603 protein-coding genes, 7 tRNA genes, 1 other RNA gene, 4 pseudogenes and 2 riboswitches (1 of these 617 running past the window's edge) are annotated in these 677,572 nt (G+C 69.8%); of the genes and pseudogenes, 354 read left to right on the forward strand and 261 right to left on the reverse strand.

The annotated features are described in order from the left end of the window. The 3 genes in view from ACYQ78_RS17110 to ACYQ78_RS17120 are tightly spaced (at most 17 nt apart) and all read right to left on the reverse strand, a layout consistent with a single transcriptional unit that may run on beyond the window. A protein-coding gene (locus ACYQ78_RS17110) for a phospho-sugar mutase (protein WP_459801839.1) crosses the window boundary here: on the reverse strand, positions 1–622 show its beginning. It extends 1,013 nt beyond the left edge of the window; 622 of the gene's 1,635 nt are visible here — the first part of the coding sequence; its start codon is at positions 620–622; its stop codon lies off the left edge, out of view. Positions 623–635: 13 nt separating this feature from the next. After that, a complete protein-coding gene (locus ACYQ78_RS17115) occupies positions 636–1,436 on the reverse strand; it encodes a purine-nucleoside phosphorylase (RefSeq protein WP_459801840.1) in 801 nt (266 codons plus the stop codon). 17 nt (positions 1,437–1,453) lie between these two features. Then, the gene (locus tag ACYQ78_RS17120) at positions 1,454–1,906 is read right to left on the reverse strand and encodes a gamma-glutamylcyclotransferase (RefSeq protein ID WP_459801841.1); all 453 of its coding nucleotides are present in this window, start codon (positions 1,904–1,906) and stop codon (positions 1,454–1,456) included. A 97-nt stretch (positions 1,907–2,003) separates the two neighbouring features. Between ACYQ78_RS17120 and ACYQ78_RS17125 the strand changes: the two genes are divergently transcribed. Beyond that, the gene (locus ACYQ78_RS17125; RefSeq protein WP_459801842.1) at positions 2,004–3,395 is read left to right on the forward strand and encodes an NAD(P)H-quinone dehydrogenase; all 1,392 of its coding nucleotides are present in this window, start codon (positions 2,004–2,006) and stop codon (positions 3,393–3,395) included. Between the two features lie 217 nt (positions 3,396–3,612). After that, positions 3,613–4,041: a VOC family protein gene (locus tag ACYQ78_RS17130; protein WP_459801843.1), complete on the forward strand. Its 429-nt coding sequence runs from the start codon at positions 3,613–3,615 to the stop codon at positions 4,039–4,041. A gap of 75 nt (positions 4,042–4,116) precedes the next feature. On the opposite strand, the gene ACYQ78_RS17135 is transcribed toward ACYQ78_RS17130, so the two are convergent. From ACYQ78_RS17135 to ACYQ78_RS17145, 3 genes are all read right to left on the reverse strand, one after another. Next, complete coding sequence (locus ACYQ78_RS17135) at positions 4,117–5,310, reverse strand: pentapeptide repeat-containing protein (RefSeq protein ID WP_459801844.1); 1,194 nt, start codon at positions 5,308–5,310, stop codon at positions 4,117–4,119. Positions 5,311–5,498: 188 nt separating this feature from the next. Further along, positions 5,499–6,785 carry a hypothetical protein gene (locus ACYQ78_RS17140; protein ID WP_459801845.1) on the reverse strand — a complete coding sequence of 429 codons (1,287 nt, stop codon included), beginning with the start codon at positions 6,783–6,785 and terminating at the stop codon, positions 5,499–5,501. Positions 6,786–7,002: 217 nt separating this feature from the next. Continuing rightward, positions 7,003–8,742 carry an acetyl/propionyl/methylcrotonyl-CoA carboxylase subunit alpha gene (locus ACYQ78_RS17145; protein WP_459801846.1) on the reverse strand — a complete coding sequence of 580 codons (1,740 nt, stop codon included), beginning with the start codon at positions 8,740–8,742 and terminating at the stop codon, positions 7,003–7,005. Between the two features lie 204 nt (positions 8,743–8,946). On the opposite strand from ACYQ78_RS17145, the gene ACYQ78_RS17150 reads away from it, so the two are divergent. Beyond that, positions 8,947–9,219 carry a WXG100 family type VII secretion target gene (locus ACYQ78_RS17150; RefSeq protein WP_030451352.1) on the forward strand — a complete coding sequence of 91 codons (273 nt, stop codon included), beginning with the start codon at positions 8,947–8,949 and terminating at the stop codon, positions 9,217–9,219. Between the two features lie 326 nt (positions 9,220–9,545). On the opposite strand, the gene ACYQ78_RS17155 is transcribed toward ACYQ78_RS17150, so the two are convergent. Then, the gene (locus ACYQ78_RS17155; protein ID WP_459801847.1) at positions 9,546–14,030 is read right to left on the reverse strand and encodes an FtsK/SpoIIIE domain-containing protein; all 4,485 of its coding nucleotides are present in this window, start codon (positions 14,028–14,030) and stop codon (positions 9,546–9,548) included. Between the two features lie 605 nt (positions 14,031–14,635). Here ACYQ78_RS17155 and ACYQ78_RS17160 point away from each other — a divergent pair. From ACYQ78_RS17160 to ACYQ78_RS17215, 12 genes are all read left to right on the forward strand, one after another. After that, a complete protein-coding gene (locus ACYQ78_RS17160; protein WP_459801848.1) occupies positions 14,636–15,337 on the forward strand; it encodes a hypothetical protein in 702 nt (233 codons plus the stop codon). Between the two features lie 3 nt (positions 15,338–15,340). After that, positions 15,341–16,081, forward strand: coding sequence for a hypothetical protein (locus tag ACYQ78_RS17165; protein WP_459801849.1), 741 nt, complete (start codon positions 15,341–15,343; stop codon positions 16,079–16,081). After that, positions 16,078–17,382: a CpaF family protein gene (locus ACYQ78_RS17170; RefSeq protein WP_459801850.1), complete on the forward strand. Its 1,305-nt coding sequence runs from the start codon at positions 16,078–16,080 to the stop codon at positions 17,380–17,382. Before ACYQ78_RS17165 ends, ACYQ78_RS17170 begins: the two co-directional genes overlap by 4 nt. Then, positions 17,379–18,260, forward strand: a complete 882-nt coding sequence (locus tag ACYQ78_RS17175; protein ID WP_459801851.1) for a type II secretion system F family protein — start codon at positions 17,379–17,381, stop codon at positions 18,258–18,260. The genes ACYQ78_RS17170 and ACYQ78_RS17175 overlap by 4 nt, the downstream gene beginning before the upstream one ends. Before the next feature lie 169 nt (positions 18,261–18,429). After that, on the forward strand, positions 18,430–19,368 hold the full coding sequence (locus tag ACYQ78_RS17180) for a type II secretion system F family protein (RefSeq protein ID WP_459801852.1): 939 nt from the start codon (positions 18,430–18,432) through the stop codon (positions 19,366–19,368). Between the two features lie 2 nt (positions 19,369–19,370). Continuing rightward, on the forward strand, positions 19,371–19,589 hold the full coding sequence (locus tag ACYQ78_RS17185) for a hypothetical protein (RefSeq protein ID WP_459801853.1): 219 nt from the start codon (positions 19,371–19,373) through the stop codon (positions 19,587–19,589). Then, positions 19,582–20,016: a TadE/TadG family type IV pilus assembly protein gene (locus ACYQ78_RS17190; protein ID WP_459801854.1), complete on the forward strand. Its 435-nt coding sequence runs from the start codon at positions 19,582–19,584 to the stop codon at positions 20,014–20,016. The genes ACYQ78_RS17185 and ACYQ78_RS17190 overlap by 8 nt, the downstream gene beginning before the upstream one ends. Continuing rightward, positions 20,009–20,389: a TadE/TadG family type IV pilus assembly protein gene (locus tag ACYQ78_RS17195; protein WP_459801855.1), complete on the forward strand. Its 381-nt coding sequence runs from the start codon at positions 20,009–20,011 to the stop codon at positions 20,387–20,389. Before ACYQ78_RS17190 ends, ACYQ78_RS17195 begins: the two co-directional genes overlap by 8 nt. Next, on the forward strand, positions 20,386–20,811 hold the full coding sequence (locus tag ACYQ78_RS17200) for a pilus assembly protein TadG-related protein (protein WP_459801856.1): 426 nt from the start codon (positions 20,386–20,388) through the stop codon (positions 20,809–20,811). The genes ACYQ78_RS17195 and ACYQ78_RS17200 overlap by 4 nt, the downstream gene beginning before the upstream one ends. Beyond that, positions 20,808–23,936 (forward strand): hypothetical protein, encoded by a 3,129-nt coding sequence (locus ACYQ78_RS17205; RefSeq protein WP_459801857.1) that lies wholly within the window; start codon positions 20,808–20,810, stop codon positions 23,934–23,936. The genes ACYQ78_RS17200 and ACYQ78_RS17205 overlap by 4 nt, the downstream gene beginning before the upstream one ends. Before the next feature lie 60 nt (positions 23,937–23,996). Then, positions 23,997–24,608 carry a hypothetical protein gene (locus ACYQ78_RS17210; protein WP_459801858.1) on the forward strand — a complete coding sequence of 204 codons (612 nt, stop codon included), beginning with the start codon at positions 23,997–23,999 and terminating at the stop codon, positions 24,606–24,608. Beyond that, the gene (locus ACYQ78_RS17215) at positions 24,605–25,534 is read left to right on the forward strand and encodes a hypothetical protein (protein ID WP_459801859.1); all 930 of its coding nucleotides are present in this window, start codon (positions 24,605–24,607) and stop codon (positions 25,532–25,534) included. Before ACYQ78_RS17210 ends, ACYQ78_RS17215 begins: the two co-directional genes overlap by 4 nt. 67 nt (positions 25,535–25,601) lie before the next feature. Here the strand turns inward: ACYQ78_RS17215 and ACYQ78_RS17220 are convergent, their stop codons facing one another. The 5 genes from ACYQ78_RS17220 to ACYQ78_RS17240 form a co-directional block, all read right to left on the reverse strand. After that, complete coding sequence (locus tag ACYQ78_RS17220) at positions 25,602–26,099, reverse strand: methylated-DNA--[protein]-cysteine S-methyltransferase (RefSeq protein WP_459801860.1); 498 nt, start codon at positions 26,097–26,099, stop codon at positions 25,602–25,604. After that, positions 26,096–27,472, reverse strand: coding sequence for a DNA-3-methyladenine glycosylase 2 family protein (locus ACYQ78_RS17225; protein WP_459801861.1), 1,377 nt, complete (start codon positions 27,470–27,472; stop codon positions 26,096–26,098). The genes ACYQ78_RS17220 and ACYQ78_RS17225 overlap by 4 nt, the downstream gene beginning before the upstream one ends. A 95-nt stretch (positions 27,473–27,567) precedes the next feature. Beyond that, complete coding sequence (locus ACYQ78_RS17230) at positions 27,568–28,506, reverse strand: NYN domain-containing protein (RefSeq protein ID WP_459801862.1); 939 nt, start codon at positions 28,504–28,506, stop codon at positions 27,568–27,570. A 114-nt stretch (positions 28,507–28,620) separates the two neighbouring features. Beyond that, a complete protein-coding gene (locus ACYQ78_RS17235; RefSeq protein ID WP_459801863.1) occupies positions 28,621–28,824 on the reverse strand; it encodes an acyl-CoA carboxylase subunit epsilon in 204 nt (67 codons plus the stop codon). Then, positions 28,821–30,410: an acyl-CoA carboxylase subunit beta gene (locus tag ACYQ78_RS17240; protein WP_459801864.1), complete on the reverse strand. Its 1,590-nt coding sequence runs from the start codon at positions 30,408–30,410 to the stop codon at positions 28,821–28,823. The genes ACYQ78_RS17235 and ACYQ78_RS17240 overlap by 4 nt, the downstream gene beginning before the upstream one ends. A gap of 128 nt (positions 30,411–30,538) precedes the next feature. Here ACYQ78_RS17240 and ACYQ78_RS17245 point away from each other — a divergent pair, with 128 nt between their 5' ends. Both ACYQ78_RS17245 and ACYQ78_RS17250 read left to right on the forward strand, forming a co-directional pair. After that, the gene (locus tag ACYQ78_RS17245; RefSeq protein WP_459801865.1) at positions 30,539–31,816 is read left to right on the forward strand and encodes an APC family permease; all 1,278 of its coding nucleotides are present in this window, start codon (positions 30,539–30,541) and stop codon (positions 31,814–31,816) included. Between the two features lie 4 nt (positions 31,817–31,820). Continuing rightward, positions 31,821–32,138, forward strand: coding sequence for a helix-turn-helix domain-containing protein (locus ACYQ78_RS17250; protein WP_459801866.1), 318 nt, complete (start codon positions 31,821–31,823; stop codon positions 32,136–32,138). 6 nt (positions 32,139–32,144) lie between these two features. Here the strand turns inward: ACYQ78_RS17250 and ACYQ78_RS17255 are convergent, their stop codons facing one another. After that, complete coding sequence (locus tag ACYQ78_RS17255) at positions 32,145–33,029, reverse strand: hypothetical protein (protein ID WP_459801867.1); 885 nt, start codon at positions 33,027–33,029, stop codon at positions 32,145–32,147. 69 nt (positions 33,030–33,098) lie between these two features. Here ACYQ78_RS17255 and ACYQ78_RS17260 point away from each other — a divergent pair, with 69 nt between their 5' ends. The 3 genes from ACYQ78_RS17260 (at position 33,099) to ACYQ78_RS17270 (ending at position 38,109) form a co-directional block, all read left to right on the forward strand. Further along, positions 33,099–33,863 carry an ABC transporter ATP-binding protein gene (locus ACYQ78_RS17260; protein ID WP_459801868.1) on the forward strand — a complete coding sequence of 255 codons (765 nt, stop codon included), beginning with the start codon at positions 33,099–33,101 and terminating at the stop codon, positions 33,861–33,863. Beyond that, on the forward strand, positions 33,839–35,392 hold the full coding sequence (locus ACYQ78_RS17265; protein WP_459801869.1) for a hypothetical protein: 1,554 nt from the start codon (positions 33,839–33,841) through the stop codon (positions 35,390–35,392). The genes ACYQ78_RS17260 and ACYQ78_RS17265 overlap by 25 nt, the downstream gene beginning before the upstream one ends. A gap of 68 nt (positions 35,393–35,460) precedes the next feature. Then, positions 35,461–38,109: a phosphoenolpyruvate carboxylase gene (locus tag ACYQ78_RS17270; protein ID WP_459801870.1), complete on the forward strand. Its 2,649-nt coding sequence runs from the start codon at positions 35,461–35,463 to the stop codon at positions 38,107–38,109. Here ACYQ78_RS17270 and fdhD read toward each other — a convergent pair. After that, positions 38,059–38,901, reverse strand: coding sequence for a formate dehydrogenase accessory sulfurtransferase FdhD (fdhD, locus tag ACYQ78_RS17275; RefSeq protein WP_459801871.1), 843 nt, complete (start codon positions 38,899–38,901; stop codon positions 38,059–38,061). The two genes, ACYQ78_RS17270 and fdhD, sit on opposite strands and share 51 nt — an antisense overlap. Beyond that, entirely contained in the window at positions 38,894–41,050 is a 2,157-nt protein-coding gene (locus ACYQ78_RS17280; protein ID WP_459801872.1) for an FdhF/YdeP family oxidoreductase, read from the reverse strand. Before ACYQ78_RS17280 ends, fdhD begins: the two co-directional genes overlap by 8 nt. A 119-nt stretch (positions 41,051–41,169) precedes the next feature. Here ACYQ78_RS17280 and ACYQ78_RS17285 point away from each other — a divergent pair, with 119 nt between their 5' ends. From ACYQ78_RS17285 to ACYQ78_RS17310, 6 genes are all read left to right on the forward strand, one after another. Next, positions 41,170–41,985 (forward strand): biotin--[acetyl-CoA-carboxylase] ligase, encoded by an 816-nt coding sequence (locus ACYQ78_RS17285; protein WP_459801873.1) that lies wholly within the window; start codon positions 41,170–41,172, stop codon positions 41,983–41,985. Positions 41,986–42,029: 44 nt separating this feature from the next. Continuing rightward, positions 42,030–42,542, forward strand: coding sequence for a PH domain-containing protein (locus ACYQ78_RS17290; RefSeq protein ID WP_459801874.1), 513 nt, complete (start codon positions 42,030–42,032; stop codon positions 42,540–42,542). A gap of 87 nt (positions 42,543–42,629) precedes the next feature. Continuing rightward, positions 42,630–42,809, forward strand: coding sequence for a (2Fe-2S)-binding protein (locus ACYQ78_RS17295; RefSeq protein WP_066369379.1), 180 nt, complete (start codon positions 42,630–42,632; stop codon positions 42,807–42,809). Between the two features lie 13 nt (positions 42,810–42,822). After that, a complete protein-coding gene (gene bfr, locus ACYQ78_RS17300; protein WP_459801875.1) occupies positions 42,823–43,305 on the forward strand; it encodes a bacterioferritin in 483 nt (160 codons plus the stop codon). 212 nt (positions 43,306–43,517) lie between these two features. After that, the gene (locus ACYQ78_RS17305) at positions 43,518–44,186 is read left to right on the forward strand and encodes a response regulator transcription factor (RefSeq protein ID WP_030451323.1); all 669 of its coding nucleotides are present in this window, start codon (positions 43,518–43,520) and stop codon (positions 44,184–44,186) included. Between the two features lie 5 nt (positions 44,187–44,191). Further along, a complete protein-coding gene (locus tag ACYQ78_RS17310) occupies positions 44,192–45,463 on the forward strand; it encodes an ATP-binding protein (protein ID WP_459801876.1) in 1,272 nt (423 codons plus the stop codon). On the opposite strand, the gene ACYQ78_RS17315 is transcribed toward ACYQ78_RS17310, so the two are convergent. Beyond that, entirely contained in the window at positions 45,436–45,933 is a 498-nt protein-coding gene (locus tag ACYQ78_RS17315; protein ID WP_459801877.1) for a GtrA family protein, read from the reverse strand. The two genes, ACYQ78_RS17310 and ACYQ78_RS17315, sit on opposite strands and share 28 nt — an antisense overlap. A gap of 218 nt (positions 45,934–46,151) precedes the next feature. Between ACYQ78_RS17315 and ACYQ78_RS17320 the strand changes: the two genes are divergently transcribed. The 3 genes from ACYQ78_RS17320 to purE are packed head-to-tail and all read left to right on the forward strand — an operon-like array spanning position 46,152 to position 48,724. Beyond that, positions 46,152–47,105 (forward strand): hypothetical protein, encoded by a 954-nt coding sequence (locus ACYQ78_RS17320; protein ID WP_459801878.1) that lies wholly within the window; start codon positions 46,152–46,154, stop codon positions 47,103–47,105. A gap of 49 nt (positions 47,106–47,154) precedes the next feature. Further along, entirely contained in the window at positions 47,155–48,225 is a 1,071-nt protein-coding gene (locus ACYQ78_RS17325; protein WP_459802404.1) for a 5-(carboxyamino)imidazole ribonucleotide synthase, read from the forward strand. Continuing rightward, positions 48,212–48,724, forward strand: a complete 513-nt coding sequence (purE, locus tag ACYQ78_RS17330; protein WP_459802405.1) for a 5-(carboxyamino)imidazole ribonucleotide mutase — start codon at positions 48,212–48,214, stop codon at positions 48,722–48,724. Before ACYQ78_RS17325 ends, purE begins: the two co-directional genes overlap by 14 nt. Before the next feature lie 92 nt (positions 48,725–48,816). Here purE and ACYQ78_RS17335 read toward each other — a convergent pair whose 3' ends face one another. Both ACYQ78_RS17335 and ACYQ78_RS17340 read right to left on the reverse strand, forming a co-directional pair. Beyond that, entirely contained in the window at positions 48,817–49,098 is a 282-nt protein-coding gene (locus tag ACYQ78_RS17335) for a hypothetical protein (RefSeq protein ID WP_459801879.1), read from the reverse strand. Positions 49,099–49,152: 54 nt separating this feature from the next. After that, positions 49,153–50,463 carry a UDP-glucose dehydrogenase family protein gene (locus ACYQ78_RS17340; protein ID WP_459801880.1) on the reverse strand — a complete coding sequence of 437 codons (1,311 nt, stop codon included), beginning with the start codon at positions 50,461–50,463 and terminating at the stop codon, positions 49,153–49,155. A 103-nt stretch (positions 50,464–50,566) separates the two neighbouring features. Between ACYQ78_RS17340 and ACYQ78_RS17345 the strand changes: the two genes are divergently transcribed. Beyond that, positions 50,567–51,730 (forward strand): acyl-CoA dehydrogenase family protein, encoded by a 1,164-nt coding sequence (locus ACYQ78_RS17345; protein ID WP_459801881.1) that lies wholly within the window; start codon positions 50,567–50,569, stop codon positions 51,728–51,730. Here the strand turns inward: ACYQ78_RS17345 and ACYQ78_RS17350 are convergent. Next, positions 51,723–52,802, reverse strand: a complete 1,080-nt coding sequence (locus ACYQ78_RS17350; protein ID WP_459801882.1) for a DUF6461 domain-containing protein — start codon at positions 52,800–52,802, stop codon at positions 51,723–51,725. The two genes, ACYQ78_RS17345 and ACYQ78_RS17350, sit on opposite strands and share 8 nt — an antisense overlap. A gap of 60 nt (positions 52,803–52,862) precedes the next feature. After that, positions 52,863–57,149, reverse strand: coding sequence for a DNRLRE domain-containing protein (locus ACYQ78_RS17355; protein ID WP_459801883.1), 4,287 nt, complete (start codon positions 57,147–57,149; stop codon positions 52,863–52,865). On the opposite strand from ACYQ78_RS17355, the gene ACYQ78_RS17360 reads away from it, so the two are divergent. From ACYQ78_RS17360 to helR, 5 genes are all read left to right on the forward strand, one after another. Beyond that, positions 57,130–57,363 carry a hypothetical protein gene (locus ACYQ78_RS17360; RefSeq protein ID WP_459801884.1) on the forward strand — a complete coding sequence of 78 codons (234 nt, stop codon included), beginning with the start codon at positions 57,130–57,132 and terminating at the stop codon, positions 57,361–57,363. The two genes, ACYQ78_RS17355 and ACYQ78_RS17360, sit on opposite strands and share 20 nt — an antisense overlap. A gap of 267 nt (positions 57,364–57,630) precedes the next feature. Further along, entirely contained in the window at positions 57,631–58,260 is a 630-nt protein-coding gene (locus tag ACYQ78_RS17365; protein ID WP_459801885.1) for an HD domain-containing protein, read from the forward strand. A gap of 9 nt (positions 58,261–58,269) precedes the next feature. Then, entirely contained in the window at positions 58,270–59,190 is a 921-nt protein-coding gene (locus tag ACYQ78_RS17370) for an NADP-dependent oxidoreductase (protein ID WP_459801886.1), read from the forward strand. A gap of 163 nt (positions 59,191–59,353) precedes the next feature. Next, positions 59,354–60,679 (forward strand): sensor histidine kinase, encoded by a 1,326-nt coding sequence (locus tag ACYQ78_RS17375; RefSeq protein WP_459801887.1) that lies wholly within the window; start codon positions 59,354–59,356, stop codon positions 60,677–60,679. Positions 60,680–60,805: 126 nt separating this feature from the next. Next, positions 60,806–62,935 (forward strand): RNA polymerase recycling motor ATPase HelR, encoded by a 2,130-nt coding sequence (gene helR / locus ACYQ78_RS17380; RefSeq protein ID WP_459801888.1) that lies wholly within the window; start codon positions 60,806–60,808, stop codon positions 62,933–62,935. Here helR and ACYQ78_RS17385 read toward each other — a convergent pair. Continuing rightward, positions 62,908–64,038, reverse strand: a complete 1,131-nt coding sequence (locus tag ACYQ78_RS17385; RefSeq protein ID WP_459801889.1) for a hypothetical protein — start codon at positions 64,036–64,038, stop codon at positions 62,908–62,910. The genes helR and ACYQ78_RS17385 overlap by 28 nt on opposite strands. A gap of 75 nt (positions 64,039–64,113) precedes the next feature. Then, the gene (locus tag ACYQ78_RS17390; protein ID WP_459801890.1) at positions 64,114–64,674 is read right to left on the reverse strand and encodes a PadR family transcriptional regulator; all 561 of its coding nucleotides are present in this window, start codon (positions 64,672–64,674) and stop codon (positions 64,114–64,116) included. 43 nt (positions 64,675–64,717) lie between these two features. Here ACYQ78_RS17390 and ACYQ78_RS17395 point away from each other — a divergent pair, with 43 nt between their 5' ends. After that, on the forward strand, positions 64,718–65,872 hold the full coding sequence (locus ACYQ78_RS17395) for an FAD-dependent oxidoreductase (protein WP_459801891.1): 1,155 nt from the start codon (positions 64,718–64,720) through the stop codon (positions 65,870–65,872). Here the strand turns inward: ACYQ78_RS17395 and ACYQ78_RS17400 are convergent. Continuing rightward, the gene (locus tag ACYQ78_RS17400; protein ID WP_459801892.1) at positions 65,869–66,720 is read right to left on the reverse strand and encodes a class II glutamine amidotransferase; all 852 of its coding nucleotides are present in this window, start codon (positions 66,718–66,720) and stop codon (positions 65,869–65,871) included. The genes ACYQ78_RS17395 and ACYQ78_RS17400 overlap by 4 nt on opposite strands. A 170-nt stretch (positions 66,721–66,890) precedes the next feature. Here ACYQ78_RS17400 and ACYQ78_RS17405 point away from each other — a divergent pair, with 170 nt between their 5' ends. After that, entirely contained in the window at positions 66,891–67,223 is a 333-nt protein-coding gene (locus tag ACYQ78_RS17405) for a helix-turn-helix domain-containing protein (RefSeq protein WP_459801893.1), read from the forward strand. Here the strand turns inward: ACYQ78_RS17405 and ACYQ78_RS17410 are convergent, their stop codons facing one another. From ACYQ78_RS17410 to ACYQ78_RS17425, 4 genes are read right to left on the reverse strand one after another with little or no spacing between them, the layout of a single operon-like run. Next, positions 67,224–67,733 carry a hypothetical protein gene (locus ACYQ78_RS17410; protein ID WP_459801894.1) on the reverse strand — a complete coding sequence of 170 codons (510 nt, stop codon included), beginning with the start codon at positions 67,731–67,733 and terminating at the stop codon, positions 67,224–67,226. A gap of 40 nt (positions 67,734–67,773) precedes the next feature. After that, positions 67,774–68,067, reverse strand: a complete 294-nt coding sequence (locus ACYQ78_RS17415; protein ID WP_459801895.1) for a PepSY domain-containing protein — start codon at positions 68,065–68,067, stop codon at positions 67,774–67,776. Between the two features lie 35 nt (positions 68,068–68,102). Then, positions 68,103–69,323 carry a sensor histidine kinase gene (locus tag ACYQ78_RS17420; protein WP_459801896.1) on the reverse strand — a complete coding sequence of 407 codons (1,221 nt, stop codon included), beginning with the start codon at positions 69,321–69,323 and terminating at the stop codon, positions 68,103–68,105. After that, complete coding sequence (locus ACYQ78_RS17425) at positions 69,320–69,997, reverse strand: response regulator transcription factor (RefSeq protein ID WP_459802406.1); 678 nt, start codon at positions 69,995–69,997, stop codon at positions 69,320–69,322. The genes ACYQ78_RS17420 and ACYQ78_RS17425 overlap by 4 nt, the downstream gene beginning before the upstream one ends. A 95-nt stretch (positions 69,998–70,092) precedes the next feature. On the opposite strand from ACYQ78_RS17425, the gene ACYQ78_RS17430 reads away from it, so the two are divergent. After that, positions 70,093–70,527, forward strand: a complete 435-nt coding sequence (locus ACYQ78_RS17430) for a hypothetical protein (RefSeq protein WP_459801897.1) — start codon at positions 70,093–70,095, stop codon at positions 70,525–70,527. 122 nt (positions 70,528–70,649) lie between these two features. Here ACYQ78_RS17430 and ACYQ78_RS17435 read toward each other — a convergent pair whose 3' ends face one another. Next, a complete protein-coding gene (locus ACYQ78_RS17435) occupies positions 70,650–71,213 on the reverse strand; it encodes a TetR/AcrR family transcriptional regulator (RefSeq protein WP_459801898.1) in 564 nt (187 codons plus the stop codon). Positions 71,214–71,295: 82 nt separating this feature from the next. Here ACYQ78_RS17435 and ACYQ78_RS17440 point away from each other — a divergent pair, with 82 nt between their 5' ends. Then, positions 71,296–71,865 carry a dihydrofolate reductase family protein gene (locus tag ACYQ78_RS17440; protein ID WP_459801899.1) on the forward strand — a complete coding sequence of 190 codons (570 nt, stop codon included), beginning with the start codon at positions 71,296–71,298 and terminating at the stop codon, positions 71,863–71,865. On the opposite strand, the gene ACYQ78_RS17445 is transcribed toward ACYQ78_RS17440, so the two are convergent. After that, the gene (locus ACYQ78_RS17445; protein WP_459801900.1) at positions 71,856–73,337 is read right to left on the reverse strand and encodes an LCP family protein; all 1,482 of its coding nucleotides are present in this window, start codon (positions 73,335–73,337) and stop codon (positions 71,856–71,858) included. The genes ACYQ78_RS17440 and ACYQ78_RS17445 overlap by 10 nt on opposite strands. Positions 73,338–73,395: 58 nt before the next feature. Here ACYQ78_RS17445 and ACYQ78_RS17450 point away from each other — a divergent pair, with 58 nt between their 5' ends. Next, positions 73,396–74,412 carry a glycosyltransferase family 2 protein gene (locus ACYQ78_RS17450; protein ID WP_459802407.1) on the forward strand — a complete coding sequence of 339 codons (1,017 nt, stop codon included), beginning with the start codon at positions 73,396–73,398 and terminating at the stop codon, positions 74,410–74,412. On the opposite strand, the gene ACYQ78_RS17455 is transcribed toward ACYQ78_RS17450, so the two are convergent. Both ACYQ78_RS17455 and ACYQ78_RS17460 read right to left on the reverse strand, forming a co-directional pair. Then, positions 74,392–76,083 (reverse strand): CDP-glycerol glycerophosphotransferase family protein, encoded by a 1,692-nt coding sequence (locus ACYQ78_RS17455; protein ID WP_459801901.1) that lies wholly within the window; start codon positions 76,081–76,083, stop codon positions 74,392–74,394. The genes ACYQ78_RS17450 and ACYQ78_RS17455 overlap by 21 nt on opposite strands. 9 nt (positions 76,084–76,092) lie before the next feature. Then, positions 76,093–77,487 carry an SDR family NAD(P)-dependent oxidoreductase gene (locus tag ACYQ78_RS17460; RefSeq protein ID WP_459801902.1) on the reverse strand — a complete coding sequence of 465 codons (1,395 nt, stop codon included), beginning with the start codon at positions 77,485–77,487 and terminating at the stop codon, positions 76,093–76,095. Between the two features lie 105 nt (positions 77,488–77,592). Here ACYQ78_RS17460 and ACYQ78_RS17465 point away from each other — a divergent pair, with 105 nt between their 5' ends. The 6 genes from ACYQ78_RS17465 to ACYQ78_RS17490 all read left to right on the forward strand — a co-directional run bounded on the left by ACYQ78_RS17465 (position 77,593) and on the right by ACYQ78_RS17490 (position 83,296). After that, positions 77,593–79,011: a CDP-alcohol phosphatidyltransferase family protein gene (locus ACYQ78_RS17465; RefSeq protein WP_459801903.1), complete on the forward strand. Its 1,419-nt coding sequence runs from the start codon at positions 77,593–77,595 to the stop codon at positions 79,009–79,011. Continuing rightward, complete coding sequence (locus ACYQ78_RS17470) at positions 79,008–79,634, forward strand: DUF5941 domain-containing protein (RefSeq protein ID WP_459801904.1); 627 nt, start codon at positions 79,008–79,010, stop codon at positions 79,632–79,634. Before ACYQ78_RS17465 ends, ACYQ78_RS17470 begins: the two co-directional genes overlap by 4 nt. Positions 79,635–79,727: 93 nt before the next feature. Continuing rightward, on the forward strand, positions 79,728–80,459 hold the full coding sequence (locus ACYQ78_RS17475) for a phosphocholine cytidylyltransferase family protein (RefSeq protein WP_459802408.1): 732 nt from the start codon (positions 79,728–79,730) through the stop codon (positions 80,457–80,459). A gap of 29 nt (positions 80,460–80,488) precedes the next feature. Next, positions 80,489–81,529: an iron-containing alcohol dehydrogenase family protein gene (locus ACYQ78_RS17480; protein WP_459802409.1), complete on the forward strand. Its 1,041-nt coding sequence runs from the start codon at positions 80,489–80,491 to the stop codon at positions 81,527–81,529. Then, positions 81,507–82,265 carry a CDP-alcohol phosphatidyltransferase family protein gene (locus ACYQ78_RS17485; protein ID WP_459801905.1) on the forward strand — a complete coding sequence of 253 codons (759 nt, stop codon included), beginning with the start codon at positions 81,507–81,509 and terminating at the stop codon, positions 82,263–82,265. Before ACYQ78_RS17480 ends, ACYQ78_RS17485 begins: the two co-directional genes overlap by 23 nt. A gap of 149 nt (positions 82,266–82,414) precedes the next feature. Beyond that, on the forward strand, positions 82,415–83,296 hold the full coding sequence (locus ACYQ78_RS17490) for a glycosyltransferase family 2 protein (protein ID WP_459801906.1): 882 nt from the start codon (positions 82,415–82,417) through the stop codon (positions 83,294–83,296). 8 nt (positions 83,297–83,304) lie between these two features. Here ACYQ78_RS17490 and ACYQ78_RS17495 read toward each other — a convergent pair whose 3' ends face one another. The 5 genes from ACYQ78_RS17495 to ACYQ78_RS17515 all read right to left on the reverse strand — a co-directional run bounded on the left by ACYQ78_RS17495 (position 83,305) and on the right by ACYQ78_RS17515 (position 91,274). Continuing rightward, positions 83,305–84,033: an acetoacetate decarboxylase family protein gene (locus ACYQ78_RS17495; RefSeq protein ID WP_459801907.1), complete on the reverse strand. Its 729-nt coding sequence runs from the start codon at positions 84,031–84,033 to the stop codon at positions 83,305–83,307. Positions 84,034–84,072: 39 nt separating this feature from the next. Then, on the reverse strand, positions 84,073–85,191 hold the full coding sequence (locus ACYQ78_RS17500; protein ID WP_459801908.1) for a glycosyltransferase family 4 protein: 1,119 nt from the start codon (positions 85,189–85,191) through the stop codon (positions 84,073–84,075). Between the two features lie 60 nt (positions 85,192–85,251). Beyond that, positions 85,252–87,450 carry an acyltransferase family protein gene (locus ACYQ78_RS17505; RefSeq protein ID WP_459801909.1) on the reverse strand — a complete coding sequence of 733 codons (2,199 nt, stop codon included), beginning with the start codon at positions 87,448–87,450 and terminating at the stop codon, positions 85,252–85,254. Positions 87,451–87,696: 246 nt separating this feature from the next. After that, positions 87,697–89,628 carry an LCP family protein gene (locus tag ACYQ78_RS17510; protein WP_459801910.1) on the reverse strand — a complete coding sequence of 644 codons (1,932 nt, stop codon included), beginning with the start codon at positions 89,626–89,628 and terminating at the stop codon, positions 87,697–87,699. A gap of 176 nt (positions 89,629–89,804) precedes the next feature. After that, positions 89,805–91,274 carry a hypothetical protein gene (locus ACYQ78_RS17515; protein WP_459801911.1) on the reverse strand — a complete coding sequence of 490 codons (1,470 nt, stop codon included), beginning with the start codon at positions 91,272–91,274 and terminating at the stop codon, positions 89,805–89,807. A gap of 110 nt (positions 91,275–91,384) precedes the next feature. Between ACYQ78_RS17515 and ACYQ78_RS17520 the strand changes: the two genes are divergently transcribed. From ACYQ78_RS17520 to ACYQ78_RS17560, 9 genes are all read left to right on the forward strand, one after another. Next, the gene (locus tag ACYQ78_RS17520; RefSeq protein ID WP_459801912.1) at positions 91,385–93,205 is read left to right on the forward strand and encodes a hypothetical protein; all 1,821 of its coding nucleotides are present in this window, start codon (positions 91,385–91,387) and stop codon (positions 93,203–93,205) included. Positions 93,206–93,253: 48 nt separating this feature from the next. Further along, positions 93,254–94,174 carry a glycosyltransferase family 2 protein gene (locus tag ACYQ78_RS17525; RefSeq protein WP_459802410.1) on the forward strand — a complete coding sequence of 307 codons (921 nt, stop codon included), beginning with the start codon at positions 93,254–93,256 and terminating at the stop codon, positions 94,172–94,174. After that, on the forward strand, positions 94,174–95,232 hold the full coding sequence (locus ACYQ78_RS17530; RefSeq protein ID WP_459801913.1) for a glycosyltransferase family 4 protein: 1,059 nt from the start codon (positions 94,174–94,176) through the stop codon (positions 95,230–95,232). Before ACYQ78_RS17525 ends, ACYQ78_RS17530 begins: the two co-directional genes overlap by 1 nt. Positions 95,233–95,259: 27 nt before the next feature. Next, positions 95,260–96,120, forward strand: coding sequence for a class I SAM-dependent methyltransferase (locus ACYQ78_RS17535; RefSeq protein WP_459801914.1), 861 nt, complete (start codon positions 95,260–95,262; stop codon positions 96,118–96,120). After that, positions 96,117–97,094, forward strand: coding sequence for a lysylphosphatidylglycerol synthase transmembrane domain-containing protein (locus tag ACYQ78_RS17540; RefSeq protein ID WP_459801915.1), 978 nt, complete (start codon positions 96,117–96,119; stop codon positions 97,092–97,094). Before ACYQ78_RS17535 ends, ACYQ78_RS17540 begins: the two co-directional genes overlap by 4 nt. A gap of 148 nt (positions 97,095–97,242) precedes the next feature. Further along, positions 97,243–98,370, forward strand: coding sequence for a glycosyltransferase family 4 protein (locus ACYQ78_RS17545; protein ID WP_459801916.1), 1,128 nt, complete (start codon positions 97,243–97,245; stop codon positions 98,368–98,370). Between the two features lie 15 nt (positions 98,371–98,385). Further along, on the forward strand, positions 98,386–99,489 hold the full coding sequence (gene manB / locus ACYQ78_RS17550; protein WP_459801917.1) for a mannose-1-phosphate guanylyltransferase: 1,104 nt from the start codon (positions 98,386–98,388) through the stop codon (positions 99,487–99,489). Then, positions 99,489–100,412 carry a DNA-3-methyladenine glycosylase family protein gene (locus tag ACYQ78_RS17555; RefSeq protein ID WP_459801918.1) on the forward strand — a complete coding sequence of 308 codons (924 nt, stop codon included), beginning with the start codon at positions 99,489–99,491 and terminating at the stop codon, positions 100,410–100,412. The genes manB and ACYQ78_RS17555 overlap by 1 nt, the downstream gene beginning before the upstream one ends. A 10-nt stretch (positions 100,413–100,422) precedes the next feature. After that, positions 100,423–102,966 (forward strand): bifunctional FO biosynthesis protein CofGH, encoded by a 2,544-nt coding sequence (locus ACYQ78_RS17560; RefSeq protein ID WP_459801919.1) that lies wholly within the window; start codon positions 100,423–100,425, stop codon positions 102,964–102,966. Here ACYQ78_RS17560 and ACYQ78_RS17565 read toward each other — a convergent pair. From ACYQ78_RS17565 to cofD, 3 genes are all read right to left on the reverse strand, one after another. After that, complete coding sequence (locus ACYQ78_RS17565) at positions 102,963–104,627, reverse strand: LamG-like jellyroll fold domain-containing protein (RefSeq protein ID WP_459801920.1); 1,665 nt, start codon at positions 104,625–104,627, stop codon at positions 102,963–102,965. The two genes, ACYQ78_RS17560 and ACYQ78_RS17565, sit on opposite strands and share 4 nt — an antisense overlap. 71 nt (positions 104,628–104,698) lie before the next feature. Continuing rightward, positions 104,699–105,976 carry a coenzyme F420-0:L-glutamate ligase gene (locus ACYQ78_RS17570; protein WP_459801921.1) on the reverse strand — a complete coding sequence of 426 codons (1,278 nt, stop codon included), beginning with the start codon at positions 105,974–105,976 and terminating at the stop codon, positions 104,699–104,701. After that, positions 105,973–106,911: a 2-phospho-L-lactate transferase gene (gene cofD / locus ACYQ78_RS17575; RefSeq protein ID WP_459801922.1), complete on the reverse strand. Its 939-nt coding sequence runs from the start codon at positions 106,909–106,911 to the stop codon at positions 105,973–105,975. Before cofD ends, ACYQ78_RS17570 begins: the two co-directional genes overlap by 4 nt. 117 nt (positions 106,912–107,028) lie before the next feature. On the opposite strand from cofD, the gene ACYQ78_RS17580 reads away from it, so the two are divergent. From ACYQ78_RS17580 to ACYQ78_RS17595, 4 genes are all read left to right on the forward strand, one after another. Further along, positions 107,029–108,537 carry a hypothetical protein gene (locus ACYQ78_RS17580; protein ID WP_459801923.1) on the forward strand — a complete coding sequence of 503 codons (1,509 nt, stop codon included), beginning with the start codon at positions 107,029–107,031 and terminating at the stop codon, positions 108,535–108,537. A 188-nt stretch (positions 108,538–108,725) separates the two neighbouring features. Next, the gene (locus ACYQ78_RS17585) at positions 108,726–108,983 is read left to right on the forward strand and encodes a WhiB family transcriptional regulator (RefSeq protein WP_030451269.1); all 258 of its coding nucleotides are present in this window, start codon (positions 108,726–108,728) and stop codon (positions 108,981–108,983) included. A 124-nt stretch (positions 108,984–109,107) separates the two neighbouring features. Further along, a complete protein-coding gene (locus tag ACYQ78_RS17590) occupies positions 109,108–111,882 on the forward strand; it encodes a glycosyltransferase (protein ID WP_459801924.1) in 2,775 nt (924 codons plus the stop codon). After that, positions 111,879–113,297, forward strand: a complete 1,419-nt coding sequence (locus ACYQ78_RS17595; RefSeq protein ID WP_459801925.1) for a DUF5719 family protein — start codon at positions 111,879–111,881, stop codon at positions 113,295–113,297. Before ACYQ78_RS17590 ends, ACYQ78_RS17595 begins: the two co-directional genes overlap by 4 nt. Here the strand turns inward: ACYQ78_RS17595 and ACYQ78_RS17600 are convergent. Continuing rightward, positions 113,285–113,710 (reverse strand): metallopeptidase family protein, encoded by a 426-nt coding sequence (locus ACYQ78_RS17600; protein WP_459801926.1) that lies wholly within the window; start codon positions 113,708–113,710, stop codon positions 113,285–113,287. The two genes, ACYQ78_RS17595 and ACYQ78_RS17600, sit on opposite strands and share 13 nt — an antisense overlap. A gap of 114 nt (positions 113,711–113,824) precedes the next feature. On the opposite strand from ACYQ78_RS17600, the gene ACYQ78_RS17605 reads away from it, so the two are divergent. The 5 genes from ACYQ78_RS17605 to ACYQ78_RS17625 are packed head-to-tail and all read left to right on the forward strand — an operon-like array spanning position 113,825 to position 117,844. Beyond that, positions 113,825–114,181 (forward strand): DUF3499 domain-containing protein, encoded by a 357-nt coding sequence (locus ACYQ78_RS17605; RefSeq protein WP_030451265.1) that lies wholly within the window; start codon positions 113,825–113,827, stop codon positions 114,179–114,181. 56 nt (positions 114,182–114,237) lie between these two features. Then, complete coding sequence (locus tag ACYQ78_RS17610) at positions 114,238–115,590, forward strand: phosphomannomutase/phosphoglucomutase (protein WP_459801927.1); 1,353 nt, start codon at positions 114,238–114,240, stop codon at positions 115,588–115,590. Continuing rightward, a complete protein-coding gene (locus ACYQ78_RS17615) occupies positions 115,587–115,754 on the forward strand; it encodes a Trm112 family protein (RefSeq protein WP_083958892.1) in 168 nt (55 codons plus the stop codon). Before ACYQ78_RS17610 ends, ACYQ78_RS17615 begins: the two co-directional genes overlap by 4 nt. Next, entirely contained in the window at positions 115,751–116,860 is a 1,110-nt protein-coding gene (locus ACYQ78_RS17620; RefSeq protein ID WP_459801928.1) for an SIS domain-containing protein, read from the forward strand. The genes ACYQ78_RS17615 and ACYQ78_RS17620 overlap by 4 nt, the downstream gene beginning before the upstream one ends. Positions 116,861–116,905: 45 nt before the next feature. Beyond that, on the forward strand, positions 116,906–117,844 hold the full coding sequence (locus ACYQ78_RS17625) for a cation diffusion facilitator family transporter (RefSeq protein WP_459801929.1): 939 nt from the start codon (positions 116,906–116,908) through the stop codon (positions 117,842–117,844). Here the strand turns inward: ACYQ78_RS17625 and ACYQ78_RS17630 are convergent. Then, complete coding sequence (locus tag ACYQ78_RS17630) at positions 117,821–118,153, reverse strand: MerR family DNA-binding transcriptional regulator (protein ID WP_459801930.1); 333 nt, start codon at positions 118,151–118,153, stop codon at positions 117,821–117,823. The two genes, ACYQ78_RS17625 and ACYQ78_RS17630, sit on opposite strands and share 24 nt — an antisense overlap. 95 nt (positions 118,154–118,248) lie before the next feature. On the opposite strand from ACYQ78_RS17630, the gene ahcY reads away from it, so the two are divergent. Beyond that, positions 118,249–119,679 carry an adenosylhomocysteinase gene (gene ahcY, locus ACYQ78_RS17635; RefSeq protein ID WP_459801931.1) on the forward strand — a complete coding sequence of 477 codons (1,431 nt, stop codon included), beginning with the start codon at positions 118,249–118,251 and terminating at the stop codon, positions 119,677–119,679. Positions 119,680–119,685: 6 nt separating this feature from the next. Further along, positions 119,686–120,918 (forward strand): adenosylhomocysteinase, encoded by a 1,233-nt coding sequence (locus tag ACYQ78_RS17640; RefSeq protein ID WP_459801932.1) that lies wholly within the window; start codon positions 119,686–119,688, stop codon positions 120,916–120,918. A 194-nt stretch (positions 120,919–121,112) separates the two neighbouring features. Here the strand turns inward: ACYQ78_RS17640 and ACYQ78_RS17645 are convergent, their stop codons facing one another. After that, positions 121,113–121,889: an RDD family protein gene (locus ACYQ78_RS17645; RefSeq protein WP_459801933.1), complete on the reverse strand. Its 777-nt coding sequence runs from the start codon at positions 121,887–121,889 to the stop codon at positions 121,113–121,115. A 26-nt stretch (positions 121,890–121,915) separates the two neighbouring features. On the opposite strand from ACYQ78_RS17645, the gene ACYQ78_RS17650 reads away from it, so the two are divergent. Beyond that, positions 121,916–122,908, forward strand: a complete 993-nt coding sequence (locus ACYQ78_RS17650; RefSeq protein WP_459801934.1) for a stage II sporulation protein M — start codon at positions 121,916–121,918, stop codon at positions 122,906–122,908. Here ACYQ78_RS17650 and ACYQ78_RS17655 read toward each other — a convergent pair. Genes ACYQ78_RS17655 through ACYQ78_RS17675 form a run of 5 tightly spaced genes read right to left on the reverse strand, consistent with a single transcriptional unit; the run spans position 122,905 to position 128,066 of the window. Further along, complete coding sequence (locus ACYQ78_RS17655; protein ID WP_459801935.1) at positions 122,905–124,227, reverse strand: DUF58 domain-containing protein; 1,323 nt, start codon at positions 124,225–124,227, stop codon at positions 122,905–122,907. The two genes, ACYQ78_RS17650 and ACYQ78_RS17655, sit on opposite strands and share 4 nt — an antisense overlap. After that, a complete protein-coding gene (locus ACYQ78_RS17660; protein WP_459801936.1) occupies positions 124,227–125,180 on the reverse strand; it encodes an AAA family ATPase in 954 nt (317 codons plus the stop codon). The genes ACYQ78_RS17655 and ACYQ78_RS17660 overlap by 1 nt, the downstream gene beginning before the upstream one ends. Further along, positions 125,177–126,277: a DUF4350 domain-containing protein gene (locus tag ACYQ78_RS17665; RefSeq protein WP_459801937.1), complete on the reverse strand. Its 1,101-nt coding sequence runs from the start codon at positions 126,275–126,277 to the stop codon at positions 125,177–125,179. The genes ACYQ78_RS17660 and ACYQ78_RS17665 overlap by 4 nt, the downstream gene beginning before the upstream one ends. Continuing rightward, positions 126,274–126,888: a DUF4129 domain-containing protein gene (locus ACYQ78_RS17670; protein ID WP_459801938.1), complete on the reverse strand. Its 615-nt coding sequence runs from the start codon at positions 126,886–126,888 to the stop codon at positions 126,274–126,276. The genes ACYQ78_RS17665 and ACYQ78_RS17670 overlap by 4 nt, the downstream gene beginning before the upstream one ends. Next, a complete protein-coding gene (locus tag ACYQ78_RS17675; protein ID WP_459801939.1) occupies positions 126,879–128,066 on the reverse strand; it encodes a DUF7847 domain-containing protein in 1,188 nt (395 codons plus the stop codon). Before ACYQ78_RS17675 ends, ACYQ78_RS17670 begins: the two co-directional genes overlap by 10 nt. Before the next feature lie 226 nt (positions 128,067–128,292). Here ACYQ78_RS17675 and mtrA point away from each other — a divergent pair, with 226 nt between their 5' ends. From mtrA to ACYQ78_RS17705, 6 genes are all read left to right on the forward strand, one after another. After that, positions 128,293–128,970: an MtrAB system response regulator MtrA gene (gene mtrA, locus ACYQ78_RS17680; protein ID WP_030451251.1), complete on the forward strand. Its 678-nt coding sequence runs from the start codon at positions 128,293–128,295 to the stop codon at positions 128,968–128,970. A 5-nt stretch (positions 128,971–128,975) separates the two neighbouring features. After that, on the forward strand, positions 128,976–130,688 hold the full coding sequence (gene mtrB, locus ACYQ78_RS17685) for an MtrAB system histidine kinase MtrB (protein ID WP_459801940.1): 1,713 nt from the start codon (positions 128,976–128,978) through the stop codon (positions 130,686–130,688). Next, positions 130,678–132,438: an LpqB family beta-propeller domain-containing protein gene (locus tag ACYQ78_RS17690; RefSeq protein ID WP_459801941.1), complete on the forward strand. Its 1,761-nt coding sequence runs from the start codon at positions 130,678–130,680 to the stop codon at positions 132,436–132,438. The genes mtrB and ACYQ78_RS17690 overlap by 11 nt, the downstream gene beginning before the upstream one ends. A gap of 28 nt (positions 132,439–132,466) precedes the next feature. Then, on the forward strand, positions 132,467–133,165 hold the full coding sequence (locus tag ACYQ78_RS17695; protein WP_459801942.1) for a ComF family protein: 699 nt from the start codon (positions 132,467–132,469) through the stop codon (positions 133,163–133,165). Between the two features lie 534 nt (positions 133,166–133,699). Beyond that, positions 133,700–134,368 carry a ribosome hibernation-promoting factor, HPF/YfiA family gene (gene hpf, locus ACYQ78_RS17700; RefSeq protein ID WP_459801943.1) on the forward strand — a complete coding sequence of 223 codons (669 nt, stop codon included), beginning with the start codon at positions 133,700–133,702 and terminating at the stop codon, positions 134,366–134,368. 164 nt (positions 134,369–134,532) lie between these two features. Beyond that, the gene (locus tag ACYQ78_RS17705; RefSeq protein ID WP_459801944.1) at positions 134,533–135,246 is read left to right on the forward strand and encodes a response regulator; all 714 of its coding nucleotides are present in this window, start codon (positions 134,533–134,535) and stop codon (positions 135,244–135,246) included. A 213-nt stretch (positions 135,247–135,459) separates the two neighbouring features. On the opposite strand, the gene ACYQ78_RS17710 is transcribed toward ACYQ78_RS17705, so the two are convergent. Together ACYQ78_RS17710 and ACYQ78_RS17715 are read right to left on the reverse strand one after the other, a co-directional pair. Beyond that, positions 135,460–136,593 carry a winged helix-turn-helix domain-containing protein gene (locus tag ACYQ78_RS17710; protein WP_459801945.1) on the reverse strand — a complete coding sequence of 378 codons (1,134 nt, stop codon included), beginning with the start codon at positions 136,591–136,593 and terminating at the stop codon, positions 135,460–135,462. 95 nt (positions 136,594–136,688) lie between these two features. Next, positions 136,689–136,958, reverse strand: a complete 270-nt coding sequence (locus tag ACYQ78_RS17715) for an HGxxPAAW family protein (RefSeq protein ID WP_459801946.1) — start codon at positions 136,956–136,958, stop codon at positions 136,689–136,691. Between the two features lie 215 nt (positions 136,959–137,173). Here ACYQ78_RS17715 and secA point away from each other — a divergent pair, with 215 nt between their 5' ends. Further along, a complete protein-coding gene (secA, locus tag ACYQ78_RS17720; protein ID WP_459801947.1) occupies positions 137,174–139,969 on the forward strand; it encodes a preprotein translocase subunit SecA in 2,796 nt (931 codons plus the stop codon). A 415-nt stretch (positions 139,970–140,384) separates the two neighbouring features. Here secA and ACYQ78_RS17725 read toward each other — a convergent pair whose 3' ends face one another. The 3 genes from ACYQ78_RS17725 to ACYQ78_RS17735 all read right to left on the reverse strand — a co-directional run bounded on the left by ACYQ78_RS17725 (position 140,385) and on the right by ACYQ78_RS17735 (position 143,202). Beyond that, entirely contained in the window at positions 140,385–140,900 is a 516-nt protein-coding gene (locus tag ACYQ78_RS17725) for an Rv3235 family protein (RefSeq protein ID WP_459801948.1), read from the reverse strand. Positions 140,901–141,169: 269 nt separating this feature from the next. Then, positions 141,170–142,414 (reverse strand): PTS transporter subunit EIIC, encoded by a 1,245-nt coding sequence (locus tag ACYQ78_RS17730; protein ID WP_459801949.1) that lies wholly within the window; start codon positions 142,412–142,414, stop codon positions 141,170–141,172. A gap of 26 nt (positions 142,415–142,440) precedes the next feature. Then, entirely contained in the window at positions 142,441–143,202 is a 762-nt protein-coding gene (locus ACYQ78_RS17735) for a GntR family transcriptional regulator (protein ID WP_459801950.1), read from the reverse strand. Between the two features lie 121 nt (positions 143,203–143,323). Here ACYQ78_RS17735 and ACYQ78_RS17740 point away from each other — a divergent pair, with 121 nt between their 5' ends. From ACYQ78_RS17740 to ACYQ78_RS17790, 11 genes are all read left to right on the forward strand, one after another. Further along, entirely contained in the window at positions 143,324–144,349 is a 1,026-nt protein-coding gene (locus ACYQ78_RS17740) for an SIS domain-containing protein (protein WP_459802411.1), read from the forward strand. A gap of 30 nt (positions 144,350–144,379) precedes the next feature. After that, positions 144,380–144,619, forward strand: a complete 240-nt coding sequence (locus ACYQ78_RS17745) for a glucose PTS transporter subunit EIIB (protein WP_459801951.1) — start codon at positions 144,380–144,382, stop codon at positions 144,617–144,619. Beyond that, the gene (locus ACYQ78_RS17750) at positions 144,616–145,062 is read left to right on the forward strand and encodes a PTS sugar transporter subunit IIA (protein WP_459801952.1); all 447 of its coding nucleotides are present in this window, start codon (positions 144,616–144,618) and stop codon (positions 145,060–145,062) included. The genes ACYQ78_RS17745 and ACYQ78_RS17750 overlap by 4 nt, the downstream gene beginning before the upstream one ends. A 55-nt stretch (positions 145,063–145,117) precedes the next feature. Continuing rightward, positions 145,118–145,369: an HPr family phosphocarrier protein gene (locus ACYQ78_RS17755; protein ID WP_459801953.1), complete on the forward strand. Its 252-nt coding sequence runs from the start codon at positions 145,118–145,120 to the stop codon at positions 145,367–145,369. After that, positions 145,369–147,054, forward strand: coding sequence for a phosphoenolpyruvate--protein phosphotransferase (ptsP, locus tag ACYQ78_RS17760; protein WP_459801954.1), 1,686 nt, complete (start codon positions 145,369–145,371; stop codon positions 147,052–147,054). Before ACYQ78_RS17755 ends, ptsP begins: the two co-directional genes overlap by 1 nt. Positions 147,055–147,070: 16 nt before the next feature. Continuing rightward, the gene (gene nagZ, locus ACYQ78_RS17765) at positions 147,071–148,351 is read left to right on the forward strand and encodes a beta-N-acetylhexosaminidase (protein ID WP_459801955.1); all 1,281 of its coding nucleotides are present in this window, start codon (positions 147,071–147,073) and stop codon (positions 148,349–148,351) included. Positions 148,352–148,366: 15 nt separating this feature from the next. Further along, the gene (locus ACYQ78_RS17770) at positions 148,367–149,017 is read left to right on the forward strand and encodes an HAD family hydrolase (protein ID WP_459801956.1); all 651 of its coding nucleotides are present in this window, start codon (positions 148,367–148,369) and stop codon (positions 149,015–149,017) included. Between the two features lie 16 nt (positions 149,018–149,033). After that, positions 149,034–149,540 (forward strand): DUF6912 family protein, encoded by a 507-nt coding sequence (locus tag ACYQ78_RS17775; RefSeq protein WP_459801957.1) that lies wholly within the window; start codon positions 149,034–149,036, stop codon positions 149,538–149,540. A gap of 13 nt (positions 149,541–149,553) precedes the next feature. Continuing rightward, the gene (locus ACYQ78_RS17780; protein ID WP_459801958.1) at positions 149,554–150,189 is read left to right on the forward strand and encodes an HAD family hydrolase; all 636 of its coding nucleotides are present in this window, start codon (positions 149,554–149,556) and stop codon (positions 150,187–150,189) included. A 63-nt stretch (positions 150,190–150,252) separates the two neighbouring features. Then, positions 150,253–150,966 carry an HAD family hydrolase gene (locus ACYQ78_RS17785; RefSeq protein WP_459802412.1) on the forward strand — a complete coding sequence of 238 codons (714 nt, stop codon included), beginning with the start codon at positions 150,253–150,255 and terminating at the stop codon, positions 150,964–150,966. Positions 150,967–150,997: 31 nt separating this feature from the next. Next, the gene (locus ACYQ78_RS17790; protein WP_459801959.1) at positions 150,998–152,881 is read left to right on the forward strand and encodes an acetoacetate--CoA ligase; all 1,884 of its coding nucleotides are present in this window, start codon (positions 150,998–151,000) and stop codon (positions 152,879–152,881) included. On the opposite strand, the gene ACYQ78_RS17795 is transcribed toward ACYQ78_RS17790, so the two are convergent. From ACYQ78_RS17795 to ACYQ78_RS17815, 5 genes are all read right to left on the reverse strand, one after another. Next, positions 152,859–154,223 (reverse strand): FAD-binding oxidoreductase, encoded by a 1,365-nt coding sequence (locus ACYQ78_RS17795; protein WP_459801960.1) that lies wholly within the window; start codon positions 154,221–154,223, stop codon positions 152,859–152,861. The genes ACYQ78_RS17790 and ACYQ78_RS17795 overlap by 23 nt on opposite strands. Before the next feature lie 62 nt (positions 154,224–154,285). Continuing rightward, on the reverse strand, positions 154,286–155,746 hold the full coding sequence (locus ACYQ78_RS17800; RefSeq protein WP_459801961.1) for an NADH-ubiquinone oxidoreductase-F iron-sulfur binding region domain-containing protein: 1,461 nt from the start codon (positions 155,744–155,746) through the stop codon (positions 154,286–154,288). A 3-nt stretch (positions 155,747–155,749) separates the two neighbouring features. Further along, a complete protein-coding gene (locus tag ACYQ78_RS17805) occupies positions 155,750–156,439 on the reverse strand; it encodes a hypothetical protein (protein ID WP_459801962.1) in 690 nt (229 codons plus the stop codon). Positions 156,440–156,580: 141 nt separating this feature from the next. Beyond that, complete coding sequence (locus ACYQ78_RS17810; protein WP_459801963.1) at positions 156,581–157,984, reverse strand: DUF1996 domain-containing protein; 1,404 nt, start codon at positions 157,982–157,984, stop codon at positions 156,581–156,583. 17 nt (positions 157,985–158,001) lie between these two features. Further along, the gene (locus ACYQ78_RS17815; RefSeq protein WP_459801964.1) at positions 158,002–158,592 is read right to left on the reverse strand and encodes a DUF4142 domain-containing protein; all 591 of its coding nucleotides are present in this window, start codon (positions 158,590–158,592) and stop codon (positions 158,002–158,004) included. 115 nt (positions 158,593–158,707) lie between these two features. Here ACYQ78_RS17815 and ACYQ78_RS17820 point away from each other — a divergent pair, with 115 nt between their 5' ends. From ACYQ78_RS17820 to ACYQ78_RS17830, 3 genes are all read left to right on the forward strand, one after another. Next, entirely contained in the window at positions 158,708–159,277 is a 570-nt protein-coding gene (locus tag ACYQ78_RS17820) for a sigma-70 family RNA polymerase sigma factor (protein ID WP_459801965.1), read from the forward strand. Beyond that, on the forward strand, positions 159,277–159,459 hold the full coding sequence (locus tag ACYQ78_RS17825; protein ID WP_459801966.1) for a zf-HC2 domain-containing protein: 183 nt from the start codon (positions 159,277–159,279) through the stop codon (positions 159,457–159,459). The genes ACYQ78_RS17820 and ACYQ78_RS17825 overlap by 1 nt, the downstream gene beginning before the upstream one ends. A 263-nt stretch (positions 159,460–159,722) precedes the next feature. Then, positions 159,723–164,573, forward strand: coding sequence for an NAD-glutamate dehydrogenase (locus ACYQ78_RS17830; protein WP_459801967.1), 4,851 nt, complete (start codon positions 159,723–159,725; stop codon positions 164,571–164,573). A gap of 149 nt (positions 164,574–164,722) precedes the next feature. Here the strand turns inward: ACYQ78_RS17830 and ACYQ78_RS17835 are convergent, their stop codons facing one another. Next, positions 164,723–165,730 carry a hypothetical protein gene (locus ACYQ78_RS17835; RefSeq protein WP_459801968.1) on the reverse strand — a complete coding sequence of 336 codons (1,008 nt, stop codon included), beginning with the start codon at positions 165,728–165,730 and terminating at the stop codon, positions 164,723–164,725. A gap of 71 nt (positions 165,731–165,801) precedes the next feature. Here ACYQ78_RS17835 and prfB point away from each other — a divergent pair, with 71 nt between their 5' ends. From prfB to ACYQ78_RS17875, 8 genes are all read left to right on the forward strand, one after another. Beyond that, on the forward strand, positions 165,802–166,917 hold the full coding sequence (gene prfB / locus ACYQ78_RS17840; protein WP_459801969.1) for a peptide chain release factor 2: 1,116 nt from the start codon (positions 165,802–165,804) through the stop codon (positions 166,915–166,917). A gap of 360 nt (positions 166,918–167,277) precedes the next feature. Continuing rightward, a complete protein-coding gene (gene ftsE, locus ACYQ78_RS17845; protein ID WP_061299409.1) occupies positions 167,278–167,967 on the forward strand; it encodes a cell division ATP-binding protein FtsE in 690 nt (229 codons plus the stop codon). A gap of 9 nt (positions 167,968–167,976) precedes the next feature. Further along, positions 167,977–168,876 (forward strand): permease-like cell division protein FtsX, encoded by a 900-nt coding sequence (gene ftsX, locus ACYQ78_RS17850; protein ID WP_459801970.1) that lies wholly within the window; start codon positions 167,977–167,979, stop codon positions 168,874–168,876. A gap of 23 nt (positions 168,877–168,899) precedes the next feature. Beyond that, positions 168,900–169,382: an SsrA-binding protein SmpB gene (gene smpB, locus ACYQ78_RS17855; RefSeq protein ID WP_459801971.1), complete on the forward strand. Its 483-nt coding sequence runs from the start codon at positions 168,900–168,902 to the stop codon at positions 169,380–169,382. 3 nt (positions 169,383–169,385) lie between these two features. Next, a complete protein-coding gene (locus ACYQ78_RS17860; protein WP_459801972.1) occupies positions 169,386–171,263 on the forward strand; it encodes a penicillin-binding transpeptidase domain-containing protein in 1,878 nt (625 codons plus the stop codon). 87 nt (positions 171,264–171,350) lie between these two features. Beyond that, positions 171,351–171,740, forward strand: a transfer-messenger RNA (tmRNA) gene (gene ssrA / locus ACYQ78_RS17865). A gap of 513 nt (positions 171,741–172,253) precedes the next feature. Further along, a complete protein-coding gene (locus ACYQ78_RS17870; protein ID WP_459801973.1) occupies positions 172,254–172,520 on the forward strand; it encodes a type II toxin-antitoxin system Phd/YefM family antitoxin in 267 nt (88 codons plus the stop codon). Positions 172,521–172,558: 38 nt separating this feature from the next. Continuing rightward, positions 172,559–172,939, forward strand: a complete 381-nt coding sequence (locus ACYQ78_RS17875) for a PIN domain-containing protein (protein ID WP_459801974.1) — start codon at positions 172,559–172,561, stop codon at positions 172,937–172,939. Positions 172,940–173,080: 141 nt separating this feature from the next. Here ACYQ78_RS17875 and ACYQ78_RS17880 read toward each other — a convergent pair whose 3' ends face one another. The 4 genes from ACYQ78_RS17880 to ACYQ78_RS17895 all read right to left on the reverse strand — a co-directional run bounded on the left by ACYQ78_RS17880 (position 173,081) and on the right by ACYQ78_RS17895 (position 176,810). Beyond that, on the reverse strand, positions 173,081–174,043 hold the full coding sequence (locus ACYQ78_RS17880; protein WP_459801975.1) for a DUF1996 domain-containing protein: 963 nt from the start codon (positions 174,041–174,043) through the stop codon (positions 173,081–173,083). 114 nt (positions 174,044–174,157) lie between these two features. Next, positions 174,158–174,817: a LuxR C-terminal-related transcriptional regulator gene (locus tag ACYQ78_RS17885; protein WP_459801976.1), complete on the reverse strand. Its 660-nt coding sequence runs from the start codon at positions 174,815–174,817 to the stop codon at positions 174,158–174,160. A gap of 3 nt (positions 174,818–174,820) precedes the next feature. After that, complete coding sequence (locus ACYQ78_RS17890; RefSeq protein WP_459801977.1) at positions 174,821–176,014, reverse strand: sensor histidine kinase; 1,194 nt, start codon at positions 176,012–176,014, stop codon at positions 174,821–174,823. 1 nt (position 176,015) lies between these two features. Then, positions 176,016–176,810, reverse strand: coding sequence for a hypothetical protein (locus ACYQ78_RS17895; protein WP_459801978.1), 795 nt, complete (start codon positions 176,808–176,810; stop codon positions 176,016–176,018). Positions 176,811–177,173: 363 nt separating this feature from the next. On the opposite strand from ACYQ78_RS17895, the gene ACYQ78_RS17900 reads away from it, so the two are divergent. From ACYQ78_RS17900 to ACYQ78_RS17925, 6 genes are all read left to right on the forward strand, one after another. Beyond that, positions 177,174–177,671, forward strand: a complete 498-nt coding sequence (locus ACYQ78_RS17900) for a hypothetical protein (RefSeq protein ID WP_459801979.1) — start codon at positions 177,174–177,176, stop codon at positions 177,669–177,671. Beyond that, a complete protein-coding gene (locus ACYQ78_RS17905) occupies positions 177,668–178,564 on the forward strand; it encodes a hypothetical protein (RefSeq protein WP_459801980.1) in 897 nt (298 codons plus the stop codon). Before ACYQ78_RS17900 ends, ACYQ78_RS17905 begins: the two co-directional genes overlap by 4 nt. A 34-nt stretch (positions 178,565–178,598) precedes the next feature. Then, a complete protein-coding gene (locus tag ACYQ78_RS17910) occupies positions 178,599–179,894 on the forward strand; it encodes a hypothetical protein (protein WP_459801981.1) in 1,296 nt (431 codons plus the stop codon). Between the two features lie 89 nt (positions 179,895–179,983). Next, positions 179,984–183,151 (forward strand): ATP-binding protein, encoded by a 3,168-nt coding sequence (locus ACYQ78_RS17915; RefSeq protein ID WP_459801982.1) that lies wholly within the window; start codon positions 179,984–179,986, stop codon positions 183,149–183,151. 27 nt (positions 183,152–183,178) lie between these two features. Beyond that, a complete protein-coding gene (locus ACYQ78_RS17920; protein ID WP_459801983.1) occupies positions 183,179–185,857 on the forward strand; it encodes a helix-turn-helix transcriptional regulator in 2,679 nt (892 codons plus the stop codon). 39 nt (positions 185,858–185,896) lie between these two features. Continuing rightward, positions 185,897–186,574: an alpha/beta fold hydrolase gene (locus tag ACYQ78_RS17925; protein WP_459801984.1), complete on the forward strand. Its 678-nt coding sequence runs from the start codon at positions 185,897–185,899 to the stop codon at positions 186,572–186,574. 17 nt (positions 186,575–186,591) lie between these two features. Here ACYQ78_RS17925 and ACYQ78_RS17930 read toward each other — a convergent pair whose 3' ends face one another. Continuing rightward, a complete protein-coding gene (locus ACYQ78_RS17930; protein WP_459801985.1) occupies positions 186,592–187,272 on the reverse strand; it encodes a CAP domain-containing protein in 681 nt (226 codons plus the stop codon). Between the two features lie 147 nt (positions 187,273–187,419). Here ACYQ78_RS17930 and ACYQ78_RS17935 point away from each other — a divergent pair, with 147 nt between their 5' ends. Further along, positions 187,420–187,665: a hypothetical protein gene (locus tag ACYQ78_RS17935; RefSeq protein WP_459801986.1), complete on the forward strand. Its 246-nt coding sequence runs from the start codon at positions 187,420–187,422 to the stop codon at positions 187,663–187,665. Beyond that, complete coding sequence (locus ACYQ78_RS17940) at positions 187,613–188,266, forward strand: pyridoxine/pyridoxamine 5'-phosphate oxidase (protein WP_459801987.1); 654 nt, start codon at positions 187,613–187,615, stop codon at positions 188,264–188,266. Before ACYQ78_RS17935 ends, ACYQ78_RS17940 begins: the two co-directional genes overlap by 53 nt. Positions 188,267–188,328: 62 nt before the next feature. Here the strand turns inward: ACYQ78_RS17940 and ACYQ78_RS17945 are convergent, their stop codons facing one another. The 8 genes from ACYQ78_RS17945 to ACYQ78_RS17980 form a co-directional block, all read right to left on the reverse strand. Then, positions 188,329–189,441 (reverse strand): hypothetical protein, encoded by a 1,113-nt coding sequence (locus ACYQ78_RS17945; protein WP_459801988.1) that lies wholly within the window; start codon positions 189,439–189,441, stop codon positions 188,329–188,331. Next, positions 189,438–189,716, reverse strand: coding sequence for a helix-turn-helix domain-containing protein (locus ACYQ78_RS17950; protein ID WP_459801989.1), 279 nt, complete (start codon positions 189,714–189,716; stop codon positions 189,438–189,440). Before ACYQ78_RS17950 ends, ACYQ78_RS17945 begins: the two co-directional genes overlap by 4 nt. Next, entirely contained in the window at positions 189,713–190,282 is a 570-nt protein-coding gene (locus tag ACYQ78_RS17955) for a hypothetical protein (protein ID WP_459801990.1), read from the reverse strand. The genes ACYQ78_RS17950 and ACYQ78_RS17955 overlap by 4 nt, the downstream gene beginning before the upstream one ends. Before the next feature lie 128 nt (positions 190,283–190,410). Further along, positions 190,411–192,285 (reverse strand): hypothetical protein, encoded by a 1,875-nt coding sequence (locus ACYQ78_RS17960; RefSeq protein WP_459801991.1) that lies wholly within the window; start codon positions 192,283–192,285, stop codon positions 190,411–190,413. 218 nt (positions 192,286–192,503) lie between these two features. Further along, the gene (locus tag ACYQ78_RS17965) at positions 192,504–193,292 is read right to left on the reverse strand and encodes a hypothetical protein (protein ID WP_459801992.1); all 789 of its coding nucleotides are present in this window, start codon (positions 193,290–193,292) and stop codon (positions 192,504–192,506) included. A 15-nt stretch (positions 193,293–193,307) separates the two neighbouring features. Next, positions 193,308–193,943: a Crp/Fnr family transcriptional regulator gene (locus ACYQ78_RS17970; protein ID WP_459801993.1), complete on the reverse strand. Its 636-nt coding sequence runs from the start codon at positions 193,941–193,943 to the stop codon at positions 193,308–193,310. 265 nt (positions 193,944–194,208) lie between these two features. Beyond that, positions 194,209–197,460, reverse strand: a complete 3,252-nt coding sequence (locus tag ACYQ78_RS17975; RefSeq protein ID WP_459801994.1) for a SpoIIE family protein phosphatase — start codon at positions 197,458–197,460, stop codon at positions 194,209–194,211. 7 nt (positions 197,461–197,467) lie between these two features. Next, positions 197,468–197,995, reverse strand: a complete 528-nt coding sequence (locus ACYQ78_RS17980; protein ID WP_459801995.1) for an NUDIX hydrolase — start codon at positions 197,993–197,995, stop codon at positions 197,468–197,470. Positions 197,996–198,129: 134 nt separating this feature from the next. Between ACYQ78_RS17980 and ACYQ78_RS17985 the strand changes: the two genes are divergently transcribed. Then, a complete protein-coding gene (locus tag ACYQ78_RS17985; RefSeq protein WP_459801996.1) occupies positions 198,130–199,926 on the forward strand; it encodes an adenylyl cyclase in 1,797 nt (598 codons plus the stop codon). Positions 199,927–200,286: 360 nt separating this feature from the next. Here the strand turns inward: ACYQ78_RS17985 and ACYQ78_RS17990 are convergent, their stop codons facing one another. Then, positions 200,287–206,307, reverse strand: a complete 6,021-nt coding sequence (locus ACYQ78_RS17990; protein ID WP_459801997.1) for a DNRLRE domain-containing protein — start codon at positions 206,305–206,307, stop codon at positions 200,287–200,289. 293 nt (positions 206,308–206,600) lie between these two features. On the opposite strand from ACYQ78_RS17990, the gene ACYQ78_RS17995 reads away from it, so the two are divergent. Continuing rightward, positions 206,601–207,491, forward strand: a complete 891-nt coding sequence (locus ACYQ78_RS17995) for an AfsR/SARP family transcriptional regulator (RefSeq protein ID WP_459801998.1) — start codon at positions 206,601–206,603, stop codon at positions 207,489–207,491. 961 nt (positions 207,492–208,452) lie between these two features. Here the strand turns inward: ACYQ78_RS17995 and ACYQ78_RS18000 are convergent. From ACYQ78_RS18000 to ACYQ78_RS18025, 6 genes are all read right to left on the reverse strand, one after another. After that, positions 208,453–208,525, reverse strand: a tRNA-Glu gene (locus tag ACYQ78_RS18000). 13 nt (positions 208,526–208,538) lie between these two features. After that, positions 208,539–208,612, reverse strand: a tRNA-Glu gene (locus ACYQ78_RS18005). 5 nt (positions 208,613–208,617) lie between these two features. Beyond that, positions 208,618–208,691: transfer RNA gene (locus tag ACYQ78_RS18010), tRNA-Leu, on the reverse strand. 1 nt (position 208,692) lies between these two features. Further along, a tRNA-Leu gene (locus ACYQ78_RS18015) sits at positions 208,693–208,768 on the reverse strand. A 5-nt stretch (positions 208,769–208,773) separates the two neighbouring features. Continuing rightward, positions 208,774–208,845, reverse strand: a tRNA-Gln gene (locus ACYQ78_RS18020). 265 nt (positions 208,846–209,110) lie between these two features. Then, positions 209,111–209,458, reverse strand: coding sequence for a MerR family transcriptional regulator (locus tag ACYQ78_RS18025; RefSeq protein ID WP_459801999.1), 348 nt, complete (start codon positions 209,456–209,458; stop codon positions 209,111–209,113). Positions 209,459–209,509: 51 nt separating this feature from the next. Here ACYQ78_RS18025 and ACYQ78_RS18030 point away from each other — a divergent pair, with 51 nt between their 5' ends. Then, positions 209,510–210,205 (forward strand): SDR family oxidoreductase, encoded by a 696-nt coding sequence (locus tag ACYQ78_RS18030; protein WP_459802000.1) that lies wholly within the window; start codon positions 209,510–209,512, stop codon positions 210,203–210,205. Here ACYQ78_RS18030 and ACYQ78_RS18035 read toward each other — a convergent pair. Next, positions 210,196–210,825, reverse strand: a complete 630-nt coding sequence (locus ACYQ78_RS18035; protein ID WP_459802001.1) for a DUF899 family protein — start codon at positions 210,823–210,825, stop codon at positions 210,196–210,198. The genes ACYQ78_RS18030 and ACYQ78_RS18035 overlap by 10 nt on opposite strands. 62 nt (positions 210,826–210,887) lie before the next feature. Here ACYQ78_RS18035 and ACYQ78_RS18040 point away from each other — a divergent pair, with 62 nt between their 5' ends. Continuing rightward, positions 210,888–211,601 (forward strand): SDR family oxidoreductase, encoded by a 714-nt coding sequence (locus ACYQ78_RS18040; RefSeq protein ID WP_459802002.1) that lies wholly within the window; start codon positions 210,888–210,890, stop codon positions 211,599–211,601. A 13-nt stretch (positions 211,602–211,614) separates the two neighbouring features. Continuing rightward, positions 211,615–212,484 (forward strand): amidohydrolase family protein, encoded by an 870-nt coding sequence (locus ACYQ78_RS18045; protein WP_459802003.1) that lies wholly within the window; start codon positions 211,615–211,617, stop codon positions 212,482–212,484. On the opposite strand, the gene ACYQ78_RS18050 is transcribed toward ACYQ78_RS18045, so the two are convergent. The 3 genes from ACYQ78_RS18050 to ACYQ78_RS18060 form a co-directional block, all read right to left on the reverse strand. Further along, positions 212,457–213,296, reverse strand: coding sequence for an SAM-dependent methyltransferase (locus ACYQ78_RS18050; RefSeq protein ID WP_459802004.1), 840 nt, complete (start codon positions 213,294–213,296; stop codon positions 212,457–212,459). The genes ACYQ78_RS18045 and ACYQ78_RS18050 overlap by 28 nt on opposite strands. Before the next feature lie 91 nt (positions 213,297–213,387). After that, positions 213,388–214,407: an adenosine deaminase gene (locus ACYQ78_RS18055; RefSeq protein ID WP_459802005.1), complete on the reverse strand. Its 1,020-nt coding sequence runs from the start codon at positions 214,405–214,407 to the stop codon at positions 213,388–213,390. A gap of 55 nt (positions 214,408–214,462) precedes the next feature. After that, a complete protein-coding gene (locus ACYQ78_RS18060; protein ID WP_459802006.1) occupies positions 214,463–215,545 on the reverse strand; it encodes a S1C family serine protease in 1,083 nt (360 codons plus the stop codon). Between the two features lie 108 nt (positions 215,546–215,653). On the opposite strand from ACYQ78_RS18060, the gene ACYQ78_RS18065 reads away from it, so the two are divergent. The 3 genes from ACYQ78_RS18065 (at position 215,654) to ACYQ78_RS18075 (ending at position 219,865) form a co-directional block, all read left to right on the forward strand. Then, on the forward strand, positions 215,654–216,481 hold the full coding sequence (locus ACYQ78_RS18065) for a hypothetical protein (RefSeq protein WP_459802007.1): 828 nt from the start codon (positions 215,654–215,656) through the stop codon (positions 216,479–216,481). 58 nt (positions 216,482–216,539) lie between these two features. Then, the gene (locus ACYQ78_RS18070; protein ID WP_459802008.1) at positions 216,540–218,687 is read left to right on the forward strand and encodes an acyl-CoA dehydrogenase; all 2,148 of its coding nucleotides are present in this window, start codon (positions 216,540–216,542) and stop codon (positions 218,685–218,687) included. 77 nt (positions 218,688–218,764) lie between these two features. After that, positions 218,765–219,865, forward strand: coding sequence for an NAD(P)H-dependent flavin oxidoreductase (locus tag ACYQ78_RS18075; RefSeq protein WP_459802009.1), 1,101 nt, complete (start codon positions 218,765–218,767; stop codon positions 219,863–219,865). Here the strand turns inward: ACYQ78_RS18075 and ACYQ78_RS18080 are convergent. Continuing rightward, positions 219,852–220,661, reverse strand: coding sequence for a crotonase/enoyl-CoA hydratase family protein (locus ACYQ78_RS18080; protein WP_459802010.1), 810 nt, complete (start codon positions 220,659–220,661; stop codon positions 219,852–219,854). The two genes, ACYQ78_RS18075 and ACYQ78_RS18080, sit on opposite strands and share 14 nt — an antisense overlap. A gap of 58 nt (positions 220,662–220,719) precedes the next feature. Here ACYQ78_RS18080 and ACYQ78_RS18085 point away from each other — a divergent pair, with 58 nt between their 5' ends. Genes ACYQ78_RS18085 through ACYQ78_RS18105 form a run of 5 tightly spaced genes read left to right on the forward strand, consistent with a single transcriptional unit; the run spans position 220,720 to position 226,825 of the window. Then, positions 220,720–222,252, forward strand: a complete 1,533-nt coding sequence (locus ACYQ78_RS18085; RefSeq protein WP_459802011.1) for an acyl-CoA synthetase — start codon at positions 220,720–220,722, stop codon at positions 222,250–222,252. Next, on the forward strand, positions 222,242–223,150 hold the full coding sequence (locus ACYQ78_RS18090; RefSeq protein WP_459802012.1) for an OB-fold nucleic acid binding domain-containing protein: 909 nt from the start codon (positions 222,242–222,244) through the stop codon (positions 223,148–223,150). The genes ACYQ78_RS18085 and ACYQ78_RS18090 overlap by 11 nt, the downstream gene beginning before the upstream one ends. After that, the gene (locus ACYQ78_RS18095) at positions 223,150–224,127 is read left to right on the forward strand and encodes a lipid-transfer protein (protein ID WP_459802013.1); all 978 of its coding nucleotides are present in this window, start codon (positions 223,150–223,152) and stop codon (positions 224,125–224,127) included. Before ACYQ78_RS18090 ends, ACYQ78_RS18095 begins: the two co-directional genes overlap by 1 nt. Next, positions 224,127–225,275 (forward strand): thiolase domain-containing protein, encoded by a 1,149-nt coding sequence (locus tag ACYQ78_RS18100; RefSeq protein ID WP_459802014.1) that lies wholly within the window; start codon positions 224,127–224,129, stop codon positions 225,273–225,275. The genes ACYQ78_RS18095 and ACYQ78_RS18100 overlap by 1 nt, the downstream gene beginning before the upstream one ends. Further along, complete coding sequence (locus ACYQ78_RS18105; RefSeq protein ID WP_459802015.1) at positions 225,272–226,825, forward strand: acyl-CoA synthetase; 1,554 nt, start codon at positions 225,272–225,274, stop codon at positions 226,823–226,825. The genes ACYQ78_RS18100 and ACYQ78_RS18105 overlap by 4 nt, the downstream gene beginning before the upstream one ends. Here ACYQ78_RS18105 and ACYQ78_RS18110 read toward each other — a convergent pair. Genes ACYQ78_RS18110 through ACYQ78_RS18120 form a run of 3 tightly spaced genes read right to left on the reverse strand, consistent with a single transcriptional unit; the run spans position 226,815 to position 228,949 of the window. Further along, positions 226,815–227,399 (reverse strand): dihydrofolate reductase family protein, encoded by a 585-nt coding sequence (locus ACYQ78_RS18110; protein WP_459802016.1) that lies wholly within the window; start codon positions 227,397–227,399, stop codon positions 226,815–226,817. The genes ACYQ78_RS18105 and ACYQ78_RS18110 overlap by 11 nt on opposite strands. Before the next feature lie 34 nt (positions 227,400–227,433). After that, on the reverse strand, positions 227,434–228,066 hold the full coding sequence (locus tag ACYQ78_RS18115) for a LysE family translocator (protein WP_459802017.1): 633 nt from the start codon (positions 228,064–228,066) through the stop codon (positions 227,434–227,436). A 28-nt stretch (positions 228,067–228,094) separates the two neighbouring features. Next, complete coding sequence (locus ACYQ78_RS18120; protein ID WP_459802018.1) at positions 228,095–228,949, reverse strand: LysR family transcriptional regulator; 855 nt, start codon at positions 228,947–228,949, stop codon at positions 228,095–228,097. 101 nt (positions 228,950–229,050) lie between these two features. On the opposite strand from ACYQ78_RS18120, the gene ACYQ78_RS18125 reads away from it, so the two are divergent. Beyond that, positions 229,051–229,992, forward strand: a complete 942-nt coding sequence (locus ACYQ78_RS18125; protein WP_459802019.1) for a threonine ammonia-lyase — start codon at positions 229,051–229,053, stop codon at positions 229,990–229,992. A 1-nt stretch (position 229,993) separates the two neighbouring features. Here ACYQ78_RS18125 and ACYQ78_RS18130 read toward each other — a convergent pair whose 3' ends face one another. Genes ACYQ78_RS18130 through ACYQ78_RS18140 form a run of 3 tightly spaced genes read right to left on the reverse strand, consistent with a single transcriptional unit; the run spans position 229,994 to position 233,752 of the window. Further along, a complete protein-coding gene (locus tag ACYQ78_RS18130) occupies positions 229,994–230,653 on the reverse strand; it encodes a hypothetical protein (RefSeq protein ID WP_459802020.1) in 660 nt (219 codons plus the stop codon). 37 nt (positions 230,654–230,690) lie between these two features. Next, positions 230,691–232,352 (reverse strand): substrate-binding and vWA domain-containing protein, encoded by a 1,662-nt coding sequence (locus tag ACYQ78_RS18135; RefSeq protein ID WP_459802021.1) that lies wholly within the window; start codon positions 232,350–232,352, stop codon positions 230,691–230,693. A gap of 59 nt (positions 232,353–232,411) precedes the next feature. Further along, on the reverse strand, positions 232,412–233,752 hold the full coding sequence (locus ACYQ78_RS18140; protein ID WP_459802022.1) for a M20/M25/M40 family metallo-hydrolase: 1,341 nt from the start codon (positions 233,750–233,752) through the stop codon (positions 232,412–232,414). A 177-nt stretch (positions 233,753–233,929) separates the two neighbouring features. On the opposite strand from ACYQ78_RS18140, the gene ACYQ78_RS18145 reads away from it, so the two are divergent. Beyond that, complete coding sequence (locus tag ACYQ78_RS18145) at positions 233,930–235,309, forward strand: aspartate aminotransferase family protein (RefSeq protein ID WP_459802023.1); 1,380 nt, start codon at positions 233,930–233,932, stop codon at positions 235,307–235,309. Positions 235,310–235,325: 16 nt separating this feature from the next. After that, complete coding sequence (gene ald / locus ACYQ78_RS18150; protein ID WP_459802024.1) at positions 235,326–236,441, forward strand: alanine dehydrogenase; 1,116 nt, start codon at positions 235,326–235,328, stop codon at positions 236,439–236,441. Here the strand turns inward: ald and ACYQ78_RS18155 are convergent. The 4 genes from ACYQ78_RS18155 to ACYQ78_RS18170 all read right to left on the reverse strand — a co-directional run bounded on the left by ACYQ78_RS18155 (position 236,438) and on the right by ACYQ78_RS18170 (position 240,584). Then, on the reverse strand, positions 236,438–237,838 hold the full coding sequence (locus ACYQ78_RS18155; RefSeq protein ID WP_459802025.1) for a tetratricopeptide repeat protein: 1,401 nt from the start codon (positions 237,836–237,838) through the stop codon (positions 236,438–236,440). The genes ald and ACYQ78_RS18155 overlap by 4 nt on opposite strands. 58 nt (positions 237,839–237,896) lie before the next feature. After that, complete coding sequence (locus ACYQ78_RS18160; protein ID WP_459802413.1) at positions 237,897–238,715, reverse strand: sulfite exporter TauE/SafE family protein; 819 nt, start codon at positions 238,713–238,715, stop codon at positions 237,897–237,899. Between the two features lie 103 nt (positions 238,716–238,818). Beyond that, positions 238,819–239,466, reverse strand: coding sequence for a response regulator transcription factor (locus ACYQ78_RS18165; protein WP_459802026.1), 648 nt, complete (start codon positions 239,464–239,466; stop codon positions 238,819–238,821). Continuing rightward, positions 239,463–240,584, reverse strand: a complete 1,122-nt coding sequence (locus ACYQ78_RS18170) for a sensor histidine kinase (RefSeq protein ID WP_459802414.1) — start codon at positions 240,582–240,584, stop codon at positions 239,463–239,465. The genes ACYQ78_RS18165 and ACYQ78_RS18170 overlap by 4 nt, the downstream gene beginning before the upstream one ends. Positions 240,585–240,714: 130 nt before the next feature. On the opposite strand from ACYQ78_RS18170, the gene ggt reads away from it, so the two are divergent. Next, on the forward strand, positions 240,715–242,454 hold the full coding sequence (ggt, locus tag ACYQ78_RS18175; protein WP_459802027.1) for a gamma-glutamyltransferase: 1,740 nt from the start codon (positions 240,715–240,717) through the stop codon (positions 242,452–242,454). A 66-nt stretch (positions 242,455–242,520) separates the two neighbouring features. Here the strand turns inward: ggt and ACYQ78_RS18180 are convergent, their stop codons facing one another. After that, positions 242,521–242,703: a hypothetical protein gene (locus ACYQ78_RS18180; protein WP_459802028.1), complete on the reverse strand. Its 183-nt coding sequence runs from the start codon at positions 242,701–242,703 to the stop codon at positions 242,521–242,523. 117 nt (positions 242,704–242,820) lie between these two features. Between ACYQ78_RS18180 and ACYQ78_RS18185 the strand changes: the two genes are divergently transcribed. Next, positions 242,821–243,585 carry an SURF1 family protein gene (locus ACYQ78_RS18185; RefSeq protein ID WP_459802029.1) on the forward strand — a complete coding sequence of 255 codons (765 nt, stop codon included), beginning with the start codon at positions 242,821–242,823 and terminating at the stop codon, positions 243,583–243,585. A 2-nt stretch (positions 243,586–243,587) separates the two neighbouring features. Continuing rightward, complete coding sequence (locus tag ACYQ78_RS18190) at positions 243,588–243,893, forward strand: DUF3817 domain-containing protein (protein WP_459802415.1); 306 nt, start codon at positions 243,588–243,590, stop codon at positions 243,891–243,893. 1 nt (position 243,894) lies between these two features. Here the strand turns inward: ACYQ78_RS18190 and ACYQ78_RS18195 are convergent, their stop codons facing one another. From ACYQ78_RS18195 to ACYQ78_RS18205, 3 genes are read right to left on the reverse strand one after another with little or no spacing between them, the layout of a single operon-like run. Beyond that, positions 243,895–244,086, reverse strand: a complete 192-nt coding sequence (locus ACYQ78_RS18195) for a hypothetical protein (RefSeq protein ID WP_066372860.1) — start codon at positions 244,084–244,086, stop codon at positions 243,895–243,897. 52 nt (positions 244,087–244,138) lie between these two features. Continuing rightward, positions 244,139–245,071 (reverse strand): LLM class F420-dependent oxidoreductase, encoded by a 933-nt coding sequence (locus ACYQ78_RS18200; protein ID WP_459802030.1) that lies wholly within the window; start codon positions 245,069–245,071, stop codon positions 244,139–244,141. A 31-nt stretch (positions 245,072–245,102) separates the two neighbouring features. Next, positions 245,103–246,527 carry a carotenoid oxygenase family protein gene (locus ACYQ78_RS18205; protein WP_459802031.1) on the reverse strand — a complete coding sequence of 475 codons (1,425 nt, stop codon included), beginning with the start codon at positions 246,525–246,527 and terminating at the stop codon, positions 245,103–245,105. Positions 246,528–246,641: 114 nt separating this feature from the next. Here ACYQ78_RS18205 and ACYQ78_RS18210 point away from each other — a divergent pair, with 114 nt between their 5' ends. Further along, the gene (locus tag ACYQ78_RS18210; protein ID WP_459802032.1) at positions 246,642–247,568 is read left to right on the forward strand and encodes a winged helix-turn-helix transcriptional regulator; all 927 of its coding nucleotides are present in this window, start codon (positions 246,642–246,644) and stop codon (positions 247,566–247,568) included. Here ACYQ78_RS18210 and ACYQ78_RS18215 read toward each other — a convergent pair. Further along, positions 247,558–248,010, reverse strand: coding sequence for a hemerythrin domain-containing protein (locus tag ACYQ78_RS18215; protein WP_459802033.1), 453 nt, complete (start codon positions 248,008–248,010; stop codon positions 247,558–247,560). The genes ACYQ78_RS18210 and ACYQ78_RS18215 overlap by 11 nt on opposite strands. Positions 248,011–248,127: 117 nt before the next feature. Between ACYQ78_RS18215 and ACYQ78_RS18220 the strand changes: the two genes are divergently transcribed. Then, positions 248,128–249,747: a class I adenylate-forming enzyme family protein gene (locus tag ACYQ78_RS18220; RefSeq protein ID WP_459802034.1), complete on the forward strand. Its 1,620-nt coding sequence runs from the start codon at positions 248,128–248,130 to the stop codon at positions 249,745–249,747. Here the strand turns inward: ACYQ78_RS18220 and ACYQ78_RS18225 are convergent. Both ACYQ78_RS18225 and ACYQ78_RS18230 read right to left on the reverse strand, forming a co-directional pair. After that, positions 249,744–250,274 (reverse strand): HD domain-containing protein, encoded by a 531-nt coding sequence (locus tag ACYQ78_RS18225; RefSeq protein ID WP_459802035.1) that lies wholly within the window; start codon positions 250,272–250,274, stop codon positions 249,744–249,746. The genes ACYQ78_RS18220 and ACYQ78_RS18225 overlap by 4 nt on opposite strands. Before the next feature lies 1 nt (position 250,275). Continuing rightward, the gene (locus ACYQ78_RS18230; RefSeq protein ID WP_459802036.1) at positions 250,276–250,782 is read right to left on the reverse strand and encodes a helix-turn-helix domain-containing protein; all 507 of its coding nucleotides are present in this window, start codon (positions 250,780–250,782) and stop codon (positions 250,276–250,278) included. A 59-nt stretch (positions 250,783–250,841) separates the two neighbouring features. Between ACYQ78_RS18230 and ACYQ78_RS18235 the strand changes: the two genes are divergently transcribed. Next, entirely contained in the window at positions 250,842–251,975 is a 1,134-nt protein-coding gene (locus ACYQ78_RS18235; RefSeq protein WP_459802037.1) for a benzoate/H(+) symporter BenE family transporter, read from the forward strand. Here the strand turns inward: ACYQ78_RS18235 and ACYQ78_RS18240 are convergent. Next, complete coding sequence (locus ACYQ78_RS18240) at positions 251,924–253,819, reverse strand: prolyl oligopeptidase family serine peptidase (protein ID WP_459802038.1); 1,896 nt, start codon at positions 253,817–253,819, stop codon at positions 251,924–251,926. The two genes, ACYQ78_RS18235 and ACYQ78_RS18240, sit on opposite strands and share 52 nt — an antisense overlap. A 47-nt stretch (positions 253,820–253,866) precedes the next feature. On the opposite strand from ACYQ78_RS18240, the gene ACYQ78_RS18245 reads away from it, so the two are divergent. The 7 genes from ACYQ78_RS18245 to ACYQ78_RS18275 are packed head-to-tail and all read left to right on the forward strand — an operon-like array spanning position 253,867 to position 261,715. Next, entirely contained in the window at positions 253,867–255,669 is a 1,803-nt protein-coding gene (locus ACYQ78_RS18245) for an ABC transporter substrate-binding protein (RefSeq protein WP_459802039.1), read from the forward strand. Positions 255,670–255,673: 4 nt separating this feature from the next. Beyond that, a complete protein-coding gene (locus ACYQ78_RS18250) occupies positions 255,674–256,615 on the forward strand; it encodes an ABC transporter permease (protein WP_459802040.1) in 942 nt (313 codons plus the stop codon). Between the two features lie 40 nt (positions 256,616–256,655). After that, positions 256,656–257,540: an ABC transporter permease gene (locus tag ACYQ78_RS18255; RefSeq protein ID WP_459802041.1), complete on the forward strand. Its 885-nt coding sequence runs from the start codon at positions 256,656–256,658 to the stop codon at positions 257,538–257,540. Continuing rightward, positions 257,537–258,496 (forward strand): ABC transporter ATP-binding protein, encoded by a 960-nt coding sequence (locus tag ACYQ78_RS18260; protein ID WP_459802042.1) that lies wholly within the window; start codon positions 257,537–257,539, stop codon positions 258,494–258,496. Before ACYQ78_RS18255 ends, ACYQ78_RS18260 begins: the two co-directional genes overlap by 4 nt. Beyond that, positions 258,493–259,425, forward strand: a complete 933-nt coding sequence (locus ACYQ78_RS18265; RefSeq protein ID WP_459802043.1) for an ABC transporter ATP-binding protein — start codon at positions 258,493–258,495, stop codon at positions 259,423–259,425. Before ACYQ78_RS18260 ends, ACYQ78_RS18265 begins: the two co-directional genes overlap by 4 nt. Further along, on the forward strand, positions 259,422–260,702 hold the full coding sequence (locus ACYQ78_RS18270) for a M20/M25/M40 family metallo-hydrolase (protein ID WP_459802044.1): 1,281 nt from the start codon (positions 259,422–259,424) through the stop codon (positions 260,700–260,702). Before ACYQ78_RS18265 ends, ACYQ78_RS18270 begins: the two co-directional genes overlap by 4 nt. After that, positions 260,699–261,715: an arginase family protein gene (locus ACYQ78_RS18275; RefSeq protein ID WP_459802045.1), complete on the forward strand. Its 1,017-nt coding sequence runs from the start codon at positions 260,699–260,701 to the stop codon at positions 261,713–261,715. Before ACYQ78_RS18270 ends, ACYQ78_RS18275 begins: the two co-directional genes overlap by 4 nt. A gap of 25 nt (positions 261,716–261,740) precedes the next feature. On the opposite strand, the gene ACYQ78_RS18280 is transcribed toward ACYQ78_RS18275, so the two are convergent. Continuing rightward, positions 261,741–263,663, reverse strand: a complete 1,923-nt coding sequence (locus ACYQ78_RS18280) for an ATP-binding protein (RefSeq protein ID WP_459802046.1) — start codon at positions 263,661–263,663, stop codon at positions 261,741–261,743. A 7-nt stretch (positions 263,664–263,670) separates the two neighbouring features. After that, the gene (locus ACYQ78_RS18285) at positions 263,671–264,528 is read right to left on the reverse strand and encodes an arylamine N-acetyltransferase family protein (RefSeq protein WP_459802047.1); all 858 of its coding nucleotides are present in this window, start codon (positions 264,526–264,528) and stop codon (positions 263,671–263,673) included. A 97-nt stretch (positions 264,529–264,625) separates the two neighbouring features. Here ACYQ78_RS18285 and ACYQ78_RS18290 point away from each other — a divergent pair, with 97 nt between their 5' ends. From ACYQ78_RS18290 to ACYQ78_RS18335, 10 genes and pseudogenes are all read left to right on the forward strand, one after another. Further along, the gene (locus ACYQ78_RS18290; RefSeq protein ID WP_459802048.1) at positions 264,626–265,315 is read left to right on the forward strand and encodes a response regulator transcription factor; all 690 of its coding nucleotides are present in this window, start codon (positions 264,626–264,628) and stop codon (positions 265,313–265,315) included. Continuing rightward, positions 265,312–269,445, forward strand: a complete 4,134-nt coding sequence (locus tag ACYQ78_RS18295) for a DUF4153 domain-containing protein (protein WP_459802049.1) — start codon at positions 265,312–265,314, stop codon at positions 269,443–269,445. Before ACYQ78_RS18290 ends, ACYQ78_RS18295 begins: the two co-directional genes overlap by 4 nt. Before the next feature lie 4 nt (positions 269,446–269,449). After that, positions 269,450–270,934: an N-acyl-D-amino-acid deacylase family protein gene (locus ACYQ78_RS18300; RefSeq protein ID WP_459802050.1), complete on the forward strand. Its 1,485-nt coding sequence runs from the start codon at positions 269,450–269,452 to the stop codon at positions 270,932–270,934. A gap of 19 nt (positions 270,935–270,953) precedes the next feature. After that, positions 270,954–272,066, forward strand: coding sequence for an alanine racemase (locus ACYQ78_RS18305; protein WP_459802051.1), 1,113 nt, complete (start codon positions 270,954–270,956; stop codon positions 272,064–272,066). 9 nt (positions 272,067–272,075) lie between these two features. Then, the gene (locus ACYQ78_RS18310) at positions 272,076–272,456 is read left to right on the forward strand and encodes a RidA family protein (protein ID WP_459802052.1); all 381 of its coding nucleotides are present in this window, start codon (positions 272,076–272,078) and stop codon (positions 272,454–272,456) included. Further along, entirely contained in the window at positions 272,456–273,679 is a 1,224-nt protein-coding gene (locus tag ACYQ78_RS18315) for a hypothetical protein (protein ID WP_459802053.1), read from the forward strand. The genes ACYQ78_RS18310 and ACYQ78_RS18315 overlap by 1 nt, the downstream gene beginning before the upstream one ends. Before the next feature lie 25 nt (positions 273,680–273,704). Beyond that, on the forward strand, positions 273,705–274,043 hold the full coding sequence (locus ACYQ78_RS18320) for an ArsR/SmtB family transcription factor (protein ID WP_459802054.1): 339 nt from the start codon (positions 273,705–273,707) through the stop codon (positions 274,041–274,043). Continuing rightward, positions 274,040–274,720, forward strand: coding sequence for an aquaporin (locus ACYQ78_RS18325; RefSeq protein WP_459802055.1), 681 nt, complete (start codon positions 274,040–274,042; stop codon positions 274,718–274,720). Before ACYQ78_RS18320 ends, ACYQ78_RS18325 begins: the two co-directional genes overlap by 4 nt. Beyond that, positions 274,717–275,100: pseudogene (locus ACYQ78_RS18330) on the forward strand (arsenate reductase ArsC); the annotation flags it as partial. The gene ACYQ78_RS18325 and the pseudogene ACYQ78_RS18330, both read left to right, overlap by 4 nt. 24 nt (positions 275,101–275,124) lie before the next feature. Beyond that, positions 275,125–275,598: pseudogene (locus tag ACYQ78_RS18335) on the forward strand (N-acetyltransferase family protein); the annotation flags it as partial. Here ACYQ78_RS18335 and ACYQ78_RS18340 read toward each other — a convergent pair. The 4 genes from ACYQ78_RS18340 to ACYQ78_RS18355 all read right to left on the reverse strand — a co-directional run bounded on the left by ACYQ78_RS18340 (position 275,595) and on the right by ACYQ78_RS18355 (position 279,974). Next, positions 275,595–276,596 carry a LacI family DNA-binding transcriptional regulator gene (locus ACYQ78_RS18340; RefSeq protein WP_459802056.1) on the reverse strand — a complete coding sequence of 334 codons (1,002 nt, stop codon included), beginning with the start codon at positions 276,594–276,596 and terminating at the stop codon, positions 275,595–275,597. The pseudogene ACYQ78_RS18335 and the gene ACYQ78_RS18340 overlap by 4 nt on opposite strands. Positions 276,597–276,647: 51 nt before the next feature. After that, a complete protein-coding gene (locus ACYQ78_RS18345; RefSeq protein WP_459802057.1) occupies positions 276,648–277,601 on the reverse strand; it encodes a carbohydrate ABC transporter permease in 954 nt (317 codons plus the stop codon). A gap of 1 nt (position 277,602) precedes the next feature. After that, positions 277,603–278,586: a carbohydrate ABC transporter permease gene (locus ACYQ78_RS18350; protein WP_459802058.1), complete on the reverse strand. Its 984-nt coding sequence runs from the start codon at positions 278,584–278,586 to the stop codon at positions 277,603–277,605. A gap of 74 nt (positions 278,587–278,660) precedes the next feature. Then, positions 278,661–279,974 (reverse strand): ABC transporter substrate-binding protein, encoded by a 1,314-nt coding sequence (locus tag ACYQ78_RS18355; RefSeq protein WP_459802416.1) that lies wholly within the window; start codon positions 279,972–279,974, stop codon positions 278,661–278,663. 777 nt (positions 279,975–280,751) lie between these two features. On the opposite strand from ACYQ78_RS18355, the gene ACYQ78_RS18360 reads away from it, so the two are divergent. Both ACYQ78_RS18360 and ACYQ78_RS18365 read left to right on the forward strand, forming a co-directional pair. Beyond that, positions 280,752–282,125, forward strand: a complete 1,374-nt coding sequence (locus tag ACYQ78_RS18360) for a GH1 family beta-glucosidase (RefSeq protein ID WP_459802059.1) — start codon at positions 280,752–280,754, stop codon at positions 282,123–282,125. Further along, positions 282,122–283,105 carry a LacI family DNA-binding transcriptional regulator gene (locus ACYQ78_RS18365; protein WP_459802060.1) on the forward strand — a complete coding sequence of 328 codons (984 nt, stop codon included), beginning with the start codon at positions 282,122–282,124 and terminating at the stop codon, positions 283,103–283,105. The genes ACYQ78_RS18360 and ACYQ78_RS18365 overlap by 4 nt, the downstream gene beginning before the upstream one ends. Here ACYQ78_RS18365 and ACYQ78_RS18370 read toward each other — a convergent pair. Further along, on the reverse strand, positions 283,089–283,493 hold the full coding sequence (locus tag ACYQ78_RS18370; protein ID WP_459802061.1) for an SRPBCC family protein: 405 nt from the start codon (positions 283,491–283,493) through the stop codon (positions 283,089–283,091). The genes ACYQ78_RS18365 and ACYQ78_RS18370 overlap by 17 nt on opposite strands. Positions 283,494–283,510: 17 nt before the next feature. Next, on the reverse strand, positions 283,511–283,681 hold the full coding sequence (locus ACYQ78_RS18375; protein ID WP_459802062.1) for an MbtH family NRPS accessory protein: 171 nt from the start codon (positions 283,679–283,681) through the stop codon (positions 283,511–283,513). Between the two features lie 106 nt (positions 283,682–283,787). On the opposite strand from ACYQ78_RS18375, the gene ACYQ78_RS18380 reads away from it, so the two are divergent. Then, a complete protein-coding gene (locus ACYQ78_RS18380) occupies positions 283,788–284,930 on the forward strand; it encodes an ROK family protein (protein ID WP_459802063.1) in 1,143 nt (380 codons plus the stop codon). 99 nt (positions 284,931–285,029) lie between these two features. Beyond that, positions 285,030–286,373 carry a glycoside hydrolase family 16 protein gene (locus tag ACYQ78_RS18385; protein WP_459802064.1) on the forward strand — a complete coding sequence of 448 codons (1,344 nt, stop codon included), beginning with the start codon at positions 285,030–285,032 and terminating at the stop codon, positions 286,371–286,373. Here the strand turns inward: ACYQ78_RS18385 and ACYQ78_RS18390 are convergent. The 3 genes from ACYQ78_RS18390 to ACYQ78_RS18400 all read right to left on the reverse strand — a co-directional run bounded on the left by ACYQ78_RS18390 (position 286,325) and on the right by ACYQ78_RS18400 (position 288,326). Next, positions 286,325–286,918: a DinB family protein gene (locus ACYQ78_RS18390; RefSeq protein WP_459802065.1), complete on the reverse strand. Its 594-nt coding sequence runs from the start codon at positions 286,916–286,918 to the stop codon at positions 286,325–286,327. The two genes, ACYQ78_RS18385 and ACYQ78_RS18390, sit on opposite strands and share 49 nt — an antisense overlap. A 10-nt stretch (positions 286,919–286,928) precedes the next feature. After that, the gene (locus ACYQ78_RS18395; RefSeq protein ID WP_459802066.1) at positions 286,929–287,495 is read right to left on the reverse strand and encodes a hypothetical protein; all 567 of its coding nucleotides are present in this window, start codon (positions 287,493–287,495) and stop codon (positions 286,929–286,931) included. 423 nt (positions 287,496–287,918) lie between these two features. Then, positions 287,919–288,326, reverse strand: coding sequence for a response regulator transcription factor (locus ACYQ78_RS18400; protein WP_459802067.1), 408 nt, complete (start codon positions 288,324–288,326; stop codon positions 287,919–287,921). 122 nt (positions 288,327–288,448) lie between these two features. On the opposite strand from ACYQ78_RS18400, the gene ACYQ78_RS18405 reads away from it, so the two are divergent. Continuing rightward, positions 288,449–288,523: transfer RNA gene (locus ACYQ78_RS18405), tRNA-Arg, on the forward strand. Between the two features lie 71 nt (positions 288,524–288,594). On the opposite strand, the gene ACYQ78_RS18410 is transcribed toward ACYQ78_RS18405, so the two are convergent. The 4 genes from ACYQ78_RS18410 to ACYQ78_RS18425 all read right to left on the reverse strand — a co-directional run bounded on the left by ACYQ78_RS18410 (position 288,595) and on the right by ACYQ78_RS18425 (position 291,564). Continuing rightward, a complete protein-coding gene (locus ACYQ78_RS18410) occupies positions 288,595–288,765 on the reverse strand; it encodes a helix-turn-helix domain-containing protein (protein ID WP_459802068.1) in 171 nt (56 codons plus the stop codon). 320 nt (positions 288,766–289,085) lie between these two features. Then, positions 289,086–290,009, reverse strand: coding sequence for a spermidine synthase (locus ACYQ78_RS18415; protein WP_459802069.1), 924 nt, complete (start codon positions 290,007–290,009; stop codon positions 289,086–289,088). Beyond that, positions 290,006–290,383 (reverse strand): adenosylmethionine decarboxylase, encoded by a 378-nt coding sequence (gene speD, locus ACYQ78_RS18420; RefSeq protein ID WP_459802070.1) that lies wholly within the window; start codon positions 290,381–290,383, stop codon positions 290,006–290,008. The genes ACYQ78_RS18415 and speD overlap by 4 nt, the downstream gene beginning before the upstream one ends. Next, positions 290,380–291,564 carry a type III PLP-dependent enzyme gene (locus ACYQ78_RS18425; RefSeq protein ID WP_459802071.1) on the reverse strand — a complete coding sequence of 395 codons (1,185 nt, stop codon included), beginning with the start codon at positions 291,562–291,564 and terminating at the stop codon, positions 290,380–290,382. Before ACYQ78_RS18425 ends, speD begins: the two co-directional genes overlap by 4 nt. A gap of 368 nt (positions 291,565–291,932) precedes the next feature. Between ACYQ78_RS18425 and ACYQ78_RS18430 the strand changes: the two genes are divergently transcribed. Next, positions 291,933–292,466, forward strand: coding sequence for a histidine phosphatase family protein (locus ACYQ78_RS18430; protein WP_459802072.1), 534 nt, complete (start codon positions 291,933–291,935; stop codon positions 292,464–292,466). Here the strand turns inward: ACYQ78_RS18430 and ACYQ78_RS18435 are convergent. The 3 genes from ACYQ78_RS18435 to ACYQ78_RS18445 all read right to left on the reverse strand — a co-directional run bounded on the left by ACYQ78_RS18435 (position 292,423) and on the right by ACYQ78_RS18445 (position 294,861). Continuing rightward, positions 292,423–293,274 (reverse strand): helix-turn-helix domain-containing protein, encoded by an 852-nt coding sequence (locus tag ACYQ78_RS18435; protein WP_459802073.1) that lies wholly within the window; start codon positions 293,272–293,274, stop codon positions 292,423–292,425. The genes ACYQ78_RS18430 and ACYQ78_RS18435 overlap by 44 nt on opposite strands. 19 nt (positions 293,275–293,293) lie before the next feature. Next, a complete protein-coding gene (locus tag ACYQ78_RS18440; protein WP_459802074.1) occupies positions 293,294–294,244 on the reverse strand; it encodes a HAMP domain-containing sensor histidine kinase in 951 nt (316 codons plus the stop codon). A gap of 77 nt (positions 294,245–294,321) precedes the next feature. Then, the gene (locus tag ACYQ78_RS18445) at positions 294,322–294,861 is read right to left on the reverse strand and encodes an MmyB family transcriptional regulator (protein WP_459802075.1); all 540 of its coding nucleotides are present in this window, start codon (positions 294,859–294,861) and stop codon (positions 294,322–294,324) included. Between the two features lie 88 nt (positions 294,862–294,949). On the opposite strand from ACYQ78_RS18445, the gene ACYQ78_RS18450 reads away from it, so the two are divergent. After that, positions 294,950–295,774, forward strand: coding sequence for a helix-turn-helix transcriptional regulator (locus ACYQ78_RS18450; protein WP_459802076.1), 825 nt, complete (start codon positions 294,950–294,952; stop codon positions 295,772–295,774). Positions 295,775–295,795: 21 nt separating this feature from the next. On the opposite strand, the gene ACYQ78_RS18455 is transcribed toward ACYQ78_RS18450, so the two are convergent. Beyond that, on the reverse strand, positions 295,796–296,215 hold the full coding sequence (locus tag ACYQ78_RS18455; protein WP_459802077.1) for a hypothetical protein: 420 nt from the start codon (positions 296,213–296,215) through the stop codon (positions 295,796–295,798). Positions 296,216–296,345: 130 nt separating this feature from the next. On the opposite strand from ACYQ78_RS18455, the gene ACYQ78_RS18460 reads away from it, so the two are divergent. Then, positions 296,346–297,371, forward strand: a complete 1,026-nt coding sequence (locus tag ACYQ78_RS18460) for a M24 family metallopeptidase (RefSeq protein ID WP_459802078.1) — start codon at positions 296,346–296,348, stop codon at positions 297,369–297,371. After that, entirely contained in the window at positions 297,358–297,837 is a 480-nt protein-coding gene (locus ACYQ78_RS18465; RefSeq protein WP_459802079.1) for a permease-like cell division protein FtsX, read from the forward strand. Before ACYQ78_RS18460 ends, ACYQ78_RS18465 begins: the two co-directional genes overlap by 14 nt. Here ACYQ78_RS18465 and ACYQ78_RS18470 read toward each other — a convergent pair. Continuing rightward, the gene (locus ACYQ78_RS18470; protein ID WP_459802080.1) at positions 297,834–298,403 is read right to left on the reverse strand and encodes a 1,2-dihydroxy-3-keto-5-methylthiopentene dioxygenase; all 570 of its coding nucleotides are present in this window, start codon (positions 298,401–298,403) and stop codon (positions 297,834–297,836) included. The two genes, ACYQ78_RS18465 and ACYQ78_RS18470, sit on opposite strands and share 4 nt — an antisense overlap. 84 nt (positions 298,404–298,487) lie before the next feature. Here ACYQ78_RS18470 and ACYQ78_RS18475 point away from each other — a divergent pair, with 84 nt between their 5' ends. From ACYQ78_RS18475 to mtnK, 3 genes are read left to right on the forward strand one after another with little or no spacing between them, the layout of a single operon-like run. After that, positions 298,488–299,573, forward strand: a complete 1,086-nt coding sequence (locus tag ACYQ78_RS18475) for a substrate-binding domain-containing protein (RefSeq protein WP_459802081.1) — start codon at positions 298,488–298,490, stop codon at positions 299,571–299,573. Then, the gene (locus tag ACYQ78_RS18480) at positions 299,570–300,544 is read left to right on the forward strand and encodes an ABC transporter permease (protein WP_459802082.1); all 975 of its coding nucleotides are present in this window, start codon (positions 299,570–299,572) and stop codon (positions 300,542–300,544) included. Before ACYQ78_RS18475 ends, ACYQ78_RS18480 begins: the two co-directional genes overlap by 4 nt. Beyond that, complete coding sequence (gene mtnK, locus ACYQ78_RS18485; protein ID WP_459802083.1) at positions 300,531–301,700, forward strand: S-methyl-5-thioribose kinase; 1,170 nt, start codon at positions 300,531–300,533, stop codon at positions 301,698–301,700. The genes ACYQ78_RS18480 and mtnK overlap by 14 nt, the downstream gene beginning before the upstream one ends. Here mtnK and mtnB read toward each other — a convergent pair. The 8 genes from mtnB to ACYQ78_RS18525 all read right to left on the reverse strand — a co-directional run bounded on the left by mtnB (position 301,690) and on the right by ACYQ78_RS18525 (position 309,363). Beyond that, the gene (gene mtnB / locus ACYQ78_RS18490) at positions 301,690–302,301 is read right to left on the reverse strand and encodes a methylthioribulose 1-phosphate dehydratase (protein ID WP_459802084.1); all 612 of its coding nucleotides are present in this window, start codon (positions 302,299–302,301) and stop codon (positions 301,690–301,692) included. The genes mtnK and mtnB overlap by 11 nt on opposite strands. Continuing rightward, positions 302,301–302,957 (reverse strand): acireductone synthase, encoded by a 657-nt coding sequence (gene mtnC, locus ACYQ78_RS18495; protein WP_459802085.1) that lies wholly within the window; start codon positions 302,955–302,957, stop codon positions 302,301–302,303. The genes mtnB and mtnC overlap by 1 nt, the downstream gene beginning before the upstream one ends. Further along, positions 302,954–303,904, reverse strand: a complete 951-nt coding sequence (locus ACYQ78_RS18500; RefSeq protein WP_459802086.1) for a nucleoside hydrolase — start codon at positions 303,902–303,904, stop codon at positions 302,954–302,956. Before ACYQ78_RS18500 ends, mtnC begins: the two co-directional genes overlap by 4 nt. Then, positions 303,901–304,890 (reverse strand): S-methyl-5-thioribose-1-phosphate isomerase, encoded by a 990-nt coding sequence (locus tag ACYQ78_RS18505; RefSeq protein WP_459802087.1) that lies wholly within the window; start codon positions 304,888–304,890, stop codon positions 303,901–303,903. Before ACYQ78_RS18505 ends, ACYQ78_RS18500 begins: the two co-directional genes overlap by 4 nt. Continuing rightward, positions 304,877–305,764, reverse strand: coding sequence for an ABC transporter permease (locus ACYQ78_RS18510; protein WP_459802088.1), 888 nt, complete (start codon positions 305,762–305,764; stop codon positions 304,877–304,879). Before ACYQ78_RS18510 ends, ACYQ78_RS18505 begins: the two co-directional genes overlap by 14 nt. Continuing rightward, entirely contained in the window at positions 305,761–306,792 is a 1,032-nt protein-coding gene (locus ACYQ78_RS18515; RefSeq protein ID WP_459802089.1) for an ABC transporter permease, read from the reverse strand. The genes ACYQ78_RS18510 and ACYQ78_RS18515 overlap by 4 nt, the downstream gene beginning before the upstream one ends. Before the next feature lie 61 nt (positions 306,793–306,853). Continuing rightward, positions 306,854–308,335, reverse strand: coding sequence for an ABC transporter ATP-binding protein (locus ACYQ78_RS18520; protein WP_459802090.1), 1,482 nt, complete (start codon positions 308,333–308,335; stop codon positions 306,854–306,856). After that, positions 308,335–309,363: a BMP family ABC transporter substrate-binding protein gene (locus ACYQ78_RS18525; protein ID WP_459802091.1), complete on the reverse strand. Its 1,029-nt coding sequence runs from the start codon at positions 309,361–309,363 to the stop codon at positions 308,335–308,337. Before ACYQ78_RS18525 ends, ACYQ78_RS18520 begins: the two co-directional genes overlap by 1 nt. A gap of 279 nt (positions 309,364–309,642) precedes the next feature. Here ACYQ78_RS18525 and ACYQ78_RS18530 point away from each other — a divergent pair, with 279 nt between their 5' ends. The 13 genes from ACYQ78_RS18530 to ACYQ78_RS18590 all read left to right on the forward strand — a co-directional run bounded on the left by ACYQ78_RS18530 (position 309,643) and on the right by ACYQ78_RS18590 (position 344,579). Further along, a complete protein-coding gene (locus ACYQ78_RS18530; protein ID WP_459802092.1) occupies positions 309,643–311,070 on the forward strand; it encodes a helix-turn-helix transcriptional regulator in 1,428 nt (475 codons plus the stop codon). A gap of 91 nt (positions 311,071–311,161) precedes the next feature. Continuing rightward, entirely contained in the window at positions 311,162–317,692 is a 6,531-nt protein-coding gene (locus tag ACYQ78_RS18535; RefSeq protein ID WP_459802093.1) for a type I polyketide synthase, read from the forward strand. Positions 317,693–317,706: 14 nt separating this feature from the next. Beyond that, positions 317,707–322,398, forward strand: coding sequence for a type I polyketide synthase (locus ACYQ78_RS18540; protein WP_459802094.1), 4,692 nt, complete (start codon positions 317,707–317,709; stop codon positions 322,396–322,398). A gap of 14 nt (positions 322,399–322,412) precedes the next feature. Further along, positions 322,413–330,458 (forward strand): SDR family NAD(P)-dependent oxidoreductase, encoded by an 8,046-nt coding sequence (locus ACYQ78_RS18545; protein WP_459802095.1) that lies wholly within the window; start codon positions 322,413–322,415, stop codon positions 330,456–330,458. A gap of 12 nt (positions 330,459–330,470) precedes the next feature. Further along, positions 330,471–336,458 carry an SDR family NAD(P)-dependent oxidoreductase gene (locus tag ACYQ78_RS18550; RefSeq protein ID WP_459802096.1) on the forward strand — a complete coding sequence of 1,996 codons (5,988 nt, stop codon included), beginning with the start codon at positions 330,471–330,473 and terminating at the stop codon, positions 336,456–336,458. Continuing rightward, complete coding sequence (locus tag ACYQ78_RS18555) at positions 336,455–337,198, forward strand: SDR family NAD(P)-dependent oxidoreductase (protein WP_459802097.1); 744 nt, start codon at positions 336,455–336,457, stop codon at positions 337,196–337,198. Before ACYQ78_RS18550 ends, ACYQ78_RS18555 begins: the two co-directional genes overlap by 4 nt. A 10-nt stretch (positions 337,199–337,208) precedes the next feature. Further along, complete coding sequence (locus tag ACYQ78_RS18560; RefSeq protein ID WP_459802098.1) at positions 337,209–337,607, forward strand: ester cyclase; 399 nt, start codon at positions 337,209–337,211, stop codon at positions 337,605–337,607. Between the two features lie 7 nt (positions 337,608–337,614). Beyond that, the gene (locus ACYQ78_RS18565) at positions 337,615–338,016 is read left to right on the forward strand and encodes a nuclear transport factor 2 family protein (RefSeq protein ID WP_459802099.1); all 402 of its coding nucleotides are present in this window, start codon (positions 337,615–337,617) and stop codon (positions 338,014–338,016) included. Positions 338,017–338,109: 93 nt separating this feature from the next. After that, complete coding sequence (locus ACYQ78_RS18570; protein WP_459802100.1) at positions 338,110–339,747, forward strand: ABC transporter substrate-binding protein; 1,638 nt, start codon at positions 338,110–338,112, stop codon at positions 339,745–339,747. Further along, positions 339,747–340,646, forward strand: coding sequence for an ABC transporter permease (locus ACYQ78_RS18575; RefSeq protein WP_459802101.1), 900 nt, complete (start codon positions 339,747–339,749; stop codon positions 340,644–340,646). Before ACYQ78_RS18570 ends, ACYQ78_RS18575 begins: the two co-directional genes overlap by 1 nt. Further along, positions 340,643–341,449 carry an ABC transporter permease gene (locus ACYQ78_RS18580; RefSeq protein ID WP_459802102.1) on the forward strand — a complete coding sequence of 269 codons (807 nt, stop codon included), beginning with the start codon at positions 340,643–340,645 and terminating at the stop codon, positions 341,447–341,449. The genes ACYQ78_RS18575 and ACYQ78_RS18580 overlap by 4 nt, the downstream gene beginning before the upstream one ends. After that, the gene (locus ACYQ78_RS18585; protein ID WP_459802103.1) at positions 341,446–343,173 is read left to right on the forward strand and encodes a dipeptide ABC transporter ATP-binding protein; all 1,728 of its coding nucleotides are present in this window, start codon (positions 341,446–341,448) and stop codon (positions 343,171–343,173) included. The genes ACYQ78_RS18580 and ACYQ78_RS18585 overlap by 4 nt, the downstream gene beginning before the upstream one ends. Beyond that, the gene (locus ACYQ78_RS18590; RefSeq protein ID WP_459802104.1) at positions 343,170–344,579 is read left to right on the forward strand and encodes an acyl-CoA carboxylase subunit beta; all 1,410 of its coding nucleotides are present in this window, start codon (positions 343,170–343,172) and stop codon (positions 344,577–344,579) included. Before ACYQ78_RS18585 ends, ACYQ78_RS18590 begins: the two co-directional genes overlap by 4 nt. Here the strand turns inward: ACYQ78_RS18590 and ACYQ78_RS18595 are convergent. Then, a complete protein-coding gene (locus tag ACYQ78_RS18595; RefSeq protein WP_459802105.1) occupies positions 344,576–346,036 on the reverse strand; it encodes a serine/threonine-protein kinase in 1,461 nt (486 codons plus the stop codon). The two genes, ACYQ78_RS18590 and ACYQ78_RS18595, sit on opposite strands and share 4 nt — an antisense overlap. 58 nt (positions 346,037–346,094) lie before the next feature. Next, the gene (locus ACYQ78_RS18600; RefSeq protein WP_459802106.1) at positions 346,095–346,754 is read right to left on the reverse strand and encodes a TetR/AcrR family transcriptional regulator C-terminal domain-containing protein; all 660 of its coding nucleotides are present in this window, start codon (positions 346,752–346,754) and stop codon (positions 346,095–346,097) included. Between the two features lie 83 nt (positions 346,755–346,837). Between ACYQ78_RS18600 and ACYQ78_RS18605 the strand changes: the two genes are divergently transcribed. From ACYQ78_RS18605 to ACYQ78_RS18630, 6 genes are all read left to right on the forward strand, one after another. Further along, positions 346,838–347,803 (forward strand): NAD(P)-dependent alcohol dehydrogenase, encoded by a 966-nt coding sequence (locus ACYQ78_RS18605; protein ID WP_459802107.1) that lies wholly within the window; start codon positions 346,838–346,840, stop codon positions 347,801–347,803. 69 nt (positions 347,804–347,872) lie between these two features. Then, positions 347,873–348,400, forward strand: a complete 528-nt coding sequence (locus ACYQ78_RS18610) for a hypothetical protein (protein ID WP_459802108.1) — start codon at positions 347,873–347,875, stop codon at positions 348,398–348,400. A 21-nt stretch (positions 348,401–348,421) separates the two neighbouring features. Beyond that, positions 348,422–348,841, forward strand: coding sequence for an SRPBCC family protein (locus ACYQ78_RS18615; RefSeq protein ID WP_459802109.1), 420 nt, complete (start codon positions 348,422–348,424; stop codon positions 348,839–348,841). After that, on the forward strand, positions 348,828–349,340 hold the full coding sequence (locus ACYQ78_RS18620) for a TetR/AcrR family transcriptional regulator (protein WP_459802110.1): 513 nt from the start codon (positions 348,828–348,830) through the stop codon (positions 349,338–349,340). Before ACYQ78_RS18615 ends, ACYQ78_RS18620 begins: the two co-directional genes overlap by 14 nt. Next, positions 349,337–350,092, forward strand: a complete 756-nt coding sequence (locus ACYQ78_RS18625) for an alpha/beta fold hydrolase (protein WP_459802111.1) — start codon at positions 349,337–349,339, stop codon at positions 350,090–350,092. The genes ACYQ78_RS18620 and ACYQ78_RS18625 overlap by 4 nt, the downstream gene beginning before the upstream one ends. Positions 350,093–350,179: 87 nt before the next feature. Then, positions 350,180–351,172 carry an ADP-ribosylglycohydrolase family protein gene (locus tag ACYQ78_RS18630; protein WP_459802112.1) on the forward strand — a complete coding sequence of 331 codons (993 nt, stop codon included), beginning with the start codon at positions 350,180–350,182 and terminating at the stop codon, positions 351,170–351,172. Positions 351,173–351,176: 4 nt separating this feature from the next. Here the strand turns inward: ACYQ78_RS18630 and ACYQ78_RS18635 are convergent, their stop codons facing one another. Next, on the reverse strand, positions 351,177–351,875 hold the full coding sequence (locus ACYQ78_RS18635; RefSeq protein ID WP_459802113.1) for a DUF4328 domain-containing protein: 699 nt from the start codon (positions 351,873–351,875) through the stop codon (positions 351,177–351,179). Between the two features lie 284 nt (positions 351,876–352,159). Between ACYQ78_RS18635 and ACYQ78_RS18640 the strand changes: the two genes are divergently transcribed. Continuing rightward, complete coding sequence (locus ACYQ78_RS18640) at positions 352,160–354,244, forward strand: DEAD/DEAH box helicase (protein WP_459802114.1); 2,085 nt, start codon at positions 352,160–352,162, stop codon at positions 354,242–354,244. A 37-nt stretch (positions 354,245–354,281) separates the two neighbouring features. Further along, on the forward strand, positions 354,282–355,427 hold the full coding sequence (locus ACYQ78_RS18645) for an MFS transporter (RefSeq protein WP_459802115.1): 1,146 nt from the start codon (positions 354,282–354,284) through the stop codon (positions 355,425–355,427). Here ACYQ78_RS18645 and ACYQ78_RS18650 read toward each other — a convergent pair. The 4 genes from ACYQ78_RS18650 to ACYQ78_RS18665 all read right to left on the reverse strand — a co-directional run bounded on the left by ACYQ78_RS18650 (position 355,388) and on the right by ACYQ78_RS18665 (position 359,679). Next, positions 355,388–356,242: a carbohydrate ABC transporter permease gene (locus ACYQ78_RS18650; RefSeq protein WP_459802116.1), complete on the reverse strand. Its 855-nt coding sequence runs from the start codon at positions 356,240–356,242 to the stop codon at positions 355,388–355,390. The two genes, ACYQ78_RS18645 and ACYQ78_RS18650, sit on opposite strands and share 40 nt — an antisense overlap. Further along, positions 356,242–357,267 carry a carbohydrate ABC transporter permease gene (locus ACYQ78_RS18655; RefSeq protein WP_459802117.1) on the reverse strand — a complete coding sequence of 342 codons (1,026 nt, stop codon included), beginning with the start codon at positions 357,265–357,267 and terminating at the stop codon, positions 356,242–356,244. The genes ACYQ78_RS18650 and ACYQ78_RS18655 overlap by 1 nt, the downstream gene beginning before the upstream one ends. Before the next feature lie 74 nt (positions 357,268–357,341). Beyond that, positions 357,342–358,610: a sugar ABC transporter substrate-binding protein gene (locus tag ACYQ78_RS18660; protein ID WP_459802118.1), complete on the reverse strand. Its 1,269-nt coding sequence runs from the start codon at positions 358,608–358,610 to the stop codon at positions 357,342–357,344. Between the two features lie 37 nt (positions 358,611–358,647). Further along, positions 358,648–359,679, reverse strand: a complete 1,032-nt coding sequence (locus ACYQ78_RS18665) for a LacI family DNA-binding transcriptional regulator (RefSeq protein ID WP_459802119.1) — start codon at positions 359,677–359,679, stop codon at positions 358,648–358,650. A 134-nt stretch (positions 359,680–359,813) separates the two neighbouring features. On the opposite strand from ACYQ78_RS18665, the gene ACYQ78_RS18670 reads away from it, so the two are divergent. Then, positions 359,814–361,871: an amylo-alpha-1,6-glucosidase gene (locus tag ACYQ78_RS18670; RefSeq protein WP_459802120.1), complete on the forward strand. Its 2,058-nt coding sequence runs from the start codon at positions 359,814–359,816 to the stop codon at positions 361,869–361,871. 56 nt (positions 361,872–361,927) lie between these two features. Then, positions 361,928–362,461 carry a hypothetical protein gene (locus ACYQ78_RS18675; protein ID WP_459802121.1) on the forward strand — a complete coding sequence of 178 codons (534 nt, stop codon included), beginning with the start codon at positions 361,928–361,930 and terminating at the stop codon, positions 362,459–362,461. Here ACYQ78_RS18675 and ACYQ78_RS18680 read toward each other — a convergent pair. Next, on the reverse strand, positions 362,458–363,267 hold the full coding sequence (locus ACYQ78_RS18680) for a PIG-L family deacetylase (RefSeq protein WP_459802122.1): 810 nt from the start codon (positions 363,265–363,267) through the stop codon (positions 362,458–362,460). The genes ACYQ78_RS18675 and ACYQ78_RS18680 overlap by 4 nt on opposite strands. Positions 363,268–363,421: 154 nt before the next feature. Here ACYQ78_RS18680 and ACYQ78_RS18685 point away from each other — a divergent pair, with 154 nt between their 5' ends. Together ACYQ78_RS18685 and ACYQ78_RS18690 are read left to right on the forward strand one after the other, a co-directional pair. Continuing rightward, the gene (locus ACYQ78_RS18685) at positions 363,422–364,162 is read left to right on the forward strand and encodes a hypothetical protein (protein ID WP_459802123.1); all 741 of its coding nucleotides are present in this window, start codon (positions 363,422–363,424) and stop codon (positions 364,160–364,162) included. A gap of 74 nt (positions 364,163–364,236) precedes the next feature. After that, positions 364,237–364,764 (forward strand): DUF6461 domain-containing protein, encoded by a 528-nt coding sequence (locus tag ACYQ78_RS18690; protein ID WP_459802124.1) that lies wholly within the window; start codon positions 364,237–364,239, stop codon positions 364,762–364,764. Here ACYQ78_RS18690 and ACYQ78_RS18695 read toward each other — a convergent pair. The 3 genes from ACYQ78_RS18695 to ACYQ78_RS18705 form a co-directional block, all read right to left on the reverse strand. After that, entirely contained in the window at positions 364,761–366,392 is a 1,632-nt protein-coding gene (locus tag ACYQ78_RS18695) for a solute symporter family protein (RefSeq protein WP_459802125.1), read from the reverse strand. The genes ACYQ78_RS18690 and ACYQ78_RS18695 overlap by 4 nt on opposite strands. After that, positions 366,389–366,766 carry a DUF485 domain-containing protein gene (locus tag ACYQ78_RS18700; RefSeq protein ID WP_459802126.1) on the reverse strand — a complete coding sequence of 126 codons (378 nt, stop codon included), beginning with the start codon at positions 366,764–366,766 and terminating at the stop codon, positions 366,389–366,391. Before ACYQ78_RS18700 ends, ACYQ78_RS18695 begins: the two co-directional genes overlap by 4 nt. A gap of 74 nt (positions 366,767–366,840) precedes the next feature. After that, entirely contained in the window at positions 366,841–368,070 is a 1,230-nt protein-coding gene (locus ACYQ78_RS18705; RefSeq protein WP_459802127.1) for an amidohydrolase family protein, read from the reverse strand. A 130-nt stretch (positions 368,071–368,200) separates the two neighbouring features. Between ACYQ78_RS18705 and ACYQ78_RS18710 the strand changes: the two genes are divergently transcribed. From ACYQ78_RS18710 to ACYQ78_RS18720, 3 genes are read left to right on the forward strand one after another with little or no spacing between them, the layout of a single operon-like run. Further along, positions 368,201–368,524, forward strand: coding sequence for a YciI family protein (locus ACYQ78_RS18710; RefSeq protein ID WP_459802128.1), 324 nt, complete (start codon positions 368,201–368,203; stop codon positions 368,522–368,524). Next, positions 368,524–368,847: a YciI family protein gene (locus ACYQ78_RS18715; protein ID WP_459802129.1), complete on the forward strand. Its 324-nt coding sequence runs from the start codon at positions 368,524–368,526 to the stop codon at positions 368,845–368,847. The genes ACYQ78_RS18710 and ACYQ78_RS18715 overlap by 1 nt, the downstream gene beginning before the upstream one ends. Then, the gene (locus tag ACYQ78_RS18720) at positions 368,844–370,073 is read left to right on the forward strand and encodes an RNA polymerase sigma factor (protein WP_459802130.1); all 1,230 of its coding nucleotides are present in this window, start codon (positions 368,844–368,846) and stop codon (positions 370,071–370,073) included. Before ACYQ78_RS18715 ends, ACYQ78_RS18720 begins: the two co-directional genes overlap by 4 nt. On the opposite strand, the gene ACYQ78_RS18725 is transcribed toward ACYQ78_RS18720, so the two are convergent. Continuing rightward, positions 370,070–370,933, reverse strand: a complete 864-nt coding sequence (locus ACYQ78_RS18725; protein WP_459802131.1) for an NAD(+)/NADH kinase — start codon at positions 370,931–370,933, stop codon at positions 370,070–370,072. The genes ACYQ78_RS18720 and ACYQ78_RS18725 overlap by 4 nt on opposite strands. Continuing rightward, complete coding sequence (locus ACYQ78_RS18730) at positions 370,887–374,093, reverse strand: tetratricopeptide repeat protein (protein WP_459802132.1); 3,207 nt, start codon at positions 374,091–374,093, stop codon at positions 370,887–370,889. The genes ACYQ78_RS18725 and ACYQ78_RS18730 overlap by 47 nt, the downstream gene beginning before the upstream one ends. A 187-nt stretch (positions 374,094–374,280) precedes the next feature. On the opposite strand from ACYQ78_RS18730, the gene ACYQ78_RS18735 reads away from it, so the two are divergent. The 3 genes from ACYQ78_RS18735 to ACYQ78_RS18745 are packed head-to-tail and all read left to right on the forward strand — an operon-like array spanning position 374,281 to position 375,697. Further along, the gene (locus ACYQ78_RS18735; protein ID WP_459802133.1) at positions 374,281–374,598 is read left to right on the forward strand and encodes a hypothetical protein; all 318 of its coding nucleotides are present in this window, start codon (positions 374,281–374,283) and stop codon (positions 374,596–374,598) included. A 26-nt stretch (positions 374,599–374,624) separates the two neighbouring features. Then, positions 374,625–375,242, forward strand: coding sequence for a nucleoside/nucleotide kinase family protein (locus tag ACYQ78_RS18740; RefSeq protein ID WP_459802134.1), 618 nt, complete (start codon positions 374,625–374,627; stop codon positions 375,240–375,242). Beyond that, a complete protein-coding gene (locus ACYQ78_RS18745) occupies positions 375,239–375,697 on the forward strand; it encodes a peroxiredoxin (RefSeq protein WP_459802135.1) in 459 nt (152 codons plus the stop codon). Before ACYQ78_RS18740 ends, ACYQ78_RS18745 begins: the two co-directional genes overlap by 4 nt. On the opposite strand, the gene ACYQ78_RS18750 is transcribed toward ACYQ78_RS18745, so the two are convergent. Beyond that, on the reverse strand, positions 375,681–376,124 hold the full coding sequence (locus tag ACYQ78_RS18750; protein ID WP_459802136.1) for a hypothetical protein: 444 nt from the start codon (positions 376,122–376,124) through the stop codon (positions 375,681–375,683). The two genes, ACYQ78_RS18745 and ACYQ78_RS18750, sit on opposite strands and share 17 nt — an antisense overlap. A gap of 18 nt (positions 376,125–376,142) precedes the next feature. Between ACYQ78_RS18750 and ACYQ78_RS18755 the strand changes: the two genes are divergently transcribed. From ACYQ78_RS18755 to ACYQ78_RS18770, 4 genes are all read left to right on the forward strand, one after another. Beyond that, positions 376,143–376,754 carry a DUF998 domain-containing protein gene (locus ACYQ78_RS18755; protein WP_459802137.1) on the forward strand — a complete coding sequence of 204 codons (612 nt, stop codon included), beginning with the start codon at positions 376,143–376,145 and terminating at the stop codon, positions 376,752–376,754. Positions 376,755–376,838: 84 nt separating this feature from the next. Then, on the forward strand, positions 376,839–377,348 hold the full coding sequence (locus ACYQ78_RS18760) for a hypothetical protein (protein ID WP_459802138.1): 510 nt from the start codon (positions 376,839–376,841) through the stop codon (positions 377,346–377,348). 2 nt (positions 377,349–377,350) lie between these two features. Further along, entirely contained in the window at positions 377,351–379,360 is a 2,010-nt protein-coding gene (locus tag ACYQ78_RS18765) for a flotillin family protein (protein ID WP_459802139.1), read from the forward strand. Next, the gene (locus ACYQ78_RS18770; protein WP_459802140.1) at positions 379,357–384,006 is read left to right on the forward strand and encodes a DNA repair ATPase; all 4,650 of its coding nucleotides are present in this window, start codon (positions 379,357–379,359) and stop codon (positions 384,004–384,006) included. The genes ACYQ78_RS18765 and ACYQ78_RS18770 overlap by 4 nt, the downstream gene beginning before the upstream one ends. A gap of 4 nt (positions 384,007–384,010) precedes the next feature. Here the strand turns inward: ACYQ78_RS18770 and ACYQ78_RS18775 are convergent, their stop codons facing one another. Then, positions 384,011–386,986 carry a TIR domain-containing protein gene (locus ACYQ78_RS18775; protein WP_459802141.1) on the reverse strand — a complete coding sequence of 992 codons (2,976 nt, stop codon included), beginning with the start codon at positions 386,984–386,986 and terminating at the stop codon, positions 384,011–384,013. Positions 386,987–387,241: 255 nt separating this feature from the next. On the opposite strand from ACYQ78_RS18775, the gene ACYQ78_RS18780 reads away from it, so the two are divergent. From ACYQ78_RS18780 to ACYQ78_RS18790, 3 genes are read left to right on the forward strand one after another with little or no spacing between them, the layout of a single operon-like run. Further along, positions 387,242–388,138, forward strand: a complete 897-nt coding sequence (locus ACYQ78_RS18780; protein ID WP_459802142.1) for a hypothetical protein — start codon at positions 387,242–387,244, stop codon at positions 388,136–388,138. Between the two features lie 60 nt (positions 388,139–388,198). Next, a complete protein-coding gene (locus ACYQ78_RS18785) occupies positions 388,199–389,209 on the forward strand; it encodes an LLM class flavin-dependent oxidoreductase (protein WP_459802143.1) in 1,011 nt (336 codons plus the stop codon). A gap of 10 nt (positions 389,210–389,219) precedes the next feature. Then, positions 389,220–390,185 (forward strand): NAD(P)H-dependent flavin oxidoreductase, encoded by a 966-nt coding sequence (locus ACYQ78_RS18790; RefSeq protein ID WP_459802144.1) that lies wholly within the window; start codon positions 389,220–389,222, stop codon positions 390,183–390,185. 162 nt (positions 390,186–390,347) lie between these two features. Here ACYQ78_RS18790 and ACYQ78_RS18795 read toward each other — a convergent pair whose 3' ends face one another. The 4 genes from ACYQ78_RS18795 to ACYQ78_RS18810 all read right to left on the reverse strand — a co-directional run bounded on the left by ACYQ78_RS18795 (position 390,348) and on the right by ACYQ78_RS18810 (position 395,695). Next, complete coding sequence (locus tag ACYQ78_RS18795) at positions 390,348–391,409, reverse strand: DUF2293 domain-containing protein (RefSeq protein ID WP_459802145.1); 1,062 nt, start codon at positions 391,407–391,409, stop codon at positions 390,348–390,350. Beyond that, complete coding sequence (locus tag ACYQ78_RS18800) at positions 391,406–392,218, reverse strand: hypothetical protein (RefSeq protein ID WP_459802146.1); 813 nt, start codon at positions 392,216–392,218, stop codon at positions 391,406–391,408. Before ACYQ78_RS18800 ends, ACYQ78_RS18795 begins: the two co-directional genes overlap by 4 nt. 4 nt (positions 392,219–392,222) lie before the next feature. Beyond that, on the reverse strand, positions 392,223–395,399 hold the full coding sequence (locus ACYQ78_RS18805) for a S41 family peptidase (RefSeq protein ID WP_459802147.1): 3,177 nt from the start codon (positions 395,397–395,399) through the stop codon (positions 392,223–392,225). Between the two features lie 65 nt (positions 395,400–395,464). Next, positions 395,465–395,695, reverse strand: coding sequence for a hypothetical protein (locus tag ACYQ78_RS18810; RefSeq protein ID WP_459802148.1), 231 nt, complete (start codon positions 395,693–395,695; stop codon positions 395,465–395,467). A gap of 153 nt (positions 395,696–395,848) precedes the next feature. On the opposite strand from ACYQ78_RS18810, the gene ACYQ78_RS18815 reads away from it, so the two are divergent. After that, entirely contained in the window at positions 395,849–397,405 is a 1,557-nt protein-coding gene (locus ACYQ78_RS18815) for an AMP-binding protein (RefSeq protein WP_459802149.1), read from the forward strand. On the opposite strand, the gene ACYQ78_RS18820 is transcribed toward ACYQ78_RS18815, so the two are convergent. Beyond that, positions 397,378–398,811: an MFS transporter gene (locus tag ACYQ78_RS18820; RefSeq protein WP_459802150.1), complete on the reverse strand. Its 1,434-nt coding sequence runs from the start codon at positions 398,809–398,811 to the stop codon at positions 397,378–397,380. The two genes, ACYQ78_RS18815 and ACYQ78_RS18820, sit on opposite strands and share 28 nt — an antisense overlap. A 143-nt stretch (positions 398,812–398,954) precedes the next feature. Here ACYQ78_RS18820 and ACYQ78_RS18825 point away from each other — a divergent pair, with 143 nt between their 5' ends. Together ACYQ78_RS18825 and ACYQ78_RS18830 are read left to right on the forward strand one after the other, a co-directional pair. Then, a complete protein-coding gene (locus tag ACYQ78_RS18825; RefSeq protein WP_459802151.1) occupies positions 398,955–399,800 on the forward strand; it encodes a helix-turn-helix domain-containing protein in 846 nt (281 codons plus the stop codon). After that, on the forward strand, positions 399,797–400,003 hold the full coding sequence (locus ACYQ78_RS18830) for a DUF397 domain-containing protein (RefSeq protein ID WP_459802152.1): 207 nt from the start codon (positions 399,797–399,799) through the stop codon (positions 400,001–400,003). The genes ACYQ78_RS18825 and ACYQ78_RS18830 overlap by 4 nt, the downstream gene beginning before the upstream one ends. Before the next feature lie 139 nt (positions 400,004–400,142). On the opposite strand, the gene ACYQ78_RS18835 is transcribed toward ACYQ78_RS18830, so the two are convergent. The 6 genes from ACYQ78_RS18835 to ACYQ78_RS18860 all read right to left on the reverse strand — a co-directional run bounded on the left by ACYQ78_RS18835 (position 400,143) and on the right by ACYQ78_RS18860 (position 409,305). Beyond that, positions 400,143–403,445 carry a PQQ-dependent sugar dehydrogenase gene (locus tag ACYQ78_RS18835; protein WP_459802153.1) on the reverse strand — a complete coding sequence of 1,101 codons (3,303 nt, stop codon included), beginning with the start codon at positions 403,443–403,445 and terminating at the stop codon, positions 400,143–400,145. A 172-nt stretch (positions 403,446–403,617) separates the two neighbouring features. Next, positions 403,618–404,781, reverse strand: coding sequence for a sugar phosphate isomerase/epimerase family protein (locus ACYQ78_RS18840; RefSeq protein WP_459802154.1), 1,164 nt, complete (start codon positions 404,779–404,781; stop codon positions 403,618–403,620). A gap of 828 nt (positions 404,782–405,609) precedes the next feature. Continuing rightward, positions 405,610–405,975: a hypothetical protein gene (locus tag ACYQ78_RS18845; protein WP_459802155.1), complete on the reverse strand. Its 366-nt coding sequence runs from the start codon at positions 405,973–405,975 to the stop codon at positions 405,610–405,612. A 111-nt stretch (positions 405,976–406,086) separates the two neighbouring features. Further along, on the reverse strand, positions 406,087–406,512 hold the full coding sequence (gene mscL, locus ACYQ78_RS18850) for a large conductance mechanosensitive channel protein MscL (protein WP_459802156.1): 426 nt from the start codon (positions 406,510–406,512) through the stop codon (positions 406,087–406,089). 320 nt (positions 406,513–406,832) lie between these two features. Continuing rightward, positions 406,833–408,314 (reverse strand): serine/threonine-protein kinase, encoded by a 1,482-nt coding sequence (locus ACYQ78_RS18855; RefSeq protein ID WP_459802157.1) that lies wholly within the window; start codon positions 408,312–408,314, stop codon positions 406,833–406,835. Then, positions 408,301–409,305 carry a LacI family DNA-binding transcriptional regulator gene (locus ACYQ78_RS18860; RefSeq protein WP_459802158.1) on the reverse strand — a complete coding sequence of 335 codons (1,005 nt, stop codon included), beginning with the start codon at positions 409,303–409,305 and terminating at the stop codon, positions 408,301–408,303. Before ACYQ78_RS18860 ends, ACYQ78_RS18855 begins: the two co-directional genes overlap by 14 nt. A 286-nt stretch (positions 409,306–409,591) precedes the next feature. Between ACYQ78_RS18860 and ACYQ78_RS18865 the strand changes: the two genes are divergently transcribed. Continuing rightward, entirely contained in the window at positions 409,592–410,269 is a 678-nt protein-coding gene (locus tag ACYQ78_RS18865; protein ID WP_459802159.1) for a DUF305 domain-containing protein, read from the forward strand. 96 nt (positions 410,270–410,365) lie between these two features. Here the strand turns inward: ACYQ78_RS18865 and ACYQ78_RS18870 are convergent, their stop codons facing one another. Together ACYQ78_RS18870 and ACYQ78_RS18875 are read right to left on the reverse strand one after the other, a co-directional pair. After that, a complete protein-coding gene (locus tag ACYQ78_RS18870; RefSeq protein ID WP_459802160.1) occupies positions 410,366–410,920 on the reverse strand; it encodes a hypothetical protein in 555 nt (184 codons plus the stop codon). A gap of 26 nt (positions 410,921–410,946) precedes the next feature. Beyond that, positions 410,947–411,579, reverse strand: coding sequence for a hypothetical protein (locus ACYQ78_RS18875; protein WP_459802161.1), 633 nt, complete (start codon positions 411,577–411,579; stop codon positions 410,947–410,949). 53 nt (positions 411,580–411,632) lie between these two features. On the opposite strand from ACYQ78_RS18875, the gene ACYQ78_RS18880 reads away from it, so the two are divergent. Genes ACYQ78_RS18880 through ACYQ78_RS18895 form a run of 4 tightly spaced genes read left to right on the forward strand, consistent with a single transcriptional unit; the run spans position 411,633 to position 417,455 of the window. Next, positions 411,633–412,316 carry a response regulator transcription factor gene (locus tag ACYQ78_RS18880; RefSeq protein ID WP_459802162.1) on the forward strand — a complete coding sequence of 228 codons (684 nt, stop codon included), beginning with the start codon at positions 411,633–411,635 and terminating at the stop codon, positions 412,314–412,316. Beyond that, complete coding sequence (locus ACYQ78_RS18885; protein ID WP_459802163.1) at positions 412,317–413,630, forward strand: sensor histidine kinase; 1,314 nt, start codon at positions 412,317–412,319, stop codon at positions 413,628–413,630. Positions 413,631–413,639: 9 nt separating this feature from the next. After that, positions 413,640–416,714 carry a BTAD domain-containing putative transcriptional regulator gene (locus ACYQ78_RS18890; protein ID WP_459802164.1) on the forward strand — a complete coding sequence of 1,025 codons (3,075 nt, stop codon included), beginning with the start codon at positions 413,640–413,642 and terminating at the stop codon, positions 416,712–416,714. A 42-nt stretch (positions 416,715–416,756) separates the two neighbouring features. Continuing rightward, positions 416,757–417,455, forward strand: a complete 699-nt coding sequence (locus ACYQ78_RS18895; RefSeq protein WP_459802165.1) for an oxygen-binding di-iron domain-containing protein — start codon at positions 416,757–416,759, stop codon at positions 417,453–417,455. Here the strand turns inward: ACYQ78_RS18895 and ACYQ78_RS18900 are convergent. From ACYQ78_RS18900 to ACYQ78_RS18915, 4 genes are read right to left on the reverse strand one after another with little or no spacing between them, the layout of a single operon-like run. Beyond that, positions 417,452–418,045 (reverse strand): TetR/AcrR family transcriptional regulator, encoded by a 594-nt coding sequence (locus ACYQ78_RS18900; protein ID WP_459802166.1) that lies wholly within the window; start codon positions 418,043–418,045, stop codon positions 417,452–417,454. The two genes, ACYQ78_RS18895 and ACYQ78_RS18900, sit on opposite strands and share 4 nt — an antisense overlap. 5 nt (positions 418,046–418,050) lie before the next feature. After that, entirely contained in the window at positions 418,051–418,428 is a 378-nt protein-coding gene (locus ACYQ78_RS18905; RefSeq protein WP_459802167.1) for an alpha/beta fold hydrolase, read from the reverse strand. A gap of 16 nt (positions 418,429–418,444) precedes the next feature. Next, the gene (locus ACYQ78_RS18910) at positions 418,445–419,080 is read right to left on the reverse strand and encodes a YdcF family protein (RefSeq protein WP_459802168.1); all 636 of its coding nucleotides are present in this window, start codon (positions 419,078–419,080) and stop codon (positions 418,445–418,447) included. Further along, a complete protein-coding gene (locus ACYQ78_RS18915; protein ID WP_459802169.1) occupies positions 419,077–419,841 on the reverse strand; it encodes a GntR family transcriptional regulator in 765 nt (254 codons plus the stop codon). Before ACYQ78_RS18915 ends, ACYQ78_RS18910 begins: the two co-directional genes overlap by 4 nt. A gap of 102 nt (positions 419,842–419,943) precedes the next feature. Here ACYQ78_RS18915 and ACYQ78_RS18920 point away from each other — a divergent pair, with 102 nt between their 5' ends. Then, positions 419,944–420,339: an ATP-binding protein gene (locus ACYQ78_RS18920; protein ID WP_459802170.1), complete on the forward strand. Its 396-nt coding sequence runs from the start codon at positions 419,944–419,946 to the stop codon at positions 420,337–420,339. Here ACYQ78_RS18920 and ACYQ78_RS18925 read toward each other — a convergent pair. After that, positions 420,336–421,265 (reverse strand): alpha/beta fold hydrolase, encoded by a 930-nt coding sequence (locus ACYQ78_RS18925; RefSeq protein ID WP_459802171.1) that lies wholly within the window; start codon positions 421,263–421,265, stop codon positions 420,336–420,338. The two genes, ACYQ78_RS18920 and ACYQ78_RS18925, sit on opposite strands and share 4 nt — an antisense overlap. Positions 421,266–421,397: 132 nt before the next feature. Between ACYQ78_RS18925 and glgX the strand changes: the two genes are divergently transcribed. Genes glgX through treZ form a run of 3 tightly spaced genes read left to right on the forward strand, consistent with a single transcriptional unit; the run spans position 421,398 to position 427,395 of the window. After that, the gene (glgX, locus tag ACYQ78_RS18930; protein ID WP_459802172.1) at positions 421,398–423,494 is read left to right on the forward strand and encodes a glycogen debranching protein GlgX; all 2,097 of its coding nucleotides are present in this window, start codon (positions 421,398–421,400) and stop codon (positions 423,492–423,494) included. 38 nt (positions 423,495–423,532) lie between these two features. Further along, positions 423,533–425,713, forward strand: a complete 2,181-nt coding sequence (treY, locus tag ACYQ78_RS18935) for a malto-oligosyltrehalose synthase (protein WP_459802173.1) — start codon at positions 423,533–423,535, stop codon at positions 425,711–425,713. Between the two features lie 2 nt (positions 425,714–425,715). After that, positions 425,716–427,395 carry a malto-oligosyltrehalose trehalohydrolase gene (gene treZ / locus ACYQ78_RS18940; RefSeq protein WP_459802174.1) on the forward strand — a complete coding sequence of 560 codons (1,680 nt, stop codon included), beginning with the start codon at positions 425,716–425,718 and terminating at the stop codon, positions 427,393–427,395. Here treZ and ACYQ78_RS18945 read toward each other — a convergent pair. The 4 genes from ACYQ78_RS18945 to ACYQ78_RS18960 all read right to left on the reverse strand — a co-directional run bounded on the left by ACYQ78_RS18945 (position 427,382) and on the right by ACYQ78_RS18960 (position 431,643). Then, the gene (locus ACYQ78_RS18945; protein WP_459802417.1) at positions 427,382–429,184 is read right to left on the reverse strand and encodes an alkyl/aryl-sulfatase; all 1,803 of its coding nucleotides are present in this window, start codon (positions 429,182–429,184) and stop codon (positions 427,382–427,384) included. The two genes, treZ and ACYQ78_RS18945, sit on opposite strands and share 14 nt — an antisense overlap. Positions 429,185–429,222: 38 nt before the next feature. After that, the gene (locus ACYQ78_RS18950; protein ID WP_459802175.1) at positions 429,223–430,164 is read right to left on the reverse strand and encodes a YbgA family protein; all 942 of its coding nucleotides are present in this window, start codon (positions 430,162–430,164) and stop codon (positions 429,223–429,225) included. Continuing rightward, positions 430,161–430,649 carry an RNA polymerase sigma factor gene (locus ACYQ78_RS18955; protein WP_459802176.1) on the reverse strand — a complete coding sequence of 163 codons (489 nt, stop codon included), beginning with the start codon at positions 430,647–430,649 and terminating at the stop codon, positions 430,161–430,163. The genes ACYQ78_RS18950 and ACYQ78_RS18955 overlap by 4 nt, the downstream gene beginning before the upstream one ends. A gap of 85 nt (positions 430,650–430,734) precedes the next feature. After that, complete coding sequence (locus ACYQ78_RS18960; protein WP_459802177.1) at positions 430,735–431,643, reverse strand: MerR family transcriptional regulator; 909 nt, start codon at positions 431,641–431,643, stop codon at positions 430,735–430,737. 84 nt (positions 431,644–431,727) lie between these two features. On the opposite strand from ACYQ78_RS18960, the gene ACYQ78_RS18965 reads away from it, so the two are divergent. The 4 genes from ACYQ78_RS18965 to ACYQ78_RS18980 all read left to right on the forward strand — a co-directional run bounded on the left by ACYQ78_RS18965 (position 431,728) and on the right by ACYQ78_RS18980 (position 435,027). Further along, the gene (locus tag ACYQ78_RS18965; protein WP_459802178.1) at positions 431,728–432,981 is read left to right on the forward strand and encodes a cryptochrome/photolyase family protein; all 1,254 of its coding nucleotides are present in this window, start codon (positions 431,728–431,730) and stop codon (positions 432,979–432,981) included. A 72-nt stretch (positions 432,982–433,053) separates the two neighbouring features. Continuing rightward, on the forward strand, positions 433,054–434,202 hold the full coding sequence (locus ACYQ78_RS18970; RefSeq protein ID WP_459802179.1) for an inorganic phosphate transporter: 1,149 nt from the start codon (positions 433,054–433,056) through the stop codon (positions 434,200–434,202). Then, positions 434,199–434,402, forward strand: a complete 204-nt coding sequence (locus ACYQ78_RS18975; RefSeq protein WP_459802180.1) for a hypothetical protein — start codon at positions 434,199–434,201, stop codon at positions 434,400–434,402. Before ACYQ78_RS18970 ends, ACYQ78_RS18975 begins: the two co-directional genes overlap by 4 nt. An 85-nt stretch (positions 434,403–434,487) precedes the next feature. Next, the gene (locus ACYQ78_RS18980; protein WP_459802181.1) at positions 434,488–435,027 is read left to right on the forward strand and encodes an MOSC domain-containing protein; all 540 of its coding nucleotides are present in this window, start codon (positions 434,488–434,490) and stop codon (positions 435,025–435,027) included. Between the two features lie 12 nt (positions 435,028–435,039). Here ACYQ78_RS18980 and ACYQ78_RS18985 read toward each other — a convergent pair whose 3' ends face one another. From ACYQ78_RS18985 to ACYQ78_RS19000, 4 genes are all read right to left on the reverse strand, one after another. Continuing rightward, positions 435,040–435,390, reverse strand: a complete 351-nt coding sequence (locus ACYQ78_RS18985) for a hypothetical protein (protein WP_459802182.1) — start codon at positions 435,388–435,390, stop codon at positions 435,040–435,042. Between the two features lie 78 nt (positions 435,391–435,468). Further along, positions 435,469–436,146, reverse strand: a complete 678-nt coding sequence (locus tag ACYQ78_RS18990) for a uracil-DNA glycosylase (RefSeq protein WP_459802183.1) — start codon at positions 436,144–436,146, stop codon at positions 435,469–435,471. 11 nt (positions 436,147–436,157) lie between these two features. After that, the gene (gene treS, locus ACYQ78_RS18995) at positions 436,158–437,864 is read right to left on the reverse strand and encodes a maltose alpha-D-glucosyltransferase (RefSeq protein WP_459802184.1); all 1,707 of its coding nucleotides are present in this window, start codon (positions 437,862–437,864) and stop codon (positions 436,158–436,160) included. A 153-nt stretch (positions 437,865–438,017) separates the two neighbouring features. Further along, positions 438,018–439,676 (reverse strand): asparagine synthetase B family protein, encoded by a 1,659-nt coding sequence (locus tag ACYQ78_RS19000; RefSeq protein WP_459802185.1) that lies wholly within the window; start codon positions 439,674–439,676, stop codon positions 438,018–438,020. A 143-nt stretch (positions 439,677–439,819) separates the two neighbouring features. On the opposite strand from ACYQ78_RS19000, the gene ACYQ78_RS19005 reads away from it, so the two are divergent. Further along, positions 439,820–441,796 carry an ATP synthase subunit B family protein gene (locus ACYQ78_RS19005; RefSeq protein ID WP_459802186.1) on the forward strand — a complete coding sequence of 659 codons (1,977 nt, stop codon included), beginning with the start codon at positions 439,820–439,822 and terminating at the stop codon, positions 441,794–441,796. On the opposite strand, the gene ACYQ78_RS19010 is transcribed toward ACYQ78_RS19005, so the two are convergent. Continuing rightward, positions 441,746–442,558 carry a PP2C family protein-serine/threonine phosphatase gene (locus tag ACYQ78_RS19010; protein ID WP_459802187.1) on the reverse strand — a complete coding sequence of 271 codons (813 nt, stop codon included), beginning with the start codon at positions 442,556–442,558 and terminating at the stop codon, positions 441,746–441,748. The two genes, ACYQ78_RS19005 and ACYQ78_RS19010, sit on opposite strands and share 51 nt — an antisense overlap. 61 nt (positions 442,559–442,619) lie before the next feature. Between ACYQ78_RS19010 and ACYQ78_RS19015 the strand changes: the two genes are divergently transcribed. The 5 genes from ACYQ78_RS19015 (at position 442,620) to ACYQ78_RS19035 (ending at position 448,540) form a co-directional block, all read left to right on the forward strand. Beyond that, positions 442,620–444,338 (forward strand): N-6 DNA methylase, encoded by a 1,719-nt coding sequence (locus tag ACYQ78_RS19015; RefSeq protein WP_459802188.1) that lies wholly within the window; start codon positions 442,620–442,622, stop codon positions 444,336–444,338. 10 nt (positions 444,339–444,348) lie between these two features. Beyond that, positions 444,349–445,236, forward strand: coding sequence for a serine/threonine-protein kinase (locus ACYQ78_RS19020; protein WP_459802189.1), 888 nt, complete (start codon positions 444,349–444,351; stop codon positions 445,234–445,236). Next, positions 445,233–445,721: a hypothetical protein gene (locus ACYQ78_RS19025; RefSeq protein WP_459802190.1), complete on the forward strand. Its 489-nt coding sequence runs from the start codon at positions 445,233–445,235 to the stop codon at positions 445,719–445,721. Before ACYQ78_RS19020 ends, ACYQ78_RS19025 begins: the two co-directional genes overlap by 4 nt. Positions 445,722–445,871: 150 nt before the next feature. Beyond that, positions 445,872–447,254, forward strand: coding sequence for a diaminopimelate decarboxylase (lysA, locus tag ACYQ78_RS19030; protein WP_459802191.1), 1,383 nt, complete (start codon positions 445,872–445,874; stop codon positions 447,252–447,254). Beyond that, the gene (locus ACYQ78_RS19035; protein ID WP_459802192.1) at positions 447,251–448,540 is read left to right on the forward strand and encodes a homoserine dehydrogenase; all 1,290 of its coding nucleotides are present in this window, start codon (positions 447,251–447,253) and stop codon (positions 448,538–448,540) included. Before lysA ends, ACYQ78_RS19035 begins: the two co-directional genes overlap by 4 nt. Here the strand turns inward: ACYQ78_RS19035 and ACYQ78_RS19040 are convergent. Next, a complete protein-coding gene (locus tag ACYQ78_RS19040) occupies positions 448,509–449,687 on the reverse strand; it encodes a phosphotransferase family protein (protein ID WP_459802193.1) in 1,179 nt (392 codons plus the stop codon). The two genes, ACYQ78_RS19035 and ACYQ78_RS19040, sit on opposite strands and share 32 nt — an antisense overlap. 53 nt (positions 449,688–449,740) lie before the next feature. On the opposite strand from ACYQ78_RS19040, the gene ACYQ78_RS19045 reads away from it, so the two are divergent. Further along, on the forward strand, positions 449,741–451,102 hold the full coding sequence (locus ACYQ78_RS19045) for a hypothetical protein (protein ID WP_459802194.1): 1,362 nt from the start codon (positions 449,741–449,743) through the stop codon (positions 451,100–451,102). Positions 451,103–451,207: 105 nt separating this feature from the next. Then, positions 451,208–452,032 carry a polysaccharide deacetylase family protein gene (locus ACYQ78_RS19050; RefSeq protein ID WP_459802195.1) on the forward strand — a complete coding sequence of 275 codons (825 nt, stop codon included), beginning with the start codon at positions 451,208–451,210 and terminating at the stop codon, positions 452,030–452,032. Here ACYQ78_RS19050 and ACYQ78_RS19055 read toward each other — a convergent pair. The 6 genes from ACYQ78_RS19055 to ACYQ78_RS19080 all read right to left on the reverse strand — a co-directional run bounded on the left by ACYQ78_RS19055 (position 452,029) and on the right by ACYQ78_RS19080 (position 460,464). Then, complete coding sequence (locus ACYQ78_RS19055; protein ID WP_459802196.1) at positions 452,029–453,453, reverse strand: DUF2079 domain-containing protein; 1,425 nt, start codon at positions 453,451–453,453, stop codon at positions 452,029–452,031. The genes ACYQ78_RS19050 and ACYQ78_RS19055 overlap by 4 nt on opposite strands. Before the next feature lies 1 nt (position 453,454). Further along, positions 453,455–455,113 carry a glycosyltransferase family 2 protein gene (locus ACYQ78_RS19060; protein WP_459802197.1) on the reverse strand — a complete coding sequence of 553 codons (1,659 nt, stop codon included), beginning with the start codon at positions 455,111–455,113 and terminating at the stop codon, positions 453,455–453,457. Continuing rightward, a complete protein-coding gene (locus ACYQ78_RS19065; RefSeq protein ID WP_459802198.1) occupies positions 455,110–456,918 on the reverse strand; it encodes a glycosyltransferase family 2 protein in 1,809 nt (602 codons plus the stop codon). Before ACYQ78_RS19065 ends, ACYQ78_RS19060 begins: the two co-directional genes overlap by 4 nt. Then, on the reverse strand, positions 456,915–458,441 hold the full coding sequence (locus tag ACYQ78_RS19070) for a glycosyltransferase family 2 protein (RefSeq protein WP_459802199.1): 1,527 nt from the start codon (positions 458,439–458,441) through the stop codon (positions 456,915–456,917). The genes ACYQ78_RS19065 and ACYQ78_RS19070 overlap by 4 nt, the downstream gene beginning before the upstream one ends. Further along, on the reverse strand, positions 458,438–458,902 hold the full coding sequence (locus tag ACYQ78_RS19075; protein WP_459802200.1) for a hypothetical protein: 465 nt from the start codon (positions 458,900–458,902) through the stop codon (positions 458,438–458,440). Before ACYQ78_RS19075 ends, ACYQ78_RS19070 begins: the two co-directional genes overlap by 4 nt. 104 nt (positions 458,903–459,006) lie before the next feature. Continuing rightward, on the reverse strand, positions 459,007–460,464 hold the full coding sequence (locus ACYQ78_RS19080) for a glycosyltransferase family 2 protein (protein ID WP_459802201.1): 1,458 nt from the start codon (positions 460,462–460,464) through the stop codon (positions 459,007–459,009). Positions 460,465–460,672: 208 nt separating this feature from the next. On the opposite strand from ACYQ78_RS19080, the gene thrC reads away from it, so the two are divergent. The 5 genes from thrC to ACYQ78_RS19105 all read left to right on the forward strand — a co-directional run bounded on the left by thrC (position 460,673) and on the right by ACYQ78_RS19105 (position 467,720). Further along, positions 460,673–461,716: a threonine synthase gene (gene thrC / locus ACYQ78_RS19085; protein WP_459802202.1), complete on the forward strand. Its 1,044-nt coding sequence runs from the start codon at positions 460,673–460,675 to the stop codon at positions 461,714–461,716. 129 nt (positions 461,717–461,845) lie between these two features. Continuing rightward, positions 461,846–462,730 (forward strand): homoserine kinase, encoded by an 885-nt coding sequence (gene thrB, locus ACYQ78_RS19090; RefSeq protein ID WP_459802203.1) that lies wholly within the window; start codon positions 461,846–461,848, stop codon positions 462,728–462,730. 398 nt (positions 462,731–463,128) lie between these two features. Then, positions 463,129–465,120 carry a transcription termination factor Rho gene (rho, locus tag ACYQ78_RS19095; RefSeq protein ID WP_459802204.1) on the forward strand — a complete coding sequence of 664 codons (1,992 nt, stop codon included), beginning with the start codon at positions 463,129–463,131 and terminating at the stop codon, positions 465,118–465,120. Between the two features lie 657 nt (positions 465,121–465,777). After that, entirely contained in the window at positions 465,778–467,070 is a 1,293-nt protein-coding gene (locus ACYQ78_RS19100; RefSeq protein WP_459802205.1) for a sensor histidine kinase, read from the forward strand. A 5-nt stretch (positions 467,071–467,075) separates the two neighbouring features. After that, positions 467,076–467,720 carry a response regulator transcription factor gene (locus tag ACYQ78_RS19105; protein ID WP_459802206.1) on the forward strand — a complete coding sequence of 215 codons (645 nt, stop codon included), beginning with the start codon at positions 467,076–467,078 and terminating at the stop codon, positions 467,718–467,720. Positions 467,721–467,867: 147 nt separating this feature from the next. On the opposite strand, the gene ACYQ78_RS19110 is transcribed toward ACYQ78_RS19105, so the two are convergent. Together ACYQ78_RS19110 and ACYQ78_RS19115 are read right to left on the reverse strand one after the other, a co-directional pair. Then, positions 467,868–468,959 (reverse strand): hypothetical protein, encoded by a 1,092-nt coding sequence (locus ACYQ78_RS19110; RefSeq protein WP_459802207.1) that lies wholly within the window; start codon positions 468,957–468,959, stop codon positions 467,868–467,870. Between the two features lie 143 nt (positions 468,960–469,102). Further along, positions 469,103–470,257, reverse strand: coding sequence for a hypothetical protein (locus ACYQ78_RS19115; RefSeq protein WP_459802208.1), 1,155 nt, complete (start codon positions 470,255–470,257; stop codon positions 469,103–469,105). Between the two features lie 252 nt (positions 470,258–470,509). On the opposite strand from ACYQ78_RS19115, the gene rpmE reads away from it, so the two are divergent. From rpmE to ACYQ78_RS19205, 18 genes are all read left to right on the forward strand, one after another. Next, positions 470,510–470,728, forward strand: coding sequence for a 50S ribosomal protein L31 (gene rpmE / locus ACYQ78_RS19120; protein WP_459802209.1), 219 nt, complete (start codon positions 470,510–470,512; stop codon positions 470,726–470,728). 112 nt (positions 470,729–470,840) lie between these two features. Next, entirely contained in the window at positions 470,841–471,890 is a 1,050-nt protein-coding gene (gene prfA, locus ACYQ78_RS19125) for a peptide chain release factor 1 (RefSeq protein ID WP_459802210.1), read from the forward strand. A gap of 4 nt (positions 471,891–471,894) precedes the next feature. Then, the gene (prmC, locus tag ACYQ78_RS19130) at positions 471,895–472,749 is read left to right on the forward strand and encodes a peptide chain release factor N(5)-glutamine methyltransferase (protein WP_459802211.1); all 855 of its coding nucleotides are present in this window, start codon (positions 471,895–471,897) and stop codon (positions 472,747–472,749) included. A 14-nt stretch (positions 472,750–472,763) separates the two neighbouring features. Continuing rightward, on the forward strand, positions 472,764–473,411 hold the full coding sequence (locus ACYQ78_RS19135; RefSeq protein WP_459802212.1) for an L-threonylcarbamoyladenylate synthase: 648 nt from the start codon (positions 472,764–472,766) through the stop codon (positions 473,409–473,411). Positions 473,412–473,497: 86 nt separating this feature from the next. Then, complete coding sequence (locus tag ACYQ78_RS19140; protein WP_459802213.1) at positions 473,498–476,554, forward strand: hypothetical protein; 3,057 nt, start codon at positions 473,498–473,500, stop codon at positions 476,552–476,554. Between the two features lie 9 nt (positions 476,555–476,563). Beyond that, entirely contained in the window at positions 476,564–476,950 is a 387-nt protein-coding gene (locus ACYQ78_RS19145) for a hypothetical protein (RefSeq protein WP_459802214.1), read from the forward strand. Between the two features lie 79 nt (positions 476,951–477,029). Next, the gene (locus ACYQ78_RS19150) at positions 477,030–478,193 is read left to right on the forward strand and encodes a glycosyltransferase family 4 protein (RefSeq protein WP_459802215.1); all 1,164 of its coding nucleotides are present in this window, start codon (positions 477,030–477,032) and stop codon (positions 478,191–478,193) included. A 118-nt stretch (positions 478,194–478,311) separates the two neighbouring features. Next, on the forward strand, positions 478,312–478,731 hold the full coding sequence (locus ACYQ78_RS19155; RefSeq protein WP_459802216.1) for a hypothetical protein: 420 nt from the start codon (positions 478,312–478,314) through the stop codon (positions 478,729–478,731). 51 nt (positions 478,732–478,782) lie between these two features. Then, complete coding sequence (locus ACYQ78_RS19160) at positions 478,783–478,998, forward strand: hypothetical protein (protein WP_051759411.1); 216 nt, start codon at positions 478,783–478,785, stop codon at positions 478,996–478,998. A gap of 61 nt (positions 478,999–479,059) precedes the next feature. Next, positions 479,060–479,854 (forward strand): F0F1 ATP synthase subunit A, encoded by a 795-nt coding sequence (gene atpB, locus ACYQ78_RS19165; protein WP_459802217.1) that lies wholly within the window; start codon positions 479,060–479,062, stop codon positions 479,852–479,854. Between the two features lie 67 nt (positions 479,855–479,921). Continuing rightward, entirely contained in the window at positions 479,922–480,146 is a 225-nt protein-coding gene (gene atpE / locus ACYQ78_RS19170; protein WP_030450998.1) for an ATP synthase F0 subunit C, read from the forward strand. Positions 480,147–480,178: 32 nt separating this feature from the next. Next, positions 480,179–480,724 (forward strand): F0F1 ATP synthase subunit B, encoded by a 546-nt coding sequence (locus ACYQ78_RS19175; protein ID WP_459802218.1) that lies wholly within the window; start codon positions 480,179–480,181, stop codon positions 480,722–480,724. Continuing rightward, positions 480,724–481,527, forward strand: coding sequence for a F0F1 ATP synthase subunit delta (locus ACYQ78_RS19180; protein WP_459802219.1), 804 nt, complete (start codon positions 480,724–480,726; stop codon positions 481,525–481,527). The genes ACYQ78_RS19175 and ACYQ78_RS19180 overlap by 1 nt, the downstream gene beginning before the upstream one ends. Before the next feature lie 22 nt (positions 481,528–481,549). Further along, the gene (atpA, locus tag ACYQ78_RS19185; RefSeq protein ID WP_459802220.1) at positions 481,550–483,199 is read left to right on the forward strand and encodes a F0F1 ATP synthase subunit alpha; all 1,650 of its coding nucleotides are present in this window, start codon (positions 481,550–481,552) and stop codon (positions 483,197–483,199) included. Between the two features lie 3 nt (positions 483,200–483,202). Next, positions 483,203–484,105 (forward strand): F0F1 ATP synthase subunit gamma, encoded by a 903-nt coding sequence (locus tag ACYQ78_RS19190; protein WP_459802221.1) that lies wholly within the window; start codon positions 483,203–483,205, stop codon positions 484,103–484,105. A gap of 1 nt (position 484,106) precedes the next feature. Then, on the forward strand, positions 484,107–485,546 hold the full coding sequence (gene atpD, locus ACYQ78_RS19195; protein WP_459802222.1) for a F0F1 ATP synthase subunit beta: 1,440 nt from the start codon (positions 484,107–484,109) through the stop codon (positions 485,544–485,546). A gap of 54 nt (positions 485,547–485,600) precedes the next feature. Further along, positions 485,601–486,002 (forward strand): F0F1 ATP synthase subunit epsilon, encoded by a 402-nt coding sequence (locus ACYQ78_RS19200; protein WP_459802223.1) that lies wholly within the window; start codon positions 485,601–485,603, stop codon positions 486,000–486,002. A 20-nt stretch (positions 486,003–486,022) separates the two neighbouring features. After that, positions 486,023–486,400, forward strand: coding sequence for a DUF2550 family protein (locus tag ACYQ78_RS19205; protein WP_459802224.1), 378 nt, complete (start codon positions 486,023–486,025; stop codon positions 486,398–486,400). Position 486,401: 1 nt separating this feature from the next. On the opposite strand, the gene ACYQ78_RS19210 is transcribed toward ACYQ78_RS19205, so the two are convergent. The 4 genes from ACYQ78_RS19210 to ACYQ78_RS19225 all read right to left on the reverse strand — a co-directional run bounded on the left by ACYQ78_RS19210 (position 486,402) and on the right by ACYQ78_RS19225 (position 489,947). Continuing rightward, the gene (locus ACYQ78_RS19210) at positions 486,402–488,237 is read right to left on the reverse strand and encodes a DUF6596 domain-containing protein (protein WP_459802225.1); all 1,836 of its coding nucleotides are present in this window, start codon (positions 488,235–488,237) and stop codon (positions 486,402–486,404) included. Beyond that, a complete protein-coding gene (locus ACYQ78_RS19215) occupies positions 488,234–488,557 on the reverse strand; it encodes a YciI family protein (RefSeq protein ID WP_459802226.1) in 324 nt (107 codons plus the stop codon). Before ACYQ78_RS19215 ends, ACYQ78_RS19210 begins: the two co-directional genes overlap by 4 nt. An 86-nt stretch (positions 488,558–488,643) precedes the next feature. Next, positions 488,644–489,384, reverse strand: coding sequence for a hypothetical protein (locus tag ACYQ78_RS19220; RefSeq protein ID WP_459802227.1), 741 nt, complete (start codon positions 489,382–489,384; stop codon positions 488,644–488,646). Beyond that, the gene (locus ACYQ78_RS19225) at positions 489,360–489,947 is read right to left on the reverse strand and encodes a cob(I)yrinic acid a,c-diamide adenosyltransferase (RefSeq protein ID WP_459802228.1); all 588 of its coding nucleotides are present in this window, start codon (positions 489,945–489,947) and stop codon (positions 489,360–489,362) included. The genes ACYQ78_RS19220 and ACYQ78_RS19225 overlap by 25 nt, the downstream gene beginning before the upstream one ends. Positions 489,948–490,077: 130 nt before the next feature. Here ACYQ78_RS19225 and ACYQ78_RS19230 point away from each other — a divergent pair, with 130 nt between their 5' ends. Genes ACYQ78_RS19230 through ACYQ78_RS19245 form a run of 4 tightly spaced genes read left to right on the forward strand, consistent with a single transcriptional unit; the run spans position 490,078 to position 493,839 of the window. Then, positions 490,078–490,938: an ABC transporter ATP-binding protein gene (locus ACYQ78_RS19230; protein ID WP_459802229.1), complete on the forward strand. Its 861-nt coding sequence runs from the start codon at positions 490,078–490,080 to the stop codon at positions 490,936–490,938. Further along, positions 490,935–492,044, forward strand: a complete 1,110-nt coding sequence (locus ACYQ78_RS19235) for an ABC transporter permease (RefSeq protein ID WP_459802230.1) — start codon at positions 490,935–490,937, stop codon at positions 492,042–492,044. Before ACYQ78_RS19230 ends, ACYQ78_RS19235 begins: the two co-directional genes overlap by 4 nt. A gap of 23 nt (positions 492,045–492,067) precedes the next feature. Then, positions 492,068–493,249, forward strand: a complete 1,182-nt coding sequence (locus ACYQ78_RS19240; RefSeq protein ID WP_459802231.1) for a sensor histidine kinase — start codon at positions 492,068–492,070, stop codon at positions 493,247–493,249. Then, positions 493,246–493,839, forward strand: a complete 594-nt coding sequence (locus ACYQ78_RS19245; RefSeq protein ID WP_459802232.1) for a response regulator — start codon at positions 493,246–493,248, stop codon at positions 493,837–493,839. Before ACYQ78_RS19240 ends, ACYQ78_RS19245 begins: the two co-directional genes overlap by 4 nt. A 147-nt stretch (positions 493,840–493,986) precedes the next feature. On the opposite strand, the gene ACYQ78_RS19250 is transcribed toward ACYQ78_RS19245, so the two are convergent. The 6 genes from ACYQ78_RS19250 to ACYQ78_RS19275 form a co-directional block, all read right to left on the reverse strand. Beyond that, positions 493,987–494,979: a polysaccharide deacetylase family protein gene (locus tag ACYQ78_RS19250; RefSeq protein WP_459802233.1), complete on the reverse strand. Its 993-nt coding sequence runs from the start codon at positions 494,977–494,979 to the stop codon at positions 493,987–493,989. 76 nt (positions 494,980–495,055) lie between these two features. After that, positions 495,056–495,661 (reverse strand): TetR/AcrR family transcriptional regulator, encoded by a 606-nt coding sequence (locus ACYQ78_RS19255; RefSeq protein ID WP_459802234.1) that lies wholly within the window; start codon positions 495,659–495,661, stop codon positions 495,056–495,058. A gap of 113 nt (positions 495,662–495,774) precedes the next feature. After that, entirely contained in the window at positions 495,775–496,392 is a 618-nt protein-coding gene (locus tag ACYQ78_RS19260) for a response regulator (RefSeq protein ID WP_459802235.1), read from the reverse strand. Continuing rightward, positions 496,389–497,606, reverse strand: a complete 1,218-nt coding sequence (locus ACYQ78_RS19265; RefSeq protein WP_459802236.1) for a sensor histidine kinase — start codon at positions 497,604–497,606, stop codon at positions 496,389–496,391. The genes ACYQ78_RS19260 and ACYQ78_RS19265 overlap by 4 nt, the downstream gene beginning before the upstream one ends. Next, positions 497,582–498,382, reverse strand: coding sequence for an ABC transporter permease (locus ACYQ78_RS19270; RefSeq protein ID WP_459802237.1), 801 nt, complete (start codon positions 498,380–498,382; stop codon positions 497,582–497,584). The genes ACYQ78_RS19265 and ACYQ78_RS19270 overlap by 25 nt, the downstream gene beginning before the upstream one ends. Then, positions 498,379–499,212, reverse strand: coding sequence for an ABC transporter ATP-binding protein (locus ACYQ78_RS19275; protein WP_459802238.1), 834 nt, complete (start codon positions 499,210–499,212; stop codon positions 498,379–498,381). Before ACYQ78_RS19275 ends, ACYQ78_RS19270 begins: the two co-directional genes overlap by 4 nt. Before the next feature lie 93 nt (positions 499,213–499,305). Between ACYQ78_RS19275 and ACYQ78_RS19280 the strand changes: the two genes are divergently transcribed. After that, positions 499,306–499,935, forward strand: coding sequence for a maleylpyruvate isomerase family mycothiol-dependent enzyme (locus ACYQ78_RS19280; protein WP_459802239.1), 630 nt, complete (start codon positions 499,306–499,308; stop codon positions 499,933–499,935). Here the strand turns inward: ACYQ78_RS19280 and nucS are convergent. Further along, positions 499,932–500,594: an endonuclease NucS gene (nucS, locus tag ACYQ78_RS19285; protein WP_459802240.1), complete on the reverse strand. Its 663-nt coding sequence runs from the start codon at positions 500,592–500,594 to the stop codon at positions 499,932–499,934. The two genes, ACYQ78_RS19280 and nucS, sit on opposite strands and share 4 nt — an antisense overlap. Positions 500,595–500,652: 58 nt before the next feature. Between nucS and ACYQ78_RS19290 the strand changes: the two genes are divergently transcribed. Genes ACYQ78_RS19290 through ACYQ78_RS19310 form a run of 5 tightly spaced genes read left to right on the forward strand, consistent with a single transcriptional unit; the run spans position 500,653 to position 504,019 of the window. Then, positions 500,653–501,696, forward strand: a complete 1,044-nt coding sequence (locus ACYQ78_RS19290) for a 3-hydroxyacyl-CoA dehydrogenase (RefSeq protein ID WP_459802241.1) — start codon at positions 500,653–500,655, stop codon at positions 501,694–501,696. 5 nt (positions 501,697–501,701) lie between these two features. After that, complete coding sequence (locus ACYQ78_RS19295; protein WP_459802242.1) at positions 501,702–501,995, forward strand: ATP/GTP-binding protein; 294 nt, start codon at positions 501,702–501,704, stop codon at positions 501,993–501,995. Positions 501,996–502,012: 17 nt separating this feature from the next. After that, a complete protein-coding gene (locus tag ACYQ78_RS19300; RefSeq protein WP_459802243.1) occupies positions 502,013–502,717 on the forward strand; it encodes an alpha/beta hydrolase in 705 nt (234 codons plus the stop codon). Positions 502,718–502,760: 43 nt separating this feature from the next. Beyond that, entirely contained in the window at positions 502,761–503,522 is a 762-nt protein-coding gene (locus ACYQ78_RS19305) for an alpha/beta fold hydrolase (RefSeq protein ID WP_459802244.1), read from the forward strand. Beyond that, positions 503,519–504,019, forward strand: a complete 501-nt coding sequence (locus tag ACYQ78_RS19310; protein ID WP_459802245.1) for a hypothetical protein — start codon at positions 503,519–503,521, stop codon at positions 504,017–504,019. The genes ACYQ78_RS19305 and ACYQ78_RS19310 overlap by 4 nt, the downstream gene beginning before the upstream one ends. On the opposite strand, the gene ACYQ78_RS19315 is transcribed toward ACYQ78_RS19310, so the two are convergent. Further along, entirely contained in the window at positions 504,000–504,527 is a 528-nt protein-coding gene (locus ACYQ78_RS19315; RefSeq protein WP_459802246.1) for a GNAT family N-acetyltransferase, read from the reverse strand. The genes ACYQ78_RS19310 and ACYQ78_RS19315 overlap by 20 nt on opposite strands. Then, a complete protein-coding gene (locus ACYQ78_RS19320) occupies positions 504,524–505,729 on the reverse strand; it encodes a helix-turn-helix domain-containing protein (RefSeq protein ID WP_459802247.1) in 1,206 nt (401 codons plus the stop codon). The genes ACYQ78_RS19315 and ACYQ78_RS19320 overlap by 4 nt, the downstream gene beginning before the upstream one ends. 193 nt (positions 505,730–505,922) lie before the next feature. On the opposite strand from ACYQ78_RS19320, the gene ACYQ78_RS19325 reads away from it, so the two are divergent. Together ACYQ78_RS19325 and ACYQ78_RS19330 are read left to right on the forward strand one after the other, a co-directional pair. After that, positions 505,923–506,330: an ATP-binding protein gene (locus tag ACYQ78_RS19325; RefSeq protein ID WP_459802248.1), complete on the forward strand. Its 408-nt coding sequence runs from the start codon at positions 505,923–505,925 to the stop codon at positions 506,328–506,330. A gap of 222 nt (positions 506,331–506,552) precedes the next feature. Beyond that, positions 506,553–507,500 carry a LuxR C-terminal-related transcriptional regulator gene (locus ACYQ78_RS19330; protein ID WP_459802249.1) on the forward strand — a complete coding sequence of 316 codons (948 nt, stop codon included), beginning with the start codon at positions 506,553–506,555 and terminating at the stop codon, positions 507,498–507,500. A gap of 436 nt (positions 507,501–507,936) precedes the next feature. Here the strand turns inward: ACYQ78_RS19330 and ACYQ78_RS19335 are convergent, their stop codons facing one another. Together ACYQ78_RS19335 and mce are read right to left on the reverse strand one after the other, a co-directional pair. After that, on the reverse strand, positions 507,937–509,232 hold the full coding sequence (locus ACYQ78_RS19335; protein WP_459802250.1) for a DivIVA domain-containing protein: 1,296 nt from the start codon (positions 509,230–509,232) through the stop codon (positions 507,937–507,939). 189 nt (positions 509,233–509,421) lie between these two features. Further along, the gene (mce, locus tag ACYQ78_RS19340) at positions 509,422–509,844 is read right to left on the reverse strand and encodes a methylmalonyl-CoA epimerase (protein WP_459802251.1); all 423 of its coding nucleotides are present in this window, start codon (positions 509,842–509,844) and stop codon (positions 509,422–509,424) included. Between the two features lie 82 nt (positions 509,845–509,926). On the opposite strand from mce, the gene ACYQ78_RS19345 reads away from it, so the two are divergent. The 3 genes from ACYQ78_RS19345 (at position 509,927) to ACYQ78_RS19355 (ending at position 512,966) form a co-directional block, all read left to right on the forward strand. Continuing rightward, on the forward strand, positions 509,927–511,084 hold the full coding sequence (locus tag ACYQ78_RS19345) for an acetyl-CoA C-acetyltransferase (RefSeq protein ID WP_459802252.1): 1,158 nt from the start codon (positions 509,927–509,929) through the stop codon (positions 511,082–511,084). Next, positions 511,081–512,007 carry a methylmalonyl Co-A mutase-associated GTPase MeaB gene (gene meaB / locus ACYQ78_RS19350; RefSeq protein ID WP_459802253.1) on the forward strand — a complete coding sequence of 309 codons (927 nt, stop codon included), beginning with the start codon at positions 511,081–511,083 and terminating at the stop codon, positions 512,005–512,007. The genes ACYQ78_RS19345 and meaB overlap by 4 nt, the downstream gene beginning before the upstream one ends. Positions 512,008–512,072: 65 nt before the next feature. Next, complete coding sequence (locus ACYQ78_RS19355) at positions 512,073–512,966, forward strand: sulfotransferase family protein (protein ID WP_459802254.1); 894 nt, start codon at positions 512,073–512,075, stop codon at positions 512,964–512,966. A gap of 11 nt (positions 512,967–512,977) precedes the next feature. On the opposite strand, the gene ACYQ78_RS19360 is transcribed toward ACYQ78_RS19355, so the two are convergent. Both ACYQ78_RS19360 and ACYQ78_RS19365 read right to left on the reverse strand, forming a co-directional pair. After that, positions 512,978–513,661, reverse strand: a complete 684-nt coding sequence (locus tag ACYQ78_RS19360) for a DUF4230 domain-containing protein (RefSeq protein ID WP_459802255.1) — start codon at positions 513,659–513,661, stop codon at positions 512,978–512,980. Positions 513,662–513,692: 31 nt separating this feature from the next. Continuing rightward, the gene (locus ACYQ78_RS19365; RefSeq protein WP_459802256.1) at positions 513,693–514,970 is read right to left on the reverse strand and encodes a hypothetical protein; all 1,278 of its coding nucleotides are present in this window, start codon (positions 514,968–514,970) and stop codon (positions 513,693–513,695) included. Between the two features lie 135 nt (positions 514,971–515,105). Here ACYQ78_RS19365 and ACYQ78_RS19370 point away from each other — a divergent pair, with 135 nt between their 5' ends. Further along, complete coding sequence (locus tag ACYQ78_RS19370; RefSeq protein ID WP_459802257.1) at positions 515,106–515,630, forward strand: MarR family winged helix-turn-helix transcriptional regulator; 525 nt, start codon at positions 515,106–515,108, stop codon at positions 515,628–515,630. 47 nt (positions 515,631–515,677) lie between these two features. Here the strand turns inward: ACYQ78_RS19370 and ACYQ78_RS19375 are convergent, their stop codons facing one another. Next, positions 515,678–517,414 (reverse strand): S8 family serine peptidase, encoded by a 1,737-nt coding sequence (locus ACYQ78_RS19375; RefSeq protein ID WP_459802258.1) that lies wholly within the window; start codon positions 517,412–517,414, stop codon positions 515,678–515,680. 165 nt (positions 517,415–517,579) lie between these two features. Here ACYQ78_RS19375 and ACYQ78_RS19380 point away from each other — a divergent pair, with 165 nt between their 5' ends. The 3 genes from ACYQ78_RS19380 to ACYQ78_RS19390 all read left to right on the forward strand — a co-directional run bounded on the left by ACYQ78_RS19380 (position 517,580) and on the right by ACYQ78_RS19390 (position 521,848). Continuing rightward, positions 517,580–519,241, forward strand: coding sequence for an acyl-CoA mutase large subunit family protein (locus tag ACYQ78_RS19380; protein ID WP_459802259.1), 1,662 nt, complete (start codon positions 517,580–517,582; stop codon positions 519,239–519,241). Positions 519,242–519,432: 191 nt separating this feature from the next. Continuing rightward, on the forward strand, positions 519,433–520,368 hold the full coding sequence (locus ACYQ78_RS19385) for a co-chaperone YbbN (RefSeq protein ID WP_459802260.1): 936 nt from the start codon (positions 519,433–519,435) through the stop codon (positions 520,366–520,368). Positions 520,369–520,438: 70 nt separating this feature from the next. Further along, a complete protein-coding gene (locus ACYQ78_RS19390; RefSeq protein ID WP_459802261.1) occupies positions 520,439–521,848 on the forward strand; it encodes a malic enzyme-like NAD(P)-binding protein in 1,410 nt (469 codons plus the stop codon). 226 nt (positions 521,849–522,074) lie between these two features. Here the strand turns inward: ACYQ78_RS19390 and ACYQ78_RS19395 are convergent, their stop codons facing one another. Then, positions 522,075–523,025: a hypothetical protein gene (locus ACYQ78_RS19395; RefSeq protein ID WP_459802262.1), complete on the reverse strand. Its 951-nt coding sequence runs from the start codon at positions 523,023–523,025 to the stop codon at positions 522,075–522,077. Between the two features lie 122 nt (positions 523,026–523,147). On the opposite strand from ACYQ78_RS19395, the gene ACYQ78_RS19400 reads away from it, so the two are divergent. Further along, positions 523,148–523,726: a YqgE/AlgH family protein gene (locus tag ACYQ78_RS19400; RefSeq protein ID WP_459802263.1), complete on the forward strand. Its 579-nt coding sequence runs from the start codon at positions 523,148–523,150 to the stop codon at positions 523,724–523,726. Positions 523,727–523,836: 110 nt separating this feature from the next. Here the strand turns inward: ACYQ78_RS19400 and ACYQ78_RS19405 are convergent, their stop codons facing one another. Then, on the reverse strand, positions 523,837–524,442 hold the full coding sequence (locus ACYQ78_RS19405) for a TetR/AcrR family transcriptional regulator (protein ID WP_459802264.1): 606 nt from the start codon (positions 524,440–524,442) through the stop codon (positions 523,837–523,839). A gap of 134 nt (positions 524,443–524,576) precedes the next feature. Here ACYQ78_RS19405 and ACYQ78_RS19410 point away from each other — a divergent pair, with 134 nt between their 5' ends. The 6 genes from ACYQ78_RS19410 (at position 524,577) to ACYQ78_RS19435 (ending at position 530,815) form a co-directional block, all read left to right on the forward strand. Then, positions 524,577–526,142, forward strand: a complete 1,566-nt coding sequence (locus ACYQ78_RS19410) for a DHA2 family efflux MFS transporter permease subunit (RefSeq protein ID WP_459802265.1) — start codon at positions 524,577–524,579, stop codon at positions 526,140–526,142. 67 nt (positions 526,143–526,209) lie between these two features. Then, on the forward strand, positions 526,210–526,473 hold the full coding sequence (locus ACYQ78_RS19415; protein WP_030455569.1) for a DUF3039 domain-containing protein: 264 nt from the start codon (positions 526,210–526,212) through the stop codon (positions 526,471–526,473). An 81-nt stretch (positions 526,474–526,554) separates the two neighbouring features. Beyond that, a complete protein-coding gene (locus tag ACYQ78_RS19420) occupies positions 526,555–527,553 on the forward strand; it encodes a zinc metalloprotease (RefSeq protein ID WP_459802266.1) in 999 nt (332 codons plus the stop codon). Between the two features lie 209 nt (positions 527,554–527,762). Continuing rightward, a complete protein-coding gene (locus ACYQ78_RS19425; RefSeq protein ID WP_459802267.1) occupies positions 527,763–528,434 on the forward strand; it encodes a hypothetical protein in 672 nt (223 codons plus the stop codon). A gap of 129 nt (positions 528,435–528,563) precedes the next feature. Beyond that, positions 528,564–530,315 (forward strand): DEAD/DEAH box helicase, encoded by a 1,752-nt coding sequence (locus ACYQ78_RS19430; protein WP_459802268.1) that lies wholly within the window; start codon positions 528,564–528,566, stop codon positions 530,313–530,315. Then, on the forward strand, positions 530,312–530,815 hold the full coding sequence (locus tag ACYQ78_RS19435; protein WP_459802269.1) for an N-acetyltransferase family protein: 504 nt from the start codon (positions 530,312–530,314) through the stop codon (positions 530,813–530,815). The genes ACYQ78_RS19430 and ACYQ78_RS19435 overlap by 4 nt, the downstream gene beginning before the upstream one ends. Positions 530,816–531,297: 482 nt before the next feature. Here ACYQ78_RS19435 and ACYQ78_RS19440 read toward each other — a convergent pair whose 3' ends face one another. The 4 genes from ACYQ78_RS19440 to ACYQ78_RS19455 all read right to left on the reverse strand — a co-directional run bounded on the left by ACYQ78_RS19440 (position 531,298) and on the right by ACYQ78_RS19455 (position 534,829). After that, entirely contained in the window at positions 531,298–532,098 is an 801-nt protein-coding gene (locus ACYQ78_RS19440; RefSeq protein WP_459802270.1) for an integrase, read from the reverse strand. Positions 532,099–532,128: 30 nt separating this feature from the next. Beyond that, positions 532,129–532,626 carry a hypothetical protein gene (locus tag ACYQ78_RS19445; RefSeq protein WP_459802271.1) on the reverse strand — a complete coding sequence of 166 codons (498 nt, stop codon included), beginning with the start codon at positions 532,624–532,626 and terminating at the stop codon, positions 532,129–532,131. 315 nt (positions 532,627–532,941) lie between these two features. Then, entirely contained in the window at positions 532,942–533,526 is a 585-nt protein-coding gene (locus tag ACYQ78_RS19450; RefSeq protein WP_459802272.1) for a nicotinamidase, read from the reverse strand. Positions 533,527–533,587: 61 nt separating this feature from the next. Further along, on the reverse strand, positions 533,588–534,829 hold the full coding sequence (locus ACYQ78_RS19455; protein ID WP_459802273.1) for a nicotinate phosphoribosyltransferase: 1,242 nt from the start codon (positions 534,827–534,829) through the stop codon (positions 533,588–533,590). Between the two features lie 75 nt (positions 534,830–534,904). Between ACYQ78_RS19455 and clpS the strand changes: the two genes are divergently transcribed. The 5 genes from clpS to ACYQ78_RS19480 all read left to right on the forward strand — a co-directional run bounded on the left by clpS (position 534,905) and on the right by ACYQ78_RS19480 (position 537,494). Beyond that, on the forward strand, positions 534,905–535,192 hold the full coding sequence (gene clpS, locus ACYQ78_RS19460; RefSeq protein ID WP_459802274.1) for an ATP-dependent Clp protease adapter ClpS: 288 nt from the start codon (positions 534,905–534,907) through the stop codon (positions 535,190–535,192). Further along, positions 535,192–535,719: a DUF2017 domain-containing protein gene (locus ACYQ78_RS19465; protein WP_459802275.1), complete on the forward strand. Its 528-nt coding sequence runs from the start codon at positions 535,192–535,194 to the stop codon at positions 535,717–535,719. The genes clpS and ACYQ78_RS19465 overlap by 1 nt, the downstream gene beginning before the upstream one ends. A gap of 9 nt (positions 535,720–535,728) precedes the next feature. Further along, entirely contained in the window at positions 535,729–536,130 is a 402-nt protein-coding gene (locus tag ACYQ78_RS19470) for a M67 family metallopeptidase (protein ID WP_459802276.1), read from the forward strand. Positions 536,131–536,267: 137 nt separating this feature from the next. Next, positions 536,268–536,540, forward strand: coding sequence for a MoaD/ThiS family protein (locus tag ACYQ78_RS19475; RefSeq protein ID WP_061296896.1), 273 nt, complete (start codon positions 536,268–536,270; stop codon positions 536,538–536,540). Positions 536,541–536,546: 6 nt separating this feature from the next. Beyond that, positions 536,547–537,494, forward strand: coding sequence for a PLP-dependent cysteine synthase family protein (locus tag ACYQ78_RS19480; RefSeq protein WP_459802277.1), 948 nt, complete (start codon positions 536,547–536,549; stop codon positions 537,492–537,494). A 60-nt stretch (positions 537,495–537,554) separates the two neighbouring features. Here the strand turns inward: ACYQ78_RS19480 and ACYQ78_RS19485 are convergent, their stop codons facing one another. Next, positions 537,555–539,216 (reverse strand): DUF3352 domain-containing protein, encoded by a 1,662-nt coding sequence (locus tag ACYQ78_RS19485; RefSeq protein WP_459802278.1) that lies wholly within the window; start codon positions 539,214–539,216, stop codon positions 537,555–537,557. Positions 539,217–539,299: 83 nt separating this feature from the next. Continuing rightward, positions 539,300–539,632, reverse strand: coding sequence for a hypothetical protein (locus tag ACYQ78_RS19490; RefSeq protein ID WP_459802279.1), 333 nt, complete (start codon positions 539,630–539,632; stop codon positions 539,300–539,302). Between the two features lie 83 nt (positions 539,633–539,715). Here ACYQ78_RS19490 and ACYQ78_RS19495 point away from each other — a divergent pair, with 83 nt between their 5' ends. The 8 genes from ACYQ78_RS19495 (at position 539,716) to ACYQ78_RS19530 (ending at position 546,216) form a co-directional block, all read left to right on the forward strand. Continuing rightward, entirely contained in the window at positions 539,716–540,513 is a 798-nt protein-coding gene (locus ACYQ78_RS19495; protein WP_459802280.1) for a thioesterase family protein, read from the forward strand. Between the two features lie 65 nt (positions 540,514–540,578). Beyond that, positions 540,579–541,400, forward strand: coding sequence for a glutamate racemase (gene murI / locus ACYQ78_RS19500; protein ID WP_459802281.1), 822 nt, complete (start codon positions 540,579–540,581; stop codon positions 541,398–541,400). Then, the gene (locus tag ACYQ78_RS19505) at positions 541,397–542,149 is read left to right on the forward strand and encodes an MBL fold metallo-hydrolase (RefSeq protein ID WP_459802282.1); all 753 of its coding nucleotides are present in this window, start codon (positions 541,397–541,399) and stop codon (positions 542,147–542,149) included. The genes murI and ACYQ78_RS19505 overlap by 4 nt, the downstream gene beginning before the upstream one ends. Before the next feature lie 5 nt (positions 542,150–542,154). After that, positions 542,155–542,871 carry a ribonuclease PH gene (rph, locus tag ACYQ78_RS19510; protein ID WP_459802283.1) on the forward strand — a complete coding sequence of 239 codons (717 nt, stop codon included), beginning with the start codon at positions 542,155–542,157 and terminating at the stop codon, positions 542,869–542,871. Next, positions 542,868–543,476, forward strand: a complete 609-nt coding sequence (gene rdgB, locus ACYQ78_RS19515) for an RdgB/HAM1 family non-canonical purine NTP pyrophosphatase (RefSeq protein ID WP_459802284.1) — start codon at positions 542,868–542,870, stop codon at positions 543,474–543,476. Before rph ends, rdgB begins: the two co-directional genes overlap by 4 nt. Before the next feature lie 46 nt (positions 543,477–543,522). Next, positions 543,523–545,112, forward strand: a complete 1,590-nt coding sequence (locus tag ACYQ78_RS19520) for a molybdopterin-dependent oxidoreductase (RefSeq protein WP_459802285.1) — start codon at positions 543,523–543,525, stop codon at positions 545,110–545,112. A 76-nt stretch (positions 545,113–545,188) separates the two neighbouring features. Next, on the forward strand, positions 545,189–545,956 hold the full coding sequence (locus ACYQ78_RS19525) for a toxin glutamine deamidase domain-containing protein (RefSeq protein ID WP_459802286.1): 768 nt from the start codon (positions 545,189–545,191) through the stop codon (positions 545,954–545,956). Continuing rightward, a complete protein-coding gene (locus tag ACYQ78_RS19530) occupies positions 545,953–546,216 on the forward strand; it encodes a hypothetical protein (RefSeq protein ID WP_459802287.1) in 264 nt (87 codons plus the stop codon). Before ACYQ78_RS19525 ends, ACYQ78_RS19530 begins: the two co-directional genes overlap by 4 nt. On the opposite strand, the gene ACYQ78_RS19535 is transcribed toward ACYQ78_RS19530, so the two are convergent. The 4 genes from ACYQ78_RS19535 to ACYQ78_RS19550 all read right to left on the reverse strand — a co-directional run bounded on the left by ACYQ78_RS19535 (position 546,213) and on the right by ACYQ78_RS19550 (position 551,406). After that, positions 546,213–548,711: an ABC transporter permease gene (locus ACYQ78_RS19535; protein WP_459802288.1), complete on the reverse strand. Its 2,499-nt coding sequence runs from the start codon at positions 548,709–548,711 to the stop codon at positions 546,213–546,215. The two genes, ACYQ78_RS19530 and ACYQ78_RS19535, sit on opposite strands and share 4 nt — an antisense overlap. A 3-nt stretch (positions 548,712–548,714) precedes the next feature. Further along, positions 548,715–549,458: an ABC transporter ATP-binding protein gene (locus ACYQ78_RS19540; RefSeq protein ID WP_459802289.1), complete on the reverse strand. Its 744-nt coding sequence runs from the start codon at positions 549,456–549,458 to the stop codon at positions 548,715–548,717. A gap of 92 nt (positions 549,459–549,550) precedes the next feature. Beyond that, positions 549,551–550,228, reverse strand: a complete 678-nt coding sequence (locus ACYQ78_RS19545; protein WP_459802290.1) for a response regulator — start codon at positions 550,226–550,228, stop codon at positions 549,551–549,553. Beyond that, positions 550,225–551,406: a sensor histidine kinase gene (locus tag ACYQ78_RS19550; protein WP_459802291.1), complete on the reverse strand. Its 1,182-nt coding sequence runs from the start codon at positions 551,404–551,406 to the stop codon at positions 550,225–550,227. The genes ACYQ78_RS19545 and ACYQ78_RS19550 overlap by 4 nt, the downstream gene beginning before the upstream one ends. 404 nt (positions 551,407–551,810) lie before the next feature. On the opposite strand from ACYQ78_RS19550, the gene ACYQ78_RS19555 reads away from it, so the two are divergent. Continuing rightward, positions 551,811–551,987: a hypothetical protein gene (locus ACYQ78_RS19555; protein ID WP_459802292.1), complete on the forward strand. Its 177-nt coding sequence runs from the start codon at positions 551,811–551,813 to the stop codon at positions 551,985–551,987. Here ACYQ78_RS19555 and ACYQ78_RS19560 read toward each other — a convergent pair whose 3' ends face one another. Continuing rightward, a complete protein-coding gene (locus ACYQ78_RS19560; protein WP_459802293.1) occupies positions 551,988–553,073 on the reverse strand; it encodes a hypothetical protein in 1,086 nt (361 codons plus the stop codon). A gap of 81 nt (positions 553,074–553,154) precedes the next feature. Here ACYQ78_RS19560 and ACYQ78_RS19565 point away from each other — a divergent pair, with 81 nt between their 5' ends. After that, complete coding sequence (locus ACYQ78_RS19565) at positions 553,155–553,502, forward strand: hypothetical protein (RefSeq protein WP_459802294.1); 348 nt, start codon at positions 553,155–553,157, stop codon at positions 553,500–553,502. On the opposite strand, the gene ACYQ78_RS19570 is transcribed toward ACYQ78_RS19565, so the two are convergent. From ACYQ78_RS19570 to bcp, 6 genes are all read right to left on the reverse strand, one after another. After that, entirely contained in the window at positions 553,499–554,248 is a 750-nt protein-coding gene (locus tag ACYQ78_RS19570; RefSeq protein ID WP_459802295.1) for a hypothetical protein, read from the reverse strand. The two genes, ACYQ78_RS19565 and ACYQ78_RS19570, sit on opposite strands and share 4 nt — an antisense overlap. A 60-nt stretch (positions 554,249–554,308) precedes the next feature. Beyond that, entirely contained in the window at positions 554,309–554,542 is a 234-nt protein-coding gene (locus tag ACYQ78_RS19575; RefSeq protein WP_459802296.1) for a hypothetical protein, read from the reverse strand. A 33-nt stretch (positions 554,543–554,575) separates the two neighbouring features. Then, the gene (locus ACYQ78_RS19580) at positions 554,576–555,433 is read right to left on the reverse strand and encodes a helix-turn-helix domain-containing protein (RefSeq protein WP_459802297.1); all 858 of its coding nucleotides are present in this window, start codon (positions 555,431–555,433) and stop codon (positions 554,576–554,578) included. A gap of 79 nt (positions 555,434–555,512) precedes the next feature. After that, on the reverse strand, positions 555,513–555,788 hold the full coding sequence (locus tag ACYQ78_RS19585; protein ID WP_459802298.1) for a hypothetical protein: 276 nt from the start codon (positions 555,786–555,788) through the stop codon (positions 555,513–555,515). 760 nt (positions 555,789–556,548) lie between these two features. Then, positions 556,549–556,622: transfer RNA gene (locus tag ACYQ78_RS19590), tRNA-Leu, on the reverse strand. Positions 556,623–556,659: 37 nt separating this feature from the next. Then, positions 556,660–557,130, reverse strand: coding sequence for a thioredoxin-dependent thiol peroxidase (bcp, locus tag ACYQ78_RS19595; RefSeq protein ID WP_459802299.1), 471 nt, complete (start codon positions 557,128–557,130; stop codon positions 556,660–556,662). A gap of 116 nt (positions 557,131–557,246) precedes the next feature. Here bcp and ACYQ78_RS19600 point away from each other — a divergent pair, with 116 nt between their 5' ends. Continuing rightward, positions 557,247–557,594, forward strand: coding sequence for a DUF3618 domain-containing protein (locus ACYQ78_RS19600; RefSeq protein ID WP_459802300.1), 348 nt, complete (start codon positions 557,247–557,249; stop codon positions 557,592–557,594). Between the two features lie 195 nt (positions 557,595–557,789). Here the strand turns inward: ACYQ78_RS19600 and ACYQ78_RS19605 are convergent, their stop codons facing one another. Beyond that, positions 557,790–558,947 (reverse strand): amino acid deaminase/aldolase, encoded by a 1,158-nt coding sequence (locus ACYQ78_RS19605; protein ID WP_459802301.1) that lies wholly within the window; start codon positions 558,945–558,947, stop codon positions 557,790–557,792. A 96-nt stretch (positions 558,948–559,043) separates the two neighbouring features. On the opposite strand from ACYQ78_RS19605, the gene ACYQ78_RS19610 reads away from it, so the two are divergent. Next, positions 559,044–559,631, forward strand: a complete 588-nt coding sequence (locus tag ACYQ78_RS19610) for a DUF6286 domain-containing protein (protein WP_459802302.1) — start codon at positions 559,044–559,046, stop codon at positions 559,629–559,631. A 12-nt stretch (positions 559,632–559,643) separates the two neighbouring features. Beyond that, positions 559,644–560,135, forward strand: coding sequence for a hypothetical protein (locus ACYQ78_RS19615; protein ID WP_459802303.1), 492 nt, complete (start codon positions 559,644–559,646; stop codon positions 560,133–560,135). Here ACYQ78_RS19615 and ACYQ78_RS19620 read toward each other — a convergent pair. The 8 genes from ACYQ78_RS19620 to ACYQ78_RS19655 form a co-directional block, all read right to left on the reverse strand. Continuing rightward, entirely contained in the window at positions 560,061–561,353 is a 1,293-nt protein-coding gene (locus tag ACYQ78_RS19620) for a hypothetical protein (RefSeq protein ID WP_459802304.1), read from the reverse strand. The two genes, ACYQ78_RS19615 and ACYQ78_RS19620, sit on opposite strands and share 75 nt — an antisense overlap. 183 nt (positions 561,354–561,536) lie before the next feature. Continuing rightward, positions 561,537–562,913 (reverse strand): L-serine ammonia-lyase, encoded by a 1,377-nt coding sequence (locus ACYQ78_RS19625; RefSeq protein ID WP_459802305.1) that lies wholly within the window; start codon positions 562,911–562,913, stop codon positions 561,537–561,539. Between the two features lie 10 nt (positions 562,914–562,923). Next, the gene (gene gcvH / locus ACYQ78_RS19630; protein WP_459802306.1) at positions 562,924–563,313 is read right to left on the reverse strand and encodes a glycine cleavage system protein GcvH; all 390 of its coding nucleotides are present in this window, start codon (positions 563,311–563,313) and stop codon (positions 562,924–562,926) included. Next, a complete protein-coding gene (gene gcvT / locus ACYQ78_RS19635) occupies positions 563,310–564,386 on the reverse strand; it encodes a glycine cleavage system aminomethyltransferase GcvT (protein ID WP_459802307.1) in 1,077 nt (358 codons plus the stop codon). Before gcvT ends, gcvH begins: the two co-directional genes overlap by 4 nt. A 33-nt stretch (positions 564,387–564,419) precedes the next feature. Further along, positions 564,420–564,514: riboswitch (glycine riboswitch) on the reverse strand. Beyond that, a riboswitch (glycine riboswitch) is annotated at positions 564,515–564,612 on the reverse strand. 16 nt (positions 564,613–564,628) lie between these two features. Beyond that, entirely contained in the window at positions 564,629–565,330 is a 702-nt protein-coding gene (locus tag ACYQ78_RS19640; protein WP_459802308.1) for a gamma-glutamyl-gamma-aminobutyrate hydrolase family protein, read from the reverse strand. After that, positions 565,327–566,091 carry a 3-oxoacyl-ACP reductase gene (locus tag ACYQ78_RS19645; protein ID WP_459802309.1) on the reverse strand — a complete coding sequence of 255 codons (765 nt, stop codon included), beginning with the start codon at positions 566,089–566,091 and terminating at the stop codon, positions 565,327–565,329. Before ACYQ78_RS19645 ends, ACYQ78_RS19640 begins: the two co-directional genes overlap by 4 nt. A gap of 7 nt (positions 566,092–566,098) precedes the next feature. Beyond that, on the reverse strand, positions 566,099–567,436 hold the full coding sequence (locus ACYQ78_RS19650) for an aldehyde dehydrogenase family protein (RefSeq protein WP_459802310.1): 1,338 nt from the start codon (positions 567,434–567,436) through the stop codon (positions 566,099–566,101). Further along, positions 567,433–568,776: a glutamine synthetase family protein gene (locus ACYQ78_RS19655; RefSeq protein WP_459802418.1), complete on the reverse strand. Its 1,344-nt coding sequence runs from the start codon at positions 568,774–568,776 to the stop codon at positions 567,433–567,435. Before ACYQ78_RS19655 ends, ACYQ78_RS19650 begins: the two co-directional genes overlap by 4 nt. A 38-nt stretch (positions 568,777–568,814) precedes the next feature. Here ACYQ78_RS19655 and ACYQ78_RS19660 point away from each other — a divergent pair, with 38 nt between their 5' ends. The 5 genes from ACYQ78_RS19660 to ACYQ78_RS19680 all read left to right on the forward strand — a co-directional run bounded on the left by ACYQ78_RS19660 (position 568,815) and on the right by ACYQ78_RS19680 (position 572,624). Further along, the gene (locus ACYQ78_RS19660) at positions 568,815–569,564 is read left to right on the forward strand and encodes a FadR/GntR family transcriptional regulator (protein WP_459802311.1); all 750 of its coding nucleotides are present in this window, start codon (positions 568,815–568,817) and stop codon (positions 569,562–569,564) included. Between the two features lie 40 nt (positions 569,565–569,604). Then, positions 569,605–570,336 (forward strand): hypothetical protein, encoded by a 732-nt coding sequence (locus ACYQ78_RS19665; RefSeq protein WP_459802312.1) that lies wholly within the window; start codon positions 569,605–569,607, stop codon positions 570,334–570,336. Positions 570,337–570,394: 58 nt separating this feature from the next. Continuing rightward, positions 570,395–570,550, forward strand: a complete 156-nt coding sequence (locus ACYQ78_RS19670) for a hypothetical protein (RefSeq protein WP_459802313.1) — start codon at positions 570,395–570,397, stop codon at positions 570,548–570,550. Positions 570,551–570,560: 10 nt separating this feature from the next. Continuing rightward, complete coding sequence (locus ACYQ78_RS19675) at positions 570,561–571,190, forward strand: nucleotidyl transferase AbiEii/AbiGii toxin family protein (RefSeq protein WP_459802314.1); 630 nt, start codon at positions 570,561–570,563, stop codon at positions 571,188–571,190. A 96-nt stretch (positions 571,191–571,286) separates the two neighbouring features. Further along, positions 571,287–572,624, forward strand: coding sequence for an FAD-binding oxidoreductase (locus tag ACYQ78_RS19680; protein ID WP_459802315.1), 1,338 nt, complete (start codon positions 571,287–571,289; stop codon positions 572,622–572,624). Here ACYQ78_RS19680 and ACYQ78_RS19685 read toward each other — a convergent pair. From ACYQ78_RS19685 to ACYQ78_RS19700, 4 genes are all read right to left on the reverse strand, one after another. Then, on the reverse strand, positions 572,617–574,209 hold the full coding sequence (locus tag ACYQ78_RS19685) for a nickel/cobalt transporter (RefSeq protein WP_459802316.1): 1,593 nt from the start codon (positions 574,207–574,209) through the stop codon (positions 572,617–572,619). The genes ACYQ78_RS19680 and ACYQ78_RS19685 overlap by 8 nt on opposite strands. Continuing rightward, complete coding sequence (locus ACYQ78_RS19690) at positions 574,206–575,435, reverse strand: tetratricopeptide repeat protein (RefSeq protein ID WP_459802317.1); 1,230 nt, start codon at positions 575,433–575,435, stop codon at positions 574,206–574,208. Before ACYQ78_RS19690 ends, ACYQ78_RS19685 begins: the two co-directional genes overlap by 4 nt. 63 nt (positions 575,436–575,498) lie before the next feature. After that, positions 575,499–576,890 (reverse strand): DUF4331 domain-containing protein, encoded by a 1,392-nt coding sequence (locus ACYQ78_RS19695; RefSeq protein ID WP_459802318.1) that lies wholly within the window; start codon positions 576,888–576,890, stop codon positions 575,499–575,501. Positions 576,891–577,039: 149 nt separating this feature from the next. Next, positions 577,040–578,926, reverse strand: a complete 1,887-nt coding sequence (locus ACYQ78_RS19700; protein WP_459802319.1) for a cellulase family glycosylhydrolase — start codon at positions 578,924–578,926, stop codon at positions 577,040–577,042. A gap of 224 nt (positions 578,927–579,150) precedes the next feature. Here ACYQ78_RS19700 and ACYQ78_RS19705 point away from each other — a divergent pair, with 224 nt between their 5' ends. The 3 genes from ACYQ78_RS19705 (at position 579,151) to ACYQ78_RS19715 (ending at position 583,561) form a co-directional block, all read left to right on the forward strand. Continuing rightward, the gene (locus ACYQ78_RS19705; RefSeq protein ID WP_459802320.1) at positions 579,151–580,869 is read left to right on the forward strand and encodes an ABC transporter ATP-binding protein; all 1,719 of its coding nucleotides are present in this window, start codon (positions 579,151–579,153) and stop codon (positions 580,867–580,869) included. Between the two features lie 229 nt (positions 580,870–581,098). Continuing rightward, positions 581,099–582,745, forward strand: a complete 1,647-nt coding sequence (hutU, locus tag ACYQ78_RS19710; RefSeq protein ID WP_459802321.1) for a urocanate hydratase — start codon at positions 581,099–581,101, stop codon at positions 582,743–582,745. A 3-nt stretch (positions 582,746–582,748) separates the two neighbouring features. After that, positions 582,749–583,561 carry a MurR/RpiR family transcriptional regulator gene (locus ACYQ78_RS19715; protein ID WP_459802322.1) on the forward strand — a complete coding sequence of 271 codons (813 nt, stop codon included), beginning with the start codon at positions 582,749–582,751 and terminating at the stop codon, positions 583,559–583,561. On the opposite strand, the gene ACYQ78_RS19720 is transcribed toward ACYQ78_RS19715, so the two are convergent. The 3 genes from ACYQ78_RS19720 to ACYQ78_RS19730 form a co-directional block, all read right to left on the reverse strand. Beyond that, entirely contained in the window at positions 583,558–584,307 is a 750-nt protein-coding gene (locus ACYQ78_RS19720) for an ABC transporter permease (protein WP_459802323.1), read from the reverse strand. The two genes, ACYQ78_RS19715 and ACYQ78_RS19720, sit on opposite strands and share 4 nt — an antisense overlap. After that, positions 584,304–585,263: an ATP-binding cassette domain-containing protein gene (locus ACYQ78_RS19725; RefSeq protein ID WP_459802324.1), complete on the reverse strand. Its 960-nt coding sequence runs from the start codon at positions 585,261–585,263 to the stop codon at positions 584,304–584,306. Before ACYQ78_RS19725 ends, ACYQ78_RS19720 begins: the two co-directional genes overlap by 4 nt. Positions 585,264–585,332: 69 nt before the next feature. After that, complete coding sequence (locus ACYQ78_RS19730; protein ID WP_459802325.1) at positions 585,333–585,863, reverse strand: PadR family transcriptional regulator; 531 nt, start codon at positions 585,861–585,863, stop codon at positions 585,333–585,335. A gap of 60 nt (positions 585,864–585,923) precedes the next feature. Here ACYQ78_RS19730 and ACYQ78_RS19735 point away from each other — a divergent pair, with 60 nt between their 5' ends. After that, positions 585,924–586,592, forward strand: a complete 669-nt coding sequence (locus tag ACYQ78_RS19735; protein WP_459802326.1) for an SDR family oxidoreductase — start codon at positions 585,924–585,926, stop codon at positions 586,590–586,592. Here the strand turns inward: ACYQ78_RS19735 and ACYQ78_RS19740 are convergent. Then, positions 586,589–587,866 carry a TIGR04013 family B12-binding domain/radical SAM domain-containing protein gene (locus tag ACYQ78_RS19740; RefSeq protein WP_459802327.1) on the reverse strand — a complete coding sequence of 426 codons (1,278 nt, stop codon included), beginning with the start codon at positions 587,864–587,866 and terminating at the stop codon, positions 586,589–586,591. The genes ACYQ78_RS19735 and ACYQ78_RS19740 overlap by 4 nt on opposite strands. A 54-nt stretch (positions 587,867–587,920) precedes the next feature. Here ACYQ78_RS19740 and ACYQ78_RS19745 point away from each other — a divergent pair, with 54 nt between their 5' ends. The 17 genes from ACYQ78_RS19745 to ACYQ78_RS19825 all read left to right on the forward strand — a co-directional run bounded on the left by ACYQ78_RS19745 (position 587,921) and on the right by ACYQ78_RS19825 (position 608,920). Beyond that, positions 587,921–589,090 carry an allantoate amidohydrolase gene (locus tag ACYQ78_RS19745; RefSeq protein WP_459802328.1) on the forward strand — a complete coding sequence of 390 codons (1,170 nt, stop codon included), beginning with the start codon at positions 587,921–587,923 and terminating at the stop codon, positions 589,088–589,090. Next, positions 589,090–590,421, forward strand: a complete 1,332-nt coding sequence (locus ACYQ78_RS19750; RefSeq protein WP_459802329.1) for a formimidoylglutamate deiminase — start codon at positions 589,090–589,092, stop codon at positions 590,419–590,421. Before ACYQ78_RS19745 ends, ACYQ78_RS19750 begins: the two co-directional genes overlap by 1 nt. A gap of 21 nt (positions 590,422–590,442) precedes the next feature. Continuing rightward, on the forward strand, positions 590,443–591,591 hold the full coding sequence (hutI, locus tag ACYQ78_RS19755) for an imidazolonepropionase (protein ID WP_459802330.1): 1,149 nt from the start codon (positions 590,443–590,445) through the stop codon (positions 591,589–591,591). 147 nt (positions 591,592–591,738) lie between these two features. Then, on the forward strand, positions 591,739–592,668 hold the full coding sequence (locus ACYQ78_RS19760) for a sigma-70 family RNA polymerase sigma factor (RefSeq protein WP_459802331.1): 930 nt from the start codon (positions 591,739–591,741) through the stop codon (positions 592,666–592,668). A 303-nt stretch (positions 592,669–592,971) separates the two neighbouring features. Beyond that, positions 592,972–594,282 (forward strand): ammonium transporter, encoded by a 1,311-nt coding sequence (locus ACYQ78_RS19765; RefSeq protein WP_459802332.1) that lies wholly within the window; start codon positions 592,972–592,974, stop codon positions 594,280–594,282. After that, positions 594,279–594,617 carry a P-II family nitrogen regulator gene (locus ACYQ78_RS19770; protein WP_030455639.1) on the forward strand — a complete coding sequence of 113 codons (339 nt, stop codon included), beginning with the start codon at positions 594,279–594,281 and terminating at the stop codon, positions 594,615–594,617. Before ACYQ78_RS19765 ends, ACYQ78_RS19770 begins: the two co-directional genes overlap by 4 nt. 7 nt (positions 594,618–594,624) lie before the next feature. Then, positions 594,625–596,928: a [protein-PII] uridylyltransferase gene (locus tag ACYQ78_RS19775; protein WP_459802333.1), complete on the forward strand. Its 2,304-nt coding sequence runs from the start codon at positions 594,625–594,627 to the stop codon at positions 596,926–596,928. Positions 596,929–597,145: 217 nt separating this feature from the next. Next, entirely contained in the window at positions 597,146–600,031 is a 2,886-nt protein-coding gene (locus tag ACYQ78_RS19780; RefSeq protein WP_459802334.1) for a sensor histidine kinase, read from the forward strand. Further along, the gene (locus ACYQ78_RS19785) at positions 600,028–600,447 is read left to right on the forward strand and encodes a roadblock/LC7 domain-containing protein (RefSeq protein ID WP_459802335.1); all 420 of its coding nucleotides are present in this window, start codon (positions 600,028–600,030) and stop codon (positions 600,445–600,447) included. The genes ACYQ78_RS19780 and ACYQ78_RS19785 overlap by 4 nt, the downstream gene beginning before the upstream one ends. Before the next feature lie 6 nt (positions 600,448–600,453). Beyond that, positions 600,454–600,816 (forward strand): DUF742 domain-containing protein, encoded by a 363-nt coding sequence (locus ACYQ78_RS19790; protein ID WP_066373473.1) that lies wholly within the window; start codon positions 600,454–600,456, stop codon positions 600,814–600,816. A 7-nt stretch (positions 600,817–600,823) separates the two neighbouring features. Continuing rightward, positions 600,824–601,381 (forward strand): GTP-binding protein, encoded by a 558-nt coding sequence (locus ACYQ78_RS19795; RefSeq protein WP_066373639.1) that lies wholly within the window; start codon positions 600,824–600,826, stop codon positions 601,379–601,381. A 274-nt stretch (positions 601,382–601,655) separates the two neighbouring features. After that, on the forward strand, positions 601,656–602,792 hold the full coding sequence (locus ACYQ78_RS19800; protein WP_459802336.1) for a polyamine ABC transporter substrate-binding protein: 1,137 nt from the start codon (positions 601,656–601,658) through the stop codon (positions 602,790–602,792). 92 nt (positions 602,793–602,884) lie between these two features. Next, the gene (locus ACYQ78_RS19805; RefSeq protein WP_459802337.1) at positions 602,885–604,165 is read left to right on the forward strand and encodes a glycosyltransferase; all 1,281 of its coding nucleotides are present in this window, start codon (positions 602,885–602,887) and stop codon (positions 604,163–604,165) included. Positions 604,166–604,291: 126 nt separating this feature from the next. After that, positions 604,292–607,543, forward strand: coding sequence for a nitrate- and nitrite sensing domain-containing protein (locus tag ACYQ78_RS19810; RefSeq protein WP_459802338.1), 3,252 nt, complete (start codon positions 604,292–604,294; stop codon positions 607,541–607,543). Continuing rightward, a complete protein-coding gene (locus ACYQ78_RS19815) occupies positions 607,540–607,962 on the forward strand; it encodes a roadblock/LC7 domain-containing protein (RefSeq protein ID WP_061296951.1) in 423 nt (140 codons plus the stop codon). The genes ACYQ78_RS19810 and ACYQ78_RS19815 overlap by 4 nt, the downstream gene beginning before the upstream one ends. Before the next feature lie 18 nt (positions 607,963–607,980). Further along, positions 607,981–608,352: a DUF742 domain-containing protein gene (locus ACYQ78_RS19820; protein WP_030455649.1), complete on the forward strand. Its 372-nt coding sequence runs from the start codon at positions 607,981–607,983 to the stop codon at positions 608,350–608,352. 7 nt (positions 608,353–608,359) lie between these two features. Further along, entirely contained in the window at positions 608,360–608,920 is a 561-nt protein-coding gene (locus ACYQ78_RS19825; RefSeq protein WP_459802419.1) for a GTP-binding protein, read from the forward strand. A 25-nt stretch (positions 608,921–608,945) separates the two neighbouring features. Here the strand turns inward: ACYQ78_RS19825 and ACYQ78_RS19830 are convergent, their stop codons facing one another. Genes ACYQ78_RS19830 through ACYQ78_RS19850 form a run of 5 tightly spaced genes read right to left on the reverse strand, consistent with a single transcriptional unit; the run spans position 608,946 to position 613,285 of the window. After that, positions 608,946–609,953 carry a methyltransferase gene (locus ACYQ78_RS19830; RefSeq protein ID WP_459802339.1) on the reverse strand — a complete coding sequence of 336 codons (1,008 nt, stop codon included), beginning with the start codon at positions 609,951–609,953 and terminating at the stop codon, positions 608,946–608,948. Beyond that, on the reverse strand, positions 609,950–610,750 hold the full coding sequence (locus ACYQ78_RS19835) for an ABC transporter ATP-binding protein (RefSeq protein ID WP_459802340.1): 801 nt from the start codon (positions 610,748–610,750) through the stop codon (positions 609,950–609,952). The genes ACYQ78_RS19830 and ACYQ78_RS19835 overlap by 4 nt, the downstream gene beginning before the upstream one ends. Before the next feature lie 9 nt (positions 610,751–610,759). Then, positions 610,760–611,551 carry an ABC transporter permease gene (locus ACYQ78_RS19840; protein WP_459802341.1) on the reverse strand — a complete coding sequence of 264 codons (792 nt, stop codon included), beginning with the start codon at positions 611,549–611,551 and terminating at the stop codon, positions 610,760–610,762. Then, the gene (locus tag ACYQ78_RS19845) at positions 611,548–612,321 is read right to left on the reverse strand and encodes an ABC transporter permease (protein ID WP_459802342.1); all 774 of its coding nucleotides are present in this window, start codon (positions 612,319–612,321) and stop codon (positions 611,548–611,550) included. Before ACYQ78_RS19845 ends, ACYQ78_RS19840 begins: the two co-directional genes overlap by 4 nt. Positions 612,322–612,334: 13 nt before the next feature. After that, a complete protein-coding gene (locus ACYQ78_RS19850) occupies positions 612,335–613,285 on the reverse strand; it encodes an ABC transporter substrate-binding protein (RefSeq protein ID WP_459802343.1) in 951 nt (316 codons plus the stop codon). A 629-nt stretch (positions 613,286–613,914) separates the two neighbouring features. Between ACYQ78_RS19850 and ACYQ78_RS19855 the strand changes: the two genes are divergently transcribed. The 19 genes and pseudogenes from ACYQ78_RS19855 to ACYQ78_RS19945 all read left to right on the forward strand — a co-directional run. Further along, entirely contained in the window at positions 613,915–616,638 is a 2,724-nt protein-coding gene (locus ACYQ78_RS19855; RefSeq protein WP_459802420.1) for a sensor histidine kinase, read from the forward strand. After that, positions 616,635–617,069 (forward strand): roadblock/LC7 domain-containing protein, encoded by a 435-nt coding sequence (locus ACYQ78_RS19860; protein ID WP_459802344.1) that lies wholly within the window; start codon positions 616,635–616,637, stop codon positions 617,067–617,069. Before ACYQ78_RS19855 ends, ACYQ78_RS19860 begins: the two co-directional genes overlap by 4 nt. Continuing rightward, positions 617,066–617,464 (forward strand): DUF742 domain-containing protein, encoded by a 399-nt coding sequence (locus ACYQ78_RS19865; protein ID WP_459802345.1) that lies wholly within the window; start codon positions 617,066–617,068, stop codon positions 617,462–617,464. Before ACYQ78_RS19860 ends, ACYQ78_RS19865 begins: the two co-directional genes overlap by 4 nt. A gap of 25 nt (positions 617,465–617,489) precedes the next feature. After that, on the forward strand, positions 617,490–618,044 hold the full coding sequence (locus tag ACYQ78_RS19870; protein ID WP_459802421.1) for a GTP-binding protein: 555 nt from the start codon (positions 617,490–617,492) through the stop codon (positions 618,042–618,044). A gap of 70 nt (positions 618,045–618,114) precedes the next feature. After that, entirely contained in the window at positions 618,115–619,656 is a 1,542-nt protein-coding gene (ffh, locus tag ACYQ78_RS19875; RefSeq protein ID WP_459802346.1) for a signal recognition particle protein, read from the forward strand. A 157-nt stretch (positions 619,657–619,813) separates the two neighbouring features. Further along, positions 619,814–620,263, forward strand: a complete 450-nt coding sequence (gene rpsP / locus ACYQ78_RS19880) for a 30S ribosomal protein S16 (RefSeq protein WP_459802347.1) — start codon at positions 619,814–619,816, stop codon at positions 620,261–620,263. A gap of 1 nt (position 620,264) precedes the next feature. Continuing rightward, positions 620,265–620,507 (forward strand): RNA-binding protein, encoded by a 243-nt coding sequence (locus ACYQ78_RS19885; RefSeq protein ID WP_066373507.1) that lies wholly within the window; start codon positions 620,265–620,267, stop codon positions 620,505–620,507. Between the two features lie 65 nt (positions 620,508–620,572). Then, positions 620,573–621,085 carry a ribosome maturation factor RimM gene (gene rimM / locus ACYQ78_RS19890; protein ID WP_459802348.1) on the forward strand — a complete coding sequence of 171 codons (513 nt, stop codon included), beginning with the start codon at positions 620,573–620,575 and terminating at the stop codon, positions 621,083–621,085. 1 nt (position 621,086) lies between these two features. After that, on the forward strand, positions 621,087–621,857 hold the full coding sequence (trmD, locus tag ACYQ78_RS19895) for a tRNA (guanosine(37)-N1)-methyltransferase TrmD (RefSeq protein WP_459802349.1): 771 nt from the start codon (positions 621,087–621,089) through the stop codon (positions 621,855–621,857). 116 nt (positions 621,858–621,973) lie between these two features. Beyond that, a complete protein-coding gene (gene rplS, locus ACYQ78_RS19900) occupies positions 621,974–622,336 on the forward strand; it encodes a 50S ribosomal protein L19 (protein WP_459802350.1) in 363 nt (120 codons plus the stop codon). Between the two features lie 161 nt (positions 622,337–622,497). Continuing rightward, on the forward strand, positions 622,498–623,307 hold the full coding sequence (lepB, locus tag ACYQ78_RS19905) for a signal peptidase I (protein ID WP_459802351.1): 810 nt from the start codon (positions 622,498–622,500) through the stop codon (positions 623,305–623,307). Positions 623,308–623,318: 11 nt separating this feature from the next. After that, positions 623,319–623,936 carry a signal peptidase I gene (lepB, locus tag ACYQ78_RS19910; RefSeq protein WP_459802352.1) on the forward strand — a complete coding sequence of 206 codons (618 nt, stop codon included), beginning with the start codon at positions 623,319–623,321 and terminating at the stop codon, positions 623,934–623,936. Between the two features lie 22 nt (positions 623,937–623,958). After that, positions 623,959–624,666, forward strand: coding sequence for a ribonuclease HII (locus ACYQ78_RS19915; RefSeq protein ID WP_459802353.1), 708 nt, complete (start codon positions 623,959–623,961; stop codon positions 624,664–624,666). Continuing rightward, a complete protein-coding gene (locus ACYQ78_RS19920; RefSeq protein ID WP_030455669.1) occupies positions 624,663–624,986 on the forward strand; it encodes a DUF2469 domain-containing protein in 324 nt (107 codons plus the stop codon). Before ACYQ78_RS19915 ends, ACYQ78_RS19920 begins: the two co-directional genes overlap by 4 nt. 113 nt (positions 624,987–625,099) lie before the next feature. Continuing rightward, a complete protein-coding gene (locus tag ACYQ78_RS19925) occupies positions 625,100–625,453 on the forward strand; it encodes a YraN family protein (RefSeq protein ID WP_459802354.1) in 354 nt (117 codons plus the stop codon). 260 nt (positions 625,454–625,713) lie between these two features. Continuing rightward, complete coding sequence (locus ACYQ78_RS19930) at positions 625,714–627,249, forward strand: YifB family Mg chelatase-like AAA ATPase (protein ID WP_459802355.1); 1,536 nt, start codon at positions 625,714–625,716, stop codon at positions 627,247–627,249. Next, positions 627,246–628,352, forward strand: a complete 1,107-nt coding sequence (dprA, locus tag ACYQ78_RS19935) for a DNA-processing protein DprA (protein WP_459802356.1) — start codon at positions 627,246–627,248, stop codon at positions 628,350–628,352. Before ACYQ78_RS19930 ends, dprA begins: the two co-directional genes overlap by 4 nt. A 6-nt stretch (positions 628,353–628,358) precedes the next feature. Beyond that, positions 628,359–628,571, forward strand: a pseudogene (locus ACYQ78_RS19940) (site-specific integrase); the annotation flags it as partial. Between the two features lie 1,320 nt (positions 628,572–629,891). Further along, positions 629,892–630,389: pseudogene (locus ACYQ78_RS19945) on the forward strand (tyrosine-type recombinase/integrase); the annotation flags it as partial. A 404-nt stretch (positions 630,390–630,793) separates the two neighbouring features. Here the strand turns inward: ACYQ78_RS19945 and ACYQ78_RS19950 are convergent. After that, positions 630,794–631,252, reverse strand: a complete 459-nt coding sequence (locus ACYQ78_RS19950) for a M23 family metallopeptidase (protein ID WP_459802357.1) — start codon at positions 631,250–631,252, stop codon at positions 630,794–630,796. Between the two features lie 128 nt (positions 631,253–631,380). Between ACYQ78_RS19950 and ACYQ78_RS19955 the strand changes: the two genes are divergently transcribed. Further along, the gene (locus ACYQ78_RS19955) at positions 631,381–632,649 is read left to right on the forward strand and encodes a CoA transferase (protein WP_459802358.1); all 1,269 of its coding nucleotides are present in this window, start codon (positions 631,381–631,383) and stop codon (positions 632,647–632,649) included. On the opposite strand, the gene ACYQ78_RS19960 is transcribed toward ACYQ78_RS19955, so the two are convergent. Beyond that, on the reverse strand, positions 632,582–633,850 hold the full coding sequence (locus tag ACYQ78_RS19960; protein ID WP_459802359.1) for an MFS transporter: 1,269 nt from the start codon (positions 633,848–633,850) through the stop codon (positions 632,582–632,584). The genes ACYQ78_RS19955 and ACYQ78_RS19960 overlap by 68 nt on opposite strands. A 72-nt stretch (positions 633,851–633,922) precedes the next feature. Here ACYQ78_RS19960 and ACYQ78_RS19965 point away from each other — a divergent pair, with 72 nt between their 5' ends. The 7 genes from ACYQ78_RS19965 to ACYQ78_RS19995 all read left to right on the forward strand — a co-directional run bounded on the left by ACYQ78_RS19965 (position 633,923) and on the right by ACYQ78_RS19995 (position 639,450). Then, the gene (locus tag ACYQ78_RS19965; RefSeq protein WP_459802360.1) at positions 633,923–634,510 is read left to right on the forward strand and encodes an ArsR/SmtB family transcription factor; all 588 of its coding nucleotides are present in this window, start codon (positions 633,923–633,925) and stop codon (positions 634,508–634,510) included. A gap of 175 nt (positions 634,511–634,685) precedes the next feature. Next, a complete protein-coding gene (locus tag ACYQ78_RS19970) occupies positions 634,686–635,090 on the forward strand; it encodes a hypothetical protein (RefSeq protein ID WP_459802361.1) in 405 nt (134 codons plus the stop codon). A 198-nt stretch (positions 635,091–635,288) separates the two neighbouring features. Further along, positions 635,289–636,209: a 30S ribosomal protein S2 gene (gene rpsB, locus ACYQ78_RS19975; protein WP_459802362.1), complete on the forward strand. Its 921-nt coding sequence runs from the start codon at positions 635,289–635,291 to the stop codon at positions 636,207–636,209. An 83-nt stretch (positions 636,210–636,292) separates the two neighbouring features. After that, on the forward strand, positions 636,293–637,126 hold the full coding sequence (gene tsf / locus ACYQ78_RS19980; RefSeq protein WP_459802363.1) for a translation elongation factor Ts: 834 nt from the start codon (positions 636,293–636,295) through the stop codon (positions 637,124–637,126). A gap of 81 nt (positions 637,127–637,207) precedes the next feature. Continuing rightward, on the forward strand, positions 637,208–637,975 hold the full coding sequence (gene pyrH / locus ACYQ78_RS19985) for a UMP kinase (protein ID WP_030455680.1): 768 nt from the start codon (positions 637,208–637,210) through the stop codon (positions 637,973–637,975). 10 nt (positions 637,976–637,985) lie between these two features. Further along, on the forward strand, positions 637,986–638,543 hold the full coding sequence (gene frr, locus ACYQ78_RS19990) for a ribosome recycling factor (RefSeq protein WP_459802364.1): 558 nt from the start codon (positions 637,986–637,988) through the stop codon (positions 638,541–638,543). Between the two features lie 73 nt (positions 638,544–638,616). Then, the gene (locus ACYQ78_RS19995; RefSeq protein ID WP_459802365.1) at positions 638,617–639,450 is read left to right on the forward strand and encodes a phosphatidate cytidylyltransferase; all 834 of its coding nucleotides are present in this window, start codon (positions 638,617–638,619) and stop codon (positions 639,448–639,450) included. On the opposite strand, the gene ACYQ78_RS20000 is transcribed toward ACYQ78_RS19995, so the two are convergent. Further along, on the reverse strand, positions 639,447–640,484 hold the full coding sequence (locus ACYQ78_RS20000) for a suppressor of fused domain protein (protein ID WP_459802366.1): 1,038 nt from the start codon (positions 640,482–640,484) through the stop codon (positions 639,447–639,449). The two genes, ACYQ78_RS19995 and ACYQ78_RS20000, sit on opposite strands and share 4 nt — an antisense overlap. A gap of 85 nt (positions 640,485–640,569) precedes the next feature. On the opposite strand from ACYQ78_RS20000, the gene rlmN reads away from it, so the two are divergent. Beyond that, positions 640,570–641,682, forward strand: a complete 1,113-nt coding sequence (gene rlmN / locus ACYQ78_RS20005; protein WP_459802367.1) for a dual-specificity RNA methyltransferase RlmN — start codon at positions 640,570–640,572, stop codon at positions 641,680–641,682. A gap of 129 nt (positions 641,683–641,811) precedes the next feature. On the opposite strand, the gene ACYQ78_RS20010 is transcribed toward rlmN, so the two are convergent. Then, the gene (locus ACYQ78_RS20010) at positions 641,812–642,477 is read right to left on the reverse strand and encodes a hypothetical protein (protein WP_459802368.1); all 666 of its coding nucleotides are present in this window, start codon (positions 642,475–642,477) and stop codon (positions 641,812–641,814) included. After that, positions 642,474–643,175 (reverse strand): ABC transporter ATP-binding protein, encoded by a 702-nt coding sequence (locus tag ACYQ78_RS20015; RefSeq protein ID WP_459802369.1) that lies wholly within the window; start codon positions 643,173–643,175, stop codon positions 642,474–642,476. Before ACYQ78_RS20015 ends, ACYQ78_RS20010 begins: the two co-directional genes overlap by 4 nt. A gap of 56 nt (positions 643,176–643,231) precedes the next feature. Here ACYQ78_RS20015 and ACYQ78_RS20020 point away from each other — a divergent pair, with 56 nt between their 5' ends. After that, the gene (locus ACYQ78_RS20020) at positions 643,232–644,632 is read left to right on the forward strand and encodes a M1 family metallopeptidase (protein ID WP_459802370.1); all 1,401 of its coding nucleotides are present in this window, start codon (positions 643,232–643,234) and stop codon (positions 644,630–644,632) included. A 31-nt stretch (positions 644,633–644,663) separates the two neighbouring features. On the opposite strand, the gene ACYQ78_RS20025 is transcribed toward ACYQ78_RS20020, so the two are convergent. From ACYQ78_RS20025 to ACYQ78_RS20035, 3 genes are all read right to left on the reverse strand, one after another. Continuing rightward, positions 644,664–646,049, reverse strand: a complete 1,386-nt coding sequence (locus ACYQ78_RS20025; protein ID WP_459802371.1) for an Nramp family divalent metal transporter — start codon at positions 646,047–646,049, stop codon at positions 644,664–644,666. 33 nt (positions 646,050–646,082) lie between these two features. Then, positions 646,083–646,238, reverse strand: a complete 156-nt coding sequence (locus ACYQ78_RS20030; protein ID WP_459802372.1) for a hypothetical protein — start codon at positions 646,236–646,238, stop codon at positions 646,083–646,085. Between the two features lie 99 nt (positions 646,239–646,337). Next, the gene (locus tag ACYQ78_RS20035) at positions 646,338–646,820 is read right to left on the reverse strand and encodes an Lrp/AsnC family transcriptional regulator (protein WP_062344021.1); all 483 of its coding nucleotides are present in this window, start codon (positions 646,818–646,820) and stop codon (positions 646,338–646,340) included. Between the two features lie 182 nt (positions 646,821–647,002). Here ACYQ78_RS20035 and ACYQ78_RS20040 point away from each other — a divergent pair, with 182 nt between their 5' ends. The 7 genes from ACYQ78_RS20040 to ACYQ78_RS20070 all read left to right on the forward strand — a co-directional run bounded on the left by ACYQ78_RS20040 (position 647,003) and on the right by ACYQ78_RS20070 (position 655,042). Continuing rightward, a complete protein-coding gene (locus tag ACYQ78_RS20040; protein ID WP_459802373.1) occupies positions 647,003–648,430 on the forward strand; it encodes a gamma-aminobutyraldehyde dehydrogenase in 1,428 nt (475 codons plus the stop codon). A gap of 16 nt (positions 648,431–648,446) precedes the next feature. Further along, entirely contained in the window at positions 648,447–649,541 is a 1,095-nt protein-coding gene (locus tag ACYQ78_RS20045) for an ABC transporter ATP-binding protein (protein ID WP_459802374.1), read from the forward strand. A 72-nt stretch (positions 649,542–649,613) separates the two neighbouring features. After that, a complete protein-coding gene (locus ACYQ78_RS20050; RefSeq protein WP_459802375.1) occupies positions 649,614–650,825 on the forward strand; it encodes an ABC transporter substrate-binding protein in 1,212 nt (403 codons plus the stop codon). 4 nt (positions 650,826–650,829) lie between these two features. After that, positions 650,830–651,681, forward strand: a complete 852-nt coding sequence (locus ACYQ78_RS20055) for an ABC transporter permease (RefSeq protein WP_459802376.1) — start codon at positions 650,830–650,832, stop codon at positions 651,679–651,681. Further along, positions 651,678–652,466 carry an ABC transporter permease gene (locus ACYQ78_RS20060; protein WP_459802377.1) on the forward strand — a complete coding sequence of 263 codons (789 nt, stop codon included), beginning with the start codon at positions 651,678–651,680 and terminating at the stop codon, positions 652,464–652,466. The genes ACYQ78_RS20055 and ACYQ78_RS20060 overlap by 4 nt, the downstream gene beginning before the upstream one ends. A gap of 257 nt (positions 652,467–652,723) precedes the next feature. After that, positions 652,724–654,121, forward strand: a complete 1,398-nt coding sequence (locus ACYQ78_RS20065) for an NAD(P)/FAD-dependent oxidoreductase (RefSeq protein ID WP_459802378.1) — start codon at positions 652,724–652,726, stop codon at positions 654,119–654,121. Positions 654,122–654,145: 24 nt separating this feature from the next. Continuing rightward, entirely contained in the window at positions 654,146–655,042 is an 897-nt protein-coding gene (locus ACYQ78_RS20070; RefSeq protein ID WP_459802379.1) for an alpha/beta hydrolase, read from the forward strand. Here the strand turns inward: ACYQ78_RS20070 and ACYQ78_RS20075 are convergent. The 7 genes from ACYQ78_RS20075 to ACYQ78_RS20105 all read right to left on the reverse strand — a co-directional run bounded on the left by ACYQ78_RS20075 (position 654,999) and on the right by ACYQ78_RS20105 (position 661,421). Continuing rightward, positions 654,999–655,835, reverse strand: a complete 837-nt coding sequence (locus ACYQ78_RS20075; RefSeq protein ID WP_459802380.1) for a phosphotriesterase family protein — start codon at positions 655,833–655,835, stop codon at positions 654,999–655,001. The two genes, ACYQ78_RS20070 and ACYQ78_RS20075, sit on opposite strands and share 44 nt — an antisense overlap. 52 nt (positions 655,836–655,887) lie before the next feature. Further along, positions 655,888–656,553, reverse strand: coding sequence for a hypothetical protein (locus ACYQ78_RS20080; protein ID WP_459802381.1), 666 nt, complete (start codon positions 656,551–656,553; stop codon positions 655,888–655,890). An 84-nt stretch (positions 656,554–656,637) separates the two neighbouring features. Continuing rightward, positions 656,638–657,273 carry a DUF998 domain-containing protein gene (locus tag ACYQ78_RS20085; RefSeq protein WP_459802382.1) on the reverse strand — a complete coding sequence of 212 codons (636 nt, stop codon included), beginning with the start codon at positions 657,271–657,273 and terminating at the stop codon, positions 656,638–656,640. A gap of 12 nt (positions 657,274–657,285) precedes the next feature. After that, positions 657,286–658,509, reverse strand: coding sequence for a glycosyltransferase (locus ACYQ78_RS20090; RefSeq protein ID WP_459802383.1), 1,224 nt, complete (start codon positions 658,507–658,509; stop codon positions 657,286–657,288). Between the two features lie 11 nt (positions 658,510–658,520). Beyond that, positions 658,521–659,336 carry a DMT family transporter gene (locus ACYQ78_RS20095; RefSeq protein WP_459802384.1) on the reverse strand — a complete coding sequence of 272 codons (816 nt, stop codon included), beginning with the start codon at positions 659,334–659,336 and terminating at the stop codon, positions 658,521–658,523. 202 nt (positions 659,337–659,538) lie between these two features. Next, positions 659,539–660,270 carry an SDR family oxidoreductase gene (locus ACYQ78_RS20100; RefSeq protein ID WP_459802385.1) on the reverse strand — a complete coding sequence of 244 codons (732 nt, stop codon included), beginning with the start codon at positions 660,268–660,270 and terminating at the stop codon, positions 659,539–659,541. Positions 660,271–660,281: 11 nt separating this feature from the next. Continuing rightward, complete coding sequence (locus ACYQ78_RS20105) at positions 660,282–661,421, reverse strand: MFS transporter (protein WP_459802386.1); 1,140 nt, start codon at positions 661,419–661,421, stop codon at positions 660,282–660,284. Between the two features lie 52 nt (positions 661,422–661,473). Here ACYQ78_RS20105 and ACYQ78_RS20110 point away from each other — a divergent pair, with 52 nt between their 5' ends. Beyond that, positions 661,474–662,415, forward strand: coding sequence for an ROK family transcriptional regulator (locus tag ACYQ78_RS20110; protein ID WP_459802387.1), 942 nt, complete (start codon positions 661,474–661,476; stop codon positions 662,413–662,415). Here ACYQ78_RS20110 and ACYQ78_RS20115 read toward each other — a convergent pair. The 3 genes from ACYQ78_RS20115 to leuE form a co-directional block, all read right to left on the reverse strand. Then, a complete protein-coding gene (locus ACYQ78_RS20115) occupies positions 662,412–662,882 on the reverse strand; it encodes a TspO/MBR family protein (RefSeq protein WP_459802388.1) in 471 nt (156 codons plus the stop codon). The genes ACYQ78_RS20110 and ACYQ78_RS20115 overlap by 4 nt on opposite strands. 29 nt (positions 662,883–662,911) lie before the next feature. Further along, positions 662,912–663,541: a VC0807 family protein gene (locus ACYQ78_RS20120; RefSeq protein WP_459802389.1), complete on the reverse strand. Its 630-nt coding sequence runs from the start codon at positions 663,539–663,541 to the stop codon at positions 662,912–662,914. Between the two features lie 193 nt (positions 663,542–663,734). Then, positions 663,735–664,373 carry a leucine efflux protein LeuE gene (gene leuE / locus ACYQ78_RS20125; RefSeq protein ID WP_459802390.1) on the reverse strand — a complete coding sequence of 213 codons (639 nt, stop codon included), beginning with the start codon at positions 664,371–664,373 and terminating at the stop codon, positions 663,735–663,737. 59 nt (positions 664,374–664,432) lie between these two features. Between leuE and ACYQ78_RS20130 the strand changes: the two genes are divergently transcribed. Continuing rightward, a complete protein-coding gene (locus tag ACYQ78_RS20130) occupies positions 664,433–664,561 on the forward strand; it encodes a hypothetical protein (protein WP_459802391.1) in 129 nt (42 codons plus the stop codon). Continuing rightward, positions 664,558–665,637 (forward strand): YeiH family protein, encoded by a 1,080-nt coding sequence (locus tag ACYQ78_RS20135; RefSeq protein ID WP_459802392.1) that lies wholly within the window; start codon positions 664,558–664,560, stop codon positions 665,635–665,637. Before ACYQ78_RS20130 ends, ACYQ78_RS20135 begins: the two co-directional genes overlap by 4 nt. Before the next feature lie 76 nt (positions 665,638–665,713). Here the strand turns inward: ACYQ78_RS20135 and ACYQ78_RS20140 are convergent, their stop codons facing one another. Together ACYQ78_RS20140 and ACYQ78_RS20145 are read right to left on the reverse strand one after the other, a co-directional pair. Further along, positions 665,714–667,273, reverse strand: coding sequence for an ABC transporter permease (locus ACYQ78_RS20140; protein ID WP_459802393.1), 1,560 nt, complete (start codon positions 667,271–667,273; stop codon positions 665,714–665,716). Beyond that, a complete protein-coding gene (locus ACYQ78_RS20145) occupies positions 667,270–668,151 on the reverse strand; it encodes an ABC transporter ATP-binding protein (protein ID WP_459802394.1) in 882 nt (293 codons plus the stop codon). The genes ACYQ78_RS20140 and ACYQ78_RS20145 overlap by 4 nt, the downstream gene beginning before the upstream one ends. Positions 668,152–668,234: 83 nt before the next feature. Between ACYQ78_RS20145 and ACYQ78_RS20150 the strand changes: the two genes are divergently transcribed. The 5 genes from ACYQ78_RS20150 to ACYQ78_RS20170 all read left to right on the forward strand — a co-directional run bounded on the left by ACYQ78_RS20150 (position 668,235) and on the right by ACYQ78_RS20170 (position 675,828). Further along, positions 668,235–668,708 (forward strand): GbsR/MarR family transcriptional regulator, encoded by a 474-nt coding sequence (locus ACYQ78_RS20150; RefSeq protein WP_459802395.1) that lies wholly within the window; start codon positions 668,235–668,237, stop codon positions 668,706–668,708. 221 nt (positions 668,709–668,929) lie between these two features. Then, entirely contained in the window at positions 668,930–670,549 is a 1,620-nt protein-coding gene (locus tag ACYQ78_RS20155; RefSeq protein ID WP_459802396.1) for a chitinase, read from the forward strand. Then, complete coding sequence (locus tag ACYQ78_RS20160; RefSeq protein ID WP_459802397.1) at positions 670,550–672,319, forward strand: chitinase; 1,770 nt, start codon at positions 670,550–670,552, stop codon at positions 672,317–672,319. Positions 672,320–672,353: 34 nt separating this feature from the next. After that, on the forward strand, positions 672,354–673,877 hold the full coding sequence (locus ACYQ78_RS20165) for a cellulose binding domain-containing protein (RefSeq protein WP_459802398.1): 1,524 nt from the start codon (positions 672,354–672,356) through the stop codon (positions 673,875–673,877). Between the two features lie 526 nt (positions 673,878–674,403). Then, a complete protein-coding gene (locus ACYQ78_RS20170) occupies positions 674,404–675,828 on the forward strand; it encodes a hypothetical protein (protein WP_459802399.1) in 1,425 nt (474 codons plus the stop codon). 246 nt (positions 675,829–676,074) lie between these two features. Here ACYQ78_RS20170 and ACYQ78_RS20175 read toward each other — a convergent pair whose 3' ends face one another. Then, entirely contained in the window at positions 676,075–677,124 is a 1,050-nt protein-coding gene (locus ACYQ78_RS20175) for an AI-2E family transporter (protein ID WP_459802400.1), read from the reverse strand. A 239-nt stretch (positions 677,125–677,363) separates the two neighbouring features. After that, positions 677,364–677,572 (reverse strand): hypothetical protein (locus ACYQ78_RS20180; protein WP_459802401.1); only part of this gene is annotated, 209 nt, incomplete at its 5' end.

Raw genomic sequence — 677,572 nt, forward strand, 5'->3', positions numbered from 1 at the left:
GCAGCGCGGTCACCGCCTCGATGTAGGGCGTGAGGATGTCGCGGGCCGACAGGATCGTCCACTCTTCACCGAGGGGCAGTTCGTCGACCCGCCCGGCGGCGTCGATCGCGGCGGAGATCTCCGCGTCGACCGGCGGGATGATCTGCGCGCCGTCGCCCCAGTAGACCTTGTAGCCGTTGTCGCGCGGCGGATTGTGCGAGGCCGTCACCATCACCCCGGCGTCGGCCTTCAGGTGGCGGACCGCGAAGGCCAGCACCGGGGTCGGGTAGAGCCCGCCCATCAGGGAGACCGTCAGGCCCGCACCGGTCAGGACGGCGGCGGTGTCCCGCGCGAACACGTCGGAGTTGTGCCGCGCGTCGTATCCGACGACCACGTGACGGCCCGGACCCAGCACAGTGGCCAGCCCGGCCGCCGCGCGCATCACGGTCACCCGGTTCATCCGGTTGGGGCCCGCGCCCAGTTCGCCGCGCAGGCCGGCCGTGCCGAACTCCAGTTTCGCGCCGAAACGGTCGGTCAGCCCGTCGTGGTCGCCCGCTTCCAGCAGGGACTCCAGTTCCGCCCGGGTCACCGGGTCGGGGTCCTGGCCGAGCCATTCCCGTGCGAGTGTCGTCAGATCGTTCATCGCCGTCCCCGATTTAGAGCTTGCCGACGACCTGGCTCAGCAGGCCGCCCATCCGCTGCGCGGTGGCCCGGCCGACCTCAAGGACCTCCTCGTGGTTCAGCGGTTCACCGACGAGCCCGGCGCCCGGATTGGTGACCAGCGAGAGCGCCAGCACCTCGGCGCCGGCCTGCCGGGCCGCGATGGCCTCCAGCACAGTCGACATGCCGATCAGATCCCCACCAAGGGTGCGGAGCATGCGAATCTCGGCCGGAGTCTCATAAGTCGGACCCCGGAACGCGACGTACACACCCTCGGCCAGCGTGGAGTCGGCCTCTCTGGCCAGCGTACGCAGCCGCTTCGAGTAGACCTCGGTCAGGTCGAGGAAGGTCGCGCCGGTCAGCGGATTGGCGCCGGTCATGTTGATGTGGTCGCTGATCAGCACCGGATCGCCCACGTTCTGGGTCTCCGGCCGCAGCCCTCCGGCGGCGTTGGTCAGCACTACCACCCGGGCCCCGGCCGCGCAGGCGGTGCGGACCCCGTGGACGACCGGGTCGACGCCGAGCCCCTCGTAGAGGTGGGTGCGCCCCAGGAAGATCAGGACGTGCTGCCCGTTCGGGGCCTTGACGGCTCGGATCCGCCCCGCGTGGCCTTCGACGGCCGGAGGCGTGAAACCGGGCAGATCGGTCGAAGGGAACTCGGCCAGGGGCTCGCCGATGGCATCGGCGGCCGGCACCCAGCCGGACCCCATCACGAGCGCGACGTCGAACGCGTCGACACCCGTCTTCGCGCGCAGCGCGGACGCCGCGTCGGCGGCCAGGGAAAAAGCGTTACTCACGCTCCTGAGCGTACAGATCAGTCACCGAGGGACTTACAGGGACGGGCACGCAGTTCGTGGACGTAGTCGTCGGGCGCCCCGGCCTTCTCGGCGGCGTCGGCGATGATGCCGAGATAACGCGCCGAGGGAAGCCCGCCCTCATAGGAGTCGACCACGTAGAACCAGGCCAGGACGTCGCCGTCGAGCGTGGCCACCCGCAGCCGGATCTTCTTGTAGAGCCCCAGGTCGAGACCGGTCCAGCGGTCGAGCGACGGTTCGTCCCACTCGGGGACGTCGTAGAGGACGATGAAGACCTGCGCGCCCTCGTCTTCGACCACGGTGGCCAGCGGACCCTCCCAGCCGACCTCCTCGCCGCCGAAGGTGAGCCGCCAGCCGGTCAGCCAGCCGGTTCCCCTCATCGGCGAGTGGGGCGCCCGCTCAGCCATCTGCTTCGGATCCATGTTGCTGCCATAGGCGGCGTATACAGGCACCGCATCAGCGTAAACCAAGATCGCCCGCAGGGGCGGTCGTGGCGGTTCCACGTAGTCGTGCCGTTACCACCTCGCCGGGTACGGAAGAATGGGACATGTGACAAGGATCGCGATCATCGGCGGCGGCCCCGGCGGATACGAGGCGGCCCTGGTCGCCGCTCAACTGGGGGCCCGGGTCACCGTGGTCGAGGAAGAGGGCCCGGGTGGCGCCTGTGTGCTCACCGACTGCGTCCCGTCCAAGACCATGATCGCGACCTCGGTCCGCAAACAGGCCCTGGTCGACGGCACCTCGCTCGGCGTCCACTTCACCGGCGGCCCCGACGGCGACGTCGGCGGCGCCGTGGCCGACATGCCGATCGTGAACCAGCGTGTGAAAGAGCTGGCCCGCGCCCAGTCGGCCGACATCGCGGCCCGCCTCGCGGCCGAGAACGTCGAGGTCGTCCGGGCCCGTGGCCGCCTGGTCGAGCCCGGCACGGTCCGGGCGGGCGACCGCACCATCCGCGCCGACGTCGTGATCGTCGCCACCGGCGCCACCCCGCGCGTGCTCCCGGGCGCCGAGCCCGACGGCGAGCGCATCCTCACCTGGCGCCAGATGTACGACATCGACGAGCTCCCTGAGAAGCTGATCGTCGTCGGCTCGGGCGTCACCGGCGCCGAGTTCGCCGGCGCCTACATGTCGCTGGGCTCCGAGGTCACCCTGGTCTCCTCGCGCGACCGCATGATGCCCAACGAAGACGCCGACGCCGCCGAGGTCCTCGAAGAGGTCTACCGCCGTCGCGGCATGAACGTCATGGGCCGCTCGCGCGCCTCCTCCGTCAAGCGCACCGCCGACGGCGTCGTGGTCACCCTCGAAGACGGCCGCACCGCCGAGGGCACCCACTGCCTGATGACCGTCGGCATGGTGCCGAACACCTCCGGCATCGGCCTGGAGGACAACGGCGTCCGCCTCGACCGCAACGGCTTCATCGAGGTCGACAAGGTCTCCCGCACCTCCGCCCCCGGCGTCTACGCCGCCGGAGACTGCACCGGCGTCCTCATGCTCGCCTCGGTCGCCGCCATGCAGGGCCGCATCGCCGTCTGGCACGCTTTGGGCGAGGCCGTCCAGCCCATCCGCCTGGCGACGGTCGCCTCCAACATCTTCACCGACCCCGAGATCGCGGCCGTCGGGGTGACCCAGAAGCAGGTCGAGAACAAGGAAGTCGACGCCAAGGTGGTGAAACTGCCCCTGGCCACCAACGCCCGCGCCAAGATGCAGGGCTTCCACGACGGCTTCATCAAGATGTTCTGCCGCCCCAACACGGGCATCATCCTGGGCGCCGTGGTCGTCGCCCCCCGCGCCTCCGAGCTGATCCTGGCGCTGTCGGTGGCGGTCCAGCACCGCCTGACGGTCGACCAGCTCGCCCACACGTTCGCGGTCTACCCGTCGCTGTCGGGCTCGATCACCGAGGCCGCGCGCCGGCTGATGTCCCCGCTCACTGCGGACATCTAGTTTCTTTTACGGCTCCCGCCGGACACATCGGCCAAACGACCTCTCCCGGCCGCTTCCACAGACCGCGAGGTGGACCTGCGCCGCGCCATGATCGGGCGGCTTCCGCCGCCCGAAATTTCAGCAAATAACGACCTGCTGGGGTGCGAGCGGCTCAGAGTCATCCGGGCGGGTCAGCCGTCTTCGCCGGTTTGTCGGTCCCACTGCCTAGGTTGAGGGCATGACGATTCAGCGGATGGACCATGTCAGCATCGTCGTCGGCGACCTCGCGGCCGGTGTCGACTTCTTCACCAGGCTCGGCATGGAGGTCGAGGGCTCCGCGCCCATCGAGGGGCCCTCGGTCGACGCCCTCAACGGCATCGACGGCCTCCGGGCCGAGATCACGCTGATGCGGACCCCCGACGGCCTGGGCAAGGTCGAGCTGACCAAGTTCCACGCCCCGGCGGCCGTCAGCCTGGGAGACCAGTCGGCCCCCAACGCGCTGGGCATGCGCAGCCTCATGTTCCAGGTCGACGACCTCGACGAGACCCTCGCCAAGCTGGGCGTCGGCCTGGTGGGCGAGGTCGTCCAATATGAGAACGCCTACCGGCTCGCCTACGTCCGCGGCCCCGAGGGCGTCATCGTGGCTCTGGCCCAGCCGTTGAGCTGACCGGGGCAGGCAACCGACAAACCCGACATGGCTGAACTCGGCGCGCATGACGACGGCGCGTTGTCGGGTGCTTCTTCAGCGCGGCAGGACCGAACGCACCCGCTGCAGCGCCAGCCGTCCGTGGTGGACCGCTGCCGCCGCCGCGTGGAGTTCCTCCGGGGTCCGGGCCAGGTAGAGGGCCTGCTTGGCCGCCTCGTAGGCGTCCAGGGCGGCGCGCCAGTCGTGGCTCGGGCCGCTGACCGCGTTGACCTTCATGTCGAAGTCGAGGGTGTCGATCTCCTCGCCCAGACGGGTCACGTCCTCTTCGGCCGCGCGGCGGGCCAAAGCGAAGTTCGCCTCGCTGCGGCGGCTGGTCTGGTGGCTCAGGCCCCAGACGATCAGCGTCAGGCTCAGGCCCAGGGCGCCGGCCAGGATGATCAGCAGCGCCGGGGACATGCCCAGGATCCGGGGCGGCATGTTGCGGCTGTCCGGCTGGGGGCTCGGGTCGTCGCCCGAACCGGTGTCGCCCGAGTAGGGCTCCTGCGGGGTGTTCTCGGGGACGTCGGTGCCGCTGCCCCGGGCGCCGTTCAGGTTCACGTCGTCGGCCTGGATGAAGCTGGCGCCCTCGATCACCGCGCCGGTGAAGTCGGCGCCCTGGAGGTCGGCCTGGGTGAACTGGGCCTCGGTCAGGTCGGTGTCCTTGAAGACCGCGTGCTGGAGCTCGCCCTGGCCGAACTTGGCCTCTTTCATCTTGGCCCGGGTGAAGTCGGCCGTCCGGCCCTTGACCTGGCCGAGTTCGGCCTCGTTGAGGTCGGCGCCGACGAGCTTGGCGTTGGTCAGGGTGACCTGGCTCAGGTTGGCCCTGGTCATGATCGCCCCGGACAGGTCGGCGTGCGGGAACTCGGCCTGGCCGCCCTCGACGTCGATCAGGGTCGCGCCCCGCAGGTCGGCCTGCTTGGCCTGGAGTTGCCCCAGGTCGGCCGAGGTCAGGTCGGCCTCCCGGAGGTCGGCGTACTCGAGATGGGCCTGGGTGAAGTCGGCCTCCCGCAGGGAGGCCTTGCGGAGGATCGCGCCCGTCAGGTCCTTCTGGGTGAAGTCGACCTCGTCGAGTTTGGCGCCGGTCAGATCGGCGCAGCGCAGGTTGTCCGGCAGCTGGCGGCCGTTGGTGAAGTCGGCGCCGCGCAATTTGGGCCCGGAGCCCTTCTGACAGGGCGCGGCCGTGGCATGCGCGGCGGTGGCCGGGGCGAGGACCAGAGTTAAAGCGAACAGCGAAGCGACGACGGCACGCACGGGAAACAGCCTCCTGAGGGGATGCCCCGAGTTTCTCACGCGCCCTTTCGCCCCGCTTGCAGTCATCTTGAACAACCTCGACCCGTTGAATGACCCCGCAGATCGGCCGCGAGCCGCCACCCCGGAATACGGAAAGGCCCCGCGCCTCATCGAGGTCGCGGGGCCTTCAGCCTGAATTAACGGGTGGATTACCAGTCGCCGCCGCCGAAGTCGCCGCCACCGAAATCGGAGCCGCCCCAGTCGCCGCCGCCACCGAAATCGCCGCCACCGCCGAAGTCGCCTCCGCCGTCGGCCGCCACGCCGTCGGCGTAACCGGCGCCGTAACCTCCGTAGCCGAAGCCGCCGAAGGCGCTGCCGAGCATCGTGCCGACGAGCATGCCGGTCAGCAGGCCGTCGAAGCCGCCGTAGTAGCCGTTGGCGTAGGGCTGGTAGGCCGGACCGGCCGCCCAGTAGGGCGCCCGCTGACCGTTGGGCAGCACGACCTCACGCATCTGCGGGTCGAAGCCGCGCTCGATCGCGCTGGCGTCCATCGCGCAGGCCGGGACGTCGCGCAGCGCGCCACCGGGCGGGGCCCAGCGGACGTTGCGGACCGACGGGCCGTGCTGCGGGTTGAAGAAGCACGGCGGGAGCCGCTCGGGCATCGGGAGCTGGTTGACCTTGGCCTTCACGACGGCCAGGGCGTAGCGGCCGTCTTCCAGGGTGGCGGTGACGTCGCGCAGTTCGTCGGCCCGCCGGACCTGCTGGAGCTGGACCTTGGCCTTCTCGTAGGAGTCGAGGGCGTGCTGCCAGTCGTGGTCGGTGCCCGCGGCCGGGAGCATCTTGGCGTCGAGGTCGAGCGAGGTGATCTCCTCGCCGAACTTGGTGACGTCTTCTTCGATGGTCTGCTTGACGGCCTTGAGCTCGGCCGCCTCCTTCTCCTCGCGGCGGCGCTTGTTGCGGCGCGCGATGAGCCAGATGCCGCCACCGCCGACGACGGCGATCACACCGAAGGTGACCCACACGCCGGTGTTGCCGCTGATCGTGTCACCGGGCTTCAGCGGGGCGGTGCGGTTGCCCTGGAGGTACATCTCGGCCCGGTTGGTGAATTCCTTGATCACCGCGACCGGGTCGCCGACGTGGGCGTTGGCCGACTCGTTGGCCATCCGGCCCGCCGCGTTCTGCGGGAACGCGGTGCTGCCGCCGAACAGGGTCGTGCCGTCGATGACCGCCACGGTCGCCGCCGAGCGGCCGTTCTTGTCGAGCTCGGTGAGCAGGCTCGGGACGAACTGGGCGACGTTGGCGCGGGTCACGGTGCCCTCGGGCAGGGCGACCGCGTAGATCGGGAATTCGGAGTCACGGAGGGTGGTGGAGATCTCCGACTGCTGAGCACTCGTCAGGGGAGACCCGCTCACCGTGAACAACCGGTTCGTCTTCCACGCGCCGACCACCGTGGCCGCGTCGGGCGGCGCCGCCGCGGCGTTCGCGGGGGGACTCACCAGGAAAAGGGCGGACAAGCCGAAGAACAGTGCCGCCACGACTGCCCCAAGGCGGCCTAGCGGGTGGGAATTTGTCACGATTCGGGCCTCCTTCGCCCTTCAGGACGAACGGCGTTGCGCGATGGTTCCGCTGACCTCCACCGTATCCGCCCACAGGCCGGGCCACGCGCGCGGATTCCCCTTGCCAACAGGGATGTCCGCTGTGTGCGAAATGCCGTCAGGCGTCTTTGATCTCACAGATGACCGACCCGGCGGTGACCGTCTGGCCGACCCCGGCCGCCAGCCCGGTGATCACGCCCGCCTTGTGCGCCGTGAGCGGCTGCTCCATCTTCATGGCCTCCAGCACCACGATCGTGTCGCCCGCCGCCACCGCCTCGCCGTCCCCGGCGACGACCTTGACGATCGTCCCCTGCATGGGGCTGACCAGCGAGTCTCCCGACGCCGCCGCCTTCTTGGCGGCTCCGCCGGCTCGTTTCGGAGCCTTCTGTACGGATTTCGCGACCGCCCCGCCCATCGAGGGCAGCACCACCTCGATTCGCTTGCCGCCCACCTCCACGGTGATCCGCTCACGGGAGACGGGTTCGTCGGTCTCCTGGACGCCGTCGTAGGGCGGGATGTCGTTCACGAACTCGGTCTCGATCCACCGGGTGTGCACCGAGAACGGCTCGGACGTGAACGCCGGATCGGTCACGATCTTCCGGTGGAACGGGATGACCGTGGGCATCCCGTCGATCTCGAACTCCGCCAGCGCCCGCCGGGCCCGCTCCAGCGCCTGGGTCCGCGTCGCCCCCGTCACGATCAGCTTCGCGACCAGCGAGTCGAACGACTGCGGCACCGTCATCCCGGCCTCGTAACCCGAGTCGAGCCGGACCCCCGGCCCCGACGGGGTGCGCATCGCGGTCAGCGTGCCCGGGGCGGGCAGGAAGCCGCGCCCGCCGTCCTCGGCGTTGATCCGGAACTCGAAGGAGTGCCCCCGCAGGTGCGGGTCGCCGTAGCCGAGGGTCTCGCCGTCGGCGATCCGGAACATCTCGCGCACCAGGTCGATGCCGGACACCTCTTCGGTCACCGGGTGCTCCACCTGGAGGCGCGTGTTGACCTCCAGGAAGGAGATCGTGCCATCCTGCCCGACGAGGAACTCGCAGGTGCCCGCCCCCACGTAACCGGCTTCGCGGAGGATGGCCTTCGAGCTGTCGTACAGGATGACCATCTGCTCTTCCGTCAGGAACGGCGCGGGCGCCTCCTCGACGAGTTTCTGGTGGCGCCGCTGGAGCGAGCAGTCGCGGGTCGAGACGACGACCACGTTGCCGTGGCTGTCGGCGAGACACTGGGTCTCGACGTGACGGGGACGATCGAGGTAGCGCTCGACGAAGCACTCACCCCGGCCGAACGCGGTCACGGCCTCGCGCACCGCCGATTCGTACAGATCCGGAATCTCCTCCATCGTCCGGGCGACCTTGAGCCCGCGCCCACCCCCGCCGAACGCGGCCTTGATCGCGATCGGCAGCCCGTTCTCGGCCGCGAACGCGACGACCTCGTCCACGCCGGAGACGGGATCCGGGGTCCCCGCGACGAGAGGAGCCCCCACGCGCTGGGCGATGTGCCGGGCCTGCACCTTGTCCCCGAGGGAGTCGATCGCCGAGGGCGGCGGCCCGATCCAGGTCAGCCCCGCGTCGATGACGGCCTGCGCGAACCCGGCGTTCTCCGCCAGGAACCCATAACCGGGATGAACCGCATCGGCCCCGGTCTGCCGCGCCACCGCCAGCAGCTTCTCGACGTCGAGGTAGGTCTCCGCCGGGGACTGCCCGCCCAGAGCATGAGCCTCGTCGGCCACCCTGACGTGCAGGGCGTCCAGATCCTGGTCCGCGTACACCGCGACACTCGCCAGACCCGCGTCCGCGCACGCGCGGGCGATCCGAACGGCGATCTCGCCGCGATTGGCGATCAGGACCTTCTCCACCGGGAGCTCCCATCACTCGACCTGAGATTGGAGTGTATGGATCCCTTCGCCTTCACCGCCCGCCGACCCGGTGCTGTGCGCGTATTTCACCGTTGAGCTGCCGAAATCAGTCCTGGGTCATAGCGACTACGCATAACCGGTGCTCAGCCGTGGTCCGGCGTCTACGGTGAGGGCGCCATATCGGTGTCCGTGAAGGGAAAAAAGATGAGTCAGAGCTTGCTCGGCGGTGACCCGGCGGAGATGCAGACCATGGCCGCCCAGTTCACCCAGCAGGCCGACCAGGTCCGCGCGACGATGGCCACCCTCGACCGCGAGGCCGCCAAGGTCGGCTCGGTCTGGACCGGCCCCGGTGCCGAACGGTTCCGCGACGCGTGGCAGAACTACCGGGCGGCCTTCCAGCGCATGTCGGAGGAGCTCAACGAGGCCTCCCGGACGATCAACACGTACCGAGGCAACATCGAGTCCGCCACCCGCTGATTAGGGGGCGTGGTTCCGCGCGCCCGGAACCACGCCTTTAGTGGACGCCCCCTGCCGCCGAATGAGCGGGCAGATCCCTTTCCTGTACGAGCTGAGCGGTCCCACCACCCGCACGAGGTTGCCCGCTTCGACCGGAAGTACCGCTGACCGCGCGACGATATGCCGAAATGTCGGGCGGCCAGATGGCGAATCCGGGTCCGCTCGTCGAGTTTGTGCGCTGTGGCCGCGTTGGTGCCACAACGCGCGCTGTGTCATCAGGCCGCGACACCATCGGCTCGCCCTTCAACCGGGCGACATTTCGGGATCTGGGCGATGGTGCCAGGTCGTCAGGGAACCGCTGTCTGGATCGGGGTGGCCGTGCCGGAGATGATCAGGAGGCCCCGGCCCACGGGCCCGCCGCCCGTCGTCCCCCGGGGCAGCCGGACATTGAACAGATCCCCATCAGCCGGGCTCTGGACCGACAGCAGCACCCCCGTTCGGGACTTGCGGCTCTCCGCCACGAACCCCCGGTATGCCGTGGCCAGATCCCCCGTGGTCCCCGCCACCAGCAGACCGTGGTCGCCATCTCGCGCCGTCCGGAGGATCTCGTCGAGGGCAGACCCCAAGGCCGAGTCAGGCGAGATGAGCTCGGCGTCGTCGACGATCACCACGTAGTTCTCCTGCCCCTCCAGCAGCTTCATCGGGTCGTGTGCCCCCGGCAACCCCCCGAACCCCCCGGAGGCCTGGTCGTCCTCCCGCACGCTCCGCGCGTTCCCGTCGAGCACCGCCAGCACCCCGCGCAACTCCCGCAGCGGACTCCGGCGAGGCGCGATCACCAGCACCGGCACCTCGCGATCGAGCAACGACTGAGCCGCCGTCAGCAACGTCGACGACCGCCCCGACCGGGACGGCCCCGCGATCACCGCCGCCGGACCCTGCCCCAGCAGGTCGATCCCCATGGGCGCCAGCGCATCCCCTCCAGCCCCTAGCAGGGCCCACAACCGCGAGGGAGGCTGGAACCCCCGCGTGAGGTTCATGGCCTGATCGGCGGTGATCCGCGCCGGGAGGGCGTCCACCCGAAGAGGCCTGTTGACGGTGGCGGGAGTGGCAGCGCGCGCCAGGGACTGCAGCGCCGCCACCTGCGCCGGGCCCGAAGGGTCTTCGGCGAGCAGGGCGATCTGGCTCTCCACGATCCCGTGCTCGCTCATCGCCAGCGCCCGCCCGTTCGGCATCCCCGACGGCACGTTCTTGGCCGGTAACCCGGCCAGGCCGTAGTCGGCGGGGTCGGACAGCCGCAGCACCAGCCGGTCGTCGAACACCGTCGAGATCTGGCCGATCAGGCCCGACCGGTCGGAGGTCACCACGGCGCGCAGCCCGACCGCCGGTCCCTCGCGGAGGAGCTGCATCACCCCGTCGACCAGCCGCCCGTAGTCGTAGTTCTCGAAGGCCGCGGTGAACCCCTCCCACCGGTCGATCATCAGCAGCAGCCACGGCTCCTTCAGCCCGGCCGCCCGTGCCTCCGCCAGGGACGCGAACCCGGCCTCCGCCAAGAGCTGCTGCCGCCGCGCGATCTCCGCGCGCAGCCGGGCCAGCAGGCGTTCGACCCGGTCGAGCTGGTCGCGGGTGACCACCGCGCCGCAGTGGGGGAGTGCGACCAAGGGCAGTAGCGCGCCCGAGCCGCAGTCGATCGCGTGGAGGTGCAGGTCGTCGGCGGTCATGCGGGTGGCCAGCGAACCGGCGATGGTGCGCAGGGCGGTCGAGCGGCCACTGCGGGCGGTGCCGGCGATCAGCAGGTGGCCGGGGCCAAGAACCAGGGGGCGGCGTTGCTGGGCCCACGGCAGGTCGGTCACGCCGAACGGGATCGTCTCGCCGTCGGTCTCGGGCAGGGTCACCTGATCGGCCAGGGGAGGCAGCCAGGGGCTCGGCTGTTTCTGCACCCCGCGCGACACCTCGATCACCCGGTCGACCAGCCGGGCGAGGTCGGTCGTGCCGGTCAGTTCGGACACCAGGGCGCTCGCCGGCGGACGCCCGAGGGCCTCCCAGGGCAGGTCGGTCACCCGCACCTGGCCGAGAGAGCCGCCCCCGGGCGCCCGCCCCCCGATGCGAGCGGCCTGGACGGCCACCGCCGGCCCCGCGCCCGACCGGACGTAACAGCGTCCGGGGGCCGACTTGGGGATGTGGGCGGCCTCCGGCCCGTCGATGACGTCGGCCGATTCGCGGGCGTCGGTGACGCGCAGGGCGATGCGGAGCGACGTGTTGGCCTGGATGTCGGCCGTCACGACGCCCGCAGGACGCTGCGTCGCGAGGATCAGGTGGATGCCCAGCGACCGGCCACGGCGGGCGATGTCGACCAGGCCCTCGACGAACTCGGGCAGCTCGGCGACCAGCGCCGCGAACTCGTCGATGATCAACACCAGGCGCGGCATCGGCGCGCGGACGCCCGTCGTGCGGACGGCGGCCCGGCCGAAGATCCCCGGCGCGGTCGCCTGCTGGACGCCCGTCGCCCCCATGATCCAGGTGGTGCCGCGTTCTTCCAGGTAGTCGTCGATGTCCTTCGCCCCGGCGTCGAGAAGGAGCCGTTCGCGGCGGCGGATCTCGGCGGCCAGGGACGCCAGAGCGCGCTGGGTCAGGTGGGCGTCGAGGTCGCTCACCATGCCGACCGTGTGGGGCAGCCGGACGCACTCCTTGAACGCCGCGCCGCCCTTGTAGTCGACCAGCACGAACGTCATCTCGTCAGGCCGGTTGACCGTCGCCAGCGAGCTGATCAGGGTCTGGAGCAGCTCCGACTTGCCCGCGCCGGTGGTGCCCGCGATCAGGGCGTGGGGGCCGTCGCGGCGCAGGTCGATCGCGAACGGGCCGTCGGGGCCCACGCCCAGCACGGCCCGGGTCGACCGGCCGGGGGTGGCCGGGACGTCGATCAGATCGAGCAGTCGCGCGGAGTCGGGCAGCGCGGCCGACGGGTCGTCGCGGCTCACGTCGCGCAGCGGCGCCAGCGCGCGGGCCATGCGGTCGGCCCACGCGGGGGAGACCTGGTCGGGGCGGATCGCGCCCAGGGCGTCGAGGCCGCCGCCGCGCAGCCGGACGGTGCCGTCGTCTTCGCAGGCCACGACGGTCGCGCACTCTTCGGGCAGCAATGACTGCACCTCGTCGACCGCGATCGTGTAGACCCCGGCGGGCGGGCCCTGGCGGAGCACCTGGGGCATACCGGGCAGCGCCCGCATCGCCTGCGCGCCGTCGAGGACGACCAGTACGTCGTAGGGGCGCTCGTCGTAGGTGCCGAACGACGGTTCGGCCGTTTTCGGGGCGCCCTTGCCCAGGTCGTTCCAGCTCGATGGCCCGCCCGACAACCGGCCGGGCTTGAGCAGCGGGCCGCCCTCGTCGCCCTGGCGTTCGGTGATCAGCGCGGCCAGTTCGGCCACTCGCCGGGCGGCCGACTCCAGGTCGCCGCCGACCGAGGCCAGGCTGCCGCTGACATGGGTGACGCAGTGGGGCAGCCAGCGCACCCAGCCCCACTGCGAGGCGCCGTCGGGGCTCGCCGACAACACGACGATCGCCAGGTCACGGGGGCTGTGCAGGGCGGCGGCCTGGGCCACCAGCCAGCGGGCCATGCCGAGGGCGCTCTCCCGGGGGCCGGTCACACCGGCCACGCCCAACCGGCGCATCGCCAGCGCCACCGGCACGTCGAGGGCGCGCGGCACCCGCTCGGGGGCGGGCGGCTCGAAGGTGATCTCGGCGGGCAGGTCGGCCAGGCCCACCCGCAGCCGCAGCGCGTCGGGGTCGTGGGTGCGGCGTTCCCACAGCCGCCGCCGGGGGCCGGTCGCGGTCAGCAGCAGCTCGGCCGGATCGGGGGCCGCGGCGCGCCGGGCCTTCTCGTCGGCGGCGCGGGCGCGCTCGACGGCCCGGTCGAACGACTCCATGGCCAGCTTGTGGTCTCTGACCGCCTGCCGGTGCTGCTTGCGGCCGTGCCGCCGGTCGCTGGCCCACTGGCCGATCATGATCATCGGGGTCATGAACGCGATCAGCAGGAAATACCAGTTCTTGAACGCCCACGCCATGACCAGCCCGAACGCCGCCGGCAGGAACGCCGCCAGCAGCTGCAGCCGGGCCCCTTCGGCCCGCCGCGGCTCCTGCGGCACCTCGATCCGGGCCGCGCGCTCCGGCGGCACCAGCCTCGGCGGACGGTTGTAGGCGAGACCGCCGTCGGGCAGGGCGTCGAGGTGGGCGTCGGGCGGTTCGATGCGGCCGACCGTGAAGACCGAGTGGCCGATGGCCAGCACGGCGTCTTCCGGCCAGTCGGCCGGGCCGGTCACCGGCTCACCGGCCAGCCGCAGCGGCACCGTGCCGACCGGTTCGACGGTGACCCCGGCCGGGCCCAGCCGCACCACGGCCGCCTCGGGCGGGAGCAGGGGGTCGGCCACCGCCACGGCGCACACCGGATCGCCGCCGATCACGTGGGCGCCGAGCCCCAGGCGGTGGACCGACCCGGCGCCGGGACCACCGGCGACCCGTAATTCGGCGGTGCCGCCGGGCTCCTCGACCACCGTGGCGGCCGCCCCGCCGGGGTCGAGCGCGACCCGGTCGCCGTCGCGCAGCAGGCCGAACACGCGCGCGTCGGCGGGCAGCGGACGGCCGTCGAGCCAGAGCACCCCGCCCTCGGGGGCCGCCTCGCGGTCGATGCCGTAGGGGGCGCGGGCGCGCGGAAGGCGCACGACGTTGCCCAGGTTGCGGGTGTCGAGGGCGGTGGCCAGACCGGTGGCCGTGGTCGACTCGTCGCCGTCGACGATCACCTCGCGGTGACCGGTGCTGCCGACGACGGTGAGGGTGATCCGCATCGGCGGCACTCCAAAGGGGGTCGGTGGCGGGGTCACCGTACAGAGATGGCACGGCCGCGCGGCTGCGTATGACCCATTCGGTTGGTGTGTGGACAAGACGCCAGGGCTGTGGGTAACCCTGTGGATAACTCTCGGGACGTCATCAAGCGGCCTGTGGGGTACCCCGTCCGCCAAGTGGGGCTTTTCCCGGCCGCTCCCGGCCTGGATCCGCCCTGTTCACCTGGTGTTTCTGTGGAAACCCTGGGGAAACCGGAGGCCCGGGACGCCAGGCGCGGAGCCTCCCCGAGGGAAACCGGCGGGTTGTCCCCTCTCGTCCGGAATGCCAATCGATATATGCCGAAATGCCATAGCCGTTGCGGCCATGGCCCCATTGAGTGTTATACGAAATGAGGTGGGGCTATTGTGGCTATTGGGAACCGTGGGACATCCCCCACGCGTCCACCTGCGAAAATAGGCGAAGATGTCGTTCTCTTTGACGCCTTGACCTATAACCGATAAGCATGGCTGGCGCTTTCCCTGAACTGCCGGGTTCGGTGGTGTCCATAATGGCGTGATATTTCGTTGCGAATCCTAAATTGCTTTTTTGATCTGGGAGTCCCCTGCCCATGAGGACCAGCGAGAAGCCCGTCCGGGACGCCCCCCGCCCCGTCAACGGAGCCCCCGTCGATCGGCCCACTCTCTCCGGACCGGCCTCGCGCAAGCTGCCGGTGCCACCACGGGAGCGCAAACCCGCGCTCGCGGCCGTCGCCGTGCTCCTGATCATCGGCGGCGCCCTCACCAGCACGCTGCTCGTGATGCGCAGCGGCGACCGCGTCTCGGCCGTCGGCGTGGCCGAGCAGATCGGCGCGGGGCAGCAGATCCCCGTCGCCTCGCTGCGCGAGGTGCAGATCGCCGACACGGGGATCTCCTTCGTCCCCTGGAGCGCCCGCAACCAGGTCGCCGGCACCTTTGCCGCCGTCACCCTGCTGCCCGGCACGCTGCTGACCGAGACCATGGTCACCAGCGACAGCGAGGAGGTCGGGCCCAACAAGGCCAGGGTCGGGCTCTCGCTCAAGGCGGGGCAGTATCCGACGGGGCTCAAGGCCGGCGACGTCGTCCAGGTCATCTATGTCCCGGCCAACGCGCGCGGGGCGGTCACGCCGCAGAAGGTCCTGGTGCCCTCGGCCCGGGTGCACAGCGCCGGGTCGTCGGAGCGGGGCGCCTCGGGGCTGGTCACCGTGGTCGTCGACGCCTCACTGTCGCCGCAGGTCGCGGCGTTCGCCTCGACGGGGGAGATCGCCCTGGCGGTGCTCCCCGGGGCCAGGTAGCCGATGGCGCTGATCGTGCTCGCCGCCGACAAGGGCGCTCCCGGGGTCACCACCGCGGCGACCGCCCTGGGGGCCGTGTGGCCGCGTCCGGTGCTGCTGGCCGAGTGCGACCCGTCCGGGGGCGACCTCGCCTACCGTCTGCCTGCGGCCGACGGCGGGGTGCTGAATCCGGCGCGCGGGCTGCTCAGCCTCGGCGCCGTCGCCCGGCGGGGGCTCCATCCCGACCAGGTGTACGAACACACCCAGAAACTCGTCGGCGGCCTCGACGTGTTGGCCGGGCTGACCAACGGCGAGCAGGCGGCCGGGCTGACCTGGCTCTGGGGGCCGCTGGGGCGCTCCTTCGCCTCGCTCGACCACGCCGACGTGCTGGCCGACTGCGGGCGATTGGGCGTACAACCCGCCATGAACGAACTGGTCGACGAGGCCGACCAGATTCTCCTGTTCACCCGGGCCAGCCTTGATCACGTCGCCCACCTGCGCGAACGGCTGACCCTGCTGAAGCGGAAGGCGGGCGTGGTCGTGGTCGCCGACCCGCGCAACTACCGGCCCTCGCTCGACGAGGTGCGCCGCATCGTGGCGGGCTTCGACGTGTCGTTCGTCGGCGGTATCGCCTACGACCCCAAGGGCGCCGAGCTGCTGCGCGGCGAGTGGGGCGGCCGGCTGGAGCGCAGCCCGCTCATCCGCACCGCCCGCGAACTGGCCGGACGCCTGGCCGACCAGTTCCAGAAGAGGGTGGCCCCGTGATCGACCACACGCTCGTCAAGCGCTTCCGCCAGGAGGTCGGCGACCGGCTCGCCCACCAGCGGCGGCTCGACCAGGCCAGCGGCATCCCGCCGATGAGCGGCGAGGACGAACGCCAGTTCGCCCGCGCCCTGATCGCCCAGGTCCTCGAAGAGTTCGCGCGCGGCGAGATCGGCGTCGGCCGCACCCCGCCGAGCGCCGACGAGGAGGAGGCCCTCGCGGCCGGAATCCACGCCGCCCTGTTCGGCGTCGGCCGCCTGCAACCTCTCCTGGACGACGCCGAGGTCGAGAACATCGACATCAACGGCTGCGACCGGGTCTTCGTCAGCTACGCCGACGGCCAGGAGATCAGCCACGACCCGGTCGCCGAGTCCGACGAGGAGCTGATCGAGCTCATCCAGATCCTCGCCGCCTACTCGGGCCTGTCGTCGCGCCCCTTCGACACCGCCAACCCCCAGCTCGACCTGCGGCTCCCCGACGGATCGCGATTGTCGGCGGTCATGGACGTCGCGGTCAGGCCCGCCATCTCGATCCGCCGGGCCCGGCTCGGCAAGGTCTTCCTGACCGACCTGGTCGGCAACGGCACCCTGACGCCCGACCTCGCCCGGTTCCTGTCGGCGGCGGTCCAGGCGCGCAAGAACATCATGATCGCCGGATCGACCAACGCCGGGAAGACGACCCTGCTGCGGGCGATCGCCAATGAGATCCCCGTCCACGAGCGGCTGATCACGGTGGAGAGAGCGCTGGAGCTGGGCCTCGACCAGTTCCCTGAGCTCCATCCCAACGTGGTGGCCTTCGAGCAGCGCTTGCCCAACTCCGAGGGCCAGGGCGAGATCACCATGGCCGAGCTGGTGCGGCGCTCGCTGCGCATGAACCCGTCCCGGGTGATCGTCGGCGAGGTCCTGGGCGACGAGATCGTGACCATGCTCAACGCGATGACCCAGGGCAACGACGGCTCGCTGTCGACGATCCACGCGAACTCGTCCATGGAGGTCTTCAACAGGATCGCGACCTACGCGCTGCAGGCCGACGAGCGGCTGCCGATCGAGGCGTCCCACATGCTCATCGCCGGGGCGATCGACTTCGTGGTCTTCATCGAGAAGCGCAACGACTACCACCGGGGCGGCGCGCTGAAGCGGTTCGTCTCCTCGGTGCGCGAGGTGGCGGGCTGCGACGGGCGGGTGCTGTCGTCGGAGATCTTCACCGCCTCCGAGGGCGGCGTCGCCGTGGCCCACGCGCCGATCGCGTGCATCGACGAGCTCGTCCACCACGGCTATGTCCCCGCGGGAGGTGGCTGGTCGTGATCCCCTTCGACCCGCTGGTCCTGCTGTCCGGCGCCGCCATCGGCGGCGGTCTGTTCCTGTTCTTCCTTTCCCTGTACGGCTTACGCCCCCGTCCGGCCTCACCCGACACCGGTGCCGAGCGTCTCCGCTGGTTCCAGTCGCTCACGACCCGCGGCGCGATCGCGGCCATTGCGGGCGGTCTGACCCTGGTCGTCACCGGCTGGCCGGTCGTGGCCGTCGGCGCGGTGCTCCTGGTGATCGCCTGGAAGGGCTTCACCGGCGGCGCCGCCGAAGAACGCGCCTCCATGAAGCGCCTTGAGGGCCTGGCCGCCTGGGCCGAATCCCTCCGTGACACCATCGCCGGCGCCGCCGGCCTGGAACAGGCCATCCCCGCCTCGATCCGGGCCGCCGCCCCCATGCTCCAGCCCCACCTGCGCGCCCTCGTCGACCGGCTCCGCGCCCGCATGGCCCTGGGCGACGCCCTGCGCATGTTCGCCGACGAACTCGACGACCCCTCGGCCGACCTGGTGGTGGCCGCGCTGATCCTCAACTCGCGCTTGCGCGGCCCCGGCCTGCGCGACGTGCTCTCCGCCCTGGCGGTATCGGCGCGTGAGGAACTCGACATGCGCCGCCGCGTGGAGGCCGAACGCCGCTCGACGAGACGAAGCGTCCAGATCGTGGTCGGCACCGCTTTGGCCTTCGCGGCCTTCCTGGTCATCGCGAACCGCGACTACGTGGCCGAATACGACTCGTTGCTGGGCCAGGCGGTGCTCGTCGTCGTGGCGGCGCTGTTCGGCGCGGGGTTCGCATGGATGCGGCGCCTGGCACGCTTCGACAAACCGGGCAGAATCCTGGCCCCCTACCGCCGCCCCGAACCTGTCGAGGCGGTGAACTCGTGACCAGGGTTGATATGCCGAAACGTCCGACTGTGACGTCGTCAGCCGTCAGATCAAACCGGTATGGCGCGTTCCAAACGGCATCCTCTGCCCGGGTGGAGACGTCCCATGACCGAGGGAAGGGCGCGGTCTTGCGGCATCAGGGCTGCGCCGCCCCTCGAAAGGTGGGGCTGTGATCGCGACCGCTTTCGCCGGTGGAGTGCTCGGGCTGGGGATTCTGCTCCTTCTCCGGGCGCTGTTCCCGCCGCGCCCTGGACTGGCGACCCGGCTGGCGGCGCTTGAGCTCGCCCGGACCGGGGAGGACGCGCCCAAGACGCCGCTCGTGGCGCCCGACGAGGAGGTCAGTGCGCTGCGGCAGGCGCTCGGGCAGCGGCTGGCCAGGTTCTACGCCTCACGCGGCTGGGAGGTCCGGTCGATCCGGGCCGATCTGACCCTGCTGGGCAAGTCGTTCGAGGGGTTCCTGGCGACCAAGGTGCTGCTCGCCGTCTCGGGGCTGCTGGCGTTTCCGCTGCTCGTGGGGTGGCTGGCGGTCATGGGGTGGGGAGTATCGCTCCAGATTCCGCTCTGGTCGGCGCTGCTGGTCAGCGTGATCTTCTTCTTCCTGCCCGATGTGCAGATCGGCAAGGACGCGGCCGTACGCCGCCGCGACTTCCGGCACGCTGTCGGGGCCTTCCTCGACCTCGTCGCGATGAACCTCGCCGGCGGGCGCGGGGTGCCCGAGGCGCTCATGATGGCCGTCTCCGTCGGCACCAATCCGGGGGTGGACGCCCCCGGCTCCAACTGGGCCATGGAGCGCATCCGGGAGGCCCTGGCCAACGCCCGGATCGTCGGGATCACCCCCTGGCAGGCCCTCGGCCAGCTGGGCGACGAGATCAACGTCGACGAGCTCCGGGACCTCTCGGCCGCGCTCGGGCTCGTCGCCGACGACGGCGCCAAGGTGCGGTCGTCACTCACGGCCCGTGCGGCCACGCTCCGCAGGCGCGAGCTGGCCGAGATCGAGGGCAAGGCGGGCGAACGTTCGCAGTCGATGCTCGTGGCGCAGCTGCTGCTGTGCGCGGGCTTCGTGATCTTTCTCAGTTACCCGGCCGCGATGAAAATGTTGGGATCTTGAAAATGATCGATTACCTGGTGGCGATGATCAGCGTCCGTATCCACAAGGCCAGGACGGCCCCCTCTCGCGGGGCGTCGGCGGTCGAGTGGGCCATCATCACGGCGATCATCGCCGGGGTGGCGCTGGGCCTGGCCGCGCTCATCCAAGGTCTCGTCGAGTCGCGCTCGGCCGAGATCACCACGAACTTCGGCGGCGGTGACAGCGGCGGCGGTGGTGAGTGAGGCACGCAAGGGCCGAAGTAAAGACCGGGGCGCGACCGTCATCGAGCTCGCTCTGCTCATGCCGGTCGTCCTGGTGGTCGTGCTGCTGATCGTCCAGATGGCCCTGTGGTTCCACGGACGGCAGGTCGCCGACGCGGCCGCCCGCGAGGGGGCCAGGATCGCGCGGGCCGGTGACGACGGCTGGCAGGAGGCCGCCGAGGCCAAGGCTCAGCAGATCATCCAGGCCATCGGGCCGGAGATCCTCAAGGCCGCCACGGCGACCGCCTTCGAAGAGGGCGACACGCGCGGCGTGGAGGTGACGGGGAGTGCGGTCCAGGTCGTACCGCTGCTGCCGGAGATCTCCTTCACGATCACGGCCCGCTTCGGCGGGCCCGTCGAGTGTTTCCGGCCCGACGACGGCAGCGGGGGGTGCGCACCGGATGGATGAGCGGGGGTCGATGTCGGTCGAGACCGTCATGCTGGCGCCGGTTCTGCTGCTGTTCCTGCTGTTCCTGGTCGGGGCCGGCCGGGTCGTCGAGGCGCAGGGCGAGGTGAACGGCGCCGCCCGCGACGCCGCCCGCGCCGCGTCGGTCCAGCGGGACGAGAGCGCCGCGCAGGAGGCCGCGACGTCGGCGGCCACCGACGCGCTCACCGACTGCCCGCCGCAGGTGTCGATGGCCGGGACCCAGTGGGAGGAGGGCGGCGTGGTCGAGGTGACCGTGAGCTGCGCCCTCGACCTCGACTTCCTCGGCTTCGGCGCGAACGTCACGATCACCGGGGACTCGGTCGTCCCCCTGGAACAGTTCCGGAGAGTCGAATGAGAAGGGCCGATCGGGGCTCCATGTCCACGTTCGTGGTGCTCTTCTCGGTCGCGGTGTTCCTGCTCGCGGGCCTGCTCGTGGACGGGGGAGCGGCGATCAACGCGAGGTTGAGGGCGGCCGACATCGCCGAACAGGGGGCGCGCGCGGCCGCCGACCAGATCGACGTCGAGACACTCCGGGCGTCCGGGCAGCTGCGGCTGCTCGGCGACGCGGAAGTGTGCGGGCGGGCGGAAGAGATCGTCTCGGCGCACGGCGCCGATGAGGTCGCGATGGGTCAGTGCACGGTCGGGGCGGGCCAGACCGAGGTGACCGTGGAGGTGAGCGTCACATGGGAAGCGTTCTTCCTGGCCGCGATCGGGTTCCCCGGATCGGAGATGACCGCGGAGGCCACGGCGGTCCCCGACCAGGGAGACGGCGCGTGAAGAGGACCCCGGCCGACGTCGCCGCCGGTCTCGGGGCCTTGGTCGCGCTGGCCGGGCTGCTGGCGGGCGTCCCCTATGCCCTGATCCGCTTCGCCGGGCCGCCGATCCCCGCCGAGCTGTTCAATCTCGACGCGCTCCTGAACCAGGTCGGCACCGAGACGATCATCGCCGTGCTGGTGCTGCTCGTGTGGATCGCCTGGGCGCAGCTCGTGATCTGCGTCCTGGTCGAGGTGTACGCCGGGATCCGCCGCGTCGGCCTGCCCGCGCGCGTGCCGATGTCGGGGGGCACCCAGGTCCTGGCCAACCGGCTGGTCTCCGCCGTGCTGGTCCTGTTCACGGTCTCGGCGGTGGCCGTGCCGCTGATGCGCTTCTCCACCGCGCCGCCGGTCCCGGTGAAACCGACACTGGTGAGCGCCGAGACGACGATCAAGGAGCGGGCCCCCCTGGTCTCGCGCGGCGAGGTCAAGAAGGTGTACGTCGTCCAGCCACCCCACGGCCGTCACCACGAGAGCCTGTGGGAGATCTCCGAGAAGTGCCTCGGCGACGGCCGCCGCTACGCCGAGATCTACGAACTCAACAAGCACAAGGAACAGCCCGACGGCTCACGGCTCCACATGGCCGACCTGATCCGGCCGGGCTGGGTCCTCGACATGCCGAGCGACGCCCGCAACGCGCACGTGGTCCCCGCCGACGACACCCGCACGGAGATCCTCAAAGACCACCCGGGCGCCCCGAAGTCGAGCGAGGGCGAACGCATCATCCTCCGACCGGGCGACGACACCCGCTACGAGAACCGCGACAACACCCAGGTCCAGCCCCCGGCCAACGGCCAGCGCCCCGAGACCAACCCCACCCGGCCCCCTGCGGAGACCAGCAGGCCCGACATCAAGCCGACCCCGCCACCCGCGGCCGGCAACCAAACCCGAGTGCCCAACGAGAACAACGCCGCCCGGCCGCCCGCGACGAGCGTGCCCAGCGAGAGCAGCACCGCCCGCCCGCCGGCCACGGGCGACCCCACCCGGCCTCCCGTCAATGGCGGTTCCTCCACGGACAGTCCCGGTGACTCCTCCCTGCCCGACGGCGCGGAGAGCCCCGACGAGATCACCCGCCCCGCCCGTGTGACACCCGACCAGAACCGCCCCGCCACGACCGAGACCGCCAAACCCGACGAAACTCGTACACCACCCAAGAAGCCCATCCCCACCGTCACCGCCACCACCCCGGCCGAGGCGGCCGAGATCGGGGACGCCACGATCCCCCGTTCCGGCGTGATCGCCGCCCCCCAAGGCGGTGGAACGATCCTCACCACCCCCGTCGCCAGCCAGGGCTGGACCGAACAGGTCGACCTCGTCGACTTCCTCGCCGGAGCCTCACTCCTCTCGGCCGGCCTGCTGCTCCTGCTGGGCCGAAGGCGCAGGCAGCAACTCTGGGCCCGCGCCTTCGGCCACCGCATCCAGCGCCCCAGGGGAGAAGCGGCGGCGGCGGAGGTCGCGATGCGGCTGGGCGCCGACGCGCCCGGCAGCCGCATCCTCGACACCGGCCTCAGATTGCTGGGGAAACTCCTCGCGGAAGCCGACGCCAGGCCTCCGGCCATCTACGCGCTCCACCTGTCCGCACGCGGCATGGACCTGTGGGTCCACCCGCCGAGCCAGGACGCCCCGGCCCCGTTCGAGGCCGCCGACGGCGGGCAGATCTGGCGGCTGGCCGCCCACGAGGCCAGAAGGCTCGACGAAACCGCGATGGCCGACGTCCCGGCCCCCTATCCGGGCCTGGTCTCCCTCGGCACCGCCGACACGGGCAGGGTGCTCATCGACCTGGAGGCGGCCCACGGCGTCATCAGCATCGTCGGCGCGCAGGCCGTCGCCGCGCTCTCCGCGCTGGCCGTGGAGCTGGTCACCAACCGCTGGTCGGACACGATGAAGGTCACCCTCGTCGGCTTCGGCCAGGAGCTGCGGGCCATCGCCCCGGAGCGGGTCAACGTCGCGGCCTCGCTCGCCGAGGTCCTGCCCGAGTTCGAGAACGCCGCCCAGCCCGCCGACGTCCTCACCGGGCGCATCCACGGCCGGGCCCACAGCCCCAACCACCCGCCGCACTACCTGCTCAGCGCCGTCCACCCGACCGCCGACGAGGCCAGAAGGCTGGCCGTCCTGGCGAAGAACACCAGGTCGGCGGCCGGATACGTGATCGCCGCGCCGCTCCCGCACGCCACCTGGACGTGGGAGGTCACCGCCGAGGGCCGCTCGGTCATCGAGGCCCTGGGCTTCGACGTACAGGCCCAGTTGCTCCCGCGCCGCCACTACCAGGCCATCGTCGACCTCTTCCGGACCGCGGCGGAGCGGCACGGCGAGCCGCTCCCGCTCCCGGACATCCGCCGCCACGACGAACCCCCGGCCATCGAGGTCAGGATCCTCGGCTCGATCGAGATCTCCCCGGTCAGGGCCCTGGAGGAGGGCCGCGCCGCGCTGGCCAACGAGCTGGTCGTCTACCTGGCCACCCACCCGGGAGGGGTGCACCCGGTCGTGCTCGGCGGCGTGCTCTGGCCGCGCGGGGTGCAGCCCATGGTCAGGGACGCCACCCTGGCCCGCGTCGCCGAATGGCTCGGCAACGATCAGGCGGGCCGCCCCTACCTGTACGCCGACGAGTCGGGCCGCCTCCACCTCAGCGACGAGGTCAGGACCGACTGGTCGATGTTCCAGGACCTGGTGCGACGCGGCGACCCCATCTCCCTGGAGAAGGCGTTACGCCTGGTCAGGGGGCCTCTGCTGAACGCCCGGCCGCCCGGCCGCTACGCCTGGCTGGCCGCCGACCCCCTGGAGTTCGACATCACCGCCTCGGTGGCCGACGCCGCCCACCGGCTGTGCGAGTCGCGCCTCTACCGGGGCGACGCCGAAGCGGCGATCGCCGCCGCACGGGCTGGCCTGCTGCTGGCCGCCGACGACGAGGGCCTGTGGCGCGACCTCCTGCGGGCCGCCCACGCCACCGGCGAGCCGTCGCGGCTGCGCGCCGTGGTCGACGGCCTGCACCGCCGGGCCGCCTCCCACCCGTACGGCGGCGGCATGGCCCCCGAGACCGAAGCCCTCATCGACGAGCTGCTCCCCGTGTGGCGAGCGACGACCACTGCGTGAACCATGCCGAAACCCACACATCACTGGATGACGATGCCGGCTGATCGTTACGTTCACCGCGTGCGCCAGGTAGCCGTTCTCGGTCTCGCCGTCGCCCTGACCGCCTGCGGAGCCCCGGCGGACAAGGGGTTCACCCCTCAGGGCGCGGCGCCGTCGAACGCCGCCGTCGCCGCACCGCCCGCCACCGCCGAATCCATCAGGATCACCGACTCGCTGAACGTCTCCATCGAGTGGCCCGACCAGCGCGACGACATGATCGCCGCCTTCACCGACTCCTACGTCGGCCAGTGGAAGGCCGTCGCGTCGGGCGGCACCGACGAGACCTATCTGACCAGCGTCGAAGACGACGCCAGCCGCACCGCCCTGGCCTGGGTGAGCAGTTTCACCGAGTCCGGCACGTCGGCCAGCGGCACCGCCAAGCTCTACTCGATCCGCGTCGCCGCGGTCGACGGCCGGGGCGCCGAGATCGACGCCTGCGTCGACACCTCGGACGTCCGCGTCGTCGACGACACCGACACCGCACTGGCCGACCAGCCCAACTGGACCAAGCCACCCAAATCGATCTACCTCCAGGTCGCCGCCGTACGGCGAGGGGACGACGGAACCTGGCGCGTCAAACTCTTCCGGCACGCCGCCTACCCCGACCAAGCAGCGAAGGAGTGCCAACGGTGAAAGCCGCGCTCGCCTTGACCCTGGCCCTGAGCCTGCTGTCCGCCGACCCCTACCCTGGTGGCGCCCACGGCGAGGGCTTCCAGACGGGCCGGACCGTCGGCGTCCAGCTGACCAACTCCAGCATCGTCATCAGCGGCACCGGCACCTCCGGCCGCGCCGACGGCTACCGGATCAAGCGCCCCTGCTGGTACGAACCCGGCAACTCCGCAGAAGACATGCTGAAGACCCAGGAAGAGCTGCGCACGTGGTGGTTCCACACCAACCCCGGCGGCACCGAAGAGGACTTCCAGAAGTTCCTGGAGCAGTACAAAGACAAGATCGGCCAGGACGGCCGCTGGTGGAGTCCGGCCTACAACGCCGCCGACCCCGGCGGCATGGCCTGCTGGTCGAACCTCGAAGGGGCGTTGTGGGTCCCGGCAGGGGAGACGCCGCCGGGCGGGATCACCATGGAGGAACTCCTCCAGATCGCCCGCGCCGCCCTGACCGTCCCCGAGCCGACGATCGAGCTCAACCCCGACGCCAAGAGCTTCGTCAACCTGCCGACCTGGGTCTGGCTGGGCAACACCGGCGAGACCACCCGCTCGGTCACCGCGACCCTGCCGGGCGTGATGTCCGCGACGGTCACCGCGACCCTCGACAACATCACGATCGACCCGGGCACCACGGCCGACCGCGCCGAGGTGAAGCAGAACTGTGGCGCCAGCGGTAGGCCCTACGTCAAGGGCGGCGATTTCACCTGCGGTGTCCGCTACCTGCGGGCTTCGGCCGACCAGCCGCGCGACGTCTATACGATGACGGTGACGACGGTATGGCCGGTGACGAGCAACGTCGACCAGTCTGTCGTCCCCTTCGTTTACGATCCGGTTGAGGCGACGGTAACCCGAGACGTCCCCGTGGGTGAGGTGCAAACCTCTGTCGAGGGGTAGTCGTCCAAGCCCGTGATCGTGCGTCCGTCACATCTCCTTCGGCGCACGATCACGGCCCCCACCCCGGTCAGAGGTTCGCGCCCTCGTGGGCGAGCAGCCATTCCTTGACCGGGGTCCCGTAGTAGTAGCCGCCGTAGCCGCCCGACGCGGGCAGCACCCGGTGGCACGGGACGAACGGCGCGACCAGGTTCTGCGCGCAGGCGCCCCCGGCCGCGCGGGCCGCCGTCCGCGGCATTCCGGCCCGCTCCGCCAGTTCCGCGTAGCTCACCGTCGTGCCGGCCTTGACCCCGCGCAGCGCGGTCAGAAGCCGCTGCCGCCGGTCGGTTCCGGGCTGAACGGCCGCGATGTCGTCGAGGGCGTCGAGGCGTCCGTCCAGATATTCCTTTACGGCTCCCGCCGCCCCCGGCACCTCCCCGACCGTCAGGCCCAGCTTTCGCAGTTCCGGAGCAAGCCGCACGAACATGACCTCGGGGTCGGCGGTGAAGCCGGCCGCCACGAGCACGTCGTCGTGGGCCAGCATGGCCAGCGGTCCGGCCGGAGTGGAAACGGTCTGAGCGATGATCATGATTTCTCCTCGGCGTTCCACAGATGCAGCGCGGCGTAGGCCCGCCAGGGCCGCCAGCGCTCGGTCTCACTCAGGGGGATGGCCAGCGCAGCCATCGTGCGGCGCAGCCCGAGGTCGTCGTCGGGCCAGGCGTCGGGGTCGCGCAGCGCCCGCAGGGCCACGTATCCGGCGGTCCACGGCCCGATCCCGGGCAGTTCGACCAGCGCCGCGACGGTCTCGGCCGGATCTCCGGCCTCCAGGTCGATCTCCCCGGACGCCACCGCCTTCGCGGCGGCCTGCAACGTCGCGACCCGGCGGGTCGTCATGCCCAGGCCGTCGAGGTCGAGGCTCACCATCTCCTCGGCCGACGGGAAGATCTCGGCCGACCGGGCGGCGATGCGCCCCAGGATCGTGCGGGCCCCGGCGACCGAGATCTGCTGGCCGACGATCGCCCGTACGAGAAGCTCGAACGAATCCCACGCCCCCGGCACCCGCAGCCCCGGCCGGGCCGCCACCAGCGGCCCGAGCATGGTCGGTTCGAGGGCGGCGGTGATGGCGTGCGGGTCGGCGTCGAGATCGAGCAACCGGCGGCACCGGGCCACGATCCGGGCGAGGTGCCGGATGTCGCCACCGGTCACGGTCAGCCTGACGTGATCGGTGACGGGCGTCAGCGTGACCTCCCCGCCGGGGATGCGCCGCTTGTAGACGGAGTGGTCGACGACCTCCTCCACGCCCGGCACCGCCCGCGCAGCCAGGAAGCCCAGCAATGCGCGAGCCTCGAACGGCTGCCGGACCCCCAGCCGCAGCGTCAGCCCTCCGGTCGCCATCGGACCATCGGATTTACGCAGGTCACTGGGGGCGAACCGGTAGGAGTCCTTCATGGCGGCGTTGAACTGGCGTACCGAACCGAACCCTGCGGCGAAAGCCACGTCGGCCATCGGCAGCGACGTCTCGGTCAGCAGCTGCTTGGCCAGCAGGAGCCGGCGGGTCCGCGCCACCGCGAGCGGCCCGGTGCCCAGTTCGGCCGCGAACAGCCGGTGCAGGTGCCGTTCACTGACGTGGAGCCGCCGGGCGAGCTCGGCCACCCCGCCGTCGTCGGCGACCCCGTCGTCGATCAGCCGTAGCGCCCGCCCCACGAGATCGGCCCGCACGTCCCACCCGGGCGCCCCGGGCGACAGCTCGGGACGGCACCGGCGGCAGGGCCGGAACCCGGCCGCCTCGGCGGAGGCGGCGTGGTCGTAGAACCGGACGTTCTTGCGAGCGGGCGTCCGCGCCGGGCAGATCGGCCGGCAGTAGATCCCGGTCGAGGTCACCGCCGTGTAGAACCGCCCGTCGAACCTGCGGTCCCTGGCCGTGATCGCCAGGTAGCGCTCTTCGAAGTCGAGTGTGTTCACGTCGGCTACGCTACGCCCAGCTCAGCGGGATGAGCTGGCGGATTTCGGACCTGAGCGTGGCCGACCCTCTGACCAGCGGGAACTCCGGCGGTCTCCTACTTGGACGACACCCCCACGCCCAGGTCGAACTCCCGGTACACCCGCGCCCAGAAGCCGTCGCGCAGCCACACGCGAGCCTCCGGGTAGGGGCGCAGGGAGTGCCCGAGCTCCTTCTCCGCCTCGATCAGCAGTTCGGTGTCGATGACGGTCGGCAGCAGCGGACCCGGCAGGAGGTCGCGGATGTTGTCGCGGCCCCGGGTGAGGATCCACTTCTGCGCGACGTGCTCGCCCACTTCTTCAACGCGCGGCCGACTCGGCCCCAGCTTGGGCTGCCCCGCCTGTTTTTGCGGCGGTGCCACCGGCTTCGCGGTGCGTCCGGCGAACACCTGCGCCGGAGAGGGCGGCGGGGTGACCGCCACCGGGATGGGCGCACGCGTGAAATAGGGCCTCAGGAAATCGGCCAAGATGATCTCGACCGTGTCGGACTCCCACACCAGCCGCTCGGCCTGGTTCGTGCCGAAAGGGGGCTCGACCCCCCACAGGTGCACACGAACGCCGTAGGCCTGGGCGGCCTCCACGGCCGGAACCATGTCTTCGTCACCGGCGATCAAAACGGTGTCACTCACGGCGTGGTGGCGGGCCAGCGCCTCAAGGTCGCTCCGTATTTGGGCGTCGACGCCCTTCTGCTGGCCACGCGCGTTCAAGTTGCCAAGCCGCACCTTCACCCAGGGGAGCTGGGCGATGACCCTCTGGTCAACGGTGGGCACCCGATCTCGGGCCGCGTCGTACCAATAGACACGCAGGAGTTCGCCGGGGAGGCGCTCCATGGCATGCTTCTGCAGAGATTGGATCAGTTCGTCGGCGGAGACCCGGTATTCCTTCCGTTCCTTCGCGCCGAGCAGCACCTCCCCGGCGGCGGCGTACAAGTAACCGACATCGACGAGAACCGCGTATTTCGCTGCCATGCTGTGCACTGCGAGGTCCGGGATGGCCATCGCGTCCTCCAGGCCTCGACTCCGTGTGTTGTTGGTCTAGCTGGTATTGCCCTTTTGGAGATACTCCCAACTCTTGGGCCACTTGACACCCGGTTCGGCCGATCTAATCCCTGTCTATTCGGGTAGTCCGCTGGCCCTCCAGGTTCCCTTACCGGGCCTTGAGGGGACGTATCCGCGCATTCTCCGCGCCGGGTCGCGCCACCGGCCGGGGGCCGGAGCGGGATCCGCCTCCGCCCGCGCGACGCTGCGCAGGGCGATGACGAGAGCGACGACCTCCTCGGGCGTCGCGTCTCCGCGCACGATCCTGAGGGCGGTCATAGGGGGATGTTCCCATGCTTCTTCGCCGGGAGGGAGGCCCTCTTGTTCCGCAGCGCCCGCAGTGACCGCACGATCTTCACCCGGGTGTCGGACGGCCGGATCACCGCGTCGACGTAGCCGCGTTCGGCGGCCAGATAGGGGTTGGCCAGCGTGTCCTCGTATTCGGTGATGTAGCGGGCGCGGGCCGAGTCGGGATCCTTCGCGGCGGCGAGCTCACGCCGGTAGAGGATGTTGACCGCGCCCTGGGCGCCCATGACGGCGATCTGGGCGGTGGGCCAGGCGAGGTTGACGTCGGCGCCGAGGTGCTTGGAGCCCATGACGTCGTAGGCGCCGCCGTAGGCCTTGCGCGTGATCACGGTGACCAGTGGCACGGTGGCCTCGGCGTAGGCGTACAGGAGCTTGGCCCCTCGCCGGATGATGCCGTTCCACTCCTGGTCGGTGCCCGGCAGGAAGCCGGGCACGTCGACGAACGTCAGCACCGGGAGGTTGAACGCGTCGCAGGTCCGCACGAACCGGGCCGCCTTCTCGGACGCCGCGATGTCGAGCGTCCCCGCCAGCGACATGGGCTGGTTGGCCACGATCCCGACCGGCCGCCCCTCGACCCGCCCGAACCCGACGAGGATGTTGGGCGCGAACCCGGCGTGCACCTCCAGGAACTCGCCGTCGTCGAGCACGTGGGTCAGCACGGTGACCATGTCGTAGGGCTGGTTGGCCGAGTCGGGGATCAGCGTGTCGAGTTCGCGGTCTTCGTCGGTGGTCGACAGATCTGCCTCGGCGTCGAAGACCGGCGGCTCGTCGAGGTTGTTGGACGGCAGGTACGACAGCAGCGCCCGCGCGAAGTCGAGGCAGTCCTGCTCGTCGGAGGCCTCGTAGTGGGCCACGCCCGACTTGGAGTTGTGGGTGTGCGCCCCGCCGAGCTCCTCGAACGTGACCTCCTCACCGGTGACGGTCTTGATCACGTCGGGCCCGGTGATGAACATGTGCGACTTCTCGGCCACCATCAGCACGAAGTCGGTGAGGGCGGGGGAGTAGACCGCGCCGCCCGCGCACGGCCCCATGATCAGCGAGATCTGCGGGATCACGCCAGAGGCGTGGACGTTGCGCTTGAAGATCTCGGCGTACAGACCAAGAGAGACCACACCCTCCTGGATGCGCGCGCCCCCGGAGTCGTTGATGCCGATGACCGGGCACCCGGTCTTCAGCGCGTGGTCCATGACCTTGACGATCTTCTCGCCGAACACCTCGCCCAGCGACCCGCCGAACACGGTGAAATCCTGCGCGAACACCGCCACCGGACGCCCGTCGACGGTGCCGTAGCCGGTCACCACGCCGTCGCCGTAGGGCCGCTCCTGCTCCAGGCCGAAGCTGGTCGACCGGTGCCGCGCCAGCTCGTCGAATTCGACCAGCGACCCTTCGTCGAGGAACGCCACCAGGCGCTCCCGGGCCGTCATCTTGCCCTTCTCGTGCTGCTTGGACACCGCCCGCGCCGACCCCGCGTGCGCCGCCTCGTCGAGACGTCGCTCCAGGTCGGCGATCTTGCCCGCGGTGGTGTGCACGTCGAACTCCGGCACCGGTTGAGCAGTCATGGCGCAAGGGTAATCCGGCCGGGCGCCTCGATTTCGATAGGGGGTCCGTGCGTGATACGGGTGACGCAGGGTAGTCGCGAGCCATGACTACGCAGGCCCCGAGTCTGAAGCGCGTCATCGGACGCCGCATGCTTCTGTTGTTCGTCATCGGCGACATCCTGGGCGCCGGCATCTACGCCCTGGCCGGGAAAGTGGCCGGCGAGGTCGGCGGCGCCCTGTGGCTGCCGTTCCTGGTGGCCTTCGTCCTGGCCGCCCTGACCGCCACCGCCTACGCCGAACTGGTCGGCAAATATCCCCAGGCGGCGGGCGCGGCGCTCTACACCAACCGCGCCTTCGGCATCCCGTTCCTGACCTTCATCGTCGCCTTCGCGGTCCTGATGAGCGGCGTGACGTCGGCGAGCGCCGCGGCCAGGGCGTTCGGCGGCACCTACCTCGCGGAGTTCGTGACCCTGCCGACGGTCGTGGGCGCCCTGATCTTCCTGGCCATCGTGACGCTGGTGAACTTCGCCGGCATCTCCGAATCGGTCAAGGTCAACGTGGTCCTGACCGTCATCGAGGCGTTCGGCCTCCTGGTCATCATCGCCATCGGTGTGTACGCCCTCCTGACCGGCGACGGCGATCCCTCGCGCGCCCTGGAGTTCCATCCGGAGAACGGCGCCTTCCTGGGCGTCCTGGGCGGAACCGCCCTGGCCTTCTACGCGCTTTTGGGCTTCGAAGACTCGGTGAACCTGGCGGAAGAGGCCCAGGACCCGCAGCGTTCGTACCCCCGGGCCCTGTTCGGCGGCCTGGCCGTGGCCGGGCTCATCTACCTGGCGGTGGCTTTCACTGCGACGATGCTGGTCGACACCGAGACGCTCAAGAATTCCACCGGCCCGCTGCTGGAAGTGGTCAAGGTGGCCGGCCTGGAGTTCCCGCCCAAACTCTTCGCCCTGATCGCCCTGCTGGCCGTCGGCAACACGGCCTTGATCAACATGCTGATGGCCTCCCGGCTGGTCTACGGCATGGCGCGAGAGGGCATCGTCCCCAAGGTCTTCGGCACCGTCCACCCCGGCCGCTCGACCCCCTGGGTCGCCATCCTCTTCACCGTCGCCATCGCGGTGGTCCTCGTCTGCACGGGCGACGTCGGCGGCCTGGCCGACACGACGGTCCTGCTCCTGCTCGGCGTCTTCACCATCGTCAACATCTCGGTCCTGGTCCTCAGAAGGGAGACCGTCGACCACGCTCACTTCCACGCCCCGGTCTGGGCCCCGGTCTTGGGCGCGATCGCCTGCGCGATCCTCATCCTCCCGATCACGGGCCGCGAGGGCTCGGTCTACCTGAGAGCCCTCATCCTCCTCGCCATCGGCGTGGCCCTGTGGGCCCTGAACCACTTCGCCACCAAACGATCTCCCCGCGTGGAACCCTGACGCCATGGCCGGTCACCAAAGGCGGAAAACCCCACACGCCGAAGAACACCCGGAATACACGCGAGCCCTCCGGGACCTGGACCTCGGAGACAGACTCCGCGAGGCCCGTCTGGCCCGGAACCTGACCCAGGCTGAGGTCGCCGAACAGGCGGGAATCTCCCAGGCCGAGCTGGACCACATCGAACTGGGTGGTGGGGTCCCGACCGGGGAGTTGCTCGGCCGGATCAGCCGCGTGGTGGGGGGAGCATTCCTGACCGCGCAGGAGGTGCTCGCGATGAACGAGGCGGATCGCGCACAGTGGTTCTACGACAATCGTGAATGACGCCCCTTAGGACTCGCGGGCGTCGAAGGTCAGCGGCCCGATGTATGGGTTGTCGCCTCTCGGCATGACCGGCAGGCCGGTGGAGGCGTCGAGGACGACGCGGCGGCCCAGAGGTGCTTGGAGGGTGACGTAGATCTGGTCCTCCCGGCCGATCAGGGGGCAGCCCATGCCGTCTGGGAGGTCGTCGTCTCGGACGTCCACGATCACGACGACCACCTCGGGGGTCTCGTACGCGCTCGCGCCATGAGTCGTGTCGCAGGCGCCGTGCTGGTAGCGCAGCCTGAGCTCGGTCGCCGACCGGAACTCGTAGGCGGACACCGGCGCCGGGAGGCCGTTCCCGAAGCGTCTCGGAGGGGCGCCCATTGCGGAGGGGTCGACGGCGATGCGGCGGTAGGGCTCGGTCAGGCCGTCGACGGTGTAATCCCACGTCGGTAATCGGACCTCGCCCCGGCTTGAGTAGGCCGTGGTCTCGCCTCGGGTCACCTTGGTCACGCGGAGCGGGCGGCAGCCCGCGGCCGGGCAGCGGCCGTCGCGGCGCCTGCTCGGGCCGGTCAGGGCGGTGTAGGCGGCGGCGGGGGACAGGAGGGGGACGGTCAGGGTGGTGCCGTCGCGCCAGCGGAGTTCGGCCGGGGCGGGGGCGTCGGAGGGCAGGTCGGCCTCGAGTTTCCAGACGCGGGCCCCGCTGCTGAAGTGGGCCCACTTGGGGCGGCGGCCCTCCGATTCGAGGGTCAGGTGCTGGAGCAGGACCAGGCCGTCGGTCCAGGAGACCCGTTCCGGCGAGTTCCGCCAGTGGGCGGCGACCGTCCGGGTCTGGCCGGAATAGTCGGGTTCGGGACTGCAGGCGGCAGCCAACAGGGCCAGCGCGGTCAGGGCGACGGGGAGGATCCGCATGCCCCATGGTCGCGTGTCCTGGTCAATTCGTTATCTCCACCACCCCTGTCATGTGGGCAGAGTGGGGGCATGACAGAGGCGGTTCGGACGCGGGGTCTGGTGAAGGCCTTCGGGCAGCAGGTCGCGGTGGCGGGGGTGGACCTGGTCGTACCGGCCGGGAGTTTCGCGGGGCTCGTGGGGCCCAACGGGGCGGGGAAGACGACCACGCTCAGCATGATCACGGGGCTGCTCCGGCCCGACGGCGGGCTCGTGGAGATCCACGGCGCCGACGCGTGGGCCGATCCGGTCAGGGTCAAGGCGTCGATCGGGGTGCTGCCCGAGGGGCTGCGGCTGTTCGAGCGGCTGTCCGGGCGGGAGTTGCTCGCCTACAACGCCGAGCTGCGCGGGATTCCCCGTGCCGAGGGCGAGAAGCGGGCGGCCGAGCTGCTGGCGGTCATGGACCTGGTCGACTCCCAGGACAAACTGGTCGTCGACTACTCGACCGGTATGCGGAAGAAGATCGGGCTGGCCGCGGCGCTGCTGCACAACCCGGCCGTGCTGTTCCTCGACGAGCCCTTCGAGGGGGTCGACCCGATCAGCGCGAACACGCTCGCCGAGGTGCTGCGGCGCTACACCGCCTCGGGGTCCACGGTCATCTTCTCCAGCCACGTCATGGATCTGGTCGAGCGGCTCTGTGACTGGGTGTCGGTCATGAGCCGGGGGCAGATCGTCGCCCAGGGGCCGACCGACGAGGTCAGGCGCGGGCGTTCGCTCAACGAGGCCTTCCTGGAGCTCGTCGGCGCGGGCGGATCGGGAGAGGAGGGGCTCACGTGGTTGGGATCTTCGTCCGGCTGAAGCTGCGGCTGGTCGCCGGGAGCCTCAAGGGGACCGGCGGGCGGCGGGCCGGGTTCCTGTTCTCGCTGGTCGCGGGGCTGCTGGTCGCCATCGTCGGGTTCTACTTCCTGGCTGCGCCCAGGGCCGTCGATCCGGGGCTGGCGGCCGACTTCGGGATCATCTTCTACTCGGCGATCCTGACCATGTGGATCGCCGGGCCGCTGCTGATGTTCGGGCTCGACGACACGCTCGACCCCGCCCGGCTGGCGCTGTTCCCGCTGCGCACCGGGCAGCTCGCGCGGGGGCTGCTGGCCTCCTCGGCCGTGGGGATCTGGCCGATCGCCTCGCTGTTCGCGATGACGGGTGTGATCTTCGGGGTGGGGCGGTCGGTGACCGGGGTCCTCATCGGGATCATCGGGGTGCCGGTCGCGTTCGCCTGCTGTCTCGTCGTGTCGCGGCTGGTCACGACCGGTCTGTCGGGGGTGCTGCGCACCCGGCGGGGGCGCGACGTGCTCGCCGTCGCGGTCATCCTCGTCGTGGTGGGCACCCAGCTGCCCGGGGTGCTGCTCAACTCCGGGGTGAGCGTCGGGCTGGAGGCCATCAGGGGGCTGGCCGACGTGCTGCGGTGGACGCCCACCGGCATGGTCGTCCACGGCATCGCCGACGGCGGGCTCGTCGGGCTGGCCGAGGTCGCCCTGGTGGCGCTGTTCACGGCCGGGTGCGCCTGGCTGTGGATCATCGCGCTGAAGGCCGCGCTGATCAGGCCCGACGCGTCCAGCCAGAGCGGCGGAAGTGTCCGGCGGTCGCGGTTCGGCGGGCTGCTGCCCGAAGGTGTGCTCGGCGCGGTCGCCGCGAAGGAGCTCAAATACGCCCGGCGCGACCCCCGGGGACGCGTCACCTGGGTCAGCGTCGTGGCCGTCATGGTCGTCATGATCTTCTCGACCCGGAACGCCGCAGCCGGTGAGCCGATCGTCTGGTCGGGCGTCTTCCCCGTCTGGCTGGGCGGCCTGGTCGTGGCGCTCCAGGCCACCAACTCGTTCGGCATCGACGGCAGGGCTCTGTGGATGAACGCCGTCGTCTACTCCCGGCCCGAGGCGCTCCGCTCCGACCTGGCCGGACGCCAGCTCGCGATCTCCGTCATCGGCGTCCCCCTGCTGGGCGTGACGGCCGTGGTCGCAGGGCTGCTGACCAAGCCCGAGTGGATCCTCCCGGCGGCGCTGACCGGCTGGGGCGTCATGGGGCTGGTCTTCTCGGTGGGGGCGTTCACCAGCGTCTACATGGCCTACACCCAGCCGGAGCGGATCAACGCCTTCACCGGCGCGGCCCCCGGGCAGGGCGGGCAGGCGTTCGTGTCGTCGATCGGGTCGCTGGCCGGCGGCGCGATCCTGTCGCTGCCGGTGCTCATCCCGGTCATGGCGGGTCATCTGTGGGTGGCGGTGCTCATGCCGGTGTACGGCTTCGGCCTCGCCTGGCTGGCCCGCCGCAAGGCCTCGGTGATCGGCCTCCGGCGCATGCCGGAGCTGATGGCCGACGTGTCTAGGCCCACGTAGAGAGTGGTCTAGTCCAATGGGTGAGACCGGTCTCAGCCTGACCTGGGGCACTCGCTAGTCTTCCAACCATGGCCGCCCTGTCTCACGAAGACCGCCACAGCGCCGTCACCGAGATGCCCGACGACCTCCGCGCCGACGTCCGCCTCCTGGGAGAGATCCTGGGGCAGGCAATTGCCGAAGACGGCGGCCCCGACCTTTTGGCCGATGTCGAACGTCTCCGCAAAGCGGTCATCGCCGCCCGCCGGAAGGAGACCACGGTCGACGAGGTGGCGGCTCTGGTCGCCGACTGGCCGCTCGATCGCGCCGTGTTGATCGCCCGGGCCTTCACCTGCTACTTCCACCTCGCCAACCTGGCCGAGGAGCACTACCGCATCCGCATCCTGCGGCAGCGTGACCGCGACGACGTGCCGGTGCCCGAGTCGCTGCCCCAAGCGGTGCGGGCGCTCCGGAACGACGTCGGCTCCGAGGAACTCGACCGCCTGATCGGCGAGCTGGAGTTCCGGCCGGTGCTCACGGCCCACCCGACCGAGGCCCGGCGCCGGGCCGTGGTGACCGCGATCCAGCGGATCAGCGCCCACCTCGACCTCTACAACACCCCCGGCCGTGGCGCCGGGGAACAGCAGGAGGCCAAGCGGCGGCTGCGCGAGGAGGTCGACCTCCTCTGGCGGACCGCCCAGCTCCGCTCGACCAAGCTCGACCCGCTCGACGAGGTGCGCACCGCGATGGCGGCCTTCGACGAGACCCTGTTCCGGGCCGTGCCGCTGATCTACCGCTCGCTCGACAGCGCGCTCGAACCGGGCACGGGCACCCGCGCGCCGATCGCCCGCCCCTATATCCGCTACGGCTCCTGGATCGGCGGCGACCGCGACGGCAACCCCAACGTGACCTCCAAGGTCACGCGTGAGGCCCTACTGATCCAGAACGAGCACGTGCTCATCGCCCTGGAGAACGCGGCCACCCGCATCGGCCGCACGATGACGCTGGCCGCCGAGCGCACCCCGCTCTCGGCCGGTCTGCGCGCGGCCCTCTCCCGGGCCGAGGGCGACTTCCCCGACCTGGTCTCCGAGATGTCGACGCGCTCCCCCCAGGAGCCGCACCGGCAGTGGCTGCTGTTCGTGGCCGGCCGGATCGCCGCCACCCGGCGCCGCGACCTCGACCTCGCCTACCGGTCACCCGCCGACCTGCTCACCGACCTGACACTGGCGCAGCAGTCGCTCGTGGAGGCCGGGGCGGTGCGGCAGGCGTACGGCGAGCTCCAGCACCTGATCTGGCAGGTCGAGACCTTCGGGTTCCACCTGGCCGAGCTGGAGGTGCGCCAGCACTCCCAGGTGCACGCCTCCGCGCTGGCCGAGATCGAGGCCGGTGGGGCGCGCTCCGAGCGCACCGAAGAGGTGCTGGCCACGATCCGCAGCATCGCCTGGATCCAGGAGCGGTTCGGCGTGACGGCCTGCTCCCGCTACGTCGTCTCCTTCACCCGCTCCTCCGACGACATCCTGGCCGTCTACGCCCTGGCCAAGCACGCCCTGGGCGACCGGGCGCCGCAGATCGACGTGGTGCCGCTGTTCGAGTCGGGCGAGGACCTCGACAACTCGGTGCAGGTGCTGACCGGGATGATCGAGTCCGAACCCGTACAGAAGCGGCTGGCGGCCAACGGCCGCAGGGTCGAGGTCATGCTCGGTTACTCCGACTCCGCCAAGGAGCTCGGCCCGGCCGCCGCGACCATGCGCCTCTACGACGCCCAGGCCGCGCTCACCAGGTGGGCCGCCGACAACGACATCAAGCTCACCCTCTTCCACGGCCGGGGCGGCGCCCTCGGCCGGGGCGGCGGACCGGCCAACCGGGCGGTCCTCGCCCAGGCGCCGGGGTCGGTCAACGGCCGGTTCAAGGTCACCGAGCAGGGCGAGGTCATCTTCGCCCGCTACGGCCACATGGCCATCGCCCGCCGCCACATCGAGCAGGTCACCAACGCCGTACTGCTCGCCTCGACCAGCACGGTCGAGCAGAGCACCGCAGGCGCGGCCGCGAAGTTCCGCGAGCTGGCCGACCAGGTCGCCACCGCCTCCGAGCGGGCCTACCGCGGCCTGACCGAGGCGCCCGGCTTCCCCGAGTGGTTCTCGGCGGTCAGCCCGCTGGAGGAGATCGGCTCGCTGCGCCTCGGCTCCCGCCCGGCCCGCCGCGGCCTGGGCGCGCCGAAGTCGCTCGACGACCTGCGCGCCATCCCGTGGGTGTTCGCCTGGGCCCAGACCAGGGTCAACCTCCCCGGCTGGTACGGCCTGGGCTCCGGCCTGGCCGCCGTCCTCGACGCCGGAGGCCAGGCGGAACTCCGGGAGGCCTACAAGGAGTGGCCGCTGTTCGCCTCGCTGCTCGACAACGTGGAGATGTCGCTGGCCAAGACCGACCGCGCCATCGCCAGCCGTTATCTGGCGCTGGGCGGCCGCGACGACTTCTTCAAGCAGGTCATGGACGAATACGACCTGACCCGCCGCCTGGTCCTGGAGATCACCGGCCACAGCCGCCTGCTGGAGTCGCGGCGGGTGCTGTCGCGGGCCGTCCAGCTCCGCGACCCCTACGTCGACGCGCTGTCGCACCTGCAGCTGCGGGCGCTGACCGCGCTGCGGACCAGCGAAGACCTGAGCGACGCCGAGCGCGAGAGCCTCTCGACGCTCCTACTCCTCAGCGTCAACGGCGTGGCCGCCGGCCTGCAGAACACGGGCTGACCCGGCGTAGACATTGAAGCGCTCCTCGCGGAGGAACCCCACGAGCGTCATGCCGAACTCCCGCGCCACGTCGACGGCCAGCGACGAGGGCGCGGAGACGGCGGCGACGACGGAGATCCCGGCCGCGAGGGCCTTCTGAAGGATCTCGTACGACGCCCGGCCGGACACCAGCAACACCGGCCGGGCCTGGTCGTTGAGCAGCGACCAGCCGATGACCTTGTCGACCGCGTTGTGCCGGCCGACGTCCTCCCTGAGCTTGATCAGCTCGCCGCTGGCGGTGAACAGGCCCGCGGCGTGCAGCCCGCCGGTCCGGCCGAACACGCCCTGGGCGGCTCTGAGCTTGGCCGGCAGACCGTAGAGCGTCTCGGCCGCGATCTCCACCGTGCTGTGCGTGACGGGTGTGCACTTGTCGCGCAGCGCGTCGAGGCTGGCCGCGCCGCACACGCCACACGCGCTCGATGTCACGAAATATCGGTCGAGACCGGGTAGGTCGGGCAGCGGGCCGCGCAGCCGGACCGTCACCGTGTTGAACCGCGCCTCCGGTGGCACGTCCTCGTCGGTGCAGTAGGCGATGGCGTCGATGCCGGTGATGCCCTCGCCGTTGAGGAACCCGGCCGCCAGCTCGAAGTCCGACCCCGGGGTCCGCATCGTGATCGCCAGCGTGCGCCGCTCGGACCCCGAGGTGATGCGGATCTCCAGTGGCTCCTCGGTGGCCACCTCGTCGGCGCGGTCGCGGAAACCGGATCCGGCCACCGACCGGACCCGGTAACGCGCGACCGGCCGATCACCCATGGCGGGTCAGCGTGGCGTAGGCGTTGTAGTCGGGGATCTTGGCGTCGGGGGAGCGGCGGGCCTTGTCGAGCAGCACGTTGCCCTCGGGCCAGTGGACCTGGATGTTCCCCGGCGTCAGCGGCGCCCGCAGCACCTTCCCGACCAGCGAACCCGTGGCCGTGGTCAGCTCGATCTCGGTGCCGTCGGGCAGGCCGAGCCGGTCGGCGTCGTGCGGGCTCATCAGCACGGCCTCGCGGGTGGCGCCGTTGAAGCCGTCGACCCGCTCGTGGACCATGCTGTTGAACTGCTTGCCGCGCCGGGTCGCGACCAGGAACGTTCCGTCGGGCCGGTGCAGCACCGGCAGCTCCACGGGGGCGAAGTGCGCGGTGCCGAAGGGGAGATGACGGCCGCCGTACTGCACGTTGTCGCCGAACTTGGCCAGTTTCGCGATGCCCTCGTAGAAGGGCACGGCCTTCTCGATGTCGCGCCGGATCTCGGCGGTGCCCGAATAACGGAGTTTGTCGGCCAGTTCCGGCTTCGCGCGGGCGGCGAGCTCGGTGAAGATCTTCCATTCGGGCCGGGCCTCGCCGATGCGCGGGCCCCTGACCTCGGGGGAGTAGATGATCCGCCGCTCGGTCGAGGTCTCGGTGACCCCGCCCTCCATCTCGTAGCGCGTCTGGGCCGGAAGGAGGATCACGGTCTCTCCCGGTACGAGCATCTGCGACGACAGCACGATGTCGATGTGCACCCGCAGCGAGGGCCGTTCCAGCGCCTCGCGGCAGTAGCGGGGGTCGGGCAGCACCTCGAGGAAGTTGCCGCCACTGGAGATGAGGACGTCGAGCGAGCCGTCGTGGGCGGCGTCGATCATGTCGGTCGCCGTCATCCCCGGCGCCAGCGGCAGGTCGAAGCCCCACAGGTCGGCGAACTTCTTCGCGTTCTCCTCGGTGATCGGCAGGCCGCCCGGCAGACCCGTGGCGTAGGCGCCCATCTCGGCGCCGCCCTGCACGCCGCTGTGCCCCCGGATCGGCATCAGGCCGCAGTGGTCACGGCCGAGGAAACCCCTGGCCAGCGCCAGGTTGACGATCGCCCGGACGTTGTCCTCACCGTAGGTGTGCTGGGTGACGCCCATCGACCAGACCAGTACCGCCGACTTCGCCTCGCCGAGGAGCCGCGCCAGGTCGTACATGTCGGACTTCGTGGAGCCCGAGAGGGCCTCCAGGTCCTCCCACGACTGCGCCTTGACCGCGGCCAGTGCGTCTTCGAAGCCCTCGGTCCGCTCGTCGATGAACGTCTTGTCGAGCCAGTCGTTCTCGGCCAGATGCTTCAGCACGCCGTTCAGGAAGCCGATGTCCCCGCCGATGTTGACCGGGAAGAAGTGGTCGGTGATCTTCGTACCGAAGACGGCCGACTCGACGTTCGAGGGCACCCAGTACTTCTGCATGCCCGGTTCGCGATAGGTGTTGACCATCGCGATCTTCGTCCCGGCCTTCTTCGCGTGGTAGAGGTACTTCATCGCGACCGGCTGGTTGTTGCTCGGGTTGCTGCCGACGAAGACGATCAGGTCCGAACCGATCCAGTCGGTGTACGAACAGGTCGTCGCCGCCGACCCGATGGCCTGCTTCAGCGCCACGGTCGAGGGCGAGTGGCAGATCCGGGCCGCGTTGTCGACCGAGTTGGTGCCCAGCGCCCGCACCGCCTTCTGGGCGGCGAAGTAGTTCTCGTTCGGCACGCCCCGGCTGGTCAGATATACGCCGATATTTCCCCCAAGTCGGGGCGCGATGGTGTCGAGCGCCTCGTCCCAGGAGATCCGCGTGAAGCCCTTGTCCCCGGCGTGCCTGATCATCGGGTACGGCAACCGGCCCAGATCCCGCAGCTCCGCGCTCTTGGCCGGGAGCGCCGACACGTCGGCCAGCAGGGCCGGATCGAGCGCCGGGGCCGTGTTCAGCGGGAGCAGCCGCAGGCGGATGTTGCACAGGTGGACCTCGTCCATGGTCCAGTCGCGCATGCCCTTGGTGCCGAGGGCGCAGCCGTCGCAGGTGCCCTGGTTGAGCAGGCGCCAGGCGTACCGGCGGTTGCCCTTGACCGCGCGGAAGGCCTTCCACAACTCCAGGTAGTTGTTGGGTTTACGCTCGCCGATGCCGAAGGGCTTCCAGCTGGCCCAAGTTCTCATAACGGACAGATTATGCCGAAGGTTTGGGTCCAAGGGTAGGCGTCACTACATGGGGTAGTAATCCCAGGTCATCGACTGTTCGTCGAACAGTGCGGTGTTCGGAAGGGAGAATGGCAGTCGTGCCCGAACCCTCGTATCCCGATTTGGACCGTCCCCAGCTGTCCCAGGCCGCCCTCAGGGCCGAGCTGGTCAGACCCGGATCGCTGTGGTCGTCCCTCACCGTCGTCGAGCGCACCGGCTCCACCAACGCCGATCTCTCGCAGGCCGTCCGCGACGGCGTCCGCGAGGGCGCCGTCCTGGTCGCCGAGTCCCAGTACGCCGGGCGGGGCCGCCTCGGCCGCGTCTGGATCGCCCCGCCGCGATCGGGGCTCACCTTCTCCGTGCTGCTGCGGCCCGAGGTCCCCGTGGCCCGGCAGGGCTGGCTGCCGCTGCTGTTCGGCCTGGCCGCCGCCACGGCGATCCGCCAGGTCGGCGAGGTCGACGTGCGGCTCAAATGGCCCAACGACCTGCTCCACGACGAGAGCAAGCTGGCCGGCATCCTGGCCGAGCGCATCGACTCGGCCGTCGTCATCGGCATGGGTCTCAACGTCAGCCTCCGCGACACCGAGCTCCCCGTCGGCCACGCCACCTCGCTCGCGCTGGCCGGGGCGGTCTGCCTCGACCGCGACCGGCTGCTCGCCGGGGTGCTGCGGGAGCTCGAACGCCTCTATCGCGACTGGACCATGGCGGGCGGCGACGCCGACGTGTCCGGCCTGCGGGCCGCCTACCTCGCCTCCAGCGCGACCGTGGGGCAGGAGGTCAGGGTGGAGCTCCCCGGCGAACGGCTGCTCACCGGCCGGGCGACCGGCATCAGCGAATCAGGCCAGCTGATCGTCAGGAGCGGGGGTGTCGACCATCCCCTGAGCGCGGGTGATGTCGTCCACGCGCGTCTCTGAAACACAGGGCCCGGAACGGACCGGTACGTGCCACGATGTGGCCCATGGGTCTCCCCGATCACCACCTGACCGACGGTGAGCGAGTCGTGCACTCGTTCCACCCGCACTGGAAGCGCCTTGTCGGTCCGTTCCTCGCGCTCGTTCTCGTCGTGGCCGCCTCGTCGGCCGCGATCTACTTCATTCCCAGCGACTACGAATACTCGGGCATCGCCCGCGTCGCGGTCGCCGTGGTCTCCGTCGTCGCCCTCGTTCTCCTGACCTTCATCCCCTACCTGCGGTGGAAGACCACGGGGTACACCCTGACCACCCACCGGTTCACGATCAGCACCGGCGTCCTGTCCAAGTCACAGGACGACATCCCGCTCGCCAAGGTCAACTCGGTCAGCTCCGACCAGTCCCTGATGGAGCGCGTGCTGGGCAGCGGAACCCTGAAGGTAGAGTCGGCGTCCGAACGCGGGGTCATCGACTACCGCGACATCCCCAAGATCCAGACCATCCGTGCCGACCTGTTCCGGCTGGTCGAGGACGCCTCCGACGGAGTGGTGGACGGTCACTGATCTGTGGCGGTACTCACATAGGCAAGCCTTACCTTCATCGGCTACCTTAGGAGAGCCTTACCTTTGCATCTCTGAAGGGTCCCCTGGATGTACGCCTGTGTGTGCCGAGCCGTCACCGAGAACGAGGTGCACGACTGCATCGCCAACGGCGCCCGGTCCATGCGGCAGATCCGCGACACCACCGGCGCCGGGGGCGACTGCGCCTCTTGTGTCAGGAAGATCTGTGCCATTCTGAAGCGGTCAGAAGATCTGATCACGACCGCTTAGATGTGAGGTGCCCATGCAGGGCGACAAGGACATCATCGCGCTGCTCAACGAGCAGCTGACGTCTGAACTCACCGCCATCAACCAGTACTTCCTGCACGCCAAGATGCAGGAGAACTGGGGTTTCACCAAGCTCGCCAGCTTCACCCGGGCCGAGTCGATCGACGAGATGCGCCACGCCGAGGCGCTGACCGACCGCATCCTCTTCCTGGAAGGCCTGCCCAACTACCAGAAGCTCTTCACGCTCCACGTCGGCCAGACGGTCAAGGAGCAGATCCAGAGCGACCTCGAACTCGAGATCGGCGTCGTCAAGCGCCTCAAGCCGGGCATCGCCCTGATGCGCGAGCGCGGCGACATCGTCTCGGCGCTGCTCTTCGAGGAGATCCTCAAGGACGAGGAGCACCACATCGACTACCTGGAGACCGAGTTGTCCCTCATGGAGACGCTCGGTGACGCTCTGTACCTCCAGCGGTACGCCGAGCCGCCGTCCGCGTCCTGACGCAGTCATGATGCAGGGCCGCGAGAAACGCCCGTCGGACTCCGGCGGGCGTTCGCTTTTGAGAACCAGATTCCTGGCCCCCAGCCCGCCCGGACATGCCGCTGCAAAACTGGCTTTGTCCATGTTTGCCCAGGTCAATTGATGGGTCAACGTGGAGTCAAACCGCGCGCTGTGCCCGGGAAACGATCGCCTAAGGTCCTACGATCGCTTCCATGACCTGCGTACTTCTCGCCGAGGATGACACCTCGATCTCCGAGCCGCTTGCGCGCGCCCTGCGCCGGGAGGGCTACCAAGTCGAGGTGAGTCCCGACGGCCCGCAGGCCCTGGAAAGGGCACTCTCGGGAGGCGTCGACCTCATCGTTCTCGACCTCGGCCTCCCGGAGATGGACGGCCTGGAGGTCGCCCGCCGTATCAGGGCCGAGGGCCACGGCACTCCCGTGCTGATCCTGACCGCTCGCGTCGACGAGGTCGACACCGTGGTCGGTCTCGACGCCGGGGCCGACGACTACGTGACCAAGCCGTTCCGCCTCGCCGAACTGCTCGCCCGGGTCCGGGCCCTGCTGCGGCGGGGGACCTCCGAGACCCCGGTCGTCCAGGGGGTGCGGATCGACGCCGACTCCCGCCGGGCCTGGATGGGCGACAAGGAGCTCCACCTGACCACCAAGGAGTTCGACCTGCTCCGCGTGCTCGTGCGCGACGCCGGCAAGGTCGTGACCCGGGAGCAGATCATGCGGGAGGTCTGGGACACCAACTGGTGGGGTTCCACCAAGACCCTCGACATGCACATCTCCTGGCTGCGGCGCAAGCTCGGTGACGACGCGGCGAAGCCGCGGTACATCACGACCGTCCGAGGGGTCGGCTTCCGCTTCGAACGCGAGTAAGGGGCATGCGGAGGCGTCTGCTCTCCTCGATGCTGCTCGTCGCGGTCATCGCGGTGCTGCTGCTCGGAGTTCCCCTCGGTGTTGTCGTCGTACGTCTCATCAACGACGAGGCCGCTCAGGAGCTCCGGGCAGAGGCCACGCGCGTCCTGATCAGCGTCGAGTACGCCATAAGCCAGGAGCAGCCGGTCGATCCCAAGCAACTTGAGCGCAACTACCCCAACCGGTTCATTCAGGTCGCGTTCCGCGGCATCGAGCCCATAACGGTCGGCGTCGAACCTCCCGTGAGCCGGTCGCTGACCGAAGACGCCCGCTCCGAGAACGGGGTCGTCCGGCTCAGCCGCGACACGGCGGAGATCGACCGTGACATAAGGGCCCGGTTGCTGCTGACCATCGCCCTGGCGGTCGCCGCGCTCGTCGTGGCCATCGGCCTGGCGGTCGTGACCTCACGCAGGCTCACTTTGCCGCTCCTCGATCTGGCGAAGATCGCGGAGCGGCTCGGCTCGGGCGACGCGCGCCCGAGCAAACACCGCTACGGCATCCCCGAGCTCGACCGGGTCGCCGAGGTGCTCGACCGCAGCGCGATCCGCATCTCCGAGCTGCTCGGGCGGGAGCGCGAGTTCGCCACCGACGCGTCCCACCAGCTCCGCACGCCCCTCACCGGGCTGACCATGCGCCTGGAGGAGATCGTCGCGGCGGCGTCCCAGCCGGCGATCGTGCGTGAGGAGGGGGAGGCGGCGATCGTCCAGGCCGAACGGCTGACGGCGGTGATCGACGAACTGCTCAACGCGGCCCGGCGCCAGCGTCACTCCCAGGCCGAGCCGATCGACGTCGACGAGGTGCTCGTGCAGCAGATCACCGAGTGGGATCCGGCGTTCCGGCGCTCCCGCCGGTCGATCCAGCTCACCGGGAGCCGGGGCCTGCGGGCGCTGGCCACCACGGGCGGCCTCAGCCAGGTCGTGGCCACGCTGCTCGACAACTCCCTGCACCACGGCGGCGGCATCGTCTCGATCACCACGACGAGCTCCGAGAAGTCCATCGTCATCGAGGTCTCCGACCAGGGCGAAGGCGTGCCCGAGAAGATCCGCGCACGGATCTTCGAACGCAGTGTCACCGGGGGTAGCGGCACCGGGCTCGGGCTCACGCTGGCGCGGTCGCTGGTCGCCGCCGACGGCGGGCGGCTGGAGCTGGTGAAACCCCGGCCGGCCACCTTCGCGATCTTCCTGCGGAAGGTCGGCGACGAAGAGCTCGGCTACCGCGTGGTGAGCGGCCCCGCCTGACCCTCTTCGGGGACCACCGGTTCCTCGACCACGGGCGGGGCCAGGAACACCCAGCGCTTGTACGACCAGAACCGGAACAGTGTGCCGAAGCCGGTGCCGATCACGAGGCCGATGTTGTTGGCCAGCAGGCTGTCGAGGCCGAGCGTGTAGCGGATGAAGCCGAGGCAGATCAGCTCGATCAGCAGGCCGACCCCGTTGAACACGAAGAACAGGATGTATTCGCGGGCCAGGCCGCTCTGCTCACGGTGGCGGAAGGTCCAGAACCGGTTGCCGAAGTAGGCGAACGTGGTGGCGACCACCGTCGCGATGACGTTGGCGATCAGCGTGCCCTCGGAGCCCCATGTGGTCCAGAGGATGTTCACCAGGCCGAACTTGATCACGGCGGCGATGGCGCCGACGGCACCGAACTTGATCAGCTCGCGGAGGAGGGTGGCGAATCGCGCATAAGCGCCGCGGATGAGTTGCTGCACGAGCCGCACAGTCCTTCCTGGTGGGGCGGGGTCGTCTCAGATTACCGGTTGGACCTGTGGAGCGGGCTGAAAGCTTCCTCTGAGTCCCTTTCTGCCCAGGTCGTCCAAGAACATTTCAAGAAATGTCAGACTTTGCGGCCCGATCGAGGCCGATACGGGCTACGTTGGCGCCCGACGTCACACCCGCGCGCACATTTGGGAGAGGTGCGGGCATCTCCATGGGCCGACTGAGCCGGATGCTGATCATCGGTACCGTGCTGGGCCTGCTCGCCGCCTGCGGCGGGCTGCCGGCGGAGACCACGGCCGGGGAGACCGACACCCCTTCCCGCACGGCCGACGTCCTCACCCTGGCCGCCGCCGAACGCGCCTTCGACAGCCTCCAGGCGCTGGACGCCGCCTGGGAGGACAGCGACTGCGCCGAAGTGGCCGACCTGATCGCGCCCCCCATCGCCGAGCTGGCCGGCGACACCTGCGAGGCCACCGCCCTCGGCCACGAGATGTCCCGGTTCGACTACACGGAACCCGAGTTCTACCTGCCCAGCCGGGGCGCCACCGGCACCCCCTGGTTCGCCGCCCTGGCCCGCGTGCCCGAACCGGCCTATTTCGTCTTCACCCACGCCAAGGGCCGCTGGCGGCTCGCGCTGGGGCCGGTCCCGGTGCCGGACGAGGCCCCCGAGGTGCACGTCACCGACGCCGTCGTGCCCACGGGCGACGACAACCCCCAGGTCACCGCCAGCCTGGTGTCCCAGCGCTGCCTGACGTACCTGACCGACCCGACGGGCGTGAACGGCATCCGCGTCCCGGCCGGCGACGCCATGCGCGCGCTGCGCGACGAGATCAGCCGGAGCGCGGCCGGATACCGTCCCGACAAGGTCTCCGTCGACGTACGTCTCATAGCGGACGCACCCTCCCACGCGCTGGCCCTCCCCGAGGGCGCGTCGCTGGTGTTCCACACGCTGCGGCTGGTCACCACCCAGACCCCCGGCGCCGGACGCGGCGAACTGTCCAAGCCGGCCTTCAGCGACCAGGAGATCCGCGCCTTCGCCGGGCACGGCCGCCTCGGCGAGGTGACCGCCGAGGAGTTGCTCTTCCTGGCGACCAAGGTGGACGCGGCGGGCCGGATGACCACGGTCGGCATGGGCCGTCAGCTGGCCTCCATGACGAACGTCTGACCCGGGCTGGGTAAACTTCGCGTTCGTGAACAGCCCTTTCATCGTCGGCATGGTCGGCGCCGGGCAGCTGGCCCGGATGACCCAGCAGGCCGCCATCGCCCTCGGCGTCGACCTCCGGGTGCTGGCCGGCTCCCGCGACGAGAGCGCCGCCAAGGTCGTCGTCGACACCCGGCTCGGTGACCACCGGGACCAGGGCGACCTGGCCGAGTTCGCCAAGGGCTGCGACGTCGTGACGTTCGACCACGAACACGTGCCGACCGACCTCATCGAGTCGCTGGGCGTCCCGGCCCGGCCGGGCGCCGCGGCCCTGGTCCACGCCCAGGACAAGCGCGTGATGCGCGAGCGGCTGACCGCCATGGGCGTGCCCTGCCCCAAGTGGAGCTCCACCGATTTCACCGCGCCGGTGGTCCTGAAGGCGGTCCGGGGCGGTTACGACGGTCGCGGCGTGTGGGTGGCCCGCACCCAGGCCGAGGTCGACGAGGTGGTCGCCACCGGCATCGACCTGATCGGCGAGGAGATCGTGCCGTTCGAGCGGGAGCTCGCGGTGCTGGTGGCGCGGTCGCCCCATGGGCAGGGTGTCGCATATCCGGTGGTGGAGACCGTCCAGGAAGACGGGATCTGCGTCGAGGTCCTGGCGCCCGCCCCCGGCCTCGACCCCGAACTGGCCGCCGAGGCGCAGCGGATCGCCCTGTCGATCGCCGAGGAACTGGGCGTGACCGGCCTGCTGGCCGTCGAGATGTTCCAGACCTCCACGGGCCTGCTGGTCAACGAGCTGGCCATGCGCCCCCACAACTCCGGCCACTGGACGATCGAGGGCGCCCGCACCTCCCAGTTCGAACAGCACCTCCGCGCCGTGCTCGACCTGCCGCTGGGCTCCCCCGAGATGGCCGCCCCGGTCGTGGTGATGGCCAACCTGCTGGGCGGCCCCGACCCCGACGTGTACTCGCGCTACGAGCACGTGATGGCCAACGACCCCGGCATCAAAATCCACTTCTACGGCAAGGACGTCCGTCCCGGCCGCAAGATCGGCCACGTGACGGCCCTGGGCTCCGACCTCGACGAGGTCCGGGCAAGGGCACGCCACGCGGTCACCTGTCTGAGAGGACCTGTCAGTGCCTGAGGTCGGCGTGGTCATGGGCAGCGACTCCGACTGGCCCGTCATGGGCCTGGCCGCCGAGGCGCTGCGCGAGTTCGACGTGTCCTTCGAGGCCGACGTGGTCTCGGCCCACCGCATGCCCGAAGAGATGATCGCCTATGGCAAGTCGGCGGCTTCACGTGGCCTGAAGGTGATCGTGGCCGGGGCCGGGGGCGCGGCCCACCTGCCCGGGATGCTGGCGTCGGTGACCCCGCTGCCGGTGATCGGGGTGCCGGTGCCGCTGAAGTACCTCGACGGGATGGACTCGCTGCTGTCGATCGTCCAGATGCCGGCGGGGGTGCCGGTCGCGACGGTGGCGGTGGGCGGGGCCCGGAACGCGGGGCTGCTGGCGGTCCGGATCCTGGCGGCCTCCGACCCGGCGCTTCAGCAGCGGATGATCGAGTTCCAGGCGGAACTGAAGAAGTCGGCCCACGCCAAGGGCGAGGCCCTCCGCAAGGCGGCAGCTGAGGGGTCCGCTTCCTAGGGAGATGGCAACCAGCGCCAGGCCTCGCCGGGGCCTCCCGCTGAGCGCTGCAATCGCTTGCCCATACAGCCGGAGTGGCCAATCGAGTGGGGCTACTTCTTCGGCGTGCGCCCGGTTCCGCCGCAACGACGGCAGTTGACCCATTTGCGGGTGGTCACGGTGGAGCCGGATGAGGTTTTGAACTCGACGACCTCATTCCAGCCTCCGACCCCCTGGCACTGGCCGCAGGTCTCGTTCTCGCTTGTGGTGAGTTCGCGGGTCGGGCCCGGGTGGAGGGCGGCGACGACGGCGTTCATCTGCTGCTCGGTGAGGAACGGGAGGGTGATCACGCTGCCCCGTGGGGTCGTGTACGTCATGAAGTAGTCATTCGCCATGCCTACGAGCGTATATAAGGGTCTACCGCTCGTATATGCTGGTTTGGTGACGGTTTACTGCGGGCGGCCCAGGGCTCGGTAGTTCCAGCCGGCGTTTCGCCAGGTGGTGGCGTCGAGGGCGTTGCGGCCGTCGACGATGTTGCGGACGTGGACCACCTCGCCCAACGCGTTGGGGTCGAGGTCGACGAACTCCTGCCATTCCGTCAGCAGCAGGACCACATCGGCCTCGCGGCAGGCGTCCAGGGCCGACTGCGCGTAGCTCAGGGTGGGCTGGGCCTTTTTCGCGTTGTCCAAGGCCACGGGGTCGTAGACCGTGACGGCGCCGCCCTCTTGGCCGATCGTCGCGGCCACGTCCAGGGCGGGGGAGTCGCGGATGTCGTCGCTGTTCGGCTTGAAGGCGGCGCCCAGGACGCCGACCACGCGGTTGCGGAATGAGCCGCCGACCATGTCGCGGGCCAGGTCGACCATTCTGGCGCGGCGGCGCATGTTGATGGCGTCGACCTCGCGGAGGAAGGTCAACGCCTGGTCGGCGCCCAGCTCCCCGGCTCGGGCCATGAAGGCGCGGATGTCCTTCGGGAGGCAGCCGCCGCCGAAACCCAGGCCGGGGTTGAGGAAGCGGCCGCCGATGCGTTCGTCGTACGAGAGGGCCTTGGAGAGCAGTTTCACGTCGGCCTGGGTGGCTTCGCAGACTTCGGCCATGGCGTTGATGAACGAGATCTTGGTGGCCAGGAAGGCGTTGGCGGCCGATTTGACCAGTTCGGCGGTGGGGAAGTCGGTGACCACGATCGGGATGTCGCCGAGGGGGGCGTACACCTCCCTGAGCATGGTCTCGGCTTTTGCGGAGGTGATGCCGAGGACGATGCGGTCGGGGTGGAGGGTGTCGTCGACGGCGAAGCCCTCGCGGAGGAATTCGGGGTTCCAGGCCAGTTCGGCGCGGTCGCCGGCCAGTTCGCGGAGCCGGGTGGCCAGCCGCTGGGCGGTGCCGACGGGGACGGTCGACTTGCCCACGACCAGGACGTCCCTGGTGATGTACGGCCCGAGCGACTCGACGACCTCGTCCAGGTAGGAGACGTCGGCGGCGAACTCGCCCTTCTTCTGGGGTGTGCCGACGCAGATGAAGTGGACGTCCCCGAACGCGGCGGCCTCCTCGTAGGAGGTGGTGAAGCGGAGTCGTCCACTTTTGACGTGTTTTTTGAGCAGGGCTTCGAGGCCGGGTTCGTAGATCGGCGACTCGCCACGCTGAAGGCGGGCGATCTTGTCGGGGTCGACGTCGAGGCCGAGGACGTCGAAGCCGAGCTCCGCCATGCACGCGGCATGGGTCGCCCCCAGGTAGCCGGTCCCCAGGACCGTGAGTCGGTACGCCACGCCGTGCTCCCCTCATGACCTGCTCATATCAGGGTGTGTGATGTTACATGAGGCTATAAGGGCCCACTGGTAGGCCGATAGTTGGACGTCCTAGAATCCGTGCATGAGCTTTCCTCTGTACGCGCCGGCGGAGGAGCACGAGATGCTCCGCGAGGCTATCCGGGCCCTGGCCGAAGAGAAGATCGCCCCGCGCGCCGCCGCGGCCGACGAGAACGAGGAGTTCCCCGAGGACTCCTACAAGGATCTCGTCGCGGCCGACTTCCACGCGGTCCACGTCCCCGAGGAGTACGGCGGCGCGGGCGCCGACGCGCTCGCGGCGGTGATCGTGATCGAAGAGGTGGCCCGGGTCTGCGCGTCGACCTCGCTGATCCCGGCGGTCAACAAGCTCGGCACGGTGCCGCTGCTGCTGTCGGCCTCCGATGAGCTCAAGGCGGCCTACCTGCCCGCGGTGGCGCGGGGAGAGGGCATGTTCTCCTACGCGCTCTCCGAGGCCGAGGCGGGTTCCGACGCCGCCGCGATGCGCACGCGTGCGGTGGCCGACGGCGACTCCTACGTGCTCAACGGCACCAAGATGTGGATCACCAACGCCGGGGTGTCGGAGTACTACACGGTCATGGCGGTGACCGATCCCTCTGCCGGGGCGCGGGGGATCTCGGCGTTCGTCGTGGAGAAGTCGGACGAAGGGGTGTCGTTCGGGCCCAAAGAGAAGAAGCTCGGCATCCGGGCGTCGCCGACGCGGACGGTGATCCTGGAGAACGTGCGGATTCCGGCGTCCCGGATGATCGGCGCTCCTGGCACGGGGTTCAAGACGGCTCTGGGGACCCTCGACCACACGCGGATCACCATCGCGGCCCAGGCGCTGGGCATCGCCCAGGGGGCGCTCGACTTCGCCATCGGTTACGTCAAGGAGCGCAAGCAGTTCGGGAAGGCGATCGGGGACTTCCAGGGTGTCCAGTTCATGATCGCCGACATGGCGGTGAAGCTGGAGGCGGCCCGGCAGCTGACGTATGCGGCGGCGGCCAAGTCGGAGCTGGCCATGCACGGCACGCCGGTGAAGGACCTGACCTTCTTCTCCTCGGCGGCCAAGACGGCCGCTTCCGATGCGGCGATGGAGATCACTACCGAGGCGGTGCAGCTGCTCGGCGGGTATGGGTACACGCGGGATTACCCGGTGGAGCGCATGATGCGCGACGCCAAGATCACCCAGATTTACGAGGGGACCAACCAGATCCAGCGCATGGTGATGGCTCGGCAGCTCCTCAAGTAGGGCCTGAACCCGGAGACCGCAGTTCGCGCATGATGTGCTCGCTCACGTTGCGCAGCACGATCAGGCGCATGAGGTCGACTCTGTTGGGCACCTTCATGCCCGCGACCTGCATCGTGGCCGCGCTCGCCGCCTCGGCGGGCTCGGGCCACAGGGTCCCGTGCAGGACGGCCAGGGCGTTGGCGGTCAGCCTCACCCGGTCGGCCTCGGGGCCGTCTCCGAGTGACTTCGCCTGGACGATCGCCGCGTCGGACTCCCGGATCAACCGGTCTCTCAGTTCCTGGCGCTCGCCCGGGAGGCGTTCGCCGGTGTCGAGCAGGCGCAGGACCTCGCCCGCGATCGGGTCTTCGATTCCGGCGATCGAGATGACGGTGGTCGCGATCTCGCGGTTGACGGCCGGTGCCATCGCGGGTGAGGGGTCGGCGATGATGCGGGCGAACCCCGGGTCGTCCAGGAAGGGCGCCCGGGGGTCGAGGTAGGCGGGTGGGACGATCGCGTCGGGCAGCGGGTCGACGATCTTGAAGACGTGGTGAGAAGAGGTCAGCCACTCGGGCGGGAAGAGGGCTCCGCTGAGTTTCTCCCCCAGGGCCAGACAGCGGGCCTGGAGCTCGGGCAGGCTCAGCTCATCGCTCACGCCCAGCTCCGCCAGGAGCGGGTCGAGCGCTGAGGGGTCGGCGCCCGTCCGATGGTCCACCTCGGCGAGGTCGAACTCGGTCTGGACCACGCCGTCGACGGCGTAGGTGACGGCGCTGTCCATGGCGAGGTTCCAGAAGACGGTGAAAGCCCGTCCTCGGGCCGACAGGGACTCCATGACCTCGGTCCGGGATCCCTGGTGGCCGTTGGGCGCGAGCGCGAGCGTCCAGCCGCCGATCGTGACGAGGTGGATCAGTTCGGCCCGGTAGTCCTCCTCGAGTTCCGCGATGGCGTCCTCGTCGGCCCACTGCTTGGAGTCGAGGTCGGCCCCGAACCGGCGGGCGACCTCGTCGATGTCGGGTTCCTGGACCCAGGTGAGGCAGAGCTGGTCCGGGAGGCCGGCCTCCATCAGCTCGGCGTACTTCGTGTCGGCGGGGTGCACCTTTTTCCTTTCGGGGCATCGTGGCCCGTCCGAGTACCGGGCGGGCCACGATGTTAGTCGTCAGCGGACCGGAGGCTGGTCACGGTCCTGGGCGCGCGGGTTGGCGGCGACGTAGAAGGGGTCGTTGCCGAGCCTGCGCGTCTGCTGGTAGAAGACGCCGAGCTGGCTGCCGGAACTGCGGTTGTCGGACGCGTTGATGTAGCGCACCGAGAAGTTGCCGTTGGCCGAGAGCGAGCCTTCCTTCGTGCTGGCGAAGGGGAACTCGTCGCAGTCCAGCTTCTCTTCCTTCGGTTTCACGTCCGGCCATTCCTTGCGGCAGATGCCGATCGAATGGGCGCGGTTCTTCTTGATGGTCCCGGTGGGCGCCAAGTCGGGGTCGACCAGATCCGCGGTGGCTCCTTCGACCTCACGGTGCAGAGGCCCGTAAGGGGCGTGTCCGGGGACCTTCTTGGGCTTGTCGATCTCCGGTTTCGTCCACTTGTCGGCGTTGAAGTACGCATCCCACACGTGCTTGGCCGACTCCTTCACCCCGTCGTCCTTGACGGCGTCGAAGGTCAGTACCGGCGCGACGTCGGCCAGGACGCATCCGCCGGTGTAGTTCTTGATCAGCGGGGAGGTGTCACACTTGACCACCGGCCTCTGCAGGGGGACGGCGCCCGTGATGTCCCCGCCGGGAGTGGCGGGGGTCCGGGGCGAGTCGAAGCCGATAGTCGGCATGATCTTGCAGGTGCTCACCAGGTCCTTGCCCGCTCCCATGCTCTTGGGCGAGTGGATCGTCCACTCCGCCTCAGGCTGGGTGGTCCAGGTGGGCAGAGTGGCGTTCTTGGCGAACCGTGCGCCATCTCGCGGACCGCCGTCCTGGATCTGGCACTGCGACGTCGTCACCACGCCCGCCCGGATCTTCATCGGGGAGAAGTAGGTCAGGTCGCTGCCGACGACGAATCTGGGCTTCTCGAAGCGCCAGGTGAAGACGGTGTCACGGCCGTGCTTCCCCGACGACGCGTCGATCTCGGCGTTGCTGGTGCCCTTCTTGCCGCCGACGTAGGTGTAGGCGCGCAGTCTGGCCGTGATGACCGCCTGCCCCTTCCACACCCGGGTCATCTTCGGGGGCCTCGTTCGGTAGTCGGTCTCTTCCTCATAGGCGGGCACTGTCCAGACGAATTGGGCGCACCAGTTGTACGGATTGCTGGAGTGACCGATCTTCTTCGTCCCGTCCGGTCTCGGACGCGGCCCGGTCGCGAGCGCATCGTTGGCGCAGTCGTCCCAGTCCACACGGTGGTAGGGGAAGCCGACAGGCGCGGCCGCCGCCGCGACGCCGGTGTGCGTCACCGTCGCGCTCTCCCAGCCGGACCAGGACCCGACGATATCGCCCGCCGTGGCGCGGGCCCGCCAGCGCACCTTCCAGCCGTCGGCCAGCTTGCCGGCCGGTGGCCGGACCGATCCCACCGCTCCCGAGGACACATCGGAGGTGGATCCGGACCAGATCAGGCCCCGGCCCTGGGAGTCCGCCCCCGGTTCGTGCTCCAGCTGGAACTCGACAGTCGACGGGCGGTGCAGCGGATCGGCCACCTTGGCCATGAGCTCGGGGGACGCGGTGTGGACGACCTCGCCGTTGTCACGGGTGACCGAACGGGTCCACACCTGGCTGACCGCCGGTGTGACGTCGGTGGTCGCCGAGGCCGAGCCGGCCTTCGCCCGCGCGCTCATCCATTCGTAGACGGCGAAGGACCAGGAGAACGGCTGCATCACGTTGCCCGCGGCGTCTCTGGCACCGCTGACCGTCGCCTCATAGATGAAGTCGAGGGGCTGGGACGGGGTGAAGGTCAGGACCGTTCCGGTGCCGTCCATCGACGAACTGCCGGGAACCGTCTCCTCGAAGAACAGGTCCGTCAGCGTCAGCTTCGCACCGGTCACCCGCTCGCTGAAGGTCACCCGGACCTTCGCGTTGGACGCCACGCCCTCCGCTCCGTCGGCCGGGCTCACACTGACGACGGTGGGTCGGGTGGTGTCCGGCGTGCCGGTCGGCGTCGGCGTGGGCGTCGGGGTGGGGCTGGGGCTGGGGCCCGTGGTGGTTCCGTCGAGGTAGGTCACCTTGAGTACGGGAGCGTGCCCGGTTTCGGAGGAGGCCCAGCCACGATCGAATTCGGGTGCCGAGAAGGACTCGTTGGCGCCGCGCAGCACCAGGCCCTGGTTGGGCTGCCCGGCCGCCCAGTCGCGCACGATGGAGGTCAGCGGCCAGGTCCAGGTGAGGGGCATTCCGTTCGGCTGATCGGCCGAGCAGCCGCCGGGATCCGTCGCCGAGGCCTCGCCGGTCGTCGTCGCGGCCGGCTGGTTGGCCCAGGAGAGCGCGCTGGTGCTCCACGAGCCGGTCACGCGTCGCGCCTTGATGCTCGATGCGCTGTCACCGCACCCGTAACCGTCGTTGTTCCACGCCTCCAGCTTCGCGTCCGTGATGGTCTTCCCCGCCAGGACCGAGGTGTCGAACTTCAGGTAGGTGCGCTCCGTCACCAGGAAGGAGAAGCCGCCGTAGGTGCCTGCCCACAGCGAGGTGTCACCGGTTTCGATCGACCCCTGGTTGTCGAGCCACAGGTCCGTCTGCAGGGGCAGGGAGACCGTGCGCTCGACGGGCGTCGGGGAGGGGGACGGCGAGGGGGTCGGTGTGGGCGTGGGGGTTGGGGTGGGCGTGCCGCCTCCGATGGTGAACGACCAGGAGTACGGGCCCGCCATGGCGTTGCCGGCGAGGTCCTGGGCTCCGGTCACCTCGACGGTGTAGGTCGCGCCCGCCGTCAAAGGCTGGGCCGGGGTGAAGTCGGCGGCCGTGTCCTCGCCGGTCGCTTCCGTCTCACCCACCACGACCGCCCCGCCGGGATCCTTTACGGTCACGATCGCCCCGGTCACCGGCTCGTCGAACACCGCCACGACGCTGGTGGCCGCATCGACGTTCTGCGCGGCGGTGGACGGACTCGTCTCGACGACCGACGGAGGGGTCTCGTCCGGCCCCTCGGGCTCCTCCTCCGGCAGGATCAGGTCGGCGGGGTCGACCTCGTAGGTGTCGATGGCCTGCTCGGTCATCGCCTGCGCCTCTTCCAGCGTGATCTCGGGAAGAGACGGAGTGTCGGATGCGACCTCGAACCGGTTCGCCGCCGCGCTCTCGTAAGCCAGCGGCTCGTCGGAGTCCGGATCGTCGATCAGGGTCGGGATCACCACGTCCTGCTTGGTGATGGCCGGGATGTAGTTGACGATCAGGACCGGGCCACGCGGCTGGTCCTCGGATGCGTAGTTGCCGTACTCGGAGGAGCGGTACCAGCGCCAGTTGGTGGCTTCCGACTCGCTCGCGGAGCTGAGCTGCACGCCGTAGTCGGGCTGGCCGTCCATCCAGTCCTGGACCATCTGCTCGATGGAGTACCAGAGTTCGCCTTCACCACGGGAGCAGTCGTCGGTGTAGGCGCCCTTGAGACCGACCTGGCCGGTCGTGGTCACCGACGGCTGCCTGCTCCAGGTGAGAGTGGACATGTCCCACGACGAGGTGACGCGCCGGGCGACGATCCCGGAGCCGATCTCCGACTGGCAGAGGTTGGAGCGGTAGTTCCACAGGCGCAGGTCGGAGTTGACGACCTCGCCGCCCTCAAGAGGGGTGTCCTTGACGTTGAAGCGGATGTACCCGCGCCAGGTGACGCTGCCGCTGTTGGATTTGCCGACCTGGATGCGGTCGAGGCTGTTGTTCGAGGCGCCGTTCTGGTAGGTCGAGTTGTTGACGAAGGTGTCGCCGTCGATCCCCGTGCCGGTCCAGTCCTCCGCCGGGACGGCGAGGGTCACCGGAAAGGTGACTGCGGGGTCGGCCAGGAATCCGGCGTCCGGGGCCACCGTCAGGACCGGAGCGTCGGTGGCCTGGTCGATCGTGGCGGGTGCCGATGCGGTGTGCCCCGACTCGGGTCGTTCCAGCGCCGCCGCGTCGAGCATCAGGGCCGGCGCGATGGGAGCGATCTTCTTCTTGCCGTCGTCACCCAGCAGGGCGGGCGCCCCGGCGGTGTCCTTGCCATAGCGCAGACCCTTCGGCAGTCCGACCGGGAACCGTAGCTTCAGCTTTCCGGTGGGCCGTTGCCGGATGACCACCTCCTGGCGGAAACCCGTGGGGGTCGCGGTGACGACCAGGTCGAGGCCCTCGCCGTACGCAGATCGGTAGGTGGCGGTGCTGCCGCGCAGTTCGGGCCGCAGAAGGTCGGCGGGCGCGTGGACGGACACCTCGCCCGCGTCGCCCGCGGTCTTCAGGACGGCGGTGTCGCCACCGGACGAAAGCGTGAGGTCGCCCTTCGTCACCTTCGGGCGGATGACGCCGTCGGCCTCCACCAGCGTGGTGTCGATCGGCTGCCACTGTCCGTCCTGCCGGATCCGGATCGGCGTGGTGTGGAGTTCGGTGTGGAGCGTCGTGCCATCGGGGTTCGCGTACGTGGTCGTGGTCTCCGACCGGAGCGAGGGGATCTCGATGAGCCTGTTCTGCTTCTTGGCCTCGGACTGTGCGCTGAACAGCGGATTCCCGGTGGCCGAGGCGGGAGCGGGTTAGGGTTCGGCCACGGCCGGGGGCTGCGTGACCGCCAAAGACGTCGTCAACCCTAAGAGGGCGACCACGACGCTACGGCGAGATGTCTGCGATCTGGACAAAGTGTTACTTTACTCCTGTCTTACTACGTACCATGCAAAACAGGTCAGATATTGACATGTGTCAGATCTCAGGAGCAAACCAGACATAAGGCAACCGGTCCGCCGGGTTTGTACGTTTTTGGCAGCCCCCTTCCCCGGACCAAGGCCGGTCCGTGGGCAGCATGGAAGCATGCTCATCGCTGGACTGGGGATCCCCGACACGGCCTCCACCGCCGAGGCGACCAGAGTGGCCGAGAAGACCGGCCCACTCCTCTACCACCACTCCCGGCGGGTCTACCTCTTCGGCCTGATCCACGCCGAGCAGCTCGGCGTCAAACCCGACCCCGAACTGCTATACCTGGCCGCCATGTTCCACGACACCGGCCTCAACACCCCGTTCTCCGACGTCGTGCAGCGCTTCGAGGTCGACGGCGCCGACCATGCCCGGAAGTTCCTGCTCGACCACGGCTTCCCCGCCACTGCGGCCGACACCGTCTGGACGGCCATCGCACTCCACACCACCCCGGGCATCCCCGCCCGCATGGCCCCGGAGATCGCGGCCACACATCTCGGGGTGCTGACCGACATCGTCGGCTACGGGCTCGACCGGCTCGACCGCGATCGGGTCGACGAGATCGTGGCCGTCCACCCGCGAGGGGATTTCAAGAACGCGTTCCTGCGGACCTACTTCGAGGGGCAGAAGGACCGGCCCGACACGACCAACGGCACGGTCAACTCCGACGTTCTGGAGCATTTCATGCCGGGGTTCCGGCGGACGACGACGGTCGAGCGTGTGCTCGGTTCGTCTTGGCCGAGCTGAGGGGGGAAGATGCGGGCGATCATCGTACAAGACCGGAACGCGGGGGTCGGGGGGCTCGACCTGACCGAGCGGCCTCATCCGCGCGCCGCGGAGAACGACGTCGTCGTGCGGGTGCACGCCGCCGGTTTCACCCCCGGTGAGCTCGACTGGCCGTCGACGTGGACCGACCGGGCCGGGCGTGATCGGGCTCCGTCCATTCCGGGGCACGAGCTGTCGGGGGTGGTGGCGGAGCTCGGGTACGGGACCACCGGGCTCACCGTCGGGCAGCGGGTGTTCGGGCTGGCCGACTGGGCGCGGGACGGGACGCTGGCGGAATACGTCGCGGTGGAGGCGCGCAATCTCGCTCCGCTCGCCGCCGACATCGGGCACACGGTGGCGGCCGCGCTGCCGATCTCGGGGCTGACCGCGTGGCAGGGGCTGTTCGACCACGCCCGGCTCACGACCGGGCAGACCGTTCTGGTGCACGGCGCCGCCGGTGGGGTCGGGTCGATCGCGGTGCAGCTCGCGCGGGAGGCGGGGGCCTATGTGATCGGCACCGGCCGTGAGGACGACCGTGAGGTGGCGCTCGGCCTCGGGGCGCGGGAGTTCCTCGACCTGGGCGCCGGCGACTGGCACCACATCGGCGAGGTGGACGTGGTCTTCGACGTCGTCGGCGGCGAGGTCTGCGCGCGGTCGGCCGAGCTGGTCCGGCCCGGTGGCACGCTCGTCACCATCGCCGAGCCGCCCAAAGCGCAGCCCCGGGGTGGCAGGGCGGTCTTCTTCGTGGTCGAGCCCGACCGGGTCCGGCTGGCCGACCTCGCCGAGCGGGTCAGGGCCGGGCGGCTGAAACCGCTGGTCGGTGATGTACGCCCACTCTCCGAGACGGCCGCCGCGTTCGCCCGGCACCGGCGGACACCGGGCAAGACGGTCATCCGGGTGGTCGAAGAGTAAATCTTTACCTCGTGGAAGCCCGCTGTGGCGGGGATTCGCGTCTTCCCAGGTGGTGGAGGTTTTGGCCAGGCAAGTTCCCCGCCATAGTCTCAATGGATAAGGAGGGTGTCCGCCTCCCCGGAGTTCGGCCCGGACCCCCGTACGACGATACGAAGGTCCTTGGATGACGCAAGCCTTCCGAGTCAGGAGGACGGTCGCCACCGCCCTCGTCACCACTCTGGTGTGCATCGGGGTCAGCCTGCTCTTCCTGCTGTTCGCGGGCTACAAGGAGAACGACAGCGTGATGGCGCAGGCCGTCTCGGCGTGGGACCGGGTGGTCCCGCAGATCCGGGAGGGCCCCCTTCCGCCGACCCTGCACGAAACCTCGGTCAAAGCCGTCCAGGTCGTGGACGCCCGGGGCCACGTCGTGTCGTCCACCCCCGAACTCGTCGGGATGGGGCCGATCGCGCACTTCCACGCGGACAAGGCGAACGTCCGCGCCGAAAGGGTGCTGTGCCCGCCGGCGGGGCTGAGGGGGTGCGAGAACGTCCTGTCGTTCAAGGTCTACCAGCCCGGCGGATTCTGGACGCTCTACCTGGCGATCCCCGTGGTCGCCTGGTACGGCAGCGGCCAGTCCGTCCTTCTCGCGGTCGGCACGTCGCTGCTGGTGATCACGGTCATCACCGCCTGGACGTTCCGCGACCTCACCAAGGCGCTGGCCCCCGTGAACGCCATCCGCTCGCGCATGGCCGAGATCACCGCCTCCGGCCTCGACCGCCGCGTACCCGTGTCGGAGAAGTACGAGGAGATCCGCCTCCTCGCCGAGACCGTGAACGCCACCCTCGACCGCCTCGAAGTCGCCTACCAGCAGCTCCGCCGCTTCACCCAGGACGCCTCCCACGACCTGCGCACCCCCATCACGGCCATGCGGGCCCAGCTGGAGGAGGCGCTGATGCACCCCGAGGACACCGACTGGCCGGTGATGAGCACGGAGGTGCTCGCCGGGGTCGAACGCCTCCAGGCCATCGTCACCGACCTGCTGACCCTGGCCCGCCTCGACGCCCGCGCCCCCCTCGACCGGTCGCCGACCGACCTGGCCGCGCTGGTCGACGGGGAGCTGAAACGCCGCAACGCCAGGAAGGAGTTCGTCGGCGACCTGACCCAGGACGTCCACGTCGACTGCGACCGGCTGCGGATCCTGCGGGTGCTCGGCAACCTGCTCGACAACGCCGAACGCCACGCGGTCTCACGGATCACGGTGGTCGTGCGTCGCGACGGTCCGACGGCCATTCTGGAGGTCATCGACGACGGGGCGGGTATCGCACCCGAACACCGGGAGGTCGTCTTCGACCGCTTCACCCGGCTCGACGCCTCACGGGCGCGCGACGCCGGTGGGACGGGGCTGGGATTGGCCATCGCGAGGGAGATCGCCGAAGCGCACGGTGGGACACTGACGATCGAGGACAGCGAACGGGGAGCGCGGTTCGTCTTGCGCATTCCGTCGGTCTGAAATGGGGGAGACCAACTCCCCTCCATTAACAACCTATAGCGCACCCCCGGGCTTGCCACAAGCCCCCCGTCATGCCGCACAATCGTCCGGCCAAGCACACAACCTGCGAAAACGGGGGACGCAGACGTGAATCCGCTGACTACCAGCGCGTTCCACCTTCCCGACCATCTCGCGCCCAAGGCCGATCCGGCTCTGATCGCCCGGGACGAGAAGCACTTCGCCGCCATCTCCGAGAGCCTCCAGCGGTCGATCGCCGATCTGTCCGCGCGCCTCGACGCCGAGCGCAAGGCCCCCGGCGGCCAGGGGCGGGCCGCGTTCGACCGCGACCAGGAGGTCCACCGGCTGACCGCCCGGCTCCGGGCGCTGCGCCGCTTCGGGCTGGACCTGTGCCTGGGGCACATGGTCGCCGACGGCGGCGAGCCCGTCTACATCGGGCGGCTCGGGCTCACCGACGGTGACGGGGAGCGGCTGCTGCTCGACTGGCGGTCGCCCGCCGCCGAGCCGTTCTTCGGGGCCACCCACGCCAATCCGATGGGGCTGGCCAGCCGCCGCCGCTACCGCTGGACGGCCGGGCGCATCAGCGACTACTGGGACGAGGTCTTCACCCAGGACGGGTTCGAGGGCCACGCCGCCGCGCTCGACGACCAGTCGGCGTTCATCGCCAGCCTCGGCGGCAACCGGTCGGGGCGCATGCTGGACGTCCTCGGCACCATCCAGGCCGACCAGGACGCCATCATCCGGGCCGGGAGCCGGGGCGCGCTCGTCGTCGACGGCGGTCCGGGCACGGGTAAGACGGTCGTGGCGCTGCACCGGTCGGCCTACCTGCTCTACTCCGACCCGCGGCTCGGCCACCACAAGGGCGGGGTGCTCTTCGTGGGGCCCCACCAGCACTATCTGGCCTATGTGGCCGACGTACTGCCCAGTCTGGGCGAAGAAGGGGTGCGGACCTGCACCCTGCGCGACCTGGTCAAAGAGGGGGCGGCGGCCTCCGTCGAGAGCGACGCCGAGGTGGCGCGGCTGAAGGCGTCGGCCGAGATGGTCAAGGCCATCGAGCCCGCCGTGCGGTTCTACGAGAACCGGCCGAAGACGGGCATGGAGGTCACCGACGCGAAGATCCACCTGAGCCCGGACGACTGGGCCGACGCCTTCGACGCGCCCGACCCCGACACCCCGCACAACGAGGCGCGCGACGTCATCTGGCAGGAGCTGCTGACGATCCTGACCGACAAGTACGAGGGTGACGCCTCGCGCGACATGGTCCGGCGGTCGCTGCTCCAGGACCGGGAGCTGGTCACCACGTTCAACCGGGCGTGGCCGCTGATCGAGGCGGCCGATTTGGTCGGCGACCTGTGGACGGTCCCGGCCTACCTGCGCCTGTGCGCGCCCTGGCTGACCATCGAGCAGATCCGCCTGCTCCAGCGCCAGGACGCCCAGGCCTGGACCACCGCCGACCTGCCGCTCCTGGACGCCGCCCGCCAGCGGCTCGGCGACCCGGAGGCCGCGGCGGTCAAGCGCCGCCGGCAGGCGGCCATCGCTCAGGAGCGCGAGCGGACCGACCACGTCATCGACCGCCTGCTCGACACCGACGACGACGGTGAGGGCCTGATCACGATGTTCCACAACCAGGACATGCGCGACGCACTGGTCGACGAGAACGTCGCCCCCGGCGTCGAGCCCGACGTGCTGGCGGGCCCGTTCGCCCACGTCGTGGTCGACGAGGCCCAGGAACTCACCGACGCCGAGTGGCAGATGCTGCTGCTGCGCTGCCCGTCGCGGAGCTTCACCATCGTCGGCGACCGGGCCCAGGCCAGGCACGGCTTCACCGAGACGTGGCAGGAGCGCCTGGAGCGCATCGGCCTCGACCGGGTCACCCTGGCCCAGCTGACCGTCAACTACCGCACCCCCGAAGAGATCATGTCCGAGGCCGAGCCGGTGATCAGGGCCGCCCTGCCCGACGCCAACGTGCCCACCTCGATCCGCACCGGCGGCGTCCCGGTCCGCCACGGCTCGGTCTCCGAGCTCGCTTCGGTCCTGGAGGCGTGGCAGGGCGACGGCATCGCCTGCGTGATCGGCGACCCGTCCTTCCGGCCGACGGCCCGGGTGCGGTCGCTGACACCGGAGCTGTCGAAGGGCCTGGAGTTCGACCTGGTCGTCCTGATCGACCCCGAGAAGTTCGGCGAGGGGATCGAAGGAGCTGTCGACCGGTACGTCGCCATGACCCGCGCCACTCAGGAACTGGTGATCCTCACGGGCTGAAGGATCGCCTGGAACTCGTAGGAGGCCACGTCGGTGCGGGACAGGTCGCCCGCCTCGAAGATCGTCGTCGAGGTCACGGTCAGGGTGATGACGGGCTGGTCGCCGCTGTGGTCGAAGGTGCCGCCGACGGTGACCTTGGCGTCGTCGTCGGCGCGTTCGCCCGACACCACGTAGACCCGGTCGGTGCCGGTGATCGTGCCCTCGACCGGGTAGACGTCGGTGCGGGAGTCGGCCGGGGCGTAGACGAAGTCGCCGCCGTCGCGGTCGCCGATGACGAAAACCGCTCCGGCGATGCGGGCGCGGATGCTGTCGAGGTGGTCGGGGTCGCCCTGGAGCTGGTTCAGCGAGACCACGGTCTCCACCGAGTAGCGGGTGCCCTCGGCGTCCGGTGGGGTCACGTTCGTGCCGGTCGGTTCGGGGTCGACGGGGGAGGAGATCAGGGCCTCGGGGTCGTCGGAGATCTGGTCGGCGTCCAATTTGGCGGTGAAGACGCCGCGTTCGGTGTCGCCGACGCCCTGGAGGCTGATGGCGCCGTCGAGGCGGGAGCCTTCGGCGGTGAAGCGGATCTCGCCGCGGTCGGGGGTGTACGCCGTGGCCGTCACGCCCGAGGTCACGGTGAAGAAGTTGATGTCCTTGAGGGTCTGGGCGGCCGGGGTGAGCACGGTCTCGGCGCCGTCGGTCTCCCATTGGGCGTAGAGGTCGTCTTCGCTGCCGCCGAGGCAGCTCGCGTTGGTCGCGAACCAGATGGCGCCGGGGGCGGGGGTGCCGACCGGGTTGCCGACGCGCAGGCACCAGTCGAACGGCTGAGGACCGGCCGACGGCCTGATCCGTAATTCGCCCTGCCGGGTGAACGGGGCGCCCCCGGCGGCGCTGCCCTCGAGGACGACCGTGTAAGTGCCGGGGCGGATGCCCTGGACGGCGGCGACGGGGGTTTCGGGCGCCTTTTCCTCGTCGTCGTTCAGGAGCAGGAATATCGTCGCCGCGCCCATGACGACCAGAACCAGTAGAACGATCCAAATAAAAGGCCCGTTCGGCAGCGGCGGTTTGACGATGACCCGGTTGCCGTCGCCCGTGACCTCGACGTTGATCTCGGATTTGTCCACCGGATGCTCCGTTTTATTGGGCGGCCCGAAAAAAGAAATGAAGAAAGGCATCGCCACTTTACGGAAAAGGCCGGGTCAGGGCCAGGAGATCTCGCCGTTCCGCAGGTCGCCGAGCAGAAGGCGAACATAATCCGCCTCGGCGGTGACGGCCGCCCGCTGGAATTCGGTCTCGACCAGGAACACCCGGGGCAGGAAGGTCGCGCCGTCGGTGAGTTCGGCGTCGAGGGCGGCCAAGCGGATCTCCAGCGCGGTCAGCCGTTCGGTCAGCGCCTCGACGACTTCGGTGGTCGTCAGCACCGGGAGGAAGGCCAGGGCGGCCGGGAACTCCGGATATTCGCTCTTGGGGGTGGAGAGCATCGTCCGCATCCACGCGCGGAGCGTGTCGCGGCCGGTGGCGGTGGGTTCGTAGACGGTGCGCTCGGGGCGGTTCTCGTCGCGGGTGGTGGTCTGCACGGCGATCAGGCCGTCGCGGAGCAGGCGCTCGATCGTCTGGTAGACGCTGTTGCGCTGCGCGACGTTGACGACGTCGTCCTTGTGGCGCTCCTTGATCAGTCGCTGCATCCGGTAGGCGTGCATCGGGGCCTCCACGACCAGGGAGAGCACCGCCATCGCCAGAGGAGATCGCCGGGGTGTCATGGCGGCCATCGTATGTAATAGTCATTTTATGTATAGTCATAGTATGACCAAGGAAGCGTTGATCATCGGTGGCGGTATCGCGGGGCCGGTCACGGCCATGGCACTCCGGAAGGCCGGGCTCGGAGTGCGACTGTTCGAGGCGTACGACCGGGGCTCCGACGGCGTCGGTGCGTTCCTGACCCTGGCGGAGAACGGGCTGGAGGCGCTGCGCGTCCTCGACCTGCGCGACCTCGTGATCGACCTGGGGATGGACACGCCCGAGGGCGTCATGGTCAACGCGAAGGGCCGGGAGCTGGCCTCCATCCCGCAGCCGAGCCGGTCGCTCCGCCGGGGCGACCTCTACCTCGCCCTCCGCGACGAGGCCACCCGGCGGGGCGTGACCGTCGAATACGGCAAACGGCTGGTCGACGCGGTCGCCGGGAGCGGGGGCGTACAGGCGGAGTTCGCCGACGGGACCACGGCCGATGGCGCGCTGCTCATCGGCGCCGACGGGCTGCGGTCGCGCACGCGGCAGATCATCGACCCCGGCGCGCCCCGGCCCCGGCACCTGGGGCTGCTCAACACGGGCGGGTTCGCCGAGGGGCTGCGGCTGCCGGGGCGGCCCGGCGTCAGCCACTTCGTGTTCGGGCGGCGCTGCTTCTTCGGCTACCTCATCCACCCAGACGGCGGCGTGTGGTGGTTCGCCAACCCGGCCAGCCCCAAGGAACCCACCGCCGCCGACCTGGCGGCCGTCACGCCCGAGGCGCTGACGAACCTGTTCCGGGACGACGCCGGGCCGATGCGCGACATCATCGCGGCCACCCCGCACATGCTGCCGGCCTGGAACACCTACGACCTGCCGACCGTGCCGACCTGGTCGAACTCTCACATGGTGATCGTCGGCGACGCCGCCCACGCGACCTCGCCCTCCTCGGGGCAGGGCGCGTCGATGGCGATCGAGGACGCCGTCGTCCTGGCGAAATGCCTGCGCGACCGGGAGACGCCGGCCGCGGCCTTCGCCGTCTACGAACGGCTGCGCCGGGGGCGGGTGGAGCGGGTCGTCGCGCAGGGCAAGCGCAACGGCGACGGCAAGGCGCCGGGGCCTTTCGGGGCCTTCGTCCGCGACCTGTTCCTGCCGGTGGTGCTCCGGCAGGTGGCCAAACGGGGGTCGCTGTCGTGGATGTTCGACCACCGCATTGTCTGGGACGAACCGGTCTAGACGGAGTGCTGCGAGGCCGCCGCCTCGGGGCGCAGGTCGCGCAGGCTCATCTGGTGGCGGGGCGGGTCGGGCAGGATGATCTTCCTGTGGACGCGCTGGGCCCCGTCCACATGGAGGAGTTCGCCGGGTTCCATCAGGCGCCAGCCGGGGTCGTCGTCCATGCGTTCGCTGGCGACCACGACGCAGGGCATGGTGGCCAGGTCGGAGCTGTGCACGCGGATCCGGCCGTCGGTGCCCTCGTGGCGGAGGTGGGCCGGGGGGCGCTCCAGGGCGTACAGGCGATGGGTTTCGGGATAGCGCAGCGCCCACAGTTCGCGGTCGGAGATGAGCAGCACGTTGAGCGCGAACAGCGGGAGCTGTTCGGCGATCCAGCGGGCCGTGGTGGTGATGGCGGCGGTGACGTCGCCGCCGTTGGCGCGGATCTCACCGGTGATGAGGGCGAACACGCGCTCCGAGTCGGTGTCGCCCCTGACGAGTGAGCGGTCGGGGCCGAGACGGGCGTCCATCCGGTCGAGCCCCTCGACGACGCCGTTGTGCGCGAACAGGCGGTTGTCCTGCCTGAAGGGGTGGGTGTTCTTCATGTCCAGGCCGCCGGTCGAGGCGTAGCGCACGTGCGCGATGAAGGTCGTCGAGCTCACCTGCTTGGCCTCCTCGGCGAAGCAGCGGTCCTCGTAGGCGGCGATCGGGGCCTTGTGCACGCGGGCCTCTCCGTCGTCGGTGAAGAAGCCCAGCCCCGCCCCCTCGGGGTCGCGGTGACTCTGGGCGGTGAGCGAGTCGGGGGCGTCCAGCAGCCAGAACGTCGCTTTGGTGCGGTGCGGGGCGGCGGTCAACCCGAAGAGGCGGCACATGACGTCGTTATCCCCGCAGCCGCAAACCGGCACAGATCGGCAGGGACAACGGTTTGTCCAGCTGGGATCATGGGCGTGGTCAAGTGCGGCCATACGGCGGATATACGTGGGCTATACAGCCGCCTTCTACGTTGGAACGTATGTCGCGGATGACCATGGATGATCACCTGATGGCACGCATTGTCACGTATATCGACCGCCGCCTCGGCGACCCCGACCTGTGCCCGCCCACCATCGCCTCGGCGCACTACCTGTCGATTCGAGGGCTCTACCGCATGTTCGAGGCCAGGGGGCTCTCGGCCGCGCGGTTCATCAGGTCGCGCCGGCTGGAGCGCTGCCGGGCCGAACTGGTCTCACCGTCCATGACGGGGGTGCCGGTGGGAGTGATCGCGCAGCGGTGGGGGTTCCGCTCGTGCTCGCACTTCTCCCGGGTCTTTCTCGAGGAGTACGGGGAGTCGCCGGCCGCCTACCGGAAACGGTGGTCGGAGAGCGCCGCCGCCTGATCAGGTGCCCAGCGGCGGCACATTCCATTCGGCCCGTTCCTCGTCGGTGGTGGCCGGGTCGACGTCCCACAGCCGGAACCCCGTGACGTCCTCCACGTATTGCGTGCCGTAGTGCTGCGGCAGGCCCTGGTCCATCAGCCAGCGGTCCATCGCCGCGGCGGCCAGCCATTTCGAGGGCCCGTAGCCCGCCAGCGCGCTCAGGCGTGCCAGCACATGGGCCAGGTGGTGGTGTTCGACCAGCCCAGAATGCTGGAGCACGACCGCCACGTTGTAGTAGTCGCGGGGCGATCGCACATGCCCGCTCCCCAGCAGCCGCATCGCCTTGGAGCGGCGGGCGAGATCGCGGTCGAGGTGCCCGTCGGCGAGTTCACCGCCGGCCCGATCCGCCTGGTCTTCGGCGAACAGGCGGATCAGCACGGGATTGTCCGGGGAATGGGCGTCGGGGGCGGACAACCGGTCGAGGACCAACGGAAGGTTGAATCGTTCTCCGACCAACCGTGGGCTCGCCATGCCCTCAGTGTGAATCTTGGATCAGGTGGCGTCGAGAGCGTCAGTCGTCGTAGTCGCGCTTGAATTTGATGATGCGGCCGTTGGACACGGCGACGTACACGTCGTACTCCCAGTTGCCCTTCTCGAGTTCGATTTTCCACGTCTTGTGGCCGTGCTCGTATTCGCGTTCGACATCGCTCACGTACGCGCCGGGGACCTTCTTCTTCGCGATTTTCACCGCCTGCGCTTTGGTGACCGAAGTGGTGCCGGCTGTTGTGGCGGCGACGGCGGGGGTGGCGGCGGCGGTCAGGCCGAGAACGGTGACCGCGGCGGCTACCGCGTAGCGGATTCTCATGCCCTCAGATTCGTGGAACTCCCGATAGCGCCACGCTAAGACGTCACTAACGTCAGCACCACGCGCGCGCCGCCGTGGGCCGAGCTCTCCAACCGCATGTCCTGTACGGTCCTGCGCACGATGTCCAGACCGAGTCCGGTCGACCCTGCCCCGCTCCGCCCGCGCTCCAGGGCCGACGGGCCGAAGCCCGGGCCGTCGTCCTCGACTACGAGGTCGGTGGCGGAGAGACGTACCGAAAAAGGAACCCCTTCGTCGGTGTGGGCGAACACGTTCTCGAAGAGGGCGTCCAAGGCGGCGGCGAGGTCGGGGGCGGAGACGGGCACCTCGACCGCGAACGGCGGCACCGACACCGCGAACGCGCGCTCCTGCTCCTCGGCCAGCACCGACCAGAACTCCGCCCGCTCGCGCACCACGAGGGCCGCGTCACACGACCCCTTCTCTTGTGTACGCCGCCGCGCGTCGAGGATCACCGAGGTCACGGCCTTCTCCAGCGCGTCGACCCGGGCGGCGATGCGCTCGGCCTCCGCGGGGTCGCGCAGCGACTCGGCCTCCAGCCGGAGCCCGGTCAGCGGGGTGCGCAGCCGGTGGGAGATGTCGGCGACCGTCTCGCGCTCCTCGGCCAGTAGTTCGCCGATGCGTCCGGCCAGATGGTTGAGCGCGAGCCCGGCCGATCTGACCTCCGGCGGCCCGCCCGGCACCGCACGCGCGTCGAGATCGCCTCCCGCCAGCCGGTGGGACACCCGGGCCAGCGCGGTCGTCGGCCGCGTGATCGCCACCGCCAGCCGATCGGCGAGCGCCACCCCGAGCCCGATCAGCACGATCCCGAGCAGCAGCAGCCCGAGCCAGGTCTCACTCACGCCCCGCATCAGATCGTCCGGAGTGAGCCTGACCTGGACCACGCTCGTCCCATCGGGCCCCTGCACCGCGACGAGCACCTCCCGGCCGCCGTCGGGGGAGACGGCGGTGAAACTGCGTCCCCGGCGGGCCAGCTCGACGGCCTCCGAGATGGGTTTGGCCTGGGGGAGGAAGACGGCGATGTCATGCCCACCGGTCGCCTCGCCCCTCCTGATGGTGAGGTCCAGCGTCGCCTGGTCGACGGTGCCGATCACCGCCCCGACCGACTGCGCCTCGGCCGTGGCCTGCGTGATCGCGCCGTTCTCAGCCGTCGCCCTGACCAGAAGGGCCAGCGGAACCAGCATGGCCACCAGAACGAGCGAGGTCGTGGCCGCCACCAGCAGCGCAAGCCGCCGCCTCACGGCGACACCAGCTTCACCCCTACGCCGCGCATCGTGTGGAGGTAGCGCGGCTCCTGGGCCGTTTCGCCGAGTTTGCGCCGCAGCCACGACAGGTGCACGTCGACCGTCTTGTCGGTACCGCCGTAGGGGAGTTGCCAGACCTCGATGAGGAGTTCGCGTTTCGTCACGACATGTCCGGCGCGTGAGGCCAGATAAAGGAGCAGGTCGAACTCGCGGGGGGTCAGGTCGAGCACGCGCCCGTCAAGGGAGGCTTCGCGGCCTCGGGGGTCGACGCGCAGGCCGCCGACCGTCACCGTCGGGTCGCCGGAGACCGAGCCGGTGCGGCGCAGGACCGCGCGCACCCGCGCGTCGAGCTGCGCCGCCGTGAACGGTTTCACCAGATAGTCGTCGGCGCCCGCGTCGAGGACCCGGACCGACTCGGCGTCGCCGTCACGCGCGGTGGCCACGATCACCGGGACCGAGGACACCGCCCGCAGCATCCGGAGCAGTTCGGCCCCGTCGAGGTCGGGCAGGCCCAGGTCGAGCACGACGAGGTCGGGCCGGTCGTCGAGGGCCATCCGCAGCCCTTCGAGGGCGGCCGACGCCGAGGCGACGGCGTGGCCCTTGTCGCGGAGGGCCCGGACCAGCGCGGTCCGGATCGTCACGTCGTCTTCGATGAGCAACAGGCTGGCCATGGTGCCCGTCAGGCTAGCCAATGTCCGATTCTGAAGCGAAGGGCCTTATCGTCGCGTTAACCCGGCCTTAGCCCAGCGAAGGGGAAGGTGGCTCCATGGATCGGCGTCTCGTCTTCGCGGTCGCGGGCTGGCTCGTCGCGGCACTCGCCGCGACCGTGGCCGGTCTGGTCGTCATCGGCTCCTTCGGCGGCGCGTTCCGGGGTCCGGGCGACCAGGCGCTCTCGGCGGAGGCGGTCCGCCGCGAACTCGCCCTCCCGCCCCCACCTGTTACCTCGATGACCCCCCGCCCGTCGGCCGCGGCGACCGCGAGCCGGGTCGAGTCGACCGAAGGGGGCACACTCGTCGTGTCCTGTACGGCAGGCCGCGCGCAACTCACCTCCTGGACCCCCGCCCAGGGCTGGCAGACCGACGACGTCGAGCCGGGCCCGGCGGGCAGGACCAAGGTCAAGTTCGAGTCGGGCGACCGCGAGATAGAGATCGAGACCCACTGCGAGGGCGACGTCCCCCGCAGCGTCATCGAAAACGACTGAGCCAGAGCGGCGAAGCGGTCCTGCGGCGCCGTCGAGAACGACCGGGTCCTTGAAGCGCCTCGTCGGTCAGGTGCCCAGCTTGAGAACCACGGCGAGGCCGGTGCGGTCCTGCCGCGACCAGGTCAGAGCAACCCCTCGACCAGGGCCTCCACCACTTCGTCGGTCGGGGTGCCGGGGTCGATCGGGATGGTGAGGCGGTCGAGCATCAGGCCGTCGACCGCGTAGTGGAACAGGGCGATCTCCGCCGCACCGCCTGGCAGCCCGGCCGCCTCGTTGTAGGCGACGTCGGCGCGGAACCCCTCTTGGAGGACGCCCCGCATCAGGTCGGCCACCTCGGGCCGCCGGGCCGCCTCCAGCCGCAGCTCGAACCAGGCCAGCGTGACCTCCGGATGGGCGCTCAGCCGGCGCACGATGTCGCGCAGATGCCGGGTGAACGACGCCCGGTCGGGCGGGTGGGAGCCGAGCTCGGCCAGCACCTCGGGCGTGGGGGCGAAGCGTTCGAGGATCCGGGCGACCAGGCCTTCGAGCAGGTCGGTGCGGGAGCGGAAGTAGTTGGACGCGGTGCCGGTCGGCACGCCGCACTCGGCGTCGACGGCCCGGTGGGTCAGACCTCGCGAGCCCTCCCGCGCCAGCACCCTGATGCCGGCGTCCGCCAGCTCCGTCCGTCGTCCCGCGTTCCGCGCCATGGAAAAGAGCGTAGCGCAACCACGACATCTGTAGTAGTTTCCAGACTAACCACTACACCTGCCGTGGATGGAGAAACCCCAGATGCGAGAACTCACCTACTACGTCGCCGTGTCGCTCGACGGCCGGATCTCCGGCCCCGCCCACGATTTCTCGGCCTTCCTGTTCGAGGGCGACCACGCGGAGATGATCATGCGGGACTACCGCGACACCCTGCCCGACGTGGGCCTGAAAGCCCTCGGCCTCACCGCCGACGGCTCCCGCTTCGACACGACGCTGATGGGCTGGAACACCTACGCCTCCGGCCTCGCCCAGACCGACGACCCCTACCCGCACACCCGCCAGTACGTCTTCTCCCGCACCCGAGCCCAGAGCGACGTCCCCGACGGCATCACGCTCACCGGTGACGACCCGGTCGAGGTGGTCAGGAGGCTCAAGAAGGAGGAGGGCACCGGCATCTGGCTCTGCGGCGGCGGCCTGCTCGCCAGTGCCCTCGTCGACGAGATCGACCGGCTGGTCGTCAAGGTCAACCCGGTCGTGTTCCAGGAGGGGCCGTCGCTGTTCGCGGCCCCCTACGCCCCGCACACCTTCCGGCTGGAGCGCAGCACTCCCTACCGGTCAGGCGTCGTGGTCAACGAATATGTTCACGTCTGAGGCTTGCAGATGTTCTGCGTGGCGGTGCGGGCCGCCGGGGTGGCCGCCGCAGACGGGGTCGGGGTCGAGGTCGGCACGGTCACCTTCTCGACCGCGTTGTCCTTGGTCCCGACGATGACCTCGATGCCCTCGACGTCGGCCTGCCGCATCTCCGAGCCGGGGATCGCGGCGGCGACGGTCCGGGCCGAGTCTTCGCGCCCGGCGGCGTAGCGCACGTAGGTCGTGGTGTAGTCGCGCTTCGCGGTGTCACCGGCGATCTGCGGGACCAGGAAACCGGCGTCGAGCAGGGCGTCGCGGGTGCGGGCGCCGAGGCCGGTCTGGAGGGTGCCGTTGAGGACCCTGATCTGGATGCGGTTCGGCGGCACCGACAGCGGGGTCGACCGGCTCAGCGTCGGGGTGGGCGACGCGGTGGTCGAGGGCTTGGCCGACGGCGACGGCTTGGCCGGCTTGGCGAGGTCTTCGTCTTTGTCGATGCGGCGGAACATCTCGGCGGCGGCCGTCTTGTCCCACAGCACCGCCGACTCGCCGGTCGGCGTCGTGTAGTCGACGTCGGCGATCGGGACGGTCGCGAACGACACGTCGTCGGTCGACACGTCTTTGAGCTGGGTGGCCAGGTCGAGCATGTTGCTCGACAGCTCGTCGTCGACCGTGAGGGTGTTCAGGCTCGAGTTGACCAGGGCGCTCAGCTTGACCGGGTTGGTGAGCGTGCCGCCGCTGAGGGCCTGGGCGAGCATGGCCGAGACGACCTGCTGCTGGCGGTCGATGCGGTCGAGGTCGGAACGCGCGGTCGCGCGCGTGCGCGCGTAGGCGAGCGCCCTGATGCCGTCGAGGTTGTGGGTGCCGGCCGGGAGCACGAGCTTGGTCTTGTCGTCGTTGATGGCGACCGGGGTGCACACCGTGACGCCGCCGATCGAGTCGACGACGTCGATGAAGCCGAGCACGTTGACCTCGACGTAGTGGTTGATGCGCATGCCGGTGGCCGCCTGGACCGTGCGGACGGCGAGCTTGGCGCCGCCGAACTGGTAGGCGCTGTTGATCTTGTGGTCGCCCCGGCCGGGGACGTCGGTCCACGTGTCACGCGGGAGCGAGACCACCGTCACCTTCTTGTGGTCCTCCGATACGTGGACGACCATCATCGTGTCGGTGCGCTGGCCGACCTCGCGGCCCAGGTGGAGCTGGTTCTGCTGGCGGCGCGAGAGGTTGTCGCGCTTGTCGACGCCGACCAGGAGGATGTTCATCGCGCCCCGGGAGGCCGACCCGGCGGTGCCGGCGTCGACCGAGGTGATGCGGCCCGACACGTAGTTGGGCAGCGCCCACGCGAACCCCGAACCGACGAGCACCAGACTCGACAGGGCACCGGTCACGGCGATCGACCGCATGCTCGCCCGGCGGTGCCGGCGGCCCTTGCGGGGTGCTGCTACTCGGACCCCTCCGTAGGCGTCCCCGCCCACGTGAACACCCGAGTCCTCCACGCGCTCCCCCTTTGAGGTTGCCGTCCACGCCCCCTCGTACAGTAGCGTGAGCGCAGCCATGAACCCCTTCCTCGACGCGCCCCCCGCGGTCTCCGTCATCATGCCGGTGCTCAACGAAGAACGGCATCTACGCGAAGCGGTCCAGCAGGTCCTCGATCAGGACTATGCGGGCCCGATCGACGTCGTCCTGGCCGTCGGGCCCTCCCGTGACCGCACTCAGGAGGTCGCCGAGTCGATCGCCGCGGCCGACTCGCGGGTGACCCTGGTGCCCAATCCGACGGGCCGCACGCCTCATGCGCTCAACGCCGCGATCAACGCCTCCAAGGGCGAGGTGGTGGCCCGCTGCGACGGCCACGCCATGCTCCCGCGCGACTACGTCCGCACCGCCGTGGAGACCCTCCAGCAGACCGGGGCCGACAACGTCGGCGGCATCATGGCCGCCGAGGGCGTCAGCCCGTTCGAGAAGGCCGTCGCGCGGGCGATGACCTCGAAGATCGGGGTCGGCAACGCCGCCTTCCACGTCGGTGGCGAGGGCGGCCCGGCCGACACGGTCTATCTGGGCGTCTTCCGGCGCACCGCTCTTGAGCGGGTCGGCGGCTACGACGAACACTTCCAGCGCGCGCAAGATTGGGAGATGAACCACCGCATCCGGGCGACCGGCGGCCTGGTCTGGTTCCAGCCGAAGATGCGGGTCTCCTACCGGCCGCGCGCCACCGTCGGCGCCCTGGCCAGTCAGTACTTCCACTACGGCCGCTGGCGCCGGGTGGTGGCCCGCACCCACCAGGGCACCATCAACCTGCGCTACCTCGCGCCGCCGATCGCGGTCACGCTGTTCGCGCTCGGGCTGGTCGCCGGGGTCTTCTGGCCGCCCGCGCTGATCATCCCGGTCGGCTACGTGCTGGCGATCGCCGCCGGTTCGTTCCTCACCGGCAAGGATCTCGAACCGGCCGCGCTGCTGCGCCTGCCGGTCGTCTACGCCACCATGCACATGTCGTGGGGCACCGGCTTCATCACCAGCCCGAAGCGGCTGCGCAAGAAGCAGGAGACGATCGGGTTACAGGACCTGTTTAGCTAGCCCCTGCCGGTAGGCCTCGTCGACGGCCGCGGCGAACCGGGCCATCGGTTCGCCGTCGCCGAGCAGGTAGCCGCGCAGGCCGAGGCGGGCGTCGGCCAGTTCGTCCTCGCCGGGGTCCTTGGCGAGCTGGGCCAGGATCTCGGGGAGCTCCCGCAGGTCCTTCGACAGCAGGTAGGCCGCCCCGGCCGACGGATAGCGGGCGACGAACTCGGCGCGCTCCTTGCCGGTGACGTTGGTGACCACATAGGGCTTGCCCGACGCCATGAAGTCGGCGACCACACTCGAGATGTCGCTGATGAGCAGGTCGGCGTCGTTGAAGCAGTCGTACAGGCTCGGGCTCGAACCCAGCACCACCGCGCCCGCGTCGGGGTGTTCGCGGCGCAGCCGTTCCATGATCGCGCCGTGCGCGCGGCGGAAGGCCATCGACCGGTGCCCGGTCAGCGGGTGGGGCTTGTAGACGACCCTGACCCCCTCGGCGAGCAGGGCGTCGATCAGGTATGGGCCCATCGCGGCCACCGAGCTGTGGAACAGGTCGTCGGTCCAGCCCTCCCAGGTGGGGGCGTAGAGAACCGAGCGGGTGCGCGGCCCCTTCTCGCTGATCCCGGCCAGCTGCGGGCGGCCCACCTCGACGATCGCGTCGTCGCGCACCCCGACGTCGGCGCGCCGGTAGCGGTCGCGCCCGGCGGGACCGGCCACCCAGACCTGGTCATAGACCTTCGTGTACGGATTGAACGACGCCTCCTTGTCACTGTCGCCGTGGCCGACGAACACGCTCACCACACCCGGCACCCGCAGCATGTGGATGTTGTTGCCGACGTTGGAGGCGAACAGCGCCACCCGCGCGCTGTCGAGCCCGCGGAAGTTCATCATGTCCACGGCCGACGGGATGCACAGCACCGGCAGTGACGTCGGCGCCAGCGCCGCGAACAGCGGCCGCTCCCGCAGCACGACCAGCGCCCGCCGGGGCAGCGCCTCCAGCACGGGCAGCCACATCGACGCCTGGTAGATCGCGTTGGCCGACCCGGAGAAGTAGAGGATCACCTCGGGGTCGTAGGCGCCGACCCTCTCGTCGACCGTGTGGATGACCCGGCGGCGGTCGGCTATCGGCGCGGCCCGCCGCAGCTGCAGCCCGAGCACCGCCGTCACCACCGCCATGCAGGCCAGCGTCGCGGCCATCCCGGCGCCGGTCGGCCAGACCACCCCGGTCAGCCCCGACGCCGCCGCCAGCGCGACCGGCGGGACGTCGAAGTAGAGCAGGCGGGTGCCGCGCTGGCCGAGCAGCCGCTCCGGCGGCGCCTTCGGCAGCGCGACCTGGAGGTTGCGCGACTCGACCGGCCGCAGGTGGTGCCACCGGTGCAGGAACAGCGCCAGCCCGGTCTGGGTCGCGCGCATCGCGTGGAAGATGAACAGCCCGCCCGCGAGCGGCGCGAACGGCATCCCGAGCCGGGCCAGCAGCAGCACCGCCGCCATCTCCCTGGCCAGGAACCGGACCGTCACCCCCAGGTGCACCCGGCTGAGCTGGTCGGCCGCCGCCTTCGGCAGCGCCAGTTCCGCGATGTACGAAACCAGCACCGCCACCGCGAACACCCACGGCACCGGGGCGAGCGCCGCCGCCACCAACACCGGATACGACCCCAGCACAATGCCTGTGACCAGGACTTTCTTCCCCATAGGGGGGACTTACCCGGTCAGCCGCACATCGATCACCTGTCCGGTCAAAGGGGACACCAGCACATCGATGCTGGTCGCCGCGACGGCGTAAGGAGAAAGAAGGGAGGTCGGCGGTTCGTCGCCGAACGCGCGCTGCCGCATCGGCGTGGCGGTGCGCTCGGGGTTCACGCAGTTGACCCGGATGCCGTGGGGCGCCCACTCGTCGGCCAGCGCTTGCGTCAGGTTGACGACGGCGGCCTTGGTGGACGAGTAGAGGCTGTAGTCGGCCCGGCCGCGCGTGTAGGAGGAGGAGGTGTAGAGCAGCAGGTGACCCCGCGTCTCGGCGAGGTATTTGAACGCGGCCCTGGCCACGTTGACCGGGCCCATGTAGTTGACCCCGATCGCCTCGCCGACGGTCGTCAGGTCGGTGTCGGCCAGCTTGCCCATGTGGAGCACGGCCGCGGTGTTGACGACGTAGTCGATGCGCCCGGTGGTGGCGTACACCCCCTGGAGGGCCTCGGCCACCGCGACCGGATCCTGCACCGCGACCGCGCCGTGGGAGCGGGAGAAGACGTGGGTGTCGGCGCCGTGCTTGCGGGCCAGGTCGACGACGTCGGCGCCGATGCCGTAGGAGCCGCCGAAGACGACCATCACCTTGCCGGTGAGGTTGAGGTCGGGCTGCGGCTCGGGCGGGGTGGCGGCGGCGAGCTGGAACAGCTTGTCGGCGATGTAGACGTCGACCGGGTGGGTCACCTTCATGTTGTGCTCGCTGCCGGGCACGATCGAGATCGGCACGTCGGGGCGGTAGCGCAGCATGACGCCGCAGTCGTCGGTGGCGGGCCTCTTGTCGAAATCGGGATCGGCCATCGCCCGCCGGTAGGCGTCGCGGATCAGCGACAGCCGGAAGCACTGGGGCGTCTGCCCCCGGCGCAGCCACGAACGGTCGGGGATGTCGCGGATGATCTCCCCCGAAGGACCCTGGACCGCCACCACGACGGTGTCGCTCGACGGGATCGCGACGTCGACCGCCTGGAACTCCTGCAACTTCCTGACGCACTCGGCGATGATGCGCGGCTCGATCAGGGGGCGCACGGCGTCGTGGAGCAGGACGTCACATTCCTCCTCACCCAGGGCCGAAAGGGCCCGCCAGGTCGACTCGGTGCGGCTCGAACCTCCGTCGATCACCTTGCTGACCTTCGTGAAACCGTTACGCTCCACGAGCGCCCGCACCTCGTCACCGAACCCCGGGGTCATCAGAACGACGACCTCGTCGATGTCGGGGTGGCCGTCGAAGACGGCGAGGGTGTGCTCCAGGATGGTCCGCCCCGCGATCTTGAGGAGCTGCTTCGGCGTGCCCAGCCCGACCCGCTGGCCGACACCTCCGGCCAGGACGACACCGACCGTGCGCAACCGTGATTCGATCATCTTGATCCTCCCCGCCCGCACCATACCCCCGGCGGTGATTGCCCATTAGTGATCACTCGGTTACTTTTCGGGTTACGGCGGGCGTCGAGCGAAGTGGGGTCTGACATGCGGGTTCAGCCCGACACGATCACGCAGACCATGGCGGTCGTGCTCGCCAACACCCCTGCGGCCAGGCTGGCCTGCGACGGGGGCACCGTGCTCGGACGGCTCACCGAGCAGCTCACCTCCATTCCGGTCGCGGTCAGGGTGGTCGGCCGCGCGGGCGGTCACCTCGCCGACGACCTCGGGGAGATCGCCGTCGTGGCCGGTGCCGCGTCCGCGCCGCTGGCCATCATCTCAGGTGACGTCGTCGCCCACACCGAGGCCATCGCCGGCCTGCTGGAACACCCGGCCAGGGGGACGGGCGCGCTGGTCGGCGCCGAGGAACCCGGCATGAGCCCGGTCCGGGCGGAAGGCGACCGGGTCATCGCCGCGGGGAACTCCTTCCACCAGCTCGTCGGGGCCAACGCGACCTTCCGGGGCGTGCTCCAGGTCGGCGTCGGCGACCTGCCGTCGCTGGCCGCCGTCGCGGCCGAGCTGAGCGACCTGGCCAGAGACGGCCTGCTCGGTGACGCCCGCGACGACGAGGCCGCCGACCTGCTGCTGGCCGGGCTGGTGCGCTCGGGGGTGCCGGTCGCCGCCGTGTCCCTCGGGCGGCTGCACGCCGAACGGGTGGCCGGGCAGGAGGCCGCCGACGCCGCGTTCGGCCGTCTCGGCGCGGTCGACGAGGAGCGCGCCCGCCTCGACGCCGCCGTCAAACAGGATGACGGCTTCTTCGCCACCTACGCCGTCAGCACCTGGTCGCGTCACGTCGTGAAGGCGGCGGCGTGGCTGCGGGTGACGCCCAACGGGGTCACCGGCATCTCGGTCGGCCTGGCCGTGATGGCGGCGGTCTGGTTCTCCATGGGCACCCGTCCCGCGCAGCTCGCCGGGGCGGTCGCGCTCTACCTGTCGTTCGTGCTCGACTGCGTCGACGGGCAGCTCGCCCGCTACACGCGGCGCTTCTCGCCGATCGGGGCGTGGCTCGACGCCACGTTCGACCGGGTCAAGGAATACGTCGTCTACGTCGGGCTGGCCATCGGCTACAGCGGGGGAGCGGTCGGCGGGCTCACCGGGCCGGACAACATCTGGGCCCTCGCGGTCGCCGCGATGCTGCTCCAGGCGATCCGGCACATGATCGACTTCTCGTACGCCGGTGCGGTGGCCGACGCCGCCAAGGTGGGCTCGGCCTGGGGGAACTCCCGCCGGTCGCTGGCCGTGGCCGCCGACGGCGCCCGGCTGGTGCAGCTGGCCGGGAGGTTCGAGAAGGGCACCGCCACCCGATGGGCCAAGAAGATCGTCGTGCTGCCGATCGGTGAGCGCATGGCGCTGATCGCGATCACGGCCGCGTTCTTCAACGCCCACGTCACGTTCGTCGCACTGCTGGTCTGGGGCGGGATCGCCGCCCTCTACACGCTCACCGGGCGGATCGCGAGGTCACTTTGACGACGACGGTTCAGATCGTCCCGGTGCCCGCCGGGCACGTGGTCGCCTACCGCGACGACGGCCCGCTCTCCGGCGCGATGGGCACGATGGTCTCCGGCCAGATCCCGCCGCTGCCGCCCGCCATCGTCGGCATGGTCATCACCGGGGTGCTGCTGGCCCTCGGCATCGCGGGCACCGACGGCCCGGCGGTCTTCGCCCCGGCGGTCGCGCTGCTGCTGGCCGGGCCCGGCTCCTCCCACCGCCACGACGGGCGGCTCGACTGGCTGGTGCCGCCGATCCTGCGGATCACCGAATACGGCTTCATCGCGATGGTCGGGTTCGCCCACGGGGTGCCCCCGGTGATCATCTTCCTGCTCCTCGGCGCTATTCTCTTCCACCATTACGACCTCGTTTACCGGGTCCGTCAGCACGTCTACCCCCCTGCCTGGCTCGCGGCGGCCGGATTCGGCTGGGAGGGCCGGATGCTCGTGATCGCCGCGGGCGCCTGGTTCGACGGCGTCACCGTGGTCTTCGTGCTCCTGGCGCTCTACCTCTGGGGAATGTTCGGCTGGGAGAGCGTGACCTGCTGGCTGGCGGCCCCGCGTTCCGGGACAGAGGCCGCCAATCTCGGCATCAACGATTAATCTGAACAACAGCCCTCAACCTGATGACACCTTCGGGTCCGGTTGGCAACTAACCTGTGGGGTTACACGCAGTTCGACCTCAAGGAGCGCACGTTGCTGGGAATGGTGCTGGCCGCCGGAGCCGGCCGCCGTCTAAGGCCCTACACCGACACTCTGCCCAAGGCGCTGGTGCCGGTCGACGGGGAGACGACGATCCTGGACATCGCGCTGGGCAACCTCGCCGCGGTGGACCTCCGCGAGGTCGTGGTGATCGTGGGCTACCAGGCGCAGGCCGTCGTCGAGCGGAAGGCCGCTTTGGAAGACCGTCACGGGGTGAACCTGACGCTGGTCTTCAACGACAAGGCCGAAGAGTGGAACAACGCCTACTCGCTGTGGTGCGCCCGTGACTACTTCTCCCATGGCGTGCTGCTGGTGAACGGCGACACCGTCCACCCCGTCTCGGTGGAGCACACCCTGCTGAACGCCCCCGAGACCAGTGACATCCTGCTCGCGGTCGACGACGTGAAGACGCTCGGCGACGAGGAGATGAAGGTCACGCTCGGCGGTGAGCAGCTCAAGCGCATCACCAAGCTGATGGAACCTTCCGACGCCTACGGCGAGTACATCGGCGCCACCCTCATCCGGCCCGGCGCCGCCGAACGCCTGGCCGACGCGCTGCGTACCACCTTCGAGCGCGATCCCCAGCTCTACTACGAAGACGGCTACCAGGAGATGGTCGAGCGCGGCGAGTCCATCCACGTCGCGCCGATCGGCGACGTGCGCTGGGTCGAGGTCGACAACCACGACGACCTGGCCAAGGCCCGCGTCATCGCCACGACCTACTGAGAGGGGGGCACATGCCGATTCTGGCGAGGATGCTCCCCGCACCCATCACCATGGACGTGCGCCGGGGCGCCATCGCGCAGCTCGGGTCGCTGCTGGCCGACAGCCGGGTGGCGACCTCCGGGCGGGTGGCGGTCGCCGTGGGCGCCGGCCTGGGCGACCGCATCACCAAGGTCATCGCTCCCTCCCTCGGCGACGCCGAGGTCTTCCGGGTGCCCGACGGCTCGGTCGACGCCGCCATCACCCTGGGCGCCGACCTCCGCAAGGGCGCCTACGAGGCGCTGGTCGGCATCGGTGGCGGCAAGACCATCGACGCCACCAAATACGCCGCCTCGCTGGCCGGCATACCGATGGTCGCCGTGGCGACCAACCTGGCCCACGACGGCATCTGCTCGCCGACCGCCTCGCTCACCCATGAGAGCGGCAAGGGCTCGTTCGGTGTCCCGATGCCGGTGGCGATCATGGTCGACCTCGACTTCGTCCACGACGCCCCCCAGGCGCTCGTGCGGTCGGGCATCGGCGACGTCATCAGCAACCTGTCGGCGATCGACGACTGGCAGCTCGGCAACACCGAGCGCGGCGAGCCGATCGACGGGCTGGCCTGCTCGATGGCGCGCACGGCCGCCGAGGCCGTTCTGGGAAGGCGCGACTCCATCGAGTCCGACGCGTTCCTGACCGTCTTGGCGGAGGCTTTGATTCTTTCCGGCATGTCGATGGTCATCGCAGGGTCAAGCCGTCCGGCCAGTGGCGGCGACCATGAGATCCTCCATGCCGTGGACCAGCTCTTCCCCGGTACCTCCAACCACGGTGAGCTGGCCGGAATCGGCGCCGCGTTCTGTTTCTACCTGCGCGACGACGAGGCCCGGCTGGCGCAGCTCGCCGAGTGCCTCCGGCGGCACGAACTGCCGGTCACCCACCTCGACGTGGGCCTGACCGGTGAGCAGTTCACCGAGGCCGTCATGCTGGCGCCGTCCACCCGGCCGGGCCGTTACACCATCCTTGAGCACCTGCGCCTCACCGAGGCCGAGGTCCGCGATCGAGTTGAGGGATATGTCCACGCCGTCGGTCGCTGAGGTACGCGCCAAGGCGCAGCCCGAGATGACCCTGGAGCGCCGCAACGGTGAACACTGGGCCGGGCTGCTCTACATGCGCAAGTTGTCCATCTACGTCACCTGGGCGCTGGCCAAGACCCCCATCACCCCCAACCAGGTCACCGGTCTGATGATCGTGACCGGGGTGGGGGCGGGCGCGGTGCTGCTGCTCCCGGGGCTGGCGGCGGCCGTGCTGGCGGCCCTGCTGGTGCAGGTCTACCTGCTGCTCGACTGCTCCGACGGCGAGCTCGCCCGGTGGACCGGCCGCACCTCCCTGACCGGGGTCTACCTCGACCGGGTCGGCCACTACTTCGCCGAGGCCGCGATCCTCATCGGGCTCGGCTTCCGGGCCTCCGAGACCTGGCCCGACTGGTATACCGTGCTCGGGTTCGCCGCCGCCCTCGGCGCGATCCTCATCAAGGCCGAGACCGACCTGGTCGACGTCGCACGGGCCCGGTCGGGGCTGATCGCGGCGACCGAGTCGTCGGCCACCCAGTTCCAGTCGCGCAAGCTCGCGATGGCCCGCCGGGCCGCCGCGGCGCTGCGGTTCCACCGGGTGATCCAGGCGGTCGAGTTGTCACTCATCGTGGTGGTGGCGGCCGTTCTCGACTTCTGGTTCCCGGCGACGAGGATTCTCGTCGTGGCGTGCGCGATCATCGCGGGGGTGCAACTTATTCTGCACTTGGTGAGCATTCTCGCCTCACGGCGGCTCGCTTGATTTTTGCGGCGATCTCTCTTGTCCGGACACTTCGTGTTTGGTGGGTGTTCGCCGCTGGTTCCGATACGCTTAGTCCGGATTTGCCCACCCAAAAAGACTCGGTGATCATGAAATCGTGTGTCTCCCACCTCGTGACGGGGCGATGACGCATGAAGATTTCCTGTGTCATCCTCACGATGGGTAATCGCATTCCGGAGCTCGACCGCGCCGTCGAATCGGCGTTGACGCAGGTCGACGGCGATATCGAAGTCGTGGTCGTGGGCAACGGGGTCGACGTCCCGCCGCTGGGCGTCGAGCCTCTGCCGGGCTCCTCGGCCGTGGTGAAGACCGTGCGCCTCGACCACAACGTCGGCATCCCCGAAGGACGCAACCGGGGCACCCAGGAGTGCTCCGGCGACGTCGTGCTCTTCCTCGACGACGACGGCTGGTACGCCAACGACAAGGTCGCCGCCCACATCCGTGAGCGGTTCGCGGCCGAGCCCGACCTGGCCGTGATCTCCTTCCGGGTCATGGACCCCGACGGCGGCATCGTGCAGCGCCGCCACGTCCCCCGCCTGCGGGCCGGCGATCCCGAGAGGTCGTCGCCCGTGACGACGTTCCTCGGCGGCGCCTGCGCCATCAGGCGGTCGGCCTTCCTCCAGGTCGGCGGCCTGCCGGAGAAGTTCTTCTACGCCCACGAGGAGACCGACCTCGCGTGGCGCCTGCTCGGTGAGGGCTACCGCATCGAATACGACGCCGAGACGGTCATGTTCCACCCGCTCGTGCTGCCCACCCGCCACGCCGACTTCTACCGGCTCAACGCGCGCAACCGCGTGTGGCTGGCCCGGCGCAACCTGCCGTGGCCGCTGGTGCTGCTCTACCTGGGCAACTGGATGCTGCTGACGCTGCTGCGCGACCGCTCGCCGTTCGCGCTGCGCGCCTGGTTCCGCGGCTTCGCCGAAGGCTGGCGCGAACCCGCGGGCGAACGCCGCCCGATGGCGTGGCGGACGGCCTGGCACATGCTCATGCTCGGCCGCCCACCCATCGTCTAGAGGGTCGTCTAGAACGCTTCCCCGAAGCTCATGGCCACGTGTGCGGCCGTCATGCTGGTCAGCGCCCGCTTCGGCAGCCCGAGCTCACTGAGCTCCTTGGCGATCGGGTGGTTGCCCAGCCGGATCAGCGCGCCGCCCGGCCTGGCCCGCACCCCGCTCGCCTTCACGCTCCAGCCCGTGCGCCGGGTCAGGCCGTCGCGCTGCGCGAACGCCTCCAGCGCCGGCATCCCCACGTTCGGCAGCGGCATGCCGGGCCGCAGCAGGATGTCGAGCACCAGCCGCCCGTCCTTGCGCAGCACGCACCGCTTGTAGGGCGTCTTCTGCCGGACGTCGATGTCGGCCAGCTCCTTCGGGAAGCCCCAGATCTCCCGGCCCGCCTCCAGCGTGAACATCTGGTCGACCGGCAGCCAGTGGACGAACGCCGCCGACCCGCTGGCCCGGATGTCGAGCACCCCGGCCCGCGCCGACCGGCGGGGCGGTGGCCCGGCCTCCGGTGGACGCACCCAGAAGATGACCCCGAACTCGTGGTAGGACCCCAGGTCGGAGTCCTTGTACTCGGCGAAGACGAGCGTGCACAGCGCCTTCCCCGGGAGGATCTCGGTCACGTCGAGCCCCGAGTAGGCGATCACCGCACGGGCCGCGTCGGCCCGCACGAGATAGGTCGCCGCGCCCGCCGCCGCGTCCCTGACCTCCACCGGAAGGTCCACCCGGCGGCCCTGGATGAGATGGCTAGCCATGAACCCAGTACATCAACGCGGGGCCATGGCCGTACAGTCTCAGACCGCCACGGCGCGGTGCCCGCCGCGGACCGTCACCCGGTCGCGGGCCGAGGCCCAGTTCTCCAGCAGGCCGACGAAGTCGGGCGCGCGGTCGGGCCAGTGGTAGGAGGCGCGGGCCTCGGCGTGACCCTCGGCGGCCACCTTCGCCCGGCGGGCGGGGTCGTCGCGCAGCTCCAGCACCGCCCGGTAGGCCGCCTGCACGTCGCCGAACGGCACGACCGTGCCGCAGCCCTTCATGACCTCGACCGCCTTGGGCAGCGGCGTCGTGATCACCGGCACGCCCTGGGCCATGTACTCGATCACCTTGGTCGGCATCGACTCGCGGTAGTTCGGCACGTCGTGCAGCAGCGACAGGCCCGCCAGGGCGCCCTGGGTCATCCGCAGGGCGTGGCGGTTGGGGACGTACCCGAACCAGTCGAGCAGACCGGTGCGCTGAGCGTCACGGAGCATCGGGCGCACGCCCGCGTCGGCGGGGCCGATCAGGTCGAGGCGGATGCCGTGGGGCCGCAGCAGCCCGGCCAGTTCGATCATCTCGGCCGCGCCGCGCGCCTCGGAGATGTGGCCGACGTACACGATCCTGGACTCGCCCGGCGGAGGCGGGGCGATCTCGGCGACGTAGGTGTGGTTGGGCACCACCGGGTGGTCCTTGGCGAACCGGCCCCGGTAGGACTCCTCGGCCAGGATCAGGTGCAGGCGCCGCTCGGCGCGCGCCTCCAGGTTCCGCAGCAGCGGCGGCAGCGTGGAGCGCGCGAGGTCGGGCAGGTACGGCTTCGCGTCGAGCGCGGCGACCGTGTCCTCGTGGACGTCCCACACCGTCACCGGGCGCCGCCTCGGCAGCGCGAGGAGCAGCTCGATGTCGTGCACCAGCAGAAGGTCGGCGTCGGCGCAGCCACGCTTCAGCGCCTTACGCGCCGCCCGCAGCGCCTTGGCCCGGTGCAGGCCGACGGCGCGGGGCACGTCGATCGCCCGGATCTCCGGCTGCGGGGTCACGTTGCAGTGCGTGAACGGCGCCACGTACGTGACCTCGTGACCCGCGTCCAGCAGCGCCCGGATCTGCCGGTGCATGATCCTGGCGTCCTCCGGATGGTGGACGACCGTCCCGACACATACCTTCATGCAGCGAGGCTGACCGGCAGGTCCGACATGCCCGGATGCGGGGCGTGAACCGCAGCCGAACTACGGTTGAACTTCCGACTGCGGTTTCCGGTAGAGCCAGGTCAGGCGTGGTTCCAGCACCCACCTGAAGACGGCCCGGGTGACCGGCAGGCACAGGATGATGGCCAGCACGAACGAGCTCGCGATGATCGCCAGCGTGCCGAGCGGCCCCTCCAGCCACGTCAGTTTCAGTAATCCGAAGTCCTTGAGGATCAGGATCGGGATGCCGTGGAGGAGGTAGGCGTAGAGGGTCCGGGTGCCGAGGTCGCTGAACCAGGTCTCCCGCTTGGGGATGATCGACAGCACCGCGAAGCACAGCGCCAGCACGCCGATCATCCAGGCCAGGCGGAAGCCGAGGGCGTACACCCACTGCTGGTTGAGGTCGGCGTAGCTGAACCGGTTGTAGAAGACCTTCAGGCCGAGCTCGGGCGCCAGCACGACCGCCGCGGCGGTCCAGGCCGCCAGGACGAAGGCGCTGACCATCCGGACCCACGACTTCTGGAGCCACTCGAAGTGGTGCGGCTGGAGGATCATGCCGAGCACGAAGAACGGCAGCAGGCCGAAGAACCGGTCCATGCTGAAGTCCTGTTCGAGCTGGGAGAAGCCCGAGATCAGATAGACGGCCACCGCCACCGGGAACGGCCAGCGCAGCCGCTTCCACACCGGGACCGTGATCCGCCACAGCAGCAGCGCGACCAGATACCAGTTCATCCAGGCCGGGTCGGTGATGGTCAGCGTCCACTTGCCGCCGAGGCCCCAGCGCAGCGCGGCGTAGCCCAGCTCCACGACCACATACGGGATGAGGATCGTGTCGACGAGCTTGTTGACCTTGCCCTTGGAGTCCCAGAAGTTCCGCGACAGGTAGCCGCTGATCATGACGAACAGCGGCATGTGGAACGCGAACGCCCAGATGTACCCGGCCTTGTTGACGTCGTCGGCGTTGATCGTGTCACGCAGGGCGTGGCTGGAGATGACCAGCGCGATCAGGACGAACTTGACGTTGTCGAGGTGGGGCGAGCGCGGCTTCTTGGCCGGGCGGGGCTCCTCGTCGTCGCCGTAGCCCGGGACCGCCGCCGTCGGCGGGGTCGCCGCCCAGGCCGGGAGCGGCATGGACGGGGACTCGGGGAAGCCCCCGGTGTTGTGGGCGCCGACGGCGGCGAAGCTGTCGGTCTGGAAGTTCTCGAACCCGGGCGGCTGCGTGGGCAGCGGAGACGACGGCGGGTCGTAGGGGGAGCGGCGGCGCTGCTGCCACGGGCTCCAGTCGCCTTGCTGTTCCGGCGCGTTCGGGCCACCCGGAGGGCCCGCCGGGGGACCGCTCGGGGAAGCGTTCAACGGCCCGTTCATGGGGCCGGCCTGGGCGGCGGCGTGCGGGATGCGCTGGTCGGGGGTGTGCGGGATGCGCTGCCCCGCCGGGGCGCCGGACTGCTGGGCGCGGGGGTCGTCCTTGGGGGCGCCGCCGCCGAAGTAGTCGAACCCCTCGGGAGGGGCGTCGGCCGAGCGGCCGCCACGCGGCTTGCGCTGGGGCAGCGGCTCGGCGGTGGCGTTGGTGGGCGCGGAGAGCGGGCCTGAGGGGATTCCGCCCGGTCTCACCCCGGGAAAACCACCGGGGGAGCCTGGGAAGGAACCGGCCTGATTGGCGCCGGGGAAGGGACCGGAAGCGCCGGTCTCGGATGCTCCGGGAAACCCGGCCGGGTTCGCGCCGGGGAAGGGGCCCGCCTGGCCGGGCTGGTTCGCGCCGGGGAAGGGGTGCTGGCCGGTGCCGGAGGGGGAGCCGTCTAATGCGGGCGACGGGTGTCCGGGCGGGGCGAAGGAGTCGGCGAGCTGGCCGCCCGAGGCGTAGGGGTTGGGCGGGAGCTGCTGCGGGCCGGTCGAGTGGACCCCGTGGTGCTCGTTGGCCTGCGTGCGCTGGGGGCCGGTGCCGAAACCGCCGTGGTCGGGGGCCGTACCGAAAGAGTGGCGGTTGTCGCCCTGGCCCGGGCCGAAGGCGCCGGGCTGCTGGTGGGCGCCGGTGCCGAAGCCGCGGTCGTCCTGCGGGAAGCCGTACGCGCCGCTGTGGTCGGCGGGCTCGTAGTCGCCGACCGGCTGGCCGGGGGCCAGAGGGTCGGCCGGGATGACGGGGAGGTCGAGGTGGGTGTCGTCGGTGATCCGGCCCATCACTCCCGTGGGTGCGTCTTCAGCGTCCGGATTCGGAACCGGGGGGCGGTTTCGGATGTCGCTCACGTGTCACTCACGGAAGAACGCTCAGCTATCTGTCGGCGGGCGGAATCAGACGGAATACGACAAGGCCTGACAACGCCCCCACAGTGGCGTAAAGGAGACCGGGGCGCCCAGGCCGGACACCCCACCTTAACGTTCTTGTCGCCGGGATGTCGCAGGAGGGCGGAATCTCCAGGAAATCCGGATTTACGCCCTCCAGGGCCGGAAAGGCTCCTGGAGGGTGGCCGAAAGGCCGGTGGAAACCGTGGATCAGGTGGCGCAGATGTCGGTGTTCGAGTCGACCGTCGACTCGTCTTCGGCCGCCGAGAGCGGGACCTTGACGCCCTCGAAGTCCTTGCCGATGACGAGCTGGATGATCGGGCCGACGGCCTTCTTCGGCCCGTTCGGCGGCGGGGTGGTCGCCGTGAACGGCTTGACGTTGGCCACCGGCATCAGCGTCGTCGACGCCTCCACCTGCTTCAGCAGCGACTCGATGAGCATCTTCGAGCCCTCCCAGCCGGCGCCCTTGTAGGCGACCGAGCTGGTCTCCTGGTCGCTGCCGTCGGCCTTGCGGCCGTCGCCGATCTGGGTGACCCGGAAGCCCTGCGCGGTCAGCGCCTCGGCGACCTCGCTGGCCTTGCCGGTGGTGTTGGTGCCGTTCACGACCTGGACCCGCACCTGCGCAGGCTCGGTGGGCTTCGGCGCCGGGGGAGCCGACGGCTTGGCCTCGCCGCCGCCTTCGGCGGGCGGGGCCGACGACGCGGGCGGGGTCGGGGCGGTCGTGGCGATCTCGCTGTCGGTGCGGATGGCCGCGAACAGGTTGTTGGCCTGCGGCTGGCGCCACTGCACCCGGTTGGCGTCGGCCACGTAGGCCTCGACCGGGACGGTCATCGCCTTGAAGCCCCTGGCGGTGAGCTTCTGGGCGCTCTGCGCGACCTGGATCAGGGTCTCGGTGTTGAGCTGGTCGTCCATCTCGACGGACTTGGTCGCGGCGCCGACGACCTCGAGCAGCTTCGACGGGTTGCTGATCAGGTCGCTGCTGGTGGCCTTCTTCACGACCTGCGAGAGGAAGACCTGCTGGCGCTTGATCCGCTCCAGGTCGCTGCCGTTGCCGATCTTGCGGATGCGGACGTAGCCGAGCGCGGCCTCGCCTCGCACGACCTGGCGACCGGCCGGGAGCGTGAGCTTGGAGGCGCGGTCGTCGACCGCCTGGGGCAGGCAGATCTCGATGCCGCCGAGCGCGTTGACGATGTTCTTGAACCCGGTGAAGTCGACCTTGATGTAGTGGTCGACGCGGATCTGGGTGAGCGACTCGATGGTCTGGATCGTGCAGACGATGCCGCCCAGGTTGAACGCCGAGTTGATCATCCCGAGCTGGGCGGGCATCTCGGCCTTGGTCTGCGCGTTGGTGCACGCCGGGATCTGCACCATCGAGTCACGCGGGAAGCTGATCAGGCGCGCCTGGTCACGCTGCGGCGACACGTGCAGCAGCATGATCGTGTCGGTGCGCTCGCTGTGGTCTTCGCGGGCGGCCTTCTGGCCGTAGCGGGCGTTGTCGCCCTGCCGGGTGTCCGAGCCGACCAGCAGCACGTTGATGGCGCCGGTCTGGTTCTCGGGACGGTTGGCGCCCAGGGCGTCGTTGACGTTGACCTGGCGGATGTTGCCGAGCGTGCGCCGGTAGACGGTGTAAGCGGTGAGGCTGCCCGCCACCATCACGGTGGTGAGCACCACGCTCACCCAGCCCAGCGCGCCCAGACCGGCCTTGGGCCGGCCACCTCCTCCGCCTTTCTTCGCGGCCTTCGGCGGCTTCCCGGGGGGCGGCCCGCCGATCGGCGCCGAGAGCGGCACGGCCGCGGCGACCGGGACGGGGGGCGGCGGAGGCGCGGCGACCGGGACGTCGTCGCCCTCGTCCTCCTCGTCGTTCTTGCGGCGCTTCAGCCAGCGGAACCGGCGCGGCTCATCGTCGTCGTCGTCCCAGCGGTCGCCGACGCCCCAGCGGTGCTCGTCGAAATCGGGGTCGCCCTCGGTCTCGCGCCGGCGCGCGGGCTGCGGTGGCGGCTCGGCGTACATCGGCGGCGGTTCGAAGGCGGGCTGCTGCTGTGGGGGACCACCGGGGTTCGCCGGGTTGGCGGCGCCAAAGGACCACGCGCCGCTGCCCCACCCGGGCTGTTCGCCGGGGGGGAGGTTCCGGTGGTCGCTCATACCGTCTCCTCGACTGAAAACGTGTCGAAGGCGGGGGCGTCGTGAATGATTCGCTCGCTCATTGCGCCTTCGAGATTAGGTCACGATGCGGTCGACCGGCCCAGCGATCTCCTATTTGGGCTGGCGGACAGCATACTCATTACTGGACATTTCACGGTATGCGGTTGTGCTGAGCGCTACTTGCATTTCGCTGACGTCGCAGGTGAGAGAGCTAGTGCGGCGGCCAGGAACGCCAGGGGGGCGGCGGGCAGGACGTACCGGTAGTCGAAGACCGCCGTGGCGGCCGGGACCACCAGGAGCGCCCATGCGACCGCCCACGGAATGAGGACGTCCGAACGACGCACCGCGATGACGGGACCGAGCAGAACGAGCAGGAGCAGCGGCCCCGGTAGTGCCAGCACACTCTGATAGTTACGGAGCCAGGCCGCCACAGGTTCGATCACTTGCGTGGATATGGGGCCGTTTTCATATCGGCGGGCGAGTTCGACCCCAAGTGTGTCCCGGGTCTGCGGCTCCGCCGGGACCGTCACGGGGAACTCGTAGGCGGCGTACACCTCGGCGTTGGGGTAGACCGGCCGGCCCGGCTCGAACGCCCTGACCAGATCCCGCGCGACGGCGGCCAGGTAGTCGCCCGGCTGGCTGGTGATCGCGAGGAGCGCGAACCGCTGCGCGAGGGCGTCGTTCTCGGCGGTGAACGTCTCTCCCGGCAGCCTGACCAGGGGAGACGTGGGATCCCAGACGTAGTCCTGGGCGGGCGGCCGGACCGCCCGGTCGTCGCAGAGCACCGCGAGGTCGGCGGGGGGCTTCATGATCGAGCAGTCGGCGAAGGGCATGACGCGGACGTAGAGGAACGCCCCGTTCGCCCCGACCAGTCCGATCCGGTCGTGGGCGGCGTGGAACCAGATCCCGTAGGCCAGAACCGGCACCAGCGCCCCGGCGGCGAACACGCCCGTGAGCTTGCGGGCGCGCCATCCGTACAGGACCAGGAAGACGAGGATCAGCGGCAGCCCGACGGTCCGCGTGATCGTGGCCGCCGCCAGCAGCAGCCCGATCGCCAGAGCTCGGCGCCACGTGGGCGGCTTGAGCGCCAGCACGGTGGCGGCCACGACGAGGAACAGGAAGAGCGTGTCCGAGACGAGCAGGTGTTCGAGCTGGATCTGGTACGCGTCCAGCAGCACCACCGCCGCCGCGATCACCCCGAGGACCTTCCGCCGGACCGCGCCGTAGATCAGCACGGCGACCGCCAGCCCCATGAGGTGCTGGACGACCACCACCAGCCCGAAGCTGTGGAACGGCTCCAGCAACCGCAGGAAGAACGAGTATCCGGCGGGCCGCACGAGATCGGGCCGGGGCCGGATGGCCGTCACGACATAGGTGTAGGTGTCGGGAAACCAGAGCGCGGGCTGGTAGCCCACGACGGCCAGCACCCGCAGCACCACCCCGACCGCGAACACCCCGGTGAACCAGGGGTTCTCCCGCACCCAGGCGCTGCCCCGCGCCACCTTCGACCCGGCCACGGGAACGGTTCGTTCCTCTTCGAGCGGTGCGGTCTCCGGCTCTCTGCTCGACGCGGTCATGTGGGCGAGCTCCCGGCGGTGCTCTTCCGGCCCATGGCCGATGAGCACGGCCCGCTCACGGTTCTGCAACCGGTGGTGGTGGCGTGGTCGGTCATCGGGCTCCAGGTCAAGGGCCTATCGCGGGGCGCGTCGCCCGGTCACGCTACACCGCTAGGCTCTGGCCCATTCGTGCGCTGAGGATGGACCTGTCACCCGGGCGGCTGCTGGCCGTCTCCGCCGCGCTGCCCGCGCTCGCGCTGTCGGGCTGGCTGCTGGCCGGGCTGCTGCTGGTGTTCCTGGGCTGGTTCGGGGTCTGGCAGATGATCCTGCTGGGGGTTCCGGCGGCGGCGTTTCTCGTCTGGGCGGGGTGGCCGAAGGACTCCCTTGAGGCGAGTTGGCTCCAGACCGGATCGGTCTTTCTGATCGCCCTCGGCTCGGGGGTGTTCAACACCGTCTACGCCGCGCAGCAGTACATCGTGCGGCGCGACCCTGCCACCTACGAGCAGTACGCCATCTGGCTGCGCGAGCACGGCTCGCTGCCCATCGCGCCGAGCGTCGAGGCGTTCGGGGGGAACGACCCGGCGCTCAGGTTCGCGAGCATGGGGTTCTACGCCCACGACGGCGCGATCACGCCGCAGTTCATGCCGGGGGCGCCGATCCTCTACGCCTCCGGGTTCACCCCGGCGATCCTCGGCGCGCTGGCCGTGCTCACCATCGGCGGGGTCACCGCCCGGCTGACCCACGCGCGGTTCGCCTGGATCGGGGCGCTGGCGTTCGCGGTGGCGCTGCCGATCCTCTACACCTCGCGGACCACGTTCAGCGAGATCCCGTCGCTGGTCCTGCTGTTCGGCGGGATCGCGCTGGTGCTGGCCGGGCGGCGGATGTTCGTGGCGGGGCTGGTGTTCGGGCTGGCCCTGCTGATCAGGATCGACGGGCTGCGCGACATCCTGCCCGTGCTGGTCTTCGGGATCCTCGCGCAGCGCAAGTTGCTGGCGGGGGTGCTGGTCGGGGGCGGGATCGGGTTCGGGGCGGGGTTCCTGCTGTCGCGGCCCTACTTCGACTACCTGAGCGGTTCGCTGCTCCCGCTGCTGGCGATCTGCGCGGTCGTGCTGGTCGTGGCGCCGTTCGTGCCTAGGAGGATCCCGCGCTGGGCGCCCAACGTGGCGGCGGCCGGCGTGGTTCTGGGGGTGCTGGCCTTCGCGGTCAGGCCACTCGTCGAGACCGTGAAGAGACCGGTGACCAACCCCGACGACGAGCTCACCGCCCAGCTGATCGCGGCGGTGCAGAAGGCCAACGGGCTGCCGATCGACCGCACCCGCCTCTACTACGAGGACTCGCTCTACTGGGTCATCTGGTACATCGGCCTCCCCGCCCTCCTGCTCGCCGTGTTCGCGGCGTTCACGCTGATGCGGAAGATGGAGAAGGCCTGGATCCTGCCGACGGCGATCATCCTGTGGACGACGGTCACCACGCTCTACCGCCCGGCGATCACCGCCGACCATCCGTTCGCCGCCCGCCGGCTGGTCCCGGTGATCGTCCCCGGGTTGATCCTGCTGGCGGTGTGGGGGGCGCGGAAGCTCCCCATCTGGGCCGTGGCGGGCCTGCTGGTCATCCCGCCGACCATCACTTCGATCGGCACCGCGTTCAGCCCGATCGAAAGGGGCGAGCTGGCCGCCGTACAGAAGATGTGCGACGCGATCCCGGAGGGATCGACGGTGCTGATCGTCGAGCGGGTCACCGGTGACCGGCTCACCCAGGTGGTCAGGGGCCAGTGCGGGTTCCCGACGGCCAGAGTCGCCTATCCCGAGGGGACGGACATCCCTCGTGAAGAAGATGTCAGGCGCATCATCGCCAAAACGCATGATCCCGTGTTGCTCGCGGCCGAGCCCGGCCAGCTCACCGCCTACGGCGCGCCCAGGCAGGTCATGGCCCTGCGGACCCGCCAGGACGAGCGTTCCCTTGTCAAAGCCCCTGACGGAACGTGGTCGCTGAGCGTCGACGTCTGGCTCGCCGTGCCCTGATGTGCGGTCGGCGCGCGACTGGGCAGAGTACCCTCTTCCGACGTGGACATGCCCCCGGAGAGTGGACCAGTGGTGAGCGAGAATCCCTACGTCACGATCGTGCTGCCCTGCTACAACGAGCAGGACCATGTGATCGACGAGGTCGAGCGGATCAGCACCGCCATGGACTCCTCGGGTTACACCTACGAGCTGGTCGCCGTCGACGACTGCTCGACCGACGCGACGCTGGAGCGCCTCCGCGAGGCCGCGCCGAGGTTCCCGAACATGCGCATCCGCGCCTTCCACCGCAACGGCGGCGCGGGCACGGTCCGGCGCATCGGGTCGCAGGAGGCCCGCGGCGAGATCGTCGTGTGGACCGACGCCGACATGACCTACCCCAACGAGCGCATCCCCGAGCTCGTCCAGATCCTCGAGAAGGACGCCACGATCGACCAGGTCGTCGGCGCCCGCACCTCGGAGGAGGGCTCCCACAAGCTGCTGCGGGTGCCGGCCAAGTTCGTGATCAGGAAGGTCGCCGAGCGGCTGGCCGGGCAGAAGATCCCCGACCTCAACTCGGGCCTGCGGGCGTTCCGGCGCACGGTCGCCAAGCCCTACCTGCGGCTGCTGCCGCCCGGGTTCTCGTGTGTCACGACGATCACGCTGGCGTTCCTGTCGAACCAGCACGACGTCTACTACCTGCCGATCGACTACGCCAAGCGGGCCGGGAAGTCGAAGTTCAGCTTCTTCGGCGACGCCTACCGGTACATCCTCCAGGTGCTCCGCATGATCATGTACTTCAACCCGCTCAAGGTGCTGATGCCGCCCGCGCTGTGGCTGGTCGGCATCGGGCTGGTCAAGGGCACCTACGACGTCGTCAGCCAGGGCTTCTACATCACGAGCAACGCCATCGTGATCTTCCTGTCGGGCATGCTCATCGGCTCCGTCGCGCTCCTGGCCGACCTGATCGTGCGGTCGCGCGGCAACGAGTGATGAGAGTCGTCATCGTCGGGCCGACGTTCCCCTACAAGGGCGGCGGCGCCCAGCACACCACCGAACTCGCCCACCGCCTCGCGCGGGCCGGGCACGACGTCGTGATCGAGTCGTGGCTGGCGCAGTATCCGTCGTTCCTCTACCCGGGCGTGCAGACCATCGACACCCCCGAGGGCGAGCCGTTCTCCCAGGTGAGACGCCTGCTCGACTGGCGCCGTCCCGACGGGTGGGTCGCCTGCGGCCGTCGCCTGCGCGACGCCGACCTCGTGATCCTGACTGTCCTGTCGCCGGTGCAGGTCCCGCCCTATTTGGGGATTCTGTACGGCCTGGGCAAGCAGGCCCGGGTGATCGCGCTCTGCCACAACGTCCTGCCCCACGAGACCAAGCCCTACGACAAGCCGCTGATGAAGGCCCTGCTCAAGCGGGTCGACGGCGTGCTCGCCCACTCCGAGGCCCAGGCCACGCTGGCCCGCGAACTGGGGCAGCCGTTCGTGAAGGTGGCGTCACTGCCGCCCCACCTGCCCTCGGTCGGGACCTCCGGTGCGGGGTCGCTGAACCGGCGGCTGCTGTTCTTCGGGATCGTCCGGCCGTACAAGGGCCTCGATCTGCTGCTCCGCGCTCTGGCGCAGGTGCCCGACGTGCGGCTGACCGTGGCGGGGGAGTTCTGGGGCGGGACCGAGACCACGGCGGCGCTGATCCACGAGCTCGACCTGGCCGAGCGGGTGGACCTGCGGCCGGGCTACGTCCCCGCCGACGACGTGCCGAAGCTGTTCGCCGAGGCCGACGCGCTCGTGCTGCCCTACCGGTCGGCGACCGCGTCGCAGAACGTCTGGCTCGGCCACGAACACGGCGTACCCGTCATCGCCACACGTGTCGGCGCGCTGGCGGACAATGTGACCGACGACGTCGACGGCCTGCTGGTCGAACCCGGTTCGGTCGACGCCCTCGCCGCCGCCCTGCGCCGGTTCTACGAACCCGGCACCCCCGAACGCCTCCGCGCCGGGGTCAAGGCGGTCGACCCCGAGCCATATTGGTCCGCCTACCTGGCAGCCCTCTGACTTTTCGGCAATAGGGAAGGACGCCCCGTGGGCACCGAACGCGCCGCGCAACTGGAGTACTCCGAGTTCCAGTCGGCGATGCTGGACGAGGCCAAACGCCGCCGCAAGGCCGCCAAGATCATCGCAGTGCTGGCCCACTTCCTGGGCCGGGGCGACCGGCCGTTGGAGGGCCTGACCGTCGCCGACATCGGCTGCTCGGCCGGCTTCATCGCCGACGAACTCGCCCTGGCCGGGGCCCGCCACACGTTCGGGATCGACATCGACGTCCCGGGCCTGCGCAAGGCCGCCGGGCGGTTCGGCGAGCGGGTGGCGTTCGTGTGCGGCGACGGCACCGCCCTGCCCTTCCCCGACGGCTCGGTCGACGTGCTCGTCTTCAACCACATCTACGAACACGTGGTCGACCCCGACGCGGTGATCGCCGACATGCACCGGGTGCTGGCCGACGATGGCGTGCTCTACCTGGGCCTGGGCAACCGCCTGGGGATCATGGAACCCCACTACAAGCTGCCCTTCCTGTCCTACCTTGGCCCCCGCGCCGCCGACCGCTACGTCCGCGCGTTCGGCCGGGCCGACAACTACTACGAACGCTTCCGTACGCGCGGTGGACTCCAGCGCATGCTGGGCGACTTCTACGTGTGGGACTACACCTTCCCGGTCCTGGCCACCCCGGAGGAGTTCGCCGGCGGCGAGCTGTTCGCCGGAACGGCCGGCAAGGCGGCGAAGGCCGCCCTGGAGAAGACACCGCGCCCCGCGCTCCGCGCCCTGCTGCCGATCGTGCCCACCTACATCTGGGTCGCGACCAAGACCCCACGCCGCCCGTCGGGCATCACGCTGCCCCAACCGCCCGAGGCGGTCCTGACCCGCAGGCAGGCAGCTCAGGCGTCGTGAAAAACGGGGAAAAATCCGCCGGAGAGCTCGCCGAACCTGACGAGGTGGTCGCACCTCCTCGTAAGTCCCTTCTGAAGAGGGCAGTCCGGTTCGGGTTTCTGGCCGTTGCCCTCGGGTTCGGGGTGTGGGCGGTCGTCTCTCAGTGGGAGGCGATCAGTGCGGGGCTGGCCCGGCTCTCGTGGGCGGTGCTCGGGTTGTCGCTGGTGGCGGTCGTCGGGGCGTTGCTGGCCGGGATGCTCATGTGGCGGGCGCTGCTCGCCGATCTCGGGTCGCCGCTGCGGCTCAGGGACGCGGCGAAGATCTTCTTCATCGGGCAGCTCGGGAAGTACATCCCGGGGTCGGTCTGGCCCGTCCTCGCGCAGATGGAGATGGGGAAGGACCACGGCATCCCGCGAGCACGAAGCGCGGCGGCCTTCTTCTTGACGTACCCGATCTATCTCGCGACCGGGCTCCTGGTCGCCGTCGCGACGCTGCCCGCCTTCGCCGGTGACTCCGTCGCCGGGTACGCCTGGTTGCTGCTTCTGCTGCCGATCCTCGCGGTCGGGCTGCATCCCAAAGTCGTCAACGGGGTGCTCAATCTCGGGTTCCGGCTGCTCAGAAGACCTCCGTTGGAGCGGCCGCTCACCGCTCGGGGGGTGCTGACCTCTACCGGGTGGGCCTTCGCGGGGTGGGTCGCCTACGGGGCCCAGCTCGCGGTGATCGTTCATGGGTTGGGGGCGACCGGGCCCCGGGCGGTGCTGCTCAGCTTCGGGGCGTTCTCGCTCGCGTGGTGTCTCGGGTTCGTGTTCGTGCTGGCTCCGGCCGGGGCGGGGGTGCGGGAGGTCGCGATGGTCGCGGCGCTGGCGCCGGTGCTCGACCAGGGGTCGGCGATCGCGGCGGCGCTGGTCTCACGGGTCGTCGTTTCGATCGGTGATCTGGTGTGTGCGGCGTTCGCGGGTTGGCGAGCGAACAAAACGGAAAAACCCGTGGAATAGCTACGGAATCCGTTTCTGGAACGTGGTCATTCGTGTGATTTCACTCACGATTGGCGTTCCAGGCGGCCTACAGTGGGACACAAGGGCGAAGGAATCGGGGCCTTCCGTCACGGTCTACCTTCGCCTTGCGTTGAGGGGAGCGACCGCGTTGACACCTCGAGTTCTCGTAGACGCCGCGGCTGTACCGGCCGACCGAGGTGCCCTGATCCGCTACGTCGACGGGCTGCTCGCCGCCCTCGACCAGCAGGGCGCCGATCTCGTCATCGTCTGCCAGCGGGCCGACGCCGAAAGGTACGCCCATCTCGCGCCCGGCGCGAAGATCGTGCCCGGCCCCCACGCCATCGCCAACCGGGGCGCCCGGCTCGTCTGGGAGCAGACCGGGGTGCCGCTGCTGGCCCAGCAGGTCGGCGCCGACGTCATCCACGCGCCCTTCTACTCGGTGCCGCTGCGCTCCGAGGTGCCGAGCGTGGTGACGATCCACGACGTCGCCTGCTTCACCGAGGCCGACCAGTACGCATCCGACCGCGCCGCCTTCTTCCGCTCCGCCACCAAGACCGCCGCGCGGGCCGCCCGCCGGGTGATCACCCCCTCGAAGGCGACCCGCGACGAGCTCATCCGGGTCGTCGGCGCCGACCCCACGCGCATCGACGTCGCCTACCACGGCGTCGACCTCGACCTGTTCCACCCGCCGGGCGAGGCCGAGGTACGCAGGGTGACCAGCCGCCTGGGCATCCACGGCCGTCCCTACGTCGCTTTCGTCGGCCCGGCCGAGCCGCGCAAGAACGCGCCCAACCTGATCAGGGGCTTCGCCAGGGCCGTCGAGGGCATGGAGAACCCGCCCGCGCTGGTCATCGCCGGGCCCGCCGAGAGCGGCCGCGAGGTCGAGGCGGCCATGCGCGCGCTGCCCGACGGCGTGACGGTCGTACGGACCGGTTATCTGCCCTTCGGCGACCTGGCCGGTTTCTACGGCGGCGCGCTGGTGGCGGCGTTCCCCTCGCGGTGCGAGGGGTTCGGGATGCCGGTGCTGGAGGCGATGGCGTGTGGCGCCCCGGTTCTCACGACCCGGCGCACGTCGCTGCCCGAGGTCGGGGGCGACGCGGTGGCGTACACGGAACCCGATTCCGGCAGCATCGGGGTGGCGCTGCGGGCGCTGCTCGATTCACCCGGCAGACGGGTGGAATTGGGTGCTGCGGGGCTGGCCAGAAGCCGCGAATTCACCTGGAAAATGTCCGCGCACGCACATCTCGTTTCCTATCAGCGTGCGACGGAACATTGAGTTAGCCTCGCCCATGTGACGCAGCCTTCTTTGCCCCAACCCGGTCATCTTGAGGCGATTCTCCTGGTGGGAGGGCAGGGGACGCGGCTCCGCCCGCTGACCCTATTCACCCCCAAACCGCTGCTTCCCACGGCGGGAGTGCCTTTTCTCGCCCACCAGCTCGCCAAGGCGCGGGCCTGCGGAGTGACCCGGATCGTCTTCGCGACCTCGTACAAAGCGGAGATGTTCGCCGAAGCCTTCGGCGACGGGTCGGCATTCGATCTCGAGATCGTCTACATGACGGAGGAGACCCCTCTCGGCACCGGCGGCGCGATCCGCAACGCGGCCGAAGGGCTGACCGTCTCCGGTGACGCGCCCGTGCTGGTGCTCAACGGCGACATCCTGTCGGGCCACGACATCCCCGCCCAGATCGCCCGCCACGTCGAACGCGACGCGGCCGTCACGCTCCACCTCACCGAGGTCGACGACCCGTCGCGGTTCGGCTGTGTGCCGACCGACGACCACGACCGGGTGACGGCGTTCCTGGAGAAGACCCCCAATCCCGTGACGAACCGGATCAACGCCGGGTGCTACGTCTTCAAACGGTCGGTCATCGACACGATCCCGTTCGGCGAGGTCGTCTCCGTCGAACGGCAGACCTTCCCCGGCCTCATCGAGTCGGGCCACACCGTGCTGGGCTTCGCCGACTCGACCTACTGGCTGGATGTGGGCACTCCGGCGGCCTTCGTCCAGGGTTCCTCTGATCTTGTACGAGGCCGGCTCGCCTCCCCCGCCCTCCCCGGTGTCCCCGGAGAGGCGCTGGTGCTCCAGGGCGCGACCGTCTCGCCCGAGGCCAAGGTCACCGGCGGTTCGGTCATCGGGGCCGGGGCGACCGTGGGGGCCGGGGCGATCGTGCAAGGTAGCGTGGTCGCCGATGACGCCCGTATCGCCCCCGGCGCTACGGTGATCGACTCCGTCGTCGGGGCGGGCGCCTCGATCGCCGAGGGGGCCGTGGTGCGAGAATCGGTCATCGGCGACAGAGCGTCCATCGGGGCGCGCAACGAACTGACGGCGGGAGCCCGGGTCTGGCCCGGGATCGACCTGCCGGAATGCGCGGTGAGATTCTCCAGCGATGGTTGATGCCTGAACGAAGCTGGCGTCCAGACGGCCCCCTCGACGTGGGGCTCACGCTGGCGCCCCACCGGCACGGCTCGGGTGACCCCGTCTGGCAGACCACTCCGGACGGGGCGCTCTGGCGCGCCTGCCGCACCCCTGAAGGGCCGGGAACGCTCCGGATCTCCGTCGTCGCAGGTCAGGTCCACGGTCTGGCCTGGGGTCTGGGCGCAGAATGGCTCCTGGAGACGATGCCCGACCTGCTGGGGGCCGCCGACCCGTCCGAGGAGTTCGGCGCCCTGCTCGACGCGATGGGCGACGACCCCGTCGCCGCCTTCCTCAAGGGGCTGCACCTGCGGGCGGCCGGGATGCGCATCGGCAGGGCCGGGCGGGTGTTCGAGGCGCTGGTGCCCGCCGTGCTGGAGCAGAAGGTCGTCGGCCGGGAGGCGTTCCGGGCCTGGCGCTGGCTGGTCCGCAAATACGGCGACCCCGCCCCGGGCCCCGGCCCCGAAGGGCTGAGGGTGCCTCCGTCGCCCGACACCTGGCGGCTCGTGCCGTCGTGGGACTGGCACCGGGCGGGGGCGGAGGCCGTACGGGCCAGGACGATCATCAACGCGGCCCGCCACGAGGGAAAGCTGGAGACGGCGGCCACCACCTGGGAGGCCGACCGGCTGCTGCGCGCCCTGCCCGGCATCGGCGTCTGGACCTCCGCCGAGATCCGCCAGCGTGCCCTCGGCGACGCCGACGCCCCGAGCGTGGGCGACTTCCACATCCCCGGCCTGGTCGGCTTCGCCTTCACCGGCGCGAAGACCGACGACGAGGGCATGCTCCGCCTGCTCGAACCCTTCGCCGGGCACCGCCACCGGGTGGTCCGCCTCATCGAGCTGAGCGGACGCCGCCCGCCCGGCCGGGGCCCGCGCATGGCGCCCCGCGACTATCGCGCGTTCTGATCAACGTAATGTGCAGGGTATGACGGCAGGAATGCGGCGGGCGCTGGCACGCGCACGCGACGGGAAGACGATCGACGTCGCCGAGGCGGCCATCCTCCTGGAGGCCCGCGGCGCCGACCTCGACACCCTCCTCGACCACGCCTCCCGGATCCGCGACGCGGGCCTGGAGGCGGCCGGACGCCCCGGTGTGATCACCTACAGCCGCAAGGTCTTCATCCCGCTGACCCGCCTGTGCCGCGACCGCTGCGGCTACTGCACCTTCGCGACCGCCCCCGCGAAACTCCCGAGCGCCTTCCTGTCGCCCGACGAGGTGCTGGCCATCGCCCGCGAGGGCGCCGCGATGGGCTGCAAGGAGGCGCTGTTCACCCTGGGCGACCGCCCGGAGGACCGCTGGCCGGCCGCGCGCGAGTGGCTCGACTCCCATGGTTACGACGACACGCTCTCCTACGTACGCGCCATGGCGATCCGCGTGCTGGAGGAGACCGGCCTGCTGCCCCACCTCAACCCGGGTGTGCTGACCTGGCGTGACTTCCAGCGGCTCAAGCCGGTCGCGCCGTCGATGGGCATGATGCTGGAGACCACCTCGACGGCCCTGTTCACCGAGAAGGGCGGCGCCCACTACGGCTCGCCCGACAAGGACCCCGCGGTGCGGCTGCGCGTCCTGGAAGACGCCGGACGCTCCAACGTGCCGTTCACGACCGGCATCCTCATCGGCATCGGCGAGACCATCCTCGACCGGGCCGAGTCGATCTTCGCGATCCGCCGGGTGGCGCGCGAATACGGCGGGATCCAGGAGGTGATCGTCCAGAACTTCCGGGCGAAGCCCGACACGGCGATGCGCGGCATGCCCGACGCCGACCTCCAGGAACTGGCCGCCACGATCGCGGTGACCCGCCTGGTGCTGGGCCCGCGCATGCGTGTGCAGGCCCCGCCGAACCTGATCGGCGACGAATACGGCCTGATGATCCGCGCGGGCATCGACGACTGGGGCGGCGTGTCCCCGCTGACCCCCGACCACGTGAACCCGGAACGGCCGTGGCCCGCCATCGACGCACTCGCGGGCATGACCTCTTCAGCGGGTTTCGACCTGCGGGAACGCCTGACCATCTACCCCGAGTACATCCGCGCCGGGGAGCCCTGGCTCGACCCCCGCCTGCTGGCCCACGTCTCGGCCCTCGCCGGTCCCGACGGCATGGCCCTCGACGTGAACCCGGAAGGCCGCCCCTGGCAGGAGCCCGACGGCGGTTTCGCCGCGTCGGGCCGCGTCGACCTGCACACCGAGGTCGACACCACGGGCCGCACGAACGACCGCCGCGACGACTTCGACAACGTCTACGGCGACTGGGACGCCCTGAAAGACCGCCTCCCCACGGCGGTGTCGATCACGGGAGACGGCGCCGAGGCGCTGCGCCAGGCCGCCCGCGACCCTCTGGCCCTCACCGACGCCCAGGCCGAAGCGCTACTGAGCCTGACCGGCGACGCCCTCGACGAGCTGTGCGCCCTGGCCGACGGCCTGCGCCGCGAGGTCAACGGCGACGACGTGACCTACGTGGTGAACAGGAACATCAACTTCACCAACGTCTGCTACACCGGCTGCCGCTTCTGCGCCTTCGCCCAGCGGCGCACCGACGCCGACGCGTACACCCTGAGCCTCGACCAGGTCGCCGACCGCGCCGAGGAGGCGTGGGCGGCCGGGGCCACCGAGGTCTGCATGCAGGGCGGCATCCACCCCGACCTGCCCGGCACCGCCTACTTCGACATCGCTCGTGCGGTGAAGGCCCGCGTGCCGGACATCCACGTGCACGCCTTCTCGCCGATGGAGGTCATCAACGGCGCCAGCCGCACCAACCTGTCCATCGAAGACTGGCTGGTGGGTGCCCGCGAGGCGGGCGTCGACTCCCTGCCCGGCACGGCCGCCGAGATCCTCGACGACGACGTGCGCTGGGTGCTGACCAAGGGCAAACTCCCCACCCGCGAGTGGATCGACGTCATCACGACGGCCCACCGGGTGGGCATCCCCACGACCTCCACGATGATGTACGGCCACGTCGACAACCACTCCCACTGGATCAAGCACATCCGCCTGATCCGCCGTCTCCAGGAGGAGACCGGAGGGTTCAGCGAGTTCGTCCTGCTGCCGTTCGTCCACCACAGCGCCCCCATCTACCTGGCCGGGATCGCCCGCCCGGGGCCGACGGCTGAGGAGAACCGCGCCGTCCACGCGGTGTCCCGGCTGCTGCTGCACGGCGCGATCCACAACATCCAGTGCTCGTGGGTGAAGCTCCAGGACGACCTGTGCCGGCAGGTGCTGGCCGGTGGGGTCAACGACATCGGCGGGACCCTGATGGAGGAGACCATCTCCCGGATGGCGGGGTCGGAGAACGGGTCGTACAAGACCATTTCGGAACTGCGGCAGATGGTCGAGGTCAGCGGACGGCCCCTGCGCCAGCGGACGACCGAATACGGCACCCCGTCACCCGATCGCGTGACCGCGGCGGAGGCGAGTGACGGGGTGTGCGCGAGCGTGCGGAGAGTGCTGCCGGTGATCGGTTAGACGATCGGGGTGTTCATGTCCTCGACGATCTGGTCGGGCGTGAGCGCCTTGTCGTAGACGCGGACCTCGTCGATGACGCCGTGGAAGAACTCGTCGGCCGCGCTGCCGCCGATGCGGAGCTTGCCCGAGCCGTACATCAGATAGCCGCCCGCGCCGTCGGAGTGTGATCCGGTCCGTACGCCGTTGACGTACAGCCGGCCGCCCTCGGGGCCGAAGGTGTAGGCGAGGTGGCTCCACTCGCCGAGCGGCAGGGCGGGGCCGCCGGCGCCCGTGCAGAACGTGGGGGAGGTGCAGCTCATGCCCAGGGGGATGTTGTCGAAGCTGGGCTGCATGGAGGCGTACAGGACGTAGTCGAACCGGCCGCCCGCGCTGGAGTCCCTGGCCACCACGGCGTCCTTGAAGTTGAGCCGTCCGTAGGAGGCGGGCTTCACCCACGCCTCGATCGTCAGCTGGTAACCGACGTTGAGGGCCTCACTGGACGGCACCTCCACCTGGCTGCGGAACCCGTCGAAGGACAGCCCGTCGCCGTGTCTGCCCTCTGTCGACGTGGTGAAGTGGCCGACGCCGGTGTGGCCGCGGCCGGAGGAGTCGGGCACGTGGGTGTCACCCGCCTCCATGCCCCAAGCCGCGACCGCCACGGGCCGGGGTGGTCTCGGCCGCCCGGAGACCTCGGCGCTCACCGGTCCCGCCTGGCCCGAGCTGTCGATCGGCACCACGCGGTAGTAGGAGGGGAAGCTGGGCCGGTTCGGGTCGGTGAACGCGTTCGTGGTGGCCGTCGCGATCGGGAGCAGGTTCTGGAGCGAGAATCCGGGGGAACCGCCCCGATAGATGTCGTATCCGTGGATTCCCCGGTCGTCCGGTGAGGCGTCCCAGGTGAGCCGGATGTTCCCCGTGCTCCCGCCCGACGGGATGTACTCACCCGTGGCGGTCAGACCGCCGATGGGGCCGGGCGGGGCGTCGGGGGCGGTGTGCCCGTTCACGGAGGTAGCCATGTTCGCGCTGATCTGGGCGGCGTCGAGTGCCGTGCCGTAGACGCGCACCTCGTCGATGTGGCTGTCGGGAGGGTTCGTGGCCTGGGCCGGATAGGGGTAGACCAGCAGGGGGCTGGCGTCGTAGGAGACGACGACGGGGTTCTCACGGGCGCCCACCTGGACACCGTTGGTGAAGACCCGCATCGTGGTCCCGTCGTAGGTGCCGGCGATGTGGGTCCAGCGGTCGCTCGCGAACTTCGGGCCGTTGCCCGTGATGATCGCGGCGCCGATGCGGAGCTGCGGCTGTCCCCCGCTGTAGGCCAGGGCGTACGACCACGACGTGCCGGCCTTCTTCCACACGACCATCCCCGTCGGCGACGTCTGCGACCTCGGGTTGACCCAGGCCTCCAGAGTCAACTGGTTCCCCGTGCGCAGCGACGGCGCGTCGGGGACGGTGATCCCGTTCGCCGTCGTCGTGAAGTGCGGCGACCGCCCGAACCGGCCGTCCCGCCAGATCGTCTCGGCGGCCGTGCCGTGGTTGCCGTGGCCCGAGCCGTCGGCCACGGTCGTGCCCTCGCCCTCGTCGAACCCGTAGGCCGCGACCGGCACGGGGGTGGCGTCGGCCCGGGCCGGTAACGCGAGCAGGCTCGCCACGATCGCCCCCGCGACCGCGATCTTCGTGAATCTCATCCCCGTCGTCCCCCTGTTCTAGGCACCTGAGGGGGACGATAACGATCACCTATACAGATGACGTATATGCGCTATCGGGTGACGTAGAAGTCCTCTGCCGACCTCGGCGCCCGGTCCCGAGGCGGCTCGGCCGCGTGGCCGATGGCGACCGCGCCCATCGGGTCCCAGGTGTCCGGCAGGCCGAGCACCTCGCGCACCACCGGGCGGCAGAACATCGTGGACGACACCCACGCCGACCCCAGCCCCTCGACCGCCAGCTGCACCAGGAAGTTCTGCACCCCGGCGCCCGTCGCGACCACGAACATCTCCCGCTCCGACGCGTTGCGCCGGTCGTCGCGGTAGGTGTGCGAGCCGTCCATGACCAGGCAGGGCACCGCCAGATAGGGCGCGTCGCGCAGCACGTCGCCCCGCCTGATCCGCTTGGCGATCGACTCCTCGGTGAACCCGTCGCCGCGCAGGTCGGCGATCCACGCCTCGCGCATCGCGTCGACCAGCTCCCGCCGAGCGGAGGCGGTCTCCAGGAGGACGAACCGCCACGGCGTCGTGTGGTGCGGCGCGGGCGCCGCGATGGCCGCCGCGACCGCGCGCCGGACCGCCTCGCCGTCGACCGCCGCGTCGGAGAACCGGCGGATGGTCCGCCGCGCGAACACCACGTCGGCTGAGCCGTAGCGGAACATGTCCTGGTCGGCGGGGCGGATCAGCGCCGCACCCCCGGGCCCGTCGTCGTCGCTCACCAGATGCCCGAGACCGGTCACCACGGCCACCGGCACGCCGGAGAGCTTCCCCTTCACCAGCTCGGCCGCCGCCGCGATCTCGTCGATCAGCGCGGTCACGGTCGCGTTCAGCGGGTTGCCGTAGGTGTCGGTCGTCCCGCGCAGGTCTTCGAGCGGCTGGACACCCGAGGCCCCCAGCGCGACATCGGTCAGGCCGTGCCGCCAGGGTCGTCCGAACGTGTCGGAGACGATCACGCCGACGCGCACCCCTGCGACCTCGAAGAGCCGCCGCCGGATCGCCGAGGCCGACGCGTCGGGGTCCTCCGGCAGGAGCAGAACGGTCCCGGGCGCGGTGTTGGACGCGTCCACCCCGGCCGCCGCCATCACGAACCCGTGCCGCGTCTGCGAGATCACCGTGTCACCCCGCCGCGCCACCACCCGGGCGGTCTCGGCCGCGATGGCCGCCGCCCGGTCGTCGCCGCGCACCACCCGTCCCTCGGCCTTGCTGACGATCTTCGACGTCACCACGACCACATCGCCGTCGGCCAGCCCCGGTGCCGCCTTCGCGATCAGAGTGGCGATGTCGTCGCCATAGCCGACCTCGGGCAATCCGGGAACCCCGCCAATGGTGATCACGCCGCCACCTTCTTCGCGAGTTCCAGCGCCGCCGCCGCCAGGTCGCGCGTCGCCTCCGGGGAGGACATCAGCAGCGGCCGGGCCTCCACCGCCACCCCGTCGAGGGAGGTCGCGGCGTCCTCCTCGGCCACCAGCCAGCCGTCGAGCAGTTCGGCGCCGTACAGCTCCAGCACGCCCTGGGCCGACGTCTCCACGCCGATCGCCGTCAGGCAGGCGTCGGCCATGCCGCGCACCGGCGCGCCGCCGATGATGGGCGACACGCCGACCACGGTCTTCGCCGTCACAGCCGCGCGGATGCCGGGGATCTGCAGGATCGTCCCGATGCTCACCACCGGGTTGGACGGCGGCAGGATCACCACGTCGGCCGCGTCGATGGCCTCCAGCACGCCGGGCGCGGGGGAGGACGAATCGACGCCGAGCAGGGCGAACTCCTGGGCCGGCTCCGAGGCGCGCATGCGTACCCACCACTCCTGGAAGTGGACCGCCCGCCGGGCGTGCTCCTCGCCGACCACCACGTGGGTCTCCACCTGGTCGTCGGTCATCGGGATCAGCCGGACCCCGGGCTGCCAGCGGTGGCACAACGCTTCGGTCACGGCCGACAGGGGATAGCCCGCCGCGAGCATCTGGGAGCGCACGATGTGGGTGGCGAAGTCGCGGTCGCCGAGGCCGAACCACTGGGGTTCCATGCCGTAGGCGGCCAGCTCCTCCTTCACGGTGAACGTTTCAGCGGCGCGGCCCCAGCCCTGCTCCTCGTTGATGCCGCCACCCAGCGTGTACATGACGGTGTCGAGGTCGGGGCATACTCGGAGGCCGAAAAGCGTGATGTCGTCGCCGGTGTTGCCGATGACGGTGACGTCGGATTCCGGAGCCGCCGCCTTGAGGCCGCGGAGGAACCGGGCGCCGCCGATTCCGCCCGCCAGGGACACGATGCGCATGCCTGACAGTCTGGCATTCCTTGTGAAACGTGAGATTGATGGGTCGCCGGGCATCCATGTCAGGCATATGCAAAACTCAGTTCCCATAAGCCGCATGAAATCCTGGGGGTAACTGTGGTGAAGCTTGACCCGGCGAGGCTGCGTGAGCCCGCCGCGTGGCTGCTCATGGCGGCCGCGGCGGCGACCGTTCTGGTGGCGGTCTTCCGGCTCTTCTTCAGCGGGTCGTCGTCGTCCGGCGGGACCATCGAGTTCGGCATGCGCGCGATCACGGGGCTGACCACGCTCACCTCCCCGGTCAACACCGCCCTCGCGGTCGGTGCGGTTCTCCTCTGTACGAAACTGGGTGCCCCCACCCCCAAGAGCCGCCTCATCACCATGGGCGCCGCCGGCACCCTCGCCCTGGCCGTGCTCGTCGGCGCGATCAGCCTGCTCGGCGTGCTCTTCAACGGCCTCGGGTTCGGCGACAAGCTCCGCTACCTGTTGCCCGGCATCCCCACCTTCGCGCTCGCCGGCCTGGCGCTGGTCTTCCTGCTGACGATGGTGTCCCCGGCGGCGGCGGCGGGCGCGGCCCGGCCGAAGAAGTCGCGGCGGCTCTCCTCCGTCCCCGCCGTCATCCCGTTCCCCCAGACGGGCGACGCGCACGCCGCACCGGACTATCAGGACTATCCGGTCGAGCAGGACTACTCGTCCTACCCGCAGGGCCCCGTCTTCGACCAGAACGGCTACGCTGGCCAGCAGGTGGCCGAGGAGCCCCCGCTGGAGCCGGTCAAGCCGCAGCCCGAGCGCTACTCCTACCCCGAGCCGGTCTACAACGACGACGACGCCCCGGCCGCCTGGGACTCCTCGCCGTTCTCCGGTTTCTCGGGCCCGCAGTACGCCCGCCAGGCCTACGAAGCCCCCGCCCTCGAAGAGGCGGCGCCCCGCCGCGCCCGCCCGGCCATCGAGACGCCCTTCGACAGCTCGGTCCGCGAGGTCGCCTTCGGAAGCCAGGAACGCGAGTCGGGCTACGAGGCCCCGGCGCGTGAAAAGGCCTACGAAGCCCCGGCCCGCGAGGTGACCCCGATCCGTGAGACGGCCTACGAAACCCCGGCCAGGGAAAGTTCCGTCCGCGACTCGGTCTACGACACCCCCGCCTACGAGCCCCCGGTCCGCGAGGCCACTTATGAAAGTTCCGGCCGTGATTCGGTCTACGGAACACCGGCCCGCGAAACCACCTATGAGGGCACCCGCCGCGACTCGAGCTATGACGGCACCTACGCCCCGCCGCCGCCCCCCGTCTACGGCGCTCCCTACGAGCCCGGCTACGAGGGCGACATAAGGGAGCAGCAGCTCGCGCAGGCCTACCAGCAGGCGCAGAGCTACCAGCAGCAGCCGCCCGCCTACCGCCAGAGCAACCCCTTCGGCTACTCGCAGGCAGGGCCCCCGGCCCAGCCGCCGGTCCAGCCGCAGCGCTACCAGGGCGACCCGCTGAGCGACCCGCTGCTCCCCGAAGACCTGATCGACCCGATCGACCCGGTCGCGATCTACCGCCCGGCAAAGTCCGGGGAAGGTCTTCCTGTCGATCCGGCATCGACGGATTCGGACGTCACCGCCCGTTGGTACAGTCCGGACCGCCGGGATCGCTGACTCTGTCAGGGCCAGACAAGCCCTGCCCTTTCCCCCGGTATCCCCATGGCGCTTGACGGGGCACGACTTACACGCGTGTAATTACAGCCATGTTGTTACGCCTTCTCCGAGGTGGGTAAGGGGAGGGCGTCCATAGGGGGGCACCAACTTTCGGGGTTGGTGACGGGCGGGCGACAGGGAGGTGTGCCGTGACCGAGCTGGTCATCGCACAGGCGCTCGACGGTGAAGATCTGGGTTGGCAGGAGCGGGCATTGTGCGCTCAGACCGACCCGGAGGCGTTCTTTCCAGAAAAGGGCGGCTCCACCCGAGAGGCGAAGAAGGTGTGCCGCGCGTGTGAAGTGCGCGCGGAGTGCCTGGAGTACGCATTGGAACACGACGAACGATTCGGCATCTGGGGTGGGCTGTCGGAGCGCGAGCGCCGACGCATGAAGCGCCAGGCCGTCTAACCGATAAGCGCAACCGACAGGCGGAGGTCACAGTTGTGACCTCCGCCTGTCATTTGGGTCAGGGGCCAGGTCGGCGTGCCGTAGTGTTGGCGCGCAAAAGCCGCAGATACCCCCAAGGATCCCCGTGCACTCGGTCACCGCGATCGTGGTCGCCCATGATGGTTCCCGTTGGCTGAAGGACACCCTCCGGGCGGTGCTGGCGCAGACCCGGCCGATCGACCGGGGTGTCGGGGTCGACAACGGCAGCCGCGACGGCAGCGGTGGCCTGCTGGGTGAGGCGTTCGGCAAGCACAGCGTGGTCCACATGCCGCGCAGCACCGGCTTCGCCGAGGCGGTCGACGAGGTCGTCCGGCGACTACCGACGACGCCCGGTGAGACCGAGTGGCTGTGGGTGATCCACGACGACTGCGCCCCCGACACCCGGGCGCTGGAAATCCTGCTGCACGCCGCCGACGAGTATCCCGAGACCGGCATCCTCGGTCCGAAACTGCGCGACTGGCTCGACCGGAAGCTGCTGCTGGAGGTCGGGGTCACCGTCGCCCGCTCGGGCCGCCGGGAGACCGGGCTGGAGGCCCGCGAATACGACCAGGGCCAGCACGACGCCGAACCTCGCGGGGTGCGCGACGTCCTGGCGGTGTCGACGGCCGGGATGCTGATCCGCCGCGACGTCTGGGACGAGGTCGGCGGGCTCGACCCCCGGCTTCCCCTCTTCCGCGACGACCTCGACTTCTGCTGGCGGGCCCGTGCCGCCGGGCACCGGGTGCTCGCGGTGACCGGCGCGGTGGCCTGGCACGCCGAGGCGTCGTCCAAACGACGGCGCCGGATCGCGGCCAGCGACGACCACCCCCGGCGGCTGGCCCGGCGCTATTCGCTGTTCGTGATGATGGCGAACCTGCCGTTCTGGACGATGCTGTGGTCGCTGTTCCGCAACACGATCGGCTCGCTGATCCGGACGTTCCTGTTCCTGGTCGCCAAACAGCCCGCCCACGCCGTCGACGAACTCGCCGCCATCAGCTCGCTGCTGCTGCATCCCCTGCGGCTGCGCCGGGCGAGAAAGGCGCGGAAAGCCAGCCGGGCCGGATACGCCCTGGTCAAACCCATGTTCAGCCCGCCGAGCCTGGCGTTCCGGCGGGCCTGGGAGATGGTGCAGAACCAGCTCGCGGGTGGCGGGCCGATGGATTCGGCCGGGCGGCACCACGCCGTCCAGCTGCCCGGCGCCGAAGAGGGCGACGAGCTGCTCAACGACGACGACGGGTTCCTGCGGCGGGCCTTCGCCAGTCCGGGGGTGCGGCTGTTCGTGCTGCTCACTGCGGTCGCCCTGGTGGCCGAACGCGACCTGCTGTCCGGCGGGATGCTGGGCGGCGGCGCGCTGGTGCCGGTCGCGGGCGGCGCGTCCGACCTGTGGGCGCTCTACACCGGTGAGTGGGCGCCGCCCTACGTCGCGGTGCTGGCGGTGCTGTCGACGATCGCCTTCGGCAAGACCTGGCTGGCGGTGTCGATACTGCTGCTGGGCTGCGTACCGCTGTCGGGGCTGAGCGCCTACCTCGCGACCAGGAGTTTCGTCGGCTACCGGCCCGCGCGGGTGTGGCTGGCGGCGACGTACGCGCTGCTTCCGGTGGCGACCGGCGTGGTGGCGTCCGGGCGGATCGGCTCGGCGGTGGTGTTCATCCTGCTGCCGGTCTACGCCTCGCTCGCCACGAAGGTGCTGGCCGACACCCACAAACCGGCCCGGCGCGCGGCCTGGGGGCTCGGCCTGCTGCTGGCCGTCGGAACCGCCTTCGCCCCGATCCTGTACGTGTTCGTCGCCGTCCTCGGCCTGCTCGCCGCCGTGTCGTTCGGGGGAGTGCGCCGAGGAGTGGGCGGGAACCTGCTCATCTCACTGGGCGTCCCGCTGATCCTGCTCGGGCCCTGGCTGGCCACGATCGTCGAAGACCCGGTCCGCATCCTGCGGGAGGCCGGGCTGCCGATGACGTCGGCCCCGACGCTGGCGCCCGAGGCGCTGCTCACCCTGAACCCCGGCGGGCCCGGCTCGCCGCCGATCTGGGTCACCGCCGGGCTGCTCGCGGTCGCGCTGGGAGCGCTGCTGCTGCGCCGCCACCAGTTCATCGTGGCGGTCGGGTGGGGCGTGGCGATCGTCGGCGTGCTGGCCGCGACCGTGGTCAGCCGCCTGTCGACCTGGCCCGGGGTGCCGCTGGCGTTCGCCGCGACCGGGCTGCTGGTGTCGACCGCGCTGGCCGCCCACCGGGTCGCCGAGTTCCGCAAGGCCGGCGGGCTGCGGCGGGTCGGCGCGGCGCTGATCGTGCTGGTCGCCTTCGCCACCCCGGTCGCCGCCGCCACCCTGTGGATCATGGACAGAGCCGACCAGCCGCTCCGCCGCGACGTGCGCTCGCCGCTCCCGGCCATCGCCGCGGCCTACTCCAAACCCGGCGAGGGGACGCTCCTCATCCGCACCGCCGACACCGGTCTCAGCTACACGGTCCTGCACGGACGCACCCCCGTCATCGGCGAGTCCGAGCGGGCCGCCTACGGCTCCGAGTTCACCGACGCGGTGGCCGGGCTGGCCTCCGGGCGCGGCGGCACCGACGCCACGAGGCTGGCCGCCCGGGGGATCGCGTTCGTCAGCGTGCCCGGCCCCATCGACCCGTCGATCCGGCGGGCCCTCGACTCCGACCCGGCCGTCGCCCGGGTCACCCTCACGGACCGGGCCGGACTCTGGCGGATGACCGGCACGGTCACCCCCGCCCCCGAGCCGACCGCTGACAGCTGGCACCGCTACTGGCTGTACGGTCAGGGCGCCCTCGTCGTGATCGTGCTCATCCTGTCGGCGCCCGGGGCGCGTCCGGCCGAGCCCGAGACCCACGAGGAGATCCCGGCCGAACGGGAGCGGGTGGCGGTGTGAGACGCCTCATCGAGAACCGGTTCGGCATGCTGGCCCTGGTGCTGATCGCGCTGGCCGCCGTCTACGGCGTCGCCTTCGCCACCCGGCCCGCGCCCGTCGCCCCCGTGAAGGCCGAACCGGTGCGGGCGCCCATCGCGGCCGTCTCCACGGTCTGCCCCGACCCCGGCGGCGCCCTGGTCACCGCCGTCACCCCGCCGAACGCGAGCGGCTCCGGCGAGACGGTCATCGAGGCCGGCGACGAGCCCTTCACCATGGACGAACCCGGCAAGCTCTGGCAGAAGACCATGCCCTCCGGCACCGACCCGATCCGGGTGCACGCCACCGGCGCGATGGCCACCGGCCTGGAGGCCGCCCAGACCAGGCGCGCCCTGTCGGGCGAGACCAGGGGCCTGGCGGGGGTGCGCTGCGTCGATCCCGGCGCCGCCGCCTGGTTCATCGGGCCGGGCCCGGCCGCGGGCGACCTCAAGCTCCACCTGGCCAACGTCGAGTCGGCCCCGGCCGCCGTGGCGCTGGTCGTCTACTCGGGCGAGGGCCAGGTCATCGCCGACCGGGCCAGCGGCCTGCTCCTCAAGCCGGGCGAGCACCGCGTCGTCGACCTGAAGAAGGTCGCGCCGTCGCCGCTGGTCATGGCGCTGAACGTGTCGACGGGCCGGGGCCGGGTCGCGGCCGCCGTCGAGGCGACCACCCCCGAGGGCGTCGACTGGCTCCCGCAGGCCGTCGAGCCGTCGAAGCGGGTCGTGGTCCCGGGCGTGCCGGGCAGCGCCGGACGCCGCGAGCTCTACGTCGCCGCCCCCGGCGACCAGGACGCCGTCGTCCAGATCAAGGCCGTGCTCAAAGACGGCTCGTACGCCCTGGAGAACCGCGAGGAGGTCGAGGTGCCCGCGGGTTCGGTCGTCACCGTCGACCTGTCGACCGGGGTGACCGGCCAGCCCGCCGCGATCATGGTGACCTCGGAGGTCCCGGTGGTCGCCGGGCTGAAGATCGTCGGCACCGGGACCAGGACCGACGTCGCCTACACCGCCGGGGCGCCCTCGATCGACCTCGGCAGCGTCGTCGCCGACGCCCGCTCCACCAAGGGCGTCACCTCACGGCTGATCCTCAGCGCGCCCGACAAGGCCGCCGAGGTCACCGTGACCCTGCTGCCGCGCGAAGGAGAGGCGCCGCAGCCGATCGAGGTGGCGATCCCGGCACAACGTACAAAAGAGATCATCCTGAAGGGATCGGCCAAGGGCTTCAGCGTGGTCGTCACGCCGAAGGCCGGTTCCGGGCCCGTCTACGGCGGCCGGGTGATCGAGGAGCGCACGTCGAGCGGCCAGCTCGTCACCGCGCAGCCGCTGGCCGTGGCCCGCACCTGGACGCTGGTGCCGAAGGCCGGAGAGGCGCCCTCGGCGGTGCTGCCGCCCTATTCGTCGTAGCCGGGGTCGACCTGCTCGGGCGTCAGCCCCAGCAACGTCGAGACCTGCTCGACGACCACGGTGTGGACCAGGGCGGCCAGGCTCTCGCGGTCGCGGGCGCGCGCCTCCAGCGGGCGCCGGTAGACCACGACCATCGCCGACTCGCCGCGCGCCGCCGGTTCGGCCCGGCCGAACGGGATCGGGTCTGAGGTCAGCCGCGCCGGGCCGTCGATCAGCTCGGCGACCGGCGGCACCTCTTCGACGCCGAAGTCGACGGAGGCGAGCTCCTTGGACCACCGCACGCGCAGCCGGTCGACGGCGTCGAGCACGAGGTCGTCGAACCGCTCGCCACGCGACTTGGCGATCGGCACGTGAGGAGGCGCCAGCGGCCCCCGCATGCCCCGCCCGTGGCGGTCCCGCCGTCGAGGAGTCATCAGATCAGCTTAGAGGTCGGGCCCCTGTGCATGTCGTGTCCGGATTGTGGCGACACGCTCGTTAAGAGGGGCGGGGTGGTGGCAATGTGCGGGCCAACCGGATACGGTCCCTCCGTGAGCCCCGTCCGCAGCTGTTCCCGTACCGCCTGCAGGCAGCCTGCCGTCTTCACACTCACGTACGTTTACGCCGACTCGACCGCGGTTCTTGGCCCCCTGGCGACGTACGTCGAGCCGCACTGCTATGACCTGTGCGCGGAGCACGCAGAGCGGCTCACCGCGCCCCGTGGCTGGGAGGTCGTCCGGCTTCCCTACGAGCCGGGTGCCCCGTCCGGAGACGACCTCGAGGCCCTGGCCAACGCCGTCCGCGAGGCCGCCCGTCCGGCGCCCGCGCCGGGTGAGCCGACCGGGCAGGCCGTCGAGGTCGGCCGCCGTGGTCACCTCCGGGTCCTGAAGTCCAATCGCGACCGCTGAAGGCGCGCGCCCACTAGGCTGCGAATCCTAGGGATCTGCGACATATAGGGGCGGAATTGGGCGACCTCGCCAAGATCTTCAAGGCGTATGACGTACGCGGTGTCGTACCGGATGAGTTCGACGAGGAGATCGCCGAGGCCGTGGGGGCGGCCTTCGCGGAGGTGGTAGGGGCGGATCGCATCGTGATCGCCCATGACATGCGGGAGTCCTCCGGCCCGCTCGCGGCGGCCTTCGCCCGCGGCGCGACCTCCCGGGGCGCCGATGTGATCAACGCCGGACTGGGCTCCACCGACCTGCTCTACTACGCCAGCGGCACCCTGAACCTGCCGGGCGTGATGTTCACCGCCAGCCACAACCCCGCCCAGTACAACGGCATGAAGATGTGCCGGGCCGGGGCGGTTCCCATCGGGTCCGAGACCGGCATGACCGAGATCCGCGACCGCGCGGCCGGGCTGCTCGGGGTGCCGGTGGCCGATCCGACCGGGAGCGTCACCCACCAGGACATGCTCACCGGTTACTCCGACCACCTGAAGTCGCTCGTCGACCTGTCGGCCATCCGGCCGCTGAAGGTCGTCGTCGACGCCGGCAACGGCATGGGCGGCCACACCGTGCCCGAGGTGTTCGCCGGGTTGCCGATCGACCTCGTGCCGCTCTACTTCGAGCTCGACGGCTCGTTCCCCAACCACGAGGCCAACCCGATCGAGCCCGCCAACCTGGTCGACCTACAGAAGGCCGTCCTGGAGCACAGGGCCGACCTGGGCATCGCGTTCGACGGCGACGCCGACCGCTGCTGGGTGATCGACGAGAAGGGCGCCTCGGTCTCCCCGTCGACGATCACCGCGCTGGTGGCCGCCCGCGAGCTGGCCAAGAACCCCGGCGCCACGATCATCCACAACCTGATCACCTCGCGGGGCGTCCCCGAGATCATCAAGGAGAACGGCGGCCTGCCGGTCCGCACCCGCGTCGGCCACTCGTTCATCAAGGCCGAGATGGCCAAGTCGGGCGCCGTCTTCGGCGGCGAACACTCGGCCCACTACTACTTCCGCGACTTCTGGTACGCCGACTCGGGCATGCTGGCCGCCCTCCACGTGCTGGCCGCCCTCGGCGAACAGGACCGCCCGCTGTCGGAGGTGCTGGCCTCCTACGCCCGCTACGCCGCGTCCGGCGAGATCAACAGCACCGTCGCCGACCAGGCCGCCGCGACCGCCAAGGTGCGCGCGCTGTTCGGGTCCCGCGAGGGTGTTACCTTCGATGAGCTGGACGGCCTGACCGTCACCGGTCCGACCTGGTGGTTCAACCTGCGCCCGTCCAACACCGAACCGTTGCTCCGGCTCAACGCCGAGGGCGACGACGAGGTGATCATGGCCGGAGTGCGCGACGACGTTCTGAGAGAGGTTCGAGGGGTTTGAAGATCGACGACTGGCTGCTGGAGATCCTGGCCTGCCCGGCGTGCAAGTCCCCGCTCCGGGCCGAGGCCGACGAGCTGGCCTGCACCTCCGAGAGCTGCGGCCTGGTCTACCCGGTCCGCGACGACATTCCCGTGCTGCTGGTCGACGAGGCTCGGAAGGCATGATCTGGGAGCCTGAGCTGCTCGACGACCAGGGCCACCTGGTCGCGGCCGATCCCTCGGGCATGCTTCCCGCGGTCGCGTCCGCCGCCGCCCAGATCCGCACCGGGCGCCGGCTGGCCGCCGAGGCGGGCGTCGGGGCGGTGGCCGCCGAAGGGCGTCCCCGGGCGATCGTGACGCTCGGCATGGGCGTCAGCGGGGTCGCCGGGGAGATCCTGAAGGCGATCTGCGGCAACGGAGCGCCCATCCCCATCACGACCGCGAGCGGTCACCGGCTGCCCGGCTGGATCGGCGCCAACGACCTGGTGTTCGCCGTGTCCGCCTCCGGGGCCACCGAGGAGACCCTCGGCCTGGCCTGGGAGGCGGCTCGTCGTGGCTGCCGCCTGGTCGGCGTCGGCCGTCCCGGCTCGCCGCTCCAGTCGCTGTGCACGCAGCGCGGGGCGCCGTTCGTCCCGGTCGAGGCCGCCTCCGGCCACGCCAGGGCGGCGCTGTGGGCGCTGACGGTCCCACTCATCGTGGCGGCGTCGTCGCTGGGTCTGGCCGACGTCCCCGAGCCGGTGTACGAATCCACCGCCACCCTGCTCGAAGACATCGCCCACCGGTGCCGTCCGTCGAGCGACACGTTCATCAACCCCGGCAAGACGCTGGCGATGGAGCTGGCCGAGTCGGTGCCGATGGTGTGGGGTTCGTCGGCGCTGCCGATCGTGGCGGCCCACCGGCTGGTCCACCAGCTCTACGAGAACGCCAAATATCCGGCGATCTTCGGTGAGCTGCCCGAGGCGGCCCACAACCAGGTGGCCGCCTTCGACGGCCCGCTCGCCGAGCGGGACATCTTCGCCGACACGCAGGGCCGCCAGCTCCGGCTGTTCGTGCTCCGCGACACCGACGAAGACGAGCGCGAGGCCCGCACCCGCGGCACCACGGTCCGGCTGGCCGAAAACCGTGACGTCCGGGTGTCCGAGCTGATGGCCGAGGGGCGTCACCCGCTTGAACGGCTGGCGACGCTGGTCGGGCTGGCCGATTTCGCGAGCGTCTATCTGGCACTTGGTTATGGAATCGATCCCACTCCGGTGAGCGCGGTCCGGGAGATGAAGGCCAGAATTGCCCATTGATATCCCACTGGGGATCTTCCCGGCCGAAATCCTAGGAGTGTCATCGTGAGCGCCAGTGGCGGAACGAAGGCGATCGTCGCGGCGCTGGTCGCCAACCTGTCGATCGCTGTGGCGAAGTTCGTCGCCTTCCTGTTCACCGGATCGTCGTCCATGATCGCCGAGTCGGTCCACTCCGTGGCCGACTCGGGGAACCAGGCGCTGCTGCTGCTCGGCGGCAAGCGGGCGGCCCGCGAACGCACCGAACAGCACCCCTTCGGCTACGGCCGCGAGCGCTACTTCTACTCGTTCGTGGTGGCGGTCGTGCTGTTCACGATCGGTGCCCTGTTCTCGCTGTACGAAGGCATCCACAAGATCCAGGCGCCCGAAGACCTGAGCTCCCCGCAGTGGGCGTTCGGCGTGCTGATCTTCGCGATCATCGCCGAGTCGTTCTCGTTCCGTACCGCGATCAAGGAGTCGCTGCCGCACAAGGGCAACCTCACCTGGTGGCAGTTCATCCGCCGGTCGAAGTCGCCCGAGCTGCCCGTCATCGTGCTCGAAGACCTGGGCGCCCTGCTCGGCCTGATCTTCGCGCTGTTCGGCGTGACGATGGCCGTGGTCACCGGCGAGGGCATCTGGGACGGCATCGGCACGATCATGATCGGTGTCCTGCTCGGCGCCATCGCGATCATCCTGGCCATCGAGACCAAGTCGCTGCTCATCGGTGAGAGCGCCGGCCCCGAGGTCGACGCCCAGATCCGCGAGGCCCTGGAGAGCGCGCCCGAGGTGACCCGGGTCATCCACATGCGCACCCTCCACGTCGGCCCCGAAGAGCTGCTGGTGGCCGCCAAGATCGCCGTACAGCACGACGACACCGCCGCCGAGGTGGCCCGGGGCATCGACGAGGCCGAGCAGCGCATCCGCGCGGCCGTGCCGATCGCCCGGATCATCTATCTCGAACCGGCCATCGAGGCGTCGACCTCCTCAGCGCCCGCGCAGCAGGCGTAGCGCCTTCTCCTTCTCGAAGTCCAGCGCCCTGCGGGGCGCCTGGATGCGCCCGATCCGTACGCCCAGGTCCCTCACGGCCTGGGCGACGGCGGGTTCCGACAGCGCCCGCAGGGCGAACGCGAGTTCGCCGGGCGAGACGTCGAACCTCTTCTCCAGCTCCATCGCCTGGGTGACGGCGGCGAGCTCCTCCTCGCCGAACCGGCGATGGGACCCCAGGTCACGGATGTGCGGGAGCAGCCCGAGGGCCTCCCGATATCGCAGCATTCTGGGCGACATGCCGAGCTTCGCCGCGGCCTCAGTGATGCGCATGAACCTATTCTTACATTCTTGTGTCAGGTTCGGCTCTGAGTGGCCGTCTTCGGCCTTAAAGTGGCTGAGGACGCTACGAGAGGGGACACCCCAAGATGGACTTCAAGGTCGCCGACCTGTCGCTCGCCGACTTCGGTCGCAAGGAGATCCGGCTCGCCGAGCACGAGATGCCCGGCCTGATGGCGACGCGCAAGGAGTTCGCCGCCTCCCAGCCGCTCCGGGGCGCGAAGATCATGGGCTCGCTCCACATGACCATCCAGACCGCCGTCCTGATCGAGACGCTGGTCGCGCTCGGCGCCGAGGTGCGCTGGGTCTCGTGCAACATCTTCTCCACCCAGGACCACGCCGCCGCCGCCGTCGCGGTCGGCCCCGAGGGCACCGTCGAGGAGCCCAAGGGCGTCCCGGTGTTCGCGTGGAAGGGCGAGACGCTGGAGGAGTACTGGTGGTGCACCGACCAGGCCCTCCAGTGGCCTGACGGCTCCGGCCCGAACATGATCCTCGACGACGGTGGCGACGCCACCCTGCTCGTCCACAAGGGCGCCGAGTTCGAGAAGGCCGGCGGCGTCGTGCCGACCGCCTCCGAAGACGACCCCGAAGAGTGGGGCATCATCCTCGACCTGCTCCGCCGCACGGTCGGCGACGACCAGCGCTGGACCAAGACCGCCGAGGCGATCAAGGGTGTCACCGAGGAGACCACCACCGGTGTCCACCGCCTCTACGAGATGTTCAACAACGGCCAGCTGCTCTTCCCGGCCATCAACGTGAACGACTCGGTCACCAAGTCGAAGTTCGACAACAAGTACGGCTGCCGCCACTCGGTGATCGACGGCCTCAACCGCGCCACCGACGTGCTGATCGGCGGCAAGGTGGCCGTGGTCGCCGGCTACGGCGACGTCGGCAAGGGCTGCGCCGACGCGCTCCGCGGCCAGGGCGCCCGCGTCATCGTGACCGAGATCGACCCCATCTGCGCCCTCCAGGCCGCGATGGACGGCTTCCAGGTCACCACCCTGGAGGACGTCGTCGGCATCGCCGACATCTTCGTCACCACGACCGGCAACTTCAGCATCATCACCGCCGACCACATGGCGCAGATGAAGCACAACGCGATCGTGTCCAACATCGGCCACTTCGACAACGAGATCGACATGGCCGGCCTGGCCCGCATCCCGGGCATCGAGAAGGAAGAGGTCAAGCCCCAGGTCCACACCTGGCGCTTCCCCGACGGCAAGCAGATCATCGTGCTGGCCGAGGGCCGTCTGATGAACCTGGGCTGCGCCACCGGCCACCCCTCGTTCGTCATGTCGAACTCCTTCACCAACCAGGTGATCGCGCAGATCGAGCTGTTCACCAAGACCGACGCCTACCCGATCGGCGTGTACGTGCTGCCCAAGCACCTCGACGAGAAGGTCGCCCGCCTCCACCTCGACGCGCTCGGCGTGAAGCTGACCACGCTGTCGAAGAAGCAGGCCGAGTACATCGGCGTCGACGTCGAGGGCCCCTACAAGCCCGACCACTACCGCTACTGATCGCGTATGGATCATTCGCTGGCCGAGGCCGGTGAGCGCCGGATCGGGTGGGCATCGCGCGCCATGCCGGTGCTCACCGCGATCGGCGCGGGGTTCGGCGGCGACCGCCCTCTCGAAGGGTTGAAGGTCGCCGCCTGTCTCCATGTCACCGCCGAGACGGCGGTGCTGATGGGGGCGCTGAAGGCGGGCGGCGCGGAGATCGCGCTGGCCGCCTCCAACCCGCTCTCGACGCAAGACGACGTCGCCGCCGCACTGGCCGACTACGGCATCGCCGTGCACGCCAGAGCGGGGGTCGACCGCGACACCTACTACCGGCACATCCACCGGGCGCTCGACATCGGGCCCGACATCGTCCTCGACGACGGCTGCGATCTGGTCAACATCCTGCACACCGAACGGGGTTCGCAAAAAGTCCTGGGCGGCTGCGAGGAGACCACCACCGGGATCATCCGGCTGCGCCAGATGGCCGCCGAGGGCGCGCTCAAGTTCCCGATGGTGGCCGTGAACGACACCCGTACCAAGCGGATGTTCGACAATCGCTACGGCACCGGCCAGTCGACCCTCGACGGGATCATGCGGGCCACCAACACCCTGATCGCGGGCCGGACGGTCGTGGTGGCCGGGTTCGGCTTCTGCGGGCGCGGGGTGGCCGAGCGGGCGCGCGGCATGGGGGCCAGGGTCATCGTGACGGAGATCGACCCGGTGAAGGCGCTCGACGCCTCACTCCACGGCTACGGCGTGGCCACGATGGCCGAGGCGGCCGAGATCGGCGACGTCTTCGTGACCGTCACCGGCAACCGCGACGTCATCAGGGCCGAGCACCTGGCCGTCATGAAGGACGGCGCGATCCTGGCCAACGCGGGCCACTTCGACGTCGAGATCGACGTACGCGCGCTCGAATCCATGGCCGAAGAGGTCCACTACCAGGTCAGGCCCAACACCGACGAGTTCGTGGTGAACGGCCGGCGGCTGCTGCTCCTGGCCGAGGGCCGTCTGGTGAACCTGGCGGCGGCCGAGGGCCATCCGGCGGCGGTGATGGACATGTCGTTCTCGGCCCAGGCGCTCGCGGTGGCCTGGCTGGCGGCCGAACACGCCACCCTCAAGCCGGGGGTGTACGACGTCCCCGACGGCATCGACGCGCGGGTGGCGGGGCTGAAACTGGCGGCGGCCGGGATCACGATAGATGGGCTTACTTCCGACCAAGAGGCATATCTTCACTCTTGGCGCACAGGATCGTGACAAAATCCCTACAAACGGATCTATGACCCCATGGCTACCCTGGGCTTGCCGTACTACGGTCATAGACACTCGGCTCGTTCAAGGCCAGTCACCTGAGCCGAGATGACGGGCGGGTACGACCGGTTCGCCTCTCCCTCTGCGCGCCGGACGTACCCGCCCAACCCCACTGCAGGCGTGCCCCATGCCTGCGATCGTCACAACTGCCCCTGGCGTCCACCGCTAAACCTCGCGATGTCGCGGCGGCGGCGTTCGGCGAGCACGGCGGCCAGGTAGGCGTAGGGCGGAACCCCTGGTGGCGGCGGCGGTTGCACCCGCGCGGACACCTGTGAGGCGATGCGGTAACCCATCTGGTCGGCGGTGATCGGCGAGAGCTGCGGCAGCCGGGTCAGATACTGCCGCGCCACGGTGGCCAGGTCGTCGGTGAGGCCGGTCAGCTCCAGAGTGGCCGCCCAGGCGGCGAGCTGCGGCGGCATCTCGGGCGGCGGCCCGGAATCCTTCGGCGGGCGCTCCGAGATGACGACGGTGCCGGTGAACAGGTCGCCCAGCCGCTTGCCCTTCTGGTTGATCAGCGAGCAGATCACCGCGGGGGCGCCGGTCAGCAGGTAGATCTCGACGATCGCGGTCAGGCCGCGGAAGAACGCCTGCCGGAACCGCTCGGGCCCGCCGTCGTCGGCGACCACCCGCAGGCCGAACACGATCTTGCCCAGGCTGCGGCCCCGCGACAGGCTCTCGAAGATCACCGGATAGCCGACCAGGATCGCCACGAGCGACACGATGACCAGCGCGGTCGCCAGCGACTCGTCGATGTCGCCGGTCGCGAACGCGATCAGCAGGAAGGCCCCGACGAGCAGCACGATCTGCACCAGCAGGTCGATCAGGAACGCGGCCACCCGGATCGGCAGCTGGGCCAGCGGCACGTCGAGCGCCACGGCGTCGCCGGTCACGACGTCAGGGCGCGGCACTTCGGACATGTCCCGACCCTACTAGGCTCGCGATCGTGGACATCGACGCCTTCCGAGCCGCCCACCAGCCCACCTGGGACCGGCTCGACGACCTGGTGAAGCGGCGCCGCAAACTGACCGGCCCCGAGGTCGACGAACTGGTCGAGCTCTACCAGCGGGTGTCCACCCACCTGTCGATCGCCCGCTCGGTCTCCCGCGACGGCGTGCTGACCGGCCGCCTGTCGGCCCTGGTCGCCCGCTCGCGGTCGGCCGTCACCGGCGCCCACGCGCCCGCTTGGCGGGAGTTCCTCCGCTTCTGGACGGTCTCGTTCCCCGTGGTCTGCTACCGGTCGTGGCGGTGGTGGCTGGGCGCGACCGTGGCGTCGTTGATCGTCGCGGTGGCCGTGGGGGCGTGGGTGGCGGCCAACCCCGACGTGCGGGCCGCGATGGGCACCCCCGAGGAGATCAGGCAGCTCGTCGAGCACGACTTCGCCGACTACTACAGCGAGAACCCCGCCGGGTCGTTCGCCGCGCACGTGTGGGTGAACAACGCGTGGGTGGCGGCCCAGTGCATCGCCTCGTCGGTGATCGGGGGCGTGCTGATTCCGTACATCCTCTTTCAGAACGCCGCCAATGTCGGCCTGACCGGCGGGATCATGATCGACGCGGGCCGGGGCGACGTGTTCTTCGGCCTGATCACCCCCCACGGCCTGCTGGAACTCACGGCGGTCTTCCTCGCGGCCGGCGCGGGCATGCGGGTCGGCTGGTCGCTGATCGCCCCGGGCCCGCGCCCCCGCGCCCAGGTGCTCGCCGAACAGGGCCGCGCGGTGGTCGCGGTGGTCCTCGGCCTCGCGGTCGTCCTGCTGGTCTCGGGCCTCATCGAGGCCCTCGTCACCCCGTCCCCGCTGCCGACCTGGGCCCGCATCGGCATCGGCGCCACCGCCGAACTCCTCTTCCTCCTGTACGTGTTCGTCTACGGCCGCCGAGCCGCCAGAGCAGGCGAAACGGGCGACATCACCGACGCCCCGGATCACGTGCCGACCGCCTAGAGCCGTCCGGCGGCTTTCAGGCTGAGGTAGGCGTCGGCCAGGGCCGAGGCGAGGTCTTCCGGGAGGGCGTCGACGACCTCTGCGCCGTGGCGGCGCAGTCGCGCGGTCACCTGGCGGCGTTCGACCCGCTGGCGTTCGGCCGCAGCCGCGTCGAAGACCTCCTCGGCGCCGTTCCGCCCGGCGGCCAGCGCGGCCACGCGGGGGTCGGCCACGGCGGCCAGCAGCACCAGGTGCTTGGAGGCGAGCTGGGGGAGGAGCGGGATCAGGCCCTCGTCGAGGGCGGTCGCGTTGAGGTCGGTCAGGATGACCACCAGGCTGCGGCGCCGCATCCGCGCCAGCACGGCGGCCACCATCCCGTGGGCGTCGGCCTCCACGAGCTCCGGCTCCAGCGGCGCCATCGCCGTCACCAGGCCGGGCAGCAGGTCGCCCCGGCCGCCACCCGTGACCTGGGCCCGCACCGCGCGGTCGTAGGCGAGGAAGTCGACCCGGTCACCGGCCCGCGCGCAGAGGGCGGCCAGCAGCAGGGCGGCGTCCATGCCCCAGTCGAGCCGGGGCCAGCCGTTCGGGTCGCCCGACGCGGGGTCGACGCCCACCCGCCCGGCCGAGGTGCGGCCGGTGTCGAGCACGATCAGCACCCGCCGGTCGCGCTCGGGCCGCCAGGTGCGCACCACGACGTCGGCGCGGCGCGCGGTGGCCCGCCAGTCGATCGAGCGCACGTCGTCGCCCACCACGTATTCGCGCAGTGAGTCGAACTCGGTGCCCTGCCCCCGGATCTGCACCGGGTTGAGCCCGTCGATGGCCCGCAGCCGCGCCAGCTTGGCGGGCAGGTGACGCCGGGACAGGAACGGCGGCAGCACCCTGATCCGGCCCCCGACCTGATGCGACCCCTGCCGGGCCGCCACCCCGAGCGGCCCCAGCGCCCGGACCGTGACCCCCGCGGCCGTGAAGTCGCCCCTGCGGACCGGACGCAGCGTGGTGGTCACCCGACGCCGTTCTCCGGCCGGAATGTCGACGTCGTGCTCTCTGGGGGCCGGACGGGTGCTCGGCGGCCACGCGTCCCGCAGCAGGCCACGCACCCGCCGCCCACCCGGGTTGGCCACCAGCAGAGTGATCTCGGCGGCCTCCCCGAGTCGTACACGCGGATCTTCCGACCGCTCGAACCGCAGCGCCCGCACGCTCCCCGCCAGTGCCAGATCGACCGCGATCACCGCGACGATCACCGCGACGACCAGCCAGAACGCGAAGGCGGGCGCGGGCGCGACGAGCACGACCAGCGCCCCCACGACCGCGAGCAGCGCGGCCCGCCCGGTCAGCGCCATCAGCGCGGCACGGGGACGGACGCCAGGATGCCGTCGAGCACCCCGTCGGCGGTCGCTCCTTCGAGCTCGGCCTCGGGCCGCAGCTGCACCCGGTGCCGCAACGCGGGCCGGGCCAGCGCCTTCACGTCGTCGGGCGTCACGTAGTCGCGCCCCGACAGCCAGCCCCAGGCGCGGGCCGCCGCCAGCAGCGCGGTCGCCCCACGGGGCGAGACGCCGAGCTGGAGCGACGGCGACTGCCGGGTCGCGCGGGCCAGGTCGACGATGTAGGCGAGCACCTCGGGCGACACGTGGGTCTCGGCGACCGCCTTGCGGCCCGCCGCGAGGTCCTGGGCACTGGCCACCGGCTTCACGTGGGACAGGTCGCGCGGGTCGAACCCCTCGGCGTGCCTCCTGAGCACCGCGATCTCGTCGTCGCGCCCCGGCAGCGGCACGGTCAGCTTCAGCATGAATCGGTCGAGCTGCGCCTCGGGGAGCTGGTAGGTCCCTTCGTACTCGACCGGGTTCTGGGTGGCCGCCACGATGAACGGGTCGGGCAGCGCCCGGGGCGTTCCGTCGACGCTGACCTGGCGTTCCTCCATGGCCTCCAGCAGCGAGGCCTGGGTCTTCGGCGGGGTGCGGTTGATCTCGTCGGCCAGCAGCAGGTTCGTGAAGACCGGCCCGGCGCGGAACTCGAACTCGGCGGTACGCGCGTCGTAGACCAGCGAGCCCGTCACGTCTCCCGGCATCAGGTCGGGGGTGAACTGCACCCGCTTGAAGTCGACCGACAGCGCCTGCGCGAGGGTCCGCACAAGGAGGGTCTTGGCCACACCCGGCACGCCTTCGAGCAGCACGTGGCCCCTGCACAGCAACGCGATCACCAGACCGGAGACCACCGCGTCCTGCCCCACCACGGCCTTCGCGACCTCCGCCCGGAGCGCGGCCAGCGCCTCGCGGGCGGCGTCAGGTGTCGTCACGAGTCTCGTACCTGCCTTTCGATGGTGTCGAGGTCGCGTGCCAGGGCGACCAGGGCGGCGTCGCCCGCCGGGGCGTCGCCGTAGAGGGTCTGGCGGACCTGCCCGCCATCCTGCCCGGTCCGGGCGGTCACCGCCGTAACGATCTCGTCGGGGCCGGCCGTCGCGGTGAGGCCGAGCCGGGGCGTCAGCCGGGCCAGCGCGGCCTCGCGCAGCGCCAGGGCGGCCCGGTCGCGGGCGCCGCGGGCGCGGTAGAGGCGGCCCCGGCCCTCGACGGTCTCGGCGGCCCGGACGACCACCGGCAGCCGCTCCTCGACCACGGGACCGAGGCGGCGGCCCCGCCACAGGGCGGTGAGCAGCACCGCCAGGACCAGCGCCCAGACGAACCAGCCGATGTTCGCCGGGATCAGCTGGTCGATCGTCTTCGCGCCACCCTCGGGCACGCCGAGCGGGAACCGGGGCGCGAACCAGGTGACCCGCTGGTGGGTGCCCGCCAGGTTCATCGCCAGCGCGGCGTTGCCGTTCTCGGCCAGCCTTCCGTTGGTCATGAACGTGCCCGACCCGACCACGGTGACCTCGCCGGTGACGGCGAGCGTGCCGCCGTAGCAGGTCGCCTTCGCGAAGACCGGGCCACCGGTCAGGGCGTCTCCGGCCAGCGTGGCCGCCCTGAGCCCGCAGCCGGGCCCGCGCACCTCCTCGGAGGCGCCGGAGGTGGACGTCACCCCGGGCGCCAGCGCCGCCAGCACCGGCCCGGTCGGCCCGATCAGCAGCCGGGCGCCCGGCCGCCCGGCGAGCTCGGCCAGCCGGGCGGCGTCGACCAGGAACTCGGGCCTGGCCACCACCAGCAGCGACCCTTCGGCCTGCGCGATGGCGTCGTCGAAGGTCGTCACCTGGTTGACCTCGACGCCCTGCCCGCGCAGCAGCTCGGCCAGCGCGCGGGCGCCGGGGCCGGTGGTCGCCTCGATGTCGAGCCGCCCGCCGGCGCGGGTTCCGGAGGCCAGCACGACCAGCGTGGCCGCGGCGACGATCAGCCCGAACACGCCCAGCACGCCGCGCCACGACCGCCACCGCTCGGTGATCGTAGGGGTGGTGGACGTCATCGCAGCGCCGCCTTCTCCCGCCGGACCGCCCCGTCGAGGTCGGTCAGCAGGGCGTAGCCCTCGGGGGTGCCGGGACGCTCGCCGTAGGTGACGTCGGAGAACGTGCGGGCGCCACGGTCGAGGTCGGCGGCCAGCGCGGGCAGCGCCCGGCCCGCCTCGGCGGCCAGTTCGGTGGCGGTACGGCCGGGCATGGGCTCCACGATCGTGCGTTCCTCCAGCTCACGGGCGATGGCCCGCAGACGCTCCCGGATCGCCTGGGCCCACTCCCCGGCCTCGGCGTGGCGCTCGGCCAGCACCCGGTGCTCGGCGGCCCCCAGCAGGGTCTCCCCGAACAGGCCGCCGCCCGCCGCCCGCCCGGAGCCGGACGCCTTCCTCGCCGCCCGCACCAGCGCGACCACGACGACGGCCAGGATCAGCACGAGCACCAGCAGCGTCAGCCAGCCCCCGGGCACACCCGAGGCGCGGTCGAGCAGTTCGCGGATCAGCTCCCAGACCCGGTCGACCAGCCGGTCGAGCCACGACGGCTTCGGGTAGGCGGGGTCGGCGAGCTCACGGAGGGCGGCCTCTCGGGCGGCCTCGCGGCCGATCTCGACCGGGACGTCTAGGACCATGGGTTGCGCGGGCGCCACAGGTTGTCGTGGCCGGCGCCGGGGGCGCCCTGCTGACGCTCCACGGCCTCGGTCTGGAGGACCAGGTCGAACGCTTCGGCGCGCATGCGGCGGTCGGCGTACAGGAGGGTGGTGACCGCGGCCGTGAACGGGTTGGTGATGGTGCCGGCGATGATGGCGCCGACGCCCCCGAGGATGGCGGCGATGTAGAACTGCGTGGTGTCCAGCGCCGTGGCCGGGTCGCCGACCGAGCCGAAGAGCGAGAACGGCGCCGACACGGCGGCGGCCACCAGGCCGACCACGACCGAGGTCAGCAGCAGGATGCCGAAGACCCGCCAGAAGTCGCCCTTGACCAGCCGGAACGATCGGCTCATCGCGGCGCCGACGCCGATGCCCTCCAGCACGATCGCCGAGCTCGCCATGCTCAGCTTGGTGTAGAAGAACACCGCGAGGCAGACGCCGCCGACGATCAGGAACAGCCCCAGCAGCACCGACGGCCCGGTCGGCAGGCCCCCGGCGATCAGGAAGAGCAGCAGGGCGAGCGGCACCAGGAAGATGCCGAACACGATCAGGACCTGGAGCAGCGCCAGCCCGATCAGCGGCACCACCCGGCCCTTGACCAGGTTCCAGGCCGTGCCGATCGAGATCTTCTCGCCGAAGACGGCCCGCCCGACGATCCCGGTGAGCATGCCGGTCAGCACGACCATGGCCACGGAGGTCACCACCAGACCCAGCATCGTGCTGCCCAGGAACGACAGCATGGGGCCGATGATGAGCTCGGGGTTCTCGGCCAGCGCCTGCTCGTTGAGCGTCGCGGCGCCGACGAAGGCACCGAACGCGGGCAGCTGGATCGCCAGCGTGATGATCTCGGCGACCGTCACCACCAGAGCCGACAGCCCGAGCGTCGCCTTCGGGTTGGCCCGGATGACCGCCACCGCGCCGTTGTAGAGGTCGCCCAGCTGCAGCGGACGCAACGGGATGATGCCCGGCTTGAGGACCGGAGCCCCATAGTGGTGGCCGGGCGGCGGGTAGTAGCCGCCGCCGGGCGGGGGCGGCGGAGGCGGCGGATAGGAGCCCTGGTCGTGGGGTGCGGCCCAGGGACCGGGCGCGCCGTATGCGGGCGGTTGCGTGGGGGACCAGCCGGGAGGCGGCTGCTCACGATCGCCGGGGCCGTCTGTCATGTCCCAATCCTGGCATGGTGCGGCCACCGCCGCAGGGCCGCATGAAGCACACTTGGAACGTGGCCTGTTCTTGGGATTCTCGTTACGGTAGCGGCACGCCCTGCCATTTGGGCCTAAACTTCGTCCTTTGTCACGGTCGTGTTTCATCTACCGCAGGGTCACGGGTAACCTTCCGATAAATCGCCCAAATACCTCCTTAGCTGCGCCGAAGAACGAATGAGGGGCCATGAAAGGACGCGTGCTGGTCGTCGACGACGACGCCGCTCTCGCCGAGATGCTCGGCATCGTCTTGCGCGGGGAGGGTTTCGAACCGTCCTTCGTGTCAGACGGCGACAAGGCGCTCGACGCGTTCCGCGACACCCGCCCCGATCTCGTGCTGCTCGACCTGATGCTGCCCGGGGCCGACGGCATCGACGTGTGCCGGCGCATCCGCGCCGAGTCGGGCGTGCCGATCGTCATGCTCACCGCCAAGAGCGACACGATCGACGTCGTGCTGGGCCTCGAATCGGGCGCCGACGACTACATCGTCAAGCCGTTCAAGCCCAAGGAACTGGTGGCCCGGGTGCGGGCGCGGCTGCGCCGTACCGACGAGCCCACCCCCGAGATCCTGCAGATCGGCGACATCACGATCGACGTCGCGGGCCACTCGGTCAAGCGGTTCGACGAGACCATCAACCTCACGCCGCTGGAGTTCGACCTGCTGGTCGCGCTCGCCCGCAAGCCGCGTCAGGTCTTCACCCGGGAAGTACTGCTCGAGCAGGTCTGGGGCTACCGCCACGCCGCCGACACGCGGCTGGTCAACGTCCACGTGCAGCGGCTCCGCGCGAAGATAGAGAAAGACCCCGAACACCCCGAGATCGTCGTGACGGTCCGCGGTGTCGGGTACAAAGCCGGTCCCGCCTAATCCAGATGGCCAAGAAGCGCCCCCGACGGACTCCCCGGCAGATCGCCCGGGGGGTCCGTCGTCGTGCTCGGCGCTACGCCGGGCGGGCGCGTTCGGCCTGGCGGCGGTCCCTCCAGATGCGGGTGGTGACGTCCACCCTGCTGATCTCGATGGTCGTCGTGGCCGTGCTGGGCGTCTTCCTGTTCCAGTCGATCAACCGGACCATGCTGGCCGGACGGACCGACGCGGCCACCGCCGAGGCCCGCGCCAACGTGCTGACGATCACCGACTACCTGGCCAACGCCGCCGTGACGGTTCCGGCCGACGACGAAGACCCGGCCGCCTCGCCGCCGCCCGACCCCGCCGACCAGGCGATCAACGTGCTGGCCCAGCGCGCCGGGGCGCGCTACGCGGTGGTCATCTTCAACCAGGACGCCGTCGGCCAGGACCGGGCCACCCTCAACATCGACGCCGCCAAGAGCGTGCCGCCGAAGTTCCGCCAGCAGGTGCGCGACGACACCAGCGACCAGACGCTCCCGCGCTACAGCCCGCTGCGCTACCTGAGCGGCGAGAGCGTGTCGGGGCTGGTCATCGGCAAGCGGGTCTACAGCCCCACCAACGGCTACTACGAGGTCTACCACCTGTTCCCGCTCAACGAGGAGGAGGAGACCCTCAGCTCGGTCCTCCAGCTCCTCGTGCTGGTCGGGGCCGGTCTGGTGCTGCTGCTGGCCGCGATCGCCTCACTCGTCACGCGTCAGGTCGTCACGCCCGTGCGGCTGACCCGCCAGGCCGCCGAGCGGCTGGCCTCCGGCCGCCTCGAGGAGCGGCTGAAGGTCCGCGGCGAAGACGACCTGGCCCGCCTCGCCGCCTCGTTCAACGAGATGGCCTCCAACCTCGCGCTCAAGATCCACCAGCTCGAGGAGCTCTCCCAGGTGCAGCGCCAGTTCGTCTCCGACGTCTCCCACGAGCTGCGCACCCCGCTCACCACCGTCCGGATGGCCGCCGACCTGCTCTACGACGCCCGCGAGGACTTCGAGCCCATGGCCTCCCGCTCGGCCGAGCTCATGCAGGCCCAGCTCGAACGGTTCGAGTCGATGCTCGCCGACCTGCTGGAGATCAGCCGCTACGACGCAGGCGCCGCCACCCTCGACCTCGAGTCGATCGACATGCGCGACACCGTGCTGCGGGCCGTCGGCGACTCCGAGGCGCTGGCCGAACGCCACGCCACCCGGTTCGAGCTGCGCCTGCCGACCGATCCGTGCATGGCCGAGTGCGACTCGCGCCGCATCGAGCGCATCCTGCGCAACCTGCTGTTCAACGCGATCGAGCACGGCGAGGGCAAGGACATCGTGGTCACTCTCGGGGCCGACCGCGACGCGGTGGCCATCGCCGTCCGCGACCACGGCGTGGGCCTGCGGGCGGGCGAGGAGAACATGGTCTTCGACCGCTTCTGGCGGGCCGACCCGTCCCGGGCCCGCACGATCGGCGGCACCGGCCTGGGCCTGGCCATCTCCCGTGAAGACGCGATCCTGCACGGCGGCTGGCTGCAGGCCTGGGGCGCCCCGGGTGAGGGCACCCAGTTCCGGCTCTCGCTGCCCCGCACGGCCGGGACCGTCCTGAAGGGGTCGCCGCTGCCGCTGGTGCCGCCCGAGGTCGAGATGCGGCGCACGTGGCGCGGCCACGTGACGCCGGTGCTGTCGGCCGCAGTGGGGGAATCGGGGGTGTTCGATGTCGACTAAACGTGTCTTCGCGCTGGTGGCGACGGCGGTCACCCTCACGGGCTGCACGATCGTGCCCTCCAGCGGCAACCCGCCGACGGCCAGCGAGGAGGAGCGCGGCGGCGACATCCTCAGCCAGACGTACGTGCGCATCCTGGCCCAGCCGCCCCGGCCCGACGCGACCGCCGTGGAGATCGTGCGCGGCTTCCAGGCCGCGATGGCCAGCTTCGACGACCCCGAACGCAAGATCGCCCGGCAATATCTGACCGGCACGGCGGCGACCGGCTGGAAGCCGTGGGCCACCGCGACGACGGTCTGCGACTGCCGCTTCGCCGACGACCTGCCGGAAGAGGACGCCGACAAGTTCGCCGTCTCGTTCAAGGGCAAGAAGGTCGCCACGCTGGAGAAGGGCGGCCGCTACCGCGCGGCCTCCTCCGACGAGGCGGTTGACGAGTCGTTCACGCTGATCAGGGTCAACGGCGAGTGGCGCATCTCCGAGGCCCCGGCGGGCCTGATCCTGCTCCGCAGCGACCTCCTGAGGGCCTACGCCCCCGTCGAGATCTACTTCCCGAACCTGTCGTTCACCGGTCTGGTGGCCGACCGGGTGCGGGTGCCGATCGACCCCAGCAAGGGCCTGCCCGAGTCGCTCATCCGCACGCTCCTGGAAGGCCCGTCGGGCCCGCTGGCGGGCGCGGTCGAGAACGTCTACCCCAAGGGCACCGAGCTCAACGGGATCAAGGTCGAGGGCGACACGCTCTACGTCGACTTCTCCCACGAGATCTCCGGCCTGCGCAGCAGCCCCGACCGGATCAAGGCGATGCAGGCCCAGCTGGCCTGGTCGCTCGGCACCGACCGCATCGGCGGCCGGACGATCGAGATCCTGGTCGACGGCGAGACCTTCCCCGGCGGCGGCATCCGCTTCAAGCCGACCGACTTCCCGGCCTACGACCCGACCGTGGTCACCGGCGACGTCCCCGGCTACTTCGTCCGCGACGGCATGATGTACCGGGCCGCCAAGGACGGCGAGCAGTCCACCCCCGTGCTGGGCGCGGCCGGGCAGGCGACCCGGCCGTTCAACCACGCCGCCGTCTCCGCCGGCGACCGCGACCAGGTGGCCGCGCTGATGGGCGACGAGACGGGCATCTGGGCCACCCAGCTGGTCGACGGCAGCCCGTGGCAGCGCTGGATCAACGCCCAGGGCCGCCTCACGCCGCCCTCGTGGGACCGCAACGGCGAGGTCTGGTCGGTCGAGTCGGCCGGCGGCAAGTCGCAGGTCTGGCGGTCGTCGACGGTCGGCAGTCAGTCGCCGGTGCTGGCCGCCGAGCTCGAGAACGCCGACGTCTCGGCGTTCCGGGTGGCCCGCGACGGTGTCAGGGTCGCGGTCGTCGCCGACACCGGCTCTGGGCAGACCGTCCAGATAGGCTCCATCGTGCGCGGCCGGACCTACCGGGTCGGTGCGCTGGAGACGCTGGTGCCCTCGGAGGAGGGGCAGAAGATCAAGGACGTCGCCTGGAAGGACGCCACCACCCTGCTGGTGCTGACGGAGAAGGACTCTCCGAACGGCCCTCAGCAGGCTCTGGCAGCCTACCCGATCTTGGACGGCGACGAGAAGACCCCGATCGAGCTGTCCAAGCGGCTCACGTCCATCACGAGCACCGATTCGCGCATCCTGGCCAGCGACGAGAACGGCGCCCTCACGGTGTGGGACGGCAAGAAGTGGAACCTCCTGGTGAAGGACGGCTCCAGCTTCCCCGCCTACCCTCTTGGGTGAGCTTCACAAATTGTCGGCAGGGAGTGTCATGGTGGTCCGCGTGCTCGACGCGGTGCTCGATCTGCTCGTCCCCCCTCGGTGCGCCGGTTGCGGCGGCCGGGGGTCTCTGGTCTGCCCCCGGTGCGCGGCCGAGCTGACCGCCCCGCCCCGCCGTCACGCCCCCGAGGCGCCCCCTGAGGGCCTGCCCGAGTGCTGGGCCGCCGCCGGTTACGACGGGGTGGCGCGGCGGGTGCTGATCGCGTACAAGGAGCGAGGCCGCACCGCCCTCGGCGCCGCGCTGGGCACCTGCCTGGCCGGCGCGATGGCGCACCTCCCGCTGGAGGGCCCGCTGGTGCTGGTGCCGGTGCCCAGCACCCGCCGGTCGAGAAGAGCCAAAGGCCATGATCCGGTACGCCGCATCGCCGAGGTCGCGGCCAGACGGCTGCGGGCCACAGGCGCCCAGGTCACGGTCGCGCCCGTGTTGCGGCCCGCCCGGAAGGTCGCCGACCAGTCGGGCCTGACCTCCGCGCAGCGGGCCGCCAACCTGGCCGGGGCGTTCACCTCGAAGCCCGTGCCCCGGGGCCGGGTCGTGCTGGTCGACGACGTGGTCACGACCGGCGCCACCCTCGCAGAGGCGGCCCGCGCGCTGCGGGCGGCGGGCGCCGAGACCACCTGCGCGGTCACCGTTGCGGCCACCCGTAAACGGGTGCCGGTTATGCGACACGCCCGGCGGTCGCAAATTCGCTGAGATGACTGTAGGTAAAGAAACAGTCAAATAACGACCTGGCTTCCAAGTGACATCCGGGTGTCGACGACCATATGAACTCCCAGATCAGGAGACCCTTGACGGGATCGCGTGCGGGTGAGCCCATGACGCCCCGGCCCATGGGTGGCTCCCGCGCGCCTGCCGAAAAATCACCGAAAGTGATCCTTTGGCGTGGCTCGCGGCTGACATTCGGCCGGGCAGCGACTAGCGTTCAGGACATGGCACCCGTTCGGGTCCGTGGTTGCGCCGGACCGAGTCCCCTCGGGGGTTCGGCCTGGCTAGCCGATGCCAGCCGCAGGCGAAACGGTCCACGTAAGGCGACTCTTGGTCGACCGATCACGGTGCGGCTTAGAGGTAAGTCCTGCCTCCCCGGGAGTCCAGATGTCTCCCGCCAGGAGAGAAGGGCAGTAGTGGCTCAGAGCCGCGAACCCCTCAGCAGGCGGATGTGGGGACGAAGACCAGGTCGGCCGAACGGGTGCTCCTTCATGTCAGTCGAGAGGCGAAGGGGGCTTTTGCGTGGACATCATCGTCAAGGGACGGCACACAGGAGTGAGCGACCGTTTCCGTGATCACGTGACTTCCAAGCTGGCCAAAATCGAGCGACTGGACAACCGTCTCATCCGCGTCGACGTAGAGGTCTCTACGGAGAAGAACCCGCGGCTGAGCGACCAGAGGGAGCGGGTGGAGCTCACCATCCACTCCAAGGGCCCGGCGGTCCGGGCCGAGGCGGCGGCCGACGACAGGTTCGCGGCGCTCGACATCGCTCTGGGAAAGCTGGAATCACGCCTGCGGCGGCTGAGCGACCGCCGCAAGATCCATCACGGCAAGAACTGCCCTCCTTCGGTCGCGGAGTTCACCGCGTCCCTGGCCGACAACGGCCTCGGCGAACCGGTGGCGACGCTGCCCGAGCCCGACCTGCTCCACGACGACTACCTCCCGCCGCAGAAGCCGAAGAACGGCTACACCGAACCGATCATCCCGATAGAGCAGGACGGCGACGGCCCCCTCGTCGTCCGCGAGAAGTTCCACCAGGCCGACGCCATCACCATCGAGCAGGCCCTCCTCGAGATGGAACTGGTCGGCCACGACTTCTTCCTGTTCCGTGACAAAGAATGCGGCCACCCGAGCGTCGTATATCGGCGTCGCGGATACGACTACGGCGTGTTGCGGCTCGTCGAAGGCTGAACCCGCGCCACCCCTTTCACCGTTTTGTCTGTAGACAGAGACGAAGCGCGAACCATGCGCCCCGCCCGTGTGCGGGGCGCATGGCGCGTGCGAGATCCTCGCCAGAACTGGAACCCATGTCATGATGGCGATCCGGCTACCTGGCCCCCCGACGAGGAGGAGCTGTGAGCGACCGCAGCGTACGAGACGACTCGAGCCGTGCCACGGGGCGCGGTGAGCCGATCCGTGTGCTGATCGTCGATGATCACTCGCTGATCCGCCGCAGCCTGGTGCTCGCTCTCCAGGCCGAGGCCGACATCGAGGTCGCCGGAGAGGCGAGCGACGGTCAGGAGGCCGTGGTCCTCGCCGAGAAGCTGCTGCCCGACGTCGTGCTGATGGACGTGCGCATGCCCAGGCGCGACGGCATCGAGGCGACCAGGGCGATCAAAGAGAGCATGCCGACGACCCGCATCATCATGCTCACCGCCAGCGACGAGGAGGAAGACCTCTTCGAGGCCTTCAAGGCCGGCGCGACGGGCTACCTCCTGAAAGACGTGCAGATCGACGAGGTCCCCGACGCCGTGCGCGGCGTCCACAGCGGGCAGTCGTTCATCAACCCCGCCATGGCGACCAAACTGATCACCGAGTTCGCCAGCATCAGCCGCAAAGAGGCCGAGCGGCCCCCGCAGCTTCCCGTCCCGCGCCTGACCGAGCGCGAGATGGAAGTGCTCCGGCTGGTGGCGAAGGGGATGAACAACCGCGAAATCGCGAAGGAACTCTTCATCTCCGAGAACACGGTGAAGAACCACGTGCGCAACATCCTGGAGAAGCTCCAACTGCACAGCCGCATGGAAGCGGTCGTCTACGCAGTGCGCGAGCGCCTCCTGGAGATCACCTGACCTGAGGGGCCCATCGATCGGGCCCTGACCTGTGTGACGCGAGATGGTAGCGATAACGCGGGGGCTGACGAGGATTCCGGCGGCGTTTCGCGGCTGCCAAGGGCTCTCTGCGCTCGACGCGGGCGATTTCGGGCCCCGCTGCGGCTCCCGAGCCGGTGGGTGTTATCGGGGAGGGACGCCGCTGTCACTTTGGTCGTGGGCAAGCCGGGGTGGCTACCGGATCTCTTCGATGCGCACTCCCGTGCAGCCGACCCAGGTCGCCGCTTCCCTGAGCGCTTCCTCGACCGCGTCGAGCTTGGTCACGCCGGGCTGGAGGGTCACTCGTTTGGCCACCAGCGTCGTGCCCTCTCGGGCCGGGTCGACGCGGGCGATCAGTTTGCCGCCGTGGAGGACCGGCATCGCGAAGTAGCCGTGGATGCGCTTGTCCTTCGGGACGTAGGCCTCCAGGCGGTGGGCCATGCCGAAGATACGCTCGGCCCTCGCCCGCTCCCAGATCAGGGAGTCGAACGGGCTGAGCAGAGTGGTGCGGTGGCGGCCACGGGCCTCGCCCAGGGCCAGCGCCTCCGGGTCGGCCCAGGCGTTGGGGCCGCCCCTGCGGGCCGGGGGCCAGCCTGAAACGTGCACGGGGACCAGCCCGCTGGCGCCACTGAGCAGCGCGTCGTCGAGCATGGCGGCGTGTTTGTCCTTGACCCGGGTGTAGTCGACCAGGTCGGCCCGGGTCGCCACGGCCAGCGAGCGGCCGGCGATCGTGGTCAGCCGGGTCACGCCCTCTTCGTCGGTGAGGTCGACCTCGCGGTGTTCGGCGGGGATCGCGCGTTCGGCCAGGTCGTAGACCCGCCGCCAGCCCACCCGCTGGACGCAGACGACGTCACCGACGTCGAGCAGGAACTCGATGGAAATCTTGGAGTCGGACCAGTCCCACCACGGCCCGCCCTTCTTGGCGCCGCCGATGTCGCCGGTCGTCAGCGGCCCGTCGCGGCGGACCCGGTCGAGGATCTCACCGACCGTCGCTGGCACCTCGTGCCACCGGAACTTGCGATCACGGTAGGCGCGGCGCCGGAACGAGTAAACCGGCCAGTGCTCGACGGGCAGGATGCAGGCCGCGTGACACCAGTATTCGAAGGCCCCGCCACCCCAGTAGGCCTTCTCGACCGCGGGCCGCTCCACCGCCCCGAGCCGGGAATAGGCCACCAGCTCATGGGAACGCGCCAGCACCGAGATCGTGTCGAGCTGCACCGCACCGAGGCGGCGCAGCATCCCTGCGGTGCCGCCTTTACGCCCGGCCGCCCCCAGAAATCCCTGAGCGCGCAGGATGATCCGTCGTGCCTCGTCGGCCGTGAGGTCCATCCGCCCGAGAGTAATCCCGGCCACCGACAGTTCGAGACACGAGACCCGGCCGCCCGAAGGGAGGACGGGTCCCGCTTTGAATCTGCCCGATCAAACTAGTGCTCGAAGGGGGAGTGGTGTTGGTTGGCGTCCATGACGCGGGGGGCGTCGATGACGACGTCGGAGAAGACGTCGAAGACCAGCGCGAGGACCGCGCCGACGGCCGACACGCCGACGCCGACCCAGACCATGGTCCAGTTGGCGGTGTCGCCACCCAGCCCGGTGAGGGCCGCGCCGCTGATGATCGTGCCGATCAGGATGGTCGTCACCGCCACCCACGACTTCGCGCTGCCCGCGTGGCTTCCCTGGTGTGAGGTCTCTGCCATACCGCCCTACCCGACTCGCGTCTGTTGTTGCCCCGGTCTGGAACACCAGACGGTCTTCCTACGTTTGACAGGGTTGAGCCTATCGACCTTGTCCCCCGGCCCGCCGCGCCACTCCCCGTCAAGAACTCGTGGTGGCTGTGTCAGGTGGTCGAACGGCCTACCATGGCACAGGGGAAGTGTGTCTCGTCCTCAGACCTGCGAGGAGCTTTAGCAAAGTGGCAGCCATTCTCGACCGAATTCTCCGCGCCGGCGAAGGTAAGACGCTGCGCAAGCTGAAGCGCATCGCCGAGCAGGTCAACTCCATTGAAGAAGACTTCAAGAGTCTTTCCGACGAGGAGTTGCGGGCACAGACCCAGGAGTTCCGTGATCGCCACGCCGAGGGTGAGTCCCTCGACGATCTGTTGCCCGAGGCTTTCGCCGCGGTCCGTGAGGCGGCCCGCCGGGTGCTCGGCCAGCGTCACTTCGACGTGCAGATCATGGGCGGCGCCAACCTCCACATGGGCAACATCTCCGAGATGCGCACCGGTGAGGGCAAGACCCTGACCTGTACTCTCCCGGCCTATCTGAACGCCATCTCCGGCAAGGGCGTCCACGTCGTCACGGTCAACGACTACCTGGCCAAGCGTGACTCCGAGACCATGGGCCGGGTCCACCGGTTCCTCGGCCTCGAGGTGGGCTGCATCCTGGCCAACATGCCGTCCGACGAGCGCCGCCGGCAGTACGCCGCCGACATCACCTACGGCACCAACAACGAGTTCGGCTTCGACTACCTGCGCGACAACATGGCGTGGTCGCTCGAGGAGCTCGTGCAGCGCGGTCACAACTTCGCCGTGGTCGACGAGGTCGACTCGATCCTCATCGACGAGGCCCGCACCCCGCTGATCATCTCTGGTCCGGGTGAGCAGTCCGGCAAGTGGTACTCCGAGTTCGCCAAGATCGTCCCCCGCCTCCGCAAGGGCGTCGAGGGCAAAGACGGCACCGAGAGCACCGGCGACTACGTCGTCGACGAGAAGAAGCGCACGGTCGGCATCCTCGAGGCCGGCGTCGAGAAGGTCGAAGACCTGCTGGGCATCGACAACCTCTACAAGCCGGAGCACACCCACCTCGTCCAATACCTGAACAACGCCCTCAAGGCGAAGGAACTGTTCAAGAAGGACAAGGACTACATCGTCGTCGACGGCGAGGTCCTGATCGTCGACGAGTTCACCGGCCGAGTGCTCCACGGCCGCCGCTACAACGAGGGCATGCACCAGGCCATCGAGGCCAAGGAAGCCGTGAAGATCAAGGACGAGAACCAGACTCTCGCCACGATCACCCTCCAGAACTACTTCCGCCTCTACACCACGCTGTCCGGCATGACCGGCACGGCCACGACCGAGGCCAACGAGTTCCACCAGACCTACAAGCTGGGCGTCGTGCCGATCCCGACGAACCGGCCCATGGTCCGTAAAGACCAGTCCGACATGGTCTACAAGTCGGAAGACGCCAAGTTCATGGCGTGCGTCAACGACATCAAGGAGCGCTACGAGGCCGGTCAGCCGGTCCTCGTCGGCACCACCTCCGTCGAGAAGTCCGAGCGGCTGTCGCGGATGCTCAAGCACAAGGGCGTCCGCCACGAGGTCCTCAACGCGAAGAACCACGCGCGTGAGGCCGCGATCATCGCCGAGGCGGGCCGCAAGAGCGCCGTCACCGTCGCCACCAACATGGCCGGTCGAGGCACCGACATCATGCTCGGCGGCAACCCCGAGTTCCGCGCCGACCTCGAGCTCCGCAACCGCGGCCTCGACCCGGTCGAGACCGCCGAGGAATACACGAAGGCCTACCCCGAGGCGCTGGAGAAGGCGAAGGAAGCGGTCAAGGCCGAACACGAGGAGGTCACCGAGCTCGGTGGTCTCTACGTCCTCGGCACCGAGCGCCACGAGTCCCGCCGCATCGACAACCAGCTGCGCGGTCGTTCCGGCCGTCAGGGTGACCCCGGCGAGTCGCGCTTCTACCTGTCGCTCGAAGACGACCTGATGCGCCTGTTCAACTCGGCCCGGGTCGAGATGATCATGACGCGGCTGAACATCCCCGAAGAGCAGCCGATCGAGTCGGGCATCGTGTCCAAGGCGATCGCCTCGGCCCAGCACCAGGTCGAGCAGCAGAACTTCGAGATCCGCAAGAACGTCCTCAAGTACGACGAGGTCATGAACCGCCAGCGCAAGGTGATCTACGCCGAGCGCCAGAAGGTCCTCGAGGGCGCCGACCTGCACGGCCAGGTCACCTCCTTCGTCGAAGACGTCGTCGACGGCTACGTGAAGGGCGCCACCGCCGACGGCTTCGCCGAAGAGTGGGACCTCGACAAGCTCTGGAACGCCTTCCGCCAGCTCTACCCGATCTCCGTCAAGATCGACGAACTGGCCGAAGAAGCCGGTGGCCGCGAGGGCATCGACGCCTCCCTGCTCGACGAGAAGATCAAGGCCGACGCGCTGGCCGCCTACAAGAAGCGCGAAGAGGACTTCGGCGCCGAGACCATGCGTGACCTCGAGCGCCGCGTCGTCCTCGAGGTCCTCGACCGCAAGTGGCGCGAGCACCTCTACGAGATGGACTACCTCCAGGAGGGCATCGCCCTCCGCGCCTACGCCCAGCGCGACCCGCTGATCGAATACCAGCGTGAGGGCTACGACATGTTCGCCGCGATGCTCGAGGGCATCAAGGAGAACTCGGTCAACATGCTGTTCCGCGTCCAGCCGCCGCAGCAGGTCGAGGAGAGCCCGATCTCCTACGAGGCGGGCGCCGAGCCCAACTCGGCCGTCGCCGAGGCCGGCTCGATCATCGCCAACGCCCTGCGCCGCCCGCAGCGCGAGATGATCTACACCGCCCCGGGCGAAGACGGCGAGGTCGAGGTCCGCCGCTCCTCGCCGGAGCAGCGCGCCAACTACGGCAACGTCGAGCGCAACGCCCCGTGCCCCTGCGGCTCAGGCAAGAAGTACAAGCGCTGCCACGGCGACCCGAAGAACGCCACGGCCTAACCGCCGCAAACCGAAGCCCTCTCCTCACCATCGAGGAGAGGGCTTCGTTTTTTCTGTACGACCTGAGCCCGCCCCACGCTGAATCGATTGTCCGGGCGGCCTACGGGTTCTGTGCCGAGTCCTTGCCTGGCGTTGCATCCTTGCCCGGCCTCGCTGAACCCCGTGAGTGCGCATCGGCGCCCAGCGGTCCTTGCCCGGCCCCGCTGAGCGCCGCGAGTGCGCAATCGGTGCTCAGCGGGGCGCATGCTCCTGCCGCATGGTCGTCACGGCAGACCTGCGACGGACAAGGAAGTAGGGGAGCGGGTGCTGCTGCCCCAGAACTGGGTGAGCGGAACCGTCACCAGACTCGGAAGCACCTACCGAGGGGGCGCCCATAGAACCTCCCGTGCTCGGCTCCAGCTGGGCGGAGAGGGGGTCAGGCGGTTTCGAACTCCGTCAGTACCCATTGGACGCCGTGGCGCTCCAGGCGGGCCGCCAGGACGTGGCAGCGGGGTGTGCAGCGGACGAGGGCGCACATTTCCACGATGTCGTCCTTCGGGTGCTGAACGCGGGGCACTCCTACCCATGGCGGGCGGGTGGTGTTGATCATCTTTCCGGCCCGCAGGAGGCTGGCGTAGGCCCGGCCGCTGAGGCGGTCCTGGATCGTCTGGGGTGGGCGGCGTCCGGCCAGGATCTCGGCCAGCGCCTGGGCCAGGGCGCGCAGGCGGCGCTCGTCGGGGACCGGGCCGGGCGCGGGTGCCGTCTCCGGCTCGTGGGCCAGCGCCAGGGAGCCGTGTGTCCGGGGGATCGGACGGCGGATCCGGTGGATCTCGGCCAGGGGTTCCTCCCTGCCGTCGGCCGGGGAGCCTTGCGCGTGGACTGAGGTCAGGAGACGGTCGTGGGCGTACACGGGGTCGGGGGTGGGGATCGGGGCGAGGCGGGGGAGAGGCATCGAGGGCTCCGGGGGAAGTCGGAGTGATAGGGACACCGGTAAGAGGTTTCGGACGTCCAGGCCGGATACGCGGCCGTAGGTTTCCGTTGTCATTGGACAGGGCCGGATCGGCATACATGCCGATAGAAGCGACCGGGTTGGTATGGACCGCAGGGCACTCGGCCCACCGTCACTTCAACTGAGAGTGCGAGCCCGAAGCTCCAGTTGGCAGAGCGGCGCGCTCGCTGCCGGTGCCGAGAGGCCGACAAGGGGCCGACGTTGGGTGCGGCTCAGTTGGCCGGGTCGAGGTCGGAGTCGGGTTCGCGGCCTGGGGTCATGATGTTGAGGCGTTTGATGAGGAACGTGAAGACCGCGTAGTAGACGACGAAGTAGACGACACCGATCGCCATGATGAGGGCGAAGTTGTGGGTGTTGTCCTTGGTCGCGTTCAGGGTCGCGTCGATGGCGCCGCCGGAGAAGCCGAAGCCCAGGCGCCCGCCCAGACCCGCCACCAAGGCCATCGACAGGCCTGTCAGCAGGGCGTGGACCACGAACAGCACCGGCGCCACGAAGATGAAGGCGAACTCGATCGGCTCGGTGATGCCGGTCACGAACGACACCAGGGCCGCCGAGATCATGATGGAGCCGACCGCGTTGCGGCGGTGCGGGGGAGCGGCGCGCCAGATCGCGATGGCCGCCGCCGGGAGGCCGAACATCATCACCGGGAAGAATCCGGCCATGAAGGCTCCGGCGCCGTCCTGGCCGGCGAAGTAGCAGTTCAGGTCTCCGGCGGTGTGGACGCCGTTCACGGCGCAGTCGGGCACGGTGAACCACACGATCGAGTTGACGAAGTGGTGCATGCCCAACGGGATCAGGGCCCGGTTCACCACCCCGTAGATCCCGGCGCCCAGCGTCGAGTGGGTCGCCAGCCAGTCGCCGAACGACGACAGCCCCTGGCCGATCGGCGGCCAGATCAGGCCGAAGACCACGCCCAGGATCAGTCCGGCCAGGGCGGTCAGAATGGGGACGAACCGGCGCCCGCCGAAGAACGCCAGCCACGCCGGGAGCTTGATCCGGTGGTAGCGCTGCCACAGGATCCCCGCCGCCAGGCCCATCAATATCCCGCCGAGCACGCCGGTCGGGTTGGCGGCGGCCAGGTTCAGGGCCTCGGCGGGGGTTCCGGCGGTGACGACCGTCTGGGCGACCCGGGGGCGCAGCGAGGAGTCGAAGAACATCAGGTGGGTGACCCGGTCCCAGACCAGGTAGCCGACCACGGCGGCCAGGGCCGTCGAGCCGTCGGACTTGCGGGCGAAGCCGACTGCCACGCCGATCGCGAAGAGCAGCGGCAGCGCGTCGAACAGGGCGCCGCCCGCTCCGCCGACGATCCGGGCCACCTTGTCGAGGGTGGCGTTGTCGGTCCGGCCGAGCAGGTCGTCCTGGCCGACCCTCAGCAGGATCGCCGCCGCGGGGAGGGCCGCGATCGGCAGCATGAGGGAGCGCCCGATCCGCGACATCACGGTCATCGCAGCGGTCATCGTCCCTCCCGAGTCTGCCGGGGTGTCTAGGCCCGCCGTGGCTCCAGGAGCGTACGGAGCTGGTAGCGGTCGGCCCGGTAGGTCGACACGCCCAACTCAGCGCAGACTCCGCCCGCGTAGGACCGGCGCGAGAGCAGCAGCACGGCCCCGCCGCGGGAGAGTTTCAGCAGGTCGGCGTCGCTGGGGTCGGCGATGCCGCCGTCGATGGTGAGTTCCCCTGCGTCGAGGATCAGACCGTATCGGGACTCCAGGAGCGCGTACAGAGATCGGCCTGAGAGGTCGTAGCTCTCCAGGTCGGGGGCCAGGGCCAGCGGGATGTGGGCGCGCTCGATCGCCAGGGGCTCGCCGTCGGCGGTGCGGAGGCGTTCGATGAAGTGAACTTCGTCACCCGGGGCGATGCCGAGCTCGCGGGCCAGGTGGGCGCTGGCGCGGACCACGCGGCGGTCGAGGTCGCGGCTGCCGGGCTCCAGGCCGCGGGCGCGCATGTCGTCGCTGAACGAGGTGAGCTGGAGGGCCAGCTCGATCTTCGGCCTCGCGACGAAGGTCCCTTTTCCCGGTACGCGGTGCAGCCTGCCCTCGCTGACCAGGTGGTCGACAGCCTGGCGCACGGTCATGCGGGACAGCCCGAAGCGCTGGCACAGCTCGCGTTCCGACGGGATCGCCGCGCCGATGGGCAGCTCGTTGTTCTCGATGAGATCGAGGATGATCTCGCGGAGCTGGAAGTACTTCGGGACAGGGCTGTCCGGGTCGATGGTGGCGCCGCTTCCCCGGGTGTCGATGCCGGCCACTGTCGCCTCCCCTCTCCGCTTTGTTATGGTTCGTACTGGTCTAGTCCGGACTAGACCACACCGCCGAAATGTCTGTCAACGTACGGACCGATTACAGGATGGGCACGTGACGACGACGAAGATGCGCAGTGAGATCGCCGAACAGCCGGCCGCCCTGCGCGCCACGCTGGACGCCCTGCTCCCCCGAATCCCCGATGTCACCTCTCTCGCCGGACAGACCCGCCACCTGCTGTTCATCGCCCGTGGCACCTCGGACAACGCCGCGATCTACGGCCGCTACCTGATCGAGTCACACGCCGGGCGGATGGCGGCGCTGGCCGCGCCGTCCATCGCCACAACCTACCGCCGCAAGATTGACCTCGACGGTGTGCTCGCCGTGGCCGTCTCCCAGTCGGGACGCACCGAGGAGATCGTCGAGACCCTCGACTGGGCCCGCGACTGCGGCGCCAAGACGGTGGCCATCACCAACGGCGGCGAGGAGAGCCCGCTGGCGCGCGCCGCCGATCTCGCCCTGTGCACGGTCGCCGGGGAGGAGAAGGCGGTGCCCGCGACCAAGACGTACACGACCCAATTGGCGGCCATGGCGGTGCTGGCGCTGGGCCTCGGAGCCGACGTCCACCAGGACGATCTTCAGAGGGTCCCGGACGCCATCCAGAAGCTCATCGAGGACCCGGGCGACATCGACGCCCTGGTCGAGGGGCTGGCCGACAAGCCGGGCGTGGTCGTGTCGGGGCGCGGGCTGGCCTTCTCGACCGCGCTCGAACTCGCGCTGAAGCTCAAGGAGGCCTGCTACCTGCACGCCATGGGCCTGTCCTACGCCGACCTGCTGCACGGGCCGATCGCCGTGGTCGACGCCGACACCCCGGCGATCCTGGTCGCCGCCGGTGAGGGGCCGACCCTGGCCGGCACGATCGCGCTGGCCGAGCGGGTGACCGGCGCGGGCGCGGCCTCCTACGGCGTCGGCGGGGGCGCGGCTCTGCAGAACGTCTCCACCGCCTCGCTCAACGGTCCCGACCTGCCCGAATGGGTGGCACCGCTGGGGCTGATCGTGCCCGGCCAGCTGCTCACCGAGGCGCTGGCGCGCAGGCTCGGGTACGACCCCGACGCGCCCCGCGGCCTCAACAAGGTGACCCAGACCGACGAGTAGGGTTCGGCCAAAAGATCCAGAGGAGGCGTCATGGCGGATGCGCGCAAGATCATTGCGGCCCTGGGCGGGCCGGGCAACATCATCGAGATCGAGCCCTGCATCACCCGGCTCCGGACCGAGGTGCACGACGCCTCCAAGATCAACCAAGCCGCGTTGAAGGCCGCGGGCGCGCACGGTGTCATGGTCACCGGGAACATCGTCCAGGTCGTCGTCGGGCCGGAGGCCGACACGATCGCCAGCGACATCGACGACCTGCTGGACTTCGCTTGACGACCGTCCACTCTCCGGTGAGCGGCCGGGCGATCGGGCTCCCGGCCGTGCCCGATCCCGTGTTCTCGCAGGCCATGGTGGGTCCGGGCGCGGCCGTCGACCCGGCCCGAGGGCCGCAGGTCGCGGTCGCGCCGATCGCCGGGCGGCTGGTGAAGCTCCACCCGCACGCCTACATCGTGGTCGGCGACGACGGCCGGGGGGTGCTGACCCACCTCGGCGTCGACACCGTGAAGCTGCGCGGCGTGGGTTTCGAGACCCTCGCCGCGGAAGGCGACCTCGTCACGGCCGGGCAACCGGTCGTCGCCTGGCATCCGCATGCCGTCGACGAGGAGGGGTATTCGCCGGTGTGCCCGGTGATCGCCCTGGACGCCGGGCCGGAGAGCGTCTCCGGCGTGGTGAGCGGACCGGTCGAAGCGGGCGATCCCCTCTTCGACTGGCATTGACCCCGAACCGGGTGTTGGATGAGTGGTCCGGACCGCCGGACCCGAAGGAGGCAGCGTGCCGCAACGAAGGCTCATCGTCGAGGCGGAGGTGGGGTTGCACGCCCGTCCCGCCGCCACGTTCGTGCAGACCGCGACCAGATCGGCCGGCAGCGTGACCCTCGCCAAGGGCGACGGCGCGCCGGTCGACGCCAAGAGCATCCTGGCGGTGCTGGCCCTCGACGTGAAGAAGGGCGACGCCATCACCATCAGCACCGACGGCGACGACGACCTGCTCGAAGAGCTCGTCTCGATCGCCGGAGCGCCCTGATGGCGACCGTCCTGAAGGGCTCCGGAGTCAGCCCCGGCACCGGCTACGCCGCCGCCCACCTGCTCATCGGCTCGATCCCCGAACCTGCTGAAAACCTCAAGCACGCGGGCGACGCCGAGGCCGAGAAGGCCCGCACGACGGCCGCGCTCGAAGACGTCGCCGCCGACCTCGACGCGCGCGGTGAGCGGGCCGGGGGAGAGGCCGCCGAGGTCCTGTCGGCCCAGGCGATGATGGCCCGCGACCCGGGCCTGGCCGACGGGGTCGACGAGCTGATCGACCAGGGGGTCTCCGGTGAGAGGGCCGTGTACGAGGCCTTCGGGGCCTACCGCGAGCTGCTCGCCGCCGCCGGGGGATACCTCGGTGAGCGCGTGGCCGACCTCGACGACATCCGCGACCGGGCCATCTCCCGGCTGACCGGCGCGCCGATGCCGGGGGTGCCGGTCGACGCGACCGAGCCGTACATCCTGGTGGCCCGTGACCTCGCGCCCGCCGACACCGCGCTGCTCGACCGGAACCTGGTGGCCGCCTTCGTCACCGAAGACGGCGGGCCGACCAGTCACACCGCGATCCTGGCCCGCGCGATGGGCGTGCCCGCCGTCGTGGGCTGCGCGGGCGCGACCGCGCTGGTTCAGGGCACGCTGCTGCTGGTCGACGGCGCGACCGGCGAGGTCGTCATCGAGCCCGAACCCGAGGCCGCCCGCGCCGCCGTCGAGACCGCACGGGCCCGCGCCGAGGTCCTTTCCGGTACGACCGGACCCGGCGCCACCGCCGACGGCCACCCCGTGCCGCTGCTCGCCAACATCGGCGGCCCGAAGGACCTGGAGTCGGCGCTGGCCAACGGCGCCGAGGGCGTCGGCCTCTACCGCACCGAGTTCCTCTTCCTCGACCGCGCCGACGCGCCCACCGAAGACGAGCAGGAGGCCGCCTACCGGGCCGTCTTCGAGGCGTTCCCCGGCGGCCGGGTGGTGGTGCGCACCCTCGACGCGGGCGCCGACAAACCGCTGACGTTCCTGCCGCCGCCCGGCGAGGAGCCCAACCCGGCCCTGGGCGAACGCGGCCTGCGCATGTTCAAGCGCTACCCCGACATGATGGCCGCCCAGCTCGGCGCGCTGGCCCGCGCCGCCGAGGGCACCGAGACGATCCCCTATGTCATGGCCCCGATGGTGGCCACGGTGGCGGAGGCGGCCTGGTTCGCCGACGCCTGCCACGCGGCCGGGCTGGAGACCGCCGGGATCATGATCGAGGTGCCGTCGGCCGCGCTGCGCGCCCGCCATCTGGCCGAGGTGGTCGACTTCTTCTCGATCGGCACCAACGACCTCACCCAGTACGCCATGGCCGCCGACCGCCAGGTCGCCGGGGTCTCCGACCTGCAGGATCCGTGGCATCCGGCCGTCCTCGACCTGATCGCGCTGGCCGCCGAGGCGGCGGGCGCGGCCGGGAAGAGCTGCGGCGTGTGCGGCGAGGCGGGGGCCGATCCGGTGCTGGCGTGCGTGCTCGTCGGCCTGGGCGTGACGTCGCTGTCGATGGGGTCTCCGGCGCTGCCGTGGGTGCGCGCGTCGCTGGCGCGGCACACGCTCGGCCAGTGTCGTGCGGCGGCCGACGCCGCCCGATCCGCACCGGGCGCGTCCGAGGCGAAGGAGGCGGCCCGCGCCCACCTGACCGGCCTCGTTGATCTGGGGCTCTAACCGCTACGGTGTCGGGGTGTCCCTCCACAGGGCGCTGTTCGGCGCCGGCCTGCTCGTCGTGGTGGCGGGGTGTTCGAGCACTCCGCCACGCACCGCACTCCCCACCCCCGCCACCTCGACCGTCGTGGCGCCGCCACCTCCGTCACCGTCGCCTTCGCCGTCCCCGACGCTGGACATGACGGTCGAGGAGAAGGTCGGCCAGCTCTTCATGCCGGTGCTCTACGGTTCGGCCGCCGACACCGTGCACCAGGAGAACCAGGCCCGCTACGGCGTCGGCACCCCCGCCGAGGTCATCGAGAAATACCACCTCGGCGGCGTGATCCTGTTCCCCGGCACGGGCAACATCGAGAACGCCCGGCAGGTCGCCCAGCTCACCGCCGGGCTGCGCGCGGCCTCCCCGGAGGTGCCGCTGCTCATCGGCGTCGACCAGGAGAACGGGCTCGTCTCCCGGCTCGACGGCATCGTCACCGACCTGCCCGGCGCCTCGGTCATCGGCCAGACCGGTGACACGCGTAACGCCCGCGACGCCGCCCGGGTCACCGCCGAAGAGCTGAACGCGCTCGGCATCTCGCTCGACTTCGCGCCGGTCGCCGACGTGAACGTCAACCCGAACAACCCGGTCATCGGCCCGCGCGCCTACGGGAACGATCCCGAGGAGGTCGCCGACATGGTCGGCGCGGCCGTCCAGGGCTTCCACGACGGCGGTGTCGCGGCGACGGTGAAGCACTTCCCGGGCCACGGCGACACCAACGTCGACAGCCACACCTCGCTGCCGGTCATCGACCACACCCGCGCCGAGTGGGAGAAGCTCGACGCGCCGCCGTTCAAAGAGGCCATCGCCAACGACGTCGACGCCATCATGAGCGCCCACATCGTGATGCCCGCGCTCGACCCGTCGGGCGACCCGGCCACCCTGTCGAAGAAGATCCTCACCGGGGTGCTGCGCGGCGAACTCGGCTTCAAGGGGGTCGTCTTCACCGACGCGCTCAACATGGAGGGCGTGCGCAAGAAGTACGGCGACGGCGAGGTGGCCGTCCGGGCGATCCTGGCCGGGGTCGACATCCTGCTCATGCCGCCCGACTTCGACGTCGCGCGTGACGCCGTCCTGGCGGCGATCGCGTCGGGGCGCATCACCGCGACCCGGCTGAACGCCTCCGTCGAACGCGTGCTGGCGCTGAAGGAGGACTGGGGGCTGAGCCACCCGCGCGCCTTCCCCGACCCGTCGGCGGCGGCCAGGATGCTCAAGACCGCCGAGCACCGCGCGGTCGCCCGGCGCATCACCACGGGCGCGCGATGACTACCCTTTGACCACATGACGGTCAAAGGGGTGCTTATCGATTGGGCCGGGGTGCTCACCACGAGCATGGCCGAGTCCATCAACACGTGGCTGGTCGCCGACCGCATCGACGCCGCGCACTACACCGACGTGATGCGCGGCATGATCGCGGCGGCGTACGGCGGGGACGGCGCCGAGAACCCGATCCACACGCTGGAGCGCGGGGAGATCACCGCTCTGGCCTTCGAGACGGCGCTGGCCGCCGAGCTGCTCACGCACAACGGGGTGCCACCGGTCGCCGAGGGCCTGCTGACCCGGATGTTCGCCGGGTTCCTGCCGGTCGAGGCGATGTTCGAGATGCTCCGGCACGCGCGCAAGGCCGGTTACAAGACGTGCCTGGTGTCGAACTCGTGGGGCAACGAATACGACCGCACCGGCTGGGACGACGCGTTCGACGCCGTCGTCATCTCGGGCGAGGTCGGCATGCGCAAGCCCGAGCCGCGCATCTTCGCCCACGCCGTCGGCCTGGTCGGGCTCGAACCCGATGAGTGCGTCTTCATCGACGACATCGAGGCCAACATCGTGGCCGCCCGCGAACTGGGCTTCACCGGCATCCACCACACCCACGCCGAGACGACCATCACCGAGCTCGAGGCGTTGCTCAAGGTGCCTCTGAGGCCGGCGTGATGGGACACTCGTCACCATGCGTGTCTACCTTCCGTGCACACTCCCCGCGCTGGCCCGCACGGCCGCCGCGGGTGAGCTGGGCCCCGCTCCGCTGACCGGCTTCGCCGTGACGCCCGCTCTCGTGGAGTGGTACGTCTCGGGAGACACCGAGGAGCTCGAATACGTGGCCCTCTCGGAGGCGGCGCGCGCGTCGCTGCGGATGATCGCGGCCGACCTGGCCGACGGCGTGACCGCCCCGGCCCGCCGGGTGGTCATCGCCGCCGACATCCCCGACGCCGACGTCCAGGTGAGCCCCGACGTCGCCGAGCGCGGCCGGGTCAGGCTCGGCGCGGCCGTCCCGATGCGGCTGATCCGGGCCGCCCACGTCGACGAGGTGTCGGCGGTGCCCGACGTCGAAGCCGCCGCGCTCGCGCTGAAGGCCGCCGACGCCGGAGACGACGACGCCCGCTTCACCGTCGACGGCGCCGAGGCCCACGAGCTGCTCTGGTATGCCACTCAGGAGATCCCCGACGTGCTCGGCTAGCCTTGAGAGCGCTATGACACACATCGTCTGGGACTGGAACGGGACGCTCTTTCACGACTCCGACGCGGTCGTGAGCGCCACCAACGAGATCTTCCGCCCCTACGGGCTGCCGCCGATCGACCTCGACGGCTTCCGGGGCGTCTACTGCCGGCCCATCTGGGTCGCATACGAGAAAATCATCGGCCGGGCCCTCGAAGAGGGCGAATGGGAGCGCCTCGACCAGGGCTTCCACGACCACTACCACCGGCTGATGGAGGCCTGCCTGCTGTCCGACGGCGCGGTGGCCAGCCTCACCGCGTGGGGCGACTCGGGCCGCAGCCAGTCGCTGCTGTCGATGTGGCAGCACGAACGGCTGGTCCCCAAGATCGCCGAGTTCGGCATCGACCACCACTTCACCCGGGTCGACGGCCTGCGCCCGTCCGGCCGCGCCGACCACAAGGCCGACCACATGGAAGCCCATGTGAAGGCGCTCGACCTCGATCCCGCGAAGGTCGTGGTGATCGGCGACAGCGTCGACGACGGCATCGCCGCGCAGCACGTCGGCGCGCGGGCGGTCCTCTACACCGGCGGCATGACCAGCCGCGCCGAACTGGCCGCCCTCGGGTTCCCCGTCGTCGACTCGCTTTCAGACGCGATGGATCTGATCTGACCTGATCGTCACCAGTGGGCCTTACCCTGGGCGAAGTCACCCTTATCGACCCGGAGGCCCCCCATCGACCGCCGACTCGTCCTCTGGAACATCGACCTGACCCTGGTCGACGTCACGATCGTCACGCGGGACGCCTTCGCCGAGGCGTTCCGCGCGGTCACCGGGCGACCCCTCGTGAAGCTGGTCCCGGCCAAGGGGCGCCCCGACTCGGAGATCATCTTCGAGACGCTGGCGACCAACGGCATCACGGTCGACGACAACCACCTTCCGGCGTTCATCGACGCCCTGGCCCGCTCGTTCGGCGACCGGCGCGACCGGCTCACCAAGCAGGGCCGGGCGATGCCCGGCGCGAAGGACGCGCTGCGGGCGGTCTCCCGTCTCGACGGGACGGTCCAGTCGGTGCTGACCGGCACGATCACGCCCAACGCGGTGCACAAACTGACCGCGTTCGGCCTGAACAAGTACATCGACTTCACGATCGGCGGCTTCGGCGAGGAGGTCTACCCGAAGGCGAGCCTGCTCCAGGTCGCCCAGGGCCGGGCCAAGGAGAAGTACGGCGCGGCCTTCTCGACCGTGCTGATCGGCGACTCGACCCGCGACGTGCAGGCGGCCCGCATCGCCGGAGCGGCGATGATCGCGGTCGCGTCGGGCGGTTCGACCGCCGCCGAACTCACCGAGGCGGGCGCCGACATGGTGCTGCCCGACCTGTCGAACCCCTCGGAAGTGGTCGCCGCGGTGGCCCGCCTCACCGACCGTTATGTGGGGGGCCGACACTGACAGGCCGGTGACGTAACAGCACTATGGATCCATGGTCAATGAAGGTGACGTGCTCTGGGTCCCGTCGGCCGAGGTCATCCGGGACGCCCGGATCACCCGTTTCCAGGAAGCGGTGGGCAGGCCCGGCTCCTACGACGCGCTGTGGTCGTGGTCGGTCGAGGAACCGGCGGCTTTCTGGACGTCGGTCTGGGATTACTTCGGCGTCATCGGCGACCGTGCCGACGGGCCGGTCATTGACGGTGGCATGCCCGGAACGCAGTGGTTCTCCGGCAGCCTCATCAATTACGCAGAAAACGCACTAAAAGGCCCTTCTGGCCGTCTTGCGGTTATTTTTCGGGATGAAACGGGCGTGCGGCGGACGTACACCCTCGGGCAGTTGCGCGACGAAGTCGCGAAAGCGCGGGCCGGGCTCGTCGCACTCGGGGTGAAAAGGGGAGACCGGGTCGCCGGATATCTCCCGAACATCCCGGAAGCGCTCATCGCGTTCCTCGCCACGGCGTCGCTCGGGGCGATCTGGTCGTCGTGCTCGCCCGACTTCGGGGCGCCCTCGGTCATCGACCGGCTGACCCAGATCGAGCCGAAGGTCCTGATCGCGGTCGACGGCTACACCTACAACGGGAAGTACTTCGACCGCCGCGAGGTCGTCGCCGACATCGCCGCCCGGCTGCCCTCGCTGAACGCGACCGTCTGGGTGTCCGAGTGGGAGGCGTTCGTCCGGCCCGGTGACCTGGCCTTCGACCGGGTGCCGTTCGGTCACCCGCTCTGGATCCTCTATTCGTCGGGGACGACCGGGCTCCCGAAGCCCATCGTGCACGGCCACGGCGGGATCGTCGTGGAGCACCTGAAGTCGCTGACCTTTCACCAGGACCTCGGCGAGGACGACCTGTTCTTCTGGTACACCACCACCGGCTGGATGATGTGGAACTACCTCATCGGCGGCCTGCTGGTCGGCGCGACGATCGTCCTGTACGACGGCTCGGCCGCCCACCCTTCCACGAGCGCCCTGTGGGACGTCGTCGCCGAGGAGGGCGTGACCTACTTCGGCACCGGCGCCCCCTACATCGTCGCCTCGATGAAGGCCGGCCTGAAGCCTGAGGGGCTCGGCAGGCTGAAGGGCATCGGCTCGACCGGCTCCCCGCTCCCGCCCGAGGGCTTCGCCTGGATCTACTCCGACGTGTCGGCGGAGGTCCAGCTCGGCTCGTTCTCCGGCGGCACCGACGTCTGCACCGGCTTCGTCGGCGCGGTGCGCACGCTGCCCGTGCACGCCGGCGTCATCCCGTGCCGTTCCCTGGGCGCCCGCGTCGAGGCGTTCGACCCCGCCGGGCACCCCGTCACCGACGAGGTCGGCGAACTGGTCGTCACCGCGCCGATGCCCTCGATGCCGGTGATGTTCTGGAACGACCCCGACGGCCACCGCTACCGCGAGTCGTACTTCGAGGAGTATCCGGGCGTCTGGCGGCACGGCGACTGGATCAAGATCCTCCCCGGCGGGGGCAGCGTCATCTACGGCCGGTCCGACTCGACCCTCAACCGGGGCGGCGTCCGCATGGGCACCAGCGAGTTCTACCGCGTGGTCGAACGCTTCGACGCGATCGCCGACAGCCTCGTCATCGACACCGGCCGCCTCGGTCAGGAGGGCCGTCTTCTCCTGTACGTCGCCCTCACCGACGGAGGCGAACTCGACGAGACCTTCGTCAAGGAGCTGAGAACGGCGCTCCGCACGGAACTGTCACCCCGCCACGTGCCCGACGAGATCGTCGCCGTGCCCGGGATCCCGCGCACCCTCTCGGGCAAGAAGCTCGAAGTGCCGGTGCGCAAGATCCTTCAGGGGGTCCCGGTCGAGAAGGCCGCCAACCCCGACGCCATGGCCAACCCGGAGGTGCTGGCGTTCTTCACACCCCTTGCGGATGCCTGAAGAACCCCGTGGGGTCGTAGGTCTTCTTCACTTGGGCCAGCCGGGCGGCATTGGAGCCCCAGTACTGGTCCTTATAGTCATTTATGCCTACATCGGGGTAGTTAATGTAGGCATGCGCTCCGAGCCGTGGAGTCATCGAATCGCGGGCCGAGCGCACCCACGGACTTGCGTTCTCGAAGTGCGCGTAGTACTGGACGCTGAACAACGCATTGCGATGAGGAAAAGCGGTCGCGCCGGGAGCCACCCGGCCGACCGCGCCGCGCAACGCGTCGATGAGAACGATGTGCCGCCCCGGCCGCTCGACTTGGGCGATAAGTGCCCGAATGGTCGAATCGCTCATTCCCGTGTACGCGAAATGCGAACTGGCGCTGAACCGGTCGCGCGGCCCGTTGTGGCAGGACGCCGAATTCGTACATCCGGCCATGAAATACATCGCCTGGAGATAACCCATCGTTCTGACAGTCCGTGTCGGAGCGGTGAAACCCTTCAGGAGGGCCTCACAACGCGATCTGGAGCCCAAATAGAGCCCGGTGACACGGACAGACCTCCCCGGGTCCTGAGAGAGGTGCAAATTGGCCCACAGCGCGTCGGGTGCCGCGGGAGCCCATTTCTGCCACTTCTTCACCACATTGAACGCCTGGGACCATGGCCAGCTCATCGTGAAGACGGTGACGTCCTGGATGGGGTGGGTCTGGTAGGTGAACGAGGTCGCGATGCCGAAGTTTCCGCCGCCGCCTCCCCTTAACGCCCAGAAGAGGTCGGGATGACTGTTCGCGGAGGCGGTGATGAGCTTCCCGGCCGCGGTGACCAGGGAGACCGACCTGAGGACGTCGATGGTCAGGCCGTAGCGCCGGGAGACGACCCCGATCCCGCCGCCCAGCGTGAGGCCGGCCACCCCGACCGTCGGGCACGAGCCCGCAGGGATGCTGACGCCGCTCTTGGCGAGGGTCGAGTAGACGTCGATGAGCTTGGCCCCGGAACCCACGGTCGCCAGCCCGCCGGTGTGCCGCACGCTCTTGAGCTGCGAGACGTCGACGATCAGGCCCGGGCCGGTCGACCACCCGGCATAGGAGTGGCCGCCCGACCTCGGGTGCACCGCCAGGCCGTTGCGGCGGGCGAACCCCACGCACGCGGCCACGTCGGCGGCGGTGGCGCAATAGGCGACGGCCCGGGGGGCCGCGTTGTCGAAGGCCACGTTGAAGACCCGCTTCGCGGTGGCGTAGGAGGCGTCGCCGGGCCGTACGAGACGGCCCTTCAACGTCTTGTCCAGTGCGCGCCAGTCGGGCGCCGAGCCCGCGAACGGCGCGAGCGCCGCCGCGGACAGGAATTCACGACGATCCACTGCTGATCACTCCCCGAGGGTTGGTACTACCTCGTGAGACGATCGCGAACATTACGAAACGGTCACCGTCGCGCGTCGACTCGCAGGGCGAGGGCCGGGCACATCTCGACGGCGCGCTGGGCCTCGCTCTTCGCCCAGGTCGGAACCGGTGCGTCCATGAACACCGGGAACCCGTGGTGGTCGAGCTTGACCAGGTCGGGCATGAGGTGGGCGCACAGGCCGTGACCCTGGCAGCGGGTCCAGTCGACCACCAGCCGCACGTCGCTGGCCTCGGTGATCGGCATCGGCAGGGTGTTCTTCACACCCCGGCCGCACGAGCCGTTGATGATGTGCTCGTCGACGTCCTCGGCGAAGGCCTCCAGCGCCGACAGCACGAACCGCGTGGTGCCGTCGGGGTGGAAGCAGGCGCCGCGGCCCTTGACCGCCGTGGCGGCCGATTTCACCAGGTCGTGGGCCTGCGGGTCGCCCATCGTGAGGTCGGAGAGCGCCCTGGCCAGCGCCGGCAGGCCGATGCGGCACGGGCCGCACTGCCCCGACGACTGCTGGGCCAGGTACGCCGCGACCCGGACCGTCTCCCCGAGGGGACACGTGTCCGGGCCCAGCGGAACGATGATGCCCGCGCCGAGCTCACCGCCCGCCTGCTGCATGCCCCGGCGCGAGACGATCGCGCCGTAGGCGTCGGCCGCGCTGAGCCACTTGCCGTGGTAGCCGCCGATCAGGACGCCGTCGCCGACGTCCGCCTCGCACATGTCGAGCACCTGGGCCAGCGGCACCCCGGGCGTGACCTCCACGACCGAGGGTGCCTTGACCGACCCGCTCACGCTGAGGAGGGTGGTGCCGGGTTCCTGCACGGTGCCGACGGAGCCGTACTCCTCCGGGCCCAGCTCAGCCAGAAGCGCCAGCTGGGCGAAGGTCTCGGTGTTCGAGAGCAGAGTGGGCAGGCCGCGGACACCCGCGTCGCTGGTCCGGACCTTGCGGCCGGACGGCTGGCCCAGCTCGCCGTTCACCGCCCGGACGAGGGACCCGCCCTCGCCCGAGATGAACCGCTCCTGGATGCCGGCCACCCGGACGTACCCGATGAGCCCGCGCTCGGCCACGGCCGCGCGCATCGAGCCCTCCGCCAGCTCGCCCGCGGGGGTCGCGATGACCACCTCTTTGGCGTCCAGCGCACTGGCCGCCAGGAGCGCGCCCTCGAGAACGAGGTGCGGCTTGCGGGTGAGCAGCATCTTGTCCTTCATGCTGGCGGGCTCGCCTTCGGCGGCGTTGACCAGCACGACGGTGTCGGAGTTGCGCGCGTTGGCCTGGACGGCCCTGAGTTTGCGCGCGAACGGGAAGGCCGCCCCACCGCGTCCCCGCAGGTCGACCTCTTCAGCCAGCGAGATCAGTGAGTCGACGGTCTGGCCGTCGAGTTTGCCGTGGATCTCGTAGTGAGTGTCGAGATCCATCCGGCGGTGCTCGTCGAGACCGGCGGTGAGCCGGGCCGGGCCGAGCCTGCGGATCTTGGAGACGCGGTAGGGAATCATGTCTTAGACAACCCTCCTTAGCTTCTGTGGCTGGGCGACCTGCTCACGCTCGGCCTCCCTGATCTTCTTGCGCTTCGCGTCCTCCTGCGGCATCGGCAGCTCTTCCATCTCGTCCTGCATGGTCGTCTTCGGCCTGAGCGAGACGATCGCGCGGATCATGAGAGCGGTACCGACGGCCACGATGCAGAGGATGTAGCTCCACGCGACCCAGGCGGCGGGGGTACGTCCGGCCGCCAGGCCGTGCAGGATCGATACGGGCCAGGCCAGGTAGGCGAGGTCGTGCAGGCCGCGCCAGACCCAGGGGTGCACGGCCATGGCGAACCGGCCGCGCATGACCCCGGTGGCGATGATCACGATGAACAGGTCCGACGCCACGGCGCCGGCTCCGACCGCCAGGTTGGTGGTGGGAATCACCGACCCGTACGACGGGACCAGCCCGGCCGCGATCTTCATGCCGATGTGGACCACCAGGAACCCGACGCCGATCAGCGCGGAGCCCCGGTGCACCAGCTGGGCCCGGACCCGCCACTTGATCGGCAGGATCATCCGCTCGGACGTGAGCAGCCCGAGCCCGACGGTCATCGTGAGAGCCACGAGCGAGAAGACGCCCGCGTAGAACGTGAGGAACTCTTGCGCCATCGCGAGGACCTGGGTACTCAGGCCCAGACGGGCTCCGAGCAGGGAGCCGGCCATGATGGTGAACGCGAGAGAGCCCAGGACGATCCGAACGCCCCGCTTCTGAAGATCGAAGCGCTCGGATCGCCGATGAGCCCGCCTTTTTGACACTGATTCCTCCGGTTAAGGGGGGATCTGCCGAGGGCCCTGAGCCGCCGGTCAGCAGCGGCGATTACGGTTGATGCAGTTGACCATGAAGTTCATGAGGTTGTTGGGCATGACGTTGTGGAAGTCGGCGTGGTCGGTGATCGGGTTGTGCTTCTGCTCGGGGAACGCGTCCACGGCGAAGCTGGCCCCCTGAGGCACCGCGTACACCAGCGTCATGCGCAGCTGGGGAACGGCCCGGGTGCCCTGGGGGCAGCGGCCGCTCTGGTCGGGGAACACGATGTGCGTCCGGTGGTTGGCGCTGTCGGTGTTCGCACCGTCCCAGCAACTCGGGAAGTCCAGGATGCGCACCACACCGCTGCCTCTCGGGCAGATCGGATACTTGTCGGAGCTGGCCCGGTTGGTGAAACCGGTGCAGGTCCACTGGGCTCGGGCGTTGGTCGGGCCGTTCGTGGCCGCCTTGGCGTCACCGGTGATCACCCGCAGGAAGCGGGGCATCGCGACGACCCGGCTGAACCGGTTGCCGCGGAACTGGAGACTGACCTGACGAGGAGTCAGGATCCGGCCGACGTTGCCGTCGAGGAAGCCGCCGATCTCCGAACCGTCCTGGCCGGGACGCGGGGGCTGACCGGTCTGCTGCGGCTGGGGCTGCTGGCCGCCGTTCTGGCCGCCGTTGTTCCCGTTGTTGTTACCGCCGTTGTTGTTGCCGTTGTTGCCGCGGCGGGAGTTGGTCTGGGGCTGCGGCTGCTGCTGGCGGCTGAAGGACTGAGCCACGGGCTGCTGGTTCTGCTGCTGGCCCTGCTGTTGCTGCTGCTGACCGCTCTGGTCCTGCTGCTGTTGCTGCTGGTTGGGATCCTGCTGCTGTTGCTGGTCCTGCTGTTGCTGGTTGGGGTCCTGCTGCTGACCGCTCTGGTCCTGCTGCTGCTGGTTGGGATCCTGCTGCTGGGCGTTCGGGTCCTGCTGCTGTTGCTGGTTGGGGTCCTGCTGCTGCTGACGCTGCTGCTGTTGCTGCTGCTGACCCTGCTTCACGATGTCCTGGCGGATACGGAGGATGGGCCAGAAGTAGGCCGACTTGTCGCCGTTCCGGCAGGTGGTGCCACCGGCGGCCAGGGACTGGTCGGTGGAGAAGCCGTTCGTGGTCAGGTTGCCCACGTAGTCGTGGACGTGGTGGGCGCCGTTGGTGACACCCGGGGCGACGATGTGGTTGTCGGAGTTGTGGTGCCGGTTCTCGTTCCGGCCACAGGACGACGTGAACGATCCGCCACCTGCGACGACGCCTTGCGCGCGGCCGACTCGACGGATGTCGACGAAGTCGGCCAGGGCCGGGCCGAGTGCATCGCACTCGGCGCCGCCGATCGCTGGATCACAGGCCGCGAGGGCCGGGGTGGGATACGTGGTCAGGGCCACCAGAGACCCCGCCAGCAGTGCTCCCGCCACCGCGATGGCGCGTTTACGCATGTTCTTGTTCCTCCTGGTTAAACCGGCGGGACCGGAAGCGCGGAGTAGTCCACCAGTCCGGTCTCCTCAAGCACGCGCATGTGCTTCATGACGACCGTGTTGGCCTCTGCGGCGAAGGCACGGATCTTGTCGTTCCTCGTCCCCGCGCGGATGGCGGCGACGACGGAGAAGACCTTGCCGTGCGCGGCGCGCAGCCGGTCGGCGAAGATCTGGTCGAACTGCGCGCCTGTCGCGTTCGACATCTCACCCAGCCAGCGCTGCTGGTCAGGGTTGGGTTCGTTGGGCAGCAGCACGCCGAGGGCGGCGGCTTCCGCCCGCACCTGCTCGTCGAGCTTCGCGTGGTCAGTCATCAGATGCTGACCGGCGATCTTGACCTTCTCGTTCTGCGAGCGCTCCTGGGCCCAGCGGCCGGCGGGGATCTCCCAGAGCCCCGCCCACCGCACCTTCACGAGAAAGTCCTTGTCGGCAGGGCTCAAAGGGCCCCACCGGGTCGACGTGAATCCCTGACTCGCCGTCGCCTGCTCCTGCGGCACGACGACGATGACGGCCACGGCCGCCGCGAACAGGAATACCGCGAAGACCACGAGCTCCCCGAACCGGAACCGCATGGCGTCTCCTCTCTTTCGGGGGGAGGTACGCGGCCTTGGGGCGGATGGTTCAGGAATAGTTAGAAATGACGAGAGTTGTCAGAGTTGTGTACAGGCCACAAAGCCTGATGCAAATATGTGGCCTGTGCGCCGACAACTCGACAGCCGGTTCGAGCGTCTGGACCCCGACACAGACCCTGATTGGGATGATCGCCTCATCAGGGAGCTCTATAACGAGTTCGGTGGTCCGTTGCTCCGTCAGGTCAGGCAGACGACCGGCAACGACCTTCAGTGGGCGGAGGACGTCGTTCAGGAGACGTTGCTTCGTGCCTGGCGTAACGCGGCGAAACTGACATGGGAGAGGGGACTGCTTTGGGCATGGCTCCTCACCGTCTCTCGCCGCATCGTGATCGACGGCCGCCGCCGCCGCGGTGTCCGTCCTCGGGAGGTGGAACCTCCCGAAGCGGACAGCATCGCGGTACCGGACGGTGCCGACAAGACCTTGGCGGCGATCGTCGTCGCTGATGCCTTGCGCGGTCTAAGCGCCGATCACCGAGAAGTTATCGAACAGACATACTTACGGGACCGTACGGTTAACGAGGCCGCAGTGATACTGGGGATTCCTCCGGGTACTGTGAAATCGAGGCTGTACTACGCTCTGCGTTCCCTCCGCGGGGTCCTGAAGGAGAGGGGAGTGGCCAGCTGATGTCCGAGTCGTCACACTTCGAAGTGGCGGCCTACGCCCTCGGGGTGCTTGACGACGGCGACGTCGAGGCCTTCGAACGCCACCTCGACTCGTGTGAGCGGTGCCAGCAGGAGCTGAAGACGATGTCCGAGCTCCCCGGCCTGCTCGATGATGCCAAGTTCTCATCGGAGCGAACCAACTAATCCGCGTGACTTGTTAACGCAGTAGCCGTCGACCTTGAGTTGACGGCTACTGCGTTTTCGGCTGTTATCGGAGGCGATGGGCCTGTGCCGCCGGTCAACGGAGACCGGCAGGCGTCCCGCCCCAGAGGTCGCGTCCCCGTGTCGTGGATCTATCACCGCTTCACGGGAAGCGCTGTGCGATGCTGACACGACCGCCCTCCTCTCCGCGGCTGACGTGAGGGCCCTCACACAACTCGCAAGCTCACAAAGGAGTGAGGACCGCGATGCCGCTCGACCCGGCCGGGGAACTCGACGACCTGCTCCGCGCGGCCGCCGCCGCGTGTGGCGACCAGAACGCCGACACCCTTGACTTCCTGCGGGACTTCTACCGCAACGTCCCTCTGGACGACCTCGCCGACCGCGACCCGATGAACATCTACGGGCCCGCCCTCGCCCATCGCAAGCTGGCCGCCGTGCGGCCACAGGGCAGGGCGCTGGTCAGGGTGACGGCGCCGACGCTCGACGAGCACGGCTGCGACCCGGCCACCTCGGTGGTTCAGATCGTCACCGACGACATGCCCTATCTGGTCGACTCGGTCACCAACGAGATCGAACGCCACGAGCTCGGCACCCGCCTGATCGTGCACCCCCAGATGAGGGTGCGCCGCGACATGACGGGCAGGCTCCTCGGCCCCGACGAGATGGACGTCACCGGCCTGACCCTGGCCGAGTCGTGGATGTACATGGAGATCGACCGCCAGGCCGACCCGACCGCGCGCACTCTTCTGGAGGCCGACCTCGTCCGCGTCCTCGACGACGTGCGCGGCGCGGTCGAAGACCAGGCGAAGATGCGCGCCCTGGCCGTCTCCACCGCCGACGACCTCGCGGTCAACCCGCCGCCGCTCGACCCGGCCGAGGTCGAAGACAGCCTGGAGCTGCTCCACTGGCTGGCCGACGGCCACTTCACCTTCCTCGGCTACCGCGAATACCGGCTGGAGGAAGACGACACGCTCACCTCCCAGCCGGGCACCGGCCTCGGTGTGCTGCGCCCCGACCGGGCCGGTTCGGGCAGCTTCGCCGCGATGCCGCCGGAGCTGCGCGCCAAGGCCCGCGAGAAGCAGGTGCTGATCGTCACCAAGGCCAACAGCCGGGCCACCGTCTCGCGCCCCGCCTACCTCGACTACGTCGGGGTCAAGCTCTTCTCGCCCGAGGGCGAGGTGGTGGGGGAGCGCCGCTTCCTCGGCCTGTTCACCCACGTCGCGTACAACGAGTCGATCTCCCGGGTGCCGCTGCTGCGCCGCAAGCTGGCCGCCGTGCTGGAGAAGGCAGGGCTCCTGCCCGACAGCCACGACGGCAAGGACCTCATCGAGATCCTGGAGACCTACCCGCGCGCCGAGCTGTTCCAGATCTCCGCCGACGAGCTCCTGCCGATCGCCCTCGGCGTGCTGCGGCTGCGCGAGCGCAAGCAGGTCAAGCTGTTCCTGCGCCGCGACGACTACGGCCGCTACATCTCCTGCCTCATCTACCTGCCGCGCGACCGCTACACCACCAAGGTCCGGCTGCTGATCCAGGACCTGCTGATGAAGGCGCTCGGCGGGCGCACCCTCGACTACAGCGCGATGATCGGCGAGTCGGCGCTGGCCCGGCTCCACGTCGTCATCCGAGGTGAGCGCGGGCTGCCGCTGACCACCGAGGGAGTCGACGTCGACGCCCTCGAGGCCAAGGTCACCGCCGCCACCCGCACCTGGGAGGACGACCTCGCCGCCGCCATCGGCGACCTCTGCGACGAGGCCGACGTGCCCGGCCTGATCCGCCGCTACAGCGTCGCCTTCCCCGAGGGGTACAAGGCCGACTTTCCGGCCCGCGCCGCCGTCGCCGACCTCAAGCGCCTCGAACAGCTCAGCGACGACGACGCCGACGACATCGGGATGAACCTCTACGAACCGCTCGACGCCCTGGAGGGCGAGCGCCGGTTCAAGCTCTACCGCCTCGGCGCGGCCATCTCGCTGTCCCACGTGCTGCCGCTGCTGGCGCGCATGGGCGTCGAGGTCGTCGACGAGCGCCCCTACCAGGTCGACCGCGACAACGACCCGCGCACCAAAGACGCGTGGATCTACGACTTCGGCCTGCGCTACACCCCGCCCGCGGCGCTGCCGCCCGACGACTTCAAGCGCCTCTTCCAAGACGCCTTCTCGGCGCTGTGGAAGGGCCAGGTCGAGAACGACGGCTTCAACGCGCTCGTGCTCGCCGCCGGGATGACCTGGGAACAGGCCGAGGTGCTGCGCGCCTACGCCAAGTACCTCCGCCAGGCCGGGGCCACCTTCTCGCAGGACTACATCGAGAAGACCCTGCTCGGGAACCTGCGGCTGGCCCGCCTGCTGGTGCGCCTGTTCGAGGCCCGGCTCGACCCGCGCCTGCCCGAGAGCTCCCGCGTCGACCTGTCGGCGGCCCTCAAGGAAGAGGTGCTGGCCGCCCTCGACGAGGTCGCCTCGCTCGACGAGGACCGCATCCTGCGGGCCTACCTCGAATGCGTCTGCGCGACGCTGCGCACCAACTTCTTCCAACGTGACGCCGAGGGCCGGCGCAAGCCGTACACCTCACTGAAGTTCGACCCTCAGGCGATCAGTGTGCTGCCCCTCCCGAGGCCCAAGTTCGAGATCTTCGTGTACGGCCGCCGCGTCGAGGGCGTCCACCTGCGGTTCGGCGCCGTGGCCCGAGGCGGGCTGCGCTGGTCCGACCGCATGGAGGACTTCCGGACCGAGGTGCTCGGCCTGGTCAAGGCGCAGATGGTGAAGAACACCGTGATCGTGCCGACCGGGTCGAAGGGCGGCTTCGTCGTCAAGCACCCGCCGCAGGGCGGGCGCGACGAGTTCCTCGCCGAGGGCGTCGCCTGCTACAAGCAGTTCATCTCGGGTCTGCTCGACGTGACCGACAACCTGGTCCACGGCCAGGTCGTGCCGCCCGCCGACGTGGTCCGCCACGACGGTGACGACACCTATCTCGTGGTCGCCGCCGACAAGGGCACCGCGACGTTCTCCGACATCGCCAACGGCGTGGCCAAGGACTACGGCTTCTGGCTGGGAGACGCGTTCGCCTCCGGTGGCTCGGTCGGCTACGACCACAAGGCCATGGGCATCACCGCCCGGGGCGCCTGGGAATCGGTCAAATACCACTTCCGCACCCTCGGGCTCGACACCCAGACCACCGACTTCACCGTCGCCGGCGTCGGCGACATGTCGGGCGACGTGTTCGGCAACGGCATGCTGCTCTCGCCGCACATCCGCCTGGTGGCCGCCTTCGACCACCGTCACGTCTTCGTCGACCCCGACCCCGACGCCGCCAGGGGCTTCGCCGAGCGCGAGCGCCTGTTCGCCCTGCCGCGCAGCTCATGGGACGACTACGACAAGGGCCTGATCTCCGCCGGGGGAGGGGTGTGGCCGCGTACCGCCAAATCCATCCCGGTCACCGCGCAGATGCGGGCCGCGCTCGGGATCGTCGACGGCGTCACCTCGCTGGCCCCCAACGACCTGATCAGCGCGATCCTCAAGGCGCCGGTCGACCTGCTGTGGAACGGCGGCATCGGCACCTACGCCAAGGCCACCTCCGAGTCGAACGCCGACGTCGGCGACAAGGCCAACGACGGGCTGCGGGTCAACGCCGCCGACCTGCGCTGCAAGGTCATCGGCGAGGGCGGCAACCTCGGCTTCACCCAGCTCGCCCGCATCGAGTTCGCCCTGCACGGCGGCCTGGTCAACACCGACTTCATCGACAACTCCGCCGGGGTCGACACCTCCGACCACGAGGTCAACATCAAGATCCTCCTCGACGAGGCGGTCCGCGACGGCGAGCTGACCGAGAAGCAGCGCAATCAGCTCCTCGCCGAGATGACCGGCGAGGTCGGCGACCTGGTGCTGCGCGACAACCTCGCCCAGAACGTGGTGCTCGCCGCCGCCCGCAAGCAGGCCGGCGACATGCTCCACATCCACACCCGCTACCTGCGCAGGCTGGAGCGGCAGGGCCGCCTCAACCGGGCGCTGGAGTTCCTGCCCTCCGACAAGGCGCTGGCCGAACGCCGCCAGACCGGGCTCGGGCTGACCGCGCCGGAGTTCTCGGTGCTGCTGGCCTACACCAAGCTCGTGGTCGACCAGGAGGTGCTGGCCAGCGACCTGCCCGACGACCCGGCGCTGCGCGAATGGCTGGTCTCCTACTTCCCGTCGGCGCTGCGGGGGTCGTACACCACCTATATGGACAATCACCCGCTGCGGCGGGAGATCATCACCACCGGCGTCACCAACGACCTGGTCAACAACGGTGGCACCAGCTTCGTCTTCCGGTTCCACGAGGAGCTCGGGGCCTCCACGGCCGACATCGCGCGGGCCTATCTGGCGGCCCGGCAGATCTTCGACCTGCCCGCCTTCCGCCGCCAGGTCGAGGGGCTCGACAACCGGGTCGACATCGACACCCAGCTCGCGCTGCTGCTCGAAGGGCGCAAGCTGTCCGAGCGCGGCACCCGCTGGCTGCTCAACAACCGGCGCCCGCCGCTCGACCTGGCCGCCTCGGCGCGGTTCTTCGCCGACGGCGCCGCCGCCCTGCTGCCCCACCTGCCCAAACTCCTGAGCGGTCCCGACCTGACCGCCTTCGAGGAGCGCCGCGACCAGTTCATCGGCCGGGGCGTGCCCGACGAGCTGGCCGAACGGGTGGCCGCGATGGTGCCCGCCTACTCGACCTTCGACCTGGTCGAGATCGCGGTCGCCACCGACCGTCCGGTCGGCGAGGTGGCCGAGGTCTACTTCGACCTGGCCGACCGCATCCAGCTCGCCCGCCTGCGCGAACGCGTGATAGCGCTGCCGCGCGACAGCCGCTGGAACACGATGGCCCGCTCGGCGCTGCGCGACGACCTCTACTCGGCGCACGCGAGCCTGACCCGCGACGTGCTGATCCACAGCAAGCCGGGCGAGGCGCCCGAGGAGCGGCTGGCCCGCTGGTCGGAGGCCAACGAGGCGGCGGTGACCCGGTCACGGCAGACCCTGTCGGAGATCTGGGAGAGCGACGTCTTCGACCTGGCGACCCTGTCGGTGGCCCTGCGCGCGATCCGGACCCTGGTCGCGACGAGCGGCCTCCCGCACCGAGGCTGACCTGGGTTTTCGTTGTCGGCGGCGCCCTTGCGGGGGTGCCGCCGATGGCATTTGTGCGGCATTCCGGGCATCGTTCGTGGGCCTGGGCCTTGTCGGGGTGAAAGCGGCCTGGCCTGGGCTTTGCCGGGGTGGCGTGGGCCGGGTTTGCCTTATTCGGTGGCGCTGGCCTGGGTGATGCGGCCGTCGTAGGCGATGATCTCGGCCGGGGCCTTGGAGGTGCGGGGCGGGACCACGGCCAGGAACTGCTGGGTCTCCTGGATACGGCGGTCCTTGAGGATCTCGGTGGTGGTCAGGTCCCACTTGGCGTCGGGGGGGATCGGCAGGTGGCCGCCCACCGCGTTGGGTAGCACCGGGATCCACTGGGTGGTGCGGGTCAGGGTGTAGGAGAGCAGGCCGCCGCCGTCGGCGGTGCGGACGGCCTGCACCGGGTAGGACGCCGCCGCCGCGAAGATCGAGATGTAGTCGTAGCCGGCCTTCTCGTAGATCTTCTTCTGCGCGCCGATGTCGTCGAAGAACCCCTTGGTCAGCGGGCCTTCCTTGATCAAGGCCGAGGTGAACCCGCCGGGGCCCTCTTCGGCGACCGTCGCGTGGAGCGGGCCCAGCAGGTTGGGGCTGATCGCGATCGACTGGTCGCGGGCGTCGAGCAGGGTGGCGTAGCCCTCGGCGTCCTTCTCGATCTCCGGCAGGACGGCGCCGTCGTTCAGCAGGGTGGTGAACCCCCGCTGCCACGACTGGCCCTCCTTCATGAAGGTCATGATCGCGGTCTGCCGCTCGTCGCCGTTGGTCCGCTCGGCCACCGCCGCGAACCACGGCGTGACGCCCTTCGGGAGGCGCGGGACGATCAGTGTTCGCGGCCCCCACGAGTATCGGATGGGCCTGTTTTCGGATGACCGATATTCGGCCAGCACGAGCGGATCCTGGCCGTCCCTGGCGCGTTCGAGGGCCATCCGGCCGTCGCCCATGGAGCGGATCACGTCGTCGGTGCCGAGGAAGACGTCGGCCGCCGCGGTCGCCTCGTCGATCGTGAGGGCGGGCGGCGCCGGAGTGGGGGAGGGCTTCGAGGTGGCGGCGACCGGGCTCGGCTTCGGCACCGGGGCCTGGCTCGTGCAGCCCGCGAGCACCAGGATCGCCATGGGAAAGGTCAGCGCGCGGCGCATGTGAACCCCCCTCCCTTGTGCAAAAGGGACCGTACCTGAGTCGGTCCGGTGTTCGCGTACCCTTTAGAAACGTGGCAGCCATCGATCCAGCAGAAGAGATCAACGAGCTTACCGGCACCCTGAACAGCATTCAGGACGTGCTCGACCTCGAGAGCCTGCGCAAGCAGATCGCCGAGCTCGGCGAACAGGCCGCGGCTCCAGATCTGTGGAACGACCCCGAGGCCGCCCAGAAGGTGACGAGCAAGCTCTCCCACCTCCAGAGCGAGGTCAACAGGGTCGAGGCCCTGACCGCGCGCATGGAAGATCTCAAGGTTCTCTACGAACTGGCCGCCGAAGAGGGCGACGACGACACGCTGGCCGAGGCCGACAAAGAGCTGGTCTCCCTGCGGTCCGACATCGGCGCCCTGGAGGTCCGCACCCTCCTGTCGGGCGAATACGACGCCCGCGAGGCCCTGGTGACGATCAACTCCCAGGCCGGCGGCGTCGACGCGGCCGACTGGGCCGAGATGCTCCTGCGCATGTACCTGCGCTGGGCCGAGCGCAAGGGCTACGGCACCGAGGTCTACGACACCTCCTACGCCGAAGAGGCCGGCATCAAGAGCGCCACCTTCACGGTCAAGGCGCCCTACGCCTACGGCACCCTCCGCGGCGAACACGGCACCCACCGCTTGGTCCGCATCAGCCCGTTCGACAACCAGGGCCGCCGCCAGACCTCCTTCGCCGGTGTCGACATCGTCCCGGTGGTCGAGCAGACCGACCACATCGACATCGTGGAAGACGACCTCCGCATCGACGTCTACCGGTCGTCGGGCCCCGGCGGCCAGGGCGTCAACACCACCGACTCGGCGGTCCGCATCACCCACCTGCCGACCGGCATCGTGGTGTCGTGCCAGAACGAGCGCTCCCAGCTCCAGAACCGCGCCTCGGCGATGACCGTGCTCCAGGCCAAGCTCCTGGAGCGCAAGCGCCAGGAGGAGGCCGCCACGATGAGCGAGCTCCGCGGTGAGGCCACCAGCTCGTGGGGCACCCAGATCCGCAACTACGTGCTGCACCCCTACCAGATCGTCAAAGACCTGCGCACGGGGGTCGAGGCCGGCAACCCGACGGCGGTCCTCGACGGCGACCTCGACGGCTTCATCGAAGGCGAGATCCGCTGGATGCGCCGCCAGGAGTCGGGTCAGGAGTAGCGCCTCAGCTGTAGGCGACCTTCAGCGCCGTCAAAGCCAGGGCGAGCGTTATCACAAGGGCCACCAGAAGTGGTGGCAAACCCAGGAATCCGTGGAAGTGAATCTTCTCCCTGGTGGCGCGGCAGGAGGGGCACCGACCCTCCACCACTGGCCGGGCGCACGCGGCGCAGATCAAGTGTTCGCAGCTCATCGGCCCTTTACCTATGCCCTAATCGTTTTGTTTCCGTTATGGACGTTCCATGCCAGTGTTACCCCTAGACTGAGCTCTGGCCAACCGGAACGTCGATCTGGAGCAAAGAGACCGGCGCCCCCCGGTATGGATGTCCCCCGCCCCCTAGACTGGCATGCCGTGATGCGCCCGTGATCCATTTCGATAATGTCACCAAGGTCTATGTGAACCAGAATCGCCCTGCGCTCGACCACATCTCGGTCGACGTCGACAAGGGCGAGTTCGTGTTTCTCGTAGGGCCGTCGGGCTCGGGAAAGTCGACGTTCCTCCGTCTGGTTCTCAAAGAGGAGAGGCCCAACTCCGGCGCCATCCATGTGGCCGGCAAGGACCTCGCCAAACTCTCCAACTTCAAGGTGCCCCACCTCCGGCGCCGCATCGGATGCGTCTTCCAGGACTTCCGGCTGCTGCCCAACAAGAACGTCTATGAGAACGTGGCCTTCGCCCTCGAGGTCATCGGCAAGCCGCGCCGCTTCATCCGCAAGGTCGTGCCCGAGGTCATCGAACTGGTGGGCCTCGAAGGCAAGGCGCACCGGATGCCCGACGAGCTGTCGGGTGGCGAGCAGCAGCGAGTGGCCATGGCGAGGGCCTTCGTCAACCGACCGATGATCCTGCTGGCCGACGAGCCAACGGGAAACATCGACCCCGCGACGAGCATCGGCATCATGAAGGTGCTCGACCGCATCAACAGGACCGGCACCACCGTCCTCATGGCGACGCACGACGCCGCCATCGTGGACTCCATGCGCAAGCGTGTGGTGGAGCTGGAGGATGGCAAGATCGTCCGCGACCAGTCGCGGGGTGTCTACGGCCAGGCTTACTAAGAAGGAAGCATGCGGGCGAATTTCATCTTCTCCGAGGTCTGGATCGGCCTCCGTCGCAACCTCACGATGACCATCGCGGTCATCGTGACCGTTGCTGTCGGCATGGCGCTGCTCGGCATCGGGCTGATGATCAACTCACAGGTCTCGAGCATGACCAGCTTCTGGAGCGACAAGGTCGAGCTGTCGGTCTACCTGTGTAAGGAGAACTCCCCCTTCGAGCCGTGCACCGACAAGAAGGGGATCTCCGAAGAGCAGAAGGTCGCGCTCGAGGACGTCATCAAGGGCATTCCGCAGGTCGAGGGCGTGACCTTCGAAGACTCCGCCACGGCCTACAAGAACTTCCTCGACAACCAGTCCAACAACGTCTTCGCCTCGTTCCTCAAGGCCGAAGACATGCCCGAGTCGTTCCGGGTGAAGCTGCGCGATCCCAACCAGGCGACGGCGGTGGTCGAAGAGCTCTCCGGCCAGACCGGCGTCTCCAACGTCATGAACGAGCGTGAGCTGCTCGACGACTACTTCGGGTTCATGGACAAGCTCCAGTGGATGGCCCTGTCGGTCGCCTTCGCGATGGTCTTCGCCGCCACCCTGCTGATCGGCAACACGGTGCGGCTGTCGGCCTTCAACCGCCGCCGGGAGACCGGCATCATGCGGCTCGTGGGCGCGTCCAACGTCTACATCCAGTTGCCGTTCGTTCTCGAAGGTGTCATCGCCGGTCTGATCGGCGGTGTCCTGGCGGCTGTCATGCTGATCACCAGCAAGATTCTCATCTTCGACAGCATCCAGGCCTTCCTGCCCGAAGCGCTCGGATGGAACACGGTCGCCGCGATCATCTCCGGCACCATGGCCATCGGTGTGATCATCTGTATCCTCGCGTCCTTCATCACGCTCCGCCGCTATCTGCGGGTGTGACGAGCCGCCGGTAGGCTCTTGCCATGCCTCGTGAGACCGGGCGCAAGGTCATCGCCCAGAACAAGCGTGCCCGCCACGAATACTTCATCGAAGACACCTACGAGGCCGGTCTGGTCCTGACCGGCACCGAGGTGAAGTCGTTGCGTGAGGGCCGAGCCAACCTGACCGACGGCTTCGCCGCCGTAGAGAACGACGAGGCGTGGCTCTACAACGTCCACATCCCCGAATACACCCAGGGGACCTGGACGAACCACTCCGCCAAGCGGAAGCGCAAGATGCTCCTGCACCGCAAGGAGATCGCCAAGATCTACGCCACATTGCGGGAGAAGGGTCTGACCCTGATCCCGCTGGCCCTCTACTTCAAAGATGGCCGGGCCAAGATCGAAGTCGGCATCGGGCGCGGTAAGAAGGACTACGACAAACGCCAGACCCTCCGTGAGAAGCAGGACAACCGGGATATGCGACGGGCCATGTCGGGCGCCATCAGGCGCAAGGGGGGCCGCTAGGCCGTGGTGCACCGTCGTCCCCTTCGGCTGGCGTTGACCCTGGCGCTCATGGCGCCGGTGCTCACCGCCTGCTTCGAGGAGCCGTCCCCCCACGAGGCGGTCCGAGACTTCCTCGTGGGCTGGCAGAGCGGCGACTTCGAGATGGCCGCCCGCCGGGCCGACGCCGACCAGGCCAGTGTGGTCAAGGCGCTCGGCGATGTCGGGCTCCACCTCGACGCCGCCTCGATCCGGTTCGCGCTGGGCACCATCAGCCGCGACGGCGACACCGCGGCGGCCAACTTCTCCGCCGAGGTCAACCTGGGCGAGAACAACCCGCTGTGGACGTACAACAGCGTGCTCCCGCTGCGCCTGATCGACGGCCGGTGGAAGGTGCACTGGTCTCCGGAGGTCGTCCACCCCGATCTGCACGCGGGTCAGCGGCTCGCGGTGAAGATCGACCCCGAGGGCCGCCAGCCGATCATCGACCGCAACGGTGACACGCTCCAGGAAGACGACACCCAGTTCGTCGCCCAGGTGGTCCCCGCCAACCTGACCGACCCGGCCAAGGTGTGCGAGGAGCTCTCCAAGATCACCGGGTTCGCGCAAGACCGGCTGCTCAGCCGGATCCTGTCGGCCCCGCCGACCGACGCGGTGCAGCTCGCCACGTTCGGGCCCAACAAATACCGTGAGCTGGCCGCCAAGCTGAAGGCGATCCCCGGGCTCACCATCGCCGAGGTCCACCCGCCGGTCGCCCCCAAGTCGCCCGCGCAGATCGTCGGCCGGGTCAACGCCGTCACCCCCGAGAGTGAGCAGCAGCTCGGCGGCCCTCAGCGGGCCGGTGACACCGTCGGCCGCGACGGCCTCCAGAAGGCCTACCAGGATCAGCTCACCGGCTCCACCGAGACCCGCGTCGTCATCCTCGACACCAAGACGTGGGAGCAGGTCAAGGAGCTCAAGTCGTGGCCCGGCCGGAAGAACACCCCCGTCCGCACCACCCTCGACACCGCCCTCCAGCACGCCGCCGACCTGGCCGTCGCCGGAACCCAGCCGGCCGCGCTGGTCGCGGTCCAGGCCTCCACCGGCGAGATCCGCGCGATCTCCACCAAGGGCCTCCACCAGCAGAAAGACGCCCTGGCCGGCAAATTCCCGCCCGGCACCGCGTTCTCCATCGTCTCCACCGACGCCCTGCTGAAGGCCGACCTCGACACCCAGGAGAAGGTGCCCTGCACCGCCGACCGCACCGTCGGCGGCGCCCGGTTCCAGCAGGTCGGCGTCACCGCCGCCGCCCCCACCTTCGAGGCCGACTTCGCCCACGGCTGCGTCACCGCGCTGGCCTCCCTGGCCCGCCTGGTCAAGAGCGACGACCTGCTCCTGAGCGCCCAGCAGTTCGGCATCGGCGCCGGTTACACCCTGCCGCTCCCCGGCCACAGCGGCCACGTGCCCGCCCCCGCCACCGACGCCACCCGAGCCAAGGTCATCGCCGGGACGACCGTGCAGGTCAGCCCTCTCGCCATGGCCCTGGTCGCCGCGGCCGTCCAGTCGGGCACCTGGCGGCCGCCCGTCCTCGTCACCAGCCCCGCCCTGCCCGACTCCAACACCGAGATCGTCACCCCCGCCGTCGCCCCCAAGCCCATCAACCTCGACCCCGGCCGCGTCGCCACCCTCCGCACCCTCATGAGGGCCGGCGTGACCAGCGGCTCCGCCAAGGCCGCCTCCGTCGCCGGTTCCGAGGTCTACGGTGTCGCCTCCCACGTCGGCTACGTCGAGAAGAAGCAGCGCAAGCAGCTCTCCTGGTTCGTCGGCTGGCAGGGCGACATCGCCATCGCCGTCATGGTCGAGACCACCGTCCCCGGCGCCGCGCCCGCCGTCGCGGGCTCGTTCTTCGGCGCGCTGGCGCCGTAGCGGGAATACATGTTCGCGGCAGGGTGGTTGTACGGGTAAAGTTGCGGTGTCCGGGAGCTTGCGCGCCCGGGTTTGACAACTTCACATGGGGGTGACCGGTTTCGACTTTGGCATTACAAGGCAGGGGAAGCGGGTCGAGGACGGCGGACATAACCTCGTTAACACTGTGACCGCAAACAAATAAGTGCCAATACCAAGGCCACTTCGGTTAGCCAGGGTTCCCTGGCTCTCGCTGCCTAAGCAGACGAGTTAAACCGTGTCAGCCCGAGACCGCCTCCGGCTCGGGATCTGGCATTGCTAGGAGGCTCCACCATCTTCGCCGGCCGCGGGGGGAGATGGGAAAACAAACAGCGGATGAGCCTGTCGGCGACTCGCCTGTGAGAGCGCCGGGGCTGAGAAAACGTTAAACAGGCTGCACCCGGAGAAGCCCTGGCTCGGTGCTGAAGGACGCGGGTTCGATTCCCGCCACCTCCACGCTCGGAATGGCTCGTGGTTGACGCCCCTTTGGGGCGGCTGTCACGGGCCATTCCTCGTTCTACGGGGGGACGACCCCCCGAACCCCCCGATACGAGAGGGCTGGCGCCCCCTCGCGCTCCCCCTGGTGCGCTTACGCGCCCCCGTCCGTCGCTTTCGCTCCGGGGTCGCTGCGCTCCTAGCGAAGGGCTCCGCCCCTCGCGCTCCTTGGCAGGGCCTCGCTTCGCTCGGGTCGAGCTCGCTTCGCTCGAATGATGGACTCCAAGCCGCACCACAAGGTTTGAACAGGCCCGGTGAAGGCTGGCGTTGCTCGTCCTGAATGTCATGAGACGGCGCAACGTCGGCGTTCGCATGGCTGGCCTCGCTTCGCGCGGATGACCGATCTCCAGATCCGGGGCCGCTGCGAAGCGGTTGCTTCTCCTTGGGGTGACGCGACCACCGTCGGCGGGTTTAATTGTTACCGTGGTACGGGGTGGTACGGAGGGAGGGTGATTGATGAGCGGGAAGTCTCAGCCGGTGGACGTCAGCGTGCGGCAATTCGTCAATGACTCGGGGAGCGTGACGCGAGGACTGCGGCGAGGGCAGCGGTATGTGCTGACCATCAATGGCGAGCCGCTCGCAGATGTTGTTCCCATCAAACGTCGGCGTGCTGTGCCCATGACGGAGGTGCTGGCGATCTTCGCTGGCGCGCCTGCCCTCGATGTCGATGAGCTACGCGCGGATCTGGACGCCGGTATCGATCAAGGGTTGCCTGACGATCCGCTGGAGGGGACCGGTCTGTGAGACATGCGGAAGGCGTACTGGACACGAACATCGTGGCTGTGCTGTCTCTCTACGAAGCAGCTGAACTTCCGCAGGCGGGTCTCATCACTGCGGTGACCCTCGGTGAGCTGTCAGATGCGCCGCATGCGACTGCCGATCCGATCAGGCGTGCTCGACGTATGGCGGTTCTTCAGCATGTAGAGGCCACATTCGACGCGCTGCCCTATGACGACGAAGCCGCGCGTATGTACGGCCAGATCTGTGCGGCCGTCCGCGCGGCCGGCCGGCAGCCGCGCGGTAGGGCGGCCGATCTGATGATCGCTGCGATCGCCGCGAGCAATGGGCTTCCCCTGTATACAGCCAACCCGAAGGACTTCGCCGGGCTCGACGGCATGGTGGAAATCGTGGCTGTGTCGCGGCCTCCGGATGCCACCGCGTGATCCCCGAAGCCAGCACGAATCGGCTGGTTCGCGCAGGCTTTCACGGCCGGGAGTCTTGTTGATCGGCCCCTGCACGCGAACGGCGTACCCCGATGAGGTACGCCGTTCCGAAGAGTCGAGCGTGGGGGCGCTGCGGTTTCGTCAGGGCTTGTGCTGGTCGATTCCGTAGCCGTTGCACTGGCGGCCGCCGTTGATGCAGTGCTTCACCAGTTCGGCCTGCCGGTTGCCCGACCACGCCTCCATGAAGTCGTAGTGGAAGGAGTAGCTCGCGCCGGAGGAGTAGGCGAGGCCGTCGGTCTTCCCGCCGGGAAGCTTGTAGGGGACCTTGATCTCCAGCATCGGCAGCGGGACCGGGAACGCCGCCGGGCAGACACCCTTCACCGGGAAGGCCATGTGGCTCTTGTGGTCGGACGAGTCCAGGTCGCGCCCGTTCCAGCAGCTCGGGGCCTTCAGGCGGACGATCAGCGAGCTGCCCGACGGGCAGGACTTCGGGAACGTGGTGAACGTGCCGCCGCCGCAGGTCCAGGTGCCCTGGAAGTCCGCGGCCGAAGCCGTGCGCATGTCGCCGACGATCAGCCGGAAGCCGGCCGGGAAGGGCTGGACCGTCCGGTAGTCCTTGACGCCCGACTTGTAGTAGGTCGTCACGATCGTCGGGTCCACCACCTTGCCGTTCTGGTACAGCGTGGGGATCCAGTAGGCGGACTTGTCCATGGTGTCCTGGCAGCTCGACCCGCCCGCCAGCAGGGACGTCCTGGTCGACTTGGCGTTCGTGGTCGGGTTCCCGGCGAAGGTGTGGTTGTGGGCCGCGCCCGGGAGGCCCGGATAGACGATCGGGTCGTCGGACAGGTGGTGGGTGACCTTGCAGTTCGCGTGGATCTCGCGGTACTGGGCGAACGGCGGCGGCCCGGAGAACGTCGGGACCGGGAGCGGCTTCGCCGTGGGGAACGGCGAGGCCACCGCCGCCGGAACCGACTGGTGCGAGGCGTGCGAGGTGGCGGCCGAGGCCGGGATCAGGAACGGGCGCGCGGCCAGCAGCAGGCCCGCGGCAAGCAGAACCGTCCCCGCCGCCCGGCTCCAGTGGACCCGCCGGGTGTGGTCTGACATCGATTTCCCTTCACGGTGGAACAACGTGAGCGGGTCGAACGCTAGTCACCCGGCCGCCTGCGGATTTAGGCAGAAAGTCCCGTATGGGTTGAGCGTCATGGCCCAATTCCCGGGTCAGGCGTTTCCGGTCCAGAAAAGGACGGCCTCGGTCCTGCTGCTCACGTTGAGTTTGCCGAAGACGCTGTTGAGGTGGTTCTTCACGGTCTTCTCCGTCAGGCCCAGCCGGATGGCGATGGACGCGTTGCTCAGCCCCTGGGCCAGGAGGTTCAGCACCTCGCGCTCGCGCCTGGTGATCCCGAACCTCGTCTGCACGGTGTGCCGCCGCTCGGCCCGTTCGCGCTGCTCCTGGTCACGCTCGGCCTGACCCCGTACGAGCGAGGTCGCCACCGACGCGGCCACCGGCGAGAGCCAGCCCCGGCCCTCGGCGACGGCCAGCACGGCGCGCAGCAGCTCCGGCGGGTCGAACTGGCCGTGGACGAGATATCCGCGCACCCCGCCGCGCAGCATCGAGGCGATCACGTCTTCGGTGTAGTCGCTGGTCAGCGCCAGCACCTTCGTGTAGAGGCCCAGCTCGCCCACGACCGAGAGCCCGTCGGCGATGGGCATGCGATGGTCCAGCAGGGTCACCGCGGGACGCAGGCGGCGTGCGGCCGCGAGCCCCTCGTGCCCGTTGCTCGCCTCGCCGACCACCCGGACCCGGTCGTCGGCGTCCAGGAACGCGGACATGGCGGCGCGGACGATCGGGTTGTCGTCGACGATCAGGACGTCGATCATCCATCACTCCAGTGGATCGAGCGGCACGCAGACCGTGACCACGGTGCCCGCCCCGGGGTAGGACCTCACCCGCAGGTGGCCGCCGACGGCCCGCGCCCGTTCCGTCATGCCGACAAGGCCGAAATGTCCCTGCGACTGTAGCCGTCCGAGCTCCTCGGGAACGACGAAGCCGATGCCGTCGTCGCCGACGATCAGCTCCAGGAGGCCGCCCGACTGGATCAGGCGGATGGTGACGTGGGAGGCGAAGGCGTGCCGCTGCACGTTGGTCAGCGCCTCCTGGAGCACGCGGACGATCTCGTACCGGACGGCGACCCCGGGCTCGGCGCACGCCACCGTCACCCGTGTGGCGACGCCCGCGTCGTGCTGCCAGGATCGCGCGACCTCGTGGACGGTGTCCTCGAAGGACCGGTCCGGTACGTCCCCGCGCAGCCCCTCCAGCAGTTGCCTGGCCTCCCGCGCGGCCACCTCGGCGCCCCGGGAGACGGTCTCGGCGAGCTGCTCGGCCAGAGCGGGCTGACGGCGCAGCGACGACGGGAGCGCCAGGGCGGCGAACGACACCCCGCGCAGGGTCTTGCTGACGGAGTCGTGCAGCTCGCGGGCGAGCCGGGCCCGCTCGTCGGCCGCCGCGGACCGCTGCGCGGAGGCCGTCACCTCCACCGTCAGATCGAAGTAGCGCACCAGCGCGGAGGTGGCCACCGCCCCGCCCATGCCCGCGAGCACGCTGAGCATCGGAAACGCCATCACGAACGCGGCGACGTCCGGCGAGTACGGTCCCGCCCGCAGCGCCCAGGCCGCGGCGGCGAACCCGAAGGCGGCCTGGACGGCCCAGATCCCCAGGGCGCGCATGCCGAGCAACGCCCCGGCCAGCGCCGCCGACCCGGCCGCGAAGCAGAAGTACGCCATGCCGCCCTTGCTCAGCAGCAGGATGCCCGTGGCCGCCAGCCAGTCGGCTCCGATGACGGGCAGCGCGCGACGGACCACGGCCGGGTGCCGGGTGAGCACCGTCACCTCGGCGACCGTGGCGAGCACGGTCACGGCGATCACCGACAGCACCCGCCAGAGGTCGGCCACCAGCAGCAGCCCGGCCCCGGCGGAGGTGAGCACGACCGCGGCCCTGCCCAGCATCACCGCACGGCAGATGGCGGCCGGCGCGACCAGCGGATCCACGGCGTAGACCCGCAGACGCCCCACGGCCATCTCACCTCCCCAGGACGATGTCGTCGAGGTAGAACTCGTACGCCTGCGGGAGCTGCTCGCTGGCGATGGCGAGGTCGATCCGGCGCAGGCGGCCGGGCGACAGGGTGCCCACGTGCACCACGAAGGACGTCCAGCGCTCCGGGGGCGCGTGGAGCGTCACGGTCGTGGCGCCCGCCCGTCCCGCCGAGGGTGAGGCGGACAGCCGGAGGATGGTGCCGTACTGCCGGCCGCCGTACACGCGCAGGCGCAGCCGGGTGTTCGCGCCGGTCAGCACGGGTGAGCCCGCCAGCAGGGTCACGGTCGCGGGATCATCGCGGCTCTTCACCCGTCGCTGGATCCTGACGGCCGCCTCTTCGCCGTCGGGCACCGGGCGGCCGGGGTCGACGTTCGTCCCGATTCCGGACGCCCGCCATCCCGTCCCGAGCGCCGACGCGTAGATCGAGCAGGCCGGGACGGGCGTGACCTCCACGATCCCCGAGCCCCGCGAGGTGGCGCAGGAGGGCACGCGCGGGCGTACGGGCGTGGCGGTCGGACGCGTCCGGGTCGGACGCGGGGTGCCCGTGCTCTTGGGGGTCGCTGTCGGGGGTGCGGTGGTCGGCACCCGGCTGGACACCGGGCTCGCCTGCGCGCCCGAAGCCTGCGAGCCCGAGGCCTCCGCGCGGTCGTCCTGCCGGGGGATCAGCAGGGGCGGGACGGCGACGGCGACACAGATCACCACGGTGACGAGCAGGGCGTACCGGGTCCGCTGGCCGAGGCGGCGCGCGGGGCCGCTGATCGGCCGCCGGCCGGCGCTCATCGCCGACCTCCTGCCCCGACATCTCCAGGAGTCACATCCACGTCCTTGCCGCACACATCTGAGTAGTGACATCTTCCGCCACAAACCGCTCATCGTGTACGGGCAACCGCCCCGATTCGGCAGGTGAGCGCGCCCGTCCCGGAAACTGGGCCCACCCGCCGCCGACTTCTGGGACTTTCGGCCCAGCCCGCAGGGATGAAGTGATCGCCAATTTTTCCAGACGCGGGATTTCGGCGTGGCGATCTTGCTCCGTGTGCATGCGTGGCTACTTTTTGTTGCCGTGCGTCGCGTGGACGCATTGTTTATCGGATAAATCGCCGAAAGAAGAACATGCCTGTTTTTCGTCTGCCTGGCGTCGTCGCCTTGCTCACTGTGACATCGGCGGCCGTCGTCGCATGTGTCCTCACCCCGGCCGCCGGGGCGACGACCATGTCGGGGCCCCAAGTCGTACAGGAAGATCCGAAAGAAGAGGAGAAGTGCCCCGACGGCGAGCCGAAGCCCTGCGCGGCGTCGGACAAGGACCGCGAGAGCGTCGACTCCGACCGTGAGGACGCCGAGAAGGACATCGCCGCCGCGAAGGAGGACATCGCCGCGGCCAAGGACAAGGCCGACGACTGCCCGCCCGGGACGGCCGAGGGCAAAGAGTGCATGAAGAACCTCATCGGCGACGGCGCCGAGCAGCAGGAGGGGCTGGACAAGGTCCAGGCCGAACTCGACTCCTTCCAGGCGGCGCCGACGGACAACGCCGCCTCGGCCCTGGCCTCCACCTGCGACGCGTTCGCCGCCGATCTGCCCGCCATCTTCAAAGTCGACGACGGCTCGTCGTCGCTGACCGGCCTCTGCGAGTTGATGAACCAGTGAAGTACGTTCTGCCGGCCGCCGCTCTCGCGCTGTTCTCCCCGGTCGCGGCCTCGGCCGCGCCGGAGCCCGCGCCGCCCGTCGCGCGGGCCTTCGACGGCGAGAGGCCACTGCCCTCTGTACGTCCGGTCGCCGAGCACTGCGCCAAGGAGGCCAGCGGTTGCCGGTTCACGGTCGACAAGGCCGCCTCGGGCGACTTCTACAGCGCCGTGAAATCGCTCGGCAACGCCGCCGTCAACTGCACCGACGACCCGATCAGGGTCGATCGCCAGATCACCCTGAAAACCGGGAGCAGCGACAACCTCGGCGGCGACATCACCGGCAACATCACGACCGAGGGCCAGCTCAACGGCTCCGGCGAGGTCACGGCCGGAGTGAACGCCGAGGGCAGCGGCAGCTTCGACACACCCGACAAGCAGAAGGGCCCGACCGCCACCGTCGGCGGCAAGGCGGGCGCCAACGGCTCGGGCAAGCTCGGCGGAGCCCTCGGGCTCAAGGGCGCGTTCCAGGGGGCCTTCAAGCTGGCGTACCAGCGCACCTGGAACCGCGAGCACACCGAGACCACCACTTACAGCACCACCGTGCGCCCGGGTGACGCCCTGGTGTTCGGCGCCAGCGCCGCCATGCAGCGGGTGGCCGGGAGCATCGGTTCTCCCGGTGGGCTGTCGATCCGGAACATCGTGGTGACCGGGCCGTCGTCGGTGAACACCAGCACCTTCTACGCCGAGACGTTCGTCGTGGGCGGGAGCAACTGCGAGCAGGTCGTACCGAACAAGAAGGTCGCGCCCGACGACAACGTCAATCCGTCCACGCGGATGGCCGACGGGCTGACCTTCGTGTCCACGCTGCCGTCGGGGTCCCGGCTCCGCGAGCGCACCGTGATCCGGCCCTCCTGACCTCCGCCACACCACCCTCTCCGTGGAGAAATACGTGAACACCATGAAAAGCGGCGTCACCGCGGCGCTGTGCCTCGGCCTGCTCGCACCCGCCCAGCTCGCCCACGCCGAGGCGCCGGGCAGCCGCCCGGTCGCGGTCATCAACGGCGACTTCGCCCTGCCCGCCTTCAAGGCGGGAAGCGTGAACGTGACCACGCCGACCGGCTGGTCGGTGGGGTCGACCAACGGAGCCGGCACCTACAACGGGGTCGGCCGCGTCGCGCCCGCCGACAACGGCCACCCGGACGGGAAGACCGCCGTCCTGCTCCGCCAGCCCCTCCCGGCGAACGCCTTCAAACAACGGCTCCGTGGGGTACGGGCCGGGGCCAAGGTCACCGTCACCTTCGACGACAGCCCGTCGGTCGCCGCCGTCTGCACTCCGGCGGCCCTCGCCGACGGCCAGGGGTACACGGTCGAGGCGACCGGAGGCGCGGTCAGCGACCGGACCACCGCCCCCGACCCGGACAAGAAGGTGAGAGTGGCCGGTCAGGGCGTCTGGCGTACCGGGCAGACCTACAGCTTCACCGCCTCCGAGCACGAGCCGCTGCTGACCTTCACCTCCAAGGTGCCGGCGACCGAGAACGTCGGCGGCAACTGCGGCCCGATGATCGCCGATGTACGCGCGGTCCAGACGCCGCCGCCGCTCGACAAGACCATCCCCAAGACGGCGCTGCCGTCTTCGGTGGCCTTCCGCGGCAACGACAGCCGGTCGGTGGCCGACGCCGTGAGTCACTGCAACGGGGACCTCGGCCGGTGCGTCTTCCTCCCGGAGCGCGACTACTCGTTCGCCTACTACGAGCCCGCCGAGGTCACCGGGGACACCTACATCAACTGCACCCGGAACGCGCTGAACCGCACCCGTCCCGTCGCCGCGGGCGGGCAGTCCTTCGGCGATCTGCCCGCCGCCGCGAAACTGCCCGGCACCGGGGACAGGCCGAGCAACATGGCCCAGCAGTTCACGGCCGGAACCGGGACCAGCCCGGCGTGGACGGTCACGGGCACCCGCCAGGTGACCGAGGTGGTCCAGCCGTCCGAGGTGTCGTGGATCGAGACCCAGGCGGGCCGGCGGCGTACGGAGGGCTGGTTCGTCTCCAGCCCCACCCCGGCGGAGCCCCACGACGAGTGGCGCCTTTACACCGTTCTGGACCACCCGGCGACCGAGCTGTCCGACCGCATGTACCAGCGCACCGGCCCGATGACCGCTTCGGAGAAGCAGCGCTGCCGCAGCGACCGCCCGACGACGTCCACGCCGGTCGGCGCGGCCTCTCCCGCGGGCACCAACCGCGGATGACCGTGTTCACACTTGACGGGCGGAGAATGCGAACCCGAAAGTAGTCACCGAGATCCGCGCGTAGACGGGCAATGTGGGTGGAAACCGGCATGGACAGTTCAGTGCCTTCGGTCCGTGCCGGAGGTGACCTGCGCCTGCAGATTCTCGGGCCGTTGCGGGTGTGGCGCGACGGCGTCGAACTGGACACCGGGCCCCGGCAGCAGACCCACCTGCTCGCCCTGCTCCTCGCCCGCGCGGGCCGGCCGATCGGCACGAGCGAACTGATCGACCTGATCTGGGGCCCCGACGCGCCGGCCTCGGCGCTCAACATCCTGCAGAAGTACGTCGGCGGGGTCCGCCGGGTGCTGGAACCGGAGCTGCCGGCCCGCAGCCCGGGGCGGTACCTCCAGCGCCGCGGCAGCGGTTACCTGTTCGCCGCCGCCCCCGGCATGCTGGACCTCGTCACCTTCCGGGAACTCGTCGAGGCCGCCAAGGCATGCCTCGTGGAGAAGCGCTTCGACGACGCGCTCGACCGCTATGCGGAGGCGCTGCCGCTCTGGCAGGGCGCGGCCGGTGGCGGGCTGGCGAACGCGACCGTGACCTCGATATTCAGCGCGCTGGACGGTGAGTTCTTCGACGCCTGCGTGGCCGCGGCCGAGCTCGCGGTCTCCCGGCGGCAGGCCGAGCGGGTTCTCCAGCCCTTACGGCTCGCCGCCGGGATCGGGCCGTTGCACGAGGCCGTCCAGGCGGGTCTCGTCTCCGCCCTCACCGTCGCCGACCGCCAGGCGGAGGCGCTGGAGGTGCTCCGGGCGGTGCGCGTCCGGCTGGCCGAGGAGCTCGGCATCGATCCCGGCCCGGAGCTGCTCGCCGCGCACCAGCGGATCCTGAGCCCGGCCGTGCCCCGATCCGACAGCACGATCTCTCCCGGCCCGCCACCGGCCGACGGCCTGGTCGGCCGGGCCGACGAGCTCGCGGTGCTGCGGCAGGGGGTGGGGTCGGCGCTCGCCGGGGAGACGGGGCTCGCCATCGTCGAGGGTGAACCCGGGGTGGGCAAGACCCGCCTGGTCGAGGAGGCCTGCGCCGAAGGGCGGCGGCGCGGGGCCATGGTCGTCTGGGGACGCTGCCTGGAGGGGGACGGCACGCCGTCGATGTGGCCCTGGGTGCAGGTGGTCGGCGCGTTCCTCGACGGGCTGCCCGACGCGGCGAGGGAGGAGTGGCACGCCGGTGAGCTCGGCCGCCTGGCGGGACCGCGCGGCGGTGTCCCGGAGACGCCGGTGTTACCGGACGGCGGCGCCCAGTTCCGCCTCTTCGAGCAGGCCGTCGCGCTCGTCGGCCGGGTGTCGGCGCGGCGGCCGGTGGTGCTCGTCGTCGACGACCTGCAGTGGGCCGACGCCGCCTCGCTGGATCTGTTCGGTCACCTGGCGGCCCGGCTGCCGGGAGGCACCGTGGTCATCGGGGCGCTCCGCGACCGCGCGCCGACACCCGGCCCCGAGCTGGCCCGGATGCTCGCCGCGGCGAGCCGGGTGCCCCGGCACCGCCGGATCCGGCTGGGGCCGCTCGGCCCGTCCGAGGTGGCCGAGCTCGTCCGCCGCGAGACCGGCCGGACGCCCGGCCCGGACGCCGCTCAGGGCATCCACGCGCGGACCGCCGGCAACCCCTTCTTCGTACGGGAACTGTCCCGTCTCCTCGGCGACGGGGACGCCCTCGCGCGGGTCGGGTTGCCGACCACCGTGCGGGACGTCGTCCAGGACCGGATCGCCGTCCTCGACGACGACGCGACGGACCTGCTCCAGATCGCCGCGCTCATCGGCCGTGACGTCGACCTCGCCCTGCTCGCCCGCGCGGCGGACATCGACGGTCCGACCTGCCTCGACCGCCTGGAGCCGCTGGAGGCGCTCGGCCTGCTCGGCCCCATGCCCGACGACCCTTACTCGAACCGCTTCGCGCACGACCTGGTCCGCGAGTCGGTCATCGACATCACCTCGCGGTGGCGGGCCACCCAGCTGCACCTGCGCATCGCGGACGCGCTGGAGCACCCGGCCGAGGACGACGAGCCGCTGGCCGAACGCCTCGCCCATCACCTGCGGGCCGCCGGCCCACTCGTGGAACCGGCCAGGACCGTGGACGCGTTGATGCGCGCGGGCCGCCACGCGGCGAACAAGTCGGCGTACGAGGCCGCCGAGCGGCACCTGCGGTCGGCCGCACACTTGGCGCGGACGGCGGGCCTGGCGGAACTGGAGCTGTCCGCGCTGTCGCAACTCACCGTGGTCGTCGGGCGATCCGGATACGTGGGGCTGGCCCGCGAACCGCTGGAGCGGGCCGAGCAGCTGGCCCGCGAACTCGGCAGGGAACGCGAGGCCACCGGTTTCCTGCTGTCCCTCTGGGTCTCCTACTCCCAGGGCATCGAGCTCGACCGTGCCGGCCGGCTGGCCCGCCGCCTGCTCGACCAGGGCGAGGCCTCCGCCGACCCGACCCTGCGCGTCTACGGCTGGAACGCCTGGGGTTTCCACCAGTGGGACCTCGGCAACATCGGCGAGGCGTTCCGCCACCTGACCCGGGCCGACCCTGCCGTCCTCGAACAGATGGCCCAGAGCGAGCGCGACCCGCTCCGGCGCGACCTGTGGCTGCTCTGGCCCGTCATGCACGCGCTGATGACGGCCCTGCACGGTGACGTCGACACGGCACGCGCGCTCCTGGACGCCATGGAGGCCGACGCCGGGGACGACCCCTACGTGATCACGGTCTGGGCCTCCTTCGCCGTCACGGTCGCGGCCCTGGCCGGAGACCCGGTGTGGGCGCTGCGCGCGGCGGAACGCGGGATCGCCCTGGACCCCGACTTCTCCTTCGTCTGGCTCGGCAGCTACCAGCGGCTGGCCCGCTGCTGGGCACGCGCCGTGACCGGCGAGAACCCGGCCGAAGCCGCGACGGAGGCGGATCGGCTCATCGCCGTGGCCCTGGCCGACCCGCCGCGTTCGGGCCTGGCCACCTGGTCCGCGCTGCTCGGCGAGATGTGGCTGGCCGCCGGCCGGCTGGACGAGGCCGCTGCCGCCCTCGACCGGGCGGATTCCTACCTCGACACGTACGGCCAGCGCTATGCCGAAGGCCTGGTGCTCCTGCTGCGCGCCCGGCTCCTGCGGGCGCGCGGCGCGGATCCCGCCGCCGTCCGGGAGGCCGCCGAACGGGCGCGGGCGCTGTCCACCGAACGGGAGGCGTACCTGTTCGCCCACCGCGCGGAACGCCTGCTCGCCTGCCCGGCCGAGGCGCCGACGGTCCGATAGGCCTTCGAAGGAGTGAAGCAGGCGTTGGTGGGACGAGACGCGGAACTGCGCGCCCTGCTGGAACTGCTGGACGGCGCGGAAGAAGGCGGCGGGGGCGCCCTGGTGCTGAGCGGCGCGCCGGGTGTCGGCAAGTCGGCGCTGCTCGGTGCCGCCGTCGGCGAGGCGGCGGCCAGGGGTGCGCGCGTGCTGACCGTGACCGGCGTGCCCGCCGAGGGCCAGGTCCCCTACGAAGGACTCCGCAGGCTGTTCGCCCAGGCCGGTCTGGATCCGGACGATCTGGACGGCGGGCCGTTGCGCGCCGCCGTGTCCGTGCTGCACCGGCTGTCCGCGCTGGCGGGGGAGACGCCGGTTGTGCTCGCCGTCGAGGACGCCCAGTGGCTGGACGAGCCCAGCTGGGAGGCGCTCGCCTTCGCCGGACGCCGCCTGGGCTCGGACGCCGTCGCCCTGCTGGTGACCCTGCGGGACGACGCCCGAGGGCGGGCCAGACTCGCCGCGTCGGACCTGCCCGTGCTGACCGTGCCGCCGCTGGACGGCCGGGCCGCCGCGGAACTGCTCGCGCGGTTCGCGCCCGAGCTGGGCCTGGCGCTGCGCACCCGCGTGCTGGCCGAAGCGGCGGGCAACCCCCTCGCGTTGAGGGAGTTCGCCGAGATGGCCCTGCGGCAGGACACCGAGATGCTCGCGTCGAGCAGGCTGCCGCTGACGGAACGGCTGGAGCGGGCGTTCGCCCAGTCGCTCACCACGCTGCCCGCCGACACTCGGACCCTGCTGCTGGTCGCCGCCGTCAACGACGACGACGCGATCGAGGCGAACACGCGGGCGGCGGGGGTGCTGGGGAACACGGAGATCCAGGCGTCGGCGACGGTCCCGGCGGTTCAGGCGGGGCTGCTCGTCGGGGGCGCCGCGCGCATCACGTTCCGCCATCCGCTGATCAGGTCGGCGATCCTCCAGGAGGCGGGGGCCGACCTGGTCCGCCGGGCGCACGCCGCACTCGCCGCCATCCTGCCCGATGACGACGACCGGATCTGGCACCTGGCCGCCGCCGCCTCCTCCACCGACGACGACATGGCGGCCGAACTCGCCGCCGCCGCGCTGCGCGCCGAGACCAACGGTGATTCGGGGCGGGCGCTGGAGCTGCAGGAGCGGGCCGCCGTCCTCACCGCCGACCCGGTGCCGCGCGGGGCACGGCTGGTGGACGCGGCCCTCATGGCCTTCGAGCTCGGTGACCGCGCCGTCCTGGAACGTCTCGTCGGCCGCGCCGAGGACACCGCACTCGCGCCGATCGACCGGTCGAGGCTCGCCTACCTGCGCACCCTCTCCCTGCACTACGTGTGGACCGGCGTCGACCGGCTGTCCGGCCTCGGCGACCTCGTCGACGAGATGCGGGTCCGCGACGGTTCGGCGTTCGCGCTGCGCTGGCTGGCCGGGGTCAGCATGCGGTGGTACTTCTCCAACCCCACGCCCGGCAGCCGGGCCCCCGTACTCGCCGCGATCGAACGCCTGGACGTACCGGATGACGACCCGCAACTCGTCGCGGCGCAGGCGTTGATCGCCCCCATCGAGCACGGCCGGCGGTCGCTCCGCCGGCTCGACGCCCTGAGCAGGGCGAGCTGGGTCAGCCCGAACAACCTGACGACGCTGGGCGCGGCGGCGTCCGCGATCGGGGCCTTCCCTCTGAGCGCCCGGCTGTACGCCGAGTCGACCGCCGGGATGCGGGCGCGGGGACCGTTCGGGTCACTCGCGCATTCGCTCGTCGGGCAGGCGAGCACGGCGGCCCGGCTCGCCGACACCCGGTTCGGCGCCGTCGCCGCCGCCGAGGCCCGGCAACTCGCCCAGGAGACCAGGCAGCCGCAGTGGGTGCTCACCGCGGACGCCGCCGCGGCGGAGATCCACGCGCTGCGCGGCGCGACCGATGAGGCCCGCGATCTCGCCGCGACGGTGGAGCAGGGGTTCCTGTCGGCGGGCGCCCACCCGATGCTGTCGCTGGTACGGCTCGCGCGGGGCGCCGCCGAACTGGCCGACGGCGCCTTCGGCACCGCCTGGGACGCGCTGCGCCCGATCCTCGACCCGAGCGAGGCCGGATACCACCAGTACATCCGCCTGTGGGCGCTGCCCCACCTGGCGGAGGCGGCGCTGTTCAGCGGACGTCAGGCGGAACTGCGCGCGGTCGCGGCCGAGCTGGAACCACTCGTCGAACAGAGCGGCTCACCCGTCGGCTACGTGGCGCTCGCCTACATCAGGGCCGTCACCGCGCCCGACGAGAGCGCGGAAGAGCTGTTCGCCCGGGCGCTGCGCGATGATCTGGTCGGCTGGCCGTTCGAACGGGCCCGGCTGCGCCACGCCTGGGGCGTGTGGCTGCGGCGGCAGCGCCGGGCCGCCGAGGCGAGGGCCCCGTTGCGGGCGGCGGCCGAGTCCTTCGACGCCCTCGGCGCGGTGCCCTGGGCGGAGCGGGCGCTGCGCGAACTGCGCGCCAGCGGCGAGCGCATCCGCCGCAGGAACGACGCCCGCGACCGGCTCACCGCCCAGGAACTCCAGATCGCGCAGCTCGTCGCCGACGGTTTCACCAACCGGGACATCGGCCTGCGGCTGTTCGTCTCACCCCGCACGGTCAGCACGCACCTGGCCCGCATCTTCCCCAAACTCGGCATCACCTCGCGCGGCGAGCTGAGCCGCCTCATGAACGCCCGGCCGGGCGAATACACCATTTGACGTACGCGAGCGCGGCCGTCCGATTCCTACCGTGAGGACATGATCAAAAACATCGTGCTCGTCCACGGCGGCTTCGTCGACGGCTCCGGCTGGCAGGCGGTCTACGACCTGCTCGTCGCCGACGGCTACCGTGTGGCGGTCGTCCAGAACCCGACCCTGTCCCTGGCGGGCGACGTCGCAGCCACCCACCAGGTCCTCGACGCCCTCGACGGCCCGGCCGTCCTGGTCGGCCACTCCTACGGCGGCGTCGTCATCAGCGAGGCCGGCACCCACCCCAACGTCGCGGCGCTGGCCTACATCGCGGCGTTCGCCCCGGACAAGGGTGAATCGGTCAACACCCTCATCGCCGACCCGCCCCCTGGCGCGCCGGTGCCGCCGATCCTCCCCCCGGTCAACGGCTTCCTGTTCCTCGACCGGGAGAAGTTCGCCGCGTCGTTCGCCGGGGACCTGCCCGCGCAGGAGGCGGCGTTCATGGCCGACTCGCAGGTCCCGTGGGGTGTGGACGCCCTCGGCGGCACGGTCACCGAACCCGCCTGGCGGGTCAGGCCGTCGTGGTACCTGGTGGCCGCCGACGACCGCATGATCCCGCCGCCCGCCCAGCAGGCCATGGCCCAGCGCGCCGGAGCCACCGTCGCGGAGACGCCCGGCAGCCACTCCGTCTACCTGTCCCAGCCCGCCGCGGTCGCCGACCTCATCCGCCGGGCCGCCCAAGGCTAGAACGGACGGGGTCTCTCCTAGGCGCACCTGCCGAACATCTGCACGTAAGCGACGGCCGGGTCGCCCGAGCTGACGGGGTTCGGGCTTCCGTAGGCGACCTGGGTGTACGACGAGGTGAAGGCGGTGCCCAGGATGTTGGCGCGGTGCCCGTCGCTCTCCATCCACGCGGCGACGGCGGCCCTCGGCGTGACCTCCTCCCGGCCGACGCCCCAGTAGGTGTTCTCGGCGAGGGCCGCGATGGCGGTGCTCTTGCAGTAGCCGACGGCCTGCGCTCTCGCCCGGGGATCGGTCCTGGTCACCGGGTTGACGTGATAGTCGCACTCGGACGGCTTGTCCCTGCGCGGGACACAGTCGCCGACCTCGGCCACGGTTCCCCACCACTTGATCCGGACCGCGTCCGCCGCGTGCCGGGCCGCGGCGACGCGGAGCGGGAGGGGGTTCCCGAGCGCGGTGCCGCCGGTGACGATCCGCAGTCCGCGGGCCGTGCGTTCGGCGTTGACCAGGCACAGGACCGAACGCTCGATGGTGCTCCGCTGCCTCATGAAGTCGGAGCGACCCCGGGGCGTGTCGGGGAAGGCCGACAGGGGCCGGATGACGAAATCGGCGTTGGCGCAGGTGGCGGCCTGTGCGGGCGAGGCGGGAACGGTGACGACGGCGGCCGAGAGGGCGGCCGCCCCGAGCAGGAGCAGGCGTTTCATGCGCTCATCGTGCGGCGGGGCCCCTGCCGGGGGCTTGAGTAGGCCGGTACTCAAGCCTCGCGTTCCAGACCGGACCCCGGCGTGAGGGCGGCCCGAACCGGTGAGTAGTCTCGTCGGGATTCCCCGTCGCTCGGAGGTTGCCCCGGTATGACGAACGCGCCGAACGCCCTCTGCATCGGCGGCCCGCGTCACGGGATGCTCACCCGTGTCGGCCAGGACATCGGCGTCGTGCACGTGCCGACGGGAGAGCCCTACCGGATCACCAAGCGGCGCAGCCACCACCCGTCGAGCGAGATCCCCTTCGTGGTGCTGGAGTGGGCGGGGGAGGAGCCGGAGTGGGATGAGCGAGAACCTGCGCGACCTGCTGCGATCCCTTCCGGTCTTCCAGGCTGACCTTCCCACGCTCGACCTGGCGCCGGACGAGCCTTTCTCCCTGTTCGTACGCTGGCTCCACGACGCCATCGACGCAGGCGCGCCCGGCCCCCACGCCATGACCCTGTCGACGGCGGACGCCGCCGGGCGTCCGTCGGCACGCGTGCTGATCTGCAAGGACGTGACGGCGGACGGCCACTGGTACTTCGCGTCCGGCTCGGCCAGCGTGAAGGGCCGCGACCTGGCCGCCAACCCCAACGCCGCCCTGACCTTCTACTGGCCGCGGCTCGGCAGGCAGATCCGGGTCACCGGCGAGGTGACCCAGGCCGGTCCCGAGGCGAGCGCCGCCGATTTCCTCGCCCGGCCGCCGGCCTCGCGTGCCGAGGCCATGATCGGCCGTCAGTCCCAGCGACTGGACGACCCGGCCGATCTGGACGCCGCCTTCGATCAGGCCCTGGCCCGGGTCACCGCCGATCCCGATCTGGTGGCCCCCGCCTGGACCCTCTACGACCTCACCGCCCACGGTGTGGAGTTCTGGCAGGCGGATCACCAGCGCCGCCACACCCGCCTGCTGTACTCGCGGTCGGGCGACGCGTGGCATCGCACCCGTCTGTGGCCCTGACGCGTTCACGGAGGGTTCTTTCTGCTGGGAGGGCGGGCCGCCGAACCACGTTCGCCGCGGAGTCAGATCAGGTCGCGAGCGGACTCGGCCCAGCAACTGATCCGCTCGCCGACAAAGGACATCTTTTCGACAGCGACGATGATCTTTCTGATGGGCATGCGCAAGTGTTTGCTCATTCTTCGCATCTCTTCGGCGACAGTTCCGAAAGTAGCGAACTGTCCGATGCTTTCTGACGATACCTGATCCAGGTCGATCAGCGTGTGGAGGAAGGAATCGGTCATGTCCGGCCGGTTTTCTCGTGGCCGACCGGCGATGAATGCCAGGATGCCTCGCACGTTCTCGTCGGTTGTCTGCATGCGTTCAGCCAGGCGGATGCTCGCGGCCTCCATTTCTCCCGCTGGGCTGGAGAGCGCTTTCGAGTACCGCACGATCGCGGCCAGGCGAATCGCGTTGGGGGCCTTCTCCTGAGTTAGTCGCTCGAATTCAGATCTGGCGGCGTTGGTTACTTCCATGAAACTGTGGAGCGCGACCGTAATCTCCCCGAGGTCGACGGCCATCGCTTCCATCTCGGTCTCTATTTGGAAGACTCCGTCCAGGAATCCCGGCAATTCTTCTTCTTCGGCGAGCACGAGATCAGTCGGCATCGGCTGGCTGGGTAGTCTCCGGATGATCCGTGCCGGGGTCAGCAGCTCGAAGCCGCTGTCCATGCCTGCCTGAATGGCGCTTTCGAGCGCTCTCCGAGCCTTGATCAGCCCGTTCGGTGAGCGGGTGAACTGGATGGTTCTGATGATCGAGATGTCGAACGGCAGTCTGCCGTGCTCGCCGAGTTGCACGGTGGGCTTGCCGATGGCATGGCGTATGCCCAGCTCGTACATCACATTGGGGTTGCCCCCATCCAGATCGGCGATCACGATGTCGGCATCGACGATCTGGCGGCAGACCTGTTCGTTGATCTCACCCGAGCCGGGGAGTTCGTCCGCTCGTACAGTCACTATCGCGAACCTGCGACAGGCGGCGAGGATGACCTGCTCGTACACCTCGAGTGCACGTTCGTAGATGCCTCGTTCGGGGCTGTCGTCGGGTGCCAGATGATCGCCGATCGGGCCGATGGCGAAGCATGTCCACACCTTCGGTTCCGGCGGTTCCGCGAGGGTTGTGGCTACCAGGATGCTCAAGGAGTTTCCTCCACTTCTCGGGCCGCGTATTCGGCGCCGGTTTTGAGGTCATCGGCATCGACCGGGATCTGGTCGATGCCGAGTGCGGTTATCAGACACGCAGTCGGGACGCGGTAGTGGCGGCCGACCCGGATCACCACGCAGGGGAATGCCCCGGAGTGGATCAACCGGTAGGCAGTGCCACGGCAGATCCCCAGGGCGCGGGCGGCCGTGGGCAGGTCGACCGCCAGCGGTAGGTCGAAGATCTCCGTGAATGTCATCGGGCGCGTGATCACTTGGCGGCTCCTACCTTGCGCAGGAACACGTTCCCGATGGGGTCACCCTCGGTAGGCCGTCGTGCCCGGTAAACGATGTCGGCCAGCCCGAAGTGGTGGGCGAGCATCCCGAGCCGTTCACCCTCTGCTTGTCTGGACGTGCCGGTGAATCGGATCGGGGCGGACAGACCGTCCGTGCGCGGCGGAGGACTGATGCTCAGTTCCCAGGCCGCGTCGAAGTGCACCTGCTCCGGATAGGCCGAGGTGTCGGGAACGGGGATCTCCCGAACACCTGCGCGGGCCGACGCCCAAGCCTTCCGGGCCGTCCATTGGAGGAGCCGATCGCCGGCCCCGGGCAGGTCGGGATTCGTGTTCGGCAGCTCCTCCAGGAGCGCGGTGGTCATCTCGGCTTCCACGTCCTCGGGATCGGCGCGGATTCTGGAGCCGATGAAGGCGACGACCCGGCTGATCCACGGTTGGGCCAGCCAGAGCGCGAACAACAGGGCGAGATCTCCATGCTCTTCCTGCTGGGCCGCGAAGATGGCCTCTCGCCAGACGGCATCGCGCAACTCGATGTTCCGGCGCACAGCCTCTTGGGCCTCCCCAGGCGAGAGATGGATCCGTCCGGCGGCAGAGTGGATCCAGATGCCCGGATGTTCCGCTGAGGCGATGCGCTCATCGAGCGCGAGGGAAAGCGCGCTTCGCGATGGTGATGTCATGAGTCCTCCTCAGGAGTGCGGTTGACCGCGTTCAGGAAACGCCGGACATGGGGATGCGGATCGGTGGAGAGGGCCTGCAAGATTGCATCGACCGTTGAGGCGTGATCTGCGTTCCACGACGCGACGCGTTGCCACGTCAACACCGCGTCGTAGAGAGGACCGGCAGGCCCGCGTGCTCGCAGGGTGCGTTTGAACAGCAGGATGACTAGTCGGAATGTGTCCTCGTCCGAGGTGGTCGTGGCGAACCAGGACAGATCGCACCGGAGAAGTTTCGGAAAGATCCGGGTCGCCCACGCGGCCTCCGCGCCCCCGTACTCGGTCCAATCGAGCAAGGAGTGGAGCAGGACGTGACGATCGCTGTGGAGGAACAGAGCGAGCAGTGCGTGATCAACGGCTCGATCGACGGCGGGGTGCGGCTCGTTTTCCGCGGCTCGCACGAGTCGGCGCAGCATGGGCAACGCCACCCCTGGAGGAGTCGTGTCGGCGTTAAAGCCGGCGGTGATGGCGACGACGCAGCGCAGACGCCAGTCCGGGCTCTGCGCCCAACCACCCAATTGGCCTGCGATTTCCCGCCACGAATGTTCGTCTTTGAGCAGCACGCGTAGGGCGCTCGCGGCCAGCGCACGTTCAGTCACGCCGCCCGACATCGCACAGGCGCGAACACGACTCAACCGTCCGCTGCCACCCTTGCAGGATGCCGATAGTGCCAGCGCCCGCGCCGCTTGCTCGACGAGGTCGTCGTCCACTGTTCCCCGAAGCCATAGGGCCACCGCATCGGCCAGCGGACCACGCCACACATGCCGCAGGATTGCTTCCGGCCATTGAGTACGGGAAAAGAAGACGCGGTACTCGGGCTGCCGACCGGGACGCTGGACCAGATCGGAGCGAATGCCGAGCGGGCGCAGGAGCCGGACAGAGCTTTGTTCATGGCGGGCGAGAGCATCTTCGCCGGCAAAGGAGCCGGCGATCGTCGAAGCCAGCCGATCGGCCTGATCCATGATCGTTCCGAGCCTGGAGCCCTCGAACACCGCGGCCGAGATGAGCAACCCGCAGGTTTTCGGATCACGTAGCCAGCACATGAGTCGCTCGGCGATCTCGCTGTCGGCGACGGCCCATAGCCCGGCCCTGATGTCGGTCGCCGATCCCGCTTTGACCACCGCCTCCACCACGTCCAGCGCGTCCGAAGGGGAGGCGCCGAGCGGCAGGAGGTCTGGCAGCAGGTCTCCGGGAAGCTCAGCGAGGAGCCGCAGCCGTTGCTGCTGATCGGGTACGGCCAGGGCAAGTTTTGCGTGGAAGACTCGTTCGGCGTCGGGTGGAGTACATCGGATCGGTGACAGTCCGGAGAAGGTGTCCAGCCGAGCCGCCATCTCCGGCTCGTCGGGCAGGATGACCACCATCACCGCCCCTGCTTTCAGCAGGCGCGAGCGAAGGGCGGTGAGGGCGGCATGATTTTCGACCAGGCCACCGAGACTGCCCTCGACCACGTATCCATAGGCCTCGCCCTTGGCCGGGCCCCAGGCGCCGAAGTCGAGGTCATCGCGCAGATGGCGAATGACACCTGCTGAGCCGTACAGGCCGGAGAGCAGGTTCAGCGCGGCAGTCCAGCGGCCGGTTCCGGCGCCGCCGGCCAAAAGCACGATGCCATCGCTGCTGCGTTTTCTCGCACGGGTCATCCAACTGGGCGTGATGAAACCTTCCGCCGCCTCGAGGAGAGAGGCGGCGGGCAGTTCGCAGCCGGAACTTCCACCACCAATACGGCCAGACGGGGACCCGAAGACGGTTTGGTCGCCGCCGATCTGGCCGGTGTTCACCTGGTGACCGAAGATGACGGACAGAACGGGCGGCTGGGGCTCGCCTTCAAACATGGTCACCCCCACAGTGGGGGGTGAGCATCAGGGCAACGCGCACCACCTGTTGCGTGAACCTTGAGAACCTGTGCACGACGAACCTCCTCGGCTTCGGGACGAACCAGGGCCGTTTGACGGCCCTGGTCTCTCTGTCGCCTTGAGTGTTCGACGAAGCTGAAAAGCCTTCTGCACTGGCAGTGCACAGCGCCTGTGGTGTGGGTCACATATCGCGGAGAACGCGATCAGGCGTAGTGGCTGCTGGTCTGGTCACCGTGGATGACACCGGTGTTCAGGTTGCCTCCGGAGACCCAATTCGTCGCCGAGCGGGCTTGGGGGTACGGAGGCGTGCGGCCGGGTGACTCGACATCTGGAGTCGGTGATCGGCTCAAGAGGGGGTCGAAGAGACTGCCGGACGGAGTCGGAACGTAGATCCACGCTTGCTGTTTGAACTGCTTGCCCCGAACCGTTGCCGACACTTCGACGAAGTGGTCGGGGTGCAGTGTTCGGCCGCTGAGAACCGCATCCTCATAGCAACGACTGGAGAGGATGGATACCACCCTGGTCACATGCGGGCTCGCCCTATCGAGGACGGCCCTGAGTTGGTCGGCGTTGACTAGGCGGTGGACGTCGTTTCTGGGGGTACCATTTCCGTCGTACGCGAGGCCTTCGACAGGAATCGGGCCGATGTGCAGACTCACCCGAAATCGTATCGGCGCCGGCGGTGTTGCGAGCTCGAAGAGTACGTCTTCGAGCACTCCGAGCCATGGATGAATAACGGATGGCATCTCATCCGGAGCGAATCCGAAAACGTATCCATCCCCTCGCTCGTGGGGAAACTTGCGGCTCTGCCAGACGGCTGAAAGCCCTGCCCTATCGAATGATGATTCGAGGATTTCTGGAATGGCCGCCGAGATGATCTCCTGCTCGGTGGAAGGCCGGTCGGTGTAATTTTCCGCGTCCACAACGACGATGCCTCGATAGCCGGGAATCTGTGCTCTCTTTTGCGGTGAGCTCCCTGATGTTCGGCGCATAACGGCTCCTTTGTGTCAGATTTCCGGCTTTCCGGCTCTCCGGCGAAGTGCTGGAAGGTCGGTGATGATGATCTTTTTTCGGCTTACGACGATGCCATGCTGCTCCAGGGCCCGGAGGGATTCGGACACCGAGTTACGCCCGACTTTGAGATGGTCGGCCAGTTCGGACCGGGTCACGTGCAAGACGACCTGGGTGCTCGACCCAACCCCCTGCGGACTGCATTCGATGTGGTGGGCCAGGATGAACGCGAGCTTCTCTTCGAGCTTTTCGCCCTCTGGCGTGACCGTCGATTCCATGAATCGTTCGTGGGCGTGTTGAGATACCTGTTCTCGGAGGGAGTTGGCGGCGGTCAGCTGCCTATATACGCTCGCTGGGACGAATGCCACCTTGCACGGTTCGAGCGTCACAACGTTGGCGAAACGAGGTCGGCCGTACAGTACGGCGGTCCTTCCCAGGATCTCGCGAGGTCCACGAAACGCCAGGATCTTCCTTTCTCCTTCCCGATATACCTTTACTTGGCCTTCGAGAATCATGACCACGCGGTCGCCGGGCTCATCTTGTTTGAGGAGAAGTGTTCCGGTGGGCAGACTGGCGCGTCGAGAATTTTTCAGCAACTCGTGCCAGATCGTCTGCTCGGGGTGGGATTTCATGGGAGAACAATAGAAGAGATCGAAAACGTCGTGCAGTGAGGATCGGGTTCTCAAAAATATAAACATCTGGGTATGGGGAGTTAGCTGTGCGGCAGATTGCCGTGCTTACCCGAGGTGGCCGTGCCCTAATTGTCGTTAATCAACGACTACGGCAAGGACGATTGCGTGCGGCTCCCAAGGTGAGATCGTCCCCGCGCTTCGGCTACTCGGCTCGCCGCTCATCTCTGCCGAGAGCGTCGGTCCGCGAGGGCTGAGCCGGGTTCGGTCAGGGGATGCGGACCGCGAGCAGGGCGATGTCGTCGGTCGGGTGCGGGCCGGGGATGCGGGTCGCGAGGGTGTGCAGCAACTCGTCCAGAGGGCGATCCTGGTGGTCGGCCAGGAGGCGCATGGCGAGGGCGATGTCGTGGTCCACGTCGCTGCCGGGACGGTCGATGAGGCCGTCGCTGTAGAGCAGCAGCGTCGAGCCCGGTGGCAGGGGGCGCCGGTGGTCGGTGCGGGGGTTCGGGTGGAGTTTGGGGAAGATCAGCAGGCCGTATTCGAGGAGCTGGTCGACCGTGCCGTCCGGGTGGAGCAGCAGGGGGCGGGGGTGGCCGGCGTTCGTCCAGGTGAAGGTCCATGATCCGGACGGGTCGCGGTCGAGCTGGCCCTGGACGAGCGTGCCCGAGGCGGTGATCGGCAGGTTGTCGCAGGCGTATTCGAGCGCGGTCACGGCCGCCGCCGGGCCCTGGCCGGGATGGTCGAGGACGGCCTGGCGGAGCATGTTGCGGAGCTGGCCCATCAGTGCCGCCGCGTGGATGTCGTGGCCGGTGATGTCGCCGATCGTCACCGCCAGCGAAAGGTCGGCCGACGGGATGAGGAAGGCGTCGTACCAGTCGCCTCCGACCAGGTCCTTGGCGGCGGCGGGCTGGTAGAGGGCGGCCATGGTCAGGCCGGGCACGTCGGGGAGGTCGGTCAGCATCGCGGTCTGGAGGTTGAGCGCGGTGTCGTGCTCGTGCTCGAAGCGGGTGGCGTTGCCCAGGGCCGCTGCGGCCCGGTCGACGACCTCGGTGAGGAAGGGGCGTTCCAGCTGCGCGCGGGCGGCGGAGGTCAGGCCGCTCAGCTCCACGGCGCCGATCTGCTCGCCGCCGTGGTTCAGCGGCAGGGTGAGGCGGTCGCCGGGGTGGGTCGCTCCCGTGCGGTGCAGGAAGCGGCGGGTGGAGCCGGGGGTCTTCTCGTGCAGCCAGACGCTGATCGCCTCGCCGTAGGCGGGGGTCAGGTGGCGGGCCAGGGTGGCGGCGATGGCGACCGGTTCGAGGCCGGTGTTGAGCTGGTGGGTGATGTCGCCGAGCAGCCTGATGCGGGTGGCGGCGGCGCGGCGCTGGCGGGCGGTGGTCAGCTGCGTCCGTACGCGGGCCAGGAGCTCGGCCGTGGTGAAGGGTTTGACGAGGTAGTCGTCGGCGCCTTCGTCCAGCCCCTCGATGATGGCTTCGGTGCCGGCGCGGGCCGACACCATGACCACGGGGACGTCACTGGTGGCCGGGTGTTGTCTGAGGGCTTTGAGCAGGCCGAAGCCGTCGAGCCTCGGCATCATCACGTCGGTCAGGATCAGCTCGGGCGGGCGGCGCAGCGCGGTCTCCAAAGCCGCCTGGCCGTCGCCGACGGCGCGGACCCGCCAGTGCGGGGACAGGGCCCTGACCAGGAGTGCGCGCATGTCGGCGTTGTCGTCGACGACCAGCACCTCGATCGGGTCGGCTGAGTCGTCGGGCGGAACGGCGCCGTCGACCCAGCCGAAGGCCTCGGTGACGTAGGCGGCGGCCCCGGGTTCGTCGTGGGCGGGGGCGATCGGCGCGGGCGACGACGCGGGGGTGCGGAAGGGGAGCAGGGCGGTGAAGGTGCTGCCCAGGCCCGGCTCGCTGGTCACCTCGATGGTGCCCTCGTGGCGGTGGAGCAGGTCTCTGACCAGGGAGAGGCCGATGCCGCTGCCTTCGACACTGCGGGAGGCGCCGTCCTCCACGCGGTGGAAGCGGTCGAAGATGAGGGGGAGCTCCTCGGCGGGGATGCCCACGCCGGTGTCGGTGACGCGCAGGCGGGCGTGGCCGTCGTGGACGTCCACGGTGAGGGTGATCCGGCCGCTGAGCGTGAACTTGAAGGCGTTCGACAGCAGATTGAGGACGATCTTGTCCCAGGCCTGCCGGTCGACCCAGACCGGTTCGGGCAGTGGACGGCAGTCGAGCACCAGCGCCACCCCGCCGTGCTCCAGGGCGGGGCCGAACAGCGCGCCCAGTTCGGCGGTGTAGGCGGCCAGGTCGACGGGCTCGAACCTGAGCTGGTCGGCGTGGTCGCCGCTGGTGACGTCGAGCAGGGTGTTGACGTGGCGGAGCAGCCGCAGCGCGTTGCGGTGGATCATCTCGACCTGCTCGCGCTCCGGCGTGTCCGGGTCGGCCAGCAGGCCCTCCAGCGGGCCGAGCATCAGGGTCAGCGGGGTGCGCAGTTCGTGGCTGACGTTGGCGAAGAAGGTGGTCTTGGCGCGGTCGAGCGCGGCCAGGCGCTCGGCCCGGTGGCGGGCGGCGTCCAGGGCCGAGGCGTCGGTGATGGCGGCCGCGATCTGGCCGGTCAGCAGCTGGAGGAAGGTGCGGTAGTCGGCGTCGAGCGGGCGCCCCGGGTCGATCCCGGCGACCAGGAAACCCGCGGGCCGCTCGGCCGCCGTGATCGGCAGGATCACCGCCTGGGACGGCGGCGGGAACTGATCGCGGGCCATCCGGCCGAGCCTCGGGTCGGGCGGGCAGTCGACCTCGACCGGGCCGTCGCGGGCTTCGTCCAGGGGCCAGGAGAAGCCGTCGTCCGAGGTCAGACCTGCCGCCGCGGCCAAGACCGCCTGGTCGCCGTCGAGGAGGTAGAGCAGCGCGAACGGGACGTCGACCGGATGGCGGGCGAACACCTGAGCGGCCCGCTCGCACGCCTCGGCCGCCGATCCGGCGGTGCGGGTGCGCTCGCTCAGCTCGGCCTGGACGGCGGTCCGGCGCGCGCCCACCACCTCGCCCGTGGTCTCGGTGACGGTCGCGAACACGCCGCCGACCTCGCCCGTCTCGGTGATGATCGGGCTGTAGCAGAAGGTGAAGTAGCACTCCTCGGCGAACCTGCCCCGCTCCAGCAGGACCGGCAGGTCTTCGAAGAACGCCGACTCGCGGTCGGCCACGACGCCCGCGAGCATCGGGCCGACCAGGTCCCACGTCTCCGACCAGACCTCACGCGCGGGCCGCCCCAGAGCGGCCGGGTGCTTGGAGCCCAGGACGGGGATGAAGGCGTCGTTGGTGAGCTGGATCAGCTCAGGCCCCCAGAAGACGAAGCACGGGAACCGCGACACCAGGCAGAGGCCCACCGCGCTGCGCAGCGACTGCGGCCACTCCGCCATCGGGCCGATCGGCGAGCCCGCCCAGTCGTGGGCGGCGATCATCCCGCCCATGGCGCCGCCCGCCGCCAGCACGGCTCTCATCGCCGCGGGCGGTTCCTCGAAGCGTTCCGCCGAAGGCCCGGTCACCCCGCCATCATCCCAGGATCATGTCCCCATTTGTCGGTCGGCCGAGGCGCCGGGCGTACGCGCGGATCCGCTCGCGGTCCTCGGGGAAGACGCTCTTCCACGTGGATTCCAGGCTGAACCACGCCACGGGCTGGCCCGGTTCTCCGGCGAGCACCGCGTCCAGGCCGACGACGGCGACATAGGTCAGGCCCAGGGACGGTTCCCAGTCGGACCGGTAGGAGCGGACCGTCACGGCGGCCGGTTCCGGCAGTACGTCGAGCCGCAGCCCGGTCTCCTCCGCGCACTCGCGGACCGCAGCCGCGCGGGGCGCCTCGCCCGGCTCGACCCTGCCCCCGGGCGGCACCCAGCCACGCCAGGGGTGGTCGACCAGCAGGACGTGCCCGAAGGCGGGGTCGAAGACCCACACCTCGGCGGCCAGCGGATCCATCGGATGGTGGCGGGCCTCGTCGAACCAGGATCGGGCGTCGTCGAACTCCAGAATCGCGCGGTGGGCGTCGGCCGCGACCTCGTCCAGGATCTCCCGGCTGATGTTCATCGGCCCACGCTAGGCGATCAGGTCAAGGCGCCCAATTCGTGATCAAGATGGGCATCGCGGGCGGGTGCTCCTGTATTACGCTGCCCGAGCCCGGAACGACAGTGATCACTTACCTGTGTTGGAAGGACCACCCCATGGCGGCCCACCTCGGTCGTGCGTTCACATTAGGCCTGGTCATGGCCACCGCGGTCATGACGACCGGGGCGCCCGCCCTCGCGGCGCCGCCCACCGCCGGTGCCGCCGGCTTCGGCCCGAACGTCACCGTCTTCGACCCGGGTACGCCGGTCGCCACCATCCAGTCCGCCCTCGACACGGCGTTCACCGCCCAGGACACGGGCGAGGGGGTCACCGGACGGCGCGCGTTCCTCTTCAAGCCGGGCACGTACGGCACCGCCGAGCAGCCGCTCCAGTTCAAGCTCGGCTACTACACCGAGGTCGCCGGGCTCGGCGCCTCCCCGGGCGACGTCGTCATCAACGGCAAGGTCGAGGTGCTCAACCGCTGCACGGCCTACGGATGCGTCGCCACCTCCAACCACTGGCGCACCCTGTCGAACCTGTCGATCAAGGTGACCGGCGGGCCGGACGAGGGCTGCCGGGCGAACACGAACTTCTGGGCCGTCGCCCAGGCGGCGTCCCTGCGCCGCGTCAACGTCGACGGCGGGTTCTCGCTCATGGACTACTGCTCCGCCGGGCCGCAGTACGCCGGTGGCGGCTTCATCGCCGACTCCAAGCTGCCGAACGTCGTCAACGGGTCGCAGCAGCAGTGGTTCACCCGCGACAGCGAGATCGCCGGATGGTCGAACGGCGTGTGGAACCAGGTGTTCTCGGGCGTCGTGGGCGCTCCCGCCGAGTCGGCGTTCCCGAACCCGCCGTACACCACTCTGGAGAAGACCCCGGCCAGCCGGGAGAAGCCCTATCTGTTCGTGGACGCCAAGGGCGCCTACAACGTCCGGGTGCCGTCCGCGCGGCGGGGTTCCCGGGGCGTCACCTGGGCCACCGGCCAGGCGCCCGGCCGCACGATCCCGATCCGCGACTTCTACGTCGCCAAGCCGTCCGATTCGGTGCAGGTCATCAACTTCCAGCTGGCCCGGGGCAAGCACCTGCTGCTCACCCCCGGTGTGTACGACGTCGCGCGGACCATCGCGGTCCGGCGGCCGAACACGGTGGTCCTCGGCCTCGGGCACGCCACGCTCACCGCCGTCAACGGCTCGACCCCGCTGGCCGTCGACGACGTGCCCGGTGTCGTCGTGGCCGGGGTGACCGTCGACGCGGGGCCGCGGCGCTCCGGCGTCCTGCTCCAGGTGGGCGGCGGCTTCTCCCGCGGCTCGGCGGCCAACCCGACGACCCTGTCCGACGTGTACCTCCGCGTCGGCGGCCCGCACCCCGGCAAGGTCGACACCGCCCTGCGGATCGACAGCGACCACGTGATCCTCGACAACACCCGCGTGTGGCGCGCCGACGACCAGGGCTGGACGACCACCGTCGGCCGCTACGGCGTCGTCGTCAACGGCGACGACGTCACCGCGACCGGCCTGTCCGTCGAGCACTTCCAGCGGCACAACACGCTGTGGAACGGCCAGGGCGGCACCACGGTCATGTACCAGAGCGAACTGCCCGGCGACGTGCCGTCCCAGGCCGACTGGATGAGCGGCCGGACCAAGGGCTGGGCCGGCTACAAGGTCGGCGACCGCGTCAGAACCCACAGGCTCTTCGGAGCGGGGGTGTACGTCGGCAGCCGGGTGAACGCCGCCGTCCACACCGCGAACGGCTTCGAGGTGCCGAAGACGCGCGGCGTCAGGCTGCACCACGTCCTGACCGTCAGCCTCCGGGGCATCGGCGCGATCGACCACGTCGTCAACGGCGTGGGCGGCCCGGTCGGCGAGACCAATGTCGACCGGCCCGTGTTCGTCAGCGACTACCCGGCTATGTAGCCATCCCGAGGACATCCATGCGGCGACGTCGGCGGTCTCCTGCCACGGCGCACAGAATCTCGAAGCGTTCCCAGTCCACTATACGAGTGGGCTTGCTTGCCCTATGGAAAATAGCTTTAAACAGTATGTTGTTTAGTGTTGCGTATATCATTTGTTTCCGAGTGGATCGGTCTCTCGTTCCATTTGAATGGGTTCGGTCGCCGGCTTCAGTAAGGTGCTAGCTGTGTAAGTGGCCATTTATCGAGCTGGAACCGGCCTTGATTGTCAACGGTCTTCGGTGGTTGGAAATTGATGAGATTGAGTTGACGCTCTGCCCGGGCGGCTCGGGCAGAGCGTCAGATTACATCAACTAATCCGTGTTCAGTAGTCTGCGATGGTCCATGTGTAACTCCCATCGCCATGCGCGTAGAAGCGGATCTCGAATGTGTCGTATAGCTCTCCGCCCGGCATGCTGCCGCCGCCAACGTTGCCGGGGCCGGTAATTCCGCCGCCAGGCTGCTTCAGGCCGACGTGCACCAATCTCTTGGAGAGGTATCCGCTCTTTGTGCCCCACGAGCTGAAGTTGTAATAGCCTTCCTGGCGGATGGGAGAGGACGCGACTAGACCGTTACGTAAACCCTTGACGTAGGGGGTGAACTTCTTCCACCCGGTGACCTTTTTGGTCTTCTTGTTGAAGGTAAAGCTAAAGGACTGGCCCACCGTGTAGGCGGGCCATACGCCTACTTTCATGTTAACATCTGCGTAACAAGGGCTGCTGGGGCACTTGCCGCTGCCTGACAACCCGCGGCCGCTGATGTCATGGCGATTTACCGGGTTTCCGATTCCGTATTCGTAAGGGTTGGCGTTTCCGCCAACAATCGAATCGACGGAGAGAAATCGGCCGGTGGCCGGGTTGTACAACCTCGCACCCATAAGGAGGATGCCGCCCATGGCTTCTCCGGATCGCTGGGAGCCGCCCAGCCAGCCGTACCGAGCGGGATCAGTGAGATTATCGCTTCGAGGTGCACCGTATTCGGTCTGCTCAAAGTAGTTGTTGATGCTGGAACTCAGCCGGTCGGCAGTGGCAACAACATCCCCGTGCGGGTTTGTCAGCTGCAGGAGGAGAGTTCCACTGCTGCTCAGCGTTGCGCTCAGGCCGCCGAAGGAGGGGATGTTCCGGGTCCAGGTCCCGTCGGCCTCGTCGATCCAGGCAGGGCTGTCCCCGCTGTCGGCATAGTGATTAGTAGTGCTGCCGGAAGCGAACTGACCGCTCGTGGTGGTGGACATGATGCGACCGAGCGGGTCGATCGTGAAACTCTTGGTGGTGAACTCCTGGGCTAACTCTGCCACCATGTCATTGGCGTAGTAGTTGACGGACAAGTCGGCGCCGGTCGTGTGCGAACCGGGTACCGAAGTGCTACGGCCGAAGTCGTCGTAAACGTATCCCGCGTTGGTGAGCCGGTCGGCGGCGTCGTAGGTATACGACTTCACTGCCGGGGTGGTCGTGGTTGAGCAGCTCTTGTCCGCTGCAGCGGGGTAGGTGGTGAGGCTCGTCCGGTCGGTATTGGCGTTGAAGCTGTAGGTCCGGGTGGTACAGGACCCCGCATACGTGTCGGAGACCTTGGTAATTCGGTCGGCGCCGTCATACCCGAATATCTGGTCACCTGCCGGGCCTGCCTGCCTTGCGATCTGCCCAGTGACGCCATAACCAATCGTGTAGTCGAGCCACGTGGAGGTGTTCCGGGTGTAGGTCAGCTTGGTCTGCTGGCTAGCTGTGTTGTACCGGCTCGAAGCGGTGAGTCCGCCCGGATAGACCTGCTTGATCAACTGCCCGTCAGCGTCGTAGGCCGCGAAGTACACGTGTGTGCTGGCGGTGAGACTCGTCGGCAGGCCACGCCGCTCTGCCCGTCCTTCGGCGTCGTTGCCGTCATACCCGTAGGTTGTCGTACCCTTGCCATCCGTGGTCGAAGAGACCCGGCTGGCGGCGTCATACGTGGTTGTGGCGATGTTTCCGGTCGCGTCGGTCTGAGACGTGATTCGGCCGAGGGAGTCGTAGGCTGTGGTGGTCGATTGTGCGCCGGCGGTAACTGCCGTCAGTAGACCATTGGTAGTGCTGTAGGTGTAGCTGGTATTCGGAATCGCAACCCCGCCCGCAGCCGCCGGAGAGACCGATATAGCGCTGATGACCGGACGTCCGGCGGCGTCGTGAGTCGTCGTTCTGGTGCGGGCGGCGGTGCCGTTGTCCTCGACAGTCTGCTTCAACTGGCCGTAGTGGTCGTATGCATAGGTTGTGATCGGCAGTGCCTTGCCAGCTGGCTGGCCCGCCGGTGCCGTTCGGCATAGGAGCCCGGCCCACTGAGGCTTGCTCCCGCACACCGCGACGCTATTGGTGCCCGCAGTGTAGTAAGACGACACCGTGGTACCGCCGTCGGTACCGTTGGACATCGGCATACGCTGCTCGAACTGTCGGCCTGCGCTGTCATAGCGCGTCTTACGAACGATGTTGGTGCCGCCCGGTACAACCTTGGTTTGACTGGTCGGAAGATACAACTGCCAGCCAGTCGTGTCTCCGGCGACGATCGCGTCGTAGCCGGCCTTGGTGACCTGGGTGTCCGCGCTGCCGGGAGTGGTCGAACCGTCCAAAACGATCGGCTTGGTCGTAGTTGTGGTCGCAAGACCCGCGCCGACGCGATCAGCGGGCGCGCCCTCGTCGTAGGTGTGCTCCGACCGCAACCGCGCGGAGTACACCACCTGGCCGGAGGCGAGGGTGAGCTGGTGTGCCGGTCCGGTTGAGGTCAGGATGTTGCCCGTATCGTCGTACGTGATCGAGGTGGCCAAGGCGTCAGCCCGGTCCGCCGAGTTGGACATTCCAGAGACCACGGCGTCGGTATCGATGGTGGGCACCAACGCTTGCGCACGGTTACCCGGCGACAGTTGCCACACATTGTTGCCGTCGTCGTCGTAGCGGGTAGCCGAGATCTGCCATGCTCCCGCCCCGTAGCTGGCGGTGTTCACCGCCCTGCCGTTGACGTCGAGATATGCCAGCGTTGCATAGGGGTAGTCGGTGGCACTTGGAATGTAGGCGCCCGATCCGTTCCTCGACGGAACCCGTGACGGCGGGAAGAGCGCGGTGCCGATGCGAGGCAGATCATCGGTTTGAGCCCAGGTCGCAGTCGTGGCGTTGGTCAGGTCGATGGGTGCGCCGCTGCCTCCAATGGGCACATCGTAGGCGACAGACTGGGTGAGCTCGCCTTGAGGGCTTGTCCTGCTTACGTGCGCGAGCCTGCCGGTGGTGTCGTACGCGATGGTCCAAGGCGTTAACCCCGGAGGGGTTATCTGGGAGATACGGCCCTGGGCTGTGTAGTAATAGGTCGTGACCAGATTCGTTCGCGGGTCGGTGGCTGTACGCAAATGGCCTGTCGAGTCATAGGAGTACGAAGCCTGGACCGAGGTTTTCATTGCGAACGTGGCAGGGTCGTAGGCGGTGAACGAAATCGAAGAAATCTGGCCCGCGAAGTCGCCCCAGCCGGAACCCACACCCGTGGCGGTCGTGGTGGAAGCGTAGGCGATGTTGAGAGCTTTGCAGCCGGCGAGCAGAGTGGGGGAGCAGCTAACTCCCGCAGGGACGGGGGCAAGCATCCGGACGACCCGGCCCTGTCCGTCAAAGGTGTAACTAGTGGTGTTGTCGGTGCCTGGCTCGTCGATCGAACTGACATTCCAGATGCCGTTAGCCAAGGTGAAGACCGTCTTCACACCCAAGCTGTTGACGTGGGTGAACTGGGTAGCGGAATCCTTGATGACAGCCGACCCGTTGGCTGCGTCGCCGGTTCCTACGTAGCTGCCGTCGCCCCTGATCGTGTAAGTCAGCTGAGTACCGTCAGCGCCCATGAACAAGACGTATCCGTCTGCTGAGTGTTCGGCGAACCGCATCGCGGAGACCTCCGACGAGGCGACCGGAAGAGCCGCCGACCAGCCGGGGCCGAACACTCCAGATGCCGCGGGTGCCAGTGTCGTGTGGCCACGGCCGACGGACAGCGCGAATGCCGACACATCAGTGGCAGACAGTGAGTAGTCTCCGGTCAACAGCGACACCTCGCCGGGACCGACCTGCTCACTTGCGTAGGAGGAGCCGAAGGCCGCTCGCTCAAGTACGAGCTGGACCTCCTCGGAGCATTGCGTGTTTGCGCCCACGAAGCACGCGCGCACTTGGACGGGCCCGTCTCCGCGGAGAGCCAGCGTCTGAGCCGCGTTCCAGATGAGATCTGGGAAGTGCTGATTGGTGTCGGCACGGGTTTGCGGCCAACTGGAAATCGGACTTGGCGAGCCCGGTACGTTCACATGGGCAACAGGAATGTCTGTCCAAGCGCCATCACCACTGAGATCAGCCAAGTACTGGTAGCGCACGGACGTGAACTCGGGCTTCGCCTGCGATGCCAGGGTAACCGCAGCCTGTGTGCGGTCCGAGTCGGCAGGTTTGGTCACCTGCCCGACACCAACACCGAAGGCGTAGATGGAGTCTGCGGAGGATGTGCCAGAGGAACCGTTGGCGTGGGCTTTCAGCATGTGCCAGCCCTCCGCTGGGTCGATGCTGATCGTTGCCGGATCACCGGTGGCGGCGGTGGGTCCGTCCCCGAGTTGCCACGTATACCCGGTTACGTTCGCTGACGGGGAGTCCAGCGTGCAGGTGGTCGGTGCGGTCTGTTTGGCCGTCCACGCTCCTGCCGGATATCCGACACAGGAGATGGTGGGAGGTTGCGGGACGCTGGTATCGACAGTCAGGGCCTGCCAGGCCGAGTATGCCGAGTAGGTCGTGCCATCGAAGGTACGAACTCGCCAGTTGATTTGCTGGCCGTTAGCCAGCGTGCCCGCCGGGATGACCGCAGCAGCCTCGCTACCCGCGGTGACGTTGGTCGCTGAGCCAGTCCAGATCGTGCTGCCGTTCCGCTGCACCTCGAATTCGGCAGTAAGGACGCCGCCGTCGGCGTCCTTCACCTGAGCGCGCAAGCTTGGGCTGAGTGAATTGGTGCGGCCCGAGACAGATGGGACGACGGACAGAGTCCCGACCGTTGGCGGAACGGTGTAGGTCACTGACAGTTTGGGAGGGAAGTTGAACTCCACCGTCTCCTCTGAGGTGGAGTAGACCCAATAGCTGGAGGTCGAACCTTCGGTCGGAGCCCGGAGCACCAAGCCATGATTGGCGGTGCCAGTAGCCCATTTCTTGACGATGTTGGTGACGTCCCAGTTCATGAACCCCGAGCCGCATGCTCCGGCGAAGTAACCTTGCGAGCCTTCCTTGGACAACACGGCATCGGTTGTGGTGTTGGTCGGCTGCGCCGCCCAGGTGATCGTATTCGGATCCCACGCGCTGGTGATCATCCGGGCCTGAATGCCGCCGCCCACATTGGTTCCGCAGGAGGGCGCATCCATGTTTCGCATGGTGAGCTTGGCCGCAGTAACCGTGGACGGTAGGCCGCTGGCGTTGAACTTCAGGTAGCCGCGGGCCTTTTCGCTGCCGATATCGGTGCCGACCTTCATGAACGGACCGGTCGCGTTGCCCCCGAAGACGCTGTTGACGTCGGCGTCGGTATTAATCGGCAGTACGACCGTAGGGTCCACTGTGACGGGGTATACCGTCGCGGGATCGGCCAGGAACGCGGCGTCTGGGCTGAGCACCAGAGCCTGGTTGCCATCCTTGGTCACGATCTCGTGCTTGATCGTACCGAGTTTGCCGCGCTCTCCCCGTCGGCTGTGGAAGCCAGCCTTTCCGGGGGTGCCGGCGCTCCACATGACCGGACGGCTTGCCTGAGCACGGACCTTGCCTGACTCGCCGGACATTTCCAGACGGCCGTCGGCCGTTTTGCCCAGCGCCAGCCCTTCGGTCGTAATCGGGATTGTGAAGGAGACTGGACCAGTGGGTCGGCTTCTCAGCACAATGTCGTGACGGACACTGGTCGGGGACGCTGTCACGACAAGATCGATACCGGGACCACCAGCGTCGACGTAGGTGGCAGTGTTGTCCTTGACGGTTGGTTTCGGGAGCGTGGAGCTCCAGGAGAAGGCTACCGATTCACCTTCGCTGCGGGAGAGTTTCGCGAAGGGACGGTTACCTCCCCCTGACACCTCGATGTCGGCCTTAGCCACGTGGGGCTTGAACACACCGTTGACTTCCCTCAGGCGGGAATCGACTGCAAGCCATTTTCCATCCCGCATGATGCGGGCGACGCCGCTGGTTGACTCGGTGGTGTACGTGCCATCGGCGTTGGCGTAGGTGACGCTTGACTCAGTCGTCTCCTCACTGATCAGTACAGGACTCTTCTGCAAGCGCGCTGCCAAAGCTGCCGACACCCGATCTGGGCGCTCGACAACCTTCTCCTCCATCGAGGTGGCGCTCGGGGCTGTCATCGCCGTGGCTGCTGAAGGGATCACTGAGACCGTTGACAGAGCTGTGACAAATGCCACAGCTACTGCCCCTGACCGCAGAAGCCCCCGTTGGGGCTTCCCGGGTAACAACGTCATTGCCGCTCCACAGTTCGCGAAATCGGACGTTTCGTGGAGGACCGTAGGACGCGGGAGCACACCCGTAGCACATTCGCGGCATATCGGAAATATGCCTAAGATCGCGTGATGCGTATTGCTTAGCCCATAAAGATCGCATAAGTTCCCCTTGTTGGATCAAGGGACCTGATCTCACAACCATGCATCTTCACAACGGGGGAACGTTGCTGATCCGTATGCTTGGAACACTCACGGTAATCGACGACAGTGGCCGGCCCATCGAGATGCCTCAGCGCAAAGTCCGACATCTGCTCGCGATTCTCGTGACCCACAGAAACACTGCTGTCTCCAGTGGGCGTCTCATCGAACGGCTGTGGCGGGGAGATCCACCGGCGTCCGCCAGGAGCAACCTCAATACCTACCTTGCGCGCCTACGACGTCTCCTGCCGAACCTACAAGTCCGCACCATGCCCAGTGGCTACGTGTTCGGCGTCATGGATCACGAACTGGACGCCGCAATATTCACCAGTAGAACCGCTCGAGCTGCTGACGCGAGCCGAAGAGGCCTACAGTACAACGCGATCGCCGAACTTGAGCAGGCTCTGCAACTGTGGTCCGGCGATCCTTTCGAAGGGCTCGATCTCGATTGCGACACTTCCGCTCTGGTCGAACAACTAAACGAAGAATATCGCAGGGCTACTGAAGATCTCTTTGATCTCCGGCTCACACTCGGTAGGCACACCGAGATCATTGGGGGACTACGGTCCTGGGCCGACAGGCACCCGCTGCGAGAACGTGCGCACTCACAGCTCATGGTGGCCCTTCACCGGGACGGCCGCCAATCTGAAGCCCTTCATGTCTATGAGCAGCTTCGACGTCGGCTAATCGAACAGATCGGCGCCGAACCCACCTTGGCGGTGCGCGAACTGTATATCCGGATGCTTGGTTCGGATCCCGATTCTGACTCATCGACCTCTGATCTGATTGTCCAGAATTCCCGTTATGCACTCCCTCCTCCAAGCGTGGACTGCTCTTGCGCAAAAGGTGTAAAGCGGCCACAAGAATCGCAGTGGGGTATGGCTGCCTCTTGACCATTCGTCTTTGCGTCGGATCTTACCCAAAGAGTTCATCTCCACGAAGCCGTGGATCGCCGAAGTCTGCGGCAGATCTTGCCGTTCCCCTCCACCTTCGCTCGGATCTCGATCGCGCTGAAATCGTAGTTTTCGTCCATCGGCTTGTTGTCGTGACCCAGAACGTCCAGTTCGCGACGCCGAAGCTGCGTTCGGTGGACATGTGGCAGCCAGGGCGACGATGCTCGGATCCTTCTTGAGTTGGCCACCGCCATGGCCCATCAGGATGAGCGGGCGACGGCTGGCCACGTGCTTCGGGTCCAGAGAACGGTGAGCGGGTCGCACGGTGGCGCCGAACCAATTACACCAATGGGAAGCGGCCTCGCCGCCGTTGCCAAACGCGCGGGCCCGTATGCGTCGACTGCCTCCGGGTCATCGAACCTAACTGTGGGATGTGCAGTTCGAGGGTGGAGCCGCTGCGATAGTGGTGCGAGCGGCCCAGTTAGTAGTTGGTGCCGCGGGCGTGCAAAGTCAGCCCAACTTGTATACCAGCCCGCCTGCACCATTCATCCGCCGGTCGATGGTCAGGTAGGTAGGCATAGAGGTGGTGCCAAGCGGGGCCGCGGTCCTGGGGGGAATTCCTGGCCGGGTGCCAGGCAGCTGTGGCCCAGAGGTCGGCGCGGTCAGAGCGATCGAGCGGTCAAAGAACTAGCGAGCCCGGGAGTCCACAGGTCGGAGTCTGGGCGGGCTAGCCTGGCATGATCTCGGCGTCGTGTCGTACGGCCAGCCTGTCGAGGATTCTGAGGGGCGGCCAGCGGGGCCGATGGGTGGTCGACGGCCAGTTGGTGGACGCGCTCGACGTCTTCGACGGGGACGGCGGGGCGGGAGGCTTTTTCGTCCAGATCCACGCCGCCGATCATACTTAACGTTCCCCGCGGTTCTCCCTGTGGCCGCAGCAGCACTCCAACCTTGCGGCCGTGCGTGCCCCGTACCGGGCTCGAACCGGTGTTCTCTCGGGTGAAAGCCGAGCGTCCTGACCGCTAGACCAACGGGGCGTACTTTCTGTCGTGACCCGTACCGGATTCGAACCGGTGACCTCCTGAGTGAGAGTCAGGCGTCCTGAACCACTAGACCAACGGGCCCTGCGTGCCGCCCCGGGGATTCGAACCCCGACTGCCCGTGTCCTGAGCACGGTGCCTCCTGCCGTTGGGCTAGAGCGGCCTGGTACGTCCGGTGGGAGTCGAACCCACAACCTCCGGCTCCTCGGGCCGGTGCCTCTTCCGTTGGGCCACGGACGTTCGCGCTGCCAGAGCACGATTCGAACGTGCATTTTCCCGGTTCAAAGCCGGGCGTCCTGCCGTTAGACGATCTGGCATGGGAATGGACCGATGTGATTCCTTTTCGCCATCAGCCCATGGGAAATGAAAAAGCCGCCGGGAACTCCCTGGCGGCTTCGCGGTTCTACCCCGGTCTAGCTGGGGAGATGCCGATGCCGCAGGATCAGGGCGCGCAGGGAGAGCGATTCTTGTGAGCTTAGGCTGCGGGCCTGTTCCTGCCGGGCTTCGTACGTCACGGGAATCTCCTCCTCCTGTTGTTGAGAACCGTATCCGCTCCATTTGCCGGATGCGAGGTATTTAATTTCACCGGGGATGGGTGGCGGTGATGGCGATGATGTCGTCGAGGCGGCCAAGGGCCGTTCGGAGGCGGGTCACCTGGTCGTCGATGCGGGTGCGTTCGCGCTGGAGGAGGTGGCGCTGGGCTTCGTCGGTGTGGCCCGAGTCGACGCAGGGGAGGAGGGCGGCGATGGTGCGGCTGGTCAGGCCGGCGGCGTACATGTCCTGGAAGAAGCGCACCCTGTCGACGGCCTCCTCCGGATAGTGGCGCTGGCCCGAGGCGCTGCGCTCAGGACTCAGGAGGCCCTGTTCCTCGTAGTAGCGCAGGGCGCGGACGCTCACTCCCGATCGGGTGGCCAGTTCGCCGATGCGCATGGAAATCCGCCCTTGCCTCTGACGTCAACGTCAGGTTTTAGGTTACCCGGCATGGACATCAACGGATCCGTCGCACTGGTCACCGGGGCCAACCGAGGGCTGGGCCGGGCCTTCACCCAGGGGCTGCTCGACCGGGGAGCACGCAAGGTCTACGCCGCCGCGCGGCGTACCGAAGACATCGATCTCGGTTCAGGGCGGGTGGAGGCGATCACCCTCGACATCACCGACCCCGGCCAGGTCGGCCGGGCGGTGGAGGCGGCCCGGGACCTCACCCTGCTGATCAACAACGCCGGGACCAACACCTTCACCGACCTCGTCACCGGCGACCTGGACGGGATCAGGCTCGACCTCGACACCCACTTCCACGGCACGCTCGCCATGGTGCGGGGGTTCGCGCCGACCCTGGCGGCCGGTGGGGGCGGCGCGATCGTGAACGTGCTCTCGGCGATGTCGTGGTTCGCCCATCCGGGCGCCAACTCCTATCACGTCGCCAAGGCCGCCGAATGGGCGCTGACCAACGCGGTGCGCCTCGAACTCGCGGCGCAGGGCACGCTGGTGACCGGCGTCCACCTCGGGCTGGCCGACACCGACATGACCGACGGCTTCGACGGCGACAAGCTCCCGCCCGACGAGGTCGTGCGGGCCGCCCTGGACGGGGTCGAGGCCGGCACGTGGGAGGTCCTCGTCGACGACTGGAGTGCCCGGATCAAGAAGGCGCTCGCAGAAGACCCGCAGGCTCAGCCGTAGGTCGGATACTGCGGCCAGCCCTCCGGCGAGTCCTCCCAGTCCTCCTGGCGGCCCCACGGGGTGAGGTCGAGGAAGCTGTGGGTGAAGACCAGGCGGTCGACGCCCCGCGAGGTCGTGCTGTAGGTGCGGTAGACCTTCTCGCCGTCGCGCAGGAAGACGCTCAGCAGGAAGCCGCCCCCGGCGCCGCAGTCGTCGGAGAACGTGGTGCCCTGCGACGACAGGAACGGCATCGTCCAGCCGCGCTCGGCCTTGTAGGGCAGGCTCTGCGACAGCGGCATGTTGGAGATCGTCGCCCAGCTCACGCCCTTCGCCGCCAGGGCGGGCAGGGCCCCCGCCGGGACGTTGTCGGTGAACTTGGTGCAGCCGGGGCAGAAGCGGCGGGGGCCGGTGTCCATGAACTGGTAGACGATCAGCTGGTCGCGGCCCTCGAAGAGGTCGAGGAGGGTGCGGGGGCCGTCGGGGCCCTCGAAGACGTAGTCGCCGCGGAACTCGACCATGGGCAGGCGGCGGCGCCGGGCCGCGAGGGCGTCTTCGGCCCGTGTGGCCTCCTTTTCCGCTTTCAGGAGCTCCTCGCGGGCCGCTTGCCACTCTTCTGGTGATACGACTGGTGGTTTGGTCATAGGCGGATACTGCCCGGTGGGTATGACAGAAACCGGGGTTGCCCAGGTCAAGGGGGATGCACATGGAACTGGACGGACAGCGGGTGGTCCTCCTCGGAGGCACCTCCGGCATCGGGCTGGGGGCGGCCAAGTGCGCGGCGGCGCACGGAGCCGAGGTGGTCGTGGTCTCCTCGCGCGAGGAGAACGTGCGCGAGACGCTCCAGATGCTGCCCGACTCGGCGTCGGGTGAGGTCGCCGACTTCAGCGACCCGGCCGCCATCGAGGCGGTCATCGGGCGGATCGGGCGGCTCGACCATCTGATCTACACGGCCGGTGAGCCCCTCTACATCTCGCCGGTCGAGTACCTCGACGTCGCGACCGCCCGGGAGTACTTCCAGATCCGCTTCTTCGGAGCGCTGGCCGCGGCGAAGGCGGCCCGCAGCCGGATGCCCGACAGCGGCAGCATCATCGTCACCGCCGGGGTGGCCAAAGACCGCCCGGGGTACGGCTGGGCGGGGCCGGCGTCCATCTCGGGGGCCCTGGAGGCGCTGACCAAGGCGCTCGCGGTGGAGTTCGCGCCGGTGCGGGTCAACTGCGTGGCGCCCGGGGTGATCCGGTCGCCGCTGTGGCAGGGGACGCTGCACGTCGAGGAGATGTACCAGCAGATCGCCGACACGAGCCTGGCCGGGCGGGTCGGCGAGGTCGAGGACGTCGCGAAGGCCTACCTCTACCTGATGACGCAGGAGTACTCGACCGGGATCGTGCTGACCGTCGATGGGGGCATCACCCTCGTCTGAGAGGCTGTGCGGCATGACGGTCGAAGAGGTCTGGCGGGGGCTGGGGCTGCCGGGCCTCGTGGATGTTCATACACACTTCATGCCGCAGCGGGTGCTCGACAAGGTGCAGGCCTATTTCGCCGGCGCGGAGTCCTATCTCGGTTTCCCTTGGCCGATTTTCCACGGCAACGACCCCGGAGAACACGTAGGGAAACTGCGGGAGTTCGGGGTGGTGCTCTTCACCTCGATGGTCTATCCGCACAAACCCGATATGGCGGCGTGGCTGAATGCGTGGGCGCGGGAATTCGCCGCCGCCACTCCTGACTGCGCGCTCACGGCGACCTTCTTTCCCGAGGAAAGCGCTCGGGAATACGTACGGGAAGCGCTCGAAAAGAACACCCGGGTGTTCAAGGCGCATCTGCAGGTGGGGGACTACGACCCCCGTGACCCGCTGCTCGACCAGGTCTGGGGGATGATCGCCGACGCGGGGGTGCCGGTGGTGACGCACTGCGGGTCGGGGCCGGTGCCGGGGCGGTTCACCGGGATCGATCCCATTTCGGCGGTGCTGGAGAGGCATCCGGGGCTGAAGATCGTGGTGGCGCACATGGGCCTGCCGGAATACGGCCGATTCCTCGATCTCGCCGACCGTTTTCCCGGCGTTCACCTCGACACGACCATGGCGTTCACGGCGTTCACGGAGAAGGCGTGGCCCTTTCCGCCCGCGGAACGGCCACGCCTTCTCGGTAAACAAGATCGAATTCTTTTCGGGAGCGACTTCCCCAACATCCCGTATGACTATGCGGAGGCCGTCGCCGCGCTGGTCCGGCTGGACCTCGGCGACGACTGGCTCCGCGCCGTGCTCTACGGCAACGGGGCTCAGCTCTTGCGGCCGACCACGCCGTAGGCGCCGTCGGCGCGCTCGGGGGCCTGCGACGGGTCCTCGTCGGGGCGCCACTGAGACACCGCGACGATGCCGGGCTCGACGATGTCGAAGCCCTCGAAGTACTCGCTGATCTGCGCCTTCGTCCTCGGGGTGAAGCCCAGGGCGTCGGAGTTGTACGCGTTGACGGCCCCCTCGATCACCTTCGGGAAGAAGTCGGCCGTCACGTGGCTGCACGCGAAGTAGGAGCCGGGGGCCAGCGCCTCGGTGTACTGGCGGACCAGCCCGAGCGGGTCCTCCTCGTCCTTGATGAACATCAGCGTGCCGATGATGATCAGGCCGAGGGGCTGGTCGAAGTCGATGACCCGGCCGATCTCCGGGTGCTCCAGGAGCGTCTTCGGGTCGCGCAGGTCGGCCTCGACATAGGTCGTCTTGCCCTCCCGGCTGCTGCGGAGCAGGGCGCGGGCGTGCGTCATCACGATCGGGTCGTTGTCGACGTACGCGATCCTGGCCGCCGGGTTGATCCGCTGGGCGACCTCGTGGGTGTTGCCCTGGGTCGGGATGCCGGTGCCGATGTCGAGGAACTGGCTGATGCCCTGTTCGGCGAGGAACTGCACGGCCCGGCCCAGGAAGGCGCGGTTGTCACGGGCGCCCTGCACCACTCCCGGCGCGGCGGCGGCGGTCGCCTCGGCCACCTTGCGGTCGGCCTCGAAGTTGTCCTTGCCACCCAGCCAATAGTCGTACACGCGAGCCGAATGAGGGATCGACGTGTCGATCTTCGGGGCGTTCTCGTCACGCGAGGACGCCCACGGCAGCGGATTCTTCGGCTCCGACATGGGGACTCCAAGGGGGTCGCGGCTTCGAGTCAGCTTAGACCCAATGATCGTCTTGAAAGCCTAAGAATCCGTTATTTTCCGACGGGATCCTTTAAAGACGGGCGTAGTCTGCTATTTCGGCCAGCAATGAGCGCTTGCTCGGCTCGTCCATGAATGACGCCTTGACCGCATTTCCGGCCAGGTCGGCCAGGCCCGCCCGGTCGAGGCCCAGCAGCCCGGCGGCGACGGCGTACTCCTTGTTCAGGGAGGTGCCGAACATCGGCGGGTCGTCGGAGTTGATCGTGACGAACACGCCGGCCTTCACCAGTTCGGCCAGCGGGTGCTCCTCCAGCGAGGCGACGGCCCTGGTGCAGACGTTGGACGTCGGGCAGACCTCCAGCGGGATCCGCTGCTCGGCCAGGTGCTCCATCAGCGCCCGGTCGCGGGCGCTGCCGATGCCGTGGCCGATGCGCTCGGCCTTGAGCTCGCGCAGCGCCTCCCACACGGTCTCGGGGCCGGTGGTCTCGCCCGCGTGCGGGAGCGAGTGGAGGCCCGCGGCGCGGGCGGCGTCGAAGTAGGGCGCGAACTGCTTCCTCGGTACGCCGACCTCCGGCCCGCCCAGGCCGAAGCCGATGAGGCCGTCGGGGCGCTGGTCGAGGGCGATCCGCAGGGTGCTCTCGGCGGCCGGGAGGCCCAGCTCGCCGGGGATGTCGAAGATCCACTTGAAGGTGAGCCCGAAGTCCTTGAACACCGAGGTGCGGGCGTCCTCGATGATCTCGCAGAACTGCTCCGGGGCGAAGCCGTTGATCAGGTGGGTGTACGGCGTCACGGTCAGCTCGACGTAGCGCGCGTTCTGCGCCGCCAGGTCCCGGCCGACCCCGTGGATCAGCTGCCACAGGTCCTCGGGGTCGCGGATCAGGTTGAGCACCGCGACGTACACCTCGATGAAGTGGCCGAAGTCGCGGAAGGTGAAGAAGTCGGCCAGCCGCTCGGGGTCGGCGGGCACCGGGGTGCTGCCCTCGTGGCGGGCGGCGAGCTCGGCCACGACCCGGGGGGACGCGGAGCCGACGTGGTGGACGTGCAGCTCCGCCTTGGGCAGACCGGCGATGAAGGTATCCAGATCTGATGTCACGAGCCCGACCGTAGCGCCGGGCCGTTCGTCGGGGCCAACTTCTTACACGGAATTGTCAGCTTCCGGCGGCGAGCTCGCCCAGCGTGACCTGCACGGTCGTCTGGCTGCCGTCGGGCCGCTTCACCACGACGGGCACCTTCTGGCCGGGCTTCAGCGTCGCCAGCACCTCGCTCAGGGTCGCGGTGTCCTCGGTGGCCTGGCCGTTCACGCTGGTGATGACGTCGCCGGGCCGGATTCCGGCCTTCGCGCTCGGGCCGTTCCTGGTGACCGCGCCGACCTGCACGCCGATCGGCTCACCGTTGTCGCCGATGGCCGTGCCCACCTGGACGCCCAGGGCCGCCCGCCGCGTGTTGACCACACGGCCGTTCTGGATGATCTGCTTGCCGATGTCGGTGGCGGTCGCGCTCGGGATGGCGAAGCCGATGCCGTCGGCGGGGCCCTGCTCCGGGTTGTTGGCGCCCAGGGTCGGGATGCCGATCACCTCGCCGCGCAGGTCGACCAGGGCGCCGCCGCTGTTGCCCGGGTTGATCGGGGCCGAGGTCTGGACGGCGTTGGTGATGGTGCTGCCCTGCGAGCCGCGCTCCGCGGGGCCGAGCACGGTCCGGCCGAGGGCCGACACGATGCCCGAGGTGACCGTGCCGGAGAAGCCGAGCGGGTTGCCCATCGCCAGCACGATCTGGCCCACCCGCAGCTTGGTCGAGTCGCCGAACGTCGCGGGGGTGAGGCCGCGCGGGTCGTCCACCTTGATGATGGCCAGGTCGCCGGCCGGGAACGACCCGACGAGGGTGGCCTTGCGGGCCGGGCCGCCCGTCGGCAGGGTGACCTCGAAGTTCCGGGAATCGCCCACGACGTGGGCGTTGGTCACGATGTGTCCCTGGGCGTCGAAGACGATGCCCGACCCGAGGGCGTTGCCGGTGGTGATCTGCACGATCGACGGCAGCACCCGGTGGATGACGTCTTCGTAGGCCGACTCCAGGGTGAGCGCCTGCTGGTTGGGCGTCACGGGCGTCGAAGGGGCGATGCTCTTGGTGGGCGCGGGGGTCGCCGTGGTCGTACCGGATGTCGTGTTCGAGCAGCCGGGCACTGCGGCGAGGCAGGCGAGGACGGCGATCCGGGTGATGACCGGCGAGAATTCCATGCGACCCTGTCTACCCAGGTAGATCACCGGATTCCAGTACCGTCGAACAAAGTATTGGACCGTGCCATCGTCCGGCTTCGATCATGACTTCTGACGTAATCTGCCGTCATGGCGGACGAACTCGGCACCCCGTCCCGGCCGTCGGCACGCTCCTACGACGCGCCAACCACCCCACTTCCGATCTATCGCCCACCCGTCGACGAGACCCCGGCCCCGCCGCCCCCACCCCCGGAGACCGGCGGCAACCGGATGCGGATCCTGTGGACGATCTTCGCCGCGCTCGTCATGGTGGCCGCGGTGGTGTTCGCCTTCTCGGCGTTCTCCGCCGACGAGCCGGTCCGCGAGGTGGCGGTGCTGCCCGCCGCCGAGTCGCAGGCCACGGCGCCGACCCCGAAACCGTCGCGCACCGCGCTCTCGCTCCCCAGACCCCCGGCCCAGAAGACCCTGGCCACCTACTCGGGCACCGGCACCGCGATGGCGGGCCTCATCGACGACCGCCGCTCCGGGATCGTGTACGCCGCCTTCGCCGACCCCTGGGAGCAGGTCAAGCCCGACCCCTTCCAGTTCCGCCAGCGCGCCGGCCAGGCGATCATCGCCTCCAGCCCGATCCCCGGCGCGAACCCCGGCACCCCGAAGACCGCCGCCACGTGGCGCGACCTGACCGTCAAGGCGGCCCGCTGGACGGTCACCCGCTACCAGCCCAAAGAGTCGACCTTCCAGTGGACGGCCTCCCAGAAGATCCCCGGTGGCACCGGCTGGATGCTCGGCTACCGCGTGGCCTGGGAGACCGGCGGCAGGAGGCACACCGCCGAGGCGATCGTGGTGCTCGTGCGGACATCGGGAAAGCCCGGGATGCTGTTCGCCTCGGTGCCCGATTCGCGGAAAGAGCTGCGAAAGGACCTGAACACACTGCTTGAGACGGTACGCCCCCGGTAGCCTCGAAGCTTCTTCTAGAATATGATTCTGTCCACATTGCCGAGTGTGGAGGGGTCATATGGCGATCGGGCTGAGCGAGGAGCACGAGGCACTGCGCGAGTCGGTGACCGGCTGGGCGGGCCGGTTCGTCACGCCGCAGGTCGTGCGGGCCGAATCGGACGGGCGACCCTCCTTCTGGTCCGGCCTCGCCGATCAGGGGCTGCTCGGCCTGCACCTGCCCGAAGACGTGGGCGGCTCCGGCTACGGCCTGCTGGAGGCGGCGGTGGCGGTCGAGGCGCTGGCGGAGAAGATCGCCCCTGGCCCCTATGTGCCGACCGTGCTGGCCAGTGCCGCGATCCACGCCGCCGACCCCAAGTCCGACCTGCTGGCAGGGCTGGCCGACGGTTCGCTGACCGGTGCGCTCGCGCTCGACGGCGCTTTCACCGCGACGAGCGAGGGGGCCGTCTCCGGGGTGGCCGAGCAGGTGCTCGGCGCCGCCCAGGCCGACATCCTGGTGCTCCCGGCCGGTGACACGTGGGTCGCCGTCGAGGCCTCGGCCGCGACCATCACCGCGATCCCGGCGCTCGACCTCACCCGGGGCGTCGCCCGCGTCGAGCTGTCCGGGGCCGAAGGGCGGGTCCTCGACGGCCTGACCGCCGAGACCGTGCGCCACCTGGCCGCCGTGCTGCTCGGCGCCGACGCCATCGGCGTGGCCTCCTGGTGCGTGTCCGCCGCCGCCGACTACGCGAAGGTGCGGGAGCAGTTCGGCCGTCCGATCGGCCAGTTCCAGGGGATCAAGCACAAGCTCTCGCGCATGCTCGTCGCGCTGGAGCAGGCCCGCGCGACCGTCTGGGACGCCACCCGCGCCACCGGCGACGAACGCGACTACGCCGCCGCGATCGCCGGAGTCGTCGCCCCCGACGCCGCCGTGCAGTGCGCCAAGGACGCCATCCAGACCTTCGGCGGCATCGGCTACACCTTCGAGCACGACGCCCACCTCTACTTCCGCCGCGCCCTGACGATCCGGGCGCTCATGGGGTCGTCGGCCGACTGGAAGGAGCGCGTCGCCGAGCGGAGCCTGGCCGGGGTGAGCCGGGAGATGCGGCTCGACCTGCCCGAAGACGCCGAGCCGCTGCGCGAGCGCATCCGCGGCGAGCTGGCCGAGATCGTCCCGCTCGAAGGGGCCGAGCAGAAGCGCGCGCTGGCCGCCTCCGGGTTCGTGATGCCCCACCTGCCGCAGCCGTGGGGGCGGAACGCCTCGCCGCTGGAGCAGGTGCTCATCCAGCAGGAGATCAAGGCGGCCGGGCTCAAGCTGCCGCAGATGATCATCGGCGCCTGGGTGGTGCCCTCGATCGCCGTGTACGGCACCGAGGAGCAGCAGCAGAGGTTCCTGCCGCGCACGCTCAGCGGCGAGCTCGTCTGGTGCCAGCTGTTCTCCGAGCCGGGGGCCGGGTCCGACCTGGCCAACGTCCAGATGAAGGCCGAGCGGGTCGAGGGCGGCTGGCGGCTCAACGGGCAGAAGATCTGGACCAGCGTGGCCCACGTCGCCGAGTGGGGCATCCTCATCGCCCGCACGTCCAGCGAGGGCTCCAAGCACGACGGCATCACCTACTTCATCGTCGACATGAAGACCGACGGCGTGACGGTCCGGCCGCTGACCGAGATGACCGGCGAGAACCTGTTCAACGAGGTCTTCTTCGACGACGTGTTCGTGCCCGACGAGCTCGTGGTCGGCCAGGTGAACCAAGGCTGGAAGGTGGCCCGCAACACGCTGTCCAACGAGCGCGTCTCGCTGTCGTCGGGCGCGGGCGGCACCGGTTCTTCGGTCCCCGACCTGCTGGGGCTGGCCGGGCGGCTCGGCCGGGAGCTGACGCCGGTCGAGCGGCAGGAGCTCGCCGACGTCGTCTGCGAGGGCCACTCGATCAACGCGCTGTCGCTGCGGGTCACCCTGAAGCAGCTGGCCGGCACCGAGCCGGGCGCCGACGCGTCGGTGCGCAAGCTGCTGTCGACCTCGCACGCGCAGCACGTCTCGGAATGCGCGGTGAATCTGCTGGGCCCGGCGGCGGTCACGGCGGCAGACTGGAAGCTCGGCGACGCCGGCTACTGGAACCGCGCGATCCTGGCCACCCGGGCCATGACGATCTACGGCGGCACCACCGAGGTGCAGCTCAACATCATCGGTGAGCGGATGCTCGGACTGCCCCGCGACCCGGAGCCGGGCAAGTAAAGAACATGTTTCATAAACCTGTTCCGGGGCTGATTCAAGACCTGGAACAGGTTGCAGTTCAGTTGTAGCGTCGGGGCATGCGGACGCGCGCGGCCGACATGTTCGGCATCGAGTTCCCGATCTTCGCCTTCAGCCACTGCCGCGATGTCGTCGCGGCGGTCAGCAGGGCCGGGGGCATGGGCGTCCTGGGCGCCCTCTACTTCACGCCGGAGGAGCTCGAGACCGAGCTCACCTGGATCGACGAGCACGTCGACGGCAAGCCCTACGGCGTCGACGTGGTCATGCCCGCCTCCTACGAGGGCGCCGACTTCGCCCCGGAAGAGCTGGTCGGGCGGCTCCAGGGGATGATCCCCGAGGGCCACCGCAAGTTCGTCAACGACCTGCTCGCCAAGCACGGCGTGGCCGAGTCGGAGAGCGCGGCGGGGCGGGTGCTGCTCGGCTGGACCGACGCCACCGCCCGTCCCCAGGTCGAGACCGCGCTCAAGCACCCGATCGCCCTGCTCGCCAACGCGCTCGGCCCGCCGCCCGCCGACGTGGTCGACCTCGCCCATGCCAAGGGCGTGAAGGTCGCGGCGCTCGCGTCCACGCCCCGCCACGCGATCAAGCAGGTCGAGGTCGGCGTCGACCTCGTGGTGGCACAGGGCACCGAGGCGGGCGGGCACACCGGCGAGATCTCCACGATGGTGCTGATCCCGCAGGTCGTCGACGCGGTCGACGTGCCGGTGCTGGCCGCCGGGGGCATCGGCGACGGGCGCCAGGTCGCCGCCGGGCTCGCGCTCGGCGCGGAAGGGGTGTGGACGGGCTCGATCTGGCTGACCGTCGAGGAGGCCGACACCCCCGAGATGGCCAGGCGCCGGATCCTTTCGGCGACCTCGCGCGACACCGTCAGGTCGCGGTCGTGGACGGGCAAACCGGCCCGGCTGCTCAGGAACGAGTGGACCGACGCCTGGGAGGCCGCCGACTCGCCCGGCACCCTGCCGATGCCGCTCCAGTTCATGCTGGTCAGCGACGCGCTGCGGCGCATCGGCCGGTCGGACGCCAGCGAGCTGGCCACCTTCCCGGCCGGTCAGATCATCGGCACGATGAACGACGTCAAACCGGCCAGGCAGGTGATCTTCGACCTCGTCGAGGGCTATGTCGAGGCCATGGAGCGGCTCCGGGGCATCAGTGACCGGTGAACCGGGCCGGCCGCTTCTCCCGGAAGGCGAGGGCTCCCTCCTTGGCGTCCTCGCTGCCGATGACCGGCCAGCCCAGGGCGTCGGAGATCTTCAGCGCCTCCTCCTCCGGGAGCCCGACCGTGTCGCGGTGGGCCCGCAGGATCGCCTGGACCGCGAGCGGTCCGCTGGCGGCCACGGCGTCGGCGAGTTCGCGGGCCTTTTCCAACGCGGTTCCGTCGGGCACGACCTGGTTGACCAGGCCCATGCGCTGCGCCTCGTGGGCGCCGACCGGCCGGCCGGTGAGCAACAGGTCCATCGCGAAGGCGTAGGGGATCTGGCGGGTGAGCCTGATCGCGCTGCCGCCCATCGGGAACAGCGCCCGCCTGGCCTCGAACAGGCCGAGCGTGGCGCTCTCGGCGACCACCCTCAGGTCGGTGCCGACGAGCAGTTCGGTGCCGCCCGCGACGGCGTAGCCCTCGACGGCGCAGACGATCGGTTTGGTCGGCATGGCCTCGCGGAGCAGGCCGCGCCAGTGGTAGTTGGGGATCTCGGCCGCCCGCTGACGGACGCGTTCGTCCTGGCTGGGGCTGGCCATGGCCTTGAGGTCGGCGCCGGCGCAGAACGTGCCGCCCGCGCCGGTCAGGATGCCGACCCTGACGTCCTTCTGGTCGGAGATGTACGCCCAGGCGTCCGCCAGCCCGACGAGCATGTCGGTGGAGAGGGCGTTGCGCGCCTCCTGGCGGTCCATGGTCACGATCACGACGTGGCCGTCGCGGTCGACTCGGCAGTGCGGGGTGCTGATCGGCAAGCGTTCCACCTACGTACTGTCCGACGCCGACTTCTGGAGATCAAGCGCTTGCTTGGAAGGAACGCCCATGGGATCACTCGGATTCTGGCGCCTGGCGCAGGCCGACCCCACCTGGATCGCCGCGATCGACCCCGACGGGACCGAGCACACCGCCGGTGACCTGCTCGCCCGCGCCAACCGGCTCGTCCACGGCCTGCGCGACCTCGGTCTGCGGCCCGGCGACGGGATCTGCGGGCTGGTGCCCAACGGCGCCGACGGGCTGGTGCTCTACCTCGCCGCACTCCAGGCCGGGTGGTACTACACGCCGGTCAACTGGCACCTGACCGGGCCGGAGATCGCGTACATCGTCGAGGACAGCGAGGCCAAGGCCTACTTCGTGGACGAGAGGTTCGCCGCGGAAGGGATCAGGGGCAGGGCGGGGCTCGGGCCGGAGCGCTGCTTCGCGTTCGGTGAGGTGGAGGGATTCTCACCGATCCCCGAGGGCTCGCCCGAGCTCCCGGCCGACCGGACCGCGGGCGCGACCATGCACTACACGTCCGGGACGACCGGCCGCCCCAAAGGGGTCAGACGCGGACTGACCGGCCTCGACCCCGACGACATGGCCGAGCTCATGACCGCGCTGCTCAGGATGTTCGGCATCACGGAAGGGCAGCCGAACGCCCACCTGGTCACCGCGCCCGCCTACCACACGGCCGTCACCCAGTTCGGCGGCAGCGCGCTGCACATGGGCCACACGCTGGTGCTGATGGACAAGTGGGAGGCCGAGGAGACGCTGCGGCTGTGTGAGCGCTACCGCGTGACCAACTCCCACCTGGTCCCGACGCACTTCAAGCGGCTGTTGTCGCTCCCGGAGGAGGTGCGGGAGCGCTACGACCTGTCGTCGCTGCGGTGGATGATCCACGCCGCCGCGCCCTGCCCGGTGCCGGTGAAGTCGGCGATGCTCGACTGGTGGGGCGACGTCGTCTGGGAGTACTACGCCGCGACCGAGGGCGGCGGCACCATCGCCTCGCCGGAGGACTGGAAGAAGCACCCCGGCACGGTCGGCAAGGCGTGGCCCATCAGCCAACTCCTGATCGTGGACGACTCATCGGAGCCCGTCGAGCAGGGCACCCCCGGGACCATCTACATGAAGATGGGCGCCGCCGCGTTCGAGTACAAGGGCGACCCCGAGAAGACCAGGGCCAACCGGCTCGACGACTTCTTCACCGTCGGCGACATCGGCTATCTCGACGCCGACGGGTTCCTGTTCCTGTGTGACCGCAAGGCCGACCTGATCATCTCGGGCGGGGCCAACATCTACCCGGCCGAGATCGAGAACGAGCTGCTCGTCCACCCGAAGGTCGCCGACGTCGCCGTGTTCGGCATCCCCGACGACGACTGGGGCGAGCAGATCAAGGCCGTCGTCGAACCCGCTCCCGGCGTGACACCGGGCCCTGAGCTGGCCGAGGAGCTGCTGGCCTCGCTCCAGGGACGGCTGTCGACGATGAAGTGGCCCAAGACCATCGACTTCATCGCCGAGATGCCCCGCGAACCCAACGGCAAGCTGCTGAAACGCAAACTCCGGGCGCCTTACTGGGAGGGCCGGTCCAGTGCCATCTGAACCGAACCACATATTGGAGTTCCCCGGCGGCTACACCCGGTCGACCGGGCCGGTGATCGGCCGCTTCCTCACCGAACTGCGGGCCGGCCGGATCGTCGGAGTACGGACCGCCGCGAGAAAAGTCCTGGTCCCGCCACTGGAGTACGATCCGCTGACCGGCGAGCCGACCCTCACGACCCCCGACCAGACGGGCCCGACCCGCGACCCCGTCCGCGACCCGGTGCTCTCCTACGACTTCGTCGAGGTCGGGCCCGCGGGGACCGTGCGCGAGTGGACCTGGGTGGACACCCCGCGCAAGAACCATCCGCTCGACCGGCCGTTCGCGTTCGCGCTGATCAGGCTCGACGGCGCCGACACCTCTCTGGTGCACGCGGTCGACGCGGGGACCGTCAAGGCGATGCGGACCGGGCTGCGGGTGTGGCCGCGCTGGCGTCATGACCGGGTCGGTTCGATCACCGACATCGAGTGCTTCGTGCCCGAGGTGACCACGATCGTGGCGAACGTGCGGACCGAGTACACCGTGACGCCCGGTGCCGCGCTCGCCCGCTATCTCGACGCGCTGACCAGGAACGTCTTCCTGGCGGGCCGGTGCCCGTCGTGCCGGAGCGTCTACGTGCCCTACCGGCTGTCGTGCCCGCAGTGCGGGTCGGTCATCGAGGAGGAACTGGAGGTCGGGCCGTCGGGCACGGTCACCACGTTCGCGATCAACAACCTGCCCGATCCCCGGGCGCCGCAGGTGCCGTTCGTGTCGGCGTACATCCTGCTCGACGGAGCCGACATCCCGATCATCGCGCTGCTGGCCGAGATCCCGGCCGCCGAGGTGGTCGAGGGGATGCGGGTGCGGGCCGTGTTCGAGGGCGGGACCGTGAAGTGGTTCGCGCCGGAACGGGAGGCGTGATGAGACCGGTCGCCGTCGCGGCGTTCGCGCAGACCACGCACACCGGCCACGACACCGGCCTCGGCGAGGCGGAGCTGATCCTTCCCCTGATCCGCTCTGTACGAGAACAGTCGGGCCTGCGCGAATTCGGCTTCACCTGCTCGGGGAGCTGCGACTACCTGGCCGGGGCGCCGTTCTCGTTCGTGTCGGCCCTCGACGCGCTCGGCGCCTGGCCGCCCATCCAGGAGAGCCACGTCGAGATGGACGCGGCCTTCGCCCTCTACGAGGCGTGGGTGCGATTACAGCACGGCGACCTCGACTCGGCCCTCGTGTACGGCTTCGGCAAGTCGTCGATGGGCGACCTGCGCGAGATCATGACCCTCCAGCTCGACCCCTACTACCTGGCGCCCCTGGGCCTCGACCAGCTCTCGTACTCGGGTCTCCAGGGCAGCGCCGTCAGCAGCGACGTGAAAAAGATCGCCCAGCGGAGCTGGGAATCCGCTCGATCCAACGAGTACGCGCTCAAGCTCCCCGAACCCGTCGAAACGGCCCCTATCACCGACGGAGCCGCCGCGATCGTGCTGGTCGCGGGCGATCTCCTCAAGGGCCGCACGGACCTCGCGTACATCAATGGCATCGCCCATCGCATAGACCCGCACTATCCGGGCATGAGGGACCTCGCCCTGTCGGCCTCCGCCGCCGCTGCCGCAACGGCGGCGGGGGTCGGCAAGGGCCACGTCGACGTCGCCGAGCTGCACGTCCAGTTCGCCCACGAGGAGACGATCCTCGTGAAGGCGCTGGGCCTCGGGGCCGGCACCGACATCAACCCCTCCGGCGGGCCGCTGGCCGCCAACCCGGTCATGGCGACCGGGCTCATCCGCATCGGCGAGGCCGCCCGGCGGGTCATGGACGGCACCGCCGCCAGGGCCGTCGCCCACGCCACGAGCGGGCCCTGCCTGCAGCAGAACCTGGTCGCCGTCCTGTCCCGGGAGTCGTGATGGGCAATCGTTGCGCGGTCATCGGGGTCGGCCAGACCCACTACACGACCCGGCGCCGGGACGTCTCCATGGCGGGCCTGGTCCGCGAGGCGGCGCTGCGCGCGCTGGAGGACGCCGGGCTGACCTTCGCCGACATCGACGCCGTGGTCGTCGGCAAGGCGCCCGACCTGTTCGAGGGCGTGATGATGCCGGAGGCCTACCTCGCCGACGCGCTCGGCGCCGCTGGGAAACCCATGACGCGGGTGCACACGGCCGGCAGCGTCGGCGGGTCGACCGCGCTGGTCGGGGCCTCGCTCATCCAGGGCGGCGTGCACGACCGGGTGCTGGTGGTGGCGTACGAGAAACAGAGCGAGTCGAACGCCACGTGGGCCCTGTCGACCCATCTCCCCTTCACGTCGTCGCTGGTCGTGGGGGCGGGCGGCTACTTCGCGCCGCACATCCGCGACTACATGCGCCGGTCGGGCGCCCCCGATCACATCGGCGCGCTGGTCGCGGTCAAGGACCGGCTGAACGCGCTGAAGAACCCCTACGCCCACCTGAAGATCCCCGGCATCGACCGGGCCATGGTCGAGTCGACGCCCATGCTGTGGGAGCCGATCCGCTACCTGGAGACCTGTCCCTCCTCCGACGGGGCCTGCGCGATGGTGCTGTCCTCGGAGAAGGCGGTGACCGGCACGCCCGCGTGGGTGCACGGCGGCGCGATGCGCTCGGAACCGATCTTCCGCGTCGGCCGCGACACGGTCAGCCCCCAGGCCGGCATCGACTGCGCCGCCGACGTCTACCGCCAGGCCGGGGTGACCGACCCCCGCCGGGATCTGGACGTGGCCGAGGTCTACGTGCCCTTCAGCTGGTACGAGCCCATGTGGCTGGAGAACCTCGGCTTCGCCGGGGTCAACGAGGGCTGGAAGCTCACCGAGTCGGGCGCCACCGCGCTCGACGGCGACATCCCGTGGAACGCCTCCGGCGGCGTGCTGTCGAGCAACCCGATCGGCGCCTCCGGCCTCATCCGGTTCGCCGAGGCGGCGCTCCAGGTCCGGGGCATGGCCGGAGAACACCAGGTCGAGGGGGCGCGCAAGGCCCTCGGGCACGCGTACGGCGGAGGCGCGCAGTTCTTCGCCATGTGGATCGTCGGAGCGGAGAAGCCATGAGGTTCCACCACGCCGACCTCTTCGAAGGCATCGCCGACGCGATCGGTGACCGGACGGCCGTGGTCTGCGGCGACGACCGGATGACCTACGCCGAACTCGACGCCGCCGCGACCCGCCTCGGCAACCACCTCGCCGCGCACGTCGCGCCGGGGGAGCACGTCGGGATCCACCTGTACAACGGCCTCGAATACGTGACCGCGCTGCTGGCCGTGCTCAAGATCCGCGCCGTGCCGGTGAACGTCAACTACCGCTACGTCGCCGAGGAACTCCGCTATCTGTACGACGACTCGGACATGGTCGCCCTGGTCTACTCCGCCGAGTTCGACGACCGGGTCACCGCCGCGCGCACCGGCCGGATGCGGCACCTGATCGCGGTGGGGGATTCGGCCATCGCGGACGCGGTGCCGTACACCACCGCTCTGGAAGGCTCTTCGGAGCGGAACTTCGCCGAGCGCGACGGCTCCGACCTCTACATCATCTACACCGGCGGGACCACGGGCCTGCCCAAAGGCGTGATGTGGACCCACGAGGACCTGTTCATGGCCTTCGGCGGCGGCAACCCCTACGGCCCTCCGCATGTCTCTCCGGAGGCGGTGGTCGAGCAGGCCCGCAGCGGCGGCCCGCTCACCATGATGGCGGCGGCGCCGCTCATGCACGGCGCCGCCCAGATGGGCACGTTCATCGCCTTCTGGATGGGCGCCACGATGGTGTACGTCCCCCGCTTCGACGCCGACGCGGTGCTGCGCGCGATCGGGCGAGAGAAGGTGATGTCGATCAACATCACCGGCGACGCGATGGCGGTCCCGCTGGCCGACGCGCTGGAGACCGGCACCTACGACGTGTCGTCGCTGTTCGTGTTCAGCTCGACCGGCGCGATCCTCACCGGAACGGTCCGCGACCGCCTCCAGACGCTGCTGCCCACCGTCATGATCATGGACAGCTTCGGCTCGACCGAATCGGGCTACACCGCCTCGGCCGTCGCCGGTTCGTCGCCGGAGGCGGGCCTGAAATACCAGCCCAACCCCAACGCCACGATGGCCGTCTTGGACGGCGCGCTGCGCCCGGTCGCCCCCGGCGAGATGGGCGTCGTCGCCAAGAGCGGCCGCATCGCCCACGGCTACTACAAGGACGCCGCCAAGTCGGCCGAGACCTTCGTCACCGACGCCGACGGCGTGAAGTGGCTGCTCACCGGCGACCTGGCCAAGGTCGAGACCGACGGCACCATCAGGGTGTACGGCCGGGGCTCCCAGTGCATCAACACCGGCGGCGAGAAGGTCTTCCCCGAAGAGGTCGAAGCCGTGCTGAAAGGCCATCCCGGCGTCTTCGACGCCGTGGTGACGGGCTTACCCGACGACCGCTGGGGCCATCGCGTCGCCGCCGTCATCGAGCCCCGGACCAAGGACCTGACCGAATCGGACCTCGACGCCCACTGCCGCGAACGCCTGTCGGGCTACAAGGTCCCCAGACAGTACGCCTTCGTCGACGAACTGGTCCGCTCACCCGCGGGCAAAGCCGACTACCGCTGGGCCCGCGAGCAGTTCAGCGCCTGACGTCGTAGGTCAGGTGGGTCGCCAGCGGCGAGTGGCGGCAGTCGACCAGGTCGAGATCGGCCTGGAAGGTGCCGTCGAACAGGGGAGTGCCCGCGCCGAGGATCAGCGGCGCGATGTGGATGCCGAGACGGTCGACCACGCCCATGCGCAGATACTGCCTGATCACGTCGGCGCCCCCGCCGATCGAGATCGCCCTGCCGCCGGCCGTCGCCCGCGCCCGCTCCAGCGCTTCTTCCGCGCCGGTGACGTAGGTGAAGCCCGGCGGCAGGTCGTCGGTGACGCGATGGGTCAGCACGAAGACCGGGCTGTCGAACGGGTTCTCACCGCCCCATCGGCCGGCCGCCTCGAACATGCCCCGGCCGACGATGCTGGCGCCCGCGTCGTGGAACCCGGCGAGCACCTCGGCGTCGACGGGATGGCGTTCACCGTCGTAGGACGGCTTCTCGTAGCTCCACGGCCCGCCGAACACCCAGTAGTGAAGGCGTTCGCCGCCCTCGCCGAGCCCCCGGCCGGGGGCCCAGTCGGGACCGGCGACGAAACCGTCGAGCGAGATCGTGATGTCCGCGTGAATCATGCCGTCATCGTGCCGGACGGCACCGACAGAACCGCTACTTCGACGGCTCCCCGGTGAACGCGGCCACCGCGCCCAGCCCGATGTAGACCACGCCGCTGCCCACGTCGAGACGTCGCCGCGCCCTGGCCGAACCGCGGATGCGCCCGGCGAGGGCGGAGGCGGCGAAGGCGTAGGTGCCGTCGCTGGCCATGCCGAGGACGATCCAGATCATGCCGAGCAGCACGATCTGCGGCGCCAGCGGCCCGGCGTGCGGGTCGGCGAACTGCGGCAGGAAGGCCAGGAAGAAGATGGCGGTCTTCGGGTTGAGGACGTTCACCACGAAGCCCTCGCCGAACAGGCGGCTCTTCGGGGTGTTCTCCACGACGGCCTCTTCGGCCGAACTCCTGTCCATGAGCTTGCGGACGCCCAGGTAGACGAGGTAGGCGGCGCCGGCGTACTTGACGATGGTGAACGCGGTCGCCGAGGCGGCCAGGATCGCGCTGATGCCGAGCGCGGCTGCGGCGATGTGGACGAGCGAACCGGTGTGCACGCCGAGGACCGACACCAGCCCCGCCGCGCGGCCCTGGGCGACGCTGCGGGTGACGATGTAGACCACGGCGGGTCCGGGGACGAGCAGCAGCGCCAGGGTGGCGACGGAGAAGACGGCTAGCGTCGGCAAATCGGGCATGCGGTGAGGATAGGGATTTACGTCGCTGTCAGGCCAGCGGTTTTGACAGCGCTTCCAGCAGTGCTTGGGTGGCCGGGGGGTCGGGCGGGGCGCCGTAGGTGGCGGCGTACACGTGCCTGACCGAGCCCGGCAGTTCGACGGTCCGCACCTTCGGATGGCGGTGGGCGCGCAGCGCCAGCGACGGCAGTAACGCCGCGCCGAGCCCGGCGGCCACCATCGCCTGGACGGCGACGTAGTCGTCGGTGGTGAAGGTGATGTTCGGGGTGAAGCCCTCTTTCGCGCACACGTCGAGCAGGTGGCGGCGGCAGCGCTCGCATCCGGCGATCCACTGCCCGTCCTTGTGGTCCTTCAACGTGGGGCCGGTGAGGTAGACCAGGTGACCGGGGTCGTCGAAGAGGTGGCGGGTGCGGATGTCGGGCTCCTCGCCCAGGCCGTAGCCGAAGACGACCGCGACGTCGGCCTCGCCCGACCTGATCATGTTCAGCGCCTCGGGCGGCTCGGCCTCGACGATGTGCAGCTCCACGCCCGGATACGACTCCGCGAGCCGGACCCCGGCCTCGGGGACGAACGTGCCCATGGCCGAAGGGAACGCGGCCAGCCTGACCCGACCGGCCCTGAGCTGGATCAACGCCTCGAGTTCGCTGGCCGCGGAGTCGAGCCGGCCGAGGATCTCGGCGGCGCGTTCGGCCAGCAGCCGGCCGGCGTCGGTCAGCCTGACCCCGCGCCCCACACGTTGCAGCAGCTTGGCGCCGGTCTCGGCTTCGAGGCGGGCGAGGTGGTGGCTGACGGAGGGCTGGGCGTAGTGGAGTTCCTTGGCGGCCGCGGTGAGCGAACCGGTGCGGGCGACGGCGACGAGGACGCGGAGACGAACGGGGTCCAGCACCTCATCGATGCTACCCGCGAGGAATCCATCGACGCGGTCTATGGATTTTTCCGGGAATCCCTATTGGACCTATCAATGCGGGCGGGTTCAGTCTGGTCGTCATGACGGACATGCGTGACATCCTCCGGGCCGCCTCCCTGCTCGCCCGGCACATCCCGCCGACGCCGATGTGGAGCTACCCCGTGCTCAACACGGTGGCCGGGGCGGAGCTCTGGGTCAAGCACGAGAACACCCAGCCGATCGGCGCCTTCAAGGTGCGCGGCGGCATCACCCTCCTCGCCGCCCTGCCCGGCCGGGAACGCGGGGTGGTGGCCTGGTCGACGGGCAACCACGCCCAGTCGATCGCCTTCGCGGCCCGGCTGTTCGGGGTGCCGTGCGCGATCGTCATGCCGGAGAACCCGAACCCGTCGAAGGTCGCCGCGGTCGAGGCGCTCGGCGCGACGGTCGTCGTCGGGGGAGCGACCATGGTCGAGGCCGCCGACGTGGCCCGCTCGGAGGCCGACCGCCTGGGGCGGCGCCTCGTCAGCCCCGCCGACGAGCCCGAGATCATCGCCGGGGTCGGAACCCTCTACCTGGAGATCCTCCGCGACCAGCCCGACCTCGACGCGATCGTGGTCCCGGTCGGGAGCGGTACCGGCGCCGCCGCCGCGTGCCTGGTGGCGCGGGCGCTCGCGCCCGGGTGTCAGGTGATCGGCGTGCAGTCGTCCGCCGCTCCGGCGGCGCACGACTCGTGGCGGCTCGGCGAGATGGTGCTCCGCCCGATGAAGACGAAGGTGGACGGCCTCGCCACCGGTTCGGCCTACACGATGCCCCAGGCGGTGATGCGCGACCTCCTGACCGACTTCCTCCTGGTCACCGACGACGAGATCCGCTCCGCGCAGCGCCTCCTGCTGACCCACGCCCACACCTTGGCCGAAGGCGCGGGGGCGGCTGCCCTTGCGGGGGTGCTGTCGCGGCGCGAGGAGTTCGCGGGCAAGAAGATCGCCATCGTCGTGTCGGGCGGCAACGCGGGACCGGCGGAACTGGAGGCGGTGCTGCGGTAGGTCAGGGGAGGTCGTCGTCCAGGTCGTGGAGGCTCTGGCGGGTGAGTTCCAGGTCGGCCGTCAGGGCGTCGAGGGCGTGGGAGGTGTCGGTGCCGCTGGTCACGTCCATCGCGGACAGTTCGACCACGCGGGCCACCAGGCCCTCCAGGATGATCACGGTCGACTCCAGCCGTACCAGCAGCCGTTCCCGCGTCGTGGACAGCCGGGCGTGGACCTGTTCCTGCGCGGTCAGGGCGCTGATCGCGCGGTCGAGTTCGTCGGCGATCTCCGGCCGGGCCGACTCCCGCGCATGGGTCAGCCGCAGTCGTTCCTGGCGCAGGAAGTCGGCGTCGAGGCGGCCGAGCGCCGCCGTCGTCACCGAGGTGTGCGCGGCTAGGCGGCGCAGGGTGGCCACGGTGTCGTCGACCTGCGGTTTCATCGCCGCCACCGGGTCCATCAGCAACCGGCCGCGCATCGACTCGGTCAGGTCGGCGAAGGTGGCCGCCGCGCGCTCGGCCCGGACGAGCGCCCGATCCTCCGGGCTGCCGCCGGTGACCGGTGCCTGCTTCACCGGTTCGTCGGCGTCGCGGGAGATCAGGAGGGCGGCCGTCAGCCAGCCCAGCAGAGTGACGGCCACGACGGCCGGAAGGGACAGGCGCAAGGCCAGCGCGGCGACGCCCACGGCGACGGCGAGGAGGAGCGCCCAGGGGTTCGCGAACCTAGAAATTGGCGATCACCTCCGTGAAGATCCGGTCGATCACGCCGGCGTCGCGCGAGTCGTAGGAGGCCGCGTTGGTCGTCTCGGAGATGGTCTTCAGGGTGGTCAGGTCGGCGTCGGAGCCGTAGGCGATGGTGAAGACGCGCACCGGGTCGTCGCCGCGCAGGCCGCTCAGCAGCTTGTCGAGGGTGATCGACTGCTGGACCTCGTTGCGGCCGTCGGTGAGCAGGACCACGGCGTTGATGGTGTCCTTCCGAGCCTTCTCCTGTACGTGTTCGACCGCCGCCAGCGCCGTGTCATAGAGGCCGGTCGCCCCCTGGGGGCGCAGCCGGTCGATCTCGGTGCGCAGCTCGTCGCGGGTGCCCGTGGCGAGGAGGACGCGCTCGTCGTAGGTCGTCGAGAACGACCACAGGCCCACCCGGTCACGCGGCCCGAAGTCGCCGACGGCCCGCTTGGCCGCCGACTGGGCCAGGGAGAGTTTCGACCTGCCGGTGTCGGAGGCGGCGGCCTCCATCGAGCCGGAGACGTCCATGACCATCAGCACGTTGGCCGGTTTGCGCAGCTCGGCCCAGCTCTTCAGCACCGCGTCGAGCACCTTCGGCGCTGGGACCTGGAGGATCTTCGCCGGGATCTCGTCGTCGAAGCCCTGGAAGCCGTGGTCGGTGAAGACCTTCTGCTGGGAGGGCGCCCGCAGGTACGCCAAAAAGTCGGCCGCCACCTTGCGCTTCGCGGCCGAGGCCCAGGTCAGCACGGCGTAGGGGTTGTCGGACAAGAGCGTGCCCTCTTTGGGATGGATGGCGACGAGTGGCACCTTCGGTGCGTCGTGCTGCCCCAGCGTGGCCGGGTCACCCGTCGGATTGCCCTGGTTGTAGTCCCAGACCGACTTCTCTTCGACGGTTACAGCGGAAATGTACGACATGGCCGCCCCCGCGTCGTCGGCCCGCTGCAGATTCGACAGAAAGGTGAGCGTCGTGTCTCCGTAGTGGACGATCGACCGCTCCACCCCCTGCACGAACCGCCGCACCGCCGGAGAGGCGACGTCGCGGGTGGTCAGATCGCCGGACATCCCGGTGGCCGCGACGTACGCCCCGATGGTCGCGTTCAGCCCCGACGTGGAGAACCCGGGATGGGTCTTGCCGAGCCGGAAGTCGCCCCACTCGGGGTGCCCGTGCCGCGCCCACCCCTTCTCGTCGGTGGCCAGTTTCAGCACGTCGGCCCACCCGAGGGCCTTCGACGGCCACCCCAACGCCTGGGCCATCGGCTCGGGCATCGCGATCACCAGGGGCGTCTTCGCGATCGACGGGTTGGCCGCCGCGACGGGCGCCGACGCCGAACGCTGCCGCAGCAGGGTCAGCCACCCGGACGCAGCCGGGCTCCACACGTCGGGCCGGGCGCCGTCGCTCTTGGACCATCCGTCGGCGATGGCGTCCAGGGCGGCTCCGGACGCCATCGTCACCACGGTCACCTCGCCGCAGCCCCTGGCCGAGTAGTCGGCGGCCATCCGGCGTAACAGCTCGGCCTTCTCGCTCGACGCCGCGATCCGCAGCCCGGCCTTCGACGGGGTGCACCCGGGCTCGGCGTTGATCGTCCAGACCACCACGATGAACGCGCCCGCCACGATGGCGGCGACGAGTAAAGCCGAGTAGCGGGATCGACGGCGCACACGGGCCTCCCACGAGTGTGTCGGTATATATCCCGACGAACGGGGGCCCGCCAAAGTTCTTACGCGGTGCCGTACTCCAGCAGGAACAGGGCCTCGCTGGTGGCGACCTGGCGGAGCTCCTCGATCACGACCCGCTCGTTGGGGGCGTGGATGCGGGCGGCCTCGTCTTCGCAGCCGAAGAGGAGGAGCTCGGCGTCGGGGAACTGGCGCTGGAGCGTGGCGACCAGCGGGATGCCGCCGCCCTGGCCGACGTCGCGCGGCTCTCGGCCGAACGCCCGCGTCATCGCCCGGTCGAGCGCCTTGCGCGCCGGGCCGCCCGCCGGGGCCTGGAAGCCCGAGCCGACCGAGACGTCCGAGAAGGTCACGTGAGCGCCCCACGGCGTCTGGGACTCCAGGAACGAGGTCACGTCGGACAGGGCCGTCTTCGGGTCGTTGGCCGCGGGGACGCGGATGGTCACCCGGGCCCGCGCGACCGCCTGGATCGCGTTGACCGCGCCCGAGACCGTCGGCACGTCGAGGCCGGTCACGGTGATCGCGTAGGAACCCCAGACGCGGTCGGCGATCGAGCCGGTGCCGACCAGGGAGACGCCGTCGAGCACCCCGGCGCCCGCGCGGAACTCCTCGTCGGTGCCGGCGTCGCCGTCGAAGACGCCCTTGGCCAGGCCGGGGACGCGCACGTCGCCGTTGTCGTCGTGGAGGGCGACCAGCATCCGCATCAGCGCCGACAGCGCGTCGGGGGCCGGGCCGCCGAACGAGCCGCTGTGCAGCGCGTCTTCAAGAGTGCGGACCTCGACGGTGAACGCGGCCATGCCGCGCAGCGAGGTGGTCACCGCCGGGTCGCCCACGGCGGGGTTGCCGCAGTCGGCCACGATGATCGCGTCGGCCCTGACCAGCTCGGGGTTCTCCTCGACGAACGCCTCCAGGCGCTCACCGGCGTACTCCTCCTGGCCCTCGATGATTACCCGCACACCCACGGGGAAGCGGCCGTCGAAGGCGCGCAGCGCGAGGAGGTGGGTGATGATGCCCGACTTGTCGTCGGCGGCGCCACGGCCGTGGATCGCGCCGTCGATCTCGGTGGGCTCGAAGGCCGGGGTGTTCCAGAGGGCGGGGTCGCCGGGGGGCTGGACGTCGTAATGGGCGTACAGCAGAACGGTGGGCGCGCCCTCGGGCGCGGGGGCCTCGGCGTAGACGGCCGGGAAGCTGCCCTCGACCGGGATCTGCCGCACGGTCGGCAGCCCGGCGTCGCGGAGCAGCGACTCCACGGCCGACGCGGCCCGCAGCACGGCCTCCTCGGGATGGCCCGGGAAGGCGACCGACGGAACAGAGACCAGCGCCTTGAGGTCCTCCACCGCGCGGGGCATGCCGGCGGCGACGGCGTCTTCGATGTCACCAGGAGTCATGCGCCCCATCGAACCACAAACCAGGCACGGTCCAGATGTCCGACGAATTTCGTTGTCTTTACACGTAGGTATCGCGGAATCCGAAGCTCTTTCAATTTGGTACCACGTTTTCGCTTGGCAGATGTCCGGGAGGCAATGCACACTGAAGCGGAGCTCAGACACCTAGGGAAGTAGCAGATGACGCACCCGGAAGACCTGCAGAGAGCGGCTCACGACAACCTCTGGATGCACTTCACCCGCCACGGCGCATATGAGAACGCCGAGGTCCCCATGATCGTCCGGGGTGAGGGTTCCTACATCTACGACGTCAACGGAAAGCGCTACCTCGACGGCCTCGCGGGCCTCTTCGTCGTGCAGGCCGGTCACGGCCGCAGCGAACTCGCCGAGGCGGCCGCCAAGCAGGCCCAGGAACTGGCCTTCTTTCCGCTCTGGTCCTACGCCCACCCCAAGGCGGTGGAGCTCGCCGCCCGGCTGGTCGAGCACACCCCGGGCGACCTCAACCGGGTGTTCTTCACCACAGGCGGCGGCGAAGCGGTCGAGACCGCCTGGAAGCTGGCCAAACAGTACTTCAAGCTGACCGGCAAGCCGCTCAAGCACAAGGTCATCAGCCGCCAGATCGCCTACCACGGCACCCCGCAGGGTGCCCTGTCGATCACCGGCATCCCCCTGTTCAAGCAGATGTTCGAGCCCCTCGTGCCGGGCTCGGTCCGGGTGCCGAACACCAACCACTACCGGGCCGACGAGATCACCGGCGTCCCCGGCATGACCCCCGAGCAGTACGGCATCTGGGCCGCCGACCGCGTCGCCCGCGCGATCGAGATGGAGGGCCCCGACACGGTGGCCGCCGTCTTCGTCGAGCCGGTGCAGAACGCCGGCGGCTGTTTCCCGCCCCCTCCCGGCTACTTCCAGCGGCTGCGCGAGATCTGCGACGAATACGACGTTCTGCTCGTCTCGGACGAGGTCATCTGCGCCTACGGTCGCCTCGGCACCATGTTCGCCGGGGAGAAATTTGACTACGTACCGGACATCATCACGTCCGCGAAGGGTCTGACCAGCGGGTATTCTCCACTTGGAGCGATGATCTGCTCCGACAGGCTCTTCGAGCCGTTCAAGTCGGGCACCGAGATGTTCGCCCACGGCTACACCTTCGGCGGTCATCCCGTCTCGGCGGCCGTGGCACTCGCCAACCTCGACCTGTTCGAGCGTGAAGACCTGCTGGGTCACGTGACCCGCAACGAGGGCGCGTTCCGCGCCACCCTGGAACGGCTGCACGACCTGCCCATCGTGGGCGATGTGCGCGGCAGCGGGTTCTTCTGGGGCGTCGAGCTCGTGAAAGACAAAAACACCAAAGAGACCTTCAGTGCCGACGAGTCGGAGCGCCTGATCCGGGGCTTCCTCTCCAAGGCGCTGTTCGAGGCAGGACTTTACTGCCGGGCGGACGACCGCGGCGATCCCGTGGTCCAGCTCGCCCCGCCGCTCATTTGCGGTCAGAAGGAGTTCGACGAAATCGAATCCATCCTTCGCGGAGTCCTCACCGAAGCCTGGGCTCTGCTCTGAGAAAGGAACCGGGAAGATGAAGATCGGCGTGCCCGCCGAGGTCAAGAACCACGAATATCGTGTCGCCGCCACCCCCGCGGGCGTCCATGAGCTGGTCCGCCACGGCCATGACGTCCACGTGCAGCGTGGCGCGGGCCTCGGCTCGCACATCCCCGACGAGGAGTACCTCGCGGCCGGCGCGAAGATCGTCGAGACGGCCGACGAGGTGTGGGCCGAGTCGGAGATGGTCCTGAAGGTCAAGGAGCCGATCGCCGAGGAGTACCACCGGCTCCGCGAGGGCCAGGTGCTCTTCACCTACCTCCACCTGGCCGCCTCCCGGCCGTGCACCGACGCTCTCCTCGAAAGCCGCACCACGGCCATCGCCTACGAGACGGTCCAGGTCGGCGGCGCGCTGCCGCTGCTGGCCCCGATGTCGGAGGTGGCCGGGCGGCTCGCGCCGCAGGTGGGGGCGTACAACCTGATGCGCTTCAACGGCGGCCGGGGTGTTCTTCCCGGTGGCGTGCCCGGCGTGGCCCCGGCGAAGGTCGTCGTCATCGGCGGCGGTGTGTCGGGTCTCCACGCGGCGCAGATCGCGGTCGGCATGGGCGCCGAGGTGACCATCCTCGACGTCAACATCGACCGGCTGCGCTTCATCGACGCGATCTACCAGGGCCGCCTCAAGACCCTGGTGTCGACGTCGTACGCGATCGAGAAGGCCTGTCTCGAGGCCGACATGGTGATCGGCGCGGTGCTGATCCCCGGAGCGAAGGCCCCGACGCTGGTGCCCAACTCGCTCGTCGCGCGCATGAAGCCGGGCTCGGTGCTCGTCGACATCGCCATCGACCAGGGCGGCTGCTTCGAGGACTCCCGGCCGACCACGCACGCCGATCCGACCTTCACGGTCCACAACTCGATCTTCTACTGCGTGGCCAACATGCCGGGCTCGGTGGCCAACACCTCCACCTACGCCCTCACCAACGCCACCCTGCCCTACGCGGTCAAGCTGGCCGACCAGGGCTGGAAGAAGGCGCTGGCGGGCGACGCCGGGCTCGCGCTCGGGTTGAACACCCACGAGGGCCTGGTCACCAACGAGCCGGTCGCGGTGGCCCACCAGCTGCCGTACACCCCGGTCGGCCAGGTCATCGCCGCCTAGCTCAGACCCAGGCGTTTTCGCAGTTCCCGGGCCGTCTCCAGGACCCGCTCCACTTCGATGGGCGCGGGCCAGGGGGCGGTCCCCGGTCGTAGAAGGGTGGCCCGCACCGCCGCGAGGTGCTCGATCGCGGTGGCGTGGAGGCCGCTCTTGTCGGTCAGCCAGGTGATGGGGTCGATGGGCTCGCGCAGCCGCCGGGTGACCATGTCCCAGGTGCCCAGGATCTCGCTCAGCTCCGCCACGTCGAGGGTGGTCTCGCCGCGGCGTCCGGCCGCCGCGACGGCGAGCTCCGCCCGCGCGGCCAGCTCGGGCTCGGCGGGCCGGTCCCAGCCGGGGGTCTTCGGCAACCGGCTCCACCGTTCGGCCTCCATGGCCCGGTCGGTGGCGGTCAGCAGGTTGGCCAGCTCCAGCGCGGCCCGATAGTGGCCCTGCACGGCCGCCTGCCGCAGCCAGTGCTCGCCGCCGCTCATGTCGGAGTGCTCGGCGATCAGCAACAGCCCGAAGTTGTACGCCGCCTCGGCGTCACCCGAAGCCGCCGCGCGGCCGAACCAGTGGGAGGCGGCGCGCGGGTCGTCGAGCTCCACGCAGACGAACCCGGCCATCCGCTGGTCGTCGACCCGGCCCGTGCCGGCCGCGCGCTCGAACCAGGCGCGGGCGGCCCGCAGGTCCCGTCTGGCCAGGGCGAGGTTGCCCAGCTGGGAGGCCGAGCCGGGGTGGTCGTGCTGGGAGGCCAGCCGGTAGAGGACCTCGGCGCCCTCGGGGTCGCGCTGGGCGTGCAGCAGCAGGCCCAGGTGGTAGGCGGCCTCGGCGTGGCCGCCTCGTGCGGCGAACTCCCACCAGTGGCGGGCGTCGCCCTCCTCGCCGCCCGAATAGCCGAGGAAGCCCAGGTCGTGGGCGCTGGTCAGGTCGCCGTCGAGGGCGGCCCTGCGGTGCCAGTCGCGGGCCCGGGTCAGGTCTCCGGCGTCTTCGCAGAGGAGGGCCAGCCGCCGCGACGCGCGACGGGATCCGGCGGTGGCGGCCGTTTCGTACCAGTGGAAGGCCGCGGTGGCGTCGCCCTTCTGCTCCAGCAGCAGGGTGGCCAGGTTGGCGGCGGCCTCGGCGTCGCCGGTGCCGGCGGCCAGTTCATACCAGCGCAGGGACTCGTCGAGGGAGCCGTGCTTCTCGTGCCACTTGCCGAGGTTGAAGGCGCTGTCGACGTTTCCGGCCCCGGCCGCGCGCTCCCACCAGTGGCGGGCCGCCGAGCGGTCGCCGCGCTGGGCGTAGAGGCGGCCGAGCAGGTGGGCCGCGCGGGCGTCCCCCGCCTGAGCGGCGGCGTGCAGGTCGTCGCCCTCGCCGTCGGCGGCGGGGCGGGGCGGCGGGACCTGTGCGGTCCTGGCCGACACCTCAGGCCACATTGTCATGGCGGACAGAGTCGCATGTAACAGTCCGGTCACGGAGGGTGATTACCAGTTTCTTACTTCATGTGATCCGGATGAATCCCGAGAACATGCCCATGCCGCACGAGTATCTGATCGTCCCTGGGGCTTTTGCCGTCAGGCGCACCGTGACCTGGCCGGTCTCCGGCAGGGCGACGTCTCGTCCGTCGATCGCGACCGTCGTGGTGCAGCTTCTGTTGCCTTCTGTACGGAAGATCACCGTGATCTCCCGATGCGCCGGAGCGGTGATCACGGCGGGCCGGAAGCCGGCAGGCGTCGCCAGCACCACGTTTCCGGCCGAAGCGGCGACGGCCGGGCTGGTGGGGAGCCAGCCGCCGAGGCGTACACCGGAGAAGACCGTGAACAGCCCCGCCGCGATCACCAGCACCCCCGCCCACCGGGCGAGCTTCTTCAGCACGACCCCCACCACGGCGAACGCCGGGGACGACCCGAGCACGAACCCGCCCATCAGCACCGCCCCGGCGAGCGCCGACCCGGTCGAGACCGCCCCGAGCTCGGTGCTCAGCGTCACCCCGCACGGCACCAGGATCGTGGCGGCCCCCCGCGCGAACGGCGACCCCTTCAACGGCCGGCAGGCCATCGGCTTACGCAGCAGCGCGACCCCCGCGACCACCACTCCGATCCCGGCGGCGACCAGGATCAGGGCTCTGACCTGCGGCGCGATCACCAGCACCCCGCCGACCAGGCCCAGCAGCACCCCGAGCAGCACATGGGTGACCGCCCGGCCGAGCAGGAAGGCCCAGATGCGGTCGACCCCCGCGATCAGCCCACCCTGGACGGCCGTGCACGACACGGAGCCCGCGAGCAGCCCGGCGCCCACCCCGCCGGCGAACAAGGCCATCACCAGCGCAACCTAACGTGACCGGCCGGACGCGAGAAGTGGCGCGGATGCCACTCCCTCCGCACCTGGCCGTGGCACGGAAAGCGCTTACCGGGCTATTCCATCACGTCCACCCCGGCCTGACCAGGCCGGACTCGTAGGCGATCACCACGAGCTGGGCCCGGTCGCGGGCCCGCAGCTTCATCATCGCCCGGCTGACATGGGTCTTCGCCGTCGCGGGCGACATGAACAGCTTCCCGGCGATCTCGTCGTTGGTCAGCCCGTTGCCCACCAGCGCGAGCACCTCGCGCTCGCGCTCGGTGAGGGACCCCAGCTCCTTCGGTACGACCGGCGCCTTCGCCCGCGACGCGTATTCGGCGATCAGCCGCCGGGTCACGCCGGGCGAGAGCAGCGCCGCCCCGCCCGCCACCACCCTGACCGCCTGGATGAGCTCGGCCGGTTCGGTGTCCTTGACCAGGAACCCGCTGGCCCCGCTGCGGAGCGCCTCGAAGACGTATTCGTCGAGCTCGAACGTGGTGAGCATGACGACCCGGGGCCCCTGGGGCATCAGCCGCACGGCGGTCAGCCCGTCGGTCCCCGGCATCCGGATGTCCATCAGCACCACGTCGGGCTGGTGCACCCCGGCCAGCCGCACCGCCTCGGCGCCGTCACCGGCCTCGGCGACCACCTCCATGCCCTCCTGGGCGTCGAGCAGCGCCCGGAACCCCGCCCGGACGAGCGCCTGGTCGTCGGCGAGCAGGATCCTGATCATGGGGACTCCTTTGCGGAGATCGAGGGCGCGGGGATGGGGAGGGTCGCGGCCACCCGGAAGCCGGGGCCGTAGGGGCCCGCGGTCAGCGAGCCGCCCAGGGCCGAGGCGCGTTCGCGCATGCCGGGGATGCCGTTGCCGCCGCCGAGGTCGGTCACCGCGTCGGGCCTGCCGGTGCCGTCGTCGGTGATCGTCACGCTCATCTGGACGTGGCCGTAGTCGAGCGAGACGAGCACGGAGGAGCCGGGGGCGTGCCGGGTGACGTTGGTGAGCGACTCCTGGACGATCCGGTAGGCCGCCCGGTCGGGCCCGTGGGGCACCGGCCTGACGTCGCCGGTGCGGACCAGCTTCACGTCCTGGCAGCTGCGTTCGACCAGGTCGTCGAGGCGGTCGAGTCCGGCGGTCGGATTGCGGGGCGCGCCCTCGCGCAGGACGTCGAGGACGCCGCGCATCTCGCTCAGGACGTCCTTGGACGCGGTCTTGATCGTCGCCAGCGCGCTGCGGGCCTGCTCGGGGTGGCTCTCGATCAGGTGCAGCGCGGTCGACGCCTGCACGTGGATGAGCGAGATGTTGTGCGCCAGCACGTCGTGGAGCTCCTGGGCCATGCTCAGCCGTTCCTCGCTGGCCTGCCGCCGTTCCTCCTCGGCCGCCTTCTGCCGGTTCTCGGCCCGGCGTTCGCGGATGGCCCGGATCCACTCGGCGCAGACCATCACCAGCAGCAGGAACGCGCCGATGGCGGCCTGGTGGAGCCAGCCGCTCGGGGCCGGGATCAGCCACGTCGTGTAGGCGATCATGAACGCCAGCGTGGCCAGGCCCCCTGCCCACGCCGGGCGCCGGTGCCCGGAGACCAGGGTGTAGACGATCATGATGATCGGCGTCAGGAACGCCGGGCCGTAGGGGAAGCCGAGCCAGACGTAGACCCAGGTCGCGACCAGGGTGACGACCATCGGCACGACCGGCAGCCGCCGCATCCACAGGATCATCGCCGGCCCGACGAGCAGCAGCAGATAGCCCCGCCAGTCGAGCGGGGTGCGGTCGGGCTGGCCCCACTGGGCGCCCTGGGACGCGACGACCTGCACCACCGCGGCCACGGCGGCGTGCACGACGTCTCTGCGCTCCATCACCCGTCCACGCTAGGTGACCTCAGAGGGCATGACATCCGTCCGAGGGGGAAGCCCGGGGTACACCTCAAGGCGTAGCGGGTCTTGACATGTCCGGTCATCCTTGGATGATCACAAAGTGGAGGTGGCCATGAGACGCGTCACAGGCGCCGCGCTCGGGATCGTCGTGATGGGCGCGCTCGTCGCGCCCCCCGCCCAGGCACGGCCCCAAGTGGAGAAGAAACCGGTCGCGGAGGGGTACGGCGGCGCCGTGGCCACCGTCGACCTCGACGCCAGCAAGATCGCGCTGGACGTCCTGAAGAACGGCGGCAACGCCATGGACGCCGTGGTCGCCGGAGCCGCCGCCCTCGGCGTGACCGAGCCCTACTCGGCAGGTCTGGCCGGAGGCGGCTTCATCGTCTACTACGACTCCCGCTCCCGGCGGGTGATCAACATCGACGGCCGCGAGACCGCCCCCGCGAAGATGGTCTCGACGACCTTCGAGGGCATCCCCTTCGACCAGGCCGTCACCAGCGGCCTCTCGGTCGGAGTGCCCGGCAGCGTCGCCCAGTGGGATCTGGCGCTGCGCCGCTACGGCACGCTGTCGCTGAAGAAGGCCCTCAAGCCCGCCGCCGACCTGGCCCGCAAGGGCTTCGTCGTCGACCAGACCTTCTACGACCAGACCGCCGCCAACGCGGCCCGCTTCGCCGACTTCACCTCCACGGCCTCGTTGTACCTCCCGAACGGCGCCCCGCCCCCGGTCGGCTCGACGTTCAGGAACCCCGACCTGGCCCGCACCTACCAGGAACTCGCCGACAAGGGCCCCTCGTGGCTGTACGGCGGCAGGCTCGGCCAGGAGATCGTCGCCACCGTCAAGACCCCGCCCGTCACCCCCGGCTCGACCCGGAACGTCCGGCCCGGCCTGATGGAGGTCTCCGACCTGCGGTCCTACAAGGCGCTCACCCCCGAGCCGACCAAGGTCCGCTGGAACGGCCTCGACGTCTACGGCATGGCCCCGCCGTCGTCCGGCGGGTCGACGGTCGGTGAGGCGCTCAACATCCTGGAGAACGTCGGCCCGGCCGACCTGGGCGACTACCTGAACGCCAGCCGCCTGGCCTTCGCCGACCGCAACGCCTACGTGGGCGACCCCAACTTCGTGCGGGTGCCGCTGAAGGAGATCCTCTCGGAGGGCTTCGGCAAGGAGCGCGCCTGTCTCATCGGTGACACCGCGCTGCCCCACCCGGCCGCCCCCGGCCAGCCCGACGGCGCCTACGGCCCCTGCGCCGCACCGGCTCCCGCGCCGGAATCCAAGGAGCAGCAGCCGGAAGGCCCCGAGACCACGCATCTGGTCGCCACCGACCGGTGGGGCAACGTGGCGGCGTACAACATCACCATCGAGCAGACCGGCGGCGCCGGGATCGTCGTCCCCAACCGGGGGATCCTGCTCAACAACGAGCTGACCGACTTCACCTTCGGCCCGGCCCCCGCCGACCCGAACCTGCCCGCCCCCGGCAAGCGCCCGCGTTCCTCGATGGCGCCGACGATCGTGCTGAAGGACGGAAAGCCGCTGCTCGCGGTCGGTTCACCCGGCGGCGCGACGATCATCACGACCGTGCTGCAGATCCTGCTCAACCGCTTCACGTTCGGCATGTCGCTGCCCGACGCCCTGGCCGCCCCGCGCGCCTCGCAGCGCAACATCGCGGCGACCCAGGCCGAACAGGCCTTCATCGACAAATACGGCGCCGAGCTGACCGCCAAGGGTCACACGTTCGCGCTCACTCCGGAGATCGGCGCCGCGACCGCGCTGGAGTTCCTCCGGCACGGCAAGATCCAGGCCGTCGCCGAGCCCACCCGCCGTGGCGGGGGCAGCGCGCTGGTCGTGAAGGACTAGCTACAAGGGCATGTCAAAACCGCCGGCGGGCGCGGTCGCCGGCGGTTCTGCATGTGGAGGCTGGCCTCAGGCGAGGAAGAAGTAGCCGACGACAGCCACCACGATCACCAGGGCGACGCCCAGGGCGATGTAGAGGGGCAGGCGCGACGACTCCTGCTTTTCAACCTGCTGCGCGGCCTCTTCCTGGTTACGGGCGAAGGCCCGGAAGGCCTGCGTGTTCCCGGCCGGGTCAACCTGTGGGTCAGACATGTCACGAACTCTAGCGACACACCATGCCCACGAGACACCAATATGTCGTTATTGCTAGTTTTGCCGAATCCGGCCCCATGGCCGGGACCGGTGTGCATGACGGATACCTTGTGAGTCATGCTGCGCACCCTGTTCTCCCCCCGGCTGGTGGGCCTCCACCTGCTGGTGATCGGGGTTCTGGTGGCCTTCATCCTGCTCGGCCGCTGGCAGCTCGGCGTCTTCACCGACTCCGGGCGACCCCGGGCCGCCGCCGACCCGGCTCCCGTCGCGCTGACCGAGCTCAGCGCCCCGGGCGAGCGCGTCACCACCGACGAGATCGGCCGCAGGGTCACCGCCACCGGCACCTACGACTCCACCGCGCAGTTGCTGGTCGCCGACCGCGAGCCCGACGTGGCCGCCCCCGGCGGCCGGGCCTCGGCCGGAGCCGGGTTCTGGCTGCTCACCCCGCTGACCCTCACCGACGGCTCGACCATGCCGGTCGTCCGCGGCTGGGTGGCCTCGCCCGACGATCCGGGGGCGGCCGTCCCCGCCGGTCAGGTGAACGTCACCGGCCGCCTGCGGGCCCCCGACCAGTCGGACGCGGTGCAGCGCGGCGGCGTGTTGCCCACCGGGCAGGTCGCGACCGTCTCGACGGCCGAGCTGCTCAACCTGTGGAGCGGCGACCTGCGCGACGGCTTCGTGGTGGCCACCGAACAGACGCCCGCCCTGTCGGCCACCCCGGTGGCCGTGCCCGCCCCCGCCGTGGGGGCCGCGCTGACCTGGCGCAACCTGGCCTACGCGGCCCAGTGGTGGATCTTCGCGGCGTTCGCCGTCTACATGTGGTTCCACTTCGTCCGCGACGCCGTACGATCTGATGACCCCGAACCCGATCCGGAGACGTGACCGTGGAATCCGCCCTCAAGCCGTTTCGAGTCATGGCCTACATCGTGGGCTGCATGCTGCTCGTGCTCGTGACCGGAATGGTCCTGCGCTACGGGTTCGACATCCCCGGGCCTTCGCAGATCATCTCGCCGATCCACGGCTTCCTCTACATGATCTATCTGGTCGCCACCATCAACCTGGGCCTGAAGGCCCGCTGGTCGTGGGGCTACATCCTGGGCGTGATGCTCGCCGGAACGGTGCCGTTCCTGTCGTTCTACTTCGAACGACGGGTCACCGACCGGGTTCACGCCCAGGTGGCCACGGCCTGAGTTAGCGGCCGATGCCCTTGCGCCGGAGCCGCAGGATCCGGCGCCGCTGCGATTCGTCGAGCATGAACCAGGCGACGACGGGCGCCCCGAGGAGCCCTGCCACCACCAAGAAGGCGATCAGGTTGGGCAGCAGCCAGATGGCGATGAGCGAGCCGATGCCCGCACCGATGTAGTACTTGGCAAGTGGCGACATTGGGGCCCCTTCGGATCATTCGCGATACATCTCAATACTGGACGATGGATCCTCAACGCGCGCCCAGAGCCCGCAGTTCCCTGAGCGTTGTGGCGCCCCCCGGGTCGTTGTCCGTGCTCACGGGCACCACGGCTATCTCGTCGACCCCGGCGTCACGGTATTCGGCCTGCCTCTTCTCGATGGTGTCGCCGAGCAGTCCCACCGATTCGAGCAGCTCGTCGGGGATTCTGGCAAGCAGCTCACGCGGGTGCGGCCGGGTCCGCGCGAACGCGACGACGTCGCCGAACCCGGCTTCGGCGAACATCTCGCCGTAGCCCGGGGCGGCCAGATAGCCGACGACGGCCCGGCGGAGCTGCTCGATCGCGGCCGCGTCCTTGTGCACGGAGGCGGTCACCCAGGCGGTCACCCGCTTGCCGCCGGCGGCCCGGAAGTCACTGATCAGACGGGCGGCCGAGGCCGGGGTGATCAGGTTGAGCACCATGCGGTCGGCCGTGGCGGCAATTCTTACAGCCTGGGGGCCGAAGGCCGCCACGGTGATCGTCGATCGCGGTGCGTTCAGCCTCAGGCGGTAGCCGTCGGAGCGAGCATGTCCCGATTTTTCGCCATTAAGGAGCCCGCGCAGCACCTCGACCTGGTCGGCCAGCGCTTTCGCGGAACCCGCATGGGGGCGCCCATGCCACTTCTCCACCACGAGAGGGCTCGACGTGCCGATCGCCACGTTGATTTCTCTCTGGACGAGATCCGCGACCGAGGCCACGCCCATCGCGATCATCATCGGATCGCGGACCGCGACGGCGAAGGGTCCGAGGGTCAGCCCGATCCGCTCGGTGGCCAGGCCGATGGCGGTGCCGAGCGCGAAGGCGTCGTAGGTGGCCATCTCGCCCACCCAGAGCTCGGGATAGCCGAGCTCGTCGGCGGCCTTGGCGGTGAGCAGGGCCTCGGAAGCCGGCCGGTCCTGCCAAAGGCCGAGGGAAACGCTGAGCATGTGGTGCCGATCTCCTCAAACAGGTGCGGGTTCAGAGCTGGTCTGCCCGCACCCAGGTGGCGTGGAAGCCGAGGGGCACGCGCTGCGGGAGCAGTACCCGTGCCACCGGGCCCTTGGTGATGTCGGATGCGTCGAGGATCTGCACCTCTGACTTCCCCTCGCGCTCGTCGGTGACGAAGGAGACGAGGTAGCCGTCGTCTTCGCCCTTGGAGTTGTCGCGGGGGGCGAAGGGGGCCTCGCTGCCGTAGCGGTGGTCGCCGTAGTAATAGGTCTGTTTCGCGCCGGTGAGGTTGTCGTACTTCACCAGGCCGTCGAACAGGTTGGTGGGGGCCTGCTTCACCGAGACGTTGTAGGCGTAGCGCGACTTCCGCCCGACCAGGCGCTGGTCGATCGACGGGAACTCGGTGTTGTGGTCGCCGTCGACGTAGGTCTCCGACGTCGCGCCGGTGAGCAGGTTGAAGCGGTAGCGGTACATCCGCGCGTCGAGCTTCAGGTAGCTGATCATGCGGGCCAGCGCGCTGCCGGAGCCCGCGGGAGCGGGGCGGCCGACGCGGCAGACGTCCATGACGATCTCGTCGCCCTCCTCCCACGCGTTGACCACGTGGTAGATGTAGCACGGCTTCGCCTCGAACCATCTGATCTGGTCGGCCCGGCCGCGCTTGGGGATCACGCCGAACCGCGACGGCAGCGACCGGTCGAAGGTCAGCTTGTAGCGGCCCTGGCGGGCGGCGTCGAGGTCCTGGAACAGCGGCAGGTCCATCAGGACCGCGTAATTGTCGGTGATCGCCATGTCGTGGGGGAGCCGGGCGCCCGGCAGGTCGAGGTCGACCACGTGCTCGACGGTGCCCTGGGGGCCGACCACTCCGTACCGGAGATAGGGCGGTTTGGGCCCGTAGTCGAACCAGAACAGCTCGCCGGTCCGCTCGTCGACCTTCGGATGGGCCATGACGTCGCCGGTCAGCGTGTCGAGGAAGGTCTGGGTGCCGAGCGTCTCAAGGGAGAGGGGGTCCATCGTGTACGGCGTCCCGCACAGGTACCACGTCGTGAGCAGGCGGCCCTGGTGGAACACGATGTCGGTGTTCGAGGAGTCCTTCAGGTTGAGGCCGCGCGTGTTGCCGAACGGGTTGGCCTTGGGGTTCTCCATGACCCCGGTCCACAGCGAGCGCCCGGCCGCGCTCTCGGCCTCGAACGCCTTCGTGCGCACCCACCGGTTGCGGTAGCGGGCGGTGCCGTTCTCGAAGTGGACGGCGTGGACCATGCCGTCGCCGTCGAACCAGTGGTAGCGGCCGGCCATCGGGAACCGCGCGTTCGGACCGTTCCGCAGGTAGACCCCGTTGAGGTCGGACGGGATCTCGCCGATCACCGTGAGCTGGTCGGCGGTGAGCTCCTCATGGACGGGCGCGTACACCCCGAGGAGGTATGGGTTGTCTTCGCCGGATTCGTCCAGAACTTTCATACACGGACGCTACGGAAAGAGAAGTCAGCTCGTCAATGTGCCCTTAGAGTGGGATATTCGGGTTCATCCAGTAAGCGCGGGGAAACATGCACAGCACCACCTGTCAGGAATCTCATGCCTGAGGCCACCCTGACGGTCGCACCACCTTCGGCCTCGGTCGAAGAGCGGCTCACCCCGATCGGTCAGGCACTCACGATCCTCGGTGACCGATGGGTCCTGATGATCCTCCAGCGGGCCTTCCTGCTCCACGTCCGCACCTTCGCCGGGTGGCGCGACGAACTGGGCATCAGCGAGTCGGTGCTGGCCTCCCGCCTCAAGGAACTCGTGGCCTGCGGCATCTTCGAGACCGCCGCCTACCGCAACGGCCGCCTCCGTTACGAATACCGCCTCACGCAGCGCGGCCTCGACCTGTGGTCGCTGCTGGTCGCCATCTATTCGTGGGAACGCGACTGGACCGACCGCGAGCTGCCCCCGCTGATCCACGACTCCTGCGGCTACGAATCGCGGCCCGTGCTCGGCTGCGGCCACTGCCTCCAGGTGATGACCGCCCGCGCGACCCACACCGTGCGGGGCCCGAACGCCACCTTCGCCAGCGCCCACGCGCCCCGGCAGCACCGCCGCACCAGCGCCCCCCGGCCCGACTACCTCGGCTACTGCCCCGACGCCATGGAGATCCTCGGCGACCGGTGGTCCACCCACGTGCTGGCCGCCGCCTTCCTCGGGGTGAAGCGCTTCGGCGACTTCCAGGCCGAGATGGGCATCGCGCCCTCGGTGCTGACCGACCGGCTGCGCCGCTTCGTGGACCTCGGCGTCTTCCGCCCGTGCGAGACCGGCTACCGCCTCACCGACAAGGGGCTGGCCTTCTTCGAGGTCTTCGCGTTCCTCGTCGACTGGGCCCAGCGCGAGCTGCCGACGCCGCCGGGCTCCAGACTCGACATCACCCACAAGTCCTGCGGCGCCGGGCTCGCTCCCGTGTTGCTCTGCACCGCCTGCGGCGGCGTGCTGGCCCGCCGCGAGGTGCACTTCGACATCAGTGCCTGAAGGTCTCCCTCACCTTTTCGGCCATCGCGTGCCGCTCGGCCGCGCTGGTCATCGAGTCGAGTGCGGCGTACTCGTACCTCTCCTCCGCGGTCACGTGCGCGAACACCCACGCCCGGAGTACCTCTAAGTCACGTGTGAAGTCGGGCGAATCGGGGTCCAGGCTCGCCAGCAGTTCCCTGATCTTCCGCGTCTCCGCCTTCCGGCTCCCGACGATCTCCGCCCCGCCGTTCAGGCGGGACAGCGCGACCGGATGGACGACGGTCTCCTCGGCCTCCTCATGTACGGCCAGCAGCCGACCCAGCCGTCCGAAGGTCTCCCTGCGGTCGGCCGGCAGACTGCGCTCCACTTCATCGAACAGATCCCTGATCAGGGCGTGCTGGCGGGTCAGCACGATGATCACGTCCAGGTCCTGATCCGGCTCGACGGTGGTGCGGCGGTCCATGTGTCGCCTCCTTTCTGATCTCTTCCGCCTAACCCACATGAATCAGACGAAACTCGTTGACCCTGGAGACGGGGTTGCCTAATGTTCCGGGCACAATCAAAGACCCGGGAGTCCGGTATGAGGCTGCACGCGAAAGACGTCGTCGAGCGCTACACCTCCGCCGGGTGGTGGACTGACGACACCATTGACGGAATGTTGCGGGCCCGGGTTGCCGAGCGGCCCGACGCCTTGGCCGTGGCCGACCCGCCCAACAAGGCCGCTCTCATGGGGGGTTCCGCCCCCAAACGGCTGACGTGGGCCGAGCTCGACGCCGAGGTCGACCGGGTTGCGGCCGTCCTTGTCGACCGTGGAGTTGCGGCGTCCGACGTGGTGGCGGTGCAGCTCCCGAACTCGGTCGAGCTGGCCGTGACGGTTCTGGCCGTGGTGCGCATCGGGGCGATCGTCACGCCGTTCCCGGTGCAATATCGGCGCTACGAACTGGCGCAGCTGACCCCTCTTGCCGCCGCCTCGGTGTTCGTGACGTCCGCCGACCGGGCGGAGGTCGTCCACGAGATCGGTGTGGAGACGGTCCTTGAGTGGGGCGGCGACCTGGAGACCGCGACCGGCGACGCCGGGAAGCTGGCCGGGCACCTCGCCGGGCTGACGGTCGACCCCAACGACTGCGTGACCATCTGCTGGACCTCCGGCACCGAGGCCACCCCCAAGGGCGTGCCGCGCTGCCACTACGACTGGGGCGCCGTCGGCTGGACCTGCGCCGACGCGGTCGGGCTCGACGCCGCCGACGTCGTGCTCAACCCGTTCCCGATGGTCAACATGGCCGGCATCGGCGGCGTCTTCATGCCGTGGCTGCGCACCGGCTTCGCGCTCATCCAGCACCACCCGTTCGACCTGCCCGTCTACCTCACGCAGGTCTCCACCGAGCGGGTCACCTACACCCTCGCGCCGCCCGCGCTGCTGACGATGCTGCTGCACAAGCCCGAGGTGCTCGGCCAGTTCGACATCTCCTCGCTCACCCGGATCGGCTCGGGCTCGGCGCCGCTGCCACCACCGATGGTGCGCGGCTGGCAGGAGAAATACGGCATCGCGATCATCAACTTCTTCGGCTCGAACGAGGGCATCGCGCTCCTGTCGGACCCCGAGACGATGCCCGACCCCGACGACCGCGCCCGCTACTTTCCCCGCCCCGACGCCCCCGGCACCTCCTGGCCCGGCACGCTCGGCGGCACCTCGGTCAAGCTCTTCTCCCACGACGGCGTCGAGGTCACCGAAGAGGGCATCCCGGGCGAGCTGCGCCTGTCGGGCCCGACGGTCTTCGCCGGATACCTCGCCGGGACCGCCGAGGCCGACCCGTTCGACGACGAGGGCTACCTGATCACCGGCGACGTCTTCGAGCTCGCCCAGGGCCGCTACCTGCGCTATGTCGACCGGGCCAAGGATCTGATCATCCGCGGCGGGATGAACATCGCGCCCGCCGAGGTCGAGGCGCTGCTGGCCGGACATCCCTCGATCGCCGAGGTCGCCGTCGTCGGCTACCCCGACGCGGTGCTGAGCGAGAAGGCCTGCGCGATGGTGGTCGTCAAGCCGGAGTCGACGATCACCCTGGAGTCGGTGGTCTCGTTCCTTCAGGACGCCGGAATCGCGTCGTACAAACTGCCGGAGCGTTTGGAAGTCGTCGAGGCGCTGCCCCGGAACGCGGTCGGGAAGATTCTCAAGCGGGAGCTGCGCGAGACGCTCTAGAGCTCGGGGACGCCGTATTTCTCGCGCATCGCCCGGAAGGCCGCTGCCTTGTCTTCGCCGAAACGCCTGATGCGGGCTTCGTAGTCGTCGGCGGAGACGAAGCGGGGTGGGCTGGATTTGCTGTGGAAATTGTCGGCGTACATGACGAGTTCCTCCTCGGGTGACTCGGCCAGATAATCGGCCACCGGAATCGGGAGGTTCTGTTTCCGCACGTCATCGCAGGTGAGGCCGACGCCGGTGTGATGGGAGCAGAAGCGGCAGAGGACTTCGGGGAAGCCTTCGGCTTTAAGGAGTTCGTGGCCGAGAATTCCGTGCTGGATATAGGGCGCCCCATTGAGGCGGTAGACGCCGATGTCATGGAGGAGGGCGCCGACGCGCACCAGCTCCGCATCGTGGACCTCGGGGATGAGAAGCCGCCGCGCGATGTCCGACACGATGACGCAGTGGGTGTAGACGAGGTCGAAGGCTTCTTGTGTCGGCGCGTATTTCTCGTGCAGCGCGCGGATTTCTTCGTCGGTGGGCAGCATGTCAGGCCGGATACCGGATCAGCAGGCTCGCCTGGACGTCTTCCGCGCCCGCCGAGTAGAGGTGCGGCGTGCTCGCGGTGAACACCAAGTGATCTCCCGGGCCTCCCCGGAGCGGGGATCCGACGGGCCCGACCTCCGCCGAGCCGGTGAAGATGGTCAGGTGTTCGGTCACCTCGGCTCCGTGGGCGGGTGACACCTGCGAGCCGCCCGCCTTGATCACCAGGCGGTAGAGCTCATAGGTCGCCCCCGCCTCGGTGAACGATTCGAGCAGCCTGCCTTCGACGGCGACGTCGGGAAGGACGGCCGGTGACGACAGCAGCGCGGTCAGCGGGACCTCCAGGGCCGCCGCGACCTTCCACAGCGTCTCCATGGTCGGGTTGCGGGTGCCCGTCTCCAGGCCGGACATCGTCGCCTTGCCCACCCCCGCCGACCGGGCCAGGGCGGACAGCGACACGCCCTTCGCCTCGCGGAGGTCTCTGAGGCGGCGGGCTATCCCTTGGGCGTCCACGCGGGCTATCCTCCCTCACATCGCAGGCGTTCCGTTTATGGAACGGGGAGGTGTGGCCCATGGTTCAGCCGATCGTCGCGGGGATCGTCACCGCCGTCGTGGGGTTCGCGAGTTCGTTCGCGATCCTGCTCGCCGGGTTCCAGGCGGTGGGGGCCACGCCGGTCCAGGCCGCCTCGGGGCTGCTGGCGGCGTGCCTGGCCGTGGGGGCGGGGTCGATCTGGCTGTCGCTGCGGTATCGGATGCCGATCGTCATCGCCTGGTCGACGCCGGGGGCCGCGCTGCTCGCCTCGACCGGGGCGGTCGAGGGTGGGTTCGCGGTCGCGGTGGGGGCGTTCCTCGTCTCGGCGGCGCTCATCGTCGTGGCCGGGCTGTTCACGCCGCTGGGGCGGTGGATCGCGGCGATTCCGCAGCCCATCGCCGCCGCGATGCTGGCGGGGGTGCTGCTCGATCTGTGCCTGGCGCCGGTCAGGGCCGTCGTGGAGGTGCCCGCGCTGGCGGTGCCGGTCGTGCTGGTCTGGCTGGTGCTCATGCGGTTCGCCCGCACGTGGGCGGTGCCGGCCGCGCTGATCGTGGCGATCGTGCTCATCGCGGCGCCCGTTGACGCGGGGTGGCCGCAGCCCGTCTTCACCGCGCCGCAGTTCACGGTGCAGGGGGTCGTGTCGATCGCGCTGCCGCTGTTCCTGGTGACCATGGCGTCGCAGAACGTCCCGGGGATGGCGGTGATGGCGGGGTTCGGCTACCAGGTGCCGTTCTCGGCGGCGCTGCGGGTCACCGGGGTCGCGTCCGCCGTGGCGGCGCCGTTCGGGGGGCACGCGGTGAACCTCGCGGCCATTTCGGCGGCGCTGTCGGCGGGGCCCGACGCCGAGCCCGATCCCGCGCGGCGGTGGATCGCGTCGACCACTTCGGGGGGCGGGATGATCGGGCTGGGGCTGTCGGCCGCCGTGGCGACCTCGTTCGTGGTGCAGTCGCCGCCGGTGCTGATCCAGGGGGTCGCGGGGCTGGCGCTGCTAGGGGCGCTCACCTCGGCGATCAGGAACATCCAGGGGGAGGCGGCCATCATCACGTTCCTGGTGACCGCCTCAGGGGTGAGCTTCCTCGGGGTGGGGGCCGCGTTCTGGGGGCTGCTCGCGGGTGGGGTCGTTCACGTGTTCTTGAACGCTTCGAGGACGAAGGAGAAGATCTCCGCCTCGTAGTGCAGGTGGGCGTAGCGGCCGGGTGGGCCCGAGTGGCCGCCGTCCTCGACCTCCACGCGGAACAGGGGGTCGGCTCCCTGCGCACGCAGGGCGGCCACCCATTTGGCCGGTTCGTGGACCAGGACGCGGGGGTCGTTGACGGCTCCCGTCACCAGGAGCGGGGGCAGGTCGCCGGTCGGGATGTTGTCGTAGGGGGAGTAGGCGAGCATCCACGTGAAGTCCTCGACGTGGCGGGGGTCGCCCCATTCGTCCCACTCGTTGACGGTCAGGGGGATGGTGTCGTCGAGCATGGTGGTGACGACGTCCACGAACGGGACCTCGGCCACGACTGCTGACCAGAGGTCGGGGCGCATTCCGTACACGGCGGCCTGGAGAAGGCCCCCGGCCGACAGTCCCCGGGTGGCGATCTTCGAGACGTGGCCGTCGAGCAGGTGTTCGGCGGCGGCGATGTGGTCGGTGAAGGTCGTGGTCTTGCGGGACAGTCTCCCGGCCTGCCACCAGGCACGGCCCATCTCGCCGCCGCCCCGGATGTGGGCGTGGGCGAAGACGGCGCCCTGGTCGAGGAAGGCCGACAGTGCGGCGTCCCAGGTCGGGTCGAAGACCGCCTCGTAGGCGCCGTAGCCGTAGAGGAGGCACGGGACCGTTCCGTCGAGGGGCGTGTCGGTGCGGCGGACGACCGTGACGGGGATGGCGGCGCCGTCGTCGGCGGGGGCCCAGAGGCGTTCGCTGACGTAGCCGTCGTGGCGGTCGTTCTCTTTGATGAGCTCGCGCGCGCCGGTCGCGAGGGTCAGCCGCCACCACTGCGTGGGTTCGCTGTACGACCCCGTCTCGAAGATCACCGTCTCGGTCGCGTAGTCGTGGTTGTGCACGAGGGCGATCCGCCCGCACGGCACCGGGGGATGCACCTCGTAGGACGTGCCGTCGTCGCCGAGGACCCGCAGTAACGGGTCGCCGCCCCGGCGCAGCGTCAGCACCTTGTGGCCGTCGAAGCAGTCGACCTGGTGGATCCGCTCCCCGGGCAGCGGCGGCACGCCGACCACGCGGAACTCCGGGTGGCCGTCGTCGGTCCAGGTCACCAGGCCGTCGAGGGTCGCGTCGCAGCGGTATTCGATGCCCGGACGCCGCCCGCCGACCGACTCGGGCAGGCCGTCGACGACCGACCACACCTCGGTCGTGTCACGGTTGGCGGCGGTGATCAGCAGGTGGGTGCCCGACCGGGTCGCGTTGACGGTCAGCTCGAAGCGGCGGTCGCCCTCGCGCAGCACCAGTTCGTCGGTGCCCGTCTCCAGGTCGTATCGCCGCACCTCACACGGGCGGTACACCGCGTCGACCACCGTGTAGTAGAACCAGCCGTCGGCCCAGCCGCCCGTGTAGTAGGTGCCGCCGATGGTGACGGGCAGGTCCTCCATCGTGTCGAGATTCCGGAAGCGCAGGTCGTAGACCTCGTCGCCGGTCACGTCGACCGAATAGGCCAGCCACCGCCCGTCGGGGGACACCTCGCGCACACCCAGTTCGACGTACTCGCCGAAGGAGTCGAGGTCGAGGATCAGCTGGTCGGCACCATCACGCTTTCGTCTGAATTCACCGAACTCTCTTCCGGTGACAATTCGCGTGTAGTAGACAAAGGCCCCATGGCGCCAACTGACTGAGGACTCAGTCTCAGGCGTCCGTCCAGCCATTATGGCTGCGAGATGCTGCCGAAAGGGGGCGGTGTGGGCGATCCGGGACTCGTAGCGCCGCCGCTCGGAGACGAGCGCATCTCGTACCGCCTCGGGGTCTCTCATCCAGGCGTGGTCGTCGATGCGCTCGATGCCGTGCAGTTTGTGCACTACCGGGTGTGTCATGGCAGGACAGTACCGATTTGGAGCCACTCCCGCCCCCGGAGGACGATATGCACCATTTCGTCGTTAAAGTACTGACCTTCGCACTGGCCGGAGGGCTCCTATCGACCCCGATCAGCCCGGCGCCCGCCCCGAAGACGACCTTCACCATCGGCATCCAGTCGGACGTCGACTCCACGAACCCGTTCACGGGCATCGTCGTGGAGGCGTATGAGACCTACGCGCTCATGTACGACTACCTCACCACCTCCAGCGCCAAGGACGTCTCCCCGCAGCCGTCCCTCGCCGAGTCCTACAGCGAGGCGCCGGACAAGAAGTCGTGGACGTACAAGATCAGAGCCGGGGTGAAGTGGTCGGACGGGCAGCCGCTGACCGCCCGCGACGCGGCGTACACCTTCAACCGGATCATCGACGGCGACTTCGAGCAGACCAACTACGGCAACTATGTCGCCAACATCGACAAGGCCGAGGCGACCGACGACACCACGCTCGTCCTGCACGTCAAACAGCCGACCCCGATCATGGAACGGCTGGCCGTGCCGATCCTCCCCGAACACGTCTGGAAGGACGTCGACGGCGACGAGGTCAAGTCGTACGCGAACGAGCCTTTGAACGGTCAGCCGGTCGTCGGCTCAGGGCCCTTCCAACTGGTCGAGCGGCGCAAGGGGCAGTACATCCGGTTCGCCGCGAACAAGAACTACTGGCAGGGCGCGCCGAAGTTCGACGAACTGGTCTTCCGGGTGTTCACCAACGCCGACGCCGAGGCGCAGGCCCTGGTCAGAGGCGAGATCGACTTCGCCTACGACCTCCAGAGCAACGTCTTCAACTCGCTGAACGGCAAGCCGGGCGTGACGACCCGCAGCTCCAAGTACTCCGGGTTCAACGAGATCGCGTTCAACACCGGCGCGGCCCTGGCCGACGGCACCGCGATCGGCGACGGCCACGAGGCGCTGAAGAACAAGCAGGTGCGGCTGGCCATCTCGCACGCCATCGACCGGCAGACCCTCGTCGACCGGGTGCTCAACGGGCACGGCTCGCCCGGTGACTCGTTCATCCCGCCGGTCTATCCGCTGCTGCACTACACGCCCCCCGCGCCGCAGAACTTCGACCTGGCCAAGGCGAACCAGCTGCTCGACGAGGCCGGGTTCCCGAAGAAGGCCGACGGCACCCGGTTCGGGCTGCGGCTGTTCGCCCGGCAGGAGTCGCAGGACTCGCAGAGCACCGCCGAGTTCGTGAAGAGCTGGCTGAAGGAGATCGGCATCGACGTCACCGTCAAGGTGATGTCGGAGGACACGCTGACCGAGGTCATCGGCCAGGGGAACTACGACATGTTCGAGTGGGGCTGGGTCGTCGAACCCGACCCCGACTACCAGATGTCGGTCTTCACCTGCGGCAAGCGCAGCTACCAGGACGGCGACGCGATCTACGCCGACCTGTCCGACTCGTTCTACTGCAACGACGCCTACGACAAGCTCTACGAGGAGCAGGCCGGCGAGACCGACCGGACCAAGCGGGCCGAACTCGCCAAGCAGATGCAGCAGCTCGTGTACGACGACGCCGCCTACGCGATCACCTATTACTACGACGACCTGGTCGCCTACCGCAGCGACCGCTGGACCGGCTTCACCGCCCAGCCCTCACCGGACGGGTCACTGCTGTTCCAGTACGGCATCCACTCGTATCTGACGATGGCTCCGAACACGGCGACCGAAGAGCAGACGGCCGTTTCGTCTGATTCGGGTACCAGTGTCGGGCTGATCGTCGCGATCGTCATCGGGGTGCTCGTCATCGGCGGCGCCGGGTTCCTGGTGCTGCGGCGGCGGTCCACCGTCTCCGCCGACGACCGGGAGTGAGGCGGTGCGCGGCTACGTCCTGAAGAAGGTCGGCTGGTCGGTCGGCACGCTGCTGTTCGTCGTGGTCTTCAACTTCTTCCTGTTCCGGCTGCTGCCGGGCGACCCGATCGGCCTCTACACCCGCGGCCGGAACATGTCGCCCGACCAGCTCATCAGGCTGCGTCAGCAGCTCAACCGGCCCATCGGCGAGCAGTTCGTGGAGTATCTGGGGAACCCCTTCGCCTCGACGATCAACTCGACCCGGTTCAACCGGCCCGTCTGGGACATCATCGGCGAACGGGTCTGGCCTACCGTGCTGCTCGTCGGGACCGCTGTGCTGGTGGCGGCGCTCGCGGGGGTGTGGCTGGGGATCCGGAGCGGGTGGCGGCGGGGGTCGCGGTTCGACCGGATCACGACCGGGGCGACCAACACGCTCTACGCGATGCCGGAGTTCTGGGTCGGCATGATGCTGATCATGTGGCTGCCGTTCTTCCCGAGCGGCGGCATCAACTCGGTCGGCGTGACCGGCTTCTTCGCCGTCGCGGCGGACACACTCTGGCATCTGGTGCTGCCGGTGACCGCTCTGGCCATCGTCTACCTGGCCGAATACACCTCGATCATGCGGGCGTCGCTGGTCGACGAGCTGCGGCAGGACTACCTCACGCTCGCCCGCGCGAAAGGTCTGCGTGAGGACCTGGTGCGGCGGCGGCACGCGGTGCCCAACGCGCTGCTGCCGACCATGACGCTCATCTTCCTCAACCTCGGTTTCGTGATCGGCGGGGCCATCACGGTCGAGTACGTGTTCTCGTGGCCGGGTCTGGGACTGCTCACCGCAGAGGCGCTGCGCGGGCCCGACATCCCCTTGTTGCAGGCGGTGTTCCTGCTCTTCTCCCTAGGGGTGATCGTGTTCACACTGATGGCCGACCTGCTGTACGCGGTCCTGGATCCTCGGGTGAGCACCCAATGAGCGGCTTGTGCGGCTCAAGCGACCCGGAGGTGAGTGCCTGATGACCGCGATCGCTTGGCAGCGGCGACGCGCTACTGCTACTCGCTTTTGGGCTGATTTTCGCTCACACCGGTCGGCTATGGTCGGAATGGGCATCTTGGTTTTCTTCGGACTTGTCGCCATATTCGCCTCGGTCCTGGCTGACCCCGCCGGGCTCGATGTCACCAAGGCCACTGCTCCGGCGCATGCCTCGCCTTCCGGTGACTACTGGCTCGGGACCGATCAGAACGGGCGTTCCGTGCTCACGCTGCTCATCCACGGCACGCGCGTCTCGCTGATCGTCGGGCTGGCCGCCACCGCCATCGCGATCGTCATCGGGACGGTCATCGGGATCATGGCCGGGTTCTACGGCGGCTGGGCGCGGTCGACGCTGATGGGGCTGACCGACTGGTTCCTGGTCATCCCGTTCCTGCCGCTGGCCATCGTCATGGCCACCGTGCTCGGGGCGTCGCTGCTGAACATCATCATCGTCATCGGGGTCACCTCGTGGCCCGGCACCGCCCGGCTGGTCTGCGCGCAGACGCTGAGCGTGCGCGAGAGGCCGTACATGGAAAGGGCGCGGGCGCTCGGCGGCGGCGACTGGCACCAGATGACCCGGCACATCCTCCCCAACGTGATGCCGCTCGTGCTGGCCCATGTGGTGCTGACCGTCTCGGTGGCGATCCTGTCGGAGACGACGCTGTCGTTCCTCGGGCTGGGCGACCCGACCCGGCCGTCGTGGGGGTACATCCTCGACAACGCCTACGGGACCGGCGCCATGTCGAACGGCGAATGGTGGTTCGTGCTGCCGCCGGGGCTGTGCGTGGTGCTCGTCGTGCTGGCGTTCACGCTGGTCGGGCGGGCCCTGGAGGCCGTGCTCAACCCACGGCTGCGGGAGGGGTCATGAGCCTGCTGGAGCTGCGCGACCTGTCGGTCACCTATGCCGGAGACGTCCCGGCCGTGCGCGGCGTCTCGCTGTCGGTCGCGCCGGGCGAGGTGCTGGGCGTCGCGGGCGAGTCGGGCTGCGGCAAGTCGACGATCGGTAACGCCGTGCTGCGGCTGCTGCCGAAATCCGCCCAGGTCGGCGGCTCGGTGCTGCTCGACGGGGAAGACGTGTACGGCATGTCGTTCGGCCGCCTGCGCGCGGTGCGCTGGGCCACGGCGTCCATCGTGTTCCAGGGCGCGCTCCACTCGCTGAACGCGGTGCGCACCATCGGCCGCCAGATCGCCGAGCCCATCCTGCTGCACGAGCCGAAGACCACCAGGAAGGCCGCCGACCTGCGCGTCGGCGAACTGCTGGAACAGGTCGGCCTGCCCGCCCGGCGGGCCCGCGACTACCCCCACCAGCTCTCCGGCGGGCAGCGGCAGCGGGTGATGATCGCGCTGGCCCTGGCGTGCAGGCCACGGCTGGTGATCGCCGACGAGCCGACGACCGCGCTCGACGTGATGGTCCAGGCGCAGGTGCTCGAACTGCTGTCCGGCCTGGTCAGGGACCTCGGGCTGGCGCTGGTGCTGATCTCGCACGACCTGTCGGTGCTCGGCACGACCTGCGACCGGGCCGCGGTCATGTACGCCGGGAAGGTCGTCGAGGAGGGCCCGGCCTCGGTGGTGTTCGACGACTCGCGGCACCCGTACAGCGGCGCTTTGGCCGGGGCCTTCCCCCGGGTCGGCGACCCCCGGTTCCGCTACGCGCCCGCCGGTCTCGCGGGAGATCCTCCGTATCCGGGAGACCTGCCGGCGGGATGCCCCTTCCATCCCCGGTGCCCGGTCGCCTTCGACCGGTGTTCGGTCGAAGAGGTCGAGCTGCTGGATCTAGGTGGGGACCGGCGGGCCGCCTGTCTTCGTGCCGGGGAGGGCTCGTGAGCGCACTCGCCGCACGCGGCGTGCAGGTCAGGTTCGGGGCGGCGCGGGCCGTCGACGGCGTCGACCTGGAGATCGGTTCCGGCGAGATCGTCGCGCTGGTCGGCGAGTCCGGGTGCGGCAAGTCGTCGCTGGCCAGAGCACTACTGGGTCTTGTACGACCTGCGCAGGGCACTGTCGAACACGCCGGCAGGCCGCTCGACCACCGGCGCCTGAAGGAGTTCCGGCGGCACGTCCAGCTCGTGCTCCAGGACCCGAGCGGATCGCTCAACCCCCGGCACACCGTCTACGAGGCCGTGGCCGAAGGGCTCAGGATCCACAAGGTCCCCGGCGACGAGCGCGAACTCGTCGCGGCGGCGCTGGCCAAGGCCGGGCTGCGGCCTCCCGAGCGGTTCTTCCTGCGCTATCCGCACGAACTGTCCGGCGGCCAGCGTCAGCGCGTGGTGATCGCGGGCGCACTCGTCCTGGAACCCGACGTGCTGGTCGCCGACGAGCCGGTGTCGTCGCTCGACGCGTCCGTGCGCGGCGAGATCCTGGCCCTGCTGCTCAAACTGCGCACAGAACTCGGCCTGTCGATGCTGGTGGTGACGCATGACCTGGGGCTGGCGTGGAACATCGCCGACCGGGTCGCGGTCATGTACCTGGGCCGCATCGTCGAGACCGGCGACACCGAAGAGGTGCTGACCGCGCCGCGACATCCGTACACGAAAGCGCTTCTGTCGGTTGTTCCGGAGATAGCCAGACAGGAGCCGATCGTCCTGAAAGGCGAGGCGCCCGACCCCTCCCGGATCCCGGCCGGATGCCGCTTCCGCCCCCGATGCCCCGCCTACGCCGCCGGACTCCCCGCCGGCCTGGCGGAACGCTGCGAGAAGGAGACCCTGCCCGTGCTCCCAGCCGACCGCGGCCACCACGCCGCCTGTGTCCTGCCATGAGCGGCGTCGGGACGATCTGCTCCGACCTGATCAGAATCGACACCACCAACGAGGGCGACAACCGGGGCCGCGGCGAACGCGGCGCCGCCGAATACGTGGCGACCCTGCTCACCGACGCCGGAGTCCCCGCGACGATCCTGGAGACCTCGCGCGGCCGCTCCAACGTGGTCGCGCGGGTGCGCGGTTCGTCCGACGACGACCCTTTCCTGATCCACGGTCACCTCGACGTGGTCCCGGCGGCCGCCGCCGACTGGGCGGTCCACCCCTTCTCCGGCGAGATCATCGACGGCGTCGTGTGGGGCCGTGGCGCCGTCGACATGAAGGGCACCTGCGCGATGACGCTCGCGCTGGTCCAGGAGTGGGCGGCGCGCGGGGTGCGGCCGTCGCGCGACATCGTCCTCGCCTTCACCGCCGACGAGGAGGCCACCGGCGAATACGGCTCCTACTACCTGGCCCGTTCGCATGGAGCCCTGTTCGAGGGGGTCCGAGAGGCGATCAGCGAGGACGGCGGCTACTGCGTCATCCATGAGGGACGCCGCATCTACCCCGTGGCCGTCGGCGAACAGGGCATGGCGTGGATGCGCCTGACCGCCCGCGGGGTGGCCCAGCACGGCTCGCTCCGCGCGGTCGACAACCCGGTGGCCGAGATGTGCCACGCGATGTCCCGCCTGGCCTCTTATGAGTGGCCGCTGCAGCTCACGCCGGGTGTGGTGAGCATGCTCGACGGGATCTCCCGCGCGCTCGGCCGTCCCCTGGACATGTCCGACCTCGACGGCGAGGCTCGGCGCCTCGGCCAGGTAGGCGAACTGTTCGCGCACGTCCTGCGGAACTCGGCGAACGTGACGATGCTGGACGCCGGATACAAGGTCAACGTCATCCCCGGCTCGGCCACCGCCCAGGTCGACGGCCGCTTCGTGCCGGGTTCCCGGGACGACTTCCTCACGACCATCGACACCCTGCTCGGCCCCAGGATCAGCCGCGAGTTCGTCTGCTTCGAAGACGCCCCCGAAGCCGATCCGGGCGGCCCGACCTTCGACGCGCTGTGCGCTTCACTGGTGGCCGAGGACCCTGCGGCGTTGCCTGTTCCGTACGTGATGAGCGGCGGCACCGACGCCAAAGCCTTCCACGAACTGGGCATCGTGACCTACGGCTTCGCGCCGCTGGCACTGCCGGAGGGCTTCGACTACAACGCCATGTTCCACGGGATCGACGAGAGGGTGCCGGTCAGCGCGCTGGAATTCGGCGTACGGGTGCTCGACCGCTTCTTCCGCCCATGATCGGCATCTGGTCTCCCGAGACGATCCTGCACGACCCCGTGGCGGAGATCTGGATCGGCCTGCGCACCGTGGGAACGGAGACGCCGTCCCGGGTCTTCCACCTCCGGGACACCGTGCCGGCCACCTGGGTCGAAGCCGCGGAAGTGCCGTGGCGGGTGCTGACCAAGGTCCACTCCGAGGGACTGCTGCGACATCTGCGCGGCGTATACGCCGAATGGGCGGCCACCGGATACCCACAGGACCGGGTGGTGCCCTACGTGTTCCCCACTCCGGCGATGCTCGGCGGCCTCCCCGCGAGGGTCCCGGCCGCCGTGCACGGCAGGGCGGGCCTGTACGCCTACGACACCATGACCCTCATCGGCCCCGGCACCTGGGAGGCGGCGTACATGTCGGCCGGCGCCGCCTGGACCGCCGCCCGGAGCGCTGCCGCCAACGGGCTGACCTACGCGCTGTGCCGCCCGCCGGGCCACCACGCGACCCGCGACGGATACGGCGGTTCGTGCTACCTGAACAACGCCGCGGTGGCGGCCGAGACCCTGCTGGCCGAGGGGGCGTCGAAGGTCGCGGTCCTTGACGTGGACGCCCACCACGGCAACGGCACCCAGGCCATCTTCTGGGAACGGGAGGACGTGTTCTACGGGAGCGTCCACGTGGATCCGGGCGCGGGCTGGTTCCCCCACTACGTGGGCTTCGCCGACGAGACGGGCGGCGGCACGAACCTGAACATCCCGCTGGCTCCGGAGTCGGGGGACGGGGTCTGGCTGGACGGGGTGTCGCGGCTGTGCGAGGCGGCTGCGGCCTGGGGCGCCGACGCGCTCGTGGTGTCTCTGGGCGTGGACGCCGCCGCCGACGATCCGGAGAGCCCGCTGCGGGTCACGCGGGAGGGCTACTTCGAGACGGGCCGATTGCTTGGCGGGCTGGGCCTGCCGACGGTCGCGGTCCAGGAGGGCGGCTACCACCTGGAGACTCTCGGATCTCTGGTCGCCGCCACCCTGCGCGGTATCGAAGGCTGATCATTCCAGAGCTTGCTCGGGAGCGTCAGTCGACACGGATCACATCGCCATGGACTCGGCGCAAATATTCAACGGCGTGTTCGGTCGCCGGATCGTGATTCAGGCGTTCCCGGTAGAAGTGCAGCCGGTCCTCACAGTCCTCAATGATCTCGCCCCATGTGCGCGCCCAGATACGGACTCCGCTCGCCCACTCTGCGATACATCCCGGCGGGCGGTTCGGTGCGCTGGCGTCCAGTCGGACAACGTCTGACATCTTTGTCGAAACGACCCAGAAGTCCCAGCGCACCCCGGCCTCGCGGAACTGGGGATCGTTGGCGATGGCCTCCGCATAGCTCTTGATCTGGGCGACTTCCGTCTGTCCGATGCGGACCCCGGGCGCCTTCAGTTCGACGACCAGATGTTCCCGGCCTGTGCTCGCACGATGCGCCCGCCCGAGAAGCAGATCGACGATGCCGGTACGGCCGTCTTCGCGGCGGACCGGGTTCAGCCCTTCCGAGGGGTCTCGGCCGAGTTCCTTCAGATGGCGAAGCAGAACGGCGTCCAGGCTCTGGTCGCTGACCATGAGCGCATACGCGTCACCGAAGATCCAGGTCTCGCGCTCCAGGATTTTGTGAAGCTCGCTGCGCTCCTTCACCGTCTGGCTGACTTCAGGGTCGAAGACGAGGCGCTTGAGCGCGGCCAGGAAGTCGAGTCGATCACTGACGTGTCCCGTTGCCTTGATGACCTCCGACAGGCTGGTTCGCTGAAGGATGCGTTTCAGCTCCTCCTGCTCCGATTGCGGGAGACGGAACAATTCGTCCAGGACGGGATAGAGGCCGCTGGGGTCCCGGGAGAGCACTTCGCGGAGTAGCCGCAGAGTCGTCTTCTTGCTCTGGGTCGCACCCGGCAGACGGCGCGAAATCCTGGTCGCGACCTCGTCGAACATCTCCTGCTCGACCGCCTGGGCCGGTTCCGCAGGGCTCTCGGTGTAGGGGTAGACGCCTTCGGACTTCCAGTCATGGATGAGCCTGGCGCGGCGTTCCTGGTCCCGCTTTCTTACGTGGGTGCGGAGGGTCTCCCTGGCGAGGGCGAGGAGGGCGCTGAGCTCATCCAGTTCGGCGAGGGGCAGGTCGTCGCGGCGCTCGACGAATCCGTTCCACAGAAGGTAGGCGGTGAAGTGGTAGCCTGGAGCCTGAATACCGGGCGACAGTTCGTCGAGAACGACACCGTTCGCATCGCACAGAGCCAGCACCCGGCCGACGTCCTTGGGCCACTCGATGACACGAAGAACGGGCTCCGGGTGATCGTCGGCGTCGGGCCATCTCACGGGATACTCGGCCATGTCCGTCCACACCGTCGACGGATCGAGAGTGATGCCCTGGTAGACGATCCGGACGTCTTGGTTGGCCGCGAGGAAGGGCGCGAAAACGGAGGCGAGCTGCTGGGCGGTGTCGTCCTGGGTCAGTCGGTTGACGAAGTCGGCGGGTACGGACGCCTCGACTTTCGTGCCGCATTTCCCCTCTGACGGTTCAGGCTCGGAGATATCGAAATCGGCGGGTCGGTCGACGGCGCCACTGATCACCGTGCGTTCTCTTGCACCTTCGATGTTTTCCGCCACGGTCACCCAACGGACCTGCTCACCAAGGGCGAAAGCGCGAAGGCGGCCCTGGCCGCTGCGGCCGTGGAGACCTCGCTTCAATGTCGGTGAGACCTTGGCGGTCGTCTTCCATGAGCCGCCCAGCCCGCCGAAGTAGGTGGAGCACGAGTCATGCGGCATTCCGTGGCCGTCGTCGACGACACGGACCGACTCCACCCCGTTGAGATCATTGATCTCGAGGTCGACCTTGACAACGTGCGCTTCCGCGTCGAGTGCGTTCCAGATGATCTCGACAAGAGCACCGACCGGGTCTCTCTGCCTGGCCAGCCTCAGCAGATGATCTGGTTTGGCCTCGATGTGAACGGTGCGCACTCGGTCACTATCCCAGACGATGTTCTCCCGAGACGGTCGTGAGCCACTTCTCGTGGCTCGCCACCAGCTTCGGCCAGAGGATCGCGCGTTCCTCGGTCGTCAGGTGAAGGTCGAAGACGTCGGCCAGCGCCGCGAAGTAGTCGTCTTCGCGGTCAAGAGTGGTCGACGTCGACGCGTTGCCAATTCGGGTCAGCACCAGCCCCCGCAGCGCGTCGACCCCCGTCGCATCCCGTCGCTGGATCGAGAACACCCGCACGAACCCCGACTCCGGCGACGTCGACAGCCGTACATGCTCCGACTCGAACGCCGTCATCTCGGTCGGCACCTTGCGGAAGTCCATCCCCACGAAGCTCCCGCGCGCGTCGTGGTCGAGACGCCACCCGCCCGGCTCCGCCTCCGACGGCCGCAGCCGGTAAGTAAAAGGCCCCTGCTCGTAAAGCCCCTCGACCAGGGGAAGCGGCGAGTGGATCGCGTCGCCCAGCCCAGTGTCGACCAGCCATTCGCCCGACGGGTTGTCGTCGGTCGGGAGGCCGTCGACGGTCAGGACAAGGTGGTTGCCCCGCGCCCCGGCCGGGTCGGTCGCCGAGCCCTGGACACCGCCATAGTGGCGGGTGACCGAGTAGCCGAGAGCCGCCAGCAGTTCGGAGAACGCCCCGTTGAGGTGGAAGCAGTAGCCGCCCCGGCCCGCGACGATGCGCGCCGCCGACTCGGACGGGTCGACCGTGGTGGAGCGGGCCAGCCAGATGGCGGTCGTCTCGTAGGGGACCCGCTCGACATGGGCCCGCTGGAGGGCGAAAAGGCCCGCCACGCCGGGGGGTTCGGGGGTGAGGCGGAGTCGCCGGAGATACGCGTCAACGTCGATCACACCCTCACGCTAACCCCCGCCACCGACAGAACCGCCTGCACGAAAGCTCCACAAAAAGCCACGATTGCTCTGCACGTCCGGCCTCTACGCTGCCCCCATGGCTTATCCCCAGCAGCGCCGGGTGCTGGTCGTCGAGGACGACGACACCATCGCGAGAGCGGTGGCGACCCGGCTGACGGCGGAAGGGTTCGACGTTCGGGTCGCCGGTGACGGCGAAGGGGCGTTGGTGGCGTACGCGCGCTTCGAACCGGACCTGGTGGTGCTCGACCGGCTTCTTCCCGGACTGGACGGGTTGGAGGTGTGCCGGCGGATCCAGGCGGCCCGGCCGGTTCCCGTGCTCATGCTGACCGCGCTCGGTGAGGAGACCGACGTGCTGGTCGGGCTCGGGGTGGGGGCCGACGACTACATCACCAAGCCGTTCAGCATGCGGGAGCTCGTGGCGCGCATCCACGCGCTCCTGCGGCGGGTCGACCGGGCGGCGCAGCTCGCCTCCGAGGAGACGGTGCTGCGGGTCGGGGAGATCGAGATCAACCTGGCCGAACGGCGGGTGTTCGTGCGGGGCGCGGAGGCGCAGCTCACCCGCACCGAGTTCGACCTGCTCAGACGGCTCGCCGAGCGTCCCGGGCAGGTCTATGAGCGGGAGCGGCTGCTCGCCGACATCTGGGGGTTCTCGGAGGCGGCGGCGACCCGGACCGTCGACAGTCACGTGCGGGCGCTGCGGCGCAAGCTCGGGTCCGAAGTGGTGCGGACCGTTCATGGGGTCGGGTACGCCCTGGTGCGCCCATGAGGCCGCTCGACTTCCTCGGCCGCATCAAGGTCAAACTCGGGATCGTCATCGTCGGCGCCGTGGTGACCGCGTTCATCGTGAACGAAGTGGGGATCAACGGGGGCGTCCCCCGTGACCTGCGGATCGCCTTCGCGGTGTTCCTGGCGCTCATCCTGGTGCAGGTGCTGGCCGGCGGCATGACCAAGCCGTTACGCGAGATGGCCGCCGCCGCGCAGACCATCGCCAAGGGTTCGTACGGCCTGCGGGTCACCGCCACCAGCCGCGACGAGGTCGGCGAGCTGGCCAGGGCCTTCAACGCGATGGCCGCCGACCTGGCGGAGGTCGACCGGCAGCGCCGCGAACTGGTCGCCAACGTGAGCCACGAGCTCCGGACCCCGATCACCGGGGTGCAGGCCGTTTTGGAGAACGTGGTCGACGGCGTCTCCCCGCCCGAACCCGAGATCCTCGGCACCGCCCTCGCCCAGACCCAGCGCCTCGGGCGTCTGGTGGCGCAGCTCCTCGACCTGTCCCGGCTGGACTCGGGGGCCCGGCCGATCGAGATGGAGGAGTTCGACCTCGCAGACCTCGGAGGTCAGGCCGTACGGGAGGCGTCGCTGGCCCGCGACGACGTGACCGTCGCCAGCGCGATCGAACCCGGCCGTCATCTGACTACGGCCGACCCGGTCCTGCTCGCCCAGGTACTGGCCAACCTGCTCGACAACGCCGTCCGGCACAGCCCCTCAGGTGGAACCGTCACCCTGACCTCCCGCGCCTCGTCCGACGGGACCGTGGAGATCGAGGTCGCCGACGAGGGGCCCGGAATTCCCCTGGACGATCGCCAGCGCGTTTTCGAGCGCTTCTCCCGGCTCGACGCGGCGCGCGCGGCCGACGCGGGGGGAGCGGGGCTCGGCCTGGCCATCGCCAAGGAGATAGCCGAACTCCACGGAGGGACCATCGGGGTCGGTGACGGTACGGGATGCCACATGGTCCTGACCCTGCCCAGGGCGGCCCGGGACCTTCCGGCCGCACCGGCGGCCCGGACCTTCGCGGCGGGCCGGGGCCCCACGGGGGCGGTCCATGCCCGCTTCGGCACCCGCGTGAAGTCGGCCGGTCGATCAGAGACCGATACGGAGGTCGGTGCTGTGAAATATCCGGATGTGAGGGCGGCCGCTCATAACGGCGCGACCCGGGTCCCCGCTGAGACGGGAAAGACGGCAGCCGCCTCGACCGAGTCGACGTCGTCCGTCGGCTCGCATGGCCAGACGGCGTCGGGGGCCTCACCGGTCGGCGCGCCGACGTCGTTGGGTGAAGGCACAGGTTCACCTTCCGAGTTCACGCCTGGGATGCCCGCCGCCGGAAGTTTCATGACATCGACACCGGCCGATGCGCAGGCCCCTCGACCAGATACAGCCCCGGAGGCGACCGCAGGGAGCCCAGCTCCGATGCCGGGTTCACCCGTGAGTCCGAGCCGGGCCGCATCCACCACTCCGGAGGATTTCGTCACACCAGCCGTGTCCTCTGCCGGCCTGGCCGTGTCCGCCACGTTGGCTGAGCCTTCCGCGCAGGCAGAGTCCGCTGCGCCGACCGTGTCCACCACGCAAGCCGAGCCTGCCCCATCGACTGAGCTCACTCGCGGGGCCGGGTCGGCTTCATCGGCCGAACCCACTCTCTGGGCCGAGCCGGCCACATTGGGGGAGGTCGTCACGTCGACCGTGTCCGCTGGGTCGGTCGAGCCTGGCGCGCAAGCCCAGTCCGCTACACCGGATGAGTCCGCTCAATGGGCCGAATCCGTCACGGCAGGTGACCCGGGCGCACCGGCCAGGCTTGCGGGTTCGATCGTGTCCGCCGCAACGGCCGAGCCCACCACGCAAGCCGAGTTTGCTCCACCGGCTGAGCCGACTCGCGCGGCCGAGTCCGCCACCTCGGGGGAGCTCGTCACATCGGGCACCTCGGCGGGTGCGCCCCTGCCCGCCGCATTGGCCGATTCCACTCACTCGACCGAGTCCGCCATCGCAGGCGAGCCTGGCGCACCGGCCCAAACCACAGCCTCTGTCGGCTCCGTCACGCCCGCCGAACTCGTCGCAGTGGCCAGCCCCGCGATGGCCGCCGACCCTGTCATGTCTGCCGAGCTCGGCGCTCCGGCCAAGCCCGCGGTACCTGCCGACCCTGCCACGCCCGCGATGCACGCCGACTCCGTCACCCCCGCCAATCTCGCCGCACCGGCCAATCCCGCGATGTCTGCCGAGACTGTCCCGCCCGCCAAGCTCGGCGCATCGTCCCAGCCCGTCGCATCGGCCAAGGTCGGCACCCCCTCCGACCCCACCATCCCCGCAGCATCCGTCCGGACCGCCGTCACCTCACCCCACCCCGTCGTAGCCTCCCCCGACAGCACAGGCCGTTCGTCCGCCCAGGTGGCGCCCGGTCACGGCGGTCCGTCGCGGCCGTCCGGGCGCTCGCCGTACCTGGTCGACGAACCGCCGCCCAACCGTTCTCTCGGTGGCGCCATCCTCGGCGGGGTCGTCGGGGCGTTCGCGGGGCTGATCGGTGGGTCCATGGCGGCCGCCTTCCTCGGGAGCGGGAGCGGTACCGAGACCCAGGCCGCCGGGGTCTTCCTGCTGCTCCTCTGCGTGGGCATCACGATCGGCGCCTCCCTGGGAGGAAGGGTCAAAGCCGTCCGCGACCCCTCAAGTGGCGAGTTCGACGCGTACACCCCCCCACCGCTCTTCCCGCGCCCCGCCCTCCCGGACACCCCCCGCTGGCTCCTCCCCGCCGCGACGGCGACGGGCCTGGTTGCGGCGGTCTGTTTCCCCTACGCGCCGACCGGTGTCGGGGTCGTGCTGACCGCCACGGCGCTCACCCTCGCCGTGCTCCCCGCCGTCAGGCATCGGATCAACGCGTGGAGTGTCGCCTACTCCGTCGTCGCCTACGGCCTCGTCTTCGTCGCGCTCTTCCGGGACGCCGACTGGCTGGTCGGGCTCAGCCTGCTGGCCGCCTTCGTCGTCGCCTCGCTGGCCGTGTCCGGTGGGCGCGGCTGGGCGGGGACGATCAGGGGGTTGCTGTCGGTCGGGCTGGCGGTGTTCCCGGTGCCGTGGTTCCTCGCCGGGCCGGTCAGGAAGGTTCTCAAGAGGCGCAGCATCGTCCCGGTTCTCATCTCGCTGGGGATCACGGCGTTCCTGATCGCCCTGTTCGGGGTGCTGTTCATCTCGGCCGACGCCGTGTTCTCCTCGTTCGCCCGGGATCTGCTCTCGGCGCCGGCCTGGGCCGACACGCTCCCGGTACGGATCTTCCTGTTCGCCGTCTTCGCGGTGATCACCGCGGCCGCGATCCTGGTCGCGCTGCGGCCGGTGGCCGAGCCGCGGGTCGACTATGCCCCGCTCAACGTGGCCCGGACCCTGTGGATCATCCCGCTGGTCGGGGTGAACCTGCTGTTCGCGCTGTTCGTCGGGGTGCAGGTCTCGGTGCTGTTCGGTGGCAGCAGGAGGGTGCTGGAGACGGCGGGGCTGACGTTCGCCGAATACGCCAGGTCGGGGTTCTTCGAGCTGATCACCGTCAGCGTGTTCGTACTGATCATCGTCGCCTTCTGCAGCACGATGATCAGGGGCGACCGCTGGATCATGGCCACCCTCCTCGGCCTGCTCTGCGCCCTGACGCTCGTCATCCTGGCCTCGGCGCTGCACCGGCTCGGCCTCTACACGGCCGCCTACGGCTTCACCCGCCTGCGGGCCTCGGTCGGCGCCACGATCTGGTGGATCGCTGCCGTGTTCGTGCTGGTGCTGATAGGTGGGCTGGTGAAGCGGACCCGCTGGCTGCCGAAGGCGCTGGTCCTGCTCACGGCGGTGTCGCTGCTGGTCTTCGCCGTCTGGAACCCCGACGCCCAGGTGGCGGAGACCCAGGTCTCTGTACGCGGCGTCGACCGCCTCGACGAGCACTACCTGGGCCGGTTGAGCGCCGACGCCGTCCCGTGGCTCGACAAGCTGCCCGAACCGAAGCGGAGCTGCGTGCTCCTCCAGGTGGTCGGCGAACAGGGGCTCTACGCGCCCGATCCGTGGAACGGCTGGAACGTGTCCCGGCAGAAGGCGGCGGAAATCCTCGCGGCGCGCCCGATCGACCGGTCGGTGACGTGTGACGACGACTACCGGTCTTCATACTGATCATGTGACCTTCGATGTGGTGATCGCGAACGGCCGGGTCGTCGACGGAACCGGTGCCCCGCCGTTCCGCGCCGACGTCGGGATCTCGGGCGGGGTGATCACGGCGGTCGGGCGGCTGCCCCACGAGAACGCCGTCGACGCCACCGGCCGCTACGTCCTCCCGGGGATGGTCGACTGTCACTCCCACGGTGACGCGCTCGTCCACGACGAGGGGTTCCAGCTCGCCAACCTGCGCCAGGGCGTCACCACCGTCGTCCTGGGCCAGGACGGCCTCTCGTTCGCCCCGACCACCACGAAAGCCGCCTTCGACTACGCCACCCGCTATTTCGCCGCCATCAACGGCGCCTTCCCCGCGCCGGGCCCGCTCTCGGTGGCGGAGATCCGGGCGAGCCACGACAGAGCGGCCCTGAACAGCGTCTTCCTGCTCCCGCACGGAACCATCCGCTACGACGTGCTCGGACCCGCACAGAAGACCGCGTCCCCGGACGACACCCGGAAAATGCGCTCGATCGTGGAGAAGGGCCTCGAAGAGGGCGCCGTGGGTCTGTCGACCGGGCTCGAATACGTCCCCGGCCGCTACGCCGACGTCGCCGAACTCGCCGCCCTGTGCGCGCCTCTCCAGGGTCTTCCGTACGTCACCCACATGCGCGGCTACGGCCAGTCGGCGCCCGTAGGGATGAAGGAGGCGCTCGCCATCACGAGGAAGGCGGGGGTCCCCCTCCACGTCTCCCACTTCCACGGCCCGGCCGACGTGCTGCTCCCGCTGCTCGACGGCGACACGACCTTCGACACCTACCCCTACCTGCGCGGCAGCACGATCCTGGCGATGATCGTGCTGCCCGGGAACGTGCCCGCCGCCGACCCGGCCACGGCCCTGCCGATGATCGAGCACCTCGACCTCGACTACGCCTGGGAGCGGCTCACCATCGCCCACGCCCCCGGCCTCGAATGGTCAGAAGGCATGACGATTCCGGACGCCGCCGCTCAGAACGGGGAAACCCCCGCACTCTTCGCCCGCCGCCTGCTCATCGAGACGAACCTTGAGGCCGGTTGCGTCAGCGCCCGCCCCGACGAGGGCCCGGCCGGGGAGGAGTCGGTCCGCCGGATCCTGCGCCACCCCGCCCACACCGGCGGATCCGACGGCCTGCACGTCGGCGGCCACCCTCACCCGCGCGCCTACGGCGCCTTCGCCCGGTTCCTCGGCCACCACGTGCGGGAGAAGGGGGATCTGAGCTGGTCGGAGGCCGCGACGCATCTCGCCGCGCATCCGGCCCGCCGGTTCCGGCTGTTCGATCGAGGTCTGGTACGCCCCGGGCAGGCCGCCGACCTCGTCCTCGTCGACCCGGCCGAGGTCACCGACACCGCCACCTACGCGAACCCCCGGGAACTCGCCCAGGGCATCGACGACGTCTGGATCAACGGCACCCAGGTCCTCAAAGACGGACAACTCACAACAGCTCGCCCCGGCCGGGCCCTGCGACCGGCGTAGTCTCCTATACGATCCACGAGTGCTCATTTCCGGCATGACCCTCGACTGGCGTACACGGGGATTCGTCCAGCCGGAGCCGGTCACGGCGGAGGAGTTCCTCGCGGCGCGGCACAACCTGTTCGAAGGGCCGTTCACGTGGCCGCTCATGGTCGCCCGTGAGAGCGCCCTCGACCACAACGTGGCGGTGCTGGCGCAACACGTACAGGAAAACGGCCTTTTTCACGCCCCCCATGGCAAAACGACCATGTCACCGCAGCTCTTCGCCAAACAGCTCGCGGCGGGCGCCTGGGGCCTGACCGCCGCCACGGCCAGTCAGGTCATGATCTATCGGCACCTGGGAGTCGAAAAGGTGCTGCTGGCGAACGAGATCTACGACGAACGCGCGGTCGAGTGGATGGCGGGGCAGGACTTCGAAGAACTGCTCGTCTACGCCGACTCCCCGCGCGGGGTCGAACTGCTGGCCGGGAAGGGCTTCCGGATCCTGGTCGAACTGGGGCATCCCGGTGGCCGGACCGGCTGCCGCACGCCCGACGAGGCGAAAACGCTCAAAGCCCTCATCGACGCCACCGACGGCGTCGAGTTCGCGGGCGTGTCCGGATATGAGGGCACCCAGCCCGATCGCGCAGGTGTCACCAGCTATCTGAAGGATCTCCGCAGGCTCGCGGAGGACCTCAGCGCCCCGATCGTCTCGGCCGGCGGGAGCTCCTACTTCGACCTGGTCACCGAGGAACTCGCGGGTATGGACGCCCAGGTCATCGTGCGCCCCGGCGCCTACATCGGGCACGACGAGGGCTTCTACGCCCGCATGAGCCCCTTCGCCGACCGCCTGAAACCCGCTCTCGAGGTGTACGCCCAGGTCATCTCCACCCCGGAACCCGGCCTGGCCGTCGTCGGCCTCGGCAAGCGCGACATCCCCTACGACCTCGACCTCCCGCTGGCGCCCGACGGCCTGACGACCAAGGCGATCCAGGACCAGCACACCTACCTCGCCGACCCCGAGGGCAGGCTCAGCCCCGGAGACGTGCTGAGGTTCGGCATCTCCCACCCCTGCACCGCCTTCGACAAGTGGCGGGTCATCCCGGTCATCGACGACGACCACATCGTGGTCGATCTGCTCACCACGTACTTCTGAGGAGAGAACTTGAAGAAAGAGCTGCGGACCACCGACGGCGCCGCCCCGGTCGGCGCCTACTCGCAGGGGCTCGTGGTCGGCGACTTCGTCTACACCTCCGGGATGGGGCCGCTCGACCCGGTCACCGGTGAAGTCGTCGGCGAGGATGTGGCCGCGCAGACCCACCGGACCATGCAGAACCTGGGCGCGGTGCTGGCCGCCCACGGCCTGGGCTTCGACGACGTGATCAAGTCGACCGTCCACCTCCAGAACCTGAAGGAGGACTTCGCCGCCTACAACGAGGTGTACAAGTCCTACTTCACCCAGCCCTATCCGGTCAGGACCACCGTAGGATCGCAGCTCATGAACATCCTGGTGGAAATCGACTTCGTGGCCTACAAGGGGCGTTAGTGGATTCTTCGGTGTACGTCTTCGTCGAGGACCTGCGCGACGAGGGAGTCGACGCTGTCCTCGACCGGATCACGGACCTCGGCGTGGCCGGGGTGACCGTGGCCGCGGCCGTCCACCAGATCACGGACGTCACCCCCCACGGCGCCGGCCGCGTCACGATCCGGCACGACGGGGTGCACTTCCCGCCGCCCCCCGACCTGTTCGGCCGCCTGTCGCCGCCGGTCCAGGCGGGCGCCGAGGACAAGATCCTCGACGACCTGCGGGCCGCCTGCACCTCGCGCGGCCTGGCCTTCCACGGCTGGGCGGTGTTCCTGCGCAGCCCGACCCTGGGGGCGCGGCACCCCGAGGTGACGGTCCGCAACTGCTTCGGCGACCGCGGCGCCCCCGCCGATCTCTGCCCGGCCCATCCCGACGTGCGCGCCTACGCCGTCGGGCTGGCCCGCGCGGTGGCCCGGCAGGGCGTCGACAGCGTCGTGGCCGACTCGCTCCACTTCGCCGCGTTCACGGCGGGCCGCTCCTACATCCCGTTCGGCCCGATGGACACCTTCCTGCTGGGCCTGTGCTTCTGCCACCACTGCCTGCTGCGCGCCACCCAACTGGGCGTCAACGCCGAGGTGGCCCGCGAGGAGTGCGCCAGGATCGTCGGCGGCGTCCTCGACGGCGACCCGCCCGCCCAGGGCCAGGTCACCCGGGCCGCGCTGACCGCCTACGCGGGCCCCGAGGTGGTCGCCTACGCCCGCGCCCGCTCCGAGACGGTGACCACCCTGGTCGCCGAGGTCTCGGCGGCCGTCACCGAAGAGGGCTCCCAGCTCACCTTCATGGACGCCACCGGCGCGCTGAAGGGCGCCGCCGACGGCCTCCCCACGGCGGGTCTGGCCGCCCACGACGCCTGGCAGATCGGCGTCGACCTGATGGCGCTCGGCGACCTGGTCCCGTCGTTCGCCGTGCTCGCCTACGCCCGCGACGCCGCCCGGATCGCCGACGACCTGGCGGCCTACTCGCGCTCGGTCGGCAAGGACCGCGAACTGCGCGCGATCCTGCGTCCGGGCATGCCCGACATCGAGGGCTGGGGCGAACGCCGCCGCGACGTCGACTCGACCGAACGCCTGGCCGCCAAGGTCAGAGCCGCCAAGGCGGCCGGGGCGGCGGGCGTCGACTTCTTCGCGTACGGCCTGGTCTCCCGCAAGGTCCTCAGCAGGATCGACGGCGCCCTGTCCGGCTGACATCGATATGTGTCAATATTGATGCATGTCGAATCAGTCGGACTGTGGCGTCGCCCCCCTGGCCCGTGAGCCCATCAGCGGGGACGACGCCGCCGAGATGGCCCGCGTCCTCAAGGCGGTCGCCGACCCGGTGCGGCTCCGGCTGCTGTCGCTCATCGCGGCCCGCGACGACGACACCTGCGTCTGCGACCTCCTGCCCGAATTCGACCTCTCCCAGCCGACGATCTCCCACCACCTGAAGATCCTCAGGGAGGCCGGGCTGATCGGCTCCGAGCGCCGGGGCACCTGGGTCTACTCCTGGGTCGTCCCCGAGACCCTCGACCGCCTGGCGGCGCTGTTCGCCACGTCCAAGGTGCCGGGGTGACCTCGCTGGCCCGGCGCGCGACGGCCGAATTCGTCGGCACCGGCCTGCTCGTCACGATCGTGGTCGGGTCGGGCATCGCCGCCTCCCGGCTGTCCCCGCACGACGCCGGTCTCCGGCTGGCCGAGAACGCCGCCGCGACCGCCGCCGGGCTCGCGGTGATCATCCTGATGGTGGGGCCCACCTCGGGCGCGCATCTCAACCCGGTCGTCTCCCTCGTCGACTGGGCGCTGGGCCGCCGCGACACGACCGCGCTGGGGGTGTACGCGCTGGCCCAGACCTCGGGCGCCATCGGGGGCGCGATGCTGGCCAACCTCATGTTCGGGCTGCCCGCCGTCACGATCGCCGAGACCGTCCGCACCGGGCCGCCCCTGTGGCTGGCCGAGGTGGTCGCCACCACCGGTCTGGTCGCCCTGGTGTTCAGCCTGAGCCGCACCGGCCGCGCCCATCTGGCCGCGCCGGCGGTCGGCGCCTACATCGGGTCGGCCTACTGGTTCACCTCGTCGACCTCGTTCGCCAACCCCGCCGTGACCGTCGGGCGCGTCTTCAGCGACACCTTCGCCGGGATCGCGCCGGAGTCGGTCGCGCCCTTCGTCGTGGCCCAGGTGGTCGGCGCGGTCGCCGGGGCCGCGCTGGTGCTGGTCCTCCACCCCGCTCCCGCTCTCAAGGAGTCCGTATGACCGACGTGCTCTTCGTCTGTGTCCACAACGCCGGGCGTTCGCAGATGGCCGCCGCCCTGCTCGACCATCACGCCAAGGGGCGCGTGGTGGTCAGGTCGGCTGGGTCGGTGCCCGCCGCCACGCTCAACCCCGCCGTCGTGGCGGCGATGGCGGAGATCGGGCTCGACCTGTCCGCGGCGTATCCGAAACCGCTCACCGACGAGGCCGTCCAGGCGTCCGACGTCGTGATCACCATGGGGTGTGGTGACACGTGCGCGTTCTATCCGGGCAAGCGGTATCTCGACTGGGAGCTGCCCGACCCGGCGGGGCAGGGGATCGAGGCCGTGCGGCCGATCCGCGACGACATCGAGCGGCGGGTGCTGCGCCTGCTGGGGGAGCTCGACGCCGGGGTGGTCGTCCGGGCGATGCGGGACGACGACGCCGACCAGGTGCTGGCGATCTACCAGGCGGGGCTCGACGGTGGCGAGGCCAGCTTCGAGACCGCCGCGCCCACCTGGGAGGCGTTCAGCGCGGCCCGGCTCCCGGAGCACCGGTTCGTCGCGGTCGACCGGGGGACGGTCGCCGGGTGGGTGGCGGTGTCGGCCGTGTCCAGCAGGTGCGTCTACGCGGGAGTGGTCGAGCACTCCGTGTACGTCTCCCCGGCGCACCAGGGGAGGGGGATCGGGACCGTGCTCCTGAACGCGGTGATCGACTCGACCGAGGCCGGTGGGATCTGGACCATCCAGGCCGGGATCTTCCCCGAGAACACCGCCAGCCTGCGCCTGCACGAGAAGGCCGGGTTCCGGCCGGTCGGCGTCCGGGAACGGGTCGGCCGCCACCACGATCGGTGGCGGGACGTCGTGTTCCTCGAACGCCGCAGCCGGGTCGCCGGGCTCTAGGCCGACTCGCGGACGACCAGTTCGGTCGAAAGTATCACCGGGTCGGCCACCGTCTCGTCGCGCTCCAGCAGGCTGAGCAGCAGCTTCACCATCGCCGCCGCCTGCTCGATGATCGGGTGACGGACCGTCGTCAAAGGCGGGTCGGTGTAGCGGGCCGCCTCGATGTCGTCGAAGCCGACGATCGCCACGTCGTCGGGGACGCTGCGGCCGGCCTGGCGCAGCGCCTGCATCGCGCCGATCGCCATCAGGTCGTTGGCGATGAAGACCGCGTCGAGCTGCGGGTCGTCTTCGAGGAGCTGGCGCATCGCGATCGCGCCCGACTCCCGGGTGAAGTCGCCGACCGCGACGATCGAGCGGCGGTCGCTGTCGCGCAGCGCGGTGCGGTAGCCGGTCAGCCGGTCTTGCCCGCCGATCATGTCCTGTGGCCCGGCGATCGTGGCGATGCGCCGGCGACCCCGCTCCAGCAGGTGTTTCACGGCCTTCTCGGCACCGCCCACGTTGTCGTTGTCGACGTAGGGCAGCGCCACCGGGACGGCGGGACGGCCGTAGGACACCGCCGGGACGCCCATGCGGGTGATCGCGGCGGGCAGCGGGTCGGCGCCGTGCATCGAGATCAGCATGACGCCGTCGACGTGGCCGCTGGCGATGTACCGCTCCACACGGGCGTGGGACTGGGCCGAGCCGCTGAGCATCAGCACGACCTGCTTGTCGGCCGCTTCCAGTTCGACGCTGGCCGAGCGGATGACGGTGGAGAACATGGGGTCGTCGGAGAACACCCGCGTCGTCGGCTCCGACACCACCAGGGCGATCGAGTCGGTCCGCTGGGTGACGAGGCTGCGCGCCGCCGAGTTGGGCACATAGCCCAGCTCTCGGACGGCGCGCAGCACCACGTCGCGGATCTCGGGACCGACGGTGGCCTGGCCGTTGACGACCCTGGAGACGGTCGCCCGGGAAACCCCGGCTCTAGCGGCGACGGCCTCCAAGGTGGGGCGCTTCATCGACAGGTCCCTCCCACGGGGCTCGGGTTGAGGACGATAACGATATCGCCCCTAGCCCTTCACACTTCCGGCCAAGAGGCCGCGTACGAAGTAACGCTGCATCGACAGGAACACGATCAACGGAATGATCATGGAAACGAACGCGCCCGAGGTGAGGCGCTGCCACTCGTTTCCTCTGGTCCCGGCCATCTGCGCCAGCCGTACCGTCATCGGGGCCGTCTCGGCGGTACCGCCCGAGAAGATCAGCGCGACCAGCAGGTCGTTCCAGACCCACAGGAACTGGAAGATGCCGAACGCCGCCAGAGCGGGGGCCACCAGCGGCAGGACGACCTTGCGCAGGATCGTGCCGTGGGTGGCGCCGTCGACGCGGGCCGCCTCCATCAGTTCGCCGGGCAGTTCCGACATGAAGTTGTGGATCAGGAACACGCCCAGCGGCAGCGCGAAGCAGGTGTGCGCGAACCAGACCTGGATGAACTGGGCCGAGCCTTCGAGGTTCCAGGCCGGCATCAGGGTGATGCCGAAGACCTCCACGCCCTGCGAGAAGAACGACAGCAGCGGCACCAGGGCCATCTGCAGCGGCACGACCTGGAGGGCGAAGATCCCGATGTAGACCCAGTCGCGGCCCCGGAACTTCGTCCACGAGAGCGCGTAGGCCGCGAAGGTGGCCAGCGCCAGCGGGAACAGCACCGACGGGATCGTGATGACGATCGAGTTGATCAGGAAGCTGGCGAGGCGGCCCGACGAGGAGGAACTGCCGAACAGCACCTCCTTGTAGTTGTCGAGCGTCAGCGCGGGGTTGCTGAAGAACGTCCACCAGCCGGAGCCCTTGATGTCGTCTTCCGGACGGAACGACGACAGGAACAGGCCGAACGTGGGGGTCGTCCAGAGCACCGCGATGACGATCGCGACCAGGCTCGCGGTGCGGCTGGTCAGCCTCTTGCGGACCCGGCCGACGGAGGTCTTCGGCTGGGTCTTGGCGGCCACGCCAGGGGCGATGGTGGTCATCTCAGGCCTCCCGGCGCTGCCGCAACGAGCGGATCTGGTAGACGACGATGGGCGTCACGAGCACGAAGAGGAACACGGCCAGCGCCGCGCCCTTGCCCGCCTCGCCGTAGCGGAACGCCTGGTTGTACATCTCGTTGGCGATGACGCTGGTGTCGAACTGGCCGCCGGTCATCGTGCGGACGATGTCGAACAGTTTCAGCGTGCCGATCGACTGGGTCACCAGCACCACCACGAGGGCGGGGCGGATCGAGGGGAGCGTGACCCGGAAGAACATCTGCATCGGGCTGGCGCCGTCGAGGCGGGCGGCCTCGACGATCTCGGCCGGGATGCCCTTGATCGCGGCCGAGAGGACCACGGTCGCGAAGCCGGCCTGGATCCAGACCACCACGAGGATCAGGAACAGTGTGTTCGTCGGGGCGTTCTGCAGCCACTGCTGCGGCTCGCCGCCGAGCCACACCACGAACTGGTTGAGCAGGCCGATCTGGTCGGCCTCCACGGGACGGTAGGCGTACACGAACCGCCAGATGATGCCCGCGCCGACGAACGAGATCGCCATCGGCAGGAACACCAGCGACTTGGCCACCGCCTCGAAGCGGGACTTGTCGACCACCACGGCGTAGACGAGACCGATGGCCGTGACCAGAGCCGGCACCAGCAGCACCCAGATCAGGGTGTTGCGCAGGACCGTGAGCGACTCCGGCTGGGTGAACATCCAGGCGTAGTTCTCGAGGCCGACGAACTCGCTGCTGTCACCGTTCATGAACGACAACAGGGTGGTCCGGATCCCGGGGACCACCAGGCCGATCGCGAGCAGCACCAGCGCGGGGCCGAGCAGCAGGAGTGAGTGCCCCCACGAGCGTTCCTTCATGGGAGCGCGGTCGAGGAGCAGGAGCATGAGGCCGACGAAGGCCAGGAACGCGATGACGCCGATCAGCAGCTGGAGGAGTTTGGGCGCCTCGGCGGAGAAATCGAAGAAGAAGTCCATGAGGAAGGTCTCCCGGGTGCGGATGTGCCCGGCCCCGGAGCTCGTGGCTCCGGGGCCGGGCAGGGGTCCTCAGGTCAGTTCTTCGGCCAGGAGGCCTCGATGAAGTCGAGGGTCGACTTCGTGTCCTTGCCGTTGATCCAGTCGGTCATGCCCTTCCAGAAGGTGCCCGCGCCGACCGCGGCCGGCATCAGGTCGGAACCGTCGAAGCGGAAGACCGTGCTCGGGTCCTGCAGCATCTCCATGGAGAGCTTGTCGATCGGGTTGGCGGCCTTGCTCACGTCGACCTTCTTGTTGGCCGAGACGTAGGTGCCGAGCGCCATGCGGCGGTTCGGGAAGTCGCCACCGGCCAGGTAGGCCTGGACGGCCTGGACCTCGGGACGGTCGGCGAACGCGGCCACGAACTCACCGGCGCCGAGCACCGGCTTGGTCGAGGCGTCGTTGCCGGGCAGGTAGAACGCGAAGACGTCGCCGTCCTCGGCCACCTTGGTGCCCTCGGGCCAGAAGTTGGCGTAGAAGGAGGCCTGGCGGTGCAGGGCGCACTGGCCCTCGGTGATCGGCACGCCGCCCTCCTGGAAGGCGGTCGAGGCGATCGACTTCACGGGGCCGTAGCCGCCGTTGACGTACTTCTCGTTCTTCAGGATCGCGCCGACCTTGTCGACGGCGGTGACCAGCTTGGGGTCGTTGAAGGGGATGTCGTGGCCGACCCACTGGTCGTAGCCCTCGGGGCCGAGGTCGCGGAGGACGACGTCCTCGATCCAGTCGGTCGCGGGCCAGCCGGTGGCGTCGCCCGACTCGATGCCGGCGCACCAGGGCTTGATGCCGGAGGCGGCGATCGTCTCGGTCAGGGTCATCAGGTCGGCCCACGTGGTGGGGACGGTCCAGCCCTTCTCGGCGAACATCGAGGGGGAGTACCACACGAACGACTTCACGCTGGCGCCGAGCGGGGCGCCGTAGAAGACGTTGTCGACGGTGCCGTACTTGACCCAGTCGGGCGACCAGTTCTCGTTGGCCAGGCCCTTGACCTTGTCGGTGGCGGGCTTCAGCTTGCCGGCCTTGGCGAAGCGCTCAAGGAGGCCGGGCTGCGGGAAGAAGGCGATGTCCGGCGGGTTGCCCGCGTCGGCACGCACCTGGATCTGGGCCTCGAACTCGCCGGTGCCCTCATAGGAGATCTTGATGCCGGTGCAGTCGGCGAAGGGCTTCCAGGCCTGCTCGAACAGGTCGGCCTCCGCGTCGCGGATCGGGGAGTAGATGCTCACCGTCGTGCCGTCGAACTTGCCGTATTCGGTGAACGGCGCGCACTCCGCGGAGGCGGCTTCGCCACCACCGGCCGCGCTCGCGCTCGGTGCGGCGGTGTCGCCGCCGTCAGAACTCCCGCAGCCGGTGGCCACGAGTGCCAAGCCCAAACCTGCCGCGATGGCGGACAAACGGGCGGGTCGTGAGAGGAGCGACATGGACCCTTCCTCCAAAGTTCTTCCATGAACTCTCATCAGAGAGCGATTCCGGAAGCTTCACCCCGGTTACGACGGCGTGTCAATCCATGTGAGATTACGGTTACCTCATTGTGAATTGGACAGTTCCGATAATCGGGAGAGCGCTCTCTATCGACGTCGCTGCCGGTGACCGGGAGGGTGGCCGAACGTCACATTCCCGGCGATCAGCGCCCTACGCCTCATCGGAGGACACGTTATGAGGACGGTGGTGGGAGCGCGACCACGGTTGTGTTCCGATTCGGTCACCCCGCCGTGAGTACGAATTTCTCCGCATGGATAAACAAATAGATGCGGCGCTGAGGATCGATGGTTTTCGTTCCGGCGCTGCTTCCGGACGGTCCCTCCGGAACGTCGGCCGCCCGGTGGACCCCGATGATCTTGATCGCGGTGTCCCGCCGGGCGGTAGGGATCGGCGCCCTGGGCCGCCCTGGAGCGCGGCCGGAGGGGCGGGTTCCCGCCCGGCCGGGATCGCCGCCGGTGCCGGTGCGAGGGGCCGCTTTAGAGAGCGCTCTCAGGTGTCGGCCGCTAACTCGGAGTTAAGTCCGAGTCAATGGACCATCACCCGTCACCGGAGAAACGTGTGATAAACCCCTCGCGTTGACATGGGGGCCGACTTGCCGGGATGCTTGCTGAGAGCGCTCTCACAACGGGGGCCGGATGGGTGGGGGCGACAGCATGGCTGTGTCGGCGGATCTGGCCAGGGAGGCCGAGGTCCTGGAATTCCCGCAGGGGTTCGTCTGGGGCACCGCGACCGCCGCGTACCAGATCGAGGGAGCCGTCCGCGACGGGGGTCGCGGGCCGAGCATCTGGGACACGTTCAGCGCCACCCCCGGCAAGGTCTTCCAGGGGCACACCGGCGAGGTCGCCTGCGACCACTACCACCGCCACCGCGACGACGTCGCGCTGATGTCCTCGCTCGGCATGGCCGCCTACCGCTTCTCGGTCGCCTGGCCGCGCATCCAGCCCAGCGGCAGCGGCCCGGTCAACCCGCGCGGCCTCGACTTCTACGACCGCCTCGTCGACGACCTCCACGAGGCCGGCATCACCCCCTACGTCACCCTCTACCACTGGGACCTGCCACAGGCCCTGGAGGATCGCGGCGGCTGGACCAACCGCGAGACCGCCGAGCGGTTCGCCGAATACTCGGCCGCCGTCTACCGCCGCCTCGGCGACCGCATCGAGAACTGGACGACCCTGAACGAGCCGTGGTGCTCGGCCTTCCTCGGCTACGCGGCCGGCATCCACGCGCCGGGGCGTACCGACATCGGCGCCTCCTTCGCGGCGGCCCACCACCTGCTCCTCGGCCACGGGCTCGCGGTGCGGGAACTGCGCGCGCTCGGCGCGAAGCAGATCAGCATCACCCACGCCCTCTCCCCGATCCGGGGTGAGGACCCCGACGCCGTGGCGGTGCCCGACGGCATCATGAACCGGATCTTCCTCGACCCGGTGCTGCGCGGCGTCTACCCGGCCGACGTGGTCGCGCGGGCCTCCCGCTTCACCGACTGGTCGTTCGTCCACGAGGGCGACCTGGCGCTGATCGGGCAGCCGATCGACGTGCTGGGCGTCAACTACTACAACCCGACCTACACGGAACCCCGCCCCGGCGAGCCCGCCAACCCGGTCTTCCCGGGCAGCGAGGGCATCGGGTTCCCCGTTCCCGACGGTCCGAAGACCGCCATGGGCTGGCCGATCGAGGCCGCGGGCCTCACCGAACTCCTGGTGAGCCTGTCCCGCGACTACCCCGGCGTGCCGCTCATGATCACCGAGAACGGCGCCGCCTTCGACGACACGCTCATCGGGGGCCGAGTCGACGACAGGCGGCGCACCGAATTCCTCGACGCCCACTTCCGGGCCGCCCACGACGCCATCGCCCAGGGCGTCGACCTGCGCGGATACCTGGTGTGGAGCTTCCTGGACAACTACGAGTGGGCCTGGGGCTACGACAAGCGCTTCGGCCTGGTCTACATCGACTACGCCACGATGGAGCGGGTGCCCAAAGACAGCGCCAAGTGGTACTCCGAGGTGATCCGCCGGAACGGGCTGGCGTGAGCAGACCCACCCTGGAGAAGGTCGCCGCCCGGGCCGGTGTGTCCCGGGCGACGGTCTCCCGCGTCGTCAACGGCTCGACGACCGTGGCCGAGCACATCCGGGTGGCCGTGCAGCGGGCGGTCGAGGAGCTCGGCTACGTGCCGAACCAGGCGGCCCGCTCGCTGGTGACCCAGCGGGCCGACTCGATCGCGCTGGTCTTCTCCGAGCCGCCGATCCGCGTCTTCTCCGACGACCCGACGTTCGCCGGGATCATCCGCGGGGTCTCGCTGGAGGCCGACGCCGCCGACAAACAGGTCGTGCTGATGCTGGCCGGATCGTCGCGCGGCCACGAACGCGTGGAGCGGTACACGACGTCAGGTCACGTCGACGGGGTGATCGTCGCCTCGATGCACGGCGCCGACCCGCTGCCCGCCGCGCTGGCCCGCCGGGGCATCCCGGTCGTGTGCAGCGGGCGGCCCCTGACGGGTTCCTCTCTTCCGTACGTGGACATCGACAACGTCGGAGGCGCCGAGTCGGCGGTCCGGCACCTGCTCGACTCGGGCCGCAGGCGGATCGCGACCATCGCCGGGCCGCCCGACATGGTGGCCGGCATCGACCGCCTCACCGGCTACCGCACCATGCTGCGTGACTCGGGGCGGCGGTCGATCATCGCGATCGGCGACTTCACCCGCGACAGCGGCTTCGACGGCATGAACCAGCTCCTCGAAGACGACCCCGCGCTCGACGCGGTGTTCGCGGCCTCCGACATGATGGCGCTCGGCGCGCTCCAGGCGCTCCGCAAGGCCGGTCGCCGGGTGCCCGACGACGTGGCGGTGATCGGCTACGACGACATCCCGTCGGCGCCCTACGCCGACCCGCCGCTGACGACCGTCCGGCAGCCGACGCTGCGGATGGGGCGGGAGCTCGCCAAGCTGCTGCTGACCTCGGGGGAGTCGTCGGTGATCCTGCCGACCGAACTGGTGATCAGGGAGTCGGCGTAGCGCCCTCGATCGCGGTCTTCATCTCGGCGGCGCCGTAGCGCATCCGGATCTCGACCTCACCTGCGGCGGTGTCGGGCAGGATGTCGGCCGTCCAGACCAGGGTGCCGTCGGGCCGGACCTCGAACGAGGCGTGGTGGTGGACCAAAGGGGGCCGGGCGCCGTCGATCACCGCGTAGGCGAACCGGCGGGCGTCGTCGTCGAGGGAGACGATCAACTCGGTGACGACGTTGCCGTCGGGGAAGGTGAGGTAGCGGCGGCCGTCTTCGATCTTCGTGTCGGCGACCCGGCCGGGCAGCAGCCTCTCGTGGACGGCGCCGACGTCGCGGATGACGTCCCAGATGAGCTCGGGTGAAGCGGACACGGACGTCTCGACGCGGATGAAGGCCACGGGCGGACCCTACCGCTTCAGATGATCGTGCCGTCCACACCCCAGAGTGTGGCGACGCGGTCGAGGTGTTCCTGGAACACGCCGTCGACGCCGGTCGCGACCCATCCGTCGGGGATGGCGTGATCGGCCGGACAGAGGGAGTAGTTCCCCTCTCCATCCATGATGACCTTGAACGTGCGCGGGGCCATATCTGCCCCTTTCCACCGAGTGAGAGCGCTCTCTGTTCAGAAAACACCCGTTCCATGTGAACGTCAAGAGGTGTACGTTCAATCCCTGAACAAGGGAGATCATTTGATGGCCAACTCGCTGACGGCCCTTCGGGAGACCAACCGCCGCCTGATCACGGAGACGGTGCGCAAATCCGGCTCCCTCACCCAGGCCCAGCTCGCCCGCCAGACGGGCCTGTCCCCGGCGACCGTCTCGACCATCGTCAGGGAGCTGCGCGACGCCGGGCTGGTGGAGATCTCCCAGGCCGGCGGCCGTCGCCACCTCATCACCCCGGCCCGCCAGACCGGCCTCGTGGCAGGCGTCGACTTCGGGCACTCGCACCTGCGGGTGGCGCTGGCCGAGCGGTCGCACCGCGTGCTGGCCGAGGAGGCGATCCCGTTCGACATGGGCGCCAGGGCCAACGAGGGGCTGTCGGCGGCCGAACGGCTGATCATCGGACTGCTGGGGCGCGCGGGAGTGGGCCGTACCGAGATCAAGGCTGTCGGGCTCGGTTTACCGGGCCCCATCGACCCGCAGACGGGGATCATGGGGTCGAGCACCATACTGCCCGGCTGGGCCGGCGTCGATCCGGCCGCCGAGCTGGGGAAACGTCTCGGGGTGCCGGTCGTGGTCGACAACGACGCCAACCTCGGAGCCCTGGCCGAGGCCACGTGGGGCGCGGCCAAGGGGCGGGGCGAGGTGGCGTACATGAAGATCGGCACGGGGGTCGGGGCGAGCATCCTGATCAACGGACGGCTCTACCGCGGCGCGACCGGCACGGCCGGGGAGCTCGGCCACATCACGATCGACGAGAACGGGCGGCTGTGCCGCTGCGGCAACCGCGGCTGCCTGGAGACGCTCGCGGGCGGCCAGCAGCTCATCGACCTGGTCCGGCCCACTCATGGGCAGGTCACGGTGTCGCGGCTGGTCGAACTGGCCCACGGCGGCGACATCGGCTGCCGCCGGGTGATCGCCGACGCTGGGCGTCACCTGGGCGTGGCGGTGGCCAGCCTGTGCAACATCCTCAACCCGGGCCTGGTGGTGATCGGCGGCGCGCTGGCCGAGGCGGGTCCGCTGCTGATCGAGCCGATCATGACCGTGGTCGGGCGGCTGGCCATCCCGAGCGCGGCCCGCGCGGTCACCGTGGTGAAGGGTGAACTGGGGGAACGCGCGGGGGTGCTCGGAGCGCTCGCGCGTGTTCAGAGTCCGAACGTTGAGAGCGCTCTCTAGAATCTTCACTCTGGGCCTTGACCGATGTGTGAAGCCGGGCGCACAGTAGCGGAAATCGACACGCGGCGCTGCGACTTCCCACCTCTCGAAAGGTTCCTGATGGCGACCCCACGAGTCGGAAAACGCTCTCTGATCGGGTGGATAGCCGCGTTACTGACGCCGGTGCTCTGCATCGGCGTCGCCAACGCCGCCGTCCCGGCGACCCCCTCGGGCTGGACTCTGGTCTGGTCCGACGACTTCAACGGCGCGGCGAACACCCTGCCCTCGTCGGCCAACTGGATCATCGACACCGGCCACGGCTATCCGGGCGGCCCCGGCAACTGGGGCACCGGGGAGATCCAGAACTACACGTCCAGCACCAGCAACCTCAGCCTCGACGGCGGCGGCAACCTCCGCATCACCCCGATCGGCAGCGGCACCAACTGGACCTCCGCCCGCATCGAGAGCCGCCGCGCCGACTTCAAGCCCGCCGCCGGACGCATCCTGCGCATCGAAGGCCGCATCCAGATGCCCAACGTGACCGGCAACGCCGCCCTCGGCTACTGGCCCGCGTTCTGGGCCCTCGGCGCCCCCTACCGGGGCAACTACTGGAACTGGCCCGGCATCGGCGAGTTCGACATCATGGAGAACGTCAACGGGATCAACCAGGTCTGGGGCGTCCTCCACTGCGGCGTCACCCCCGGCGGCAACTGCAACGAGACCAACGGCCTCGGCGCCTTCCGCACGTGCCCCGGATCCTCCTGCCAGTCGGCGTTCCACACGTACCGATTCGAATGGGACCGCTCGATCACGCCCAATCAGTTCCGCTGGTACGTCGACGGCGTCAACTACCACACCCTCAGCCAGAACCAGTTCGACGCGACGACCTGGAACAACATGACCAGCCACGCGGGCTACTTCCTGCTGCTCAACGTGGCGATGGGCGGCGGCTTCCCCAACGGCGTCGCCGGTTTCGGCACCCCGACCGCCGCCACCGTCAGCGGCCGTCCGATGGTCGTCGACTACGTCGCCGTCTACCAGAGCGGCGCCGGCACCACCCCGCCGCCCACGGGCGGCCAGATCCAGGCCGAGTCGTACAACGCCCAGCAGGGCACCCAGCTGGAGACCACCACCGACTCGGGCGGCGGCCAGAACGTCGCCTACATCTCCAACGGCGACTGGCTGCGCTACTCGGTCAACTTCACCGGCGAGACCCAGTTCAACGCCCGGGTGGCGTCGGGCGCGGCCGGGGGAGTCAGCGGGCTCGTCCAGGTCAGGCTCGGCAGCCCGACCGGCACCGTGATCGGGCAGCTCTCGGTCGGCAACACCGGCGGCTGGCAGTCGTGGACCACCGTCCCCGCGAACATCTCGGCCGTCTCGGGCACCCAGACCGTCTACATCACCTTCAGCAGCGGTCAGCCGGCCGACTTCGTGAACCTCAACTGGTTCACGTTCTCCCGATAGAGATCACGCAGAAGCGAAACCTCCGCACTGTGGTGGACGAACTCGCGGTTCTGCCACCACACGATCCCGATGAACGGCAGCGTGGGGTCCAGCCCCGCCGGGAACTGGCTGAACCCCACGGTGTCGAGCTGGCCCTCGGTCAGCCGGTCGACGTCCTCGATCCAGCGGTCGACGATCTCCCAGAGCCGCTTCTGGGCGTCGTCGGCCGTGTGGGGGATCTCCAGGTCGTCGAAGAGCAGCCTGCGGTCACCGAACGTCCAGTCCCACCGCAGCGTGAACCCCGCAATGAGATGGGCCATCCGCCAGGCGATGCTGGTGACGGGCGGCGGAAAGGGCTCGGGGAGCGCGAAGTCGGCGATCCAGTCGCCCTTGCCGTAGACGTTCCCGTCGCCGTCGAGCCTTCTCCGGACGGTCCAGGAGTTGCCCGGCGCCGGCTCCCAGAAATATTCGTCGTCGGTCAGGCCCTCAAGGCGGGCTTTGGTGATGGTGACGGAGTTCTCCAGCTGGTCGAGGAGCAGCCCGACCCGATCGGTACGCAGATCCATGCCCCGGGCACTACCCCCGGACCGTCCACTCATGAGCGTCCAGGAACGACCGGTCACCCACCAGATAGAGCAGAACGATCTTCCTGACCTCCGCCTTGTCGGTCGTGGTGGTACTCCTGATGACGCCCTGTTCCTTGAAGTCGACCTCGTAACCGGGGGAGACCTGGACGAAATGGTGCCCGTAGACGACCAGCGCCATGAACGGGTTCTCTGGCGAGAGCGTCTCCAGGACGTCGTTGACCAGGTTCAGATCGGGGTCGTGGACGACCATGCCGTCGCCGGTGTGAAGCTGGACGTCGCGGTAGGCGCCGAGGGGTTCGCGGTTGTGGATCAGGTGGCGCTGGGGGTCGTAGCAGACCAGGTTGTGCTCCCGGGCGAACGCGAACGCGGCGTTGCCGACCTCGTCGGTCAGGTCGTCGGGGGCGATCACGAAGGCGCCGTCGACGGTGGCGCCTGGGAGGGCGGCGGCGAGTTGGCGGCTGGTGTCCGGGGGGATCTGGGCCTTGGGGTAGAGGTCTCTGGCGTCTTCCCTGGAGATGGGTTCGGGTTCGTACCAGAGGGCCAGCTCGAAGGTCATGGCATCGACGATAGGGCCAGATCATCGATGGCCAGGGCTCGTAGCGAGGGCCCGGGGCCGCAGTTCTCCTGGGGACGGGCCTCGCGTGGTCTCTTGAAACCGAATTGACCTCGCATGGCCTCTCGGGACCTGATCAACCGGGGTGGCCTCCCGGGACCGGTTGACCGAAGGGCCAAGGGGTCTCAGGTCTCCCGGGAACGGGCCTCGAGTGGCCTCCTGGGACCGGTTGAGCGAGGGGCTCGCCTGGGAACGGGCCTCGCGTGGGCTCCCACGACCGAACCGGCCGGGAACGGCCTCCTGGAACCGGTTGACCGAGGAGGCCGGGGGTCACAGGTCTTCCGGGAACTGTGACCTCCTGGAACAGGGCCGACCGAGGGTCTCGGATCTCGCGAGACCGGACCGACCTCGTGTGGCCGGAGAGTCTCAGATCTCCTGGGACCTGGATCGGCTTCGGGCCGTCGCGGCCAGGTCTCTGACGACCTGGATCAGCTCGGCCGGGTCGAAGGGCTTGGTCAGGTAGGAGTCGACGCCGATGCCGAGACCTCTGCGCTTGTCGTCCTCCTGGGCCCTGGCCGTGATCAGGACGACCTTGATGTGGGTCGTGGCCGGGTCGGTGCGCAGCTTGGTGGCGGTCTCCCACCCGTCGAGCCGCGGCATCATGACATCGAGGGTGATCACATCAGGATCGACCTCTTTGACCCGATCAAGGCAGTCTTGTCCGTCGAAGGCTGTATAGACATCAAAGCCCTCCAACGTCAGATTGACCGCGATGAGCTGCCGGATGACCTCGTCGTCGTCCACGACCAGTACGCGTCCCAAAACCTCACCCACGGGCGCGAGGCTACCCGGGAGGGGCGGGTGGCGCGGGGTTTTCGGGGGATGTGTGCCCGGGCGCGTCGGATAACGGTGTGCGAAGAGGGGCTGGAGTACTGGTAACCTGAAGTCGTTCCTGAGCCCCCTTAGCTCAGGGGATAGAGCACCGGCCTCCGGAGCCGGGAGCGCAAGTTCGAATCTTGCAGGGGGCACCACAGAACCTCATTCGAACCCTCACCACCGCTAACGGTCGTGAGGGTTTTGGTTTCCCGCCCTAGACCTCGCTTTAGGTGTCTCTCCGGTCGGCTTTCGCGACCGAGGCGCCGCAGTAGGTGGCCACCGCCTCTACGACCGGCCAGTTGGGCACCCGCTGTCCGTCGAGTGAGCGAGAGATCCAGGAGCGGTCATAGGCCGGCACCCGCGCAAGCTGGGTGTAGGTCACACCGGACTCGTCCAAGCGGGCATGGATCCATGCGATCAGGGCTGCCAAGGACCTGTCCGTAGGCTCGACCCATTGCGTGGCCGACCCATGAAGCCTCCTCGAGATAAGGAGACGCGGCCTTGTGCCGTGTCACGCCAGGATCGTGCCGCGCTGAAATCCGCGCACATGCTTTGAGGCCCGACTGATGCCCTGTTCAGACGCGTGATCATCTTTGTGTGGGGTCTTTTCGTGCGGATCGTGCGAAGACCGGAGAAGGGCCCCGGATCTGGTCCGGAGCCCTTCGGTTCAGTTCTCGGGGAGCCAGAGGACCGCGTTCACTCCCCCGACGGTCAGTGTCATGACCGGGGCGACGGGCCCCCGAAGGGGCGGCGGCGCCAGGGCTTCGGGTATTTTCCCCGGACCTCCAGCGGAGGCGTGAGGGAGGCGTCCAGGGTCGGGACGTCGATGCTGGCCGGTCGGTACGACAGCGTGCGGAGCCGCTTCGCCATCACGCCGTGCGGCTGGTCGACCTTGTCCCTGCGTCCGCTGATGAAGGCCCATTCGTGTGCCGCCGATCCGAAGTAGACGACCGTGGGGAACGCGGCGATGAAGTTGTGCCACGAGCGGCGCAGGGTGGCCTGGCGCCACATCGTCGGGCATCCGGCCTGGGTGGAGATGACGCCACCCGGGGCGAGGGCCCGCGCGCACAGGTTGAGGAACGTGGAGCTGTAGAGGCGGTCGTGCTGGGCGTCACCGCCGTCGGTCTCGTCGGGGAGGTCGACGATGATGACGTCCCAGGTCCGGCCGGCTTCGACGGCGGCCTCGACGAAGGCGTAGCCGTCTTCGTAGTGGACGTGGATCGGTCCTTCACCGGTCTCGGCGGCCTTCAGCTCCTTCTCGGTGTAGCCGTACGGCAACCGGCTCGCGCACAGCTGCACGGCCTCCTCGTCGATGTCGACGTGGTCGACCACGGTCGCGCCGCAGGCGACGAGCATCTGGCAGGCGACGCCCTCGCTCGACCCGATCACCAGGCATCGGTCCACCCTGTCGGCCAGAAGCACCGGCGGGATGGTCAGCGCCTCGTGGTAGACCTCCTGGGTCTGCTCGCTGCTCTGCCGCTCGCCGTTGGCGAAGAGGGTGATGCCGTGGGCGGTGCGGGCGAAGTCGAGCGTCTGGAACGGCGTGCTCGCGCTGTGGATGACCTCGTCGACCCGCCAGAGGCGCTCCATGCCGTCGGCGATGGGCTCGGCGACCCAGGTGGTGCCGTTGATGGTGATCATGCGGTTACCTCCGGAGACGTGTTGCCCCGGTGGATCACCTGGACGGTGACCCTGCCGGGCTGGAGCTCGTGGGTGAGCAGCTCGACCGCGATGCGCGGGTCGGACGTGCCGCAGGTGAACACGTCGACGAAGACGGCGCCGTGCTCCGGGTAGCTGTGCAGGGAGGCGTGCGACTCGGCCAGCAGGGCCAGGATCGTGACCCCCTGCGGCTCGAACCGGTGGGAGGTCATGTCCAGGATGGTCGCGCCCGACGCGACGATCGCCCGTTTGAGGGTGACCTCCAGGTGCGCGAGGTCGTCGAGGAGGCCGGGTTCGACCCCTCTGAGTTCGGCCAGCACGTGGCATCCGGCGAACTCGCCCATGGCGACCGTCATCGCTCCTCCACGCAGAACGTCGGGAGCGCGGGCAGCCCGTTGACGGCGGCGCAGGAGTAGCTGGAGGTGTACGCCCCCGCGTCGAGGATCTCCACCACGTCGCCGGGCGCCAGCGACAGGGGAAGCTCGTAGCCGGTGCGCTGGTAGAGCACGTCGTCGCCGTCGCTGGTCGGGCCGGCCAGCACGACGGGGCCGGTGGGGCCGGTCACGCCGGGGGTGCGCAGCCGGTAGGCGATGGCCTCGCGTTCCGTCTCGACCAGGCCGTTGTAGCGGCCGACGTCCAGGAACACCCAGCGCCTGAGGTCGGCGGCCCGCCCTTCCCTGACGGTCACCACCTCCGCGCGGATGATCCCGGCCGCGCCGACCATCGCCCGTCCCGGTTCCAGGACGAGTCGCGGCCGGTTGCGGCTGCCGAAGTGACGGTTCATCGAGGCGTCGACCGCCTGCCCGAACATCTCGGTCACCGACCGGTTCCCGAAGGCCGTGCTGGGCCCGTACGAGATGGGCAGGCCGCCGCCGATATTGATCATCGGTAACGTGATGCCGGCCGGTTCGAGCTGCAGCGCGATCTTCGCCGCCGCCGCGATGCCGACGTCCCAGGCGTCGGGGTTGCACTGCTGCGACCCGACGTGCCAGGTGATGCCGAGGGGGCGCAGTCCCTGGGCGTGGGCGTCGGCGAGCAGCCCGGGGGCCGCGTCGGGGTCGCATCCGAACTTGCCGCCGAACGGCATGACCGCGTCGGGCGGGCTGACGGCGATCCGGCAGAACACGTTCGACCGGGGCGCCCCCCTCGCGATGTGGGCGAGGTCGCGGGGGTTGTCGAAGGCGAAGGTGCGCACCCCGAGCCGGTAGGCCGCGGCGATGTCCGAGGCCTTCTTCACGGGGTTGCTGTAACTCAGATAGCGGCCGGGTACACCGCGGGACAGACAGCGCTCGACCTCGCCGATACTGGCGACGTCGAAGCCCGACCCGAGTTCGGCGAGGGTGGAGATGATCTCTGGTGCGGCGTTGGCCTTGACCGCGTAGAGGATGCCGGCGCGGGGGAACGCTTCGGCGAGAGCCCGGTACGCCGCGGCGACCGTGGGGAGGTCGATCAGCAGTGCGGGGCTGGGCAGGGGGTGGGTGCTGGCGTACGCACGGCTGCGGAGAATGGCCGGCTCCGACTTCGGCGACGCGCTCATGGGGTTGACTCTGGGCGGGAGTACAGGTGCAGGGGTTCCATCGGGATTTTCTCCGATTCCGAAACCAATTCAGGCAGATCCGAGAGTAGTCAAGACACTTGACACAGATAGTTAACATCTCAACAAAGCATCGGTGTTACCGTTTCGTGACCATCGGAATGCGGTCGAATCCCGTCCGAATAGAGGGATGAAACCGCAGGTCACAGCCCTGCGAAACGGCTCCTACCGGCTGTCGGCGACGGCACTTCTCTAGACACGTTCGGGATCCGCCGAGAAAGTCAAGACTGGTGCTTTTGCCGCCCCCGCGCTGTGGGTAGGGCGAGCCGTTTGACTCGGGCTTGACAGAGGGCTTCTGGCAGTATCCGGGGATGCGTTTTCTCTACCTGGCCAGGCACGGCGAGGCGACCCCCGACGAGACCGCCCTGACCGAGAACGGCCGGCACCAGGCCCGGCTGCTCGGCGAACGGCTGCGCGATCTCCCCATCGACGTGATCCACCACGGCCCGCTGCCCAGGGCGGCGCAGACGGCGTCGATCGTGGCCGCGCACCTGCCCGGGGTGCCCGTGCACGTCTCGGAGGCGGCGGGCGACTACGTGCCCTGGTTCCCCGGCCCCGACGCCTTCCCCGAGGAGGACCGCGAGGTCGGCCCGGCGCTGGCCCGGGAGGCCGAGGCCGCTTTCACGGGGGTCACCGACGAACCGCGTACCGAGCTGGTGATCACCCACGGGTTCCTGATCGCCTGGCTCGTACGGGCGGCGCTGGAGGCCCCGAAGGCGCGCTGGATCGGCCTGAACTCCGGGAACACGGGGCTGACCTGCATCCGCTACGGCGCCGATCGTCCACCCGCGCTGTTGTTCTTCAACGACCTGGGCCACCTGCGGCCGGAACCGCGGCCTCGTTGAGGCTCGCCGCCAGCTCTCGCAGGGCCTGGTCCGAAGGGCTGTCCGGGTCGGCGGCCAGGACGACGAACTTCTGGCCGGTGCCGCTGACCGAGAGCACCTCCCACGAGAGGGTGAGGTCTCCCAACCGGGGATGGCGCAGTTCCTTGACCTCGTTGCCGCGCGTCTGCACCTCGTGCAGGGCCCAGATGCGGCGGAAGTCGGCGCTGTGGGCGGTGAGCTCCGCCACCAGGTCGAGCAGGTAGGGGTCGTCGGGGTCGGCGGCCACGGCGGTGCGCAGCTGGGCCGTCTTGGCGCGGGCGGCCTTCTCCCAGTCGGGGTAGAAGTCGGCGGCGTTCGTACCGAGGTAGATCATGCGCGTGCAGTTGTCGAGACATCCCATGCCCTCGTACAGGGCCTCGACCAGAGGATTGGCGGCCAGCACCTCGAAGCGGCGGCCCAGCACCAGCGCGGGCGCGTGCCGCGACAGGTTCACCAGGCGCAGCAGACTGGGGCTGACCTGCTCCATGACCCCGGTCACCACCTGCGGGCGCGCCCACGGGTGGGCGAGCGAGTAGAGGTAGGCGGTGGCGTCGGGGTCCAGCTGCAGCACCCGGGCCAGGGCGCTCAGCACCTGGGCGGAGGGGTTGCGCTCGCGCCCCTGCTCCAGCCGGACGTAATAGGAACCGCTCACCCCGGCGAGCATGGCCACCTCCTCGCGCCGGAGCCCCGGCGTCCGGCGCGAGGGGGCGTGCAGGAAGCCCGCCTGGGCTGGACTGGTGGCCTCACGTCGGGCGCGCAGGAAGTCGCCAAGGAGGTTGTTACTGTCCATTTCATCACCATATGAGTAGTTACTGCAGCACCATGATGCGCGATATCCGCAGGACGAACCGGGCGCCCACCGCCGAGTCCTCCAGGTCCAGGCTTCCGCCGTGGCGGCCGGCGATGTCGCGGGTGATCGCCAGGCCGAGGCCGCTGCCGCCCACGTCGAGGCGGCGGGCGTCCTCCAGACGGGTGAACCGCTCGAAGACGCGCTGACGGTCGGCGGGCGGAATCCCCGCGCCGTCGTCCGTCACGGCGATGACCGCCTCGTCGGCCGTGACGGTCAGACTGAGCCCGACCGAGGAGACGGCGTGCCGCCGGGCGTTCCCGACGAGATTGGCCAGCGCCCTTACGAGCTGGATGCGCGACCCGAAGATCCACACGTCGGGCGCGGCGTCGAGCCTGACCGGGATCGCGCCGATCACCCTGTTCATGCGGTCGGCCTCCTGGACGAGCAGGCCGGTCAGATCGATGAGCTCGTGCGGGGCGGTGCCGCCCGCGGCGTCCAGGCGGGCTTGAGCCAGGACGTCGGCCACGATCGTGTCCAGGCGGTCGACGGTGGCCAGGGCCGCGCGCAGACTGTGGGCCGGATCGGTGTCCTCGGGGTGGTCGAGGGCGTCCTCGAGCTCGGCCCGCAGACCGGCGATCGGATTACGCAGCTCGTGCGAGGCCATGGCCGCGAACCCCTGCTGCTGGACGACCGCCTCCTCCAGCCGGGCGAAGGTGAGATTGGCCGCCCGGGCCAGCTCGGCGAACTCGTCACCCCCCGAGGGGATGGGCAATCGGCACCCCAGGTCGTTCGCGGTGATCTTGTCGATGTGGGCCCGGAAGGCCCTGATCGGCCGCAGTGCGCGGCCGACGACCCACCAGGTGGCCACCCCCGCCCCGGCGGTCAGCACCAGGCCGAAGCCGATCAGCACGACCTCCAGGTCGTATTCCTGGAGCAGCCCCGCTTCCGCGACGGCCACCGTGATCAGCATGGCCAGAACGGTCAGGACCAAGAGTGAGGCGGTCGTGGTGCAACGTGTGCGGATGGATCGGGATGAGTGGGCGATGGTCACGGTCGACCTCCGGTTCTGGCGGCGAGGGTGCCCAAGAGGTGGAGCGCCTGCTCGGAAGGGCTGTCCGGTTCGGCCTGGAAGGCGAGGACGTGATGTCCGGGCAGGCGTACGACGTCGAGCACGTCGCAGAAGAGGGTCAGTTCGCCGACGAGGTGGTGGCGCAGGCGCTTGACCCGGCGGGCGTCCGACGACATGTCGTGCCCCGCCCAGATCCGCCGGAAGTCCTCACTCCGTTCGGAGAGTTCACGGAGCAGGGCGTCCAGGCCGGGATGATCCCCCTGGGCGACGATGGAGTGCAGGAGATCGGTCGCGGCGGCGGCGATGTGCGTCCACTCGGTGAAGAAGTAGCCCGCCTCGGGGTCGAGGAAGACCAGCCTGAACAGGTTGTCGTTGTACCGCAGCCCGCCCAGCAGCGCCGCCCCCAGGTCGTTGGCCGCGCGCACGTTCATCACCGGATCACAGAGCAGGACCGGCACGTCGTGCCATCCGTCCATGAGCCGCCGCAGACAGGTGTCCGCCTCGATGCTGCTGTTCATGGAATCGAACGTAGGACGGATCGCCCGAGCGAGGGTGGCCGTGGTACACCCAGCCATAAAACAGACATAACGGTCATAGAGTGGACGCGTGGACAACGACAGAAGGCTCGGCGAGTTCCTCCGGGCCCGGCGCGAGGCCACCCCTCCCGACCTCCCGGACGCCGGATCCCGCCGCACCCCCGGCCTCCGCCGCGAGGAGGTCGCGACCCTGATCGGCGTCAGCACCGACTACTACATCCGCCTGGAACAGGGCCGCGAACGGCATCCCTCAGACCAGGTGATCGCGGCTCTGGCGGAGGTGTTCGGCCTGGGCGCCGACGCCCTGACCCACCTCTACACGCTGGCGCATGGCGACCTCCCCGCCGACCCGGAGGACGCTTCGGCGGGGCAGATCAGCCCGAACCTGATCCGGCTGATGGACAGCTGGCACCGGACCCCCGCCTTCGTGATCGACCAGTTCATGGAGGTGGTGGCCCTGAACCCGTCGGCGACGGCCTTCTACTCGCACGGCCTGAAGCGGAGGACGAAGGTCGGCAACAACACCCTCCGCGCGATGTTCCTCGACCCGGTGGTCAAGGAGTTCTACGGCGACTGGGAGGCGACCGCGCGGACCAAGGTGGCCCATTTCCGTGCGATGGCCGGGCGGAACCTGCGTGATCCCCGGATCACGGGGTTGATCGAGGAGCTGTCGGACGAGAGCGCGGAGTTCCGGGAGGCGTGGGCTCGGTATGACGTGCAGGTCGAGCCCAGCCGGGCGCGGCGGTTCCGGCATGAGCTGGTGGGGGAACTGACGGTCAACTGCGAGGTGTTCGCGTTGGCGGGGTCGCCGGGGCAGCACCTGATCACTTTGCAGGCCGATCATGGGACGCACTCGGCGGAGGCGCTCGACGCGCTCTGCCGGGAGACCCTCTGAACGACACGATCGACCGCTTGTTCAACCCGATCGGGTCGGCAGCCTTTTGATGATCGGTGCGGTCGGCCACAGCCGGATGAACCCCCAGGCGATCAGCAGGCTCGGGAGCACCCCGGCCAGTGCGACCGCGACGCCGCCCAGTCGGCCGCCGCCGGTCCATCCGAGGGCGCCGATGTTGGCGACCGTGACCACGAGGGCCAGCCAGGAGACCCAATGGGCCGGGTCGGTTCGTGACCAGCCGAGGGCCGCGAGAAGGACGAGGACGCCGCCGATGACGATCGGCGCCGCGAAATCGGTCCAGTCGGTGAGGCGGGTGAGCCCGGCGTAGGCGAACGGAAGCCAGGCCAGCCAGCCTGCCCCGATGGCCACTGCAGCGGTGGTGCGTGACACGGTGAAGGCCTTCACGTCTTCGAGCGTGAAATGCGGAGGTGACGAGGTCAAGGCATCATCGGATAGCGGGCGCGAATGGGTCTGTCACGGCTTCGCGGAGGGCGATCACCAGCACACATGTTGCCGCGAATAGCGCGCTATATCCTGCGGTTGCCAGGTCGTGCCGTCACGGGGGGTTCGCTTGTCTGACCATCTGCTCTTCTCCTACGGGACCCTGCGCCTCCCGCAGGTCCAGCTCGCCCGGTTCGGTCGGGAGCTCGACGGGCGGTCCGACGCGCTGCTCGGGTTCCGCCTGGAGACGGTGAAGATCACCGACCCGTCGGTCGTCGCCGACAGCGGGAGCGACGAGCACCCCGTCGCCGTTCCGTCCGATGGAGCGGACGACGCCGTCGAGGGCATGGTGTTCGCGCTCACCGACCAGGATCTGGCTGCGGCCGACGCCTATGAGGTCGACGACTACCTGCGGGTCAAGGCCGACCTGCGGTCGGGGGAGAAGGCGTGGGTGTACGTCGACGCCGCCACCGCCGAGGAGTTCCGGGCCAAGCGGCTGCTGAACGCGCAGGCCAACGCGATCATCCTGTTCGACGAGATCGTCAAGCGTGACCTCATCCTCCCCGGCCTGACCGAGCGCGACATCAGCGACGCCATCCGCGACCTGGCCAACGAGCTGTTCGGGACCACCCGCCACTGGCACAAGCGGATCGTCCGGTCGGGGCCGAACACGCTGTTCCCCTACCGGGAGAATCCGCCCAACCGTGAGGTCGAGGCCGACGACATCCTGTTCTGCGACTTCGGGCCGATCTTCGAGGAGTTCGAGGCCGATCTCGGGCGCACCTACGTCCTCGGCGACGACCCGGTGAAGCACCGGCTCACCGGCGATCTGCCGGTCATCTTCGAGGCGGGGCGCGCGTTCTTCGCCGCCGATCCCGGCATGACCGGTGCCCGGCTGTTCGCCGAGGTCGACCGGCTGGCGCGTGAGCGCGGCTGGATCCTCGGGCACGTCCACGCCGGTCACCTCGTGGGGGAGTTCCCGCACGAGAAGATCGACGCCGACGACATCGAGTCGTACATCGCCGCGGGTAACTCGACTCCGATGCGGCGCACCGACAAGGCCGGGCGGGTCGCCCACTGGATCCTGGAGGTCCATCTGGTCGACGCCGAGCGCGGCTTCGGGGGCTTCTACGAACAGCTTCTTGACCTCGGCTGATCCGGCTCGGCGCGGTCAGGTCGTGCTGGCGCTGATCGCCGCGGCGGTGGCCGCGGTGGTCGTGACGGCACTGGTGACCCGGCTCGACCGGGACGACGGGCCCTCGTTCCGGATGGTGTCCGTGAGCGGGTTCGAGATCGTCGTGTTCCTCTGCGTGGAGGGTGCGCCCTGGGCCCGCTGCGACCAGGGCGACCCGGTCCTCGGCGGCCGGGGGGCCACCGAGGACGACAGGACGGCGATCGAGCGGGAGCTCGCGGCGATGCCGCAGGTGGCCGCGATGTGGTTCATTGATCGTCAGCGGGCCTACCGGGAGTTCGCCGGCGATTCTCCCGAGCTTGCCCACACCGCCGTGCCGGAGAGCATGGCCGAGTCGTTCGCCCTGCGGCTGAGGCCCGGCACCGACCGGAACGCCGTGATCGTCAAGGCCAGATCGCTGCGGGGCGTGGCCGAGGTCATCAGTGGCTAGGCGGCGCGTTCGGCGGCGATCGTGTCGTAGTCGGGGATGCGCGAGGAGATCTGGTCGCCGGTGAAGTCGCCGATCCAGCCGTCGTCGTCGTGGAAGAAGCGGATGGCGGTGAAGTGGGGGCTGGTGCCCATGTCGAACCAGTGGGTGGTGTTCTTCGGCACGCTCAGCAGGTCGCCCGGCTCGCAGAAGACGGCGTTCACTTTGCCGTCCACATGGAGGTAGAAGATGCCCGAGCCGGCCACGAAGAAGCGGACCTCGTCGTCGTCGTGGGTGTGCTCGTTAAGGAACTTCGCGCGGGCTCCGGCCGCCACGTCGGCGGGGGCGTCGGGGCCCAGTTTGGCGACGTCGACGAAGATGTAGCCCTCTTCGGCGACGACGGCGGCGATCTCGTCCTTGTAGGCGGCGAGGACCTCGTCCTGGGTGGCGTCGCCGAGGCCGTCGCGGATCTCCCAGTGGCGCAGGCGGACGCCGATCTCCTTCAGGGTGGTGGCGATCTCGGCCTGGTCTTCGGTCCGCAGGAGGGTCTCGGGGGCGGGTCCGTCGGAGTACACAGTGAGGTAGGTCATGGGCTTCGTCCCTCATCAACGGCTATTTGCTTAAATCCTACTTGAAAAGTAGACAATACTCTCGGGCCTGCCTAGCATCCGAGTGTGATTCATGTACGACTCCTCGGAGCCTCCCTTCTCCTGGGCGTCCTGGCGCTCGCGGGATGCTCCCAGGGAACCCCTGCCGCCCTTCCCGAAAACACTCCCGCGGCCGCGCCGGCCGCTTCTCCTACCGCTTCCGTTCCGGCGAAGTTCGCCGCCGGGGGAGTGCGGATCGCTCTGGTACGACAGCTCTCGTCCGGTGACTACTTCGAGCAGTGGCTCGCGGGGGCGCAGGCCGAGGCGCAGGCGCTCAAGGTCACGCTGGAGGTCTCCAGCGGCGACGGCAACAACGACAAGCAGGCGCTCAACCTGGAGCAGGCCGTCCAGCAGAAGGCCGACGCGATCATCGTCGACCACGGGTTCGCCGACACCGTCCAGCCCGCGATCAAGAAGGCCGCCGACGCCGGGATCCCGCTGGTCGCCTTCGACGTCGATCCGGGCACGCCCAAGGCCGTCGCGCTGACCCAGGACGACCACAAGATCGCCGAACTGGCGCTCGGCGCGCTGAAGGCCGACACCGGAGGCTCCGGCGACGTGCTCTACGTGTACGTCTCCGGCTTCGCCCCCCTCGACCGCCGCAACGAGGTGTGGACGACCTTCAAGAAGGACAACCCCGGCATCAAGGAGGTCGCCCAGATCGGCGTGGTCAACAACTCGACCGCCTCCGCCGTCGCCGACCAGGCCAAGGCCGCCCTCACCGCCAACCCCGACGTGAAGGCGATCTTCGCCCCCTACGACGAGTTCGCCAAGGGCGCCGCCATCGCGGTCAAGGAGCTCGGGCTCCAGGACAAGGTCAAGATCTACGGCGCCGACATCTCCACCGCCGACATCGGCGTCATCACCGAGCCGAACAGCCCGTGGGTGGCGACCGCCACGACCGACCCGTCGAACGTGGGCCGGATCGCGGTGCGGGCCGCCGCGCTGCTCGTCGGCGGGGCGCAGGTCGAGCCGGAGATCAAGATCCCGCCCACCCTGGTCACCCAGAAGCAGCTCCTCGACGGCAAGATCGCCAACATCGAGCAGCTCACGAGCGCCGTGCCCGAACTGACCACGCCCGACGTCGCCAAGGTCCCCTGGGCGGCTCCGTGACCCGAGCGGCCTACCGGTACGGCCTCCTGGTCGTACTGGCCGCCCTGATGGTCGTCTTCGCGGTGCTCCGCCCCGCTTTCGCCACCTACGGCAACGCGTTGATCGTGCTGCAGTCGGTGGCGATCGTCGGGGTGGTGGCGCTGGGCGTGACCGTGTCGATGACCACCGGCGGCTTCGACCTGTCGGCGGGGGCCAACGTCGGCGCCGTGGTCATGGTGACCGCGCTGACCATGGTCCGCTTCAACCTCACCGGCGGCACCGCCATCGTCGCCGGGCTGCTCACCGGGCTGCTCGTCGCGGGGGTGAACGCGCTGCTCACCGTGGTCGCGAAGATCCCCGACCTGGTGGCCACGCTGGGCACGATGTTCCTGTTCCAGGGGCTCGCCCTGATCCTCACCTCGGGCAGATCGGTCGCGCCGGGCATGACCGTCGACGGCGCGCCCGCGCCCGGCCGCTACACCGAGGGCTTCGCCTGGATCGGGAGCGGCAAGATCGGGTCGGTGCCGGTCCCGGTCGTGGTGTTCGCGCTGGTCGCGGTGGTCGTCTGGCTGTTCCTCGAACGCACCCGCTGGGGCATCGCCCTCTACGCCATCGGCGGCAACGCCGAGGCCGCGCGGCTGGCCGGGATCCGGGTGAAGCGCTACCGGGCCCTCGCCTACGCCGTCTCCGGGCTCTGCGCGGCGGTCGCCGGGATCATGCTGTCGGCCCGCCTCGGGCGCGGCGACGTCGGCGCGGGCGACCCCTACCTGCTCCAGTCGGTCGCGGCGGCGCTGATCGGTTACGCCGTGCTCGGCGCCAACCGGCCCAACGTGACCGGCACGGTCGTCGGCGCCGTCTTCATCGGCGTGGTCATCAACGGGATGACCATGCTGAACGCCCCCTACTACACCCAGACCTTCGTCCAGGGCGCCCTGCTGGCGGGCGCGCTCGTCGTGAGTTACACCCTCAGGAGTTCCGTTGACCGGCTATGAGCTGCTCACCGTCGACAACGTCGCCGACTACCTCGCGAGCAGGCCCGCCCTGGCGCGGTTCGCGAACCCGGTCTCGGTACGGGAGATCGGCGACGGCAACATGAACATCGTGTTCGCGGTGCAGGTCGCCGACGGGCCCGGCGTGGTGCTCAAGCAGTCGATGCCGTACGTGAGGGTCGACCCCACCTGGCCGATCACCCCCGACCGCAACCGCATCGAGGCCGCGGTGCTGGCCGAACACGGCCGGGTCGCGCCGGGCCTGGTGCCCGCGCTCTACGACGTCGACCACGACCGCCACGTCGTCGCGCTGGAGGACCTGTCGGACCACCAGGTCTGGCGCGGCCTGCTCAACGAGGGCGTCCGCACCGAAGGGGCCGCCGCCGACCTGGGGCGTTACGTCGCCAAGGTGGCGTTCGGGACCTCGGTGTTCGGGCTCGGCAACCACGCCCACAAAGACGCGCTGGCCGCCTCCATCAACCCCGAGCTGTGCGAGATCACCGAGGACCTGGTCTTCACCGAGCCGTACATCGAGCACGAGCACAACAAGATCCTCCCCGCCACCAAGGCCGACGTCGCCGCCTACGTCAACGACCCCGCCGTGCGGACCGCGATCGGGCTGGCCAAGCTCGCGTTCATGACGCACGGCGAGGCGCTGATCCACGGCGACCTGCACACGGGCTCCGTGCTGGTGGCGCCGGGGTCGACGCGGGCCTTCGACGTCGAGTTCGCCTTCTACGGGCCGGTCGGCTTCGACCTCGGCGCCCTGTGGGGGAACTACCTGCTGGCGGCGGCGCGCGGCTTCGTCCAGGGGAATGACGAGCACGCCCGATGGGCGCTCGGGCTGGCCGAGGAGACCTGGGCCGCCTTCGAGACCGAGTTCACCGCCCTGTGGCCGGAGCGGGTCGACCCCCGGATCTACGGCGACGGGGTGCTGACGGGATATCTGGCCAAGGTCAGGGCCGACGCGGCGGTGTTCGGCGCGGCCAAGGCGGCCCGGCGGATCATCGGCTTCGCCCGGGTCAGTGACATCGAGACGCTGCCCGAGCCGGAGCGGGCGGTGGCGATCAGGCGGGTGCTGCGCGCGGCGCGTCACCTGCTGACCGCCGAACCCGGCCGGGACCTGTTCGACCGGGTCGGCGAGTTCCTCAGCGAATAGCGATTCGGTAGGCCAGCAGCCACTCGACGCACTCGGTGATGTGCCTCGCCCGGTGCAGGGTGGGCGCCCACGTGTAGAGGCCGTGGTTGGCGACGATCACGGCGGGGGTCCTGGCGTCGTACACGGCCTCGAAACGGTCGCCCAGTTCGGTCATGTCCTGGCTGTTCTCGATGACGGGGATGACCACCTCGTCGTCGTGGGCCAGGCGGCCGATGCCCTTGAGGGTCTCGACGTCTTTCAACACGACCCCTTTGGGCCAGTGGTGGCCCGCGAGCACCGCGTTGAGCGCGTGGACGTGCACGATCGCGTCGGCGCCCGACACCGCGGCCACCCGCGCGTGCAAACCTGCCTCGGCCGACGGGGTCAGGGGTTCGACGCCCGCGACCTCGACCGGCTCACCCGCCGCGCCGACCACGGCGATGTCGGAGGCGACCAGTTCGCCCTTGTCGAGGCCGCTGGCGGTGACCGCGAGCCGCAGCGGATCGCGGGAGACCACCTCGGACAGGTTGCCCGAGGTGCCGCGCATCCAGCCCATGCCGGTGAACCTGGCCGCCTCGACGGCGAGCCGCGCTCCGGCCTCCAGCACGTGTTCCCGGTTCATCAGATCTCCTCGAAGCTCGTGGCCACACGGTGCGTGCCGAAGTCGGCGCGCTCGCTGGGCTCGCCCGGCCGCCTGATCCCGATCGCCTGCCAGCCGGCCGCCGCCGCGGCGTCCAGTTCCGCCGGTACGTCTGACAGGAACAGTAGGTCGTCGGTGCCGAGCGCGGCGGCGATGCGCTCGTAGGACGCGCTCTCGCGTTTCGGGCCCGCGTTGACGGTGTCGAAGTGGTGCTCGATCAGCTCCGACAGGTCGCCGTCGGGGGTGTGCCGGAACCACGGCCGCTGGCTGGAGACCGCGCCCGAGGAGAAGACGGCCAGGTGGCGGCCCTCGGAGTGCCACTTGCGCAGCCGGGGGGCGACGTCGGGGAAGAAGTGCGCGGTGAGCTCGCCGTCGGCGAACCCGGCCGCCCAGATCTGTCCTTGCAGGGTCTTCAGGGGGGTGGCCTTGACGTCGCCGTCCATCCACGCGTGCAGGATCGCGACGGTCTCGTCGGTGGTCTCACCGCCTGTTTCCCGTACGGCCTGCGCCACCTCGGGGTCGTCGCGGTGGGCGTCGATCCACGGGCCGAGGCGCGGGCGGGCGTAGGAGTAGAGGCCCACGTGCACCGACTCGGTCGAGCTCGTGGTCCCTTCGATGTCCAGCACGATCCAGCTCATCGGGTGAGCACCTCCACGAAGTCGGCGACGAAGCGGGCCGCGTCGACCTCGGTGATCACCTTGGTCGGCGGGGCGGGTTCGTAGGGGAAGGCGGGCGGCAGGCCGTCGTGGGTGCGCATCAGCCGCGCCCGCGACATGAAGCCGTCGGTCCGCACGTTGACCGGGCCGTCGGCCCAGGCGGTGGCGAACGTCGGGTCGAGCAGGATCGCGGCGGCCAGCGGGTCGTGCAGCGGGATGATCCGGCGGCCCCACTCGTTCTGGTAGAAGTCCATGTACGAGTCCAGGATCTCCGTCGCGAACCTCGCTGTGGGCGTTTTCGTCGCTCGCAGCGCGCCGATGGCGATCTCGTCGAGGATCGTGGTGGCGGTGACGTTCACGCCGACCATGACCAGTTCGTTCCGCGGCGCCGAGAAGACCGCGCTCGCCGCCACCGGGTCGTTGTTGACGTTGGCGTCGACCATCAGCAGCGTGCCGGGCGGGGCGTACGGGCCCGAACCGCCCATCAAGACGACTTTCCGGTAGCGGGTGAACAGGTCGGGGTCGAGACGCAGCGCCAGGCCCAGGTTCGTGAGCGGGCCGAGGGCCAGCAGGTCGAGCTCACCCGGCTGCTCCCGGCCGAGGCGGACCAGGAGTTCGGCCGCAGTCTCCGCGCCGGTCTCGGGCAGGGGACGGTCGTAGCCGACGTCGCCGAGGCCGTCCTTGCCGTGGACGGCGCTCGCGATGCGGGCGTCTCCGGTGAGCGGCGCGGTGGCGCCCCGGGCGATCGGGACCTCCAGGCCGAGCAGCCGGTTCACATAGGCGATGTTGCGGGCCGAGTCGGGCTCGACGCAGTTGCCGTACACCGAGGTGATCGCGACGATCTCGGCGTCGGGGCGGCCCGCCAGGTAGAGCAGGGTGTGGGCGTCGTCGATCCCCGTGTCGGTGTCGACGACGATGCGCCTGGTCATAGTGCTTCCTTAACGTTCTCCGGGCGGAAGGCGCCCTTCTCGGTGACGATGCGGGTGACCAGGTCAGGTGGTGTGGTGTCGAAGGCGGGGTAGTGGCCGACGACGCCTTCGGCGGCGGTGCGGGCGCCGAGGACGTGCAGCACCTCGTCGGGGTCGCGGTACTCGATGACCACGTCCGCCGGGGTGGGGGCCTGCGGGTCGGGGCGCTGGACGAGGGCGTGAAACGGGCGGCCGAACCTCGCCGCCGCCAGGGCGACGCCCAGGGTGCCGACCTTGTTGATCACGTGGCCGTCGAGGGTGACCCGGTCGGCGGCGACCAGCGCCACGTCGGCGACGCCGTTCGCGAGAGCGGCCGCGGCCATGCCGTCGGTGATCAGGGTCGGCTGGTAGCCCATCTCGACCAGGGTCGCGGCGGTGAGGCGGGCGCCCTGGAGGTAGGGGCGGGTCTCCGTACAGACGAATTCGAGGTATTTGCCCTGCTCCTGAGCGGCCTGGACGGTCGCGATCAGGTAGTAGTCGGCCCAGCAGTGCGTGAGCACGGTCGAGCCGTCGGGCAGCAGGTCGGCGGCGTGCCTGCCGAGGGCGGCTGATCTGTCCCGGTAGGCGGTGTCGTGGGCGGTGGCCGCCTGTTCCACTTCTTCGGCCAGGTCTCCACCGTTCAGGTCGGCGAGGATGGCGTGGACGGCGTCGCGGATGTGGTTGTTCGTTGGCCGGGTCGCGATGAGCCTGTCACCGGCTCTGCGCAGTTCCTCGATGGCCTGGTGGCGAGGCTGATGGCGTACAGAGCGAGCCGCCAGCACCATCGCGGCCGTGGTCGCGAACAGCGGGCCCGAGCTCTGTGTGACCATGTCCTTGATGGCCTGGGCGACCTCGTCGCTGGTGGTGCAGCGGACCCAGGTCTTCTCGAACGGGTAGACGCGGCGGTCGAGGATCTCCACGACGTCGCCGACCAGCCTGACCGAGTTCGCCAGCTCAGGCGTGTGCATGGGATCTCCTCCGCAAGAACGCGGCGACGACCAGCGCCACCAGGGTGATCACGTAGGGCGCCGCGTCGGCCGCCTGCTGCGGCAGGCCCGCGCCCTGGAGCCGGAAGCCGAACGCCTCGGCGACGCCGAACAGCAGGCAGGCCAGCAGCAACCGGTAGGGCAGCACCCCGCTGAGCATCACCGCGACCACGGCGATCCAGCCGCGTCCGGCGCTCATGCCCTCGCTGAACAGCGTCACGTTGCCGAGCGAGAGCTGCGCCCCCGCCAGCCCGCACAGCCCGCCCGCGACCAGCGTCACGCCGTGGCGGTAGGCGGCGACCGGCAGCCCGACCGCCTCGGCGGCCTCCAGATGCTGGCCCGCCGCGCGCAGCCGCAGCCCCGACCGGGTGCGGGTCAGCCAGGTCGCCATCACGACGACCAGCAGCAGCGCGACCGGCACGAGCGGCGACTGCTCTCTGATGACCGGTACGTCCAGACCCAGCTCGCCCAGAGTGGGGAGTCCGGCCAGGTCGGGGGAGCTGTAGGTGCCGCCGCTGCCGAAGATCTGCCGCATCAGGAACGCGGTCAGCCCGAGCGCGAGCAGGTTGAGCCCGACCGCGACCACGATCGGATCGGCCTTCAGCCCCACCGACGGCACCGACAGCAGCGCCGAGAACAGCACCGTCGCGGCGACCGCGCCGACCACCCCCGCCCACGCGCTGCCGGTCAGATCGCTGACCACGACCGCCACGAACGCGCCCCAGAGCAGCTGGCCCTCCAGCGCGATGTTGAACACGCCCGCGACCTGGCAGAGCAGCCCGCCGAGCGCGGCCAGCAGCACCGGCGCGGTGGCGGTGAGCACCCCGGCCAGGAACGACCACTCGAAGACGTTCACCGCCGCCTCCTCGACCGGACCGTCGCCAGCACCGCGACGATGACGATGATCAGCCCTTGGACGATCTGGGTGAGCTGGCTCGGCACTCCGGCCTCCCGTTCCATGCCCTGTCCGCCGACCTGGAGCAAGGTCAGCAGCGCCACCGCGACCGGGATCGCGACGGGCCGCGCGGAGGCCAGCAGCACCGCCGCGACGGCGGTGAAGGTGTAACCGGGCGCGGTCAGCGCGCCGTCGACGAACCGGTAGGGCGGTCCGAGCACGATCAGCGCGCCCGCGAGCCCCGCGAACGCTCCGCCTCCGGCCAGCGCGAGCGCGGCGACGCGGTCGACCTTGACGCCGCCGTAGCGGGCGAACTCGCGGTTCTGCCCGGTGGCGCGGATCTCGTAGCCGCTCCTGGTCCCGCCGTCGGCGTAGAGCCAGAGGCCGGTGAGCACCACGATCAGCGGCAGCCCGATCGTGACGTAGCCGCTGCCGCCCAGGAAGGGGAGGTGCGCGGCGTCCGGCAGGATCGGCGTCTGCGCGATGCCGGTGTTGGGCTCGGCCAGCGGGAACCTGACGAGATAGGAGGCCAGCGAGACGGCTGGAGCGCTGATCAGCAGCGTGCTGACGATGGCGGGGATCCTGAGCCGTGTGCTGAACGGCGCGGCGATCGCCGCCACCAGCCCACCCGCGAGCGCCCCCGCCACGAGCGGCAGCACGATGGCGACGACGGGCGGCAACGGCACCAGGAGCGCCAGCGCAGCGGCGGTCACCCCACCGATGGCGAGCTGCCCGTCGCCACCGAGGTTGAACTCGCCGGCGCGCAGCGGGAGGGCGAAGGCCAGCGCCATACCGAGCGTGGGCACGAACGCCGCGATCGTGTATTCGAGGTTGCCATCGGCGACGGCGCCCCGAACGAGCGCGGGGTAGGCCAGCGTGGGATCGACGCCCACGACGAGCATCACGAGCGTGGTCAGCACAAGCGCCCCGACCACGGCCACGACGGGCGCGGAAACGACCACCCGACGGGCGAGAGCGGTCGCGGTCATGTGGATGCCCTGCTTACGTGGTTGCCTGTCCCGGTCGGTCTCTGCGGTTTCGCCGAGATGCTCATTCGGCTGCTCCCGTCATGGCGCGGCCGAGTTCTGTCTCCGTGGCGTCGCCTGGGAACTCGGCGACGATGCGGCCCTCGTACAGGACCAGGATGCGGTCGGCGAGTTCGCGTAGCTCGGAGAGTTCGCTCGACTGGAGGAGGATGGCGGCGCCCTCGTCTCGGGCGGTCAGGAGCAGGGCGTGGACGCGTTCCCGCACGCCCACGTCCACGCCCTGGGTGGGTTCCTCGGCCACGACCACCTTCGACGGGCGGGTGAGTTCGCGGGCGAGGACCGCCTTCTGGGCGTTGCCGCCGGACAGGGCGCCGATCGGGACGTCGACCGAGGCGGCGCTGATGGAGAACCGCTCGACCAGGTCGCGGGCGCGCGCCCTGACGGCCTTTCTCGGCAGGCCCCACCGGGTGGACACCGTGTGCTGGGCGCCCATCAGGATGTTCTCGGCCACCGACATGCCGGGCGCGGTGGCCCGGCCGTGGCGGTCTTCCGGCACGTAGGCGACCCTCGGGTCGCGGCCGGCCAGGACGGGGGTGCCCGCCAGGAAGACTCCGGGGACCGCGCCGCGCAGGCCGGTCACCGAGTCGATGAGTTCCCGCTGGCCGCTGCCCGCCACGCCCGCGACGCCGACGATCTCGCCGGGGTGGACCTTCAGCGAGACCTCCGACAGCCGGGCGACGCCGTCGGCGTCGTGGATCGTCAGGTCGCGGACCTCCAGGACCGGGTTCTCCTGCGGAGGCAGGGGGCGCTTGGGGGCGGGTGGGGTCAGGGAGCGGCCGATCATGGCGTTGACCAGTTCGTTCGCGTTCGTCTCGCGGGTGGTGAAGCGGCCGGTCACGCGGCCGTGGCGCAGGACCGTAACCCGGTCGCCCACGGCCATGACCTCGGTGAGTTTGTGGGTGACCAGGAGGATGGAGACGCCCGTCGCGGCGACCGTTCTGAGGACCTCGAAGAGGCGGTCGGTCTCACCCGGGGTCAGGACGGCCGTCGGTTCGTCGAGGATGAGGACCTCGGCGTCGCGGTAGAGGGCGCGCAGGATCTCCACCCGCTGACGCACCCCGACCGGCAGGCCGCCGACCAGGGCCGACGGGTCGGCGCGCAGGCCGTACTTCTCCGAGAGGGCGGCCACCGCATCGTGCGCGGCGGCGCGGTCGAGGCGGCCTCCGCGCACGGGTTCGGCGCCGATGACGATGTTCTCGGCCACGGTCAGGTCGGGGAAGAGGCGGAAGCGCTGGTGGACCATGCCGAGGCCGTGGCGGATGGCGTCGGCGGGGGAGCGCGGGCTGATCGTGACCCCGTCGCGGCGGATCTCTCCGGCGTCGGGGCGGTGCAGGCCGTACAGGATCGACATCAGCGTGGACTTGCCGGCGCCGTTCTCGCCGACGACGGCGTGCACCTCGCCCCTGGCCACTGCCAGGTCGATGCCGTCGTTGGCGGTCACGGGGCCGAACCGCTTCGTCACTCCGACGAGCTCGGCGGCGTACATCAGCTTTGGAGCGGGTCCGCGACGGTGATCTTTCCGGCGACGATGTCGTCGCGGGTCTGCTTGACCTTGGCGACCACGTCGGGGCTGGCGGAGACCGTGCAGCCGGAGGAGGCCAGGTCGTCGGCGAGGGCGTTGACGCCGACGCCGCCCTCGGCCAGGCCGTAGACCTTCACACCGCCGGTCTTACCGCCGAAGATCTCCTTGATGGCGGCGCTCTCGGCGACGTCCACGTGCTTGAGGACGTTGTCGATCACGTTGCCTGGGCTCAGCGCGCACTGGTTGACGTCCACGCCGAACGCCTTGCCGCCCGAGGCCGCGACCGCCTCGAACACGCCCGGGTTGCCGCCGGAGGCCGCCGCCGCGATGACGTCGACGCCGCGTCCGGTGAGGGTCTGGGCCTGCGACTTGGCGCGGGCCGGGTCGCTGAACGGGTTGCTGCCGCCGACGTAGAGCGGGGTGCCCGTGCTCTCCGGCTTGACCGACTTGGCGCCTTCGAAGAACGGCTCGATCCAGCGGTGGATGAACGGGGTGTCGAGCGCGGCGACCACGCCGATCTGACCTGAGGTGGAGAGCAGGCCCGCCTCGACGCCGGCCAGGTAGGCGGCCTCGTGCTCCTTGAAGGAGACGCACGACAGGTTCGGCGCCTGGTCCTTGGCGCACGAGTCGACCTGGAGGAACTGCTGGCCCGGGTTGGCCTTCGGGACGGTGGTGAACACGTCGTCGAACGAGAAGCTGATGCCGACGATCACGGTCGGCTTGGCCCGGACGGCCGCGTCGACGTTCTGCGCGATCGAGGTGGGGTCCTTGCTCTCGTACAGCTTGAAGGAGGCGCCGAGCTCCTTGGCGGCGGCCTCGGCGCCCTTGACGCCGAGCTGCAGGAAGCTGTTGGTGCCGACCGGGTTGGGGGTGATCAGGATGATCGACTTGGCCGGAGGGGCCCCGGCCTCGGTCTCGGGCTCGTTCCCGCCACAGGCGGCGAGGCCGAAGAGGAGGAGGGTTGCGGCGGCGATCGTGGGGGCGTGTCTCATGGTTTCCCGGTTCCGAGCTGCGGAGATGGTGCACCGAGAGCATATCTACACTATTCCTACCGGAACAACCGGGTATGGCCTTGACGTGCGGCCAATTACATGGTTACTTAGTAGGAAATATAGGTAATTGAACCGGGTCTCCGTGGGGACGTCCGTGCCGACGAAGGTCCTGCGGCCGGGCACTGATCACTCTTCCGGCGGAGCGTCGTTATGGAATTAATGGATCGGCCGCTCGATTTGATTCGCCAGGTATTCGCGGACGCATCGGGAGACGAACAGATGAGGGCGAAAGTATCGGCCCTCGTCGACGAATGGCTCGGGCGCGACCGATTATCGTCGGAAACGCCGTGGACACATTTCCTGCGTGGACGTCCGCACGAGGCGCTCCGGGAAAATCCGGAGTTCGCCGACCGGGTCGCCTGCCTTTATCCGGGGCTCGTTCCCGCTCCTTCTCCGGCCGGGGTCGAGGTGACCACCGGGCTGGAGGGCACCCAGGTCCTCGCCGCCCTCTACGCCGGCCACGACGCCGCGACCGCGGTGGCCCGCGCGGAGCGGGTGCTGCGGCTGTGCCCGATGGGCGAGGCCGCCCTGCCCTCCCTCGTGGCGGCGCTCACCACGCTCGTCCACGCCGACCGCGCCGACCTGGCCGCCCGGTGGTGCGACCCCCTGCTCGAACAGACCACCACCCGCTGCGACCCGGCGTGGCTGGCCGTCTTCGCCGCGATCAGGGCCGAGGTCGCCATCAGGCAGGGCCGCTTCGCCGACGCCGAACGCTGCGCCAAAGACGCCCTCACCCACGCGCCCGCCGCCTCGTGGGGGGTCGCGCTCGGCCTGCCGCTGGCCGCCATGACGGCCGCCAAGACCGGGCTGGGCAAGCCCGAGGACGCCGCGCGTTACCTGGCCGTCCCGGTGCCGGAGGCGATGTTCCAGACCCCGGTCGCGCCGCACTACCTGACCGCGCGGGGCGACCACCTGCTGTCTCTCGGAGCGGCCGAGGAGGCGCTCGCCGACTTCCTGGCCTGCGGCGATCTGCTGCGAGGCTGGGGGATCGACCTGCCCGGCATCGCCGCCTGGCGCCTCGGCGCCGCCCGCGCCTGCCTGCGTCTGGGTCGTACGTCCGAGGCCCGCCGGTTCGCCGAGGAACAGCTGGACCTGCTCGGCCCCGAACCCACCCGGACCCGGGGATCGGCCCTGCGCCTGCGCGCCGCCGCGCTGCCTCTCGGGCGGCGGCCGGAGGAGCTCGAACAGGCCGTGGAGATCCTCCAGATCGCCCAGGATCCCTACGAACTGGCCCATGCCCTGGCCGACGCCGGGGCCGCCTACGCCGAACTCGGCGACGGCCCCAAGGCGCGGTCTGCGGGGCGCCGGGCGCGGTCACTGGCCCGCTCCTGCGGCGCCCGGCCCCGCGCCGCCGCTCGGCCCGGCGACGAGCAGGTGCCGCATCCGGTCGCCCGCGAGGCCGCCGCATCCGTCGTCGGGCCCGGTTCGGAGGTCCTCGGATCCGGCGTTCCCGAGCCTGTGGCGAGTCGGGGCGATCTGAGTGAGGCCGAACGGCGGGTCGCCACCCTGGCGGCCCAGGGGCAGACCAATCGGCAGATCTCGGGAAATCTCTTCGTTACGGTGAGCACCGTCGAACAACATCTCACCCGCATTTATCGGAAACTCGGCGTGACCCGTCGCGCCGATCTCCCGATATTTCTCGACTGATCCGCTTAGGGGTCGCTAGGGGTACTCCATAGGGGGCCGGTTCGCGAGGCTGGAAACAGCTTTCCGAGCAGGTTCGCATTATGGAGATAAAATGAGTCTCGGCGATTCCCCGTCGCAGGAACGAGTCGCGGTCGTCGGGATCGCCTGCCGGCTGCCGCAGGCCCCCGGCCCCGCCGCCTTCTGGGACCTGCTCCGGTCACAACGCTCCGCCATCACCGCCCCGCCTCCCGGCCGCTGGGACGAAGCCCCCGACGCCCCGCTCTACGGCGGCTTCCTCGACGACGTCGACGGGTTCGACCCGGAGTTCTTCGGCATCTCCCCGCGCGAGGCGGCGGAGATGGATCCCCAGCAACGCCTCGCCCTCGAACTCGCCTGGGAAGCGTTGGAGGACGCCCGCGTGGTACCGGGCGCGACGACCAGGACCACGAGCGGGCACGACAGTCCGGTTTCTAGCGGGTCCGCAACCGGTGACACGAACGGGGCCGACGGCCGGGGTTCCAGCGAGTCCGCGATCGAGGCCGTCGGACAGGGTTCCGCTGAGGTTGTCAGCGGGGCCGCCGGAAGAATCTCCACCGATGGTCCCACCGGGGTCTTCGTCGGGGCGATCGCTTCCGACTACGCGACTCTGGTCGCTCGGGGTGGGCCCGCCGCCGTCACGCGGCACACGCTCACGGGGCTCAACCGGGGGCTGATCGCGAACCGGATCTCCCACGCGCTCGGGCTGCGCGGACCGAGTCTCACGGTCGACTCGGCGCAGTCGTCGTCTCTGGTGGCGGTTCATCTGGCGGCCGAGAGTCTGCGGTCCGGGGAGTCGGCGCTGGCCATCGCGGCCGGGGTGCATCTGAACCTCGCCACCGACGGCGCGGTGGCCGCCGGTCGGTTCGGGGCGTTGTCGCCCGACGGGCGGTGCTACACGTTCGACGCGCGCGCCAACGGCTACGTTCGCGGCGAGGGCGGGGTGGCGCTGGTCCTGAAGACGCTCAGCCGGGCCCGCGCCGACGGCGACCGGATCTACGCCCTGATCAGCGGTGGCGCGGTCAACAACGACGGCCACACCGCCGGGCTGACCGTCCCCGACCCGGCCGCGCAGGCCGAGGTGATCGGGCTCGCTCTCGACCGCGCGGGGATCGGCCCCGAAGAGGTCCAGTACGTCGAACTCCACGGCACCGGCACCAAGGTCGGCGACCCCATCGAGGCCGCCGCGCTGGGCGCCTCCCTCGGGTCCCCCGGCCGGGTGCTGCGCGTCGGTTCGGTCAAGACCAACGTCGGCCACCTCGAAGGCGCCGCCGGCATCACGGGGCTGCTCAAGACGATCCTCAGCGTGGCCCACCGCGAACTCCCGGCCAGCCTCAACTACGAGACCCCCAACCCCGACATCTCTCTCGACGAACTGGGCCTCCAGGTGCACACCACCTCCGGAGCCTGGCCACGGCCGGAGTGTCCGCTGGTGGCGGGGGTGAGTTCGTTCGGGATGGGCGGGACCAACTGCCATCTCGTCGTCACCGAAGCGCCGGAGTCCCCGCTGCCCGAGGTCTGGGGGAAGGCGCCGGAGGTGCTGCCCTGGGTGCTGTCGGGAGCGAGTGAACAGGCGCTGCGCGAGCAGGCGTCCCGGCTGCTCGACCACCTGCACCGGCCATCGGGAGCTCGGCCATCCGATTCGTGGGCTTTCGAGGATGTGGCGCACTCGCTGGCGGTGACGCGGAAGGCGTTCCGGCATCGGGCCGTGCTGGCGGGGGACGCCGGTGAGGTCGAGGCCGGGTTGCGGGCTCTCGCGTTGGGAGGGCAGGCGGCCTCGCTCGTGCAGGGCGTGGCGGGAGCGCGGCGGAAGACCGTGTTCGTGTTCCCGGGGCAGGGGTCGCAGTGGGTCGGGATGGCCGCGGGGCTGCTGCGGGAGTCGCCCGTGTTCGCGCGGTCGATCGAGGAGTGCGCGGAGGCGCTCGACCCGTACACCGGGTGGTCGCTGGTCGATCTTCTGACGGGGACGGGCGCGCTGGAGCGGGTCGACGTCGTCCAGCCGGCGCTGTTCGCCGTGATGGTGTCGCTGGCCCGGCTGTGGGAGGCGGCGGGGGTGCGTCCGGATGCCGTGGTCGGGCATTCGCAGGGCGAGATCGCCGCCGCGCACATCGCGGGCGCGCTGTCGCTGGCGGACGCCGCCCGCGTGTCGGCGCTTCGGGCCAAAGCCATCGCCGGGATCGCGGGGCACGGCGGGATGGCGTCGGTACTGCTGCCCGCCGATCGCGTCGCGGAGCGGATCGCCCGGTGGGGCGACCGGCTGTCGGTCGCGGCGGTCAACGGGCCCGCCTCCACCGTCGTCTCGGGGGACGCGTCGGCGGTGGGGGAGTTGCTGGAGTCGTACAGGAATGAAGGCATCAGGGCCCGGGTGGTGCCGGTGGACTACGCCTCCCACTCGGCTCATGTCGAACCCCTGCAAGAACAGCTGCTCGACGAGTTGGCCCAGGTCACGCCCACGACCGCGCGGGTGGCGTTCTACTCCACGGTGACCGGGGGGCTCTTCGACACGGCCGGGCTGAGCGCCGACTACTGGTATCGGAATCTGCGCCAACCGGTCGAGTTCGACCGGGCGATCCGGGCCGCCGTAGCCGACGGGCACGACGTCGTGGTGGAGGCGAGTCCGCATCCGCTGCTCACCGAAGGGGTCCGGCTGGTCGACGCCGATGCCCTGGTCTCCGGGACGCTGCGGCGGGAGCACGGCGGGCTGCGGAACTTCCTGCTGGCGCTCGGCCGGGTGCACGCCGGAGGAGGTCTCGTCGACTGGCCGCAGGTGATCGGCCCGGCCCGGGTGGTCGACCTGCCGACCTATGCGTTCCAGCGACGGCGGCTCTGGCTCGGGTCCAGCGAAGTGCCGGGGCCTTCGCGGGAACTACGGGATCTGCGCGAGGCGGCGACCAAGGCCCTCGGCCGGGTGCCGGAGGCGGGGGACTTCCGCTCGGCGCTCGGCCTCGCGCCGGAGCCGCGGGATTTCCGCGCGGCGGTGGCGGACAGCGCGGCGATCGTCCTGGGGTACGCCTCGGGTGACCAGGTCGATCCGGACGTCACCTTCACCGACCTCGGGTTCGACTCGGCGGCGGCGGTCGAGTTCCAGGCCAGGCTCGCCGCTGCGACCGGGCTCACGCTGCCCGCCTCGCTGGTGTACGACCACCCGACCCTCAACGCGGTCAACGCCCACCTCTCCGGGGAGCAGGTCGAGACGGTCGTGGCCGCCCAAGTGGGGGAGCCGGTCGCGATCGTCGCGATGAGCGGGCGGTGGCCCGGTGGGGCCCACTCGCCCGAGGAGCTGTGGGAGGTCCTCGGTTCCGGAACCGACGTGATCAGCGACTTCCCCGCCAACCGGGGATGGGATCTGGCCGGGCTGCGACGTGGGTCGTCCACCGGTTCGGGCGGGTTCCTGCACGACGCCGACGAGTTCGACGCCGCGTTCTTCGGGCTCAGCCCGCGTGAGGCGACCGTCATGGACCCGCAGCAGCGGGTGCTGCTGGAGTCGGCCTGGGAACTGTACGAACGGGCCGGGCTCGACCCTTCGGCGCAGCGCGGCAGCCGGACCGGGGTGTTCGTCGGCGTCACCCCGCACGAATACGGCCCCCGCCTGCACGAGATCCCCGACGACCACCAGGGCCACGCCCTCACGGGCACCCTGACCAGCGCGGCGTCGGGACGCATCGCGTACACCCTCGGGCTCGAAGGGCCCGCCATCACGGTCGACACGGCCTGTTCGTCGTCGCTGGTGGCCATCCACCTGGCGGTCGAGGCGCTGCGGCGCGGCGAGTGCGACCTGGCGGTGGCGGGCGGGGCGGCCGTCATGTCGTCGCCGGGCATGTTCACCGAGTTCAGCCGCCAGGGCGGGCTCGCCGCCGACGGCCGCTGCAAGCCGTTCGCGGCCGCCGCCGACGGCACCGCGTGGGCCGAGGGAGCTGGGCTCGTCCTGCTGGAACCGCTGTCGGCGGCACGGCGCAACCGGCATCCGGTGCTGGCCGTGGTGCGCGGCAGCGCGGTCAACCAGGACGGCGCCTCCAACGGTTTCACCGCCCCGAGTGGCCCCGCGCAGCGGCGGGTGATCCGCGCCGCCCTGTCCGTGGCGGGGCTGACCCCCGGCGAGATCGACGCCGTCGAGGCCCACGGCACCGGCACGACCCTGGGTGACCCGATCGAGGCGGGGGCGGTACTGGCGACGTATGGCCGGGATCGGGAGCGGCCCGTCCTGCTGGGTTCGACGAAGTCCCATCTCGGCCACACGCAGGCCGCCGCAGGGGTGACGGGGCTGGTCGCGATGGTCCAGGCCATCCGGTACGGCACCCTCCCGGCGACCCTCCACATCGACGCGCCATCGCCCCATGTCGACTGGACCTCAGGCTCGGTCGGCCTCCTCACCGAACCCACCGCCTGGCCGTCAACCGGCCGGCCCCGGCGCGCGGCGGTCTCGTCGTTCGGCATCAGCGGCACCAACGCCCACCTGATCGTCGAACAGGCCCCTGACGACGTCGCGGAACCGGTCGGCGAGGCCGGGCCGACTGCGGACCTGGCCTTCGGCCGGGTTCCGGGGTCCGATGCGCCTCCTGCTCACCCGGCCGGCGCGCTGGTGCTTTCGGCCAAGTCGGAGGCCGCGCTGCGGGAGCAGGCGTTCTTCCTGCGGAAGCGGCTGGTAGACCGGCCCGACATCACGCTTGCGGACGCTGCCCGGACCCTGGTCACCGGGCGTGCCCTCTTCCCGCACCGGGCGATCGTTCTCGGCGATCATCTGACCGGGCTCGACGCCCTGAGCGCAGGTTCCGACCATCCCGCCGTGGTCAGTGGCGTCGCCACCCGGCGGGGTGGGCTGGCGTTCCTGCTGACCGGTCAGGGTAGTCAGCGTCCCGGGATGGGCCGGGAGCTGGCCGAGGCGTTCCCCGTCTTCGCCGACGCGCTGGACGAGGTCGCCGCCCACCTCGACGCGCACCTCGCCCACCCCATCCGCGAGGTCATGTTCACCGGCGCCGACGGCCTGCTCGACACCACCGCCTACACCCAGCCCGCCCTGTTCGCCTTCGAGGTCGCCCTCCACCGCCTGGCCGGGGAGTTCGGCCTGCACCCCACCCACCTCATCGGCCACTCGATCGGCGAACTCACCGCCGCCCACCTCGCCGGAGTCCTCTCCCTCCCCGACGCCGCCGCCCTGGTCACCGCAAGGGGACGCCTGATGCAGTCGGTCACGGAACAGGGCGCGATGGCGGCGCTGCGCGGCACCGAGGCCGACCTGGCCGACCTGGCCGGGCTCCTCGGCGACCGGGTCGACATCGCCGCGATCAACGGCCCCGACTCGCTGGTCGTCTCGGGCGACCGGGACGCCGTCGCGGAACTCGTCGCCCAGTGGCACCAGGCCAAAGAACTCAAGGTCAGCCACGCCTTCCACTCACCTCACATGGACGCGGTCCTGGACGAATTCCGTGAGATCGCCGCCGGAGTCTCCTACCACCCGCCCCGCCTCCCCGTGATCTCCAACGTCACCGGCCGCCTGGCCACCACCGAGCAGCTCACCGACCCCGGCTACTGGGCCGACCACATCCGCCGCGCGGTCCGCTTCCACGACGGCGTCACCACCCTCCGGGATCTCGGCGTGACCGACTTCGTGGAGATCGGCCCCGGCGGAGCCCTGGCCGCACTCGTGCAGGAGGGCGCGGTCGCCGCCGCCAGGAAGGACCGCCCGGAACCGGACGCCTTCCGCGCCGCGCTCGCCACCCTCCACACCACCGGAGTGCCGGTCGACTGGCGCCCCGACGTGGTGAAAGCGGGCCGTGCCGACCTGCCGACCTACCCGTTCCAGCGCCGCCGCTTCTGGGTGACCGCCGCGAGCCGGGCCGTGAACGCGCTGCTGAGCCCGGCCGTGGAACTGGCCGACGGTTCGGGCACCGTCCTGACCGGCTCACTCTCCGCCGACGCCCACCCTTGGCTGCTCGACCACACGATCGACCACAGCGTGTTCGCCGACCTGGCCGCCCGCGCCGCCCGGGAGACGGGTGGTCTGCGGCTGGCGGAACTGACCGTGGCCAGACCCTTCGCCGCGGCCGAGGCGGTCGACGTCCAGATCCTGGTGGGAACCGCCGACGGCGACGGCCGGCGGCCGATCGGCCTGCACGCCCGCCCGGCCGGAACCGGCCCCTGGACCAGGCACGCGACGGGCACCCTCGAACCGGCCGTGTCGGTGCGGCCCGGTTCGGAGTGGCCGTCGGCGGCCATGATCGCGCGCTGGGCGTCGGACGGCGGCGTGCCGCAACGCCAGGCCGAGGACCTCGGCGACCTGCTCGATCTCGTCAGGAGGACCGGGGCCGCCGTGCTCGGGCATGCCGACGTGGAGGCGGTGCCGCCCGACCGCGGGTTCCTCGACGGCGAGTTCGACTCGCTCAGCAGCGTCGAGCTGCGCAACCGGCTCGACCGGATCACCGGCCTGCGGCTGCCCTCGACGCTCGTCTTCGACCATCCCACGCCGGTGGCCGTGGCCGCCTACCTGCGGGAACGCCTGTTCCCGACGCAACCGGCCCCGGAACCCGAGGACGACCTCGACTTCGACCTCGACAGCGCCACCAACGACGAGCTCTTCGAGCTCATCGACAACGAACTGCGTCTTTCGTGAAGGGCACTCAGTCCATGGCAGACGAAGAGAAGCTGCGTACCTACCTGACCCGGGTGACCCACCAGCTCAGGCAGACCCGGCAACGGCTGGAGGAGGTCGAGTCGGCCGCCCGCGAGCCGATCGCGATCGTCGGCATGGCCTGCCGCCTCCCCGGCGGGGTCGACTCACCGTCCGGGCTGTGGGACCTGGTCGCCGAAGGGCGCGACGTCATCGGCCCGTTCCCCGCCGACCGGGGCTGGGATCTCGACGGCCTGTACGACCCCGACCCCGCCACCAGCGGCACCACCTACGTCCGTGAGGGCGGTTTCCTGTACGACGCCGCCGACTTCGACGCGGAGTTCTTCGGCGTCTCCCCGCGCGAGGCACTGGCGGCCGACCCGCAGCAGCGCATCCTGCTGGAGACCGCCTGGGAAGCTCTTGAAGACGCCCGCATCGACCCCGGCACCCTGCGCGGCTCCGACGTCGGCGTCTTCGCCGGGGTCATCTCCCAGGAGTACGGCCCCAGCCTCCACCACCGCCCCGACCGCGACACCGACGGTTACGTCCTGACCGGCACCACCACGAGCGTGGCGTCGGGCCGGATCGCGTACACCTTCGGCTTCGAAGGCCCGGCGGTGACCGTGGACACGGCCTGCTCGTCGTCGCTGGTCGCCCTGCACCTGGCGGTCCAGTCGCTGCGCCTGGGCGAGTGCTCCCTGGCCCTGGCGGGCGGCGCCACCGTGCTGGCCGCCCCCGGCATGTTCATCGAGTTCGCCCGCCAGCGCGGCCTCGCCCCCGACGGCCGGATCAAGGCCTTCGCCGGAGCCGCCGACGGCACCGCGTGGGCCGAGGGCGCCGGCCTCATCGCCCTGGAACGCCTCTCGGACGCCCGCCGCCACGGCCACCGCGTGCTGGCCCTGCTGCGCGGCACCGCCGTCAACCAGGACGGCCGCAGCAGCCAGCTCACCGCCCCCAACGGCACCTCCCAGCAGCGCGTCATCCGCCGCGCCCTCGAATCGGCGGGCCTGAAGCCCCACGACATCGGCCTGATGGAGGCCCACGGCACCGGCACCACCTTGGGCGACCCCGTCGAGGCCCACGCCCTCCTGGCTACTTACGGCCAGCACCGCCTCTCGGGCCACCCGCTTTTCCTCGGCTCGCTGAAGTCGAACATGGGCCACTCCCAGGCCGCCGCCGGCGTCCTCGGCGTGATCAAGGTCGTCGAGTCGATCCGCCGAGGCATCCTCCCCAAGACCCTGCACGTGGACGAACCGTCGTCCTACGTCGACTGGTCGTCTGGCTCCGTGGAACTCCTGACTGAGCCCCGCCCGTGGCCGGACAACGAGGTCCGCCGAGGCGCGGTCTCGGCCTTCGGCGTCAGCGGCACCAACGCCCACGCCATCGTCGAACAGGTCCCCGAAGAAGAGGCCGAAGAGAGAACGCCCGTTTCCGGCCCGGCGCCATGGGTGCTTTCGGCCCGTAACGCGGCAGGCCTACGCGGCCAGGCCGCCAAGCTGGCGAGTTGGCTCGATGCGGCCGACGGAATCGGCGCGGCTCCCGCTGCCGGTGGCGGCCATGTAGGTGCGGCTGTCCGAGGTGTGACTTCTGCCGAAGTCCGGGGCACGAGGTTGCCCGAGGCCGATGTGGCGTACTCGCTGGCCACCACCCGGGCCTTGCTCGACGAGCGGGCCGTGGTGGTGGGCGACGTCGAAGCGGGCCTGCGCGCGCTGGCCGCCGGTGAATCGTCACCGTGGGTCGTGACCGGCCGGGCGGGCCGAGGTCTGGCCTACCTCTTCACCGGCCAGGGCAGCCAGCGAGCGGGCATGGGCCGGGAGCTGTACGAGCGCTTCCCGGTGTTCGCACGAGCCTTCGACGCGGCGATCTCCGGCCCGGTGAAGGAGGTGGTGTTCGGCCGGACCAGCGCCCGCGATGCGCATCACGAAGAGGAGACGTCATCTGGTGCATCACACCGGCAAGCGGCCGAGCCCCAGGGCGAGGCCACGTCCGGCGGAGCCGCTGCTTCTCGCGGGCAAGTCGCCGAGCCGGATGGGCGGCTGGATCAGACGTTTTTCACGCAGTCGGGGTTGTTCGCGTTGCAGGTGGCGTTGTTCCGGTTGCTGGAGTCGTGGGGTGTGCGGCCCGACTACGTGGCCGGGCATTCGATCGGGGAGTTGGCCGCAGCGCATGTGGCCGGGGTCTGGTCGCTGGAAGACGCGTTCAAGGTGGTCGAAGCGCGTGGGCGGTTGATGCAGGCGCTGCCCGCCGGTGGCGCGATGGCCGCGATCGAGGGCACCGAGGACGAGATCCCCGGCACCGTCGAGATCGCTGCGATCAACGGCCCCTCGTCGATCGTGGTCACCGGCGAAGAGGAGGCGGTCGGCGCCGTCGTCGAAGAGTTCTCCGCCCGAGGGCGTCGCACGCGCCGGCTCACCGTCAGCCACGCGTTCCACTCCGCCCGGATGGAGCCGATGCTGGCCGAATACCGGCAGGTCCTCGAATCGGTCACCTTCCACGAGCAGCGCATCCCGCTGGTCTCCACGCTGACCGGCCGGATCACCGATGTCGGCACACCCGACTACTGGGTCCGTCAGGTGCGGGAACCCGTCAGGTTCGCCGACGCCGTCGGCACTCTGGAGGGCGCCGGAGTCACGACATTTCTGGAACTCGGCCCCGACGCGGTGCTCTCGGCGCTCGTCCCCGCCGACCACAAGGCCGTCCCGCTGTTGCGCAAGGACCGCCCCGAAGAGCTCACCACCCTGCTCGCCCTCGGCCAGGCCCACATCCACGGCAAGAAGGTCGACTGGGCGGAAGTCATCCCGGGCGCACGCCAGACCGACCTGCCCACCTACGCCTTCCAGCGCGAACGCTACTGGCTCGACGCCACCAAGCCCGTTGGCCAGGCCAGAGCGGTCGACGACTGGCGTCACCAGATCGTCTGGCGCCGCCTCCCCGACCCCGGCCAGACCCGGCTGAGCGGGAAGTGGCTGGTGGTCGTACCGGAAGGGGTCGAGACCACCGCCGTCGAGGCGGCGCTGAACAGCAGGGGAGCGCAGGCGACCCGCCTGGAGGTCTTCTCCGACGACCGGGACAAACTGGCCGCCGAGCTCGCGCAGGCCGGGCCGGTCGACGGGATCCTGTCTCTCCTCGCCTGGTCGGACGCGGAGTCGGATGAGGTCGTGCCCTGGTCGTACAGGGCGAATCTGGCCCTGCTCCAGGCCGCGCCCGACGCGCCCGTCTGGTGGGTGACCAGGAACGCCGTGGCGACGGGACCCGGGGACCTCGCGCCCGATCCGGGGCAGGCGCTGCTGTGGGGCCTGGGCGCGATCGCCGCCGTCGAGCGGCCGGAACGGTGGGGCGGCCTCGCCGACCTGCCCGGCGACGGCCACTGGGACGACCTCGCCGACGTGCTCGGCGGCAGGGAACCCGAGGTCGCCCTGCGGGGCTCGGGGCGCTATGCCCGGCGGCTGGTCCGCACCTCCCCGCCCGCCGGGAAGACGTGGACCGCGGAAGGAACCGTGCTGGTCACCGGTGGTACCGGTGCGATCGGCGGGCACGTCGCGGCCTGGCTGGCCGGACGCGGCGTGCGCGACCTCCTGCTCGTGGGCAGGCGGGGAGAGAACGCCCCGGGCGCGGGCGCCCTGCGCGACCGGCTGGCCGAGCTCGGCGCACGGGTCACCTTCGCCGCCGCCGACGTCGGTGACCGGGCCGCGCTCGAACGGGTGCTGGCCGGGATCCCGGCCGACCGGCCGCTGACCGCCGTCTTCCACGCCGCCGCCGACCTCGACGACGGGCTGATCGACACGCTCACCCCCGAGCGGGCCGAGCGGGTGCTGCGGGTGAAGGCGGGCGGCGCCCGGCACCTGCACGACCTCACCCGGGACCTCGATCTGACCGCTTTCGTGCTGTTCTCGTCGGTCTCCGGCGTCTGCGGGCTGCCCGGTCAGGGCAACTACGCGCCCGGCAACGCCTACCTCGACGCGCTGGCCGCCCGCCGCCGCGCCGAGGGGAAGCCGGCCACCGCCGTCGCCTGGGGCCGGTGGTCGGGCAAGGGCCTCGTCGACTCGGCCACCGCGAAAACCCTGTCCCGGTACGGCCTGCGGGGCATGGCCCCCGAATCCGCCATCACCGCCCTCGGCCTGGCCCTCGACCGCAACGAGACCAACGTCGTCGTGGCCGACGTCGACTGGAGCGCCCTCTTCCAGAACCGCCCGCGCACCCTCGTCTCCGAGTTCCTGGAACCGGCGGCGGAGCCCTCGGCGGGCCTCGACGAGGTGAACGCGAAGACCCTGCTGCGGCTGGTCCGCACCCAGGCCGCCGCCGTGCAGGCCCGCCCGTCGGCCGACGACGTCGACCCCCGGGCGCGCTTCCGCGACCAGGGCTTCGACTCGCTGACCTCGGTCGAACTGCGCAACCGCCTGTCGGCCGCGACCGGCCTGACGCTGCCGCCGTCGATCGTGTACGACCACCCGACCCCCGACGCGGTCGCCGCCTACCTCCTCGCCGAACTCAAACCGGAGGAGAAGGCCCCGACGATCGCGACCGTGCTCGAGCGCATCGAGGCGCTGGAACACGTCCTGGCCACCGCCGAGGTCACCGGCCGCGACCGGGAGACCGCCGCAGCGCGGCTCCGGAACCTGGCCACCACCTGGGACGACCGCCCCGACCTCGCATCGGCCGATGACGACGAACTCGTCGACTTCATCACCCGCACCCTCGGCATCTCCTGAGAGGCACCTCGACCATGAGTGACGACCAGATCCGGCATCTGCTCAAGCGGGTCTCGGCCGAGTTGCACGAGACCCGGCGGCAGCTCAAGCGGGTCCGCGACGAACAGACCGAACCGATCGCCGTGATCGGCATGGCCTGCCGCCTCCCCGGCGGTGTGAGCTCCCCGGAGGACCTGTGGGAGCTGGTCTCCGCCGAGCGCGACGCCGTCGGCGAGTTCCCCACCGACCGCGGCTGGGACCTCGGTTCCCTGTACGACCCCGACCCCGACCGCCCCGGCACCACCTACACCCGCCACGGCGGCTTCCTCGACGACGTGGCCGGTTTCGACGCCGAGTTCTTCGGCATCTCCCCTCGCGAGGCCCTGGCCACCGACCCGCAGCACCGCCTGCTCCTGGAGACGGCCTGGGAGGCGCTGGAGCGGGCCGGCGTCGACGTGACCACCCTGCGCGGGAGCCGTACGGGCGTCTTCGCCGGCATGAACGGCCAGGACTACGCGGCCCGTCTCCCCGGTGTCCCCGCGGCGGTCGACGGTTACCTGAGCATCGGCACCGCGATGAGCGTGGCGTCCGGGCGCGTCGCCTACACGTTCGGCTTCGAGGGCCCGGCGGTGACCGTGGACACGGCGTGCTCGTCGTCGCTGGTGGCGCTGCACCTGGCGGTCCGTTCGCTGCGCTCCGGCGAGTCGGACCTGGCCCTGGCGGGCGGCGTGACGGTGATGACCTCACCGGTCGGGTTCGTCGAGTTCTCCCGCCAGCGCGGCCTGGCCCCCGACGGGCGGGTCAAGGCCTTCGCCCGGGGCGCCGACGGCACCGGCTGGGCCGAGGGCGCCGGATTCCTCCTGGTCGAACGCCTCTCGGACGCCCAGAGGCTCGGCCACGAGGTCCTGGCCGTGATCACCGGCACCGCCGTCAACCAGGACGGCGCCTCCAACGGCCTCACCGCCCCGAACGGCCCCGCGCAACGGGCAGTCATCGAGAGCGCCCTGGAGTCGGCCGGTCTGTCGGGCGCCGACGTCGACCTCCTGGAAGCCCACGGCACCGGCACGACCCTGGGCGACCCGATCGAGGCCCACGCCCTGCTCGGCACCTACGGCCAGAACCGTTCCCGGCCGTTGTGGCTCGGCTCGGTCAAGTCGAACATCGGCCACACCCAGGCGGCCGCGGGCGTGGCCGGTGTCATCAAGGTCATCGAAGCGATCCGCCACGGCGTCCTCCCGAAAACCCTGCACGTGGACGAACCATCCCCTTACGTCGACTGGTCCACGGGCTCGGTAGAACTGCTGACCGAAACGAGGCCGTGGCCGGAGACGGAGGTCCGGCGAGCGGGAGTATCGGCCTTCGGCGTCAGCGGCACCAACGCCCACGTGATCGTCGAAGCAGCCCCCACGCCTACCGAGTCGGCGACCTCCACAGACACCGGCCCTTCAGCCTCCGAAGCGACAGGCCGGTCGGCCGCCGCCATCACGGGGTCACCGGCTGCCCCTGCCACAGGACCGTATGCCGTCGTTGCGCCGGTGCCGTTGGTGGTTTCGGCTCGCACCCCGGCCGCCCTCCGAGCTCAAGCGAGGCAGCTCGCCGGATACCTGGACAGAGCGGACCTCTCCGACATCGGGTATTCCCTGGCCACCGGCCGGGCCCTGCTCGACGAGCGTGCCGTGATCGTCGGCGACCCGGAGGCGGGCCTGCTCGCATTGGCGGCCGATGAACCCTCGCCGCACGTGGTCAGGGGTGTAGCGGGTGGCGAGCTGGCGTATTTGTTCACCGGCCAGGGGAGCCAGCGGGCGGGGATGGGCCGGGAGCTGTACGAGCGGTTCCCGGTGTTCGCCGAGGCTTTCGACGCGGCGTCGTCGGACCTGGTGAGGGAGGTGGTTTTCGGACGCGCGGCTCCTTCTCTTGGGCAGGCAGCCGAGCCGGATGGTGGTGCGGCGTCCGACGGGCGGTTGGATCAGACGTTTTTCACGCAGTCGGGGCTGTTCGCGTTGCAGGTGGCGCTGTTCAGGCTGCTGGAGTCATGGGGTGTCCGGCCTGACCACGTGGCGGGGCACTCGATTGGGGAGCTCGCCGCCGCGCATGTGGCCGGGGTGTGGTCGCTGGAGGACGCGGCCAAGGTGGTCGAGGCCCGTGGCCGGTTGATGCAGGCCCTTCCCACCGGTGGGGCGATGGCCGCGCTGGAGGCCACCGAGGGCGAGATCCCGTCCGGGGTCGAGATCGCCGCCATCAACGGGCCGACGTCGCTGGTCATCACCGGTGACGAGGATGCGGTCGACGCCGTTCTCAGGGAGTTCGCCGAGAAGGGGCGGCGCACGCGCAGGTTGACGGTCTCGCACGCGTTCCACTCCGCGCGGATGGAGCCGATGCTCGCCGAATACCGCCGGGTGCTGGAGTCGGTGACTTTCCACGAGCCGCGCATCCCGCTGGTCTCCACGCTCACCGGCCAGGTCAGCGATGTCACCACGCCCGACTACTGGGTCCGCCAGGTGCGGGAGCCCGTCAGGTTCGCGGATGCCATCGGCACTCTGGACGCCGCCGGAGTCACGACATTTCTGGAACTCGGCCCCGACGCGGTGCTCTCGGCGCTGGTCCCCGCCGGCCACACTGCAGCCCCGCTGCTGCGCAAGGACCGTCCGGAGGACGTCACCGCGCTGCTCGCCCTCGGCCAGGCCCACATCCACGGCGTCCAGGTCGACTGGCGGGAGGTCATCCCCGGCGGGCGCCGGACCGCGCTGCCCACCTACCCCTTCCAGCGCGAACGCTACTGGCTGGACCTCCCCGACGAACCGGTCACCGGCCCCCTGCACCTCGCCGACGGCAGACGCGTCCACACGACGAGACTCGCCACCCGCACCCACCCCTGGCTCTCCGACCACGTCATAGCGGGGGCGGTCGTGGTCCCCGGCACCGCCCTGCTGGACCTCGCACTGCGAGCCGCCGACGATCTCGACGAGCTGGTCATCGAGGCCCCCGTGGTCATCACCGGCGACGTGACCGCCGAGATCCAGGTCTCCGTGGACGGCGACGACCTCACCGTCCACTCCCGGATCGCCGACGGCGAATGGACCAGGAACGCGACCGGCCGGACCGCCACCACCGACCTGCCCCCGGCCGACCCCCCGGCCACGTGGCCGCCGCAGGCCGAACCGCTCGACACCGCCGGGCTCTACGAGCTGCTCGCCGAGGTCGGTCTCGGCTACGGCCCCGCCTTCCAGGGCGTCACCACCGCCTGGCGCGACGGCGAGACCCTCTACGCCGAGGTGGCGCTCCAGGAAGGTGAGGGTGCCGACACGTACACCGTGCATCCCGCCCTGCTCGACGCGGCCCTGCACCTGGCCGCCGACCCGGCGAGGCTGCTGCTGCCCTTCGCCTGGCGGGGCGTCCGCCACCACGCCTCAGGTGCGACAACAGCGAGGGTCACCCTGATCCCGGTCGGCCCCGACCGCTGGTCGGTCGCCCTGACCGACGAATCCGGCACACCGATCCTCTCCGTCGAGGCGCTCGACTCCCGCCCGATCGACCCCGCCGCCCTCCGAACGGCGGCCCTTCACCACGTCGAATGGGTCGAGAGCGACGCCGCGCCGGAAGCCCCGAGTAGGGTGATCGACGTCCCCGAAGCGGGTGACGACTGGCATGACCTGGTCAACCAGGTCCTCGCCGACCTGCGCGACGCCCAGGGCCCCGTGCTGGTCCGGGTCGCGAACGCGGTCGCCGTGCGCCCGGAGGACACGGTCGACCCCCGGCAGGCGGCGGTGTGGGGGCTGGTCAAGTCGGCGCAGGCCGAACAGCCCGACCGCTTCGTCCTCGCCGACGGTGACGCCGTCAGCGCCCCCGCCGGTGAGCCGGTGTTCGCGGTCCGGGACGGCAAGATCTACGTACCGCGCCTGAAGAGGATCGCCCCCCAGGACAGGCCCGCACCTCCCGGCGGAACCGTGCTGATCACCGGCGGTACCGGCGGCCTCGGCAAGATCTTGGCGCGCCACCTGGTGACCAGACACGGCGTCCGTCATCTGGTGCTCACCAGCCGTCGCGGTGAACAAGCGCCCGGGGCGCCGGAGCTGAAAGAGGAGCTGACCGCGCTCGGTGCCCAGGTCGACATCGTCGCGGGCGACGTCGCCGACCGCGCGTTCCTCGCCGAGGTCATCACCGGCCTCCCGGCGCTGACCGGCGTGATCCACACGGCCGGGGTCGTGGACGACGGCGTGCTCGCCGCCCTCACCCCCGAGCGGGTGTCCGGGGTGCTGCGCCCCAAGGCCGACGCCGCCCGCCACCTGCACGAACTCACCCGAGACCGCGACCTGGCCTGGTTCGTCCTCTACTCGTCGGTCGCGGGGGTTCTGGGCAGCGCGGGCCAGGCGAGCTACGCGGCGGCCAACGCCTACCTCGACGGGCTGGCCGTCCACCGCCACTCCCTCGGACTGCCCGCGGTGTCGCTGGCCTGGGGGCTCTGGGCCGAGCAGACCGGCATCACCGCCCACCTGCGGGAGGCCGACCTCGCGCGGGCCGCCAGGAACGGGGTCCGCCCCCTCGCCACCGACGACGCCCTGGAACTGTTCGACGCCGCGCTCGGCTCCGGCTTCCCGGTGCTGGTCCCGGGCGTGCTCGACCTCAAGCCCCGGCCGGTCCGCCGCGCGGACGCCCCCAGGGTGGGCGGACTGGCCGGTCTCACCACGGAGGCGCGCGCGGACGCGCTCCTCGCCCTGGTCAGGGCGGAGGCCGCCGCAGTCCTCGGCACCGGCACCGTCGCCGCCGGGCGCGCCTTCGGCGACCTCGGGCTCGACTCGCTGATGTCGGTCGAGCTCCGCAACCGCCTCGGCGCCGCCACGGGCCTGTCCCTCCCGGCCACCCTGACCTTCGACCACCCGACCGCCGCCGCCGTCGCCGCTCATCTGAACGGCCTGTTCCAACCGGCGCCGTCGCGCCCGGTGGAGAAGCCGGTCTCCGTACGTGTTGACGACGACCCCATCGCCATCGTCGGCATGGCCTGCCGACTCCCCGGAGGCGTCGCCAACCCCGACGACCTGTGGAGACTCGTCGAGTCGGGCGGCGACGCCGTCTCGGGTTTCCCGGACAACCGAGGCTGGGACCTCGACGGGCTCTACGACCCCGACCCGGACGTCCCAGGGAAGTCGTACACGAGATCGGGCGGTTTCCTGCACGAGGCCGCCGAGTTCGACGCGGGCTTCTTCGGCATCTCCCCGCGCGAGGCCCTGGCCACCGACCCGCAGCAGCGCCTCCTCCTGGAAACGGCGTGGGAGGCGTTCGAGCACGCCGGAATCGACCCTTCGGCGCTGCGCGGCAGCCGCACCGGCGTGTTCGCCGGGGTCATGTACCACGACTACGCGCCCAAGCTCGGCGAGGCGCCGGTGCCGCTGGAGGGATACCTCGCCAACGGCAACGCGGGCAGCGTGGCGTCCGGCCGCATCTCCTACGCCTTCGGCTTCGAGGGCCCGGCCGTCACGGTCGACACCGCCTGCTCGTCGTCGCTGGTCGCGCTGCACTTGGCCGCCCAGTCGCTCCGGACGGGAGAGTCCGACCTGGCCCTGGCGGGCGGCGTCGCGGTCATGGCCACACCCTCGGTGTTCGTCGAGTTCTCCCGCCAGCGCGGCCTCGCGGTCGACGGCCGCTGCAAGGCCTACGCTGCCGCCGCCGACGGCACCGGCTGGGCGGAGGGCGCGACCCTGCTCCTGGTCGAACGCCTCTCCGACGCCCGCCGCCTGGGCCACGAGGTCCTGGCCGTGGTCCGCGGCACGGCGGTCAACCAGGACGGCGCCTCCAACGGCCTCACCGCCCCCAACGGCCCGTCGCAACAGCGGGTCATCCGGCAGGCGCTGACCAACGCGGGCCTGACCCCGCAGGACGTCGACGTCGTCGAAGGCCACGGCACCGGCACCACCCTCGGGGACCCCATCGAGGCCCAGGCGTTGATCGCCGTCTACGGCCAGGACCGACCGGGCGACCCTCTGTGGCTCGGCAGCCTGAAGTCGAACATCGGCCACACCCAGGCGGCGGCGGGCGCGGCCGGCGTGATCAAAATGATCCAGGCCATGCGCCACGGCGTCCTCCCGAAGACCCTCCACGTCGACGAGCCCACCCCCCACGTCGACTGGTCGGACGGCACGGTCCGCCTGCTCACCGAACCCCGCGCATGGACCCCCGACCGCCCCCGCCGCGCCGCCGTCTCCTCGTTCGGCGTGAGCGGCACCAACGCCCACGTGGTCATCGAGGAACCCCCCACCCGAGAGACGCCAGGCCTCCACGAGGGGGCGCCGCCCGTGACACCACTCGTCTGGCCGATCTCCGCGCGGACTCCCGACGCCCTCGCGGGTCAGGCCGCCCGCTTCGCCGGCCTTGCCGCCAATCCCCATGTCCACCTCGCCGACGTCGGATTCTCGCTGGTCACCACTCGGTCCTCCTTCGAGCATCGGGCCGTGATCGTCGCTTCCGACCACGCCGGATTCGCCGACGGGGTCGGGGCGCTGGCTGACGGCACTTCGTCGAAGCGGGTGGTGAAGGGGACCGCCGATGCCGAGGGGAAGGTCGTGTTCGTCTTCCCCGGGCAGGGGTCGCAGTGGGCCGGGATGGCGGCCGGGCTGCTCGACGAGTCGCCCGTGTTCGCGGCCAGGCTCGCCGAGTGCGGGCGGGCGCTCTCTCCATATGTCGACTGGAAACCAGAGGAGCACCTGCGGGCCGGGACGGGACTGGACAGGGTCGACGTCGTCCAGCCGCTGCTCTGGGCGGTCATGGTGTCGCTGGCGGCGCTGTGGGAGTCGCACGGTGTGCGGCCGGACGCCGTCGTCGGGCACAGCCAGGGGGAGATCGCGGCGGCGGCCGTGGCGGGGCTGCTCAGCCTCGACGACGCCGCCCGCGTGGTGGCGTTGCGCAGCAGGGCGATCCTCGCTCTCGCGGGCAGTGGCGCGATGGCCTCCATCGCCCTGCCGCCCGGCGAGATCGAACTGCCCGACGGGGTCTCGATCGCGGCGGTCAACGGGCCCGCCCAGGTGGTGGTCGCCGGTGATCCGGACGCCGTCGAGGCGCTGGTGGAGGCGTTCAAGCAGCGGGACGTGCGGGCCCGGCTGATCCCCGTCGACTACGCCTCGCACTCGGCCCATGTCGAGCGGGTCGAGGCGGAGATCCGGGCCGACCTGGCTCCGGTCGTACCGGGAGAGGGCAGGGTGCCGTTCTTCTCGACGGTCACCGGCGACTGGCTCGGCGACACTCCGCTCGACGCCGGCTACTGGTACACCAACCTGCGCGAGCGGGTGCGGTTCCACGACGCCGTCCAGGCGCTCGAAGGCCAGGGATACGGGGTGTTCGTCGAGGTCAGCCCGCATCCCGTGCTGACCGGGCCGATCCAGGAGACGGCTCCGGGGCCCGTGGTGGCCGGGACGCTCCGCCGGGACCAGGGCGGGCCCGAGCGGTTCCTCACCTCGCTGGCCGAGCTGCACGTCAGGGGCGTGTCCGTCGACTGGCTGCCGGTCTTCCCCGGCGCCAGGAAGGTCGCGCTGCCCACCTACGCGTTCCACCGGCGGCGGTTCTGGCTCGACCAGATGCCGTCAGGGCCGCGTACGGAAGAGACCACCACCCCCGAACCGGTCACGCGCTCGCTCGCCGACCTGACCGGCGCCGACCTCGACGCCGCGGTGCTCGCGCTGGTCAGAGCCGAGTCGGCGATCGTGCTCGGGCACGACGACGCCGCCGCGGTCGAACTCGGGCGGCCCTACCGGGACGTCGGGCTCGACTCGCTTACGGCGGTCGACCTGCGCAACCGGCTCAACACGGCGACCGGGCTGCACCTGCCGCCCACGCTCGTCTTCGACCATCCGACCCCGGCGGCCATCGCCGCCTACCTCAAGGACGAACTGTCCGGCACGGCCGTCACCTTCCCGAACGCCGGGCCCGCCCTCGACTACCTGGAGACCGCGCTCGCCGCCGGGCCGGAACCCGACCTGATCGCCCGGATGCGGCGGCTGCTCGACCGATGGGACACCGGTCCCGGCACGGCGGTCGACCTCGACTCCGCCACCGACGAGGAGCTCTTCCGGCTCCTCGACCACGACCCGCTTTAGGAGCGACCTCCCATGGCTGACGACGCACAGCTTCGCGACTATCTGAAGCGCGCCATCGCCGACGTCCAGACCCTGCGGTCCCGGCTCCACGAGGTGGAGTCGGCGCGGCGGGAACCGATCGCGATCGTGGGCATGGCGTGCCGCTTCCCGGGTGGGGTCACCTCACCCGACGACCTGTGGAACCTGGTCGCCGCCGGGCGCGACGCCGTGAGCGAGTTCCCCGCCGACCGGGGCTGGGACCTCGACGGCCTGTACGACCCCGACCCCGACCACCAGGGCACCTCCTTCACCCGGCACGGCGGCTTCATCGACGCCGCCGGATTCGACGCCGGTTTCTTCGGCATCTCCCCACGAGAGGCGCTCGCGACCGACCCGCAGCACCGGCTCCTGCTGGAGACGGCCTGGGAGGCGTTCGAGCACGCCGGAATCGACCCTTCGGCGCTGCGCGGCAGCCGGACCGCCGTGTTCGCGGGCCTGGCCGGCGGAGACTACGGCGTCGGCGCGGGTCACCCGGTCGAGCTGGAGGGCCAGATCGGCATCGGCACCCTCCGCAGCGTCGCCTCGGGCCGCATCGCCTACGCCTTCGGCTTCGAGGGCCCGGCGGTGACGGTGGACACGGCGTGCTCGTCGTCGCTGGTCGCGCTGCACCTGGCCGCGCTGTCCCTGCGGTCGGGGGAGTCGGACCTGGCCTTGGCGGGCGGGGTGTCGGTGATGGCGACCCCGCAGGGCTTCGTCGAGTTCTCCCGCCAGCGCGGGTTGTCGGCCGACGGCCGGTGCAAGGCGTTCGCGGCCTCCGCCGACGGCACCGGGTGGGCGGAGGGTGTCGGCTTCCTCCTCGTCGAACGCCTCTCGGACGCCCAGCGGCTCGGCCACCCGATCCTCGCGGTGGTCCGCGGCTCGGCGATCAACCAGGACGGCACCTCCAACGGCCTCACCGCCCCCAGCGGTCCCGCACAGCAGCGCGTCATCCAGTCGGCCCTGGCCTCGGCCCGCCTGTCTTCCGCCGACGTCGACCTCATGGAGGCCCACGGCACCGGGACCAGCCTCGGCGACCCGATCGAGGCGACCGCCATCCTCGCCACGTATGGCCAAGGTCGTGCTCCTGGCCGCCCGCTGTGGCTGGGGTCGCTGAAGTCGAACATCGGGCACTCCCAGGCCGCCGCCGGGGTCGGTGGGGTCATCAAGGTCGTGCAGGCGATCCGGCACGGGCTGCTGCCCCGCACGCTGCACATCGACGAGCCTTCTCCGTACGTGAACTGGTCGTCGGGCGAGGTCGAACTCCTCACCAAGGCCCGGGAGTGGCCCGCGTCGGAAGGGCTGCGAAGGGCGGGCGTCTCGGCGTTCGGCGTGAGCGGCACCAACGCCCACGTGATCATCGAACAGGCCCCGGCCACCCCGGAACCGGTAAGGCCCACAGCGCCGGGCGAGCAGGCAGAGCCTGACCGGTCCTCGGGGGGCGCCAACCTCGGGGTGACCGGTCTGCTGCCCTGGGCGATTTCCGCCCGCACGCCTGAGGCGCTCCGCGCACAGGCGGCGCGGCTGGCCGATTTCGTGACGGCCGAGCATGACCTGGCGGTGGTGGCGTCGTCGCTGGTCCGGACCCGGGCGCTGCTCGACGAACGGGCCGTGGTCGTGGGTTCCACCCAGGCTGACCTGGTGGCGGGGCTGCGGGCGCTGGCGGCGGGGGAGTCGTCGGCCTCGGTGGTCACCGGCCGGTCGGGCGGAGGACTCGCCTACCTGTTCACCGGCCAAGGCAGCCAGCGAGTGGGCATGGGCCGGGAACTGTATGAGCGCTTCCCGGTCTTCGCCGAGGCCTTCGATGCGGCGTCGTCGGACCTGGTGAAGGAGGTGGTTTTCGGACGCGCGACTCCTTCTCACGGGCAGGCAGCCGAGCCGGATGGTGGCGCGGCGTCCGACGGGCGGCTGGGTCAGACGTTCTTCACGCAGTCGGGGCTGTTCGCGTTGCAGGTGGCGCTGTTCCGGTTGCTGGAGTCGTGGGGTGTGCGGCCCGACTATGTCGCCGGGCATTCGATCGGGGAGTTGGCCGCAGCGCATGTGGCCGGGGTGTGGTCGCTGGAAGACGCGTTCAAGGTGGTGGAGGCGCGGGGGCGGTTGATGCAGGCCCTTCCCTCCGGTGGGGCGATGGCCGCCATTGAGGCCGCCGAAGACGAGATTCCGTCGAGCGTCGAGATCGCGGCGATCAACGGCCCCTCGTCGATCGTGGTCACCGGGGAAGAGGACGCGGTCGAGGCCGTCGTCGCCGAGTTCGCCGGGAAGGGCCGGCGCACGCGGCGGCTCACCGTCAGCCACGCCTTCCACTCGGCGCGGATTGAGCCGATGCTCGCCGAATACCGGCGGGTGCTGGAGTCGGTGACCTTCCACGAGCCGGGCATCCCGCTGGTCTCCACGCTCACTGGCCAGGTCAGTGACGTCACCACACCCGATTACTGGGTCCGCCAAGTGCGGGAGCCCGTCAGGTTCGCGGATGCCATAGGCACTCTGGACGCCGCCGGTGTCACGACATTTCTGGAACTGGGCCCCGACGGGGTGCTGTCGGCGTTCGTTCCCCAGGGGCGCACGGCCTTCCCGCTGCTGCGCCGGAATCGTCCAGAGGAAGAAACCGCTCTGCTCGCGCTCGGCCAAGCCCATATCCATGGTCGTCCCGTCGGGTGGGATGCCGTCCTCCCGGAGGTGGGCAGGGTCGAGCTGCCGACCTACGCCTTCCGGCACGACCGCTACTGGCTGGCCCCCGCCACGCTGAACTCCGGCGACCCCGCCGGGCATCCGCTGCTCGGCGCCACCGCCGTGCTGGCCGATGCCGGTGGGGTGCTGCTGTCGGGGCGGCTGTCGCTGCGCACTCACCCCTGGCTGGCCGGGCACACCGTCATGGGCACCGTCATCGTGCCCGGCACCGCCCTGGTCGAGCTGGCCGTCAGGGCCGGCGACGAGGTCGGTCTCGGCAGCCTCGACGAGCTGGTCGTCGAGGCCCCGCTCGTGCTGCCGGAAGGGGGCGCGGTCGACGTCCAGGTCTCGGCGGGTGCCCTCGACGACGAGGGCCGGCGGCCCGTCACCATCCACTCCAGCACCGGCGACGGCTGGACCAGGAACGCGACCGGCACCCTCGGCGCGGCGGCGGAGGCCCCCGAGAACCCGGAGAACATCGGGACCTGGCCGCCGCCGGGCGCCGTCCCGCTGGAGATCGGCCACGTCTATGGGGAGCTCGCCGACGCGGGCCTCACCTACGGGCCGCCCTTTCAGGGGCTCCGCGCCGCCTGGCGGGACGGCGACGACCTGCTCGCCGAGGTCGAGCTCGGAGAGGAAGAGCAGGGCGACGCCGCCTGGTTCGGCGTGCACCCGGCGCTGCTCGACGCCGCCCTGCACATCGCCGCGCACCACGGGCTGACCGACAGCCCGCCCGGACAGAACCGCCTGCCGTTCGCCTACGCCGGGGTCCGGCTGCACGCCGCGGGCGCCGCCGCGCTGCGGGTCAGGCTGGTCCTGCACAGCGCCGACGAACTCTCCCTGTACGCCGCCGACGAGACCGGCGCCCCCGTCGTCTCGGTCACCTCGCTCCTGGCCCGACTGGTCTCGGCCGACCGGCTGCGCCCCGCCGACCACGACTCCCTGTTCACGGTCACCTGGCCCGAGGTGACGCCGGCCCCCTCGGGCCAGGAGGCCGACGTCCTCCGGGTCACCGGCGCGGAGTTCCGCGACCTGACCCCCGAGGCCGCCCTCCACGGTCACGTGCACCGGGTCCTCACCGAGATCCGGAAGTGGCTCGCGGAGGAGAGCGACCGGCCCCTGGTCGTGGTCACCCGGTACGCCGTCGCCGTCAACCCGAAGGAGAGCCCCAACCCGGTCGTCGCGCCGATCTGGGGGCTGGTCAGATCCGTCCAGGCCGAACACCCCGGCCGGATCTTCCTCGTGGACGCCGACGACGCGGTCGCCGCCGTCCCCGACTCGGGTGAGCCCCAGCTGGCCATCAGAAACGGGAAGTACTTCGTCCCACGACTGACCCGGGCCGCCGCATCCGACGGCGCCGAGCAGCGGGAGTGGGACCCCGAGGGCGCGGTGCTGATCACCGGCGGTACGGGTGCGCTGGCGGGGGAGCTGGCCCGGCATCTCGTGCGGACCGGCCTCACCCGGAACCTGGTGCTCCTCGGCCGCAGCGGGCGGCTCGAACCCGGCCTGGAAGACGAACTGACCGGCCTCGGGGCCCACGTCACCGTCGTCGCCGCCGATGTGGCCGATCGCGAAGCGGTCGCGGCGGTGCTGGACGCGATCCCTCGACGACTGACGGCGGTCGTGCACACGGCGGCCGTGGTCGACGACGGCCTCGTCGAGTCGCTCACCGAGGAGCGGGTCGACCGCGTGCTCGAAGCCAAGGCCGACGGCGCCTGGGTGCTGCACGAACTCACCCGTGGCCACGACCTGGCCGCCTTCGTGCTCTACTCGTCCGCGGCAGGGCTACTCGGCGGTCCGGGGCAGGCCTCCTACGCCGCCGCCAACGGGTTTCTCGACGCGCTCGTCGCGCACCGCCGCGCCCTCGGACTGCCGGGGCACTCCCTGGCGTGGGGGCTGTGGGAGCGTCCGACCGGGGCGACCGCCCACCTCACCGATGCCGACCGGGCCAGGGCGGCCCGTGCCGGGCTCGGTGCGCTCACCACCGAAGAAGGGCTGCGGCTCTTCGACGCGGCGATCGCCCGGGACGAACCCCTCCTGGTCCCGGCCCGGTTCGACCTCCGCCCCCGCGACGAGCAGCCGATCGCCCTCCTCAGAGGGCTGATCCGCCAGGTCAGGCGCAGCGCCGGGCCCCGCGCGGCGACCGGCCCGGTGCTCGCCCACCGCCTGGCCCGGCTCCCGGAGGAGAAGCGGCACGAGGCCGTGCTGGAGGCGGTCACCGCCGAGGTGGCGGGGGTGCTCGGCGCGGCGAGGGACTCCATCGCCCCCGACCGGCCGTTCAACGACCTCGGGCTCGACTCCCTGACCGCCGTCGAACTGCGCAACAGGCTCGACGCCCTCGCCGGGCTCAGGCTGCCCGCCACGGTCACCTTCGACCACGGCACCGCCGAGGCCCTCACCGCGTTCCTGCTGACCAAGATTCAGGACGTCCAGCCGGAAGAGCAGGAGCCTGCCACCCGCCAGGGCCCGCTGTCGGAGCTCTACCGCGCCCTCTACGCCAAGGGCCAGTACGCCGCCGCGGCCCAGCTGATCGGCGTCGCGTCGAGACTGCGCGGAAGCTTCGACGCCGCCCATAAAAATGACCACGTCCTGCCGCCGATCCGGCTCGCCGAAGGGCCAGCCCCGGTCGTCGTCATCTGCTTCCCCGCCGTCAGCGCCATCTCGGGACCGCACGAATACGCCCGCTTCGGCCAGGGGCTCAAGGGGCTGCGGGACGTCCACGTCCTCCCCTCACCCGGCTACGACCCGGACCACCTCCTCCCGGACACCGAGGAGACCTACATCCGGATGCACGCCGACACCGTGGCCGGCATCGTCGGGAACCGGCCCTATGTCATCGTCGGCCGGTCGATGGGCGGGGCCGTGGCCCATTCGGTCGCCGAGGAGCTGGAGAACCGGGGGCTGCCCGCCTCCGGGCTGGTGCTGATCGACTCGTACCCGATCGACAGCCCGGCCCAGGAGGCCTACCGCGACTGGTGGCTGAAGGCGATGCTCACCGGGATGCTCGAACGCATCGAGCGCTACCGCATGGTGTGGAGCGACGCCAGCCTCACCACCATGGGCGGCTACGGCGTCGTGCTGGCCGACTGGGAGCCCAAGCCGATCTCGGCACCCACCCTCATGCTCCGCGCCGCGGAACCGCTGCGCGGGACCGTCGTCGACCCGACGGGGCGGCTCGACTGGCGGCCCTCCTGGCCGCTGCCCCACGAGACCGCCGACGTTCCGGGCGACCACTTCACCGTGCTGGAGGAGCACTCCGACACCACGGTCGCGGCCGTCCGGGACTGGATCCAATCCATCGAGAAGAGGACCGCATGAGCGTAGAGGTCGTGGCCGTCACCGGCGCCGCCGGAGGGATCGGCCGGGCCATCGTCGGGCTGTTCGCCGAGCGGGGCGTGAAAGTCGTCGCCGTCGACGTCCACAAGCCCGATCTCACGGAGACCGACGACATCGCCGTCGTCGTCGGGGACGTCTCCACCGAGGAGACCAACGAGGCGTTCGCCGAACTGGCCCTGAGCCGGTTCGGGCGGCTCGACGCGGTCGTGCTGAACGCGGGCGTCGGCGGCGCCGGGCCGCTGGAGTCGCCCGGCGCGATCGACCGGTTCGACCACATCTGGGCGGTCAACGTGCGGGGGGTGGCGCTCGGCGTGAAGGCCGCGCTGCCCGCGCTGCGGGCCTCCGGCGGCGGTTCGATCGTGGTCACCTCGTCGATCTCGGGGCTGGGCGGCGACCCGGGGACGTGGGCGTACAACGCGACCAAGGCCGCCGTGATCAACCTGGTGCGCGGGCTCGCCCTCGACTACGCGGCCGACAACGTCAGGGTCAACGCCATCGCCCCCGGGGGTGTGTCGGTCGGGCTCAACGCCGGCGCCGCCGCCCACCCCGTGCTCGGCCCGGCCATCTTGGAGCGCATCCCGCAGCACCGCTGGTCGGAGGCGCGCGAGCAGGCCGAGGCGATCTGGTTCCTGACCTCGCCCGCCGCGTCGTACATCACCGGAATCACCCTGCCCGTCGACGGCGGGCTCTCCGCCAACAACGGCATCCTGTCCCCCCGATGAAGGAGCACCTTTGAGCATCGAGCAGAACAAGGAGACCGCGCGGCGGCTCTACGAAGAGCTGATCACGCTGCGCCGCCCCGAGCTCTTCGAGGAGCTGATCGCCGAGGACGCCGTCGACGAGACCATCGGCGGCGGCAACGGCCGCGACGACTTCCGCACCCACGTCGAGAACGTCTGGGCCACCGTCGAGGGCGTCAAGGCGACCGTCACCGACTCGGTCGGGGAGGGCGACCGGGTGGTGGTGTTCTGGCGCATCGAGGGCGTGCAGCGGCAGCCGCTCTTCGGCGCCCCCGCGAGCGGCCGCCATTTCACCGGGAACAGCGTCAGCACCATCACATTCCGGGACGGCCGGATCGTGCGATACAGCGTCCTGCCCGACCGGCTGGGTATTCTCCAGCAGATTTCCTGAGGCGCGAATGAGCGAATTATCCTACGAGGACGTTTCGGACATCCGGGCCCTGCTGGCCCTGTTCTCCCACGTTTTCGACAACCGCGAGCTCGACGACCTCCACCGCGTGTTCACCGACGACGCCGTGATCGAGCTCAAACGCGGCGCCGGACGCCTCGTCGAGGGACTCCCCGCCATCGCCGAATTCTCCGATGTGCTCGGCCCCGACGGCCCTGACCACCAGACTCTCGACATCCACGTCTACGTCGACGACACCGGAACGGTCAGAGGCCGCAGCCGCTACCTGGCGATCCTGGCCGACGGCAGCGTGCACAACGGCGACTACCTCGACGAACTGGCCCGCACCCCGGAAGGCTGGCGAATCCGCCGCCGAGTTTCGGTGCCGAGATATCCCAGGAATGGCGGCTAGGGGGTATTAGGGGTACCCCTGAAACGGGTCGGAAATTAGCCTCGCATCGAATAGACGAATACTGATTTCCGACCCGCCGGAGCGGTGAGAAGAATGCACGTCCCCAGAAGATATAAAGCCGCCCTGCTGGCGGTTTTCCTCGTCACCGCCTGCGGTGGGCAGACGCCGCAGAGCGTTTCCTCGGAACCGGTCAAAGGTGGCAGCCTGACCTTCGCCGCCGACACCGAGCCGGTCTCGTTCGACGCCCACGTCAGCTCGCAGGACATCACCGGGTCGATCGTGCGCAACGTCCTCGACTCGCTGATCGCGCTCGACGCCTCCGGGAAGTTCCACCCCTGGCTGGCCGAGTCGTGGGAGGCCGCGCCCGACCTGAAGAGCTACACCTTCAAGCTGCGCAAGGACGTCGTCTTCCACGACGGCACCCCCTTCGACGCCGAGGCCGTGAAGGTCAACTTCGACCGGATCCACGACCCGGCCACCAAGTCGCAGCTCGCCTCCAGCCTGCTGGGGCCGTACACGGGGACGAAGGTCGTCGACCCCCACACGGTGACCGTCGAGTTCGCGCAGCCGTTCGCGCCGTTCCTCCAGGCCGCCAGCACCGCCTACCTGGGCTTCTACTCGCCGAAGGCGATCGCGGCGGGCTCGGCGGCGATCGGTTCCGGCGGTCCGGCCGCCGTCGGCACCGGGCCCTTCACATTCGCCGAGTACACCAAGGGCCAGCAGGCGGTGTTCGCCCGCAACGACGCCTACAACTGGGCGCCGAAGACGGCCGGCCACGCCGGGAGCCCCTACCTCGACAAGCTGACGGTGCGGTTCCTGCCCGAGGCGTCGGTGCGGGTCGGGTCGCTGACCAGCAAGCAGATCGACGTCGCCGCCGCGATCCCGCCGGCCAGCGTCAAGACCGTCGAGGGCAACGCCGAGCTGGCCGTCGTCGCGGCCGACTATCCGGGCGGCAACTACAGCATCTACCTGAACACGTCCAAGGAGCCTCTCAACGACGAGAAGGTCCGCAAGGCGATCCAGCGCGGCATCGACATCGACACGAACATCAACGCGCTCTACTTCGGCCAGTTCAAGCGCGCCTGGAGCCCGCTCGCGCCGACCACCCCCGGCTACAACGCCGCCCTGGAGAACAGCTGGAAGTTCGACCAGGCCGAGTCGAACCGGCTGCTCGACGAGGCCGGCTGGACCACCAGGGACGCCGAGGGCTACCGCACCAAGAACGGCGAGCGCCTGGTCGTCGACTGGCCGCTGCTGCCCGCCCAGTACGTCCGCGACTCGCGTGACGTCCTCGGGCAGGCCTTCCAGGCCGACCTGAAGAAGATCGGTGTCGAGATCGTCCGCCCGCAGGCCGACATCGGCACCTACCTGGAGCGCGTCTACGGCGGCAAGGCCGACATGGCCGACTACAGCTGGTCGCGGGCCGAGCCCGACGTGCTGTGGCTGCTGCTCAACGGCGCCAGCAAGCCCCAGGAGGGCGGCCAGAACGCCACCTTCCTCGACGACCCCGACCTCACCAAGTGGACCAATGAGGGCAGGGCCACCCTCGACGAGGCCGTCCGCAAGGACGTCTACGGCAAGGTCCAGCAGCGCGCCATCGACCTGGCCATCACGATCCCGATCTACACCCAGTCGCAGGTGCTCGGCCTCGGCAGGAACGTCAAGGGCCTCACCCTCGACGCCAACGCGTGGCCGCTGTTCTACGACGTCTGGCTCGGCAAGGCCCAGTAGTGAGCCTGCTGAAAAGGGCCGGGGCGGGGCTCGCGGTGCTCTGGGGCGCCGCGACCCTCGCCTTCGTCTCCCTGCTGCTCATCCCGGGCGACCCGGTCTCCACGCTGCTCGGCCCGGCGACGATGGCCTCGGCGGAGGTCCGCGCCCAGATCGCCGCCGACTACGGCTTCGACCGGCCCGTGATCGTCCGCTACCTCGACTACCTGGGCACGCTGCTGACCGGCGACCTCGGGTCGTCCTACCAGCTGCAACGCCCGGTCGGGCAGCTCATCGCCGACCAGCTCGGGCCGACCGTCCAGCTCGCGCTCGCGGCCGTGGCCGCCGCCGTGGTGATCGCGGTGATCAGTGCGATCGCCACCGTGGGCCGTCCGGCGGCCGGGGTCTGGGAGCTGGTGGCGGTGTCGCTGCCGTCGTACTGGCTGGGGATCCTGCTGCTCACCGCGTTCAGCTTCCAGCTGCGGATCTTCCCGGTGATCGGCGCGCAGGACCTCGCCGCGCTGGTGCTCCCCGCGCTCACCCTCGCGCTGCCGATAGCGGGCGTCCTCGCGCAGGTCCTGCGCGAAGGGCTGGAGGCCGCGCTGGCGCAGCCGTTCGCGACCACCGCGCGGGCCCGCGGGTTAAGTCAGTTTTCTGTACGGCTCCGCCACGCGTTGCGCCATGCCGCGGCGTCGCTGGCCACCCTCACAGGCTGGCTGGTCGGTTCGCTGCTCGGCGGTGCGGTGCTGGTGGAGACCGTGTTCGGCCGGTCGGGCATCGGCGCCCTCGCGCTCCAGGCGGTGAGCAACAAGGACATGCCGGTCGTGATGGGCGTGGTGCTGCTGTCGGCCCTGGTCTTCGTCGTCATCTCCAACGTGGTCGACCTGCTCCACGTCGCCATCGACCCGAGGGTGCGGGCATGAGCGCCCGCTGGCCGACGGCGCTCGCGTGGCTGGCGCTGCTGCCGATCCTGGTCGCCGCCGTCGCCCCCGAACTGCTCACCTCGGCGTCGCCGATCCTCATCGACCCGATCCACGCGCTGCTGCCGCCCGGCGGCGACCACTGGTTCGGCACCGACCAGCTCGGCCGCGACCAGTTCACCAGGGTCGTGTACGGCGCCCGGCCCTCCCTCCTGCTCGGACTCGGCGCCACCGCGCTGGCCGTGGTCGCCGGGGCGCTGCTCGGCGTCGCGGCGGCCCTGGGCGGGAAGGCGGTCGACCAGGTGGTCACCCGGCTGCTCGACGTCCTGCTCTCGCTGCCGCAACTGCTGCTCGCGCTGCTGGTCATCACCGTGCTCGGCGGCGGGGTCGCCAACGTCGTCCTCGCCATCGCGCTGGCCTTCACCCCCGGTTACGCCCGCATGGTCAGGACCGAGGCGGTGGTCGTCCGGCGGTCGGGCTACGTCGAGGCCGCGCGCGGGCTCGGTCTCGCGCCGGGCGTGCTGGTGGCCCGGCACGTGCTGCCCAACGCGGTCGGGCCGCTGCTGGTGCTCGCGACGGTCGGCTTCGGCACCGCCCTGATCGCGGGGTCGGGGCTGAGCTTCCTCGGGTTCGGCGTCCAGCCGCCCGCCCCCGAGTGGGGCGCGATGCTCTCGGAGGGCCGCGACTTCCTGGCCGACGCCTGGTGGCTCGGGCTGTTCCCGGGCGCCGCGATCACCCTCACCGTGATCGCCGTCAACGTGCTCGGCCGTGCCGCCCAGCGCCGCTACACCCGGAGGACCGCGTGATCGACGTCGAAGGACTGACCGTGTCGTTCGCCGGTCTCGAAGCCGTGCGCGACGTGTCGTTCACGGTCGCGCCGGGGGAGTGCCTGGCGATCGTGGGCGAGTCGGGGTCGGGCAAGAGCGTCACCGCCCGCGCCCTGGTCGGCCTGGCCGGAGACCGCGCGAAGGTGACCTCACGGAGCTTCACCTTCGAGGGCGACGACCTGTCGAAGCTGACCGAGACCGGCTGGCGGGGGGTGCGCGGCCGCCGCATCGGCCTCATCCTCCAGGACGCCCTCGTCTCCCTCGACCCGCTCAGGACCGTCGGCGCCGAGGTGACCGAGACCCTGGCCACCCACCAACTCGGCGAGCGCCGCGACCGCCCGGCGAGGGTGCTGGACCTGCTGTCGGAGGCGGGCATCCCCGACCCGGACCAGCGCGCCCGCCAGCACCCGCACGAACTCTCCGGCGGCCTGCGCCAGCGCGCCCTGATCGCCTCGGTCGTGGCGGCCGGGCCCTCGCTGCTGGTCGCCGACGAACCGACGACCGCCCTCGACGCCACCGTGCAGGTGCAGATCCTCGACCTGCTCGGGCGCCTCAAGCGCGAGGGCGCCGCACTGCTGCTGATCAGCCACGACCTCGCCGCCGTCGCCCGCCTCGCGGACCGCGTGGCGGTCATGTACGCCGGGCGTTTCGTGGAGGAGGGCCCGGCGGAGGAACTGCTGGCGGCCCCCGCGCATCCGTACACGAGAGCCCTGATCGCGGCCGTCCCGGCCGCGCACGCCAAGGGCACCCGCCTGTCGGTCGTGCACCCGGGCCTGCCCGGCGCCTGCGCCTATGCCGCCCGCTGCGCTCTGGCCGACGAGCGCTGCCGGAAGGAGGACCCCTCGCCCACCGGACTCGGTGAGCGGCGGGTCCGCTGCCACCACCACGATCGGCGGCTTCCCGAGCTGCCGCCGATCAGCCTGGGGGAGAACCGCGCCCCCGGTCCGGTGGTCCTGTCGGCCGAGCACATCACCAAGCGCTTCGGCGTGCGGACCGCCGTCGACGACGTCTCCCTCGTGCTCAGGGCGGGGGAGACGCTCGGCGTCGTCGGCGAGTCGGGCTCGGGCAAGACCACGGTGGCCCGCATCGCGCTGGGCCTGCTCGACCCCGACGCCGGAACGGTCACGCTCGACGGCGAACCGTGGAGCGGCATCCGCGAACGCCACCGGCGACCGCGCAGAAGCCGCATCCAGGCCATCTACCAGGACCCTCTCGGCTCCTTCGACCCCCGTCACTCGGCCGGGCAGATCATCGGCGAGGCCGTCGCGGTGCCCCGCCGATCGAAGAAGGCCCGCGTGATCGAGCTCCTCGACCAGGTCGGCCTGCCCGCGACCCTGCTCACCCGCCGCCCGCTGGAGATGTCGGGCGGGCAGCGCCAGCGGGTCGCGATCGCCCGCGCCCTGGCCACCGGCCCCGACGTGCTCGTCTGCGACGAGCCGGTTTCGGCGCTCGACGTCAGTATCCAGGCCCAGATCCTCGACCTGCTCGCCACGCTCCAGCGCGACCTGGCCGTGGCCATGCTCTTCATCTCCCACGACCTCGGCGTCATCCACCACGTCAGCGACCGGATCGCGGTCATGAAGGACGGCCGGGTCGTGGAGAGCGGCACCACCGCGGAGGTGTTCGGGTCGCCGAAGGAGCCGTACACCAAGGAACTGCTCGCCGCGGTGCCCACCCTCGCGACGGAACGGAGCCCCCGATGACGATCACCCCCGAGCGGGTCGACCACCGCTCTCCCCTGGTCCGGCTGGCCGCGCTGTTCGACGAGGGCAGCGTGGTCCGCGACGGCGACCCCGAACGCAGCGGGGTCACCGTCGCGCACGGCCGCGTCGGCGGCTCGCCCGTCGTCGCCTACTGCACCGACGCCACGGTGATGGGCGGCGCGCTCGGCCTGCCCGGCGCGGTCAAGATCGCGGAGGCCATCGACGAGGCCGTGGTGCGCCGCAGGCCCGTCATCGGCCTGTGGCACTCGGGCGGCGCCCGCCTGGCCGACGGCGTCGAGTCGATGGACGGCGTCGGCCGCATGTTCCAGGCCATGATCAGGGCCTCCGGCCGGGTGCCGCAGATCTCGGTCGTGCTCGGCCCGGCGGCCGGCGCGGCCGCCTACGGTCCCGCCCTCACCGACATCGTGATCATGTCGGCGGACGCCCGGGTGTTCGTCACCGGCCCCGACGTCGTGCACACCGTCACCGGCGAGCGCATCGACATGGCCGGTCTGGGCGGTCCCGACGTCCACTCCCGCAAGTCGGGCGTGGTGCACGTCGTCACCGAGTCGGAGCCCGCCGCCTACCTGCGCGCCCGCCGCATCGCCGGCCTGCTGGCCCGGCCGGGCGCCTTCGACCCCGCCGAGGCGGGCGACGACGACCCCGGCCTCGGCGGCCTGCTCCCCGAGGAGCCCCGCCGCGCCTACGACGTGCGGCCGCTGCTGCGCCGCGTGCTCGACGGCGGCGGCGACGCGCTGGAGGAGCTCCAGCCCAAGTGGGCGGCCAACATGGTGGTCGGCTTCGGCCGCCTGGGCGGCCGGACGGTCGGCGTCGTCGCCAACAACCCGATCCGCAAGGGCGGCTGCCTCGACTCGCTGAGCGCCGAGAAGGCCGCCCGGTTCGTCCGCACCTGCGACGCGTTCGGGGTGCCGCTGCTGGTCGTCGTGGACGTCCCCGGCTACCTCCCCGGCGTCGGCCAGGAGTGGGACGGCGTGGTCCGCCGGGGCGCCAAACTGCTGCACGCCTTCGGCGAGGCCGTCGTGCCGCGCCTGACCCTGGTCACCCGCAAGTCGTACGGCGGCGCCTACATCGCCATGAACTCCCGCTCGCTGGGCGCCGACGGGGTGTTCGCCTGGCCGGGCGCGGAGGTCGCCGTGATGGCGGCGGAGCCCGCCGTCAACGTCCTGCACCGCAAGGCGCTGGCCGCGGCGTCCGACGAGGAGCGCGAACCCCTGCGCGCCGCCCTGGTCGAGGAGCACCAGCGCATCGCCGGCGGCGTCGACCGCGCCCTCGGCCTGGGCGTGATCGACGAGATCATCGACCCGGCCCGGACCAGGCGCCGCCTGATCGAGGCGTTCGCCGCCCTCCCGGAGACCCGGGGCAGGCACGGCAACATCCCGCTCTAGCCCGCCTGGTGGAGGGACCGCACGAGCAGCTTGGCGAACCTGTCGATGGTCGAGAACCCGGTCTTCGGCCCCGAGTAGTAGAGCCACATCTGCACGTTGGACGTGCGGACCACCAGCCTGGTCTGGTTGTACGCCCCGGCGTCCCGGGTCCAGCTGATGGCGGCGTCACCGACCGTCGCCCCGACCCGGAGCTTGGTCTTCGGCTCGCGCAGCGGCTCCTCTTCCTCGGTGGCGCGGCTCTGGTCGAAGGTGAGCCGGGCCGTGGTCTCGGAGTCGAGCTGGATCTTCTGGATCTGGAGGTACTCGCCGCCCGCGGTCTGCCACTGGCAGGCGTCCTTCGTCATGAACTGCTGCTTGGCCGCCGCCCCGAGCAGGCTCCGGATCTGTGCCTGGGTGACCAGGGAGCAGGCGATCGGGTTGCTGGTCAGCACCGCCTTCTTCGGCGTCTCCGGGCTCGCCTTCGCCGTGGCCGGGGCGGTCACGGGGGCGTTCGTGGGGCCGGCCGTCGCCGGGGCATCGTCGCGCGCGTTCAGCCACAGCGCCGTGCCCGCCCCGCCGACCAGCACCACGGCCAGCGCGGCCCCGGCGAACACGGGCGCCTTGCTCTTCTTCGGCGGGCGGGCCATGGCCGGCATCGTCGGCGGCGCGGTGCCTCCGGCGATGGCGTGCAGGCCCTCGATGGCGTGCCCGGCCGGGATCCGCCGGGCGGGGTCCTTGTCCAGCATCGCCATGAGCAGCGGGGCCAGCGGCCCGGCCAGCCGCATCGGCGCCGGTTCGTGCATGAGCACCGCCGCCATGGCCGCGGCGGGATTGTCGCGCTGGAACGGCGCCACGCCCTCGACCGCCGAGAAGAGCGTCGCGGCCAGCGACCACAGGTCGGACGGCGGCCCGTCGGGCTCCCCGCGCAGTCGCTCGGGCGCGATGTAACCGGGCGACCCCGACACCGCCCCCGTCTGCGTCAGGTTGACGTCACCCGCGACGCTGGCGATGCCGAAGTCGGTCAGCAGCACCCGCCCCTGGTCGGTGATCATCACGTTCCCGGGCTTCACGTCACGGTGCAGGATGCCCATCGCGTGGGCGGCGCCGAGCGCGTCGAGCACGGTCACGCCGATCGCGGCGACCCGCTGCGGCGGCAGCGGCCCCTCGTGCCGCACGACCGCCTGGAGCGACCGCCCCCGGACCAGCTCCATGATGATCCACGGCCGCCCGTCCTCCAGCACCACGTCGTGCACGGTCACGATCGACGGATGCGACCGCAGCCGCGCGGCGGCCCGCGCCTCCCGCAGCGTGCGCTCGCGCATCTCCGCCAGCCGGGGTTCGTCGAGGTCGCGCGGAAGCAGCACCTCTTTGACCGCGACCTCCTGGCGCAGGAGCTCGTCGACGGCGTGCCAGACGGCGCCCATGCCGCCCTGGCCGATGCGGGAGAGCAGCCGGTAGCGGCCGGCGAGTAGCGTCACGGCGCGCTCCTTCAAGCTGGGGTGCGGCACAAACCGTACTTCATCCGGCCCACCCCGCTCATCTCGATGATGAGCCACTTGCGTGATGGATGCGCTCGAACCCGTCCAGCAGAAGATCCAGAGCGAACTCGAACTCGAACTGGTCGTCGCAGCCCGACCCGACGATCGACTTCTCGTCGTGGGCCACCTGCAGCGCCATCTCGGCCAGCCACGGGAAGGTGTCCTTCATCGCGTGCGCCGCCGCCTCCTGGGTCTCCGGGTCGGTCGCCGTGTCGTCGAAGAGCTCCTGGCTGAAGCCCAGGATCCGGCTGCCCAGCGTGTGGATCACGTGGTGGCACAGGTCGACCGAGAACCCGCCGCCCCGGAGCAGGCCGATCACCGAGTTCATGTACGCCAGCACCGCCGGAGTCGGATTCTGGCGCGCCTCGATCACCCCCGACGCCCACGGGTGGGCGAGCAACGTCTGGCGCGCGGCCAGGATGCGGGCCCGGATGACCGGCTTCCACTCGCCCTCGGCCGGGCCCGGGTCGATCTCGGCGACCACGGTGTCGATGATCCCGTCGAGGAGTTCGTCCTTGTTCGCGACGTGCTTGTAGAGGGCCATCGGCACCACGCCGAGTTCGGTCGCGAGCCGACGCATGCTCAGCCCGTCGAGACCGGCCTCGTCGGCCAGGGCCACGGCGGCCTCCAGCACGCGTTCGCGACTGAGTCTGGCCAATCTTCCATCGCCTCCTTGACGAGTGTACGCCGTACACCTACTGTCCTAGGTGTACGGCGTACACCTAGCTGAGAGGAACTCCCGTGAAGGCGATTGTGCAGGACACCTACGGCCCGCCCGACATCCTGGAGTGCGGAGACGTCCCCACGCCCACCCCCGGCCCCGGCGAGGTGCTGGTCAAGGTCATGGCCGCCTCGCTCAACGCGCGCGACTGGCACGTGCTGCGCGGCGACCCCTATCTCTCCCGGCTGGCCTTCGGCCTCAGGAGGCCCAAGATGCCGATCCTGGGCACCGACTTCGCCGGAGTCGTCGTCTCGGGCGAGGGCTTCAAGCCCGGCGACGAGGTCTACGGCGAGTACAACGGCGCGTTCGCCGAGTACATTGCGGTCCCGGTGAAGGTCGTCGGGCCCAAGCCGGCGAGCCTCACCTTCGAGCAGGCCGCCGCCATGCCGCTCGCCGCCTGCACCGCCTTACAGGGCCTCGCGGGTGTCGAAAAGGGCTGGTCGGTGCTGATCAACGGGGCCTCCGGCGGGGTCGGCACGTTCGCCGTCCAGCTCGCCAAGGCGCGCGGCGCGCGGGTGACCGCGGTGTGCAGCGCCAGGAACGCCGACCTGGTGGCCGGACTGGGCGCCGACCGTGTCGTCGACTACCGCAAGGAGGACTTCGCCCTGCTGGGTGAGCGCCACGAGGTGGTCTTCGACCTCGTCGGCAACCGGTCGCTCCGTGACCTGCGCAAGGTCACCACCGAAGGTGGGACGGTGCTGATCTCCGGTGGCGGCGTCTACGAGGGCGGCAGCCTCTTCGGGCCGCTCGGGCTCATGATCCGGGCCCGGCTGGCCGCCACGTTCGGCCGGGGGAAGATCGTGATCCTCCAGGCGGTGCAGAGCCGGGCCTCCCTCGACGAACTGCGGGAGCTCGCCGACAGCGGTCGGATGGTCCCGGCCGTCGACCGCACCTATCCGCTGGCCGAGGCCGCCGACGCCATGCGCTACCTGGAGACCGAGCACGCCCGGGCCAAGGTCGTGCTCACCGTGAATGCGACACCTTGACCAACTCGGGGACGAAACGACGACCTCACCTCCCGGCCGGGGGAGGTCCGCTCCGAAGATCATCAAGGCATGTCCTCAATGCGCACGTGGCTCCTCGCCGGAGCACTCGCCGCCACCGTTCTCGCTCCGGTTCCGGCCTCGGCCGCCGCCGCGCCCGGCACCATCACCTGTTCGGGCGGTGAGATCACCGCCCTGTTCAACCCGGCCGTGACCATGTCGCCCAACACCCACTGGCTGACGCTCGCCGGTCCGACCGGCCACTGCTCGTCACCGCAGTATCCGTCGATCAGTTCGGGCATCCTGCGCGGCCACGGCGCGTTCACCGGCTTCTGTCCCGGGCCGTTCGTCCCGGCGACCATGGAAGTGTCCGTCCAATGGAACGACGGGTCGGTCAGCACCGTCGGCGGCGCGGTGTTCCAGGCGAGCCTGAGCGGATGGGTGCTGCTGCCCGGCACGATCACCTCGGGCCCGTTCACCGGCGACCGCATCTCCGCCGTCGCCCTGAGCGCCGGGCTCCCCGACCCGCCGACGCTGCCCTGCCTCATCGGCGGCCTCAACCAGCTCCACACCAAGGTCCAGGCCTTCGCCATCGCCTAGGGCGTGTGTACCATTTGGTACATGCGCTACGAATCGGCGGTGCTCATCGACGCCCCGCCCTCCCGGGTCTGGGAGATCTTCAGCGACGTCGCCCGCTGGCCCGAGTGGATGCCCACGATCGAGGCGCTCGACCTCCTCGATCCGGGCCCGCTGCGGGTCGGCGCCAGGGCCCGGATCCGGCAGCCGAGACTTCCCGTGGCCGTCTGGCGGGTCACCGAACTCGCCGACGGCCACCGGTTCACCTGGGCCAGCGGGGCGTTCGGGCTGCGTACAGAGGGAATCCACGTGGTCGAAGCCACGCCGGGCGGTACCCGGGCCCTGTCGGTGATCGACCAGACCGGATTCCTCGCGCCGATGGCGGATCTCCTGATGGGAAGACTGACCCGCCGATATCTCGCCCTGGAGGGCGAGAGCCTGAAGGCCAGAAGTGAACGCGCGTGACAGGTTGCTCGCCGAGGCGGTGGCCTACTTCGCCGCCCACGGCGTGGGCGACGCCAGCCTCCGCACCATCGCGACCGGCATCGGCACCAGCCACCGCATGCTCATCTACCACTTCGGCTCCCGCGAGGGCCTGCTGTCCGAGGTGGTGCGGGAGGTCGAGAGCCGCCAGCGCGTCGCCCTCACCGACGTCGGCTGGGAGGTCTACTGGGACCGCCTGGTCGCCCAGGCCCTCATCTACGGCCCGCTGTTCTTCGAACTCTCCGCCCACGCGATGCAGGGCCGCCCCCACACTGAAGGTCTGCGCGCCGACCTGATCGACGGCTGGCTGCCCCCGCTCGTCGAACTGTGCGTGGCCGCCGGAGTGCCGGAAGAGCAGGCGGCGGCCTACGCGCGGCTGAGCCTGGCCGCGACCCGGGGGCTGCTGTTCGACCTGATCCTGTCGGGCGACCGAGCGGGAGTGGACGAGGCGGCGGCCCTGCTCGCGTCGATGTTCCCGTGAGAAAGGACCCCGCCATGGTCGTCGCCCCCGACGGCGTGGAACTCTCCGTCACCGTGTCCGGCACCGGCCCCGCCCTCATCGTCATCGACGCCGCCGGGAACTACAGCGGCTTCCGCCCGCTCGCGGCCCCGGTCGACCTCCTGGCGGAGCACTTCTCGGTCGTCGTGTACGACCGTCGCGGGCGCGGCGCCAGCGGCGACGCCGAGGCGTACACGGTGGAGAAGGAGGTCGGCGACCTGGCCGCCCTGATCGACGCCACCGGCGGCCCCGCCTTCCTCTACGGCATGTCCTCCGGCTGCCTGCTCGCGATCCACGCGGCGGCGGCCGGACTCCCGGTGCGGAAGATCGCCCTGTTCGAGCCCCCGCTGTCCTTCGACCCGGACCCGGCCTTCACCGCGGAGGTCCGCGACGTCCTGGCCTCACGGGGGAAGAGGGCGGCGGTGGAGTTCTTCGGCCAGGCGATCGGCGCCCCGGGCGAACCGCCACCCGAGGCGTGGGAGATCGGCCACACGCTGGTGTACGACTGCCTCCTCCTGGAGACGGCCTCGCCCGAACTGCTCGGGGCGGTGGGGGTCCCGGCCCTGGTCCTGGACAGCACCGGCAGCGCGGGCCCGCTGGCCGACATGGCGGCCCTGGCGGCCGACCACCTCCCGAGGTCGACACGGCGGACACTGCCGGGGGAGTGGCACGGCGTGCCGGGAGAGGTCCTGGCCCCGGTGCTGCGCTCGTACTTCCTTACAGACGAGACATAATCCCGTTTTGGGATGTCCTCGTCATGCGGCAGCCCGGCGCTGCGGTGTTGATCGAAAGAATGGGCGTCCCCTACAGATCGAGGCCCCATGAATCCTGGTCGTGTCCGCGGTTGCCTCATCGGCGGCGCCATCGGTGACGCGCTCGGCGCCCCCGTCGAGTTCGACTTCCTGCGCGAGATCCGCGCCGAATTCGGCGCCCCCGGCATCACCGACCTCACCGACGGCCAGATCACCGACGACACCCAGATGACCCTGTTCACCGTCGAAGGCCTGATCCGCGGCAGCGTCCGAGGCCGCGAGCGCGGCATCGGCCACGTTCCCTCGGTGGTCCGCCACGCCTACCTGCGCTGGCTCGACACCCAGGACCACCCGACCCCGCCGCCGCAGGGCGACGTCTTCCACCGCACCGGCTGGCTCCGCGAGCAGACCTGGCTCTACTCCCGCCGCGCCCCCGGCAACGCCTGCCTGTCGGGCCTGCGCGGCAACGTGAACGAGGATTCCAAGGGCTGCGGCACGGTCATGCGCTCGGCCCCCTTCGGGCTCGGCCCGTGGCCCGCCGACCAGGCCTACGCGTGGGCCGCCGAATGCTCCCGGTTCACCCACGGCCACCCGACCGCGACCGCCTCCGCGGGCGCGCTGGCCGCGATCGTCCACCACCTCACGAACGACGCGACCGTGGAAGCCGCCGTGGCCGCCACCCTGCCCCTGGTCGACGACCCCGCGACGACGAAGGCGCTCCAGGAGGCCGTCGACCTCGCCCGCTCCGGCCCTCCGACGGCGGCGAAGGTCGAGTCACTGGGCGAGGCGTGGGTGGCCGAAGAGGCCCTGGCCATCGGCGTCTACTGCGCGCTGGTGGGAGGCACCTTCACCGACGCGCTGATCCTTTCCGTCAACCATTCGGGCGACAGCGATTCGACCGGCTCCATCTGCGGCAACCTCCTCGGCGCCGCCGGATGGGACATTCCCGCCCGCTGGGCCGACCGGATCGAAGGCCGCGAGACGATCGACGCACTGGCCGACGACTTCGTCGCCGAGATGACCCGGGGCGGCGCCCCCCGCGACCGCTACCCGGGAAACTGACGGCCTAGTAGGACTGCTGCTGCGGGGGCACCTGCTGGTGGTACCCCTGCGGCGGATACTGCGGCGCGGCCGCCCGGGGGATCGCCTGGAACTTGGTGATCCGGTTGACCACCATGATCGCCAGCACGCCCGCGACCAGCGTCAGCGGGAAGAAGAACATCTCCACCAGCGCCGCGCTCTGCAGGTCGGCCAGCTCGGTGCTGCCGAACACGAACCGCGCGACCAGGTTCGACCCGAACACCGTCAGCACCCAGGTGATCCACCAGGTCATCGCCAGGCCCCCGGGCTTACGCTGCTGCGGGTCGGAGGCGGTCCAGATGTCGTCCACGATCTGCTTCGGGAACCAGAACGAGATGATCGGGACGATCCACCCGAAGATCAGCCAGGGCCGCCCGAGCCGCTGCTTGACGTGGGGCGCCAGAGCCTCGGCGTTGGCCCTGACCCGGAACAGCCAGATCCAGTAGAAGATCCCGGCCAGGAGCAGGGTGCCGGCCTGGAGGATGCCGGTGAACGCGTACAGGCTGTCGCTGTCGGCGACCTCGGCGAGATCGACGCTCAGCGGGTCGGCGGCGACCTCCCCGATGAACGTGTAGCGGTCGTAGCTGACGAAGACGGCGGCGGCCTCGATGAGCAGATTGAACGCGATGAAGAGCGTGGCGAGCACGGCGAGCCCACGCGCGGGCCGGACGGGAACGGGATGCATTCGGGATCCTTGGAATAAGGGAGAGAGAAAGAGCGCATAACGCTAACTTTTTCGATCCCTCATATCGGAAATCCCTGCCGGAATTCATGGCTGAGTGGCCCATTCGTGCAGGTCATCGGGGAGTGTGAATGGGCCACTCGGCAAAAGGTGTTCCGTCCCGATCGTACAAATGAATTCCGTTCGTGGAACGGCGTGTCCGTGATGGAACGGCCCTGTCGGTCGGCTCTGCCATCATCTGGTGACGACCCGGCCTGTTTCGTTGTTTCCCGGGCAGAGGAGAGATCATGGGTGTACGCGAGGCCGACGACCTCTGCCGGATCGCCGAGCGGCTCACCGCCACCGCCCGCACCCTGCTCGCCGACCACGCCACCGTCCAGGGTCAGGCCCTTCACGCCCTCGACACCCTGCGCAAGCACACCGTCCGCGACGACCTCGCCCAGATGCCCGTCACCCGCCTCAGAGACGTCACCGGCGGACGTCTCCGCACGGCTCCGCTCGAACGGTCAGGTATCACCACCGTTCTCCAGGTGCACGACATGTCCGCCTACCGCCTCCAGGAACTCCCCGGTGTGGGCCCCCAGACCGCCAGGCAGATCAAGGCCGCCGCCGACCAGATCGAGGAGGCCGCGCGGCAGCTCGCCGGGGTGAAGATCGAGCACGACGACTGGATGTCCGAAGCCCTCGTCATCGCGCTCAAGCGGCTGCTCGACGCGGGAACGGAACTCCCGTTCCACATCCGGGCCGCACGCGACATCGACACCACCTTCACCCCGCTGCTGAAGGCCGCCCAGCCCGCCCGGTCCCGCTGGCGGCTCGTCACCGCCGGACGGAGGCGTCGCGAGGAGGCGCGGCAGGCGGTCGAGACGATCGACGGCCTGCTCGACGGCGCGACCCGGAAGAGCGAAGAGTTTCCCCAGGTCATCACCGATCTGCTCCGCCCGGCCTCGACCGGCTATGAGGCCTGGTCCGACTTCGAATACCGGTCGTCCGACTACTACTCGCTGCTGGCCGACCTCGCGGGGGAGCGGGTCACCGAGGGCATCCTGCCCGACGACGTGCTGGCCAGGGTCAACGCCCAGCCGCTCGACGACACCCATCGCCGTGTCTCGCTGCGCGGCTACCAGTCGTTCGGCGCGCGGTTCGCGCTCGCGCAGCGGCGGGTCATCATCGGCGACGAGATGGGGCTCGGCAAGTCGATCGAGGCCATCGCGGCCCTCGCGCATCTGGCGGCCGGAGGGGCGACGCACTTCCTGGTCGTCTGCCCGGCCAGTGTGGTGGTCAACTGGGTGCGGGAGATCGAGATGCGCAGCACGCTCAAAGCGCAGAAGATCCACGGCAACCGCCGGGAGGCCGCGCTCGACGAGTGGCACAAGCAGGGCGGCGTGGCCGTCGCCACGCTCGACGGGCTCCACCGGCTGACCCCCACGGCCACGGTGTCGATGCTGGTCGTCGACGAGGCCCACTACGTCAAGAATCCCGCCACCAAGCGGGCCAAAGCGGTCGCCGCCTGGTGTGCCACCGTCGACCGGGTGCTGTTCCTGACCGGGACGCCGATGGAGAACCGGGTCGAGGAGTTCCGGGCGCTCGTCGCGCACCTCGATCCCACGCTGGAGATCAGCCAGGGCGGGCCGCAGGCGTTCCGCAAGTCGGTCGCCGCCACCTACCTGCGCAGGAACCAGGAAGACGTGCTGCACGAACTACCCGACCGGGTCGAGGCCGACGAATGGGTCGAGTTCTCCGGCGACGACCTCGGCGCCTACCGCCAGGCGGTCGCCGACCGGCACTTCCCGAAGATGCGGCGGGCCGCGTTCGTCCACCCCGCCACGTCGGCCAAGCTCAAGCGGCTGACCGAGCTCGTCGAGGACGCCGAGGCCAACGGGCTGAAGGTCATCGTGTTCTCCTATTTCCGAGACGTCCTGAAGGTCGTCGGCGAGACGCTCGACACGCCCTACCAACTGACCGGCGATCTCGACCCGGAGAAGCGTCAGGAACTCGTCGACACGTTCTCGAAGAAACAGGGCCATGCCGTGCTGCTGAGCCAGATCGTCGCCGGGGGAGTCGGGCTCAACCTCCAGGCCGCCTCGGTCGTGATCCTCTGCGAGCCGCAGCTCAAGCCGAGCACGGAGACCCAGGCCATCGCGCGGGCCCACCGCATGGGGCAGACCAGGAAGGTCCAGGTGCACCGGCTGCTCGCGGTCGACTCGGTCGACCAGCGGCTGCTGGAGATCCTCGCGGCGAAGACCAGGAGGTTCGACGAATACGCCCGGCGCAGCGATCTGGCCGAGTCGAGCCCGGCCGCCGTCGACATCTCCGAACAGGCTCTCGCGCACCAGATCATCGAAGAGGAACAGCGGCGCCTTTTGGGTTAATGTTCTTGAGCGCTCCCCCGACAGATGGAGTCTTGGGATGCGCTCTTCCGTTCTTCTCTCCTACGCGACGTTCGTGCTCGTCGGGATCGGCGCCGCCGTCGGCGGCGTGCTGTTACCCGCGCAGATCGCCGACTACGACGTCGACAAGGCCCTGATCGGGCTGATCTTCTTCACCTCGTCGGCGGGCTTCCTGTTCGCCGGGCTCACCAACGGCGCGCTCATCGAGAGACTCGGCCTGCGGCTGGCGCTCGTCGCGGGCGCCGGAACCTTCGTCCTCGCCGCCGTGGTCACGGCCGCCCGGCCGCCGTTCTGGGTGTTCGTCGCCGTCCAAGGTCTGGTCGGTTACGGCACGGGCGTGCTCGAATCGGTGCTGAACGTGCACCTGGCGGCGCTGCCGAACGCGGCCACCCTGCTCAACCGGCTGCACGCCTTCTTCGGCGTCGGCGCGCTGGCCGGCCCGGTGATCGCCGCCTGGACGCTCACCTACGCCTCCTGGACCGCCGTCTGGTGGGGGCTGGCCCTGGTGACCGCCCTCATGGCGATCCCCTTCTTCACAAGGTTCCCGAAGAAGGTCGTACAGGAGGAGAAAGAAGAAAAGCAAAGGCTGACCAGCGCACTCAGGAATCGGTACGTCCTGCTCGCGTCGGCCTTCCTCACCGTCTACCTGGGCGTGGAGATCGGGGTGGGCAACTGGGCCTACTCCTACCTGCGCGAGGTCGACCTGGAGAGCCACCTCATCGCCGGGTACGCGGTGAGCGGCTACTGGGCCGGGCTCACGGCAGGCCGCTTCGTGATCAGTCCGATCGCGGCGAAGATCGGCCTCACTCCGGCGCGGGCCACGCTCTGGTGCTGCGCCGGGGTCGCGGCCACCACGGTCCTGATCTGGCTCGGCATCGTGCCGATCGCCGGGTTCGTGCTGCTCGGGTTCTTCCTCGGGCCGCTGTTCCCCACGACGATGGCGATGCTGCCCGACCTGCTGCCCGCGCGGCTCGTTCCGACCGCGATCGGGGTGCTGAACGGCGGTTCGGTGATCGGCGGGTCGGCGCTGCCGTGGCTGGCCGGGGCGCTGGGCCAGGGGGTCGGCATGTGGGCGCTGATGCCCTTCGCCCTCACGCTGGCCCTGGCCCAGCTCGCCCTCTGGTTCTACTTGTCGACCCCCTCGTTGGCCCCGCGCACGAAGTAGCGCTGGAACACCACGAAGATGATGGCCACCGGGATCGTGGCGAGCACCGCCGCGCCCAGTTTGAGCGGATATTGGTTCCCCGATCCCAGTGAGCCGCTGACCAGCACCGCCAGCCCTCGGGGGAGGGTGTAGAGGTCGGGCGACTGCACCGACACCAGGCTGTGCGGGAGCTCGTTCCACGAACTCTGGAACGAGATGATCGTCAGCGTGATCAGCGCGGGGCGGCCCATCGGGAGCACGACCGACCAGAAGATCCGCCACGGCCCGGCCCCGTCGATCCGGGCCGCCTCCTCGACGCTGCGCGGGATCGACTCGAAGAACTGCTTCATGATGAACACGCCGCCCGCGTCGGCGATGATCGGCAGGATCAGGGCCGTGTACGTGTCGTACATCCCGAACTGCTTCAGAACCAGGAACTTCGGGATGAACAGCACCACGCCCGGCACCGCCAGAATGGCGATCACGGCCGAGAACAGCGCCTTGCGGCCCTTGAAGCGCAGCCGCGCCAGCGCGTAACCGGCCATCGAGTCGAGCAGCACCCGGCCCAGCGTGATCGCGACCGTCACGACCAGCGAGTTGCCCAGCCAGAGCGGCATGTCCGTGCTGAGGAACACCTTGTGGTAGGCGTCGGTGGTGAACGGGTCGGGGAACGGGTTGAGCGGGTTGAGCGCCGCGTTCGGCTCGGTCTTGAACGAGGCCGAGAGCTGGATGACGAACGGGTAGATGAAGACCAGCGCGAAGAAGACGAGGATGAAGTAGCCGACGAACCTCGACGCCAGAGTGCGCGCGCCGTGGTCGGCGCGGACCGTCGCCATCACGCGTTCCTTTCCCGCAGCATCCACCGCTGCACGATGGTGAACAGCACGATGATCGCGAACAGCACGAACGAGATGGCCGTTCCGGTGCCGTACTCGAAGTTGTCGAACGCCTGGGTGTACGACAGGTACGCAGGGGTCAGCGTCGTCTTGCCGGGGGCGCCCTGGCTCATCACGTAGACCTGGTCGAAGACCTGCCAGGTCGAGATGATGCCCATGGTCAGCACCAGGAACAGGGTCGGCTTCAGCATCGGGATGGTGACGTACCAGAGCCGCTTCCAGCGGCCCGCGCCGTCGAGCATCGAGGCCTCTTCGAGCGTGACCGGGACGTCCTGCAGCGCCGCCAGGAACATCAGCATGAACGTGCCCGAGGTCGTCCAGATGACCAGCAGCATGATCGTCGACATCGCCACCGACGGGCCGGCCAGCCAGTCCCACCAGCTCAGCCCGAACGGGCCGCCGCTGGTCAGGAAGGCGGGCGGGCTGTCGGCGTCGACCAGGCCGACGCCGTCGAGGGCCAGGTGGAGCAGGCCGCGCGGGTCGGCGAACCACTGCGGTCCCGTCACCCCGAACACGGCCAGCAAATTGTTGACCGCGCCGGAGCTGGCGAAGATGAACAGGAACACCACGCTGATCGCGACCGAGCTCGTCACCGACGGGAAGAAGAACGCCGCCCGGAAGAACGACTTGCCCTTCAGCATCCGCGAGTTCACCACCAGCGCCAGCCCGAGGGCCAGGATCGTCTGGATCGGCACCACGATGCCCACGTAGTAGATGTTGTTCCGGACGCTGGTCATGAAGTCCTGGCGGGTCAGGCCGTCTTCGGCGAACAGCTTCGTGTAGTTGTCCAGCCCGACGAACGGGACGGTCGACTTGAACGGGCTGCCCTGGCCGTTCCAGTCGGTCACGCTGACCCACATCGCCATCAGGATGGGCAGCAGCATGAACAGACCCAGGATCAGGATCACCGGGGCGACGAACAACCAGCCCGCGATGTTCTCCCTGGCTTTCGCCGAGAGCCGCATGGGCGGTACCTCCTCTTACGGGGGAGACCCGCGCCCGGCACCATCCCCGAAGGTGCCGGACGCGGACGTCTTGCCTAGTTGCTGGCGAGCGCGGCTTCGGTGTTCTTCTGCACCCGCGCGAGGAGGGTCTTCGGGTCCATGGAGGACAGGCCCTGGATGCCGGTGTCGAAGTCGGCCAGCACGCTGTCCATCTTCGGAGCGTTCACCGGGCCGTGCGCGTAGTCGGCGCCGTTCACGAAGGGGGCGTCGTTCGGGAACTCGGTGGTGTACGCCTCCTTCGCCGACTGCCGCGAGGGCATGACGCCGAACGCCTTGGCGTAGGCCATCTGCTGGTCGGCGGTGGTCATCGCCTCGACGAAGCTGATGGCCGCCTCCTTGTTCTTCGACTTGGCGGCGATGCCCCAGCAGGTGGTGAACGACAGGGTGCCCTTGCCCGCCGGTCCGGCCGGGAGCTCGTGGACGCTGTACTTCACGTCGGGGTAGTCGTTGGTCATCGCGCCCTTGATCCAGTTGCCCTCGATCGTCATGGCCGCGCTGCCCTTGCCGAACGCCTCGCCGCCCCAGCCCGCGCTGAGCTGCTTGGGGTACTGCGCCGTCTTGTCCTTGACCAGCTTCTGCACGTACGACAGGGCGGTCAGGTTCTCGGGGGAGTCGGCGGTGGCCGTCTTGCCGTCGGGGCTGGTGACCCAGCCGCCCGCCTGCACCATGAACGCGCCCACCCGGTCACGCGTGTCGCCGATGGCCAGCGGGGTGATCTTCTCGGCCTTGAGCTTGTCGCCGACGGCGGTGAGCTGGTCCCACGAGGTGGGGATGTCGGCGTCGGTCAGCCCGGCCTTGCTCCACAGGTCGTCGTTGACGATGAGCGCCAGGGTCGAGAAGTCCTTGGGCGCGCAGTAGAACTTGCCGTCGAAGGTGAAGGTCGTGCGCAGGCTCTCGTAGAAGTCGGCCGAGTTGGTGATCTTGTCACCGTACGGCTCCAGCGCGCCGACGCTGGCGTAGTCGGCGAAGCGGCCGGCGTCGACGTAGAACACGTCGGGCGGGCTGTCGCCCGCGAAGGCCTGGCCGAGTTGCTGGCCGAGGTCCTGGGCCGGGGTGACGGTCGCGGTGTTGCCGGTGGCGGTGCCCCACGCGGTGGCGGCGTCGGTCACGGCCTTGGTCTCGGCGTCGCCGGAGGAGCCGATGAGGACCTGCAGCTGGGCGGGACCGGCCGAGGCCTGCGTCGGCTGCGCGGCCGGCTGGTCGGTCTCCTCGAAACCACTGCCACCGCCACAGGCGGCGGAGGACAACAGGACGGCGCCGGCGGCCGTCGACAGGGCCGCCTTCCGGACGTTGCTGCGCTTCATCGCGTTTCCTTTGTTTCTTTCTCAGGTGGTGACTGGATCAGCCCGACGCGCGGACGACCAGGGAGGGCGGAAGCAGGAGGTACTCCGGAGGCGCCCCCGCGCCTCCGTCGAGCTGGTGGGCCAGCTGCCGCAGGCAGCTCGAGGCCACCTCGCCGATCGGCTGGCGGACACTCGTGAGGCCGATCGCCTTGGCGACCGGGGTGTCGTCGAACCCGACGACGGCGACGGGACGGTGCGGATGCCCGCCCGCGTGCCAGGCCGGGCCGGGGGCGCGCGCCACGTGCAGGGCGCCGAGCGCGAGCGAGTCACTCGCGCAGACCAGAGCGGTGATCTCGGGGTCGTCGTCGAGGAGCCTGCGGGCGGCGTGTTCGCCGGGGGCGACGTCGTCCTCGGTCTCGGTGTACAGACCGGCGGTGCCGAGCCCGACCTCGGCCAGCGCGCGGCGCCAGCCTTCACGCCGGTCGTCGCCGACGCCGGAGCCGCTCGGCCAGCCGAGGAAACCGATCCGGCGGTGGCCGCGCGAGAGCAGGTGGCGGGTGGCGGCGTCGGTGCCGGCGGCGCCGTCGACGTCGACCCACGGGTGGCCCGCGCCCATCGGGTCGCTCCACGGGCGGCCGAACGTGACGAACGGCACGCCGCGCCCGGTCAGCCAGCTCGTGCGCCGGTCGCCGTGGTGGGTGGCCATCAGCACGAAGGCGTCGGGCTCGTGGGCGCCGAGCAGGTCGTCGAAGGCGGCGATCTCGCCGTCGTCGCCGTGGGCGGTGTAGAGCAGCACGCGGTAGCCCTCGGCGGCGGCCGTCTCGGTGAGGCCGTGCAGGAAGCGGTCGCCGACCGAGCCGTTGATGCCGTCCTGCTCGGGGTCGATGCGGGCGGCGATCAGGCGCGACCGGCCGGTGCGCATCTGGCGGGCCGCCAGGTTCACCCGGTAACCGAGCTCCTCGACCACGCCGAGGACCCGGAGGCGGGTCTCCTCACGGACCACCTCGGGGGTGTTCAGAGCGTTGGAGACCGTCTGGCGAGACACTCCCGCGGCACGCGCCACGTCGGCGATCGTCACCTTGTCGGCCATCTGTGCACCTTTCGGGGGGTTGAACGATCAAACCGAAGTAATGCATGATTTGATCGTTCAAGTTAAGGAATTGTTTCGCAATCTGGACCACTGCTCTTGATCTGTCAAGACACAACTTTGTGAAGGACCACCGCGTGCCTGCCGACTCCCCCGCCGCCACCGACGTCCGGTTGCAGCCGCTCCTGCACGACCTGGTCAGCACCGTGATGGCGCCCACGAGCGCGCTCAGCGGGGCCGACGGGCAGATACGGGCGGCCGGTGTGCAGGGCGCGTTCCACGCCGACCGGCGGGTGGTCTCGGAGGCGGTCCTGCTCATCGACGGCCGGGAGACCGAGCCGATCGCGCACGCCGCCGCGGGCCCCGGCCGCAGCCGGTTCACCTCGCTGGCGCGGTGGCTGGGCGACGTCCAGCCCGACCCGGTGGTCCGCGTCGACCGGCTGCGCGAGATCCGCGCCTACGGCATGGCCGAGGAGATCACCATCGCCTCGACCGCCACCATGCCCGTGACGATGACCGTCACGATGCGGGTGAACTGCGACTTCGCCGCCATCGAGACGGTGAAGTCGGGCGTCGCCGCCGAACCGGTGACCCCGGTCGACGGCACGCTCACGTGGGTGTCGGGCGCCGCCACGGTGGCGATGACCGGCGAAGGCGCTGAGGTGCACGACCACGCACTGCGCTGGGAGGTCGCCCTCAAACCCGGCGAGACCAAGTCGTTGTGCTGGCGCGTGATGGTGACCGACCCGGCCGCCGTCGTCGCGCCCCCGTCGGGGGCGGTCGAGTGGTCGGGTGTGGACGTCACCGCGACCGACCGCCGCATCCCGGCCCTGCTGAAGCAGAGCCTCGACGACCTCGCGGGCCTGCGCCTCACCGAGACCGGCCACCCCGCCGACACCTTCCTCGGCGCCGGGGTGCCGTGGTTCCTGACCGTGTTCGGCCGCGACAGCCTGTGGGCCGCCCGCATGCTGCTGCCGCTCGGCACTGACCTGGCGAGGGGCACCCTCCGGGTGCTGGCCCGGCGCCAGGGCGTCGCGCACGACCCGCTGACCGGGGAGGCCCCCGGCAAGATCATGCACGAGCTCCGGAGGGGTGAGTTCGTGGTGCCCGTACACGGAGGCCTGAGGTTGCCGGCCGCCTACTACGGCACGATCGACGCCACGCCACTGTGGATCAGCCTGCTGCACGACGCCTGGCGCTGGGGCCTGCCCGACGGAGACGTCCAGGCCCTGCTGCCCGCCCTGGAGGCGGCCCTGAACTGGCTCGCCACCGACGCCGACCCCGACGGTGACGGCTTCATCGAGTACATCGACTCCAGCGGTCGCGGCCTGGCCAACCAGGGCTGGAAGGACTCCGGCGACTCGGTCAGGTTCCGCGACGGCAGCCTGGCCAACCCGCCCATCGCCCTGGCCGAGGTCCAGGGCTACGCCTACGAGGCCGCCGTCAAGGGCGCCGCGCTCCTGGACGCCTTCGGCCGTCCCGGCGCCGACGCCTGGCGCGCGTACGCCGCCTCGATGGCCACCCGATTCCGCGAGCGCTTCTGGGTCGAGGGCGGCTACCCCGCTCTCGCGCTCGATCGCGACAAGCGGCCGGTCGATGCGCTGACCAGCAACATCGGCCACCTACTCGGGACCGGCATCCTCAACCACGAGGAGTCGGCCCGGGTAGCCACCTTCCTGGCCTCACCCGAGATGTCGGCCGGCTTCGGCCTGCGCACGATGTCGTCGGCCAACCAGGGCTTCAGCCCGCTGTCCTACCACTGCGGCTCGGTCTGGCCCCACGACACCGCGATCGTCATCGCAGGCCTGGCCCGCGACGGCTTCGGCGCCGAGGCCGCCGTGCTGGCCGAGGGGCTGCTCGCGGCGGCCGGTCCGTTCGAGAACCGGCTGCCCGAACTGTTCTCCGGCGACGCCCGCGACGCGGTCGGCCGCCCGGTGCCCTACCCGGCGTCGTGCCGCCCGCAGGCCTGGTCGGCGGCGGCCGCCGTGGTGATCACCCACGCCGCGCTCGGCCTCTATCCGGACGTCCCCGGCGGCACCGTCGAGGTGCGGCCGATGGCCGGGGCGCCGCTCGGCGCGGTGCGCGCTGACGGGTTCGTGGTCGCCGGGACACCGGTGTCCGTATCGGTCGACGTCACCGGCGCGGCACACATTGATCAGTTGCCGGACCGATTCAAGGTGGTAACCGGGAGTTAATCCACCCACCGGACACTGGGCAGTCCTGATCATCGACGCGCCCAGGAGCGTTCCATATGGCCGAGCCGGTGCACCCACCGCGCCCCGCGATGTTCTCCCTCACCGATGCGCGGGACGCGGAGGAGGTCTCGGTCAGGGGCCTGGTGCTCACCGGGTTCCTGCTGGCGGCGCTGGTGACGACGTCGTGGATCCTGCTGACGGTGCCGACCACGCTCACCGAGCAGTGGATCGTCGGCGCCACGGTCACGCTCACCGGCATCGTCGCGTTCTTCGGCCTCTACGCGTCGGTCCGGAAGGTGCGGGTCGCCCTGGCGGGCGCGCTGTTCGTGTCGTGGCTGCTGCTCAACACCTACGCGTTCGTCATCGGCCCGCTCGACGACCGCAAGGAGTTCTGGGACACGCTGCGCACCCTGACCACGGTCGCCGTCGCGTTCTTCTTCGGCTCGGAGACGATCGTGCAGGCCACGAAGGTCTTCCAGGCCGGGAAGATCACCTCGGAGACGATCCGCCGGACCGGGGTCGCGCCCGATCCGGCGGGGGTGCGGGCCGCGCTCAACGTGGACGCCGAGCGCGGCCGCCGCAAGGCCTAACGGAGGCCGTGGAACAGGTCGTCTTCGACCCCGTCGTGAGCCGGGACCGACGAGCTGACCAGCGTGAACGCCTCTTCGGAGAACATGAGGTGCTGCGTGTCGGGCGGCAGGCCCAGGAAGAACGCGCTGTCACCCTGGCTGGCGTGCGCGCCGATCGCCTTGGCCTTGTGCCCGACGTAGGCCGAGGTGTCGATGACCGCGTTCACCTTGTCGTCGGGCGTGCACCACTCTTCGAAGCCCTGCCACTCGCTGACGTCCATTCCGGCCGCGACCATGCCGTCGTAGGCGGCCTGCATCGAGCTGAGCGTGGTCGCGGCGTAGTAGAACTTCGCCGGTACGCCGCTCAGTTCGACCGCCCGCGCCGCCACCCGGTGAGCCTGGATGTGGTCGGGGTGGCCGTAGCCGCCGTTCTCGTCGTAGGTCACCACGACCTGCGGCCGATACTTCCGCATCAGCTCGGCCACCCGTTCGGCCGCCTCGTCGACGGGGACGTTGGCGAACGCGCGCTCGTGGCTGTTGCCGTCCCAGCCGTCCATGCCCGAGTCGCGGTAGCCGAGCGGCTCCACGTCGGAGATGCCCAGATGGGCCGCCGACTCGCGCAACTCGGTGAGGCGCAGTTTCGCCACCGCCTCTTCGTCGTGACCGGGCTGGCCCGGTTTGACCCCGCCGGGCCCATCACCCTGCTCTCCGTTCGTGCACGTGACCAGGACGGTCCGCACCCCCTGGGCGGCATAGTGGGCGAACACCCCGCCGGTGGTCATCACCTCGTCGTCGGGGTGGGCGTGCACGGCCATCAGTGTCAACATCTCGCTACCTCCACGAATTGCTAGAACATCCCGCCCCCATGGGCGATTCCAGTTGCGTCAAGGCACAAATGCATTTGAACTTGCACCGTCCTCGGCGAGTCTCACTCTCCGAACGACAAAACGGACGACCGACCACCCCCGGGGGAAAAACCGAATGACCCGCCCGCTCATCGCCACAGCCGTCGCCGCCCTGGCCGCGAGCACCCTGATCGCCACACCCGCCGCCGCCACCAGCGCGAAGACCCAGACCATCTACGGCTACGCCTGGGCCGACGGATCGAACCATCTGCTCATCACCCCGGCCAAGGCCAAGCTCGTCACCCAGAACGGGATCCGCCGCTACAAACTGACCGCGATATCGGGCGCCAAGGAGCGCCGTATCTTCACCGACGGCGTGCGCTACCGCCGCATCACCACCGCCTGCGACCTCAAGGAGACCGAGGGCCGCATCAGGCAGGACCGCAAGGGCCTGGGCACCACCGACTGCGACGCCCTCGACCTGAAGTTCGTGCTCAGCCTCGGCCCGGCGCCCGTGAAGATCACCATCACGCCGTCGCTGACCACCGTCGCCGAGTTCCTGGCCACCCCGACCAACCCGGTCACCGCCTACGGCTCGATGAAGAGCCTCGACAGCCGCACCGTGATGTTCTACCGCCCCGGCAAGAAGGCCGTGAAGCTGCGCTACACCGCCCTCGGCTTCAACCGGGTGACCCGGAGCTGCTCCGACGGCTGGACCGCGAACGTGCCCAACGAAGAGGCGGGCATCGGCACGAAGGCCTGCAACGCGGCCTCGTTCCGCAAGGCCATCAAGGGCACAGGCCCGGTCAAGGTGAAGGTCTACTACCAGCCGGTGAGCGGTCATCTGTGGGAGGTCTGGGAGGCCCTGGGCGACTGACACATCAAGCCACGCTAACGACCGCCACCGACAGTTCACGGAAATGTCGGTGGCGTCGGGCACACTCCCGGATCATGCTCACCGATCTTCCCGAAGCCGCCTGCTGGACCATCGTCCAGCCCACCGCCGGCCCGATCACCCTCGAAGACCTCGCCGTCCGCTTGGGCGGCACCCCCGAAGACCTCGAATACGAAGAAGACGACGACGCCGACCCGGCCGACTACGAGGCCTTCTTCCAGTTCAGCCAAGAGGGCGATGCCTGGGTCATCTACGAGGACAACGGCTACCAGGGCATCCGGCCCGAGGTGGCGCGGCGGCTCAGCGCCGGCGCCCGGGTGACCAGCCTCTTCTGGAACGTCAACGCCCACTCCGACCTGGTGCACGCCGTCGACGGTTCGATCCTCGTCCACCTCGACCCGGGCTTCCCCGAGAACCGGTCGGGCTCCCAGCCCCACCTCCTCGACGCCGAACTCGCCGACCTGGGTGGCGACGACTGGCAGGAGCAGGCTCTCGCGGCGGTCGAGCGCATCACCGGAATCGCCCCCGACCACCCCGACGAAGGCCCGTGGATGGCGCTCGAAGAGGCGCTGCCCGGGAACTAGGGCGTCGAGCGGGGGCCGTGCGCCCCCGCGCCGGTGAGGGCGCGGATGGAGAGTTCCGAATACCGTCCGGGATCGGCCTTCTCCCTGCTCAGCAGCGTGCCGAGCACCGCGCACAGGAACGCGAACGGGATCGACACCAGGCCCGGGTTCTCCAGCGGGAACACGTGGAAGTCGATCGGCGGCGGCAGCAGGGAACGGGGCCCGCCCGACAGCACCGGCGACAGCGCCACCAGCGCGATCGAGCCCAGCAGTCCGCCGTAGATGCCGCACACCACGCCGGTCGAGTTGAACCGGCGCCAGAACAGCGACAGCACGATCGCCGGGAGGTTCGCGGAGGCCGCCATCGCGAAGGCCAGCGCCACCAGGAACGCCACGTTCATATCGCGTACCAGCACCGCGAGGAACACCGCGAAGACACCGATGACGAAGGCCGAGAACCGGGCCACCGCGACCTCCTGCGACTCCTTCGGCTTGCCGAACATCAGCACGTGCCCGAAGAAGTCGTGCGCCAGCGACGTCGACGACGCCAGCACCAGCCCCGACACCACCGCCAGGATCGTCGCGAACGCCACCGCGCCGATGAACGCGAGCAGGATCTCCCCGCCGACCCTGCCGCCGACCGACTCGCCGACGGCCTGGGCGAGTTGCAGCGCGGCGGTGTTGCCCGAAGGGTCCTGTGCGGTGATGGCCGCCTGTCCGACCAGCGCGGTCGCCCCGAATCCGAGCGCGAGGGTCATCAGGTAGAAGGCGCCGACCAGGCCGATCGCCCAGTTCACCGACGTGCGGGCGGCGCGGGCGTCGGGCACGGTGAAGAAGCGGCCGACGATGTGCGGCAGCCCGGCGGTGCCGAGCACGAGTGCGAGGGCGAGGCTGGCGAAGTCGAGTTTGCCGACGATGCCGTCGGCGTCCTTCGCGTAGCGCTGGCCGGGGTTGAGGAAGGCGCCCGGCCGGCCGCTGCGGGCGTCGGCGGCGCCCAGCATGTCGCTCAGGTTGAAGCCGAACCGGCCGAGCACGAGCACGGTCAGCACGGTCGTGCCCGCCATCAGCAGCACGGCCTTGATGATCTGCACCCAGGTGGTGCCCTTCATACCGCCGTAGCTGACGTAGAAGATCATCATCATGCCGACGGCCAGGATCGTGATGACCTTGGCGGCCTCCGGCGAGATGCCCATGAAGCTCTCGCCCGGATGGATGCCGAGCAGCAGCCCGACCAGCGCGCCCGCCCCGACCATCTGCGCGACCAGGTAGAACACCGACACGGTCACCGTCGAGACGGCGGCGGCGGTGCGCACCCTCGGACGCTTCCCGGCCCGGTAGGACAGCACGTCGGCCATGGTGAACCGGCCCGCGTTGCGCATCAGCTCGACCAGCAGCAGCGTGAGCAGCCAGGCGACCAGGAAGCCGATCGAGTAGAGGAACCCGTCGTAGCCCGACAGCGCGATGATCCCGGCGATGCCGAGGAACGACGCCGCCGACATGTAGTCACCGGCGAGCGCGAGGCCGTTCTGGATCCCCGAGAAGCCCCGGCCCCCGGCGTAGAAGTCGTCGGTGCCCTTGGTGTTGACGCGGGCCCAGATCGTCACCCCGAGGGTGATCACGATGAAGGCGGCGAACAGCCCGATGGTCATCGGCGCGTCCAGTTCTCGATGCGGTGGCGCTCGGCCAGGATGCGGCGTTCCCGCTCGCGTTCGGCCTGGCGCTGGCCGGCCTCGTCGCGGAGCTCGGCCGACAACGGGTCGAGCATCCGGCGGGCGTACCGCGAATAGCGCCAGGCCAGCACGAACGTCGAGACGAACTGCAGCACCCCGAGCAGGAGCGCGACGTTGACGTTCCCGATCGCGGGCAGGGCCATGAAGTCACGGGCGAAGGCCGACAGGGCGATGTAGAGGAAGTACCAGCCGAGGAACGCTCCAACGATGGTCAGCGCGAGCCGCCGGAACCGCGATTTCAGCAGGCGGAACCGCTCATCGGTCGCCAGCCCGGCCAGGTCGTCCGCCTGCACGGGGCCTCCAAGATCTCTTGCGGTGACTTTCCGTACACGAGTCGCTCCGCACCGAGACCTCACCATAAAGGGGCTTACGCCGATTTTCCGGTGAACCCCGGAAAGAGGGTCTCGGACTTCGTCGAGGCGATCACCTCGCCGCCCACGACGACGTGCCTGGGCGGGCTGTGGCGGGTCAGCGCCTCCCGGATCGTGGGGCCGTCGAGGACGACGAGGTCGGCCACGGCGCCCACTCGCAGACCTTCGGACTCGCGGCCGATGACCTTCGCGGCGGTGGTAGTGATCATGTCGTACAGGTCGTCGAGACGGCTCGGGCCGAGGAGGTGGGCGGCGAGGAAGGCGACTTCGAGCAGGTTGTGGCGGCCGAACGGGTAGTAGGCGTCCTCGATGTCGTCCTGGCCGAGCGCGACTGGGATCCCGTCGTCGGTGAGCGGGAGGACGGGGAGGTGCAGGGGGCCGGTGTGCGGGTCGCTGACCAGGCTGAGGCCCGCCCTCTTGATGAGCCCGGACAGTCTGCGCAGATAGGGCTCGGGGTAGAGGGCCATCGCGCGGGCGTGCTGGGCGCTGGCGCGGCCGGTCATGCCCTGGGCGATGAGCTCGGTGGCGAGGGCCTCCGTGGTGCGCAGGCCGGGGTCGCCGGCGTCGTCCACGAGCATCGCGATCCGCTTGCCCGTACGTTTCGCCAGCGCGACCATCCGCCGGACGTGCTCCGTGGCGTCGGCGTCGGTGAACTCGATCCACGGGATCCCGCCGACCACGTCGGCGCCCAGTTCGACCGCCTCCTCGATGAGCGCCTCGGTACCGGGGGCCTTGAGCAGCCCGTCCTGAGGGAAGGCGACGACGCGCACGTCGACCAGGTGGGCGAACTCCGACTTCAGCGTGAGCAGGGCCTTCACCCCGGTCAGCCCGGCCACCGGGTCGACGTCGGCGAACGCCTGCACTGCGCGCACCCCGTGCCGGACCGACTCGACCAGGGCCGAGCGGGCGCGCTCGGTGACGGCCTCCTCGGTCTGGTGGGTCTTCACGGCCGCGGCGCCGTCGATGGCGTCCATCGCCGCGCCCATGGTTCCCGCCGTGTACGAATTGAGCGGCCCCTCACCCGCGAGGTCGAGCGTGTGGACCTTGCAGAGATGGAGGTGGGCGTCGACGAACGGCTCGGTGACCAGGTTGCCCCCGGCGTCGAGGGCGGGGGTGGCGGGGGTCGTACCGGAATCGGGGTTGATCGAGGTGAAGCGGCCCCGCTCGATGGTCAGCGACCACCGCCCGGAGCGGCCGCGAAGTGCGGCGTTGTGCACGGTCAGCATGGGGAGACGTTAACCGCCCGGTAGTAGCGTGCCGAGAGGGAGAAAAAATTTTCTGGTGGCGGGTGTCCATCCGGCCGGGTGCCGTTCGTCGACATCCCGTCAGACCACGAAAACAGAGGGGCGCGAGCTCATGAAGTACATGCTCTTGATCTACAGCGGCGGCGCGGCGGGCGACTTCCAGGCCTGGATGGACTACGACAAGGCGGTCAAGGAGAGCGGCCACTACGTCTCCGGCGAGTCGCTGACCGACATCGCTCAGGCCACCACGCTCAAGGTCACCGACGGCGGCGAGAGGGTCGTCACCGACGGGCCGTTCGCCGAGACGCGTGAGGTGCTCGGCGGCTACTACCTCCTCGACGTCCCCGACAAGGAGACCGCCCTCGACTGGGCCGCCCGCTGCCCCGGCTCCTGGGAGGGCGGCGCGATCGTGCTGCGGGAATGCGAGCAGTTCTGATGAAGTACCTGCTGCTCATCCACGGCGCGAGCGACGAGTGCACCCCCCAGGAGTGGATGGACTACGACAAGTCCCTCCACGACGCCGGCATCTACGTGGCCGGTGCCCCGCTGGCCCCGAACCTGGCCACCACGGTCCGGGTCGCCGACGGCGGCGAGCGGGTCGTCACCGACGGCCCCTACACCGAGGCGCGTGAGGTGCTGGGCGGCTACTACATCGTCGACGTCCCCGACCTCGACGCCGCCACCGACTGGGCCGCCCGCTGTCCCGGCGCCTGGTACGGCGGCAAGCTGGTGGTCAGGCCCATCGCCGATTTCATGTGACCGCCGTGACCGGCGACATCAACGCGTCGGTCGAGGCGATCTTCCGTGAGGAGCGCGGCCGCCTGCTGGCCGCGCTCGTCCGGCGGTTCGGCGACCTCGACCTGGCCGAAGAGGTGACCTCCGAGGCCATCGAGGCCGCCCTCCTCCACTGGCCCGTCGACGGCGTCCCGGCCAGCCCCGGAGCCTGGCTGATGACCACCGCCCGCCGCCGCGCGGTCGACCGCCTGCGCCGCGACAAGACCTACGCCGCCCGGCTGGCCCTGCTCCAGGTCGACGCCGACCGCTCGGGCCCCGCCGTCTACGAGGGCGCCCTGCCCGACGAACGGCTCCGCCTGTTCTTCACCTGCGCCCACCCCGCCCTCCCCGAGGTCGACCGGGGCGCGCTGACCCTGCGCTACCTGGCCGGACTGACGACGGTCGAGGTGGCGCGGGCCTACCTGGTCCCGGTCGAGACCATGGCCAAACGCCTGGTCAGAGCCAAGAAGAAGATCAGCGGCGCACGGATCCCCTTCCGCGTGCCCGAACCCCACGAACTCCCGTCACGCCTTCCGGGCGTGCTCCAGGCGATCTACTCGATCTTCACCGAGGGCTACGCCGCCAGCGCCGGCCCGTCTTTGGTCCGCCACGACCTGGCCGAAGAGGCGCTGCGCCTGGCCCGCATCCTGCACCGCCTGCTGCCCGGGGAACGCGAGGTGACCGGCCTGCTGGCGCTGCTGCTTCTCACCCACGCCCGCCGCGCCGCCCGCACCGGCCCGCAGGGGGAGCTGGTCCTCCTGGAAGACCAGGACCGCTCCCTGTGGGACCGCGCCATGATCGACGAAGGCGAGCCGTTGGTCGTGACCGCCCTGACCGGCGGCCCCCCGGGCCCCTACGGCGTGCAGGCCGCCATCGCCGCACTCCACGACGAAGACCCGACCGACTGGCCCCAGATCGTCGGCCTGTACGACGTCCTGCGGACCCTGACCCCGTCGCCGGTGGTCGACCTCAACCGCGCGGTCGCCGTGGCGATGCGCGACGGCCCGGAAGCGGGCCTGGCCCTGCTCGACGCCCTGGCGGGGGAGCCGCGACTGCGTGGCCTGCACGTCTACCCGGCCGCGCGGGCCGAGTTGCTGCGGCGCCTGGGCCGGTCGGGGGAGGCGGCGGAGGCGTACCGGGAGGCTTTGGAGCTGGCGGCCAGCGAACCCGAACGCGCCTACCTGCGCTCCCGCCTCGACGACGTGCTCTAGTCGACCTCGGCACTCCCGTTGACCCGCAGCTTCCGCCGGGCCCGCTCGTAGAAGGTCGTCGCCCCCAGCCGCACCACCCGCGCCGCCGCCCGCACGGCGGTGACGGTGATCTGATGCCCGGGGGACAGATGCCCGAAGATCGTCCCGTCGACTTCGACCGCGATGTGCCCGCTGGTCGGGAGGACTTCAAGCGTGACCTCTTCGTCCGCCGACAGCACGAGCGCCCGGTTGAACGTGGAGTGCGCCGCCGCCGGAACGACAAGGAACCCTTCGACGTTGGGCGACACGATCGGCCCCCCGGCCGAGAAACTGTAGGCCGTCGACCCGGTCGAGGTCGCCACGATCACCGCATCGGCCGCCAGCCGCACGAACGGATGCCCCGCCACCGACACGGCGACGGCCGCCATCCCGTCGCCGGGGTGCCTGACCAGGGCGATGTCGTTGAACGCCAGTACCTCGCCGTCGGCCGGAAGCCGTGTCTTGACGGCCATGCGCGCCTCGACCTGATGGGCGTGGGCGTCGATGGTCGACAACGCGGGGGGCAGCTCCTCGACGTCGATCTCGGCCAGAAACCCGAGCTTGCCGAGGTTGACCCCGAGCACGGGCGTGGGCCGCCCGGCGATCAGCCGCATGGCCCGCAGCATGGTCCCGTCACCGCCGAGGCTGACCATGAGATCGGATCGCGCGGCGAGTTCGGCGGGCCCGACGGCCTGAGCGGTGCAGTCGATCCGCCCGACCTCTTCGGGCAGCCCAAGGACCGTAACCCCGCGCGCACGGGCCCACTCGATGATCGTGTCAATGGCCTCTTTGGAGTCACGGCGGGGATGCAGCACGAGCCCGACCGTCTTCACCATGCCCATGCGGCCCACTGTAGATCGCGCCCTGACGGGAGGGAAATGCGGCGTCTCGCGTAAGCGCCAGCAGTCGGCGAACGCGGCGGATAAACGGCTCTCTCGCCAACATGCGGAAGACTATCAAACCGACGAACGGCATATCTTCCTCCGAATCTATTCTCGCCAATTTTTTCGCCATACGCAAAAGAAATTCAAATGGCAATAAAGGTGTTTTGTGGTCAGCCAAGATGTGCTCACGTAGCCGTTGGTACTCTCGCTTGGGGTTGGGGTTAAGGATTTCGAGGATCACGATGGTGGTAAACGCGCTTACGGCGTCGCGCGCCTCGTGAATCAAAGGCAGTGAATTGTTGAAATGCTCAACGGCCTTAGCTCTGTCGTTCCTTTGGAGCGCCGTTCGGGCAAGATTGCGAAAAGCGTAACCGCGCTCGGCGGCATGTCCATCCTGGCCGAACACCTCCAAAGCCTCTTCGCTAGCGTGGCCGGATCCGTCGTAGTCTTCGAGATCCTCCAGAATCGCGGCGACGGTCAGGAGGATGGAACCCCGGCGTATCGGAGAGCCCGCACTCTCGTACAACTCCAGTGCGTCGCGATAGGTGGTGACGGCCTGCTGGAGTCGGTTCTCGGCCCTCTCCAGGGCGCCCAGTGCGTTCAAGGTGTTGGCCTGGCCGTGGTGGTTTCCCTGTTTCCGGTAGATGGCGAGCGCGTGGGAGAGCGATTCGCGGGCTTCGTGAGGGCGGTGCCGGCTCAGGACCGTGCCGATGCCGAGATGCGCCTCCGCCTGTCTGACCGGCAGGTCGGCGCCTTCGGCGATCGCCAGGGCCTCCCGATAAGAGCGGGACGCATCGCGCTGTTCCTTCCGGTGTTCGGCGAGCTTGCCGCGATTGATCAGCACGCCCGCCAGGACCGCGTGATCACCGAGCTCCCGGCAGAGGCTTTCCGCTGCCGAGAAGTGCGAACCTGCCTGCTCGGAGTCTCCGCGCTCACTCGCCACTCGGCCGAGAACGTTGAGGGCGCTCGCTTCCATCCCCCGGTCGCCGTGCTTGCGGCTCAGTTTGAGCGCGGAGGCGCCGTATTCGGCCGCCTGCTCCCACAGTTCGTTCGCGCAGGCATGGTTGGCCAGGCCGACCACCACTTTGAGTTCACACGGATCGGAGAGGGTGTGCAGCATCTTCCGCGCTTTCAGGTGATGCGCATGAGCCTCTCCGGTGCGTCCGTTCTCTCCGGCCAGAGTGCCCCACTTCTTGAGGAGGTGGGCTTCGGCGGAAAGATCCTCCGTCCGTTTCGCCAGCTCGATCGCCTCGGTGAAGGTCTGGTTGCACTCCTTCCAGTCACCGTTTCCGGCGTAGAACTCAGCGACTTCGGTCGTCGTCGCGAACTCCAGTTCCGGTTTCTGTAGTTCTCGGTAGATCTTCCTGGCGAGTTCGAGTTTCCGTATTCCGTCGCGCCGCAGCCCTCCCGCTATCTCGGCTTCGGCGAGGATTCTTAGTGTGTGGGCCTGGTTCTCCCGCGAGCCTGTTCGCCGCCAGATTTTGAGTGCTCTGTCGAGTTGGGTCCTGGCCTCTTTGTATTCCTTGTTGAGCACGGCGACGTGACCCAATTGCAGCAGAGCGGCACCTTCCCCCGAATGATCTTCTGCCGCCGCATACCAATTGCGGGCCTGGACCAGCAGCGGTTCCGCCTCAGCGAGGCGGCCCGAGTGGGAGGCGATGCTTCCGGCGACGATCGCGGCTCGGGCGGTCACTCTGGGGAACCGTCCGGCTACCCGTCCGATCTGTTCCGGGCTGGTGATGATCTCGGCGTACTGCCGCATGAGGTCGAGGTTCATCGACCGGGAAGCCTCGGAGAGCAGTTCATGCCAGCGGTCGACCGGGGAGTCGTCGCCCGAGGCGAACCGGTGATAGGCCTCCTCCAGGAAGTCCTCGCGCTTCGCGTGATAGGCGGCCGCGCGCCGGTGTAGTTCCTCCAGGAGGCTCGGCCGCTCTCGTTCGAGATAGGCCAGCAGTGCCCGTCTGACGAGGTCGTGAATGCGCCGGGCCGGAAGCCTGCCTCCCGTGTCGACGACGCGTACGAACGAATAGCGGCAGAAACGCTCGTACCATTCGCCATCCTTGCCGGTGTCGCCGAGCAGGAAGCCCACCGATTCGAACGACACGGTCCGCAGTACCGCCGCCGCGCGGAGCACCTCCTGCTGCCGGTCGGGGAGGCGGGTCACGAACTGCCGGATGATCCACTGATCGGCGGCGAGATTGTCCACGGTCTCGGCGAGCCGGGACACCTCATGGTGCTCCGGGTCAGCGGCGAACCATTCGGCGATCATCGCCGTCCAGACGGGCACTCCTCCACAGAGCGAGTGCACTCTTTTCGCCATGCTCGGATCGGTCAGCCCGTGGGCTCGTAGATAGTCGCCGGTGTCCTCGGAGTCCCATTCGGTCAATTCCACGGAGAAATGGTCGATTCGCTCCGGCAGGGGGAGCTGTTCCCGCCCGGCGAGTACGACGCGGAGATTCGTCCCCGCCGAGAGAAGGCGGGGCAGGACTTTCGTGGTGAACCACGATTCGACGCCCGAGCCCTTTCCATCGGCCTCCTGGCGTTCGTCCAGCAAAGCCAGGTTCTCGCTGCTGTCGATCAGCAGGGCCCGGCGTCTGCCGGACAGGCCCCGGGCGAGCCGGCAGAGGGCCTCCACCATGGCGTCCCGGTAGGCGGCCTCGTGGAGTCCGGACGTGGGCGGCCGGGTGTCGATGGTGATGCTCGACCCGATGATCACGCTGCGTTCGCGGGCCTGGAGGTGGGCGTCGACCGGGGTGGAGGCGCGTACCAGCCCCTTGCGGGACCTGGTCAGAGCACGTGCGAAGCGTCGTCTGGCGTGGTTGCGCCTGATGGGCGCGTACCAGGAGATCACCGCTTCGGCGATCTGCTGGAGGACGAACTCGACCGCGGCATGGGCGGCGCCCTCGGTGGATCCCATGAGGCGGATCTCGTCGAGATCGACGATGACCGGGCGATGGGAGGGTGCCGTGACGTCTCTCAGGTGGCGGAGCAAAGTGGTCTTCCCCTGGCCCGAGACGCCCCAGTAGACCAGTACGCGTTCCGGGACGTCGCCGTTGAATAACCGGTCGAATGCGTCGAGTGCGTCCCTGCGGTCGGTGAAGCGAACACCATTTGTCATGCGATATCCAGAAAGACTCAATGATCAACTGCGCATAAGGCCCTCGGGTACCTTATGCCTCCGCTAGCCTCTTGGGCTGAAGGTCGATTAACATGTCCGATTTGAGGTTATTGTGCGGTTTGATGCGCTACTCGCGACACTCGGCTTCATTTTGGTGGCGATCATTGGATTGATCACTAATTTGGTGGTGAACGACGTCAGCATTCCGCTGGTCGTGGTTCTGGTCGTCCTGGTGGCGGTTGGTGCGTGGATCGCCTGGTATCGGGCGAAGCTCCAGGGGAAGAAGACCGAGACCAAGAAAGCCGACGTCCGCCAGGTCGCCCGGGGCGGCTCGGTGATCGCGGATTCGCCGATCACCGCCCGGGTCGGCTCCGAGGTCGACGACATCGCCGATGGCAAGTCGTTCATCGCAGGGTCGAAGCTCTCCGCGGGCGACGGCGCGAAAGTCGAGCGCCGGGCCGAAGACGGCGGCCGCATCATCGGCAGCGACCTGACCGTCGACTGAACACGGCCACCGGGCATGATGGCCTGATGGGTGTGCGGCCGGTCTCCGTCGAAGGGCTCGTCGCGGAGGTGGCCGAGGCGATTTCGGCGCGGTCCGGCTGGGTGCGGGTGGCCGTCGACGGGGCCGATGCGGCCAGGCCGTGGGAGCTCGCCGATCAGGTCGCCGAGCGGCTGCGGGTCAGGCGGCAGGTGCTCAGGGTGTCGGCCAAGGACTTTCTGCGGGCCGCATCCCTCCGCTATGAGTTCGGCAAGCAGGATCCCGACTCCTACTACGACGGATGGCTCGACGTGAAAGGGCTCACCCGGGAGGTCCTGCAGCCGCTCGACCCCGGTGGCACCGGACGCGTCATCCCCTCGTTGTGGGATCCGGTCAGAGACCGGGCCACCCGGGCGCCCTATCAGACGCTTCAGGCCGACGCCGTCGTCATCCTCGACGGGCCGTTGCTGCTCGGGCAGGGGCTGCCCCTCGATTTCTCCGTCCATCTCAGCCTGTCGAAGGGGGCGTTGCGGCGGCGTACAGAAGAAGAGTGGACGCTTCCGGCGTTCGAGCGGTACGCCGATGAGGTCAGGCCGCAGGATTGGGCGGATGTGGTGGTTCGGGTGGATGATTCGCGACACCCGGCACTGGTAGAAAGACTCCCATGAATATCGGTGAGCTCGTTCCGGACTTCGCGCTTCCGGACGAGAACGGGGAGACCCGTCGCCTGAGCGAATATCTCAAGGAAGGGCGCGTCGTGCTCTTCTTCTACCCGGCCGCCATGACCTCCGGGTGCACCGCCGAGACCTGTCACTTCCGTGACCTGGCCGCCGAATTCAAAGCCGTTGGAGCGGTCCGAGTCGGGATCAGCAAAGACCTGCCGAAGCGGCAGAAGATGTTCGCCGAGGCGAACCGGCTCGACTTCCCCCTGCTGTCCGACTCCGAAGGGGTCGTCGCCAAGCAGATGGGGGTGCGCCGGTCGGTCGCCGTCGGGCCGTTCGTGACCCGGCGGATGACGTTCGTCATCGACACCGACTACACGGTGATCGACGTCATCCACAATGAGGTCATGATGACCGACCACGCCGACCGGGCGCTGAAGACGCTCAGGGATAGAGCCTGACGCGGTCGTCGACGTCGTGGTGGAAGTCCCCTTCCAGCGGGACGTCCCACGCCAGCACGACCGTCCACTGCTCGTAGTACCACTCCAGGCTGTGGCCGCTGAAGCGGAAGTTGGCCCGGTAGCGGGCGCGCCGGCCGGGGGCCAGCGTGAACAGTTCGACGGGCCGCCGGTTCTTGGGGAACGACGCGAAGACGGCGGCCCGGGAGACCCGGCCGGTCGGTTCGATGCGCAGGCCGGCGGCGGTCGCGGGCAGGGTGAGTTCGCGGAGGCGCTCCGACCACGGCGTGGGGACCACGTCGTGGAACACCACGTCTCCCGTGCAGGCCGGCAGCGGCACCCCACCAGGCGGCGACCCCCGCAGCGTGGCCGCTGCCGCACCGCGGCCGGCCTTGGACCAGCGGGTCAGCACCCGCTGCACCACGAGCATGGTGGCATTTTAGAGAGCATGCGCGTTCTCGCCCAGGCCGGACTCGGAGCGATCACTCTGGCCGCCGCCGCCATCCTCACGTTGGAGCTCTCCTCGGGCCTCGATCTGGCCCGCCGGACGATCAGTGAACACCAGCTCGGAGAGTACGCCTGGCTGTTCGGGGTCTCGGTGGCGCTGATCGCCCTGGGGTCGCTCGGGATCGGGGCGGCCCTGATGACGCAGCGCGGCAACCGCCTCGGCATCGTCGCGCTCGCGGGATGGAGTCTCGGGCTGCTGGTCGTGGCGGTGTTCCCCAAGCACAACTGGGCCCTCGGGCCGTCGCTCGAAGGGTCGATCCACCGGGTGGGGAGCGTGGTGGCGTTCGTGTGCCTGCCGATCGCCGTCATCCTGCTGGCCCGTCCGTGGCGGGACACCCTGTCCCGGATCGCCGCGCTCCTCGGGGTCGGGGCCGTGGTGTGGCTCGCGGGGATCGGGCTGGTCGCGTTCACCGCCGCGCGGGACGGGATCCCCTGGTGGCGGGCCATGCCGGTCGGGCTCGGGGCGGTGGAGCGAGGGCTGGTGTTCACGGAGGTGGCGGCGCTTGCGGCGTTGGGGATTTGGGCCATCGTGAAGCAGGGGCGTACGGCATAAATGGACCTATTCCCCCTGGAACCCCGCTGGTAGATTCCACGTTTGCAAGAGGGGACGGCGCAATTGCCGTAAAGGGGATAGAAGTTGCGCGATTTTCTGGACGCCGCATTAGGTTTCCCGGCTGTCCTGTTCAGCTTCGCGTTGATCGTCGTCATCGGCTACTGGCTGCTCATGGCCGCCGGTGTCCTTGACTTCGATGGTCTTCCGGCGCCGGCGATCTCGGGGTTCGTCGCCGTCGGATGGTTCACCGCGCTGGCCGGAACGGTGTTCCTGCCCGAGCTCGGCTGGGTGACGCTGGCCGCCGCGCTCGTCGCGGGGTTCGGCGCCGCCATTCTTGTACGCCGCCTCACGCCCGCTCCCGAGAAGGTGCCGTCACGGCATGACTTCGTGGGGCAGATGTGCGTGATTCGTACACAGTCGGTCTCCACCGACTTCGGTCAGGCCGAAGTCCGGGCCGCAGACGGCTCGACCGCGGTCATCCAGGTGCGCCAGACCGGCACCGACTCCTTCAGCGCGGGCGGGGCCGCGCTGATTTTCCAATACGACTCAGACGGTGAGTTCTTCTGGGTCATGCCTTACGAACGGGGATTGTGAACATGGACGTCATCTCGGCGGGAGCCGGAATACTCATCGCGGTCGTCCTGATCGTGGTCATCGCACTGGTGGTCGTGGTCAGCCGGTTGTTCAAGAAGGTCGAGCAGGGCAAGGCCCTGATCGTGTCGAAGGTGCGCCGGGTCGACGTCACGTTCACCGGCGCCGTGGTGTTACCGGTGCTGCACAAGGCCGAGTTCATGGACATCTCGGTGAAGACGATCGAGATCGAGCGCTCCGGTCACGAGGGCCTGATCTGCCGGGACAACATCCGGGCCGACATCAAGATCACGTTCTTCGTCCGCGTGAACAAGACCGCCGAGGATGTCGTGAAGGTCGCCCAGGCCATCGGCACCGCCCGCGCCAGCGACGAGACCACGCTCCAGGTCCTGTTCAACGCCAAGTTCTCCGAGGCGCTCAAGACCGTCGGCAAGCAGCTCGACTTCGTCGACCTCTACACCCAGCGCGACGAGTTCCGCGACCAGATCATCCGGGTCATCGGCACCGACCTCAACGGCTACTCGCTGGAGGACGCCGCGATCGACTTCCTGGAGCAGACCCCGCTCTCCAGTCTCGACCCGGCCAACATCCTCGACGCCCAGGGCATCCGCAAGATCACCGAGCTGACGGCGATCGAGCACGTGCGTACCAACGAGTTCCAGCGCAACGAGGAGAAGGAGATCACCCGGCAGAACGTCGACGCCCGGGAGGCCATCCTGGAGCTGGAGCGCCGCCAGGCCGACGCCGAGATCAAGCAGAAGCGCGAGGTCGAGACCATGCGCGCCCGCGAAGAAGCCGAGATTTCTCGTGTACGTGCTGAGGAGCGTCTCAAGGCCCAAGCGGCGGCCATCAAGACCGACGAGCAGCTCGGCGTCCAGAACGAGAACAAGGCCCGCGAGGTCGCCGTCGCCGAGAAGAACCGCGAGCGCGTGATCGCCATCGAGAGCGAGCGCATCGAGAAGGACCGCCTGCTGGAGGTCATCGCCCGCGAGCGGGAGACCGAGCTGTCGCGCATCGCCAAGGAGAAGGAACTCGAGGTCGAGAAGCGCTCGATCGCCGAGGTCATGCGCGAGCGCATCGCGGTGGAGAAGACCGTCGCCGAGCAGGAGGAGGGCATCAAGCGCCTGCGCGTCGTCGAGGAGGCCGAGCGCACCCGCCAGGCCGTCATCATCGCCGCCGAGGCCGAGGCGCAGGAACACCTGGTCAAGGACATCAAGGCCGCCGAGGCCGCCGAGGCCGCGTCCAAGTTCAAGGCCCGCGAGGCGCTCGTCATGGCCGAGTCGCGCCAGCAGGCCGCCGAGCTCGACGCCCGCGCCAAGATCCGACTGGCCGAGGGCGTGCAGGCCGAGGCCGCCGCGACCGGCCTCGCCGAGGTGCAGGTCAAGGAGCGCAACGCCGCCGCGATCGAGAAGGTCGGCCGGGCCGAGGCGGTCGTCGAACGCGAGCGGGCCCTGGCCACCGCCGAGGGCACGCGGGAACTCATGAAGGCCGAGGCGGAAGGCGAGCAGGCCAAGGCCATCGCCGCCGCGATGATGGTCGGCGAGAAGCTGAAGGCCGAGGCCGAGGGTCTCACCGACAAGGCCGCCGCGCTGGCCGCGATGTCCGACGCCTCACGCGGGCACGAGGAGTACCGCCTGCGGCTGGAGGCCGAGAAGGAGATCCGCCTGGCCGGGGTCGAGGTGCACCGCAAGGTCGCCGAGGCGCAGGCCCAGGTTCTCTCCGCCGGTCTGGCCAAGGCCAACATCGACATCGTCGGTGGCGACAGCGTCTTCTTCGACAAGCTCGTCGGCGCGGTCAGCATGGGCAAGAGCATCGACGGCTTCGTGGAGAACTCCGACGTCGCCCGCACCCTGGCCGAGCCCTACCTCAACGGTGACGCGAGCCTCAGCGCCGACGTCGCCAAGATCGTGTCCGGGGTCGACTCGGGCGCCGTACGCGACATGACGGTCTCGGCGTTCCTCGCCAGCCTTATGAAGTCGCAGAACGGTCCGGCGATCCCCGCGGCCGAGAAGTGACCGGGCTGGACGCCGGCACGTACGAGATCCTCCGCACCCGGCTGGCCGACCAGGCGAAAGCCCTGGCCGGCCGGGCCGAGGAGCTCAACGCCCGGCGCATCGAGGTGTTCGGCGGCTCGGAGATGCGGCTCGTGGGGACCGAGCGCATCCGTACCGCCAACAACTGCATACCCCGGGACGTGGTCTCGGCCGGCGACACCATGGTCTTCGGATACAACGTGTTCATCGGCCTCCGCCCGCAGACCAACGTCTCCGACGTGTTCTCCTTCCACCGGTTCTCCCGGGATGGGGACACGTTCGCCTTTTCGAATGCGCCGGGACTCTTCGGCGATCCGGTTTTCGAGAAGGACTTCGCGGAGCTCTACCGCTATTACAAGGAAACGCGGCTGCTCCAGCTGCGGAAGATCGACGGGAAGCTGCTCGCGATCTTCCAGACCGGGCCGCAGGACATCCGGGTGCTGCGGTGGACGATGTCCGTCGACGGCGCGCTGTCCTATCTCGACTCGCGGGGGGAACGCGACCACGTCCTGCCGCCCTCCCACGACTTCGAGTGGGTCGAGACGACGCGCGACGACCACGTGCTCGGCCGGCATCCGCACATCTCCATTGGCGGTGAGCTGTTCGTCGAGACGGTCGGCGGCGACCTGACGATCAAGGTCGAGAACAACACGGAGACCGGTGAGGGCGTCTACTCCGAGCCGGTGACCGAACGGCTGCAGAGCCTCGCCGACGCCGACGTGTTCCACGCGCGGGTCGGGCCGCTGATCCTGCTGAAGATCCGGCCCTACAAGGAGACCGAGTGGCGCCACCTGGTCTTCAACACCCGTACCAAGAGCGTGACCAGGCTCGACGGGATCGGGCAGGCCTGCCAGCGGCTCCCGGAGGACCAGGGGATCATCTTCCCCGGCGGCTACTACCTGACGACGGGTGTGGCCAAGACGTTCGAGACCGACGTCGCCGCGCTGGAGTTCGAGCGGGTCATCAGGGGTGAGGAGGACGTGCTCTACGTCTTCCACGCGCGGGAGGAGGGGCGTTACCTCCTGCTTCCGTACAACGTGATCCGCAAGGAGGTCGCCAACCCGCTGCCCTGCCACGGCTACTCGCTGTTCGACGACGGCACGCTGGTGGTGTTCCGGGCGACCTCCGACGAACCGTCGCGGGTGCACCCGATGCAGGTGTGGGACACCCCGTTCGCGGTGGAGTCGTCGACCCCGGTCGGCACCGGACCGCTGGAGCGGATCGGCAACGGCGAGCTGGTCAGGGGCGTCTCCGACTGCCTGTCCGTGGCCCGGATGGTCGGCGAGATGGCTCCGGCGCAGGCCGTCTTCGAGGCGCTGATCGCCTCCTGCGACCGGATCGCCGACGCCTACCACTGGCTCGGCGAACACGGCCTGCATGAGCCGCTGAAGGGACTGCGGAGCACGGCCGAGCAGGTCCTCGACGAGTTCGAGAACGTGCAACGCCTGACCGAGGACGCCGCGGCGGCCGTGGCCGAGGCAGGAGAGCGCATCAAGGCGATCCGCTCGACCGGCGTGACCCGCCTGGCGGAACTCCGCCGGACCCAGGGCCACCTGGTGACCCTGAGAGAGCGCCGGTACGCCGACCTCCCGGCCCTCGACGCTCTCGCCGAGACCGTGGAACAGCAGGTCACCGAGACCGCCTCCCAGGTCGTCGCCGACCTGCAGCGCGACGACGCGTTCGCCGGCTTCCACACCTCGGTCGACGCGCTGTCGGAGGAGGCCGAGACGATCAGGACCGTGGCCGACGCGGCCCCCCTGTCGGAGCGCCTGGCCGCCCAGTCGGACGGTCTGGAGACGCTCGTCGAGGTGGTCGGCACACTGGAGGTCGAGGCGACCGCCCGTACGGTCATCCTGGAGAAGGTCGGCGCAGTCCTCGCCGAGATCAACCGGGTCAGGGCCACGCTCGACGCCCGGCGGCGCGAACTCCTCGCCGCCGAGGGCAGGGCCGAGTTCGCGGCCGAGTTCGGCCTGCTCGGTCAGGCCGTCACGGCCGGCCTGACCGGAGCGGATTCACCGGAGAAGTGCGACGAACGGCTCGGCCGCCTGCTCCTCCAGATCGAGGGACTGGAATCCCGTTTCGGCGAGTTCGACGACTTCCTGTCACAGCTCGAACGCAAACGCGAAGAGGTCTACGAGGCCTTCTCCGCCCGCAAGCAGACCCTCCTCGACGACCGCGCCCGCCGCGCCGACCGCCTGGCCGAGTCGGCCGACCGCATCCTCGGGACCGTCCGGCGCCGCTCGTCGACCCTGGCCTCCCTGGACGAGGTCAACGCCTACTTCGCCGCCGACCCGATGGTGGCCAAGCTTCGGGCGGTGGCCGCTGACCTGCGGGATCTCGGTGATTCCGTCCGCGCCGACGAACTTGAAGGCCGGGTGCGCGCGGCCCGCCAGGAGGCCGGACGCGCCCTGAAGGACCGCACCGACCTGTTCGACGGCGACACCGTCAAACTCGGCCGCCACCGGTTCGCCATCAATACTCAGCCGCTCGACCTGACCCTCGTCCCGCACGAGGGCTCGCTGTCGTATGCCATCACCGGCACCGACTACCGGGCTCCCGTGACCGGCTTCGACGACACCCGGGACTTCTGGGACCAGCTGCTCGTGTCGGAGACGAGCGAGGTCTACCGGGGCGAATACCTGGCGGCGTCGCTGTTCCCCGTCGAGGGCGACGTGGCAGAGGCGGTCCGCCGCGCGGCCGAGTCGCGTTATGACGAGGGCTATGAGCGCGGCGTCCACGACCACGACGCCGTGAAGATCCTCGACGTGGTGACGCGGTTGCACGCCGGGGCCGGTCTGCTGCGCCACCTTCCCGCCGCGCGTGCGGCGGCGCAGTTCTTCTGGGCTTTCGGGAACCCTTCGCCGACGTGGGAGGTCAGGGCGCGCTCCCTCACCCGGGCCCGGGAGCTGTTCGGCGGCGGCGAGGAGGCGCTACGCGCTCTGGCCGACGAACTGGCCGAGGCGATCGGAGAGAACGGGCTTCTGGCGGCCGACTATCTGATCGAGGAACTGGCCACCGGACCTGGGGGGTTCGTGACCTCCTCGTCGGCGCGGGCTTTTCTCGACGGGTTCACCGAGGCGCTGGGCGCGGAACGCTTCGCTGCCTTCACCGCCGAACTGTCGTCGCTCGACCTGGCGGCCCGCATCCAGCTCGCGGGGGCGTGGCTGGCCGCCTTCGGCAAGGGCGAGGTCTCACCCGAGGTCGTGGCGCTGCTGCTGTGCGACCTGCCGCGTTATGAGTCGGCGGCCACCCTTGACGGGGTCGTCGAGGGGCTCCTGGGGGCGCATCCCCGGATCCAGGGGCGCTCGATGGAGTTGCGCCTCGACGAGTTCCTGGCGCGGACCCGGATCTTCCGGGAGGAGCGCGTACCGGCGTATCGGGCTTATCAGAAACGCCGCGGCGAGCTGGTGGTCGGCGAGAAGAAGCGCCTTCGCCTGGACGAATATCGCCCCAAGGTCATGGACTCCTTCGTGCGGAACCAGTTGATCGATCAGGTCTACCTGCCGTTGATCGGTGACAACCTGGCCAAGCAGTTGGATCACGGGATGGGGTTGCTGCTGCTGATCTCCCCGCCGGGATATGGGAAGACGACCCTGATGGAGTACGTGGCGAGCCGATTGGGGCTGGTCTTCGTCAAGGTCAACGGGCCTGCTCTTGGACATGAGGTCACCTCGGTCGATCCGGCCGACGCTCCTGACGCCACTTCCCGCTCCGAGGTGGAGAAGATCTCGTTCGCGTTGGAGATGGGCAGCAATGTGCTGCTGTACCTGGACGACATTCAGCACACCTCGCCTGAGCTGTTGCAGAAGTTCATCTCGCTGTGTGACGCGCAGCGGCGGATGGAGGGCGTGTGGAACGGGACGGCTCGGACGTATGACCTGCGGGGGAAGCGCTTCGCGGTGTGTATGGCGGGGAACCCGTACACCGAGTCGGGGCAGGTGTTCCGCGTTCCCGACATGCTCGCCAACCGGGCTGACGTGTGGAACCTGGGTGAGGTGCTGAGCGGGCGGGACGACCTGTTCGCCCTTAGTTACATCGAGAACGCGCTGACGGCCAATTCGGTGCTGGCTCCTGTGTCTGACCACGGGGAGGTCGAGAAGCTGGTGCGGCTTGCCCGGGGTGAGGGGAGCGCTGATCAGCTCGAACATCCTTACAGCACGGTCGAGCTCGATCAGATCCTCAGTGTGCTGCGGAAGATGCTGCGGTTGCAGGAGGTGGTGCTGGCCAACAACCGGGCCTACATCGCTTCCGCTGCCCAATCGGATGCCAGCCGCACTGAACCGCCGTTCTTGCTCCAAGGGTCGTACCGGAACATGAACAAGCTCGCGCAGCGGGTGGTGCCGGTGCTGACGGATGCCGAACTGGAGGGCATCATCGACGACCACTACCTGGGCGAGGCACAGACCCTCACTTCGGGCGCGGAGTCGAACCTGCTGAAGCTGGCGGAACTGCGTGGGGTGCTGACGGACCAGCAGAAGGTCCGCTGGGAGGAGGTCAAGGCGGCGTACCGGCGGGCCCGCGCGATGGGCGGCGAAGAAGACGACCCGACCACCCGAACGGTCTCGGCCATCACCCACCTGGCCGATCGGCTCAGCGGGGCGATCACCTCGTTGTCGCAGGACGTGTAGACGGTCAGGAGAAACGCAAATGCGCCTCGGCCTGGCCGTTCCGGACGGTCACCACGCCACGCTCGAAGAACTGGATTCGGGTACCACCTTCGGCGGTCGACGACTCTTCCACGGCAATGGGGAATCCGAGGTGGCGCAGGTGGCCTTCAGTCAGTAGATCGGCGATGTCCCGGCGAACGAGAACGGCCTTGTACTGCTTCTTCCAGAAGATCATGCCGCCTTCGAATCTCTGGAAACAGCACCATGGCTCGTCGGGTGATTCACGGCCGTCGGTTTCGCCCGAGGTCGGAAATCCCAGCCAGCTCGCCGTTCCGCCCAGGCGTTCGTAGCGGGATCCGATCGCGGCGATGACGGAGTGGACACCGTGTGCTTCGGATCGGTACACGGTTCCCCCGCCGGGGCGTCCCTCCGCTTCCGCCCATTTCCCGTGAATATCGCTGGAGTAGTCCTGGCGATATTCGAAGCGTTGAAGCCGGCCGACGGCCCCATAAGGGGATTCGGCCGCATCCACCTCGCCGCTGACGGGGAAGCCGAGCCGGCCGACGACGCCACCGTTGTCGAGGTGATGAGTGGCCATTTTCGCGACCACCGCGATGGGTGGCGAGCCGTCGACCTGATAGATGGCCCCGCCGTCGAAGAGCTGAAAACGCCCGGTCGTTCCCTTGGGGGAGAGAACGCCCTGCTCAACGCCCGTAACGGGAAATCCGAGATCACCTTGCGTGGCGTGACATTCGGCTATCGCTCCGGATATCGCGCGGGCGCCGCCCCCTTCACTCCAGTAGACATGGCCATGGTGGAAATTCTGGTGGAAGCCCTCCACTCCCTGCATGGAGATGCGGCTGAGCCAGCCGAGCCGGGCGCCGAGCGCGGAACCCTGGGCGATTTCGCAGTGCGACATCGCCTCACCGGCAGCCGGGAGATGCCGCAACCAGGCCGCGGGGGACGCGACCGCCGCCACGAGTTCCCGCGCCTTGCTGCGGTTCATACTGGCCAGGAACAGGACGGCCAGTTCCTCGTTCAGCGCTATCAGGACGTTCAGGATGTCCGCTGAGGTCCCGACGGCCAGGTTCGCCAGCAGAGGCACCGCATCGTCCAACGTCATCTGGCTGATGCGTTTGGCGGCCGTATGGGCGTTGAACGCGCCGATCGTCTCCACGGTGAGGGACTGCCACGTTGGGTAGAAGTTGTTGTTCTGGACGCCGCCCACCTGGTTCGCCTGCTGCGACTGACCGTGTGCCGTGAAGTTCACCTGAGAAGGGCCGGAATCCGGCTGGTGGTGCCCGACGCCGGAGGATTCGCTTTCTGCGCTTCGGTTGCCGAGGTCGGTGGTGCCGGGGAGCACGCGGCGGCGGGCCATCAGATATCGCGCGATCCGGTCGAGCAGGTCGGTCGTCTCCTCCGCGCGGATCTGGAGCCGCCGGGTGTGCTCGGTGCCGGCGAGAGCGTGGGCGAGCAGCCTCTCGCAGGCGGGCCAGGAAGCCGGCTCGTCGACATCGTGGGGGAAAGCGCTGTTCATCGCCATGAGCGCCGATGCCGCCCAAAGAGATTGAAATTCACCGAGGCCGGAACGGGTGGCGTCCTGCACCATCCGATGGATCGACATCACGCCGTCACCGATGGTGGCGAGAGAGTGTTGTTCGAGGGCCCGGGCCGCCTCGGAGCGGCTGTGGTCCTCCAGCATCGTGAACAGCTCGTCGGGCATGCCTAGTACGGGGACGATCATGTCGAGTGGGATCGCGTCGGGGGCGAGGAAAGCGGCGAACCGGAGCAGCGTCACGGCGGCCGGAGATCGCTGGGCCAGGCGGTCGACGATGACCTTCGATGTTCCGGCGATCGTCGTCTGGTGGCTGCCGGTCTCTCCCGGCCCGAACAGCTGCGTCGACTTCTGACGGAGAAGTATGAGATAGGTGGCCGCGGGCATGCCGCCCGCGATGACGCTGGCCGCCTGCGCGAGCGCGAGCGGCAGGCAGCCCAGTGCCGTCGCCAGCTGCGCCGTGTCAAGGTTGGCGACCACTCCGCGCCCGACCAGATACCGCACGGCATGTAGGACGCTGAGGGGTTCGAGCGGATGCGTTCGCGCGTTCGGCCAGTCGGGCCACCGCGAGGTGATGAGCACGTGCCCGGAGAATCGCTCCGGAAGCAGCGGGAGGATCTCGCCCGGATCCTCGGCGCTATCGAAGATCAACAGCCACTTCTCGCGGCGGCTGAGTGTCTGGCGTAGTGCCGTGATGGCCTGGTCATCGGTCTCGAACGGCAGCCCCAGCTCGCTCGCGAGCCCGACGTAGTCTCCGCGCAGAGTCGCGGAATCTTCCGCCCGCACCCACCAGATCAGGTCGTAGGAGTCGGCGTGCCGGTTGGCGTATTCGATGGCGATCTGGGTCTTGCCCAATCCGCCCTGACCGGTGATCGCCTGGATGGCGGAGTCGCCCGATCGTAGATCGTCGTACAGTGCGCGGATGAAGTGGTCGCGGCCGATGAAATCCGGATCCGGGCGATGCCCGCGAAGCTCGAAGATCTGATCCACGGTGTCGGGGAAGCGCGATGGTTTCGTGGTCTGGGGGGAGAAATCGGCGGGCGGGGCCAACGGCCCCAGTAGCCGGAGCCGGGCGACCGCCTCGTCATGCACATGTCGGAGGTCGATCACCGGCAGAGTGGCGAGTACGGGAGGGATATCCCTGCCGTCGAACTGGACGGGGATCAGGGCTTGTTCCTTGCCCTGAAGTCCCTGGACGTACGCGGCGGCATAGACGGCAGACGCCTCGGCGTGCGAGGTGGCGGGCAGAACGAAGATGGTGTGACGACTTGTGGCCAGCGCTCTGTTTATCGCGTCGACGTGCATGCCCCCGGGCCTGAAGTCCGAAGCGGTGAAGATCACCCTATATCCGGCGTTTATTAGTTCGGAGGCGATCCATTCCCCCCATGCCACGTCGCCGTCCGTGTGGTAGACGAAGAAGTCTTGGGTGTATTCGGTGTCCGGCAACGAATCTCCTGGAGCGTGCCTTTGGTCGCCTGCGTCTCATCCGCATGGTGGTGGGTGAGAAGAGACACTATCGATTCGGCCTGTGCATGTCACAAAGCGTGTCCGAAATGCATATTTGGTATCGCCCGCTGATCGGGCCTATGGAGGCTGACCCGTGACCAGCCATTCTCCCGCCCGCCATGTCCAATCTCATGAGTAGAAACAAATGGGGGCGAAACGGATGAAGCCGTCGAATTATTGGCGGTACCGGCGGTCGTGTTGGTCATCGTGGTCGGGATGTTCACCCTCGGTGCGCAGGCGGCGCCGGACGGGCACCGCGACACCATCCGCTACGCATCGGTCAAGGGGTGCGGCGCGGTCCCCTGCGGGGACTGGCGGCTGGTGACCCACCACGGCAGAGTCGTCCCGCTGAAAGAAGCCCAGGTCAGACCTCTTGACGAGAAGGGTAAGCCACTCCCCGTCGGCACCGTGCCGCTGACCGTCGGCGGTGACGGGACGAAGGCCGCCTACTTCCGGAAAAGTGGTCAGCTGGCGGTCCGGACGTTCGGCGGCCCGGTCAAAGTGCTGCCCGAGAGCGCGCTCCCGGCCGAGGACGCCCAGGCGATAGTAAGCCTGAAGCTGTCCGGCGACGGAGCCACGCTGGCGATCACCAACTGGCTCACCGAGCAGACCGGGCTCTACGACACCACCACCGGCCGGCGTCTCGGCCTGCTGCCCAAGGCGATGTTCCTCGGCTTTAGTGGCGACGGCGAGGAGGTGCTCGTGGACAACGACGACAAGCTGGTCGTCTACGACCTGTCGGGCCGTCTCCTGGGCGCCGGGCACCGGCCGCCGGACGCGATCGTAGACGCCCGTCTCGACGCGCTGCACGCCAACAGCACCAAGGTCGCCGTCGTCCGCGACGAACGTGAGGTCGTCGTCTACGACCTCAATGCCGGGCGCGTCGTCAAAGAGAATCCGATCAAACTGCCCAAGGGTGGCTGGGTGGACGCGCTCGACTGGACCGGCGACAACCGGCTCACCCTCCACGTTTCCACGAAGGGTGCGCGCATCACCGTGCTCGAACACGACGTGAAGTCGGGTGCCACCACGGTCCGGGAGACGTACACCCTGTTGAAGGACACGTTCACCTACACCACCTGTGGCGGCTGAGCCCCGGGAACTCGTTGCGGCTGCAATGATGGTTTCCCGCCATGCAATAGGGGGTTTCCCATGCCGCTGCGTCATCTCGGCTTCCTGACCATCGGCCTGTTCGACGAGGCCGACCCCCGCCGGGGCCACGAATCCACGCTGGAGATCATCGAGCTCGGGGAGCGCCTCGGGTTCGACAGCGTCTGGGTGCGGCACCGGCACCTCCAGTTCGGCATCTCCTCCCCGGTCGCCGTGCTGGCGGCGGCCTCGCAGCGGACCTCGCGCATCGAGCTCGGCACCGCCGTCATCCCCCTCGGCTGGGAGAACCCACTGCGGCTGGCCGAAGACCTGGCCACACTCGACCTCCTGTCCGGAGGCCGCCTCAACCCGGGCGTCAGCGTCGGCCCGCCGATGCACTACGACGAGGTCAAGGACGTCCTCTACCCCCACAGCGCCGACGTCGAGGATTTCAGCTACGACCGGGTCAGGCGGCTGCTCGACTGCGTGCGCGGGGAGAAGGTCACCGGCTTCAGCGGGGTCGAGGGGTTCGAGGTGTTCTCCGACCGGGTCCAGCCCCACTCGCCGGGTCTGGGGGGCCGGATCTGGTACGGCGGCGGCAGCCTCGGATCGGCGAAGTGGGCCGGGGCGCACGCGATGAACTTCCTGACCAGCAGTGTCGTCAAGGCCGAGGAGTCGGAGGACTTCGCGGAGGTGCAGCTCTCCCACATCCGCGCCTTCCGCGCCCAGCATCCCGACGGCGACCGTGCCCGGGTGTCGCAGGGGCTCGTCGTCATCCCGACCGACAGCGCGGGTCCCGAACAGCGGGCCAAGTACAAGGCGTTCGCGGAGAAGCGGCTGCCGCGGACCGCCTCGCCGCAGGGGCCGGCCCGGATGATGTTCGCGCCCGACATCGTCGGCACTTCCGACGAGATCGCCGAGCGGCTCCACGCCCACGCCGCCTTCCAGGAGGTGGACGAGGTCGCGTTCGCCCTGCCGTTCACCTTCGACCACGACGACTACGTGCAGATTCTCACCGACATGGCCACCAAACTGGGCCCGGCGCTCGGCTGGCGAGGCGATCACTCAGGGTGATGATGGTGTCATGGGATTGACGACGAGTTTCACGCAGTTGCTCGGTGTACGGCACCCGATCGTGTCGGCGCCGATGGCAGGGTCGGCCGGGGGCGCGCTGGCGGCGGCGGTGTCGCGGGGCGGGGGCTTCGGGTTCGTGGGCGGCGGGGTCGGCGACCCCGACTGGCTGGCCAGGGAGTTGCCGATCGTCGCCCACACCACCCGCGAACCGTGGGGTGTCGGCTTCCTCTCCTGGGCGGCCGACGTCAGCGCGGTCGAGCAGGCCCTCGAATACGACCCGATGGCGATCATGCTGGCGTTCGGCGATCCCACGCCGTTCCTCCAAGCCATCCGCCGGACCGACGTCTTCCTGATGATCCAGGTCACCGACCTGGCCGAGGCGCGGCAGGCGCTCGACGTCGGCGCCGACGTCATCGTGGTGCAGGGCACCGAGAGCGGTGGGCACGGCGCGCGGCGGGGGCGGTCGACGCTGCCGTTCGTGCCCGTCGTGGCCGACATGGCGGGGCCCACCCCGGTGCTGGCCGCCGGGGGCATCGCCGACGGGCGCGGCGTGGCGGCCTCCCTCGTGCTCGGGGCGTCCGGGGCGCTGCTCGGCACCCGCTTCCAGGCCACCGCCGAGGCCCTCGCCGACCCCGCCGTCACGCGGGCGATCGTGGAAGGGCAGGGCGAGCACACCGAACGCAGCAGCGTGCTCGACATCGCCCGAGGCACCGACTGGCCGGGCAAATACGACGGCCGCAGCCTCACCCACCCCTTCATCGACCGCTGGCGCGGCCGGGAGGACGAGTTCGCCGCCGACCCCCAGGCGGCCCGGCACTCCCGGGAGGAGATGGCCGCCGGCGCCGTCCCGCCGATCGTGTGGGCCGGGGAAGCGGTCGACCTCATCGCCGACCTGCCCTCGGCCGAGAACCTCGTCACCACCCTCGCCACCCAGGCCGAACAGGCCCTGAATCGGGTACGACCCACGACGAACTGAAGGGGATCACACGCGTGACCCGGTGGACCGAACACCGGGCCCCGCGTCCCGGCCGGGAAGGTTCGATGCGCCATAACCCCAGAGCCGCAGGGATGCCAGCCGGGCCCGACTCTCTAGGCCACGGCTTCAGGGCCGCCGGGTATCCGGGCCCGGCACCTTGCGTCACGACATGTCGGTCTGAGCCCGGCTCGGTCCCCTGCGCCACGACTCCAAGACCGCGTCGATCCGGTCCTTGATCTGGGCGCGGGCCGTCATCCGGGGGACGCCCTTCATCAGCAACTCGTCGTACGCCGTGTCCTTGTGGCGGACCGATGCCACGACCGCCAGGGTGATGGCCGACTCGTCCAAGACCTTGGCCGCTGAGGTTCGGCCCACCCGGCCGCTGCCGCGCAAGGCCGCGTGGGCGGCGATCTCGTCGGCGCGGGGGCAGCCGGGGAACAGGCGGAGAATCTCGGCCGCCATCCGGGCCTGGAACTCCACGTCCTGGTGGGCGCGGCGTTCCGCGTCGCGGTCACGGCGGCGGGCGCGGAGTTCCTCGTCCTCCAGGCAGAGTTCCTCGGCGCGGGTCAGCGCGGCCTCTTCGATCAGGACGCCGCGTCTTTCGAAGCGCTTCCGCCGCGGGTTGTACTCGACCACCACCGCCGACAGGCCGCTCTCCTTCTTGGCCCGGCGGCTCAGGGCCGCGTTACCGGCCGGGAGCATCACGAGATGGTCCATGTCGGCGCAGGTCAGGCAGTAGGAAGCGGAGTCTTCCATGATTAGGTAGGGGCCGGTGTCGGAGCAGCCCGCGCACCGCCACGGCTCCTGCGGGATCAGCACCCGCAGGTCGGGGGGGCGGTTCTGGGCCTCGGCCAGGCGGCGGCGGCTCGTGTCGGACATCGCGGGGCTGATCCACTGGCGGCAGAAGGCGCGTTCCTGCTCCTCCGAGCCGTTGCGGGTGAAGCGGAGCGCCGAGCGGTCGCGGCTGCCCGAGACGTAGGCCGTCTCGCCCGCGATCAGGCCCCGGTCGCCCGCCCATTCGGCCAGCAGGGCCGCCGCGTCGGTCATCCTGGCCGCGTCGACGGCGGCGAGTTCCTCCAGGGAGCCCGCGCGGCCCTGGCGCCAGCTCTCGACGTGGCGGGTGTGCACCCAGCGCAGGCCCGTGAGCACGTCGACGACGGTCACGTATTTCCGGGTGGCCAGCGCGATCTCGGCCGCTTCCGCGACCCGTCGTCCCAGTCTCATCGGGCGAGGGCCGCCCGGTGCACGTCCCGGGCCAGCCGGGTGATCTTGGTGACGGAGTCGGACCAGCGGGAGGTCTGGGTGGTCAGCACGACCTCGATGTAGCGGTCGCCCGTGCCGACGACACCGGTGGTGTGCAGCACGGCGTTGCGGAAGTCGACCGGGGCCGGAGCCTTGTAGAACGCGGCCGAGCCGTTGCCCTTGCAGCGGACGGGCGGCACCGAGCCGTAACCCGACCAGCCCTGCTTCACCGCCCACGGCTTGGCGACGCCGCGCGGGATGCCGAAGAACTGGTCGAAGCCGTCGCTGCCGCACGGGCCGGCCTGGCGCAGGTGGCCCATGATCGTGTTCCGGACCGTGGGGGAGGCCTGTTCGAGGATGTACTTGTAGACCTTGGCGATGTCGAGCGCGCTGATCGCGGTGTAGCCCCAGAACCCCGGCTTGTCGGCGGGAGGCGGGCCCGAGTCGGTCAGCTTCAGCTTCTTGGCGACGCGCTGGATGATCCTGCCCTGGCCACCCTGCGTCCACAGCTTGGTCGCCGCGTTGTCGTCGCTGACCCGCAGCATGGGCTTGATCAGGGCCAGGTTGGGCTTCTTCACGCGCTCCAGGTGGTCGATGGCGATCATGAGCTTCACGACCGACGCCGAGCGGAACCGCTTGTGGACGTTACGGCTGACCGTCACCTTCTTCTGGACCCTGTCGTACACGACATAACCCGTCGTCACCCCGGAGGGCACGGGCACCGTGGCCGCCGCGGCCGGGGCCGTCAACGCGGTCAGTAACAGCAGAGGTACGAGAAACAGGCGCAGCACCCGTCTACGCTAGCCGACCTCGACCACGGCGATCGTCGGTTTCGCGCCAGGCGGCCACCCTGGGCGGCAGGGTCGGCACCACGCGCCGGGGGCGGTCGGCCGGGTCGGCGGTGTGGGCGGGGGTCCGTTCGAGGTGGTCGAGGGCGATCTCGATGGCCCGTTCGAGCTGGGCGTCGACGCCCATGGCGTACTCCTGCGGGGTGATGTCGACCTCGACGTCGGGGTCGGCGCCGTAGTTCTCGACCCGCCAGCCAACGTCGTCGAAGGCGAAGGAGAACTCGGGCTGGGTGGTCAGCGTCCCGTCGGCCAGGCGGTGGCGGGGCCACACCCCGACCACGCCGCCCCAGGTACGGCGGCCGACGAGGGTGCCCAGGCCGAGCAGCTTGAACGTGTGGCAGAAGATGTCGCCGTCCGACCCGGCCCACTCGTTGGTCAGGCCGACGACGGGGCCGCGCGGCGACTCGTCGGGGTAGGGCGCGGCGACGCCCCAGCGCGGGAAGTCGTAGCCGAGCCGCCGCCGTGACAGTTTCTCCAGCAGCAGGGCCGACACGTTGCCGCCGCCGTTGAAGCGGACGTCCACGATGAGCGCCTCGCGGTCGTATTCGGTCAGGAAGCCCCGGTGGAACTCGGCGAACCCCTCGGGGCCCATGTCGGGGACGTGCACGTAGCCGACCCTGCCGCCGGTGCTCCCGTGCACGAGACAGCGGTTGGCGTTGACCCAGTCGCGGTAGCGGGCGGGCTGCTCGTCGGCCAGCGCCCGGACGACCACGAGGTGGTATTCGTCGTCGCGCTCGATGGTGAGCTCGACCTCCTCGTCGGCCAGGTTCACCAGCAGCCGCCCGGGGCTCGCGGAAGGGCCGACCGGGATGCCGTTGATGGCGGTCAGCACGTCGCCGACACGGGCGTCCACGCCCAGCCGGTTGAGCGGGGAGGTCGCCGACGGGTCCCACGGGTCGCCGGTGACGATGCGGCCGATGATGTAGCGGCCCGAATCGTAGCGCCAGTCGACGCCGAGTTTGCCCTGCCAGTAGTGCGGCCGGTCGCGGTACTCGCCGCCCGACTCGAAGGCGTGCGAGGTGCCCAGTTCGCCCAGCAGTTCCCAGAGCAGGTCGGAGAACTCGCCGCGGGTGCCGACCCGGTCGACCAGGGGGAGGTAGCGGGCGTAGACGCCGTCCCAGTCGATGCCGGCCATGTCCTCGTCCCAGAAGTTCTCGCGCTGGAGCCGCCACGCCTCGCGGAACATCTGCCGCCACTCCGCCTCGGGCGCGACCGACACCTTCACCCGGTCGAGGTCGATCCAGCCGTCGTTGCGGTCGGCCTCGTCGTCCTCCGACGGCGACTCCCCGGCCTTCACGACCCGCATCCGGTCGTCGCCGGACCGGTAGAGCAGGGTCGTGTGGTCGCGGCCCAGGACGAACTCGGCCACGTCGGAGACGAGCTCCTCGGCCTTCTGCTTGGCGTACTCGTAACAGTGCAGGGTCGAGCCGTGGTCGCCGACCACCGGGGTCGTGGTGTAGATGACCTTGCCCTTCAGCCCGGCGATCCGCTGGTAGCGGTTCTCCTCGACGGGGAAGGCGACGATCCGCCGGGACAGGCCGTCGGTGTGGATCTCGAAGTCGGGTTCGACCGCGTCGTCGTGGTCGAGAGGCCGGGGTTCCGGTACGAACGGCGACCCCACCCCCTCGCGCAGCGCGATGGCGTAGGGGCGGGTGCCCATCGGGAAACCCAGGTCGAACTGGAGCTCGTCGTAGACCGGGTTGAACACCCGCTGCCCGATGAAATACAGGTAGCGCCCGTCGGGGTCGAACGCCGGCCGCCGGTCGACCAGCACCGGGTCGGTCGCGGCGGCGATCTCGCCGGTCTCGGCGTTGAACAGCTTGATGATCGTCGTCTGCCGGGCCACCGGGCACGCGTAGGCCAGCCAGGTCCCGTCGGGAGACCACGCCGGGTCCTCGATCGCGCCGAACGGGCTGGCCTCGACCTCGGTCACCGTCGCGCCGTCGTCGTGCAGTTCGACCACGAGCAGCTCGTTGCGGTGGTTGGTGACGGCGATCCGGTCGCCCTTGGGGGAGACCTCCAGCGCGGTGATCCGCCCGGTGTCGGCGCCGTCGAGCCGGAGGGGGTCGTCGTGCTCGCGGGACAGCACGACCAGGACCTCCCGGTCGCCGTCGTCGCTGGCCGCCGCGACCAGGCGCTCGCCGTCGTCGTCGAGCCAGGTCAGGAACCGGTAGCGGACACCGTCGGGCTCGCCGTGCTGGAGCACAGGCCCCTCCCAGCAGGCGAAGGAGAACGCCTTCCCCCTGGACGTGATCGCCAGCCGCGACCCGTCGGCGCTGAGCGTCGCGCTGTCGAGGAAGTGCGAGGCCGACACGAACCTGCGGTTGCGCTGGGTCAGCGAACTGCCGAGCCGGACGTCGATGGGCCGGGGCTCGTCGGCGCCGGGGTCGAGCAGGTAGAGCTCCGCGCCGCAGTGGTAGACCAGCCGCTTCCCGTCGGACGACAGGTTGCGCGCGTAGTAGTCGCCGTGGTCGGTGTGCCGGGTCAGGTCGCCGCCCTCGGGCGAGCACGAGTAGACGTTCCCGACGCCCTCGTGGTCGGACAGGAAGAAGACCCGGTCGCCCACCCAGCACGGCGAGGCGAGGTTGCCCGGCAGCGCGATCAGGCGGCGGAACCGGCGGGCGCCGATCCACAGGTCGCCGACCGTGCCGCCGCGGTAGCGCTTCCAGCGGGCCGGGTCGGAGGTGTTGCGGCCCAGCACGATGCCGCCGGGGCCGTAGGTGATCGCGGACGCCGGGCCGTAGGGGAGCGGTTCCGGCACGCCTCCCGGGGTGACCCGGTGCAGCCAGCGGTAGCCGTGGAAGGGCTGGCCCTCGTCGCTGGTGTAGACGACGGCGCCGTGCGGGTCCCAGCCGGTGACCTGGCAGTCGGCGCCGTGGAAGGTGAGGCGTTCGACGGTGCCGCCGTCCGCCGGCATGACGTACACCTCCTCGGGCCCCTCCTCGCGGCCGACGAAGGCGATCTGGGTGCCGTCGGGGGACAGGCGCGGGTAGGCGGCCTCGGCGACCCCGGCGGTCAGCCGGAAGGCGCGGCCGCCGTCGGCGTGGACCATCCAGAGGTCGTCTTCGGCGGCGAACACCACGACGTCGCGGAAGATCGTGGGAAAGCGCAGATAACCCGCCATGCGGTCTCCCTTCCGACGGGAACGGGCCCGGGGATCGCTCCCCGGGCCCTCACCTCAGGCCCGTACTATGCGGGCCGGTGGTGCTGACCACCCTGGCGCTGCTGCTGCGAAGAGTGCGGCTGCTGCTGCGTCCGCTCCCCACCGGCCTGACGGCCGCCCATCGAACCGCCGCCCATGCCCTCGCGCTCGGGACGGCTCTCGCCGCCCTGAGCCTTCTCCTGCTTGGCCGCACGCTGGTCCTTGATGGCGGCGCGCTTGGCCTTGCCCGAGACCTTGGGCTGGCGCTTCTGAGGCATTTCAGCCATTTTTTCCCCCGAAAGTGGCTTTGATGACGCTATGTGTGCCATCGACTACATTCATACCCCTATGGGCGAAAGTAATCACACATGCGATTTGTGTGAGAATGGTCGCCGACGATTGTTCTGGACCATTGTTCTGGAGGGCGTGCGGTGACCCAGTTCGACCTGGCCACGCTGCATGAGGCGATCGCCGCGGCGGTCCCCGACCGGGAGTGCCTGGTATGGCGCGACCGGCGATCCACCTGGCGCGAGGTGACCGAACGCACCCGGCGGCTGGGCAACCTGCTGCACTCACGGGGGATCGGCGCCGGCGACCGGCTGGCCATCTATCTGCACAACGGCCCCGAATACCTGGAGGCCCTGCTCGGCGCCCACAAGGCCCGGGTGACCCCGTTCAACGTCAACTACCGCTACACCACCGACGAACTCGCCTACCTCTTCGCCGACGCCGGGCCGCGCGTCGTCGTCTTCCACGCGGCCTTCGCGCCGCTGGTCGAGAAGGTGGCCGCGCCGTCGATGCTCCTGCTCCAGGTCATGGACGAATCGGGCCACCCCCTGATCCCCGGAGCCCTCCCCTACGAGGAGGCGCTGGCCGGAGCCTCACCCGATCCGGTCCCCGTCACGCCGTCACCCGACGACCGGAACATCATCTACACCGGCGGCACGACCGGCATGCCCAAGGCCGTCGTCTGGCGCATCGGCGACCTCCTCGACGGCCCGGTCGGCGTCCGCCGCAGAGACGGTTCCGGATTCGAGACCCTGGCCGCCCTGGTCGACCACGCCTCGGCCAGCCGCCGCCGCATCCTGCCCGCCGCCCCGCTCATGCACGGCACCGGCATCTGGTTCACCCTCAACGGCTGGTGCCTCGGCTCGACCGTCGTCATCGCCGACCGCGTCGACCGCTTCGACGCGCCCGGCCTCCTGGCCACCCTTGAACGCGAGAAGGTCACGGGCACCGTCATCGTCGGCGACGCCTTCGCCCGTCCACTCATCGAAGAACTCCAGAACCGCGTGTACGACCTCAAGCTCGGCATGATCGGCACCAGTGGTGCCTTCCTGGGAGAGGCGTCCCGCGCCCGCCTGGCCGACCTCATCCCGGGTGTTCGCACCGTCGACACCCTGGGCTCCTCGGAGACCGGGAACTCCGCGGTCCGCATGGACGGCGGGAGGTTCGAGGCCGGGCCGTACACGGTGGTCCTGAGCGCCGACCAGACCCGGGTGCTGACCCCGGGCGACCCGGAGGAGGGCTGGCTGGCCCGGTCGGGCCCGATCCCGCTCGGCTATCTGGGCGACCCCGAGAAGACCGCCCGCACCTTCAGGGAGATCGGCGGCACCAGGTACGCGATCCCCGGCGACCGGGCGATCTGGCGGGCCGACGGCACCATCGACCTGCACGGCCGCGAGGCGACGGTCATCAACACGGCGGGGGAGAAGGTCTTCGCCGAAGAGGTCGAAGGCGTGTTGCGCGAGGTCGAGGGGGTCGTCGACGCCCTCGTGGTCGGCCGGCCCAGCGAGCGGTGGGGCCAGGAGGTCGTGGCCGTCGTCCAGACGGAAGAACCCGGTTCACCGGACGACGCCGCACTGAAGAGCGCGTGCGCCGCCCGGCTCGCCGGGTTCAAGGTGCCGAAGGAGTTCGTGCGGGTCGATCAGGTCCGCCGCCACGCCAACGGCAAGGCCGACTACGCCTGGGCGCGGTCGGCGGTCTGAACGCTGAGGGGCTCGGCGATGTCCTCCAGGGACCGCCGGGCCGCCTCGATGCCCAGGAACCACTGCACCAGCCCGGCCGCGATCATCAGTCCCGCCCCGACCAGATAGCCGATCGTCACCTGGCCGACCTGTTCGCTCTCCACCAGACGGCCGAACAGCACCGGGCCGATGATGCCGCCCAGGCCCGTGCCGACCGCGTAGAACAGCGCGATCGCCAGCGCCCTCGTCTCCATCGGGAAGATCTCCGACACGGTCAGGTACGCCGACGACGCTCCCGCCGAGGCGAAGAAGAAGACCACCATCCAGCAGATGGTCAGCGTCGTCGCGTCCAGGGCGCCGGCGTCGAACAGCAGGGCCGTGCCGACGAGCAACAGGCCCGACAGCACGTAGGAGCCCGCGATCATCGGACGGCGGCCGATCGTGTCGAAGAAGTGGCCCAGCAGCAGCGGCCCCAGGAAGTTGCCGATCGCGATGGGGATCAGGTACCAGGGCGTCGAGCCGTCGGGCACCCCGAAGAACTTCGCGAGCACCAGGGCGTACGTGAAGAAGATCGAGTTGTAGAGGAACGCCTGGCCGACGAACAGCGACAGCCCGACCACCGTGCGGCGCGGGTACTTCTTCACCAGGGTGACCGCGACCTCCGACAGCGGGGTGTGGTCGCGCTGGTTGACCGTGATCCGCTGGTCGACCTTGGGCAGTTCCTTGTGTACCGACTCCTCGATGTCGGTGACGATCCTCTCGGCCTCCTCGTCCTTGCCGTGGATGAAGAGCCATCGCGGGCTCTCCGGCACGAGCCTGCGGATCAGCAGGATGCCGATGCCGAGGATCGCGCCCAGGCCGAACAGCACCCGCCAGCCGATGTCCTCGGGCAGCACCTCCGGGTTGAGCAGCGGGATGGCCACCAGGGCGCCGAAGACCGTACCCAGCCAGTAGGAGCCGTTGATGATCAGGTCGACCCGGCCCCGGAGCCGGGCCGGGATCAGTTCGTCGATGGCCGAGTTGATGGCGGCGTACTCACCCCCGATTCCGGCGCCGGTGAAGAACCGGCACAGGAAGAAGTACCAGGGCTCGAACGAGAACGCCGTCGCCACCGTGGCGGCCAGATAGAGCGCCAGCGTGGCCAGGAAGAGTTTCTTCCTGCCGTACCTGTCGGTCAGATGGCCGAAGAAGAGCGCGCCGACGCACGCTCCGAGCACGTAGATGCCGGCCGCGAGGCCCACTTCCGAGTCGGTCAGCATGAGGCCGCCGGCCTCGCTCGTCAGCCGGGGGCCGATCACGCCGACGATCGTGACCTCGAGACCGTCGAGCACCCACACGGTGCCCAGCCCGAGCAGGACGAGCCAGTGGAATCGCGACCAGGGCAGCCGATCCAACCGCGCGGGAATGTCAGTCGTGATCTGCTTCATGCAAGGCCAGCTACCCCAAGAAGGACCTGGGATTCTCCGGCGGTGCAGAAATGTCCACCGTCCCTAATGCGCATTACCTGGGGTCCCTAACGCGGCGTGCGAGACTCCTTGACACCGGAAATACCAGAAAGGGCCACTCGTCAATGGGAACCGCTCGCCAGCCGACGATTCGGTTACGCCGTCTCGCCGGTGAGCTGACCCGGATGCGCCTCGACTCCGGCTACAGCCGTGAGGAGGTCGCCGGCCGCCTCGGTGTCGCGTTCTCCACCGTCTACCGCATCGAGACCGGCCTCACCCGCCCCCGTGCGAAGACCCTCCGTGACCTGCTCGACCTCTACGGCGCCGACCCCGCCCACCGGGCCGCCCTGGCCGACCTCGCCCGTGACGCGGGGGACCGCGGCTGGTGGCACGCCTTCGGTGACGTCCTCCCCGGGCCCTACGTGGGGCTCGAATGGGAGGCCGTGTCGGTGCGCAACTACGAATCGGTGGTCATCCCCGGCCTCCTCCAGACCGCCGACTACGCGCGGGCCGTCATCAGCGCCGCACTCGTGGAGACTCCGAAGGCCACCGGCCGCCGGGTCGCCCTGCGGCTCGAACGGCAGCGCAAGCTCGACCAGCGAGACTTCGCGATGTGGGTGGTCCTCGACGAGGGCGCCGTCTGGCGTCGCGTCGGGGGACCGCGGGTGATGGCCCAGCAACTCCGTCACCTGCACGACCTGGCCAACCGCCCCAACATCACGATCCAGGTGCTCTCTCTGCGTGGTGGCGCCTACCTCGGCATGGGCAGTCCGTTCAGCATCCTGAGCTTCGCCGGGCCCGCCGACGGGGAGGTCGTCCTGCTCGAGAACGCGGGCGGCGAACTCTACCTCGAGGCACCCGACCAGCTCAGCCGCTGCGCCCACATCTTCGACCACCTCCGTGCGGCGGCACTGAGCCCGGAGCGGTCGTTGGAAGTACTCGAATCCGCAGAGAAGGAGATGACGTCTTGAAGTTCACCGACCTCGACGGCGCCACCTGGCGTAAGGCCCAGAAGTCCAACAGCCAGGGCGACCAGTGCGTGGAGGTGGCTTTGATGGGCCACGCCATCGCGCTCCGCGACTCCAAGAACCCGACCGGCCCCACTCTCGTCTTCACGCCCGGCGAATGGGACGCGTTCGTCCACGGGGTGAAGGGCGGCGAGTTCGACGTATAAGGCATAACGGCTTTCAGGCGGGAGGGCCCGGACTCCACCTGAAAGAAACAGGCAGGGAAGGGCGTAAAGCGCCCTTCCCCGCCTTCTGGAAACGGGGTGGGGAGGGCCTACGGGGGCCCCTCCCCACCTTCAATGCGATTTAGATCTGGGCGAGGAGCGCGTTGGCGTCTCTTTCGAGGGCCGCGCGGAGCTCCGCGTCCTTGACGTAGTCGCGCTGGGACAGCGTGCGGATGAAGCTGTTCAGCTCAGACCTGGCCGCGGACGGCTTGTTCAGGCTGAGGCTGTGCTGGGCGTCGCGCAGGCTGTTCAGCAGCGAGGCGGCGCCGTTGGCGGTGATCTTGCCGGCGTCGCGGAGCCTGGGGATGAGCGTCTCCAGGTCCTCGTACGACGTCGTCACCGTGAACTTGACCTCGGCGGTCGCGGTGCGGCCGGACTTGTCGGTCACCGTGCCGACGAGCGTGTGCTCGCCGAGCGACAGCTTCCACAGCTCGAACGGCTGGCCGGGGGTGACCGGGGCGCCGTCGATCGTGGCGGTCGTGGTGTCCACGCCGGAGTGGGCGTCGGTGCCCGTCACCACGGGGGTGACGACGTCGCCGGTGCCGTACTCGGTGGCGGTGACCCCGGAGACCGCGGCCGTCGGGTTGGTCTTGTCGATCCGCACCGCGAGCGTGCCGACCTGGGAGACGTTGCCGCCCGAGTCGGTGGCCCGGTACTGGAAGGTGGTCACGCCCTCGGCGGTGATGCTGACCGGGTTGTTGGCGTTCGACCAGGTCTGGCCGCCGTTGGTGCTGTACTGGCGGCTGGAGACGGTGCCGTTGTCGGTCGCCGCGACGGTGACGGTGACGTTGCCCTGGTTCCAGCCGTTGGCGTTCGGCGCTGGGTTCGGCGTCGCGGTCACGGTCGGGGCGGTGACGTCGGCGACGCCGCCACCCTGGAACTCGAACTTGTCGAGCTCGACGCCACCGGTGGAGGTGACGAACAGCTTGCCGGTGCCGGTGGGGGAGCCGGTCAGGTTGGTGCTGACCGTCTGCCAGCCCGCGCCCGCCGGGATGTCGATCGTGGCGAACGGAGCGGCGTCGGCGGCGTTCCAGCGCAGGGACAGGGTGCCCGCACCGGACGCGGTGGTCTTGACGCCGGTGACACCCGCGAAGTTGACCGGGTCCCAGCCGAGAGAGTCACCCGGGTCGAGCGAGGTGATCTTGCCGAGGCCCGAGGCGTTCGGGTCGTCGGTGTCGACCGCGCCGTTGATGATGTCGGCGTGCTCGGCCTGCTGGAGCTTGGGGTTGAGGATGATGCTGGCCTCACCCAGCGCCGGCGGGAGGCCGTTGGCGCCGTTGTCGCGGTAGGTGACCACGATGACGCCGTAGATGTTCTCGGTCACGCCGTGCTCGGGGGCGTTGGCCGGGGTCGGCCAGGCGCCGGTGCAGCCCGTGCCCAGGGTCTCCGGGTGGGCGTGGTTGTCGTGGCCGAGGCCGAAGTTCCACTGCATCCGGGTGCAGACCGCGTTCGGGCCGTCCTCGGCGTCGGTGGCCGAGAGGTTGAACGGGATGGCCTGGCCCCAGTCGAAGAAGCCGCCGTTGGGCGGGCCGTTGACCGACACCACGGGGGCGGTGTTGCCGACGGAGATCTCGACCGAGGTCAGCGCCGACCGCCCACCGCCGTCGGTGACCTTCAGGCGGGCGAAGTACAGGCCGTTGGTCGAGTAGGTGTGGCTGATCTGGACACCGGTCTTGTCGAAGGTGCCGTCGCCGTCCACGTCCCACTCGTAGGTGAGGGCGCCCGGCTCGGTGTCGGTCGAGCCCGAGGCGTCGAAGTTCACGGTCAGCGGCGGCGCGCTCGCCGACGCCTTGTCGACCTTGATCTTCGCCTGCGGGGTCTTGTTGTCGGCCGCGTAGTCGATCCGGTAGAGACCGGAGTCGGGGTTGGCGCGGAAGAAGCCGTCGCCGTAGTCGAGGACGTAGAGCGCGCCATCGGGGCCGAACTCGATGTCGATCGGGCTGTCGGTGATCGGCATGGCGGCCTGGGTCAGCGCCCGGTTCGGGAGGAAGTGCTCGATCTTGGTGACCGGTCCGTCGGGGCCCGCCAGCGTGAAGGCCGCCAGGTAGTCCTGCGAGAACTCGGCGAAGAACGCCTTGCCGTCCCAGTACTGCGGGAACTTGTAGGGCGAGGGGTTGGCTGCGTCGTAGTGGTAGACCGGGCCGCCCATCGGGCCCTGGCCACCCTGCGTGTCGAAGTCGGTCAGACCGGCCCACTCGATCGGCTGGTGGGTGTTGTTGTCGCCGTAGTACAGGTCGGCCGGGGTGGCCGGGGGAAGCTGCGCGAGACCCGTGTTGTGCCGCGAGCCGCTGATCGGACCGGCGGTGCAGTCGAAGAACTCACGGGGCGTGTTGGTCGCGAAGTTCCAGTTGTTGTAGTTGAAGTTGTTGCCCGTGCAGTACGGCCAACCGGCGTTGATCGGCTTGTTCAGCGGGGTGGTGTTCCACTCCACGTAGCCCATCGGACCGCGGTCGGCGTTCGGCGCGCCGGCGTCGGGGCCGTAGTCGGCCCACGACAGGTTGCCGGTCTCGCTGTCGACGTCCAGGCGGAACGGGTTGCGCACGCCGGTCACGAAGACTTCCGGACGGGTCTTCTCCGTGCCGACCGGCCACAGGTTCCCGGCCGGGATCGTGTACGAGCCGTCGGCCTGGACCTTGATGCGCAGGATCTTGCCGCGCAGGTCGTTGCTGTTGCCGGCGCCGCGGCGGGTGTCGTTGCCCGGGTTGACGCCGGGGGCGTCGTTGTTCGGGGCGTAGCCGTTGGCGCCCGGTGCGGAGGCCGGGGTGTTGTCACCGGTGCCGAGGTAGAGGTTGCCGTCGGCGTCGAAGTCGATGTCGCCCGCGACGTGGCAGCACTGGCCGCGCTGGGTCTCGACCTTGATGATGACCTGCTCGGTCGTCATGTCGAGCTTGGAGCCGTCCCACTTGAACCGGGAGAGCTGGTTGTAGCCCTTCCACTGGTCCCAGTAGGCGTCGGTCTGACCCGCGGGCAGCGTGTTCGGCGCGGACCCTGTCGGGGTGGTCTCGACGTAGGGCGGCGTCATCGTGCGGGGGGCGTAGTAGACGTACACCCACTTGTTGTTCGCGAAGTCGGGGTCGAGTTCGACGGTCTGGAGACCGTCCTCGGAGTTGTTGTAGACCGAGAACGTGTTCACGATCTTGGTGATGCCGGTGCCCGGGTCGGTCAGTCGCAGATCACCGTTGCGGGCGGTGGTCAGGACGCGCAGGTCGGGCAGCACCGCCATGTCGACGGGCTCGCCGACGTTCTTGGTGAGGGTGATCTTCTCGTAGTTCGACCACGTGATCGCCGGGTCGTCGGCGGCCTGCGCCTGGCCACCGCCGAGCATGCCTAACGGAAGCGCAAGGGTGGCCACGATGGCCCCCAGCGCCCTTCGGGTACGCTGCATGGAAGGTACTTCTCCTTGGACGAGGAGTATCGGGACCGGACCGCCACGCCCGCCGGGGCAACGGCGGATCCGCGCGGCGGTCCGGTATGAAACTGGGCTATGAAAACCTGTCTTTTAGGCAGATTCCCAAGCACGCGAGCCACGGCCGACCTTCGGCCGTCCGTGCCTCGCTTTACTCGTAGTACCGGTCTTCACGCATGCCGGCCCAGTTGTTCCAGGCGAGCTGGGCGAGGTTGAGCGACTGCATCGGGTCGGTGCCCGGCGCGTTGTCCTGCTCGATCATCGGGTTGTGCTTGTCGCGGATCTTCACCAGCTCGAAGAACTCGCGGTAGTTGATGTTGCCGGTGCCCAGGGTCGCGAAGTCGTAGCCGTTCGCCGAGGCGGGGTTGGACTTGCCGTCCTTGATGTGGAACAGCGGGTAGCGCTTCTGGTTGTCCCGGACCAGCTGGAAGGGCTGGAAGACCTTCTGCACCACGGTGCCGTCGGCGGCCGTGTAGTTGCTGAACTTGTACTGCGCGACGTGGGCCCAGTACAGGTCCATCTCCAGGAAGACCAGGTGCTTGTCGGTCTGGCTGAGGAAGTACTCCAGCTTGCGGATACCGGACGAACGGGTCGGCCGGCCGAGCGCGTCCAGCGGGCCGCTGTCCAGCAGGAAGTTGTACGCCGCGTCGTGGTTGTGCGTGTACAGCTTCAGGCCGGCGGCGGTCGCGATCTCGCCCAGGGCGTGCCACTTGGCGATGGCGACGTCCCAGTCGGCCTTGAAGTTGCTGCTGGTCGGGTCGGAACCGGTGCCGACGTGCTGCATGCCGAGGGTGTTGGCGATCTCGCAGTGCAGCTTGAACCGGTCGATGTCGGCCTGGCTGAGGGGCCACGACGAGGGGATGAAGCCGTGGTTGCCCTGGGCCCGCAGGCCGTACTCGTCGAGCCACGACCGCATTAACTGGGCGCCGGCGACGGTCTCCAGGTTGCGGCCGCCCTCGGCGTTGGCGTGCTGGGTGTAGCCCGCGAACTCGATCTGCTTGTAGCCGTAGGCCGAGAGGGTCTGGAGAACCTCGCGGAAGCCCGAGGGCGCGGTGTTGACGAGGGGGTCACGGCCCGTGGCGTCGCGGACCGTGTAGAGGATGATGCCTCGCTGCGAGGCGGGAACCAGGGCGCTCACGTCGTCCGGCAGCGCGGGGGCTGCCGCAGGCGCGGCGTCATCGGCCATGGCGGCTCCGGGCAGGGCGAGCGGCAGCGCCGCGGCCGCGGCCACACCAGTGGTGGCCGCCACGAACTGGCGCCGGCTCAGGCGCAGTTTGCGGCGGAGGGAGTCGTCTTGGGCATGCGTGTCGCTCACGCTTACTCCTCTTCGGTGAGGGACGCGTGCGCCGATCACGTCTCTGTGACTCTGTGTCGACCCGCAGGCTGCCACCGCCCTTGAGCTGATCGATGACATTGTTACTACGGGATATGAGGGGGGTCAACGGGCTCAGACCCGGGTTGTGATCCCCACCCGGACCGTTCCTGAACCCTGTGGGAGCGTGTTCCTGCTGGCAGGGTGCGGCAGTGCAACGTCACATGGGGCCCTGGTGGGGTAATTAATCTCGTCGATCGGCAGACTTCTGTTGACAAAAATCATAAGTCCCATCTATCGTCCCGAAACATGTAGGACATCTGTGGTTTCTCCTACAAAACATCCGATGTATCCCGGGTGACGGTTCCGCCAGAACCGGTCGCCCTCGTCTCTGCCCTCATTTCCGTCTCCTGGTGGATTCGGTTCGGTCCCTCCCGTCGTCGCGCCGAGTCGACGGGGTCACCAGGGAATGCCACCCCGGCCTGGATCCCCCAGCATGAGTGCTCGGAAAAACACCGCGATCGCCGTACCTCCCCGGAGGTACGGCGATCGCGAGTTGATCTGCGTGATGAGCCCGATGACCCGCCGGCCGGTTCAACCACCGGCCGGCCGGTCACGAGTTGTAAGAAAGTCTTTCGCCGGGCGAGCTCCCTGACGGTCCGCCCCGGTCCGGTTCCTCAGTCGTTTCCCCGTTCGGAACCATGGGCGGAATCCCGCCCCCGCCGGATCCCTTCACCGTCGAGTCGTACCCGCCGTCTCTTTCGCCGCCCGAATCGTTTCCCCGGGCGGATTCTCTTTCCTCACCACCCACGTCGCCCCCGTCGCGGTGGATCAGCTGCAGGCGAGGCCGAGTTCCTGGGTCGCCTCGGAGGTCTTGGTGGCGAACTCGGTGATCGCCGAGGGGTTCGCCGGGTCGATCTTGAGGGTGGCCCACGTGTCGGCCATCTTCGTGAGCGACGCCTTGAGGTCGCCGTCGGCCTTGTCGGCCAGGCCCTTGAGCTGGGTGGCCAGAGCCTGGGTCTCCGTGTTGATCCCGTCGAGGTTCCCGGCGGCCGCGCCGACCTTGGTGCTGTAATCGGTGAACGCCTTCATGGCCTCGGTACAGACCTCGGTCGTGTTCCCGCCGGCGCCACACGCGGCGACGCCCATGAGGAGAGAGGTCGCGGCGGTGGCGATGATGAGGCGAGCGGTCTTCATTGGGAGAGTGCCTTCCTAGTTGTCTTTGACGAGACGGGACACTAGGGAAGCCGACTTGCGGGGGCCTTTCACGCCGCTTACAGGTTTTACGCCCGCCTTATGCCCCAACCCTTACGCGGGAGGCCGCTCGGCCGCCGCCGGGATCAGGTCGCTTGTGCAGAACGCACACTTGCGGGCCGCGATCGGTACGTCGCTCAGACACTCGGGACACTGCTTCTCCGTGGCGACCTTCTCCTTCTCGAACATGGAGACCAGCCGGGTCATGGGGGTGACCACCAGCCAGTAGACGACCGCCGCGATGATCACGAAGCTCAACAGGGTGTTGAGGAAGTGTCCGTAGGCGAACTCGCTGTCGTTGATCGTGAACTTCAGCTCGCCGAAACTCTCCTCGGCGCCGCCGGTGATCGCCTTGACGAGGGGTGTGATGAAGTCGGCGACCACTGCCTGGATGAGGCCGCCGAAGGCGGCGCCGATGACCACGGCCACCGCCAGCTCCACGATGTTGCCGCGGAGGAGGAACTTTTTGAATCCACTCATGGGCCCGCAGGCTACCCAATGAAAGAGGACGGATTCCGCATGAAAGATTCGGCAGTCTTGCGGGAAGGTGACGGGCGGGTCCGGCAACGGCCTCGACACGGGCAGGAAACACCTGCTTATTCTGGGAGCGCTCCCATTGACGGGAGCGCTCCCATGGGTTCTCGCGGAAATAAACCCGGAATTCGAGGGATCGTGCGGGCACGTGCGGAAGCCCGCACGATCGCCCTCACCCTTCCGAGTCTGGAGATCGCCTTCCACCGGGCGTTCCACAGAGTGGACCGGCCGGGACGCCCGCGTTCCGATTCAGAGTTTTGCGGCGGTCAGGTTCCCTTCGCCGCGAAGGCCGCGGACAGCCGGTCGAGGGCGGCCTCCAGCCGGGGCTTGAAGGCGGGGGTGAGGGAACCCTCCCGGAGGCGGTCGTCGAGCTTCCTGCGGAGGTTGGGGACCGCGCGGGGGTCGTTGTTGGCGATCATGTTCCGCAGTTCGAGCCGCAGGTCGTCGGCGGCATGGGCGCGGAGGTCGCCGGACCTCCCGCCCTCGGTCACGAGGCGGTCGAAATCGGCCGCGGCCGTCTCGACGGTCGGGGTGCCGGCGGCCGGGCTGGCCAGCGGGATCGGCGCCAGAGTGGACCCGGGGGCGGGGGTGGGCCGGGTCGGCGGGCGCGGCGGCGGGGGATCGGGGCCGTCCTCCGCGGAGCTGCCGTTCTCCGGATCCTCTCCCGAAGCGTCTTCGGGTGCCGGGGCGCCCGCGTCGGTGGCGCGGGGTTCCGGGGTGCCGGGGTCGGGGTCGAGGACCGGGAGGCTCCGGTCGGGAGGGGTGCGGGAGGTGGCCTGGGTCGTGGGGGTCACGCTCAGGCCGATGTCCGCCGCCAGGCCGGCGGGGGTGCCGCCGGGCTGCTGCCAGACCAGGATGCCGAGGGCCAGGACCCCGGCGACCGCCGCGCCCCACTTCACCCAGCCGGGCTCGCGTTCGGCCTCACCGGGCAACAGGGCGGCGGCGACCTCGCGGGCGCTGGGCCGGTCCGTCGGGTCGGGCGACAGACATCGGCGGCAGACGGCCGCGATCTCGGGCGGTAGCCCGGGGACGCCCTCGGGGCCGGGGGGCGGCCCGTCGCGGCGGGCCTTCTCGATGCCCTCCCAGGTGGTCTCGGGATAGGGCGGGTGGCCCTTGAGCATCTCGTACAGGAGAACGCCCAGGGAGTAGACGTCGACCGCGGGGGCGGCGGGTAACTCCTTGAGGCGTTCGGGAGCCACGTAGGGTGGCGTGCCGAAGTCCTTGACCAGGTCGTCGTCGGCCTCGCCGGCGAAGGCGGCGATGCCGAAGTCGAGCAGCTTGGCGCCCTCCGGGGTGAGCAGGACGTTCTCCGGCGTGACGTCGCGGTGCACGATGCCGCGTTCGTGGGCGGCGGCCAGCACCAGTGCCAGGCGGGCGGCGGTGGTGGCCGCCTCCTCCCAGGGCACCGGTCCCTCGGCCAGGCGGTCGGCCAGGGACCGGCCCTCGAGCAGGCGCATGACGACGTAGGCGGCGAGGCGTCCCCGGGGGGTGACGGTCTCGCCGTAGTCGTACACCTCGATGGCGTCGGGGTGGATCAGCCGGGCCGTCGCCCTGGCCTCCCGGCGGATGAGTTCCCGGCCGGGGTTGTCGCCGTCGAGGGACGAGTCGAGCAGCTTGATGGCGACGGTCCGCTGGAGCGACTGGTCGAACGCCTTCCAGATGACCGACATCCCGCCCGTCGCTATCCGCTCTTGCAGCAGATAGCGACGGGTCAGGACATCGCCTTCGGCCAGCTCAGGTCGATTCACGGACGATCAGTTCCGTGGGCAGGACCGGGTTGCCCTTGGGCGCCTCGCCGTCGGCCAGGGCCATGAGGAGCATCCGGGCGGCCAGGGCCGCCTGTTCCTCCACCGGCTGGCGGACCGTGGTGAGGGTGGGCGTGGTGTGCCGGGCTATGGGGGCGTCGTCGAACCCGACCACCGCGACGTCGTCGGGCACCTTGCGCCCGGCCCGCCGCAGCGCCTGGATCGCGCCCGCCGCCATCACGTCGGACGCGGCGAACACCGCGTCCAGCCTGGGCGCGCGCTGCAGCAGCCATTGCATGGCGTGCGCTCCCGAGGCGTGGGTGAAGTCTCCGTACGCGACGGGCATGTCGGTGACCCCCGCGTCGCGGAGGGTCTCCCGGAACCCGTCGAGCCGGTCGCGTGCCGCCGGGAGAGTCGGCGGCCCGGCGATCGTGGCGATCACCCTCCGGTTGCCCAGCAGTAGGTGCTCGGCGGCCTGGCGGCCTCCGTCGCGGTTGTCCATGTCGACGTACGGCAGATCCACGCCGTCCGGCGGGCGCCCGGCACTGCGGACCGGGATCCCTGAGGCGGCGAGTGTCACGGCGAGCGGGTGGCGGGCCCGCGCCCCGATCAGGAGCACCCCGTCGACGGCCCCCGCCACCAGGGGCGGAGCGGCTATCGCGGCGGTCGCCGGAGTGGCGGTCATGACCACGAGAGGAACCCCGTGGCCGGCGAACACCTCTTCGGCGGCCGACAGCAGCCGTGCGTAGTACGGCTCGGTGAACAACCGAGGCGTCTGCTCACAGACCACTGCGGCGACGATCTGGTCCGTACGCCGCGCGGTGGAGCCCCGGGGGGCTCTCCGGCGGACGTACCCCAGGCGCGACATGGCGTCGTGGACCTGTCGCCTGGTGCTTGTGGTCACTCTGACCGAGCCCGTCAGGACTCGGGAAGCGGTTGCCGGGGAGACGCCAGCAGCGGCGGCTACCTCTGCGAGGGTGGGAAGATCGGCCATCCGGTCTCCTCAGGCCCGAATTGTGTTACGCGGCGGCTTGGGAGCGCTCCCAAGAACGTAGCACTGTTTCGTGCGTGTCAACAGAGGTTTCGTGTGGATGAAACCTTTCATCGACTTTCGGTCCCCTTGCGCATGATCGCAGGCTAGAACAGGTGCTCCGGAAGCGCACCAGCGTTTGACCGAAAGAGTTAGGAGAGTTCTGCGGGAGGCACGATTCGTGCGATGTGCGGCCCTCCGCCCATTATCTGAACACTCCCTTATGTGGGTTTCGGTAGGGTCTCGCCCCATGACGACCTTCCCCCGGATCGCCCTGCCCGCCATCGTGGCCGCGGCCCTGATGACCGGATGCGCCGCCGAGTCCGTGGTCGACCCTGCGGGCGGCGCCGCGCCGTCCCCCGCCGCCACCTCCGCCGCGGCGATCCCCACCGTGACGGCCTCCCAGGAACCCGAGGCGACCGAGCCGGCCGAGGAGCCGACCGAGGAGCCCAGCGCCATCGAGGAACCCGTCCCCGACGCCGGGCCGAACGCGGCGGACGAGGGCTTCGCCGCCTCCCTGATCACCCACAACCTGCAGGCCTACGACCTGACCGGCCTCGCCGCGACCGCCGCGGAGGACCAGTGGGTCCGCGACTTCGCCGCCGCCTACCGGGCCGAACGCGAGCCCGAGGTGGAGGCGCTGAAGGGCTGGCTGGCCGAATGGAACGTGGAGCCGCTCAAGCGCGGCGCGCCGATGCCGGGCCTGATCTCCGAGAAGGACATGGCCGATCTGGCCGCCTCGGCGGGCGCCGCCTTCGACGAGCGGTTCACGGCGCTGATGATCCAGCACGTGAAGGGCGCGCTGAAGCTGGCCGACGAGGAGACCGGCGGCGGGGCGTTCGGCCCGGGCGTGGCGATGGCCAACGCGATCGCCGAGTCGGGTGTGACCCAGTTGAAGGAACTGCAGAAGTTCCAGAAGTCGCTGTAACCAGGTTCTTTTATGAAAGGGGTGGCCCCGGCCGCCCCTTTTCCTTTGCGCGGCGTGACGACGGTCGCGGTATTCCGGTCAGGTACGAGGCTGTGTTCACCGCCGCCAGGCTTTGGCGTACTTGCCGCGGTACTTGGGGTCGTTCTCGGTGTCGATCAGGGCCAGTGCCTGCGGCTCGATGGTCTCGTCGCCCGTGGCCTCGTACAGCTTCCGCAGCCCTACGACGATGTCGAAGCGGATGAGCGTGGCGTTCTTCTCCGGGGCGGCGTCCGCGAACCGGGCGGCGAGCGCGGCCACCACGGCCCCGCGCTGCCCTGGGCCGGCGAGCCCGATCTTCCACAGGGACTGCAGGCAGTGCCGCGCGGTCACGAACCGGCTGTCTCTGGTGACCTGGATCAGCGGGGCGAGGCAGTCGAGGATCCGCTCGTCCGGATCGCTGATGGCCAGGTTGCACAGGACCTGCGCGGCGATCGCCCGGTTGTGGTTGTCCTCGTGGCGCAGGTTGGCGACGACGTCGTCCCACACCTGGTAGGCCCACGGGACCGGACGCTCCGTCGCCCGCATCGTCGCCGTGTAGGCGGCGTTCTGCCGGTCTCGCTCCTTGGACCACAGGTCGCCGAACTGGTCCGGAATCGCACTCGTGCCGGTCACGAGGTCATGGTAGGCCCCGGTGGCCGCTACGTCTCGTAGGTGTCGAGCCTCGGGGGCAGGGCGTTCCAGGTGCAGAAGGCCGAGGACTCGCGGCCGTCCTTCAGGAAGGTGATCCGGAGCCAGAAGGGCTCCGTCCACGTCTTCAGTTCCCAGCCCTCCGCCGGGGTGGCCGACACGATCCGGCAGTCCTTCTCGCCCACGGCCACCGTGGCGCGGCCGCCGTTCAGGGTGAAGGTGTGCAGCTTCTCGTTCGACTGGGCCTGTGGCGCCTCGGAGGTAGGCGGTGGTTTCGGGGCCTGGGTCTGCTTGGGGGCGGGCGGCGGGGTCGGGTCGTCGGCGGGCGGGGCCGTCGTGCGGGCTACCGTCGGGCGGCCGGTCGGCGCGGGCTTCTTCCTGGGCCGGGGCGTCGGCGACGTCGAAGGCCGCGTGGACGCGGTGGGCGTGGGCTTATCGGAGATGGAGACGGGAGGTTCGGCCGTGGGTGGTTCGCGGCGGGCGGCGGAGACCGCGTTCGGTTGCGGGGCCGCGACGACCAGCGGGGTCAGCGGTTCGCCGTCGCCCAAGGCGGTGCGTAAGACGCCGCTGACGCCGAACCAGGCCACTCCGATGGCCAGGGCGGTGGCCCCGCACCACGCCACGGTGTACCCGATAGCCCGCATATGGCGTCATTATCCCCGAAAGACTATTGAAACGTGTCGTAACGTGTGGGGCCATGGCGACGGTTCTGGTGGTGGAGGACGACGAGTTCGTCCGGTCGGCGATCATCCGCGATCTGAGTGGCCGCAGCCACGCCGTGCGCAGTGCGGGGGGCGCCCTCGACGCCTTACGCGACATCGCGCACTTCCCGCCCGACGTGGTGGTGCTGGATCTCGGGCTGCCCGATCTCGACGGCGCCGAGGCGCTGAAGATGCTGCGGGCCATCTCCGACGTGCCGGTCATCATCGCCACCGCGCGGGACGACGAGGCCGAGATCGTCAGGCTGCTCCAGGACGGCGCCGACGACTACCTCGTCAAGCCGTTCTCCGGTGACCATCTCAACGCGCGCATCGAGGCGGTGCTGCGGCGGGCCAGGACCACCCCGGCGTCGGCGGCGATCCGGGTGGGCGGGCTGACCGTCGATCCGAACCGGCGGGAGGCGGCGCTCGACGGCAGGCCGCTGGAGCTGACCCGGCGGGAGTTCGACCTGCTGGCCTATCTGGGCGCCCGGCCCGACCGGGTGGTGTCGCGGAAGGAACTGCTGACCGAGGTGTGGCGGCAGTCGTACGGCGACGACCAGACCATAGACGTGCACCTGTCGTGGCTGCGGCGCAAGCTGGGGGAGAGCGCGTCGAACCCCCGCTACATCCATACGGTCCGGGGGGTCGGGGTCCGCCTCAGTGCGCCGGGCGCCGCATAGATGCGCAGGAGCCTGGCGCTCGTCGCCGTCGCCGTGACGGCGATGGTCGCGCTCGCGTTCCTGGTCCCCCTCGCCGCCGCCGTGAAGCAGGCCGCCGAGAGCAGGGCGCTCAACGACGCCGAGCGGCAGGCCAGCATGATCGTCCCGGCGCTGGTCGTCACCAGCGATCCCAAGCGGCTCGAACCGGCGCTGGCCAGCACCGACGCGGGCGGCGCCGACCGGCTCGCGGTCCATCTCGAAGGCGCGGTCGCCGGATATCCGCGGGTCGACGGGCTCGACCTGGCCACCGTCCGGGCCCAGACGATCAAGGTTCCCGGCGGGTTCGCGCTGCTCCGCCCGGTCGCGCTCGACCGGGGGAGAAGGGCGGTCATCGAGGTGTACGTCCCGGACGCCGCCCTCGGTAAAGGGGTCGCGGCCTCCTGGGCGATCCTCACCGGGGTGGCCGTGGCGCTGGTCGCGGGCTCCGTCGTGGTGGCCGACCGGCTGGGCGCCCGGATGGTGCGGGCGACCCGGTCGCTGGGCGCCGCCGCGAGCGCCCTCGGCACCGGTGACCTGTCGGTGCGCATCACCCCGGCCGGGCCGCCGGAGCTGGTCGCCGCCGGGCAGGCGTTCAACACCATGGCCGACCAGGTCGCCGGGCTGCTCGCCGCCGAACGGGAACTGGCCGCCGACCTCTCCCACCGGCTGCGCACCCCGCTGACCGCGCTCCGGCTGCACGTCGGCAGCCAGGGCCCGGCCGCCGAGCAGGTCGACCGGCTCGAACGCGAGGTCGACGCCATCATCGAGACCGCCCGGCGTCCGGCCCGTCCGGCGGCGAAGGGGTGCGACGCCGCCGCCGTGCTGAAGGAGCGGCTCGCCTTCTGGTCGGCGCTGGCCGAAGACCAGGCCAGGCCCTGGGATCTGTACGGCACCGAGGAGCCCGCCAGGGTCCCGGTCGCGGCGGCCGACCTGAGCGCGGTCATCGACGCCACCCTCGGCAACGTCTTCCGGCACACCCCGGAGCGCACCGCCTTCACCGTCACCCTGCACCAGGGGTCTGGCATGGTCGGCATCCTCATCGCCGACGCCGGGCCGGGCATCGACGACCCGGCGGGCGCGCTGAAGCGCGGCCACAGCGGCGCCGGGTCGACCGGCCTCGGGCTGGACATCGCCCGCCGCCTGGCCGAGTCGACGGGCGGTCACCTCAAGGTCGACCGGTCGCCGCTGGGCGGGGCGGCCATCCAGATCTGGCTGCGGACCACCGAGCGGAACGACGGTCCGCGCCCGGCGCGCCGGTTGCTGCGACGAGCCGGACATCAACCACCAATTCGGTAGAGTCCGCCCATGGAATTCCGGGTGCTCGGGCCCATCGCGGTGATCGGCGCCGACGGCGTCGCCCTCGACATCGGACCGCTCCAACAGCGTTCGGTGCTGGCGCTCTGCCTGCTGGCCTCGCCCCGGCCGGTGACCGTGACGCGCATCATCGACGCCCTGTGGGACGAGTCGCCGCCCGCGAGCGCGGTCAACACCGTCCAGGCGTACATCTCGAAGCTGCGGCGGGCGCTCGAACCGAGCCGGTCGCGGCGGGGGACCGCCGCCGTGCTGGTCGGCCGGTCGGGCGGCTACGCCCTCGACATCCCCGACGCCGACGTCGACCTGCGCCGCGTCACCGCCCACGTCGACGAGGGGCGGCGGCTGCTCGGCGGGGGTGACGCGGGGAAGGCGGCCCGGGAGTTCCGGCTGGCGCTCAGCGAATGGCGGGGCGACGCGCTGACCGGGTTCGAGAACCTGGCCTGGGCCCGGGAGGAGCGCGTCGCGCTCGACGAACTGCGGTTGACCGTGGTCGAGGAGGCCAACGAGGCCGACCTCGCGCTTGGCCGGGGTTCGGAGCTGGTGCCCGAGCTGGTGCGGCTGGTGGCGGCGTACCCGACGAGAGAACGCGTCCGCCGTCACGCCGCGCACGCCCTCTACCAGGCGGGACGCCAGGCCGACGCGCTCGCCCTGCTGGCCGAGGGGCGGCGGGTGCTCGTCGACGAACTCGGGCTCGACCCCGATCCGCGCACCCGCGAGCTGGAGGCGCGGATCCTCTCCCAGGACGCCGCGCTCGCCCCGGCCGTGCCCGTGCGGATCGCCGCACCGCCCCCGGCGGAGGAGATCCTGGGCCGGTCGGCCGAGCTCGACCGGCTGGCCGCCGCCGTCGAGGCCCCGGGCCACCGGATCGTGCTGGTCGCCGGGGAGCCGGGTATCGGCAAGACCAGCCTGGTGGAGGCCGCAGCCCGCCGCGCGACCGGCGCGCGGGTCGTCGTCGGCCGCTGCTGGGACGGCGGTGGCGCGCCGCCGTTCTGGCCGTGGGTGCTCGCGCTGCGCGAACTGACCGGCCGCGACGGCGAACTCGCCGAGATCACCGCCGCCACCGGCGAGTTCCCCATGTACGAGGCCATCGCCCGCCTGGTCAACGCGGCCGGACCCACGGTCGTCGTGCTCGACGACCTCCAGTGGGCCGACGCCGCCTCGCTGCGCCTGCTCGACTTCCTGGCCAGCACGCGCTCGTGCCCCGGGCTGACGGTGCTGGCGACCTACCGGGACACCGAGGTCGGCGAGCCGCTGGCCCGCGCGCTGGCCGCGCTGCGCCGCCTGTCCTACGTCGAGGGCGTGACCCTGGGCGGGCTGCCCGAGGACGCGGTGGCCGAATACCTGGCCCGATCCGGCGCCGATCCGCTCCGGGCGGGGGTGGAGCTGCGGCGTACCGGCGGGAATCCGTTCTTCCTCGGCCTCGGCGACTCGCCCGGCGCGATGGCCGAGGTGCTGCGCGGCCGCCTGGCCGCCCTCCCGCCGGGAGCGCACGACGTGCTGAGCGCGGCGGCGCTGATCGGCCGGGAGGCTGAACTGGGCGTGCTGCTCGACGTGCTCGACCTGCCGCAGGACCAGGTGCTCGACGTGCTCGACGCGGCGGTGCAGGCACGGCTGCTCACCGAGCGGTCGCTGAGCTACACCTTCAGCCACGACATCGTGCGCGACGTGCTGCGCGACGGCCTGGCCCCGCTGCGCCGCCGCCGCATGCACGCCAAGGTCGCCGAGGTCCTGGAAGGCCGCGGCACCCAGCCGGGCGAACTGGCCTACCACTACCGTGAGGGCCTGGTCATCTCGGGGATGGCCACCAAGGCGATCACCTACGCCCGTGCCGCCGCCAAGCACGCCACCGGCCAGTTCGCCCATGAAGACGCCGCCCTCCACCTGGAGCACGCCGTCGCCCTCACGGGCCAGCTCCCCGTCACCGACCTCGCGCTCAAGTGCGACCTGCTCATCGAACTGGCCGAGGCGCTGACCGTGGCCGGCCTCAACTCACGCGTCCACCCGGTTCTCGACGAGGCCGTCACCGTCGCCGACGACCTGGGCGACGGCGAACGCCTCGCCCGCGCGGCGCTGGGCTTCTCCGACCCGCTGGTCTGGGCCATGTACGAGGAGCTCAACGCCACCGCCGTCCTGGTCGGGCGGATCGACCGGGCGCTGCGCGGGGCGGGGGCCCGCTGGCGCTCGATGCTGCTGTCGGCCGCCGCGATCATCGGCGCCTTCACCCGCCCGATGGACGCCAGCCGCGCGCTGGCCGCCCAGGCGATCGAGGAGGCCGCCGACGACCGCTCGCTGCTGCGCGCGCTGAGCGCGGCCGAACTCCTGTCACGGGGCGTGGCCTCCGTCGCCGAACGCGAGGCGCTGATCGCCCGGATGCGCGGCGCCACCGTCGACGTGGTCGACGAATGGCTGGTCCAGGAGGCGTGGTACGTCGAATTGTGGACCCAGGGCCGCTTCGACGAGGGCCTGCCGATCCTGGAGTGGCTGCGCCGGACCGCCGTCGACCTGCGCCGCCCGGCGCTCGCGGGCCTGGCCGGCTGGCAGGCCGCGATCCGGGCGTACATGCTCGGTGACCTGCGCCTGGCCGAGTCCGAGGCGGCGGAGGCCGCCCGCGCCCACCCCGAGGGCGGCCGGGGCCCGAAGTCCCGCGCCGACCTGATGCGCGCCCTGCGCCTGCGCGCGGAAGGGAATTCGGCGGCGGCCCTGGAGATCGACGGCCGGGAGCAGTTGTGGACGATCCTGCGCTGCGCCCTCCTGCTCGACGTCGGCCGGGAGGCGGAGTCGAGGGAGATCTTCGCCGCCCTGTCGCGCGACGGCTTCGCCGTGATGGTCGGCGACGTGGCCTACCGGGTCGTCCCCGACCTGCTCACCGAGCTCATCGTGGCCTTCGACGACAAGGAGGCGGCCGCCGCCCTCTACCCCCACCTGGAGGTCTGCACCGGACGCGTCCTCGGCTGGGCGATCGCCGACCGCTGCCTGGCCCGGCTCGCCCGGGTGCTGGGCCGCCCGGACGACGCCCTGGAACGCGCCGCCGACGATTTCGCGGCCAGGGCGGGCATGGTCAAGTAGGCAGCAAGAAACGGCCAAGCCGGGCGCGCGACGCTGGACGGCATGCTCGAACCCCATCGCATCGCCCCCGACACCATGCTGATCCCGCGCCTCATCCCGGCCGCCGACGGGTTCGGCTTCGTCAACACGATGGTGATCACGGGCCGGGAGCCGGTGCTGGTCGACACGGGCTCGGCCGTCCACCGCGACCAGTGGCGGGAGGACGTCTTCTCCGTGGTCGACCCGGCCGACGTCCGCTGGATCTTCCTCAGCCACGACGACGCCGACCACGTCGGCAACCTGACGACCGCCCTCGACCTGTGCCCCCGCGCGACCGTCGTGACCGGCCGCCTGCGCCACCCGCCCCTCGACCCCAGGCGCCGGATCCGCCACATCCGCGACGACGAGACCTGGCCGGCCGGCGACCGCACCCTCCGGGCCGTCCGCCCGCCCCTCTACGACGCCTCGGCGACGCTGGGCCTCTACGACGAGCGCACGGGCGTCTACTGGGCGGCCGACTGCTTCGGCGCCGTCGTCCCCACCCCCACGGCCGACGCCGCCGACCTCCCGGCCGACGAACACGTGGAGGCGGTGGGCCGCTTCGCGACGGGGCTGAGCCCGTGGCGGGCGTGGCTGGACCCGGTGGTCTTCGGTGGGTACGTCGACCAGGTCGCCGCCATGGAACTCACCGCCCTGGCCACCGCCCACGGCCCGACGATCACCGGGAACCGGATCAAACTCGCCTTCGACGCCCTGCGCTAGCGGAACAGCCGGTCGAGCCGGTAGTCGACGATGGCGACGGCCGCCTCGCGGCTGCGCTGCCCGCTGAGCACGCTGGTGGTCAGCCCGTTGGCGAGCGCGAGCAGACCGGCGACCTCCGCGCGCGGGTCGCGATCGGGGGAGATGCCGCCCGCCTGCTGGGCGGCGGTCAGCCGTGCGGTGAGGACGTTCTCCAGCGCGTCGGGCAGCGTGAGCCCGGCCGTGGCGAGGGCGGGGTCGGTGAGGGCGGCGGTGGAGTAGGCCGTCCAGGCCAGGGAGTCGAGCCTGCTCTGCTCGTCGAAGGGCAGGATCGTGCCGAGCACGGCGGCGAAGACGCCCCGTGCCGTCGGCTCGCCCATGGTCGCGGCCCGCTCCTTGAAGCGCCGGTCCATCCGCGCACCCAGTTCGGCGAGCCCCGATTCGAGCAGCGCCTGCTTGGTCTCGAAGTAGTACTGGACGACCCGCAGCGAGACCCCCGCCTCGGCCGCGACCTCCCGCATCGACACCGCCTGGAGCCCGCGCGTGCTCGCGATCCGCAGCAGCGCGTCGGTCAGCTGCCGCCGCCGTTCGTCGTGGTCGACCTGCCTGGGCATGCGCCTCAGTCCGTGCCGGGGAAGGCGAGAATCCGCCGCACGACCAGGTCGGGCGCCTCGACGGGCAGCGAATGCCCGGTGCCGGGCACGACCTCCACCCGCCACGCGGGCACGACCCCGGCCAGCCGCGCCGCCACCGCCGGGGAGTCGTGGAGCGAACTGCGCTCACCCAGCAGCACCTGGACGGGCACGGCCACCGCGCGGATCTCCTCATCGGTGTAGGGGGACGGGATGAGCACCCGCCGCCGGAACGACCACCCGGCCCGCATGAGCCGTACCAGCCCATCCTCGCGCAGCGCCCCGTTGTTCACGACGCCCGCCATGCGATGGCGTAAGGCCCGGGGGAGCACGGAGGCCAGCGCCCCGGCCGCCGCCCACCGCACGAACCGCCCGGAGATCCTAAACGATGAGGCGCCGGGTGAACCCGGCCGCGACCAGGCGGTCGAACGCGGCCCTGACGTCGTCGGGGAAGGGCTGTTCGACGGCGAACCCGCGTTCGGCGTACACGAGGATGCGCTGGGTGTCGCCGACGAGCATGTTGACCACCTTGTCCGGGTCGCCGATGGCGCGCAGGTAGTCGTCGAGCGCCAGCGGCAGCGACGAGCACCGCACGTCGAGGTCGGGCCAGCGCTTGCGGCACGTCGCGTAGGCCCGCCGCTGCTGGTAGGGACGCGACACGAGGATCGCCGAGCCGATCTCGCGGTCTCTCAGCAGCTCGCGGGTCAGGTCGATGTTCTCACCCGTGTTGGTGGCCGCCGTCTCGACGAGGATCGCCGCCTCGGGCACGCCCCGCGCCACGGCGTGCTCCCGGTAGTGGACGGCCTCGCCCCGGGGGAACCGCTCGACCGTGGTCGGTGCGTTGGCTCCGGTGAAGACGACCAGCGGGAACAGCCCCCGGTGGTAGAGGTCGGCGGTGTGGGTCGCCACCCCGAGGTCGTGGCTGCCCAGCCCGATGCCGACGTCGGCCGCGACCAGGTCGTGGTGCATGTCGTGGTAGTCCCAGAGGGTCTGCACGTCGGCTCGGATGGTGATCACTCCGGAATCGTGAAGGAGTACGACCAGGCGAACCGCGACGCCGCGTGGACGCCCTTGGCGTACTCCACCAGGCGGTCGTCCTGCGTGTACGTCCACCGGTGCAGCACCATCACGGGCTCGCCCGCGGGCAGCCGGAGCGTCGCCGCCTCGTCGGGGGTCGGCATCCGGGCGAAGATCGTCTCGTTGATGTGGTCGGGTTCCAGCCCGCGGCTGGTCATCACCCCGAAGCCGCCGCCCTGGCCCGCCCATCCGGGGGTCTCCTCGACGAGCGGGGTGCCGTCGACGTGCTCGGGCAGGTAGTAGCTGGTCAGGGTGTGGGTGGGCGAGCCGCCCTCGGTGATCAGCCGGGCCCGTTCGTAGACCGGCGCGTCGACCGGGATGCCGAAGGCGTCGGCGACGTCGACGGCGGCGGGGACGAGGCGGACCTTCTGGGTCTGGTCGCCCGGACTCCAGCTCCGCCCCGAGGCCGCCCGGTCGGCGGCGAAGGCCACCAGGCCGCTCTTCCACTTGCTCTTGGCGTAGCGCTCGACGCCCAGGCGCTTCATCGGCGGGTGGCTGCGGACGACCGTGCCCCGCCGCCGGACGGGCGTGACCAGGCCCTCCGCCTCCAGCAGCCCGATCGCCTCGCGGACGGTCTTGATGTTGACGCCGTGTTCCCGGGCCAGGTCCTCCTGCTTCGGCAGCGTGCTGTCCGGGGGGAAGTCTCCCCGCTGGATGCCGGCCCGGAGAAGGTCGGCCAGCTGCCGATAGCCCGTGCTCATCCGCAACTCCCTTGACGAAGGTGCCCAAATAGAACCAGCTCTATTGACTCCTTCGCAACGGTCAGTTTCGATAAGGCTGGTTCTATTCCGGAGGGTATCCAGTTGACGCGGGCGATCACGATCACGCTGCCGGGAATCGAGGCGGCCGTCCAGGTCGGACGGCACTGGGCGGAGCTGGTCCTGAAGACGGCCGGGTGCCGGTCGTCCGCCGACGCGACACTGCTCACCAGTGAGCTGGTCGCCAACGCCGTGCGGCATTCGCGGTCGGGCCGGGAGGGCGGCCGGGTGATGGTCGCGATCGACTTCCCGGAGGGTGAGTCGGCGCGCATCCAGGTCGTCGACGAGGGGGCGCCGACCTTTCCCAAGCCGGCGGAGCCCGACTTCAAGGCCGAATCGGGCCGGGGGCTGTGGCTCGTCGACATGATGTCGGCGTCGTGGGGAGTGCAGGAGCTCCCCGGTGATCGGCGGGCCGTGTGGATGCTCATGCCGATGAACTAGGTGCCGCTGGAGGTCTCCGGGGGGAAGGTGTGGCCGCTGCGGAGGAAGTCGCGCCACTTCTCCTGGTCGTATTTCTGGGGGTGGGTGTTCTTGATGAACTCCACGACCGTGTCGACGAAGCGGGCCGGCTGGTCGTGGTGGGGGAAGTGGCCGGTGCGGGGGAAGATCGCCAGGCGGCTGCCGGGCATGGCCTGGTGGGCGACGGTCGCGTGGGCGGCGGGGATCACGGTGTCGTTGGCGCCCCAGATGATCAGGGTGGGCATGCCCGCCGTCAGGTAACAGCGGTCGAGCATGGTGATGACCTGGCCGCGCATGTCGACCCCGGCCCGCAGGGTCCGGAGGAAGGCCTGGCGGGCGGTCATCGAGGTCAGGCCCTGATATCGGGCCAGCACGTGTTCGAAGTCGGGGCCCATCCGCAGCCCGCGCTTCAGCAGGGGGGCCGCCAGACGTACCAGACCCTGGACCGGCGCCGAGGTGGCGACGGCGAGGCCGGTCTCCGCGGCGAGGGGGCCGCTGGCGAGGCGGAGCAGGGGGTGGACCTCCCGGCCGACGCCGCCGCTGCTGACCAGGACCATCCGTTCGCAGCGCTCGGGGAACTGGTAGGCGAACTGCATCGCGATGCCGCCGCCCAGTGAGTGGCCGACGACGGTGACCTCGTCGACGCCGAGGACGCCGAGCAGGTCGCGCATGCCGCAGGCGTAGGCGGCCACGCCGTAGTCGGCCCGCGGTTTGTCGGAATCCCCGTGTCCGAGCAGGTCGGGGGCTATCACCGTGTGGTGCTCGGCCAGCATCGACATCACGGGTTTCCACGTCTCGGAGCTGTCGGCTATGCCGTGGATCAGCAACAAGGGCGGTCCGCCGCCGGCTATCCGGTAGGCCCGCCTGTACCCGTGAACGTCGAGGAAGCGCACCTCGCTACTGTCCATACAAGAGTGTTCTGCCAGGTTGTTGCCTGTTTGTAACGCGTCCGTTTCCCCACGAAACCGAGGTTTTCCCGGCCCGTGGGAGTAACTCGCGATATGCGGGCAAAGAGAGTTCCCGCGATGGAGCATATGAAGATGCGAGAGATCTGGCCGGGGGATCCTTATCCGCTCGGCGCGACATATGACGGCGCGGGCACCAACTTCGCGCTCTTCTCCGAGGTCGCCGACCGGGTGGACCTCTGCCTGTTCGACGACGAGGGCAACGAGGAGCCGGTGACCCTCAACGAGGTCGAAGGCCATGTCTGGCACTGTTACCTGCCGGGCATCCAGCCGGGTCAGCGGTACGGCTACCGCGTCCACGGACCCTACGACCCCAAGCAGGGCCAGCGCTGCAACCCCCACAAACTGCTCATCGACCCCTACGCCAAGGCCATCGAAGGCGCGGTGACGTGGGACCAGGCGGTCTACGGCTACACCTTCGGCGACCCGGCCAGCCGGGACGACAGCGACTCGGCCCCCTACGTCCCGAGAAGCGTGGTCATCAACCCGTTCTTCGGCTGGGGGCACGACCGGCCCCCGCAGACGCCCTACCACGACACGGTCATCTACGAGGCCCACGTCAGAGGGCTGACCATCCGGCATCCGGGGGTGCCCGACCGGATCAAGGGCAGCTACGCCGCCATCGGCCACCCGGCGATCATCGACCACCTGACCTCGCTCGGGGTCACCGCGATCGAGCTCATGCCGATCCACCAGTTCGTCACCGACCACATCCTCGAAAAGCGCGGCCTGTCGAACTACTGGGGCTACAACACCATCGGCTTCTTCGCCCCCCACAACGCCTACTCCTCCTCGGGGGAGCGCGGCGGGCAGGTGCTGGAGTTCAAGGCGATGGTCAAGGCCCTGCACGAAGCGGGGATCGAGGTCATCCTCGACGTCGTCTACAACCACACGGCCGAGGGCAACCACCTCGGGCCGACCCTCAGCATGCGCGGCATCGACAACGCCAACTACTACCGGCTGGTCGAGAGCGACAACCGCTACTACATGGACACCACGGGCACCGGCAACAGCCTGCTCATGCGGTCGCCGCACGCGCTCCAGCTCATCATGGACTCCCTGCGCTACTGGGTGACCGAGATGCACGTCGACGGGTTCCGCTTCGACCTCGCGTCGTCGCTGGCCCGGGAGCTCCACGACGTCGACCGGCTCTCCGCCTTCTTCGACCTCGTCCAGCAGGACCCGGTCCTCTCCCAGGTCAAGCTCATCGCCGAGCCCTGGGACGTCGGGCCCGGCGGCTACCAGGTCGGCAACTTCCCGGCCCGCTGGACCGAGTGGAACGGGCAGTACCGCGACACCATCCGCGACGTCTGGCGCGGCGAGCCCGCCCGGCTGCCCGAGTTCGCCTCCCGGCTCACCGGGTCGAGCGACCTCTACCAGCTCGACTCCCGCCGCCCGGCGGCCTCCATCAACTTCGTCACGTGCCACGACGGGTTCACGCTGGAGGACCTGGTCTCGTACAACGACAAGCACAACGAGGCCAACGGCGAGGAGAACCGCGACGGCGCGAACGACAACCGGTCGTGGAACTGCGGGGTCGAAGGCCCCGCGACCGGGCCGGTCGCGCAGCTCCGCGAGCAGCAGAAGCGCAACTTCCTGGCCACGCTGTTCCTCAGCCAGGGCGTGCCGATGCTCTCGCACGGCGATGAACTCGGGCGCACCCAGGGCGGCAACAACAACGCCTACTGCCAGGACAACGAGATCGCCTGGGTCGACTGGACCGAGAACTGGCTGTTCCTCGACTTCACCCGCCGCGTCTCCAAGCTCCGCCGCGAACACCCCGTCTTCCGCCGCCGCCGGTTCTTCTACGGCCGTCCGGTACGCGGCTCCGGCGACCCCCTGAGCGACATCGTCTGGCTGACCCCGGCCGGTACCGAGATGACCGACCCCGACTGGAACAACGGCTACGCCAAGGCCCTCGCGGTGTTCCTCAACGGCGAGGCCATCACCGAGCCCGACAGCCGTGGCCGCCGGATCGTCGACGACTCGTTCCTGCTGCTCTTCAACGCCCACTACGAGGCGATCGAGTTCACCATCCCCAATGACTACGGCGAGATGTGGGAGACCGAGCTCGACACCGCCATGCCCATCGCGACCGGCACGCGCATGTGCCGGGCGGGCGAGGCGGTGCCCGTCGCGGGCCGATCCGTGCGGGTTCTGCGTCGCTTGTGACGTTTCTGCACTCTGAGGAGCGGGGTAAGGGGCCCAACGTGACGTCGACCTACCGTGTCCAGCTCACGCCCGACTTCGGGTTCAAGGAGCTGCTCGAGCTGACCGGTTACCTGCGCGAACTCGGCGTCGGCGGCCTCTACCTCTCACCCACGCTGCAGGCGGTCGGCGCCTCGCAGCACGGCTACGACGTCACCGACCACTCCCGGGTCCGGGCCGAGTTCGGTGGCGTCGAGGGCCTGCGGGCGCTGGCCGGGCAGGGGTTCACGATCGTCGCCGACATCGTGCCCAACCACATGACGGTGCCGGTGCCCGAGTCGGCCAACGCCCAGCTCTGGTCGGTGCTCCGGCTCGGCCCCGAGTCGCCGCACGCCGCCTGGTTCGACCTCACCTTCCCGGTCGCGCTGCCGGTGCTGGGCGACGACCCCGAGTTCACCGTCGACGGTGAGGTGCTGCGCTACTGGGACCACGAGTTCCCGCTGCGCCCCGGCACCTCGGGCCTGCCGCTCGACGAGCTGCTCGACGCCCAGCACTACCGGCTCGTCCCCTGGACCGAACCGCCGGGCTACCGGCGGTTCTTCGACGTGTCGTCGCTGATCGGCGTGCGGGTCGAGGACAACGAGGTGTTCGAGGCCACCCACCGGGTCACCCTCGACCTGATCGCCGAGGGCGTCATCGACGGCCTGCGCGTCGACCACCCCGACGGCCTCGCCGACCCGCGCGGTTACCTGCGCCGACTCCGCGAGTTCACGTCGGTGCCGGTTTGGGTGGAGAAGATCGTCATCGGCCACGAACGCCTTCCGGCCGACTGGCCGTGCGAGGGCACGACCGGCTACGAGGCGCTCAACGCGATCACCCGGTTGTTCGTCGACCCGGCCGGCGCCGACAAGCTGGTCACGACCTTCACCCAGCGCACCGGCGTCTCGCCCGACTACGACGCCGTCCGCTACGAGGCGAAGAAGCAGGTGCTCTCGCTGTTCTTCACGGGCGAGGTCGACCGCCTCGAAAGCGCCCTCGGCGAACCCGGCCTCCGAGACGCCCTGGTCGAGATGCTCGCCGCCATGCCCGTCTACCGCGCCTATGTGAACCCGGGCGAACCCCCGCCGGCCGAGGCGGTCCGCATCATCGAGGCCGCCGCCGCCGAGGCGGGCCGCCGCACCGACCCCGGCGCCGTCGCCAGGGTCACCCACCAGGTCCTGTACGGCCCCAGCGAGGCCGTCACCCGTTTCCAGCAGACGTGTGGCCCGGTCATGGCGAAGGGCGTGGAGGACACCGCCCTCTACCGCTGGTTCCCGCTGGCCTGTCTCAACGAGGTCGGCGGCGAACCCGACCACTTCGCGGTCACCCCGGAGGAGTTCCACGCCTTCTGCGCCGTGATGACCCCGACCACCATGACCACCCTGTCGACCCACGACACCAAGCGGTCGGAGGACGTGCGGGCGCGCCTGGCCGTGCTGTCGGAGATCCCCGACGTGTGGGCCGACGCCGTCGAGTCGTGGAGCGGCCAGGTCAGGTTCGACCCGGCCCTCGACTACCTGGCCTGGCAGTCGCTCATGGCGGCCTGGCCGATCGACGTCGACAGGTTCACGAACTACCTGCTCAAGGCGGCCCGCGAGGCCAAGACCGCGATCTCGTGGGTCAGGCCCGACCCGGTCTACGAGGCCGGGCTGCGCGACTTCTGCCGCCGGGCCATCGAGGTCTGCGGCTTCTCGGTGGCGTCGTTCACCGCCGTCGTCGACCGTTACGCCCGCGCCAACTCGCTGGGCCAGAAGGTCGTGCAGCTGCTGATGCCGGGGATCCCCGACCTCTACCAGGGCAACGAGACCACCGACTTCTCCCTGGTCGACCCCGACAACCGCCGCCCGGTCGACTACGCCTACCGGCGGGCGCTGCTGGAGAACCCCGACGACACCTGGGACGGGCAGAAACTCCGCACCGTGACCGCCTGCCTACGTGTGAGAACTCGGTTTACGGCCAATGAGTCCTATGTCCCGATCGAGGCCGGCCGTAACGCCATCGCCTTCGCGCGCGGTGAAAAGGCGGTGGCCGTGGCGACGCGGCTGCCCGCCGCCCTGGAGCGGCGCGGCGGGTTCGGCGGCGACTCGATCATGTTGCCGCCGGGCCGGTGGGAGTGCGTGCTGACCGGCACCGAACACACCGGCCGGGTGCCCCTGGCCCACCTGCTCTCCCGTTTCCCCGTCGCCGTACTGGAAGGCAGATAGTCGTGTTCGAGGTGTGGGCCCCCACGGCAGACCGGGTCGAGATCGAGAGCGGCGGCGACCGCCGCGACCTGACGGGCGACGCCGGCTGGTGGCGCGGTCCCGGCCTGCCCCACAACACCGACTACGCCCTGTACGTCGACGGCGACGGCCCCTTCCCCGACCCGCGCACCCGCCGTCAGCCCGCCGGGGTCGAGGGTCCGAGTCGGGCCTACGACCACGCCCAGTTCACCTGGGGCGATCAGGACTGGCGGGGCAGGGACCTGCGCGGCGCGGTCATCTACGAACTCCACATCGGCACGTTCACCCACGAGGGCACCTTCACCTCGGCCATCGCCAAGCTCGACCACCTGATCGACCTCGGCGTCGATTTCATCGAGATCATGCCGGTGGCGCCCGTACCCGGGAAGCGGAACTGGGGCTACGACGGCGTCGACCTGTGGGCGGTGCGGGAGGACTACGGCGGCCCCGACGGGCTCAAGACGCTGGTCGACGCCTGCCACCGCAACGGCATCGGCGTGATCCTCGACGTCGTCTACAACCACCTCGGGCCGTCGGGGAACTACCTCAACAAGTTCGGGCCCTATTTACACGACTTCAAGGGCTCGTTCTGGGGCGACGCCGTCAACCTCGACGGGAAACACTCCGACGAGGTGCGCCGCTACTTCATCGACAACGCCCTCCAGTGGCTGCGTGACTACCACATCGACGGCCTGCGGCTCGACGCCGTGCACGCGCTGCACGACAAGCGGGCCGTCCACTTCCTGGAAGAACTGGCCGGTGAGGTCGAGGTGCTCGCGGCGATCCAGGGCCGGCCGCTGACGCTGATCGCCGAATCGGACCTCAACGACCCTGGCCTGATCACCCGCTTCGGCCTGCACGCCACCTGGAACGACGACGTCCACCACGCCATCCACTCCAACGTCACCGGCGAGACGCACGCCTACTACGCCGACTTCGGCGGCCCGGCCTCCCTGGCCAAGGTGCTGACCTCGGCCTACTTCCACGACGGGAGCTACTCGTCGTTCCGGGGACGCTCCCACGGCCGCCCGGCGGCGGGCCTGCCGGGGTGGCGGTTCGTGGTGTCCGCGCAGAACCACGACCAGATCGGCAACCGCCCCGAGGGCGACCGGATGACGATCGACCAGCTCTGGGTCGCGTCGGGCCTGCTGCTGACATCGCCCTTCACCCCCATGCTGTTCATGGGCGAGGAATGGGGCGCCTCGACGCCCTTCTATTTCTTCACCGACCATTTCGATCCGGCCCTTTCCTCGAACGAGGGAGAACGCAGGGAAAGAGAGTTCCAGGATTTCGGGTACGACTGGAAGGCGCCCGATCCGCAGGACGAACTCACGTTCCGGAGATCGAAACTCAATTGGGCCGAGAACACCGAAGAGGAACACGGCGCGCTGCTCGGCTGGTATCGCGATCTGATCGCGCTGCGTAAATCACACCCCGATCTGGCCGACCCCCGGTTCGAACTCGTCAAGGTCGACTACGACGACGACCGTCACTGGGTGGTGATCGAACGCGGCTCGATCCGCATCGCCGCCAACCTGGGCGAGACCTCGGTCCCGGTGCGGGTGCCCGAGGGACGCGTGCTCCTGGCCTCGGACGAAGCGATCTCGCTGTCGGGCCAGGACCTCTACCTGCCCCCACAGTCACTCGCCGTCATTCAGGTGTGACGATCGCGAAGTCGGGCTTCGGGTCGTCGAGGAGGCGGAGCAGCCGGGTCAGTACCTCCAAGTCGCCTTCGTGGTCGCCGGGGGTCTGACCGCGCAACACGGAGAGGAACTCCGGTTTGCTCAGGCGGAGGCGGAGGTCCGCCTGGGCGCCGGGGGCCGCCGGGCCGACGATCAGGGCGCCGTTGGACAGGACCGTCCGGCGGTGCTCGCCGGTGTCGGTGAGGTTCCAGTCGATCGACAGGGACTCGTTCCAGGACTTCGGGCCGTTGACCCTGATCGCGACGGCGTCGAGCAGCTGGTCGAGACTGAGGGCGGTCAGCACGTCGGGGGAGGCCGTCTCCGGGCCCGACGCGAGGGCGCGGCGGGCGGTCAGTTCGAGGGCGCCGGTCAGGTAGAAGTTGCGCCAGGTGCCGTTCTCGGCGCCCTGGCCGAGACGGGTGTAGACCTCGGTCAGCCGGCGGCGGGCCTCGTTGTGGCCGGGGGCGGCGAAGACCGCGTGGTTGAGCAGGGTCGCGGCGAAGCGCAGGTCGCCGTCCTGGATGTAGCGGGTGGCGATGGCGACGGTGGCGTCGGGGCCGCCCAGGCATTCGACGTAGCGGCGGGCCTGTTCGACCGGCGGGTGTTCCCACAGGTGGGCCGGGTTGCCGTCGAACCAGCCGAGGTAGCGCTGGTAGATCGCCTTCACGTTGTGGCTGACCGAGCCGTAGTAGCCCCGGGTGCTCCACGTCGTCTCCAGGCCGGGCGGGAGCTCCATCTTCTCCGCGATCTCCGAGCCGGTCAGGCCCTGGTTCATCAGGCGGAGGGTCTGGTCGTGGAGGTAGGCGTACAGGTCGCGCTGGTCGCGCAGGAAATGGGTGATCGCCTCGCGGCCCCAGGTGGGCCAGTGGTGGGAGGCGAAGGCGACGTCGGCGTGGTCGCCGAACAGGTCGATGGCCTGCGCGAGGTAGCGCGACCAGACCCGGGCGTCCCGGACGACGGCTCCGCGCAGGGTCAGGATGTTGTGCTGGTTGTGGGTGGCGTTCTCGGCCAGGCACAGCGCTTTCTTCTCCGGGAACAGGAAGTTCATCTCGGCGGGGGCCTCGGTGCCGGGGGTGAGCTGGAAGACGATCCGCACCCCGTCGACCGTTTCGAGCTGGCCTGTGGTGGTGACGTCGATCGTCGGCGGGAGCAGGCCGATCGTGCCCATCGAGGTCGCCAGGCCCAGGCCGCAGCCGATCTGGCCCTCGGGCGACACGGGGAGGGCGGCGCCGTACATGTAGGCGCCCCGGCGGGTCATGGCGGTGCCGGCGTAGACGTTCTCGGCGACCGCGTGCTCCATGAACCCGGCCGGGGCGATGATCGGGACGTCCCGGCCGTCGGTGACGCCGCGCACGCCGCCGTAGTGGTCGACGTGGGAGTGGGTGTAGATCACGCCGGTGACCGGGCGGTCGCCCCGGTGCTCGCGGTAGAGGTTCAGCGCCGCCTCGGCGCACTCGGCGGAGATGAGCGGGTCGACGACGATCACGCCGCGCTCGCCCTCGACGAGGGTCATGTTCGACAGGTCGAGGCCGCGCACCTGGTAGACGCCGCCGGTCACCTCGTAGAGACCCTGCCGGGCGCAGAGCTGACCCTGCCGCCAGAGGCTCGGATTCGCCGTGGCGGGGGCCTCGGCGTCGAGGAAGCGGTAGGCGTCGGCGTTCCAGACGATCCGGCCATCGGCGGCCCTGATGACGCCGGGGTCGAGGCGGGCCACGAAGCCCCGGTCGGCGTTGTCGAAGTCGATGCGGTCGTGGAACGGAAGGTCGGCCATGAAACCGGCCATGCCCTGACAAAAGTAACGCTACGGGTCTAATTCGGTACGTGGTTCCGCAGCCGCAGGTCCGCCGGGAACGGCGCGAAGAACGTCTGATCTTGGACGTATTCCGCCGCCTCCCCCTTCGCATGGTGCAGCAGCAGCGTCATCGGCACGGCGATGGCCACCTGGTGGCCCTGGTAGGCGTCGATCACCTCGACGAGGTCGGCCCGCCGGGCGTCGTCGAGCGCGTGGCCGACCATGCCCAGGCAGTGGTGCAGCGCGTTGACGTTGCGGCCGATCGTCGACTTGCGGGACATGATGCTCTGGAACGCGACCGTGTAGTCCCTCTCCAGTTCCTCGCGCGGCGCGCTGCCCGCCCGGGAGACCACCCGCCCGGCGACCCGATAACCCTCGGGGTCGTGGGCGAGCAGCTGCATCTTGTGGCGTGAGTGGAAGCCGACCAGGTCACGCGGCTTCCAGTCGTCGGTGAACAGCTCGCGCAGCCGGGCGTGCGCGAAGATCCGCTCGACGAACTGCTCCCGGAGCACGGCGTCGTTGAGGCGGCCCTCGTCTTCGGCGGGCAGCAGGGGATAGGTCTCGATGATCTTCTGGGCGAACACGCCCCGGGTGCGGCGGGCGGGGTGGTCGTTGGCGTCGTACACGGGAATGCCGTGGATGCCGCACGACGGGCTCTTCGACTTGAAGACGTAGCCGTCGACCTCAAGAGTGGCGATGCGGCGGTCGGTGACCTCGCGCATGGTCGCCGTCAGGTCGACCCGGCTCTTGCGCAGCATCAGGCGCTCGCCGTGCTCGCCCTCTTCCAGGCGGAGGGTCTCGCGCGGGGTGCCCAGTCCGGCCTCGACCTCGGGGCAGAACGGCACCCAGTCGACGTGGCCGTCGAGCTCACCGGCGAGGAAGCGGTCGCGGCTGTGCCCGCCGTTGAACCTGACCGGCTCACCGATGAGGCAACTCGACACCCCGATCCGCGGCCTCATGCGGCCTCGGTCAGAACGGAGTTGAGTTTGTGCAGCGCCCGCGCGGTGCGCGCCTTGACGGTGCCCAGCGGCACGTCGAGCCGCTCGGCGATCTCGCGCTGGGTCAGGTCGCCGTAGTAGGCCAGGGTGATCGCCTCGCGCTGCACCTCGGGCAGGTGGCGCAGGGCGCGGCGGACCTGGTCGCGGTCGTCGAGGCAGCGGGCCGGGTCGACGTGGTCACTCGGCTCGGGCACCACGTCGAGCGGCACCGTCGCCGGATGGCGGGCCCGCAGGTAGTCGATCGCCCGGTTGCGGGCGATGCCGAGCACCCAGCCCTCCAGGCTGCGGCTCGGGTCGTAGCGGCGCCGCGACCGCCAGACCTCGCCGAACACGACCTGCAGGACGTCTTCGACGTCCTGCAGCGGGACGAAGTGGCGGAGATAGCCGCGGACCAGCGGCGCGTGGTTCCGGTAGCACTCCGTCACCGTCATCTCGTCGCCGTCCATGAGACCTCCCCGAACTGAGAACTTACTCAAAACCTATTCACTCTCAGGCGCGAGGCGCAAGTGGTTCGACGGGAATATGCCCTGCTCAGCGCAGGACAGCGCAGATCGACGTGATGGCGTCGTCAAGAGATCGCAGGTGGACGACACCTGCCGGGAGATCACTCCAGCCCGGCCCGCCGACCATGACGGCGGACGCGGGGCGTAGCCGGGGCAGCCCGGTGAGCGGTGCCGGGTCGCCGGTCTCGGGCTGCTGCGACCACAGGAACACCACGGCCGGGGCGAGCCGTCGCATGGCGTCGACCAGGGCGTCGTAGGGCATCCGGGCGCCCATCACCCGGCACTCGACGTTGTGCTGGACGGTCAGCGCGGCGGCCAGCGCGAACAGGGGGAGGCTGTGCTGCTCCTCCTCGGCGCAGGCCAGCAGCACCGGACGCGGGTGGACCGGCACGGCCGGGCGCTCGACTAGCGGCGCGAGGGCGGCCAGCACCCGCTCGGAGAACAGGTGCTCCAGGTCGATGCCGGCGCCGGTGTCGTCCTGCCGCCGGGAGATCGCGGCGAAGACCGGGATGACCAGGTGGTTCCACATGTTCGCGACGCCCTGGTCACGCAGCCACGTCTCCAGGGCGGAGGAGACGAACCAGGAGTCGAGCGTCAGCGCGGCCCGGGCGACCTGGTCGACGGAGTAGAGAGGTTCCTCCCACCCGGCGGACTGTTTCTGCGGGTGTCTCTTCGCGGCGGGGGCGGGCATCCGGAGGATCTTGAGGGCGGCCTCCGCCGCCTCGGCGGCCGGGGCGCCCGACCTGACCAGGCGGTGCATCTCCTGGATGCGCTGGACGTCGAGCTCGGTGTAGCGACGATGGCCCCCGGCCGTGCGCAGGCTGGGCCCCAGGCCGTAGCGCTGGTCCCAGGTGCGGAGGGTGGGGGCGGGCAGGCCGAACCGCCGGGCCACGGCGCCGATGCCGTAACTCGGGGCGCTCGGTTCCCGCTCCGGCACGTCCCGCCACCTCCTCACCCCTGCTTTCGGGGGCCACTGCCGATCGGATGCAACCGGCCACGGGGGGTTCACGAAGGTACGGTCGTGCCGGACACCATCATTGTCCTCTTCAACCGGGACCTGCGGATCACCGACCATCCCGCCCTGCACCGGGCGTGCCAGGACGCGCGCCAGGTGGTCCCCCTGTTCGTGCTCGATCCGGCGATCCGGCCCCGCGGCCGGGCCGGGTTCCTCATCGAGTGCCTCACCGACCTGCGTGAATCGCTGCGGGAGAGGGGCGCCGACCTGGTGGTCAGGCGGGGTGACGTCGTCTCCGAGACGATGCGGGTCGCCGGGCACACCGGCGCGACGGCGATCTACGCCAGCGCCGACGTCAGCGCCACGGCCCGGCGCCGGGAGGAACGCTTCGCGAAGGAGCGCGTCGAGTTCCGCACCTTCCCCGGCATCACGGTCGTCCCGCCCGGCCAGCTCAAGCCCGCCACCGGCGACCACTACAAGGTCTTCACGCCCTACTTCCGGGTCTGGTCGGACATCCGCTGGCGGCAGGTCGTGCCGACCCCCGAGGCGATCACGATGCCCGAGGTGAAGGCCGGCGACATCCCGACGGCCCGCCGCAAGCCCCACCTGCCGGGCGGCGAACGCGAGGTCCGCCGCCGCCTCGACCTGTGGCTGCGCCACTGCCTGCGCGACTACGCCACCGGCCACGACGACCTGGCCGGCGACCACACCTCGCGGCTCAGCCCCTACCTGCGGTTCGGCTGCGTCTCGCCGCTGGAGCTGGCGGGCCGTTCCGGCGCGTCGGAGGAGTTCGTCCGGCAGCTCTGCTGGCGCGACTTCTTCGCCCAGGTCGCCCTCGCCTTCCCGGGCCTGTCCCGCGACGACTACCGGCCCGGCCGGGGCGACTGGCACCACGACAAAGAGGCGGAAGACGCCTGGCGCGAGGGCATGACCGGCGTGCCCATCGTCGACGCCGGGATGCGCCAGCTGCGCGCCGAGGGCTGGATGCACAACCGGGCCCGCATGATCGTCGCCTCGTTCCTGACCAAGACGCTGCGCCTCGACTGGCGCGTGGGCGCCGACCACTTCGAAGACCTGCTGCTCGACGCCGACGTGCCGAACAACTACGGGAACTGGCAGTGGGTGGCCGGCACCGGCAACGACACCCGGCCCAACCGGGTGCTCAACCCGGTGCGCCAGGCCAAGAGGTTCGACAAGGACGGCGAGTACATCCGCCGCTACGTGCCCGAGCTCGAACACGTGCCGACCGCGACCCTGCACGAACCCTGGCGGGCGCCCTCGCCGATCCTCGGCTACACCTCGCCGATCTGGCGTGGTTAACCCCAAATGAATAATCGGTCATTGACCGTTCGGGAGGCATGAAACGGGCACGCCTGCCTAATGTGAGTGAGTATGACTGCTGACCTGATTCTGCTGATCGTGGTCGTGCTCACGGCGCTGTCGTTCGACTTCACCAACGGGTTTCACGACACCGCCAACGCGATGGCGACCTCCATCGCCACCGGAGCGCTGAAACCCAAGATCGCGGTCGGGCTGTCCGCGATCCTCAACTTCGTCGGCGCCTTCCTGTCGCTGAAGGTCGCCGCCACGATCGCCACCGGCATCGTCGACAGCGGCGCGATCACGCTCACCGTCGTCTTCGCGGGTCTGGTCGGCGGCCTCGCCTGGAACCTGGTCACCTGGTATTACGGCATTCCGTCGAGCTCCTCCCACGCCCTCATCGGCGGCGTCGTCGGAGCCACCCTGCTCGCGTCGGGGATGAAAGCCGTCAAAGGAGAGGGGCTGGTCTCCCACGTCATCATCCCGGCCGTGCTCGCCCCGATCGCCGCCATCGTCGTGGCGACCGTCGGCACCTATCTGGTGTACGTGCTGACCAGGAAGGTCAACGAGAAGACCCGCTCCAAAGGGTTCAAGATCGGGCAGATCGGCTCGGCCTCGCTGGTGTCGCTCGCCCACGGCACCAACGACGCCCAGAAGACGATGGGCATCATCACCCTCGCCCTGATCGCCAACGGCACCATCACCCAGAACTCCGGCACCCCGTTCTGGGTGATCGTCTGTAGCGCCACCGCCATCGCCGCGGGCACCTACATCGGCGGCTGGCGGGTCATCCGCACCCTCGGCAAGGGCCTGACCGACATCGAGACCCCGCAGGGCTTCGCGGCCGAAGCGTCATCGGCGACGGTCATCCTGACCTCGACCCACTTCGGCTTCCCGCTCTCCACCACCCAGGTCTGCACCGGCTCGGTCATCGGCGCCGGTCTCGGCAAGCGCCTGGCCGAGGTCCGCTGGGGCGTCGCGGCCCGCATGGGCGTCGCCTGGCTGATCACCCTCCCGGCCGCCGCCCTCGTCGGCGCCATCGCCTTCGGCGCGGCCCAGCTCATCGGCGGCACGCTGGGCGTGATCGTGGTCTTCGCCGCCGCGGTGGTCTTCGCGATCCTGCTCTACCTGGCCTCGCGCAAGACCGCCGTCACCTCGAAGAACGTCAACGACGAGTGGGTCGGGCGGGGCACGCCCACCCAGGTGGGGACTCCGGCATGAGCGGCTACATCGACTTCGACGCGCTCTGGCGCGTCATGGTGGCGTCCCTGATCGGCGGCGTCGGCATCGCCGCCCTGTTCTCGATCGGCCTGGTCGGCATCTCGTCGGGCCGCGCCGTGGCCCGGGTCGCGGGCGGCGCCTGCTTCCTCATCGTGATCGCGGGCGTCCTTCTCGGCGTGTACGTCATGCTCGACAAATAACCGATGGCGAAGCGACCTGCCCGGAGTGATCCTCGATGCGAGTGAAATCATCGCGTTCAGGCACTTTCAGCGGAGGAGGCCCCGCGTGGCCCTTGTCGAAGCGGTCAGCAGGTCGGATCGGTACACCTTCACCAAGCCCAATGAGGGTGTCATCCGGCTCGTCGCCGGGCTCGGCGTCGAGGGCGACGCCCACTATGGCGAGAAGGTGCGGCACCGCAGCCGGATGGAGCGCGACCCCGACGCGCCCAACCTGCGCCAGGTGCATCTGATCCACGCCGAACTGTTCGAGGAACTGGCCCTGCGGGGGTTCACCGTGGCGCCCGGCCAGATCGGCGAGAACGTCACCACGCGGGGCGTCGACCTGCTCGGACTGCCCACCGGGACCCTGCTGCGCATCGGGCCCGAGGCCGTGGTCGAGGTGACCGGGCTGCGCAACCCGTGCCTGCAGATCGACGGCTTCCAGAAGGGCCTGATAAAGGCGGTGCTCGGCCGCGGCGACGACGGCGAGGTCGTGCGGAAGGCCGGGGTCATGAGCGTGGTGCTGACGGGCGGCGAGATCCGCCCGGGTGACGCGATCGAGGTGACCCTGCCCGACGGGCCCCACCGGAAGCTGGAGCCCGTCTGACAGGGGGGCGGCTCACGCGTGCTTGTGGTCGTGATCGTGGTCGTGGTCGTGCTCTTCGTCTTCCTCGTCTTCGAGGGAGCCGTCGGACGGCTCGACACCCAGCATCGCCTCACGCGGCTCGACCTCGTCGATGTGCTCGACGAGGCTGAGGACGTGGTCGGGCTCGATCAGCCACTGCAGGGCGGCGGCGCCGGTGTCGTCGGCGTTCACCAGGTCGATCTGCTCCTGGCGCTCCGACTCTTCGAGGTCGGAATCGGGGTTGCGGATCTCCTTCAGCGCGGCGGCCTGGAGGGCGCCGACCTCGGTGACCTCCACCACGAGATCAACCGTGAGCCGGAGATAGCGGGCTTCGACGTCGGACATGAGTACTCCTTGAGCGTGAAAGTCAGGCGGAATTTAGAACAAACGCACGACGCGTGACCGATCGTACGCCATGAGTAGTCAGGGGAGTTTCCAGTCGACGGGGGCGGCGCCCTGCCGTTCGAGCATCTCGTTGGCCCTGCTGAACGGCTTCGAGCCGAAGAACCCGTTGCGGGCCGACAGCGGGCTCGGGTGGGCCGACTCGATGCAGGGGACCTGGCCCAGCAGCGGGCGCAGTTTACGCGCGTGGGCGCCCCACAGGATGGCCACCAGCGGCCCGCCGCGCTCGGCGAGAGCGCGGATGGCCTGCTCGGTGACGAGCTCCCAGCCCTTGCCCGCGTGGGAGGCCGGGGCGCCGGGCGCCACGGTCAGCACCCTGTTGAGGAGCAGGACCCCGTTCTCGGTCCACGGGGTCAGGTCGCCGTTGGAGGGCTTGGGCAGCCCCAGGTCCTCCATCAGCTCCGTGTAGATGTTGCGGAGGCTCCCCGGGATCGGCCTGACGTCGGCCGCGACCGAGAAGCTCAGCCCGATCGGGTGCCCAGGGGTCGGATAGGGGTCCTGACCCATGATGAGCACCCTGACATCGGCGAGCGGCTGCTTGAACGCCCGCAGCACGTTCTCCCCCGCGGGGAGGTACTGCCTGCCTTCGGCGATCTCATTACGGAGGAAGTCGCCCATCTCGGCGATCTTGTCCGCGACCGGTTCGAGGGCCTTCGCCCAGCCCGGTTCCACTAGCTCGTTTAAGGGACGGCCTGCCATGCCGCGAAAGCCTAGTCCTCCCGGTCGGTGAGGGAGAACCAGAAGAAGCCATGGGTGGGCAGCGTCAGCAGGTAGGGCAGGTCGCCGATCACCGGGAACGGCACGCCGCCACGGCACTCGACCGGCCGCATGCCCGCGAAGCGGCGCAGGTCGAGCTCGACCGGCTGCGGGTGCTTCGACAGGTTGTTGACGCACAGCACCCGGTCGTCGCCGTCTTCGCGCAGGAACGCCAGGATGGCCGGGTTGTGCGACCACAGCTCGATGTACTCGCCGGTGCCGAACACGGGGTGCTCGCGCCGGATCTGGAGCATCCGCCGGGTGAAGTGGAGCAGCGAACTCGGGCTCTTGAGCTGGGCCTCGACGTTGACGGCCTGGTAGCCGTAGATCGGGTCCATCACCGTCGGCAGGTAGAGGCGGCCCGGGTCGGCCTTGGAGAAGCCGGCGTTGCGGTCGGGGCTCCACTGCATGGGGGTCCGGACGGCGTCGCGGTCCTCCAGCCAGATGTTGTCGCCCATGCCGATCTCGTCGCCGTAGTACATGACCGGGGAGCCCGGCATCGACAGCAGCAGCGCGGTGAACAGCTCGATCTGGTCGCGGTCGTTCTCCAGCAGCGGGGCCAGCCGGCGCCGGATGCCGAGGTAGGCGCGCATGCGCGGGTCCTTGGCGTATTCGGCGTGCATGTAGTCGCGCTCTTCCTCGGTGACGGTCTCAAGAGTGAGCTCGTCGTGGTTGCGCAGGAAGATGCCCCACTGGGCCGTCTCGGGCAGCTTGGGGGTGCGCGACATGATCTCGGAGATCGGCTCGCGCGACTCGCGGCGGACGGCCATGAAGATGCGCGGCATCAGCGGGAAGTGGAACGCCATGTGGCACTCGTCGCCGCCCACCGACGGGTCGCCGAAGTATTCGACGACGTCCTCGGGCCAGCCGTTGGCCTCGGCCAGGAGCACCCGGTCGGGGTAGAGGCGGTCGACCTCGGCGCGCACCCGCTTGAGGTAGGCGTGGGTCTCCGGCAGGCCGGAGCACTGGGTGCCCTCGCGCTCGTAGAGGTAGGGGACCGCGTCGAGCCGGAAGCCGTCGACGCCGAGGTCCAGCCAGAAGCGCAGGACCTCCAGCATCGCCTCCTGGACGGCCGGGTTGTCGTAGTTGAGGTCGGGCTGGTGGTGGAAGAAGCGGTGCCAGTAGTACTGGCCCCGGACCGGGTCGTAGGTCCAGTTGGAGTCTTCGGCGCCGACGAAGATGATCGGCACGCCGTCGTACGTCGTGGGGTCGTCGGTCCAGACGTAGAAGTCGCCGAAGGGGCCCTCGGGGTCGTGGCGGGAGGCCTGGAACCAGGGGTGGCGGTCGCTGGTGTGGTTCATCACCAGGTCGGTGATGACGCGCAGGCCGCGCTCGTGGGCCGCCTCGATCATCGTCACGAAGTCGGACAGGTTGCCGAACTCCGGGAGGATCTTGAGGTAGTCGGAGATGTCGTAGCCGCCGTCGCGGAGCGGGGACTCGTACAGGGGGAGGAGCCAGAGGCAGTCGACGCCGAGCCACTGGAGGTAGTCGAGCTTGTCGACCAGGCCGCGCAGATCGCCGGTGCCGTCGCCGTTGGAATCGTGGAAGCCCCGGACGAGGATCTCGTAGAAGACGGCCTTCTTGTACCAGGCGGGGTCTTGTACTTCGAACTCTTCGATCGGCTCTGACACGGGTTCAGGGCAGGGCGCAGCCGCAGTCATCAGACCTCGCTCCACGGAATAAGAAAAATGGGAATGTCCGCAGCTCAGCGCGGCCTTCCGGAGAAGGTACCACCCGGTAGCCCCTGACAATGAACGGTTACGTAGCCCTTACAGGGACTTTCCGTCGGTTGTCGGTCGGCTACCCACCGTCACCTAACGTGAGCTCCACGGAGGTGTGAGGTCGCCCAGAACCTCGTCGTAGTCGGTGAGCCAGGCCCCGAAGAGCACCAGCCCGCGCAGCCAGAACCGGGAGTTCCACGACCCGAACGCGGCCAGCGCGTCGGGCCCGCCCTCGACCACTTCGGCCATCTGGGGCGACAGCAGCCCCGGCACCCGGGCGACCCGGCGGAGCATCGTGTGGTTCCACTCGCGGGCCCAGACCGCGCCCGAGCGCAGCGGCACGCGGCGGTGCGGCAGGCCGCCGTTGGTCGACGGGAGCGAGGCGACCCGGGGGTTGGCGGCCCAGAGGATCTCCCGGTAGAACTTCCCGCCCTCCTTGCGGTTCACCGGAACCGACAGGGCGGCGTCGAAGAACCCGGGGTGCAGGAACGGGAAGATCGGCGTGGCCTCGGGGCCGACCAGGTTCACGGGGGAGCGGGCGATGCCCCGCGCGGTGCGGGTGTGCAGCACGCTGAGGGCCAGTTCGCTGCGGTGGCCGTTCAGCATCGAGGTGGCCTGGGCGAAGGTCCTCTCGACGACGTCGTCCATCCAGGCCAGCGCGCCGTCGCCGAGCACCGGGAGGTGGGCGTCGCCGGTGGTCATCGACTTCAGCAGCGCCGCGCGCCGCTCCAAAGGCGTCGTCGCCGCTGCCGCCGCCGACATCAGGAAGTTCTTCATCAGCGGGCCGCCGGCCAGGCCGTCGACCACCGGGCGGCCGCTCTCGTGCACGGCGCGGGCGAAGGGGGAGTACCAGGCGTGGTGGCTGGTCAGGTATTCGAGCCTGCGGGCCGCCCAGAGGGCCTCTGAGGGGAAGTCGGCGGCGTTCTGCGGCACGATCCGGTGGGGGATGCCGAGCTCGCGGGTGACCGCGATCGCGAAGTCGATGTCGTTGTCGAGGCCGTCGTCGGGGCTGGTCGTCCACGAGATGACGTCCTTGCCCTGCGCCACGGCCACACTGGCCAGCAGCCGCGAGTCGTAGCCGCCGCTGACGGGCACCAGCACCTGTTCGTACGGCTTCAGCGACTCGTGCAGCAGGCTCACGATGTCGCCGGCGGTGACCCCGTGGTCGAACGGTTCCTCGCGCACCCAGCGGGGGGCCCGCTTGTCGGCCGACAACCTCTGTCTGTCGCGCGACCAGCTCAGCGCGGTCGCCCCGGGCAGGCGCTTGACCTCGGCGTAGGGGGTGTCCTCCAGCAAGGGGTACGTCAGTTTCAGGATCGCCGCCCAGGCGTTCCAGTTCACCACATAAGGCTTGCGGGCCAGGGCCAGCAGCGGCTCGATCAGGCCCGAGAAGTAGACGGCGTCGCCGTCGGTCAGGTAGTAGACGTCGATCAGGCCGAACGCGCCGGTGTGCAGCGTGACCGACGACGGTTCGTCGATGAAGCCGGGCGCCTCGTAGTGCTCGGCCACGTGGAGCCAGTCGCCCCCGGCGATGGGGGTGCGGTCACCCCACGAGAAGGCGGCCATGGTGGGCGAGGAGTCGTACATGGTGAGCGGGCCCGACGACAGCACGGCGGCGTCGCGGGTGACGTAGGCGGTCTCCACCTGGGGTCCCGACCGTGCCAGCAGGTCGAGTCGCTCCTGGGAGAACGGCCCGAAGGCGCCACAGACGTATGGCCTGGCCCGGAACGACGGCCACTCTCCCTTGCGCACCTCAGGTCCCTCCCCGATCGACGGTTTCCGACGAGTTTACGGACGTCAGGTGGACTCTTGGTGCCTTAATGACGGTTTCCATGCAGGTAGACCATGATCTGAGAATATGGTGACTGTCGCCGTTACCTGGAGGAGTGGGCGTTATGAGTGAGCTCGAAAGCCTGCGGCGGGCGCTGGCACAGGCGGTCGAGAAAGCCGAAGGCGCCGCCGAACTGGCCCGCCTGCTCGCCGACTACCAGGCCCGGCTGGACGAGGCCGCCCGCACCGAGGCCGAGGCCCTGACGAGGGCCAGAGACGCCGAGAAGGCCCTCAAAGCGGCCGAGAAACAGGCCGACCGCCGGCTCACCCAGCTCGCCAAGCAACTGGCCGAGCAGAAATACCAGACCGCCGTGGCGGAGTGGAAGCTCGAGAAACTCCAAGGTAACCGCTGGATCAAGATCGGCGACGCGATCCAGAGCAAGAAGCCCGGCACGGTCGCCCGCTCGCTGCGCGCCTCCTCCGCCAGTGCGGGCAAGGCCCCCAAGCGCACCGACTTCCCGGTCGAGAAGCCCGCCGCCCCACCGGAGCCCGCCGAGAAGGCCCCACCGGTCGAGCCCGACCCCCGGGCGCCGCTGTTCTCCACCCCGCTCACCGAGTACTTCGCCGTGCCGAAGGGGCCGCTGACCAGGCCGTACATGACCGTCGCGGCGATCGTCGACCGCCGCACCGAGGCCCTTCTCCGGTACGAATGGCGCCAGGTCACCAACTTCGGGCCCGAGAACTGGGCGGGGATGCTGGATTCGTACCGGCCCTCGATGCTGTTCGTCGAGTCGGTGCACGCCGGGCCGCGCCAGGGCAACGGCGGGCGCTGGCTGGCCTCGATGGCCGGGCAGGACCGGGCGATGCGCGACCTGGTCGAGGCGTGCAAGAAGCGCGGGATCAAGACCGTCTACTGGCACTCGGGCGGGTCGCTCGGCAAGGCCGTGCCGGTCGCCGAGCTGTTCGACCTGGTGCTCGCCACCACCGAGCAGCGGGCCCGCGAGTGGCGGGCGGCGCTGAAGCACGACCGGGTCGGCGTCCTGCCGCACAGTGTGCAGCCCCGGGTGCACAACACCTTCCGCGCCGAAGGCGGCCGGACCGAGGGCGTCGCCACGCTCGGCACCGCCGAGGGCGGCGAGCCGCTGCCCGCGCAGGGCGACGACAAGACCAGCTACGACGACTTCCTGACCGCCGTGCGCAGGGTCGCGGTGGTCGTCGCCGGGCCCGACGCCAACGACCGCGAGATCGCCGAGATCGAGGCCTGCGGCACCCCCGTCGTGGCGACCGGCGCCGCCGAACTGGCCGCCGACCCGCAGGAACGCGACCGCCGGGCCCATCTGGCGTGGCGGGCCACCGAGCCGGTGACGGCCCGTCTCAAGCCCGTCTTCGAGGCGGTCGGCCTGGCCGACGTGCGCAACACGCAGGTGGTGAGCGCGCTGGTGGCCGTACGCGACCAGACCGAGCTCGACCAGGCGATGACGCAGATCATCGGCCAGCGCAGGCGGCCCGACCAGCTCGTCATCGTGGCCGAGGGCGTCGACGCCGCCGTGGTCGAGAAGGTCGCCAGGCAGGCCGTGAGCGCCAGGGAAGAGGGCTACAACGCCGGGGTGCTGCCCGAGCTGGTGGTGCGGGCGCTGCCGATGTCGACGCGGGGCGCCGCGCTGGCCCACGCGCTGCTGCTGGCCGACGGCGACTACGTGGCCGTGCTCGACCCGCGCGACCTGTACGGCGAGCACTACCTGGCCGACTCGCTGCGCCGCTTCTCGGAGGTGGAGACCGAGATCGTCGGCAAGGCCGCCTTCTACGCCCACGCGGCCGGGGCGACCCTGCTGCGCCAGCCGGACGCCGAATACCGCTTCCTGCCCGAACTCGGCGGCGGCACGATCGTCTCGCGCCGCTCGGTGCTGGTCGACCTGGGGATCGCCGACCTCAGCGAGGAGTGGGACGAGACGCTGATGCGCCAGTGCCGCTCCGGCGGGATCAGGGTCTACTCGGGCGACCGCTTCTCCTACGTGTGCGTGCGCGCCCGCGCGGAGGGCCGCCTGTTCGGCTCAGCTCGTCTGGAGGGGTACGTCCCCGCCGGTCCCCTCGCCTTGATCTGAGGTGGCCGACCCGACGATGATGGGGTGTCCGTCGCCGTACCCACCCGCCACGACGTCGGCCGCGACGACCGTGATGTTGTCGGGCCCGCCGCCCCGGTTGGCGAGGTCGACGAGGGTCGTGACCAGCTGGTCGAGGTCGCCGACGGAGGTGAGCATCTCGTGGAGGGTCTCGGGCGAGACCACGCCCGCCAGGCCGTCGGAGCACAGCAGGTAGCGGTCGCCCGCGAAGGCCGTGCGCCGCGACACGTCGGGGCTCACGTTGCCGGTGCTCTCAAGTGCCCGCATCAGCATCGACCGGCGCGGGTGCTCGGCCGCCTGCTCGGGGGTCATCCGGCCGTCGTCGACGAGCGACTGCACCAGCGTGTGGTCGTGGGTGATCTGGTAGAGCACCCCGTCGCGCAGCATGTAGCCGCGCGAGTCGCCTACGTGGGCCAGGGCGAAGCCGCCGCCGTCCCACAGCATGGCGGTCAGGGTGGTGCCCATGCCGTTGAGCGCGGGGTTGGCGTCGGCCATGCCCTTGAGGGTCTGGGCCGCCTGCTGGATGGCGTCTTCCAGCGCGGTCACCGGGTCGCCGTCGAGCGGCGCCTCCGACAGCACGCGGATCGCGGTCGCGCTGGCCACCTGGCCGTAGTTGTGGCCGCCCATGCCGTCGGCGACGACGAGCAGGCGAGGGCTGGCGTAGGCAGCGTCCTCGTTCTCCGGGCGGCGCCGGCCGACGTCTGATCGGGCGGCGTACCGGAGACCCAGTGTGCTGTGGTTCATGTCCACAGTAAAACATTGGTTGAAGCAGTTCACAAGTGGGCGCTTCGTGTAGAGTGACCACGTGACTTACGTGAACGCCGGTGACATCGCCCGCCTCGCCGACGTCGGCCGGGCCGCGGTGTCCAACTGGCGTCGCCGTCACGACGACTTCCCGCAGCCCGTCGGCGGAACCGCCAACAGCCCGCTGTTCTCGCTGGCCGAGGTCGAAGAATGGCTGCGCCGCAACGGCAAGCCGTTCTCGCTGTCGGCCGCCGACCTGGCGTGGCAGCGGCTGAGGGCCTCCGGCGATGACCTGAGGCTAGGCGAGCTGGTGGCGGCCGCGGGCGATTTCCTCGAAGGCCGCCCCGCCGCGCTGCCCGCCGAGGTCACCGCTTTGGTCGCCGAGCTGGCCGAGGAGCGCGGCCGTCTCGACGCCTTCGAGTTCCTCTGCGAGCGCTACGCCGAGGCCCATTCGCGCCAGCTCGCGATCACCCCGCCCGATCTGGCCGACCTGATGGTGCGCCTGTCGGGCGGCGGGGTGCTGCTCGACCCCGCCTGTGGCCTGGGCACCCTGCTGCTGACCGCCAAGGCCGCGCGCGGGCAGGACGCCTCCGGTTCCGCGGCCCGCATCGCCGCCACCCGGCTGCGCATGCGGGGGATCGCGGCGACCGTCCACACGGGCGACTCGCTGCGCGCCAACGGCCTGCCCGGCGGCGCCGACGCCGTGGTCTGCGACCCGCCCTTCAACGAGCGGACCTGGGGCTACGAAGACCTGACCGCCGACCCCCGCTGGGAGTTCGGCCTCCCGCCGCGCGGCGAGCCCGAGCTGGCCTGGGTCCAGCACTGCCTTTCCCGGGTCCGTTCCGGCGGGACGGTCACCGTCCTGATGCCGCCCGCCGCCGCCGCGCGCCGGCCGGGCCGCCGGATCCGGTCGAACCTGCTGCGGGCCGGGGTGCTGCGCGCGGTGATCGCGGCCGGGCCCACCGACATCTGGCTGCTGCGCCGCCCCGAGCCCGGCGAGCGCACCCCGTCGCGGGTGCTCCTCTTCGACGCCGCCGGCGACCTCAACACGGTCGAACCGGCCTGGCGCGACTTCCTGGCGACCGGCAAGGGCGGCACCGGCGTCATCGACCTGCTCGACGACGAGGTCGACGTCAGCCCGCTGCGCTTCGGCAACGCGGCCGGGCCGCCCGACTACTCGGGGGCCCGCTCGCGGTTCGCCGCCGCCGTCGACGGCCTGACCGGTACGCTCCCCGCGCTCACCCCGGTCGACCCGCCCCGCGAACCCCCGATGACGACCATCGCCGAGCTGGCCAGGGGCGGATCCGTGGCCATCCACCACTCTTCCGCGCGGGTCGGTTCCGGCGACCAGCCGGTGCTGACCGCCGACGACCTGGTCGCGGGCGGCCACCCGACCGGCTGGGCCGAGCCCGGCCCCGGCCTGGTCATGATCGAGCCCGGTGACGTCGTGGCCACCCCGACCGGCACGGTCCGGGTCGTCCAGGAGATCGGCTGGGCCCTGGGCCCCCAGCTCACCCTCTACCGAGTCGACCCCGCCCGCCTCGACGCCGACTTCCTGGCCGGGTTCCTCCGCGCCGGTTCGGGCCTGTCGCGCGGCGCCAGCAGGCTCGACGCCCGGCGCACCAAGGTCCCCCGCCTGACCCTGGCCGAACAGCGCCGCTACGGCACCGCCTTCCGCCGCCTGGCCGACCTCGACGTCGCCCTCCACGAGACCGGTAGACGCGGCCAGGAGCTGATCCGCCTCGCTCTCGACGGCTTGGCCGCTGGGCACTTGCAATAAAGTTGCCGACATGGTCATCGGTGACCGCTATGAACTGGACGACCTCCCGCTCGGCCAGGGCGGGATGGGCGCCGTGTACGGCGGCCACGACAGGCATCTCGACCGCAAGGTGGCGGTCAAGTTCCTGCGACTCCCCGGCGGTCCCGACCGGGAGCTCGAACGCCGCTTCATCCGCGAGGCCCGCATCCTGGCCCGGCTCGACCATCCCGGCGCGCCCGTCCTCTACGACTTCGGCACCCATGAGCAGCGCCTCTTCCAGGTGATGCAGTTCATCGAGGGCGTCACCGTGGCCGACGTGGTCAGCGAGCACGGCCCGCTGCCGGTGCCGTGGGCCGCCGCCATCGCCGCCCAGGCGTGCGCCGTGTTGTCGGCCGCCCACGCGCTGTCGATCTGCCACCGCGACCTCAAGCCGACCAACCTGATGCTCTGCCCCGACGGCACGGTGAAGGTCCTCGACTTCGGCCTGGCCATCCTGCGCGAGGCCGACGCCGGCCAGTTCACCCGCACCGGGCAGATCCTCGGCACCCCCGCCTACATGGCCCCCGAGCAGATAAAGCGCGGTGTCGCCGACCCCCGGAGCGATCTCTACTCCCTGGGCTGCGTCCTGCACGAGATGCTGACCGGCCGCCAGCTCTTCACCGGGCCGACCGATTACGCCGTCTACGAACGCCAGGTGAAGGAGCGGCCACCGAGAGTGCGGAACGTCCCCGCCGACCTGGCGAATCTCGTCGGGGCGCTGCTGGAGAAGTCGGCCGACCAGCGCCCCCCGACCGCCGAGGCGCTCTACACCGAACTCCAGCGCTTCGCGGTCGACCTCCCGGCCCTGCCGGGTTTCCTGACGGCGGTGATCGCGCCGACTCGCATGTACGCCCGCGTGGTCGGCCGGATCCCCGGATGATCCCCGTCGGCGACTGGTCGGCAGAGGCCACTTTCCTGGTACGAGGTCAGGTCGTCATCGGCGACTATCCCTGGGACCTGCTGGCCGAAGATCCGGGCAGGCTGGCCGGGGAGAGCTGGCCCGACTTCCCCCGGACCTGGGGGAATCCGGGCTTCACGGTCCGTTACGCCTACGCGCGCGCTCGCTGGGCCCGGCGGTGGGCCGGGGCCGATGACCCCGACTGGGACGCGCTGACCTGTGAGTGGCGGGGGGTGGTGCGGGTGCTCGCGGAACTGCCCAGCCGCAGGCGGAGCCGTACAGGAAAGTGGAGGACCTTCGCCGAGCACCTCGCCGCGCGTTATCACGACGCGTTCGAGGCGGCGAACCCCCTGCCAAGGGGGGACGCCGGCTTCACCCCGGCGCTGGCGGCGCGGGTCGCGACCGGCGACGCGGTGGCGCGGGTGCTGGCGGCGATCAGCGCGGAACCGCTGCCCGAACGGATCTAGCACGACCGGGGATTTCCTTTCGGACCTCCGGCCGAACAGGAATCGGTCCCGTCTTTCCGGCGCTCAGCGGGCGTATTTCCACTTTTCGGTACGTCTCGCTAGGTGAGCACGTGTCTCAGGGGGCGCCCTGAGTCGGATAGCCTGCTTCGGGTGAGTCGATTCGCCCATCCCGCCGGTGACCGGCATGCCGAGGTGCTTCCGGAGGACCGTCCTCCCCACGCGCCCGCCGACCTGAATTCCATCGATTCGGTCATCTGGCCGCGAACGACCGAGAGGGTCGCGGGATCACTCACGATCGGCGGGCTCGACGTCCGTGACCTGGCCAAAGAATACGGAACGCCGCTCTACGTCCTCGACGAGGAAGACTTCAGGTCGCGCGCGGCCGACTTCCGCCAGGCCTTCCATGACGGTGAGGTCCACTACGCCGCCAAGGCGTTCCTGTGCCGCGAGGTCGCCCGGTGGATCATGCAGGAGGGCCTCGGGATCGACGTGTGCAGCGCCGGTGAGCTCGCCGTCGCGCTGAGTGTCGACTTCCCGCCCGAGCGCATCACGATGCACGGCAACAACAAGTCGATCGTCGAGCTCGAGAAGGCCGTCACGGTCGGGGTCGGCCACGTCGTCGTCGACTCCTTCGAGGAGATCGCCCGCCTCGGCTACCTGGCCGAGAAGCACGGCGTGCGGCCCAAGGTCCTGATCCGCGTCACGGTCGGCGTCGAGGCCCACACCCACGAGTTCATCGCCACCGCCCACGACGACCAGAAGTTCGGCCTGTCGCTGAGCAGCGGCGCCGCCGCCGAGGCCGCCCGCCGCATCCTCGCGATGCCGTCGCTGGAGCTCGTCGGCCTGCACAGCCACATCGGCTCGCAGATCACCGACACCGCCGGTTTCGAGGTCGCCGCCCGGCGCCTGGCCACCCTGCTGGTGCAGATCCGCGACGAACACGGCGTCGAACTGCCGGAACTCGACCTGGGCGGCGGCTACGGCATCCCCTACGTCGCCGGTGACGACACCCCCGACATGAAGCTGATCGCCGACGCCCTGCGCGACATCGTCGCCACCGTCTGCCAGAGCAAGGGCCTGCCGGTCCCGCGCCTGACCGTCGAGCCGGGCCGCTCGATCGTCGGCACCGCCGGGGTCACCCTCTACGAGGTCGGCACGGTCAAAGACGTCGAAGGCCTGCGCACCTACGTGTCGGTCGACGGCGGGATGAGCGACAACGTCCGCACCGCCCTCTACGGCGCCGACTACACCGCCCGCCTGGCCTCCCGCGAGAGCACGGCCGCGCCGATGCTGTCGCGCCTGGTCGGCAAGCACTGCGAGAGCGGCGACATCGTGGTCCGCGACCTCTACCTGCCCGCCGACCTGGTGCCCGGCGACCTGATCGCGGTGGCCGCCACCGGCGCCTACTGCCGGTCGCTGGCCAGCAACTACAACTACCTGCCCAAGCCCGCGGTCGTCGCGGTCGCCGGCGGAAGCGCACGGGTCATCGTGCGTCGCGAGACCGAAGAAGACCTGCTCAGGGGGCAGCTGTGAGTAAACCCGTCAAAGTGGCGCTGCTGGGATGCGGCGTCGTCGGCTCCCAGGTCGCCCGGCTCCTCCAGGAGCAGGCCGACGACCTGGCCGCCCGGGTGGGGGCGCCGCTGGAGCTCGCCGGGGTCGCCGTCCGGAAGATGAGCCGCAAGCGCGAGGTCGACCTCGACCCGGCGCTGCTCACCACCGACGCCCACGCCCTGGTCACCCGCCCCGACATCGACATCGTGGTCGAGGTGATCGGCGGCATCGAGCCCGCCCGCGGCCTGATCCTGGCCGCGATGGCCGAGGGCAAGTCGATCGTCAGCGCCAACAAGGCCCTGCTGGCCGAAGACGGCGCGACCCTCCACGCCGCCAACCAGGCCGACCTCTACTTCGAGGCGGCCGTCGCCGGGGCGATCCCGCTGATCCGCCCGCTGCGCGAGTCGATGGCGGGCGACCGGGTCCACCGCGTGCTCGGCATCGTCAACGGCACGACCAACTACATCCTCGACAAAATGGACTCCACCGGCGCCTCCTTCACGGATGCCCTGGAGGAGGCCCAGTCGCTGGGTTACGCCGAGGCCGACCCGACCGCCGACATCGAGGGCTTCGACGCCGCCGCCAAGGCGGCGATCCTGGCCGGGATCGCCTTCCACAGCCGGGTCACCGCCGCCGACGTCCACCGCGAGGGCATCACCGAGGTCTCGGCGTCCGACGTGGCGTCGGCCAAGGCGATGGGCTACGTCATCAAGCTGCTGGCCATCTGCGCCCGCTCCGACGACGGCCGCTCGATCGGCGTGCGGGTGCACCCTGCGATGATCCCCCGCACCCACCCGCTGGCCGGGGTCCGCGAGGCCTACAACGCCGTGTTCGTCGAGGCCGAGTCGGCCGGGCGCCTCATGTTCTACGGCGCCGGCGCCGGCGGCGCCCCCACGGCCTCGGCCGTGCTGGGCGACATCGTCGCGGTCGCGCGCAACCGCATCGCCGGCACCCGCGGTCCCTCCGAGTCGGTGTACGCCGACCTGTCGGTCCACCCCGTGGGCGAGACCGGCACCCGCTACCACGTGTCGCTCGACGTGGCCGACAAGCCGGGCGTGCTCGCGACGGTCGCCAAGGTCTTCGCCCGCCACGACGTGTCGATCCAGACGCTGCGTCAGGAGGGCCGGGGTGACGACGCCCAGCTCGTCCTGGTCACCCACCGGGCCTCCGACGCGGCGCTGTCGGCGACGGTCGAGGGCCTGCGCGAGCTCGACGTCGTCCGCGCCGTGGCCAGCGTCATGCGCGTCGAAGGCGACGAAACGCCGTAACCGCGTTCTCCAGCGCCTCTTCGGGGTCGCCCAGGTGGTAGCGGCGTTCCGAGGGTTCGATGTTGTCGAGGAACTCCTGGTAGCGCACGGCCTGGGTGAGCGCGGCCAGGGGCGCGGCGACCTCCAGCGCCCTGCGGGGGTCGGCGCCCGGGATCGACCACGCCTCGACCCAGGCGTCGGCGTTCCCGACCCACTCCTGGAGCCGCAGCCCGTCGGTGGCCGGGTGCCCGAAATGCGCATCCGCGAAGTCCAGCACCACCGCGTGGCCACCGGGGACGGCCCGCCAGTTGCCGGGATGAAAATCCCCGTGCACCAGCGTGTACGGAATCCCGCAGGCCGCCAGCTCTTCTTCCAGGGCGTCGATCTCTGTCAGCAGTTCGTCCGACCCGGGGATGGGAGCGAGGCGTTCGGCGGCGGCGAGGATGCGGCGGCGATCGGCCAGCGGGGATGCGGTGGCCTGTTCTCGCCCTGGTGTGGCGGCCTGCTCGTTGATCATCTTCTGCTGGGCCTGGGCGAATCGCCGGACCGTTGTGGTCACCAGTTCCGGGCCCGCCTTCCAGCAGTCCTCCCCGGGGATGTGTTCCAGAAGCATCCAGCCACGGTCCGGATCGGCGCCCAAGACGTGGGGGACCAGCGTCGGATCGACGGCGGCCAGGGCCGCGATGACGGCTGGTTCGGGGGCGGCGAACGGGGGAGTGGTCTTCAGCCAGGCCCCGGCTGCGGGCAGGTGAAAGAGCCCGGCCAGGTTCCAGGTCTTGACCTGGCGGATCTCACTCGGCCCCGTGATGGCCAGCGCCCAGTCGAGCGCGGCCCGCAACCCTTCGACGGTCGCCCACGAGGCACGGAGCGGTTCGCCGCGGGGGACTTCGGGTGATGCCGGGGAACTCCCACGGAACGCGAGGTGGGTCGGTGTCTTCGCCGGGGGTTCCAGTGCTTCCGCGTGGTAGGTCACGTGGCCGTCGCGCATGAAGCGGCCGCCTTCGACGTCGACCAGCCGTAACACCACCACCGGCACTCCGAACAGGTCGTGTAGCCAGGCCGCCACCGGGCCCACGTCGTTCCACCACGGGCTCGGCATCTCCACCGGGCCGAATTCGCCGAAATCCTCGTCGCCGCAGGTCACCCGCGCGCTCACCGACCGCCCCATGGGACAGAGTCTGTCATTTGGTATGACCATCGCCGGTACGCCAAAGTAAGGACATGCTTCCCCGCCGTCCCGTCGCCGTGCTGGGTCTGGTCACCCTCGGCTACCTGATCCTGCAGATCCTGCTGGTGCCGCACGGTATGCCCCTCGAATGGGACGAGGCGGTCTACACGAGCCAGGTCGCCCCCGGTGTGCCCGATGCCCTCTTCAGCGCTCCGCGCGCCCGGGGCGTCACCTGGCTGGTCGCGCCGATGGCCCAGCTCACCATGGATCCGGCGCTGCTGCGCTGGTGGATGATGGCGGTCGCCACGGCCGGGTTCTTCCTGGCCTGGCTGCCGTGGACGCGCATCTTGTCGCGGGGCGTGCTCGCCACCGCCTCCGGCCTGTTCGCCACCCTGTGGGTCACCGTCTGGTACGGCCCCCAGGTCATGCCGAACCTCTACACCGCGTTCGGCGCCCTGCTCGCGGTCGGCTGCCTGCTGATCGTGAAGGAGCGCGGCGGCGCCTGGGCCTACGCGGGCCTGGCCGCCGGGTTCGCCGGGGTGACGCTGCTGCGGCCGAGCGACGTGCTCTGGCTGGGGGTCGTGGCCGGTCCGGCGGCGCTGCTCTGGCGCAAGTGGACGGCGGCCGCGGTCATCCTGGTCTCCGCGCTGGCGGGGGCGGTGCCGTGGGTCGTCGAGGCGTACCGGTCGTTCGGGGGGCTGGCGCAGCGGTGGCAGGAGGCGGGGGAGGTCCAGGGCGGCATCGCTCCGGCCCCGGGGTTCTGGCACGAGTTCAAGGCCGCCTCCGGCCCGGCGTTCTGCCGTCCCTGTGACATCCCGCTGGACAATCCCCACTTGCTGATCTGGTGGATCGTCCTGCCGGTGCTGGCGCTGGTCGGGGCGCGCAGGCATCCGCTGCCCGCGCTGACCGGCCTGGCCATGGCGGCGCCCTACCTGTTCCTGGTCGACTACGCCGCGCCCCGGTTCCTGCTGCCCGCCTACGCGCTGCTGCTGATCCCGGCGGGCTCGGTCGTCGTCGACGCGCTGACCTCCCGCTGGAAGTGGGTGGCGGCGGGCGTGATCGCGGCGCACGTGGCCGTGCAGTTCGTGGCGCTCGACGGGGTGAAGTCGGTCGACTACACCGTCCGCACCGATCAGGACGCCCTGCTGCGCGACATGGCCGACTTCGGGGTCCGCAAGCCGTGCACGCTGGTCGGCACCTCGGTCAACCCGGCCCACCAGTTCGTCACGCGCTGTGAGGTGGTCATCGTGAAACCGGGGGAGACGGTCGACCAGGCCGTCGGCGGCGTGCCGGGCGTCGTGGCCGCGCTCACCCGCAAGACGCCGCTGCCGGGCACGGAGAAGTGGGAGCGCCACGTGCTCAACACGGTGGGTGGGCAGCCGTACTGGATCGCGATGGTCCGGCCCGGAACCTAGGACCGGCCTGTGAGGACGGTACCGATTGGGTTTAAGATCCCGGTTTGCCGGTCAGGGGTCGGTATTCTGACAGCGCTTTGCCACTCATCTCAACAGGAGTAGATCATGCGGGCCTTGGTCCGGTTAGGCACGATGGGCGTTCTCATTGGAGCGCTCCTGCCGATGGTGCTGGCGACGCCGGCCCAGGCCAAGCCCAAGAAGAAGATACAGACGGTGATCGCGCTGGGCTTCGACGACGCCGACGCCACCCACTGGCGGGCCGCCCAGATCGTGCGCAAGCACCGCATGCGCGGAACGTTCTACATCAACAGCGGCGACCTCGACCAGCCGGGGAAGCTGACCTCCAAGCAGGTCCGCGAGCTCGCCCGCGTGGGTCAGGAGATCGGCGGCCACACCCTCCACCACGTGCGGCTGACCGACCTGACGGCCATCGACCAGCGGGCCGACATCTGCGCCGACCGGCAGGCCCTGTTAAAGCTGAAGATCCGCGTCACGACCTTCGCCTACCCCTTCGGCGCCCTCAACGCCGACTCCCGCAACGCGGCCCGGTTCTGCGGCTACAACGCCGCCCGCGGCGTCGGCGGCCTGGCGTTCGACCCCTGTGACTGGTGCGCCGTGGTCGAGCCGATGCGCCCGCCGCAGCTCTACGCGATCCGTACCTACGGCTCGATCAACGACAACACTCGGCTGGCCGAACTGAAGCGTCAGGTCACCATGGCGGAACGTTCCGGCGGCCTGCTGCCGGTGGTGATCCACAAGGTCTGCGCCCGGCCCTGCGGGACCTACTCCACCACCGAGAAGCTCCTCGACGAGTTCCTCGGCTGGCTCGGCCAGCGCAAGAAGTTCGGCACCGTCGTCCGGCCGCTCGGTGAGCACGTCGGCGGCCCGAACCGGCCGGTGCCCGACGAGTCGGAGTGGCAGCGCCTCTAAGGCCGGTGCAGGACGAAGAAACCGTCCTCCTCGAAGACCGTCGCGTAACCGCGCGCCTTCAGCCGCTCGACCTCGGCCTTCTGCTCCTCCAGGCTGGTGAACGGGGTGGTCTGCCACCGGGTGTGGCCGATCACCCAGGGCGCGTCGTGCGGCTCGGGGCTCCACAGCAGAACCGGATTGCGCCCGGTCAGGTTCGCGCCGACCGACTGCACGGCCGACACGGTCTCACCCGGAGGCACGCTCGCCACGGCCCGTTTCGCGGCGGGCAGCCACGCCGGCGGATTCATCTCGGCGCGGACCACCTCCCCGTACGCGAAGAACGGCACCGTCACCACGCCGACGACCAGCACCGATGCGGCCCACCCCAGCCTGATCCGCGGCCCGAACCGGGCGACGCCGTCGACGGCGGCCAGGAACAGCGGGATCGCCAGGAAGGCGTTGTAGTGGTAGGGCACCCCCCACCAGTGCGGATACGTCGCCAGCATGCGTTCGGCCAGCAACGGCAGGGAGAGCAGCGCCAGCGGCGACAGCAGGCACGCCCCCAGCACCACCAGGAGGAGTGACCCGATCGTCACGAGCTTGTCCGACGGGGTTCCGAGCAGGGCGAACGTCTGGAGCGGATGCGTGACGACGTGCAGGGCCGCGGCGGCGGGCCCGTCGCCGAGCTCCGGATAGCGCCAGTAGAAGTCGCTCCGCCCGCCGAACCACGGGATGAGCACCTTGGTCGCCACCAGCACCGCCGCCACGCCGCCGCCGACGAGGGCGGCGCCGGCCGCGAACCTGCCGCGGGCCAGGAGGTAGAGGCCGAATCCGGCGACGACCAGGCCCATGTCCTCTTTGGTCAGCAGCAGCAGGCCGCCCATGAGCAGGGCGGTGCGGATCCTTCCGGCGTCGTACCGCTCGACCATCCATGCGGTCAGCATCGGCGCGAACGCGACCTCGTGGAAGTCGAACTCGACGGCCTGGGCGACCGGCCAGCACACGACGTACGCGACGGAGACGAGATGGGCGGCGACGGCGCCGAGCCGGCGCCGGGTGAACAGCCACAGCGGCGGCACCGCCAGCGCGAACAGGATCCCCTGGGCGACGAGCAGCGACACCGGCCCGTCGTTGATCCAGTAGAGCGGCGCGAGCACCACGAGGATCGGTGACCAGTGGTCGCCGAGCAGCGAGAACCAGGGGTCGGTGAAACCGTCGTAGTGGGCCTTGGCGATCGACCGGGGCAGATCGAAGTGGGAGTAGCTCCTGACCGCCTGGTCGAACAGGGTCAGATCGAGGACGCCCGCCCGCAGGTTCCGCAGTTCCAGGAGCCCGACGACCGTGTACGCGATCGCGGCGGCGACGGTGACGAGGGTGACCGCGACGGCCGACCGGCTGATCGCCCGGCCGCGCGAACGGCCGGGTGAGAAGAGAGAGACCACGTCAGCCGAGCAGTCGCCGGGCCTTGCGCAGCGCCCGCTTGAACACCGTGCGCTCACCCTGACGCTGCAGCTTCACCGTCTGCACCCGCCAGCTCTCCGCCTTCGCCCGCCAGCGCGCCGAGTCGGCGGTGCCCTTGGCGGCCTTCTTCTCCAGTACGCCCACCTGCCGCTCCAGCGCGTGGACCTGCTTCTCCAGGCGTCCGGCGGCGATCTTGCGGTCGATGGCCAGGGCCCGCCAGTGGGCCGCCTCGGTGTTGCGGCTCACGATGGGCGGCTTCACCGAGGAGTCGACCCGGGCGAAGCCCAGTTCCTCGCCGTCGAGCCATTCGGAGCCGTAGAGCTCGTGGACGACGTCGTCGAACTCCTCGCCGTCCTTGACGACCCGCAGGGCGCGGGCGATGGCGCAGGTCCGTTCGAGCCGGGCGGTGACGATGCCCTCGTGGGTCTCGGTCAGCGCGATGTGCAGCAGGCCGAGGTCGGTCTTGTCGGCCTTCTCGATCAGATGGGCCACGGTCTCGGCGGCGACCGTCCAGCCCGGCGGGCAGACCAGCCGGAACGGGGCCGGAGCCGACGTCGGGCCGCCGTCTTCGACCAGCCTGACCCGGCCGTCGTGCTCGTAGGCGCCCTTGATCAGCCGTTCGTCGAGCCGGGGGTCGTCGAACGGCGAGCGGCGGCCGTCACTCAGTGTCGGCCAGTCGCCGAGCAGGGTGACCCGCACGTCGGGGAGCGTGCTGACCAGCGCCGCGTCGGCGCCGCCGTGTACGTCCTCGAAGGAGGCGCCCCGGGTGTCGATGACCACGTCGACATAGGGCACCAGCCACTGGCGGCCGCCCTCGGTGCGAAGAAAGCGCCGGTAGGGGATGCGGTCGGCCACGAACGGGGCGTTGTACCTCTTCACCTCGGTCTGCCGTCGCATTAAAGTCGACCGGCCCAGATGCCAGGCCGGCGCCTCCAGTTCGGGGACGAACACGGCGCCCGCCTGGGTGAGCCGGTAGCCGAGGTCGGTGTCCTCGGCCAGAACCAGCGAGGTGTCGATGCCCCCGGCCTGGTTCCACAGGTCATGGTGCTGCGAGACGCTGGCGCCGACGTGCATGCGGTGCATGATCGGGCTGGGCGCGGTGGTGAGGCCGTCGTACTCGTCGAGGAGCTTGTCCCACCAGGTGTGCCCCTCGCACTCGTCGAGCAGCTCGCTCTCCCGCCCGGCGCGGACGGCCTCGGCGAGATCCTCCGGCGACGGCAGCACCGACGCCGAGGCGGTGAACTTGAGCGAGCCCAGCACTACCAGGTAGTCGGCCGCGTGGTGCCAGCGCATGTGGGCGCCGACGTGGCCGCGCGTCGGGACCACGTCGGCGTCGAGCCGCAGTACGACCTCGCCGGTGGCGTGCCCGAAGCCGGTGCGGATCGCCCAGGCGATGCCCCACCCCTCGTTGGGCACCTCGCGCACCCACGACGGCAGGTCGAGCGGGCCGCCGTCGTTGACGACGATCACCTCGGTCAGGTGGGCCGGGTAGTCCTGCTCGGCCAGCGCGGCCAGGGTCAGGTCGAGTTTGCGCTGGCAGTCGCGGGCCGGGATGACCACGGACACGGTCTTGCCCGGTACGTAGTCGGGACACGGTGGCACCAGCACGCCGTAGTCGTTGCGGGGTACGCGAGCCGTCATGACCTGCCTCCCGGGAGCTCCATCAGGGCGTTGGGCCGGAATCCGCGCCACTGCCGCTTGTTGCGTTTGAGGAAGGTGCCGATCGGCTCCCGCCAGGTGTGCTCGGCCGCCTTGCCCCGTCTGAGGATGTAGCCGAGGCCGTGGCCCCGGTAGATGGTGCCGCCGGCGGCCTGGACGGCGTGCTGGAACTGAGTGTCCACCGACCGTGGCAGCGGGCGGAACCCTCCGACGGCGTCGAAGGCCGAACGGGTGGCCAGGATCGTGCCGCCCGCGATGAAGTTGGTGACCTGCTCGGTGATCTGCTGGTGGTGGACGGTCACGTCGATCGCCGCCAGGTAGACGAACTCGGGCGAGGTGCCCAGCACGTCGGCGCCGGTGTAGGAGTGGGCGAGCAGCAGGTCGGCCAGGAAGTCGGGGCCGTACCAGTCGTCGTCGTCCATCTTGAGCAGGAACGACCCGGAGGCGCGTTCGGCGGCGGCGTTCAGCACCGAGCCGAAGGCCTGCGCGTGGGGCGCCTGGTAGACGGTCAGCGGCCGGTCGAACTTCTCGATCGCCGCCGCGACCCCGGGGTGCTCGCGGGGCACGCCGTGCAGCGCCAGCACCACTTCGAGGTCGGCCTCACGCTGGCGTCCGGCCTGCTCCAGCGCGAAGGCGACCTGGTCGGGCCGCCGGGTGGCCAGCAGGATCGAGGTCGTCGGCAGATACGAGCCGACCGCGCCCAGCCGGGCCCAGCGCTCCCTGACCCCGTGGTCGCGCAGGGCGCGCCGCCGCAGCCGGATGCTGTGCTCCTCGCGCGTCAGGTCGTCGTCGAGAACGCTCGCCGGAGCCTGGAGGAGCTTGGTGAGCCCGGGTCCGAGGGCGCCCGCCCACGGAGGAACCTGGTCACAGACCAGCGGAACCCCGGCGGCGGCCAGCCCGGCCACGACCCTGACGGCGGTCAGCGGGCCGGTGTGCCCGCGCCGCCAGTCGATCACGACCCCGCGCAGTTTGCGCACGCGGTCGACGTCCATGACCGTCACCGCGCCCGACCCGGCGATGCGGGTCAGGGTGTCGGTGCCGAGCCTGATCACCCACACGTCGTCGACGAGCGTGAGCTCGCCGACGCCCTTGGTCGGCACGCTGACGAACCCCATCGGGTTGACCGACCGGTCGTCGACCGGCGGCACCAGCGCGGGATCGGTCAGCCCGGCCGCCAGCAGCCTCTCGCCGCCCGGACGCCCGATCTCCTCCCAGCTCGGCGACCCGGAGCGGTCGACCGTCACGGCGTCACCGGCCCAGGGGGCCGACGCGTCGGTCCGGACGACCAGGTCGCCCGCGGGCGCCCCGATGCGGATCGGCATCGGGCCCTTCGGGTCGGCGATGGCCGCGTTGGGGTCGCCGGGACGCCAGTGGGCCGCGCCCGGACCGGCCAGCACCGGCACCGGCGAGGCGATGGCCTCCAGCCGGTTCCCGGCGAACGCGCGGGCCACGGCCGTGACCACCCGCCCCGACGGAGTCGGGGCGTTGAACGTGACGTCGACCTGCCAGCCGGCGCCCTTCTTGTACGTGCGGACCTCGGTCAGCGCCCGCCACCGGTGCGCCGGGGTGAGCGAGGGGTTGGGCGCGGTGAACCAGTAGGGCGCCTCGGCGACCACGACCGACACCTTCGTCGCCTTGGGCAGCATCGACTGGAGGGTCATCGCCCGGCGCAGGTCGGTGGGGGTCTTCGCGAGGATCGTGACCTCGGGAACCTCGGCCTCGGGGTCCAGGTCGAGCTCGCCGTCGAGGTCGACGCCCCCTTCGACGCCCATCGTGTACGTGATCATCGGACCCTCCAGCGCCGCTTGGCCTGGGGCTGGGCGGCGAGCTTCTCGGCCTCGGCCTTCCAGCGCTCGGCCTCGGCCTTGTACTTGCGCGCCTCCGCCTTGTGCTTCTCGGCCGCCGCGCGCCAGGTCTGGGCGTCGCCCTTGATCGGTTCTGCGTCGGCCAGCGGCACGATGCCGAACTCGGCGCCGTCGACCCAGTGGGCGCCGAACAGCTCGTCGACCACGTCGTCGGGGTCCTCACCGGGGAACAGGCGGGCCCGGTTGAAGGCCGCCGTCCGTTCCAGGCGGGCCGTCACCACGCCGTCGTGGCTCTCGGCGAGGGCGGCGCAGACCAGCCCGTAGCCGTTGGTCTCGGCCAGTTTGACCAGCTTGGCGATGCTGTCGGCGCCGAGCGACCAGCCCGCGGGGATCGTCAGCCGGTAGGGGGCCTTCACCGCGCGGTTGACGCGGGGCTCCCCGGCGTAGAGGTTGCCGAGCAGCCGCAGGTCGAGCCGCGGTTCGTCGAGCGAGGCGCGGCGGCCGGTGGTCAGTTCGTGCCAGGGGCCGTCGATGGTGACGGTGAGGTCGTGGATCGTCCCGGCCAGCGCGCTGTCGACGGTTCCCCGCGTCTCCTCGTAGGTGGTGGCGGTGGTGACGACCTCGACGTACGGGATCGCGTAGACCCGCCGTGGATGGACGCGCAGCCAGCGCAGGTCGGGGATGCGGTCGGCGAACAGGGTCCAGTTGTGCCGGTGCACCTCCTTCTCGCGCACCATCACGGTCGACCTGCCGATGTGCCAGCTCAGCGCCTCGGCGTCGGGGATGAACACGGCCCCGGCCTGGGCCAGGCGATAGCCGAGCTCGGTGTCCTCACCCATGTTCATGGTCACGTCGACCCCGCCCGCCCGCGCCAGCAGCGTCGCCCGGACCGAGGTGGTCGCGCCAGAGTGCAGCCGCGACGGGTTCGACCGCGCGTCGCGCAGGTGCCGCGTCTCGGCGAGCGTCTTCTCCAGCCACACATGAGGGTGGACGTTCTCTGCCGGGAACAGGTTGTCCGACCGGCCTGCGGCGGTTTCGGCGTAGACGTGGTCGGGCGTCGGTTCCTTCGCCGAGACGAACCTGATGGTGCCGTGGACCACGACGTATCCGGCCAGGTGGTGCCAGCGCATGTGGGCCTCGATGTGCTCGCGGTCGAGCAGCATGTCGGCGTCGAGCCAGTGGATCACGTCGCCCGAGGCGGCGGAGGCCCCGGCCTGCCGGGCGGCGCCGCGCCCCCACGACCCCTCGGGCACCCGCACGATCCGGGTGCGGTGCGGCGCCAGCGGCGGCAGCACGAGCGAGGGCCTGCTGCCGTCGTCGGCCACCACCACTTCGGTCAGATCGCCCGGATAACTCTGGGCGGCCAGCGCGGCGAGGGTGCGGTCAAGCGCGTCCTGACACTGGTAGGCCGGGATGACGACGCTGACGGACAGGCGCGGAGTCCAGGCGCCCAGCGGTGCCGGGCGCAGGGAACTCCAGTCGTTGTGCCTGATCCGTGCCGTCAACGTTCGCCCACATCCGTTTTCACCCGGGGCTGCTGACCGGTGATGCGGCGGATCTCCTTGATCTCCGCCTCGACCTCGTTGCGCAGGAACATCGCGTTGACACGGTCTTCGCCGAGGGCGGCGAGCACGGCGCGCAGATCGTCGTCGCGGCGGGCCGCGCCCTCGGCCAGCAGCTTGGACGCCCCGGCCAGCTCCTCGGACACGGTGCCCAGGGTGGCGGTGACGCGCGCGAGGTTGGTCTCGAGCTTCTTCACGCGGGTGTCGATCCGCTGCGTCTTGCCGTCGAGCCGCCGCACGCTGAACACCAGCAGCCCGAGCCCGGCCAGGCACCCGCCCAGCAGCACCAGCAGCAGAGCGTCGACGACCGGGAGCACGCCCATCAGGACGAGGGCGGCGAGAGCGGCCAGAACGACCGTTCCGGCGGCCGCGCCGAGCATCGCCAGTCGGCGGAGCGTGGGCATCTTTGTCAGCCTCCGTGTCAACAAGGAATGAAGCGGGATTCTATTAGAAGATCTCTCATGATTTGTTAGGGGGAATGCTGAGATTTTGCTGCCAAATTGACATGTCATGACGTTAGGCGGCGGAACAACCCTAGCCCTCTTCGTCGTTCTTGCGGCACGTCGGAGCCGGAATCCGGGGCGGACCAGAAGATCCCCGGAGGGGTGCGCCGGATCCCGTGTGTCTGGCTGATGACGTCATGCGCAGTTTCGCCTGGACGGGCCAGTAACACCGCCCGAGAAACCGCCTCGGTGCGTTCCATGACGGCCTCGGTCCCCGCAGGTGATTCGGTCACCAGCACGCCCAGTCGCCCGTCTGTCATCGTGCGTGTCATGCGCTCGAGCGTCTCGGCGGCGAGCGGCGCGTGCACCGACCCCCGATAGCGGAACGGGACCGGGAACGCCGTCACCGGCGCCTGGTCGGCCAGGTGCACGCGGGGGTCGCCGCGCATGCTCTCCTGGATCAGCCGCAGCTCGAACTCCTGGCCCGCCATGGCCTCGCCGCGCCCCGTTCTGATCGACGACCAGGGAGCGGTCAGCAGCACCCGCACGTCGCCGATCGACCCGGTCAGCGCCGACTCGACGGCGTCCCGCGTCTCGCGCTCAGTCGCCTTCGCCACGTCGAACACGACCTCGACATAGGGCGTGTGCCACGTACGGCCGCGCTGTTTGCGCAGGTCACGGCGGAGCGGGATGCGCTGCGCGTGGTAGGGCTCGACGGCCCGCACGGTGGCCGTGCGGTTCCGCTTCTGCGCCGGCACCCCCAGATGGACGGCCCGCGCCGACAGATCGGGCACGAACACCGCCCCGCCCTGGGCCAGCCGGTAGGCGAACTCGGTGTCCTCGCCCCGGTGCACCTCGGCGTCGAGCCCGCCGACCGCGTCCCACAGCACCCGGTGCAGGGACAGGGTGGGGCCGGTGACGACGTGGTAGGGGTTGCGGCTCTTCTTCATGCCGTCGAGCCGCAGGATCGTGCGCTCCGTGCTGCTCGGCGTCGCCGCCGACAGGTCGACCAGATCGCCTACACGGTCGTCCGCGACGGCGTCCCTGACCTGCGCGGGCGTCAGCTCGGGCGGCTCGACGAAGACCTTGGCGCCGATCGTGACCAGATAGTCGGTCAGATGGTGCCAGCGCAGCAGCCGCTCCAGATGGTCGCGGTAGATCACCATGTCGGCGTCGAGCCGCTGCACGACCGTGCCGTCGCAGACGGCCAGCCCCGCGTTCAGCGCGAACGCGGGCCCCCAGCCGCCCGGTCCCGACCGGATGATCCTGGTGTTCTCCGGTTTGACGGCCGGAAGGCGCAGTGGCGGCAGGCTCCCGTCGTCCACCACGACGACCTCGGTCAGATGGGCCGGATAGGTCTGCGCCGACAGCGCGGCCAAGGTGAGGTCGAGGAACCGCTGACCGCCATGGGCGGGAATGACCACGCTGACCGGGAGCCGCGGAGTCCAGTGACCGGCCTCCGGCGGCGACAGCGGCGAATAGTCGTTGTGGCGGATCCGGGGCCGGGCGTCGGTGCCCGTCACGATGGCCTTCTCCTTCACAGGATCGCCGGTCTGAGCGGAACGGTGATCGACAATAGCCAACCACTCTGGCAGTTTCCTGGGAGGGTATAGAGCCCGTACAAATCGGACGTCTCGCTCACCGTCCCACAGGGCGGACGCCGGATCCCGGATCTCGAACGTTTGCCCGTAGACTCTGTGCCCGATACCGCAGGTGACATGGAGGAACCGCATGTCCAGGGTTTGGCGTGGCCTCATCGAGGAATACCGCGACCGGCTTCCCGTGAGCGCGACGACGCCCGTTGTCACCCTTCTTGAAGGTGGCACCCCGCTCGTTCCGGCGCCGAAGGTCTCCGCGCTGGTCGACTGCGACGTGTTCCTCAAGGTCGAGGGCCTCAATCCGACGGGCAGCTTCAAAGACCGCGGCATGACCGTGGCCATCAGCAAGGCCGTGGAAGAGGGCGCCCAAGCCGTCATCTGCGCCTCGACCGGCAACACGTCGGCCTCGGCGGCGGCCTATGCCGTCCGCGCCGGGCTGACCTGCGCCGTGCTGGTACCGCGCGGGAAGATCGCGATGGGCAAGCTGGCCCAGGCGCTCGTCCACGGCGCGAAGCTGCTCCAGGTCGAGGGGTCCTTCGACGACTGCCTCGAGATGACCAAGAAGCTGGCCGAGAACTACCCGATCGCGCTGGTCAACTCGGTCAACCCGCACCGTCTCCAGGGCCAGAAGACGGCCGCGTTCGAGATCGTCGACGCCCTCGGCGGCGCCCCCGACGTCCACTGCATCCCGGTGGGCAACGCGGGCAACATCTCGGCCTACTGGATGGGCTACCAGGAATACGCCGCCACGCAGCCGAAGATGTTCGGCTTCCAGGCCAGCGGTTCGGCCCCGATCGTCAACGGCGCGCCGGTCACCCACCCCCACACCATCGCCACCGCGATCCGCATCGGCAACCCCGCGTCGTGGAAGCTCGCCGAGGCGGCCCGCGACGAGTCCGGCGGCGTGATCCAGGCGGTCACCGACCGCCAGATCGCCGCCGCCTACAAGCTGCTGGCCCAGGGCGAGGGCGTGTTCGTCGAACTGGCCTCGGCCGCCAGCGTCGCCGGCCTGCTCCAGGCCCACGAGCAGGGCCTGCTCAAGCCCGGCCAGACGGTCGTCTGCACCGTCACCGGCAACGGCCTGAAAGACCCCGATTGGGCGATCTCCGGCGCCCCGGCCCCGGTGACCATCCCGATCGACGCTTATGCGGCAGCGGCCGCGCTGGAGCTGGCGTGAAGGCGGGGGCCTCAAAGACCCCCCCTGTCGTGACGGCACATCTCGGGGGTCCGGCCCCCGTGACCATCCCGATCGACGCCTACGCGGCGGCGGCCGCACTCGAACTCGCCTGACCTGCGGGAGCACTCTTTGACCGTTCTGGTGCGCACACCGGCGACCAGCGCCAACCTCGGCCCCGGATTCGACACGCTCGGCCTGGCCCTCGACCTCCACGACGAGGTGACGGCCTCCGTCGGCGCCTTCGAGACGGCGGTCGAGGTCGGGGGAGCGGGAGCGGGTGAGGTCGACACCGGCGAGGGCCACCTGATCGTGCGGACGATGCGCCGCACCTTCGAGGAGATGGGCGTCGCGCAGCCCGAAGGGATCCGGCTGACCTGCGTCAACCGGATCCCCCACGCGCGCGGCCTGGGATCGTCGTCGGCCGCGATCGTCGCGGGCATCCTGGCCGCCAGGGCCCTGTCCGACGCGGTCTTCGACGACGACAAGGCCCTCGCGCTGGCCACCGCCATCGAGGGCCACCCCGACAACGTCGCGCCCTGCCTGCGCGGCGGCCTGACCATCTCCTGGGACTCCGGGGTGTGCCGGCTGCTGCCCCACGCCGACATCCGGCCCGTGGTGCTGATCCCGCCGTTCCGGTTGTCGACGGAAGAGGCACGGGGGCTGCTTCCGGAGAAAGTCCCGCATTCCGACGCCGCGACGAATGCCGGCCGGGCCGCGCTGCTCGTCGCCGCGCTGACCGGAAAGCCCGACAACACCGTGTTGCTGGCGGCAACGGAAGATCGGCTTCACCAGAGATACCGCGCGTCCGCCATGCCGCAGACCGCCGATCTGGTAGAACGTCTGCGGTCCAAGGGGGTGCCCGCGGTCGTTTCGGGAGCGGGCCCCACGGTTCTTGCGTTTTCTTCACCGGAAACGCAGGATTTGATCGAGCCCGAAGTGGGTATCGACTGGCAAATCCAGCCACTGAACGTCGACCCTTCCGGTGCGACCGTTCAGTTTCCCGAGACACGCTGATGCCTCTTCGACCTTCAGGGAATAGCTGTGTGCGCCGGTGATGTTAGGCTGATAGCCGCACCAGGTGCCCCCGTGTTGGGTGCGTGCTTGTCATTCGCACATCGTGGCTCTTCGCACAGCCGAAGCCGCCGTGGCGATTTCCCTGAATCCACCTCCTCCATCCGCCGACGCGGCAGGGGGCGGCGTGTTCGGGGACATGCGCGTTCGAGCCACCTCGACATCTGGTCGGTCGTGGCATCCCGGGGGAACACCCCTGGGCGCCTACCGCTCGTGATTCTCGGCACTCGGCTCGACCGCACGAGATCCACGAAGCCCGACCCGGTCTGTCCCGCCGGGTCGCATAACCGGGACGGCGGAATCAGACAGTCCGGCGCCCGACCCCTGGGAAGGACCCTTAGTTGAGCGACACCACCGAACTCCTCGCCGACGCACCCGTCGGCGATGCCCCCACGACCGCGCGCCGCCGCCGCTCCGGCACCGGCCTGTCGGCCATGGTGCTCCCCGAACTGCAGGCGATGGCCTCCGGTCTCGGCATCAGCGGCACCGGCCGGATGCGGAAGAGCCAGCTCATCGCGGCCATCCAGGAGAAGCAGGGGGCGACGGCGCAGCCCGCCGCGGAGAGCAAGCCCGAGCCCAAGAGCGAGGCCAAGGCGGAAGCCGCCCCGGTCGAGCGGCCCACCAGAGCCCGTCGGGAACGTTCCTCCGCCCGCGCCGCAGCGGCGCCCGCCGAGGCCCCGGCCCCGGCCGAGGCTCCCGCCGCCGTCGAACGTGTCGAGTCCGCCCCGCCGGCATCCCTCGAGCCTACGGTGCAGACGACCCCGACCGTCGTGGAGCAGTCCGAGGCCCCGAGCGACACCCGTGACCAGCGTGGCGACCGCCGCGAGCGTCGTGGCCGTGGGGAGCGCGGCGAGCGCCGTGAGCGTCCCGACCGCGGCGACCGCCAGGACCGCGGCGCCGATCGTCAGGACCGTGGCGACCGGAACGATCGTGGCGACCGTGGGGGCCGCAACGACGACCGGCAGAACAGCCGCCCCGACAACCGTCAGGACACCCGTCCCGACAACCGTCAGGACGGTCGCCAGGACAACCGTCAGGACAACCGCCAGGACCGCCAGGACCAGAACCAGGGCGGCCCCGGCCAGGGCGGCCCGCAGGACGACGACCCGCGCGGTCGTCGCGGCCGCTTCCGCGAGCGCAACCGCCGCGGCCGTGACCGTTTCGGCGACGCCAACGAGCCCGTGGTCAGCGACGACGACGTCCTGATCCCGATCGCCGGCATCCTCGACATCCTCGACAACTACGCGTTCGTCCGCACCAGCGGCTACCTGCCGGGCAGCAACGACGTCTACGTCTCGCTGGCCCAGATCCGCCGCAACGGCCTGCGCAAGGGCGACGTCATCACCGGCGCCGTGCGCCAGCCGCGCGACGGCGAGCGCCGCGAGAAGTTCAACGCGCTGGTCCGTCTCGACACGGTCAACGGCATGGAGCCCGACCAGGCCCGCCAGCGCCCCGACTTCAACAAGCTCACGCCTCTCTACCCGCAGGAGCGCCTGCGGCTCGAGACCGAGCACAACATCATGACCACGCGCATCATCGACATGGTCAGCCCCATCGGCAAGGGCCAGCGTGGCCTGATCGTGTCGCCGCCGAAGGCCGGCAAGACGATGGTCCTCCAGGCCATCGCCAACGCGATCACCCGCAACAACCCCGAGTGCCACCTGATGGTCGTCCTGGTCGACGAGCGTCCGGAAGAGGTCACCGACATGCAGCGGTCGGTCAAGGGCGAGGTCATCCACTCGACCTTCGACCGTCCGGCCGAAGACCACACCACCGTCGCCGAGCTGGCCATCGAGCGCGCCAAGCGCCTCGTCGAGCTCGGTCACGACGTGGTCGTCCTGCTCGACTCGATCACCCGCCTGGGCCGCGCCTACAACCTGGCCGCCCCCGCGTCGGGCCGCATCCTGTCGGGTGGTGTCGACTCCACGGCGCTCTACCCGCCCAAGCGCTTCTTCGGCGCCGCCCGCAACATCGAGAACGGCGGCTCGCTGACGATCCTGGCGACGGCCCTGGTCGAGACCGGCTCGAAGATGGACGAGGTCATCTTCGAAGAGTTCAAGGGCACCGGCAACATGGAGCTCAAGCTCAACCGCTCCCTCGCCGACAAGCGCATCTTCCCCGCCGTCGACGTCGACGCGTCCGGCACCCGTAAGGAGGAGATCCTCCTCGGTAAGGAAGAGCTCCAGGTCGTCTGGAAGCTGCGCCGCGTGCTCCACGCACTCGACATGCAGCAGGCGCTGGAGCTCCTCCTGGAGAAGATGAAGGAGACCAAGAGCAACGCCGAGTTCCTGATGCAGGTCCAGAAGACCACCGTCAGCAACGACCGCGACTAGAACAACATCTGGAGCTCACACCGCTTCAGAACCGCTTGGCGAAAAGACCCCGGGCCCGCCCCGGGGTCTTTTCTTTTCCTCCGTTACGGCTCTCGCCCACCCCGGCCCCGCCCGCCGTCTCCGCATCCCACCGCATCCGGCGCCAACCGCCCGCTCCCGCACCCCACCGCAACGACGGAACAGATCTGGCGCAAACAGACAACCAAGACCAGCGGAGGACGGGGATTCGCGAATCGACCCAGGGCTACGAGAGCCGATGCGGCCGGAGAATCGAGCCGAGCGGCCCGGAGGCTGTCGCCCACGCGACCGACGTTTCCGGATCGGACCGCCACCCTCCCCGAAGGGTGTCGCCCGCGCGACCGACGTTTCCGGGTCGGAACGCCCACCCTCCCGGAGGTTGTCGGCCGCGCGACCGACGTTTCCGGGTCGGAGCGCTCTCCTCCCCGGAGGCTGTCGCCCGATCGACGTTTCCGGATCGGGCGGCCCACCCTCCCTGGGGCGAGATCATCATTGCCCGCGCGACCGACGTTTTCGTCGTGGGCGTCGGCGTCTGTGGAAAACCCGCAGGCTGGGTGACATAGCCGGGCAAATCGGGGGGTTATCCCCACCCCGGTCGCTCCATACCGGCGATGGCCTGGGCTTTGGCATCCTCAAGGCATGGTGGCGAGTCAGGGACGGTTGCGCGATCGGGTGCCCTTCGGGCCGTGGGGCCCGTTGGGGGTCGCCGTCGATCCGGTGACGTGGAAGGCGGTGCCCTACTTCATCGTGGCGCCCGTCGTCGGGACGGCCTGTTTCGTCGGCCTCGGGTTCGCCCTGCCGCTCTCGCTGGTGTTCGTCCTGATCTGGGTCGGGTTGCCGATGCTGGCGGTGCTGATCCTGGTCTGGCGGGGTGTCGCCGTCGTGGAGCGCCGTCTCCTGCGATGGACGCTCGGCGTCGGCATCCCCGACCCCTACAAACCGCGCCCCGACGGCGGCCTCTACGCCCATCTGCGCTGGCTGTTCGCCGACCTGGCGACCTGGAAGGACCTCGGCTACCTCCTGCTGCTGTGCCCGCTGGGCCTGCTGGAGTTCGTCGTCGTCTTCGGTCTCTGGTCGCTGGGCCTGGAGCTGCTGGGGCTCCCGCTCCCGATGGTCCTCAACGACCGTGAGCTGACCTTCTGGTGGATCGAGGTCTCGACCGTCCCCGAGGCGGTCGTGGTCATGCTGTTCGGCGTGGTCGCCCTCTTCGCGTCCCTCTACGCCCTCAGAGGCGCCGCACTCGCCCACGCGTGGGTGGCCAGGGCGCTCCTGGGCACCGACGACCGCCGACTCCTGCTGGCCCGCAACGAGGATCTGAGGGCCAGCCGGGCCCGGGGTGTCAACGCCGCCGAGGCCGAGCGCCGCCGCATCGAACGCGACCTTCACGACGGCGCCCAGCAGCGCCTTCTGTCGGTCGCCCTCGACCTGGGCCGGGCACAGGCCAAGTTAGACGACGACCCCGTACAGGCCAGGATCCTGGTCGAGAGCGCGGCGGCGGGGGCGAAGGCGGCGATCGGCGAGCTCAGAGACCTGGCCAGGGGCATCTACCCGGCCATCCTCACCGACCGGGGCCTCGACGCCGCCCTGTCGTCCCTGGCCGCGCGGGCGCCCGTCAGGGTCGAGGTGGTCGTCGAGATCGCCGACCGGCCGCCGGCGGCGGTCGAGAGCATCGCCTATTTCGTCGTGGCCGAGGCGCTCACCAACATGGCCAAGCACTCGGGGGCCACCGAGGCCCACGTGCGGGTCGGCCGGGCCGGAGACCGTGTCGTCGTCGAGATCGGCGACAACGGCGCCGGGGGAGCGGCCATCCGCCCGGGTGGCGGGCTCGACGGCCTGGCCGACCGGGCCGCCACGATCGACGGGACCCTCGTCGTCGACAGCCCGCCCGGCGGGCCGACGGTCATCAGGGCGGAGCTGCCCTGCGTATGGTGACGGGCATGCGTGTCGTGATCGCCGAAGACTCAGTGCTGCTCCGCGAGGGACTGTCGCGGCTGCTGGCCGACGGGGGCATCGAGACCGTCGCCGCCGTGGGCGACGGTCCTTCGCTGGTGGAGGCGGTCCGCGTCCACGACCCGGATCTCGCCGTCGTCGACGTGCGCATGCCGCCCTCCCACACCGACGAGGGGCTGCGCGCGGCGTTGCAGATCCGCGCGGCGCGGTCGGGCTTCCCGATCCTGGTCCTGTCGCAGTACGTCGAGGAGCGCTACGCCACCGACCTGCTCGGCGCCGGCGCGCAGGCGGTCGGCTATCTGCTCAAGGAGCGGGTGGCCGAGGTCGCCGAGTTCCTCGACGCGGTGCGCCGGGTCGCCGCCGGAGGCGCGGTGATCGACCCCGACGTGGTCGTCCAACTGCTGGGCCGCCGCAGGCTCTCCCACGAGCGCCTGACCGCGAGAGAGACCGAGGTCATGGCCCTGATGGCCGAAGGCCGCTCCAACAGCGCCATCGCCGCGCGCCTGATCGTCTCGGAGGGCGCCGTCGAGAAGCACATCTCCAGCATCTTCCTCAAACTCGCCCTCGACCCGGCCCCCGACGACCACCGGCGAGTGCTGGCCGTCCTCGCCTACCTGGGCCACAGGCATTAAAAGATTCTTCTTCCGTTACGGCTCCGCCTACTCTGGCACCGCCCGCCGCCGCCGGTGTCCCGCCGTATCCGGCGCCAACCGGCCGCGCGACGCGAAAAGGGGCGCCCCGTCATGGACGGGACACCCCTTCTGCTCAGCGGGAGGACGTCAGCGAACGTCGACCAGCTTGTAGGGCGACAGCGCCGAGTTGGTGGCGCTGGTGGCGGTCGCCTGGAGACGCCAGTAACCGTCGTACTTGGGCTTGACGGTCTTGCTGTACTTGCCCGTCGAGTTCGCGCCCACGTAGCCGACGAACTTCCAAGTCTTGGTGCCCTTCTTCTTGAAGTAGAGCTTGAGGATCTTCTTCGACCACGCGCCCCACTTGCTGGTGCCGCGGTAGACCTTGCCGTAGACCTTGACCGACTTGCCCTTCTTCACCTTCGCGGGCGAGACGGCGATCGTGATCTTCGACTTGGCCTTGGCCTTGGCGCCGGGGCTCTTGACCTCGAAGCCCTTGACGAACGCGTAGGTCTTGGAACCGCGCGTGACGGTGACCTTCAGCTGCCAGTTGCCCGCCGGGGCCTGGTCGTCGAACGACGCCGAGCCGTGGAAGGTGTCGTCGGCCTCGAGCCCGGTGGGCATCGTGTAGTAGGAGCCGTCGGACGCCTCGTAGCGAACGTTGGTGACCTTCTCGTCGCCGTACTTCTCCAGCTTGAAGTTGGCGTAGACGTCGACGTCCGCGCCCTTCTTCAGCACGACCGGGTCGGGGTCGACACTCGCGGAGTTGACCCGCGTCGCCGTGGCGACGGTGATCTCCTGCCACGGCTTGTCCCACGCGGGGGCGGTGCCGCCTCCGGGGGTCAGGCCGATGCGGTACTTCCACTTGCCCGGCTTGTCCGACGACGAGACCGGGATGGAGGCCGCGACGTCAACAGAGGCGACGGGGGACGGCGCGGGAGAAGCGGCAATCGTGGGGATCTCGGCCGCAGTGCCCTCGTGCGCAGCCGACTCGGCCTCGTCGGTCTTCAAGAACTGGATGTGCACACGGGCGGGCTTGTCGAAGCCGACGGAGTAAGGCGCGGTGACCTTCACCTTGAAGGGGATCTTGTCACTGCCGCTCGGGGGGATGAACAAGTCGGTGAAGCCAGTGCCGGCCGCATCGACTGTCGCGGCGTAGGCGGGTGCCGCAACGACGGCGCCGGTGGCGAAGAGCGCCGCCCCCGTTGCGGCCGCGACGATGAGCCGCAGGGTCTTTCGCATCAGAAGGGCCCTTTACATGAGTCATTTAGTGGGAGAAATGGAGCTAGTGAGAATAACGTGACATGGGTCCATGTGCGTACACATGGACCCATTCGTCTCCTATAGGGCCAGCGTCAGGGGTTGATGGCGCAGGCCCTACAGAACTAGCGAACGTCGACGAGCTTGTAAGGCGACAGGGAAGCCTTCGTGGCCGAGGTCTTGGTCGCGCTCATGCGGTACCAGCCGTCGTACTTGGGCTTGATCGTCTTGGTGTACTTCCCGGAGTTGTTGGCACCGATGTAGCCGACGAACTTCCAGCTCTTGGTGCCCTTCTTCTTGAAGTACAGCTTGAGGATCTTCTTCTTCCACGGGCCCCACGACTTCACGCCGCGGTAGACCGCGCCGTAGACCTTGATCGACTTGCCCTTCTTCACCTTCGTCGGCGAGATGGACATCGTGATCTTCGACTTGGCGACGGTCGGGGCCGAGGCGGTCTTGCTGACCTTGAAGCCCTTGGTGAAGCCGTAGGTCTTCGAGCCACGCGTGATCGTGAACTTGATCTGCCAGTCACCGGCGGGAGCGTCGGTGCCCATCGTCACGAAGTTGTAGTAGCTCTTGTCGTCGCCCTCGAGCGAGGTGCCCAGCGAGTAGTACTCACCGCTCGACGGGTGCAGCGCGCGGACCTGCTTGAGCGTCTCGCCGCCGAACTTCTCGATCGTCGCGCTGAAGCCGACGTCGGTCGCGCCCTTGAGCACGACGGGGTTCGGGTCGATGCCGACGTTGGTCACGCGGGTGGCGGGAGTGACCGTGAAGGTCTTCACGTCCTGCCACGTGTCCGGAGCCGCCGTCGCGGTGGGCGTCGGGGACGGAGTCGCCGTGGACGGCGCCGCGATGGGCTCCGCCGAGATCTGCAGCTTCCACCGGTCGCCCGGCTTGTCGTTGTTCTGGACGGTGAAGCTGCCGTTGATCCGCGACGTGGCGGCCGGAGCCGTCGTCGTCTTCGCCAGCTGGGTGACGCTGGCGGCCCGCCAGTTCACCGTCACGCCGGCACCGGGCGAGTGGTCCGAAGTGACCCGGGCCCAGATCTTGTACCGCGGAGAGTAGGAGTTGTCGCTGAACTTCTCGTGGTAGGCGTTTGCCAGGTCAAACGAGAACGACATGGTGTCCTGCGCGACCGGTGGAATGAAGGTGTCGTTGACGACACCGTTCGTCACGGTCACGGCCACGGCTGAAGCGGGGGAAGCGGTGATGGCCACACCGCTGGCGAATAATGCCACCCCGCTGGCGCCTGCAATCAGCAGCCGCAGGCCTTTCCTCATCGAAGCCCCTATCTGAGGTGATTTTGAGGGAAAAGCTCGGGTTTGAGCAGGGAGAGCCTAGTGGTGCCCCTGTGACCAGTCCACATGCGCGGTGACCTTCTCACGGACTTCCCAGGCATCGTTCAGACTCGACCCCGGGAATACGCGATGGCCTGGGAAGGTTCTGCGGTCTGGCACACTGGTAGCCGAACCGTTGCGGTTCCGGTTCCCGCTCAGAGCGACCCGGCGACCGCGCCCCGGAGAGGAAAAGGTATGAAGGCCGACATCCACCCCACGTATTCCGTCACCAACGTGACGTGTTCGTGCGGCAACACGTTCACCACGCGCAGCACCGCCAAGAACGGCACGATTCACGCCGACGTCTGCTCGGCCTGCCACCCGTTCTACACGGGCAAGCAGAAGATCCTCGACACGGGCGGCCGCGTGGCGCGCTTCGAGGCCCGGTTCGGCAAGAAGGCCGCGGGCAAGTAGCTCCTTCCCAGACGCCGGCTCGGAACCGTCCGCCTTTGTGGGGTGGGCGCGCCCGGGTCGGCGTTCGTGGTGAAAGGGCCTACTCGATTCAAATTGCAGGAGGGGACGCGCGGTGAACCTCGACGAGCTCATCAGCGAATACGCCGATCTCGAGCTCAAGCTCGCCGATCCGGCCGTGCACGCCGACCAGGCGAAGGCCAGGCAGTTCGGAAAGCGCTACGCCCAGCTCACGCCGATCGTCGGCACCTACCGTGAGCTCGGCCAGGTGCGCGACGACATCAAGGCCGCCCGCGAACTCGCCAGCGAAGACCCGTCGTTCGCCGAGGAGGCGGCCGAGCTCGAGGCCCGCGTCCCCGCGCTGGAGGAGCGGCTGCGCCACCTGCTGGTGCCCCGCGACCCCAACGACGACAAAGACATCATCATGGAGATCAAGGCGGGCGAGGGCGGCCAGGAGTCGATGCTCTTCGCCGGCGACCTCCTGCGCATGTATCTGCGCTTCTCCGAGCGCGCGGGCTACAAGGCCGAGATCATCGACGCCCAATACTCCGACCTGGGCGGATACAAAGACGTCACGGTCGCCATCAAGGGCCGCGACGGCGCCTGGGGGCGGCTGAAGTTCGAGGGCGGCGTCCACCGCGTGCAGCGGGTGCCCGCGACCGAGTCGCAGGGCCGCATCCACACCTCGGCCGCCGGGGTGCTCGTCTACCCCGAGGCCGAAGAGGTCGACGTCCAGATCGACCCCAACGACCTGCGCATCGACGTCTACCGCTCCAGCGGCCCCGGCGGCCAGAGCGTCAACACGACCGACTCGGCGGTGCGCATCACGCATGTGCCGACCGGCGTCGTGGTGTCGTGCCAGAACGAGAAGAGCCAGCTCCAGAACAAGGAGTCGGCGATGCGCATCCTCCGGGCCCGCCTGCAGGCCATCGCCGAAGAAGAGGCCAACGCCGCCGCGATGGCCGAGCGCAAGTCGCAGGTCCGCACGGTGGACCGGTCCGAGCGGGTCCGCACCTACAACTATCCCGAGAACCGGATCTCCGACCACCGGGTCGGGTTCAAGGCCTACAACCTCGACCAGGTCCTCGACGGCGACCTCGACGCGGTCATCCAGGCCCTGCTCGACGCCGAACTGGCAGAGAAGCTCGCCGCCGCAGCCACCTGAGCCGATGACCTTCCTCCTGGACGAGATAGCGCTGGCCACCGCCCGGCTCGCCGAGGCAGGTGTTCCGTCACCGCGCGCCGACGCCGAGGAGATCGCGGCATTCGTCCACGGCGTGACCCGCGGCACCCTCCACACGGTGAAGGACTCCGAGTTCGACGCCCTCTTCTGGGAGGGCGTCTCCAGGAGGGAGTCCCGCGAGCCGCTCCAGCACATCACCGGCCGCGCCTTCTTCCGCTACCTGTCCCTCGAAGTCGGCCCCGGGGTGTTCATCCCCCGGCCCGAGACCGAGGTCGTCGTCGGCTGGGCCATCGACCGCCTCAACGAGATGGACGTCGCGTCCCCGATCGTGGTCGACCTCGGCACCGGCTCCGGCGCGATCGCGCTGTCGATTGCCCAGGAGGTCGCGCTCGCGCAGGTCCACGCCGTGGAGATCGACCCGGCGGCCTACCGCTGGGCCAAGCGCAACATCCTCGAACACGGCCAGGGCCGCACCTCCCTCCACCCCGAAGACCTGGCCGACTGCCTGCCCGAGCTCGAAGGCCAGGTCGACCTCGTCATCAGCAACCCGCCCTACATTCCGCCGGGGGCGGTGCCCCGCGACCCCGAGGTACGCGACTACGATCCCCGCCGGGCCCTTTTCGGATCCGGCGACGACGGCCTGGGGGAGGTCCGGGCGGTCGAAGCCACCGCCCGCCGGCTTCTGCGGCCGGGCGGCCTGGTCGCGGTGGAGCACGCCGACGAACAGGGCAACGCGGTCTACTGGTTGTTCCCCGAGGGCAACGGCTGGCGCGACGCCCGCCTGCGCCAGGATCTGACCGGCCGCGACCGCTTCGTGACGGCCAAGTTCGGCCTGGAATAAGCAAGGGAGATCACATGACCCGCCGATACCTCTGTTCCAACCCCGGCGAGCGCGAGTCGGGCCTCATCGACGCCGCGTCGGTCATCAGAGCCGGCGACCTGATCGTCCTCCCGACCGACACCGTCTACGGCATCGGCGCCGACGCCTTCACGCCGTCGGCCGTGTCGGCGCTGCTGACCGCGAAGGGCCGCGGCTCCGACATGCCGGTGCCGGTCCTCGTGGGCACCGTCCGCGCGGCGGGCGCGCTCACCGAGTCGCTCGGCACCCACGGCCAGGACCTGATCGACGCCTTCTGGCCCGGCCCGCTGACCCTCATCTTCAAGGTCAACCGCTCGCTCCAGTGGGACCTCGGCGAGACCAAGGGCACCGTCGCCATCCGCATGCCGCTCCACCAGGTCGCCCTCGACTTGCTCAAGGAGACCGGCCCGATGGCCGTCTCCAGCGCCAACCGCTCGGGCAACCCGCCCGCCACCACGGCGGCCGAGGCCGAGGAGCAGCTCGGCCAGTCGGTGGCCGTCTACCTCGACGGCGGCCCGTGCGCCGACACCACCCCGTCGACGATCCTCGACCTGACCACCTCGGTGCCGCGCGTGCTGCGCAAAGGCGGCCTTCCGGTCGAAAAGATCCGCGGCGTCGTGGGTTACCTGGCGACCGAAGAGTAGATCCATACCGTCTGGCTATCGCGCCGGACACCCCGAGGCGCCGAGACCTAGCGTGAGTGAGGTTTTCGACCCCGGGAGGCTCGCGCATGCCCAAGATCGACGGGATGGACCCCAAGCTGGTCCGTGATCTCCTCGCCGAGCTGCGACGCGCGGCCAAGGAGATGGAGTCCATCGAGGCCAAGGTCACCACCACGGTCCGCAACGCCGGCGTACCCGCCGCGGTGACCTACCGCCCGTCGGCGGTGGCCGACGCCATCGCCGAGATGGACAAGGACGTCACCGCCCGCCTGGCCCTCCTGGAGAAGCGCGAACGCGACCCGGCCACCCGCCCCACTCCGACGACCACCGGCGACGAGACCCCCACCAAACCCGTCCCGAAGCCCGCTCCGGAGCCCACGGGCACCCAGGAACAGCCGAAGCCGACCGAGGGCGACACCGCCCCCCCGAAGCCCACCACCGGCGACTCCGAGCCCCCCAAGAAGAGCGACACCGAAACCGAGCTCCCGAAGAGCAACACGGAGTCGGACCCGCCGAAGAAGAGCGACACCGAAACCGAACCGCCCAAGAACAACACGGAGACCGACCCTCCGAAGAAGAGCGACACGGAGACGGAACCGCCCAAGAAGAGCGACACGGAGACCGAGCCTCCGAAGAACAACACGGAGACCGAGCCTCCGAAGAACAACACGGAGACCGACCCTCCGAAGAAGAGCGACACGGAGACCGAACCGCCCAAGCAGTGTGACGACGAAACTGCTCCGCCTCCGAAGGGGGAGGCGCCCGCTCCCGGGAACGAGCCGGTCGACACTCCGAAGAAGGACCACCCCGACGACATCGACCAGACCAGGGGCCGGGTCGAGATCAACGTCGACGGCACCAAGGTGGTGTCGACCCCGCTCAACCTGCCCGACGGCGACGCCCTCGGCCGGATCGACGGGGACCTCGACACCGTTCGGCCCGTCGACAATCCGGGCCAATCCGGCGGTACGCAGCCCTCCACCGGCCCCCAGCCCGATGGCAAGCCCGGTTACGTCGAGCCGCTGGAGCCGACGGCCAAACAACCCGCGCCCCAGCCCGGCCTCGACCCGGGCGACCCTATGGGCGCATATGTCGGCACCGCCGCCGACAACGTGACCGAAGACCCCTACCTCAAGAACAACCCCGCCGCCGCGCCCGCACCCCAGCCGGGCCTGGCTCCTGGCGATCCGATGGGCGACTACGTCGGGACCGCGGCCGACAATGTGACCGAGGATCCCTACCTGAAGGACAATCCGGTCACCCAGCCCGCGCCTCAGCCGGGCCTGGCTCCTGGCGATCCGATGGGCGATTACGTCGGGACCGCGGCCGACAACGTGACCGAAGACCCTTACCTGAAGGACAACCCGGTCACCCAGCCCGCGCCTCAGCCGGGCCTGGCTCCTGGCGATCCGATGGGCGACTACGTCGGCACCGCGGCCGACAACGTGACCGAGGATCCCTACGCGAAGGACAACCCGGTCACCCAGCCCGCGCCTCAACCGGGTCTCGCCCCCGGTGATCCGATGGGTGACTACGTGGGCACCCCGGCCGACAACGCGACCGAAGACCCCTATCTGCAGGGCAATCCGGCCAACACATTGCCCGAGGACACGGTCCTGATCTCCGCATCGAGCCCGGAGGTCGCCCCGCAGATCCAGGCGGAGGTGCCGCTCGCGGGCGGCGAGGCCATCGACCCGAAGGCGTTGGCCGCCGCCCAGCCCGGCGATGTGCTGTCGGCCCCGGCCAACCAGATCTCCGACCAGGCCCTCGGCGCCCTGCTCAACGGCGACGACCAGGTCGCCCCCCAGAACATGCCGACGGTGACCGACGGCAACCCGCAACCCGGTGGCGCCAACGAGCAGACGGGCAACTCGGGCGCCACGAACGGCCCAGTAGCGGGTGGCAACGGCGATGCGGGCAACTCGCCGGGCGGCGACGACCGCCAGTGCGATCCGCAGCGCGGCACCGACCAACCGGCGAACGGCACGACCTCAGGCCAGAACGGGCAGTCCCCGGGTTCGCCCAACGGACAAAGCGGCCCGTCGACCGGTCCGATCATGGTCGACTACGGCCCGGCCGACATGTCGGCCGACGGCCAGGCGGGCACCTCCGGCGAGCCTTGGGCCGTAGGCGCGACGCCCCCCGCCGACCAGGCCTGGTCCACCGGCGAAACCGCAACGGCTGGTTACACGGACCAGCCGGGTTCCGCTGGTCAGTCCGGTGCTGAAATCGATCCCAGGAGGCTGGCCGCCGAACAGCCCGGCGACGTGTTGTCGGCTCCGGCCAACCAGATCTCCGACCAGGCCCTGACCAGCCTGCTCGACATCGACTATCAGATCGGGCCGCAGGAGATGTCGTCCATGGCGACAGACGGTTCTGGTTCTGAGGGTGGTCCGGGTCAGGCGCCGTCGGGCGGTGGTTCAGACCAATCCGGCTCGGGTCACGCCGATATCGATCCCAAGCGGCTGGCCGCCGAGCAGCCCGGGGACGTTCTCTCCGCTCCCGCGAACCCCATCACCGATGAGGCTCTCGGTGCCCTGCTGGGCTTCGATGACCAGATCGCACCACAGGACATGCCGTCCATGACCACGGATGGTTCCGGTTCTGAGGGTGGTCCGGGTCAGGGGCCCTCCGGCAGTGGTTCAGACCAATCGGCGTCAGGGGCGGGCGGGCAATCTGGGGGTGAGGTCGATCCCAAGCGGTTGGCGGCCGAGCAGCCCGGTGACGTGCTGTCGGCTCCGGCGAAGCCCATCACCGACGAGGCTCTCGGTGCCCTCCTCGGCTTCGATGACGAGATCGGGCCGCAGGAGATGCCGTCCATGACGGCGGGTGGTTCCGGTTCTGAGGGTGGCAGTGGTTCAGACCAATTCGCCGCTCAGGCCGGGGGTGAGGTCGATCCCAAGAGGCTGGCGGCCGAGCAGCCCGGTGACGTTCTCTCCGCTCCTGCGAACCCCGTCTCCGATGAGGCCATCGGGGCGTTGATGGAGATTCACGGGCAGATCGAACCGGTGGACATGCCCAGTGTGTCCGTACCGGAAAAGGAGTGGGGCAGTGGTGAGTGGGTGCCCATGGATGTCAGGCCCGATGGTCCCTCCGGGTCCGTCGCTCCCGGCCGGCCCGCGTAAGGAGATGCGATGAGTTACGCCGACCCGCCCGCGCCCCGGCCGATGCAGCTGGGGGAGACACCGCCCGCCGCGTCCGGGAACGACCTGCTCGTTCCCGGTGGGCAGGCGACGACCTGGGTGTTCAATCCCGAATACCAGCGGCTGGTCAAGCTGTGGGACACCGTCATCAGGGACATGGAGCACATCTCGACGCTGCTCGACCGGCCGTACACGATGGCGCGGAGCACCGACACGTGGAAGGCCGACGTCGCCGAGCGGTACATCCAGAAGATCTCCGAGTGGCGGACCCGCATCGGGCTCTACCGGCAGGCGGTGCTGACGGCGATCAGTGACGAGGCCGCGGACACCCCCCGGTGGGTGCCGAGCAATTCGGGCGCACCGCACGCATACTCGTAAAGCGCCGCACTTCTACCCGTAAACCTGCGCTAGCGTCGGACCCGTCTCGACTGGTCCGTTGATCCGGGAAACTGGTGCCGTGCGCGAATACTTCTTCGTGGGCCTCGTCACGGCCGTTGTCACCTACCTGCTGGTGCCTCCGGTCCGGGCCTTCGCGCTGCGCATCGGCGCCGCTCCCGAGGTCAGGGAGCGCGACGTGCACAAGGTGCCGACGCCCCGGCTGGGTGGCCTGGCCATGTTCGGCGGCATGGCCGCCGGGCTGCTGGCGGCCTCCCACCTGCCATGGGTCGGTTCCGCGCTGTCGCTCGAACAGTCGGGTCAGACCACGAGCGCGCTGCTCGCCGCCGGTGGGCTGATCGTGGTGACCGGCTTCCTCGACGACTGGCTGGGCATGGACGCCCTGGTCAAGCTGGGCGGCCAGGTCGCCGCCGGTGGCCTGCTGGTCTACTACGGGGTGTCGCTCCGGTCGCTGCCGCTGCCCGAGAGCATGGGCGGCAACGTCTTCCTCGACTCGAACCTCCAGGCCGTGATGACGATCCTGGTCGTCGTGGTCGCCATCAACGCGGTCAACTTCGTCGACGGGCTCGACGGCCTGGCGGCCGGCATCGTCGGCATCGCGGCCATGGCCACATTGGTCTACTCCATGGTCCTCTCGCAGGACCAGCAGCAGACCCGCATCAACCTGACCGCCGTGGTCGCGGCCCTGCTGGTCGGCATGTGCCTGGGCTTCCTGCCCCACAACTTCAACCCGGCGAAGATCTTCATGGGTGACACCGGCTCGATGCTGATCGGGCTGGTCCTGGCCACCTCGCTGGTGACCATCACCTCGTCGGTGCCGACGACGGCGCTCGACGTCAACCGGTTCGCGCTGGTTCTACCACTGCTGCCGCTGGCGGTGGTCGTGCTGCCGCTCACCGACCTGATCATGGCGGTGATCCGGCGGACCTCCGAAGGGCTGTCGCCCTTCTCGCCCGACCGGGGGCACCTGCACCACCGGCTGCTCGACATCGGCCACTCCCATCGGCGGAGCGTCCTGATCATGTACGCGTGGACGTTCATCTTCGCGTTCACGATCGTGGGCCTGTCCCTCGAAGGGGTTCCGCTCATCCTGTTCCCGCTGATCAGCGTGGTGGCGATCGCGGTGCTGCTGGTGCTGTCGAGGCCCAAGGGGCGTAAGGGCGCACACGCCGCCGACCGTGCGGACGAGCCGTCGGCGAGCAAGCCTCGTGCGACAACTGGGTGAATTCGCCGCGAAAAGCCAGGTAAAGCCCGTGACGCGGAGCTTGTGATAGCTTTCACTAACAGCAACCCGTAGCCTGGGCGAAGCAAACGCTCGGTTGACAACATGTTCTGGAGTCGTCATGCAGGCCAACGACGTGCGCGTTCTCAAGGGCGCCGCCGTGCCAACGGTGGCGGTCGGGCTGATCGCCGCCATCGTCGCGGCGGTCCTCGCCGGATTCGAGGGTGCCCTCGGCTCCGTCATCGGGCTGGCGCTGGTGGCCGTCTTCTTCACGGTCGGGCTGCTCGTGGTCACCTGGGCCGGCCGGATCTCTCCGACGATCATGTTCGCGGCGGCCGTTTTGAGCTATGTCGTCAAGGTGATCGCTATCATGATCACTCTTAGGGCATTCGAGACGACTACCGTCTTCAACCCCAAAGCATTCGCCTGGAGTGTGATCGTCCTCACCGTCGTGTGGACGTTCGGCGAGATGCGGGGCTTCATGAAGCTGAAGCTCCTGTACGTCGAACCAGACTCCAAAGTTCCCGGTCAGGGGAACTGATGGGGTCCGATATGACTAGTCCTTGCGCTGCCTGCTATCGTCGTGCCCGCGATGAGCGAGAAGCAGCGCAGGCCCGAGGACGACGGCCGCGACTTCGCCGACGCCGCCTGGTCAGTACCGAGCTATCTGCTATCGGGAATGCTGCTTTGGGGTGGTCTCGGCTGGTTGCTGAGCCATTGGACGGGCGTGCACGCGTTCATCCCCATAGGTGTGGTTATCGGGGTAGGGCTGGCCTGCTGGCTGGTCTACCTCAAGCACGGCCGCTGAACGCGCCCGCACAAGCTCTGATTCTTCCAATGATGGTCCACGACGTTGAAGGGAACGCCGCGTGACTACGCTGACGCTCCTCGCCGCTGATGGAGAATTCCAGGCTCCCGGGCCGGACATCTTCAATTTCCCTCCGCTTTACGCCGGGGCGCCCGAATGGCTTAACAAGCCCACCGTCTTGGCGGTCATCGGGGCCCTGATCGTCTGCGTGTTCGCCTGGACCGCTTTCGCCAAGCCGAAGCTGGTCCCGCGCGGCGTTCAGAACATCGGCGAATACGGCTACACGTTCGTCCGTGACCAGTGCGCTCGCCCGTTCCTGGGCAAGGACGCCGAGCGCTGGATGCCGCTGCTGCTCTCGATCTTCATGCTGATCCTGCTGTGGAACTTCTTCGGTGTGATCCCGTTCCTGCAGATCCCGGTGAACTCCCACATCGCCTTCCCGATCATCTTCGCGGTGACGATCTACGTCATCAAGATCTACCTGGGCATCAAGCACCAGGGCGGGATCGGCTACTTCAAGAACATGATGTTCCCGCCTGGTCTGCCGAAGGCCGTCTACGTGCTGATGGCGCCGCTGGAGCTGATTTCGAACCTCGTTCTCGCGCCGTTCACCCACGCGGTCCGACTGTTCGCGAACATGTTCGCCGGCCACCTCATCCTGGCCTTCTTCGCGAGCGTCGGCTTCCACTTCCTCTTCGAGCAGCTCACCCCGCTTGGTGCGCCGCTCGGCCTGGTCGGGTTCGTCATGACGACGATCATGACCGGCTTCGAGATCTTCATCCAGTTCCTGCAGGCATTCCTCTTCACGATGCTGGCCGCGATGTACATCGGCGGCTCGCTGCACGCGGACCACTGAACCACCACTGACGTGACCAGACCGGTGAGTAAGGAAGCTCATCGGCCGACCAGTAAAGGAAACCGCAATGAGCGTTCTCGCTGAAGTCTCCGGCAACATCGGCGCGATCGGTTACGGCCTCGCGGCGATCGGCCCCGGCGTCGGCGTGGGCATCATCTTCGGCCAGGGTGTGCAGGCCATCGCCCGCCAGCCCGAGGCCTACGGCCTCATCCGCCAGAACATGCTCCTCGGCTTCGTTCTGACCGAGGCCCTCGCCCTGATCGGTCTTGTCGCGCCGTTCATCTACGGCTGACGAGTCAACCCAACTGACGGAAGGCTGCGCCCATGACTCTGGCAGCTACGGTGCTGGCGGCGGAATCGAACAATCCGCTGATGCCGCACACCTACGAGCTGGTCATCGGTGGTCTCGCGTTCCTGCTCGTCTTCATCGTCGTAGGTAAGATCCTCACCCCGCGCATTCAGAAGACGCTGGCCGAGCGCACCGAGGCCATCGAAGGCGGCATCCAGAAGGCGGAGGACGCCCAGGCCGAGGCTCAGGCAACACTCCAGCAGTACCGCGACCAGCTCAGCGAAGCCCGCCAGGAGGCAGCCCGCCTCCGGGAGGAAGCCCGTGAGCAGGGCGCGCAGATCAAGGCCGAACTCCGCGAGGAGGCCCAGGCCGAGGCCCGGCGCATCGTCGAGGCCGCCCACGCCCAGATCGAGGCCGACAAGGCGCAGGCGCTCGCGCAGCTGCGCGCCGAGATCGGCCGCCTGTCGACCGACCTCGCCGGCCGCATCGTCGGCGAGTCGCTCGAAGACGAGGCGCGCCAGCGTCGCGTCGTCGACCGGTTCCTCGAGGAGCTCGAGGGCTCCGGCACGGCGGTCCGCTGATGCGTGGCATGAGCAGGACCTCTCTGGTCGAGGTCGAGGAGCGTTTCAACAGCGTGGCCGGGTCGGCCGACCTGGGCACGCTGGCCGACGAGCTCTTCGCGGTGGCCTCGCTGTTCGACCGGGAGCCCGGTCTGCGCCGCTCGCTGTCCGACCCGTCGCGACCGGCCGAGCAGAAGGCGCAGACCATCCGCGCCCTCCTGCAGGGCAAGGTCTCGGCGGCCGCGCTGGAGACGACGGTCGCCGTGGTCGAGGCCAAGTGGTCTCGCGCCGGCGACCTGTCCGACGCCGTCGAGCGGCTCGGTGTGATCGCGGCCGCGAGCGAGGCGGAGGGGGCCGGCCGTCTCGACGACGTCGAAGACGAGCTGTTCCGCTTCGGCCGCATCCTCGCGGCCAACCCCGACCTGCGCCGTGCGCTGGCCGACCCGGCCGCGACCGGCAAGGAGTCGCTGCTGTCCGACCTGCTCGGCGCCAAGGTCGCGCCGACCACTCTCCGTCTCGTCTCCCAGGTCGCCGCACACCCGCGCGGACGTAGCCTGGAAAGAGGCCTGGAGGAGTTCGGCCGTCTCGTCGCTCTGCAGCGGCAGCGTCTGGTGGCGGTCGTCACCAGCGCGGTGCTGCTGTCCGACGCGCAGAAGCAGCGCCTGGCCACCTGGCTGCGGGCCACCTACGGCCGTGACGTCCACCTGAATGTCGAGGTGGACCCCAAGGTACTCGGTGGGTTCTCGATCAAGATCGGGGACGAGATCATCGACACCACCATCGCCGCACGTATTGAAGAAGTCCGCCGCCGGTTGGCCGGCTAGGCGAATAGGGAGACAGGAAGAGATGGCGGAGCTGACGATCCGGCCGGACGAGATCCGGGACGCCCTTGAGCGCTTCGTCCAGGCGTACGAGCCGGAAGGCGCGGCACGTGAGGAGATCGGGACCGTCGTCGACTGTGGCGACGGTATCGCCCATGTCTCCGGCCTTCCCTCGACGATGGCGAACGAGCTGCTCGAGTTCGAGGACGGCACGCGTGGCCTGGCACTGAACCTGGATGTCCGGGAGATCGGTGTCGTTATTCTGGGTGACTTCAGCAAGGTGGAAGAGGGCCAGCAGGTGCGTCGCACCGGCCAGGTCCTCTCCGTCCCGGTCGGCAACGGCTTCTTGGGCCGTGTCGTCGACCCGCTGGGCAACCCGCTCGACGGAAAGGGCGCCATCGAGGCCGAGGGCCGTCGCGCCCTCGAGACCCAGGCGCCGTCGGTCGTTCAGCGGCAGCCCGTGAAGCAGCCGCTGCAGACCGGCCTCAAGGCGATCGACGCCATGACCCCGATCGGCCGTGGCCAGCGACAGCTGATCATCGGCGACCGTGGCACCGGCAAGACGGCCATCGCGGTCGACACGATCCTCAACCAGAAGGAGAACTGGCTCTCCGGCGACCCCGACAAGCAGGTTCTCTGCGTCTACGTCGCCGTCGGCCAGAAGGGCTCGACGATCGCCCAGGTGAAGGGCCGCCTCGAAGAGGCCGGCGCGATGGAGTACACCACCATCGTGGCCGCTCCGGCGTCCGACGCCGCGGGCTTCAAGTACCTCGCCCCCTACACCGGTTCGGCCATCGGCCAGCACTGGATGTACCAGGGCAAGCACGTTCTCATCATCTTCGACGACCTGACCAAGCAGGCCGACGCCTACCGCGCCGTGTCGCTGCTGCTGCGCCGTCCGCCGGGCCGTGAGGCGTTCCCCGGTGATGTCTTCTACTTGCACTCGCGTCTGCTCGAGCGTTGTGCGAAGCTCTCGGCCGACATGGGCGGCGGCTCGATGACGGGTCTGCCGATCATCGAGACCAAGGGCAACGACGTCTCGGCGTTCATCCCGACCAACGTCATCTCCATCACCGACGGTCAGTGCTTCCTGGAGACCGACCTGTTCAACGCCGGTGTCCGTCCGGCGATCAACGTCGGTGTCTCGGTCTCCCGAGTCGGTGGCTCGGCCCAGATCAAGGCCATGCGCAAGGTCGCCGGTACCCTCCGTCTGTCCCTGTCGCAGTACCGCGACCTGGAGGCGTTCGCCGCCTTCGCGTCCGACCTCGACGCGGCCTCCCGCGCGCAGCTGGAGCGTGGCGCCCGCCTCGTCGAGCTGCTCAAGCAGCCGCAGTTCTCGCCGTTCCCGGCCGAGAAGCAGGTCGTCTCGGTGTGGGCCGGTACCTCCGGTGAGCTCGACGAGGTTCCCCTGGAAGACATCCGCCGCTTCGAGGCGGAGTTCCTCGACTACGTCAGCAGCACCCAGAAGGGCGTCTTCGACGGCATCCGCGAGAGCGGCGAGCTGTCCGACGACACCGTCACCGTGCTGAAGGACTCGATCACCGAGTTCAAGAAGGGCTTCACCACCTCGTCCGGTGACCTGCTGGTCAAGGACGAGCCGGTGGCCCCGCTCGGTGCCGACGAGGTCGGCCAGGAGAAGATCGTCAAGCACGTGCGGAAGCCGGAGGCGAAGTAGCCGATGGGCGCCCAGCTCAGACTGCTGCGGCGGCGGATCAAGTCGGTCAAGTCCACGGCGAAGATCACCCGCGCGCAGGAGCTCATCGCCTCGTCGCGCATCGTCAAGGCCCAGCAGCGCATGCAGGCCGCGGTGCCCTACGAGCGTGAGATCACCCGCGCGGTCACCGGTGTCGTCAGCAACACGTCCTCCGTCGACCACCCGCTCACGGTGGCCAAGGAGAACCCGGCTCGCGCCGGCGTGCTGATCATCACCAGTGACAGCGGGTTCTGCGGCGGCTTCAACGCCAACCTGCTGCGCGAGGCCGAGGCCCTGCGCGGCCTGCTGGAATCGCGCGGCATCGAGGTCACGCCCTTCGTCTCCGGACGCAAGGGCGTGGGCTGGCACGCGTTCCGCCATCGCGAGATGGGCGGCCAGTGGGTGGGCTTCTCCCGTCGTCCCTCCTACCAGGACGCCAAGGACATCGCCGACGCGCTGATCGAGTCGTTCAGGGCCGAAGACGGGATCGACGAGATCCACATCGTCTCGACCGAGTTCGTCTCGATGCTGACGCAGAACGTGGTGGTGAACCGCATCCTGCCGCTGGAGGTCGTCGAGACGACCGAGGCGCCCAAGGACGGCCCGCTGCCCTACTTCGAGTTCGAGCCCTCGGCCGGTGCCGTGCTCGACTCGCTGCTGCCGCGCTACGTGGAGTCGCGCATCTTCTCCGCGCTGCTGCAGTCGGCCGCCTCGGAAGAGGCCAGCCGGCGCCGCGCCATGAAGTCCGCGACCGACAACGCCAACGAGCTCATCCGGGTTTTCACCCAGAAGATGAACCAGGTTCGTCAGGCGGAGATCACCCAGGAAATCAGCGAGATCGTCGGTGGCGCGAACGCGCTCGCCGACTCCGCCGCGGGGAAAGAGTGAAATGACCGCACAGACTGTTGAGACCGGCGTGGGCCGTGTCGCCCGTGTCACCGGTCCCGTCGTCGACGTGGAGTTCCCCGTCGAGGCGATGCCGGACATCTACAACGCCCTCAATGTCGACGTCACCCTCGAAGTCGACGGTGAGTCGCAGACCAAGACCCTGACGATGGAGGTCGCCCAGCACCTGGGTGACAACCTCGTCCGCGCCATCTCCATGCAGCCCACCGACGGCCTGGTCCGCGGCGCGGCGGTGTCCGACTCCGGCGCGCCGATCTCGGTGCCGGTCGGCGACGTCGTCAAGGGCCACGTGTGGAACGCCCTCGGCGAGTCGCTCGACGTGCCGACGTCGTCCATCAAGGTCACCGAGAAGTGGGGCATCCACCGCCCCTCTCCCGCGTTCGACCAGCTCGAGTCGCGCACCGAGATGCTGCCCACCGGCATCAAGGTCATCGACCTGCTCACCCCTTACGTCAAGGGTGGCAAGATCGGCCTGTTCGGCGGCGCGGGCGTCGGCAAGACGGTTCTCATCCAGGAGATGATCCGCCGAGTCGCGCTGAAGTTCTCGGGCACCTCGTGCTTCGCGGGCGTCGGCGAGCGCACCCGTGAGGGCAACGACCTCTGGCTGGAAATGGAGGAGGCCGGCGTTCTCAAGGACACCGCCCTCGTCTTCGGCCAGATGGACGAGCCCCCGGGCACCCGTCTGCGCGTGGCGCTGTCGGCGCTGACGATGGCGGAGTACTTCCGCGACGTGCAGAAGCAGGACGTGCTGCTCTTCATCGACAACATCTTCCGCTTCACCCAGGCCGGTTCCGAGGTCTCGACCCTGCTGGGTCGTATGCCCTCCGCTGTGGGTTACCAGCCGACGCTGGCCGACGAGATGGGTGTGCTCCAGGAGCGCATCACCTCGACGCGTGGTCACTCGATCACCTCGATGCAGGCGATCTACGTGCCCGCCGACGACATCACCGACCCGGCCCCGCACAACGCGTTCGCCCACCTCGACGCTCAGACGGTTCTGTCCCGTCCGATCTCCGAGAAGGGCATCTACCCCGCGGTCGACCCGCTCGACTCCACCTCCCGCATCCTCGACCCGACCGTGGTCGGCGAGGAGCACTACGCGGTGGCGCAGGAGACCAAGCGGATTCTGCAGAAGTACAAGGAACTGCAGGACATCATCGCGATCCTCGGCATCGACGAGCTCTCCGAAGAGGACAAGGTCACCGTTCAGCGGGCCCGCCGCATCGAGCGTTTCCTGTCCCACCCGATGTACGCCGCCGAGGCGTTCACCGGTCAGCCGGGCGAGTTCGTCCCGCTCGACGAGACCATCGCCTCCTTCAAGGGTCTGTGCGCCGGTGAGTACGACCACCTGCCCGAGCAGGCGTTCTTCATGGTCGGCGGCATCGAGCAGGCCATCGCCAAGGCGAAGGACCTGACCCGCTAATCATGCGGCTCCGGCGCGGCCTCCTGGCCGCGCCGGTGTTCTTGGAGGGAAGAGATGGCAAAGCTGCAGGTGGGCGTGGTCTCACCGGAGCGTGAGATCTGGTCTGGCGAAGCCGACATGGTGATTGCCAAGACCGTCGAGGGCGAGATCGGTATTATGCCGAATCACGCACCCGTAATCGGCGTCCTCGTCGAGGGTGGCGTGCTTCGCGTCAAGCGTGGCGGCGACAATGATCTGGTCGCGGCCGTACACGGCGGCTTCATCTCGGTCGCCGCCAACGAGGTGTCGATCCTCGCCGAAGCGGCCGAACTCGGTTCCGAGGTCGACGTCGCCGCGGCGAAGGACGCTCTCCAGCGGGCCCAGGCCGCGATCGAAGCGAGCCAGGACGACGCGGACGCCCAGGTGGAGGCCAAGCGCAACACGGCCCGCCTCCGGGCGGCCGGTGAAGAGGTCTGAGATTTGAAGGAGGGGCAGCGGTGGAGCTACTCATAGGGTTGGCTCTGCTCGCTGCCCTGTTCTGCATTCGTGTCGTCGCCCTGGCCTCGCGCCGGGGCACGGTGGTCTGTTACGTACGGACCGGAACCCGGAAATGGCAGAGCGGAGTAGCGCGCTATGCCGGAGGAGAACTCCACTGGGTTCCTCTCGCCGGACTCCGATTGAGGCCGCGCCACGCGATAGCGAGGCGCGGCCTCGTCGTTTCCCGGCGCCGCCCCCTGGAGGCGGGCGAGGGCCCGCAGGGCCACTGGATGGTCGAGGCGGGCCCGGTCAGCCTGGCCATGAGCGAAGACGCGCTGACGGGTTTCCTGGCCTGGCTGGAGTCGGCGCCCCCGAGCGCCCACCTCGACGCGCGCTGAGTCAGCGCAGGTCGCGCAACGTGTGGCCGGTCGTCTGCTTGAAGAGGTATTCGGCGCGTTCGTAGGACAGCCGTCGCCGCCCGGTGTGCGGGCACAGGTCTCCGGCCGCCGGGGTGCGGGCCGGGCCGGGGCGCCGGTCGGACAGGAACAGCGGGCCGTGGGTGCGTCCGGCGATGAGGCCGGGGAGCAGGCGGGCGGTTGTCGATCGCCACGTGACGCCGTTCGCGGCCCGCCGGTCGTCGAGGTCGAGGTCGTCGACGTTCAGGGCGAGCACTGTGGCGATGGGCGCGCTGGATTCGTACAGGAGAGACCACAGGACCCGTTCCCGCAGCGCGAGGCCGGGGAGCTCGGGTGGCGCGACCGGGGTACGGTCCGACGGCGGTTCGGCGCGGCGGGACAGGTCGCCGGTGAGGCCGGGGAGTTCGGCCCAGGCGGTGAAGGAGCCGAGCGCGGCCAGGTGGCGGTTCCAGGTCCGGGGCGCGACGTGGTCCCAGGCGGTGGTCACCGCCCTGCTCACCTCGGCGGCGGTCACCGTCGAGAGCGGGGTCTCCGCGCCCAGCGACAGGCACAGCCGGTGCAGGGTCTGGCCGTAGGAGCGCGCCGTCGACGGCGTGAGGCCGGCCAGGAACGCGGTCACCGCGGCGCCCAAGAGCGGCCCGGCGTCGTCGTCGGGGACGATCGCGGTGGCGCGGCGTTCGAGGAAGGCGCGTTCCGCTGCGTTGTCGGCCAGGCTCGCGGCCCGCAGGAACTCCCGCCGCGCCTCGCCGAGACGGCCCAGGCGGAGCAGCAGGTCGGCGCGGACGCCCGGGAGCAGGTGGTAATTGCGGAGGGCCGGATCGCCGGTCAGGGCGTCGGCCAGCGCGAGGCCCTTCTCCGGGCCGTGGGCCATGCCGAGCGCCACGGCCTGGTTGAGCCGCACGACCGGGCTCGGCGCCAGCGTCACGAGGATCTCGTAGAGGGCGGCGATCTGCGCCCAGTCGGTCTCCTCGGCGGTGCGCGCCTGCGCGTGGCAGACCGCGATGGCGGCCTGGACGAGATAGGGCCCCGGCGGGCCGCCGAGTTCGCGGGCGCGCAGCATCGCGGTGAAACCCCGGCGGATGCGGAGCTGGTCCCAGCGGCCCCGGTTCTGTTCGTGCAGCGGGATCGGCTCGCCCGAGGGGCCGGTCCGGGCGGCGGCGCGGGAGGTCTGGATCTCCATGAGGGCCAGCAGGCCCAGCACCTCCGACCGCGGCGCGACCTCCGCCAGCATGCCGCCCAGGCGCAGCGCCTCCAGCGTGAGCCGCGGGCGCATCAGGTCGTCGCCGGAGGCCGCCGCGTAGCCCTCGTTGAAGATCAGGTAGATGACCTCCAGGACCGAGCCGAGCCGGTCGGCCGTCGGGGGGAGGTCGAACTCCACCCGGTGCTCGGCGAGGGTGCGCTTGGCGTCGGCGATCCGGCGGGCGACGACCTGCTCGCCGGTGAGGAAGGCGCGGGCGATCTCGGCGTTGGTGAGACCGCCCAGCAGCTTCAGCGTGAGCGCGACCCGCGCCGGGGGCGGCAGCACCGGATGGCACGACAGGAACATCAGCCGCAGCGTGTCGTCACCCTGCGGTTCCTCGTCGTGAGGCACCAGACCGCCCTGGCGCTGCTCGCGGCGGATGTGGTCGACCGCCCGGCGCCTGGCCACGGACATCAGCCAGGCGCCGGGATTGTCGGGCACCCCCTCGGAGGGCCACTGCTCCATCGCGGCGACCAGGGCGTCCTGGGCGAACTCCTCGGCCAGGCCGACGTCGCGGACCAGCCGGGTCAGCCCCGCGATGATCTTCGCGGACTCCAGTCTCCAGACGGCGTCGATCACAGGACTCTGCGGATCTCACTGACCCCGTCGCCGACGATCCGGCGGAAGCGGCGGGCCAGCTCCAGCATCTCGTCGCCGGAGGTCACCTCGATCAGCGCGAAGCCGACGGCGACCTCCTTGGCCTCGGCGAACGGCCCGTCGGTGACGGTGATCTCGGAGCCGCTAGAGGTCATCCGGACGCCGCCCGGCTCCAGCCCGCCGGTGGCCAGCAGGATGCCCTTGGCGCTCATCTCCTCGATGAAGGCGCCCATCTCGGCGAACAGCCTCTCGTCGGGGGCGGGGGTGTTCTCGTCGGCCAGGCTCGTCAGCAGGTAGCGCATCTCGGGTCTCTCCTCATGCTCGTTCGATGTTCTGTACCCCTACGTCGAATGGCCGATGTGACAGGGAACGGCGTCGTTCCTGGGTGTCAGGTTCGGCTCTGCTCGTCGGCGAGGCCGGTTCGCCGACCCTCGCCGTCCGCGAGCTCGTCGGCGCCTGACCGGCGCGAGAAGGCCGACCTCAGCCTCTTCACCCCGGCCGCGAGCACTGGCAGCCCGATGGCCCAGCAGCGGATGATGGCCCAGGCGCCCGCGTTGACGTGCTGTCCGTTGCCCTGGACGTCCGGGGCGAGGCGCGCGCAGAGGTCGGGCACGCCCAGCAGAACGAAGCCGACGGCGACGAGGAGCACACCGGCCACGACGGCGTGCGCGCTCCGGTGGGCGAAAGCCGCGAACAGGGTGATCGCCGCCGCACACAGCAGGGCGGGCGGGGCCTCCTTGGTGGCCCAGTGGACGAGCTGGGTCGTGCCGAACCACTCGGCGTCCGGCATCGGGTCTTCGAAGTAGAGGATCGGCGACGGCGGGCCATGGAGATCCCGGTAGGTACCGTAATAGCCGCCTCCGGCGAACGCTGCGGCGAAGACGAGCCAGAGCCGCGACCCCCGGGCGATCGGGATGACGGCGGCGAAGGCCGCCATCAGGCCGAGGAACACGCCCTTGCTGAGGCCGTTGGTGAACGGGATCCACTGGTTCCACGGATAGTTGCCGACCGTGGCGGCGGTCCAGACGCCGACCGCGCCCCAGGCCACGACACCGGCGGCGATGCCGACGGCTAAGAGGTTGCCGATGCGGTATCTGGCGAGCATCAGCGGGTGCCGCCGGGCTTCCACATGATCTCGTTGCCGTCCGAGGAGATGCGGCACAGGATGAACAGCAGGTCGCTCAGGCGGTTGAGATAGGTCGCCGTCAGCGGGTTCACGTCGTCGTGGGCCTCCAGTGCCGCCCACGTCGACCGTTCGGCGCGCCGGATGACCGTCCGGGCCACGTGGAGCAGCGCCGTGCCGGGCGAACCCCCCGGCAGGATGAACGAGCGCAGCGGCTTCAGCCGGGAGTTGAACTCGTCGCACCGCGACTCCAGCCACTCCACGTACGACGCCTCGACGCGCAGCGGCGGGAACTCGGGGTTCTCCACGACCGGGGTGCACAGGTCGGCGCCCACGTCGAACATCTCGTTCTGGACGCGCAGCAGCACCGCGCCGATCTCCTCCGGCAGGTTCCCCATCGCCAGGGCGACGCCGATCGCCGCGTTGGCCTCCTCGACGTCGGCGTAGGCGGCCAGGCGCGGGTCGGTCTTGGTGGTGCGGGTCATGTCGCCCAGAGCGGTCGTGCCGTCGTCTCCGGTCTTGGTGTAGATCTTCGAGAGCACCACCGGCTGATCGTTGTCGCGCGTCATGCGGCCCAGCGTAGTCATGTGCCAAATGTCATACGGATCGCCTGACGAATCCCCCGCAAGCCGCTGATTTCCGTGTCTACGCACCACGTCCCGGTAAAGACAAGATGGTGTCATGTTGGAGATCAGGGGTTTGCGGAAGACATTCGGGGCCGGCAAGGTCGCCCTCGACGGGGTGAGCTTCGCGGTCCCGGCCGGGCAGATGTTCGGCTTCGTGGGGGCCAACGGTGCCGGCAAGACGACGACGATGCGGATCGTCATGAAGGTACTGACCGCCGACGAGGGCGAGGTCCTCTGGAACGGGCGCCCGCTGACGTTCGCCGAGCGGCGGACCTTCGGCTACATGCCGGAGGAGCGCGGGCTCTACCAGAAGATGCGGGTCGGCGAGCAGATCGACTACTTCGGCCGTCTCCACGGGATGGACACCGTGGCGGTCGTGAAGGCCCGCGACACGCTGCTGGAGCGGCTCGGGCTGACCGTGCGGATCAACGACACCGTCGAGTCGCTGTCGCTGGGCAACCAGCAGCGTGTGCAGCTCGCGGTGGCGCTCATCCACGACCCTGAGCTGCTCATCCTCGACGAGCCGTTCTCGGGGCTCGACCCGATCGCGGTCGACGCGCTGGCCGAGGTGCTCCACGAGCGGGCGCGCGGGGGCGTGCCGGTCATCTTCTCCAGCCACCAGCTCGACCTGGTCGAGCGGCTCTGCGACGCGGTCGGGATCGTGTCGGCCGGGCGCATGGTGGCCAGCGGCACCGTCGACGAACTGCGCGACGCGGAGGCGCGGCGGCTGCGGGTCGTCGTCAGGGACGCCAAGCCGGGCTGGGCCGACGGGCTGCCCGGCGACCTCGTCAAGGACGGCGACCGCGACGTGCTGACGGTCGCCGGGGGCGACGACCAGTCCGTGCTGAAGAAGGCCGTGGAGGCCGGGCAGGTCGAGTTCTTCGGGGTCGAGCGCCCCACGCTGGTCGAGATCTTCAGGGAGGCAGTGGCATGAGCGGTCTGTGGCTGGTGGCGAAGCGGGAGATCAGCACCCAGATCAGGACCAGGGCCTTCGTGATCGGCCTGATCGTCTCGGTGGTGCTGGTCGGGGCGCTGTCGTTCGCGCCGAAGCTGTTCGGCGGGCCCGACGAGTACAACCTGGGGATCGTGGGCGGGCAGGAGCTGCCCGTCCAGGCCCTGGCCCCCGACGCGAAGGTGACCTGGAAGACCTTCCCCGACGAGCAGGCCGCCACCACGGCGGTGCGCGACGGCGACGTCGACGCGGCGGTCGTCGGCGGGACGCGGGTGCTGACCGACGGCGAGATCGATGATGAGCTCGGGCTGATGCTCCAGAGCGCGAACCGGGAGGCGCAGATCGGCGCGTCCGGAGTGACGCTGACGCCGCTGGAGATGCAGTCGGTCGGCGCCGACACGCGTTACGAGGGGCCGCGGCGGACCATCGCCACCGTGATCGTGTTCCTGCTGTTCTTCATGATCATCGGTAGCGTGATGATGGTCGCCATGGGGGTGGTCGAGGAGAAGAGCAGCCGGATCGTCGAGATCCTGCTCATCTCGATCCGGCCGTGGCAGCTGCTCGGCGGCAAGGTCCTCGGGCTCGGCGTCATCGGGTTCATCAACCTCGTGGCGCTGATGGCCGCCGGACTCGGCGGGGCGTACCTGTCCGGGTTCGCCGCCGACTTCCCGCCCGGGATCGCGGGCGTCGTGCTCAGCTCGGTCGTCTGGTGGATCCTCGGATACTCCTTCTTCGCCGTGCTCGCCGGGGCGCTCGCGTCGCTGGTGTCGCGTCAGGAGGACATGAACAGCGCGGTGAACCCGCTGATCATGCTGATCATGGCGTCCTACTTCGTGTCGTTCTTCGGCACCGACAATCCCGACAATCCGGTGGCGCACATCCTGGCGTTCGTGCCGCCGTTCTCCTCGATGATCATGCCCGTCCGGATGGCCGCCACCGAGGTGCCGATCTGGGAGGTGCTGCTGTCGGGTGGCTTGATGGTGCTCGCGGTGGCGGGGATCCTGCGGGTGGGCGGGCTCGTGTACGAGCGGGCGGTGCTGCGTACCGGAAAGCGGTTGAAGATCACCGAGGTTCTGCGCACGAAGTGACCACCTAGGATGGGCAGGCGATGATGGACAAAGGGATCAAAAGAGCCCGGCGGGTGGTCCGGTTCACGCTCAACACCACGCTTGGGCTGGTCTGGCTCTTCGCCGTCATCGGGCTGATCGCCGAGAAGGGGCCGGAGGCGCTCGTCACGTGGCGGATCGTCCCCGAGCTGGTCTTGGTCGCCGTCTTCAGCCTGCTGTTCCTCCGGTGCACCCGGGCCATCCTCGAACGGCGGTACCCCAGGGCCGAGATCGTCACCATGGGCGTCATCGCGGTCACGGTGGCCGTCATGAGCGGGGGCCCCACGGCCTGGTGGAGCTTCACCTCCTACGCCTGGCTGTCGATCGCGGTGGTGGGGGTGCGGCGGCGCACCGCCATCTTCCAGGCGATCGGCACCTTCCTGGTGATGGCGCCGCTGAGCGCCTGGGTCCTGATCGAGACCATGCCCGGGGCCGACACGGCCACCGTCGTCGGCGTCATCGTGGGGGCCAGCCTCTACGCCGCGCTCATGTGCTCGTTCCTGCCGTGGACCAACCGGCTGTGGGTGTGGATGTGGCGGATCGCCGAGGAGGCCCACGAGGGGCGCGAGGCGCAGTCGCGGCTCGCGGTCGCCGAGGAGCGGCTCCGGTTCGCCCGCGACCTGCACGACCTGGTCGGCCACCAGCTCTCGGCCATCGCGGTCAAGAGCGAACTGGCCGTCCGGCTCGCCGGTGAGGGCGCGGCGGGCGACGAGATGGCCGAGGTGCGCGGCCTGGCCCGCACCGCCCTGCGCGAGCTGCGCGAGGCGGTCAAGGGCTACCGCGAGCTCGACCTGACCGCCGAGCTCGCCAGTGTGCGCGGGGTGCTGGAGGCGGCCGGGATCACCTGCACTCTCAAGTTGCCCTACCGCGAGGCCCCCGGCGACACCGCGCCGGTGTTCGCGTGGGTGGTCCGCGAGGCCGTCACCAACGTGCTGCGCCACAGCACCGCCACCACCTGCGACATCACCCTGCGGCTCACGCCGGGGGAGACGATCCTCGAGGTGCGCAACAACGGGGTCCGCAAGGACGCGCTCAAAGACGGCGAGGGCAGCGGCCTGGCCGGGCTGACCGAACGGCTCGACGCCGTCGGCGGCACCCTGACGGCCGAGCCCGACGGTAAGGGCGGGTTCCTGCTCCGCGCGTCGGCGCCCTCGGCCGTGAAGCCGGTCTTGGCGGCCCGGTCGTGATCAGAGTCCTGCTGGCCGACGACGAGCATCTCATCCGGCAGGCCATCGCCACCCTGCTCGGCCTGGAGCCCGACATCTCCGTCGTGGCCCAGGTCGCGCGGGGCGATCTGGTGGCCGCCGCCGTGGCCGAGCACACCCCCGACGTGATCGTGCTCGACGTCGAGATGCCCGGTCTCGACGGCCTGAGCGTCGCCGAGTCGCTGCCGGGCAAGGCGATGCTGATCCTGACCAGCTTCGGCCGCCCCGGCTATCTGCGCCGTGCGCTGGCGGCGGGAGTGCGGGGATTCGTCCCGAAGGACGCCTCCGCGGAGGAGCTCGCCGCGGCGATCCGCAAGGTCCACACGGGCGGGCGTTACCTCGACCCCGAGATGGCCGCCTCGGCCATGATGGCCGGGGAGTCGCCGCTGACCGAGCGCGAGCGGGACGCGCTCGCGCTGGCCGCCTCGGGCGCGTCGGTCGGCGAGATCGCCGCGTCGCTGCACCTCAGCGAGGGCACCGTCCGCAACTACCTGTCCAACGCGATCGCCAAACTGGGCGCGGTCAACCGGATCGGGGCGATCCGGACTGCTCAGGACATGGGGTGGATCTGACGGGTCGTTCCCGGCTCGTCTCGGCTTTCTGTGTCATGGTGTGACTACGGAACGTGATCTCGTTTCGCCCGCTCCGGGGTGTCGATCCCGGTGTTCACATATTTCGCGGCCACTGGCCCGCCGCCTCACAGATGCCCCACGGAAGTCTCAGGTAAGGCTCTGCAGGCGGGCCAGGGTCCGCCCATCCTGGGCCTCCAGCCAGTCGGCGAGCTGGGCGTACGACACGCAGCGCACCTCGGCGTCGCGGCAGATCTCGTCCATCGCGGTCAGCAGGGCGCGCATGTAGATGCCGCCGTTCCAGTTCTCGAAGTGGTTGCCGATGAAGACCGGCGCCCGGTTCCCGGCGAGCTGCCGACGCACGGTTTTCACGTAGGTGTCGGCGGTCTGGCGCTGCCAGCGTCTCCACATTCCCCGCTGTCCGTCACGGGCGCCGCTGTGCAGGGCGTAGAAGTTGTAGTCCATGCTCAGGACCTGTTTCCCGGTGCCGCTGTGGACGAGACTCGGCAGCGGGAACCGCCACAGGCCCGCCTTCTTCCTGGGCCACGAGAGCGTGCCGACCTCGCTGGCGTCGTAGCGGAAGCCGTACACCCTGAAGGCCTTGAACATGGCCGGGCGGTCGCCTTCGAGGCAGGGGGTCCGGCCGCCGCGCACGGCCTTCCTGAGGTCGAACGGCAGGTGGGGGCCGGCGATGGCGAAGAACTGGTCGAGCTCGCTGCGCCAGTCGGCGGCGGTCCAGGTCTTGACGCCGGTCGGGCCGCAGAAGTGGCCGTTGAAGTGGGTGCCGATCTCGTGGCCCGCGCGGTGGGCCTCGGTCAGGTAGGCGATCTGCTCGGGCATCCGGGCGGCCTGCTGGAAACCGATGTCGGACGTGCCGGCCGGGCGCTTCGGGGGCTTGTATTCAAGGCGGCGTTCCTGCGGAAGTAGGTAAACGCCGGACAGGAAGAACGTGAACGTCGCGCCGGCGTCCTGGCCCGCCTTCAGGAAGACCGGGAACCAGTCGCGCCGGTCGGCTCCGGCGCCGTCGAAGGAGAACACCACGAACTGGGGCGGGCGCTGTCCGGGTCGCAGCGCCGGGGAGGACGGGGTCGCGGAGGGGGCGGGCGACGGGGTGAAGGAGACGGGGATTCTCGGGGTGGCCACGACGGATCCGCAGCCGGTGGAGGCGCAGAGCGCCGCGATAATTACTCTCCGTAGCACTCTTTCATGAAAACACAGGTCAGGCCTGAAATGATCGACGAAATACGTGTACGGCGGTCGCGACCAGCAGTTCCTTTTCCGGCCGGTCGTCCGAGAGGACCCATTCGATGAGCAGTTCCGTGAGTGCCCCTATCAAGGCGAGCGCCAGCAGGTGGAGCTCGGCGGGCAGCTCCTCGGATAACCCCTTGAGCGAGCTCTCGATCACGTGGGTGAACCCGGCGACCGCCTTCTGCCGCGACCCCGACAGGACGTCGCCCGCGCGGCGCACCTCCAGGTGCATGATCCGGGCCCGGCGCACGTCGAGCGTGACGAACCGCACATACTCGGTTATCCCGGCGACGATGCGCCCATCGAGCGTGGGCGGGGCGTTCTCTATGGCGGCGCCGACCGCGGTCAGGGTCTCGTCGACGCATCGCTCGTAGACGGCCCGCATCAGTTCCTCGCGACCGGCGAAGCACTCGTAGAACGCCCGGTTGGAGATGTGCGCGGTCGAACAGAGCTTCTCGATCGTGGTCGCGTGGAATCCGGGCTTGGCGAACAGACCGTAAGCGGCCGCGATGAGCCGCTCCCGGCGATCGGCGACTCGCTGAGCCGCCGACATCCCCCGATATTCTCGTCCCGTCACCATCTCACCTCGCCGTCCTGGCCCCCCAGAAGCCACCATTATGGACGCAAGATCTTTTTAACGGAAGTATCGGGAAATTAGCTTCTTTTATGCAAGTTGGTTATCGGATGTCACTAAAGCAGACCCCGGTCGAGTGCCGTGGTGACGGCGGCCGTCCGGTCGGAGACTCCCAGCTTGCCGAACACGCGGAGCAGATGGGTCTTCACGGTGGTCTCGCTGATGAACAACTCCCGGCCGATCTCCCCGTTGGTCAGTCCGCGCGCCACCAGAGACAGTACCTCCGTCTCCCGGGGTGACAGCGAATCGATTACGGGCGCCCGCATCCGGGTGACCAATCTGGTCGCCACACTAGGTGACAGAACCGTTTCGCCCCGCGCCGCGGCCTTGATCGCGCCGAGCAGGTCGGCGCGCGAGGTGTCCTTGAGCAGATAGCCGGCCGCGCCCGCCTCGACGGCCCGCACGATGTCCTGGTCGGTCTCGTAGGTGGTCAGCACGATCACCCTGGCCGCCGGCCGACCGGCCAGGATGCCCTTGGTCGCGGCCACGCCGTCGCCGCCGGGCATGCGCAGGTCCATCAGCACGACGTCGGGAGTGAGTTCTCGGGCCCGTACGACGGCCTCGTCGCCCGACCCGGCCTCGCCGACGACGGTGATGTCTTCATGGCCGTCGATCATGCCGCGCAGGCCCTCGCGGACCACGGGGTGATCGTCGACGATCATGAGCCGGATCATGCCATGTCCAATCTGACGTGCACCGAGGATCCCTCACCCGGAGCGCTGACGACGTCGAGGCTGCCGCCCTGCTGTTCGATTCTGGTGCGCATGCCCCTCAGCCCGAACCCGGCCCCCGCGGTCGGGTCGAAGCCGATGCCGTCGTCGCGGACCGTCAGGGTGACGTCACTGGTGCCGTACACCACTGAAACGTTCACCGAACGGGCCGACGCGTGCTTGCGGACGTTGGCCAGCGCCTCCTGGGTGGTCCTGATCAGCACCACCTCGCTGCTCGGCGGCAGTTTGCGCGACTCGCCCTCGACAGTGTGCGCCACCGTGACCCCGATCTCCTCGGCGAGCCGCAGCGACAGCCGCCGCAGCGCGTCGTCGAGGGTGGAGCCGTCGAGAGGCGCCGGGCTGAGCGCCGCGACCAGCGCGCGGGCCTCCGCCAGGTTCTCTCGTGCCGTCTGTACGGCCAGACCGAGGTGCCGCGCCGGATCGCGCCCCGCCTGGGCGGCCTGGATGAGCATGATGATGCTGGTGAAGCCCTGGGCGATGGTGTCGTGGATCTCCCCGGCCAGCCGTTCGCGCTCGGCCAGCGCGCCCTTCTCGACCGAGAGCCGGGTGACCTCCGCCCGGCTGGCCTCCAGCTCCTTGATGAGCTCGGCCCGTTCCGCGCTCTGCCCGATGATCTTCGTGATCCACGGACCGAAGATCACCGAGAAGGTGATCGCGATCGCTGTGGTCCCGGAGAAGATGATCAGGTCACCGACCTTGAGATTCGAGGTGGTGAGGTAGCGCAGCGCCGGGGCCACGTTGAGCAGCACCACCGCGCCGATCGCCAGCCGCCCGCTGAGCAGCATGAAGATCTGCGGGCAGAGGGCGAACAGGCCGAACGTCGCGCTGGAGACCAGCCAGGTCGCCGGGATGAACGTCACGCAGACCAGCCCGACGTAGAGGAGCGCGCCGGTGCTGTCGTCTTCGTGGGCCATCAGCGAGCGCCGCCCGATGAGCAGATATCCGGCGGCGCAGACGAGCATCAGCCCGGCGGTGAGCGCCCGGATGGGCGCCGAGTGGTCGTCGTCGAGGACGACGAACACCAGCGCGACCACCCAGGACAGCCCGAACAGGGTCTCCCAGCCCCGGAACGACTCCCAGGCGTGCCCCTCGAGGGGTTCACGGACCCAGGGACCGGGGCCGATCCGGTCTCTCAGCCGTCGCCCCGGCTGGTCCACCGGAACGTCGTCAGGCAGAGCACCAGCCCCCCGACCAGCCACAGCGCCAGCACCAGGGCCACCTTCGGCAGTTCGTAGGAGCCCGTCAGCTCCAGCGTCGCCCCGCCCTCGCCCAGGAACACCGAGCGCAGGCCCTGGCAGATCCACTTCAGCGGGAAGATCGCCGCGACGTTGTTCAACCATGAGGGAAGCTCCGTGAAGGGGATGAAGACACCGGAGACGAACTGGAGGATCACATAGGGCATCGAGATCACCGCCGCCGCCGACTTGGCGTTGCGCGGCAGGCTGCTGACCGCGATGCCGAGCGTCGCCGCCGAGGAGACGCCCAGCGCGAGCACCCACACCAGTGTGACCCACCTGCCGACGTCGGTGGGAAGCTCGAGCCCGAACATGAACACCCCGACGGCCAGCAGCAGCGCCACCTGGATCAGCGACAGCACGAGCGAGCTGACCAGCTTGCCGACGAAGTAGGCGGTACGCGGCATCGGGGTGCCGGCCAGCCGCTTGAGGGTGCCGTCGTCGCGGTCGATGGCGATGCCGATGCCGAGCGTCTGGAAGGCCACGCCCATCACGCCCGCGCCGATCAGCCCGGCGGAGTAGACCTGCGAGACGGTGATCCCGGTGCCCTCGAAGTCGCCCGCGAAGATCGACCCGAACAGGATCAGCAGGATGATGGGGAAGGAGAAGGTGAAGATCACCGCGTCGCGCTGCCGGAAGAAGAGCCTGGTCTCCAGCGACGCGCGGGCGAAGCCGATGCTGAGGGCGGTGGCGTTCATCGTGCGTCCCCGATCAGGTCAAGGTAGATGTCTTCGAGTGAGGGACGGACGACCTGGAGACCCGGGATCTCGCCGTCGTCGTACTTGTCGGCGAGGGTCCGGACGAACGCCGTCGGCGTGTCGGTCTCGGCCTGGCCGTCGGCCCAGGTGACACGGGCCTTGGCGGTGGCGCGTCCGCCCAGGGTGGAGGGGGTGCCCTCGGCGACGATGCGGCCCCGGGCGATGACCGCCACCCGGTCGGCGAGCGCCTCGGCCTCGTCGAGGTAGTGGGTGGTCAGCACGATCGTGGTGCCCTCGGCGGCCAGCCCCCTGATGAGGTCCCAGAACTGGCGGCGGGCCTCGGGGTCGAAGCCGGTCGTGGGCTCGTCGAGGAAGACCAGCTCGGGACGGCCGATGATGCCCAGGGCGACGTCCACCCTCCTGCGCTGGCCGCCGGAGAGCTGGCGGATGCGCGCCCCGGCCTTCTCGCCCAGCCCGACCTGCTCGATGACCTGCTCGGGGTCCCGGCTGTTCGGGTAGTAGCGGGCGAAGTGGCGGACCGTCTCGCGGACGGTGAGCTCGGCCGCGTCGTTGGCGGTCTGGAGCACGATGCCCACCTTGGCCCGCCACGCGGAGGTGGCCTGTCCCGGGTCGACGCCCAGGACCGAGACCTCACCGGCGTCGCGCTTGCGGTAGCCCTCGAGGATCTCGACGGTGGTGGACTTGCCGGCCCCGTTGGGGCCGAGGATGGCGAAGACCTCGCCGGTGCGTATGTCGAGGTCCAGGCCCCCGACGGCCTGGACCTCACCGTAGCGCTTGGTCAGGCCGCGAACGTGGATCGCTGTCGTCATGGGTAAAGCGTCGCCAAAATCCTTGATCGCCGGGACCTACGACCGGTCGACCGGGTTGTCCTCCGAACGGAGGACAGTCCTAGTGTGGGCACGGTGACGAAGTCGGAGATCTGGCCGCTGATCCACGCCGAACGGGCCGCGCTCGCCGCCGACCTGTCCTCCCTCGACGACGCCGGATGGGCGACCCCCTCGCTGTGCGCGGGCCTGACCGTGCGCGAGGTGCTGGCCCATCTCACGGCCGGGGCGAGCCTGGGACCCGCGCGTTGGATGGCGGGGGTGATCCGGCGCCGGTTCGACTTCGACGCGATGGTCGCCGACCGGCTGGCCGAGCAGCTCGGGGCCACACCTCAGGAGACGCTCGACCGGTTCCGCCGGGTGGTGACCAGCAAGGTCAAGGCGCCGATCCCGGTGGAGGCGGTGCTGGGCGAGGCGGTCGTGCACGGCACCGACATCCGCCGCCCGCTGGGCATCGCGCACGGCCATCCGATCGCGACGCTGACCCCGCTGGCGGAGTTCTACGCGGGCAGCGACATGGTCGTGCTGGCCAAGGGCCGCATCATCGGCCTGCGGCTGGAAGCGGCCGACGGCCCCTTCGCCACCGGCTCGGGCGCGCTCGTCACGGGCCCGACCCTGGCGTTGATCATGGCCATGACCGGGCGTTCGATCTTCCTGGACGATCTGGAGGGCCCCGGCGTCGCGACCCTGCGCGACCGCAGCTCCTAGAAGAGGGTCGGGTTCTCCGGCTCGATGCCGCGCAGGCCGTCGTAGTCGAGGGTCACGCAGTCGATGCCCCGGTCGATCGCCAGGACCTTGGCCTGGGGCTTGATCTCCTGGGCGGCGAAGACGCCGCGTACTGGCGCGAGGAGGGGGTCGCGGTTGAGGAGTTCGAGGTAGCGGGTGAGCTGCTCGACGCCGTCGATCTCGCCGCGCCGCTTGATCTCGACGGCCACCGTCGCGCCCGACTGGTCGCGGCACAGGATGTCGACCGGGCCGATCGCGGTCATGTATTCACGCCGGACCAGGGTGTAGCCCGCGCCCAGGGTCGTGATGTGCTCGGCCAGGAGCTCCTGGAGGTGGGCCTCCACGCCGTCTTTCTGCAGGCCGGGGTCGACGCCGAGCTCGTGGCGCGAGTCGTGCATGATCTCGTCCATCGTGAGGATCAGCTTCTCGCCGGTCTTGCTGTGCGTGACCGTCCAGGTGCCCTCGTCTTCGCGGATCTTGCACGGAGGGTTCATCCAGTTCAGGGGCTTGAAGGCGCGGTCGTCGCAGTGGATCGACACGCTGCCGTCGGCCTTGATGAGGATGAGCCTGGGCGCCATCGGCAGGTGTGCCGTCAGCCGCCCCACGTAATCCACGCTGCATCGCGCGATGACCAGCCGCATGCCCGAACCTTACCGGCGAAAGCCACTCTGGGAGACTGCGAGTGAGGGAGGTGGTCGCATGGAGACCGTTGGAGTCGCCGGACTCGGCACGATGGGGGCGGGTATCGCCGAGGTCTTCGCCCGCGCGGGCCTGTCGGTCATCGGGGTGGAGACCGACGGGGAGGCGCTGAAGCGCGGCCGTGAGCATCTGGAGAACTCGACCGGCCGGGCGATCGCGCGGGGCAAACTGACGATCGAGGAGCAGAAGACGATCCTGCACCGGGTCACGCTCTCGACCGACCCGCGGGCCTTCGCCGAGGCCGACCTGGTGATCGAGGCGATCCCGGAGCTCATGGAGCTCAAGCTGCCGCTGTTCGCCGGCCTCGACCGTATCTGCAAGCCGTCGGCGATCCTGGCCACCAACACCTCGTCGCTGCCGGTGACCGAGATCGCCCTGAGCACCGGCAGGCCCGAGCGGGTCGTCGGCATGCACTTCTTCAATCCGGCGCCGGTCATGAAGCTCGTCGAGGTCATCGGCACGCCCCACAGCACCGTCACCGCCGAGGTCGCCGATCTGGCCCGCAGGCTGGGCAAACACCCCGTGGTCGTGGGCGACAAGCCGGGGTTCGTGGTCAACCGGCTGCTGCTGGGCTACCTCAACCACGCCTGTCAGCTGCTCGACTCGGGGGTGGCCTCCAAAGAGGCGATCGACACGGCGATGGTCGTCCAGGCCGGGCTTCCGATGGGCCCCTTCGCCCTGCTCGACCTCATCGGGCTCGACACCGCCTACGAGATCTGCGGCGTGCTCCATCGCGACGGCGGCGACCCGCGCCACGAACCGGCGCAGGTCCTGGCCGATCTCGTCAAGCAGGGCAGGCTGGGCCGCAAGTCCGGCGGCGGCTTCTACGACGGGAAGGCCGAGCCCGAAGAGGGCTTCGACGCCATGGTCCTGCTGCGGCCCTATCTGGTGGACGCCATCACCATGTTCACCAGCGGCTACGCCTCGCAGGACGACATCGACCAGGCCATGAAGCTGGGCTGCGGCTACCGGTCGGGGCCGTTCGAGACCATCGGCGCCCTCCGGATGCGGTCGCTCGACAGCTTCCCCGAGCTGGAAGAATAGGACGTATGAGCCCCCGCCGCGCCCGCCGAGCCGACGAGACCCCCAAAGGGCCGATCCGCCCCTCCGGGGTCGACCGTGTCGAGGAGGCCGCCGACGGCGACTGGGTCGTGCGCACGGTCACCGGGGGCTCCGCCGACCGGCCCTACCGCTGCCCCGGCTGTGATCAGGAGATCCGTCCGGGCATCCCCCACATCGTGAGCTGGCCCCACTGGGCCGGCGGCGAGGAGGAGCGGCGCCACTGGCACACCACCTGCTGGCGCAGCCGCCTCAACCGCGGCCCCGGCCGCACCCGCTACTGAAAGAGGAGACGACAACAGTGGACATCCGGGCGTCGACGGTCCTGCCCGCCCGCCGCAAGGACATCGAGCTGACCACCGCCGACGAGCTGACCCTGGTGGGCGAGCTGGCGGTGCCCGAGACCGCCCCGCCCGTCGCCACCCTCGTCTGCCTCCACCCGCTGCCGACCCACGGCGGCATGATGGACAGCCACGTGCTGCGCAAGGCGTCCTTCCGGCTGCCCGCCCTGGCCGACATCGCGGTGCTGCGGTTCAACACCCGGGGCACCTCCTCCGAGCGCGGCACCTCCCAGGGCGCGTTCGAACACGGCGTGGGGGAGCGGCTCGACGTCGCCGCCGCCCTCGAATACGCCGAGTTCAACGACCTGCCCCGGCCGTGGCTGCTGGGCTGGTCGTTCGGCACCGAGCTGGCGCTCCGGTGGGGGCGCGACCCGTTCGTCGAGGGCGCGATCCTGCTGTCGCCGCCGCTCAAGCGGGCCACCGACGCCGACCTCGACGCCTGGGCCGACTTCGGGAAGCCGCTGGTCGCGCTCGTGCCCGAGTTCGACGACTACCTGCGGCCCCCCGAGGCGGCCGAACGCTTCAAGCGGGTGCCCCAGGCCGAGGTCATCGGGGTCGAGGGCGCCAAGCACCTCTGGGTGGGGGAGCCCTACGTCCGGATCGTGCTCGACCACATCGTCGCCAAGCTCAACCCGGCCAGGGCCCCGCTCCCTACCGAGGTCTGACAACGAGTGGTGACTTCGCGACAGACAGGGCTACGGTGACGTCGTGAAGTTGCATACCCGTACGGCCGGAACCGGCCCCCCGCTCGTGCTGCTGCACGGCTTCCCGCTGTCGTCCGCCATGTGGCTCGCCCAGCGGGCCGGCCTGGCTGACGGCCGCCAGGTCATCACCCCCGACCTGCGCGGCTTCGGCGGGTCCAAGCTCGGCGACGACGAGCCGTCGGTCGACGCCATGGCCGACGACGTGGCCGAACTCCTCGACGCCCTCTCCATCGAGACGGCGGTCGTCGGCGGTCTGTCGATGGGCGGCTACGTCACGATGGCGCTGGCCCGGCGCCACCCGTCCCGCCTGTCCGGGGTGATCCTGGCCAACACGAAGGCGTCCGCCGACTCCCCGGAGGCGGCGGAGAACCGCGAGGCGGTCGCTCAGCGGCTGCTCGACGGGGGAGACCTCCTCGACACCGTCCCCCATCTGCTCGGCACCACCTCGCTGGAGAAGCGCGGCATGGTCGTCGGCCGGGTGCGCGGCCTGGTCGGCGCGGCCCCCGCGCAGGCGGCGGCCTGGGCCCAGCGGGCGATGGCGGCCCGCCCCGACTCCTTCGACACGCTGCGCGCCCTGAGCGTGCCGACGCTGGTCATCGTGGGCGACGAAGACAAACTCACCCCGCCCGCCGACGCCGAGGCGATGGCCAAGGTGCTGCCCGACGGCAGGCTGGTGGTGATCGGCCGGGCCGGTCACCTGTCGGCGATCGAGACCCCCGAGACCTTCAACCGCGCAGTCGCCGGTTTCCTCGACGAACTGCGGTGAGGTTCGCCCTCGGCGTGGTCGTCGGGGCGGTGGCCGTCGGCCTGGCGGCGCTCCTGCGGCCGTTCTCTATTCAGGAGCTCCAGCCGCGGCTTGTGTACAACGGCGGGGACGAGCGGCGCCTCGCCGAACTCTCCGACCATGTGCTGCGTGGGCAGGTGGTCGGCAGGCAGGGCCAGACCACCCACTCCACCACAGACCTTCCGCTGACGCTGTGGACGGTCGACGTCCACGCCACCTACAAGGGCGACCTGCCAGAAACGATCACCGTCGCCCAGATCGGTGGCTACGAGCCCTTCTCCAACACCCTGAAGCTCATCGACGACGACGCCCTGCTCAGGGTCATGGGCGAGTATGTGCTGGCCGTCAACCACGATGTGGAGAACGACCGCTACCGTCTGATGCCGAAATATGGCGACATCAGACTCCCGAACGGCCCACCCGAAGACCTCGCCGCCGTCGACGCCCACTGGAGGAGCGTCACAGCTCCAGAACCATGACGTCGGCGAGCATCGAATCGGGGGCCGGGCGGCAGGTGCCCGCCACTTTCCAGCCCCAATGTTCGTAAATGTCGTGTGCGGCCGCTTCGGGCAGCGACAGCAATGTCGCATAAGGCTCGTCGCGGCCGTTGAGTAATTCGGCGAGCAACCGTCTGCCGATTCCCCGGCCGCGATATTCGACGCGCAGATTCAGTTCGATGACCGCGAATTTCGCCGATTCGACGACTTTCGCCGGACCCGGCGTCGTGTCGCCGCCCCACCAGCGGCCGGGCTCCATCGACAGCCCGAAGGCGAAGCCCGCCAGGACCTCGCCCTCCTCGACCGCGACCACTTCGAAGCCGGGCCGTTCGAGCTGGCTTCCGGTGCGGTCGCGATATCGGTCGGGATGGTAGAGGGGGCCCGAGTTGTAGGGCGGTTCGGCCCGGATGAGGGTGTAGACGGCGGTGTAGTCGTCGTTGACGACGGCGGCCGCGTCGGGGCCGGTCAGGTGGGTGAATCTGACGTTCACGTGATGCCTCCGCGTAAGCCGGCGACCCGGTCGCGGAAGGAGTGCAGTGCCTCGTGTCCGGCGGGCGCCTGATCCGCGACCATAGTCGCCAGTTGCCCCACATAACAGGAATATCCGACGGATTGGGCGGCCATCAGGGCCTTGTCGGCGTGCGCCAGCCCGCTCTCCACCTCGCCACCTCGGACGATCGACATCGCCTCGTGCAGCCGGATCTGGGCCACCGGCCGGACGGTGCCCGGCGGATAGGCGTCGATCGCCTCCTGCTGGGCGCGGGCGGCGCCGGGATGACCGGCCAGCGTGAAGACGAGCGAGCGGCTGTGCAGCAGGCGGGTGACCGGCCAGCCCTCGGCCGAGACGGCGTCGCGGGTCACCTCGTCGGGTAACCGGTCGAAGACCCTGGCCTGCTCCTCCAGGTCGGCGTAGGCCGCGGGGAGATCGCCCAGCAGGACCCTGGCGTGCGCCCTCGCGCCGAGCGCCCGCGCCTTGGCCACCGAGGGCCGGTCGCCCGCGAGAGCCTCGTCGGCCCGGGAGAGGACGAGGGTGAGGGGCCTCTTTTCGTACAGGGCCTGGATCGCCTCCTGCGCGGCGACGAACGCCCGCATGTCGTCGCCGGCCGAGACGGCGGCGCGGCGGGCGGCGGCCCACCAGTGCCGCGACTCGTGCTCGCGCCCGGCCGAGCCGAGCGCGTAGGCGAGCAGGTAGAGCAGGCGGGTGCGGACCCGGGCCCACGGCTGGAGATCGCCGGGCACGTGGGTCAGCGCCGTCTCCAGGGCCAGCACGTCGGCGGACAGACGCCCTATTCCGTCGGTGGCGGGGTGGGCGCCCACGCCGTGGGCGTGTTCCCAGGCGACCTCCTCCCAGAACGCGAGATCGGGGCCGCCTAGGCGGCGTTCGACGAGCATCCGGATGCGTTCCAGCCCGTCGGCCGCCGGAAGGGCTCCGGATGCGCCCCCCAGCACGATCCCGATCAGGCCAAGAGCCTCACGTCTTTCCGTCGGACCCACCTCCACGTCGTGCAGCCTGATCAACTCGCCGTCGGCTCCCAGCGCGGCGTCCAACGCCGACACCACTGCCGAACTCGGGATGTTCTTCCCGAATTCGAGGGCGGAAATGTAGCTGGGAGAGCAGTTTGATCGACGGGCGAGGCCTCGAATGGAGAGATCGCCTCTCAGGCGGCGGAGCGCCTCTCCGAATGACTCCATAGTGCGCACAGCTCCCTGCCGTCAGGGGGGAACGCTGTCCTGTGATCCACGGGACACGACTGGACAGCCGGTGAATGGACGCTGACTCCGAGTGTAGAGATGCTTACGCTAAGGAATATGGCAAGCGGCGAAATGTAATTCCCGAGGCAAATGTCGTAAAAGAGAGTTCCGACCGGGCGGGTGGTATGCGCACATGGCACTCGAAGTGGCGACGCGTTACGAACTGCTCCCCGCTCATCCGAGGTCGGCCGCGGTGGCCCGCGATCGCGTCCGCGGCCTGCTCGCCGCGTGGGGCTTGGCCGATCTCGCGGAGGCGGCCGAACTGGTGACGGCCGAGCTGATCTCCAACGCGGTGAAGGTGAGCGAACCGGACGGCCAGGTGGGCCTGGGTGTCTACCGGTCTACGGCGGGTGTGTCGGCGGGAGTGGTGGTGGAGGTCTGGGACGCCGAACGCAGGCCGCCCCGGCTGCTCGACGCCGGCCCCGACGACATCGGCGGTCGCGGGCTCATGCTCGTCGGCCTGCTCACCCGGGAGTGGGGCTATCGCCGGCCGGCCACGGGCGGCAAGGTCGTCTACGCCGTGGTCGACGCTCCGATGTGAGATCGGTCATAAATTCTGCGGTGAGAAAGTGACGATCCCTCATGTCTTCCGGAGAAAAGAACGGCCGGCGCCTCCCTCAACGCCGGCCGCACTTGTCTTCCTCCCTCTAGGACCGGCGCCACCGGTCTGAAGACGCTTCAACCATGACGTGAATTCCATGTGGATTGCGCGAATTGTGGTGGCCGGTACCGGTCAGTGACCGGAATCTGCCAAGGTTGTCCCATGTGGGAAGCCATTGGGCTGAGCTCCCTCGAAGAGCGCCTCTACCGGCTCCTCCTGCGTGACCCCAAGATCACGCCGGATGAGGCGGCGCGTCGCCTGGATTCCATCCCCGACGCCGTCGAGGCCGCGTCGGCGCGGCTCCAGGAAACCGGTCTCATGGAGTCCGACCCCCTCTACGGGGTCCGCCCCGCCGACCCCCGGATGGCCATCGGCTCGGCGATCCGCCGCCGCCGCGCCGAACTCGACCGCCTCGCCGTCGAGGCCGAGGAACTGGCCACCGACTTCCAGGAGGGCCTCCTGCGCGCCGACCCAGGCCGCGTCATCGAGGTCGTCGAGGGCGCCGCCGCAGCCGGCCGCAAGGTCGCCGAACTCCTCGCCCAGGCGAAGGAGGAGATCCTCGCCATCGACACCCCGCCGTATGCCACCAGCGGCACCTCCATCGAGGCCGAGTCGGCGGCCCTGGCCCGCGGTGTCCGGGTGCGCGCGCTCTACTCGTCGCTGGTCCTCGACATCCCCAAGAAACTCGACGAGATCCGCCAGGTGACCGCCCTGGGCGAACAGGCCAGAATCCTGGCCGAGGTCCCCATCAAACTCATACTGGTCGACCGCTCGACCGCCCTGGTCCCCCTGACCGACCGGGAGGAAGGCGTCCGGTTCACCTCGGTCGTCGTCGGACGCAGCGCCCTGACCGACGCCCTGGTCGCCCTCTTCGACACCCTGTGGCGCGAGGCGTCCCCGGTCTGGGGCAACGGCACCGGCTCGGTCGACGGCGTCGACCAGCAGATCCTCGAACTCCTGGCGGTCGGCATGAAGGACGAGGCCATCCTCCGCCAACTCGGCATCTCGGAACGCACCTTGAGACGCCGCATCGCGACGCTGCTGAGCCGGTTGGGCGCGACGGGCCGTTTCCAGGCGGGGGTACAGGCGGCGCGCAAGGGGTGGATCTAGACACCTCGCTGCGGCATCCGCGCCTTCTCAAGGCTCTTTCTCCGTTACGGCTCCGCCTACCACGACACCGCCCGCCGCCCCCGGCCCGCGCCGTAGCCGCCGCTGACCGGCCGCTTCCGCCTCGCTCGTGACGGCAGCACTGTGGCGTCGATCGGGTGCCCGGAAGGCGGAGCCGTAACGAAAGAAGGCTCTGAACGAGCGGAGCGAGGCCCTGCCTGGGAGCGGGAGGGGCGGAGCGTCCTCCCTCGGAGCGGAGCGACCCGGAGCGACAGCGACGACGGGGCGCGGAGCGGCCAGGGGGAGCGCGAGGGGTCGGACAGCCCCTTCGCAGCGGGGGGTTCGGGGGGTCGTCCGCCCGGGGAAACAGCAAAGCCCGGCGGATGGTCCGCCGGGCTTTACTGTCGTGTATTCGTCGCCCCGAGATCGATCAAGTGGCTTACTCCTGCCACCACTCCGCGTCGTCGTCGGCCTTGGCCGCCGGGGGCGGGGTGGGCTTCGGGGTGGGCTTGGGGTGCTCGATGGGCGGGGCCGCCGACAGGGCGGGCTTGATGGGCGCGGGCGCGACGGGCGCGTGTTCCGGCTCCATGCCCGGGAGGGCGGCGCCGCCGAGGAGCTGGCGGAGCTGGGCGAGGTGGCTCGTGATGCTGTCGCGCTGACGGGTCAGTTCGTCGACCTGGCGCTGCATCGAGCTGCGGGTGCGCTCGGCCTCGTTCTTCGCGTCGGTCGTTATGGTCTCGGCGCTCGTCTTGGCCTCGGCGACCAGCTGGTCGGCGTTCTTGCGGGCGTTGGCGAGCAGCTGCTTGGCGTGGGTGTCGGCCTCGCGCCGGGTCTGCTCGGCCTGCTGGGTGGCCTTGGTGGCGCGCTGCTCGGCGGTGGCCGCGCGCTGCTCTGCCTCGGCGACCAGCTTCTGCGTGTTGGCCTGCGCGGTGGCGTGGCGCTCGGCTTCCTGGCGCTCGGCGTCTTCACGGCGGCTGGCGAGCTGGATCTCGAACTCGGCTTCGTCCTGGGCGCGCTTGGCCTCGGACTCCTCGAGGACCCGCTGGGCCTGGGCACGCATCTCGTCGGCCTGGCGCTTGGCCGTCGTCAGGATCTCGTCGCGCTCACGCTTGGTGCTGGCGCGGAGCTGCGCGACCTCACGCTCGGTGGTGGTGCGAAGCTTGGCGATCTCACGCTCGGCGTCGGCGCGCTTCTCGGCGACCTCGTGGTCGGCCGTGGCGCGCTGCTTGGCGATCTCACGTTCGGTGGTGTTGGTCAGCTCGTCGGTCTCACGCTTGGCCGTGCCCCGGATCTCCTCGGCGTCGCGCTCGGCGGCCGTGCGCATCTCGTCGGCCTCGCGGGTCGCGAGCGCGCGCTTCTCGGCGGCCTCGTTCTCGGCGGCGGCCCGCGTGTCGGCGGCGTCGACCTTGGCGGCGGCCTTGATCTCGTTGGCCTCGGACCGCGCGGCCTGCACCAGCTCGGTGGCCTGCTCTTCCGCGAGACGAAGGAGCTGCTCGATCCGGGCGCCGAGGCCCGAGTAGGTCGGACGCTCCTGCTCCTGGAGCTGACGCTGGGAGTCGGACAAATCACGCTGGAGTGATCCGACCTGCTCACGCGCCTGCCGCAAATCAGTGTCGAGCTGCTTCAAGTGGTCGTGGACCTGGTGCCGGTCATAGCCGCGAAGCACCACGTCGAATTCCCGAGAGGGGGCGTCTTCGAAGAAATTGTTGAGCTGGGCATCGATGTCGGACTGCATGAGGCTCGATCCTGGGTTGTCGAGACGGCTACACGGGCCGGACGGGGGGTTTCGGACATCCGAGGCGAGGAGCCCAATAGGGTGGGATCCACGTCCGGTGGAAGGCCAGCGTACTCCGAGCGTGCGCCGTTGGAGGCCTCCACGGACTTTCTGCGCGACTTGTTACGTATGAACCTTTCTTACGTTCCATTACGCCCTCGGAGCCTCGACCAGCTCTGTCAGCACTCCTCCCACATCCTTGGGGTGGAGAAACGCGATAGAGGCACCCATAGAGCCGTGACGTGGGCGTTCATCAATCAGCCTGACGCCTTTTGTGGCGATTTCCGCCATAGCCTGACTGACGTCTTCCACTCCGTAACCGATGTGGTGTACGCCCTCGCCGCGTTTGGCCAGGAACTTGCCCACCGCGGTCTCCGGGCTGAGGGGTTCGAGGAGCTGGACGTAGCTCGTTCCACCGTCGCCGTCGGCGACGTGGAGCATGGCCTCGCGCACACCCTGCGCCTCGTTGACCTCGCGGCTCACCACGACGAGGCCGAAGGTCGACTCGTAGAACGAGATCTTCTCTTCGAGGTTGTGGCACGCGATGCCCACATGGTCGATCCGTTGGAACATGCGGGGACCCTCCTTGAACGATCGCTAAACACTGCTGGGTATGGTGACACCGTCGCCCCCATTTCTCGTAGGAGGCCCTCCAATGTCCAGTTCCGTCATCGTCGCCGGAGCTCGCACGCCGATCGGTCGCTTGCTCGGTGCACTCTCCGGTCTGTCCGCCGTCGAGCTCGGCGGCGTCGCCATCAAGGCCGCACTTCAGAGGGCCGGTGTCGCCCCTTCAGACGTACAGTACGTGATCATGGGGCAGGTCCTCCAGGCCGGCGCGGGTCAACTGCCCGCACGTCAGGCGGCCGTTAGGGGTGGCATCCCGATGTCGGTGCCGTCGCTGTCGATCAACAAGGTGTGCCTGTCGGGCCTCGACGCGATCGCGCTCGCCGACCAGCTCATCAGGGCCGGGGAATTTGACATCGTGGTCGCGGGCGGCATGGAATCGATGTCCAACGCGCCGCACCTCCTGCCGGGACTGCGCAAGGGCGTCAAATACGGCTCCGCCGAGATTCTCGACTCGATGGCGTTCGACGGTCTCACCGACGCCTACGACCAGGTCGCCATGGGCGAGTCGACCGAGCGCCACAACGCCCGCCTCAAGATCTCGCGTGAAGACCAGGACGCCTTCGCCGCCCGCTCGCACCAGCTCGCCGCCGCCGCCATCAAGAACGGCGTCTTCGACGACGAGATCGTCGCCATCGAGGAATTCACCAGTGACGAGGGCGTCCGCCCCGACACCACGGCCGAGAAGCTGGCGAAGCTGCGCCCCGCCTTCACCAAAGACGGCACCATCACCGCGGGTTCGGCCTCGCAGATCTCCGACGGCGCCTGCGCGGTCGTCGTCATGTCGAAGACCAAGGCCGAGGAGCTGGGCCTGACCTGGCTCGCCGAGATCGGCGCCCACGGCAACGTCGCGGGCCCCGACAACTCGCTCCAGTCGCAGCCCGCCAACGCCATCGCCCAGGCGCTGGCCAAGCAGGGCCTCGCCAAGGAGGACCTCGACCTGGTCGAGATCAACGAGGCGTTCGCGCAGGTCGTGCTCCAGTCGGCGAAGGAACTGGACCTCCCGCTCGACAGGGTGAACGTCAACGGCGGCGGCATCGCGCTCGGCCACCCGATCGGCGCGTCCGGCGCCCGGATCGTGCTGGCCCTGGCCCACGAGCTGCGCCGCCGGGGCGGCGGCCTGGGCGCGGCGGGCCTGTGCGGCGGCGGCGGGCAGGGCGACGCCCTGATCATCAACGTCCCCGCGTGAGGGAGCTGGTCGAGAAGGCGCGCGCCGGGCACGTCCGCGCGGTCGCGCGCCTCATCTCCCTGGTCGAAAGCGGCTCGGACGCCGACCTGCGCGAGGCCGCCAAGGTCCTGAGGGCGCCGGGCCACGCCCGCGTCATCGGCCTGACCGGTTCCCCCGGCGTCGGCAAGTCGACCTCGACGGCGGCGCTGGTCAAGGCGCTGCGCGCCCGGGGTGACAAGGTGGGCGTACTGGCCGTCGACCCGTCGTCGCCGTTCACCGGCGGCGCGCTGCTCGGCGACCGGGTGCGGATGCAGGATCACGCGCTCGACGACGGCGTCTACATCCGGTCGATGGCCACCCGCGGCCACCTGGGCGGCCTGTCGTGGGCGGTGCCCCAGGCGTTGCGGGTGCTCGACGCGGCCGGGTTCGACGTCGTGCTGATCGAGACCGTCGGGGTCGGGCAGGCCGAGGTGGACGTCCGGGCCCTCGCCGACACCACGATCGTGCTGCTCGCGCCCGGGATGGGCGACGGGGTGCAGGCCGCCAAGGCGGGCATCCTGGAGATCGCCGACGTGTTCGTCGTCAACAAGGCCGACCGCGACGGCGCCCAGTCGACCGTGCGCGACCTGCGCAACATGATCGCGCTCGGCAGCCCGGCGTGGCGGCCTCCGGTGGTGCCGACGGTGGCCGTCCGCGACGAGGGGATCGGCGACCTGCTGGACGCCCTCGATCTGCACGCGCGTCATCTGAGTGAAACGGGAGAGGGAAGGGCCAGGCGCCTCGCGCGGGCCCGCGACGAGATTCAGGCCGTGGCCCTGCGAGCACTCAGGGACAGATTCGCCGATCCGGCCCGTGACCTGCGAATAGACCGGCTCGCTCAAGAGGTGCTCGACGGCTTTTCCGACCCTTATACTGCCGCTGACGATCTCATCGTCGACCTTTGACCGACTTCGACGTTTCCCAGTCGACGTTAACCCTCGATTAACTTGTGGTGCTTACGTTGCCAGCCATGAAGTGGAAGCAAGTGGTCAATTCGACCCTTGAGGGCGTAACCGGCTATTCGATCCAGCGCCAGAAGTTGCCCGACCGGCAGGCCCCGCCGCCCAAGCCGATGACCCCCGCGTTGCCGAAGCGGCTCGACGGCGACGTGGCCCGGCCCCCGGCCGATCTGCAGTCAGACCGGTTGTTGCGCGCGCCGGTGTTCATCCTCTCGCCGCCCCGCTCGGGGTCGACCCTGCTGCGGGCGATGATGAACAGCCACTCCCATTTGCACTCGCCCATCGAGACCCACTTCCGCCGGATCTCGACCAACCTGAACACCGAGCCGGCCCGCCAGGCCGTCGTGGCGCTCGGCCACAACCAGAGCGACATCGAACACCTGCTGTGGGACCGGCTGCTGCACCGGGAGCTGATCCGCTCGGGCAAGCCGACGCTGGTGGAGAAGACCCCCAGCAACGTGTTCGCCTGGAAGCGCCTGTCGATCTGCTGGCCCGACGCCCGGTTCGTGTTCCTGCTGCGCCACCCGCTCTCGATCGCCCGGTCGTGGCACGAGGCCGACCCGGTCAAGCGGCCGATGCACGAAGCGGTGCGCCACACCTTCCAGTACATGAAGTATCTGGAGGAGGCCCGCCACCGCCTGCCCGGTCACGAGATCAGCTACGAGAAGCTGACCACCGACCCCGAGGGCGAGCTGCGGGCGCTGTGCGCCACCCTGCAGCTCCCGTTCGAAGACGCGATGCTCGACTACGGCCGTCACAACAAGCCGACCGACTTCACCAAGGGCATCGGCGACTGGCGCGACAAGATCCAGACCGGGAAGGTCCAGCCCGGCCGCGCCCTTCCCGCTCCCGAGGAGGTCCCCGAGATGCTCAGGGACGTCGCCCAGAAGTGGGGCTACATCTAAGAGGTCACCGATCAGGGCTCTGGGCCGTATTTCACCGTCACGTTGGTGAAGCCCAGGGCCTTCATCATGCCCTCGATGGCCGCCTTGGCGTTCTGGTCGGCGCGGTTGCGCAGGTCACTCGAGGTCGCGGCCTCGGTGATCTTCTTCTCGGCCAGCTGGTAGAGCTCCTCCTGGCCGGGCGGGTTCGACGACAGGAAGTCCTGCGCGCGGTCGATGAGGCCGCGTTCCTGCGCGTAGACGTAGGAGCGGCTGTTGTCGAGGTTGGGCTTCTCCAGAGCGGCGTGCGGCAGCGTCACGGTCACCGACTTGCGGTCCTCCGAGACGGAGATCGCGTCGCCGGTCAGGCCGCCGAACTCCACGTAGGCGTCGACGGTGCCGGCGCCCACGAACAGCGTGCGGCTGCCCTTGATGGCGTCGGGCAGGAACGCCGCGTCCTTCTCCAGGTCGACGATGACCTGGAAGTTCCCGGTCGCGGCCTGGTAGCGGCTCATGTTCTGGATCGACTGGAGCAATGCGGGCTGGCTGCGGTCGATGGACTGCTCGCCGAAGGGGTCGAGCCATGTCCAGGCCAGCCGGCCGCCCACCACGAGGAGCAGCGCGGCGAATATCAGCGCGGCGAGCCAGCGCCAGGCGCGGCGTGGGCCACGCTTGACGGGGGCAGGCTGCGAGAGCGGTGCGCGAGTCTGTCCGGTCACGGTGGGACATCTTCCCGCAAAGGCCGCCCTTTCACCTCGCCTCTGGGCCAGACATGACCGTCGGACTCGGAACCGGGTGGGTGTACGCCGCCGCGCCGAAGTGGGCGGCCTGCAACCGGCAGTTGGCGAAGTCGGCGTAGTACATGCGCAGCCACTCGCGGCGCTGCTGCTCGGTGAGCACCGCGAACCACGCCGAGGCGGTCTGGTGCTCGGGGTAGTCGCCCGGCGGCAGCGGCTCGCCGCGCAGCCAGGCCAGCACGATCTCGCGGTAACCCGCGCCGCGCTGCGCGGGACACGGCCGGGACAGCCGCTCGACGAACTCACGCGCGGCCCGGTCGGCATAGCCGGTGCCGAGGTCGTCGACGTGGATCGGCACCACCCCGCCCTGGAGCGTTCCGTCGGCCTTGCGGGAGTGCTGTTCGACCCGGTTGAACGCGGCCGGGGTGCCGCTCAGCCGCGCGGCGATGCCGGTGAAGGTGGTGCCCAGCTCGGGCAGCCCGTCTTTCATCCCGGGGTGGACGCACACCGTGATCGGCCAGTCCTGGCACGAGTAGGCCACCTGCCCCGGGTGCGGACGGTGGTCGGTGACCAGCCGGGCGACCCCGACCCCCGCGGCCAGCACCGCCAGCATCGCGGCGGCCAGCGCCACCGAATGGCGGGTCACCACGGCCGTCCAGCCCATGAGCAGCGCCGCGCTCAGGCCCAGCAGCCACAACGTCTGGTCGAGGAACGCGGTGGTGCTCAGGCCCTCGAACAGGTCGTAGGGCTCGCGGGTGCCCGGCGCCAGCCGGTCGGCCCAGGTGGTGCGGGCCGAGATCCAGGTGAACGCGGCGTAGACGCAGAAACCGGCGAGCATCGGGGTGATCGGATAGGGCACCAGCCAGCCGATGAGCCAGCCGATGACGACGTACAGGACCAGACCCGCCGCCCCCATGGCCAGGCCGCTGGGCAGCAGCCGGCCGACCTGGTCGTCGGCGACCGCCCGCAGCGACAGCACCAGCGCGGTCGCGCCGAACGAGCCGACCACGACCGCGAGGATCGCTAGCGGCGCCTTCAGCACCCGCCAGCCCTCGGGACGGTTCTTCGCGCGGCGCTTGCGCACCGCCACCCAGGCCGCGAACGCGCACGCCACCGGGCCGGTCAGCCGGACCGAGCCGATCACCGCGATCACGATGTTGTCCCAGGCCATCACCCCGGGGATGAGCACCGTCCAGGCCGCGACCAGACCGAGGGCGAGCAGCACGGTGACCGTCACGACCGCGCTCTGCTTCAGCTCCTCGCGTGACACGCCCTTGTGCTCACGCCCCATGTAGGACCCCCCGTCCGAACCCCGATAACCATAACGGAGCGTAATGTTTGGGGGGTGCTTCTTCTGGTCAAGGACTGAGTTTGGTCACGGTGCGTGAAGTCCCAAAGCGGACTATCCCCGCGCTACGGTAGGCGCGTGCCCCTCAACCTGCCGTTCGACCCCATCGAGCGCGCCGCCGAGACCTGGCGGGAGCGGTTCGGTCCGTCGTCCGCCATGGCCGCGGTCACCTCGATCATGAGAGCCCACCAGATCCTGATCGCGCAACTGGACGCGCTGCTCAAGCCCTATGACTTGACCTTCGCGCGCTACGAGGCACTCGTGCTGCTGACCTTCAGCAGAAGCGGCTCGCTGCCGCTGTCCAAGATCGGCGAACGGCTCATGGTCCACCCGACGAGCGTCACCAACACCGTCGACCGCCTGGAGAAGTCGGGGCTCGTCGTCCGCATGCGCAATCCCCACGACGGCCGCGGCGTGCTGGCCGAGATCACCGACGCCGGCCGCGAGGCGGTCAGGGGAGCCACGTCCGACCTGATGGGGGCCGACTTCGGTCTCGGCATGTACGACGACACCGCCCTCCACGCGATGTTCGACCACCTGAAGACCCTGCGGGTGGCGGCGGGCGACTTCCGCGAACACGACGAAGGGCCCGCCCCGCGGTAGCGGAGACGGGCCCCCTGGTCAGACTGGTCTGACTGGTCCGGTCGGGGCTAGTGGCCCACGGCGCGGAGCGCGTTCACGATTCCGGAACCGTAGAAGCCGTTCCGGAAGATGTTGCCCTCGCACGTGTGCGTCGCGGTGACGGTGTTACCGGCCGGCAGGATGCGGGTGTAGGTGTACGAACCGCCCGCGGGGCACGGCTGCTTGACCGCGGTCTGCTTGAGGCGGTTCTCCACGACGTCGGGGTCGAGGCCGAAGCCGCCGCCCCGCTGCGCGTGGCCGTACTTGCTGACGATCAGGGCGGCGACGCCCGCCGTGCGCGGCGAGGCCATCGAGGTGCCCTGGAGGTACTGGTAGTAGGCGCAGGTCGAGCCCTTGCAGTCCTTCACCACGTAGTCGACGGTCGGGTTGCCGGCGTCGTCGATCTCGCCGTTGGCGCGGGCCAGCGACTCGGGGTAGGCCGACAGGGTCGCCTTGGTGACGTCACGGGTGTTGGTCGGCGTGTCGTAGGTGTCGCCACCGGGGGCGGCGACGTCGATGAAGCCGTTGCCGAAGCTCGAGTAGTACGACTTGCGCTTGCTGATGCCCGTCGAGGCGACGGAGATCACGTGCTCGCCCTCGCCGGGCATCGAGATGCAGCTCGGCGGGATCGTGCGGTCGTAGGCGACCTCGCCCGGCTCGCTGGCGAAGTCGGGGCTGCCGGAGTCGACGTTGGTCTTGGTGTAGTCGATCGCCTCGTTGCCGGCGGCGCCCACCAGGGTCACGCCCTTGCGGTGCGCGTAGTTGAGCGCCCGCTGGGTGGCCTTGATGATGGTCGCCTGCTCCGCCTGGGCGGCGGGCGAGTCGGCCGGGTTGTTCGTGCAGTTGAACAGCCACGGGTCGATGTAGTAGCTCATGTTGACGACGTCGACGCCGATGTCGCCGGCGTAGGTGAGCGCGTCGACCGAGGGCTGCAGGAAGAAGTAGCCCGAGTCCTGGCCGGCCCGGATGTTGACGATCGTCACGTTCGGGGCCACGCCCGCGACGCCCAGCTTGTTCAGCGGCGAGGCGATGGACGAGGCGACGTGCGTGCCGTGGCCGTCGCCGTCGACGTTGGCGGGGTCTTCACACGACTGGTCGGGCTCTTCCTCACACGGGCCGTCGATCGTGTCGCCGTTGGCGTCGACCGGGATGTCCGTGGTGAAGTTGCGGCTCAGCCGGTTGCTGAAGTTCGGCGCGATGTCGGGGTGGGTGCCGTCGACGCCGGTGTCGAGGATGCCGACGAGGACCCGCTTGTCGCCGATCTCGTACTTGTGCGCCTCGTTGGCCTGCATCTGGTCGAGGTCCCACTGGGCCTCGTCGAGCGGCTCGGCGGAGGGCTTCTTGCCCCACTTCTTGTTGATCTGGCCGCCGTGGTTGCGGCCTTCCTTCTCGACGGCGCGCGACTCGATGGCCTTCTTGAGCGAGGCCTTGGCGCGGGCGTTGACCTGAGGGGCTTGGCCGATCACCCGGTTGTGGGCGACCCCCTCGATCAGCGGGCTCGCCTTGACGGCGGTCGCGAAAGCGGCGTTGGTGGTGCTGACCGTGGCGAGACCCACGGCGGCGTTGACCTTCACGATGGAGCCGCCGGCCGCCTGAACGGCCTTTTGGGCCTCGGCGGGGTTGGCGCCCTCCTTGTAAAGGACGACGTACTCGCTGCTGGTGTCGGCCGCGACGGTCGGCACCTGGGCCTGAGCCGTCGTGGCGGGCGCCGTCAGCGCCGCCGCGGTTAACACCACGGCGGACGCGATGACGAGAGTGCGCTTCACTGCCACCTCCCTGTAGGCAGATTGGGACGGAAGTCATCGTTGGTGATGGACGGCGCTTGTCATAGGTCTGTGGAATTTCGCTACCAATGTGTGACATTGCGGTGTTGATCTATCCGACTCTGGCCATAACTACTAGGACGTCCTAGTATCTGGATCGGAGGTCACATGAACGAGATCAACGCCGGCCGCTCGCGTTGGCAGGCGCGATTCGACGCCGCGCCCAAGCGCGACCGCGAATTCCGCACCCTGTCCGGCATCCCGGTCGAGCCCGTCTACGGGCCCGCGGCCGACGATCCGCGCTTCGAGCGCATCGGCTGGCCGGGCGAGTTCCCGTTCACCCGCGGCCTGCACGCCACCGGCTACCGGGGCCGCCCCTGGACGATCCGGCAGTTCGCCGGCTTCGGCAACGCGACCCAGACCAACGAGCGCTACAAGATGATCCTCGGCGCGGGCGGCGGCGGCCTGTCGGTCGCCTTCGACATGCCGACCCTGATGGGCCGCGACTCCGACGACCCCCGATCCCTCGGCGAGGTCGGCCACTGCGGCGTGGCCATCGACAGCGCCCTCGACATGGACCTGCTCTTCGACGGCATCCCGCTCGGCGACGTCACGACGTCGATGACCATCAGCGGCCCGGCCGTCCCCATCTTCTGCATGTACGTCGTGGCGGCCGAACGCCAGGGCGTCCCCGTCGGCGCCCTCAACGGGACCCTCCAGACCGACATCTTCAAGGAGTACATCGCGCAGAAGGAGTGGCTGTTCGCCCCCGAACCCCACCTGCGCCTCATCGGCGACCTGATGGAGTACTGCGCCGCCGAGATCCCCGCCTACAAGCCGCTGTCGGTCTCCGGCTACCACATCCGCGAGGCCGGGTCGACGGCCGCGCAGGAACTGGCGTTCACCCTCGCCGACGGCTTCGGCTACGTGGAACTGGGCCTGTCCCGGGGGCTCGACGTCGACGCGTTCGCGAGCGGTCTGTCGTTCTTCTTCGACGCCCACGTCGACTTCTTCGAGGAGATCGCCAAGTTCCGCGCCGCCCGGCGCATCTGGGCCCGCTGGATGCGCGACGTCTACGGCGCCACCTCGGCCAAGGCCCAGTGGCTGCGCTTCCACACCCAGACGGCCGGGGTGTCGCTGACCGCGCAGCAGCCCGACAACAACATCGTCCGCACCGCCATCGAGGCCCTGGCCGCCGTGCTCGGCGGCACCCAGTCGCTCCACACCAACGCCCTCGACGAGGTGCTGGCCCTCCCTTCGGCCAAGGCCGCCGAGATCGCGCTGCGCACCCAGCAGGTGATCATGGAGGAGACCGAGGTCGTCAACGTGGCCGACCCGCTGGGCGGCTCCTGGTACGTCGAGGCGCTGACCGACCGCCTCGAAGAGGAGGCCGAGGCGATCTTCGCCAAGATCCGCCAGATGGGGCCCGACGGGACGATGACCGGCGGCATCCTGCGCGGGATCGAAGACGGCTGGTTCATGTCGGAGATCGCCGAGGCGGCCTTCGACTACCAGCGGAAACTCGAAAAGGGCGAGAAGAAGATCGTCGGCGTCAACTGCCACACCGCCACCACCGAGGAGCCACTGGAGATCCTGCGGATCAGCCACGAGGTCGAGAAGGAGCAGAACCGGGTGCTCTCCGCCCGCCGCGCCTCCCGCGACCAGGCCGCCGTCGACGAGTCGCTTCGCGAACTCCTCCAGGTCGCGCGCGGGACGGGGAACATGGTCCCGCCCATGATCGAGTGCGCGCGCCGGGAAGCCACTCTTGGCGAGATCTGCGACGTTCTCCGAGACGAGTGGGGTACTTACACCGAACCGCCCCGTTTTTAGCCGTGTCGGCGGCCGCTCTGAGCGGGCGGTGAGCGCCCCGGCTCACGCGTCCGCTGGGAGCGGCGAGAGGGGCCGGGGTAGGCGGAGCCGTAACGGAGAAGAAGAAAGACCCATGAGCGGACCCGAGCGGATTCAACGGGTTGATCGGGGTCGGGAGTGGGAGCCCTCGCCGATACGGCAGGATTGGGCTTATGGCAGCGGACTTCTCTCGACCAGGATCGCTCTATGGGGCCATCGATCTCGGCGCCCGTAAGCAGGCCCTCGACGCGCAGGCCCGGCGGGAGGCCGCCGCGCAGAACCCGGCCGCACAGAGTGCGGCACCGGAGATCATCGACGTCAACGCCGCGACCTTCACCTCCGAGGTCGTGGAACGCTCAATGGCGGTGCCGATCGTCGTCGAGGCGACGGTCCCGCGCGCCGCGCAGGTGCAGGAGTTCAGCCGGGCGCTGGAGAAGCTCGCCGGTGAGGCCAAGGGAACCTGGCTGCTGGCCAGGGTCGACGTCGAGGCCAACCCCGAGCTGGCCCAGGCCCTGCGCATGCGCGCCATCCCCACGGTCTACCTGGCCTTCCAGGGTCAGCTGATGCCGCTGTTCGAGGGCCCGCTGTCCGAGCCGCAGCTCCGCCAGGCCATCGCCCAGGTGTTCGAGCAGCTCGGCGTCGCGCTGCCCCCGCCCGGCGAAGACGAGGGCGAGGCGACCCCGCAGGAACCGGCCGTCGACCCCGACCTGCTCGCCGCCGACATGGCCATCGAAGACGGCGACCTCGACGCCGCCGCCCAGGCCTTCCAGCGCCTGCTGGCCCGCCAGCCCGGCAACGAGGAGGCCAAGATCGGCCTGGCCGGGGTCGGCCTGCTCAGCCGCACTCTCGACCTCGACCCCTCCGACGTGCTGACCCGCGCCGCCGCGTCGCCCGCCGACGTGCCGCTCCAGATCCAGGCCGCCGACATCGAACTGCTCGGCGGTCAGGTCGACGAGGCCTTCAACCGGCTCATCGCGCTGATCCGCAAGACCGCCGGAGACGACCGCGACAAGGCCCGCGTCCATCTGCTCTCTCTGTTCGAGACGCTGCCCGCCGACGACCCCTCGGTGGCCAAGGCGCGTCGGGGGCTCGCCTCCGCGCTCTTCTGAACCGGGCATATCACCTGCTAGATGGTGGCACGATTGGACGCACACCCAATGCGCAAAGGAGCGGGTTGACGTGGCTACCGTGCCCAGCGTGTCCTATTCGATCACCGTCCGTCTGGAAGTGCCCGCAGGTGGCAAGGCGGTGAGCCAGCTCACTCACGCGGTCGAGAACGCCGGGGGCATCGTCACCGCCCTCGACGTGACCAACGCCGGACACGAGAAGCTGCGCATCGACGTGACCTGCGCCGCGCGCGACACCGATCATGCCCAGGCGATCGTCGACCGCCTGGGCGAGGTCGAAGGCGTGGCGATTCACAAGGTCTCCGACCGGACCTTCCTGATGCACCTCGGCGGCAAGATCGAGATGAAGTCGAAGGTGCCCCTGCGCAACCGCGACGACCTCTCGATGGCCTACACCCCCGGCGTGGCCCGGGTCTCCATGGCGATCGCCCGCAACCCCGAAGACGCCCGGCGTCTGACGATCAAGCGAAACTCGGTGGCCGTGGTCACCGACGGCTCCGCCGTCCTGGGCCTGGGCAACATCGGCCCCGCCGCCGCCCTGCCCGTGATGGAGGGCAAGGCCGCCCTCTTCAAGCGGTTCGCCGGCATCGACGCCTGGCCGATCTGCCTCGACACCCAGGACGCCGACCAGATCGTCGAGATCGTCCGGGCCATCTCGCCCGGCTTCGGCGGCATCAACCTCGAAGACATCTCGGCGCCCCGCTGCTTCGAGATCGAGCGACGCCTGCGCGAACTCGTCGACATCCCGGTGTTCCACGACGACCAGCACGGCACGGCGATCGTCGTCCTCGCCGCGCTGACCAACGCCCTGCGGGTCGTGAAGAAGGAACTGTCCGAGGTCCGCATCACGCTGGCCGGAGCGGGCGCGGCGGGCACCGCCGTCCTGCGGCTGCTGCTGGCGGCCGGGGCGACGAGCGTCATCGTGTGCGACTACCGGGGCGCCGTCCACACCGGGCGCGACGACCTCGACGAGTCGCTCCGCTGGATCGCCGAGCACACCAACTTCGACGGCTACAGCGAAGACCTGCGCGGCGCCGTCAAGGGCGCCGACGTCTTCATCGGCGTGTCCGCCCCCGGCATCCTCAACGGCGACGACATCGCGACCATGAACACCGACGCGGTCGTGTTCGCCCTGGCCAACCCCGAGCCCGAGGTCTCCCCCGACGACGCGCGCGAACACGCGGCCGTCGTGGCGACCGGCCGCTCCGACTACCCCAACCAGATCAACAACGTCCTCGCCTTCCCGGGCGTCTTCCGCGGCCTCCTCGACGCCCAGGCCGACGGCGTGACCCAGGAGATGCTCCTGGCCGCCGCCCGCGCCCTGGCGGCGGTCGTGTCGCCGGAGGAGCTCGGCCCGAACTACATCGTCCCCAGCGTCTTCCACCCGGATGTGGCGGGCGCGGTCGCGGCGGCCGTCCGGGAATCGGCCGGCGGCAAGGCCCGAGGCTTCACTGAGGCATAGTTCCTGTACGAAATGCGAGCGGCCCGGCCTGATGATCAGGCCGGGCCGTTCCGCTTGCCAGGAAAGCGACCAGACCACTCGGGCCGTGGCCGATGGCTTGATTTCGACGGTCGGCTGCTTCGTTTTGGGCACGACTTGAGCCTTGCCGCCCCCGGCGCCGGTGCGGCGAAGTTGCATCACGTACTCGGCGGCGCAGGACATCGGTGAGGTCGAAGTCGCCCCGGCTTCAGCTTGAGCGCGGGGTCACCGGGAAGATGCGGCGGGGCCAGACGCGGGCCAGCCACCAGAAGACGCCGCCCATGATGACCAGGCCGCCCGCAGTGGCCACCTTGCCCCAGAGGTCGGCGGGCGGGCCGGTGAACGGGAGCATGTTCTCGTCGTGGGGGCGGGCGCCGCCGTTCCACCAGCCGATGCCCTCGTCCTCGCGGTCGCCGTCCCAGCCGTGGCCGGGGCCGTGCTCCTCGCCCCGGCCCCACCAGCCGCCGCCGTGGTCGCCGTGGTCGTTGTCGCCCCACCAGCCGCCGCCGTGGTGGTCGCCGTGACGGTGGTGGTCGTCGCGGTCCCACCAGTTCTCGTCCCCGCGGTCCCACCAGCCGCCGCCGTGGTCGCCGTGGTGATCTCCGTGATGGTCGCCGTGGTGGTCGCCGTGGTGATCTCCATGGTGATCCCCGTGGTTCTCGCGGTCGCCCCAGCGGTCGCCGCGCTCGCCGCCGTCCTCCCGGGCGCTCTGGTCGCCCTGGAGGATCTGGCCCCACTTGCCGAAGTCGAACAGGCCATGGTGGACGTCGCCCGGACCCTGCTCGTTCTCCTTCTGGACGCTGGCCGTGCGCGTGGTCGGCTTGCAGGCGTCGATCCAGCGTTCGGAGACCTGCTCGTTGTTGCCCAGGACCTTGAGCCGGACGCTCCGGGTGATCCGGACCGACTCCTCGGTCGTCTCGTTGGGCCCGGAACGGCCCTTGGCGATGAGGTCGTCGCCCCGGTAGAGGGTGTATTCGTGGGCGTCGGGGCCCTGGTTGGCGATGGTGACCAAGAGATCGCCCGTGGCGCAGTCGACCTTGCCGTACTTCACCTGGAGCGGAGGCGGGGCGGCGTACGCCTGCGCGGGCAGCAGCAGCGCCGCCGCCACCGGTGTGGCGAGCAGCGCGAACGCCCTGCCGGCCGTCGTTCTCTGTACCACGGGTCCCCCTCCACCAAGATCCTTGCTGTACGGAGAGTTCCCATGTCCTTCAATTTCGTAACACAGAGTAACCGTGTGGGGTGACGTGCGCGAATCGGCCTTCCTGCCGCATCATTGAGGGTATGGCGGAGTCGATCTACGTCGGTGGGCTGCTGGTGGCGACGCCACTGCTCGACGACCCGAACTTCCGGCGTAGCGTCGTCCTCGTCCTGGAGCACGACGAAGACGGCGGAACGCTCGGTGTGGTGATCAACAGACCGAGCGACATCAGCGTGACGTCGGTCCTCCCCACCTGGGATCCACTAGTGACCGGCCCATCGGTCCTCTTCGAGGGCGGGCCCGTCCAGACCGACAGTGCATTGGCCCTGGCCGTCGTCATGAGCGGCGCCGAACCCCTCGGCTGGCGCCGCCTCCACACCGGGCCGCGCGGCGTCTCCCGCCTCGGCACGGTCGACCTCGACGCACCGCCCGAGATCCTGGCCGGGGAGATCTCCCAGATGCGGATCTTCGCCGGCTACGCGGGCTGGACCCAGGGGCAGCTCTCGGGCGAGATCGCCCAGGGCGCCTGGTACATCGTCGACTCGGAACCGGGCGACACCTTCCACCCCGACCCGAGCACGTTGTGGCGCACGGTCCTCCGCCGCCAGCCGGGCGAACTGGCCTTCGTCGCCAGCTACCCCGACGACCCATCGCAGAACTGACCGCCCACGTCGAACCCACCCGCCCTGGGTCGAGCCCATCTTCGGCCAGGCGGCCGACGGTCTTGGCAGGCCGGGCCGCTCCCTGTGGAAACCCGCCGCGCCAGAGGGGCTCAGCGGTCCCAGTTGGGGACCATCGTCTCCTCGACCAGCGTGAACGTCTCCTCCAGGCGCTTAGACATCTCGTCGATGTCGCTCAGCTCCTCGACCGTGCAGTTCTCGAAGCCGACCCTGATCGTGCTCGTGAAGGTCGCCGTCACGAACTGGCTGCGCAGGTCGTCGACCCCCCGCCTCCTGGCCACCTCTTCTAAGATCCGCTGCTCGTTGGCCATCATCAGGCGCATCTGGCCCGCGAAGATCGTCGGGGTCGCCTCCACCAGCTGCCGGGCCTTCAGGAAGCGCTGCTTGTCCTCCGGCTCGCCCTCGCGCAGGAACTCCACCGAACCCCGCATGGCCTGGGCCAGCGCCGTAAAGGGGGACTCGGACGCGGGACGGGCGTGGAGCTCCGATAGAAATACGTCCTGGGCGTCGGCCGCGGGGGCCAGCGCCACCTCCTCCTTCGAGCCGAAGTAGCGGAAGAACGTGCGGGGCGACACGTCGACCGCCGCCGCGATCTGGTCGATCGTCGTCGTCTCGTAGCCCTGCGCCAGGAACAGGTCGAGGGCCGCGTCGATGAGCGCGACGCGCGTCTTGGCCTTCTTGCGCTCACGCAGACCCATCGCCGTCACCTCCTCGAAACATACAGTTCATCAGCTGCCAGTTGTCAGGGTATGTCGGATAAAACACTTTGTCATCTGTCATGAACTGACATAATCTACGTCGCGTTGACTTTCTATCCGGGGGAGAGCCCGTTATGTCACAAACCACTGCCCTGCCGAAGGAGGCGCAGGGCGATCCGGCGCCGGCCAGGCCATGGCTGACCCTGCTGGCCGTCTCGCTCGGCGTGATCATGGTGATGCTCGACGGCACGGTCGTCGCCATCGCCAACCCGGTCATCGGGGCCGAGCTCCGGGCCACGCTCGCCGACCTCCAGTGGGTCACCAGCGGATATCTGCTGGCCCTGGCCGTCTTCCTCATCACCGCCGGCAAGCTCGGTGACATCTTCGGGCACAAGCGGGTGTTCCTCATCGGCGTCGTCGGCTTCGCGCTGACCTCGCTGGCCATCGGTCTCACCTCCTCGATCGGGCCCCTGATCGCCTTCCGCGTGCTCCAGGGCCTGTTCGGCGCGCTGCTCCAGCCCGCGGCGCTGGCGCTGCTGCGCATGGCCTTCCCGGGCGACCGGCTCAACATGGCGATGGGTGCCTGGGGTGGCATCATCGGCCTGTCGTCGGCGGCCGGGCCGATCGTCGGCGGTCTGCTGGTCGAGCACGTCAGCTGGCAGTCGGTGTTCTTCATCAACGTGCCGGTCGGCGTCGTGGCCCTCGGGGTCGGCTGGTGGGCGCTGCGTGAGAGCAAGGCCACGCTCCTCTCGAAGGTCGACTGGGTGGGCGTCGTGTTCCTGTCGATCATGATGTTCTCGCTGGTCTGGGCGATCATCAAGGCCCCCGAGTGGGGCTGGGGCGACACCGGCACGCTCGTCTCCCTCGGCACCGCCGTCGTGTTCCTCGCGATCTTCCTCTGGTGGCAGACCCGGGTCTCCCAGCCGCTGCTGCCGCTGGGCCTGTTCCGCAACGTGTCGTTCTCGGTCGGCACGACGCTGATGATCCTCACGGCGTTCTCGATGTTCGGCGCGATGTTCTTCCTGACCTTCTTCTTCCAGGGCGTCCACGGGCTGTCCCCGCTGGAGTCGGGCCTGCGGATGCTGCCGATGAGCGCGGGCATGATCGTCGCATCACCGCTGGCCGGAGTGCTGATCGGCAAGCTCGGGCCGCGCGTCATGATCTCGGGCGGCATGCTCATCACCGCTCTGGCGATGTTCCTGATGTCGCGCCTGTCGATCGAGGCGGCGTTCCTCGACAGCGCCATCCCGTTCGCGCTGCTGGCCTTCGGCCTGTCGCCGGTGTTCGTCGGCGCCACCGAGATCATCGTCGGCAACGCGCCCGAGGAGCTCTCGGGTGTCGCGGGCGGCCTCCAGCAGTCGGCCATGCAGGTCGGCGGCGCGCTGGGCACCGCGATCCTCGGCGCGATCGTCGCCGCGCAGGTCTCTTCGGTGTACGAGGGCTACCTCGGCCCCGTCGCCCAGGGCCTCACCCCCGAACAGCTCGCCGGCCTCAAGGACGCCGCCTCCTACGCGACGGTCCCGCCCGGCCTGCCCGAGCAGATCGCGGGCGCGGTCACCAACGCCACCCACCTGTCGTTCATGGACGGCCTCCACCTCGGCTTCGTGGTCAGCGCGGGCGTGGCGGTCTTCGCTGCGGTCATCGCCCTGCTGGTGCGGGCGGGCCGCAAGACCGAGGGCGCTCCGGTCCACGTCGGCTGAGATTAACCCACAGGCGGCTCCCGTCCCTTGGTGGGGCGGGGGCCGCTGTGTTTGTAGACTCGCGTGGGTGAGCAGTACGAAAATTCTTCCCGACCAGAAGACCGAGGTCGTCCCACGCACGTCTCACGGCGGCGACGGCGACCATGAGCGGTTCAGTCACTACGCCGACCGCAACAAGGTCACCGAGAGCTACATCACGGGTGCGCCGGTGCGGGCGATCTGCGGCAAGGTGTGGGTGCCCAGCCGCGACCCGAAGAAGTATCCCGTCTGCCCCGAATGCAAGGAGATCTACGAGGGTCTCCCCAAGGGTGAGTCGGGCGACGACAAGTGACGGGTGTCACTACCCCTTGATCGACTCCGATGCGGCTAGCGTTCGAACTCTGGTCCGGACCGGTCGCATCGGGGGAAACGAATGGCCCGGCGTGTTCTCGCCGTCTCTTTGGCATGCCTGCTTTCACTGGTCGCCCCGCCCGCCGAAGGCGCCGTCCACGATCACGACCACGACTGTCCAGCGCCCGCGCGCACGACCGGACGCGCCGAACCGCGGCCGCTGAGCGCCACCGAGCTGGCCCAGATGAACGCGGCCCTGCGCAACCACCCAGGGCCGATCCCCGCGACGGTCACGGTGCCGCTGTGGATCCACGTGCTCACCGACGGCGTGACCGGCGCGCCCGACGCGGCCGTCCGCGAGCAGGTCGCCGTGCTCAACCACGCCTACGCGGGCCGCTACGGCGGCGTCGACACGGGCGTGCGGTTCGCGCTGCAGGGGATCACCCGCACCGACAACAAAGAGTGGTTCCGCAACCCGCTCGGCCTGGAAGACCCCATGAAGTCGCGCCTGCGCAAGGGGGGTTCCGAGACGCTCAACCTGTACGTCTCCCAGCTCGGCGAACTGGTCCTGGGCTACGCGACCTATCCGAACTGGTATTCCGGCAATCCCCGCCACGACGGCGTCGTCATCGACTGGCGGACTCTCCCCGGCGGCGCGCTGCGCAACTTCAACTTCGGCTTCACCGGCGTCCACGAGATCGGCCACTGGCTCGGCCTCGTCCACACCTTCGAGAACGGCTGCTCCGAGCCGGGCGACTCGGTCGACGACACCCCCGCCCAGGCCACCCCGACCGAGGGCTGCCCCGAGAAGCGCGACAGCTGCACGGCGGCGGGCGAGGACCCGATCCACAACTTCATGGACTACGCCCACGACCGCTGCATGAACCAGTTCACGGCGGGCCAGGGGTTGCGCATGCGCCAGGCGTGGGTGACCTACCGTGGCGGCGTCACGGCGGGCCAGACGCGATCGAGCGGCCCGGCCGGAATCCTCGGCACCCAGGCCGGCCAGGTCCAGACCGCCCCACCGAGACCCCTCACGGGCCTGTCGGCCTCCCTGTTCATCCCTCGGGGCCGAGGCTAAAGCGGTCGTGTACGAAGTGAGCACCCCCGTCGTTGCGGTGCGCACCGGGCGGGGCCGGTCGGCGTCAGGATGCGGCGGGGTCCGGAGACGGCGGGCGGTGCCGGGGTGGGCGGAGCCGTAACGGAAGAAGGATTTTCGAGCTCTTCCGCCGATACCCAATGGCTGATCTTTATTGACGGGTGGCGCCCCCGCGTGACTGACTTGGCGGCATGGACGAGCGGAGGGTCTGGCCGCCCACCGATCAGGCCGATCCGGGGCAGGACGATCTACCCCCTTCCGCCCGTTGGTACGGCACCCCCGCCGCCCCACCACCCCGCAGGATCTCCCGTCGGCTGAGCCGGCTTCTCATCATCGGGTTCGCGGCGCTGGCCGCCGGAGCGGTCGTCGGAGCGGCGGTGCTGCTGGTCGTGAACCGGCCGGAGAGCCCGCCCGAGACGGTCGTGGTCGCCGACGAGCTGGCCGATCTCAGCTACCCGCTCCCTCCAGGTTGGCGTGAGGGCCCGCTGGCGCCGGTCACCGGGTTCACGTCGGTCGCGGGCAGCGGCGACCGGGCGATCGTGATGGCCAGGCCGGGGGAGAAGTTCGACGCGGGCGATCCGCGCCCGGCGACGGTACGGATCGCCGAGACCTACTCGCGCCTGCTGCTGCACGGCGACACCGTCGACGTCGTCGAAGACGAGAAGGTCACCATCGGCGGCCGCACCGGCCACACCCGCGCCGTCAGGGCCGTCTACCGCGACGTGGTGAACCAGCCGGCCTTCCTTCGGGTCACCGTGCTGACCGCGCCCGAGGGCCGGAGTGTGGTCCTGCTCGGCCTCGCGCACCCCGACGACCCGGCCTCGCGGCGCGAGATAGACACGATCATGGCGGGCGCGCGATAGCACTTACCAGGCACGATGGCGAGGATCTCGCGGCCTCGGCACGTCTTGTCGGTCGGTCAGACTAGTCTGAGGCCACGTGAGGGGAACCGATAGATACGGCAATGTCCAAGTGACCGGCGGGAGGCGCGCGTGAGCACGTCGGCCGCGTCCCACCTGTCGCCGTCCTATCCCGACCGCGCGGCGTGGGGCACCGCCCCGAAGTTGCGCGCGTGGCAGCAGGAGGCGTTCGACCTCTACTTCACCCGCGAGCCACGCGACTTCCTGACGGTCGCGACGCCGGGCGCCGGCAAGACCACCTACGCGCTGCGCATCGCCAGCGAGCTGCTCTCGCGGGGCGTCATCAAGGCCATCACGATCGTCACGCCGACCGAACACCTGAAGCGCCAGTGGGCCGACGCCGCGGGCAAGGTCGGCATCGGCATCGACCCCGAGTTCAAGAACAGCCAGGGCGCCACCTCCCGCGACTACACGGGCGTCGCGATCACCTACGCCCAGGTCGCGATGCACCCCGCGCTCCACCGCGCCCGCACCGAGGCCCGCAAGACGCTCGTCATCTTCGACGAGATCCACCACGCGGGCGACGCCAAGTCGTGGGGCGACGGCGTGCGCGAGGCGTTCGAGCCCGCCACCCGCAGGCTCCAGCTCACCGGAACCCCGTTCCGCTCCGACGACAACCCGATCCCGTTCGTCGGCTACACCGAAGACGCCGAGGGCGCGCTGCGCAGCGTCTCCGACTACAGCTACGGCTACGGCCCCGCGCTCGCCGACGGCGTCGTCCGCCCGGTCATCTTCCTGGCCTACAGCGGCGAGATGAAGTGGCGCACCCGCGCCGGCGACGAGATCACCGCCACCCTCGGCACCCCGCTGACCAAAGACCAGCTCGGCCAGGCCTGGCGGGCAGCCCTCGACCCGAAGGGCGACTGGATCCGCCAGGTCATCCAGGCCGCCGACCGCCGCCTGACCGAGGTCCGCCGCGGCATGCCCGACGCGGGCGGCCTCATCATCGCCACCGACCACGAGGCGGCCCGCGCCTACGCCAAACACCTGCGCGCGGTGACGGGCGAGGGCGCCACGGTCGTGCTGTCCGACGACCCGGGCGCCTCTTCCAAGATCAAGGAGTTCGGGGCGTCGCAGCAGCGGTGGCTGGTCGCCGTCCGCATGGTGTCCGAGGGCGTCGACATCCCGCGCCTGGCCGTCGGCATCTACGCCACGTCGATCTCGACCCCGCTGTTCTTCGCCCAGGCGATCGGCCGTTTCGTGCGTATGCGGAAGAGGGGTGAGACGGCGTCGGTGTTCGTCCCGTCGGTGCCCCTTCTTCTCACGTTCGCCGCCGAGATGGAGGCCGAGCGCGACCACGTCCTCAACCGCAAGCGCGACGAAGACGGCCTCGACGACCTGCTCCTGGAGCAGGCCCAGCGCGAGCAGAAGCAGCCCGACGCCCTCGGCGACGAACTCCCCTTCCAGACCCTCGAGGCGTCCGCCACCTTCGACCGCGTTCTCTACGACGGCGGTGAGTTCGGTACGGCCGCCGCCGCCGGATCCCCCGAAGAAGAAGACTTCCTCGGCCTTCCCGGTCTCCTGGAGCCCGAGCAGGTGGCGTCGTTGCTGCGCAAGCGCCAGGCCGACCAGCAGGCGGCGAAGAAGAAACAGCCCAAACCGGCCGAGCCGGTCGGGCTCGCGCCTCACGAGCTGATCGCCGAACTCCGCAAGGAGCTCAACGGCCTGGTCGGCGCGTGGAACCACCGCACCGGTCAGCCCCACGGGGTCATCCACGCCGAGCTGCGGCGTTCGTGTGGGGGCCCGGCCATCGCGCAGGCGACGGCCGATCAGATCCGCGAACGCATCGCGATGATCCGGAAGTGGGCGGCCGCCCGTAAATGACCTTCGAGATCGCCGTGGCCCGGCCGGAAGACGCCGAGGCGCTGGGCGAGATCCACGCGGAGGCGTGGCTGGTGGCCTACCGGCCTTTCTTCGACGCCGAGTTCTTCGAGAGGGCCGTCGCACGCCGGCGGGGCCAGTGGCACGCGATCGTGGCCGAGGGCGTCGACAGCGTCCTGGTGGCGTGCCATGAGGGGCGCCCGCGGGCCTTCTCCCGGTTCGGCCCGTCGAGGGACCGGCCGGGGTGGGGAGAGGTCTGGGGCTTCTACGGACACCCGGCGAGCTGGGGCACCGGCATCGCGGCCGCGTTGATGGCCGCGACGGTGTCCCGGATGGCCGACGACGGCTTTGCATCCGCCCACCTGTGGACGTTGCGCGACACCCCGCAGTCGCGCCGCTTCTACCGCAAGGCGGGGTTCGAGGAGTCGGGCGCGAGCCGCCGATACGACTTCGGCGAAGGTAGGTTCGTCGACCAGGTCGAATACCACCGCCCGGCGCCGTGAGCCGGGTGATGTGTCGTATGCACCATGGGAGTCACGGCCTTGCCAGCGCCCCTGATGAGATGAAGTGCCTTCTGGTTCGGCCTAAGAGGCCCTAACGCAATGACCTCGGTGCCCGGCAACTCGTCGTTGCCGAGCGCCGACTATGCAGGTGACGCATCTCGCCGCACCGGCGCCGGATTCAGCCTGCTTCATTTTGTTAGGAGCTCTAAGAGGTCCCAACAGAATGACTCTGGTGCCGGACAACGCGCCGTTGCCGAGTGCCGCCGATGCAGGTGATGCATCTCGCCGCGTCGGCGCCGGGTTCAGCTGGCTTCATTTTGTTAGGAGCTCTAAGTGGCATTGCACACGCCGAGCGATGTATGGCCCGTTTCATTGGTCGCTCTGAGCACCCTGTCGGGATGCGCCTTGCCACACTTCGCGTAGGTGTCTCCACCTGGGTTGGCGGTGCACGGAGACACCGAGTTGCCCGGCGCTCTGAGTTCCTACAGGGCCTGTTGGTGGGTGCTGAAGTTGGTGCAGTAGGCGATCGTGGCGTCGTCCGGGCGTATCGAGTGATGAGCCTCTGCCTGCCGGACTCGGTCGATGATGTCGCCAGGGCCATTTGACGCCAGGGCCGCCAGGACTCCCGGCCAGTCGGTGAGGTCGAAGCGGTCGACGATCCGGCCGGCTCCGTTGCTCAGCAGGGCGGCGGCGGACAGGTCGGCGACCGGGTAGCGGCCGGTGATCGCCTCTTCGGCCGCACGGGGGTCGTCTTTGGCCACCCAGAAGCCGCCCGTGCGATTTCGGTTTGCACGTAGGGCGTGGAGGATCCGGTGGTGTTCGTCGCCGCCCGGGGTGGTGGCCTCCAGCAGGGGTTCGTACGTCCGGCTGACGGTCACTTCGCGGGGATCGGTGCTGACGAGCGGCGGGGCGCCGGTGCGGTCGAGGAGCACGAGCGCGTCGCCGAGAACCAGGTGGTCGAGGTGGTCGCCGGACACGCGCAGGATGGCCACCGCCGCCGATGGGCTGATCGGATTGGTCACGTCGCACGTGTCCCGGTGGGCGTCCGTCACCTGTGTGATGGCCTCGGCGAGGATCCCCGGGAGGCTCTGCGGCAGCGACAACAGGCCGAGGAGGGTGCCGCCCAGACGGCGGGCATACCAGGCCACCCCGTGACGACAGGTCGATTCGGCGCCGGGTATCCCGGCGCCGTCGATCAGCACTGCGGCCGCCGGGATGGCGCCGGTGAAGTCCTCGTTCACGCGGTCGGTCCGCGCAGGGGCGCTCACCATCGTCACGTTCACGTGGTGGCCGCCTTTCCCGGATCGGGGGAGTCAGCCGTGGGTGATCGTCGGGATGCGTTTCCCGCTGCGCCCGTCGACCGCGACCCAATGCTGTCTGCCCAGTTTGTGGGCGACGTCGACGAACGCGGTTCGACCGTCGATGTTGACCGGCACGACCGACGCCCGATGGTTGCCCACCAGAGCCCCCTCGTGCACCCACACCCGCAGCCGGTGCCCCTTCTCGCCCAGGACCACGGCCGCCGTGTCGCACTCGCCGATGACGGCGGGCCAGAGGATGGTCACGTGGGTGCGGGAGAGGCGCACCTCATCAGGATGGGGGAGCCGCACCGGGCAGGCCACCGCCGTCGGCGACGGGACGGGGCTCGGCGGCAGCAGCGCCGCCACGGGCGGCGGTTCCGGCTGGTGCTCGCCGGTGGCCATGAAGATCGTCGACCCTTCGAGGGCCAGCAGAGTCGCAACGGCCCCGAGGCGGTTACGAAGCGGCTGACCGATCCCGAACAGCAGCCAGACGCAGACAGGAGTCAGCACCAACCACGACACACCAAGAACAAGAGCAAACATGACCAGCCGCCGACCTAGACGATATGACGCTAGGTAAGCGTATCCCTACGTTCGGCAATGGCAACCCGGACGGGAAAACCCCACTGGCCGGCGTTCAGTGCACGCCAATGGTGTGTCGATATGCCGAAATTTCAGGCAGGCCTGACGGAGGTCCGAGGCTCTGATGGTCACCCGGAGGGCGAGGGTGGCGGCATCTTGTGCGCGTTGGCGGGCTCCCGGATGGCTTCGCAGAGGTGAGATGTCCCCTGGGTGTGGGCCGGCTCACCAGGTGAGTGGCGGGGTTCACTCTTCCGGGTCGTCGGCCACGATCGGGCGGCCCGTCAGTTCGACGCCCGCCGCCGCCATCTCCGTCAGCGCCACTTCCGTCGTGACCGGAAGGACTCCGGCCGTCAGGTCGAGCAGTACTCGCACCGAGAAGCCCTGGGACCGGGCGTCGATCGCCGTCGCGCGTACGCAGTGGTCGGTCGCGATCCCCACCACGTCCACTCGGTCGACGCCGCGTTCCCGGAGCCACACCGCCAGGGCCACCCCGTCGGACGAATGTCCCTCGAAACCGCTGTAGGCCCCCGTGTGGGCGCCCTTGCTGAAGATCTCCTGGATCGGCTCGGTGTCGAGGTTCTCGTGGAAGTCGGAGCCCGACGTCCCCACGACGCAGTGGGCGGGCCAGGTCGTCATGAAGTCGGGGTCGAGGGAGAAGTGGCTTCCCGGGTCGACGTGGTAGTCGCGGGTCGCCACGATGTGGTCGTAGTCGCCGCGCGCGACGTGCACGCTGATGGCCGCGGCCACACCCGCGCCGCCGGTCACGGCCAGGCTGCCGCCCTCGCAGAAGTCGTTCTGCACGTCGACGATCACAAGCGCGGTGGTCATGGCGTCCAATCTAGAAGATCGCGGGAGACCGGCGTCGTCCTCATGCGCCGCTCCCCCGCGATCAGGAGAAAATACTAGGCACAGCAGGGTCTCCAGGGGAGAGGCTGTGGGCGATTTGCGGCAATTCGAGCATCGACTCGTGATGCCGGGCCCGAGCTTCGGAGAGGGGCTCGCGGCCGACGATCTCTCCGTCGCGGACCAGCGCGGCCAGCAGAGGCCGGCCCAGCGTGTCGTCGGGGTGGGTGGAGATGATCTCGCCGACCGCCACGCCGTCGGCGAGTGAGCGGTAGGCCCACTTCCGGCCGCCCTTGCTCGGCTTGCCCACCGAGGTCTTGGCGACCGGCTTCATCGCGCCCGAGGAGTCCTCCCGGTCGACCAGCTTGTAGACCAGGTTGGCCGTCGGCGCGCCCGAGCCCGTCACGAGCTTGGTGCCGACGCCGTAACCGTCGACGGGGGCCACGGCCAGCGCGGCGATGGCGTATTCGTCGAGGTCGCCGGTGACCACGATGCGGGTGCGGTCGGCGCCCAGGGAGTCGAGCTGCGCCCGCACCTCGACGGCGACGACGCCCAGGTCGCCCGAGTCGATGCGGATCGCGCCCAGGTCGCCTCCGGCCAGTTTCACGGCCGTGCGGACCGCCTCGGGGACGGAATAGGTGTCCACCAGCAGCGTCGTCGACGGCCCGAGGGAGTCGATCTGGGCGCGGAACGCCTCCTCCTCCGAGTCGTGGAGCAGCGTGAAGGCGTGGGCGCTGGTGCCGGCCGTGGGGATGCCGTACTCGAGACCGGCCTGCAGGTTCGACGTCGTCGCGAAGCCGCACAGGTACGCGGCGCGGGCGGCGGCGACGGCGGCGCGTTCGTGGGTGCGGCGGGAGCCCATCTCGATCAGGGGGCGCCCCCCTGCCGAGCGGGCCATGCGGGAGGCGGCCGAGGCGATCGCGCAGTCGTGGTTGAGGATCGACAGGATGACCGTCTCCAGGACCACCGCCTCGGCGAAGGTGCCCTCGACGACCATGATCGGGGAGCCGGGGTAGTAGGTCTCACCCTCGCGGTAGCCGTACACATCGCCGGTAAAGCGGAAGTCGGCGAGGAAGGCCAGGGTCGGCGGGTCGACGACGCGCTCCAGGAACTCCAGCTCCGGCTCACCGAAGCGGAAATTCTCTATGGCGGAAAGGACCCGATCCGTACCTGCGACGACACCGTAGCGGCGGCCTGCGGGAAGACGGCGGGCGAAGACCTCGAACACCGCGCGACGATGGGCGGTGCCGCCGGACAGCGCCGCCCGCAACATGGTCAACTCATACATGTCTGTTAGCAAGGCCGAGCTCATGGACGTTTGCACGAGTCGAGAGTACGACCGTGGTGAGGCAGGATTGGGGATGTGGGTAGCACCGCTCCGAGTGAGGTCGAGCGTCCGATAGCCGACGTTCGCCCAGATTTGCCGTGGGTGACCATTGTCTGGAACGACCCGGTCAACCTCATGTCCTATGTGACCTATGTCTTCCAGAGCGTCTTCGGCTACGCGCGGGAGAAGGCCGAGAAGCTCATGCTCGACGTCCACCAGAAGGGCAGGGCCGTCGTGTCCAGCGGCACCCGGGAGGAGATGGAGCGCGACGTCCAGACCCTCCACTCCTACGGCCTCTGGGCCACACTGCAGAAGGACGGCTGATGGGCCGCGGTTTCAAGGCGACGCACGAGGGCGTGGCGGTCACCCTCGACCCGGCCGAGGCCAACGTGCTCCGGTCGCTGGTGGCCTCGATGGTGCTCGACGTGGTCGAGCCGGGGGAGACGGGCGACGACCCGCTGGAGCGCGCGCTGCGCATCGGCCCGGCCACCGAGCCGACCGATCCGGTGCTGGCCCGGCTGTTCCCCTCGGCCTACGCCGACGACGACGCCGCCTCGACCGAGTTCCGCCGCTACACCGAGGGCGATCTCCGCGACGCCAAGCGCACCGACGCGATCACCTTGATCGAGACCGCCGCCGGGGGCCGGGTCGTGCTGACCACCGAGCAGGCCCAGTCGTGGCTGCGCGCCCTCAACGACCTCAGGCTGGTCTTGGGTGTACGACTGGAGATCACCGAGGAGATGCACCAGGAGATCGCCGACATGGGCGACGACGACCCCCGCTACCCCGCCTTCGTCACCTACGACTGGCTGACCTACCTGCAGGACACCCTCGTTCAGGCCCTTTGGTAGGTTCGCGGCATGCTGACGATCTCCCGCGAGCTGGTCGACCAGATCATCGCCCATGCCACGGCAGACCATCCCGACGAGGCGTGCGGCGTCGTCGCCGGACGGAACGGGGTGCCCGAGCGTTTCGTCCCGATGGAGAACGCCGAGCGGTCGCCCACCTTCTACCGCTTCGACTCGATGGAGCAGTTCCGCGTCTGGCGTGAGATGGACGACAACGACGAAGAGCCCGTCGTGATCTACCACTCCCACACCGCCACCGAGGCCTACCCCTCGCGCACCGACGTTTCCTACGCCTCCGAGCCGTTCGCCCACTACGTGCTCTACTCCACCGCGCTCACCCAGTTCCGGTCCTACCGGATCGTCGACGGGGTGATCGAGGAGGAGGAAGTCAAGATCTTGGAACCTGGCGTTTAAAATGGGTGACATGTCCCTGGGCGTGCAACCGTGCCTCTTCGCGCACTCTCGTTCTGTCGTGGTCTACGACTGTCATTGATCGTTCACATTTCCCCGTACACCACAGACCTTTTCCAAACGAAGAGAGAGAACGAGACATGGCCATCGAGGTCCGCATCCCGACCATCCTGCGCACCTACACCGACGGCGCCAAGGCCGTCGACGCGTCCGGCGCCACGCTCGAAGAGCTGATCGGTGACCTGGAGGCGCGCCACCCGGGGATCAAGGCCCGGATCGTCGACGACGGCAAGCTGCGCCGGTTCGTCAACATCTACCTCAACGACGAGGACGTCCGGTTCCTCGGCGGTCTCGGCACCCCGATCTCCGACGGCGACACGGTCACCGTGCTGCCCGCCGTCGCCGGTGGCTGATCACCGATGCGCTTCGACTCGCTGATCGAGTCGGTCGGCCGCACCCCGCTCGTCGGGCTGCCCCGGCTCTCACCGTCGCCCGACGTGCGGATCTGGGCCAAGCTCGAAGACCGCAACCCGACCGGCTCGATCAAAGACCGGCCCGCCCTGTGGATGATCGAGCAAGCCGAGAAGGACGGGCTGCTCACCCCCGGCTGCACGATCCTCGAACCGACCTCCGGCAACACCGGCATCTCGCTGGCGATGTCGGCCCGGCTCAAGGGCTACAAGCTGATCTGCGTCATGCCCGAGAACACCTCCGAGGAGCGCCGCCAGCTCCTGCGCATGTACGGCGCCGAGATCATCTCGTCTCCGGCCGCGGGCGGCTCCAACGAGGCGGTCCGGGTGGCCAAGGGCCTGGCCGCGGAACACCCCGACTGGATCATGCTCTACCAGTACGGCAACCCCGCCAACTGGCAGTCCCACTACGAGTCGACCGGCCCCGAGATCTTGGACGATCTCCCGACGGTCACCCATTTCGTCGCGGGCCTGGGCACCACCGGCACCCTCATGGGCGTCGGGCGCTACCTGCGCGAGCAGAAGCCCGACGTGAAGATCGTGGCCGCCGAGCCCCGCTACGGCGAGCTCGTCTACGGCCTGCGCAACGTCGACGAGGGCTTCATCCCGGAGATCTACGACGAGTCGGTGCTGACCACCCGCTACTCGGTCACCTCGGCCGACGCCCTGCGCAGGACGCGTGAGCTGCTGGCCTCCGAGGGCATCTTCGCCGGCATCTCCACCGGCTGCGCGCTGCACGCCGCCATCGGCATGGCCCGCAAGGCCGTCCAAGACGGTGAGCGGGCCGACATCGTGTTCGTGGTCGCCGACGGCGGCTGGAAGTACCTGTCGACCGGCGCCTACGAGGGCACCCTCGACGAGGCGGAAGACCGTCTCGACGGGCAGCTCTGGGCTTAGGAACACCAAAAAGAGAAGGGCCCCGCCTCCCTGAGAGTTGAGGCGGGGCCCTTCCTGTTTCTAATTGAACAGCACGCGGAGAGAGAAGTTGCCCTCACTCCCCTGGTAGCCGCCGCTGAGACCGACGGCCGACAGCGCCTGGAGGTTCGCCTTGTCCTGGTCGGACATGCCCTGGAGGTACAGGTTCTCGACCTTGTCGAGGTCGACGAAGGCGGCGAACGTGGCCGAGTCGGCGTTCGGGACGGCGGTCCGGAAGGTCTCGTCGTCCTTCAGGGCGCCCGAGGCGGCGAGCTTGGCGGCGTAGTCCTGGTTGGTGGCGATGACGAGCTTGCCGTCGCCGGGGGCCTTGGCGAGCTGGAACTGCTGGCCGCTGGCGGCCAGGCCCTGCTCGATCTTGGCCAGGATCGCCCCGGCCTTGGCCGGGTCGGTGGCGAGCACGGCTCCGACGTTGGGCAGGTCGGCGTCCAGGCCCTCGGAGTCGACCGCGACGGTGAGGCCGTCGCCCAGGAGCGTGACCAGGTCGTCGGGGATGGACAGGCCGAACTGCTGCTGGGCCTGGGTGACGAACTGGCTGAAGGCGCCCTGTCCGGCGGCGTCGGCGCTCTCGGTCACGGTGTCCCACTGCGCCTTCAGCGCCTGGCCGATGCCGGAGATCGCAATGGCGCCGGCGGTGGTGTCGGGCAGGTCGCCGATGTTCACGGCCTTGGCGTCGGAGACCTTGCTGTCGATGCCGCGGGTGATGCCGGCCAGTTCGACGTAGGAGCCGTCGAAGCGCAGCGCGCCGGCGAAGCGGCCGTTGCCGATCTGGGCGAGCGCCGCCTGGCTGGTCGCGCTGGCCGCGCCGCCGAGCTTGGCGATCCCGGCCAGGTCGGCCCAGACCGACAGCACGCCGGGCTCACCGAGGGCGTCCATGTCGTTGGTGAAGTTGGCCGACTCGGCCAGGGTGGGGCCGGTGGCGTACTTGTCGGCCTCCGCCTGGGTGGCCGAGACGATGGCGTAGTCGCCGCGGATGGCGACGCCGGTCTTGGTGGACGACCCCGCGTCGAGCTTGGCGATTCCGGCGCGGGCCGCGTTGGCGTCCTTCACCTGGATCGCGAGGGCGAGGCCGGGCTGGGAGGCGTCCTTGCCGGGCATGACCGCGAAGCCGATGCGGTCGCCGAGCCAGGGCTCGATGTCGGCGGCGTAGTCGATGTTCTTGAAGTTCTCGTTGTCCGTCGAGATGGCCTTGAAGAAGGCCTCGCGCGGGTCGTCACCGGAGAAGGCGTCCTTGGTGACGGTGAACTTGCGGGCGATGTTGAACAGCGCCAGCTTCTGGTTGGCGGCCGGGTCGAGGTCGATCCGCGCGTAGGCGAGGGCCCCGGCCGGGAGCGCCTCGGAGGGCTGCGCGCCGCCACCGCTCAGAGTGGAGAAGGCCCACACTCCGCCGCCGCCGACGAGGGCGACGACCACCGCGACGATCGCGGCGATGATGACGCCCTTGGGGCCGCGCTTCTCGACCGGCGCGTGCACCACGGGGGGCAGGTCGTAGCCGAGCTCCTCAGGCTGGCGCCACTGGCCCTGCTGCGGTGGGGGAGTGAACATCTGCTGGGTGCCGCCGAAGTCCATCCGGGTGGGTTGATCTACGTGCGGCTGCGGCTGGGGCTGCGGCGTGCGGTAGTTGATGGTCCGGTCCGGGTCTCCGTTGGTGTCGAACGGGAAACCAGGGGGGTTCTCGGCAGGCATGGGGTCAACTCGCAAAGTGGGGTGATCTCTGACGAGTTTGAAAGTATGCCGTGCCGGTAGCGAACCACTTGCAGCCTTCTTGACTATTGGCGCTTAAGTACCTCTCGTGGCTCTTTGAGGTGAACTTCACCGGTATCGCTGGTTTCGACCAGGTCCCACGGGACGATCAGGCTGCGGGCGTACAGGACCCGTGTGAGCTGCTGGAGCGTTCCGTTGACCCGGCCGCTGGCGTCGCGGTGGACGCCCAGCAGGAACTGGGCGCGGGTGGCCGACACGACCAGCCCGGCGGTCTCGGGCTCGGTGCCTCGCTTGAACGGGTTCCGGTTGCCGGTGATCATGCGCACGTCCACCACGTGGCCGACCCACACCCCGCGGACGTCCCATACGCACTGGCCGATCAGTTCCCGTCCCGTCATGGCCGGTGAATGCCCGGATCTCCCTGTACGGACGGCTATGGCACGGTCAAGATACAGTGTTCCAGAACAACATTCGGGAGGGTGTGTTGAGCGGTTTCGGGGAGGCGACCCGGGCGGTCCGGGCCGGCGAGGGCGTCTACGACGTGTGCCTCGACGAGGGCTACGCGATCGGCGGCCCGCTGAACGGCGGATACCTGATGGCCGTGCTGCTGCGGGCGGCGGTCGACACCTCACCGCACGAGCATCCGGTCTCCACCAGCGCCCAGTTCCTGAGAGCGGGCCGTCCGGGCCCGGCGCGGGTGCGGGTGGAGCAGGTGAAGACCGGGAAGACGACCACGATCAGCCGGGCCTCGCTCGTCGCGGATGACGGACCGATCCTTGAGACATTGGTCACCACCGCGACCCTCGACCCGCTGGCCGAGCCCGTCTACGCGAGCGGCCCGTCGATCAAGATGCCGCCGCCCGAGGAGTGCCTGCCGCTGCCCGAGCCCAAGCCCGAGTCGAACATGACGCTGAACGGCCAGATGGAGCTCCTCTTCGACCCGCCCACGGTCGGCTGGCTGACCGGCGAGCCGACCGGCCGCCCCGAGTCGCGCGCCTACTTCCGGCTGCGGCACGGCCAGGAGCCCGACCCGTACGTGCTGGCGCTGGCGGTCGACGCGCTGCCGCCGGTGGTGTTCAGCCAGGGGCAGCGCGGCTGGGCCCCGACGGTCGAACTGACGTGGCAGCTGCGCGCGCTGCCCGCCCCCGGCTGGCTGACCGTCCTTGCCTCAGGGCGCCTGATCAGCGACGGCTGGTTCGACGAGGAGGCCGAGGTCTGGGACTCCACCGGACGCCTCGTGGCACAGTCGCGGCAGCTCGCGAGGGTGGGACGCGGCTGAGGCGCCTCGCCGAGTGTGCTCGGTGTCACGGGGACGTGCCGCATGATCGGTCATAAGCTGACCCCGTGGTGGAGAGTTATGGTCAGGGGTCCATCGGGATCTTCGACAGCGGTTTCGGGGGGCTGACCGTAGCCCGAGCGATCATCGACCAGTTGCCCAACGAGCCGGTCTTCTACGTCGCCGACACGGCGCGTCAGCCGTACGGCCCCAAGCGCATCGCCGAGGTGCGGTCCTACGCCCTCGAACTGCTCGACCATCTGGTGTCCCACGACGTCAAGATGCTCGTGATCGCGTGCAACACGGCCAGCGCGGCGGTGCTGCGCGACGCGCGCGAGCGCTACCGGGTGCCGGTCGTCGAGGTCATCCAGCCGGCCACCCGCCGGGCCGCCTCGGCGACCCGCAACGGGAGGGTCGGGGTGATCGGCACCCAGGCCACCATCGCCTCGATGGCCTATCAAGACGCCTTCGCCGCCGCGCCCCACGTCGAGCTGTTCGGGGTCGCGGCGCCGCGCCTGGTCGACTTCGTCGAACGCGGCGAGACCGAGAGCGAGGCCGTCATCGAGGCGGTGCGCGAATACCTGACCCCGATCCTCGACGCCGGGTGCGACACCCTGATCCTCGGCTGCACCCACTATCCGCTGCTGCTCGGCGCGATCTCCTACGTCGCCGGAGACGGCGTCACGCTCGTGTCGAGCGCCGAGGAGACCGCCAAAGACGTCTTCCGGGTGCTGCGCGACCGGGGCTTGGTGCGCGCCTCGGGCGTGCCCGCCCACCGGTTCGGCACCACCGGAGACACGCTGCTGTTCGAGACCCTCGGACGGCGCTTCCTCGGACCGGAGCTCCAGGCCGTCGAGATGGCCGCACCCGCATTCGGAGAAACGGTATGAAACTGACCATAGTCGGCTGCTCGGGCAGCTTCCCCGGTCCGGCCAGCCCGTCGTCCTGCTACCTGTACGAAGCCGAGGGCTTCCGGATGCTCGTCGACTTCGGCAACGGCTCCCTGGGGGCGCTCCAGCGTCACATCAGCCCGTTCGACGTCGACGCGATCTGCCTGTCGCACCTCCACGCCGACCACTGCCTCGACATGTGCAGCTATCACGTCGTCCGCAACTACGGCCCCGGCGCGCCCTACCCCCGGATTCCCGTGTACGCCCCCTCCATGGCCTCCGCCAGGCTCGACGCCGCCTACGGCATGCCGCAGGAGCCCAAGATGGAGACCGCCTTCGACTTCACCGAGCTCGCGCCGGGCACGTTCGAGGTCGGCCCCTTCCAGGTCACCACCGCCCTGATGAACCACCCCGTCGAGACCTATGGCTTCCGCGTCGCCCACAACGGCGCGTCGGTCACCTACTCGGCCGACACCGCCGAGTGCGACGAGCTCATCGGCCTGGCCGGCGACACCGACCTGCTGCTCTGCGAGGCCTCGTTCCTCGACGAACCCGGCAACCCGCCGGGCCTGCACCTGTCGGGCCGCCAGGCGGCCGAGCACGCCGCCAAGGCCGGTGCGGGGAAGCTCGTTCTCACCCACCTGGTCCCCTGGCACGACGAGCAGCGCGTACGCGCCGACGCCGACCGGGGAGGCTACTCGGGCGAGATCGAGTTGGCCCGATCCGGTGCGGTCTATGACCTAGGGTGAAGCCCATGGCTCGCACTGATGGACGTACGCCCGACCAGCTCCGGCCGGTGACGATCACGCGGAACTGGCTGACCCACGCAGAAGGGTCGGTCCTGGTCGAATTCGGCGGCACGAAGGTCCTGTGCGCCGCCTCCGTCGAGTCGGGGGTGCCGCGCTGGCGCAAGGGCAGCGGCCTCGGCTGGGTCACCGCCGAATACTCGATGCTCCCGCGCGCCACCAACACGCGTGGTGAGCGCGAGTCGGTGCGCGGCAAGATCGGCGGCCGCACCCACGAGATCTCCCGCCTGATCGGCCGGTCCCTGCGGGCCTGCGTCGACTACAAGGCCCTCGGCGAGAACTCGATCGTGCTCGACTGCGACGTCCTGCAGGCCGACGGCGGCACCCGCACCGCCGCGATCACCGGCGCCTACGTCGCGCTGGCCGACGCGGTGGCCTGGATGCGCAAGAAGCGCATGTGCCCGGGAGACCCGCTGGTCGACTCGGTCGCGGCCGTCTCGGTCGGCATCGTCGGCACCACCCCGCTGCTCGACCTCTGCTACGTCGAAGACGTCAAGGCCGAGACCGACATGAACGTCGTGATGACCGGCAAGGGCGCCTTCGTCGAGGTGCAGGGCACCGCCGAGGGCGCGCCGTTCGACCGCGCCGTCCTCAACGAACTGCTCGACCTGGCCACGCTCGGCTGCATCGAGCTGACCGACCTCCAGAAGGCCGCCCTCGCATGAGCAGGCTCCTCCTCGCCACCCGCAACCAGGGCAAGATCGTCGAGCTGCGCCGCATCCTCGAAGAGGCCGCGCTGCCGATCGAGCTCGTCGGGCTCGAATCCTTCCCCGAGATCGGCGACGTCGCCGAGACCGGCCTCACCTTCGCCGAGAACGCCCTGCTCAAGGCCCACACCGTGGCCCGGCAGAGCGGCCTGCCCTGCATCGCCGACGACTCGGGCCTCTGCGTCGACGCCCTCAACGGCATGCCGGGCATCTTCTCGGCCCGCTGGTCGGGCGGCCACGGCGACGACAAGGCCAACCTCGACCTGCTGCTGGCCCAGATCAACGACGTCCCCGACGACCGCCGCCAGGCCCACTTCGCCTGCGTGGCCGCGCTCGCCCTGCCGACGGGCGAGGAGCGCGTGGTCGAGGGCGTCATGCACGGCCACGTGATCAGGGCGCCCCGGGGCACGATGGGTTTCGGCTACGACCCCATCTTCGTCGCCGACGGCGAGACCCGCACGACCGCCGAGATGTCCGCCGCCGAGAAGGACGCCATCTCGCATCGTGGGATCTCGATGCGGGGCATGGTCCCGGTCCTCGCCGAGGTGCTCATCACTTCGTAAGAAGTTGGGGCTGCCACATCACCAGGGCGTTCGTAGGATCGCTGATGTGACAGCTCGCACCACCGCGCCCGCATGGGCCGCGGCACTCGCCGGACTGACCGCCGCCGCCGTCGCGCTCGGAACCGGGCAACTGGTGGCGGGGGTCCTCGGCGGCGACTCCTCACCCGTCGTCGCGGTCGGCGACGCCGCCGTCGACCTGACACCCGCCTGGCTCAAAGACTGGGCCATCGCGACGTTCGGCGAGAACGACAAGATCGTCCTCCTGGGCGGCATCTTCGTCGTCATCGCCCTGCTCGCCGCCGGTTTCGGCATCCTCGCCCGTGTACGTGTAGGTTACGGCCGGCTCGCCCTGCTGGTCTTCGGCGCGATCGGCGCCTGGGCCGCGGCCACCCGCCCCGACGCGGGCATGGTCGACGTGCTGCCCGCGCTGCTGGGCGCCTGGGCCGGAACGTCCACCCTGACCCGGCTCTTCCGCCGCCTGGAGACGGAGCCGGTCGAAGAACCTCCCGTCGAGGAGGAGACGCCGCTGGAGAAGCCGCCCGTCATGTTGGCGGGGGATCGGTTGCGGACCATCGATCGGCGTCGGCTGTTTACCGGGGTCGCCACCGGTGCCGGGGTCGCCGTGGTCACGGGGGCGGCGGGGATCTGGATCGGGGATCGGAACAACGTCAGCGCCGAGCGGGCGCAGGTGGCGGCCGAGCTGCCCAAGGCGGCGAAGCCGCTGGCGCCGTTGCCCGCCGGGGTCGACTTCAAGGTGCCGAACCTGTCGCCGTTCGTCACGCCCAACCACGACTTCTACCGGGTCGACACCGCCCTCGCGCTGCCCAACGTCGACCCCACCACCTGGTCTCTCAAGATCCACGGCATGGTCGACAAACCGCTCGAAATCTCCTTCGCCGAGCTGCTGAAGCGGCCCATCGTCGAGGCCGACCTCACGCTCGCCTGTGTCTCCAACCCGGTCGGCGGCCCCTACGTCGGCAACGCCCGCTGGCTCGGCGTCGCCATGGCCGGGGTCCTGCGCGAGGCCGGGATCAGGGCGGGCGCCGACATGCTGCTGTCGACCAGCGCCGACGGCTGGACCGCCGGAACCCCGGTCGAGGTCGTCATGGACGGCCGCAACGCCCTCTTCGCCTTCGCCATGAACGGCGAACCGCTGCCGGTCGCCCACGGCTTCCCGGTGCGCCAGGTGGTGCCGGGCCTCTACGGCTACGTCTCGGCCACCAAGTGGGTCGTCGACGTCGAGGTCACCCGGTTCGACCAGGCCAGGGCCTACTGGACCGACCGGGGCTGGGACGCCAAGGGCCCCATCAAGACCCAGTCGCGCATCGACACCCCCCGCAACAAGACCCAGCCGGGCCGCAACGTCATCGCGGGCGTCGCCTGGGCGCAGACGAAGGGCATCGCGAAGGTCGAGGTCAAGGTCGACGAAGGCCCCTGGCGGGAGGCCACGCTGGCCGAGGTGCCGGGCCTGGACACCTGGCGCCAGTGGAAGATCGAGGCCGACCTCAACACCGGGCTGCACACCCTGTCGTGCCGGGCCACCGACGACACCGGCTACACCCAGACCGCCGACGGCGCCCCGCCGGAGCCGAACGGCGCGACCGGCTATCACCACGTTCTCGTGGAGACCACCTAGACGGCAGGATTCGGGAAAGACGGTCGCTCATCGGAGTCGCCCCCTTACCATCGGTCACATCGAAGGGAAGGGGACGATGGCCGATCGTCAGTCCCGGTGGCGGTTGCCGACCGGCGTCTACAACCCTGTCGTCACCGGTGACGGGCGCCGCTGGCGCGACTACGAGAAGGCCGCCGAGGCGCCCGCGCCGTCTCTCGACCCGTGGCCGCCGAGGCTGCCGCCGAGTGGCGACGACTGGTTCGACCGGGCGTCGCGGCCGCGCGCGCTGGAGGAGTCACGGCCCTACGGCGTGCCGGGCGGGCTGGCCCGGCCCGATCCGGAGGCCCAGCGGGACCTCGCGGAGGCACTCCACGGCAGGTTCCCCGATCCGCGCGGCACGTGGATCCGGCTGATCAACGCCGAGGGGCCGACCGACGACCCGTTCCGGTCGACCAACGCCATCGACTGCGCGCTGTCGGTCATGTCGTCGTGGCACGGCGAACCCGTCGTCGCGGCGGCCCGGCAGCCGGAATACGACCGGGTGGGCAAACCCGTCCTGTCGGGGGAGGCGGGCGGGGTGGCCAGGGCCGAGCAGTGGCTCGGCCATCGTTTCGAGTACGTCGGGCAGGGCCGCCGCGCCTACGGGGTGGTGGCCGGGAGGTTGCGGTCGGCCGGGCACGGCGCCGCGACCGTGCTCATCACGCGCTGGCCCCACGGGGGCAGCCATGCGTGGAACGCGGTGAACTCACAGGGGGAGGTGCTGTGGATCGACGCACAGCGGGGGCATATGGCGATCGAGCCGCCCTACGAGAACGTGACGGGGGTGTTCTGCGTGGTCCTCGATCGCGGGGGGCAGCGGGTGTGAGCCCCGAGACCGCCCGCGCGCTGGCCGAAGAGTGGTTCAACGGGGGCCGGGGGAACGCCTTCGACGTCGCCATCTACGCCTTCGACGACGGCTTCGTGGCCTGGGTCCGGGACGACGAGCCGGCCGATCCGTCCGTCCTCCCGGCGACCGTTGGGGGCGGCTGCATCGTGATCGACCGGCGCACCGGCGAACTGGCCGTCCGCCCCCTGCTGGGGCCGGAGTTCGTGGCCGAGCAGTGGCCCGACCACGTGCCCCGTTAGCTGCCGGCCAGGGAGCCGACGATCGACGCCCTGGCGGCGCGGCGGGCGGGCAGCACCGCCGCGAGCACTCCGGCCAGCGCCGACAGCACCAGATAGAGCAGCACCTGGAGGATCGGCACGCTGAAGACGGTCTTGTTCGGGATCGTCTGCAGCGCCGCCCAGCCGAAGGCGATGCCGATGACGATGCCGATCAGCGCCCCGATCAGGCCCAGCACCAGCGCCTCGACCGAGAGCATGCCGCGCAGCTGCGGCCGGGTCAGGCCGAGGGCGCGCAGCAGTGCCGACTCGCGGGTGCGTTCGTGCACCGACAGCGACAGGGTGTTGGCGATGCCGAGCAGCGAGATGAGGATCGCCAGCCCGAGCAGCGCGGCGAAGATGGTGAACATCATGTCGAAGGCCTCGTCGAACTCGCCGCGCACCTCGGCCGCGCTGACCAGCTGCGCGGTCGGGTAGGCGGTCAGGGCCGCCTCGACGGCCCGGCGTGAGACGTCGGCGGCGACGCCGTCCTTGGCCTTGACGTAGACGCGGGCCGGGCCGATCGGGCCGAAGTACTTCTCGAAGTCGGCCACGTTGAGCGTGTAGGGCATCGACTCGTTCAGGCTGCCGGTGGCCAGCACGGCCACCACCTTCACCTCGACGTTCCCGGCCTCGGTGGTGGTGAGGGGGACGGTGTCGCCAATACGTACATTCAGGTCTTTGGCCTGGTTCTCGTTCAGTGCGACGGTGCCGGCGGTGAGCGCGGCGAGCGAGCCGGAGACGACCTCGGGCCGGAACGCCGCGCCGTCGGGCAGGCTGCCGATGAAGGCCCCGCCGCTGTCGATCTGGCGCGTCTCGGCGACCAGCCCGACCTCGGGCAGCGCCCGCAGGGTGCCGGGCACCTCGGGCGACAGCAGGGGCACGCCGCCCTCGCGGCCGTACTGTGCCGAGACCATGAAGTCGACGGGGAACTGCTCGTCGAGACTGCTGGTCACGGTGGCGCGGGTGCTGGTGGTGATCACCGAGATGAGGGTCATCAGGGTGACGCCGATCGTCAGCGCGACCGTCGTGGTGGCGGCCCGCGTGGGGTTGCGGCGCGAGTTGTCGACGGCCAGCCGCCCCGGCACCCCGAAGACCTTGCGCGGCACCCATCCGGCGAACGCGGCCAGCGGCCCCATCAGCATCGGGCCGACCGCGATCACGCCGAGGAAGAACACCGCGCCGCCGCCCATCGCGGCGATCAGCCCGGCGTCGCCGTCGAGCATCCAGATCGCCACGGCGGTCAGCCCGAGGCCGCCCGCCAGCAGCAGCCCCGAGATGATCGACCGGGCCAGGCCCGCCCGGAAGGTCTGCTCCTCGACCTGGCTGCGCAGCGCCGCGATCGGCGCCACCCGGGTCGCGCCCCGGGCCGGCAGCACCGCCGAGGCCACGGTCACGAGCAGCCCGACGACCAGCCCGAGCACGATCGTGCGCGGTGTCAGCGCGATGCTCGCGTCCACCGGCACGGGCGCGCCGAAGGAGCCCAGCGCCTTGAGCGCCACCGTCCCCAGCCCGAGCCCGACGAGCAGCCCCAGCGCCGAGGAGATCAGCCCGACGACCACCGACTCCAGCAGGATCGACCGGAACACCTGCCCGCGCGTCGCCCCGATGCAGCGCAGCAGCGCCATCTCGCGGGTCCGCTGCGCGACCAGGATGTTGAACGTGTTGTAGATGACCAGCGCCGCCACGAACATCGCGATGAACCCGAAGAGCAGCAGCACGAGAATCAGGTAGTCGAGCTGCACGTTGCTCTCGAGGGCCAGCTTCTGGGCCAGTTCCTCACCGGTCCTGATCGTGTACGTCTTCCCGATGGCCGCCCCCGCGGCCTTCTTCAGCGTCTCGGGCGACACCCCGGGTGCGGCGGCCAGGTCGACCTCACGGAAGCCCTTCTCCCCGGTCATCTCCAAAGCGGTCGCCGTGTCGAACCCGACCGCCCCCGAGAAGGCCAGGTTCTGGTCGACGCCCATGTCGACGATGCCAACCAGGGTGAACTCCCGCGGCTTCTCGGCGACATCGAGCACGGTGATCACGTCGCCCACCTTGAACTGCCGCGTGGTGGCGGTGTTCTCGTCGAGCACCGCCTCCCCGGAGTTCGCCGGGCCCTTCCCGCTGACGTAGTTCGACCGGTCGAGCGGCCCGCTCGCGATGGAGATGCCGCTGGTCGCGGTCGATCCGGCGGCCCGGCCCGACTTGTCGAGCAGCGGCGCGGTGCCCCGCACGAGCCCCTGCGCGTCGGCCACCCCGGGCAGCGCCTTCAGTTTCTTCAGTACGTCGCCCGGGACGTCCGGCCCGTCCTTCGGGGTGACCGCGACGGCGACCTTGGCCGCGTCGGCGGTGAAGAGCTGGCGGAAGCCCTGCTCGATGGTGTCGGTCAGCACGAACGTGCCCGCGATGAACCCGACGCCGAGGGTGATGGCCAGCGAGGTGAGCAGCAGCCGCATCTTGTGCGCCAGCAGCCCGGCCAGTGCGGTGCGCAGCACGGCTCAGGCCTCCAGCTTCAGCAGCGTCTCGTGCACGCTCTGCGGGGTCGGCCCGGTCAGCTCGCTGACCAGCAGCCCGTCGCGGAGGAACACCACGCGGTCGGCGTAGGAGGCGGCCTGCGGGTCGTGGGTGACCATCACGATGGTCTGGCCCAGCTCGCGCACCGACCGGCGGAGGAACGAGAGGACCTCGGCGCCGCTGCGCGAGTCGAGGTTGCCGGTCGGTTCGTCCGCGAAGATCACCTGGGGCTTGCTGATGAGGGCGCGGGCCACCGCCACGCGCTGCTGCTGGCCGCCCGAGAGCTGGCTCGGCTTGTGGGACAGGCGGTCGCGCAGCCCCACGGTCTCCACCACGCGGTCCATCAGCACCTGGTCGGCCTGCCGTCCGGCGATCTCCAGCGGGAGGCGGATGTTCTGCTCGGCGGTCAAGGTGGGCAGCAGGTTGAAGGCCTGGAACACGAACCCGATGCGTTCGCGGCGCAGCAGCGTGAGCTGCTTGTCGGACAGCGTCGTGATGTCGGCGTCGCCGATGTGCACGTGGCCCGAGCTGACCGTGTCGAGCCCGGCCAGGCAGTGCATCAGGGTGGACTTGCCCGACCCCGACGGTCCCATGATCGCCGTGAACGCCCCCGACGCGAAACTCACGTCGATGCCGCGCAGAGCGTGCACGGCGGCGTCGCCCTGGCCGTAGACCTTGCTGAGCCCGCGGGCCACGACGGCGGCGCGGAGGTCGGTAGTCATCGTCATGGTCTTAGACGCTATTGACGCGATCTTGACTTTTCCTCGCCCGCCCGGACGGCCTCGGCGTGCGCTTTTCGTCGGCTCGCCGGGGTGGGTTCCTACCGGGGAGGTAGCCGGGGGTCAGACTTTCGGCCAACGACACCCGATTCGTACGCGTAGACCACCACCTGCGCCCGGTCGCGCAGCTCCAGCTTGGCCAGGATCCGCCCGAGGTGGGTCTTCACCGTCGCCTCGGCGAGGGTGAGCCGGGTGGCGATCTCGGCGTTCGACAGCCCCCGCGCCACGTGGACGAGCACCTCGCGCTCCCGCGCGGTCAGCGTGTCGGGCTCGGACGGCGCGGTGGCCTCGGGCAGGTAGGCGGAGACGAGGTCGAGCAGCCGGCGCGTGGTCGACGGCGCCACCACGGCGTCGCCGTCGTGCACCGACCTGATCGCGCTGAGCAGGTCGGCGGGCGGCACGTCCTTCAACAGGAACCCCGACGCACCCGACCGGATCGCCGCGAAGGCGTATTCGTCGAGGTCGAACGTGGTGAGGATGAGGACTTTGGGCGGGTCGGGCAGTGAGGTGATCAGCCGGGTGGCCTCGACGCCGTCCATGCGCGGCATCCGCACGTCCATCAGCACCACGTCGGCCACGAGCCCGCCCTTGACCAGTTCGACGGCCGCCGCCCCGTCACCGGCCTCCCCGGCGACCTCGATGTCGGGCTGCGCCCCGAGCACCATCCGGAACCCGGCCCGGACGAGCTCCTGGTCGTCGACGAGCAGAACACGAATCACCGCATACCTCCTGCTGGAATGCGCGCCACCACGAGGAAACCGCCCCCGGACTTGGGTGCCGCGTGGACGTCGCCGCCGTACATGGACACCCGTTCGCGCATGCCGATGAGGCCGTGGCCGCCCTCTCCGGTGGCGGAGGCGGCCCCCCGCCCGTCGTCGGTGATCCGCAGCAGCACGTCGTGGCGGCCGTAGACCACCTGGACCAGGGCCGTGACCCCGGGACCGCCGTGCTTGAGGGTGTTGGTCAGGGCCTCCTGGACGATCCGGTAGATCACCAGCTGGAGCCCTTCGGGGAGATGGTCGGGCGTGCCGTCGACCCGCATGTCGACGGGGAGGCCGGATGCGCGCACCTGACGTACGAGATCATCGAGCTGCCCGAGGCCCGGTTGCGGCGAGTACTCCTCGGAGTCGGCCCCGTCGTCGCGCAGCACCCCGACCAGCCGCCGCATTTCGGCCAGCGCCTGGCGGCCGGTCGCGGAGATCGCCTCGACGGCCCGTTTGGCCTGGTCGGGATCGCTGTCGATGGCGAACCCGGCGCCGTCGGCCTGGACGACGATGACGCTCACGTTGTGCGCCACGACGTCGTGCAGCTCGCGCGCGATGCGGGCCCGTTCGGCGGCGGTGGCGATGAGCGCCTGCTGGTCGCGCTCGCGTTCGGCCCGTTCGGCCCGCTCGACCAGGTTCGCCACGAACCGCCGCCGCATGTTGACGTATATCCCGGCGATCCAGACGGCGGCCACGAACGCCGAACTGGCCAGGAACACCTCGGCGTTGAACCCGCCCAGGTCGCCGAGCGACAGGGTGATCCCGAGCTCGGCGATGCCCCCCGCCGCGATGGCCCACGGCAGCCGGCACGAGGCGACGACGCCGAACATGGCGACCAGCACGGCCATGTTGGCCGGAAGCGGCGTCACGTCGCCGAGCCACTGGAGGAAACTGATCCCCGAGACGACCGCCATGACCTGCAACGGGAACCGCCGCCGCCAGAACAGCGGCACGACCAGCAGCGCGGAGAGCAGGAAGACGCCCAGGCCGCCGATCTCGGGGCTGCCGGTGACCGCCAGCCCGGTGGCGATGTAGGGGGCGCTCAGCAGTGAGTACAGCACGAGGGGCGACACCACGAGCGTGTCGATCCACGCCGGGTGCCGCCGCCGGAACGCGCGAAGCTTGCCGAGCACGCCTCAAGAGTACGTACGCGGTGTTCCCGGCACGGTCCACCTCACGACGGATTCGGTACTACGACCCAGGTCGCAGAGCAGGTGGTGCTTACACGCCTCTTACGCGGGGGCGGGCATAGTTAATCCCGGGAGCGCATCCTTGGGGTGTAAAGGGAGACAGATTCGCAATGACGGATCACGGAACCGGGCCGCGTGGCACTGAGGACACGAACACGACGCCACGCGGCCCGGCCGGCACCTTCGCCTCACCCGTACCTCCCCGGCTCCGCTTTCGCGGCCCTTCCGGTTCTCAGAGTTCGACGGCTTACGCTTTCGCGCCCGGCGGGCCGGGCTGGAACGCACCGGGCTGGCGTACGGCCAACCCGGAGCCTCCTCAACCGAAGCGGTTCGCCCGTTTTCTCCCATTGCTCGCCGCCGCACTGGTCGGCGCGATCCTCGGCGGCTTCCTCGTCGCCTTGGTGGGGCACCCCTGGCGAGACGACCGGCCCGCCTTCCGCGTGGAGATGAACGAGCCGATGCGCGGCATGCCGCGCGGCTGCGAACGCACCGACATGGGCTTCCGCTGCGAGTTCCCCCGCTAGCTACCCCGTCGTCAGAACCGGGCCGTCGGGTCGCGTGTCGGCCAGATGCCAGAGCCGGGAGGTCCCGGCCTCGACGCCGAGATCGTCGCGTCCCTCGTGGTGGACGCCGTATCGCCCACCGGTCGGCACCTCGAGAACGGTCCAGGAGATGGCGTCGGGAGAGGTCCCGATGATCACCGGCCGCTGCTGGGCGTCCCAGCCCTCGGCCTGGGCCAGCGCCGAGATCCAGATCTTCCCGGACGCGTCCGCCACGATGGAGTGCAGCCCGATGATCTCCGGCGGCAGGGGGACATCGGTCCAGGTGTCGCCGTCGTACCGGCTGAGCAGCGGTTCCGTCGGGCGCGGCTCACCGCGCGTGTAGTTCGTCCCCACGACCCAGGTGTCATCGGGTGTACGCGGCAGCACGTCCTCCAGGATCGACCCCTCGCTGAAGGGCGGCGGGTAGGGGACGCTCTCCCACGTGGTTCCGCTGAAATGGGCGACCCCCGGGACGGAGTCGTCCTCGCTCGGAGCGCCACCGACCGCCCAGGCTCCCTTGACGGCCAGCACCTTCTGCATCGGCATCGGATACGGGACCCACGCGGCGCCCTCCCGCCGCCAGATGACGCTGGCCCCGGGCTGGGTGCGCTGGTTCGCGGGCACCCATAATCCCGTCGAGGTCGCCTCGGGCGCCGCCGACGCCAGCCCCGGAGGGGCCGGGACCTCGACGAACCCGTTCCCGGCGAGCTGCGCGATGTAGGCGGACCCGTTCCTGGTTCCGCCGATCCAGACCTCGCCCGCGGTGGTCGCGCTGACGCTGGCGAGCACGCCCCGGCTGGCGAAGTTGGGGATCGTGAACCCGGCCCAGCGTGTCCCGTTCCAACGGTGGACCACGGGGTTGCCCGGGTAGCCGGGTTTGAGCGCCTGGTACCCGACGATCCAGACCTGGTTCTGTACGGGAGCGGCGATGTCCAGCAGCTCGGCTTTGGCGCGGAGCTCGGGCAGCGGGTGGGTCTGGAGCACCGGATCGGCGGCGAGCGCGGGCGAGGGGACCATGACGGCGAGAGCGAGAGCGGCCGCCGCGACTCGGGTGACGAAGAGTCTCATGGGGCCAGCTTCTCCTGACTTTCCCGAGAATGATCGGCTTTGTCCCGGTCGTTCACCACGAATTTCCAAGAGAATCGGTCCGTGCGGAAACTGGCTGCGTGTGTCGCGTTGTTATCGCTGACGTCCTGCGGATATCTCCAGGAGCAGCGCCTCCTGCGTTCTCTGCCCGCGATGGAGCAGGTGGCGAAGACCGCCCCACCGTGGGACGGCAAGGAACACCATCAGAAGGTGGGCGAGCTCGAATTTCAGGACATCTGGAGAGACGGTGACCGCGTCTACTTCCGGGAGGGCGAAGCCGTCGTCGGCGTCGACCCGTTTGGCTACGTCTGGAGCCCCAAGAGCATTCCGACCGACGGCCCCAACCGGGGCATCTATTCGTTCTTCGAACACATCCAGGGCTCCTGGTACCACTGGAGCGACAGCTACTAAACGGGGCACTTCAGTCGGTCGGGGTCCTTGACGACACCCACGTCGGCCAGTTTCCTGGCGCGCGCCGGCAGCTCGACGGACTGGCTGGGGTCCGCCGGGAGGTCCGTGGCCTCCGGAACGGCGTACAACTCGACCGTGAATCGTCGGCCCGCGCCCTGTGGCGTTTCCGAGCCCAATTGGATGCTGGATTCCCAGGAGCCCGATGTGTATATCGCTCTCGCGAAATAGGGCGTGCCATCAGGGTTGCGGGTGATGAGCCAGATGGCTTCCCGGGGAAGAGGTTGCGCGGTTCCCGCGGCGAGGCCACAGGTGGGCAGCAGTGCGCCTTCCCGGGGATGCGTGATCGTGGTCCCGTTCGCTGGCAGAGGGGGAGAGGTCTCGGCCGGAGCGGCGGTGAAGGCGGGCAACTCCCTGACCGCCACGACCCCCAGCACCCCGAAAGCGCACACGGCCAGTGTCATCGAGGCCCCACCCAAGGTGAATCGCTGATTGACCTGGACGTTCACCGACACATGATCTGTTCTGGGTGTGGCGGCCTCCGCCGCGGGGGTGTCCGGGCGCCGCATGGCCATGATCTGGAGGGTCAGCGCGACGATCGCGGCCGCTCCGGCGATCACGCTCGCCATTTTGTCCGCCTGGTCGAGATCACTCCAGACGAGAATGGCGACGACCGCCAGGATGATTGCCGCGATTCCGCCCACAATGGGCAAACGCGACGGCCTTTTCCGGCGCCTTCTCTCGGTCACGGACGAAATTATGGAGCGGCGCCGCCGCTCTTCTCCGCCGGTCGGAAGAATCGTTCTCGCTCAGGGAGAAGGCCCGCCGGAGATGGTGGCCTGCTCGATGAGTTGCGCGCGTAACTGCTCGGGACTGCCGAACAGGGTCGCGGCATACCCTTCGGGGCGCGACATCCAGTTCATCTGGCTTCGGCGGGTGGCGTTCCACGGCCGGTCGACCGATTCGCCCTGCCCTCGCCAGAAGCGCCAGGCCGGATACGTCTCTCTGAGTTGTCTGATGAGGGAGGGTTCCTCGAAGGACATACGCCGACCGTAGAAATCGGCCGGGCGCCAGGACTAGAAGATTTCCCGAGATTGCAGCAGAGCACGTGCGGCGCCTATCTCCGCCCGCGCCGCCTCGCCGTAGACGGCCTGCGACTGCAAAAGTCTGAAGATCCGCAGGTACGTGTCGATCTCCCCGGGACTCTTGGTGCGGTAGCCGCCGGTCCAGTGCTCACTGCGCACCAGCGACTCGTCGTAGATGTAGAACCCCTCCCCGGGCCAGAGGGTGCGGAGACGGCCGAGAGGGACGATGCCCAGCGCGACGTTCGCGAAGCCGGAGGCGCGCTCGATGTAGTCGAGTTGATCCAGCATCACCGCGACCCCGCCCCGCTGGGCGTAGAGCGCCCCCGCCTCGACGACGAACGAGAACGTGCACTTGCCCGACTCGAGAACGCGCAAGCGGTTCAGCCGCCCCTCGACGGCCTCCTCGACGTCGTCCGCCAGGCCGTGGAACCGGGACACGTCCTCGATGACGGCCCGGGTGTACCCCCGCCTCTGCAGGAAGCCGGGAATGGTCTGCGGCTCGTAGGCGCGGATCAGCCTGGTCTGTTCGTAGAGGGGCCTGAGCCGCTCGCTCTGCTGGTTGAGCCCGGCCCGCATAGCCTGCCGGTGCTCCTCCCACATCTGGTCGATCTGCCGGTGCGCGGCGATCAGCTCGGAGACCTGGTCTTCCGCGTCGCACGCGCGACACCACACCCGGATGTCGGCTTCGGTGGGATTCTGCCGCCCCAGTTCGATCCGGGAGATCTTGGAATCACGCATTCCCGATCGGGCCGAGAGCTGACGGCCGTTGAGCTCGGCGTCCAGACGCAGGGCGCGAAGCCGCTGCCCGAACGCCTTGCGCGCGGCCAATACCTGGTCTTGTCCGGACAACGTGGGACGCCGTCAGGCGGGCCGGCAGCGGTGCCGCGTGACCGCCCAGAGGGCTCCGCGGCCGATGCCGTTGACCAGGTCAGCGGGTGCCTTGGGGGAGATCAACTCCATAGTGCTCCCTCACGTACTTCCGGACGAACACGTTCACGGTCCGTTCGGAGAGCTCTCCGAACGTCTCATCTTCTCCGAGGCCGACGAGCTGAGCGCCCACCCCGGGACCGCGCTTCTTGACCTGGACGAGCCAGGAGCCCCGATTCGTCTGGTAGAACGTCTCGCACTCGTTGTCCTGGTTGGACTCGGGGTCCTTGCAGTAGAAGGTAAGAGAAAGATCGTCATCGTCGCCGTGGGATTGCACGAGATTTCGACCCTCCTGGTCTTGGCGGCAATCCCCAAGAGTCACTTAGTGTGAGTGCACAGTCAAGATTCGTGATCTCACGAATGGCCGGGCAATGAGCGGCTCGACGGATTTCCGGCGGGGATTTGGCACTAAATGCGCTCCGATTTGCGCTCTATATCCCATTTAATGGGGTACGGCATGGTGCCCAAGTGGCTGCCGGGCCATTCTCCCCTCGGGAAGAAAGTTGGAGCGATGAGCCCCTCCAAGAATCCCGCCGAGGCCCTGCAAAGCGGGAGCCATAGCGAACGAAGGCTTCGACGTACGAAGCGAGAGGGGCCGAACGAAGCAAGGCCGTGCCTGGGGGCCCTTCGTGAAGGAGTGAAGTGACCCGGAGCGGAGCGGCGCCGGGGCGCGACAGCGGCTAGCGGGAGCGCGAGGGGGCGCAAGCCCTCTCGTGTCGGGGGTCGTCCCTGCGTGCTCCAAGTGGACCAATTGGGCACTTGTTAGCCGCATACTCCTCACGGCCAACATCCTTAGCCGAGGAGTACACCGGCCCTCCTGAGGGTCGGTTCGTAGACCAAGTGGCGAGCGAAGCGAGAGCGGTCCGAGCGGAGCGAGGCCTTGCCTGGGAGCGCGAGGGGCGGAGCGCCTTCGCAAGGAGCGTAGCGACCCGGAGCGGAGCGACGTCGGGGCGCGACAGCGACCAAGGGGAGCGCGAGGGGGCGATCAGCCCCTTCGCAGCGGGGGGTTCGGGGGGTCGTCCCCCCGAGTGAACCAGTGGGGTTGGCGGGACTCGAACCCGCGCTGGCATGATCCTAAGTCATGTGCCTCTGCCAATTGGGCTACAACCCCGATGAGCGGAAGTGATCCTACCTCCCGCCCTGAGGCATCAGGAAACCCCGAGTTCCTTCAGCAGCCGGGCCACGTGTCCCGTCGCCTTCACGTTGTAGAGCGCCTTCTCGATCTTCCCGTCTCCGTCGATGACGAAGGTCGACCTGATCACGCCCATGATGGTCTTGCCGTAGTTCTGCTTCTCGCCGTAGGCGCTGTAGGCCTTGTGGACCTCCAGGCTCTCGTCCGAGAGCAGCGGAAAAGTCAGGCCGTCGCGTTCGGCGAACTGGCGGAGCTTGGCCGGCTTGTCCTTGGAGACGCCGAGGACGGTGAAGCCGTGGCCGGCCAGGGAGCCGAGGTTGTCGCGGAAGTCGCAGGCCTGCTTGGTGCAGCCTGGAGTCATCGCCGCTGGGTAGAAGTAGAGGACGACGCGCTTGCCGTGGAGCGAGTCAAGCGACACCTCGTCGCCGTCGGCGCTGGTCAGGGTGAAACCAGGAGCTGCGTCGCCGGGTTCGAGTCGCTGGGTCATGTCGCCTCCGTTGCGGTCCGTCTCGACGCGAACAAACTACCGGTTCGGCCGCTGCGGGTTGCGCGGTCCGCACCTGGCAGACTTGATCGAACACACCCTGTGACAGGAGGCGACCAATGGCCGACACCGATCCGGACACGCTTGAGGGGCGCATTGAGCGCACGCGCGCCGAACTGGCCAAGACGGTCGATGCCATCGCCGACCGGGTGAGCCCGAAGAAGGTCGCCGGTCGCAGTGTGGCCAAGATGAAGTCGCAGGTCAAGGCGCAGACCGAGCATGTCGTGTCGACCATAGGGGACATGGTGGGCAACCCGGCCGCCCAGTCTCCCAACGGCCACCGCCCGGCCGAGGAGCCCTGGGACGACGACTATCCGGCGACCCCGATCGCCCCGGTGCTGATCGGCATCGGCGCCGTCGTCGCGATCGGCGCCCTCATCGTGATCATGCGGCGCCGCAAGCGCTGAAAATGTCGTGACCCCGGGTCGGGAGGCGTCGATGACGACCCGATCGGGGCCGGGCTGATCCGAAAGTGATCCTTCCGGATGACCGTCACGCTCCCAAAGGAGGCCCTGTGCACACAGCGCATCGCCCCTTCCGGAGCTTGGCGCCGGATGCAAGTGGCCGGCCAAGGTGCGAGCCTGTCCAGTGGGCGGGCCGTTCTACAGGAACGTCTGGCCCTCGCCGCGATAGGTCGGGGCCTCTCCCGTCACGCGGTCGCCTTCGACCAGGTGCAGGGTGCTGAAGCGTTCGCAGAGTTCGCCGGCCTTCGCGTGGCGGAACCACACGCGGTCGCCGATCTCGAGGTCGCCGGCGGCCTCGCCGTGGAGGGGTGTCTGGACCTCGCCGCCGCCCTCGTCGCGGTTGTAGCGCAGCCCCTCCGGCAGGTAAGGGACGGGGACGCGTCCCGGTCCCGCGCCGGAGGCCGGATAGCCGCCGCCCAGGACCGTCACGACCCCCCGGGCGGGGCGGCGGACGACGGGCAGGGCGTAGAGGGCCGCGGGGCGGCCGGTGAAGTTGCTGTACCGGTCGAACAGGGCCGGATGGTAGAAGCCCGAACCGGCGGTCACTTCGGTGATCGCGTCTTCCCGGGTGGTCGTCTCGATGCTTCCGGTGCCGCCGCCGTTGACGAATTCCAGGTCGGCCACCTCTCTCACCGCTTTCACGATCGCGGCCCGGCGGTCGGTCAGTTCGCGGCGGGAGCGGCGTTGCATGAGGCGGACCGCCATGCCGTACAGGCCGGGGATGCGGTCGCCCAGGCCGGCGATCTGGCTCTCGTAGGCCATCAGGCCGACCAGGTGCAGCGCCGGGTTCTCGCCGATCAGGAGGGCGAGGTCGGCGGCCTGTGCGGGGGTGCGTACCGGCGAGCGAAGCACACCCGCCCGGAAGGCGCCCACGACGTAGGCCGCGCAGACGTCCAGGCAGACCCGAAGCGGATAACGGCCGGTCAGCAGGGGGAACTGCTCCGCGGAGTCGACCATCAGGGTGATCTCGCGGGCGGCCCGCTCGTCGGAGGCCAGTGAGGCGATGGCGGCGCGGTCGGTGGTCGGGTAGGCCACCAGGATGTCGCGGAATCCGTGCGAGACCAGCCACAGCGCCTCGGGCAGGGTGAAGGCCATGACGCCCTGATATCCGGGCAGGTCGAGCACGCGCCGGAGCACCTCGCGGGAGCGGATCGACTTCGAGGCCACCCTGATCGGCTTGCCCGCCGCCCGTTCGGCCATCGACCGGGCGTTGGCCGTCATCGCGTCGAGGTCGACGATGGCCAGGGGCGGGTCGAGGTGGGAGGTGGCCCGGTCGTATCGCTGCCGGTCGCTCATGCGCAGCACTTTACCTGGCAAAACCCGTCACAAGATCGAGTCATTCGGGCCCGCCGCGCTGATCACGGCGGCCGGGCCGTGTATCCCTGGGTGACCATGAGCGCGGTAGACGAGATCCGGACGACCAAGGACCGCCGCCGCGCCCGCCGTCGCACGGCCATGCGCGCCCTGCGGCCGGGACGAACCCCGGCGGGCGCGGGCGTGGCCGGGGCGCTGCTGGTGCTGGGCACGGCCGTGGTCGGTGAGATGGTGAGCGCCTTCGCCGGATGGCCGACCGGCTGGTCGGGGCTGCCCGGCCTGCTCGACCTGGCGTGGGGTGAGCCGCTGGTCGCCCTGACGGGGTCGCTGATGGTGGTGAGCGGGACCGCGCTCGTCCTTCTGGCGATGGTCCCGGGGCGGCCCCGGCTGGTGCCGCTGGAGGTGTCCGACGACGCCCTCGTCATGGGGCTGACCCGGGCGGGGCTCAAGCGGACCCTGGTGGCGGCGGCGATGGCGGTGCCGGGGGTCGACCTGGCCTTCGTCCGGCTGCGGCGGGGGCAGATCGAGGTGACCGTCCTGACCAAGGGGAACCGGACCGGTGAGCTGCTCAAAGAGGTCGGCGCCGCCGTCGGCGACCGCCTTTCCGGGCTGGGTGTGTACGGCCGCAACGAGGTCGTCGTGCGACTGCGGCGCAAGAACATCTGAGGGAGGGTCTGCATGCAGCCCGTGCTGCGTACTCCGATCGGTGATCGTGTCGGGCTGGCGGTCGTCGGCTTCGTGCTGGTGACCGGGGGGAACTATGTGCTGTTCGCGTCGGACGCGCGGGCGACGTACAAGATCGGGGAGTTGGCGGCCTTCACGGCCCAGCCCTGGGCGCGGTCGGTCGCGGCGGCGCTCGTGGTGCTGCTCGTGTTCGTCACCGCGCGGTGGCTGATCTGCTCGATGGGGGTCGGGCAGGACGGCGTGCGCCACGGCTACGGCACCGCGACGCTGGCCATCGCGCTCAAGGACCTGCCCGGGGTCGACAAGATCAGTGTGCGGGCCGTGGGGGAGGAGAAGCTCCGGGTCTCGGTACGCTGCCTCCCCGGCGCCCCCCTCGACGAGATCGTCTCCCGGGTCGACACCGAGGCGGTGTCACGCGTGCGCGGCGCGGCGGGCCGGGACGGGCTCTTTCCTGTCCTCGTCACGCTGCACGTTCGTCGTGGGTGACCGCCAGCCGACCGCGCACGCCGCGGCCAGGCAGGCGAGGGGGACGACCGGGACGACGTACCGGTGATCGAAGGCGGCGACCAGCGGGGGCACGAGCAGCAGGGTGAGTGCGAAGCCCAGCGGGAGCAGCGTCGCCACCCGGAACCGGATGATCATCACCAGGAACGTGAAGACGAGGATCGCCGCCAGGAGCGGGCCGCGCAGGTAGACCTGCTCCTGGTAGGCGCGGGTCCACGAGGCGAACGGCTCGACGACCTCGGTGTCGGCCCGGCTGCCCTGATACTCCTTCATCAGCTCCGGCGCCGACCGCCCGGCCGAGGCGAGCTTGTCGCTGAGCGGTTTCACGAAGTCGGGGAACCGGTAGGCGCTCTGGGTGCCCGGTGACGGGTAGACCACACGGTCCCACCGGAAGGCCCACATCGCGTCGCCGAAACCGGTCATCAGGAAGTCGAGCGGCTGGCTCCTCAGCGCCAGCATGGTGAACTCCGACGCCAGTTCGTCGCGCTGCTTGCCGGTCTTCATGATGGGCGAGGCCGGGTCCCAGATGTAGGCGGGGGCGGCCAGCCGGGGGCCGATGTCGGGGCACAGCACCTTCAGGTGCTCCGGCGGGTCCATCCGGCCGCAGTCGGCGAAGGTCATGGTCCGCGACCAGAGCCACACGCTGCTGCTGCCCATGCCGTAGCTGCCGTAGGTCGCGTTGAACCAGAAGGCGTAGCCGCCCACCGCGACCCCGGCCACGGCCACGCCCGCCAGCACCCGCTGCCAGCCCGCCCGCGCGATCAGCAGCCACACCGCCGCCACGGCGATCAGCGGCAGCCCGACCGTGCGCGTCATCGCCGACAAAGCCAGCAGCAGGAAACCGGCGCCCACCAGGAACCAGCTGCGCGGGTTGAGCAGGATGAGGGTCGTGCCGGCCATCACGAGGAACGTGAACAGCAGGTCGGCCATCACGAGGTGTTCGAGCTGGATCTGGTACGCGTCCAGCAGGATCGGCGCCGTCGCCAGGCCCGCCGCCCAGGGCGGGAGGAAGGTGCGTTTGCGCAGGATGACGTACACGCAGATCGCGATGCCCAGCCCGAGCAGGTGCTGCACGGTGATGAGGGCGACGACCGAATGGAACGGCGCGAGGAACACCGAATAGCCGGAGGGCCGCGACTCCAGGGGACGCATGTCCAGGGCCGAACTCAGGTAGGAGAACGAGTCGGCCCAGAACCACAACGCGGGACGATATCCGAGGCTTGAGATGACCCGGACGGTGATCCCCGACACAAGGAAGACGAGGAAGACCCAATGGGTCCGGAGAAATCTGCCTGCGGGAATGATGTCCACCGCCTTTCAGGTGGACATTTCAGCACTGTCGGGGTTTCACCGCCAGTCCCCATGGGAACACCCAGCACTTTCTCAGCACTCGATGACGTTCACCGCAAGGCCCCCACGACTCGTCTCCTTGTACTTGTCGTGCATGTCGCGGCCGGTGTCGCGCATCGTCTTGATCGCCTTGTCGAGTGACACGAAGTGCCTCCCGTCGCCGCGGAGCGCGATGCGGGCCGCCGCGATGGCCTTCACCGACGCCACGGCGTTGCGCTCGATGCACGGGATCTGCACCAGCCCGCCGATCGGGTCGCAGGTCAGCCCCAGGTTGTGCTCGATGCCGATCTCGGCGGCGTTCTCCACCTGTTCGGGGGTGCCGCCCAGGACCTCGGTCAGCCCGGCCGCCGCCATCGAGCAGGCCGACCCCACCTCGCCCTGGCAGCCGACCTCGGCGCCCGAGATCGACGCGTTCTCCTTGAACAGCACGCCGACCGCGCCCGCCGTGAGCAGGAACCGCACCACGGCGTCGTCGTCGGCGCCCGGCATGAACCGCGTGTAGTAGGAGATGACGGCCGGGATGATGCCCGCCGCGCCGTTGGTGGGCGCGGTCACGATGCGGCCGCCCGCGGCGTTCTCCTCGTTGACGGCCAGCGCGAACAGCGTCACCCAGTCCATCGCCTGGAGCGGGTCGCGTTCGGCCGGTTCGCTCTGGAGCTGACGCTGGAGCTGGTGGGCGCGGCGGCGCACCTTCAGCCCGCCCGGCAGCACGCCCTCGCGGGAGGAGCCGCGCCGCACGCATTCGTCCATGACGCGCCACAGGTCGACCAGGCGTGACTTGATCTCGGCCTCGGTGCGGCCGAAGGCCTTCTCGTTGGCCATCATCAGGCCGGAGATCGACAGGCCGGTCTCGGCGCACTGCGCCAGCAGCTCGTTCGCCGTCAGGAACGGGTGGGGGAGCGGGGTGTCGTCGGGTTTGATGCGGTCGGCGCCGGTGGCGTTCTCGTCGACGACGAAGCCGCCGCCGACCGAGTAGTAGATCTTCTCTCTCAGGACGTCGCCCGCCTCGCCCCACGCCGTGAAGCGCATGCCGTTGGGGTGGCCGGGGAGCGAGATCTTGCGTTCGAAGACGAGGTCGTCGCCGACCACGAACGGGACCACCCGCTGCCCCATCAGGGACACCGTGCCCGCCGCGCGCATCGCGGCCAGCATGCCCTCGACCGCGTCGACGTCGACGAGCTCGGGCTTCTCACCCGACAGGCCCAGCAGCACGGCCTTGTCGCTGCCGTGACCCTTGCCGGTCAGGCCGAGCGAGCCGTAGAGGATGACCTGGACCTTCGCGGTCTTCTCGAGGAGACCGTTGTGGAGCAGGCCGCGCGCGAACTTGTGCGCGGCGGCCATCGGGCCGCCCGTGTGGGAGCTGGACGGCCCGATGCCGACCTTGAAAAGGTCGAAGACGCTGATCGCCATCAGAGGGGGATCATGACTCTGCGGCGGTGAGGGTGGCGTACTCCTCGCTGGTGAGCAGGTCTTCGGGGGTGCCCTCGACGCGGATGCGGAACAGCCAGCCGTCGCCGTAGGGGTCGCTGTTCACCAGGGACGGGTCGTCGACCACGCTCTGGTTGATCTCCACGATCTCGCCGCCCGCGGGGGCGTAGATGTCGCTGACCGACTTGGTCGACTCGACCTCGCCGACCGCGTCGCCCGCCTCGATCCGCGCCCCGGCCTCCGGAAGCTGGACGAAGACCACGTCACCCAGCGACTCGGCGGCGTAGGCGGTGATTCCGACGGTGACGGTCAGACCGTCGTCCAGCCCGGCGACCCACTCGTGCTCCTTGGTGTAGCTGAGCTCGTCGGGAATGCTGCTCACTTCTTCCTCCTGTAGAAAGGCAGGTCAACGACGTCGACCGGTTCGTGGGAGCCGCGGATGTCCACGGCTGCGGGGGTGGCGTCCACCTCGACGTAGGCCATCGCGATCGGGCGGCCGATCGACGGCGAGGGGGCGCCGCTCGTCACCTCGCCGATGGGGGTGCCCTCGGCGTCGACGACGGCGAAACCGTGGCGGGGCACCCGCCGGCCCCGCATCACCAGGCCGACCAGGCGCTTGTCCGGCTGTACGCCGGACAGCGCCGTCCTGCCGACGAAGTCGCCCTGCTTGTCGAAGCGGACGACCCGGGCCAGACCGGCGTCGGCGGGGGTGGTGGCCGAGGTGAGCTCGTTGCCGTACAGCGGCATTCCGGCCTCGAGACGGAGCGTGTCGCGGGCGGAGAGGCCCGCGGGGACCAGGCCGTGGTCGCGGCCCGCCTCCATGAGCGCGTGCCAGAGCGGCACCGCGTCGCCGGCGCTCACGAATAGCTCGAAGCCGTCTTCGCCGGTGTAGCCGGTGCGGGCGATCAGCGCCTCGACGCCCGCGACGGTGCCGGGGAGACCGGTGTAGTACTTCAGCCCGGCGAGGTCGGCGTCGGTCAGCTTGGCCAGGATCTCCGGGGAGTTCGGGCCCTGGATCGCCAGCAGCGCGTAGGAGTCGGAGCGGTCGTCGACCACGGCGTCGTGGTTCTTGGCGCGGTCGGTGAGTTCGGCCGCCACTTTGAGGTAGTTGGACGCGTTCGCGCACACCATGAACTCGTCGGCGGCCAGCCGGTAGACGATCAGGTCGTCGACGATGCCGCCGCCCGGCTCGCACATCATCGTGTAGCGGGCCCTACCCGGCTCCAGGCCGCCCAGGTTGCCGACCAGCGCGAAGTCGAGCGCGTCGGCGGCGCCGGGACCGGTCACGTGGATCTCGCCCATGTGGGACAGGTCGAACAGCCCCGCGGTGGTGCGGACTGCGGTGTGCTCGGCCGACTCACTGCCGTAGCGCAGCGGCATCAGCCAGCCGGCGAAGTCGGTCAGGGTCGCGCCGAGGCTCTTGTGCACCTCGTGCAGCGGGGTCGGTCGGGACATGAAGCGCACCTCGAATAAGGTCGGATGTCAGCATCCTCCCCCTCTGTCATGGGTGCCTGAGAGCTTCGCCCGAGTTTTGCCGGACTTTCACCTTCGGCGAGGCCACAGGCCTGCTTTCCAGAGGACACCTCGCCCGCACGGTCCTTTGCCTTGAGAGGTTCGCGGGGAGGGCTTGCTCCTTCAGGGGCCCTGGCCGGATGCCAGGGCACTCTCCCGCGCGGGATCACCGGTGTGCGGTCAGCCTAGCCGCCCCTCACCGCCGGGCGGAACCCGGCGCGGGTGACGAACGACCCGAAGACCGGCGCCTCCTCGTCGGCCTCCGGATGCCACTGGACCGCCCAGACCGTCTCGTCGAGCATGACCGCCTCGATCGTGCCGTCGTCGGCGCGGGCGGTGACCGTCAGGCCGGGCGCCAGGTGGTCGATGGCCTGGTGGTGGTAGTGGGCGGGGGTGATCTCTTCGGCGTCGTAGAGCCGCCGCAATGGTCCGGAAAGACGTACCGGAACCCTGCCGTAGACCCCCGGAGCCGGAGAGTGGCGGTCGGTGCCGCACACGTCGGGCAGGTGCTGGATCAGCGTGCCGCCCAGGGCGACGTTGAGCACCTGGAGGCCCCGGCAGATGCCGAGGATCGGGAGCCGTTGCGCCAGGGCGGCCTTGACCAGCGAGAACTCGGCGTCGTCGCGGAAGTCGCGGATGTAGCCGGTTCTCGGGTGCTGGACGCCGCCGTACCGGCCGGGGTCGATGTCGCCGCCCCCGGCCACGATCAGGCCGTCGAGACGGCCGGCGAGCTCGCCCGGGTCACCGGTGGGCGGCAGGATCACCGGCTGCCCACCGGCCCGTTCGACGTGCCTCACGTAGTCCCACGGCAGCAGCGCCGCGGTCGTGTCCCAGACCGTGAACTGTGCTTTTTCGGCGTAACACGTGATGCCGATGACCGGTCTCACAGGGGCGTCACGTAGGCGCCGGAGATGCCGCCGTCGACCAAAAACTCGGCGGCGGTGATGAACGACGCGTCGTCGGAGGCCAGGAACGCCACGGCGGCGGCGATCTCCTCGGCCCGCGCGAACCTGCCGAGCGGCACGTGCACCAGGCGGCGCTGGGCGCGCTCGGGGTCCTTGGCGAACAGCTCGCGCAGCAGCGGGGTGTCGACCGGGCCGGGGCACAGGGCGTTGACGCGGATGCCCTCGCGGGCGAACTGCACGCCCAGCTCACGCGTCATCGCCAGCACGCCGCCCTTGGACGCGGTGTAGGAGATCTGCGAGGTCGCCGACCCCATGACCGCCACGAACGAGGCGGTGTTGATGATCGAGCCCTTGCCCTGCCGCTGCATGTAGGGCAGCACGTGCTTGCAGCACAGGTAGACGCTGGTGAGGTTGACCTCCTGGACGCGGCGCCAGGCGTCCATGCCGGTGGTCAGGATCGAGTCGTCGTCGGCGGGGGAGATCCCGGCGTTGTTGAACGCGATGTCGACGCTGCCGAACTCGTCGTAGGCGGTCTGGAACATCCGGACGACGTCGTCTTCCTCGGCCACGTTGGCCTTGACGAAGATCCCGCCGACCTCCTCGGCGGCGCGCCGTCCGGCCTCCTCGTCGAGGTCGGCGAGCACGAGTTTGGCGCCCTCTTCGGCGAATCTGCGCGCGGTCGCCATTCCGATGCCCCCGGCGGCGCCGGTGATCACGGCGACCCGGTCCTGCAAGCGTTGCATGTGCTTCCTACTCCGTTGCGATGAAGACGTTCTTGGTCTCGGTGAAGGCGGTCAGCGCGTCGGGGCCCAGTTCGCGGCCCAGGCCCGACTGCTTGAAGCCGCCGAAGGGCGTCCAGTAGCGGACCGACGAATGGGAGTTGACGCTGAGGTTCCCGGCCTCGACCCCGCGGGCGACCCGCAGGGCCCTGCCGACGTCGCGGGTCCAGATCGAGCCGGACAGGCCGTAGGGGGTGTCGTTGGCTTTTTCCAGAGCGTCCGCCTCGTCGTCGAAGGCGACGACGGAGACGACCGGGCCGAAGACCTCTTCGCGGTAGGCGGGGTCGTCGGCGCCAATGAGGACGGTCGGCGGGAACCAGTAGCCGGGGCCTTCGGGGCAACTGCCCTGGAAGTAGGGGTCCGACACGTAGGACCGGACTCTGGCCAGGTGTTCGGCGCTGACCAGCGGGCCCATCTGGGTGTCTTCACTGTTCGGGTCGCCGGTGCGGATGGCCTGCACGGCCTCGGTGAGTTTCGCGAGGAACTCGTCGTGGACGGAACGCTCCACCAGGATCCGGGACCGCGCGCAGCAGTCCTGGCCACTGTTGTCGAACACGGCCATCGGGGCTGACGCGGCGGCTTTCTCGAGATCGGAGTCGGCGAAGACGATGTTCGCGGACTTGCCGCCCAGCTCCAGCGTCACCCGCTTGACCTGCTGCGCGGCCTTCGCCGCGATCAGCTTGCCGACCTCGGTCGACCCGGTGAACACGATCTTGGCGACGTCGGGATGCTCGACCAGGCGGGCACCCGCGACCTCCCCCGCGCCGGGCAGGACCTGGAGCACGCCCTCGGGCAGACCGGCCGCCAGAGCCAGTTCGGCCAGCTTCAGCGCGGACATCGGGGTCCACTCGGCGGGCTTCACGATGACGGTGTTGCCCGCCGCGAGCGCCGGGGCGGCGCCCCACATCATGATCACCATGGGGAAGTTCCACGGCACGATGATCCCGACCACGCCCAGCGGTTCCTGGAACGTGACGTCGATGCCGCCGGCGACCGGGATCTGCTTGCCGTGGTTGCGCTCGGGCGCCCCCGAGTAGAAGTTCAGCACGTCGCGGACGTTGCCGGCCTCCCAGCGGGCGTTGCCGACGGTGTGCCCGGCGTTGGCGATCTCGAGCTGCGCGAGCTCTTCGCCGTGCTCCTCGACCAGCGCCGCGAAGCGCCGCAGCAGCCGCGCCCGCTCGCCGGGCGCGACCTCCTTCCAGGTCCTGTACGCCTTGCGCGCGTTCTCCACGGCTCTGTCGACCTCGGCGGGGTCGGCGAGTTCGATATCGGCCAGGATCTGCTCCGTGGCCGGGTTGATGATCTTCACAGCCGTTCGAACCCCCGATAGAGCTCCCAGTCGGTGACGGCCGCGTCGAAGGCGGCCAGTTCGACTCGGGCGTTGTTCGCGTAGTGGTCGACGACCTCGTCGCCGAAGGCGTCCCTGGCGAGCGTAGAGCCCTCGAACAGCGCGAGCGCGTCACGCAGCGTCGACGGGACCGTGTCGGCGCCCGAGGCGTAGGCGTTGCCGGTGAACGCGTCTTCCAGCGGGAGTTCGTCGTCGATGCCCTTCAGGCCTGCGGCGATGAGGGCGGAGACGGCCAGATAGGGGTTCACGTCGCCGCCGGGCACCCGGTTCTCGATGCGCAGCGAGTTGCCGTGGCCGACCAGGCGCAGCGAGCAGGTGCGGTTGTCCACGCCCCACTTGACCGCCGTGGGCGCGAACGAACCGGCCACATAGCGCTTGTAGGAGTTGATGTTGGGTGCGTACAGGAGAGTGAACTCGCGCATCGCGCGGAGCTGACCGGCGATGAAGTGCTCGCCGGTCTTCGAGAGGCCGTGGGGGCCGTCGCCGGCCATGACAGGCCTGCCGTCGTCGTCGCGCAGCGAGATGTGGACGTGGCAGGAGTTGCCCTCGCGCTGGTTCGGCTTGGCCATGAACGTGAGGGACATGCCCTCCTCGGCCGCGATCTCCTTGGCGCCGTTCTTGTAGATCGAGTGGTTGTCGCAGGTGGTGAGGGCGTCGGTGTACTTGAAAGCGATCTCGTGTTGGCCAAGGTTGCACTCACCCTTGGCCGACTCCACGTACAGACCGGCGCCCTCCATGCTGAGACGGATGCGGCGCAGCAGCGGTTCCACCCGGGCGGTGCCGAGCAGTGAGTAGTCGACGTTGTAGAGGTTGCCGGGTTCGAGGTTCCGGTAGCCGGTCTTCCAGCCCTCTTCGTAGCTGGTGCGGTAGACGCAGAACTCCAGCTCGGTGCCGACGAAGGCGGTCCAGCCGCGTTCGGCCAGCCGGTCGGTCTGTTTCCTGAGGATCTGCCGGGGGCTGGCGACGACGTCGGAGCCGTTCTCCCAGACCAGGTCGGCCAGCACGAGGGCGGTGCCCTCCTGCCACGGGACCCGGCGCAGCGTGGCCAGGTCGGGCTTCATCACGAAGTCGCCGTAGCCGTGCTCCCACGACGACATCGCGTAGCCGCCGACCGTGTTCATCTCCACATCCACCGCGAGCAGGTAGTTGCAGCCCTCGGCGGCGTGGTGGAGCACCTCGTCGAGGAAGTGCCGCGCCGACAGCCGTTTGCCCTGAAGCCGCCCCTGCATGTCCGTCACCGCGAGCAGCACGGTGTCGATGCGCCCCGACTGCACCTCTGCCCTGAGTTCGTCGACTGTCAGCACACTCGCCTCACCTTCTACGGTATGAAAAAATACCAATGAAGTGCCTAGATGGGGAGGGTGAGGTGAAGGAAACGCAACTCGGATCGTTACTGCGTCCGGTCCGGGCCGGGAACGCGTTCGAGGAGACGGTCGAACGCCTGCTCCAGGTCGTCAAACTGGGTGTCGTCCCGCACGGCGAGCGGCTGCCGCCCGAGCGTGATCTGGCCGTCCACCTGGGCATCAGCCGGGTCACCCTGCGCGAGGCGATCCGCTCGCTCCAGGAGGCGGGCTATCTCGACGTGCGCCGGGGGCGCTACGGCGGCGCGTTCGTGACCTACCGGCCGCCCGACCCCGGAGGCGGCGATCTGGCCGAGGCGGTCAACCAGATGGGCGCCGGCGACCTGGCCGACGCGCTGACCTACCGGATGGCCATCGAGTGCGGGGCCGCGCAGATCCTGGCGACCACGACCCTCGACTCGACGCAGCGGGCGATGCTGCTGCGCCGCCTGTCCGACGTCAACGAGGCCGCCCCCGCCGACTACCGCCGTCTCGACACCGCGTTCCACTTGTCGATCGCGGAGCTGACCGGGTCGCCGCTGCTCGCCGCCGCGTGCGCCGACGCCCGGCTGCGCGTCACCGACCTGCTGAACGCGATCCCCGTGCTCGGCCCGAACATCGCCCACGCGGGTGCGCAGCACCAGGCGATCGTGTCGGCGATCCTCGCGGGCGACCCCGACGGGGCGTCACGCGCGGTGGCCGAACACCTCGAGGGCACCGCCGCGCTTTTGCGCGGGTTCCTGGCCTGAACAGCTCACCTGGGTAGAGTCGCCACCGGGGGCGGTGACCATGGGTGAGCTTTTCCAGCGGGCGGTGGTCGACACCCATCGGCTGCCGCTGTTCTGCTTCTTCGTCGCGCTGATCGTGACGTTCGTGTTCACGCGCATCAACGTGCGGCTGATCCGGGCCGAGGTCCGGTGGTGGTTCAGGAACGTCAACGTGGGCGACACCCACGTCCACCACGTGGTGTTCGGCGTGATCCTGATGATGGCCAGCGGCGTGGCCGCGCTGATCGTCGGCCCGGGGGCCGAGGGCTGGCACGCGCTCACCGCCGCCCTGTTCGGCGTCGGTTCAGGCCTCGTCCTGGACGAGTTCGCGCTGCTGCTGCACCTGCGCGACGTCTACTGGGCCGAAGAGGGCCGCACCTCCGTCGACGCCGTGTTCGTCGCCATCGCCGTGACGGCGTTGCTGCTCCTGGGCGCCCGGCCGCTGGGCTGGGACGACACCGACGAGGACTTCCAGGCGGCCGTCTTCTTCCTCGTGCTCAACCTCGTCTTCGCCGTCGTCACGCTGCTCAAGGGGAAGATCTGGTCGGGTCTGCTCGGGGTCTTCGTGCCTGTTTTCGGGTACGTCGGCGCGGTCCGCCTGGCCCGTCCCGGCTCGCCCTGGGCGCACTGGTTCTATGGCAGCAAGCCCGCGAAGCTGGCCAAGTCGCTGCGGCGGGAGGAACGGTGGCGGCGGCCGGTCATCAAGGCCAAGATCGCCGTCCAGGAGTTCGTGTCCGGGCGTCACATGAGTTAGATCGCGGATCTGGCGGGCAGTCCGGAATGCCATGGGACTCTCCGCGAAACTCCGTGAAATGAAAGCCAGGGCCAAGCAGGAGATCGGCGCCCGCACCGGCAACCGCACCCTGGTCGCCGAGGGCCGCACCGAGCAGGCCGAGGCGAAGCTGCTCCGCACTCAGGACCGGCTCAGGGCCGTCGCCAACGAGATCCGCAGGAAGTACAAGCGGTAATACTTGGGCGGTGAGTCAAACGCCGTTCCTCGGGGTGTTCCCCGACCGCATCCTGGCCGCCGTCCGCCCCGGGCATCTGGGTCTCGCGCTGGTGGGAGGCCCGGCCCTGCGCCTGCACGGCATGCACGCGGACGAACCGGGGGAGCTGCGGTTCGCCACGACCGACAAGCTCGTCGAACCGGCCTGGCAGGCGACCGAATCGCTGCACCGGGCCGGTTTCGACGTCTCGGCCGAAGACGCCTCACCGAGGGTGACCCGGCTGACCGTCCACGACCCGGTGACCGAGCAGACGTGCGTGGTCGACCTGCTGCGCGAAGACCTGGCCGAGCCGGTCGAGGAGATCGACGGTGTTCCGGTGGTCTCGCTGATCGACGCCGCCGGGCTGGTGATGCGTGACCTGCACGAACGCGGCACGGCCGCCGATGTGGTGAACGTGGCCTCGGTGCGGGGGCTCTATTCGTACAGAGAGCTCGAAGGCCTGGGCCGCGACCACCTCGACGACTTCGCGGCCGGGGAACTGGCCGACCGCCTGGACGCCGCCGAGATGATGCCGCTCCCGCGCGAGATCCGCTCATGGGCCCTGGCCTGGGCGGAGGACATCCGCCTGCGGCGGCCGGAAGAGGGCGACACCGACTGGTGAGTGCCAAGATCCACTGTGCGTAATTAGCCGCAGAGGCAGGCATATCCGGATTTCTATGGTCTGAGCCGAACCTTTCGACAAGGAGTTGGCTCTCTCATGGACTTCACCGGCGAACTGCACGGCCGCCTCGTCCTCCCACACGACCCCGACTGGCACACGGCCCGCATGCCCTGGCAACTCGCCGTCGACCAGCGACCCTCGGCCGTCGTGTACGCGGCCACCGCCCAGGACGTCTCGGCGACCGTACTGGCCGCCCTCCAACTGGGCCTGCGCGTGGCGCCCCAGGGGACCGGCCACAACGCCGCGCCCCTGGGGCCGTTGAGCCGCACCATCCTGCTGCGCACCGACCAGCTCACGGAGATCTCCATCAACCCGCTGACCCGGATTGCGCGCGTCGGCGCCGGGGTGCGCTGGGTCCAGGTGACCGATGCGGCCTCGAAATACGGCCTGATGGCTTTGGCCGGAAGCGCCGCCGACGTGGGCGTGGTCGGCTACACCCTGGGCGGCGGCGTGTCGTGGTTCGCCCGCTCGCACGGGCTGGCCTCCAACCAGGTCGTCGCGGCCGAAGTCGTTCTGGCCGACGGAACCCTGGTCAGGGCCGACGCCGACAACCACTCCGACCTGTTCTGGGCGCTGCGGGGCGGCGGCGGCATCGCCGGGATCGTGACCGCCCTGGAGTTCCGCCTCTTTCCCCTGACTGATGTGTACGCCGGGATGCTGGCCTGGCCCCTGGAACGCGCGGCGGCGGTGCTGTCGGAGTGGCGCCGCTGGACCGACGACGTGCCCGAGACGGTGACCTCCCTCGGCCGCATCCTCCGCCTGCCTCCCCTCCCCGACCTGCCCGAACCCTTACGTGGACGGTCGCTGGTGGCGATCGAGGCGGTGTGCGACCTGCCCGTGGGCCAGGCCGAGGCCTTGCTGGCCCCTTTGCGCGACCTCTCACCGGAGATCGACACCTTCGCCCTCACTCACGTCGGTGACCTGCACCTTCTCCACATGGACCCGCCGTATCCGGTTCCGGCGGCCGGCGACGGGATGCTGCTGTCGGGGCTGCCCTCGGGGGCGTTGGCGGCGTTCCTCGGGATGACGGGGGCGGGGCGGGATCTTCCGCTGCTGTCGGTCGAACTGCGGCACCTCGGCGGGGCGCTTCGGCCCGGACGGGTGCGGGGTGGCGCCGTCGACGGGCTCGACGCGGAGTTCGCGCTGTTCGCGGCGGGGATCACGCCCGATGCGGCGAGCGTGGCGGCGGTGTATGAGGTGCTGGACGAGCTGTTCGCGGCGCTGGCGCCGTGGGAGGCGACGACGGGGTATCGGAACTTCTCCGAGCGGTCACGGGGGCGGTTCGACTCGGCGGAGGTCGAGCAGCGGTTGCGCGCGGTGAAAGCGGCCTACGACCCCGACAACCTGATCCACGCCAACCACCCCGTCAGCTGAGCGAACGGAGGGCCAGGCCCAGGCCCAGGATGATGACGATCAGGGCGGTGACGATCGGGGCCAGGCGGGAGAGGCGGGACGCCGTGGCGGAGAGGCGGCCCAGTTTGAGGAGCGACTCCACGCGGTCGGCGAGTTTGACCAGCAGGAGGCCGGTGGCCGTGAGGGTGGCGGCCATGCCGGCGCCGTAGGCGAGGACCAGCGCGACGCCGAACCAGGTGCGGCCCAGGGCGATCGCTCCCAGGAGGACGATCAAGGCTGATGGGCTGGGGACCAGGCCGCCGGCGATGCCCATGCCTATCAGGCCTGCTCGGGAGGGCTTGGTCGTGGGGGTCGTGGTGGGCTCTTCGCGGTGGAGGACCGCGACCGCATGTCCCGAAATTTCGTGATCTGCTGCCTCTGGGGTCGAGCTGTGGTGGTGGGTGGTCAGGTGCCCGTGGCCATGTGCTGCGACCAGTTCGCGGCTTCCTGCGAGTTCGTGCTCGTGATCATGTTCCGATTCGGCTTCATGGCTGTGGCTGTGACCATGTTCTGGGTCGGTTTCGTGACTATGGCCGTGCCCGTGCCCGTGCCCGTGGCCATGTCCGTGCCCGTGCCCGTGGCCGTGCCCATGTCCGTGGCCTGGGGAATCGCCTCGGAGGGCGGTTTGCAGGAGGCGGAGGCCGATGGCGGTGACCAGTAAGCCGCTGGCGGCGCCCAGCCACATCAGGACTCGGTCGCCCGACAAGGACGACACGGCGGTCAAGGTCAGGCCGACGACCAGGACTCCGGCCGTGTGCGTGGCCGTTACGGTGAAGCCGACGACCAGGGCGTCTCTCGGGCGCCCCCGGCGGCCGGCCAGATACGCGGCCATGATGGTTTTGCCGTGGCCGGGGATCAACGCGTGGCCGGCGCCGAGGATCAAGGCCAGTGCCACGCCGAGCAGGCCGACGCCCAGCGTCAGGGATTCGGTGCCGATCAGGTCGGTGAAGGTGCGGTCCAGGGCGTCGAGCCAGGTGCCGATCGGGCCCGGGGCCGTGATTCCCGTGGGGGCGGTGAGGATTCCCGAAGGGTTCACTGCCAGGGTCACCGAGCGCTGGTCGAGGGGCGAGGCGAGCAGGTCGTCGGGGTAGGTGCGGAGTTCGTCGCTGATGCTCGTGGCGGGGACCTCCGGCGGCGTGAGCCGGACCTCCGAGGAGGCGACGGTGATCTCGCGCCAGCCGATGCGGTCGGGGTCGTGGGCGTCGGTGAAGGTGATGGTTCCGGCCGGTGCCACCTCGGCCACGAACTCGCAGGTCAGGCGGGTGGTCTTGAGGCCTCCTTGCCCGTCGGGCTGGGTCAGGGAACTCTCCGTCACGCGCCACGGCGCGGGGGTGCCGTTCACGCGGAGGGTCTGGGCGGCGGCTACCTCCGCGCAGGTCGGGTGGTCGCCTTGCAACGTCGGGAGTTCGGCCACGTCCACTACCGCGGTGTTCTCGATGCGGTCCGCGTACAGGCGGAGGCCGTTGTAGTGGTTGACGGTGAAGTTGCCCAATGGATGAGCTTGGGCCGCCGAGCCCAGGGCCATGAAGGTCGCCAGGCCGACGAGGAGGGCGCGCGCGAGTTTCATGAGGACCTCTGGAGGGCGGGGAGGGCGGCGGTGAAGCGTGGGTTGTATTCGGTGACCAGGCGGGCGGAGTCGGTCTCCAGGCCCAGGGTCTTCTCGATCTCGGCGCGGTGGTGCATGACGAGGGCGTTGCGCCAGCCGGTCGCGGTGGCCTCCTTCGCGTAGCGGAGCGCTTCGGAGGAGCGGCCCGCCCGGTGAAGGGCCCACGCCAGGGCGTCGGCGGCGACGAGGTTGGGGTTTCTCGCGTATTCGGCCTGGGCGAACGTCACGGCCTCCGCCGGGGAGCCGTGGTCGGCTTCGAACTCGGCCCAGGTGATGTCGTCGCGGACGCCGTTCAGGCGCATCAGCTCGCGCTGCGCTTTCAACGTCGCCCAGCCCGGGTCGCGCCCAAGCGCTTTCAGGACTTCTCCCTGCTCGACCAGGATCTGGGTGAGGGGGAGGCGGGCGGTCGAGGCGGCGTACAGGGAGGCGGCTTTTTCCAGATCCCCGGACAGGGCCGTCACGCGGGCCAGGCCCGCGCGGGCGGGGTCGAAGGCGGGGTCGGCCTGGAGGGCCTTCGCGTAGTGGTCGCGGGCCTGGTCGTACAGGCCCTGGCGGAGGGCGAGTTCGCCCAGGTAGTGCTCGCAGAAGGCGATGTCGGCGGGCTGGTAGGCGTCGCGGCGGGCGTATTCGAGCATGTCGCGCGCCATGGTGAGGTCGCCGCGCAGTTCCGCGTCGTAGGAGGCGCGGGTGAACGACGACACCCCAGGCGCCAGGGAGATCATCTTGTCGATGGCCCCGGTCGCCTCGGCGTAGCGGCCGAGCTGGTGGAAGGAGTCGGCGAGGACACCATAGGCCGGCGCGCCGTACGGGTTCACCGCGATGGCCTGGCGCGCGGTCTCGACCGCTTGGGTGAACTCGTGGCGGCCCGCCTCCAGGGAGGCGCGGCCGGTCAGGCCCGCCGGGTTGCCGGGGCGGACCTCCAGCGATTTGGCCACGGCCTGTTCGGCCTTGCCGTACCAGGACGGGTCGCCGGTCAGCCGGGCCCTGTCGACGTAGGACGAGCCGAGCGCGGCCCAGCCGACGTAGTCGCCGGGCAGGCGGCGCAGGCGTTCCTGCAGGTCGTCGGCCGGAGCGGCGGCGACCACTTCCGTTGGTGTACGTGGGACGAAACCCGCGGCGGCGGTGATGGCGATCGCTCCGGCGATGATCCCGGCCAGCGCCACGCCGCCGCGCTTGAGAGAGCGCATGGCAAGGACTCCAGAGGAAGGAAGTGGGGTGCCGCCGCGGAGGGGAGCGCGGCGGCGACGGACTCAGGACCCGGACAGGGCCCGGTTCACGGCCACGTTGCTCGGGCCGGGGATGTACGGGAAGGTCGACAGCGCCGGCAGGTCGTTGGCGTCGACCTTGTCACCGGTCGCCAGCGCCTGCACGAGCTGGCCGGTCTGCGCCGCGCCCGCCATGGCCTGGATGGCGATGTCGACCACGTCGTCGCCGAGGCGGCGGCCGTTCGGGAAGCCCTGCAGGTCGCCCGCCAGCACGCCGAGACGGTTGGGGTTCGCGGTCACCGGCACCGACATGTTCAGCCGCAGCATCTCCGACGGCCGCAGCTTCCCGGCGTCCTTGTTGAGCGTCTGCGAGTTGAGGTCGGCGTTGATCGGGCCGTTGCCCTTCGCGATGCCGGTCAGGAAGATCTCGACCAGGTCGGTGCGCGGGGTCTTGGGCGCCTTCAGGCCGTAGATGGCCTCCAGCAGCTTGGGCAGTTCGGGCTCGGTGACCCGCTTGACCACCTCGGGGATGGTGGCGTCCTTGTCGGGGCTGAGCGAGTTGAAGGCGTCCTTCAGACCGGCGGGCAGCACGACCTCGTTGACCAGCGGCTGGCCCAGACGCGACACCTGCACGTAGCCCCTCGGCGACCACTTGTCGGTGGTGGCCCAGATGCCGACGACCGGGTTGCGGCCGACGTTGCCGCGCAGCGCGATCTCCTTCTTCGGGACCTGGAGCGCCAGCGTGTGGACGTTGTAGCCGCGGGTGGTGTCCTGGCCGACCTCCGACAGGTCGCCGCCGTAGAGGAGGTCGAAGACCCGCAGGTCGAGGAAGAACGCCTCGTCCGACTGGCCGGCGAACTGCTTGCCGCCGCCCCGGATGTTGTCGACCGCCTGGGTGCGCAGGGTGTTGTAGTCGGGCATCGACGCCTTGCCCACGTTGCTGGGCGCGACGGTGCCCCGTCCGATGACGGTGGAGCCCCGGTGGGTGATCTTCCTGAGGGTGTACGTCTGCTTGAACAGCAGGTTCGGGTCGTCGAGCGAGGTGATCGGGCCGTTGTTGTAGAGGAACGTGGAGGTGCCGCGCTTGTCGACGTCCTTGAACGTCCACTGGTAGACGACGTCGGGCTTGGCGTCGCCGTTGTTGTCGATCTTGATGTTGTAGCGCGAGTTGGTGTCGAAGAAGTAGAAGTTCGGGCCGCCGTTGGGCTCCTCGAACGGGATCCAGTTCGCCAGCAGGGTGACGGTGTCCTGCTTGTCGGGGCTGGTGAAGGCGTACACATCGGTGTTGTCGTTACGCGGGTCCCCCGCGATCAGCGGGGCCTCGCGGTGTGAGGAGGCGCTCGGCGCCTCCGGCCGGAGGATGACGAACGACGCGGCGGCGAGGGCGCCCGCCACCCCCACGGCGACGATCGAGCGCGGGGTGATCCGGAACTCCATGGCTATGGGGTCCTCTCGGGACGAAGAGTCAGGTTTCGAGGGGGTCCGGCCGGAGTCCTCGACCGCCTATTCGCCTCATCGCCGCGATCGGATTGGTGCCTTTTCCAAAAAAGAACGGCCCCCCTCTCGCGAGGGGGGCCGTCAGGTCCTTACGCGCAGGTGTACGACGTCACGGTCGAGGTGTTCCCGTTGGGCCGGGTGACCTGGAACCCGAACGACGTGCTGGCGCCGGCGCCGAGGGTGCCGTTGTAGCCCATGCTGGTCGCGGTCACTGTCTGCCCCGAGACGCTGAAGTTGGCGTTCCATGACCCGGAGATCGTGTGGCCGGAGGGCAGCGTGAACGTGACCGTCCACGAGGTGCGCGGCGTGCTGCCGTTCGTCACCGTCACCGGCTGGACGACGTAGCCGTTGCCCCACTGCGTCTGGACGGTCCCGGTCGTGGTGCAGCCGCCAGACGTCCCGCCGGACGTGGTGAACGTGACCGAGGTCGAATTGGCCGACAGGTTCCCCGCGCCGTCGCGGGCCCGGACATAAACCGTGTAAGCGGTCGATGCCGTCAGCCCGGTCAATGCCAGGGAGTTGGTGGTGGAGGTGCCGAGCTGGGTGCCGTTGGAGCGGTAGACGTTGTACCCGGCCAGGCCCGAGCCGCCGCTGTCGGTCGAAGCGGTCCAGGTCAGCGTGGCGCCGGTCGAGGTCACGCCGGACACGGTCGGGGTGCCCGGAGTGGTCGGCGCGGTCGTGTCGGTGGGCGCGGCCGACGTGGTGAACGTGACCGAGGTCGAGTTGGCCGAGAGGTTTCCGGCGCCGTCGCGGGCCCGGACATAAACCGTGTAAGCGGTCGATGCCGTCAGTCCGGTCAATGCCAGGGAGTTGGTGGTGGAGGTGCCGAGCTGGGTGCCGTTGGAGCGGTAGACGTTGTACCCGGCCAGGCCCGAGCCGCCGCTGTCGGTCGAAGCGGTCCAGCTCAGCGCGGCGCCGGACGACGTGATGTTCGACGCCGCCGGAGTGCCCGGGGTCGTCGGCGGGGTCGTGTCGGTCGGCTGGGTGCCGCCGCCGCAGTTGGTGCACTCGACGGCCGTGGACGCGATGCCGTTCGCCCCGTTGAACAGGCGGGTGCCCCATGAGGTCAGCTGGTTCGGGTTGAAGTTGGTGACCTGGTCGAGGTACTCGACGCCGCCGCCGTTGCCCGACCACGACCAGCCGAGGTAGCCGATGCCCCGGGTCTGGGCCTGGGCCATGATCGTGTCCTCGTCGGGGTTGCCGTCGGAGTGGTCGAAGCCGAACTCGCCGATGACCAGGGGCAGCCCGGCGGTCTGGAAGGCGTTCAGGTAGGCGTTGATCTCGGCGGCGGTGTCGAAGACGCCGTACATGTGCACCGAGAAGACGGTGTTGCGCTGCGGGTCGGCGGCGGCGACGGTCGCGGCGTTGTCGCGCATCGTGAAGCCCCAGTCCTGGCCCCAGTTGGGGGCGTCGACCATGAGCAGGTGCTGGAACCCGGCGGAGCGCATCCGCTGGATGGCGGCCGAGGTGGCCTGGGTCCAGCCGGGGGTCACCGCGTTGTTGCCGATCGGCTCGTTGCCGATGTTGATGATGACGTTGTTCTCCTCGCCGGTCAGCACGCTCTGGAGGCTGATCCAGTAGTTGACCGCCGTGTCGAGGCTGACCGATCCGCTCTGCTCGCCGAAGCCGGTGGTGTCGTGGTTCTCCAGGATGCAGATCAGCTTGCTGGCCTTGCACAGCGAGATGACGTTGGCGACGTCGGCGGTGCCGTTGGCGGGCCAGCGTCCGCCGCTGAGCACGATGCGGACCGCGTTGGCGCCCTTGGCCTTGATCGCGGCGATCGAGCTCGTCTGGTTCGTGTACCAGGTGTGCGCGTGGCTGGTGCCGCGGATGACGAAGACGCTGCCGTTGGCCTCCACGATGTTCCGGCCGCTGACCCGCAGGCCGACGGCGGCCTGGGCGGGGGAGACGGCGACGAGCAGGGACGCGATCAGGGTGAGGACCGCCGCGCATGTCAGCGCGATCCGTCGTCTCATGGCGTGACTCTTTTCATGAACCGGTTAAGGGGAGCGGGTCCTCAGAGTCGGGCGAAGTGCCGGAGGTGTACAGGAATCCACCTCTGGTAGGAGTCGAAACCCGAGGTGGCCGGTGAGACTCGGATGAAAGCTTCAATTTTCCGTCAATTCAGGTTGACACCCTCTTTGCCGTCAACCTAGATTGACGTCGTCAACTTTAATTGACGTCCTTTCAGGGGGCTCACGTGACGTCGTCCTGGCGAATGCTCGCCGACCTGGTCAGACCACACCGGCGCACCCTCGTGGTGGCCGGTCTCCTCACGCTCGCCGGTTCGGCCGGTGGGCTCGCGATGCCGTTGTTCGTCCGGTCGGTGATCGACCGGTTCGGGGCCGGGGAGAGCGTGCTCGGTCCCGTGCTGCTGCTCACGGTCGTGGTGCTCCTCGGCGCCTCGATCTCGGCGCTCGGTCAGTTCACGCTGGAGCGGATGGGCGAGGGGATCGTCCTGTCGGCCCGGGTGCGGCTCGTCGACCGGGTGCTGCGGCTGCGGGTGCCCGAGGTCGACCGGCTCAAGCCCGGCGACCTGCTGTCGCGCGTCACCTCCGACACGACACTGCTGCGGACCGTCACCACCGACGGCCTGGTCGGCGCGGTCGGCTCGGCCGTGCTGTTCGTCGGTGCGGCCGTGCTGATGGGGGTCATGGACTGGGTGCTGCTGCTGGTCACTCTCGGGGTGGTCGCGGGGGTGGGCGGGCTCGGCACGCTGCTGCTCCCGCGCATCCGCAAGGCCTCCCTCCTCGCGCAGGAGGCGCTCGGTGACATGGGCTCGGCGCTCGACCGGGCGCTTCAGGCCTTCCGTACGGTCAAGGCGTCCGGCGCCGAGGCCCGCGAGATCGCCGTGATCGAGGCCGCCGCCGCCAAGGCCCGCGACCGGGGCGTGCGCTCCTCGGCCTACCAGTCGATCGCCGGCACCACCGCGTGGCTGTCGGTCCAGCTCGCGTTCCTGGTCGTGCTGGCGGTCGGCGGCGCCCGGGTGGCCAGCGGCGCGATGACCATCGCCACCCTGATCGCGTTCCTGCTCTACCTGTTCTTCCTGGTCGCCCCGCTCGGCCAGATGGTGCAGGCGGCCACCCAGCTCCAGAACGGCCTGGCCGCGCTGACCCGGATCAGGGAGATCGACGACCTCCCGGTCGAACCGGCCGCCACCCCCGGCCAGGCCACCGGCGTGCCGGTCGGCGTGGTCTTCGACGACGTCGTGTTCCGCTACGGCGACGACCGTCCGATCGTCCACCACGGCGTCAGCTTCGAGGCGCCCGCCGGACGCCTGTCGGCGCTGGTCGGCCCGTCGGGCGCGGGCAAGTCGACCGTGTTCGGCCTGGTCGAGCGGTTCTACGAGGCGACGTCGGGCCGGATCGCCATCGGCGGCACCGACATCGGCGACTGGCACCTGCCCGACCTGCGGGCCGCCGTCGGCTACGTCGAGCAAGACGCCCCGGTGCTCGACGGAACCCTCCGGGAGAACCTCACCTTCGCCGCCCCCGACGTGACCGAGGAGGAGGTGTGGCGCGCGCTGTCTCGTACAAAACTGGACGACCTGGTCGAACGGCTGCCCGAGGGCCTGGAGACCCAGGTCGGCCACCGGGGCATCCTGCTGTCGGGCGGTGAACGCCAGCGCGTCGCCATCGCCCGCGCGCTGCTGCGGCGTCCCCGTCTCCTGCTCCTGGACGAGGCCACCTCCCAGCTCGACGCGGTCAACGAGCTGCGGCTGCGCGAGGTCATCGCCGAGGTCGCCCGCGAGACGACCGTGCTGGTCATCGCCCACCGGCTGTCGACCGTCACCGGCGCCGACCGGATCATCGTCATGGAGGCGGGCCGGGTCCGCGCCAGCGGCACCCACGACGAGCTGATCGCCGAAGACGACCTCTACCGGGAACTGGCGGCCACCCAATTCCTGGTCAACTCGTAGCCGGAGCTTTCCCGTGCGGGGGAGGTGACGCGAGCGGATCGCGGGCACCCCGCAAGGAGCGGAGCCTCTCCTTCGCCACAGAGCCGGAACCGGGTCAACGCGCACGTGCGGTCGCGTCCGGGACGGGGTGCCCCGGGACGCCGGGGTGCCCCTCCGACTCCCAGACCGTCTCCCACAGTCGTATCCTTCGGGAAACGGATGTGAATACGTTCATTCAGGAGAGTGCGCCATGCCGATCGTGCGGAGCCCCCGTGGCACGACCTTGACCGCCAAGGGCTGGCCCCAGGAGGCCGCGCTCCGGATGATCCAGAACAACCTCGACCCCGAGGTGGCCGAACACCCCGAAAAGCTGGTCGTGTACGGCGGCTCGGGCAAGGCGGCCCGCGACTGGCCCTCGTTCCAGGCGATCATCAGGACCCTCACCACCCTCGACGATGACGAGACCCTGCTCGTGCAGTCGGGCCGCCCGGTCGGCGTGATGCGCACCCACGAGTGGGCGCCCCGGGTGCTCATCGCCAACTCCAACCTGGTACCCGACTGGGCCAACTGGGAGGAGTTCCGCCGCCTGGAGGCCGCCGGTCTCACCATGTACGGCCAGATGACCGCCGGTTCCTGGATCTACATCGGCACCCAGGGCATCCTCCAGGGCACCTACGAGACCTTCGCCGCCGTCGCCGCCAAACGCTTCGGCGGCACTCTGGCCGGGACCATCACGCTGACCGCCGGCCTCGGCGGCATGGGCGGCGCCCAGCCCCTGGCCGTGACGATGAACGGCGGCGTCGCGATCTGCATCGACTGCGACCCCCGGTCGATCGACCGCCGCATCGAACACCGCTACCTCGACGTAAAGGCCTCGTCGCTGGCGGAAGCGCTGAAGATGGCCTACGAAGCACGGGACCAGCGGAGACCGCTGAGCATCGGCGTCGAGGCGAACGCCGCCGACGCCCTGCCCGAGCTCCTCGCCATGGGCGCCGAGATCGACATCGTCACCGACCAGACCTCCGCCCACGACCCGCTCATGTACCTGCCGCGGGGCGTCGAGTTCACCGACATGGCCGAGGCCCGCGAGAAGGACCCGGCGGGCTTCACGATCAAGGCCCGCGAGTCGATGGCCCGCCACGTCGAGGCCATGGTCGGCTTCCTCGACGGCGGCGCCGAGGTCTTCGACTACGGCAACTCGATCCGCGGCGAGGCCCAGCTCGCCGGGTACGGCCGCGCGTTCGCCTTCCCCGGCTTCGTGCCCGCCTACATCCGCCCGCTGTTCTGCGAGGGCAAGGGCCCGTTCCGCTGGGCCGCGCTGAGCGGCGACCCGCGCGACATCGCGGCCACCGACCGGGCGATCCTCGACCTGTTCCCCGACAATGAGCCGCTGGCCAGGTGGATCCGGCTGGCCGGGGAGAAGGTCCACTTCCAGGGCCTGCCGGCCCGCATCTGCTGGCTCGGCTACGGCGAACGCGACAAGGCCGGTGAGCGCTTCAACGAGATGGTCGCCGACGGCACCCTGTCGGCTCCCGTCGTCATCGGGCGCGACCACCTCGACTGCGGGAGCGTGGCGTCCCCGTACAGAGAGACCGAGGGCATGCTCGACGGGTCGGACGCGATCGCCGACTGGCCCCTGCTCAACGCGATGGTCAACGTCGCCTCGGGCGCCTCGTGGGTGTCGATCCACCACGGCGGCGGCGTCGGCATCGGCCGCTCGATCCACGCGGGCCAGGTCACCGTGGCCGACGGCACCCCGCTCGCCGCCGAGAAACTCAACCGGGTCCTCACCAACGACCCCGGCATGGGCGTCATCCGCCACGTCGACGCCGGCTACCCCGAAGCCGCCGAAGTGGCGGCCGAAACGGGGGTCCGGGTGCCGATGCGGGAGAATTGAGGCGTGGTCGACGGTCTCGAACGCCTCCTCGACGGCCGCCGCCTCTCTCCGGCGCAGCGCCGTATCGCCCACTACCTGGGCGAACACCTCCACGAAGCGATCTTCCTGTCGAGCGTGGAGCTGGCCGAGCGCGCCGGGGTGAGCCAGCCGTCGGTGACCAGGTTCGCCACCGCCCTCGGCTTCGCCGGATATCCCGAACTGCGCCACGCCCTGCGCCCGCTGGTCCTCGGCGGCCCGCCGCCGAGGGTGGAGGCGGGCCCCGACGCCCTCGACACCGAGATCGGCAACCTGCGCTCGCTGCGCGACCGCGTCGAGCCGCTGACCAAGACCGTCGGCGAGGTCGGCACCGCCCTGGCGGCCAGTGAACCGCTGCCGATCCTGGGCCTGCGCGTCTCCAGCGGCCTGGCCACCACGTTCGCCTACTTCGCCCGGCGCATCCACCCCGACGTGCGCCTGTTCACCCACGGCGGCTCGGAACTCGCCGACGGCCTCCACGCCGCCCGGCGGGCCGGGGCGGGCTGGCTGCTGGCCGTGGTCCTGCCCCGCTACCCCGCCGAAGCGGCGGCCGCCCTCACCGAGGCCCGCGCCCTGGGCCTGTCGATCGCCGTGATCACCGACCGGCCCGACGTGCCGTTCCCCGCCGACGTCGTTTTGGACGCGCCGGTCGGCGAACGGCTGGTCTTCGACTCACACGTGGCCCCGCTGGCGCTGGCCATGCTCCTGGTGGAGGCCATGGCCGACGCCGCGCCCCTGAGAACCCAGGCCCGCCTCGACGAGCACGAACGCTTCACCGAGCAGACCGGGACGTTTCTCTAGGCCGCCAGGCGGCGCAGGGAACGCATCGACCAGACCAACGTGATCAGGGCCAGGCCGATGAGCAGGGCGAACGCGATCGGGATGGTCGAGTCGCCCAGGTCGCCGCGGAACAGTGAGCGGCCCGCCTCGACGCCGTAGTAGAGCGGGTTGAACTTGGCCAGGGTCTGGAGCCAGTCGGGGCCGAGCGACACCGGCAGGAACAGGCCCGCGATCAGGGTGAGCGGCATCGCGAAGAACTGCACGAGCTGCGAGACGCCGTTCTCGTCCTTGATGGCCAGGGCGAGCCCATACGACAACGAGGCGGCGAACAAGCCGGTCACGGCCATCAGCAGCAGCATGACCAGGAACTCGGGCAGGCCGATGCGCAGGCCCATCAGGATGGCCACGCCCATGACCAGGATCGCCTGGAGCACCAGGACCAGCATGTCTTTGGCGACCCGGCCCAGGATGATCGCCGGGGGCCAGGCCGGGGAGACCGCCAGCCGCTCGAGCACCCCGTTCCGGGTCTCGTTGATCATGCCGAACCCGGCGAACAACGAGCCGAACAGCGCGATCATCATCATCGAACCCGGGGTGAACATGGCCAGCACTTCGGGCATCGACCCGCTCGCCGTCGTCGAGCCGAGCAGCGGCGCGAAGAAGACGAGGTAGAGGACCGGCTGCATGATGCCGAACAGCGGCCAGACCGGGTTGCGGAGCAGGAACCTGAGCTCGTAGCCGAGGAAGAGGGAGATCTGACGAATCATGCGGCATCTCGCAGGGATCGGCCGGTGTGGCGGAGGAAGACGTCGTCGAGGGTGGCCCGGTCGAGCGAGATCGACTCAAGGCTCAGGGAGCGCTCTTCGAGCACCCGCAGCAGGTGGGGCAGGCCGTGCTCGCCGTCGTCGAGGTAGGCCCGCAGCAGGCCCTCTTCGGTGCGGACCTCCTTGACGTAGGACTGGGTGCGCAGCGCCTCGGCGGCCTCGTCGACGCCCTTGAGCTTCAGGGTGACGACGTCGCCCGCGACCTCCTTCTTGAGCGAGGCCGGGGTGCCCTGGGCGACCACGGTGCCGTTGTCGATGATGACCAGGCGGTCGCAGAGCGCGTCGGCCTCGTCGAGGTAGTGGGTGGTCAGCAGCACGCTGGTGCCCCGGTCGCGCAGGGCGCGGACCTCGTCCCACAGGTTGGCCCGGTTCTGCGGGTCGAGGCCGGTCGTCGGCTCGTCGAGGAACACCAGCGGGGGAGCGGTGACCAGGCCGAGCGCGATGGCGAACCGGCGCTTCTGGCCGCCCGACAGAGTGCGGGCGGGCCGCCGGGCGAGCTCGCTCAGGCTGAAGGCGGCCAGCAGCTCGTCGGCGCGGGCCTGGGCGGCCTTCTTCGACAGCCCGGCGATCCGCCCGGCGAGCATGAGCTGGTCGATGCCCGGATTGTTCTCGTCGACGCCACCGGCCTGGCTCACGTAGCCGATGCTCTCGCGGACCTTCGCCGCCTCCTTCACCACGTCGAACCCGGCCACCCGGGCGGTGCCCGCGGTCGGGGCGATGAAGGTGGCGAGCATCCGGACGGTGGTGGTCTTCCCCGCGCCGTTCGGCCCGAGCGCCGCGAAGATCTCACCCTTCTGGACCTCCAGGTCGATGCCGCGTACGGCCTCGACCTCCTCGGTCTTCCCACGCCCGCGTTTGGCGTGGAAGGTCTTGCGCAGCCCGTGCGCCTCAATGATCATTCGGAAAGCCTTTTCGCATAGGGGGGACGACCCAGCCTCGGGGATGACGCCGGGTCAGGGTCAACCGATTTACGGGAGCTCGCCCTTTTTGACCCGCCCGACCGCGTCTTCTATCCAGACGAGCTGCGAGCCGAGCTGGGCGTTGGCCAGCCGGATGCACTCGTCGACGTGGCGGGGCGCGTCGAAGGCGAGCTTGGCCTGGAGGGCGCGTTCGGTGGCCGAGACCGCCGCCCGGAGCTGCACCAGCCGCGCCTCCATGGCGCTGACCAGGTCGGCGGGGGAGAGCCGGTCCATGAACGTCAGTGCGACCTGGAACGGATCGATGATCGGCTTGATCTCCCACCAGTAGGTGACGAGCTGCCGCTGGAACTCCTCGCGCCCGGTTTCGGTGATCTCGTAGACGGTCTTGCCGGCCTTGCCCTGCCCGACGACGGCGAGCAGGCCCTCGTCGGCCATCTTGGCCAGGCCGTGGTAGATCGATCCGTAGGCCACGTTGGCCCAGTGACCCGCCCCCCACAGTTCGAGGCGCCGACGCACCTCATAACCGTGCAGCGGACCGTCGAGCAGAGTGCCCAGGATGAGGACCCTTGTGGAGGACATGCTCAAATTTATACACAAATTTGAATAGGAGCCGCAACGCCTTTAACTAAGGTGATCGCCATGAGTGATCGTCCTGTCGCCCTGATCACGGGCGGATCCCGCGGCCTCGGCGCCGCCGTCGCGCGTGCCCTCGCCCCCACCCACGACCTGATCCTCGGTGGACGGGGCGGTGGGAAGCTCGGCGAGGTCTGCAAGGAACTCGGCGCGCGGCCGTTCCCGGTCGAGCTGACCGAGGTCACCGCCCGTGACGTCGAAGGGCTCGGGCGCATCGACCTCCTCGTGCACAGCGCGGGCGTGGTCACCCTGGGCCCCGTCGGCGAGACGCCGATCCACGTGTGGCGGGAGACCTTCGAGGTGAACGTCTTCGCGGTGGCCGAGCTGACCCGGCTGCTCCTGCCCTCGCTCCGCGCGGCGAAGGGGCAGGTCGTGCTGGTCAATTCGGGAGCGGGCCAGCGGGCGCACCCCGACTGGGGGTCGTACGCCGCCAGCAAGTGGGCCCTGCGCGCCTACGCCGACGTGCTCCGCCAGGAGGAGCCCGACCTGCGCGTCACCACGGTCTACCCGGGGCGCATCGACACCGACATGCAGCGCGACGTACGTGTGCAGGAGGGCGGCGAGTACGAGCCGCACCGCTATCTCAGGGCCGAGTCGGTGGCCGGGGCCGTCGTCGCGGCGGTGACCGCCCCGGCGGACGCCCACCTCACCGAGGTGATCGTCAGACCGCGCTAGATACGGCGGCGCGGGGTCCGGCGCGGATACTGCTTGGCCGTCTCGGCCAGGACCTGGGCGTGTTCGGCCTGCTTGCGCCAGTGGCCGTAGGCGTCGCCGCGCTGGGCCAGCCGGTCGAGCTCGGCCGTGGTGGTCAGCGGGATCAGCGCGGGCTCGGCGTCGCGCCACGGAGTGCCCGGCAGCGGCATGAACGTGTGGGTGTGGATGCGGGCACCCAGATCGGCCAGGTCGGAGGCGAGCCTGAGCGAGTCGCGCTGGTCGTCTTCGGTCTCGCCCGGCATGCCGAAGATGAAGTCGACGTTGGGACGGAACCCGAAGTCGATCGCGATGCGGGCCGCGTCGAGCACCGGCGCGGCCCCGTGGCCACGGCCCGAACTGGCCAGGATGCGGTCGGAGCCCGACTGGGCGCCGATGATGATGTTGTCGTTGGCGACGTACTTCCGCAGCATGCGCATCGCCTCGGGCGTGACGTGCTCGGGGCGGATCTCCGAGGGGAAGCTGCCGAAGAACACCCGGCCGCCCGCGGGCGCCTCCTCTTTGCAGGCCACCAGCAGCTCTTCGACCTTGCCGAGGTCGGGGTCGGCGCCCTGGCTGCCGTAGCTCAGCGAGGTCGGGGTGATGAACCGGACGTCCCGCAGCCCCCGGGCGGCCATCCGCCGCACGTGGTCGCGGACGCTCTCGACCGACCGGTGCCGGAACTGGGCCCCGAACATGAACGGGGTCTGGCAGAACTTGCAGGTGTAGCGGCAGCCGCGCGTGATCTCGATGGGCCCGGCCCGGCCCGTGGGGAAGGACGGGAAGGCGTCGAGCGGGAGCTGCGGGGCACCGGGGGTGCGAAGGGCGATGCCGTCGTGGTCGCGGACCGCCAGGCCCGGGACCTTCCGGAGGTCGGGCTCGGCGACCAGGGCGATGATCGTGGTCTCGCCCTCGCCGATCGCGGCGACGTCCCAGCCCGCGTCGATGACCTGCTGGGGTTCTGCTGTGGCGTGGACTCCGCCGGCGACGTGGACGACGTCGCCCCTGTCGGTGAGCGCCCGGACTTCGGCCAGTTCGGCCGTCATTAACGGGAAATCGGGCGAGTAGAACGACCACAGCACCAGAACCCGCCCTGCGTCGGCCTGGCCGATCTGGATCGCCGTCTCCTCGGCGCTGGTGGCGAACCTGATCTCGAAGTCGACCGCGGGAGGCGCCGCTTCGAGGGCCGCCAGCAGGGCGTGCATGCCGTAGGTCACCGCCTTGCGGTAACGGACGACCACGCTGACATCGAAACCCACGCGGTCAGGGTAGCCCTCCCTGGACTGAATGGAGCCATTCAGTAGGGTGGAGGAATGCTGGCGGACATCGAGCAGATCGGCAGAAACCCGCGCACCGGGGGCTATCGGCGTGACGCCTGGTCACCCGCCGACATGGAGCTGCGTGCGTGGTTCACCCAGGAGGCCGGGCAACGGGGTCTGACCAGCCACGAAGACCGCAACGGCAACCTGTGGGCATGGTGGGGCGACCCGTCCACGCAGGGGCCCGGACTGGTCACCGGGAGCCATCTCGACTCGGTCCGCGAAGGCGGCGCGTTCGACGGCCCGCTCGGCGTGGCGTCGGCCTTCCAGGCGATCGACCTGCTCCGGGGCGACGGGTTCGAGCCCGACCGCCCGATCGCGGTGGCCTGCTTCACCGACGAAGAGGGCGCCCGGTTCGGGGTGCCCTGCATCGGCTCACGGCTGCTGACCGGCGTCCTCGACCCGGTCAGGGCCCGAAGCCTCAAAGACGATCAAGGTCTGAGCCTGGACGAGGTTCTCACCGCCGAGGGCCGCGACCCCGCGCACCTGGGTCGCGACGACGAGACCCTCGCCCACGTCGGGGTCTTCGTGGAGCTCCACGTCGAGCAGGGGCGCGCCCTCCAGGGGCCCGTCGGGGTGGCCAGCGCGATCTGGCCCCACGGGCGCTGGCGCTTCGACTTCCGGGGGACGGCCGACCACGCCGGCACCACCGCCCTCGAAGACCGCGACGACCCGATGCTCGCCTACGCCCGCGCCGTGCTGGCCGCCCGCGTCCAGGCCGAGACCCACGGGGTGCGAGCCACGTTCGGCAAGGTGCGGGTCGAGCCCGGCAACGCCAACGCGATCCCCTCGCTGGTCACCGCCTGGCTCGACGCCCGGGGCCCCGAGACCGGGGCCGTGCGCCGCCTGGTCGAGGAGCTGTCGGCCGGGGTCGAGGTCACCGAGGAGTCGTGGACGCCCGAGGTCACCTTCGACGACGTGCTGCGCCACCGGATCGCCACCGTGGCCGGGCTCGACGGCCACCCCGCGCCGATCCTGCCGACCGCCGCCGGGCACGACGCCGGGATCCTGGCCTCGGCCGGGGTGCCGACCGCGATGCTGTTCGTCCGCAACCCGACCGGGGTCTCCCACGCGCCGGGCGAGTTCGCCGAACCGGCCGATTGCGTCTCCGGCGTCATCGCGCTGGCCGCCGTGCTGGCCGACCTGACCGGGGGAGGGGCCTGATGGAGACGTACTGGTGCGAGATGGCACTGGTCGGCGGTGCGGTCGCCGAAGGGGTGCAGATCGACGTCGAGGGCCGCCGTGTCATCGAGGTCAAACCAGGGGTGCCGCCGAGCGGCGAGGTCCTGGCGGGCCTGACCATCCCCGGCATGGCCAACGCCCACTCCCACGCCTTCCACCGCGCCCTGCGCGGCCACACCCAGGTGGGCAAGAGCAGCTTCTGGACGTGGCGCGACCAGATGTACGCCGCCGCAGGCCGCCTCGACCCCGACACCTATTACCGGCTGGCCCGCGCGGCCTACGCCGAGATGGCCCTGGCCGGGATCACCGCCGTCGGCGAGTTCCACTATCTCCACCACGACCACGGCGGCGTCCCCTACCACGACCCCAACGAGATGGGCCACGCCCTGGTCCGGGCCGCCCGCGACGCCGGAGTCCGGCTCGCCCTCCTCGACACCTGTTACCTGAGCGGCGGCTTCGGCGCCCCGCTGGAAGGTGTGCAGCAGAGGTTCGGCGACGGCGACGTCACCCGATGGGCCGAGCGCGCCGACCTGCTCGCCGGCGCCTACGCCGGAGCCGACGACGTGGAGATCGGCGCCGCCATCCACTCGGTGCGGGCCATGCGCCCCGAGCAGATGCCCACCTTGGTCGAGTTCACCCACCACCACGCCGGGCCGCTGCACGTCCACGTCTCCGAGCAGCCCGCCGAGAACGAGCAGTGCGTGGCCGCCTACGCCGCCTCCCCGGTCCGGGTCCTGCACGAGGCCGGGGCGCTGGGCCCGAGGTCTACGGCGGTGCACGCCACCCACGTCTCCGACGAGGACGTCGCCCTCCTCGGCGGCTCCGGCACCCACGTCTGCGTCTGCCCGACCACCGAACGCGACCTGGCCGACGGGATCTGCGCCGCCCGCCGCCTCCACGCCGCCGGGAGCCCCATCACCCTCGGCTCCGACAGCCACGCCGTGGTCGACCTCTTCGAGGAGGCCCGCGCGATCGAGCTCGGCGAGCGCATCGTCAGCGGCGAACGCGGCCACTGGCGGGCCGACGAACTGCTCACCGCCGCCACCCTGGCCGGGCACGCCTCGCTCGGCTTCCCCGACGGCGGCCAGCTCGCCCCGGGCGCCTGGGCCGATCTGGTCACAGTAAGGCTCGACTCCGTCCGTACGGCTGGCGCGACGGCCGGTTCGGCAGTGGAATCGGTGGTGTTCGCGGCGACGGGGGCCGATGTCGTGTCCGTCGTGTCGGGTGGACGGCGGATCGTCGACGCCGGACGCCACGTGATGGGTGAGGTGGGCCACCTGCTGCGGGACGCCATCGGCGACATCCGCGGCTGACACGTGATTGCGGGTGCGGATATGGGCGCGACGCTCTTCTATGACATCGGGCTGCTCTTCACGGCCGATCAGGACCGTGAGGAGATCACCAAGGCGGCGGTGGTGATCCAGGGCGCGGAGATCGCCTGGGTCGGGGAGGCCGCGCGGGCCCCCGCCGCCGACCACCGGATCGACGCGCGCGGCCGGGCCATGCTCCCCGGGTTCGTCGACAGCCACGCCCACCTGGTCTTCGCCGGCGACCGGACGGCCGAGTTCGCCGCCCGGATGGCCGGGGAACGCTACACCGCCGGGGGCATCCGGACCACGGTCGCCGCGACGAGGGCGGCGTCCACCCCGGAGCTGGCCACCCGGACCGCCGGGCTGGTCCACGAGATGACCAGCCAGGGCACCACCACCGTCGAGATCAAGAGCGGCTACGGCCTGACCCTCGACGACGAGAAGCGCTCCCTGGAGGTGGCGCGGGCGTTCACCGAGGAGTCGACCTTCCTGGGCGCCCATGTCGTGCCGCCGGGCACCGACCCCGACGAGTACACCCGCCTGGTCGCCGGGCCGATGCTGGCCGCCTGCGCCCCCTACGCCAAGTGGGTCGACGTGTTCTGCGAGCGCGGCGCCTTCGACGAGGCCCAGAGCCGGGAGATCCTCACCGCCGGGAAGGCGGCAGGGCTGGGTGTACGCGTCCACGCCAACCAGCTCGGCGAGGGCCCCGGAGTGCGGCTCGCCTGTGAGCTCGGCGCGGCCTCGGCCGACCACTGCACCCACCTCACCCGTGAGGACGTCGGCATGCTGGCCGACGCGGGCGTGGTCGCCACCCTTCTCCCCGGGGCGGAGTTCTCCACGCGCTCCCCTTATCCCGAGGCGCGCAGGCTGCTCGACGCCGGGGTCACAGTGGCGCTGGCGACCGACTGCAACCCGGGTTCCTCCTTCACCTCGTCGATGCCGTTCTGCGTGGCGCTGGCCGTACGCGAGATGGGCATGACCCCCGCCGAGGCGGTCCGGGCCGCGACGGCGGGCGGGGCGGCGGCGCTGCGCCGCGACGACGTCGGGGTGATCCGGCCGGGCGCGCGGGCCGATCTGGTGATCCTGGAGGCGGCCTCCTACGTGCACCTGGCGTACCGGCCGGGAGTGCCGTTGGTCACGCAGGTCTGGCAGGCGGGACGTAGGGTGGTATGAAAATTCCGCGCAAAGCCCGGCGCATCCTCCTATAGGAGGAATTGAAAACCATTCTGCTGGCGTATCTCTTGAGGGAATCTTTGCCCTGATCGAACCGTTGGCCAGTTCAGGACGAGGGTGTTCGCGCTGCGGAACGAGGTGCCTGGAATGGCGACGGGGAACAGGACGCAGGAAGTCGCGGATCGAGATCTGCTGGGAACCTACCTGGCCGAGATCGGACGCGTTCCGCTCCTGAGCGCAGAGCAGGAGGTCGAGCTCGCCAAGCGCATCGAGGCGGGGCTGTTCGCCGAGCAGCTGCTCGACACGGGTGACCCGGAGCCGAAGGTCTCCGACGCGCTCGACGAGGAACTCGAGAGGGTCGCGGTGTCGGGGCGCCGCGCGAAAGACGAGTTCATCCAGGCCAACCTGCGCCTGGTGGTGGCGGTGGCCCGGAAATACTCCGGGCGGGGAATGCCGCTCATCGATTTGGTGCAGGAGGGGAACCTGGGCCTGGTCAGGGCGGTCGAGAAATTCGATTACCGCCGTGGCTACAAATTCTCGACCTATGCGACGTGGTGGATTCGCCAGTCGGTCGGCCGGGCCATTCACGAGCAGGCGCGCCCGGTGCGGCTGCCCACCCACGCCGGCGAGCAGATGACCCGCCTGATGCGGGTGCGTCGCGACATGCTGGCCGAGTTCGACGCCGAGCCCACCGACGACGACCTCGCCACGGTGCTCGAACTGCCCATCGAGCGGGTGCGCGAGCTGCGCCGCTGGGCCTCCGACCCGGTCTCGCTCCAGCTGGGCGTCGGCGACGAAGACGAGACCGAGCTCGGCGACATGATCGCCGACGAGTCGTGGGCCAACCCCGAGGAGCAGGCCCTGGCCACCCTCGACCGTGAGCGCCTGGAGCACTGGCTGACCGGTCTCGAGGGCCAGGCCAGCGAGATGCTGCGCTGGCGTTACGGCCTGGTCGACGGGCGTGAACACACGCTGACCGAAGTGGGCGAGCGCTACGGCATCGGCCGTGACCGCGCCCGCCGCCTGGAACGCGACGCGCTGGCCCGTCTCCGCAAGATGGCCCACGTGGCCGCATAGTTTTACCAGCTCAGGGAGCGCCTGCCGGTTTACCGGCAGGCGCTTTTCGTGTGTCCGGAACCTCCGAAACACGTCCGAAACACGCCTGCGGCGAGTTTCACAGATGTGAAACATGCAGCGTCTCGACCTGAAACGGCGGAAGAACACCCTGGCGTGCACGGAGAGGTAGCCGGGCGGTATGTGACGGTTCACCTCTCATCCCTGACTACGTCAGTGCGCGAGCCGGTCGATGACGCCCTTGGTGAAGCGCCACTGCGCAAGTGATAACCGGCCACACGCCAATTGGAAGGAGGGTCGCATCGAATGAAGATCGATAGCGGCTCCACAGCCTGGATGCTCGTGAGCACGGCGCTCGTGCTGCTCATGACTCCGGGACTCGCGTTCTTCTACGGGGGCATGACCAGGGCGAAGAGCGTCCTGAACATGATGATGATGTCGTTCGTGGCGATCATCACGGTGACGATCACGTGGGTGGCCTACGGCTACTCCCTCGCGTTCGACGCCATCGGTGAAGGCGACGGATTCCTGAACAAGCTTGTCGGCGGGCTCGACAACGTCGGGCTCATGGGCGTCAACGAGGCTGCCTACAACGACACCTTCCCCATGATGGTGTTCTCCGCCTTCCAGCTGACCTTCGCGATCATCACGGTCGCCCTGATCAGCGGTGCGATCGCCGACCGTGCCAAGTTCGGCGCGTGGGTGGTCTTCACCGTCATTTGGGCCACCCTTGTCTACTTCCCCGTCGCCCACTGGGTGTGGGGTGGCGGCTGGCTGACCGAGCTCGGCATCGAGGACTTCGCGGGCGGCACGGTCGTCCACATCAACGCCGGTGCGGCCGCTCTGGCCCTGGCGCTGGTTCTCGGCAAGCGCTCCGGCTGGCGTAAGGAGCCGATGCGTCCGCACAACCTGACGCTGGTGCTCCTCGGTGTCGGTCTGCTGTGGTTCGGCTGGTTCGGCTTCAACGCGGGCTCCGAGCTCGCCGCCGACGCCACCGCCGGTCTCGCCTTCATGAACACCCAGATCGCCACGGCCATCGCGGCCGGCGCCTGGCTCGTCGTGGAGAAGCTCCGCGACGGTCACGCGACCACCCTCGGTGTCGCCTCCGGCGCCGTGGCCGGTCTGGTCGCGATCACCCCCGCGTGTGGTTTCGTCGACGTCTGGGCCGCCGCCCTCATCGGTCTCCTCGCCGGTGCGATCTGCGCCTACGCCGTCGGCCTCAAGTACAAGTTCGGCTTCGACGACTCGCTCGACGTCGTCGGCGTGCACCTCGTCGGCGGTGTCATCGGCGCCGTGGCGCTGGGCTTCGTCGCCGCCTACCCGTTCCTCGACGGCCAGCAGGTCGGTCTGTTCTACGGCGGCGGCTGGTCGCAGCTGGGCCTCCAGGTCCTCGGCCCGGTGGCGGTCGGTGGCTACTCCTTCGTGGTGACCTACATCATCGGTAAGGTCATCGACAAGACCATGGGCTTCCGGATCAGCCAGGAAGACGAGGTCACCGGCATCGACATCACCGCCCACGCCGAGACCGGCTACGACCTCGGCACGATCCACTCCTCGGGCGTATCGTCCCTCAACGGGCCGGCGGTTCCGGCCGAGGCGAAGAAGGTGGACGCATGAAGCTGATCACGGCGATCATCAAGCCGTTCAAGCTCGACGACGTGAAGGCCGCGCTGGAGCAGTTCGGCGTCAAGGGCATCACGATCAGCGAGGCCAGCGGCTACGGCCGTCAGAAGGGCCACACCGAGGTCTACCGCGGCGCCGAATACCAGGTCGACCTGGTCCCCAAGGTGCGCGTCGAGGTGCTGACCGAGGAAGACGACGCCGAGGACGTCATCGACGTCATCGTGAAGGCCGCCCAGACGGGCAAGATCGGCGACGGCAAGGTCTGGTCGGTCCCCGTGGACACGGTCGTGAGAGTCCGTACCGGGGAACGCGGCCCGGAGGCGCTGTAACCGGATGATGAGAGGGGAAGCTCGCTCGTTCGCCGCCGCCCGTAAGGAACGGGCGGCGGACATCGACCGGTGGCTCACGGACCTGCTCCGGACCGCCGTCAGTCAACGGAACGGAAAGGGCGGGCTCCTCGACAGCGAGCTCAGAGGAAGAACAGAGCTCGGAGGCGCGGAGCGCGGCCCCCTCACCGGGGTCGCGCTCGTCGCGGTCGGGAGCCTGGGTCGCGGGGAGCTGGCCCCCGGTAGCGACCTCGACCTGGTCCTGCTGCACAACGGGCGTGACGACGTCGCCCAGATCGCCGACCGCATCTGGTATCCCATCTGGGACTCCGGGGTCGGCCTCGACCACTCGGTCCGTACCGTCGACGAGGCCGTCAAGGTCTCACGGGAAGACCTCAAGGCCGTGCTCGGCCTGATCCAGGCCCGCCACATCGCGGGCGACGCCGAGCTGACCCGCGCCGCGCGTGAGGCGGTGCTCGCCGAATGGCGGGCCGACTCCCGGCGCCGGCTGGGCGAACTGCGGGAGTCGGCCGACAAGCGCGCCGAATCCTCCGGTGAGCTGGCCTTCCTGCTCGAACCCGACCTCAAGGACGCCCGCGGCGGCATCCGCGACGTCCAGGCGATGCAGGCCGTGGCCGCCGCCTGGGTCGCCTCCGCGCCTGGGCCGCGCGTCCGGGAGGCCCACGAACTGCTGCTCGACATCCGCCACGGGCTCCACCTGGTCACCGCGCGCGGCACCGACCGCCTGGTGCTCCAGGAACAGGACGCCGTGGCGGGCACGCTCGGGCTGCTCGACGCCGAGGCGCTGATGCGCCGCCTGGCCGAGGCCGGGCGCACGATCGCCCACGCCTTCGACGCGACGTGGCGTACCGTCGACCGGCTCCTGTCCGGTCCGGCGCCGCGCGGACGACGGCCGCTGGCCGACGGCGTGGTGGAGCACGGCGGCGAGGTCGTGCTGGCCCGCGGGATCAACCCGCGCAACGACCCGATCCTGGTGCTGCGGGCCGCCGCCGCGGCGGCCGAGGCCGGGCTGCCGCTGGCGCCCGCCACGGTGACCGCGCTGGCCGCGCAGTCGCCGCCGCTCCCGGTGCCGTGGCCCGACGAGGCCCGCGACGCCCTGGTGGGGCTGCTGGGCGCCGGGCGCGCGGCCGTGCCCGTCTGGGAGGAGCTCGACCAGGCCGGGGTGCTCGTACGGCTGATCCCCGACTGGGAACGCGTCCGCCACCGGCCGCAGCGCAACCCGATCCACACCTACACGGTCGACCGCCACCTGATCGAGACGGTCGCCGGGGCCGCGGCGTACACCCGCGAGGTGTCCCGGCCCGACCTGCTGCTCATCGGCGCGCTGCTGCACGACATCGGCAAGGGCTGGCCCGGCGACCACTCGACCACCGGTGAGGTGGTCGTGCGCGACATCGCCGCGCGCATGGGCCTGCCGCCCGCCGACGTCGAGGTGCTGGCCACGATGGTCCGCCACCACCTGCTGCTGCCCGAGACCGCGACCCGCCGCGACCTCGACGACCCGGTGACGATCTCGCGGGTGGCCGAAGCGGTGGGCTCCCACGAGGTGCTCGAACTGCTGGCCGCCCTGGCGGTCGCCGACGGCCTGGCCACCGGCCCGGCCGCCTGGAACTCGTGGAAGGCCAACCTGGTCTCCGACCTGGTCCGCCGGGTGCGGTCGGCCCTGGCGGGCACCCCGCCGGCGTCCGCGCCGAGCCTGTCGGCCGAGCAGGCCTCGCTGGCCCGCCACGGCGGCGGCGCCATCAGGGTCAACGGGGGAGCGGTCACCGTGGTCGCCCCCGACCGTCCCGGCCTGCTCTGGCGGGCCGCCGGGGTGCTGGCCGCCCACCGGATGGTCGTGCGGTCGGCCTCGGCCGCCTCGGCCGGGTCGACGGCCGTCATCGAGTTCGCGGTGGTGCCCGAATACGGCTCCCCGCCCGATCCCGCCACGCTGGAGGCCGATCTCCGCCTCGTCCTCGCCGGACGCCTCGACATCGAACAGCGGCTGGCCCGCCGCACCCGCTCGCTGCGCCCGCCCAGAGTGCCGGTCGCGCCGCCCCGGGTGACCTTGGTGGACGACGCCTCCAACACGGCCACGGTCGTGGAGGTCCGCGCCCACGACCGTCCCGGTCTGCTGTGGAAGATCGGCCGCGCGTTCGGCGACTGCGGTCTCGACGTGCGGGCGGCCCGGGTGGAGACGCTCGGCGCCGAGGCGGTCGACGTCTTCTACGTCGTCGACCGGGCCGGGCGGCCCATCACCGATGAGACACAACGTGGACAAGTCAGGGAACACGTACTGTCCGCACTGCGATGATCTGGTAGGTGTGAGGGCGGGTTCGCCTTGCACCTTCTTGATCACCTTTGTACGTTTCCGTCCACTTACCTATTGGTAACGATTGTGTGCGCGGCCATGGGTAAACCCGTGGCTGATCATGACCTTGTGGTCGAATTGTGCCCGCTTGTATGGCTATGTCACTTCACGCTGTCAGGAGTGTGAAGGGCTTTTTGTCAAGTACGAATGGCGGGGGCCGGTGTCCACTCACAAGCGGGCAAGCCGTTTCGCGCTGCGCAACTGGCGCGTGCCCACGAGGCTCACCGCGCTCATCCTCGCGCCGACTCTGATCGCGGTCATCCTGGCCGGTATGCGGGTCGTCGGCTCGGTCGACAGCCTGTCGGCCTACGAGAGGACCGCGACGGCGGCCGGGTACGCCGGTCGTCTGCGGGAACTGGCGCAGCAGCTGGCGGCCGAACGCGACCACAAGGCCTGGCTGGAGGGTCTGGTCGGCGTGCAGAGCGCGCTGCGCAACGCCGACGAGACGATCCGCCAGCACACGGACACTCTGACCAAGCAGAAGCAGGTCGTGGACGGGATGATCAAGACCTCCCTGACCGACCTGGGCGCGATCGACTCCACGTTCGGCCCGCGTCTCGTCGAGGACGCACGGCAGGCCGCCAACCGTCTGGAGACGGTGGCCGACAGCCACGTCGCCGAGCGCGACGACAACCCGGCGACCTCGATCTTCTTCGACTACACCACGACCATCGCCACCATCCTGCGGCTGCACGACGACCTCGGCGAGCTCAGCGACGACCCCGGCGTGATCAGCGCCACCCGCGCGCTCAGCGCCCTGGCCCACGTCAAGGAGGAGGCCTCCCAGCAGCGCGCCATGCTCGTCGGCGAACTCCTGGAGCCCCGCCAGTCGTTCACCCCTGACGACCTCCAGCGCTTCCTGGGCGCGGGGTCGCGGCAGGAGACGTACGAGAGCGCCTTCAACGCCGAGGCGACCACGACCCAGTTCCAGGCCTTCCACGCCGCCCGGATCAGCAAGGCCGGCACCGACGTCGAGATGGCCAAGGCCTGGGCGGTCGCCCTCGGGTCGCGCAACCAGCCGCTGAAGCCCATCCCCGGCCGGGTGCTGACCGCGCAGGACTGGTTCCGCGACAACGGCACCGTGCTCGACGCGATGTCCAAGGTCGAGGCCCAGGTGGCCGACGCCCTGCGGGCCCGCGCCGACGACCTGCGCTCCACCGAGCGGCGCAGCGCCATCGTGGCCGGCGCGCTCATCCTCGCGCTGATCCTGCTGGTCCTGGTGACGACCGTGCTCATCGCCCGCTCGATGGTGCGCCCGCTGCGGCGGCTGCGCGTCGAGGCCCTGGAGATCGCGGGCAACCGGCTGCCGGAGATCGTGCGCCGCATGCGCGAGTCGGAGACGGGCGACACCTCCCCGGCCGTGCAGCCCATCGCGGTCGAGAGCCAGGACGAGATCGGCGAGGTCGCGCAGGCCTTCGACGAGGTCCACCTCCAGGCGGTCAAGCTGGCGGGGGAGGAGTCCCGGCTCCGCAACAACGTCAACGCGATGTTCGTCAACCTGTCGCGCCGCACCCAGACGCTGGTCGAGCGCCAGATCTCGCTGATCGACGGCCTGGAGCGCGGCGAGCAGGACGGCGCCCGCCTGGCCGACCTGTTCAAGCTCGACCACCTGGCCACCCGCATGCGCCGCAACTCCGAGAACCTGCTGGTCCTGGCCGGGCACGAGACCGCGCGCAAGCGCAGCTCCCCGGCCCGGCTGGTGGACGTCGTCCGCGCCTCCCTGTCGGAGGTCGAGGACTACGAGCGGGTGGTCGTGCGGGTGCACCGGTCGGCCGCCGTCACCGGCCACGCCGCCAACGACGTCGTGCACCTGGTGGCCGAGCTGGTCGAGAACGCCATCTCGTTCTCCCCGCCCGGCACCAAGGTCATCGTGTCGAGCAGCCCCATCGAGGGCGGCGCGGTGCTGCTGGCCATCAGCGACTCGGGCATGGGCCTGAGCGCCGACGAGCTGCTGGAGGTCAACACCAAGCTGGCCGAGCCGCCCGTCGTCGACGTGTCGGTCTCCCGCCGGATGGGCCTGTTCGTGGTCGGCCGCCTGGCCGCCCGGCACGGCATCAGGGTGCAGCTGCGCCGCGGCGACACCACCGGCATCATCGCGATGGTGCTGTTCCCGGCCGAGCTGATCAGCAACGCCGACGCCCCGGTCTCGCCCTCGCAGCAGCAGCCCCAGGTGACCGGCCCGCTGCCCATGATCACCACGGGTCCGTTCGTGCCGGGGCCGATCATCAACACGGGCCCGTTCACCCCCGGCCCGTTCCCGTCCACCACGGGCCCGATCACCACGGGTCCGATCAGCACCGGGCCGATCCCCGCTCCCTCGGGATCGAGCGGTTCAGGCGGGCTGCCGCAGCGCAAGCCGCCGGCGCCGCGCACCCCCGGGGACGACGCGCACCCCGGCAGGGTGCCCCGGCAGGGGAGCACGCCTCCCGGCGGGACCTTCCCCGGCTTCGAGCGGCGCCAGCCGAGCGGCCCGGCGAGTGGGACCGGGCGGCTGCGCCCGTCGAACGGCGACACCCCGCCTCCGGCGCTCCCGGCGCCGCCGTTCACCGAGCACTCGGGCGCGTTCCCGGTGCCCGGGGCGGCGGGAACGCGCCCGCCCGCGCCGCCGCGCGTTCCAGATCCGCCGCTGGAACGGGGCGACGAGTTCCTGCCGATCTTCTCGTCGGTCGAGTCGGCGTGGTTCCGGCGGCCGGACGCGCCGCCGCCACCCGTCACCCCTGGGGCTCCAGATGCGCCTGTGGCGCCTGGGACGACCCCCTGGGGCAAACATGCCGATCAGGGTTTCCAGGCCGCCCGTGCGGCCAACGAACCGGCCTCCGGGGGCGTCACACAGTCGGGGCTCCCGAAGCGGACGCCGCGAGCCAACCTGGTGCCGGGTTCCGTGGGCACGCAGGGCGGTGCGGCCACGCCGCCGCCGGAGGCGCCCCGGCCGCAGGTCTCACCCGAGGCCGTACGCGACCGGCTGTCGAGTTTCCAGCAGGGCGTACGCCGAGGGCGGGCCGAGAGGCCGCAGGAGGGCACGGGTAATGAGGAGGAGGGCTCGTGACTGAGCTCAGCGTCGACGTGAGCAGGTTCGACTGGCTGATCACCGACTTCGTGGGCGGCACTCCCGGAGTGGCGCACGCGGTCGTGGTGTCGGCCGACGGCCTGCGGCTGGCCCACTCCGACGGGTTCCCGCCCGACCGGGCCGACCAGCTGGCGGCCGTGGCCGCCGGGCTGGCCTCCCTGACGACCGGCGCCTCGCGGGTGTTCGAGGGCGGACCGGTCCGGCAGACCGTTGTGGAGATGCAACGTGGACTGCTCATGGTCATGTCGATCAGCGACGGTTCGGCCCTCGCCGTACTGGCGTCACACGATTGTGATCTGGGGCTCGTCGCCTACCAGATGACCCTCCTCGTGGAACGCGCCGGACAGGCGCTGACCCCGGCGTTGCGCGCCGAGCTGCACTCGGCGCGGCGGTGATGGCCGGTGCGCGCGGGTGAGGGGACCGAGGACGAACCTCTATTCCGTCCCTACGCCGTCACCGGAGGACGTGCCGAGCCGCGTTACCATCTGGCGATGGAGACGCTGGTCTCCACGGCGGCCATGATGGGCGATGACTACTCCCTGCTCGGCCCCGAGCAGGAGGCGATCATGACGCTCTGCCGATCCGTCCGATCGGTCGCGGAGATCTCCGCACTGCTCCGGGTCCCTCTCGGGGTGGCACGGGTCCTGATCGCCGACATGGCCGACGAAGGGCTGGTGCGACTGCACATGCCACAGCTCATCAGCACCGGCCAGCCGGACTTCAACTTGCTCGAAAGGGTGCTCAGTGGACTTCGCAGGCTCTAGTCGCGGCCTGACCTCGACGAAGATCGTCGTGGCGGGCGGTTTCGGCGTGGGCAAGACGACGTTCGTCGGCGCCGTCTCGGAGATCCTTCCGCTGACGACCGAGGCCGTCATGACCGACGCCAGCGCGGGGATCGACGACCTCGGGCTCACACCGAACAAGACGACCACCACCGTCGCGATGGACTTCGGCCGTCTCTCCCTCGACCAGGATCTGATCCTTTATCTGTTCGGAACCCCCGGGCAGCACAGGTTCTGGTTCATGTGGGACGATCTGGTCCGCGGCGCGATCGGCGCGGTAGTGCTGGTCGACAGCCGTAGGCTTGCCGACAGCTTCCCGGCGATCGATTACTTCGAGGAGGCCCAGCTTCCGTTCGTCGTGGCGCTGAATGGGTGGGACGGCGTGTTCATGCACGTCGAAGACCAGATTCGCGAGGCTCTGTCGCTGCAGCCGCACGTGCCCATCGTGCGGACGGACGCGCGGTCCCGCGAAGCGGTCAAGTCCACCCTGATCACCCTAGTTGAGTACGTACTGACCGTACGTTCCGCTTACGGTCGGCAATACTGATCGGGAACATTCCGCACCTCACGGGCATTGAGGGCCATCTGTCCCCGGCAGGTGGCCCATGTTTTTGTCCGGATTGCGGTGTTTCGTGGAGTTAAGGAGCTGGAGTCCCATTTCAAAGTTTGACAGGGTGCTGAAGCATCCTTCAAATCGAAGTGTGAACGTCCAGCTAACAATGTCCTGAAAAGTCTTGATCTGTGTTGATACGTGCTGCAACACTCCCCCTTTGGTCTGCCCCCCAGCAGACCCCTCGGCAAAATCAGAAGGAGTAGCGGTCGTGTCCCGAACCCGGCACACCCGTCATCTGCCGGCTGTAGTCACCGCCGCCGGCCTTGTCCTCGCCATGGCCGCTTGCGGGCCTGACGCGAACACCGCGGCCGAGGGCGGCTCCGCCGCCGCGCCAAGCGCCACTGCGGCGCAGCTCGACCCGAACGCCGACCTCACCAAGCAGAGCCTCACCTTCACCATCTGGGACGGCTACAGCCCCGAGGACCTGCCGCAGCGCGTCAAGGAGAAGCTCGGCTTCAACATCGAGAAGGCGATCCACGACACCAACGAGACGGCGATGGCCAAGATCCTCGCCTCCAAGGGTGTCGGCTTCGACGTCGCGTTCGTCTCGGGCCAGTACGCCCAGGCCCTCAACGAGGCCGGTCTGCTGGAGCCCCTGCACAAGGAGCTCATCCCGAACCTGGCGAACCTTTACCCCGAGGCGTCGAACCTGTCCTACGACAAGGGCAACAACTACTCGGTCCCCTACACCTGGGGCACCACCGGTATCTGCTACCGGAGCGACCTCGTCAAGCCGGCCCCGACGAGCTGGAACGACCTGCTCCAGCCGAAGCCGGAGTACGAGAAGAAGATCACCCTGATGACCACCGAGCGCTGGCTCGCGCTGCCGGCCCTCAAGGCGATGAACCAGTCGATCAACACCACCGACGACGCGGTGATCGCCAAGGCCAAGGAGATGCTCCAGGCCGCCAAGCCCAAGCTGCTGGCCTTCGACGACACCACCTTCGGTGAGAAGGTCGCCAAGGGCGAGGCCGTGATGGCCGAGGCGTGGGACGGCTGGTGCCCCACCGGCGAGCCCAACGTCGCGTTCACGGTTCCCAAGGAGGGCTCCGACCTCTGGGTGGACACGATGGTGATCCTGAAGGCGTCCAAGAACAAGGAAGCCGCGCACGCCTTCATCAACTTCATCCTCGACCCGGAGCAGCACGGCTGGGCCGCCACCAACATCCTCTACAAGGTGCCCAACAAGGCCGCCATGGAGAAGATCCCGGCCGAGGTGCTCGCCTCGAACGAGCCGCTGAAGCTGACGCCGGCCGACCTGCTCCAGGGTGAGTCGATCATCGACCTGGGCACCGACTCGGTGAAGTACACCACCCTGTCGACCGAGGTCACTGCCGCGCAGTGACGTCGTGACGGCACCGCGGCGGAGTCCCCGGGGGCTTCGCCGCTTTTCGCCGTCCGCGTTGGAACGATCGTTTACCGCGAGAGAGAACCCCAATGTCTGCTGACAAGCCGCTGACCGTCCTGTTCATGCCGGAGAGCGCGTACGGGCCCACCAACAACTGCATCGGCATCGGAGACGTCCTCCTCAAGCGCGGCCACCGTGTGGTGTTCGCGGCCGAGGCGTCCTGGAAGGGCAAGCTGACCGCCCTCGGCTTCGAAGAGGACCTGGTCGACCTGGCCCCGCCGACCGACGAGGAGCAGGACGCCGGTCAGTTCTGGAAGGACTTCATCCGCGACACCGCGCCGGAGTACCGCAAGACGACCAAGGAGCAGCTCGAGACGGTCACCAAGCCGATCTGGGACGCCCTCGTCGACGGTGCCAAGTACTGCGAGCCGCAGCTCAAGGCCATCATCGAGCGCGTGCAGCCCGACGTCATCGTCGAGGACAACGTGATCGCCTTCCCGGCGCTGCTCACCGCGGGCGTGCCGTTCGTGCGGATCATGTCGTGCAACCCGCTGGAGATGCGCGGCGACGGCGTGGCCCCGGTCTTCTCGGGTCTGCCGGCCACCGGTGAGGGGTGGAAGGAGTTCTCCGAGGAGTACGACCGCACCCACCGCGAGATCTGGGCCGCCTTCAACGAGTGGGTCGTGGAACAGGGCGCCCCGTCGCTCCCGGACCTTGACTTCATCCACGAAGGTGACGCGAACCTCTACGTTTATCCCGAATTCCTCGACTACACTGTCGAGCGCCCGCTCGGGCCCTCGTGGACCCGGTTGGACTCGTCGGTTCGCGAGACGGATGAGGACTTCACGTTGCCGTTCGAGCGCGGTGACAATGCGCTGATCTACTTCTCGCTCGGTTCGCTCGGTTCGGCTGACGTCGAGCTGATGCGCCGGGTGATCGACGTGCTGTCGCGCACTCCGCATCAGTACATCGTCTCCAAGGGCCCCCTCCACGAGGAGATCGAATTGGCCTCCAACATGTGGGGCGCCGAGTTCGTACCGCAGACGAAGATCATCCCGCTGGTGGATCTCGTCATCACCCACGGTGGCAACAACACCACCGTCGAGGCGCTGCACTTCGGCAAGCCGATGATCGTGCTGCCCCTGTTCTGGGACCAGTACGACAACGCCCAGCGCGTCGACGAGAAGGGCTTCGGCGTCCGCCTGGACACCTACAAGTTCTCCGACGACGAGCTCATCGGTGCCGTCGACCGCCTGATCGGCGACTCCGCCCTCCGTGCCGACGTGGCCGCGAAGGGCGAGGAGCTCCGCCGCCGAGACGGCCTCCGCGTGGCCGCGGACGTCATTGAGAAGGTCGCGGTCAAGGAATAAGCACCAATCGCACTCGATGTCCGATTCGGCGATCCGAGAGTAATTCGCTGATCTGGTAACAGTGTGTTCCAATTTCTGGTGCCATAGAGGGCAACAGGAGTGACAGGCGAGAGGTTGTAAAAGCCAGTGACAACGCACGACCCGCGAGGTGGCCTCGGCATCGAGGCAGGCGTGCAGGAGAAGGCGGCGCCCGCCCCCGCCGCCAAAGCTCCAGGGGCCGCGTTCCTGCGGCTGGGAAACTGGCGGGTGCGCTCCCGTCTCGTCGCCCTGATCCTGCTCCCGACGGTGGTGGGCGTCATCTTCGCGGCGGTGCAGCTCACCTCCGCGATCAACACCTCCGCCGAATACCGGAGACTGACCGAGGTGTCGCGGCTCGTGGTCCAGCTCGACGAGCTGAACCACGAGCTGGCCAAGGAGCGCGACTACACGGCCTGGTTCATCCAGGAGGGTCGCCGCAACAACCGGTTCGATGAGGTCCAGGAGGTCTCCCGGAAGGTCGACACCCTCTCCGGTAAGGCACTTGCCACGCTCCAGTCCCTCGACTCGGCCCACTCGACCCGTGTGCTGACCCGCGCCGCCAAGATCGCCGGATGGCTCCGCGGTCTCGAGGGTCTGCGCAAGGGTGTCCGTGACAACGACAGCGTGCCCGCCCGAGCGGCCGTCGTCATGTACACGTCGATGATCTCCGAGCTCACCTCGCTCCACGAAGACCTGATCCGCTCCGCCGGCTCCGACGAACGCCTGTTCGCCGACACCACCGCCCTGGCCGCCCTCACCCGGGCCAAGGAAGACGTCTCCAAGAGCCGCGGCCTGCTCACCATCACCCTCGCCAGCACGCCCAGGCAGATCAACGCCCGGTTCGACTACGACGACCTGGCCGACTTCCTCAGCGCCGGCCGTTCCCAGGACGCCCAGCTCGCCATCTTCCAGAGCGAGGCCTCCACCCCCGACCGCGCCTTCTACGACCAGACGGTCAGAGGCGAGATGGCCGAGCGCGCCCACTCGATGCGCGCCGCCGCCCTCGCCCAGCTGCGCCAGTACAACGGTGTCGTCCAGGACCTCGACCGCACCCGCCGTGACGACCTCCAGCGGTGGTTCGACTCCACGACCGCGACGGTCGACCTCATGCGTGAGGTCGAGAAGCGCGTCGGCGACTCCGTCGTCAACCAGTCGGTCACCCTCCAGGACGCCGAGCAGCGCAGCGCCATCGTCTCCGGTGTGCTGATCCTGGTCCTGCTGCTCGTGGTCCTCGTCATCACCACCCTGGTCGCCGGTTCGCTGACCCGCCCGCTGCGCCGCCTGCGCCGCGAGGCCCTGGAGATCGCCGGTTCGCGTCTGCCCGACACCGTCCAGAAGCTGCGTGAGTCCGGCGAGGCCGGTGACCTCCCCGAGGTCGCCCCCATCGGTGTCACCACCTCCGACGAGATCGGTGAAGTGGCGCGCGCCTTCGACGAGGTCCACCGCGAGGCGATCCGGCTGGCCGGTGACGAAGCCCGCCTGCGGAGCAACGTCAACTCGATGTTCGTCAACCTCTCGCGCCGCACCCAGACGCTGGTGGAACGCCAGCTGTCCCTCATCGACGGCCTGGAGCAGGGCGAGCAGGACGAGACGCGACTGGGCAACCTGTTCAAGCTCGACCACCTCGCGACCCGCATGCGCCGTAACTCCGAGAACCTCCTGGTCCTCGCCGGTCAGGAACCCGCCCGCCGCTGGGGCCAGCCGGTCCCGATCGTCGACGTCGTCCGCGCCTCCCTCTCCGAGGTCGAGAACTACGAGCGTGTCGCGATCCAGGTGCAGTCGGGCGCGGCGGTCGTCGGTCAGTCCGTCAACGACGTCGTCCACCTCATCGCCGAGCTGGTCGAGAACGCCATCTCCTTCTCGCCGCGCGAGACCCGTGTCACCGTGTCGAGCAACCGCATCGACGGCGGCGGTCTGATGATCTCCGTGAGCGACATCGGCATCGGCATGACCGGCGAGGAACTCGGCGCCGCCAACTGGCGGCTGGCCAACCCGCCGGTCGTCGACGTGTCGGTGTCCCGCCGCATGGGCCTGTTCGTGGTCGGCCGTCTGGCGCTGCGCCACGGCATCCGCGTCCAGCTCCGTCAGCAGGACGTCGGCGGTCTCACCGCGATGGTGCTGCTGCCCGAGACCCTGCTCGCCCAGGCGGCCGCCTTCCCCGGCGCCCCGCAGCAGCAGCAACAGGGTGGCCTGTCCGGGCCCGGCGGCCAGCCCGCGCTGCCCGGCCCGCAGTCGGGGTCGTTCGGTGCCCCGTCCGTCGGCGCCGGCTCGTTCGGGCAGCAGCCCGCGCTGGCCAGCCCGACCCCGTTCGAGACGGTGCCGCGCCCCTTCGGCAGCGACGGACCGCCCGACCCCTGGGCGAGCACCACCGGCGGCACGCCGTTCGACTCCTCCTTCGGTCAGCTCCCGCAGCGCAACCCGTTCGAGAACCCCAACCCCGGAGGGCCGGCCGCGCCGCCCGCCGCCCAGCGCAACCCGTTCGACCAGCCGGAGCGCGACCCCTTCGCGCCCGCACCCGACCGGGGCTCCTTCGACACCGGTGGCCAGCGGATGTTCGGCGGGGGGCCGAGCCCGACCGACACCGGTCCGTTCGACCGCACCGCGTTCGCCCGCGGCCCCCTCGACAGCGGCGCCTTCGAGCCGCCCTACGAGCAGCGGAACTCCTTCGACACCGGCGGCCACGTCCTCGGTGGCCCGAGCGCGGGCGGCTTCCCCTCGGGCGGTTACCCTGCTCCGGGTACGAACAACACGCCGTGGCCGGGGCAGACGCCCGGATCCGGCACCCCTGGATGGCCCGGCGGACCGGCCGAGAACGGTTCCTGGCCGGGTACGCCCGCATCTAACCGCGGGCCCTTCGAACCTGATGTCGACAACACCGGACCGCTGCCCGCGGTCCGGAACTCGCCCCTCGACGAGATCGACGAGTTCCTGCCGATCTTCGCCGCCGTGGAGTCCGACTGGTTCCGGCGTGCGCCGGAGACTGAGGTGCCCGGCGACGACGAGAGCCCCGGTGAGCGCACCGCGTGGTCGTCCCCCGCGGTCGACGCCGGCTGGCAGGCCGCCCAGGCGGCGGCCGAGCCCTCACTCGGCGGAATCACCTCGTCCGGCCTGCCGAAGCGGGTGCCCAAGGCCAACCTGGTGCCCGGCTCGGCCGAACTGGCCGCGCCCTCGGCTCCCGTGCCGGTGGCTCCCGTCCCGCAGGTGTCGCCCGATCGCGTGCGCAACCGCCTCGCCAGCTTCCAGGCCGGCGTACGGCAGGGCCGCGCGGTGGCGAGGGGAGACATCAGCGAGGAGCAGGGTTGGCCCGGGGCGAACCCCGCCCTGGGTCAGGGTCAAGAGACCGATAAGGATGAGGCATGAGGGAAATGAGCCAGGCCGCTCGCGGCGTCAACTGGTTGATCACAGACTTCGTGAACAACGTGCCCGGTGTGGCGCACACGGTTGTGGTCTCCGCTGACGGGTTGCCCCTGGCGTACTCGGAGGGATTCCCGAAGGATCGCGCCGACCAGCTCGCGGCGGTGGCCGCGGGTCTGATCTCGTTGACGCAGGGTGCTTCGCGGGTCTTCGAGGGTGGAGCCGTAACGCAGACCGTGGTCGAGATGCAGCGTGGGCTGCTTTTGATCATGTCGATCAGCGATGGTTCCTGTCTGGCCGTGCTGGCCGCGGCCGACTGTGACATGGGTCTGGTGGCGTACCAGATGACGCTGCTGGTCGAGCGGGCGGGTCAGGTCCTGACCCCGGCCGTCCGCGCCGAGCTCCAGGCTTCCCACCCCCGTTGATCGAGATAGGAGGTCGCCGTGGCAGGCGGCTGGACAGGTGAGCCCCCGGCGGAGCAAAGTTCGCTGGTGCGCCCCTATGCGGTGACCGGTGGGCGCACGGCCCCGCGAGTTCAGCTCGCCATGGAGGCACTCGTCTCCTCCGTCATAGCGGCGCACGTGGATCTTTCGACCATGCCCCCGGAACGGCAGGCGATCACGTCGCTCTGCCGTCAGGTCAGGTCGGTCGCGGAGATCTCGGCCATGCTGCGCATGCCTCTGGGTGTGACGCGGGTGGTCATCGCCGACATGGCGGCGGAAGGCCTGGTGCAGGTGCACCAGCCGCAGCTCGACGCGGGTAAGCCGGATCTGGGTTTGTTGGAAAGGGTGCTCAGTGGACTTCGCAGGCTCTAGCCGGGGCCTGACCTCGACGAAGATCGTCGTGGCGGGTGGCTTCGGCGTCGGCAAGACGACATTCGTCGGGGCGGTGTCGGAGATCGTGCCGCTCACGACGGAGGCGGTGATGACCGACGCCTCGGAGGGAATCGACGACGTCGGGCTGACCCCCCACAAGACCACGACGACCGTGGCGATGGACTTCGGCCGGGTGTCGCTCGACCAGGATCTGATCCTCTACCTGTTCGGCACCCCCGGTCAGCACCGCTTCTGGTTCATGTGGGACGACCTGGTACGCGGCGCCATCGGCGCCGTCGTGCTGGTCGACACGCGCCGCCTCGCCGACAGCTTCCCCGCTGTCGACTACTTCGAGGAGGCGCAGCTCCCCTTCGTGATCGGCGTCAACGGGTTCGACGGCACCTTCCCCCACGGGGAGAACGAGGTGCGGGAGGCGCTGTCGCTGTCGCCGCACACCCCGATCGTGCGCACCGACGCGCGGTCGCGTGACTCGGTGAAGAACACGCTGATCACTCTGGTGGAACACGCACTGACGATGCGGGTCGCGGTCCCCGGCTGGCAGCGCTAGCCGGGGACCTCGGTCCCTTGGTCACTTAGTTCGGTACGGCCTCGATGACGCTGGCCCACCCGGAGAGCGGCAGGATCCGCGCCGTGGTGAGCCCACTCTTCTCCAGCAGCGTCTGATACTCGGCGGGCGTGCGCTCCATGCCGCCGCCGGAGAGCGACAGCATCCGGATGTCGCCGTCCTTGCCCACGTGGGGCGAGTCGTCGTCGCTCAGCACGATTTCCAGGATCAGTACCTTGCCGTCGGCGGGCATCGCCGCCCGGACGTTGCGCAGGATCCGCACGCAGTCCTCGTCGCTCCAGTTGTGGATGACGTTGGCCAGCAGGTACACGTCGGGGCCACTCGGGATGTGCGCGAAGAAGTCGCCGACGACGAACTCGCAGCGGCCGGCGAGCCCGGCCTCGGTGAGCGCGGCCTCGCCGCTCGACAGCACCCGCTCCAGGTCGAACAGCACGCCTTCGAGGTGCGGGTTGGCCGTGAGCAGCGCGCCCAGGATGTGCCCGCGCCCGCCACCCAGGTCGATCACCTTGCGGGCGCCGCTCAGGTCATAGTTGTTCGCCAGGCCGGCCGCGAAGGGTTCGGCCCGTACCGTCATGTAGTGGTCGAACAGCACCGCGATCTCGGGGTTGCGGCCGACGTACTCGTAGACGTGGCCGAACTTCTCCTTGAAGGCGCTCTTCCCGGTGCGGACCGTCTCGGGGAGCTGGCCCATGGCGTACCAGAAGGCCTCCTGGCCGACCATGCGGACGGCCGACCGCACCGATCCCGGCACGCCCTCGCGCAGGAGGTGGCCCGACTCGGTGAGCTCATACCCTTCGGGGACGGTACGCAGGAAGCCCATTGACGCCACCTCGCGCAGCGTCCGGTGCAGCGACAGCGGGTCGGCGCCGCAGCGGTCGGCCAGCACGTCGGCCGTCAGCGGGCCGTCGGCGAGGTGGTCGGCGCAGCCCAACTCCGCCATGGTGGCGAGGGCCGCGAAGCGGGAGATCCCGTAGATCGCATCCCATACCGGGGCGGCCGGGTCGTTCTGGGTCACCTGGTCTCCACTCCAAATCCGTGCGTGTTCCTGTGCAGGTTCTGCTGGGGGGTCATCCCGCGGACGAGACGGCCGACTTCGGCGCGGAGCCGGACGAAGGCGTCGAGTTCGCGGGTGTGGATCTGGTCGCGCGGCCCGGGCAGCTGGACGGGCAGGTCGCCCACCACCGTGCCGGGGGCCTTGCTGAGCACCACGACGCGGTCGCCGACGTAGACGCTCTCGTCGACGTCGTGGGTGATCAGCAGGATGGTCATGCCGTGGTGGGCGCAGACGCGGAGGGTCAGGTCCTCCAGCTCCTCGCGGGTCTGCGCGTCGACCGAGCCGAACGGCTCGTCCATCAGCAGCAGTTTCGGCTGGTAGGCCAGCGCGCGGGCGATGGACACCCGCTGCTGCATGCCGCCGGACATCTCCCACGGATACTTCGCGGCGGCGCCGGCCAGCCCGACCTGGTCGAGGGCGGCCATCGCGGCCGCCTCCCGCTTCTTCTTGTCCAGGCCCCGGCGGCGCAGCGGCAGGCTGACGTTGGCCAGCGCCGACATCCACGGGTAGAGCGAGCGGCTGTAGTCCTGGAACACGACGGCCAGGTTCTCCGGGCTGCCGTCGACGGGCTTGCCGTCGAGCAGGACGGTTCCGCCGGTGGGTTTGATCAGCCCCGCGATCGACCGCAGCAGGGTCGACTTGCCGCAGCCCGATGGCCCGACGATGCAGACCACCTCACCCTGGGCGACCTTCAGGTTGACGCGGTCGATGGCGCGGTAGGAGCCGTAGTTGTGGCCCAGATCGACTAACTCAAGCACCGGATCTTCCTAAACGGTTCGCCTGGCGTTGGCATGCCAGGACAGGACGCGGCCCTCGGCGACGAGGAACAGGGCGTTGAACAGCAGGCCGAGCACACCGAGCAGGACGATGTGCGCCCAGACCCCGGCGTAGTCGTAGGACTGCTGCGCGTAGAGCAGGCTGTAGCCGATGCCGCTGTTGCTGCCGACGAGCTCCGACACCACCATCAGGATCAGCGCCAGCGACAGGCTCAGCCGCAGACCCGCGAAGATCTTCGGCATGGCGGACGGCAGGATGACGCGGCGGAGGATGTCGTACCGGCTGAACTGGAAGACCCGTGCGGTCTCGAGGAAGCCCTTGTCCACCGCCCTGCACCCGTCGGTCGTGTTGACCAGCACCGGCCAGATCACGCCGAAGACGATGACGGCGAGCTGCGTCGGGGTGCCGATCTTGAACAGCACGAAGAAGATGGGCACCAGCAGCGGTGGCGGCAGCGCGCGCAGGAACTGCAGCACGGGGTCGACGTAGTCGGCCAGGCCGCGGATCCGCCCGAGCGCCACCCCGAGGGCGATGCCGAGCACCCCCGCGATGACCCACGCCGCGAGCAGCCGGCCGAGGCTGGGCCCGAAGGTGTCCAGCGCGGAGTCGGTCAGCAGGAGCTGGGAGGCGGGACCGCTCAGCCACATGTCGTAGAGCTGGCCCACGATCCGCGAGGGCGGTGGGAAGAACGGCGAACCCGTCGCGCCGGTCACCAGTTCCCACACCACCAGCGTCACGGGCACGATCCAGAAGCGGAGCACGCCGGAGGTCGCTCGTCTCACGTGGCCGCTCCCGCCTTGGCCCGGTGCCAGCGGAACAGCCGGTTCTCCCCGGCCACCAGCACCGCGTTGACCAGGATGCCGAACAGCCCGACCAGGATGGTCGCGCCGATCATCAGGTCGAGCCGGTTGCCGCTCGCCGCGATGGTGATGTAGACGCCGACGCCCTCGATGCCGCCCGCGATCAGTTCCGACGTCACGACCAGCACGATCGCGACCGAGGCGGCCAGCCGGATGCCGGTGGCGATGAAGGGCGCCGCGCCCGGCAGGACCACCCGGTAGGCGACGGAGCCGGGCCCGAAGCCGAAGCTGCGCAGGGTCTCCTTGGCCAGCGGGTCGACGTCGCGGACGCCGTAGATGGTGTTGACGAGCACGGGCCACAGCGCGGCGTACACCGCGACCGTGATCCGCATGTGCGTGGTCTCCGAGAACATCAGGATGACCAGCGGGATCAGCGCGACCGACGGAATCGGCCGCAGGAACTCGATCAGCGGCCGGACCGCCACCTCGGCGGGCCGGACCATGCCGAGCACGAGCCCGGCGGGCACCGCGATCGCGATCGTCAGCGCCAGGGCGAACGCCCACGTGGTCAGGCTCGACCGGGCGCTCACCAGGAACTCGGGGTCGACGAGCAGTTCACCGGCCCGCAGCAGGACGGTCGAGACGTTGGGCAGCTTCTCGGTGTCCCACGCGCCCAGCCGTCCGGCCGCCTCCAGAACGACGAGTAGCCCCGCGGTCCCGATGAGACCGCGGAGCAGACTCGCCCCGTTCACTTTCGGCACGTCGTCACTGCGCGGCAGTCGGCGCCATCAGCGCCTTCACGTCGAAGCCGGCCGGGATCATGCCGTACTCCGTCAGCGTGTCGGCGACCCGCTGGAGACGGGCCTCGCTCAGCGAGGTGGAGTAGGTGCCCAGCGCGATGACGGCCGCGGTGGCGGCGTCGATCTTGGTGTACTTGGGCAGCGCCTCTTCCACGACCTTGCGGTCGGAGGCGGCCAGGGTCTGCGCCTTGGCCAGGGCGCGCTGGAAGGCGGCGACCGTCTTCGGGTTCTTCGCGGTGAACTCGTCGGTCATCACCCAGCCGGCGATCGGGAAGTTCTCGAGCGGACCGGCCATGCTGTCGGCGACCTTCTTGGCGCCGGCCTTGGCGTTGGCCGAGATGAACGGTTCGGCGACCCAGATCGCGTCGACGGTGCCGGTCTCCAGTGCGGCGCCCATCTCGGGCAGCGGCATGGCGACGTACTGTTCCTTGTCGTTGATCGTGACGCCGGCGACCTTGGCGGTCGCGGTCACCGCGAGGGTGCCGATCGCGTTGAGGGTGTTGACGGCGATCTTCTTGCCCGCCAGGTCGGCCGCCGTGTTGATGGCGGTGTTGTCACCCTTGGTCATGATGACGAAGTTGTCCGGGGCGGCCTGGTAGCTGTCGGCCACGACCTTGAACTTGCCGGCGCCCGCCTGCTGCGCGATGAACAGCGCCACGTAGTTACCGAGCATGGCGTCGAGCTGGCCCGCGACGAGCTTGGGCGTGGCGGCGGCGCCACCGACCTCGACGGAGATCTTGACGTCGAGGCCCTCTTCCTTGAAGAAGCCCTTGTCCAGAGCGATCTGGATCGGTGCGGCGTCGGGCACGGCCACGACACCGATGGTGAGAGCGGACTTCTCCAGCCCGCCGGTCGCGCCGGTGGCGCCGGTCTCGGGCTCGCTGGTGCCACAAGCCGAAAGAGTCAACGCAGCCACTACGCCCACGATGAGCGTACGGCCCGCAAAAAGGCGCCTCATAGGTGGAGTCTCCTTAGAAGGGGGGATTGCACCCGCCCTGGCCGAAGATCGCGGGGCCCGGCGGGCGACGGCGAAGACTGTAGCGCTTCGAAATCACCATCAACAGGAATAAGAGCACTATGTCACCAAACTTGTAAATAAATCTCGTGGTGTGACATTTGTGAGGTTCACGTGGTTTATGTCCGTTTGGACCGGTCTAGTGAACAACCGGACCGGAATCACGGATTCGGTCCCGCCGTGACCAGCTACGAGGTAACGATGCGATGAATGGTCACGTTTGGAACGGGCCAAAACCAATGTGGCTATTGGTAGAGCTACGAGTCATATGCTCCAATTGCCCCTGGCTTATGGGAGGTATCCCGAAGAAAATTGAAATTTCTTTTATCGGAAGGGTGCGGCCTGTGAGGACGGCAACGATCGAGCGTGATCACCGCACCGCGCCCGAGGCTCCGCCGGAACCCCCGAGGGAACCGGCCGGACATCGGGACACGACGTCCAATCGGATGGCGTTGCACAACTGGCGGGTACGCAACCGCCTCATCGCACTGATCATGATTCCGACCGTCGCCGCGGTCGTTCTCGGCGCCATGCGCGTCATCAGCGCGGTTACCAGTGCCGCGGAATATCAGCGAGTGAGTGATATCGCAGCGTTCACCGGGACGCTGGGGGAGCTCATCCATGAGCTCGAGCTGGAACGAGATTTGACTGGTCGGTACGTTTCCGACAATCGAACCAACGAGTCGGAACTCAACCTGATCGACGCACAGCATGCCAAAGTGGACTTGGCGGCAGAAAAAGTCCAAGCGCGCGTTCCAGAGATCGCCGATTCCCTCGGTGACCTCGGTAAAGAGAAACTGACGCGGGTCGACGGCCGCCTCAGCGAACTGCCGAACCTCCGTGAGGTCACGGTCAAGTCGAAGCTCCTCGCGCTGCCGGCGATCGAGAAGTACTCCCTCGTCATCGGCGACCTCCTGCGCTTCTACGAAGAGGTCGGCGCCGGCGGCACCGACGAGGCCGTCGACGGGACCAGCATCGCGCTGACCGCGCTGGCCAGGGCCAAGAACGAGCAGTCGACCATGCGGGCCCTGCTCGCGCTCGGCATCGAGAAGGGCAACTACACGCCCAACGAGCTCGACGCGCTGACCGCCGCGCGCAAGCGGTTCGAGAGTGAGATCAGCGCCTTCCGCCTCGCGGCCACCCCGGCCGAACGGCAGCTCTACGCCGACACCGTGACCGGTTCACGGATCGACCAGGCCGAGTTCCTGCGGGGATCGGCCATGGAGCGCATCCGCCTCGACCGGCGGATCGTCAACCTCGACGGCACCCCGGGCGACGACTCGGAGGTGTGGTTCGAGGCCAGCAGCTTCGGCATCGACCGCATGTACGAGGTCGAGAAGGCGCTGGACAAATCAGTCGTGGAGCAGGCCGACGCCCTGGCCGCGGGTGACCAGCGCGGCGCGCTCATCAACATCCTGATCGTCGTGGTCATCCTGGCGCTGGTGCTGCTCATCACCACCGGAATGGCCCGTTCGCTGACCACGCCGCTGCGCCGGCTGCGGTCGGAGGCGCTGGAGATCGCCGGGCACCGGTTGCCCGACCTCGTCCAGAGACTGCGCGAGAGCGACACCTCGCACGAGACGGTTCCGCACGTCGCCCCCATCGGCGTCGCCGGCTCCGACGAGATCGGTGAAGTGGCGCGGGCGTTCGACGAGGTCCACCGCGAGGCGGTCCGGCTGGCGGGTGACGAGTCGCGCCTGCGCAGCAACATCAGCGCGATGTTCGTCAACCTCTCGCGCCGCACCCAGACGCTGGTGGAACGCCAGATCGCCCTGATCGACGGTCTGGAGCAGGGCGAGCAGGACGAGGCCCGACTGGGCAACCTGTTCAAGCTCGACCACCTCGCGACCCGCATGCGCCGTAACTCCGAGAACCTCCTGGTCCTCGCGGGTCAGGAACCCGCCCGCCGGTGGAGCCAGCCGGTGGAGGTCACCGACGTCGTCCGCGCCTCCCTGTCGGAGGTCGAGGGCTACGAGCGAGTGGTCATCAACGTGCCGGGCGAGGTCTCGCTGGCAGGACAGGCCGTCAACGACGTCATCCACCTGCTCGCCGAGCTGGTCGAGAACGCCATCTCGTTCTCCGCGCGCGACACCCGCGTCATCGTCTCGGGCAACCGGATCGACGGCGGGGGAGTGATGGTGTCGGTGACCGACTCCGGCATCGGCATGAACCCCGACGAGATCGGCGCCACGAACTGGCGGCTGGCCAACCCGCCGGTCGTCGACGTGTCGGTGTCCCGCCGCATGGGCCTGTTCGTGGTCGGCCGGCTCGCGCTGCGCAACGGCATCCGGGTGCAGATAAGGAATCACGACGGCGGCGGCCTCACCGCGATGGTGCTGCTGCCCGAGTCGCTGATCGCCTCCGCGGCCCCCGCGGTGCACCAGGCGCAGCACCAGTACCACCCCCAGAGCGGGTACGCCCCCACCTGGACCCCCAAGCCCCAGGTGGCCGCGCCCCCGCCCCAGGAGACCAGCGGTAGCTGGGGCCCGCCGCAGGTCGGCGCTACGGGTGGCCGTCCGGCGCTGCCGTCGCCCGGTCCGATGGGGCCGTCGACGGGCCCGTACAACACCCAGCCCGCGCCGCCGGCCCCGCAGCACACGGGTCCCCAGCACACGGGCCCGCAGCACACCGGTCCCCAGCAGTCGCTCTTCGGGCCGCCGCCGCGGCAGAACGCCCAGCAGCAGTCCGGGCCGAACGGCGCGCCGGGAGGGCAGCCGCCCACGATGTTCGGGCCGCCCCCGCCCATGCCGCAGCAGCAGTCCGGCGGGCCGCTGCCCCGGCGCAGGTTCGACTCCGCCCTCGGCGGCCTGTCAGGCCTGTCCGAGCGGGACGCCGACGTCACCGGTCCGCTGCCCGCGGTCCGGGAGCCGTCCGGGCCCGACCGCCCCGAGGAGTTCCTCCCGATCTTCGCCTCGGTCGAGTCGGCCTGGTTCAAGAAGCCCGAGGACGAGGCCAAGGTCGAGGAGGTCTGGAAGGAATCCAAGGCCGACTCCGCCTGGGGCGTCGCCGCACAGCAACCCCAGTTCGAGGCCAGCACATCCGCGGGCCTGCCCAAACGCGTACCCAAGGCCAACCTGGTCCCCGGCTCCGCCGAGCCGAACCGGCAGCAGGCGGCCGTGTCACCCCCGCCGTCCCTCTCTCCCGACCGCGCCAGAAGCCGGCTCTCCAGCCTCCAGCACGGAGTGCGCCAGGGCCGTGCGGTGACCCGGGGCGAGATCAGCGAGGACGAGGGTTACTCAGGAAGAGGGGAATGACCAGCGTGAGAGAGATGAGCCAGGCCGCACGAGGCATCAACTGGCTGATCAACGACTTCGTCCTGTCGGTACCGGGCGTCGCCCACACCGTCGTCGTCTCGTCCGACGGGCTGCCGCTGGCCTACTCGGACGGCTTCCCGAAGGACCGCGCCGACCAGCTCGCGGCGGTCGCGGCCGGGCTGATCTCGCTCACCCAGGGCGCGTCCCGGGTGTTCGAGGGCGGCGCGGTCACCCAGACCGTCGTGGAGATGCAGCGCGGCCTGCTGCTGATCATGTCGATCAGCGACGGCTCGTGCCTGTCGGTGCTCGCGGCGGCCGACAGTGACCTGGGGCTGGTGGCGTACCAGATGACGCTGTTCGTCGAGCGCGCAGGTCAGGTGCTCACTCCCGCGGTCAGGGCCGAACTCCAGGCCTCCAACCCGAGGAGATGAGCATGGATTCGTGGGGGCCGCCACCGTACGGGGGCGGCCAGCCTCCGCCGCGACCGGAGCCGGCGTCGCCGGTCCGCCCGTTCACCGTCACCGGTGGACGCACCAAGCCGCGCATGGAACTGGCGCTGGAGGCGCTGGTGTCGTCGGCCACCTCGCTGCAGCACGACCTGTCCCAGCGGCCACCGGAGTACCGCGCGATCAGCTCCCTGTGCCGCCAGGTGCGGTCGGTGGCGGAGGTGTCGGCGCTGCTGCACATCCCGCTCGGGGTGATCCGCGTGGTGATCGCGGACATGGTCGCCGAGGGCCTGGTGCACGTGCACCAGCCGCAGTTGGACGCCGGGATGCCAGATTTGGGTTTGTTGGAAAGGGTTCTCAGTGGACTTCGACGTCTATAGCCACGGCGGCGGCGCGAGCCGCGGCCTGACCTCGACGAAGATCGTCGTGGCGGGTGGCTTCGGGGTGGGCAAGACCACCTTCGTCGGGGCGGTCTCCGAGATCGTCCCGCTGACGACCGAGGCGGTGATGACCGACGCCTCCAAGGACATCGACGACGTGGCACTGACGCCCAACAAGACCACGACGACGGTGGCCATGGACTTCGGGCGTGTCTCCCTGGACGAGGATCTGATCCTCTACCTGTTCGGCACCCCTGGTCAGCACCGTTTCTGGTTCATGTGGGATGATCTTGTACGTGGTGCGATCGGCGCCATCGTTCTGGTGGACACGCGGCGGCTGGCCGACAGCTTCCCCGCGGTCGACTATTTCGAGGAGGCCCGCCTCCCGTTCATCGTGGGCATCAACGGCTGGAACGGCATGTACCCCCACGCCGAGGACGAGATCCGGGAGGCGCTCACGCTCTCGGCCCACGTCCCGATCGTCCGCACCGACGCCCGATCCCGCGAATCGGTGAAGACCGCCCTCATCACGCTGGTGGAGCACGCCCTCACCTCGCGTGTGGGCGGCCCTCGCTGGTGAGCGGATAGGCTTGGGAGGCCGGGGGTAGTCCCCTGATCCACCACGATTCCCTTCGAGGCTGGCCAATCACGTGTTCGAGACGCTTTCCGACCGGCTGACTTCGGTCTTCTCCTCGCTCCGGTCCAAGGGCAGGCTTTCCGACGCCGACATCGACGCGACCTGCCGTGAAATCCGCATCGCCCTGCTCGAGGCAGACGTCGCGCTGCCGGTGGTCAAGGACTTCGTGGCCCACGTCAAGGAGCGGGCCAGGGGAGTCGAGGTCTCGCAGGCGCTGAACCCGGCGCAGCAGGTCGTGAAGATCGTCAACGACGAGCTGATCGAGATCCTCGGTGGCGAGACCCGCCGCCTGCGCCTGGCCAAGACCCCGCCGACGGTCATCATGCTCGCCGGTCTCCAGGGTGCCGGTAAGACCACCCTGGCCGGCAAGCTGGCCCGCTGGCTGCGCGACCAGAACCACGTGCCGCTCCTGGTGGCCTGTGACCTCCAGCGCCCCAACGCGGTGCAGCAGCTGTCGGTCATGGCCGAGCGCGCCGGGGTCGCCGTCTACGCGCCCGAACCGGGCAACGGCGTCGGCGACCCGGTCGAGGTGGCCCGTCAGTCGATCGAGCACGCCCGCCGCCAGCAGCACGACGTCGTCATCATCGACACCGCCGGCCGCCTGGGCATCGACCAGGAACTGATGGCCCAGGCCGCCCACATCCGCGACGCCGTCAGCCCCGACGAGGTGCTGTTCGTCGTCGACGCGATGATCGGTCAGGACGCCGTCACCACCGCCCAGGCGTTCATGGACGGCGTCGGCTTCGACGGCGTCGTCCTCACCAAGCTCGACGGCGACGCCCGAGGCGGCGCGGCCCTGTCGGTGCGTCACATCACCGGCCGCCCGATCATGTTCGCGTCCACCGGTGAGAAGCTCGAGGACTTCGACGCCTTCCACCCCGACCGCATGGCGGGCCGGATCCTCGACATGGGTGACATCCTCACCCTGATCGAGCAGGCGCAGCGCACGTTCGACGAGGCCGAGGCCGCCAAGATGGCCGGCAAGCTGGCCTCGGGCGACGACTTCACCCTCGACGACTTCCTCGAGCAGATGATGATGGTGCGCCGCATGGGCCCCATCAAGAACCTGCTCGGCATGATGCCCGGCATGGGCCAGATGCGCGACCAGCTCAACCAGGTCGACGACAAGGATCTCGACCGCGTCGCGGCGATCATCCGGTCGATGACCCCGGGCGAGCGGTCCGAGCCGAAGATGATCAACGGTTCGCGCCGGGCCCGCATCGCGCGCGGCTCCGGGGTGAGCGTCACCGAGGTCAACAACCTGGTGACCCGCTTCTTCGAGGCGCAGAAGATGATGAAGCGCATGTCGCAGGGCATCGGCATCCCCGGCATGCCGGGGGGCAAGCGCAACCAGAAGCAGTCGAAGCCGAAGAAGGGCCGTCGCGTCAGCGGCGACCCGCGCAAGGCCGGTCTGCCGAAGGAGCCCGCCGCCGACACTCCGGCCAAGCCGTCGGGCGGCATGCTGGGCAACCTCACTCCGGGCGCCCTGCCCAAGGGGCTGGAGCTGCCGCCGGGGTTCGACCCGTCGAAGTTCAAGCTTCCCGGGCAGAAGTAGCCGCTTCGATCTGGCAGAATGTCATGTTGGAACATCGTGGTCTGGCGGGCGCCCTCTAATCCCCGCGTTCCGCGCCTGTCCCTGGAGTGGCCGCCACTTCGTGCCCCACTCGATGTGACGCCGCTCATCCATTTTTGAAGCAGGAGAGACCACACCCGTGGCAGTCAAGATCAAGCTCAAGCGGCTCGGCATGATCCGCAACCCGCAGTACCGCATCGTCGTCGCCGACAGCCGCACCAAGCGTGACGGCCGTGCGATCGAGGAGATCGGGCTGTACCACCCGAAGGAGCACCCCTCGCGCATCGAGGTCAACTCCGAGCGGGCGCAGTACTGGCTGAGCGTCGGCGCGCAGCCGACCGACCCGGTCCTGAAGCTCTTCAAGCTCACCGGTGACTGGCAGAAGTACAAGGGCGAGGCCGCTCCGGCCCCGCTGCTCGTCGCCGAGCCTCCGGCCGACCGTCACGCCGCCTACGAGGCCGCCGCGAAGGAGGCCCTGTCGAGCGACACCGGTTCGGCCGCCACCACGCAGCGGAAGAAGAAGGCCGAGCCCAAGGCCGAGACCGCCGCCGAGGCGCCCGCCGAGCCCACCTCGGAAAACGAGGCCTGACATGCTCGAGGAGGCCCTCGAGCACCTGGTTAAGGGCATCGTCGAGCATCCTGACGAGGTCCGCGTTCGCGCGCGGAAGATCCGCACCGGGCGTGTCCTGGAGGTCCGGGTCCACCCCGAAGACCTCGGCAAGGTCATCGGTCGCGGGGGCCGCACGGCCAAGGCGTTGCGCACCGTCGTCAACGCCCTGTCCGACGGCAAATACGTGCGGGTCGACCTGGTCGACCTGACCGAGGCCCGCTGAAGCATTTCGTCATCCCGGGAGACCGACCTGGTCTCCCGGGATCGTCGTTTTCTGGAGAACTTCTCATGCAACTCGTCGTCGGCCGGATCGGCCGCCCCCACGGCGTCCGCGGTGAGGTGACCGTCGAAGTCCGCACCGACGAACCGGGGGAGCGTTTCGCGCCCGGCGCGCGGCTGACCACCGACCCCGCGTCCCGGGGCCCGCTCGTCGTCGAACACGCCCGCTGGCACAAGGGCATCCTCATGCTGGCCCTCGAGGGGGTCGACAGCCGCGAGGCCGCCGAGGAACTGCGCGACACGATGCTCGTCATCGACTCGGCCGACGTCCCGGTCTCCGACGACCCCGACGAGTTCCACGACCACCAGCTCATCGGGCTGGCCGTGGTCTCCGTCGAGGGCGATCCGCTCGGCGAGGTGACCGACGTGCTGCACCACGGGCAGGACCTTCTCGTGGTCAAGCGCCCCGGCCGCGACGACGCCTACGTGCCGTTCGTGAAGGCGCTGGTGCCCGACGTCGACCTGGCCGCCGGGCGGCTGGTCGTCGCGGCGCCGCCGGGCCTGTTCGACCTTGACGCCTGACATGCGCATCGACGTCATCTCGATCTTCCCCGAGTACTTCGCGCCCCTTGAGGTCTCGCTGATGGGCAAGGCGCGGTCGAAGGGGATCCTCGACGTGCGGCTCCACCAGTTGCGGGAGTGGGCGCACGACGTCCACAAGACCGTCGACGACACCCCCTACGGGGGCGGGCCCGGCATGGTCATGAAGCCGGAGATCTGGGGCGCGGCGATCGACGATGTGACCGGGTTGGCTGAGGGCTCCCCCCGGATGATCGTGCCCACTCCGAGTGGGCGGCCGTTCACTCAGGCGGTGGCGCTCGAATACGCCGCCGAGCCGTGGCTGCTGTTCGCGCCGGCCCGCTACGAGGGCATCGACAGCCGGGTCATGATCGAATACGGCTCCCGCCTGCGGCTCGACGAGGTCTCGATCGGCGACTACGTGCTGGCGGGGGGCGAGGCGGCGGTGCTGGTCATGATCGAGGCCGTCGCCCGGCTGCTGCCCGGTGTGCTCGGGAACGCCGTCTCCGCGGTCGACGACTCGTTCGCGCCCGGCGAGATGGAGAACCTGCTCGAAGGGCCGGTCTTCACCAAACCGCCGGTGTGGCGCGACCACGAGGTGCCCGAGATCCTGCTCTCCGGCCACCACGGCAAGATCGCGCGCTGGCGCCGCGACCAGGCCCTGCGCCGCACTTTCCAGAAGCGGCCCGAGCTGCTGGAGCGCGGCGAACTGTCCGCCGCCGACCGTAAGGCCCTCGACGCGTTTCGCGACGACGGCGATCCTGTGGCAGACTGAGTCGCTGAATGCCTGCCGTTCGCAGGCTTGTCGTGCCCGCGTCCTTCTCGACGCCCCACCCCAAGGGGACGGACGGACCTCCGGGCGCCCTTTCAACGTGATGAGGAACCTCAGTCATGCACACGCAGATCCAGGCGCTCGAGAAGGCCGCCCTTCGCAGCGACATCCCGGCGTTCCGCCCGGGTGACACGCTCGAGGTGCACGTCCGAGTCATCGAAGGAAACCGCTCGCGTATCCAGGTCTTCAAGGGCTTCGTGCTGCGCCGCCAGAACGGTGGTCTCCGTGAGACGTTCACCGTTCGCAAGATCAGCTACGGCGTCGGCGTCGAGCGCACCTTCCCGGTCCACAGCCCGGTGATCGAGAAGATCACGCTGGTGACCCGTGGCGACGTCCGCCGCGCCAAGCTCTACTACATGCGTGACCTGCGCGGTAAGGCCGCCCGCATCCGCGAGCGCCGCGACGCGCTGCCCGCGAAGTAAAGCCGCATTTCACTGCAAGCCCGTGCCCTGCCGGCACGGGCTTTCGCAGTTTTGGGGGCCCGATGCCGAGTCGGCGACGTCGCGTACTGTGACCATGATTTAGGCTCGTCTAGGCGCGCGTCGGCGCGCCCGCATCTCTTGACTTCCCAGACCAGGACGGGGTGGACGTGGTCGCCGAAGACACCCATCAGAACGCCAAGCCCGGAAAAGACAAGAAGGGCTCGTTCTGGCGTGAGCTGCCCGTCCTGATCGTGGTGGCGCTGGTGCTGGCCCTGCTCATCAAGTCCTTCGTGGTCCAGGCGTTCTACATTCCATCGGAGTCGATGGAGAACACCCTCCTGAAGAACGACAGGGTCCTGGTCAACAAGCTCGTCTACCGCGTCCGCGACATCGAGCGCGGCGACGTCGTGGTCTTCTCCGGCGTCGACTCCTGGGCCGGAGAGGCCGAGTTCGCCCCGCCCGCCAACCCGATCGCCGGGTTCTTCCGCTGGGTCGGCACCGCGTTCGGCGTGGTCCCCGGCGAGAAGGACTACATCAAGCGCGTTATCGGCGTCCCCGGTGACAAGGTCAAGTGCTGCGACGCCAAGGGCCGCATCACCGTCAACGGGGTCCCTCTCGACGAGGAGAGTTATCTCTATCCGGGAGACGTCCCGTCGCTGGGCAACTTCGAGATCGACGTCGCCCCCGGCCGCCTGTGGGTCATGGGCGACCACCGCTCCGTCTCGCTCGACTCGCGCGCCCACGGCGGCGACCCGGGCGGCGGCGCCATCCCGATCGACCAGGTCATCGGCCGGGCGTTCGTGAAGGTCTGGCCGTTCGACCGGGCGGGCATCCTGCCGATCCCCGAGACGTTCGGGCAGAAGGGCCTGACCGCCGCCGGGGCCGCCTCCGAGGCCGTGCCGCTGCTGCTGGGCTTCGCCGGCGCTTTTCCCCTTCTCGCCCTTAGGCGCCGCATACGCGTGAAGCGGTAGTCTTTCCGCCCGTGGCCGTCGCAGAAGAAGAGACCAACTCCTCCGGCACGCCGGAGGAGTCCGGCAAGCCGGAGAAAAAGAAGAAGTCCGCCCTCCGGGAAACGATCACCTTCACGATCGGCGGTGTGATCGTCGCTCTCCTGGTCCACTTCTTCGTCATGCGGTCGTTCTGGATCCCATCGGAGTCGATGGAGAACACCCTGCTGGTCAACGACCGCGTCGTGGTCCTCCAGTTCGGCTCCATCGACCGCGGCGACATCGTGGTCTTCAAGGGCTGGGACGGGGAAGACACGATCAAGCGGGTGATCGGCAAGGGCGGCGACACGGTCAAGTGCTGCGACGAGGGCCGCCACATCACGGTCAACGGCACCCCGATCGACGAAGAGGGCAAATACCTCTACCCCGGCGACTACCCCGGCCGCACCTTCGAGGTGAAGGTTCCCCCGGGGCGCCTGTGGCTGATGGGAGACCACCGTTCCAACTCGATGGACTCCCGGTCGTACATCGACGACGAGTTCAAGGGCACGATCTCCGAAGACGACGTCATCGGCTTCGCCTTCGCCCGCTACTGGCCCCTTGACCGGCTCAGTCTCATATCGCAGCCGGAGACCTTCTCCAACGTCCGGTGATGGGGCGTACGCTGCTTCTGTCATGACAGTTGCCTATCGTCCACGCCCGAGCGTGGTCCGCCGTGACTCCGGCCTCTACGGCTATGAGCGCGCCCTGGCCCGCCGGGGCCTCAAGCCCGTCGCCGGCGTCGACGAGGCGGGCCGTGGCGCCTGCGCCGGCCCGCTGGTCGTCGCGGCGGTCGTCCTGGGGCGCGAGATCGACGGCATCAACGACTCCAAACTGCTGACCGAGGCCCGCCGCGAGGAGTTCCACGCCAGGATCATGGCGACCGCGAAGGCCGTCAGCGTCGTCGTCATCCCCCCGTCGGAGATCGACCAGCGCGGCCTCCACAAGATGAACGTGGCGGGAATGCGCCGCGCGGTCTTCGGGTTGGGTCTCACGCCCGGATACATCCTGACCGACGGATTCCCGGTCCCCGGCCTCCCGGCGCCGTCACTGGCCGTCTGGAAGGGTGACCAGGTGGCCGCCTGCATAGCGGCCGCGTCCATCGTCGCGAAGGTGACCCGGGACCGCATGATGACGACCCTGCACGAGACATTCCCCCAATACGGCTTCGCCGGGCACAAGGGTTACGTGACCAGAGACCACCGGGCGGCCCTCGCTCACCACGGGCCAACCCAGCACCATAGGTTCTCGTTCGTGACAGTGGCTCGGACGATGCCGGGTATGAGGATGCGGGAGAATGAACCAGGGGCCGAAACGGGGTTGGGAACAGGAGGGCCGGAATGAGCGCGGAGGATCTCGAGAAGTACGAGACCGAGATGGAGCTGCAGCTCTACCGCGAGTACCGCGATGTGGTCGGTCTGTTCACGTACGTCGTCGAAACCGAACGTCGGTTCTACCTGACGAACTCGGTCGACATGGAGGTGCGCACCGCGGAGAACGGCGAAGTGTTCTTCGACGTGAAGATGCAGGACGCATGGGTGTGGGACATGTATCGACCGGCGCGATTCGTGAAGAACGTGCGGGTGGTGACGTTCAAGGACGTGAACGTCGAAGAGCTCGCCAAACCTGACCTGGAGATGCCCAAGGAGGGTTTCTCCAGCTAAGCACTTCGCTCCAAGGGCCGGGTCCGTTCTTTGACGGACCCGGCCCTTTTGGTTTTCCACAGGCTGCCGCTGGGGTGCTTTTTGCCGTGGCGGGGTCTGTGAGGGTGGGGCGCATGGGAGCGAAGGACGAGCTGGGGCGGGCCGGGGAACAACTCGCGGCTACCTATCTGGTGGGTCAGGGGCTGGAGGTTCTTGAACGGAACTGGCGGTGCCGGGAGGGGGAGATCGACATCGTGGCGCGGGACGGGGCGGTGCTCGTGGTGGTGGAGGTACGGACCCGGTCTTCGGGGGCTCGGGGGTCGGCGTTCGCTTCCGTGACGGAGGCGAAGCTGGCGCGACTGCGGCGGTTGGGGGCGCGGTGGGTGTCGGGGCAGGGGAGGAGGTTCGCGTCGGTGCGGGTGGACGTGGTGGCACTGGACGGGTTCGCGGGGACGTTCTCGATCCGCCACGAGAAGGGGATCTTCTGATGGCGGCCTGGTCCCTCTGGCTTGAGCCTTGTGAGGGGTCCGTCGCGGCTTAGAGCTCCTAAAAAAAGCATCACCGGTCTCGGCGCCGGTGCGGCGAGGCGCGTCACCTGCATAGTCGGCGCAAGGGAATGGCGAGCAGCCCGAGTGCCGGGGTCATTTTGTTAGGACTGCTCAGCCCTATTGCTGTGCGTTTTCCGGTGTTCGCCGGGTTGATCGGGGTTTCGGGGTGCCTTCGGCGGAAGGCGTGAGGGGTGTTTGTGATGCCTGTTGCACGTACGCGGTGTGCCGCGCTGGTCGGGGTGGCCGGGCATACCGTCGAGGTCGAGGCCGATGTGGGCCGGGGTTTGGTGGGGACGCACTTCATCGGGTTGCTCGACACGGCGATCAGTGAGGCCCGGGATCGGGTCCGGTCGGCGCTGTTGAACAGCAGGTTCGACTGGCCCGACGCACGCGTGACGGTCTCGCTCTTCCCCGCGTCGCTGCCCAAGAAGGGATCTTCCTTCGACCTGGCCATCGCCATGGCGGTGCTCGGCGCGGCCGGACTGGTGCCGCCCGCCCGCATCGCGGAGCCGTTCTTCTTAGGTGAGTTAGGGCTCGACGGCAGAGTGCGGCCGGTACGCGGCGTGCTTCCCGCCGCGCTCGCCGCCGTAGCCGCAGGGGCGCGCACGATGGTCGTGCCCACTGCGAACGCCGCCGAGGCGGCTCTCGTACCGGACCTGGCGGTGGTGCCGGTGTCGACGCTCGGTGAACTCGTCGCCCTGCTGCGGGAGGGCGAGGCGAGTGAGCGGGCGCCGTACCTGAACCCGATGGAGTTCGCTCTCCCCGCCGACGAGAAGACCCTCGATCTGGCCGATGTCGCAGGTCAGGCCCATGGGCGGTGCGCTCTGGAGATCTGCGCGGCCGGGGGTCACAACCTCTGGTTCCTCGGGCCGCCGGGCACCGGCAAGACCATGCTGGCCGAGCGGCTGACCACGATCATCCCGCCGCTTGACCGGGAGCAGGCCCTCGAGGTCACCGCGATCCACTCCATCGCTGGCACCCTCCCCACCGGCCGCCCCCTGCTCGCCCGGCCCCCGTTCGTCGCACCTCACCACACTGCCTCGGCCGCCGCGGTGATCGGTGGCGGGACGGGGCAGATCCGCCCTGGGGCCGTGTCGCTGGCCCATCGCGGGATCCTGTTTCTGGACGAAGCTCCCGAGTTCCAGTCCCGGGTCCTCGACTCGCTCCGGCAACCGGTCGAATCGGGCCAGGTCACGGTCTCGCGGGCGCACGGCTCGGTGACCTTTCCGGCTCGGTTCATGCTGGTTCTCGCGGCCAACCCCTGCCCGTGCGGGCTCAGCGGAGAAGCCGGGCGGTTCTGCACGTGCACTCCGGCCGTCCGCCGACGTTATCTGGCCCGGCTGTCGGGGCCCCTCCTCGATCGGGTCGACGTCAAGGTACGGCTCTCGCCGCCCACCCGGGCCGAACTCCTCGCCGACCGTGCGCTGGCCGAATCCAGCGTCACCGTCGCCGACCGGGTGGCGGAGGCCCGTGACCGGGCCGCCACACGCCTCGCCGGAACGCCGTGGCGGCTCAACGCCGAGGTGCCGTCGTCGCTGCTGCACGGCGGCTGGAAGCTCGACCCCCGCGTCCTGACCCCGTTGAACCGGGCCGTCGACCTGGGCACCCTCAGTGCCCGTGGCGTCGACCGGGTCCTGCGGCTGGCCTGGACGATCGCCGACATCAGCCGGCGTGCCCGGCCGACGTCCGACGAGATCTCACTGGCACTCACGATGTGGATGGGAGAAGACCTGTGACCGGTGACCGGGCCGCGAGGGCGGCCTTGACCCGGATCGCCGAAACCGGCGACGAGACCATGGGCCGCCTGATCGCGACGCACGGCGCGGAGGCCGTCCTGACCGGGATCCGCGACGGAACCCTGGAGGGGCTGGACGACCGGAAGGCGGCGGCCTGGCGGATGCGCGCCACCGCGGCGGGCGAACCCGACGACGACCTGGCCCGCCACCGCTTCGTCATCCCCGGCGACCCTGACTGGCCCGACCAGCTCGACGACCTGATGGACGCCCGCCCGATCGGCCTGTGGACCTCTGGCGGAGGCGACCTCCGCCAGATCTGCGCCCGATCGATCGCGGTGGTCGGGGCGCGGGCCGCCACTCCCTATGGGGTGAACGTGGCCTCCGAGCTGGGCTGCCGCCTGTCCGACCGGGGGTACTCGGTGATCTCCGGGGGCGCGTACGGCATCGACGCCGCCGCCCACCGGGGCTGCCTGGCCGGGCCGTCGCCAACGGTCGCGATCCTGGCCTGCGGGGTGGACGTCCCCTACCCGGCCGCCCACGTGGACCTGTTCGCGGCCATCCGGGAGGAGGGCCTGGTCATCAGCGAATCACCGCCGGGCGTGCCCCCGACCCGGTTACGCTTCCTCGTCCGGAACCGGGTCATCGCGGCGCTGTCGCGGGGGACCGTCGTCGTCCAAGCGGCGCCACGGTCGGGGGCGCTGAACACCGCCCACCACGCGTTCCAGCTTAACCGCCAGCTGATGGCCCTACCCGGGCCGGTGACCAGTGAGGTGTCGGCCGGGTGCAACAACCTGATCCGGCTCGGGAAGGCGGTGTGCGTGACATCGGCCGACGAGATTTTGGAGCAGGCAGGCCAGGCGGGGGACGACATCGCTCCCATTCCACGTGGCCAGTCCACCGCCCGCGACCTGCTCAGCCTGGAGTCCAAGCGCGTCCTCGACGCGCTGCCGAACCGGGGGGCGATGGGCCCGGCCGAGCTGGCGCTCAAGGCGGGCCTGCCGTTGCCGGTCGCGCTGAGCTGCCTGGGCAACCTGGAATCCGGCGGCTACCTGAAGCGGGAGGGGAACGGCTGGAGGCTGAGCGCCAGAGGAAGGGGAAGATAAGCGGATATGTCGGGAGATCTAGAGGATGCGATACGGGCCTTCGAACGCCACCTCCGGGTCGAACGCGGCCTGGCGTCCAACACGCTTCGGGCCTACGCGGGTGACATGGCCTCCCTGGCGGAACACCTCATCGACGCCGGTATCGACCGCGTCGAGCTGATCGACGTGGGTGTCCTGCGGTACTGGCTGGGCGAACAGCACGAAACCGGCAAGTCCCGCGCGACCCTGGCCCGGCGGACGGCCTGCATCCGCACCTTCACGGCGTTCTGCCACCGGGCCGGCTGGCTGACCACCGACCCCGGCCTACTCCTCGGCACCGCCCGAGCCAAGCGCACCCTCCCCAAGGTGCTGGACCAGGCGGAAGCCCTACGCATGCTGGACGTCCGGCGAGGTGCCGGGGGAGACGATTCCCGAGGTGGGGCGCGACCGGGAAACAACCTGCGTCGTGGAGCCGATGACCGGGTCGGCAACGTGGTCGAGGGGCCAGAACCGAGAGCTTCGAGTGCCGAGTGGGCTGAGAGATCCGGTGTGGGCGATGCTTCGCCCGCGCTGTCAGACCCCAGCGAATCCGGGTCCCCACGGCCTGAGCTCGGTGGTTCGGGGTCGGGGCAGCCTGATAGCTGCGATGCCCGGTTGGAGCAGCTAGAACCGCGCGTTGCTGGAGTGGGCCGGCGAGAGCCCCACGATGCTCAATCAGAGAGGACTGATTTTCGCAATTCCGGATCGCGGCGGCCTGGGTCCCGTGGTGCACAAGCGGAGTCGCTTGAGCGGGGTGGGGTTGGGTCGGGTCAGCTTGAGCGGGGTGGCGTTGGGTCGGGTCAGCTTGAGCCGCGTGGGGTTGGGTCGGGTCAGCTTGAGCCGGGTGACGCTGGATCGGCGCAGCCAGAGCTCCGTGATACCCGGTCGGGGTGGCGTGAGCCGGTCGTTGTTGGATCGGACCGGCCCGAGGTACACGACGTTCCGTCTGGGTTGCCTGCTTCCGAGACGCGTAGATCGGAGTGGCCAGGGTCCCGAGGTGCCGACCTGGAGTCCGCCTCTCGTGACCATGGGTCTGGTCGGTCCGCGCTTCATGATCTTCGGCACTCTCGTTCCGATGACTTCCGGCCGGAGTGGTCTGAGGCCTATGAAGCCCCAGCGGTGCCATCGGGTTCCGAGTGTCCGGTGCTCCGTGACGCCGGATCGGATGGTGCCGACTTTCGCGACGCCCGACCCGAACGCTCTGGGCTCGACGCTCCACCATCCGGCAGGGCGGGCTCGCGGGAAGCCGAGTCTCATCGGTCTGGCCCGCGTGATGCGCGATGGCCCGAGCCCACCGGTGTTCGCGGCCGTTGGGCCGAGGACGTGGGCACACATACCGGAGGATCCGGCGGTGATGCGTCCAATGACAGCGGGCATCTCGCATCGGGGGGTGACGGCCTCTCCTCAAAGCGGAGATCGGTCGACCCCGGTCCCGCCGGCCCTCACCCCGACACGACCGCCCAAGGGCCAGGGCGTGAGAGCGAATCCGAGTCGGCCGACGAGCCGCATGCGGTGGCGAAGGATCTACGGGACCAGGCCCTGCTCGAGGTTCTCTACGCCACCGGAATCCGGGTCGGTGAACTCTGCGGACTCGACCTGGACGACGTCGACCGGGAGCGCCGGACGATCAGAGTCCTCGGTAAAGGTGGCAGGGAGCGGGTCGTGCCGTTGGGGGTGCCGGCGCTGGACGCCGTCGATGCCTGGTGTGTACGTGGGCGCCCCATCCTCGTAGGCGCGCGATCCGGTCCCGCGCTCTTCCTCGGTGTGAAGGGCGGGCGGATCGAACAGAGCGCGGTGCGGCGGGTCGTTCACGCTCGACTGGACGAGGCGGGGGTGCCGGACATGGGTCCGCACGGGCTCCGTCACACGGCCGCCACTCACCTTCTGGAGGGCGGCGCCGATCTCCGCAGTGTCCAGGAACTGCTGGGACACGCATCATTGGGCACCACGCAGATCTACACCCACGTCTCGATCGAACGCCTCAGAGCCGCCTACGAGCAGGCCCACCCTCGAGCTTGATCGACGGACACGGAGTAGTCGCCTATCCGATCGGTGGGGTGGCTCGATGCCCACAGACGTCATGGAAATCACCGCTGTGCCCGGTCCTAATACGTGCCAGAGCGCCGAATAACCCGCCCATAACTGGGCTGCGATGCCGTCGAATAAGGCGAAGTGGCGCAGGGGTAGCGGACGACACCGGTGGTGAGAGGTGACAGCGGCCCTCAGCGGTCCTGTAATGATCTCGGTTGGCTCAAAGGCAAACCCCTGCTCGTCCCGACCACTATCCCTGCAATGCGGTGAAGAAGCGACGAAGGCGGCACAAAGCGGATCTCGGTTCCCAGATCCTGTGATGGGGCGACGAAAGCGGAAGCTCCTCGCGGGTCGTCAGATGGGTGCAAGTCCGCAAGCTTCGCGATCTCACGTCAGGTCCCTGAGGGTTCGTGATTCGGCAGCAGCCGGACCTGGCCCAACCCCAGCAGGTGCAGCGGATCCAGGTACAGATTGCCGCTGAGCAGCCCCCAATGCAGACAGGTCTGGGGACAGTGCTCATCCGGCCCGCTCACGGTCCCCAGCACATCCCCCTTCCGCACCCGCTGCCCCTCGGCCACCGACGCATCCACCGGTAGATAGGTCGTCCGCAACCCACCGGCATGAGCCACCGTCACCACCCCCCGCCCCGCCACCCTCCGGGCCACCGTGACGACGCCATCCCCGGCGGCCATCACCTCCTGCCCCGCCGCAGCAGGCAGGTCGACCCCCCGATGCCCCGACAGCCACCGCTCAGGCGGCGGCGTGAAGGGCCGTACCGGCCGGGGTTCCCCCGCCAAAGGCCACCCCCACTGAGCGGCGATGACGAGCACGACGGACGCTGGAAACAACATGACCCCTACCCTGCCGCCCCCGACACGCTCGGCAACCCACCCACAACCCCCTGTGGAAAACCGTCGGCGATTTGCCCCGAAATGAGAGGTGAACCTGTGGAAGAACATGTGGATAACCTGGTGATGCCATGACCCGCGACGTCATCCACGCCCTGCAGAACCTCGCCGGAGTGGACCTGGGCCCCGTCCGGATCGAGGGCCAGGAGCCGATCCTCGACTCCCCGTTCCGCCTGGGCACCGCCGCCGCGGCCTCCATCGGAGCCGCCACCGCCGCCATGGCCACCCTCACCGGCCACCACGGCCGAGCGGAGGTGGACATGAGACACGCCGCCGCGGCCTTCAGCAGCGAACGCCACTTCAGAATCGGCTCCCGGCCCATCGAACTGTGGGCCCCGATCAGCGGCGACTACGCGACCATCGACGGCAAGGTCAGGATCCACGCCAACTTCGACCACCACCGCGACGCCGCCCTGGCCGCTCTGCATCTCCCCCCAGACGCCACGAAGCAGCAGGTGGGGGAGGCGTGCGGAAAACGTACAGGCGGGGAGATCGAAGACGCGGTGATCGTGGCGGGTGGATGCGCGGCCGCGATGCGCGGCAGGGCCGAATGGGCCGGCCATCCTCAGGGCCGAAAGACCGCAGCGCGCCCGCTCCTCACCCTCGACCGCCTCCCCGGACATGCGCCGCAGAAGAACGAAGGGCTGCGCGTGGTCGACCTCACCAGGGTCATCGCGGGGCCGGTCGCGAGCCGGTTCCTCGCCTCGCACGGCGCCGAGGTCATGCACGTCTGCGGGCCCGGCATCCCGGAGGTCCCGGGTCTCGTCCTGGAGACCGCCGCGGGCAAGCGATCCTGCCTGATCGATCTGCGCACCCACCCCGACCGGCTCAGGGAGCTCATCAGCGGCGCCGACGTCGTCATCCGCGGCTACCGGCCCGGCGCGCTCGAACGGCTCGGATTCGGGTTGGGGGACCTGGCCGGGCTGAGGCCGGGGATCGTCGTGGTCGACATCTCCGCCTACGGTCCGGGGCCGTGGCACGGCAGGCGGGGGTTCGACAGCCTGGTCCAGATGTCGACGGGGATCGTGGCCGAATCGGGGGCGCTGCCCTGCCAGGCGCTCGACCACGCGACCGGCTATCTCGCCGCCTTCGCGGCCCTCGCGGGGCTGATCCGCAGGCGTCGCGAAGGAGGGTCGTGGCACGCCGTCCTCTCCCTCGCGGCCACCGCCCACTGGCTGGACGGGCTGGGCAGAACCCCACCCGCCGAAGCCCCCGACGTCGACGACCTCCTCGACACCCGCGACGGATACACCTTCGTCCGCCCCGCCGGCCTCATCGCCGGACGCCCGCCGCGCTGGTCGCCGCCTCCGCGTCCCGGGGAGCACGCCCCCACCTGGTGAGGGGCGACAGCCACAGGCACGGGATCGTCAGCAGCGCCCCGGCGAAACACACCCACATGGCCGGACGCAGGCCCAGCAGCTCTCCGGCCACGCCGCCGACGAGTCCGCCGATCCCCAGGGCGCCCTGGGTCAGGAAGTTGATCGACGCGTTGACCCGTCCGATCAGCTCCGGCGGGGTCTCCCGCAGGACCTCCGCGCCCGAGCACACGCTGTAGCAGACCACGGCGACCCCGACCACGGCCTCCGCCACCCCGATCAGCAGGACGCACCACCAGACCGGGCCGCTCACGGCGGCCATCACCAGGAAGCCGAGCGGGAAGAACAGCACCGAGGCGAGCAGCACCCGGGGGGCGCCGTAGCGCCGGGACAGAGTGGGGGCGACGAAGGCGCCGACCAGGCCGCCCGCGCCGAAGCCCATCATCGAGATGCCGACCAGGCCGCCGGGCAGGCCGAGCACGTGCACGGCGTAGAGGACGTAGACCGCCAGCTGCGCCGCGGCGAACAGGTTGACCGTCATCCCGCACAGGGTCAGGGCCCAGAGCACGCGGTGGCGGGTCAGCGCCGCCAGTCCCTCCGCGATCTCGCGGCGGAGGGCTCGCCTGGGTGTGAGCGGACGCGAGGGTTCGACCGCACGGATCCTGCGCAGGCAGAGCGCCGACACCACGAACGTCACGGCGTTGACCAGCAGGGCCAGCGGCGCCGACAGCACGCTCACCAGGACACCGGCCAGGCCGGGGCCGCCGAGCTGGGCGATGGAGAAGACCGACTGCATGCCCGCGATGGCCTCGGTGCGCTGCGACTCGCCGACCACGCTGGTCAGGTGAGGGGTGGTGAAGTTCCGGAAGGTCACCGTGCAGGTGCCGACGACCAGGGCCACGCCGATCAGCCAGTGCACGGTCAGCAGGCCGAGCAGCCAGGCGACGGGGACCGTCAGGACGGCCAGGCCCGAGACGAGTTCGCACATCACCAGCACCGGGCGGCGGCGCGGCGCGCGGTCGGCCCAGGCGCCGATGGGCAGGCCGACGAACAGGAACGGCAGCGAGGCGGCGGCGGTGAGCACGCCCATCTCCAGGGGAGTGGCGGCGAGCAGGGTGACGGCGGTGAGGGGGACGGCGAGGCGGGAGACCTCGCTGCCCGCTTCGGTGACGGCCCGTGCGGACCAGAGGAGGCGGTAGTCGCGCTGTCGGCGAAGGGGGATCATATTTATGAAAGTACTCTTTCAGAGTTATGAAGGCAATGCTTCATATCTGAAGACGCCCTACCGTGGAGGGTCATGAAGAGCCATCGGATGGTCACCGACGACGTCGGCCTGCTGCGGGCGATGGCCCACCCGGCGAGGCTGGCGATCCTCGGCCGCCTCCAGGAGGAGGGCCCGGCGACGGCCACCGAGTGCGCCGAGATCGCGGGCCTGTCCCCGAGCGCGTGCAGCTACCACCTGCGCACCCTCGCCAGACACGGCCTCATCGAGGAGGCCCCCGCGCGCGGCGACGGGCGCGAGCGCGTCTGGCGGGCGCTCCAGAAGGGCTGGGGGATGAAAGACCCCGAAAGCGGCGAACTCACCCCCGAGCTTCTTGCCGCCCAGGGCGCCGTCATCCAGACCGTGCTCGACGAGGCCGCCCGCCGCATGGCGGAATACCTGGCCCAGTCGTCGCGGGAGTCGGCCGACTGGCGCAACGCGACGCGGCTCTCCCACGTGGTCCTCTACATGGACCCCGACGAGATCCGCGACCTGGCCGGCCGCATCGACGAACTCGTCGCCCCCTACCGCATCACCGACCGCGACCCGGAATCGACGCCCAACGGCGCCCGGGTGACCGAGTTCCAGCTCCGCCTTTTCCCCAGAGCCCCGAAAAGGCCCTAAAGCTCTTTTCTCCGTTACGGCTCCGCCTACCACGGCACCGCCCGCCGCTCCCGCCGCGCCCCCGGACCCGGCGCCAACCGGGCGCGCGGCCTCTCGCCGTGACGCCCGAATACCGGTCGCTTCGGTCGTCGCGCGAAGGCTACGCTCTCGCCGAAACCGGAAAAGGGGGACGTTCATGGCGATGCCCAAGAAGGGTTCCCGGCTGATCACCGTCGACGGTGAGATGTTCCGGTGGCGCGTCCGCCACAAGCCCGCCGGTGGCGACGGTCCTCTGTCCTTCTCGGCCGAACACGCCACCCGGCCCGGCGGTGTCCTCAAGGTCACCCTCCCCTGCGCCCGCCCCGACAACTGGCTGGGACGCCAGGCCATCGCCGTCCGCCCGGCCCTGGTGGCGTCGGCGATCCGGCGCGCGCTCGCCGAAGGGTGGACACGTGAACGCCCGTTCTCCCTCGACGTCACCGAAGACGAGCTCCCGGGGCTGCTCGGCGGGCCGCCCGACTACGTCGTCCCGTTCCTGTGGGGCGTCATGCCCGTCGGCGGGGCACTTCCGCCCGCCCGCCAGATCTGGCCTCCGGCCTGACGGTCCGGCGCCGGGCAGGTCAAGTCGTCCACCGGTTCCGGGTAGACTGTCCGGTGGTCTCCTTGGGTGAGACCGAATTCGCACGCCCATTCACGAAACGTTCTCTCGGTCCGCCGTTCAGGTGGCTGGAACGGTTCGGGGCGTCAGGGCGCGGGCCGCCGGCCCGTGCATGCAACCGAGATCGTGGAGGACCATTTCATGGCCACCCCCGTCGTTACCATGCGACAGCTGCTGGAGAGCGGCGTTCACTTCGGCCACCAGACTCGCCGGTGGAACCCGAAGATGAAGCGCTTCATCTTCACCGAGCGCAACGGTATCTACATCATCGACCTCCAGAAGTCGCTGGCCTTCATCGACAGGGCCTATGACTTCGTCAAGGAGACCGTCGCCCACGGCGGCACCATCATGTTCATCGGCACCAAGAAGCAGGCGCAGGAGTCGATCGCCGAGCAGGCGGCGCGCGTGGGCATGCCCTACGTCAACCAGCGCTGGCTCGGCGGCATGCTGACCAACTTCTCGACCGTCCACAAGCGCCTTCAGCGCCTGAAGGAGCTCGAGGAGCTCGACTTCGAGAACGTCGCGGCCTCCGGCCTCACGAAGAAGGAGCTGCTGCTCCGCCGTCGTGAGAAGGAGAAGCTGGAGCGCACCCTCGGCGGCATCCGGGACATGGCCCGCGTCCCGAGCGCGGTCTGGGTCGTCGACACCAAGAAGGAGCACATCGGGATCTCCGAGGCCAAGAAGCTCGGCATCCCGGTCGTCGCGATCCTCGACACCAACTGCGACCCCGACGAGGTCGACTACCCGATTCCGGGTAACGACGACGCGATCCGCGCCGTCAGCCTGCTGACCCGGGTGATCGCCGACGCCGTCGCCGACGGTCTCATGACCCGCGCCGGTGCTTCGCGTGGCGGCGACGACAAGCCGGCCGGCGTTGCCGTGGCCGAGCCGCTGGCCGAGTGGGAGCGCGAGCTGCTCGAGGGCACCCCCGCCGCTGCCGAGGCGCCCGCCGAGGCCCCCGCTGAGGCTCCGGCCGAGGCCGAGGCCGCCGCTGAGGCCCCTGTCGCCGAGGCTCCCGCCGAGGAGACGCCGGCCGCCGACGGCGACGAGCCGAAGGCGTAGTCCCCTCCCCAAAGCTCTACCGGGTGGGCGTGTCGAGACGACACGCCCACCCGCTCCACGACGAAACCCATGAGGAAATGACAATGGCTTCCGTGAATCTGGCCGATGTCAAGCGGCTTCGCGAGCTGACGGCCGCCGGCATGATGGACTGCAAGAAGGCGCTGGAGGAGTCCGAGGGCGACTTCGACCGCGCGGTCGAGCTCCTGCGTCTCAAGGGCGCCAAGGACGTCGGCAAGCGCGAGGCCCGCACCGCCTCCAACGGCCTGATCGCCCTCAAGCAGGACGGCGACTCCCGCGCCGCGCTGCTCGAGCTCAACTGCGAGACCGACTTCGTCGCCAAGGGTGAGCGTTTCCAGCAGGTCGCCGCCCAGGTGGTCGCCTTCATCCTGGAGACCAAGCCCGCCGACGTGGCCGAGCTGCTCGACTCCAAGCTCGACGGCAAGACCGTCAAGGAGCTGCTCGACGAGACCAACGCGGCCCTCGGTGAGAAGATCGAGATCCGCCGGTTCTCCGTGCTCGAGGGCGGCTACATCGGCGCCTACATGCACAAGACCGACCCGCAGCTTCCCCCGGCCGTCGGCGTTCTCGTCCAGCTCGACTCGGCCAACGCCGAGGTCGCCAAGGACATCGCGCAGCACGCCGCCGCCATGGCGCCGAAGTACCTCGACGCCGACGACGTCCCCGCCGAGGTCATCGAGAAGGAGCGCGCGCTCTTCGAGGAGATGACCCGCGAGGAGGGCAAGCCCGAGCCCGCGATCGCCAAGATCGTCGAGGGTCGCGTCAACGGCTGGTACAAGGACTTCACCCTGCTCCAGCAGGCGTTCGTGAAGGACAACAAGAAGTCGATCAAGAAGTACGCGGACGAGGCCGGCGTCAAGGTCCTGGCCTTCACCCGCTACAAGGTCGGCCAGGCATAGTCTGGGGCTGTTCGTCGAGGTCGTCCCGCAAGAGAGCGGGACGACCTGTTCAGCCCGAAATCCACTGAGGAGGCCGCCGCCGTGCAGGAGAACACCGAACCCGCCCCGGCGGCTTCGTCGTATGACGGGCCGCTGCGCTGGAAGCGGGTCATGCTGAAGCTTTCCGGCGAAGCGTTCGCCGGTGGGGATTCCCTCGGCATCGACCCGGTCGTCGTCGCCAAGATCGCCGATTCGATCGCGGAAGCGGTCCGTGACGGAGTCCAGGTCTCGGTGGTGGTCGGCGGCGGCAACATGTTCCGTGGCGCCGCGCTGTCCGAGCGCGGCATGGACCGCGCCCGCGCCGACTACATGGGCATGCTGGGCACGGTCATCAACTGTCTCGCGCTTCAGGACTTCCTGGAGAAGCGGGGCGTGGAGACGCGCGTGCAGACCGCCATCACGATGCAGCAGGTCGCCGAGCCCTTCCTGCCCCGCCGGGCGATCCGCCACCTGGAGAAGGGCCGCGTGGTCATCTTCGGGGCCGGGCTGGGCTCGCCCTTCTTCTCCACCGACACCTGCGCCGCCCAGCGCGCGCTGGAGATCGGCGCGGAGGCCCTGCTCAAGGGCACCCAGGTCGACGGCGTCTACGACGCCGACCCCAGGAAGAACCCCGACGCGGTCCGGTTCGACCGGCTCGAATACGGCGAGGTCCTCACGCGTGACCTCGCGGTGATGGACGCCACGGCCATCAGCCTGTGCAAGGACAACGGCCTGCCCATCGTGGTCTTCGAGCTGATGGGCGAAGGCAACATCCTGCGGGCGGTCCGCGGAGAGAAGATCGGCACGCTGGTGAGTCCGGCAGGGAAATAGGGAGCCAACTGTGATCGAGGAAACCCTCTTCGAGGCCGAAGAGAAGATGGAGAAGGCGGTGACCGTCGCCAAGGAGGACTTCGCCGCCATCCGCACCGGCCGCGTCACCCCCGCGATGTTCAACAAGATCAACGTTGACTACTACGGGTCGCTCACCCCCGTCCAGCAGCTCGCCTCCTTCCACGTCCCCGAGGCGCGCATGGTGCTGATCCAGCCCTACGACAAGGGTTCGATGAGCGCCATCGAGAAGGCGATCCGCGACAGCGACCTGGGGGTCAACCCCGGCAACGACGGCAACGTCATCCGCGTGGTGTTCCCCGAGCTCTCGGGTGAGCGCCGCAAGGAGTACATCAAGATCGCCCGCACCAAGGCCGAGAACAGCCGCGTGTCGATCCGGAACATCCGGCGCCACGCGAAGGAAGTGCTCGACAAGCTGGTCAAGGACAGCGAGGCGGGCGAAGACGAGGTCCACCGCGCCGTGAAGGAGCTCGACGACCTCACCCAGAAGCACGTCGCCAAGATCGACGAGCTGCTCAAGCACAAGGAAGCCGAGCTGCTCGAGGTCTGACGACCACAACGCACCATCGCGATCCTTGCCCCGGCAGGGGCAGGGATCGCGCGCATGTAGGGAGTAGGACATCTTGGACGGAACGGTGTCACCCCCGGCAGGCGGGAGCCGTACCGGCCGGAACCTGCCGGCTGCGATCATCTCCGCGGTCGGGCTGGCGGCAGTGATCATCGGATCGCTGTACCTGTACAAGCCCGCGTTCCTCGTGGTCGTCATCGCCGCCGTCGGCGTCGGGATGCACGAGCTGGTCAAGGGCCTGGCCACCCGCGACATCAACGTCCCGCTGATCCCCGTGCTGGTCGGCCTGGCGGCGATGATCTCCGGCGCCTTCTACTTCGGCACCGGGGTCTTCCTCGGCATCTTCGCGATCACCGTCATGGGTGTACTGGGCTGGCGGCTCTTCCAGGGTTCCGACGGCTTCGTCCGCGACGCGACCGCGTCGGTCTTCATGGTGGTCTACCCGGCGCTGTTCGCCGGTTTCGTCGGCCTGCTGCTGGCCCCCGACGACGGCGCGAACCGGGCGCTGATCTTCGTCGCCGTGACGGCCTCTTCGGACATCGGCGGGTACGCCGCCGGGGTCCTGTTCGGCAAGCACCCGATGTCGATCATCAGCCCGAAGAAGACCTGGGAGGGCTTCGCCGGTTCGGCCGTCGCGTGCATCGCGGTGGGCGGCTGGCTGGTGGCCTGGCTCCTCAAGGGCGAGATCTGGCAGGGCGCGCTCCTGGGCGCGGTGGTGGTCGTCTGCGCCACCGTCGGCGACCTGATCGAGTCGGTGATCAAACGCGACCTCGGCATCAAGGACATGGGCTCGGTCCTCCCCGGCCACGGCGGCATGATGGACCGCATCGACTCGCTGCTGTTCACCCTGGTGCCCTGCTGGCTGCTGCTGGCCGCCTTCATCCGCTAGATGCGGTTGGTCACGGCCAGTTGGGCGGCGATCGCGTCGTGGCCGTGTTCGGAGGCCTCGCGGAGTTCCGCGTCGGTGACGGGGATGAGCCAGAGCCAGCGGACCACGTCTCCGCCCACCTGGAACCCCGACAGATGCGGGACGCCGGCCGGTGCGGCCAGCATCATCACGCCCTCGTAGCCTCCCGGGATCGGGAAGGTCCCCGGCTGGTGGTACCACCGGGCCGTGTGGCCGTCGCCGAGCCAGGTGACCGAGCGCCACGGATACTGCCCCAGCCACAGGAACAGGCGGGCGGCCGATCTCGGGTCGCCGCGCGTCGCCACGGCCAGTTCCACCCGGGTCGGGGTGTCGTAGAGCTCGGCCGACGGCATGCGCTGGCAGCTCATCCCCACGGTGGACAGCACGGTGAAGTCGCGGCCGTAGGAAGGCGGGCGTTCGGTCACCCCGACCGCCGGGAGCCGCCCGCCGCTCGCGTCCCAGAAACGGCCCGGCGGACCGAGGCGGCCGTCGAGGTGGCCCATCACGAACTGCTGGAACGACGCCCACGCCGCCTCGCCGGCCCGCCACTGCCAGTAGGCCTCGGCCTTGGCGACCCGGGGGCTGAGACCTTCGAGCGCCTCCGACAGGGCCCAGGCGAACGGCCACTCGCCGAGGGCCTCGCGGGCGTAGCCGGGCATGCCGCGTTCCAGGTCGGCCCACCCCGGGATGACCGCGAGCAGGCCCTCGTCGTCGTAGAGGGCGACTCCGTCACCCTCCTCGAACCAGAGCACCCGCAGCCGGGTCGCGTCGAGGTGGGCGGTGCCGAAAGGGCGGCGGGTACCCGCCCTGGGCATGATCGGGGGCCGGCCGTTGTTGAGACGAGCGAGGTCGAGTGACAACGGGGCCGTCACGTGGTTGCCCAGCCAGACCGCTCCACGGACGGATCCGGCCGGGTCGCGCAGGTAAGCTACCGAGGACACCTGATCGCGCTCGACGGTAAGGGTGCGGCTCCCATAGGGATTGGTGCTGGTGAGCACGATGGTGGTGCTGTCCACAGCCTCACCTCCCAGATCAGGACTCTAAGCCCGGTGCCGCCCGGCCGTAAGTGCAGTCGTCGTTTTGAGATCGCGAGGGTTCGTTATGTCCGAGGCCGCCCCCAAGGCCGGTCAGCTCACGTTCGTCGCACCGCGACGGGCGAAGCCGCAGCGCCACCTGGCCGACCTGACCATGGCCGAACGCCGTGCGGCGGTCGCCGAACTCGGCGAGAAGCCGTTCCGGGCCGACCAGCTCTCGCGCCACTACTTCAGCAAGCTCACCGAGTCGCCCGAGGAGATGACCGACCTTCCGGCGGCCTCCCGCGAGACGCTCGGGCAGCTCCTGCCGTCGCTGCTGACGACGGTCCGCGAGATCACCTGCGACGACGGCATGACCCGCAAGACCCTCTGGAAGCTGTTCGACGGCTCCCTGGTCGAGTCGGTCATGATGCGTTACCCCGACCGGGTCACGATGTGCGTCTCCTCGCAGGCCGGGTGTGGCATGAACTGCCCGTTCTGCGCCACCGGGCAGGCGGGGCTGACCCGCAACATGTCGACCGCCGAGATCGTCGAGCAGGTCGTGGCCGGGCAGCGCGCGCTGGCCAAGGGTGACCTGCCGGGCGGTCCTGGCCGGGTCAGCAACATCGTCTTCATGGGCATGGGCGAGCCGATGGCCAACTACAAGGCCGTGATCGGCGCCGTCCACCGCATGGTCGACCCGTCGCCCGAGGGGCTCGGCATCTCGGCGCGCGGCGTGACCGTCTCCACGGTCGGGCTGGTCCCCGCGATCGAGAAGCTCTCCAACGAGGGCCTGCCGGTGACTTTGGCCGTCTCGCTGCACGCCCCCGACGACGAGCTGCGCGACACGCTCGTCCCGATCAACACCCGGTGGAAGGTGGCCGAGGTCCTCGGCGCGGCGTGGGACTACGCCGCCAAGACCAAGCGCCGGGTCTCGATCGAATACGCCCTGATCAAGGACATCAACGACCAGGAGTGGCGGGCCGATCTGCTCGGGAAGCTCCTCAAGGGCAAGCTGGTCCACGTCAACCTGATCCCGCTCAACCCGACCCCGGGCTCGAAGTGGACGGCCTCCCGTCCCGAAGACGAACGCGCCTTCGTCCGCCGCCTGGAGTCCCACGGCGTGGCCGTCACGGTCCGCGACACCAGAGGCCGCGAAATCGACGGCGCCTGCGGCCAGCTCGCAGCAGCGAACCCCTAAGCGGCCGATTCCTAGGCGCCAACCCCTAAGCGGCGAGCTCGTCAGAGGCCGACAGCTCGCCGTTGGTGTGCGCCGCCCACGCAGGTGACGCACCTCGCCGGGTCGGCGCCAAATTCAGGCGCCGAGCGGCTAGCTTCTGACGCGGCGGACCACGGCGTATCCCGCCAGGCCCGCCGAACTCCATGCCACCGCCGATGCCACGATGACCGCCAAGCGTTCCGGGAGGTCGTCGTGGTGGGCGGCGTTCATCCAGTCCAATACGGGCACCGACGCCCAGGGGCTGGTCGAGCTGAGCAGCAGGATCGCCATGTATCCCCCGATCAGCACGGCGGCCGAGGCGGCGGGGGAGGCGAGCACCGGGCGGCTCGTCAGAGCGCCCAAGGCGGTCCCCGCGAGGACGGCCAGCAGGTGCAGGCCGATTCCATAGGCGAAGACGTCAGCGCCGGGAGTCTCGGCGAAGCCCATGACCAGCGGGAACACGATGGCGACCAAGGCCAGCGCTGCGGTCAGGGCCAAGGCGGCCAGGAGCCCGGCCACGACTTCAAGGCGGCGGCCGATGGCCGTGATCGCGATCATGCGCTGTTCGTCGGGTTCGTTGTCGAGCAGGCCCCGGGCCGTCCAGGCGAAGACCACCATCAGGACGCCCGCCGAGTCGGCGTAGCTCGGCAGCTCGCCTCCCGCGGGGACCCCCGTCGCGTACACGATGGAGAGGACGGCGAGCAGGCCGAGCAGGGGCTGGAAGATCCGATGCGACCGTACATAACCGGAGATCCGGAACCTGACCAGGGGGATCATGAAACCTCGTGGCCTTCCGCCCGCAGCCGGGCCGCCAGTGCCCCGGCCCGCGACTGGGGGAGTTTGATCGTCAACGTGGTCAGGGGATCTTCCTCGACCGGGATCGTGACCTGGGTGATCGCGCCCGAACGGACCTCGTAACGGGTCACGCCGGGCACCGACCGCAGGTCGCCCTGGTGGTCGCTGGCGACCACGATGCCGCCCCGGGCCGCCATCTCGCCGATGATCACCGCCAGTTCGGCGCGGGCCGTCACGTCGAGCCCGGCGAAGGGCTCGTCGAGGATCAGCAGCCCCGGCTCCCCGGCGAGGGCCTGGGCGAGGCCGACCTTGTGGGCGCTGCCCTTCGACAGGTCGGGGAGGTTCTGGCCCAGGAGGTGGTCCATGCCGAGCCGGGTGGTCAGTTCCTCCGGTACGGGCGCCTTCCGGATCGCCCCCATGTGCCGCAGATAGGCCGCCACCGTGAACGGCTGCGACGACGGGAACCGCTCGGGGGCGTAGCCGACGACGGCCGGACGCCCCTCGATCGCCCCGCGCACCGGCCGCAGCAGGCCCGCGAGCAGGCGCAGCAGGGTCGACTTGCCGGTGCCGTTGGGGCCGGTGATCTCGGCCACCGACCCGGGGGCGAGATCGAGGGATGCGTCGTCGAGCACCCACGGGTCGCCCCGTCTGTAACGGAAGTACACCTTCGTCGCGAGCACCTACCGATTTTAGGTTGATTGTGGCCGTTGCCGGTTTCATCTCGATAATGAGCGGCATGCTTCGCACACGAATCTCCGGCGCGGCGTTACTCGCGGTCGCCGCGTTACTCGCGGTCGCCGCGTTACTCGCCCCTTCAGCCCCCGCCTGGGCCGAAGCCCGGTCTCCGGGCTCCTCGGGGGTGGGCGACCCCTACTTCCCGCACGCGGGGAACGGCGGGTACGACGTCCAGCACTACGACCTGAAGCTGCGTTACACCCCCAAATCCGGTGAGATCGACTCCACCGCCACGATCACCGCGACGGCCACCAAGAGCCTGTCGCGCTTCAACCTCGACCTGTCGGGCCTCAAGGTCCGGTCGGTCACGGTCAACGGCACGAAGGCCAAGTGGTCCCGCAAGGGCCAGGAATTGACCGTCACCCCGAAGAAGGGCATCGCCGACGACGCCGACTTCAAGGTCGTCGTCGACTACGACGGCAGGCCCAAGCCGGTCAGGGACGACCTCGGCGTCACCGGCTTCATCCACACCAAGGACGGAGCCGTCGTCGTCTCCCAGCCCGACGGCGCCCGCACCTGGTTCCCCGCCAACGACACCCCGCGGGACAAGGCCACGTTCTCGTACGAGATCAGCGCCCCCGTCGGCCTCACCGTGCTGGCCAACGGGGAGCCGCAGAACGGCGGCATCGTCCGGGTCAAGAAGGGCTACGTCGTCTCCCGCTGGGCGATGAAGCAGCCCATGGCCCCCTACCTGGCCATGATCGCCATCGGCAAGTACAAGGTCACCGACGGCACGGCCGCCGGCGTCCCCAACATCACCGCCTACGACCCGTCCCTGGCCAAGACCTCCAAGCACCTGCACCAGGAGACCGCCGAGGCCACCAAGTGGGGCATCGAGCACTTCGGCCCCTACCCGTTCGGCTCGACCGGCGGCATCGCCGACAAGCTCGACGTCCACTACGCCCTGGAGACCCAGGGCCGCCCGGTCTACGACGGCGACGCCAGCGACGACCTGCTGATCGTCCACGAGATCGCGCACCAGTGGTTCGGCAACAGCGTCGGCCTGGAGTCGTGGAACGACATCTGGCTGAACGAGGGCCTGGCCAGCTACGCCGAATGGCTCTACGAGGAGACCCACAACGGGCCTTCGGCGCAGTCGACCTTCGACAAGTACTACAAGAGCAAGGGCGCCTTCTGGGACGTCAAGACCGGTGCCCCCGGCAAGAAGAACATGTTCGACTTCGAGGCGATCTACCTGCGCGGCGCGATGACCGTCCACGCCCTGCGCACCGAGATCGGCGACGAGCCCTTCTTCGCGCTGCTGAAGGAGTGGCCGGTCCGCTACAAGCACGCGACCGCGGACACCAGGGACTTCATCGCGCTCGCCGAGGAGCTCAGCGGCAAGGACCTCGGCCCGCTGTTCAAGAAGTGGCTGTACGTGGCCAAGAAGCCGTCGCTCTAGTGGAGGAGGGCGGGTCGCCAGGACCCGCCCTTCACACCAGCTTCCCGATCTGGTCGATCAGCGTGAGAACCGAGAAGAACCCGAAGAACGCGAACGTCAGCAGCACCGCCACCATGCGGTATCCGCGGATCCTGATGGCCTCGGGCAGCATCTTCCGGTTGAGCACCGCCAGCAGCGCCGAGTAGACGAACATCATGATCCCGCCGACGCTGGAGGAGATCACCAGCAGCGTGATCGGCTGGTCGAACCCGATCGTCAGCATCGCGATCCCGAACAGCACGATGAACCAGACGACGATCGAGTAGATCCTGCTCTCCGTCCACCGCGACGAGGCGGGCAGGTAGACGGTCTTGACGATGTCGGCGACCATCCGCCCGACGTAGTCGCAGATCCCCATCGCCGCGGCGAACAGCGAGAGCGCGCCGATGGCCCAGAAGAACGTCCCGAACCAGCTCAGCCGCTCATTGAGCACCTCGCCCTCGGCCTTCAGGAACGTGATGTCGTTGGTGTTGCCGGTGCCGAAGACCGTCGAGTAGGCCAGCATCGACATCAGCACGATCGTGAAGATGGTGATCGCGACGAACGAGATGAGCTGCTCGATGTTCGCGACCCGCCACCAGCCCCGCCACCGCGACAGGTTCTCCTCGGTCGGCTCGAAGGTGTAGCCCGTCGCGGGCGCCGCCTGGTCCTCCCCGGTCACCGGCGAGACCAGCCGGGGGATCCGGGCCCCCATGCCCATGTTCTTGTCCCTGATCCAGTTGCTCTGGACGAGGTTCTGACCGCCCCCGGCCCCCGCGAAGGCCAGAGCCCCGAGCACGAGGGCGGTCCCCAACTGACTCGGCACGGTCCCGATGTTCGTGACCGCCTCTCCCAGCCCCCGGTACGCCTCTCCCGAGATCGCCACGAACAGCGCGATCACCAGGAAGACCAGCACCGCCGCGACCTTGACGAATTGGGTGGCCTCGACCGTGCGGTAGACGACGGGGGAGAGGGTGAGCGCGATCCCGATGATCACCAGTTCGATGACCGCGATGACCGTGACGTTCCCCTGCCCGACCGCGTAGGTGAACACGGTGGCCGACGAGGTGGCCCACCCCGGCCAGATGTTGGCCAGCAGCGCCATCAGGGCGAACGCGATGCCCCAGTGCCTCCCGAGCCTGGAGAACCCCGTGAGCGCCGTCTCGCCGGTGGCGAGCGTGTAGCGCTCGATCTCCATGTTCAGAAAGAACTGCGCGATCACCCCGACCACGGCCGCCCACAGGAACACCAGGCCGACGTTGGCCGAGATGTACGGCCAGATGACGAACTCACCCGACGCGAGCCCGACCCCGGCGGCGATCACCCCCGGACCGAGGACTCGGCGTAGCGGCTGGGGCTCGGGTAACTGGGCGACCTTGAACGCCGGCATGCTGCTCATGGCCGCCGCCGCTACCCATCGAAAAGATCTTTACTACAGGCCGCTGTCGCCGCCGCTGTTCAGCACCGGCGCCTTCGGCGCGGACAGGCCGGAGTCGGCGCCGGAGGCGGTGACGGCCGTCGGGCCCGCCGTCGCGAGAATGCCGGCCAGCACGAGTGCGGCCGCGCCGAGCATCGATCTGGTGGACATCGTTCTCCTCTGTTCGCAGGGAGGGCGTGCCGCCCACTCGAATGCTCGGACAGAGTGGCCGTCGCGGGAACCTGGAAGCTTAGAGGTTGACGATCGGGGTCAGTGTGTGCCCCAGGAGTACGTTTGTTTGTGGAGCTTAAGGTAGACAAAGGTCTCGGTCGCGCGTACCGCCGGGATCGCCCGGATTTTGCCGAGAATTTCCAGGAGGTGCTGATCGCCCTCACACACGACCTCGACCATGATGTCGAGCGAACCGGCCGTCAGGACGACGTAGTCGACCTCTTCGATCGAGCCGAGCTCGTCGGCGACGGCCTCCAGATCGCCCTCGCACTTGATGCCGATCATGGCCTGGCGCGGGAATCCGAGAGTGAGAGGGTCGGTGACCGCCACGATCTGCATGACACCGGCGTCGAGCAGGCGCTGCACGCGCTGGCGGACGGCGGCCTCGGAGAGCCCGACCGCCTTGCCGATCGCGGCGTAGGGTTTGCGGCCGTCGGCCTGGAGTTGCTCGACGATCTGTTTGGAGATCTCGTCGAGCACCACGGGGCCGTTCCTGGTGGTCCGAACCTTCGACGTGGTCATCCCCGCATATGCCCTTCGTGTTTCCGACAGGTTGCCGCCTTGGTGCGACATGTTGTCAGTTCAGCGTCCCTTGTCAAGCGATTCCGTAGCAATTTGATATCTTTCGCTACGAAATCCCTTGTCGTTGTCTGATATGTCTGTCAGAGTCGCGACAACTTTGAACACCTTCACAGGAGGTCGAAGTGACCACCCGCCTGCAGAACTACATCAACGGGAAGTTCGTCGACGCCAAGAGCGGACGCTTCTCCGACGTGGTGGATCCGAGCACCGGCGAGGTCTACGCGCAGGCCCCCCTGTCAGGACAGGAGGACGTCGACGCGGCCTACGAAGCCGCCGCGGCGGCGTTCGAGACCTGGGGACAGACGACTCCGGGTGAGCGTGCGAACCTGCTGTTGAAGATAGCCGACGCCATCGAGGCGCGCGCGGACGAGATCAACCAGGCCGAGTGCCGCAACACCGGCAAGCCCTACGCCCGCATGAGCGAGGACGAGACGCCGGTCGCCGCCGACCACTTCCGCTTCTTCGCCGGCGCCGCCCGCACCCTGGAGGGCCCGACGGCCGGTGAGTTCCTCGCCGACCACACCTCGGTGATCCGGCACGAGCCGGTCGGCGTCATCGGCCAGGTCACGCCGTGGAACTACCCGATGATGATGGCCGTCTGGAAGATCGCCCCGGCGCTCGCGGCGGGCAACACGATCGTGCTGAAGCCGTCGGACACCACCCCGGTCTCCACGGTCAAGCTGGCCGAGATCATCGGCGACGTGCTGCCGGCCGGCGTGTTCAACGTCGTGACCGGTGACCGCGAGACCGGTTCGCTGGTCATCGCCCACCCGATCGCCTCGATGGTCGCGATCACCGGCTCCGTCGGCGCGGGCATGGCCGTGGCCAAGAGCGCGGCCGACGACCTCAAGCGCGTCCACCTGGAGCTGGGCGGCAAGGCGCCGGTCGTGGTGTTCGACGACATCAAGGACATCAAGGCCGCCGCCGAGGCCATCGCCGGGGCGGGGCTCTACAACGCCGGGCAAGATTGCACTGCGGCGTGCCGGGTGATCGTCCAGGAGTCGATCCACGACGAGTTCGCCGCCGCGCTGAAGGAGGCCGCCGCCGCGACCGTCACGGGCACCGGCGACGACGCCTTCTACGGCCCGCTCAACAACCCCAACCAGCTCGCCCGCGTCCAGGGCTTCTTCGAGCGGCTGCCGGAGCACGCCACCGTGCTGACCGGTGGGCAGCAGGTCGGTGAGGCGGGGTACTTCTTCGCCCCGACCGTCGTCGACGGGCTGAAGCAGGACGACGAGATGGTGCAGACCGAGGTCTTCGGCCCGGTCATCACCGTCCAGACCTTCACCGACGAGGCCGACGCGCTGGCCAAGGCCAACGGCGTGCAGTACGGCCTGTCGGGCTCGGTCTGGACCTCCGACCACGGGCGCGCGATGCGCATGTCCAAGCGGCTCGACTTCGGGGTCGTGTGGGTCAACACCCACATCCCGTTCGTGTCGGAGATGCCGCACGGCGGCTTCAAGCACTCCGGGTACGGCAAGGACCTGTCGGTCTTCGGCCTGCACGACTACACCCGGGTCAAGCACGTCATGCACTACATCGGTGAATAGGTAAGCGAGAGGTGATATGCCCGAGGATGTCCCCGCCATCGAGCTTGACGGCGTCGTCAAGGAATACCTCTCGCACGGCGAGACGGTGCAGGCGGTAAAAGGTGTCAGCCTGACGATCGGCGAGGGGGAGTTCTTCTCCCTGCTCGGCCCGTCCGGGTGTGGCAAGACGACGACGATGCGCATGATCGCGGGGTTCGAGGAGCCCACCAAGGGCCTCGTCCGGCTCCTCGGGCAGGACGTCACCAACGTGCCGCCCAACAAGCGCGACATCAACATGGTCTTCCAGTCGTACGCGCTGTTCCCGCACATGAACGTGTGGGAGAACGTCGCGTTCGGCCTGCGCCGCAAGAAGGTGGCGGAGGCGGAGATCAAGCAGCGGGTGGGCGACATCCTGGAGATCGTCGACCTCACGGGCCGCGAGAAGCGGCGCCCCAGGGAGATGTCCGGCGGCCAGCAGCAGCGGGTGGCTCTCGCCCGCGCGCTGGTCAACCGGCCCCGGGCGCTGCTGCTCGACGAGCCGCTGGGCGCCCTCGACCTGAAGCTGCGCCAGCAGATGCAGACCGAGCTCAAGCGCATCCAGCGCGAGGTCGGCATCACCTTCGTGTACGTCACCCACGACCAGTCCGAGGCGCTCACCATGAGCGACCGGATCGCCGTCATGAACGACGGGCTGGTCGAGCAGCTCGCCGATCCTCGGGAGATCTACGAGCGGCCCGCGTCGAAGTTCGTGGCCGGGTTCATCGGCACCTCGAACCTGCTGAGCGGCACCGTCGACGCCGTCGACGGCGACCTGCTGGTGGTCCGCCTCGGTGAGCAGGACCGCATCCTCGTACCGGGCACGGCGGCGGCTGGGGACACCGTCGACCTGACCGTACGGCCCGAGAAGATCATGATCTCGACCGAGGAGCCCGAGGCCGGGCTGAGCAAGGTCAAGGGCACCGTGGGCGAGCTCACCTACCTGGGCACCTACAACAGCTACGCGGTCGCGCTGTCCGGCGGGGCCGAGGTCACGGTCTTCCAGCAGAACGCCCTCGACAGCTCCACGACCGCGGAACGCGGGGACGCGGTGTGGCTCTCGTGGCGTCCGCAGCACTCTTACACACTGTCGTAACCGGGGGAAATCTCCAGATAACGTCAGAAAAGTACAGCTAGGATCGACCGCTCTTCTCCCCTCGGAGCCTTGATGAACAATCCCCTCCTGCGTGGTCTGACGCAGTCCCGATACTCCCGCCGCGACGCCCTCCGCGTGGCCGGTTTCTCCGCCGCCGGGCTGGCACTGGCCGCCTGTGGCGTGCAGGGCCAGAAGCCCCCGGCCGCCGCGCCGAGCGCCGCCGCGAGCGCCGCCGCCGACTTCTGGTCGAGCCAGAAGAAGAACGGCAAGGTCGTCTTCGCGAACTGGCCCGAGTACATGCCCGAGGACCAGGCTCCGCTGAAGCAGTTCCAGCAGGCGACCGGGATCTCGTACGAATACAGCGAGGTCATCCAGGAGAACGCCGAGTTCTTCGGCAAGTCGGAGCCGCAGCTGCGCGCCGGTCAGCCGCTCGGCTACGACATCATCGTGATGACCAACGGGGTCCATCTCGGCAAGATGATCCAGCTCGGCTACCTGACCGCGCTCGATCACAAGCAGCTGCCGAACTTCGCCGCCAACGCCGGCGCCAAGTACAAGAACCCGGCCTACGACGCGAACAACACGTACACGATCCCCTACCAGGCGGGCGTGACGGGCATCGCGTACAACACCAAGTACGTCGACGAGGACATCACCAGCATCCAGTCCCTGTTCGACAAGAAGTACGAGGGCAAGGTCGGCATGATGGCCGACGCGCAGGAGGTCGCCAACTTCGGCATGTTCGCCACCGGAGTCGACCCCGACACGTCGACCCAGGCCGACTGGGAGAAGGCCGCCGCCAAGCTCAAGGAGCAGCGCGACCAGGGCATCGTCCGCAAGTACTACGCGCAGGACTACATCGACGCCGTCGCCAAGGGCGACATCTGGCTGAGCCAGGCCTGGTCGGGCGACGTGTTCCAGCGCCAGCTGGCCGGGGAACCGGTCAAGTTCGTGGTCCCCGACGAGGGCGGCACGATCTGGATCGACAACATGGCGATCCCCAAGGGCGCCGCCAACCCGGTCGACGCGCTGATGCTGATGGACTTCCTCTACAAGCCCGAGGTGGCCGCCGAGCTGACGGCCTACATCCAGTACGTCACCCCGGTGACCGGCGTGCAGGAGATCCTGGCCGCCAAGGACGACAAGGACTCCAAGGCCCTGGCCGAGAGCCCGCTGATCTTCCCCACCGACGCCGACTACGCGAAGCTGCGCAGCTACCGCACCCTGACCAACGCCGAGGAGCCGGTCTTCAACGGGCTCTTCCAGACCATCACCCAGGGCTGACCGAATGAGACGCTGGACGCCTTACTGGCTGGCTCTGCCCGCGTGGCTGTGGCTCGCCATCTTCCTGGTCGTGCCGCTGGTGGCGATGGCCTCGGTCTCGCTGACCACCGGCAACCTGATCGACGGGTTCGCGCAGACGTTCAGCGTCTCCAACTATTCGGACGCGATCTCGAAGTACAGCACGCAGTTCCTGCGCTCGCTGCTGTACGGCGGCATCGCGACGGTGATCATGCTGGTGCTCGGCTATCCGGTGGCCTACTGGATCGCCTTCAAGGCCGGGCACCGCAAGTCGTTCTTCCTGTTCCTGCTGCTGCTGCCGTTCTTCGTGTCGTTCGTGCTCCGGACGATCTCGTGGGGCTTCCTGCTCGCCGACGACGGCATCCTGTTCGGCACGCTGAAGGGCTGGGGCCTGCTGCCCGCCGACTTCCACGTGCTGGCCACGACGGTGGCGGTGATCGGCGGCCTGGTCTACAACTTCCTGCCGTTCATGATCCTGCCGATCTACGTCGCGCTGGAGCGGGTCAACCCCACGGTCATCGAGGCCGCCTACGACCTCTACGCCTCCCGGTTCTCGACCTTCCGCCGGGTGGTGCTGCCGCTGTCGCTGCCCGGTGTGTTCGCCGGGGTCCTGATGACGTTCGTGCCGGCCACGGCCGACCCGATCAACGCGCAGGTCCTGGGCGGCACCGGCAACACGATGATCGGCAACATCGTGCAGACCGAATATCTGGTCAACAGCAACTACCCGACCGCCTCGGCGATCTCGTTCACCCTGATGGCCGTGCTCCTGATCGGCATCTTCATCTACGCGCGTGCGCTCGGCACCGAGAACGTCCTGGAGGCGGCGGCCCGATGAGAGGCAAACTCGGTGATCGCGCGCTCTACGTCTACACGTGGCTGATCATCATCTGGCTGTCGTCGCCCATCGCGGTGATGATCCTGTTCGGCTTCAACGACAAGCAGTCGAAGTCGAACACCTCGTGGCAGGGCTTCACGCTCAAGTGGTACCAGCAGTTGTTCGCCATCGACGGCCTCACCGAGGCGCTGCGCAACACGCTGCTGATCGCCGTGATCAGCACGGTGCTGGCGACCGTCCTGGGCACGCTGCTGGGCCTGGCGGTCGGACGCTACCGCTTCCGCGGCAAGGGCGTCACCGACTTCCTGATCTTCGCGGCGATCTCCACGCCCGAGCTCGTCATGGGCGCCTCGCTGCTGTCGCTGTTCGTGTCGGCCAACTCGCCGCGCGGCCACATCACGATCATCATCGCGCACACCCTCTTCTCCCTCGCGTTCGTCGTGGTGACGGTGCGGGCCCGGGTGGTCGGTCTCGACCCCTCGCTGGAGGAGGCCGCGCGTGACCTCGGCGCCGGGACGTGGACGACGTTCCGCCTGGTCACGCTGCCCTCGATCATGCCGGGCGTACTGGCGGGCGGCATGCTCGCCTTCGCGCTGTCGATCGACGACTACGTCGTGACGAGTTTCGTCAACGGCTCGACCCAGACGTTCCCGCTGTGGATCATCGGTGCCGTCAAGGTGGGCATCCCGCCGCAAGTGAACGTGATGGGAACCCTTATCTTTGGTATTGGCGTACTGCTTGCCGTGGTCAATGCCGTGTCCGCCCGAAGGAAGACGACCCACTAAGGGACGTGAAATGTGTGAGCCCCTCGCACAGCCGCACCGCCAGTAGTCCCGTCGGCGTATCCGCCGCCCCCACCTGATCTGACGCCGCCGAGCCCCGTTGAGCCATGCTCCGGGGCCATGCGTGTTTCCCCGTGCCCGGTGTGACGTTCCGTCGCGCCGTGATTTTCCGTACCCCCAGAAAAGAGACCTTGAATGCTGACGCGTACCGCAAAAATTGTCGCAGTCCCCGCCGGTGACGAACCCGTGTTGAGGCGATGATGGATCCCCGACGCGCACTGGCCGACGCCGAGCGCAGGCCCTACTGGCTGCACGAAGACCCTCTTGAGCCGGAGACGCTGCCGCGTCTGTTCGGCCACACCACCGCCGACCTGGCTATCGTCGGCGGCGGCTTCTCCGGTCTGTGGACCGCCCTACTGGCCAAGGAGCGCGACCCCAAACGCGACGTCGTCCTGCTCGAAGGCCAGACGGTCGGCTGGGCCGCCACCGGCCGCAACGGCGGCTTCTGCCACGCGAGCCTGACCCACGGCCTGGGCAACGGGCTGGAGCGGTGGCCGTACGAGATCGCCGACCTGCACCGGATGGGCATCGAGAACTTCAACGAGATCGAAGAGACGATCAAGCGCTACGGCATCGACTGCTCCTTCGAGCGCACCGGCGAGATGAACGTCGCCACCGAGCCGTGGCAGGTCGAGGAGATGCACGAGGTCCACACGATCGGGCGCGAGCTCGGCATGGACATCCAGTATCTCGACCAGGACGAGGTCAGGGCCGAGGTCAACTCCCCGACCTACATCGCCGGCGTCTGGGAACGCGGCGAGTGCGCCATGATCGACCCCGCCCGCCTGGCCTGGGGCCTGCGCCAGGCGTGTCTGAAGCTCGGGGTCCGCATGTTCGAGCACTCGCCGGTCCGCGAGATCACCACTCTCGGCCCGTCGCTCCAGCTCAAGTCCGTGTACGGAACCGTGCGCGCCCGCCGGGTCGCTTTGGGCACCGGTGTGTTCTCCCCGCTGCTGCGCCGGTTGAAGTACTACGTCGTCCCCGTCTACGACTACGCCCTGATGACCGAGCCGCTGAGCCAGGACCAGCTCGACTCGATCGGCTGGAAGAACCGGCAGGGCATGGGCGACTCGGCCAACCAGTTCCACTACTACCGGCTGACCGACGACAACAGCATCCTGTGGGGCGGCTACGACGCCGTCTACTACAACGGCGGTCAGGTCCGCACCGGCTACGACCAGCGCGACACCACGTTCACCACGCTGGCCGAGCACTTCTACGAGACGTTCCCGCAGCTGGAGGACGTGCGGTTCTCCCACAAGTGGGGTGGCGTCATCGACACGTGCAGCCGCTTCTCCGCCTTCTTCGGCACCGCCTACGGCACCCGCCTCGCCTACGCCGTCGGCTACACGGGCCTCGGGGTGGCGGCCACCCGGTTCGGCGCCAACGTCATGCTCGACCTCCTCGACGGGCGCGACACCGAACGGACCCGGCTCCACATGGTGCGCCAGAAGCCGGTGCCGTTCCCGCCCGAGCCCGTGCGGTCGGGGGTGATCCAGCTGACCCGATGGTCGCTGGCCCAGGCCGACGCCAACGGCGGACGCCGCAACATGTGGCTGCGCACCCTCGACCGGTTCGGGCTGGGATTCGACTCGTGAGATCCCGTCGTCAAGACTGAGGGGATGAGAGTCGAGTTCACCGCAGGCACCCTCCGGCTCGTCGGCGAGCTGAGGGTGCCCACGGGCCCGGGTCCCCACCCGGCGCTCGTCTTCACCGGCCCCTTCACCGGGGTGAAAGAGCAGGTCACCGGCCTGTACGCCGAGCGTCTCAGCGCCCTCGGCTACGTCACGCTGGCCTTCGACCACCGCAACTGGGGTGAGTCCGACGGCCAGCCCCGCCGTCATGAGGACCCGCAGGGCAAGCTCGAAGACCTGCGGGCCGCGGTGAGCTACCTGCGTTCCCGCCCCGAGGTACGGCCCGACGCGATCGGCGCGGTCGGCATCTGCCTCGGCGGCGGCTACGCGCTGAAGTTCGCCGCCTTCGACCCCCGGGTGCGGCTGTTCGTCGGCATCGCCGGGGGCTACAACAGCCCCTACACGATGCGGTCGGGCGAGTGGTGGCCCGGCGCGCTGAAGGCGTTCACCGAGGTGCTCGAGAAACAGGACCAGGGGGCGCGCCCCGAATACGTCCCGGCGGTGGGCGGCCCCGACGCCGCGATGGCCGGCGACGAGCCGTTCCAGTACTACGGCACCGAGCGGGGCGAGGCGCCCGGCTGGGTCAACGAGGTGACGAGGGCCTCGTTGCGCGAGCTGATCACGATGGACAACATGATGGGCGCCGACTTCCTGTCGCCGAAACCGGCGCTACTGGTCCACGGAGTGGTCGACGCCTTCTGCGCCCCCGAGGGCGCCCACGAGGCGCACGCCCGGCTGTCGGAGCCGAAGAAGCTGGTCTGGCTCGACGCCAAACTGCACATCGACCTGTACGACGCCGAGCCCTACGTCACCCAGGCGGTGGAGGCCGTGGGCGAGTTCCTCAGCGTCCACCTGCCAGCCACCGCACGGGGTTCACACGGGTGACCAGGTCGGGCACGCCCTCGACGTCGAACAGCTTCGCGTACCCCTCGCCGCCGTAGGGGGCCAGCTGGCCCCGGCGGGTGATCCCGGCGCTGAACAGCACCCGCTCGCCGTGCCCGGCGTCGAGCAGGGTGAACACGTCGTCGGGGCAGGTGACGGTGACGTAGGCGCCGGTCTCGCAGATCTTGCGCTGGGCCAGCGGGTCGGCGGTCCTGACGTTGACCCGCTTCGGCGGCACCTTGTGGTGCAGCAGCGTCTCCAGCAGCGCCAGGCCGCTGGTCGCGAGGGGCAGGTCGGTGCGCAGCGAGGCGCGGGCGGCGGCGACGGTGGCGCGTTCCTCGGCCGGGGTGGGCGTCTCGTCGTGCGAGGCGGTGACGATGAGCCCGGGGCGGGCCGAGGTGCCGTCGAGCCCGACGCCGATCTCCCGCAGCAGGTCGCCGGTCAGGTCGTCGACCCCGGCGCGCTTGATCAGTTCCCCGGCGAACGGCTCCGGCCCGAACCCGGTCGCCGCGACCACGGAGACCCGGCTGCCCGCCGCCATGCGGGTGAGCGCGGTCGTGTCGCGCCCCATGCCGAGGCCGGTGTGGTCGACGATCAGCGACAGGCCGTGGGCCTTGTTGAGGCGGGTCAGCTCGGCGGTGACGTGGCCCTCTTCGTCCAGCCAGCGTTCCGGATCGGACTCGACCCCGACACCCCAGCGGGTGTCGGCCCGCAGGGTCTCCCACGGGAGCACGGGACCTTCGACGGAACTGACCGGGACGGTCCCGGCGACGGTCTGGATACGAGCCTCGAACATGACCGGACATTAGCCGATTTTGAGGCGTGATCAGGCCATTCTTGGGATTCCTTTACCCCGGAGTATGCGTGTTTGTCGGCTTGGCGCTCTCGCAGGCGGGTGACGCCGGGTCCTTCACGACGGTGATCTCGTCGAGGAGCTGCGCCTCGTCCGGCACTGCCGGTGGCGGGCTGCCGCCGGGCGCCCAGTAGACCCTGAGCTCGTATTCGTGATCGGCGTCGCGGGGGTCGTCGGCGCCGACGCGCACTGGTATCCGCCAGCCCCCGTCGTCGGCGGGCCGCAACTCGTGGACGCCCTCGCCGACGACGACCAGCCACAGGGTCCCGGTGTCGGGTGGGATGGCGGTGCCGGTGACGGTCGTACAGGTCGGAGTGAACCCGCCGTCGACGGGATGGGTGATGTGCACCATCCCGTAGCTGACCGCGAGCGGCGCCCGCGTCGCGGCGGCGACCTGGGGGGTGACCCCGGCATTGCGCACCAGCGTGACGGCCAGCCCGGCGGTCATCAAGGCGAATCCGGCGACGACAAAAGGTATAAGTCTGGATTTGGTGGATTTGTTGGAAAGGGCGACCACTAAAAGCACCAAGGCGGCGAACCCGGCCAATAAGCTCACCGGTCCGAGGTATTTGTCGGACACATCCGAATCGGCGAACCACCAGGTCACCGCCACCGCAGCTCCGAAAACGGCAGCCGCCACCCGGGCGGCGATGCTTTCCATGAAAGGGAGTATGGGGTAATCGCCGCAGATCATTTGGGAAAATCTGATTCACCGCCCCTTTCGTGAAAAAGGGGCGGTGAATGGTCAGCCGTTCAGCGCGTGCTGCGGCTGCTGCGCCGTGGCGAGCGGGCGCCGGACGGCCCTGCCCACGTTCGCCAGGGCGATCACCAGGAAGATCTCCAGCACGACCACGACCCGCTCCAGCAGCCCGAAGTAGGTCTCGCCGCCGACCAGTGCCGACACCGGCGACGACGGGTGGCTCAGCAGGTAGGCGGCCAGGACGACGCCGCTCGCGCGGGCCAGCAGGCCCACCGCCCCGAGCGGCCCCCGCCGCGTCAGGATCCAGCCGGCCACCGGGAGCGCGGTGAACACCGCGGCGGTCGACCAGCGGTGGATCTCCCCGCCCAGGCTCATCACGTCGACGACCGGGTCGGTCGGGAAGATGGTGCCCAGCACCAGCCCGGCCGCCGCGATGATCAGGAGCACCCGGGTGGCGGCGGTGCGCGACGGGTCGAAGCGGGTGAGCGTCCAGGCGGTCGCGACGCAGCCGGCCGCCAGGGCCATCATGCCGAGCGCGAAGATCGTCTCGGTGGTCGTGCCGACGAGGGCGTAGTCGCTCAGCAGGCCGGTCATCGGGTCGATGAGGTCGAAGAAGAACAGGTGCAGGGCCAGCATCAGGAGCAGGGCCGTCGCCGGACCGGCCGTGGCCAGCAGGATCATGGTTCCCCCGGATCAGTGGACAGCGGATATGGGTGCGCGGTGCACGAGTTCCCCGTAGATCGCCTCGAAACGGGCGAGCGACTGCTCGTGGGTGTGGGTCGTGGCCAGCGAGAGGCTCGCCTTGGCCATCGCGGCGCGCTCTTCGGGGTGGGTCAGGATGAACTTGAGGTGGCGGGCCAGCTCGGAGATGTCCCCGTGCGTGTAGAGGTGGCCGTTGCCCTCGATGAGGTGCGGCAGCGCCATCGCGTTGGCGGCGACGACCGGCAGGCCGCTCGCCATCGCCTCCAGGGTGGCGATGCTCTGGAGTTCGGCCGTGCCGGGCATGCAGAACACGTCGGCGACGGCGTACGCCTGGGGGAGGTCCGCGTCGGCGACGAAGCCGAGGAACTTCACGTTGTCCCCGGCGCCGACCCGGTGGGCCAGCTTCTCCAGGGTCTCGCGGCGGTTGCCCTGGCCGACGAAGACGGCCTGGCAGTCGAGGTCGTTGAGCAGCTTCGGCAGCGCCAGCACGATCTCTTCGAGGTGCTTCTCCTCGTCGAGGCGGCCGACGAACAGGATCGTCGGACGCTCCGGGACGCCGAACCGGCGGCGTGCCCAGGCCTGCGGCTGCGGGTGGAACCGGGACAGGTCGATGCCGCACGACACCGGCTCGACCTTCTTGTGCAGGCCCTTGGCCGACAGCAGGTCGGCGGCCAGCGGGGTCGGGGTGGTGACGTGGTCGGCCCGCTCGAAGATCCGGTTGAGGTCCTTCCAGGCCAGCTCGCCCACCCGGCGGCGCAGCCGGGTGGGCACCCCGGTGAACTGGAACAGGTTGTCCGGCATGAAGTGGTTGGTGGCCACCACGGGCAGCCCGGCCCGCTGGGCGGCGGCCACGGCCGAGCGGCCGACCACGAAGTGGCCCTGGGTGTGCACGACGTCGGGGGCGATGCGCCGCACCAGCCGGTCCATCGTGCGGCCGAGCCCGGCCGGGACGGTGAACCGCATCGTCGGGTGGACCAGCAGGCGGGCCGACCTCAGCCGGTGCACGAGCACGCCGTCCATCACGTCGGTGACCGGCGGGCCGTCGTCGGAGGAGCAGACGACGTGCACCTCGGTCCCCCGGGCCGCCAGGCCCGAGGCCAGGCGGTGGGTGAAGTAGGCGGCGCCGTTGACGTCCGGCGGGTAGGTGTCGGACGCGATCAGCACCCGGCGGGGGCGGGACTGCGCTACCGACGCCTCGGCGAGGGTGAGGCTCATGGGGGCTCCGTTCACCTTGACAGGGGGGTGGTTCTGGCGAGCGCGACCGTTCCGGCCGCGGCCAGCGCCGCCGCGGCGGTCGCGGCCAGGCCGTTGGCGGGGAGGGGTTCACCGAGCAGCAGCGCGCCGAAGGACACCGCGGTCACCGGGTCGGTGACCTGCAACGCCGCGAAGGCCACGCCGAAGTGCCCGATCGCGTACGCCTTCTGGAGCAGCATCAGCGCTCCGACCAGCGGGATCGGCAGGGCCAGCGCGAACCAGAGCTGGGCCGGCCAGCCGTCGGCGATGACCCGCATCAGGGTGGACGCGGCGCCGTACATGATCCCGGCGGAGACGGCCAGCAGGGCGGTGCGCCCGGGTGGCCCGATCCGGGTGGCGGCGGCCAGGCAGAGGAGGGCGGCGGCGCCCGCCAGGCCCAGCATCAGCGTGACCTCGGCGCCGGTCATGCTCGGTGGTTGCGACGGCACCGGCACCATCAGGACCAGGGAGATGAGGCCGATCGCGACCATCGCCCCGGCCGCCAGCTCACGGCCGGAGGTCTTCCGGCCGTGCAGGGCGGCGGCGATGGGGAGGGCGAACAGCAGGCTGGCCACGCCCATCGGCTGCACGATCGTCAGCGGGCCGATGCTCAGCGCGTAGATGTGCAGGAGCCCGCCCAGGGCGATCACCGCTCCGCCGATGACCCAGCGTGGCCGGCGCAGCAGCACCAGCACGCGGGGTTCGTTCGCGGTCGCTGCGACGTGCTGCTGGAGCGCGGCGCCGAGGGCGAAGAAGAGCGAACCGGCCAGGGCTACGGCCGCCGACGGCGCTGCCGCGAGCATGCTCATGGTGCGGACTCCTCTCCCCTGGATGAAGCCATGGCACGGTGGCCGGAACGCCGCGAAATGGCGTCCGGTTCGGGAACTCGTGGGGGATTTCCGCTGTCGTGCCTGACTGCTTACCCGCAGCCTGATTCATCCGGGATGGAGATCCATCCGGGATCGCCCCTGAGATGACGGCCCGTCATCCCTGGGGCGACCCGGGGGGTGTTCAGCTCATCGTCTTGCCGCCGTTGACGGCGATCCGCTGCCCGGTGACGAACCGGGAGGCGTCGGAGGCGAAGAACGCGACCGTGTCGGCGACGTCGGCGGGCGTGCCCATGCGGGGGAGCGCGAGGGTCTTCCGGTACGACTCCAGGCCGTCGGCCGCGACGTCCGCGTGGCGTTCGACGGGGATCCAGCCGGGTTCGACGGTGTTCACGGTGATGCCGTGGGGGCCGAGGGCGCGGGCCCAGGAACGGGTCAGGCCGTGCATGGCCATCTTGGCGGCGACGTACTGGGCGAACTCGGGATTGCCCAGGTCGGCGACCTCGCTGCCGATGTTGACGATCCGGCCGGTCCCGGCGGCCTTCATCGCGGGCAGCACCGCCTGGAGGATCAGCAGCGGCGCCTTGACGAAGAACCTCAGCTGGTCGAGATGGTCGTCCCAGGTCTGGTCCTCGACCGGGATCTCCGGCTGCGGCCCGGTCGCGTTGTTGACCACGACGGTGATCGGCCCGGCGGCGGCCAGCGCGGTGGCGACCTCCTCCTCGGACGTCACGTCGAACCGGACGATCTCGATCGAGTGACCCTGAGATCTCACCCGGTCGGCCACGGCGGAGGCCCCCGCCGTGTCGTGGGCGTAGTTGAGCAGGACGTGCCACCCGTCGGCGGCGAGACGTCCGGCGATCACGGCGCCGAGCCCGCGGCTGGCACCGGTGACGAGAGCGGTTCCGAGAGACACGAGCGGTCCTTTCACACGGGGACGGGGACGGGTGCCGATACTCGCGGACGCAGCACCGGCGCCGCCAGCGCGATCGCCCCGGCGGCCACGGCCACCAGCAGGAACGACACGCGGGGCGAGAAGGCGTCGGCGACCACGCCGAACAGCGTGGGCCCGCCGAGCCCGGCGAACAGCGCGAACGAGGCGACCCCGGAGATCCCCTCCCCGGGCGTGGGCGCCGCGTCGGCCCCGGCGCTGAACGCCTGCGGCACCACGCTCGCCAGCCCCAGCCCGACCAGCGCGAACCCGACCCCGGCCACCCACGTGACCGGCGCCAGCACGACCATCAGCCCACCGGCCACCCCGGTCAGCGCGCCGATCCGGACGGTCTTCACGACCCCGAGCCGTACGATCACCGGAACCGAGCACAGCCGCGAGACCGCCGCCGTGCAGGCGAACGCGACGTAGGCCAGCGCGCTGGCCAGTTCGTCGGCGCCGGTCACGTCGCGCACGTAGATGCCCGACCAGTTGCCGACCGAGCTCTCGGCGAAGGAGGAGCAGAAGGCCACCAGGCCGATCGCGAGCACCGGCCGGGTCGGCAGGGCGAACCGTCGCGCGGGGGCGGCGTGGGAGTCAGGTCGTACCGGCAGGAAACGGGCGGCCAGCGCGGCGCCGCCCGCCGTCACGACCGCGACGGCGCCCAGGTGGAGCGGCGCGTGGACGTCGAACGAGGTGGCGAGGGCGCCGCCACCGGCGCCGGCGAGCAGGCCGACCGACCACATGCCGTGCAGACGCGTCATGATCGGTTGCCCGGCGGCCTTCTCGATGCCGGACGCCTCGGCGTTGACGGCGATGTTGGAGGCGGAGGTGGCCGCGCCGTAGAGGGCGAGGGTCAGGCCGAGGACGGGAAGGTTGGGGGAGAGGGCGGGCAGGGCGACGGTGAGGCAGAAGATCGGGATCAGGATCGCGGTGGCGCTCCTGGCTCCTAATCTGGCCAGCAGCGGCCCGGCGGCGATCAGTCCGGCGACCGATCCGGCCGCAGTCAGCAGCAGGACGAGACCGAGGGTGGTGGCCGACAGATCCAGGTTCTCCTGGATCCAGGGGATGCGCGTGGACCAGCTTCCGGCCACGAGCCCGTGGCACAGGAAGACCAGTGAGATCGCGCGACGCATGTCGTACTCCAGAAATCGAGGGGTACGATCAAATTAACAGTTAGGCTTCCTGATGATTAAGGCGACCCCCCGCACCGCGCGGGCGATCAACGACCGCATGGCGCTCGACCTGCTGGTCGACATGGGCCCGTTGACCGCTCCGCAACTGCGCGAGCTGACCGGCCTGTCCCGGCCGTCGGTCTCCGACCTGATCGAACGCCTCCACTGCGCCGAACTGATCGAACCGGCCGGGGAGACGGGCGCCGACCGGCGGGGCCCCAACGCGCGCCTGTGGCGGGTGGCGGCCTCCCGCGCCCACGTGGTCGGCGTCGACGTGCGCCCGGGACACGTGAGCGTGGTGTGCGCCGACCTCGCGGGGGAGACGGTCGACGAGCAGGTCATCGAGGGACGGCCGGGAATCGTCGCCGCCGTGCGCGCGGTGACCAGGAACCCGCTGCACACCGTCGTCGTCGGCGCCCCCGGCCACGGCTCCCGCGACGCCTCGGCCGAACAGAGCGAGCTGGGCGTGCGCGTGGTGATCGAGAACGAGGCCAACCTGGCGGCGGTCGCCGAACACCGGGCCGGGGCGGCGGTCGGCCGCGCCGACTTCGCCCTCCTCTGGCTCGACGCCGGCACCGGCGGCGCGCTGGTCCTCGACCACAAGCTGCGCCGGGGCGTCTCGGGCGCGGCCGGGGAGGTCGGTTTCCTCCCGCTGCGCGGCGGCGGCCTGCACACCCTCGTCACCGAGGCGCCCGGCTCACCCGGCGCGCTGGCCGAGCGCATCGCCCTGGGTGTGGCCACGATCGTGGAGGTCGTCGACCCGGGCATGGTCGTGCTCGGCGGCGGCGTCGGCCACGCGGGCGGTCCCGATCTGGCTGGACGGGTCCAGCGCGCCGTCGAGGAGATCTGCCCCGTGGCGGTGGAGGTGCGGGCGAGCGAGGTGGCCGACAACCCCGTGCTGCTCGGCGCGACGCTGCTGGCCCTCGACGCGGCCAGGGACGAGATCTTCGGCTAGTTCGACGTCCAGATGGCCAGGTTGAGCGCCCCGGCGTAGGTCACCCAGAGCAGATAGGGCACCAGCAGCCATCCCGCGACCGGCCGTCGCCGCAGGAACATCACGAGGGTCACCAGGATCGCCACCCACAGCAGCGAGATGTCGGCGAACGCCGTCCCGTAGAGCCCGGCGCCGAAGAACAACGGCGTCCACAGGGCGTTGAGAACGAGCTGGATCGCGTACGGCACCAACGAGGCGTCGAGCCCGCGCGCCTCCCAGACCAGCCAGCCGGAGATCGCGATCAGGAGGTAGAGCACCGTCCAGGCCGGGCCGAAGAGCCACTGCGGCGGGGCCCACGAGGGCAGTTCGAGCCGGGAGTACACGGCTCCCGCGTTGGCGGCGGCCAGCCCGCCGACCACCGCGACCAGCGCCACGGCCAGCGCGAACACGAGGAGACCGGGCCAGCGGTGACGGGTCAGAGTGCTCATGGAGCCACCCCTGCCCGCGAGGGCTCAGGTCAAGCGGGCTCGGCGTGCATCCGGTTCAGCACCCGCTTGAACGCCCAGATCGACCCGGCGAACGCCACTCCGGTGATCAGGGCCACCGCCGAGGTGCGCACCAGCAGATAGGTCGACACCGAGTTGTGCAGCAGCAGCCAGATGCTCACGGCGGAGTTGCACAGCAGCACGAACGCCCACAGCAGGGTGATCCGCGCGAAGAACTGCCGCATCCGCGCGTGCTTCAGCACGAACTGCGGCAGGTGGATGTAGTCGAGCGTCAGCCGCTGGACCAGCGGCTTGTTCAGTCGCACCGACGCCAGGAAGGCCATCGCGATGCAGATCGTGCCGAGCTCGGGCTGGATGAAGTAGACGACGGCGTCCCCGCTCCACCACCCCAGCAGCGCCCGCACGGTGATCGCGATCGCCGCCAGCACCATGGTCCCGGGCACCGGCCGCCGGCGCACCAGGCGGTAGGCGACCCCGATGTAGACCCAGGAGACGGCGGCGATGAGGCCGCCGTCGAGCCCGAGCAGAGCGAAGGCCGTGTAGAACACGACCAGTGGAGCGACCACCCCTTCAAGCAGCCGGGGAACCGCGGTCCGGAGCAGCGCGGTCAACCGGGGCAGGGCGAATTGCGGGTGGTTCATGCTGCTCCTTTGGGCGTCGGAGCACCGACGCTAAAGCTTCAGCGCCTACCCGTGGGGTGGTGTGTGAAAACCCGTTGGGAAGGTCGTGGCCGATCCGTTACAGTACCCGACCCCTAGGGGTGTCCGGGCTTACCCCTTAAGGGACGTGTGTCGGGTAAGGGGGATGTAACGCTTTCGGCCAGAAGTGGTTGATCTACCCCAAACTCGTCGTCGCCAGCTTCGCCCCGAAGCCCAGGAAGACCGCGCCCACACCGGTTGTGAGCCCTGCCGACAGCACCCGGCGCCGCTTGAACTGACCGGCCAGGAACGTCCCGCCGAAGATCAACGCCGACAGGTAGAGCACCGAGAAGATTTGCAGGATCGCGCCCAGGATGAGGAACGACAGGGCGGGTGCGGCGTACCCCGGGTCGACGAACTGGATGAAGAACGACACGAAGAACAGGATCGCCTTCGGGTTCAGCAGGCTGATGACCAGCGCCTTGCGGAACGGATCCGGAGAGGGCGCGGGGGCCTCGACGCCGCCGGTCATGGTCTTGGTCCGCCACGCGCCCCAGATCATGGAGAGCCCGATGTAGGCCAGGTAGGCCGCGCCGGCGTACTTGACGATCGTGAAGACCAGTTCGTTGGTCGTGAGCAGGGTGGCCGCGCCCGCCGCGGTGGCGAACATCAGGACCGTGTCGCCGATGAAGACGCCGGCCGCCGCGCGATAGGCGTCGCGGACGCCGCGCTGGGCGGCGGTGGAGAGCACGAACAGGGAGTTCGGGCCGGGGAGGAGGACGATCAGGAACGCGCCGATGACATAAGTCCATATGTCGGTGATGCCGAAGAACACGTGGTCACGATACTCCCGCCCGCTTTACCGACAATCCCTATTTGTTTAGTATGAAATGCATGACCGAACCCCCCACTCGGCAGGAGAGCCGCACCCAGTTCAACGAGGACTGGGCGGCCACCGTCATCGGGCTCGTCCTGCTCGTGCTCGTCATCCTCGGCGTCATCCCCACGGGGCTGATCCCATGACCCAGACCCGGACGCCCTTAAGAAGCGCCGCCGCGCTCGGGGTCGTCGTCGTGCTGGTGCTCGGCGCGGCCACCCGGTTCCTGGAGAAGAACGTCCCGACCTGGTTCGAGGGCGACTTCGCCAAGGCCATCGAATACCCCGTCTACGCCATCGTCCTCGGCCTCCTCGGCAACGCGATCCTCACCGCCACCGGCTGGAGGGAGCGGCTCGAAGGCGGGTTCCGCACCGAGTTCTTCATCAAGACCGGCCTGGTGCTGCTCGGCGCCTCGATCAACCTGAAGGTGATCGTCACGGCGGCCGGGCCCGCCATCATCCAGGGCATCCTGCTCATCACCAGCGTGTTCCTGTTCACCTGGTGGCTCGCCGGGCGGCTCGGGATCGACGACAAGCTGCGCGCGCTGCTGGCGTCGGCCGTGTCGATCTGCGGGGTGAGCGCGGCCATCGCGGCGGCGGGTGCCGTCCAGGCGAAGAAGGAGCAGCTGGCCTACACGGCCAGCCTGGTGATCGCCTTCGCGCTGCCGTCGATCTTCCTGGTGCCGTGGCTGGCCTCGGTGTTCGGCCTGACCGACGAGGTCGCGGGGGCCTGGATCGGCGGCAACATCGACACCACGGCCGCCGTCACCGCGGCCGGCGCGCTGGTCGGCGAGGACGCGCTCGCGGTCGCCTCGATCGTGAAGGTCACCCAGAACGCGCTCATCGGGATCGTGGTGATCGCGCTGACGGCGTGGTTCGCGTTCCGGGTTGAGCGGACGCCGGGCGCCAAGGCGCCGGGGATCGGGGAGTTCTGGGCGCGGTTCCCCAAGTTCGTGCTCGGGTTCGTCGCCGCCTCGGTGATCGCCACCTGGTATCTCGGCACGGTCTCCTCCGACGAGGGGAAGGCCACCATCGCGGTCGCCAACGACCTGCGGGTGTGGTTCCTGATCCTGGCCTTCGTGAGCATCGGGCTGGAGTTCAGGGTGTCGTCGCTGCGGGAGGCCGGATGGCGGCCGGTCGTGGTGTTCGGCAGCGCCGCCCTGCTCAACCTGATCCTCGCGCTCGGGCTCGCGTTGCTGCTCTTCAGCGGCTTCACGGTGTGATGTAGGTCACAATTCGGGGATTGGAACGTGCCTGAGGGTGACGCCCCTTGTTCGGGGCGTCACCCGGCGGATAGCTTCACACCCCGACGTCGCGGCGGCGGAAGCCCCAGAGCCCTGCCGCGACGAGTGCCACGGCAACCACGGTGAGCGAGACCAGCGGAAACACGGTCGCCTCGCCACCGGGGAGGTGGGGCGTGTGGGTGAACGGCGACAGGTCGAGAACGACCTGGCTGAGCTGGAGCAGTGCGCCGATCTGTCCCAGCAGCAGGCAGATCGCCAGGATCCCCCACGCCACCGCCGACAGGCGCGGCAGCAGGCCGAACAGCGCGACCGTCAGGCCCGTCAGGGTGGCCGCCGCCGGGGCCTGCGCCAGCGCCGCGCCGATCAGACGGGGAACCTGGCCCATGTCGCCGACGTCGGCGCCGTACGTGAGGCCGAGACCGGCGCCGATCATGAACAGCGCCACGATCGGGCCGAGCACCGCGAAGACCACGTGGCCCAGCGCCCACGGCACCCGCGCGGTCGCGGTGGCCAAGACCGGTTCGGCCCGCATCGCGGTCTCCTCGGCGCGCATCTTCAGGGCCGCCTGGATCCCGTACGCCGCGGCGGCGATGGCCGCGATGCCGAGCAGAGTGGCGATGAAGGTGTCGGTGAGCGACACCCCGCCGCCCAGGCGGGCGAACAGCTCGGCGAGCTCGGGGTTGCCGTTGAACGCCTCGGTCGCGCCGGACACCGCGCCGCCGAAGGCCAGCCCGAAGATCAGGAAGCCGACGCTCCAGCCGATCAGCGGTCCCTTCTGGAGCCGCCAGGCCAGCGCGAACGGGCTGTTCAGCGCGGTCGAGCCGGCGGGGCCGAGCCGGGTCGGCAGCATCCCGCCGCCCACGTCGCGGCGCACCGACAGCCAACCGGCCAGGCCCGACAGCAGGGCCGTGAGGGCCAGTGAGGCCAGCAGCGGCAGCCAGGTCTCGTCGGCGAACGGCTGGGTGTACTGGCTCCACGCCAGTGGCGACGCCCACGACAGGTTCGAGCCGGTCGCGTCACCGGCCGCCCTGATCAGGTAGGCCACGCCGAGCACGGCCAGGGCCAGCCCGCGCGCCGGTCCGGCGTTCTCGGTGAGCTGCGCGGCCACCGCGCCGACGGCGGCGAACACGATCCCGGCGAAGGCCAGTGACATGCCGAGCAGCAGCGCTCCGCCACCGAACCCCAGGAAGACGGCGGTCAGCAGGCCGAGCACCAGGTCGGCGCCGACCACGACGATCAGCGCGGCGCCCAGCGGGGCGTGCCGCCCGACGACGGCCGCGGCGACCAGTTCCCGCCGCCCGGCGTCCTCCTCGGTACGGGTGTGCCTGATCACCACCAGCACGTTGATCAGCGCGAGGATCAGCAGGGTCAGCCCGGCCCGCTGGGTGGCCAGCGCCTCGACGCTGTGGCCGTAGACCGGGCCCAGCATCGCCTCGATCGACGGGACGGCCGCGGTGGTCCGCGCGTAGAGGATCCGCGACTCCTCGGTGGGCGTGAGCTCGGCGAAGCTGGCGGCGTACACGGCCGGGAGGGCGGCCAGGATCAGCACCCACAGGGGGAGCAGCACCCGGTCGCGCCGCAGGATCAGCCGGATCAGGTGCCGGGTGCCGGTCATTTCGCCGCCGCCTGGTAGTGGCGCATGAAGAGCTCTTCGAGGGTGGGGGGCTGGGAGGTCAGGCTGCGCACCCCGGCTGCGGTGAGGTGCTTGAGGGTCTCGTCCAGCTTGTCGGTGTCGACCTCGAAGCGGACGCGGGTGCCGTCGACGACCAGGTCGTGCACGCCCGGAATCCCGGCCAGGGGGGTGGCCAGGTCGGCGCTGATCGACGTGCGGGTGAGGTGGCGCAGGTCGGTGAGGGTGCCGGTCTCGACCGTCTGGCCGTTCCTGATGATGCTCACCCGGTCACAGAGCTGCTCGACCTCGGCCAGGATGTGGCTCGACAGCAGGACGGTGCGGCCCGACGTCTTCTCCTCGACGACGCACTCGCGGAAGACCTCCTCCATGAGGGGGTCGAGGCCGGAGGTGGGCTCGTCCAGGATGAGCAGCTCGACGTCGGAGGCGAGCGCGGCGACCAGGGCGACCTTCTGGCGGTTGCCCTTGGAGTAGGCGCGGCCCTTCTTGCGCGGGTCGAGGTCGAAGCGCTCCAGCAGCGCGGCGCGGCGCTTGGGGTTGAGCCCGCCGCGCAGGCGGCCCAGCAGGTCGATGACCTCGCCGCCCGACAGGTTGGGCCACAGCGTGACGTCGCCGGGGACGTAGGCGAGGCGGCGGTGGAGCGCGGTGGCGTCCTTCCACGGGTCGCCGCCCAGCAGGCGGGCCGCGCCGGAGTCGGCCCGGAGGAGCCCGAGGAGGACACGGATCGTGGTCGACTTCCCCGATCCGTTCGGGCCCAGAAAACCGTGCACCTCCCCGGTCCTGACCGTGAGGTCCAGTCCGTTCAGTGCTTGCGTCCGGCCGAAGGCCTTGTGGAGGCCGGACACCTCGATGGCGTTTTTCATGTTTCGGACCGTACGCTTGTTTCATGAAGTTGTGAAATCCGTGACGCGTATGAATCGCGTATATATTCCGGTGGGGAGGTTGGATGCGAGACGAGGAACAGGTACGGATGGCCACCGAGCGGATGGCCATGGTGTTCACGAGCTGGGGTTTCCCGCGCATGGCCGCGCGGGTGCTGATGACGGTGATGACCGCCGACGAAGACGCGCTGACCGCCGGCCAGATCGGCGAGCGCCTGGGAGTGAGCCCGGCGGCGGTGTCCGGGGCGGTGCGCTACCTGATGCAGGTGAGCATGCTGGAGAAACAGCCCCAGATCGGCGCGCGCAGCGACGTCTACCGGCTGCCCGACAACCCCTGGTACGAGGCGACGGTCCTGAAGAACGACCTCTTCGTCACACTGGCGAACCAGGCCGAGGAGATCGCGCTGGCGCTGGGGAAGGACACCCCGGCCGCCCGGCGGGTCGGCACGATGAACGAATACTTCAAGTTCATCCACGAGGCCATGCCGAAACTGATCGACCTGTGGCGCGACTACAAGGTGGAACACGGCCTTGACTGACAGAGTGGTCTGACACTTGTTGACATAGACCGCCTCGGGTTCCGGGGCGGTTTCGTCATGTTTCACCGGATAACGGGATAGGCCTTGTGAGGCTGGAATCGGCGGGCTACGATCCCCACAACTCTTAGGAAACTTTACTAAAAGAAGTCCTGAACCACTGCGTCAAGTCACCGGACGCGGCCACAGCTCTGTTCCCCCACCCGTCCCACAGAGGTTGTGACATGCAACGCAGGTACCTCTGGCGAACGCTGACGGCGGTCTTCTCGCTCGCGCTCGCCTTCGTCGTGATCCCCTTCGTAGCAAGCCCGGCCAGCGCAGCGGCGTCGGCGACCTTCACCAAGACCTCCTCGTGGGGGTCGGCCTTCGAGGGCAAGTACGTCATCACCAACAGCGGCCCCACCGCTGTCAACGGCTGGTCGCTCGCCTTCGACCTGCCGTCCGGCGGGGCCGTCAGCTCCCAGTGGGACGCCGTGCTGTCCCGCAACGGCCAGCGCTTCACCTTCTCCAACGTCGGCTGGAACGGCACCATCCCGGTGGGCGGCTCGGTGAGCTTCGGCTTCATCGCCAGCCCCGGCGGCGCGACCCCGGCCAACTGCACGATCAACGGCGTCTCCTGCGGCGGCGGCACCAACCCGTCGCCCTCGCCGTCCCCCTCGCCCTCGCCCCAGCCGGGAGTCCCGGGCAAGCCCGGTACCCCCTCGGTCACCGGCACCACCGGCTCGTCGATCTCGCTCAGCTGGGGTGCCTCGTCGGGCACCGTCACCGGCTACCGCGTGTACGAGGGCACCACCCAGCGCGCCCAGGTCACCGGCACCACGGCGACCATCTCCGGGCTGGCCACGTGCACCGGGAAGACGTACACGATCAAGGCCTACAACGCGCAGGGCGAGTCGGTCGCCAGCGACGCGGTGAGCGGCTCGACCACCGGCTGCCCGATCGGGCCGCTGCCCAAGCACTTCCTCACCGGCTACTGGCACAACTTCGTCAACCCGGCCACCGAGCTGAAGCTGTCGGCGGTGCCGAGCGAGTACGACCTCATCGCCATCGCGTTCGCCGAGGCCACCTCGACCCCCGGCCAGGTCACCTTCGCCCTCGACTCCGGCCTCGCCGCCGCCGTCGGCGGGTACACCGAGGCGCAGTTCAAGGCCGACGTCCAGGCCAAGAAGGCGCAGGGCAAAAAGGTCATCATCTCGGTCGGCGGTGAGACCGGCCGCGTGCAGGTCGCCAGCGCCGCCGCCGCGACCCAGTTCGCCAACTCGGTCTACACGATCATGCAGAACTACGGCTTCGACGGCGTCGACATCGACCTGGAGAACGGCCTCAACGCCCAGTGGATGGGCGATGCGCTGCGCCAGCTCCGCAGCCGCGTCGGCTCGTCGCTGATCATCACGATGGCGCCGCAGACGATCGACATGCAGTCGACCGGCATGGAGTACTTCAAGCTGGCCCTCGGCATCAAGGACATCCTCACGGTCGTCCACATGCAGTTCTACAACTCGGGCTCGATGCTCGGCTGCGACCAGGCGTTCGCCTACAGCCAGGGCACGATCAACTTCCTGACCGCCCTGGCCTGCATCCAGCTCGAGAACGGGCTGCGCGACGACCAGGTCGCCCTCGGCCTGCCCTCGGGCCCCGGCGCCGCAGGCGGCGGCATCGTCGCCCCCTCGATGGTCAACCAGGCCCTCACCTGCCTGGCGACCCGGACCAACTGCGGCAGCTTCGTGCCGCCGCGCGCCTACCCGGGCATCCGGGGCGCGATGACCTGGTCGATCAACTGGGACGCCAGCAACAACTGGAACTTCTCCCGGACCGTCCGCCCCCACCTGAACACGTTGCCGTAGATGAAGATCCGCAGCCTCATAGCAGCTGCGGCCCTCGTGCTGGGCGTCGGCGCCATCGCGCCGTCGCCCGCCCAGGCCGCCAACATCGCCACCAACCCCGGCTTCGAGTCGGGCCTGACCGGCTGGAACTGCCCCTCGGGCAGCCAGGCCGTCACCACCCCCGTCCGTTCGGGCAGCGGCGCCCTCGCCGCGACCCCCGCAGGCAGTGACTTCGCGCGGTGCTCCCAGACCGTGACCGTCCAGCCGAACACCGCCTACACGCTGTCGGCGTGGGTGCGCGGCAACTACGTCTTCCTCGGCGCCGTCGGCTTCAGCGAAACCTGGGCCACCCCCGGGGCGAACTGGGCCCAGCTCACCCGCACCTTCACCACCGGCGCCTCGCAGACCTCCGTAACGATCTACGTCAACGGCTGGTACGGCCAGGGCACCTACTACGCCGACGACTTCGTCCTCGACGGTCCCGGCGGCAACCCGCCCGGCCCGCAGCCCCCGGCGGCGCCGGTCCTGTCGCTCAGCCAGACCGTGTCGGAGGCCACCCTGACCTGGCCCGCCGTCTCGGGCGCCACGGGCTACCGCGTCTACCGGGGCGGCTCGCTCATGGCCTCGCCGACTGGTCTTTCTTATGTCGACCGGCCCGCCGCCGGGACGTACAGCTACCAGGTCAGCGCGGTGAACTCCGTCGGCGAGTCGGCGAAGTCGAACACGGTCACCGCCGTGATCGGCAGTACCCCGCCGCCGCCCACCGGCCTGCCCAAGCGGGTCCTGGTCGGCTACCTGCACGCCTCGTTCGCCAACGGCTCCGGCTACACGCGGATGGCCGACGTGCCGAACGAGTGGGACGTCATCAACCTGTCGTTCGGCGAGCCGACCTCGGTGACCTCGGGCGACATCCGCTTCACCCAGTGCCCGGTCGCCGAGTGCCCCAACGTGGAGACCGAGGCCCAGTTCATCGCGGGCATCCGCGCGAAGCAGGCGGCCGGAAAGAAGGTGCTGATCTCGATCGGCGGCCAGAACGGCCAGGTCCAGCTGAGCACCACGGCCGCGCGCGACAAGTTCGTCCAGTCGGTCGGCGCCATCATCGACAAGTACGGCCTCGACGGTCTCGACATCGACTTCGAGGGCCACAGCCTGTCGCTGAACGCCGGTGACACCAACCTCAACAACCCGACCACCCCCGTGATCGTCAACCTGATCGCGGCGCTGCGCTCGCTGAAGGCCCGTTACGGGAGCCGTTTCATCCTGACCATGGCTCCGGAGACGTTCTTCGTCCAGCTCGGCTACCAGTTCTACGGCTCGGGCCAGTGGGGTGGCGCCGACCCGCGCGCCGCGTCGTACCTGCCGGTCATCCACGCGATGCGCAACGACCTGACCCTGCTCCACGTGCAGGACTACAACTCCGGGCCGATCATGGGCCTGGACAACCAGTACCACACGATGGGCGGCCACGACTTCCACGTCGCGATGACCGACATGCTGCTCGCCGGGTTCCCGATCCAGGGCAACCCGAACAACGTGTTCCCCGCGCTGCGCCAGGACCAGGTCGCCATCGGCCTGCCGGCGTCGGGCCAGGCCGGCAACGGCTTCACCAGCGTCGCCGAGGTCCAGAAGGCCTTCGACTGCCTGGCCAAGGGCACCAACTGCGGCACGTACCGGCCGCGCGGTGTCTACCCGAACCTCCGAGGGCTGATGACCTGGTCGATCAACTGGGACCGGTTCAACAACTTCGAGTTCTCCCGCAACCACCGCGCCTACCTGAACGCGCTCGGATAAGGGACCGGTTTCGATGAGACTACGTGCGCTTTTAGTGGCTTTGGGGACTCTCGCGGGAGTCCTCGTCGTCGCCACCCCCGCCCAGGCCGCCCCCGCCACGGCCGTCTTCACCAAGACCTCCGAGTGGGGGTCCGCCTTCGAAGGCAAATACGTCATCACCAACGGCACGACGTCCACCATCAGCGGCTGGTCAGTCGCCTTCGACCTGCCCTCCGGCGGCAACGTCACCTCCCAGTGGGACGCCGTGCTGTCCCGCAGCGGCCAGCGCTTCACGCTCTCGAACGTGGGCTGGAACGGCACCCTCGCCCCCGGCGCCACCGCGAGCTTCGGCTTCATCGCCTCGCCCGGCTCGGCCGTCCCCGCCAACTGCACCCTGAACGGCCAGCCCTGCGGCGGCGGCACCACCAACCCCGGCGCCCCGGGCACCCCCGGAACCCCGTCGGTCACCGGTACCACCGGCTCGTCCATCTCCCTGAGCTGGGGCGCGTCCTCGGGCACGGTCACCGGCTATCGCGTGTACGAGGGCAGCACCCAGCGCGCGCAGGTCACCGGCACCTCGACGACCATCTCGGGGATCGCGGCCTGCACCTCGAAGACCTACACCGTGAGGGCCTACAACAGCGTGGGTGAGTCGTCTTCGTCTGGGTCGGTCACCGGCTCCACCACGGGCTGCCCGACCGGCGGCGCCCGGATGCCCGGCGCGCCCTACCTCTACATGGGCTGGGGCGACCCGCCCAACCCCGCGACCGTGATGGCGGCGACCGGCGTGAAGTCGTTCACGATGGCCTTCATCCTGTCGAGCGGCGGCTGCAACCCGGCCTGGGACGGCAACCGCCCGCTGAACAACGCCGCCGACATCAACGCCATCAACGGCATCAAGGCCGCCGGCGGCTCGGTGCAGATCTCGTTCGGCGGCTGGCAGGGCAACAAGCTCGGCCCGAACTGCTCGACGCCGCAGGCCTACGCGCAGGCGGTCCAGACGGTGATCAACGCCACCGGGCCGGCCGTGGTCGACTTCGACATCGAGAACACCGACGAGTTCGAGAACTACACCGTCCAGGACCGCATCCTGAACGGCCTCAAGATCGTCAAGCAGAACAACCCGAATGTGAAGATCGCCGTGACCTTCGGCACCTCCACCTCGGGCCCGACCGTTCACGGTGTCCGCCTGATCAACCAGGCCAGGGCGCTCGCGGTGCCGATCGACAACTTCACCATCATGACGTTCGACTTCGGCAGCTCGAACATCCAGCAGGACACGATCAACGCCTCCGAGGGCCTGAAGAACGTCCTCAAGTCCGCCTACGGCTACACCGACGCGCAGGCCTACGCGAAGATGGGCATCTCCGGCATGGTCGGCCTCTCCGACCAGTTCGAGACCACCACCCCCGCGGCCTGGACGGCCATCCGTGACTGGGCCCTCCAGCGCGGCCTGACCCGCTTCGCGACGTGGTCCGTCAACCGCGACCGCCCCTGCCCGGGCGGCGGCGTGGTGGCCAACTGCTCCGGCATCAGCCAGTCGAACTGGGACTTCACCCGGATCACCGGAGGCTTCTAACCCGCACGACCGCCGGGGAACCCCTACGTGGTTCCCCGGCGGCGCACCACTTCAGAAGCTTCTTTGGCGGAGCTTCCGAAGGCACCGAGAACCGAGGGCGGTGCGCACCCACGCCGGGACGCCGGGGCGCGCACCGCTCTCTTTCGTGCCCGACGCCGGGTCGCGCACGGCTCTGTTCGGCGTCCAATGCCGAGCGCGTCGGCGCCGGTATGGCGAGGTGTGTCACCTGCATGGGCGGCGTATGGCAGCGGTGAGGTGCCGGGCGCCTGGGTCGTTGCGGGGCGATGCGGGAGCGGGGGTTGGCGTTGGCTGCGGGGAGATCCGGCGACGGCGGGCGGTGCCGGCCAGGCGGAGCCGTAACGGAAGAAGAGACCACGAACGGAGCGGCGGTGCCGAGCCGCCTGCGCTTTTGGACGTCCAACGTCAGACTCGTTGCTCGCGCAATGTCCGGGACTTGTCCAAACCTCGCTGCCGCCCTTGTCTGCGGCCTTCTTTCGTCATGAGGACTGGCTAAGGTTGGCGCGTCATGGATTACGCAATCCCCACGGGAATCCTTCTCGTCACCGGTGTCGTGCTCGCCCTCCTCGCGCAGCGGAGGGGGTGGCAGCCCTCGATCTGGGCGATCCTCGGGGTGGGGGTCCTGGTCCGGGTGCTGGTCATGGTGTTCGCGGCCGACAGCGAATGGCAGCCGATCGACTTCGTCAACAGCTTCAAGCCCGCGGGCGAGGCGATCCTCGAAGGGCGCAACCCGGTCAACAGCGGGTGGCACTTCCTCCCGGCGATCCCCTATGTCTACGGGTCGCTGATGTGGCTGGGCATTCCATGGGAGATCGCGGGGCGGCTCGTCACCGTCGTCGCCGACCTGGCGCTCATCCCTCTCGTCGGCAAACTGGCCGGTCAGGGGCAGGGCAGGCTCCGCGCGTTCCAATACGCGTGCAACCCCCTCGCGATCCTCGTCGCGTCGGTGCACGGCCAGGTCGAGCCCGTCTCGCTCGTCTTCGCGGTGGCGGCCTACGTCGTCGCGCGCGGTCCCGGTGGGTTCCGGGGGAGCGAACCGCTGCTCGACCGGCCCGACCGGATGGTGCGCAGTCTCCTCACGCGCGACGCGGCCGGGGTCACGAAACGGGCCGTCTACGCCGGTCTGCTCATGGGCCTGGCACTGACCGCGAAGAGCTGGCCTGTCATCCTGGTGCCCGGCATGCTCATGTTCCTGCCGGGGGTACGGGCGCGGATCATCTCGGGGCTGACGGTGGCCGTGCCGATGATCCTGGTGCTGCTCACCATGCCGCTCGGCGGCTGGGTGCGCTGGGATCAGCTGCTCGACGTGCTCAGGGAGATCAGCCTGGCGCCGAGCGCCGTGCGGCCGATCACCGGCGACTGGGGCTGGACCGCCGTGATCAACGGCGGCAACTGGGACCTCACGCCGTGGAAGCTCGTCGTCGGCCAATATCTGATCTACGCCGTGGCCGCGTTCTGCCTGTGGTGGTGGCGCAAGGCCGACCCGATCGACGTGTCGATCGCGATCCTGCTGGGCTTCATGGTCGTCACGCCCCGCCTGGGCGCGCAGTACCTGCTCTGGTTCATGCCGTTCCTGATCGCCCGCCCCACGAAGTGGGCCTGGCCGGTCATCATCGGCAGCTCGCTGTGGGCCGCGACCGGCTATCTGGTGCTCACCCAGTTCCGCGGCCAAGACTGGGGCGCACTCCACTCGCCGTGGGCGATCAGCTCGGTCGTGCTGTTCCCGCTGCTCATCGCCGCGATGCCATGGGCCCGCCGCTCATTCGACGATCAGGCGAACCAGGTGGCCGTGACTCTTGAACCCGGGCGGGTCGCCGTCGAGCACCCCCGTGACACAGTCGAAGACCCGGGGCTCGCTCTGCCGCACGAAGAAGACGGGCTCGGCGATCGCCGACAGAAGACCGATAGCGGCACGGTGCAGCGCGACACCTGACAGCTCCTCGCCGGTCGCGAGGGTCACCTCGTAGACCCCGTCGTCGAGGAGCCGGTCACCCACGATCCGCCACGTCTCGCCACACGCCTTCTTCAGGTGCGGCAGCAGGTGGACCTCCGGCTCCTCGGTCACCCAGCCGTCCCGGCGCATCCCCGCCATCAGGCTCTCGACCTGGGGGTCCATCGCCGTTCCATCGGCGATCCCGGTCTGCCGTTCGTCGATGTCCCATCTGCGCATCCGGTGACCCTATGCCGCGGTTCGCTCCGGCGGAGGCGGTTCCCCCGAAACCAGCGCCCGCGCGAACCGCGCGGACGGATCACTGTCGATCACCAGCGCCCTGACCAGCAGCGACAGCGGAATCGCCAGCAACGCCCCCAGCGGCCCGATCACGAAGGCCCACACGATCAGCGAGATCAACGTCATCGTGGTCGACAGCCCGACGGCGTCACCGAGGAACTTCGGCTGCACGAACGACTGCACCACTACGTTGATCACGATGTACGCCAGGATCACCAGCACCATCGTCGAAAAGCCCCCGTCGAGCAGCCCGAGCAGCGCCGGCGGCACCAGCCCGAGGATGAAGCCGATGTTCGGCACATAGTTGGTGATCAGCGCCAGAATCCCCCAGAGCAGTGGCAGTGGCACGCTCAGGAAGAGCAGCGCGATCACATCGAGTACCGCACAGATGACGCCGAAAACCGTGGACACCCACAGATACCGCCGTGTCCGCGACGCGAACGCGGTGAGGGCGGCGTGCATCTCGGGCCGCTCCTTCTCGGCCGCGCGGATGATCCGGGTGAACCCCGGCGCGTCGAGGCTCATCGACAGCGACAGCACCACGATGAGGAACAGCGCCGACCCGGCCCCCAGCGCTCCGGCCAGCAGTCCCTGGGCGATCGGCAGCAGCCGGCTCGGATCGAACGACTCGACCGCATTGTTGATCTGGTCGGTCCCGTAACCGAGCTCGGCCGCGAAAGCGCGCGCCTCCGCCGCCAGCGCGGCGAACTTGTCCGTGTACGAAGGTGCGATCTCCGCGAGCTGCGCGGCGGCCACCGCGATGATCGCGATCATCCCCACCAGCACCAGCAGGACCACCAGAAAGGGCACCGCCACCTGAACCCACTGCGGCGCGCCCCTGCGTTCCAGCACACCCCTGATCGGTGACACCGCCACGACCAGCACCAACGCCAGCATGACCGGACCGACGATCGACCCGACGGCCTGGACACCGGCGAGGGTCACGACCGCCGCCGCCGTGGTCAGCAGGACGACCAGGGCGCGGGGCAGCTGGATCATGAGCCGTTTCTACCCGTCTGACCGGCGGAGATCCACTGTTGGCGATCAACTGACCGAGCCGTGACCTCGCGGCCGTGCGGAAGCGCTCCGGGGAGCTGTTAATCTTTAACACGTCGACCTGGTTCGGCAAACCCCACACAACAAGGTCCGGAAATCCGGGCGATTTGACATCGTCTGGAACTTGGCTAAGTTAGAGGGGTTGCTCTTCGGCAGGAACCGCAAAAAGTGCCAGTTTGACACTAGCGGGAAACGCTGAAAAGATAAAGACACAACAGCAACAAAAAAGCTTCAAAACAAAAAAGCAAGTCCGTTTCTTGAGAACTCAACAGTGTGCTAAAAGCCAGTGCATGATGCACAACCCCGTCATTTGATGACGGATTCCTTTGGTTGACATTCATGATGGATGTTGGCTGGGAGAACATCTCTGAAGACATCTTTTGGAGAGTTT

The sequence above is a fragment of the Herbidospora sp. RD11066 genome (genome assembly GCF_054661255.1).

What these genes read in the sequence shown, in the direction of transcription:
- ACYQ78_RS17805 (WP_459801962.1), bottom strand. Translation starts at nt 156,439, where the DNA reads ATGGCCGGCTCCCTGCTCGGAGCCCGTCTGGGCCTGAGTACCCAGGTC.
- atpA (WP_459802220.1), top strand. Translation starts at nt 481,550, where the DNA reads ATGGCGGAGCTGACGATCCGGCCGGACGAGATCCGGGACGCCCTTGAG.
- ACYQ78_RS18970 (WP_459802179.1), top strand. Translation starts at nt 433,054, where the DNA reads ATGACTGCTGACCTGATTCTGCTGATCGTGGTCGTGCTCACGGCGCTG.
- ACYQ78_RS19215 (WP_459802226.1), bottom strand. Translation starts at nt 488,557, where the DNA reads ATGCGCTACCTGCTGACGAGCCTGGCCGACGAGAACACCCCCGCCCCC.
- ACYQ78_RS17220 (WP_459801860.1), bottom strand. Translation starts at nt 26,099, where the DNA reads ATGATCATCGCTCAGACCGTTTCCACTCCGGCCGGACCGCTGGCCATG.
- ACYQ78_RS18425 (WP_459802071.1), bottom strand. Translation starts at nt 291,564, where the DNA reads ATGAGCGCGTCGCCGAAGTCGGAGCCGGCCATTCTCCGCAGCCGTGCG.
- ACYQ78_RS18820 (WP_459802150.1), bottom strand. Translation starts at nt 398,811, where the DNA reads ATGAAGCAGATCACGACTGACATTCCCGCGCGGTTGGATCGGCTGCCC.
- ACYQ78_RS19770 (WP_030455639.1), top strand. Translation starts at nt 594,279, where the DNA reads ATGAAGCTGATCACGGCGATCATCAAGCCGTTCAAGCTCGACGACGTG.
- ACYQ78_RS18915 (WP_459802169.1), bottom strand. Translation starts at nt 419,841, where the DNA reads ATGAGCACGGGCTATCGGCAGCTGGCCGACCTTCTCCGGGCCGGCATC.
- ACYQ78_RS19720 (WP_459802323.1), bottom strand. Translation starts at nt 584,307, where the DNA reads ATGATTCGTCAGATCTCCCTCTTCCTCGGCTACGAGCTCAGGTTCCTG.
- ACYQ78_RS17490 (WP_459801906.1), top strand. Translation starts at nt 82,415, where the DNA reads ATGAAGATTTCCTGTGTCATCCTCACGATGGGTAATCGCATTCCGGAG.
- ACYQ78_RS18885 (WP_459802163.1), top strand. Translation starts at nt 412,317, where the DNA reads ATGCGCAGGAGCCTGGCGCTCGTCGCCGTCGCCGTGACGGCGATGGTC.
- ACYQ78_RS19405 (WP_459802264.1), bottom strand. Translation starts at nt 524,442, where the DNA reads ATGGGTCTGCGTGAGCGCAAGAAGGCCAAGACGCGCGTCGCGCTCATC.
- ACYQ78_RS18390 (WP_459802065.1), bottom strand. Translation starts at nt 286,918, where the DNA reads ATGGATCTGCGTACCGATCGGGTCGGGCTGCTCCTCGACCAGCTGGAG.
- ACYQ78_RS17730 (WP_459801949.1), bottom strand. Translation starts at nt 142,414, where the DNA reads ATGACCGCTGCGATGACCGTGATGTCGCGGATCGGGCGCTCCCTCATG.
- rplS (WP_459802350.1), top strand. Translation starts at nt 621,974, where the DNA reads ATGCACACGCAGATCCAGGCGCTCGAGAAGGCCGCCCTTCGCAGCGAC.
- ACYQ78_RS18725 (WP_459802131.1), bottom strand. Translation starts at nt 370,933, where the DNA reads ATGGGCATGGTGAAGACGGTCGGGCTCGTGCTGCATCCCCGCCGTGAC.
- ACYQ78_RS18095 (WP_459802013.1), top strand. Translation starts at nt 223,150, where the DNA reads ATGAGACCGGTCGCCGTCGCGGCGTTCGCGCAGACCACGCACACCGGC.
- smpB (WP_459801971.1), top strand. Translation starts at nt 168,900, where the DNA reads ATGCCTCGTGAGACCGGGCGCAAGGTCATCGCCCAGAACAAGCGTGCC.
- ACYQ78_RS19005 (WP_459802186.1), top strand. Translation starts at nt 439,820, where the DNA reads ATGAGTGAGCTCGAAAGCCTGCGGCGGGCGCTGGCACAGGCGGTCGAG.
- ACYQ78_RS19505 (WP_459802282.1), top strand. Translation starts at nt 541,397, where the DNA reads ATGAAACTGACCATAGTCGGCTGCTCGGGCAGCTTCCCCGGTCCGGCC.
- ACYQ78_RS20175 (WP_459802400.1), bottom strand. Translation starts at nt 677,124, where the DNA reads ATGATCCAGCTGCCCCGCGCCCTGGTCGTCCTGCTGACCACGGCGGCG.
- ACYQ78_RS17915 (WP_459801982.1), top strand. Translation starts at nt 179,984, where the DNA reads ATGGACAGTTCAGTGCCTTCGGTCCGTGCCGGAGGTGACCTGCGCCTG.
- ACYQ78_RS18115 (WP_459802017.1), bottom strand. Translation starts at nt 228,066, where the DNA reads ATGCCCGATTTGCCGACGCTAGCCGTCTTCTCCGTCGCCACCCTGGCG.
- ACYQ78_RS19540 (WP_459802289.1), bottom strand. Translation starts at nt 549,458, where the DNA reads ATGACGATGACTACCGACCTCCGCGCCGCCGTCGTGGCCCGCGGGCTC.
- ACYQ78_RS19765 (WP_459802332.1), top strand. Translation starts at nt 592,972, where the DNA reads ATGAAGATCGATAGCGGCTCCACAGCCTGGATGCTCGTGAGCACGGCG.
- ACYQ78_RS19420 (WP_459802266.1), top strand. Translation starts at nt 526,555, where the DNA reads ATGGCCCGGCGTGTTCTCGCCGTCTCTTTGGCATGCCTGCTTTCACTG.
- ACYQ78_RS17390 (WP_459801890.1), bottom strand. Translation starts at nt 64,674, where the DNA reads ATGACACCCCGGCGATCTCCTCTGGCGATGGCGGTGCTCTCCCTGGTC.
- ACYQ78_RS18210 (WP_459802032.1), top strand. Translation starts at nt 246,642, where the DNA reads ATGCCTGAGGCCACCCTGACGGTCGCACCACCTTCGGCCTCGGTCGAA.
- ACYQ78_RS19760 (WP_459802331.1), top strand. Translation starts at nt 591,739, where the DNA reads ATGGCGACGGGGAACAGGACGCAGGAAGTCGCGGATCGAGATCTGCTG.
- ACYQ78_RS17255 (WP_459801867.1), bottom strand. Translation starts at nt 33,029, where the DNA reads ATGCGGATCCTCCCCGTCGCCCTGACCGCGCTGGCCCTGTTGGCTGCC.
- ACYQ78_RS18890 (WP_459802164.1), top strand. Translation starts at nt 413,640, where the DNA reads ATGGAATTCCGGGTGCTCGGGCCCATCGCGGTGATCGGCGCCGACGGC.
- ACYQ78_RS19750 (WP_459802329.1), top strand. Translation starts at nt 589,090, where the DNA reads ATGGAGACGTACTGGTGCGAGATGGCACTGGTCGGCGGTGCGGTCGCC.
- ACYQ78_RS19920 (WP_030455669.1), top strand. Translation starts at nt 624,663, where the DNA reads ATGAGCGCGGAGGATCTCGAGAAGTACGAGACCGAGATGGAGCTGCAG.
- ACYQ78_RS17565 (WP_459801920.1), bottom strand. Translation starts at nt 104,627, where the DNA reads ATGAGATTCACGAAGATCGCGGTCGCGGGGGCGATCGTGGCGAGCCTG.
- ACYQ78_RS18610 (WP_459802108.1), top strand. Translation starts at nt 347,873, where the DNA reads ATGTCCTCAATGCGCACGTGGCTCCTCGCCGGAGCACTCGCCGCCACC.
- ACYQ78_RS18955 (WP_459802176.1), bottom strand. Translation starts at nt 430,649, where the DNA reads ATGGACGGCGACGAGATGACGGTGACGGAGTGCTACCGGAACCACGCG.
- ACYQ78_RS18085 (WP_459802011.1), top strand. Translation starts at nt 220,720, where the DNA reads ATGGGATCACTCGGATTCTGGCGCCTGGCGCAGGCCGACCCCACCTGG.
- ftsX (WP_459801970.1), top strand. Translation starts at nt 167,977, where the DNA reads ATGCGGGCGAATTTCATCTTCTCCGAGGTCTGGATCGGCCTCCGTCGC.
- ACYQ78_RS18555 (WP_459802097.1), top strand. Translation starts at nt 336,455, where the DNA reads ATGAGCGTAGAGGTCGTGGCCGTCACCGGCGCCGCCGGAGGGATCGGC.
- ACYQ78_RS17240 (WP_459801864.1), bottom strand. Translation starts at nt 30,410, where the DNA reads ATGACTGCTCAACCGGTGCCGGAGTTCGACGTGCACACCACCGCGGGC.
- ACYQ78_RS18705 (WP_459802127.1), bottom strand. Translation starts at nt 368,070, where the DNA reads ATGCTGACCGTGCACAACGCCGCACTTCGCGGCCGCTCCGGGCGGTGG.
- ACYQ78_RS17345 (WP_459801881.1), top strand. Translation starts at nt 50,567, where the DNA reads ATGAGCTTTCCTCTGTACGCGCCGGCGGAGGAGCACGAGATGCTCCGC.
- ACYQ78_RS17520 (WP_459801912.1), top strand. Translation starts at nt 91,385, where the DNA reads ATGGACCTGTCACCCGGGCGGCTGCTGGCCGTCTCCGCCGCGCTGCCC.
- ACYQ78_RS20010 (WP_459802368.1), bottom strand. Translation starts at nt 642,477, where the DNA reads ATGATCCCCCTGGTCAGGTTCCGGATCTCCGGTTATGTACGGTCGCAT.
- ACYQ78_RS17815 (WP_459801964.1), bottom strand. Translation starts at nt 158,592, where the DNA reads ATGCGGTTCCGGTTCGGGGAGCTCGTGGTCTTCGCGGTATTCCTGTTC.
- ACYQ78_RS18290 (WP_459802048.1), top strand. Translation starts at nt 264,626, where the DNA reads ATGGCTTATCCCCAGCAGCGCCGGGTGCTGGTCGTCGAGGACGACGAC.
- ACYQ78_RS19475 (WP_061296896.1), top strand. Translation starts at nt 536,268, where the DNA reads ATGGCCATCGAGGTCCGCATCCCGACCATCCTGCGCACCTACACCGAC.
- ACYQ78_RS17775 (WP_459801957.1), top strand. Translation starts at nt 149,034, where the DNA reads ATGCGTGTCTACCTTCCGTGCACACTCCCCGCGCTGGCCCGCACGGCC.
- glgX (WP_459802172.1), top strand. Translation starts at nt 421,398, where the DNA reads ATGCGAGAGATCTGGCCGGGGGATCCTTATCCGCTCGGCGCGACATAT.
- ACYQ78_RS17640 (WP_459801932.1), top strand. Translation starts at nt 119,686, where the DNA reads ATGGATCATTCGCTGGCCGAGGCCGGTGAGCGCCGGATCGGGTGGGCA.
- ACYQ78_RS19105 (WP_459802206.1), top strand. Translation starts at nt 467,076, where the DNA reads ATGCGTGTCGTGATCGCCGAAGACTCAGTGCTGCTCCGCGAGGGACTG.
- ACYQ78_RS19855 (WP_459802420.1), top strand. Translation starts at nt 613,915, where the DNA reads ATGCGCGTCATCAGCGCGGTTACCAGTGCCGCGGAATATCAGCGAGTG.
- ACYQ78_RS17320 (WP_459801878.1), top strand. Translation starts at nt 46,152, where the DNA reads ATGGGCCGACTGAGCCGGATGCTGATCATCGGTACCGTGCTGGGCCTG.
- ACYQ78_RS19465 (WP_459802275.1), top strand. Translation starts at nt 535,192, where the DNA reads ATGGGCCGCGGTTTCAAGGCGACGCACGAGGGCGTGGCGGTCACCCTC.
- ACYQ78_RS18205 (WP_459802031.1), bottom strand. Translation starts at nt 246,527, where the DNA reads ATGAAAGTTCTGGACGAATCCGGCGAAGACAACCCATACCTCCTCGGG.
- ACYQ78_RS18640 (WP_459802114.1), top strand. Translation starts at nt 352,160, where the DNA reads ATGGGTGTACGCGAGGCCGACGACCTCTGCCGGATCGCCGAGCGGCTC.
- ACYQ78_RS19270 (WP_459802237.1), bottom strand. Translation starts at nt 498,382, where the DNA reads ATGAACGCCACCGCCCTCAGCATCGGCTTCGCCCGCGCGTCGCTGGAG.
- ACYQ78_RS17655 (WP_459801935.1), bottom strand. Translation starts at nt 124,227, where the DNA reads ATGGCGCTGACCGGGCGGGCCGCGCTGCTCGCGGTCGTGGGGGCGCTG.
- ACYQ78_RS20070 (WP_459802379.1), top strand. Translation starts at nt 654,146, where the DNA reads ATGAGAGTCGAGTTCACCGCAGGCACCCTCCGGCTCGTCGGCGAGCTG.
- ACYQ78_RS18500 (WP_459802086.1), bottom strand. Translation starts at nt 303,904, where the DNA reads ATGACCAGGCGCATCGTCGTCGACACCGACACGGGGATCGACGACGCC.
- ACYQ78_RS18375 (WP_459802062.1), bottom strand. Translation starts at nt 283,681, where the DNA reads ATGGCCCCGCGCACGTTCAAGGTCATCATGGATGGAGAGGGGAACTAC.
- ACYQ78_RS17150 (WP_030451352.1), top strand. Translation starts at nt 8,947, where the DNA reads ATGAGTCAGAGCTTGCTCGGCGGTGACCCGGCGGAGATGCAGACCATG.
- ACYQ78_RS18445 (WP_459802075.1), bottom strand. Translation starts at nt 294,861, where the DNA reads ATGAACAGCAGCATCGAGGCGGACACCTGTCTGCGGCGGCTCATGGAC.
- ACYQ78_RS17985 (WP_459801996.1), top strand. Translation starts at nt 198,130, where the DNA reads ATGGCGGCCCACCTCGGTCGTGCGTTCACATTAGGCCTGGTCATGGCC.
- ACYQ78_RS20170 (WP_459802399.1), top strand. Translation starts at nt 674,404, where the DNA reads ATGGATTACGCAATCCCCACGGGAATCCTTCTCGTCACCGGTGTCGTG.
- ACYQ78_RS18525 (WP_459802091.1), bottom strand. Translation starts at nt 309,363, where the DNA reads ATGAGACACGCCCCCACGATCGCCGCCGCAACCCTCCTCCTCTTCGGC.
- ACYQ78_RS18660 (WP_459802118.1), bottom strand. Translation starts at nt 358,610, where the DNA reads ATGAAGCGCAGCAACGTCCGGAAGGCGGCCCTGTCGACGGCCGCCGGC.
- ACYQ78_RS18140 (WP_459802022.1), bottom strand. Translation starts at nt 233,752, where the DNA reads ATGACTCCTGGTGACATCGAAGACGCCGTCGCCGCCGGCATGCCCCGC.
- ACYQ78_RS18615 (WP_459802109.1), top strand. Translation starts at nt 348,422, where the DNA reads ATGCGCTACGAATCGGCGGTGCTCATCGACGCCCCGCCCTCCCGGGTC.
- ACYQ78_RS17440 (WP_459801899.1), top strand. Translation starts at nt 71,296, where the DNA reads ATGCGAGAACTCACCTACTACGTCGCCGTGTCGCTCGACGGCCGGATC.
- ACYQ78_RS18655 (WP_459802117.1), bottom strand. Translation starts at nt 357,267, where the DNA reads ATGCGGCTCTCGGCGAAAGCCAGGGAGAACATCGCGGGCTGGTTGTTC.
- ACYQ78_RS19155 (WP_459802216.1), top strand. Translation starts at nt 478,312, where the DNA reads ATGCAGGCCAACGACGTGCGCGTTCTCAAGGGCGCCGCCGTGCCAACG.
- ACYQ78_RS17670 (WP_459801938.1), bottom strand. Translation starts at nt 126,888, where the DNA reads ATGGTCCTAGACGTCCCGGTCGAGATCGGCCGCGAGGCCGCCCGAGAG.
- ACYQ78_RS18665 (WP_459802119.1), bottom strand. Translation starts at nt 359,679, where the DNA reads ATGGCCGACAAGGTGACGATCGCCGACGTGGCGCGTGCCGCGGGAGTG.
- ACYQ78_RS18505 (WP_459802087.1), bottom strand. Translation starts at nt 304,890, where the DNA reads ATGCACACGCCTGAGCTGGCGAACTCGGTCAGGCTGGTCGGCGACGTC.
- ACYQ78_RS17460 (WP_459801902.1), bottom strand. Translation starts at nt 77,487, where the DNA reads ATGATCGAATCACGGTTGCGCACGGTCGGTGTCGTCCTGGCCGGAGGT.
- ACYQ78_RS17630 (WP_459801930.1), bottom strand. Translation starts at nt 118,153, where the DNA reads ATGCGCATCACTGAGGCCGCGGCGAAGCTCGGCATGTCGCCCAGAATG.
- ACYQ78_RS19060 (WP_459802197.1), bottom strand. Translation starts at nt 455,113, where the DNA reads ATGACGGCTCGCGTACCCCGCAACGACTACGGCGTGCTGGTGCCACCG.
- ACYQ78_RS18430 (WP_459802072.1), top strand. Translation starts at nt 291,933, where the DNA reads ATGCGTTTTCTCTACCTGGCCAGGCACGGCGAGGCGACCCCCGACGAG.
- ACYQ78_RS19200 (WP_459802223.1), top strand. Translation starts at nt 485,601, where the DNA reads ATGGCAAAGCTGCAGGTGGGCGTGGTCTCACCGGAGCGTGAGATCTGG.
- ACYQ78_RS18825 (WP_459802151.1), top strand. Translation starts at nt 398,955, where the DNA reads ATGGGAACCGCTCGCCAGCCGACGATTCGGTTACGCCGTCTCGCCGGT.
- ACYQ78_RS20155 (WP_459802396.1), top strand. Translation starts at nt 668,930, where the DNA reads ATGCAACGCAGGTACCTCTGGCGAACGCTGACGGCGGTCTTCTCGCTC.
- ACYQ78_RS18590 (WP_459802104.1), top strand. Translation starts at nt 343,170, where the DNA reads ATGACGATCACCCCCGAGCGGGTCGACCACCGCTCTCCCCTGGTCCGG.
- ACYQ78_RS19485 (WP_459802278.1), bottom strand. Translation starts at nt 539,216, where the DNA reads ATGCCTGCCGAGAACCCCCCTGGTTTCCCGTTCGACACCAACGGAGAC.
- ACYQ78_RS19660 (WP_459802311.1), top strand. Translation starts at nt 568,815, where the DNA reads ATGAAGTGCCTAGATGGGGAGGGTGAGGTGAAGGAAACGCAACTCGGA.
- ACYQ78_RS18750 (WP_459802136.1), bottom strand. Translation starts at nt 376,124, where the DNA reads ATGCTCGTGGTGCAGCGGGTGCTGACCCGCTGGTCCAAGGCCGGCCGC.
- ACYQ78_RS20110 (WP_459802387.1), top strand. Translation starts at nt 661,474, where the DNA reads ATGATTAAGGCGACCCCCCGCACCGCGCGGGCGATCAACGACCGCATG.
- ACYQ78_RS18635 (WP_459802113.1), bottom strand. Translation starts at nt 351,875, where the DNA reads ATGCATCCCGTTCCCGTCCGGCCCGCGCGTGGGCTCGCCGTGCTCGCC.
- ACYQ78_RS19275 (WP_459802238.1), bottom strand. Translation starts at nt 499,212, where the DNA reads ATGACGACAGCGATCCACGTTCGCGGCCTGACCAAGCGCTACGGTGAG.
- ACYQ78_RS17130 (WP_459801843.1), top strand. Translation starts at nt 3,613, where the DNA reads ATGACGATTCAGCGGATGGACCATGTCAGCATCGTCGTCGGCGACCTC.
- ACYQ78_RS18045 (WP_459802003.1), top strand. Translation starts at nt 211,615, where the DNA reads ATGACGGTCGAAGAGGTCTGGCGGGGGCTGGGGCTGCCGGGCCTCGTG.
- ACYQ78_RS17965 (WP_459801992.1), bottom strand. Translation starts at nt 193,292, where the DNA reads ATGCGCCGAACATCAGGGAGCTCACCGCAAAAGAGAGCACAGATTCCC.
- ACYQ78_RS18515 (WP_459802089.1), bottom strand. Translation starts at nt 306,792, where the DNA reads ATGACCGCGACCGCTCTCGCCCGTCGGGTGGTCGTTTCCGCGCCCGTC.
- rimM (WP_459802348.1), top strand. Translation starts at nt 620,573, where the DNA reads ATGCAACTCGTCGTCGGCCGGATCGGCCGCCCCCACGGCGTCCGCGGT.
- ACYQ78_RS20085 (WP_459802382.1), bottom strand. Translation starts at nt 657,273, where the DNA reads ATGATCCTGCTGGCCACGGCCGGTCCGGCGACGGCCCTGCTCCTGATG.
- ACYQ78_RS17410 (WP_459801894.1), bottom strand. Translation starts at nt 67,733, where the DNA reads ATGGCGAGCCCACGGTTGGTCGGAGAACGATTCAACCTTCCGTTGGTC.
- ACYQ78_RS20035 (WP_062344021.1), bottom strand. Translation starts at nt 646,820, where the DNA reads ATGACCACGTCGAAGGTTCGGACCACCAGGAACGGCCCCGTGGTGCTC.
- ACYQ78_RS19160 (WP_051759411.1), top strand. Translation starts at nt 478,783, where the DNA reads ATGAGCGAGAAGCAGCGCAGGCCCGAGGACGACGGCCGCGACTTCGCC.
- ACYQ78_RS18295 (WP_459802049.1), top strand. Translation starts at nt 265,312, where the DNA reads ATGAGGCCGCTCGACTTCCTCGGCCGCATCAAGGTCAAACTCGGGATC.
- ACYQ78_RS20045 (WP_459802374.1), top strand. Translation starts at nt 648,447, where the DNA reads ATGCCCGAGGATGTCCCCGCCATCGAGCTTGACGGCGTCGTCAAGGAA.
- ACYQ78_RS19730 (WP_459802325.1), bottom strand. Translation starts at nt 585,863, where the DNA reads ATGTCCTCCACAAGGGTCCTCATCCTGGGCACTCTGCTCGACGGTCCG.
- ACYQ78_RS18810 (WP_459802148.1), bottom strand. Translation starts at nt 395,695, where the DNA reads ATGCCTCAGAAGCGCCAGCCCAAGGTCTCGGGCAAGGCCAAGCGCGCC.
- ACYQ78_RS18030 (WP_459802000.1), top strand. Translation starts at nt 209,510, where the DNA reads ATGGACATCAACGGATCCGTCGCACTGGTCACCGGGGCCAACCGAGGG.
- ACYQ78_RS18880 (WP_459802162.1), top strand. Translation starts at nt 411,633, where the DNA reads ATGGCGACGGTTCTGGTGGTGGAGGACGACGAGTTCGTCCGGTCGGCG.
- ACYQ78_RS18165 (WP_459802026.1), bottom strand. Translation starts at nt 239,466, where the DNA reads ATGATCAGGATCCTGCTCGCCGACGACCAGGCGCTCGTCCGGGCGGGG.
- ACYQ78_RS19435 (WP_459802269.1), top strand. Translation starts at nt 530,312, where the DNA reads ATGACCTTCGAGATCGCCGTGGCCCGGCCGGAAGACGCCGAGGCGCTG.
- ACYQ78_RS17940 (WP_459801987.1), top strand. Translation starts at nt 187,613, where the DNA reads ATGAGCGAGAACCTGCGCGACCTGCTGCGATCCCTTCCGGTCTTCCAG.
- ACYQ78_RS19190 (WP_459802221.1), top strand. Translation starts at nt 483,203, where the DNA reads ATGGGCGCCCAGCTCAGACTGCTGCGGCGGCGGATCAAGTCGGTCAAG.
- ACYQ78_RS17930 (WP_459801985.1), bottom strand. Translation starts at nt 187,272, where the DNA reads ATGAAACGCCTGCTCCTGCTCGGGGCGGCCGCCCTCTCGGCCGCCGTC.
- ACYQ78_RS17485 (WP_459801905.1), top strand. Translation starts at nt 81,507, where the DNA reads ATGTCCACGCCGTCGGTCGCTGAGGTACGCGCCAAGGCGCAGCCCGAG.
- ACYQ78_RS18710 (WP_459802128.1), top strand. Translation starts at nt 368,201, where the DNA reads ATGAAGTACATGCTCTTGATCTACAGCGGCGGCGCGGCGGGCGACTTC.
- ACYQ78_RS19455 (WP_459802273.1), bottom strand. Translation starts at nt 534,829, where the DNA reads ATGTATGAGTTGACCATGTTGCGGGCGGCGCTGTCCGGCGGCACCGCC.
- ACYQ78_RS19040 (WP_459802193.1), bottom strand. Translation starts at nt 449,687, where the DNA reads ATGGGGCGGTCGGTGAGCGCGCGGGTGACCTGCGGCGACGAGGATTTC.
- ACYQ78_RS19665 (WP_459802312.1), top strand. Translation starts at nt 569,605, where the DNA reads ATGGGTGAGCTTTTCCAGCGGGCGGTGGTCGACACCCATCGGCTGCCG.
- ACYQ78_RS17425 (WP_459802406.1), bottom strand. Translation starts at nt 69,997, where the DNA reads ATGGCCAGCCTGTTGCTCATCGAAGACGACGTGACGATCCGGACCGCG.
- ACYQ78_RS17290 (WP_459801874.1), top strand. Translation starts at nt 42,030, where the DNA reads ATGGGTCTCCCCGATCACCACCTGACCGACGGTGAGCGAGTCGTGCAC.
- ACYQ78_RS18535 (WP_459802093.1), top strand. Translation starts at nt 311,162, where the DNA reads ATGAGTCTCGGCGATTCCCCGTCGCAGGAACGAGTCGCGGTCGTCGGG.
- ACYQ78_RS19955 (WP_459802358.1), top strand. Translation starts at nt 631,381, where the DNA reads ATGACCCGCGACGTCATCCACGCCCTGCAGAACCTCGCCGGAGTGGAC.
- ACYQ78_RS18805 (WP_459802147.1), bottom strand. Translation starts at nt 395,399, where the DNA reads ATGGCGGGTTATCTGCGCTTTCCCACGATCTTCCGCGACGTCGTGGTG.
- ACYQ78_RS19365 (WP_459802256.1), bottom strand. Translation starts at nt 514,970, where the DNA reads ATGGGGCGTGAGCACAAGGGCGTGTCACGCGAGGAGCTGAAGCAGAGC.
- ACYQ78_RS19860 (WP_459802344.1), top strand. Translation starts at nt 616,635, where the DNA reads ATGACCAGCGTGAGAGAGATGAGCCAGGCCGCACGAGGCATCAACTGG.
- ACYQ78_RS19380 (WP_459802259.1), top strand. Translation starts at nt 517,580, where the DNA reads ATGAACGAGATCAACGCCGGCCGCTCGCGTTGGCAGGCGCGATTCGAC.
- ACYQ78_RS19335 (WP_459802250.1), bottom strand. Translation starts at nt 509,232, where the DNA reads ATGCAGTCCGACATCGATGCCCAGCTCAACAATTTCTTCGAAGACGCC.
- ACYQ78_RS17200 (WP_459801856.1), top strand. Translation starts at nt 20,386, where the DNA reads ATGAGAAGGGCCGATCGGGGCTCCATGTCCACGTTCGTGGTGCTCTTC.
- ACYQ78_RS20055 (WP_459802376.1), top strand. Translation starts at nt 650,830, where the DNA reads ATGAGACGCTGGACGCCTTACTGGCTGGCTCTGCCCGCGTGGCTGTGG.
- ACYQ78_RS19020 (WP_459802189.1), top strand. Translation starts at nt 444,349, where the DNA reads ATGGTCATCGGTGACCGCTATGAACTGGACGACCTCCCGCTCGGCCAG.
- ACYQ78_RS18545 (WP_459802095.1), top strand. Translation starts at nt 322,413, where the DNA reads ATGAGTGACGACCAGATCCGGCATCTGCTCAAGCGGGTCTCGGCCGAG.
- ACYQ78_RS17970 (WP_459801993.1), bottom strand. Translation starts at nt 193,943, where the DNA reads ATGAAATCCCACCCCGAGCAGACGATCTGGCACGAGTTGCTGAAAAAT.
- ACYQ78_RS17235 (WP_459801863.1), bottom strand. Translation starts at nt 28,824, where the DNA reads ATGACCGCCCTCAGGATCGTGCGCGGAGACGCGACGCCCGAGGAGGTC.
- ACYQ78_RS19325 (WP_459802248.1), top strand. Translation starts at nt 505,923, where the DNA reads ATGGCACTCGAAGTGGCGACGCGTTACGAACTGCTCCCCGCTCATCCG.
- ACYQ78_RS18240 (WP_459802038.1), bottom strand. Translation starts at nt 253,819, where the DNA reads ATGACACACCCGGTAGTGCACAAACTGCACGGCATCGAGCGCATCGAC.
- ACYQ78_RS17155 (WP_459801847.1), bottom strand. Translation starts at nt 14,030, where the DNA reads ATGCGGATCACCCTCACCGTCGTCGGCAGCACCGGTCACCGCGAGGTG.
- ACYQ78_RS17695 (WP_459801942.1), top strand. Translation starts at nt 132,467, where the DNA reads ATGGTGGTCCGCGTGCTCGACGCGGTGCTCGATCTGCTCGTCCCCCCT.
- ACYQ78_RS17880 (WP_459801975.1), bottom strand. Translation starts at nt 174,043, where the DNA reads ATGTCAGACCACACCCGGCGGGTCCACTGGAGCCGGGCGGCGGGGACG.
- ACYQ78_RS19115 (WP_459802208.1), bottom strand. Translation starts at nt 470,257, where the DNA reads ATGAGGAAAGGCCTGCGGCTGCTGATTGCAGGCGCCAGCGGGGTGGCA.
- rlmN (WP_459802367.1), top strand. Translation starts at nt 640,570, where the DNA reads ATGTCCGAGGCCGCCCCCAAGGCCGGTCAGCTCACGTTCGTCGCACCG.
- ACYQ78_RS19425 (WP_459802267.1), top strand. Translation starts at nt 527,763, where the DNA reads ATGGACGAGCGGAGGGTCTGGCCGCCCACCGATCAGGCCGATCCGGGG.
- ACYQ78_RS17295 (WP_066369379.1), top strand. Translation starts at nt 42,630, where the DNA reads ATGTACGCCTGTGTGTGCCGAGCCGTCACCGAGAACGAGGTGCACGAC.
- ACYQ78_RS17885 (WP_459801976.1), bottom strand. Translation starts at nt 174,817, where the DNA reads ATGATCGACGTCCTGATCGTCGACGACAACCCGATCGTCCGCGCCGCC.
- ACYQ78_RS20160 (WP_459802397.1), top strand. Translation starts at nt 670,550, where the DNA reads ATGAAGATCCGCAGCCTCATAGCAGCTGCGGCCCTCGTGCTGGGCGTC.
- ACYQ78_RS18065 (WP_459802007.1), top strand. Translation starts at nt 215,654, where the DNA reads ATGGCGGACGAACTCGGCACCCCGTCCCGGCCGTCGGCACGCTCCTAC.
- ACYQ78_RS17230 (WP_459801862.1), bottom strand. Translation starts at nt 28,506, where the DNA reads ATGGCCATCCCGGACCTCGCAGTGCACAGCATGGCAGCGAAATACGCG.
- ACYQ78_RS19135 (WP_459802212.1), top strand. Translation starts at nt 472,764, where the DNA reads ATGACCCGCCGATACCTCTGTTCCAACCCCGGCGAGCGCGAGTCGGGC.
- rpsB (WP_459802362.1), top strand. Translation starts at nt 635,289, where the DNA reads ATGGCCACCCCCGTCGTTACCATGCGACAGCTGCTGGAGAGCGGCGTT.
- ACYQ78_RS17525 (WP_459802410.1), top strand. Translation starts at nt 93,254, where the DNA reads ATGCCCCCGGAGAGTGGACCAGTGGTGAGCGAGAATCCCTACGTCACG.
- ACYQ78_RS19450 (WP_459802272.1), bottom strand. Translation starts at nt 533,526, where the DNA reads ATGACCACCGCGCTTGTGATCGTCGACGTGCAGAACGACTTCTGCGAG.
- nucS (WP_459802240.1), bottom strand. Translation starts at nt 500,594, where the DNA reads ATGCGGCTGGTCATCGCGCGATGCAGCGTGGATTACGTGGGGCGGCTG.
- gcvT (WP_459802307.1), bottom strand. Translation starts at nt 564,386, where the DNA reads ATGTCCCGACCGACCCCGCTGCACGAGGTGCACAAGAGCCTCGGCGCG.
- ACYQ78_RS17335 (WP_459801879.1), bottom strand. Translation starts at nt 49,098, where the DNA reads ATGGCGAATGACTACTTCATGACGTACACGACCCCACGGGGCAGCGTG.
- ggt (WP_459802027.1), top strand. Translation starts at nt 240,715, where the DNA reads ATGAGACGCGTCACAGGCGCCGCGCTCGGGATCGTCGTGATGGGCGCG.
- ACYQ78_RS18695 (WP_459802125.1), bottom strand. Translation starts at nt 366,392, where the DNA reads ATGACCATCGGGCTGTTCGCCGCCTTCATCGTGATCACCCTCGGGGTG.
- ACYQ78_RS19410 (WP_459802265.1), top strand. Translation starts at nt 524,577, where the DNA reads ATGTCACAAACCACTGCCCTGCCGAAGGAGGCGCAGGGCGATCCGGCG.
- ACYQ78_RS19610 (WP_459802302.1), top strand. Translation starts at nt 559,044, where the DNA reads ATGAGCGCGGTAGACGAGATCCGGACGACCAAGGACCGCCGCCGCGCC.
- ACYQ78_RS19480 (WP_459802277.1), top strand. Translation starts at nt 536,547, where the DNA reads ATGCGCTTCGACTCGCTGATCGAGTCGGTCGGCCGCACCCCGCTCGTC.
- ACYQ78_RS18790 (WP_459802144.1), top strand. Translation starts at nt 389,220, where the DNA reads ATGGGATTGACGACGAGTTTCACGCAGTTGCTCGGTGTACGGCACCCG.
- ACYQ78_RS18845 (WP_459802155.1), bottom strand. Translation starts at nt 405,975, where the DNA reads ATGAAGACCGCTCGCCTCATCATCGCCACCGCCGCGACCTCTCTCCTC.
- mtnC (WP_459802085.1), bottom strand. Translation starts at nt 302,957, where the DNA reads ATGAGCTGGATCGTGCTGGACATCGAAGGGACCACGAGCTCGACCGAG.
- ACYQ78_RS19645 (WP_459802309.1), bottom strand. Translation starts at nt 566,091, where the DNA reads ATGCAACGCTTGCAGGACCGGGTCGCCGTGATCACCGGCGCCGCCGGG.
- ACYQ78_RS17435 (WP_459801898.1), bottom strand. Translation starts at nt 71,213, where the DNA reads ATGGCGCGGAACGCGGGACGACGGACGGAGCTGGCGGACGCCGGCATC.
- ACYQ78_RS17810 (WP_459801963.1), bottom strand. Translation starts at nt 157,984, where the DNA reads ATGCGTAAACGCGCCATCGCGGTGGCGGGAGCACTGCTGGCGGGGTCT.
- mce (WP_459802251.1), bottom strand. Translation starts at nt 509,844, where the DNA reads ATGTTCCAACGGATCGACCATGTGGGCATCGCGTGCCACAACCTCGAA.
- ACYQ78_RS17310 (WP_459801876.1), top strand. Translation starts at nt 44,192, where the DNA reads ATGCGGAGGCGTCTGCTCTCCTCGATGCTGCTCGTCGCGGTCATCGCG.
- ACYQ78_RS18755 (WP_459802137.1), top strand. Translation starts at nt 376,143, where the DNA reads ATGCGCGTTCTCGCCCAGGCCGGACTCGGAGCGATCACTCTGGCCGCC.
- ptsP (WP_459801954.1), top strand. Translation starts at nt 145,369, where the DNA reads ATGGCGACCGTCCTGAAGGGCTCCGGAGTCAGCCCCGGCACCGGCTAC.
- ACYQ78_RS18520 (WP_459802090.1), bottom strand. Translation starts at nt 308,335, where the DNA reads ATGTACGCCGCCGAGCTCGTCGGAGTGACGAAGCGGTTCGGCCCCGTG.
- ACYQ78_RS18675 (WP_459802121.1), top strand. Translation starts at nt 361,928, where the DNA reads ATGGCCGAGCCGGTGCACCCACCGCGCCCCGCGATGTTCTCCCTCACC.
- ACYQ78_RS18270 (WP_459802044.1), top strand. Translation starts at nt 259,422, where the DNA reads ATGAGCGGCGTCGGGACGATCTGCTCCGACCTGATCAGAATCGACACC.
- ACYQ78_RS19950 (WP_459802357.1), bottom strand. Translation starts at nt 631,252, where the DNA reads ATGTTGTTTCCAGCGTCCGTCGTGCTCGTCATCGCCGCTCAGTGGGGG.
- ACYQ78_RS18395 (WP_459802066.1), bottom strand. Translation starts at nt 287,495, where the DNA reads ATGACCTTCGAGCTGGCCCTCTGGTACGAACCCGAACCCATCTCCAGG.
- ACYQ78_RS18110 (WP_459802016.1), bottom strand. Translation starts at nt 227,399, where the DNA reads ATGATTCACGCGGACATCACGATCTCGCTCGACGGTTTCGTCGCCGGT.
- ACYQ78_RS18795 (WP_459802145.1), bottom strand. Translation starts at nt 391,409, where the DNA reads ATGAGACTGGGACGACGGGTCGCGGAAGCGGCCGAGATCGCGCTGGCC.
- ACYQ78_RS18380 (WP_459802063.1), top strand. Translation starts at nt 283,788, where the DNA reads ATGGCCAACTCGCTGACGGCCCTTCGGGAGACCAACCGCCGCCTGATC.
- ACYQ78_RS17270 (WP_459801870.1), top strand. Translation starts at nt 35,461, where the DNA reads ATGGCCGCCCTGTCTCACGAAGACCGCCACAGCGCCGTCACCGAGATG.
- ACYQ78_RS18025 (WP_459801999.1), bottom strand. Translation starts at nt 209,458, where the DNA reads ATGCGCATCGGCGAACTGGCCACCCGATCGGGAGTGAGCGTCCGCGCC.
- ACYQ78_RS18220 (WP_459802034.1), top strand. Translation starts at nt 248,128, where the DNA reads ATGAGGCTGCACGCGAAAGACGTCGTCGAGCGCTACACCTCCGCCGGG.
- ACYQ78_RS17800 (WP_459801961.1), bottom strand. Translation starts at nt 155,746, where the DNA reads ATGATTCCCTACCGCGTCTCCAAGATCCGCAGGCTCGGCCCGGCCCGG.
- ACYQ78_RS17250 (WP_459801866.1), top strand. Translation starts at nt 31,821, where the DNA reads ATGGCCGGTCACCAAAGGCGGAAAACCCCACACGCCGAAGAACACCCG.
- ACYQ78_RS17245 (WP_459801865.1), top strand. Translation starts at nt 30,539, where the DNA reads ATGCTTCTGTTGTTCGTCATCGGCGACATCCTGGGCGCCGGCATCTAC.
- ACYQ78_RS18105 (WP_459802015.1), top strand. Translation starts at nt 225,272, where the DNA reads ATGAGGTTCCACCACGCCGACCTCTTCGAAGGCATCGCCGACGCGATC.
- ACYQ78_RS18470 (WP_459802080.1), bottom strand. Translation starts at nt 298,403, where the DNA reads ATGACCTACCTCACTGTGTACTCCGACGGACCCGCCCCCGAGACCCTC.
- ACYQ78_RS19930 (WP_459802355.1), top strand. Translation starts at nt 625,714, where the DNA reads ATGCCTGTTGCACGTACGCGGTGTGCCGCGCTGGTCGGGGTGGCCGGG.
- ACYQ78_RS18985 (WP_459802182.1), bottom strand. Translation starts at nt 435,390, where the DNA reads ATGTCCGACGTCGAAGCCCGCTATCTCCGGCTCACGGTTGATCTCGTG.
- ACYQ78_RS17305 (WP_030451323.1), top strand. Translation starts at nt 43,518, where the DNA reads ATGACCTGCGTACTTCTCGCCGAGGATGACACCTCGATCTCCGAGCCG.
- ACYQ78_RS19805 (WP_459802337.1), top strand. Translation starts at nt 602,885, where the DNA reads ATGTCTGCTGACAAGCCGCTGACCGTCCTGTTCATGCCGGAGAGCGCG.
- ACYQ78_RS18740 (WP_459802134.1), top strand. Translation starts at nt 374,625, where the DNA reads ATGGGTGTGCGGCCGGTCTCCGTCGAAGGGCTCGTCGCGGAGGTGGCC.
- rdgB (WP_459802284.1), top strand. Translation starts at nt 542,868, where the DNA reads ATGAGCAGGCTCCTCCTCGCCACCCGCAACCAGGGCAAGATCGTCGAG.
- ACYQ78_RS17600 (WP_459801926.1), bottom strand. Translation starts at nt 113,710, where the DNA reads ATGACTCCTCGACGGCGGGACCGCCACGGGCGGGGCATGCGGGGGCCG.
- ACYQ78_RS18340 (WP_459802056.1), bottom strand. Translation starts at nt 276,596, where the DNA reads ATGAAGCGCCCCACCTTGGAGGCCGTCGCCGCTAGAGCCGGGGTTTCC.
- ACYQ78_RS17935 (WP_459801986.1), top strand. Translation starts at nt 187,420, where the DNA reads ATGACGAACGCGCCGAACGCCCTCTGCATCGGCGGCCCGCGTCACGGG.
- ahcY (WP_459801931.1), top strand. Translation starts at nt 118,249, where the DNA reads ATGGACTTCAAGGTCGCCGACCTGTCGCTCGCCGACTTCGGTCGCAAG.
- ACYQ78_RS17830 (WP_459801967.1), top strand. Translation starts at nt 159,723, where the DNA reads ATGCCGCTCGACCCGGCCGGGGAACTCGACGACCTGCTCCGCGCGGCC.
- ACYQ78_RS18565 (WP_459802099.1), top strand. Translation starts at nt 337,615, where the DNA reads ATGAGCGAATTATCCTACGAGGACGTTTCGGACATCCGGGCCCTGCTG.
- ACYQ78_RS19320 (WP_459802247.1), bottom strand. Translation starts at nt 505,729, where the DNA reads ATGGAGTCATTCGGAGAGGCGCTCCGCCGCCTGAGAGGCGATCTCTCC.
- ACYQ78_RS17645 (WP_459801933.1), bottom strand. Translation starts at nt 121,889, where the DNA reads ATGTCCGAAGTGCCGCGCCCTGACGTCGTGACCGGCGACGCCGTGGCG.
- ACYQ78_RS19330 (WP_459802249.1), top strand. Translation starts at nt 506,553, where the DNA reads ATGTGGGAAGCCATTGGGCTGAGCTCCCTCGAAGAGCGCCTCTACCGG.
- ACYQ78_RS20115 (WP_459802388.1), bottom strand. Translation starts at nt 662,882, where the DNA reads ATGAGCACTCTGACCCGTCACCGCTGGCCCGGTCTCCTCGTGTTCGCG.
- ACYQ78_RS17495 (WP_459801907.1), bottom strand. Translation starts at nt 84,033, where the DNA reads ATGGCTAGCCATCTCATCCAGGGCCGCCGGGTGGACCTTCCGGTGGAG.
- ACYQ78_RS18225 (WP_459802035.1), bottom strand. Translation starts at nt 250,274, where the DNA reads ATGCTGCCCACCGACGAAGAAATCCGCGCGCTGCACGAGAAATACGCG.
- ald (WP_459802024.1), top strand. Translation starts at nt 235,326, where the DNA reads ATGAAGATCGGCGTGCCCGCCGAGGTCAAGAACCACGAATATCGTGTC.
- ACYQ78_RS20050 (WP_459802375.1), top strand. Translation starts at nt 649,614, where the DNA reads ATGAACAATCCCCTCCTGCGTGGTCTGACGCAGTCCCGATACTCCCGC.
- ACYQ78_RS17185 (WP_459801853.1), top strand. Translation starts at nt 19,371, where the DNA reads ATGATCGATTACCTGGTGGCGATGATCAGCGTCCGTATCCACAAGGCC.
- ACYQ78_RS17780 (WP_459801958.1), top strand. Translation starts at nt 149,554, where the DNA reads ATGACACACATCGTCTGGGACTGGAACGGGACGCTCTTTCACGACTCC.
- ACYQ78_RS17620 (WP_459801928.1), top strand. Translation starts at nt 115,751, where the DNA reads ATGATCTGGGAGCCTGAGCTGCTCGACGACCAGGGCCACCTGGTCGCG.
- ACYQ78_RS19355 (WP_459802254.1), top strand. Translation starts at nt 512,073, where the DNA reads ATGAAGTGGAAGCAAGTGGTCAATTCGACCCTTGAGGGCGTAACCGGC.
- ACYQ78_RS19145 (WP_459802214.1), top strand. Translation starts at nt 476,564, where the DNA reads ATGAGTTACGCCGACCCGCCCGCGCCCCGGCCGATGCAGCTGGGGGAG.
- ACYQ78_RS18235 (WP_459802037.1), top strand. Translation starts at nt 250,842, where the DNA reads ATGGTTCAGCCGATCGTCGCGGGGATCGTCACCGCCGTCGTGGGGTTC.
- ACYQ78_RS18100 (WP_459802014.1), top strand. Translation starts at nt 224,127, where the DNA reads ATGGGCAATCGTTGCGCGGTCATCGGGGTCGGCCAGACCCACTACACG.
- ACYQ78_RS19140 (WP_459802213.1), top strand. Translation starts at nt 473,498, where the DNA reads ATGCCCAAGATCGACGGGATGGACCCCAAGCTGGTCCGTGATCTCCTC.
- ACYQ78_RS17990 (WP_459801997.1), bottom strand. Translation starts at nt 206,307, where the DNA reads ATGACAGCCCCGAGCGCCACCTCGATGGAGGAGAAGGTTGTCGAGCGC.
- ACYQ78_RS17835 (WP_459801968.1), bottom strand. Translation starts at nt 165,730, where the DNA reads ATGCGCCGCGCGCTGACCTTTCCCATGGCGATCCTGGTGCTCGCGGGC.
- ACYQ78_RS19075 (WP_459802200.1), bottom strand. Translation starts at nt 458,902, where the DNA reads ATGCCCACGCTCCGCCGACTGGCGATGCTCGGCGCGGCCGCCGGAACG.
- ACYQ78_RS19725 (WP_459802324.1), bottom strand. Translation starts at nt 585,263, where the DNA reads ATGATCATTGAGGCGCACGGGCTGCGCAAGACCTTCCACGCCAAACGC.
- ACYQ78_RS17690 (WP_459801941.1), top strand. Translation starts at nt 130,678, where the DNA reads ATGTCGACTAAACGTGTCTTCGCGCTGGTGGCGACGGCGGTCACCCTC.
- ACYQ78_RS20020 (WP_459802370.1), top strand. Translation starts at nt 643,232, where the DNA reads ATGCTTCGCACACGAATCTCCGGCGCGGCGTTACTCGCGGTCGCCGCG.
- ACYQ78_RS17980 (WP_459801995.1), bottom strand. Translation starts at nt 197,995, where the DNA reads ATGAACATCAGCCGGGAGATCCTGGACGAGGTCGCGGCCGACGCCCAC.
- ACYQ78_RS18160 (WP_459802413.1), bottom strand. Translation starts at nt 238,715, where the DNA reads ATGGCCTTGTTCGCCGGCGGGGTGGGCGCCGGGCTGCTCGCGGGCTCC.
- mtrB (WP_459801940.1), top strand. Translation starts at nt 128,976, where the DNA reads ATGGCCAAGAAGCGCCCCCGACGGACTCCCCGGCAGATCGCCCGGGGG.
- ACYQ78_RS17480 (WP_459802409.1), top strand. Translation starts at nt 80,489, where the DNA reads ATGCTCCCCGCACCCATCACCATGGACGTGCGCCGGGGCGCCATCGCG.
- ACYQ78_RS19915 (WP_459802353.1), top strand. Translation starts at nt 623,959, where the DNA reads ATGACAGTTGCCTATCGTCCACGCCCGAGCGTGGTCCGCCGTGACTCC.
- ACYQ78_RS18185 (WP_459802029.1), top strand. Translation starts at nt 242,821, where the DNA reads ATGCTGCGCACCCTGTTCTCCCCCCGGCTGGTGGGCCTCCACCTGCTG.
- ACYQ78_RS19225 (WP_459802228.1), bottom strand. Translation starts at nt 489,947, where the DNA reads ATGACGCGCGACAACGATCAGCCGGTGGTGCTCTCGAAGATCTACACC.
- ACYQ78_RS18170 (WP_459802414.1), bottom strand. Translation starts at nt 240,584, where the DNA reads ATGGAGCGCAGAGACGTCGTGCACGCCGCCGTGGCCGCGGTGGTGCAG.
- ACYQ78_RS17455 (WP_459801901.1), bottom strand. Translation starts at nt 76,083, where the DNA reads ATGGGGAAGAAAGTCCTGGTCACAGGCATTGTGCTGGGGTCGTATCCG.
- ACYQ78_RS19050 (WP_459802195.1), top strand. Translation starts at nt 451,208, where the DNA reads ATGCGGGCCTTGGTCCGGTTAGGCACGATGGGCGTTCTCATTGGAGCG.
- ACYQ78_RS17745 (WP_459801951.1), top strand. Translation starts at nt 144,380, where the DNA reads ATGGCGGATGCGCGCAAGATCATTGCGGCCCTGGGCGGGCCGGGCAAC.
- ACYQ78_RS17675 (WP_459801939.1), bottom strand. Translation starts at nt 128,066, where the DNA reads ATGACAGACGGCCCCGGCGATCGTGAGCAGCCGCCTCCCGGCTGGTCC.
- ACYQ78_RS18125 (WP_459802019.1), top strand. Translation starts at nt 229,051, where the DNA reads ATGACGGACATGCGTGACATCCTCCGGGCCGCCTCCCTGCTCGCCCGG.
- ACYQ78_RS20105 (WP_459802386.1), bottom strand. Translation starts at nt 661,421, where the DNA reads ATGCGTCGCGCGATCTCACTGGTCTTCCTGTGCCACGGGCTCGTGGCC.
- rph (WP_459802283.1), top strand. Translation starts at nt 542,155, where the DNA reads ATGGCTCGCACTGATGGACGTACGCCCGACCAGCTCCGGCCGGTGACG.
- prmC (WP_459802211.1), top strand. Translation starts at nt 471,895, where the DNA reads ATGACCTTCCTCCTGGACGAGATAGCGCTGGCCACCGCCCGGCTCGCC.
- ACYQ78_RS18035 (WP_459802001.1), bottom strand. Translation starts at nt 210,825, where the DNA reads ATGACCAAACCACCAGTCGTATCACCAGAAGAGTGGCAAGCGGCCCGC.
- ACYQ78_RS18075 (WP_459802009.1), top strand. Translation starts at nt 218,765, where the DNA reads ATGCGGACGCGCGCGGCCGACATGTTCGGCATCGAGTTCCCGATCTTC.
- ACYQ78_RS20080 (WP_459802381.1), bottom strand. Translation starts at nt 656,553, where the DNA reads ATGGAAAGCATCGCCGCCCGGGTGGCGGCTGCCGTTTTCGGAGCTGCG.
- mscL (WP_459802156.1), bottom strand. Translation starts at nt 406,512, where the DNA reads ATGAGTGGATTCAAAAAGTTCCTCCTCCGCGGCAACATCGTGGAGCTG.
- ACYQ78_RS18765 (WP_459802139.1), top strand. Translation starts at nt 377,351, where the DNA reads ATGGACGTCATCTCGGCGGGAGCCGGAATACTCATCGCGGTCGTCCTG.
- ACYQ78_RS17465 (WP_459801903.1), top strand. Translation starts at nt 77,593, where the DNA reads ATGCGGGTTCAGCCCGACACGATCACGCAGACCATGGCGGTCGTGCTC.
- ACYQ78_RS20065 (WP_459802378.1), top strand. Translation starts at nt 652,724, where the DNA reads ATGGATCCCCGACGCGCACTGGCCGACGCCGAGCGCAGGCCCTACTGG.
- ACYQ78_RS17825 (WP_459801966.1), top strand. Translation starts at nt 159,277, where the DNA reads ATGTCCGAGTCGTCACACTTCGAAGTGGCGGCCTACGCCCTCGGGGTG.
- ACYQ78_RS18550 (WP_459802096.1), top strand. Translation starts at nt 330,471, where the DNA reads ATGGCTGACGACGCACAGCTTCGCGACTATCTGAAGCGCGCCATCGCC.
- ACYQ78_RS17160 (WP_459801848.1), top strand. Translation starts at nt 14,636, where the DNA reads ATGAGGACCAGCGAGAAGCCCGTCCGGGACGCCCCCCGCCCCGTCAAC.
- ACYQ78_RS18415 (WP_459802069.1), bottom strand. Translation starts at nt 290,009, where the DNA reads ATGATCACCATCAACGGCACCACCTGGGTCGCCGAGCCCATCGCCGAC.
- ACYQ78_RS18865 (WP_459802159.1), top strand. Translation starts at nt 409,592, where the DNA reads ATGACGACCTTCCCCCGGATCGCCCTGCCCGCCATCGTGGCCGCGGCC.
- ACYQ78_RS19180 (WP_459802219.1), top strand. Translation starts at nt 480,724, where the DNA reads ATGCGTGGCATGAGCAGGACCTCTCTGGTCGAGGTCGAGGAGCGTTTC.
- ACYQ78_RS17195 (WP_459801855.1), top strand. Translation starts at nt 20,009, where the DNA reads ATGGATGAGCGGGGGTCGATGTCGGTCGAGACCGTCATGCTGGCGCCG.
- ACYQ78_RS19605 (WP_459802301.1), bottom strand. Translation starts at nt 558,947, where the DNA reads ATGAGCGACCGGCAGCGATACGACCGGGCCACCTCCCACCTCGACCCG.
- ACYQ78_RS18275 (WP_459802045.1), top strand. Translation starts at nt 260,699, where the DNA reads ATGATCGGCATCTGGTCTCCCGAGACGATCCTGCACGACCCCGTGGCG.
- ACYQ78_RS18945 (WP_459802417.1), bottom strand. Translation starts at nt 429,184, where the DNA reads ATGGCCGACCTTCCGTTCCACGACCGCATCGACTTCGACAACGCCGAC.
- ACYQ78_RS19385 (WP_459802260.1), top strand. Translation starts at nt 519,433, where the DNA reads ATGGCAGCGGACTTCTCTCGACCAGGATCGCTCTATGGGGCCATCGAT.
- ACYQ78_RS19525 (WP_459802286.1), top strand. Translation starts at nt 545,189, where the DNA reads ATGGCCGATCGTCAGTCCCGGTGGCGGTTGCCGACCGGCGTCTACAAC.
- ACYQ78_RS19885 (WP_066373507.1), top strand. Translation starts at nt 620,265, where the DNA reads ATGCTCGAGGAGGCCCTCGAGCACCTGGTTAAGGGCATCGTCGAGCAT.
- ACYQ78_RS19735 (WP_459802326.1), top strand. Translation starts at nt 585,924, where the DNA reads ATGAGTGATCGTCCTGTCGCCCTGATCACGGGCGGATCCCGCGGCCTC.
- ACYQ78_RS18245 (WP_459802039.1), top strand. Translation starts at nt 253,867, where the DNA reads ATGCACCATTTCGTCGTTAAAGTACTGACCTTCGCACTGGCCGGAGGG.
- ACYQ78_RS19695 (WP_459802318.1), bottom strand. Translation starts at nt 576,890, where the DNA reads ATGGAGTTCCGGATCACCCCGCGCTCGATCGTCGCCGTGGGGGTGGCG.
- ACYQ78_RS18630 (WP_459802112.1), top strand. Translation starts at nt 350,180, where the DNA reads ATGAATCCTGGTCGTGTCCGCGGTTGCCTCATCGGCGGCGCCATCGGT.
- ACYQ78_RS18715 (WP_459802129.1), top strand. Translation starts at nt 368,524, where the DNA reads ATGAAGTACCTGCTGCTCATCCACGGCGCGAGCGACGAGTGCACCCCC.
- ACYQ78_RS20090 (WP_459802383.1), bottom strand. Translation starts at nt 658,509, where the DNA reads ATGAGCCTCACCCTCGCCGAGGCGTCGGTAGCGCAGTCCCGCCCCCGC.
- ACYQ78_RS19970 (WP_459802361.1), top strand. Translation starts at nt 634,686, where the DNA reads ATGGCGATGCCCAAGAAGGGTTCCCGGCTGATCACCGTCGACGGTGAG.
- ACYQ78_RS18975 (WP_459802180.1), top strand. Translation starts at nt 434,199, where the DNA reads ATGAGCGGCTACATCGACTTCGACGCGCTCTGGCGCGTCATGGTGGCG.
- ACYQ78_RS18255 (WP_459802041.1), top strand. Translation starts at nt 256,656, where the DNA reads ATGACCGCGATCGCTTGGCAGCGGCGACGCGCTACTGCTACTCGCTTT.
- ACYQ78_RS17895 (WP_459801978.1), bottom strand. Translation starts at nt 176,810, where the DNA reads ATGAGCGCCGGCCGGCGGCCGATCAGCGGCCCCGCGCGCCGCCTCGGC.
- ACYQ78_RS20030 (WP_459802372.1), bottom strand. Translation starts at nt 646,238, where the DNA reads ATGTCCACCAGATCGATGCTCGGCGCGGCCGCACTCGTGCTGGCCGGC.
- ACYQ78_RS18680 (WP_459802122.1), bottom strand. Translation starts at nt 363,267, where the DNA reads ATGTTGACACTGATGGCCGTGCACGCCCACCCCGACGACGAGGTGATG.
- ACYQ78_RS19110 (WP_459802207.1), bottom strand. Translation starts at nt 468,959, where the DNA reads ATGCGAAAGACCCTGCGGCTCATCGTCGCGGCCGCAACGGGGGCGGCG.
- ACYQ78_RS17740 (WP_459802411.1), top strand. Translation starts at nt 143,324, where the DNA reads ATGCGCAGTGAGATCGCCGAACAGCCGGCCGCCCTGCGCGCCACGCTG.
- ACYQ78_RS19965 (WP_459802360.1), top strand. Translation starts at nt 633,923, where the DNA reads ATGAAGAGCCATCGGATGGTCACCGACGACGTCGGCCTGCTGCGGGCG.
- cofD (WP_459801922.1), bottom strand. Translation starts at nt 106,911, where the DNA reads ATGCGCATCGTGTCCCTGGCGGGCGGAATCGGCGGCGCCCGGTTCCTC.
- bfr (WP_459801875.1), top strand. Translation starts at nt 42,823, where the DNA reads ATGCAGGGCGACAAGGACATCATCGCGCTGCTCAACGAGCAGCTGACG.
- ACYQ78_RS19625 (WP_459802305.1), bottom strand. Translation starts at nt 562,913, where the DNA reads ATGGCGATCAGCGTCTTCGACCTTTTCAAGGTCGGCATCGGGCCGTCC.
- thrC (WP_459802202.1), top strand. Translation starts at nt 460,673, where the DNA reads ATGTCCAGGGTTTGGCGTGGCCTCATCGAGGAATACCGCGACCGGCTT.
- ACYQ78_RS18200 (WP_459802030.1), bottom strand. Translation starts at nt 245,071, where the DNA reads ATGCTCAGCGTTTCCCTCGGCCTTTGGCAGGACCGGCCGGCTTCCGAG.
- ACYQ78_RS19670 (WP_459802313.1), top strand. Translation starts at nt 570,395, where the DNA reads ATGAAAGCCAGGGCCAAGCAGGAGATCGGCGCCCGCACCGGCAACCGC.
- ACYQ78_RS17665 (WP_459801937.1), bottom strand. Translation starts at nt 126,277, where the DNA reads ATGACGTCCACCACCCCTACGATCACCGAGCGGTGGCGGTCGTGGCGC.
- ACYQ78_RS19240 (WP_459802231.1), top strand. Translation starts at nt 492,068, where the DNA reads ATGGACAAAGGGATCAAAAGAGCCCGGCGGGTGGTCCGGTTCACGCTC.
- ACYQ78_RS17405 (WP_459801893.1), top strand. Translation starts at nt 66,891, where the DNA reads ATGGCACGCATTGTCACGTATATCGACCGCCGCCTCGGCGACCCCGAC.
- ACYQ78_RS17770 (WP_459801956.1), top strand. Translation starts at nt 148,367, where the DNA reads ATGACGGTCAAAGGGGTGCTTATCGATTGGGCCGGGGTGCTCACCACG.
- ACYQ78_RS19600 (WP_459802300.1), top strand. Translation starts at nt 557,247, where the DNA reads ATGGCCGACACCGATCCGGACACGCTTGAGGGGCGCATTGAGCGCACG.
- ACYQ78_RS20150 (WP_459802395.1), top strand. Translation starts at nt 668,235, where the DNA reads ATGCGAGACGAGGAACAGGTACGGATGGCCACCGAGCGGATGGCCATG.
- ACYQ78_RS17260 (WP_459801868.1), top strand. Translation starts at nt 33,099, where the DNA reads ATGACAGAGGCGGTTCGGACGCGGGGTCTGGTGAAGGCCTTCGGGCAG.
- ACYQ78_RS17820 (WP_459801965.1), top strand. Translation starts at nt 158,708, where the DNA reads ATGTGGCCTGTGCGCCGACAACTCGACAGCCGGTTCGAGCGTCTGGAC.
- ACYQ78_RS18730 (WP_459802132.1), bottom strand. Translation starts at nt 374,093, where the DNA reads ATGACAAATGGTGTTCGCTTCACCGACCGCAGGGACGCACTCGACGCA.
- ACYQ78_RS20135 (WP_459802392.1), top strand. Translation starts at nt 664,558, where the DNA reads ATGACCCAGACCCGGACGCCCTTAAGAAGCGCCGCCGCGCTCGGGGTC.
- ACYQ78_RS18785 (WP_459802143.1), top strand. Translation starts at nt 388,199, where the DNA reads ATGCCGCTGCGTCATCTCGGCTTCCTGACCATCGGCCTGTTCGACGAG.
- ACYQ78_RS19960 (WP_459802359.1), bottom strand. Translation starts at nt 633,850, where the DNA reads ATGATCCCCCTTCGCCGACAGCGCGACTACCGCCTCCTCTGGTCCGCA.
- ACYQ78_RS18260 (WP_459802042.1), top strand. Translation starts at nt 257,537, where the DNA reads ATGAGCCTGCTGGAGCTGCGCGACCTGTCGGTCACCTATGCCGGAGAC.
- trmD (WP_459802349.1), top strand. Translation starts at nt 621,087, where the DNA reads ATGCGCATCGACGTCATCTCGATCTTCCCCGAGTACTTCGCGCCCCTT.
- ACYQ78_RS19680 (WP_459802315.1), top strand. Translation starts at nt 571,287, where the DNA reads ATGGACTTCACCGGCGAACTGCACGGCCGCCTCGTCCTCCCACACGAC.
- ACYQ78_RS18070 (WP_459802008.1), top strand. Translation starts at nt 216,540, where the DNA reads ATGGCGATCGGGCTGAGCGAGGAGCACGAGGCACTGCGCGAGTCGGTG.
- hutI (WP_459802330.1), top strand. Translation starts at nt 590,443, where the DNA reads ATGGGCGCGACGCTCTTCTATGACATCGGGCTGCTCTTCACGGCCGAT.
- ACYQ78_RS20145 (WP_459802394.1), bottom strand. Translation starts at nt 668,151, where the DNA reads ATGAAAAACGCCATCGAGGTGTCCGGCCTCCACAAGGCCTTCGGCCGG.
- ACYQ78_RS19685 (WP_459802316.1), bottom strand. Translation starts at nt 574,209, where the DNA reads ATGAAACTCGCGCGCGCCCTCCTCGTCGGCCTGGCGACCTTCATGGCC.
- ACYQ78_RS19065 (WP_459802198.1), bottom strand. Translation starts at nt 456,918, where the DNA reads ATGATCACGTACACGATGGGCGTCGAAGGGGGCGTCGACCTCGACGGC.
- ACYQ78_RS19560 (WP_459802293.1), bottom strand. Translation starts at nt 553,073, where the DNA reads ATGAGACTCTTCGTCACCCGAGTCGCGGCGGCCGCTCTCGCTCTCGCC.
- ACYQ78_RS18990 (WP_459802183.1), bottom strand. Translation starts at nt 436,146, where the DNA reads ATGGCAGGCCGTCCCTTAAACGAGCTAGTGGAACCGGGCTGGGCGAAG.
- speD (WP_459802070.1), bottom strand. Translation starts at nt 290,383, where the DNA reads ATGACGGTCGCCATGGGCGAGTTCGCCGGATGCCACGTGCTGGCCGAA.
- ACYQ78_RS17555 (WP_459801918.1), top strand. Translation starts at nt 99,489, where the DNA reads ATGCCTGAACGAAGCTGGCGTCCAGACGGCCCCCTCGACGTGGGGCTC.
- atpD (WP_459802222.1), top strand. Translation starts at nt 484,107, where the DNA reads ATGACCGCACAGACTGTTGAGACCGGCGTGGGCCGTGTCGCCCGTGTC.
- ACYQ78_RS17995 (WP_459801998.1), top strand. Translation starts at nt 206,601, where the DNA reads ATGCATCTTCACAACGGGGGAACGTTGCTGATCCGTATGCTTGGAACA.
- ACYQ78_RS19235 (WP_459802230.1), top strand. Translation starts at nt 490,935, where the DNA reads ATGAGCGGTCTGTGGCTGGTGGCGAAGCGGGAGATCAGCACCCAGATC.
- ACYQ78_RS17710 (WP_459801945.1), bottom strand. Translation starts at nt 136,593, where the DNA reads ATGGACCTCACGGCCGACGAGGCACGACGGATCATCCTGCGCGCTCAG.
- ACYQ78_RS20060 (WP_459802377.1), top strand. Translation starts at nt 651,678, where the DNA reads ATGAGAGGCAAACTCGGTGATCGCGCGCTCTACGTCTACACGTGGCTG.
- ACYQ78_RS19925 (WP_459802354.1), top strand. Translation starts at nt 625,100, where the DNA reads ATGGGAGCGAAGGACGAGCTGGGGCGGGCCGGGGAACAACTCGCGGCT.
- ACYQ78_RS20025 (WP_459802371.1), bottom strand. Translation starts at nt 646,049, where the DNA reads ATGAGCAGCATGCCGGCGTTCAAGGTCGCCCAGTTACCCGAGCCCCAG.
- ACYQ78_RS17395 (WP_459801891.1), top strand. Translation starts at nt 64,718, where the DNA reads ATGACCAAGGAAGCGTTGATCATCGGTGGCGGTATCGCGGGGCCGGTC.
- ACYQ78_RS18440 (WP_459802074.1), bottom strand. Translation starts at nt 294,244, where the DNA reads ATGCTGATCACGGTGGCCGTCGCGGAAGCGGGGCTGCTCCAGGAATAC.
- ACYQ78_RS19490 (WP_459802279.1), bottom strand. Translation starts at nt 539,632, where the DNA reads ATGACGGGACGGGAACTGATCGGCCAGTGCGTATGGGACGTCCGCGGG.
- ACYQ78_RS17725 (WP_459801948.1), bottom strand. Translation starts at nt 140,900, where the DNA reads ATGCCTCTCCCCCGCCTCGCCCCGATCCCCACCCCCGACCCCGTGTAC.
- hutU (WP_459802321.1), top strand. Translation starts at nt 581,099, where the DNA reads ATGCCGATCGTGCGGAGCCCCCGTGGCACGACCTTGACCGCCAAGGGC.
- ACYQ78_RS20095 (WP_459802384.1), bottom strand. Translation starts at nt 659,336, where the DNA reads ATGAGCATGCTCGCGGCAGCGCCGTCGGCGGCCGTAGCCCTGGCCGGT.
- ACYQ78_RS18360 (WP_459802059.1), top strand. Translation starts at nt 280,752, where the DNA reads ATGGCTGTGTCGGCGGATCTGGCCAGGGAGGCCGAGGTCCTGGAATTC.
- ACYQ78_RS17510 (WP_459801910.1), bottom strand. Translation starts at nt 89,628, where the DNA reads ATGAGCGACCACCGGAACCTCCCCCCCGGCGAACAGCCCGGGTGGGGC.
- ACYQ78_RS18835 (WP_459802153.1), bottom strand. Translation starts at nt 403,445, where the DNA reads ATGCAGCGTACCCGAAGGGCGCTGGGGGCCATCGTGGCCACCCTTGCG.
- bcp (WP_459802299.1), bottom strand. Translation starts at nt 557,130, where the DNA reads ATGACCCAGCGACTCGAACCCGGCGACGCAGCTCCTGGTTTCACCCTG.
- ACYQ78_RS17715 (WP_459801946.1), bottom strand. Translation starts at nt 136,958, where the DNA reads ATGGCAGAGACCTCACACCAGGGAAGCCACGCGGGCAGCGCGAAGTCG.
- ACYQ78_RS20140 (WP_459802393.1), bottom strand. Translation starts at nt 667,273, where the DNA reads ATGACCGGCACCCGGCACCTGATCCGGCTGATCCTGCGGCGCGACCGG.
- ACYQ78_RS18145 (WP_459802023.1), top strand. Translation starts at nt 233,930, where the DNA reads ATGACGCACCCGGAAGACCTGCAGAGAGCGGCTCACGACAACCTCTGG.
- ACYQ78_RS18645 (WP_459802115.1), top strand. Translation starts at nt 354,282, where the DNA reads ATGCGCTCTTCCGTTCTTCTCTCCTACGCGACGTTCGTGCTCGTCGGG.
- ACYQ78_RS20075 (WP_459802380.1), bottom strand. Translation starts at nt 655,835, where the DNA reads ATGTTCGAGGCTCGTATCCAGACCGTCGCCGGGACCGTCCCGGTCAGT.
- ACYQ78_RS18040 (WP_459802002.1), top strand. Translation starts at nt 210,888, where the DNA reads ATGGAACTGGACGGACAGCGGGTGGTCCTCCTCGGAGGCACCTCCGGC.
- ACYQ78_RS18155 (WP_459802025.1), bottom strand. Translation starts at nt 237,838, where the DNA reads ATGACAATGTGGCCTGAGGTGTCGGCCAGGACCGCACAGGTCCCGCCG.
- ACYQ78_RS19615 (WP_459802303.1), top strand. Translation starts at nt 559,644, where the DNA reads ATGCAGCCCGTGCTGCGTACTCCGATCGGTGATCGTGTCGGGCTGGCG.
- ACYQ78_RS19400 (WP_459802263.1), top strand. Translation starts at nt 523,148, where the DNA reads ATGGCGGAGTCGATCTACGTCGGTGGGCTGCTGGTGGCGACGCCACTG.
- mtnB (WP_459802084.1), bottom strand. Translation starts at nt 302,301, where the DNA reads ATGAACCGGGAACACGTGCTGGAGGCCGGAGCGCGGCTCGCCGTCGAG.
- ACYQ78_RS17430 (WP_459801897.1), top strand. Translation starts at nt 70,093, where the DNA reads ATGGATCGGCGTCTCGTCTTCGCGGTCGCGGGCTGGCTCGTCGCGGCA.
- ACYQ78_RS18540 (WP_459802094.1), top strand. Translation starts at nt 317,707, where the DNA reads ATGGCAGACGAAGAGAAGCTGCGTACCTACCTGACCCGGGTGACCCAC.
- ACYQ78_RS19025 (WP_459802190.1), top strand. Translation starts at nt 445,233, where the DNA reads ATGATCCCCGTCGGCGACTGGTCGGCAGAGGCCACTTTCCTGGTACGA.
- ACYQ78_RS17415 (WP_459801895.1), bottom strand. Translation starts at nt 68,067, where the DNA reads ATGAGAATCCGCTACGCGGTAGCCGCCGCGGTCACCGTTCTCGGCCTG.
- ACYQ78_RS18350 (WP_459802058.1), bottom strand. Translation starts at nt 278,586, where the DNA reads ATGGACTTCTTCTTCGATTTCTCCGCCGAGGCGCCCAAACTCCTCCAG.
- ACYQ78_RS19290 (WP_459802241.1), top strand. Translation starts at nt 500,653, where the DNA reads ATGGAGACCGTTGGAGTCGCCGGACTCGGCACGATGGGGGCGGGTATC.
- ACYQ78_RS19045 (WP_459802194.1), top strand. Translation starts at nt 449,741, where the DNA reads ATGCTTCCCCGCCGTCCCGTCGCCGTGCTGGGTCTGGTCACCCTCGGC.
- ACYQ78_RS18860 (WP_459802158.1), bottom strand. Translation starts at nt 409,305, where the DNA reads ATGGCCGATCTTCCCACCCTCGCAGAGGTAGCCGCCGCTGCTGGCGTC.
- ACYQ78_RS18435 (WP_459802073.1), bottom strand. Translation starts at nt 293,274, where the DNA reads ATGGACAGTAACAACCTCCTTGGCGACTTCCTGCGCGCCCGACGTGAG.
- ACYQ78_RS19175 (WP_459802218.1), top strand. Translation starts at nt 480,179, where the DNA reads ATGACTCTGGCAGCTACGGTGCTGGCGGCGGAATCGAACAATCCGCTG.
- ACYQ78_RS19700 (WP_459802319.1), bottom strand. Translation starts at nt 578,926, where the DNA reads ATGAGACGACGGATCGCGCTGACATGCGCGGCGGTCCTCACCCTGATC.
- ACYQ78_RS18180 (WP_459802028.1), bottom strand. Translation starts at nt 242,703, where the DNA reads ATGTCTGACCCACAGGTTGACCCGGCCGGGAACACGCAGGCCTTCCGG.
- ACYQ78_RS17890 (WP_459801977.1), bottom strand. Translation starts at nt 176,014, where the DNA reads ATGGCCGTGGGGCGTCTGCGGGTCTACGCCGTGGATCCGCTGGTCGCG.
- ACYQ78_RS19865 (WP_459802345.1), top strand. Translation starts at nt 617,066, where the DNA reads ATGAGCATGGATTCGTGGGGGCCGCCACCGTACGGGGGCGGCCAGCCT.
- ACYQ78_RS19345 (WP_459802252.1), top strand. Translation starts at nt 509,927, where the DNA reads ATGTCCAGTTCCGTCATCGTCGCCGGAGCTCGCACGCCGATCGGTCGC.
- ACYQ78_RS18195 (WP_066372860.1), bottom strand. Translation starts at nt 244,086, where the DNA reads ATGTCGCCACTTGCCAAGTACTACATCGGTGCGGGCATCGGCTCGCTC.
- ACYQ78_RS18950 (WP_459802175.1), bottom strand. Translation starts at nt 430,164, where the DNA reads ATGAGGCCGCGGATCGGGGTGTCGAGTTGCCTCATCGGTGAGCCGGTC.
- ACYQ78_RS19775 (WP_459802333.1), top strand. Translation starts at nt 594,625, where the DNA reads ATGAGAGGGGAAGCTCGCTCGTTCGCCGCCGCCCGTAAGGAACGGGCG.
- ACYQ78_RS17790 (WP_459801959.1), top strand. Translation starts at nt 150,998, where the DNA reads ATGGTCAATGAAGGTGACGTGCTCTGGGTCCCGTCGGCCGAGGTCATC.
- ACYQ78_RS18580 (WP_459802102.1), top strand. Translation starts at nt 340,643, where the DNA reads ATGAGCGCCCGCTGGCCGACGGCGCTCGCGTGGCTGGCGCTGCTGCCG.
- ACYQ78_RS18320 (WP_459802054.1), top strand. Translation starts at nt 273,705, where the DNA reads ATGTCGAATCAGTCGGACTGTGGCGTCGCCCCCCTGGCCCGTGAGCCC.
- ACYQ78_RS19745 (WP_459802328.1), top strand. Translation starts at nt 587,921, where the DNA reads ATGCTGGCGGACATCGAGCAGATCGGCAGAAACCCGCGCACCGGGGGC.
- tsf (WP_459802363.1), top strand. Translation starts at nt 636,293, where the DNA reads ATGGCTTCCGTGAATCTGGCCGATGTCAAGCGGCTTCGCGAGCTGACG.
- ACYQ78_RS18060 (WP_459802006.1), bottom strand. Translation starts at nt 215,545, where the DNA reads ATGGAATTCTCGCCGGTCATCACCCGGATCGCCGTCCTCGCCTGCCTC.
- ACYQ78_RS17360 (WP_459801884.1), top strand. Translation starts at nt 57,130, where the DNA reads ATGACGCCGTCGGCCTCCACCAGCGTGGTGTCGATCGGCTGCCACTGT.
- ACYQ78_RS18875 (WP_459802161.1), bottom strand. Translation starts at nt 411,579, where the DNA reads ATGCGGGCTATCGGGTACACCGTGGCGTGGTGCGGGGCCACCGCCCTG.
- ACYQ78_RS17400 (WP_459801892.1), bottom strand. Translation starts at nt 66,720, where the DNA reads ATGTGCCGCCTCTTCGGGTTGACCGCCGCCCCGCACCGCACCAAAGCG.
- ACYQ78_RS18900 (WP_459802166.1), bottom strand. Translation starts at nt 418,045, where the DNA reads ATGCCCAGGCAGGTCGACCACGACGAACGGCGGCGGCAGCTGACCGAC.
- ACYQ78_RS19690 (WP_459802317.1), bottom strand. Translation starts at nt 575,435, where the DNA reads ATGCGCTCTCTCAAGCGCGGCGGCGTGGCGCTGGCCGGGATCATCGCC.
- ACYQ78_RS18215 (WP_459802033.1), bottom strand. Translation starts at nt 248,010, where the DNA reads ATGGACCGCCGCACCACCGTCGAGCCGGATCAGGACCTGGACGTGATC.
- ACYQ78_RS18925 (WP_459802171.1), bottom strand. Translation starts at nt 421,265, where the DNA reads ATGGACAGTAGCGAGGTGCGCTTCCTCGACGTTCACGGGTACAGGCGG.
- ACYQ78_RS18745 (WP_459802135.1), top strand. Translation starts at nt 375,239, where the DNA reads ATGAATATCGGTGAGCTCGTTCCGGACTTCGCGCTTCCGGACGAGAAC.
- ACYQ78_RS17325 (WP_459802404.1), top strand. Translation starts at nt 47,155, where the DNA reads ATGGTCGGCGCCGGGCAGCTGGCCCGGATGACCCAGCAGGCCGCCATC.
- ACYQ78_RS17450 (WP_459802407.1), top strand. Translation starts at nt 73,396, where the DNA reads ATGAACCCCTTCCTCGACGCGCCCCCCGCGGTCTCCGTCATCATGCCG.
- ACYQ78_RS17530 (WP_459801913.1), top strand. Translation starts at nt 94,174, where the DNA reads ATGAGAGTCGTCATCGTCGGGCCGACGTTCCCCTACAAGGGCGGCGGC.
- atpE (WP_030450998.1), top strand. Translation starts at nt 479,922, where the DNA reads ATGAGCGTTCTCGCTGAAGTCTCCGGCAACATCGGCGCGATCGGTTAC.
- ACYQ78_RS17500 (WP_459801908.1), bottom strand. Translation starts at nt 85,191, where the DNA reads ATGAAGGTATGTGTCGGGACGGTCGTCCACCATCCGGAGGACGCCAGG.
- ACYQ78_RS17280 (WP_459801872.1), bottom strand. Translation starts at nt 41,050, where the DNA reads ATGAGAACTTGGGCCAGCTGGAAGCCCTTCGGCATCGGCGAGCGTAAA.
- mtrA (WP_030451251.1), top strand. Translation starts at nt 128,293, where the DNA reads ATGAAAGGACGCGTGCTGGTCGTCGACGACGACGCCGCTCTCGCCGAG.
- ACYQ78_RS19815 (WP_061296951.1), top strand. Translation starts at nt 607,540, where the DNA reads ATGAGGGAAATGAGCCAGGCCGCTCGCGGCGTCAACTGGTTGATCACA.
- ACYQ78_RS20130 (WP_459802391.1), top strand. Translation starts at nt 664,433, where the DNA reads ATGACCGAACCCCCCACTCGGCAGGAGAGCCGCACCCAGTTCAACGAG.
- ACYQ78_RS17375 (WP_459801887.1), top strand. Translation starts at nt 59,354, where the DNA reads ATGACGCAAGCCTTCCGAGTCAGGAGGACGGTCGCCACCGCCCTCGTC.
- ACYQ78_RS19100 (WP_459802205.1), top strand. Translation starts at nt 465,778, where the DNA reads ATGGTGGCGAGTCAGGGACGGTTGCGCGATCGGGTGCCCTTCGGGCCG.
- ACYQ78_RS18895 (WP_459802165.1), top strand. Translation starts at nt 416,757, where the DNA reads ATGCTCGAACCCCATCGCATCGCCCCCGACACCATGCTGATCCCGCGC.
- treS (WP_459802184.1), bottom strand. Translation starts at nt 437,864, where the DNA reads ATGACTGCGGCTGCGCCCTGCCCTGAACCCGTGTCAGAGCCGATCGAA.
- ACYQ78_RS17925 (WP_459801984.1), top strand. Translation starts at nt 185,897, where the DNA reads ATGATCAAAAACATCGTGCTCGTCCACGGCGGCTTCGTCGACGGCTCC.
- ACYQ78_RS18345 (WP_459802057.1), bottom strand. Translation starts at nt 277,601, where the DNA reads ATGACCACCATCGCCCCTGGCGTGGCCGCCAAGACCCAGCCGAAGACC.
- ACYQ78_RS20120 (WP_459802389.1), bottom strand. Translation starts at nt 663,541, where the DNA reads ATGAACCACCCGCAATTCGCCCTGCCCCGGTTGACCGCGCTGCTCCGG.
- ACYQ78_RS19260 (WP_459802235.1), bottom strand. Translation starts at nt 496,392, where the DNA reads ATGATCCGGCTCATGATCGTCGACGATCACCCCGTGGTCCGCGAGGGC.
- ACYQ78_RS19470 (WP_459802276.1), top strand. Translation starts at nt 535,729, where the DNA reads ATGCTGACGATCTCCCGCGAGCTGGTCGACCAGATCATCGCCCATGCC.
- ACYQ78_RS19575 (WP_459802296.1), bottom strand. Translation starts at nt 554,542, where the DNA reads ATGTCCTTCGAGGAACCCTCCCTCATCAGACAACTCAGAGAGACGTAT.
- ACYQ78_RS19010 (WP_459802187.1), bottom strand. Translation starts at nt 442,558, where the DNA reads ATGAACCACAGCACACTGGGTCTCCGGTACGCCGCCCGATCAGACGTC.
- ACYQ78_RS18650 (WP_459802116.1), bottom strand. Translation starts at nt 356,242, where the DNA reads ATGGCGACGGTCCGCGCCGACCACGGCGCGCGCACTCTGGCGTCGAGG.
- rpmE (WP_459802209.1), top strand. Translation starts at nt 470,510, where the DNA reads ATGAAGGCCGACATCCACCCCACGTATTCCGTCACCAACGTGACGTGT.
- fdhD (WP_459801871.1), bottom strand. Translation starts at nt 38,901, where the DNA reads ATGGGTGATCGGCCGGTCGCGCGTTACCGGGTCCGGTCGGTGGCCGGA.
- ACYQ78_RS19295 (WP_459802242.1), top strand. Translation starts at nt 501,702, where the DNA reads ATGAGCCCCCGCCGCGCCCGCCGAGCCGACGAGACCCCCAAAGGGCCG.
- ACYQ78_RS18385 (WP_459802064.1), top strand. Translation starts at nt 285,030, where the DNA reads ATGGCGACCCCACGAGTCGGAAAACGCTCTCTGATCGGGTGGATAGCC.
- ACYQ78_RS17365 (WP_459801885.1), top strand. Translation starts at nt 57,631, where the DNA reads ATGCTCATCGCTGGACTGGGGATCCCCGACACGGCCTCCACCGCCGAG.
- ACYQ78_RS18685 (WP_459802123.1), top strand. Translation starts at nt 363,422, where the DNA reads ATGACCCGCCCGCTCATCGCCACAGCCGTCGCCGCCCTGGCCGCGAGC.
- ACYQ78_RS18050 (WP_459802004.1), bottom strand. Translation starts at nt 213,296, where the DNA reads ATGTCGGAGCCGAAGAATCCGCTGCCGTGGGCGTCCTCGCGTGACGAG.
- ACYQ78_RS18530 (WP_459802092.1), top strand. Translation starts at nt 309,643, where the DNA reads ATGAGGGCGAAAGTATCGGCCCTCGTCGACGAATGGCTCGGGCGCGAC.
- ACYQ78_RS18690 (WP_459802124.1), top strand. Translation starts at nt 364,237, where the DNA reads ATGCTCACCGATCTTCCCGAAGCCGCCTGCTGGACCATCGTCCAGCCC.
- ACYQ78_RS17370 (WP_459801886.1), top strand. Translation starts at nt 58,270, where the DNA reads ATGCGGGCGATCATCGTACAAGACCGGAACGCGGGGGTCGGGGGGCTC.
- ACYQ78_RS18570 (WP_459802100.1), top strand. Translation starts at nt 338,110, where the DNA reads ATGCACGTCCCCAGAAGATATAAAGCCGCCCTGCTGGCGGTTTTCCTC.
- ACYQ78_RS17165 (WP_459801849.1), top strand. Translation starts at nt 15,341, where the DNA reads ATGGCGCTGATCGTGCTCGCCGCCGACAAGGGCGCTCCCGGGGTCACC.